Source organism: Sulfuritortus calidifontis (assembly GCF_003967275.1).
In the GTDB taxonomy this organism is placed as follows: domain Bacteria; phylum Pseudomonadota; class Gammaproteobacteria; order Burkholderiales; family Thiobacillaceae; genus Sulfuritortus; species Sulfuritortus calidifontis.
This window is the reverse complement of sequence record NZ_AP018721.1, coordinates 1,551,627-2,463,002: the sequence shown is the minus strand read 5'-3', so window position 1 is coordinate 2,463,002 and position 911,376 is coordinate 1,551,627. Positions and strand designations below refer to the sequence as shown.

The 911,376-nt window shown below is 65.1% G+C and carries 849 protein-coding genes, 14 tRNA genes, 6 rRNA genes, 2 other RNA genes, 4 pseudogenes and 3 riboswitches (2 of these 878 running past the window's edge); of the genes and pseudogenes, 480 read left to right on the top strand and 395 right to left on the bottom strand.

Translation table 11 applies throughout. The features are described 5' to 3' along the window. On the top strand, positions 1-3,036 hold the 3' portion of the coding sequence (locus EL388_RS12450) for a bifunctional diguanylate cyclase/phosphodiesterase (RefSeq protein WP_126463710.1). It extends 96 nt beyond the left edge of the window; the window shows 3,036 of its 3,132 coding nt (coding positions 97-3,132); the start codon falls outside the window, past its left edge; it ends in the stop codon at positions 3,034-3,036. A 6-nt stretch (positions 3,037-3,042) separates the two neighbouring features. Here EL388_RS12450 and EL388_RS12445 read toward each other — a convergent pair whose 3' ends face one another. From EL388_RS12445 to EL388_RS12410, 8 genes are all read right to left on the bottom strand, one after another. Further along, a complete protein-coding gene (locus tag EL388_RS12445; protein ID WP_126463709.1) occupies positions 3,043-3,924 on the bottom strand; it encodes a phosphoribosylaminoimidazolesuccinocarboxamide synthase in 882 nt (293 codons plus the stop codon). A 130-nt stretch (positions 3,925-4,054) separates the two neighbouring features. Beyond that, on the bottom strand, positions 4,055-5,122 hold the full coding sequence (gene fba, locus EL388_RS12440; RefSeq protein WP_126463708.1) for a class II fructose-bisphosphate aldolase: 1,068 nt from the start codon (positions 5,120-5,122) through the stop codon (positions 4,055-4,057). 31 nt (positions 5,123-5,153) lie between these two features. Beyond that, entirely contained in the window at positions 5,154-6,587 is a 1,434-nt protein-coding gene (gene pyk / locus EL388_RS12435) for a pyruvate kinase (RefSeq protein ID WP_126463707.1), read from the bottom strand. A 91-nt stretch (positions 6,588-6,678) separates the two neighbouring features. Beyond that, positions 6,679-7,860 (bottom strand): phosphoglycerate kinase, encoded by a 1,182-nt coding sequence (locus EL388_RS12430; RefSeq protein ID WP_126463706.1) that lies wholly within the window; start codon positions 7,858-7,860, stop codon positions 6,679-6,681. A 147-nt stretch (positions 7,861-8,007) separates the two neighbouring features. Beyond that, entirely contained in the window at positions 8,008-9,006 is a 999-nt protein-coding gene (gap, locus tag EL388_RS12425; RefSeq protein ID WP_126463705.1) for a type I glyceraldehyde-3-phosphate dehydrogenase, read from the bottom strand. Positions 9,007-9,071: 65 nt separating this feature from the next. Next, the gene (gene tkt / locus EL388_RS12420) at positions 9,072-11,063 is read right to left on the bottom strand and encodes a transketolase (protein ID WP_126463704.1); all 1,992 of its coding nucleotides are present in this window, start codon (positions 11,061-11,063) and stop codon (positions 9,072-9,074) included. Positions 11,064-11,274: 211 nt separating this feature from the next. Further along, positions 11,275-12,066: an inositol monophosphatase family protein gene (locus EL388_RS12415; RefSeq protein ID WP_126463703.1), complete on the bottom strand. Its 792-nt coding sequence runs from the start codon at positions 12,064-12,066 to the stop codon at positions 11,275-11,277. Next, entirely contained in the window at positions 12,063-12,617 is a 555-nt protein-coding gene (locus EL388_RS12410; protein WP_126463702.1) for a thioredoxin family protein, read from the bottom strand. The genes EL388_RS12415 and EL388_RS12410 overlap by 4 nt, the downstream gene beginning before the upstream one ends. 67 nt (positions 12,618-12,684) lie before the next feature. Here EL388_RS12410 and EL388_RS12405 point away from each other — a divergent pair, with 67 nt between their 5' ends. From EL388_RS12405 to EL388_RS12380, 6 genes are read left to right on the top strand one after another with little or no spacing between them, the layout of a single operon-like run. Continuing rightward, positions 12,685-13,416: a 16S rRNA (uracil(1498)-N(3))-methyltransferase gene (locus EL388_RS12405; RefSeq protein WP_126463701.1), complete on the top strand. Its 732-nt coding sequence runs from the start codon at positions 12,685-12,687 to the stop codon at positions 13,414-13,416. Positions 13,417-13,462: 46 nt separating this feature from the next. Continuing rightward, a complete protein-coding gene (gene argA, locus EL388_RS12400) occupies positions 13,463-14,776 on the top strand; it encodes an amino-acid N-acetyltransferase (RefSeq protein ID WP_126463700.1) in 1,314 nt (437 codons plus the stop codon). Next, on the top strand, positions 14,777-15,631 hold the full coding sequence (locus EL388_RS12395) for a phosphate/phosphite/phosphonate ABC transporter substrate-binding protein (protein ID WP_126463699.1): 855 nt from the start codon (positions 14,777-14,779) through the stop codon (positions 15,629-15,631). A 3-nt stretch (positions 15,632-15,634) separates the two neighbouring features. Next, entirely contained in the window at positions 15,635-17,632 is a 1,998-nt protein-coding gene (locus EL388_RS12390) for a putative bifunctional diguanylate cyclase/phosphodiesterase (RefSeq protein ID WP_126463698.1), read from the top strand. Beyond that, positions 17,524-19,257 carry an ABC-F family ATPase gene (locus EL388_RS12385; RefSeq protein WP_476755998.1) on the top strand — a complete coding sequence of 578 codons (1,734 nt, stop codon included), beginning with the start codon at positions 17,524-17,526 and terminating at the stop codon, positions 19,255-19,257. Before EL388_RS12390 ends, EL388_RS12385 begins: the two co-directional genes overlap by 109 nt. 52 nt (positions 19,258-19,309) lie before the next feature. Then, the gene (locus EL388_RS12380) at positions 19,310-19,744 is read left to right on the top strand and encodes a hypothetical protein (RefSeq protein WP_126463696.1); all 435 of its coding nucleotides are present in this window, start codon (positions 19,310-19,312) and stop codon (positions 19,742-19,744) included. Positions 19,745-19,900: 156 nt separating this feature from the next. Here EL388_RS12380 and rho read toward each other — a convergent pair whose 3' ends face one another. Together rho and trxA are read right to left on the bottom strand one after the other, a co-directional pair. Further along, positions 19,901-21,160: a transcription termination factor Rho gene (rho, locus tag EL388_RS12375; protein WP_126463695.1), complete on the bottom strand. Its 1,260-nt coding sequence runs from the start codon at positions 21,158-21,160 to the stop codon at positions 19,901-19,903. 106 nt (positions 21,161-21,266) lie between these two features. After that, complete coding sequence (gene trxA / locus EL388_RS12370) at positions 21,267-21,593, bottom strand: thioredoxin TrxA (protein WP_126463694.1); 327 nt, start codon at positions 21,591-21,593, stop codon at positions 21,267-21,269. A gap of 107 nt (positions 21,594-21,700) precedes the next feature. Between trxA and fdxA the strand changes: the two genes are divergently transcribed. After that, positions 21,701-22,024, top strand: a complete 324-nt coding sequence (fdxA, locus tag EL388_RS12365) for a ferredoxin FdxA (protein WP_126463693.1) — start codon at positions 21,701-21,703, stop codon at positions 22,022-22,024. A 39-nt stretch (positions 22,025-22,063) separates the two neighbouring features. Here the strand turns inward: fdxA and EL388_RS14345 are convergent, their stop codons facing one another. Then, entirely contained in the window at positions 22,064-22,195 is a 132-nt protein-coding gene (locus EL388_RS14345; RefSeq protein WP_269470947.1) for a GDCCVxC domain-containing (seleno)protein, read from the bottom strand. 288 nt (positions 22,196-22,483) lie between these two features. Here EL388_RS14345 and EL388_RS12355 point away from each other — a divergent pair, with 288 nt between their 5' ends. The 7 genes from EL388_RS12355 to EL388_RS12325 all read left to right on the top strand — a co-directional run bounded on the left by EL388_RS12355 (position 22,484) and on the right by EL388_RS12325 (position 31,464). Then, positions 22,484-24,430 carry an EAL domain-containing protein gene (locus EL388_RS12355; protein WP_126463692.1) on the top strand — a complete coding sequence of 649 codons (1,947 nt, stop codon included), beginning with the start codon at positions 22,484-22,486 and terminating at the stop codon, positions 24,428-24,430. 29 nt (positions 24,431-24,459) lie between these two features. Further along, positions 24,460-25,578 carry an MraY family glycosyltransferase gene (locus tag EL388_RS12350; RefSeq protein ID WP_126463691.1) on the top strand — a complete coding sequence of 373 codons (1,119 nt, stop codon included), beginning with the start codon at positions 24,460-24,462 and terminating at the stop codon, positions 25,576-25,578. A gap of 29 nt (positions 25,579-25,607) precedes the next feature. Beyond that, positions 25,608-27,014, top strand: a complete 1,407-nt coding sequence (locus tag EL388_RS12345; RefSeq protein WP_126463690.1) for an outer membrane beta-barrel protein — start codon at positions 25,608-25,610, stop codon at positions 27,012-27,014. A 102-nt stretch (positions 27,015-27,116) separates the two neighbouring features. Then, entirely contained in the window at positions 27,117-27,719 is a 603-nt protein-coding gene (locus EL388_RS12340; protein ID WP_126463689.1) for a polysaccharide biosynthesis/export family protein, read from the top strand. 72 nt (positions 27,720-27,791) lie between these two features. After that, positions 27,792-30,044: a GumC family protein gene (locus tag EL388_RS12335; protein WP_126463688.1), complete on the top strand. Its 2,253-nt coding sequence runs from the start codon at positions 27,792-27,794 to the stop codon at positions 30,042-30,044. Between the two features lie 47 nt (positions 30,045-30,091). Further along, the gene (locus EL388_RS12330; RefSeq protein WP_126463687.1) at positions 30,092-30,826 is read left to right on the top strand and encodes a tyrosine-protein phosphatase; all 735 of its coding nucleotides are present in this window, start codon (positions 30,092-30,094) and stop codon (positions 30,824-30,826) included. Further along, positions 30,823-31,464 (top strand): hypothetical protein, encoded by a 642-nt coding sequence (locus EL388_RS12325; RefSeq protein ID WP_126463686.1) that lies wholly within the window; start codon positions 30,823-30,825, stop codon positions 31,462-31,464. The genes EL388_RS12330 and EL388_RS12325 overlap by 4 nt, the downstream gene beginning before the upstream one ends. 359 nt (positions 31,465-31,823) lie before the next feature. Here EL388_RS12325 and EL388_RS12320 read toward each other — a convergent pair whose 3' ends face one another. The 24 genes from EL388_RS12320 to EL388_RS12205 all read right to left on the bottom strand — a co-directional run bounded on the left by EL388_RS12320 (position 31,824) and on the right by EL388_RS12205 (position 57,592). After that, positions 31,824-33,383, bottom strand: a complete 1,560-nt coding sequence (locus EL388_RS12320) for an O-antigen ligase family protein (RefSeq protein WP_126463685.1) — start codon at positions 33,381-33,383, stop codon at positions 31,824-31,826. 127 nt (positions 33,384-33,510) lie between these two features. Then, positions 33,511-34,089, bottom strand: a complete 579-nt coding sequence (locus EL388_RS12315; protein WP_126463684.1) for a hypothetical protein — start codon at positions 34,087-34,089, stop codon at positions 33,511-33,513. Positions 34,090-34,173: 84 nt separating this feature from the next. Next, positions 34,174-35,181, bottom strand: coding sequence for a UDP-glucose 4-epimerase GalE (galE, locus tag EL388_RS12310; RefSeq protein ID WP_126463683.1), 1,008 nt, complete (start codon positions 35,179-35,181; stop codon positions 34,174-34,176). Between the two features lie 23 nt (positions 35,182-35,204). Further along, complete coding sequence (locus tag EL388_RS12305) at positions 35,205-36,410, bottom strand: glycosyltransferase family 4 protein (RefSeq protein WP_126463682.1); 1,206 nt, start codon at positions 36,408-36,410, stop codon at positions 35,205-35,207. Beyond that, entirely contained in the window at positions 36,400-37,554 is a 1,155-nt protein-coding gene (locus EL388_RS12300) for a glycosyltransferase family 4 protein (RefSeq protein ID WP_126463681.1), read from the bottom strand. Before EL388_RS12300 ends, EL388_RS12305 begins: the two co-directional genes overlap by 11 nt. Before the next feature lie 4 nt (positions 37,555-37,558). Continuing rightward, positions 37,559-39,007, bottom strand: coding sequence for an O-antigen ligase family protein (locus EL388_RS12295; RefSeq protein WP_126463680.1), 1,449 nt, complete (start codon positions 39,005-39,007; stop codon positions 37,559-37,561). After that, complete coding sequence (locus EL388_RS12290; RefSeq protein WP_126463679.1) at positions 39,000-39,815, bottom strand: glycosyltransferase family 2 protein; 816 nt, start codon at positions 39,813-39,815, stop codon at positions 39,000-39,002. Before EL388_RS12290 ends, EL388_RS12295 begins: the two co-directional genes overlap by 8 nt. Continuing rightward, on the bottom strand, positions 39,812-40,528 hold the full coding sequence (locus tag EL388_RS12285) for a class I SAM-dependent methyltransferase (protein WP_126463678.1): 717 nt from the start codon (positions 40,526-40,528) through the stop codon (positions 39,812-39,814). Before EL388_RS12285 ends, EL388_RS12290 begins: the two co-directional genes overlap by 4 nt. Beyond that, positions 40,525-41,676 (bottom strand): glycosyltransferase family 4 protein, encoded by a 1,152-nt coding sequence (locus tag EL388_RS12280; protein ID WP_126463677.1) that lies wholly within the window; start codon positions 41,674-41,676, stop codon positions 40,525-40,527. The genes EL388_RS12285 and EL388_RS12280 overlap by 4 nt, the downstream gene beginning before the upstream one ends. Beyond that, positions 41,676-42,722, bottom strand: coding sequence for a glycosyltransferase family 4 protein (locus EL388_RS12275; RefSeq protein ID WP_126463676.1), 1,047 nt, complete (start codon positions 42,720-42,722; stop codon positions 41,676-41,678). The genes EL388_RS12280 and EL388_RS12275 overlap by 1 nt, the downstream gene beginning before the upstream one ends. A gap of 50 nt (positions 42,723-42,772) precedes the next feature. Beyond that, entirely contained in the window at positions 42,773-43,882 is a 1,110-nt protein-coding gene (locus EL388_RS12270; RefSeq protein ID WP_126463675.1) for a GNAT family N-acetyltransferase, read from the bottom strand. After that, the gene (locus EL388_RS12265) at positions 43,851-45,620 is read right to left on the bottom strand and encodes a glycosyltransferase (protein WP_126463674.1); all 1,770 of its coding nucleotides are present in this window, start codon (positions 45,618-45,620) and stop codon (positions 43,851-43,853) included. The genes EL388_RS12270 and EL388_RS12265 overlap by 32 nt, the downstream gene beginning before the upstream one ends. 14 nt (positions 45,621-45,634) lie before the next feature. Further along, a complete protein-coding gene (locus EL388_RS12260) occupies positions 45,635-46,432 on the bottom strand; it encodes a class I SAM-dependent methyltransferase (protein ID WP_126463673.1) in 798 nt (265 codons plus the stop codon). After that, positions 46,429-47,889, bottom strand: a complete 1,461-nt coding sequence (locus tag EL388_RS12255) for a flippase (RefSeq protein ID WP_165919147.1) — start codon at positions 47,887-47,889, stop codon at positions 46,429-46,431. The genes EL388_RS12260 and EL388_RS12255 overlap by 4 nt, the downstream gene beginning before the upstream one ends. A 221-nt stretch (positions 47,890-48,110) precedes the next feature. Further along, the gene (locus EL388_RS12250) at positions 48,111-48,809 is read right to left on the bottom strand and encodes a transglutaminase-like cysteine peptidase (protein ID WP_126463671.1); all 699 of its coding nucleotides are present in this window, start codon (positions 48,807-48,809) and stop codon (positions 48,111-48,113) included. A 122-nt stretch (positions 48,810-48,931) separates the two neighbouring features. Then, positions 48,932-49,267, bottom strand: coding sequence for a type II toxin-antitoxin system RelE/ParE family toxin (locus EL388_RS12245; RefSeq protein ID WP_126463670.1), 336 nt, complete (start codon positions 49,265-49,267; stop codon positions 48,932-48,934). Further along, entirely contained in the window at positions 49,267-49,542 is a 276-nt protein-coding gene (locus EL388_RS12240) for a type II toxin-antitoxin system Phd/YefM family antitoxin (protein ID WP_126463669.1), read from the bottom strand. Before EL388_RS12240 ends, EL388_RS12245 begins: the two co-directional genes overlap by 1 nt. 872 nt (positions 49,543-50,414) lie before the next feature. Beyond that, positions 50,415-50,711: a CopK family periplasmic copper-binding protein gene (locus tag EL388_RS12235; RefSeq protein ID WP_126463668.1), complete on the bottom strand. Its 297-nt coding sequence runs from the start codon at positions 50,709-50,711 to the stop codon at positions 50,415-50,417. 409 nt (positions 50,712-51,120) lie between these two features. Continuing rightward, on the bottom strand, positions 51,121-53,478 hold the full coding sequence (locus EL388_RS12230) for a heavy metal translocating P-type ATPase (protein ID WP_126463667.1): 2,358 nt from the start codon (positions 53,476-53,478) through the stop codon (positions 51,121-51,123). 4 nt (positions 53,479-53,482) lie between these two features. Further along, the gene (locus EL388_RS12225; RefSeq protein WP_019562346.1) at positions 53,483-53,737 is read right to left on the bottom strand and encodes a DUF2933 domain-containing protein; all 255 of its coding nucleotides are present in this window, start codon (positions 53,735-53,737) and stop codon (positions 53,483-53,485) included. Positions 53,738-53,756: 19 nt separating this feature from the next. Then, positions 53,757-54,239, bottom strand: coding sequence for a DUF411 domain-containing protein (locus tag EL388_RS12220; protein WP_068607198.1), 483 nt, complete (start codon positions 54,237-54,239; stop codon positions 53,757-53,759). 24 nt (positions 54,240-54,263) lie between these two features. Further along, on the bottom strand, positions 54,264-54,779 hold the full coding sequence (locus tag EL388_RS12215; protein WP_126463666.1) for a cupredoxin domain-containing protein: 516 nt from the start codon (positions 54,777-54,779) through the stop codon (positions 54,264-54,266). A 51-nt stretch (positions 54,780-54,830) separates the two neighbouring features. Continuing rightward, the gene (locus EL388_RS12210) at positions 54,831-55,775 is read right to left on the bottom strand and encodes a copper resistance protein B (protein ID WP_126463665.1); all 945 of its coding nucleotides are present in this window, start codon (positions 55,773-55,775) and stop codon (positions 54,831-54,833) included. Beyond that, positions 55,772-57,592, bottom strand: a complete 1,821-nt coding sequence (locus EL388_RS12205; protein ID WP_476756001.1) for a copper resistance system multicopper oxidase — start codon at positions 57,590-57,592, stop codon at positions 55,772-55,774. Before EL388_RS12205 ends, EL388_RS12210 begins: the two co-directional genes overlap by 4 nt. A gap of 194 nt (positions 57,593-57,786) precedes the next feature. Between EL388_RS12205 and EL388_RS12200 the strand changes: the two genes are divergently transcribed. The 12 genes from EL388_RS12200 to EL388_RS14270 all read left to right on the top strand — a co-directional run bounded on the left by EL388_RS12200 (position 57,787) and on the right by EL388_RS14270 (position 76,318). Next, the gene (locus EL388_RS12200; RefSeq protein ID WP_072756547.1) at positions 57,787-58,470 is read left to right on the top strand and encodes a heavy metal response regulator transcription factor; all 684 of its coding nucleotides are present in this window, start codon (positions 57,787-57,789) and stop codon (positions 58,468-58,470) included. After that, positions 58,471-59,853 carry a heavy metal sensor histidine kinase gene (locus EL388_RS12195; protein ID WP_126463663.1) on the top strand — a complete coding sequence of 461 codons (1,383 nt, stop codon included), beginning with the start codon at positions 58,471-58,473 and terminating at the stop codon, positions 59,851-59,853. Positions 59,854-60,212: 359 nt separating this feature from the next. Beyond that, positions 60,213-60,566 carry a hypothetical protein gene (locus EL388_RS12185; RefSeq protein WP_083840419.1) on the top strand — a complete coding sequence of 118 codons (354 nt, stop codon included), beginning with the start codon at positions 60,213-60,215 and terminating at the stop codon, positions 60,564-60,566. 166 nt (positions 60,567-60,732) lie between these two features. Further along, positions 60,733-62,058, top strand: a complete 1,326-nt coding sequence (locus EL388_RS12180; RefSeq protein ID WP_126463662.1) for a TolC family protein — start codon at positions 60,733-60,735, stop codon at positions 62,056-62,058. Positions 62,059-62,060: 2 nt separating this feature from the next. Then, complete coding sequence (locus EL388_RS12175) at positions 62,061-63,659, top strand: efflux RND transporter periplasmic adaptor subunit (RefSeq protein ID WP_126463661.1); 1,599 nt, start codon at positions 62,061-62,063, stop codon at positions 63,657-63,659. A gap of 16 nt (positions 63,660-63,675) precedes the next feature. Then, complete coding sequence (locus tag EL388_RS12170; RefSeq protein ID WP_126463660.1) at positions 63,676-66,855, top strand: CusA/CzcA family heavy metal efflux RND transporter; 3,180 nt, start codon at positions 63,676-63,678, stop codon at positions 66,853-66,855. Positions 66,856-66,924: 69 nt separating this feature from the next. Then, positions 66,925-67,056 carry a LysR family transcriptional regulator gene (locus EL388_RS12165; RefSeq protein ID WP_476755997.1) on the top strand — a complete coding sequence of 44 codons (132 nt, stop codon included), beginning with the start codon at positions 66,925-66,927 and terminating at the stop codon, positions 67,054-67,056. A gap of 526 nt (positions 67,057-67,582) precedes the next feature. Next, positions 67,583-68,494, top strand: a complete 912-nt coding sequence (locus tag EL388_RS12160) for a helix-turn-helix transcriptional regulator (protein ID WP_172599404.1) — start codon at positions 67,583-67,585, stop codon at positions 68,492-68,494. A 17-nt stretch (positions 68,495-68,511) separates the two neighbouring features. Continuing rightward, positions 68,512-70,896, top strand: coding sequence for a type I restriction-modification system subunit M (locus EL388_RS12155; protein WP_126463659.1), 2,385 nt, complete (start codon positions 68,512-68,514; stop codon positions 70,894-70,896). Then, positions 70,896-72,275 (top strand): restriction endonuclease subunit S, encoded by a 1,380-nt coding sequence (locus EL388_RS12150; protein WP_126463658.1) that lies wholly within the window; start codon positions 70,896-70,898, stop codon positions 72,273-72,275. Before EL388_RS12155 ends, EL388_RS12150 begins: the two co-directional genes overlap by 1 nt. Next, positions 72,262-75,360 (top strand): type I restriction endonuclease subunit R, encoded by a 3,099-nt coding sequence (locus EL388_RS12145; protein ID WP_126463657.1) that lies wholly within the window; start codon positions 72,262-72,264, stop codon positions 75,358-75,360. The genes EL388_RS12150 and EL388_RS12145 overlap by 14 nt, the downstream gene beginning before the upstream one ends. Positions 75,361-75,376: 16 nt before the next feature. Then, on the top strand, positions 75,377-76,318 hold the full coding sequence (locus EL388_RS14270; RefSeq protein WP_126463656.1) for a COG2958 family protein: 942 nt from the start codon (positions 75,377-75,379) through the stop codon (positions 76,316-76,318). 4 nt (positions 76,319-76,322) lie between these two features. Here EL388_RS14270 and EL388_RS12135 read toward each other — a convergent pair whose 3' ends face one another. From EL388_RS12135 to EL388_RS11995, 30 genes are all read right to left on the bottom strand, one after another. Continuing rightward, positions 76,323-76,613, bottom strand: coding sequence for a hypothetical protein (locus EL388_RS12135; RefSeq protein WP_126463655.1), 291 nt, complete (start codon positions 76,611-76,613; stop codon positions 76,323-76,325). Positions 76,614-76,694: 81 nt separating this feature from the next. Next, positions 76,695-77,171 carry a lysozyme gene (locus EL388_RS12130; protein WP_232019131.1) on the bottom strand — a complete coding sequence of 159 codons (477 nt, stop codon included), beginning with the start codon at positions 77,169-77,171 and terminating at the stop codon, positions 76,695-76,697. Continuing rightward, positions 77,156-77,629 carry an HNH endonuclease signature motif containing protein gene (locus EL388_RS12125; RefSeq protein ID WP_126463654.1) on the bottom strand — a complete coding sequence of 158 codons (474 nt, stop codon included), beginning with the start codon at positions 77,627-77,629 and terminating at the stop codon, positions 77,156-77,158. Before EL388_RS12125 ends, EL388_RS12130 begins: the two co-directional genes overlap by 16 nt. Continuing rightward, positions 77,629-78,111: a hypothetical protein gene (locus EL388_RS12120; RefSeq protein WP_126463653.1), complete on the bottom strand. Its 483-nt coding sequence runs from the start codon at positions 78,109-78,111 to the stop codon at positions 77,629-77,631. Before EL388_RS12120 ends, EL388_RS12125 begins: the two co-directional genes overlap by 1 nt. Further along, complete coding sequence (locus tag EL388_RS12115; protein WP_126463652.1) at positions 78,108-78,410, bottom strand: DUF6127 family protein; 303 nt, start codon at positions 78,408-78,410, stop codon at positions 78,108-78,110. Before EL388_RS12115 ends, EL388_RS12120 begins: the two co-directional genes overlap by 4 nt. Before the next feature lie 80 nt (positions 78,411-78,490). Then, a complete protein-coding gene (locus tag EL388_RS12110) occupies positions 78,491-78,841 on the bottom strand; it encodes a DUF2793 domain-containing protein (protein WP_126463651.1) in 351 nt (116 codons plus the stop codon). Between the two features lie 3 nt (positions 78,842-78,844). Then, positions 78,845-79,477, bottom strand: a complete 633-nt coding sequence (locus EL388_RS12105) for a glycosyltransferase family protein (protein WP_126463650.1) — start codon at positions 79,475-79,477, stop codon at positions 78,845-78,847. Next, complete coding sequence (locus tag EL388_RS12100; RefSeq protein WP_126463649.1) at positions 79,477-81,750, bottom strand: phage tail protein; 2,274 nt, start codon at positions 81,748-81,750, stop codon at positions 79,477-79,479. Before EL388_RS12100 ends, EL388_RS12105 begins: the two co-directional genes overlap by 1 nt. Then, positions 81,750-81,965 carry a hypothetical protein gene (locus tag EL388_RS12095; protein ID WP_009518225.1) on the bottom strand — a complete coding sequence of 72 codons (216 nt, stop codon included), beginning with the start codon at positions 81,963-81,965 and terminating at the stop codon, positions 81,750-81,752. Before EL388_RS12095 ends, EL388_RS12100 begins: the two co-directional genes overlap by 1 nt. Beyond that, the gene (locus EL388_RS12090) at positions 81,962-82,189 is read right to left on the bottom strand and encodes a hypothetical protein (RefSeq protein WP_009518226.1); all 228 of its coding nucleotides are present in this window, start codon (positions 82,187-82,189) and stop codon (positions 81,962-81,964) included. Before EL388_RS12090 ends, EL388_RS12095 begins: the two co-directional genes overlap by 4 nt. A 155-nt stretch (positions 82,190-82,344) precedes the next feature. Beyond that, the gene (locus tag EL388_RS12085) at positions 82,345-83,136 is read right to left on the bottom strand and encodes a DUF2163 domain-containing protein (protein ID WP_126463648.1); all 792 of its coding nucleotides are present in this window, start codon (positions 83,134-83,136) and stop codon (positions 82,345-82,347) included. A 2-nt stretch (positions 83,137-83,138) separates the two neighbouring features. After that, positions 83,139-84,701 (bottom strand): hypothetical protein, encoded by a 1,563-nt coding sequence (locus tag EL388_RS12080; protein WP_126463647.1) that lies wholly within the window; start codon positions 84,699-84,701, stop codon positions 83,139-83,141. Further along, the gene (locus tag EL388_RS12075) at positions 84,698-85,753 is read right to left on the bottom strand and encodes a hypothetical protein (RefSeq protein ID WP_126463646.1); all 1,056 of its coding nucleotides are present in this window, start codon (positions 85,751-85,753) and stop codon (positions 84,698-84,700) included. Before EL388_RS12075 ends, EL388_RS12080 begins: the two co-directional genes overlap by 4 nt. Positions 85,754-85,756: 3 nt before the next feature. After that, positions 85,757-88,453, bottom strand: coding sequence for a phage tail protein (locus EL388_RS12070; protein WP_126463645.1), 2,697 nt, complete (start codon positions 88,451-88,453; stop codon positions 85,757-85,759). After that, positions 88,453-89,094 carry a DUF6441 family protein gene (locus EL388_RS12065; protein ID WP_126463644.1) on the bottom strand — a complete coding sequence of 214 codons (642 nt, stop codon included), beginning with the start codon at positions 89,092-89,094 and terminating at the stop codon, positions 88,453-88,455. The genes EL388_RS12070 and EL388_RS12065 overlap by 1 nt, the downstream gene beginning before the upstream one ends. Continuing rightward, complete coding sequence (locus tag EL388_RS13985) at positions 89,091-89,255, bottom strand: hypothetical protein (RefSeq protein WP_165919148.1); 165 nt, start codon at positions 89,253-89,255, stop codon at positions 89,091-89,093. Before EL388_RS13985 ends, EL388_RS12065 begins: the two co-directional genes overlap by 4 nt. After that, positions 89,255-89,683 carry a DUF6631 family protein gene (locus EL388_RS12060; RefSeq protein WP_126463643.1) on the bottom strand — a complete coding sequence of 143 codons (429 nt, stop codon included), beginning with the start codon at positions 89,681-89,683 and terminating at the stop codon, positions 89,255-89,257. Before EL388_RS12060 ends, EL388_RS13985 begins: the two co-directional genes overlap by 1 nt. Positions 89,684-89,693: 10 nt before the next feature. After that, a complete protein-coding gene (locus tag EL388_RS12055) occupies positions 89,694-90,446 on the bottom strand; it encodes a phage tail tube protein (RefSeq protein ID WP_126463642.1) in 753 nt (250 codons plus the stop codon). A 2-nt stretch (positions 90,447-90,448) separates the two neighbouring features. After that, positions 90,449-90,673 (bottom strand): DUF7210 family protein, encoded by a 225-nt coding sequence (locus tag EL388_RS14430; protein WP_009518235.1) that lies wholly within the window; start codon positions 90,671-90,673, stop codon positions 90,449-90,451. A gap of 7 nt (positions 90,674-90,680) precedes the next feature. After that, positions 90,681-91,106, bottom strand: a complete 426-nt coding sequence (locus tag EL388_RS12045; RefSeq protein ID WP_126463641.1) for a hypothetical protein — start codon at positions 91,104-91,106, stop codon at positions 90,681-90,683. Further along, a complete protein-coding gene (locus EL388_RS12040) occupies positions 91,103-91,387 on the bottom strand; it encodes a head-tail joining protein (protein WP_126463640.1) in 285 nt (94 codons plus the stop codon). The genes EL388_RS12045 and EL388_RS12040 overlap by 4 nt, the downstream gene beginning before the upstream one ends. A gap of 13 nt (positions 91,388-91,400) precedes the next feature. Then, positions 91,401-92,402, bottom strand: coding sequence for a major capsid protein (locus tag EL388_RS12035; RefSeq protein ID WP_126463639.1), 1,002 nt, complete (start codon positions 92,400-92,402; stop codon positions 91,401-91,403). 67 nt (positions 92,403-92,469) lie between these two features. Further along, positions 92,470-92,847, bottom strand: a complete 378-nt coding sequence (locus tag EL388_RS12030) for a head decoration protein (RefSeq protein ID WP_126463638.1) — start codon at positions 92,845-92,847, stop codon at positions 92,470-92,472. Positions 92,848-92,850: 3 nt separating this feature from the next. Further along, positions 92,851-94,086 (bottom strand): S49 family peptidase, encoded by a 1,236-nt coding sequence (locus EL388_RS12025; RefSeq protein ID WP_126463637.1) that lies wholly within the window; start codon positions 94,084-94,086, stop codon positions 92,851-92,853. Between the two features lie 5 nt (positions 94,087-94,091). Next, a complete protein-coding gene (locus tag EL388_RS12020; RefSeq protein ID WP_126463636.1) occupies positions 94,092-95,609 on the bottom strand; it encodes a phage portal protein in 1,518 nt (505 codons plus the stop codon). Further along, the gene (locus EL388_RS12015; RefSeq protein WP_126463635.1) at positions 95,609-95,830 is read right to left on the bottom strand and encodes a phage head-tail joining protein; all 222 of its coding nucleotides are present in this window, start codon (positions 95,828-95,830) and stop codon (positions 95,609-95,611) included. Before EL388_RS12015 ends, EL388_RS12020 begins: the two co-directional genes overlap by 1 nt. Next, positions 95,830-96,222 (bottom strand): hypothetical protein, encoded by a 393-nt coding sequence (locus tag EL388_RS12010; RefSeq protein WP_126463634.1) that lies wholly within the window; start codon positions 96,220-96,222, stop codon positions 95,830-95,832. Before EL388_RS12010 ends, EL388_RS12015 begins: the two co-directional genes overlap by 1 nt. Further along, positions 96,222-96,713 (bottom strand): hypothetical protein, encoded by a 492-nt coding sequence (locus tag EL388_RS12005; protein WP_126463633.1) that lies wholly within the window; start codon positions 96,711-96,713, stop codon positions 96,222-96,224. Before EL388_RS12005 ends, EL388_RS12010 begins: the two co-directional genes overlap by 1 nt. A gap of 36 nt (positions 96,714-96,749) precedes the next feature. After that, on the bottom strand, positions 96,750-98,723 hold the full coding sequence (locus tag EL388_RS12000; protein ID WP_126463632.1) for a phage terminase large subunit family protein: 1,974 nt from the start codon (positions 98,721-98,723) through the stop codon (positions 96,750-96,752). After that, positions 98,723-99,253 (bottom strand): hypothetical protein, encoded by a 531-nt coding sequence (locus EL388_RS11995; protein WP_054284875.1) that lies wholly within the window; start codon positions 99,251-99,253, stop codon positions 98,723-98,725. Before EL388_RS11995 ends, EL388_RS12000 begins: the two co-directional genes overlap by 1 nt. A 120-nt stretch (positions 99,254-99,373) precedes the next feature. Here EL388_RS11995 and EL388_RS11990 point away from each other — a divergent pair, with 120 nt between their 5' ends. The 3 genes from EL388_RS11990 (at position 99,374) to EL388_RS11980 (ending at position 100,601) form a co-directional block, all read left to right on the top strand. Further along, complete coding sequence (locus EL388_RS11990) at positions 99,374-99,640, top strand: hypothetical protein (RefSeq protein ID WP_126463631.1); 267 nt, start codon at positions 99,374-99,376, stop codon at positions 99,638-99,640. A gap of 93 nt (positions 99,641-99,733) precedes the next feature. Continuing rightward, entirely contained in the window at positions 99,734-99,979 is a 246-nt protein-coding gene (locus EL388_RS11985; RefSeq protein ID WP_019562355.1) for a hypothetical protein, read from the top strand. A 34-nt stretch (positions 99,980-100,013) separates the two neighbouring features. Next, positions 100,014-100,601, top strand: a complete 588-nt coding sequence (locus tag EL388_RS11980) for a DUF3489 domain-containing protein (protein ID WP_126463630.1) — start codon at positions 100,014-100,016, stop codon at positions 100,599-100,601. A gap of 56 nt (positions 100,602-100,657) precedes the next feature. On the opposite strand, the gene EL388_RS11975 is transcribed toward EL388_RS11980, so the two are convergent. The 18 genes from EL388_RS11975 to EL388_RS11890 form a co-directional block, all read right to left on the bottom strand. Beyond that, on the bottom strand, positions 100,658-101,923 hold the full coding sequence (locus tag EL388_RS11975) for a site-specific DNA-methyltransferase (RefSeq protein WP_126463629.1): 1,266 nt from the start codon (positions 101,921-101,923) through the stop codon (positions 100,658-100,660). Then, positions 101,920-103,347: a DNA modification methylase gene (locus tag EL388_RS11970; RefSeq protein WP_476755996.1), complete on the bottom strand. Its 1,428-nt coding sequence runs from the start codon at positions 103,345-103,347 to the stop codon at positions 101,920-101,922. The genes EL388_RS11975 and EL388_RS11970 overlap by 4 nt, the downstream gene beginning before the upstream one ends. Then, positions 103,329-103,847, bottom strand: coding sequence for an HNH endonuclease (locus EL388_RS11965; RefSeq protein ID WP_054284880.1), 519 nt, complete (start codon positions 103,845-103,847; stop codon positions 103,329-103,331). The genes EL388_RS11970 and EL388_RS11965 overlap by 19 nt, the downstream gene beginning before the upstream one ends. Positions 103,848-104,273: 426 nt before the next feature. Beyond that, positions 104,274-104,660 (bottom strand): DUF6362 family protein, encoded by a 387-nt coding sequence (locus EL388_RS11960; protein WP_126463626.1) that lies wholly within the window; start codon positions 104,658-104,660, stop codon positions 104,274-104,276. After that, a complete protein-coding gene (locus EL388_RS11955; RefSeq protein WP_024892267.1) occupies positions 104,653-104,862 on the bottom strand; it encodes a hypothetical protein in 210 nt (69 codons plus the stop codon). Before EL388_RS11955 ends, EL388_RS11960 begins: the two co-directional genes overlap by 8 nt. A 1-nt stretch (position 104,863) precedes the next feature. Beyond that, positions 104,864-105,340, bottom strand: coding sequence for a crossover junction endodeoxyribonuclease RuvC (locus EL388_RS11950; RefSeq protein WP_126463625.1), 477 nt, complete (start codon positions 105,338-105,340; stop codon positions 104,864-104,866). A gap of 142 nt (positions 105,341-105,482) precedes the next feature. Beyond that, positions 105,483-107,765, bottom strand: coding sequence for a phage/plasmid primase, P4 family (locus tag EL388_RS11945; protein ID WP_126463624.1), 2,283 nt, complete (start codon positions 107,763-107,765; stop codon positions 105,483-105,485). Beyond that, on the bottom strand, positions 107,749-108,003 hold the full coding sequence (locus EL388_RS11940; protein WP_126463623.1) for a helix-turn-helix domain-containing protein: 255 nt from the start codon (positions 108,001-108,003) through the stop codon (positions 107,749-107,751). The genes EL388_RS11945 and EL388_RS11940 overlap by 17 nt, the downstream gene beginning before the upstream one ends. Continuing rightward, positions 108,000-108,746, bottom strand: coding sequence for a hypothetical protein (locus tag EL388_RS11935; RefSeq protein ID WP_126463622.1), 747 nt, complete (start codon positions 108,744-108,746; stop codon positions 108,000-108,002). The genes EL388_RS11940 and EL388_RS11935 overlap by 4 nt, the downstream gene beginning before the upstream one ends. Next, positions 108,743-109,258: a DUF6511 domain-containing protein gene (locus EL388_RS11930; RefSeq protein WP_126463621.1), complete on the bottom strand. Its 516-nt coding sequence runs from the start codon at positions 109,256-109,258 to the stop codon at positions 108,743-108,745. The genes EL388_RS11935 and EL388_RS11930 overlap by 4 nt, the downstream gene beginning before the upstream one ends. A gap of 11 nt (positions 109,259-109,269) precedes the next feature. Then, entirely contained in the window at positions 109,270-109,899 is a 630-nt protein-coding gene (locus EL388_RS11925; RefSeq protein ID WP_126463620.1) for a hypothetical protein, read from the bottom strand. 6 nt (positions 109,900-109,905) lie between these two features. Further along, a complete protein-coding gene (locus EL388_RS11920) occupies positions 109,906-110,760 on the bottom strand; it encodes an ATP-binding protein (RefSeq protein ID WP_054284889.1) in 855 nt (284 codons plus the stop codon). A gap of 10 nt (positions 110,761-110,770) precedes the next feature. Next, positions 110,771-111,376 (bottom strand): hypothetical protein, encoded by a 606-nt coding sequence (locus tag EL388_RS11915; RefSeq protein WP_083460479.1) that lies wholly within the window; start codon positions 111,374-111,376, stop codon positions 110,771-110,773. Between the two features lie 292 nt (positions 111,377-111,668). Further along, a complete protein-coding gene (locus EL388_RS11910) occupies positions 111,669-112,148 on the bottom strand; it encodes a hypothetical protein (protein WP_126463619.1) in 480 nt (159 codons plus the stop codon). An 11-nt stretch (positions 112,149-112,159) separates the two neighbouring features. Next, a complete protein-coding gene (locus EL388_RS11905; protein ID WP_126463618.1) occupies positions 112,160-112,423 on the bottom strand; it encodes a helix-turn-helix transcriptional regulator in 264 nt (87 codons plus the stop codon). 174 nt (positions 112,424-112,597) lie between these two features. After that, a complete protein-coding gene (locus EL388_RS11900) occupies positions 112,598-113,092 on the bottom strand; it encodes a hypothetical protein (RefSeq protein WP_126463617.1) in 495 nt (164 codons plus the stop codon). Continuing rightward, on the bottom strand, positions 113,089-114,465 hold the full coding sequence (locus EL388_RS11895) for a recombinase family protein (RefSeq protein ID WP_232019129.1): 1,377 nt from the start codon (positions 114,463-114,465) through the stop codon (positions 113,089-113,091). Before EL388_RS11895 ends, EL388_RS11900 begins: the two co-directional genes overlap by 4 nt. A 50-nt stretch (positions 114,466-114,515) precedes the next feature. Then, positions 114,516-114,989 (bottom strand): DUF2924 domain-containing protein, encoded by a 474-nt coding sequence (locus tag EL388_RS11890; protein WP_126463615.1) that lies wholly within the window; start codon positions 114,987-114,989, stop codon positions 114,516-114,518. An 11-nt stretch (positions 114,990-115,000) separates the two neighbouring features. Here EL388_RS11890 and EL388_RS13980 point away from each other — a divergent pair, with 11 nt between their 5' ends. Further along, positions 115,001-115,237, top strand: coding sequence for a hypothetical protein (locus EL388_RS13980; protein WP_165919214.1), 237 nt, complete (start codon positions 115,001-115,003; stop codon positions 115,235-115,237). Between the two features lie 117 nt (positions 115,238-115,354). Here EL388_RS13980 and EL388_RS11880 read toward each other — a convergent pair whose 3' ends face one another. From EL388_RS11880 to EL388_RS11870, 3 genes are read right to left on the bottom strand one after another with little or no spacing between them, the layout of a single operon-like run. Then, positions 115,355-116,761 (bottom strand): hypothetical protein, encoded by a 1,407-nt coding sequence (locus tag EL388_RS11880; RefSeq protein WP_126463613.1) that lies wholly within the window; start codon positions 116,759-116,761, stop codon positions 115,355-115,357. A 34-nt stretch (positions 116,762-116,795) separates the two neighbouring features. Then, positions 116,796-117,698 (bottom strand): ImmA/IrrE family metallo-endopeptidase, encoded by a 903-nt coding sequence (locus EL388_RS11875; protein WP_126463612.1) that lies wholly within the window; start codon positions 117,696-117,698, stop codon positions 116,796-116,798. Beyond that, on the bottom strand, positions 117,695-118,042 hold the full coding sequence (locus EL388_RS11870) for a helix-turn-helix domain-containing protein (RefSeq protein ID WP_115044230.1): 348 nt from the start codon (positions 118,040-118,042) through the stop codon (positions 117,695-117,697). The genes EL388_RS11875 and EL388_RS11870 overlap by 4 nt, the downstream gene beginning before the upstream one ends. A 245-nt stretch (positions 118,043-118,287) precedes the next feature. On the opposite strand from EL388_RS11870, the gene EL388_RS11865 reads away from it, so the two are divergent. Next, on the top strand, positions 118,288-119,523 hold the full coding sequence (locus tag EL388_RS11865; RefSeq protein ID WP_019559507.1) for a hypothetical protein: 1,236 nt from the start codon (positions 118,288-118,290) through the stop codon (positions 119,521-119,523). Between the two features lies 1 nt (position 119,524). Continuing rightward, a complete protein-coding gene (locus tag EL388_RS11860) occupies positions 119,525-120,490 on the top strand; it encodes a hypothetical protein (protein ID WP_019559508.1) in 966 nt (321 codons plus the stop codon). Positions 120,491-120,754: 264 nt separating this feature from the next. On the opposite strand, the gene EL388_RS11855 is transcribed toward EL388_RS11860, so the two are convergent. Together EL388_RS11855 and lgt are read right to left on the bottom strand one after the other, a co-directional pair. After that, positions 120,755-120,830 (bottom strand) — tRNA-Ala (locus EL388_RS11855). Between the two features lie 47 nt (positions 120,831-120,877). Beyond that, positions 120,878-121,663: a prolipoprotein diacylglyceryl transferase gene (gene lgt / locus EL388_RS11850; protein WP_126464105.1), complete on the bottom strand. Its 786-nt coding sequence runs from the start codon at positions 121,661-121,663 to the stop codon at positions 120,878-120,880. 172 nt (positions 121,664-121,835) lie between these two features. Between lgt and EL388_RS11845 the strand changes: the two genes are divergently transcribed. From EL388_RS11845 to EL388_RS11825, 5 genes are read left to right on the top strand one after another with little or no spacing between them, the layout of a single operon-like run. Then, positions 121,836-122,678, top strand: coding sequence for a phosphate/phosphite/phosphonate ABC transporter substrate-binding protein (locus EL388_RS11845; protein ID WP_126463611.1), 843 nt, complete (start codon positions 121,836-121,838; stop codon positions 122,676-122,678). A gap of 1 nt (position 122,679) precedes the next feature. After that, positions 122,680-125,763 carry a hybrid sensor histidine kinase/response regulator gene (locus EL388_RS11840; RefSeq protein WP_126463610.1) on the top strand — a complete coding sequence of 1,028 codons (3,084 nt, stop codon included), beginning with the start codon at positions 122,680-122,682 and terminating at the stop codon, positions 125,761-125,763. Positions 125,764-125,820: 57 nt separating this feature from the next. After that, complete coding sequence (gene ilvD, locus EL388_RS11835) at positions 125,821-127,674, top strand: dihydroxy-acid dehydratase (protein WP_126463609.1); 1,854 nt, start codon at positions 125,821-125,823, stop codon at positions 127,672-127,674. A gap of 12 nt (positions 127,675-127,686) precedes the next feature. Beyond that, positions 127,687-128,610, top strand: a complete 924-nt coding sequence (locus tag EL388_RS11830) for a D-hexose-6-phosphate mutarotase (protein WP_126463608.1) — start codon at positions 127,687-127,689, stop codon at positions 128,608-128,610. Between the two features lie 56 nt (positions 128,611-128,666). Beyond that, positions 128,667-129,692, top strand: a complete 1,026-nt coding sequence (locus EL388_RS11825) for a cyclic nucleotide-binding domain-containing protein (RefSeq protein ID WP_126463607.1) — start codon at positions 128,667-128,669, stop codon at positions 129,690-129,692. Positions 129,693-129,754: 62 nt separating this feature from the next. Here the strand turns inward: EL388_RS11825 and EL388_RS11820 are convergent, their stop codons facing one another. The 5 genes from EL388_RS11820 to EL388_RS11800 all read right to left on the bottom strand — a co-directional run bounded on the left by EL388_RS11820 (position 129,755) and on the right by EL388_RS11800 (position 133,631). Then, positions 129,755-130,333, bottom strand: coding sequence for an ankyrin repeat domain-containing protein (locus tag EL388_RS11820; RefSeq protein ID WP_126463606.1), 579 nt, complete (start codon positions 130,331-130,333; stop codon positions 129,755-129,757). Between the two features lie 311 nt (positions 130,334-130,644). After that, positions 130,645-132,108 (bottom strand): 4-hydroxy-3-polyprenylbenzoate decarboxylase, encoded by a 1,464-nt coding sequence (gene ubiD, locus EL388_RS11815; protein ID WP_126463605.1) that lies wholly within the window; start codon positions 132,106-132,108, stop codon positions 130,645-130,647. 9 nt (positions 132,109-132,117) lie between these two features. Beyond that, complete coding sequence (locus tag EL388_RS11810; RefSeq protein WP_126463604.1) at positions 132,118-132,687, bottom strand: BON domain-containing protein; 570 nt, start codon at positions 132,685-132,687, stop codon at positions 132,118-132,120. Between the two features lies 1 nt (position 132,688). Continuing rightward, positions 132,689-133,276 (bottom strand): phosphoheptose isomerase, encoded by a 588-nt coding sequence (locus EL388_RS11805; RefSeq protein ID WP_126463603.1) that lies wholly within the window; start codon positions 133,274-133,276, stop codon positions 132,689-132,691. A gap of 16 nt (positions 133,277-133,292) precedes the next feature. Beyond that, positions 133,293-133,631, bottom strand: a complete 339-nt coding sequence (locus tag EL388_RS11800) for a YraN family protein (RefSeq protein WP_126463602.1) — start codon at positions 133,629-133,631, stop codon at positions 133,293-133,295. Positions 133,632-133,685: 54 nt separating this feature from the next. Here EL388_RS11800 and rsmI point away from each other — a divergent pair, with 54 nt between their 5' ends. From rsmI to EL388_RS11695, 22 genes are all read left to right on the top strand, one after another. After that, the gene (rsmI, locus tag EL388_RS11795) at positions 133,686-134,561 is read left to right on the top strand and encodes a 16S rRNA (cytidine(1402)-2'-O)-methyltransferase (protein ID WP_126463601.1); all 876 of its coding nucleotides are present in this window, start codon (positions 133,686-133,688) and stop codon (positions 134,559-134,561) included. Beyond that, positions 134,533-135,564 (top strand): dihydroorotase, encoded by a 1,032-nt coding sequence (gene pyrC, locus EL388_RS11790; protein WP_126463600.1) that lies wholly within the window; start codon positions 134,533-134,535, stop codon positions 135,562-135,564. The genes rsmI and pyrC overlap by 29 nt, the downstream gene beginning before the upstream one ends. A 21-nt stretch (positions 135,565-135,585) precedes the next feature. Continuing rightward, positions 135,586-135,952, top strand: an RNA gene (rnpB, locus tag EL388_RS11785) — RNase P RNA component class A. 274 nt (positions 135,953-136,226) lie between these two features. Continuing rightward, positions 136,227-136,697, top strand: coding sequence for a division/cell wall cluster transcriptional repressor MraZ (gene mraZ, locus EL388_RS11780; protein WP_126463599.1), 471 nt, complete (start codon positions 136,227-136,229; stop codon positions 136,695-136,697). Positions 136,698-136,708: 11 nt separating this feature from the next. After that, positions 136,709-137,644, top strand: coding sequence for a 16S rRNA (cytosine(1402)-N(4))-methyltransferase RsmH (rsmH, locus tag EL388_RS11775; protein ID WP_126464104.1), 936 nt, complete (start codon positions 136,709-136,711; stop codon positions 137,642-137,644). After that, positions 137,632-137,910, top strand: a complete 279-nt coding sequence (gene ftsL / locus EL388_RS11770) for a cell division protein FtsL (RefSeq protein WP_126463598.1) — start codon at positions 137,632-137,634, stop codon at positions 137,908-137,910. Before rsmH ends, ftsL begins: the two co-directional genes overlap by 13 nt. Beyond that, on the top strand, positions 137,907-139,640 hold the full coding sequence (locus tag EL388_RS11765) for a peptidoglycan D,D-transpeptidase FtsI family protein (protein ID WP_126463597.1): 1,734 nt from the start codon (positions 137,907-137,909) through the stop codon (positions 139,638-139,640). The genes ftsL and EL388_RS11765 overlap by 4 nt, the downstream gene beginning before the upstream one ends. Further along, positions 139,637-141,124, top strand: coding sequence for a UDP-N-acetylmuramoyl-L-alanyl-D-glutamate--2,6-diaminopimelate ligase (locus EL388_RS11760; protein ID WP_165919181.1), 1,488 nt, complete (start codon positions 139,637-139,639; stop codon positions 141,122-141,124). Before EL388_RS11765 ends, EL388_RS11760 begins: the two co-directional genes overlap by 4 nt. After that, positions 141,111-142,481: a UDP-N-acetylmuramoyl-tripeptide--D-alanyl-D-alanine ligase gene (locus EL388_RS11755; RefSeq protein WP_126463596.1), complete on the top strand. Its 1,371-nt coding sequence runs from the start codon at positions 141,111-141,113 to the stop codon at positions 142,479-142,481. Before EL388_RS11760 ends, EL388_RS11755 begins: the two co-directional genes overlap by 14 nt. Further along, the gene (gene mraY, locus EL388_RS11750) at positions 142,472-143,557 is read left to right on the top strand and encodes a phospho-N-acetylmuramoyl-pentapeptide-transferase (protein WP_126463595.1); all 1,086 of its coding nucleotides are present in this window, start codon (positions 142,472-142,474) and stop codon (positions 143,555-143,557) included. The genes EL388_RS11755 and mraY overlap by 10 nt, the downstream gene beginning before the upstream one ends. 13 nt (positions 143,558-143,570) lie before the next feature. Then, positions 143,571-145,052, top strand: coding sequence for a UDP-N-acetylmuramoyl-L-alanine--D-glutamate ligase (gene murD, locus EL388_RS11745; RefSeq protein ID WP_126463594.1), 1,482 nt, complete (start codon positions 143,571-143,573; stop codon positions 145,050-145,052). Further along, the gene (gene ftsW / locus EL388_RS11740) at positions 145,042-146,208 is read left to right on the top strand and encodes a putative lipid II flippase FtsW (protein WP_126463593.1); all 1,167 of its coding nucleotides are present in this window, start codon (positions 145,042-145,044) and stop codon (positions 146,206-146,208) included. Before murD ends, ftsW begins: the two co-directional genes overlap by 11 nt. Then, positions 146,205-146,363 (top strand): hypothetical protein, encoded by a 159-nt coding sequence (locus EL388_RS13975; protein WP_165919180.1) that lies wholly within the window; start codon positions 146,205-146,207, stop codon positions 146,361-146,363. Before ftsW ends, EL388_RS13975 begins: the two co-directional genes overlap by 4 nt. After that, complete coding sequence (murG, locus tag EL388_RS11735; RefSeq protein WP_126463592.1) at positions 146,360-147,433, top strand: undecaprenyldiphospho-muramoylpentapeptide beta-N-acetylglucosaminyltransferase; 1,074 nt, start codon at positions 146,360-146,362, stop codon at positions 147,431-147,433. The genes EL388_RS13975 and murG overlap by 4 nt, the downstream gene beginning before the upstream one ends. Further along, a complete protein-coding gene (gene murC / locus EL388_RS11730) occupies positions 147,430-148,827 on the top strand; it encodes a UDP-N-acetylmuramate--L-alanine ligase (protein ID WP_126463591.1) in 1,398 nt (465 codons plus the stop codon). The genes murG and murC overlap by 4 nt, the downstream gene beginning before the upstream one ends. Further along, positions 148,827-149,876 (top strand): UDP-N-acetylmuramate dehydrogenase, encoded by a 1,050-nt coding sequence (gene murB, locus EL388_RS11725; RefSeq protein WP_232019126.1) that lies wholly within the window; start codon positions 148,827-148,829, stop codon positions 149,874-149,876. The genes murC and murB overlap by 1 nt, the downstream gene beginning before the upstream one ends. A 119-nt stretch (positions 149,877-149,995) precedes the next feature. Beyond that, positions 149,996-150,907, top strand: a complete 912-nt coding sequence (locus tag EL388_RS11720) for a D-alanine--D-alanine ligase (RefSeq protein WP_126463590.1) — start codon at positions 149,996-149,998, stop codon at positions 150,905-150,907. Beyond that, positions 150,897-151,613, top strand: coding sequence for a cell division protein FtsQ/DivIB (locus tag EL388_RS11715; RefSeq protein WP_126463589.1), 717 nt, complete (start codon positions 150,897-150,899; stop codon positions 151,611-151,613). Before EL388_RS11720 ends, EL388_RS11715 begins: the two co-directional genes overlap by 11 nt. 46 nt (positions 151,614-151,659) lie before the next feature. Continuing rightward, positions 151,660-152,901, top strand: a complete 1,242-nt coding sequence (ftsA, locus tag EL388_RS11710; RefSeq protein WP_126463588.1) for a cell division protein FtsA — start codon at positions 151,660-151,662, stop codon at positions 152,899-152,901. 84 nt (positions 152,902-152,985) lie between these two features. Continuing rightward, positions 152,986-154,149, top strand: coding sequence for a cell division protein FtsZ (ftsZ, locus tag EL388_RS11705; protein WP_126464101.1), 1,164 nt, complete (start codon positions 152,986-152,988; stop codon positions 154,147-154,149). Between the two features lie 46 nt (positions 154,150-154,195). Beyond that, the gene (lpxC, locus tag EL388_RS11700) at positions 154,196-155,110 is read left to right on the top strand and encodes a UDP-3-O-acyl-N-acetylglucosamine deacetylase (RefSeq protein WP_126463587.1); all 915 of its coding nucleotides are present in this window, start codon (positions 154,196-154,198) and stop codon (positions 155,108-155,110) included. Positions 155,111-155,125: 15 nt separating this feature from the next. Next, on the top strand, positions 155,126-155,308 hold the full coding sequence (locus EL388_RS11695; protein ID WP_126463586.1) for a hypothetical protein: 183 nt from the start codon (positions 155,126-155,128) through the stop codon (positions 155,306-155,308). 50 nt (positions 155,309-155,358) lie between these two features. On the opposite strand, the gene EL388_RS11690 is transcribed toward EL388_RS11695, so the two are convergent. From EL388_RS11690 to EL388_RS11670, 5 genes are all read right to left on the bottom strand, one after another. Next, on the bottom strand, positions 155,359-157,533 hold the full coding sequence (locus EL388_RS11690) for a type IV pilus secretin PilQ (protein ID WP_165919179.1): 2,175 nt from the start codon (positions 157,531-157,533) through the stop codon (positions 155,359-155,361). A 172-nt stretch (positions 157,534-157,705) separates the two neighbouring features. Next, positions 157,706-158,239, bottom strand: a complete 534-nt coding sequence (locus EL388_RS11685) for a pilus assembly protein PilP (protein WP_126463584.1) — start codon at positions 158,237-158,239, stop codon at positions 157,706-157,708. Next, entirely contained in the window at positions 158,236-158,865 is a 630-nt protein-coding gene (locus tag EL388_RS11680) for a type IV pilus inner membrane component PilO (protein WP_126463583.1), read from the bottom strand. Before EL388_RS11680 ends, EL388_RS11685 begins: the two co-directional genes overlap by 4 nt. Positions 158,866-158,867: 2 nt before the next feature. Then, complete coding sequence (locus EL388_RS11675) at positions 158,868-159,446, bottom strand: PilN domain-containing protein (protein WP_126463582.1); 579 nt, start codon at positions 159,444-159,446, stop codon at positions 158,868-158,870. After that, positions 159,443-160,513, bottom strand: a complete 1,071-nt coding sequence (locus tag EL388_RS11670) for a pilus assembly protein PilM (protein WP_269470946.1) — start codon at positions 160,511-160,513, stop codon at positions 159,443-159,445. The genes EL388_RS11675 and EL388_RS11670 overlap by 4 nt, the downstream gene beginning before the upstream one ends. A 184-nt stretch (positions 160,514-160,697) precedes the next feature. Here EL388_RS11670 and EL388_RS11665 point away from each other — a divergent pair, with 184 nt between their 5' ends. The 4 genes from EL388_RS11665 (at position 160,698) to EL388_RS11650 (ending at position 165,114) form a co-directional block, all read left to right on the top strand. Next, positions 160,698-162,926, top strand: a complete 2,229-nt coding sequence (locus EL388_RS11665; protein ID WP_232019125.1) for a penicillin-binding protein 1A — start codon at positions 160,698-160,700, stop codon at positions 162,924-162,926. 3 nt (positions 162,927-162,929) lie between these two features. Continuing rightward, the gene (locus EL388_RS11660; protein WP_126463579.1) at positions 162,930-163,514 is read left to right on the top strand and encodes a nucleotidyltransferase; all 585 of its coding nucleotides are present in this window, start codon (positions 162,930-162,932) and stop codon (positions 163,512-163,514) included. 64 nt (positions 163,515-163,578) lie between these two features. Next, the gene (locus tag EL388_RS11655) at positions 163,579-164,328 is read left to right on the top strand and encodes a flagellar brake protein (protein ID WP_126463578.1); all 750 of its coding nucleotides are present in this window, start codon (positions 163,579-163,581) and stop codon (positions 164,326-164,328) included. Between the two features lie 51 nt (positions 164,329-164,379). Beyond that, positions 164,380-165,114 carry a flagellar brake protein gene (locus EL388_RS11650; protein WP_126463577.1) on the top strand — a complete coding sequence of 245 codons (735 nt, stop codon included), beginning with the start codon at positions 164,380-164,382 and terminating at the stop codon, positions 165,112-165,114. 17 nt (positions 165,115-165,131) lie between these two features. Here EL388_RS11650 and hemB read toward each other — a convergent pair whose 3' ends face one another. Further along, positions 165,132-166,136, bottom strand: a complete 1,005-nt coding sequence (hemB, locus tag EL388_RS11645) for a porphobilinogen synthase (protein ID WP_126463576.1) — start codon at positions 166,134-166,136, stop codon at positions 165,132-165,134. 139 nt (positions 166,137-166,275) lie between these two features. Beyond that, positions 166,276-166,932 carry a ribosome biogenesis GTP-binding protein YihA/YsxC gene (gene yihA / locus EL388_RS11640; protein WP_126463575.1) on the bottom strand — a complete coding sequence of 219 codons (657 nt, stop codon included), beginning with the start codon at positions 166,930-166,932 and terminating at the stop codon, positions 166,276-166,278. Between the two features lie 98 nt (positions 166,933-167,030). Here yihA and EL388_RS11635 point away from each other — a divergent pair, with 98 nt between their 5' ends. After that, the gene (locus EL388_RS11635) at positions 167,031-167,663 is read left to right on the top strand and encodes a c-type cytochrome (RefSeq protein WP_126463574.1); all 633 of its coding nucleotides are present in this window, start codon (positions 167,031-167,033) and stop codon (positions 167,661-167,663) included. Between the two features lie 54 nt (positions 167,664-167,717). On the opposite strand, the gene EL388_RS11630 is transcribed toward EL388_RS11635, so the two are convergent. The 4 genes from EL388_RS11630 to thiD are packed head-to-tail and all read right to left on the bottom strand — an operon-like array spanning position 167,718 to position 171,664. After that, a complete protein-coding gene (locus tag EL388_RS11630) occupies positions 167,718-168,785 on the bottom strand; it encodes a hypothetical protein (protein ID WP_126463573.1) in 1,068 nt (355 codons plus the stop codon). Positions 168,786-168,796: 11 nt separating this feature from the next. After that, on the bottom strand, positions 168,797-170,083 hold the full coding sequence (hemL, locus tag EL388_RS11625) for a glutamate-1-semialdehyde 2,1-aminomutase (RefSeq protein ID WP_126463572.1): 1,287 nt from the start codon (positions 170,081-170,083) through the stop codon (positions 168,797-168,799). A gap of 17 nt (positions 170,084-170,100) precedes the next feature. Next, positions 170,101-170,772: a thiamine phosphate synthase gene (gene thiE, locus EL388_RS11620; protein WP_126463571.1), complete on the bottom strand. Its 672-nt coding sequence runs from the start codon at positions 170,770-170,772 to the stop codon at positions 170,101-170,103. Then, the gene (gene thiD / locus EL388_RS11615; RefSeq protein ID WP_126463570.1) at positions 170,762-171,664 is read right to left on the bottom strand and encodes a bifunctional hydroxymethylpyrimidine kinase/phosphomethylpyrimidine kinase; all 903 of its coding nucleotides are present in this window, start codon (positions 171,662-171,664) and stop codon (positions 170,762-170,764) included. Before thiD ends, thiE begins: the two co-directional genes overlap by 11 nt. Positions 171,665-171,749: 85 nt before the next feature. On the opposite strand from thiD, the gene EL388_RS11610 reads away from it, so the two are divergent. After that, positions 171,750-171,902, top strand: a complete 153-nt coding sequence (locus tag EL388_RS11610) for a rubredoxin (RefSeq protein WP_197721887.1) — start codon at positions 171,750-171,752, stop codon at positions 171,900-171,902. 5 nt (positions 171,903-171,907) lie between these two features. Beyond that, entirely contained in the window at positions 171,908-172,801 is an 894-nt protein-coding gene (locus EL388_RS11605) for an ATP-binding protein (RefSeq protein WP_165919178.1), read from the top strand. Here the strand turns inward: EL388_RS11605 and EL388_RS11600 are convergent. From EL388_RS11600 to thiC, 5 genes are all read right to left on the bottom strand, one after another. After that, positions 172,768-173,592 carry an undecaprenyl-diphosphate phosphatase gene (locus tag EL388_RS11600; RefSeq protein ID WP_126463567.1) on the bottom strand — a complete coding sequence of 275 codons (825 nt, stop codon included), beginning with the start codon at positions 173,590-173,592 and terminating at the stop codon, positions 172,768-172,770. The genes EL388_RS11605 and EL388_RS11600 overlap by 34 nt on opposite strands. Positions 173,593-173,606: 14 nt before the next feature. Beyond that, the gene (locus tag EL388_RS11595) at positions 173,607-174,215 is read right to left on the bottom strand and encodes a phosphoribosyltransferase (protein ID WP_126463566.1); all 609 of its coding nucleotides are present in this window, start codon (positions 174,213-174,215) and stop codon (positions 173,607-173,609) included. After that, positions 174,212-174,487, bottom strand: a complete 276-nt coding sequence (locus EL388_RS13970) for a YkgJ family cysteine cluster protein (RefSeq protein WP_165919177.1) — start codon at positions 174,485-174,487, stop codon at positions 174,212-174,214. Before EL388_RS13970 ends, EL388_RS11595 begins: the two co-directional genes overlap by 4 nt. Next, positions 174,484-175,881, bottom strand: coding sequence for a chloride channel protein (locus EL388_RS11585; RefSeq protein ID WP_126463564.1), 1,398 nt, complete (start codon positions 175,879-175,881; stop codon positions 174,484-174,486). Before EL388_RS11585 ends, EL388_RS13970 begins: the two co-directional genes overlap by 4 nt. Positions 175,882-176,067: 186 nt before the next feature. Then, on the bottom strand, positions 176,068-177,981 hold the full coding sequence (gene thiC / locus EL388_RS11580; protein ID WP_126463563.1) for a phosphomethylpyrimidine synthase ThiC: 1,914 nt from the start codon (positions 177,979-177,981) through the stop codon (positions 176,068-176,070). Between the two features lie 92 nt (positions 177,982-178,073). Next, a riboswitch (TPP riboswitch) is annotated at positions 178,074-178,168 on the bottom strand. A 75-nt stretch (positions 178,169-178,243) separates the two neighbouring features. Between thiC and EL388_RS11575 the strand changes: the two genes are divergently transcribed. The 4 genes from EL388_RS11575 (at position 178,244) to EL388_RS11560 (ending at position 183,293) form a co-directional block, all read left to right on the top strand. Beyond that, a complete protein-coding gene (locus tag EL388_RS11575; RefSeq protein ID WP_126463562.1) occupies positions 178,244-180,919 on the top strand; it encodes a cation-translocating P-type ATPase in 2,676 nt (891 codons plus the stop codon). An 85-nt stretch (positions 180,920-181,004) separates the two neighbouring features. Continuing rightward, positions 181,005-181,658 (top strand): protein-L-isoaspartate O-methyltransferase family protein, encoded by a 654-nt coding sequence (locus EL388_RS11570; protein WP_126463561.1) that lies wholly within the window; start codon positions 181,005-181,007, stop codon positions 181,656-181,658. Continuing rightward, on the top strand, positions 181,658-181,981 hold the full coding sequence (locus tag EL388_RS11565) for a rhodanese-like domain-containing protein (RefSeq protein ID WP_126463560.1): 324 nt from the start codon (positions 181,658-181,660) through the stop codon (positions 181,979-181,981). The genes EL388_RS11570 and EL388_RS11565 overlap by 1 nt, the downstream gene beginning before the upstream one ends. A gap of 10 nt (positions 181,982-181,991) precedes the next feature. Beyond that, on the top strand, positions 181,992-183,293 hold the full coding sequence (locus tag EL388_RS11560) for a TolC family outer membrane protein (RefSeq protein ID WP_126463559.1): 1,302 nt from the start codon (positions 181,992-181,994) through the stop codon (positions 183,291-183,293). Here EL388_RS11560 and EL388_RS14125 read toward each other — a convergent pair. Beyond that, entirely contained in the window at positions 183,290-184,846 is a 1,557-nt protein-coding gene (locus EL388_RS14125; RefSeq protein WP_197721788.1) for a 3-deoxy-D-manno-octulosonic acid transferase, read from the bottom strand. The genes EL388_RS11560 and EL388_RS14125 overlap by 4 nt on opposite strands. Before the next feature lie 111 nt (positions 184,847-184,957). On the opposite strand from EL388_RS14125, the gene rfaH reads away from it, so the two are divergent. The 13 genes from rfaH to EL388_RS11490 all read left to right on the top strand — a co-directional run bounded on the left by rfaH (position 184,958) and on the right by EL388_RS11490 (position 196,528). After that, entirely contained in the window at positions 184,958-185,449 is a 492-nt protein-coding gene (gene rfaH / locus EL388_RS11550; RefSeq protein ID WP_126463558.1) for a transcription/translation regulatory transformer protein RfaH, read from the top strand. Positions 185,450-185,730: 281 nt separating this feature from the next. Then, a complete protein-coding gene (locus tag EL388_RS11545) occupies positions 185,731-186,744 on the top strand; it encodes an NAD-dependent epimerase (protein ID WP_126463557.1) in 1,014 nt (337 codons plus the stop codon). Positions 186,745-186,786: 42 nt separating this feature from the next. Then, entirely contained in the window at positions 186,787-187,734 is a 948-nt protein-coding gene (locus tag EL388_RS11540; RefSeq protein WP_172599403.1) for a UDP-glucuronic acid decarboxylase family protein, read from the top strand. Between the two features lie 5 nt (positions 187,735-187,739). After that, entirely contained in the window at positions 187,740-188,303 is a 564-nt protein-coding gene (locus EL388_RS11535; RefSeq protein WP_172599402.1) for a D-sedoheptulose-7-phosphate isomerase, read from the top strand. After that, on the top strand, positions 188,300-188,866 hold the full coding sequence (locus tag EL388_RS11530) for a KdsC family phosphatase (protein WP_126463556.1): 567 nt from the start codon (positions 188,300-188,302) through the stop codon (positions 188,864-188,866). Before EL388_RS11535 ends, EL388_RS11530 begins: the two co-directional genes overlap by 4 nt. After that, positions 188,844-189,728, top strand: coding sequence for an N-acetylneuraminate synthase family protein (locus EL388_RS11525; RefSeq protein ID WP_126463555.1), 885 nt, complete (start codon positions 188,844-188,846; stop codon positions 189,726-189,728). Before EL388_RS11530 ends, EL388_RS11525 begins: the two co-directional genes overlap by 23 nt. Before the next feature lie 3 nt (positions 189,729-189,731). Beyond that, positions 189,732-190,430 (top strand): acylneuraminate cytidylyltransferase family protein, encoded by a 699-nt coding sequence (locus tag EL388_RS11520; protein ID WP_126463554.1) that lies wholly within the window; start codon positions 189,732-189,734, stop codon positions 190,428-190,430. Between the two features lie 463 nt (positions 190,431-190,893). Further along, positions 190,894-191,643 carry an SDR family oxidoreductase gene (locus tag EL388_RS11515; RefSeq protein ID WP_126463553.1) on the top strand — a complete coding sequence of 250 codons (750 nt, stop codon included), beginning with the start codon at positions 190,894-190,896 and terminating at the stop codon, positions 191,641-191,643. A gap of 1 nt (position 191,644) precedes the next feature. Further along, positions 191,645-192,481, top strand: a complete 837-nt coding sequence (locus tag EL388_RS11510) for a sugar phosphate isomerase/epimerase family protein (RefSeq protein ID WP_197721787.1) — start codon at positions 191,645-191,647, stop codon at positions 192,479-192,481. Continuing rightward, entirely contained in the window at positions 192,471-193,223 is a 753-nt protein-coding gene (locus tag EL388_RS11505) for an SDR family NAD(P)-dependent oxidoreductase (RefSeq protein WP_126463552.1), read from the top strand. The genes EL388_RS11510 and EL388_RS11505 overlap by 11 nt, the downstream gene beginning before the upstream one ends. Next, entirely contained in the window at positions 193,220-194,065 is an 846-nt protein-coding gene (locus tag EL388_RS11500; protein ID WP_126463551.1) for an SDR family oxidoreductase, read from the top strand. Before EL388_RS11505 ends, EL388_RS11500 begins: the two co-directional genes overlap by 4 nt. A 55-nt stretch (positions 194,066-194,120) precedes the next feature. Further along, positions 194,121-195,638 carry an oligosaccharide flippase family protein gene (locus tag EL388_RS11495; RefSeq protein WP_126463550.1) on the top strand — a complete coding sequence of 506 codons (1,518 nt, stop codon included), beginning with the start codon at positions 194,121-194,123 and terminating at the stop codon, positions 195,636-195,638. A 5-nt stretch (positions 195,639-195,643) separates the two neighbouring features. Next, entirely contained in the window at positions 195,644-196,528 is an 885-nt protein-coding gene (locus tag EL388_RS11490) for a hypothetical protein (protein WP_126463549.1), read from the top strand. Between the two features lie 21 nt (positions 196,529-196,549). Here EL388_RS11490 and EL388_RS11485 read toward each other — a convergent pair whose 3' ends face one another. After that, complete coding sequence (locus EL388_RS11485) at positions 196,550-197,569, bottom strand: IS30 family transposase (protein WP_126463548.1); 1,020 nt, start codon at positions 197,567-197,569, stop codon at positions 196,550-196,552. Here EL388_RS11485 and EL388_RS11480 point away from each other — a divergent pair. After that, a protein-coding gene (locus EL388_RS11480) for an IS3 family transposase (RefSeq protein ID WP_420856648.1) occupies positions 197,477-198,588 on the top strand; the annotation gives its coding sequence in 2 pieces (ribosomal slippage) (positions 197,477-197,732 and positions 197,732-198,588; 1,113 coding nt in all). The two genes, EL388_RS11485 and EL388_RS11480, sit on opposite strands and share 93 nt — an antisense overlap. A 10-nt stretch (positions 198,589-198,598) precedes the next feature. Here EL388_RS11480 and EL388_RS11475 read toward each other — a convergent pair. Continuing rightward, entirely contained in the window at positions 198,599-198,694 is a 96-nt protein-coding gene (locus EL388_RS11475; protein ID WP_126463547.1) for a helix-turn-helix domain-containing protein, read from the bottom strand. Between the two features lie 111 nt (positions 198,695-198,805). Between EL388_RS11475 and EL388_RS11470 the strand changes: the two genes are divergently transcribed. The 20 genes from EL388_RS11470 to EL388_RS11375 all read left to right on the top strand — a co-directional run bounded on the left by EL388_RS11470 (position 198,806) and on the right by EL388_RS11375 (position 221,274). After that, on the top strand, positions 198,806-200,089 hold the full coding sequence (locus EL388_RS11470) for a glycosyltransferase family protein (protein ID WP_126463546.1): 1,284 nt from the start codon (positions 198,806-198,808) through the stop codon (positions 200,087-200,089). A 256-nt stretch (positions 200,090-200,345) separates the two neighbouring features. Then, positions 200,346-201,572: an ISL3 family transposase gene (locus tag EL388_RS11465; protein WP_126463545.1), complete on the top strand. Its 1,227-nt coding sequence runs from the start codon at positions 200,346-200,348 to the stop codon at positions 201,570-201,572. Then, the gene (cysC, locus tag EL388_RS11460; RefSeq protein WP_126463544.1) at positions 201,562-202,194 is read left to right on the top strand and encodes an adenylyl-sulfate kinase; all 633 of its coding nucleotides are present in this window, start codon (positions 201,562-201,564) and stop codon (positions 202,192-202,194) included. Before EL388_RS11465 ends, cysC begins: the two co-directional genes overlap by 11 nt. Before the next feature lie 22 nt (positions 202,195-202,216). Continuing rightward, positions 202,217-203,662 carry a surface carbohydrate biosynthesis protein gene (locus EL388_RS11455; RefSeq protein ID WP_126463543.1) on the top strand — a complete coding sequence of 482 codons (1,446 nt, stop codon included), beginning with the start codon at positions 202,217-202,219 and terminating at the stop codon, positions 203,660-203,662. Further along, entirely contained in the window at positions 203,659-205,032 is a 1,374-nt protein-coding gene (locus EL388_RS11450) for a capsular polysaccharide export protein, LipB/KpsS family (RefSeq protein WP_126463542.1), read from the top strand. Before EL388_RS11455 ends, EL388_RS11450 begins: the two co-directional genes overlap by 4 nt. Before the next feature lie 8 nt (positions 205,033-205,040). Next, complete coding sequence (locus EL388_RS11445) at positions 205,041-206,348, top strand: hypothetical protein (RefSeq protein ID WP_126463541.1); 1,308 nt, start codon at positions 205,041-205,043, stop codon at positions 206,346-206,348. Positions 206,349-206,366: 18 nt separating this feature from the next. Next, positions 206,367-207,113, top strand: a complete 747-nt coding sequence (locus EL388_RS11440; RefSeq protein ID WP_126463540.1) for a glycosyltransferase family 2 protein — start codon at positions 206,367-206,369, stop codon at positions 207,111-207,113. A 3-nt stretch (positions 207,114-207,116) separates the two neighbouring features. After that, positions 207,117-208,067: an NAD-dependent epimerase/dehydratase family protein gene (locus EL388_RS11435; RefSeq protein ID WP_126463539.1), complete on the top strand. Its 951-nt coding sequence runs from the start codon at positions 207,117-207,119 to the stop codon at positions 208,065-208,067. 11 nt (positions 208,068-208,078) lie between these two features. Beyond that, positions 208,079-209,410 carry an N-acetyl sugar amidotransferase gene (locus EL388_RS11430; RefSeq protein ID WP_126463538.1) on the top strand — a complete coding sequence of 444 codons (1,332 nt, stop codon included), beginning with the start codon at positions 208,079-208,081 and terminating at the stop codon, positions 209,408-209,410. A 10-nt stretch (positions 209,411-209,420) separates the two neighbouring features. Next, positions 209,421-210,182: an imidazole glycerol phosphate synthase subunit HisF gene (gene hisF / locus EL388_RS11425; RefSeq protein ID WP_126463537.1), complete on the top strand. Its 762-nt coding sequence runs from the start codon at positions 209,421-209,423 to the stop codon at positions 210,180-210,182. Next, positions 210,179-210,832: an imidazole glycerol phosphate synthase subunit HisH gene (hisH, locus tag EL388_RS11420; RefSeq protein ID WP_197721786.1), complete on the top strand. Its 654-nt coding sequence runs from the start codon at positions 210,179-210,181 to the stop codon at positions 210,830-210,832. The genes hisF and hisH overlap by 4 nt, the downstream gene beginning before the upstream one ends. A gap of 32 nt (positions 210,833-210,864) precedes the next feature. Then, a complete protein-coding gene (locus EL388_RS11415; RefSeq protein ID WP_126463535.1) occupies positions 210,865-211,884 on the top strand; it encodes a Gfo/Idh/MocA family protein in 1,020 nt (339 codons plus the stop codon). Then, positions 211,871-212,596 (top strand): acylneuraminate cytidylyltransferase family protein, encoded by a 726-nt coding sequence (locus EL388_RS11410; RefSeq protein WP_126463534.1) that lies wholly within the window; start codon positions 211,871-211,873, stop codon positions 212,594-212,596. Before EL388_RS11415 ends, EL388_RS11410 begins: the two co-directional genes overlap by 14 nt. 38 nt (positions 212,597-212,634) lie before the next feature. Further along, the gene (locus EL388_RS11405) at positions 212,635-213,420 is read left to right on the top strand and encodes an SDR family oxidoreductase (protein WP_197721785.1); all 786 of its coding nucleotides are present in this window, start codon (positions 212,635-212,637) and stop codon (positions 213,418-213,420) included. Positions 213,421-214,048: 628 nt separating this feature from the next. Then, positions 214,049-215,083 carry an N-acetylneuraminate synthase gene (gene neuB / locus EL388_RS11400; protein WP_126463533.1) on the top strand — a complete coding sequence of 345 codons (1,035 nt, stop codon included), beginning with the start codon at positions 214,049-214,051 and terminating at the stop codon, positions 215,081-215,083. Then, the gene (gene neuC / locus EL388_RS11395) at positions 215,080-216,222 is read left to right on the top strand and encodes a UDP-N-acetylglucosamine 2-epimerase (RefSeq protein ID WP_197721784.1); all 1,143 of its coding nucleotides are present in this window, start codon (positions 215,080-215,082) and stop codon (positions 216,220-216,222) included. The genes neuB and neuC overlap by 4 nt, the downstream gene beginning before the upstream one ends. 91 nt (positions 216,223-216,313) lie before the next feature. Continuing rightward, on the top strand, positions 216,314-217,237 hold the full coding sequence (locus EL388_RS11390) for a formyl transferase (protein WP_197721783.1): 924 nt from the start codon (positions 216,314-216,316) through the stop codon (positions 217,235-217,237). A 20-nt stretch (positions 217,238-217,257) separates the two neighbouring features. After that, a complete protein-coding gene (locus tag EL388_RS11385) occupies positions 217,258-218,736 on the top strand; it encodes a DegT/DnrJ/EryC1/StrS family aminotransferase (protein ID WP_126463531.1) in 1,479 nt (492 codons plus the stop codon). After that, on the top strand, positions 218,733-219,293 hold the full coding sequence (locus tag EL388_RS11380) for a sugar transferase (protein ID WP_126463530.1): 561 nt from the start codon (positions 218,733-218,735) through the stop codon (positions 219,291-219,293). The genes EL388_RS11385 and EL388_RS11380 overlap by 4 nt, the downstream gene beginning before the upstream one ends. A gap of 415 nt (positions 219,294-219,708) precedes the next feature. Beyond that, entirely contained in the window at positions 219,709-221,274 is a 1,566-nt protein-coding gene (locus EL388_RS11375) for a polysaccharide biosynthesis protein (protein ID WP_338057658.1), read from the top strand. A 50-nt stretch (positions 221,275-221,324) separates the two neighbouring features. Here the strand turns inward: EL388_RS11375 and EL388_RS11370 are convergent, their stop codons facing one another. Beyond that, the gene (locus tag EL388_RS11370; RefSeq protein ID WP_165919134.1) at positions 221,325-222,254 is read right to left on the bottom strand and encodes an NAD(P)/FAD-dependent oxidoreductase; all 930 of its coding nucleotides are present in this window, start codon (positions 222,252-222,254) and stop codon (positions 221,325-221,327) included. A gap of 253 nt (positions 222,255-222,507) precedes the next feature. On the opposite strand from EL388_RS11370, the gene EL388_RS11365 reads away from it, so the two are divergent. After that, positions 222,508-223,656 carry a class I SAM-dependent methyltransferase gene (locus EL388_RS11365; RefSeq protein WP_126463527.1) on the top strand — a complete coding sequence of 383 codons (1,149 nt, stop codon included), beginning with the start codon at positions 222,508-222,510 and terminating at the stop codon, positions 223,654-223,656. A 530-nt stretch (positions 223,657-224,186) separates the two neighbouring features. Here the strand turns inward: EL388_RS11365 and EL388_RS11360 are convergent. The 4 genes from EL388_RS11360 to secA form a co-directional block, all read right to left on the bottom strand. After that, a complete protein-coding gene (locus tag EL388_RS11360; RefSeq protein WP_126463526.1) occupies positions 224,187-224,630 on the bottom strand; it encodes a hypothetical protein in 444 nt (147 codons plus the stop codon). Positions 224,631-224,651: 21 nt separating this feature from the next. Then, positions 224,652-224,999: a four helix bundle protein gene (locus tag EL388_RS11355; RefSeq protein ID WP_126463525.1), complete on the bottom strand. Its 348-nt coding sequence runs from the start codon at positions 224,997-224,999 to the stop codon at positions 224,652-224,654. A 41-nt stretch (positions 225,000-225,040) separates the two neighbouring features. Beyond that, complete coding sequence (locus tag EL388_RS11350; RefSeq protein ID WP_126463524.1) at positions 225,041-225,268, bottom strand: hypothetical protein; 228 nt, start codon at positions 225,266-225,268, stop codon at positions 225,041-225,043. A gap of 212 nt (positions 225,269-225,480) precedes the next feature. Further along, positions 225,481-228,225, bottom strand: coding sequence for a preprotein translocase subunit SecA (secA, locus tag EL388_RS11345; protein ID WP_126463523.1), 2,745 nt, complete (start codon positions 228,223-228,225; stop codon positions 225,481-225,483). A 76-nt stretch (positions 228,226-228,301) separates the two neighbouring features. Here secA and EL388_RS14340 point away from each other — a divergent pair, with 76 nt between their 5' ends. Both EL388_RS14340 and EL388_RS11335 read left to right on the top strand, forming a co-directional pair. Beyond that, positions 228,302-228,742, top strand: coding sequence for a DciA family protein (locus EL388_RS14340; RefSeq protein ID WP_126463522.1), 441 nt, complete (start codon positions 228,302-228,304; stop codon positions 228,740-228,742). Positions 228,743-228,752: 10 nt separating this feature from the next. Then, a complete protein-coding gene (locus EL388_RS11335) occupies positions 228,753-229,346 on the top strand; it encodes a shikimate kinase (protein ID WP_126463521.1) in 594 nt (197 codons plus the stop codon). On the opposite strand, the gene EL388_RS11330 is transcribed toward EL388_RS11335, so the two are convergent. Further along, positions 229,337-230,380, bottom strand: coding sequence for a VanZ family protein (locus tag EL388_RS11330; protein WP_165919133.1), 1,044 nt, complete (start codon positions 230,378-230,380; stop codon positions 229,337-229,339). The two genes, EL388_RS11335 and EL388_RS11330, sit on opposite strands and share 10 nt — an antisense overlap. A 28-nt stretch (positions 230,381-230,408) precedes the next feature. On the opposite strand from EL388_RS11330, the gene EL388_RS11325 reads away from it, so the two are divergent. Further along, a complete protein-coding gene (locus EL388_RS11325; protein WP_126463519.1) occupies positions 230,409-231,365 on the top strand; it encodes an acetyltransferase in 957 nt (318 codons plus the stop codon). Positions 231,366-231,776: 411 nt separating this feature from the next. Next, a complete protein-coding gene (locus tag EL388_RS11320) occupies positions 231,777-232,151 on the top strand; it encodes an endonuclease domain-containing protein (protein ID WP_172599400.1) in 375 nt (124 codons plus the stop codon). A 116-nt stretch (positions 232,152-232,267) separates the two neighbouring features. Here EL388_RS11320 and EL388_RS11315 read toward each other — a convergent pair whose 3' ends face one another. The 3 genes from EL388_RS11315 to EL388_RS11305 are packed head-to-tail and all read right to left on the bottom strand — an operon-like array spanning position 232,268 to position 235,934. Then, positions 232,268-233,710, bottom strand: a complete 1,443-nt coding sequence (locus tag EL388_RS11315) for a high affinity choline transporter 1 (protein WP_126463518.1) — start codon at positions 233,708-233,710, stop codon at positions 232,268-232,270. Between the two features lie 27 nt (positions 233,711-233,737). Next, positions 233,738-235,252 (bottom strand): ubiquinone biosynthesis regulatory protein kinase UbiB, encoded by a 1,515-nt coding sequence (gene ubiB, locus EL388_RS11310; protein WP_126463517.1) that lies wholly within the window; start codon positions 235,250-235,252, stop codon positions 233,738-233,740. A gap of 19 nt (positions 235,253-235,271) precedes the next feature. Further along, complete coding sequence (locus EL388_RS11305) at positions 235,272-235,934, bottom strand: ubiquinone biosynthesis accessory factor UbiJ (RefSeq protein WP_126463516.1); 663 nt, start codon at positions 235,932-235,934, stop codon at positions 235,272-235,274. A gap of 70 nt (positions 235,935-236,004) precedes the next feature. Between EL388_RS11305 and mtnA the strand changes: the two genes are divergently transcribed. The 3 genes from mtnA (at position 236,005) to EL388_RS11290 (ending at position 238,714) form a co-directional block, all read left to right on the top strand. Continuing rightward, positions 236,005-237,138: an S-methyl-5-thioribose-1-phosphate isomerase gene (gene mtnA, locus EL388_RS11300; RefSeq protein WP_126463515.1), complete on the top strand. Its 1,134-nt coding sequence runs from the start codon at positions 236,005-236,007 to the stop codon at positions 237,136-237,138. Positions 237,139-237,431: 293 nt separating this feature from the next. Beyond that, positions 237,432-238,067 (top strand): class II aldolase/adducin family protein, encoded by a 636-nt coding sequence (locus EL388_RS11295; RefSeq protein ID WP_126463514.1) that lies wholly within the window; start codon positions 237,432-237,434, stop codon positions 238,065-238,067. A 125-nt stretch (positions 238,068-238,192) separates the two neighbouring features. Continuing rightward, a complete protein-coding gene (locus EL388_RS11290; protein ID WP_126463513.1) occupies positions 238,193-238,714 on the top strand; it encodes a DUF302 domain-containing protein in 522 nt (173 codons plus the stop codon). 46 nt (positions 238,715-238,760) lie between these two features. On the opposite strand, the gene EL388_RS11285 is transcribed toward EL388_RS11290, so the two are convergent. The 5 genes from EL388_RS11285 to EL388_RS11265 all read right to left on the bottom strand — a co-directional run bounded on the left by EL388_RS11285 (position 238,761) and on the right by EL388_RS11265 (position 245,872). Beyond that, complete coding sequence (locus EL388_RS11285; RefSeq protein WP_126463512.1) at positions 238,761-239,477, bottom strand: gamma-glutamylcyclotransferase family protein; 717 nt, start codon at positions 239,475-239,477, stop codon at positions 238,761-238,763. Between the two features lie 46 nt (positions 239,478-239,523). Continuing rightward, a complete protein-coding gene (locus EL388_RS11280) occupies positions 239,524-242,367 on the bottom strand; it encodes an adenosylcobalamin-dependent ribonucleoside-diphosphate reductase (protein ID WP_126463511.1) in 2,844 nt (947 codons plus the stop codon). Between the two features lie 198 nt (positions 242,368-242,565). Beyond that, the gene (gene xth / locus EL388_RS11275; protein WP_126463510.1) at positions 242,566-243,330 is read right to left on the bottom strand and encodes an exodeoxyribonuclease III; all 765 of its coding nucleotides are present in this window, start codon (positions 243,328-243,330) and stop codon (positions 242,566-242,568) included. Positions 243,331-243,372: 42 nt separating this feature from the next. After that, positions 243,373-243,825, bottom strand: coding sequence for a glutaredoxin family protein (locus EL388_RS11270; RefSeq protein ID WP_126463509.1), 453 nt, complete (start codon positions 243,823-243,825; stop codon positions 243,373-243,375). Between the two features lie 22 nt (positions 243,826-243,847). Next, positions 243,848-245,872 carry a M3 family metallopeptidase gene (locus EL388_RS11265; protein WP_126463508.1) on the bottom strand — a complete coding sequence of 675 codons (2,025 nt, stop codon included), beginning with the start codon at positions 245,870-245,872 and terminating at the stop codon, positions 243,848-243,850. A gap of 173 nt (positions 245,873-246,045) precedes the next feature. On the opposite strand from EL388_RS11265, the gene EL388_RS11260 reads away from it, so the two are divergent. The 7 genes from EL388_RS11260 (at position 246,046) to EL388_RS11230 (ending at position 254,784) form a co-directional block, all read left to right on the top strand. Next, positions 246,046-246,855 (top strand): tetratricopeptide repeat protein, encoded by an 810-nt coding sequence (locus EL388_RS11260; protein WP_126463507.1) that lies wholly within the window; start codon positions 246,046-246,048, stop codon positions 246,853-246,855. Positions 246,856-246,865: 10 nt separating this feature from the next. Next, positions 246,866-250,024 carry an MSCRAMM family protein gene (locus tag EL388_RS11255; protein ID WP_126463506.1) on the top strand — a complete coding sequence of 1,053 codons (3,159 nt, stop codon included), beginning with the start codon at positions 246,866-246,868 and terminating at the stop codon, positions 250,022-250,024. A gap of 7 nt (positions 250,025-250,031) precedes the next feature. Continuing rightward, the gene (locus tag EL388_RS11250) at positions 250,032-250,418 is read left to right on the top strand and encodes a hypothetical protein (RefSeq protein ID WP_126463505.1); all 387 of its coding nucleotides are present in this window, start codon (positions 250,032-250,034) and stop codon (positions 250,416-250,418) included. A 185-nt stretch (positions 250,419-250,603) separates the two neighbouring features. After that, on the top strand, positions 250,604-250,747 hold the full coding sequence (locus EL388_RS13965) for a hypothetical protein (protein WP_165919132.1): 144 nt from the start codon (positions 250,604-250,606) through the stop codon (positions 250,745-250,747). Between the two features lie 194 nt (positions 250,748-250,941). Then, complete coding sequence (ppc, locus tag EL388_RS11240; protein WP_126463503.1) at positions 250,942-253,734, top strand: phosphoenolpyruvate carboxylase; 2,793 nt, start codon at positions 250,942-250,944, stop codon at positions 253,732-253,734. Positions 253,735-253,746: 12 nt separating this feature from the next. Next, positions 253,747-254,277: a gamma carbonic anhydrase family protein gene (locus EL388_RS11235; RefSeq protein ID WP_126463502.1), complete on the top strand. Its 531-nt coding sequence runs from the start codon at positions 253,747-253,749 to the stop codon at positions 254,275-254,277. Between the two features lie 213 nt (positions 254,278-254,490). Further along, positions 254,491-254,784 (top strand): hypothetical protein, encoded by a 294-nt coding sequence (locus EL388_RS11230; protein WP_126463501.1) that lies wholly within the window; start codon positions 254,491-254,493, stop codon positions 254,782-254,784. A gap of 105 nt (positions 254,785-254,889) precedes the next feature. Here the strand turns inward: EL388_RS11230 and EL388_RS11225 are convergent, their stop codons facing one another. The 16 genes from EL388_RS11225 to metH form a co-directional block, all read right to left on the bottom strand. Then, positions 254,890-255,744: a thioredoxin family protein gene (locus EL388_RS11225; protein ID WP_126463500.1), complete on the bottom strand. Its 855-nt coding sequence runs from the start codon at positions 255,742-255,744 to the stop codon at positions 254,890-254,892. Positions 255,745-255,812: 68 nt separating this feature from the next. Continuing rightward, positions 255,813-257,192, bottom strand: a complete 1,380-nt coding sequence (gene purB / locus EL388_RS11220) for an adenylosuccinate lyase (protein WP_126463499.1) — start codon at positions 257,190-257,192, stop codon at positions 255,813-255,815. Between the two features lie 18 nt (positions 257,193-257,210). Further along, a complete protein-coding gene (locus tag EL388_RS11215; protein WP_126463498.1) occupies positions 257,211-258,770 on the bottom strand; it encodes an HDOD domain-containing protein in 1,560 nt (519 codons plus the stop codon). A 7-nt stretch (positions 258,771-258,777) separates the two neighbouring features. Further along, positions 258,778-260,328, bottom strand: a complete 1,551-nt coding sequence (locus EL388_RS11210) for an HDOD domain-containing protein (protein WP_126463497.1) — start codon at positions 260,326-260,328, stop codon at positions 258,778-258,780. A 61-nt stretch (positions 260,329-260,389) separates the two neighbouring features. Then, positions 260,390-260,986, bottom strand: a complete 597-nt coding sequence (gene recR / locus EL388_RS11205) for a recombination mediator RecR (protein WP_126463496.1) — start codon at positions 260,984-260,986, stop codon at positions 260,390-260,392. Between the two features lie 87 nt (positions 260,987-261,073). Next, positions 261,074-261,397: a YbaB/EbfC family nucleoid-associated protein gene (locus EL388_RS11200; protein WP_207899557.1), complete on the bottom strand. Its 324-nt coding sequence runs from the start codon at positions 261,395-261,397 to the stop codon at positions 261,074-261,076. Positions 261,398-261,570: 173 nt separating this feature from the next. Then, on the bottom strand, positions 261,571-263,187 hold the full coding sequence (gene dnaX, locus EL388_RS11195; protein ID WP_126463494.1) for a DNA polymerase III subunit gamma/tau: 1,617 nt from the start codon (positions 263,185-263,187) through the stop codon (positions 261,571-261,573). Between the two features lie 96 nt (positions 263,188-263,283). Beyond that, an RNA gene (gene ffs / locus EL388_RS11190) (signal recognition particle sRNA small type) lies at positions 263,284-263,381 on the bottom strand. 17 nt (positions 263,382-263,398) lie between these two features. Then, the gene (aroG, locus tag EL388_RS11185) at positions 263,399-264,475 is read right to left on the bottom strand and encodes a 3-deoxy-7-phosphoheptulonate synthase AroG (RefSeq protein ID WP_126463493.1); all 1,077 of its coding nucleotides are present in this window, start codon (positions 264,473-264,475) and stop codon (positions 263,399-263,401) included. Positions 264,476-265,471: 996 nt separating this feature from the next. Further along, positions 265,472-265,729, bottom strand: coding sequence for a hypothetical protein (locus EL388_RS14335; RefSeq protein ID WP_126463492.1), 258 nt, complete (start codon positions 265,727-265,729; stop codon positions 265,472-265,474). 95 nt (positions 265,730-265,824) lie between these two features. After that, on the bottom strand, positions 265,825-267,264 hold the full coding sequence (gene tldD / locus EL388_RS11175; protein ID WP_126463491.1) for a metalloprotease TldD: 1,440 nt from the start codon (positions 267,262-267,264) through the stop codon (positions 265,825-265,827). After that, on the bottom strand, positions 267,261-268,181 hold the full coding sequence (locus EL388_RS11170) for a carbon-nitrogen hydrolase family protein (RefSeq protein ID WP_126463490.1): 921 nt from the start codon (positions 268,179-268,181) through the stop codon (positions 267,261-267,263). The genes tldD and EL388_RS11170 overlap by 4 nt, the downstream gene beginning before the upstream one ends. After that, positions 268,178-268,513 (bottom strand): hypothetical protein, encoded by a 336-nt coding sequence (locus EL388_RS11165; protein WP_126463489.1) that lies wholly within the window; start codon positions 268,511-268,513, stop codon positions 268,178-268,180. Before EL388_RS11165 ends, EL388_RS11170 begins: the two co-directional genes overlap by 4 nt. Continuing rightward, entirely contained in the window at positions 268,513-272,289 is a 3,777-nt protein-coding gene (locus EL388_RS11160; protein ID WP_165919129.1) for a YhdP family protein, read from the bottom strand. The genes EL388_RS11165 and EL388_RS11160 overlap by 1 nt, the downstream gene beginning before the upstream one ends. A 65-nt stretch (positions 272,290-272,354) precedes the next feature. Next, positions 272,355-273,395 carry a GDP-D-glucose phosphorylase 1 family protein gene (locus tag EL388_RS11155; RefSeq protein WP_126463487.1) on the bottom strand — a complete coding sequence of 347 codons (1,041 nt, stop codon included), beginning with the start codon at positions 273,393-273,395 and terminating at the stop codon, positions 272,355-272,357. Then, positions 273,392-277,081, bottom strand: a complete 3,690-nt coding sequence (gene metH / locus EL388_RS11150; RefSeq protein WP_126463486.1) for a methionine synthase — start codon at positions 277,079-277,081, stop codon at positions 273,392-273,394. Before metH ends, EL388_RS11155 begins: the two co-directional genes overlap by 4 nt. A 65-nt stretch (positions 277,082-277,146) precedes the next feature. On the opposite strand from metH, the gene EL388_RS11145 reads away from it, so the two are divergent. Further along, complete coding sequence (locus EL388_RS11145; RefSeq protein WP_126463485.1) at positions 277,147-277,533, top strand: rhodanese-like domain-containing protein; 387 nt, start codon at positions 277,147-277,149, stop codon at positions 277,531-277,533. A 48-nt stretch (positions 277,534-277,581) separates the two neighbouring features. Here the strand turns inward: EL388_RS11145 and dut are convergent, their stop codons facing one another. Next, positions 277,582-278,028, bottom strand: coding sequence for a dUTP diphosphatase (gene dut, locus EL388_RS11140; protein WP_126463483.1), 447 nt, complete (start codon positions 278,026-278,028; stop codon positions 277,582-277,584). 7 nt (positions 278,029-278,035) lie between these two features. Continuing rightward, on the bottom strand, positions 278,036-279,232 hold the full coding sequence (gene coaBC / locus EL388_RS11135) for a bifunctional phosphopantothenoylcysteine decarboxylase/phosphopantothenate--cysteine ligase CoaBC (RefSeq protein WP_126463481.1): 1,197 nt from the start codon (positions 279,230-279,232) through the stop codon (positions 278,036-278,038). Positions 279,233-279,299: 67 nt separating this feature from the next. Between coaBC and radC the strand changes: the two genes are divergently transcribed. The 4 genes from radC (at position 279,300) to EL388_RS11115 (ending at position 282,368) form a co-directional block, all read left to right on the top strand. Continuing rightward, positions 279,300-279,974, top strand: a complete 675-nt coding sequence (gene radC / locus EL388_RS11130) for a RadC family protein (RefSeq protein WP_126463479.1) — start codon at positions 279,300-279,302, stop codon at positions 279,972-279,974. Positions 279,975-280,084: 110 nt separating this feature from the next. Continuing rightward, positions 280,085-280,321: a 50S ribosomal protein L28 gene (gene rpmB, locus EL388_RS11125; RefSeq protein WP_126463477.1), complete on the top strand. Its 237-nt coding sequence runs from the start codon at positions 280,085-280,087 to the stop codon at positions 280,319-280,321. 12 nt (positions 280,322-280,333) lie between these two features. Beyond that, positions 280,334-280,501, top strand: a complete 168-nt coding sequence (rpmG, locus tag EL388_RS11120) for a 50S ribosomal protein L33 (protein WP_126463475.1) — start codon at positions 280,334-280,336, stop codon at positions 280,499-280,501. A 172-nt stretch (positions 280,502-280,673) separates the two neighbouring features. After that, positions 280,674-282,368: a response regulator gene (locus EL388_RS11115; RefSeq protein ID WP_126463473.1), complete on the top strand. Its 1,695-nt coding sequence runs from the start codon at positions 280,674-280,676 to the stop codon at positions 282,366-282,368. A gap of 67 nt (positions 282,369-282,435) precedes the next feature. Here EL388_RS11115 and EL388_RS11110 read toward each other — a convergent pair whose 3' ends face one another. The 5 genes from EL388_RS11110 to EL388_RS11090 all read right to left on the bottom strand — a co-directional run bounded on the left by EL388_RS11110 (position 282,436) and on the right by EL388_RS11090 (position 287,613). Beyond that, entirely contained in the window at positions 282,436-283,608 is a 1,173-nt protein-coding gene (locus tag EL388_RS11110) for a DesA family fatty acid desaturase (protein ID WP_126463471.1), read from the bottom strand. 61 nt (positions 283,609-283,669) lie between these two features. Further along, entirely contained in the window at positions 283,670-284,929 is a 1,260-nt protein-coding gene (locus EL388_RS11105) for a mechanosensitive ion channel family protein (protein ID WP_232019124.1), read from the bottom strand. Further along, entirely contained in the window at positions 284,929-285,480 is a 552-nt protein-coding gene (locus EL388_RS11100) for a phospholipase D family nuclease (protein WP_126463467.1), read from the bottom strand. Before EL388_RS11100 ends, EL388_RS11105 begins: the two co-directional genes overlap by 1 nt. After that, a complete protein-coding gene (locus EL388_RS11095) occupies positions 285,477-286,724 on the bottom strand; it encodes an RsmB/NOP family class I SAM-dependent RNA methyltransferase (protein WP_172599399.1) in 1,248 nt (415 codons plus the stop codon). The genes EL388_RS11100 and EL388_RS11095 overlap by 4 nt, the downstream gene beginning before the upstream one ends. Then, positions 286,705-287,613, bottom strand: a complete 909-nt coding sequence (locus tag EL388_RS11090) for a LysR family transcriptional regulator (protein ID WP_126463463.1) — start codon at positions 287,611-287,613, stop codon at positions 286,705-286,707. The genes EL388_RS11095 and EL388_RS11090 overlap by 20 nt, the downstream gene beginning before the upstream one ends. 180 nt (positions 287,614-287,793) lie before the next feature. On the opposite strand from EL388_RS11090, the gene EL388_RS11085 reads away from it, so the two are divergent. From EL388_RS11085 to EL388_RS11075, 3 genes are all read left to right on the top strand, one after another. Continuing rightward, positions 287,794-289,173 (top strand): ribulose-bisphosphate carboxylase, encoded by a 1,380-nt coding sequence (locus EL388_RS11085; RefSeq protein ID WP_126463461.1) that lies wholly within the window; start codon positions 287,794-287,796, stop codon positions 289,171-289,173. A 161-nt stretch (positions 289,174-289,334) separates the two neighbouring features. Next, on the top strand, positions 289,335-290,138 hold the full coding sequence (locus EL388_RS11080) for a CbbQ/NirQ/NorQ/GpvN family protein (protein ID WP_126463459.1): 804 nt from the start codon (positions 289,335-289,337) through the stop codon (positions 290,136-290,138). A 140-nt stretch (positions 290,139-290,278) separates the two neighbouring features. Beyond that, positions 290,279-292,564, top strand: a complete 2,286-nt coding sequence (locus tag EL388_RS11075) for a nitric oxide reductase activation protein NorD (RefSeq protein ID WP_165919128.1) — start codon at positions 290,279-290,281, stop codon at positions 292,562-292,564. A 71-nt stretch (positions 292,565-292,635) separates the two neighbouring features. On the opposite strand, the gene EL388_RS11070 is transcribed toward EL388_RS11075, so the two are convergent. Then, positions 292,636-293,610 carry a LysR family transcriptional regulator gene (locus EL388_RS11070; RefSeq protein WP_126463457.1) on the bottom strand — a complete coding sequence of 325 codons (975 nt, stop codon included), beginning with the start codon at positions 293,608-293,610 and terminating at the stop codon, positions 292,636-292,638. A 143-nt stretch (positions 293,611-293,753) separates the two neighbouring features. On the opposite strand from EL388_RS11070, the gene EL388_RS11065 reads away from it, so the two are divergent. From EL388_RS11065 to EL388_RS11035, 7 genes are all read left to right on the top strand, one after another. Beyond that, complete coding sequence (locus EL388_RS11065) at positions 293,754-295,175, top strand: form I ribulose bisphosphate carboxylase large subunit (protein WP_126463455.1); 1,422 nt, start codon at positions 293,754-293,756, stop codon at positions 295,173-295,175. A gap of 95 nt (positions 295,176-295,270) precedes the next feature. Continuing rightward, positions 295,271-295,627: a ribulose bisphosphate carboxylase small subunit gene (locus EL388_RS11060; protein ID WP_126463453.1), complete on the top strand. Its 357-nt coding sequence runs from the start codon at positions 295,271-295,273 to the stop codon at positions 295,625-295,627. A 126-nt stretch (positions 295,628-295,753) separates the two neighbouring features. After that, positions 295,754-296,557, top strand: a complete 804-nt coding sequence (locus tag EL388_RS11055; RefSeq protein WP_126463451.1) for a CbbQ/NirQ/NorQ/GpvN family protein — start codon at positions 295,754-295,756, stop codon at positions 296,555-296,557. A gap of 11 nt (positions 296,558-296,568) precedes the next feature. Next, positions 296,569-297,129 (top strand): LbetaH domain-containing protein, encoded by a 561-nt coding sequence (locus tag EL388_RS11050; RefSeq protein ID WP_126463449.1) that lies wholly within the window; start codon positions 296,569-296,571, stop codon positions 297,127-297,129. Between the two features lie 28 nt (positions 297,130-297,157). Beyond that, the gene (locus EL388_RS11045; protein WP_126463448.1) at positions 297,158-299,515 is read left to right on the top strand and encodes a nitric oxide reductase activation protein NorD; all 2,358 of its coding nucleotides are present in this window, start codon (positions 297,158-297,160) and stop codon (positions 299,513-299,515) included. Positions 299,516-299,977: 462 nt separating this feature from the next. Further along, positions 299,978-300,274, top strand: a complete 297-nt coding sequence (locus EL388_RS11040) for a hypothetical protein (RefSeq protein ID WP_126463446.1) — start codon at positions 299,978-299,980, stop codon at positions 300,272-300,274. Positions 300,275-300,285: 11 nt separating this feature from the next. Further along, a complete protein-coding gene (locus tag EL388_RS11035; protein ID WP_172599398.1) occupies positions 300,286-300,846 on the top strand; it encodes a YqhA family protein in 561 nt (186 codons plus the stop codon). A gap of 33 nt (positions 300,847-300,879) precedes the next feature. Here EL388_RS11035 and EL388_RS11030 read toward each other — a convergent pair whose 3' ends face one another. Further along, on the bottom strand, positions 300,880-301,854 hold the full coding sequence (locus EL388_RS11030) for a LysR family transcriptional regulator (RefSeq protein ID WP_126463445.1): 975 nt from the start codon (positions 301,852-301,854) through the stop codon (positions 300,880-300,882). A gap of 225 nt (positions 301,855-302,079) precedes the next feature. On the opposite strand from EL388_RS11030, the gene EL388_RS11025 reads away from it, so the two are divergent. From EL388_RS11025 to EL388_RS10960, 14 genes are all read left to right on the top strand, one after another. After that, entirely contained in the window at positions 302,080-304,416 is a 2,337-nt protein-coding gene (locus EL388_RS11025; RefSeq protein WP_126463443.1) for an alpha-carboxysome scaffolding protein CsoS2, read from the top strand. Positions 304,417-304,429: 13 nt separating this feature from the next. Beyond that, the gene (locus EL388_RS11020) at positions 304,430-305,974 is read left to right on the top strand and encodes a carboxysome shell carbonic anhydrase (protein WP_126463441.1); all 1,545 of its coding nucleotides are present in this window, start codon (positions 304,430-304,432) and stop codon (positions 305,972-305,974) included. A 12-nt stretch (positions 305,975-305,986) separates the two neighbouring features. Further along, positions 305,987-306,229, top strand: coding sequence for an alpha-carboxysome shell vertex protein CsoS4 (locus EL388_RS11015; RefSeq protein ID WP_232019239.1), 243 nt, complete (start codon positions 305,987-305,989; stop codon positions 306,227-306,229). Position 306,230: 1 nt separating this feature from the next. Beyond that, a complete protein-coding gene (locus EL388_RS11010; protein WP_126463437.1) occupies positions 306,231-306,482 on the top strand; it encodes a carboxysome peptide B in 252 nt (83 codons plus the stop codon). A gap of 61 nt (positions 306,483-306,543) precedes the next feature. Next, positions 306,544-306,840 (top strand): alpha-carboxysome major shell protein CsoS1, encoded by a 297-nt coding sequence (locus EL388_RS11005; RefSeq protein ID WP_126463435.1) that lies wholly within the window; start codon positions 306,544-306,546, stop codon positions 306,838-306,840. 42 nt (positions 306,841-306,882) lie between these two features. Then, on the top strand, positions 306,883-307,179 hold the full coding sequence (locus tag EL388_RS11000) for an alpha-carboxysome major shell protein CsoS1 (protein ID WP_126463433.1): 297 nt from the start codon (positions 306,883-306,885) through the stop codon (positions 307,177-307,179). Between the two features lie 82 nt (positions 307,180-307,261). After that, positions 307,262-307,600: an alpha-carboxysome major shell protein CsoS1 gene (locus tag EL388_RS10995; protein ID WP_126463431.1), complete on the top strand. Its 339-nt coding sequence runs from the start codon at positions 307,262-307,264 to the stop codon at positions 307,598-307,600. Positions 307,601-307,611: 11 nt separating this feature from the next. Beyond that, entirely contained in the window at positions 307,612-308,061 is a 450-nt protein-coding gene (locus EL388_RS10990; RefSeq protein ID WP_126463429.1) for a ferritin-like domain-containing protein, read from the top strand. Then, positions 308,054-308,317 carry a 4a-hydroxytetrahydrobiopterin dehydratase gene (locus tag EL388_RS10985; RefSeq protein WP_126463427.1) on the top strand — a complete coding sequence of 88 codons (264 nt, stop codon included), beginning with the start codon at positions 308,054-308,056 and terminating at the stop codon, positions 308,315-308,317. The genes EL388_RS10990 and EL388_RS10985 overlap by 8 nt, the downstream gene beginning before the upstream one ends. 11 nt (positions 308,318-308,328) lie before the next feature. After that, positions 308,329-308,961, top strand: coding sequence for a ParA family protein (locus tag EL388_RS10980; protein ID WP_126463425.1), 633 nt, complete (start codon positions 308,329-308,331; stop codon positions 308,959-308,961). After that, entirely contained in the window at positions 308,958-309,164 is a 207-nt protein-coding gene (locus EL388_RS10975; protein ID WP_126463423.1) for a hypothetical protein, read from the top strand. Before EL388_RS10980 ends, EL388_RS10975 begins: the two co-directional genes overlap by 4 nt. Positions 309,165-309,215: 51 nt before the next feature. Next, entirely contained in the window at positions 309,216-309,464 is a 249-nt protein-coding gene (locus EL388_RS10970; protein ID WP_126463421.1) for a hypothetical protein, read from the top strand. Further along, on the top strand, positions 309,461-310,405 hold the full coding sequence (locus EL388_RS10965; RefSeq protein ID WP_126463419.1) for a sodium-dependent bicarbonate transport family permease: 945 nt from the start codon (positions 309,461-309,463) through the stop codon (positions 310,403-310,405). Before EL388_RS10970 ends, EL388_RS10965 begins: the two co-directional genes overlap by 4 nt. Before the next feature lie 3 nt (positions 310,406-310,408). Further along, positions 310,409-310,702, top strand: a complete 294-nt coding sequence (locus EL388_RS10960; protein WP_126463417.1) for a P-II family nitrogen regulator — start codon at positions 310,409-310,411, stop codon at positions 310,700-310,702. Positions 310,703-310,879: 177 nt separating this feature from the next. On the opposite strand, the gene EL388_RS10955 is transcribed toward EL388_RS10960, so the two are convergent. Beyond that, complete coding sequence (locus EL388_RS10955; RefSeq protein ID WP_126463415.1) at positions 310,880-311,938, bottom strand: carboxysome shell carbonic anhydrase domain-containg protein; 1,059 nt, start codon at positions 311,936-311,938, stop codon at positions 310,880-310,882. Between the two features lie 107 nt (positions 311,939-312,045). Beyond that, positions 312,046-312,936 carry a transcriptional activator NhaR gene (gene nhaR / locus EL388_RS10950; protein ID WP_126463413.1) on the bottom strand — a complete coding sequence of 297 codons (891 nt, stop codon included), beginning with the start codon at positions 312,934-312,936 and terminating at the stop codon, positions 312,046-312,048. A 117-nt stretch (positions 312,937-313,053) separates the two neighbouring features. On the opposite strand from nhaR, the gene htpX reads away from it, so the two are divergent. Continuing rightward, a complete protein-coding gene (gene htpX, locus EL388_RS10945) occupies positions 313,054-313,929 on the top strand; it encodes a protease HtpX (protein WP_126463411.1) in 876 nt (291 codons plus the stop codon). 176 nt (positions 313,930-314,105) lie between these two features. Further along, a complete protein-coding gene (locus EL388_RS10940; protein WP_126464092.1) occupies positions 314,106-315,068 on the top strand; it encodes a TerC family protein in 963 nt (320 codons plus the stop codon). Here the strand turns inward: EL388_RS10940 and EL388_RS10935 are convergent. After that, positions 315,065-315,481, bottom strand: coding sequence for a hypothetical protein (locus EL388_RS10935; protein WP_126463409.1), 417 nt, complete (start codon positions 315,479-315,481; stop codon positions 315,065-315,067). The genes EL388_RS10940 and EL388_RS10935 overlap by 4 nt on opposite strands. Before the next feature lie 158 nt (positions 315,482-315,639). Between EL388_RS10935 and EL388_RS10930 the strand changes: the two genes are divergently transcribed. Next, on the top strand, positions 315,640-316,149 hold the full coding sequence (locus EL388_RS10930) for a cyclic nucleotide-binding domain-containing protein (RefSeq protein ID WP_126463407.1): 510 nt from the start codon (positions 315,640-315,642) through the stop codon (positions 316,147-316,149). Between the two features lie 23 nt (positions 316,150-316,172). After that, positions 316,173-316,571 (top strand): phosphate-starvation-inducible protein PsiE, encoded by a 399-nt coding sequence (locus tag EL388_RS10925; RefSeq protein ID WP_126463405.1) that lies wholly within the window; start codon positions 316,173-316,175, stop codon positions 316,569-316,571. A 12-nt stretch (positions 316,572-316,583) separates the two neighbouring features. Here the strand turns inward: EL388_RS10925 and EL388_RS10920 are convergent, their stop codons facing one another. Beyond that, the gene (locus tag EL388_RS10920; protein ID WP_126463403.1) at positions 316,584-316,799 is read right to left on the bottom strand and encodes a YdcH family protein; all 216 of its coding nucleotides are present in this window, start codon (positions 316,797-316,799) and stop codon (positions 316,584-316,586) included. Positions 316,800-316,914: 115 nt separating this feature from the next. Between EL388_RS10920 and chrA the strand changes: the two genes are divergently transcribed. Continuing rightward, positions 316,915-318,258, top strand: a complete 1,344-nt coding sequence (gene chrA / locus EL388_RS10915; RefSeq protein WP_126463401.1) for a chromate efflux transporter — start codon at positions 316,915-316,917, stop codon at positions 318,256-318,258. Between the two features lie 19 nt (positions 318,259-318,277). Then, positions 318,278-318,817, top strand: coding sequence for a cyclic nucleotide-binding domain-containing protein (locus EL388_RS10910; protein ID WP_165919126.1), 540 nt, complete (start codon positions 318,278-318,280; stop codon positions 318,815-318,817). A 24-nt stretch (positions 318,818-318,841) separates the two neighbouring features. Here the strand turns inward: EL388_RS10910 and EL388_RS10905 are convergent, their stop codons facing one another. The 6 genes from EL388_RS10905 to EL388_RS10880 all read right to left on the bottom strand — a co-directional run bounded on the left by EL388_RS10905 (position 318,842) and on the right by EL388_RS10880 (position 326,322). Beyond that, complete coding sequence (locus tag EL388_RS10905) at positions 318,842-320,161, bottom strand: citrate transporter (protein ID WP_197721782.1); 1,320 nt, start codon at positions 320,159-320,161, stop codon at positions 318,842-318,844. Between the two features lie 25 nt (positions 320,162-320,186). Continuing rightward, complete coding sequence (locus EL388_RS10900; RefSeq protein ID WP_126463397.1) at positions 320,187-320,615, bottom strand: universal stress protein; 429 nt, start codon at positions 320,613-320,615, stop codon at positions 320,187-320,189. Positions 320,616-320,624: 9 nt separating this feature from the next. Next, positions 320,625-322,121 carry an SLC13 family permease gene (locus EL388_RS10895; protein ID WP_126463395.1) on the bottom strand — a complete coding sequence of 499 codons (1,497 nt, stop codon included), beginning with the start codon at positions 322,119-322,121 and terminating at the stop codon, positions 320,625-320,627. Then, on the bottom strand, positions 322,114-322,629 hold the full coding sequence (locus EL388_RS10890) for a CBS domain-containing protein (RefSeq protein WP_126463393.1): 516 nt from the start codon (positions 322,627-322,629) through the stop codon (positions 322,114-322,116). Before EL388_RS10890 ends, EL388_RS10895 begins: the two co-directional genes overlap by 8 nt. A 395-nt stretch (positions 322,630-323,024) precedes the next feature. Beyond that, positions 323,025-325,616 carry a sulfate permease gene (gene sulP, locus EL388_RS10885; RefSeq protein WP_126463391.1) on the bottom strand — a complete coding sequence of 864 codons (2,592 nt, stop codon included), beginning with the start codon at positions 325,614-325,616 and terminating at the stop codon, positions 323,025-323,027. A 151-nt stretch (positions 325,617-325,767) separates the two neighbouring features. Next, positions 325,768-326,322 carry a hypothetical protein gene (locus EL388_RS10880; RefSeq protein ID WP_126463389.1) on the bottom strand — a complete coding sequence of 185 codons (555 nt, stop codon included), beginning with the start codon at positions 326,320-326,322 and terminating at the stop codon, positions 325,768-325,770. 231 nt (positions 326,323-326,553) lie between these two features. Between EL388_RS10880 and EL388_RS10875 the strand changes: the two genes are divergently transcribed. The 9 genes from EL388_RS10875 (at position 326,554) to EL388_RS10835 (ending at position 342,559) form a co-directional block, all read left to right on the top strand. Continuing rightward, positions 326,554-328,032: a sensor histidine kinase gene (locus EL388_RS10875; protein ID WP_126463387.1), complete on the top strand. Its 1,479-nt coding sequence runs from the start codon at positions 326,554-326,556 to the stop codon at positions 328,030-328,032. Continuing rightward, positions 328,025-329,389: a sigma-54-dependent transcriptional regulator gene (locus tag EL388_RS10870; protein WP_126463385.1), complete on the top strand. Its 1,365-nt coding sequence runs from the start codon at positions 328,025-328,027 to the stop codon at positions 329,387-329,389. The genes EL388_RS10875 and EL388_RS10870 overlap by 8 nt, the downstream gene beginning before the upstream one ends. 128 nt (positions 329,390-329,517) lie before the next feature. Further along, entirely contained in the window at positions 329,518-331,641 is a 2,124-nt protein-coding gene (locus tag EL388_RS10865; protein ID WP_126463382.1) for a SulP family inorganic anion transporter, read from the top strand. Positions 331,642-331,723: 82 nt separating this feature from the next. Next, positions 331,724-333,181 (top strand): complex I subunit 4 family protein, encoded by a 1,458-nt coding sequence (locus EL388_RS10860; protein ID WP_126463380.1) that lies wholly within the window; start codon positions 331,724-331,726, stop codon positions 333,179-333,181. A gap of 7 nt (positions 333,182-333,188) precedes the next feature. After that, on the top strand, positions 333,189-336,479 hold the full coding sequence (locus tag EL388_RS10855; protein WP_126463378.1) for a DUF2309 domain-containing protein: 3,291 nt from the start codon (positions 333,189-333,191) through the stop codon (positions 336,477-336,479). Continuing rightward, positions 336,476-338,020: a proton-conducting transporter transmembrane domain-containing protein gene (locus EL388_RS10850; protein WP_126463376.1), complete on the top strand. Its 1,545-nt coding sequence runs from the start codon at positions 336,476-336,478 to the stop codon at positions 338,018-338,020. Before EL388_RS10855 ends, EL388_RS10850 begins: the two co-directional genes overlap by 4 nt. A 10-nt stretch (positions 338,021-338,030) precedes the next feature. Next, positions 338,031-339,554: a complex I subunit 4 family protein gene (locus EL388_RS10845; RefSeq protein WP_126463374.1), complete on the top strand. Its 1,524-nt coding sequence runs from the start codon at positions 338,031-338,033 to the stop codon at positions 339,552-339,554. Further along, positions 339,554-341,026 (top strand): complex I subunit 4 family protein, encoded by a 1,473-nt coding sequence (locus tag EL388_RS10840; protein ID WP_126463372.1) that lies wholly within the window; start codon positions 339,554-339,556, stop codon positions 341,024-341,026. Before EL388_RS10845 ends, EL388_RS10840 begins: the two co-directional genes overlap by 1 nt. A gap of 342 nt (positions 341,027-341,368) precedes the next feature. Next, complete coding sequence (locus tag EL388_RS10835; protein WP_165919125.1) at positions 341,369-342,559, top strand: methyltransferase; 1,191 nt, start codon at positions 341,369-341,371, stop codon at positions 342,557-342,559. A gap of 230 nt (positions 342,560-342,789) precedes the next feature. On the opposite strand, the gene EL388_RS14245 is transcribed toward EL388_RS10835, so the two are convergent. From EL388_RS14245 to EL388_RS10820, 3 genes are all read right to left on the bottom strand, one after another. Beyond that, a complete protein-coding gene (locus tag EL388_RS14245) occupies positions 342,790-342,939 on the bottom strand; it encodes a DUF5131 family protein (protein WP_126463368.1) in 150 nt (49 codons plus the stop codon). A gap of 94 nt (positions 342,940-343,033) precedes the next feature. Next, a complete protein-coding gene (locus EL388_RS10825; RefSeq protein ID WP_126463366.1) occupies positions 343,034-346,183 on the bottom strand; it encodes an efflux RND transporter permease subunit in 3,150 nt (1,049 codons plus the stop codon). Next, a complete protein-coding gene (locus EL388_RS10820) occupies positions 346,180-347,238 on the bottom strand; it encodes an efflux RND transporter periplasmic adaptor subunit (protein ID WP_126463365.1) in 1,059 nt (352 codons plus the stop codon). The genes EL388_RS10825 and EL388_RS10820 overlap by 4 nt, the downstream gene beginning before the upstream one ends. Before the next feature lie 155 nt (positions 347,239-347,393). Here EL388_RS10820 and glyA point away from each other — a divergent pair, with 155 nt between their 5' ends. The 10 genes from glyA to pncC all read left to right on the top strand — a co-directional run bounded on the left by glyA (position 347,394) and on the right by pncC (position 355,174). Continuing rightward, positions 347,394-348,647, top strand: coding sequence for a serine hydroxymethyltransferase (glyA, locus tag EL388_RS10815; RefSeq protein ID WP_126463363.1), 1,254 nt, complete (start codon positions 347,394-347,396; stop codon positions 348,645-348,647). Positions 348,648-348,720: 73 nt separating this feature from the next. Then, complete coding sequence (gene nrdR, locus EL388_RS10810; protein ID WP_126463361.1) at positions 348,721-349,173, top strand: transcriptional regulator NrdR; 453 nt, start codon at positions 348,721-348,723, stop codon at positions 349,171-349,173. Positions 349,174-349,180: 7 nt separating this feature from the next. Continuing rightward, positions 349,181-350,263, top strand: a complete 1,083-nt coding sequence (gene ribD / locus EL388_RS10805) for a bifunctional diaminohydroxyphosphoribosylaminopyrimidine deaminase/5-amino-6-(5-phosphoribosylamino)uracil reductase RibD (protein ID WP_338057657.1) — start codon at positions 349,181-349,183, stop codon at positions 350,261-350,263. Between the two features lie 81 nt (positions 350,264-350,344). Continuing rightward, positions 350,345-350,953, top strand: a complete 609-nt coding sequence (locus EL388_RS10800; protein WP_126463357.1) for a riboflavin synthase — start codon at positions 350,345-350,347, stop codon at positions 350,951-350,953. Between the two features lies 1 nt (position 350,954). Beyond that, positions 350,955-352,043, top strand: coding sequence for a bifunctional 3,4-dihydroxy-2-butanone-4-phosphate synthase/GTP cyclohydrolase II (ribBA, locus tag EL388_RS10795; protein ID WP_126463355.1), 1,089 nt, complete (start codon positions 350,955-350,957; stop codon positions 352,041-352,043). Between the two features lies 1 nt (position 352,044). Further along, positions 352,045-352,512 carry a 6,7-dimethyl-8-ribityllumazine synthase gene (gene ribH, locus EL388_RS10790; RefSeq protein WP_126463353.1) on the top strand — a complete coding sequence of 156 codons (468 nt, stop codon included), beginning with the start codon at positions 352,045-352,047 and terminating at the stop codon, positions 352,510-352,512. A gap of 268 nt (positions 352,513-352,780) precedes the next feature. After that, complete coding sequence (nusB, locus tag EL388_RS10785; RefSeq protein ID WP_126463351.1) at positions 352,781-353,221, top strand: transcription antitermination factor NusB; 441 nt, start codon at positions 352,781-352,783, stop codon at positions 353,219-353,221. 33 nt (positions 353,222-353,254) lie between these two features. Further along, the gene (gene thiL, locus EL388_RS10780; RefSeq protein WP_126463349.1) at positions 353,255-354,217 is read left to right on the top strand and encodes a thiamine-phosphate kinase; all 963 of its coding nucleotides are present in this window, start codon (positions 353,255-353,257) and stop codon (positions 354,215-354,217) included. Between the two features lies 1 nt (position 354,218). After that, on the top strand, positions 354,219-354,689 hold the full coding sequence (locus tag EL388_RS10775) for a phosphatidylglycerophosphatase A family protein (protein WP_420856647.1): 471 nt from the start codon (positions 354,219-354,221) through the stop codon (positions 354,687-354,689). After that, positions 354,680-355,174: a nicotinamide-nucleotide amidase gene (gene pncC / locus EL388_RS10770; RefSeq protein WP_126463345.1), complete on the top strand. Its 495-nt coding sequence runs from the start codon at positions 354,680-354,682 to the stop codon at positions 355,172-355,174. Before EL388_RS10775 ends, pncC begins: the two co-directional genes overlap by 10 nt. On the opposite strand, the gene EL388_RS10765 is transcribed toward pncC, so the two are convergent. Further along, positions 355,171-356,061: a helix-turn-helix transcriptional regulator gene (locus EL388_RS10765; RefSeq protein WP_126463343.1), complete on the bottom strand. Its 891-nt coding sequence runs from the start codon at positions 356,059-356,061 to the stop codon at positions 355,171-355,173. The genes pncC and EL388_RS10765 overlap by 4 nt on opposite strands. Before the next feature lie 200 nt (positions 356,062-356,261). On the opposite strand from EL388_RS10765, the gene recA reads away from it, so the two are divergent. Next, a complete protein-coding gene (recA, locus tag EL388_RS10760) occupies positions 356,262-357,299 on the top strand; it encodes a recombinase RecA (protein ID WP_126463341.1) in 1,038 nt (345 codons plus the stop codon). Further along, positions 357,286-357,735 carry a recombination regulator RecX gene (gene recX / locus EL388_RS10755; RefSeq protein WP_126463339.1) on the top strand — a complete coding sequence of 150 codons (450 nt, stop codon included), beginning with the start codon at positions 357,286-357,288 and terminating at the stop codon, positions 357,733-357,735. The genes recA and recX overlap by 14 nt, the downstream gene beginning before the upstream one ends. Here the strand turns inward: recX and EL388_RS10750 are convergent. Then, positions 357,732-358,943 (bottom strand): iron-containing alcohol dehydrogenase, encoded by a 1,212-nt coding sequence (locus EL388_RS10750; protein WP_126463337.1) that lies wholly within the window; start codon positions 358,941-358,943, stop codon positions 357,732-357,734. The genes recX and EL388_RS10750 overlap by 4 nt on opposite strands. Positions 358,944-359,054: 111 nt before the next feature. Between EL388_RS10750 and EL388_RS10745 the strand changes: the two genes are divergently transcribed. The 10 genes from EL388_RS10745 to EL388_RS10700 all read left to right on the top strand — a co-directional run bounded on the left by EL388_RS10745 (position 359,055) and on the right by EL388_RS10700 (position 370,447). Further along, positions 359,055-359,131, top strand: a tRNA-Met gene (locus tag EL388_RS10745). Positions 359,132-359,285: 154 nt separating this feature from the next. Beyond that, positions 359,286-360,817: ribosomal RNA gene (locus tag EL388_RS10740) — 16S ribosomal RNA — on the top strand. 68 nt (positions 360,818-360,885) lie between these two features. Beyond that, positions 360,886-360,962 (top strand) — tRNA-Ile (locus EL388_RS10735). Positions 360,963-360,967: 5 nt separating this feature from the next. Then, a tRNA-Ala gene (locus tag EL388_RS10730) sits at positions 360,968-361,043 on the top strand. Between the two features lie 247 nt (positions 361,044-361,290). Continuing rightward, positions 361,291-364,589: ribosomal RNA gene (locus tag EL388_RS10725) — 23S ribosomal RNA — on the top strand. A gap of 136 nt (positions 364,590-364,725) precedes the next feature. Then, a 5S ribosomal RNA gene (rrf, locus tag EL388_RS10720) occupies positions 364,726-364,839 on the top strand. Together the 16S, 23S and 5S rRNA genes with 3 tRNA genes alongside form the textbook arrangement of a ribosomal RNA operon. A 292-nt stretch (positions 364,840-365,131) precedes the next feature. Continuing rightward, complete coding sequence (carA, locus tag EL388_RS10715; protein WP_126463335.1) at positions 365,132-366,286, top strand: glutamine-hydrolyzing carbamoyl-phosphate synthase small subunit; 1,155 nt, start codon at positions 365,132-365,134, stop codon at positions 366,284-366,286. 2 nt (positions 366,287-366,288) lie between these two features. After that, a complete protein-coding gene (carB, locus tag EL388_RS10710) occupies positions 366,289-369,495 on the top strand; it encodes a carbamoyl-phosphate synthase large subunit (protein ID WP_126463333.1) in 3,207 nt (1,068 codons plus the stop codon). Positions 369,496-369,509: 14 nt separating this feature from the next. Next, positions 369,510-369,992, top strand: a complete 483-nt coding sequence (greA, locus tag EL388_RS10705; protein WP_197721781.1) for a transcription elongation factor GreA — start codon at positions 369,510-369,512, stop codon at positions 369,990-369,992. Positions 369,993-369,994: 2 nt separating this feature from the next. Then, positions 369,995-370,447: a DUF4149 domain-containing protein gene (locus tag EL388_RS10700; RefSeq protein WP_126463331.1), complete on the top strand. Its 453-nt coding sequence runs from the start codon at positions 369,995-369,997 to the stop codon at positions 370,445-370,447. Between the two features lies 1 nt (position 370,448). Here EL388_RS10700 and yhbY read toward each other — a convergent pair whose 3' ends face one another. Then, a complete protein-coding gene (gene yhbY, locus EL388_RS10695) occupies positions 370,449-370,775 on the bottom strand; it encodes a ribosome assembly RNA-binding protein YhbY (protein ID WP_232019122.1) in 327 nt (108 codons plus the stop codon). Between yhbY and EL388_RS10690 the strand changes: the two genes are divergently transcribed. From EL388_RS10690 to EL388_RS10665, 6 genes are all read left to right on the top strand, one after another. Continuing rightward, positions 370,774-371,400, top strand: a complete 627-nt coding sequence (locus EL388_RS10690; protein ID WP_126463329.1) for an RlmE family RNA methyltransferase — start codon at positions 370,774-370,776, stop codon at positions 371,398-371,400. The two genes, yhbY and EL388_RS10690, sit on opposite strands and share 2 nt — an antisense overlap. 68 nt (positions 371,401-371,468) lie before the next feature. Next, positions 371,469-373,358 carry an ATP-dependent zinc metalloprotease FtsH gene (ftsH, locus tag EL388_RS10685; RefSeq protein WP_126463327.1) on the top strand — a complete coding sequence of 630 codons (1,890 nt, stop codon included), beginning with the start codon at positions 371,469-371,471 and terminating at the stop codon, positions 373,356-373,358. A 78-nt stretch (positions 373,359-373,436) separates the two neighbouring features. Then, complete coding sequence (gene folP / locus EL388_RS10680) at positions 373,437-374,264, top strand: dihydropteroate synthase (RefSeq protein ID WP_126463325.1); 828 nt, start codon at positions 373,437-373,439, stop codon at positions 374,262-374,264. Next, the gene (gene glmM, locus EL388_RS10675) at positions 374,257-375,618 is read left to right on the top strand and encodes a phosphoglucosamine mutase (RefSeq protein WP_126463323.1); all 1,362 of its coding nucleotides are present in this window, start codon (positions 374,257-374,259) and stop codon (positions 375,616-375,618) included. Before folP ends, glmM begins: the two co-directional genes overlap by 8 nt. Before the next feature lie 76 nt (positions 375,619-375,694). Next, a complete protein-coding gene (locus tag EL388_RS10670) occupies positions 375,695-376,498 on the top strand; it encodes a UDP-2,3-diacylglucosamine diphosphatase (RefSeq protein WP_126463322.1) in 804 nt (267 codons plus the stop codon). Beyond that, on the top strand, positions 376,498-377,646 hold the full coding sequence (locus tag EL388_RS10665) for a glycosyltransferase (RefSeq protein ID WP_172599397.1): 1,149 nt from the start codon (positions 376,498-376,500) through the stop codon (positions 377,644-377,646). The genes EL388_RS10670 and EL388_RS10665 overlap by 1 nt, the downstream gene beginning before the upstream one ends. A 7-nt stretch (positions 377,647-377,653) precedes the next feature. Here EL388_RS10665 and EL388_RS10660 read toward each other — a convergent pair whose 3' ends face one another. Further along, positions 377,654-378,775 (bottom strand): glycosyltransferase family 4 protein, encoded by a 1,122-nt coding sequence (locus EL388_RS10660; RefSeq protein ID WP_232019121.1) that lies wholly within the window; start codon positions 378,773-378,775, stop codon positions 377,654-377,656. 168 nt (positions 378,776-378,943) lie between these two features. Next, positions 378,944-379,276: a hypothetical protein gene (locus EL388_RS10655; protein ID WP_126463318.1), complete on the bottom strand. Its 333-nt coding sequence runs from the start codon at positions 379,274-379,276 to the stop codon at positions 378,944-378,946. A gap of 193 nt (positions 379,277-379,469) precedes the next feature. Between EL388_RS10655 and EL388_RS10650 the strand changes: the two genes are divergently transcribed. The 25 genes from EL388_RS10650 to EL388_RS10530 all read left to right on the top strand — a co-directional run bounded on the left by EL388_RS10650 (position 379,470) and on the right by EL388_RS10530 (position 402,319). After that, positions 379,470-380,480 carry a PstS family phosphate ABC transporter substrate-binding protein gene (locus tag EL388_RS10650; protein ID WP_420856646.1) on the top strand — a complete coding sequence of 337 codons (1,011 nt, stop codon included), beginning with the start codon at positions 379,470-379,472 and terminating at the stop codon, positions 380,478-380,480. A gap of 101 nt (positions 380,481-380,581) precedes the next feature. Next, the gene (pstC, locus tag EL388_RS10645) at positions 380,582-381,493 is read left to right on the top strand and encodes a phosphate ABC transporter permease subunit PstC (protein WP_165919176.1); all 912 of its coding nucleotides are present in this window, start codon (positions 380,582-380,584) and stop codon (positions 381,491-381,493) included. A gap of 1 nt (position 381,494) precedes the next feature. Beyond that, entirely contained in the window at positions 381,495-382,430 is a 936-nt protein-coding gene (gene pstA, locus EL388_RS10640; protein WP_126463314.1) for a phosphate ABC transporter permease PstA, read from the top strand. A gap of 8 nt (positions 382,431-382,438) precedes the next feature. Next, the gene (gene pstB, locus EL388_RS10635) at positions 382,439-383,227 is read left to right on the top strand and encodes a phosphate ABC transporter ATP-binding protein PstB (protein WP_232019120.1); all 789 of its coding nucleotides are present in this window, start codon (positions 382,439-382,441) and stop codon (positions 383,225-383,227) included. A gap of 439 nt (positions 383,228-383,666) precedes the next feature. Then, positions 383,667-385,514 (top strand): pyruvate kinase, encoded by a 1,848-nt coding sequence (locus tag EL388_RS10630; RefSeq protein WP_165919175.1) that lies wholly within the window; start codon positions 383,667-383,669, stop codon positions 385,512-385,514. A 10-nt stretch (positions 385,515-385,524) separates the two neighbouring features. Further along, entirely contained in the window at positions 385,525-385,767 is a 243-nt protein-coding gene (locus EL388_RS10625; protein WP_126463308.1) for a hypothetical protein, read from the top strand. A 76-nt stretch (positions 385,768-385,843) separates the two neighbouring features. Then, positions 385,844-386,590, top strand: a complete 747-nt coding sequence (tpiA, locus tag EL388_RS10620) for a triose-phosphate isomerase (protein WP_126463306.1) — start codon at positions 385,844-385,846, stop codon at positions 386,588-386,590. Positions 386,591-386,598: 8 nt separating this feature from the next. Continuing rightward, a complete protein-coding gene (gene secG / locus EL388_RS10615; protein ID WP_126463304.1) occupies positions 386,599-386,931 on the top strand; it encodes a preprotein translocase subunit SecG in 333 nt (110 codons plus the stop codon). Positions 386,932-386,978: 47 nt separating this feature from the next. After that, a tRNA-Leu gene (locus EL388_RS10610) sits at positions 386,979-387,063 on the top strand. Positions 387,064-387,213: 150 nt separating this feature from the next. Continuing rightward, a complete protein-coding gene (locus EL388_RS10605) occupies positions 387,214-387,570 on the top strand; it encodes an NADH-quinone oxidoreductase subunit A (RefSeq protein WP_126463302.1) in 357 nt (118 codons plus the stop codon). Positions 387,571-387,576: 6 nt separating this feature from the next. Continuing rightward, complete coding sequence (locus EL388_RS10600) at positions 387,577-388,053, top strand: NuoB/complex I 20 kDa subunit family protein (protein WP_126463300.1); 477 nt, start codon at positions 387,577-387,579, stop codon at positions 388,051-388,053. A 9-nt stretch (positions 388,054-388,062) separates the two neighbouring features. Further along, the gene (locus tag EL388_RS10595; protein WP_126463298.1) at positions 388,063-388,662 is read left to right on the top strand and encodes an NADH-quinone oxidoreductase subunit C; all 600 of its coding nucleotides are present in this window, start codon (positions 388,063-388,065) and stop codon (positions 388,660-388,662) included. Continuing rightward, on the top strand, positions 388,663-389,916 hold the full coding sequence (locus EL388_RS10590) for an NADH-quinone oxidoreductase subunit D (protein ID WP_126463296.1): 1,254 nt from the start codon (positions 388,663-388,665) through the stop codon (positions 389,914-389,916). A 10-nt stretch (positions 389,917-389,926) separates the two neighbouring features. Next, entirely contained in the window at positions 389,927-390,400 is a 474-nt protein-coding gene (gene nuoE, locus EL388_RS10585) for an NADH-quinone oxidoreductase subunit NuoE (protein WP_126463294.1), read from the top strand. Beyond that, on the top strand, positions 390,397-391,668 hold the full coding sequence (gene nuoF / locus EL388_RS10580) for an NADH-quinone oxidoreductase subunit NuoF (RefSeq protein ID WP_126463292.1): 1,272 nt from the start codon (positions 390,397-390,399) through the stop codon (positions 391,666-391,668). Before nuoE ends, nuoF begins: the two co-directional genes overlap by 4 nt. Position 391,669: 1 nt before the next feature. Further along, entirely contained in the window at positions 391,670-393,991 is a 2,322-nt protein-coding gene (gene nuoG, locus EL388_RS10575; RefSeq protein WP_126463289.1) for an NADH-quinone oxidoreductase subunit NuoG, read from the top strand. Beyond that, positions 393,988-395,010: an NADH-quinone oxidoreductase subunit NuoH gene (gene nuoH, locus EL388_RS10570; RefSeq protein WP_126463287.1), complete on the top strand. Its 1,023-nt coding sequence runs from the start codon at positions 393,988-393,990 to the stop codon at positions 395,008-395,010. Before nuoG ends, nuoH begins: the two co-directional genes overlap by 4 nt. Before the next feature lie 13 nt (positions 395,011-395,023). Continuing rightward, on the top strand, positions 395,024-395,512 hold the full coding sequence (gene nuoI, locus EL388_RS10565) for an NADH-quinone oxidoreductase subunit NuoI (RefSeq protein WP_126464086.1): 489 nt from the start codon (positions 395,024-395,026) through the stop codon (positions 395,510-395,512). 28 nt (positions 395,513-395,540) lie between these two features. Continuing rightward, the gene (locus EL388_RS10560) at positions 395,541-396,170 is read left to right on the top strand and encodes an NADH-quinone oxidoreductase subunit J (protein WP_126463285.1); all 630 of its coding nucleotides are present in this window, start codon (positions 395,541-395,543) and stop codon (positions 396,168-396,170) included. Further along, positions 396,167-396,472, top strand: coding sequence for an NADH-quinone oxidoreductase subunit NuoK (gene nuoK, locus EL388_RS10555; protein ID WP_126463283.1), 306 nt, complete (start codon positions 396,167-396,169; stop codon positions 396,470-396,472). The genes EL388_RS10560 and nuoK overlap by 4 nt, the downstream gene beginning before the upstream one ends. Before the next feature lie 135 nt (positions 396,473-396,607). Next, positions 396,608-398,593 carry an NADH-quinone oxidoreductase subunit L gene (gene nuoL / locus EL388_RS10550; RefSeq protein ID WP_126463281.1) on the top strand — a complete coding sequence of 662 codons (1,986 nt, stop codon included), beginning with the start codon at positions 396,608-396,610 and terminating at the stop codon, positions 398,591-398,593. 30 nt (positions 398,594-398,623) lie between these two features. Further along, positions 398,624-400,111 carry an NADH-quinone oxidoreductase subunit M gene (locus EL388_RS10545; RefSeq protein WP_197721780.1) on the top strand — a complete coding sequence of 496 codons (1,488 nt, stop codon included), beginning with the start codon at positions 398,624-398,626 and terminating at the stop codon, positions 400,109-400,111. 162 nt (positions 400,112-400,273) lie between these two features. Continuing rightward, a complete protein-coding gene (gene nuoN, locus EL388_RS10540) occupies positions 400,274-401,713 on the top strand; it encodes an NADH-quinone oxidoreductase subunit NuoN (RefSeq protein ID WP_126463279.1) in 1,440 nt (479 codons plus the stop codon). Between the two features lie 103 nt (positions 401,714-401,816). Beyond that, positions 401,817-402,068, top strand: coding sequence for a type II toxin-antitoxin system Phd/YefM family antitoxin (locus EL388_RS10535; RefSeq protein ID WP_126463277.1), 252 nt, complete (start codon positions 401,817-401,819; stop codon positions 402,066-402,068). After that, positions 402,065-402,319: a Txe/YoeB family addiction module toxin gene (locus tag EL388_RS10530; RefSeq protein WP_126463275.1), complete on the top strand. Its 255-nt coding sequence runs from the start codon at positions 402,065-402,067 to the stop codon at positions 402,317-402,319. The genes EL388_RS10535 and EL388_RS10530 overlap by 4 nt, the downstream gene beginning before the upstream one ends. Before the next feature lie 44 nt (positions 402,320-402,363). Here EL388_RS10530 and EL388_RS10525 read toward each other — a convergent pair whose 3' ends face one another. The 10 genes from EL388_RS10525 to EL388_RS10480 form a co-directional block, all read right to left on the bottom strand. Further along, the gene (locus tag EL388_RS10525) at positions 402,364-402,720 is read right to left on the bottom strand and encodes a nucleotidyltransferase family protein (RefSeq protein ID WP_126463273.1); all 357 of its coding nucleotides are present in this window, start codon (positions 402,718-402,720) and stop codon (positions 402,364-402,366) included. A gap of 86 nt (positions 402,721-402,806) precedes the next feature. Continuing rightward, positions 402,807-403,172, bottom strand: a complete 366-nt coding sequence (locus tag EL388_RS10520) for an HVO_A0114 family putative DNA-binding protein (RefSeq protein WP_126463271.1) — start codon at positions 403,170-403,172, stop codon at positions 402,807-402,809. Continuing rightward, positions 403,169-403,456, bottom strand: coding sequence for a toxin-antitoxin system TumE family protein (locus EL388_RS10515; protein ID WP_126464084.1), 288 nt, complete (start codon positions 403,454-403,456; stop codon positions 403,169-403,171). Before EL388_RS10515 ends, EL388_RS10520 begins: the two co-directional genes overlap by 4 nt. Before the next feature lie 194 nt (positions 403,457-403,650). Next, positions 403,651-404,079: a hypothetical protein gene (locus EL388_RS10510; protein ID WP_126463270.1), complete on the bottom strand. Its 429-nt coding sequence runs from the start codon at positions 404,077-404,079 to the stop codon at positions 403,651-403,653. 122 nt (positions 404,080-404,201) lie between these two features. After that, positions 404,202-405,410 carry a polysaccharide pyruvyl transferase family protein gene (locus EL388_RS10505; RefSeq protein WP_126463268.1) on the bottom strand — a complete coding sequence of 403 codons (1,209 nt, stop codon included), beginning with the start codon at positions 405,408-405,410 and terminating at the stop codon, positions 404,202-404,204. A gap of 478 nt (positions 405,411-405,888) precedes the next feature. Further along, entirely contained in the window at positions 405,889-406,113 is a 225-nt protein-coding gene (locus tag EL388_RS10500; RefSeq protein ID WP_126463266.1) for a hypothetical protein, read from the bottom strand. A gap of 189 nt (positions 406,114-406,302) precedes the next feature. Then, positions 406,303-406,578: an AF1514 family protein gene (locus tag EL388_RS10495; RefSeq protein ID WP_126463265.1), complete on the bottom strand. Its 276-nt coding sequence runs from the start codon at positions 406,576-406,578 to the stop codon at positions 406,303-406,305. After that, entirely contained in the window at positions 406,578-409,250 is a 2,673-nt protein-coding gene (gene mutS, locus EL388_RS10490; protein ID WP_165919174.1) for a DNA mismatch repair protein MutS, read from the bottom strand. The genes EL388_RS10495 and mutS overlap by 1 nt, the downstream gene beginning before the upstream one ends. Positions 409,251-409,313: 63 nt before the next feature. After that, complete coding sequence (locus EL388_RS10485) at positions 409,314-411,398, bottom strand: response regulator (protein WP_126463263.1); 2,085 nt, start codon at positions 411,396-411,398, stop codon at positions 409,314-409,316. An 81-nt stretch (positions 411,399-411,479) separates the two neighbouring features. After that, a complete protein-coding gene (locus EL388_RS10480; protein WP_126463261.1) occupies positions 411,480-412,277 on the bottom strand; it encodes an inositol monophosphatase family protein in 798 nt (265 codons plus the stop codon). Between the two features lie 60 nt (positions 412,278-412,337). On the opposite strand from EL388_RS10480, the gene EL388_RS10475 reads away from it, so the two are divergent. The 11 genes from EL388_RS10475 (at position 412,338) to iscX (ending at position 420,447) form a co-directional block, all read left to right on the top strand. Then, on the top strand, positions 412,338-413,048 hold the full coding sequence (locus EL388_RS10475; RefSeq protein ID WP_232019119.1) for an RNA methyltransferase: 711 nt from the start codon (positions 412,338-412,340) through the stop codon (positions 413,046-413,048). A gap of 100 nt (positions 413,049-413,148) precedes the next feature. Then, entirely contained in the window at positions 413,149-413,901 is a 753-nt protein-coding gene (gene cysE, locus EL388_RS10470) for a serine O-acetyltransferase (protein WP_172599396.1), read from the top strand. Positions 413,902-413,984: 83 nt separating this feature from the next. After that, positions 413,985-414,464: a Fe-S cluster assembly transcriptional regulator IscR gene (gene iscR, locus EL388_RS10465; protein ID WP_126463256.1), complete on the top strand. Its 480-nt coding sequence runs from the start codon at positions 413,985-413,987 to the stop codon at positions 414,462-414,464. Between the two features lie 12 nt (positions 414,465-414,476). Then, entirely contained in the window at positions 414,477-415,688 is a 1,212-nt protein-coding gene (locus EL388_RS10460; protein ID WP_126463254.1) for an IscS subfamily cysteine desulfurase, read from the top strand. Positions 415,689-415,709: 21 nt separating this feature from the next. Continuing rightward, positions 415,710-416,147 (top strand): Fe-S cluster assembly scaffold IscU, encoded by a 438-nt coding sequence (gene iscU, locus EL388_RS10455; protein WP_126463252.1) that lies wholly within the window; start codon positions 415,710-415,712, stop codon positions 416,145-416,147. A gap of 2 nt (positions 416,148-416,149) precedes the next feature. After that, on the top strand, positions 416,150-416,473 hold the full coding sequence (iscA, locus tag EL388_RS10450; RefSeq protein ID WP_126463250.1) for an iron-sulfur cluster assembly protein IscA: 324 nt from the start codon (positions 416,150-416,152) through the stop codon (positions 416,471-416,473). Between the two features lie 75 nt (positions 416,474-416,548). Beyond that, a complete protein-coding gene (gene hscB / locus EL388_RS10445) occupies positions 416,549-417,076 on the top strand; it encodes a Fe-S protein assembly co-chaperone HscB (RefSeq protein ID WP_126463248.1) in 528 nt (175 codons plus the stop codon). Between the two features lie 78 nt (positions 417,077-417,154). Then, entirely contained in the window at positions 417,155-419,020 is a 1,866-nt protein-coding gene (gene hscA, locus EL388_RS10440; protein ID WP_126463246.1) for a Fe-S protein assembly chaperone HscA, read from the top strand. Positions 419,021-419,034: 14 nt separating this feature from the next. Next, positions 419,035-419,835 (top strand): DUF3050 domain-containing protein, encoded by an 801-nt coding sequence (locus tag EL388_RS10435; protein ID WP_126463244.1) that lies wholly within the window; start codon positions 419,035-419,037, stop codon positions 419,833-419,835. Continuing rightward, the gene (fdx, locus tag EL388_RS10430; protein WP_126463242.1) at positions 419,823-420,161 is read left to right on the top strand and encodes an ISC system 2Fe-2S type ferredoxin; all 339 of its coding nucleotides are present in this window, start codon (positions 419,823-419,825) and stop codon (positions 420,159-420,161) included. Before EL388_RS10435 ends, fdx begins: the two co-directional genes overlap by 13 nt. A gap of 91 nt (positions 420,162-420,252) precedes the next feature. After that, positions 420,253-420,447, top strand: coding sequence for a Fe-S cluster assembly protein IscX (iscX, locus tag EL388_RS10425; protein WP_126463240.1), 195 nt, complete (start codon positions 420,253-420,255; stop codon positions 420,445-420,447). Between the two features lie 56 nt (positions 420,448-420,503). Here iscX and EL388_RS10420 read toward each other — a convergent pair whose 3' ends face one another. The 6 genes from EL388_RS10420 to glnA all read right to left on the bottom strand — a co-directional run bounded on the left by EL388_RS10420 (position 420,504) and on the right by glnA (position 427,102). Next, the gene (locus tag EL388_RS10420) at positions 420,504-421,466 is read right to left on the bottom strand and encodes a hypothetical protein (RefSeq protein ID WP_126463238.1); all 963 of its coding nucleotides are present in this window, start codon (positions 421,464-421,466) and stop codon (positions 420,504-420,506) included. 57 nt (positions 421,467-421,523) lie between these two features. Continuing rightward, complete coding sequence (locus tag EL388_RS10415) at positions 421,524-422,483, bottom strand: AEC family transporter (protein WP_126463236.1); 960 nt, start codon at positions 422,481-422,483, stop codon at positions 421,524-421,526. Positions 422,484-422,535: 52 nt separating this feature from the next. Next, positions 422,536-423,942, bottom strand: a complete 1,407-nt coding sequence (gene ntrC, locus EL388_RS10410; protein ID WP_126463234.1) for a nitrogen regulation protein NR(I) — start codon at positions 423,940-423,942, stop codon at positions 422,536-422,538. Between the two features lie 90 nt (positions 423,943-424,032). After that, complete coding sequence (gene glnL, locus EL388_RS10405; protein WP_126463232.1) at positions 424,033-425,070, bottom strand: nitrogen regulation protein NR(II); 1,038 nt, start codon at positions 425,068-425,070, stop codon at positions 424,033-424,035. 81 nt (positions 425,071-425,151) lie between these two features. Beyond that, a complete protein-coding gene (locus tag EL388_RS10400) occupies positions 425,152-425,547 on the bottom strand; it encodes a DUF4124 domain-containing protein (RefSeq protein WP_126463230.1) in 396 nt (131 codons plus the stop codon). Between the two features lie 145 nt (positions 425,548-425,692). Beyond that, complete coding sequence (gene glnA / locus EL388_RS10395) at positions 425,693-427,102, bottom strand: glutamate--ammonia ligase (RefSeq protein WP_126463228.1); 1,410 nt, start codon at positions 427,100-427,102, stop codon at positions 425,693-425,695. A gap of 242 nt (positions 427,103-427,344) precedes the next feature. Here glnA and aroE point away from each other — a divergent pair, with 242 nt between their 5' ends. Both aroE and mtgA read left to right on the top strand, forming a co-directional pair. After that, positions 427,345-428,154, top strand: a complete 810-nt coding sequence (aroE, locus tag EL388_RS10390) for a shikimate dehydrogenase (protein ID WP_126463226.1) — start codon at positions 427,345-427,347, stop codon at positions 428,152-428,154. Between the two features lie 160 nt (positions 428,155-428,314). After that, entirely contained in the window at positions 428,315-429,001 is a 687-nt protein-coding gene (gene mtgA, locus EL388_RS10385) for a monofunctional biosynthetic peptidoglycan transglycosylase (RefSeq protein WP_126463224.1), read from the top strand. A gap of 46 nt (positions 429,002-429,047) precedes the next feature. Here mtgA and EL388_RS10380 read toward each other — a convergent pair whose 3' ends face one another. After that, a complete protein-coding gene (locus EL388_RS10380) occupies positions 429,048-430,670 on the bottom strand; it encodes a methyl-accepting chemotaxis protein (protein WP_126463222.1) in 1,623 nt (540 codons plus the stop codon). A 97-nt stretch (positions 430,671-430,767) separates the two neighbouring features. Between EL388_RS10380 and mgtE the strand changes: the two genes are divergently transcribed. After that, complete coding sequence (gene mgtE, locus EL388_RS10375; RefSeq protein ID WP_126463220.1) at positions 430,768-432,210, top strand: magnesium transporter; 1,443 nt, start codon at positions 430,768-430,770, stop codon at positions 432,208-432,210. 189 nt (positions 432,211-432,399) lie between these two features. On the opposite strand, the gene EL388_RS10370 is transcribed toward mgtE, so the two are convergent. Then, positions 432,400-433,953: a glycosyltransferase family 39 protein gene (locus tag EL388_RS10370; protein ID WP_165919173.1), complete on the bottom strand. Its 1,554-nt coding sequence runs from the start codon at positions 433,951-433,953 to the stop codon at positions 432,400-432,402. Between the two features lie 218 nt (positions 433,954-434,171). Here EL388_RS10370 and EL388_RS10365 point away from each other — a divergent pair, with 218 nt between their 5' ends. Genes EL388_RS10365 through EL388_RS10345 form a run of 5 tightly spaced genes read left to right on the top strand, consistent with a single transcriptional unit; the run spans position 434,172 to position 439,670 of the window. After that, a complete protein-coding gene (locus EL388_RS10365; protein ID WP_165919172.1) occupies positions 434,172-435,746 on the top strand; it encodes a phosphoethanolamine transferase in 1,575 nt (524 codons plus the stop codon). Further along, a complete protein-coding gene (locus tag EL388_RS10360) occupies positions 435,746-436,684 on the top strand; it encodes a glycosyltransferase family 2 protein (protein ID WP_126463214.1) in 939 nt (312 codons plus the stop codon). Before EL388_RS10365 ends, EL388_RS10360 begins: the two co-directional genes overlap by 1 nt. Positions 436,685-436,699: 15 nt before the next feature. Next, positions 436,700-437,794 carry a glycosyltransferase family 61 protein gene (locus tag EL388_RS10355; RefSeq protein ID WP_126463213.1) on the top strand — a complete coding sequence of 365 codons (1,095 nt, stop codon included), beginning with the start codon at positions 436,700-436,702 and terminating at the stop codon, positions 437,792-437,794. Between the two features lie 20 nt (positions 437,795-437,814). After that, the gene (locus EL388_RS10350; protein WP_126463211.1) at positions 437,815-438,606 is read left to right on the top strand and encodes a glycosyltransferase family 2 protein; all 792 of its coding nucleotides are present in this window, start codon (positions 437,815-437,817) and stop codon (positions 438,604-438,606) included. Beyond that, positions 438,603-439,670 carry a glycosyltransferase gene (locus EL388_RS10345; RefSeq protein WP_126463209.1) on the top strand — a complete coding sequence of 356 codons (1,068 nt, stop codon included), beginning with the start codon at positions 438,603-438,605 and terminating at the stop codon, positions 439,668-439,670. The genes EL388_RS10350 and EL388_RS10345 overlap by 4 nt, the downstream gene beginning before the upstream one ends. Here EL388_RS10345 and EL388_RS10340 read toward each other — a convergent pair. Genes EL388_RS10340 through EL388_RS10320 form a run of 5 tightly spaced genes read right to left on the bottom strand, consistent with a single transcriptional unit; the run spans position 439,667 to position 444,422 of the window. Then, positions 439,667-440,431, bottom strand: a complete 765-nt coding sequence (locus EL388_RS10340) for an FkbM family methyltransferase (protein ID WP_126463207.1) — start codon at positions 440,429-440,431, stop codon at positions 439,667-439,669. The genes EL388_RS10345 and EL388_RS10340 overlap by 4 nt on opposite strands. Before the next feature lie 24 nt (positions 440,432-440,455). After that, positions 440,456-441,088: a class I SAM-dependent methyltransferase gene (locus EL388_RS10335; protein WP_165919170.1), complete on the bottom strand. Its 633-nt coding sequence runs from the start codon at positions 441,086-441,088 to the stop codon at positions 440,456-440,458. 59 nt (positions 441,089-441,147) lie between these two features. After that, entirely contained in the window at positions 441,148-442,401 is a 1,254-nt protein-coding gene (locus EL388_RS10330) for an O-antigen ligase family protein (protein WP_126463203.1), read from the bottom strand. Then, positions 442,361-443,506, bottom strand: a complete 1,146-nt coding sequence (locus tag EL388_RS10325) for a glycosyltransferase family 4 protein (protein WP_232019118.1) — start codon at positions 443,504-443,506, stop codon at positions 442,361-442,363. Before EL388_RS10325 ends, EL388_RS10330 begins: the two co-directional genes overlap by 41 nt. Further along, a complete protein-coding gene (locus tag EL388_RS10320; RefSeq protein WP_126463201.1) occupies positions 443,499-444,422 on the bottom strand; it encodes a mitochondrial fission ELM1 family protein in 924 nt (307 codons plus the stop codon). Before EL388_RS10320 ends, EL388_RS10325 begins: the two co-directional genes overlap by 8 nt. A gap of 128 nt (positions 444,423-444,550) precedes the next feature. On the opposite strand from EL388_RS10320, the gene aroQ reads away from it, so the two are divergent. The 15 genes from aroQ to EL388_RS10245 all read left to right on the top strand — a co-directional run bounded on the left by aroQ (position 444,551) and on the right by EL388_RS10245 (position 458,023). Next, positions 444,551-445,036 (top strand): type II 3-dehydroquinate dehydratase, encoded by a 486-nt coding sequence (gene aroQ, locus EL388_RS10315; protein WP_126463199.1) that lies wholly within the window; start codon positions 444,551-444,553, stop codon positions 445,034-445,036. A gap of 5 nt (positions 445,037-445,041) precedes the next feature. Beyond that, positions 445,042-445,500 carry an acetyl-CoA carboxylase biotin carboxyl carrier protein gene (gene accB / locus EL388_RS10310; RefSeq protein ID WP_126464081.1) on the top strand — a complete coding sequence of 153 codons (459 nt, stop codon included), beginning with the start codon at positions 445,042-445,044 and terminating at the stop codon, positions 445,498-445,500. Between the two features lie 14 nt (positions 445,501-445,514). Beyond that, positions 445,515-446,861, top strand: a complete 1,347-nt coding sequence (accC, locus tag EL388_RS10305; RefSeq protein ID WP_126463197.1) for an acetyl-CoA carboxylase biotin carboxylase subunit — start codon at positions 445,515-445,517, stop codon at positions 446,859-446,861. Between the two features lie 15 nt (positions 446,862-446,876). Beyond that, a complete protein-coding gene (gene prmA / locus EL388_RS10300) occupies positions 446,877-447,833 on the top strand; it encodes a 50S ribosomal protein L11 methyltransferase (RefSeq protein WP_126463195.1) in 957 nt (318 codons plus the stop codon). Further along, complete coding sequence (locus EL388_RS10295) at positions 447,827-448,765, top strand: DUF3426 domain-containing protein (protein WP_126463193.1); 939 nt, start codon at positions 447,827-447,829, stop codon at positions 448,763-448,765. Before prmA ends, EL388_RS10295 begins: the two co-directional genes overlap by 7 nt. A gap of 89 nt (positions 448,766-448,854) precedes the next feature. Beyond that, positions 448,855-448,943: riboswitch (glycine riboswitch) on the top strand. Between the two features lie 199 nt (positions 448,944-449,142). Beyond that, positions 449,143-450,111 (top strand): lipoyl synthase, encoded by a 969-nt coding sequence (gene lipA / locus EL388_RS10290; protein WP_232019116.1) that lies wholly within the window; start codon positions 449,143-449,145, stop codon positions 450,109-450,111. A 6-nt stretch (positions 450,112-450,117) separates the two neighbouring features. Beyond that, positions 450,118-451,269, top strand: a complete 1,152-nt coding sequence (gene gcvT / locus EL388_RS10285; RefSeq protein WP_126463191.1) for a glycine cleavage system aminomethyltransferase GcvT — start codon at positions 450,118-450,120, stop codon at positions 451,267-451,269. Between the two features lie 78 nt (positions 451,270-451,347). Beyond that, positions 451,348-451,737, top strand: coding sequence for a glycine cleavage system protein GcvH (gene gcvH / locus EL388_RS10280; protein WP_126463189.1), 390 nt, complete (start codon positions 451,348-451,350; stop codon positions 451,735-451,737). A gap of 1 nt (position 451,738) precedes the next feature. Continuing rightward, the gene (gene gcvPA / locus EL388_RS10275) at positions 451,739-453,130 is read left to right on the top strand and encodes an aminomethyl-transferring glycine dehydrogenase subunit GcvPA (protein ID WP_126463187.1); all 1,392 of its coding nucleotides are present in this window, start codon (positions 451,739-451,741) and stop codon (positions 453,128-453,130) included. Positions 453,131-453,151: 21 nt separating this feature from the next. Continuing rightward, positions 453,152-453,673, top strand: a complete 522-nt coding sequence (gene tpx, locus EL388_RS10270) for a thiol peroxidase (RefSeq protein ID WP_126463185.1) — start codon at positions 453,152-453,154, stop codon at positions 453,671-453,673. A 76-nt stretch (positions 453,674-453,749) separates the two neighbouring features. Continuing rightward, the gene (gcvPB, locus tag EL388_RS10265) at positions 453,750-455,195 is read left to right on the top strand and encodes an aminomethyl-transferring glycine dehydrogenase subunit GcvPB (RefSeq protein WP_126463184.1); all 1,446 of its coding nucleotides are present in this window, start codon (positions 453,750-453,752) and stop codon (positions 455,193-455,195) included. Then, positions 455,192-455,569 carry a diacylglycerol kinase gene (locus tag EL388_RS10260; RefSeq protein WP_197721778.1) on the top strand — a complete coding sequence of 126 codons (378 nt, stop codon included), beginning with the start codon at positions 455,192-455,194 and terminating at the stop codon, positions 455,567-455,569. The genes gcvPB and EL388_RS10260 overlap by 4 nt, the downstream gene beginning before the upstream one ends. Positions 455,570-455,641: 72 nt before the next feature. Continuing rightward, positions 455,642-456,010, top strand: coding sequence for a PilZ domain-containing protein (locus EL388_RS10255; protein WP_126463182.1), 369 nt, complete (start codon positions 455,642-455,644; stop codon positions 456,008-456,010). A 20-nt stretch (positions 456,011-456,030) separates the two neighbouring features. Further along, complete coding sequence (locus EL388_RS10250; RefSeq protein WP_126463180.1) at positions 456,031-456,735, top strand: flagellar brake protein; 705 nt, start codon at positions 456,031-456,033, stop codon at positions 456,733-456,735. Further along, entirely contained in the window at positions 456,728-458,023 is a 1,296-nt protein-coding gene (locus EL388_RS10245; RefSeq protein ID WP_197721777.1) for an HD-GYP domain-containing protein, read from the top strand. Before EL388_RS10250 ends, EL388_RS10245 begins: the two co-directional genes overlap by 8 nt. A 33-nt stretch (positions 458,024-458,056) precedes the next feature. Here the strand turns inward: EL388_RS10245 and polA are convergent, their stop codons facing one another. Next, positions 458,057-460,756 carry a DNA polymerase I gene (gene polA, locus EL388_RS10240; RefSeq protein WP_126463178.1) on the bottom strand — a complete coding sequence of 900 codons (2,700 nt, stop codon included), beginning with the start codon at positions 460,754-460,756 and terminating at the stop codon, positions 458,057-458,059. A 14-nt stretch (positions 460,757-460,770) separates the two neighbouring features. Here polA and EL388_RS10235 point away from each other — a divergent pair, with 14 nt between their 5' ends. The 7 genes from EL388_RS10235 to EL388_RS10205 all read left to right on the top strand — a co-directional run bounded on the left by EL388_RS10235 (position 460,771) and on the right by EL388_RS10205 (position 466,827). Further along, positions 460,771-461,496, top strand: coding sequence for an LOG family protein (locus EL388_RS10235; RefSeq protein WP_126463176.1), 726 nt, complete (start codon positions 460,771-460,773; stop codon positions 461,494-461,496). Positions 461,497-461,546: 50 nt separating this feature from the next. Beyond that, positions 461,547-461,876 carry a DUF2782 domain-containing protein gene (locus EL388_RS10230; RefSeq protein ID WP_126463174.1) on the top strand — a complete coding sequence of 110 codons (330 nt, stop codon included), beginning with the start codon at positions 461,547-461,549 and terminating at the stop codon, positions 461,874-461,876. 56 nt (positions 461,877-461,932) lie between these two features. Further along, a complete protein-coding gene (locus EL388_RS10225; RefSeq protein ID WP_126463172.1) occupies positions 461,933-462,886 on the top strand; it encodes a homoserine kinase in 954 nt (317 codons plus the stop codon). Next, complete coding sequence (locus EL388_RS10220; RefSeq protein ID WP_126463170.1) at positions 462,883-463,659, top strand: BPSS1780 family membrane protein; 777 nt, start codon at positions 462,883-462,885, stop codon at positions 463,657-463,659. The genes EL388_RS10225 and EL388_RS10220 overlap by 4 nt, the downstream gene beginning before the upstream one ends. Further along, positions 463,652-464,323: a sulfite exporter TauE/SafE family protein gene (locus EL388_RS10215; protein WP_126463168.1), complete on the top strand. Its 672-nt coding sequence runs from the start codon at positions 463,652-463,654 to the stop codon at positions 464,321-464,323. Before EL388_RS10220 ends, EL388_RS10215 begins: the two co-directional genes overlap by 8 nt. Positions 464,324-464,420: 97 nt before the next feature. Continuing rightward, a complete protein-coding gene (locus EL388_RS10210) occupies positions 464,421-466,139 on the top strand; it encodes a sensor domain-containing diguanylate cyclase (protein WP_126463166.1) in 1,719 nt (572 codons plus the stop codon). A gap of 61 nt (positions 466,140-466,200) precedes the next feature. After that, complete coding sequence (locus EL388_RS10205) at positions 466,201-466,827, top strand: RluA family pseudouridine synthase (protein ID WP_126463165.1); 627 nt, start codon at positions 466,201-466,203, stop codon at positions 466,825-466,827. A 2-nt stretch (positions 466,828-466,829) separates the two neighbouring features. Here the strand turns inward: EL388_RS10205 and EL388_RS10200 are convergent, their stop codons facing one another. The 11 genes and pseudogenes from EL388_RS10200 to metX all read right to left on the bottom strand — a co-directional run bounded on the left by EL388_RS10200 (position 466,830) and on the right by metX (position 473,817). Then, positions 466,830-467,693, bottom strand: a complete 864-nt coding sequence (locus tag EL388_RS10200) for a class I SAM-dependent methyltransferase (protein WP_126463163.1) — start codon at positions 467,691-467,693, stop codon at positions 466,830-466,832. 66 nt (positions 467,694-467,759) lie between these two features. Continuing rightward, positions 467,760-468,020: a helix-turn-helix transcriptional regulator gene (locus EL388_RS10195; RefSeq protein WP_126463161.1), complete on the bottom strand. Its 261-nt coding sequence runs from the start codon at positions 468,018-468,020 to the stop codon at positions 467,760-467,762. Positions 468,021-468,045: 25 nt separating this feature from the next. Beyond that, a complete protein-coding gene (locus EL388_RS10190; RefSeq protein ID WP_126463159.1) occupies positions 468,046-468,345 on the bottom strand; it encodes a CopG family transcriptional regulator in 300 nt (99 codons plus the stop codon). After that, positions 468,326-468,463, bottom strand: a pseudogene (locus EL388_RS14425) (BrnT family toxin); the annotation flags it as partial. The pseudogene EL388_RS14425 and the gene EL388_RS10190, both read right to left, overlap by 20 nt. Positions 468,464-468,494: 31 nt before the next feature. Then, positions 468,495-469,502: a ParA family protein gene (locus EL388_RS10180; RefSeq protein WP_126463157.1), complete on the bottom strand. Its 1,008-nt coding sequence runs from the start codon at positions 469,500-469,502 to the stop codon at positions 468,495-468,497. Further along, positions 469,499-470,272 carry an ATP-binding protein gene (locus tag EL388_RS10175; protein ID WP_197721776.1) on the bottom strand — a complete coding sequence of 258 codons (774 nt, stop codon included), beginning with the start codon at positions 470,270-470,272 and terminating at the stop codon, positions 469,499-469,501. Before EL388_RS10175 ends, EL388_RS10180 begins: the two co-directional genes overlap by 4 nt. 63 nt (positions 470,273-470,335) lie before the next feature. After that, positions 470,336-471,289 carry an IS30 family transposase gene (locus EL388_RS10170; RefSeq protein ID WP_126460448.1) on the bottom strand — a complete coding sequence of 318 codons (954 nt, stop codon included), beginning with the start codon at positions 471,287-471,289 and terminating at the stop codon, positions 470,336-470,338. Between the two features lie 38 nt (positions 471,290-471,327). Then, entirely contained in the window at positions 471,328-471,744 is a 417-nt protein-coding gene (locus EL388_RS10165) for an AlbA family DNA-binding domain-containing protein (protein WP_126463155.1), read from the bottom strand. 138 nt (positions 471,745-471,882) lie between these two features. Next, complete coding sequence (locus EL388_RS10160; RefSeq protein ID WP_126463153.1) at positions 471,883-472,086, bottom strand: hypothetical protein; 204 nt, start codon at positions 472,084-472,086, stop codon at positions 471,883-471,885. A 4-nt stretch (positions 472,087-472,090) separates the two neighbouring features. Further along, on the bottom strand, positions 472,091-472,690 hold the full coding sequence (gene metW / locus EL388_RS10155) for a methionine biosynthesis protein MetW (protein WP_126463151.1): 600 nt from the start codon (positions 472,688-472,690) through the stop codon (positions 472,091-472,093). Continuing rightward, positions 472,687-473,817 carry a homoserine O-succinyltransferase MetX gene (gene metX, locus EL388_RS10150; protein WP_126463149.1) on the bottom strand — a complete coding sequence of 377 codons (1,131 nt, stop codon included), beginning with the start codon at positions 473,815-473,817 and terminating at the stop codon, positions 472,687-472,689. The genes metW and metX overlap by 4 nt, the downstream gene beginning before the upstream one ends. 440 nt (positions 473,818-474,257) lie before the next feature. On the opposite strand from metX, the gene hslU reads away from it, so the two are divergent. The 9 genes from hslU to motD all read left to right on the top strand — a co-directional run bounded on the left by hslU (position 474,258) and on the right by motD (position 485,669). Then, entirely contained in the window at positions 474,258-475,586 is a 1,329-nt protein-coding gene (gene hslU, locus EL388_RS10145) for an ATP-dependent protease ATPase subunit HslU (protein WP_126463147.1), read from the top strand. Between the two features lie 126 nt (positions 475,587-475,712). Next, complete coding sequence (locus EL388_RS10140) at positions 475,713-477,578, top strand: hypothetical protein (protein WP_126463145.1); 1,866 nt, start codon at positions 475,713-475,715, stop codon at positions 477,576-477,578. A 183-nt stretch (positions 477,579-477,761) separates the two neighbouring features. Further along, complete coding sequence (gene flhB / locus EL388_RS10135; RefSeq protein ID WP_126463143.1) at positions 477,762-478,889, top strand: flagellar biosynthesis protein FlhB; 1,128 nt, start codon at positions 477,762-477,764, stop codon at positions 478,887-478,889. Beyond that, positions 478,890-480,968: a flagellar biosynthesis protein FlhA gene (gene flhA / locus EL388_RS10130; protein WP_126463141.1), complete on the top strand. Its 2,079-nt coding sequence runs from the start codon at positions 478,890-478,892 to the stop codon at positions 480,966-480,968. Continuing rightward, on the top strand, positions 480,965-482,374 hold the full coding sequence (flhF, locus tag EL388_RS10125; RefSeq protein ID WP_126463139.1) for a flagellar biosynthesis GTPase FlhF: 1,410 nt from the start codon (positions 480,965-480,967) through the stop codon (positions 482,372-482,374). The genes flhA and flhF overlap by 4 nt, the downstream gene beginning before the upstream one ends. Next, entirely contained in the window at positions 482,361-483,272 is a 912-nt protein-coding gene (locus EL388_RS10120) for a MinD/ParA family ATP-binding protein (protein WP_126463137.1), read from the top strand. Before flhF ends, EL388_RS10120 begins: the two co-directional genes overlap by 14 nt. Beyond that, positions 483,244-483,969 carry an RNA polymerase sigma factor FliA gene (locus EL388_RS10115; protein ID WP_126463135.1) on the top strand — a complete coding sequence of 242 codons (726 nt, stop codon included), beginning with the start codon at positions 483,244-483,246 and terminating at the stop codon, positions 483,967-483,969. The genes EL388_RS10120 and EL388_RS10115 overlap by 29 nt, the downstream gene beginning before the upstream one ends. 6 nt (positions 483,970-483,975) lie before the next feature. Continuing rightward, positions 483,976-484,716, top strand: coding sequence for a flagellar motor protein (locus tag EL388_RS10110; RefSeq protein ID WP_126463133.1), 741 nt, complete (start codon positions 483,976-483,978; stop codon positions 484,714-484,716). Between the two features lie 158 nt (positions 484,717-484,874). Continuing rightward, positions 484,875-485,669 (top strand): flagellar motor protein MotD, encoded by a 795-nt coding sequence (motD, locus tag EL388_RS10105; protein WP_126463131.1) that lies wholly within the window; start codon positions 484,875-484,877, stop codon positions 485,667-485,669. A gap of 17 nt (positions 485,670-485,686) precedes the next feature. Here motD and EL388_RS10100 read toward each other — a convergent pair whose 3' ends face one another. Then, the gene (locus EL388_RS10100; RefSeq protein WP_126463129.1) at positions 485,687-487,162 is read right to left on the bottom strand and encodes a hypothetical protein; all 1,476 of its coding nucleotides are present in this window, start codon (positions 487,160-487,162) and stop codon (positions 485,687-485,689) included. Between the two features lie 159 nt (positions 487,163-487,321). Here EL388_RS10100 and EL388_RS10095 point away from each other — a divergent pair, with 159 nt between their 5' ends. From EL388_RS10095 to EL388_RS10080, 4 genes are read left to right on the top strand one after another with little or no spacing between them, the layout of a single operon-like run. Continuing rightward, entirely contained in the window at positions 487,322-487,786 is a 465-nt protein-coding gene (locus EL388_RS10095; RefSeq protein WP_126463127.1) for a TlpA family protein disulfide reductase, read from the top strand. Positions 487,787-487,803: 17 nt separating this feature from the next. Further along, positions 487,804-488,313 carry a thioredoxin family protein gene (locus EL388_RS10090; RefSeq protein ID WP_126463125.1) on the top strand — a complete coding sequence of 170 codons (510 nt, stop codon included), beginning with the start codon at positions 487,804-487,806 and terminating at the stop codon, positions 488,311-488,313. Continuing rightward, positions 488,313-489,587, top strand: a complete 1,275-nt coding sequence (locus EL388_RS10085) for a TolC family protein (RefSeq protein ID WP_126463123.1) — start codon at positions 488,313-488,315, stop codon at positions 489,585-489,587. Before EL388_RS10090 ends, EL388_RS10085 begins: the two co-directional genes overlap by 1 nt. Beyond that, positions 489,584-490,321 (top strand): efflux RND transporter periplasmic adaptor subunit, encoded by a 738-nt coding sequence (locus tag EL388_RS10080; protein WP_126463121.1) that lies wholly within the window; start codon positions 489,584-489,586, stop codon positions 490,319-490,321. The genes EL388_RS10085 and EL388_RS10080 overlap by 4 nt, the downstream gene beginning before the upstream one ends. A 57-nt stretch (positions 490,322-490,378) precedes the next feature. Here the strand turns inward: EL388_RS10080 and EL388_RS10075 are convergent, their stop codons facing one another. Beyond that, entirely contained in the window at positions 490,379-490,528 is a 150-nt protein-coding gene (locus EL388_RS10075; protein ID WP_197721775.1) for a hypothetical protein, read from the bottom strand. Positions 490,529-490,554: 26 nt separating this feature from the next. Next, positions 490,555-491,007, bottom strand: coding sequence for a ligand-binding protein SH3 (locus tag EL388_RS10070; RefSeq protein WP_197721774.1), 453 nt, complete (start codon positions 491,005-491,007; stop codon positions 490,555-490,557). Positions 491,008-491,266: 259 nt separating this feature from the next. On the opposite strand from EL388_RS10070, the gene EL388_RS10065 reads away from it, so the two are divergent. Continuing rightward, complete coding sequence (locus tag EL388_RS10065) at positions 491,267-492,520, top strand: DNA polymerase Y family protein (protein ID WP_126463119.1); 1,254 nt, start codon at positions 491,267-491,269, stop codon at positions 492,518-492,520. A gap of 101 nt (positions 492,521-492,621) precedes the next feature. Here EL388_RS10065 and proB read toward each other — a convergent pair whose 3' ends face one another. From proB to rplU, 4 genes are all read right to left on the bottom strand, one after another. Continuing rightward, positions 492,622-493,743, bottom strand: coding sequence for a glutamate 5-kinase (gene proB, locus EL388_RS10060; RefSeq protein WP_126463117.1), 1,122 nt, complete (start codon positions 493,741-493,743; stop codon positions 492,622-492,624). Further along, positions 493,740-494,822 carry an Obg family GTPase CgtA gene (gene cgtA / locus EL388_RS10055; RefSeq protein ID WP_126463115.1) on the bottom strand — a complete coding sequence of 361 codons (1,083 nt, stop codon included), beginning with the start codon at positions 494,820-494,822 and terminating at the stop codon, positions 493,740-493,742. The genes proB and cgtA overlap by 4 nt, the downstream gene beginning before the upstream one ends. Positions 494,823-494,890: 68 nt before the next feature. Beyond that, entirely contained in the window at positions 494,891-495,154 is a 264-nt protein-coding gene (rpmA, locus tag EL388_RS10050; protein WP_126463113.1) for a 50S ribosomal protein L27, read from the bottom strand. A 14-nt stretch (positions 495,155-495,168) separates the two neighbouring features. Further along, a complete protein-coding gene (rplU, locus tag EL388_RS10045; RefSeq protein ID WP_126463111.1) occupies positions 495,169-495,480 on the bottom strand; it encodes a 50S ribosomal protein L21 in 312 nt (103 codons plus the stop codon). Between the two features lie 150 nt (positions 495,481-495,630). On the opposite strand from rplU, the gene EL388_RS10040 reads away from it, so the two are divergent. Beyond that, positions 495,631-496,038 carry an RDD family protein gene (locus tag EL388_RS10040; RefSeq protein WP_126463109.1) on the top strand — a complete coding sequence of 136 codons (408 nt, stop codon included), beginning with the start codon at positions 495,631-495,633 and terminating at the stop codon, positions 496,036-496,038. Here the strand turns inward: EL388_RS10040 and lptG are convergent, their stop codons facing one another. After that, positions 496,039-497,112, bottom strand: coding sequence for an LPS export ABC transporter permease LptG (gene lptG / locus EL388_RS10035; RefSeq protein ID WP_126463107.1), 1,074 nt, complete (start codon positions 497,110-497,112; stop codon positions 496,039-496,041). Further along, on the bottom strand, positions 497,109-498,191 hold the full coding sequence (gene lptF, locus EL388_RS10030; protein ID WP_126463105.1) for an LPS export ABC transporter permease LptF: 1,083 nt from the start codon (positions 498,189-498,191) through the stop codon (positions 497,109-497,111). Before lptF ends, lptG begins: the two co-directional genes overlap by 4 nt. A 100-nt stretch (positions 498,192-498,291) precedes the next feature. Between lptF and EL388_RS10025 the strand changes: the two genes are divergently transcribed. Then, positions 498,292-499,782: a leucyl aminopeptidase gene (locus EL388_RS10025; RefSeq protein WP_126463103.1), complete on the top strand. Its 1,491-nt coding sequence runs from the start codon at positions 498,292-498,294 to the stop codon at positions 499,780-499,782. Between the two features lie 15 nt (positions 499,783-499,797). On the opposite strand, the gene nadB is transcribed toward EL388_RS10025, so the two are convergent. Next, the gene (gene nadB / locus EL388_RS10020) at positions 499,798-501,369 is read right to left on the bottom strand and encodes an L-aspartate oxidase (RefSeq protein WP_126463100.1); all 1,572 of its coding nucleotides are present in this window, start codon (positions 501,367-501,369) and stop codon (positions 499,798-499,800) included. A 151-nt stretch (positions 501,370-501,520) separates the two neighbouring features. Here nadB and rpoE point away from each other — a divergent pair, with 151 nt between their 5' ends. The 13 genes from rpoE to pdxJ all read left to right on the top strand — a co-directional run bounded on the left by rpoE (position 501,521) and on the right by pdxJ (position 511,823). Next, positions 501,521-502,123, top strand: coding sequence for an RNA polymerase sigma factor RpoE (gene rpoE / locus EL388_RS10015; RefSeq protein ID WP_126463098.1), 603 nt, complete (start codon positions 501,521-501,523; stop codon positions 502,121-502,123). Between the two features lie 2 nt (positions 502,124-502,125). Further along, entirely contained in the window at positions 502,126-502,647 is a 522-nt protein-coding gene (locus EL388_RS10010; RefSeq protein WP_126463096.1) for a sigma-E factor negative regulatory protein, read from the top strand. After that, entirely contained in the window at positions 502,644-503,570 is a 927-nt protein-coding gene (locus EL388_RS10005) for a MucB/RseB C-terminal domain-containing protein (RefSeq protein WP_126463094.1), read from the top strand. The genes EL388_RS10010 and EL388_RS10005 overlap by 4 nt, the downstream gene beginning before the upstream one ends. Continuing rightward, on the top strand, positions 503,567-504,010 hold the full coding sequence (locus tag EL388_RS10000; protein ID WP_126463093.1) for a SoxR reducing system RseC family protein: 444 nt from the start codon (positions 503,567-503,569) through the stop codon (positions 504,008-504,010). The genes EL388_RS10005 and EL388_RS10000 overlap by 4 nt, the downstream gene beginning before the upstream one ends. Positions 504,011-504,013: 3 nt before the next feature. Further along, positions 504,014-505,372, top strand: a complete 1,359-nt coding sequence (locus EL388_RS09995; RefSeq protein WP_126463092.1) for a DegQ family serine endoprotease — start codon at positions 504,014-504,016, stop codon at positions 505,370-505,372. After that, entirely contained in the window at positions 505,369-505,593 is a 225-nt protein-coding gene (locus EL388_RS09990; protein WP_126463090.1) for a glutaredoxin family protein, read from the top strand. The genes EL388_RS09995 and EL388_RS09990 overlap by 4 nt, the downstream gene beginning before the upstream one ends. A 59-nt stretch (positions 505,594-505,652) precedes the next feature. Then, positions 505,653-507,449, top strand: a complete 1,797-nt coding sequence (gene lepA, locus EL388_RS09985) for a translation elongation factor 4 (protein WP_126463088.1) — start codon at positions 505,653-505,655, stop codon at positions 507,447-507,449. Next, positions 507,450-508,256: a signal peptidase I gene (gene lepB / locus EL388_RS09980; RefSeq protein ID WP_126463086.1), complete on the top strand. Its 807-nt coding sequence runs from the start codon at positions 507,450-507,452 to the stop codon at positions 508,254-508,256. Positions 508,257-508,264: 8 nt separating this feature from the next. Continuing rightward, on the top strand, positions 508,265-508,633 hold the full coding sequence (locus tag EL388_RS09975) for a DUF4845 domain-containing protein (protein ID WP_126463084.1): 369 nt from the start codon (positions 508,265-508,267) through the stop codon (positions 508,631-508,633). Beyond that, entirely contained in the window at positions 508,630-509,307 is a 678-nt protein-coding gene (rnc, locus tag EL388_RS09970) for a ribonuclease III (RefSeq protein WP_126463081.1), read from the top strand. The genes EL388_RS09975 and rnc overlap by 4 nt, the downstream gene beginning before the upstream one ends. A gap of 5 nt (positions 509,308-509,312) precedes the next feature. Further along, positions 509,313-510,212, top strand: a complete 900-nt coding sequence (era, locus tag EL388_RS09965) for a GTPase Era (RefSeq protein WP_126463078.1) — start codon at positions 509,313-509,315, stop codon at positions 510,210-510,212. A gap of 178 nt (positions 510,213-510,390) precedes the next feature. Beyond that, a complete protein-coding gene (gene recO, locus EL388_RS09960) occupies positions 510,391-511,098 on the top strand; it encodes a DNA repair protein RecO (protein ID WP_126463075.1) in 708 nt (235 codons plus the stop codon). Beyond that, on the top strand, positions 511,095-511,823 hold the full coding sequence (pdxJ, locus tag EL388_RS09955; RefSeq protein WP_126463072.1) for a pyridoxine 5'-phosphate synthase: 729 nt from the start codon (positions 511,095-511,097) through the stop codon (positions 511,821-511,823). Before recO ends, pdxJ begins: the two co-directional genes overlap by 4 nt. 115 nt (positions 511,824-511,938) lie before the next feature. On the opposite strand, the gene EL388_RS09950 is transcribed toward pdxJ, so the two are convergent. Both EL388_RS09950 and EL388_RS09945 read right to left on the bottom strand, forming a co-directional pair. Beyond that, a complete protein-coding gene (locus EL388_RS09950) occupies positions 511,939-513,243 on the bottom strand; it encodes an EAL and HDOD domain-containing protein (RefSeq protein ID WP_126463069.1) in 1,305 nt (434 codons plus the stop codon). Between the two features lie 45 nt (positions 513,244-513,288). Continuing rightward, on the bottom strand, positions 513,289-515,250 hold the full coding sequence (locus EL388_RS09945; protein ID WP_126463067.1) for a monovalent cation:proton antiporter family protein: 1,962 nt from the start codon (positions 515,248-515,250) through the stop codon (positions 513,289-513,291). Between the two features lie 63 nt (positions 515,251-515,313). On the opposite strand from EL388_RS09945, the gene EL388_RS09940 reads away from it, so the two are divergent. From EL388_RS09940 to EL388_RS09865, 16 genes are all read left to right on the top strand, one after another. After that, positions 515,314-516,300: a KpsF/GutQ family sugar-phosphate isomerase gene (locus tag EL388_RS09940; RefSeq protein ID WP_126463065.1), complete on the top strand. Its 987-nt coding sequence runs from the start codon at positions 515,314-515,316 to the stop codon at positions 516,298-516,300. Then, entirely contained in the window at positions 516,297-516,827 is a 531-nt protein-coding gene (locus tag EL388_RS09935) for a KdsC family phosphatase (protein ID WP_126463063.1), read from the top strand. Before EL388_RS09940 ends, EL388_RS09935 begins: the two co-directional genes overlap by 4 nt. Beyond that, a complete protein-coding gene (lptC, locus tag EL388_RS09930) occupies positions 516,824-517,399 on the top strand; it encodes an LPS export ABC transporter periplasmic protein LptC (RefSeq protein WP_126463061.1) in 576 nt (191 codons plus the stop codon). The genes EL388_RS09935 and lptC overlap by 4 nt, the downstream gene beginning before the upstream one ends. Continuing rightward, the gene (gene lptA / locus EL388_RS09925; protein WP_126463059.1) at positions 517,383-517,949 is read left to right on the top strand and encodes a lipopolysaccharide transport periplasmic protein LptA; all 567 of its coding nucleotides are present in this window, start codon (positions 517,383-517,385) and stop codon (positions 517,947-517,949) included. Before lptC ends, lptA begins: the two co-directional genes overlap by 17 nt. Further along, complete coding sequence (gene lptB, locus EL388_RS09920) at positions 517,946-518,668, top strand: LPS export ABC transporter ATP-binding protein (RefSeq protein WP_126463057.1); 723 nt, start codon at positions 517,946-517,948, stop codon at positions 518,666-518,668. The genes lptA and lptB overlap by 4 nt, the downstream gene beginning before the upstream one ends. 39 nt (positions 518,669-518,707) lie before the next feature. Further along, the gene (locus tag EL388_RS09915; RefSeq protein WP_126463054.1) at positions 518,708-520,111 is read left to right on the top strand and encodes an RNA polymerase factor sigma-54; all 1,404 of its coding nucleotides are present in this window, start codon (positions 518,708-518,710) and stop codon (positions 520,109-520,111) included. A 58-nt stretch (positions 520,112-520,169) separates the two neighbouring features. Beyond that, positions 520,170-520,625, top strand: a complete 456-nt coding sequence (gene ptsN, locus EL388_RS09910) for a PTS IIA-like nitrogen regulatory protein PtsN (RefSeq protein ID WP_126463052.1) — start codon at positions 520,170-520,172, stop codon at positions 520,623-520,625. After that, positions 520,613-521,563, top strand: coding sequence for an HPr(Ser) kinase/phosphatase (gene hprK / locus EL388_RS09905; RefSeq protein WP_126463050.1), 951 nt, complete (start codon positions 520,613-520,615; stop codon positions 521,561-521,563). Before ptsN ends, hprK begins: the two co-directional genes overlap by 13 nt. After that, entirely contained in the window at positions 521,564-522,397 is an 834-nt protein-coding gene (gene rapZ, locus EL388_RS09900; protein ID WP_126463049.1) for an RNase adapter RapZ, read from the top strand. It abuts the gene before it with no gap. A gap of 53 nt (positions 522,398-522,450) precedes the next feature. Next, positions 522,451-522,837 carry a NusG domain II-containing protein gene (locus tag EL388_RS09895; protein WP_232019113.1) on the top strand — a complete coding sequence of 129 codons (387 nt, stop codon included), beginning with the start codon at positions 522,451-522,453 and terminating at the stop codon, positions 522,835-522,837. Next, positions 522,818-523,360: a Gx transporter family protein gene (locus EL388_RS09890; protein ID WP_126463045.1), complete on the top strand. Its 543-nt coding sequence runs from the start codon at positions 522,818-522,820 to the stop codon at positions 523,358-523,360. Before EL388_RS09895 ends, EL388_RS09890 begins: the two co-directional genes overlap by 20 nt. Then, positions 523,357-523,977, top strand: coding sequence for a flavin prenyltransferase UbiX (locus EL388_RS09885; protein WP_126463043.1), 621 nt, complete (start codon positions 523,357-523,359; stop codon positions 523,975-523,977). Before EL388_RS09890 ends, EL388_RS09885 begins: the two co-directional genes overlap by 4 nt. After that, complete coding sequence (locus EL388_RS09880; protein ID WP_126463041.1) at positions 523,977-524,558, top strand: LON peptidase substrate-binding domain-containing protein; 582 nt, start codon at positions 523,977-523,979, stop codon at positions 524,556-524,558. Before EL388_RS09885 ends, EL388_RS09880 begins: the two co-directional genes overlap by 1 nt. A gap of 9 nt (positions 524,559-524,567) precedes the next feature. After that, the gene (locus EL388_RS09875) at positions 524,568-525,128 is read left to right on the top strand and encodes a pyridoxamine 5'-phosphate oxidase family protein (protein ID WP_126463039.1); all 561 of its coding nucleotides are present in this window, start codon (positions 524,568-524,570) and stop codon (positions 525,126-525,128) included. Positions 525,129-525,191: 63 nt separating this feature from the next. Further along, complete coding sequence (gene coq7 / locus EL388_RS09870) at positions 525,192-525,821, top strand: 2-polyprenyl-3-methyl-6-methoxy-1,4-benzoquinone monooxygenase (protein WP_172599395.1); 630 nt, start codon at positions 525,192-525,194, stop codon at positions 525,819-525,821. 2 nt (positions 525,822-525,823) lie between these two features. Further along, positions 525,824-526,135, top strand: a complete 312-nt coding sequence (locus tag EL388_RS09865; RefSeq protein ID WP_126463037.1) for a DUF2322 family protein — start codon at positions 525,824-525,826, stop codon at positions 526,133-526,135. On the opposite strand, the gene EL388_RS09860 is transcribed toward EL388_RS09865, so the two are convergent. Then, positions 526,123-526,557 (bottom strand): OsmC family protein, encoded by a 435-nt coding sequence (locus tag EL388_RS09860; protein WP_126463035.1) that lies wholly within the window; start codon positions 526,555-526,557, stop codon positions 526,123-526,125. The two genes, EL388_RS09865 and EL388_RS09860, sit on opposite strands and share 13 nt — an antisense overlap. A gap of 10 nt (positions 526,558-526,567) precedes the next feature. After that, positions 526,568-527,311 carry a YdcF family protein gene (locus EL388_RS09855; RefSeq protein ID WP_126463033.1) on the bottom strand — a complete coding sequence of 248 codons (744 nt, stop codon included), beginning with the start codon at positions 527,309-527,311 and terminating at the stop codon, positions 526,568-526,570. Between the two features lie 106 nt (positions 527,312-527,417). On the opposite strand from EL388_RS09855, the gene rplM reads away from it, so the two are divergent. From rplM to EL388_RS09815, 8 genes are all read left to right on the top strand, one after another. Continuing rightward, positions 527,418-527,846, top strand: coding sequence for a 50S ribosomal protein L13 (rplM, locus tag EL388_RS09850; RefSeq protein ID WP_126463031.1), 429 nt, complete (start codon positions 527,418-527,420; stop codon positions 527,844-527,846). Between the two features lie 10 nt (positions 527,847-527,856). Then, the gene (gene rpsI, locus EL388_RS09845) at positions 527,857-528,249 is read left to right on the top strand and encodes a 30S ribosomal protein S9 (RefSeq protein WP_126463029.1); all 393 of its coding nucleotides are present in this window, start codon (positions 527,857-527,859) and stop codon (positions 528,247-528,249) included. A 242-nt stretch (positions 528,250-528,491) separates the two neighbouring features. After that, positions 528,492-529,520, top strand: a complete 1,029-nt coding sequence (gene argC / locus EL388_RS09840; protein WP_126463027.1) for an N-acetyl-gamma-glutamyl-phosphate reductase — start codon at positions 528,492-528,494, stop codon at positions 529,518-529,520. Between the two features lie 96 nt (positions 529,521-529,616). Then, on the top strand, positions 529,617-529,964 hold the full coding sequence (gene erpA / locus EL388_RS09835) for an iron-sulfur cluster insertion protein ErpA (protein WP_126463025.1): 348 nt from the start codon (positions 529,617-529,619) through the stop codon (positions 529,962-529,964). An 84-nt stretch (positions 529,965-530,048) separates the two neighbouring features. After that, complete coding sequence (gene yacG, locus EL388_RS09830) at positions 530,049-530,252, top strand: DNA gyrase inhibitor YacG (RefSeq protein WP_126463023.1); 204 nt, start codon at positions 530,049-530,051, stop codon at positions 530,250-530,252. 249 nt (positions 530,253-530,501) lie between these two features. Continuing rightward, a complete protein-coding gene (locus tag EL388_RS09825) occupies positions 530,502-531,845 on the top strand; it encodes a peptidase domain-containing ABC transporter (RefSeq protein ID WP_197721879.1) in 1,344 nt (447 codons plus the stop codon). Further along, the gene (locus tag EL388_RS09820) at positions 531,842-532,315 is read left to right on the top strand and encodes a GNAT family N-acetyltransferase (RefSeq protein WP_126463021.1); all 474 of its coding nucleotides are present in this window, start codon (positions 531,842-531,844) and stop codon (positions 532,313-532,315) included. Before EL388_RS09825 ends, EL388_RS09820 begins: the two co-directional genes overlap by 4 nt. Before the next feature lie 25 nt (positions 532,316-532,340). Further along, the gene (locus EL388_RS09815) at positions 532,341-533,447 is read left to right on the top strand and encodes a TolB family protein (RefSeq protein ID WP_126463019.1); all 1,107 of its coding nucleotides are present in this window, start codon (positions 532,341-532,343) and stop codon (positions 533,445-533,447) included. Between the two features lie 204 nt (positions 533,448-533,651). On the opposite strand, the gene EL388_RS09810 is transcribed toward EL388_RS09815, so the two are convergent. Next, positions 533,652-534,763, bottom strand: a protein-coding gene (locus EL388_RS09810; protein WP_420856645.1) for an IS3 family transposase whose coding sequence is annotated in 2 segments (ribosomal slippage) — positions 533,652-534,508 and positions 534,508-534,763 — 1,113 coding nt in all. Because the reading frame shifts where the segments join, the coding sequence is not laid out codon by codon here. A gap of 293 nt (positions 534,764-535,056) precedes the next feature. Here EL388_RS09810 and EL388_RS09805 point away from each other — a divergent pair. Continuing rightward, a complete protein-coding gene (locus tag EL388_RS09805) occupies positions 535,057-536,169 on the top strand; it encodes a cyclic nucleotide-binding domain-containing protein (protein WP_126463017.1) in 1,113 nt (370 codons plus the stop codon). A gap of 5 nt (positions 536,170-536,174) precedes the next feature. Here EL388_RS09805 and EL388_RS09800 read toward each other — a convergent pair whose 3' ends face one another. From EL388_RS09800 to rpiA, 6 genes are all read right to left on the bottom strand, one after another. Next, positions 536,175-536,663 carry a hypothetical protein gene (locus EL388_RS09800; protein WP_126463015.1) on the bottom strand — a complete coding sequence of 163 codons (489 nt, stop codon included), beginning with the start codon at positions 536,661-536,663 and terminating at the stop codon, positions 536,175-536,177. 119 nt (positions 536,664-536,782) lie between these two features. After that, positions 536,783-537,061 (bottom strand): transcriptional regulator, encoded by a 279-nt coding sequence (locus EL388_RS09795; protein WP_126463013.1) that lies wholly within the window; start codon positions 537,059-537,061, stop codon positions 536,783-536,785. Positions 537,062-537,083: 22 nt separating this feature from the next. Further along, on the bottom strand, positions 537,084-537,941 hold the full coding sequence (locus EL388_RS09790) for a Gfo/Idh/MocA family oxidoreductase (RefSeq protein WP_126463011.1): 858 nt from the start codon (positions 537,939-537,941) through the stop codon (positions 537,084-537,086). A 4-nt stretch (positions 537,942-537,945) separates the two neighbouring features. Then, entirely contained in the window at positions 537,946-539,055 is a 1,110-nt protein-coding gene (locus tag EL388_RS09785; protein WP_126463009.1) for a J domain-containing protein, read from the bottom strand. 67 nt (positions 539,056-539,122) lie between these two features. Beyond that, complete coding sequence (gene dnaK, locus EL388_RS09780; protein ID WP_126463007.1) at positions 539,123-541,006, bottom strand: molecular chaperone DnaK; 1,884 nt, start codon at positions 541,004-541,006, stop codon at positions 539,123-539,125. Between the two features lie 154 nt (positions 541,007-541,160). Next, the gene (gene rpiA, locus EL388_RS09775) at positions 541,161-541,817 is read right to left on the bottom strand and encodes a ribose-5-phosphate isomerase RpiA (RefSeq protein WP_126464075.1); all 657 of its coding nucleotides are present in this window, start codon (positions 541,815-541,817) and stop codon (positions 541,161-541,163) included. Between the two features lie 170 nt (positions 541,818-541,987). Here rpiA and ilvA point away from each other — a divergent pair, with 170 nt between their 5' ends. Beyond that, positions 541,988-543,502 (top strand): threonine ammonia-lyase, biosynthetic, encoded by a 1,515-nt coding sequence (gene ilvA, locus EL388_RS09770; protein ID WP_197721773.1) that lies wholly within the window; start codon positions 541,988-541,990, stop codon positions 543,500-543,502. A gap of 76 nt (positions 543,503-543,578) precedes the next feature. On the opposite strand, the gene EL388_RS09765 is transcribed toward ilvA, so the two are convergent. The 7 genes from EL388_RS09765 to EL388_RS09735 form a co-directional block, all read right to left on the bottom strand. Beyond that, positions 543,579-543,779, bottom strand: a complete 201-nt coding sequence (locus EL388_RS09765) for a YgaP family membrane protein (RefSeq protein ID WP_126463002.1) — start codon at positions 543,777-543,779, stop codon at positions 543,579-543,581. A 72-nt stretch (positions 543,780-543,851) separates the two neighbouring features. Next, on the bottom strand, positions 543,852-545,063 hold the full coding sequence (locus EL388_RS09760; RefSeq protein WP_126464074.1) for a multifunctional CCA addition/repair protein: 1,212 nt from the start codon (positions 545,061-545,063) through the stop codon (positions 543,852-543,854). A 28-nt stretch (positions 545,064-545,091) separates the two neighbouring features. Next, entirely contained in the window at positions 545,092-546,039 is a 948-nt protein-coding gene (locus EL388_RS09755) for a complex I NDUFA9 subunit family protein (protein ID WP_126463000.1), read from the bottom strand. Between the two features lie 155 nt (positions 546,040-546,194). After that, positions 546,195-547,085: a universal stress protein gene (locus EL388_RS09750; protein WP_126462998.1), complete on the bottom strand. Its 891-nt coding sequence runs from the start codon at positions 547,083-547,085 to the stop codon at positions 546,195-546,197. 13 nt (positions 547,086-547,098) lie between these two features. Beyond that, entirely contained in the window at positions 547,099-548,823 is a 1,725-nt protein-coding gene (locus EL388_RS09745; RefSeq protein ID WP_126462996.1) for a potassium/proton antiporter, read from the bottom strand. Positions 548,824-548,840: 17 nt separating this feature from the next. After that, positions 548,841-549,383: a DUF2062 domain-containing protein gene (locus EL388_RS09740; protein WP_126462994.1), complete on the bottom strand. Its 543-nt coding sequence runs from the start codon at positions 549,381-549,383 to the stop codon at positions 548,841-548,843. Positions 549,384-549,388: 5 nt separating this feature from the next. After that, the gene (locus tag EL388_RS09735) at positions 549,389-552,100 is read right to left on the bottom strand and encodes a cation-translocating P-type ATPase (RefSeq protein WP_126462992.1); all 2,712 of its coding nucleotides are present in this window, start codon (positions 552,098-552,100) and stop codon (positions 549,389-549,391) included. Positions 552,101-552,405: 305 nt separating this feature from the next. On the opposite strand from EL388_RS09735, the gene EL388_RS09730 reads away from it, so the two are divergent. The 4 genes from EL388_RS09730 to EL388_RS09715 are packed head-to-tail and all read left to right on the top strand — an operon-like array spanning position 552,406 to position 556,102. After that, positions 552,406-552,879 carry a MarR family winged helix-turn-helix transcriptional regulator gene (locus tag EL388_RS09730; RefSeq protein WP_126462990.1) on the top strand — a complete coding sequence of 158 codons (474 nt, stop codon included), beginning with the start codon at positions 552,406-552,408 and terminating at the stop codon, positions 552,877-552,879. Next, the gene (locus EL388_RS09725) at positions 552,879-554,096 is read left to right on the top strand and encodes a cation:proton antiporter (RefSeq protein WP_126462988.1); all 1,218 of its coding nucleotides are present in this window, start codon (positions 552,879-552,881) and stop codon (positions 554,094-554,096) included. The genes EL388_RS09730 and EL388_RS09725 overlap by 1 nt, the downstream gene beginning before the upstream one ends. A 13-nt stretch (positions 554,097-554,109) precedes the next feature. Further along, entirely contained in the window at positions 554,110-555,348 is a 1,239-nt protein-coding gene (locus tag EL388_RS09720; RefSeq protein WP_126462986.1) for a cation:proton antiporter, read from the top strand. Then, positions 555,326-556,102, top strand: a complete 777-nt coding sequence (locus EL388_RS09715) for a TatD family hydrolase (RefSeq protein WP_232019111.1) — start codon at positions 555,326-555,328, stop codon at positions 556,100-556,102. The genes EL388_RS09720 and EL388_RS09715 overlap by 23 nt, the downstream gene beginning before the upstream one ends. 239 nt (positions 556,103-556,341) lie before the next feature. Here EL388_RS09715 and EL388_RS09710 read toward each other — a convergent pair whose 3' ends face one another. Then, positions 556,342-557,433 (bottom strand): MBL fold metallo-hydrolase, encoded by a 1,092-nt coding sequence (locus tag EL388_RS09710; RefSeq protein WP_126462982.1) that lies wholly within the window; start codon positions 557,431-557,433, stop codon positions 556,342-556,344. Positions 557,434-557,498: 65 nt separating this feature from the next. Between EL388_RS09710 and EL388_RS09705 the strand changes: the two genes are divergently transcribed. Beyond that, positions 557,499-558,050 (top strand): CDP-alcohol phosphatidyltransferase family protein, encoded by a 552-nt coding sequence (locus EL388_RS09705; RefSeq protein ID WP_165919198.1) that lies wholly within the window; start codon positions 557,499-557,501, stop codon positions 558,048-558,050. Here EL388_RS09705 and EL388_RS09700 read toward each other — a convergent pair. From EL388_RS09700 to EL388_RS09690, 3 genes are all read right to left on the bottom strand, one after another. Further along, positions 558,035-559,657 carry a methyl-accepting chemotaxis protein gene (locus EL388_RS09700; protein WP_126462978.1) on the bottom strand — a complete coding sequence of 541 codons (1,623 nt, stop codon included), beginning with the start codon at positions 559,655-559,657 and terminating at the stop codon, positions 558,035-558,037. The genes EL388_RS09705 and EL388_RS09700 overlap by 16 nt on opposite strands. A 71-nt stretch (positions 559,658-559,728) precedes the next feature. Beyond that, entirely contained in the window at positions 559,729-563,556 is a 3,828-nt protein-coding gene (gene hrpA / locus EL388_RS09695; protein WP_126462975.1) for an ATP-dependent RNA helicase HrpA, read from the bottom strand. Then, positions 563,511-564,173, bottom strand: coding sequence for an energy-coupling factor ABC transporter permease (locus tag EL388_RS09690; protein WP_126462973.1), 663 nt, complete (start codon positions 564,171-564,173; stop codon positions 563,511-563,513). Before EL388_RS09690 ends, hrpA begins: the two co-directional genes overlap by 46 nt. A gap of 57 nt (positions 564,174-564,230) precedes the next feature. Here EL388_RS09690 and EL388_RS09685 point away from each other — a divergent pair, with 57 nt between their 5' ends. From EL388_RS09685 to EL388_RS09655, 7 genes are all read left to right on the top strand, one after another. Next, positions 564,231-564,887, top strand: a complete 657-nt coding sequence (locus EL388_RS09685) for a histidinol-phosphatase (protein WP_126462971.1) — start codon at positions 564,231-564,233, stop codon at positions 564,885-564,887. Positions 564,888-564,905: 18 nt separating this feature from the next. After that, entirely contained in the window at positions 564,906-565,802 is an 897-nt protein-coding gene (locus tag EL388_RS09680; RefSeq protein ID WP_126462969.1) for an AEC family transporter, read from the top strand. 54 nt (positions 565,803-565,856) lie between these two features. Then, positions 565,857-566,252, top strand: coding sequence for a hypothetical protein (locus tag EL388_RS09675; RefSeq protein WP_126462967.1), 396 nt, complete (start codon positions 565,857-565,859; stop codon positions 566,250-566,252). Between the two features lie 89 nt (positions 566,253-566,341). Further along, a complete protein-coding gene (locus EL388_RS09670) occupies positions 566,342-567,430 on the top strand; it encodes an efflux RND transporter periplasmic adaptor subunit (protein ID WP_126462965.1) in 1,089 nt (362 codons plus the stop codon). Next, positions 567,430-570,582, top strand: coding sequence for an efflux RND transporter permease subunit (locus tag EL388_RS09665; protein WP_126462963.1), 3,153 nt, complete (start codon positions 567,430-567,432; stop codon positions 570,580-570,582). Before EL388_RS09670 ends, EL388_RS09665 begins: the two co-directional genes overlap by 1 nt. Continuing rightward, complete coding sequence (locus tag EL388_RS09660) at positions 570,579-570,884, top strand: DUF3240 family protein (protein WP_126462960.1); 306 nt, start codon at positions 570,579-570,581, stop codon at positions 570,882-570,884. Before EL388_RS09665 ends, EL388_RS09660 begins: the two co-directional genes overlap by 4 nt. Then, positions 570,881-572,209, top strand: coding sequence for a TolC family protein (locus tag EL388_RS09655; protein WP_126462958.1), 1,329 nt, complete (start codon positions 570,881-570,883; stop codon positions 572,207-572,209). The genes EL388_RS09660 and EL388_RS09655 overlap by 4 nt, the downstream gene beginning before the upstream one ends. A 3-nt stretch (positions 572,210-572,212) precedes the next feature. On the opposite strand, the gene EL388_RS09650 is transcribed toward EL388_RS09655, so the two are convergent. Then, positions 572,213-574,042 (bottom strand): ABCB family ABC transporter ATP-binding protein/permease, encoded by a 1,830-nt coding sequence (locus EL388_RS09650; protein ID WP_420856644.1) that lies wholly within the window; start codon positions 574,040-574,042, stop codon positions 572,213-572,215. Positions 574,043-574,097: 55 nt separating this feature from the next. Then, the gene (locus EL388_RS09645; protein ID WP_126462956.1) at positions 574,098-576,248 is read right to left on the bottom strand and encodes a putative bifunctional diguanylate cyclase/phosphodiesterase; all 2,151 of its coding nucleotides are present in this window, start codon (positions 576,246-576,248) and stop codon (positions 574,098-574,100) included. Between the two features lie 414 nt (positions 576,249-576,662). Here EL388_RS09645 and EL388_RS09640 point away from each other — a divergent pair, with 414 nt between their 5' ends. From EL388_RS09640 to EL388_RS09630, 3 genes are all read left to right on the top strand, one after another. Then, the gene (locus tag EL388_RS09640) at positions 576,663-579,551 is read left to right on the top strand and encodes a molybdopterin oxidoreductase family protein (protein WP_126462954.1); all 2,889 of its coding nucleotides are present in this window, start codon (positions 576,663-576,665) and stop codon (positions 579,549-579,551) included. Between the two features lie 55 nt (positions 579,552-579,606). Further along, complete coding sequence (locus EL388_RS09635) at positions 579,607-580,332, top strand: 4Fe-4S dicluster domain-containing protein (protein WP_126462952.1); 726 nt, start codon at positions 579,607-579,609, stop codon at positions 580,330-580,332. 115 nt (positions 580,333-580,447) lie between these two features. Further along, positions 580,448-581,413, top strand: coding sequence for a dimethyl sulfoxide reductase anchor subunit family protein (locus tag EL388_RS09630; RefSeq protein WP_232019109.1), 966 nt, complete (start codon positions 580,448-580,450; stop codon positions 581,411-581,413). 68 nt (positions 581,414-581,481) lie between these two features. Here the strand turns inward: EL388_RS09630 and yjgA are convergent, their stop codons facing one another. Next, positions 581,482-581,982: a ribosome biogenesis factor YjgA gene (gene yjgA / locus EL388_RS09625; RefSeq protein WP_126462948.1), complete on the bottom strand. Its 501-nt coding sequence runs from the start codon at positions 581,980-581,982 to the stop codon at positions 581,482-581,484. Positions 581,983-582,045: 63 nt separating this feature from the next. On the opposite strand from yjgA, the gene pmbA reads away from it, so the two are divergent. The 5 genes from pmbA (at position 582,046) to EL388_RS09600 (ending at position 586,486) form a co-directional block, all read left to right on the top strand. Next, the gene (gene pmbA, locus EL388_RS09620; RefSeq protein ID WP_126462946.1) at positions 582,046-583,386 is read left to right on the top strand and encodes a metalloprotease PmbA; all 1,341 of its coding nucleotides are present in this window, start codon (positions 582,046-582,048) and stop codon (positions 583,384-583,386) included. A 7-nt stretch (positions 583,387-583,393) separates the two neighbouring features. Continuing rightward, positions 583,394-583,933 carry a TRAP transporter small permease subunit gene (locus EL388_RS09615; protein ID WP_126462944.1) on the top strand — a complete coding sequence of 180 codons (540 nt, stop codon included), beginning with the start codon at positions 583,394-583,396 and terminating at the stop codon, positions 583,931-583,933. Between the two features lie 14 nt (positions 583,934-583,947). Next, the gene (locus EL388_RS09610) at positions 583,948-585,318 is read left to right on the top strand and encodes a TRAP transporter large permease (protein WP_126464072.1); all 1,371 of its coding nucleotides are present in this window, start codon (positions 583,948-583,950) and stop codon (positions 585,316-585,318) included. A gap of 99 nt (positions 585,319-585,417) precedes the next feature. Further along, positions 585,418-586,053, top strand: a complete 636-nt coding sequence (locus EL388_RS09605; RefSeq protein WP_126462942.1) for an OmpA family protein — start codon at positions 585,418-585,420, stop codon at positions 586,051-586,053. Positions 586,054-586,135: 82 nt separating this feature from the next. Next, entirely contained in the window at positions 586,136-586,486 is a 351-nt protein-coding gene (locus EL388_RS09600; protein WP_126462940.1) for an FKBP-type peptidyl-prolyl cis-trans isomerase, read from the top strand. A 45-nt stretch (positions 586,487-586,531) separates the two neighbouring features. Here EL388_RS09600 and EL388_RS09595 read toward each other — a convergent pair whose 3' ends face one another. The 3 genes from EL388_RS09595 to EL388_RS09585 form a co-directional block, all read right to left on the bottom strand. Further along, positions 586,532-587,023 (bottom strand): c-type cytochrome, encoded by a 492-nt coding sequence (locus tag EL388_RS09595; protein WP_126462938.1) that lies wholly within the window; start codon positions 587,021-587,023, stop codon positions 586,532-586,534. 12 nt (positions 587,024-587,035) lie between these two features. Beyond that, on the bottom strand, positions 587,036-588,118 hold the full coding sequence (locus EL388_RS09590) for a TRAP transporter substrate-binding protein (protein WP_126462936.1): 1,083 nt from the start codon (positions 588,116-588,118) through the stop codon (positions 587,036-587,038). Positions 588,119-588,194: 76 nt separating this feature from the next. Next, complete coding sequence (locus tag EL388_RS09585) at positions 588,195-589,535, bottom strand: sigma-54 interaction domain-containing protein (RefSeq protein ID WP_232019107.1); 1,341 nt, start codon at positions 589,533-589,535, stop codon at positions 588,195-588,197. Between the two features lie 256 nt (positions 589,536-589,791). Here EL388_RS09585 and EL388_RS09580 point away from each other — a divergent pair, with 256 nt between their 5' ends. Together EL388_RS09580 and EL388_RS09575 are read left to right on the top strand one after the other, a co-directional pair. Continuing rightward, on the top strand, positions 589,792-590,001 hold the full coding sequence (locus EL388_RS09580; protein ID WP_126462934.1) for a hypothetical protein: 210 nt from the start codon (positions 589,792-589,794) through the stop codon (positions 589,999-590,001). 58 nt (positions 590,002-590,059) lie between these two features. Next, positions 590,060-591,334, top strand: a complete 1,275-nt coding sequence (locus EL388_RS09575) for an NAD(P)/FAD-dependent oxidoreductase (protein WP_126462932.1) — start codon at positions 590,060-590,062, stop codon at positions 591,332-591,334. Between the two features lie 64 nt (positions 591,335-591,398). Here EL388_RS09575 and trmB read toward each other — a convergent pair whose 3' ends face one another. The 3 genes from trmB to thiS all read right to left on the bottom strand — a co-directional run bounded on the left by trmB (position 591,399) and on the right by thiS (position 593,145). Beyond that, positions 591,399-592,022, bottom strand: a complete 624-nt coding sequence (trmB, locus tag EL388_RS09570; protein ID WP_232019233.1) for a tRNA (guanosine(46)-N7)-methyltransferase TrmB — start codon at positions 592,020-592,022, stop codon at positions 591,399-591,401. A 110-nt stretch (positions 592,023-592,132) separates the two neighbouring features. Next, complete coding sequence (locus tag EL388_RS09565; protein ID WP_126462927.1) at positions 592,133-592,915, bottom strand: thiazole synthase; 783 nt, start codon at positions 592,913-592,915, stop codon at positions 592,133-592,135. A gap of 26 nt (positions 592,916-592,941) precedes the next feature. Beyond that, positions 592,942-593,145, bottom strand: a complete 204-nt coding sequence (thiS, locus tag EL388_RS09560) for a sulfur carrier protein ThiS (RefSeq protein ID WP_126464070.1) — start codon at positions 593,143-593,145, stop codon at positions 592,942-592,944. A gap of 51 nt (positions 593,146-593,196) precedes the next feature. On the opposite strand from thiS, the gene EL388_RS09555 reads away from it, so the two are divergent. The 14 genes from EL388_RS09555 (at position 593,197) to zapD (ending at position 608,161) form a co-directional block, all read left to right on the top strand. Next, positions 593,197-593,270: transfer RNA gene (locus EL388_RS09555), tRNA-Gly, on the top strand. Between the two features lie 198 nt (positions 593,271-593,468). Next, positions 593,469-594,668: a tyrosine--tRNA ligase gene (gene tyrS, locus EL388_RS09550; RefSeq protein ID WP_126462925.1), complete on the top strand. Its 1,200-nt coding sequence runs from the start codon at positions 593,469-593,471 to the stop codon at positions 594,666-594,668. A 19-nt stretch (positions 594,669-594,687) separates the two neighbouring features. Further along, positions 594,688-595,344 (top strand): ArsR/SmtB family transcription factor, encoded by a 657-nt coding sequence (locus EL388_RS09545; RefSeq protein WP_126462924.1) that lies wholly within the window; start codon positions 594,688-594,690, stop codon positions 595,342-595,344. A gap of 359 nt (positions 595,345-595,703) precedes the next feature. After that, positions 595,704-597,235, top strand: a 16S ribosomal RNA gene (locus EL388_RS09540). 68 nt (positions 597,236-597,303) lie between these two features. After that, a tRNA-Ile gene (locus EL388_RS09535) sits at positions 597,304-597,380 on the top strand. Positions 597,381-597,385: 5 nt separating this feature from the next. Next, a tRNA-Ala gene (locus tag EL388_RS09530) sits at positions 597,386-597,461 on the top strand. A 247-nt stretch (positions 597,462-597,708) separates the two neighbouring features. Further along, positions 597,709-601,007: ribosomal RNA gene (locus EL388_RS09525) — 23S ribosomal RNA — on the top strand. 136 nt (positions 601,008-601,143) lie between these two features. Then, positions 601,144-601,257 (top strand): 5S ribosomal RNA (rrf, locus tag EL388_RS09520). 243 nt (positions 601,258-601,500) lie between these two features. After that, the gene (locus EL388_RS09515; RefSeq protein WP_126462922.1) at positions 601,501-602,796 is read left to right on the top strand and encodes an HlyC/CorC family transporter; all 1,296 of its coding nucleotides are present in this window, start codon (positions 601,501-601,503) and stop codon (positions 602,794-602,796) included. 66 nt (positions 602,797-602,862) lie between these two features. Beyond that, positions 602,863-604,584 (top strand): type IV-A pilus assembly ATPase PilB, encoded by a 1,722-nt coding sequence (gene pilB, locus EL388_RS09510; RefSeq protein WP_126462920.1) that lies wholly within the window; start codon positions 602,863-602,865, stop codon positions 604,582-604,584. A gap of 16 nt (positions 604,585-604,600) precedes the next feature. Continuing rightward, the gene (locus EL388_RS09505; protein ID WP_126462917.1) at positions 604,601-605,821 is read left to right on the top strand and encodes a type II secretion system F family protein; all 1,221 of its coding nucleotides are present in this window, start codon (positions 604,601-604,603) and stop codon (positions 605,819-605,821) included. 49 nt (positions 605,822-605,870) lie between these two features. Further along, on the top strand, positions 605,871-606,704 hold the full coding sequence (locus EL388_RS09500; RefSeq protein WP_232019102.1) for a prepilin peptidase: 834 nt from the start codon (positions 605,871-605,873) through the stop codon (positions 606,702-606,704). Between the two features lies 1 nt (position 606,705). Further along, a complete protein-coding gene (coaE, locus tag EL388_RS09495) occupies positions 606,706-607,332 on the top strand; it encodes a dephospho-CoA kinase (RefSeq protein WP_126462912.1) in 627 nt (208 codons plus the stop codon). A gap of 49 nt (positions 607,333-607,381) precedes the next feature. Continuing rightward, positions 607,382-608,161 carry a cell division protein ZapD gene (zapD, locus tag EL388_RS09490; RefSeq protein ID WP_126462909.1) on the top strand — a complete coding sequence of 260 codons (780 nt, stop codon included), beginning with the start codon at positions 607,382-607,384 and terminating at the stop codon, positions 608,159-608,161. A 10-nt stretch (positions 608,162-608,171) separates the two neighbouring features. Here zapD and EL388_RS09485 read toward each other — a convergent pair whose 3' ends face one another. The 3 genes from EL388_RS09485 to EL388_RS09475 all read right to left on the bottom strand — a co-directional run bounded on the left by EL388_RS09485 (position 608,172) and on the right by EL388_RS09475 (position 611,505). Next, entirely contained in the window at positions 608,172-609,263 is a 1,092-nt protein-coding gene (locus tag EL388_RS09485) for an anhydro-N-acetylmuramic acid kinase (RefSeq protein ID WP_126464069.1), read from the bottom strand. 5 nt (positions 609,264-609,268) lie between these two features. Continuing rightward, positions 609,269-610,537, bottom strand: a complete 1,269-nt coding sequence (locus EL388_RS09480; protein ID WP_126462904.1) for a M23 family metallopeptidase — start codon at positions 610,535-610,537, stop codon at positions 609,269-609,271. Positions 610,538-610,647: 110 nt separating this feature from the next. Then, the gene (locus EL388_RS09475) at positions 610,648-611,505 is read right to left on the bottom strand and encodes a radical SAM protein (protein WP_126462901.1); all 858 of its coding nucleotides are present in this window, start codon (positions 611,503-611,505) and stop codon (positions 610,648-610,650) included. 25 nt (positions 611,506-611,530) lie between these two features. On the opposite strand from EL388_RS09475, the gene mutY reads away from it, so the two are divergent. From mutY to EL388_RS09460, 3 genes are read left to right on the top strand one after another with little or no spacing between them, the layout of a single operon-like run. Continuing rightward, entirely contained in the window at positions 611,531-612,592 is a 1,062-nt protein-coding gene (mutY, locus tag EL388_RS09470) for an A/G-specific adenine glycosylase (RefSeq protein WP_126462898.1), read from the top strand. Next, the gene (locus EL388_RS09465; protein ID WP_126462895.1) at positions 612,570-613,550 is read left to right on the top strand and encodes a magnesium transporter; all 981 of its coding nucleotides are present in this window, start codon (positions 612,570-612,572) and stop codon (positions 613,548-613,550) included. The genes mutY and EL388_RS09465 overlap by 23 nt, the downstream gene beginning before the upstream one ends. Next, positions 613,534-616,152 carry a cation-translocating P-type ATPase gene (locus EL388_RS09460; protein ID WP_126462892.1) on the top strand — a complete coding sequence of 873 codons (2,619 nt, stop codon included), beginning with the start codon at positions 613,534-613,536 and terminating at the stop codon, positions 616,150-616,152. The genes EL388_RS09465 and EL388_RS09460 overlap by 17 nt, the downstream gene beginning before the upstream one ends. A gap of 798 nt (positions 616,153-616,950) precedes the next feature. On the opposite strand, the gene EL388_RS09455 is transcribed toward EL388_RS09460, so the two are convergent. The 3 genes from EL388_RS09455 to EL388_RS09445 form a co-directional block, all read right to left on the bottom strand. Then, positions 616,951-618,858 (bottom strand): lytic transglycosylase domain-containing protein, encoded by a 1,908-nt coding sequence (locus EL388_RS09455; protein WP_126462889.1) that lies wholly within the window; start codon positions 618,856-618,858, stop codon positions 616,951-616,953. A gap of 99 nt (positions 618,859-618,957) precedes the next feature. Then, a complete protein-coding gene (locus tag EL388_RS09450; protein ID WP_126462886.1) occupies positions 618,958-619,476 on the bottom strand; it encodes a glycine zipper 2TM domain-containing protein in 519 nt (172 codons plus the stop codon). 30 nt (positions 619,477-619,506) lie between these two features. Beyond that, entirely contained in the window at positions 619,507-619,929 is a 423-nt protein-coding gene (locus EL388_RS09445; RefSeq protein WP_126462883.1) for a DUF3106 domain-containing protein, read from the bottom strand. A gap of 161 nt (positions 619,930-620,090) precedes the next feature. Here EL388_RS09445 and EL388_RS09440 point away from each other — a divergent pair, with 161 nt between their 5' ends. The 9 genes from EL388_RS09440 to gloA all read left to right on the top strand — a co-directional run bounded on the left by EL388_RS09440 (position 620,091) and on the right by gloA (position 629,044). Beyond that, on the top strand, positions 620,091-620,795 hold the full coding sequence (locus EL388_RS09440; RefSeq protein WP_126462881.1) for a response regulator: 705 nt from the start codon (positions 620,091-620,093) through the stop codon (positions 620,793-620,795). Next, a complete protein-coding gene (locus tag EL388_RS09435) occupies positions 620,792-622,090 on the top strand; it encodes an ATP-binding protein (RefSeq protein ID WP_126462878.1) in 1,299 nt (432 codons plus the stop codon). The genes EL388_RS09440 and EL388_RS09435 overlap by 4 nt, the downstream gene beginning before the upstream one ends. A 52-nt stretch (positions 622,091-622,142) precedes the next feature. Continuing rightward, positions 622,143-623,060: a glycine--tRNA ligase subunit alpha gene (gene glyQ, locus EL388_RS09430; RefSeq protein WP_126462875.1), complete on the top strand. Its 918-nt coding sequence runs from the start codon at positions 622,143-622,145 to the stop codon at positions 623,058-623,060. Beyond that, positions 623,057-625,162: a glycine--tRNA ligase subunit beta gene (gene glyS, locus EL388_RS09425; RefSeq protein ID WP_126462872.1), complete on the top strand. Its 2,106-nt coding sequence runs from the start codon at positions 623,057-623,059 to the stop codon at positions 625,160-625,162. The genes glyQ and glyS overlap by 4 nt, the downstream gene beginning before the upstream one ends. A gap of 15 nt (positions 625,163-625,177) precedes the next feature. Further along, the gene (locus EL388_RS09420) at positions 625,178-626,374 is read left to right on the top strand and encodes a GGDEF domain-containing protein (RefSeq protein ID WP_126462867.1); all 1,197 of its coding nucleotides are present in this window, start codon (positions 625,178-625,180) and stop codon (positions 626,372-626,374) included. A 52-nt stretch (positions 626,375-626,426) separates the two neighbouring features. Next, a complete protein-coding gene (gmhB, locus tag EL388_RS09415) occupies positions 626,427-626,960 on the top strand; it encodes a D-glycero-beta-D-manno-heptose 1,7-bisphosphate 7-phosphatase (protein WP_126462864.1) in 534 nt (177 codons plus the stop codon). 257 nt (positions 626,961-627,217) lie between these two features. Continuing rightward, positions 627,218-627,931 (top strand): lysophospholipid acyltransferase family protein, encoded by a 714-nt coding sequence (locus EL388_RS09410; protein ID WP_126462861.1) that lies wholly within the window; start codon positions 627,218-627,220, stop codon positions 627,929-627,931. Continuing rightward, positions 627,921-628,640: a M48 family metallopeptidase gene (locus tag EL388_RS09405; RefSeq protein WP_126462858.1), complete on the top strand. Its 720-nt coding sequence runs from the start codon at positions 627,921-627,923 to the stop codon at positions 628,638-628,640. The genes EL388_RS09410 and EL388_RS09405 overlap by 11 nt, the downstream gene beginning before the upstream one ends. 11 nt (positions 628,641-628,651) lie before the next feature. Then, positions 628,652-629,044, top strand: coding sequence for a lactoylglutathione lyase (gene gloA, locus EL388_RS09400; RefSeq protein ID WP_126462855.1), 393 nt, complete (start codon positions 628,652-628,654; stop codon positions 629,042-629,044). 7 nt (positions 629,045-629,051) lie between these two features. Here gloA and EL388_RS09395 read toward each other — a convergent pair whose 3' ends face one another. The 6 genes from EL388_RS09395 to EL388_RS09370 form a co-directional block, all read right to left on the bottom strand. Next, entirely contained in the window at positions 629,052-631,367 is a 2,316-nt protein-coding gene (locus tag EL388_RS09395) for a hybrid sensor histidine kinase/response regulator (protein WP_165919113.1), read from the bottom strand. Positions 631,368-631,371: 4 nt separating this feature from the next. Further along, on the bottom strand, positions 631,372-632,676 hold the full coding sequence (locus EL388_RS09390; RefSeq protein ID WP_126462849.1) for a cyclic di-GMP phosphodiesterase: 1,305 nt from the start codon (positions 632,674-632,676) through the stop codon (positions 631,372-631,374). Between the two features lie 77 nt (positions 632,677-632,753). Beyond that, complete coding sequence (gene rsmA / locus EL388_RS09385) at positions 632,754-633,533, bottom strand: 16S rRNA (adenine(1518)-N(6)/adenine(1519)-N(6))-dimethyltransferase RsmA (protein ID WP_126462846.1); 780 nt, start codon at positions 633,531-633,533, stop codon at positions 632,754-632,756. Beyond that, positions 633,530-634,519, bottom strand: coding sequence for a 4-hydroxythreonine-4-phosphate dehydrogenase PdxA (pdxA, locus tag EL388_RS09380; protein ID WP_232019097.1), 990 nt, complete (start codon positions 634,517-634,519; stop codon positions 633,530-633,532). The genes rsmA and pdxA overlap by 4 nt, the downstream gene beginning before the upstream one ends. A 1-nt stretch (position 634,520) precedes the next feature. Then, positions 634,521-635,828 carry a peptidylprolyl isomerase gene (locus tag EL388_RS09375; protein WP_197721772.1) on the bottom strand — a complete coding sequence of 436 codons (1,308 nt, stop codon included), beginning with the start codon at positions 635,826-635,828 and terminating at the stop codon, positions 634,521-634,523. Continuing rightward, entirely contained in the window at positions 635,809-637,983 is a 2,175-nt protein-coding gene (locus tag EL388_RS09370) for an LPS-assembly protein LptD (protein ID WP_165919114.1), read from the bottom strand. Before EL388_RS09370 ends, EL388_RS09375 begins: the two co-directional genes overlap by 20 nt. Positions 637,984-638,091: 108 nt before the next feature. Between EL388_RS09370 and EL388_RS09365 the strand changes: the two genes are divergently transcribed. The 6 genes from EL388_RS09365 (at position 638,092) to EL388_RS09340 (ending at position 644,252) form a co-directional block, all read left to right on the top strand. Further along, entirely contained in the window at positions 638,092-639,084 is a 993-nt protein-coding gene (locus tag EL388_RS09365; protein ID WP_126462835.1) for an aminoglycoside phosphotransferase family protein, read from the top strand. Positions 639,085-639,135: 51 nt separating this feature from the next. After that, a complete protein-coding gene (gene murU, locus EL388_RS09360; RefSeq protein ID WP_420856643.1) occupies positions 639,136-639,792 on the top strand; it encodes an N-acetylmuramate alpha-1-phosphate uridylyltransferase MurU in 657 nt (218 codons plus the stop codon). After that, positions 639,782-641,089, top strand: coding sequence for an aminopeptidase P N-terminal domain-containing protein (locus EL388_RS09355; RefSeq protein ID WP_126462832.1), 1,308 nt, complete (start codon positions 639,782-639,784; stop codon positions 641,087-641,089). Before murU ends, EL388_RS09355 begins: the two co-directional genes overlap by 11 nt. Then, positions 641,082-642,236, top strand: coding sequence for an FAD-dependent monooxygenase (locus tag EL388_RS09350; RefSeq protein ID WP_126462829.1), 1,155 nt, complete (start codon positions 641,082-641,084; stop codon positions 642,234-642,236). The genes EL388_RS09355 and EL388_RS09350 overlap by 8 nt, the downstream gene beginning before the upstream one ends. Positions 642,237-642,368: 132 nt before the next feature. Beyond that, a complete protein-coding gene (locus tag EL388_RS09345; protein ID WP_232019092.1) occupies positions 642,369-643,523 on the top strand; it encodes a UbiH/UbiF family hydroxylase in 1,155 nt (384 codons plus the stop codon). A 15-nt stretch (positions 643,524-643,538) separates the two neighbouring features. Further along, on the top strand, positions 643,539-644,252 hold the full coding sequence (locus EL388_RS09340; RefSeq protein ID WP_126462823.1) for a DsbC family protein: 714 nt from the start codon (positions 643,539-643,541) through the stop codon (positions 644,250-644,252). 7 nt (positions 644,253-644,259) lie between these two features. On the opposite strand, the gene EL388_RS09335 is transcribed toward EL388_RS09340, so the two are convergent. Beyond that, a complete protein-coding gene (locus tag EL388_RS09335; RefSeq protein WP_232019089.1) occupies positions 644,260-644,961 on the bottom strand; it encodes a dienelactone hydrolase family protein in 702 nt (233 codons plus the stop codon). 463 nt (positions 644,962-645,424) lie between these two features. On the opposite strand from EL388_RS09335, the gene EL388_RS09330 reads away from it, so the two are divergent. Beyond that, positions 645,425-646,060, top strand: coding sequence for an energy transducer TonB (locus EL388_RS09330; RefSeq protein ID WP_165919115.1), 636 nt, complete (start codon positions 645,425-645,427; stop codon positions 646,058-646,060). 44 nt (positions 646,061-646,104) lie between these two features. On the opposite strand, the gene EL388_RS09325 is transcribed toward EL388_RS09330, so the two are convergent. From EL388_RS09325 to apaG, 4 genes are read right to left on the bottom strand one after another with little or no spacing between them, the layout of a single operon-like run. After that, a complete protein-coding gene (locus EL388_RS09325) occupies positions 646,105-646,305 on the bottom strand; it encodes a hypothetical protein (protein ID WP_126462814.1) in 201 nt (66 codons plus the stop codon). A gap of 36 nt (positions 646,306-646,341) precedes the next feature. Beyond that, the gene (gene mltA, locus EL388_RS09320; RefSeq protein WP_172599393.1) at positions 646,342-647,616 is read right to left on the bottom strand and encodes a murein transglycosylase A; all 1,275 of its coding nucleotides are present in this window, start codon (positions 647,614-647,616) and stop codon (positions 646,342-646,344) included. A 57-nt stretch (positions 647,617-647,673) separates the two neighbouring features. Further along, positions 647,674-648,273: a class I SAM-dependent methyltransferase gene (locus EL388_RS09315; RefSeq protein ID WP_126462808.1), complete on the bottom strand. Its 600-nt coding sequence runs from the start codon at positions 648,271-648,273 to the stop codon at positions 647,674-647,676. Positions 648,274-648,295: 22 nt separating this feature from the next. Then, positions 648,296-648,679: a Co2+/Mg2+ efflux protein ApaG gene (apaG, locus tag EL388_RS09310; protein WP_126462806.1), complete on the bottom strand. Its 384-nt coding sequence runs from the start codon at positions 648,677-648,679 to the stop codon at positions 648,296-648,298. A gap of 113 nt (positions 648,680-648,792) precedes the next feature. On the opposite strand from apaG, the gene rpe reads away from it, so the two are divergent. From rpe to EL388_RS14420, 11 genes and pseudogenes are all read left to right on the top strand, one after another. Continuing rightward, positions 648,793-649,479, top strand: coding sequence for a ribulose-phosphate 3-epimerase (gene rpe, locus EL388_RS09305; protein ID WP_126462803.1), 687 nt, complete (start codon positions 648,793-648,795; stop codon positions 649,477-649,479). Between the two features lie 69 nt (positions 649,480-649,548). Further along, entirely contained in the window at positions 649,549-650,229 is a 681-nt protein-coding gene (locus tag EL388_RS09300) for a phosphoglycolate phosphatase (RefSeq protein WP_126464067.1), read from the top strand. A 95-nt stretch (positions 650,230-650,324) separates the two neighbouring features. Then, a complete protein-coding gene (trpE, locus tag EL388_RS09295) occupies positions 650,325-651,800 on the top strand; it encodes an anthranilate synthase component I (protein WP_420856642.1) in 1,476 nt (491 codons plus the stop codon). Next, complete coding sequence (locus tag EL388_RS09290; RefSeq protein ID WP_126462798.1) at positions 651,800-652,372, top strand: anthranilate synthase component II; 573 nt, start codon at positions 651,800-651,802, stop codon at positions 652,370-652,372. The genes trpE and EL388_RS09290 overlap by 1 nt, the downstream gene beginning before the upstream one ends. After that, positions 652,369-653,385 carry an anthranilate phosphoribosyltransferase gene (gene trpD / locus EL388_RS09285; protein ID WP_126462795.1) on the top strand — a complete coding sequence of 339 codons (1,017 nt, stop codon included), beginning with the start codon at positions 652,369-652,371 and terminating at the stop codon, positions 653,383-653,385. Before EL388_RS09290 ends, trpD begins: the two co-directional genes overlap by 4 nt. Before the next feature lie 241 nt (positions 653,386-653,626). Next, positions 653,627-653,709, top strand: a riboswitch (cyclic di-GMP riboswitch). Positions 653,710-654,034: 325 nt separating this feature from the next. Continuing rightward, a complete protein-coding gene (locus EL388_RS09280) occupies positions 654,035-656,341 on the top strand; it encodes a peptidase domain-containing ABC transporter (protein WP_232019086.1) in 2,307 nt (768 codons plus the stop codon). Positions 656,342-656,364: 23 nt separating this feature from the next. Next, the gene (locus tag EL388_RS09275; protein ID WP_126462790.1) at positions 656,365-656,790 is read left to right on the top strand and encodes a hypothetical protein; all 426 of its coding nucleotides are present in this window, start codon (positions 656,365-656,367) and stop codon (positions 656,788-656,790) included. Positions 656,791-656,912: 122 nt separating this feature from the next. After that, positions 656,913-657,644 (top strand): transposase, encoded by a 732-nt coding sequence (locus EL388_RS09270; protein WP_126462788.1) that lies wholly within the window; start codon positions 656,913-656,915, stop codon positions 657,642-657,644. 13 nt (positions 657,645-657,657) lie between these two features. After that, positions 657,658-657,885, top strand: a complete 228-nt coding sequence (locus EL388_RS09265) for a hypothetical protein (RefSeq protein ID WP_126462785.1) — start codon at positions 657,658-657,660, stop codon at positions 657,883-657,885. 15 nt (positions 657,886-657,900) lie between these two features. Next, a complete protein-coding gene (locus EL388_RS09260; protein ID WP_126462782.1) occupies positions 657,901-658,575 on the top strand; it encodes a hypothetical protein in 675 nt (224 codons plus the stop codon). 19 nt (positions 658,576-658,594) lie between these two features. Then, positions 658,595-658,972, top strand: a pseudogene (locus tag EL388_RS14420) (M23 family metallopeptidase); the annotation flags it as partial. A gap of 189 nt (positions 658,973-659,161) precedes the next feature. On the opposite strand, the gene EL388_RS13955 reads toward EL388_RS14420, so the two are convergent. Beyond that, entirely contained in the window at positions 659,162-659,431 is a 270-nt protein-coding gene (locus EL388_RS13955) for a hypothetical protein (protein WP_165919111.1), read from the bottom strand. Positions 659,432-659,503: 72 nt separating this feature from the next. After that, positions 659,504-660,106: a hypothetical protein gene (locus tag EL388_RS13950; protein WP_165919112.1), complete on the bottom strand. Its 603-nt coding sequence runs from the start codon at positions 660,104-660,106 to the stop codon at positions 659,504-659,506. On the opposite strand from EL388_RS13950, the gene EL388_RS14240 reads away from it, so the two are divergent. Further along, positions 660,092-672,907: a VCBS domain-containing protein gene (locus EL388_RS14240; protein WP_338057652.1), complete on the top strand. Its 12,816-nt coding sequence runs from the start codon at positions 660,092-660,094 to the stop codon at positions 672,905-672,907. The genes EL388_RS13950 and EL388_RS14240 overlap by 15 nt on opposite strands. A gap of 122 nt (positions 672,908-673,029) precedes the next feature. Then, positions 673,030-674,394 (top strand): HlyD family type I secretion periplasmic adaptor subunit, encoded by a 1,365-nt coding sequence (locus EL388_RS09250; RefSeq protein WP_126462776.1) that lies wholly within the window; start codon positions 673,030-673,032, stop codon positions 674,392-674,394. Positions 674,395-674,528: 134 nt separating this feature from the next. Here the strand turns inward: EL388_RS09250 and EL388_RS09245 are convergent. Continuing rightward, a tRNA-Arg gene (locus tag EL388_RS09245) sits at positions 674,529-674,604 on the bottom strand. Positions 674,605-674,756: 152 nt separating this feature from the next. On the opposite strand from EL388_RS09245, the gene EL388_RS09240 reads away from it, so the two are divergent. Further along, positions 674,757-675,149 carry a TraR/DksA family transcriptional regulator gene (locus EL388_RS09240; RefSeq protein WP_126462773.1) on the top strand — a complete coding sequence of 131 codons (393 nt, stop codon included), beginning with the start codon at positions 674,757-674,759 and terminating at the stop codon, positions 675,147-675,149. 55 nt (positions 675,150-675,204) lie between these two features. After that, positions 675,205-677,109 carry an ATP-binding cassette domain-containing protein gene (locus EL388_RS09235; protein WP_126462770.1) on the top strand — a complete coding sequence of 635 codons (1,905 nt, stop codon included), beginning with the start codon at positions 675,205-675,207 and terminating at the stop codon, positions 677,107-677,109. A 259-nt stretch (positions 677,110-677,368) separates the two neighbouring features. Here EL388_RS09235 and EL388_RS09230 read toward each other — a convergent pair whose 3' ends face one another. The 3 genes from EL388_RS09230 to EL388_RS09220 all read right to left on the bottom strand — a co-directional run bounded on the left by EL388_RS09230 (position 677,369) and on the right by EL388_RS09220 (position 682,077). Continuing rightward, positions 677,369-678,268, bottom strand: coding sequence for a diguanylate cyclase (locus tag EL388_RS09230; protein WP_165919116.1), 900 nt, complete (start codon positions 678,266-678,268; stop codon positions 677,369-677,371). 124 nt (positions 678,269-678,392) lie between these two features. Further along, positions 678,393-680,783 carry a phosphoketolase family protein gene (locus EL388_RS09225; RefSeq protein WP_126462764.1) on the bottom strand — a complete coding sequence of 797 codons (2,391 nt, stop codon included), beginning with the start codon at positions 680,781-680,783 and terminating at the stop codon, positions 678,393-678,395. Positions 680,784-680,898: 115 nt separating this feature from the next. After that, positions 680,899-682,077: an acetate/propionate family kinase gene (locus tag EL388_RS09220; RefSeq protein ID WP_126462761.1), complete on the bottom strand. Its 1,179-nt coding sequence runs from the start codon at positions 682,075-682,077 to the stop codon at positions 680,899-680,901. A gap of 142 nt (positions 682,078-682,219) precedes the next feature. Between EL388_RS09220 and glgP the strand changes: the two genes are divergently transcribed. The 3 genes from glgP (at position 682,220) to EL388_RS09205 (ending at position 686,126) form a co-directional block, all read left to right on the top strand. After that, positions 682,220-683,929, top strand: coding sequence for an alpha-glucan family phosphorylase (gene glgP / locus EL388_RS09215; protein WP_126462758.1), 1,710 nt, complete (start codon positions 682,220-682,222; stop codon positions 683,927-683,929). Positions 683,930-683,974: 45 nt separating this feature from the next. Beyond that, entirely contained in the window at positions 683,975-685,582 is a 1,608-nt protein-coding gene (locus tag EL388_RS09210) for an NAD+ synthase (protein ID WP_126464066.1), read from the top strand. A 205-nt stretch (positions 685,583-685,787) separates the two neighbouring features. Next, on the top strand, positions 685,788-686,126 hold the full coding sequence (locus tag EL388_RS09205) for a P-II family nitrogen regulator (RefSeq protein WP_126462755.1): 339 nt from the start codon (positions 685,788-685,790) through the stop codon (positions 686,124-686,126). A 217-nt stretch (positions 686,127-686,343) separates the two neighbouring features. On the opposite strand, the gene rlmM is transcribed toward EL388_RS09205, so the two are convergent. Genes rlmM through EL388_RS09185 form a run of 4 tightly spaced genes read right to left on the bottom strand, consistent with a single transcriptional unit; the run spans position 686,344 to position 689,788 of the window. After that, on the bottom strand, positions 686,344-687,393 hold the full coding sequence (rlmM, locus tag EL388_RS09200; protein ID WP_126462752.1) for a 23S rRNA (cytidine(2498)-2'-O)-methyltransferase RlmM: 1,050 nt from the start codon (positions 687,391-687,393) through the stop codon (positions 686,344-686,346). Positions 687,394-687,411: 18 nt separating this feature from the next. Beyond that, the gene (locus tag EL388_RS09195) at positions 687,412-688,794 is read right to left on the bottom strand and encodes an FAD-binding oxidoreductase (RefSeq protein WP_126462749.1); all 1,383 of its coding nucleotides are present in this window, start codon (positions 688,792-688,794) and stop codon (positions 687,412-687,414) included. Further along, positions 688,794-689,366, bottom strand: a complete 573-nt coding sequence (locus EL388_RS09190) for a hypothetical protein (protein WP_126462746.1) — start codon at positions 689,364-689,366, stop codon at positions 688,794-688,796. Before EL388_RS09190 ends, EL388_RS09195 begins: the two co-directional genes overlap by 1 nt. Further along, positions 689,363-689,788 (bottom strand): SseB family protein, encoded by a 426-nt coding sequence (locus EL388_RS09185; protein WP_126462743.1) that lies wholly within the window; start codon positions 689,786-689,788, stop codon positions 689,363-689,365. The genes EL388_RS09190 and EL388_RS09185 overlap by 4 nt, the downstream gene beginning before the upstream one ends. Before the next feature lie 85 nt (positions 689,789-689,873). Here EL388_RS09185 and EL388_RS09180 point away from each other — a divergent pair, with 85 nt between their 5' ends. After that, complete coding sequence (locus EL388_RS09180; protein ID WP_126462740.1) at positions 689,874-690,773, top strand: ROK family protein; 900 nt, start codon at positions 689,874-689,876, stop codon at positions 690,771-690,773. A 16-nt stretch (positions 690,774-690,789) separates the two neighbouring features. On the opposite strand, the gene EL388_RS09175 is transcribed toward EL388_RS09180, so the two are convergent. The 5 genes from EL388_RS09175 to EL388_RS09155 form a co-directional block, all read right to left on the bottom strand. Next, entirely contained in the window at positions 690,790-692,022 is a 1,233-nt protein-coding gene (locus tag EL388_RS09175) for an HD-GYP domain-containing protein (protein WP_126462737.1), read from the bottom strand. Positions 692,023-692,331: 309 nt separating this feature from the next. Continuing rightward, positions 692,332-692,408 (bottom strand) — tRNA-Asp (locus EL388_RS09170). A gap of 53 nt (positions 692,409-692,461) precedes the next feature. Beyond that, positions 692,462-692,538, bottom strand: a tRNA-Arg gene (locus EL388_RS09165). A 500-nt stretch (positions 692,539-693,038) separates the two neighbouring features. Beyond that, a tRNA-Ser gene (locus tag EL388_RS09160) sits at positions 693,039-693,131 on the bottom strand. A 134-nt stretch (positions 693,132-693,265) separates the two neighbouring features. Beyond that, positions 693,266-694,495, bottom strand: a complete 1,230-nt coding sequence (locus tag EL388_RS09155) for an aspartate kinase (protein WP_126462734.1) — start codon at positions 694,493-694,495, stop codon at positions 693,266-693,268. 138 nt (positions 694,496-694,633) lie between these two features. Between EL388_RS09155 and EL388_RS09150 the strand changes: the two genes are divergently transcribed. Then, positions 694,634-695,329 carry a Bax inhibitor-1/YccA family protein gene (locus EL388_RS09150; RefSeq protein WP_126462731.1) on the top strand — a complete coding sequence of 232 codons (696 nt, stop codon included), beginning with the start codon at positions 694,634-694,636 and terminating at the stop codon, positions 695,327-695,329. A gap of 164 nt (positions 695,330-695,493) precedes the next feature. Here the strand turns inward: EL388_RS09150 and rlmD are convergent, their stop codons facing one another. Continuing rightward, a complete protein-coding gene (gene rlmD, locus EL388_RS09145; RefSeq protein ID WP_126462728.1) occupies positions 695,494-696,807 on the bottom strand; it encodes a 23S rRNA (uracil(1939)-C(5))-methyltransferase RlmD in 1,314 nt (437 codons plus the stop codon). Positions 696,808-696,910: 103 nt separating this feature from the next. Next, positions 696,911-697,687: a 3'-5' exonuclease gene (locus tag EL388_RS09140; RefSeq protein WP_126462725.1), complete on the bottom strand. Its 777-nt coding sequence runs from the start codon at positions 697,685-697,687 to the stop codon at positions 696,911-696,913. A gap of 55 nt (positions 697,688-697,742) precedes the next feature. Here EL388_RS09140 and pgl point away from each other — a divergent pair, with 55 nt between their 5' ends. After that, entirely contained in the window at positions 697,743-698,411 is a 669-nt protein-coding gene (pgl, locus tag EL388_RS09135; RefSeq protein WP_232019082.1) for a 6-phosphogluconolactonase, read from the top strand. On the opposite strand, the gene EL388_RS09130 is transcribed toward pgl, so the two are convergent. Continuing rightward, positions 698,397-699,203 carry a ferritin-like domain-containing protein gene (locus tag EL388_RS09130; protein ID WP_126462717.1) on the bottom strand — a complete coding sequence of 269 codons (807 nt, stop codon included), beginning with the start codon at positions 699,201-699,203 and terminating at the stop codon, positions 698,397-698,399. The two genes, pgl and EL388_RS09130, sit on opposite strands and share 15 nt — an antisense overlap. After that, positions 699,203-699,811 (bottom strand): NAD(P)H-dependent oxidoreductase, encoded by a 609-nt coding sequence (locus EL388_RS09125; RefSeq protein ID WP_165919117.1) that lies wholly within the window; start codon positions 699,809-699,811, stop codon positions 699,203-699,205. Before EL388_RS09125 ends, EL388_RS09130 begins: the two co-directional genes overlap by 1 nt. 93 nt (positions 699,812-699,904) lie before the next feature. Between EL388_RS09125 and EL388_RS09120 the strand changes: the two genes are divergently transcribed. After that, the gene (locus EL388_RS09120; RefSeq protein ID WP_126462708.1) at positions 699,905-700,996 is read left to right on the top strand and encodes a M48 family metallopeptidase; all 1,092 of its coding nucleotides are present in this window, start codon (positions 699,905-699,907) and stop codon (positions 700,994-700,996) included. Here EL388_RS09120 and EL388_RS09115 read toward each other — a convergent pair whose 3' ends face one another. From EL388_RS09115 to EL388_RS09085, 7 genes are all read right to left on the bottom strand, one after another. Next, positions 700,997-701,410: a hypothetical protein gene (locus tag EL388_RS09115; RefSeq protein WP_126462703.1), complete on the bottom strand. Its 414-nt coding sequence runs from the start codon at positions 701,408-701,410 to the stop codon at positions 700,997-700,999. Then, positions 701,407-702,066, bottom strand: coding sequence for a phosphatase PAP2 family protein (locus tag EL388_RS09110; RefSeq protein ID WP_126462699.1), 660 nt, complete (start codon positions 702,064-702,066; stop codon positions 701,407-701,409). The genes EL388_RS09115 and EL388_RS09110 overlap by 4 nt, the downstream gene beginning before the upstream one ends. Further along, positions 702,063-703,535, bottom strand: a complete 1,473-nt coding sequence (locus EL388_RS09105; RefSeq protein ID WP_126462694.1) for an ArnT family glycosyltransferase — start codon at positions 703,533-703,535, stop codon at positions 702,063-702,065. The genes EL388_RS09110 and EL388_RS09105 overlap by 4 nt, the downstream gene beginning before the upstream one ends. Further along, entirely contained in the window at positions 703,532-704,323 is a 792-nt protein-coding gene (locus tag EL388_RS09100) for a phosphatase PAP2 family protein (protein WP_126462689.1), read from the bottom strand. The genes EL388_RS09105 and EL388_RS09100 overlap by 4 nt, the downstream gene beginning before the upstream one ends. Beyond that, entirely contained in the window at positions 704,320-705,837 is a 1,518-nt protein-coding gene (locus EL388_RS09095) for an ArnT family glycosyltransferase (protein ID WP_126462686.1), read from the bottom strand. The genes EL388_RS09100 and EL388_RS09095 overlap by 4 nt, the downstream gene beginning before the upstream one ends. Before the next feature lie 4 nt (positions 705,838-705,841). After that, positions 705,842-706,822 (bottom strand): glycosyltransferase, encoded by a 981-nt coding sequence (locus EL388_RS09090; protein ID WP_126462683.1) that lies wholly within the window; start codon positions 706,820-706,822, stop codon positions 705,842-705,844. 80 nt (positions 706,823-706,902) lie between these two features. Next, positions 706,903-708,012 carry an HD-GYP domain-containing protein gene (locus EL388_RS09085; protein WP_126462680.1) on the bottom strand — a complete coding sequence of 370 codons (1,110 nt, stop codon included), beginning with the start codon at positions 708,010-708,012 and terminating at the stop codon, positions 706,903-706,905. Between the two features lie 133 nt (positions 708,013-708,145). On the opposite strand from EL388_RS09085, the gene mog reads away from it, so the two are divergent. Continuing rightward, the gene (gene mog / locus EL388_RS09080; RefSeq protein WP_126462678.1) at positions 708,146-708,694 is read left to right on the top strand and encodes a molybdopterin adenylyltransferase; all 549 of its coding nucleotides are present in this window, start codon (positions 708,146-708,148) and stop codon (positions 708,692-708,694) included. A 26-nt stretch (positions 708,695-708,720) separates the two neighbouring features. Here the strand turns inward: mog and ubiA are convergent, their stop codons facing one another. From ubiA to EL388_RS08995, 17 genes are all read right to left on the bottom strand, one after another. Further along, positions 708,721-709,587 carry a 4-hydroxybenzoate octaprenyltransferase gene (gene ubiA / locus EL388_RS09075; protein WP_126464065.1) on the bottom strand — a complete coding sequence of 289 codons (867 nt, stop codon included), beginning with the start codon at positions 709,585-709,587 and terminating at the stop codon, positions 708,721-708,723. After that, entirely contained in the window at positions 709,584-710,114 is a 531-nt protein-coding gene (locus tag EL388_RS09070; RefSeq protein ID WP_126462675.1) for a chorismate--pyruvate lyase family protein, read from the bottom strand. Before EL388_RS09070 ends, ubiA begins: the two co-directional genes overlap by 4 nt. A 23-nt stretch (positions 710,115-710,137) precedes the next feature. Beyond that, a complete protein-coding gene (recG, locus tag EL388_RS09065; RefSeq protein ID WP_126462672.1) occupies positions 710,138-712,180 on the bottom strand; it encodes an ATP-dependent DNA helicase RecG in 2,043 nt (680 codons plus the stop codon). Between the two features lie 9 nt (positions 712,181-712,189). Next, positions 712,190-712,567, bottom strand: a complete 378-nt coding sequence (locus EL388_RS09060) for a RidA family protein (protein ID WP_126462669.1) — start codon at positions 712,565-712,567, stop codon at positions 712,190-712,192. 85 nt (positions 712,568-712,652) lie between these two features. Beyond that, on the bottom strand, positions 712,653-715,514 hold the full coding sequence (locus EL388_RS09055) for a bifunctional diguanylate cyclase/phosphodiesterase (RefSeq protein ID WP_126462667.1): 2,862 nt from the start codon (positions 715,512-715,514) through the stop codon (positions 712,653-712,655). A 101-nt stretch (positions 715,515-715,615) separates the two neighbouring features. Then, positions 715,616-717,739, bottom strand: a complete 2,124-nt coding sequence (locus EL388_RS09050; RefSeq protein WP_126462664.1) for a RelA/SpoT family protein — start codon at positions 717,737-717,739, stop codon at positions 715,616-715,618. A 31-nt stretch (positions 717,740-717,770) separates the two neighbouring features. Then, positions 717,771-717,977, bottom strand: a complete 207-nt coding sequence (gene rpoZ / locus EL388_RS09045; protein WP_126462662.1) for a DNA-directed RNA polymerase subunit omega — start codon at positions 717,975-717,977, stop codon at positions 717,771-717,773. A 38-nt stretch (positions 717,978-718,015) separates the two neighbouring features. After that, complete coding sequence (gmk, locus tag EL388_RS09040; RefSeq protein ID WP_126462659.1) at positions 718,016-718,633, bottom strand: guanylate kinase; 618 nt, start codon at positions 718,631-718,633, stop codon at positions 718,016-718,018. 757 nt (positions 718,634-719,390) lie between these two features. After that, positions 719,391-719,585 (bottom strand): hypothetical protein, encoded by a 195-nt coding sequence (locus EL388_RS09035; RefSeq protein ID WP_126462656.1) that lies wholly within the window; start codon positions 719,583-719,585, stop codon positions 719,391-719,393. 3 nt (positions 719,586-719,588) lie between these two features. Then, positions 719,589-720,098: a hypothetical protein gene (locus EL388_RS09030; protein WP_126462653.1), complete on the bottom strand. Its 510-nt coding sequence runs from the start codon at positions 720,096-720,098 to the stop codon at positions 719,589-719,591. Positions 720,099-720,102: 4 nt separating this feature from the next. Next, a complete protein-coding gene (locus EL388_RS09025; RefSeq protein WP_126462651.1) occupies positions 720,103-720,393 on the bottom strand; it encodes a hypothetical protein in 291 nt (96 codons plus the stop codon). A gap of 268 nt (positions 720,394-720,661) precedes the next feature. Next, positions 720,662-723,148, bottom strand: a complete 2,487-nt coding sequence (locus EL388_RS09020; RefSeq protein ID WP_126462648.1) for a DUF927 domain-containing protein — start codon at positions 723,146-723,148, stop codon at positions 720,662-720,664. Next, positions 723,132-723,362 (bottom strand): hypothetical protein, encoded by a 231-nt coding sequence (locus EL388_RS09015; RefSeq protein WP_126462645.1) that lies wholly within the window; start codon positions 723,360-723,362, stop codon positions 723,132-723,134. The genes EL388_RS09020 and EL388_RS09015 overlap by 17 nt, the downstream gene beginning before the upstream one ends. After that, a complete protein-coding gene (locus tag EL388_RS09010) occupies positions 723,355-723,534 on the bottom strand; it encodes a hypothetical protein (protein ID WP_126462642.1) in 180 nt (59 codons plus the stop codon). Before EL388_RS09010 ends, EL388_RS09015 begins: the two co-directional genes overlap by 8 nt. A 12-nt stretch (positions 723,535-723,546) precedes the next feature. Continuing rightward, positions 723,547-723,771 (bottom strand): helix-turn-helix transcriptional regulator, encoded by a 225-nt coding sequence (locus tag EL388_RS09005; RefSeq protein WP_126462639.1) that lies wholly within the window; start codon positions 723,769-723,771, stop codon positions 723,547-723,549. A gap of 358 nt (positions 723,772-724,129) precedes the next feature. Then, a complete protein-coding gene (locus tag EL388_RS09000) occupies positions 724,130-725,401 on the bottom strand; it encodes a tyrosine-type recombinase/integrase (protein WP_126462636.1) in 1,272 nt (423 codons plus the stop codon). 178 nt (positions 725,402-725,579) lie between these two features. Continuing rightward, positions 725,580-726,452 (bottom strand): YicC/YloC family endoribonuclease, encoded by an 873-nt coding sequence (locus EL388_RS08995; RefSeq protein ID WP_338057649.1) that lies wholly within the window; start codon positions 726,450-726,452, stop codon positions 725,580-725,582. A gap of 52 nt (positions 726,453-726,504) precedes the next feature. Here EL388_RS08995 and EL388_RS08990 point away from each other — a divergent pair, with 52 nt between their 5' ends. From EL388_RS08990 to rdgB, 4 genes are read left to right on the top strand one after another with little or no spacing between them, the layout of a single operon-like run. Then, the gene (locus EL388_RS08990) at positions 726,505-727,455 is read left to right on the top strand and encodes a serine/threonine protein kinase (protein WP_126462633.1); all 951 of its coding nucleotides are present in this window, start codon (positions 726,505-726,507) and stop codon (positions 727,453-727,455) included. Then, the gene (locus EL388_RS08985) at positions 727,452-728,204 is read left to right on the top strand and encodes a PP2C family protein-serine/threonine phosphatase (RefSeq protein ID WP_126462629.1); all 753 of its coding nucleotides are present in this window, start codon (positions 727,452-727,454) and stop codon (positions 728,202-728,204) included. Before EL388_RS08990 ends, EL388_RS08985 begins: the two co-directional genes overlap by 4 nt. 31 nt (positions 728,205-728,235) lie before the next feature. After that, positions 728,236-728,967 carry a ribonuclease PH gene (gene rph, locus EL388_RS08980; protein WP_126462626.1) on the top strand — a complete coding sequence of 244 codons (732 nt, stop codon included), beginning with the start codon at positions 728,236-728,238 and terminating at the stop codon, positions 728,965-728,967. A 4-nt stretch (positions 728,968-728,971) separates the two neighbouring features. After that, entirely contained in the window at positions 728,972-729,565 is a 594-nt protein-coding gene (rdgB, locus tag EL388_RS08975) for an RdgB/HAM1 family non-canonical purine NTP pyrophosphatase (protein ID WP_126462623.1), read from the top strand. Positions 729,566-729,579: 14 nt separating this feature from the next. Here rdgB and EL388_RS14415 read toward each other — a convergent pair whose 3' ends face one another. Both EL388_RS14415 and EL388_RS14410 read right to left on the bottom strand, forming a co-directional pair. Further along, on the bottom strand, positions 729,580-729,993 hold the full coding sequence (locus tag EL388_RS14415; protein ID WP_420856658.1) for a CZB domain-containing protein: 414 nt from the start codon (positions 729,991-729,993) through the stop codon (positions 729,580-729,582). 39 nt (positions 729,994-730,032) lie between these two features. Next, positions 730,033-730,320, bottom strand: a pseudogene (locus EL388_RS14410) (methyl-accepting chemotaxis protein); the annotation flags it as partial. 617 nt (positions 730,321-730,937) lie between these two features. On the opposite strand from EL388_RS14410, the gene hemW reads away from it, so the two are divergent. From hemW to folE, 5 genes are all read left to right on the top strand, one after another. Further along, positions 730,938-732,110 carry a radical SAM family heme chaperone HemW gene (gene hemW / locus EL388_RS08965; protein WP_126462617.1) on the top strand — a complete coding sequence of 391 codons (1,173 nt, stop codon included), beginning with the start codon at positions 730,938-730,940 and terminating at the stop codon, positions 732,108-732,110. A gap of 179 nt (positions 732,111-732,289) precedes the next feature. Next, the gene (locus tag EL388_RS08960) at positions 732,290-732,562 is read left to right on the top strand and encodes a hypothetical protein (protein WP_126462614.1); all 273 of its coding nucleotides are present in this window, start codon (positions 732,290-732,292) and stop codon (positions 732,560-732,562) included. Further along, positions 732,556-733,008: a universal stress protein gene (locus EL388_RS08955; RefSeq protein ID WP_126462612.1), complete on the top strand. Its 453-nt coding sequence runs from the start codon at positions 732,556-732,558 to the stop codon at positions 733,006-733,008. Before EL388_RS08960 ends, EL388_RS08955 begins: the two co-directional genes overlap by 7 nt. 81 nt (positions 733,009-733,089) lie before the next feature. Next, entirely contained in the window at positions 733,090-733,743 is a 654-nt protein-coding gene (locus EL388_RS08950; protein ID WP_126462609.1) for a DUF2238 domain-containing protein, read from the top strand. A 34-nt stretch (positions 733,744-733,777) separates the two neighbouring features. Next, positions 733,778-734,392, top strand: a complete 615-nt coding sequence (gene folE / locus EL388_RS08945; protein ID WP_232019077.1) for a GTP cyclohydrolase I FolE — start codon at positions 733,778-733,780, stop codon at positions 734,390-734,392. Here the strand turns inward: folE and EL388_RS08940 are convergent. The 9 genes from EL388_RS08940 to thiO form a co-directional block, all read right to left on the bottom strand. Further along, entirely contained in the window at positions 734,331-735,002 is a 672-nt protein-coding gene (locus EL388_RS08940) for a TetR/AcrR family transcriptional regulator (RefSeq protein ID WP_197721771.1), read from the bottom strand. The two genes, folE and EL388_RS08940, sit on opposite strands and share 62 nt — an antisense overlap. Positions 735,003-735,022: 20 nt before the next feature. Continuing rightward, positions 735,023-736,030, bottom strand: a complete 1,008-nt coding sequence (locus EL388_RS08935) for an NAD-dependent epimerase/dehydratase family protein (protein WP_126462603.1) — start codon at positions 736,028-736,030, stop codon at positions 735,023-735,025. An 18-nt stretch (positions 736,031-736,048) separates the two neighbouring features. Next, positions 736,049-736,690: a DsrE/DsrF/DrsH-like family protein gene (locus EL388_RS08930; protein ID WP_476755995.1), complete on the bottom strand. Its 642-nt coding sequence runs from the start codon at positions 736,688-736,690 to the stop codon at positions 736,049-736,051. Positions 736,691-736,970: 280 nt separating this feature from the next. Further along, the gene (locus EL388_RS08925) at positions 736,971-737,267 is read right to left on the bottom strand and encodes an HU family DNA-binding protein (protein ID WP_126462600.1); all 297 of its coding nucleotides are present in this window, start codon (positions 737,265-737,267) and stop codon (positions 736,971-736,973) included. Between the two features lie 376 nt (positions 737,268-737,643). Beyond that, a tRNA-Pro gene (locus EL388_RS08920) sits at positions 737,644-737,720 on the bottom strand. A gap of 16 nt (positions 737,721-737,736) precedes the next feature. After that, positions 737,737-738,705 carry an octaprenyl diphosphate synthase gene (ispB, locus tag EL388_RS08915; RefSeq protein WP_269470944.1) on the bottom strand — a complete coding sequence of 323 codons (969 nt, stop codon included), beginning with the start codon at positions 738,703-738,705 and terminating at the stop codon, positions 737,737-737,739. Positions 738,706-738,795: 90 nt separating this feature from the next. Beyond that, positions 738,796-738,871 (bottom strand) — tRNA-Thr (locus EL388_RS08910). Positions 738,872-738,904: 33 nt separating this feature from the next. After that, complete coding sequence (locus EL388_RS08905) at positions 738,905-739,351, bottom strand: Fur family transcriptional regulator (RefSeq protein ID WP_126462597.1); 447 nt, start codon at positions 739,349-739,351, stop codon at positions 738,905-738,907. A 32-nt stretch (positions 739,352-739,383) separates the two neighbouring features. Continuing rightward, entirely contained in the window at positions 739,384-740,490 is a 1,107-nt protein-coding gene (gene thiO, locus EL388_RS08900; protein WP_126462594.1) for a glycine oxidase ThiO, read from the bottom strand. A gap of 218 nt (positions 740,491-740,708) precedes the next feature. On the opposite strand from thiO, the gene EL388_RS08895 reads away from it, so the two are divergent. The 9 genes from EL388_RS08895 (at position 740,709) to EL388_RS13760 (ending at position 749,343) form a co-directional block, all read left to right on the top strand. Then, the gene (locus EL388_RS08895) at positions 740,709-741,281 is read left to right on the top strand and encodes a GspH/FimT family pseudopilin (protein ID WP_165919119.1); all 573 of its coding nucleotides are present in this window, start codon (positions 740,709-740,711) and stop codon (positions 741,279-741,281) included. 14 nt (positions 741,282-741,295) lie between these two features. Further along, positions 741,296-741,748 (top strand): type IV pilus modification protein PilV, encoded by a 453-nt coding sequence (gene pilV, locus EL388_RS08890; protein ID WP_126462588.1) that lies wholly within the window; start codon positions 741,296-741,298, stop codon positions 741,746-741,748. Positions 741,749-741,756: 8 nt separating this feature from the next. Further along, positions 741,757-742,836: a PilW family protein gene (locus tag EL388_RS08885; RefSeq protein WP_165919120.1), complete on the top strand. Its 1,080-nt coding sequence runs from the start codon at positions 741,757-741,759 to the stop codon at positions 742,834-742,836. Between the two features lie 11 nt (positions 742,837-742,847). Further along, the gene (locus EL388_RS08880; RefSeq protein ID WP_126462582.1) at positions 742,848-743,375 is read left to right on the top strand and encodes a pilus assembly PilX family protein; all 528 of its coding nucleotides are present in this window, start codon (positions 742,848-742,850) and stop codon (positions 743,373-743,375) included. 17 nt (positions 743,376-743,392) lie between these two features. After that, the gene (locus tag EL388_RS08875) at positions 743,393-746,878 is read left to right on the top strand and encodes a pilus assembly protein (protein WP_126462579.1); all 3,486 of its coding nucleotides are present in this window, start codon (positions 743,393-743,395) and stop codon (positions 746,876-746,878) included. A gap of 15 nt (positions 746,879-746,893) precedes the next feature. Further along, entirely contained in the window at positions 746,894-747,394 is a 501-nt protein-coding gene (locus EL388_RS08870) for a type IV pilin protein (RefSeq protein ID WP_126462576.1), read from the top strand. A gap of 85 nt (positions 747,395-747,479) precedes the next feature. After that, positions 747,480-748,463 (top strand): biotin--[acetyl-CoA-carboxylase] ligase, encoded by a 984-nt coding sequence (locus tag EL388_RS08865; RefSeq protein WP_232019075.1) that lies wholly within the window; start codon positions 747,480-747,482, stop codon positions 748,461-748,463. Beyond that, positions 748,460-749,194 (top strand): type III pantothenate kinase, encoded by a 735-nt coding sequence (locus EL388_RS08860; RefSeq protein WP_165919121.1) that lies wholly within the window; start codon positions 748,460-748,462, stop codon positions 749,192-749,194. The genes EL388_RS08865 and EL388_RS08860 overlap by 4 nt, the downstream gene beginning before the upstream one ends. 8 nt (positions 749,195-749,202) lie before the next feature. Continuing rightward, positions 749,203-749,343: a hypothetical protein gene (locus EL388_RS13760; RefSeq protein WP_165919122.1), complete on the top strand. Its 141-nt coding sequence runs from the start codon at positions 749,203-749,205 to the stop codon at positions 749,341-749,343. 185 nt (positions 749,344-749,528) lie between these two features. Here EL388_RS13760 and alaS read toward each other — a convergent pair whose 3' ends face one another. Beyond that, positions 749,529-752,141, bottom strand: a complete 2,613-nt coding sequence (alaS, locus tag EL388_RS08855) for an alanine--tRNA ligase (RefSeq protein ID WP_126462570.1) — start codon at positions 752,139-752,141, stop codon at positions 749,529-749,531. Between the two features lie 185 nt (positions 752,142-752,326). Here alaS and EL388_RS08850 point away from each other — a divergent pair, with 185 nt between their 5' ends. The 5 genes from EL388_RS08850 (at position 752,327) to EL388_RS08830 (ending at position 756,716) form a co-directional block, all read left to right on the top strand. Continuing rightward, entirely contained in the window at positions 752,327-752,656 is a 330-nt protein-coding gene (locus EL388_RS08850; RefSeq protein ID WP_126462567.1) for a rhodanese-like domain-containing protein, read from the top strand. 111 nt (positions 752,657-752,767) lie between these two features. Beyond that, a complete protein-coding gene (locus EL388_RS08845; protein WP_126462564.1) occupies positions 752,768-752,995 on the top strand; it encodes a sulfurtransferase TusA family protein in 228 nt (75 codons plus the stop codon). 52 nt (positions 752,996-753,047) lie between these two features. Further along, positions 753,048-753,557, top strand: coding sequence for a sulfur carrier protein DsrE2 (dsrE2, locus tag EL388_RS08840; RefSeq protein WP_126462561.1), 510 nt, complete (start codon positions 753,048-753,050; stop codon positions 753,555-753,557). A 288-nt stretch (positions 753,558-753,845) separates the two neighbouring features. After that, positions 753,846-755,384 carry an OmpP1/FadL family transporter gene (locus EL388_RS08835; protein WP_165919123.1) on the top strand — a complete coding sequence of 513 codons (1,539 nt, stop codon included), beginning with the start codon at positions 753,846-753,848 and terminating at the stop codon, positions 755,382-755,384. 201 nt (positions 755,385-755,585) lie between these two features. Continuing rightward, positions 755,586-756,716, top strand: coding sequence for an OmpP1/FadL family transporter (locus EL388_RS08830; protein WP_126462555.1), 1,131 nt, complete (start codon positions 755,586-755,588; stop codon positions 756,714-756,716). A gap of 404 nt (positions 756,717-757,120) precedes the next feature. Here the strand turns inward: EL388_RS08830 and mnmC are convergent, their stop codons facing one another. The 4 genes from mnmC to hslO all read right to left on the bottom strand — a co-directional run bounded on the left by mnmC (position 757,121) and on the right by hslO (position 762,596). Further along, the gene (gene mnmC, locus EL388_RS08825; protein ID WP_126462552.1) at positions 757,121-759,043 is read right to left on the bottom strand and encodes a bifunctional tRNA (5-methylaminomethyl-2-thiouridine)(34)-methyltransferase MnmC2/FAD-dependent 5-carboxymethylaminomethyl-2-thiouridine(34) oxidoreductase MnmC1; all 1,923 of its coding nucleotides are present in this window, start codon (positions 759,041-759,043) and stop codon (positions 757,121-757,123) included. A 176-nt stretch (positions 759,044-759,219) separates the two neighbouring features. Continuing rightward, entirely contained in the window at positions 759,220-759,567 is a 348-nt protein-coding gene (locus EL388_RS08820) for a diacylglycerol kinase family protein (RefSeq protein ID WP_197721770.1), read from the bottom strand. Position 759,568: 1 nt separating this feature from the next. Continuing rightward, entirely contained in the window at positions 759,569-761,575 is a 2,007-nt protein-coding gene (locus EL388_RS08815) for a putative bifunctional diguanylate cyclase/phosphodiesterase (RefSeq protein WP_232019073.1), read from the bottom strand. A gap of 160 nt (positions 761,576-761,735) precedes the next feature. Then, positions 761,736-762,596, bottom strand: a complete 861-nt coding sequence (gene hslO / locus EL388_RS08810; RefSeq protein WP_172599392.1) for an Hsp33 family molecular chaperone HslO — start codon at positions 762,594-762,596, stop codon at positions 761,736-761,738. A gap of 95 nt (positions 762,597-762,691) precedes the next feature. On the opposite strand from hslO, the gene EL388_RS08805 reads away from it, so the two are divergent. Next, positions 762,692-763,540, top strand: coding sequence for an endonuclease/exonuclease/phosphatase family protein (locus tag EL388_RS08805; RefSeq protein ID WP_126462543.1), 849 nt, complete (start codon positions 762,692-762,694; stop codon positions 763,538-763,540). On the opposite strand, the gene EL388_RS08800 is transcribed toward EL388_RS08805, so the two are convergent. Both EL388_RS08800 and EL388_RS08795 read right to left on the bottom strand, forming a co-directional pair. Continuing rightward, on the bottom strand, positions 763,541-764,710 hold the full coding sequence (locus EL388_RS08800) for a M20 aminoacylase family protein (protein WP_126462540.1): 1,170 nt from the start codon (positions 764,708-764,710) through the stop codon (positions 763,541-763,543). It abuts the gene before it with no gap. 51 nt (positions 764,711-764,761) lie between these two features. Next, positions 764,762-765,868, bottom strand: a complete 1,107-nt coding sequence (locus EL388_RS08795) for an HD domain-containing phosphohydrolase (protein ID WP_126462538.1) — start codon at positions 765,866-765,868, stop codon at positions 764,762-764,764. 107 nt (positions 765,869-765,975) lie between these two features. Between EL388_RS08795 and EL388_RS08790 the strand changes: the two genes are divergently transcribed. Continuing rightward, positions 765,976-766,881, top strand: coding sequence for a patatin-like phospholipase family protein (locus EL388_RS08790; protein WP_197721769.1), 906 nt, complete (start codon positions 765,976-765,978; stop codon positions 766,879-766,881). A gap of 75 nt (positions 766,882-766,956) precedes the next feature. On the opposite strand, the gene EL388_RS08785 is transcribed toward EL388_RS08790, so the two are convergent. From EL388_RS08785 to EL388_RS08770, 4 genes are all read right to left on the bottom strand, one after another. Next, the gene (locus tag EL388_RS08785; RefSeq protein WP_126462535.1) at positions 766,957-767,160 is read right to left on the bottom strand and encodes a cold-shock protein; all 204 of its coding nucleotides are present in this window, start codon (positions 767,158-767,160) and stop codon (positions 766,957-766,959) included. A gap of 199 nt (positions 767,161-767,359) precedes the next feature. Continuing rightward, positions 767,360-769,258: a flagellar assembly protein A gene (locus tag EL388_RS08780; RefSeq protein WP_126462532.1), complete on the bottom strand. Its 1,899-nt coding sequence runs from the start codon at positions 769,256-769,258 to the stop codon at positions 767,360-767,362. 187 nt (positions 769,259-769,445) lie between these two features. Beyond that, positions 769,446-769,850: a YchJ family protein gene (locus EL388_RS08775; RefSeq protein ID WP_126462529.1), complete on the bottom strand. Its 405-nt coding sequence runs from the start codon at positions 769,848-769,850 to the stop codon at positions 769,446-769,448. A gap of 9 nt (positions 769,851-769,859) precedes the next feature. Further along, entirely contained in the window at positions 769,860-770,936 is a 1,077-nt protein-coding gene (locus EL388_RS08770) for a thioredoxin family protein (protein ID WP_126462526.1), read from the bottom strand. 90 nt (positions 770,937-771,026) lie between these two features. Between EL388_RS08770 and EL388_RS08765 the strand changes: the two are divergent. The 3 genes and pseudogenes from EL388_RS08765 to EL388_RS08755 all read left to right on the top strand — a co-directional run. Continuing rightward, positions 771,027-772,148: pseudogene (locus tag EL388_RS08765) on the top strand (PilT/PilU family type 4a pilus ATPase); the annotation flags it as partial. Between the two features lie 17 nt (positions 772,149-772,165). Continuing rightward, positions 772,166-772,447 carry a hypothetical protein gene (locus tag EL388_RS08760; protein ID WP_126462520.1) on the top strand — a complete coding sequence of 94 codons (282 nt, stop codon included), beginning with the start codon at positions 772,166-772,168 and terminating at the stop codon, positions 772,445-772,447. Between the two features lie 9 nt (positions 772,448-772,456). Further along, a complete protein-coding gene (locus EL388_RS08755; protein ID WP_126462517.1) occupies positions 772,457-772,849 on the top strand; it encodes a hypothetical protein in 393 nt (130 codons plus the stop codon). Here EL388_RS08755 and EL388_RS08750 read toward each other — a convergent pair. The 7 genes from EL388_RS08750 to EL388_RS08720 form a co-directional block, all read right to left on the bottom strand. Next, a complete protein-coding gene (locus EL388_RS08750) occupies positions 772,846-773,733 on the bottom strand; it encodes a DMT family transporter (RefSeq protein ID WP_126462514.1) in 888 nt (295 codons plus the stop codon). The genes EL388_RS08755 and EL388_RS08750 overlap by 4 nt on opposite strands. A gap of 234 nt (positions 773,734-773,967) precedes the next feature. Then, positions 773,968-774,204, bottom strand: coding sequence for a DUF6812 domain-containing protein (locus tag EL388_RS08745; RefSeq protein ID WP_126462511.1), 237 nt, complete (start codon positions 774,202-774,204; stop codon positions 773,968-773,970). Between the two features lie 44 nt (positions 774,205-774,248). Then, positions 774,249-775,193 (bottom strand): phosphoribulokinase, encoded by a 945-nt coding sequence (locus tag EL388_RS08740; RefSeq protein WP_126462507.1) that lies wholly within the window; start codon positions 775,191-775,193, stop codon positions 774,249-774,251. Between the two features lie 56 nt (positions 775,194-775,249). After that, positions 775,250-775,690 (bottom strand): peptide-methionine (R)-S-oxide reductase MsrB, encoded by a 441-nt coding sequence (gene msrB / locus EL388_RS08735; protein ID WP_126462504.1) that lies wholly within the window; start codon positions 775,688-775,690, stop codon positions 775,250-775,252. 12 nt (positions 775,691-775,702) lie between these two features. Then, a complete protein-coding gene (locus tag EL388_RS08730) occupies positions 775,703-775,900 on the bottom strand; it encodes a hypothetical protein (RefSeq protein ID WP_126462501.1) in 198 nt (65 codons plus the stop codon). Between the two features lie 35 nt (positions 775,901-775,935). Beyond that, a complete protein-coding gene (locus EL388_RS08725; protein ID WP_126462498.1) occupies positions 775,936-776,301 on the bottom strand; it encodes a DMT family protein in 366 nt (121 codons plus the stop codon). Then, positions 776,298-777,194, bottom strand: coding sequence for a PfkB family carbohydrate kinase (locus EL388_RS08720; protein ID WP_126462496.1), 897 nt, complete (start codon positions 777,192-777,194; stop codon positions 776,298-776,300). Before EL388_RS08720 ends, EL388_RS08725 begins: the two co-directional genes overlap by 4 nt. Positions 777,195-777,289: 95 nt before the next feature. Between EL388_RS08720 and EL388_RS08715 the strand changes: the two genes are divergently transcribed. Beyond that, positions 777,290-779,017: a patatin-like phospholipase family protein gene (locus EL388_RS08715; protein WP_126462494.1), complete on the top strand. Its 1,728-nt coding sequence runs from the start codon at positions 777,290-777,292 to the stop codon at positions 779,015-779,017. Positions 779,018-779,021: 4 nt separating this feature from the next. On the opposite strand, the gene EL388_RS08710 is transcribed toward EL388_RS08715, so the two are convergent. Both EL388_RS08710 and EL388_RS08705 read right to left on the bottom strand, forming a co-directional pair. Next, positions 779,022-779,543 carry a TlpA family protein disulfide reductase gene (locus EL388_RS08710; protein ID WP_126462491.1) on the bottom strand — a complete coding sequence of 174 codons (522 nt, stop codon included), beginning with the start codon at positions 779,541-779,543 and terminating at the stop codon, positions 779,022-779,024. Next, positions 779,540-780,067, bottom strand: coding sequence for a hypothetical protein (locus EL388_RS08705; RefSeq protein ID WP_126462488.1), 528 nt, complete (start codon positions 780,065-780,067; stop codon positions 779,540-779,542). Before EL388_RS08705 ends, EL388_RS08710 begins: the two co-directional genes overlap by 4 nt. Positions 780,068-780,196: 129 nt before the next feature. Here EL388_RS08705 and EL388_RS08700 point away from each other — a divergent pair, with 129 nt between their 5' ends. From EL388_RS08700 to EL388_RS08690, 3 genes are all read left to right on the top strand, one after another. After that, entirely contained in the window at positions 780,197-781,243 is a 1,047-nt protein-coding gene (locus EL388_RS08700) for a c-type cytochrome (protein WP_126462485.1), read from the top strand. Continuing rightward, complete coding sequence (locus EL388_RS08695) at positions 781,240-781,695, top strand: DUF302 domain-containing protein (protein WP_126462482.1); 456 nt, start codon at positions 781,240-781,242, stop codon at positions 781,693-781,695. The genes EL388_RS08700 and EL388_RS08695 overlap by 4 nt, the downstream gene beginning before the upstream one ends. Before the next feature lie 156 nt (positions 781,696-781,851). Continuing rightward, positions 781,852-783,495, top strand: coding sequence for a DUF342 domain-containing protein (locus tag EL388_RS08690; RefSeq protein WP_126462480.1), 1,644 nt, complete (start codon positions 781,852-781,854; stop codon positions 783,493-783,495). Positions 783,496-783,504: 9 nt separating this feature from the next. Here EL388_RS08690 and EL388_RS08685 read toward each other — a convergent pair whose 3' ends face one another. The 5 genes from EL388_RS08685 to EL388_RS08665 form a co-directional block, all read right to left on the bottom strand. Continuing rightward, positions 783,505-786,126 (bottom strand): CHASE domain-containing protein, encoded by a 2,622-nt coding sequence (locus tag EL388_RS08685; RefSeq protein ID WP_126462477.1) that lies wholly within the window; start codon positions 786,124-786,126, stop codon positions 783,505-783,507. A 117-nt stretch (positions 786,127-786,243) separates the two neighbouring features. Then, complete coding sequence (locus EL388_RS08680) at positions 786,244-787,167, bottom strand: MBL fold metallo-hydrolase (RefSeq protein ID WP_165919124.1); 924 nt, start codon at positions 787,165-787,167, stop codon at positions 786,244-786,246. A 108-nt stretch (positions 787,168-787,275) separates the two neighbouring features. Then, a complete protein-coding gene (locus EL388_RS08675; protein ID WP_126462471.1) occupies positions 787,276-787,725 on the bottom strand; it encodes a cytochrome C in 450 nt (149 codons plus the stop codon). A 365-nt stretch (positions 787,726-788,090) separates the two neighbouring features. Next, complete coding sequence (locus tag EL388_RS08670; RefSeq protein WP_126462468.1) at positions 788,091-788,633, bottom strand: YaeQ family protein; 543 nt, start codon at positions 788,631-788,633, stop codon at positions 788,091-788,093. Positions 788,634-788,687: 54 nt separating this feature from the next. After that, a complete protein-coding gene (locus tag EL388_RS08665; protein WP_126462465.1) occupies positions 788,688-789,068 on the bottom strand; it encodes a YkgJ family cysteine cluster protein in 381 nt (126 codons plus the stop codon). 484 nt (positions 789,069-789,552) lie between these two features. On the opposite strand from EL388_RS08665, the gene EL388_RS08660 reads away from it, so the two are divergent. After that, the gene (locus EL388_RS08660; protein ID WP_126462463.1) at positions 789,553-790,107 is read left to right on the top strand and encodes a YIP1 family protein; all 555 of its coding nucleotides are present in this window, start codon (positions 789,553-789,555) and stop codon (positions 790,105-790,107) included. Positions 790,108-790,130: 23 nt separating this feature from the next. Here EL388_RS08660 and EL388_RS08655 read toward each other — a convergent pair whose 3' ends face one another. The 5 genes from EL388_RS08655 to EL388_RS08635 all read right to left on the bottom strand — a co-directional run bounded on the left by EL388_RS08655 (position 790,131) and on the right by EL388_RS08635 (position 797,538). Further along, positions 790,131-790,490: a hypothetical protein gene (locus tag EL388_RS08655; RefSeq protein WP_126462460.1), complete on the bottom strand. Its 360-nt coding sequence runs from the start codon at positions 790,488-790,490 to the stop codon at positions 790,131-790,133. Positions 790,491-790,587: 97 nt separating this feature from the next. Further along, complete coding sequence (locus tag EL388_RS08650; RefSeq protein ID WP_126462457.1) at positions 790,588-791,430, bottom strand: hypothetical protein; 843 nt, start codon at positions 791,428-791,430, stop codon at positions 790,588-790,590. A gap of 65 nt (positions 791,431-791,495) precedes the next feature. Then, complete coding sequence (locus EL388_RS08645; protein ID WP_172599391.1) at positions 791,496-792,671, bottom strand: ribonucleotide-diphosphate reductase subunit beta; 1,176 nt, start codon at positions 792,669-792,671, stop codon at positions 791,496-791,498. 86 nt (positions 792,672-792,757) lie between these two features. Next, positions 792,758-795,715: a ribonucleoside-diphosphate reductase subunit alpha gene (locus EL388_RS08640; RefSeq protein WP_126462454.1), complete on the bottom strand. Its 2,958-nt coding sequence runs from the start codon at positions 795,713-795,715 to the stop codon at positions 792,758-792,760. Positions 795,716-796,029: 314 nt separating this feature from the next. Then, positions 796,030-797,538, bottom strand: coding sequence for a methyl-accepting chemotaxis protein (locus tag EL388_RS08635; protein ID WP_126462451.1), 1,509 nt, complete (start codon positions 797,536-797,538; stop codon positions 796,030-796,032). Between the two features lie 352 nt (positions 797,539-797,890). Here EL388_RS08635 and purU point away from each other — a divergent pair, with 352 nt between their 5' ends. Beyond that, entirely contained in the window at positions 797,891-798,745 is an 855-nt protein-coding gene (gene purU, locus EL388_RS08630; RefSeq protein ID WP_126462448.1) for a formyltetrahydrofolate deformylase, read from the top strand. After that, the gene (locus tag EL388_RS08625; protein WP_126462445.1) at positions 798,745-799,002 is read left to right on the top strand and encodes a SemiSWEET transporter; all 258 of its coding nucleotides are present in this window, start codon (positions 798,745-798,747) and stop codon (positions 799,000-799,002) included. Before purU ends, EL388_RS08625 begins: the two co-directional genes overlap by 1 nt. Here EL388_RS08625 and EL388_RS08620 read toward each other — a convergent pair. The 4 genes from EL388_RS08620 to EL388_RS08605 form a co-directional block, all read right to left on the bottom strand. Further along, positions 798,999-799,733, bottom strand: coding sequence for a class II glutamine amidotransferase (locus EL388_RS08620; protein WP_126462442.1), 735 nt, complete (start codon positions 799,731-799,733; stop codon positions 798,999-799,001). The genes EL388_RS08625 and EL388_RS08620 overlap by 4 nt on opposite strands. 16 nt (positions 799,734-799,749) lie before the next feature. Further along, on the bottom strand, positions 799,750-801,909 hold the full coding sequence (locus EL388_RS08615; RefSeq protein WP_126462439.1) for a YgiQ family radical SAM protein: 2,160 nt from the start codon (positions 801,907-801,909) through the stop codon (positions 799,750-799,752). Between the two features lie 74 nt (positions 801,910-801,983). Next, positions 801,984-802,571, bottom strand: a complete 588-nt coding sequence (locus EL388_RS08610) for a superoxide dismutase (protein ID WP_126462436.1) — start codon at positions 802,569-802,571, stop codon at positions 801,984-801,986. Positions 802,572-802,648: 77 nt separating this feature from the next. Then, entirely contained in the window at positions 802,649-803,851 is a 1,203-nt protein-coding gene (locus EL388_RS08605) for an MFS transporter (RefSeq protein WP_126462433.1), read from the bottom strand. Between the two features lie 149 nt (positions 803,852-804,000). On the opposite strand from EL388_RS08605, the gene EL388_RS08600 reads away from it, so the two are divergent. The 3 genes from EL388_RS08600 (at position 804,001) to EL388_RS08590 (ending at position 806,105) form a co-directional block, all read left to right on the top strand. Next, entirely contained in the window at positions 804,001-804,333 is a 333-nt protein-coding gene (locus EL388_RS08600) for a TusE/DsrC/DsvC family sulfur relay protein (RefSeq protein ID WP_126462430.1), read from the top strand. A 190-nt stretch (positions 804,334-804,523) separates the two neighbouring features. Continuing rightward, positions 804,524-805,477, top strand: a complete 954-nt coding sequence (locus EL388_RS08595; protein ID WP_126458242.1) for an IS30 family transposase — start codon at positions 804,524-804,526, stop codon at positions 805,475-805,477. A 139-nt stretch (positions 805,478-805,616) separates the two neighbouring features. After that, positions 805,617-806,105 (top strand): urate hydroxylase PuuD, encoded by a 489-nt coding sequence (locus EL388_RS08590; protein ID WP_232019227.1) that lies wholly within the window; start codon positions 805,617-805,619, stop codon positions 806,103-806,105. A gap of 63 nt (positions 806,106-806,168) precedes the next feature. On the opposite strand, the gene EL388_RS08585 is transcribed toward EL388_RS08590, so the two are convergent. Together EL388_RS08585 and moaC are read right to left on the bottom strand one after the other, a co-directional pair. Then, a complete protein-coding gene (locus EL388_RS08585) occupies positions 806,169-807,029 on the bottom strand; it encodes a formylglycine-generating enzyme family protein (RefSeq protein WP_126462424.1) in 861 nt (286 codons plus the stop codon). Further along, entirely contained in the window at positions 807,026-807,508 is a 483-nt protein-coding gene (gene moaC, locus EL388_RS08580) for a cyclic pyranopterin monophosphate synthase MoaC (RefSeq protein WP_126462420.1), read from the bottom strand. Before moaC ends, EL388_RS08585 begins: the two co-directional genes overlap by 4 nt. A 41-nt stretch (positions 807,509-807,549) precedes the next feature. Here moaC and EL388_RS08575 point away from each other — a divergent pair, with 41 nt between their 5' ends. The 6 genes from EL388_RS08575 (at position 807,550) to soxB (ending at position 813,106) form a co-directional block, all read left to right on the top strand. Then, the gene (locus EL388_RS08575; RefSeq protein ID WP_126462417.1) at positions 807,550-808,974 is read left to right on the top strand and encodes a M48 family metalloprotease; all 1,425 of its coding nucleotides are present in this window, start codon (positions 807,550-807,552) and stop codon (positions 808,972-808,974) included. Positions 808,975-809,103: 129 nt separating this feature from the next. Then, positions 809,104-809,463 (top strand): sulfur oxidation c-type cytochrome SoxX, encoded by a 360-nt coding sequence (soxX, locus tag EL388_RS08570; RefSeq protein ID WP_126462414.1) that lies wholly within the window; start codon positions 809,104-809,106, stop codon positions 809,461-809,463. Between the two features lie 24 nt (positions 809,464-809,487). After that, entirely contained in the window at positions 809,488-809,952 is a 465-nt protein-coding gene (soxY, locus tag EL388_RS08565) for a thiosulfate oxidation carrier protein SoxY (protein ID WP_126462411.1), read from the top strand. Positions 809,953-810,007: 55 nt separating this feature from the next. Then, entirely contained in the window at positions 810,008-810,322 is a 315-nt protein-coding gene (gene soxZ / locus EL388_RS08560) for a thiosulfate oxidation carrier complex protein SoxZ (RefSeq protein ID WP_126462407.1), read from the top strand. A 67-nt stretch (positions 810,323-810,389) separates the two neighbouring features. Next, on the top strand, positions 810,390-811,220 hold the full coding sequence (soxA, locus tag EL388_RS08555) for a sulfur oxidation c-type cytochrome SoxA (RefSeq protein ID WP_165919107.1): 831 nt from the start codon (positions 810,390-810,392) through the stop codon (positions 811,218-811,220). Between the two features lie 146 nt (positions 811,221-811,366). Next, positions 811,367-813,106, top strand: a complete 1,740-nt coding sequence (gene soxB, locus EL388_RS08550; protein ID WP_126462402.1) for a thiosulfohydrolase SoxB — start codon at positions 811,367-811,369, stop codon at positions 813,104-813,106. A gap of 140 nt (positions 813,107-813,246) precedes the next feature. On the opposite strand, the gene EL388_RS08545 is transcribed toward soxB, so the two are convergent. The 7 genes from EL388_RS08545 to EL388_RS08515 all read right to left on the bottom strand — a co-directional run bounded on the left by EL388_RS08545 (position 813,247) and on the right by EL388_RS08515 (position 821,071). Beyond that, positions 813,247-814,680, bottom strand: a complete 1,434-nt coding sequence (locus EL388_RS08545) for a BatD family protein (RefSeq protein WP_126462399.1) — start codon at positions 814,678-814,680, stop codon at positions 813,247-813,249. Further along, on the bottom strand, positions 814,674-816,419 hold the full coding sequence (locus tag EL388_RS08540; protein WP_126462396.1) for a vWA domain-containing protein: 1,746 nt from the start codon (positions 816,417-816,419) through the stop codon (positions 814,674-814,676). The genes EL388_RS08545 and EL388_RS08540 overlap by 7 nt, the downstream gene beginning before the upstream one ends. Then, positions 816,416-817,384 (bottom strand): VWA domain-containing protein, encoded by a 969-nt coding sequence (locus EL388_RS08535; RefSeq protein ID WP_126462394.1) that lies wholly within the window; start codon positions 817,382-817,384, stop codon positions 816,416-816,418. The genes EL388_RS08540 and EL388_RS08535 overlap by 4 nt, the downstream gene beginning before the upstream one ends. Before the next feature lie 127 nt (positions 817,385-817,511). Continuing rightward, positions 817,512-817,883, bottom strand: a complete 372-nt coding sequence (locus tag EL388_RS08530) for a hypothetical protein (protein ID WP_126462391.1) — start codon at positions 817,881-817,883, stop codon at positions 817,512-817,514. Beyond that, complete coding sequence (locus EL388_RS08525) at positions 817,876-818,850, bottom strand: DUF58 domain-containing protein (RefSeq protein WP_126462388.1); 975 nt, start codon at positions 818,848-818,850, stop codon at positions 817,876-817,878. Before EL388_RS08525 ends, EL388_RS08530 begins: the two co-directional genes overlap by 8 nt. After that, the gene (locus EL388_RS08520; protein ID WP_126462385.1) at positions 818,831-819,793 is read right to left on the bottom strand and encodes an AAA family ATPase; all 963 of its coding nucleotides are present in this window, start codon (positions 819,791-819,793) and stop codon (positions 818,831-818,833) included. The genes EL388_RS08525 and EL388_RS08520 overlap by 20 nt, the downstream gene beginning before the upstream one ends. A gap of 93 nt (positions 819,794-819,886) precedes the next feature. Further along, on the bottom strand, positions 819,887-821,071 hold the full coding sequence (locus tag EL388_RS08515) for an MFS transporter (protein WP_126462382.1): 1,185 nt from the start codon (positions 821,069-821,071) through the stop codon (positions 819,887-819,889). A 259-nt stretch (positions 821,072-821,330) separates the two neighbouring features. On the opposite strand from EL388_RS08515, the gene EL388_RS08510 reads away from it, so the two are divergent. The 11 genes from EL388_RS08510 to EL388_RS08460 all read left to right on the top strand — a co-directional run bounded on the left by EL388_RS08510 (position 821,331) and on the right by EL388_RS08460 (position 831,551). Further along, positions 821,331-821,702, top strand: coding sequence for a winged helix-turn-helix domain-containing protein (locus EL388_RS08510; RefSeq protein WP_165919106.1), 372 nt, complete (start codon positions 821,331-821,333; stop codon positions 821,700-821,702). Positions 821,703-821,830: 128 nt separating this feature from the next. Then, positions 821,831-822,712, top strand: a complete 882-nt coding sequence (modA, locus tag EL388_RS08505) for a molybdate ABC transporter substrate-binding protein (protein WP_126462379.1) — start codon at positions 821,831-821,833, stop codon at positions 822,710-822,712. Continuing rightward, positions 822,709-823,500 (top strand): ABC transporter permease, encoded by a 792-nt coding sequence (locus EL388_RS08500; RefSeq protein WP_197721768.1) that lies wholly within the window; start codon positions 822,709-822,711, stop codon positions 823,498-823,500. The genes modA and EL388_RS08500 overlap by 4 nt, the downstream gene beginning before the upstream one ends. After that, positions 823,493-824,611, top strand: coding sequence for an ABC transporter ATP-binding protein (locus tag EL388_RS08495; protein ID WP_126462376.1), 1,119 nt, complete (start codon positions 823,493-823,495; stop codon positions 824,609-824,611). The genes EL388_RS08500 and EL388_RS08495 overlap by 8 nt, the downstream gene beginning before the upstream one ends. A 48-nt stretch (positions 824,612-824,659) precedes the next feature. Continuing rightward, complete coding sequence (locus EL388_RS08490) at positions 824,660-825,805, top strand: efflux RND transporter periplasmic adaptor subunit (protein ID WP_126462373.1); 1,146 nt, start codon at positions 824,660-824,662, stop codon at positions 825,803-825,805. Further along, complete coding sequence (locus EL388_RS08485; protein WP_126462370.1) at positions 825,805-826,494, top strand: ABC transporter ATP-binding protein; 690 nt, start codon at positions 825,805-825,807, stop codon at positions 826,492-826,494. The genes EL388_RS08490 and EL388_RS08485 overlap by 1 nt, the downstream gene beginning before the upstream one ends. Continuing rightward, complete coding sequence (locus EL388_RS08480; protein ID WP_197721767.1) at positions 826,491-827,729, top strand: ABC transporter permease; 1,239 nt, start codon at positions 826,491-826,493, stop codon at positions 827,727-827,729. The genes EL388_RS08485 and EL388_RS08480 overlap by 4 nt, the downstream gene beginning before the upstream one ends. A 240-nt stretch (positions 827,730-827,969) precedes the next feature. Next, the gene (locus EL388_RS08475; RefSeq protein WP_126462367.1) at positions 827,970-829,376 is read left to right on the top strand and encodes a DNA recombination protein RmuC; all 1,407 of its coding nucleotides are present in this window, start codon (positions 827,970-827,972) and stop codon (positions 829,374-829,376) included. Between the two features lie 95 nt (positions 829,377-829,471). Beyond that, positions 829,472-830,335 carry a DMT family transporter gene (locus EL388_RS08470; protein ID WP_126462364.1) on the top strand — a complete coding sequence of 288 codons (864 nt, stop codon included), beginning with the start codon at positions 829,472-829,474 and terminating at the stop codon, positions 830,333-830,335. Next, a complete protein-coding gene (locus EL388_RS08465; protein ID WP_126462361.1) occupies positions 830,332-830,685 on the top strand; it encodes a SpoIIAA family protein in 354 nt (117 codons plus the stop codon). Before EL388_RS08470 ends, EL388_RS08465 begins: the two co-directional genes overlap by 4 nt. Positions 830,686-830,693: 8 nt before the next feature. Then, positions 830,694-831,551, top strand: coding sequence for a pirin family protein (locus EL388_RS08460; protein ID WP_126462358.1), 858 nt, complete (start codon positions 830,694-830,696; stop codon positions 831,549-831,551). Between the two features lie 46 nt (positions 831,552-831,597). Here EL388_RS08460 and EL388_RS08455 read toward each other — a convergent pair whose 3' ends face one another. Together EL388_RS08455 and EL388_RS08450 are read right to left on the bottom strand one after the other, a co-directional pair. Further along, positions 831,598-832,395: a DUF3025 domain-containing protein gene (locus EL388_RS08455; protein ID WP_126462355.1), complete on the bottom strand. Its 798-nt coding sequence runs from the start codon at positions 832,393-832,395 to the stop codon at positions 831,598-831,600. Further along, positions 832,392-833,219, bottom strand: a complete 828-nt coding sequence (locus EL388_RS08450; protein ID WP_126462350.1) for a tetratricopeptide repeat protein — start codon at positions 833,217-833,219, stop codon at positions 832,392-832,394. The genes EL388_RS08455 and EL388_RS08450 overlap by 4 nt, the downstream gene beginning before the upstream one ends. 72 nt (positions 833,220-833,291) lie before the next feature. Here EL388_RS08450 and EL388_RS08445 point away from each other — a divergent pair, with 72 nt between their 5' ends. Then, entirely contained in the window at positions 833,292-833,579 is a 288-nt protein-coding gene (locus EL388_RS08445; protein ID WP_126462348.1) for a hypothetical protein, read from the top strand. Next, a complete protein-coding gene (gene tcdA / locus EL388_RS08440; protein ID WP_126462345.1) occupies positions 833,576-834,400 on the top strand; it encodes a tRNA cyclic N6-threonylcarbamoyladenosine(37) synthase TcdA in 825 nt (274 codons plus the stop codon). The genes EL388_RS08445 and tcdA overlap by 4 nt, the downstream gene beginning before the upstream one ends. Before the next feature lie 174 nt (positions 834,401-834,574). Here tcdA and EL388_RS08435 read toward each other — a convergent pair whose 3' ends face one another. The 3 genes from EL388_RS08435 to EL388_RS08425 all read right to left on the bottom strand — a co-directional run bounded on the left by EL388_RS08435 (position 834,575) and on the right by EL388_RS08425 (position 838,746). Then, positions 834,575-835,246 carry a cold-shock protein gene (locus tag EL388_RS08435; RefSeq protein ID WP_165919105.1) on the bottom strand — a complete coding sequence of 224 codons (672 nt, stop codon included), beginning with the start codon at positions 835,244-835,246 and terminating at the stop codon, positions 834,575-834,577. Between the two features lie 64 nt (positions 835,247-835,310). Further along, complete coding sequence (hypE, locus tag EL388_RS08430) at positions 835,311-836,315, bottom strand: hydrogenase expression/formation protein HypE (RefSeq protein ID WP_126462339.1); 1,005 nt, start codon at positions 836,313-836,315, stop codon at positions 835,311-835,313. After that, on the bottom strand, positions 836,308-838,746 hold the full coding sequence (locus EL388_RS08425) for a carbamoyltransferase HypF (protein ID WP_126462336.1): 2,439 nt from the start codon (positions 838,744-838,746) through the stop codon (positions 836,308-836,310). The genes hypE and EL388_RS08425 overlap by 8 nt, the downstream gene beginning before the upstream one ends. A gap of 182 nt (positions 838,747-838,928) precedes the next feature. Here EL388_RS08425 and EL388_RS08420 point away from each other — a divergent pair, with 182 nt between their 5' ends. Continuing rightward, complete coding sequence (locus tag EL388_RS08420) at positions 838,929-839,693, top strand: ParA family protein (RefSeq protein ID WP_126462334.1); 765 nt, start codon at positions 838,929-838,931, stop codon at positions 839,691-839,693. Between the two features lie 22 nt (positions 839,694-839,715). Here the strand turns inward: EL388_RS08420 and EL388_RS08415 are convergent, their stop codons facing one another. The 4 genes from EL388_RS08415 to EL388_RS08400 all read right to left on the bottom strand — a co-directional run bounded on the left by EL388_RS08415 (position 839,716) and on the right by EL388_RS08400 (position 844,773). Then, a complete protein-coding gene (locus tag EL388_RS08415) occupies positions 839,716-839,946 on the bottom strand; it encodes a hypothetical protein (protein ID WP_126462331.1) in 231 nt (76 codons plus the stop codon). A gap of 200 nt (positions 839,947-840,146) precedes the next feature. Then, on the bottom strand, positions 840,147-841,493 hold the full coding sequence (locus tag EL388_RS08410) for a DEAD/DEAH box helicase (protein ID WP_126462328.1): 1,347 nt from the start codon (positions 841,491-841,493) through the stop codon (positions 840,147-840,149). A gap of 169 nt (positions 841,494-841,662) precedes the next feature. Continuing rightward, on the bottom strand, positions 841,663-843,900 hold the full coding sequence (locus EL388_RS08405) for an EAL domain-containing protein (RefSeq protein ID WP_165919104.1): 2,238 nt from the start codon (positions 843,898-843,900) through the stop codon (positions 841,663-841,665). Between the two features lie 201 nt (positions 843,901-844,101). Beyond that, positions 844,102-844,773 (bottom strand): FecR family protein, encoded by a 672-nt coding sequence (locus EL388_RS08400; RefSeq protein WP_126462321.1) that lies wholly within the window; start codon positions 844,771-844,773, stop codon positions 844,102-844,104. A 159-nt stretch (positions 844,774-844,932) separates the two neighbouring features. On the opposite strand from EL388_RS08400, the gene EL388_RS08395 reads away from it, so the two are divergent. The 3 genes from EL388_RS08395 to EL388_RS08385 are packed head-to-tail and all read left to right on the top strand — an operon-like array spanning position 844,933 to position 847,075. Continuing rightward, the gene (locus tag EL388_RS08395) at positions 844,933-845,373 is read left to right on the top strand and encodes an NUDIX domain-containing protein (protein ID WP_126462318.1); all 441 of its coding nucleotides are present in this window, start codon (positions 844,933-844,935) and stop codon (positions 845,371-845,373) included. Next, positions 845,373-846,359 (top strand): ribonuclease Z, encoded by a 987-nt coding sequence (locus tag EL388_RS08390; RefSeq protein ID WP_126462315.1) that lies wholly within the window; start codon positions 845,373-845,375, stop codon positions 846,357-846,359. Before EL388_RS08395 ends, EL388_RS08390 begins: the two co-directional genes overlap by 1 nt. Positions 846,360-846,364: 5 nt before the next feature. Next, positions 846,365-847,075, top strand: a complete 711-nt coding sequence (locus EL388_RS08385; protein ID WP_197721766.1) for a DUF72 domain-containing protein — start codon at positions 846,365-846,367, stop codon at positions 847,073-847,075. 264 nt (positions 847,076-847,339) lie between these two features. On the opposite strand, the gene EL388_RS08380 is transcribed toward EL388_RS08385, so the two are convergent. Both EL388_RS08380 and EL388_RS08375 read right to left on the bottom strand, forming a co-directional pair. Next, a complete protein-coding gene (locus EL388_RS08380) occupies positions 847,340-847,906 on the bottom strand; it encodes an endonuclease dU (protein WP_126462311.1) in 567 nt (188 codons plus the stop codon). A gap of 52 nt (positions 847,907-847,958) precedes the next feature. Then, positions 847,959-848,759 (bottom strand): OmpA family protein, encoded by an 801-nt coding sequence (locus tag EL388_RS08375; RefSeq protein WP_126462308.1) that lies wholly within the window; start codon positions 848,757-848,759, stop codon positions 847,959-847,961. A gap of 115 nt (positions 848,760-848,874) precedes the next feature. On the opposite strand from EL388_RS08375, the gene nfi reads away from it, so the two are divergent. The 6 genes from nfi (at position 848,875) to EL388_RS08345 (ending at position 859,361) form a co-directional block, all read left to right on the top strand. Beyond that, the gene (gene nfi / locus EL388_RS08370; RefSeq protein ID WP_126462305.1) at positions 848,875-849,540 is read left to right on the top strand and encodes a deoxyribonuclease V; all 666 of its coding nucleotides are present in this window, start codon (positions 848,875-848,877) and stop codon (positions 849,538-849,540) included. 262 nt (positions 849,541-849,802) lie between these two features. Continuing rightward, positions 849,803-850,732 (top strand): ABC transporter substrate-binding protein, encoded by a 930-nt coding sequence (locus EL388_RS08365; RefSeq protein ID WP_126462302.1) that lies wholly within the window; start codon positions 849,803-849,805, stop codon positions 850,730-850,732. Further along, positions 850,729-852,636, top strand: coding sequence for an ATP-binding response regulator (locus EL388_RS08360; RefSeq protein WP_126462299.1), 1,908 nt, complete (start codon positions 850,729-850,731; stop codon positions 852,634-852,636). Before EL388_RS08365 ends, EL388_RS08360 begins: the two co-directional genes overlap by 4 nt. A gap of 42 nt (positions 852,637-852,678) precedes the next feature. Continuing rightward, positions 852,679-854,679: a TonB-dependent receptor plug domain-containing protein gene (locus EL388_RS08355; RefSeq protein ID WP_126462296.1), complete on the top strand. Its 2,001-nt coding sequence runs from the start codon at positions 852,679-852,681 to the stop codon at positions 854,677-854,679. A 97-nt stretch (positions 854,680-854,776) separates the two neighbouring features. After that, positions 854,777-858,355 (top strand): pyruvate:ferredoxin (flavodoxin) oxidoreductase, encoded by a 3,579-nt coding sequence (gene nifJ, locus EL388_RS08350; RefSeq protein ID WP_126462292.1) that lies wholly within the window; start codon positions 854,777-854,779, stop codon positions 858,353-858,355. Continuing rightward, positions 858,348-859,361 carry a dihydroorotate dehydrogenase-like protein gene (locus EL388_RS08345; RefSeq protein WP_126462289.1) on the top strand — a complete coding sequence of 338 codons (1,014 nt, stop codon included), beginning with the start codon at positions 858,348-858,350 and terminating at the stop codon, positions 859,359-859,361. The genes nifJ and EL388_RS08345 overlap by 8 nt, the downstream gene beginning before the upstream one ends. A 15-nt stretch (positions 859,362-859,376) precedes the next feature. Here EL388_RS08345 and EL388_RS08340 read toward each other — a convergent pair whose 3' ends face one another. Genes EL388_RS08340 through EL388_RS08320 form a run of 5 tightly spaced genes read right to left on the bottom strand, consistent with a single transcriptional unit; the run spans position 859,377 to position 868,090 of the window. Continuing rightward, positions 859,377-860,477, bottom strand: a complete 1,101-nt coding sequence (locus EL388_RS08340; protein ID WP_126462286.1) for a response regulator — start codon at positions 860,475-860,477, stop codon at positions 859,377-859,379. 41 nt (positions 860,478-860,518) lie between these two features. Continuing rightward, complete coding sequence (locus tag EL388_RS08335) at positions 860,519-861,667, bottom strand: response regulator (RefSeq protein WP_126462283.1); 1,149 nt, start codon at positions 861,665-861,667, stop codon at positions 860,519-860,521. Between the two features lie 36 nt (positions 861,668-861,703). Further along, complete coding sequence (locus tag EL388_RS08330; protein WP_126462280.1) at positions 861,704-865,018, bottom strand: response regulator; 3,315 nt, start codon at positions 865,016-865,018, stop codon at positions 861,704-861,706. After that, on the bottom strand, positions 865,018-865,401 hold the full coding sequence (locus EL388_RS08325; RefSeq protein WP_126462277.1) for a response regulator: 384 nt from the start codon (positions 865,399-865,401) through the stop codon (positions 865,018-865,020). The genes EL388_RS08330 and EL388_RS08325 overlap by 1 nt, the downstream gene beginning before the upstream one ends. Next, complete coding sequence (locus EL388_RS08320; protein WP_165919103.1) at positions 865,373-868,090, bottom strand: MASE3 domain-containing protein; 2,718 nt, start codon at positions 868,088-868,090, stop codon at positions 865,373-865,375. The genes EL388_RS08325 and EL388_RS08320 overlap by 29 nt, the downstream gene beginning before the upstream one ends. 456 nt (positions 868,091-868,546) lie before the next feature. Between EL388_RS08320 and EL388_RS08315 the strand changes: the two genes are divergently transcribed. Beyond that, positions 868,547-870,370 carry a GGDEF domain-containing protein gene (locus EL388_RS08315; RefSeq protein ID WP_232019070.1) on the top strand — a complete coding sequence of 608 codons (1,824 nt, stop codon included), beginning with the start codon at positions 868,547-868,549 and terminating at the stop codon, positions 870,368-870,370. Between the two features lie 89 nt (positions 870,371-870,459). Continuing rightward, positions 870,460-871,065 carry an SAM-dependent methyltransferase gene (locus EL388_RS08310; RefSeq protein WP_126462271.1) on the top strand — a complete coding sequence of 202 codons (606 nt, stop codon included), beginning with the start codon at positions 870,460-870,462 and terminating at the stop codon, positions 871,063-871,065. Between the two features lie 3 nt (positions 871,066-871,068). Here the strand turns inward: EL388_RS08310 and EL388_RS08305 are convergent, their stop codons facing one another. Beyond that, positions 871,069-872,013: a hypothetical protein gene (locus EL388_RS08305; RefSeq protein WP_126462268.1), complete on the bottom strand. Its 945-nt coding sequence runs from the start codon at positions 872,011-872,013 to the stop codon at positions 871,069-871,071. A 178-nt stretch (positions 872,014-872,191) separates the two neighbouring features. Here EL388_RS08305 and EL388_RS08300 point away from each other — a divergent pair, with 178 nt between their 5' ends. From EL388_RS08300 to EL388_RS08280, 5 genes are all read left to right on the top strand, one after another. After that, a complete protein-coding gene (locus tag EL388_RS08300; protein WP_126462266.1) occupies positions 872,192-872,971 on the top strand; it encodes a DUF2189 domain-containing protein in 780 nt (259 codons plus the stop codon). Between the two features lie 69 nt (positions 872,972-873,040). After that, on the top strand, positions 873,041-873,460 hold the full coding sequence (locus tag EL388_RS08295; protein ID WP_126462263.1) for a secondary thiamine-phosphate synthase enzyme YjbQ: 420 nt from the start codon (positions 873,041-873,043) through the stop codon (positions 873,458-873,460). After that, positions 873,457-874,710 (top strand): lipoprotein-releasing ABC transporter permease subunit, encoded by a 1,254-nt coding sequence (locus EL388_RS08290; protein ID WP_197721765.1) that lies wholly within the window; start codon positions 873,457-873,459, stop codon positions 874,708-874,710. The genes EL388_RS08295 and EL388_RS08290 overlap by 4 nt, the downstream gene beginning before the upstream one ends. Next, complete coding sequence (locus EL388_RS08285) at positions 874,703-875,410, top strand: ABC transporter ATP-binding protein (RefSeq protein WP_126462260.1); 708 nt, start codon at positions 874,703-874,705, stop codon at positions 875,408-875,410. The genes EL388_RS08290 and EL388_RS08285 overlap by 8 nt, the downstream gene beginning before the upstream one ends. 59 nt (positions 875,411-875,469) lie before the next feature. After that, a complete protein-coding gene (locus EL388_RS08280; protein ID WP_232019226.1) occupies positions 875,470-875,964 on the top strand; it encodes a PilZ domain-containing protein in 495 nt (164 codons plus the stop codon). 3 nt (positions 875,965-875,967) lie between these two features. Here EL388_RS08280 and EL388_RS08275 read toward each other — a convergent pair whose 3' ends face one another. Then, the gene (locus EL388_RS08275) at positions 875,968-876,477 is read right to left on the bottom strand and encodes a DUF2062 domain-containing protein (RefSeq protein WP_197721764.1); all 510 of its coding nucleotides are present in this window, start codon (positions 876,475-876,477) and stop codon (positions 875,968-875,970) included. A gap of 108 nt (positions 876,478-876,585) precedes the next feature. On the opposite strand from EL388_RS08275, the gene EL388_RS08270 reads away from it, so the two are divergent. Beyond that, positions 876,586-878,940: a DNA internalization-related competence protein ComEC/Rec2 gene (locus EL388_RS08270; RefSeq protein ID WP_126462251.1), complete on the top strand. Its 2,355-nt coding sequence runs from the start codon at positions 876,586-876,588 to the stop codon at positions 878,938-878,940. 1 nt (position 878,941) lies between these two features. On the opposite strand, the gene EL388_RS08265 is transcribed toward EL388_RS08270, so the two are convergent. From EL388_RS08265 to glgB, 4 genes are all read right to left on the bottom strand, one after another. Beyond that, entirely contained in the window at positions 878,942-879,322 is a 381-nt protein-coding gene (locus tag EL388_RS08265) for a SirB2 family protein (protein WP_126462248.1), read from the bottom strand. Between the two features lie 9 nt (positions 879,323-879,331). Next, on the bottom strand, positions 879,332-880,159 hold the full coding sequence (locus EL388_RS08260; protein WP_126462245.1) for an HDOD domain-containing protein: 828 nt from the start codon (positions 880,157-880,159) through the stop codon (positions 879,332-879,334). 1 nt (position 880,160) lies between these two features. Continuing rightward, complete coding sequence (gene pgi, locus EL388_RS08255; protein WP_126462242.1) at positions 880,161-881,789, bottom strand: glucose-6-phosphate isomerase; 1,629 nt, start codon at positions 881,787-881,789, stop codon at positions 880,161-880,163. Positions 881,790-881,869: 80 nt separating this feature from the next. After that, positions 881,870-884,053 (bottom strand): 1,4-alpha-glucan branching protein GlgB, encoded by a 2,184-nt coding sequence (glgB, locus tag EL388_RS08250; RefSeq protein ID WP_197721763.1) that lies wholly within the window; start codon positions 884,051-884,053, stop codon positions 881,870-881,872. 83 nt (positions 884,054-884,136) lie between these two features. Between glgB and glgC the strand changes: the two genes are divergently transcribed. From glgC to EL388_RS08235, 3 genes are read left to right on the top strand one after another with little or no spacing between them, the layout of a single operon-like run. Further along, positions 884,137-885,417: a glucose-1-phosphate adenylyltransferase gene (gene glgC, locus EL388_RS08245; protein ID WP_126462236.1), complete on the top strand. Its 1,281-nt coding sequence runs from the start codon at positions 884,137-884,139 to the stop codon at positions 885,415-885,417. A gap of 42 nt (positions 885,418-885,459) precedes the next feature. Next, positions 885,460-887,133: a glycoside hydrolase family 57 protein gene (locus EL388_RS08240; protein ID WP_126462233.1), complete on the top strand. Its 1,674-nt coding sequence runs from the start codon at positions 885,460-885,462 to the stop codon at positions 887,131-887,133. A 44-nt stretch (positions 887,134-887,177) separates the two neighbouring features. Continuing rightward, positions 887,178-887,669 carry an FKBP-type peptidyl-prolyl cis-trans isomerase gene (locus EL388_RS08235; protein WP_126462230.1) on the top strand — a complete coding sequence of 164 codons (492 nt, stop codon included), beginning with the start codon at positions 887,178-887,180 and terminating at the stop codon, positions 887,667-887,669. Positions 887,670-887,731: 62 nt separating this feature from the next. On the opposite strand, the gene EL388_RS08230 is transcribed toward EL388_RS08235, so the two are convergent. The 5 genes from EL388_RS08230 to EL388_RS08210 form a co-directional block, all read right to left on the bottom strand. Next, positions 887,732-888,244 carry an SCP2 sterol-binding domain-containing protein gene (locus tag EL388_RS08230; protein ID WP_126462227.1) on the bottom strand — a complete coding sequence of 171 codons (513 nt, stop codon included), beginning with the start codon at positions 888,242-888,244 and terminating at the stop codon, positions 887,732-887,734. An 87-nt stretch (positions 888,245-888,331) separates the two neighbouring features. Further along, positions 888,332-889,036 (bottom strand): hypothetical protein, encoded by a 705-nt coding sequence (locus EL388_RS08225; RefSeq protein WP_126462224.1) that lies wholly within the window; start codon positions 889,034-889,036, stop codon positions 888,332-888,334. Beyond that, entirely contained in the window at positions 889,033-889,968 is a 936-nt protein-coding gene (locus EL388_RS08220) for an MlaD family protein (protein WP_126462221.1), read from the bottom strand. Before EL388_RS08220 ends, EL388_RS08225 begins: the two co-directional genes overlap by 4 nt. Then, positions 889,938-890,318 carry a P-loop NTPase family protein gene (locus EL388_RS08215; RefSeq protein WP_126462218.1) on the bottom strand — a complete coding sequence of 127 codons (381 nt, stop codon included), beginning with the start codon at positions 890,316-890,318 and terminating at the stop codon, positions 889,938-889,940. Before EL388_RS08215 ends, EL388_RS08220 begins: the two co-directional genes overlap by 31 nt. A 56-nt stretch (positions 890,319-890,374) precedes the next feature. Then, positions 890,375-891,169: an MlaE family ABC transporter permease gene (locus EL388_RS08210; protein WP_165919102.1), complete on the bottom strand. Its 795-nt coding sequence runs from the start codon at positions 891,167-891,169 to the stop codon at positions 890,375-890,377. A gap of 70 nt (positions 891,170-891,239) precedes the next feature. On the opposite strand from EL388_RS08210, the gene EL388_RS08205 reads away from it, so the two are divergent. From EL388_RS08205 to EL388_RS08190, 4 genes are read left to right on the top strand one after another with little or no spacing between them, the layout of a single operon-like run. Next, positions 891,240-891,782, top strand: a complete 543-nt coding sequence (locus tag EL388_RS08205; protein WP_165919101.1) for an SH3 domain-containing protein — start codon at positions 891,240-891,242, stop codon at positions 891,780-891,782. Next, positions 891,779-892,660, top strand: a complete 882-nt coding sequence (locus EL388_RS08200) for a M48 family metalloprotease (protein ID WP_126462205.1) — start codon at positions 891,779-891,781, stop codon at positions 892,658-892,660. The genes EL388_RS08205 and EL388_RS08200 overlap by 4 nt, the downstream gene beginning before the upstream one ends. Beyond that, positions 892,657-894,873 carry a CHASE2 domain-containing protein gene (locus EL388_RS08195; protein ID WP_126462202.1) on the top strand — a complete coding sequence of 739 codons (2,217 nt, stop codon included), beginning with the start codon at positions 892,657-892,659 and terminating at the stop codon, positions 894,871-894,873. The genes EL388_RS08200 and EL388_RS08195 overlap by 4 nt, the downstream gene beginning before the upstream one ends. Positions 894,874-894,901: 28 nt before the next feature. Next, positions 894,902-895,651 (top strand): MBL fold metallo-hydrolase, encoded by a 750-nt coding sequence (locus EL388_RS08190; protein ID WP_232019067.1) that lies wholly within the window; start codon positions 894,902-894,904, stop codon positions 895,649-895,651. A 105-nt stretch (positions 895,652-895,756) separates the two neighbouring features. On the opposite strand, the gene EL388_RS08185 is transcribed toward EL388_RS08190, so the two are convergent. The 4 genes from EL388_RS08185 to hrcA all read right to left on the bottom strand — a co-directional run bounded on the left by EL388_RS08185 (position 895,757) and on the right by hrcA (position 899,687). After that, positions 895,757-897,022: an FCSD flavin-binding domain-containing protein gene (locus tag EL388_RS08185; RefSeq protein WP_126462196.1), complete on the bottom strand. Its 1,266-nt coding sequence runs from the start codon at positions 897,020-897,022 to the stop codon at positions 895,757-895,759. Between the two features lie 18 nt (positions 897,023-897,040). Further along, complete coding sequence (locus EL388_RS08180) at positions 897,041-897,340, bottom strand: c-type cytochrome (RefSeq protein ID WP_126462193.1); 300 nt, start codon at positions 897,338-897,340, stop codon at positions 897,041-897,043. Positions 897,341-897,567: 227 nt separating this feature from the next. Next, on the bottom strand, positions 897,568-898,659 hold the full coding sequence (gene hemH, locus EL388_RS08175; protein ID WP_126462190.1) for a ferrochelatase: 1,092 nt from the start codon (positions 898,657-898,659) through the stop codon (positions 897,568-897,570). 8 nt (positions 898,660-898,667) lie between these two features. Beyond that, the gene (gene hrcA / locus EL388_RS08170) at positions 898,668-899,687 is read right to left on the bottom strand and encodes a heat-inducible transcriptional repressor HrcA (protein WP_126462187.1); all 1,020 of its coding nucleotides are present in this window, start codon (positions 899,685-899,687) and stop codon (positions 898,668-898,670) included. A gap of 64 nt (positions 899,688-899,751) precedes the next feature. Here hrcA and EL388_RS08165 point away from each other — a divergent pair, with 64 nt between their 5' ends. Together EL388_RS08165 and recN are read left to right on the top strand one after the other, a co-directional pair. Then, positions 899,752-900,624, top strand: coding sequence for an NAD(+) kinase (locus EL388_RS08165; RefSeq protein WP_126462183.1), 873 nt, complete (start codon positions 899,752-899,754; stop codon positions 900,622-900,624). Positions 900,625-901,205: 581 nt separating this feature from the next. Beyond that, positions 901,206-902,852 carry a DNA repair protein RecN gene (recN, locus tag EL388_RS08160; protein WP_126462180.1) on the top strand — a complete coding sequence of 549 codons (1,647 nt, stop codon included), beginning with the start codon at positions 901,206-901,208 and terminating at the stop codon, positions 902,850-902,852. Here the strand turns inward: recN and fur are convergent. Continuing rightward, entirely contained in the window at positions 902,849-903,283 is a 435-nt protein-coding gene (fur, locus tag EL388_RS08155; protein ID WP_126462177.1) for a ferric iron uptake transcriptional regulator, read from the bottom strand. The two genes, recN and fur, sit on opposite strands and share 4 nt — an antisense overlap. A 41-nt stretch (positions 903,284-903,324) precedes the next feature. Between fur and EL388_RS08150 the strand changes: the two genes are divergently transcribed. The 3 genes from EL388_RS08150 to htpG all read left to right on the top strand — a co-directional run bounded on the left by EL388_RS08150 (position 903,325) and on the right by htpG (position 906,595). After that, positions 903,325-903,765 (top strand): outer membrane protein assembly factor BamE, encoded by a 441-nt coding sequence (locus tag EL388_RS08150; protein WP_232019065.1) that lies wholly within the window; start codon positions 903,325-903,327, stop codon positions 903,763-903,765. Further along, positions 903,762-904,565, top strand: a complete 804-nt coding sequence (gene dapB, locus EL388_RS08145; protein ID WP_126462174.1) for a 4-hydroxy-tetrahydrodipicolinate reductase — start codon at positions 903,762-903,764, stop codon at positions 904,563-904,565. The genes EL388_RS08150 and dapB overlap by 4 nt, the downstream gene beginning before the upstream one ends. Positions 904,566-904,732: 167 nt before the next feature. Next, positions 904,733-906,595, top strand: a complete 1,863-nt coding sequence (gene htpG, locus EL388_RS08140; RefSeq protein ID WP_126462171.1) for a molecular chaperone HtpG — start codon at positions 904,733-904,735, stop codon at positions 906,593-906,595. Between the two features lie 104 nt (positions 906,596-906,699). Here the strand turns inward: htpG and EL388_RS08135 are convergent, their stop codons facing one another. The 4 genes from EL388_RS08135 to EL388_RS08120 all read right to left on the bottom strand — a co-directional run bounded on the left by EL388_RS08135 (position 906,700) and on the right by EL388_RS08120 (position 910,018). Then, a complete protein-coding gene (locus EL388_RS08135; RefSeq protein WP_172599390.1) occupies positions 906,700-907,341 on the bottom strand; it encodes a class I SAM-dependent methyltransferase in 642 nt (213 codons plus the stop codon). A gap of 1 nt (position 907,342) precedes the next feature. Then, a complete protein-coding gene (locus EL388_RS08130; protein WP_126462165.1) occupies positions 907,343-908,638 on the bottom strand; it encodes an MFS transporter in 1,296 nt (431 codons plus the stop codon). Between the two features lie 2 nt (positions 908,639-908,640). Beyond that, positions 908,641-909,372, bottom strand: coding sequence for an MBL fold metallo-hydrolase (locus EL388_RS08125; protein WP_126462162.1), 732 nt, complete (start codon positions 909,370-909,372; stop codon positions 908,641-908,643). Between the two features lie 106 nt (positions 909,373-909,478). Continuing rightward, positions 909,479-910,018, bottom strand: a complete 540-nt coding sequence (locus EL388_RS08120; protein ID WP_126462159.1) for an NUDIX hydrolase — start codon at positions 910,016-910,018, stop codon at positions 909,479-909,481. A gap of 110 nt (positions 910,019-910,128) precedes the next feature. Here EL388_RS08120 and EL388_RS08115 point away from each other — a divergent pair, with 110 nt between their 5' ends. Next, on the top strand, positions 910,129-910,935 hold the full coding sequence (locus EL388_RS08115; RefSeq protein ID WP_126462156.1) for a response regulator: 807 nt from the start codon (positions 910,129-910,131) through the stop codon (positions 910,933-910,935). A 12-nt stretch (positions 910,936-910,947) separates the two neighbouring features. Then, positions 910,948-911,376, top strand: partial view of a hypothetical protein gene (locus EL388_RS08110; RefSeq protein WP_126462153.1) — the 5' portion only. Its footprint extends 456 nt past the window's final position; the window shows 429 of its 885 coding nt (coding positions 1-429); it begins with the start codon at positions 910,948-910,950; its stop codon lies off the right edge, out of view.

Below are 911,376 nucleotides of genomic sequence, written 5' to 3'. Positions count from 1 at the left end.
GCGTTGACGGTGCTGGAGGATGAGCAACACCATTTTGAGCGCCAACTGGAATGGCGTGCCGACCACGAGGCGGCCAGCTTCCAATTCGGGCTCAATCGCAGCATCGAGACCGTCGCCTCGCTCAACAGCCTGTTCGAGTCCTCTCAAGATGTCGATCGGCAGGAATTCGCCCGCTTCACGGCCGGACCCTTGAATGCCCATGCCGAACTGCTGTCGCTGCAATGGTTGCCGCGGGTGGCTTGGGCCGGGCGGGCCGCGTTCGAGCGGGAGCTGGACCTGATCAAGCCTGGTGCCCGCTTGAGCGAGCCCGGGCCGGATGGCCGATTGTTGCCGGCCGGCGAGCGGTCGGAGTATTTCCCGGTGTTTTATGCCGAGCCCTTCGCGCCGAACGCGGCGGCCTTCGGCCTGGATGCGGCAGCCAGGCCGGAGGGCAAGCGGGCGATGGAAGCCGCTCGCGATAGTGGCGGCATCGTGGCCAGTGCCCAGTTCACCTTGGTGCAGGGTGGCGGCAATCTCCAAGCGGTCGTGCTCTATCGGCCGGTATACCGGCTGGGCAAGCCGCTGGAGACGGTCGGTCAGCGACGGGCCGCCTTGCGCGGTTATGTCGCTGCCGTCGTCAAGATCGAGCGGATACTTGCCGGCGTGCTCGCCGACAGCCCGCCGACCGGGCTCGATGTCTATATCGTCGACCGCGCGGCCAATGATGCTCTGATTTATGGCCACTCCTCGCGTACGCGGACCACGGGCGGCCCCTTGTCGCTGGCCGAGGCCAAGCGGGGTGCTCATTGGTCGGTTTCGATCCAGGTGCCCGGTCGCGACTGGCAGATGATCTTTGCGCCGGCGCCGGCCTTCTATGCCGAGTTCGGCTCGCGGCGGCATTACTGGGTGCTGGGCATCGGCCTGCTGCTCACCCTGCTGTTCGCCTTCGACACCTACCGGCGGGTTGCCACCGCGCGCAAGCTGGCGCTCCTGGCTGATCGGCTGTCGCAGGCCAATGCCGAATCGGGCCGGCGTGCCAGCCGCCTGAACGAGGCGCAGCGCATCGCACGGGTCGGCAGCTGGGAGCTGGATTTGTCCAGCGGCCAGGCGCTCTGGTCGGACCAGGAGTTTCGCTGCCTGGGCTACGAGCCGAACGCGGTCGAGGCCAATCTGGAAAACTTCATGGCGGCGGTGCACCCGGATGACCGGATGCGGCTGCAGGCCGTGCTCAGTGCGGCCCAGCAGGGGCACACCGGGCCTTATGAGCTGACCCATCGCGTGCTCTGGCCGGACGGCACCGAGCGCATCGTGCGCCAGCAGGCCGAGGCGCAGGTCGACAAGCACGGCCTGGTCCGCAGCATCCTCGGCACCACCCAGGACATCACCGAAAGCAAGCGGCTGGAAGAGCGGCTGCAGCTGGCCGCCCAGGCCCTGACCAGCACCAAGGATGGCGTCATCATCGCCGACCCGCAGGGCAACATCGTCGAGGTCAACGCCGCCTTCAGCAAGATCATGGGCTACAGCAGCGAGGAGGTGGTCGGCCGCAACCCGCGCATATGGAAGTCCGAGCGGCACGACGCCCAGTTCTACCAGAGCATTTGGGCCAACCTGCTCCGGACCGGCCATTGGCAGGGCGAGATCTGGAACCGGCGCAAGAACGGCGAGGTCTTTCCGGCCTGGCAGACCATCAGCGCCGTGCGCAACGAAGGGGGCCAGCTGACGCATTACGTCTCGGTCTTCTCGGACATCAGCGGCATCGTGCAGTCGCAGGCCGAGCTGGCCCACCTTGCCCATCACGACCCGCTGACCGACCTGCCCAACCGGTTGCTATTCTTCGATCGCCTGCATCAGGCGCTGAGCCATGCCAAGCGCGAGCAGAGCCAGCTGGCGGTGCTGTTCCTCGACCTCGACCGGTTCAAGCACATCAACGACAGCCTCGGTCACTTGGTCGGCGACAAGCTGATCCGGGAGGTCGCTCAGCGCTTGAACGAGGTGCTGCGGCAGGACGACACCCGGGCACGGATGGGCGGCGACGAGTTCATCATCATGATCGAGCGCCTGCGGCATGAGCAGGATGCGGCACAACTGGCCGGCAAGATCCTGCAAGTGCTGGCCCAGCCTTACCTGATCCGCGGCCATGAACTGTATGTGACCGCCAGCATCGGCATCAGCCTCTACCCGCGCGACGCAGCCACGCCCGAGGCCCTGGTCAGCAACGCCGATGCCGCGATGTACCGGGCCAAGTCATCCGGCCGCAATGCCTACAGCTTCTACACCCAGGCGCTGACCCTGGAGGCGATGGAGCGGGTGCGGCTGGAGACCGACCTGCGCAGCGCCCTGCAGCGGCGGGAGTTCCTCTTGCATTACCAGCCTCAAATCGACCTGAAATCCGGCCGCATCGTCGGCGTCGAGGCGCTGATCCGCTGGCAGCATCCCGAGCGCGGTATGGTCATGCCCGATCGTTTCATCTCCATTGCCGAGGATACCGGTCTGATCATCGACATCGGCGAATGGGTTTTGCACGAGGCCTGCCGCCAGGCCCGGCAATGGCTGGACCAGGGCATCGCCCTGGAGAACATCGCCGTCAACGTGGCGGGGCCGCAGATTCAGCGCAGCGACTTCGTCGCCACCGTGCGCCGGGTGCTGGGCGAAACCCGGCTGCCGCCGGACCGCTTGGAGATCGAGGTGACCGAAGGCCTGGTCATGGATCAGGCGGAGTCGACGGTGGCCGTGCTCAAGCAGCTGAGCGACCTCGGGATCTTTCTCTCGATCGACGATTTCGGCACCGGCTATTCCTCGCTGGCCTATCTCAAGCGACTGCCGATCGATCGCCTGAAGATCGACCGCTCCTTCGTTCGCGACTTGCCGATGGACGAAGAAGATGCCGCGATCACCCGCGCGGTGATCGCCCTGGCCGACAGCCTGGGTCTGCGCACCATCGCCGAGGGGGTGGAGAACGAGGCCCAGGTTGCGCTGCTGAACAAGCTGGGCTGCCAGCAGGCCCAGGGTTATTTCTACGGCCGGCCCACGGTGCCGGAGGCGATCGACTGGACCTGAGCCGGCTCAGGCCGTCAGCCGGCGCAATGCCTCGGCGTATTTCTCCGCTGTCTTCTGCACCACTTCGGCCGGCAGTTCCGGTCCTGGCGGCTGCTTGTTCCAGCCGGAACTCACCAGCCAGTCGCGCACGTACTGCTTGTCGAAGCTGGGCGGGTTGCTGCCGACCTGATACTGGTCGGCCGGCCAGAAACGGGAGGAGTCCGGCGTCAGCGCCTCGTCGATCAGGGTCAGGGTGCCGTTCTCGTCCAGGCCGAACTCGAACTTGGTGTCGGCGATGATGATGCCGCGGGTGAGTGCATACTCCGCCGCCGTCTTGTACAGGGCAAGGGCGGCCTCGCGCACCTGGGCCGCGAGCCCCGCGCCCAGCAACTGCTCACACTGGGCGAAATCGATATTCTCGTCGTGCGCGCCCACCGCCGCCTTGGTCGATGGCGTGAACAGCGGCTCGGGCAGGCGGCTCGCTTGTTGCAGGCCGGCCGGCAGGGCGATGCCGCAGACCTTGCCGGTCTTCTGATAGTCGTTCCAGCCGGTGCCGACCAGATAGCCGCGGACGATGGCCTCGATCGGCAGGGCCTTGAGCCGCTTGACCACGATGGCGCGGCCCGCGACCTGATCGCGCTCGCCCGGCGCCACCACGTCCTCCGCTTTGTCGCCGGTCAGTTGGTTGGGCAGGATGTGCTGGAGCTTGTTGAACCAGAAGTTGGACACCGCGGTGAGCACCTTGCCCTTGCCCGGGATGGGCGTGGGCAGAACGACGTCGAAGGCCGACAGGCGGTCGGTGGTGACGATGAGCATGCGCTTGTCGTCGATGGCGTAGATGTCGCGCACCTTGCCTTTGTGGATCAAGGGCAGACTCTGAATGGAGGTCTCGTAGAGGGCGTCGGTCATAAGGGCAAGTGGTCAGTAGGCAGTCAGCAGTTTGCAGGAAAATCGCGCGTCTGCCGACTGCGAACTGTCGACTGACGACCGCGCCAAAGACAAAAGGCGGCCGAAGCCGCCTTTTGTTCTGGGTGGCGTATTAGTTGACCTTGGGGTCGAGCTCGCCCTTGTCGTAGCGCTTCTGCATCTCCTCCAGGCTGTAGACCTTGCCGATCTTGCTGGCCATGCCGGCGGAGCCGAAGGCCTCGTAGCGGGCCTGGCAGATGCCGGTCATCGCCTTGGTCGCTTCCTTGAGGAACTTGCGCGGGTCGAAGTTCTTCTTGTCCTCGGCCAGGTGCTTGCGGATGGCGCCGGTGGAGGCCATGCGCAGGTCGGTGTCGATGTTCACCTTGCGCACGCCGCTCTTGATGCCTTCGACGATTTCGCTGACCGGCACACCGTAGGTTTGGCCCATGTCGCCACCGTAGCTGTTGATGATGGCGAGCCAGTCTTCCGGCACCGAGGAGGAGCCGTGCATGACCAGATGCACGTTGGGGATGCGGGCGTGGATTTCCTTCACGCGGTCGATGCGCAGCACCTTGCCGGTGGGCTTCTGGGTGAACTTGTATGCGCCGTGGCTGGTGCCGATGGCGATGGCCAGGGCGTCGACCTTGGTCTTCTTCACGAAGTCGGCGGCCTCGTCGGGGTCGGTCAGCAGCTGGCTGTGGTCCAGGGTGCCCTCGGCGCCGTGACCGTCTTCCTCGCCGGCCTTGCCCGACTCGAGCGAGCCCAGGCAGCCCAGTTCGCCTTCAACGGAAACGCCGCAGGCGTGGGCCAGCTCGGCCACCTGGCGGGTGACGTTGACGTTGTATTCGTAGGTCGACGGGGTCTTGCCGTCGGTCATCAGCGAGCCGTCCATCATCACGGACGAGAAGCCGGACTGGATGGAGCGGAAGCAGATGCTGGGGGAGGCACCATGGTCCTGGTGCATGCAGATCGGGATCTGCGGATACATCTCGATCGCGGCCAGGATCAGGTGGCGCAGGAAGGGCTCGCCGGCATAGGACCGGGCGCCGGCGGAACCCTGCAGGATCACAGGGGAGTCGACGGCGGCGGCGGCTTCCATGATGGCGCGCACTTGTTCCATGTTGTTGACGTTGAAGGCGGGCAGGCCGTAGCCGTGTTCGGCGGCATGGTCCAGCAGCTGACGCAGGGAAATGAGGGCCATCTGAAATACTCCTATCTAAGTTAACTTGCTATCAATCGGTTTTCCGTTCGCCCACGCGGACGATCTTCAGGGTGTTGGTGCCACCCGGCCGGCCGATCGGCTCGCCGATGGTGAGCAGGATCAGGTCGCCGTTGCGCACCGCACCGCGTCGCCGGAGTTCGTCTTCCGCCTCGGCCAGCAACTGATCGCGGTCATTGCTGGAAGGCCGGAAGTTGATCGGATAGACACCGCGGAAAAGACTGACTTTTCTACGGGTTTCGGTTTCGGGTGTCAAGGCGTAGATCGGTACGTTGGTCGACATCCGGCTCATCCACAAGGCGGTGGAGCCCGACTGGGTCATGGCCGCGATGGCCTTGATGTTGAGGTGCAGGGCGGTGAAGGCGGCGGACATGGCGATCGCCTCGTCCACCCGCAAAAAGCCGTGGTCGAGCAGCTTGCCCTCGAAGTAGGGCTCCATCTCCTTTTCCGCCTCGATGCAGACCCGGTGCATGGCCTCGACCGTCTCCACCGGGTATTGGCCGGCGGCGGTTTCGGCCGACAGCATCACGGCGTCGGTGCCGTCGAGCACGGCGTTGGCCACGTCGGACACCTCGGCCCGGGTCGGGATCGGGCTGCTGATCATCGACTCCATCATCTGGGTCGCGGTGATCACCAGCTTGTTGCGCTCCTGGGCCATGCGGATCATCTTCTTCTGCAGGGCCGGCACGGCGGCATCGCCGACCTCGACGCCGAGGTCGCCGCGGGCGACCATGATGGCGTCAGAGGCATTGATGATCTCTTCCAGCGCCTCGATCGCCTCGACCCGCTCGATCTTGGCCACGACCCAGGCCTTGCATTTGGCGGCCTGCAAGAGTTCGCGCGCCTCCTGGATGTCGGCGGCCGATTTGGGGAAGGAGACGGCGACGTAGTCGGCCTTGAGCTGGGCCGCGGTCTTGATGTCTTCCTTGTCCTTCTCGGTCAGCGCCGCGGCCGAGAGGCCGCCGCCCTTGCGGTTGATGCCCTTGTTGTTGGACAGCACGCCGCCGCGGGTGACCTTGCAGTGGACCTCGTTGCCCTTGACCTCCTCGACCCACATCTCGATCCGGCCGTCGTCCAGGATCAGGGTGGAGCCGCGGGAAACGTCCTTCACCAGTTCCTTGTAGTCGAGGCCGACCCGGCTCTGGTCGCCCAGGGTGCAGTCGGCGTCGAGGATGAAGGGATCGCCGACCTTGAGCTGGATCTTGCCGTCCTTGAACTTGCCGATGCGGATCTTGGGGCCTTGCAGGTCGACCAGGACGCCGATGGCGCGGGCGCGGGTCTTGGCGATGGAGCGGATCAATTCCGCGCGCTGAATGTGGTCTTCGGGTTTGCCGTGGGAGAAGTTCAGGCGCACCACGTCCACGCCGGCTTCGGCCATCTTGTCCAGCACCTTGGGGTCGGCGCAGGCGGGGCCGAGGGTGGCGACGATTTTGGTTCTACGTAGCATGTGTTCTCAGTGAGGAGTAAGAAGTTAGGCGTGAGGAGGCAAAGGGGGGTTACCCCTACAGCCTAACTCCTCACGCCTCACGCCGCGGGCGTCAGCCCTTGGCCCGCTCTTCCAGAATGGCCACGGCGGGCAGGGTCTTGCCCTCGAGGTACTCGAGGAAGGCGCCGCCGGCGGTGGAGATGTAGGACACCTTGTCGTAGATGTCGTACTTCTGGATGGCGGCGATGGTGTCGCCGCCGCCGGCCAGGGTGAAGGCCTTGGTGTTGGCGATGGCCATGGCGATCGCCTTGGTGCCTTCGCCGAACTGGTCGAATTCGAACACGCCGACCGGGCCGTTCCAGACCACGGTGCCGGCCTTCATGATGATGTCGACCAGCTCCTGGGCGCTCTTCGGGCCGATGTCGAAGATCATGTCGTCGTCGGTGACGGCGCCGGCGTCCTTCAGCACGGCCGGCTCATTGGCATCGAACTTCTTGCCGACCACCACGTCGACCGCGATGGGGATGGAGGCGCCGCGCTTGGCCATCTTCTCGATCAGGGACTTGGCGGTGGGCACCAGGTCGTCTTCGCACAGCGACTTGCCGACGTTCTTGCCGGTGGCCTTGAGGAAGGTGTTGGCGATGCCGCCGCCGACCACCAGCTGGTCGACCTTCTCGGACAGGGACTCCAGCACGGTCAGCTTGGTCGAGACCTTGGAGCCGCCGACGATGGCGACCATCGGCCGGGCCGGGTTGGCCAGGGCCTTTTGCAGGGCGTCCAGCTCTTCCATCAGCAGGATGCCGGCCGCGGCGACCGGGGCGAACTTGGCCACGCCGTGGGTCGAGGCCTCGGCGCGGTGGGCGGTGCCGAAGGCGTCCATGACGAAGATGTCGCACAGCTTGGCGTATTTCTGCGCGGTCTCGTCGACGTTCTTCTTCTCGCCCTTGTTCACGCGGCAGTTCTCCAGCACCACCAGCTCGCCCTCGGCGACCTCGAAGCCGCCGTCGACCCAGTCCTTGATCAGGCGCACCGGCTTGCCCAGGCGGGCGGCGATGTTCTCGGCCACCGGCTTCAAGGAGACCTCTTCGGACCACTCGCCCTCGGTCGGGCGGCCCAGGTGGGAGGTGACCATCACCTTGGCACCGGCCTTCAGGCAGTGCTCGATGGTGCGCATGGAGGCGGTGATGCGGGCATCCGAGGTCACCTTGCCCTCCTTGACGGGGACGTTGAGGTCGGCACGGATCAGGACACGCTTGCCCTTGAGATCGAGATCGGTCACGCGAATGACGGACATGGTTCAACTCCTGTGAAAGTAAGGTGTAAGGGATAGGTCGGCCTATGCCTTACGCCTCAGAGGACAGGGATCAGGAATCGGGTATCAGAAAGAAGTGCGGGCGAAGCCCGCACAACGATCTGATTCCCGATCCCTGAACTCTGATCCCTAACGCGCTACGTGCTGGACCAGGCGCAGCATGTTGCAGGTGTAGCCGTACTCGTTGTCGTACCAGGACACGACCTTGACGAAGGTGCTGTCCAGGGCGATGCCGGCCTCGGCGTCGAAGGTCGAGGGGGCGCTGTTGCCGACGAAATCGGTGGAGACCACTTTCTCGTCGGTGTAGCCCAGCACGCCCTTCAGCTCGCCTTCGGAGGCGGCCTTCATGGCCTTGCAGATGTCCTCGTAGGAAGCTTCCTTGTTCAGTTCGACGGTGAGGTCGACCACGGAGACGTCGGAGGTCGGCACGCGGAAGGCCATGCCGGTCAGCTTCTTGTTCAGTTCGGGGATCACCTTGCCCACGGCCTTGGCCGCGCCGGTGGACGAGGGGATGATGTTCTCCAGGATGCCGCGGCCGCCGCGCCAGTCTTTGGAAGACGGGCCGTCGACGGTCTTCTGGGTGGCGGTGGCGGCGTGCACGGTGGACATCAGGCCGCGCTTGATGCCGAACTTGTCGTGCAGCACCTTGGCCACGGGGGCCAGGCAGTTGGTGGTGCAGGAGGCGGCGGAGACGATGGCCTGGCCGGCGTAGGTGGTGTGGTTCACGCCGTAGACGAACATCGGGGTGTCGTCCTTCGACGGGGCGGACTGGACGACCTTCTTGGCGCCGGCCTTGAGGTGGGCCTCGCAGGACTCGGTGGTCAGGAAGAAGCCGGTGCAGTCGATGACGATGTCGGCGCCCACTTCGTTCCACTTCAGGTTGGCGGGGTCGCGCTCGGCGGTCAGGCGGATCTTCTTGCCGTTGACGATCATGCTGCCGCCCTCGACCTTGATGTCGCCGTTGAAGCGGCCGTGCACGGAGTCGTACTTCAGCATGTAAGCCAGGTACTCGGGGTCGAGCAGGTCGTTGATGGCGACGATCTCGATGTCCTTGAAGTCCTTGGCGACAGCGCGGAAGACCATGCGACCGATGCGGCCGAAGCCGTTGATGCCAACTTTGATAGCCATGTGATGTACTCCTGTTTATTGAAGTTGCAAAACCGGAGGGGCACCCGTGGGTGCCCCTTGAATGCTTACAGCACGCCCTTCACGGTCTTCACCACGTTGTCCACGGTGAAGCCGAATTCCTTGAACAGGGCGCCGGCCGGGGCCGACTCGCCGAAGCGGTCGAGGCCGACCACGGCGCCGCGCAGGCCGACATACTTCCACCAGCCGTCGGTGACGCCGGCCTCGATGGCGACCTTGTGCACGGTGGGCAGCAGGACGCTGTCCTTGTAGGCCTGGTCCTGCTTGTCGAACACGTTGGTGCAGGGCATGGAGACCACGCGGGCCTTGATGCCATCGGCCTTCAGCGCCTCCTGGGCCTTCAGCGCCAGCTCGACCTCGGAGCCGGTGGCGATCAGCACCACGTCGGCCTTGCCGCCGTCGGCCTCGGCCAGGACGTAGCCGCCCTTGCGAATGGCCTCGACTTGGGCGTCGCTGCGCTTGATGTAGGGCAGGTTCTGGCGCGACAGGATCAGGCTGGTCGGGCCGTCTTTCTTCTCGATGCCGGCGGCCCAGGCGACCACGGTTTCCATGGTGTCGCACGGACGCCAGACGTTCATGTTCGGGATCATGCGCAGGGTGGCGGTCTGCTCCACCGGCTGGTGGGTCGGGCCGTCCTCGCCCAGGCCGATGGAGTCGTGGGTGAAGACATAGACCACACGCTGCTTCATCAGCGCCGACATGCGCAGGGCGTTGCGGGCGTATTCCGAGAACATCAGGAAGGTGCCGCCGAAGGGCAGCAGGCCGCCGTGCAGGGCCATGCCGTTCATGATGTGGGCCATGCCGAACTCGCGCACGCCGTAGGAGATGTAGTTGCCGCCCGGGTTGCGGTGCAGGGTATGGCAGCCCGGCCAGTTGGTCAGGTTGGAGCCGGTCAGGTCGGCCGAACCGCCGACGCGCTCAGGCAGGGTGGAGACCAGGCGCTCGATCGCCAGCTGGCTGGCCTTGCGGGTGGCCACGGTCTCGGCCTTGTCGGCGGTCAGCTTGATCGCGGCCTTGACCCGGTCGGCCCAGTCGCTCGGCAGTTCGCCGGCCATGCGGCGCTTGAACTCGGCGGCTTCGGCCGGGTATTGCTTGGCGTACTCGGCGAACTTGTTGTTCCACAGCTTCTCCAGGCCCTCGCCCTTGGTCCGGGCGTTCCAGCCCTCGTAGACGTCGGCCGGGATTTCGAAGGCGGGGTGCTTCCAGCCCAGGTGCTTGCGCGTGGCCTCGACCTCGGCATCGCCCAGGGCGGCGCCGTGCACGTCGTGGGTGCCTTCCTTGTTGGGCGAGCCCTTGCCGATCACGGTCTTGCAGCAGATCAGGGTCGGCTTGTCGGTGTGCTTCTTGGCTTCCAGGATGGCCGCCTCGACCGCCTCGGCGTTGTGGCCGTCGACGTTGCGCACCACATGCCAGCCGTAGGCCTCGAACCGCTTCGGGGTGTCGTCGGTGAACCAGCCTTCGACGTGGCCGTCGATGGAGATGCCGTTGTCGTCCCAGAAGGCGATCAGCTTGCCCAGGCCCCAGGTGCCGGCCAGCGCGCAGGCTTCGTGGGAGATGCCTTCCATCATGCAGCCGTCGCCGAGGAAGACATAGGTGTGGTGGTTGACGATGTCGAAGCCCGGGCGGTTGAACTCGTGCGCCAGCAGCTTCTCGGCCAGCGCCATGCCGACGGCGTTGGTGATGCCCTGGCCCAGCGGGCCGGTGGTGGTCTCGACGCCGGGGGTGTAGCCGTACTCGGGGTGGCCCGGGGTCTTGGAGTGCAGCTGACGGAAGTTCTTGATGTCGTCGATGGAGACGTCATAGCCGGTCAGGTGCAGCAGGGAATAGATCAGCATCGAGCCGTGGCCGTTGGACAGCACGAAACGGTCGCGGTCGGCCCACTTGGGGTTGGCCGGGTTGTGGCGCAGGTGGTGGTTCCACAGCACTTCGGCGATGTCCGCCATGCCCATGGGGGCGCCGGGGTGGCCGGAGTTGGCCTTCTGCACGGCATCCATGGAGAGCACGCGGATGGCATTGGCGAGTTCGGTGCGGGTTGCCATTTCTTTCGTTTCCTCAATAAAAAAAATCTGTGCGGCCCGGCTGAGGGGCAAAGGTCGTCGATTATGGCCTAGGGCCGCAGGACAGGGCAAGCCGAGGGATAGGCCGGCCAGAGCGGGCTGGCGGCCGGCAACCCGTGGAATGGCAGAAAAAATCAGGGTTTGGCCGCCCCCCGGAGGCTAATAGAAGTTTTTTATTGACCGGATGGGGGATTTATTCGCCGGCGCGGACCCAGCGGCGCCATTCGTCCAACAGCTCCGGGCTCAGGCCGGCTACCACCGGGCGTTTCCAGACATCGCCCTGCCAGAAGTCGTCCTGGTCGAAGGTCGCGGCGGCCCCGCCGGCTTCGAGCAGGATCAGGGAGCCAGCGGCATAGTCCCAGAGTTTCTGGCCGCCATGCAGATAGACGTGCAGGCGGCCGGCCGCCAGATAGCACCAGTCCAGGGTGCTGGCGCCCAGGTTGCGCTGTGAGCTGTAGGGGTGCTCCCCAGCCAGGCGGATGGCCAGGGGCCGGGTCAAGCGCTTGAAGTCGACCCCGGCGATGCAGCGCTTGAGAACGGGCGGCGGCGGCTTGATCGGCAGCCGGTCACCGTCCAGCCAGGCGCCGCCGCCGGCCTCGGCGTAGAACAACTCGTCGCCGCGGGGGTCGTAGACCACGCCGATCATCGGTCGGCCTTGCTTGATCAGGGCGACCGAGATGGCGAAGAAAGGCAGGCCGGTGACGAAATTGGTCGTGCCGTCGATCGGATCGACGCACCAGAGGCCGTCCTGGCCCTCCGCCCAGAGGCGCTCTTGCTCGGCCTCGGTCATCTCTTCGCCCAGGACCGGGTAAGGGGCGATCCGGCTCAGTTCCTCGATCAGGGCGTGCTGGGTGGCGACGTCCGCTTCGGTCAGCAGGCTGCCGTCGGTCTTGCGCTCGTGCGCCACCTTCAAATAACGCGGCATGACCTGCTCGCGGCCGATCTTGCGCACGGCCACGCAGACCTGCTGAAGGAGTTCGCTCATGCCCGCCACTTGATCGAGCAGCCCATGCTCGGGATCTGGTCCTTCGGGCCATGGCCGGTGCGGGCCACCTCGAGCATGGCCTCGAACAGGTCGCGGCGGACGCCTTCGGGCGCCGTTTCCTTGCGCGAGGCGTCCAGCCGGCCGCGGTACTGCAGCTCCAGCCTATTGTTGAAGCCGAAGAAATCCGGGGTGCAGACCGCGCCGTAGGCGCGGGCCACGGCCTGGCTTTCGTCCCAGACATAAGGCATGGGGAAGCGATACTGCTCGGCCACCCGCTTCATGTTGTCGAAGGAGTCCTCCGGATAGTCGGCCGGGTCGTTGGCCATGATGGCGATGGCATGGACGCCATGCTGCCTGAGTTCATCGACGTCGCGCACGATGCGCTCGATCACCGCCTTCACGTAGGGGCAGTGGTTGCAGATGAACATGACCAGGAGGCCATTCGGGCCGGCCACGCCCTTCAGTGAATAGCGCTTGCCGTCGACGCCCGGCAGGTCGAAATCGGGGGCCGGCCAGCCGAAGTCGCAGACCGGGGTTTCCATTCGCACCATGGCTCGAAATCTCAATTAGATGGGAATTGCACCGATAATATCATCTGCATCTTCGAGCCCGCCCGCCATGTCCGTGCCCCGTTTCTACGTCGAAGCCGCCCTCGCCCCGGGCGCTCGCATCGTCCTGCCCGAGGCCGTCGCCCGCCACGCCTTGGGCGCCCTGCGCCTCAAGCCGGGCGCGGCCGTGATGCTGTTCAACGGCGACGGCGGCGAATATGCCGGCGTGCTCGAGGCCAAGGGCAAGGCGGCCTGGGTCGAGTGCCGCGAGCGGCAGGCCCCCCAGCGTGAGTCGCCGCTGGAGATCTGGCTGGCCCAGGGCATCTCGGCCGGCGAGCGCATGGACTACACCATCCAGAAGGCGGTCGAACTCGGGGTGGCCGGCATCGTGCCCCTGGCCATGCGCCGCAGCGTGGTCAAGCTCGACGCCGAGCGGGCCGAGAAGCGGCGGCGGCACTGGCAGGGCATCGCGGTCTCCGCCTGCGAGCAGAGCGGCCGCAACCGGGTGCCCGAAGTGCGGCCGCTGGTGGGCTTCACCAGTTGGCTGGCCGAGGCGAAGAGCGAGGATGCGACCCGCTTCCTGCTCGACCCGGAAGGCGGCAGCCGCCTGGCCGAATTGGCCAGGCCCGGCGGCCGGGTCTGGCTCCTGGCCGGGCCGGAAGGCGGCTTCGATCCGGCAGAGGCGGAGCTGGCAAGGCTGGCCGGCTTCCGGCCGCTGCGCCTGGGGCCGCGCATCCTTCGCACGGAAACCGCAGCCCTCGCGGCGATGGCCGCCATGCAGGCGGTTTGGGGCGATTTCTGAGACCGAACATTGATATAGTTGGCGCAGGAGAAGAACGAGCGAGACCATGATCAAACCGACACAAGAAACCGAGACCTCCTTCGTCGACTGGTTCCGCTCCGCCGCGCCTTACATCCACGCCTTCCGCGGCAAGACCTTCGTCATCGCCTTCGGCGGCGACGCCATGCTGCGGCCCGATTTCGTCGACCTCATCCACGACGTCAACCTGCTCAACGCCCTGGGCGTGCGCCTGGTCCTGGTCCACGGCGTGCGGCCCCAGGTCGAGGAGCGACTGACCGGCGAGGCGCAATACGTGCAGGGCCGGCGGGTGACCGACGCCGAGACCCTGGAGCACGTCAAGGATGCCGTCGGCTCGGTCCGGGTCGACATCGAGAGCCTGCTCTCCATCGGCCTGCCCAACACGCCCATGGCCGGCGCCGAGATTCGCGTCGCCTCAGGCAACTTCGTCACGGCCAAGCCGCTCGGCGTGGTCGAGGGGGTGGACCTCCTGTTCACCGGTGAGGTGCGCAAGGTGGCGGCCGACGCCATCAACGCCCGGCTCGCTGCCGGCGATATCGTGCTGCTGTCGCCGCTGGGCTACTCGCCGACCGGCGAGGTGTTCAACCTGACCCTGGAAGAGGTGGCCACCGCCGCTGCCATCCAGCTCAAGGCGGAGAAGCTGATCTTCCTGCTCGACCACGGCGACACGGTCGACGCCCAGGGCGAACGGATCAGCCAGATCACCGTGGCCGAGGCGGCGAAGGTGCTGAAGAAGCTGCCGGACGGCGACATGAAACTCTATCTGCCGCATGCGGTCGAGGCCTGCCGCTCGGGGGTGCGCCGCGCCCACCTGGTCAGCGCCGATGTCGATGGCGCCCTGCTCATGGAACTGTTCACCCACGAGGGCGTCGGCACCCTGGTCACGGCGCGGCCGGTCGAGACCTTGCGGCCGGCGACCATCGCCGATGTCGGCGGCGTGCTGCAGTTGATCGAGCCCTTGGAGCAGGCAGGGGTGCTGGTCCGCCGCTCGCGCGAGCTCTTGGAGCAGGAGATCGAGCAATTCTTCGTCGACGAACTGGACGGTCGCATCGTCGGCTGCGCCGCGCTCTATCCCTTCGCCGGCGAGCGGGCGGGCGAGATGGCCTGCCTGGCGGTGCATCCGGATTTTCGCGACAGCGGCCGGGGCGAGGCCCTGCTCAAGGCGGTGGAGGAAGCGGCCCGGGCGGCCAAGCTCAAGCGCCTGTTCGTGCTCACTACGCGCACGGCCCACTGGTTCATCGAGCGCGGCTTCTCGCCGGCCACGCCGGACGACCTGCCGGCGGCGCGCAAGGAGCTGTATAACTGGCAGCGTCGGTCCAAGGTCTTCATGAAAGGGCTGTGAATGCCGGCTAGGTGGTGGTTGGTTTCGGGCTGGCTGCTTGTGCTGGCGGCAGCCCTGCCGGCCGCGGCGCAGCCACCCCAGGCGAAGACCCTGAGCATCGGGCTGTTTCCGAATCTGAGCGCGCGCACCCTGGTCACCCTGTATCAGCCCTTGCGCGAGTTCCTCCAGGCCGACCTGGGCTATGCCGTGGAACTGAGGACGGCGGGTGATTTCCACAGTTATATCGAGCGCTTGGCCGAGCGGGAGTTCGATCTTGCCGTGGTGGCACCGCATTTCGCCCGCTATGCCCAACAGGAGGTCGGTTATCAGCCGATCGCCCGTTACCAGGCGCCGGTCGAGGCCTGCATTATCGTGGCCAATTCCTCGACCGCCAGAACCCTGCAGGACCTCAAGGACAGCCGGATCGCCGAGCCCGACAAATTGGCCCTGGTGACCATGCTCGGTGTCGACTTGCTGGAACAGGCCGGCCTGGTCGAAGGGGGCGATTTCGGCCATTACGAGGCCCGTTCGCACAACAATGTCGCGCTGGCCGTGATCAATCGCCAAGCCCCGGCCGGCATGATCGGCTGCCTGCCGCTGGCCCAGCTGCCGGACGAGACCCGCCAGCAATTGCGCATCCTGGCCAAGTCGTCGGCCATGCCCAGCCAGTATTTCATCAGCCACCCGGGCATGGGCCGTGAGGAGCAGGCGCGGTTGGTGCAGGCCCTGTCCCGCTTCTCGGTCAGCTCCGCCGGCCAGGCCTTCCTCAAGCAGTCGGGCCTCAAAGGCATCGAAGCGGCCAATGGAGGTGAACTCAAGGCCACCGACCCTTACGTCAAAAAGCTGCGCAAGCATCTTCGCGACGTGCGCAAGTAGGCCATGCGCACGGTTTCCCTGTTTCACTCGCTCCGCGTCAGGCTGGTCGCCATGACCCTGCTGGTGCAATCGCTGCTGCTGGGTTTTCTCGTCTACAGCCACATCCAGGATGTCGAGCTGCATCTGCGCGAACAGGCCAACCTGCGCCTGCGCGAGGTTTCCGCCCTGCTCAACGTGGCCCTGGCCGGGCCCCTGGTCCAGAGCGATTACGCCGTAGCCAAGGATATCCTGGACGACACCCGACGCAACAGCGGCCTGGACTATCTGTTGCTGCTGGATGGCCGCGGGCAACGGTTTGCCGAATCGGGCTTCAGCTGGGGGCGGCGCCTGCCCCAGCTGGATTCCGATATCGGCCAGGATGGCGGCGACGGCATCTACGATACGGCCATGCCGGTCACCCTGGCTGGCCAGCGCCTGGGTATCCTGCGTTTTGGCGTCAGCACCCGATTTCTGCACGACGCCAAGGACGAGGCCATGGTGCAGAGCCTGGCCATTGCCGGTCTGTTGATATTGCTCTCCCTGCTGTTGCTGACGGCGGTCATGGTTTGGCTGACCCGGCAGTTGCATGGTCTGACCGGGGCGGCCGAGGCGGTGGCCCAGGGTCGATTCGACGTGAGCTTGCCTGTCGCCGGCCAGGACGAGGTGGGTCGCCTGGTGTTCGCCTTCAACTGTATGGCCAAGGCCTTGAACGAGCGCGAGGCGGAACTCCGGGAGTCCCAGAATCATTTGTTGTTCCTGGCCGAACGCGACAGCCTGACCGGCCTTTACAACCGACATTATTTCCGGCGCGAACTGCAACGCCGGCTCGACATCGCCGCCCGTGACCGGCGCGAGGGCGCCCTGCTGCTGTTCGATCTGGATGAGTTCAAGCTGATCAACGACAGCTTCGGTCATCAAGTGGGTGATCTGGTGCTGGTCAAGGTGGCCAGTGAGATCGGCCAGCTGGTGCGGCGCAACGAGACCTTCTGCCGGCTGGGTGGCGATGAGTTCGTGCTGATCACCCACTCGACGACCGAGGCCGAGGTGACGGCCCTGGCCTCGCGCATCGTCACCGCGCTGGGCAATATGCGCTTCGAGGCCGGCGGCCAGCTGCTGCGCCTGTCCTGCAGCCTGGGCGTGGCGCTATTCCCGACCCATGCCAGCGACCCCGAGACCCTGCTGGCCTATGCCGACGCCGCCATGTACCAGGCCAAGCAGATGGGCAAGAACAACTGGCGCATGTACCGGCCCGAGCGCGGCTCGATCGAGGCCAACCTGGCGGTACTGACCTGGCGGGAGCGGATCAGCGTGGCGCTGGAGGCCGGCCTGTTCAGCCTGCTGTTCCAGGGCATCTATGCCATGCCCGAGCGCCGCCTGGTCCATCTCGAGGCCTTGCTACGCATGCGGGACGAGCGGGCCGGCCAGCTGGTGCTGCCCAACTTCTTCATCCCCGTCGCCGAGCGCAGCGGCCAGATCGTGGAGATCGATCGCTGGGTCATCCGCGAGTGCATCCGCCAGTTGCAGCGCAATCCGGCGATGCCGCCGATTGCGATCAACGTCTCCGGCCGTACCTTCGACGATCCGGATACGCCGCGTTATATCGCCGAGCAATTGAAAGCGCACGATGTGGAGCCGAGGCGGCTCATGGTGGAGCTGACCGAGACCGCCGCCCTGTCCGACCTGATCGATGCCGAGCGTTTCATTCGCGAGTTGCGCGAACTCGGCTGCCGCATCTGCCTCGACGACTTCGGCGCCGGCTTCGCTTCCTTTGCCTATCTCAAGCACATCGTGGTCGACACCATCAAGATCGACGGCATGTTCATCCGCGACCTGGCACACGATGAGCAAAGCCAGGTGTTCGTGCGGGCGATGCTGGAGATGGCCCGCGGCCTCGGGGTCAGCTCGGTCGCCGAATGCGTGGAGGACGAGGCCACCCTGCAGGTCTTGCAGGAATTCGGCGTCGACATGGTCCAGGGCTACCATCTGGACCGGCCGCAGGCGGACCACACCGCCCTCGGGTAAAATGCGCCTTCAATTCGTTTGAAGGCTTCGTTGTGCTCACCGTTTCCAATCTCACCATGCAGTTCGGGGCCAAGCCCCTGTTCGAAAACGTCTCCGTCAAGTTCGGCGAGGGCAACCGTTACGGCCTGATCGGCGCCAACGGTTGCGGCAAATCCACCTTCATGAAGATCCTGGCCGGCGTGCTGGAGCCGACCGGCGGCAATGTCAGCATCGACCCGGGCGAGCGCATGGCCTACCTCAAGCAGGACCAGTTCGCCTACGAGGAGATGCGCGTGCTCGACGTGGTGCTCATGGGCCATGCCGAGCTGTGGCAGATCCAGGAAGAGAAGAACGCCATCTACATGAACCCCGAGGCGACGGAGGCGGACTACCTGCACGCCGCCGAGCTGGAGGCCAAATTCGGCGAGCTGGGCGGCTACGACGCCGAGGCCCGGGCCGGCGAGCTGCTCTTGGGGGTGGGCATCCCGACCGAGCGGCACAACGGCCCCATGCGCGAGGTGGCGCCCGGCTGGAAGCTGCGCGTGCTGCTGGCCCAGGCCCTGTTCGCCGACCCGGACATCCTGCTGCTGGACGAGCCGACCAACAACCTCGACATCAACACCATCCGCTGGCTGGAGCATGTGCTGAACGCGCGCAACTCCACCATGATCATCATCTCGCACGACCGCCACTTCCTGAACTCGGTCTGCACCCACATGGCCGACCTCGACTATCAGACCCTGCGCGTCTATCCGGGCAACTACGACGACTACATGGAGGCCTCGACCCTGGCGCGCGAACGCCAGATCGCGGCCAACGCCAAGGCCAAGGAGAAGGTCGCCGAGCTGGAGGAGTTCGTCCGCCGTTTCCGCGCCAACAAGTCCAAGGCGCGTCAGGCCACCAGCCGGATGAAGATGATCGACAAGCTCAAGGTCGAGGACGTCAAGCCTTCCTCGCGGCAGAACCCCTACATCCGTTTCGAGCAGGAAAAGCCGCTCTACCGCCGGGTGGTGGAGGTGCAGAAGCTGCAGGCCGGCTACGATGCGCCGCTGTTCAAGAACCTCAACTTCGTGGTCGATGCCGGCGACAAGGTGGCCATCATCGGCGAGAACGGCGTGGGCAAGACCACCCTGCTGCGCACCCTGATCGGCGAGCTGCCGCCGCAGGCGGGCGAGATCAAGTGGGCGGAGAATGCCAAAATCGGCTATTTCGCCCAGGACCACGCCGCCGACTTCGCCGGCGACACCCCGCTGTTCGACTGGCTGAAGGACTACGCCCAGCCGGGCGACGACGACCAGGTCATCCGCGGTATCCTCGGCCGCCTGCTGTTCTCGGGCGACGACGTGAGAAAGCCGGTCCGGGTGATCTCCGGCGGCGAGCAGGGGCGCATGCTGTTCGGCCGGCTGATGCTGCAGCGCGGCAACGTGCTGGTGCTGGACGAGCCGACCAACCACCTCGACATGGAGTCGATCGAATCGCTCAACCTGGGCCTGGAGAAGTTCGAGGGCACGGTGCTGTTCGTCTCGCACGACCGCCAGTTCGTCAGCTCCCTGGCCAACAAGATCATCGAGCTCAAGATCGATGGCAGCCACGTGGTGTACGACGGCAACTACGAGGATTACCTGGCCAGCCAGGGGCTGGAATAAGGCTTGTCCCTGCGCCGGCCTGCAGTTAGGCTTGCGCTGCAAGGAGGGTGATATGTCCCGGAACAAACGCCATCTGCTACGAGCCGGCCTGATCGCGACCCTGGCGCTGTCGCTGTCCGGCTGCCTCTACGACCGGGCCATGTATGTCATCGAGGGGCGCGACCACTACATTGGCGTCAGCCGGGACCAGAACTGGTTCTGGCAGGACACGGTCAACATCGACCTGATCGCGCACCGCATGCCGGACTGCGTGGAGGCGCTGCGCATCGAAAACGTGCCGCGCAGAGCGGCGATCGAACTGTATTACCCACCGCAGGAATACGTCGAGCCGATCCACATCGCCGAACTGAACCAGGCCTATTACGCCATCAGCACCGCCAGTTGCCGGATCCAGCGTTTCGCCCGCAAACCGGACGACCTGGGCAGGCATGTCGGCAGCTTCAAGGAGTTGCCGGATGGGCGTTTCGATTTCATCGCCGCGAAGTAAGAGCCTGTCTCACAAAATCCTGTGGAGCGCGTTGCCGTCAGAAACGGATGGATGCAAGGTGTGGTGCGTGGGCAATGGTCGTTCCATTGCCAAGCGCCGCAACGCGGCAGACGCCGTTTCTGACGGCAACCCTTCGGGATGGGGCGATTTGCGGGATCAGCCCCGGCGCATGCTGTCGAAGAAGTCCGCATTCGACTTGGTCGCCCGGATCTTGTCGGACAAGAACTCCATCGCCTCCAGGTCGTCCATCGGATACAGCAGCTTGCGCAGCACCCAGACCTTTTGCAGGATCTCCGGCTTGAGCAGCAGTTCTTCCTTGCGGGTGCCGGAGCGGTTGACGTTGATCGCCGGGTAGACCCGCTTTTCCGCCATGCGCCGGTCGAGGTGGATCTCCATGTTGCCGGTGCCCTTGAACTCCTCGTAGATCACGTCGTCCATGCGGCTGCCGGTATCGACCAGGGCGGTGGCCAGGATGGTGAGCGAGCCGCCTTCCTCGATGTTGCGCGCGGCGCCGAAGAAGCGCTTGGGCTTTTGCAGGGCGTTGGCGTCGACGCCGCCGGTGAGCACCTTGCCCGAGGCCGGCACCACGGTGTTGTAGGCGCGGGCCAGGCGGGTGATGGAGTCGAGCAAAATGACCACGTCCTTCTTGGCCTCGACCAGGCGCTTGGCCTTTTCCAGCACCATCTCGGCCACCTGCACGTGACGGCTGGCCGGCTCGTCGAAGGTGGAGGCGACTACCTCGCCGCGCACGGTGCGCTGCATCTCGGTCACTTCCTCCGGCCGCTCGTCGATCAAGAGCACGATCAGGATGACCTCCGGGTGGTTGCTGACGATGGCGTGGGCGATGTGCTGCATCATCACCGTCTTGCCCGACTTCGGCGGGGCCACGATCAGGCCGCGCGAGCCCTTGCCGATGGGGGAGATGATGTCGATGATGCGGCCGGTCATGTTCTCCTCGGCCTTGATGTCGCGCTCCAGCTTGAACGGCACGTTCGGGAACAAGGGCGTGAGGTTCTCGAACATGATCTTGTGCTTGAGCGCCTCGGGCGGCTCGCCGTTCACCTTGTCCAGCTTGGTCAGGGCGAAATAGCGCTCGCCGTCCTTCGGGGTGCGGATCTCGCCCTCGATGGTGTCGCCGGTGTGCAGGTTGAAGCGGCGGATCTGGCTGGGCGAGACGTAGATGTCGTCCGGGCTGGCCAGATACGAGGTGTCGGGCGAACGCAGGAAGCCGTAGCCGTCGGGCAGCACTTCCAGGGCGCCGTCGCCGTGGATGCTCTCGCCCTTCTTGGCCTTGTGCTTGAGCAGGGCGAAGATCAGCTCCTGCTTGCGCATGCGGTTGGCGTTGTCGATCTCGCACGCCTCGGCCATTTCGAGGAGTTGGCTGACGTGCAATTGTTTGAGTTCGGAAAGATGCATGACGACCCTAGAGACGTACGGAATGCCGGAAGCGGCGGGGAAATTCGGGTTTTTGGCGGGGAATCGCCCGGCTCGGTCGAGCCAGGCGGTTACAGACTAGCGAAATTTAGATGTTGCTGTCAACAAAGGCGGTCAACTGGGACTTGGACAGGGCACCGACCTTGGTCGCCTCGACGCTGCCGTTCTTGAACACCATCAGGGTGGGGATGCCGCGGATGCCGTATTTCGGCGGGGTCTGCTGGTTCTCGTCGATGTTCAGCTTGCAGACCTTGACCCGGCCGGCATATTCCTTGGCCACCTCGTCCAGGATCGGGGAGATCATCTTACACGGGCCGCACCAGTCCGCCCAGTAGTCGACCAGCACGGGCAGCGGGGATTGCAGCACCTCCTGCTCGAAGGTGTCGTCGGTTACATAGTGGATATGCTCGCTCATTACGGACCTCGTCAATGAATTCGTGTGGGTAGTTGGCTGGGGGTACAATGGCCAAAGCGGATTTTTGCCGCTATCCTAATCCAAAAGCCCAAGCTGGGAAAGGCACCATGACTTACGTTGTTACCGAGAACTGCATCAACTGTAAATACACGGATTGCGTCGATGTCTGCCCGGTCGACTGCTTCCACGAAGGCCCCAACTTCCTGGTGATCGACCCGGAAGAATGCATTGATTGCACCTTGTGCGTGGCCGAATGCCCCGCCGAGGCGATTTTCGCCGAGGACGACGTGCCGGAGGATCAGCGCCGCTATATCCAGATCAACGCCGATCTGGCCAAGGCCTGGCCGGTGATCGTCGAGAAGAAGGATGCCTTGCCCGACGCCGATGCCTGGCTGGGCAAGCCCGGCAAGGGAGACCTGCTCCAGCGCTAAGCGCGCAGCCCCAGCAAACCCGGCCCAGGCCGGGTTTTTTTATGGCCGGCCACACTGGCGGCCGCTGTTTCCTCGCTCCTGCTGGATCGGTGGGCAGGGCCCCGTGCCATAGGAACAGAACACGCGGCAATGGCCGGGCTTGGGCCGCAAACCCGGTGGCAATGCGTGCATTCATAGAACCTTGGCAGGCTCGGTTGGCATACGCTCGGTTTTGCTGTGGCCGCAATGCGGGCTAATCAGGGTCGAGTCGGGAATAGGGAAGGTCATCGGGGCGCATGCATGGGAAAGCCGCTGTTCTGCGGCATGCTGCCTATACTATTCATCAGATTACGGGTTTACGGATATAGTCTTGTTTGACCACTCAGGCGGGTACCGGGCACCAAGAGGCGCGGACCTGGCCGATCCGGCTCAGGGGGCGGGGGTGGCGTCAATAAACAATATATAGATATAGAGGTTGAAATGACCCTACGGCGGCAGTTGTTCTTCGGTCTGTCCATCGTTTTTCTGCTCATTTGCGGCAGCTTGCTGCTGGTGACCGTGAATGCGACGCGCGACTACCTCGAGCAGCAGCTGGCCTCACATGCCCAGGACACCGCAACGGCACTGACCCGGGTGTTGGGCGAGGCGATGGCCAAGGACGACCGGGTTCTGGCCGAAACCCAGATTGCCGCCGTATTCGATCGGGGTTATTTCCAGCAGATCGCCATACTCTCAACCGGTGGAGCCCGCTTGGTCGGCCGGGAATTGCCGGCCCGCATCGAGGGGGTGCCGGCCTGGTTCACCACCCTGTTCCCATTGAAGACCCCGGCAGGCGAAGCCTTTCTCACGGCAGGCTGGCGCCAGATCGGCAAGATCATCGTCGTCAGCCAACCGACCATCGCCTATCAGCATCTGTGGCAAAACACGGTCGGCATGTTCTGGTGGATCTTCGGCATCTACCTGTTGACGCTGCTGGCCACCCGCATCCTGCTGCGGGTGATCCTGGAGCCGCTGCTCAATATCGAGCGGACCGCGCTGGCGATCGGCCAAAAGCGTTTCGAACGGATCGGCGACATCCCCAAGGCGCGCGAACTGCAACGGGTGGTGGTGGCGATGAACGATCTGTCGCAACGGGTTGCGGCGATTCTCGACGAAGAGACCGCGCGGGCCGAGCGGTACCGCAAGGAGGCCTACGAGGACGAGGTGACGCATCTGGACAACCGGCGCAGCTTCTATCTGCGGCTGAGTCAGGTGCTGCAAGCCGACTACGGCTATGCCGGCGGCGTCCTGATCATGCTCCACCTCGACGGCCTGGACCAGTACAACACCGAATACAGTTACCCCCGGGGCGACAGCCTGCTCGCCGTGATCGCTCATGCCGCCCGCGAGGCCTTGGGCGAGCGCGCCGCGATCATGGCGCGCATGGGCGGTTCCACCTTCGCCTTTCTCTGTCTTGATCTGGATAAGGTGGAGTGCGAAGCGCTGAACAAGGCCTTGCAGGAAAAGGTCAATGCCGTCCTGGTTCACAGCGAGGCCTTCCACCACGTCTTCTACAGCATCGGCGTGGCCTATTTCCACAGCGGTGAGGCCCATAGTCAGATCCTCGGCCGGGCCGACCTGGCCATGGAGACGGCACGGCAATCCGGCCAGAACATGGTCCGGGTTCTGGGCGATGACCTGCCGGTCGCGACGTCCATGGGTTCCTATAGCTGGCGCATGATCATCCAGAGCGCGCTGGAAGAAGAGCGCTGGGTATTGCTGGCGCAGCCGGTGGTCAATCTGGCGGATCGCTCGCCCATGCATCACGAAGTCGTCGCCCGTCTGCTCGACGCCCAGGGCAATCTGATTCCTGCCGCGCATTTCCTGCCCATGGCGCAGCGTCACCAGTTCATGGTGCGGATCGACCGTGCCTTGGTCACCCTGACTCTTGGTCTGCTCGCCAATGCGGAGAGCGACATGGGTCGGCTGGCGGTCAACGTCTCCGCCCAGGGGGTTGCCGACGATGATTTCCTGGGCTGGCTCTCGAACCAGTTGCGGCAGTTGGGGCCGCAGGCGCACCGGCTGGCCTTCGAGATGACCGAATTCGCCTGTACCCGCGATAAGGAGGCGACACAGCGCTTCATCTCGCTGTTGCGCGAGCATGGCGCCCAATTCGGTATCGACCATTTCGGCCTCGATCCGCAGTCGCCCAATGCACTGCGGCAATTCCCGCCGGACTATCTGAAACTGGATGGCGGTCTGGTGCGCGAGTTGCCCCACAACGAAGACAGCCGCATGGTGCTCAAGGCCATCGTGCACCTGGCGCGCTCACTCGACGCCACGGTCATCGCCCAGCATGTGGAGGACGAGGAACTGGTGGCCACGCTGAAGGAGAATCAGGTCGACGGCGCGCAGGGCTACTATTTCGGCAAGCCCGAGCGTATTTGAAGCCCGGTCACTGAAAATCGGCGGACGCCATGATCCCGCACCCGCCTTGGCAACTGGCCCTGTTGGCCGGTGTCGTCACGGCACTGTTCATCCTGCTGCTGGCCAGGTTCGCCAAGCGTCTGTCCTTGCTCGATACCCCTCACGGCCACAAGCAGCACAAGCAGCAGACCCCGGTCGTCGGCGGTATCGCCTTGGCCCTTGGCTTTTTCATCAGCGCCGGCATCGGCGGTTATTGGCCGGCTGTCTCGCCGGCCTTCTGGCTGGCCAGCGCCATGCTCCTGGCAACCGGCGTGTTGGACGACATGCGGGAATTCGGCTCGAGGCCGAAGTTCATCATCCAGATCGCAGGGGCATTGATGATGGTCTATTGGGCCGGCGGGCTGTTGACCGATCTGGGTGATCTGTTCGGTTTCGGCTACGTCCAATTGGGCTGGGCGGCCGTGCCCTTCACCGTCTTCGGCGTCATCGGGGTCATCAATGCCATAAACATGATTGATGGCATTGATGGGCTGGCAGGCGCGCTTGGCCTAGCCAGCTTGTTGGGCTTCGCTGTCATTGCCCAGTCGGCGGGGCTGGCCGGGCAAGCCGAATTGATTTTGTTGCTGGCCGCTACCCTAGTGGTGTTCCTGGGCTTCAACCTGCGCACCCCCTGGCGTAGCCAGGCCGCCATCTTCCTGGGCAACGCCGGCAGCCTGTTTCTGGGTTTCGTCCTGGCCTGGTATGCCGTCACCTTCGCCAGCCCCTCGACGGGATTGATGCAGCCGGTCACCGCCTTGTGGCTACTGGCCATTCCCCTGTTCGATGCCGTGCGCATGACCGGCAAGCGGCTCTGCCGGGGCAGAAACCCCTTCGCGGCCGATCGCGAACATCTGCACCATCTGCTGATGGGATTGGGCATGCCCGTCAGCCGAGTGGTGCCGCTGGTTCTGGTCGTGCACTGTGGCTTTATCGCCCTCGGACTGGCCAACGAGTTCTGGCTGCACTGGCCGGCCCATGGGATGTACCTGGGATTTTTGCTAGTATTTGCCGGGTATGTAGTTTTACTTAGGTGGATTCAGGCCAGATTGGCCGTGGACCCCACCACAGGGTTCCCGCCACCGGGGTGTAACCGACTGAAAAATAATAATATCCGGGTGAAGAGTTCTTAAGCCGTATTCAAGATTGAAAGGGCGTTTCGATGAAAGTGAAGTCCTGCGCATTCCGTCCCACCCTGCTCATGGCCGCCCTGATGGCCTGGCTGCCGAGCGTTCAGGCCGCCGAAGAGGCCGCTGCGCAGCCGGCTCAGCCCGCCCAGTCTGCACAGGGTGAGTCTGCAACGACCCCGGCCGGCGGCGTACCGCCCGCCCCCAGCGTCGGCGGTGGCGGCCTGTTCGATACCTCCACCGGTGCGGCCCAGGCGGCCTTCACGCCCGGTTATGAGGCGGCCGGCATCGGCGGTGGTTTCGGCGGTGAGGTGGTCGGTGTCGGCATGACCACCCCGGTGCGCGGCGCCCCCATCGTCGCGGGCGGCGTCTTCATCTACCCCGGCCTGGGCCTGAACCTGGGTAACAACGACAACGTCACCGGTGCCAATACCAACGAGATCGACTCCACCTTCTATTCCCTGCGCCCGCAGGTGGTGGCCGAGATCAAGACCCGCGGCGACCGCTACACCGCCAGCTATGCCGGCAACTTCACTCGCTACCAGGACAGCTCGGCCGACGACTTCGACCACCACGATCTGCAACTGGCCGGCGACAACGTCTTCACCAGCCGCGCGGCCCTGGGTTGGGGCATCGGCTACATCGAGCGCACCGACCCGCGCGGTTCGACCGACCGTGGTGTCAGCGTCGCGCCGGACAAGTGGCATTCGCCGATCGCCCGCGCCATGTTCGCCTACGGCGCCAAGGGCGCGCAGGGGCGGATCGAGGTCGAGGCCAGCCTGCAGGACAAGACTTACGACAACAACCGGGCGGCGACGCGGGAGTCCGACGTCGAGTTGCGCAATCTGGCCGGCCGCTTCTTCTACCGCGTGGCGCCCAAGACCTCGGTCCTGGTCGAGGCGCGCGATACCGAGGCCGACTACAAGCTTTCTACCTCGACCAACGACAACAATGAGCGCCGCTACTATATCGGCGCCACCTGGGAGGCGACCGCCGCCACCACCGGCATCTTCAAGGTCGGCCGGCTGGAGAAGAAATTCGACAGCCCCAGCCGCCAGGACTTCTCGGGCAGCAGCTGGGAAGGCACCATCCGCTGGCAGCCGCTGACCTATACCGCGTTCGACCTGACCACCTCCAAATCCACCTCGGATTCGACCGGCCAGGGCGACTACATCCTCAACAAATACTACAGCCTGGCCTGGAACCATATGTGGAGCGGCTATCTGGGCACCCGCGTCAACCTCGGGCGCTTGAATTCGGACTATGGCGGCGCCAGCACCCGCAGCGACAAGACCACCAGTTACGGCGTGGCCATCATGTACCAGTGGCGCCGCTGGCTGCAGGTCGGCCTGGACTGGAGCCACGCCAAGCGCGATTCCAACATCAACAGCAACGACTTCACCCGCAATGTCACCATGTTGACGCTGGAAGGCACGCTATAACGACAAGGGCGCCCGGGAACCCGCTGCCCCGGTGCTGGCTCTTGAGCGGTGTGGAGCGCACAATGGGCCTCCCCCGCCGCAGCAGGAAGGTGTGAAACGCTTATGAATCAGGCAGCCGCGATACGTTTTCTTCTCGGCATTGCTTTGCTTTGCACCTCATTCCTTGGCCTGGCCCAAGCCCAGGAGGACGCGGCGCAAGCGGGCAATGCCGCCGACGAGAAGGCCTTTGCCAGCACCTACGCCTCGAGCTACAAGCTGGGGGCGGGCGATTTGATCAGCATTATCGTGTTCGGCGAGGAAGACCTCAGCAAGCAGAAGATCCGCCTGACCGATGCCGGCACCGTGCCGTATCCCGTGCTGGGCGAAATCCAGATCGCCGGTCTCACGGTGGGCGATCTGGAGCGCAAGATCACCGAAGGCCTGCGCGGCCGTTATCTGGTCAATCCCCGGGTCTCGGTGCAGATCGAGGAATACCGGCCTTTCTACATCAACGGCATGGTGTTCAAGCCCGGCGGTTATCCCTTCCAGCCCGGTCTTACCGTGCGCAAGGCCGCTTCCATCGCCGGCGGCTTCAGGGAACGGGCCTCCCTGCAGAAGATCTTCATCATCCGCGAGGGCGATCCCACGCAGCGCCCGCAAAAAGTCGACCTCAACACCGCGGTCAATCCGGGCGACATCATCACCGTGGAAGAGAGCTTTTTCTGATCGCGCGCGGCCGGCCCAAACCTGGCCGGGTCCGCGTCATATTGAATCGCCTGTCATAGAGAGTTGCGCCAGATGAATGCAGCCAGCACACGTGAGACCGGGGCGAACCCGGTTTTCGTCGACGAAGCGCCGGCCGACGAGGACAAACTCGATCTGCTCGAATACTGGCGCAGCATCGCCAAGCGCAAATGGCCCATCCTGGGCTTCGCCCTGTCGGTCGCCGTGGTGGCGGCGGTGATCGCCTTCGTCATGACCCCGATCTACCGCTCCACCGTCACCCTGCTGATCGAGGCCGACAAAAGCAAAGTCGTCTCGATCGAGGACGTCTACAGCGGCGTTTCCCAGAACCGGGAGCACTTCCAGACCCAGGTCGAGATCCTCAAGTCGCGCGAAGTCGCCCTGAAGACCATTGCCAAGCTCAAACTCTGGGAGCGGCCGGAATACGACCCGCGTCAAAAGAAGACCGGTGCGATCCAGGGCCTGCTCGAAGCCATCGGCTTCTCCAGTGAAGGGAAAGAACCGGTCTGGAACGAGGCCACCCTCGCGGCGGCGATCTACCCGAAATTCGCCAGCCAGGTGTCCATCGAACCGGTGCGCTTGAGCCAACTGGTGAAGATCAGCGTCGAGAACGAGGACAAGGAGCTGGCGGCGCGCGCCGCCAACACCATGGCCCGGGTCTATATCGAGAACGATTTGGAAACCCGCTTCCAGATGACGAATCAGGCCAGCGCCTGGCTGCAGGAACGCCTGGGGGCGTTGCGCGAAAGCCTGACCGCCTCGGAACGGGCCCTGCAGGAATACCGTGACCGCACCGGCATGGTGGTGGCGGAACAGGCCGCGCAAAGCGGGGCCGGCATCCAGATCGCCGGGGCCATGCAGCGCTTGATCGATGCCCGGGTGCGCCGGGCCGAGGCCGAAAGCGCCTACAACCAGATCCGGAATGCCGACCGGAACACCGACCTCAGCGCCTTGCCGGCGGTGCTGCGCAACCCCATCGTGGCCGAGGCCAAGCGCCAGGAATCCGATGCCGAGCGCAAGCTGTCCGAGCTCTCCCAGCGCTACGGCCGGGAGCACCCCAAGATCGTGCAGGCCGAGGCGGAATTGCAGGCGGCCCGGGAGAACGTGCAGCGCCGGGTCGACACGGTGGTCGCCAGCGTCACCCGGGAATACGAAGCGGCCAAGGCTACCGAGCGCACCCTGGAAGGCATCGTCAGCCAGGCACGCGGCGCGGTGCAGAGCGTCAACCGCAAGGAATTCCAACTCAGCGCCTTGGAGCGCGAGGTCGAGGCCAACCGCCAAATGTACGACATGTTCATGAAGCGAGCCAAGGAGACGCATGTCGCAGGCGATCTGCAAACCGCGGTCGCGCGCGTGGTCGACCCTGCCGTGGTGAGCAATACCCCGGTCAAGCCGAAGAAGCAGCTGATCGTCCTGGTGGCGGGCATGCTCGGGCTGCTGGGGGGGGCGCTCACTTCGCTCGTGCTCGACCGCCTGGACAACACCCTCAAGACCACCGAGGATGTCGAGACCAAGCTCAAGCACCCCCTGCTCACCACCCTGCCGATATTGGCCAAGAACGATGCCGAGCGCACCTCGCACGTCTTCACCGACGAGCCCGATTCGGTCTATGCCGAGGCGATCCGCACCGCCCGTACCGGTGTGCTGCTCTCCGCCCTGGATGCGCCGAGCCGGGTGCTGGTGATCAGCTCCAGCCTGCCGGGCGAGGGCAAGACCACCTTCGCCATCAACCTGGCGCTGGCCCACGCCCAAACCAAGAAGACCCTGCTGCTCGATGCCGACATGCGCCGGCCGACCGTGGCCAAGCGGCTGAACCTGGCGCCCGGCAGCAAGGGCCTGTCCAACTTCGTCTCCGGTGCGGCCGAGTTGAAGGAGTGCGTGCACATGGTGGCCGGCACAAACCTGGCTGTGCTCGGTGCCGGCACCATCCCGCCCAATCCGCTGGAGCTGCTGTTGTCGCAGAAATTCAGGGACGCGCTGGCCCGGCTGCAGCAGGTGTTCGACATCATCGTCATCGACTCGCCGCCGGTCGAACTGGTTTCCGATGCCATGGTGCTGGCCGAGCAGGCCAACGGCGTGATCTACGTCACCAAGGCCAACGCCACCCCCTATCAGTTGGTGCGCAAAGGCCTGGCCCGCAGCGAGCGGGCTGGCGGCCGAATCCTAGGCATCGTGCTCAATCAGTTCGATTTCGAGCATGCCGAGAAGTATTACGGCGACTATTCGGGCTACAGCAAGTATGACTACAAGAGCGCCTATGGCAGCGCCTACAGCAGTGCCTACGGCAGCGACAAAACGCCGGCCTGATTTCCGCGTGAACGGCCGGGCTGTTGCCGGCCTGCCCTGACGCTGCCATGATCGACCTGCATTGCCACTTCATCCCCGGCGTCGACGATGGCCCGCAGACGGTGCACGAGGCCGTCGACCTGGCGGAAATGGCGGTGGCCGACGGCATCCGGCTGTCGGTGCTGACGCCCCATGTCCACCCGACCCGCTACAGCAACACCCGCAGCTCGCTACGCCAGGAATTCGAGGCGTTTCATGAATTGTTGCAGTTGAGAAAAATTCCACTCGAGATTCGCCTGGGCGGCGAGATGCGGCTGGAGCCGGAATCGTTCGAGTTGATTTTGCGAGAAGAGGTGCCTTTCCTGGGCGAGGTCGATGGCTACCGCATCCTGCTGCTCGAATTCCCGCACCAGCTCATCCCCGTCGGCAGCGAGGCCTTCGTCGACAAGCTGCTCGAGTTGAAGATTCGTCCCCTGATCGCCCACCCCGAGCGCAACAAGATGGCGATGCAGAATCCGGAGCGGATCCGGCCCTTCGTCGACATGGGCTGCTGGCTGCAGCTCACGGCGGGTTCCTTCGTCGGCCAGTTCGGCGAGACGGCGCAGAAGACCGCGCTTTATCTGCTGGAACAGGAGTGGGTCTGGGTGCTGGCGACCGATGCCCACAATTGCAAGCACCGGCCGCCGAACCTGAGCGCCGGCTTCGAGGCCGTCAGCCACCTGCTGGGTGCCGACCTGGCCCAGCGCATGGTATATGACCGGCCGGCCCGCATTCTCGGCCTGCCGGAGCGAGGCGGCGCATGAACCGTGCCCGCCGTCATCCCCTGGCCTGGGCGCTGCTCGGCCTCGGTCTGCTGGTCGCCGTCGTTTCCGCCTATCACGGCGGGCGCGCCGCGCTGGCCGATGCCTTCACCCTGAAGGCGCGCTGGCAGATCGGCCAATGGCGCGATGGCGAAGACCTGCCGGCCGAGATCGAAAAATGGCGCAATGCTCGGGACGACCTGCAACAGGCGCTGGCCCTCACCCCGGACAACCCGCAGCTCTACGACGACTTGGGTTTCCTCTATGCCCTGCGGGCCTACCGCGCCCTGGCCGTGCCCGACCTGGCACGGCCGCTTTTGCAGCAGGCCCTGACGTATTACCGCCAGGCCAGCCTGCGGCGGCCGATGTCGCCCCACACCTGGGCCAACATCGCCCTGGCCCGGCACTATCTGGGCGAGTCAGGGCCCGAGCTGTGGCAGGCCTTCGACCTGGCCATGGCCTACGGCCAGAACGAGCCGGCCGTGCAAACCGGCCTGGCCGAGATAGGTCTGGCGCGCTGGGGCACGCTCAGTCCTGAACGCAAGGCGGCCCTGCGCGCCGCCCATGCCCGGGCACTGCCGACATTGCAAAAACAGCTGGTCGCCATCGCCAGGCGGCATGGCGTGGCAGACTACCCTTGAGGGGGGGACAAAACGTAAATGCTCCCCCTCCCAGCCTCCCCCATAAATGGGGGAGGGGACATGGCTGAGCTGGGCCTGAGCCCCTCCCAGCCTCCCCCATAAATGGGGGAGGGGACGTGGCTGAGCTGGGTTTGAGCCCCTTCCGAGTCTGCCTCATGAAAGGGGAGGAGTCTCGGGCCGGTACCAAATGCCCCCCATTCATGGTGAGGGCAGGGGCCTCGCCACTTTCATTTGTGAGCATCTGCTCAAATGCCCCCTCCCCATTTATGGGGAGGGCAGGGGAGGGGACGATTTTCAGTCAACCAGAGCAGACCCAAAATGATGGGCTGTGCAAAGAGAATAATACCCCCGGGGCCAGATCAGGCCGGGCTCGCCGGAGCCAGCGCATGTTTGTGGCTGCCCCGCGGCAGCAGCGCCACGCACCAAGCCATGGCCAGAATGACAGTAAAAGTCAGCGCATTGGCCGGAATCTGCAGATTGAAATCCACCGTGTTGTGAATGGCGAGGGCGACGATCGCCATCAGCACCGCGAAGGCCATGCCGCGCGCGAGGGGCGAGCGGCGCCTGGCCAGCACCCACAGCGCCCGGCCCGCCGCCAGCAGCGTAACGCCACCCAGCAAGAGCAAGCCCAGCACGCCGGTGTCGGCCGCGATCTCGGCGTAGTCGTTGTGGGCGTGGTCGTAGAACAGGTCGATCTCGGCCGGCCGGTAGCGGGAAAAGGCATTGTAAAAACTGCCGCCACCGCTGCCGAACGCGGCAAAGTCCCGGATCAGGCCCAGGCTGTAGGCCGCCGGCACCGCGCGTTCCTCCAGGGACTGCTCGCGCATGGACAGGGTGGGCGGCTTGATCGCGGCTGCCGCTCGACCGGTTTGCGCGGGCTCCGCCTCAGGCAGGCCGGTTTCGCCGGTCTCGGCCAGCAAGGGCGTGTTCTGAATGCGCTGCACCACCTTCTCCACCCCCACCCAGGTACCGATGATGAAGATGTCGATGATCACCAGGCTGGCGATCAGCCCGAGCGTGGCCGGGGCCATGCGGCGCGAGAGGATGAGCGCGATCACGCCGACGATCAGCATCGCTGAAAAGAAGGCCGTATTGCCCATGCGCGAGCGGGTGAGCACCAGGGCGATCACCATGATCACCAGCATCAGGCGCAGGCGCATCTTGGGGCTGATGAGAAAACGCAGGGCGGCGACCAGCCGATGGCGCCAGCCCTGGCTGCCGGCACTGCCGTTGCCCAGCCGGCTGAGCATGAGGCCGATGCCGACTGCCAGGCACAACTCCATATAGCCGGCGAAATGGTTGCGGTTGACGAAGGTGCCGATCACCTTGTCATGCGACACCTCGGTGAAGAACAAGCGGTACTGGGCCTCGAAGGAATACAGCACCGCGCCCAGCACGGCATGGGCAAGGCCGCACCATACCAGCACCTCGGCCAGGCGCTCGATGCGCTGGCTCTGGCGCAGGGTGAGCGCGGCGACCAGGAAGGCGATGAAGTAGACCACGCTCAGGCTGGCATACAGCCGGCTGTGATACGGGTCGATACTGAGGCGATAGGCCAGGCCGGCCTCGGCCAGGCCGGCCGCCGACTGCACGCGATAGCTTTCCGGAGACAGCGCGGCCAGCCACGCCCCCGGCAAGGGCAGGCTTTGCAATTGGGTGAGCAGCACATAGGCGCCCAGCAGCATGAGCGGCCAGCGAAAATCCCGCAGCCGGCTCAGGGCCAGAGACGGGTGATGGCGCCAGCTATAAATGGCGCCGGCCAGCAAGGCCAGCGCCCAGGCCAGCAGAATCCCCACCGCCCAGATACGGTTGCTGGCCAGGGGCAGCGGGGCCCAAACCAGCAGCCCCAGCAGGCCGTAGTAGACCCACTGGTCGGGGATGTGGGCAGTGGAATGCGCTGTGGTGGTGACTGGGGGCATGGGCTGACGTAGAGACGCCTATGTTTTCGATTCGTCATGCCGGACTTGATCCGGCATCCAAGAAATCAAATCAAACAGGCTCAAAAAAAATGGCAGCGCAGGCTGCCATTTCAAATCGATGTGCCGCTTAGCTCGGGCTGGCAGTTCCACCGCCGCCACCGCCTGCCGGCGGCGGCGTGAAGCTGAAGGGGGCACCCGGCTGCCCGGTCGGGCCGGTTGGGCCGGTCGGACCTGCAGGGCCGGCAGCAGTCGGCGGGGTGATCGTCGTCGGGTCCACGCCGGATGCGATGGCGACCTGCATGGCAGCCTGCGGGGTGATGGCGCCGGTGGAAACTGCGGCTTGCATCACGCTCTGCGCCGGGGCACCCGCCGTGATGGCGGCCTGGATCACGGCATCGGCAGGGGCGCCGGAAGAAATGGCGGCTGCGACGACCGGGTTGGCCGGCATGCCGGCGGCGATCATCGAGGTCACCACCTGGCCGGGCGGAAAGCCTTGGGTGATCAGCGCCGAAGTCAGGGTGCTGGGGGTGATGCCGGCGGCGGCGGCAGCGCTGATGATGGTGGCCAAATCCTGCCCCTGCTGCATGCGCTGCTGGATTTCATTCTCCACTTGGGCCATACCCATGCCCGGTTGGAATGCGGCGTAGGCGGAAAAGCTTCCGGCCAAGGCGGCAGCGAGCAAAGTGTGCTTGAGCCGATTTTTCATGATGCAACCCCTACGCGTGCGTGTAGTTTCTGGTGCCAAAGTAGCACTGCTGGCAAGGGTATGTCAATGAAACATAAGACGTTATTAATAATCTGAATGCTGATTCATCTGCCATTTCCAGGTGTCGGCGCACATCTCCGCTATGCCCCGTGCCGCCTTCCAGCCCAAGAGTCTTTCGGCCAGGCCGGGGTCGGCATAGTAGGCAGCAATATCGCCGGGCCGACGTTCGGCGATTTGGTATGGAATGGCCCTGCCACTTGCCCGCTCGAATGCGTGCACCATCTCCAGCACGCTATGGCCCTGGCCGGTACCCAGGTTCACTGTCGCCAAGCCGGGTGTGCAGGCCAGATGACGCAGAACGGCCAAGTGTCCCAGCGCCAAATCCATCACATGGATATAGTCGCGCACCCCCGTCCCGTCCGGTGTGGCGTAATCGCCGCCGTAAACTGTGAGCTGCGGCAGCCGGCCGGCAGCCACCTGGGCAATGTAGGGCATCAGGTTGTTGGGGACGCCGTTCGGGTCTTCGCCGATCAGGCCGGAGTCGTGTGCACCTACCGGGTTGAAGTAGCGCAACAGGCCGATGCGCCAGTCAGAATCGGAACGGTGCAGATCGCGTAGCATGTCCTCGATCATCAGCTTGGTCCGGCCATAGGTATTGGCCGGGGCGAGCGGGAAATCCTCCCGTATCGGATTGCTCGCAGGCTCGCCATACACCGTGGCCGAGGAAGAAAAGACCACGGTCTTGACGCCCGCATCCATCATGGTCTCAAACAAGACCAGGCTGCCCGTCACATTGTTGTCGTAGTAGCGCAACGGCTGGGCCTCGGCTTCACCCACCGCCTTGAGCCCGGCGAAGTGGATGACAGCGTCGAAGCGATGCGCCTTGAATAGGTCGCGCATGGCCGCCCTGTCGCGGACATCGGCCTGGATGAAGTCCGGCCTGTGGCCGGCAATGCGCTCGATCCGGTTGAGCACGTCGGCCTTGCTGTTGCACAGGTTGTCGACTATGACCGCCTCGTAACCCGCTGCCAGCAATTCCACCACGGTGTGGGAGCCGATATAGCCCGTGCCGCCGGTAACCAGAATTTTCATAGTCTACCCATCGTCAAGAAGGCTCAGCCAAGCGCGGCTTTCCGTTCAAGCAATTGAAGATAGATGCGTTCAATTTTGTCGATGCGGTCGGCCAGGGTAAAGCGGTCGGTCACCTTGCGCCGACCGTTTGTCCCGAAACGCCGCCGCAGATCGGCATCCGCGATCAGGCTTGCCAATTTGGCCGCCAGATCGGCATCGTCATCCGGCCGAAAAACGTAGCCATCGACGCCCACATTGACCAGATCCCGATTGCCCGGAATATCCGACACGACCACCGGCAATCCGCTCGACATGGCTTCAAGAATCGCCAGAGACAGACCTTCCCAGCGGGAGGGCAAGACGAAGATATCCAATCCGGCCAGCAGACCGGCCACATCGTCCTGCCAGCCGAGGATGCGAATCCTATCTGCGCAACCAACCTCCTGGAGGCGCGCCTCCAAACTGGGCCTCAGTTCACCGTCGCCGATCAAAAAAAATCGGGCCTGGTCATGACCACTGCGCAACAGCCTGATCGCCGCGCGGACAAAACAGTCGGGGTTCTTCTGGTGCCACAAACGGCCGACCATGCCGATTGCCACACAATCCGCAGTGACTCCCAGGTGTCCTTGCCGAATCAAGTTGCGCTCGGCCTCGCCGCGCGGTACGTAATGCAACACGTCCACACCGTTGGGAACCAGGTGGAGCCGGTCTGCGGCCACCTGCAAACGCTTGGCGGCCAGCTCCGCATCTTCCCGTTTCAGCAAGATCAGGGCATCGGTAATCCGTGCACCCAGCCATTCCAGCAATAGATACAGCCAAAACTGAAAGGCATTGCGGGCGGCCGGGAAGGCATAGCCATGCACGGTGTGCATCACCACCGGCACGCCGGCCAGGCGGCCGGCCAGGCGGCCCAAGATGCCGGTCTTGGAGGAATGGGTATGCACGATATCGAAGCGCTGTTCGCGAAACAGCCGGGTCAGTTTGTGCAGCGCCAGCCAATCCTGGCGCGGTGAAATCTCTCGCACCAGTTCCGGCACCAGGAAAAACGGGATGCCGGCACGCACCAGGGCCTCGGTGAAAGGCCCGGTTTCCTTGCAGATCACAAAGGGTTCGAAGCGATTGCGGTCTAGCCGAGTCAATTCGTCCAGACTCACTCGCTGTACACCGCTCATCAAGGGCAGCAGTTGCAGGTGGACGATGCGGATACGCCTGCTGCTCAAGCCGGCACCAGCCCGGTTGTCAGTGGCCATCGGTCATCTCCAAACAATGCCGCAGCACCTTGGCCATCTGTACCGGCCGGTTGAATTCACACTCGACACGCCGTCGCCCGGCTACCCCCATGCGCGTGCGCAATTCCGGCGAGCCGGCCAGCCGGGCAATCGCCGCCAGCCAGCCGGCGCGGTCGTCGCCCTCGACGATCAGACCCGTTTCGCCGTCCACCACCACCTCGGGGATGCCGCCGGCATTCGCCCCAATCACCGGCACCCCGGCCGCCATGGCCTCGACAACGACAAGCCCCATGCCTTCCTGACGGGAGGGCACCAACAGCGCATCGGTGGAGCGCATCAGATTCGGCACGTCGTCGCGCATGCCCAAAAAATGGATGCGTGGATGCGTCCGGTTCGGCAGGCCGTCGAGAAAACGGACATCCTCCGCGCTGCCCGAGGGCTTGCCGATAACCAGCAATCGCACGTTTGGACAGGCCGCGATCAGATCCGGCCAAAGGGAAAAAATCCGGTCGTGGCCCTTGCGCGGGGTGATGCTGCCCACGATCGCCAGCAACACGTCGTCCGCTTCGCCAGGCAGTTTATGGCGAATGGATACAGCCTGGTCGAAGCGCTTGAGATCGGCACCCTCGGAGACCTTGTGAATCCGGCGGCGAAACAGCCGCTTCTGCCAAGCCGGGTATTTTTTCAGGACGGCATCGGAAATGATCAGGTTGCGGCAGACCAGGGGCAGTTGCAGCCAATCCAGCCAGCCGTGCGGCTTGTCCAGCTTGTCCCAGGTCAGTACCGGCAGGCCGAGCGAGCGGGCCGCCAGCCCCGCCGTCAACAGGCCGCGCATGTCGTTGCAATACACACCGGCGACATCCAGCCGCCTGAGCGCGCGTCGAAGCGACAGCAGATAACGGGCCCATTGCGCCAGCATGCGCAGGTAACGCCAGCCACGATATCGATAAATGGCACCACCATAGGAAGACAACAATTCGGGGTAAGGCAAAATGGTTACCGGTATGCCGCGCCGCCGCACCTCGTCCACCAAGTGGCCTTCTGCCGTTGCCGCGACCAAGGGTTCGATGCCGGCGACGGGGCAGGCATCGAGTAGGGAAAGCAAGGTACGCTGCTGGCCGAACAGTACGTGGGGGTAGCTCTCGACAAAGACGATTTTTTTCAAGACTTCACCGCTTATACGATGCCGGGTGATTGTCGGTCACTCTCGTTCTGGCTTTCGATAGGCTGTGGGCCAGTGGGCCACGCTGCAATATGGCCTGCCTTATAGAAGTGCGGGGCACAAAGCTCCAGGACGCCACCAACAAACCGGCCAGCAGCCAGATCGTGCGCTGGCGCAGGCCGAACATGGTCATGTTGTAGAGCAGCAGCGTGACCATACCCACGGCCAATGCGAGCACCATCACCTTGCGCCAAGGGTCGGCAATCCGTCCTGCCTGGCGCAACGAATACCACAACATATGCAGCAACCAGAGCGAGAACAACAGCATCCCCACCATGCCTGTCTGCATCAACACCCCGGCGTAGGTGTTGTGGATTTCCTCCACCGCATACAGGCTGCCATAGACCTTTGGTCCAGTGCCCAGCAGCGGGTGATCCCCGATGTTGTTCATGACAAAGGCCAACTGCTCGGGCCGGGTATTATCCAGTTCCTGGTAACCGGCCAGCCAGTCGTAAAGCGTGACCACCGGCCTCTGCCATGGCGGCGTGGTCCCGAGCGCATAGTCACCCTGATAGTTGAACAGAACCACCGAGACATAAACCAGCAAGCCCACGCTCAGAGCCACGAACACATTCAAGATCGCGCCGATCCGGTACGGGCGGTTGTCCGTCGTCCGCGCGGCAACATAGACCACCCCGGCAACAGCCAGCAAAATCATCAACAAGGCAGTACGGCTGCCGGAACCGAAGGCGGTAATCAGTGCTCCCGTCAGCAGGCCCCACATTGCCACCTGCTGCAGGAGAGAAGCCCCCTTTCGCACCGCCATGAACACCATTGCCACGAAAATCGGCAGCAGGAAGGAGGGCACCTGGTTTTCGTTCTTCAGAGTGGAGGCGACGCGGCGGCTGAATTCTTCATATGCCCATTCCGGCGCATTGCCCAGCACGGCCCAAACGCCGACAAGGATTACCACAGCCGAGCCTGCCACCCACCACTTCACGCAGTCTTCCCAGTACGTCCATTCCCGCGCCAGCACCACCGTGGTCAGGAACACCAGGTAGCCATAGGCGAAATTCGCCGTTTCCACCAGGCTGGGCAGGAATATCTCGGTGTCGGCATAAGCTATGTTGTTAACGCCGAACGACAACAGGGTCCAGAGAATGAATGCCGCTCCCAGGTAGAGGGAGAGCCTTTGTTCGCGCCGCAGTGGACCGGCGTTGGTCAAGTGACCTCTATGCAGCAGCAGCGCAAACCAGGTCAGCAAAAACACCAGTTCGGTCGCCGCCAGCTTGTCGCGCACAACCGGCAGTTCCGGCGTGATGAGAATGCCGGAAGTAAAGAACGCCAGATAAAGCCCGCGTGCCGGTTGGCGGCCAAACCAAACTAACAATGCCACGAACGCGGCAAGGCCGAACGGGACCAGCAGCGGCCAGAATTCTTCTGCCAGTTCAAGCATCGGTTTCCTCCAATCCGTGCCGTTGCCGGATACGCCGTTTCAAACCATGCGGTATATACGGATAGATCAGGCGTGCCAGCGGGTAGAGATAAAACCGGACAGGCAGGCCGAAACGGCGCACGGCGCGCGCGCAAAGGCGGGCCAGCCGCAGGTTCTGCCGCCAGGTCTTGTAGCGGCTTTGAAAAAAACTTTCCCCGCGCACATAACGCTTCACCAGCACCTCGGGCAGATTGGCCACCTTGTGGCGTTCGGCCACGCGCAGGAAAAACTCGAAGTCGATCAGATAAGGCTGGGCCGGGTCGTAATTGATGCCCTCGTCGATCAGGCTGCGACGGAACATGGCGCCGCTATGGCAATACGGGATGCACTTGGCCGACTGGCGGCGAATCTCCATGTCCGAGAGCGGGTAAATCCGGCGATGATGCTCGCCGCGCCGGCTGTCTTCCTGCTCTTCGCCGCAGCCGACCCAGGCATGGTCCGGGTGCGCATCGAGGAACGCCGCCTGCCTTTCCAGCCGCTCGGGGTAGCTGATGTCATCGGCATCGAGATTGGCAATATAGCGACCGCGTGCCTCACGGCAGGCCATGGCCAATGCGGCCGCACGGCCGCTGCGCGGCAGGTGGATGATGCGCAGGCGCGGGTCGGACAGGGCATCCAGTATTGCGAATGTGCCATCCGTGGAACCGTCATTGACGATCAGAATTTCTATGTCGTGCAGGGTCTGTGCAAGCAAGCTCTCCACCGCGTGCGCGACAAAATCCTCGCCATTGAAGACGGTGACGATGGCAGTGACTCGAGGGGCGCTCATGCCTTGAGGTCTCGATATGCCAGATGGCAACGCACGATCAACGAAGAGGCCAGCATGGGAAAAAGACGCGGCAGCAGGCGGGTTTCCAGCGGGTTGAGCAGGCGGGTCAGGATATGGCCAAGCCGCCCATGCAGGGGGTTGATGGTTACGCGATCCGCATACCAGGCGTCGATGGCAAAGCCGCAGCGTTGCAGCAGGGCGGAAAACTCCGCGTGGCCCCAGGCATAGACATGCTCCGGATGGTCGGCCGCGCGTGAATGGAACAAAGCGCGCATCACGCGTATCGGCCGCAGGGGGTTTGGCACCGCGAATACATAGGCCTTGGCCGACAACTCGGCAAATGACTTGAGCGCAAACGAAGGGGAGTCGACATGTTCGAGCACGTGCGAGCAGACGATCACATCGAAGCCTATGCCGGGAAAAACCCGCGCTATATCACCGATGCCGCCCTGGCGGCAGTCGCCAAAGCGGCTGGCGGTCACGACACAGTCCAGCTCCATATCTATGCCATGCGTGACATATCCACGCATTTGAAGACGCTGCAACAATTCGCCGCGGCCGACGCCTGCATCGAGCACGCGACAGCACCTGGTTTCGATGCCGCAATCATCGACCGCCTTGGCGAGTGCAACATAAAGCCCCTCTCTCAACAACGCTTCCTGCTTGCCCAGTTGCAGAGAGATATGCCTTAACTGATCTGAGTCCATGCTCATCTTTGGTACCCGGAGGACAAGGCCCGATAAAGCTGCAAATAGGCGTTCGTCATCCTGTTTGCCGACAAGCGCTCCAATTGCGCTACAGGCAAAGTATGCTGCGCAATGCCCGACTCTGCCGCCGTGGCGAAGGGGAGCCCCGCCAGTGCATCGGCCAGGGCCTGAACGTCACCCGGTGGAAAAAAATGGGCGACGCCATCAACGCCGGTAAGCAACTCGCGGAACACCGGAATGTCGCTCACCACGAGCGGCGTGCCGCAGACCAGGGCCTCGGCCACCACCAACCCAAACCCCTCCTGCACCTGGCTGCTAGGCACGACCACCAGCTCTGCCGCAGCCATCTCGCGCAGCACCACGTCATGCGGCAGCCAGCCCAGGAAAGTCACATTATCCTCCAGGTCAAGCTCGGCAACCCGGCGACGCAGGGTGGCTTCCATGGGGCCGCTGCCGATCAGACGAAGCTGGATTTTCGGATGCCTGCCCACCACCTCTGGCAGGGCCTCGATCAGCCATTGCTGGCCCTTCACCGGCACCATGCGCCCGGCGCAGACAAGGCGGCCCGGCACCCGCTCGGCTACGTCCGCAGTGGCGGCGCGAATTCTGTCGATATCGACGCCGTTCGGAATTACCACATGCTGCCGTGCACCATGAGGCTGCACCCCCTCCATGCTGCCGGCCTTGCGGCCGAAGGAACGTGCCACCGCATGCGATACATAAACCACCGCCGCGCAATATCGCTCGGTCAAGCGCAGGCCCCAGCGGTAGTGTAGGCGCATGGAGCCATAAAGCTCGTGCTGGGTGGAGACGATGACCGGCACGTCCTCGCGCGCCGACACCCAGCGCGCCACAATCGAAGGCACCGCGAAGTTGGTATGTACGATATCGGGCCGCAGGCGGCGCAGCAGCTTGCGGAACGCACGGGCGAAGACCCAATGCTGACGGATCAGGTCCCAGGGCCGATGCTTGGGCGGTACCTGGATGCGAACCACCTCAACCCCGCCCGGCACGTCCTGGGAAAAGGCGTGACGGCCATCATCCCACATGACGCAGGTGGCTCGCCCGCCCTGTGCCATAAAGCCCACGGCGATATGGCCCATCAGGCCCCAGATGGACTTGGCGCCAATTCGGTCGACGTAAAGCACGTGCATCAGTTTGCCACCTGTTTGAAAATTTCCAGATAAGGACGATAAGCCTTTTCCTCCGAGAAATGCTGTCGAACGAATTCGCGCCCCTTCAGGCCGATGGCTATCGACGCTTCGGGGTGGGTCATGTGCCACTCGATCCACCGTGCCAGGCCGGTCGCATCCCCAACGGGAAATCTGTGGCCCGTTACCCCCTGTTCGATATAGCCACGCGCTGCCGCGAAATCGGCGGTGATGGTTGGCACACCGGCCGCCATGGCTTCGAGCGCCGCGAGGCCTAGCCCCTCGAAGCGCGATGGCAGCACGAACAAATCAGCCGTAGACAACGCCTGCACAAGCTGGTCTTTGCCCGCATGGCCATGAAAGGCCGTCTGGACGCCGCATCGTTTGGCGAGCGAGTCCAGCTCATTTTGCAGGATACCGCTGCCATAAAACTCAATGGCCGTTCGTTGGCGCAGCGGAAGGGGCAGCCGAGCGACCGCCTCGATCAGGGTTGCCCAGTCCTTTTCGGCCGCCAGCCGCCCCATCGCGATGAGGGTGAACGCTTCCGCGGTCGGCCGCTGTTTGTCGCGCGGGCAGGTGAAGAATAGCGGGTCGACGCCGCCGGGAATGGCGGACGGCCAAATATTGCGGCCTTTCAACGGATTGAGCACCTGTTTCGATACCCCAATCACGGTGGATGAGAGTCGAATCGCAAGCCGCCAATAGAGCCGGTGGCGAAGCCCCCAGGATTCAAGCGGCATGTGCAGCGTGGTCACGGTCGGGTATCGCAGTGCCCGGCACACCAGCATCGCCGGTAGAAGGTGGGCATACAGGTGCAGGCTGACCACGTCGGGCCGTTGTTGACGCAGCGCCTTGGGCAGGCCGGCCAGGCCGATTACGCGAATTCTGTTTCGCGGTAAAAAATCGACGGCGTCCTCATCGCCATTGTTTAGTAGTGCAAGGGTGACTTCGAAATTTTGGGCCGCGAGCAGGCGCACTAGCCCGGCGACATAGGTTTCTGTGCCACCGTTGCCCCAGCATTCCATGAGCACCAAGACCTTCGAACTCACTTGCCCCCCAATTTATCGAATGATCGCATATACCCCTCGTCGGCCACCGGTTAAAGGCGACGGCCGAGATCGAGGGCGATTCTTTTTAGCGCGTGGATCATATTGTTGCAGCCGCGCCGCATGGCCAGCACGAGGCCATTTTTAACATACGAAACGGCGAAATACGGCACACTCCGGTCGGTCCAGTCGAATTTGTATTTTTCGCAGCCGCGCAAAAAATCGAACTTCCTGAGCCCCTGTGCGTAGCATTCTTCTATCAGCATGCTGATGTGAACTTTGCCCGGCGAGTAGGATTCGAATGCTTTATCGTAAGTCGGGATGTAATAGTAAAAGCAATACCTGTCGACGAAACCCAGATGCCAGCTGATTGCTCGGTCGTTCAATGCCAAGCTCGAAAAATGCACCGTCTCGCCGAGGGAAGCTTCCAGAAGCCGGGCGAAAAACAGCGAATCGCTTTCAGGGGGATGCCATTTTCTCGATCGTGCTTCGGTGAAGGCTTCGAATTCGGCCAGCGCGGCCGGCAGGTTATCGGCCGTGTATTTCCGGTAAGACAAATGGCCAATTTCGGATAGCCTTCTTTTTTGCCGATTCACATCTCCGCGCACTGCGCCCTTGAGGGCTTTGCTGTAGGCTTCGTAGCTGCTGTAAGCAGTGAGATCGATGGCCGGCGATGACTCATCCGATTGAGTCGAGCCCACTAGGTTTGTTCTTAGCCTGGGGATGTCGAAGCCATCCAGCCGGCCAGGGAAGCTGTCGAGGACAGCAGGCAGTTGCGTGAAGAAAAATTCAGTCAGCGCTTTCTTTCTGGCCGGGCTGCTGGCCGCGACGATGGGGTCGTGATGATCGAATAGAAAGTATCCGGCCGGAATCAGGGTATTGAGCCAGCAATTGCGGTAGCCCCGGTTGCCGATGACGAAGGGGTAAAAGATCGCCTCATTGTCGACACGGTTTTGCAGAATCACAAAAAATGGCTTTATTTCGTTCGGCTGAGAGTCATGCCAGGGCCGGACGACGCTCGGGTGAAAGAAGACATTCGGTTCACAATCGGCATCGATCAAGCCGAGCCAGCGTTCGATATAGGCACTGTCGCAGATGCTCGCCCAGTCCGTCGCGATGTCGATCTGCCAGTCAGTCTGGTTCGAAAAAAACCTCGTATTCATTTCTGAACTCGCGCATCAGTGTGTCGGGCAGCCTGCCAATGATCGGCGCCTTGTTCGGGCAAGCCGGATCGACCGCATTTTCATAGATGGCGATCGCGGCCATCTTATTCGGGTGGCCCGGGACGATGTTGAGCTTGAATGCTCGGCCTTTTACTCGACGGAAAAGGTCTTTCCGTCTGAAACGATAAAGCATCCAGGTCGGATAGCTGAACACTTCAACATTCCTGCCCTTCAGGGCGGCCATGACGATGGCGTTCGTGTTGATATGGTCGCTGTGGGTGTCGAGCTCGTGTGGGATGAGAATCTGACTTGGCTTGATGTCGTCGATAATCTTTCCGACCCGAAGGGCGGCCTCGTCAAAGCGATGGGAGCCTGGCGCGGGCACGCCGTCATCCGGCAGGTCGAGCCAGTGCATTTTGATCCCACTGCCGCCTAGCGTGTCCAATGCCTGCCTGGCCAGTTGGCGCCTTGCTGCGGCAATTTTCCCCCTGTCTAGCTCGCAGCAGTCTGCGTGGCTGGCCTCGCCCTGGGTCATGTATAAGATATCGATTCGTTCATGCCGCGCCAGTTTGTGGGCGATCAATCCGCCGCAGGCGAAAACCTCATCGTCGGGGTGGGGGGCGACGATCAGGGCGCTGCCGGGTGGAAAGGCGGTCGATGGCAGGAGATGCGCGAGGGTCTTTTTAAAGAAGAGTGACCTTTCCAGTAGAGCCCGCGTCAGCAGATTCCGCAACGAAAAAATGGGGCCGGCGAGGAATAGCATGAAGACGTCTTTTGCCAGGGCGCGTGCACCCAGCCCGGCCGTGTCGCCACCAAAATAGCCATTCCTCAAAACAATCCTCAGCAACGCCCTGGCCCTGACGATGAAGTTCGCCCGCGAATAGAGTAGGCTGCGCGCAAGATGGAAGAGGCGCATCCGGTTGTAGTAGGAGATCGCCCTGAGTGCCGTGGCTTGATCCAGCAGATGCATCAGCGCCCACATGGTTTTTTTGTATTCGTTGGCAATTCCTGCCAGAAGTAAGTAATGCTTTTTATAAGCAGTCGTAAGGTGTTTCCAGGGCTTGGTTGCCACAGGTTTTGCCTTCGTGGCTGTTACAGTGGCTTCATGGCGGCGCCAGATGGCAAGCGGCTCTTTGATGTATGCGATGTTTCCCAATGAGTTCGCCAAGAAATAGAACCACTGGTCATGTGCCTGCATTCTTCCCGGATAATTGTAATCTTCAGGTCGGCGGTCATGCGGCAGACTTGTTAATTCCTTCGCTACGCACTGCGTAAACCCTGGTGGAACCCACCATAAGCGATTCTGCAGGGGTCTTTTCGTCGAGTCGGTTTTGATGTCTAGTTCGAGGCTCCAGCCTGGTGCCAGGTTTTTATTGGCTACGATAGCGGCATGGGCCACCAGGAGCACATCATTATTAAAACGTCGTGAAACGGTTTCCAGCTTGTGCGGCAGCCACACATCGTCCTGATCGCAGAAGGCGATCCAGTCGCCTTCGCACAGGCTCGCGGCCTTGAGGAAGTTGTCCGCATAGCCGAGATTCTTTTCGTTGCGGTGAATTCGGACAGGGAAGGGCGCCCTGACGGCGAAGCGCTCGGCGATTTCCAGCGTGGCGTCGGTCGAACCGTCATCGCAAATCACCAGCTCGCACGGTAGCAGGGTCTGTGCCGCCAAGCTGTCGAGCTGCTCCTGTAAGTACTTGGCCCCGTTGTAGGTGGCCATGGCGATGGAGATGCGCATGGGTGCCTCGAAATTTATTCCGTCCCGCCCAGTAGGTACCTTCTGAGTCGGTCGGTCTGCTTCAGATAGTGGAAGCGAAAATCCTGATACCAATCATCCGGCAGGATGGCCTCGGCTAGACGCACAGGCAGCATGCGGAGGGTGCGGAGAATGGGGTGTCCACTTGGAGATGGCGTCGAGCGGATGGCATTCATGTCTGCAATCAGACGGTCTAGTTCGCCGATTTCCTGTTGGAGCCAAGTCGGCTGGTCGGCCGCCGAAGCGCTCGCCGCATATTCGCGCTTGATGCCGATGAAATACAGGTCTCTCGTACTTTTTACCCGGTAGAAGCGATGGAAACCGAAATGCCTATCCAGGTCGATTCGGCTGGTGAAATCCTTGGTGTCCAGATTCCTGTAGTAGGACCAGCCGATGCTGGTGGTGCCCGGGCTGTCGGTCTGGCTGGTCCGCTCGGTTCCGTGCTCCGCCCGCCCTTTTGAGGCGCAGGTAAACAACACCACGCCGTTCGGTCTGGTGATACGGATCATGTTCAGGAAGGTTTCAAGCCAGTAGGGATTATGCTCGAATGCCTCGCAGGAGATCGAGATGTCGTAGGTGTTGCTTTCACCAAATTCATGGCCAGAGTCGACGATATCGACTCCTGGGCCCGCGACCAGGTCGATGCCGGTATAACGCTTGGCCCAAGTGAAGTGCGCGCGAATGTTGCCGTTGACGTCGTAAGAGCCGATTTCCACGACACTGCCATCGGTGAGGTGGCGGGCCAGCAGGGTGGAGCAGGCCGCGACAAAAGCAATCTGATTAGGGTGGCTCATGCTTGCTTATTCAATAGGTCGTGAAAATAGCGTCGCGTGCGGGCATGGGCAGCCACGGCCATTTGACGCAGTATCGGGGATTTGAGAAAGGCCCAGGCCATGGCCAACAGGGTCAGTGCCATACCTAGGATATAGGCGTCTGCTTGCCACGTGACTGCAAGCCACGCCATAAAAATCAAGACAGCGCCCGGCCATATGTAATACCAACTTGATTTGGCGACACCAGCCAGCCAGAACAGGATGTTCGAATCGAGCCAGACCCTGGCAGTCCAGGCCATGGCTACGCCGGGCAAGCCGCCCAAGTGCGCGCCCAGCCATAACATGCCAAGGAAGACGGGTAATGTGAAAAGGTGCAGTTTCGTCAGCAGATCGGGTCGGCCCCTGGCTTCCAGCAGGCTGAAAGGGATATGCGCGATGCTATTGATCCATATTCCGACCAGGAAGGTGGCGGTAAGCGGGGTGGCATCTTTTGCGATTTCTGGGCCGACCCAGAGCTCCAGGAAAGGGCCTGCTATGAACATGCCTGCCACTGTCAGTGGCGTAAGGAGGGCGGCCAAAGTCAGCATTGCGCTATGGGCGAGTTCATTGGCTTCCTCTGGCGCCTGGGCGGAAAGCCGCGGAAACAACGTGCGGGACAGTGAGCCGGGCAATATGCGCAGTGGATTGACCAGATTGAAGGGTACCGTATAGATGGCTACGGCACGGGCCCCCAACATGGCACCGATTATGAAACGATCGAGGGTCTCCAGGATCGGGATGATCGAGTTGGTAACTGATACCCACCCACCGTAGACGAGCAAGGGCTTGGCCCATTGGGGATGCCACTGGGCTGTTTGAATGGGTAGCTCCTTGCGCTGCGCCAGGTAGAGTATGGCGAGTGTGAGCACTCTTACCCCAATGGCTGCGGCGATGATCCCTTCCAGTTGCGGGCCATATGCAATGGCAACCATGAGTGGAATTATCTGAATCAACGCAGTGCTTAGCACGTGAATAATGTTCACGGCCAGAAAGCGTTCCCGGCCATCCATGGCGCCAACGAGAACCCCCCTAAGAGTGGCCAGCGGGATGGCGGCGGCCATCCATGGCAATGCAGCCAAGATTTCCGCGCGCAGCGGCGCCGCCATTTTGAATACGTTTTCAAGCAACGGGGGCGCTGCGATATATAGGGCTACGCTGCCAATGAGACCGAAGACTGCGTTTAATGCGAGTGCCGTCCAGACTACTGCCTGTCGTTCTGCCGGCGTGGCGTTGCGCATCTTGGCGATTTGGTTGGCTGTCGCGCGCGAGAGGCCAAGATCGAAGAGGCTGAAGTAGCCTAACAGTATCCAGGCAATGGCCAGTACGCCATAACGTTCTACTCCCAGGAGTTGGAGGTAAATGGGTACGGTTATTAATGAAATGCCGAGTGGCAATAGGTTGCCGGTAAGGTTGTAGAAGGTATTGCGGCGAATGCTCAAGATGGCCGCCTATTTCGGATGGTTGACCGTAGGGCTCGAGTAACGGGGCCCCCGCCGCTTATGCTGAAAGCCAAGGCGGCATCGACAAGGTCAATCATGGTGTCGAGCGACATGTTCAGCTTCCGCCAAATCGATGGGGCCTGTTTGCTCAGGCATGGCTTGGAATACAAGCGAACCGGCTACAGCGTGTAATTGTATGGCCATTGTATACCTAGAAGGTTTTACATCTGCCGTTCCCGCGCCAGCTTAGCCTGCAGCTCCTGCCACAGGCGCACCGCGCTGGCGCCGCCCTTGCGGCTCTGGCCGCTGGCCATCCAGAGATCATCGTCATTGAAGCTGTAGACCGGCTCCAGGTCGGTGCGCTCCGAGCCGCGCTTGATGGGGTTGATCAGGTTGTCGAGGATGAGGGGATCGGCCTCGGGCGTGGGGTAGTAGGCCAGCACCATGTGCGAGACGCCCAGGTTGAGGGCGCGTACGTAGGTGATGCGCATGCGTTCGATCGGCAGGCCGAGTTCCTTCAGGGTCAGGTACTTGGCGATGGAGTAGTCCTCGCAGTCGGCGCCGTACGAGCCCAGGGTTTCAACCGGGGTAGCCCAATAGTCGGGTACGCGCCAATGCACCTGGTCCTCGTAATAAGGCACACGGTTGAAGAAGTTGTTGACCGCGACGAGGACGGGCATTTCGGCCTGGCCGTCCTGGCTGCGCAGGGCCTTGAGCCGCAGGTTGCCGCCTTCCTGGGCCTGGATTTTTCTGGCCAAAATTTGCCAGGCATAAAGCCTTGCCGGCGCCTCGGGGCCGAAGCGCTGGCTGACGTGGTCGATCAGGCCTTTGGAAAAATCGACGATGCTGGCCGCGCTGCGCAGGGCGAGCAGGCCGCCGGCAATGATCAGGCAAAGGGTCAGTAAACGGCGAAATGGCATCCCGGGGCGCCTATTGGGCTATGCGGCGCGTTGTGACTATGAGGCGATGCTAATGGGATTCTGCGGGATTTGCCAGAAAGGCGGGCGGGACAGGGGTTGACGATTGTGGCCAGCCATTCTCATCAGGCACCGAGCAGGCGACGCGCCAGGAGGGATTGCATGTCCCGCCGGCCGTCGGCGATCACGTAGATGTGAATTTTCTGCCCGATCACCCGATAGATCACTCGGTAGGGCTTGAAAGAAGTCTGCCGATAGTCCCGAATGCCGAGGGCAACCAGTTCCTTGGGGTAGGGGCCGCGTTCAGGGAAGGCGGACAGGCTTTCTACGGCTTTTAGCAAGCGATCCAGCACATGGTCGGCGCTGGCCTTGCAGTCGAATTCCGCGATGTAGTCGTAGATCGACTCCAGATCCTGCTCGGCGCCCTGGGTGAGCAGCACCTCATACTTGCGAGCCGCCATTATTGGGCGGCCTGTTTGATCCGCAACCTCGCGACGACCTCACTCACGGGCTTCACTTTGCCCGCCTCGACTTCAGCATTGCCGAGGGCGAGAATTTTCAGCAACGCCAGAGTTTCCTGCGTCTCCTCATAGGAGGCCACATCCTGGATGACCGCCTTGGCCTCCCCATTCTGGGTGATAACCAGCGGCTCGCGCCTCTCGGTCAATTGGGTTAAGACCTCGGCGGCGTTCGCCTTGAGGTAGCTGATGGGTTTAACTTGAACAGAGTAGCGCATTGCAAAATCCTCGGGACATGGTCAGGACTGAATATAGTCTTTAAAATGGCTCGCGGCAATGAGCATATCTTGGTTGCGCGCGTCAGTGCTGGTTACGGTCGGTTACACCTGGGGGGCTTTGAATAGGGCCTCATTCCGGGCGGAGCGGAGCGAAGACCCGGAATCCAAGGGACGTGGTTTTTTCGAGGTGCATGGCAATCGAGGGAGGCAGTGCGGAGGAGGTTGCTCGCTGTCGCGTTGCATCCGCGACAACTCGGCCTTGCGCTGCGCTCCAGGCCCGCCCTGCGGGCGTCCCACGACGCATGCGTCGTGGTCGAACTCAGGGAGTCCTCACCAGCCCCCGACACCACAAATAACAAAGGGCACCCGGTGGGTGCCCGGTTTTATTCAGGGCAGGTGGTAACCAAGTGGGGGTGTGCGGAGGAGGTTGCTCGCTGTCGCGTTGCATCCGCGACAACTCGGCCTTGCGCTGCGCTCCAGGCCCGCCCTGCGGGCGTCCCACGACGCATGCGTCGTGGTCGAACTCAGGGAGTCCTCACCAGCCCCCGACACCACAAATAACAAAGGGCACCCGGTGGGTGCCCTTTGTTATTTGGTGGTGCAGACGCGACCGGAATCCAACCCACTCTCTCAACGATTGAGCAATCCCGGGCAATCCTGCGGGTTGTTGTGGACGCAATGGCCCCGGCAATGAACGCCGGTCAGTCAGTGCAGGGCGGACTCTCACCTTGTGCGGCGCCGATTGACCGGTAGCGTCGCAGCCTACCATCGAGTGGTTAGCCCCAGCTATGACCGATGGCCCGCCAGCGCGTGTTGGTCAACGAGTTGGCCCGACATCCGCTGGCGTGCAGTTCACGAATTGAATCGAGTAGTCATTGGTTGGAATGACCCTTACGGAGAAGACCATCGAGTCGAGCGACCTCGTTGCCGTTGGCTGTAATCTTCTGGCCATCGACCGTTTCGAGCGATTGCCCCTCTTTCAGGTGGATAGTCCGTCCGAACTTGTCTTCCAGCGCCATCTTGCCGTCCTCGAATACATACAGGGTTCCACCGTCCTTGAGGAGGAACATTTTCTTGGCGCTGGCCGCTGCCGCGTCACCAGCGAACGATGGGGTTACGATGGCGCTCAGCACGGTGGCGGCGACAACAGCGGTAATCCTGGCTTTCATCTCTACACTCCTTTCAATCAAACGTGAAGGCATTTCTGTCAATGCCTTGTGCGACTGCACAGTATGTATTCTGCGAAGCCACCGCTGACGGGAAGATGAGACGGCCGTTACGTATATGTCAGATTCCATTCGGGATGGGATCGGGATTAATCGTGTGCCAATCTCAATGCATTCCTGCTCACCGGGGCGGGGCGCGGACTCATCGCCACATCGGTGCAAGTGCTTATGGCGATGCCGACTGGGCGCCAAGTGCGGTATCGGTGTGAGGCGGCTCAGGTGCCGTGGTCGAGAGCATTCCAGGCCTCGATAGGGATCAGGTGTCCAACGTCGGGTGGCAACCGATACGACAGACCCAGCGATCTGGGAGTGCAACCAGCACCCACCACGGCACGCGCGACGATCCTCGTGTTCAGACAAGACGGACGCCGCGCAAACGCAGCGCATTGCCGATCACCGATGCGGAGCTGAGACTCATCGCCAGGGCGGCGATCAACGGTGAAAGCAGCCAACCGGTGAGCGGATACAGCACGCCGGCCGCAATGGGAATGCCCAGTGCGTTGTAGAGAAAGGCGAACATCAGGTTCTGCTTCATGTTGCGGACCGTGGCCACTGACAAGGCGCGCGCCACCGCAATACCGCGCAGGTCACCCTTGACGAGCGTGATCTGTGCGCTGTTCATCGCCACGTCGGTGCCGGTGCCCATGGCGATACCGACGTCGGCCTTTGCCAAGGCCGGGGCATCATTGATGCCGTCACCAGCCATCGCAACGATACGCCCCTCGCGCTGCAGCCGCTCCACCAGTTGCAGTTTGTCGGCGGGCTTGACCTCGCCATGCACCTCATCGATGCCCAAGCGCGCCGCCACGGCCTTGGCCGTGGTCAGACCGTCGCCCGTGGCCATGACGACGCGCAAGCCCTCCGCGCGCAACGACGCCAGCGCTTGCGGTGTGGTCTTCTTCACCGGGTCGGCGACGGCCAGGACTGCGGCGAGCACGCCATCGACGGCCAGATGCATCACGCTGGCACCCTCACCGCGCAGCGCCTCCGCCCGCTCGGCCAATGGCCGCACGTCCACACCGAGCTGTTCCATCAGCGCGGTGTTGCCCAGTGCCACGGCATGTCCATCGACGCGCCCGCGCACGCCGATGCCTGAGTGCGAGTCGAACTCCTCGGCGCGTGAGAGCACCAGGCCCTGCTCGCGCGCGGCCGTGACGATGGCTTCCGCCAGCGGGTGCTCGCTGCCCTGGTCGAGGCTGGCAGCCAGTCGCAAGGCTTCGCCGGCGGTGAAGCCTTCGGCTGCGATCGTCGTCTGATAGCGCGGCCGGCCCTCGGTCAATGTGCCGGTCTTGTCGACGATCAGGGTATCGACCTGGCGCATTTTCTCGATCGCGGCGGCATCGCGAAACAGCACCCCCTGCGTAGCCCCTCGCCCGGTCGCCACCATGATCGACATGGGCGTGGCCAAGCCCAGCGCGCAGGGGCAGGCGATGATCAGCACAGCCACGGCGTTGATGAGGCCAAAAACCCAACGCGGTTCCGGCCCGAACAGGCCCCAGGCAAAAAAGGTCAGCACGGCGATGGACACCGTCGCGACCACGAAATAGCCCGCCACGACATCGGCCATGCGCTGCATCGGCGCCTTGGACCGCTGCGCCTGCGCCACCATCTGCACAATCTGGGACAGCATGGTCGCCGAGCCGACACGTTCGGCGACCATGACGAGCGCGCCACTGGTATTGAGCGTCGCACCGATGACCTTGTCGCCCACCCGCTTGGTCACGGGCAGGGACTCCCCCGTCAGCATCGATTCGTCCACAGCGCTGCTGCCCTCGATTACCGTACCATCTACCGGAACCTTTTCGCCGGGTCGAATGCGCAGCCGATCGCCGACATGGATGTGCGTCAGGGGCACGTCCTCTTCCGTGCCATCGTCGCGAAGGCGCCGGGCGGTCTTGGGGGCCAGTCCGAGCAAGGACTTGATGGCGGCCGAGGTCTGCGAACGCGCCTTGAGTTCCAGTACCTGCCCCAGCAGGGTCAGGGAAATGATCACCGCCGCCGCCTCGAAGTACACCGCGACCCGTCCCATGGACACGAACGAGTCCGGGAACAGTTGTGGGGCCACGGTCGCCGCCACGCTGTAGACGAACGCCGCCCCGGTGCCCAGCCCGATCAGGGTCCACATGTTCGGGCTGCGATGGACCACGGACTGCCAGCCGCGCACGAAGAACGGCCGACCCGCCCACAGGACGATGGGCAGGGACAGAACGAGTTCGATCCAGGTCTGTGTGCGCGCCTCGAACCAATGCAACTGGTGGCCGAACATGGCAAGCACAGTGACCATGACGGTCAGCGGCAGGGTGCACCAGAAGCGGCGCTGGAAATCGCGCAGCTCGGGACTCTCTTCTTCTTGGAGATCGGGCAGCACCGGCTCCAGCGCCATGCCGCACTTCGGACAATGACCGGGGTGATCCTGCCGGATCTCGGGGTGCATGGGGCAGGTGTAGATGGTTCCTGCGGCCAGCGCCGGCGCTTCGACAGGCGAAGGCGCGTGGCCGCTGTGGGCATAGCGCGCCGGTTCGGCGACGAACTTCGCCCGGCACCGGGCGCTGCAGAAATAAAAGCGCCGGCCTGCGTGTTCGACGTGGTGCTCGGACTGCGCGGTCACGTCCATGCCGCAGACAGGGTCCTTCAGACCTTCGGCCCGCTGCTGTGCGCTCGGGTGGTCGTGGGCGTGTCGGCGGTGTTCGTGGTCTGATCGCAGGTCCATGACTTCACGCCTCCCTGTTGGCGGGTTTGTCGGGCGGCGCACCATGCCCGCCATCGCCACCGTGGCCATGCAGCAGGTGCATCAGCGGGCACGCCAGCAGCAACAGGTACACCCAATTGCCTGCGACATGGATCCAGTGCTCGCGCAGCAGGTAGAAGCCGCCGATGAGGGCAACCATCAGCAACGCGATCCTGACACGCCGGCTCAGGCCGGACGAGCCACGCGTGTCGGGGTGGTGATCATGATGCGTCGCGCTCATCGCCGGGTGAGGGGTTTCTTCATGGATGGGAACTGAACACTTGTGCCGACCCGTCTTTCCCAACCAGCAAGACCTGGTAGGCATCACGTCGGCCGCCATACACCGGCCCGTCCATGCCGGGTGAACCAATGGGCATGCCCGGCACCGCCAAGCCCAGGGCTTGGGGCTTTTCCTTGAGCAGCCGCTGGATGTCCGTTGCGGGTACGTGGCCTTCGATCACATAGCCCTGAATCAGGGCCGTATGGCAGGAACCGAATTTCTGCGGCATCCCGAGGCGAGTGCGGGCTGCGCTGTTGCCCTGGTCGACGGCACTCACGCGGAATCCGCTTTTCTCCAGGTGGGCAATCCAGTCCTTGCAACACCCACAGTTCGGGTCCTTCCACACCTGCACGGCAAGCGTCTGCGGTGCGGCGGCTGGTGCCAGGGAGGGAAGACTCAGCGCAAGCACCGCCAGCAGCAGCCTGCGCCGCCGGGGGAACGGTTGATCAACGGTTTGGTGCATGACAAGGACCCCCGGTGACGCTGCTTATTCGACGACGATCTTGCCCACCATGCCCGCTTCCATATGGCCGGGGACGAGGCAGGCGAAGTCCACCGTACCGGGCCGATCGAACTGCCAAACCAGCCCGCCGCGCTGGCCAGGCTGGAGCGTCACCATGTTTGGTTCGGCATGCTGCATCTGCGGCATCTTGCGCATCATCTCGGCGTGCGCCTTGAGTTCCTTCATTGAGCCGATCACCATTTCGTGCGGCACCTTGCCCGCGTTTTTGACAAAGAAGCGGATCGTCTCGCCCTTCTTGACCGTGATGGTGGCGGGCGTGAACCGCATCGAGTCGTCCATGACCACCTCGATGGTGCGGTCGACCTTGGCGGGATCGCCTGGCTTGCCGACTTCGGAGGGTGATGTGCCCCCGTGCATCGAACCGTGCATGCCCTGCATGTCGTGCCCGGCCATGTCATGGCCGCCCTGATGGTCCCCACCGGCCAGCGCCAACACAGGCAAGGCGGTCAGCATCAAAACGCTCAGGGTTTTCTTCATCATCGGTTTCTCCTTAGGGTTGGTGAATAAGATCGGAGTTGCGCGTGGCGGCTTCTAGAACCACAGCCGCACACCCGCCACATAACGCGTTTCCCGGGTACGCTGTCCTTCGGCGCGCGCAAAATCGGCGGTCTGTCCGAACTTGCCAGCCCATTCGACGCCGACGTAGGGCGCGAACTGGCGCGAGAACTCGTAACGCAGGCGCAAGCCCGCCGCTGCATCGGCCAGCCCACTTCCCAGGCCACGCGCTTCATCGCGCCGGCCATACAGATTGACTTCCATGCGGGGCTGCAGAATCAGGCGCTGGGTGAGCAGGAGCTCGTACTCGCCCGACAGGCGCAGTGCCGTGCGTCCCGAGCTGCCGACGTAGGCGGTGGCATCGACATGGAACCAGTACGGCGCGAGTCCCCGGATGCCGAAAGCGAGCCAGGTCCGGTCAGGCCCCGTGCCGCTGTCCTGCCGCACCCCGAGTTGGGTGTCCCAGTACGAGGCGATCGCATGGCCCCACAGGACCTCCGTGCGTGCCTCCTCCAGTTTGCCTTTGGCGACGTCACCCTCGGCCTTGAGGACCAGGCGGTCGTAGGTGCCGCCGAACCAGGCTTGCGCGTCATAGGTGGTCGCGTTCCCCTCCTTCGTGTGAACGCGTTCCAGGCGATCGAGGAGCACGCTGCCGAACGCATGTTCATCGGACAGCCGCAGTTGCCGTGGCCCGGGGAGTGCGTAAGGGCCCGACTCCAAAGTCAAGCCATTGGAATACGCGTGCGGATCACGGGCATCGGCGGGGGCGGGGCCGCCCTGCATGTTCATGCTGCCGTGGTCCATGGTGGCGCTCGCGGGCGATTCGGCTCGCGTTGGGGCTGGAGCCGTGCCCGGGTGCCCGGCATGGCCGCCGCCTTCCATCGTTGTTTGCGCCCAGACGGGTGCCGCACCGAGCAACACCAGCGCCGCAGTGAAGAGAGAACAGGGTTTCATGGCGAATCTTCTTTTGATCAGTTTCATGACACGACCACCACGCGGAACATGCCCATGTCCATGTGCAACATCAGGTGGCAGTGCCAGGCCCAGCGACCCAGGGCGTCGGCGGTCACGAGGAAGCTGACGCGCTGCGCGGGTTGAACCGGGATGGTGTGGCGACGCACCAGGAACTGCCCGTCGGGCGTTTCCACCTCGCTCCACATCCCGTGCAAATGCATCGGGTGCGTCATCATCGTGTCGTTGTGCAGGATGACGCGCACCCGCTCGCCGTACTTCAGGTGCACCGGCGTGCTCTTGCCGAACTCGAGGCCGTCGAGCGACCAGGCATAGCGCTCCATGTTGCCGGTGAGGTGCAGCTCGATCTCGCGCTCGGCCCCGCGTGGGTCGAGAGGACCACCGATCGTCCTGAGATCCGCCAGCGTCAGCACGCGCCGGCCGTTGTTGCGCAGGCCAATGCCCGGATCGTCAAGATTGGTGCGCGGCATGTCCACCCGCATATCCGTGCTTGGGCCGTATTCCGTGCGTGCGTGACGGACCGTGGCGCTGGGCTTGGCCATCGCGCCGCCTGTCATGCCATGCATCGCGTGCTGGCCGTGATCCATGGCCATCGCGCCATGGTTCATGCCGGACATGTCGTGCTTCATGCCCGGCATGTCGTGGCCCATCGCGCCGTGGTCCATCGCGCCCATGGCCGAGCCGCCATGCCCCATCGCGCCGTGGTCCATCGCGCCCATCATGTCGGCCATGGTGAGCCATTCGACGGGATCGAGCGCAGGCACGGCGGCGCTCAAGCCCTCGCGCACCGCGAGCGTGCCGCGGGCGAAGCCGGTTCGATCCATCGATTGCGCGAAGATCGTGTAGGCGTCCTCTCGGGGCGTGACGATCACGTCGTAGGTCTCGCCCGGCCCGAAGCGGAACTCATCGACGGTCACGGGCTCGACGTTCTGCCCGTCGCTTTGCACCACCGTCATCTTGAGCCCCGGGATGCGCACGTCGTAGAAGGTGTTGGCCGCGCCGTTGATGAACCGCAGACGCACGCGCTCGCCCGGCCGGAACAGGCCAGTCCAATTGCCGGCAGGGGTGACGCCGTTCATCAGGTAGGTCAATGTCGCCCCCGAGAGATCGGCCAGATCGGTCGGGTTCATCCGCATCTGGTTCCACATCGCACGCTTGTCGAGTGCGCGGGAAAGCCCCATGTCGGCGACGTCGCGGAAGAAGTCGATGGCCGTCGGCTGGTGGTAGTTGTAGTAGTCGCCCTGCACCTTAAGCTTGGCGAGCACCCGCATGGGGTCTTCGTCGGTCCAGTCGGACAGCTGCACCACGTAGTCCCGGTCGGCGCGGATAGGGTCTGCCTCACGCGGCTCGACGATCAACGCCCCGTACATGCCGGTCTGCTCCTGCATGCCGGAGTGCGAGTGATACCAGTAGGTGCCGGTTTGTTCGAGGCGAAACTGGTAGGTGAAGGTTTCGCCAGGGGCGATGCCCGGGAAACTGACCCCAGGCACCCCGTCCATCTGGTAGGGCAGGATGATCCCGTGCCAGTGGATCGAGGTGGCCTCGCGCAGGCGGTTGGTGACGCGGATGGTGACCGTGTCGCCCTCCCGAAGTTTGAGCGTCGGCGCCGGGATGGAGCCGTTGATGGTGGTCGCCATCCTTGGCCTGCCGGTGAAGTTGACCGGCGACTCGGCAACCACCAGGTCGATGTTCGTGCCGCTGAGCACGGGCGCCGCACCCGTGCGCGTGTCGGCCAGCCCCTGCGCCGCAGCACGCACCCAGGGTGACAGGCCGACCATCACGCCGCCGGCGACCAAGCCGCGCACGAAGCGCCGCCGCGAGGGCATCAACGGCAATGGCAAATGAAACGGACTCAAAGATGGCATGGGCTTCTCGCGATGAGTTACTGAAGTCGTGGGTGAGATGCTATGGAGCCACCCCTGTCAGGATGCTGTTCGTCCGATTACATTTTTGTTATCTTCATGTCAGGTGCACCCAAAATCGTCACACTAGCGGCTATTCGATATGGCCGAGCACCCTCATGAAGATACTGATCGTTGAAGATGAGCCCAAAACGGGCGACTACCTGCGTCAAGGCTTGAGCGAAGCGGGTTTCGTGGTCGATCTGGCGCAAGACGGCGCCGATGGTCTGCACCTGGCCTTGCAGGGCGAGTACGACCTGGTCATCCTGGATGTGATGCTGCCCGGCCTCGACGGCTGGCAGGTACTGCAGTCCTTGCGCCATCGCGGCCTGCAGATGCCGGTGCTGTTCCTGACCGCACGCGATCAGGTGGAAGACCGGGTCAAAGGCCTTGAACTCGGTGCGGACGACTATCTGGTCAAGCCTTTCTCCTTTGCCGAATTGCTGGCCCGCGTGCGCACGATCCTGCGCCGGGGGCGCAGTGGCAACGAGAGCACCGTGCTGCGCGTGGCCGACCTCGAACTGGACCTGCTGCGCCGACGCGTTTCACGCGGCGGGCGACGGATCAGCCTGACGGCCAAAGAGTTCGGCTTGCTGGAACTGCTGATGCGCCGTCATGGCGAGGTCCTGCCCCGCTCGCTGATCGCCTCGCAGGTCTGGGACATGAATTTCGACAGCGACACCAATGTGATCGAGGTGGCCATCCGGCGCTTGCGCGCGAAGATTGATGAGGGTCATGAGGTCAAGCTGATCCACACCGTACGTGGCATGGGTTACGTATTGGAAGCACCGGAGGAGCGCTGAATGTTTCGCTCCCTGTCACTGACGACCCGGCTCACCCTCTTCTTTACGTTGGCGGCTGCGGCTGTGGTGTTTGGATTGGCCTTGTTGGTCATCGCTGCATTCGAGCGGCATTTCATCGAGCTGGATCACATGGCGCTGCAGGACAAGCAGCACCTGATCGAGGATATTTTGGCGCGATCCAATTCGGCCGAGGACGCCAAGTGGCTGCTGCGTGAGGCATTGAGCCACCATCACGGGCTGTACGTCAGCGTCCATGATTCGAAAGGTGAAACGCTCTTCCAGTCCGAAGGATTTCGCCTCCCGCGCGAACTGTCACCGGCGGATGAAGGCAACGGCAACGACGCGCTGATCCATTGGGCCGACGAAGGGCAGGCGTTTCGCGGGATGCTTGTCCGGGTTATTCCAGCCTATGACGCAACGACGCGGCTGGACATCCTCGTTGCCATGGACACGGCGCATCACACACGGTTCATGCTGAAGTTGCGGCGCACCCTGATGACCTATGCCGTCGTGACGATCGTCATCTGTGGCTTGCTGAGCTGGTTTGCCGCGTACAAGGGGCTGGCGCCATTGCGTGCCATGAAATCCAGAGCCACCACGCTCACGAGCCAGCAGCTGCACCAGCGCATGCCCGTCGAGGCGGTACCCATCGAAATGGCCGATCTGGCTCACGAACTCAACAAGATGCTGGACCGGCTGGAAGACGCGTTCACGCGACTGTCGGAGTTCTCGTCGAATCTGGCGCATGAGCTGCGCACCCCCCTGAGCAACCTGCTGACCCAGACCCAGGTCGCGTTGGCTACCCGGCGGGATGCCGATACCTACCGGGAGATCCTGGCTTCCAATGCCGAGGAACTGCAGCGTCTGGGCCGCATGGTGTCCGATATGCTGTTCCTGGCCAAGGCCGAACGCGGGATGATGCTGCCGAACCGGGAACGTTTCTCGGCAGCCGAGGAAACGCACGCCCTGATCGAGTTCTATGAGGCGGTCGCCGAGGAGAAGGGCGTCAGACTGGCTCAGCGTGGTGAGGGCGAGATCGTCGGTGATCGCTTGATGTTCCGCCGTGCCCTGAGCAATCTGCTTTCGAACGCGCTGCGCCACACCCCGCCACATGGCGAGGTCACGATCGAGATCAGCCAGTCTTCCCAAGCCACCCGGGTGAGCGTCGAGAACACCGGCGAGGACATCGACCCGAGGGTACTGCCGCACCTGTTCGATCGGTTTTACCGTGCTGACCCATCGCGGTCACATCCGGAAACCGACGGCGCAGGGCTGGGATTGGCGATTACCCGCGCCATTATGCAAACCCATGGAGGATCGATCAGCGTGACGTCCGCGCAGGGCAGGACCCGGTTCTGCCTGGAGTTCCCAGGCGGAACCTGATGAGGTGAAGCAGTTGGGGCGAGCCAGCCCAAGTGCCTTTGGGGCACTTCTCGAAACCTCCCTAACCGTTGTCGCCAGTGAGCCGGCATGATGTCGCCCATGATCACCCCGCGCATCAAGCCCTCGTCTTTCTGGCGTCACCAGCCTGGCGCTGACCTGTTCGTGCAGGACCAGCGCCAAGCCAAGCTCGGCGGCTTCATCATGGCCATGGCCGCATAGCTCTACTTCTCGGAGCGCTGGATTTCGGGGGGATTACCGATGAACCTGAGAGGAGGCACGCTACGCGCACGGGGCTCTGAGAAAACCCAAGCAGCGAGGAGTGGCAAAGTAAAGCCTGTAGCTGCTACACTGTTACCCCTATGCGCAAATGGCTGGCCATCGTCTTGCTGGTGTTCTTGCCGCTTCAATTCAGTTGGGCGGCAGTGGCCAGTTATTGCCAGCATGAAACCGGAGCTGCGGCCAAGCACTTCGGCCACCATGCGCATCAGCACAAGGCGGCCGACGGCCAGGATGCCAGCCCTGATCCGGCCAAGACCCTGGGTGGCGATCCTGATTGCGCGTCCTGTCATGCCGGGTGCTTCTCGGTCTTGTCAGGGGATGTCAAGCTGGCGTCGCCGGTCAGCCCGTCCCTGGATACGGGGTATCCCCCGGAGCACCTTGCTGCGCCTCCACCTGAACGTTTAGAGCGCCCTCAGTGGCGTGTCCTCGCCTGATCGGCGGGGAGCGCGTTCCTTTCCCTTCGTCCTCACCCCTGCCGTCGCGCATGGCGCGCTACGGTATCCAGCCGGCTTCGCGCGGCTGATGTGATGACGTTGCTGGCGATCATCTGGATCGCCCCCCGCCGATTCCCTTGTGTATTTCAAATCACTGGAGAATCGGATGCTGAAGGATATTCACAATTACAACGCGAGGGCGGTTGCGGCAGGCTTGCTCCTTGCGCTCATGACGGGGACGGCTTTCGCTCAGTTATTGCCGACGGCACCAGCTCTTGGGCAGAGCGCCAACGGCGTAGAGCAGATTGAAGCAGCAACGCCCCTGACCCTGCAAAAGGCCGTCGCGCTGGCTTTGGAGGCGAATCTTGACCTGACTGTCGCCCAACGGGAGATCGAGGCCGTGGAGGGCCAGGTAATTCAGGGACGAGTACGTCCTAATCCCGAGCTGGCGTACTCGCTCGAAGACCAACGCACGCCAACCCGCACGCAAAGCGTCCAGATCAATCTGCCCATCGAGCTGGGGGGCAAGCGCGCTGCCCGCATTGCCGCGGCAGAGCGAGGGCGTGACGTCGCAGTTGAAGAACTGAACACGCGGCGCGTCGAAATTCGTGCCGCCGTGGTCGCTGCCTTCTTCGAGACTTTGGCGGCACAGGAACGCGCAGCATTGGCTCAAGCCAGTGTCGATCTGGCAAAACGCGCTACCGATGCTGTTGCCAAACGCGTGGCAGCGGGCAAGGTTTCTCCGGTCGAAGAAACCAAGGCACGGGTAGCCGAAGCAGGTGTGCGAGTCGAATTGGCACAGGCCCAGAGCGAGCAACGCAATGCTCGGGCACGCTTGGCCAGTTTGCTAGGGGCCAACCCACCGCGATTTACTCTCGTGTCGGGCAACGTGGAAGAGCTTCCGGCTGTCCCTTCGCTCGACAACGTCCAGCAGCGCCTGTCCACTTCGCCAACGCTGCGCCGTATGCAGCTGGAGGTTGAGCGCCGCAGGTCGTTGGTCGATGTAGAGCGCAGCAAACGGATACCCGACGTCACATTCAGCCTAGGGGTGAAACGCCCCACCGAACTGCAGCGCAATCAACTGCTGTTCGGTGTTTCCGTCCCCTTGCCGCTGTTTGATCGCAATCAGGGGAACTTGTTGGAAGCGTTGAAGCGCGAAGACAAGGCGCGGGACGAACTCCAAGCTTTGAACATACGAGTCAGCACGGACGTATTGCAAGCCCGCGAGCGGCTGGAATCCATTCGTAGGGAAGTCGACGTCTTGCAACAAGATGTTTTACCTGGGGCCAAAAGTGCCTACGACGCGGCCACCGTCGGATTTGAAAACGGCAAGTTCAACTTCTTGGAAGTGCTGGACGCACAGCGCACCTACTTTGCCGCCAAGTCCCAATACCTCAAAGCATTGGCTGAGGCGCATCGCACGGCTGCGGACATTGACCGCGTGCTCGGCGAACCTGGCGCAAATGCTACCCAGCCAGCGAATAAGGAATAAACATGAAAATCGATACCAACAAACTGAATGTCAGCAAGAAGCATCTGATCGCCATCGCCGTGATCGTTGCGACGGGCGTTGTACTGGGCAGCGCCATTCTCGGCGGCAAAGCAACCAAGACAGCCGAAGATGACGGCCACGGTCACGGCAGCCACGTTGAAGCCAAGGCACACAGTGATGGTGAGCATCACGGCAAGGAGAGTGGAGACAAACACGACCACGACAAGGGTCATGCGGACGGCGAGCACCACGAGGCCCCGACCAAGGGGCCGCATGGAGGCAAGCTGTTCAAGGAGGGGGATTTCGGGCTGGAAGCGTTGCTGGCCGAGGACGGCGGCGAACCCCGTTTGCGCATCTGGTTGTTCGATAAGGACAAGCCTCTACCCAGCGGCGCAGCCAAGGTCAGCGCCACCATCACGCGCTTGACCGGAGAGAAGCAGACTCTAAATTTCGCACCTGACAAGGACAGCCTGTTGAGCCGCGAGGTCGTGCCGGAGCCGCACGCGTTTGAAATAAGCATCGTTGCCCAGACCGCCAACGAAACCTTCATGTTCGTGCTCAACCAAGAAGAGGGGAAGGTCGAACTCAGTGATGAGCAAATCAAAGCGGCATCCATTAGCATCGACACGGCTGGCGCGGCACGAATCAAGTCCGTCCTGCAATTGCCCGGGGAAATTCGCTTGAACGAAGACCGGACTTCGCACGTTGTCCCACGCATTGCAGGAGTGGTCGAGAGCGTTCAGGCCAGTCTGGGTCAAGCAGTCAAGAAGGGACAGGTTCTCGCAGTCATTGCCAGCCCGGCCGCGTCTGAGCAACGCAGTGAACTGCAAACCGCACAAAAACGTCTGGCCCTGGCGAAGATCACGTTCGAGCGTGAAAAGCGGCTCTGGGAGCAAAAAATTTCCGCAGAGCAAGACTATCTGCAAGCAGGGCAAGCGCTGCACGAGGCGGAAGTCGCTGTGGCCAACGCTCAACAGAAGCTATCCGCTTTGGGGCTGGCCCCAGGTTCTCAGGGGGGGCTTAACCGTTTTGAATTGCGTGCGCCATTCGATGGCTTGGTGATTGAAAAACATCTCAGCCTCGGTGAAGCCGTCAAGGAAGACGCTGCCGTGTTTACCGTGTCCGATCTGGGGCAGGTTTGGGCTGAAATCAACGTGCCAGCCAAGGACTTGCCGCTGGTTAGAGTCGGCGAAAAAGTGACCATCAAGGCAACTGCATTCGATGCCAGCGCTACTGGCGTCATCACCTTTGTTGGGTCGCTGATTGGCGAACAAACCCGTATGGCCAAAGCCCGAGTGGTATTGGCCAACCCGAAAGGTGCTTGGCGTCCTGGGCTGTTCGTCAACGTGGAAGTGACCTCCTCTGAGGCTGACGTGCCCGTGACAGTGGCCAGTGATGCCATTCAGACCGTCGGCGGTAAGCCAGTGGTGTTCCTAAAGGTGAATGGGGGATTCATTGCTCAGCCCGTGCAGTTGGGCCGCAGCGATGGCAAGCGCGTCGAGGTGTTGCAAGGGCTCAGAGCCGGGGCACGGTATGCGTCGGCGGGCAGCTTTGTTGTGAAGTCAGAGCTTGGCAAAGCCTCTGCCGAACACACCCATTGATACCGGAGCGACACACATGTTTGAAAAACTCATTCGCGCAGCCATCGAGCACCGATGGTTGGTGTTGCTGGCGGTCTTTGGTATGGCTGCCATCGGCGTGTTCAACTACCAAAAGCTACCTATCGATGCTGTCCCGGACATCACCAATGTCCAAGTGCAGATTAACACCCAAGCGCCGGGATATTCCCCTCTGGAAATCGAGCAGCGTGTGACTTACCCGATTGAAACCGCGATGGCGGGTCTTCCCAATCTGGAGCAGACCCGTTCCTTGTCCCGCTACGGGCTGTCGCAAGTGACTGTGATCTTCAAGGATGGCACCGACATCTACTTCGCGCGCCAGTTGGTCAATGAACGCATCCAGGAGGCCCGGGACAAACTGCCTCCCGGAATCACTCCTGCAATGGGGCCCATATCGACAGGCTTGGGTGAGATTTACCTCTGGACAGTCGAGGCCAAGGATGGTGCGAAAAAACCGGATGGCCAGCCCTACACGGCCACCGATCTGCGCGAGATTCAAGACTGGATCATCAAGCCGCAGTTGCGCAATGTGCCCGGCGTGACAGAAATCAACTCGATTGGTGGTTTTGCCAAGGAATACCAAATCTCACCGATACCCGAGCGACTGGCCTCGCTAGGCGTCACCCTGCAGGACATTGTGACGGCACTGGATCGCAACAACGGCAACGTGGGCGCGGGTTATATCGAAAAGCGCGGTGAGCAGTACCTGATTCGAGCCCCCGGGCAGGTCAAGACACTTGAGGACATCGGCAATGTCATCCTCAGCAGCGCGGGTGGTGTGCCGATTCGGGTGCGTGATGTGGCCGAGGTCGGCATCGGACGTGAGCTTCGCACCGGTGCTGCTACGGCCAATGGCCGTGAAGTGGTGCTGGGCACCGTCTTCATGCTCATCGGTCAGAACAGCCGTACGGTTTCGCAGGCCGTGGACAAGAAGATGGTGGAGATCAACCGCAGCTTGCCCGAGGGCGTGCATGCGGTGACGGTCTACGACCGCACCGTGCTGGTGGACAAGGCTATCGCCACGGTGAAGAAGAATCTGCTGGAAGGCGCGATCCTGGTGATCGTGATCCTGTTTCTGTTCCTGGGCAACATCCGCGCGGCCATCATCACGGCGACGGTGATTCCTTTGTCGATGCTGTTCACCTTCACTGGCATGGTGCATTACAAGGTGAGCGCCAACCTGATGAGCCTCGGGGCGCTGGACTTCGGCATCATCATCGACGGAGCGGTGGTGATCGTCGAGAACTGCGTGCGACGCCTGGCCCATGCACAGGCGCACTACGGCAGGCCGTTGACGCGGGCGGAACGCTTTCACGAGGTGTTCCTGGCATCGAAGGAATCACGCCGCGCGCTGCTGTTCGGGCAACTCATCATCATGGTGGTCTACCTGCCCATCTTCGCCCTGACGGGGGTGGAAGGGAAGATGTTCCACCCGATGGCGTTCACGGTGGTGGCTGCACTCGTGGGGGCCATGATCCTGTCGGTGACCTTCATTCCGGCTGCGGTCGCACTGTTCATTGGCAACCGTGTCAGCGAAAAGGAAAACTTCTTGATGGTGCAAGCCAAGCGCTGGTACGGTCCCTTGCTAGATCGCGTGATGGCAGCCAAGGCTGTTGTGTTGGCTGCCGCAGCCGTGGCAGTGGTGCTGTGCGGCCTGATCGCCACCCGAATGGGCAGCGAGTTCGTGCCCAGCCTGAACGAAGGCGATTTCGCCATCCAGGCGCTGCGCATTCCGGGCACCAGCCTTTCGCAATCGGTTGCGATGCAGCAGCAACTGGAAGCCACGCTGAAAGCCAAATTTCCCGAGATCGACCGTGTATTTGCACGCACTGGAACGGCGGAAATTGCCTCCGACCCCATGCCACCGAACATTTCTGACGGCTACATCATGCTCAAGCCAATGTCAGAGTGGCCTGAGCCGCGCAAGTCGCGCGACGAATTGCTGGCGGCCATTCAGGAGGTCGTGGGCAAGGTGCCGGGCAACAACTACGAGTTCTCGCAGCCTATCCAATTGCGCTTCAACGAACTCATTTCAGGGGTCCGCAGCGATGTGGCGGTGAAGATCTTCGGCGACGACATGGACGTATTGAACAAGACAGCCGAAGAAGTCTCGTCCATGTTGCAGAAGATCCCCGGTGCGTCTGAGGTCAAAGTTGAACAGACCACAGGATTGCCGATGCTCACGGTCAACATTGATCGTCAGAAGTCCGCGCGCTACGGGCTGAACGTGGCCGACATCCAAGATGCAGTGGCCACGGCCATCGGCGGGCGCGAGGCCGGTACGCTGTTTGAAGGGGACCGTCGATTTGACATCCTGGTTCGGCTGCCGGAGTCCCTGCGCAACGACCTTGAAAGCATGAAGCGCCTGCCGATTCCGTTGCCACGCGGCACAGGTGGCGGCGAAGGACGAACCAACTTCATCCAACTGGCCGAGGTGGCGAGCTTCGAGCTGGCACCCGGCCCCAACCAGGTCAGCCGGGAAAACGGCAAGCGCCGCATCGTGGTGAGCGCCAACGTGCGTGGCCGCGACGTCGGCTCCTTCGTGGCCGACGCCGAGGCTGCGCTGGCGCAGGTCAAGATTCCCACAGGCTACTGGACGAGCTGGGGCGGCACTTTCGAGAACCTGCAATCCGCCACGCAGCGTTTGCAGATCGTCGTTCCGGTGTCGCTGCTGCTGGTCTTCGTGCTGCTGTTTGCCATGTTCGGCAATGTCAAGGATGGCTTGCTGGTTTTTACCGGCATTCCGTTCGCACTGACCGGCGGCATCCTGGCGCTGTGGCTGCGCGACATTCCCATGTCCATCTCGGCCGCCGTGGGCTTCATCGCGCTATCGGGCGTTGCCGTGCTCAATGGCCTGGTGATGATTTCCTACATCCGCAGCCTGCGAGAGGGCGGAACGCCGCTGGACGCAGCCATCCGCGAGGGCGCGCTGACCCGCTTGCGCCCCGTGTTGATGACGGCCTTGGTGGCGTCGCTGGGCTTCATCCCGATGGCCATCGCCACGGGAACGGGCGCGGAAGTGCAACGCCCGCTGGCTACCGTAGTGATCGGAGGCATCTTGTCTTCCACCGTGCTGACGCTGCTGGTGCTACCGATTCTGTATCGGCTGGCCCATCGCCCGGACGAGCAAGAAGAGGATGTCACGGCAGAGCCCGCACATGAGGGCGTAACCGCTTGAAAGGAACAACGATGAACGCCGTTACGGCACCACGACAGACTCCTTCGAGCTTTACAGGGACATCGACTCATGGAATTTCGTCACCTTCGGTACTTTCTGGCCGTTGCCGAGGAGCTGCACTTCGCCCGCGCTGCGGAGCGGCTGCATATCGAACAGTCACCACTGTCGCGCGCCATCAGGCTCTGCGTGACGCAGGTGTAAGTCACGGTGGCGCAAGGCCGCTTGCGTGCGCTTGCGCCAAGAAGTTGGCGCAGGTTTCGAGAGAAGAGAGGGCAGATCGGAGTCGAACCTGCCCCATTCAGCCGCCCCCGGCAGTGGGGCGCGGCGCAGGCGGAACGGCCCGGAACCCCGCGTGGTGTCGCGGAATGCCGAAACGAAAACGCCCAACCGAGAACGGTTGGGCGCTGAATGGTGGTGGTGCTGGGGCGACGCCACGCGGCCTATCACGGCTGCAATGAGTCCCCATAAGCATGCTTGGGCGGCGATTCTACACGGATCGTTGTCATTTGGGGCACGCATGTCGCGCCCAACCGTCTTTCGAGGACGCTGGTTCAACCTCCAAGCACGGAATCGAACTCGCCTCCCAAGGCTCGGCCATCTCCGTGTTGTTGCCGTCCAGATTGTGGCGCATAATGTCATCAGTTTGATGATGTGAGTCGCCTAGCAATGGACAAACATAAAACCAATCGCAGCCTTTCGGTCGTCCGTCTTGGATGAGGAACCTTCGGTGACCCAACCTCAGCGCGTCGAGACCTTGAGCCACGCCCAGCGCGAGCGGCTGGCCTACATCGACTTCCGGCTCTACTTTTTCGGTGAGATCGGCCGTCCCGACCTCATCGAGCGCTTCGGGGTGGCGCCGGCCGGGGCCACGCGTGACTTGGCGCTGTACCGGGAAATCGCGCCGCAGAACATCCTTTTTGACGGCAGCCACAAGGTCTACCGTATCGGACAGGCGTTTTCCCCCCTGTTCGAGCACGCCCCGCAGCGCGTGCTGTCGGCGCTGGCCCATGGGTTTGGCGAAGGCGTGAATAGCCCGGCCCGGTCCTTGCAACCGCTGCTGCCGTGCGAGTCGCCCGCTGTTCTCTCCAACCCCAGGATGGAGGTGTTGGCCCCGGTCTGCCGGGCGATCCACGCCAAGCGGCCCCTCGCCATTCGCTACCACTCAATGACGAGCGGTGAGACCGAGAGGATCATCGTTCCCTTCGCGCTGGTGGACACCGGCCTGCGCTGGCACGTGCGGGCCTTTGATCGTCTGCGGGGCGAGTTCCGGGACTTCGTCCTCACGCGCATCGAAGCGCCGACTTTGCAGGATGACGGAGCCCAGGCCTTTGAGCGGCCCGATCACGACATCCAGTGGACGCGCATCGTCGAACTGGAGCTCGTGCCGCACCCGCGCCTTGAGCGCCCCGAGATCATCGAGCGGGACTACGCGATGGTGGGCGGCTCGCTGCGGGTACGGGTGCGCGCGGCGGTGGCGGGCTACATGCTGCTGCGCTGGAGCGTGGACTGCTCGCCCGACCATCGCCTCACCGAAGAGCAATACCGCCTGTGGCTGGCCGATCCGCTGGCGCTGTACGGCGTCGAGAACGCCAAGCTGGCTCCGGGTTACCAAGCCCCAGTTGTACAAACAAAGCGATGAATGAGAAACCGAATTTGATGAAACCAACAAAACAACAAGACCAAAGCCAGATCAAGTGGATCTCCGACTTCATCTGGAACATCGCGGACGACCGCCTGCGCGACGTTTACGTGCGCGGCAAGTACCGCGACGTGATCCTGCCCTTCACCGTGCTGCGGCGGCTCGATGCCGTGCTCGAACCGACGAAAGACGCGGTGCTGGAGCGCAAGAAGTTTCTCGACGCTCACAAGGTGGCCGAGCAGGACGGTGCGCTGCGCATGGCGGCAGGCCAAGCCTTCTACAACGTCTCGGAATTCACGCTGGCCAAGCTGAAGGCCAGCGCGGCGGGGCAGCGGCTGCGCGATGACTTCATTGCATACCTGGACGGCTTTTCGCCCAACGTGCAGGAAATCCTCACCAAGTTCAACTTCCGCAACCAGATTCAGAAGCTGGTGGATTCCCACGTCCTGGGCTACCTGATCGAGGACTTCCTCAACCCCGAGATCAACCTGTCGCCGCTGCCGGTGAAGGATGCCGACGGCCGCATCAAGCTGCCCGCGCTGGACAACCACGCCATGGGCTCAGTGTTCGAGGAACTGATCCGCCGCTTCAATGAGGAGAACAACGAAGAGGCCGGCGAACACTTCACGCCGCGCGACGTCGTGCAGCTCATGGCCAAGCTGCTGTTCCTGCCCGTAGCCGACCGCATCGAATCGGGAACCTACACCCTCTATGACGGCGCATGCGGCACCGGCGGCATGCTCACCGTCGCCGAAGAAACCTTGCAGCAACTGGCCCAAGCCCACGGCAAAGACGTATCCATCCATCTGTTTGGGCAGGAGATCAACGACGAGACCTATGCCATCTGTAAAGCCGATCTGCTGATCAAGGGCGAGGGCGAGCAAAGCCAGAACATCGTCGGCGGTGCGGACAAATCCACCCTCTCCAACGACCAGTTCCGCAGCCGCGAATTCGACTTCATGATCTCCAACCCGCCCTACGGCAAGAGCTGGAAGACCGATCTGGAGCGCATGGGCGGCAAGAAGGAATTCAACGACCCGCGCTTCATCGTCAGCCACGGCGGCGACCCGGAGTTCAAGCTCATCACCCGCTCCAGCGACGGGCAGCTCATGTTCCTGGTGAACAAGCTGCAAAAAATGAAGCACAACACGCCCCTGGGCAGCCGCATCGCCCTGGTGCACAACGGCTCGGCGCTGTTCACCGGCGACGCGGGCCAGGGCGAGAGCAACATCCGCCGCTGGGTGCTGGAAAACGACTGGCTCGAAGCCATCATCGCCCTGCCGCTCAACATCTTCTACAACACCGGCATCGCCACCTACATCTGGGTGCTGGCCAACAAGAAGGCCGCCCACCGCAAAGGCAAAGTTCAGTTGATCGACGCCAGCCAGTGGTTTCAGCCGCTGCGCCGCAACCTCGGCAAGAAAAACTGCGAACTCTCCGAGGCCGACATCGCCCGCATCCTCGACCTGTATCTGGGCCAGCCGCAGGAAACCGCCGAAAGCAAATGGTTCGACAACGCCGATTTCGGCTACTGGAAGATCACCGTCGAGCGCCCGCTGCGCCTGAAAAGCCAGCTCTCGGACGAACGCATTGAATCCCTGCGCTTTGCCTCGGGGGATGAGGCGCTGCGCGCCGAGATCTACGCCACCCATGGCGAGGCGCTCTATACCGAGTTCGCCAAGCGCAAACCCGCCATCGAGGCGTGGCTGAAGGGCGAGGACGAGAACGAAGACGACGACAGCGAAGACAGCGACAGCGGCGATGATGGCGAAGCTCCCGCCGCCCGCAAGGCCGTGCCCGCCAACCGCCGCAAGAAGCTGCTCGATGCTTCGACTTGGCTGCGCGACAAGGCGCTCATGGAAGTGGCGCAGCGGGCACAACAGGCGCTAGGCCGCGCCGTGTTCGACGACCACAACATCTTCCGCGAGCGCTTCGAGGACACGCTCAAGGCACAGGGCGAACGCTTGAGCGCGGCGGAGAAGAAAGCCATTTACAAGGCGGTGAGCTGGCGCGACGAAACCTCGCCGCCGGTTGTCGCCCGCCGCAGCAAGCTCAAGGCAGGCGAGCCTTTCGAGCCCGGCTTCGATGGCCGCTATCTGGAGACCGTGGGCAAGGAGCGCTACCTCGTCGAATACGAGCCCGACCCCGAGCTGCGCGACACCGAGCAGGTGCCGTTGAAGGAGCCGGGCGGCATCGAAGCCTTTTTCGAGCGCGAAGTGCTGCCACACGCGCCGGATGCCTGGATCGCCACCGACAAGACCCAGATCGGCTACGAGATTTCGTTTGCCCGCTACTTCTACAAGCCCGTGCCGCTGCGCACGCTGGACGAAATACGCGCCGATCTTCTGCGCGTGATGGCCGAGAGCGAAGGGCTGCTGAAGAAGATCGTGGGGGGCGCGTGATGGCGGTGGCGAGCCCGTACCCCAACTACCGGCAGCCGAAGATGCGCTGGTTGCCCGCTGTGCCGGAACACTGGAACGAGCAACGCGCCAAAACCTTTTTCCGAGAGGTGGATGAGCGCTCGAAGACCGGACAGGAAGAACTGCTGTCGGTGTCTCACCTCACTGGCGTTACCCCCCGCAGTCAAAAAAAGGTCACGATGTTCAAGGCGGCGAGCTATGTTGGCTCCAAACTCTGCCGCCCCGGTGACATCGTCATCAACACGCTGTGGGCCTGGATGGCGGCGCTTGGTGCGAGCAGGCACGTGGGCATCGTCAGTCCGGCCTATGGCGTGTACCGCCCCTACCGCGCCGACAGCTTCAACCCGGCCTATCTCGACTACCTGTTGCGCATCCGCGCCTACGTTGCCGAATACATCGGGCGCTCTACCGGTATTCGATCATCGCGCCTGCGCCTGTATCCGAACCAGTTTCTCGATATTCCGCTGCTCCAGCCCCCGCGCCCCGAGCAAGACCAGATCGTCGCCTACCTGCGCGCGCAGGACGCGCACATCGCCCGCTTCATCAAGGCCAAGCGCGAGCTCATCAAGCTGCTCACCGAACAGAAGCTCGCCCTCATCGACCGCGCCGTCACCCGCGGGCTTGACCCCAATGTGCGCTTTAAGCCCTCCGGCATCGAATGGCTGGGCGAGGTGCCGGAGCATTGGGAGCTTCGCCGTTTGAAGTTCCTCGCCAGTAACACTACGAACCAGACCACGACCAAGGCCAGCGACGAAATTTATCTGGCACTGGAGCACGTTCAAAGTTGGACTGGCGTGGCGCGGCCGCTTGAGGGCGAAGTCGAATTTGCCAGCACGGTGAAACGGTTTGTCGCCGACGACGTTCTGTTCGGAAAGCTCCGTCCGTACTTGGCGAAGGTAACGCGGGCGCGCCGCGCTGGCGTATGCGTGAGCGAGTTTCTCGTGCTACGGGCGCGCAAGGAACTCATCCTTCCTGCGTATCTTGAGCAACTATTGCGCTGCAAGCGCGTAATTGACCTGATTAACAGCTCCACGGCGGGCGCGAAGATGCCGCGTGCCGATTGGACGTTCATCGGCAATGTCCGGCTCTCCATTCCACGCCAAGATGAACAGGAAGCGATCCTGTCGCACATATTGCGCGAGACGAAGGACTTGGACGAAGCCATCGCCCGCACCGAAGACGAAATCAAGTTGATCCGCGAATACCGCGACCGCCTGATTGCCGATGTGGTCACCGGTCAAGTGGACGTGCGCGGCTGGCAACCCGGCCCGGACGACGTGGTGGACGACGCGCTGCTTTCCGCGCTGGGCGATGACAACGAAGATGTGACCGAAGAGGAGGATGGCGATGGCGAAGACTGACACCAGCGAGCGCTGGTTCGAGGCGCGCGTGGTGCGCGGCTTGACCGGTGTGCCGCAGCCCGAGTACAGCCATGCGCTGGCCCCCACGGACTTCGCCGCCACCCACAACGGCTACGTGCTGGGCAAGGCTAGCGACTACAACCGCGATGTGGCGCTGGATGTGGCGCAGTTGCTGGCCTTCTTGCAGGCCACCCAGCCCCAGGCGGTGGACACGCTGGAACTGGCGGCCGACGGCATCAAGCGCACCCAGTTCCTGCACCGGCTGCAGGGCGAGATCACCAAACGCGGCGTGGTGGACGTGCTGCGCAAGGGCGTGAGCCACGGGCCGGTCCACGTCGATCTCTACAAGCTGCTGCCCACGCCGGGCAACGCGACGGCGGCGGAGTCCTTCGGCAAGAACATCTTCAGCGTCACCCGGCAGCTGCGCTACAGCAACGAGTCCGGCAACGAGCTGGATTTGGTGATCTTCATCAACGGGCTGCCGGTGCTGACCTTCGAGTTGAAGAACTCGCTGACCAAGCAAACCCTGGCTGATGCCATCGTCCAGTACCAGACCACGCGAGAGCCCCGGGAGCTGCTGTTCCAGTTGGGGCGTTGCGTGGCGCATTTCGCGGTGGACGACAACGAGGCCGCGTTCTGTACCGAGCTCAAGGGCAAGGCCTCGTGGTTCCTGCCATTCAACCAGGGCTGGAACAGCGGCGCGGGCAACCCGCCCAACCCGCATGGTCTGAAAACCGATTACCTGTGGAAACAGGTGCTGACCCGCGAATCGCTGGCCAACATCATCGAGAGTTACGCGCAGGTGGTGGAGGAGGAAGAGGCGGATGCCAGCGGCAAGAAACGCAAGAAGCGCAAGCAGATCTTCCCGCGCTTTCATCAGTTGCGCACGGTGCGTGCGCTGCTGCGCCGCGCCCGCGAAGACGGGGTGGGCCAGCGCTATCTGATCCAGCATTCGGCAGGCAGCGGCAAGAGCAACACGATTGCCTGGCTGGCGCACCAGTTGGTGGAGCTGCGCCGCAAGGACGACCCTTCGAAGCCGCAGTTCGACTCCATCATCGTCATCACCGACCGGCGCGCGCTGGACACGCAGATTGCCCGCACCATCAAGGGTTACGACCACGTGGCGGCGATCTTCGGCCACTCCGACAACGCGCAGGAGCTGCGCGAATACCTGCGCCGGGGCAAGAAGATCATCGTCACCACGGTGCAGAAATTCCCGTTCATCCTCGATGAGCTGGAAGACCTTTCCAGCAAGCGCTTTGCGCTGTTGATCGATGAGGCGCATTCCAGTCAGGGCGGCAAGACCACGGCGCGGATGCACGAAGCCCTCGGCGGCAAGGCCGCCGCTCAAGTGGCGAGCGAAACGACCGACGAGGAGCCGTTGGAAGAGGACAGCACCCAGGATGCGGTGAACGCGGAAATCGAGAAGCGCATCGCTTCGCGCAAGCTGCTGGCCAACGCCAGCTACTTTGCCTTCACGGCCACCCCCAAGAACAAGACCCTGGAGCTGTTCGGCGAGAAGGTCATGGTCGGCGACCAGGTGCAGTTCCGCTCGCCCGAAGAGCTGACCTACACCACCAAGCAGGCCATCCAGGAGAAGTTCATCCTCGACGTGGTGGAGCACTACACCCCCGTGGAGAGCTTCTACCAGGTGGCCAAGACGGTAGCGGATGACCCGGAATTCGACAAGGCCAAGGCGCTGAAGAAAATCCGCCACTACGTCGAATCGCACGACAAGGCCATCCGCCGCAAGGCCGAGATCATGGTCGATCACTTCATCGCGCAGGTGGCGGGCAAGCAGAAGATCGGCGGCAAGGCGCGGGCCATGATCGTGTGCAACGGCATCGCACGGGCTATCGACTACTGGCGCGAGGTGTCGGACTACCTCAACGAGATCAAGAGCCCGTACAAGGCCATCGTGGCGTACTCGGGCGAGTTCGAGATCGGCGGGCAAAAGAAGACTGAGGCCGATCTCAACGGGTTTCCGAGCAAGGACATTCCCGCGAATTTCAAGCAAGACCCGTATCGATTCCTGATCGTGGCCAACAAGTTCGTCACCGGCTTTGACGAACCCTTGCTGCACACGATGTACGTGGACAAGCCGCTGGCAGGCGTGCTGGCTGTGCAGACCCTGTCACGCCTGAACCGGGCGCATCCGCAGAAGCACGACACCTTCGTGCTCGACTTCGCCGACAACGCCGAGGCCGTGAAGGCGGCGTTCCAGGACTACTACCGCGCCACCATCCAGACCGGCGAAACCGACGCCAACAAGCTGCACGACCTGAAGGCCGAACTCGACGCCCAGCAGGTGTATAGCTGGCAGCAGGTGGAAGACCTGGTGGCGCTGTACTTGAGCGGCGCAGACCGGGACAAACTCGATCCGATCCTCGATGCGTGCGTGGCCGAATACACCGACCAGCTCGGCGAGGACGACCAGGTCAAGTTCAAGGGCAAGGCCAAGGCCTTCGTGCGCAGTTACGGCTTTCTGGCCGCGATCCTGAGCTACGGCCATCTGGCGTGGGAAAAGCTGTCGATCTTCCTGAACTTCCTCATCCCCAAGCTGCCCGCGCCCAAGGAGGAGGATCTCTCCAAGGGCGTGCTGGAGACCATCGACATGGACAGCTACCGGGTAGAGGCCAAAGCGGCGCTGAAGATGGCGATGGACGACGCAGATGCCACCGTCGAGCCTGTGCCGCCGGGCGGCGGGGGGGGCAAGCTGGAGCCCGAGATCGACAAGCTCTCGAACATCGTGCGCGAATTCAACGACCTGTTCGGCAACATCGAATGGAAGGACGAAGACAAGATCCGCAAGGTCATCACCGAGGAAATCCCGGCGCGGGTGGCGCAGGACAAGGCCTACCAGAACGCGCAGGCGAACTCCGACAAGCAAAACGCTCGCCTTGAGCACGACAAGGCGCTCAACCGGGTGGTGTTGGAGCTGCTGTCCGACCACACGGAGCTGTTCAAGCAGTTCAGCGACAACCCCAACTTCAAGCGCTGGCTGACGGACATGGTGTTCGATGCGACCTACCAGCCGGGCACGGTGCCGCCGAAAGCGCCGCCGCAGATGGGCGCGGGCGTATGACGCGGGGAGAACGGGGATGAAACTGAATTTGATGCAGGTGGTTGTCGACTACCTGAAGGCGCGCCCAGACGAAAAGTTCACCGCCCGACAGATTGCCGAGTGGATTGTTGCCACCTACCCGCAGGAATGCCAAGCCAAGAAGGCGCGGAGCAAGTCGTTGCAGACGGATGCCGATTTGCTGCAGCAGATCGTGGCGGAGATCGGTGCCCATCATCGCGATCTGCAGCGCAAGCACCCGGAGCTGAAGACCACCGAGGGCCGGCCCCGGCGCTATTACTACTCGCAACTGTCCGACAGCGATGAGGTGGCCGTTGCCGAGCGCGAGGAGATGACGCCCGCAGCCGGTTCGAGCCGCCCGAAGCTCGACGAGCGGGCGCTGTATCCGCTGCTGTCGCAGTACCTGTGGGAAGAGTTCGGCGTGTTCTCCAAGCGCATCGACGAAAAGCGCTCGTCGAACAAGCGCGGGCCGAACGGCAACCGCTGGCTTTACCCGGACGTGGTGGGTATGGAGGACTTGGGCAAGGAGTGGCACCGCGAAGTGCGCGACTGCGTGACGCAGTATTCCGACAAGCGCACCAAGCTGTGGTCGTTCGAGGTCAAGCTGCTGATCAACCGTTCGAATGTGCGCGAGTGCTTCTTTCAGGCCGTATCGAACTCGTCGTGGGCCAATTTCGGCTATCTGGTCGCTGCGGAAATCGGCGGCACCGATACGCTGAAAGAACTGCGGATGCTTTTTGCCGCCCACGGCATCGGCTTCATCAAGCTGGACGTGGAAAACCCCGCCGACAGTCAGGTGCTGATTCCAGCCCGCGAGCGTGACGAAATCGATTGGGACATGGTCAATCGGCTGGCCACGGAGAATCGGGATTTTCTGGACTACGTGAAGCTGGTGAAGCAGTTCTACCAAACCGGCGAAGCTCGTCCGGCTGACTGGGACGTTCCGGAACTGGACGATTGACCACCTATTCCAGGTGGCCGATGACGTCGAGACGTTCGTCGCCGCGCTGAAATGCACCGAACCAACCATCGCGCGAGTCTGCGCGGGTGCGGCTCACCAACAGCGTGAATCCCTCGCAGCCTCGTGCCTTGGCGGTGGCGAAGTCGGTGGTGTCGAATTTGGCTTCGCGCGCCAGGGTTGTGGCCACCGACTTCATGGCCGATTCGAACAGATCGAGCAGATGGTCTTGCAGGCGGGCGTCGATGTTGCGCGAGGTCACGTCGTCGATGACGGCGTGCTTGAATCGATTACTCATGGTCAATGCTCCGTGATGGGTACGGATGTCATGAACGCGCTGTTCGGCAGCGAAGCCAAGCTCTTTCCCGTGCATCTGCAATCAAGCGTTGCGAAGCAGCCAAGCGGCCTCTGCCTCCCGCCGCGTGACGAGTCCCGGCAGTACCTTTCCGCCGCCGTAGACCCAGCGGCGTAGCTCCGTTGCGGCGGCAGCCCAGTCTCGCTGGTTGACCCGCCGCCGCAGCGTCGACGTCTGCAGCCGTCCCGCGCCGAGGTTGAAGGTGAAGTCGACGATGGCAGCCAGCCGCCCCTCGGGCCCGGTCGCCAGTACCGGGCAGTAGCGCAACGTCGCAGCAAGCGCGATCCTCAGGTCTTCCGCCAGGTAGCGCTCCGCCTCGGCCTCCGTGATCGGCGGATGCTTCGGATCGCAGAGATGGCCGTAACCAATCGTCCAGTATCCCGCCGGACAGACGTAAGGATGCGCGCGGCCGGGGTCGTGCTTGGGCACGCGATGGAAGCCCTCGAAGCGCTTGGCTAGTTCAATCGCCTGCGGCGGGACGCGGATCACACGTGCTTCCATCTCTCCCTCCGCTTGATGAGGCCAATGGCCGAAGGCGATACGCGGAAACGGCTGGCAAGCTCACGGTAGAGACTGTCATCGGCACGAATCGCCTCGATGTCCTGCCGTGTCAGGCGGGAAGCGCCGTTGCGTTCGCCTGTGTTCCTTGCAGCTCGCCCCTTGGCGACCATGTCGGCAGCGTTGTCTTTCGCCGTGCCGAGAAACAGGTGCCCTGGTCGAACACATCTCCGGTTGTCGCAGCGATGACAGACTTGCAGTCCATCCGGGATTGGCCCATGCGCCAACTCGTAGGCCACCCGATGCGCACGCAGCTGTGCGCCGTCCTTGAGTTTGATGAGCCCGTAGCCTTGTGGATGCCGAGCTCCCGTCCATATCCAACAGCCGGTGTTCGAGTCGAAGGCGAATTTCGCCAAGAAGCGCGAGCGCAGCGGCGTCTCGGGTCTGCCGGTGTGCGCCATCACACCGCCCCTCGGGATTTTTCGAGGGTCCTGTTCAGGAACCAGTAGTTCAGGATGCCAGCAAGCAAGGCCTGGTCCGCTTCCGTCCACGCAGCGATGAGCGCCGGCCCGAATCCCAGCCCCGTCTGCACCGAGCCGACGAAGGTCGAGAGCTTCACCCCGGCATACATCAACACGAAGAGATAGGTGACCACCGGCCTGACCGTTGTGGAAAGCGCATCGGCCCACTTCACGCCTGAGGGACGCCCTTGTGCTGCGACGGCCTCGCGCAAGGCTTCAATCGCGCCGCTGTTCCACGCGGCATCTGCGCTCGCTCCAATTTCAGCCATCCGCTGGGCGCCGCGCAGCTTCTCGAACTCCAGCGCCTTGTCCTGCATCGCGAGTTCATGGCTGCGCTCGCCCTTGCGGTCCAGCCATTTCAGGACCTCGGGCGCCAGACGAAACGCCCCGCCGAGCAGCCCACCGAGCAAGGTCTCGATCATTGGCTGCCTCCCATCAGCTTCAGCTTGATGGCGGCTCCCACCAGCAGCGCGGCCAGAATCCCGGTCGTGATGACCTTGACGGCGGTCTGCCACGCCGTTCGGCGGGCATCGCGCCAGGCTTCGAGCAAGTCGCGCAGCTCGCGGATGTCCTTGGCGGCACTGCCGTTTTCCAGGCCGAGATGGGACAGGACACGCTCGGCCCCACGCTCGGCGGCACGATCCAGCAGTTCGTCGAAGTCCTCGCGGCGCAGAAGCAGCATGTTCTCGACGAGCACGGGCGGTTGTGCGGGTTCGGTCATGGCAGGTCTCCAGAAATGCGAAACCCGCCTGATGCTCGTCGCACCAAGGCGGGTCCAGGGGTGACGGATCGGTGTGAGGGTCAGATGGCGATGCCAGCGCTCCAGCCGGTGGGCTTGAAGACGGCGAGCTTGGCCTCGTCCTCGATGTAGCAAAGCCAGCCGACCTGGGGCACGTGGTACTCCCAGGCACCTCCAATGCGCACCGCGATCTGGTCGGCCTTGCCGGCCCAGGCGCCGGTGGCGCCGGCCGGTACGATGTAGCGATTGCCCTCGGCGGGGCTCGCCGGCGGGGTGGCCAGGTCGCGGTCCTTCACGGACAGGCCGACGATGGCGCCCAGGCGCTTGAGGTTGGCGTCCATGCCGGTGTGCCAGCCGGACTCGCCCAGCGTCCAGCCGTAGGCAAGGCCCAGGTTCGGATCGGTCGATGGCATGGTCTATCTCCAGGGATTCGTGGCTTGGTCGATCGTTTGCCGGATACGCCGCACGACAGTCGGGTCTGCGGTGCGATGGACTTGCCGTGGGTGCTGCCGCCAGCGCCGCCCGACGATGGGCAGGTGCAGCACGCCGCCGCTCTGGGCCACCAGCCGGGTCAACAGCCAGTCGGCCATGGGGTGGATGTCGGTGGTGACGGCGAGCACGGCCTCGACCGCAGCGCGGCGCATCACGATCAGGCCGTGCACATGGCTGGCCGAGTGGGCGTGCTGGAAGGCGCTGTAGGCCAGTCGCCGCACGCCGACGTCTCGGCCTTGCTCGTCCATCAGCGCCTCGTCGGTATAGGCCAGCACCGCCGAGGGACACGCATCGAGCGCATCGGCCAACTGCGTGAAGGCGCTGGCCTCATAGAGATCGTCGGGATCGACGAAGGACAGCAGCGACAAATTCCCTCGCCGGTAGCCAGCTGCGCGCGCCTCACCGATCCGACCCGGAATGCCCGGCAGCACGTGCAGACGGATCGGCGCGCCTTCGAGGCTGGCAAGACATGCTTCGCGCCACGCAGCCGGCTCATCGAGCGTGAGCATGTGCACGTCGATGCGCGGCTGGGGATGCAGGTCGATGGGCGACTCCATCACACCCCGCCCCAGAACTGCCCCCAGCGCAGGCCGTAGCCGGCGCGCTCGGTGGTGCGCGTTTGCGCCTGCCAGCTGCTCAAGCCGTCGCGCTCGGCCTCGATCTCGACGGTGACGGTATCGCCCGCAGGGCCAGCGTCGGTCGCGCTGCTGGCCACGCCCCAGGTCCAGGTGGTGCCGGAGAGGCCGCTTTGGGTGCGCACGAGGGTGCCGTTGCGGTCGCGTAGGCGCACGGTGTAGGTGGTGCCGGGCTCGGGGCCGATGTCGCCCTCGTCCTGCTGGACCAGGTAGGCGGTCTGCTGGGTGCGGTCGCGGTGCGCCCAGGTGAGGGTCAGGTCGCCGGCGGCCACGGCGGGCTCGCGCTGGCCGTTGATCCGGATGCGCCCCGGCGGGTACGGCCGCGCCTGGCGGCCGGTCAGCACCAGCGGCTGGCCGTTGGCGGCGAGCACGGCATCGCCCTGGTCGGTGGAGGTGCGCGGAATGGCCGCGACAAACACAGATTCGCCAGGAGCGCGCTCGGTGGTCTCGGCGGCGAGCCATTCGCCCACGCCGATGAGCCGCGTGCCGGCGGCGTGCGCCTGCGGCGTGGTGTCGAGCACCCCGCGGGCGAGATCGACCGTGCCCGCGTTGGCGTCGAAGGCGAGGATCGCCACGGCTTCCCGGATCTGGCCGGTGGCATCGACCAGGTAGGCGTAGTCGCCCACGGCCAGGCGCTGCGGCTGGCTGACAGCGGTCACCGGCACGCCGATGGCATCGGCTTCGCTCACCGGCAGTGCGGCATCGAGCGTGAGCAGCGGCGCATAGTCCTCCCCAACCACGGGCGCGAGATCGCCGCTGGCGGCCCCGGTCGCCAGTTGCCAGTTCAACTGCCCGGTACCACCGGCGACGGCCAGCGCGCCGACGTAGGTGTCGGTGTCGGTCAGGTAGTCCAGCTCGGCACGGTTCAAGCGCCGGGCCAGTTCCCAGTACGGCACCTCGACGGCCAGCACCAGGGCCGGGGGCAGCGCGTCCAGCGGCGGCTCCTCGACGGGCGGCGGCGGGGGCGAGAGCACGGTGTTGCTCATCCCGAACACATCTTCCACCGCCTCGATGCGCCATTCGGCCGCGCCCAGGGCGCCGGTGTCGATGCCGGTCACGCGCACCACCATGCGCTCGATGCCGAGGCGCGGCCAGTGCAGCAGGAACACATCGCCCGGCAAGGGCGGGCGCTCCAGCGCAGTCGGGGCGATGGTGAGCGTCATGCGCGCCAGCGGCGAGCCCAGCGCGCGCAGGTCGCGCAGCGCGAGCCTGGCGGCCAGCGGCCCGTAATTGACGCCGGGATAGTCGCGGCGCTGGTTGATCACGCCGCCCTGAAGCTGGATCGCGGCCAGGTTCTCGACCGTGACCGTGGCCTCTTTGCCAGTGGCCCAGTCGGTGTAGACCACGGTGATCTCGTTGGGCAGTTCCCCCCACTGCGCGCGCTCGAAGCGCTCCATGCGCACGATCTCATCCGGACCCAGCTGCGGCAGGCTGTCGATCCAGTAGTCGTCGCGCAGCAGTTTCAGCTCGAACGTGCCTTGCTCCGGGTCGATGTAGAGGATGCCGCCGATGTGGTCGAGCACCTGCGCGATGAAGGCCTCGATGGGCTGCTGGCGCGTCCAGATCAAGTTGAGTCCGAAGCCTTCGCTCGACAGGGCCCACGCTGCGTTCCAGAAACTCCCGCCGATGCTGCTCTGCGGATAGCCCATGCCCCAGTGCGGGTCGGTCAGGCACTGCACCAGGATGTGGGCCGGGTTCATGCCGACGCTGATCTCGCGTCCTTCGTCCTCATCCCAGGTGCGAACTTCGGCGTTCCACTCCATCCACGGCGCATTGAACCACCCCGCCGTGAAGCGCCGCACGCGCACGGCCCACGGCTTGATATACGGGTTGTTGGCCGCGAAGAGGATCTTGCGTGCCACCAAGGACAGCACGCCACGAAAGGCCGGAATGGAGGGCCCTAGGCGGCTCATCAGGTAGTCGTTGCGGCCTTGTCCGGCATGGCCAGACAACACATCGATGGTGCCGACCACACCGCCTTCGCGCTCGTCGCCGCCAAACAGCGTGGGCTTGTCGATCCAGAGACTGGCGAGCCCGTGGCCGCTTGCCAGCGGCGCGCGGTCGGCATCACCCCACGCGGTACGGTCGCCCATCTGGATTTCCTGCACCGCATCCACCGGCCCCTGGCACAGCACCAGGTGCAGGCCCATGCGGTAGCGGTAGCCGACGGTTTGCTTCTTGCTGCGGCCACCCATCAGCTTTGCTCCCGTTGGCTGGGTCGATGGCTGGCGTGCTCGACCACGCGAAGCGCCATCGCATCACCCGTGGCCAGCAGCACCTCCGCAGTGATGCCATCGCGGAGGAAGGCGCGAAAGTCCAGTCCATGCCGCGCAAACCACGCGCGCGTGCCGTGCACGCACAGACCCGCGGCGCGCACATCATCGATGGTGACGATCACCTCGCCGCTCATTTCTTGCCGCCTTTCTTCTTGATCGGCTCGGCCTCCAGATCGCCGTACCACACGACGTTGGCGCCCCGGATGAGCACCGTGCCGAACACGACCGGGATGGGTCGGCCTTCCTCGGCGGTGGGGGCATCGACGTCGGACAGCGACGCAGGTTTGGGTTCGGGCGGTTTCGGCGCGAGGGCGGCCGAGACCACGGCTGCCACCACGATGACGACGAGGTACCACATGGCGCGGTCTCCAGGGATTCAGAACACGCCCGTCGAGAACGGGTTTTTGCTCGGGATGGCGGGGAATCCGCCGTAGTTGTGGCTTCGGCCGCCGCTGCGCGGCTTCACGTCGGCTGCGCCGACATGAGCCTTCGCCGAAACGCTGCGTTTTGGGATCAGAAGATCGGCGTGCCGCTGAATGGGTTTTTCGTTGGAATGAACGGGAAGCCACCGAAGTTTTCGAGGTTGCCGAAGCGCGACTCGCACGTGGCCGTGCTGTGATCGCAGCCGACCGTCAGCAGAACCTCGGTACCGGCTTCAATGGCGACCGGATAGAGCAACTCGACGCCGCCACCGTAGTCATTGACGATCATGTGGCGCGCACCTTCCGGTGTTTGCAGCCAGCCGCCGGCCAGGCCGCCACTGACGCTGCCGGGCACACCGCCATCGAGATCGACGCTGCGGCCCGTGCTGTTGCTCACGATGGCGCTGGCCGTGATCGGTGAGGCACCGCAGGCCGCCGAATACAGCACATGAGAACACGTGCGGCTGTAGAGCCGCCGCAAGCCGATGCGCTTGAGGCTCACCTGCGCGGACTCGCAGCGCACGCGTGCCCCATCGTCGGCGACTTCGACGCCCAGCACCCGCCCCATCCAGCGCGTGCCCGACACCCACCAGTAGTCGCCCCAGGTGCCACGCCGGGCGATGCGCAGGGTGATCGAGGTGGCCTCCCCGGTCAGCGAAGCCGCCAGCAGATGGCGCACCAGATCGCAGGTCGGTGGCAGCTTGAGTTCCAGTGCGGATTTGGCGGCCTCGGCGCCCAGCGCCAGCGCGTTGCGCTCGATGGGCGTGCTCACGTACACCGTACCGTCGAGATCGACGTCGAACTCGTGCGGCGTCAGGTGGAACTGCGCGCTGGTGCTGGCGAAGGCGTAGAGCTCGAGTTCGGAAAGTGTCGTTTCGCTCATGGTCAGTAACCGACATAGAGGACGCGGTCATTGCCGCGTGGCTCCGGCAGTTGACGCGCGGTGATGGCAATCTCGACCAGCGTGGGGGTGTGCCAGTGCAACTCGACGGCGTCGTGGTCGAGGCGGCAGCGTGCAAGCCGCACCACGCGGCTGCCGGCAGGCGCCGGCGCGTCCAGCCCCGAGCGCAGCACCAGCACGCCGCCCTGATCGCGGTGGCAGGTCGCGGTCAGCGCGTGCTGCCGGCTGCCGTCCGGGTACAGGATCAGCACGCCCGCCGGGCGGTGCCAGAAGGCCGAGATCTCCTCGCCCGTCACCCGCAGGAAACCGTCCTCCGGATCGGCCTCTGCCGTCACCCGCAGCACCGGCGCCAGCCCATCGGGCAGCCAGAAGGACGCAAGGCGGCCTTGCGTGCGCCACAGCCGCGCCCGCCAGCGTTCGATCTCCTCTGCGCCGGCCGCCAGATAGCGCCGCTGGAAGGTCGTCGCCGGCCACGGGTCGTCGCGGCGCACCCACGGATCGGCGGGGGAGAGGTCCTGGCGCGTGATCGTCGCCTGCGCGGTGGCGGCCGGATCCTCGCGCCAGTTCCCGTCGGGCCAGACCGGCAGGCCGTCGAGCCAGGGGTCGCCCAGGAAATCCGGGTCGGGCGGCGGCGCGGGCTGAAGCTGGGCGTGGACGCTGCCGCCCGCCATGCCCGGTACCCACTGGGTGAGATCCGCCGGCTCGAGGGCCTTGCCCCACACCAGGGGCATGACGGTGCTGCCCACGGCTGCGGCGCGCGCCAAGGGCTGCGTGAGCCACAGCAGATCGCTTTCCACATCGCTGAGTTGGGCGATCTGCCAGCCGTCAAGAGCGATGATCAGGATCCAGCGCTCGTCGCCGTCCCAGCCTCGCACGCCGTAGAAGCGCAGGCGCAGATCAGCCGCCAGCGGCCCGAAGCGGGCGGCGTCCGTGGCGGTGACGGGCAGCGCCTCCGCTCCGCGCGCACAGGCGGCGGTCAACGGCACCGCGTACTGCGGCAGCGGCCACAGCGCCTTTTGACCGAGATGGTCGGCCAGCCAGTCGGCCACCAGGGCATCGGCCTGCCGGGCGTGGCCAACCTGGTAGGTGAGCAGCCGCCGAGGCACGCGGCGGAGAGCGTGGCGCGATTCGTTGCCACTGGCCAGCCGCGTGACGGCCGTCTGCCATTCCAAGCGTTCGACCAAAGGCTCGGCCCAGTCGTGGCGGAAGGCAAACACGCCGCGCGGGGCGTCCGGCCAAGGCTGGTCGCCAAAGACCTCCATGCCGGTGGCAACAAGGGCGCTCGATGCCGTATCCCGGCGCAACACTTCGATCCACAACGCCGGCGCCTCGATGGGCGGCCAGGAGCCGGCCAAGGATTCCGCCAGCAGGCGGGCCGCAAGACCAGGCGGAAGCGGGGATGAAGCCGTCTCTGGCGAGAGTGTGGTGACGCCCGCGCCGAAACTCGCGCGGGAAATGACCTCGCCCTGCAAGGCGGCCAGCCCGCTGCCAGGCACTGGCGCGCTGCCCAGCTCCGAGATCTGCTCGGCGACGAGGCGCTCGGTCATGCCGACTCCACGCCGAACTCGGCGGCATTGAAGGCGGCTTCCGTCCACTGCACGTTGCCGTTCGGGTTGCGCTCGATGAGCGCCGTGTGCCAGGCCAGTTGCTCTTGCAGGACGATGTCGGTGCTGACGGCGCTTTGCGCACCACTGACCACCAGCCCCTTGACCTTGCCTGAGCCCGCGTCGGTCTTGCGCGCCAGCATCGTCACCTGCACACCGTGGATCGCCGGGCTGCTCATGGCCGGCAGCGGCGCGACATCGAAGCTCTGGCGCAGGCCGGCCGTGGCCGCACGGATGCCGGTTGCCTCGTCGCCGTCGCTCACCGCCTGCCAGGCCGATGCCGCGCCTTCGACCGTCCACTGGTTGAGTGCCCCGTCGGCCTGGGGTTGGAGCGCATCGACCCGCACATCGCCCAGGAAGGTGGTGTTGAGCGTGCCGGAGGTGTCGGCCAGATAGAGGTCGTCCACATCGACCGTGACCGGGCATGGCTCACCCGGCACGGCGCCGACGAACGCAGTGAGCAACGGCCCTCCGCCTTGCAGCGTGTTCTGCGCGGTGAGCTGGATGGCGAGGATGCCGTTGACGCGCACGTCGAGCGTTCCGCTGCCGGTTCCCTGCACGACTTTCAGCTCGACGTAATGCCAGCCGCGCGCTGGGGCGGTCACCAGCGAGGTCGAGAGCAGCGTGTCATAGCCGGACTGCCGGCGGTAGAGCTTGAGTCGCCCGTCCTCGCCGATCTTGACCAAGTGCGTTATCTGTGCCGACGCATCGCGTACACCCAGCAGCACCGGCTCGAAGCCGGTGTTCTCGAAAGGCGCCACGCGGATGGCCGCGCCGACGATCAGGCTGGTCTTGGTCGCATCGAGGTTCTTCACATACCCGCCGCCGCTGCCTGCCGGCAGACGCAAGGCGTAGGACGAGGGCCGCCGGCCGGGGATGCGCGTGGCCTGCGGCGAGAGATACGCCGCCTTGCCGCGCGCCAGCCACGGATCGCCGAAGGCGTCCAGTGTCTGCGGGTCGTAGTGGTCGAAGCCGTCGATGAAGAGCAAGGCCATGGCTTATCCCTGGAGGGCAGCGCGCACCGCGCGCGCGTTGCGCCCGATGATGTTGAGGATCACCCGCTCGCCGGCGGGCGTTTGCAGGTGGTCGTGGGTGACGCCCGGATCGATGGCGTTGACGATGCGCACCGACTGGCTTACCTGCGGCTGCGCGGGCGGCACGTTCACCTGCGGTACCAGGCCGCCGGCGGCGAAGGCCAGGCGCTGCCCGTCCCAGGTCGGCGGGGTGCGCAGGCCGTTGATCGCATCCAGGAACGCCACGCCCACGCGCTGCACGGCCGCCGTGCGCACCACGTACTCGCCGGCGGACAGCCGCGCCGGGATGGAATCTGAGGTCGAAGTGCCGGGGCCGGTGACGTAGCCGCCGGCGGCGAACTTCTTGATGTTGCCCAAGAGCGCCATGACGGCGGCCACCATCGCCACCATCGCGGCGATGGCTAGCCCCGGGCCGACCACCGGAATCGCCGCCTGCGAGGCCGCCGCCCCGGATCCGGCTTCGGCGGCGTTGGCGCTGACCTTGGCGGCGGCTTCCGCCTGCTTGGTGGCCACCGACTGCGCGGCCGCGGCGTTCTCGGCAGCCTGCTCCTGCTGGAGCAAGCCCAGCTTGATGGCGAGCATGCGCGCCTGCATCGCCACCCACTGCTGGAAGGGCTTGAGCACCATCTCTTGCAAGAAGGCGTCCGCGATGCTGCGGAAGATGTTGGAGAGCGCCTCGCGCAGGGATTGCGCGCCGCTGACGATCCCCTGCACGGCCTGCCCGAACGCCTCGCCGATGCGGTTCCACACCGGGGCGAGTTCATCGGTGACCAGCCGCGTGCGCGTAAGCTCGTTGCGCCATGCCGCCACGCGCAGCACGGCTTCCGGCCCGATGGCCTGCGCGGCCTGCTCCATCGCGGGCAGCAGGCGCGCCATCTCGGCGGCGGAGTCGCGCTGCAAGGCCACGATCTGCTGCCGCGCCTGGGCTTCGGTGAGCAGCCCGGCCTGCTGCTGGATCTGGATGCCCTCCTGCGCGTTGCGCAGCCGCTCGGTGACCTGCCGCCACTGCGCTTCGAGCGCCTCGAGGTTGGCCTGCGCGGCCTTGACGTCGATCAGCCGGTCGATGAGCGAAACGCCGTCGGCATCGCTCTCGGCCAGCAGGCGCGCGCGCAGATCGCGGTAGCCGCGCTCGATCGCGGCGCGCCGGTCCTGCGCCGTGTCGGTGCCGGTGAGCCTGGCCAGTTCCTCGCGCGCGGCGGCCAGCGCATCGGCCAGCTCGCGCTCGGCCTTGGCCGCGGCGCGGGCGTTGCTCTGCTCGACGTCGGCGCGCTTGTTGTTGAGCGCGATCAGCTCGGCCTCGAGCCTGGCGACCTCGGCCTTGCCGCGCAGGCGCTCCTCCTCGCTCTTGCCGCCGGATGCCAGCTGCCGGCTGCGTGCCAGCGCCTGCTGCGTGCGGGCGATCTCGGCGTCGATCTCCTGCTGCTCCAGCGCGGTCTTGCGTGCGTAGTAGTCGCGCAGGGAAACGAGCCGGTCTTCGAGCGCGGCGTCGAGCGCGGTTTGTTGGCGGCGCAAGCCGTCTTTGAGCAGGGTGAACTCGGCGTCGAGCCGGGCCTGCATCCACGCAGCCCGGGCGCTCGCCGTGTCGCGGGTCTTGCCCGGAGCCGTGAGCCGTTGCAGCAACGCCGGGTCGGCCTGCACCTTGGGCGCCTGCACCTCGATGGGCTTGGGGTCGAACAGGCTGTCCCGGAACTCGGCCAGCTCATCGAGTCGTTTGATCAGGCTGCCTTTGAGGTCGCCGATGATGGCCTTGGCCCCGGCGGTGTTGCCGCGCAGGGCCTCGACCGCCGCGGCCATGCCGGCGCCGATCGCCTCACCCAGGGCGACGAAGGCCTTGCCGACGGTGGCCGCCCCGAGCGCCAGGGTCTTGAGCACCAGCACGATGCCGTCCAGGATCGCGCGCAAGGTCCCGCCCTGCTTGGCCGACTCGACCATGCCGCCCGCCATCTCGTTCATCGCCGGCAGGAAGGCCTCGATCACCCGGTTGGCGATGCTGGTGGTGGCGAGCTTGACCTTGGCCAAGGCGTCGTTGAACGCCTCGGCCTGCGCGGCGGTGTCGCCGCCGATCTGCACGCCCAGCGCTTGCATCTCGCCGGTCAATGCCGCGATGCCTTCGCGCCCCTGGTTCAGGAAGGGGATGAGTTCGGAGCCGCTCTTGCCGAACAACTGCACCGCCAGCGCCGACTTCTGCGCGCCGTCGGGCATGGCCTGGAAACGATCGGCCAGATCGAGCAGCACCGCGTCGGTCGCGCGAAGCCGGCCGTCCTGGTCCTGGAACGCCACGCCGAGTGCCGCAAAGCGCCGGGCGGACTCCTCCGAGCCCGTGGCCGCCTCGAGCATCGCGGTGGCGAGCTTCTTGAGCCCGGTCTCGAAGGTCTGCGCCGAGACACCGGACAGTTCCGCCGCCGGCACCAGGGTGGAGAGCGACTCCACCGTGATGCCCACGCGCTGCGAGAGCTTGTTGAGCGCATCGGCCGACTCCAGCGCCGACTTGACCATGGCCCCGAGGCCCGCGGCCGACAGGGCCACTCCGAGCCCGGCGAGTACGCCGTTGACGCTGCGGGCGGCATCAGCCAAGCCGCCCAGGCCCCGCTTGACCGCGTCGAAGGCACCGCGCGTCTCGTCGACGGCGCGGATGAGGATTTGGGCGCGGTTGCTTGCCATCAGACTTTGTCCAGTTCTTGTTGAATCGCCCGCGCCAGTGCCGGCAACGCCCGTTGCACCCCGGCGGCGAGGTCCAAGCGGCGCTTCAGATCCACCCGCCGCACCAGCACGGCGATCGGGATCTCCTGGCCGCGCTGCAGGCGCTTGACGCCGCTGCGCTCGCGCTCGGCGCGCTTGAAGCGGCCAAGCTGCGCGGCGTTCTCCCGGATGTTCTCGGCCATCAGCAGCACGCGCCCGTTCTTCTCGACGAAGAAGGCGTTGCCCGAGCGCATCAGGCCGTCGATGACCTGACGGAAGCGCTTGGGGCCGATCCGTCCCGGCAGCAGCGGGATCAGCAGATTGCCGCTCACGGTGCCGCCCTGGGTGTGGATGCCCAGCCAGGGGATGCGGCTGCCCACCCACAGCGCGGGCAGCCGCTCGGGCTTCTTGTCGAACACCTTGGCTTGCAGCGAGGCGACGAAGCTCGCGCGCCGCACCTCGAAGGCGCTGCGCATCTGGGCGCGGGCGGCCTCGCGCACCTCGCGGCCGCCTACCGCCATCCCCTTGGCCACCGCCGCGTGGATCGCCCGCCGGCGTTCCGCGCTCCAGGCCGAGAGCCGACTCGGATCGAGCAGTCCGGAGGTGGCCAGCGTCAGTTTCATGGCCGCACGTCCTCCCACAACTCGCGCTGCAGCCGCTCGATGGCCGAGCGGTCGCCCTGGGCCGCCACCGCGTGCAAGGCCAGCCGCAAGGCGTGCTGCCGGCGCTCCTGTCGCTCGTGGGCGGCCAGCAAGCCGCGCACTTGCGTGAGCGTGTAGCCCATCACCTCGGCGTGGCGGTGGCCGGCGGCGACGAGCCGGGCGACGGCATCGTCCCAGCCGAGAGGATCGGCGCCAGCCGCTGCGCCGCGCCCTGGATCGCCGGCGCCACCCGCCGCACGAAAAAATCCGCGTTCACCTCGAACACTGCTGCCGCGAGCGTCACGGCCTCCTCCAGCGACAGATCGTTCACCCACGCCCGCTCGCGCCGGGTGGTGATGGCCAGCAGCTCCAGCACGGCCTCGCCATGTCGGGCCAAGAGGTCGAACCAATCCGGCTCGGCCGAGAGATCGGCGGCGAGGGGCCGCACCGCGGCCAGCAGTCGCGGCAACTCGCCCAGCCGGATCGGCGTCAGTTCCAGCGCGGTGCCGGCCACCGTGACCACCCTGGGCACGGGCGGGAAGGTCTGGAAGTCGGCCTTTTCATCGGTCATCGCCCTCTCCTTACAACAGCACCAGGCGGCCGAACTGGCCGAGATCGCCGCCGACCGGCTTGGTGAGGTCCGCCAGCACCTGGCCGGAGAGTTCGAACTTGAGCAGCTCGTCGGTGATGATGGACAGCTCCTTGGCCGGGTTGATGGCCACGCGGTACAGATCGATCACCACCTCGCGGTTGCCATCGGCGGTGTTGAGGCCCTCGAAGCGGATCCAGCGCTCGGGCAAGGCTTGCGTGAACATGGCCGTGTGGCTGGCCGCACCAAACGCATAGTCCACCGTGAAGGGCTCGGTGTACGGGCCGCCGGTGGTGGCATCCAGGATCACCAGCGACCCGTGCTTGGCGTTGACGCTGTACTGGCTGGCCGGCAGCGTCTTGGGCGGGCTGTCCGAGTCCTGCACCTGCACCGCCGAGACGTTTTGCATCGTGAGCGGATAGAGGTGCCCCGGCGTGACCGGGTTGGGCAAGGCTTCGCCGGTGACCGTGCCTGGCGTGACTTGAGTGCTGTGCCCGTAGAGCGCCAGCGCCAGGTTGGTCGGGATGAGTTCTTCCAGCGTGCAGGCGAACTCGCCCTTCTTGGTCTTGATGAGCTGCAGGTCGGTCAGGCGCTGGCCGGACTGCGCCTCCTGGTGCTCGATGGTGTCCACCGACAGCGACACCTTCAGTTCCGGCACGTTGCCGACGAAGGTGAGGCCGGCCGGATTGCCGGCCGAGTCGCGCGCGCCGATGTAGACGCGTCCCTGTCCAGAGAAGTAGGCCATGGTCAGTCTCCCGTGGGGGTGTGCGTGGATGGGGTCCCGACGGCGGAACCGTCACGGCGCGAGGGTTTGAGGGATGGGGTCGAGGACTCCGGCGTGACGAGCCGGGCCACGCCCTGGGCGATCAGCCAGCGGGCGCTGGCCTCGTGGATGTCGAGGCGCTCACCCACAGCGAGGCGCTTGCCTGCGTGGGTATGGGGTTTCAGTAGCTCGATGGAGAGATTTGGCATAAGGGGTTCATCCTGTTTGGGTGAGGTCGAGGGCGTGGGTGCGGTAGCGGATCTCGTAGCGCGCCGGCAGCATCACCGTGCCGGCATCGAGGTCGTCGGCGTCCCAGTCGGCGTCGAGCTCGCGCACCGCGAGCGCCAGGCCGCCCAGGTTCGGGTCCGCGAGCACGGCGGCGTGGGCGGCGACGATCAGCCGGTCGGCCGCGTCGAAGGCGTCCGCGCCGCGCGCGAGCGCGACCAGGCGCACGGTGAGCGCCCGGTCCACCAGCCGGTTGGCGTGCGCGGTGAGGGCGTCGCCCTCGACGAAGACGAGCAAGGCAGGGCCGGCCTCGCGGGGCAGCGGTGTCGCCGGCTGGCGCAGCACGGGTGCCGGGGCCAGGGCCGCCGTGAGCCGATCGACGAGGGTGCGCAGCAGGCGCTCGCGCACCGAGTTCATGGCAGCCTCGCGAGCCTCGCCCGGCACTCGCGGCCGTCGCCGAGCGCCCTCACCTCGCGCACGCGGTAGGACTCGCCGGCGATGGTGACCACGTCGCCCAGTGCGAGATGGATGCGCGAGGCCGCGTATTCGAGCTCGAAGTCGCGCGCCAGCGCCAGGCCGTCGAGCACCGTCTCGTCCGGCGCACGGAACGCACAGTGCACGGTGGTGGTGCCCACCACGACGGGCGTCAAGAGCCCCGCGCGCTCGGCGGCGTCGTACAGATCCTCCACACGGACCATCGGACAGGCACCCTCAGACGGTCAGCTTCACCAGCACGCCGGGCCGGTGGCACATCGGCAGCGGGTTGCTCTGGGTGTGCAGATCGGTGCCGCGATCGAACTTGCGCGGCTCCTGCTTGGCGTAGAGCGGCTGGCCGAGGGTGCCCACCGTCTCGTTGAAGTCGGCCGGCGCGAAGTAGGTGGCGAAGGTGTCCACCGTGCCCAGCGGGAAGGCGTGGGCCTCGCCCGCGGCGATGAAGCGGCGCACCGTGCCATCCGGGCTGCTGGCCTGACCGCGGTACTCCTCGAAGGTGATGCCGGCGAAGACGAAGCCGGCGCGCACGTCGTTGATCAGGATCGCCCCCTGCTGCCAGTTCGTGTAGGCCTCCTTGACCGCCTTGTGGCCGGTGAGCGCCCGGAAGAACTCAGGCGAGCACAGGACGTGCACGCCGGTCATGAACTCGCCCTTCAGGTTCTCCTCGATGTGGGCCAGCACCTCATAGCAGTGGCCTTTGACGTCGCTGTTGGCATTGGCCAGGTCGAAGGCGATGACCGCCTGGCTCAGGTCGAACTCGTCGAACAGGTCGTAGATCGTGCTGCCGTCGGCGTCCAGGATCTGGCCCTTGAGCGCGCCCATGCGCAGGTGTTCGAGGGTGATCGCGTGCTTGTTGCGCATGGTCTCCAGGTGCCGCGCCAGCACGCCGGCCACGGCCTCCATTTCCGTCTCCGAGCCGAAGGCCCGGATGCCCTGGACCTCCTCGGGCAGCACCACGTCGTCGTGCGGGATGTGCGGGACGACGAAGGAACGCAGCCGGCGCTGGCCGCGTTCGCCCACCGTGCCGGGCGAGCCGGGCGGCCGGGTGGGCAGCAGGTTCAGGCGCCCGGCGTACTCCTCGATGACGACCTGGCGCGTGCGCACGGGCTTGGCCGGAAACAGGTTCAAGGCTTCCAGCCGCCCGTAGCGGTTGGGGATCAGGTTGATGGCCGCCGTGAGGCTGGCCATCGAGAAGCCGGGGGCATCGAAGGGGTTGAGCATGGAGGTCTCCAGATATGACAAACCCGCCAGGCGGCGGGTCGCTCGAAGGGTCGGGATCGGGTGTCGGTCAGGCGCTGTCGCGCACCAGGATGCCGCGCGCTTCCAGCTGGGCGATGGCGGCGGCCTTCTGCGCGGCCGTGATGCCTGCGGGCCAGACGAGCGCGCCTCGCGCGACGATGGCGTGGCGGGCGATCAGGATCGCGTCCTCACGGTCGATCAGCGTCGCATCGACCGCATTGCCCAGGACGCCTGCGGCCACTTCCGTGCCGTCGGCGGCGCTCGGGTCGAGGGCCTTGAGCTTGCCGGTGGCCGCCATGCGGCCGACCACGGCGCCCAGCGGCAGGTACTGCCCGGCGGCCACGGTCGAGCGCTCGCGCGAATACAGGTTTGGCGCCTCGTACTTCAGAAGGTCGCCGAGGGTGGGGGCTTGGGTGAGCGTGGGCATGGCTTACTCCCGGGTCACGAGTTTTTTGACGGCGGCGACCACCGGCGAGGCGGCCGGATCGGCGCCGGGGGCGCCCCAGTCCTGGGGGCCATGGGTCGAGCGCACGGCGGACTCCTTGCTGCGCTCAGCGCGCGCCTCGAGCAGGGCGCGGCGCACCTCGGCGTCGGTGCGGCCGGCGGCGATAAACTCAGCGGCCCTGTCGGGGACGCCGGCGATCAGGCACATCTCGACAATGGCCTGCGCGGATTGAGTCGCCTCACGGCGCGCTTCGGCCACCAGGGCGGCGGCCGCATCCGCGCCCAGGGGTTCGGGCGCAGCATCAGAGGGGGAATCGGTCATGGTGGAGGTTCCTCGCGGTAAGGTCGCCTTCCCGGTCGGGGCGTGGCGCGGCGGGGAAGACGGACGCCGCGCGGCAGCAAGATGTCGGTCGAACTCGGTGAGCACCGCGGGCAGCGCGGCCACGCCGTCGGCCAGATGTGCTTCGACGGCCTGCGGGCCGAAGAAGAGCGCGGCCTCGGTCGCGCGCACCACGTCCTCGTCGAGGCCGCGCATCGCCGCCACGTGCGCGACGAAGAGCGCGTGGAGCCGGTCCACCTCGGCCTGCAGCGCCGCGCGTGCGGCATCGGCCAGCGGCGCGTGCGGCGAGTAGTCGTTCTTGCGCGCGCCCGCGGTGATCGCGGTGTAGCGCAGGCCCTCTTGGGTGTCCTTGACCGACTGATCGACATGCAGCGCGATCACCCCGATCGAGCCCACGCCGCCGGTCTCGGTGACGAAGAGCCGCTGCGCGGCGCAGCCGATGGCGTAGGCCGCGGAGAAGGCGGCGTCGTTGGCCACGGCCCAGATGGGCTTCACGGCCGCCGCCTCGCGCACGCGGCGGGCAAGCTCGAAGCAGCCGCCGGTCTCGCCACCGGGCGAGTCGATGTCGAGCACGATGCCGGCCACCTGCGGATCTCCAAGTGCCGCCTCCAAGCGCGCACCGATCTCGGCGTAGCTCATCAGCCCCGAGGCGGCTTCCAGCCCCAGCGTGCGCTTGACCAGCGTGCCGTGGATCGGGATCACGGCGATCGAACGTTCCGGAAATGCCGCAGGGTTGGAAGCCTTCGGCAGTGGCGGCGCGAGTTCGACGTCCGGCGCGGCGAGATTCAGGCGGTCGGAGAGCACGGCCAGGATCAGGTCGAGCTTGGCGCGCTGCACGAGCAGGGGCGTGCTGAACAGGCGGGCGGCGAGGTGAGGCAGCATCGGTGTCAATCCTGAAAGTCGGTGTCGGGCGCAGGTGTCGGCACCGGCCTCGATGCTTGGTCGTGCCGCGGATCCGAGTCGAAGACCAGCCCGAGGTCGTCCGCTCGTGCGTTGTCCGCAGCGATCTCGCGGTCGATGTCCTCGGCGTCGTAGCCGTAGGCCGAGATCGCCTCCGAGCGGCTCATCAGCCCGGCGCGGATCGCGAGCTTCAAGGCGTTGAACTCCTTGAGCGGATCGACCCACTGCCAGCCCTGCGGGATCCACTTGGCAGCGAGGAACTCTCGGCGCCGGCGCGCAAAGCCCGGCAGCGACAGGGCACCTTCCAGCACCGCCTGCTCCATCCAGGCCCGCCACACCGGGCGACAGAGCTGATGCACGATCACCCCGTGCTGGATCGCTTCGCAGCGGCGGCGGAACTCCAAGAGCCCCGCACGGATGCTGGAGTAGTTCACCTGGGTGAGATCGCCGGTGAGCATCTCGTAGGTGATGCCCATGGCGGCGGCTACCGCCCGGAACTGCTGGCGCATGAACTCGCCGTAGCTCGAACCGACGTCCGCCGGCTGACTGAACTTGATGTCCTCGCCCGGCTCCAGGATCTGCAAGGTGCCGGGTTCCAGCCCGGCGAGTGCCACCCCCTGTGCATCGGGCAGCCCCTCGCCCATCAGGCTGTCCTCGGGGGCGAGCCGTGTGATGAAGCCGGCGAACATCGCCGCGGTCTTCTTGCGCACGAGCTCGGCGTCGTCGTACTGGTCGAGTTCGTTGAGCTTGACCAAGGCGCGGGCGAGCCAGGGCTCGCCGCGGATCTGTCCCGGTCGCAAGGGCCGAAACAGGTGGATCACCTCGTCTGCGGGCACGCGCACGGTGTCCAGCCCTCCTGCGGCAGCCCCCGTGCCTGACATCGGCGCAAGACTCCCGTCGCCCGGGTGCGAGCGGGTCAAGTGGTAGGCCACGCGCCGCCCGAGCCGGTCGAACTCGATGCCGGCGCGGATGACGTTCCCCGAGGGCAGATCGCGGTGGAGAGTCACCGGCAGGTGTTCTGGCTCGAGCACTTGCAGCTGCAGCCCCACGGGCAGACCATCCTCGGGGCGGCGCCAGCGCAGGCGCACCAGCGCCTCGCCGCCTTCGAGCATCGCGCGGCAGGCCAGCGCCTGCAGGCCGTAGAAGTCGGTCAAGCCCGCCGCGTCGGCCTCCTCCACCCAGTCCCACCACAGCGCGTGGATGGCCTCGCGCACGGCCGCATCCGTCACCATGCTCTGCGGCTTGATGCCGGTGCCGATGGCGTTGGCCACGAAGGCCTCGATGCCGGCGGCCGCCCAGGTGTTGCGCCGCGCGAGATCGCGGCTCTTGGCGCGCAGTTCGTGTTGCGTGTAGGCCAGCGCCGCGACCGCCCCGGGATTGCCGACCTGCCAGGCTAGGGCCCGGCGGCCGCCGCCCACGCCGTCGTAGGTGGGACTCGTGCCCAGCAGCCGGCGCTTGAGGGTGCTGAGCCAGCTTGCTGGCGTTTGTGAGGTGCGCCAGCCCATCACGTCCCCTTGGTCGTGTGAAGGCGGATCTGCCGCGGCGCGCCGGGCCATAGCCCCGTGGCCACGGCCTGCTCGAACAGATCGCGTTTCACCTGGCGAATCGCGGCCTGGAGCTCCTCGACGCTGCGGTACTCGACGGTCTTGTCGCCGAAGGTCACGCGCTTCTCGCCCTTGGCGAGTGCGGCTTCCAGCACATCGAGGTCGGCTTGGGTGTAGGCCATCAGCGGTAGACCACGAGGTTGATTTCGGTGGAGTCGGCAAAGGACCCGCCAGCGGTCGCGCACGCGATATCGACATGCTGGGCGGTCTTCTGGTCGGAGGTGGCGCGCACGACGGCGATGCGCTGCGTGCCGCTGTTGGTACTGCTGCGGGCCAGCGCCGTCCAGCAGTAATTCACGTCCGGCATCGGTGTGGCAAAGCTCACGCGGTAGCGGCCGGCTGCGGTGCGGGTGACGCTGGACACGTTGTGCGCGGCGCGCACGACGATCTGGTTGCCGACATGGCCGAAGCACACCCAGGCGCGGGCCAGCCCCGGATGGCTGGCATCGATCTTGGTCTGGACCTCGATGCCGATGCGGCTGGCCAAGGCGGCGATGCGCGAAGCCAGGCTCATCAGAGCAGCGCTCCTTCGAAGATCGCGACGAAGTCGGTCTCGGTGTCACCCACGTCGGCAGAGGCCACCGCGCCGATGTTGCTGCGTGCCTGCGCAGCTTCGGCCGCGGTGAGCGTCTGCGCCGCATCGAAGCGCACCCGGTTGTTCACCGCCGCCAGCAAGGCATCGAGGCCACTGGTGCCGTTTTGCAGCAGCTGCTGGATCTCCAGCAGGGTGTCATAGGCGGCATCCGCCCCGCCCAGAATCTCGGCTTTGAGCGCATCGAGCAGCGTGACGATCTTGCTCGACGAGTAGGTGCTGGTGGTGGCGACCTGGCTGTCGTCGATCGCGCCCGATGCCAGCACCGCGGCCTTGAGCTCGTTGATCGCCGCCACCAGGCTGGACTTGTCGGTGGTGGTGAGGTTGGCGAGATTGCCGGCCTTGGCGCGGACGTCGTTGAACTCCTGCGCGACGCGGATGACCAGGCTTTCGATGCGAGTGGCCAGACTCATGGGTTCTCCTTCGGGGTTCGGGACGGCCAGCGGGGATCAGCGCAGCCAGGGGCTGCGGATCACACGCCGGCCGGTGTTTCGGGTTGCAGAAACAGGAAGGCCACCGCGTGGGGTGGCCTCGTTGATGGATTCGGTGGTTGTTTCAAGGGCTGGCAGACTGTCCAGCCCCAGTTGCCGCTCCAGTTCGCGCCAGTGGCGTTCCTCGAAGCGGTCGAGCCCCGAGGCCGCAGCGGCGGCGCGGGCGTACACGTAGCAGTCCAGCGCTTCGTTGCGCTCGCGCACCTTCTGCCACTCCCGCACCGGAAAGCCATTCCTGTCGCGGCGGGTGATCAGTTGCTCGGCGCAGAGCTGCTGGATGAACTCGGCGTCGATCTTGGGCAGGTGGACGAAACCGGCCGGGTAGGTCACCGTCACGCCGTCGTCGGCCACCTCCGCGCTCTGGCGCAGGTGGTTGTAGAACTCTAACTTGGCGAGCCCCACCGCGACCGCATACACCTTGATGCCCCGGCGCAGCTTCTTGCCCGCCTGCGAGACATCGACCGCCGTCGGTGTGCCGATCAGGGCTGCGCCCCCCATCGAACCCGTCCGCACGCCCTTGACCGCCATCACCCGCGCGTCGCGGTAGGCGCGCACGAAGGCATAGGCCTCCTGGGTCGCAAAGCCGGTGTCCAGCGCCAAGCGGGCCAGCGGCATGGCCGCGCCCGAGGCATGGGTCCAGGTCTCGGCGAGCATCCCGCCCAGCGCCTTCCACACCGCATCCCGTGCGGTGTCGCCCATCAGCACCCGGTGCTCGATGAGCCAGGCCTCCTTGCCGCGCCCGAAGGCCCAGACCGAGACCTCGATGCGGTCCTTCTGCACGTCGGCGCCGGCGGTGAGCAGCAGGCCGCCTGCGGGAATGGTGCCGATGGCATAGTCCTCGCGGCGCTCCAGCAGGCGTTGCCAGTCGGGCGCTTCGCCCTCCTCGACCCAGGTCTCGCCGAGCTCGGTGTTCTTGAAAGTCTTGATGGCAGCGGCCGATCCCGACTCTTTACTGACGGCAGCTTCCCACGCAGCGGCGATCTCGCACCAGGCGCGCCAGCCCAGCGGGCTGTACAGCGACGACAGATGAAACCCCGCCGTCTTGCCCGAGCCTTCCGCCGTCGCGCGCCACTCGCCGTGCTCCAGCATCCAGGTCTTGTGGTGCTCGGCGATCGCCGTCTCGCATGATTCGCACACATACGCCGCCGTCTCGGGCCGGCCCTTCTCCCAACGCAGTTGCTCGAAGCGCAGCCACTGCCGGTGCGAGCAATGCGGACACGGCACGAAGTAGCGACGCTGGTCGCTGGCCTCGTATTCGCGCTCGATGGCCGAGGCACCCGCGATCGTCGGCGTCGAGACGATGAAGATCTTGCGCCGCGCGAACGTGCGTGTACGGGCTTCGGCCAGCGAGATCGCATCGCCTTCACCCTCGACGTCCAACGGATAGCCGTCGACCTCGTCGAGGAACAGATACCGCACCGGCATCGAGCGCAGCCCGACGGCGCTGTTCGCGCCGGTCATCACCAGCACGCCACCCCGGAACTCCTTGGCCAGGATGGTGTTGCCCGAGTCGCGGCTTCTCGCCGGGGCGATGAGTTCGCAGAGCACCGGCGACTCCTCGATCAGCGGGTCGATCCGCTGCTTGGAGTTGCGCTTGGCCATCTCCACGGTGGGCCACACCGCCATCATCGGCCCGGGGGCGTGGTGGATCACGTAGCCGATCCAGTTCGAGCCGGTCTCGGTCGCGCCCACCTGCGCGCCCTTCATGAACACCACGCGCTCGATGGGCGAGGTCGGCGACAGGCAGTCCATGATCGCCTTCAGATACGGCGTGCGCGCGGTGCGCCAGCGCCCCGGCTCGCTCGAGGCCTTGCTCGACAGCACCCGGTGACGGTCGGCCCATTCGGAGACGGTGAGCAGCGGGTCCGGCGTGAGGCCCTCGCGCCAAGCGCGCTCGATGACGTCCCAGCCCTCATAGGCGAACTCGTCCATCAATCGACCCGAACCTTGAGTTCCCCGAGCTCGGCGAGGTGCTCGCGCACGGCGGCATCCAGGGCCACGTGCAGGGTGTGAGCCTCCACGCCGAGCCGGGCCGCCATCTGCGCCGAGATCCGCGCCGGCCAGTTGAGCCAAGCGTCGCGCTCGGTGCGGGCGAGCTTGAACACATGCGCGATGGCCTGGTGGCGATCGACCAGTTCGCCCTTGAGGCGGGCCAGCCGCACCTTGTTGGTCTGCGCCTTGACCACCTCGTTGACCGTGCGCGCCTGCACGAGCGTGGTGCCGCCCGCGGGCAGCCCGGCGGCGAGGTTCGGGGCCGGATCCTCCGCCACCCGCACCTTCACGGTCCGGGAGCCCGTTCCCGCCTTCGGCGGCTCGGAGTTCCGGGTCCAGTCGCGGTCGGCCCGGTCTGGGTCGATGGTGCCGTCCGCCTCGGGCGTGATGCGTCCGGTGCGGATGGCCTTGTGTACGGCGGTGTCCGATACCCCACGGTGGCGGGCGTAGGCGCGAATCGAGATGCCCATGGCCCTCTTCGATCCATTCATCGTCAGTTCTTGGCCAACACCCGCAGAAAACGCTTGGCTTCACGGGCGAACAGCGCGTTCATCACGTCACCCCGAACCACCCGATCGAAAGGACGCCCGATGAACCCCCACACCCCCGACCTTCTCGCCACCAAGCTCGCCGAGGCAGCGTTGACGGTGCTGGTGCGCACTTGCCGCAAGGAGGTGGCCGCCGCCAGCCGCGACGAGCTCGAAGCCGCCTGCGCCGCGATGCGCGCCAAGGCCCGGCCGGTCATCGACCGCTTGTTTGACGACGCAAGGGCTGCGCCCTGGGTCGGCGAGATGGCCTTCCACGCCGCCGCGCTCGAACTGGCGCAGGCCGGCATCTCGGTGTTGCGCAAGGTCTGACGAGCAATGCGAAGCCAAGCAAGAACGCTTGGCTTCTCACGCGAACAGCGCGTTCATCACCTCACCCAATCACCACGCACCAAGGAGCAGACCATGACCCTGCGCATCCGCCAACCCCAGGTCACCGACACCAACGGAAACGCCCTCGGCACCCGCCTGATCCGAATCGAGTTCGACGAGCAAGGCCCAGCGACCGTGATGCACGACGGCCAGCGTTACGACTTCACCGGCAAGACCGGCACCCACCTCAAAACCGGCTTGGCGGTGCGCGAGATGGCCACCGCGCGCGATGCGCGCCTGTGGATCAGCCTCGATGGCGAGCACCTGTGGGAAGACTGACTCGCGCCGATCCATCCCTATCCAGGAGCAGACCATGAGCACCATCACCCTGACCCCCGCCCAGCACGCGATCCTGGCCCATGCGCTCGAGCACAGCGACGGCCGAATCGACTGGTTCCCCGAGCACATCCAAGGCGGTGCCCGCCGCAAGGTGCTCGACGGCCTGGCCAACCGCGCCCTGATCGCCCGCCAGGGCGAGGTCTGGGTCGTTGCCGACGCAGGCTACGAGGCCTTGGGCGTGCCGCGCCCGGGTGTCCGCACCGCCCCGCGCCAGTCCTTCGTTGCGAAACTCGATGCGGTGATCGCCCGGGCCGAGCAGGCGCAGACGGCGCGCGACGAGGCCGACCTGGAGGCGGCGGTGAACGCCGCCGAAGCCACCTGGGCGCAGGATGCGCATCGCAGCGCCGAGCCCCGCCGCCCCCGCGCCGACAGCAAGCAGGCGCAGGTGATCGCGATGCTGCAGCGTCCCGAAGGCGCCACCCTCCGCCAGATCATGGACAGCACCGGCTGGCAGGCGCACACGGTGCGCGGCACCTTGGCCGGGGCGCTGAAGAAGAAACTGGGCCTGACGATCGTCTCCGAGAGATCCCCGGGCGGCGAGCGCGTCTACCGGCTTGCCTGAGTCGCGATGGGGCAGCACATCCCGCGCGGGCTGCCCTATCTGACCGGGTTCGTGATTCACTGCGCGATCGCCGACGAGTCGCTCGCCGCCTGATCGAAGGCCAGGCCATCCGCCTCGCGGGTGGCTTGCCGCCCCGTCCAGTCCTGCCAGCGCCGCACGATCACGTCCGCATACTTCGGATCGAGCTCGATCAGCCGCGCCTGCCGCCCTGACTTCTCGGCGGCGATGAGTGTCGTGCCCGAGCCACCGAACGGGTCCAGGACCACGTTGCCCGGGCGGCTCGAATTGCGAATCGCGCGCTCGACCAGTTCCACCGGCTTCATGGTCGGGTGCAGATCGTTCTTCGCTGGCTTCTTGATCTGCCAGACGTCGCCCTGGTCGCGGTCGCCGCACCAGTGGCGCGTCGCGCCTTCGGGCCAGCCGTAGAGGATCGGCTCGTACTGGCGCTGGTAGTCCGAGCGGCCCAGCGTGAAGGTGTTCTTGGCCCAGATGATGAAGGTCGACCAGTGCCCGCCGGCGGCGCGGAAGGCCGCTTGCAGCGTGTCCAGTTCGCTGGAGGACATGGCGACGTAGATCGCGCCTCGGGTGTGCGCCATGATCAGCGCCAGCGCATCAAAGAGGAAATCGTAGAAGCCTTCACCCAGCGCATCGTTGAGGATGGGGCGGTGTTTGCCGCGCAGCTTGTCCTTCGCGCTGTTGGCGTAGTTCACGTTGTAGGGCGGATCGGTGAAGACCATGTCCGCCCGTTCGCCGTCCGGAAACAGGCGCGCGTAGGCCTCGGCGGTGGTCGCGTCGCCGCACACCAGCCGGTGCGGCCCGAGTCGCCAGACGTCGCCCGGCCGGGAGACGGGTTCCTCGGGCACGTCGGGCGCGGCGTCGTCTTCCGTGCGGCCCTCGATCTGGGGTTCCTCATCGGCCAGCAGTTCTGCCAGTGCATCGGCGTCGAATCCGGTGAGATCGAGATCGAAGCCATCGTCCTGCAGCGCCTCCAGTTCGATGCGCAGCAGGGCATCGTCCCAGGTCGCCAGCTCCGCGAGCCGATTGTCGGCGAGCACCAAGGCGCGGCGCTGGGTCGGTGTGAGGTGGTCGAGCACCACCACCGGCACGGTGGCCAGGCCCAGTTTGCGCGCGGCGGCAAGCCGCCCGTGGCCCGCCACCAGCACGCCGTCGGCGCCGGTGAGAATGGGATTGACGAAGCCGAACTCGGCAATCGATGCGGCGATTCTCGCGATCTGCTCCTCCGAGTGCTGGCGGGCATTGCGCACGTAGGGCAGCAGCTTGTCGATCGGCCAGTGCTCGATGCGCTCGGCGAGCCAGTTCACTCTGCCGCCTCCGCCGTCTCGCCCAGCCGCTCGGCGGCGACTTCGGCGAAGGGCTGGCCGGTGGTCGAGAGCACAGGTTCCATGCCCGGGTGGTGCTGCAGCCAGCGGCGCAGCGCGACGTCCACGTACTCTGGAGCGAGTTCGATGGCGCGTACCGGGCGGCCGGTGAGTTGGCCGGCCAGCAGCGTGGTGCCCGAGCCCGCGAACGGCTCGAAGACGATCTCGCCCGCGTCGGTGTAGGCCTCGATGAAGAACTTCGGCAGGCCCAGCGGGAACACCGCCGGATGGTCGATACCCTCACCGATGCGGCCGCGCTGGCGCGTCACCTCGATGACCGAGTCCGGGATGCGGAAGTCCTGCGTCGGCAGCCCCGCGTGGCACCAGGCGCCGACCGTGCCGTCCTTGCCGCGCATCGCGGTGGACGATCCGTCGGCGCGCAGGTGCGTCTCGTGCCCGGCCCACTTGCAGGGCACGATCTTGTTCGGCTTGCGCGAGCGTCGGTTGAAGTGGAAGACGAACTCGTGGCGGGGCGCCAGCCGCCCGGCCCAGTCGCCGGGCACGGTCACCGACTGGTCCCACACGTACCAGCCAAAGCGCCGCCAGCCTTGAGTGCGCATCCATGCGATCCAGCCGTCCCAGTACGGCTGCCACTCGTTGTCGCGATGCACGAGCCCGAGGTTGACCAGGATTTGCGTGTCCTCGCGCAACGCGCCGCGAGCAGCGCCAAACACGCCTTGCATCAGCGCGTCCCAGTCCGCGATGCCGCCGGTGGTGTAGTCGCGCTGATTGGCATACGGCGGGCTGGTGAAGAGCAGGTGCGCCCGCTCGCCCTCGAGGAGGCGCGCGACGGCGACCGCGTCGCGGCTGTCGGCGCAGAGCAGCCGATGTTTGCCCAGCAGCCACAAGTCGCCGGGGCGCGTGACCGCCACCGCGGGCGGTGTGACGTCGTCCTCGTCCGCATTCGAGGACTCACTGCCCGCAGCCGCTTCATCTTCGGTGGCAGGGTCTTCAGTGATGCCGGCCAGCAGTTCCTCGATCTCTTCGCTGGAGAATCCGGTCAGACCCAAGTCGTAACCCGCCTCCGACAACTCGGCCAGTTCCAGCGAAAGCAGTTCCTCGTCCCATTGCGCCCAACTGACGGACCGGTTGGCGATCAGCCGAAAGGCCTTGATCTGAACATCGGAGAGTTCATCGGACAGAACTACCGGGACGGTCTTGAGGCCGAGCTTGCGCGCCGCCTTGAGCCGCAAATGCCCGTCCACCACTTCACCTGTGCTGCGGGCCACGACAGGAATCCGGAATCCAAACTCTACGATGGCCGCAGCCATCCGGTCGACCGCGTGATCGTTCTTGCGCGGGTTGCGCGCGTAGTCGATCAATCGCTCTATCGGCCAATGCTGCAGGTTTAGCTCAGATGCAACCAAGTCTCACCTCGGACAATGTGATGGATGACGTGGCGAGAAACGTCAAACTCGCGCGCCAAACGGATTTGCTCGCCACGCCTTCCCGAGTAGCGGCGGCGAATCTCTCGCACCGCACTGTCGGTGAGCGTGGTACGCGGGTGCCGTTGCCCTCGAAATACTGGAACATGGGCTGTGCCATGCACGAAGCTGTCGGCCACGTTCTGCGCATGCGTGGCCCAGCGCAAGTTGGTGATCGCGTTGTTGTGGCGATTGCCGTCGGAATGTGCGACTTCGTGCAGCGGGCTCGGCGGCGGGCCAAGAAAAGTCAGCGCAACCAAGCGATGGATGCCGGTCTTGAGTCCCTTCGCGCCAAGTTGTACGTACCAGTAGCCATATCCCGCCAGCCACGGCTTGAGTACATGACCGGTTCGCGTGTTGCGAACGGCGCCGAGACTGCAGACCTCGTAGCGGGTGTCGCCTGGAAACGGACGCCACTCGCCCCCTGTCGCCACGTCTGTCATCAGCGGTGATCGGCAGAGGTCTGTTCGTCGCATAAAAGGCCAGCGGCCCGGACGGGTGAAAGGAGGAAAGCCCCGTCACGGGCCGCGAGGGTCGCTGCTGCGTTGAAATGAGAAAACCCGCCGACGTTCAGACCGTGGGCGGGTTGTGTAATGCGTACTGAATGGTGGCGGGGTGCAAACCGCAAACCCTGCAAACCTCGGTTTGCAGTTTGACGCTAGGGCGATGCCGCGCTCGCGCCCCCCGCATCGCGCTTGGGCCAGGAAGGACCCATCGCTGCGCGGGCGGCTTCGTCGGGCGTCACCGCTGTCCAGAAGTTAGCCGAAATCCTACCCCCGAAACGGCGGATCTGTTGCAGGGGCCAAAGCCGCATTTCGCCGCCGATGCACGCGGATGCACGACCCCACCCGCCAAATCACGCCAAAACACTACGCCGTCAAGGCGACGCCGTTGAGGTGATCGGCCACCAAATGCAACGCCCGCTGCCACCGCCGCCAGGCCGTGGTGCGGTCGCAGCCAAAGCGCGCGCAGACGTCGCGCCAGCGGTGGCGCTCGGCGCGCATCCACACGAGGTGCCGTTCCTCTTCCTCCAGCCACTGCACCCAGCGCATGGCTTCGAGCATGCGCTCGATGGCCTCGGGACTGGGCGGGAAGCGCCGGATCGGGGCCTCGGCGCCAAGCGTCTCCCACGGCATGCGCCGAATCGCCGGCCAGGTGTTGAAGTAGCCCTGCACGCGCACGGACGGCAAGCGGTGGGCGGTGATGGCCGCCTCCCGGAAGCGTTCGTCCACACGCTCGACGGTCCACTCAGCCATGGCGCGCCTCCCGTGCACCGTAGAGCCGCTCGCCGATTCGGCGGATCAGCTCGCGCTCCACCCAGTCGAGCCGGTCGTCGTCGAGGCAGACGACGAGCAGGCGTTGCTCGCGCCAGCCGCGGCGCTTGACGGCCTCCACGTCCATCGGCTCGGGCTGCAGGCGCCCCAGCGGGCAGCGGTAGCGAGGAGTCGGGATGTCCATCTCACGCCTCCTGCGCCGCGTCGTGGAGCGGGAGGGCCCAGAGCAACAGCGCCAAGGCGTCGGCTTCGTTGTCGTCGGCGGGCTGATAGCCGCGCGCACGCATGACCACCATCATCTCGTCCTTGCTCGCATTGCCCTTGCCGGTGACGTGCTTCTTGATCGTGCCCACCGGCACGCCCTGGTAGGGGACGCCGTGGTGCTCGCACCAGGCCGTGAGCGTAGCGAGGAAGCCGCCGTAGGCGTGTGCGGCGTCGGTCGAGACGTGGCGGCGCACTTCCTCGAAGACCAGCGTGTCGATCCCTTCGGCGTGGGCCTTCAGTTCGGTGAGCCAGCGCTTGAAGCGCAGGAAACGCATGCCGCCGCCTTCGAAGCGCTGCGGCTTGAAGGATTGGCTGCCGCTGGTGATGCGGCCGGTGCGGTCGCGCAGCGCCCAGCCGGTGGTGGTGCCCAGGTCCAGGGCCAGGATCGTGGTGTGCATGGTGTCAGTCCTCGTTCGGTGGGGACTGACGCATCCGACGCACGATATCGATTACTCCCGTGAGGCGCGCGCACGCGCACGCGCGTAGAGACTTACGATGTACAGCGTCAGATGCGTCAGTCCGGCAGGGGGTCATGGGTGTTCAGTCGTCGGCATAGGGGGTGTAGGCGGGCTGCGTCGGGTGCTTGAGGCCCACGCCACGAAAGCCCCGGATGCCGGCGGCGTTGCGCCATTTCTCGACGCCGCGGGTGATCAAGAGGTCGGAGAAGCGGCGCTGCGAGCCGACGAACTCGCCAGCGGCCTCCGCCCACTGCTTCCAGTCGCTGAACAGTTCGGCCGTCAGCGACTTGGCATTGGCCTCGCGCACGCAGCGCTCGTCGAGCCAGCGGCCCAGCGCGTCCTCGGCTTCGAAGTACTCTTCGGTGGCGGCCACCACCTGCGGCGGCGGATCGAGCCGGCCCAGGCGCTGCCAGGCCAGGCAGCCCTCCAGCGCCCAGGCCAGGATCCCGTCGCGCTCGGCGAGCAACTTGTGCTGCAGGTGTTTGTCCCGCCGCTCGGGCGGCACGGTGATCGTGAAGGGGATCAGGTGCAGCCGGCGCTTCATGGCCTCGTCGATGTTGCGGATGGCGGGCTTGTGGTTGCCGGCGACGAAGAGCTTGAACTGCGGCCAGAACTCGAAGAAGTCTTGCCGCATGAACCGCGCCGAGATCTTGTCGCCGCCCGTGAGGCTCTTGACCTTGGACTCGGCCCAGCGCCGCCCTTGCTCGGTTTCGATCGCCGCTACGAAGCGCGCGCCGCGCAACCCCGCCATGTCGGTCGGATGGCGGTCGGTACGCGTCTCCATGAAGGTGTCCATTGGCGCGTTGGCGGCGTAGTCGCCCAGGATCGTGGCCAGGGTGTTGACGAACACCGATTTGCCGTTGGCGCCGGTGCCGTAGAGGAAGAACAGCGCGTGCTCCTGGGTGGAGCCGGTGAGCGCATAGCCCGCCATGCGCTGCAGATAGGCTTGCAGTGCCGCATCGCCGCCGGTCACTTCGGCGATGAACTGCCGCCAGGTCGGGCAGTCGCCGCCGGGCGTGGCGGTCGTGATCTTGGTCATGCGGTCGGCGCGGTCGTGCGCGCGCATGCGGCCCGTTCGGAGGTCGACCACACCGCCTGGGGTGTTGAGCAGCCAGGGATCGGCGTCCCACTCGGCGGTGGTCGCGGCATGACGTCGGTCTGCGCGAGCCAGGCGTTCGACGCCGCCGACGGTGCCGGAGGTGGCCAGCTTGGCCGCCAGCTTGGGGTTGTCGGCCTGGAGGGCCGCGTGTCGGCAGACACCGCGGATCAAGTCGGTGGCCGCCAGCGTCTCCTCGTTGCGCCAGCGCCGACCGTCCCACACCAACCAGCGGCCCCAGGCCGCCACGTAGCGCCAGTCGCGGTGGTAGCGCCGGGTGAAGGCCAGCGCCAGGGCATCTTCGGTGCCCCACACCGATTCATCCGCGCCGATCACCGGCTCGCCGGGGTCCGCAATGTCATGCACCTGCACACGCGGACCGTGGGCGAGGAAGGCCGCGACGTCGAAGCCCTCCATCACGGCGTCCGCCGCGTCCCAGCCGTCCGCCGCTTCCTCGGGCGGGTACAGGATGTGGCAGGTCTTCGCGCCCGCCGACAGAATCGCCTGGGCCGCCTGCACGGCGTACTCCCAGCCCGGCTTGTCGCGGTCAGGCCAGATCAGTACGGTCTTACCCTTCAGCGGCGACCAGTCGGTCTTGTCCACGGGCGCATTCGCCCCGTGCATCGCGGTGGTGGCGCACACGCCGGCGTCGATCAAGGCCTGGGCGCATTTCTCGCCCTCGACCAGCACGACCTGGGCGGCGTCCTGGATCCCCGGCTGGTTGTACAGCGGCCGCGGCTCGGGCGGGGCCATCTTGCGCCGTTTGGCGTCCCAGGGCCGGAACTCCTTCTTGCGCCCGGGCGGGTCGTAGCGGTAGACGACGGCGATGAGCTGCCCTTGTGCGTCGAGGTAGTCCCACTTGGCGGTGGCCGGGCCGAGGTCGTCGATCGAGGCCTTCTTGGCCGCCTTGCGCGGCGGTGCCGTGGGCGCTCGGCCGACGAGGTCCTCGGCCAGGTCGAGGACGCGGGCGAAGTCGCCGTGCACGTCCACGCCGTAGTGGCCGCCGATCAGGTGGAACACATCGCCACCATCGCCGGTGGCGCGGTCGGTCCACAGTCCCGCCTTGTCGCCGTCGAGCACGACTTCCAGGCTGTCGCCGGGGCTGCCCAGCACGTCGCCGATGAGGAACTTGCCTCGCCGCTTCTTTCCAGCGGGAAACAGGGTGAACAGCACCGACTCCAGCCTCGCGAGCAGCGCGGCGCGCACGGCCTCGCGGCGTTCGGACGCCGGGATCTCGGGCGCGGGTGCGGTGTCATTGAAGTCCAGCATCCGACTCCTCCTCGTGCCCTGCGTCGGCCGTGAGCAGGGCTTGACGTTCCTCCATCCACGCCATCAGTTCGGAGAGCTTGAAACGCAGCAGCTTGCCCACCCGGTAGTGCGGCAGGCGCAGACGCCGGCGCTCCTTCGCGTGCGTGAGCCAGTAGAGCGGCAGATTCAGCGTCAGCGCCGCCTCGCGTGCGTCGATCAGGCGCTCCCCGAGCACCGGGTGCAGTGGTGTCTCGTTCATGCCGCAGCCCTCCAACACCGGTCCTGCCAAGGGCACATCCGGCATTCGACGTGAGTGGGATCGGCAAACGCCCGCGGCAGCAACTCGCCCGCCTCGAGCGCGGTGATCACCTTCACCGCCCGGTCGGACATGCGCTGCGCAAGCCCTGCATCGAAGGGCACCCGCTCGGCGTAGAGCTCCATCGTGTCGGCGTTCACCGCGGTGAACAGCGCCGGGTGTTCGTGCAGGCCCAGATAAGCCTGGTAGACGGCCACCTGCGCGGCGTAGATCGGCTTGGCCACGGCCAGGCGGTGCTTCTCGAGCTCGCGCCAGGACTTCGCGCTCAAGCACTTGTTCTCCCACAGCGCCGGATAGCCAAAGCCCGGGCCGAGATCCGGCCCGGCGACGAGGACGCCATCGACATGCCCCTGCAAGCGGCCGTCCAGCGCCGAGAAACCGAAGGGCTCGCCCGCGTCGTCGCGCGTGCGCAGGTCGAAGCCTGCGGCGCGCAGCCAGGTAGCCATGCAGTCCTCGATCACATGGCCGCGCTCGAACACGCGCAGCAGACGGCCGTCGGTCTCGCGGCCCGGATCGACCGGCGCATCCGCGAACTCGTACTGCAACGCGCGCTCGCACGCGGCCCCCAGGCGTGAGGCGCCGAGGTAGGTGCGGCGCGGCTGCGCTGCGCGAGCTTGCTGCATGGCCGCGTCGATCCGCGCCGTGAGCTGACCCGAGAAGCTCCTGGAGGCGTTGAAGTCCATCATCGCCGCGCCTCCTTCTGTGCCGCGTTTGAAGTCGCCTTTGAGGCCGACTCCGGCTCCTCCCACGGCAGGTCGTCTTCCAGGTCCGCGAAGGGGTCGGACACGGGGTCTTTGAGTCCCCGCACCGGTGGGTACTTGCTCGCCTCGTGGTGCGCGACCATCGCCTCGGTGTAGCCGGTGACGATGGCGTCGATGACCTGCAGCGCCTCGGCCTCGGAATACGCCCCGAGTGGCTTCTCGAAGCCGATCTCGCTGGCCGCCTCACCAAAGGCCTTGAGGCACTTTCGCATCGCGGCCAGTTCGACATCAGACGGATCGATCATCGCGACCTCCCCGAGGGGTGGACGTCCGTCCCGCACCCGCAGCCACTGGCCGTAGAGCGCGTGAAACGCCTGCTGGCAGCGCCGCGAGCAAAACACCCAGTCCATCGGATAACGCCGGGCGTCGCCCACCGGATGCCGAAGGTCCGCGTGGCCGTAGCCGCGCGCCTGTCGTTTGCAGACCCAGCACTTCACCGGCCCTCCTCTCACTGCGCCCAGGCCGGCTTGCCCGGCACGGCGGTGCGTTGCGGGGCGGCAGGCGCGGGCATCGCATGGGGCGGAACCACCGCCGCTGGCGCGCCGGAGGAGCCGCTGCCCGGGGTCTTGGGCGGCACGCCCATCAGCCGGGCGTAGTCCGGGTGGTCGGGCTCGACGGCGCTCTTGACGACGTTCTTCAGTTCCCCGCGGCCGTCCTTCTCGACGTCGATGCGGGCGAGGAACTCGATGCCGTCGAGCTCGTGGAAGCCCTGGATGCGCCGCGCGGCGGCGGCCTGCGGGCCGTTGTCCTGGGGATGGACGTTGCGGGCGCTGTTGAGGATCGCGCGCACGAAGCTGCGGCCCATCTGGCCCCAGGCCGGGCCCTTCGGGGAATGCAGGCCGATGTTGCTCCAAAGCTTGCGCCGGGCGTACTCGCCTTCCAGCACCACGAACTCGCAGGCCAGATACACCGCGCCGGTCTCAAAGCTCTGCGTGGCCCAGCCGCCCGTCCAGCCCTGCGCCGGGTCGTCGTAGCCCCCGGGCTTGATCGTCATGCGCACGCGGGCGAGCGTGCCCTTGGGGATGAGGTCGAAGCTTTGCTGTTGTTCGGCGTCGTTGAAGTCGTTCCAAGCGGTCATGGCGGATCACTCCTTGAATGCGTTGAGGTCGGTTGAATGCGACAAAGCGCTGGCGTGTGCTGCGGCAGTGCGGCCGAGGCACTTGGCAATGAGCTTTCCGAGGTGGGGTTCTTCGATGGGGGCAAGCCGTCCCGAGCGGTCCTTGCTCGGGAAGCCCCAGGGGTTGTCCGCGCCGGTGACGAACGCGCGGTATGGCGTGCCGTCGTCGGCCTTCAAGATGGCCAGCGTGATGACTTCATCGAGCACACCAGGCAGCTCGGCCGAGGTCTTGGCGCCTTCGAGCTGCAGCTGGTAGATGCGGCGGTTGAAATCGTCCAGCTTCTCTTCCAGGATGCAGACGTAGATGACGTGCTTGTCCCTCACGTGCTGCAGGTGCGTGAGGGCGCCGATCATCTCGGTGCCGAGCAAGCCATAAGCGCCCCGGGTGTCGGGCTTGCCGGTCTTCTCGGAGAATGCGGCCGGCTGGGTCTTGCACCAGGCCAGGCACATCCGCGAGAGCACGGTCAAGGAATCGACGAAGTAGGTGTCGTACTTGGCCAGCTGCGCCGGGTCGCCGTACTTCTGGCAGACGTGATCAAAGTGGGCCTGCGAGAAGGCCTGCTCGGGTGTGGCGCTCGGGCTGGGTCCTGCCAGGAACACCACCAGGTCCTTGAACTCCGGCCAGGTGCGCGGGCGCAGGGTGTCACCGCCCCAGTCGAGGATGGACAGATCGCCGGCCTCGGTGTCCACCAGTAAGGTGCGTTCGGCATCGAGCGTGCGGATCTGGGAGGTCTTGCCCACCCCGGGCGCACCGACGAGGGCGACCTTGGCGCAGCGTTTTTCGACGAGTCTTTCGTTGGCCGTCACGATAGGCAATGGCATGGCCGACTCCTCATTCGAACGAGACGACCGTGAAGCGGCCGAAGGTGGGACGGAAGTCACCCACGCCGATGAGTCGGCCTGCCATGTCCAGGCTGTCCTTGATCCAGGCACGGTCGAGGTATTCGGGCAGCACCACCATCAGATCGAACTCGGCGCGCCAACCCGCACGCATGGCAGGCCGCACCCGATTGACGCCCGCGCGTTGCACCACCACGCGGCGGCGGTCTTCGTAATCCCAGCGGTCGGTCCCCAGGCTGGCCAGGTGGGTGAGCGAAACCACGCCGGCCTTGGTGATGTCCTGCGCCGATTTGCGTGGACTCCTGGGGTCCTGCTTGAACTTGGCCGCACCGATCAGCGCCTGTCGCAGATACTCCCCGGGCAGGCACAACTGGCCCTGGTTGTCGCGATAGACGTAGCTCTCGATGTCGTCGGTTTTTTTGGCGGCGCTGTTCTTGGTGGCCTTGGCCTTGGCGTCGACGGCCTCGCAGTTCCAGCGGTGGAACAACAAGTCCGCCACGCCTTCGATGACGACACGGACGCTGTACGGCGCCCCCGTCAGGACCGCCGACTCGGCACCGTTGCCGAGCGCATCCTCGTTTCTCAAAAGGGTTTTCATCGTCGAATCTCCAGAAATCGAAAGTTCCTTGCCACATCGGGCCCAGCCTTGCCTAGCCACGCCAAGCCAGTCCGAACCGAGCCCAGTCACAGTTCGCTTGGGCCTTGCCGCGGCTTGCCCCGCCATGCCATGCCACAGCGCGCCGAGCACAACCCGGCCATTGGCTTGCCAAGATCAAGGACGTCACGAGGATGAAGGGGCGTCATCACGCCACCTCCTTCAGCCGCTCGGCGACACGGGGCGGAATCGAATTCCGGCCCTTCTCTTTCACTTTCAGTTCGGTGGGCATGGTTCAGTCCTCCGAGGTCAAGGTCAGCCGAAACGTCGGCTTGCCGGGCTTGACGGTGCGCGCCGGCTCGAACTGCGCGCGCAGCGCCGCGGGCCAGTGGTTGAAGCGGGACTCGGACACCGAGTACTCGACATCGAGGTAGTCCTCGACGCGCTCGCCGGCGGCGGCGATGCGGCCGGCAATGGCGGCCAGTTGCGCCTGGTCCCAGGCCACGCGTTTCGGGACATCGACGGTCACGCGCAGTGCGCCGTCGGTGAGATGCACGACGCCGAAGTCCTTGCCGGCCTCGAGGCGTGCAGCACGGGCCTGCTCGCCGTAGGCGGCCTCCAGCGCCGCATCGAACTTCGCGCGGGCCTGCTTGAGCCAGGCGAGCGCTTCGTCGAGGTTGCGGCTGATCTGCGCCTTCTGGGCGGGCGGCAGCGCGGCCAGCTGGCCGACGGACATCGCGGCGATGTCGGCGGGGTAGAGGGTCAAATCGCTCATCGCATCCCCCTTCAGCGCGCCGCGCGCTCGGAGGTCGAGTCGTGCAGGGCGCCACGCTCGAACTCGATGACCGACTCCAGGGGGTAGCTGACGCGCTTGGACAGCTTCAGGTAGCGCGGGCCGCGCCCTTCGCTGCGCCAGCGCTGCAGGGTCTTGGGGCTCAGGCCCCAGCGCTGCGCGAGCTCGTTTTCGTTGAGGACCCGGCGATCGCCGGGATTGAGGGCCTCGATCGCCGGAACGGGCGATCGGGCGACGGGGTAGGCCGTTGTCGGCATGCAAGCCTCCTATGACGCGGTTGAGGAATCGGTGGCGTCATTTCAGGCGTGCGATGGCGAACCTTGGAGGGACCGAATGGCGAACCGGTGAGGAACTTCGGGTTCGCCAATCGACCGGGCGATCAAAAAGAACGGCGGGCACGAGGCCCGCCGTGGCAGGGAAGGCGTACCGCGTCAATCCGTGAGCGTCTGCACCACAAAGCCCAGCGCGCGGCGCTGCTCGTTCCAGTCGCGCGGCAGCAGCTCGTGCCGCCCCCGCAGGGTCTGCAGGTTCAACGGCCGCGGCTGACGGCCTTCGAGGATGGCCTCGACGATGTCGGGCGCCAGCATGGTGAGACGCAGCACCTCTGCCACCCAGCCGGGCTCCAGCTTCAACGCCCTCGCAAGATCGGTGGCCGTGGGGTAGCGCCCCTCGTCAAGCAGACGCTTCCAGTAAAAGGCCTTGCCCAAGGTCTTGATCATCGGAACATCGAGCCCGCCCGAGGCGCGCGAGGCCTCTGCGGGGGTGGGCGGGATCAGCAGCTTGCGGTTCTGACGGCGCTTGATCTTGAGCGGCACCAGGGTCACGCGTTGCTGACCACTCACGTAGCTGCGGGCATCGGCCCCGACCTCGATGCGGACGGTGAGGAGGCGCGGGTTGCCAGCGCCTGTGTTGCGCTGGGCGGTCATGCACAGGCCTCCTCGGGCTCGGCGCGAGCCTCCTCGACGAGAGGATGTGCCGCGATGTCCGGGCCGAGCCCGATCCATCCGTCCTCGCGCCACAGGATGTCGATGCCGTGCTCGTGCATCTGCACGCGCTCGATCAGCAGCCTCGTGAGACGCTGCTGTTCGGACGGGAACAACTGCTCCCACACAGCCCCGATGCGGCGCATCGCGACGACCACCTGTGCTTCGTCGAGCGCGGCTCCCGCCGGGTGTCGCTGACACGCACGCCAGGTGCCGATCAGCACCTCCGGCGCCGAGAGCGCCGCGTGGATCTGCGCCAGCACCGCGTTCTCGATCTCGGCCGCGGGCAGGTGCCCGACATCGACCGCATCGGACGACAGCGTCGCACCGGCGTTACGGCGCTTGTGCAGGTAGGGCACGTAGTAGCGATACATGCGCCCGTTCTTCTTCTTGACGAAGGTGTGCAACATGCGCTGGCCATCGGGCGCGAACAGCAGCCCCGCGAGCAGCGCCGGGTGTTGGGCCCGGTGTTCACGCGGCGCCTGCTTGCGGCGCGCGATGAACGCGTGCACGGCGTCCCACAGGTCTTGCGGCACGATCGCTTCGTGTTGGCCGGGATACCACGTGCCGTGGTTGCGGATCTCACCCAGGTAGATGCGGTTGCGCAGCAGCGCGAAGATGTATTGCTGGTCGATGGGTCGGCCCGTGCGCTGGCGCCCGCCTTGGGTCACCCAGGCCTTGGTGGTGTGCCCCTCGACCGCCATCTCCCGCACCAGCCGTGCAGCCGAGCCATGCTCGGCGTAGCGCCGGAAGATGTCACGCACGAGAGCGGCCTCGCGCTCGTTGACGACGAGCTTGCGATCGACGACGTCATAGCCCAGCGGCGGCATGCCGCCCATCCACATGCCCTTGGCCTTGGAGGCGGCGATCTTGTCGCGGATGCGCTCGCCGGTGACCTCGCGCTCGAATTGGGCGAAGGACAGCAGGATGTTGAGCGTGAGCCGCCCCATCGAGGTGGTGGTGTTGAACTGCTGCGTGACCGCCACGAAAGAGACGCCGTTGCGGTCGAACACCTCCACCAGCTTGGCGAAATCGGCCAGGCTGCGTGTGAGGCGGTCGATCTTGTAGACGACCACGATGTCGATCCTGCCGGCCTCGATGTCGGCCAGCAGCCGCTCGAGCGCCGGGCGGTCGAGGTTGCCGCCGGAGTAGCCGCCGTCGTCATAGCCGTCTTCGACGGCGATCCAGCCCTCGTGGCGTTGGCTGGCGATGAAGGCCAGCCCCGCGTCGCGTTGGGCCTCCAGGCTGTTGTACTCCTGGTCCAGTCCCTCGTCGGTGGACTTGCGCGTGTAGACCGCGCAGCGTCGTTTCGGCATCACTGGATGTGGGGCCTGGATGGACGAGGTGGGCACGGGCCGTGGCGATCTCATGCCATCTCCTTCTGGCCATCCTTGGCCTTCAAGCCGAAGAACGCGGGTCCCGACCACGGCGTGCCGGTGATGTGGCGGGCAATCGCCGTCAGGCTCTTGAACCGCTGCCCCTGATACTCGAAGTCATTGGGCCCGCGCACCAGCACCCGGTGCTCGACGTCGTCGAAGAACCGCGTGAGCACGGTGCCCGGTAGCAGCCGACTCGCGTCGCGGCGCAGTTGGCGCGGCAGGATGCCCGTCTCACCGATCTCCTCGAGCTTGCGGCGGGTCGCGGGCTTCAATCCGCCGAAGGCGCGCTCCTGGATTCGGTAGGCGAGCCGGCTTTCCAGCCAGGTGCGGTGGTGATGCTTCGGGCGCTCATCGAAATACTCGTCCCACAACGCCCAGAGGTCCTCCATGGACAAATCGGGTAGCTGGGCGATACGGGCGGCGACGGTGGCCGGGTCTGCAGGGCGTGCGTGTGTCGTCATCAGCGAACTCCTTGGTGGTCATCGGGGTTCGCATTCACGCGCTCCTGGCCGACGAAGCCAAGGTCAACTTCGTCTCTGGTGCCCAGGGCAGGAACTGCGCCGCGGGCGCGCAGCCGAAGAACGGCGCAGGCCAGCAGGTCGACGATCTCTTGGTGCGCGTGCCGAGGCCGGTCAGCCCCGCGGGACGGGAAGAAGGGTTCGTGTTCGAGCATGGCAGGCGTTTCGATGGAAAACGCCGCTCATGCTAGAAATCGAAGGCACTTCGCGTAACGGGTTTGGGCGGGGGTGGGCGGTCTTGCGCTGATTGGTGCGTCGAATCTGACAACACCTATTGAATGGGGACTATGCAACTGCGATTGTGGACGTCAGAACAACAGCCTGGCTATGTCGCTGGCTGCATTCAGTCCACCACGCCAATCGCTGCCACTCTTGGGCAGCGTATAGGTGTATCTGTCGTCGCCCTGGAAGACGACTTTGAAGTGCTTTCCGTCTTCCGAGATGGAGAAACCCATGTCCTCCAACTCGCGTCTCATTTTCGCGTCGATGGTGCTCATTCCCCGGAGCAGTTTCTTCAGTTTCTCTCGACGACCTTCGAGGGGGTTGTCGTCAAGTCTGTTCGTTTCGAGGAGTGCCGTCAGCACATGCTGACGGCGACTGTCCTGCGGGACCCGCATGGCGGCGTCTTCGATCACCTCGAGGAGTATGCTGAGGACCTCGTTCGGATACAGATCTCGCTCCCGACCAAGCCTGAGCAGGCCACCACTCGCGGTCCCTGCACGCGCCTCATGCACCCGGAGTTCGTTGCGTAGGCGTTGGATCTCCCTTTCGGCATCTTCGAGGCGCTGGTTCTTGGCCTCGATCTCTTGGTCGAATGTCTTGACGTAATCGTCGATCTCCTTGGAACCCGAGGCCTTGAGCGACTGGATGGCCTGTCGGGACGCGGTCTCGCGGACGTAGGCCCAAGTGCACCGGGCGATCGGACGTCGATTCAGTAACGCAGCCCGGACTTCGTCTTTGATGGCGCGCGCCAGATGACCCGGTGTCGAATAATCGCCGCCCAGGAAGAAGACTCGACGCCCGCCACCCTCTGGCCAGTAAATGCCGATCGTGCCGCCATAGACGTTCTCAGAATCGACTTCGAGTTGCAGGCGCACGGAAAACGACCTGTTGGGCTCGACAACGACATGGGCCATGCCGGACAGTTCTGCAGCGAGACGATCGACGTCGAGGATGTAGCCGCCTTGAAACCGTGCACTGACGTAGACGATAGGCAGTCTGCAGCCCGCATCGCCGCGAATCAGCTTGGCGGCAAGCTCGATGTCGGTGTTGGTGAGAAAGTGCGCTTTATTGCTAATCGACAGAGGTCCATCTGCTGCTCCGCCAAGGGATTCCAGCACGGTCCTCACCACGACAGGCTTCTTCGCCGACGGCAGCCGAGCCGCGGCGTGCTGAGACTCGCATTCGACGCGGATGCCCACCCACGCGTCGGACGACGTTCTCGAAAACACAACCGTCGTCAGCCACTCCAGATCATCGTCGTGCCTGCTGTAGCGGATGCCTGCGAGATCGACGTCGGGAGAGCTTGCGACGAGTGACTGAACTTTCTCGTTGCCGTTCTCGACATGCACCTCCTCTTTCTGTGGCAGTTCCCGAAGCATTTCGGCAGACAAGCCAGTATGCGGAGAACCAGATATCCAGGTCATCATCGCCCGGAGGAAGTCCGATGTGGTTCGTTCTGAGGCGACGGGAAATTCGGTGGCAAATGAAAGCATGGTGGTCCCTCCAGAGCGATGGCTACACGGCGGACTATCGCCAATTCACGGCGTCAGGAGTATCGTCATCCTGCCACGCCCGATCCCAAGCGCGTGGCTCAGCGCTTTCCAACAGCAGCAGCGTGAGGACGCGATCCTTCGCGCCGTAGCTGTGCTTGAACTCACGCAGCTTCATGTAGGGTGCCTCCTCCGGACACCAGATCGCAGCAGACATCTCGATGCCGTCCCAGGCCTGCACGACGCTCGCGTCGGCGGCGAGCGTGCCGGGTAACGGCTCTTGCGGATCGCCGGTGCGTCGGATGCGCGCCCGCGTCTTGACCGCGCTGCTGCTGCGCCATTCGTACTTCACGTAGCCGTTGTCCCAGTAGATCAGGATGGCGCGCTGCGAGGTGAACTTGATGAAGCGGATGCACAGCGCCTCGAACGAAACCTCAAAGCGCTGGGCGATGGCGCTCAAGACGTGCAGATCGATGCGCTGGTCCGAGATCCACTCGCGCAGCCGATCGCCGGGCATCAGCAAGTTGCTGGCGAAGTCGTCGGCCTCGCGCTCGATCAGGCGCATCGTCTCGTGGCCAGAGTGGACGCTGTCCTTGTCGCAGTGGAAACGCTGCTGCCGGTCGCGGTGCAGGACGAAGTGCCCGAGCTCGTGCGCGATGGTGAAGCGCTGGCGCTCGCGGCTGACCGTGCCGTTGTAGGCGATGCCCCAGACCTCAGGATCACTCGGGTCCCGCGCCAGCAAGCCCTCGAAGGCCTCGTCGTCGAACTGCACCGGGGGACGGATTTCGCGCACGCCCGCCCCGAAGGGCGTACTCGGCAGCATCTGCCGCACCAGGTCGAGATCGACGGCCTCGGGCACGTCCGCGCCATACCAAGCCCGCAACCAGTGGTGGACTTTGTTGGCGGCGATCGCGCCGTTGAGGGCCGGGGGCGTGTTCACCTTTTGCTTTCCGGCAGATCCTTGTCCGGGAAGATGATCTTCAGCGCTTGGCGCACCCGGTCCTTCTCAGCTTCGGTCATGCCGGCGTACGCCCGGAAGAAGGCCACATCCTCGGGGCTGGCCTCGGGGACCTGGGGCATGGGCTCACCCATGATGTCCTCCATCGTGACGCCCAACACCCTGGCCAGCGCCTGCACGCGCTCGGCCGAGGGGCGTTGGCCCTCCTTCATCTCCAGTTCCCAGATGTAAGCCTTGGTGCAGCCGACCGCGTCGGCCACCTGCTGCAGGGTCAATTTCTTCGCCTCGCGGAATCGCCGCAGGCGAGATCCAAACGCGGAAGCCATGGCGATGCCCCGTCTCGAATCACGGGAAGTGTTGGAATGCGATCCGACAGTATAGCCCTGTGATACCAAACGCCGCTAGATGTGCCATGCAGTTTGACAAGCGGATCAGGCCGGGACACAATCGCGCTGTATCACGCTGCTTTACTTTGGCGTGACACAAGTTCAGTCAGCCGTCGCCGGCCCGCGTGCCCGAAGCCTCGGTCAGCAGACCTCCGACGTCACCTCAAGGAAAGGACCGAGACGCGATGAAGAAGACCTATGTCGACGTGCTGCAGGCGCTGCCGCCGGATGAGACGCTGCACCAGTTTCTCGCCAGCCATGGGCTGGCGGTGCCGCCAGCGCTCGATGCACAGCCGCACGAGCCGCCGAACCGGGCCGTGATTGAAGCCATCATGACGTGGGGCGACACCTCGGCGCGCGACCGGCTGACGGCCGAGCTGGTGGCCAGCGTCGCGCTGGGTGATGCCGCGGGCGGCCAGGCGATGTTCGAGGCGGCGCTGTCCGATCCCGCCGTGGTGACGGGCCTGGCGTTGTGCCAGAGCGACCTGCATCGCTCGTTCTGGCTGTACGTGCGGCACCGGGCGCTGTTCGAACGCGCCAGCGATCTCGATTTCTGGGCGCACCACAGCGCCCAGGCGCAGCAATACGACTTGGGAGTGCGGCGCCCTGCGATCCCGACGGACGCCGCACTGGCCGGTCTGCGTCGAGCGATCTCGGCCTACTACCAGCGCGAGCGCCAGTGCGGCGAGGGCTGTGTGGCCTATCTCGTGCCCAGGAGCCCCGGCATCCACCTGCTGACGGTGCACGTCAAAGACCTGGCCGAGCTGCGCCTGGAGTTCGAGGGCGTGGTGTTGAAGCAGCGCGTGGGCAACCCGAACATCCACATGGTGTTGGAGTACGCCGAAGCCACGGGCGTGGTGCGCACCCTGGCGCGCGGCGGTCACAAGGTGCAGCAGATGCTGGTGGAGGCCTTCGCCGAGCATGTGCTCGGGGTGAAGGCCACGCCCGAGCGTATCAAGGCCCCGGCGCTGGACTTGTCGGCGCTGCGCACGGGCTTCGATGTGCCGGAGGTGTTCGAGGACGGCTTCTCGCTGGTGCAGCTGAAGTCGCTCACGCTGCTGAGTCCGGAGGGAGATCTGAAAATCGAGTGCACGGCCATGCAGGCCAGTCAGCACCGCTCGGTGCATGAACTGCTGCGCGATCAACTGCCGGGCCCGCTGGAAGGCCGCTGGGCGGTGCTGGCGGCTCAGATCAACCTGTACTACCCTCCCGAGCCAGGGCGCACCCGGGCGCGCGTGGTGCCCATCGAGGTCACGAGCCGCGGGCGGCTCAACCTGCACCAGTTCGATGCCAAGCTGCAAGCGCAGCTGGAGCGCTACCTGGTACGCATCGGCATCCTGCGCCCCGGCCAGACCTTGAGCGCACAGGAGGCACCCTTCGCCGCGGGCACGGTCAGGGCGACGACTCCCGAGGACGCGTGAGATGTCGGCACACGAGGGCTGGCAGTTCGTCTGCCGGCTGTTCGCCGCGGGCATGCCGGTGCTGCGCGCCACCCTGTCGCCGCGCGAGGTGGCGCTGCTGCCGCACCTGGGCCGCGCGATCCAGGCGGCCGTGACTGATCAATCTTGCGTGCTGTGCCCGCATTGTGCGCTGCATCGGGCGCCGGTGTTCGGCGACGGGCGCGGCGGACGCTTGTGCCGCTGCCCGGACTGCGGGCCGGTGCCGGTCTCGCCGCAGGACGGCGCAGCGCTGCGGTTGAACGAGGACTGGCTGCGCCAGAAGCTGCGCCTGGCCCTTGCGATCGACAGCCGCGACGGCATCGACGACCTTGGTGACGGCGTGTGGCGGCTGGGCGAATCCCGGCGCGCGCCGGTGCTGCTCGCACGCGACATCGTGAGGCTGTGGCAAGAACCAGCGCTGCTGGATCGGGTGCGCGTGACCGGTGGCGACGTTCGGGTGATTACACCCAAACCGCGCGAAACGCGCGGTGCGCCCTTCGGGCCGGGCGTGCAGTGGTGGGCGTTGGAAGATCGCTTCACCCTCTACGGTGGCGGCATCGCGCTCATCGGCCTGCCGGGTGAGCCGCCAGACCCGCAGGCCAGCGATCCAACGACGCCAGTGAAGGGGCCTTTCTCGGCGGATTTCCGCTGGGTCACGCTGCCCGACTGGCCGCACGGCCCGATCCGGCTGACCGAGGCTCAGGCAGCAGTGTTCGAGGCCCTGTGGTCGTTCAAGGGGGAGCCCCGCACCGCCGAACAGGTCATGCGGCGTGCCGGGCTCGACAGCGCCAAGCCCATCGACGTGTTCAAGGTCAAGACGCGCGACAAGGGCAAGCCGGAAGCCGAAGGGCCACTCGTTGCATACCGGGCCCTCGTCCAGGTCGTGCAGGGGCGCCCGGGGCTGTACTCGATGCCCTGTGCTGCAGCATTGAGCCCCGTGCAGGCTTGATGCCTTGCTCATCCAAGCACGATGGACAACCGATGGCAGTGACGCACGTGCAAGTCACTGGGCCACAAGGCCATTTGCGTGCGCTTCCGCAAAGAAGTTGGCGCGGATTTCGAGAGAAAAGAGGGCGAAAGAGAGTCGAACCGGGCGACTTCCGGCCACCCTGCCACTACCGCGTGGCACACGCGGAACGCCGCCAAACCCCGCATGGTGTCGCGGAACCCGCAAATGAAAACGCCCAACCGATGAGGGTTGGGCGTTAGGTATTGGTGGAGCGGAGGAGGATCGAACTCCCGACCTTCGCATTGCGAACGCGACGCTCTCCCAGCTGAGCTACCGCCCCGAAACGAGCGGCGAATATAGCAAAAAAGCGGGGGTCGGCATAGGCGGCTAGCGGCGGCGGGACCAGGCCAAGAGGCCGATGCCGGCGGCAACCATGGGCACGCACAGCCACTGCGCGGTGGACAGGCCGAGCGAGAGCACGCCGAAGATGCCGGGGTCGGGGGTGCGGAAGAATTCGGCGGCAAAGCGCAGCACGCCGTAGCCGATGAGGAAGACGGCCGAGGTGGCGCCGGCCGCGCTCGGCTTGGCGGCATAGAGCCAGAGGATGACGAACAGCAGCAGGCCTTCGCCCATGGCCTGGTAGAGCTGGGAGGGGTGGCGGGCGATGTCGTCGACGTGGGGGAAGACCATGGCCCAGGGCAGCTCGGGGTCGGCCGGCCGGCCCCAGAGCTCGCCGTTGATGAAGTTGCCGATGCGGCCGGCGGCCAGGCCCAGGGGCACCAGGGGGGCGACGAAGTCGGCGACGTTCCAGAAGCCGCGGCCGGTCTTGCGACCGAACCAGGCCAGGGCGACGAGCACGCCGAGAAAACCGCCGTGGAAGCTCATGCCGCCCCGCCATACGGCAATGATCTCGCCGGGGTGCTCCAGGTAGTAGCCGGGCTGGTAGAACAGCACTTCGCCCAGGCGACCGCCGACGACGACGCCGAGGATGCCGTAGAACAGCAGATCGTCCAGATCCTTGGCGCTCCAGGCCAGGTCCGGCCGGCGCCGAATCTGCCAGCGACCGAGCAGGATGAACAGGCCGAAGGCCAGCAGGTACATCAGGCCATACCAGTGGATGGCGACGGGGCCGAGCTGGAGGGCGACGGGGTCGAACTGGGGGTGGATGAGCATGGTCTGCGCGGGGTTTGCGATTGGCAAAAATGAATCAGCCGGCCGATTATAGCCGTCCCCCGCCGGCCGATTCTGGCCAAATGTCTGAACGCCTATCTAGAATGAATTGAACATTGCCTGCCGGGCCGTCCGACCCGGCCAATAAATCGATAACGAAACGGGTGGAGGGGTGATGAAAAAATCGATGTCATGTTTGTTCGCGTTGTGTTTGGCGGTCGCGTCGGCCGCCGCCCGGGCCGAAGAGGCCGAGCCGTTGCGCTTCGGCGTGGTCAACCAGCGCAGCGTAGCCCTGACCGCGGAGGCGTGGAATCCGATTCTGACCTATGTCGGCCACAAGATCGGACGCCGTCTGGTGCTGAAGCTGGGCAAGACGGCGCCGGAAACCACGGCCATGACCGAGCGGGGCGAGCACGACCTGGCCTACAGCAACCACATGTTCAGCCCGGAGCGCGACAAGCTGGGCTACAGGGCCATCCTGCGCATTGCGGGCGAGCCGATCCGGGGGCTGATCGTGGTCCTGGAAGATAGCCCGATTCGCACGCTCAAGCAGCTTCAGGGGCATACGGTGGCGTCGCCTTCCCGGGATGCGCCGATCGCCTATCAGGTGCCGATGGACCACCTGAAGCGGTCGGGCATCGACGTGCGGGTGGCGTTCGCCGGCAACCAGGAGGGGGCGATGGCGCAATTGCAGTTCGGCAAGGCGGCGGCCGCCACGGTCAATCAGAAGATTCTGGACAGCTATGCGGCTCGCGAGGGTTTGCGCTATCGGGTGCTGTGGGCCTCGCCGCCTTATCCGGATATCCCCATCGTGGCTCATCGTTCGTTGCCGCCCAAGCTGGTGGCGGCGATCCGCGAGGCCTTCATCGGCATGGACGAGGACCCGGAAGGCCGCAAGGCGTTGCGGGCCTGTGCCGATGCCCTGAGCCTGCGTCAACCTTGGTCTTTCGTTCAGGCGGATGACAGGGATTACGATGTGTACCGCCGTTTTTACGAGAAGTCCCTGGTAAAGGACTGACATGGTCCTGACCCGGCTTCGCGAATTCTGGGCGGGACGCGGCCTGCTGTTGCGGGTCGCCATCGGGCAGGGGCTGTTGTTGGCAGTTCTGGCCGTATCCATGTCCGCCCTGCTGGCCTACGGTCACCGCAAGGAGCTGGTCGAGGAGAGGCAGAACCGGGCGCATATGTTGATGCGGGTGTTGGCGCCCCTGGTGGCCGAGTACGCCGTGGTTGGCGACTATGCCAGCATCAAGCAGTTGCTCGAACGGCAGGCGACGGTCTATCCGGATGTCGGTCGCCTGCACTGGAGCCGGAACGGGACCGTGGCCGTGACCGTCGACCTGCCGCCATTGGATCATGTCACGCCGGCCTGGTTCCAGCGGCTGGTGGCGATTCCCTCTTTGCAGATGAGCGGCCCGGTGGCGATGGGCGGCGTGCATTATGGCGAGTTGCGCATCGCCTTCGATTCGGTACATACCGAGTACCATCTCTGGCAGGAAATCACCAACCAGGCCTGGCATATCTTCATCAGCGCGGCCCTGCTGCTTGGGGTCATGCTGCTGGTGGTGCGTTCCAATCTTCGGGTGCTGCGCGAGATCGCGCGCGCGGTCGACCGCTTCCGCCAGGGCGAATATGCCGTCCGCATCCGGCCGACAGGCGGTCGCGAGATGCGCCAGGCGGTCGACACCTTCAACAACATGGCCGACCGCATCCAGCAGCTGCTGGCCGACGTCTCGGACAGCCGGCGCAAGCTGCACGAGCAGCTGCATTTCATCGAAGAGCTGGTCGAGGCCCTGCCGGTGCCGATGTTCTACAAGAACCGCCAGGGCTACTACCTCGGCGTCAATGCCGCCTGGGAGAATTTTTTCGGGGTGAAGCGGTCGGAGATCATCGGCAAGACCGTCAATGAACTGTATCCCTGGCGGACGGAGATCGCCGCCATGCACGAACGCAAGGACGCCGAATTGTTCGCCCGTCCCGGCGTGCAGACCTACGAGATCAGCATCCACAATGGCCGCGGCGAGCCGCGCCTGGTGATGTACAACAAGACCACTCTGACCAATGCCGACGGCGAGGTCACCGGCCTGCTCGGTCTCATCACCGACCTGACCGATCTGCACGAGGCCGAGCAGAAGGCGCGCCAGGCCCTGGTCGACAAGGCGGCGGCGGAAAAGGCGAGCCAGGCCAAGAGCCTGTTCCTGGCCAATATGAGCCATGAAATTCGCACCCCGCTCAACGCCGTGCTCGGCCTGGCCCAGGTCGGCGTGCGCGGCAACAAGGGGCGCAAGGCGCGGGACACCTTCGGCCGCATCCTCGAGGCCGGGCAGCTGTTGCTGTCCGTGGTCAACGACGTGCTGGACTTCTCCAAGATCGAGGCGGGCAAGCTGACCATCGAGACCGCGCCGTTTTCCCTGGGCGAGACGATCGACCGCGTGGTCGAGATCAATGCCGCGCGCGCCTTCGCCAAGGGACTGGATTTCCGGGTGCGGGAGGCGGCGGACTTTCCCGAGGCGGTGGTTGGCGATGAGATGCACCTGGCGCAGATTCTGATCAACCTGCTGGGCAATGCGGTCAAATTCACCGATCGGGGCTGCATCAGCCTTGCCGTACGCCGTGCCGCGGGGACAGCCGGCCGGCCCGGTCTGCAGTTCGAGATCACCGACACCGGCATCGGCATGACTGAAGAGCAGATGGCTTCGCTGTTCCAGCCCTTCGAGCAGGCCGACGGCTCGACCACCCGCCGCTTCGGCGGTACCGGCCTCGGCCTCTCGATCAGCCATCGCCTGGCCCAGGCGATGGGGGGCGAGATCGGCGTCAGCAGCCAGCCGGGCCAGGGCTCGGTGTTCAGTCTCTGGCTGCCGCTGGAGATGGAGCCGCCGGCGCCGGCGCGGCCGCTCGGCTGGCTGCGCTTTGCCCTGGTTGGCTGCCCGGCAGAGGCCCAGGCCCTGCTGCAGGAAGAGTTGCGGGCCAAGGGCATCGAGGCGGCGGAGGTGGTGCCGGGGCAGGTGCTGGCGGAGCCGGCCTGGGATCTGATTCTGGTCGGGGGCGATGCCCTGGCCCAGCCCGAGATCGAGGCCATGGTCAATGGTGCCTTGCTGGCCGGGCGGCGTATCGCCGTGGTGGTGATGCCGGGTGCGATCCAGGTTCTGCCGGAGGCGCTGCAGGACCGGGTCACCCTGGTCGAACGGCCGGTTCGGGCCCGTCATTTGATCGCGGCCAGCCGGCGGCCGGTGCTGTCGCTTGCCGCGCCGGCCGCCAGGCTCGGTCGACGGCTGGCGGGCCTGCGCATCCTGGCGGCCGAGGACAACGAGGTCAACCAGATCGTGCTGGAAGAGATCATGGAGATGGAAGGCGCGCAGCTCACCCTGGCCGGCAATGGGCAAGAAGCGCTGGACCGGCTGCGGCAACTGGGGGCCGGCGCCTTCGATCTCGTGCTGACCGATGTCCAGATGCCGGTGATGGATGGCTACGGCCTGGCCCGCGAGGTGAGCCGGCGATTTCCGGACTTGCCGATCATCGGCCTGACCGCCCATGCCATGCCGGAGGAGCGTGAACGCTGCCTGGCCGCCGGTATGCGGGAGCATGTGGCCAAGCCAATCGACATCGAGGTCCTGGTGGCCGCCATCCTGCGCCTCCTGCCGCACCTGGCCGAGACCCGTGCCGCTGCGGCGGCCGTCGCCCGCCCGCCGGTGCAGGCCGAGCTGGCGCTCGATCCCGCCCCCCCGGTGGCGCCGGCCGACGGGGGGGCATCTGATGCGGTGTTGGCCGTGGTCGATTGGCCGGCCCTGGGCCAGTTCTTCAAGGGCCGCACGACAGCCATCGAGCGGGTGGTCGCCATGGCCCTGGCCAACAACGGCGAGGCCCCGGCCCGGTTGCGCGACTTGGCCGGCCAGGGCGACCTGCCCGCCCTGGCGAGCCTGGCCCACAAGCTCAAGGGCATGGGCGGCAGCCTGCGGGCGCCGCAGGTCCATGCCTTGGCCGCGAAGGCAGAGGCCAGCGCCCGGGCCGGCCAGACCGATGCCGCCGAACTGGCCCTGCAACTGGCCGAGGCCATGGAGGCCCTGCTGGCCGAGCTGGCCAGGTGGCGCGCCGGCCAGGGGTGAGCCCGGCAGTCAGGGGCGGTACAATGAGCCCTTTCGACGTATCGCCAGGTTGCCCCCATGCCCCAGTACCGTTCCCGCACCACCACCCACGGCCGCAACATGGCCGGCGCCCGCGCCCTCTGGCGTGCCACCGGCATGAAGGACGAGGATTTTTCCAAGCCGATCATCGCCATCGCCAACTCCTTCACCCAGTTCGTGCCCGGCCATGTCCACCTGAAGGACCTGGGCCAGATGGTGGCGCGCGAGATCGAGGCCGCCGGCGGCGTGGCCAAGGAGTTCAACACCATCGCCGTCGACGACGGCATCGCCATGGGCCACGGCGGCATGCTCTATTCCCTGCCTTCACGCGACCTGATCGCCGATTCGGTCGAGTACATGGTCAACGCCCACTGCGCCGATGCCCTGGTCTGCATCTCCAACTGCGACAAGATCACCCCGGGCATGCTCATGGCCGCACTGCGGCTGAACATTCCCACGGTGTTCGTCTCCGGCGGGCCGATGGAGGCGGGCAAGGTCACCTGGCAGGGCAAGACCATCATGCTCGATCTGGTCGATGCCATGGTGCAGGCGGCCGACAGCAAGTGCAGCGACGAGGAGGTGGCGGCGGTGGAGCGCTCGGCCTGCCCGACCTGCGGCTCCTGCTCCGGCATGTTCACCGCCAACTCCATGAACTGCCTGACCGAGGCCCTGGGCCTGTCCCTGCCCGGCAACGGTTCGCTGCTGGCCACCCATGCCGAGCGCAGGCAGCTGTTCCTCAAGGCCGGCCGCGTCGCCGTCGAGCTGGCCCGGCGCTACTACGAGCAGGACGACGCCACGGTGCTGCCACGTTCCATCGCCACCTTCGAGGCGTTCGAGAACGCCATGGCGCTCGACATCGCCATGGGCGGCTCGACCAACACCGTGTTGCACCTCTTGGCCGCCGCGCGCGAGGCCGGGGTGAACTTCACCATGGCCGACATCGACCGCATGTCGCGCAAGGTGCCGCACCTGTGCAAGGTGGCGCCGAGCACCCAGCAGTACCACATGGAAGACGTGCACCGCGCCGGCGGCGTCATGGCCATCCTGGGCGAGCTCGACCGTGCCGGGCTGATCCACCGCGGCTGCCACACCGTGCACAGCAAGACCCTGGGCGAGGCCCTGTCGTTCTGGGACATCCTGCGCGCCCACGATGTCTCGGTGTTCGAGTTCTTCAAGGCCGCCCCGGGCGGCGTGCCGACCCAGGTCGCCTTCTCCCAGGATCGCCGTTATCCCGAACTCGACATGGACCGGGTCAACGGCTGCATCCGCGACCAGGCCCACGCCTTCTCCCAGGACGGCGGCCTGGCCGTGCTTTACGGTAACCTGGCGAAAGACGGCTGCATCGTGAAGACCGCCGGCGTCGATGCGAGCATCCTCAAGTTTTCCGGCCCGGCCCGCATCTTCGAGAGCCAGGACGCCGCGGTCGAGGCCATCCTGGGCGACAAGATCAAGCCGGGCGACGTGGTCGTCATCCGCTACGAGGGCCCGCGCGGCGGCCCCGGCATGCAGGAGATGCTCTACCCGACCAGCTATCTGAAATCGAAAGACCTGGGCAAGGCCTGCGCCCTGATCACCGATGGCCGCTTCTCCGGCGGCACCTCGGGCCTGTCGATCGGCCACGTCTCACCCGAGGCGGCCGAGGGCGGTACCATCGGCCTGGTCGAGGAAGGCGACACCATCGAGATCGATATCCCCAAGCGCCGCATCCATCTGGCGGTGAGCGAGGCGGAACTGGCCCGGCGTCGGGCGGCGATGGAAGGTCGGGGCCAACAGGCATGGCAGCCGGTGAACCGCAACCGCCCCGTTTCTGCCGCCCTGCGCGCCTATGCCGCGATGACCACCAGCGCGGCCTTCGGCGCCGTGCGCGATGTCAGCCAAGTCGAACGCAAGTAAACAAGGAAAACCATGACCCCGCTCGAACACCTCAACGCCCGCCGCGCCATCGAAGGCCAACTGCGTTTTCGCGCCAACGATCAGGGGCTGATCTTCGCCGACATCGACAACGACTTCGCCCAGGCCAGCCTCTGCCTGCAGGGCGGCCATCTGGTGAGCTGGCGGCCCAAGGACCAGGCCCGGCCGGTGGTCTGGGTGTCGAGCGCGGCCAAGTTCGCGCCGGGCAAATCCATCCGCGGCGGCGTGCCGGTCTGCTGGCCCTGGTTCGGCCCGCACGAGACCGAGGCCGGCTTTCCCGCCCACGGCTTCGCCCGCACCGTGCCGTGGGAAGTGACCGACAGCTGCACCCTGGAGACGGGCGAGACCGAGATCGCCCTGATGCTCTTGGAGACCGAGCAGACCCGTGCCCAGTGGCCGCACCGCTCGCGCCTGGAGATCATGCTCAGCGTTGGCCGGAGCCTGAAGATCACGCTGATGACCACCAATCTGGACGACCACGACTTCGTCATCGGCGAGGCCCTGCACACCTATTTCGAGATCGGCGACATCGGCGAGGTGCGCGTCACCGGTCTGGAGGGCAGCGAGTATCTGGACAAGGTGGACAACTTCGCGCGCAAGCGCCAGGACGGCGCCATTGCTTTCAATGGCGAGACCGACCGGGTCTATGTCAACACCGGCGCCGAGTGCGCCATTGAGGATGCCCGGCTCAAGCGCCGCATTCGCATCGCCAAGTCGGGCAGCCAGTCGACCGTGGTCTGGACGCCCTGGGCCGAAAAGGCGGAGAAGATGGGCGACTTCGGCCCAGGTATTTCGGGCCAGGGCGGCTGGCGCGAGATGGTCTGCGTCGAAAGCGCCAACGCCCTGGACAACCGGGTGACGGTGCCGGCCGGCCAGACCCACCGGCTGACGGTGGAGTATTCGGTCGAGCCGTTTTGAACAAGTGATTGTTGGCGGGCTAAGATGTCGGCCTGCGCTTAAGGGGATGTGCCGAGATGGATGAGCAGATGCTCGATTACCTCGATCAGTTCGTGCCGATCAGTTCGCTCTCGCAGCAGAGCATGGAGGAACTGGGCAAGCGCATCGAGATCCTGCACTTCAGCCCGGGCCAGACCCTGTTCAAGCAGGGCGACGACGACAAGTGGCTGTATTACCTGCTCGAAGGCGAGGTCAGCCTGGTCGATGCAGGCCGCGCGCCGATCCTGATCCAGGCCGGCAGCGAAGACGGCCGCTATGCCCTGGCCCGGCTCAAGCCGCGGCGCTATACCGGCGTGGCCAGGACCCCGGTCAAGGTGCTGCGGGTGGAAGAGGATGCCCTGGACCGGCTGGTCACCATGGATCAGGCGACCGGTTTCGAGGTGACCGAGTTCGAGGGCGACGACCCGGAATGGATGTTCACCGTGCTCACCCTGCCGGCCTTCCAAAAGCTGCCCCCGGCCAACACCAACGCCATGTTCGGCCGCTTCGAACGGGTCGAGGTCAAGGCGGGTGAGGTGGTGATCCGCCAGGGCGACCCGGGCGACAACTACTATCTCATCCGCGAGGGCGAGGCCGAGGTGAGCCGCATCGGCCCGGACGGCAAGAGCACGGTACTGGCCCGACTGGGCAAGGGCGACGGTTTCGGCGAGGAGGCCCTGCTCTCCGGCATGCCGCGCAATGCCACCGTCACCATGCGTACCCCGGGCGTGCTCATGCGGATGGCGCAGAAGGACTTCAACGAGCTGCTCAAGGCGCCCATGGTCAAGTGGGTCACGCCCGAGCAGGTCAAGCAGATGCTGGCTGCCGGGGCCGGCCTGATCGACGTGCGGCTGGAGGACGAATTCAAGGGCGGCACCCTCAAGGGCGCGGTCAACCTCCCGCTGGCCCAGTTGCGCAGCAAGGCCGAGGGCCTCGACCCGAAGAAGAAATACATCGTGTTCTGCCAGTCGGGCCAGCGCAGCGCCGCGGCTGCTTTCCTGCTCGAGCAGCGCGGGCTGGATGTCTACGTGCTCAAAGGCGGGCTGGACAGCGTGAAAGGCTGAACCGATCCCCCGGAAAAGCAAAAAGGCCGCTGTTGCGGCCTTTTTGCTTGGGGCGGCGAGCCTCAGTGCATCGGCCGCTTCATGAAGTTGATCACGTTCTTGTCGCCCGGACCCTTGCGGCCGGTGGAACAGGCGCCCTCGGTCTCGGGCACGAAGCCGGTGGCCTCGTGCAACAGGTTGATCACATCGACCCAGTGGCGCTCCTTGGCCATCTGCAGGGCGGTGCGACCGGCCTCGTTCGCGGCGAAGGCGTCGGCGCCGGCATTGAGCAGCACTTCGCACACCGCGCCCTCGCCGCCGCCGGCAGCCAGCATCAGCGGGGTGAGGCCGAAGCCGATCCGGGCGTTGACGTCGGCGCCGGCGTCGATCAGGGCCTTGACCACCGGGGCATAGCCCGTGTCCTGCTCGTGGTTGTAGGCGGCCTTGAAGATCGGGGTCCACTGCATGGCATCCCGGGCGTTGACGTCGGCGCCGGCATCGATCAGAACCTGCACCGCCGCCAGATGGCCCTCGAAGGCGGCGACGTGCAATGGCGTCTGGCCGTCTTCATTGGTCGCGTTGGGATTGGCGCCGGCGGCGATCAGGCGGCGCAGGGCTTCGGTATCACCGGTTTTGGCGGCAGCAAAGAGTTCGGCGGACATGGCTTGGGCTCCAGAAAGGCAATTTCCGACAATTATACTCAAGTATTGGCGGATGGCTATATCCCCCTCCCAGCCTCCCCCATAAATGGGGGAGGGGACTGAGGCTGGGCCTGGATCGAGCCCCTCCCGACCTCCCCCATGAATGGAGAAGGGGGTTCAAGGCAGGACTGGTTCAGGGCCCTTGCGACGCCTCTTCAGCCCGTCCGGTGTCTGAAAGAAAGACTCCCTCCCCATTTATGGGGAGGGCAGGGGTGGGGACGATTTTTCGCCGGGTCTGCCAGCCTAAGCCATTCCCGTGTTTCCCGCCCCTGTCAAAGGCCGAGTTGCTGCCAGAGCGCGTCGATGCGCTGTTTGACCTCGGCCTTCATCGCGATCGGCCGGCCCCATTCGCGGCTGGTCTCGCCCGGCCACTTGTTGGTGGCGTCGATGCCCATCTTGCTGCCCAGCCCGGAGACCGGGCTGGCGAAGTCGAGGTAGTCGATCGGGGTGTTCTCCACGATCAGGGTGTCGCGCGCCGGGTCGACCCTTGTCGTCATGGCCCAGATCACCTCCTTCCAGTCGCGCACGTTCACGTCGTCGTCGGTGACCAGGATGAACTTGGTGTACATGAACTGGCGCAGGAAGGACCAGACGCCGAACATCACCCGCTTGGCGTGGCCGGGGTACTGCTTCTTCATCGAGACGCAGGCCATGCGGTAGCTGCAGCCCTCGGGCGGCAGGTAGAAGTCGGTGATCTCGGGGAACTGCTTCTGCAGCAACGGCACGAACACCTCGTTGAGTGCCACGCCGAGGATGGCCGGCTCGTCCGGCGGCTTGCCGGTGTAGGTGCTGTGGTAGATCGGGTCGCGCCGCAGGGTGATGCGCTCGACCGTGAACACCGGAAAGCGCTCGACCTCGTTGTAATAGCCGGTGTGGTCGCCGAAGGGGCCTTCGGGCGCGGTTTCATTCGGCTGGATCACGCCTTCGAGCACGATCTCGGCCGCGGCCGGCACTTGCAGGTCCGAGCCGATGGCCTTGACGACCTCGGTCTTGGCTCCGCGCAGGAGGCCGGCAAACTGGTACTCCGACAGGGAATCGGGCACCGGGGTGACGGCGCCCAAAATGGTGGCCGGGTCGGCGCCGAGGGCGACGCAGACCGGAAAGGGCTGGCCCGCTCTGGCCTGCTGGTGCTCGCGGAAATCGAGGGCGCCGCCGCGATGGGCGAGCCAGCGCATGATCAGCTTGTTACGGCCGATCACCTGCTGGCGGTAGATGCCGAGGTTCTGCCGGGCCTTGTGCGGGCCGCGCGTGATGGTGAGGCCCCAAGTGATCAGCGGGCCGGCGTCGCCGGGCCAGCAGGTCTGAATCGGCAGGCGCGAAAGGTCGACCTCCGCCCCTTCCCACACCACGTCCTGGCAGGGGGCGGAACGCACCTCTTTCGGCGCCATGTTCAGCACCTGCTTGAGCACCGGCCATTTTTCCCAGGCATCTCTCAGGCCCCGGGGCGGTTCCGGCTCCTTGAGGTAGGCGAGCAGCTTGCCGATCTCGCGCAGCTTGGCCGGATCCTCCTCGCCCATGCCGAGGGCCACGCGGCGCACGGTGCCGAACAGATTGGTCAGCACCGGCAGGCTGTGGCCCCTGGGCCGTTCGAACAGCAGGGCGGGGCCGCCGGCGCGCAGCACGCGGTCGCCGATCTCGGTCATCTCCAGCCTGGGGTCGACCTCGATGCCGATGCGCATGAGCTCGCCCCGCTGTTCCAGTTGAGCGATGAAGTCCCGCAGGTCCTTGTATTGCACGGCGCGCTCTTAGTCGATGTACTCGAAGACCTTGACCACCTTGAGCACGCCGCCAGTGCCGGCGGCGACCTCGGCCGCGGCATCGCCCTCGGCGCGTTTGACCAGACCCATGAGGTAGACGATGCCGCGCTCGGTGACCACCTTGACGTGGTTGCCGCTGACCCGGCCGTCGTCGAACAGCCGGGTCTTCACCTTGGCGGTGATGTAGCTGTCGTTGCTGCGGCCGACCAGGGAGGAGGGCGAGGCGAGGGCGACTTCGTTGATGGTCTCGCGCACGTTGACCACGCCCTTGGCGATCTCCTCCACCTTGGCCCGGCCGGCCTCGCCACTGGCCTCGCCGGTGATCAGCACCCGGCGGTTGAAGCTGGTGTAGTTGACGTGGACGCCGTCGAGCTTGGCGTTCATCAGGCGGGCGGCCGCGGTGAGTTCGATCTCCTCGTCCATCAGGTAGGTGGTGGGCGTGCGGCGGTCGTCGGCCATCAGGGCGCCGGCGCCGACGCCGCCGACCACGACGGGGGCGCAGCCGGCAAGCGGCAGGGTGGCAAGGCCGATGAGGGCGATGAGCAGGGCGTTGCGCATATCAGGCTCCCAATAACAGATAGTCGACGCTGTCGCACAGGCAGTGCAGGGCCAGCTGGTGGATCTCCTGGATGCGGGCCATGCTGTCGCCGGGCGCGCAGATCAGGATGTCGTGTTCGGTCAGCATCTCGGCCAGTTCGCCGCCGTCCTGGCCGCTCAGGGCGACGATGGCGACCTCGCGCTCCTGGGCGGCGCGCACGGCCTCGATCACGTTGCGCGAGCCGCCGTTGGCGGAGATGGCGAGCAGGATGTCGCCGGGCTGGCCCAGGGCGCTGATCTGGCGGGCGTAGACCATGGAGAAGTCCGAATCGTCGGCGATCGAGGTCAGGGTGGTGCTGTCGGCGTTGAGCGCCAGGGCGGCCAGGCCGGGGCGCTCGCGCTCGAAACGGTTGATCAGTTCCGATACCAGGTGCTGGGCGTCGGCGGCCGAGGCGCCGTTGCCGCAGGCCAGCAGCTTGCCTTCGTTCATGAAGCAGTTGACCAGGCGCTCGCTCGCGCGAGCGATCGGCTCGGCCAGGATGTCGGCGGCGCTCAGCTTCGCCTGGGCGCTTTCCTGAAAGGTGTAATAGATGCGTTCGGCCAGATTCATCGTGCCGATTATAGCGTCAGGCCGGGGCTTCAAAGGCGTTACGCAGCCATTGCAAGTTGTCTCCGTCGATCAGCACGGCGTCGAAGCGGCAGGGCAGGTGGCTGGGGTGCTGCAGCAGGTAGTGTTCGGCGGCGCGGATCAGCCGGCCCTGCTTGGCCGGCGTGATGCTGGCGGCGGCGCCGCCGAAGGCGACGCTGGCCCGGCTGCGCACCTCGACGAAGACCAGGGCGTTGCCTGCCTGCATGACGAGATCGATCTCGCCGGCGCGGCAGCGCCAGTTGCGCGCGAGCAGCTTCAATCCCTGGCGCTTAAGGTATGCCGCTGCGCGATCCTCGGCCGCCGCCCCGCTCGGCATGGCGCTTCCCCTGGGTGTTAAACTGCCGCTCAAGCTAAAGGCAATGGAATCAAGATGCAAGACGCCGCAGCTGCCCCGGGCAGCCTCTATATCGTCGGCACGCCGATCGGCAATCTGCGCGACATCACCCTGCGGGCGCTGGATATCCTGAAGACGGTCGACCTCGTGGCCGCGGAGGACACCCGGGTAACCCAGACCCTGCTCAACGCCCATGGCCTGCAAAAGAAGCTGGTCGCCCTGCACGAGCATAACGAGCGCGAGGTGACCGAGCGTCTGATTGCCGATCTGGCCGCCGGACGGAGCGTGGCCTATGTCTCGGATGCCGGCACGCCTGGCGTCAGCGACCCCGGCGCGCACCTGGCGCGGCGCGCGCGCGCGGCCGGCCTGCCGGTGTTCGCCATCCCGGGTCCGAGCGCGGTGGCGACGGCCCTGTCGGTGGCGGGGATCGGCGACGGTCGCTGGCTGTTCTACGGCTTTCTGCCGAACAAGGCGGCCGCCCGGCGCAAGGCCCTGGAAACGCTGAAGGCCCTGCCCTATGCCCTGGTGTTCTACGAGGCGCCGCACCGGGTGCGCGAATGCGTGGCCGATCTGGCCGCCGTGCTGGGGCCGGAACGCGAGATCGCCATCGCCCGTGAACTGACCAAGCTGTTCGAACAGGTGCACCTGTGCCGCCTGGAGGAGGCCGAGGCCTGGCTCGCGGCCGACGCCAACCACTGTCGCGGCGAGTTCGTCCTGATCGTGCAGGGCGCGGCAGCGCAGGCGGCGGACGCGGGCGCCTTGCGCGCGACGCTGGAAATACTTCTGGCCGAACTGCCCTTGAAGCAGGCGGTCGCGCTGGCGGTGAAACTGACTGGCGAGAAAAAGAACACGGTTTACGAATTGGCTTTGGAGTTGCAGAAACATGGACACCCTGACGCTCACCCGGCCTGACGACTGGCACCTGCATCTGCGCGACGGCGCGGCGCTGGGCGCCGTGCTGCCCGATACCGCGCGCCGTTTCGCCCGCGCCATCGTCATGCCCAACCTCAAGCCGCCGGTGCGCACGGTGGAGGAGGCACGGGCCTACCGCGCGCGCATCCTGGACGCCCTGCCGGTGGGGCTGGGCTTCGAGCCCCTGATGACGCTCTATCTCACCGACAACACGGCGCCGGCGGAGATCGCCCGGGCGCGGGCGAGCGGCTTTGTCCATGCCGTGAAGTATTACCCGGCGGGCGCGACGACCAATTCCGATTTCGGCGTCAGCGCGGTCGAGCGCGCCTATCCGGCGATCGAGGCCATGGCTGAGCATGGTCTGCCTCTGCTGGTCCACGGCGAGGTGACCGATCCCGAGGTCGACGTCTTCGATCGCGAGGCGGTGTTCATCGATCGGGTGTTGGTGCCGCTGCTCAAGCGTTTTCCGAAATTGAAGCTGGTGCTGGAGCACACCACCACGCGCGAGGGCGTCGACTTCGTCAAGGCGCAGCCGGCCAACGTGGCGGCGACGCTGACCGCGCATCACCTGCTGTACAACCGCAACGCCATGTTCAAGGGCGGCATCCGGCCGCATTACTACTGCCTGCCGGTGCTCAAGCGCGAGGCGCATCGCCGGGCGCTGATCGAGGCGGCGATCTCCGGCAATCCCAAGTTCTTCCTTGGCACCGACAGCGCGCCGCACGGCAAGACCAGCAAGGAATGCGCCTGCGGTTGTGCCGGCATCTACACCGCGCACGCCGGCATCGAGCTCTATGCCGAGGCCTTCGAGGCGGCCGGCGCGCTCGACAAGCTGGAGGCCTTCGCCAGCTTCCACGGCGCGGATTTTTATGGCCTGCCGCGCAACAGCGAGCGTATCACCCTGCGCAAGTTCGCCTGGACCGTAGCGGACAGCCTGGCCTTCGGCAATGACGTGCTGGTGCCGCTGCGCGCGGGGGAACCGATTTCCTGGCAACTGGTCTGACCGGCCCGTATACTGGTCACGGGAGTCGGCCAGGCAATCGCTGCGCGCAAGCGTGGAGGAAAGTCCGGGCTCCGCAGGGCAGGGTGCCAGGTAACGCCTGGGCGTCGCGAGGCGACGGAACAGTGCAACAGAAACACACCGCCGATGGCCGTCCGCAAGGGCGGATCAGGTAAGGGTGAAATCGTGCGGTAAGAGCGCACGGCCGGGCTGGCAACAGTCCCGGCGGGCAAACCCCACCCGGAGCAAAGCCAAATAGGCAGGCATTGAGGCGGCCCGCCGAGCCTGCGGGTAGGCTGCACGAGGCGGCGAGCGATCGCCGTCCCAGATGAATGATTGCCTCGGGTCGCAAGACCTCAGACAGAACCCGGCTTATCGGCCGACTCCCACCTTCCTTGTTCGTCCCTGCTTTTGCGGCCCTGCCCGGGCCGACAAGGCTCGTTTGTCGAGGACTCTTAACAATCCACTTTAAGTTCCATTCGTACCGCCTTCTTTATTTTCCCTATTTGTTTTCGTTGGCTTTCGCTCGTAAGTCATTGTCTTCATTGAAAAAAATCCCGTTTTAGCCTTGACAGGGCAAGCGCTTGGCCACTAAAGTGGGAATCAATGGAGAAAAGTGGAGGAAAGTGGGTCGCGGTGGCAACGCCGGGGCCCTGGAGGAGGCGATGTTTAGGGGACTCAACGCCTTGGCGGTCGACGGTAAAGGTCGGCTCGCCATTCCGACCAAATACCGCGAGCTGCTGGTCGAGCGCTGCGGCGGCCGTTTGATCGTCACCGCCGATCCCAGCGGCTGCCTCCTGCTGTATCCCTTTCCCGAGTGGGAGCCGATCGAGCGCAAGCTGACCTCCCTGTCCAGCTTCAATCCGGTCAGCCGCCAGTTGCAGCGCATCCTGGTCGGCTCCGCCTCCGATGTCGAGCTCGACGGCGCCGGCCGCATCCTGCTGCCGCCGATGCTGCGCAAGCACGCCAACCTGGAGAAGGAGGCGATGCTGGTCGGCCAGGGCAACAAGTTCGAGATCTGGAGCGAGGCCGCCTGGCAGGCGCAGTACGAGGCGGCCGGCCAGTTGCCGGAGCTGCTGGGCAACGCCCTGCAGAACGGCGAGCTGCCGGACGAACTGAAGGGGTTCTCCTTGTGACCGATGGGCAGCTGGCCCATGTCCCGGTCCTGCTGGAAGAGACGTTGGCGGCATTGAACATCCGGCCGGAGGGCGTCTATGTCGACGCCACCTTCGGCCGCGGCGGTCACAGCCGGGCCATCCTGGGCCGCCTGGGGCCGCAGGGCCGGTTGCTGGCCATGGACCGCGATCCGCGGGCGGTGGCCGAAGGCGAGCGGATTCGGGATGGACGGTTCAGCATCGTCCACGCCCATTTCAGCCGGCTCCGGGCGACCGTGGCCGCGGCCGGGCTGAACGAGGTGGACGGGGTGCTGCTCGACATCGGCGTGTCCAGTCCGCAGATCGACGAGCCGGAGCGGGGCTTCAGCTTCCGTTTCGATGCGCCGCTCGACATGCGCATGGACACCAGCCAAGGCCAGACCGCCGCCGAGTGGTTGAACACGGCAACTGAAGAGGAGATCGCGCATGTCATCCGTGAATACGGCGAAGAGCGGTTTGCTAAGTCGGTTGCGCGGGCGATTGTTGCAGCGCGCGCAGAAGCGCCCATCGAGCGGACTGCTCAGCTGGCACGGATCGCGGCGTCGGCGGTGCGCACGCGCGAGCGTGGCCAGGATCCGGCGACGCGAACCTTTCAGGCTGTCCGGATTCACATTAACCGCGAGCTGGAGGAGCTGGCGCAGGCCCTCCCGCAAGGCGTCGAGGTGTTGCGCGCGGGCGGTCGCCTGGCGGTGATCAGTTTTCATTCCCTGGAGGATCGGATGGTCAAGCGGTTCATGCGGGCGGAGGCGAAGGGCGAAGAGCTCCCGCCCGAGATCCCCATGCCCGCCCACGCGATCAAGGCCGGCCGGCTGCGCCTGGTCGGACGCGCCATCCGCGCCTCCGAGACCGAGGTGGCGCGCAACCCGCGCGCCCGCAGCGCGGTGCTGCGGGTGGCGGAGCGAACGGCGGAGGCGGCATGCTCAGGCTGAACGCGCTGCTCGCCGTCCTCTTGGTGCTCTGCGCCCTCTTCGTCGTCACTGCGCGCCATCAGGCGCGCAAATCGTTTATTGAGCTGCAGGCCCAGCAGGAGAAGGCGCGCGGCCTCGATATCGAGTGGGGCCGGCTGCAACTGGAGCAGAGCACCTGGGCCATGCACGCCCGGATCGAGCAGGTCGCCCGCCAGCATTTGCAGATGGCGGTGCCCGAGCCCAAGCAGATTCACCGCCTGAATCTGATGCATGGGGGTGCGCAATGAGCCGCCGGGTCAACCCGCTGCTCCGGCTCGACCTGCAGCGCTGGCGCATGCGCCTGATGCTCGGCGTCCTGTTCGCCGGCTATGCCGCCCTGAGCGCACGCGCCATGTACCTCCAAGGCTGGCAGGACGACTTTCTGCAAGAGAAGGGCGAGGCGCGGATCAACCGCCTGCTGCCGGTGCCGGCCTATCGCGGCATGATCACCGACCGTCGCGGCGAGCCGCTCGCCATCAGCACCCCGGTCGAATCGGTCTGGCTCAATCCACGCGAGGCGGAGGCGACGCCGGAACAGATCGCTGCGCTGGCGGGTCTGCTCGAACTCGAAACCGCTGCGCTGAAGAAGATCTTCCAGGACAAGGGCAAGAGCTTCGTCTACCTGCGCCGGCAGCTGCCGCCGGATGTCGCCGCCTCGGTCTTGGCGTTGCAGATCAAGGGTCTATACAGCAAGCCGGAATATCGCCGCTACTATCCTTCCGGCGAGGTGGTCGCCCATGTCCTGGGCCTGACCTCGGTCGAGGACAAGGGCATCGAGGGCGCTGAGCTGGTCTACGAGAAGTGGCTTGCCGGCGAGCCTGGCCTGAAGCGGGTGGCACGCGACCGCCGCGGCAATGTGGTCGAGGTGCTGGAGTCGCTCAAGCTGCCGCGGCCGGGCCAGGACATCGCCCTGTCGATCAATCTGCAGATCCAGTATCTGGCCTACCGTGAGCTGGCGGCAGCGGTGCAGCAGAGCAAGGCACGGGCCGGCGCGGTGGTGGTGCTCGACGCCAAGACCGGCGAAATCCTCGCCCTGGCCAACCTGCCCAGCTACAACCCGAACAACCGCGCGACCATGACCACCGAGCGGGCGCGCAACCGCGCGGTGACCGATGCCTTCGAGCCGGGCTCGACCATGAAGCCCTTGCTGGTGGCCTCAGCCCTGGAGGCCGGCGTGGTGCGGCCGGAGACGCGGATCGACACCGGTGCCGGCTATCTGACCATCGGCGACAAGACCATCAAGGACGTACATCCTAAAGGCAATCTGACCGTGGCCGAGGCGATCCAGGTCTCGAGCAACGTCGCCACCGCAAAGATCGCCCTCGATATGCGCTCGGAGGACTACTGGCGTGTGCTCAATCGCGCCGGCTTCGGCGCGCCGCCCTATTCGGGCCTGCCCGGCGAGACCAGCGGCCGCCTGCGTCCCTACGACAGCTGGCGGCCGATCGAGAAGGCGACCATGGCCTTCGGTCACGGCATCTCGGTCAGCGTGCTGCAACTGGCACATGCCTATACCATCTTCGCCAACGACGGCTGGATGCCGCCGTTGACCATCACCCGCCGGCGCGAGGCGGCGGTCGGCCAGCGCATCGTGTCCGAGCGCACGGCGCGAGAAGTGCGCGACATGCTCGAACTGGTCACCCAGGACGGCGGCACCGCGCCCCAGGCCCGGGTGATCGGCTATCGCGTCGCCGGCAAGACCGGCACCGCGCACAAGCTGATCGGCGGCAGTTATGCGCCGGACAAGTACCTGGCCTCCTTCGTCGGCATGGCGCCGGCCTCCGACCCGCGCCTGGTCATCGCCGTCGTGGTCGACGAGCCGTCGGGCGGTGCCTATTACGGCGGCCAGATCGCCGGCCCGGTGTTCAGCCGGGTCATGGCCGGCGCCCTGCGTTTGATGGCGGTGCCGCCGGATGCGCCGATGGAGGCCTGGACCGGTCCCAGCGTGGTCGCCCCTGTCGTGGCGGAGGGCGTATGAGCGCGCACCAGTCCCTGATCCGCGAGATGCGTCAGGTGCAGCCGCCGCTCAAGCGGCTGACGGCCGACAGCCGCAAGGTGCGGGCGGGCGATGCCTTCCTCGCCTATGCCGGCGCCGCCCACGACGGCCGCCGTCACATCGCCGACGCGATTCAAGCCGGGGCCGGCGCCGTGCTCTGGGAGCCGGAAGGCTTCGCCTGGCAGGCCGAGTGGGCCGTGTTCAACCGGCCGGTGCCCGGGCTCAAGACCGAGGCGGCCGAGATCGCCGCCGAATGGTACGGCCACCCCTCCGAGTCGCTGTGGACCCTGGGCGTGACCGGCACCAACGGCAAGACCTCCTGCAGCCACTGGCTGGCCGAGGCGCTGACTGGCCTGGGCCGGCGTACCGCGATGATCGGCACCTTGGGCAACGGTTTCCCTTCCTGCGGGGACAAGCCCGGCAGCCTGGGCGAGACCGGTCATACCACGCCGGATGCCGTGACCCTGCAAGGCCTGTTCGCCGAGTTCCGCGAGGCCGGGGCTGTCGCGGTGGCGATGGAGGTCTCCTCGCACGCCCTCGACCAGGGCCGGGTCGCCGCCACACGGTTCGACGTCGCCATGCTGACCAATCTTTCGCGCGATCACCTCGACTACCACGGCGACATGGCGAGTTATGCCCACGCCAAGGCGAAGCTGTTCGACTGGCCCGGCCTCAAGTGGGCGGTGCTCAATGTGGAAGACGAATTGGGCCGGCGGCTCTACCGCGACCTCCAGGGCGGCCCGACCCGGGTGCTGGGCTACGGCCTGCGCAATGGCGAGGTGCGGGCGGAAAAACTCGCGCTCGACCGCAGTGGCATGCGCCTCGACGTGGTCACCCCCTGGGGTCGCGGCGAATTGAAAACCGCGCTGCTGGGCGAGTTCAACGCCTACAACCTGCTCGGTTGCCTGGCCGTGCTGCTGGCGAGCGAGGTCGAGCTCGATGCCGGACTTGCCGCCCTGGCCAAGGTCAAGCCCGTGGCCGGCCGCCTGCAACGGATCGAGGTCGAAAGCGCCGCCCCGACGGTGATCGTCGATTACGCCCACACCCCGGACGCCCTGCACAAGGTGCTCGATACACTCAAGCCCCTCGCCCGCGACGGCCGGCTGATCTGCGTGTTCGGCTGCGGCGGCGGCCGCGACAGGGGCAAGCGGCCGCAGATGGGCGGCATCGCCAGCAGCCTGGCCGACCGGGTGATCGTCACCAGCGACAACCCGCGGGGCGAAGACCCGGCCGCGATCATCGCCGAGATCCTGGCCGGCATGCCGCCGGGCCAGACCGCTGTGGTCGACCGACATGACGCCATCGCCCTGGCCATCGCCGAGGCGGACAGCCACGACATCGTGCTGATCGCCGGCAAGGGCCACGAGGATTATCAGGAGATCGCCGGTCGCCGGCTGCATTTCTCGGATGTGGAAGAGGCCGCGCGCGGCCTCGCAAAATGGAGGGCCGACCATGCGGCTGCATGAAGTGGCCCAGGCCTTGTCGGCCCAGGCCGTGGGCGAGGACGTCGAATTCACGACCGTCTCGACCGACACCCGCAATCTGCCGAAAGGCGCCCTGTTCGTCGCCCTGCGCGGCGAGCGCTTCGACGGCCACAGCTTCGCCGCCAAGGCGCTGGCGGCCGGGGCGGCGGCGGTGATGATCGATGCCGATGCGAAGCTGGATGTGGCACCGGCCATCGTGGTGCCGGATACCCGCCTGGCCCTGGGCCGGCTGGCCGCCTGGCACCGCAGCCGGCAGCCGGCCCGCGTGGTCGCCATCACCGGCAGCAACGGCAAGACCACGGTCAAGGAAATGACCGCGGCCATCCTGCGCGCCCATGCCATCGAAACCGGCGCGGGCGCGGATGCGGTGCTGGCGACCGAGGGCAATCTCAACAACGACATCGGCGTGCCGCTGATGCTGCTGCGCCTGGCTCCGGTCCACCGCTACGCCGTGATCGAGATGGGCATGAACCACCCGGGTGAGCTCACTTACCTCTCCGGCCTGGCGCGGCCCGACGCCGCCCTGGTCAACAACGCCCAACGCGCTCACCTGGAAGGGCTGCAGACGGTGGAGGCGGTGGCCCGGGCCAAGGGCGAGATCTTCTCCGGGCTGCCGGATGGCGGCATCGCCCTGATCAATGCCGACGACCCCCATGCCGCCTTGTGGCGCGAGATGAACAGCGGCCGGCGCATCGTCAGCTTCGGCCTGACAGAGGGCGCCGATGTCCGGGCCGAGCATCGGCCCCTGGCCTTCGGCGCCGAACTCACCCTGCACACCCCGGCGGGCACGGTGCAGTGCGAACTGCATGCGCCCGGCCTGCACAATGTGCGCAACGCCGCCGCCGCCACCGCGGCGGCCCTGGCCCTTGGCGCCTCGCCCGCTGCCGTGGCCAAGGGCCTGGGCGGCTACGCCGGGGTCAAGGGCCGTCTGCAGCGCAAGGAGTGCCTGCTCGGCGCCCATCTCATCGACGACACCTACAACGCCAACCCGGATTCGGTCTCGGCCGCGATCCAGGTGCTGGCGGGCCTGCCGGGCAAACGCATCCTGGTCCTGGGCGACATGGGCGAGCTGGGTCCGGGCGCAGCCGACTTGCACCGCGAGATCGGCGAGAAGGCGAGGGCGGCCGGCATCGACCGGCTGTTCTGCCTGGGCGAATTGTCGATCCATGCCGCCCAGGGTTTCGGTGCCGGCGCCATGCATTTCGAACGCATCGAGGAAATGCTGGCGGAGATCGAGAACGCGCTGGCGCCCGGCGTCACGGTCCTGGTCAAAGGTTCGCGCTTCATGCAGATGGAGCGCGTCGTGCAATCATTTTCGGAGGCGCACCAATGCTCCTGATGCTCGCGCAGTGGCTCGGTCACGACATCCGGGCCTTCAACGTCTTCAGCTACATCACGCTGCGGGCGGTGCTGGCCGTGCTCACGGCCCTGGTCATCTCCTTCGTCATCGGCCCGGCCATGATCCGCAAGCTGACCCAGTATAAGATCGGCCAGGCCGTGCGCGACGACGGCCCCCAGACCCACCTGGTCAAGGCCGGTACCCCGACCATGGGCGGCGCGCTGATCCTGAGCTCCATGGTCATCACCACTTTGCTCTGGGCCGATCTTTCCAACCAGTACATCTGGATCGCCCTGATCACCCTGGTCGGCTTCGGCGCCATCGGCTGGGTCGACGACTGGCGCAAGGTGGTGCAGCGCAATCCCAAGGGCCTGCCGGCGCGCTGGAAATATTTCTGGCAGTCGGTGATCGCCGCCTTCGTTGCCGCCTGGCTGGCCTATTCCGCCCATCTGCCGGCCCAGACCGCGCTGATCGTGCCCTTCTTCAAGGAAGTGGTCATGCCGCTCGGCGTGGCCGGCTTCGTCCTGCTCACCTATTTCGTCATCGTCGGCACCAGCAATGCGGTGAATCTGACCGACGGCGCCGACGGCCTGGCCATCATGCCCACCGTGATGGTGGCGGGCGCGCTGGCGGTGTTCGCCTATGTCGCGGGCCACGCCGTGTTCGCCAAATATCTCGGCCTGCCGCACATCCCGGGTGCCGGCGAACTGGTGGTGTTCTGCAGCGCCATGGTCGGCGCCGGCATGGCCTTCCTCTGGTTCAACGCCTATCCGGCCGAGGTGTTCATGGGCGACGTCGGCGCCCTGGCCCTGGGCGCGGCGCTCGGCGTGGTCGCGGTCATCGTCCGCCAGGAGATCGTGCTGTTCATCATGGGCGGCGTCTTCGTGGTCGAGACCATCTCGGTGATGCTCCAGGTCGGCTCCTACAAGCTGCGCGGCAAACGCATCTTCCTCATGGCGCCGCTGCACCACCACTACGAACTCAAGGGCTGGAAGGAGAACCAGGTCGTGGTCCGGTTCTGGATCATCGCCTGGATGCTGGTGTTGATCGGCCTTTCCACCCTGAAGCTGCGGTGAGAGAAGGAAAACGATGCACGCGAAGCTGAACCTCGAAGGACGCAAGGCCCTGGTCGTCGGACTCGGCGACACCGGCCTGTCCTGTGTGCGCTGGCTGCTCAGCCAGGGCGCCGAGGTGCGCGCGACCGACAGTCGGGAAGCGCCGCCGCATGCCGAGCGGCTGCGCGAGGCGCAGCCGGGCGTGGCGGTGACCCTGGCCGGTTTCCGGCAGGTCGATTTCGACTGGGCCGACCTCATCGTGGTCAGTCCCGGCGTGGCCGTGGCGACGCCCGAGATTCAGGCGGCGGCGAAGGCCGGCAAGGACATCGTCGGCGACGTCGAGCTGTTCGCCCGGGCGGTGCAAGGCAGCCGTCCCGAAGGGACACCGCGTCCCCCTTTTATCCTCGCGGAGCGGGGGCTCCCGCAAGCGGGAGAGGGCAGGGGTGAGGGAAATCGCGGGCCTGGCCCGAAGGTGATCGCCATCACCGGCTCCAACGGCAAGAGCACGGTGACCAGCCTGGTCGGCCACCTGTGCCAAGCGGCCGGGCTCAAGACCGTGGTCGCCGGCAACATCGGCCTGCCCGTGCTCGATGCCCTGACAGAGCAAGGCGACGCCCGGCCCGACGTCTATGTCCTGGAGTTGTCCAGCTTCCAACTGGAGACCACGAGCAGCCTCGCGCCGGACGCCGCCACCGTGCTCAATCTGTCGGAAGACCACATGGACCGCTACGCCGGCATGGCCGATTACGCCGCGGCCAAGGCGCGCATCTTCGCCGGCGCCGGCGCGCAGGTGCTCAACCGCGACGATGCGCTGGTGCTGGCCATGCGCCTGCCGGGCCGCACCATCTACAGCTTCGGCCTGGGCGAGCCGGTCGCGGCGGGCGAATGGGGCCTGATCCGGCAGGATGGGCGCTACTGGCTGGCCGAACATGGCCGCAGCCTGATGCCGGTCGACGAGTTGCCGATCGCCGGCCTGCACAACGCGGCCAACGCCCTGGCGGCGCTGGCGCTGTGCCGGGCCGTCGGCATCGACGATGCCCCGCTGCTGGCCGGCCTCAAGACCTTCAAGGGCCTGCCGCACCGGGTGGAGGCTGTGGCCACGATCAAGGGTGTGACCTTCTACGACGACTCCAAGGGCACCAATGTCGGTGCCACCGTGGCGGCGCTGCTGGGCATGACCTGCCCGGTGGTGCTGATCGCCGGCGGCGATGGCAAGGGCCAGGATTTCTCGCCGCTGAAGGATGCGGTGAAGAACGCGCGGGCCGTGGTGCAGATCGGCCGCGACGGCCCGCGGATCGCGGCCGCCATCGCCGGTACGGTGCCGGTGCAGCGGGCCGAGAGCCTGGAGGCCGCGGTGCGCCAAGGCTTCACCTTGGCCCGGCCGGGCGATGCCGTGCTCTTGTCGCCGGCCTGCGCCAGCTTCGACATGTTCCGCAATTACGTGCACCGGGCCGAGGTCTTCATCCAGGCGGTGCAGGCGCTCAAGACCGAAGAGGAGGGCGTCCATGTTCTATAAGGCGACCCAGCCCAAGCGTACCCTGCTCGAGCCCTACGACTGGGGCCTGCTCTGGGCCGTGTTCGCCCTGTTGGCCCTGGGCCTGGTCATGGTCTATTCGGCCTCGATCGCGGTGGCCGAGGCCAAGAGCGTCAATCACCAGGGCGAGTTCTACCTCATCCGCCACGCCATGTATCTGGTGGTCGGCCTAGCCGCCGGCTATGCCGTGTTCCAGGTGCCGACCAACCTCTGGCAGAAGGCGGCGCCCTGGCTGTTCATCGTCGGCGCCGCCTGCCTGGTCGCGGTGCTGGTGCCCTTCCTCGGCAAAGAGGTGAACGGTAGCCGGCGCTGGATCCCCTTGGGGCCGCTGGGCAATTTCCAGCCCTCGGAGCTGGTCAAGCTGTTCGCCGTGCTCTACGCCGCCGACTACACCGTGCGCAAGGCGGCGCTGATGGACAACTTGAAGAAGGGCTTCATGCCCATGTTCTTCGTCATGCTCGGCGTCGGCGGCCTCTTGCTGATGGAACCCGACTTCGGCGCCTTCGTGGTGATCGTCGCCATCGCGCTCGGCATCCTCTTCCTCGGCGGCCTCAACTGGCGCTTGTTCGCCGGCCTGATCCTGATGCTGGGCGTGGGCTTCGTTCTGATGATCTGGCTGTCGCCCTATCGCTTGCAGCGAGTGATCGGCTTCATGGACCCCTGGGCCGATCCGCTGGGCAAGGGCTATCAGCTGTCGCATTCCCTGATCGCCTTCGGCCGCGGCGAGCTGACCGGCGTCGGCCTGGGCGACAGCGTCGAGAAGTTGTTCTACCTGCCCGAGGCCTACACCGATTTCCTGCTGGCGGTGATCGCCGAGGAACTCGGCTTCATTGGGGTGATGGCGGTGGTCGGCCTGTTCGCCTGGGTGACCTGGCGTGCCTTCTCGGTCGGCTGGCAGGCCGCGCTGATGGGCCGCAACTACGCCGCCCTGGTCGCCCAGGGCATCGGCGTTTGGCTCGGGGTGCAGGGCTTCATCAACATGGGCGTCAACATGGGTCTGCTGCCGACCAAGGGCCTGACCCTGCCGCTGATGAGCTACGGCGGTTCCGGCATCGTCGCCAACTGCATGGCCTTGGCGATCCTGATCCGGGTCGATTATGAAAACAGGCAGCTCATGAGGGGGAAGAAGGCCTTATGAGCAACATCAGATTGCACATCGCTGCGATGCACAAAGGGCTGCCTGTTTCGGTGAAGGCTAATGCCTGCGTTGCAGGCGTTAAGCCCGCGTTCGCGGGCGGCCGGGACCAGAATAGGCAATTGATGCGCGGCAAGGGCGCGGGGGCGGTGCGATGAGCGCACGGACCGTCCTGATCATGGCCGGCGGCACCGGCGGTCACATCATGCCCGCCCTGGCCGTGGCCGAGCGCCTGCGCGGCGAAGGTTGGCGCGTGGTCTGGCTCGGCACCCGGGCCGGCATGGAGGCCCGACTGGTGCCCGAGCGCGGCTTCGCGATCGAATGGCTGAACTTCGGCGGCGTGCGCGGCAAGGGGCCGCTGCGCCTGGTGCTGCTGCCGCTGCAGATGCTGATCGCCTTCTGGCAGGCGCTGCGCGCCCTCTTCCGGGTACGACCCGACGTGGTGGCGGGCTTCGGCGGTTATCCCGCCTTCCCCGGCGGCATGATGGCGGTGCTGCTGGCCAGGCCGCTCGTCATCCACGAACAGAATGCCATCGCCGGCATGACCAACCGGGTGCTGGCGAAGCTGGCCGACCGCGTGCTGCTCGGCCTGCCACTCAAGACACCGCTGGCCGGCAACGCGCTTTGGGTCGGCAACCCGGTGCGGCCCGAGATCGCTGTGCTGCCAGCGCCGGAGGCGCGTTATGCCGAGCATCAGGGGCCACTGCGCCTCTTGGTGGTGGGCGGCAGTCTGGGCGCGGCGGCGTTGAACGACACGGTGCCCAAGGCCCTGGCCCTGCTGCCGGCGGCGCAGCGGCCCGTGGTGCGGCATCAGGCCGGCGCCAAGCACATCGAGCAGTTGCAGGCGAACTATGCTGCAGCCGGTGTGGCCGCCGAGTGCCTGGCCTTCATCGACGACATGGCGGCGGCCTATGGCTGGGCCGATCTGGTGATCTGCCGGGCCGGCGCCCTGACCGTGGCCGAGGTGGCCGCCGCCGGCGTCGCCGCCGCCTTCGTGCCCTTCCCGCATGCGGTGGACGACCACCAGAGCGCGAACGCGCGCTTTTTGTCCGAGCGCGAAGCGGCCTGGCTGTTGCCGCAAAAGGAATTGACCCCGGCGGGCCTGGCGCAGTGGCTCGGTGGCCTCGATCGCGCCGCGCTGCAGGCCCGGGCGATCAAGGCGCGCGCGCTGGCCAAACCCGATGCCACCGAACGCGTGGCCGATGTCTGCAAGGAGCTGGCGGCATGAAGCACAAGGTCCGGCACGTCCATTTCGTTGGCATCGGCGGTGCCGGCATGAGCGGTATCGCCGAGGTGTTGCTCAATCTTGGCTACACCGTTTCCGGCAGCGACCTCTCCGACAGCGCGGCGACCCGCCGCCTGGCCGAGATGGGGGCCAAGGTCTACCGTGGCCACGATGCGGCGAACATCCAGGGTGCCAATGTCCTGGTCACTTCCAGCGCCGTGAAGGAGGACAACCCCGAGGTGCGGGCGGCGCGGGCGGCGCATGTGCCGATCGTGGCGCGGGCGATGATGCTGGCCGAGCTGATGCGCTTCAAACAGGGCATCGCGGTGGCCGGCACCCATGGCAAGACCACCACCACCAGCCTCATCGCCAGCGTGCTGACCGAGGCCGGCTGCGACCCCACCTTCGTCATCGGCGGCAAGCTGCTCGCCGCCGGGGCCAATGCCAAGCTGGGCCAGGGCGAATACCTGGTGGCCGAGGCCGACGAGTCGGACGCCTCCTTCCTGCTGCTCAATCCGGTGCTGGCCATCGTCACCAACATCGACGCCGACCACATGGACACCTACGGCCACGACTTCGAGCGGCTGAAGGATGCCTTCGTCGATTTCCTGCATCGCCTGCCGTTCTGGGGCATGGCGGTGCTCTGCGCCGACGACCCGGTGGTGCGCGAACTGCTGCCGCGCATCACCAAGCCGGTGATGACCTACGGCACCACCGACGACTGCGGCATCCAGGCCGTGAACATCCGGGCCGGGGCCGGGCAGATGCATTTCACCGCCCTGCGCAACGGCGAGCGTGCGCCGATCGAGGTGACGCTCAACATCCCCGGCCGCCACAACGTGCTCAACGCCCTGGCCGCCATCGCCGTGGCCTGGGAACTCAACCTGCCGGATGCCGCGGTGCAGAAGGCGCTGGCCAATTTCTCCGGGGTCGGCCGCCGGTTCCAGCGCCATGGCGAGGTCCGCCTGACCGATGGCCGTCGTTTCACCCTGGTCGACGACTACGGCCATCACCCGGTGGAGATGGCGGCCACGCTCGAAGCGGCGCGTGGTGCCTTCCCGGGGCGGCGCCTGGTGCTGGTGTTCCAGCCCCACCGCTACACCCGCACGCGCGACCTGTTCGAGGACTTCGTGCGCGTCCTGTCCCAGGCCGACGCGCTGCTGCTGACCGAGGTCTACGCCGCCGGCGAGGCGCCCATCGTCGCCGCCGACGGCCGCAGCCTGGCGCGCGCGGTGCGCGTGGCGGGCAAGGTGGAGCCGGTATTCGTCGCCGACGTGGGCGAACTGCCGCAGGCCGTGGCCGATTTCGTCAAGGACGGCGACGTGGTGCTGACCATGGGCGCCGGCTCGATCGGACAAGTGCCAACCAAACTCGCGGCGATGGGGGAAGGCCGATGATGGCGGCCCTGAAACGCTTGATGCATCTGCGCGGCGAGCTGCTGGAGGAGGTGTCCATGGCGCGCCATGTGAGCTGGCGCGCCGGCGGCCTGGTCGAGCGTTTCTATACCCCGGTCGATGTCGACGACCTGAGCCTGTTCCTGCAAGGCCTACCCAAAGACGAGCCGCTCTATTTTATCGGCCTGGGCAGCAACCTGCTGGTGCGCGACGGCGGCCTGCGTGGCACCGTGGTCCACCTGCATGCCGCGCTCAAAGATATCCATTTCGAGGCCTGCCATGCGCGCAACGGTTGCAGCGAGGAGGATGCCGCGACACACGGCGTGGTCTATGCCCAGGCCGGCGTGGCCAGCCCCAAGGTGGCACGCTTCGCCGCCAATCACGATCTGGTCGGCGCCGAGTTCCTGGCCGGCATCCCCGGCACCCTGGGCGGCGCCCTGGCGATGAACGCCGGCTGCTATGGCCATGAGACTTGGCAATACGTGAGCCTGGTGCAGACCATAGACCGCGATGGCGAGATGCATTTGCGTGCGCCGAACGAATTCGAGGTGGGGTATCGGCATGTGGAGTTTGCGCCGGCCCTCTCTCCTATCCCCACCCCAACCCTCCCCGCGAGCGGGGAGGGGGCATTCTCCTCCCCCACAAGTGGGGGAGGTCGGGAGGGAGAGCGCCTGCGGCGCGTTGGGTTCGACGAATGGTTCCTCGCCGCCTGGCTGCGCCTGCCCAAAGGCGACGGTGCGGCATCGCGCGAGCAGATCAAGCAACTCCTGGCCAAGCGCATCGCCAGTCAGCCCCTAAACCTGCCCAATGCCGGCTCGGTGTTCCGCAACCCACCGGGCGACTATGCCGCGCGCCTGATCGAGAGCTGCGGCCTCAAGGGGCGCCAGATCGGCCAGGCCCAGGTGTCGGAGAAACATGCCAACTTCATCGTCAACCTCGGCGGCGCCAGTGCGAGCGACATCGAGGCCCTGATCGAGTTGGTGCAACAGACCGTGGAAACGCAGACCGGGGTACGGCTGCAACCTGAAGTGAGGATTATCGGTGACCAGTAAGTTCGTAAAAGTAGGTGTCCTGCTCGGCGGGGCAGCCCGGACTCGGTGTCCGCGGAGCGGGCCGGTGCGGGGAGGGCTGCCGGCGGCTGCCAAGGGAGACATCGGTATGGAGGTATCGCATGCCTAATTTCGGAAAGGTTGGTGTGCTGATGGGCGGCCGCTCGGCCGAGCGCGAGGTATCGCTCAAAAGCGGCGGCGCGGTGCTGGCCGCGCTCAAGCGCCAGGGTGTCGACGCCCATGGTTTCGATCCGGCCGAGCATACCCTGGCCGAGTTGGAGGCGGCCGGTTTCGACCGGGTGATGATCAGCCTGCACGGTCGCGGCGGCGAGGACGGCAGCATGCAAGGCGCGCTGGCGCTGATGGGCATCCCTTACACCGGCAGCGGCATCGAGGCCAGCGCCTTGGGCATGGACAAATGGCGGACCAAGCTGGTCTGGCAGGCCGCCGGCCTGCCGGTGCCCGACTATGCCCTGCTCACCGCCGACAGCGATTTCGCCGCCATGGAGAAACGGCTCGGCCTGCCGCTGTTCGTCAAGCCGGCCAACGAGGGCTCCAGCGTCGGCGTGACCAAGGTGAAGCAGGCCGGCGGTCTGCGCGCCGCCTATGAGGCGGCGGCCAGGCACGATCCCCTGGTGCTGGCCGAGCGCTTCATGAGCGGCGGCGAATACACCTGCGCCATCCTCGGCGATACCGCGCTGCCGGTGGTGAAGATCGAGCCGGCCACCGAGTTCTACGACTACGAGGCCAAGTACTTCCGCGACGACACGAAGTATCTCTGCCCCTGCGGCCTGCCGGTCGAGCAGGAGAAGGCGATGCAGGATCTGGCCCGCCAAGCCTTCGCCGTGCTCGGCTGCCGCGGCTGGGGCCGGGTCGACATCCTGCTCGACGCCGGCGGCACGCCCTATCTGCTCGAGATCAACACCTCGCCCGGCATGACCGACCACAGTCTGGTGCCCATGGCGGCGCGCGCCGCCGGCATCGGCTTCGACGAACTTTGTCTGCGCATCCTGGAGTTGGCCGATGTGGAATAAGCCCGAGCTGCTCACCCGCCTGGCCAACTGGCTGATGCTGGTGACGCTGCTCTATGCCCTGCTGGTGACGGTGCGTCACTACGCCGACGGCAGCCTGCCGATCCGCCGGGTCGATGTCCTCGGCGCCAACCACGCCGAGACCCGGCAGGCGGCCCGGACCGCCCTGCAAGGCCTGCAGGGCGGTTTCTTCAGCGTGAACCTGGAACAGGTGCGCCAGGGCTACGAGGCCCTGCCCTGGGTGAAGAGCGCCCTGGTGCGCAAGGTCTGGCCCGACCGTCTGGTGGTGGAGCTGACCGAGCACGTGCCGGCCGCGGCCTGGAATGCCCAGGCCATGCTGGATGTTCACGGCGAGGTGTTTCCGGTGCGGCCCTACGCCGGTCTGCCGCGCATCTATGCGCCGGACGCCATGGCCCTGGAGGTGGCGCATCGCTACGGCGAGTTCGCCCGTCTGCTTGCGCCGATGAATCTGAAGATCGACAGCGTGCAGGTCAGCGCCCGCCATGCCTGGCGCCTGCGCCTGGCCAACGGCCTGGTCGTCGAGCTGGGTCGCGAGCGGTTGAGCGAGCGGATGCGGCGCTTCGTCGCGACCTACTCCCTGGTCGAGGCGAAGGCGGGAAGGCTGGCCTATGTCGATCTGCGTTATCCGAACGGCCTTGCCGTCCGGCAGGAGGCCCATGCTGGCCAGGCCGACGCGGGCAAGGCATGAACGAGGACGATGGAGCAATGAGCGAAGTGACAGCGGAGCAGCAAGCATGAGCAAGATGCGTGGAGAGAACCGGGACCTGATCGTCGGCCTCGATATCGGCACCTCCAAGATCGTGGCCATGGTGGCCGAGGTGCTGCCGGAGGGCGGCATCAACATCGTCGGCATGGGCTCGGCCCCGTCGCGCGGCCTGAAGAAAGGCGTGGTGGTCAACATCGAGGGCACGGTCAGCGCCATCCAGCGCGCGCTGGAGGATGCCGAGCTGATGGCCAACTGCAAGATCAACCAGGTCTACACCGGCATCGCCGGCAGCCATATTCGCTCGCTCAACTCGCATGGCATGGTGCCGATCCGCGATCGCGAGGTGACCGCGCTGGACATGGAGCGGGTGGTGGAGACCGCGCGGGCGGTGAACATCTCGACCGACCAGCAGATCCTGCACGTGCTGCCGCAGGAGTACATCATCGACGGCCAGGAAGGCGTGCGCGAGCCGCTGGGCATGAGCGGGGTACGCCTGGAGGTGAAGGTGCACATCGTCACCGGCGCGGTCTCGGCGGCGCAGAACATCGTCAAGTGCGTGCGCCGCTGCGGCCTGGAGGTGCACGACCTGATCCTGCAGCCGCTGGCCTCTTCCCTTGCCGTGCTTAACGAGGACGAGAAGGACCTCGGCGTCTGCCTGGTCGACATCGGCGGCGGCACCACCGACATCGCGGTGTTCACCCGCGGCGCCATCCAGCACACCGCGGTGATCCCGGTCGCCGGCGACCAGATCACCAACGACATCGCCATGACCCTGCGCACGCCGACCCGCGAGGCGGAGGACCTCAAGATCCAGCACGGCATCGCCCTGCGCCAGTTGGCGGACGCCCGGGAAATGATCGAGGTGCCCGGCATCGGCGAGCGCGGTCCGCGCATGCTGTCGAAACAGATGCTGTCCGAGGTGATCGAGCCACGTGTCGAGGAACTGTACAGCCTGGTCCAGGCCGAGCTGCGCCGCAGCGGCTTCGAGGAACAGGTGTCGTCCGGCCTGGTGCTGACCGGCGGCTCCAGCCAGATGCGGGGCATGGTCGAGCTGGCCGAGGAGGTGTTCCACATGCCGGTGCGGGTGGGTATGCCCGACTACGTCGGCGGCCTGTCCGAGCGGGTGCGCAATCCGGCCTATGCCACCGGCATCGGCCTGCTGCTTGCCGGCCTGGAGCAATACGAACTGCACCAGGCGGCCAAGATCCAGAGCGGTTCGTTCAAGCACGTGATGGACAGGATGAGTTCATGGTTCAAGAGCAATTTTTGAGCCGGTTGGAAATGGGGCCGCTGCGATTAGGCGGCGGGTTTGAAGAGTTTGTTTCTTTGCGCGCGTAACAAGGAGGAAGAGATGCTGTACGAATTGGAAGACATGCAAACCCAGGAGGCCGTGATCAAGGTGATCGGCGTCGGTGGCTGCGGCGGCAACGCGGTCGACCACATGATCGGTCGCGGCATGACCGGCGTGGAGTTTCTCGCCATCAACACCGATGCCCAGGCGCTCAAGCGCAACCTGGCGCCGATGCAGCTGCAGATCGGCGGCAACGTGACCAAGGGTCTGGGCGCCGGCGCCAAGCCCGAGGTCGGGCGCGAGGCGGCGCTGGAGGATCGCGAACGCATCGCCGAGCTGATCGACGGTGCCGACATGCTGTTCATCACCGCCGGCATGGGCGGCGGCACCGGCACCGGCGCCGCCCCCGTGGTGGCCGAGGTGGCCAAGGAGCTGGGCATCCTCACCGTGGCCGTGGTGACCAAGCCCTTCGTGTTCGAGGGCAAGCGCATGCGGGTGGCCGAAAACGGCCTCAAGGCGCTGTCGGAATATGTCGACTCGCTGATCATCATCCCCAACGACAAGCTGCGCCTGGTGCTGGGCGGCAACATGAAGCTGCAGGAGGCCTTCATGGCCGCCAACGATGTGCTGCACAGCGCGGTCGGCGGCATCGCCGAGATCATCGCCAACCCGGGCATGATCAACGTCGACTTCGCCGACGTGCGCACGGTGATGAGCGAGATGGGTATGGCCATGATGGGTTCGGCCGCGGCCAGCGGCGAGGGCCGCGCCCGCCTGGCGGCCGAGCAGGCGGTGAACAGCCCGCTGTTGGAGAACGTCGACCTCAAGGGCGCCCGCGGCGTGCTGGTCAACATCACCGCCAACGACAGCCTGACCCTGGACGAGTACTACGAGGTGATGAGCACCATCCAGGGCTTCACCGCGGACGAGGCCACGGTCATCGTCGGCACCGCCTTCGACGAGGCCATGGGCGACAGCCTGCGGGTGACCATGGTCGCCACCGGCCTGGGCAACCCGGTCACCGGCCGCCAGAGCAAGCCGCAGATGACCGTGCTCCAGGGCACCGGCACCGACGGCCTGCCGCCGCGCAGCGCCTACGAGAGCGACCCCGAGGCGCCGGCCATCTGGCGCAGCCGGCGCAGCAATGCGGCGGCGCTGGACGCGGCCCAGGAACAGGGCATCGACACCCTGGACATCCCGGCCTTTCTGCGCAAGCAGGCGGATTGAGCAGGAAATTGCTGCCCTAAGTGATTGAAAAAGTTAGAATAGCTGCATGATCAAGCAGCGCAGCATCAAGACTCTCGTACGCGCCACCGGCGTCGGGCTCCACAGCGGACGCAAGGCTCAACTGACCTTGCGCCCGGCACCGCCCGATGCCGGTATTCTTTTTCGCCGCGTCGACCTGGATGTGCCCGTCGATTTTCGCATCGACCCGCATCTGGTGACCGACACCCGGCTCTGCACCGCCGTGGAAAAGAATGGCGTCAAGATCGCCACCGTGGAACACCTGATGTCCGCCCTGGCCGGCCTGGGCATCGACAATCTCTATATCGACCTGGATGGCCCGGAAGTGCCCATCCTGGACGGCTCCGCCGCCCCCTTCGTCTATCTGGTGCAGTCCGCCGGCATCGAGGAACAGAACGCCCCGCGCCGCTATATCCGGATCAAGCGCCCGGTGCGGGTGGAGGACGGCGACAAGTGGGCGGAGCTGACCCCGCACGAGGGCTTCAAGCTCACCTTCAAGATCGACTTCGATCATCCCGTGTTCAAGCAGTCGGGGCAGGAGATCTGCATCGACTTCGCCAGCCAGTCCTACGTCAAGGAAATCAGCCGCGCCCGCACCTTCGGCTTCATGCAGGACGTCGAGTACCTGCGCAGCCACAACCTGGCGCTGGGCGGCTCGCTCGATAATGCCGTGGTGATGGACGAGTTCCGCGTGCTCAACGCCGACGGCCTCAGATACGCCGACGAGTTCGTCAAACACAAGGTGCTCGACGCCATCGGCGACCTCTACCTGTCCGGCCACCTCATCATCGGCGCCTTCGCCGCCTACAAGTCGGGCCACGGCCTGAACAACCAGCTGCTGTGCAAACTGCTCGACGATGCCGAGGCCTGGGAATGGGCCAGCTTCGTCGACGACGAGACCACCCCGGCGGCCCTGAGCCGCCTGCACGCCCTGCCGGTCTAATAAGGCAATCCGCCCGTGTTTGGCCTGCGCCTCTTCCTGATCGGCTTCGGCATCCTCCTGGTCGTCCTGCTGCTGGGCTATGCCCTCAACCGCGACCGCCGTTGGCTGAACTATGCCGGCCTCACCGCCAAGCTGGCGCTCGCCCTGTTCCTGATCCTGGGCCTGCTTTACCTGGCCCGCCGCCTGATCGCATTCTGATGACAAACAAAAACGGCGCCCACAGGCGCCGTGAGGTGAAACGACCCACCTTATTGGATGTTGGCCAGATTCTCCGGCAATACCCGGGGCGTGATGAACAGCATCAGTTCGTTCTTCTCGTCCCGTCTGGTGTTGTTCTTGAACAGGTGACCCAGCACTGGGATGTCGCCTAGCAGCGGCACTTTGTTGGTGTCGTCGCGTAGGGTCTGCTCGAAGATGCCGCCCAGGATGGCGGTCTCGCCGTTCCTGACTCGGACCTGGGTTTTCACCCGCTTGGTGTCGATCCGCAGGCCGGCTGTGGTGACCTCGCCCGGGGCGTCCTTGGTGATCTCGACGTCGAGGATGATGTCGTCGTTGTTCAAGATCTGCGGATTGACCAGCAGACAGAGCACTGCGTTCTGGAAGGAGGTCTGAGTGCCGGACTGGCTCACGGTGGCATAGGGGATCTGCTGGCCCTGCAGGATGACGGCCGGCTTCTGGTTCTGGGTGATCACCCGTGGGCTGGAGATGATCTTGCCCCGCTTGTCCTGCTCCATGGCCTGCAGTTCGAGGTTGAGGATCAGGTTGCTGGCCGGGTTGAGCAGGCTGATGCCGATGCCGGCGTTTTGCGAGACGCCGGTGATGCCGCCGGCAGGCAGGTCGATGTTGTTGGAGACCGTGCCGGAGGGGACGGTCGTGCCGATCAGGGATTGGCCGGTACTGGAGGTGTTGCCCAGGCCGAACTGGGTGGCGCCGATGTTGCCGGCGGTCTGCAGGCCGAGCTTGGCGCCGAGCACCCGGCCGAAACTGTCGTCGGCCACCACGACACGGCCCTCGATCAAAATCTGCTTGGCCGGGATGTCGACCCGGGCCAGGAGGTCGCGCGCCTCCTTGATCTTGCTCGGCACGTCTTGGATGAACAGGGAATTGGTTTTGAGATCGAAGGAGGTGGTGCCGCGCTTGGACAGGATGCGCTGGCCGGTGCCAGCCGCGGCTGCCGCCGGGGCGGCCGTCGTGGCACTGACACCCACGGCACCGGTGCTGCAGCTGACCGCCTGGCCACCGGCCGCGGCGCTGAGCGACTGGCCGTTGAGGATGGCCTGGGCCTCGTCGGCGCGCAGATAGTTCAGGCGGATGACCTCCGACTGCAATTCTTCCAGATCGAAGATCGCCTGCTTGGCTTCGAGATCACGTCGCTCCAACTGGGCGATCTCGTCCGAGGGCGCCACCCAGAGCACGTTGTTGCTGATGACCTTGCGGCTCAGGCCGCGGGTGGCCAGGATGATGTCCAGGGCCTGATCCCAAGGCACTTCCTTCAAGCGCAGCGAGGTGGTGCCGGTGACGCGGTCGCTGGTGACGATGTTCTGGCCGGTGAAGTCGGCGATGACCTTGAGCAGGTCCTTGATCTCGACATTCTGGAAGTCGAGCGAGATGCGCTCGCCGGTGTACTGGCCGGCCTTGCCGCTGGCCGAGAAATCGGTCTGCTGCGGGCTGACCTCGATGACGAACTGGTTGCCGGTCTGGTAGGCCGAGTGGCTGACCTTGGCCGAGGGGGTCAGCACCAGCCGGGTGCGGCTGTCGAGCGGATAGGCCTCGACGGTCTGCACCGCGGTGGCAAAGTCGGAGACGTCGAGCCGGCGCTTGAGCGCGGCCGGCAGTTCGGTGTTGAGGAAATCGACCTGGATGGCCCGGCCCTGCTGTTTGATGTCGATGCCAATGCCGGGCCCGGACAGGGTGACGGTCAGCTTGCCCTCGCCGGACTTGCCGCGGCGAAAATCGATGTCACGCACGCTGTGGCTGGGGGCGGGGCTGCTGGCGGCGAAGCGGGTGGCGGCATCGGCATTGGCGCCGCCGCGCAGGGTGACCAGCAGGTAGTTGCGGTCGGTCCTCAATTCATATTCGGCTGCGGTCTTGAGGTTGACCACCAGGCGGGTGCGCTCGCCGGATTGCAGGACCTGCACGCTCTGGACATTGCCCTTGTCGACCGCCTCGGTATAGCGGCCGAGGGCATTGACCGTATCGGGCAGGTCGATGATCAGCCGGTTGGGGTTGCTGGTGGTGAAGGCGGCCGGAGTGGTAGTGATGCTGTCCTTGAAGGCCGCCTTGAGCACCTGGCTGTCGTCCTGGCCGGCTGTGAGCCTGACGCTCTCCAGGGTGTTTCCGGGCTCCGCCCAGGCAGGCAGGGCCAGCCACAGGAGGCAGGCGGCCAGCCATCCGATCCGTTTGTTCCGCACGCTGTGGTTCATGGTGTGCCTCTCTTCTTGGCGTGAAACACGCGGAGCGTGTCCGCGTCGCCCTCTCGCGCAAGCGGGAGAGGGCAGGGGTGAGGGGGCGATCAGGGCGATACGCCATGATCGTTTGCTCGATGCGCCTGTGGGCATGGGGGTCGCGCTCGTTCGATCTGTCATGGGGTTTCGTTCACTTGCCGGCCGGCTTGAGTTCCCGGATCGCCGTTTCCTCCGGCTTGGCCAGTTCGGTCGTGACCTCGGTCCATTTGCCGGCTGCGGACATGATGCGTTCCTTCACCTTGACGCCTTTGTAAGAGATCGCGGTGATGGTACCGCCGTTCTGACCGATGCGATCGCCGACCTTGGCCGCGAACAGCCGGTTGTCCGGGCTGACCACCAGGGCCTGGAAGGCGCCGTTGCGTTCGATGATGCCAGTGACGCGCAAGCCCTCCAAGGCGAACTCCTCCAGACTGCCGCGCGGCCGGGCCGCCTCGGTCTCGCCTGGCGCCTGGCCGCCCTTGAGCGAGCGCGGGCTGAACGGGTCAGGCACCTGTTCGGCCTGGTAGACGAAGGTGTCGTGCGGCTTCGGTGCCGGCAGCGGTTCGACCTTGGGTGCGTTCTTCTTGCCGGCCTCGTCCATGAACTGGCGCAGGTCGTCGAAGCCGTCGTCGCCACAGCCGGCCAGCAGACCGACGATCAGGAGCGCCGGAATCCATTTCATCATTTGCCGCCTCCCTGCTTGGCCTTGGCGCTCTCCGCCTCGTCGAGGTAGCGGTAGGTTTTCAAGGTGGCGTCCATGCTCAGCACCGGTGGCTTGGCGCCGGGTGCGATATTGACGTCATGCACGGTGACGATGCGCGGCATTGCCGCCACGTCGCTGATGAAGCTGGCGATCTGGTGATAGCTGCCGGTGACCTTGATCGCGACCGGCAGGGTGGCGTAATAGGCATCGAAGCTGGTCTGGCCCGGGCGGAACAGCTCGAACGCCAGGCCGCGGCCGAGGCCGGCCTGGTTGATGTCGGTGAGCAGGGCGTCGACCTCCGCCTTGCTCGGCAGCTGCTTGATCATGGTCGCCAGGGCCTGCTCGGTGTCCTTCAACTGCTGGCGGTAGGCGGGCAGGTTGTGCGACTCGCCGACCTTCTCGCTGTAAGTCTGGCGCAGCTTCTCCTCTTCCTGCTTCAGGCTGTCGAGGGTGGCCAGCTGGTCCGACAGGTCGAAGTAGTAGCCGGCGCCAACCACGGCGACGAAGAGCAGGCCGAGGACGATGCCCTTGGCCGCGGCCGGCGCGCTGGCCAGGTCCTTGAGGTTGAGGTCCTTGAGGTCGATGTTGTTGAGGTCCGAGAGTGCCATGGTCAGGGCGCCTTCTGGGGGGCGGGCTTCGCGTTCGGGTCGCTGACGGTGATGGTCAGCGAGAAGTCGTTGCTGCGCACATTGTTCACCGTCGCAGCGCGGACCTCGATCAGCACCGGATTTTCGAACCAGTCGGAGTCCTCGATGTTGCGCATGTAGGTGGATACCAGCGCGCTTGATTGGGCATAGCCCTGGATCGACAGGGTCTTGTCGGCCAGCTTGAAGCTGCGTAGGTGCACGCCCTCCGGCAGGCGGCGGGCCAGTTCGTCCAGGATGTGGACGGGCACAGTGCGGTTGGCCTGCAAGTCCTCGACCGCCTTCTTGCGCGCGACCAGGGCCTGGATCTTCTCCTTCAGCGTCTTGATTTCCTTCAGCTTTTCTTCGATCTTGGCGATTTCCTGGCGCATGAATTCATTGCGCTGAGCCTGCCGGTCCTGGGCGCCGGTGATGAACATGTGGCTGGCCAGCACGGTGGCGACGGCCAAGACGGCAACGCCGCCGGCCAGGGCATTGAACTGCTTGGCCTGGCGTTCGCGCTTGAGTTGCCGGTGCGGCAGCAGGTTGATCCGGATCGTGCTCATGTCCTGTCGAACCTCCGCATGGCCAAGCCGCAGGCCACGATCAGCATGGGGGCGTCGCTGCCCAGGCGCCCGGCATCGACCTTGCCGGACAGGCCCATCTGGGCGAGGGGGTTGGCGACAATGACATTGGCCTGGGTCGCGTTGCGGATGGCGGCGTCCAGGCCGGGCAGCAGGGCGCAGCCGCCACAAAGTAGGATGTGGTCCACGCTCTGGTAGGCGGTGGCGGCATAGCACATTTGCAGGGAGCGCATGACCTCCTGGGCGGCGTTTTCCAGAAAGGCCGGCAGCACCTCGGTCTTGTAGCGGTCGGGCAATTGGCCCTTGCGCTTGGCGTCCTCGGCCTCCTCGAGGGAGACGTCGAAGCGACGGGCGATGTCCTGGGTCAGGATCTGGCCGCCGAAGGCGTGGGTACGCTGGAACACCGGCTGGTTGCTGTGCAGGATGTTGATGTGGGTGAAATTGGCGCCCATGTCGACGATGGCGACGGTCTGTTTTTTGCCGCTGCCGGGCACCTGGGCGGCCATCATGGGGTAGGCGCCGAGGACGGCGAAATTGTCGACGTCCATGATCACGGTTGTCAGGCCTACCGCCTCGGCAATGGCGACCCGCTCGTCGACCCGGTCCCGCCGGGTGATCACCACCAGGGCCTCGTTGTCGGTCGGGCTTTTGGCCGAGGGGCCGAGAATCTGGTAATCGAGGCTGACCTCGTCCACCGGGAAGGAGGCCATCTGGTTGGCCTCGGCCGTGATCTGGGCCTCGGTCTCGTTCTCGTTCGCCTGGCTCGGCACCAGAATCTTTTTCGAGATCACCGCCGATACCGGCAGTGCCATGGCGATGGCCCGGGTTCGGCTGTCCAGTGAGCGCCAGGCCTGGCTCATGGCCGCCTCGACGGCCTCCGGCTTGTTGATCTTGCCGTCGGCGATGGCGTCCTTGGGCAGGGCGGCAATGGCATAGCGCTCGACCTGGTAAGCACCTTTGCCGGCCGAGGCCAGCTCAAGCATTTTTACGGCCGATGAGCTAATATCGACCCCGATCAGGGGGCGATCGCCTCCGCTAAGCCAAGCCAATCGCAAGGACGGTCCTTTCGCTTTTCAATCCAGTGACACGGATTCTTAATAATCCACCTTAACTACTGGCAACAACATATACTCGATACGACGATTTTTCTAGCCCCGCACCGCTAGCCTAGGCAACTGAATGGCCCGCGGTGCACGGATGCAACAGATGATTAAACCTTCCTGGAAACTGGCGTTGGCGGTCTTGACGGGTGCGGCGGCCGGCCTTGCGGCGCTGGTCATTCTGGCCGTGGCCCTGATCTATCCCACTTTGCCGAGCCTGGAGGCGCTGACCGACTATCGGCCCAAGATGCCGCTGCGCATCTATACCGAGGACGGCAGCCTGATCGGCGAATTCGGCGAGGAGCGTCGGGCCATGGTGCGCGTAGCGGATGTGCCGGAGCATCTACGCCAGGCCGTGCTTGCCGCCGAAGACGAGCGGTTCTACAGCCATGGCGGCATCGACACCCTGGGTATCCTGCGTGCTGCTGTCGCCAACCTGATTTCGGGCGGGGTGCGTGAGGGGGCCTCCACCATCACCATGCAGGTGGCACGCAATTTCTTTCTCAGCTCGGAGCGCACCTTCCGGCGCAAGATCAACGAGGCCCTGCTGGCGATCAAGATCGAACACCAATTGTCCAAGGACGAGATTCTCGAGCTCTATTTGAACCACATCTACCTGGGCCAGCGAGCCTACGGCTTTGCCGCCGCCTCACAGATCTATTTCGGCAAGCCCATCGCCAAGATCAGCCTGGCCGAGGCGGCCATGCTGGCCGGTCTGCCCAAGGCGCCTTCGGCCTACAACCCCGTGGTCAACCCGGCGCGGGCGCGGGCCCGGCAGTTGTATGTCCTGGGCCGGATGGAGACCCTGGGTTTCATCAGCGAAGCGGAGCTGCTCGCCGCCAAGGAGCAGAAGCTCGGGGTGCGCTATTCGCCGCAGAGCTTCGAGGCGGTATCCGACCATCTGGCCGAGATGGTGCGTCAGTACATGTACAAACGCTACGGTGACCAGATCTACATCAGCGGCATGAAGGTCTACACTACTTTGCGGGCCAAGGAGCAGCGGGCTGCGGTCGAGGCGGTCCGGCTGGGGCTGGTCGAATACAACCGCCGGCGCGGCTACGCCGGTCCCGAAGATCAACTGAAGTTGCCCAAGGAGGCCGAGGAGCGGGACAAGGCCATCTTCGACGACCTGTCCGACCGGCCGGAGGCGAATGGCCTATTGCCCGCGGTGGTGTTGGCCGTTGGCAAGGACAAGATCCAGGCTCGCCTGCGCAGCGGGGAAGACATCGAGTTGGGGCCGGATGAGGTCAAGTTCGCCCAGACCGCCAAGAAGCGTCCGGTGCCGGGGTCGGTCATCCGTGTCGTCAAGCTGGCAGCCAAGCAGCCGTGGCAGCTGACTTACCTGCCTCATGCCGAGGCGGCGCTGGTTGCCCTGTCGCCCGATGACGGCGCGATCAGGGCGCTGGTCGGTGGTTTCGATTTCGCTCGCAACCAGTTCAACCATATCGTCCAGGCTTGGCGTCAGCCGGGCTCAAGCTTCAAGCCTTTCATCTACTCGGCGGCGCTGGAAAAGGGCATCACCCCGGCTACCGTATTCGACGACGCGCCGATCACGGTCGATCCGGCGCTCACCGGCGGCGAGCAGTGGGAGCCGAAGAACTATGACGGCACCATGGACGGCCCGGTCACCCTGCGCACCGCCTTGTACAAGTCGAAGAACCTGGTGTCGATCCGGGTGCTGCAGGCGGCCGGCGTCGAGTTTGCCCGGGAACACGCCGGCAAGTTCGGCTTCGATCTCGACCGCCTGCCGCCTTACCTGACCATGGCCCTGGGCGCGAGCGAGGTGACGCCCTTGCAGTTGGTTTCCGCCTATGCGGTGTTCGCCAACGGCGGCCATCAGGTTCGGCCGTATTTTCTGCGCAAGGTGACCGACAAGGACGGCCGGGTGCTGGAGAACTACCAGGGGGTGAAGGCGAGCGAGACGCCGGCGGTGATCGATCCACGCAACGCCTTCATCATGACCACGATGATGCAGGATGTGGTGCGCCGGGGTACGGCGACGGCGGCGCTGCGGCTCGGCCGCTCCGATCTGGCCGGCAAGACCGGCACCACCAACGACCATCGCGATGCCTGGTTCGCCGGCTTCAACCCGCACCGCGTCGCCGTGGCCTGGATCGGCTACGATCAACCGCGGCCGCTGGGGCCGGGCGAAACCGGCGGCACCTCGGCGTTGCCGATGTGGATGCACTATATGGAAGAGGCCTTGCACGGCCAGCCCGATACCGGCTACGCCATGCCCGAGGGCGTGGTGCCGCTGAAGGTCGATCCCAAGACCGGGGTGCGCGACGATGCCGGCACGGTCGAGTATTTCTTACAGGAGTTCGCGCCCGGTTCCGCCTGGGGCGGCACTTTCGGAAACTGAGCGATGCCGGCCAAATCCGCCCCCGCCCGCAACAGTCACCTGCGCCTGCGCATTGCCCAGGTGGCGGCCCAGCTGATGGCCGAGCACGGCATCCGCGACTATGGCCTGGCCAAGCGCAAGGCCGCCCGGCAACTGGGGGTGACCGACAGCCACGTGCTGCCGGGCAACGAGGAGATCGACGAGGCGCTGCGCGACTACCATGCGATCTACCGTCCGGACGAGCATGCGCAAACCTTGCGCGCCCAGCGCGAGCAGGCACTGGCGGTGCTCGAGGCCTTCGGCCAGTTCAGCCCGCTGCTGACCGGGGCGGTCTTGGCCGGCACGGCCTCTGATCATGCCAATATCGAGATCGAGCTGTATGCCGATGCCAGCAAGGAATTCGAGCAGTTCCTGGTCAACCAGGGGGTGTCGTTCAAGGTGGCCGACCGCAACGGCCGGCATGGCTATCTGATCTATTCGGACCCGGCCGATGTCCTGGTCACGGTCTTGCCGCTGAGCAGCCTGCATGCCCATAGCCGGGGGCGGGCGGATGGTGTCAAACGCATGAACGCCGAGCAATTGACCCAGTTTTTACAGGGGCAAAGCTGAACCAAATCGGTGGTTCTGCATTATGCTTTGAACAATCGCGAGCAAAGTTCAAGTTACTGCCAGCATGGATATCCACAACTACCAATCGCAGACCGAGGGGGACGTCAGCCGCTATCTGGTTGACAGCCCGCTGGAGATCGAGCGGATCCTGCGCGGCATGATGGAACAGAAAATCCTGGTTTCCGGCTCCGGCAACAAGAGCAAGAATGCCTTCATTACCACGGTGCTCGGCGTCGACGGTCAGTCGCGCCAGTTCTTCCTTGAAAGCCCGCTCGACGGCCACATGGATGACGATCTGCTGGTGAAAGACGGTGCCGCTTTTTCGGCGCGTTACGAGAATGTGCAGATCCAGTTCATCGCCGGACTCGGCAAGCGGCTGGAACACGAGGGCCGTGCAGCCTATCGCTTGCCGTTCCCCACCCGCTTCCTGCGTTTTCAGCGCCGGGAGTATTACCGGGTCGAAGTGCCGCGGGCCAATCCGTCCAAATGCCGCTTCACCCTGGCCAACCAGAAGCAGGTGGTGGAAGGCGTGGTAGCCGACATCAGTATCGGTGGCATCGGCCTGACCTACAAGCCGGGCGAGGCGGACGTCGCCCTGGGCCAGGTCATTCACGGCTGCCGCCTGTTCATCCCGGAGGTCGGCGAGTTCGTGGTCAGCCTGAAGGTGCGCAACCAGATCGACCTGACTCTGCGCAATGGCGAGCATGCCTGGCGGATCGGCTGCGAGTTCATCGACCTGCCTTCGATCGTCGAGCGGGAGTTGCAGCGATATATCTTCAAGATCGAGCGTGACCGGCACGCTCAAGCCAAATAGCGCCCGGCCGCGCCAAGCGGACCTGGCAAATAAGGAGTCGGCGGGACAAGCATGGATCTTGATTACGGTACGGACGAGGACCTGAGTCGCTACACGGTCCACGATGCTGTGGAGATCGAGCGCATTTTGCGCAAGATGCTGACCGACCAGACCATCGTCACCATCCACGCAGAAAACGGCAAGGATTTCCTGCTGACCACTCTGGTCGGCATCAACCCCGGCACCGGTTTCATCTATTTCGATTCCGGCTCGGACGATCGGCTGAACGCGGCCCTGCTGGCCAGCGCCAAGTCGACCGTGACCGCGACCCTCAATCAGGTCCGGGTCCAGTTCACCACCGAGGGCTTCGAGCGGGCCAAGTACAACGGCGAGATCGTGCTCAAAGCCAAAGTGCCGGCCGCCCTGCTGCGCCTGCAGCGGCGCGAGTATTACCGCCTGGCGACGTCGCTGACCGATCCGGTCAAGTGCTGGTTCAACCTGCCCGGCGGTACCCTGAAGGTGGTGGTCACGGATATCAGCGTCGGCGGCATCGGGGTCTTGTACCCACCCGGCGGGGTGCAGCTAGAGGCCGGCGTGACCTACGAAGGCTGCCGCTTGGCGCTGCCCGGCGTGCCCGAGCTGATCATGAGCCTGAAGGTGTGCAGCACCTACAAGGAAACCATGAAGAACGGCCTGATCACCCTGCGTGCCGGTTGCCAGTTCGTCAAACTGCCGCCGCCGGCGGAGACGGCGATCCAGCGCTACATCCTCAAGGTCGAGCGGGAACGCAAGGCGCGGGCCGGCTAAGCGCCGCTGAAATAAGCTTAGGCCTCGCGCAGCCAGCGCGCGGCATCCAGCGCGAAATAGGTCAGTACCGCATCGGCGCCGGCCCGCTTGAAGCCGAGCAGGGCCTCCAGCACGCAGGCGCGCTCGTCCAGCCAGCCGTTCTGCGCAGCGGCCTTGAGCATGGCGTATTCGCCGCTGACCTGGTAGACCATGGTCGGTGCCTGATAGGTCTCTTTCACCCGGCGCACGATGTCCAGATAGGGCATGCCCGGCTTGATCATCACCATGTCCGCCCCCTCCTGTAGGTCCAGCCCCACTTCCCACAAGGCCTCGTCGCTGTTGGCCGGGTCCATCTGATAGGTGTATTTGTTGCCCTTGCCCAGATTGGCGGCCGAGCCGACGGCGTCGCGGAAGGGGCCGTAGAAGCTGGAGGCGTATTTGGCCGAATAGGCCAGGATGCGGGTGTGGATATGGCCAGCGGCGTCGAGCGCCTCGCGTACCGCGTGGATGCGGCCGTCCATCATGTCCGAGGGGGCCACCACATCGGCGCCGGCGGCGGCATGGCACTCCGCCTGGCGGGTGAGCACGGCGATGGTCTCGTCGTTCAGCACATAGCCGGTCTCGTCGATCAGGCCGTCCTGGCCGTGGCTGGTGTAGGGGTCGAGCGCGATGTCGGTGATGATGCCCAGCTCGGGGAAGCGCGCCTTCAACTCGGTCACCGCACGCGGCACCAGACCCTTGGGGTTGTAGGCCTCTTCCGCATTCAGGCTTTTCAGGGGGGCGTCGATCACCGGGAACAGGGCCAGGGCGGGCACCCCCAGTTTCAAGCAATCCTCGGCCGTGGCGTGCAGCTTGTCCAGGGTCATGCGCTTGACCCCGGGCATGGAGGCGACCGCCTCTTCCCGGTTGCTACCGTCCAGTACGAAGACCGGCAGGATCAGGTCGGCCGGGGTCAGCACGGTTTCCCGCATCAGACGGCGGGAGAAATCGTCACGGCGCATGCGGCGCATGCGTTTGCGAGGGAAGCTGGAGAGATCGAACATGGCGCAGGTCGGCTAGGAATGAGGGTCGAAAGGCTTGTGTAACCGGTCGGGGAACTTTCTGTCAACTTGACTATTCTATGTTGAAGACGAGGTAACTCGTTCCGCTATCTCCTCCCTGAGCGGGTGCCTTGGCGCAAAGCTAAGGCACTTGGTGCCCGACCTTCTCCCCTTGGGTCGGGCATTTTTTTGCCTTGTCGCCGCCCTTGGCCGGCGGCATCTGCAGCCAGTTCCTGATTACCGCCTCCGCTTCGTCCAGGCCCATGTGCTTTGGGCTGGAGAAGAGCTGGACCGAGCCCGGATTGCCCCGTTCGGCCAGGGTGGCCTGGGCGGCGCGCAGCACGGGCAGGCTCTGGTTGCGTGAGAGCTTGTCGGCCTTGGACAGCAAAATGTGGACCGGCTTGCCGCTGGCCTGGAACCAGTCGAGCAGCATGAGATCGAGGTCGGTGAAGGGGTGGCGGATATCCATGATCAGGACCAGGCCGGCCAGCTGCGGTCGGCCGGCCAGGTAGCTGCCGACCAGGGCCTGCCAGCGTTTCTGCTCGACCATGGGGGTCTTGGCATAGCCGTAGCCGGGCAGGTCGACCAGATAGCGGCCCTGGCCGGCCCGGAAGAAGTTCAGGTGCTGGGTGCGCCCCGGCGTCTTGCTGACGAAGGCCAGACGTTTCTGGTTGGTGATGGCGTTGATCGCGCTGGATTTGCCGGCATTGGAACGGCCGGCGAAGGCAACCTCGGCGAGGCTGTCCGGCGGAAGCTGGGCGAGTTCGGCGACGGTGATCTGGAAGCTGGCGTTTAACACGTTGGGGCCGGCCGCAAAACTGGCATGTTAGCAAAAAGGCCGCTAAAATGCGGCGGTTTTACCAATTGCGTGTCTAAGGTCCAGGAGCCTGTCAAAAAATGAAAAAACAAGCCGTTCTGCTTACCGGTCTGTTGTTCGTCGCCGCCGCCGCGGTTGCTGCCGAGCCTGCCGCCCCCGCTGTCGCCAAGGGTGACGCCGCCAAGGCCCAGAAGATCGTCAACGATATCTGCGGCGCCTGCCACGGCACCGACGGCAACAGCACCTCGCCGACCTACCCCAACCTGGCCGGCCAGCATCCCGAGTACATCACCAAGCAGCTGAACGAATTCAAGTCCGGTGCCCGCCGCAATGCCACCATGGCCCCGAACGTGGCCAAGCTGTCCGCCGAGGACATGGTCAACCTGGGCGCCTATTTCGCGGCTCAGCTGCCCAAGGCCAAGCCGGCCAAGGACCCGGCCCTGGTCGCCGAAGGCCAGAAGCTCTACAAGGGCGGCAATGCCGGCAGCGGCGTGCCTGCCTGCGCCTCCTGCCACGGCCCGGCCGGTGCCGGCATCCCGGTCCAGTTCCCCCGTCTGGCCGGCCAGCATGCCAAGTACGTCGTCGCCCAGCTGAAGAACTTCCGCACCGGCGATCGCGCCAACGACGGCGGCAAGATGATGCAGACCATCGCCAAGAAGATGACCGACCAGGAAATGCGTGCCGTGGCCGAGTACATCTCCGGCCTGCGCTGAGCATTTTCGGCGCCAATCGAAAAAGGCCGCCCGCGGGCGGCCTTTTTCATGGCTTCAGGGCTTGGCCGTGAGCAGGGTCTGAACCTGCCGCAGCAGGGGGGTAAGCAGGGGCTCGATCTTGCGCCGCATCAGGGAGCCGATGGCGGTGGAGCGGGCGAACACCGGGGCGGTCAGCGCTTCGCTGACGCGCCCCAGGGCGGCCACCGCGGCGGCATCGTCGGCCAGTTCCGGCAGGGCGGCGGCCAGCGCCTGCGCGGCCGGCTCGATCTCCGGCCCGGCGGCGAAGCGCCGACCGATCGCGTTCAGGCTGCGACTGACCACCTCCTGGGTTTCCGGCCGCTCGAAGATCTCGCCGAAGGTGGCGAGGAAGGTCTGGCCCTGACCGGACAGCACCTGCAACAGCAGGCCGGCGCAGGCGTTGCCCGCCTCCTTCAGCTGGGTCAACGGGGCCTGCCAGCGTTCGAGGTCGGCCCGGGCCGGGCGCGGCGAGGGCAGATTGTCCGGCGCCATCTCCAGGAAGGCGACATAGTGGCTGTTGGCCCGCCTGCCCCGCTTCCAGATGGCCTCGCGGCCGGCCTCGTCGACCGCGCCCGAGGCCAGCAGCACGGCGACGGTGTCGATGATCGCCAGGTGCTCGTCCTGCAGGAAGGGCAGGTGCTCGATCAGGAAATCGGCCAGCACCTTGCCCATCCGGCCCCGGGCCACCGCCTCCCGGCGCAGCATGAGCCGGGCGTTCTCGATCGAGGGCATGGCCCACCAGGCGTATTCGGCGATCTCGTCGGTCAGGCCCGGGGCGTAGACCACGGCGGTTACCGCCTCCGGTTCGCCGGTGAGCAGAAGCTTGCCCAGGTCGGGGCTCGCTAACTGGCCGTGCCGCGTCCAGCGGGTGAGATGCACCGGGTAGCCGCCGGGCGAGCCCAGGGCGTGGCCGGACAGGAACTCGCGCACCAGGCGGAGATAACGGTCTTCCCGGCAGGTCGGGTGCAGCGGCATCGAGGCCTCGCCTTGGGGGGTGAGGGCGTGCAGGGTCAGGCCGCCTTCGTCCAGGCGCACGGCCTTCAGGTCCTGCGCCATCAAGACGTTCAGGCGCAGCAGGTCCTCCGGAGAGAGTTCGTCGTCCATGCCTGCTCGCTTTACGGGGCCAGTTTGGCGAAGGCCTTCTGCGCGGCCGCGATGGTCGCGGCGATGTCGGCGTCGCCGTGGGCGGCGGAGACGAAGCCGGCCTCGAAGGCGGACGGGGCGAGATAGATGCCCTCGACCAGCATCAGGTGGAAGAAGCGGTTGAACGCCTCCTTGTCGCAGGCCATGACCTCGGCATAGCTGGTCGGCGGTTTGGCCGCGAAATACAGGCCGAACATGCCGCCCACGCTCTGGGCCGAGAACAGCACGCCGGCCTCTTTCGCGGCCGCGGCAAGGCCGTCGACCAGGGCCTTGGTTTTTGCTGCGAGCGCCTCGTAGAAGCCGGGCGTCGACACCGCCTTCAGCGTGGCCAGGCCGGCCGCCACGGCGACCGGGTTGCCGGACAAGGTGCCGGCCTGATAGACCGGCCCCAGCGGGGCCAGCTTGTCCATGATCTCGGCTCTACCCCCAAATGAACCCACCGGCATGCCGCCGCCGATGACCTTGCCCAGGGTGGTGAGGTCGGGCTGGATGTTGTACAGGCCCTGGGCGCTGGTGAGGCCGACGCGGAAGCCGGTCATCACCTCGTCGAAGATCAACACGGCGCCGTGCTTCGTGCAGTTCTCGCGTAAGCAATCGAGGAAGCCGGGCTTGGGCGCGATCAGGTTCATGTTGCCGGCCACCGCCTCGACGATGACGCAGGCGATGTCCTTGCCCTGCGCGGCGAACACGCGGTTCACCTGGTCGATGTCGTTGTAGTCGAGCACCAGGGTGTGGGCAGTCACCTCCGGCGGCACGCCGGCGGAACTGGGCTGGCCGAAGGTGAGCGCGCCGGAACCGGCCTTGACCAGCAGACTGTCGGCGTGGCCGTGATAACAGCCCTCGAACTTGATCAGCTTGCTGCGGCCGGTGAAGCCGCGCGCCAGGCGGATGGCGCTCATGGTTGCCTCGGTGCCGGAGGAGACCAGGCGCACCTTCTCCATGCTCGGCACCAGCTTGACCAGGAGGTCGGCCATCTCCAGTTCCAGTTCGGTCGGGGCGCCGAAAGAGAGGCCGCGGGCGGCGGTCTCCTGCACCGCACGCACCACGTCGGGGTGGGCGTGGCCGAGGATCAGCGGGCCCCAGGAGCCGACGTAGTCGAGGTAGCTCTTGCCGTCGGCGTCCCATACCCGCGGGCCCTCGCCGCGGACGAAGAAACGGGGCGTGCCGCCGACCGAGCGGAAGGCGCGCACCGGCGAGTTCACCCCGCCGGGGATGTGTTTCTGCGATTGCTCGAACAGGGTGTCGTTGCGGGAAGTCATGTCGGTCCTCGTAAAGGTTAACGTCGCGTAGCGACACTGCGTCCCTCTCTCCCTCCTGGGAGAGAGTTAGGAGAGAGGGCAAACAGCGATGCAAATCGTTCGGCGATGGCCCTGGGGTCGCTCGCCTCGTACAGGGCGCTGATCACCGCCAGCATGTCGGCGCCGGCCGCAACCAGCGGACCGGCGTTGCCCAAGTCGATGCCGCCGATGGCGCAGATCGGCAGCGTCAATTCGCGGCGCGCGGCCTGCAGCAGATCGAGACTGGCGCGGCGGGCATCCGGTTTCACCTGCGAGGGAAAGAAACTGCCGAAGGCGACGTAATCCACGCCTGCTGCCTGCGCCTGGTGGGCCAGGGCCAGGTCGTCGTAGCAGGAGGCGCCGAGTATTTTACCCGGTCCCAGCCGTTGCCGGGCGGCGGCGAGGTCGCCGTCGTCGCCGCCCAGATGAACGCCATCGGCCTCGACCTGCAGGGCCAGATCGACGGAATCGTTGACGATCAGCAGCGCGCCATGGCGCCGGGTCAGGGCGCGCAAGGCGCCGGCCTGCTCCTGGCGATGGCAGTCGGAGGTGGTTTTGTTGCGGTATTGGAGAATGCGGCAGCCGCCGGCCAGGATGGCCTCGGTGCTGGCCAGGAGCCGCTTGCTGTCGTTCCAGTCCGGCGTGACCGCGTATAAACCTTTAAGCGTCATCGCCCCCGCGTGCCCAGTAGAAGCGGTCCGGGATGTGCTGGCCCATGCCCGGCCGGTAAGCGGCCTGGAGCGACTGGTAGGTGAATTCCTGGGCGCGCTTCACCGCTTCCAGGAGGTCGGCGCCCTGGGCCATCAGGGCGGCGATGGCCGAGGCCAGGGTGCAGCCCGAGCCGTGATAGCTGCCGGGCAGGCGTTCCCAGTTCAGCGTCTGGATCAGGCCTTCGGTGCCATAGAGCCGGTTGACGACCTGTGGTGCCTGTTGGCTGCGGCCGCTGCGCTTAACGCCGGCTTCGCCGGCATTAGCCTCCGCCGAAATGAAACCTTGTGCCAAGGTTTCATTTTCGTGAGCCCCCGTGATCAGAACATATTCGCAGCCCATGTCGAGCAGGCGTTCGGCGCATTCCTCCAGGTCGGGCGCCTCGCTGTCGACACCTTCGTCCAGGGCCAGGCGCCTGGCCTCCAGGCTATTTGGCGTGATCAGCGTGGTCTGCGGCAGCAGCATGTCCTTCATGGCGTCGATCAGGGTCTCGGTCGCCAGCTCGTCGCCACGGCCCGAGGCCAGTACCGGATCGAGTATCAGGGGCACGTCGGGGTAGTCGGACACCACCTCGGCGATGGCCATCACCGCCTCGACGCTGCCGAGCATGCCGATCTTGAAGGCGGCGACCGGGATGTCCTCCAGCACGCTGCGGGCCTGGTCGACGATCCATTCCGCTTCCAGCGGAGTGAAGTCCTCGACGCCGACCGAGTCCTGCACGGTGATGGCGGTGACCACCGCCAGCGGGTGGCAGCCCAGGCTGGTCAAGGTCAACACGTCGGCCTGCAGGCCGGCCCCGCAGGTGGGGTCGGTGGCGGCGAAGGTGAGGACGGCGGGGGGCGTGAAGCTGGGCATTTGGATTGGTGGCTACATGGGGCTTGGGGCAGAATGTTCATTCTAGCAGCGCGAGAAGGACGGCTTCATGGAATATCGGGTTTGGATGTGCCTGATCTGCGGCTTCATCTACGACGAGGCCAAAGGTCTGCCGGATGAAGGCATCGCCCCGGGCACCCGCTGGGAGGATGTGCCGCCCAACTGGCAATGCCCGGAATGCGGTGCGCGCAAGGACGAATTCGAGATGATCCAGGTTTGACGTCCGTGACCGACGAAACCGCCGCCCCGGAAACGCTCGATCCCAATCTGCTGCCGGTCTTCCTGGCCGAGGCCGAGGTTCTGCTGCCGGGCATCCGTACCGGCCTGGCCTTGCTGGCCGCCGGCTTGAGCGAGACGGCCGGCCTGCGCCGCTTGCAGCGCAGCCTGCACACCCTCAAGGGCACGGCCAGGATGACCGGTGCCTTGGCGCTGGGCGAGGCGGTGCATCGGCTGGAACTGCGGATCAAGGTCTTGGCCGAGACGGTCGATGCGCCTGTCGTCGACCTGCAACCGCAGCTAATAGAGGTCGAGGCCCTGCTGCAGTCGCTCAAGGAATCGCCCATGGCCCTTTTGCCGGCCGGGGCCGAGGAGACAGTGCCGGCCGAGATCACGCTCGAGGCCCTGGCCGACCGCTTGCACCGTGCCTGCGATCAGGCCGCGCTCGACCTGGTCAAGCGGGTGCATCTGCGCATCGAGGACAACGGCATTTATTTCGAACGCGGCCGGCTCGAGGCCCTGGCCCCCGCGCTCGATCACCTGGTGCGCAATGCCGTGGCCCATGGCATCGAGCCGCCGGCGCTGCGTGCGGCGGCGGGCAAGCCGGCCTGGGGCGAGGTCCGGGTCGAAGCAGGTTGGAGCGCGTGCGGTATCGACATCGCGGTCAGCGACGACGGTGCCGGCATCGAGGTCAGCCTGCTCGATCGGATCTTCGAGCCGGGTTTCAGCACCGCCTGGGCGGTGAATCACACAGCCGGCCTGGGCATCGGCCTCGATGCCGTGCAAGCGGTGGTGGACGAAATGGGCGGTACGATCCAGGTGGCGTCGGAACCCGGTCGCGGCAGCCGCTTCAAAATCTCACTGCCGGCTCAGGCCGCGTGCCACTCCACCCAGCCGAAGTAGGCGCTGGCCCAGACCAGAAGGCCGAAGGCGATGCGGTACCAGGCGAAGACCACGAAGCTGTGGTTGGATACGTATCTCAAGAGCGCCTTCACCGCCAGCATGGCCGAGACGAAGGAGGCGACGAAGCCGACGGCGAACACCGGCAGATCGGACAAGTGCAGCAAACCCCAGTTCTTGTAGAGGTCGTAGGCGGTGGCCGCGAACATGGTCGGGATGGCCAGGAAGAAGGAGAACTCGGTGGCGGTCTTGCGTGACAGGCCGAACACCACGCCGCCCATGATGGTGGCGCCGGCGCGGGAGACGCCGGGGAACATGGCCAGGGCCTGGGCGAAGCCGACCTTGAGCGCGGTCTGCCAGGGCAGTTCGTCGACGCTCTGATAGCGCGGGTGATAGACCCGCTTCTCGATATAGAGGATGACCAGGCCGCCGACGATGAGGGCGCCGGCAACGGTCAGCGGGTTGAACAGATAGGTCTTGATCGTGCTGTGGAACATGACGCCGAGCACCGCCGCCGGTAGGAAGGCGAGCAGGATGTGGCCGGCGAAACGGCGCTGGCCGGGGTCGCTCGGGAAGCCGCCGAGCACGGTCTCGATCCGGGCCCGGTAGTCCCAGCACACGGCCAGGATGGCGGCGAGCTGGATCACGATCTTGAATACCTTGCTCTGCGCGTTGGTGTAGCCGAGCAGGTCGCCGACCACGATCAGGTGGCCGGTCGAGGAGATCGGCAGGAATTCGGTCAGGCCTTCGACGATGCCGAGAATGGCGGCTTTCAGCAGCAACAGGGTGTCCAAGTGTTTTCCTTTTTCTAGTGTTGACGGGCCAGGTCGAGCACGTCTTGCAGGGTGCGTCGGGGCACTTTCAGATGATGCCGGGTACGCAGCAGGCGGTCGAAGGCAGCGACGGTCTTGATCGGCTTCGGCGCGGCGCGCAGAAAATTGCCCAGATCCTCGATCACCGCCCAGGGGTAGATGATCCAGCGCCACTTCAGCACCTTGCGCGCCCAGAAGTCGGGCAGCACCGGGCAGGCGGCCTTGTGCAGCAGCACCGCGCTGCGAATCTCGGCGCCGGGCAGGCGTGCGCGGATGTGGGGGACGGCGACCTCGAAGGTGTCGCCGGTGTCGGAGACGTCATCGACGATCAGGACGCGCCGGCCCTCGATGTGCGCCGGCAGCGGGTGGCGGATGCGGGCCTGCTTCATCTTGCCCGGCCCCGTGTAGTGCTCGACCTTGATGCTGGCCACGTTCATCACGCCGAAGTAGTCGGCCAGCACCCGGGCCGGGGCATAGCCGCCGCGGGCGATGGCGATGATGAGGTCGGGCCGGTAGCCGGCGGCCTCGATCTTGTAGGCCAGCTCGCGCGCCAGTTGGGCGAACCGGCTCCAGGAAATCAGCTCGCAGCGCAGGGGTTTGTTCATGTCGGCATGCCCGGGCGGGTTTCCAGCTCGAGCCGGGTGAGCCAGGCCAGGGCCTGCTCGCGGTCGTCGCCGCACATCTCGCGGGATGGCGCCAGGCCGGCGCAGAAGGCCGGCCGCTCGGGCCGGCCGAACAGGGCGCAGCGCAGGTCGGGCGTGAGCTGGATGCAGGGCACGCCGGCGGGCTTGCCTTGCGGCATGCCGGGGATAGGGCTGGCGATGGAAGGGGCGATGCAGCAGGCGGCGCAGCCCGAGCGGCAGCGGATGGCGCTCATTTGCCGGCCTCCGCCTTGGGGCCGGGCTCGGTCGGGTTGCCGTGGCGCAGGTAGATCGCCGCCAGGCTGCGGTAGAGCGGCGGGCTGATGGCGCGCGAGATGACCGAGGCGAGCAGGGAGACGATCATCAGATGGGTGACCAGGGCATAGCCGTCGATCATCTCCATGACGATGACGAAGGCGGTGATCGGGGCCTGGGTGACGGCGGCGAGGAAGCCGGCCATGCACAGGGCGCTGGTCACCGCGGCCATGTCTTCCGCCTCGGCCAGGAAGTGCAGGTTCTGGCCCAGGCCGGCGCCGATCGAGAGCGAGGGCGCGAAGATGCCGCCGGGTACGCCGCTGGCGAAGGAGATCAGGGTGGCGGCGAACTTGTCCAGGCCGAAGTGCCAGGGCATGTCCTCGGCGTCCGGCTCCATCAGCATGTGCTTGGCCTCGCCGTAGCCGGTACCGTAGGTGAGGTCGCCCGAGAGCCAGCCGATGCCGGCGATCAGCAGGCCGCAGCCGGCGGCGAACCAGATGGGGTGGTGCCGGCGCCAATCGCCCAGCCGGCCCGGCAGGCCGCGGGCTATCAGGAGGGAGAGGCGGGCGAACAGGCCGCCGGCCACGCCGCAGACCAGGGCGGCGGCGAGCAGGAGCGCGATGGGGTGTTCCGAGGTGTCCACGCCGCTGGTGTTGAGCCAGCCGAAATAGGTGTAGGTGCCGAAATAGGCCTGGGCGACGATGCCGGCGATGACGATGGCGGTGATGATCAGGCCGCTCATGCGCCATTCCAGACCGCGCGCGAGTTCCTCGATGGCGAACAGGATGCCGGCCAGGGGCGTGTTGAAGGCGGCGGCGATGCCGGCCGCGCCGCCGGCCGCGAGCAGGTGCTGACGGCTGACCTGCAGCCGCTTGGGCAGATGGTCGCCGATGGCGTGCATGAGCGCGGCCCCGATCTGGACCATGGGACCCTCGCGTCCGGTGGAAAAGCCGGCGAAGACGGCGCCGGCGCCGAGGGCGATCTTGCCGAACACGATGCGCAGCGAGAGCAGGGGCCGGCCCAGCCGGCTGTGGCTGCCGTGCTGGGCCATCTCGGCCAGGACCTGGGGGATGCCGCTGCCCTCGGCGCCCGGGAAGAAGCGCCGGGTGAGCCAGACGATGAGGGCGCCGCCGAGCGGGGCGGAGACGAAGACCCAGCCGGGGTATTCGCTGTTGAGGTCGTGCAGCAGCTCCACGCACCACTCGGTGAGCCAGGCGAACAGCACGGCCAGCAGGCCGATGCCGACGGCGCCGCCGAACAGGATCAGACGGCCGAGCCAGACGTCGCGATAGGCGACCTGCCGGCGCTTGAGCCGGTCCAGCCAGTTGGGCTTGGGCGCGAGGGCGGTGGGCGGGGGGCCGTCAGGGGGCGTCATCGCCGCGTATCTTAACAGGCCGTTGAAAAACGTAGCGAGGATGGCCAGATGCAAGGCGCACGGAGCGCAGCGACCGAGACATATCAAAATAGATAGGCGAGGGAGCGAGCACCGCGCAACGCCGCAGATGGCCCACCGCAGTAGTTTTTCAACGGCCTGTTAACGCGGCCGCCGCGCGGCGTCAGGTCAAACCTTGTGGTAAACCTCGGCGCCCTGCTCGACGAACTCGATCGACTTCGCTTCCATGCCCTTCTTCAGCGCCTCCTGCTCGGAGAGGCCCTGCTTGGCGGCGAAGTCGCGCACGTCCTGGGTGATCTTCATGGAGCAGAAGTGCGGCCCGCACATGGAGCAGAAGTGGGCGACCTTGGCCGACTCCTTGGGCAGGGTCTCGTCGTGGAATTCGCGCGCCTTGTCCGGGTCGAGGCCGAGGTTGAACTGGTCTTCCCAGCGGAACTCGAAGCGTGCCTTGGACAGGGCGTTGTCGCGGATCTGCGCGCCCGGGTGGCCCTTGGCCAGATCCGCCGCGTGGGCGGCGAGCTTGTAGGTGATGATGCCTTCTTTCACGTCCTGCTTGTTGGGCAGGCCCAGATGCTCCTTGGGCGTGACATAGCAGAGCATGGCGGTGCCGTACCAGCCGATCTGCGCCGCGCCGATGGCGCTGGTGATGTGGTCGTAGCCGGGGGCGATGTCGGTGGTGAGCGGCCCCAGGGTGTAGAACGGCGCCTCACTGCACCATTCCAGTTCCTTCTCCATGTTTTCCCTGATCAGCTGCATGGGCACGTGGCCCGGGCCTTCGATCATCACCTGCACGTCGTGTTTCCAGGCGATCTGCGTCAACTCGCCCAGGGTCTTGAGCTCGGCGAGCTGGGCCTCGTCGTTGGCGTCGTAGATGGAGCCGGGCCGCAGGCCGTCGCCCAGGCTGAAGGCCACGTCGTAGGCCTTCATGAGCTCGCAGATCTCCTCGAAATGGGTGTAGAGGAAGCTCTCCTTGTGATGCGCCAGGCACCACTTGGCCATGATCGAGCCGCCTCTAGAGACGATGCCGGTCAGGCGGTTGGCGGTCATCGGCACGTAGCGCAGCAGCACCCCGGCGTGGATGGTGAAGTAATCCACCCCCTGCTCGGCCTGCTCGATCAGGGTGTCGCGGAAGATCTCCCAGGTCAGTTCCTCGGCGCGGCCGTCCACCTTCTCCAGCGCCTGGTAGATGGGCACGGTGCCGATGGGCACGGGCGAATTGCGGATGATCCATTCGCGCGTCTCGTGGATGTTCTTGCCGGTGGAGAGATCCATTACCGTGTCGCCGCCCCAGCGGATGGCCCAGGTCATTTTGTCCACTTCCTCGGCGATGCTGGAGCCCAGGGCCGAGTTGCCGATGTTGGCGTTGATCTTCACCAGGAAGTTGCGGCCGATGATCATCGGCTCGGTTTCCGGGTGGTTGATGTTGGCCGGGAGGATGGCCCGCCCGCGCGCGATCTCGCTGCGCACGAACTCGGGCGTGATCTCCTCGGGAATGGCCGCGCCGAAGCGCTCGCCGGGGTGCTGGCGGGTGAGCAGCTTGGCCAGCCGTTCTCCTTGCGGACCGCTGGCGCGCAGGCTTTCCAGGTATTCCTGGCGGCGCAGGTTCTCGCGGATGGCGACGAATTCCATCTCCGGCGTGATGAGGCCGCGCCGGGCGTAGTGCATCTGCGTCACGTTCATGCCCGGCTTGGCTCTGCGCGACTGGCGCTTGAGGTTGAAACGCAGTTCGGCCAGCTTGGGGTCGTTCTCGCGGGCGCGGCCGTATTCGCTGGACAGGCCGGCGAGCAGCTCGGTGTCGTTGCGTTCTTCGATCCACTTCTGGCGCAGCGCCGGCAGGCCCTGGCGAATGTCGATGCGGACGTTCGGGTCGGTATAGGGGCCGGAGCAGTCGTAAACGTAGATCGGCGGATTCTTCTCGCCGCCGAAGGCGGTCGGCGTGTCGGCCTGGGAAATCTCGCGCATGGGCACGCGGATGTCGGGCCGGCTGCCTTCGACATAGACTTTGCGCGAATTGGGCAGCGGCTGGATGGCGGCCTCGTCGACGTGGGCGGTGGCGGCCAGGAATTGGGGGTTGGCGTTCATGGTGCGGCTCCTACTCTCTAACAATGGCGTAGGAGCGTACTGACTGCCCTCACCCCTGCCCTCTCCCGCTTGCGGGAGAGGGGGACGATGCTGGGCCAGATAGGACGCTTCCCTACGCCGGCATGACCCGGGTCAGGTTCAAAGGGTGTGTCTCACTCCGGCGGGCCGGAGACCCCTAGCGAACATATTGATTGATGGCGAGGATACACCGAATCGGACCCGGCCGTTGGGCTATCGTGAAGGGAAAGACCCTGTTCCAGACATGAAAATCCACCAGCTCAGCGCCGAAGAAGCCCTGGCCAGCCTGCACAGCCGGCGCGAGGGCCTGACCGCAGTCGAGGCCGCCGCCCGCCTGCGGGAATACGGCGAGAATCAGGTCGAACGGATGCGGCGGCCACCTTGGTACCGGCGGCTGGCCCGCGAGTTCAGCCACCTTTTCGCCATCATCCTCTGGCTGGCCGCGGCCCTGGCCTTCCTCTCGGAATGGCGCGAACCGGGCCAGGGCATGGCGGCCCTGGGCTGGGCCATCCTCGGGGTGATCGGGATCAATGGCAGTTTCTCCTTCTGGCAGGAATACCGGGCGGAGCGGGTGCTCACCTCGCTCGAGGCCCTGCTGCCGCGCGAGGTGACCGTGCTGCGCGACGGCCAGCGCCAACGCCTGCCGGCCCCGCGCCTGGTGCCGGGCGATGTCGTGCTGCTGAAAGAGGGCGATGACGTGCCGGCCGATTGCCGGGTGATCGAGGCCTATGGCCTCAGGGTGAACGTGGCAGCGGTGACCGGCGAGTCGCTGCCCCAGGGCCGCGCGGCAGAGCCCTCGGTGGTCGAACGCGCGATCGAGGCGAAGAACGTGCTCTTGGCCGGCACCGCGGTGCTGGCCGGCGAGGCGGTGGCGGTGGCCTATGCCACCGGCCGCCACACCGAGTTCGGCCAGATCGCTCGGCTGTCGCAGCGGGCCGGGGCGGCGCGGTCCCCGTTGCATCTGGAGATCGCCCGGCTGTCGCGCATGGTCGGCCTGCTCGCCGTGCTGCTCGGGGTCGGTTTCTTCCTCGTCGGCCAGGCCATCGGCCAGCCGTTCTGGGCGAGCTTCGTCTTCGCCATCGGCATCATCGTCGCCAACGTGCCCGAAGGCCTGTTGCCGACGGTGACCCTGTCGCTCGCCATGGCCGCCCGGCGCATGGCCAGGCGCCGGGCCCTGGTGCGCCACCTGCCGGCGGTGGAGACCCTGGGCGGGGCGACGGTGATCCTGTCGGACAAGACCGGCACCCTGACCCAGAACCGCATGGTGGCGCAGCGCCTGTATCTGGCCGGGCGCGAGGCGACGCCGGAGGAACTGGCGAATGAGCTCAGGGGCGGGTTCGATCAGGCGCTGGCCATCGCCCGCCACTGCCACAGCCTGCAATGGCTGGCGAGCGAGGGCCGGTTTCAGGGCGACCCGATGGAACAGGCCCTGGTCGCCCTGGCCGAGCGGTTCGCCCCCGAGCGGCCGGGCTTCGAGCGCCTGGACGAGCTGCCGTTCGAGGCCGAGCGCAAGCGGATGACCACCTTGCACGCGACCCCGGACGGGCCTCGGCTCTACAGCAAGGGGGCGCTGGAGGCCTTGCTGCCCTTATGCAGCCATGCGCAGACAGCGGCCGGCCGGGTGGCCATGACCGAAGCGGAAGCTGAGCGCTGGCTCGCGGCCGAAGCCAGGCTGGCCACGCAGGGCCTGCGGGTGCTGGCCCTGGCCTGGCGCGAGGCCTTGCCGGCGGAGCCCAAATCGCATTGGGAGACGGGGCTGACCCTGGTGGCCCTGGTCGGCCTGGCCGACCCGCCCCGGCCCGACGTGCCCGAGGCCATCGCCACCTGCAAGGCGGCCGGCATCCGCGTGTTCATGGTCACCGGCGATCACCCATGCACCGCTTTGGCGGTGGCGCGCCAGATCGGCCTGATCGAGGTCGAGCATCCGCTGGTGCTGACCGGCGAGGCCCTGCGCCGGCTGTCGCCGACCCAACTGCAACTGGCGCTGGATGCGCCGGAGGCGATCTTCGCCCGGCTTTCGGCCGACCAGAAGCTGACCCTGGTCCAGGCCCTGCAGGCCAAGGGCCACATCGTCGCGGTGACCGGCGACGGCGTGAACGACGCGCCGGCCCTGCGCGCCGCCGACATCGGCGTGGCCATGGGCCGAAGCGGCACCGATGTCGCGCGCGAGGCGGCCGATCTGGTGCTGCTGGACGACCACTTCGCCACCATCGTCGCCGCGGTGGAGGAGGGGCGCGCGGTCTATCAGAACCTGCGCAAGTTCATGACCTACATCCTCACCTCGAATATCCCGGAGATCGTGCCGTATCTGGCCTTCGTTCTATTCAGGATCCCGCTGCCGCTGACCGTGATCCAGATCCTGGTGGTAGACCTGGGCACCGACATGCTGCCGGCCCTGGCCCTCGGTGCCGAGCCGCCGCACCCGGGCCTGATGCGCGAGCCGCCGAGAAAACGCGGCGAGCGCCTGCTCACGCGCGGCCTCTTGCTGCGCGCCTATCTCTTCCTCGGGCTGATGGAAGCGGCGGCGGCCATGTCGGCCTTCTTCTTCGTGTTGCAGGCCGGTGGCTGGCAATACGGGCGAATGCTGGCTTGGGACGATCCGCTCTATCTGCAGGCCACGACGGCGACCCTGGCCGCGATCATCGTCATGCAGATGGTCAACGTCTTTCTCTGCCGCGATCCCCGGCAATCGGCGTTCCGCTTGGGCTGGCTAAGCAACCGACTAATCTATCTGGGGCTGGCGGCCGAGCTGGTGCTCATTCTCGTCATCGCCTATACGCCGCCCGGCCAGCGGCTGTTCGGCGCCGCGCCGTTGGGGTTCGAGGTCTGGCTTTATTTGCTGCCCTTCGCCCTGGCCATGCTGGTGCTGGAGGAGGCGCGCAAATGGCTGTGGCGGAGGCGGTCTGCGGCCCGGGGCTGACCGGCCGGCCGCTGTGCTAAGATTTCTCGGCGACTCTCGGGGATTTCCCGACGATTCTCGGGCCACTCCTTATAGTGAGGCAGATATGGAACTCGAACACGCACGCCACAACATGATCGAACAGCAGATTCGTCCGTGGGAGGTGCTGGATCAGCACATCCTCGACCTGCTGACTCGCGTGAAACGCGAGGACTTCGTGCCGGAGGCCTATCGCACCCTGGCCTTCGCCGACATCGAGATTCCGCTCGGCCAGGGCGAGGCCATGTGGCCGCCCAAGCTGGAGGCCCGTGCCCTGCAAAGCCTGGATATCCAGCCGAGCGACCGGGTGCTCGAGGTGGGCACCGGCAGCGGCTATCTGACTGCGCTGCTGGCCAGCCTGGCCGGCGAGGTGCTGAGCATCGAGATCGAACCCGAACTGAAGGCGGCGGCCGAGCAGAAGCTGGCCGCCCATGGTTTTGCCAACATCCGGCTGGAGTTGGGCGACGGCGCCCGGGGCTGGGAGCGCGGTGCGCCCTATGATGTGATCGTGCTCACCGGCTCGACGCCGGTGCTGCCGGATGCCTTGCTGCGCCAGCTCAAGGTCGGTGGTCGCCTGTTCGCCGTGGTGGGCGAAGCCCCGGTGATGCAGGCGCGGCTGATCACCCGTACGGGTGAGTCGGCCTGGCGCACCGACGTGCTGTTCGAGACCCAGGTCAAGGCCCTGCGCAACGCGGCCCAGCCCGAGCGCTTCGTGTTCTGATGAAACAGCTGCGGCCGGCCGAGCTGAAGGCCTGGCTCGACGATCCGCAACGGGAAAAGCCGCTGCTGCTGGATGTGCGGGAACCCTGGGAATACGGGGTGTGTCACATCGAGGGCGCGCAGCTGATGCCCATGGCCAGTGTGCCCGCCCGCCTGGGGGAGCTGGACCCGGCGCGTGAGATCGTGGTGATCTGCCATCACGGCGTGCGCAGCTACCACGTGGCGCGTTTCCTGGAACACAGCGGTTTTGGCAAGGTGATCAATCTGACCGGCGGGGTGGATGCCTGGGCCAAGGAGGCCGATCCCACCATGCCGACCTACTGAGGTGAAGCGGATGCTGCGTGTCTGGATGTTCTGTGGCTTGAGCCTGATCGGCATGACTGCACAGGCCGCCAATCTGGGTGAGATCTATCGCATGGCGCGGCAGAACGACCCGGTCTTTGCCGCGGCCCAGCAGGCCTACCAGGCCGGTCTGGAGAAGCTGCCGCAGGGCCGGGCCGGCCTGCTGCCCAGCATCGGCCTGTCGGCCAACACCCGGCAGAACGAGATCGACTCCAGTCTGAGCGGCAACCGCAGTTACGATAGCCAGAGCTACAGCCTGTCGCTGACCCAACCCCTGTTCCGCCTGCAGAACTTCGAGGCCTACGAGCAAGGCAAGCTGCAGGCCCTGCTGGCCGAACAGCAGTTGAAAGCCGCCGAGCAGCAACTGGTGCTGCGCGCGGCCCAGGCCTACTTCGATGTGCTGCAGGCGGAGGACGTCCTGGCCGCGGCGCAGTCGGAGAAGCAGGCCTATGCCGAGCAGCTGGCCCAGGCCAGGCGCAGCTTCGAGGTGGGCACGGCGACCATCGTCGACGCCCACAACGCCCAGGCCAGCTATGACCTGGCCTTCTCCCGCGAGCTGAAGGCGCAGAACGATCTGGACGTGAAGCGGCGGACGCTGGAGAAGCTGCTCAACGCCCCGGCGCCTCGGCTTGCCCGGCTGGGCGACAAGGCGCAGGTGGAGCGGCCCGAGCCGGACGACATGGAGGCCTGGGTGAAGCAGGCCGAGGCCAACGGCTTGTCGGTCATCCAGGCCCAGACCGCGCTGGAGATCGCCCGGCGCGAAGTCGACCGGCAACGCGGCGGCCATTACCCGACCCTGGACCTGGCGGCGAGCTACACCGACAGCCGCAACGGCGCGGTCGGCAGCACGACCGGCGTCGACAGCAAGACCACGGTGGTCGGTCTGGAGCTCTCCCTGCCCATCTTCCAGGGCGGCGCCACCAGTTCCCGAGTGCGCGAGGCGGTGGCCAATCAGGAGAAGGCGCGCTACGACCTGGACAATGCCCGCCGGCAGGCGGCGCTGGATGCGCGTCAGGCCTATCTGGGCGTGGTCTCCGGTCGCTCCCAGATCGCGGCGCTGGAGCAGGCGCTCATCTCCACCCAGGCGCAGCTGAGTTCGAGCAAGCTCGGTCTGGAAGTGGGCGTGCGCACCCGGGTCGATGTGCTCAACGCCGAACAACAGCTGTCCAGCACCCGCCAGCAACTGGCCGCGGCGCGCTACCAGACCCTGCTTGCCGGCTTGCAACTCAAGGCCGCCGCCGGCAGCCTGGCCGAGGCGGATGTGCAGGTCATCGACGGTCTGCTGAAGAACTAGCCCTTCAGGTGCGGCTCGACCAGCTGCAGGATGCGCTCGGTCGCGCCCCGATGGCTCTGGGCAAAGTCGATGCTCGCTGCGCCCATCTCTTCCCGCAGTAGCCCGTCTTCGTAGAGCCCGCGCACGGCCTCGGCCAGTTCCTTGGCATCCTGCACGCGGCGGGCGGCGCCAGCCGCTATCGCATCCCGGCTTGCCTGTTCGAAATTCCAGGTATGGGGCCCGATCAGAACCGGCTTGCCGGCGGCGGCGGCCTCGATCAGATTCTGGCCGCCGAAGGGCAGCAGGCTGCCGCCCATGATGACCAGATCGCTCGCCGCGCAATAGGCCGCCATCTCCCCCATGCTGTCGCCGAGATAGATCCGGTCTGTGTTGGCCACGGCCTGGCCCTGGCTGCGGCGCGGGCAGTTGAGGCCGCGTGCACCGATCATGCGGGCGACTTCCGCGAAGCGCTGGGGATGGCGCGGCACGATGAGCAGGAGCAGTTCGGGTAGATCGAGCGGCAGCAGGGCATCCAACAGCAGCGCCTCCTCGCCCTCGCGCGTGCTGGCGGCCAGCATCACGAAGCGCGCGCCGAACAGCCGGCGCAGCTCGGCCGCGCGCGCCGCCGTCTCGGCGGGTGGGGCGACGTCGAATTTCAGATTGCCGGCGACGAGGATGGGGGGCTCCCCCTCCCAACCTCCCCCATAAATGGGGGAGGGGTCTATGGCTGGGTTGGGTTTGAGCCCCTCCCGGCCTCCCCCATGAATGGGGGAGGGGTCTAGGGCTGGTTTGGGTTTGAGCCCCTCCCAACCTCCCCCATGAATGGGGGAGAGGTCTGAGGCCGAGTCTGGTTTGAGCCCCTCCCGGCCTCCTCCATGAATGGGGGAGGGGGCTGAGGCTGGGCTGGGCTTGAGCCGCTCCCGACTTGCCACATAAATGGGGGAGGGGTGGGCTCCCTCCCCATTTATGGGGAGGGCTGGGGTGGGGAGGTTTGCCAGGCGCCGCAGTCGCTCGGCATCGGCCGGCGTCTGCGCGGCCAGACCGGCCAGCCCCGCCAGCGCCGGCTGTATTAGCGGACGCAGCCGGGCATAGCCCTGGGCCGATTTCTCCGACAGCCGAGCGTTGACGAGAAAGAGTGGAACGCCGCGTTGGCGGCAGGCCGCGAACAGGTTGGGCCAGACCTCGGTTTCCATGATCAGGCCCAAGCGGGGGCGGGCCCGGTCGAGGAAGCGGCGGGCGAGTGGGGGCAGGTCGTAGGGCAGATAGGCCTGGGTCACGCCGTCGCCGAACAGCGCCCGCCCGGTCGCGCGTCCGGTCGGCGTCATGTGGGTGAGCAGGATGGCGTGGTCGGGGTGCCGGGCCTGCAGGGCGCGGATCAGCGGCTCGGCCGCCCGGGTCTCGCCGACCGAGACGGCGTGGACCCAGATCACCGGCCTGTCTCCCGCGGGGGCGATAAAGCCCAGGCGTTCCAGCCAATGTTGCCGATATTCCGGCTGGCGCCGGCTACGCCAGAGCAGATAGAAAAAGGCGAGCGGCAGGGCGAGCCACCAGGCGAGGGTGTAAAAGCGGCGCATGGCGCGATTTTAGCGTGGCCGGCGCGTTTGCGCCCTGGCGCCAGGCGGCTTGGGCGCGGTGCCGACTTGCAGTAAGATGCGTTCGCTCAATAAGGACAACACAGGGTTGGCATGCACTGGTACCTCATCCACACCAAGCCCCGGCAGGAACACTGCGCCTTGCAGAACCTGGAGCAGCAGGGCTATGAATGCTATCTGCCGCTGATTGCGGTAGAAAAGCTGCGCCAGGGGCGGCTGGCCATGGTGGAGGAGCCGTTGTTTCCCCGCTATCTGTTCATCCGGCTGGAGGAGGGCGCCTCAGGCAAGGGCTGGGGCCCAATCCGCTCCACCCGGGGGGTGAGCCGGCTGGTCAGCTTCGGCAACGAGCCGGCCCGGCTCGATGATCGGCTGGTCGAGCAGATCCGGACGCACGAGGGCAGGCGGCAGCCGCAACCTCTGTTTACGCCCGGTGAGCGGGTGCGGGTCACCCAGGGGCCGTTTGCCGGTCTGGAGGCCATCTATCAGATGCGCGAAGGCGAGAACCGGGTCATGGTGCTGATCGAACTGCTCAGCAAGCCGGTGCGATTGGGGCTGGCCCCGGCCAGCCTGCGCAAGGTCGGCTGAGCGGCAAGGTCATGAGCTTGCCCACTGGCCGGCTTCTTGTGGCAAAATCCATCCACCCGTTGGGGTCGCTTTTCTGTCGGCCCGGGATGCCCGCAGCAACCTGAACCGCGCTTGCCGATCGTGAAACGGCATGGCGGTAGCGTGGCCGGGCGGTTCGTTTCCCCCCAATCTCGCGCTACTCGAATCAAAGTCGTTGCTAGGCATTTCGCGTATCGATTCGCGCTGCTTGAATGTCTTAGGTAACCTGGCGCATGAAATCTCTGATCGTTACCTAACAGAAAATGAAAGTACTGATTACCGGCGCGGCCGGTTTTATCGGCATGCATGTCGCCAAGCTGCTGCTCGAACGCGGCGACGAGGTGGTCGGCGTCGATAATCTCAACGACTACTACGACCCCCGTCTGAAGCTGGCCCGCCTGGAGCAGCTCAAGCCATTTCCCGGTTTCAAGTTCCACCGCCTCGATATCTCCGAGCACATGGCCGTGGAGGACCTGTTCGCCCAAGAGCGGCCGCAGCGCGTGGTCAATCTCGCCGCCCAGCCGGGCGTGCGTTATTCCCTGAAGAACCCGCATGCCTACATCCAGACCAATCTGGTCGGCTTCGGCAACATCCTGGAAGGCTGCCGGCACAACGGCGTGGAACATCTGGTCTACGCAAGCAGCTCCAGCGTCTACGGCGCCAACACCCACATGCCGTTCTCGGTGCACGACAACGTCGATCACCCGGTAAGCCTCTATGCCGCAAGCAAGAAGGCCAACGAGTTGATGGCGCATTCCTACAGCCACCTCTATGGCCTGCCGACCACCGGCCTGCGCTATTTCACTGTCTACGGTCCCTGGGGCCGGCCCGACATGTCGCCCTGGCTGTTCACCTCGGCCATCCTGGATGGGCGCCCCATCGACGTGTTCAACCATGGCAAGATGCAGCGCGATTTCACCTATATCGACGATATCGCCGAGGGTACGGTGCGAGTGCTGGATAAGATCGCGGCGCCGAACCCCGCCTTCGACACGAATGCTCCGGACCCCGGTTCCAGCTATGCGCCCTATCGCGTCTATAACATCGGCAATCACACGCCGGTCGAACTGATGGACTTCATCGGCACCATCGAGAAGAGCCTGGGTGTCGAGGCCAAGAAGAATTTTCTGCCGATGCAGAACGGCGACGTGGTGGCGACCTATGCTGATGTCGAGGATTTGAGGCGAGAGGTGGGGTTCGAACCTAAGACGGATCTGGCAGTCGGGATTGGACGGTGGGTGGATTGGTACAAGAAGTATCCGGGCAGCTTTGTCTGAGGGTGTTCTTCTCTAGATGGGTTCTAGTTACGGGTGGCGTGAATGCGCGTGGCAAATCGAAAACGAGTATTGGTGACCGGTGGCGCGGGGTTTCTCGGCTCGCACCTGTGCGAGCGGCTGCTCAAGGATGGCTGCGATGTCCTGTGTGTCGATAATTTCTACAGCGGGACCAAGGACAATATCGCGCATCTGCTGGACAATCCGCGATTCGAGTTGATGCGTCACGATGTGACGTTCCCTCTCTATGTTGAGGTGGACGAGATATACAATTTGGCATGCCCGGCATCGCCGATTCATTATCAATGGGATCCGGTGCAAACGACCAAGACGAGTGTGCATGGCGCCATCAACATGCTGGGATTGGCAAAGCGAGTCAAGGCCAAGATTCTGCAAGCGTCGACCAGCGAGGTCTATGGTGACCCGGAAGTTCACCCGCAGCGGGAGGATTACTGGGGGCGCGTGAATCCTATTGGTTTTCGGGCTTGTTATGATGAGGGCAAGCGCTGCGCCGAGACACTGTTCTTTGATTACCATCGCCAACACAAGCTGCGTATCAAGGTCGCACGTTTATTCAATACCTACGGCCCACGCATGCATCCGAACGATGGGCGCGTGGTCTCCAATTTCATCGTCCAGGCACTGAGGGGGGAACCCATCACAGTGTATGGCGATGGTAGTCAGACCCGGTCTTTCTGTTATGTGGATGATCTAATCGAAGCGCTGATTCGGCTGATGGACAGCCCGGACGACTTCACTGGTCCAGTGAACCTAGGTAATCCCGGAGAGTTCACCATTCGCGAATTGGCGGAGAAAGTGATCGCACTTACCGGTTCGCGTTCGCAGCTTGTCTTCCATCCCTTGCCGCCGGATGACCCCGTGCGGCGTCAGCCGGATATTGGCTTGGCCAGAAAGGTGTTGGGGTGGCAGCCAGAAGTCTCTCTTGCAGAGGGGCTGGAGAAGACTATCGAATATTTCGCCAAGGGCGGGTAAGCATAGTGAAGCAGGTGATCCTGCACGCAATCGATGAACATGCCGCCGTGCTTGATGATATGCGGCGGATGGCTGAGCGTGTAGCTGAGGCGGCCGTGCTGTTGCGCACGATCATCAGTAACGGCGGCGTGATATATCTTTGTGGCAACGGGGGTAGCGCAGCTGATGCACAACACCTTGCGGCAGAGCTTGTGGGGCGTTTCAGGCGTGAGCGGCGGGCGCTGTCGGCAATCGCGCTGACTACCGATACCTCCGTACTAACTTGCATTGGCAACGATTACAGCTTTGCTGATATCTTCAGCCGTCAAGTCGAGGGCCTGGTGAAGGCGGGTGATGCGCTGCTGGCGATATCTACCTCAGGTAATAGCGAGAATGTCATTCGTGCTGCCGAGAAGGCTAAAGCTATCGGAGCGACGACAATCGGCCTGCTCGGCCGCGATGGGGGGCGACTGGCCTCTCTGTGTACATTGCCGCTGGTGGTGCCGGCGACGGATACTGCGCGGATCCAGGAGATGCATATCTTGATTGGTCATATCTTGTGCGATCTGATTGAAGGGGCGGAATTTTGAGCGCCGGCGCGGATACCTGGCCGCAGTTGGCGCATATCCACACGATCGCCTTCGACTTCGACGGTGTGTTTACCAACAACAAGGTCTATGTCACCCAAGAAGGCCTGGAATTGGTGCGCTGCGACCGGGGCGACGGCCTTGGTATCAACTTCCTGCAAAGCTGCATCAGGCGGGGGGTGCTGAATGCCGAGGTGTTTATTTTGTCCAAGGAGCCGAACCCTGTGGTGCTGGCTCGTGCAAAGAAACTGAAACTGGAATGCCGGCATGGAGTGTCTGATAAACTGGCATTCATGGATGAGTACTTGGCATCCCGCAATCTGGGTCAGCAAGACCCTTATCGCGGCTTGGTTTTCCTGGGCAACGATCTCAATGACTTGCCGCTCATGAGCAAGGGGGGCTGGTCGGTTGCGCCTGAGGATGCGCACCCCAGGGTCAAGGAAATGGCTTCGGCTGTTCTGCCCTGGCGCGGTGGCGAAGGGTTCGTCAGGGCATTCGTTGAACAGCTACTGGGTATTGGTCATATGACGACTGAGGAAATATATGAGCTTGTTCGTTATTGCTGAAATCGGGATTAATCATAACGGCGATCTGTCCATCGCGAAGCAGTTGATCGATGTGGCGGTAGAGGCGGGTGCGAATGCCGTCAAATTCCAAAAGCGCACCATAGATCGCGTCTACACCCAGGAATTTCTTGACTCGCCGCGCGAGAGCCCGTGGGGGAGCACTCAGCGCGCCCAGAAGGAAGGGCTAGAGTTCGGCGTCGAGCAATACAGTGAAATCGACCGGTATTGCAAAGAGAAGGGCATCGAATGGTTTGCTTCGGCATGGGATATCGATAGCCAGCGTTTCTTGCGCCAGTTCAATTGCAATTACAACAAGATCGCCTCGGCGATGATCGTGGACGAGGCTCTGTTGCGCGAGGTTGCATCTGAGGGACGACATACCTTTATTTCTACTGGCATGAGTACAACTGCCGATATCGACCGGGCAGTGGAGATTTTCCGCAAGGCGGGTTGTCCCTTCGAGTTGATGCACTGTGTCTCTACCTATCCGATGGAGGATGAGGATGCCAATCTGCGGCGCATTGTCTCGCTACGTGAGCGATATGGCTGCGGCGTTGGCTATAGCGGTCACGAAGTGGGCCTCGCAGTATCTTATGCGGCTGTCGCTTTGGGCATCACCTCTCTCGAGCGGCATATCACTCTGAGTCGTGCCATGTATGGCTCCGACCAGTCAGCTTCTATTGAGCCAGCTGGCTTTCGGCAACTGGTCGGGGCGGTGCGCAAGATCGAAAAGGCCATGGGCGCTGGCGAGATCGACATTCAGCCCAAGGAAGTGCCGATTGCCAAGAAGCTACGGGCTCATCTTAATTGGGAGTCGAGTTCCCTCGATGGGACGGTTTATAGCGGGCGGGCCAAGGGGTAGCAGGTGGGGCAGATTGTTGCGGTGATCCCCGCGCGTGGCGGCTCCAAGGGGATTCCACGCAAAAACCTATTGAACCTCTGCGGTAAGCCCTTGCTCGCATGGTCCATTCTCCAGGCACGTGCTGCCGAGCGCATCGATTCAGTCTGGGTTAGTTCGGATGACGACGAAATCCTGGCGGTGGCCAAGGAGTTTGGCGCCATGCCGATCCGGCGCCCAGCTGAGATTGCCGGCGATGAAGCCACCTCCGAATCGGCATGGCTGCATGCCCTCGACCATATCGAACGGCAGGGTGTTGAAGTGGATCTGATGGTTGGCATGCAGGCCACCTCGCCATTGCGGGAACCGGCCGATCTCGATGGAGCGATCGACGCCCTGCGGCGGGAAAGCGATGATTCCCTGCTTTCTGTTTGCGAAGTGGAGGACTTCTTCATCTGGCGACGGGATGCGCAGGGATATCCTCAGGGCGTGAACCATGACCCCGTCCACCGGAAGCGGCGCCAGAATATCGAGCCGCGATATCTGGAGAATGGCTCATTCTATGTGTTCAAGCCGGCAATATTGCGGGGCCTCAATAACCGCTTGGGTGGGCGCATCGGTATGTTTATCATGGCCAAGCACAAGATGTTCCAGATCGACAACCCGGCCGATGTGGCGTTATGCGAGGCACTCATGCGCAGTTACGGGTTGGATATGCAGGGGTAGCATTCTTGAGCACGGGTGCATGGCTTGGCTTGCTGGCGCTTACCTACTGTTTGCGCTTATGCAGCACCGCAAGGCCACCCCAATCTCTATGCGAGTGGCGTCTCTCGATTGTTGATACGCTTCCTGGTGGGGAAATGGATCTTCAGCAATCATTAGTGGCTCTTTTGAAAAATGAGTGGGTACCAATGTCATCAGCAGACCCCCTTTGCCCTGGCGGGCGGACTGCGGTCCCCACCCCTAGCCCCGCCCCAAGGCGGGGAAGTCCTCGCCGCCGGACGGGCTCGGGGGCAGGCGCCGTAAGGCCTTGCCTGCCCCAAGCCCTTGAGCGTGGTGGCGAGATTGTCCGCGTCAAGGGTTCGCTTCGCCGGGCTCCGCCCGCCCTTGACCCGGCCAACCTCACCCTTTCCAGAGCCCCGCATACCCACTCGAAATTCAAAAGAGGCTCATTAGTCGTGTCCAGGCCATGAGCAGAAACCTGAATGATTTATTTGGCCTTGATGGTCGAGTGGCACTGGTTACCGGTGCCTCCCGTGGCATCGGTGCCGCCATTGCCCAGGGGTTGGCGATGGCGGGAGCAAAGACCTATGGCGTCGGGCGGTCGGCCGTGCCGGACGGCACATTGGGATCGGTCATCTACCGTCGCTGCGATATTCGGGACGATGTCGCGATCCAATCGCTACTCGACGACATCCATAGCGCCGAGGGGCGGCTGGACATCCTTGTCAATGCGGCCGGGATTACGCTGCCTAGCAAGGTTTCTGAGAATCCGTCTGAAGCGTTCAGGGAAACCTTGGCCAACAATCTGACGGCGATTTATGAGTGCTGCCGGCTGGCTGCGGCCGGGATGAAAGTGGGTGGCTCGATCATTAATGTGACGAGTATCGGCTCCCTGTTGGGCTTTCCAGGCAACCCGGGCTACGTTGCCGCCAAGGGGGGCTTGGCTGCAATGACCAGGGCCTTGGCAATGGATTTAGGATCGAGCCGGATCAGGGTGAACAACCTGGTGCCTGGCTACGTGCACACGGCCATGACGGCCGCCAGTTATGACGACCCAGCCCGCCGGGAGGCAAGGCAAGCCAGGACCATCCTCGGGCGCTGGGGAGTGGCGGAGGATCTAGTGGGGGCGGCCATATTTTTGGCATCAGATGCGAGCAGTTATGTAACTGGCACCGATGTCGTCGTCGATGGCGGCTGGACAACCAAGGGGTTGTGATATGCAGATTGGGTTTATGCAAGGTCGGCTTTCCGAACCGGTGGATGGCAGGATTCAGGCTTTTCCCTGGCGGCATTGGCGCGACGAATTCGCCGAGGCTGGTCGACTCGGCTTTCGACTGATGGAGTGGACGCTCGATCAGGAACGCCTGTATGAGAACCCGCTGATGACGCCGGAGGGCCAGGCCGAAATTCGGGAATTATCTCATCGGCATGGCTTGACCATTGCCTCCCTGACTGGCGACTGTTTTATGCAGGCCCCGTTCTGGAAGGTTGATGGTGAAAGGCGCATGGCATTGGTTGCTGATTTGGATGCGATCCTGGATGCGTGCGCGAAACTTGGCATTCGCTATGTGCTCATCCCGCTCGTAGACAATGGCCGGATAGAAAGCCAGTGGCAGGCAGATATCTTGCATGAGCATTTGCTGCGGCGACACGAGCGGCTCAAACGAGACAATATGCAGATCGTATTCGAATCGGATTTTTCACCTGAGCGGCTTGCCGAGTTTATAAGTCGATACCCGGCAGAGTCATTCAACATCAACTACGACATTGGTAATAGTGCTGCGCTGGGCTTCGATCCGAAAGAAGAAATCCGCGCTTATTCGGGGCGCATCGTCAATGTGCATGTCAAAGACCGTGTACTGGGCGGTACGACGGTGCCACTGGGGATGGGAAATGCAGATTTCCAGGCAGTATTTGATGAATTGGTAAAGGCAGGATATGCCGGTAACTTTATTTTACAGACTGCACGTGCAGAGGCAAACGACCATGCCGATGTTCTGGTGCGCTACCGTAATATGACCAAGGCTTGGTGGGAGGCGGCTGGTGGATCTTGATCTTTCCGGAAAGGTCGCGCTCGTTACTGGGGCCTCCTCGGGTATTGGTCTCGCAATCGCGCAAATACTTGCGGCCGAGGGTGCCTCGGTGGCGATCAACGCGCGTGACGCCGCGCGACTCAACCAGGCTGCGGCCTCTGTGCCGGGAGCATCAACCTTTGCGGCCGACGTGAGGATGCCGGACGCGTGCCAGGCACTTGTCCGCGACGTACTTTACCGACATGGCCGGATCGATGTTTTGGTATGCAACGTGGGTAGCGGCGCTTCTGTGCCGCCAGGGTGGGAGACGCCAGACGAGTGGCGCCGCATTCTTGATATCAACCTGCATGCAACTACGCAGATGGTGTGGGCAGCAACGGACGCGCTTGCTTCTAGCCGTGGCAACGTCATTTGCATCTCATCAATCTGCGGCATTGAGGCTTTGGGCTGCCCTGTTGCCTATGCTGCTGCTAAGGCCGCACTCGAGAGCTTCGTGCGCAATGCGGCGCGCCCCCTAGGTAAGCGAGGTATTCGTATCAACAGCATTGCGCCCGGCAACATCCTATTTCCTGGGTCGGTCTGGGAAAGAAAACTCCAAGAGGATCGCACGGCCGTCGAATCGTTGTTGGAGCGCGAGGTTGCCTTGCGCTGCCTCGGCCGGCCCGAGGACATCGGCAGACTGACTGCTTTTATCGCATCCCCAATGGCCGCCTTTATCACTGGCGCCACCTATGTTGTCGATGGAGGACAGGTCAGATCATGAGCCAGCAAGCTTTGCATTTACCCAAACCCTTCGATCTATCCGGGCGTGTCGCCGTTATTACGGGCGGCTCCGGCCTGCTGGGTGTCCAGCACGCACACGCACTCGCCGAGATCGGTGCCAATGTCGTAATTGCCGACATTGATCTCCCCCGCGCTGAGACGGAGGTGGACAAGATCAGGGCCGACTACGGCGAGGATTCAGCCATGGCGCTGAAGCTTGATGTCACACGCCAGGACTCGGTGCGCGCCGGGCTCGACACCGTCCTTGGTCATTACGGCGGCGTCCATGTGCTTGTGAACAACGCGGCAGTAGACCCGAAAGTGACCAAGGACAGCGTCGTTGAGACATCTCGTCTTGAGCATTTTCCGCTGGAGCAATGGTATTACCAACTTGATGTCGGACTGACGGGCGCCTTCCTTTGCAGCCAAGTCTTCGGCGGCTGGATGGCAGACCACGGTGGCGGTGTTATCCTTAACATCGCATCCGACCTCTCCGTATTCGCCCCCGACCAGCGACTTTATCGGAAACCGGGGTTGACAGCCGATCGCCAACCAGTTAAGCCAGTCACCTATCCGGTCATCAAGACCGCGTTGCTCGGCTTGACGCGCTACCTCGCCACCTACTGGAACGAAGCAAACATCCGTGTCAACGCTCTCTCCCCAGGCGGGGTATACAGCGGGCAAGGAGAAGAATTCGTCTCCCGTCTTTCCCAATTGATACCCTTGGGGCGCATGGCGCGCGCCGATGAATATCGGGCAGCAGTGCAGTTCCTCTGTTCCGAGGCGTCCAGTTACATGACCGGGCAGAATATTGTCATGGATGGTGGGCGTAGTGCCTGGTGAGTGGCGCTCATGTTTAGGGAGTTGGTTGCGCTTTGGGTATAAGTAGAGACATAACGTGAATCGCCTTCTACGGAACATATATTTAAATCTGAGCTCGTTTGCTATTAGTTCTTTGGTCGGTCTGAGTGTCATCCCGCTAATTATCCGGGCCTATGGGATCGACGGATATGGCCTGATCGTCTTGGCACGTCAACTGCTGCCGGTCGGTGTCATCGGGTTGTTTGAAGGTGGCTTGCCAGAAGCGACATCGCGTTACGTGGCTAGCGCGATTGCCGAAGGAAATCATCGGTTAGCCGGTAAATATCTTGCTGCCTCGACCTTTGTCGCGACGCTGATTGCTATCGGGTTATCTATTGCCCTCTTTGCTTCCATAGAGCTGGTTATTGACATACTGAGAATCCCGCCATCGCATAGGGAGGCTTTCAGCATGGTAGTCGTAATCGCCGCAGCATCCTTGCCGATGCACTTTATAGGCAGCGTCTGGCGTGGGGCCCTGGAGGGAATGGACAGGTTTGATTGGGTCCGCTTCATAGAAGTGAGTGGAACAATCTTATATGCATTGCTTGTGATCCTTCTACCCATGAAGGGGGCCAGTCTTGAGGCGATTGCTATCGGTTATATCCTGATAGGGAATGCCAGAACGATTGGCTATTTTTTTATGTTGCACCAACATCGGTCGGTACAAATCGATTTTTGCTTCGAATTGGATATGCACTCCGCAAGACCAATGCTAGCGCACGCAGCTTCATTCTTCTCGGGGAAGCTATACGGCGCCATGTTTAATCATGTTCCAACGGTACTTGTCAGTCTCATGTCTAGCGTGGCGATGGTTGGGGTTTACGATGCCATATTGCGGGTTCCGCGCCTTTTGAAAACGGTAGTGGGCATGTTTGGTAATGCGTTGCTGCCTCATTCTGCGCGCATGGAGTCTCTTGGGGGGCAGAAATCGGTGCGTGAAATAATTGAGGTTGGCACCCTTTTGTTGGCAGCCTTTGTTTTCCCGGTCGGCATGGCGATGATGATATTTTCAGTGGAAATAGTGCATGCATTGCTCGGTCAAAATCAGTCTAACCTTTCGATTTGGTTTGCGTTGGGACTGATTTGGCCGCTGCTCCTGTCAATCGCCAGCGTAGGCAATTCTATGGTAGTTGCCCGCCATCATGCAGTGAAGCAGATGAATCAAATTAGCCTAATAAATTTGATAGCCTATTGGAGCATTTCGGCTTTTCTCATGCAATTGCTTGGGTGGCAGGCGTTCCTCGTGGCGCTTATTGTTTCGAGCATTATTTCAACCCCTCTTCAGCTAATGTTGGTTCAAAGGGAATATGAAATTAATAATGGCGCTTTGTTCGTATTTCTTGTGCGGGCAATACTGATAGGTTTGATTGCCTTTGCGATCAAAGTCATGCTTGAAAAAGAGGTTCTTATTGATAGTTACGGAATACAATTAATGGCGTTCCTCATTACAATGATTTTTATCTATCTAAGCATCTATCAATATGCTTTGGTGGCTCGGGAGCGTTCGATAATCAGGGAAAAAATTGCCTCTCTGATTGTGGCAGTAAGGAACTAGTAATCATGTTTATCCATATAGGCATCGAAAAAACTGCAACCACAACCCTTCAAGAGTTCCTATTTTCGTGTCATTCTGAAATTTCCTATCTGGGACGTCCTTATCGCCAGGAATTGCAGGACTTAATGGTGGCTGTCTATCGGCATGACACGATTTTGTATGATGCGCCGCGATGGGCTGCGGTTGCGCGAGCTGAACTGGATCGGGTCAGAGTAGAAGGGAAAATCATCGGATTGTCAGAAGAATTTCTGGCATCGTGGATTACCCACGATCTTGGGCTAGTAGCCACGCGATTAAAGCAGTTATTTGGAACGGTGAAAATCGTCATAACAATCAGGCGCCAGATTGAGCTTTTATCTTCGCTGTATGTGGATACAATTAAAGCGCGTCCATATCAGCAATTTGAAAGCTGGTTAGATAATGGTTTGAATGTCGAAAAGGGTGGGGCATTTAAGCTATATGATTTTGAATCGCTCGCTAAATACTACGAGCTAGTATTTGGAGAGGGAAGCGTTGGGATTTTCGTTTTTGAGGAAATGGTGAACGATTTCGAGATTTTTTGTCGCCGCCTTAGTGCATTCTTGGGGATAGATGCAGAGGAGGCAATTGCGTTAATGCGTGGTAAACATGCAAATACAAGGAAGAGCGGGCGCCTTGTCAAATATAAGGCATGGCGTTCGAGATTTCTCCCGGGGATTCAGTTTAGTTCGCTGGTTCCGGCATATGTAAATCATGGGTTCCAGGCATTCATACATCGTGGCTGTCCGGCTGTCGTGCCAGTCAATACGTCGGCAATCCGTAAGATTGAGGCTGCCTATGCGGCGAGTAACCGAAGACTGTCTGAAAAATATGGCCTCGGTCTCGATAGATACGGTTATGCAATGAGTTGATTTTATTTATTGAAGGCGGATTCAACCACGAAGTGCAACACGACTGAATGATTGCATAAAAACCTGATGCGGGGTTTTCCAGCCCAGGCGTTTTCTGGGGCGATGGTTCAGGCGATCCATGATCATGGCCAGTTCCTCCTGGGTGACGGTGTGAAAGGGCCTGGATTTGGGCAGGTACTGCCGGATGAGGCCGTTGGTATTCTCGTTCGTGCCGCGTTGCCAGGAGGCATAAGGGTCGGCGAAATAGGACGTGGATTCGAGTGCCCGGTCGATCTCGCCATGGCGGGCGAACTCCAGGCCATTGTCGAAGGTGAGCGTCTTCACCCGTGCCTTGAAGGGTGAAAGCAAGCGGATGATGGCCTCGCTTACCGCCTCGCTGGTCTTGTTGCGCACGTGGGCCAAGAGGCAGAAACCCGACTTACGCTCGGTGAGGTTGACGATGGCCTGTTTGCGGCCAGCGCCGATGAGGGTGTCACCCTCCCAATGGCCGACCAGGCTGCGCGACTCGACGGCCTGCGGGCGCAAGGCAATCGGCCTGCGACCGGGGATATGGCCGCGCAGGCTTCGGCCCGAGGCATAACGTTTGCGGCGCTGTTTCTGACATCGGAGGTGGCGCCACAACGCGCCGCCGGCTCGCTTGTCGGCATAGATGCGCTGGTAGATCGCCTCATGGCTGATCGGCAGATGCGCGGCGATCTGCTCGGGACTGTGCTGCAGGGCAAGTCGTCTTTGGGCTTCCTCCCATACTTCCGGCAAGATGCGCGGCGCGTTGCGGCTATTGGCCGCCCGCGCCTCGGACAGGCGCTGCGCCTGCCGGGGCCGGTAGCCGCGCAATCCGCAGTTGCGGGCAAGCTCGCGGCTGATGGTGGAAGGGTGACGGTCGAGCTGAAGCCTCCTCGGATATTCGGGCCAATATGAAGTAGAGTTTTCCCTGAAAGGAAGCTCTACATGAAGAAATCGAAATTCACCGAGCAGCAGATCGTGGCGATCCTCAAGGAGGTCGAACTGGGCGCCAAGGTCGGCGAAACCTGCCGCAAGCACGGCATCTCGGACGCCACCTACTACAAGTGGAAGTCGGCCTACGCCGGCATGGAAGTGTCCCAGCTCAGGCAGTTGCGAGACCTGCAGGCCGAGAATGCGCGGCTCAAGAAGATGTATGCCGAACTGGCCATGGTGCACAACGCCCTGCAGGACGTTGTCTCCCGAAAGCTCTAGCCCCGGCGCGCAAGATTGAGTTGGCCGACGTGCTGATGGATGCGCATGGCTTGTCCGAACGCCAGGCTTGCCGGGCGGTACGGCTAGCCCGATCCAGCCGGCACTATGTGCCGGTTCGGCGCGATGACAGCGCCGTCATCGAGGCGGTACAGGCCTACATGGCGGTCAATCCCCGGCATGGTTTCGGCCTGCTGCATGACAGCTTCAGGCTGCAACAGCAGCCTTGGGGCAAGACCGTGCTGTGGCGGGTGTATTGCCAGCTCAATCTGAACCTGCCGCGCCGGGGCAAGAAACGCTTGCCGGCTCGCATCAAGCAGCCTCTGGTGGCCGGGGCGCTGCCGAACGATACTTGGAGTTGTGACTTCATGGCCGATGCGCTGTGGAGCGGTCGGCGCTTCCGGACCTTCAACGTCCTGGACGAGTTCAGCCGCGAGGCCCTGCGTATCGAGGTGGACACTAGCCTGCCGGCGGCCAGGGTGGTGCGGGCCTTGAATGAATTGATTGAACTGCGGGGCAGGCCCCGCCGGCTACGCCTGGACAACGGCCCGGAACTGGTCAGCCAGGCACTGGCCCAGTGGGCCAGGGATAATGAGGTGGAATTGATGTTTACCCAACCGGGGAAACCAACCCAGAACGCCTATATCGAACGGTTCAACCGCTCCTACCGGACCGAGGTGCTGGACTGCTATGTGTTCGAGTCGCTGGCCGAGGTCAGGAAGCTGACGGAGGACTGGCTGCACCGCTACAACCATGAACGACCGCATGAAGCCCTGGGCAGGATTCCACCGGTGGCCTATCGCATGCAAAAATACCCAAACCCTCTACTTCTGAGTGGCACGGAATAACGAGGAGGCTTCAGAGCAACTGGGCGATCTCGCGCTGTGTATGGCCGGCTTTGAGGAGGGCGTAAATTTGGTATCGTTCGTTCTGGGTCAGATGCGTGTAGTTCATTGGGCAACTTCGACTTGGCGGTTGATGGGGCAAAATGCTCACGCATTCTGACCCACCTTCCAGTTAATCAAAATTGCACTTCGAATTTGAATCCACGGAATAAAAATAGTGATGTCGGGACTTCCTTTGAGCGCGCGACTCAGACGCGCCAAGACAAATTTTAAAATCATGGCACTGCGTGGTGCGTGCTGGCTGGGTGGCCCCCGTTTTGCTTCTTGGTTTATTGTGATGACCTCTGATTGGCGTGGATATAAGCCAGGGCGCCCGACGGTCATTGCGCTCTACAGGCCACTATTCAGTAAGGATCTTGCTGAATTGCGAAAGCGGACAGACCTGAACTGGGTTTATATCAATAATGAATATCTTGCTCACGTTCAGTCTGCTTGGGCACCTCGGGAGGTGCGGGAGCAAACCTTCTATCAACGCTATCGCACCGGGTATTATGAAAAAACTTGGAAGAAACTAGAGGAATTTGGCGTGGAGCTAATCAAGCGCCTACAGACCCGCACAGATATCGGTGCATTTATGACGTCACATATCGATTACTGGCACGCCGAGGGCATACGGCTGGGGGCCAAGAAAGTTGGAATTCCGTTTGTGGGTCTTTGTCGTGAACATATGTGCCTTCCGATTGAGCAGCGCACCGTCACGGAGTACTACAAAGACTTTATCTACGAGGGAGACGCTATCGCGGTGTTCGGCGATGCGACACGCAACATTTTTATAAATAGCGGCGCCTGCCGCCCAGATCAGGTAGTGGTGACAGGGGCGCCACGCTTAGATATCTGGCGTGACATTGTATGGCAGCAGGGTCAGACTAATTTCGTGGTTCTTTTGAGTTACCGTGATCCAGACTATCGTGCGCCACAGTCATTTGCCGAAGTGCTCGACATATTTCTGCAATGCGCAGAAAAGCATAAGGACGAGACAACTCTGTCATTCCTGGTTAAGGCCAAAAATCTTCAAGATGCCGAGGAAATCCGTGGCATGGCAGGAAAGCATTCGGCGAACGTAACTATAGATCATGAGATACAGCTTCCTGACCTGCTGCCACGTTCAAGACTAGTCATCGGATTTAACTCCCTCTCACTTCTAGAGGCCCGCTTTACAGCCGCTCAAGTCGTAGTTCCATTTTGGGGCGATGCGCGGCGCCACCCGGACGAGCTGATTTTCAACCCGGCTGATCCGGTGACGCGAAAGGTCGTCGATTTTCCTGAGTCCCCAGTGGAATTGGAAACTTTACTGAATGAGGCGATTGTATGTCAGAACTACATGCGGCCAAATGTAGAAGATCGCTTGGCGGTGATTCAAAAAGTATTCTATTTTCCGGCTGACTGTACTTGTAGCGAAAACGTAGAGGCCTTCGTGAGATCGCGGATGAAAAAGCCTACGTAATTGTAAGTTATGTAGCGATATCCATTGAAGCCAACTGATATCTATGTGCGCAGTGGTGGCCTATTGCGCCAATCTGGGTGGCGTGCTTAGCAATGAATGTGCTTTTGGATTCCGAAACTAATGACAACAGACAAGAAAAATGCCTTTTTTGAATTTCGAGTGAGTGCTGCTGGCATAACCGGGTTCAAGCCTATGCGCTGCTCCAAGGCTGGATGCGGCAGGCTGCGGCTCCAGCCTTGGAGACAACAACGCGATCATGCACAATCAAATATTTGAAACCGCACTCGGTGTCACCTCTCCTTGGTTCGTCCAGGGCGTCGATTTCGATGCCGCCAAGAAGACCCTGACGATTCGAGTCGACTTTGCCGCCGGCAGCCGCTTTGCCCATCCTACGGCCGCCGGGCTGCACCCGGTGCACGACACCCAGGTCAAGCGTTACCGGCATCTCAACTTCTTCCAGCACGAGTGCTACCTGGAGGTGCGCACGCCCCGGGTGAAACTGCCCGAAGGGCGGGTGGTGCTGGTCGAGCCCGACTGGGCAGGCAAGCTCTCGGGCTTCACGCTGCTCTTCGAGGCCCTGGTGCTGGCCCTTGCCCAGCAGATGCCCTTTGCGGCGGTGGCCCGCACGGTGGGCGAATCCTGGCACCGGGTGCATGCAATTTGCGCCCGCTACGTGGAGCTGGCCGTGGCTGCGGCCGACCTGTCCGAGACGACGGCGCTGGCGATCGACGAGACCTCCTACCGGCGCGGCCACAACTACCTCACCGTTGCCGCCGATGCCGACGAGCGCAAGGTGGTGTTCGCGACCGAAGGCCGGGACGCCGAAACCATCGAGCGGCTGGCCGAGCACCTCACCGAACACCAGGCCACGCCGGAGCAAATCAGCTCGGTGAGCATCGACATGTCGCCGGCCTTCATCAAGGGCGTGGCCGACCACCTGCCCAACGCGCGCATCACCTTCGACAAATTCCACGTCATTGTCCATGCCTCTGCCGCCGTCGACAAAACGCGCCGCCTGGAGCAGAAGACCGACCCCGATCTAAAGGGCTTGCGCTGGGCGCTGCTCAAGGACCGGGATCGGTTGCCGGAGAGCCAACGGGCTGACCTCGATGCCCTCATCGCCCAGGTGACCACCAAGCGCACGGCGTGCGCTTGGGCTTACCGGGAACAGCTGCGCGAGATCCTCGAACGCAGACAGATCAACGTGGTGCGCACCCTGCTCGCCCAATGGTGCACGAACGTCATGCGCTCCAAGGTCGAGCCGATGAAGGAAGTGGCCCGGCTGATCCGCAACCACTTCGACGGCATCGTCGCCTGGACCCAGACCCGCCAGACCAACGGCTTCCTCGAAGCCCTGAATGGGCTGTTCCAAACGGCCAAGCGTAAGGCGCGCGGCTACACCCGCTTCGCCACGATGCGCACCGTGCTCTTCCTCATCGCCAGAAAGCTCGATTTCGCTCGGATCAACCCACATGCCGCGTAACCCACTCAAAATTCAAAAGAGCCAGAAAAATATCACATGGCATAGCGCTAAGATCAATCAGGAAATACGGCAAAGTCTTATCGGCCACAAGGCGGTTACTATTTGGTTGACTGGGTTATCAGCTTCAGGGAAGTCGTCTATAGCGTTTGAACTAGAGCGTTGCTTGCTTAACGCCAGATACATGGCGTATGTACTTGATGGCGACAATGTTCGCCATGGCTTGTGTCGAGATCTCGGATTCTCGCAGGGTGACCGGCATGAAAATATCAGAAGAGTCGCTGAAGTTGCCCGACTCATGAACGATGCTGGAATCATAGTCATCTCGGCATTTATCTCGCCATACCGAGAGGATCGTGAGAATGCGCGCCACATTATCGGTGATGGCCGATTTATTGAGACATATCTTGATGCGTCCTTGCAAATATGCGAGCTGCGTGACCCGAAGGGGCTCTATCGCCGCGCTCGTATGGGTGATCTCCCTGATTTTACTGGTATCAGCGCACCATACGAGGCCCCAGAAGCGCCCAAACTTCGGATTGAAACCGGAGCGCTCTCACTAAAACAGTCAGTTGACCGTATCATAAATTATTTGAGCGAACACGGGATCATAGCGGGATGCTAACTGATAAGTGGTAGCAAGATTTATGCATAATCTTGTGATTAGGGAAATCAAGAAGTCCAGTCATTCTGACAATGAGCATGCGGGTCGGAAGGTGGCTGTGGTCATAGACAATCCACTGCGCGACCTACGTGGGCTGGTGCTGCTGGCCTACCAGTTCGCCAAGCGGGGTGCTACTGTTTTTCTGGTTCCCATGTACCAGCAAGGCTATGATTTGCCACTACTGGCACCCGACTTGGTTGTAATGAATTATGCTCGGGAAAGTAATCGCAGCCTGTTAGAAAGTTATCGGACATTGGGCTTTCGTGTCGCTGTGCTGGATACGGAAGGAGGTGTCTTGTCCGAGTGCGGCCTCGATTCGCCTACCAATTGGGCAAACAGCTTTCGTAACTCCGGTTTGGCCGCTCTTGTTGACGATTATTGTTTTTGGGGCGAGGCGGTTCAAAGCGCCTTTAGGTTGTATAGTGGAATAAATGAGTCTGGTTTAGCGGTGACAGGATGCCCGCGTTATGACATCTGTAATGAGCCTTGGGCGCGGTTGTTGCATTACCACCGAAATGGCTTTGTTCTAGTCAATACCAACTTTTCTGCGATCAACCCGGCATTTACGCGATCTGCAGAGGATGAGCAACGCTTGTTTCGAGATCAGGGATGGGATGCGGCTTACATTCAAGAGCTATTCGAAGAACTGCATGAGGTCTTCCCGCGCTACCTCAATACCATTGAGACGATTGCGCGCGCAATGCCAAATCGCGTTATCCAGGTTCGCCCTCATCCCTTCGAAAACGGCGCTCTCTATCGAAAGCGCTTTGCCAATATATCAAACGTAGTAATCGATGGTAGGGGTGACATATTCGATGCCATACACGGGGCGGATTGCATCGTGCATTTGAATTGCGGTAGTGCTATAGACGCGGCTCGAATGGGTAAGACGCCGATTTCAATGGAATTTCTTAATACTGAGATCATGCGGCGCCATGCGCCCCTCCCATCCCGTATCAGTTGCCATGCTGCGAATGTGGATGACTTGCTCGATCTGATAAATGACCCGTCACTGCGTGCTGCCCGTTATGACCTGTCCAAGGCAAGACATGAGATCGAACCATGGTACCATTTGAGTGACGGCAAGGCTGCCCAGCGTATTGCCGAGTTTCTTCTGGGTAGAATAAATAAAATGCCGCGGCGGGCTTGTCGGAGTTTAAAAGCTGCGCTACGCGGCGGGCGTTCGCGCCCCGGTATCCGTCAATATCTGCAGGGTGTTTTGGGTTTACTAATCGGCAGCAGAACGGCAGCGGCGGTGGCTGTTCTGCTGCAGAGATCAAGGCGCGGTAAGGTAATTGACCCTGTAGTTGTCAGTGAGCTGATCTTGCGCTATCGGCAACTGGATGGTGGTCCAGAGCTTCAGATCCGGCGTTTGCGCAGCCCCATAGCCGGCCAACCACTGTCCAGTTTTATTATCACTCAGGCATGACTGATAAAAAAAATATCGTATTTGTAAGCCTTGCTCAAAACCAAAGTCGTTTCTTTGAAATGGTGGGCAAGGTAATGGAGAAAGCCGGGTATGGTATTGTCCATGTGAGCTTCCATGAGGGTGCAGTCAAAGAGTTACGCGCTCATGGCTGTGAGGCCTTCAACCCATTCGAATATCAGCCAACTTCCAGAGACGAAACTCGTTTTGAGGACTTTGAAGTTGCTAATCCGGCTTTGCTTCTTGGGCACGAAAAAGCAGCTTACGAGATTATCGATACGGAGGCCTTGGCTAACAAGATGAAGGGCCATCTGGCCGCTATGACCACCATCTTGCGCAGCCTGATAGATTGTGGCGGCCGATGGTGCTTGGTGCAAGAATTAGGAGGCTTTACTCCGGTCCTTGCGGCGTACTACGCGGCTAGGCGTCTTGGCATGGATAACTGGTTTATCGAGCCATCATTTTTTCAAGGCCGTGTCTTTTTTACAGCAAACACGTTCTTGGCCCCTCGGGTGGTGCCGACAAATGCGCCCCCCTCTGAGGAGGTGCGCATTACGCTCGAGCGTGTAGTCCAGAGCCGCTCGGTCGTGATTCCAGTCAAGGACCGACTCCACTACCGAGGCGCTGGCAAAAAATTACTTGATCCGAAAAATTTTCGTCGGCTGCTGAATAAGGTGGTGGCAAAGTATCTACGTGGCGAACAGGAAGAATTCCAGCATATCGGTGGGCACGTAGCGCGTCATGTACGAATGTTTTTTAATTCGAAAAAGCTCTCACAGCACTACCGGGAAATTCCAAGCGGTCAGCCCTTTATCTACTATCCACTCCATGTGCCAGCCGACTTTGCGTTGACGGTGCGCTCGCCAGAATATCTCGACCAATATGCCCTGATTGACTACCTATGCCGTGTCGCACCATTGGGCTACCGGGTTGCAATCAAAGAGCACCCGGCGCTGATCGGTGCTGTGTCACAGCACCGTATTTGCGATTTACTCGATCGTCATGACAATTTCATCCTGCTGTCACCCAGCATCAATAACCACGATGTACTTGCCGCCTCCACAGCAGTGGTCACTGTAAACTCCAAATCAGGGGCTGAGGCATTACTCCACTGTAAGCCCGTCATAGTTCTGGGTAATGCCTTTTATGAAACATGTCCCCTGGTGCACCGAGTTGAGGCATTGTCTGGCCTGCAGGCGGCTCTGACCAAAGCCATGGAGCAACAATCGGAACTCAGCTTGGATGATGCGCTGCCATTTTTCGAGGCAGTCTGGAATGCAAGTTATCCAGGTGAGCTATACGATAGGTCTAATGAAAACGTGACGGCCTTTGCCCGTTCGCTGAGTGATTGCTTGATGGTGCATAACGCATGATGGGTGTGGTGACCAGACGCCTGTTCCCTCTCATTATGCTTGGCATTCTGCTTGTGCTGGCGGTGACCGCCTTGCATGCTCTGGCCTGGTGGTTGGCGCCATTTCATAGCGCCCACCCTGAGGCACCGGCCTGGTATGGCATCTTGTTATTCCAAGGAACTCTGATCGGCTCTATCTGGTTAGGCTTCCTACTTGTCTCAAAGCGTCAGCAGCCATATGCTTTTGATTACGCAGAGACATTCCGGAAAATGCCCTGCCATTGGATTCTGGCAATTTCTGTGAGCGGATTAGTTTTTCACCTTATTGCAAAGGCAAGTCTGTTTGAGTCAATTTCGTTATCCTGTTTTACTCAACTTCGTAGTGCCTGGATGGCGCATGACCGTAGCACTGATCCGACTTGGTTGCGAATGTTCAGCATGCTTGGTTACGTGGGGGCGCATTTCACTATGCCAGGTTTGCTGATTTGCGCGCTCAAAATCACGCTTGGCCGGCAATACTGGAAAACTTGGCTGAGCTTTATCGGCTTGACTATGGTGATAACCATTTTCGCCGGGGTTATCGTTTCTCGTACCATTATGGTAACCGCGTTAACGATGGTGTGTTTTGGGGTGCTGCTTGCTCTGTTCGGCAAGGCGAAACTGGATGCAAGACGTCTGCGCACAGGAATGCTTTCTGTCGTCTTTTTTATGGCTGTAGTTGCCATATTTAATCATCAGATATTCAAGAGCAAAATTGCATGTAGCGCCACAACAACGGAACAGTACGTTATGGCAAACCTCGCCGATACAGGCGTTACGATATCAGGGATACGCGAGGATGGCCGTGTTGCCCCATCATTCGGTCTACATTCGAGTATTCTCCCTACCTTGCACTACCTGAATCATGGGATATGGAACTACGCCATGATTCTTGATACCAGACAGCGTGGCGCTCCCGTATTGCTTGCGTTTATGAGTGCATATCTAAGCCGCCTGGGCTTGATGTCAAATCCAGAGGGTAATACTACACGCATCTATTCTCAGGGCGGCGCGACATTGCCGGGGGCAAGCTATCACGATTTTGGTTATCCAGGCTTGTTGGTTGTTGCCGTGTTTACTGCGGCCATGTGGGTTGCTGGTGTGTATCTCCTCTTGCGGGGAGGGGCGAGTTCCCTGTTTGGTCTGACCTTGGTTGTTGGTGCAGGGTTGACCATAGTGTTAAGCCTGCTTTTTGTGGCCCCGGCAACGATCAGTTATCCATTTACAATTTTTGCCTTTTTTGTCTGTGCTATCCATGAATGGCTATCGTCACGCATTCGGAAAGCAAGATCGGGATAATAGTTGATGTGTTTTTGAATGGCTCTGGTTTCAATTATTACGCCTGCTTATAAGGCGGCCGATTTCGTAGGTGAGGCAATCCGCTCTGTCCAAGCGCAAGGTTTCATGGATTGGGAGATGCTCATTGTTGATGACGGTTCGCCGGATCAGACTGCCGCTGTTGTCAGAGGGTATTGTGAGAAAGATAGCCGGGTAAAGTTAATCCGCCAAAAAAACAGTGGACCAGCCATGGCCAGGCAAGCAGCCCTCGAGGCGGCGCAGGGGAGATACATAGCGTTTCTGGACAGCGATGACTGTTGGCTTCCCGAGAAGCTGTCTAGACAACTGGAGTTCATGCATCAGGCTGGTGCAGCCTTGAGTTACACCCGCTTTAGGCGCATGAGTCATGATGGAAACACGGTGGGACATTTGATAGAAATTCCAGACCGCATCGACTACCGAGGGTTGCTGTGCAACACTGTGATTGCAACCTCAACGGTGATTGTTGATCGTCAACAGACTGGGCCTTTCCGGATGACCAAAACCTATTATGATGATTTTGCGCTTTGGCTCGAATTGCTGAGACGTGGTCACGTCGCTTGCGGTTTGCAGCAGGATTTGATGCGCTACCGAGTCTTGGATCAGTCGGTATCAAGAAACAAGGGCAAGTCCGCGAAAATGGTCTGGCGAATCTATCGCGATGTTGAGCGTTTATCGATGTTTGATGCAGCGTGGTGTTTCGCTAATTATGCATACAACGCCTGGCGAAAATATCGCGAATTTTGATCTATGCACATACTGGTAACCGGCGCCGGCGGGTTTATCGGGCGTGCCTGCGTGGCGGCATTTGTAGCACGTGGCTGGCAGGTGCGGGCCATTAGCCGCCAGATATTGACTGCGGCACCAGGACTGGAATCGGTGAGAGTGGAATCTCTGGTCGAGGTCGATTGGCGACATCTCCTAAGTGGCATCGATTGCGTATTGCATTTAGCAGGAGTTGCACACCAAAAGAAAACGTCGGCGCAAGACTACCAAGCCATCAATGTAGAAGTGACTGCCCGGCTCGCTACCGCCGCAGCAACTGGCGGCGTGAAACGCCTGATATACCTGAGTTCGATCGCCGTCCATGGTCGTTCACCAGATGGGGGGATGCTCGACGAGAATAGTGAACTGTGCCCTGAGGATGAGAATGGCAGGACTAAGGCGGCTGCAGAGGAGCGTATCCGGCAAATTGCTCAAGACGCCGGGATGGCTTGGACCATAGTGCGAGTACCGCTAGTCTATGGGCCTGATGCACCGGGTAATTTCCGGCGCTTGGTCAAGCTGGTGCAAAGTGGTTTGCCGCTGCCGCTCTTGGCGGCTACTGCCCCGCGAAGCTACATCGGCATCGAGAACTTGGTCTCGCTATTGATCCGTATTGTCGACTCCCAGGCAGCCTCTAATCGCACCTATTTGGCCAGTGATAATGATGATATGAGTACCGCAGAGCTCGTTCGGTTAATGGCAAAAGCGATTGGACGCTCTAGTCGCTTGTGGTGGATGCCGATTACGCTAATCCGTTTCGGTGCGACCCTGCTAGGACGGTCAAGTGATGCAGAGGGCCTGTTAGGGCGATTGCAGATCAATAGTAAAGCTTTACGTCAAGAACTGGGCTGGATACCCCCTTTGTCAGCGGCAGAAGGCATATCTCGGGCCATGAAATTGAGTGACTGCAACTTCAAACACGATCGTCGAATTTGAAAGGGTGAGAAATGGAAAAAATCCCTTATCCAAAGGCTGTTGATTACTCTCGCTATGAGGGTGAGGCTCATGCATATGAGGCAAAGTATGGGTTGCCATCTGAGGTGCGTTTTTGCGTGCGTTGCGTGATTTCTAACCAGCGGCCAAACTCGGCGGTGGAATACAAACACGTCAAGGAGAGTAAGAAGCAGACGATCAATTTAGATGAGGAGGGCGTCTGTGATGCCTGTCGTTTTGCGGAGAAAAAGCGCGCTGAAATCGATTGGGAAGAGCGGGAACGTCAGCTAGTCGCGTTATGCGACAAGCATCGCAGCAAAGATGGGAGTTACGATTGTATCGTGCCGGGTTCTGGCGGTAAGGACAGTTTCTATGCCTCGCATATCCTACGGAATAAATACGGAATGCATCCGCTGACAGTCACGTGGGCGCCGCATATTTACACCGAATGGGGATGGAAAAACTTTCAGAGGTGGATTCATGCTGGCCATGACAACCTGCTGTTTACCCCGAACGGTCGAGTACATCGATTGCTCACTCGGTTGGCCGTCGATAATCTATTCCACCCGTTCCAGCCTTTTATGCTTGGTCAGAAATTTCTAGCCCCAAAAATGGCCTTGTTGCATAAGATTCCATTGGTATTTTTCGGCGAAAACGAAGCGGAGTATGGCAATCCCATCAGCGATACCGAGTCGTCCAAGCGCGACTGGTCATATTTCACCGCTGCCGATCAATCCAAGGTGAGTCTGGGTGGAGTTTCGGTTCACGACCTGAAGCAATATTTCGGCCTCGAGCAGCAGGACCTCATTCCCTATCTGCCAGCCGATCCCTACCAAATCGAGGCGCAGAAAGTAGAAGTTCATTATTTAGGCTACTACCTTAAGTGGCACCCGCAAAGTTGCTATTATTATGCCGTGGAGCATGGCGGCTTCCAGGCCTCGCCAGAGCGAACGCCGGGCACCTACAGTAAATATAATAGTATTGATGACCGGATTGATGATTTTCATTACTACACCACAGGAATCAAATTTGGTATAGGACGAGCTACCTACGATGCAGCACAGGAAATTCGTTCTGGCGACATCACACGGGAGGAAGGTGTGGCGTTGGTCAAACGGTTCGATCACGAGTTTCCTGAGCGGTTTGCTGAAGAGATATTTCAATACCTCAGCATTCCGGAGAAGGAATTCCCCCAGGCCAGCAAGATGTTCGAGCAGCCATATATGACGCGCGAGTACTTTATGGCGCTCGCCGACAACTTTAGAAGCCCTCACTTATGGAAATGGGAGGATGGCCAATGGAAACTACGGCACGCGGTATGGCATTCCGAGCATCTACCCAAATAGTTTCTAATCCATGAGCAACCTGCGCATTATTCCCCGCTTGGACATAAAGGGGCCAAACCTCATCAAAGGCATTCAACTGGAAGGGCTCCGTGTGATGGGAGATCCCCAAAAGTTTGCGATCCGATACTATGAGGCCGGCGCTGACGAGCTAATATTTATAGATATTGTCGCCAGTTTGTACGGTCGCAACAATCTGAGTGACATCGTTCGGCGTGCGGCTGACCAGGTGTTCATACCGATCACCGTCGGTGGCGGGATACGTTCAGTTGATGATGCCCGGCACATTCTTCGCTCGGGCGCAGATAAGGTGGCGATAAATACCGCCGCCATAGCGAGACCGGAATTGATCACAGAGATCGCGCGGCGGTTTGGCTCACAGGCAATGGTGCTGTCGATCGAGGCCAAGCAAGTGGCAGCGGGTAAGTGGGAGGCCTACACTGACAATGGTCGTGAAAGAACGGGGTTGGATGTGTTGGAGTGGGCACTGCGTGGCGTCGAATTGGGTGCCGGTGAGATTCTGCTAACTTCAGTTGATCGGGAAGGCACCCGCCGTGGCTTCGATATAGACTTAATTCGCCAAGTCAGTGATGCTGTCCCGGTCCCGGTAATCGCCAGTGGTGGCATGGGCAGTCTCGGGCACTTTATCCAGGCGGCGACCGAGGGGCATGCTGATGCTGTATCGATGGCCGATGTTCTTCACTATAACCGGATTGGTTTGCATGAGATACGCGAGGCAGGGCGGCAAGCGGGCTTGGCGGTGAGGGTATTATGATGAAATGCAAGTCCATCACGCTTGTCGACTACGGCATGGCAAACCTACTCAACGTCAAGCGTGCTTTCGAGCAATGCGGCGCCATGGTGAATGTGATCGAAGAGCCGGCCCACGTGCTGGCTGCGGAGCGCCTGGTGGTGCCCGGGGTCGGGGCATTTCAGGATTGTATGGATGAGGTGAATCGCCGGGGCTTCGGTGAAGCGATTCGCAGCTACGTGGATAGCCAGCGTCCCATGTTGGGTATATGTGTTGGCATGCAGATTTTATTCGATGTCAGCGAGGAATTCGGTGAGCACAAGGGGGTGGGCATTTTACCCGGCCGGGTTCAGGCAATCCCGCGGCAAGCCGTGGATGGCAAAGCGCAACGTGTGCCGCATATCGGCTGGAATCATCTGATTGAGCCCGAGTGCGGCCGAGAGTGGGCAGGCACTTTGCTGGCGCCGTTTAGAGGCCAGAGACCAGCGGTATATTTCGTTCATTCCTTTGCCGCTCAACCAGAAAACGAAGGAGACCGTCTTGCCGACTGCCTTTATGGAGGGCATCGAATCTGTGCCGCGGTTCAGCGTCAGAATGTAATGGCGACCCAGTTTCATCCAGAGCGAAGTGGCGAGACAGGTTTGGCTATCATCAGGCAATTCCTAAATCTGTAGCCGCAGATACAAGCCCAATCAATACGCTTCAGATGGTAGATAGATATCTTATAGTCAGCTTGGGCAGCATTGGCCGTAGGCACCTGAAAAACCTACGGATACTTCGTCCTGAGGCCGAAATCGGTGTGTTGCGCTTGCACTCTAGTGCGCGCGAAACCGACCTTCCCGAGGGCGCCGATATCCAGTTCTTTAAGATCGATGATGCGCTGAGGTTTTCGCCTACCGCAGCCATTGTTGCTAGCCCGGCAAGCACTCATTTAACTGTTGCGTCATCGCTGGCCAAAGCCGGGATTCCGATGCTGATTGAAAAGCCATTTTCTGACAGCTGCACTGGGCTAGACGAATTGATCGAAACGGCCAAGGCTCGGCAACTGGTATTGATGGTCGCCTATAACCTACGATTTCTTCCTTCCTTAGGCGAGGCGCGGCGTCTTATTAAAACTGGCGCGATCGGCCGCGTTCTGGGTGTGAGGGCCGAAGTGGGACAGTATTTGCCGACTTGGCGGCCTACGGTGCCTTACCAAAGGACGGTTTCTGCACAACGTGCGATGGGTGGCGGTGCGCTGCTGGAATTAAGCCATGAGATTGACTATCTATACTGGATTTTTGGCTTGCCTACGCGAGTGAGTGCGGTTGGGGGGCACTATAGTGATCTGGAAATTGATGTCGAGGATATGGTCAGTTTGTGCCTTGAATATGATCAATCTCGGTGTCTTGCCCACATCCATCTTGACCTGTTGCAGCGATCAACGACTCGCAGCTGCAAATTTATCGGCACTGAAGGCACGCTGGTGTGGGATGGAATTGCCGACCGGCTAGACCTATTTGATGCGGCAAGCGGCACCTGGCAGAGGATAGAAACGGATTTATGCCCAGACCGCAATACCCTGTATGTCGACGAGCTTCGCCATTTCCTCGATTGTGTGAGCACAGGCTGCGCACCTGCCATTGGCGCAGATGCGGCTTATGACGTACTGGCCATCGTTGATGCTGCGAAGGCATCGATGTCGGGCAACTGCTCTGTGATGGTAAAGGGATATGGCAAGTATTAAGCAAAAGGCGGTATGTTTCATATTTGCGCGAGGGGGATCTAAGGGGCTGCCTGGCAAGAATATCAAGCCGTTGGCTGGCAAGCCTTTGATTGCACATTCGATCGCTATCGCGCGCCAATGCGCCCGAGTCGAAACCGTGGTCGTTTCAACCGATGATGCGGCGATTGCTGAGGTTGCGCGCATCTACGGTGCAGAAGTGCCGTTTATGCGTCCTGCGGAGCTTTCGAGCGACACGGCGCCGGAGTGGCTGGCATGGCGACATGCGGTCGACTGGTATCAGCGTGAGCGGGGAAGCTTCGATATCTTTTTGAGCCTGCCGGCCACTTCGCCATTCCGTAGTTTGGAAGATGTGAACGCCTGCTTGGACTTGCTTGCGAGCGATCGAGAAGCGGATGCGGTGATCACGGTTCGAGAAGCGGAGCGTAGCCCCTACTTCAATATGGTGTCACTCGACAAAGATGGTTATGCAAACTTGGTGATCAGGCCTAAAACCAGCATTAGTCGACGTCAGGATGCTCCCCGCGTGTATGAGATGACAACAGTTGCCTATGCAGTTCGTCCTGCTTTTATAAACCGTGCCGATTGTCTGTTCGCCGGACGTTTGCGTGCGGTTTGTGTTCCAGTGGAGCGCGCAATGGATATCGATACCCCTTATGATTTCATGCTGGCAGAAGCTCTGGCGGCCAGCAAGTTTTCTCATATCTTGGGGTAATTGCCTTGATGCATGAGACATGCCGCACGCTGTCGTCCATGATGGACCTCAAAGGTCGTGTCGCCGTGATTACCGGTGGCGCGGGATATCTGGGGCGCACGATGGCAGATGCCCTGGCTGAACTCGGGGCCTCGATTTGTTTGGTTGATCGGCATGCCGATTCCCTGGAATCGGCCACTCAGGTGTTGCGCAGCCGTTGGCGGGTAGATGTTGCGGCGATAGTGGCGGATCTAGAACAGGAAGCACAGCGCATTGGGCTCCCTCAGCAGGTGAAGGCGTTCTTTGGGAGAGGAGATATCCTAGTTAACAATGCGGGATTTGTCGGTGACAGTACGCTCAAGGGTTGGGTGGTGCCGTTCGAACAGCAGAAAATTGACACTTGGCGCCGAGCCCTTGAAGTCAATCTGACGGCGGCATTTCATCTCTCGCAGCTTTTTGCGCCGATGTTGAAAGTCGGGGGAAAGGGTTCAATCATCAACATCGGCTCTATCTATGGAGTTGTGGGCCCGGATATGAGCCTTTATGAAGGAACTGCAATGGGCAACCCGGCGGCCTATTCTGTCAGCAAGGGAGGTTTGCTGCAAATGTCGCGCTGGTTGGCGGCGGTGCTTGCTCCTGATGTTCGAGTTAATAGCATATCGCCTGGTGGTATTGCCCGCGGGCAACCCGCAGCGTTTGTCGAGCGTTACGAAAAACGAACACCACTTCGCCGTATGGGGGTAGAGGATGATTTTAAGGGCGCCATTGCCTATTTCGCCAGCGACTTGTCGGCTTGGGTCACGGGTGAAAACTTGATGGTCGATGGTGGCTGGACAGTATGGTGAGGAACTGCCGATGAAATGGATCGCCGTTCATCATGGAGGTGCAATTTGGACAATGTGTATATTGTTAACACCGCGCTTGGGTGGTCTTTGTGTGACATAAATTGGCACGGTCCTAGTAAACGCCCTTGAGACTTAAGGCTCTTTTGAGTTTCGAGCGTGTTAAGCGGCATCAAGGTTGATGTGGGCGAAGTCGATCTCGACTGCGATGAGGAAGATCGCAGTGTAGATAGTAGAGAATCGTCCGTAACCACGGGTCTATCGCCTGGGGGGTGAAACAGGCTGTCCATGGCTTCGAGGAAGCAGTATATCAGCCGCGTCAGCGTCCAGGCGGCGATACCCCACATGTGGTTGCAGATAGGACATGCGACCTCCTTCATTGGCACGACATTGCTGCGAATCACGGCGGTGCACTGCTGAGCCAGCTGGCAGCACGACATTGGTCTGCTTACGCTCCAGGATGTCGCGTAGTTGCACACGTTAGAGCCAAGCCTGTGCTGTGCGCTTCTTGGTGAAGGCCTAGGAACTGATCGCGCACAGGTGGAAGTTAATGTCGCCTGTCATTTACGCGAACAATACAGGCAAGTTTTATCATATCTTCTCAAGGTTATAAGGGATTTTTCTAACAAATATGGGGCGAGTCTTTGTAATTGCAGAGGCGGGGGTCAACCATAACGGTGACGAGAGGCTAGCCCTCCAACTGGTCGATGCGGCAGCTCGTTGCCAGGCAGACGCGGTAAAGTTTCAGACGTTCAAGGCAGATAAATTGGTACGCAGAGGTGCGGACAAAGCCGAATATCAGAAACGAACTACAGGAGCAGGAGACCAGTATTCCATGCTAAAGGTTTTGGAGATTTCTGAAGCCTTGCATCGTAGGCTTGTAGGCCGTTGCAACGAGGTGGGCATCGAATTCATGTCTACTCCGTTTGACGAAGAGTCAGCCGATTTTCTAGTCGACCTAGGGATAAAACGAATCAAAATTCCCTCCGGTGAACTGACCAATCACCCTTTTTTGGCGCACCTAGCGGCTAAAAACTTGCCGCTGATTCTGTCGACCGGCATGTCGACACTGGAAGAGATCCAAGAGGCAGTCGAAGTGATCAGGGCAGCGCGCGAGCAAAGGGGGCTCTCCGGCCAGCTGTCGGATGTGCTAACGATTCTTCACTGCACGTCAAATTATCCAACGGCACTGGAGAACGTGAATCTTCGAGCCATACCAACGTTGATTGATACCCTCCACCTGCCAGTAGGGTATTCCGACCACACCGAAGGGATTATGGTTTCGGTAGCAGCGGTCGCTGCAGGGGCCGTGGTGATCGAAAAGCATTTCACCTTGGATCGCGGGCTGCCAGGGCCCGACCATACGGCATCATTAGAACCCGGGGAATTGGCAGAACTGGTAGCTCGTGTCCGCGAAATAGAGAGAGCCATGGGGTCTGGCTTAAAGCGGCCGACAGAAAGTGAACTGGCTGTACGGGAGCTTGTTCGTCGCAGTGTCACGCTTGTCCGGCGTGTTCGAGGTGGCCAGATGATTACGCGTGACGACTTAGCGTTATTGCGGCCGGGGAATGGTATACCACCCAAGCAATTAGAGATAGTAATCGGCCGCCGGGCGGCGCGTGATATTGAAGAGGGTACTACTCTGCAGTGGAGTGACCTGGTGTGAGTGAGCGCAGGCGTAAGATTTGCTATGTCTCCGGCACCCGGGCTGATTTTGGCCTGATGCAGGCGACCCTACAGGCGATAGCTAGTGATTCGGGGCTTGATCTAGATGTGGTCGCCACCGGGATGCATTTGTCACAACGTTTCGGCATGACTGTGGACGAGATAGTTGCCAGTGGACTCACAGTTGCGGAACGTATTCCCGTAGATATCGAAGTGGCCACTGGTGCCGCGATGGCCCGCAACCTCGCAAAAACCTTGTCGGGCTGTGTTGCCGCTTTTGAACGCCTGGGCCCTGATCTGGTACTACTGCTCGGTGACCGTGGCGAAATGCTTGCCGCTGCATTAGCAGCCATCCATCTAAATATCCCGGTCGCTCATATCCACGGTGGTGAGCGCTCTGGTACGGTCGATGAGCCGGTCCGGCATGCAATTTCGAAACTTTCACATTATCACTTTGTTACCTCGGAGAATGCTCGTCAACGCCTGGTTCGGATGGGGGAGCGTGAAGAGCATGTTTTTGTTACAGGGGCGCCCGGGCTAGATGGCGTCCGTGAATTGGCCTCCCTGGATCGTGCCACTTTATGCAGCGAGGTCGACTTCGATCCTAATGGCAAATTGGCGTTGCTGGTATACCACCCTGTGTTGCAGGAAGCGGATAATGCGCCTGACCAAGCCAAGGCGTTGATCGAGGCCTGTCTGTCAAGAAATATCCAGTTAATTGCCCTGATGCCGAATTCGGATGCGGGGAGTGAAGGGGTCAGGAAAGTATTAGACGCATTTTCCGGTCACCCGAAGGTGCGGGTTAGAACTCACTTGCCGCGGCAGGTATTTATTTCATGGATGGCTTCGAGTGACTTGATGATTGGGAATTCAAGCAGTGGGATTATCGAGGCGGCGAGCTTTGGCACCCCGGTGATTAATGTGGGTTTGCGTCAAAACCTGCGCGAGAGAAATTTGAATGTGATCGATTCGCCGCCCGAAATTAGGGCCGTGTCTGCTGCTATCGATTCTGCTATGAAGCATGGGCGTTACCCGATCGAAAACATATATGGAGATGGTCAGGCAGGTAGGCGCATTGTTGAGCTGTTGCGCTCGCTCGAACTTAAGGGCGACGTGTTGCTCAAAACCAATACCTACTGATCTGAATCGGGCGATCTTGCGCTGCTTGTGACCGGCTTTAAGGAGGCGTAAATTTGGTATCGTTCGTTCTGGGTCAGGTGTGTGTGGTTCATTGGGCAACTTCGACTTGGCGGTTGATGGGGCAAAATGCTCACGCATTCTCACCCCCCTTCCAGTTAATCAAAATTGCACTGCAAACTTGAATCCGCGCATGATTAATGTTCTGTTCATGGGGCGTAAGCCGGTGGCGGCACAGGCCTTGACCTGGCTAAGCAAGCGAGATGACGTCAAGGTAACCGGCGTGATTACGGATAGCCACTTAGCGGTTTCGCCAACCAGGGATGTCGCCCAGAGGCTGGGGATCTCTGTGTTGTCGAGGGAAGAGATGGAGGAACAGGTACAGTCGGGCAAATTGCAGGTGGATCTTGCCTTCTCAATGCTTTATTGGCAGAAGATTCGCGCACCATTGCTACAGGCGTGTTCACGAGGGGTGATTAATTTTCACCCCGCGCCATTGCCAGACTATAAAGGGACGGCTGGCTATAACCTGGCTATCCTGGAAGGCTTGGATCATTGGGCGGTAAGTGCGCATTATGTGGATCAAGATATTGATACGGGCGCGCTGATCGAGGTGAGTCGTTTCCCCATTGACATCGATTACGAGACCGCACAGAGCCTCGAGCGGAAATCACAGTCAGAACTGTTTACACAATTTCAACGCGTTGCGGAACAGGCAATCAGATCCCCGCGGATCCTGCCCACCGTCCCCAATGTGGGTGGCAGATATGTCAGCCGGCAGGAGATGGAGGCCATGAAGGAAATGCGTCCTGGGGATGACGTGTTGCGTAAGATTCGAGCCTTTTGGTTCCCCCCCTACGATGGCGCATATGTCGTGATTAATGGAGTTAAATGTACCCTGGTTAGCCCACAGATTCTTCATTCTTTGGCAGACTCGACTGTGAGTAGTTTATTCACTCGCTCTACTACCGAAGAAAATGGAAGTGCCAATGTGGCTGCACGTTGTGATGCTGGCTGAACTTGGGGTCTAAGACGAGAGTGATTTCGATTTCTGAACTTTCCTTATCACGGCGGGCGACGATCCACGATGCGCTGGCTCAATTGGATCGCACGGGGTTGGGCATCCTTCTTCTCATCAGGGAGAATGGTACTTTCGAGCGTACTCTGACCGATGGTGATCTGCGTCGCCTGCTGCTGGCAGGCCATGGACTCGATACCGAGCTTGCCGTGTTGCCCCAAATTCAGTCCCAAGTCATTACTCGTGGTTATTCTCGCCGGGATGCTCTGGACCTGATGAATAAAAGCGCGATCAACCACCTGCCTGTGGTTGATCATGACGGCAGGGTGATCGACCTTGTTGATCGCAAGGATATCGATGAGCAGATTCTGCTCTCTACACCACATATCGGTAGTGCCGAGCGAGAATTCGTCGAGGAGGCCTTTCGAACCAATTGGATTGCACCGCTGGGTCCCAATGTGGACGCCTTCGAACAGGAATTGGTTCAGCGGGTAAACAGCAAGCATGGTGTGGCATTGTCTTCCGGTACTGCCGGAATTCATCTTGGCCTGCGAGTGCTTGGCGTTGGCGTGGGTGACCGCGTGTTCTGCTCGACATTAACCTTTGCGGCAAGCGCGTTCCCGATCGTATATCAGGGGGCGGAGCCCGTGTTTATTGACTCCGAAAGGGAGTCTTGGAACATGTCGCCCGACGCCCTGGCGCGTGCTTTTGAAACGGCTCGCGCAGAAGGCTGGATGCCGAAAGCTGTCATCGTCGTTAACCTCTATGGCCAGAGTGCAAATATGGACCCAATTCTGGCCCTATGTGAGAGCTATGGCGTGCCAGTTCTTGAGGATGCAGCTGAATCTTTGGGGGCGAAATACAAAGGACGGCACAGCGGAACCCTGGGTAAGCTAGGAGTGTATTCTTTCAACGGCAACAAGATCATCACCACTTCCGGTGGTGGTATGCTGGTCTCCGAAGATTCTGCACTAATAGAAAAGGCTCGCTTTCTTGCCACTCAGGCCCGGGACCCTGCGCCGCATTACCAGCATAGCGAGATAGGCTTTAATTATCGGATGAGCAATATCTTGGCCGGCGTCGGCCGTGGTCAGCTAAAGGTACTCGACAGTCGGATAATGGCCCGGCGCGAGATATTCGAGGTTTATCGTGCTCAGTTAGCTGACCTCGATATCTTCGATTGGATGCCGGAGCCAGAGTGGAGCTTCTCCAATCGCTGGTTGACGGCCGCTACGCTTCGTCCAAATGCACCGATCAAGGCGGCGGAACTGGTTCAGCGGTTAGCCAATGAGATGATCGAGGCGCGGCCGGTATGGAAGCCGATGCATCTGCAGCCGGTGTTCGCGGGGCGGCGTTATTTCACCGCTAACGGTGCCTCGGTGTCCGACACTTTGTTTGAAAATGGCATTTGTCTCCCTTCTGGCTCGAATATGAGTGAAAAACAGCTGGAGCGGGTCATTGCCACTGTCCGCGCCATGCTTGACAATCACCCGAAATGAAACGGGTCCTCGATATCGTCTTTGCTGTGATGGCATTGGTTGTCCTTGCGCTGCCTATGCTGCTGATCGCGATCGCGATTCGGCTCAGCTCTCCGGGGCCAATCCTTTACTGGTCGGACCGTGTTGGTCAGTACAATCGTATTTTTCGGATGCCGAAGTTCCGGAGCATGAAAAATAACACTCCGATCGTGGCGACCCACCACCTTGATAGGCCAGACTCTTACTTGACACCAGTCGGGCCTTTCCTGCGCAGAACCAGCCTCGATGAGTTGCCGCAACTATGGAGCATTCTGAAAGGCGAAATGAGCTTTGTTGGTCCCCGTCCGGCCCTTTTTAATCAGGATGACCTCATTGCGCTACGTACAGAACAGGGTGTTCATCGACTCGTTCCAGGCTTGACTGGATTGGCTCAAGTCAATGGTCGGGACGACTTGTCCATCCCGGATAAAGTCAAGCTGGATGTCGAGTATCTAAACAGGAAATCATTATGGCTCGATCTGTGGATTCTCTTGCTGACTCTGCTGAAGGTTGTGCGGCGGGAGGGCGTTTCTCATTAGCGTGATTGAAGGCCGAGAGCGAAGGCAAGAAACGATGGATACAAAATCTGATTTCAGCCTGGCGCTACCTGTATTGGCGCTGCCTCGCGTTGTCAAACGTCTTGTTGTGCTTGCGGTCGACGCGAGTCTGTGTGTTTTTACTGTCTGGCTGGCCTTTTATTTAAGATTAGGCGAATGGGTAACACTTTCTGGTAGTGATGGCTGGCAGCCTATGCAGGCAGTGATCGGGTCCCTAGTGTTTGCACTGCCAATCTTTATCGTCAGTGGTTTTTACCGCGCCATCTTTCGGTACTCTGGCTGGCCAGCCTTGATGGCAGTGACCAAGGCAATGATTGCCTATGGTCTATTGTTTGCGGCGATTTTTACAGCCTATGGTGTTCAGGGGGTACCGCGCACCATAGGCCTGATCCAGCCTATGTTGCTGCTTTTGGCTGTTGGGGTCACGCGCGCCTTTGCCAGTTTCTGGCTTGGTGGGCTGTATCAGAGCCAACTCAAGCGAGCTGCCCTACCTAAGGTGTTGATCTACGGCGCTGGCGCCTCGGGCCGGCAGCTCGCCGCGGCCCTGGCCAACAGCCACGAGATGCGGGTGGTGGGCTTTCTCGACGACGACGACCGGCTGCACGGCCATGTCCTGAATGGGCTGCCAATCTACAGTCCGGCCGATCTGCCCGGCCTGGTGGAGGCGCTCAAGGTGAGCGACGTGCTGCTCGCACTGCCATCGGTCTCGCGCAGGCGCCGCAATGAGATTCTGAACCAGATGCGCCAGGCCCATGTCGCGGTGCGCACCCTGCCCAGCGTGACGGAGCTGGCCCAGGGCAAGGTCAGCACGGCAGACCTGCGCGAATTGGACATCGACGACCTCCTGGGGCGCGAGCCGGTGACGCCCAATCACATCCTGCTCGGCAAGAACATCGTGGGCAAGGTGGTGCTGGTCACCGGGGCCGGGGGATCGATCGGCGGCGAGCTCTGCCGCCAGATCCAGCGGATCGGGCCGGCCAGCCTGCTTATGGTGGAGCAGAGCGAGTTTGCGTTGTACGAAATCCATCAGGAACTCCAGGCCAAGCCGGGGGGCGCCAGGCTGGTGCCGCTGCTCGCCTCGGTGCAGGATGCCGAGCGCATGCGCGAGATCATGGCGACCTGGCAGCCCGACACGGTCTATCACGCGGCGGCCTACAAGCATGTGCCGCTGGTCGAGCACAATCCGGCCGAGGGTATCAAGAACAATGTGCTGGGCACTCTCACCGCGGCGCGCGCGGCGGTGGAGCAGAAGGTGGCCGATTTCGTGCTGATCAGCACCGACAAGGCGGTGCGGCCGACCAATATCATGGGGGCGAGCAAGCGGCTGGCCGAGATGGTGTTGCAGGCGCTGGCGGCGACCGCACCCGCGACCAAGTTTTCCATGGTCCGTTTCGGCAATGTGCTCGGTTCTTCCGGCTCGGTGGTGCCGAAGTTCCGGCAGCAGATCCGGGACGGCGGCCCGATTACGCTGACCCATCCCGAAATCACGCGTTATTTCATGACCATTCCCGAGGCGGCCCAGCTGGTGATCCAGGCCGGCGCCATGGCCAGGGGCGGCGATGTCTTCGTGCTGGACATGGGGCAGCCGGTCAAAATCATGGACCTGGCACGCCGGATGATCGAACTGTCCGGCCTGACCGTGCGGGATGAGGCCAATCCCGATGGCGATATCGAAATCGAGGTGATCGGTTTGCGCCCGGGCGAGAAACTCTATGAGGAACTGTTGATCGGCGACAACCCGAAGCCGACTGCGCATCCGCGCATCATGAAGGCGCACGAGGATTTTCTGCCGTGGCCGGAGCTGGAGGAAAAGCTCAAGGCATTGAAGCTCGCCCTCGATGTCAACGACGTGGCCGTGGTGCGGGCCATGCTGGCGCAGCTGGTTTCGGGCTACCAGCCCAGTGGCGAGATCGTCGATTGGGTGTATCTGGAGCAGGAACTGGCGGCCGAGGCGGATTCCTGATCCCTTCCCTCGCCCGGCTTCGCCAGCCGCTCCCAGAGGGAGAGGGTTGCTTATCGCGCCTGGCTCAAATCCCGCTCCACCGCGCGCGCCGCGGCCAGGCCCTGGGCGATCGCCGTGGCCACGCTCGGCTGGGGCGAGTCGGTGATGTCGCCGGCAGCGTAGATGCCGGCCACCGAGCTGCGCTGCCAGAGATCGACCACGATGTGGCCGTTTCGGGTGCGGCGCGGGCGGATGCCCTGGTCGAAGCGCTCGACGATCTCGGTGTTCGGCTCATAGCCGTACATCACCAATAGCCAATCGTAGGGCTGTTCGCCCTCCGGCAGGTGCACCCGGACCTGGTCGTCCTGCAGGTGAAAGCCGGTGGGCCGGCACTCCCGGCGCAGGGTCACGGTCGCCTGGCTGGCGCAGGCCTCGCGAAACGGCAGGCGGGCGGAAAACTCGCCCCGGGTGCAGACGGTGACCGTGTTGCCCCGCTCCGAGAGGAACAGGGCGTGGTCCAGGGCATTGTCGCCCCCGCCCAAAATCAGCACCCGGCTGGCACGGATCTCGTCGCGGATGGCAAACGACAGCGGGCCGATGATGACGCGCGGGCTCTGGGCCGCCAGTTCCAGCAGCCTGGGCGTCGCGCGCGGGCGCATGCCGGTGGCCAGCACCACGGCATCGGCCTCGAGGGTGTGCGGCGCCGCGCCGTTCTTCAGTTCCAGCACGAAGCCTTTGCCTTGCCGGTGTACGGCCTGCACTTCGGTATTGCGCAGAAACTGCAGGGGCAGCTCGGCAAAGTGGCGGCTCAGGCGGTCGGTCATCTGCATGCCGGTTTCCTCGGGCGCGCCGAGCAGCCAGAGATGGGGGTGGAAGTTGGTGCGCTGGGCGCCGCCGGCATGGTTGCTGCGCTCGATGACGATGGGCGTGAGCCCGAAGGTCAGCAGGGCATTGGCGCAGGACATGCCGGCCGGGCCGGCACCGATGATGGCGACGTGCATGAAGGAAATTTTACAGGATGCGGCTGGGGTGGGCCTGCCGGCGGAAGTCCCCCTCCTGGCCTCCCCCATAAATGGGGGAGGGGTAACGTTTCCCCCACAAATGGGGGAGGGATAACGGTTTCCCCATAAATTGGGGATGGATAACACCCTCCCCATTCATGGGGAGGGCAGGGGTGGGGAGGGAGGGCAGGGGTGGGGAGCAGGGGTGGGGAAATCTTTGGAGGCGCGGCGTGCGAGCCGCTATGATGCGGCCATGTCCCGCCTGCCCGTCCCCGGTCCCGATGCCCTCGCCCTCAGCCAGGCCCTGAGCCGGCACATCGCCGGGGCGATCGAGGCCGCCGGCGGCTGGCTCGACTTCGCCCGTTACATGGAACTCGCGCTCTATGCCCCCGGCCTCGGCTATTACAGCGCGGGGGCGCAGAAGTTCGGCGCCGCCGGCGACTTCGTCACCGCGCCGGAACTCACGCCGCTGTTCGGCCGCACCCTGGCCCGCCAGGCGGCGGAGGTGCTGGCGCAGACCGGGGGCGAGGTGCTCGAGCTGGGCGCCGGCAGCGGCCGGCTGGCGCTCGATCTGCTGCGCGGCCTGGCTGAACTTGACGCCCTGCCACCGCGTTACGCCATCCTCGAACTCAGTGCCGACCTGCGTGAGCGCCAACGCGCCTTGTTCGCGCGCGAGGCGCCGGATCTGCTGCCACGCCTGCATTGGCTCGACGCCCTGCCGGAACGGTTCTCCGGCGTCGTGCTGGGAAACGAGGTGCTCGATGCCCTGCCGGTGCATCTGGTGCACTATCGGAATGGCATATGGCAGGAACGCGGCGTGATCCAGGCGGGCGAGGCTTTCGCCTGGCAGGACCGGCCCTTGGTCGATGGGGCATTGTTCGAGCTTGCAGACAAGTTGCCTGTCGAGGGCGACTACCTGACCGAGATCAGCCTCGCCGCGCCGGCCCTGATCCGCAGCCTGGCTGCCATGCTGGAGCGCGGCGTGCTGCTCTTCCTCGACTACGGCTTTCCCCGCGCCGAGTACTACCACCCGCAACGCAGCCAGGGCACGCTCATGTGCCATTACCGGCATCAGGCCCATGCCGATCCCTTCGTCCTGCCGGGACTCACCGACATTACCGCCCACGTCGATTTCACCGCCGTGGCCGAGTCCGGCTTCGATGCCGGCCTGAAGCTCTTGGGTTACGCCAGTCAGGCCGGTTTTCTGATCAATTGCGGCATCACCGATCTGTTGCAGGGGCAGTCGACCACCGACCCAGGCTATATCAGGCAGGCGGCCGCCCTGCAGAAGCTGATGTCGCCGGCCGAGATGGGCGAGCTGTTCAAGGTGATCGCTCTCGGCCGTGGCCTGACGCAGCCGTTGATGGGCTTCGTCCGGGGCGACCGCAGTCATGCCCTGTGAATCTCCCCCTCCCAACCTCCCCCATAAATGGGGGAGGGGACTGAAGCTGGGCCTGGTTTGAGCCCCTCCCAACCTCCCCCATAAATGGGGGAGGGGACTGAAGCTGGGCCTGGTTTGAGCCCCTCCCAACCTCCCCCATAAATGGGGGAGGGGACTGAAGCTGGGCCTGGTTTGAGCCCCTCCCAACCTCCCCCATAAATGGGGGAGGGGTCTGAAGCTGGGCTGGGTTTGAGCCCCTCCCGGCCTCCCCCATAAATGGGGGAGGGGACTGAGGCTGGGCCTGGTTTGAGCCCCTCCCGACCTCCCCCATAAATGGGGGAGGGGACTGAAGCTGGGCCTGGTTTGAGCCCCTCCCAACCTCCCCCATAAATGGGGGAGGGGACTGAAGCTGGGCCTGGTTTGAGCCCCTCCCGACCTGCCCCATAAACGGGGGAGGGGACTGAAGCTGGGTCGGGCTTGAGCTTCTCCCAGCCTGCCCCATAAACGGAAGAGGAAGTGCACCCCCTCGCCCATGGGGTGTGGGGCAGTCGCTACTTTCGCCGCTTGCGTGGCTCGTAGTGCACCACGCTGCGCATGATCTCGGAATAGGGCAGCTGCTCGATGCTGCCGAAGCGTGCAATGCCGTCAGCCAGCAGGCCGTGGATGTCGGCCATGTCGCCGCCATCGCCCAGCACCGTCTTCAGTCCCAGTACGCCGCCGCATTGGGCGCGGATCTCCTTGCCGAAAGGCCAGGGCGCGGCCGGGTCGATCTGCAGGGCGAAGCGGGCATTCACATGCAGGGCTTGATGGAAGGCCTTGCATTGCTCATTGGCGGCGTGGTCGGTACAGCTGATCGCCTCGCGCTCGGCCAGCAGCAGCCTTTTGGCCAGCGAGCAGTTGCTGCATTTCGACAGCAGGCCCCGCTCGAACGGGCACTTGATCGCGATGGCCGATTCGCGCGCGTCGCGGTAGGCGTCTTCGTTGTAGCCGGACATGTAGTTGTCAGTTCGCAGCGGTCAGTTTGCAGATTTAAGAGATTGCATCAGGCCGACGATCATTGCGCTGATTTCCTTGGTCTCTGCAATCCAACGGCTCCCCATGTCTTTTGGGATATAGCCGATTTCCATCCCGATATGGATTTGAGTGCGCAATTCCGCGGCCGAACCCTTGGCTATGTCGAGAAACCGGACTTTTTCTTTGTCTGATTCGCGTTCCATGCCCTCTGCGATATTGGACGGAACGGAGAGGCTGGACCTTGTGATCTGATCCTTAAAACCACGGTCACGGCATTCACTGAGCGATTTATACAAATCGGCCGAAAGCCGCGCGGCACGCTGCCAAACGTATAAGTTCTCAAAGGCCATGGTTTGCTGTCGGCTGAAGGCTGTCCACTGGCCACTTGGACTCAATAGTCGTCGCCGGCCAGGGTGGGGTCGAGCTCGCGCGGCTGCGACAGGATGTCCTCGGCCTGCAACTCATTTTCGGCGAAGATCATCTTGATGCTGGTGCCGGTGTTGGGGTCGAGCCGCTTGCGCAGTTCGTTGGCCTTGGCCTTGGCCTCTTTGAAGCTGTCAGCCTGGTCCTGTTTTTCCAGGATGTTGAGCGGGCCGATCTTGTAAATGAAATAGGGCATGGTCGTTCTCCGATAGTTGATCGGAATTGTCGGATATGGCGACGGGTTAGGCAATGTCGTCATTTCCCCACCCCGGCCCTCCCCACAAGTGGGGAGGGAGCATTCCTCCCCCATTCATGGGGTAAGCAGGGCGGGGTTACACCTCCCCCACTAGTGGGGGAAGCAGGGAGGGTTACACCTCCCCCACTTGTGGGGGAGGCAGGGAGGGGGAATCAGGCCAGCTTGCCGTGGCAGTGCTTGTACTTCTTGCCCGAGCCGCAGGGGCAGGGGTCGTTGCGGCCGACCTTGGGAAACTGCCGCTGCACCGGCTGCTGGCCCTGGGCGGCGGGGGCTTGCTCTTCGGCGGCGGCCAGGGCCTCGTCGTAGTCGGCGTGGTGGTACTGCACGTTGTCCAGTTCCGGCGCCTGGGCCGCCACGGCCTCGACGTCCTCGGCGCCCTTGATCTGCACGGTCAGGGTGATCTGGGTCACCTCGCGCGCGATGGTGTCGAGCATGGCCGAGAACAACTGGAAGGCCTCGCGTTTGTATTCCTGCTTCGGGTTCTTCTGGGCATAGCCGCGCAGGTGGATGCCCTGGCGCAGGTGGTCCATGGCCGCCAGGTGCTCGCGCCAGTGATTGTCCAGGGTCTGCAGCAGGATGGCCCGCTCGAAGTGGCGCAGATTCTCGGCGCCGGCCAGGGCCTCCTTCTCGGCATAGGCGGCGTCGGCCGCGGCCAGGATCTTCTCGCGCAAGCCCTCCTCGGCCAGCTTCTCGTCTTCGGCCAGCCACTGCGCGAGCGGCAGGTGCAGCTGGAATTCGGCCGCCAGTACCTGGGTCAGTCCATCCACGTCCCACTGCTCGGCGATGCTGCCGGGCGGGATGAATTCGCTGATCACGTTGTTCAGCACGTCGGCGCGCATGCCCCGGATGCCGGCCGAGACGTCGTCGGTCTCCAGAATTTCGTTGCGCTGCTGGTAGATCACCCGGCGCTGGTCGTTGGCCACGTCGTCGTATTCCAGGAGCTGCTTGCGGATGTCGAAGTTGCGCTGTTCCACCTTGCGCTGGGCCGATTCCAGCGAGCGGTTGACCATGGGGTGTTCGATCGCCTCGCCTTCGGGCATCTTCAGCCGGGCCATGATGGCGCTCAGGCGCTCGCCGCCGAAGATGCGCAGCAGCGGGTCGTCCAGCGACAGGTAAAAGCGCGAGGCGCCCGGGTCGCCCTGGCGGCCGGAACGGCCGCGCAGCTGGTTGTCCACCCGGCGCGACTCGTGGCGCTCGGTGCCGACGATGTACAGGCCGCCGGCGGCGATCACCTGGTCGTGCAGCTTCTGCCAGTCGGCCTTGAGCAGGGCGATCTGGGCGTGCTTGTCGTCCTCCGACAGATTCGGGTCGTTGCGGATCGCCTCCACCTGCTGGGCGATGTTGCCGCCGAGCACGATGTCGGTGCCGCGGCCGGCCATATTGGTGGCGATGGTGATGGCGCCGGGCAGGCCGGCCTGGGCGATCACTTGGGCCTCGCTCGCATGCTGCTTGGCGTTGAGCACCTGATGCGGCAGGCCTTCCTTCTTCAGCAGGTCGGACAGGAATTCGTTGACCTCGATCGAGGTGGTGCCCACCAGCACCGGCTGGCCGCGCGCATGGCAGTCGCGCAGGTCGTGGATCACCGCCTGCCACTTCTCGGCCGCGGTGCGATAGACGCGGTCGGCATGGTCCAGGCGGATCATCGGCTTGTTGGTCGGGATCACCACCGTCTCCAGGCCGTAGATCTGCTGGAACTCGTAGGCCTCGGTGTCGGCGGTGCCGGTCATGCCCGAAAGCTTGGCGTACATGCGGAAATAGTTCTGGAAGGTGATCGAGGCCAGGGTCTGGTTCTCGCGCTGGATCGGCACGCCTTCCTTGGCCTCCACCGCCTGGTGCAGGCCGTCCGACCAGCGCCGGCCCGTCATCAGGCGGCCGGTGAATTCGTCCACGATCACCACCTCGCCGTTCTGCACCACGTAGTGCTGATCCTTGTGGTACAGCACATGGGCGCGCAGGGCGGCATAGACGTGGTGCATCAGGGTGATGTTTGCCGCATCGTACAGGCTGCCGCCGGGGGGCAAGAGGCCGATCTCGGTCAGGATCTGCTCGACCTTCTCGTGGCCCTGCTCGGTGAGCAGCACGGTGTGCGCCTTCTCGTCGACGATGTAGTCGCCCAGGGGGCCGGTCTCGCCTTCCTTGTATTCCTTTTCCTGCCGGGTCAGCCGGGCCGGGATCTGGTTGCACTGCTGGTAGAGGGCGACGTTGTCGTCGGCCTGACCCGAGATGATCAGGGGCGTTCTCGCCTCGTCGATCAGGATCGAGTCCACCTCGTCGACGATGGCGTAGGCCAGTTTGCGCTGCACCCGCTGCGAGGGGTGATAGACCATGTTGTCGCGCAGGTAGTCGAAGCCGAATTCGTTGTTGGTGCCATAGGTGATGTCGGCGGCGTAGGCGGCCTGCTTCTGCTCGTGCGGCATCTGCGGCAGGTTCACCCCGACGGTGAGCCCCAGGAAGCGGTAGATCCGCCCCATCCAGTCGGCATCGCGGCTGGCCAGGTAGTCGTTCACGGTCACGATGTGCACGCCCTCGCCGGTCAGCGCGTTCAGATAGGCGGGCAGGGTGGCCATCAGGGTCTTGCCCTCGCCCGTGCGCATCTCGGCGATCTTGCCGTTGTGCAGGGCCATGCCGCCGATCAGCTGGACGTCGTAGTGGCGCATGCCGTGCACCCGCTTGGCCGCCTCGCGCACCGTGGCGAAGGCCTCGGGCAGCAGGTGGTCCAGGCTGACGCCGTCCTGGTAGCGGCGCTTGTATTCCTCGGTCTTGGCCGCCAGCTCGCTGTCGGACAGGCGCTCGAATTCCGGCTCCAGGGCATTGATCTTGGCCACCACGGCACGGTACTGCTTCAGCAGGCGCTCGTTGCGGCTACCGAATATCTTTTTCAGCAGATTGGGGATCATCGAGGAAAAACGGCCTAAGGCATTGGAAAATCGGCCAATGTTACCATAGCGGTCATTGCCCTTTCCTTACGGCGCCATGCCCCGTCCGCCCGCCCAACCCATCCGCCTGCGCGGCTTGCTCAAGGAAAACGCCGGCCTGGCCGCCCTGCTGCCCGAGGCCGAGCGCCTGCGCGAGCTCAACCGCCTGTTCGCCCGGGCGGTCGGCCCCGCTTTGGCCCGTGCCTGCCGGGTGGCGGCGGTCCAGGACGGGGCCGCCGTGGTCTATTGCGGCAACGGCGCTGCCGCCGCACGGTTGCGGGCCCAGGCCGCCACGGTCTGCCGGGCCCTGGCCACCGGCCCGGTGCCGGTGGGCGAGCTCAAGATCAAGCTGCGGGCCGACTGGGCCCAGGCCCCCCGCCCGGAAAAGCCGGGCATGGGCCAGCAGGCCCTCGCCGCCTGGGAAGAACTCGAATCCAGCGTGGCCGATCCCGAACTCAAGGCGGCGGTCGCCCGCCTGCTCAGGCATCAGCGCGGGTAAAATCGGCGCCATGAACTGCAACGACACCCCCGCCGCGGACGCCCCGCCGGTTCCGGCCAAACCGGCGGCCGCCACCCACAGCATCATCCTGGTCGGCCTCATGGGCGCGGGCAAGACCACCATCGGCCGCCTGCTCTCCCGCCACCGGGAAATGGAATTCGTCGATTCCGACTACGAGATCGTCGCCCGCTGCGGCGTCTCCATCCCCACCATCTTCGAGATCGAGGGCGAGGCCGGCTTCCGCAAGCGGGAATCGGCCATGATCGACGAGCTGACCCAGCGCCAGGGCATCGTGCTCGCCACCGGCGGCGGTGCCGTGCTCGACCCGGTCAACCGCGAACACATGAAGGCGCGCGGCATCGTGGTCTATCTGCACTGCAGCCCGCAGGAGCTGTTCCTGCGCACCCGGCACGACCGCAACCGGCCGCTGCTGCAGACCGAAGACCCGCTCGCACGGCTTCAGGCCCTCTACGCCCAGCGTCATCCGCTCTATCTGGAAGTGGCCGACATCGTGATCGACAGCGGCAAGCAGAGCACCCACTGCCTGGTGCGCCGGCTGGAACAGGAACTGGCCCGGGTCGAGGCCGCCGCCGATCAGGCCTGATCGCGGCGCCAGGCCAGGGCGAGCAGGGTGGCCAGGGCGAGATAAGGCCAGAGCGAGGCGGTGAGGTCAGCCAGGCCGACGATGTTGAACGGGTTCGACGTCGGCAGCAGCAGGTACTTGGCCAGGGTCAGGCGCAACAGCACCACCGTGCCCAGGAGCGCTGCCGCCGTCACCCGGCGCTGGCGCGCGGCCGGCGGCAGCAGCAGGAACCAGTAGGCGGCGATAAAGCCGCCCACGGTCTCCAGCGACAGCACCCCGCCCAGCACCCCGAAGCGCAAGAGCAGCAGGGCGACGAGCACCTTCAGGGCGAAGGCGCTGAGAAACAGCAGGGCGAGCGCTCCGGCATAGCGGCCCGGCTGCAGCAGGCTGGCGGCGAAGCTGCCGAGCACCGCCATCTCCAGAAAGACCGCCAGCAGCCAAGGCCAGTTCGGCTTGGCGAGGGCCAGGCCGGCCTCGATCGGACGCAGGTACAGTTCCACCCAGCCCATGGCCGGGAAGGGCATCAGGCTGAACTGGGCGAGCGGCCAGAGCAGCAGCAGGATCAGCCCGGCATTGCTCGCCGCACCCGGCAGGAACCAGCGCTCGCGCCAGCGCAGAAACAGCTCCAGCCAGGCCAGCCAGCGCCGGTGCTGGCGCGCGGCGAGGGCGCCCAGCCAGCCGCCCAGACCGTTCAGGGCGATGTCGAGATTGGAGGCGTTGCGGCTGGGCAGCAGGGTCTGCAGGTTTTCCAGGACGAAGCTGTAGCCCAGGCAGAGCAGGCTGGCCAGCAGCAGGCCGTGGCGCCGGCTGTGGGAGCGCGCCAGCAACAGCGCCAGGGCGTAGCCGAGCGGGGTGTAGGCCAGCAGGTTGGTGGTCAGATCGGTGCGGGTGATGAAGCGCGGCAGCGCCGCGACGAGAAAACCCGGCGACCACTCGCCTGCCGGCAGCCAGGGGCCGAAGGGATGCAGGCTGCCATAGAGAATCAGTGCCGCATAACTCAGCAGAAACAGGGCAAGGCCGCGGCGTTGCAGTAAAGTGGCGAGCGTGGCGTTCAAGGTGTGAATTCGAAAGGCTCCAACCAGCATGTTATACGATGCCTTCAACGGCGACGCGGACGGGATCTGCGCCCTGCTGCAGCTGCGCCTGAGCCAGCCGGCCGCAAGCCAGTTGGTGACCGGGGTCAAGCGCGACATCGGCCTTTTGGCACGGGTGTCGGCCGGGGCCGGCGATGTCGTCACCGCGCTCGACATTGCCGTGGCCCGCAACCGGGCAGACCTGGACCGCCTGCTGGCGGCGGGCGCGCGGGTACGCTGGTTCGACCATCACAACCCGGGCGAGCTGCCGACGCACCCCAACTTCGAGCCGCACATCGACCAGGCGGCCGACATCTGCACCAGCCTGATCGTCGATCGCCAGCTCAATGGCGCCCAGCGGATCTGGGCGGTGGTCGCCGCCTTCGGCGACGGCATGGCCGACAGCGCCCGGCGCGTCGCCGCGACCCTGGAGCTGGATACCCCCCGGCTGGACCTGCTGCGCGAGCTGGGCGAGTGCATCAACTACAACGCCTACGGCGAGACCGTGGCCGATCTGCACTTCCCGCCGGACCAGCTCTACCGGCGTCTGCTGGCCTATGGCGAGCCTTTCGCCTTCATCGACGCCGCCCCGGAATTCCAAGCATTGAAGCTGGGCTATGCCGAGGACATGGCGCAGGCGCGCAATCTCGTGCCGCACGAGGTGCGTCCCGGCGGCGCGGTCTATCTGCTGCCGGACGCGGCCTGGGCGCGCCGGGTGTCCGGCGTCTTCGCCAACGAGCTGGCCCAGGCCCATCCCGAGCGGGCGCACGCCCTCATCAGCCGGGCGAGCCAGGGGCATTACGTGGTGAGCGTGCGCGCGCCGCTCTTGCACCGGCAGGGCGCCGATGCCCTGTGCCGGCAGTTCGAATCGGGCGGCGGCCGGGCCGGTGCCGCGGGCATCAACCGCCTGCCCGAGTCGGAGCTGGACCGGTTTGTCCGGGCTTTCTATGCGGCGTATGGGGGGTGATCCCCCTCCCGGCCTCCCCCATAAATGGGGGAGGGGTCTGAGGCTGGGCTGGGTTTGAGCCCCTCCCGGCCTCCCCCATAAATGGGGGAGGGGTCTGAGGCTGGGCTGGGTTTGAGCCCCTCCCGGCCTCCCCCATAAATGGGGGAGGGGTCTGAGGCTAGGTCTGGATCGAGCCCCTCCCGGCCTCCCCCATAAATGGGGGAGGGGTCTAAGGCTGGGCTGGGTTTGAGCCCCTCCCGGCCTCCCCCATAAATGGGGGAGGGGTCTAAGGCTGGGCTGGGTTTGAGCCCCTCCCGGCCTCCCCCACGAGTGGGGAGGTGCAAAACTCCCTCCCCACTTGTGGGGAGGGCAGGGGTGGGGACGATCTTCTTGCTTCTTGCGAAGCTGCCAAGGCCAGAGAAAAATTCAGGCATGCCCCACCCCATCACCCTCAAGGCCCGGCGCCTGCGCAGCAATATGACCGAGGCGGAACAGCGCCTATGGCGGCATTTGCGCGGCGGTCAACTTGGCGTGGCCTTTCGCCGGCAATATCCCGTTGGTCCTTATGTGGTGGATTTTGCCTGTGTGCCTTTGAAGTTGCTCATCGAGCTGGACGGCGGGCAGCACATGGAGGCGCAGGCCTACGATCAACGACGTGACGCATGGCTGCGCGGCAAGGGTTTTCATCTGATGCGCTTTTGGAATCACGATGTGATGCAAAACATCGATGGCGTGGTGGAAGCGATCTGGCGGGAGGCTATGGCGCTGCGGAGCGGGGAGTTCTCCCCCTCCCAACCTCCCCCATAAATGGGGGAGGGGTCTATGGCTGGGTCTGGTTTGAGCCCCTCCCCCCCCCCCATCAATGGGGGAGGCGCAGGGCTCCCTCCCCACTTGTGGGGAGGGCAGGGGTGGGGAAATCGGTTTTACGAAGACGCCATCTTCGCGGCGTGCGGCGGCCGGCTCGTGAGCGAGCCGATCACCATGCCGACGAGGCTGAGCAGGAAACCCACGAACTGGGGCGGGACTTCGTTCTCCGGCGCGAAGAACTCCAGCGGCAGCCAGCCGGCCAGGCCGAACAGGATGGCCAGATAAGCGCCTTGCGTGGTGGCACGCTTCCAGTAGAGGCCGGCCACCAGCGGCACGAAGGCGATGACCAGGGTCACCTTGTAGGCGTTCTCCACCATCTTGTGGATGCCGGTCTCCTTGTTCAGGGCCCAAAGGGCATACAGCGTCACCAGCACGGCGAAGCCGCCGACCACCCAGCGGGTCAGCACCAGCAGCTTCTCGTCCGGCAGGTGCCGGCGCCGGGTGATGAAATCCTTGATCACGTTCTCCGAGAGGGTCACCGATGGGGCGAGCAGGGTGCCGGAGGCGGTGGACATGATCACCGCCAGCAGGGCGCCGTAGAAGATCACCTGGGCGACAAGCGGCATATGCCCGGTGACCAGATTGGGCAGGATCTTCTGCGAGTCGTCCGTCAGCAGCTGGCCGGTCATCGCCGGGTCGATCAGGTTGGCCGAATAGGCCAAAAACAGCGGCACCGCGGCGAACAGGAAATAGGCGACGCCGCCGAGCACCGTGCCCCAGACCGCCACGTTCTCGTTCTTCGAGGAGTTGGCGCGCTGGAACACGTCCTGCTGGGGGATGGAGCCGAAGCCCATGGTCAACAGGCCGGAGATGAAGGCGACCATGGCCACGGCGTTCATTTCCGGCCAGAAGTGGAACTTGTTGTTCTGCGCCGCATGCTCGATCACCGGCGCGACGCCGCCGGTCATGTCGGAAACCAGCCAGGCGATGTAGAACAGGCCGAGCACGATGATGATCATCTGGAAGAAGGTGGTGATCGCCACCGACCACATGCCGCCGTACAGCGTGTACATCAGCACCACGGCGGCGCCGATCAGGATGCCCTGGGCCTGCGTGATCTGGCCCTCCGACAGCACGTTGAACACCAGGCCGAGCGCGGTGATCTGGGCCGAGACCCAGCCAAGATAAGACAGCGCGATGGCGATGCCGGTGACCACCTCGACCTTGCGGTCGTAGCGCTGGCGGTAGAAGTCGCCGATGGTGAGCAGGTTCATGCGGTAGAGCTTGCGGGCGAAGAACAGGCCGAACAGCACCAGGCACAAGGAGGCGCCGAAGGGGTCGGAGATCAGGCCGCCCAGGTCCTCCTCGAGGAAGGTGGCGGGGATGCCCAGCACCGTCTCGGCGCCGAACCAGGTGGCGAAGACCATGGCCATCACCATGTACAGCGGCAGCGAGCGGCCGGCGGCGATGTAGTCCTTGGCGTTGTGCACGCGGGTCGCGGCATAGACGCCGAGGCCGATGGACACGACCAGATAGAGAATGACGAAGCCCAGCAGCATCCTGTCCCTCCGAAGATCAGCGAATGTTCAGTGGATGGCGTTCCAGATCAGGCTGGCCGCCAGCAGGGCGGCGATGATGGTCAGCCAGCGGTTGCGCCGGCGCTGTTCCGCCAGCATCAGCATGAAGCCTTGTTCCAGCCTTTCCATGTGCTCGCCGCGCAGGGCCTGGTGCGCCAGGCGTGGCAGTTGCGGCACCACCGTGCCCCAATAGGGGAATTCGTTCTTGAACGTGCGCAGCCAGCCGCGCCAGCCGATCTGCTCGCTCATCCAGCGCTCGAGGAAGGGCTTGGCCGTGGCCCACAGGTCGAGGTCCGGGTCGAGCTGGCGGCCCAGGCCTTCGATGTTGAGCAGGGTCTTCTGCAGCATCACCAGCTGCGGCTGCACCTCCATGCCGAAGCGGCGCGAGGTCTGGAACAGGCGCATGAGCACCTTGCCGAACGAGATCTCCTTGAGCGGCCGGTCGAACACCGGTTCGCACACCGCGCGGATGGCGGCCTCGAACTCGTCCACCCGGGTCTCCTTCGGCACCCAGCCGGCGTCCCAGTGGGCCTGGGCCACGCGCCGGTAGTCGCGGCGGAAGAAGGCGAGGAAGTTCTGCGCCAGGAAGTTCTTGTCGGTGTCGTTGAGCGTGCCCATGATGCCGAAGTCGAGCGCGACATACTTGCCGTCGTCCTGCACCAGGATGTTGCCCGGATGCATGTCGGCATGGAAGAAGCCGTCGCGGAAGACCTGGGTGAAGAAGATCTCCACCCCGGCGCGGGCCAGCTTGGGGATGTCGATGTTGCGCCGGCGCAGCTCGTCGATCTGCGAGATCGGCACGCCGTCCATCCACTGCATCACCATCACTTCCGGGGTGCAGTAGTCCCAGTACACCTCGGGCACGGCGAGCAAGGGCGAATGCTCGAAGTTGCGTCGCAGCTGGGAACAGTTGGCCGCCTCGCGGATCGGGTCGAGTTCGTCGTCCAGGTGCTTGGCGAACTCGGCCACCACCTCTTTCGGCTTGAGCCGCTTGCCGTCCGACCACAAGGCCTCCAGCAGGCCGGCCGCCACCCTGAGCAGGGCCAGATCGTTGCGGATCACGCCGTGGATGCCGGGGCGCAGCACCTTCACCGCCACCGCCTCGCCGGTCTTGAGCCGGGCACGATGGACCTGGGCGACCGAGGCCGAGGCCACCGGCGTGCGCTCGAACTCGGCGAAGACGTCGTCGACCTCGCGCCCGTAGGTGCGGCGCAGCACGGCCAGGGCCTGCTCGGAAGGGAAGGGCGGCACCCGGTCCTGGAGCGCCGCCAGCTCGTCGGCGATGTCGAGCGGGATCAGGTCGCGCCGGGTGGAGAGCATCTGGCCGAACTTGACGAAGATCGGGCCCAGGGCCTCGAGCGCCAGGCGCAGGCGCACCGCGCGCGGCTGGCTGAAGCGGCGCCAGAAGAAGAGCAGCCGCATCGCCCAGCGCACCAGCTTGACCCGCTCGTGGCCGAGGAAGAACTCGTCCAGCCCGTAGCGGGCGGCGACGAACCAGATCTTGGCGAGTCTCAGCAGGCGCATAGACATCCAGCGTGCGTTGTTATATCCCCCTCCCTGCCTCCCCCACGAATGGGGGAGGTGCGGAGTCTCCCTCCCCGCATGCGGGGAGGGATGGGGTGGGGAGTTCTTTTGCCGAAATGGATTGTTCCAGCAAAGCAAGCCGCGCCTCCAGCCGGGCGGCATCGTCGCGCAGCCGGTCCACCTCCTGCACGAATTCGGCCACCGCCGCCTTGCCCGCCAGGGCGCCGGCCTCGTGCACCAGATACTCGGCAAGGGATTGGGCCGCGCGCTCCCGCGCCTTGACCTGCCACGCCTGCAGCGCGCTCGCGCCATCGGCCAGCCGCGCGGCCAGGATGTTGCCCAGATAGGGGCGCAAGGCGAGGGCGAGGTCGATCGCTTCGAAGGCATGGCGCAGGTCGGCAGCCAGTAGCCCGTCGCCGCTGGCCTGCGCCTCGCTGATGGCCTGGCGCTCGCCGGCGAGCAGGCGCAAGAGCAGGGCGGGCGTGAGCCGGATCTCGGTCGCGATTTCGGCGCCTTCCGGTGCGGCCGCGAGATTGCCGGCTTCATCGATCTGCGCCGTGAGGATCGGCGCGATCAGCGTGAGGCGAAGACACTTGCCCACGTGCCGGGCGAGCAGGGCGCGCGCCGCCGGCTGGTCGGCCAGCAGGCGATGGAGCACGGGGATCAGGGGCGCGGACAGCATGGCCGCGATTGTACCCGCTTGCCGGAACCGACGCGTATCCGTACCCTCGGACCATTCCAAGGAAGAAACCATGCGTGTCCACGGCATTCCCACCCGCACCATCCAGCCTCTGGCCGATGGTTCCGCGGTCGAGATCATCGACCAGACCCGGCTGCCGCATCGCTACGAGATCAAGCGCCTGGCCAGCTGGCAGGAGGCGGCCGAGGCGATCTCGGTCATGCGCGTGCGCGGCGCGCCGCTGATCGGCGCCACCGCCGCCTATGGTCTGGCCCTGGCCTGCCAGGCCGACACCAACGACACCGCCCTGCACGCCGCCGCCGCCGGCCTGATCGAGACCCGGCCCACCGCGGTCAACCTGCGCTGGGCGCTCGAGCGCATGCTGAGCCGGCTGCTGCCGCTGGCGCCCGGCCAGCGGCGCGAGGCCGCCTGGCACGAGGCCGCCGCCATCTGCGAAGAGGACGTGGCGCAGAACCAGGCCATCGGCCGTCATGGCCTGGAGATCATCCGCGCCATCCACCAGCGCAAGGGCGGCGCGGTCAACCTCATGACCCACTGCAACGCCGGCTGGCTGGCCACGGTCGACTGGGGCACCGCCCTGGCGCCGGTCTATGCCGCGTTCGAGGCCGGCATCGCCCTCGACGTCTGGGTCAGCGAGACCCGGCCGCGCAACCAGGGCGCCGCGCTCACCGCCTGGGAACTCGAGCAGCACGGCGTGCCGCACACCGTGATCGCCGACAACGCGGCCGGCCACCTCATGCAGAAGGGCGAGGTCGATCTCATCATCGTCGGCGCCGACCGGGTGGCGGCCAACGGCGACGTCGCCAACAAGATCGGCACCTATCTCAAGGCCCTGGCCGCGCGGGACAACGGCGTGCCGTTCTATGTCGCGGCGCCCGGCCCCAGCATCGACTTCCGGCTCGCCAGCGGCGCCGGCATCCCCATCGAGCAGCGCGCGGCGCGCGAGGTGACCCACATCGCCGGCCGCGACGTCGAAGGCGAACTGGCCGAGGTGCAGCTCACGCCCGATGCCAGCCCGGCGCTCAACCCCGCCTTCGACGTCACCCCGGCCCGGCTGGTGACGGGGCTGATCACCGAGCGCGGGGTGTGCGCGGCGAGCACGGCGGGCTTGCGCGGGTTGTATCCTGAGGAAGGGGCAAACTTCATCCCCCTCCCGACCTCCCCCATAAATGGGGGAGGGGTCTAGGGCTGGGCTGGGTTTGAGCCCCTCCCGACCTCCCCCATAAATGGGGGAGGGGTCTGAAGCTGGGCTGGGCTTGAGCCCCTCCCGGCCTCCCCCATAAATGGGGGAGGGGTCTGAAGCTGGGCTGGGCTTGAGCCCCTCCCGGCCTCCCCCATAAATGGGGGAGGGGACTGAGGCTGGGCCGGGTTTGAGCCCCTCCCGACCTCCCCCATTATTGATGGGGGAAGAATTGCACCCTCCCCATTTATGGGGAGGGCAGGGGTGGGGACGGTTTTAGACCTAATGAGACGGGTGAAATGAACCAAAGCGATCTGCGGCAACAAGTAGTCACCACCGCCCGGCTCAGCGTCGAGCGCGGCCTGAACCAGGGCAGTTCGGGCAATGTCAGCGTCCGCTGTGGCGATGGCATGCTCATCACCCCGAGCGGCCTGGCCACCGATGCGCTCGGCGTGAACGACATCGTCTATGTCCCGTTCGAGGGCGCGCCCGAGGGCGACCTGGCACCTTCCAGCGAGTGGCGCTTTCATCGGGATATCTATTTGCATCGGCCGGAGGCGCAGGCGGTGGTCCACGCCCATTCGCCCTTCGCCGTTTCGCTCGCCTGCCTGCGCCGGGGTATCCCGCCTTTCCACTACATGGTGGCGGTGGCCGGCGGTAGCGACATCCGCTGCGCCGACTACGCCACCTTCGGCACCCAGGCGCTGTCCGACCATGTCCTCGAAGCCCTGAAAGACCGCAAGGCCTGCCTCATGGCCAACCACGGCCTGGTCGCCTTCGGTGACACGGCCGAGCGGGCGCTCTACATCGCGCTGGAGGTCGAGGCCCTGTGCGAGCAGTACTGGCGCGCCTCGCTGCTGGGCCAGCCGGTGCTGCTGACCGAGGCCGAGATGGCCGAGGTGATCGAGCGGTTCAAGACCTACGGCAAACGCTGACCGGCTGTCTGGCCGTGCATTGCCTGGCAATGCGGCTATGCTGGTACTTCGGACCCAGGGTGTTCCCGGGGCCGCCTTGTTAAAATAAGCTTTTGTTTTTTCAGGTAATTGCCGCGAGAGTTCTTATGCAAACCCATTTCAAATCGCTGCTGGCCGCGGTCGTGGCCCTCGTCGCCCTGGGCGCATCTGCTGCCTGGGCCCAGAAGGGCAACGGTCAGGCCATGAACATCAGCCAGACCGTGGTCAAGATGCGCATCGCCGACAACGTCAGCCTCGACGATGCGGTGGAATCGATGAAGCTGCGCGGCAACGCGCTGAACATCAAGCTGGTGGCCGAGTTGCCGCTGTCCAAGCAGGTCGAGGCCATGACCGGCAAGCCCGTGCGACGCGTGGAGATCTACCAGTTCTGCGACGCCCTCACCGCCAAGCAGATGGTCGACTTCAGCATCGACTTCGCCGCCTACCTGCCCTGCCGCATCGCCCTGGTCGAGGACGACAAGCAGCCGGGCCGCGGCTGGCTGGTGATGATGGACCTCAACATGCTGATCAACGCCGCCAAGCTCACCCCCGAGATGAAGGCCAAGGCCATCGAGGTGCGCGACACCCTCGAGAGCATCATGAAGGCCGGCGCCAACGGCGATCTGTAATGCTTCGTCGCGATAAAAAAGGCCGGGCGAGCCCGGCCTTTTTTATTTATTCGATGCGAATCGCCCTGAACTGATCCGGCAGCTTGCGTTGCAGCAGGGCGTCGATCGCCCCGGCGTTGGGCTGGTGCGCGAACGGCCGGCGCGGATGGATGCGGTCGTTCACCCAATGCCGCGACCAGCCGGCCGTGCTGTCCACGCATTCCTCGGTGAAGCCCGCGAGCTGGTGCTGCCGCTCGATCTGCAGACAGCCGCCCAGAAAGATATCGACGTAGGACTGCACGATGGGAAAGCGTCTGTCCGGCGGCGCAGTCCGCTCGGGCCGGTTCAGATAAAGCCACAGCTCGCCTTCGGGCAAGGTCCCGGTCAGGGGCGTGACCTGCGCGGGCGCCAGCGCCACCCGACAATAGCCGGCCTCGCGCGCATCCAGGTTGGATAGTTCCGTCTCCTCCGCCAGGGCGAACAGCACCGCGTTCATGCGGGCCGCCTTGTCCTGGCTCACGCCGAGAAAGGTGGTGCCAAAGCCGACCGGCGCGCCCCGGGCGATCCAGGCGCGGCGAAAGCCCTGCACGCGAACGGGCAGGGCGCTCTTGGCGCCGGGGGCGGTGCGCAGGCGCGAGGCTTCCTCCATCAGGCTGCCGTAGCCGACGAGGTATTGCGGCGTGCCGGGCGTGGGCAGGGGGTGGCAGTCGTCGGCGGCTAAGGCGTTGCCGGCGAGCAGACACAGCAACCCGAGCCCGAACCGCAGTTTATGGCGCCAGGTCATCGTGCGGTCCACCCGGCGGCTCGATGGCTGTTGGGCCAACCGGGGCTCAGCCGCACGTCCCCACCGCGCCGCACGCCGTGCAGAAGTCGCAGCCGTCCTTCTTGATCACGGTGTCGTTGCCGCATTCCTTGCAGGTCTTGCCTTTCATCACCGGTACGCTGGTGGCGGGGGCGCCGGTTTCCGGCACTTCGAGGATACCCATCTGTTTGACCGGGTAACCCTCCTCGGTCAGGATGCCGAGCATGGCGTAGCGGTGGATGATGAGCCGGGCGACGTAGGCGATGGTGGAGGGCCAGGTCTGGCTCTTTTCGCTGCCGGGCACCTTGGCCATGAAGTCGCCCAGGGGCTCGGGGTAGTCGAGCAGCTTTCTCAGCTTCATGCCGATCCAGGCCGGGTCGAGCACGCGCATGTCCAGGCTGAGCAGTTTGCACAGGCCGTCCAGGGCGCGCGGGTATTCGCCGGAGAGCCAGACGGAATAGGGGCGGTTCACGCCGTCGGGCAGGGTGATTTCTTTCAGGCCGACCACGAAGTCGTCGCCGGCGGCGGGGTTCAAGACGTCCACGGTCCAGGACAGGGTGCCGTCGGTGCCGGTCTTGGGCTCTTTCAGGCTGAACAGGGCGTCGAGCACGGGGGTCGGGCCGTCGACGTCGAGGGCGTGCAGCTCGTCCAGGCGCCAGCGCACGATCTGGGCGAAGGCGGAGACGATGCTGGGCACCTGGCGCGGCTCGCCGTCGGGCGGCATGGGAATGGCGCAGCTGTCGTCGCCTCTTGTTTTCGCGAGGGTGTCGAGTTTCAGTTTCAGCCAGGCGCGGTCGTTGGCGCGCATGTCCATGGACAGGGTCTTGGCCAGGGCGCCGATGCCGCGCGGTTGCTCGGCGCCGTTGGCCCAGACTTCGAACGGGAAGGCGCGGCCGCCGCCGTTGACCACGTGGCCGACGAAGATGGCGAAGCTGCCATGGCTGCACTCGATCATGTAGCTCCAGGCCGGGTTACCGCCGGGCAGGCGGGGCCGGCCGGGCCACTTGAGGCTGTCGAGCACGGGGGCGGGGATGCTCTTGATCTCGATCCGGCGGTTGACGTCGGCGGTGACGAAGTCCTGCGGCGCGGCCTTGGCCGGCTCGACCGAGAGCACGCTGCCGAGCACGGCGTTGGGCCGGTAGGTGGCCAGGCCCTTGAGGCCGGCCTTCCAGGCGGCGAAATAGAGGTTCTCGAAATCGACATAGGGGTAGTCCTCCGGCACGTTCACCGTCTTGGAGATGCTGGAGTCGATGTAGGGCGCCACGGCGGCCACCATTTCCATGTGCTCGGTGGCCGAGATCTCCAGCGCGGTGACGAAGGCGGGCGGCAGGTGCTCCATGTCGCCACCCTGCTCGCGGTAGACGCGGTAGGCGTGGTCCTCGACCTGGTGTTCCTTGATGCCGCCGTCGGCGGTGCGCTTCTTGCGGGTGTAGGCCCAGGAGAAGGGCGGCTCGATGCCGTTGCTGGCGTTGTCGGCGAAGGCGAGCGAGATGGTGCCGGTGGGCGCGATCGACAACAGGTGCGAGTTGCGGATGCCGTGGCGGCGGATCAGGTCCTTGATCTCCTGCGGCAGCCGGCTGGCGAAGCTGCCGCCCGAGAGGTAGAGGTCGGCGTTGAACAGCGGGAAGGCGCCGCGCTCGCTGGCCAGGTCGACCGAGGCCCGATAGGCGGTGTCGCGCATGAACTCGGAGACCTTGGCCGCGAAGCTGCGCGCCTCGGCGCTGTTGTAACGCAGGCCGAGCATGACCAGGGCATCGCCCAGGCCGGTGTAGCCGAGGCCGACCCGACGCTTGGACTGCGCCTCCTGGTGCTGCTTCTCCAGCGGCCAGGCGGTCAGCTCGAGCACGTTGTCGAGCATGCGGATGGAGACCGACACCACCTTGCCGAAGGCCTCGTAGTCGAAGTCGGCCTCGTCGGCGAAGGGATACTTCACGAAGCGGGTGAGGTTGATCGAGCCCAGACAGCAGCAGCCGTAGGGCGGCAGCGGCTGCTCGGCGCAGGGGTTGGTCGCCTCGATGGTCTCGCAGTAGTTGAGGTTGTTGTCCTTGTTGATGCGGTCGAGGAAGAGCACGCCCGGCTCGGCATGGTCGTAGGTCGAGGCCATGATCTGGGTCCACAGGTCGCGCGCGCGGATCTTGCGGTAGACCCACATGCCATCCTCGCGCTGGTAGGCGCCGGCGGCCTTCTGCTCGTCGATCGGCTCGGCGCGGTGGACCAGCTCGGCCTCGGTGTCGTCGGCCACGGCCTGCATGAAGGCGTCGGTGACGGCGACCGAGATGTTGAAGTTCTTCAGGTCGCCCTTGTCCTTGGCGTGGATGAAGTCCTCGATGTCCGGGTGGTCGCAGCGCAGCACGCCCATCTGGGCGCCGCGCCGGCTACCGGCCGATTCCACGGTCTCGCAGGAGCGGTCGAACACCCGCATGTAGGAGACCGGGCCGCTGGCGCGCGAGTGGGTGCCCTTGACCAGGGCGCCCTTGGGCCGGATGGTGGAGAAGTCGTAGCCGACGCCGCCGCCGCGGCGCATGGTCTCGGCCGCTTCCTGCAGGGCGGCGTAGATGCCGGGCCGGCCTTCCGATTCGCCGGAGATGGCGTCGCCCACCGGCTGGACGAAGCAGTTGATCAGCGTGGCCTGCAGGTCGGTGCCGGCGGCGGAGTTGATGCGGCCGGCGGGGATGAAGCCCGCCTCCATCGCCTTGAGGAAGAGGTGTTCCCAGATGGAGCGCTTCTCCTTCGCCTCCACCGAGGCCAGGGCGCGGGCCACGCGCTGGCGGACATCGGTGACGGACTGCTCATTGTCCTTGGCGTATTTCTCCAGCAGCACCTCGCGAGAGATGTCCTGCTCCTCCAGTTCCGGGAATAAGGCGTTTTGCATCACTGTCTCCTGTTGTGAGCTAGGCGGCGGGGCCGCGGATAAATCACTATATCTAGCGTTTATCGGTGAACATTAGCACTAAATAAAACCCCCGCCTAGGCCAGGGAATTGACCTCGGTCAAGCCGAATGCATTTTGAGTATATGCTCCTTGGGGCGGGGGTGCCGGGGCCCTTGCGGGCCGCGGCTCCGAGGGGATGTCAGCCGATTTCGGCGATGACCGGGGCGTGGTCGGAGGGGCGTTCCAGTTTGCGCGGCGCGGTGTCCACGGTGCAGGCGGTGCAGCGCCGGGCCAGCGCGGGCGAGAGCAGGATGTGATCGATGCGCAGGCCCATGTTGCGGCGGAAGGCGCCCTGGCGGTAGTCCCACCAGGAATAACTCTTCTCCGGCTGCTCGAACAGGCGGAAACCGTCCTTCAGGCCCAGGCCGAGCAGGGCGCGGAAGTGGGCGCGCTCCGATTCCGAGCACAGCACCTGGCCGGCCCAGGCCGCGGGGTCGTAGACGTCGCGGTCTTCCGGCGCGATGTTGAAGTCGCCGAGCACGGCCAGCTCCGGGTACTGGGCAAGTTCCGCTTTCAGCCAGTCGGCCAGGGCCTCCAGCCACTTGAGCTTGTACTGGTATTTGTCGGAATCGACGCTCTGGCCGTTGGGCACGTAGAGGTCGATGATGCGGGTGGTGCCGACGGTGACTGCGAGCACCCGCTTCTGTTCGTCGGCCAGGCCGGGGATGCCGACCTGCACGTCCTGCAGGGGCTGGCGGCTCAGGATGGCGACACCGTTGTAGGTCTTCTGCCCGGCGAAGGCGGCCTGATAGCCGGCGGCCTCGATCTCGGCCCGGGGAAAGTTGGCGTCCTCGGTCTTGGTCTCCTGCAGGCAGACCACGTCGGCCTGGCTCTGCTGTAGCCAGTCGAGCAGATGGGGCAGGCGGACCTTGAGGGAATTGACGTTCCAGGTGGCGAGTTTCATGGCTGGCGTCGGGCTGCAGACGGCCCGCTGGTAAAGGGGCTCTTAGGGTTTTCCGGCGCGCACGGCATAGCCGGCGCCGGTCAAGAGCCGGGTCCAGTTGGCCGGCTCGAAGCCCTTGTGGTGCTTGTCGCCGACGCGCAGCACCGGCACTTCCATCACGCCGGTCATCTTCTTGAGTTCGGTCGCCGCCTCCGCTTCGGTCTGCGGGTTCTTCAGGCTATAGGTGATGTTGCGCTCGGCCAGCCAGGCCATGGCGTCGTCGCAGAGCGGGCCGCAGGCGAAGGCGTAGAGCACGACGGCGGGCTTTTCCGCCCCCGGGGCCGCCTCGCTCGGTGCCTCGCTTTCGCGGTAGACCCGTGCCGGCTGGGCCGCGCCGACCGGCGGCGCCGAGTCGGAGTAGGTGATGACGCCGCTGGGGCTGACCCAGCGATACATCTCGGCCGCCTGCGAAACGAGGGGCAGGCAGAGCAAGCCCAGCCAGATCCATCGACCCATCGCCGTCTCCTAATGTTGTCGTTCAGATCATGCCATTGTGCCGCAACAAGGCATCGATGGTGGGTTCCCGGCCGCGGAAGGCGACGAAGGATTCGAGGGCTGTGCGCGAACCGCCAACACCCAGGATCTCGCTCCAGAAGCGATGGCCGGTCTCCGGGTTGAGCACGCCGTCTTCCTCGAACAGGCTGTAGGCATCCGCCGACAGCACCTCGGCCCACTTGTAGCTATAGTAGCCCGCCGCATAGCCGCCGGCGAAGATGTGGGAGAAGTTGTTGGGGAAGCGGTTGTAGTCGGGCGGGATCACCACGGCCACCTGGCGGCGGATCTCGTCCAGCAATTGCAGCGCGCTCTTGCCGGCGTCCGGGTCGAAGTCGTAGTGCAGGTGCATGTCGAACAGGGCGAACTCGATCTGACGCAGGGTCTGCATGCCGGCCTGGAAGTTCTTCGCCGCCAGCATCTTGTCGAACAAATCCTTGGGCAGCGGCGCGCCGGTGTCGACGTGGCCGGTCATGTGCTTGAGCACGTCCCATTCCCAGCAGAAGTTCTCCATGAACTGCGAGGGCAGCTCCACCGCGTCCCACTCGACGCCGTTGATGCCGGAGACGCCCAGCTCTTCCACGCGGGTCAGCAGGTGGTGCAGGCCGTGGCCGGTTTCGTGGAACAGGGTGATCACCTCGTCATGGGTGAACAGCGCCGGCTTGTTGCCGACCGGGCGCGAGAAGTTGCAGTTGAGATAGGCCACCGGGGTCTGGATGGTCTCGCCCTTGCGCCGCCGGCAGATGGCGTCGTCCATCCAGGCACCGCCGCGCTTGGTTTCGCGGGCATAGAGGTCGAGATAGAACTGGCCGACCAGCTGGCCGCTGCGGTCGTGCAGGGAATAGAACTGCACGTCCTTGTCCCAGACCGGGGCCGGGGTGGGCCGGATCTCCAGGCCGTAGAGGGTCTCGATCAGGCGGAACAGGCCGGCCAGCACGCGCGGCTCGGGGAAGTACTGTTTCACCTCCTGCTCGGAGAAGGCATAGCGGGCGATGCGCAGCTTCTCCGAGACCCAGGCCAGGTCCCAGGCGGCCAGCTCGGCCATGCCCAGCTCCTTGGCGGCGAATTCGCGCATCTCCTGCATGTCGCGCTCGGCGAAGGGCTTGGCCCGTTTGGCCAGCTGGTTGAGGAAGTCCAGCACCTGGTCGGGCCGCTCGGCCATCTTGGGCACCAAAGACACCTCGGCATAGTTCTGGTGGCCGAGCAGTTGCGCGGCCTCGCGCCGCAGCCGGACGATCTGTTTGATCAGCTCGGTGTTGTCGAGCTCGGCCGGGCCGAATTCCGAGGCGCGGGTGACATAGGCGCGGTACAGCTCCTCGCGCAAGGCCCGGTTGTCGCAGAACTGCATGACCGGCAGATAGGAGGGCGCGCGCAGGGTGAACTTCCAGCCCGGCTTGCCATCCTTCTCGGCCGCCTCGCGCGCCGCCGTCAGGGCATCCTCGGGCAGGCCGGCCAGGTCTTTTTCGTCCTCGACGTAGCGGGCATAGGCGTTGGTGGCGTCGAGCAGGTTCTCCTCGAACTTGGCCGAGCGCTTGGCCAGTTCTTCCTGAATGGCCATGAACCGCGCCTTCTTGTCGGCCGGCAATTCGGCGCCGCCCAGGCGGAAATCGCGCAGTTCGTTGTCGATCACCTTCTTCTGCGCCGGCGTCAGCCAGGCGAAGCCGGCACTGGCGGCCAGGGCCTTGAACTTGGCGTACAGCCTCTCGTGCTGGGAGAGTTCGGCATAGTACTGGGTCACCTCGGGCAGTTTGGCATTGTAGGCCTCGCGCAGCCCCGGGCTGTCCATCACCGAGTGCAGGTGGGAGACCTGGCCCCAGGCGCGGGACAGGCGCTCGTTGGCGTCCTCCAGGGGCTCGACGAAGTTGGCCCAGGTCGGCGCCTCGGCGCTGTCGGCCAGCTTCGCCACCAGGGCGCGGTTTTCGCTGAGCAGCTGATCGATGGCGGGGCCGACGTGGTCGGGCTGGATGTCGGCAAAACGGGGCAGGCCGGAGTAGTCGAGCAAGGGATTCATGGTTGGCTTGTACAGGTTCGATTCAAGACCTCTAGTATCTGCGGGCGGCGGCGGTTTTTTCCAGTCTTTCTTGTCCCTGCCGGCGGTGGGGGTTGCGGCGGTCATCCGCTTGACCCTTGTGCCGGATCAAATACAGTGAAAGGGTCGATAGCCGATCACGCAATAGAAAAACGATGCCGCTCCTTCGCCTTTCTCGCGGTCTGCTGCTTGTGACCGCGCTCGCCCTGTTGCTGTCCCCCTTGGCCGGCGGCGCGGCGCCCCGGCCGGTCCAGGCCCCTCAGGAGGCGGCCGACGCCAAGATCCCCGCTTATCTGGCACAGGAGGAGGCACGTCTGGCCGAGCAATTTAGCCGGCCGCCGGTCAGCCTGGAGCTGATCGTCCAACTGGCCGAGACCCGGGCGCAGATCGCAGAGGCCCTGGCGCGCCAAGGCGAACACGGCCGCGCCCGGGATTACCTCCTGGGCGCCCTGGCGCTCGAACCCGAGGTGATCGAGCACTGGGAACGCCTGGGCGACCTGTCGGTGCAGCTGGAAGACCGCGCCCTGGCGGAGCAGGCCTATCGCCAGGTGCTGACTATGGACCCCGCCCACCGCGGCGCGCGGTCCAAGCTGGCCAGTCTGGCCCTGGCGCGGCAGGACTACGCCGCGGCGGCGAGGCACCTGGAGATCGCCCTGGCCGACGAGACGGCCCCGCGCGAATGGATGCCGATCGCCACCCTGGCCAGCCTGTATGCCCTGACCGGGCAGGTGGCCCAGGGCCGGCAGTATTTCAACCGCATGGCCGGCGCCACCGGCGACGACCGTTTCGTGCTGGCCGAGGCGATCCTGATCCAGGTGGCTGGCGACGGCAAGGCCGCCGCCCGCCGCCTGCGCGACATCGAAGAGAGCGCACTGACCCCCGAGTTGCTCAAGCAGTATGCCGAACGGCTCAAGCGCGAGTTCGATCCGAACCTGCTCGACAAGCTGTTCAAGTGGCTGCGCTAGGAGAAGACCGATGTTCGGAAACGCCGTCCGCCGCCTCCTTCTCCTCGCCGCCTGCCTGGTGGTTGCCCCCGCCTGGGCCGACAAGGCCTACACCATGGCGGTCCAGGCCGCCGACGCCCGCATCGGCGAATTCACCCGCGCCCTGAAGGCGGGCGATGCCCAGGCGACGCGCCAGGCCGCCCTCGCCCTGCGCCAGGACCCGATGGCCATCAGCCGGCTCAACCAGTTCGGCAGCGATGCCCTCAAGCGCGCGGTCAACCGGGAAATCCAGGCGGTCGAGCAGACCACGCGCGAGCTGGCGCGCCAGCGCCTGGCCAGCCAGCTCAATGTCAGCCCGGACAAGATCGTGTTCTTCGAGGCGACCAATCCCTCGGGCCAGATCAAGGTCGGCCAGGACTGGGACGTCACCGCGCGCGTCGAGGTGGGCGAGGTGGAGCGGCTGGACGAGGCGGGCCGGGTGGTGAAGGAGAAGATTTACAAGGACATCCGCATCAAGGACAGCGCGCGCAGCGTGCAGGAGGCCTATTTCGAGGCCGCCACCGGCAAGGCGCGTCCGACCGACCCCAAGGCGGCGGAGAAATATGCCCAGGAGGCGGCCGAGTTCGCCCACCAGCACAACCTCGAGGTGACCGATTATCTGGCCAGCGAGGCTTACGGCGGCAGGCCGGGCGAGGGCGAGGCCATCATCAAGGGCCCGAAGAACCAGCGCCTGCGCGACGTCGAGCAGCTGTCCCAGGTCATGGAATACAAGAGCAACCTCGCCCGCAACAAGGCCCAGGACCTCATCGACGATGCGGCCAGGCAGGTCAAGGCACTCGGCCTGGAGGCGGGCGACCCGCGCGCGGTGCGCATCATGCAGGAGGCCGAGGCGGCGGCCCAGGGCTGGTATCAGGAACAGGCGCGGCAATACGTGAAGCAGTTCGACCGGCAGATCGCGCCGCGGGTGGAGGCGCTCGGCGGCAAGGTGCCCGCGCGCGTCGACGAGGGCACCCAGGTGCTGCGTCGCCTGGCCGCGGGCGAGATCTCGCCGGCCGAGGCCCGCCTGCAGCTCAAGGCCATGGGCCAGACCATCGACGACGTGATCCGCAAGGGCACGGGCCTGGTCGAGGCGGCGCAGAAGGCCAAGACGATCATGGCCGCGGTGAACAGCGCCGCGGCCAAGGGCGGCGCGCCTGCCCAGGCGCTGCGCAAGCTGTTGCCCCAGGCGGCCAAGGGGGCCGGCGTGGTGGCCACGGTGCTGCCGGCCGCCGGCTCGCTCTCGCACGGCTACCGCGTCGAGCGCGAGCGGGCTGCCATGGAGAACCGCGGCATCGACAACTGGGAGGCCTTCGACAAGGCGTTCAAGCATGCGGTGACCGAACCGGCCAAGATGGTGGCCGATCTCTTCGGCCAGGGCGTGGAGGCCGGCGGCGAGGCCTTCTACCGCCTGAGCAAGGAAAAGGGCGTGGCCGGCGCCTTCGGCAGCAGCTTCAGCAATGCCCTGTGGTATGCCGGGTCGGGTGCGCTCTGGGGGGCGGGTAAGGTGGCCGAAGGGGTGGGGTATACCGTGTCCAACCCGCTCGAGTCCGGCGCCGCCCTGATGCACGGCGGCCTCAAGGCGGCCGATCTCTTGGGCCAGGTCCTGCTGGTGGACGAGATCGCGGCCAATCTCTATTACGACCCCGAGGCGACCCGCGCCGAGTTCGCCCAGCTGCGCCAGAACGCCGCGAGATACGCCGAACAGATGGCCAAGGCGGTCGAACGCGCCGAAGGGCTGCAGGCCGCGCTGCGCCAGCACGTGGCCACGGCCCGGCCCGAGAGCAAGGATTTCGCCAGCAAGGCCGAACGGCTGGCGACCGACTACCGGGCGGCCTATGCGCAGGCCAGCGGCTATGTGAACCAGTGGTACAGCTTCGTCTATCGTCGCTACGGCGGCCTGGAGAACCCCGTGGTCGCCGAGGAAAACCACAAGCTGCTGCCGGTGGTGCGCCGTATCCAGGCCCTGCCGGCCGATCCCTTCGGCTTCATCGATCAGGCCTTCCTCAAGGGCCTGCCCAGCAATCTGGCGGTGCGGGTGAAGGACGGCACAAGCGGCAAGCCCATCGGCGAGAGCGGCTGGTTGCAGCTCAACGGCCCCGGCTTCGAGCGGGTCTGCGACGGCCGCGGCCCCAGGCTGACCTGCGCCGGCATCCCGCCGGGCGAGCATCGGGTCCGGGTCAATCTCAAGGGCTATGAGCCGGTGGAGCTGGAGCTGAAGGTGCACCCGCTCAAGCAGCGCGAGTACGAATTGCAGGCCAGCCTGACCAAGCAGAAGCCGGTGCCGACCCATGCCCGGGTCTCGGTGCAGGTGGTGGATGCCGCCAGCGGCGCCCCCATCCACGGCGCCACGGTGCGCATTCGCTCGCCCGAGGGCGATTCCCAGGCAGGCGCGCCCAAGGGCAGCCTGAGCTTCCAGCGGGTGGCGCGCGGCACCAGCACCATCGAGGCCGAGGCGCCCGGTTACCTCAGCAGCGCCCAGAGCCTCGCCATCGACCCGGCGCGGCAGACCGACTATGCCGTCACCCTGCGCCTGAGCAAGGGGGTGGAGCGGAAGACGCCTGCCGCGCTCACGGTGCGGGTACGGGATGCCCGCAGCGGCCAGCCGATCGCGGGCGCCAGCGTGGTGCTCTCCGGCGCGGCCAGCGCCAGCGCCAGCGGCGCCACCCCCACCTTGACCGGGCTGGCGCCCGGCAGCTACCGGATCGAGGTCTCGGCCAGCGGCTATCTGCCCGGCAGCGACAGCATCACCCTCGCTTCCGGCGCGCGCAGCGAGATCACCATCGGCCTGCAGCCCCTCGAGCGCAAGGCGCAGGTGAACGAAGAAAGCGAAAGGGCGGACAAGGCCGCGGCCGCGCAGAAATGCTTCGAGCCCTACCGCAAGAAGATCGCCGAGTTGCGCGCGCACAACCAGCGCCAGGACCCGGCCAGCGCCAGCATCACCACTGTCACCCTGGGCGCCGACCGCGCCTGTTCCGCCGCCTACAGCGCCTGCATCGAGGCGGCCCGGCAGGCCGCCCGGCAATGTCCGCCGGGCCCGGACGGCACCTACACCCAATGCTTCCGCAAGGAGAACGCCGAATGGATCCGCTGCGCGATGGAGGAGATCAGCTGTGGCGAAGCGGCATTGATGCGGCAGTGCGGGCTGAAATGAGCCGACCATGACGAACCTGCTGTCCGAACTGGAATCGGCCCTGAAACAGCAAGGCTGGCAGACCAGCCGGGCTGGTGGGCTGCTGATGGCGGAGAAGGAGGTCATCCAATCCCGCTGGTTGCTCGGCAGCCGGCGCGTTCGTCATCGATTGCGATTGGAAGCGGATTCCAGCCGGCGGGAACTGACCTTGGTGGAGCAGGCCGTGGAGTGCAGCGTGGGCTTGGTCCCACCCTTTTCCAGTCTTTCTTCTCATGTTCAGCGAGGGTGGCGTTTCAATGAGGCGCGTCAGGATGCTGGTGTGGGTGGGGGCAGCCTGGACTATGGCGGGCCGCGAGAATGGGCCGAGCGGGCCTGCCGGCAGGCGGGATGGTCATTCCGGTCGCTGCCCGGCTGATTTTTGTGCGCCCTGTGCGATGTGATGTTGTTCAACCCGAAACGATAGGAGATTAGGCCATGCGACACTTAACGAAAGCCCTCTTTGTCATGTTCTGTCTTGCCGCGACGAGTGTCCATGCGGGCAGTACCTCGGCTGTTGCCAGTACCCCGTTCCAACTCGCTCAATCGGCCAATGCGGCCTGCGTGCAAAAGTGCGAGGAGCAGAAGCAGCGCTGCTTTGAACAATACAAGGCGTCCGACAGCAGGAGCGGCACCTACATCACGCCGGAAGGCCACAAGGTCTGCTGGAGCAGCTACCACGAGTGCAAGAAGAATTGCCCGCGCTAGGTTGAGGCAAGATACGGCCGCCGCTCACGGCGGCCATTTTTTGCGGCCTGTCCGGTCAAAGCCGGGGGCCGGGCGCGACCGGCTGGCAGCGGTGGACTGCCCGCCGGTCGGGGAGGCAGAGGGCGGCTGTGGTAGAATTCGTCGGTTTTTCCGTCGATTTTCCTTTGTTTTCAAAGTCAGCCGAACGATAGCCCATGGCCGCCCTGTCTCAAAAACAAGAACTCCGCTCGCGCGAACGCCTGCTGAGCCTGCTGCTCAGCCGCATCCTGAAAGCCGAACTGCCGCGCCCGGTCTACGACGCCCTGGGCGAGTTGCGCCGCGGCTTCGTCGCCCTGCGCGAGAAGGACGACCCGAAACGGCGGCAGGCGCTGGTCAACCTGATCGACCGGCAGTCGCCCGAAGCCCTGGGCCAGATCATCCGCGCCTTCAATATCTATTTCAGCCTGCTCAACATCGCCGAGGAGACGGTGAGCCTGCGCCGCCGGCGCCAGTTGGTGCAGCGCGGCAGCCATATGTGGGCCGGCTCCTTCCACGACACCCTGCTCGGCCTGCGCGAACAGGGTGTGAAGGCCGAGCAGCTCCAGGGCCTGCTCGACAAGCTGTGCTACATGCCGGTGATCACCGCCCATCCGTCCGAGGCCAAGCGGCGCACGATCAAGGGCGCCCTGCGCAACATCTTCCTCAGCATGGAGGCCCTGGGCGACCCGCGCATCCGCGGCATGTACCGCGACGAGGCCATGACCCGGCTGTCGAACCAGATCCGCATCCTGTGGAAGACCGACGAGGTGCGCGCCTTCAAGCTGCAAGTGCGCGACGAGATCCGGGCCGGCCTGTCCTATTTCCCGCAATCGCTGTTCCAGGCGGTGACCCTGGTCTACCGCAACTTCCACAAGTCGCTGCGCGACGTCTACGGCGCCGAGGCAGCCGAGTCGGTCAAGGTTTCCAGCTTCCTGCGTTTCGGCTCCTGGATCGGCGGCGACCGCGACGGTCATCCGGGGGTGACCGCCGAGGTGACCGCCCTGGCCTGGCGCATGCAGGCGGTGACCGCCTACGAGGAATATCTGCGCCGGCTCGAAGGCCTGTCCGACCAGCTCTCGCTGTCCATGCGCATGTGCCGGCCCTCGACCGAGTTCATGGAAAGCCTGGAAGAGGACTGCCGCCAGGCCGAGCTGCTGTTCGACAAGCGGCCCAACCCGCACCCGCAGGAGCCCTATCGGCGCAAGCTGGAGATCATGCGCTACCGCATCCGGCGCAACCTGATCCTGGTCCAGCGCGCGATGGACGGCACGGACGTCAGCTTCGAGGAGCCGGGTTACGCCAGCGCCCAGGCCTTCCTGCACGACCTGCGCCTGATCCGCGATTCGCTGATCGGCCACGGCGACCGCGACTTGGCCGAGAGCGAGCTGCAGGATCTGATCCATCTGGTCGAGACCTTCGGCTTCCATCTGCTGCAACTGGACATCCGCCAGGAATCCGGCCGCCATACCGAGGCGGTGGCCGAGATCCTCAAGGCCGCCATCGGCATGGATTACCTGGCGCTCGACGAAGCGAGCCGGCTTTCCACCCTGGCCGACCTGATCGCCAACCCGGCCGCGCTGCAGGTCGATGTCGGTGCCTTGAGCGAGAACACCCAGGAAACCCTGCGCACCTTCCAGCTCATCGCCCACATGCGCCGCGCCCTGGGCGAGCAATGCTTCGGCCGCTATGTGATTTCCATGACCCACACCGCCTCGCACATCCTGGAAGTGATGCTGCTCGGCTCCCAGGCCGGCCTGGCCGGGCGCGTGGGCAACAACTGGTATTGCCACATCGGCATCTCGCCCTTGTTCGAGACCATCGGCGATTTGCAGCATTCCGACGCCGTGCTCGACCAGCTCTACCGCATCCCGGTCTACCGCAGCCTGCTCGACGCCTACGGCGAGGGCCAGGAGGTGATGGTCGGCTATTCCGATTCCTGCAAGGACGGCGGCATCCTCGCCTCGTCGTGGAACCTGTACGAGGCGCAAAAGCGCATCGTCGCCCTGTCCGACAGGCACGGCATCCACTGCCGGCTGTTTCATGGCCGCGGCGGCACCCTGGGCCGTGGCGGCGGCCCCACCCACGAGGCCATCCTGGCCCAACCGGCCGGCACCGTGCGCGGCGAACTCAAGCTCACCGAGCAGGGCGAGGTGCTGTTCTACAAGTACAACAACATGGAGACCGCCCAGTACGAGTTGACCCTGGGCGTCACCGGCACGCTCAAGGCCAGCAGCCATCTGGTCGGCAAAGCGACGGAAGACCGCAAGGACTATCTCGCCATCATGGACGAGCTGTCGAAGACGGGCGAGGCGGTCTACCGCGACCTGACCGAGCGCACCCCCGGCTTCCTCGACTACTTCTACGAGGCCACGCCGGTGCGGGAGATCGGCCTGCTCAACATCGGCTCGCGTCCCTCGCATCGCAAGAAGGGCGACCGTTCCATCGGCTCGGTCCGCGCCATCTCCTGGGTCTTCGCCTGGGGCCAGTCGCGCCACGCCCTGCCCACCTGGTACGGCATCGGCGCGGCGATTCAGTCTTGGCGCGGCGACGACCCGACCCGGCTGGCCAAGCTGCAAAAGATGTACCGCGAGTGGCCGTTCTTCCGTACCCTGCTATCCAACGCGCAGATGGCCCTGTACAAGGCCGACATGAACATCGCCGGCGAGTACGCCCACCTCTGCCAGGACGCCGAGGCCGGCCAGCGCATCTTCGAGCTCATCCGCAGCCGGCACGAAGAGGCGGTGCGCCAGATCCTGCACGTGGCCGACATCCCCCGCCTGCTGGCCGAGACGCCCGACCTGGCGCTGACCTTGCAGCACCGCAACACCTATCTCGACCCGCTCAACTACATCCAGGCCAGCGTGCTGCGCAAGCTGCGCGAGGCCGAGGGCGAAGGCGAGAGCCCCTGGCTGGAGCCGCTGCTGCGCTCGATCAACGCCATCGCCGCCGGCATGCGCAACACGGGCTAACAGAGGCTCGGCATGACCATCGAACGCTTCCAGGACAAGCGGCCCCAACTGGGCCGCGATGTCTACGTCCACAGTGCCGCCACGGTGATCGGCGAGGTCGAGCTGGGCGATGGCGCCTCGGTCTGGCCCGGCGCCGTCATCCGCGGCGACGTCAACTTCATCCGCATCGGCGCCGGCAGCAACATCCAGGACTGCGCCGTGCTCCACGTTTCGCACAGGAGCGCGGCCGACCCGGTCGGCGCGCCGCTCATCGTCGGTCGCAACGTCACCGTCGGCCACAGCGTCATCCTGCACGGCTGCACCATCGGCAACGACTGCCTGATCGGCATGGGCTCGCTGGTCATGGACAGGGCCGTGCTGCAGGACCACGTGCTGCTCGGCGCCGGCAGCCTGGTGCCCGAGGGCAAGGTGCTGGAAAGCGGCTGGCTCTACCTGGGCCGCCCGGCCAAGGCCCTGCGCCGGCTGACCGATGAAGAACTGGCCTATTTCGAGTATTCTGCCCAACACTACATGAAGCTGGCGGCTGACTACCGGGGAGGTTGAGTCGAGATGTCACTGCTCCAACACACATTCGCTCAACATCCCCTCTCCCCCCGGGAGAGGGGTAGGGGTGAGGGAAACCGCGGACAGAGTGACCACCTGCGCCCATTTCCCGCACCCGGCTTCGCCACCTTTATGCCCTTGCGGGTGCTCTCCCGGAGGGAGAGGGTTAAGGCCTTGCGCTTAGGGCTGTTGTTGCTTTTTCCCATATCTGTCTTGTTCTTGGCCGGCTGCGCCACCTCTACCGAACACCGCGGCCAGGACGGCTGGGCCAACTACGAAATCGGCTGCAGCGGTCCGTTGCTCAACTTGCGCAGCTGCCTGGCCAAGGCCGGCGACATCTGCCGCGGCCGCGGCTACCGGGTGCTCGACTACGAAGGCGTCCAGCCGCCCGCCGCCAGCACCGCGCTGCCGCCGCCCGGCCTGATCGAGCAGGCGATCCGGGGCGAGATCGGCCAGGAAGCCCTGAACAAGTTCGAGATTCGCAAGCTGTACATCCGCTGCCATTGAGTGGCGCAAAACAACACGAGGGCGTATTAGCCGCGGGCGTAATGTACCGGCTGTCCCGTGAGCGCATTTGGCATTACGGCATCCGCCTAATGCGCCCTTATCAAATCAATTCAACGCGCTTGCCAGCTTGCGCCGGTACTCCGCCACCAGCGGGCTGCCGGCCAGCAGGTTGAATACATCGAGCATGGTCTTGCGCGCGGCTTCGTCGTTCCAGGCGCGGTCGATCCGGATCATTTCCAGCAGCTGGTCCATGCCTTCGGCATGACGGCCCGAGGCGATGAGCAGCTTGGCCAGTTGCAGGCGGCTGTCCATGTCCTTGGCGTCGGCCTTGATCTTGTCGCGCAGGGCTGCCTCGTCGCCGCCGCCTTGGCTGGACAGGGCGAAATTGATTTTCGCCGCGAGCCGGGCCACGCGGTCTTCCTGTTTCATCGCGGGTGACAGGCTGTCGAGCAGGCGGCGGGCCTCGTCGAGTTCACCCGCTTCGCACAGGATCTCGGCGGCATCCAGACGCACCTTCTCGTTGCCGGCATCCAGCTTGGAGGCCTCGGCCAGTAGCTGCAGGGCCTGGGCGGCCTCGCCCGCGGCCTTGAGTTCGGCCGCCTTCAGCCGCAGTTCCTCCGCCGGCGAAGGGATGATGCGGTCGAGGAAGGCGCGCACCTGACCCTCCGGGATGGCGCCGGAGAATTCGTCGACGATCTCGCCGCCGTAGATGGCCTTGACGCTGGGGATGCCGCGCACGCCGAACTGGGCGGCGAGTTCCTGGTTCTCGTCCGAGTTGACCTTGGCCAGGATGAACTTGCCGGCGTATTCCTCGGCCAGCTTCTCCAGGATGGGTTTCAACACCTTGCACGGGCCGCACCAGGGCGCCCAGAAGTCGACCACCACGGGCACCTTTTTCGAGCCCTCGATCACGATCTGCTGGAAGTTGCCGCTGTCGACGTCGAATGCGAACTGGCCCATGGCCTACCTTTCAAAAATCAAATCGCTGACAAGATGTTGTCGCCGTCGGCGATTTCAAGTCCTGTCACTCAAGCCTTGCCGATGCGGCGGGCCAGCTCGGCGGCGATGCCGGTGTAGCTCGCCGGGGTCATGTCGAGCAGCCGCTTCTTGGCCGCGTCGGGGATGGTCAGGCCCTTGATGAACTCGGCCAGGCTCTCACGGCTGATGCCGCCCTTGCCGCGGGTGAGCGCCTTGAGCTGCTCGTAGGGGTTTTCCACGCCGTAGCGGCGCATCACGGTCTGGATCGGCTCGGCCAGCACTTCCCAGTTGTGGTCGAGGTCTTCGGCCAGGCGCGCCGGGTTGGCCTCCAGCTTGTCCAGGCCGCGCTTCAGGCTCTCGTAGCCGATGAGCGCATAGCCGAAGCCCGCGCCCATGTTGCGCAGCACGGTGGAGTCGGTGAGGTCGCGCTGCCAGCGCGAGATCGGCAGCTTTTCCGACAGGTGCTTGAGGATGGCGTTGGCCAGGCCCAGGTTGCCCTCGGAGTTTTCGAAGTCGATGGGGTTGACCTTGTGCGGCATGGTCGAGGAGCCGACCTCGCCCTCTTTCACCTTCTGCTTGAAGTAGCCGAGCGAGATGTAGCCCCAGATGTCGCGGTCCAGGTCGATCAGCGCGGTGTTGACGCGGGCGGTGGCGTCGTACAGCTCGGCCATGTAGTCGTGCGGCTCGATCTGGATGGTGTAGGGGTTGAAGCCGAGCCCCAGGCCCTCGACGAAGCGGCGGGCGAAGCCTTCCCAGTCGAAGTTCGGGTAGGCGGAGAGGTGGGCGTTGTAGTTGCCGACCGCGCCGTTGATCTTGCCCAGGAGCTGCACCGCCTCGATGCGCTCGAGGCCGCGGGCGAGGCGGTAGGCGACGTTGGCCAGTTCCTTGCCCAGGGTGGTGGGGCTGGCCGGCTGGCCGTGAGTGCGCGAGAGCATGGGCAGCTCGGCCAGGGCGACGGCCATGGCGCTGAGCTTGTCGTGCAGCGCCTTCAGGCTGGGCATGATCACCTCGGCCCGGGCGGCCTTGAGCATCAGCGCGTGCGACAGGTTGTTGATGTCTTCCGAGGTGCAGGCGAAGTGGATGAACTCCTTCACCTGCATGACCTCTTTATTGTCGGCGAAGCGTTCTTTCAGGAAATACTCCACCGCCTTGACGTCGTGGTTGGTGGTCTTCTCGATATCCTTCACCCGTTCGGCATCCTGCACCGAGAAGCCGTCGGCCACCGCGTCGAGCGCCTTGATCGTGGCGGCCGAGAAGGCGGGCACCTCCGCGATCGCCGGCTCGGCGGCCAGGGCCTTGAGCCATTCGATCTCGACCTTGACCCGGTATTTGATCAGGCCGAATTCGCTGAAGTAGGGCGCGAGCCGGGCGCCGGCCCGGCGATAGCGGCCGTCGAGGGGGGAGAGGGCGGTGAGTGCGGTCAGTTCCATGATGGTTTTCCTGGTTACTTATTTGTTGGAGTTCTGGCGCATGGCCAGCAAGGCCTGGTTGCGCAGGACCTTGAGCATGTTGAGCATCTTCGAATCGAGTTGCAGCGTGCCCTTGTCGCGGTCGGCATAGAGCAGGGCCAGGGTCTTGTTGTCGACCACCAGCGGCAGGAGCAGGAAGGAGCGGGCGCGGATGCGCTGGCGCTGCCAGTCTGGGATGCGCGACTTCAGGGCCTCGTCGTCGACGTTGCCGATGAGGATGTCGACGCCCTGGTTGGCGGCGACCTGGAAGGCGTCGTGGGCGAAGGTGAGCGGCACCTTGTAGGCGGTGATCGCCTTGTCGATGTCCTTGCCGAAGCCGAAGCGGCCGGTGAGCGATTTGCCGTCCTTGTCGCGTACCGCGATCATCACCCGGTCGAAGGCGCCGGTGCGGTAGAAGATTTCCAGCATCATGTGCAGCACGTCGGAGATGCTGGCGCCGCCGACCAGGGCCTCAGTCATCTCGGTCAGGCCGGCCGCCAGCATGGAGGCCGGGTCGTCCGCCTCGGGCTCGACCGCGGCGAGGATGGGCAGGGTGTTGAGCGCCTGGGCGATGGCGGCGGCCTCTTCCGATTCGGCCGTCTCGCCGGCCGGCTGCTCGGCCAGGTCGAGCAGCTTGGCCAGGGCGGGGCTGGCGCGCAGGTCGCTCTGGAAGATGTCGGCGTCGCGCTGCACCTCGCGCGCCGCCTCCTGGGCCAGGCCATTCAGGGTGCCGCCGGGGAAGCTGCCGAGGGTGGCATAGCGGCGGCCGAGCTGGTTGAGCAGCTTGCTCTGCTCGCGCGGCTCATGGCCGGCGGCGATCACCTCGTAGAGCTCGCGCGCCAGACTGGCGGCGGCGCGCAGACGGCCGATGTCGCTGTCTGGCCGGCCGATGTCGCCGGGCGGCAGCGGGGTCATGCCCTGGATCAAGGTCTCAGGCAGGTGCCAGTGGCGGGCGATGCTCAGGCCGATCTGGTCGTAGGTGGTGCCGAACACCTCGCGTGCGGCGTCGTTCTCGCTCAGCTGCTTGCCGCGCATGAGCATATTGACCTTGAGCGTGCGGTCGTAGAAGTAGAAGCGGGCCATCAACCGGCCGACGTTGCGGAACATGGCGCTGATGAAGGCCTCTTCGACATCGGGCAGCTTGAGCCGCTTGCCGAGCAGGCGGCCGAGCACGCCGCAGTAGTAGCTCTCCAGCACCTCGCCCTTGAGCTGGCGGGCCTGGGCGTGGTTCTGCAGGTGGTCGAACAACATCAGCGACAGGGCGACGTCGCGCACGGTGTTGAAGCCGAGGATGACCACGGCGCGGGAGATGGTGCTCACCGGCTGGCCGGCGAACTTGTTGTAGTGCGCGGCGTTGACCAGGCGCAGCAGCTTGTTGGTGAGCGAGACGTCGCGCAGGATGGTGCGGGTCAGCTCGTCGGCCTGGCTGGTCTCGGAGCCGACGATCTCGTTGACCTGGACGATGGTCTGCGACAGCAGCGGGAAGTCCTGCGTCGCCACCAGGTCCTTGAGCAGGGCCTGGGTCTTCTTGTGATCGAGGTCGGTGGTCAGTTCGTCCATGGCGACTTCACTTGCCCTGGCGGAAGGCGAGCAGGGCCTGGTTGCGCAGCACCTTCATCATGTTCAGCACCTGGGCGTCGAGGTCGATCGGGCCCTTGTCCTTGTCCAGGTAGATCAGCGCCAGCGGTTTCTTGTTGACCGTGATCGGCAGCAGCAGGAAGGAATGTGCCTTGATCTGACCGGCGTGCCAGGCCGGGATGCGGGCCTTGATGTTGTCGGCCTGGGTGTCGCTGATCAGGATGTCGACGCCCTGGGCCACGGCGGCCGAGAAGGCGTCGGTCGAGGCGGTGGCCGAGACCTTGAACGCGGCGATCGCCGAGTCGATGTTCTTGCCGAAGCCGGTACGGCCAGCGAGGTGCTGCCCCTGGCGGTCGAGCACGGCGATCATCACCCGGTCGAAGCAGCCGGTGCGGTAATAGACCTCGAGCAAGAGGTGCAGAATGCCGGTGATGTTGGTGTTGGAGATCAGGGCGTCGGTCAGGTCCTGCAGGCCAGCGGTGAGGATGGCGGCCGGGTCGGTCGCGGTGCTGCTGTCGATCTGCGGCAGGGCGAGGTCGTCCAGGCGGGAGGCGTCGACCTTCTGGGCCACCGCCTCGGCCCCGGCCGCGCCGCCGCCTTCGCCCAGCAGGCGTTGGAGCATGGCGCTGCTGCTGATCGAGGCCTGCAGGGTCGGCGCCTCCTTCTGCACCTCTTCCGCGGCGTTCATCATGGCGCTGTGCAGCTGGGCCGGGCTGATCTCGCCGGTCTGGCCATATTTGCCGCTCAGGGCCTTGAGCTGGCTCAGGCGATCGCCATCGGTGAGTTCCCGGGCCGCGATCTCATACAGTTCGCGCGCCAGGTTGGACAGGGCCTGCAGTTTTGTTTCGGGCGTGGTCGGTTTGCGCACCGGGCCGGGCGGCAGCGGGGTGATGCTCTGCTGCAGCGTGGGCGGCAGGTGCCAGTGGCGGCCGATGGCGAGGCCGAGCTGGTCGTAGGTGGTGCCCAGCACCTTGCGGCAGGCGGCGTTCTCGTCGATGCCTTCCTTCTCCATCAGGGCGCGGATGCGTTCGGTGCGCTCGAAGAAGTACAGCCGGGCCATCAGGTGGCCGAGATTGCGGAACATGGCGCCGATGAAGCCTTCCTCGGCATCGCGCACGCCCAGGGGGCGGGCCATCAGTCGGCCGATCACGCCGCGGTAGAAGCTTTCCAGGGCGTCGCTTTTCAGCGCCTGGGCGTGGGCCTGGTTGTTCAGGTGCTCGAACAGCATGAGCGACAGCGCGGCATCGCGGATGGTGTTGAAGCCGAGGATGATCACCGCGCGCGAGATGGTGCTGATGTTACGGCCGCCGAACTGGGCGTAGTGCACCGAGTTGACCAGGCGCAGGAGCTTGTTGGTCAGCGAGTTGTCGCGCAGGATCACCCGGGTCAGCTCGTCGGTATGGCTGTCGTCGGAGCCGACCAGCTGGTTGATCTGGATGATGGTGCTGGACAGGGCCGGGAAGTCCTGGCTGGCCATCAGCTCTTCCAGGAGTTGTTCGGTCTGCCGGCTGTCCAGCATCTCCAGTTCGTCGTTCACCATGCGCTCCTCTCGGCCGGTATCCGTGCCGTGATTTTGTTTTGGCTTGTCGTGCCGCGGCGACTCATAGCGCCCGCCTGTCAGTGAAAGCCTGCGCGATGGTCATGGCATCCACGTATTCCAGTTCGCCGCCGGCCGGAATGCCGCGGGCGATGCGGCTGACCTTGAGGCCGCGGGCCTTGAGCAGCTCGCTGACATAGTGTGCCGTGGCCTCGCCCTCGGCGGTGTAGTTGGTGGCCAGCACCACCTCTTCGGTGACGCCGTCCTGCGCCCGTTGCAACAGGCGCTCGAGGCCGATCTCCTTGGGGCCGATGCCGTCGAGCGGACTCAGCCGCCCCATGAGCACGAAGTAGAGGCCCTTGTAGGCCTGGGTCTCTTCCATGCGGTTGAGGTCGACCGGCATCTCGACCACGCAGAGCAGGCGGGCATCGCGCCGGGGATTGGCGCACAGCGCGCAGACCGGAGTCTCGCTGAAGTTGTTGCAGCGCTCGCAGTGGTGCAGCTTCTCCAGCGCGGTGCTCAGGCAGGCCGCGAGCCGCCGGGCGCCGACCCGGTCGCGCTGCATCAGGTGATAGGCCATGCGCGCGGCCGACTTCGGTCCCACCCCGGGCAGCACGCGCAGGGCGTCGATCAAGGCCTCGAGCGTGCCCGGCAGCTTCATGATCTGGACGAGTCGGCAGCAGGCAGTCGGCAGTCGGCAGCGGCGATCATGAGGGTGACTGCAAACTGAATGCTGAATGCTGACAACTTAGAACGGGAACTTCATGCCGGGCGGCAGGGGCATGCCGGCGGTGACGGCGGCCATCTTTTCCTGGCTGGCGCTCTCCACCCGGCGCACGGCGTCGTTCACCGCGGCGGCAATCAGGTCTTCCAGCATTTCCTTGTCATCCTGCATCAGCGAGGGGTCGATCACCACGCGCTTGACGTCGTGCTTGCCGGTCATCGTGACCTTGACCAGGCCGGCGCCGGCCTGGCCTTCCACTTCCATTTCCGCGATCTGGGCCTGGGCCTTCTGCAGGTTTTCCTGCATCTGCTGGGCCTGTTTCATCAGGTTGCCGATTCCGCCTTTGATCATGGGTTACCTCGTTCGTGTGAAACAACGCGCAGAGTTGCCAAAGTCCCCCTCTCCCGCGCGCGGGAGAGGGCAGGGGTGAGGGAGACGATCATGGCGAAACCATTTTTCCAGGCAGCCAGCGCCACGCCTTGCCTTGTGGGGATGTTGGAGCGGGTGTTTCGCCATGATCGTTACTGAAGGGGTTGAATCTGGGTGACCTTGCCGTCCAGTTCCTGGACCACGGCCTGGACGAAGGGATCGCTCTGGATCGCCGCCTCGGCCTCGGCCTGGCGTTCGGCCTTGTTGCGCGCGGCCACCTCGGCCGGGGCGGCGCCTTGGGTGGCGCCGAACTGGAATTCGACCTTGAGCCCAGGCCCCAGTTTTTCCTGCAGGGCGGCCTTGAGCTTGTCGCCGAAGCCGGCGAGCAGGCTCTTCTGGCTCTCCGGCAGGCGCAGTCGGAGCCGGTCGGGGCCGTGCTCGATCAGCTCGCAGGCGCTGGCCAGCTGGCCGATCAGGCCGTTCAGGCTGCCGGCCAGGCTCAGCCAGTCGCCGTCGAAGCCTTGAACCGAAGCAGGAGCGCTGCTGGCCGGCGCCGGGGTTGGGCTTGCGGCCGGCATCGGCGCGGCCGCAGCCGGCGCGGCGCTGGCCATCGGGGATGGCGCTGCGCGTGGGGCTGGCTGCGGTGCTGCCTGCGGGGTTGGGGCGGTCATGGCCGGGGCCGGCGCACCCGGGCTGAAGGCCAGCATGCGCATCAGGGCCATGGAGAAGCCGGCGTATTCGTCCGGCGCCCATTCCAGGTCGCGCCGGCCCAGGCCGGCGATCTGGTAATAGAGCTGCACGGTCTCGGCGTCGAGGGCGCGGGCCAGGGCGAACAGACGCTCGCGCTCGGGCACGTCCTCGGCCACCGCCTCGGGCACGGTCTGGGCCAGGGCGATCTGGTGCAAAAGCAGGCCCAGATCCTGCAGGGCGGCCTCGAAGGAGAAGCTGCGGGCGGCGATGTTCTCCGCCTCGCGCATGAGGGCGGCGCCGTCGTTGCCAGCCAGGGCCTCCAGGATGGGAAACAGATAGGCCTGGTCGACCGAGCCCAGCATGTCGCGGGTTTCCTGCTCGCGCACGCTGCCGCCGCCATAGGCGATGGCCTGGTCGAGCAGGGAGAGGGCGTCGCGCATGCTGCCGGCGGCGGCGCGGGCGATCAGCGGCAGGGCGGCCGGCTCGTTGCTGATGCCTTCGGCAGTGAGCACGTGCTTCAGGTGCTCGGCCACGCGCGCGGGTGGCAGCAGCTTCAGGTTGAACTGCAGGCAGCGCGAGAGCACGGTCACCGGCACCTTCTGCGGGTCGGTGGTGGCGAGGATGAACACCACATGGGCCGGCGGCTCTTCCAGCGTCTTCAACATGGCGTTGAAGGCGCTCTTCGAGAGCATGTGCACCTCGTCGATGATGTAGACCTTGTAGCGGCCGGCGGTGGGCGCGTACTGGGCGTTCTCCAGCACCTCGCGCATGTTGTCCACCCCGGTGTAGGAGGCGGCGTCGATCTCGATCAGGTCGACGAAGCGGCCGGACTCGATCTCGCGGCAGGCCGGGCAGTTGCCGCAGGGGGTGGCGGTCGGGCCGGTCTCGCAGTTGAGGCACTTGGCCAGGATGCGGGCGATGGTGGTCTTGCCGCAGCCCCGGGTGCCGGTGAGCAGGTAGGCGTGGTGCAGCCGGCCCTGGTTGAGCGCGTTCGACAGCGCCCGGACCACGTGTTCCTGGCCGACCAACTCGGCGAAGGACTTGGGCCGCCATTTGCGGGCGAGGACCTGATGGCTCATTTATGTGTGCGGTGCGTGGCGAGGGGCGAGGGGCAAGCGGAAGGCAGGTGGTGTCGGGTTGTCCTCACGCCTTACTCCTCACTCCTGACTGAAAAAGGTGGCGAGCCTTACCCCCGGCACTGGCATCGGTCGCTGTGGCTGCTTCCTTCCGGACCTGACCAGGTTGGCAACTTAGCCATGCGGGGAGACCCGCCACGGCCGATTTTACCCCTTATTCGCCATTGCCGTCCTGCTTGAGCCGGCGCTGGCGCACGGCCTCGGCCAGCTCCCGCAGCAGGGGCTCGGTATCGGCCCAGCCGATGCAGCCGTCGGTGATCGAGACGCCATATTCCAGGGGTTTGCCCGGGCAGAGGTCCTGGCGGCCGGGGTTGAGGTGGCTCTCGACCATCACCCCGATGATCCGGGGGTCGCCGGCGGCGATCTGGCGGGCGACGTCGTGGCCGACCTCGATCTGGCGCTGATACTGCTTGCTCGAGTTGGCGTGGGACAGGTCGATCATCACCTGGGGCCGCAGGCCGGCTGCGGCCAGGTCCTGGCAGACGGCGTCAACGCTGGCGGCGTCATAATTGGGCTGTTTGCCGCCGCGCAGGATGACGTGGGTGTCCTCGTTGCCCGAGGTCTTGAACACCGCGACATGGCCGGACTTGGTGATGGAGATGAAATGGTGCCGCGCCTCGGCCGCCTTGATCGCGTCCACCGCGATGCGGATGCTGCCGTCGGTGCCGTTCTTGAAGCCCACCGGGCAGGATAGGCCGGAGGCCAGCTGCCGGTGGCTCTGCGACTCGGTGGTGCGGGCGCCGATGGCGCCCCAGGACACCAGGTCGGCAATGTACTGGGGCGAAATCAGGTCGAGGAACTCGGTGGCGCTGGGCAGCCCCAGCTCGTTGATCTCGAGCAGGATCTTGCGCGCCAGGCGCAGGCCCTCGTTGATGTCGAAGCTCTCGTTCAGGTGCGGATCGTTGATCAGGCCCTTCCAGCCCACGGTGGTGCGCGGCTTCTCGAAATAGACCCGCATGACGATGATCAGGTCATGGCTCAGCTCGTCGGCCAGCGGCTTCAGCTTCTTGGCGTAGTCCAGGGCCGCGGCCGGGTCGTGGATGGAGCAGGGTCCGACGATGATCACCAGCCGGTCATCGGCGCCGCGCAGCACGTCGTGGATCGCCTTGCGGGCGGTATAGGTGGTCTTCAGCGCCGCCTGGCTGGCTCTGAGCTCGCGCATGATCTGCATGGGCGCGAGCAATTCGTCGCCCTGCTCGATGCGGGTGTCGTCGGTACGGTATCCGGTCATCTTCCTAGTCCTTCGCTTGGGCCAGCCCCTGAAACAAAAAAACCGCCAGGGGTCTGGCGGTTTTCGGGGATTTCGCTCGCTGCTCGCGCTACTTCCTCCCGGCCGCCATGGGCATGGGATAAAAGTAAAAGCCAAAAAAGTCGGCGCGATACAGGGTCATGGCTGCATGGTAGCAGAGGGAGGTGGAGTGGGGCAAGGCAAGTGGTTGATTTGAGGGGGGATTGGTTTTGGTGGTGGGATGAAAAAACTTTCGCTTGGTGAGCATGCGGGAAAGGGTTGGCTGTGCCGGCGGGCAATGCCGCTGGCCGGGGCCGCCCGGCAGCGGGTTACTTTTCTTGCGCGACCAAGAAAAGTAACCAAAAGAAGGTCGCCCCGCTTCCGCCGAAACCCCGGCGCCGCTGCCGTCATGCAGGCGGCGAAAGAACTCGCTTCGCTCAGACAGCTTTCGCCGGCCTTCGGCTTCCCTGCATGACGCCATCGACACCGGCGGCGTCAGAGGGGATGGGCAATTCAACGAACGCGCTGAATTCACGCAAGCGGGAATGTTTTTTAGAGAGAGTCGGCGCCCTGCGCCGACTCTCTGGGTTTGGTTTTTTGGTTTGTTTTTTTTGGCTCCCTCTGAGCCGCCGATCTTGAGCCAAATGATTGGGGGCAGTCGGCGAGTACTGTCTGAGCCCAAAGGGCGAGTTACGCAGCCGCCCAATCATTTAGGGAAAGAGCGGGAAGCCGAAGGCCGGCGAAGCGGGGCGTGCTTTAGTTCCGGCATAACGCCCGCATGCGCGGGCATTAGCCTTCACTGAAACCTCGTTTTCTTTGGCTACTTCCTTTGCACGAGCAAAGAAAGTATGCCCGCTGCCGGGCGGCCCCGACCAACGGCCCGACGTGGACGTATTGCTCTACTTGGGAACATAACGCGCTACGAGTACAAAACCCGGGTTGCCACAGCACTGCGCGCTTCATCCTAGCGCAGCGGGGGCTCGCAATGGCGGCAACACCCTACCGTATCGCCCCACTCACCCCTTCCACCAATTTCTCCGCGAACAGCCAGTCGTCGAGCTCGCTGGCGCCGCTGCGGCGCTTTTCCGACAGGAAGTGGGCGGTCTCGGTGATCAGCTTGTGGCGCAGGTCGGCATCGAGGGGCTTGGTCTTTCTGGCGGTGCCGGCGGTTGTGCGCTTGGCGGCGGCAGGCTTGGTCGCGGCGGTCTTGGGCTTGGCCGCGGGTTTCTTGCTCGGTTTGATCTCGCTGGTCTGCATGACGGGTCTCCCTAGGTATAAGAAATGCGAGTTTCTTATATAGGCCAAGGATGGCCGCCGTGTGACAGCTTTATCGAAAACCCTCGGAATAGTACTTACTGGGTGCCACCGACGGTGAGGCCGTCGATGCGCAGGGTGGGCTGGCCGACGCCGACCGGCACGCTCTGGCCTTCCTTGCCGCAGGTGCCGACGCCGGAGTCGAGGCGCATGTCGTTGCCGATCATGGTCACCCGGGTCAGGGCGTCCGGGCCGTTGCCGATCAGGGTGGCGCCTTTCACCGGCTGGGTGATCCTGCCGTCCTCGATCAGGTAGGCCTCGGCCGCCGAGAAGACGAACTTGCCGCTGGTGATGTCGACCTGGCCGCCGCCGAAGTTGGCGGCGTAGAGACCCTTTTGCACCGAGGCGATGATCTCTTCCGGCGCCTTGTCGCCGGCGTGCATGTAGGTGTTGGTCATGCGCGGCATGGGCAGGTGGGCGAAGGATTCGCGCCGGCCATTGCCGGTGGGCGCCATGCCCATGAGCCGGGCGTTCAGGGCGTCCTGCATGTAGCCCCTGAGGATGCCGTCCTCGATCAGCACGGTGCACTCGGTCGGGTTGCCCTCGTCGTCGATGTTGAGCGAGCCGCGCCGGTTGGGCAGGGTGCCGTCGTCGACCACGGTGACGCCGGGGGCGGCGACGCGCTGGCCGATGCGCCCCGAGAAGGCCGAGCTGCCCTTGCGGTTAAAGTCGCCTTCCAGGCCGTGGCCGATCGCCTCATGCAGCAAGATGCCGGGCCAGCCGGCGCCGAGCACCACGGTCATCGGGCCGGCCGGGGCGGGTTTGGCGGCGAGGTTGGTCACCGCCTGGTGCACGGCCTGCCGCGCATAGTCCTGGAGGATGGCGTCGGTGAAGTAGCCGTAGTCGAAGCGGCCGCCACCGCCGGAGCTGCCCTGCTCGCGCCGGCCGTCCTGTTCGACGATGACCTGGAGCGAGACCCGCACCAGGGGGCGGACGTCGGCCGCCACCCGACCATCGAGACGGGCGACGTAGATCACCTCGTATTCGCCGGCAAGGCTGGCGATGACCTGGCTCACCCGGGGATCGAGCTTGCGCGCATAGTCCTCCAGGCGATGCAGCAGGGCGACCTTGTCGGCCTCGGCCAGCGAGGCGAGCGGGTCGAGCGGTTGGTAGAGCTGACGCCCGGTCACCGCGACCGGGGTTCTGACCGAGGCGCTGCCGCCGGCCGCCGCGATGGCGCGCGCGGTGCGGGCGGCCTCCTCGATGGCGGGCAGCCGGATGTCGTCGGAATAGGCGAAGGCGGTCTTGTCGCCGACCACGGCGCGCACGCCGACGCCCTGGTCGATGCTGAAGCTGCCGGATTTGACCCGCCCCTCTTCCAGGCTCCAGGCCTCGGAGCGGCTGTATTGGAAATAGAGGTCGGCATCGTCGAGCCGATGCGCGGCGAGCAGGCCGAACACACCATCCAGCTGCCGGGGTTCCAGCTCGTTCGGCGCGAGCAGGGTGGCCTGCGCCGTGACGAACAGGTCGGCACTCATGCGCCGACGGCCTTGATGACTTCGACCTTGATCGCGCTGCTGCAATTGAGGCTGCGATGCTTGAGCGCCGGCAGGCTCTTGCGCAGGCTCTCCTGGTAGCCGCGGTTGATCGCGGCGCTGACGACACCGGAGCCGCGCGGCAGGCGGTCGAGCACGTTGCCCCAGGGATCGACGATCATGGTGTCGCCGTGGGTCTCGCGCCCCGACAGGTGATAGCCGCCCTGGGCCGGGGCGATGACGTAGGCCAGGTTCTCGATGGCGCGGGCGCGCACCAGGGTCTCGAAATGGGCCTTGCCGGTGGTGGCGGTGAAGGCGGAGGGCACGACGATGATGTCGACCTCGCCCATGGCCCGGTACAGTTCGGGAAAGCGCAGGTCGTAGCAGATCGACAGGCCGATCCGGCCGAACGGGGTGTCGACCACGACCACCTTGTCGCCCGGTTCGATGGTGGTTTCCTCCCGGTAGCGCTCGTTGCCCAGCTCCAGACCGAACAGATGGATCTTGTCGTAGCGGGCGACCTGCTTGCCCTTGTCGTCGTAGACCAGGCAGCTGTTGCGCACCTTCTTCGGGTTGTCGCATTCGAGCGGCACCGAGCCGCCGACCAGCCAGATCTGGTGCTTCCTGGCCTGGGTGGCGAGGAATTTCTGGATCGGCCCCTTGCCCTCGGCCTCGCGCGCGGCGACCTTGTCGGTGTCCTTCAGGCCCATGATGGCGAAGTACTCCGGCAGGGCCACCAGCTTGGCACCGCTGGCCACCGCCTGCTCGATCAGGCGCTCGGCCTCGGCCAGGTTGGCCGAGACGTTGGGGCCGGAGGCCATCTGGATCGCGGCCACGCGCAACAGGCCGGAATTGTCCTGGGCCTTGGGCGTGGCGCGGCTGCGGGTCTTGGCGAAGCTGGAGGTCGTTTTGCGAGTCACTTGGGTTCCGTCAGTTCCAGTACAAGGGGGTCGGTGGCCTTGGTCGCTTCCGCCAGCGCGATCCGGTCGGGTTCCAGGCCCAGCGCGATCAGCCACCAGCGCAGATCGGCCGCACGCAGCTGGGCCTCTTCGTCCGGGGCGTGGCGCAGGGTCAGCCTGGCCTGGCCGCTTTGCAGAAACGGCAGCACGCATTCGCGGATGGCCGGATCGGCCAGCACTACAGCGGCATTGCGTGGTTTCGACCACAGTTCATCCGAGGGTACACAATCTCGGCCGAGGGCGGCAAGCGGAAATGCGCAGAGCAGAAAGCCAAGCCAAAGCGGCGTGCGCATCAGGGTTTTTCCTCGCTCTTGGTCGTGGCTGTTTTGGCCAGTTTGACCACGACCGGTTCGCTCCAGGTGCCCGTGACCTGATAGTCGAAGGTGGTGGCCTGGCCCAGGGGGTCTTTCAGCACCTTGCTGGCGACATAGGCGCCGACGCCGGCGATCGGGCCGCCGATCAGGGCGGCGCCGACCGCCAGGCTTTCTTCCAGCTTGGGTGTCACCGTCACCCGCAGCGACTGGGTCTCGTCGGCCAGGCCGATCTTGCCGCCCATGAGCACCCTGGCCGTGGGGCCATCCATGCTGAGATTCTTGAGATAGGCATTGCCGCGGTCGATCAAAACGCCGCCGTTGATTTCATCGAAGGCAAAGCCTTCGGTGAAGACATCACGGAAGTCCAGGGTGATCCGCTTGGGCAGCGATTGCAGGCTGAGGATGCCGAGCAGCTTGGCCGCGCCGGGGTCGATTTTGGTGAACTGGCCGTTCTTCAGTTTGAGCCGCATCTCGCCGTTGAATTTGCCGAGCTGGAAGTGCTCGAGCCCGCCGGGCCAGGTGAACTGGCCGCTGGCCTCGCCCTCGCCGCGCTTCATGGCATCCGGATGGCCTAGGCGGCCGAGCAGGCGGCCCAGGTTGTTGACCTTGGCCGTGACGTTGAGGGCGGTCAGCCGTCGGGGAGTGTAGGACAGTTCGCCGTTGGCGGCGATCTGCCCGTCGGGGCTGGCGAGGCTGAAATCGTGCACCTGCCAGCGCTGCGGCAGCGGATTGAGCTTGAGGGTCAGGGCGCCGTAGTCCTGATCGCCCAGACCGAAACGCTCGGCCTGGATGTCGATCGCCGGGCGCGATTCGGCGCTGGCCGCGGCATTCCGGCCAGGTGCGTCTTCGGCCTGCGGGATGTGGAGTTTCTTGAACTGCCCGTTGATCCGGGCCGGGGCGTTGCCTTCGGCAAACTGGTAACTGGCCTCGCCCTGGATCTCCTGGCCGTTCAGCTTGAGTTGCCAGCCCTTGGCCCAGGGTTTGGCCTGGATGTTGAGGTGGTGGAAGCGACGCTGCTCCACCAGCAGTTCACCGAAGGAGATGTTGATGTCGTTGACGACCGCCCCTTTGGCCGTCGATCCGGTCGGTAGCAGGGCGCGCAAGGCGTCGAGGTCGAGGAAGGGCAGGCTGCCGCGCAGGGCGATGCCCTCGGCCGGCAAGGTGGTGTCGCCAGCGCCCAGGCGGAAGGTGGCGCGCTTGATGCCGCCGTCGCCGGGCAGCAGGCTGGCGGTGAGCAGGTTGCCATAGCGCAGCTGCACCGTCTCGCCCGGATCGGTCTTGCTCACGAGCAAGGGCATGGCCGAGGCGGCCGGCTTGTCGAACGGCGGTGGTAGGCTGCTGGCCAGGCCGATCAGATCCGACTCGATGCGCAGGCTGGTCTTGCGCTCCTTGAGGCCGATCTGGGCGCGATAGTTGGTGGCGCCCGAGAGGCGGCGGGCCAGGCTGGCCGGCAGGTATTCGCCCAACGCCTGGGCTGTGGCCCGGCCCGCGAGATCGACCCGGACCCGGCCGCCGGCCTCGCTGGCGATGTTGAGTTCGGCCGGCTGTTTGAACACCAGGGTCTTGATCCGCTGGCCACTGACGCTCTTGTCGGTGAAGTCGATCTGGCCGCTGACGGCATCCAGCACGGGCAGGCCCAGACCAGGGTCGAGGCGATTGTCGGCGAAGCGGTAGCTGCCACCGACGGTGGTGTCGGCGATATGGCGCAAAGGCAGTTCCAGATGCAGGGCGAGCTCGCCGTTGCCCTCTGCCCGCATGGCCTCGGTAAAGCGGCCGGTGTGATCGAACACCGGGCTTGAGCGGATGAACTCGAAAAAGCCCTGGGTCGGCCCGGCTGCGGTGCCGGTGATGAACAGGGTCTCATCCCAGGAGTAGTGCAGGTCGGGGATCTTGGCGGTGACCTTGCCCAGCGGGATGCCGAGGATGCGGGCGCCCGGCTCGGCGTTCAAGGTCATGCTCTTGTCATGGAAGACCAGGCTGCCCTGGATGTTGTCGATTCGCGGCCAGCCGGGGGCGTAGTCGAGCACGCCGTTGCGCATGCGCACACTGACCTTGAATTCGCCGCCGCCTTTGTCGAAGGGGAACTTGTCGATCGGGCCCTTGAGGCTGAGCCGGGTGTCGTCGGAATAGCCGCTGATCAGGCCTCGCTTGAGCCAAGCCTGGGTGTTGTCGACCACCGCATGCGGCAGGTATTTCCACACCGCGTTGGCCTCGCCATGGTCGAGCTGGGCTTGCAGATCGAGCAGCGGGCTCTGGCCGGGAACCAGGCGGATGCTGCCCTGGGCGTTGCCTTTGAGGTCGTCGTTGACCAGCTTCAGCGATTCGATGGTCAGATCGAGGCCGCCCGCCTTGGGCAGCTGCCACTTCAGGCGGGCGCGCAGGTCGGCGAAGGCCAGGGGATTGCGGAACACACCGGGGTAGTCGAGGCCGAGGTTCGTGCTGTCGATCTGGGCCTCGCCGCCGTCCTGATCGGTCTTGAGCCGGCCGCTCAGGTTGGCAAAGCCCGGCAGCTTGCCATAAGCGTTGATGCCGACCTGCTGGAAACGGGCGGTCGCGCGGTAGCGGTTGCCCTCGAGCTGCTCGGCCTCGGCGAAATCGATGAAGCCGCGGGGGCCGAGCTTCTGGATCAGGTCGTGCAGGCTTTTCGGCAGCGGAATGGCGTCGGCCAGGGCGGCGACCGCCTCCAGCCGCAGGCCCTGGGCTTCGGCCTGGCTCGGCTTGAGCGCGCCCTTGGCATCCGGCTCCAGGCGCAGGCTGAGCTTGGCCGCGCTGGAGGCCTCACCGGTGGCGGTGGTATAGCGCAGGTTCTCGGTGTGGATGGCATGGCCGCCTTTCCTGGTGCGTTGCCAGACGATGCGGCTGTCCAGGTTGCGGAAGGCGAGGATACGCAGATCCTTGGCGAATTGCAGGGTGATGTCGCGCAGGCGGCTGTCACCGGTGACTTGCTTGAGCGCACCATTTTTCAGCTCGACCCAGAAGCGCAGACTGCCGCGGCCGCCCTGCACCGTGTCCTGCGCCCAGGGGGTCTGCCGGTTCCAGGCGCTCAGATCGACCTCGTCGACCTGGCTGTAGAGCTGGCCCGACCAGTCTTCGGGTCGGTTGACGCTGCCACCGCGTAGGTCGGCGCGCAGATCCAGTCGGTGCGCGACATCGGCGGGCGGCAGGGCGGTCAGACCCAGGCGATGCCGGCCCAGGATATTGTGCAGGGCAGCGTTGAGCCGGGTCAGTTTGAGCGGCGGCGCGTCGATCTTCTCATCGAGCCAGGTCACCTCGGCATCGCTGACCAGGATGAGACGCTGGCGCAGCAGCCAGTCGGGTAGATCGCTGGCTGCCTCGGCCTGATTGACCGGGATGCCGGCCACGTAGATGACGCCGGCCTTGTCCCGGCGCAGGGTCAGCTTGGGTGCGTGCAGACTGATCTCGGCCAGGCGCGGCTCGAAGAAAATCAGGCTGGTCCAGGACACCGTGGCATCGACCCGGGGCAGAGTCAGCGGCGTTTCCGGCCCGGCGCCCAGGATGCTGACCTCGGTCAGCAGCAGCCGGGGGTGCAGGCCGCGCCAGTCGGCGTAGAGGCCGCCGATTCGCACGGTGCGGCCGATTGCCTGGCCCACGCTCTGCTCGACCAGGACCCGCTGCTCGCCCAATTGAGGCAGCAGGACGTATTTGGCCGTCAGCAGCACGCCGCTGAAGACGACGCCGCCGGCGAGGGCGGTCCAGGCGGCGATGCGGAGCAGGCGACGTGTCAGGCGGTCCATATCGGTTTGTTTGAGCTTATCGGCGAACAATGCCATGCCGCCCGGGCAAAAGAAAGCCAAAGCCGTTAGGGCAAAGCCAGGCGCGCAAGTTCCGCTGCGATGGCCTCGGCCGTGAGCGCTTCGTAGTCTCGCCGGTTGAAGCTGGTGACGCCGCCGGCCAGCTCATACCAGGCCTGGTTGCCGGCCCAGGCGGCGGGCCGGTAATCGCCCTGGCGCCGGCGCGGCAGGATATGGAGCCGGCCCGGCAGGTAAATCAGGTTGTAGGCGGACTCCGCCGTATGCAGGGCGTCGAGCGCCTGCCAGGCGGCGTGCTTGTCGGTGTGGACCTGGCAGCTGGCCGGGTAGGGCCGGTTGCCGCCGTTGTGGGTCCAGTCGGGCGCCAGGAGCGGCAGCGGGGTGGCGCGCACGAAGCTCTGGAAATGCAGATGGTTGACCGAGGCATGGGCGCCCAGGCTGTTGTAGGCCAGGCCGAAACCGGGCAGGGCGGCGCCAAGCGTTTCGGTCAGGCGCCAGGCATAGTCGTGCCAGTGCGGGGTGAGGAACTGCGGCAGGCCGGCCGCCTTGTCCGGCACCAGGAGGCCGTGCAGCGGGGCGAAGGGAAACTTGTTGTAGAGCAGGGCGACATCCGCACCCAGCAGTTCTCCCTGCCAGAAGATCTCCTTGGCCAGGAAGGGGCGGCCGAAATGAAAGCCCTCGGGGTTGAACGGCTGGCGCAGGCCTTCGATCTTGGCCGCACTGGAGCGGGCCGGGCGCAGGGCGCGCAGGGGGTTGTCCTGGATCTCCCAGGGGCCAGCCTGGCGCCATTCGGTCAGCCGCAGGTGATCGAAGCCGATCGCGAGCAATTTCAGGAAGACCAGCAGGTCGTCCTCCGGCTCGTTTACCGGCCTGCCCTGGCGCAGGGCGGTGGTGATCAGGGCGGCGTGGTGGTAGTGACGCTCGGTCAGCGGCTCGCGCAATGTCGCCCAGATTTCCGGGTCGTTGGCGGCGTTGGCCAGGACCAGGATATAGACGCCGAGGCCGTCGTGCTCGCGCAGCATACGGTGCAGGCCTTGGGCGAAGGCCTGCTGCAGGGCGGCGGTCGAGGCGAGCGGCGGCGGCAGGCTCAATCCGGCTGATACCCCAGGTTGGGCGCCAGCCAGCGCTCGGCGGTGGCGAGGTCCCAGCCCTTGCGCCGGGCGTAGTCCTCGACCTGGTCGCGGGAAAGCTTGGCCACGGCGAAGTAGCGACTGCCCGGGTGCGAGAGGTAGAAGCCGGAGACCGAGGCACCCGGCCACATGGCGAAGCTCTCGGTCAGCTTGATGCCGGTTTGGGCCGTGGCATCGAGCAGGGCGAACAGCGGGCCCTTCTCGCTGTGCTCCGGGCAGGCCGGATAACCGGGGGCCGGGCGGATGCCGCGGTATTCCTCGTTGATCAGCTGCTCGTTGGACAGCTGCTCGTCGGCGTCGTAGCCCCAGAACTCTTTTCTTACGCGCTGGTGCAGGCGCTCGGCGAAGGCCTCGGCCAGCCGGTCGCACAGGGACTGGAACAGGATGGCGTGGTAATCGTCGTGGGCGGCCTTGAACGCCTGCACCCGCTCGTCCTCGCCGATGCCGGCGGTGACCACGAAGGCGCCGAGATAGTCCTTCACGCCGGTGGCTTTCGGTGCGACGAAATCGGCTAGGCACCAGTTGGGCTGGTCCTTCGGTTTCTGCATTTGCTGGCGCAGGTTGTGCCAGGTCATCAGCACCTTGTCGCGCGACTCGTTGGCGTAGAGCTCGATGTCGTCGTCATGCACCGAATTGGCCGGAAACAGGCCAATCACCGCCCGGGCCTCGACCCACTTTTCCTCGATCATTTTCTGCAACATGGCCTGGGCGTCGGCAAACAGCTTGCGCGCCTCCTCGCCCACCACCTCGTCCTGCAAAATCTTCGGGTGGCGGCCATGCAGTTCCCAGGACTGGAAGAACGGTGTCCAGTCGATGTAGCGCGCGAGCTCGGCCAGGTCATAGGCCTTGAATACCTGCACGCCCAACTGTCGCGGCACCGGCGGCATGTAGTGGTCCCAGTCGACCTGGAACTTGTTGGCGCGCGCCTGAGCCAGACTGACCCGCTTGGTCTCGCCCTTCTGCGCCAGATGGCGCTCGCGGGTGGCGGCGTAGTCGGCCTTGAGCTTGGCGACATAATCGTCGCGCAGCTCGGTGGACAAGAGGTTGGTGCAGACGCCGACCGCGCGCGAGGCATCCTTCACGTAGACCACCGGCCCGGCGTAGTTCGGGTCGATCTTGACCGAGGTGTGGGCGAGCGAGGTGGTGGCGCCGCCGATCAGCAGGGGAATGGTGAAGCCCTGGCGCTGCATCTCGCGGGCGATGTGCGCCATCTCCTCCAGCGAGGGCGTGATCAGGCCGGACAGGCCGATGATGTCGGCGTTCACTTCCCGGGCGGTGTTCAGGATCTTGTCGGCCGGCACCATGACGCCGAGGTCGACCACCTCGTAGTTGTTGCAGCCGAGCACGACGCCGACGATGTTCTTGCCGATGTCGTGCACGTCGCCCTTGACCGTGGCCATGACGATGCGGCCCTTGGCCTGGCTGCTGCCGCCGGCCTTTTCCGCCTCGATATAAGGGATCAGGTGAGCGACCGCCTGCTTCATCACCCGGGCCGACTTCACCACCTGGGGCAGAAACATCTTGCCGGCGCCGAACAGGTCGCCGACCACGTTCATGCCGTCCATCAGCGGACCTTCGATCACCTTGACCGGATGGCCGAGGGCGATGCGCGCCTCCTCGGTGTCGGCCTCGATGTACTGGGTGATGCCTTTGACCAGGGCGTGGGCCAGGCGTTTCTCGACCGGCTGGTCGCGCCAGGCCAGATCTTCCACCTGTTCCTTTGCCGACCCCTTCACCGTGTTGGCGAACTCGACCAGGCGGTCGCCGGCGTCGGGCCGGCGGTTGAGCACCACGTCCTCCACCCGCTCGCGCAACGCCGGCTCGATCTCGTCGTAGACGCCAAGCTGGCCGGCGTTGACGATGCCCATGTCCATCCCTGCCTGGATGGCGTGGTAGAGGAACACGGTGTGGATGGCCTCGCGCACCGGCTCGTTGCCGCGGAAAGAGAACGACACGTTGGATACGCCGCCGGAGACATGGGCATGTGCCAGGTTTTGGCGAATCCAGCGCGTGGCCTCGATGAAGTCCACCGCGTAATTGGCGTGCTCCTCGATGCCGGTGGCGATGGCGAAGATGTTGGGGTCGAAGATGATGTCCTCGGCCGGGAAGCCGACCTTCTTCGTCAGCACCTCATAGGCGCGGGCGCAGATCTCGATCTTGCGCCGGTAGGTGTCGGCCTGGCCCTGCTCGTCGAAGGCCATGACGATCACCGCGGCGCCGTAGCGGCGGGCGAGCCGGGCCTTCTCGATGAAGGCGGCCTCGCCTTCCTTCAGCGAGATCGAGTTGATGATGGGCTTGCCCTGCACGCATTTGAGGCCGGCCTCGATGATCTCCCACTTGGACGAGTCGAGCATGATCGGCACGCGGGCGATGTCCGGCTCGCCGGCGATCAGGTTGAGGAAGCGAGTCATCGCCGCCTCACCGTCGAGCATGGCCTCGTCCATGTTGATGTCGATCACCTGGGCGCCGTTTTCCACCTGCTGGCGCGCGATGTCGAGCGCTTCGTCGTACTGGCCTTCCAGGATCAGGCGCTTGAACTTGGCCGAGCCGGTGACGTTGGTGCGCTCGCCGACGTTGCAGAACAGGTCGCCGGCGCCGAGGTTATAGGGCTCCAGACCAGAGACGCGCAGCTTGGGCTCGATCTGCGGGATTTTGCGTGGGGCGCAATCGGCCACCGCCCGGGCGATGGCCGCAATGTGTTCCGGCGAGGTGCCGCAGCAGCCACCGACGATATTGAGCAGGCCGGACTCGGCCCATTCCCCGATCTGGGCCGCCATCTGTTCGGCGGTCTCATCATAGCCGCCGAAGGCGTTGGGCAGGCCGGCGTTGGGGTGGGCCGAGATCAGGCAGTCGGCCTTGCCGGCCATTTCGTCGATGTGCTGGCGCAGATCCTTGGCGCCCAAGGCGCAGTTGAAGCCGAAGGATAGCGGCTCGGCGTGGCGCAGCGAGTTCCAGAAGGCCTCGGCCGTCTGCCCCGACAGCGTGCGGCCGGAGGCGTCGGTGATGGTGCCGGAGATCATGATCGGCCGTTTTTCGCCGGTGGCGTCGAAGTACTTGTGCACGGCGAACACCGCGGCCTTGGCGTTGAGGGTGTCGAACACCGTCTCGATCAGGATGAGGTCGGCGCCGCCCTTGACCAGGCCGTCGGTCGCCTCGTAGTAGGTGGCGACCAGCGCATCCCAGGTGACATTGCGAAAACCGGGGTCGTTGACGTCGGGCGAGATCGACAGGGTGCGCGAGGTGGGGCCGAGCACGCCGGCGACGAAGCGCGGTCTGGCCGGGTCCCTGGCGGTGAATTCGTCGGCCACCGCGCGCGCGAGCCGGGCACCCTCGTAGTTCAACTCATAAACCAGCGCCTGCATGCCGTAGTCGGCCATGGAGATGCTGTTGGCGTTGAAGGTGTTGGTCTCCAGGATGTCGGCCCCGGCCGCGAGGTATTGGCTGTGGATCTCGCGGATGATCTGGGGCTGGGTCAGGAGCAAGAGGTCGTTGTTGCCCTTGACCTCGCTCGGCCAGTCGGCAAAGCGCGTGCCGCGATAGTCTGCCTCCTCCAGCTTGTATTTCTGGATCATGGTGCCCATGGCGCCGTCCAGGATCAGGATGCGCTCTTTGGCCAGGGCGAGGAGTTCGGCAGTGCGGTCGGGCATGTTCGCGATGAATTCGAAAAGGCCGGCTATGATACGGAAAATCAGGCACTTAAGCGAGGAAGACCATGAAGCACCTGACGCCGAAAGAGACCCATGCCTTCCTGCAGGCCCAGCCGGACGCGGTATTCATCGATTGCCGTTCGGAGTTTGAGTACCTCTTTGTCGGCCATCCGGTCGGCGCCATCCTGATTCCGTGGTACGAGGGGGTGAACTGGGACATCAATCCCCGCTTTCTGGGCGAGGTGCGCATGGCCGCCTCGCATCACCGGCCGGTGATCCTGATCTGCCGTTCGGGCAACCGCTCGCGCGAGGCGGGCGAGTTCCTCGAGCAGAACGGCTTTACCGAGGTCTACAACGTGCTGTATGGCTTCGAAGGCGAGTTGGACGAGCACCACCGCCGCAGCACCAAAAATGGCTGGCGCTTTGATGGCCTGCCGTGGGAGCAATGCTGAGACGGGAGGGCGGGGGCGGGAATGCTCCCGGCCTCTCCGGCAAACGCCTCAGTGCTTGCCGGTGCTGCCGAAGCCGCCGGTGCCGCGGTCGCTCTCGGGGAATTCCTCGACCACGTTGAAGCTGGCCTGCGCCACCGGCACGATGACCATCTGGGCGATGCGCTCGAAGGGCTGGATGGTGAAGGCCTCCTGGCCGCGGTTCCAGGTCGAGACCATGAGCTGGCCCTGGTAGTCCGAGTCGATCAGGCCGACCAGATTGCCCAGCACCACGCCGTGCTTATGGCCCAGGCCGGAGCGGGGCAGGATCAGCGCGGCAAAGCCAGGATCGGCCAGGTGAATGGCGATGCCGGTGGGAATGAGCTGGGTCTCGCCCGGGTTCAGCACCAGGGGGGCGTCCAGGCAGGCGCGCAGGTCGAGGCCGGCGCTGCCGGGGGTGGCGTAATGGGGCAATTGTTCCCGCAGGCGCGGGTCGAGGATCTTCAGGTCGACGTGCATGATGCTTTTAGGGGTGTTGGGCGTTGTAGATCTGGGCGATGTGCGCGATCAGGCGCCGGGCCTGGGTGAGCTTGTCGGCCCGTGCCAGCGTGTGCTTGCCGGCGTCGTCGAGCAGCAGCAGCTCCACCTCGTCGGTGCCGATGGCCTCCTGCACCGCGTTGGCCACGATCAGCGGCAGATGCTTGCGACGGCGCTTGAGCTCGGCGTATTCCTCGAGGTTCTCGGCCTCGGCGGCGAAGCCGACGCAGAAGGGCGGCTTGGCCCGACTGGTGACGTTGGCCAGGATGTCGGGGTTGGGCGCCAGTTCCAGGGTGAGGATGTGGGCGTCCTTCTTGATCTTGCTCTCGCTCGGGTTGAGCACGTAATAGTCGGCCACCGCGGCGACACTGATGAAGATGTCGGCCGCATCGACCTCGGCCTCGACCGCATCCAGCATCTGCTGGGTGCTCACGATCGGGATGGTGCGGGCGCCGCGCGGCGGCTTGAGACAGGTGGGGCCGGAAACCAGGGTGACCTCGGCCCCGGCCTCGAGCGCGGCACGGGCGACGGCATAGCCCATCTTGCCCGAGCTTTGGTTGCTGATGCCGCGCACGGCGTCGATCGCCTCGAAGGTGGGGCCGGCGGTGATCAGCACCTTGAGACCGGCCAGGCGCTTGGGCTGGAACTGGCCGGCCAGGGCCTCGATGAGCTCTTCCGGTTCCAACATGCGGCCCAGGCCCACCTCACCGCAGGCCTGCTCGCCTTCGGCCGGGCCGAGGAACATCACGCCGTCCTGTTGCAATAGCGCGACGTTGCGCTGGGTCGCCGGGTGTTCCCACATCTGCACGTTCATCGCCGGCGCCACCAGGAGCGGGCAGGTACGGGCCAGGCACAGGGTGGACAAGAGGTCGTCGGCCCGGCCCTGGGCCACCTTGGCCAGGAAGTCGGCCGAGGCGGGGGCGATCAGCACGGCGTCGGCGTCGCGGGTGAGGTCGATGTGGGCCATGCCGTTGTCGATGCGGTCGTCCCACAGGCTGGTGAACACCGGCCGACCGGACAGGGCCTGGAAGGTGGCCGGGGTGACGAAATGGCCGGCCGCCTCGGTCAGCACCACCTGCACGTCGATCTTCTGCTTGACCAGGAGCCGGGTGAGTTCGGCTGCCTTGTAGGCGGCCACGCCGCCGGTGACGCCGAGCACGAGGCGCTTGAGTTGGGTCGCTTCCATCCTGCGGACTTATATGGATTAATTGACGGACATTCTAATGGCCTGACAACAAAACAGGGAGCGGATTATGGCGATCAGCGATTGGCCCGCCGGCGAGCGGCCGCGCGAACGGCTACTGGCCCAGGGCGCGCCGGCCCTGTCGGATGCCGAGCTCTTGGCGATCTTTCTGCGCACCGGGGTGAAGGGCAAGAGCGCGGTGGCGCTGGCGCGCGAACTGCTCGGCCACTTCGGCGGCCTGAACCGCCTGTTCGCGGCGACCGAAAAGGAGTGTCGCGGCTTTGCCGGGCTGGGTCAGGCCAAATATGCCCAGCTCCAGGCCGTGATCGAGATGGCACGGCGCGCCCTGAGGGAAGAGCTGCATCAGGGCGACGTCCTGGCCTCGCCCGCGGCGGTGCGCGATTACCTGCGGCTCAAGCTGGCCGGGCTGCCGCACGAGGTGTTCGCCGCCCTGTTCCTCGATGCCCAGAACCGGGTGTTGGCGGTGGAGGAGCTGTTTCGCGGCACGCTTAGCCAGGCCAGCGTCTACCCGCGCGAGGTGGTGAAGCGGGCGCTCACCCACAACGCGGCCGGGGTGATCTTCGCCCACAACCATCCTTCCGGGGTGGCCGAGCCCTCGCAGGCCGACCGCTGGCTGACCGACCAACTCAAGGCCGCCCTGAATCTCATCGAGGTGCGGGTGCTGGATCATTTCGTGGTGGCCGGGCCGGAGGCGGTCTCCTTCGCCGAGCGGGGTTGGCTTTGACTCGGCCGCTTTATCCGTGATATAAATCCGCCTCTTTGGCTGGCCGTGGTCGTTCACGGTCGGTAAATCGAACTGATTTTTTTGGATTTTTTGAGATCTGGGGTGCCCAAATGGCCCGTGTATGTCAGGTGACCGGCAAGAAGCCGATGGTGGGGAACAACGTCTCCCACGCCAACAACAAGACCAAGCGCCGCTTTCTGCCCAATCTGCAGAGCCGTCGTTTCTGGGTTGAGAGCGAAAACCGCTGGGTGCGTCTGCGCGTGACCAACGCCGCGTTGCGCCTCATCGACAAGAAAGGCATCGACGTGGTCCTCGCAGAAATGCGCGACCGCGGCGAGCGCGTGTAAGGAGCTTGAGTCATGGCTAAAGGCGGACGCGAAAAGATCAAGCTGGAGTCCACTGCGGGCACCGGCCACTTCTACACCACGACCAAGAACAAGCGCACCATGCCGGAGAAGATGGAAATCTCGAAATTCGATCCGGTGGCGCGCAAGCACGTTCCTTACAAAGAAACAAAGCTTAAGTAACTTGCCTTAAGAAGTTGCCCTAGGGCTGTCAAGCCCTGCGGAGCCGGTTATCATGCGCCTAAACGGCGCATGAATCGGCGGATGAACAAGCGACTGTCTCCCATTACCAAGTCTTTGCAGCCCACCCCAACACCTGGCGGGCTTTCTTCATTTGTGGCCCGGGGTGACCGCGATGGCTGATTCGCCCTTCAGTCTCAAGCCGAGCGCGGCCGAGACCAGCTGCCCCTTCGACCGCCTGCGCTACATGGTGATCGAGGATTCGAACACCATGCGGCTCTGGCTGCGCAACGCCCTGGCCGAGATGGGCGGCAAGCGGATCGACACCGCCACCAGCTACGGCGATGCGATCAACCGGATCAAGAACCGCGGCGAGATATACGACGTGGTGCTCTGCGACTACATCCTGTCCGACGCCCGCGACGGCCAGCAGCTGCTGGAGGAGATCCGCCGGACCAAGGCCCTGCCGTCCTCGGCCATCTGGCTGATGATCACCGGCGAGAACACCTACGAGCAGGTTTTCTCCGCCGCCGAGCTGGCGCCGGACGACTATCTGCTGAAACCGGTCTCGCCCAAGATCCTGCTCGATCGCCTGGAGAAGGCCTGGCTGCGCAAGCAGGCGCTCAAGCCCGCCATGGATCTGTTCGACGACGGCAAGTTCGCCGAATGCATTGCCGTTTGCCGGGCCGGCATTCAGGCCGAGTCGCCCTACAAACTCGATCTTTTGCGCCAGATCGGCGAGGCCATGCTGGCCCAGGGCCATTTCCAGGAGGCGCACCGCCATTTCGAATCCATCGTCGCCGAGTATCCCCGCCTGCCTTGGGCCAGGCTGGGCGCGGCGCGGGCCTATTTCATGCTCGAGCGCCACGACGAGGCGCAGGAGCTGCTGGAGCAGCTGGCCATCGAGAACCCGGATTTCCTCCATGCCCAGGATTGGCTGGCCAAGGTGCACGAGAAGAAGGGCGATCTCGAGGCGACCAAGCAGATCCTCAATGAGCTGATCGAAAAGAACCCCAAGGCGCTGCATCGGCATCGGGAGATCGTTCGCGCCGCGGTAGCGACCGGCGACGAGCAGACCGCGCGCAAGGCCTACGAGCTGATGCACACCCACGGCAAGGGCTCGTCCTTCGTCCAGCCTGCCGATTTTTGCGCCTATGCCACCCTGCTGGTGAAACAGGGTGGCAACGAGGCCGGCGAGAAGCTAGCCAGCCTGAACAAGCAGATGATGGACTTCCATCATGGCAAGCCGGAATTCAACTTCGCCAATTCGATGTTGAAGTTCTCGCGCGCGAGCGTGCTCAAGGACGACAGCGCGATGAAGCAGGCCTATAAGTCGATGCAGGTCGCGCTCGGGGATATGCTGGAGACCGACAACGAGCAGCGCATGGCCATGCTGCAGGCCGCGGTGGCCGTGGGCGACGAGGTCAAGGCGGCCGATCTGGTACGCGGGCTCTATGCCGATTTCCATGGCAACGACCAGATGCTGAACCGGGTCGATGCGCTGCTCGAAGGCACCGCGGGTGCCCAGTTCAAGGCGCTCAAGGCCGCGGCCCTGAAAGAGGTGGAGGATCTCAACCGCCGCGCGATCAACATCGCCAAGGGCGGCCAGCTACGCGAGGCGGTCAACGAGTTCATCCGCCTGGCCGAGAACCATCCGATCCTGGCGATCACGCTCAACGCCTCGGTCGCTATCGTCAAATGGATGGAAGAGAACGGCCCGGAGCCCTATCTCACCAACAAGCTGGAGCAATACATCCAGTTCATGAAGAAGCGCGACCCAGCCAACCCCAAGCTGGCAATGATCATCGAGGCGCAGTCGCTACTGGAGCGCAATTTGGACAAAGGCAAGGCCGCTGCGGCAAAGAGCTGACTGCGTCCGGCCGGTAAACGAAAACGGCGCCAAGGACGCCGTTTTTTATTGTGGCGGAGCGATGCGCTCAGGCATAGCAGCGCAGCTTGAGGGAGAAGTCCCTCAGCGCCTCGATCCCGCTCTGCTCCGCCCGTTGGCACCAGTCCTGCAGTTGCTTGATCAGTTGTTCCTTGGTCGCGCTGGAGCGCTCCCACAAGGCCGTGAGCTCTTGCCGCATCTGGTAGATGGTGCGCAGTTTCGGGCTCTGAGCCAGCACGGCTGCCAGTTGGGCCTGTTCCTGTTCGTTCAGGCTGCGGCGCTCGCGCAGCAGCCAGCCACGCAGTCGGCGCGGTTTGGCCTGCCTCAGATCGGGCAGTGCCTCGCGCAGCGTGTCCAGTTCTCGGGCGCAGACCTGCCTGACCGAGCGGGCGTAGCGGGTCAACACGTCGTAGCGGTGGGTGACGATGCTGGCGAGCAGATCGCCGTCGCACAGGTGCTTGACCTCGCCCCAGCGCACACGGGGGGCGATCTTCTTGACCCGGGCCAGACCGAGCAGCGCCAGCAGGCGGATATAGGCCCAGCCGATGTCGAATTCGTACCAGCGGCTGGAGAGCTTGGCCGAGCTGCCATAGGCATGGTGATTGTTGTGCAGCTCCTCGCCGCCGATCAGGATGCCCCAGGGCACGATGTTGGTGCTGGCGTCCTCGCAGGCGTAGTTGCGATAGCCCCAGTAATGGCCGACGCCATTGATCACGCCGGCGGCGAAGAAGGGGATCCAGAGCATCTGCACCGCCCAGATGGTCAACCCGATCGGCCCGAACAGCAGGACATCGATGGCCAGCATGAGCAGGATGCCCTTGGTGCTGTGCGGTGTGTAGACGTGGCGTTCGAGCCAGTCGTCCGGTGTGCCGTGGCCGTATTTCTCCAGGGTCTCGGCATTGTCCGCCTCGGCCCGATAGAGCTCGGCGCCTTCCAGCAGCACTTTCTTCAGGCCCTTGATCTGCGGGCTGTGCGGGTCCTCCGCCGTCTCGCACTTGGCGTGGTGTTTGCGGTGGATGGCGACCCAGGCACGGGTCGTCATGCCGGTGGTGAGCCAGAGCCAGAGGCGGAAGAAATGCATCACCGCCGGGTGCAGGTCGAGCGCGCGGTGCGCCTGGGAGCGGTGCAGGAAGATGGTGACGGCGGCGATGGTGACATGGGTCAGCGCCAGGGTGACGATGACGTAGCCCCACCAGGGGAGGGTGATCAGACCATTCAACATACGCGGGGTGAACCTTTCAAAAGGGTGATGCCTTGGATTGTAGTAATAGGCGCGTCAAGGACTACTTGTTGACGATTTCGACCACCCGGTGCGGGTAGGGGATTTCGATGCCTTCGCGCTGGAAGGCTTGCCAGATGGCCCAGTTGATCTCGGAGCGCAGCGCCATCTGGCCTTCTTCCGGATCGGCGATCCAGAAGGCGAGCTCCAGGTCGATCCCGCTCTCGCCAAAGCCTTTGAGCAGGACCGCCGGCGAAGGTTCCGGCAATACCCGGCTGCGGCCGGCGACAGCGCCGAGCAGGGCCTCCCGGGCGCGCTCCAGATCGGTGCCGTAGGCCACCTGCACCGGCATGGTGACCCGGTTGTTCGGGTTGGCCAGGGTGTGGTTGATCACCGTGGTGGTGATCAGGGCCTCGTTCGGGATGATCGCCTCGGTGCCATCCAGCGCCCGGATCACCGTGTAGCGGGTGGCGATGCGCTGGACCTGGCCGAAACGGTCGCCCACGGTGACCATGTCGCCGATGCGGATGGACTGGTCGAGCAGCAGGGTGAAGCCGGAGACGTAGTTGCTGGCGATCTTCTGCAGGCCCAGGCCGATGCCGACGCCGAGGGCGCCGCCGAACACCGAGAGCACGGTGATGTCGATGCCGACCAGGGGCAGGGCGATCAATACCGCCAGCACCAGCAGCAGGCTGCGGGTGAGCTTGGTCAGCGCCAGCTTCATGTTGACGTTGAGCGGGCTCGCCTCGATGAAGCGCTGCTCGATCAGGCGCGCCGCCCAGAGCGCCACCATCAGGGTGATGACGATGGAGATCAACGCCAGGAGCACGCTGTAGAGCGAAAGCCGCTGCTTGCCGACGGTAAAGCCGACGGCGTCGAGCGCGGCGATCAGGCCGTCGAGATAACCGGTGATGTGCAGCGCCAGCACGCCCCAGACCAGCCAGGAAACGGTGTGCTCGAAGATGCGCAGCGCCGGGCTGGGCTGGAAGATCCGGCGCAGCAGGGCGAAGCTGGCCTGGACGATCAGCAGGGAGAGCAGCAGCGGCACCGCGAGGTTGAGCAGATGCACGCTCTGCCAGTGGGCGAGGACGCTGCGCCCGATCAGGACGAGCAAGAGCATCAGGGCCGGCAGGGCCACGCGGTTGCCGGCATGCTCGCCCCATTTGGCCCGCCACGTGGGCGACAGCTGGCGCCGGATGGCGTGCAACGCCAGGCGGCCCAGGGCAAAGGCGGCGATCAGCAGGATGAGCTGGCCGATCAGGGCGAAGTCGGTCAGATCGGCGAGCAGTGGTTCAAGCAGGTTCTCGGTTTGTCGTTCGGTCATCATCGCTTGCGATAGGGCAGGGAATGGGTACGGTGGCGGCGCCAGTTGGCGGCGTAGGCGTCGGCCAGCAAGGGGTTGCCGCGCAGCAGCAGCGCATTCTCCGCATTGCGGTACTGGGCGGCGTGGGTGAAGTTGAAGCTGCCCGTGATCACCGTGGCCGTTGGCTGGCCGGCATCGATCACCATGATCTTATTGTGGGCGGCGGCGTGCTGGCCGTCCAGATAGACCGGGATGCCAGCGGCGGCCAGCTGATCGATCCGGCTGGTCTTCACCGTTTCCGCCTGCTCGGGGTCGGCCAGCAGTTGGACCTCGACGCCGCGCCGCCTGGCCGCGATCAGGGCCTCGGCGATGGCCGCGTGGGTGAAGCTGAAGGCCTGCACCAGGATCTGGCGCCTGGCCTGGTGGATGGCGCTGACGATCAGGGCGCCGGCATCGTCTCCCGGGGTGAAGGCGACCTGGATTTGGCCCTGGGCCGAGAGGGTCAGCGGCTCGCTGGCCAGGGCGGGCGGGCACAGGCCGCAGGCCGCGAGCAGCCAGAGCCAGCGCCTCACGCCGTGCGCTCCAGGACGGCGGCGAAGAAGGCGTCGGTGCCGTGCGCGGCCGGGTCGAGCTGCAGGTAGTCGGCCATCGCGAGCGGGATCTGCTGCGCCGTAAGCACCGCGCCGGCCGGCACCAGTTTGAATTCGGGATGAGCGGCGAGGAAGGCCTCGACGATGGCCTCGTTCTCTTCCCGGAGCAGGCTGCAGGTGGCGTAGACCAGGCGGCCGCCGGGCTTGAGCAGGGTCGCCGCCGCGGCCAGGATGCTCGCCTGCTTGGCATTGAGCTCGGCCAGACCGGCCTCGGTCTGGCGCCATTTCAAATCCGGGTTGCGGCGCAGGGTGCCGGTGCCGGAGCAGGGGGCGTCGACCAGGACGCGGTCGAACTTGCCCGCCAAACGTTTCACCTTGCTGTCGCGCTCGCTGGCGATCAGTTGTGGTTGCACGTTCGACAGGCCCGAGCGTTTCAGTCGCGGCTTCAGGTTGTTCAGCCGCTTTTCCGAGACGTCGAAGGCATAGAGTCGGCCGGTCGAGCGCATCAGGGCCCCGAGCAGCATGGTCTTGCCGCCGGCCCCGGCGCAGAAGTCGCACACCATTTCGCCGCGTTTCGGCGCCAGCAGCAGACCGAGCAGTTGGCTGCCCTCATCCTGCACCTCGATCTGGCCGCTGAGGAACAGCGGGTGTTTCTGCAGGGCGGGCTTGTCCTTCAGACGGATGCCCAGGGGCGACCAGGGCGTGGCCTCGGCCGTCAGGCCTTCGTCCTGCAACTGGGCGAGCACGGCCGCGCGATCGGTGTTGAGCGGGTTCACCCGCAAATCGAGCGGCGCCGGCCGGTTCAGGGCGCCCAGCAGTTCCGGCAGCCGCGCGCCGTAAGTCGCCTGTAGGCGTTCGTGCAGCCAGTCGGGCAGGTCGAGCTGCACGGCCACGGGCTGATCGTCCAGCTTCGCCGCCTTGACCTCTTTCAGCCACTTGAACTCGCCTTCGCGCACCAGGGGCTCGAACTCGCGCAGGTTGTGACCGCCATGACGGGCGAGCCAGGCCAGCAGCAATTGCCGGCCGTTGCGCCCGCCGCAGAGCGCCTCCAGGCTGCGCAGGTGGCGCAGCACGCCATACACCGCCTCGGCGACGAAGGTGCGGTCGCGCGCGCCGAGCTTGGGGTGGTCGCGGAAGAAACGGGAAAGCGCGGCATCGGCCGGGTGGCGCAGAGGCAGGACCATGGCCAGGGCGCTGCGGGCGGCATCAATTTGTGTCGGTGTCATGGCTCTTGCCGTAAGTGAGCAGGAAATCGAGGAAGGTGCGGGCGACCACGGTGAGCGGCCGCTCGGCCGGATACACCGCATGCCACTGGCGGCGGATGGGGAAACCCTTGGCGTCGAGGATGGCAAATTGGTCCGGGCTATGCAAGGCCAGGGAGTGCTGCGATAGCACCGAGATGCCCAGGCCGGCCAGCACCGCCTGTTTGATCGCCTCGCTGCTGCCCAGTTCCATGCGCGGGGTGAGAGCCAGGCCCTGGCTGGCGAACAGGCGCTCCACCGCCTTGCGCGTGCCGGAGCCTTCCTCGCGCATCAGCCAGGGCTCCTCGATCAGGCGGGTGAGCGGGATGTTGCGCTTGAGCGCGAGCGGGTGGTCGGGCGCGGCGATGACCACCAGCGGGTTTTCCATGAAGGGCTGGGCGGTGACCGCCAGGTTCACCGGCGGCTGGCCCAGGACGTAGAGGTCCTCCAGGCCGGCGGCCAGGCTCTCCAGCGCCTGCTCCCGGTTGACCACGCGCAGCGCGACCTTCACCCCGGGGTGCAGCTTGGCGAATTCGCCTAACAGGCGGGGCACGAAATAGGTCGCGGTGGTGATCGCGGCCAGGCGCAGAAAGCCGCCGGCTAGGCCCTTGCGCGCCACCAGGCCCAGCTCGAAGCGCTTGAGCGAGCGGATCACCTCGCGGGCCGAGATCGCCAGCTCCTCGCCGGCACCGGTCAGGCGCACCCGCTTGCCGTCCTGCTCCAGCAAGGGCTGGCCGACCACCTCGGCCAGTTTCTTCATCTGCATGGAGACGGCCGGTTGCGACAGGTGCAGTTCCTCGGCGGCGCGGGTGATCGAGAGCTGCCGGGCGACGGCCTCGAAGATCTTGAGTTGGCGGATGGTGAGAGGAAGCATGACGCGAATTATAAGTCCCTAATTATGCAAAACATCAAAAACCATGATTTTTTCTTATGGGTGGCCGGGCGTATAGTTCGCCCTGCCTTAGCAAGGGTTATTCAGACCTGATTGGGGCCGGGTTTTCCGGTCGCAGGGCTGACTTATTTAGCTTATTCGTATCTCATTAGGAGCATATCCATGGATCAATCCGCACGCTACGCCGACCTGTCCCTGAAAGAAGAGGACCTGATCGCCGGCGGCAAACACATTCTCTGCGCCTACAAGATGAAGCCGAAGGCCGGCTACGGTTATCTCGAGGCCGCGGCCCACTTCGCCGCTGAGTCCTCCACCGGCACCAACGTCGAGGTCTGCACCACCGACGAGTTCACCAAGGGCGTGGACGCGCTGGTCTACCACATCGACGAAGCCACCGAAGAGATGCGCATCGCCTACCCGATCGACCTGTTCGACCGCAACGTGATCGACGGCCGCATGATGATCGTCTCCTTCCTGACCCTGACCATCGGCAACAACCAGGGCATGGGCGACATCGAGTACGCCAAGATGTACGATTTCTACATGCCGCGCCGTGCCATCGAGCTGTTCGACGGCCCCGCCGTGGACATCAGCAACCTGTGGCGCATCCTGGGCCGCCCGGTGGTCGACGGCGGTTACATCGCCGGCACCATCATCAAGCCCAAGCTCGGCCTGCGCCCGGAGCCCTTCGCCCAGGCCGCCTACCAATTCTGGCTGGGTGGCGACTTCATCAAGAACGACGAGCCCCAGGGCAATCAGGTGTTCGCCCCGATGAAGAAGGTCATGCCCCTGGTCTATGACGCCATGAAGCGCGCCATGGACGAGACCGGCGAGGCGAAGATCTTCTCCGCCAATATCACCGCCGATGACCACGCCGAGATGATCGCCCGCGGCGAGTACATCCTGGAGACCTTCGGCCCCGACGCCGACAAGGTCGCCTTCCTGGTCGACGGCTACGTCGGTGGCCCCGGTATGGTCACTACCGCCCGCCGTTACTTCTCCCGCCAGTACCTGCATTACCATCGCGCCGGCCACGGCGCCGTGACCTCGCCCAGTTCCAAGCGCGGCTACACCGCCTACGTGCTGGCCAAGATGTCCCGTCTGCAGGGCGCCTCCGGCATCCACGTCGGCACCATGGGCTACGGCAAGATGGAAGGCGACAAGGACGACCGCGCCATCGCTTACATCATCGAGCGCGACGAGTACCAGGGTCCGGCCTACTACCAGAAGTGGTATGGCATGAAGCCGACCACGCCGATCATCTCCGGCGGCATGAACGCGCTGCGCCTGCCTGGTTTCTTCGAGAACCTGGGACATGGCAACGTGATCAACACCGCCGGCGGCGGCTCCTACGGCCACATCGACTCCCCGGCCGCCGGTGCCAAGTCGCTGCGCCAGGCCTACGAGTGCTGGAAGGCCGGTGCCGACCCGATCCAGTGGGCCAAGGAGCACAAGGAATTCGCCCGTGCCTTCGAGTCGTTCCCGAACGACGCCGACAAGCTGTTCCCCGGCTGGCGCGAGAAGCTGGGCGTGCACAAGTAATCGGACGACGGCTTGCGCTAACGCGAGAAACGCCCCCGGCATGCTGGGGGCGTTTTTTCTTCCGGGGGCGGAACCCCCGATGCCGATATGGATATTTCGTCCGTATTCAGGGACGGCCCACTGGCTGTCCCTGAATGCGGATTCGTTCAGGAGAGCACACCATGACGGACAAGGAGCAATACAAGGTTCACCAGGAACCCTACTACCAGGCCCAGGGCAAGGAAGTGCAGCTCTACGAGGCCGCCTACCGCAACCGCTTGCCGGTCATGGTCAAGGGCCCCACCGGCTGCGGCAAGTCGCGTTTCGTCGAATACATGGCCTGGAAGCTGAACAAGCCACTGATCACCGTGGCCTGCAACGAGGACATGACCGCCTCCGACCTGGTCGGCCGCTACCTGCTCGAAGCCAACGGCACCCGCTGGCTGGACGGCCCGCTCACCACCGCCGCGCGCATCGGCGCCATCTGCTACCTGGATGAAATCGTCGAGGCCCGGCAGGACACCACCGTGGTCATCCACCCGTTGACCGACCACCGTCGCACCCTGCCGCTGGACAAGAAAGGCGAGCTGGTCACAGCCCACCCCGATTTCCAGCTGGTCATCTCCTACAACCCCGGCTACCAGAGCCTGATGAAGGACCTCAAGCAGTCGACCAAGCAGCGCTTCACCGCCTTCGACTTCGACTACCCCGAGGCCGAGCTGGAGACCACCATCCTGGCCAAGGAAACCGGCCTCGATCCGGCCGTCGCGGCCAAGTTGGTCAAGATCGGCCAGACCGCGCGCAACCTCAAGGGCCACGGCCTGGACGAGGGCATCTCGACCCGCCTGCTGGTCTACGCCGCCACCCTGATCAAGGACGGCGTCGAGCCGCGCGAGGCCTGCTACATGGCCCTGGTGCGGCCGATCACCGACGACGCCGACATCCGCGAAACGCTGGACCACGCCATCGATGCCACCTTCGTCTAGAGGCCATGCATAAATCTACTGCGCAGCCCGATGTCGTTCCTGCGATGCTCGACCTGCCACTTGCACGGCTGCGCTTCTCGAAACGAACTCGGGCTGCCCGCCACGATTTCTGCGCGACCTCCATGGTTTAGGAGTTTCACATGAGTGAAGCCGAAACCGAATACCAGCATCCCCTGATGGCCACCTACTGGAAGCAGCTCAACAGCGGCTTCCCGCGGGTGAAGGAGGTGTTCGAGGACACCATGGCCGAGGCCCTGGCGGCGCTCTCGCGCGAGGGCCTGTCGGCCTATCTCGATGCGGCCAGTTTCCTCGGCCGCATGGGCCGCGGTGACGAGCCCATTCTCGCCTTCCTCGAAGAGTGGCCCTCGGTGGCCAAGGCCCTGGGCGAAGAGGCGCTGGTGCCGGTGATGCAGGCCGTCCACGCCATGCACAAGTCGCCCAACGGCAAGGCCATCGCCCCCTTCATCCAGACCCTGGCTCCGGTGGCGCGCCGGCTGCATTCGCTGGAGCAGCTGCAACACTACCTCGACATCGCCCTCGACCTGATGGCCCGCACCACCGGCTCCATCCACGGCCACCACACCACCTTCCCCAGCCCCGGCCTGCCCGAGTTCTACCGGCAGGCGCCGTTCCTGTTCTCGCAGCTGTCGATGGCAGGCGTGCGCAACTGGGTGGAATACGGCATTCGCAACTATCGCAACCACCCCGAGCGTCAGGCCGAGTACTTCGCGCTGAAGTCCGCCGACAGCCGCGCCGTGATGCAGCGCGAGCGCCACGGCGTGCTGTTCGCCGATGTCGAGCGCAAGCTGGATCTGTACCTGCGCGGGCTGTGGCAGGAGGCCGCGCAATTGGTGCCGTATTCCACCGCCTTCGACGAGCTGCGCAAGCCCATGCCCTATTACGACAAGCTGGGCATGCGGGTGCCGGACGTGTTCGACAGCCGCGAAGGCGTGCAGGGTATCGACCGCTACCGCGCCGTGCTCGCGCACATGGTCGGCCACCGCCGCTGGACCACGCAAATCATTGCCGACAACTACAGTCCGCTGCAGCGCATGTGCGTGGAGTTCTTCGAGGACTGCCGCATCGAGACCCTGCTCTGCCGCGAATACCCCGGCCTGAAAAGCATCTTCCTCGCCTTGCACCCGCAGCCGCGTGAAGACGCCTGCGACCCGGAGACCATGTCCTGCCTGCGCCACCGCCTGACCCTGCTCTCGCGCGCGCTGCTGGATGAAAACCACGGCTACCGCAACCCGGCCATCCTCGAGTTCGTGGCGCGCTTTCACGAGATCATGGCGCCCAGTGCATCAGAGCGGCGCGAATCCAGCACCCGCGAAATCGCCGATCTGGCCCTGGCCTTCTCCGCCCGCACCCGCCGCCAGAGCGACCAATTCGCCAAGGTCTACTTCGATGACACCGTCATCGACTACCGCGACGACAACCGCCATTTGTGGCAATACATCGAAGACAGCGACGACGAGGACTACTTCGACGACCCGGACAAGAAGCAAAAGAAAGAGGCCGAGGTGCAGTCGCTGCCGCCGCGCCACTATCCGGAGTGGGACTACCACAGCCAGACCTACCGGCCGGACTGGGTGAGCCTGTACGAGCACCTGCATCCCAAGGGCAACGCCGCCGAGATCGATCGGCTGCTGCAAAAGAACGATGCCCTGGCCAAGCGCCTCAAGCGCATCCTCGACCTGCTCAAGCCGCAGGACAAGGTGCGCATTCGCTACCAGGAAGAAGGCAGCGAACTGGATCTGGATGTGGCCATCCGCTCGCTCATCGACTTCAAGGGTGGTGCCACGCCCGACCCGCGCATCAACATGAGCCACAAGACCAGCGGCCGCAACATCGCCGTCAGCCTGGTGCTCGACCTGTCGGAATCGCTCAACGAAAAGGTGGCCGGCTCCGAGCAGACCATCCTGGAATTGAGCCAAGAGGCGGTGTCGCTCCTGGCCTGGGCCATCGAGCGCCTGGGCGACCCCTTCGCCATATCGGGCTTTTACTCCAACACCCGGCACGACGTGCGCTTTTTGCACATCAAGGGCTACTCGGAAGGTTTCACCGACGAGGTGAAGGCGCGCCTGGCCGCCATGGAGGCCGGCTGGTCCACCCGCATGGGCGCCGCCATGCGTCACGCCGCCCACTACCTGGAAGCGCGCCCGGCCGACAAGAAGCTCCTGCTCATCCTCACCGACGGGCAGCCCGCCGACGTCGACGTCCAGGACGAAAAGCTGCTGATCGAAGACGCCCGCCGTGCCGTGCGCGAGCTGGACCAGAAGGGTATCTTCAGCTACTGCATCAACCTCGATCCCAAGGCGGACGAGTATGTCGGCGAGATCTTCGGCCGGCAGTACACGGTTGTGGACAACATCCAGCGCTTGCCGGAGAAACTGCCAGAGCTCTTTATGGCGCTTACCAAGTAAGCATCATAAATGGCAGCTTCTCAGTGCAGGCTAACCCGCATGGGCGCAGGTCAAGCGCAGCGGCCGGTCGGCTATCGGGCGTCCTGGCGGCGCGGTGTTGCCGTACCTTTCTTTCCGCGTCCGGCGGTCAGTGCGGCTGTGGGAGCGAAGCCCAGATCGTGCGAGGGCTGCATCAGAAAGTCGATGAAGGCCCGGGCCACGACCGAGGGCTGGCGGCTGGCCGGATAGACCGCGTACCAGTGGCGCTGGATGGGAAAACCCTCGGCGTCGAGCACGGCAAAGTGGTCGGTCTGCTGCAGGGCGAGGGCATGGCTGGACAGGGCCGAGATGCCCAGGCCGGCCAGGATGGCCTGCTTGATCGCCTCGTTACTGCCCAGTTCCAGACGCGGCCGGATTTCCAGGTTGTGTTCGGTGAACAGGCGCTCGATGGCCTTGCGGGTGCCGGAGCCGGGCTCGCGCATGAGCCAGGGTTCCTTGGCCAGTCGCTCGAGCGGGATGTGCTTTTTGCCGGCCAGGGGGTGGCTGGGCGCGGCGAGCACGATCAGGGGGTTGTCCATGAAGGGCTGGGCGACCACGTTGATCTCTTCCGGTGGCTGGCCGAGGATGTAAAGGTCGTCCAGGTTGTCGGCCATGCTGGCCAGCACCTGTTCGCGGTTGGTCACCTTCAATGAAACCTCGATGCCGGGATAGCTTTGGGCGAATTCGCCGAGCAGACGGGGCACGAAATACGAGGCGGTGGTGATGGCCATCAGTTTCAACCGACCCTTCTTCAGGCCCTGGCGTTCGGCCACCGACATGGTGAAGCGGTCGAGGGTGCCGAAGATCTCGCGGCTGGCCTGGGCCAGTTCGCGGCCGGCGTCGGTGAGCTGCACCTTCTTGCCCACCATCTCCAGCAGCGGGGTGCCGACGATGTCGGTCAGCTTCTTCATCTGCATGGAGATGGTGGGCTGGGTCAGGTGCAGTTCCTCGCTGGCGCGGGTGAAGCTGCCCAGGCGGGCGATGGCCTCGAAGATCTCGAGCTGGCGAAAGGTGGTATGGTGGCGCATGAAAACGAATTATAGATATTTATCTATGATCGTTATAGAAAAAAGTGACTGTTATTTATGATCTCCCGGCGGCAAGATTCGCCCACCTCGGATTGGCCACCCCGGCTTTAGAGGTTTGACGAATCCTTGCTAAGGAGATTGAGATGGCTGTTAAGACTTACAACGCTGGCGTGAAAGAGTATCGCCAGACCTACTGGATGCCCGAATACACCCCCCTGGATACCGATATCCTGGCGGTGTTCAAGATCACCCCCCAGCCGGGCGTGGACCGCGAGGAAGCAGCCGCCGCCGTGGCCGCCGAGTCTTCCACCGGTACCTGGACCACCGTCTGGACCGACCTCTTGACCGACCTCGACTACTACAAGGGCCGTGCCTACAAGATCGAAGACGTGCCTGGTGACGACACCTGCTTCTACGCCTTCATCGCCTACCCGATCGACCTGTTCGAAGAGGGTTCCGTCGTCAACGTGTTCACCTCGCTGGTCGGCAACGTGTTCGGCTTCAAGGCCGTGCGCGCCCTGCGCCTGGAAGACGTGCGCTTCCCGATCGCCTACGTGAAGACCTGCGGCGGCCCGCCGCACGGCATCCAGGTCGAGCGCGACATCATGAACAAGTACGGTCGTCCGCTGCTGGGCTGCACCATCAAGCCCAAGCTGGGCCTGTCCGCCAAGAACTACGGCCGCGCCGTTTACGAGTGCCTGCGCGGCGGTCTGGACTTCACCAAGGACGACGAGAACGTCAACAGCCAGCCGTTCATGCGTTGGCGCCAGCGCTTCGACTTCGTCATGGAAGCCATCGAGAAGGCCGAGCGTGAGACCGGCGAGCGCAAGGGCCACTACCTGAACGTGACCGCCCCGACCCCGGAAGAGATGTACAAGCGTGCCGAGTACGCCAAGGAAATCGGCGCGCCCATCATCATGCACGACTACATCACCGGCGGCTTTACCGCCAACACCGGCCTGGCCAACTGGTGTCGCGACAACGGCATGCTGCTGCACATCCACCGCGCCATGCACGCCGTGCTGGACCGCAACCCGCACCACGGCATCCACTTCCGCGTGCTGACCAAGATCCTGCGTCTGTCCGGTGGTGACCACCTGCACTCCGGCACCGTCGTCGGCAAGCTGGAAGGCGACCGCGAAGCCACCCTGGGCTGGATCGACATGATGCGCGAATCCTTCGTGCCGGAAGACCGTTCGCGCGGCATCTTCTTCGACCAGGACTGGGGCTCCATGCCCGGCGTGATGCCTGTCGCCTCCGGCGGCATCCACGTGTGGCACATGCCCGCCCTGGTCACCATCTTCGGTGACGACTCCGTGCTGCAGTTCGGTGGCGGCACCCTGGGTCACCCCTGGGGCAACGCCGCCGGCGCCGCCGCCAACCGCGTCGCGCTGGAAGCCTGTGTGGAAGCCCGCAACAAGGGCGTCGCCATCGAGAAGGAAGGCAAGGCCGTCCTGACCGAGGCCGCCAAGCACAGCCCCGAACTGAAGATCGCCATGGAAACCTGGAAAGAGATCAAGTTCGAATTCGACACCGTGGACAAGCTGGACGTCGCCCACAAATAAGAGTCGGCAGTCATCAGAAGCCGGTTGGCAGCAAGAACGGGGTTCTTCTGCCAACTGCCAACTGCCAACTGAGCACTTTCCTGAAAGGAAACAAAATGTCTGATGTGATGGATTACAAAAGCCGCCTGAGCGATCCCGCCAGCCGCAAGTTCGAGACCTTCTCCTACCTGCCCGCCATGAAGGCCGAGGACATCCGCAAGCAGGTGGAGTACCTGGTGAAGAAGGGCTGGAACCCGGCCATCGAGCACACCGAGCCCGAGCACCTGATGGACTCCTACTGGTACATGTGGAAGCTGCCGATGTTCGGCGAGACCGACATCGATCGCATCCTGGCCGAGGCCGAGGCCTGTCACAAGGCCAACCCGAACAACCACGTTCGCCTGGTCGGTTATGACAACTTCGCCCAGAGCCAGGGCGCTGCCATGGTGATCTACCGCGGCAAGACCGTTTAATTACGCGGCACGGGTAAAACCCTAAAAAAGCCCCCGTCGCCGCGAGGCACGGGGGTTTTTGTTTGCCCGCCAAGCGTAAGGCTACATACGCTTGGCGGACGAATAAGACCTGCAAGAGGACAAGACATGAGCAACATCATCGATCAGTACCGCATCACCCAAGAGCCCTATTACCGTCCCGTCGCCGACGAGGTGGAACTGTTCGAGGCCGCCTACTCCGTGCGCATGCCCATGATGCTCAAGGGGCCCACCGGCTGCGGCAAGACCCGCTTCGTCGAATACATGGCGCACAAGCTGAACAAGCCGCTGATCACCGTGGCCTGTAACGAGGACATGACCGCGAGCGACCTGGTCGGCCGCTTCCTGCTTTCGGCCTCCGGCACCCAGTGGCAGGACGGTCCCCTGGCCATCGGCGCCCGCCACGGCGCCATCGTTTACCTCGACGAGGTGGTCGAGGCCCGGCAGGACACCACCGTGGTCATCCACCCGCTGACCGACAACCGCCGGGTGCTGCCGCTGGAGAAGAAGGGCGAGCTGGTGCACGCCCACCCGGATTTCCAAATCGTCATCTCCTACAACCCCGGCTATCAGTCGCTGATGAAGGACCTCAAGCAGTCGACCAAGCAGCGCTTCGGCGGCCTCGACTTCACCTATCCCGAGCACGGCATCGAGACCGAGATCGTCGCCCACGAGGCGGGCATCCCGGCCGAGGTGGCCGGCAAGCTGGTGTCGATCGCCGAGCGTTCGCGCAACCTCAAGGGCCACGGCCTGGACGAGGGCCTGTCGACCCGGATGCTGATCTACGCCGGCAGCCTGATCGCCAAGGGCGTCGATGCCAAGGCCGCCTGCCGCGTCGCCCTGGTCCGTCCGATCACCGACGACCCGGACATGCGCGACGCCCTGGATGCCGCCGTGACCACCTTCTTCTGAGCGGGCGCAGGATGATCCGCAAGAACCCCAACGGCGACCTGCCGCAGATCGACGAATCGGCCTATGTCGATTTCACCGCCATCGTCTGCGGCAAGGTGATCGTCGGCCCCAACGTCTTCATCGGCCCCTATGCCGTGATCCGCGCCGACGAGACCAAGGCCGACGGCACGCTGGAGCCGATCGTGATCGGCGCCAACTCCAACATCCAGGACGGCGTGGTGATCCATTCCAAGTCGGGCGGCAAGGTGGTGATCGGCGAATACACCTCGATTGCCCATCGCTCGATCATCCATGGCCCCTGCGAGGTGGGTAACCGGGTCTTCGTCGGCTTCAACTCGGTGCTGTTCAATTGCGTCGTGGGCGACGATGCGGTGATCCGCCACAACTCGGTGGTGGAGGGCTGCCATGTGCCGGCCAAGTTCCATATCCCGTCGACCACGACCATCCACTCCGACACCGACCTGAGCGGCATCGAGCAGGTGACGCCCGATTTCTCCAGTTTTTCCGAGGACGTGGCCCGGACCAACATCTCGCTGGTGCAGGGCTACAAGAAGCTGCACAACGAGTTCTAGGGCACGCCTCGCAAAAGGATAGAGTGAGATGTCCATCAATCTAGACGACTACGCCGAACTGCTGGAAGACCTGTCCGAACACAGCCGGGCTGCGCTGGACGCCAACTGGCACGAGGCGACCAAGGTGTTCAGCCCGCGCGGCCTGGACAACTATCTGAAGGGCGTGTCGGCCATCCGCGGCCTGGGCCGCGGCGATTCCCTGGTCGAGACCTGGATCGAGGAAGCGCCCCAGGTGGCCAAGGAGGTGGGCGAGGACGTGGTGGCCGACCTGGCCACCTCGGCGCTGATGCTGGCCTCCAAGACCTCGGGCGCGGTGATCGAGCTGCTGCTGGCCACGGCGCCGACCGCGGCCAATCGCCTGGGCGACGGCCAGCTCTTCCTCAATTACCTGCAGTTCATCAACACCCTGATCGCCCAGGCGCCGCGCGGCGTGCGGCCGATGCTGGACAAGCTGGAGGTGCTGTTCCAGAACCTGACCCTGGGCGGCCTGCGCCGCTGGGCGCTGTGGGGCGCCCATGCCCACCGCACCAACTACGAGGAGCAGATCAAGTATTTCGGCCTGGAGACCAAGGAGTCTCTGGCCATGCTGCAGAAGGAGCGCAAGGGCACCCTGCTGGTCGACGTCCAGCGCCGGATCAACATGTACCTGCGCGCATTGTGGGCGCGCGACTTCTTCATGCGGCCGACCTCGGGCGACTTCGAGTCGCGCGAGGGTTACCGGCCCTATATCGAGGACTACCTGCTGCACCTGCCCGATGCCTACGACGATTTCAAGATCGAGGGCCAGGAGCCGGTGTCCGGCCTGGAGCTGTATCGCGCCACTGCCGCCCATTGTGCTGCGCACGTGGTCGAGACCAAGACGCCGATTTCGGCCGAGGCGCTGAATCCGATGCAGATGGCGGTGATCTCGGTGATCGAGGACGCCCGGGTCGAGACCCTGTCGATCCGCCGCTTCCCCGGCCTCAAGCAGTTGTGGAGCCGCCTGCACACGGCGACGCCGGCGATGAACGCCACGGTCGGCGACTACCTCAACCGCCTGGCCCGCGCCCTGCTGGACGAGACCTATGTCGACGACGATCCCTGGGTCAATGAGGGCCGCGCCTTGTTCGCCGCCGCCCAGGACAGGCTGGACAGCAACGCCACCTCCTGGGAGATCGGCGTGCAGCTGGCACACAGCCTGACCGAGAAGCGGATCGCCTTCAATCCGCGCACCGATCTGCTCACCGCGCCCTACCGAGACGACAATCGCTATTTCTGGGCCTTCGAGGAATTCGATTTCGAGAAGGCGGCCAGCGCCGGCTACGAGTCGGTCAAGCAGGTGCGCAAGTACGTCAACGTGATGGAGATGGCGAACGAGATCGACGTCGAGACCGCCGGCGACGACGCCCAGGAGATCTGGGTGCTGGGTACCGAGTTGTTCCCCTACGAGAACATCGGCGACGAGAGCGGCGGCAAGTCGTTCAATGAGCTGGAGGGCAAGGAGCCCATATCCGATCCCTTCCACTACTCGGAGTGGGACTACCAGATTCAGCTCGAGCGTCCGGCCTGGGCCACGGTGCTGGAGAAGCGGGGCAAGTCCGGCGATCTGCAGCTGATCAACGACATCGCCGCCCAGTACAAGCGCGAGATCCATCGCATGAAGTTCCTGCTCGACGCCATGCAGCCGCAGGGCGTGCAGCGCATCCGCAAGCTGGAGGACGGCGACGAGATCGACATCAATGCGGCGATCGCCAGCTTCACCGATATCCGTCTGGGCAACCAGCCGGATCCGCGGATCATGATGCGCTCGGTGCGCAAGACCCGCGACTTCTCCATCCTGGTTCTGCTTGACCTGTCCGAGTCGACCAACGAGATGGTGCAGGGCCAGGACTACTCGGTGCTCGACCTGACCCGGCGCGCCTGCGTGCTGCTGTCGGACGCCATCGCCAAGGTGGGCGATCCTTTCGCCATCCACGGTTTCTGCTCCGACGGCCGGCACAACGTCGAGTACTACCGGTTCAAGGACTTCGACCAGCACTGGGACGAGGCGCCCAAGGCCAAGCTCGCCGGCATGACCGGCCAGCTCTCCACCCGCATGGGCGCGGCCATCCGCCACGCCGGCCATTACCTGAAATTGCAGCGTTCGGCCAAGAAGCTGCTCATCGTCATCACCGACGGCGAGCCGGCCGACATCGACGTGCGCGACCCGCAATATCTGCGCTACGACACCAAGAAGGCGGTGGAGGAGGTGGCCAAGCACGGCGTGACCACCTACTGCATGAGCCTGGACCCGCGCGCCGACAACTACGTCAGCCGCATCTTCGGTCAGAAGAACTACATGGTGGTCGACCACGTCGAGCGTCTGCCGGAAAAACTGCCGCTCCTCTATGCCGGCTTGACCCGCTAACGCATGAGTATGGTAGGTGGTGGCCAGGACGAAGGGCGGCAGTTTTCGGCGCAGGCTAACATCGGCCATGCCGATGTTAAGCGAAGCGGCCGCAGCCAAAAGCCCCTGCTCCTCTACGCAGGTTTAACCCGCTGATGCACGGGACCCATAGTGCTACTTGATTTACCCTCTCCCAACGGGAGAGGGTGGCGAAGCCGGGTGAGGGAATGGGCGCCCTGTCGGGCGCCCTCTTTCTCACCCTGTCCTCCGATAAGCCTCCATCCTTCGGTATCCCGGTGGGAAAGGGTCAAATACATTTGTTTCGGATCAATTAAGCGAAGCGGCCGCAGCCCAAAGCCGGCTTGCCCCTATGCCGGGCTGATCCCCTGACCGCGCATCCTGTGGTCTAATGTCGGCCCTGGCGCGGACGGGGAATCCCGCCCGCGCCGGTGAAAGACCCATCAAGGACAAAACGAGTCGATCATGGACAAGAGTTACGTTGGCTTCAACAACGACAAGCACGGCATGACCCAATTGGGCCGCATCGTGCTGGATGCCTGGCTGTTCGGCTTTCTGCCGGAGACCGAGGACTGCACCGGCTGGGACATGGGCCGCATGCAGGCCCTGATGGACCGGGTGGAGAAGGAGTGGGACAAGTACGGCAGCCTGCCCAGCCGCCTGCCCGACGACCTGCGTCAGCGCCATAAGGAGTTGTACGAGAAGGCAATGGCAATAGCACGGGTCAAGGGCTGGAATCCGGAATTGGGCGAAGACGACTGACGGAGGTGGCCATGTTGCAACTGTTTGAGCGGTTCTTCGAAAAGACCCTGTGGAGCGGCCGCTTCGTCGTGGTCGTCGCCGTGGTGGCGAGCATGGCGGCGGCCACGGCCATCTTCTACATGGCCACGGTCGACGTGGTCTACCTGGTCGGTCACATGCTGCATTACGCCGATCCGAGCTTGACCGCCGATGCCCGCAAGGCCGTCCACGACGAGACCATCACCCACGTGGTCGAGGTGGTGGACGGCTACCTGCTGGCCACCTTCATGCTGATCTTCGCCTTGGGCATGTACGAGCTGTTCGTCAGCGACATCGACGAGGCGCGCGGCAGCAAGACTTCGAGCAAGATCCTGGTGATCGAGAGCCTGGACGACCTGAAGGCCCGCCTGGCCAAGGTGATCCTGATGATCCTGATCGTCACCCTGTTCGAGGAGGCGCTGAAGATGCACCTCGACACCACGCTGGACCTGCTCTATCTGGGCGGCGGCATCGCCCTGGTCGGCCTGGCCCTCTACCTCACGCACAAGTCCGAATCCCACGGCAAAGAGGCCGAAGAGGCCCCGCCGCATTGACCTGGCGGCGCCCCTCGAGGGGTGCCGCCAGCATCATCCTCCTGCGGTCTTCTTTCTGTTGCCGCGCCTGGCCGGTGCCGTCGGCAGGTGCGGCTGCACTTCGCGCCAGTAGCGCGCGCCGTCCTGCAGCAGGAAATCCAGGAACCGGCGCGCGGTGTTGGACAGCTTCTTGCCCTTCAGGTGCACGGCATACCATTGCCGGACCAGCGGGAAATGTTCGACATCCAAGACGGCGATCAAGCCGGATTCCAGCTCCAGTCGCAGATTGTGCAAGGAGAGTACGGAGATGCCCATGCCGGCCATGACCGCCTGCTTGATCGCCTCGCTGCTGCCCAGTTCCATGTAGATGTTGGCGCTCAGGCCGTGCTCGGCGAATAGCCGGCTGCGGGCCGCGCGCGTGCCCGAGCCCGGCTCGCGCGAGAGGAAGCGCTCTTCGGCGATGCGCGCCAGGGGGATGTTCTTCTGGCCGACCAGGGGATGGTCCGGCGGGGCCACCACCACCAGCGGGTTGTCGAGGAAGTATTGCGCCTCGAGCCCGGCGTTCTCGGGCAGGGTGCCCATGATCACCAGATCGTCCAGGTTGTTCTCCAGGCGCTCCAATACCCGTGCCTGGTTGGTGATGGTGAGCCTGGGTTCCACGTCAGGGTAGTCGCGCAGAAACACGCCGAGCAGGTGCGGCATGAAGTATTTGGCGGTGGTGATCGCGGCCAGGTTCAGCGGGCCTTTCACGCCGGCCTCCATGCCGATCATGTCTTCGTTCAAGACGCGCAGCCGTTCCAGCACATCGCAGCAGGCCTCGAACAATTCGCGCCCGGCCTCGGTCAGGAACAGACGCTTGCCCATCTGCTCGACCAGCGGCATGCCCACGCTTTCTTCCAGTCGCTTGATCTGAATCGAGACTGCCGGCTGGGTCAGGTGAAGCTCCTCCGCCACGCGGGTATAGCTCAAGTGCGTGCCCAGGCTGCGGAACAGGCGCAGCTGGTGCAGGGTGACATTGCGCAGTCTCATTCATTAACTCCGGTTAATTAAAACTATTTTAACAATTAACTGTAGTTCAGGTCCTCTCCTCCCTATATTCGCAATCGTCATCGGCACACATGTCGCAAGGCGTCAGCGGCCATGCACGCAGCGAATCGAGAGCCGAGGCACGGTTTTCGCAGTGCGTGGCTGGGCCTGAAGAGGGGCCGGGCAGCGCCCGGCGGGTGAACAAATTGTTGGAACAAGAGGAAGCGTATGCCTGAACAGACTGCAGCAACGGGAGCGGCCAGCCTGGCCGGCCTCAGCGGTAACGAACTCGCGCGCGCCCGTCGGGCCATGTTGTCGCAAGGCGGCAAGAAGGGATTGGGCATGCTGGCCAAGCCCGGCCGGACCCGGCCCCAGGCAGCGGTCGCGACGCCGGTGCCGGCTGCCGAGCCGGCACCGGAACCCCGTGCCGAGCCGATGATGGCGGCTGCCGCCGGGACGGAAGGCGGCGAATCGCCGATCGCCGAGGAAATCATCGAGACCTTGTGCACCGTGGTCGAGGAGAATCCGGCGGCGCTGGGCGACGATGCCAGCAGCGTGCGCCAGCTCTGCCGCGATCGCCGGCGTTTGCTGTCGACCCAGGGCAAGTCCGCATTGCCGGCCAAGAACGGTTCGGCTGCCAGCGGCGCCCGTTCCTCGGCTCGACAGGCTGGCGAGGTGTCCGGCCGCGACAAGGCGCGCCAGCGCCGGATCGAGATGAGCCAGAAGGGGCGGGGCGATGCCCCGGCGCTCCGGCCCAGCGGCCGGGTGCGGCCGCAGGCCGGCGAGGCGCCGGCCAAGGTCGAGGTCGGCACCACCCTGTCCGGTCAGGCCGTGACCGGTACCCAGGTCGAGCGCAGCGTGCGCGTTACCGGCAGCGAGTCCGGCAGTTGCCGCGCCATCACCGGCACCGAGTACATCGGCAGCGAGCAGTTCGAGACCTTCTGCGCCAGCCGGCCGGCCCCGGCCGCGGCCAAGGTCGGCATGAGCGCGACCAGTCGCGGCCAGTGGGTCAGCGGCACCGAGGTGGGCCGTTCGTCCCGCGTGACCGGCGGCGAGGCCGGCACCTGCAAGCCGGTGACCGGCACCGAATACCTGGGCAGCGAGGATTTCGCCAGCTTCTGCGAAGGCAAGCGCCTGCAATCCCGGCCGGAGAAGGCGGGCGTCGGCGCCACCGAGCGCAAGGGCATCGCCATCACCGGCAGCGACGAGGCCCGGCCGCGCCCGGTGACCGGCAACGAGCCGGGCGCCAAGCGTGCCATCACCGGTTCGCAATACGCCGACGCCGGCGTGTCGCGGCTGACCATCAACGGCCCGAGCAAGGTCGCGCTGACCCATACCCTGGCCGGCCGGCCGGTCTCGGGCACCGAGGTCGGGCGCTCGGTCAAGGTGACCGGCGACGAGGCCGGCGCCTGCCGCAGCATCTCCGGTACCGAATACCTGTCGAACGAGCAGTTCCAGTCGATCTGTCACACGCGGCCGGAGCCGGCCGCGGCCAAGGTGGGCGAGGATGCGAGCCGGGGTGGCCAGCGCATCACCGGCAACCTGGTTGACCGCAGTGAGAAGGTGACCGGCAACGAGCCCGGCTCCTGCCAGCGTGTGACCGGCTCGCAGTATGCCCAGGGGGCACTGTGTGGCGGCGCGCCGGAAAAGGCGGCGCTCATGCACACGCTGGCCGGGCGTGCCCTGACCGGCACGGCGATGGCGCGCGGCCCAAAGCTTACCGGTGACGAGCACGGGGGGTGCCAGCCCGTCACCGGGACCGAGTATTACGGTCAGGAGCAGTACAGCGAGTACTGCCCGGGCACCCCGCAACCCGCCGCGGCCAAGGTCGGCATCAGCCAGACCGGGCACGGCCTGGCCGTGTCGGGCGCGATGCTGGGCCGTTCCGGGCGCGTGACCGGCGCCGAACCCGGCAGCGGGCTGGCCATCAGCGGCACGCCTTATGTCGGGCAGGAGCAGATCGAGCAGGGCTGCGGCTGTGGCTGCGATGAGGCCGGGCAAGCGGCTGCCGAGGCGCGTACTGTCATGGCCCCGCGCTATCGGGCACCGGGCGCCCGTGCCATGGCCATGGCCATGCGTCCGGCGGCAGCGCGTCCCGAGTCGTTCAGCATCAGCTCGCCGGCGGCTGAGGCGCGCGGCCGCATCACCGGCAGCGGCTATGGCAGCGCCGGCCGCATCACCGGCCCGGTCAACATGGCCGCCGGCCTCGTGTCCGGCACGCCGGAATTCCGTTACCGGGACGAGATGGGCCGCATCGAAGTCATGCCACCGGCATCCCGGCAGGAGGCCGCGCCGGCCCAGCGCATCACCGGCGAAGGACGCGAGGACGGCATCCGCATCACCGGCGACGACTGGGCGCGTAGCGGCCGGGTGACCGGCACCGAGGGCCACTGGGCCCAGGGGCGCAACCTCACCCTGCGCGGCGAGGTGCGCAGCATGAGCGCCGGCGCATGGGCGAACAAGGATCGCGAGCGTCCCGAGGTGCCGCTGGCCAGGGTCACGGGCAGCAGCGGCAATGCCGGCAAGGGTGCCTTGATCACCGTCTCCGGCGGTGCCCGGGGCTGAGCGAGGGGCTGCGATGAACACCCGTAACGCCTATGCCCTTCGCGCCCGCGCCGCCCAGCGCGGCCGGCCGCCGCTCGGCAACGTGCCCTACGGTTTGGGCACGCCGGCCGGGGCGCTGCCAGCGCGCCCTGCGGCCGAACCGGGCGGCGACCTGGCCGGGCGGCCGTGCCGGCACCCGCTGGCCGATCGCCGGACCAACGCCCGGCTCGCCCACTGCGAGGATTCGGTCAAGGGCCGGTTCGAGGCCATCGCGCCGACGCTCAAGGCGATCTCGGCGCTGCAGCACCTGGACGATTTCGCCGGCCGGGCGCAGGCCCTGGCCCGGCAACAGCTGGGCTACGAGCTGCCTCAGGGCATCCTCGACGATGCCTGGGTGGCCGGGCTCGACCTCAAGGCCTTGTATGCCCATTGCGCCTTCTCGGCGCTGAAGGCCTCGGCCGCGCAATTCGCCGACGACCTGAAGAATCAGCTGGAGCAGTTGCAGGATGCGCGCAACTTCTTCCTCGACTGCGGCTTTCACGCCATCGACATCAGTCCCTGCGCCGATGGCCGTCTGAAGGGCTTGTCGCGCTATATCCTGCGCCTGCCGCTGACCTCGTTCAGTTGGCGCAAGGCCTACGCCGGCGCCCTGTTCGACGTCGAGACCGACGTGCGCCACTGGGTGAGCACCGAGCTGCGCCGCTTCCGCGAGGGCGTGCCGACCACGGCCGCTGCCGGCAGCCGCTATCTCAAGGTTGCGGTCTATCACACCAGTTCGTCCAACCCTTGTCATGAAGGTTGTGCCGCCCATGGCAGCAACGAGCACAAGGCGATCGAGGCGGCCCTGGAGCGTCTGGTCCAGTTCCGCCAGGCGATCGAGAACGCCTTCTGCTGCGGCGCCAGCACCGACATCCTGCTGATCGGCGTCGACACCGACACCGATGCGATCAAGGTGCACGTGCCGGATGCCAGGGGCGAGCTGTCGGCACACCGCTATGTCGAGGCCATGGCGCTTTATCGCGAGACGGCGCGGCTGTCGGCCGACAGTGCGCGGCTGGCGGTGTACGAGGCGATCAGCCGGGCCAGCGCCGCCAGCGGCTGGGGCACCGGCCAGGGCGAGCCGCACGAAGGCATGCGCCGGCTGATCGCCCACCTGCTGATCAACAACTTCTCGCAGATCGAGTACGTGGCCGAGCTCTACGGCGAACGCTATCCCGACATCGGCCATGCCGAGCGGTTCATCAGCGTCGGCGACGGTTTCGAGGAGGTGCAGATGCGCAATGTCGCCTACTACGCCCACCTGCACACCCTGGAAGAGGGGGCGGCGGACATGGACGTCGGCATCAAGATCTTCAAGGGCCTGAACGTCAAGCACGGCCTGCCGATTCCGGTCGCCATCCATTACCGCTACGACGCCAGGGTGCCCGGCTCGCGCGAGCGGGCCGCGGCCAAGGCGCGCCGCGTGCGCGACGCGATTCGCGCGCGCTATCCAGAACTCGCCGCCCAGGGATTTTTGGCCTGCCACCTGTCGGTGCAGGACCAGCCCACCGGCAGCCCGATCGAAACCGTGGAGGCTTGAATCGTGAAGATCATGCAAGTGGAAAAGACCCTGGTCTCGACCAACCGCATCGCCGATCTCGGCCACCGGCCGCTCCTGGTGGTGCGCGAAAAGGCGGGCGGTGCGCGTCAGGTGGCGGTGGATGCCATCGGCTGCATCCCGGGCGACTGGGTGATCTGCGTCGGCTCCTCGGCCGCGCGCGAGGCGGCGGGCAGCAAGGAGTATCCGTCCGATCTGACCATCGTCGGCATCATCGACCACTGGGCCGGAGACTGACATGGAAATCATGCGCGTCGAGGACGATCTGGTCGCCACCCGCCGGGTGGGCGGGCTGAAGAACATGTCTCTGCGCGTGCTGGCCGACGCCAAGGGCAACCGCAGCGTCGCCTGCGATCCGGTGGGCGTGCCGCCGGGCAAATGGGTTTTCACCGTGAGCGGTTCGGCCGCACGGTATGCGGCCGGCGATCCCAAGGTCCTCACCGACCTGACGATCGCCGGGATTATTGACCATTGGGACCCTGAGGCCTGACCGCCGCAGGGAGGGTGCAACGATTTTTGCAGTTCGTTTTTTAACCTGAAGGAGAAATGAAATGGCTGAAGTGACTGGTATTGCCCTGGGCATGATCGAAACGCGCGGTCTGGTTCCCGCCATCGAGGCGGCGGACGCGATGACCAAGGCGGCTGAGGTGCGGCTGATCGGCCGCCAATTCGTCGGCGGCGGCTACGTCACCGTTCTGGTGCGCGGCGAGACCGGCGCGGTGAACGCCGCGGTGCGCGCCGGGGCCGACGCCTGCGAGCGCGTGGGTGACGGCCTGGTCGCTGCCCACATCATCGCCCGCGTCCACTCCGAGGTCGAGGGCATCCTGCCCAAGGCCGGTGAGGCCTGAGCGGTCGAAGCAACCACTTGATTGACTTGAAGGAGAAATGAAATGGCTGAAGTGACTGGTATTGCCCTGGGCATGATCGAAACGCGCGGTCTGGTTCCCGCCATCGAGGCGGCGGACGCGATGACCAAGGCGGCCGAGGTGCGCCTGGTCGGCCGCCAATTCGTCGGCGGTGGCTACGTCACCGTTATGGTGCGCGGCGAGACCGGCGCGGTGAACGCGGCGGTGCGCGCCGGGGCCGACGCCTGCGAGCGCGTGGGTGACGGCCTGGTCGCTGCCCACATCATCGCCCGCGTCCACTCCGAGGTCGAAGGCATCCTGCCCAAGGCCCCCGGTGCTTGATTGAGCTGAAAGCAGCGCGGCGGTTGAGTTGGGGCTGAACCGCCCCGCTGAAGTGATCGACGATTTGGCAAGGAGTGAAGAAATGGCAGCAACACACGGTATCGCATTGGGCATGATCGAAACGCGCGGTCTGGTTCCCGCCATCGAGGCGGCGGACGCGATGACCAAGGCGGCCGAGGTGCGCCTGGTCGGCCGCGAATTCGTCGGCGGTGGCTACGTCACCGTTATGGTGCGCGGCGAGACCGGCGCGGTGAACGCGGCGGTGCGCGCCGGGGCCGACGCCTGCGAGCGCGTGGGTGACGGCCTGGTCGCTGCCCACATCATCGCCCGCGTCCACGGCGAGGTCGAGAACGTTCTGCCCAGCCGCCCGACCTCGGCCGGTGGCGGCCGCGACGGCGAGATCACCCCCGACCGGAGCTGAGGGAGGCAGGGATGCGGATCGATCCCCGGGTGGCGGGTTTTCTGTCGCAGGCCCTCAGCCACGAGATGTCGGTGGTGCAGCAGTACCTCACCCAGGCCAGCCTGTGTGACTGCTGGGGGCTGGGGGAGCAGTGCGCCTATTTCCGGCGCGAGGCGGGCGAAGAGCTGGAGCATGCGGGGCAGATCATCCGCCACATGCTCCTGCTCGGGCTGGCGCCCAACGCCACCCGTCTGGCGCCGGTGCGGCCGGGCCGCGACCTGGCCGAGATGCTGGCGCTCGATCGGCAATTGGAGCTGGAGGCCGTGCGGCTCTACGACGATGCCCTGCGCTACAGCCAACGTGGCCGCGATGGGGCGTCGAGTCAGCTGTTCGCCGCCTTGCTGGCGGACGAGCAGCACCATCTGGCCGAGCTGGACCGCCTGCTGGCCGAGCTTGCAGAGAAGGAGAAGCACCATGGCTGAACCGCCCAGCACCTGGCAGGTGCAGCAGCGCCCGCCGTTGATGACCCGCCGCTACGAGTTCGCGTCCTACGCGGAGACGCGCAAGTTTCTTGATGACCTGGCGGTCTTGTCCGAGCGCACGGGCTATTTCCCCGACCTGAACTTCGGCAAGACCCACGTCAACGTCAGCGTGGCGCCGCGCGAGGAAACCCTGGGCGAGACCGAATACGGCTTCACCGCCCAGGTCGATGCCTTGGCCGACAAGGCCAGGGGTTGAGGCGGCCCGGCGTGGCACGGCAACGCATCGCCCTGGCCAGCCTCAAGGGCGGCTGCGGCAAGACCACCCTGGCGATCAATCTGGCCGCGGGCCTGGCCCGGTCCGACGACGTCGGCCTGGTCGATGCCGATCCGCAGGGGACATTGAGCCACTGGGTGGATTGGTCGGGCGACGCCGCGCTGCCCCGGGTGATCGCCGGTGGCGACGATCCGCTCCAGGCCCTGTCACAAGCGGCCCGCCGGCATGGTCGCGTCGTGGTCGATTGCCCGCCCTCGCTCGACATGGGTGTCACCGGCCGGATTCTGGAGAAGGTGGATCTGGTGCTGATCCCGGTGTTGCCGTCGCCGCTCGATCTCTGGGCCGGCGCCGGCACGGTGGAGGCGGTCGAGCGGGCCAGGCGGCGCAATCCAGCTCTGCGCGCCTGGCTGGTGCTCAACCAGGTGGAACCGGCCAGCGCTTTGTCCAGGGCGATGTCCGAAGCCCTGGCCAGCCTGGAAATTCCAACCCTGCCGTGCATGGTCAGGCGCCGCGCGGCGTTCAGGCTGGCGGCCGTGGAAGGCGTGAGCGTTTTTCAACTCGGTGCCCGTGGCCGCGAGGCGGCGCGGGAGATCGATCGGATTATCGAAGAGGCATTGCAGACATGAGCAAACTCGAAGACAAACTCAAGGCCAGTCTCAAACCCGCTGCGCGCAAGGGCATGCCTGCCACGGCGGCGGCCAAGGTGCCCGCCAGGTCGACAACCCAGGCGCCGCTGGCCAAACCCGTTCCGGCCGGCAGCCATCGGCGTGAGCCGGAGTTGAATGATGCCAACCAGGCGCTGCACCCGCGGCGAATCTGGCCCGACTGAACGGCGGCGACGGTGGCTGACGATGCCCTTTTTCCTCTCCGCGCGTTTGTGATGAATCCGGCAGACGCTCGCATTTCCTGCCTTGCCAGGCTGGCCAAGGCGCCCTGGGCCGAGATCTGCTTCGGCGATGATCCCATGCCCTTGCTGATTTTGTTCATGGCCGGCAGCCTCTTGTTCTATCCCCTGATGCGCGAGATCTGGCCACTGATCGTGCTGGCGTTGCTGCTGGCGATTCCCCTGCGCGCCTGGGCCTGGTGCCGGGAGCAGGCGCAAAAACCGACGGAGGGTCAAACGCAATGAGCTTCGAACCTGTGGTGCTGTTCTTCGTGCTCGGGGTGGCGGCCGGCCTGCTGCGTTCCGACCTCAAGATTCCGGGCAGCATCTACGACGCCCTGTCCATCTATCTGCTTATCGCCATCGGCCTGAAGGGCGGGGTCAAGCTCGCCGAGCATCCCATGGCTGAGGTCTTGGCGAGCGGGGCGCTGATTGTCGCCGCCGGTGCCCTCATCCCGCTCGTCGCTTTTCCTATCCTGCGCTACCTGGGCCGCCTGTCGCGCGCCGATTCCGCCTCCATCGCGGCCCACTACGGTTCGGTCAGCGTGGTGACCTTCTCCGTGGGGGTGACCTTCCTGGCCCAGGAACTGCAGTCCTATGAGAGCTACATGATCGTTTTCCTGGTGCTGCTCGAGATGCCAGCCCTGGTCATCGGGGTGATGCTGGCGCGCTCCGGCCAGGGGCCGGTGCGCTGGGGCCGGCTGCTGCATGAGGTGTTCTTCGGCAAGAGCATCTACCTGCTCACCGGCGCCCTGGTCATTGGCTATATCGCCGGTCCGCAGGGCATCCAGCCCCTGGACAAATTGTTCTTCGATCTGTTCAAGGGCGTGCTTGCGCTGTTCCTGCTGGAGATGGGCCTGGTCGCGGCCGGCCGGGTGGCCGAGTTTCGCACCTACGGCCCCTTCCTGATCGGGTTCGCGTTGCTCATGCCGCTGTTCGCCGGCCTGCTCGGCGCCTTTACCGGTACCCTGCTGGGGCTGTCGGTCGGCGGCACCATGCTCCTGTCCACCCTGTACGCGAGCGCCTCCTATATCGCCGCACCGGCGGCCATGCGCATCGCCGTGCCCGAGGCGAACCCGGCGCTGTCCATCGGCGCCTCGCTCGGGGTGACCTTCCCATTCAATCTCTTCATCGGTATTCCGGTGTATTACTGGATGGCGCAAACCCTGCATCGAATCGGAGCCTGACCCATGAATGCCATAGCCCAGCGACTGCTCACCATCGTCTGCGAATCCGTGCTGGAGCCCTTCCTCGAGGAGGAATTGCCCAAGCTTGGCGTGCACGGTTACACCATCACCGACGCCCGCGGCCTCGGCAGCCATGGCCGGCGCAGCGGGGCCTGGCGCAAGGAGGGCAATATCCGCGTCGAAATACTCTGCGACGAGGCCCTGGCCGAGGTCATCGTCACCCATCTGCGTGCCGAGTATGAGCGCGACTACGGTCTGCTCATCTTCTCCGCGCCGGTCCAGGTGCACAGCGCCTGAGAACCCGATGGGTCAACCGTTAACAGCCGAGGCGTCAACCTCATTTCGCCCCACTTGCTGGGGCGTTTTTTTATCGGCCGTCGATCTGGCCCGGGCCTTGTGGCGGTGGCGCCCCTCGATGCGCCAAAGTGGCTGGGTGCGTGACCGCCTGGGCTGCCCGGCGCACGCCTTTGCCGGCTAGTTGCCGGTCAATTCCAGCGCCCGGGTGTGCCAGTTGAGCACGGTGGTGCGCAGGTGCATCTTGCGCGCCAGGGCCGGGAATTCGGTCTGGATGACCTGGGCGGTGAATTCGGAGGCGAAGCGTGCCTTCATCTCGGCGCGGGCGCGGTCCATGCCGGCCTCCATGTAGGGGGCGGAGGCGAGCAGCAAAAAACCGTCGTCCGGGATGCGCCCGGTCTGCATGTTGTTGAGGATGATGCTGGCGGCCTTGCGGATCGGGTCGGCCAGGTTGGGACTGTAGGGCCCGATGATCAGCGCCAGGTTGGGGGCATGCAGGAAATCGAAGCCGCGGCCCATGCAGATCATCCATTCCCGGTGCTCGATGTCCAGGGTGCGGTTGAGCTGGCGCACCTGGGCGATGCGCTCCAGGTTGCCTTTGAGCAGCGGCAGCAGGTCCTCGCGCATCTGGGCGGGCATGTCCGGGTAGAGCGAGGCGAGCCAGTGCGGCAGGCTGTCCGCCTTGTCCGGCGACAGTTCGGCCAGATTCAGCCGGCCGCCGTCATTGCCGTGCAGGATGAGGGCGTCCTCGTCGGTCTCGAAGCCACAGACGATGGGATAGACCGTGCTGTGGCGCTGGCCGAATACGTACTCGACCTGCTCCTTGATGGTGTGGGTATGCGCGATGGCCGCCTCGGTGTCGTAATTGAAGCCGGCGCAGCCGCGGTGGGGGTCGCCCTTGGAGAAATGGTAGGTGATCAGCACCAGGATCTGACGGCCGGTGTGCACGATGTCGTTCACGTGATGCGACAGCACCTCGTTCAGGTGCGGCCAGCCCAGATTGAACATGCCACCCAGGTTGCGAAAGGGCTGGATGATGCCGGGCGGGGTGTTGGTTGCCACCGGGATGTTGATCCGGCCGTCCATGCATTTGAGCGCGATGATGTCGGTCGGGTGGATGGCCAGGTAGCGTTTGCGGGCCAGATAGGTGTCCGGGCTGGTGAACTCGGCTGTATAGCGCTGGGCGATTTCGAACAGCCAGTCGATGCGCTCCTGAATAGGCCGGTTATGAATGTCCATCGTGGTTTTCTCCGCGTCTGGATTAAAGATGCCCGAGTCCTGTTAATTGGTCAAACGGCAGGGCAACTCCAGCCGCAGTGATGCCGTAAGCAGGCCCGATGGCCGGGCTAGTCGATGAACAGGCTGTCGCGCGCGGCCTCGGTGATGGTCAGCACGGCCGGGTGGGTGATGCGCCGCTCGCCGGTGATGGCGTAAAAGGCCTCGCGCACCGCCTCGGTGCGGCCCACCTCGCGCACGCCGTATTGCGCCTCGACCTCGCCGGCGAGCACGGCCGGCGCCGGGAAAAAGCCCTGGCCGGCCTGACCGAAGGCCTTCATCAGCGCCGCATCGTCGAACTCGCCGACGATCCTCGGGCTCAGCCGCTCGGCCTCCAGCCACTGTTCCAGCCGGCTGCGCACGGTGGAATCCTCGCCCGGCAGCAGCAGCGGCCTGCCGTTCAGGCAGGCCGGAAACTTGCCGCAACTGCGCGCCAGCCTGGGGGCGGCAAAGAAGGCGATCTCGCTCTCTCCCAGCTTGTGATTGAAGCCGCGCACCCGGATGCCGCTCGGCAGCGGCCGGTCGGCCACCACCATGTCCAGCCGGTGCAGCGCCAGCTCGGCCAGCAGGCGGTCGAGCTTGCCCTCGTGACAGATCAGCCGCACCGGCTCGGGCAGTTGGGTCACCGGGGCCAGCAGGCGGTAGGCGATGTTCTTCGCCACGGCATCCGAGATGCCGACCCGGAAGGGCGGGGCCGGTGCGCCCCGCTGGCGGCCCAGGCTGGCCTTCAGGGCATCGCTCAGGGCGAAGATCTCGTCGGCATAGCTCATCGCCAGGCGGCCGGCCTCGGTCAGCTTCAGGCCGCGGCCGGCCGCCTGGAACAGGGGCGTGCCCAGCGACCCTTCCAGCAGCTTGATCTGGGCGCTGACGGTCTGCGGCGTCAGGTGCAGGCGTTCGGCCGCCGCCGCCACGCTGCCGGTGCGGGCGACCGTCCAGAAATAGTGCAGGTGTTTCAGGTTCATGCTTTATTATTCGATTTAAACGAATATTTAACAATAAATATTCGACTTTTATGAATTGAATCCGGCCCTACAATACCTGTCTGGCAATACGTGGTTTGTCTTTTTGGGAGCATCGCCATGAAGCGTATCGTCCTTTTCCTTGCCACCAACCTGGCCATTGTGCTCATGTTGTCCGTCACCATGCGCCTGCTGGGGGTGGAACCCTATCTCAACGAACAAGGCCTGAACCTGCAGGCCCTGCTCATCTTCGCCGCGGTCATGGGCTTCGGCGGCGCCTTCATCTCGCTGGCCATCTCCAAGTGGACGGCCAAGATGTCGGTCGGCGCCCGGGTGATCGAAACCCCGAGCACCTCGGAGGAGTTCTGGCTGGTGGAGACCGTGCGGCGCCAGGCCCAGGCGGCGGGGATCAGGATGCCCGAGGTGGCCATCTACGATTCGCCCGAGGTCAATGCCTTCGCCACCGGCATGAGCAAGAACAGCTCGCTCATCGCGGTGTCCACCGGCCTTTTGCGCCAGATGACGCGCGAGGAGGCCGAGGCGGTGCTGGGGCACGAGGTCAGCCACGCCGCCAACGGCGACATGGTGACCATGGCCCTGATCCAGGGTGTGGTGAACACCTTCGTCATGTTCCTCTCGCGCGTGATCGGCCATACCGTCGACCGGGTGGTGTTCAAGAACGAGAACGGCCACGGTCCGGCCTTCTTCGTCACCATGATCGTCGCCGAACTGGTGCTCGGTCTGCTCGCCTCGATCATCGTCATGTGGTTCTCGCGCCAGCGCGAGTTCCGGGCCGATGCCGGCGGCGCCCAGCTGGCCGGGCGGCAGCACATGATCGCCGCCCTCCGGCGCCTGGGGGCCATGCACCCGGCGCCGCTGCCGGACAAGATGGCCGCCTTCGGTATCGCCGGGGGCGTGGGCGGGGGCCTGAAGCGCCTGTTCATGACCCACCCGCCGATCGAGGAGCGCATCGCCGCCCTCGAGGCCGCGCGTTGAGCCGGCGCCTCTCCACCTTCGTCGCGTAATCCGCCTCCGGCGGATGTCCGGCGTCCGGGAATGGTTGGCCGACGACCTGGCCGTCCCTCAGGGCGAACCGACCTGCCTGCGGCGCGAGGCAGGCCGGATTGGGTAGCTCCGCCTTAGACGGCCTTGTCAGGAGAGATGGAATGGAAATGATCAGCATTGGTACCCCGCTCATGTGGGCGGGCTTTATCGCCTTCGTCCTGGTCATGCTGGCGCTGGACCTGTTCGTCCTGGGCGGCCGGTGGGCGCACAAGGTGTCGGTCAAGGAAGCAGCGGCCTGGAGCGTGGTCTGGGTGACCCTGGCCTTGGCCTTCAACGGCCTGCTCTGGTGGTGGCTGGATGGCACCCAGGGGCGGGAAGTGGCGAACGCCAAGGCCCTGGAATTCCTCACCGGCTATCTCATCGAGAAATCGCTCTCGGTCGACAACATCTTCGTCTTCCTGATGATCTTCGGCTATTTCGCGGTGCCGGCCGAATACCAGCGCCGGGTGCTGATTTACGGCGTGCTCGGCGCCATCGTCATGCGCGCCGTCATGATCCTGGCCGGCGCCTGGGCGGTCGCCCAGTTCCACTGGGTGATCTATCTGTTCGGCGCCTTTCTGGTCATCACCGGCATCAAGATGCTGGTCTTCGCCGATAAGGAGCCGGACCTGGCCAAGAACCCGGTCCTGCGCTGGATGCGCGGCCATTTGCGTATCACGGACGGGTACCACGAGGAGAAGTTCAGCGTGATGAAGGATGGCGTGCGCTGGTTCACGCCGCTGTTCCTGGTGCTGGTGCTGATCGAGGTGACCGATCTGATCTTCGCGGTGGATTCGATCCCGGCCATCTTCGCCATCACCACCGACCCCTTCATCGTGTTCACCTCCAACATCTTCGCCATCCTGGGTCTGCGGGCGCTGTACTTCCTGCTCGCCGACATCGCCGGCCGCTTCCACCTGCTCAAGTACGGTCTGGCCCTGGTGCTGGTCTTCGTCGGGGTGAAGATGCTGATCGTCGATGTCTACCAGGTGCCGATCGGCATCGCCCTGGGGGTGGTGGCCATCATCATCGCCAGCTCGATCGTGGCCAGTCTGGCCGCCACCCGGCAGGGCCGGGGGCGCTCGGCTTAGGCGCCGGCCGGTCGTTTCGCCTCGAATTTCAGCAACCTGGCTGGACCATCGGGTCTTTGCTTGCCCGACAAGGCCTGCAGCGCCTTGGGGAATTCGACCAGCAGACGGCCCAGATTCTTCTCGCCGTCCGGGTGATAAATCACCAGCTGATAGGGCACGGGCGCGTCGAGCGCGCAGCGCGCCTGCGGCTGGAAGTGTTGCCAGGCGATCTCCACCCAGCTCTTGTATTGGCCATCGAGAAAGACGAATTCCTCGCGGTCGATAATCGCCAGCATCTGCATGCTGCGGATGGGCACGAACACCACGCCCGAAGGGCTGCGGGCGAGCAGGCTGTGGGCCAGGTTGTAAGTGGCCGCGGCCAGGGTTCGGGCTTCGCTGCTGAGCGCCTGGTCGCGATAGACGCTGATTTCCATGGGGTCTCCTGTGTCGGCCCGAGTATAACGGGGCTGCGGGCCGGCAAGCGGCATAGGCCCAGCCGGATCAGGGGCTTTCCGGCGGTGAAATTTCGACCCACGGCTTGCCCGGTTTGTTTCAAAATGCCGGTGGACCCAAACCGCTGAAGGATCTCATCGTGGACAAGTCAGCGCTCTTCCTCGAGCAGTTCGCAAAAAACGCGCCGCTGATCGGCGGCCTGTTCCATGGTCTGGCCCATGAGGAACTGGGCGAGCTGGTCGGTCTGTCGGAAATGGCCGTGTTCGACGGCGGGGCCGAGGTGTTTCGGGAAGGCGATGCGGGCGACACCATGTACGTGGTGATCTCGGGCAAGTTCGCCGTGACCCGGCTGGACGCCCTGGGCAACGAGGTGCGCCTGGCCACGGTCGGCGATGGCGAGGCCTTCGGCGAGATCGTCCTCTTGGAGCATGTCCGGCGCACCGCCACCGTGCGTGCCCTGATCCCCTCGGTGGCTTTGTGCTTCGGCCGGCAGGCGCTGGAGCATCTGCCGGGGCTGACCATGAAGCTCTACCAGAACATGGTCCTCATGCTGGCCCGGCGCCTGCGCCTGACCACCGACGAATTGCTGCTGCAGGAGACCCAGCGGCGGCGCGCCGCAGGCGAGACCGGCCAGGCCGCCGAATCCTGAGAACCTTGGAATAAATTATCGCCATGAAACAGAACGCCGCCTCGCGCCTCGCCCTGTCGATCCTGAGCATCATCGAACACATCGGCCTGACGGTGATCACGGTCGCCACCGTGATCGCCGGCGCGGCCGAGGTCAATGTGATGATCCAGGCCGGCACCGTCACCCTGGCCGACCTGTTGCTGCTGTTTCTCTATCTGGAAATCCTGGCGATGGTCGGGCTGTATTACCGGTCCGGCAAGCTGCCGGTGCGCTTCCCGATTTATATCGCCATCGTCGCCCTGGCCCGCTATCTGGTGCTGGACATGAAGAATCTGGACGAGTGGCGGATGCTGGGGGTCACGACCTCGATCCTGTTGCTCGCCATCGCGGTGCTGGCCATCCGCTACGGCCACGTGCGTTATCCCTACGAAGAACGGGAATAGGCACGTTTCCGGTCAGGCCGGCATGTCCGGCATCAGCGTCATCTTCAGCCGGGCGATCTCGTCCTTGATGGTGAGCTTGCGCTTCTTCAGTCGCTTGAGGCCGAGTTCGTCCGGATAGCCGGTCTGGGTCAGGTGCTCGATGGCCTTGTCCATATCCCGGTGTTCGGTCTCCAGGGCGAGGATGCGGGCGTTGATCTCGGCGATCTCTTCCGGGGTCGGGTCGTTCACTGCGGTCTCCTAACCATTTGGCTTAACTGTAGCCGCGCTGGCCCAGGATGGCCAGCCCCCCCGGGGCCCTTGAGGTATCCTGCGGCAATCGGAAAAACCAAGAAGGACGAGAGGAATGACCCCAAGCGCACACGAACGCCCAGTCCACCCCAGCTTTGGGGAGGCCTTTCGCTACTGGCTCAAACTCGGCTTCATCAGCTTCGGCGGGCCGGCCGGGCAGATTGCCATGATGCACCAGGAACTGGTCGAGAAGCGGCGCTGGATCTCCGAGCACCGCTTCCTGCACGCCCTCAACTACTGCATGCTGCTGCCCGGGCCCGAGGCCCAGCAGCTGGCGATCTACATCGGCTGGCTCCTGCACCGCACCTGGGGCGGCATCGTCGCCGGCACCCTGTTCCTGCTGCCTTCGCTGTTCATCTTGATCGGCCTGACCTGGGTCTACCTCGCCTTCGGCGACGTGCGCTTCGTCCAGGGCGTGTTCGCCGGGATCAAGCCGGCGGTGGTGGCCATCGTCCTGTTCGCCGCCTGGCGCATCGGTGCCCGCGCCTTGAAGAACCGGGTGCTCTTGGCCTTCGCCGCAGCCTCCTTCCTGGCCATCTTCGTCTTCGATGTGCCCTTTCCCTACATCGTGCTGGCGGCGGGCATGGCCGGCTATGTCGGCGGCCGCCTCGATCCGGCCAAGTTCAGGGTGGGTGGCGGCCATGTCGCCTCGGACAAGGATTACGGCCCGGCCCTGATCGACGACGATACGCCGCCGCCGGCCCACGCCCGCTTTCGTGCCGGCCGCCTGGTCATCCTCATCGGCCTCTTCGTCTTCCTCTGGGGCGCGGCCATGCTGTCCTTGCCGGCGGGCACGCTGGCCGACATGGGCGCCTTTTTCACCAAGGCGGCCCTGGTCACCTTCGGCGGCGCCTATGCCGTGCTGCCCTATGTCTACCAGGGCGGGGTCGAGCACTACGGCTGGCTCACCGGGCCGCAGATGATCGATGGCCTGGCCCTGGGCGAGACCACGCCGGGACCGCTGATCATGGTGGTGGCCTTCGTCGGTTTCGTCGGTGGCTGGAGCCACGCCATCTTCGGTCCGGATGCCCTGTTCTGGGCCGGCGCGGCCGGCGCCGCGGTGGCCACCTTCTTCACCTTCCTGCCCGGTTATCTGTTCATCCTGGCCGGCGCGCCGCTGGTCGAGGCGACCCACGGCGACATCAAGTTCGTCGCCCCGCTCACCGGCATCACCGCCGCCGTGGTCGGCGTCATCCTCAACCTGGCGGTGTTCTTCGCCTGGCACGTGTTCTGGCCGCAGGCCACGGCGGCGGCGCCCTTCGCCGGCGCGTTCCAGCCGGCAGCGGTGCTGATCGCGGTGGCGGCCTTCATCGCCCTGTGGAAATATAAGCAGGACATCATGCGGGTGATCGGGGCCTGCGCGGCGGCCGGCCTGCTGCTCACCTATGCCGGCCTGTGACGATCGATTGGAGGAAACGGTGGCGCAAGAGACGAAAGACCTGAATACCCTGCTGGTGCGTCTGTTCATGGCCGTGCCGCTGTTCCACGAGCTGGGCAAGGAAGACCTGCTGGAGCTGATCCCGTTGGCGCAGAAGGTGCCGTTCGAGGCAGGCGACATCGTGTTCAACGAAGGCGACGAGGGCGAGTCGATGTATGTTGCCGTCTCCGGCCGGTTCGAGGTCTATCGCTGGGATGATGCCCAAGAGAAAGTGCCGTTGGCGAAGATCGAGCCGGGCGAGCATTTCGGCGAGATCGCCTTGGTCGAGAACGTCCGTCGCACCGCCACCGTGCGCGCCCTGACGCCGGTCCTGGCCTTGCGCTTCACCCGCAGCGCCCTGGAGCAGCGGCCGGTGCTGGCGATGAAGCTCTACCGCAACATGACCCGCATCCTGGCCAAGCGCCTGCGCAGCACCAACAACGAGGTGATGTGCCAGGCCAAGCGGGCGCGCCAGGCCGAAAAGAAAATCCAGGAATACGAAAAGGAACTGAGCCACTGGGCCGGCAAGCTGGGCGTCTGAGGCCCAGCCTGCCGGCAATGCTCGTCAGTGGGCAGGCGCGACTGCGGCCGCCGGCGGCACGGCCGTCATGTCCTTGTGTGGCATGTGCGGGTGCCAGCCGACCACGGCCAGCATGAAGAAGAAGCCGATCACATAGCCCAGCGCCACGTGCCAGCCGGCCTTGAGCCAGGCGCCGACCGACCGGGCCTCGGGGAACAGGTTGGACAGCGCCACCCCGGCCGAGGAGCCGAACCAGATCATGGAACCGCCAAAGCCCACCGCATAGGCCAGCACGCCCCAGTCGTAGCCGCCCTGGGCCAGCGCCAGGGCGGTGAGCGGGATGTTGTCGAACACCGAGGAGATGAAGCCGAGGCCGAAGGCGGTCTGCCAGGAGGCGTCCGGCAGTTTCTCCACCGGCATCATCGAGGCGCAGACCACCAGCGAGAGCAGGAAGACGCTGCCCTTGAGGGCGTCGGGCAGCAGGCTCCACTCCGGCTTGCGCAAGGGCACGGCGAGCAGAATGGCCACCCAGACCGCGGCGCCCAGGAAGGGGAAGGCGTCGGAGACCTCGGGGAACCGGGTGTTCACGGTGACATTGGTGGCGATGGCCGCGAGCAGGATCCAGGCGACGATGCCGACCCGCACCCAGTCGACCGGGCCGCCGCGCTCGGTGAGGACAATGGGCTGGTAGGCCTGCTGCTGGCGGGCGGCGATCAGGCCGAAGATGAGCAGGGCGCTGGCCGCGGCAACATAGGCGGGCAGCACACTGAGCGGGTTCACGCCGTCGATCCACATCATGGTCGTGGTGGTGTCGCCCACCACCGAGCCGGCGCCGCCGGCATTGGAGGCGGCGACGATGGCGGCGAGATAGCCGATGTGCACCCGACGGCGGAAGACGTGGGCGGCGACGGTGCCGCCGATCAAGGCCGCGGCGATGTTGTCGAGGAAGGACGACAGCACGAAGACCATCACCAAGAGGACGAAGGCACCCTTCCAGCCGTCCGGCAAAAAGCGTGGCAGGGCGTGCGGCACGCCGCTGTCCTCGAACTGGCGGGCGAGCAGGGCAAAGCCCAAGAGCAGACCGAGCAGGTTGGAGAGCACCACCCACTCGTGCTGCATGTGGGCGAGCCAGCCCGCCAGCCCGGTGCCCTCGTGAAAGCCGGTGAAGCCGATCTTGTAGAGCGAGATCACGATAAGGCCGGTCAGCGCCACCCGCAGGGTGTGGTGGTGGAACAGGGCGACGCCGAGCAGGGTGGCGGCGAACAGGATGAAATCGACCGGGATGCCCAACACGGCGGGGCCGTCGGCGGCCCGGGCGGTCAGGGGAAACAGGCCGGCGGCGGCCGAGATCCAGCGTGGGTTCATGGCGGGGTTTCTTGTCCGGAAGGGTTTACTTGACCAGGGTGACCGGCATCTCCGCGAGGTGCAGCACCTTGGTCGCGACCGAGCCCATGAGCAGGCCGCCCAGGGCGGATTGGCCCCGGCTGCCCATGACGATCTGGTCGCAGCCGAGTTCCTTGGCCAGCCGGGCGATGGTGGGGGCGATCTCGCCCTGCGCGAAGTGTTCGCTGAAGGTCACGCCGGCCGCCTTGAGGATGGCGCGTGCCGGCTCGATGGCGGCCTCGGCCCATTCCTGTTCCATCCTGGCCAGTTCTTCGGGCTTGAAGGCGCGCCGGGTCATCCAGTCATCGCCCGGGGGCTGCACGTTGAGCAGATGGACCTCAAGCCCCGGCACCATCCTGGCCAGGCCGGCGACATGACGGGCGGCGCGGGCCGAGCCTTCGGAGCCGTCGACGGGGAGCAGGAGCTTGCAGGGCATGAGGGTTCCTTATTGCGGGTTGACCAGGATGGGCATGCCGAGCCAGGGCCAGAGGCTGACCATGGCCAGGCCCAGCACGAGAAGCAGGATGATACTCATGGGGATGCCGTGTTTGAAGAACTCGGCGGTGGTGAACTGCTTGGCGTCGTAGGCGATGGCATTGGGCGCGGCCCCGATCAACAGCAGGAAAGGCATGCCGGCGGTGACCAGGGCGGAGTAGACGATCACCTCGGGCGCCACGCCCAGGTATTTGGCGATGACCAGGGCCACCGGCAGGACGATGGCGATGGCCGCCACGTTCATGATGAAGTTGGTCATGATCAGCACGAAGGCGGCGATGCCCATGACGAACACCCACCAGTGGGCATCGAGCAGAAGGCCGAGCCAGTTCACCGCCATCCATTCGGCGGCGCCGGTGTTCCATAGACAGAAGCCGATCGACATGGCGCCGGAGAAGAGCAGGACGATGTTCCAGGGAATCTCCTCCAGGTCCTTCACCGTGAGCACGCCGAGCACGAAGAAGAGCAGGGTGGTGGTCAGGATCACGGCCGCGCGGTCGATCGGCGCCAGGAGCGGGATGAAGGACTTGGTCGACATCACCACGACCAGGGCGGCGACGATGAGGATGACCAGTTTCTCCTTCAGGGTCATGGGGCCGATCTGCCCGGCCAGCCTGGCCACCGTCTCGCGCAGGCCGGGAATGCTTGCCTTTTCCGGCTTGAGCACGGTCTTGAGATAGAACCAGATGATGAACACCATGCCCCAGCCGATGAGGAACATGTACTCGGTGAGCTGGAAGAAGGTGATGTGATGGCCGGTGAAACCCTCGTACATGGCGGCGGCGGCCGGCCCCCGGGCGGCGCCGAGGAAGGTGATGATGCTGCCGGCACCCGCCGAATAGGCCATGCCGATGAACAGGGCCTTGCCGAAGTTGGTCGGCCTGTCGCCCTCGCCGTACAGGGCATAGATCGCCAGCAGGATGGGGAACATGGTGGCCGCCACCGCGGTGTGCGCCATCAGGTGGGCCAGGGCGGCGGTCACCACCATGGCGCCGAGCAGGATACGGTCGGTGCGCTCGCCCACCACGACGAGCATCCTATAGGCGATGCGCTTGGTCAGGCCCGACTTGGTGAAGGCCAGGCCGATGACGATGGAGCCGAAGATGAACATCACCGACGGATCCATGAAATCGTGAAAGGCCTCCTTGGCCGGGCGGATGAAGAACATGGCCTGGAAGATGCCGATGGCCAGGGCGGTGACGCCGATGGGGATGACCTCGAACACCCACCAGATGCCGGCCATGAGAAACAGGCCGATCGCCGCCTTGCCCTCGTGCGAGAGCACGAACTCCTTGCCCGAGGGGTCGACCGCCACGGCCCAGGGCGGCGAGAAATAGATGGCGAGGAAAACGGCCAGGCCGAACAGCAGGATGGCGGTCTTCTTCGGGTCGATCGGCAGCCGTTCGGCCGCCAGCGTGATGGACTGGGGCAGGCGATCGTCAGTCATGGAGCACCAGCTTGGCGGCCTCGTTGAACACGTCGATCATGCGCACCACGCCAACCAGGCGCTCGCCCTCGACCACCGGCAACATGCTGATGTCATGCACCACCAGCAGATAGGCCGCCTTGGTGAGCGGGTCGTCGATGTTGACCTTGGCCGGGATGCTGCCCATGAAGCCCTTGATCGGGTTTTCCGCCGCGGCCGGGCATTGGCTCTGGCAGGTCTCGGCCCAGATCAGGGTCAGGGCCGGGAAGTCGGGAATCGGATCCTGGTGCCGCGGGTGTTCCTTGGTGCGCAGGTAATCCGGGAACAGGCCGCGCAGGATGTCGCGCATGCCCAGGATGCCGGTCAGCTGCCCCTTGGCGTTGAGCACCAGGATGTGGCGGTAGCGCTTGCCCGTGGTGAAGGCCTCGCGCAGGACGGTGAAGGCGTCTTTCAGGCTGGCGGTATCTTGGAGGTGAGGGTATTCCGCGAGCGGGATACAGATGTCTTTTATGCTTTTGCTCAAGGGCATTGCGGCTCCTCCGCACCGAAAATATCAGAAAAACACAATATTCGGACTTCACTGTAGTGAATTATTTTCCGACGGGCAACGCGCATGGGGAATAAGTCCGGCAGGATCCTCGCATCGAGCGCATCGACGGGCCGTTCGATTAGAGCTGACGCTGGAGCATAGCTGAAGGAAGGTCTGATTAAGCCGTCATGCCCGGAGCGTGGTTGTTGCCGCTTTATCGGCTATACAACCACGGCCTGCCCCTTGCGGGTGCGCAGGCGGGCATCCAGTTTATTGATCTTTCTGGGTTCCCGCCTGCGCGGGAACGACGAAATCGGACATTTTCAGAGGCTCCTGAAATAATAACGCCCCCGTTCGGGGGCGTTGTCCGTGCTGGCGGCGCAAGGCCGCCTGGATCAGAAGTGGCCGCGGGCGTCGGCGATGTCCTTCGCCCCGCTCGGTTTGGCCACCAGCACCGGCCGGCCGGCGCGGCCGAGCAGCGGGTCGACCACCCGGCTGGGCAGGGCACGGTGCAGACCGCCGTGGCGCATGCCGACCACGATGAGGTCCGCCCCCAGTTCGTCGGCCAGGGCAAGCAGGGTGTCCGCGGTGGGGCCGAAGGCCAGGCGCGAATCGACGTCGACCCCTTCCAGCTTCAGCATCTGCACGGCCTCGTCCAGTGCTGCCTGCAGCAGGCCGATGGTCGGGTGGTTCTCCTTGCTCACCGAGACCACGGTGACCGGCACACCGCTGTGCTTGGCCACCGTGGCGGTGATCTCCAGCGCCGCCTGGGCGCCGGGCGAGGCGTCGAAGCAGACCATGATGCGCCGCTGCCACATCCGGGCCTCCTGCGGCACCACCAGCACATGGCAGGGCGCCTCGCTGATGATCTTGGCGGCATGCACGCCGACCATGCGATCGGCCAGGCCCTTGGGCGGGCGGCGGCCGATGATCAAAAGATTGCTGTCGGCCTCCCGGGCGGCGGTGACCACCTCGCGTACCGGGTCGTTGCCGCGGCGGATCGCCGGGTTGCAGGTGATCGCGGCCTGCTGGCAGGCCTGCTGCACCGGCAGCAGGCGGGCGCCGGCCTGGCCCTCATCCTCCTGGGGCGAGGCCATGGTCATCACATCCAGCGTCAAGCCCAGGCGCCCGGCAAGACCCAGCGCCACGGCCTGTGGCCCCCGGCTGTATTCGGAGCCGTCGGTGGCGAGCATCAGGCGCAGGCGGCGGTGGCCGTCCGGCAGCACATCGCCATGGCATTCCTTGAAGATGCGGGTCTTGCAGGTGCGGCAGACCTCGGGGTCCAGGGTCCAGTAGATGGCGCCGGTGATGTTGGACTTGACCGGGAAGAAGCCGCCTTCGCCGATGTCCTTCAGATATTCGCCCTGGCGCAGGAACCGGTGCACCGAGTCCTTCAGCCGGTAGAAATACAGGCCTCCGCCCAGGCGCCGGCGCCGGCGCGCTTCCTGGGCCAGCATCTCGGCACCGGCGACGTCGACGAAGTTGATCGCCGGCGCGGCGATGACCACGGTCTTCTGCAAGGGGTTGTCCTCGTCGATCTGCTGCAAGGCGCGCTGGACGTGATCGACCGCGCCGAAGTAGATCGAACCATGGATGCGGACGAAGCGTACCTGCGGGCATTCCGGTTTGCCCTTGGCATTCTCGAAGTGGTAGGCGCCTTCCTCGCCGGCCGGCACCACCGGCTCGACTACCGGCCGCGAGCTGCGGTAGAGATACATGATCAGCGACAGCAGCACGCCCATGAAGATGCCTTCCTCCAGGTTGATCAGGGTGCCGATCAGGGTGACCCAGAGGATGGCGGTCTCCGGCTTGCTGGTCTGCCAGATCGACTTGATGTGATGGAAATCGATCAGGCCCCAGGCCACCAAAAACAGGATGCCGGCCATGGCCGCGGTGGGGAGAAAAGCGGCGAGCGGTGCGACCAAAAGCAGGATGATGACCAGGAAGACCGAGGCGAACACCGTGGCCAGCGGGGTGCGGGCACCGGCCTCGTAGTTGACGCCGCTGCGGTTGAACGAGCCGCTTGATGCGTAGGCCGAGAAGAAGCTGCCGATCAGGTTGGACAGGCCCTGGCCGACGAATTCCTGGTTGCCGTCGATGCGCTGCTCGGAGCGGGTGGCGATGGCGCGCGAGATCGAAACCGCCTCGGTCAGCGCCAGCAGGGTGATGATTAGCGCCGGCCGCGCGGTATCGCGGAGCGCCTGCCAGGAGAAGTCGGGCATGGACAGCGGCGGCAGGCCGGCGGGCAGGGCGCCCACGGTCTTGATGCCGGTGGCCGCCTCGCCGCCGAGCAGGGCGTTGAGTACGAAGGCGGCAAAGCCGCCGACCAGCATGGCGACGATCATGTAGGGAAACTTCGGCAGCCAGCGCTTGGCCATGAGGCCGCTGACCAGGGTGATGACGCCGACCGCGGTGACCCAGGGATTGCTCTGGAAGAACTGCGTCACCAACTGGTGGATCACTTCATAGAACGGCGTGCCGCGCGGGATGGGCAGGCCGAAGAAGTTCTTGATCTGGCTCGCCGCGATCAGGATGGCGGCGCCGGCGGTAAAGCCGATCACCACGGTGTGGGAGATGAAGTTGACCAGGGTGCCCATGCGCGCCAGGCCCAGCACCAATTGATACAGCCCGACCAGGAAGGTGAGGGTGAGCACCAGCCGGATGTATTCCGGGCTGCCGGGATCGGCCAGGTTGTGCAGGGCGGCGAAGACGGCGATGGAGATCGCGGTGGTCGGACCGGATACCAGATGCCAGCTCGAGCCGAACATCGCGCCGATGATGGCGGGCACCATGGCGGCATAGAGACCGTATTGCGGCGGCAGGCCGGCGATGGTGGCGAAGGCCACGCCCTGGGGCAGCACGACCATGGCGCCGGTGAGGCCGGCCATGGCGTCGTCCTTCAGGGTGCTGCGGTTGACCATGGGCCACCAGAGGCGGAAGGGGGTGAAGGTCTTGATCCAGTTCGAGAATGCGAAAGCGCGTGTCATGTTTGCCTAAATCGAGCGTAAGGACCGGGCCGAGCGCCTGGGTCCGGTATGAAAAGATCGTAACGGGGGGCGAGCGCATGTAGGCCTGGCGGTCACCCCGTGGTCGGGATGACCGCCAGTATAGCGGGCGGAAGGCCGTTGCCGCAGGCCGTCAGGCTGCGGCGGCCTGGCTTGGCTGAAGCTCCGATTCGGTCCGGGCTGCGTCCTGCGCGGAGGTGACGACGACCAGCGGCACCGGCGGCAGGGCGGTCTGGTCGGTCATGGCCTGGCTGGGGTCGCCCATGACCAGGAAGGCGATGCGCGGGTGGCGCTCGATGTAGTCGAACAGGGTGGCCTGGCCGGCATCCTCGAGGGCCGCGATCTCGACCGGCACGTCGGCTGCCTCGAAGGCCGCGCCATGCGCGGCGAGCAGGGCCTGGGCCCGCAGCTTGCCGGTATGAAGGATGAGCAGGTCCATCTCCATGCGCTGGCAGCTGGACAGGGCATAGTTCAGCGCCGCCTGGGTCGGCATGTCATGCAGCCAAAGGGCGACCTGCTTGCGTTTGGGCGGGGCGATGGGCTCTGCCGGCGCGGCGGCGACCGGGCCCGGCTGGGTCGGGTAAGCGCTCAGGTGGCGGTGCTTGGCGCGGCGGCCGAGCATCTCGCCGGCATCGGCCGCGGCCAGGGCGCTCAGCATCTTCTTCAGGGTTTGGCTCAAGGGTTTCATGGTGGGCTCCGATCGACAAAGGGTTGGATTGCCTTTCTTCTCGCAAGCCCCGTGCCAGGCCGTATATTTTTGTAAGTATCTGTTTCCAATGAAAAACCATCCGACCCGGTTCGAGTCCAGGTTGTTGCAGCCTGAAACGCTTCCCCGTGATCGGCGCGAAGGCCCGCTTGTCGGGCCGTCCGCCATGGTGTTAAAAAGATGCAACGCATGTGTTGCAAAAAGAAACGGACGATGTCGAGCATACGGGGCAAGATCGCGCTGAGTTATTACCTGCTGGCGGCGGTGGCGGTGGGTTTCGCCCTGTTCGCCTATGGCGACCTGCGCTATCTCGACCGGCGCATCGGTCAGGGGGTGGAGGTCTCCGCCTTCCGCGAAGACGTGCTGGAAATGCGCCGGCACGAGAAGAACTACCTGCTCTATCGGGACGCCTCCGACCTGGAGTCGGCCATTCGTTATGCCGAATCCGCCCGCGCCCGGCTCAAGCAGCAATCGGCCTTCGCCGAGCTGACTGCCGCCGGCGAGATCGAGCGGCTGGAGCGGCAGCTCCTGTACTACGCCCGCCTGCTCATGGATTACCGCCAGGGGCCGGCCCCGCCCGCGTCGGCACGTCTGGCCCAGGAGGTTCGGGTGGCGGGGCACGCCATCCTGGAGCGGGCCGATGCCCTGGGCGAGCAGGAGCGCCGGCTGCTGGCGGCCACGGTCAGGCAGTCGCAGACCGCGCTGTTCATCTCCATGGGGGTGGTGGTGGCGCTCGGTCTTTTGATCGGCCAGTTGCTGACGCGCGTCGTGGTGCGCCCCCTGCGCCGCTTGGAGGCGGAACTGCAGCCGATTGCCGAAGGCCGCTTCGCCTATTTCCATCAGGTCTCGCGCGACCGCGAGATCGTCTCGCTCACCGATGCCCTCAACCGTATGCTGGAAGAACTGGAACTGCACCGTCGCAAGGTGCTGCAGTCGGAGAAGCTGGCCTCGCTCGGCGTGCTGGCCTCCGGCGTGGCACACGAATTGAACAACCCGCTCGGCAACATCTCCAACGCCTGCCAGATACTGCTCGAGGAGCTGGACGCGAGCGGCGACGGCGGCCAGCGCGAATGGCTGAGCCAGATCGACACCGAGACCGAACGGGCGCGACGCATCGTGCGTACCCTGCTCGATTATTCGCGGCGGCGTGCATTCTCGGTCGAGCGCCTGTCGCTCGATGAGGTGCTGGCCAAGTGTCTGACCCTGGTCCGCAACGAGCTGCCCGAGCGCGAGGCGGTCAGCCTCGATTTGCCGCCGGAGCTGGTGGTGCATGGTGACGAGCAGCAGTTGCAGCAGGTCTTCATCAATCTGATCAAGAACGCGGTCGATGCCGCCGGCGCGTCGGTGCGCATCCGCATCGGCGCCCGGCGCAGCACCTGGCAGGCCTCGCCACCGTCACGCCAGGCGCATCTGGTCGGCGATCTCGAACTGCCGCATCACGAGGACGCGCCGCTGGTGGTGATCACCGTGGCCGACAACGGTCCGGGCATCCCGGCCGACCTGCTGCCGCGCGTGTTCGACCCCTTCTTCACCACGCGCGAACCCGGTCACGGTGTCGGCCTCGGCCTCTATATCGTGGAGGAGATCATCCAGGAGCATGGCGGCTGCATCGCGGTGGAAACGCCGGCCGAAGGCGGCACCCGCTTCACCATCTGGCTGCCCTGCCTGGGCCAGGAGGATCGCCATGACTGATCTGGCCCGGCCCGGCAGCCTGCTCATCATCGACGACGAGGCGATGGCGGTGCGCAGCCTGAGCCATGTCTTCCGCAAGGAAGGCTATGAAGTGACCACCTGCCAGAGCGGGCCGGCTGGCCTCAAGGCGATCGAGCAGCGCCGCTTCGACGTGGTGCTGACCGACCTGCGCATGGAGCGGGTCGACGGCATGGCCATCCTCAAGCGCTGTCGCGAGCTGCATCCGGACAGCGAGGTGATCGTGGTCACCGGCTATGCCACGCTCAACTCCGCGGTCGACGCCATGAAGGAGGGCGCCTTCCATTACGTGGCCAAGCCCTACCGGCTGGACGAGGTGCGCGAGATCGTGAAGAGCGCGATGGAGGTGGTGCGCCTGCGGCGGGAGAACCACGAGCTGCGCCGGCGGATCGAGGGCTACGAGGGTCAGGTCAACATCATCACCCAGGACCTGACCATGCAGCAGTTGCTCGACACCGCGCGTCAGGTCGCCGGCACCGACTGCAATGTGTTGATCACCGGCGAGAGCGGCACCGGCAAGGAGCTGATGGCGCGCTATGTCCACGTCCACAGCCAGCGCGTGGCCGGACCCTTCGTCGCGGTCAACTGCGGCGCCCTGCAGGACGAGCTGTTGACCAACGAGCTGTTCGGCCACGAGAAGGGCGCCTTCACCGGCGCCGACCAGTTGAAGCGCGGCCTGATCGAGGTCGCCGAGGGCGGCACCCTGTTCCTCGACGAGATCGCCGAGATGTCGATGAACATGCAGGTCAGGCTGCTGCGCGTGCTGCAGGAACGCGAGTTGCTGCGCGTGGGCGGCACCCAGCCGGTCAAGGTCGATGTCCGCTTTGTCGCCGCGACCAACCGCCACCTGCAGGATGCGGTGGCGGCCGGCCGCTTCCGCTCCGACCTCTATTTCCGCTTGAACGTGGTCAACCTGGCGCTGCCGCCCCTGCGCGACCGCGCCGACGACGTGCCGCTGCTGGCTTATTACTTCCTGAAGAAGCACGCCCAGGCCATGGCCAAGACGGTGAACGACATCGAGCCCGATGCCATGCGCCTGCTGGTCCGCTACGACTATCCGGGCAATGTGCGCGAGCTGGCCAACATCATCGAGCGCGGCGTCGCCCTGGCCGACACGCCGACCCTGGGCGTGGCCCAGTTGCCGGAGGCGATGCGCGAGCTGACCGTGCGGGTGCTGATCACGCCCGGCGGCAGCATGCCGACGCTGGAGGCGAACGAGGCCGATTACATCCGCCGCGTCCTGGAGCACACACGGGGCAATCGCAGCCAGGCGGCGGAGATCCTCGGTATCGACCGGGTTTCCTTGTGGCGCAAGATCAAGCGCTACGGTCTGGCCTAGTGAGAAGGGTTATGAAGGGCAAAAAGTGTTACAATTTGCAACTCTTTTGAGCCCTCTTTATCCGAATTGACGCAAACGGCCATCCGCGATGGCTGTTTTTTTGCCCCAAGCAAGAAGAAACCGCCGAGATGAAAGCACTGACCCGTTTCCTTCCCTTCCTGCGCTGGTTTCCCCTGACCGGGGATGTGATCAAGGCCGACTTCCTGGCCGGCCTGACCGTGGCCCTGGTGCTGATCCCGCAGTCCATGGCCTATGCCCAGTTGGCCGGGCTGCCGGCCTACTATGGCCTGTATGCCGCCTTCCTGCCGGTGGCGGTCGCCTCGCTCTGGGGCTCGTCCAATCAGCTGGGCACCGGCCCGGTCGCCGTGGTCTCCCTGCTGACGGCTTCCTCCCTCGCGGTATTCGCTGCGCCCGGTTCCGACGACTTCATCGCCCTGGCCATCATGCTGGCCCTGCTGGTCGGTCTGGTGCAGTTGGCCCTCGGTATCTTCAAGCTGGGCGTGGTGGTCAACTTCCTGTCCCACCCGGTGATCGTCGGCTTCACCAATGCGGCGGCCATCATCATCGGCCTGTCCCAGGTGTCCAAGCTGTTCGGCGTGCCCATGGGCCGCAGCGAATCGTTCATGGTCGACATCTGGGGCGTGTTCCAGCAGATCGGCGACACCCATCTGCCGACCCTGGCCATGGGCATCGGCGCCATCGCCATCATGTGGGCGATCAAGAAGTACAAGCCGAAGTGGCCGGGCGTGTTGATTGCCGTGGTGATCACCACCACCATCAGCTGGGCCATCGGCTTCGAGAACAACCTCAAGGGTGAGGTGGAGCAGGTGGCCGATGCCGACCTCAAGGCCATGGTCAAGCATGTGGCCGACACCGACCATCAGCTCAAGACCCTGAACCAGGAGATCGCCGACAAGAGCGTGGCGCTGCTGGCGGCGGAAAAGGCAGAAGGCAAGCACAGCCAGAACGTGGTGGCGCAGGAGGCCGACCTGACCTTGAGCCGGATGACGGCGGCGGCGATCGAGGCCGAGCTGAATACCCTCAAGGGCCGGCTGCGCCACGTCGAGGTGGTGCGGGCGGTGGATGCGAGCGGCGCGACCGCCGGCCTCTACGTCAAAGGCAAGGCGCCAGCCGGGGCCATGCTCGACGGCTACACCTACCGCATCCGCAAGGTCGACGGCGGCAAGTTCCGCTTGGCCGGCGGCGGCGAGGTGGTCGGCACCATTCCCGAGGGCCTGCCCAGCATCAGCCTGCCCAGTTTCGACCTGGGCAAGCTCGGCAGCCTGCTTTCGGTTGCGCTGGTGATCTCGCTGGTCGGTTTCATGGAGGCGATCTCCATCGCCAAGGCCATCGCCGCCAAGACCAAGGACCGCATCGACCCCAACCAGGAGTTGATCGGCCAAGGCCTGGCGAACGTGGTTGGCAGCTTCTCCCAGTCCTTCCCGGTCTCGGGTTCCTTCTCCCGCTCGGCGGTCAACATGAATGCCGGGGCCAAGACCGGCATGAGCGCGGTGTTCACCGCCGTGATCGTGCTGGTGGTGTTGCTCTTCCTCACTCCCCTGCTCTATCACCTGCCGCAGGCGGTGCTGGCCGCAATCATCATCATGGCGGTGATCGGCCTGGTCAACGTGCATGCGATCAAGGAGGCCTGGAATGCGCACAAGCATGACGGCGCCGCCGCCATTGTCACCTTCGTCGCCACCCTGGCCGTGGCCCCGCACCTGGACAAGGGCATCATGATCGGCGCCGGCCTGGCCATCGTGCTCTTCCTGCTGCGGACCATGACCCCGCGCGTCGCCATCCTCGGCCGTTTCAGCGACGGCACCCTGCGCGACGTCAAGGTCAATCCCAATCTGGCGACCAGCCGGCACGTGGTGGCCATGCGCTTCGACGGCTCGCTCTACTTCGCCAACGTCTCCTACTTCGAAGATGCCGTGCTGGAGGCGATGGCCGACCATCCCGAGGCCAAGTACATCCTGATCGTCGGCGACGCGATCAACCAGCTCGACGCCTCGGGCGAGGAGGTGGTGCACCACCTGGTCGAGCGGCTGCGCGAGAACGGCGTGGAGCTGGTGTTCTCCGGCCTCAAGAAACAGGTGCTGGACGTCATGCGCAACACCCATCTGTTCGATCTGATCGGCCAGCAGAACATCTTCGCCACCGAAAACCAGGCCCTGGCCGCGATCTACGAACGCCTGGGCGCCGAGGCGGCGGACGATCTGCTTTGCCCCATCCTGCCGGGCCGCGCCTGAGGCAGCCATGCCAGGTGATGCGATGACTGCGGCTGCCGACGCGATGTCGCCGGTATCGCAGCGGCTCTGAGGGCCGCCTCCGATGCTGCTCAAAGGCCTGCTGCTCACCCCGCTCATCGGCGCCGCCTTGGTCGGGCTGCTGCCCGGCCGTTCCCTCGGCCTCGTCCGCAGCGTCGCCCTGGCCAGCGCGGCCACGGCCTTCGGCTATGCGCTCTGGATCGCCGGCCAGTTCGACCCCCGGTTCGCCGGCGTCCAGTTCTACGAATCACAGACCTGGAACCCGCGCCTGGGCAGCGCCTTCGTGCTCGCCATCGACGGCATCTCGCTGTCGATGCTGCTTTTGGGCACGCTGCTCAGCCTGGTCGCGGTGATGGCCTCGGCCAGCATCCGCGAGCGGGCCAAGGGCTACTACATGCTGCTCCTGATCCTCGAGGCGGCGATGCTCGGCGTGTTCATGGCGCGCGACTGGTCGCTGTTCTATGTGTTCTGGGAACTGACCCTGATCCCGCTGTTCTTCCTGATCGACCGCTGGGGCGGCCAGAACCGCCACCGGGCGGCGCTCAACTTCGTGCTCTACACCCTGGGCGGTTCGGTGTTCATGCTGGTCGCCCTGCTCATGCTCTACGACGCGGTGCCGGGCCAGGGCGTGTTCGAGATGACCCTGATCCGCGAGACCGGCCGCGCCCTGCCGGAGCAGATGCAGATCCTGCTTTTCCTCGGCTTCCTGATCGGCTTCGGCGTGAAGATGCCGATCTTCCCCCTGCACGGCTGGCTGCCGCTGGCCCACGTCGAGGCGCCCAGCCCGGTCTCCATCCTGCTCTCCGGCGTCCTGCTCAAGATGGGCGCCTACGGTCTGATCCGCGTCGCCAGCATCCTGCCGGCGGCGGCCGAGGCCTTGCAGGGCCTGCTGGTGGTGCTGGCCCTGGTCAGTCTGGTCTACGGTGGCATCCTGGCCTGGCGCCAGCGCGACCTCAAGGCCATGATCGCCTACTCCTCGGTCTCGCACATGGGCGTGGTGCTGCTCGGCCTGGCCTCGCTCAACAGCGCCGGCATCACCGGCGCGGTGATGCAGATGGTTGCCCACGGCCTGGTCGCCGGCGCCCTGTTCCTCCTGATCGGCCTGCTCTACGAGCGCACCCACACCCGCGACATCGCCGACTATTCCTCGCTGGTGCGGGTGATGCCGCGCTTCGCCTTCTTCACCGTGCTCGCCCTGGTCGCCGCCATCGGCCTGCCCGGCACCGCCGGTTTCATCGCCGAGCTGCACGCGCTGATCGGCGGCTTCCAGGCCTGGGGCGGCTGGATCGTCTTCTTGAGCCTGGCCGTGCTGATCAGCGCGGCCTACGCCCTGCGCACGGTCGGCCGCCTGTTCACCGGCCCGGTCTCCGCCCGCATGCAGGGTCTGCCCGACCTGACCCTGACCGAGCTCACCGCGGCGGCGGCGCTCACCGGCGGCAGTCTGCTGATCGGCATCTATCCGACGCCGGCGCTGGAGCTGATCGGCTCATCGGTCAATCGTCTGACGCAACTCTTCTTGTGAGGACCCGATGAGCGCCGCCCATCACCCGTCAGCCAAGGAGCCGCGCACGGCGCTGCGTCATCTGGTCGAACATCTGGCCCACGTGCTGCCGGCCCAGGCGCCGATCAAGGACTTCGTCCACCACAACACCCTGCACGGTTTCCAGCACCTGCCTTTCCGCCAGGCGCTCGCCGAGGCGGCGCGCCTGATCGGGGCCCGCGGCTACCTGCCGGCCGAGGCCTTCGTCGAGTTCTATCGTCAGGGGCGGATCGATCAGACCGACCTTCTCGCCGCCTTCGACAGCCTGCCTGAGCTCGCGGCCGAAGAGGTGTTGCTGGCCACGCCATCGGGTCCGATCACGCGGCGCGACGTCTATCTGGTCGTTCTGCTCGCCGGCCTGCGGCCGCTCAGCGCCAGCGAACTGGCTTGGCGCATCGACGAGGAACGGGTGCTCGAGCGCTTCCAGGCCGATGTCGATGAAAACAGCCGCCGGCGCCTGCTGGCTGCGGCGGATGGGGCCCCGGAAGCGCAAGCCATCGCCGAATTGTGGCGGACCTGCCTGTCGGTGCTGGGCATCGAACATGCCGTGCTGCATCCGGAAGAGTTGATGGAACCGGGCGCCGAAAAGATGCAGGCGCTGCTCGCCAAGCTGCCGGCCGATATCGCGGCCGAGGCCGAAGGCGCCTGGGCCGAGCGCGCGCTCAAACACGAATCCAGCCGGCTGCTGGCGCAGCTGTTCGACCGGGTCGGCCGCGACTGGACCCTGCGCGGCCTCATGCTGGCCCTGACCGGGCGCGACCTGATGGACGAGCTGCGGCCCTATCTCTTGCGCCATCTGGCGGCCCATCTCGATCAGGGGCTCGCCGCCTGGCACAACCCGGCGCGCGGTCTCGGTTTCTACACGGCCTGGCGCACCAGCGCCGAGAAGGACCTGACCTGGGCCTTCAGCGATCTGCAGGAATGGCGCCAGCAACTGGAACGGCTGGCCGACGACCCGCTCGACACCCTGGTCCAGGAACTGCAGCTGCTCGGCCTCGACGAATCGCGCTGGGCCGGCTATCTGGAAAAGCTCGCCCAGGAACTGCCCGGCTGGTCGGGCATGTTCCTCTGGCGCCACCAGAACCCGAATTACGCGCCGGCCGGCGGCATCCCGGTCGACATGCTCGATTACCTGGCCGTGCGCGTGGTGCTCGAGCGCCTGTTCGCCCAGCGCCTGTGTCGTCAGCACTGGCGCATCGAGACCAGCCTGCCGGTGTTGCGCTGGTATTTCCGGCGGCACCCGGCCGAACTGCTGGTGCGCGATGCCCTCTACCACAGCCGCCTGCCGGAATACCTGGAGCAGATCGGCCACCAGCTGGTGCGCTATGCCACCCGGCGGGAAGAGGAAGAGAACGATGCCGACTGGCACGACGCCGCCCAGCTGATCTGGGCTTGGCGCCAGAGCGCGCCGGTCGAACGGCCGGAGGCCGTCTCGCCCTGCCGCACGGCCTGGCCGCTGTTCCGCTTGGCCCAGCACCTGGGCCTGGCCGCACCCGAGATCGAGCGCCTCGGCCGTGCCGGGGCCGAACGGCTGCTGGCCTGCGTCGCCGCGCTCGACGAGGAGCGCACTGGTTATCTGTGGCTCAATGCCTACGAACGCCACTATCGCGAACAGATCTTCGCCGCGCTGGCCGCCAACCACGGCCGCAGCCCTGGCCGCTGGGACAAGCGGCCCGAGGCGCAGATGATCTTCTGCATGGACGACCGCGAGGAGGGCATGCGCCGCCATGTCGAGGAGCTGAACCCGGCGATCGAGACCTTCGGCGCCGCCGGCTTCTTCGGCGTCGCCATCAACTGGCGCGGCCTCGACGACGAGACCGTGACCCCGCTCTGCCCGGTGGTGGTGACGCCGGCGCACGAGGTGCGCGAGGCGGTGGCGCCGGGCGAGGAGGCGTTGCACGCCGAGCACGTCAGGCGCCGCACCCAGCGACTCAAATACAAGGAGGTGCTGCATCAGGGCAGCCGTCGCGGCCTGCTCGGTGCCACGGTCATCACCGCGGCGGCGGCGCCGGTGACGTTGCCGGTGCTGCTGGCCAAGGTGCTGCTGCCGGCGCGCCTGGGCAAGTGGACCCAGCGCCTGCGCGAGCGTTTCGATCGCCAGGTGCCGAGCCGGGTTGCCATCACCGCGCCGGCCGACAGCCCGGCGGCCACTCCGGCCATGCCCCGTTTGGGCTTCACCGATGCCGAGCAGGCCGAGCGGGTGCGCAACTTCCTGCGCACCATCGGCTTGACCGCCAACTTCGCCCCCTTCGTCGTGCTGTTCGGTCACGGCTCGCACAGCCAGAACAACCCGCACCTGTCGGCCTACGACTGCGGCGCCTGTTCCGGCCGCCATGGCGGGCCGAACGCCCGGGTGTTCGCCGCCATGGCCAACCGCCTGGAGGTGCGCGGCCTTTTGGCCGAGCAGGGCATTTTCATTCCCAACGACACCTGGTTCGTCGGCGCCGAACACAATACCTGCGACGACGAGATTCTCTGGTACGACGAGGAACTGGTGCCGCCGGTGATGCACAACCGCTTCACCGAACTCAAGGCCCTGCTGGCCGAGGCCGGCAAGCTGCATGCCCAGGAGCGCTGCCGCCGCTTCGCCTCGGCCCCGGCCGGCATCGCCGCCGACCGCGCTTGGCAGCACGTGGCCGACCGCGCCTTCGATTTTTCCCAGGCCCGGCCCGAGCTCGGCCACGCCACCAACGCCAGCGCCTTCATCGGCCGCCGGGCCATGAGCCGCGGCGCCTTCTTCGACCGCCGCGCATTCCTCATCTCCTACGACCCGAGCCAGGATGCCGAGGGCAAGGTGCTGGAGGCGATCCTGCTGGCGGCCGGCCCGGTCGGCGCCGGCATCAGCCTGGAGTACTACTTTTCCACCGTGAACAACGAGCGCTACGGTTGCGGCACCAAGATCGTGCACAACGTGACCGGCCTGTTCGGCGTGATGGAAGGCGCCGCCTCCGACCTGCGTACCGGCCTGCCGCGGCAGATGATCGAGATCCACGAGGCGATGCGCCTGCTCATCGTGGTCGAACACACGCTCGAGGTGTTGACCGCGATCTACCAGCGCCAGCCACCGCTGCAGGAACTCATCGGCAACGGCTGGGTGCAGCTTGCGGCCAAGGACCCGGACACCGGTGCCATCCATCTGTTCACTCCGCAGGGCTGGCAGCCCTGGCAGGGCGAGGCGCGTCTGCCCAGGGTCGCGCGCTCGGCCGACTGGTTCATGGGCCGGCGCGAGCCGCTGGCACCGGCCCTGATCGAGAGCGTGGTCGAGGGAGGCGCGCCATGAGCGGCTTCGGCCTGATCGCCCTGGTGCCGCTGCTGCCGCTGGCAGCGGCCGGGCTGATCGCGCTCCTGCACCTGACCGGCGTCATCCGCGGCGAGGCGGGCGAGCCCTGGACCGCGCGCCTGGCCCTGTGGTCGGCCGCGCTCGCCCTGCTCATCCTGCTCGGCCTCGATCTGGCCGCGCTGATCGGCGGCACGCCAGGATCGGTGCACCTCGGCTACTGGCTGGTCAGCGGCCACTTCGAGGTGGCCGCGAGCTTCATGGTCGACGCCCTGGCCCTGGGCATCGGCAGCCTGGCGGCACTGATCGTCTGGCTCACCCTGCGCTTCTCGGTCAACTACATGCACCGCGAGGCCGGCTTCCACCGCTTCTTCATCGCGCTGTGCCTGTTCGCCAGCGGCATGCAGCTCATCGTTTTGAGCGGCAACGCCGCCTTCGCCTTCGTCGGCTGGGAGCTGGCCGGGGTCAGCTCCTATCTGCTGATCGGCTATGCCTACGAGCGCACGACCGCCACCGGCAACGCCCTGCGCGCCCTGGTGACCAACCGCATCGGTGACGCCGGTTTCGTGCTCGGCATCGCCCTGGCCTTCGCCTGGCTGGGCAGCCTGGAGTGGCCCGCGATCGCGGCCGGCTCGCAGCAGTTGACCTCGCTCGCGGCCGCCCTGCTCGGTTTCGGCTTCGTCCTCGCCGCCCTGGCCAAGTCCGCGCAGGTGCCGTTCGCGCCCTGGCTCGCCCGTGCCCTCGAAGGCCCGACGCCATCCTCCGCCATCTTCTACGGCGCGCTCATGGTTCATGCCGGGGTCTATCTGCTGATTCGGCTGGAGCCCCTGCTGGAAAAGGCGCCGGCCCTGATGGGACTGCTCGCGCTGCTGGGCGCGCTGAGCGCGCTCTATGGCGCGCTCGCCGGCCTGACCCAGACCGATGTGAAGTCCTCGCTGATCTTCGCCACCACCACCCAGGTCGGCCTGATGGTGCTCGCCTGCGGCCTGGGCTGGTTTACCTGGGCCGCCTGGCACCTGGCCCTGCACGCGGCCTTCCGGGCTTATCAGTTCCTCGCCGCGCCGTCCTACATGCACCTGATCGCCGGCGCCGCCCGGCCGGTGCCGGAGTGGCTGGCCCAAAGACAGGGCCTGTACACCGCCGCGCTCAACCGCTTCTGGCTCGAGCCCATGGCCGACTGGCTGCTGGTGCGGCCGACCCGGGCGCTGGCCCAGGACATGCGGGTGATCGACGAGCAGGTGGTCAGCCGCATGGTTGGCCTGCCCGAGCAGACCAGGGCCGCCGCCGTCCTCGACCAGGTCGAACAGGCCAGGCAGGGTAGGCAGGAAGCGGTGCGCGGCTACGGCGCCGCCGGCAAGCTGCTGGAGTGGCTGGCCGATCACCTCAACCATTTCGAGCAGCGCCTGGTGCTGCAGACCGGCGGTGGCCGCCTGGCCTGGCTGCTGCAGCAGTTGGGCCAGTGGCTGGTCGCGCTCGAGGGCCTGCTCGAGCGGCCGCGCTATCTGCTGTTGCTGATCATGGCGACCTTGATCGTGATTCTTTAGAGGGCCGGGGATGACGGAAATCTACTGGTGGAGCCACCCCCTGCAATTCCCGCTGCTGGGCCTGATCCAGCTCTTGCCGCTGCTCGGTGCCTGGCTCCTGCTCTGGCTGCGCGACCGGCCGCTGGCGGTGCCGCTCGGCCGCCTGTTCGCCCTGGCCGAGCTGGGCCTGATCGCCTTGCTCTACGACCAGATCGACGCCCGCTCGCCGGCCTTCCAGTTCGCCGAATACGGCGAGCTGCTCGGGCCCTTCGATTACCACGCCGGTGCCGACGGCCTGACCGTGCTGTTCCTCCTGATTGCCGCCCTGATCACGCTCCTGATCAGCCTCTACGGCCTGGTCCGCGGCCTGGCCGACCCCGGCCGCCTGCTCGCGGTGGTGCTGGCGATCGAGGGCGTGCTCGCCTCCATGCTGGTCAGCCTCAACCTGCTCTGGTTCGTGCTCGCCTCCGCCATCGAGGTCGGCCTGATCGGCTATCTGCTCTGGCGCTGGGCCTCGGGCGCCGAGAAGTACCTGGCGATGACCCGCTATTACCAGTTCCAGGTCACCGGCCTCCTGCTCCTGCTGGCCGGCACGCTCGTGCTGGGCTGGAGCCACGGCTACACCACCGGCCGCGGCTTCAGCTTCGATCTGCTCGACCTGGCCGCCAACCCGGTGGTCGAGCAGCTGCGCACCCTGGTCTTCTTCCTGCTGTTCTACGGCATGGCCATCCGCACGCCGCTGTTTCCCATGCACGGCTGGCTGCCGGTGGTGGCGCAGCACGGCAACATCGCCATCGCGCCCAGCCTGCTGCTCGGCATCAAGGTCGGGGTCTACGGCCTGCTCCGCTTCGTGCTGCCCATCGTGCCCGAGGCCGCCGGGCAGTGGCAGCCGGTGGTGGTGGCCTTCGCCGTGGCTGGCGTCTTCTATGCCGCGCTGATCGCCTTCCAGCAGACCAACCTGCGGCGGATGATGGCCTTCGCCGTGATCAGCCATTCCAGCCTGATCGCCATCGGCATCTTCAGTCTCGATCATGCCGCGCTGCAGGGCGCCGCGCTGCTCGCCATCAACTTCGGCCTCGCCACCACCACCATGCTGTTCATGATCGGCTTCGTCTACCGGCGCACCCATACCAGCGACCTCACCGCCCTGGGCGGTCTGTTCGACCGCATCCCCTTCATCGGCATCGCCTTCCTGGTCGGCGGCTTCGCCATCGTCGGCATGCCGGGCACGCCGGGCTTCGACGCCGCCCACCTGGTGCTGGAGGGCGCCATTACCCGCCTGGGCGCCCTGGTCACCGTGGCCGCCGCGCTCGGCAACGTGGTGGCCGCCGGCTTCCTGCTCTGGGCCTTCCAGCGCGCCTTCCTGTCGCCGCCGGGCGAGCTGCCGGCCGGCAGGCTGCAGGCCCTGCGCGAGGTCGAGCCGACCAGCCGCATGGAATACCTGGTCGCCGGCGTCGTGGTTGCCGTGATGCTGGCCACCGGCTTCTACATGACGCCCTGGCTCGACCTGGTCGCCGCCTCGATGGACACCCTGGGCATGAGGTTTGGACACTGATGGAACTGTCGCTGCTCAGCCTGCTGCTGCTCACCTTCCCCCTCGGCGCCGGCCTGATCTGGCTGCTGCCGCGGCCCGGACATGCTCGCACCGTGGCCCTGGCCACCACCTTGGCCGGGCTCGCCCTCAGCCTCTTGGTGCTTGCCGCTTTCGATCCGAAGGACGCCGGCTTCCAGCTGATCGAGCGCATGGCCTGGATTCCCACCCTGCGGGTGAACTATCTGGTCGGCGTCGACGGCATCTCGGTGCTGTTCCTGCCCTTCACCGCGCTGCTCTTCGTCGGCGTGGTGGTGGCCTCCTGGACCAGCGTGCGCCAGTTGCCCCGGCTCTATTACAGCCTGCTGCTCTTGCAGGCCGCGGCCACCCTGGGCATCTTCTGCGCGCTCGACGTGGTGCTGTTCTTCCTGTTCTGGGAGCTGTCGCTGCTGCCGTTCTACTTCCTGGTCAGCCTCTGGGGCGTCGGCCCCAACCGCCGCTACGCCGCGACCAAGTACACCCTGGTGATGTTGGGCGGCGGCGTGCCGCTCCTGTTCGGCTTCCTCGCCCTGATCTTCGGCCAGGCCGAGGTCACCGGCCTGGCGCCCGCCTTCGACCTGCCCACTTTGCTGGGCAGTCATCTGTCGCACGATTTGCAGATCCTGGTCTTCCTCCTGCTGCTGCTCGGCTTCGCGGTGAAGACGCCGGTGCTGCCGCTGCACACCTGGCTGCCACTGCTCGCGATGGAGGGCCCGGTGGCGGTGGTGGCCCTGCTCACCGGTCTGAAGCTGGGCGCCTATGGTCTGATCCGCTTCGCCGTGCCGCTGGCGCCGCAGGCCGCGCAGGAATTGCATTGGCTGCTGGCTGGTCTCGGTGTCGCCGGCGTGCTCTACGGCGCGCTCTTGGCCCTGGCCCAGACCAATCTGCGCGCCATGCTCGCCTATTCCAGCGTGTCCCACGTCGGCCTGGTCCTGCTCGGCATCGCCGCCTTCAACCTGCAGGGCCTGCAGGGCGCGGTGCTGCAACTGCTCAACTTCACCGTCGCCGCCGGCGGCATCTTCCTCTTGGCCGGCTTCCTCCAGCATCGCCTGGGCTCGACCGATGTGGTCACCCTGGGTGGCGCCGCCAAAACCATGCCCTGGCTGGCCAGCTTCTTCCTGCTGTTCGGCCTGGCCGGCATGGGCGTGCCCGGCACCAACGGCTTCCCGGCCGAGCTTTTGATCTTCGTCGCCGCCCTGCAGACCCACACCGGCGCGGGGCTGGCCGCCCTGTTCGGCATGGTGCTCAGCGCCGGCTATTTTCTGATCATGTACCGCCGCGCCTTCCTCGGGCCGGTGGAAAACCCCGCCATCGCCTCGGCGCGCGACCTGCGGCCGCGCGAGCTGATCCTGGCCACCGTGCTCGCCGTGCTGGTGCTTGCCATCGGCTTATTCCCGGCCCTGGTGCTCGACCTCATCCGCCCCGCCGCCGGCGTCTGGCTCGCCCGTTTGGGTTAAATCCCCCTCCCAGCCTCCCCCACAAGTGGGGGAGGTGTCAGCGGCTCACTCCCTCCCCATTTATGGGGAGGGTCGGGGTGGGGAGCTCTGGGCTTGTTGCGCGAACGTCGTCGCTTCCCAATCGGCTTTCCCGGCCCTGGTGCTCGATCTCATCCGCCCCGCCGCCGGCGTCTGGCTCGCCCGTTTGGGTTAAATCTCCCTCCCAGCCTCCCCCACAAGTGGGGGAGGGGTTAGCGGCTCACTCCCTCCCCATTTATGGGGAGGGTCGGGGTGGGGAGCTCTGGGCTTGTTGCGCGAACATCGTCGCTTCCCAATCGGCTTTCCCGGCCCGACAATCCGGCCATGGATCACCGCGCCCGCTACCTCACGCTGCAAGACCAGCTGAGCCGAAACCAAGCATTCTGGCGGCCGGCGCCGTTTCACGTCGCGCGGCCCGAGTGGTGCGCGCGGCAGCCCGAATGGGCGGCGCAGGCACTGCAACTGGATGATGTCGAGGTCGAGCGGCTCAATGCCGACAACGCGGCGCTCATCGCCTGGGCCGGTGAATTCGTGCCCGAGCTGCGTGCGTTGCAAACGCTGATCGAACTGCCGCGCCTCGAATTGCCTGCCGATGCCGAAGCCATCCCCGGCCGCCTCGCCTGGGGCATGCCCGGCCGCAAGCAGGCCCAGGCCGAGGCCTTCGCCGAGGCGGTCGAGGCGACCGAGCATCCCATCCTGGAATGGTGCGCCGGCAAGGGCCACCTCGGTCGCCTGCTCGCCGAGCGCGCGCGCCAGCCGGTGCTGAGCCTGGACGTCGATGCCACCCTCTGCCGCGAAGGCGAGCTCCTGGCCGAGCGCGCCCACGTCGACCAGCATTTCATCTGCGCCGATGCCCTAAACGCCGATGCCGCCGTCCACCTTGCCGGCCGCCATGCCATTGCCCTGCATGCCTGCGGCGACCTGCATCTGGCCTTGCTGCGCGGCGCGGTGGGGCAGCGCGCCGCGGCGGTCGATCTTGCGCCCTGCTGCTATTACCGCACTCGTGACGCGGTGTATCGCCCGCTCAACCCCGAGGGCACGCTGCATCTCACCCGCGACGAACTGCACCTGCCGGTCACCGACACCGCCACCGCCGGCGCCCGCGCCAGAAGACTGCGCGACCAGGCCATGGCCTGGAAACTCGCCTTCGTGAAACTGCGCGAAGATTTGGCCGGCGTGCCCACTACGCGCACCTTCAAGCCGGTGCCGTCGAGTTGGCTGTCCCTGGGTTTCGAAGGATGGTGTTGCAGGCTGGCCGAGCGCGAGGGGCTTGATGTGCCGGCGCATTACGACTGGGCCGCGCTCGAAGCCCACGGCTGGCAGCGCCAGCGCGAGGTGATGCGCCTGTCCCTGGTGCGTCACGTCTTTCGCCGGCCCTTGGAGGTTTGGCTTGCGCTCGACCGCGCGCTGTTTCTGGAGCGTGCCGGCTATCGGGTGCGGCTGGCGGAGTTTTGCGGGCGGGAGCTGACGCCGAGGAATTTGTTTATCTCGGCGCGCCAATATAACGACAGGTGAAAGGGTGGTTTGAAGTGTGTGGGTAAGTAGATGCGGACCACGCTAGATCTAGTCTGTAATATCGCCCTAATAACAGAACATTAGGGAGGGAATGAAAATGGGAGATTTGCTATCCGGTGATGACGGTCTAGCCGTGGAGGATGTTTGAGACACTGGCAGCGCTCAAGCGTATGGATATGCTAATTCATGTCAGCGCGATGGATCTCAACCGGAATATGGCAGTCAACACTTCACAAGATGATTCTGCTTTTGATCGGTTCGCACCTGGCTGGAGGAGCCATGTTAGCTTGCCGGCACCATATAGGGACAGGTGAAACCTTTGTGCAGCCAGTGACGGGGTTCCACGTTTGCTCAGTCCATTCGATGTCAGAAGTTGCCATGTTTAAAGATGCCTAGTTGGACATTTGCACAATAGATAGGAAGCTATTTTTTTGCCATCATCCAGGTGGGTAGGGTATGCCGCTACGGCATTGACTACGCCTTCCGCCGCCGCGCCACCCAATTCTCCACCAAGGAATAAACCGCCGGCACCACCACCAAGGTCAGTAGCGTCGATGACAACATGCCGCCGATCACCGCCACCGCGAGCGGGCCGTTGGTCTCGGCGCCGGCGCCCAGGCCGAGGGCGGCCGGCAGCAGGGCGAGGATGACGGTGAACGAGGTCATCAGCACGGGGCGCAGCCGGATCGGGCAGGCCTCGAGCAGGGCGGCGTCGATGGTCATACCCTCGCTGCGGCGCTGGTTGGCCAGGTCGACCAGCAGGATGGAGTTCTTCGCCACCAGGCCGATCAGCAGGACCAGGCCGATCATGGAATAGATGTTGATGGTGTGGCCGGTGAGCCAGAGCGCGACGACGCCGCCGATGATGGCGAGCGGCTGGGCGACCATGATGATGAGCGGTTGCAGGAAGGAATTGAACTGGCTGGCCAGCACCATGTAGAGCAGAACCAGCGCCAGGACGAAGGCGAAGGCCATGTTCTGCGCGGTCTTCTGGAATTCCTCGGCCTGGCCGACCATCTTCACCGTGTAGCCGGGCGGCAGCAGGCCGGTGGCGGCTTCCTGGATGCGGCTGACGGCCTCGCCGAGCGGAATGGTCGGGCTGCCGAAGAACTGGGCGGCGTATTGCAGGTCCATGCGGCCGATCACCGCGGGGCCGAGCGTTTCCTCGAATTGGGCGATGGTGTCGATGCGCACCAGTTCCCCGTTCGCGGCGCGCAGGTAGATGTTGGCCAGGTCGGTCGGCCGGGTGAACTCGCCGTCTTGTGCCTTGAGGCGCACGTAGTAGCGCTCGCCATCGCCCGGTTCGTCGTTGAAGCGGGCGACGTCGATGCCGCCGGTGAGCAGGTTGACCGCCAGGGCGACGTCGTTGGCGGAGAGTCCGAGGCTGTTGGCGCGGGTGCGGTCGAGGTTCATCCTGATCTGCGGCAGGTCGAGCTGCAGGTTCATGTCCAAGCGGCCGATGCCGGGGTCGGCCGAGAGTTTGTCCTGCATCAGCTTGGCCAGACGGCCGACCTCCTGCAGATTGGGGCCGGAGACCACGAATTGCAGAGCCTCGCCGCGCTGGCCGCCGACGATGGGGATTGGCGCCGGGAAGACGCGGGCGCCGGGGATCTGGGCCAGTTCCTGCTTCAATCGCGGAATCAGCTCGTATTGCTTGAGCGTGCGCCGGTCGGGCGGAACCATGCGCACCGAGGCGAAGGCCTCGTTCACCTGGCCAGCCTGGCCCAGGCCGATGGCGGCGAAATAGGTGTTGATCTCGGGGTGCCGGGCCAGCACCTTTTCCACCTCGGCCAGGCGGCCGCTGGTGTAGTCGATGCTGGAGCCGAGCGGGGTCTTGACGAAGACCAGGAAGCGGCCTTCGTCTTCCTCGGGCACGAAGGTCTTGCCGGTATTGACGAAAAACCAGCCGGAGGAGAGCACGACCAGCACGGTGGCGATGACGATCTTCCAACGGTGGCCCATGGCATAGCCGAGCAGTCGGCGATAGGCCTCGTCCATGCGCTGGAAGGCGGCATCGAGCGCCTGATAGAGACGGCCGTGCCGCTTTTGCACGGTGAGATAGCGGGCGCACAGCATGGGCGTCAAAGTGAGCGAGACGAACAGCGAGACCAGCACGCCGAAGGTCACCACCACGGCGAAGGACTGGAAGAACATGCCGATGATGCCGCCCATGAAGATGACCGGGGCGAAGATGGAGACCAGCGACAGGGTGGCGGCGAGCACGGCGAACACCACCTCGCGGCTGCCGGCGAGGGCGGCGCTGACGGGGTCGGGGTCGATGGCCTCGCGGTGGCGGTAGATGTTCTGGCTCCGGCCACCCGCATCCGCGGGTTTAACCCCGGCTTCGCCGGGGTTGGCCTGCGCCGAAACATCTATCGCCATCTCGCGATGGCGATAGATGTTTTCCAGCACGACAATGGCGTCGTCCACCACCACACCGATCAGCAGAAGCAGGGCGAGCAGGGTGAGCGAGTTGAAGGTGTAGCCGAAGAAATAGATGACCGCGATGGCGCCCAGCAGCGAGACCGGGATGGCCAGCGAGATGATCAGGGTGGAACGCCAGCTCTTGAGGAACAGCAGCACGATCAGCGCCGCCAGCACCGTGCCTTCGACCAGGTGGTTCATCAGCGAGTCGACCATCTGCTGGATGAAGAGCGAGTCGTCGGAGGCGATGGTGAGGGTCATGCCCGGTGGCAGCTGGGGGATGATCTCCTGGTCGAGCTTGGTCTTGATGTTTTTGATGATCTCGACCGTGTTGGTGTTGGCCACCTTGACGATGCCGATGCCGACCGTGGGCTTGCCATTGAAGCGGGCGAGCTGGCGGTAGTCGGACAGGCCGTCCTCCACCTCGGCCACCTGCTTGAGCTTGATCGGCGCGCCATTGCGATAGGCCACCACCATCTCCTCCAGGGCGTCGGTGGTGTGGAATTCCAGGTCGAGCTTGAGCAGATATTCAGAGCTCTGGCCGGTGACGAAGCCGCCGGGCTGCTGGATGTGCTCGCGGTTGAAGGCGTTGACCAGGTCCTGGGCGGTGACGCCGAGCGCGGCCATGCGCTGCGGGTCGAGGTTGACCCGAATGGTGCGGTCGCGCCGGCCGCCCAGGCGCACCTCGCCGACGCCGGCCACGGTCTCCAGCCGCTTCTTCACCACGTTGCGGGCGTACTGGTTGAGCTGCTGCTGGGTGCGGTCGCCCTGCAGGGCGACCCAGAAGATCGGGCTGGCATTGGTCGCCACCTTGGCCACCACCGGCGGGTCGGCATCCTGGGGCAGGCTCTTCAGCACCTGGTTGACCTTGGCCTGCACCTCGTTGAAGGCGACGTCGATGTCCTTGTCCAGGTCGAAGGTGATGGCGACGATGGAAACGCCGGGCGAGGAGGTGGAGTTGATGTGCTGGATACCGGGCGTGCTGTTGACCGCGGTCTCGATCACGCTGGTGATGCTGGCGTCGACCACGTCGGGGTTGGCGCCCTTCTGGGTGGTGGTGATCGAGATGATGGGGAATTCGATGTAGGGGAAACGGTCGATGCCGATGCGCAGGAAGCTGATGATGCCGAACAGCAGCAGCACGCCCGACAGCATCCAGGCCAGGACGTGGCGCCTGATCGAAAGCTCGGGCAGGGTCATTTCGCGGCGCCCGCCTGGCCGGTCTTATCGGCCGGTGGCAGCAGGCTGACTTTGGCACGGTCCGACAAAAAGCCGGCGCCGTCGACCGCCACCGTCTCGCCGGCCTTGAGGCCCTCCAGAATCTCGATCTGGCCGCGCTCCTTGATGCCGGTCCTGACCACGCGCTGGATGGCCTGGCCGTTGCCGACGACATAGACCACCTTGCCGGCCGGGCGCAGCACCACGCTTTGCTCGGGCACCATCACCGCGCCGGGATGGACCTCGACCACCACCCGGCCGGTGACCGAGGCGCCGGGTTTCCAGTCGCCGGGGTTGTCGACCTCGACGATGGCGTCGAAGGCCCGACTGCCGCTGCCGACCATGGGCCGCACCTCGCTCACCTTGCCGGTGAAGGGCTTGTCCGGCGCGCTGGGGCTGGCAAGATACACCGCCTGGCCAGGTTTGATGCGCGGCGCCACGGTCTCGGGGAAGGGCAGGCGGATGCGCAGGCGCTCGCTGCTGGTGAGCTGGAAGGCGGGCTTGCCCAGCTCGATCCAGTCGCCCTGGGCGATGAAGCGCCCGTCGACGCGGCCTGAAATCGGCGCGACGATGCGGGTGCGCGTCAGGTTTCTCGCGGCGCGGGCGTAGACCTCCTGGGCGGCGACGTTCTGCGCCTCGACCTCTTCCAGCCTGCTCGAGGAGATGAAACCCTGACGGGCGAGCTCGCGATAGCGCTCGGTCAGCTTCTGCTGGGTGACGGCCTGGGCCTCGAGCCGCCGGGCGTCGGCCGCGTAGTCGCCGGGGTCGAGCTCGGCCAGCAGCTGGCCGCGTTTGACCGCGTCGCCGACCTCGACGTGGACCTTGAGCACGCGGCCGGCCACCTCGGCAGCGACCTTGGGCGCCGTGGTGCTGTCGGCCTCGCCCACGGCCTCCTCGGTGATCTCCAAATCGCGCGCCTCGGCCTGGGCGACGGTGATCAGGCTGGGGGGCGGGCCTTTCTTCTCCTCCGGCTTCTTGTTGCCGCAGCCGGCCAGGCCGAGGCCGGCAATGAACAGGATCAGCAGGGTGGCGCGCATCGGCTAAATTCCTTATTGGGGGGCGGCGCCCGGCGGGCCGGGCGAGCGGGCATTATCCGGGCCACTGGCCGATCTGCAAAGCCGTGGTCCAGTACGCGGTAAGAGCCGGGGGCCATGATAAAATTCAAATTTTCAGACGCATTGGGCCGCTCACCATGTTCTCCGCCGACCAGACCATTCAGAAGACCGATCCCGAGCTTTGGGCCGCCATTCAGGGCGAGGCCAAGCGCCAGGAAGACCACATCGAGCTGATTGCTTCCGAGAACTACACCAGCCCGGCGGTAATGGAGGCCCAGGGTTCGGTGCTGACCAACAAGTACGCCGAGGGCTACCCCGGCAAGCGCTATTACGGTGGCTGCGAGCATGTCGACGTGGTCGAGCAGCTGGCGATCGACCGGCTGAAAAAGCTGTTTGGCGCCGAGGCGGCCAACGTGCAGCCCAATTCCGGCTCCCAGGCCAACCAGGCGGTGTTCATGGCCTTCCTGAAGCCGGGCGACACCATCATGGGCATGAGCCTGGCCGAGGGCGGCCACCTCACCCACGGCATGGCGCTCAACATGTCGGGCAAGTGGTTCAAGGTGGTGGCCTACGGCCTGAACGCCAAGGAAGAGATCGACTATGAGCAGATGGAGCGGCTGGCCCACGAGCACAAGCCCAAGCTCATCATCGCCGGCGCCTCGGCCTATAGCCTGCGCATCGACTTCGAGCGCTTCGCCAAGGTGGCCAAGGCGGTCGGCGCGATCTTCATGGTGGACATGGCCCATTACGCCGGCCTGATCGCCGCCGGGCTCTATCCCAACCCGGTGCCGCACGCCGACGTGGTGACCTCGACCACGCACAAGACCCTGCGCGGCCCGCGCGGCGGCGTGATCATGATGAAGGCCGAGCACGAGAAGGCGATCAACTCGGCCATCTTCCCCGGCCTGCAGGGCGGCCCGCTGATGCACGTGATCGCCGGCAAGGCGGTGGCGTTCAAGGAGGCTCTCTCGCCCGAGTTCCGCAAGTACCAGGAGCAGGTGCTGGCCAATGCCCGGGTGATGGCCCGGGTGCTCGCCGAGGAGCGCGGCCTGCGCATCGTCTCCGGCGGCACCGAGAGCCATGTCTTCCTGGTCGATCTGCGGCCGAAGAAGATCACCGGCAAGGAGGCCGAGGCGGCGCTCGGCCGCGCCCACATCACGGTGAACAAGAACGCCATCCCGAACGACCCGGAGAAGCCCTTCGTCACCTCCGGCATCCGCATCGGCTCGCCGGCCATGACCACGCGCGGCTTCACCGAGATCGAGGCCGAAAAGCTGGCGCACCTGATCGCCGACGTGCTCGACGCGCCCAACGACGAGGCGGTGGCCAAGCGGGTGGCCGGCGAGGTCGGCGCGATGTGCGCCAAGTTCCCGGTCTACGGCAACAGATGACAGGTATCAGGGATCAGGGATCAGCCTGAAGCGTTGTGCTGATACCTGAGGCCTGAGCGCTGATCCCAAAAATATGAAATGCCCTTTCTGCGGCGCGACGGATACCCAGGTGGTCGAGACCCGGGTGTCGGAGGACGGCGCCAGCATCCGCCGGCGCCGGCGCTGCGCCGCCTGCGACAAGCGCTTCACCACCTATGAGACGGCCGATGTCCGCATGCCGCATGTGGTGAAGGGCAACGGCACCCGCGAGGAGTTCTCCATCGGGAAGCTGCGCGAGGGGTTCCGCCGCGCCCTGCACAAGCGGCCGGTGCCGGCGGCGCTGGTCGACGCGGCGGTCGAGCACATCCGCCAGAAACTGCTGGCCCTGGGTGAGCGCGAGATCGGCTCGCGCCAGATCGGCGAGATGGTGATGGCCGAGCTGTACAAGCTGGACAAGGTGGCCTACATCCGCTTCGCCTCGGTCTACCGCAGCTTCCAGGACGTCGAGGACTTCCGCGACGTGATCCGCGACATCGAGAAAAAATAAGCGGATCTTGTTCACGGCAGACGACCACCTCCACATGGCCCGCGCCCTGCGACTGGCGGCGCGCGGGCTGTACACGACGATGCCGAATCCGCGCGTGGGTTGCGTCATCGTCAAGGATGGGCGCGTGGTCGGCGAGGGCTGGCATGAGCGGGCCGGCGAGCCGCATGCCGAGATCCACGCCCTGCGCGCGGCCGGGGCGGCGGCGCGCGGCGCCACCGTCTACGTCAGCCTGGAGCCGTGCAGCCACCATGGCCGCACCCCGCCTTGCGCCAACGCCCTGATCGATGCCGGCGTGGCGCGCGTGGTGGCGGCGATGCGCGATCCCAACCCGCAGGTGGCCGGCAACGGCATCGAGCTTTTGACCCTGGCCGGGGTGCGCGCCGAGGTGGGGCTGCTGGCGGCCGAGGCGCATGAACTCAACCCCGGCTTCGTCTCCCGCATGACCCGCGGCCGTCCCTGGCTGCGGCTGAAGACGGCGTCCAGCCTGGACGGCAAGACCGCGCTCAACAACGGCCAGTCGCAGTGGATCACCGGGGCGGCGGCGCGGGCCGATGTCCAGCGCTGGCGGGCGCGCAGCTGCGCCATCCTGACCGGGGTGGGCACGGTGGCGGCCGACGATCCGCAGATGACCGTGCGCGACTTCGATATCGGGCGCCAACCTTTGAAGGTGATCCTCGACAGCCAGCTGCGCACGCCGCCGACGGCGCGCATCCTGGCCGGCGGCGCTTTGGTGGTCGCCGCACTCGACCTGAAGGAGCGGCGCGCCGCCCTGAGCGCGGCGGGGGCTGAGGTGCTGGTGCTGCCGGGCGCCGACGGCCATGTCGATCTTCCCGCGCTGCTGGTCGAGCTGGGCCGGCGTGGCATCAACGAGGTGCACGTCGAGGCCGGGGCGGTGCTCAACGGCGCCTTCCTGGCGGCCGGCCTGGTCGACGAGTGGCTGGCCTATGTCGCGCCCAAGGTCATGGGCGATGCCGCCCGCGGCCTGTTCGGCCTGCCGGAGCTGAGCGAGATGGCCGGCTGCCGCGATTTCCGCCTGCATGACCTGGCCCAGGTCGGCGGCGACCTGCGCCTGCTGCTGCGCCCCCTCTGAAATAGGCGGGACGGTCCGCCAGAGTCCGGCCGGATCGGCTAAAATGGCGCTCCTTTCAGGTTTCGGGCGTTTCTTCCAGCCATGTTCACCGGCATCATCCAGGCCGTAGGCCATATCCAGCACCTGGTGGAGCGACCGGGCGGCGATGCCCGCGTGACCATCGCGGCCGGCGGGCTCGATCTTGCCGATGTCGGCCTGGGCGATTCCATCGCGGCCAACGGCGTTTGCCTCACCGTGGTGGAGAAGGGCGCCGACCACTACAGCGTCGACGTCTCGGCCGAGACCTTCAGCTGCACCATCGGCTTCACCCCGGGCGAGGCGGTCAATCTGGAGAAGGCCCTGCGCCTGGCCGACCGCCTGGGCGGCCACATCGTCTCCGGCCACGTCGACGGCGTCGGCGAGGTGGTCCGCTTCGAGTCGCTGGGCGAGAGCCATCGGCTGGATATCCGGGCGCCGTTCCGGCTGGCCAAGTACATCGCCGCCAAGGGCTCGATCGCCGTCAACGGCGTCAGCCTGACCGTGAACCGGGTGGTCGGCGAGGAGTTTTCCATCAACCTGATCCCGCACACCCTGGAGCACACCGGCTTCAAGGCCCTCAAGGCCGGCAGCCGGGTGAACCTGGAGGTCGACATGCTGGCCCGCTACGCCGAGCGCCTGCTGGCCTACACCGACGCAACCGATAAGGATTGAAATGAGCCTGGCTCCCATCGCAGACATCATCGCCGACTTCAAGGCCGGCAAAATGGTCATCCTGGTCGACGAGGAGGACCGCGAGAACGAGGGTGACCTGGTGCTGGCGGCCGATTTCGTCACGCCGGAGGCGATCAACTTCATGGCCAAGCACGGCCGCGGCCTGATCTGCCTGACCCTGACCGAGGCGCGTTGCCGTCAGCTCGGGCTCGACCTCATGGTCGGCAAGAACCGGGCCCCGCTGGGGACTGCCTTCACGGTCTCGATCGAGGCGGCCCAGGGCGTGACCACCGGCATCTCGGCGGCCGACCGGGCGACCACCATCCAGGCCGCAGTGAAGAAGGATGCCGGCCCGAACGACATCGTCATGCCCGGCCACATCTTCCCGCTCATGGCGCAAGAGGGTGGCGTGCTCAAGCGCGCCGGCCACACCGAGGCTGGCTGCGATCTGGGCCAGCTCGCCGGCCTGACCCCGGCCGCGGTGATCTGCGAGATCCTGAAGGACGACGGCACCATGGCCCGGCTGCCGGACCTGGTCGAATTCGCCAAGGAGCACGGCCTCAAGATCGGCGCCATCGCCGACCTCATCCACTATCGCAGCCGGAACGAGAAGCTGGTCGAGCGTGTGGCCGACAAGCCGGTCAAGACCGCCTATGGCGATTTCCGCCTGGTCGCCTTCCGCGACAAGACCGCGGGCGAGACGCACCTGGCCCTGGTCAAGGGCAAGCCGACGCCGGCTCAGGAAACCTTGGTGCGGGTGCACGAGCCGATTTCGGTGCTCGATTTCCTCGACACCGGCACCGGCCACTCCTGGACCGTGGATGCCGCGCTGAAGACCCTGGCCCAGGCCGAGCGCGGCGTGATGGTGCTGCTGCACCGGCCGGAAACCGGCGACGACCTGCTGGCCAAGTTCTCGACCGAGCCCAAGCCGGCGGCGAAATTTGACCTGCGCAACTATGGCATTGGCGCCCAGATCCTGAAGGACCTCGGCGTCGGCAAGATGCGCATCATGGCCCACCCCCGGAAGATGCCGTCGATGACCGGCTTCGACCTCGAGGTGACCGGATACATTGAGCAACAGGGAGTCTGACATGCCCCGCTACGACAACATCTGCGAACACGAGATCAACCTGGATGGCAAAGGCATCCGGGTCGGCATCGTCATGAGCCGGTTCAACATCGACATCTGCGAAGGCCTGCTCTCGGCCTGCACCGCCGAGCTCACCAAGCTGGGCGTCAAGGAATCCGACATGTGCATCGCCACCGTGCCCGGCGCCCTGGAGATTCCCCTGGCGCTGCAGAAGCTGGCGGCCACCGGCAAGTACGACGCGCTGATCGCCTTGGGCGCCGTGGTGCGCGGCGACACCTATCACTTCGAGGTGGTTTCCAACGAGATGGCCAGCGGCATCATGCAAGTGACCCTGGACACCGGTCTGCCCATCGCCAACGCCGTGCTCACCACCAACACCGACGACCAGGCCCTGCTGCGCATGTCGCAGAAGGGCGCGGAGGCCGCGCAGGTGGTGGTCGAGATGGTCAACCTGTTCAAGGCGGTTTAGAGCCTATTTCACCAGGAAACGAAAGATGCGTTTGGTCACAAAACGGATGGATGCAAGGCGCGGGGCGCAGCGAATGGTCGTTCCATTCGCAAGGCTGGCAACGCGGCAGACGCCGTTTTGTGGCCAAACCCTTCGGGCCGGCCGTGCATTGCGCGCATGGCGTTGTTGCTCGCCGCTTGTTTGGAATGACCAAACCGCGCGGCTCTTGCCTAGTCCTGCGCGCAATGCACGGCCGGCGCACATTCGTTTCATGGTGAAATAGGCTCTTATGGCTCAGACGCGAGGCAACCGCCGCATCGCCCGGGAACTGGTCCTGCGCGCGCTGTACCAGTGGCAGCTGACCGGCGACGATTACGCCAGGCTGCTGGTGCAGGCCGAGGAGGCCGAGGAGTACGCTCAGGCCAACACGACCTTTCTCAAGGGCCTGCTCGACGGCATCTTGAAAGAGTCGGCGGCGCTGGATGCGGCCCTGGCGCCCTGCCTCGATCGCAAGGTCGAGGAGCTGTCGCCGATCGAGCACGGCGTGCTGCTGATCGGCGCCTACGAACTCAGCCACAGCCTGGACGTACCCTACAAGGTGGCGATCAACGAATCGGTCGAGCTGGCCAAGCGCTACGGCGGCACCGACGGCCACAAGTTCGTCAACGGCGTGCTCGACAAGCTGGCCAAGTCGGTCCGCTCGGTGGAAGTCGAGGCCGCGGGCAGGTGAAGCGGCGGGCCGCGCCTGCGTCCCTCACCCACCATGTCTTCCGAATTCGAACTCATCGCCAAGTTCTTCACCCGTGCCAGTCCCTCGGCGCGGCTGGGGGTCGGCGACGATGCCGCACTGATCGCGCCGACCCCCGGCATGGAGCTGGCCATCTCGGCCGACATGCTGGTGGCCGGTACCCATTTCCTGCCTGACGCCGATCCCTTTGATCTGGGCCACAAGGCCCTGGCGGTGAACCTGTCGGACCTCGCCGCCATGGGTGCCCAACCGCGCTGGGCCCTGCTCTCGCTCGCCCTGCCGCAGGCCGACGAGGCCTGGCTGGCGCCGTTCAGCCGCGGGTTTCTCGCGCTGGCCGCCGAGCATGGCGTCGACCTGATCGGCGGCGACACCACGCGCGGGCCGCTCAATCTTTCCGTCACCATCCTGGGCGAGGTCGAGGCCGGCCGGGCCTTGCGCCGCGATGCGGCGCAGGCGGGCGATGCGATCTGGGTCTCGGGCGAACTGGGCGGTGCGGCGCTGGGTCTGCAGCACCTTCTGGGCGAGCGGTCTTTGCCGCCGGTCGAGGCCGCGGCCTGTCTGGCCCGCCTGCGCCGGCCGCAGCCGCGCATCGCCCTCGGTCGCCGGCTGCTCGGTCTTGCTCATGCCTGCATCGACATCTCCGATGGCCTGCTGGCCGACCTCGGTCACATCCTGGAACGCTCAAATCTGGGCGCGGAGATTCGGCTGGCCGAGCTGCCGCTGGCTGCCCCAGTCGCCAGCCGCCTGGGCGAGTCGCAGGCCCTGCGTGCGGCCCTGGCCGGCGGCGACGACTACGAGCTGTGCTTCACCGCCCCGGCCGATCGTGCGGCGGCGATCCGCGCCGCTGCGGCAGCGGCCGGCGTGCCGGTCGCCTGCATCGGCCACATCACCGCCGAGGCCGGGCTGAAACTGCTCGACGCCGAGGGTCGGCCCATGCCGCTGCATGAGACCGGCTTCGACCACTTCGCGAGGCGCTGAGGTGCAGGCCGACTGGCGTTTCGTCCGTGCTCATCCGGCCCACTTTCTGGCTTTTGGTTTGGGCAGTGGCCTCGCGCCGAAGGCGCCGGGCACCGCCGGCACCCTGGTCGCGCTGCCGCTCTATTTTCTGCTGGCCCCGCTCGGCGGCTGGTATTGGCTGGCCGTGGCGCTGGCGCTACTGATCGGCATCTGGGCCTGCGATGTGGCCGGGCGCGCCCTGGGCGTGCACGACCATGGCGGCATCGTCTGGGACGAGATCGCGGCCTTTCTCCTGGTGCTGCCGTTCGCGCCTCAGACACTCGTCGGCTTTGTTCTGGCCTTTGCGCTGTTTCGCCTGTTCGATATCTGGAAGCCGTTCCCGATCCGCTGGTTCGACCGCCAGGTGCCGGGCGGCCTGGGGGTGATGCTGGACGACCTGCTGGCGGCCGGCTATGCCATTCTGTGTCTCATGGGGATTGCGCCATGGCTGTGAACGAACTGGACACCTTGTCGATGCAATTGGGCGAGGCCCTGCTGGCGCGCGGCTGGCGCCTGGCCACGGCCGAGTCTTGCACCGGCGGCTGGGTGGCCCAGGCGGTCACCGCGATCGCGGGCAGTTCCAATTGGTTCGACCGTGGCTTCGTTACCTACAGCAACGAGGCCAAGCAGGACATGCTGGCTGTGCGCGCCGACAGCCTGGCCCGACACGGCGCGGTGAGCGAGGCAGTGGTGCGCGAGATGGTCGCCGGCGCCCTGGCCCGCAGCCGCGCCGACCTCGCCCTGGCGATCAGCGGCATTGCCGGGCCGACCGGCGGCAGCGCGGAAAAACCCGTGGGCACGGTCTGGATCGCCTGGGGGCTGCGCGATGGTGTGCAGCGGGCACAGCGGTTTCACTTCGACGGCGATCGCACCGCCGTGCGCCGTCAGTCAGTGCTGGCTGCGCTGCAGGGGGGCTTGTCCCTGCTGCAGTCAAATTAGCGGAAGGCCCAGGCGGCGAACGGCTCGATCTCGTCGCGGTTGAGCAGCATCAGCTGGTAGGCGTTGGGATTGAGCGAGTGGTCCTTTGTGGTGTCGACCCCGAGGCGCTGCAGGATATAGCCGATCAGGGCGCGGCGGACCGTGATCGCGATGACCTCGCCGTCCGCACCGTAATCCAGGAGCAGGCTTTCCCGTTTCTGGGCGTCGAGGCCGCTGTGCGGTCCCAGCTCCAGCGTCACCCTCTCCACCCAGTCCTCGTCGTATTCCAGGCTCGATTCCGCCGCCTCGTCCAGGCACTGGGCTTGGCTGAAGCGTGACAGCACGAAGTCGCGGAAGTCGCCGGTGTCCTCGCTATAGGCGCGGACATGCCAGCGCAGGCCGGTGTCGACCAGGCTGTGCGGCTCGATGTTGCGCAGGTTTTGGCTGTCGCGGTCGGACAGCGAGCGGTACTGTGCCCGCAGCTTCCTGCGGCCGTGGATGGCGCGGGTGATCTGGGCCAGCACCTGCGGGCCGGGCAGCCGGGCGGGCAGGGGCAGACTGGCGGTGGGCAGGCCGTAGATCGAGGTTGCGCCGTAAGGCCCGCCGGCCACCGCGAGGTTGGCGGCGATGACCGGCAGCACGGCGGCGGGGCTCAGGTCGGCGAAGGCGGCGCTGAAGTGTTCGGTCGGCACGAAGCCGAAGACGTTGTGGTTGTAGCTGAGGTTGCCCGGCGCCAGGTCGCCGTAGAGCTTGAGGTCCTTGGTCGCGGCCGGGTCGGAGATGCCGAAGGCGCGGGCGACGTCGCTGCGGCTGACCACCCCGGTGTAGAAGGCCATGATCTCGATATATTGCAGCCGCTGCTGCGTCGCCCATTTCACGTCCAGGCGCATTTTCTCTTTGGAAATCATGACTTACTCCAGATATGGCGGGTGGCCGGGTCGATTATAGGGCTATCGGGCGACACCCAGATACAAACTATCATGTAATAAAAACTACGTAGGTGATAAAAAATATTGACATTGGTAAATGTATCGCCTAAATTTCGCTCCATGGCAGCGCCGCAAGGCGGCCGACCTACGACGCAACCTCACACTCAAGGAGACAGATCATGGCAGCCACCGTATCCGCAGAAGACAAGATGAAGGCCCTGAGCGCCGCGCTCGGCCAGATCGAGAAACAGTTCGGCAAGGGCTCGGTCATGCGCATGGGCGACGGCTCGGTGATGGAAGACCTGCAGGTGGTCTCCACCGGCTCGCTGGGCCTGGACGTGGCGCTCGGCGTCGGCGGCCTGCCGCGCGGCCGGATCGTCGAGATCTACGGCCCGGAATCCTCGGGCAAGACCACGCTGACCCTGCAGGTGGTGGCCGAGATGCAGAAACAGGGCGGCACCGCCGCCTTCATCGACGCCGAGCACGCGCTCGACCCGAGCTACGCCCAGAAGCTGGGCGTCAACGTCTCCGAGCTGCTGATCTCCCAGCCCGATACCGGCGAGCAGGCGCTGGAGATCGCCGACATGCTGGTGCGCTCCGGCGGCGTCGACGTCATCGTCATCGACTCGGTGGCGGCGCTGACGCCCAAGGCCGAGATCGAGGGCGAGATGGGCGACTCCCACGTCGGCCTCCATGCCCGCCTGATGAGTCAGGCCCTGCGCAAGCTCACCGCCAACATCAAGCGGACCAATACCCTGGTCATCTTCATCAACCAGATCCGCATGAAGATCGGCGTCATGTTCGGCAACCCCGAGACCACCACCGGCGGCAACGCGCTCAAGTTCTATTCCTCGGTGCGCCTGGACATCCGCCGCATCGGCGCGATCAAGAAGGGCGAAGAGGTGGTCGGTTCCGAAACCCGGGTGAAGGTGGTGAAGAACAAGGTCTCGCCCCCGTTCAAGGAGGCGATCTTCGACATCCTCTACGGCGAAGGCATCTCCCGCGAGGGCGAGATCATCGAGCTGGGCGTGGCGCAGAAGCTGATCGACAAGGCCGGTGCCTGGTACTCCTATCAGGGCGAGAAGATCGGCCAGGGCAAGGACAACGCGCGCGAATACCTGAAGGAGCACCCGGAAGTGGCCGAGGAGATCGAGGCCCAGATCCGCGAGAACCTGGGCGTGAAGATGCCGGGTGCCGAGAGCGTTGGCGAAGAGTAATCGCGCGCTCGGCCTGCGCGAGCGGGCGCTCAATCTGCTGGCCCGGCGCGAACACAGCCGGGCCGAGCTGGCGCGCAAGCTGGCGCCGCACGGCGAGGCCGACGAGATCGCGGCGCTGCTCGACGACCTCGAGCAGCGCAAGCAACTGTCGGATGCCCGTTATGCCGAATCCCTGGCGCATGCGCGCGCGGGCAAATACGGCAGCCGGCGTCTGGCCCATGAGCTACGGGAAAAGGGGGTTGGCGAGGGCTTGATCGCCGATGCTGTGGCCGAGGCGCGCGAGGGCGATCTCGCGGCTGCGCGTGTGGCCTGGGCCAAGAAGTTTGGCGCCCCGCCGAGCGACGCCAACGAGCAGGCGCGCCAATACCGTTTCCTGCTCGGCCGCGGTTTTCCGAATGAGGTGGTGCGCCGCGTGGTCGGCGGTGATGAGGATTAGATCCGTTCCGCCAGAATCCGGCTGATTTCCCCGTCGGTCAGCGCGATTGGGTTGGTCTTCATGCTGCTGCCGCGGCTGTTGGCGGCAATCCGCTCGAAGTCGCCTGGGTTGATGCCGTAGGCCGACAGTCGCGGCAGCTGCAGTCGCCGTGTCCAATCTTCCAGGGTCTCGATTAGCGCGGTAATGGCCGCATCGTCGGCAAGCGTTTGCCGGCTCAGCAGGCGGCCGATGTCGGCGTATTTCTTCAGCGCGATATTGCCCGGTTCGCGTGCCCGCATCGCTTCAATGTTGACCCGGGTGGCGGCTGCGACCAGGGTGCCACAGACCGCGCCGTGCGGGATGGGGAAGAAGGCGCCGAGCGGCGAGGCCAGGCCGTGTACCGAGCCGAGGCCGACCTGGGCCAGGGTGATGCCCGACAGCAGTGCCGCATAGGCCATGCGGCTGCGGCAGGCGCCGGCATCGGCGGTGCCCTCGTACCAGGGCAGCAGACTGTCGCGCGCGGCTTCCAGCCCGCTCAAGGCGAGGGCATCGGTGAAGGGGTTGGCTCTGCTCGAAACATAGGATTCCAGGAGCTGGGTGAAGGCATCCATGCCGTTGGCTGCCAAAATAGCTGGCGGGCAGCTGGCGAGCAGGTCGGGGTCAACGATGGCGTATTCGGCCACCAGCTTGTCGTCGCGGAAGGACTTCTTGAAGCCGTGGCTGCCGCGGGTGCTGAGCACGGCGTTCTTGGTCGCCTCCGAGCCGGTGCCGGCGGTGGTCGGCACGGCGATAAAGGGCGTGCCGGGGCCGCGATAGGGCAGTTCCGGGCCGACGCCCTCCAGATGGTCGAGCACCGAGTTGCCCGGCCGCAGCAGGCCGGCGATGGCCTTGGCCGCATCCAGGGCGCTGCCGCCACCGATGCCGAGTACGACGTCGATGTCTTGTGCTTTGTATTGCTGCACGGCCTGGTCGACCAGCTCCGGCGAGGGTTCGCCACCAACCTGCAGCAGTTGCCAGCGGGCGCCCATCTTCCGGAGCTCGGCTTGCAGATCGGCCCAGTGCGGGCTATCCAGGAAGGAACGGGCGCCGGTGACGATCAGGATGTGTTTGCCGAAACCGGTGGCGATGCCGGCGGTCTTCTTGAGTGTGCCGGGGCCGAACTCGATGCGCGGCAGGCGGGCGATGCTGAAGGCGAAATCCACGGTAACTCCTTGTTGTGAGAGGCGCATGCTAGCGTGCTGGGTCGGACGAGCAAAACGGGTATGCAAAAGTTTGCAGAAGATTGCTAAAAGGGTGTTGACAGGGTTGGGGTCAATCTTCATAATCTCGCTTCTCTCGGACGCGGGGTGGAGCAGTCTGGCAGCTCGTCGGGCTCATAACCCGAAGGTCACAGGTTCAAATCCTGTCCCCGCAACCAAAACTGATCTTTAACAAGTAGAAACAGCCTTAAGAAGTGTGGGCATTGGGTTTGGAGCGGAAGGTTCCTTTTTGGGACTGGAAGCTAACAAGTAAGACCTGATGCTCGAATTGTCAGTTTGATTCTGATGAGTTGAGCGGTAAGTAAAGAGATTGAACTGAAGAGTTTGATCCTGGCTCAGATTGAACGCTGGCGGCATGCCTTACACATGCAAGTCGAACGGCAGCACGGGAGCTTGCTCCTGGTGGCGAGTGGCGAACGGGTGAGTAAAGCATCGGAACGTACCGCGTAGTGGGGGATAACGTAGCGAAAGTTACGCTAATACCGCATACGTCCTGAGGGAGAAAGCGGGGGTCGCAAGACCTCGCGCTATGCGAGCGGCCGATGTCGGATTAGCTAGTTGGTGGGGTAAGAGCCTACCAAGGCGACGATCCGTAGCGGGTCTGAGAGGATGATCCGCCACACTGGGACTGAGACACGGCCCAGACTCCTACGGGAGGCAGCAGTGGGGAATTTTGGACAATGGGGGAAACCCTGATCCAGCCATGCCGCGTGGGTGAAGAAGGCCTTCGGGTTGTAAAGCCCTTTCGGACGGAAAGAAATCATCGCCTCTAACATAGGCGGTGGATGACGGTACCGTAAGAAGAAGCACCGGCTAACTACGTGCCAGCAGCCGCGGTAATACGTAGGGTGCGAGCGTTAATCGGAATTACTGGGCGTAAAGCGTGCGCAGGCGGTTTTTTAAGCCAGATGTGAAATCCCCGGGCTTAACCTGGGAATGGCATTTGGAACTGGAAGACTAGAGTGCGGCAGAGGGGGGTGGAATTCCTGGTGTAGCAGTGAAATGCGTAGAGATCAGGAGGAACACCGATGGCGAAGGCAGCCCCCTGGGCCGACACTGACGCTCATGCACGAAAGCGTGGGGAGCAAACAGGATTAGATACCCTGGTAGTCCACGCCCTAAACGATGTCAACTGGCTGTTGGGGGAGCAATCTCTTAGTAGCGAAGCTAACGCGTGAAGTTGACCGCCTGGGGAGTACGGCCGCAAGGTTGAAACTCAAAGGAATTGACGGGGGCCCGCACAAGCGGTGGATGATGTGGATTAATTCGATGCAACGCGAAGAACCTTACCTACCCTTGACATGGCAGGAACTTGCCAGAGATGGCTTGGTGCCCGAAAGGGAACCTGCACACAGGTGCTGCATGGCTGTCGTCAGCTCGTGTCGTGAGATGTTGGGTTAAGTCCCGCAACGAGCGCAACCCTTGCCATTAGTTGCTACGAAAGGGCACTCTAATGGGACTGCCGGTGACAAACCGGAGGAAGGTGGGGATGACGTCAAGTCCTCATGGCCCTTATGGGTAGGGCTTCACACGTCATACAATGGTCGGTACAGAGGGTTGCCAACCCGCGAGGGGGAGCCAATCCCAGAAAACCGATCGTAGTCCGGATTGTTCTCTGCAACTCGAGAGCATGAAGTCGGAATCGCTAGTAATCGCGGATCAGCATGCCGCGGTGAATACGTTCCCGGGCCTTGTACACACCGCCCGTCACACCATGGGAGTGGGTTGCTCCAGAAGTAGGTAGCCTAACCGCGAGGGGGGCGCTTACCACGGAGTGATTCATGACTGGGGTGAAGTCGTAACAAGGTAGCCGTAGGGGAACCTGCGGCTGGATCACCTCCTTTCTAGAGCGTGCTCTGGACTCAGTGTCCACACTTCGCAAGGCTGTTCCGTAACAACACGCGGACGCGATGGGCTTGTAGCTCAGTTGGTCAGAGCACACGCTTGATAAGCGTGGGGTCGCTGGTTCAAATCCAGCCAGGCCCACCAGATTCGGGGGTGTAGCTCAGCTGGGAGAGCACCTGCTTTGCAAGCAGGGGGTCATCGGTTCGATCCCGTTCACCTCCACCAGGTTTGGTGGTGAGGCGTTAGGAGTGAAGAGAAGGGTGTTTTGCCTTACTCCTCACTCCTCACTCCTTACGGAGTGAGAGGCTGTTGTTCTTTAACAATTTGGAAGAAGGTAGTTTGATTCACATTGATGAGGTGTGAGTTGAACTTTGGGTTTGATTGCATTGGGCCTTATCTTTTTAGTCGGAGATAAGGCTGGCAGACACGAAACCTGTAGCCTTTGATCTCGGAAGAGAGCTCAAGGTTATAGGGTCAAGTGACTAAGTGCATGTGGTGGATGCCTTGGCGATCACAGGCGATGAAGGACGTGGTAGCCTGCGAAAAGCGCGGGGGAGCTGGCAAACGAGCTTTGATCCCGCGATGTCCGAATGGGGAAACCCACCCGCGAGGGTACCCTTGACTGAATACATAGGTCATGTGGAGCGAACCGAGTGAACTGAAACATCTCAGTAGCTCGAGGAACAGAAATCAACCGAGATTCCCAAAGTAGTGGCGAGCGAAATGGGACGAGCCTGCACAACTAAACCAGTCTCTCAGCAGAACGGTCTGGAAAGTCCGGCCATAGTGGGTGATAGCCCCGTATGTGAAAAGAGATTGGCGGGTCTAGGTGTGCGACAAGTAGGGCGGGACACGTGTAATCCTGTCTGAAGATGGGGGGACCATCCTCCAAGGCTAAATACTCGTGATCGACCGATAGTGAACCAGTACCGTGAGGGAAAGGCGAAAAGAACCCCGGGAGGGGAGTGAAATAGATCCTGAAACCGCATGCATACAAACAGTGGGAGCCTCCTTGTGGGGTGACTGCGTACCTTTTGTATAATGGGTCAGCGACTTACGTTCAGTTGCGAGCTTAACCGAATAGGGGAGGCGTAGCGAAAGCGAGTCTGAACAGGGCGTTCAGTAGCTGGGCGTAGACCCGAAACCGGATGATCTATCCATGGCCAGGTTGAAGGTGCGGTAACACGCACTGGAGGACCGAACCCACTAGTGTTGCAAAACTAGGGGATGAGCTGTGGATAGGGGTGAAAGGCTAAACAAATCCGGAAATAGCTGGTTCTCCTCGAAAACTATTTAGGTAGTGCCTCGTAATAGGCCTCCGGGGGTAGAGCACTGTAATCGTTGGGGGGGTCACTTAGATCTACCCCGCGATAGCAAACTCCGAATACCGGAGAGTCGTTTTACGGGAGACAGACATCGGGTGCTAACGTCCGGTGTCGAGAGGGAAACAACCCAGACCCACAGCTAAGGTCCCAAATGATGTGCTAAGTGGTAAACGAAGTGGGAAGGCTAAGACAGCCAGGAAGTTGGCTTAGAAGCAGCCATCCTTTAAAGAAAGCGTAATAGCTCACTGGTCGAGTCGTCCTGCGCGGAAGATGTAACGGGGCTAAGCACATAACCGAAGCTTGGGATTCAGGAATCAGAGTTCAGGAATTAGGTATCAGAATGGCGGTGCATCGGTTTGAAGATTTGGAGGTATTCAAGCGGGCCTACAAGGTTTCGTTGGAGATTCACCAAATCAGTCTGGCGATGCCGCAGGTTGAGCAGTTTGGGCTGGCCGAGCAGATGCGTCGGGCCAGCAAGTCGATCTGTGCCAATCTGGCGGAGGGCTTTGGTAAGCAAAGTCTGTCGAAAACTGAATTCAAGAGGTTCATCAAGATGGGTATCGGGTCGGCCGACGAAATGCGAGTTTGGCTGCGATACTGTCTGGACCTGGGATATCTAGATCAGATTGATTGGCAGTGTCTACGCGACGAGTACGAAGAGGTGGCGAAGATGCTGCAGGGTCTCGCGCGCGGCGTGGCCTGATCTGATCCCTGATCCCTGACCTCTGATTCCTGAGTGGTAGAGGAGCGTTCTGTAGGCCTGTGAAGGTGTCCTGTGAGGGATGCTGGAGGTATCAGAAGTGCGAATGCTGACATGAGTAGCGATAAAACGGGTGAAAAGCCCGTTCGCCGGAAGCCCAAGGTTTCCTACGCAACGTTCATCGGCGTAGGGTGAGTCGGCCCCTAAGGCGAGGCAGAGATGCGTAGCTGATGGGAAACAGGTCAATATTCCTGTACCTTCGTTAACTGCGATGGGGGGACGGAGAAGGCTAGGTCAGCCGGGTGTTGGATGTCCCGGTTCAAGCGTGTAGGCGTGCTGCATAGGCAAATCCGTGCGGCTTAGCTGAGGCGTGACGACGAGCGGCCTTGAGCTGCGAAGTGATTGATGCCCTGCTTCCAGGAAAAGCCTCTAAGCTTCAGGTTAACGAAGACCGTACCGCAAACCGACACAGGTGGGCAGGGTGAGAATCCTAAGGCGCTTGAGAGAACTCAGGAGAAGGAACTCGGCAAATTGACACCGTAACTTCGGGAGAAGGTGTGCCCTGGTAGGGTGAAGGCCCTTGCGGCTGGAGCTCGAAGGGGTTGCAGTGAAAAGGTGGCTGCGACTGTTTAATAAAAACACAGCACTCTGCAAACTCGAAAGAGGACGTATAGGGTGTGACGCCTGCCCGGTGCCGGAAGGTTAAGTGATGGGGTGCAAGCTCTTGATCGAAGCCCCGGTAAACGGCGGCCGTAACTATAACGGTCCTAAGGTAGCGAAATTCCTTGTCGGGTAAGTTCCGACCCGCACGAATGGCGTAACGATGGCCACACTGTCTCCTCCTGAGACTCAGCGAAATTGAAGTGTTTGTGAAGATGCAATCTCCCCGCGGCTAGACGGAAAGACCCCATGAACCTTTACTGTAGCTTTGCATTGGACTTTGACGGGACTTGTGTAGGATAGGTGGGAGGCTGTGAAGCGGTGACGCCAGTCATCGTGGAGCCAACCTTGAAATACCACCCTGGTGTCGTTGAGGTTCTAACCTGCGCCCGTGATCCGGGCGGGGGACAGTGCATGGTAGGCAGTTTGACTGGGGCGGTCTCCTCCCAAAGTGTAACGGAGGAGTACGAAGGTTCTCTAGACACGGTCGGAAATCGTGTTGATAGTGCAAGGGCATAAGAGAGCTTAACTGCGAGACCGACAAGTCGAGCAGGTGCGAAAGCAGGTCCTAGTGATCCGGTGGTTCTGTATGGAAGGGCCATCGCTCAACGGATAAAAGGTACTCTGGGGATAACAGGCTGATTCCGCCCAAGAGTTCACATCGACGGCGGAGTTTGGCACCTCGATGTCGGCTCATCTCATCCTGGGGCTGTAGCCGGTCCCAAGGGTATGGCTGTTCGCCATTTAAAGAGGTACGTGAGCTGGGTTTAAAACGTCGTGAGACAGTTTGGTCCCTATCTGCCGTGGGCGCTGGAGATTTGACGGGGGCTGCTCCTAGTACGAGAGGACCGGAGTGGACGCACCGCTGGTGTACCGGTTATGACGCCAGTCGTATCGCCGGGTAGCTAAGTGCGGAAGAGATAACCGCTGAAAGCATCTAAGCGGGAAACTTGCCTGAAGATAAGATCTCCCGGGGACTTGATCCCCCTAAAGGGTCGTCGAAGACTACGACGTTGATAGGTCGGGTGTGGAAGCGCAGTAATGCGTTAAGCTAACCGATACTAATTGCCCGTGCGGCTTGACCCTATAACCTTGAGTGGCCAGTGCCATTAAAGGGCAGCGTGTTCTGAACGCATCAAACCCAACCCAACCTTCTTCCCAACTGTTAACAACAGACATACCGGATCGCGTCGGTCGCACAACGCGGCCGATCTCAGTTATGTCTGACGACCATAGCGAAGTGGTCCCACGCCTTCCCATCCCGAACAGGACCGTGAAACGCTTCAGCGCCGATGATAGTGCGGATTGCCCGTGTGAAAGTAGGTCATCGTCAGACTCTTATTCGAAGGGATATTCGGCAGCGCCGGATACCCGGTAGGGCGTAGTCCCTACTTCAGCGAAGGCTAACCTGCATGGCAGGTTATGCCGCAGCTAAAGTAGGTCATCGTCAGACTCCTACAACAAAAGCCCCCCAGGAAATCCCTGGGGGGCTTTTTATTTGTAGAAGCCCCTGCCAGATGTACCGTTGAGCAGGCCGGCTTGGCCCCGTATAATTCGAGTGGCTGTGAATCCAATCTAGCGGGGTGGCGAAAGCCGCCCCGTTTTTCACATCTAGCCCAGGAGTGACCTTGTCGACGTTCTTGCCTGCCATCCTCGCTCTCGCAGACGGCACCGTTTTTCGCGGCTATTCGATCGGTGCTGAGGGCATCGGCATTGGCGAAGTCGTTTTCAATACCTCGATCACCGGCTACCAGGAAATCCTGACCGACCCCTCTTATTGCCGGCAGATCGTCACCCTGACCTATCCCCACATCGGCAATACCGGTGCCAACCCCGAGGACGAGGAATCGGGTCAGATCCATGCCTCCGGCCTGGTGATCCGTGACCTGCCCTTGAGGGCAAGCAATTTCCGCCTGCAGCAGACGCTGCCGGACTACCTGAAATCGAAAAATGTGGTCGCCATCGCCGGCCTCGATACCCGCAGGCTGACCCGCCTGCTGCGGGAAAAGGGCGCCCAGAACGGCTGCATCATGGCCGGCAAGATCGACGAGGCTGAAGCCTTGAAGCAGGCCCGTGCCTTCCCGGGCCTGGCCGGCATGGACCTGGCCAAGGTGGTGACCTGCCAGGCCAAGCAGGCGTGGGAAGAGGGCGAGTGGTCACTCGGCAAGGGCTTTGCCAAGCCGGCCGAGACCCCCTTCCATGTGGTGGCCTACGATTTCGGGGTCAAGCGCAACATCCTGCGCATGGCGGCCGAGCGCGGCTGCAAGCTGACCGTGGTGCCGGCGCAGACGCCGGCCAAGGACGTGCTGGCCCTGAGACCGGATGGCGTCCTGCTGTCCAACGGCCCGGGCGATCCGGAGCCCTGCGCTTACGCGATTAATGCGATCCAGGAAATCCTGGCCGCCAAGGTGCCGACCTTCGGCATCTGCCTGGGGCATCAGCTGCTTGCCTTGGCCAGCGGCGCCCGCACGGTGAAGATGAAATTCGGCCACCACGGCGCCAACCATCCGGTGCAGGACCTGGACAGCAAGCGGGTGATGATCACCAGCCAGAACCACGGTTTTGCCGTCGATGCGGCAACCCTGCCGGCCAACCTGCGCGCCACCCACGTCTCCTTGTTCGACGGTTCGCTGCAGGGCATCGCCCGCACCGACGTGCCGGCCTTCAGCTTCCAGGGCCACCCCGAGGCAAGCCCCGGCCCGCACGACGTGGCCTACCTGTTCGACCGCTTCATCAAGCTCATGCAAGACCACAAGGCACAACATGCCCCGTTGGATAAATAAAAATGCCTAGGCGCACAGACATCGAAAGCATCCTGATCATTGGCGCCGGCCCGATCATCATCGGCCAGGCCTGCGAGTTCGACTATTCCGGCGCCCAGGCCTGCAAGGCGCTGAAGGAAGAGGGTTACCGGGTGATCCTGGTCAATTCCAACCCGGCCACCATCATGACCGATCCGGGCATGGCCGATGCCACCTACATCGAGCCGATCAACTGGCAGACGGTGGAAAAGATCATCGAGAAGGAAAAGCCGGATGCCCTGCTGCCGACCATGGGCGGCCAGACCGCGCTGAACTGCGCGCTCGATCTGGCCAAGCACGGCGTCCTGGAGAAGCACGGCGTCGAGATGATCGGCGCCGACCGCGACGCCATCGACAAGGCCGAAGACCGCCAGCTGTTCAAGGAGGCGATGACCAAGATCGGCCTCGGCTCCGCCCGCTCCGGCATCGCCCACTCCATGGAAGAGGCCATGCAGGTGCAGGCCGGCATCGGCTTCCCGGTCATCATCCGGCCGTCCTTCACCATGGGCGGTACCGGTGGCGGCATCGCCTACAACATGGAGGAATTCACCGCCATCTGCGAGCGCGGCCTCGAGGCCTCGCCCACTCGTGAACTCCTGATCGAGGAATCGCTGATCGGCTGGAAAGAGTATGAGATGGAAGTGGTGCGCGATAAGGCGGACAACTGCATCATCGTCTGCTCGATCGAGAACCTCGACCCCATGGGCGTGCACACCGGCGATTCGATCACCGTCGCCCCGGCCCAGACCCTGACCGACCGCGAATACCAGATCATGCGCAACGCTTCCATCGCGGTACTGCGCGAGATCGGCGTCGATACCGGCGGTTCCAACGTACAGTTCGCGATCAACCCGAAAGACGGCCGCATGATCGTGATCGAGATGAACCCGCGGGTGTCGCGCTCCTCTGCCCTGGCGTCCAAGGCGACCGGCTTCCCCATCGCCAAGGTCGCGGCCAAGCTGGCGGTCGGCTATACGCTGGACGAGCTGAAGAACGACATCACCGGCGGCGTCACCCCGGCCTCGTTCGAGCCCTCGATCGACTACGTGGTGACCAAGGTGCCGCGGTTCGCCTTCGAGAAATTCCCCCAGGCCAACGACCGCCTGACCACCCAGATGAAGTCGGTGGGCGAGGTCATGGCCATCGGCCGTACCATCCAGGAATCGCTGCAGAAGGCCCTGCGTGGCCTGGAGACTGGCGTCGACGGTTTCGACGAGAAGTCGGCCGAGAAGAACGAGATCGAGGCCGAGCTGGGCAACCCCGGCCCCGAGCGGCTGTGGTACGTGGCCGATGCCTTCCGTGTCGGCATGAGCCTGGACGAGGTGTTCAGCTACTGCAAGATCGACCCCTGGTTCCTCGCCCAGATCGAGGACATCGTGCGGCAGGAGCAGGCCATCAAGGGTCGTGCCTTGGCCAGCCTGTCCAAGGACGAATTGTTTGTATTAAAGCGCAACGGCTTTTCCGACCGCCGCCTGGCCAAGCTGCTGGGCACCGACCAGCATGCCGTGCGCAAGCAGCGCTGGGATCTGGCGGTGCATCCGGTCTACAAGCGGGTTGACACCTGCGCCGCCGAGTTCGCCTCGCACACCGCCTACATGTACTCCAGCTACGAAGAGGAGTGCGAATCGCAGCCGACCGACAAGCGCAAGATCATGGTGCTCGGCGGCGGGCCGAACCGCATCGGCCAGGGTATCGAGTTCGACTACTGCTGCGTGCACGCCTCGCTCGCCCTGCGCGAAGACGGCTTCGAGACCATCATGGTCAACTGCAATCCGGAAACCGTCTCCACCGACTACGATACCTCCGACCGGCTCTACTTCGAGCCGCTCACCCTGGAGGATGTGCTGGAGATCGTGCGCATCGAAAAGCCGGTCGGCGTCATCGTTCAGTACGGCGGCCAGACCCCCTTGAAGCTGGCGCGCGACCTCGAGGCCAACGGTGTGCCCATCATCGGCACCAGCCCGGACGCGATCGACCGCGCCGAGGACCGCGAGCGCTTCCAGCAGATGCTGCACGAGTTAAACCTCCTGCAGCCGCCCAACCGTACCGCGCGGGCGCCGGATGAGGCGATACGGCATGCGGCGGAGATCGGCTATCCCCTGGTCGTGCGCCCGTCCTATGTGCTGGGTGGCCGGGCCATGGAGATTGTGCGCGAGGAGGCCGACCTGCAGCGTTACATGCGCGAGGCGGTCAAGGTCTCCAACGACTCGCCGGTGCTGCTCGACCGCTTCCTCAATGACGCGATCGAGGTCGACGTCGATGCCCTGTCCGACGGCACCGAGGTGGTGATCGGCGGCATCATGGAACACATCGAACAGGCCGGCGTGCACTCCGGCGACTCGGCCTGCTCGCTGCCGCCCTACAGCCTGTCCAAGGCCCTGCAGGACGAGTTGCGCCGGCAGACCGTGGCCATGGCCAAAGCCCTCAACGTGGTCGGCTTGATGAACGTGCAGTTCGCCATCAAGGGTGGCGAGACCATCTATGTGCTGGAAGTGAACCCGCGCGCCTCGCGTACCGTGCCCTATGTCTCCAAGGCCACCGGCCGGCCGCTGGCCAAGATCGCCGCGCGCTGCATGGCCGGGCAATCGCTCAAGTCGCAGGGCGTGGTCGGCGAGATCGTGCCGCCCTATTACTCGGTGAAGGAGGCGGTGTTCCCCTTCCGCAAATTCCCCGGCGTCGACCCCATGCTCGGGCCCGAGATGAAGTCGACCGGCGAGGTGATGGGCGTGGCCGAGACCTTCGGCGAGGCCTATCTCAAGGCGCAATACGCCGCCGGCGAGAAGCTGCCGAAGAAGGGCAACGCCTGCCTGTCCGTGCGCAACCCGGAGCATCCGCACGTGGTCGAGATCGCCCGCGAGTTGCACGAACTGGGCTTCAAGTTGTTCGCCACCCGCGGTACCGCGGCGGCGATCACCGCGGCCGGCTTGCCGGTGACCCCGGTGAACAAGGTGGCCGAGGGCCGGCCGCACCTGGTCGACATGATCAAGAACCGCGAGATCGACTTCATCGTCAACGTGGTCGAGGACAAGCGCGCGGTGAAGGATTCCCACTCCATCCGTGCCGCCGCCCTGGCCGGTGGCGTGCCCTACTTCACCACCCTGGCCGGCGGCCGTGCCGCCTGCATGGGTATGAAGGACCGGCGCGAGATCAGCGTGATCTCTGTGCAGTCGCTGCATCAGCGGCTGAATTGATTGGGGAGAGCACCATGTCCTTGAACAAGATTCCCCTGACTGTGCGCGGTGCCGAACTGCTGCGCGAGGAGCTGCAGCGGCTGAAGTCGGTCGAGCGGCCGAACGTCATCGCCGCCATCGCCGAAGCCCGCTCCCACGGTGACCTGTCGGAAAACGCCGAGTACGATGCGGCCAAGGAGCGCCAAGGCTTCATCGAGGGCCGGATCAAGGAGCTGGAAGGCAAGCTGGCCAATGCCCAGATCATCGACCCGCGCCACCTCGACGCCGAAGGCCGGGTGGTGTTCGGCGCCACGGTCGAACTGGTCGATGCCGAGACCGGCGACGAGGTGAAATACCAGATCGTCGGCGACGACGAGGCCGACATCAAGGCCGGCAAGATCTCGGTCAGTTCGCCCATCGCCCGGGCTCTGATCAGCAAGTACGCCGGCGATGTCGCCGACGTCCATGCCCCGGGCGGCATCCGCCACTACGAGATCGTCGACGTCCACTACATCTGATCGTGAAGAATCTGCCGGACTTGTTGGCCAACTGGCTGCTCGCCCTCTGGGTCGGCGGCACCTGGGCCATCGGCTACCTGGCGGCGCCGGTGCTGTTCCATAGCTTGGGCGACAAGATGCTGGCCGGCCAGTTGGCCGGCGAGATGTTCAAGTGGATGGCCTATTTCGGCATGGCCGCCGCCGGCTATCTGCTGATCTTCCGGCTCAACCGCTTCGGCGGCGCGGCCTTCAAGCAGGGCTTTTTCTGGATCGCCTTGCTCATGTTGCTGATCGTCCTGGCCGGCCGTTTCGGCATCCAGCCCATCCTGGAACAACTGAAGGACCAGGCCCTGCCCCAGGACGTGATGCAAAGCCTGGTGCGCGACCGCTTCCAGGCCTGGCACGGCGTGTCCAGCGTGCTTTATCTGATTCAGAGCCTGCTCGGCCTGGCCCTGCTGGCCAAGGCCAAGGGCTAGCTCAAGGCAGCTTGATCTGCGGCTTGTCGGCCGGTTTGTAGACCAGGAGCAGCTTGCCGATATGCTGGACCGGGGCGCAGCCGACCGCCTCGCAGATCGCCTGGAGCCAGGCCTCCCGTTCTTCCCGGTTGTCGTTCAGCACCCGAATCTTGATCAGCTCGTGCGCAGCCAGGCTCTTGCCGATCTCCTTGAGCACGGCCTCGGTCAGGCCGGCATTGCCGATCATGACCACCGGTTTGAGATTGTGCGCCAGGCCCTTCAGATACTTGCGCTGGGCGGGATTGAGTTCGAGCATGATGATGGCTGCCAAAAAGGGCGAATAGTACATGAAGCGTAGCAGCAAGACCCGGGCCTGGCATCACCGCCACGTCCACGATTTCTATGTCCGCGAGGCCCAGGCACAGGGCTACCGTTCCCGCGCCGCCTTCAAACTGATGGAGATCGACGACCGCGACCGCCTGTTCAGGCCCGGTCTGACCGTGGTCGACCTCGGTGCCGCCCCCGGCGGCTGGTGCCAGGTCGCGGCCGAGCGGATGAAGGGCCAGGGCCGCATTGTCGGCCTGGATCTCCTGGAAGTGGCGCCGATCGACGGGGTCGACTTCATCCAGGGCGATTTCACCGAGGAGGCCATCCTGCGCCAGCTGGAGGCCGCCCTGGCTGGCCGGCCGGTCGACCTTGTGATTTGCGACATGGCCCCCAATATCACTGGTATCGATGCCGCCGACCAGGCCAAGAGCTACTATCTGGCCGAGCTGGCCCTGGATTTCGCGGCCACCTGGCTGCAACCGAAAGGGGTATTCCTGGTCAAAGTTTTCCAGGGTGCCGGTTTCGAGGCCTACATGAAGGCCATGCGCGCCCGCTTCCGCTCGGTCGCGGCCCGCAAGCCCAAGGCTTCGCGGGAGCGTAGCCGCGAGGTCTACCTGCTCGGGCGCGAAGTCATTGAAGCGGCGTAGAAGTTGGACTAAGTTACGGTTTTGCCGGTATCGAATTTGCCAGTGCCTAAAGCACGAAGGAGTCAGTTTTGAATAACCTTTTCAAGAACATTGCCATCTGGATGGTCATCGCCCTGATCCTGATGACGGTGTTCAACCAGTTCAGTGCCCGCCAGACGGCCCAGGCCCAGGTGGACTATTCCAAGTTCATCGAGGAGGTGCGCCAGGGCCAGGTAGCCAAGGTCACCATCGAGGGCAACGTCCTGCGCGGCGTGCGCAGCGATGGCGCCCGCTTCAACACCTACGCCCCGTCCGACCCTTGGCTGGTGTCCGATCTGCTCAAGGCCGGCGTCGTGGTCGAGGCCAAGCCGCAGGAAGAGCCGTCGATGCTGATGAGCATCTTCATCTCCTGGTTCCCCATGTTGCTCCTGATCGGCGTCTGGGTCTTCTTCATGCGCCAGATGCAGGGCGGCGGCAAGGGCGGCGCCTTCTCCTTCGGCAAGAGCCGCGCCCGCATGCTGGACGAGAACAGCAACCAGATCACCTTCGCCGATGTCGCCGGCTGCGACGAGGCCAAGGAGGAAGTGGCCGAACTGGTCGAGTTCCTGCGCGACCCCTCCCGCTTCCAGAAGCTGGGCGGCCGCATCCCGCGCGGCGTGCTCATGGTCGGCTCGCCCGGCACCGGCAAGACCCTGCTGGCCAAGGCGATCGCCGGCGAGGCCAAGGTGCCCTTCTTCAGCATCTCCGGCTCCGACTTCGTCGAGATGTTCGTCGGCGTCGGCGCCGCCCGGGTGCGCGACATGTTCGAGCAGGCCAAGAAGCAGTCGCCCTGCATCATCTTCATCGATGAGATCGACGCCGTCGGGCGCCAGCGCGGCGCCGGTCTGGGTGGCGGCAACGACGAGCGCGAGCAGACCCTGAACCAGTTGCTGGTCGAAATGGACGGCTTCGAGGCCAACTCGGGCATCATCGTCATCGCCGCGACCAACCGGCCCGACGTGCTCGACCCCGCCTTGATGCGGCCGGGCCGCTTCGACCGCCAGGTAGTGGTGCCGCTGCCCGACATCCGCGGCCGCGAGCAGATCCTGCTGGTGCACATGCGCAAGGTGCCGGTGGCGCCCGACGTCAAGGCCGACATCATCGCGCGCGGCACCCCCGGCTTCTCCGGCGCCGACCTGGCCAACCTGGTCAACGAGGCCGCCCTGTTCGCCGCCCGCGCCAACAAGCGCCTGGTCGACATGGAGGATTTCGAGCGGGCCAAGGACAAGATCATCATGGGCGCCGAGCGCAAGTCCATGGTCATGCCCGAGGAAGAACGCCGCAACACGGCCTACCACGAGTCGGGCCATGCCCTGGTCGCCAAGCTGCTGCCCAAGACCGACCCGGTGCACAAGGTCACCATCATCCCGCGCGGCCGCGCCCTGGGCGTGACCATGCAGCTGCCGGAAACCGACCGCTACAGCATGGACAAGGAGCGTCTGCTCTCCACCATCGCCGTGCTGTTCGGCGGCCGCATCGCGGAAGAGGTGTTCATGCACCAGATGACCACCGGTGCCTCCAACGACTTCCAGCGCGCCACGGATCTCGCCCGGCGCATGGTCACCCAATGGGGCATGTCCGAGGAGCTGGGGCCCATGGTCTATGGCGAGGAAGAGGGCGAGGTCTTCCTCGGTCGCTCGGTGACCACCCACAAGAGCGTGTCGGAAGAGACCATGCGCAAGGTCGATGCCGAGGTGCGCCGCATCATCGACGAGCAGTACGGCCGCGCCCGCAAGCTGATCGAGGACAACCGCGACAAGATCGAGGCCATGACTGCCGCCCTGCTCAAGTGGGAAACCATCGACGCCGAGCAGATCGACGCCATCATGGCCGGCCGCGAGCCGAACCCGCCCAAGCCGGTGACGCCGCCGACCTCGAACAATTCGGGCAACACCCCCAGCGCTCCGGCACCCACCGCCACCCCGGCGGAAGAGGCCTGATTCCAGTGAGGCGTGAGGCGTGAGGAGTTAGGCGAAAACCGCGCCTCACGCCTCACGCCTCACGCCTCACTCCTCGCTATGTTTTCCTGCGGCCGCTTCCGGTTCGATCTCACCCGCCCGCGGGTCATGGGCGTGGTCAATGTCACCCCCGACTCCTTCTCCGACGGCGGCCGCCATTTCGGTGCCGGCCAGGCGGTCGAACACGGCCTGCGCCTGTTTGAAGCGGGTGCTCACATCCTGGACATCGGTGGCGAGTCGACTCGGCCCGGGGCCGAGGCGGTGTCGCTGCAGGAGGAACTCGACCGGGTGCTGCCGGTGATCGAGGGTCTGCGCGATTTGGGGGCCGCCATCTCGGTCGACACCTCCAAGCCCGAGGTCATGCGCGCCGCCATCGCCGCCGGGGCCGATCTGGTCAACGACGTCTGCGCCCTCAGCGAACCCGGTGCCCTGGCCGCCGTCGCCAACAGCCCGGTCGGCCTCTGTCTCATGCACATGCAGGGCAAGCCGCGGACCATGCAGGCCAATCCGCAATATGAAGACGTAGTGGCCGAAGTGGCCACTTACCTCAGACAGCGGGTGGCCGAGGTGCAGGCCGCCGGCATTGTCCGCGAACGCCTGCTGATCGACCCGGGTTTCGGTTTCGGCAAGACCTTGGACCATAATCTCGCCTTACTGCGCGCCCTGCCGCGGCTGGCCACCATCGCGCCGGTGCTGGCCGGCTTGTCGCGCAAATCCATGCTGGGTCAGATCACCGGCCGGCCGGTGGAAGACAGATTGGCCGCCAGCCTGGCCGCGGCCCTGGCGGCGGCGGCGCGCGGCGCCGCGGTAGTGCGGGTACACGATGTCAAGGAAACGGTCGATGCCCTCAAGGTTTGGGCCGCAATAGAGGAAAACGATAATGGGTAGGAAATACTTTGGTACCGATGGCGTCCGCGGCCGTGTCGGCGAGGCGCCGATCACGCCGGACTTCGTCATGCGCCTGGGCTACGCCGCTGGCAAGGTGCTGGTGGCGGCCGAACACGAGGCCCTGCACGGCGAGCGGCCGGCGGTGCTGATCGGCAAGGACACCCGGGTCTCCGGCTACATGCTGGAATCGGCCCTGGAGGCGGGGCTGACCGCCGCCGGGGTCGACGTCCGCCTGGTCGGCCCGATGCCGACGCCGGGTGTCGCCTATCTCACCCGCGCCCTGCGCCTGCAGGCCGGCATCGTCATCTCCGCCTCGCACAATCCGTTCGAGGACAACGGCATCAAGTTCTTCTCCGCCCAGGGCACCAAGCTGCCGGACGCGATCGAGAGCGCCATCGAGGCGGCGATCGACGGCCCGATGCAGACCGTGGCTCCGCGCGAGGTGGGCAAGGTGAAGCGGGTGGACGATGCCGCCGGCCGCTACATCGAATTCTGCAAGAGCACCTTCCCGACCGACCTCGATCTGCGCGGCCTGCGCATCGTGGTCGACTGCGCCAACGGCGCCGGCTATCACATCGCGCCGCACGTCCTGCACGAACTGGGCGCCGAGGTGATCGCCATCGGCAACGAGCCGGACGGCTTCAACATCAACGACCATTGCGGTGCCACCCACACCGAGGCCTTGAGCCACGCGGTGCGTGAGCACAAGGCCGACCTCGGCATCGCCCTCGACGGCGACGGCGACCGCCTGATGATGGCCTCGGCCTCCGGCGAGATCGCCGACGGCGACCGACTGCTCTACGTCATCGCCAGCCACCGCCAGGCCAACGGCAATCTCAAGGGCGGCGTGGTCGGCACCCTGATGACCAATCTCGGCACAGAACTGGCGTTGAAGAAACTGGGCTGCGAATTCGAGCGGGCCAAGGTCGGCGATCGCTACGTGCTGGAGCTTCTGCAGAAGAAGGGCTGGCAACTGGGCGGCGAGACCTCCGGCCATCTGCTCTGCCTGGACAAGCACACCACCGGCGACGGCATCGTCTCCGCCCTGCAGGTGCTCGCCGCCCTGCGCCGCTCGGGCAAGGCCCTGGCCGACTACGCCAAGGACTGCCCGCATTTCCCGCAGGAGCTGATCAACGTCAAGGTGAAGAAGGGCTTCAAGCTCGACGACCGCAAGGAGGTCTGGGACGCCGTGGCCCAGGTCGAGGCCGAGTTGAAGGACGAAGGCCGCGTGGTGCTGCGCCCCTCCGGCACCGAGCCCCTGATCCGGGTGATGGTGGAGGGCCGCCAGGCGGCCAAGGTGCGGCAGGCGGCGGCGCGGATTGCCGAGGTGGTACGGGCAAGCGCAGTGGCTTAGCCATGCCGGGTGCTTAAACCGCACCCGGCGATGTTTGTTTCATCGCCCTGTCACATTCCCCCGGCAGGATGCGGCCATGCGGCATGTGCGCTCCATCTTCCTGTCGGACATCCACCTCGGCACCCGGGCCTGCAAGGCCGACCGCCTGCTCGACTTCCTGCGCGAACACTCGGCCGAACACCTGTTCCTGATCGGCGACATCGTCGATTTCTGGTCCATGAGCCGCGGCATCCAGTGGAGCCGGGCGCAGAACACGGTGATCCAGAAGCTGCTGCGCCGCGCCCGGCATGGCGAGCGGGTGGTGTTCATCCCCGGCAACCACGATGAGACTCTGCGCGAATACGACGGCGTGCTGTTCGGCGACATCCTGGTCGCCAACGAGTACGTCCACGAACTGGCCGACGGTCGGCGCTTCCTGCTCATACACGGTGACGAATTCGACCAGGTGACCCGCCACCACCGCTGGGTGGCGGTACTGGGCGACGCCGCCTACAACCTGCTGGTGCGGATGAACGGCTGGCTATCCTGGTTGCGTCGGCAACTGGGCCGGCCGGGCTATTGGTCGCTGGCGGGTTACGCCAAGCGCAAGGTGAAGAAGGCCCTGCAGTTCATCTTGGACTTCGAGGACTCGGTGATCCGCAACGTGCGCCACCGGGGGCTGGACGGCGTGATCTGCGGCCATATCCACTGGGCGGCGATCAAGCAGGTCGACGGCCTGACCTATGTCAATTGCGGCGACTGGGTCGATTCCTGCACCGCCATCGTCGAGCACCTCGATGGCAGCCTGGAACTGATCGACTGGAATGGCCTGGCCGCCATCGAAACCGCGGCGGCGTTGGCCGAGGCCGCCCTCGCCGAGTCGGAAAGACAGGCCGCCTGATGCGCGTCCTCATGGTGTCCGACGTCTATTTCCCCCGGGTCAACGGGGTGTCGACGTCGATCGAGACCTTCCGTCGCAGCCTGGCCGAGCACGGCGTCGAGGTGCGGCTGGTGGCGCCGCGATATGGCGATGAGCGCGAAGTCGCCGGCATCCGCCGCATCCCCGGCTGGAAGGTGCCGCGCGACCCGGAGGACCGCCTGGTGTCCTGGCACAAGCTGCGTGCCGCCGTGCGCGAGGAGGCGGTCGATTGCGATCTCATCCATGTCCAGACCCCCTTCCTCGCCCACTATGCCGGGTTGGGCGCGGCGCGCCGGCTGGGGCGGCCGGTGATCGCCACCTATCACACCCTGTTCGAGGAATATTTGCACCACTACGCGCCCATGCTTCCGGCGGCCTGGCTCAAGGCGCTGGCCCGGCGCTTTTCCCGGGGCCAGTGCAATGCGCTGGATGGCGTGGTGGTGCCGTCGACCGCCATGCGCGAGCGGCTCTACGACTACGGCGTGACCGTGCCGGCCCATGTGCTACCCACCGGCATCCCGCTGCAGCGCTTCGAGGCGGGTGATCGGGCGAGCTTTCGCGAGCGTCACGGCATCCCGCCCTGGCAGCCGACGGCGCTGTTCGTCGGCCGTGTCGCCCATGAGAAGAACATCGGCTTCCTGCTCGGGGCCCTGGCCATCGCACGTCAACGCCTGCCCGAACTCCTCTTGCTGGTGACCGGCGAGGGGCCGGCGCTGGATAGCCTGCGTCAGCAGGTCGAAACCATGGGGCTGGGCGGGAACGTGCGTTTTCTCGGCTATCTCGACCGCGCCGGCGAATTGCCCGACTGCTATGCCGCAGCCGATATCTTCGTCTTCGCCTCGCGCACCGAGACCCAGGGTCTGGTGCTGCTCGAGGCCATGGCCATGGGCCTGCCGGTGGTGGCCCTGGCCGCCATGGGCACCCGCGATATCCTGGCGCCCGGACGCGGTTGCCTGACGCCGGACGACGATGTGACGGCCTTTGCCCAGGCCATGCTCACGCTGCTGGAGGACGCCGGCCTGCGCCGTCGTCTGGCCGAAGAGGCGCGCGCCTATGCCCGGGAATGGGCCGACGACCGGCTGGCCGGACGTCTGGCCGGACTCTACCAGGCCTTGGCCGGCCGCGGCTGATCTGGCCTCAGGCCGGTTTCACGACGAGCTGACGGTAATAGCCTTCCAAGCGATTGAACACGCTGTCCCAGGAAAGGCCAAGGGCGGTGGCGCGTGCCGCCTGACCCAACGCGCGCAGGGTTTGCGGCTGCTGGGCCAGGCGCGTGGCCTGTTCGATGAAGGCGACCTCATCGCCATACGGCACGGTCAGGCCGTTGCCTCCCGGCACGATGTGTTCGGCCGCCGCCGCATAGTCGAAGCCGAGCACGGCCAGGCCGCTGGCCATGGCCTCCAAGAGCACGTTGCCGAAAGTCTCGGTCAGGCTGGGCAGGAGGAAGCAGTCGGCCGAGGCGTAATGGGCGGCCAGATCCTCGCCGGTGCGCGCCCCGCAAAAGATGAGCTCGGGATGTTTCGCTGCCAGCGCGGCACGGGACGGGCCGTCACCCACCAGCACCAGCCTGGCATCGGGCCGGACCTGGCGCATGGCGGCGAAGGCGCGCAGCAGCAGGGGAAGATTTTTTTCCGGGGCCAGGCGCCCGACATAGGCCACCACCAAGTCGTTTTCCCCGGCGCCCCAGGCCTGGCGCAGGGCCGTCTGCCGTCGCTCGGGCCGGAACAGCCCGGTGTCGACCCCGCGCGCCATCACTGCCAGGTTGCGATAACGAACGGCCGCCAGCTCCTGGCGCAGGGTCTCGGTCGGCACCAGGGTCAACTGGGCGCGGTTGTGGAAGTGGCGCAGATAGCCATGGATGGCCGGTTGCAACCAGCCCAGGCCGTAATGCCGACTGTAGCGGTGGAAGTTGGTGTGAAATCCGGCCACCACCGGGATCGCCAGCTGTCTGGCGGCGCTCAGGGCGGACCAGCCCAGGGGACCTTCGGTGGCGATGTGCACCAGGTCCGGCCGCTTGCACGACCAGAGGCGCAGCAGGCGCCGCTTGGCCGGCAGCCCCAGCCTGAGGTCGGCATAGCCCGGAATGGGCAGGCCCGTCACCAGGGTCTGCTCGACACCATTGACCGGCGGGGCGGCCGGATCGGACGCCTGGCGCGGCCGCACCAGCTGAACCGCATGACCCCGGGCCTGCAGGGCGGCCACGATCTGGCCCAGGGTCATGGCGACCCCGTTGATTTCCGGCGGATAGGTTTCGGTCACCAAGGCGATGCGCAGGGCCGGTGACGCAATCGGAGGGGAGTCGGCGGGCGGAAGTTCGCAGGCGTGCATGGTGCATCAGGGTGACAGCAAACCATGACGCCGGTATGACGGCGCAGGATCAACAAAAAAGGCCGCAGCGAGCGGCCTTGGCGCGGGCAAGGGCTGTGCTTACTGGGCGCTGCAGCTCTTGTATACCGCTTTGCTCTTGTGGACCAGCTCGGTGCCCTTGCCGTCGGCCAGGGTCAGGATCCACTCGCCGGCGTCGTCGCGATAGAGACCACGCGCACCTTTGCTCAGCTCGGCCGAACCGTCATGGGTACGGATGCGGGCGGTGCCGTTCTCGGCGTCGAAGCGTACGGAGAAGGATTTGTTGCCTTCGCAGCTATAGGTGACGAACTTGCCGGGCGTGGCCTCGGCCGCGGACTTGCCGCCGGAGGTGGCGCAACCGGCGATGAGAAGGGTCGTGGCAACAGCCGTGGCGAGGATTTTCAGGGTGCTCATGTCAGGGCTCCTATGGGTTGAGTGGACTGAAAAATCAGCGGCCAGAGCTTAGGCACCCTGTATGACAAAGGGATGAAAGATATATGACAAATAAAATCAATGATTTGCCTCGGTTTTTGTCATATAAATGTAACATTCGGCGCCTACCATGCCAGGCGTTTCATCCCTGTTCCATCACTCACGGAGTCACGACATGTACAAACATAATTCCCCGCGCTTCAAAATGACCGTCATGGCGGGCGTTCTGGCGGGCGCTCTGCTGGCCCCGGTGGCGCATGCCGGCCTGGTCAAGGTGGACGGTTCCTCCACGGTGTTTCCGATCACCGAGGCGGTGGCCGAAGAATTCCAGAAGTCCGTCAAGAGCAAGACCAAGGTCACGGTCGGCATCTCCGGCACCGGCGGCGGCTTCAAGAAGTTCTGCCGCGGCGAGACCGACATCTCCGACGCCTCGCGCCCGATCCTGAAGAAGGAGATGGAAGACTGCAAGAAGGCCGGCATCGAGTACATCGAGCTACCAGTGGCCTTCGACGCCCTGACCGTGATCATCAACCCCAAGAACACTTGGGCGGGTGAGCTGACCGTGGCCGAGCTCAAGAAGATGTACGAGCCCTCCGCCCAGGGCAAGGTCAACAACTGGAACCAGATCCGCGCCGGCTTCCCGAATGCCCCGCTGAAGCTGGCCGGCGCCGGTGCCGACTCCGGTACCTTCGACTATTTCACCGAGGCCGTCGTCGGCAAGGCCAAGTCCAGCCGCGGCGACTACATGGCGACCGAGGACGACAACGTCACCATCCAGTTCGTCTCGCGCGACCCCAATGCCATTGGCTATCTGGGCCTGGCTTATTACGTCGAGAACAAGGACAAAGTGAAGGCCGTTGGCATCAAGGTGGATGACAAGTCGCCTACCGTGCTGCCTTCCCTGGAGACGGTGAACAAGGGCACTTATCAGCCGCTCTCCCGTCCCATCTTCATCTACATCAACCGTAAGTCGGCCGACAATCCGGAGGTGGCTGCCTTCGTCGAGTATTACATGAAGCATGGCGCCAAACTGTCCAAGGAGGTGGGTTATGTCGACCTGCCGGCCAAGGCCTACACCATGGCGCTCGACAACTTCAAGCGGCGCAAGACCGGTACCGCCTTCGGCGGCGAGGCCGAGGTGGGCGTGAGCGTGGAAGAGCTGCTGCAGCGCGAAGGCAAGCACTAAACAGCCTTTGACCTGGGGGGGTGGCAGACGCCACCCTCCCTTTTTTTGTCTCCCATGCGACGATCATGGATAATTCAGGCCCCAGCCATCAGAGTCCTGCTATGAACATCCCGGCCCACCGGTTATCGGAAAAGAGACTGCGCCGCGCCAAGGAAAATGCCATCGAGTCGGTGCTGTTTCTGGCGGCCTTTTCGGCCGTGGCCACCACCGCAGCGATCGTCATCATTCTGCTCTACGAAGCGTCCGGTTTCTTCGAGCATGTCTCCATTGTGGAATTCCTCACCAACACCCAATGGACACCGATGTTCGAGAACCCCCAGTACGGCATTCTGCCGTTGTTGTCAGGCACCCTGGTGACCACCGGCGTGGCGTTGGCGGTGGCCGTCCCGACCGGCGTCATCGTCGCCATTTATCTGTCCGAATTCGCCTCGCACAGGGTGCGTGAAACCGTGAAGCCCTTCCTGGAAATGCTCGAAGGCGTGCCCACCGTGGTGTATGGCTATTTCGCCCTGCTTCTGGTGACGCCGCTGCTGCAGACCTTCATGCCCGATCTGCCGGGTTTCAACATGCTGGGGCCCGGCATCGTCATCGGCATCATGATCATTCCCTATGTCTCCTCGGTCTCCGAGGACGCCATGCGCGCCGTGCCCATGAGCTTGAGGGAAGGCTCTTACGCCATGGGTGCGACCCGGTTTCAGACCGCAGTCAACGTGGTGTTTCCGGCTGCCATCTCGGGTGTGCTGGCGGCTTTCATCCTGGGCATCTCGCGCGCCGTGGGCGAGACCATGGTGGTGGCCGTGGCCGCCGGCCAGCAGCCCAATTTCACCTGGGATCCGCGCGAGCCGGCTGCCACCATCACCGCCTACATCGTGCAGGTGGCCATGGGCGACCTGCCCCACGGCAGCATCGCCTACCAGAGCATCTTCGCCGCCGGCCTGGTGCTGGTCTTGATGACCCTGGTGTTCAATATCCTGGGCCATATGCTGCGGCGCAAATTCCGCGAGGCGTACTGACATGCAAGCAACCGAAATTCAGGCCCTGCGGGCGATGATCGCCCAGCACAAGCGCTACGACATCCTGTTCGGCATCATCGGTCTTCTGGCGACCCTGGTGGGGGTCATCACCCTGCTGGCGCTGTTCATCGACCTCATCATGGACGGCTATGGGCGCCTTACGCCGGAGTTCTTCACCAATTTTCCTTCCCGCCGGGCGGCAGAGGCGGGCATCCTGTCCGCCTGGGTTGGCACCGCTCTGGTCATGCTGGTAACCGTGCTCGCGGCCGTGCCCATGGGCGTGGCCGCCGCCGTCTATCTGGAGGAATACGCGCCGCGCAACTGGGTCACCGATCTGATCGAGATCAATGTCACCAACCTGGCCGGCGTGCCTTCCATCGTTTATGGTCTGCTCGCCCTGGGGTTGTTCGTCTACATATTGGATTTCGGCCAGAGCATCCTTTCGGCCGGATTGACCCTGGCGCTGCTCATCCTGCCGGTGATCATCGTCGCTACCCGGGAGTCCTTGCGTTCCATTCCGATTGCCATCCGGGAGGCGGCCTATGCCCTGGGAGCCACCCGTTGGCAGATGGTAAGCGAGCACCTGATCCCGTATTCCATGGGCGGCATCCTCACCGGCGTCATCATCGGCATGGCGCGCGCCATCGGGGAGACGGCGCCCATCATCACCATCGGGGCGCTGACCTTCATCGCTTTCCTGCCGCCCTTGCCGGGCGCCATCGATCCGGCTACGGACCAGGCCGCGGGGCTGTTCGACTGGCTGTTCTCGCCTTTCACCGTGCTGCCGATCCAGATGTTCAACTGGGTATCCCGGCCCCAGGCCGCTTTTTTGGAGAATGCGGCGGCCACCGGCATCGTCATCATCGTGGCCACCCTGGCTATGAACGGCCTGGCGATCTGGCTGCGCTACCGCATCCGTAAACACATCAAATGGTGAGTTCCATCATGACCGATAACGTGCACCCCGAAGTCGGTGCCCTCAAGGCCGAGGCCAGGAATTTCAATTTTTTCTACGGGACCTACCATGCCCTGAAGAACATCAATCTGCCGGTGGGCGAGAACAAGGTGACCGCCCTGATCGGGCCTTCCGGTTGCGGCAAATCGACCCTGCTGCGCAGCTTCAACCGGATGCACGACCTGTATCCGGGCAACCGCTATGAAGGGGAGATCCAGCTCTATCCGGACAACGTGAACATGATTTCGCACGGGGTCGATCCGATCGAGGTGCGCATGCGGGTTTCCATGGTGTTCCAGAAACCCAATCCCTTTCCCAAGTCGATCTACGAAAACGTCGCCTATGGCTTGCGCGTGCGTGGCGAGAAGCGCAAAAGCGTGCTGGATGAGAAGGTCGAGCGGGCCTTGCGGGGTGCCGCGTTGTGGAACGAGGCCAAGGATCGCCTGAACGATCTCGCCTTCAACCTTTCCGGTGGCCAGCAGCAGCGCCTGTGCATCGCGCGCGCCCTGGCCGCCGACCCCGAGATCATCCTGTTCGACGAGCCGACCTCGGCCCTGGACCCGATCGCCACCGCCAGCATCGAGGAATTGGTGGCGGAATTGAAGAATCAGGTCACCATTTTGATCGTCACCCACAACATGCAGCAGGCGGCCCGGGTGTCGGACTACACGGCCTTTATGTACATGGGTGAATTGATCGAGTTTGGCAAGACCGACGAGCTCTTCGTCAAACCCAAAGTCAAGCAAACGGAAGACTACATCACGGGCCGCTTCGGTTAAGCGGCCCGTGATGTAACGGCGGACGCTAACTTGGCGCAGCCAAGTTAAGCCGGCCCAGCCGGCGGCGGCAGCCACTACATCCTTACAGTCTGGGTTAAGCGGCCCGTGATGTAGTGGCGGTGCCAACTTGGCGTCAGTCGGGTTGGTGCTCAAAACAAGCCAGGTGCACCGGGATTCCCATTCCCCCTCCCGGCCTCCCCCACAAGTGGGGGAGGGGACGCGGCTGTGCCGGGTTTGAGCCCTCCCGGCCTCCCCCACAAGTGGGGGAGGGGACGCGGCTGTGCCGGGTTTGAGCCCTCCCGGCCTCCCCCACAAGTGGGGGAGGGGATGTGGCTGGGCTGGGTTTGAGCCCCGCCGGCCACCCCTGCCCGCGACCCTGGCTTGACCTATCCTGAGTACTGGGTCGAACCGATTCATTTGCCGAAGGGGAATGCCGTTCATGGCGGGTTTGAGCGATCTGTGTGCCAGCGTGCGGGGGTTGCGGGACAGCGTGCGGGCCGGCCAATCTGAATTGCTGCGCGGCTGGCGACCTTGCCTCAAGCGTGCCCCATTCGTCGCCGATGCGGCCAATCTCGCCGCCTACATCAGCTTTCGCCGGCAGGATCTGCGCGAATTGCAGGATCGTCTGGCCGAACTCGGCCTGTCTTCGCTCGGTCGCTGCGAGGCGCATGTCCTGGCGACCCTGGATGCGGTGCTGATCAATCTCGATGCCCTGCTTGGCGGACCGCCGCAGCTGGCGGAATTGGAGAAGCTGGCCGGGCGCATCCGGCAGGGCAACCGGCGGCTTCAGCTGCGTGCCCGCGAGCTGTTGGGGCCGGTGCCGCGCCACCATCGCGGCAGGATCATGGTCACCCTGCCGACCGAGGCGGCGAGCGATCGGCATCTGGTGCGTGATTTGATCAAGTGCGGCATGAGCATCGCCCGCATCAACTGCGCTCATGACGACGAGGCGGCCTGGACGAAAATGGTCGGTCGCGTGCGCGCTGCTGCCACGGCGGTCGGCCAGCCGTGCCGGATACTGATGGATCTGGCCGGGCCGAAGCTGCGCACCGGGGAGATGGCCATGCAGCCCGCTGTGGTGCATCTCAAGCCGAAGCGCGATGCCGCCGGCGATTTGGTCATGCCGGCCTACGTCATGCTCGACGCCGGCACTGCAGGGGATGCCGCCCAGGCGCTGCCCGATCGCTACCCCTGTTTGCCGGTGCCTGCGGATTGGCTGCAGCGACTGAAGAGCGGCGATGCCATCGAACTGGTGGATGTTCGCGGCCGCAAGCGGGCGCTGCATGTCGTCGAGCGGGCGGGCGAGGCCAGGGTGATGGCCGGCGCGGCGGACACGGTCTGGCTGGCGGCCGGGGTCGAGCTTCATCATGTGGTTGGGCATGGCAAATCCAAGCAGCGCCATGCCGCAATCGTCGGCCCGCTGGCCTCGCGGCCCGGCAGCCTGACCGTTCATGTCGGCGATCTGTTCCTGCTGGCGCGCGTGCAGGCCCCCGGCCTGCAGGCCTTTCCCGCCTGGGGGGCGGAACCCTATGCCGGCCATATCCCTTGCGCCCAGCCCGAGGTACTGGACTATTTGCGGCCGGGCGAGCGGGTGTTCATCGACGATGGCCGGATCGCCGCCCGCATCGAGCGCCTGGATGGCGCCGGCGCCTGGCTGCGTGTAACACGAGCGTCATCAAAAGGTGACAAAATCCGCTCGGCCAAGGGCCTCAACTTCCCGGACAGCGATCTGGGGCTGTCGCCGCTGATGGACAAGGACCTGCGCGATCTCGACTTCGTCGCACGCCAGGCCGACCTGGTTGGCTATTCCTTCGTTCAGAGTGCCGCCGACATGGACCTGTTGGCGGCCGAGCTGACTGCACGCGGCGCGGCCGGCATGGGACGCGTGGCCAAGATCGAGACCCGCAAGGCGGTGGCCAACCTGCCCGAGATCATCGTCCACGGCGCCGGCGCGGCGCCATTCGGCCTGATGATCGCGCGCGGCGACCTGGCGATGGAGGTCGGCTGGGAGCGAATGGCCGAGATCCAGGAGGAAATCCTCTGGCTGGCCGAGGCGGCCCGGGTGCCCGTGGTCTGGGCGACCCAGGTGCTGGAGGGGCTGATCAAGACGCACCTGCCGTCGCGGGCGGAGATGACCGATGCGGCGATGTCGGAACGGGCCGAGTGCGTTATGCTGAACAAGGGTCCGTTCGTGCTCGATGCCATGGCCATGCTGGACGACATCGTCCGGCGCATGCGTGGCCATCAACGGAAGAAGACCGCCCGGCTGCGGGCGTTGCACTGGTGAGGATGAAGCGATGGCAAATGCGGTCAAATCGATTGCGAAATACATCCGGAACAACGAGGATTCGGCGGACGCCCAGACCTTGCGCGACATCTGCCAGGCCCTGGAGTCCGGCGAGCCATTCGACCTCACCCGCCTGTACGGCATGAAATCCAAGCCCTTCGACCTGGCCATGGCCCTGCTCGAGGAGTGGCGCTTCGACCAGCATGTCATGGCCCGCCGGCTGCAGAAATACCTGTCCCAGGAAGAGACCTAGGCCGGCACGGCCCATCCCCCAGAATTGACCGGGGCGCGAGGAAGGCATAAGATTGCGCCCTTTATTTGGAGGGGTTATGCGTCGCAAACTCGTCGCCGGTAACTGGAAGATGCATGGCAGCCTGGCCGAGAACGAGGCCTTGCTGGCCGGTGTTCTGGCTGGCATCGCCAGCGCCAAGACCGATGTCGCGGTTTGCGTGCCGTATCCCTTCCTGGCCCAGGTGCAGGCCAAGCTCAGCGGCAGCCCCATCGCCTGGGGCGCCCAGAACCTGAGCCAGCACGGCAAGGGCGCCTTCACCGGCGAGGTCTCCGCCGCCATGCTGCGCGACTTCGGTTGCAAGTACGTCATCGTCGGCCACTCCGAGCGGCGCTCGCTCTACGGCGAAACCGACGAGATCGTGGCGGCCAAGTTCGAGGCGGCCCAGGCGGCCGGGCTGATCCCCATCCTGTGCGTGGGCGAGACCCTGGACGAGCGCGAGGGCGGCGTGACCGAGAAGGTGGTGGCCCGCCAGCTGGACGCCGTGATCGGCAGGTCGGGTGTCGGCGCCCTGGCCGATGCGGTGGTGGCCTACGAGCCGGTCTGGGCGATCGGCACCGGCAAGACCGCGACGCCGCAGCAGGCGCAGGAGGTGCACGCCTTCATCCGCGGCAAGATCGCGGCGCTCGACCCGGCCGTGGCCCAAGGCTTGATCATTCAGTATGGCGGCAGCATGAAGGCCAACAATGCCGCGGAACTTTTGGCGCAGCCGGATATCGATGGTGGTTTGATCGGCGGCGCTTCCCTGGTGGCGGACGAGTTTTTGGCGATCTGCCGAGCAGCTTGAGGTAAGACATGGAATTCTTGGTTTGGGTGTTGCATATCCTGGCCGCCGTGGCGGTAGTGGGCTTGGTCCTGCTCCAGCATGGCAAGGGCGCGGATATGGGCGCGGCCTTCGGCAGTGGTGCCTCCGGCAGCCTGTTCGGCGCGACCGGTTCGGCCAACTTCCTGAGCCGGATGACCGCCGTGCTGGCGACGGTCTTTTTCCTGACCAGCCTGGGTCTGGCCTATTTCTCGGCCAGCAAGGCCAAGCCTGAAGTGGCGCCTGTGGTGCCGGTTCAGACCCAACCGCAATTGCCGGCGCAGCCCGAGGCTGAGCCGTCGAAGGCGAACGCAATACCGAAGTAAGTTTTTTCGAACAACCGAGTGCGCGCGCTGGGTTGTTCTGTCAATTTGCCGACGTGGTGGAATTGGTAGACACGCTGTCTTGAGGGGGCAGTGCGGAAACGCGTGCGAGTTCGAGTCTCGCCGTCGGCACCATCATTTAATATCTTTATACCAACTTCCGATTTTGCTTATATCTGATTGATATCAGCGGGTTTTCGCAGGGCCACGTTCCTTGACCTGCAAGGGTTCGGCGCATACACTTCTTCCCAAGAGACGCGCACTGGAAGCGCGATTGGGACAATAATGCTAGAAAACTATTTTCCAGTTTTGCTGTTCATCTTGGTCGGTTTGGCGATCGGGGTGATACCGATGTTAGCGGGCTGGATTCTGGCACCCAGCCGTCCCGACAGCGAAAAACTCTCCCCTTACGAATGCGGTTTCGAGGCCTTTGAAGATGCGCGCATGAAGTTCGACGTGCGCTATTACCTCGTGGCCATCCTCTTCATCCTGTTTGATCTGGAAATCGCCTTCCTGTTTCCCTGGGCGATCGTGCTGGACGAGGTCGGCACCTTCGGCTTCGTCGCCATGATCATCTTCCTCGGCATCCTCGTCGTCGGCTTCGCCTACGAGTGGATGAAGGGCGCCCTCGATTGGGAGTAAACGCACATGAGCATTGAAGGTGTCCTCGAGAAGGGTTTCGTTACTACCACGCTCGACACGGTCATCAACTACACCCGCACCGGTTCGCTCTGGCCGATGACCTTCGGCCTGGCCTGCTGTGCCGTGGAAATGATGCACGCCGGCGCCTCCCGTTACGACCTCGACCGCTTCGGCATCGTCTTCCGGCCCAGTCCGCGCCAAAGCGACCTGATGATCGTGGCCGGCACCCTGACCAACAAGATGGCCCCCGCCTTGCGCAAGGTCTACGACCAGATGGCCGAGCCGCGCTGGGTGGTGTCCATGGGCTCCTGTGCCAACGGCGGCGGCTACTACCATTATTCCTATTCCGTGGTGCGCGGTTGCGATCGCATCGTGCCTGTAGACATCTATGTGCCCGGCTGTCCGCCGACCGCCGAGGCGCTGCTCTATGGCCTGGTGCAGTTGCAGAAGAAGATCCGGCGCACCAACACCATCGCCCGCTAGGAGACCGACGTGCCCTTGACTGCTGAGGCCCTCTTTGCGCGCATTCAGGACGTGCTCGGCGAACAGATCGCTGGCGGCGGCGTCGCGCGGGGCGAGGTGACCCTGGAAATCCGTCCCCAGGATTGGCGCGAGGTTGCAGAGCGCTTGCGCGACGAACCCGGCCTGGCCTTCGATACCCTGATCGACCTGTGCGGCCTCGATTATTCGGCCTACAAGGACGGCGCCTACGAGGGGCCGCGCTATGCCGTGGTCGCCCACCTGCTGTCGGTGACCAAGAACCATCGTGTCCGCATCCGCGCCCGTTGCGAGAACGACGAGTTGCCGATGCTGGCCTCGCTGGTCGAGGTCTGGCCGGTGGTGAACTGGTTCGAGCGCGAGGCCTTCGACCTCTACGGCATCGTGTTCGAGGGTCACCCCGACCTGCGGCGGATCCTGACCGACTACGGCTTCATCGGCCATCCCTTCCGCAAGGACTTCCCGCTCTCCGGCCAGGTCGAGATGCGTTACGACCCCGAACTCAAGCGGGTGGTCTACCAGCCGGTGAGCATCGAGCCGCGCGAGGTGACCCCGCGCATCGTGCGGGTCGAGAATTACGGCGAGGTGGAATAAGTGGCTGAGATTCGCAATTACACGCTCAACTTCGGTCCTCAGCATCCCGCGGCCCACGGCGTGCTGCGCATGGTGCTGGAGCTGGACGGCGAGGTGGTCGAACGGGCCGACCCGCATATCGGCCTCTTGCATCGTGCCACCGAGAAGCTGGCCGAGCACAAGACCTTCCTCCAGGCGATGCCCTACATGGATCGCCTCGACTACGTCTCCATGATGTGCAACGAGCACGCCTATGTCATGGCGACCGAGAAGCTGCTCGGCATCACGCCGCCGCTGCGCGCCCAATACATCCGGGTGATGTTCGACGAGATCACCCGGATTCTCAACCACCTGCTCTGGCTCGGCGCCCATGCCCTCGACGTCGGCGCCATGACCGTCTTCCTCTATGCCTTCCGCGAGCGCGAGGATCTGATGGACGTCTACGAGGCGGTGACCGGCGCCCGCCTGCATGCCGCCTACTACCGGCCCGGCGGCGTCTACCGCGACCTGCCGGACAGCATGCCGCAATACCGGCCGAACAAATTCAAGAGCGAGGCCGACGTCAGGCGCCTGAACGAGGCGCGCCAGGGCTCGGTGCTCGACTTCATCGAGGACTTTGCCAACCGCTTCCCGACCTATGTCGACGAGTACGAAACCCTGCTCACCGACAACCGCATCTGGAAGCAGCGCCTGGTGGACATTGCCGTGGTCAGCCCCGAGCGGGCCAAGGCCCTGGGCTTCACCGGCCCCATGCTGCGCGGCTCGGGCGTCGCCTGGGACCTGCGCAAGCACCAGCCCTACGAGGTCTACGACCAGGTCGAATTCGACATTCCCATCGGCCGCAATGGCGATTGCTACGACCGCTATCTGGTGCGCATCGAGGAGATGCGCCAGAGCAACCGCATCATCAAGCAGTGCGTGAACTGGCTCAAACAGAATCCCGGGCCGGTCATCGTCGACAACCACAAGATCGCGCCGCCCTCGCGGGAAGAGATGAAGAGCAACATGGAGGAGCTCATCCACCACTTCAAGCTCTTCACCGAAGGCATGCACGTACCGGAAGGCGAGGCCTACGCCGCGGTCGAGCACCCGAAGGGCGAGTTCGGCATCTACATGGTGTCCGACGGCGCCAACAAACCTTATCGCATGAAGATTCGCGCCCCCGGCTTCGCCCATCTGTCGGCCATGGACGAGTTGGTGCGCGGCCACATGCTGGCCGACGTGGTCGCCGTGATGGGCACCCTCGACGTCGTCTTCGGCGAAATCGACCGCTAACGGATTCCCTATGCTCTCTCAAGACGCCCTCGCCCAGATCGACACCGAGATCGCCAAATACCCGGCCGAGCAGAAACAGTCGGCGGTGATGGCGGCCCTGCGCATCGCCCAGACCGAGAAGGGCTGGCTGTCGACCGAAACCATCGAATACGTCGCCGACTATCTCGGCATGCCGGCGATCGCGGTCTACGAAGTCGCCACCTTCTACAACATGTACGACCTCAAGCCGGTCGGCCGACACAAGGTGACCGTGTGCACCAACCTGCCTTGCCGGCTGCAGGGCGCCGACAAGCTCGCCGAGCATGTCCAGGCCAAGCTCGGCATCGGTTTCGGCGAGACCACCGCAGACGGCCGCTACACCCTGGTCGAGGGCGAGTGCATGGGCGCCTGCGGCGACGGCCCGCTCTGCCTGCACAACAACCACAAGATGCACACCCATCTGACGCCGGAGTCGGTGGACAAACTATTGGATGAACTGAAATGAGCACCAAGGTTTGCCTCTGGACCCTGGACCACCCCGAGCCCGCTTCGCTCAAGACCTATCTCGCCCATGGCGGCTACGAGGCGCTGAAGAAGATCCTGGCCGAGAAGACCCCGGCCGAGCAGATCATCGAGCAGGTCAAGATCAGCGGCCTGCGCGGCCGCGGCGGTGCCGGCTTTCCGACCGGGCTGAAGTGGAGCTTCATGCCGCGCCAGTTCCCGGGTGACAAGTACATCGTCTGCAACTCGGACGAAGGCGAGCCGGGCACCTTCAAGGACCGCGACATCCTGCGCTTCAATCCGCACCAGCTGATCGAGGGCATGATCATCGCCGGCTACACCCTGGGCGCGCGCGCCGGTTACAACTACATCCACGGCGAGATCTTCGAGACCTACCAGAGCTTCGAGCGCGCCCTGGCCGAGGCGCGCGAGGCCGGCCTGCTCGGCAAGAACATCCTTGGCTCCGGCTGGGACTTCGACATTCACGCCCATCAGGGCTACGGCGCCTACATCTGCGGCGAGGAGACCGCGCTGCTGGAATCGCTCGAGGGCAAGAAGGGCCAGCCCCGGTTCAAGCCGCCGTTCCCTGCCAGCTTCGGCCTCTACGGCAAGCCGACCACGATCAACAACACCGAGACCCTGGCCTCGATCCCCTGGATCGTCCGCCACGGCGGCCAGGCCTTCCTCGAGTTGGGCAAGCCCAACAACGGCGGCACCAAGATCTTTTCCGTGTCCGGCCACGTCAACAAGCCCGGCAACTACGAAGTCGGCCTGGGCACGCCCTTCGCCGAACTGCTGGAGATGGCCGGCGGCGTGCGCAGCGGGCACAAGTTGAAGGCGGTCATCCCCGGTGGCTCCTCCGCCCCCGTGCTGCCGGGCGAGATCATGATGGACCTGACCATGGACTTCGACAGTATCGCCAAGGCCGGCTCCATGCTCGGTTCCGGCGCGGTGATCGTGATGGACGACAGCGTCTGCATGGTCAAGGCCCTGGAGCGGTTGTCCTATTTCTACTTCGAGGAATCCTGCGGCCAGTGCACGCCCTGCCGCGAGGGCACCGGCTGGATGTACCGCGTGGTTCATCGCATCGAGCACGGCGCGGGCCGGCCGGAAGACCTCGACCTGCTGATGAGCGTGGGCGACAACATCGCCGGCCGTACCATCTGCGCCCTGGGCGATGCCGCGGTGGGGCCGGTGCAGAGCTTCATCAAGCATTTCCGCAGGGAATTCGAGTACCACATCGAGCACAAGAAGTGCTTAGTAGGGGCCTGAAATGCCGCACATAGAGATCGACGGCAAAACGATCGAGGTCGCCCCGGGGGCGACGCTGATGGATGCGGCCAACCAGGCCGGCATCTTCATTCCCCATTTCTGCTACCACAAGAAGCTGAGCATCGCGGCCAACTGCCGCATGTGCCTGGTCGAGGTGGAGAAGGCGCCCAAGCCGCTGCCCGCCTGTGCCACCCCGGTGACCGAAGGCATGAAGGTGCGCACCCATTCCGCCAAGGCGGTGGCGGCGCAGAAGGGCGTGATGGAGCTGCTCCTGATCAACCACCCGCTCGACTGCCCGATCTGCGACCAGGGCGGCGAGTGCCAGTTGCAGGACCTGGCAGTCGGCTACGGCGCCAGCGCCTCGCGCTATGCCGAGCCCAAGCGCGTGGTCAAGGAAAAGGACCTCGGCCCGCTGGTGGCCACCGACATGACCCGCTGCATCCACTGCAGCCGTTGCGTGCGCTTCACCCAGGAGATCGCGGGGCGCATGGAGCTGGGCATGGCGCATCGGGGCGAGCACACCGAGGTGATGCCCTTCCTCGAGCAGCAGATGCATTCCGAGCTGTCCGGCAACGTGATCGATCTGTGTCCGGTCGGCGCGCTCACCTCCAAGCCCTTCCGCTACCGGGCCCGAACCTGGGAGCTGTCGCGCCGCAAGAGCGTCAGTCCGCACGATGGTCTGGGCGCCAACCTGCTGCTGCACACCAAGGACAATCAGGTCTATCGCGCCGTGCCGCAGGACAACGAGGCGATCAACGAATGCTGGCTCGCCGACCGCGACCGTTATTCCTACGAGGCGCTCAACTCCGACGACCGGCTGACCCGGCCCATGGTGCGCGATGGCGACAAGTGGATCGAGGTCGACTGGCAGAAGGCCCTGCACCAGGCGGCCGGCGCCCTGCGCGTGCTGCGCGACACCCACGGCGGCAACGCCCTGGCCGCGCTGGCCTCGCCGCACCAGACCGTGGAAGAGCTGCATCTCCTGCAAAAGCTGATGCGCGCCCTGGGCAGCGAGCAGATCGAGCACCGCCTGGGCCAGGCCGATTTCTCCGGCGACGCCAAGCGCCGCGGCGCCACCTGGCTGGGCATGCCCGTCGCCGAACTCAATCAGTTGCAAAGCGTGCTGCTGATCGGCGCCACCCTGCGCAAGGAACAGCCGCTGATCGCCCATCGCCTGCGCCAGGCGGTGAAGGCGGGCGCCCAGCTCAACGTCGTCCACGCCGCCGACGATGACCTGCACTGCCGCATCGCCAACAAGCTGATCGCCAAGCCCTCGGCCTGGCTCGACGCCCTGGCCCAGATCGCCAAGGCCCTGCAGGAGGCCGGTGCCAGCCTGCCGGCCGAGGTCGCCGGCCAGCTCAACAGCGTCGCGGTCTCCGACGCCGCCCGTGCCGTCGCCGCTAGCCTGAAGGCGGGCGAGCGCAAGGCGGTGCTGCTTGGCGCCGTGGCCCAGAACCATCCGGCCGCCGCCCAATTGCACCAGCTCGCCGCTGCGATTGCCGCGGCCTGCGGTGCCAAGCTCGGTTTTCTCGCGCCGGCCGCCAACAGCGTCGGCGCCCAGCTGGTCGGTGCCCAGTCCGGCCGTGTCGCGCTGGACGCCAAGGGCTATCTGCTGCTCGGCATCGAGCCGGAACTGGACGCCCATGACGGCGCCGCCCTGCTCAAGGCCCTGCAGTCGGCCGAATTCGTCGTCGCCCTGACCGCCTTCAAGGGCAGGGTCATGGACTATGCCGACGTCGTGCTGCCGATCGCGCCGTTCAGCGAGACGGCGGGCAGCTTCGTCAACATGGAAGGCCGGTTGCAGAGCTTCAATGCCGCGGTCAAGCCGCAGGGCGAGGCGCGGCCGGCCTGGAAGGTGCTGCGCGTGCTGGGCAACCTGTTCAACCTGGCCGGCTTCGAGCAGAACAGCGCCGAAGAGGTGCGGGCCGAGGCCCTGCCCAAGGGCGAGGCCGGCATCGCCGCGAAACTCGACAACGGCATCGCCGGCGTCGCCATCCAGTTGCAGCCCGCTGCCGCCGGCATCGAGCGCCTGGGCGAGTTGCCGATCTATCAGCTCGATCCCATCGTGCGCCGGGCCCATGCCCTGCAACAGACCCAGGACGCCCACGACGCCGCCTGCGTCTGGGCCAGCGGCGGCCTGATCGGCCGGCTCGGCCTGACCGACGGTGAGCACGTCCGGATCAAGCAGGGCGGCGGCGAGGCCGTGCTGCGGCTGCGCCGCGACGACCGGCTCGCCGACGACGTGCTGCGCGTGGCGGCCGGACATCCGCTGACGGCCGGCCTGGCCGGCCGCTTCGGCGCCATCAGTGTGGAGGCGGCATGAGCCTGGACTATTTCGCCAATCTCCTGGGCCCGGCCTGGCTGCCGGTCTGGACCCTGGTCAAGATCATCGCCATCGTCGCCCCGCTGATGATCGGCGTGGCCTATCTCACCTATGCCGAGCGCCGCATCATCGGCTACATGCAGGTGCGCCTGGGCTGCAACCGGGTCGGTCCCTGGGGCCTGCTGCAGCCCATCGCCGACGGCCTCAAGCTGATGTTCAAGGAGATCATCATCCCGACCGGGGCGAGCAAGGGGCTATTCATCCTCGCCCCCGTGCTGGCCATGGCGCCGGCCCTGGCCGCCTGGGCGGTGATCCCCTTCACCGACACCCTGGTCCTGGCCGACGTCGACGCCGGCCTGCTGCTGGTCATGGCCATCACCTCCATGGGCGTCTACGGCGTGGTGCTGGCCGGCTGGGCCTCCAACTCCAAGTACGCATTCCTCGGCAGCATGCGTTCGGCCGCCCAGATCGTGTCCTACGAGATCGCCATGGGCTTCGCCCTGGTCGCCGTGCTGATGAGCGCCCGCAGCCTGAACCTGACCGACATCGTCCAGGCCCAGGCCGGCGGCTTCTGGCAGTGGTACTGGCTGCCGCTGTTCCCGATGTTCATCGTCTACCTGATCTCCGGCGTGGCCGAACTCAACCGCGCGCCGTTCGACGTGGCCGAAGGCGAATCAGAGATCGTCGCCGGCTTCCACGTCGACTACTCGGGCATGGCCTTCGCCATCTTCTTCCTGGCCGAATACGCCAACATGATCCTGGTCGCCACCCTGACCAGCACCATGTTCCTCGGCGGCTGGCTGTCGCCCATCCCCGGCCTGCCCGACGGCTTCTTCTGGCTGGCGGCCAAGATCAGCTTCGTGCTGTTCCTGTTCCTCTGGTTCCGGGCGACCTTCCCGCGCTACCGCTACGACCAGATCATGCGCCTGGGCTGGAAGGTGTTCATCCCGGTCACCCTGGTCTGGCTGCTGGTGCTGGCCGCGGCGATGCAGACTCCCTGGGCCTATCTCTTCCATTGAGGGGGCGACGATGATCAGCCGAATCAAACGCTTCTTCGACACCTTCCTGCTCGCCGAGCTGGTCAAGGGCATGAGCATGACCGGGCGCTATTTCTTTGCCCGCAAGATCACCGTGCAGTATCCCGAGGAGCGGGCGCCGCAATCGCCGCGCTTCCGCGGCCTGCACGCCCAGCGCCGCTACCCCAACGGCGAGGAGCGCTGCATCGCCTGCAAGCTGTGCGAGGCGGTCTGCCCGGCCCTGGCCATCCAGATCGAATCGGAGCAGCGCGCCGACGGCACCCGCCGCACCACCCGCTACGACATCGACCTGACCAAGTGCATCTTCTGCGGCTTCTGCGAAGAGGCCTGCCCGGTCGACGCCATCGTCGAGACCCGCATCTACGAGTACCACGGCGAGAAGCGGGGCGATCTCTACTACACCAAGGAGATGCTGCTCGCGGTGGGCGACAAGCACGAGGCGCAGATCGCCCAGGACAAGGCGGCCGACGCGCCCTATCGATGATGCAAGCAAACCGCTGACGGAATACGCAATGGAATTCACCAGCCTGGTCTTTTATATCTTCTCCGCCATCATGCTGCTGGCGGGCCTGCGCGTGATCACCGCGAAAAACCCGGTGCACGCCGCGCTCGCCCTGGTGCTGGCCTTCTTCACCGCCGGCTGCCTCTGGATGCTGCTCGAGGCCGAGTTCCTCGCCATCACCCTGGTGCTGGTCTACATCGGCGCGGTCATGGTGCTGTTCCTCTTCGTGGTGATGATGCTCGACATCAACATCGAGGAGATGCGCAAAGGCTTCTGGGACAACCTGCCGCTGGCCGCCCTGGTCGCCACCCTCATGGTGCTGGAGATGGCCACCGTGCTCGGCGGCAACCGCTTCGGCCTGATCGGCAGCCCCACGCCCAAGCCGGCCGACTACAGCAACACCCGCGAACTCGGCCTGCAGCTCTACACCGACTACGTCTATCCCTTCGAGCTGGCCGCGGTGATCCTGCTGGTCGCCATGGTCGCCGCCATCGGCCTCACCCTGCGCCGCCGGCCCGGCCGCAAGTGGGTGGACCCGGCCGAGCAGGTCAAGGTCAAGCGCAACGACCGCCTGCGCCTGGTCTCCATGGCCCCGCAAAAACCCGCCGCGCCCAAGGCGGCCGAGGAGGAAGAAGCATGATCGGCCTGTCCCATTACCTCACCCTGGGGGCGATGCTGTTCGCCATCAGCGTGCTCGGCATCTTCCTCAACCGCAAGAACCTGATCGTGCTGCTGATGGCGATCGAGCTGATGCTGCTGGCGGTGAACATGAACTTCATCGCCTTCTCCCACTACCTGGGCGACACCGCCGGCCAGATCTTCGTCTTCTTCATCCTCACCGTGGCGGCGGCGGAGTCGGCCATCGGCCTCGCCATCCTGGTGGTGCTGTTCCGCAACCTGCGCACCATCAACGTGAAAGACTTGGACCGCCTGAAAGGTTAAATGCGCCATGGCGTTTGCATGCGATACCCTCACCCCAACCCCTCCCCCGGAGGGGGAGGGGCTATACCCCCTTCTCCCGCCGGGAGAAGGGCCGGGGATGAGGGAAGGCCACGGGCTTTGGATTGGGGCTGATTTATGGATATGAAAACACTTTATTTGATCGTGCCCCTGGCCCCCCTGGCCGGCGCGGTCGTCGCCGGCCTGTTCGGCCGGGCCATCGGCCGCCGCGGCGCCCACAGCGTCACCATCGCCTCGGTGCTCATCGCCTTCCTCGCCTCGCTGGTCATCTTCCAGGACGTGCTCGCCGGCAACACCTACAACGGCCCGGTCTACACCTGGCTGATCTCCGGCGACGTCCGCTTCGAGATCGGCTTTTTGATCGACCGGCTGTCGGCGCTGATGATGCTGGTGGTCAGCTTCGTCTCGCTCATGGTCCACATCTACACCATCGGCTACATGGCCGAAGACCCGGGCTATCAGCGTTTCTTCAGCTACATCAGCCTGTTCACCTTCTCCATGCTGATGCTGGTGATGTCGAACAACTTCCTCCAGCTCTTCTTCGGCTGGGAGGCGGTGGGCCTGGTCTCCTATCTCCTGATCGGCTTCTGGTACACGCGGGAGACGGCGATCTATGCCAACCTCAAGGCCTTCCTGGTCAACCGCGTCGGCGACTTCGGCTTCCTGCTCGGCATCGGCCTGGTGCTGGCTTGGTTTGGCAGCCTCGACTACGCCCAGGTGTTCCAGGCGGCGCCGCAATTCGCCAGCCACACCATCTCGCTGATCCCGGGCGAGGCCTGGTCGCTGCTGACGGTGATCTGCATCCTGCTGTTCATCGGCGCCATGGGCAAGAGCGCGCAGTTCCCGCTGCACGTCTGGCTGCCCGACTCGATGGAGGGCCCGACCCCGATTTCGGCGCTGATCCACGCCGCGACCATGGTCACCGCCGGCATCTTCATGGTCGCCCGGATGTCGCCGCTGTTCGAATTGTCCGAGACCGCGCTGTCGGTGGTCATGGTCATCGGCGCCATCACCGCGTTGTTCATGGCCTTCCTCGGCGTGGTGCAGAACGACATCAAGCGCGTGGTCGCCTATTCCACCCTGTCTCAGCTTGGTTACATGACCGTGGCCCTGGGCGCTTCGGCCTACGGCGCGGCGATCTTCCACCTGATGACCCACGCCTTCTTCAAGGCCCTGCTCTTCCTCGGCGCCGGCTCGGTCATCATCGCCATGCACCACGAGCAGGACATGCGCCACATGGGCGGCCTGAAGAAGTACATGCCCATCACCTACTGGACCGCGCTGATCGGCTCGCTCGCCCTGGCCGGCATTCCGCCCTTCGCCGGCTTCTTCTCCAAGGACGCGATCATCGAGGCGGTCGGCGCCTCGCACCTGGCCGGCTCCGGCTTCGCCTACTTCGCGGTGCTCGCCGGCGTCTTCGTCACCGCCTTCTATTCCTTCCGCCTGCTGTTCCTCACCTTCCACGGTCCGGAACGCTTCCGCCAGCGGCATCACGACGAGCATCACCACGCCGTCGGGCCCCATTCTATTGAACCTCGGGAATCGCCCTGGGTGGTCACCGTGCCGCTGATCCTGCTCGCCATTCCCTCGGTCTATGCCGGCTGGGCCTACATCGAGCCGCTGCTGGTCAACGGCTGGTTCGGCGGCAGCATCGTGGTCGCCTCCGCGCACGACGTGCTCGGCCACCTGGCCGCGAACTGGCATGGCGTGCTCGCCTTCATCCAGCACGGCGTCATGGCCCTGCCGTTCTGGCTGGCCCTGGCCGGCATCGCCACCGCCTATGTCTTCTACATGGTGCGGCGCGACCTGCCCGAGAAGGTGCGGCGCAAGGCCGGCATCCTCTACACCATCCTCGAGCACAAATATGGCTTCGATGAATTCAACGACTGGTTCTTCGCCGGCGGCGCCCGCAAGCTGGGCGGCCGGCTCTGGCGCTGGGGCGACGTCACCGCCATCGATGGCTGGCTGGTCAACGGCTCGGCCCGCCTGGTCGGCAACATCGCCGCCCTGGTCCGCCACCTGCAATCCGGCTTCATCTACCACTACGCCTTCGCCATGATCATCGGCACGGTGCTTCTGGTGACCTGGTTCGTGCAGCCTTAACTAGAGAAAACAGACCGCTCGGGAACGCACATGATCGAACAGATCGGAATTCTTAGCCTCACCATCTGGGTGCCCATCGTGGCGGGGCTGCTCATCCTGGTCACCGGCGGCGACCGCAGCGCCGACGGCCAGCGCGCCATCGCCCTGATCGGCGCCTTGCTCGGCTTCCTGGTCGCCATCCCGCTCTGGACCGGCTTCGATGCCGCCACCGCGGCCATGCAGTTCGAGGAGATCGCCGCCTGGATCCCGCTGATCAACGTGCACTACCACCTGGGCGTCGACGGCATCTCCATGCCCTTCATCCTGCTCAACAGCTTCACCACCCTCTTGGTGGTGCTGGCCGGCTGGCAGGTGATCCAGACCAAGGTCGGCCAGTACATGGCCGCCTTCCTCATCCAGTCCGGCCTGATCAACGGCGTCTTCGCAGCCCTCGACGGCGTGCTGTTCTACGTCTTCTTCGAGGCCATGCTGATCCCGCTGTATCTCATCATCGGCGTCTGGGGCGGGCCGAACCGGGTCTACGCGGCGATCAAGTTCTTCCTCTACACCCTGCTCGGTTCGCTCCTGATGCTGGTGGCCGTGATCTACCTCTTCTTCCAGAGCGGCGGCAGCTTCGAGATCCTGGCCTGGCACAAGCTGCCCATCGGCCTGACCGCGCAGATCCTGCTCTTCGTCGCCTTCTTCTTCGCCTTCGCGGTGAAGGTGCCGATGTGGCCGGTGCACACCTGGCTGCCGGACGCCCACGTCGAGGCGCCGACCGGCGGCTCGGTGGTGCTGGCGGCGATCACCCTGAAGGTGGGCGCCTACGGCTTCCTCCGCTTCGTGCTGCCCATCGTGCCCGATGCCTCGCATCAGTTGTCCGGCATCATGATCGCGCTGTCCCTGGTGGCCGTGGTCTACATCGGCCTGGTCGCCCTGGTCCAGTCCGACATGAAGAAGCTGATCGCCTATTCCTCCATCGCCCACATGGGCTTCGTCACCTTGGGCTTCTTCATCTTCCAGCCGCTCGGCGTGGAAGGCGGCCTGGTCCAGATGATCTCGCACGGCTTCGTCTCCGGCGCGCTGTTCCTCTGCATCGGCGTCATGTACGACCGCCTGCACTCGCGCCAGATCGCCGACTACGGCGGCGTGGTCAACTCCATGCCCAAGTTCGCCGGCTTCTTCATGCTGTTCGCCATGGCCAACGCCGGCCTGCCGGCCACCTCCGGCTTCGTCGGCGAATTCATGGTCATCCTGGGCAGCGTCCAGGTGAACTTCTGGTATGCCTTCGCCGCCGCGCTCACCCTGATCTTCGGCGCCGCCTACACCCTGTGGATGTACAAGCGGGTGGTGTTCGGCCCGGTGGCCAACGACAAGGTGGCCGCCATGGAAGACATCAACAGTCGCGAATTTCTGGTGCTGGCGCTGCTGGCGATCTGCGTGCTGGCCATGGGCCTCTACCCGCTGCCGGTGACCGAGGTGATGCACGCCTCCGTGAACAATCTGCTGGAGCATGTGGCTCACAGCAAGCTGCCCTGAGAGTGAGTGAATGAATCTACTGCGCGCACCGTCTGCTTCGTTGCATCCTCGCTCGCCCTTCGCCGTACTGGCTTGTACTGTCTCAGGGCTCGCTGCGGGGCGCCTCGCAGCCGTCGCGCTCGCCACGATTCCTTCACTCACTCTCCGCAAGGACAAGTGAACATGAATTCCCCGACGCTCAACCTGATTCCCGCCCTGCCCGAGATCTTCGTGCTCGCCCTCGCCTGCGTGGTCCTGCTGGTCGAGGCCTTCAGCAAGAAGCCGAGCTGGTCCTACAGCCTGACCCAGCTCACCCTGGTCGGCGCCGGCGCCATCACCGTGCTCTACGCCGAGGCCGGCAAGGTCTACGCCTTCAACGGCATGTTCGTCGACGACCTGATGGGCGACGTGCTCAAGCTGGTCGCCTATGCCGCCGCCGTCATCGCTGTGGCCTATTCCCGCAGCTACCTCACCGACCGCGGCATGTTCCGCGGCGAATACTTCGCCCTGGTGCTGTTCGCCGTGCTCGGCATGATGGTCATGATCTCGGCCAGCCACTTCCTCACCCTCTACCTGGGCCTGGAGCTGCTGTCGCTCTCGCTCTACACCATGGTCGCCCTGCAGCGCGACTCGGCGGTGGCGAGCGAGGCCTCGATGAAGTACTTCGTGCTCGGCGCCGTCGCCTCGGGCTTCCTGCTCTACGGCATGTCCATCCTCTACGGCATGACCGGCTCGCTCGAGCTGGCCCGCGTGGTCGAGGCGGTGGAAGTGGGCAACCCCACGCTGCTCGCCTTCGGCCTGGTCTTCGTCGTCGCCGGCCTGGCCTTCAAGCTCGGCGTCGCCCCCTTCCACATGTGGGTGCCCGACATCTACCACGGCGCCCCCAGCGCGGTGACCCTGTTCATCGGCTCGGCGCCCAAGCTGGCCGCCTTCGCCATCGTCATGCGCCTCTTGGTCGACGGCCTGCACCCGGCCGTGGGCGACTGGCAGCAGATGCTGGCGATCATGGCCGTGCTCTCGCTCATGATCGGCAACCTGGCGGCCATCATGCAGACCAACATCAAGCGCATGCTGGCCTACTCGACCATCGCCCACATGGGCTTCCTGCTCTTGGGCGTGCTGGCCGACAGCTACGCCGGCTACAGCGCCGCCATGTTCTACGTGATCACCTACGCCCTGATGAGCCTGGGCGCCTTCGGCATGGTGGTCTACCTCTCGCGCGCCGGCTTCGAGGCGGAGAACCTCGATGACTTCAAGGGCCTCAACGCCCGCCACCCCTGGCTGGCCGCGGTCATGGCCATGGTCATGCTCTCGCTCGCCGGCCTGCCGCCCTTCGTCGGCTTCTACGCCAAGCTCACTGTGCTCCAGGCCCTGGTCGGCGCCGGCTGGCTGTGGCTGGCCGTCATCGCCGTGATCTTCTCCCTGATCGGCGCCTTCTATTACCTGCGGGTGGTCAAGGTGATGTACTTCGACGCCCCGCACGCCACCGACCTGGCGCCCTCGGGCGAGGCCGACGTGCGCGCGCTGCTCTCGGCCAACGGCCTGGGCGTGCTGGTGCTGGGCCTGATGCCGCAGCCGCTGCTGGCGCTGTGTGCCTATGCCATTCAGGTATCGATTCAGTAAGCCATAAGTAGCCCGGGTGTAGGCCATGGGCCGAAATCCGGGATCGCGCTGGACAGTCCCGCGCCCATGATGTACAGTAACCAGTACATATCAGGAGCTCGCCATGGACGCCATCACCTACACCACCGTTAGAGCAAACCTCGCCAGCGCAATGGACCGGGTTTGCAACGACCACGAGGCCTTGATCATCACCCGCAACGGCCAACAGTCGGTGGTCATGCTCTCGCTCGAAGACTACAAGGCGCTAGAAGAAACCGCCTATCTGCTGCGCACGCCGGCCAACGCCAAGCGGCTGCTCTCGGCAGTGGCGCAACTCAAAGCCGGCAAAGGCGCCGAGCGGAAACTAGCCGAATGAAACTGGTCTTCGCCGACGAGGCGTGGGAAGACTATCTCTATTGGCAAATACAGGACAAACGCCTGCTGGAGCGAATCAACAAGCTGATCCAGGAGACGCAGCGCGAGCCCTTCGCCGGCGTGGGCAAGCCGGAGCCCTTGAAACATGCGCTGTCCGGCTTCTGGTCGCGGCGGATTACCGACGAGCATCGCATGGTGTATCGCGCGGTGGACGATGCGCTGGAGATCGTGCAGCTTCGGTTTCACTACTGATTCGGCAATGCCTCACTCGGGCAACGCGGCTGCGCGCTATGCCCCTAAGCAGGAGTCATCTTCTCTTCCAGAAATTTCCAGAGTCGATCAACGGCGCGGTTGTCGCTGACGATTATTCGGCAGCCGTCAATGTCTTGAAACTGTGTTAAGCGAACACTCAGGCGGTTCAGCTTCCGCAGTGTCCGCAGCTTACGCTTTAGCCGTTGGGCGATGTAGTACTTTGTGCCATAGTCAGTGAGCCAGTGCTGAAGTTCAAGCGTGCACTCAGTAAGCGGTTGAAGGTGAGCTTTCCGGTCTTGATCGAAGACGGCCTCCAGTTCGACCGGCTTTTCTTCTGAGTTGCATCGCCCCTTTGCTAAGGCTTGTCCAGCACGGTCAATCTTCGATTTCGTGAGTTTCATCGATTGTGTCTCAGTGTAATCATCGGAGTCGGGTCTTGCACGAACACCTTTTCATCTGGCCACGATATGGCGTCTTTGTGGGATGCTTACGCCGCCTTGGGCATCAGGTCGATTTCGGCGTGAATTCGCCCGAACGGCACGAACAGCTTGCCCTCTTCGTCTTTCTCGACGATCCCCCGTTCGATTAGCGCGGCGATATCCCGATGCACCGCGCTGGCATCGCGTTCCAGCAGGCGGGCGAGTTCTCTCAAGCCGCAGTGCCCGGCCTGTTGCAGGGTCTCCAGCACGCCCCAGCGGGCGGGGGTAAGCAGACGGAACAGGGCGGCCGGCGATTCGAAGCTGAGGTGCTCGCCAGCGTATTCGCCGGATTGCCAGGCATCGGCGAATTGGCGGCCGGCGTGTTCGAGCGCGGCCTCGGTATCCGGCTCGATGTGGATGGTCAGTGTCCTCATGCTTTCCTCCTGTGCGACTTCACGGCCTGGATGAAATCCCGGATCAGCGTCGGCACGTCGGCAAATGCATAGGGCGATTCCTTGTTGCCGTCGTGCCGGTGGTCGCCTTTGCCGCGCTCGTTGTCGAAACCGATAACCCGTTTGCCGTGGGCGATGTAGACGAGGCGGTATTTGAAGCGATGCTCGGATGGCGGTACCGGGGCCGATACATCCCAGATCACCATGCGGACCATCGCGCCATCGTCGTAATCCTGCTCAAAGCGGTAGATCAGCCGGGCCTTCATGTTGATCAAGTTATCAACACAAAATCGTGTTGTCAATAATATCAACAGATTGGTTTGGCCGGCTGTTCAGCTGTGCCTAGGTCATTGGTAGAACGCTATTGCGTTGAGTGATTGGATTGCCGCCGGTAAAGGTTGCTGCTAGTTAAGGAATTCTTGATAAGCGCTGCAATGGCCCGACCAGTATGTGGCGCGTATCAGCCGCACAGTCGGCACACCGTCATCAGCATCAGATCCTTGGCCGCGCCGTCGATCCTGGGCAGGCCCGCTTTCAGCCGGCGGCCGTCGTCGACGTTGCCGGCGGCGATGGCGAGCAGGGCGAGCACGATGGGCGAAGCGCCGTGTGCGCGGGCGACGTCCATGAGCTGGATGGGCAGGGCGGCGATCTGGATTTCGTCGTCCTCGCCGCGCACCTGGAACAGGCGGGCGGTGTGATAGGCCGGGTCCAGGCGCAGGACCAGAATGCCGCCTTCCTTGCATGGCCAGTTCTCGACATCCCAGTCCGAGGTGATTGGGGCCAGGCCGCCTTCCAGAAAATTGGCGAAGAAATCGGGGATAGCTGCCTGGCTGCCGCCGGGCAGGCGGTCGAGTTGGTCGGCGAGTTTTTCCAGGTCTTCCAGGGTCATTCGGCAGCTCGATTCAATATTCATATCGTAGGGGAAACACCGATTTTCGGTATCGTCGTTCCCGCGTAGGCGGGAACCCAGTCAAATCGAGGGCTGGATGCCCGCCTGCGCGGGCATGACGATTAATCGGTGCTTCCCAAGGCATGCAGGGTGGCGCTCATGCCGGCGCGGGCCTGGCTGGCAAGCTGGGCGGCCAGTTGTTGCAAGGACTCCGACGATAGGGTCAGGGCTTGCTCGATCCCAGTCAATGCCTGGCCAACGGGGCGGACATTGCGCTCAGCCGCCGGCAGCCAGGTGGCGCAATAGGCCTGTGCCTTGTACGGCGTCTGCACGTCCGGCACCAGGCTGACCCCGGCCACCGAGCAGGCCTGGGCGACGATGCGGCCGTGCAGGCTGCTGCCGCAATAGGCGCGGGCCTGGCCGAGCAGGGCGCAGATGTCCCAGAGGTTGAGCGACTCGAAGATATGGCACTGCGGCCAGCGCATGAAGCCGGCGAGGCGGCGATAGACGGTAAGCTCGTCGTGCCAGGGCGCGGCGCCGGCGCGGAACAGGACGATGCCGAGGCCGGTCCGCTCGCCGCAGGCGTCCAGTTGTGCGGCGAGCGCGTGCAGGGTGGGGTCGTCGCCGAAGTCGGCGCTGAACTGCATGGCGAGATAGCCTTGTGGGAAACGCGTGCGCATCTTTAGTGGTTCACCTTGCCGGCCGTGCCGCGCGATGCGCACGCCGAACAGCTCGGCCACCCGATGCGCGGCGTCCGGGCTGAGCGGGGCCCGGATGCCGGCCTGCGCCAAAATTGTTTGCGTCAGATGGTCGCGCACGCTCAGGTGGTCGGCGCCTTGTAGGTGAGCGATGACTTCGCTGCGCATCGAGTCCGGCAGCTGGTTCAGGCCCATGCCGCCCACCGCGTGCAAGCTGAGGCGGCGGGTGTGGGGGAACAGGCCGCGCGGCACCAGATAGCCGATCTCCTGCCGCAAGCCCAGCCGCTGTTGTGCCCAAAGGCTTCGGCCGGCCGGGTCCGGGTCGTGGCGCGCGATGGCGGCCGGGGCCGCCTCCGGCGGCAGGGTCATGATCGCCGCTTCGTAGAGCGAGCAGGTGAGCAGCTCGCCGCCGACATGCAGGATGTCGACCGCCTGCTGGCCCGGGCGCTGCGCCAGTTGGCTTATGGCCTGCACCCGGTGGCCGCCGTAAGGCGTGAGGTCGCGCTGGGCGAGGCCGGCGAAGATGAGTTCACGGTCTTTGAATTGTTCGGCCCAGAGGTGGGCGAACAGCAGGTCGCCGAAGTTGTGGCGGTCGAAGGCGCCGAACAGGATGAGCGGCACCTTCGACGACATTGTATTTCGGCCTGGTATAAAGCTTATTCAGATTGCTCGTGCTACTTCATGTCATCCTTGGGGCCGATGCACTTGCATGAATTAGCATCCATGTGCTGCCACGGTTTGCAGACTAATGCACAATTTTTCACATCTGGCGATCGCCGCTGTTTTATGCAGCGGCAAGAGGACTCGTCGAGATAGGCTCCATCGGCGCAAGCTGCTATATCGCATTCGGAAGGCTTCTTTGGCTTTTTGGGCCAATCTTCTGGCCACTTCGCCTCCTTGGGGGTTAGCCCGGGTGGCGCCGGGTCAAATGCCAAGGCCACTGTGCTAGCAACTGATATGAAGCCGTAGATCGCGCCAAGCAATATTAATTTCCCGAATTTCAAAGCATGTCTCCTGTCGTTATTTCCAAGGGTGGGAGAGAGCCTCTTCTTTAGAATGGCTTTCCCGATACCGTTAACGGCTGCGTGTCGGGGATCACTGTGCTCTCGGGTTATTTCTTGGGTTCTTTTGCTTGTCTTTCTCTTCTTTCTGCTTCTGCTTTTTCGGCCTTTGCTTTCGCAATTCTGGCTTCTGCTTCGGCAATCCGAGCCTCCGCTTCGGCGGCTTTGGCCTGTCTTTCTCGTTCCGCGAGTTGCTCTGATGTTTCTGCGACTGCTAGCGATGAAAAACAAACAAGTGCTGCGAGCATTGAACAGACGGATGCAAATTTACGCATATGACCTCCTTAGGCGGTTCTGGAAAGAGATACGCTGCTTTCGGTAGTGCAATTGCCAATCAGTCTTGTTGCTCGCAGATTAAACGCCTCTTTCCATAGGCGGGCAAGCAGAGCTAAAAAACTCAGCCGCACAGGTGGCAGACGGTCATCAGCATCGAAACAGGATGAGCGGTGCGTTTTGCAAACGGCTTAGTCGAGCGGCATGTAGCAGAAGACGAAGCGGCCTTGGCCGAAGTTCACCATCAGCGTGCCGCCGCGGTTGGCCGCGTAGTCCACCCAGCCGGGTGTGGCGCAGCCCTGGTGGCATTCGGAGACGCCGGCGGGCGATTCCAGGTTGCGGTCGCGATCGTAGAAGGACAGCAGCATGGCACTGCCCAGCAGGTGTTCGGCGATGTGGTTGGCGAGCTTAAGGCTGGTGTCGAAGTCCAGGCCGAGTTCGGCGGCGTCAAGGTGCAGGGTCTGCATCACAGTCGTTTCTTCAGTTCGTACAAGGCTTCGAGCGCGGCCTTGGGCGTGAGTTCATCCGGGTTGAGGGCGGCGAGCTGTTCCAGGGCGGGATGCGGCTCGGGCTCGGCGGGCGCCGCGCTGGCGAAGAGGTCGCCCTGGCCGTGCTCGATCACCTGCTGGTTTTCCAGTTGGGTGAGTTTGCGCTTGGCGGCGGCGATGACCGCGCCGGGCACGCCGGCCAGCCTGGCCACCTGGATGCCGTAGCTTTGCGAGGCCGGGCCTTCCTCGACGCTGTGCAGGAAGACCAGGCCGCCGCCGCTCTCCACCGCGTCGAGGTGGACGTTGGCGATGGTCTTGTAGTCCTGCGCGAGCTGGGTGAGTTCGAAGTAGTGGGTGGCGAACAGGGTGTAGGCCTGGGTTTTCTCGGCCAGTTGCCGGGCGCAGGCCCAGGCCAGGGCCATGCCGTCGAAGGTGGAGGTGCCGCGGCCGATCTCGTCGAGCAGCACCAGGCTGTGCTCGGTGGCGCCGTGCAGGATCTGCGCGGTCTCGGTCATTTCGACCATAAACGTCGAACGGCCGCCGGCCAGATCGTCCGAGCTGCCGATGCGGGTGAAGATCTGGTCGATGGGCCCGATGGTCGCGCTGTCCGCCGGCACATACAGGCCGCAGCAGGCCATGAGCACGATCAGCGCGGTCTGCCGCATGTAGGTGGACTTGCCGCCCATGTTGGGGCCGGTGACGATGAGCATGCGCCGGCTGGGCGTGAGCGTGAGGTTGTTGGCGATGAAGCTGTCGGTGCGCGTCTCCACCACCGGATGGCGGCCGCCGCGGATGTCGATGCCCCAAGCGTCGGTGAAGACCGGTTCGACATAGCGGCGCTCATCGGCGATCTGGGCCTGGGCGGCGAGCACGTCGAGCTCGGCCACGGCGGCGGCCGCGGCCTGGATGGCGCCGATGTGCGGCATGAGCACATCGAGCAGGCCGTCGAACAGCTGCTTCTCCAGCATCAGCGCCCGCTCGTTGGCCGACAGGGCCTTGTCCTCGAAGGCCTTGAGTTCGGGTGTGATATAGCGCTCGACGTTCTTCAGGGTCTGCCGGCGGTGATAATCGATCGGCACCTTGTCGGCCTGGGCGCGCGTGACCTCGATGTAGAAGCCGGAGACCTTGTTGTATTCCACGCGCAGATTGGCAATGCCGGTGCGCTCGCGCTCGCGCGCCTCCATCTGCATGAGGAAGTCGCCGCTGTTGGCCTGGATGGCGCGCAACTCGTCGAGCTCGGCCGAATAGCCGTCATTGATGACGCCGCCCTCGCGCAGCACCACCGAGGGTTCGGGCCGGATGGCGGCGATGAGTTCGGCCAGCGGCTCGGCAGGGAAGTCGAGGCGGGTAAAGAGGTGGGTAACGGCGTCCCCCTCCCGGCCTCCCCCACAAGTGGGGGATGGGTTTGCTCCCTCCCCGCGTGCGGGGAGCCCCCGCTGGGCGGGGATAAAGGCTGGGGTGGGGAGGTTTTGGCTGAAGAGATTAGCCAGTTCAGCACGCAAACCCGGCAAGAGGCGCAGGCTGTCGCGCAGGCCGGAGAGGTCGCGCGGCCGGGCCGATTTGAGGGCGATGCGGGCGGCGATGCGTTCGAGATCGCTCATGCCCTTGAGCATCTCGCGCAGGCGCAGCGCCACCTGTGGCGCCTCGATCAGGCCGCGGATGGCGGCCAGGCGCGGCAGGCGGGCCTGGGGCTGGCGCAGCGGGTGGTGCAGCCAGGTCTTGAGCAGGCGGCTGCCCATGCCGGTGATGCAGCGGTCGAGTTCGGAGAACAAAGTGGGTGCGGCCTCGCCGCGCAGGGTCTCGGTCAGCTCCAGGGTGCGGCGGGCGGCGGCGTCGAGCGCGACAAAACTGCCGTCCTGCTCGAGGCTCAAGCCGGTGATGTGGGGCAGCGCGGTCTGCTGGGTCTGCCGCGCATAGTCGAGCAGGAGGCCGGCGGCGGCCTGCAGCAGGGGCGCATCCTCGCAGCCGAAGGCGACAAGGTCGCGGGTGCCGAAGTGTTCGGTCAGGATGCGGTGGCCGCGTTCGGCGTCGAACTGCCAGACCGGCCGCCGGGTGAGGGCGATCTTGTCGCTGTGCAGTGCCGGATGTTCGAAGTCCTCGGGTAACAGCAGCTCGGCCGGCGCGATTCGGGCGAGCTCGCCGGCCAGCCGCTCGGGCGCGATGCGCTTGGCCGCAAGCCGGCCGCTGGTGAGCACGAGCCAGGCCAGGCCCAGTTCCCCGCGGCCGGGCGCCAGGGCCATCAGGATGGCGTCGCGCTTCTGCTCCAGCAGGGCGTCGTCGGTCAGGGTGCCGGGAGTGACGATGCGCACCACCTTGCGTTCGATCGGGCCCTTGGCCGTCTTCGGGTCGCCGATCTGTTCGCAGATGGCGACCGACTCGCCCAGTTTGATGAGCTTTGCCAGGTATTGCTCGGCGGCGTGGAAGGGCACGCCGGCCATGCGGATGGGTGCCCCGGCCGATTGGCCGCGCGTGGTGAGGGTGATGTCGAGCAGGCGGGCGGCGCGCTCGGCGTCGTCGTAAAACAGCTCGTAGAAGTCGCCCATGCGATAGAACAGCAGCATGTGCGGGTGCTCGGCCTTGATGCGCAGATACTGCTGCATCATTGGCGTGTGCTGGGCGAGGTCGGCGTTGAGGGGGTCGAGCTTGTTCATGGGCGAGCCCGGATTATCCCCGAAACACTGTTGTTCGCGGGAGCACCCGCTTAAGGTTTTCGCCTATTGATTGCTGGCGTAACCGATCTCGCCGGTGGCCATGATCACCCGATTTCGGCCGCGCTTCTTCGCCTGATAGAGGGCGGCATCGGCGGTCATGAGCAAGGATTCGGCGCTGTTGCAGGTGGGGAAGCTTGCGACACCGGCGCTGAAGGTGGCGGTGAACTCCTGGTCTTGCTTGTCGCTGGAGTGGCGGATCCGGCCGAAGCGGATGCGCAGGTCGTTCAGTATCTGCGCGGCCTGCTCCTGCGGGCAGTTGGGTAGGACCATGATGAATTCCTCGCCGCCATAGCGGCCGCCGACGTCGGTGCTGCGCAGGCGCTCCTGGATCAGGCGGGCCAGGCTCTTGATCACCCGGTCGCCGACCGGATGGCCATGCTTGTCGTTGATCGCCTTGAACTTGTCGATGTCGATCATGGCGACCGAAAGCGGCGTGTTGTTGCGTCGGGCGCGGGCGATTTCGGCGGCCAGGGCCTCTTTCGAGCGAGCATGGTTGAGCAGCCCGGTCATGCTGTCGCGCACCATCAGCGAATTGAGCAGGCGGAAGCGCTCGGCCCGAATCCTCACGGCATGGACCAGGCGCTTGGGGTCGATCGGCTTGGTCAGGAAGTCGTCGGCGCCGGTGCGCAGGGCGATCATCTGGATGTCGAGGTTTTGCTCGGAAGAGAGGAAGACGATGGGCAGGCTGTCGTACTGGCCGTGCTGGCGGATCAACTTGGCCAGCTCCTCGCCGCTGCAGTCCGGCATGTACATGTCCATCAGGATCAGGTCGGGGTTGTAGTTGTTGATCGCCTGCAGGGCCTCGAGCGGGTGGGAGACGATGCTGGTCTCCAGGCCGGCGTCCTGCAGCAGCGTCTCGATGTGCCGGGCCAGGGCATCCTGGTCTTCGACGATCAGGATGCGGTAGGGCGTTTGCAGGGCCTGCTTGAGCAGGTTGTCGAGGACATCGACCAGCTTGTTGGCGTCGACCGGTTTGAGCAGATAGGCGGAGCAGCCGGCACGCACGGCCTCCAGCCGGGCGGTGATGTCGTCGCGGGAGGAGACGAAGACGATGGGGATGTCGCCATGCTCGCCGGTGGAGAGGCGGCGGGCCAGTTCGATGCCGCCCATCGGGCCTTCCTTCAGCATGATGTCGAAGACCATGGCGGCCGGACGTTCCTGCTCCAGGGACTCGAGCAGGGGGGTGGTTTCCTGGAAGTGCCGGATCCGGTAGCCGAACAGGCCCAGTTGGGCAGCCAGCACCGCGGCCTGGGCCGGGTCATCCTCCAGCAGGTAGACCAGGGCCTTGGCCTGCAGCGGCAGGGTCGGCACTTCCTCTGCGGCGGCCGGTTGCGGCGGGGCGGCTTGCGTGGCCTGCTTGGCCTGCCGTTCGAGCGCGGACAGTTGGGCGACGAGTGCCCGTTGTGCGTCCGCTCCCGGCAGGCTGCCCTGGTCGTGGTGGGCCTGCAGGGCCTTTTCGATCTCCTTGGCCTGCAGGCCGAGGCTGTCGAAGCCATAGGTGCGGCTGGTGCCGGCGAGGCTGTGGATCAGACGGATCAGTTCCTGCAGGTCGGCCAGCTTGGCGCGGCCGGCTGTGAGGGCCTGCCAGAGCCGGGCGATGTCCCCCATGCGCTGGGGGATCTCAGCGATGAATTCCAGGCGCAGGGCCTCGATCGAGGTCTCGAGCGAGAGTTCGGGTTTCGGTTCGGTCGCCGGCGGCTCCGCTGCCCGGGCCTTTTGCCAGTGCTGGCGAAGCTCCGCCGCCAGGCCCATGGGGTCGAAGGGCTTGGCGATGACGGCGAGGGCGCCGAGGGCGAGCAGGTGGGCCACTTCGTGGGTCTGCGCCTTCGCGGTGAGGAAGATCGCGGGGGTGTCGCGGTGTTCGGCGCGCTGGCGGATCTGGCTCAGGGTGGTGGGGCCATCCATGCCCGGCATCATGACGTCGAGCAGCAGCAGGTCCGGCTGGCATCGGTCGAGTGCGGCCAGGGCCTCCTGGCCCGAACCGGTGACGGTGGCCTTGAAGCCGCCTACCGTTTCGAGGGCAAGACGCAATATCTTCTGAATATCCGGATCGTCCTCGACCACCAAGATTTGCTTGAGCGAGTTCATGTGTCCCCGGTCGCTGAGCGTGTCCTTATTGTAGGTGGATTCTGCCGGCAGAAAGCCCGGCCCGCCAAGGGCGGGCCTCGCTCAGGCCTTGAGCGGGAGCGTGAGGTGTGGCTCGATCGCCTGCAGCAGTTGCACGAAGACCTTGGGGTTGCCGGCCACGACATGGCCGCTTTGCAGATGCCGGTCCTCGCCGGTGAGGTCGCCGACCAGGCCGCCGGCCTCGGTGACCAGCAGGCAGCCGGCGGCGATGTCCCACAGGTTGAGGCCGATCTCGAAGAAGCCGTCGGTGCGGCCGGCGGCGGTCCAGGCCAGGTCGAGCGCGGCCGAGCCGGGACGGCGCAGGCCGGCGGTCTTCTGCACCAGGTCGCGGAACATGCCGAGGTAGGCGTCCAGGTGGCTGAAGTCGCGGAAGGGGAAGCCGGTGCCGATCAGCGATTCCTTCAGCTTGGCCCGCTTGGATACGCGGATGCGGCGATCGTTGAGGAAGGCGCCGACGCCGCGGCTGGCGGTGAACAGTTCGTTGCGGGTGGGGTCGTAGACCACGCCGTGGGTGGGCACGCCGTTGTGCAGCAGGGCGATGGAGATCGCGTACTGGGGAAAGCCATGCAGGAAATTGGTGGTGCCGTCGAGCGGATCGATCACCCACTGGTATTCCGATTCGCCGGTCACGCCCGACTCCTCTGCTAGAATCGCATGGCCCGGATAGGCCGTGAGCAGGGTGTCGATGATAGCCTGTTCGGCGCCGTGGTCGACCTCGCTGACGAAATCGTTTTCCCGTTTCGCGCGCACGGTGAGTTGGTCCAGGTCGTTGGAGGCCCGGTTGATGATGGCGCCGGCGCGCCGGGCGGCCTTGACCGCCGTGTTGAGCATCGGATGCATGGCTGGTTAATTAAAGAGCAATCGAATCCCCGGCATTTTACCGTGAATCCCGCTTCCGCTTTGGACAATCTCCGCGTCGTGCTGGTCGAGACCAGTCACCCTGGCAACATCGGGGCGGCGGCGCGGGCGATGAAGGTGATGGGCCTGTCCCGGCTCTACCTGGTCAACCCCAAGTGCGCCATCGACGACGAGGCCCGGGCCCGGGCCTCGGGCGCGGTCGACGTGCTCGATGCGGCCGTGGTCTGCGCGAGCTTGGACGCGGCCCTGGCCGACACCGTGCTGGCGGCGGCCTGCACCTCGCGCCGGCGCGACCTGCCACACCCGGCTTATACCCCGCGCCAGGCGGCGCCCCTGTTATTGAGCGAGGCGACGGCCGCGCCGGTGGCCCTGGTCTTCGGTTCGGAAACCTTCGGCCTGTCGAACGAGCAGCTCTCGCGCTGCCGCTGGCTGATCAACATCCCGGCCAACCCCGACTATATGTCGCTCAATCTGGCCTCGGCGGTGCAAGTGCTGGCCTACGAGCTGCGCAGCAGCCTGGAGGACGCCACCATCTCCCTGCCCGAGTTCGAGGCCGCCCGCCACGAAGAGGTGGAGGGCTTCTATGCCGAGCTGGAGCGCACCCTGGTCGCCATCGACTTCCTCGACCCGGCCGCGCCCAAGCGGCTGATGCCCCGGCTGCGCCGGCTGTTCGCCCGGGCCGGCCTGGAGAAGGAGGAGGTCGCCATCCTCCGCGGCATCCTGGCCGCCATGCAGAAGGCCGGCCGGCAATAACCCTCTAAAGTCTATGGCTTTGGCTTTCGGCCATCGCTATAATTGACCGCTTTAGTCGGGAATCGCATACTTCGTTTCATTAAGGATTGCGAATATTCCAATGTTTGCCAGGTTGCGCGAAGACATCGGTGTCGTGTTCGAACGGGATCCGGCGGCCCGCACCTTCTTCGAGGTGCTGACCACCTATCCCGGCGTGCATGCCATCCTGCTGCACCGCCTCAACCACGCCCTCTGGGGCCTGGGGTTGAAGTGGCTGGCGCGCCTGTCGTCCATGGTCGCCCGCTGGCTGACCGGTATCGAGATTCATCCGGGTGCCCAGATCGGCCGCCGGGTGTTCATCGACCACGGCATGGGCGTGGTGATCGGCGAGACGGCGGAGATCGGCGACGACTGCACGTTGTACCACGGCGTCACCCTGGGTGGCACCTCGTGGCAGAAGGGCAAGCGGCACCCGACCCTGGAGAGCGGCGTGATCGTCGGCGCCGGGGCCAAGATCCTGGGCCCGATCACCCTGGGCAACGGCGCCAAGGTCGGTTCCAACGCCGTGGTGGTGAAGGACGTGCCGGCCGGCGCCACGGCAGTCGGCATCCCGGCCCGCATCCTCGACGGCGCGCGGGAAAAGGCGCGGACCGAACAGGCGGAAAAGATGGGCTTCTCGGCCTATGCCATCAGCGCCGACATGAACGACCCGATGGTCAAGGCGATCCACGGCCTGGTCGACCACAGCGCGGCGACCGATCAGCGCCTGGAGTGGATCGTGGCCGAGCTCAAACGCCTGGGCGGCGGGGCGGAAGAGCCAAGTAAGCCGGGCGACGGCTTCGACCCGGACTACCTGAACAAAATCGTGGATTGATGGTCTCATCCAGTGAATAGTTGACTATTTTTCTCGGGATTAATACACTGCATGCACTGGATACCTTGAGAGGGGTGTGAATCATGAGACTGACGACTAAAGGGCGTTTTGCGGTAACCGCGATGATCGATCTGGGCCTGCGCCATCAGCGCGGCCCGGTGACTTTGGCCGGCATCAGCGAGCGCCAGCACATTTCGCTGTCCTACCTGGAGCAGCTGTTCGGCCGCCTGCGCCGGCAAGGCCTGGTCGAGAGCGTGCGCGGCCCGGGCGGCGGCTATTGCCTGGCCAAGCCGATGGTGGAGATTACCGTGGCCGACATCATCCGCGCCGTGGACGAGCCGATCGACGCCACCCAGTGCGGCGGCCTGGGCAACTGCCATGACGACCACCCCTGCATGACCCACGACTTGTGGACCAATCTGAACACCCACATTTATCAGTATCTGGAATCGGTCAACCTCAACGAGCTGGTGGTGAGCCAGGCCGAGAAACAGAAACAGGAAGGCAAGCAGGATCGCCGCGTCGTCGGCACTGCCGATCTGAAGATGGCCCTGAGCAGCTAAACGGAGCGCGATATGGTGAAGACCCCGATCTATCTGGATTATTCCGCCACCACCCCGGTCGATCCCCGGGTGGCGGAGAAGATGATCCCTTATCTGACCGAGAAGTTCGGCAACCCGGCCTCGCGCACCCACGTCTTCGGCTGGGAAGCGGACAAGGCGGTGGAGGCCGCGCGCGAGCAGGTGGCCAGCTTGGTCAACGCCGACCCGCGCGAGATCGTCTGGACCTCGGGCGCGACCGAGTCGAACAACCTTGCGCTCAAGGGCGCCGCCCACTTCTACCAGGGCAAGGGCAAGCACATCATCACCGTGCGGACCGAGCACAAGGCCGTGCTGGACACCTGCCGCGAGCTGGAACGCCAGGGCTTCGAGGTGACCTATCTGCCGGTGCAGGAAAACGGCTTGGTCAGCCTGGATGCCTTCAAGGCCGCGATCCGGCCGGATACCATCCTCGCCTCGGTGATGTACGTCAACAACGAGATCGGCGTGATCCAGGACATCCCGGCCATGGGCGAGATCTGCCGCGACAAGGGCGTGATCTTCCATGTCGACGCCGCCCAGGCCGCCGGCAAGGTCGACATCGATCTGAATCAACTGAAGGTGGACCTGATGTCGTTCTCGGCGCACAAGGTCTATGGTCCCAAGGGCATCGGCGCCCTGTATGTGCGGCGCAAGCCGCGCGTGCGCCTGGAGGCGCAGATGCACGGCGGTGGCCACGAGCGCGGCATGCGCTCGGGCACCCTGCCGACCCACCAGATCGTCGGCATGGGCGAGGCCTTCGCCATCGCCCGCGCCGAGATGCAGGCCGAGACCGAGCGCATCCGCATGCTGCGCGACCGCCTGTGGCAGGGCGTGTCCGACATCGAGGAAGTCCACGTCAACGGCGACCTGGCCAGCCGCATCGCCGGCAACCTCAACGTCAGCTTCAGCTTCGTCGAGGGCGAGTCGCTGATCATGGCGATCAAGGACCTCGCGGTGTCCTCCGGCTCGGCCTGCACCTCGGCCAGTCTGGAGCCGTCCTACGTGCTCAAGGCCCTGGGCCGCGACGACGAGCTGGCGCACAGCTCGATCCGTTTTACCATCGGCCGTTTCACCACCGAGGCCGAGATCGACTACACGATCAAGCTGCTGCACGACAAGATCGGCAAGCTGCGCGAGATGTCGCCGCTTTGGGAAATGTACAAAGACGGCGTCGATTTGAAATCGGTCCAGTGGGCCGCCCACTGAGTCTGGCAAGGAGAAACCATCATGGCATACAGCGACAAGGTCCTCGACCACTATGAGAACCCCCGCAACGTGGGCGCTTTCGACAAGAGCGACGAGAATGTCGGCACCGGTATGGTGGGGGCGCCTGCCTGCGGCGACGTGATGAAGCTGCAGATCAAGGTCAACGAGCAGGGCATCATCGAGGATGCCAAGTTCAAGACCTACGGCTGCGGTTCGGCCATCGCCTCGTCTTCCCTGGTCACCGAGTGGGTGAAGGGCAAGAGCCTGGATGAGGCCATGGCGTTGAAGAACACCCAGATCGCCGAAGAGCTGGCCCTGCCGCCGGTGAAGATCCACTGCTCGATCCTGGCCGAGGACGCGATCAAGGCGGCCGTGGCCGACTACAAGCAGAAGCATGGCCTGGGCGGTGGCGAGGAATATACCGCCTGCCATCCGCCGGTTTCGGCTCAGGAGGCTTGATCATGGCTGTCACCCTGTCCGAACGCGCCGCCAACCACGTGACCAACTTCCTCGCCAAGCGGGGCAAGGGCCTGGGCGTCAAGCTCGGCGTCCGCACCTCGGGCTGCTCCGGCCTGGCCTACAAGCTGGAGTTCGCCGATGTCGAGGACCCCGAGGACATCAAGTTCGAGAGCCACGGCGTCACCGTCTACGTCGACCCCAAGAGCCTGGTCTACCTGGATGGCACCGAGCTGGATTTCGTCAAGGAAGGGTTGAACGAGGGCTTCAAGTTCAACAACCCCAACGTCAAGAACTCGTGCGGCTGCGGCGAGAGCTTCAACGTTTGAAGCCATCAGCGGTCAGTCATCGGCACTCAGCCTAATCAGGTTTTGCTGGCCGCTGACTGCTGTTAGCTGATCGCCATGCTGGATTTCAATCGCAACCACTTCGAACTGTTCGGCCTCAAGCCCGGCTTCGCCATCGACGCCGGGGCGCTGGAACAGGCCTATCGCAGCATCCAGTCGGAAGTGCATCCGGACCGCTTCGCCCATGCCGGCGAGGCGGAGAAACGGCTGTCCATGCAGTGGACCGCCCGGGTGAACGAGGCCTATGCCACGCTGCGCAAACCGTTCGAGCGGGCGCGCTACCTGCTGGAACTGCAGGGCATCGAGGCGATGGACCCGAACAACACCCGGATGCCGCCCGACTTTCTGATGCAGCAGATGGAGTGGCGCGAGACTTTGGCCTCCGCCCAGGCCGGCAAGGATTTCGCCGGCTTGCAGCGGCTGGAGAAGGAGCTGCGCGCCGTCGCTGAGGGCCTGCAGGGCGAATTGGCGGTGCTGCTCGACGAGCGTCACGACTACGCCCAGGCGGCCGAGGTGCTGCGAAAATACCGCTTCATGGAAAAACTGCTGGCCCAGATCGACGCCGCCTACGAGGAGATCGAGTGAGGCGTGAGGAGTGAGGAGTGAGGCGGACCAAGCCCTGTCATACTCCTCACCCCTCACCCCTAACTTCTTACGAAAATTATGGCTTTGCTGCAAATCGCCGAACCCGGCATGAGCGCCGCGCCGCACGAGCACCGGCTGGCGGTGGGCATCGACCTGGGCACCACCAACTCCCTGGTCGCCACGGTGCGCAACGGCATCTCGGTGGTGATCAACGACGAGCAGGGCCATTCCCTGCTGCCTTCGGTGGTGCACTATGAGGCCGACGGCACGGTGACCGTGGGTTACGAGGCCCAGGCACGCGGCAACGAAGACCCGCACAACACCATCGTCTCGGTCAAACGCTTCATGGGTCGCGGGATCAAGGACATCCCGGACATGGCGACCCTGCCCTATCACTTCGTCGATGCCCCGGGCATGGTGCAGTTGAAGACGGCGGCCGGCGTGAAGAGCCCGGTCGAGGTCTCGGCCGAGATCCTCAAGGTGCTCAAGGTGCGGGCCGAGGCGGCCCTGGCCGGCGAACTGACCGGCGCGGTGATCACCGTACCGGCCTACTTCGACGACGCCCAGCGCCAGGCGACCAAGGATGCCGCGCGCCTGGCCGGGCTCAACGTGCTGCGGCTCTTGAACGAACCGACCGCGGCGGCGATTGCCTACGGTTTGGACAACGCGGCGGAGGGCGTCTATGCCGTGTACGACCTCGGTGGCGGCACCTTCGACATCTCGATTCTGAAATTGACCAAGGGCGTGTTCGAGGTGCTGGCGACCAACGGCGACTCCGCCCTGGGCGGCGACGACTTCGACCGCCGCATCTATTGCTGGATTCTGGAGCAGGCCGGCCTCACCGCGATCAGCGACCACGACAAGCGCCTGCTGCTCAGTCGCGCACGCGAGGCCAAGGAGATGCTGACCGACCACCCGGTGGCCAACATCACCGCCATCCTGTCGTCCGGTCAGGTGGTTGATCTCAAGCTGACCGAGCAAATCTTCCACGACATGACCGAGAGCCTGGTCAACAAGACCCTGCTGCCCACGCGCAAGGCCCTGCGCGATTCCGGCCTGCAGCCGGCCGACATCAAGGGCGTGGTCATGGTCGGCGGCTCGACCCGGATGCCGCGCATCCAGGCGGCGGTAGGCGAATTCTTCGGCCAGACCCCGCTGACCAATCTCGATCCGGACAAGGTGGTGGCGCTGGGTGCGGCCATCCAGGCCAACGTCCTGGCCGGCAATCGCAGCAGTGACGACTGGCTGCTGCTCGACGTGGTGCCGCTCTCGCTCGGCATCGAGACCATGGGCGGCCTGGTCGAGAAGATCATTCCGCGCAATTCCACCATTCCGACCGCGCGCGCCCAGGAATTCACCACCTTCAAGGACGGCCAGACCGCGATGGCGATCCATGTGGTACAGGGCGAGCGGGAGCTGGTGAGCGAGTGCCGCTCGCTCGCGCGCTTCGAGCTGCGCGGCATCCCGCCCATGGTGGCCGGCGCGGCGCGCATCCGGGTCACCTTCCAGGTCGATGCCGATGGTCTGCTCGCCGTGTCCGCACGCGAGATGAGCACCGGGGTCGAGTCGCATATTGAGGTCAAGCCCTCCTACGGCCTGACCGACGATGAGGTGGCGCGCATGCTGCGCGATTCCTACGAGCATGCCCGCAGCGACATCGAGGCGCGGCAGTTGGCCGAGCTCAAGGTCGACGGCCAGCGCCTGCTCGAGGCGACCGAGGCGGCCCTGGCCGAGGACGGCGCCCTGCTCCGCCCCGCCGAGCGGGCGGCGATCGACGCCCTGCTGGCGGCGATGCGCCAGGCCCTGCAGGGGAGTGATGCCAGGGCGATCAAGCGCGCACTCGACGCGCTGAACCAGGGCACCGGCGACTTCGCCGCCCGGCGCATGGACGCCAGCGTCCGGCGCGCCCTGACCGGACACAAGCTGGAAGAACTGGATCTCTGAGACAGGTTATGGGCATGAGCAAGTTCGACACCGATTTCATCCGCGGCCTGCAGGACCGGCTGAACAGCCATCCGATCTACGCCGCTCTCAGGACAACCGACGATCTGCGCGTGTTCATGCAGCACCATGTCTATTCGGTCTGGGATTTCATGTCGCTGATCAAGTACCTGCAGCACAATGTGGCGCCGGCGCGCTGGCCCTGGATACCGGGGGCGGACGCCAGCGTGGCCCGCTTCATCAATGAACTGGTGCTGGAGGAGGAGACCGACGAGGCCCCGCCCGGCGCCGCGGGCTTTGCCAGCCACTTCGAGCTGTATCTGGGCGCCATGCGCGAGATCGGCGCCGACACCACGCAGGTGCAGCGCTTCATCGAACTGGTGCGCGGCCAGGGCCTGGAGCACGCGCTGGCGAATGCCAGGGTGCCCGAGTCGGCCCTGCGCTTCACCCGCGTGACCTTCGGTTTCATCGACTCCGGCCGGCCGCACGCGGTGGCTGCCGCCCTGGCCCTGGGGCGCGAGCACGTCATCCCGGCCATGTTCCGCGCCTTCCTGGCGCGCATGGCGGTGACCGAGCAGCAGGCGCCGACTTTCCACTATTATTTGAATCGCCACATCCATCTGGACGAGGACTTCCATGCTCCGCTCAGCCTGCGCCTGCTCGACGCCCTGTGCGGCGATGATGCCGGCCGGCGGGCCGAGGCCGAGGCCGAGGCCGCCGCCGTGCAGGCCATCGAGGCCCGCCTTGCGTTCTGGGATGGCGTGCTGGCGGCACTGCCGAGCCAAGCTGAAAAGAAGGAAGCCGTATGCCCCAATTGATCGTCCTGCCGCACGAGGAACTCTGCCCGGACGGCGCCGTGATCGACGCCCAGAAGGGTGTCTCGATCTGCGACACCCTGCTCGACAACGGCATCGAGATCGAGCACGCCTGCGAGAAGTCCTGCGCCTGCACCACCTGCCATGTGGTGATCCGCGAGGGTTACGACAGCCTTTCCGAACCGACCGAGACCGAGGAAGACCTGCTCGACAAGGCCTGGGGTTTGGAGCCGACCTCGCGCCTGTCCTGCCAAGCCCTGGTCGGCAGCAAGGATCTGGTGATCGAGATTCCCAAGTACACCATCAATATGGTGAAGGAAGGACATTGAATAGGGTTGGCAGTATTCGGTTGGCAGTCGGCAGAAAATACCGGCCGACCGTCTTTGCTGAAAACTGCAAACTGTCGACTGGAGGCTTGTCATGAAATGGACCGACACCCTGGATATCGCCATCGCCCTGGTCGAACATCACCCCGATGTCGACCCGCAATACGTGCGCTTTACCGACCTGCATCGCTGGGTGATGGAACTGCCTGGCTTCGAGGGCGACCCGAACAAATCCAACGAGAAAATTCTCGAGGCCATCCAGGCCGCCTGGATCGAAGAGATGGATTGAGGCTTTGCTGCGTTGATGAAAGCGGGCCGCGGCCCGCTTTTTCGTTGGTGTGCCGCTCAGATGTTCATCCAGCGGTCGGCCTCTTGCAGCCGGTCGGTCATGGGGATGAGGCCGGGGCTCTGGCAGTGCAGCAGGGCGATGCACCAGCGCCGCCGATCGCGGCTGATCATGTCGACGAAGGTGATTTCCCGGCCGGCGCCCGGCTCGCGTTTGATGCCCATGTCGTCGATGTGCAGGGTGACCGTTTCCAGGCGCAGGTGGGCCTGCGGCTGGAGCAGGACTTCGTCGAGATAGTCGGCGTAGCGACGCAGGTCGAGCCGCTCGGTGGCGGTGCGCAATTCGGCCAGGGTGGTGTCCAGCTCCTGTTGCAACTGCCCGCGTTGATCGGCGCTGGCCGAATGCAGGCGGCCGATGATCTCGTTGCTCTTCTGGTCGAGCGCCTGCCGGGACTGCTTGAGTTGTTCGATGCGGTCGGTCACCTGGGCGAGCAGGCTGTCCATGAAGCTCCAGGTCAGCAGCTCGCGGGTATCCGCCTCGCTGTGGCTGATGTTGGTCAGGGTGTGGTCGGAGAAGCAGACCGCGGTCTGCGGCACGTCGTGGTGCACGGTGTCGCCGATCACCTCCATGCCGATGACCCCCTTTTCCCGTCGGCGCATGCCGACCATGGCGTAGAGCTGGCTGCCGATGGTGCAGGCATTGCCCTTGAGGTAGTCCTGCATGGCCCGGCTCATGCACAGGGCCGACTTGAATTCGTCGGGCGAGGCGAAGATGGCGCGGATGAAGGAATCCTTGGTGTAGGCCTCACGGTTGATGTCGACCGGGCCGGGCACCTGCGTGGCCAGGTTGCGGGCGTAGGCCAGGGCGTGGGCCACCGCCTTGCGGTAGCGCTGGGGATAGCCGCCGGCGAGCTTGAGCTTGGGCTCGATCGTATACACCACCCGCTCGACCGCGGCGTCGAGCTCGGGGTCGGCTGTGGCCGGTCGCAGGCCGGAGATCAGGGCATTCAGGAAGCCAGGCATGATCGGCTCGGTTCGGGCTTGGGGCTGATCGAATTATTCGGCGCCGCCGGGCAAAAGTCACCCTGGCGCGTGCAGGAACCAGATCCAGAGCGGCAGGGTGAGCATGAACACCACGCTGCTCCAGGCCGCGGTGAGCGCGGCGGCGCGCACGTCGAGGCCGAAGCGATCGGCAAAGGAGGCGGCCATGATCATGGTCGGCATGGCGGTTTCGATCACGGCGGCGGCCTGGGCGTCGCCGAGCGGGCCGATGACGGAGCGGGCGAGGGCCCAGACCACCAGCGGCCCGACCAGCAGCTTCACCGCGACCGCGACCGCGGTCTGCCGGCAGGGCTTGAGGTCGCCCCAGGGGATGGACAGGCCCAGGGCGAAAAGCATGATCGGGATGGTGGCCTGGCCCATGAACTTGGCCGCCTTGACCAGGGGCGTGATGTCGATGCCGGCGAAATTGACGGCGAAGCCGAGAACAAAGCCCCAGACCGGGGGCAGCCGCAGCACGATACGGAACAGGCTGACGCCGTGGTTGCCTTCGTGGCCCAGGCGGGTGGCGATCCAGACGCCCAGGGTCCAGAGCAGCGGGGTGCCGGCCAGGACGTCGGCGAAGCCGGCATAGCTGCCGCCCTGGTCGCCATAGAGAAAGGTCAGGGTGGGATAGCCCATGAACAGGATGTTGCCGAACATGCCGGTGAGCAGGATGGCGGCGCGGGTCGGCCGCTTGATGCCACGGCCGAGCGACGAGCGGTAGAGCAGCAGATAGAGCAGGGCGCCGTTGATGAGCACGCCGCTGGCGACCAGAAGCGGCACGGTGAGCAGATCCCAGCTGATCTTCGCCTGCGCCGCCAGGGCAAAGAGCAGGGGCGGGGCGAACACGTCAACCACCAGTCGATTGAGCTGCACCCGCAACTGCGCGGCCGGGGCGATCTCCTTGCGGTAGCGGGCCCAGAGGCCGCCGGCGGCGACCAGCAGCACGATGGGCAGCCAGACCTGGAGGAAGAGTTGGCGGAGGAATTCGGCGCTCATGCCCCGATTGTAGCCGGCCGCCTTCGGCTATGGCCGTCTACGGCCGGGCTGCTCAGTCCTTGTGCGGCTCGCCGCCGTTCTCCAGTCCCAGTTCCTGGATCTTGCGGGTGAGGGTGTTGCGGCCCAGGCCGAGCAGGTGGGCGGCCTCGATCCGGCGGCCGCCGGTCTGGTCGAGCGCGGTGCGGATCAGGGTGCGCTCGAACTCGGCGGCAAGGTCGGCAATGATGCCGGCCTCGCCGCGGGCGAGCCGGGCCTGGGCGGTGCGGGCCAGGGCCTCGGCCCAGTCCAGCGCCGCGTGCTGCGGCGATTCCAGGGCCTCGGGCGGCAGATCCTTGGGCTCGATCACCTGGCCGGGGCCCATCACCGTCAGCCAGTGGCAAAGGTTCTCCAGCTGTCGCACGTTGCCCGGATAGGGCAGGGCCATCAGCTGCTTCATGGCCTCGTCGCTGACCTGCTTCATCTCGACGCCGAGCTCCTGGGCGCTCTTTTGCAGGAAGTGGCGGACCAGGAGCGGGATGTCCTCGCGCCGCTCGCGCAGGGGCGGCAGTTTGATCCGGATGACGTTGAGCCGGTGGAACAGGTCCTCGCGAAAGAGTCCCTGTTTCACCCGGTCCTCCAGGTTCTGGTGGGTGGCGGCGATGACCCGGACGTTGGCGCGCACCGGCTGGTGGCCGCCGACCCGGTAGAACTCGCCGTCGGCCAGCACGCGCAGCAGGCGGGTCTGCAGGTCGGGCGGCATGTCGCCGATCTCGTCGAGGAACAGGGTGCCGCCGTCGGCCTGCTCGAAGCGGCCGCGGCGCGAGCCGGTGGCGCCGGTGAAGGCGCCGCGCTCGTGGCCGAACAGCTCGGATTCGAGCAGGTCTTTCGGGATGGCGGCGGTGTTGAGTGCGATGAAGGGCTTGTCGCGGCGCGGGCTGTGCCGGTGCAGGGCGCGCGCGACCAGCTCCTTGCCGGTGCCGGTCTCGCCGGTGATCAGCACCGTGGCATGCGATTGGGCCAGGCGGCCGATGGCGCGGAAGACGTCCTGCATGGCCGGGGCCTGGCCGAGCATGGCCTGGCCGGTCAGCGCGGCATCACCGCCGGCTTCCTCTTCGCGCGCGGTCTCGTCGAGGGCGCGGTGGATCAGCTCCAGGGCATGATTGACGTCGAACGGCTTGGGCAGGTATTCGAAGGCGCCGCCCTGGAAGGCCGATACGGCCGAATCGAGGTCGGCGTAGGCGGTCATCACGATCACAGGCAGCTTGGCATGCCGGGCCTTCAGCGTATCCATGAATTCCAGGCCGCTGATGCCGTCCATGCGGATGTCGGTGAGCACCGCGCCGGGGGTTTCGCGTTCCAAGGCGCGCAGGGCGTCCTCGGCGCTGTCGAAGATGCGGTGCGGCAGGTTCTCGCGCTTGAGCGCCTTGTCGAACACCCAGCGGATGGAACGGTCGTCGTCGATGATCCAGATTGGTTTCATAGGGGTTCCCCAGTTAGGCGTAAGGCGTGAGGCGTGAGGAGGAATAGCGGCAACTCGCAAACAGTCTCCTCACGCCTCACCCCTCTCTCCTCACGCATTTTTAATCGGCAGCAAGATGGAGAAACAGGTATGCCCTGGCTCGCTTTCCATGTAGATGGCGCCCTCATGCCGCTGCACCAGGTTTTGCGCCAGGGTCAGGCCTAAGCCGGTGCCGCCGTCGCGACCGGAGATGAGAGGGAAGAACAGCGTGTCGTGCAGGTCCGCCGGGATGCCCGGGCCGTTGTCAATGATCTCGATGCGCATGGCCAGCTTCCAGCGCTTCATGGCCAAGGTCACTTGCCGGGCGATGCGGGTGCGGAACTGGATGTCGCCCTTGCCGTGCATGGCCTGGGCGGCGTTGCGGGCGATGTTGAGCATGGCCTGGATCAGCTGCTCGGGGTCGGCCTCGATCTCGGGCAGGCTGAGGTCGTAGTCGCGGCGCACCGTCAGTTCCGGAAACTCGGCCAGGAGCAGGCTGCGCACCCGTTCGATCGTCTCGTGGATGTTGACGTTCTGGATGTTGGGCCGCCTGGCCGGGGTCAGCATGCGGTCGAGCAGGCCTTGCAGGCGGTCGGTCTCCTTGATGATGACCTGGGTGTATTCGGCCAGGTTGGGCGCATCCAGTTCCGCCTCCAAAAGCTGCGCGGCGCCGCGGATACCGCCGAGCGGGTTGCGGATCTCGTGCGCCAGTTGCCGCAGCAGGGTCTGGCTGGCCTGGGCCTGGGCCAGGGCCTGTTCCTCGCGGGCGATCTTCATGCTGCCGCCGACCGGGTGGAATTCCAGCACGGCGGCGCCGGCCTCGATCTCCAGCGGGGTGATGGTGCAGCTCAGTTGCAGCTGGTGGCCATTGATCGCCACGTTGAGTTCGTGCTCGGTAAAGCTGGCGCCTTGCACCAAGGCGCTGTCCAGGGCCCTGAACAGGATATTGTTCTGGCCGAACAGGTCGGCCAGCGGGCGGCCGATGGCGTGATGGGCCGAAACGCCGAACATGTTCTCCGCTGCCGGGTTGAGATGGCGCATGACCTGCCGCTCGTCGACCAGGATGACGGCGGTGGCGAGGATATCGAGACTGGGGGCAACGTAGTTCATCAGCTCTGTGGTTTGAGGCTACCCCATGTGTTTAGCAAGAAGCAGGCCAGAGTCGACGGGCTTCTCGACGGATGGGGGCGGCTATTTGATCCGCGCCAGTTCCTTGTTCAGCATCTCGATGTTCTTCTCGTGCAGGCGCACGGTCTCCGCGGCCTTGCCGGCGTCGGCGCCGGGCTGGCGCTGGGCCGCGCGCGCGACCGCCAGGTTGCGCTGTTCCTGCTGGAGTTCGTCGAGCAGCAGCTGCCGGCGCATGCTGTCGCGCTGCTGCTGGGTGGCCTTGTCCACTCGCGGGAAATAGTAGGGCGAGGGGGCCTTGGTCTTGGCCTTGGCCGGGCGGCCGTCCATATCGAGTGGCTTGCTGCCTGGTTGGGGGGTGTTGCTGTAGGTGACGTGGCCGGACTCGTCCACGTATTTATAGATTTCCGCATGCACTGTTGTGGTGCATGCCAGACAAAGCAGCCCCAGGACAATTCGCATGGCTTACCTCGTTCACCGTATCGGGGCAGTGTAGGGGAAGCAGGGACGGCGGGCAATCGGGCCGTCCACTACCCGCGCAATAAAAAAGGGCAGGTTTCCCTGCCCTTTTTGCCCTGTCGGGCCATTGCCGGCCCGGATGCATGGCTTACACCGAGTAGTACATGTCGAACTCGATGGGATGGGTGGTCATGCGCAGGCGGGTGACCTCTTCCATCTTGAGCTCGATGTAGGCATCGATGAAGTCGTTGCTGAACACGCCGCCGCGGGTGAGGAATTCGCGGTCCTTGTCCAGGTGCTCCAAGGCCATGTCCAGGGAATGGCAGACCTTCGGGATGGCTTTCTCTTCCTCGGGCGGCAGGTCGTACAGGTTCTTGTCGGCGGGGTCGCCGGGGTGGATCTTGTTCTGCACGCCGTCCAGGCCGGCCATCATCAGGGCGGCGAAGCACAGATAAGGGTTCGCGATCGGGTCCGGGAAGCGGGTTTCGATCCGGCGCGCCTTGTCGCTCGCCACGTGCGGGATGCGGATGGAGGCCGAGCGGTTGCGGGCGGAATAGGCCAGCATGACCGGGGCTTCGAAGCCGGGCACCAGGCGCTTGTAGGAGTTGGTGCCGGGGTTGGTGATGGCGTTCAGGGCGCGGGCGTGCTTGATGATGCCGCCGATGTAGTACAGGGCGAATTCGGACAGGCCGGCATAGCCGTTGCCGGCGAACAGGTTCTTGCCGTCCTTCCAGATCGACTGGTGCACGTGCATGCCCGAGCCGTTGTCGCCGACGATGGGCTTGGGCATGAAGGTGGCGGTCTTGCCGTAGGCATGGGCCACGTTGTGCACCACGTATTTCAGGATCTGGGTCCAGTCGGCGCGCTGCACCAGAGTGGAGAATTTGGTGCCGATCTCGTTCTGGCCGGCGGTAGCGACTTCATGGTGATGCACCTCGACCGGCACGCCCATTTCTTCCAGGGCCAGGCACATGGCGGAGCGGATATCCTGGAAGCTGTCGACCGGGGGCACCGGGAAATAGCCGCCCTTGACCCGGGGACGATGGCCCAGGTTGCCGACCTCGGTCTGTTCACGCGAGGCCCAGGCCGCTTCCTCGGAATCGAGTTTCACCGCGCAGCCGGACATGTCGTCATGCCAGGTCACGGAATCGAAGATGAAGAATTCGGGCTCGGGGCCGAAATAGGCGGTGTCGCCCAGCCCGGTGGACTTGAGATAGGCTTCGGCGCGCTTGGCGATGGAACGCGGGTCGCGGTCATAGCCCTTGCCGGTGTCCGGCTCGATCACGTCGCAGGTCAAAATCAGGGTGGGCTCGTCGAAGAAGGGGTCGATATTGGCGGTGGCCGGGTCCGGCATCAGCAGCATGTCGGAGGCCTGGATGCCCTTCCAGCCGGCGATGGAGGAGCCGTCGAAGGCGTGGCCCTCGGTGAACTTGTCCTCATTGAAGGCGGAAATGGGCACGGTGACGTGCTGCTCCTTGCCGCGCGTATCGGTAAAGCGGAAATCGACGAATTTGACGTCGTTTTCCTTGATCATTTTCATTACATCGGCAACCGCCATTTCAAGCTCCTCAAACTAAAAGCGAATGGAAAGAATGGAAAACTGCTGCACTGCCATAGAGCAGGTTTCGTGCCACCCTCGAAAACCGAGCAGGGCATTGTGCCACAATGCCCTGGACGGATAATGGAATTTTGTTATGCACCGGATTGATGCGTAACGCACCAGATTGGTGCAGATTAGAATGGTTCCCCAGGCTCGGCCTCATTCCATAAAATGCCAATCCGCTCGACAAAACCTAAACCATGACCGACCGTTACGCCGTCTTCGGCAACCCCATAACCCACTCGAAATCGCCCCGCATCCATGCCGAATTCGCCCGCCAGACCGGCCAGGACTTGAGCTACGAGGCCATCCTGGCGCCGCTCGACGGCTTTCCGGCGGCGGTGGCGGCCTTCCGTGCCACCGGCGGCCGGGGCGCCAACGTCACCGTGCCGTTCAAGGAGCAGGCCTTCGAGCTGGCCAGCCGGCGCACGGAGCGGGCCGAGGCGGCGGGGGCGGTGAACACCCTCAAATTCGAGGGGCAAGAGATTCTCGGCGACAACACCGACGGCGCGGGCCTCGTCGCCGACCTCACCCGCAACCTCGGGCTCGATCTGGCCGGCCGGCGCATCCTGCTGCTCGGTGCCGGCGGGGCGGCGCGCGGGGTGATCCTGCCCCTGCTCGGCGCGATGCCGGCCAGCCTCTTCATCGCCAACCGCACGGCGGACAAGGCGCTCGACCTGGCCCGGCGCTTGGCTGCGGCCGGCCCGGTCGAGGGCGGCGGCTTCGATGCCCTGCCCGGCCGGCAGTTCGACCTGGTGATCAACGCCACGGCTGCCAGTCTGGCCGGCGAACTGCCGCCGTTGCCGAATGATGTGTTCGCCCCTGGCGCCCTGGCCTACGACATGATGTACGGCCAGGACACACCGTTCCTGGCCTTTGCCCGCGCGCGTGGTGCCCGGGTGGCGGACGGCCTGGGCATGCTGGTCGAGCAGGCGGCCGAGGCCTTTTATCTCTGGCGCGGCGTGCGCCCAGAAACGGCGCCGGTGATCGCCCTGCTGCGGGGTGCATGATGTGGCGGCGTAGAGCCTGTCTCATGGCAACCCTGCGGGTAGGGTACGGGGCGCTTTTGCCGCATGCCTTTGTCGCGCGCCGCTTGTTTGGAATGACCAAACCGCGCGCTGCGCTTCGCGGCCTGCAGCAAAAGCGCCACCGTCGCGTCTGCGAGATGCCATGAGACAGGCGCTTAAATGGTTGGGCATTGCCCTGGGCCTGCTCTTGGCCCTGCAGCTCTGGTACCTCGGCCACGTGCTCTGGTGGTGGCAGTTCAACCCCGCGTCCACCGCCTTCATGGAGGCGGGCCTGGCGCGCCTGCAGGAGAAACAGCCGGATGCCGAGCTGCGCTACCGGTGGGTGGACTACAAGAATATTTCGATCCATCTCAAGCGGGCGGTGATCGCCGCCGAGGATGCCAAGTTCATCGCCCATGAGGGCTTCGACTGGGAAGGCATCGAGACCGCCCTGGAGAAGAACCTGAAGAAGGGCAAGGTAGTCGCCGGCGGCTCCACCATCAGCCAGCAGCTGGCGAAGAACCTGTTCCTCTCCGCCTCGCGCAACCCCCTGCGCAAGGCACAGGAGGCGGTGATCACGGTGATGATCGAGGCGCTCTGGAGCAAGCGCCGCATCCTCGAGGTGTATCTGAACGTGATCGAGTGGGGCAACGGCATCTACGGCGCCGAGGCGGCGGCCCGGCGCTACTTCAAGACCTCCGCGGCCAGTCTTGGGCCCGACCAGGCGGCCACCCTGGCGGCGATGATCCCCAACCCGCGCTACTACGAGACCCATCGCTCGGCCCGCGGCCTGCTCAAGCGCAAGGCGATCATCGCCGCGCGCATGTGGCAGGTCTACGTGCCGAAATAGCAAAACCCGGCCACGACTGCACCGGGTTCGCGGCCGATGGGCCGGTTCATATCTTGAACTGGGTGACGATCTTGCCCAGATGCTCGGCCATGGCTTGCAGGTTATGGGCGGATTGCGTGGTGTTGGCGGCGGCGGCGCTGCCTTCCTCCGACATGTGGGCGATCTGTTCGATATGGCGCGCGATGTCGTGGGAGGTGGTGCTCTGCTCGCGCAGGGCGTTGGCGATGTCGTCGACGGCGCCGATCACCTGACGGGCGCTCTCTTGAATTTGGGTGATGGAGTCGCCGGCCTGGTGCGCCAGTTGAACCCCTTCGGCGACGCGGTCGACGCCCGCCTCCATGCTGGTTACGGCCTGGCGGGCGCCGGCTTGGATTTTCTCGACCATGGCGCTGATTTCGTGCGTCGAGCGCGCCGTGCGTTCGGCCAGTTTCCTGACCTCGTCGGCCACCACGGCAAAGCCGCGGCCGGATTCTCCGGCGCGCGCCGCCTCGATCGCGGCATTGAGGGCCAAGAGGTTGGTTTGCCCGGCGATCTCCTCGATCACCGTCACGATGTTGCTGATCTCCTTGGAGTGCGCTTCCAGCTCCTGGATGACGCTGGAGGCTTGGTGGACCGTGTCGGAGATGCTGCGCATCTCCTCGGCGGCCTCATGCACGACGCGACCGCCGGCCTCGGATTGTTCGCCCGAGCGGCGCGAAAGCTCGCCCGCGGTGCGGGCATGCTCGCCGACCTGCTCGATCGATGCCGTCATTTGCTCCATGGCGGCGGCCACCGTGCCGGCGGCCTCCGCCTGGGTGGTGGAGGCGGTGCTCGCACGCGCCATGTCGGCGGTCAGGCTTTGCGTGGCGGCATTGAGTTTGTCGACCCCCTCGCGGAGGTAATACACGGTTTCATGGAAGTTGTTGCGAATGGCGCCGAGCGCTTCCATGAGCTTGCCGATCTCATTGTCGCCCAGGCCCGCCAGCGGGGTGGCGAGATCGCCCTTGGCCAGCCTCTCCGCCGTGGCCACCGCCGCGTTGAGCGGGCGCAGGACGTCGAGTGTCAGCCAAACGCCCAAGGCGATCGAGAAGGCCACGCCCAGGCCGGCCAAGCCGGCCTGCAGCATGTCGCCTTGCAGGAACGACAAGACGAGGATGGCGCCGAACAGGCCGGCGGCACCCATCGTGGCCAGCCAAAGGCGCAGGTCGACCCGGATGCCGCGGGCCCAGCTAAGCAGGCGCCATGTCAGCGATGGCACGATCACCTGGCCATTGAGGATGATCTTGCGCGTGGTGCCTTCGCGCATGGCCTTGTACAGGGCCTCGGCGGCTGCGACCTGATCCCGGCCGGGTTTGACGCGTACCGAGGTGTAGCCGCCTTCGACATTGGGGCGGGCCGTGGCCTCGACCCAGTAATAGTCGCCGTTCTTGCAACGGTTCTTCACCAGCCCGGTCCAGGCACGGCCTTTTTTCAATGTGGCCCAGAGATCGGCAAAGGCGGCCGGCGGCATGTCGGGGTGGCGCACGAGGTTGTGCGGGGCGCCGATCAACTCCTGTTCGGTAAAGCCGCTGATGTCGATGAAATCCTGGTTGGCGTAGGTGATGACGCCCTTGGCATTGGTCTTGGAGATGAGGACGCTGCCGTCCTTCATCATGCGTTCCTGGTTGCTGACCGGCATGTTGATCCGCATGGTGTTTCGCCTTTTCGGATAGTCCCCTCTTTATATTCGGGCGGAATGTGGGCAAAAAGCTTCAGGCTGTCAAGGCCGCCGAGCTAGAATCGCGGCCATGAGCGATCTCAACGAGGAATCCAGCAAGGAACACGTCGAGGACAGCCTGAAGCAGGTGGTGGATCTCATCGCCCGCCAGAAGCTGGTGGAATCGCTCGTCCATAGCCAGGACATGCCGCGCCACGAGCTGGTCGAGGCCCTGGTGCACAAGCAGAACCTGGCCGAGTTGCAGAAGAAGCTCGATGAGCTGCACCCGGCCGACGTCGCCTATGTGCTGGAGGCCCTGCCGCTCGACGACCGCCTGCTGGTCTGGGATCTGGTCAAGGCCGAGCGCGACGGCGACATCCTGATCGAGGTCTCCGACGCGGTGCGCGAGTCGTTGATCGCGACCATGGACAACCGCGAGCTGGTGGCCGCCGCCGCCAGCCTGGACACCGACGAGATCGCCGACCTGGCGCCCGACCTGCCGAAGGACGTGGTGCAGGAGCTGATGAAGTCCCTGGACGAGCAGAAGCGCGCCCAGGTGGAGTCTTCGCTGTCCTACGACGAGGACTCGGTCGGCGCCCTGATGGATTACGACTTCGTCACCATCCGCGCCGATGTCACCATCGAGACCGCCTTGCGTTATCTGCGCATCCTGGGCGAGCTGCCGCCGCACACCGACAAGCTGTTCGTGGTCGACAAGGACAAGCGGCTGACCGGGGTGCTGCCGCTCAAGCGGCTGCTGGTGCACGACCCGGAGGCGCACATCGCGGCGATCATGGTCGACGACCCGGTGGTGTTCCACCCTTCCGATTCCGCCTCCGACGCGGCCCAAGCCTTCGAGCGCTACGACCTGGTGACCGCGCCCATCCTCGACCCGCAGAACCGTCTGGTCGGCCGCCTGACCGTGGACGTGGTGCTCGACTACATTCGCGCCGAGGCGCAGGAGGACATGCTGAGCATGGCCGGTCTGCGCGAGGAGGAAGACCTGTTCGCCACGGTGTGGCGCGCGGCGAAGAACCGCTGGCTCTGGCTGGCGGTGAACCTGTGCACGGCGCTGATCGCCTCGCGCGTGGTGGGTGCCTTCGAGGGCTCGATCGAGAAGCTGGCGGCGCTCGCCGCCCTGATGCCCATCGTCGCCGGCATGGGCGGCAACTCGGGCAACCAGACCTCGACCCTGGTGGTGCGCGGCCTGGCCCTGGGCCTGATCAACAAGGAGAACGCCCGCCGCCTGCTGGGCAAGGAGCTTGGCATCTCCCTGCTCAATGGCGCGGTCTGGGGCAGCGTCATGGGCATCGTCGCCTATCTGCTCTATCAGAACGTCGCCCTGGGCGGGGTGATGGCGGCGGCCATGCTGCTGAACCTGCTGGTCGCCGCCCTGGCCGGCTATTTCGCGCCGACCATCATCGCCCGCCTGGGGCGCGACCCGGCCTTCGGCTCGGCGGTGCTGACCACCTTCATCACCGACTCGATGGGCTTTTTCATCTTCCTCGGCCTGGCCACCGTCGTCCTGCTCTAAGGGAATGAGCGGCGCCCTCCCCGCGTGCGGGGAGGGTTGTGCGGAGCGGATGTTAAGATCGGTGACGCTTATGCGCCCTCCCCGCGTGCGGGGAGGGTTGGGTGGGGAGACGTGGCGCTTAGACGAAGTCATCCCCCTCCCAGCCCCCCCTTATGCCCTTTAGGGTACATAAATGGGGGAGGGGATGAACTAAGGGCAATCCCCAGCAGGCAGGACCAGATAGCCGACTGCCAAGATTTCCGTTTCCGAATAGCGATAGTTCGCCCGGGCCAGGACAGGGCTGCCCGTTGCCCGAGGCTTGCCGTGCCGGTCGAGAAAGGCCTGCAAGGCCGGCGGCATGCCGGCGTCGTTCTGCTCTTCCCAAACGAGCAAACACTGTTCGGCTTCGATGGCAGGCGGCAGGTATTGGGGATAGGCCGGCGTGACCACGCGCGCCTCGGGGAAGAACAGGCGCAGGTTGCCGGCCAGGTGCAGCTCGTTGGCGACGATGGTGCCGCGCTCGAAGCCGCTGGTTTGGCGAATCAGGCTGGCGAGCTGGTCATAGGGGGCGTGGAAACGGGTGGGCTTGTGCCACTGCGGGGCCAGGTAGGTCTGGGCCGCCCAGGCGGCGATGACCAGGGCCGGCAGCAGGAGCAGGGCGACGAGGTAGCCCGTTTTGGCGACGCGGTCGCCATAGGCCGCCTCGACGCGGCCGAACAGCCAGAGCGGGGCGAGCAGCAACAGGACATGCATCCAGCGCGCCTTGATCTCCACCGGCCCGCCCAGGAGCACGACCAGGGCGAGCAGCAGGATGCCGATCAGCAGCGTGCGACCGATCAGGTGCAGCGGTTCGTTCGGCATGACACTCGCGTAGCGAGCCATCGTTCTCCTCTCCCTCTGGGAGAGGGCAGGGGTGGGGGAAACGGGCGCGGCCGCGAGCGGCCGGAAGGCGCGCGGAAAGGCCAGCAGCAGGATCAGCCACAAAGGGAAGAGGAACTGGATCAGGGCACTGGCTAGGCTGGTCAGGCCGCTGGCCACCCGCGGCAGGTAGGCGCTTGGTGCGGCCTGCTGGCCCAGGCCGGCCAGGGCGCCGTGGAGGGCATCCAGCCGCCCCCAGGCCCAGAGGCCGTGCGGCGCCACAACGAGCAGACCGGCAGCCAGGGTCAGCACGATGCGGCGATCCAGCAGCACGGTCCGGTAGCGCGGCAGGCTCAAGGCGGCCAGGGCCAGGGCGGCGGCGTAGAGGACGAAGCTGTATTTCGCCAGTTCGCCCAGGCCGAGCAGGGTGCCGAGCAGGAGATAACCCATCCAATGCCGATGGGCCTCCAGCCGGAGGAAGGCGAGGAAAGAGGCGGCCAGCAGCAGCGAGAGCAACAAGGAGTGGGTGACACCCTGATGCACGCTGACCGCGAAGGGATAGGTGAGCCAGAGCGAGAGGGCGGCGAGGGCGGCGGTGGCGGTGCGGCTGAACAGGCGGCGGCCGATGAAATAGAGGCAGAGATAGGTGAGGAAGAGCAGGCCATACTTCAACAGGTAGATGCCGGCGAGGCCCGGTCCCGCGATCTGGTTGGTCAGCCACTGCAGCCAGGTATAGAGCGGCGGCTGGCGCAGGTCGCAGCCCAGGGCCAGGCTCTGGGCGCAGATCGCCTGCTCGACGTCATCGGTGCCGAGTACGGGCGAGAAGACGAGGCGCAGGCCGAAATGCAACAGTACATAGAGGCCGACGATCAGCAGAAAACTGCGGGTGTCGAGACGCTGGAGCATGTCGGGCATCAGTCAGGGGCGAAAAAAGCCATGCCTTCGTCGGGCGGTTATAGGAAAATTGCCGCCATTCTAGCCGAGTCGTGGGCGAACTCCGGCGCGCGACCGCCGTCAGAGCCTGTCGGCTCTATGGATTTGGAAATGGCATGCAATCGATTTTGGCTTCGGGGAGGCTGATGCAGTTCGGCACTTTGGTTCGTGGTGGGGCGCGCAGACTAGGGGTGCACCTCATCGTCACTTTCGCCATGGCCCTGCTGCTCATGCTGCCGGATCACTTGTACAAACTGGCCAATCCGGCCTACAGGGTGGCTTTCAACCCGGATGAGTTCGGCGCACTGGTGGTGGTGACCTTCCTGGTGGTGGCCATCCGTCGGGCCTGGCTCTTGGCTGGCGCCCTGGTCTTCTTCGGCCTGCTCCAGTTGTCCCAATTGCTGCACTTCGCCTATTTCGGCAGCCTGATCGCCCCGCACGAGGTGGGGCTGTTCTTCCACGAGCAGGGCGAGATCTGGGAGTCGCTGGCCGGTGTGGCGCCCTACATGCTGGCACCGACGGCCGCGCTGGCCGTCGCCTACGCCGCCATCGTCTGGCTCTGGCGCAAGACCCATCGGCAGACTCTGAACCTGCTGTGCCCGACCCTGATCCTGCTGGCGCTGCTGCCGATCATGCCGCTGAAGGCCTATGGCACCGCCAAGCCGCAGAAGTTCTATCCCAATCCGAAATCGACCTCGCTCAAGAACACCTATTACGCCGTGTCTTTTTTCCTCGGCAAGGACCTGCCGGAACGGCTGAGCGGCAAAGCGCCCAAGGCCTATCTGCCTTATGAGGTGACCAAGCGCGCCTCGCCCGGGCCGATCAACATCATCGTGGTCATGGGCGAGAGCCTGGGTTACAGCCATATGAGTCTGTTCGGCTATGAGCGGTCGACCACACCCCGGCTGGAATCGCTCAAGAATGACCCGGGTTTCGTCTACCATCGGGCGATCGCCGGCGGCATCTCGACCAAGGCCTCGCTGCCCTTGTTTTTCAACATCCAGCGCGAGCCGGACAACGTCCAGCACATGTTCCGCTACGAGAGCAACCTGTTGAAGATGGCCAAGGAGCAGGGGCTGGTCACCCATTACATCTCCAACCAGACCTCGCACCTCTCCACTTATTCAGGTACCGAATACGCCGACCACTACCTGACCCAGGAGAACATGGAGCCCTTGTACCAGAAGGAATACGACGCCACCCTGGTCACGGCCCTGAAGCGGATCGATCTCGCCAAATCGAACTTCATCGTGCTCCATCAGCGCAATTCGCACAGCCCCTACCACAACAACTATCCGCCCAGCTTCGAGCGCTACCCCACGGCGAACCTCGATCGCTACCAGTTCACGGTGAACACCTACGACAACTCGGTCGGCTTCACCGATCATGTGTTGTATGAAATCATCCGCACGCTGAAGGAGAAATCGCCGATACCGACCTACGTCTTCTTCACCGCCGACCATGGCGAGTTGATCGGTGAGGGGGGGCGCTACGGCCATGCCATGTTGACGCCGGATGTGGCTGCAGTGCCATTCATCTTTTTCGCCAGCCGGGGCGATGCCGCTAAGATCGCCCAGGTCAGGGCCATGCAACATCCCAGCCATTACGAGATCGGCAAGGCCGTTGCCAAGGTGATGGGCTATGAGGTGGTGAACCCCAATGAGGCCGGCGGGATTTACTATGTCAACGGCGCCAATCTCGATGGCTCGGCCGGCTACTTGGCCTACAGAAAAGGCTCGGGCAGCGAAGTGCTGCCGATTCCCTGATGCGCAAACGCTTTTCCATCATCATCGTCCACCGCAATGGTGTCGAAGGGCTGCTTCTGGCCCTGCAGCATTTGATGCAGGCCTGCGATCCGGCGCTGGACGAAATCATCCTGGTCGATAACGGCAGCACCGATGCCTCTCTTGCCGAGGTGACGGCCCGCTACCCTCAGCTGACCGTGATCGCCAACGGCTGCAACAATGGCTTTGCCCGGGCCTGCAATCAAGGCATTGCCCGCGCCGAAGGCGATTACATCCTGCTGTTGAACAACGATGCCTTCCTGCCGTCGGATGCCCTGGTTCGTCTGGAAGGCCGGCTACGCGACTACCCGGCTGCTGGCATCATCGCCGGCCAGCTGTATGGCGAGAATGGTGAGCGGCAGCGGTCGCATGGTTATGCCCCGACTGCCCTGTCCGAGGTAGGGCTGTTGCGGCGCAAGTCGCAGCCGGTGACCGGCGATCAGCCGGTCGAGGTGGAAACCGTCGTGGGCGCCTGCATGGCCATACGCCGCGCGGCCATCGAAGATGCCGGTCCGCTCGACGAGGACTTCTTCTTCTATTTCGAGGAGACCGAGTGGTGCGTGCGGCTGCGGCGCAAAGGGTGGCGCATCCTGCTCGATCCGGGCCTGCGCATCACCCACCTCAAGGGCGCAAGCACTCGCGCCTACCGTCGTGAGGCCCAGATCGAGATGCTGCGCTCCCGCCTCATTTACTATCGCAAGGTCTTTTCGCGCCCTGTCGCCGTGGGCCTTGCCGCCTGGCGGATCCTGCGCCTCATCTTCAATGCGCTGACCCATGGCCTGGCGGTGCTGTTGACGCTCGGCTTGCTAAGCAGGCTGCGGAGCAAGTTTCTTACTTATTTGCGGTTGTTGGCCTGGTTGCTAGTCGGGCGGCCAGCGGCATGGGGGCTGCCGGACAAGTGTCCTGCCGCTAAGGCATGAGGCATCACCCAAGCCATGGCCAACCCCTACACCAAGCCCCTCCATCTTGTCCGCAAGCGGATTGTCCGTTGGGCCGAGCACGGCCTCATGCCGGCTATCGAGCGTGAGTCGGCCGCGCAACTGATTCACCACGAAAGCCGGCAGAAGGACTGGGGTGTTGATTTACCCGATCTGCCCGAACACATTCAGGCGCTCTATCGTGTCTGGCAGACGGACCCGGACGAATCCTGGGTGCGCCTGTATCGTGGGCCGGCCACGCTCGACCCGGTGGCAGGGTTGGTGTTCGTCCGCGGCCGGGTGGTCTGGGGGTCCACCGACGCGCGGCCTCGCGTGCGTGAGCGTTCGCCAAAGTGGCAGGTACACTGGGGTGGCGATCACCGCCGCTTCGACGCGGTGATTTCGCTGCGCAGCATTTTCGAAACCAATTATTTCCATTACCTGAACGATGTGCTGCCCAAGCTGCGCTTGGCCGAGCAATTGGGGCTGCCGGAATCGATTCCCGTCGTGGTGTCGGAACGGCTGGCGGCCTGCCGTTTCTTCGCCGATACGGTGCGACTGGGTTTCTTTGGTGGCCGCCAGGTGATCGTCCAGGGCGCGCGCGAGGCGATCGCGGCTAAAGAGATTTACGTGCCGAGCGATTTCGACTGCGATCGCGTGGCTTATGACTGGCTCTGCGACCGTCTTGGCGCAGGGTGCCATGCGGACAAAGGCGGTGCCATCTACGTCCATCGCGGCGCCAGTTCGCCGAACCGGAGGGGTTACCGGAACGAGGCAGAAGTATTCCGTCTAATGGCACGACATGGCGTGCGGGTGGTCGATCCGGCCGAGTATTCGCTGGCTGAGCAGATCGATCTGTTCTCGCGGGCTGGCCTGGTGATCGGCCCGCATGGCGCCGGCCTGGTCAACCTCTTGTTCCGGCGTGGTCCGGGTGACCTGCTCGAGTTGTTCAACCCCAACATCGGCACGCCGCACTACTACCTGATTGCGCGCTTGCGCGGGCTGGGGTATCGCTGGCGCTACAATCTGAGTCCGCAGGGTAAGGAAAACGTGGCTTCTTCCGAAATGGATATCGCCGCAGTGGAACTTGCACTGAAGGAATTGATGGGGTGATGCGATGACTGTGGCCCGCCATGCCTGACAAGCTGCCGATTTCCGTTTTCATCATCGCCAAGAACGAGGCCGACCGCATCCCCGTCGCCATCCGCAGCGTGCTCGACTGGGTCGACGAGGTCATCGTCATCGACAGCGGTAGCGAAGATGCCACGGTGACGGTGAGCGAGGCGCTCGGTGCCCGGGTGGTGTTCAATGCCTGGCGCGGTTATGGCCCGCAAAAGGTATTCGGCGAGGGTTTGTGCCGCAACCGCTGGCTGCTCAACATCGATGCCGATGAAGAGATCTCCCCGGAACTCGCGGCCGAAATCCGTGAACTGTTCGCCCGCGGCGAGCCGGCCTGCGTGGCCTATACCCTGCCCATCCTGCCGCTCTACCCCTTTCAGGACCGCGGCCATCCCTGGACCGCTTTCCATCACCCGGTGCGGCTGTATCGCAAGGACAAGGCCGGGTTCAAGGATGCCTTGGTGCACGATTCCGTCGTAGTGCGAGAGGGAAGGGTCGGCCGCCTCGAAGGCATGGTCATTCACCGCTCCTTCCGTTCGCTGGCGCATCATGTGGAGAAGGTGAACGGCTATTCCAGCGCCCAGGCCGAGGACATGGTCGCCAAGGGGCGCAATCCCTCGCTGCTGGCCTTGCTTCTGACCCCCGCCTTCGCTTTTTTCAAGCAGTATGTCCTGCGCCGGGAGTTCGTCAACGGCATCGATGGCATCGTGGTCAGTCACATGTACGCCTTCCAGCGCTTCATTCGCCTGGCCAAGGCGCGCGAGCTCAACCGGCTGCGGCGCAAGGCCGGCGGCGAAGATAAGTGAGCAAGACCGTCCTCTGGTGGGGGCGCTTCGACCCCGACTATTCCAGAAATCGCATCCTGCGCCAGGCCTTTCGCGAACTGGGGTGGGCTGTCGTGGATTTCCGGCCCGCGCTCAGCGCCCTCGCCGACTGGGAGGCAATGCTGCACAAGTTGCCTGCGGTGGATCTGGTCTGGGTGCCCTGTTTCCGTCAGCGCGACATCGCCGCTGCGCGGCGTTGGAGCCGACGGCATGGCGTGCCCTTGATCGTCGATCCACTGATCTCCGCTTACGACAAGCAGGTGTTCGAGCGGGGTAAATTCGCCGAGAGCAGCCGACGGGCCGAACGGCTGCGACACTGGGAGGGCAAGCTGCTGCGTTCGGCAGACATGCTCATTGCCGATACCGCGGCCCATGCCGAGTTCTACGCGCGAACCTTCGATATCCCAATGGCGCGGATCAGGGTCATTCATGTCGGGGCCGAAGAACCCCTGTTTCATCCTGCGCCAATGCCGCCTTACGATGGCAAGCGCCCGCTGGAGGTGCTGTTTTATGGCAGCTTCATCGGCCTGCAGGGGCCGCAGGTGATCGTTGAGGCGGCCCGCCTTTACCAGGGGCCGCCGGTGCGTTGGGTGCTGCTCGGCGAGGGGCCGCTCAAGGCTGAATGCATGCGACTGGCCCGAGGACTGGAAAACGTGGTCTTTGAGCCGCACCTGGCTTATGCAGAGCTGCCGGCACGCATCCATCGGGCGGACATCCTGCTGGGCGTGTTCGGCACCTCGGCCAAGGCCGCTCGGGTGATTCCGAACAAGGTGTTCCAGGCTTTGGCCTGTGGAAGGCCGGTCATTACCCGCAGGGGCGAAGCGTATCCGGGCGAGCTGTTGGAATCGGCCGGTAGTGGCATTGTCTGGTTGCCGCCGGGACGGGCGGAGGCGTTGGCTCAGGCCATGTCGGCCATGGCAGGGCAGGTTACGGTCTTGACGGAAATTGGTCGGCAGGCTCGGGTAAGTTATGAGCGCTACTTCAGTGCGTCGGCTATCCGTACCGAGTTGGCGCTGGCTTTGGTGGCAAGCCGGAGCGGCGCTTAAAAATTGCTGAAGTAGTGGTCGTCGCCAATGCGCAGTAGGCGGCGATAGCCATCGCCAAGCAGGGTCTCCAGCGTTTCTGCCGTTTCGCCGAAGGATTCGATTTGTAGCAGACAATGGTTTTTTTGTAGCAATTCGGTCATGCCTCTGAGCACTGCTGCTTCGTGACCCTCGACGTCGATCTTGGCGACAACGCAAGCATTATCCAGCTTGATCAGCTCATCCAAGCGGCGGCAGGGAATGCCTTTTTGCCCGGCCTCGATCTTGTCACTGACCAAGGTGCGGCCACGGTTGAAATCGGGGCCGGCCTCTATGACCACCTCGCCGTCGTGGTCGGAGATGGCCAACTGGTGTGCCTCGATCGCCCCGGTCGCCCGATTGACGAAGAGATTGCCCTGCAGTTGGGCGAAGTTGGTCGGCTCCGGTTCGAAGGCCAGGATGCGATCGAACAAGCCCGTCTTGTCCATGAGGATGGAGTAAAGGCCCCAGTGAGCGCCGATGTCGAGAAAGGCGCAGGTGGCCTGCGTTTCTGCGCAACGCTCGCGGGCGAGGCGGGTCAGGGTCGAAATCTGCTCGGGTTCCCAGGCGCCGCGCACAAGCAGGTTTTTGTCGATCAGGTTTTTCTGGTCCAGCAGCATGAGTACACCCAGCCTGGATTCGACTGAGTAGCGATGCTTGAACAACGCCGCATAGCGACGCAGTATGCTGGGAATGAGGCGTTTCAGTATGGGGATGCCCAGCAGGCCGGAAGGGGTCGCAAACATGATTTCGATACTGGGTGACTGAGGTTAATTGACCCGGATCAGGCCGATGCCGAAGCCGCACTGCTGCGGATCGTGGATAAATTCCGTCGTCTCGGTTTCATGTTTGATTCGTTGCCAGAATTGGGCGACTTGATTGGTCGGCAGAGGTTGTTTCTCGACGATATCGTGGAAGGCGATCAGGCCGCCCGGGCGAACGAATTCTCGGTAGTCCTCATAATCGGCCGCCACGCCGTCGACGGTATGGTCGCCATCGATGAACAGGAAGTCGGCCTTGCGCCCTGCCAGGGCGGTTGCCACGCGCCGTTTGAACGCCGTCTCGTGCGAGTTGCCGCTGAGCAGGGTGACCTTGCAGCGCGAGTCGGGCGGGGGGAACCGGGTGAACAGGGGGGCTTGGATCGACATATCATTGAGGTCACAGGCGATCACTTCTTCCGAGGCCAGGTAGGACCAGAGCAGCAGCGTGCCGCCCCGGGCGGTGCCGATTTCCACGATCACCTTCGGTTGCAGGGCTTGTACGGCGCGGGCGAGTTGGGTGATCTCCCATGGTATCTGCAGGGTCTGCACCTTCATCAAGCCCTTGCCGCCGAAATGCATGGCCCAATCGATCACCTCATCCAACGAACGCCGTGTGGAATGGTATTCGCGCAAGCGGCGCATGGCCCAATGGCGATGCAAGGGGAGGCGTAGACGGCGGGATAGGTTTTTCCAAAATCGACTCATTGCTTAGGCTTTTCTGCAGGGGTGGGGAGGCTTAGGCTCGTAATCATGCTGCACAAGAGCAGCAACACAATGGGAAACCACCAGATCGTATAGAGCACCGGCTGGGACTGGATGGGAAACACGATTACGGCCAGTGAGGCGGCATAAGGTGCCGCCTGATGGCGATACGCTTGCGGGGCCCGAAAAAACCAGGAGGCGCACAGGCCAATGGCGACCATCAGGCCGATCAGCCCAGGCCAGCCGGATTCGGCGGCGATGGAGACATACATCTGATGGGCGTGGTAAGGCGTCTTCATCGGACCGCCGTTGCGGAATGGGTCATCTGTGCGTGGACTGTATGTGTCATAAGCTTCGGCGAATGCGCTCGTGCCCACCCCGGTGAACGGCCGGTCCTGCAGCATATGCCAGCCGGTTTCCCAGATGGTGAGGCGCAGGCTCAGGGCGTTGTCGATCTTCTGGAAGAGGCCGGTATTCGTAGTGAAGGAGGAAAATTGACTGATTTTGGCAGGTAGTGTGGGCGACAGCGCGACGGTGAGGGCGAGCATGCCGGCGAGGATGGGCGCCATGAGCAGGCGCTGGCGCCAGGCAAATTGGGTAAACAGAAGGGCGCTGCCCAGCAGCAGAAAGACGACATTGGAGCGGGCCCCGCTCATGCCGGCGATGAAGGCGATCAAAGCCAGGATGACGAGCGCGACCCAAGGGCGTTCTTTGGCCAGATGCCAGAGGGTGGCCGGCATCAATACCGTGAGGAAGATGCCCAGATGCAGATTGCCACCAAATGGCCCCAGGATACGGCCGTCTTCGCCGAATGGCACGCCAAGCAGATCGCGGCCGAACAAATATTGAATCCAGCCGTCCATCGTCCACGCCAGCAGGACGATCAATAGCCACTTCTGCAGCCATTGCTGGTCTTCGCTGCGTTTGAGTCCCTGCAGCAAGGCCAGGCCGGCGATATAGAACAGCAGCAGGACGGCGGCGACGCTGAGGCTGCCCTGGATGTCGTAAGAGCCGGGAATGGAGATCAACACCGGCACGCCCAGCAGCAGGAAAACCATGCCCAGGCGTTTGACCGGGGTCGAGGAAAAGTCGATTCGCTTGTGCCACAGCATCCAGAGGCCCAGCAAAACCAGCAGCAGCGTCGGCAGTCGTGCGCCGCTCCAGAAGGGTTGCCAGGCGATCAGCATCAGTCCGAAAAAACGGGCGAGCGATTCAGCAGTAAGATGGGGCTTGAGCAAGTTCAAGGTAGACATTCAGGGTGTTTTCCAGCATCCGCTGCAAGGTGAACGGTTGCGTCTCCGGTATCTGGGGTGGCCGGTTCAGCCATTTTTTTATTCGTGTTTCGACAGTATCGAGTTCGCCCACGGGCACAGCGCCGTCGGGCAGGATCGCGGCCAATTGCTCGCCGACGCCGCCGTGATTGTAGCCGATCGCCGGCACGCCCAGGCTCAGGGCCTCGACCGTGGTGCGGCCGAAGGCCTCGGGCTCGCGCGAGAGCGAGAGCACGATGGCCGAGAGCGCCATGATCTCCCTGAGGTCGCTGCGGTGGCCGGTGAAGGTGATGGATCCATCCAGGCCGAACGCATGGACCTTGGCCTTCAATTCTTCCAGGAATTGCCGGCGCCGCGGGTGGGGCTCGCCCACGATCAGGCCGTGGATGTCCGGGTGGCCGGGCTTGAGCCGGCCGATGAGTTCGATGAAATCCTCCTGGCCTTTCCAGCGCGTGATGCGGGCCGGCAGGGTGATGAGCCGCTTGCCCCGCGTCTGCGGGAACTTTGCATACCAGCTATCAAGCCAGGCTTGGGACGGCCGGTAGCCGTAGGGGAAGGCCGCCGGGTCGACGCCTCTATAAATAAGGCGCAGCCTGCCGGGGTCGATCCCGGGGTAATTTTTCAGCACATAGTCGCGGATCATCCCGGAGATGACGATGACCCGCTCGCCCCGGGTCATCACCGCGCTGTAAGGGTTGACCGAGTAGGGGCCATGCACGGTGGTGACCAGATGCGGGCGGTTCTTGGGGTCCATGCCCTGCCAGGCCAGATAGCCAATCCAGGCCGGCAGGCGCGAGCGCACGTGCAGGATGTCCACCCGGTTTTCCCGCAGGAACCGGCGCAGACGCGGGACGAGGCGCAGGGTCCACAGGCTTTTGCGGCCGATGTCCCATTGCACGTGCTCGCTGCCCTCGCGCATCAGTTGCTCGACCAGACGGCCGCCAGCCGAGATGACGATGGAGCGGTGGCCGTGCTCGACCAGGTACTTGCCCACCTCCAGGGTGCCGCGTTCCACCCCGCCGGCATCGAGCGCGGGCAAAACCTGGACCACGGTGAGTCGGTGTCGGGGCGTCATCGTGTCAGGCAAACCACTTTTCCAGGATCCGGCGGGCGCAGCGCTCGGCCTCGTCGAAGCCTTCGGGCGCCGCGAGCAGGGGTTGACCCGGCTGCCAGGCCTCGAACGGGGTGACCCAGTTGTCGCTGATCAATTGATCGACGCCGCGGGCGACCCGGCTGTCGCCCTGGCGGGGCAGGCGCAGCAGGCCGACCGCGCAGCCGGCGGTGAGCGCCTCGTAGACCATGGACACGCTGTCCTCGGTCACCCAGGCCTGGCCGGCGCGGGCCAGTTCGGTCTCCAGCCAGCCGGGCGGGGTGGCGTCGGCCGGCACGATCTCCAGATTCGGCAGCCCGGTCCGGCTCAGACTGTCCAGAAAATCGGCCGGGGTGCGGCGCGAGGTGGTCAGGCGCCAGCGGATGTCCGGCATCTTTCGGACAATTTCGGCGATATTGCGAATAACCTGTCGGCTATCCCAGCCAAAATGGCCGGAAGGACCGCCGACCAGGATCAGCCCCAGGCCGGCATCGTGCTGTCGACTGGGGCGGGCGGTATTGAGGGCGCCGCGTGTGGCGATGACGTTGCTGCGTGCCGGAGGTTGGTCGTGGGCCGGGATCAGGCACAGGTCGAACAGGCAAAGCGGCAGGCTGGGCTGCATCAGCACCACGGCCCGGCCGCCCCAGGCGCGCCGAGCGGCGAGCAGGCTGAGATGGGTGCGGTGGCCGGCACCTATCAATAAGTGGGGGACGGGCAGGCCGCGGCCGGCGGGAAAACGGCCGAGCAGCCAGTCGAACAGGCTGGATAGCGGCGAATTCACTGGAATTTCATGGATCTTGGTGGCAACGTGGCGGCCCAATGCCTCTGCCAGGCCTTGGCTCTGCTTTTCATGGCCGGCTTTGCCATCGATCAGGCGCCAAATGACCAGGGGGGAGTCCGGGGAAAACCGCATAAGGCCCTGAGTATAAATAGTTATAAGGTGTGGCTGGTCAAAAAAACGGCAACTTCCGGCAACTTCTGGACAACTGGCTGCCAATTGCGGGAAAATTGCCGCCTCTTTACAACCAGCCGGCCCCGCTCATGCCTACCAAGCGTTCGCCGTCGCAGCCTTCGGCCCCGGCGGCCAAGAGCCGAATCCTAGTCCTCCACGGTCCCAATCTCAACCTTTTGGGCAGCCGTGAGCCGGAGCACTATGGCAGCCAGACCCTGGCCGACATCGACCAGGCCCTGAAGGAACAGGGTGCCGCCAGCGGCGTCGTGGTCGAGACCTTCCAGAGCAACGCCGAAAGCAAACTGGTCGACCGAATTCATCAGGCCCGCACCGAGGGTGTGGGTTTCATCATCATCAATCCCGCCGCCTACACCCATACCAGCGTCGCCCTGCGTGACGCCCTGGCCGGGGTGGCGATTCCCTTTATCGAGGTGCATCTGTCCAACGTCCATGCCCGCGAGAGCTTCCGCCATCATTCCTATTTCTCCGATCTGGCGGTTGGCGTGATCAGCGGCCTGGGCGCCATGGGCTATCTGTTCGCCCTGGGCTATGCCCTCAATGCAATGGAGGAGTAATGACAATGGATTTGCGCAAGCTGAAGAAGCTGATCGACCTGGTCCAGGACTCGGGCGTGGCCGAGCTGGAGATCACCGAGGGTGAAGAGAAGGTTCGCATCACCCGCGTCGTGGCCGGTGGCCAGTCGATGATGGGCCATATGCCCATGCACATGATGGCGCCGATGCCGACCATCCCGGTTTCTGAGCCGGCTCCTGCCGCCGAGGCCGCCGAGCCGGGCCTGCCCGAGGGTCACGTGGTCAAGTCGCCCATGGTCGGCACCTTCTACCGCGCCCCCGGCCCCGGCGCCAAGGCCTTCGTCGAGGTCGGTCAGTCGGTCAGCGCCGGCGACACCCTGTGCATCATCGAGGCCATGAAGCTGATGAACGAGATCGAGGCCGACCAGGGCGGCACGATCAAGGCCATCCTGGTTGAGAATGGCCAACCCGTCGAATACGGCGAGCCGCTGTTCATCATCGGCTGAGGTGAGTCCCAGCCATGTTTGAAAAAATCCTGATTGCCAACCGGGGGGAGATTGCCCTCCGAATCCAGCGTGCCTGTCGCGAGATGGGCATCAAGACCGTGGCCGTGCACTCCGAGGCCGACGCCGATGCCAAGTACGTCAAACTGGCCGACGAGTCGGTCTGCATCGGCCCGGCCCCTTCGGTCAAAAGCTACCTGCACGTGCCGCACATCATCGCCGCGGCCGAGGTCACCGACGCCGAGGCCATCCACCCCGGCTATGGCTTCCTTTCCGAGAACGCCGACTTTGCCGAGCGGGTGGAAAGCTCCGGCTTCGTCTTCATCGGCCCCCGGCCCGACACCATTCGCCTGATGGGCGACAAGGTCTCGGCCAAGGAAGCCATGAAGAAGTCCGGCGTGCCCTGCGTGCCCGGTTCCGATGGTGCGGTGCCGGACGATCCGGACGAGTGCCTGCGCATGGCGCGCGAGATTGGCTATCCGGTCATCATCAAGGCGGCCGGCGGCGGTGGTGGCCGCGGCATGCGCGTGGTCCACACCGAAGCCAATCTGTTGCAGGCCATCCAGCTGACCCAGGGCGAGGCCCAGTCGGCCTTCAACAATCCCGTGGTCTACATGGAGAAGTACCTGCTCAATCCGCGTCATATCGAAATCCAGGTGCTGGCCGACACCCACGGCAACGCGGTGCACCTGGGCGAGCGCGACTGCTCCATGCAGCGCCGGCACCAGAAGATCCTGGAAGAGGCGCCGGCCCCCGGCCTCGATCCCAAGCTGCGCAACAAGATCGGCGAGCGCTGCGCCGAGGCCTGCCGGCAGATCGGGTATAGAGGCGCCGGCACCTTCGAGTTCCTCTACGAGGACGGCGAGTTCTACTTCATCGAGATGAACACCCGGGTCCAGGTCGAGCACCCGGTGACCGAACTGATCACCGGCGTCGACATCGTGCAGGAGAGCATCCGCATCGCCGCCGGCGAGCAGCTGTCGGTCAAGCAGAAGGACGTGCAGTTCAAGGGCCATGCCCTGGAATGCCGGATCAACGCCGAGGACCCCTACAGCTTCGTGCCCTCGCCCGGCCGCATCACCCTGTATCACGCGCCCGGCGGGCCCGGCGTGCGGGTCGACTCCCATGTCTACCAGAACTACATGGTGCCGCCGCATTACGATTCCATGATCGGCAAACTCATCACCTACGGCGCCACCCGCGAGCAGGCCATCGCCCGCATGCGCATCGCGCTGTCGGAGATGATCGTCGAGGGCATCAAGACCAACATCCCGCTGCATCAGGACCTGCTGCAGGACGCCAATGTGCTGCAGGGCGGCATGAGCATCCATTACCTCGAGAAGAAACTCGGCATTCACAAATAAGGAGGCGAGACGTCGGTGGCCTGGCTCTCCCTGAAGCTCCCCGCCGACGCCGACCAGGCCGAGGCCTGGTCCGACGCCCTGATGGCGGCCGGCGCGCTCTCGGTCTCGATCGAGGACCGCGACGCCGGCACCGAGGCCGAGCAGCCGCAGTTCGGCGAGCCCGGCCTGGACGAGCCCAAGTCCTGGCAGCGCAACTGGGTCGAGGCCCTGCTGCCGGCCGAGGCCGACGTGCCCGGGCTGCTGGCCGAGGCCGCGCGCGCGGCCAAGCTGGCGCTGCCCGCCGATTATCAAGTCGAACAAATCGAAGAACAGGACTGGGTGCGGCTGACCCAGTCCCAGTTCGAGCCCATCCGCATCTCGCATCGGCTGTGGATCGTGCCCAGCTGGCACCAGGCGCCGGACCCGCAGGCGATCTCGATCGAACTCGATCCCGGCCTCGCCTTCGGCACCGGCAGCCACCCCACCACCCGGCTCTGCCTGCGCTGGCTGGAGCAGGCCATCCGGGGTGGGGAATCGGTGCTCGACTACGGCTGCGGCTCCGGCATCCTGGCCATCGCCGCGGCCAAGCTGGGCGCCGGCCGGGTGGTCGGGGTCGATATCGACCCGCAGGCCGTCACGGCCTCGCGCGACAACGCCGAGCGCAATAAGATCGAGGCCATGTTTTGCTTGGCCGATGAGTTGCCCAAGTTGCCGGATTCCCTCAGCCCCAACCCTCCCCCAGAGGGGGAGGGGGCAATTGCTGAGCCCAAGGCGATATACGACATCCTGGTCGCCAACATCCTGACCAATCCGCTGCGGGCCCTGCTGCCGCTGCTGGCGGCGCGCGTGCGCTGCGGCGGCCGCATCGCGCTGTCCGGCATCCTCGAGGCCCAGGCCGACGAGATCCTCGCCGCCTACGCCAGCGCCTTCGACATGCGGCTGTGGGCGACGGAGGAGGGCTGGGTCTGCCTGGAGGGGGTGAAGCGATGCTGACCGCCTGCCCCGAGTGCCGCACCACCTTCCGCATCAGCCAGGAGCAGCTCGACGCCAAGCGCGGCTTGGTCCGCTGCGGTCACTGCAACGCGGTGTTCAACGCCTACGACGCCCTGCTGCCCGAGATCCGCGTGCCGCCGGCCGAGGCGGGGCCTGAGACCCCACCCGTCGCCGCGCCTGCGCCCGCCGTGCCGGAACCCGAGCCGGCTGCCGAGCTGCCGGGGCAGCGGCAGGAGCCCCGGCTCGACCTCAAGTTCAAGCTGGAGCCGCCCGAACCCGAACCGGCACCGGAGCCCGACCTGCGGGCCGACATCCTGGCCGGCCTGGCCGCCTATCGCGAAGAGCCGCCGGTCGAGCCGGTCGAGTTGCCGCCCTGGCTGGAAGAAGCCACGCGGGAGCCGGAAAGCCCGGACAGCATCCTGCTCTCCGAATTGCCGGTGCGGGAGAAGGCCGGCTGGCAAGGCGTGGTCCGCGGCCTGTTCGCCACCTTGCTCGTGCTGCTGCTCATCGCCCAGGCCTTGTATTTCCTGCGCAGCCCGCTGGCGGCCTGGCAGCCCGTGCTGCGGCCCTATCTCGAGGCGGCCTGCGCCCCCTTCGGCTGCCAGGTGCCGCTGCCGCGCGACCGCGACGCGCTGCGGGTGGAGTCTTCCTCGCTGGAGACCGATCCGGAAAGCCCGGCCAGCGCCCGCCTGCGCGTGGCCTTCAGCAACCGGGCCGATCAGGCCATGGCCTGGCCGCACCTGGTGCTGACCCTGACCGACCTGCGCGACAAGCCCCTGGCCCAGCGGGTGTTCGCCCCGCGCGAGTATCTGCCGGCCCGGCATCTCAATACCTCGGGCATCAAGGCCGGCCAGGAATACGAAGTCCAGCTCGATCTGGACCTGGCCAGCCTCACCGCGGCCGGTTATCGGGTCGCCCTGGAATACCCCTGAAATTCCCCCTCCCAGCCTCCCCATTTATGGGGAGGGGTGGGGAAGAGCTTGCTGCCCGTGGGCGGCCTCCGGTATAGTCCGGGCCAGCCATCGTTCCCGTGGGAGAGAACACGCAGCGCGTGTCGCCGAAGGCGCAACTCACCCGCAATCGCTCAGGCAAAAGGACCGCGGGATTCGGGCAACTCTGGAGAGCGTCGTTCAATCCGGGTCGCGCAAGCGACACCTCGTCCCCCTCGCCCGCAAGCGGGGGAGCTGGAGAGGGAATTGACGACCACCGATGGGGCTAATCTCTCAGGTACCAGGACAGAGGGGTGCGTGCGAGTGAAGCCGGCTCAGGCTTTGCAGCAGCACCCTTGAATTCGTTTCTGGAGCCTGCCTTGCAGACTGCAACTCAACGCAACCTTACCCGCATGCCGGTCTGGATCCGCCAGAACCTCGGTCGCGAGGCGCACTTCCCGGCCACCCGCCAGGCGGTGCATGGCCAGGGCCTGCACACCGTGTGCGAAGAGGCCCGCTGCCCCAACCGCGGCGAATGCTGGAGCCGCGGCACCGCCACCTTCATGCTGCTGGGCGACACCTGCACCCGGGCCTGCGCCTTCTGCGCGGTGAAGACCGGCCGGCCGACCTGGTTCGATGCCGACGAGCCGCGCCGCGTGGCCGAGTCGGTGATCGCCATGGGTCTCGATTACGTGGTGCTGACCTCGGTCAACCGCGATGACCTTGACGATGGCGGCGCCTTCGCCTTCGCCGAAACCCTGCGCGAGTTGCGCGCGCGCAAGCCCGGCATCGGCGTCGAGTTCCTCACCCCCGATTTCCGCCACACCCAGGCCAATGCCGTGCGCGTGTTCAACGACACCCTGGCCAGGCTGCCGGAAGGCGCGCGGCGCGATCTGGTCTGGGGCCACAACGTCGAGACCGTGCCCCGTTTCTATCGCGAGGCGCGCAAGGGCGCCAAGTACGAGCGCTCGTTGGAACTGCTGGCCCTCGCTGCGCAGCAACCCGGCATCGAAGCCAAATCGGCGCTGATGCTCGGCCTGGGCGAGACGCAAGAAGAGGTGCTGGCCGTGCTGCGCGACCTGCGCGCGGCGGGTGTCAGTCGTGTTTCTCTGGGCCAGTACCTGCGCCCCGCGCTCGACAACCTGCCGGTCGCCCGCTATGTCCACCCGGACGAATTCGCCGACTACGAGGCGGCCGCGCGCGAGCTGGGCTTTGCCTGGGTCAAGGCCGGGCCGCTGGTGCGCAGCTCCTATTACGCGGAAGAAATCCAGTTGGCAGTTGGCAGTGGTCAGCTTGCAGTAAAAGCACTACCTGTCGCTGTCGACTGCCAACTGAAAACCGAAGGCTGAAGACGCATGCTCAAACAAACCCCGCTCAATGCGAAACACCGCGAGGCCAACGCCAAGCTGGTCGACTTCTCCGGCTGGGAGATGCCCATCCACTACGGCTCGCAGATCGAGGAGCACAACATCGTGCGGCGTGACGCCGGCATGTTCGACGTCTCGCATATGCTGCCGGTCGACATCAAGGGCGAGGGCGCCCGCGCCTTTCTGAAAAAGCTGGTCGCCAACAACGTCGACAAGCTGCAGACGACCGGGCGCGCGCTCTACACCTGCATGCTGCACGAGGGCGGCGGCGTGGTCGACGACCTCATCGTCTACTTCATGACCGAATCCTGGTTCCGCCTGGTGGTCAACGCCGGCTGCGCCGACAAGGACCTGGCCTGGATGGAGACCCAGCGCGAAAAGTTTCTTTCGGCGGCGGCTAACATGAGCGAAGCGAATGTCAAGCCCGACTCGTCGGGCGGCCAGAGCCACAAGTTCGCGCCCGGCCTGGAGATCAAGCCGCTGCGCGACCTGGCCATGATCGCGGTGCAGGGCCCCAAGGCCGCCGAGAAGCTGTGGCAGGCCCTGCCCGGCAGCGAGGAGCTGACCCGGCCGATGAAGCCGTTCACCGCCGTCATGATCGGCCAGATGTTCGTCGCCCGCACCGGCTACACCGGCGAGGATGGCTTCGAGATCATGCTGCCGGCCAAGGCCGCGCCCTTTTTCTGGCAGGCCCTGCTCGATGTCGGGGTCAAGCCCTGCGGCCTGGGCGCCCGCGACACCCTGCGCCTGGAGGCTGGCATGAACCTGTATGGCCAGGACATGGACGAGACCACGACGCCGCTGGAATCCGGCCTGGCCTGGACGGTGGACCTGAAGAGCGAGCGAGACTTCGTCGGCAAGGATTCGCTGCTGCGCCTGCCGGTCAGCCGGCAGCTGGTCGGCCTCCTGCTGCTGGACAAGGGCGTGCTGCGCGCACACCAGCATGTGCTCACCCGCGAGGGCGCAGGCGAGATCACCAGCGGTTCGTTCAGCCCCACCCTCAATGCCTCCGTTGCCCTGGCCCGCATCCCGGTCGGCGTCAACCTGGGCGACGAGGTGGAAGTGGAAATTCGCGATAAACGATTGAAGGCACGTGTGGTGAAATACCCCTTCGTGCGCAACGGCAAGGCAATGATTTAGCGTCGGTTTGCAGTCGTCAGTTGGATTTTTTCTGATGACTGTCGACGGCCAACTTGAAACTCGTTTCGGAGAAACACGATGAGCATCCCCGCCGATCTGAAGTACACCAAGTCCCACGAATGGGCCCGGCTCGAGGCCGACGGCACGGTGACCGTGGGCATCACCCACCATGCCCAGGACCTCTTGGGCGACATGGTCTTCGTCGAGAACCCCACCGTCGGCCGCAAGCTGGCCGCGGGCGAGGAGTGCGCCGTGGTCGAATCGGTCAAGGCCGCCTCTGATGTCTACGCCCCGATCGCCGGCGAGGTGGTGGCGGTGAACGGCGACGTCGAGGCCAGCCCCGAGAGCATCAACAAGGACGCCTACGGCGCCTGGATGTTCAAGCTCAAGCCGGACAACGCGGCCGATCTGAACGGCCTGCTCGACGCCGCCGCCTACCAGGCCCACGTGGAATCCGAAGCGCACTGATATGCCGTTCATTCCGCACACCGAGGAAGACGTGGCCGCGATGCTCGCGAGCATCGGCGCCAAGTCGATCGAAGAGCTGTTCGACGAGATCCCGGCCGAGCTCAAATGCGGCGGCCTCGAGGCCGTTCCCGCCGGCGAGCCGGAGATGGCGGTGACTCGACTCATGCACGAGCGGGCGGCGCAGGACGGCTTTTATCTCAACTTCATCGGCGCCGGCGCCTACGAGCACCACATCCCGGCGGCGGTCTGGCAGATCGTCAGCCGTGGCGAGTTCTATTCGGCCTACACGCCATACCAGGCCGAGGCCAGCCAAGGCACGCTGCAGCTGATCTACGAATACCAGACCATGATGACCCGGCTGACCGGGCTCGATGTCTCCAATGCCTCGCTCTACGATGGCGCCTCCGGGCTGGCCGAGGCGGTGCTCATGGCCGTGCGCGCCGCCAAGAACGGCTCGCGCCGCGTGCTGGTGCCGGCCGCGCTGCATCCGCGCTATCGCGCCGTGACCCGGGCGGTGGTGAAGAACCAGAACATCGAGCTGGTCGAGGTTCCCTTCGACCCCGCCAGCGGCACCACGCCGGTCGAGGCGCTCGCGCCCTACGCGGGCCAGGCCGCCGCCGGCCTGGTGATCCCGCAGCCCAACTTCTTCGGCGGCCTGGAGGCGGTCGATACGCTGACCGATTGGGCGCACAGCAACAATATGCTCGCCATCGCCGTGGTCAACCCGCTGAGCCTGGCCCTGCTCAAGGCGCCGGGTAGCTGGGGCGGGCAGGGCGCCGACATCTGCGTCGGCGACGGTCAGCCCCTGGGGGTGCCGCTCGCTTCCGGCGGCCCCTATTTCGGCTTCATGACCTGCAAACAGGCGCTGGCCCGGCAGATGCCCGGCCGCATCGTCGGCCGCACGGTCGACCGCGACGGCAAGTCCGGCTTCGTGCTCACCCTGCAGGCGCGCGAGCAGCACATCCGCCGGTCCAAGGCCACCTCCAACATCTGCACCAACCAGGGCCTGCTGGTGACGGCGGCGACCATCCACATGTCGCTGCTCGGTGCCGAGGGCTTGAGGCGCGTGGCCCTGGCCTCGCATGCCAACACCAAGGCACTGGTCGAGAAACTCAGCGCGATTCCGGGTGTGAGTCGTGCCCACAACGGGCCGTTCTTCCACGAGGCGGTGCTGCGCCTGGGCAGTGACGCAGGCGAGGTGCTGCGTGCCCTGCGCGCCCAGGGCATCCTCGGCGGCTACGCCCTTGGCCGCGACTATTCGGGCATGGACGACGCCATCCTGGTCTGCGCCACCGAGACCAAGACGGCTGGCGACCTCGACCGATATGCGCAACAATTGGAGCGTATCCTGAGCCGTCGGCGGGAAGCTCCACCGTGTGCTTACAAGTCCTAACCGTTTAGACAGGAGGCAACCATGGCAATCGTGACCCTAGGTGGCGAAAAGGTTCAGGTCGGCGGCAACTTCCCCCGGCCGGGCGATACCGCACCCAGCTTCATGCTGGTCGACAAGGATCTGAACGATGTCTCCCTGTCCCAGTTCTGGGGCAAGAAGAAGATCCTCAACATCGTGCCCAGCCTGGATACCCCGGTGTGCCAGGCCTCGACCCGCAAGTTCAACGCGGTGGCCAACGAGCTGCCGAACACCGTCATCCTGGTGATCTCGGCCGACCTGCCCTTCGCCCAGGCCCGCTTCTGCGGCGCCGAGGGGCTGGACAACGTGATCACCCTGTCGACCATGCGCGGCCGCGACTTCAACAAGCAGTACGGCGTCATGATCATGGACCCGCCGCTGGCCGGCCTGCTGGCCCGGGCGGTGATCCTGCTCGACGAGGAGGACAAGGTGATCTATTCGGAGCTGGTGCCCGAGATCAAGCAGGAACCCGACTACGGCGCGCTGCTCGACGCCTTCCGCGAAGCAACCCAGGAAAAGAAGTAGGCCCCGCCATCACCCATCCGAGGGCGCCACTCCATCTGAAAGGACTGTGGGGCGCCTTCGCTTTGACTGAACGACCATGCTGATTTTCGAACACTCCCACACGGGCCGCCGGGCCCAGGCCCAGGCCCCGCTACAGGCCACCGCCGCCGACGATCTGCCGGCCGAATTGCTGCGCCGGGAGGCGCCGGGTCTGCCCGAGGCCTCCGAGCTCGACGTGGTGCGCCACTACACCCGGCTCTCGCAGAAGAACTTCTCGATCGACACCCAGTTCTATCCGCTGGGCTCGTGCACCATGAAGTACAACCCGCGTGCCTGCAACAGCCTGGCCATGCTGCCGCAATTTCTCTCGCGCCACCCGCTGGCCGATGCCGACACCGGCCAGGGCTTCCTCGCCTCGATGTACGAGCTGCAGGAGATGCTGAAAGAGGTCACCGGCATGGCTGGCGTCTCGCTGGCGCCGATGGCTGGCGCCCAGGGCGAATTCGCCGGGGTGGCCATGATCCGCGCCTATCACGAGTCGCGCGGCGATGCCGAGCGCAGCGAGATCATCGTGCCCGATGCCGCCCATGGCACCAACCCGGCCACAGCCACCATGTGCGGCTATACCGTGCGCGAGATCCCGACCGACCGTCAGGGCAACGTCGATCTGGCGGCGCTCAAGGCCGTGGTCGGCCCCAAGACCGCCGGTCTCATGCTGACCAACCCGTCCACCCTGGGCGTGTTCGAGAAGACCATCGTCGCCATCCAGAAGATCGTGCACGAGGCCGGCGGCCTGACCTATTACGACGGCGCCAACCTCAACGCCATCCTGGGCCGGGTGCGCCCGGGCGACATGGGCTTCGACGTCATCCACATGAACCTGCACAAGACCTTCTCCACCCCGCACGGCGGCGGCGGTCCCGGTGCCGGCCCGGTCGGCGTCTCCGCGCGGCTGAAGCCGTTCATGCCCATCCCCTTCGTGGTCGAGGACAAGGGTTTCCACCGCTGGGCGGAAGAGGCCGACTGCCCGCAGAGCATCGGCCGCATGAGTGCCTTCGGCGGCAACATGGGCGTGCTGATGCGCGCCTACGTCTATGCCCGCATGTTGGGTCGCGAAGGCATGCACCGGGTGGCCGACTATGCCGCGCTCAACGCCAACTACCTGGCGGTCGAGCTGAAGAAGGCCGGCTTCGAGCTGGCCTTCCCCGAGCGCCGCGCCTCGCACGAGTTCATCGTCACCCTGAAGAAGCTCAAGGACGAGACCGGCGTCTCGGCCATGGACTTCGCCAAGCGCCTGCTCGACTACGGCTATCACGCGCCGACCACCTATTTCCCGCTGCTGGTGCCGGAGTGCCTGTTGATCGAGCCGACCGAGACCGAGAGCCGCGAGACCCTGGACGGTTTCGTCGCGGCGATGAAGGCGGTGAAGCAGGAGGCCGAGGCCGACGCCGAGCTGGTCAAGTCGGCGCCGCACACCTTGCCGGCCAAGCGGCTGGACGACGTCAAGGCGGCGCGCGAGCTGGACCTGGCCTGGAAACCGTGAGCCCCCAGGAGAGCCCGTTCAAGGGCAAGACGGGCCTCACCCGGCTCTGGAACGCCTTCTTCTACTCTCTCGACGGCTTCAAGGCCGCCTTCCGGCACGAGGATGCCTTCCGCCAGGAAGTGCTCCTCGCCGCCGTGCTTGTCCCCCTGGCCTTCTTCGTCGGCAACGGCGGCATCGAGCGCGCCCTGCTGATCGCCAGCGTGCTGCTGCTCTTGATCGTCGAGCTGATCAATTCGGCGATCGAGGCCACGGTCGACCGCATCTCCCTGGAAAACCACAGCCTGGCCAAGCGGGCCAAGGACATCGGCAGCGCCTCGGTGCTGCTGGCCATCATCCTCATGGTCGCGGTCTGGGCCCTGGTCATCTTCGGCTGAACCCCGTCCGGTCTTTGCGCCGGCCCGGGAAATGGCTAGCATGTAAGTGTTAGCGGTGAAGGGGATCGGTTCATGACCACAAACAGCCAAGACAAGCGCCATTTCCACCGCGTCGCCTACGATGCCCGGGTCACGCTGACCGCCGGCGGCAGCCTCTGGGCCGGCACCGTGCAGGACATCTCGCTCAAGGGCTGCCTGGTCAAGCTGGGCCGCTACTGGCCGGTCGAGGCCGAGCGTAGCTACCACCTCAGCATCCACCTCTCGCCCGTGCTCAACATCGAAATGGACGCGGTGCTCGCCCACCAGGAAGGCGAGCTGGTCGGTTTCCGCTGCACGCGGATCGATTTGGACAGCATCACCGAGTTGCGCCGTCTGGTCGAACTCAACCTGGGCGATGCCAGCCTGCTCGACCGCGACCTGCACGCCCTGATCCACGCCTGAGCCAGTTTGGGAGCCAGCCGATGGCCGAAGCGCTCTTTCCCTACAACCCGCAGGACATCAAGCTGTGCGGCTTCGACGACATGCACCTGCAAGTTGGCGACCGGCTGGAGGTGCAGCGCATCCCGCCCGGTCTCAACCGCCGCTTGTTCACCCGGGTCATCGGCCATGCCCCGGAGAGCCTGCTCGTCCGCACGCCGTTGGTGAACAACCTGCCAGCCGATCTGCGCGAGGGCGACAAGGTTTATGTCCGGGCCTTCTCGGGTACCCGCGCCTTCGGCTTTGCCAGCAGCGTCCAGCGCCTGTGCATCGTCCCCTTCCTCTATCTGCACCTGGAAGTGCCGAAGGAGGTGCAATGCGTCGAGATTCGCCGCGATCAGCGCCTGCCGGTCAAACTGCTGGCCCAGGTCAAGGGCGCTGGCGACTGGCAGCCGGTGCTGATGCTGGATCTGGCCGAGGGCGGCAGCCTGGTCGAGAGCGCCCATGCCCTGGGCGAGGCCGGCAGTACGGTCGAGTTGAAGTTCAGTTTCCCGCTGGAGCACCTGGAGCAGGAGGTCACGCTCACGGTCGCCGGCAAGCTGCACCCGGCCGGCGCCGGCCGGCGCGAGGACGGCCTGACGGCTCATCGCTACGGCATCGAATTCAATCCGCTCACCGGCAACGATGCCGTGTTGCTGCAAAACTTCCTGTTCAAGTTGCTGCTCGATAACCAGACCAAACATGGCTGAATCCACTACGACCGTATCGACCGATTCTTCCCCCGCGCCGTCCAAACTGATCACCTCCATTCATCGCTATGTACTGCCGCGGGTGGCCCTGGCCTGGCTGCTGCTGTCGCTGGCGGTGGGCGGCAGCGTGTTCTGGGTCGAGATCGAGCGCATCGACGAGCGGGTGGCGAACATGGCGCTGGCCGAGGCCCATCGCTTCCCGGCCGATTTGTTGCGCGAGAAGAAACCCGAATTGATCCAGGCCCATCTGGAGAACCTGACCCGCCAGCACTTCACTTTGGTCGAGGTCTACGACGCCAACCGCGCGGTCATCGCCGAGCACGTGGCGCCCGAGCATGCGGTGCTGAAGGACTCGCTGCACGGTTTCGCCCACGGCTTTCCCGAGCGGGAGTCCATCACCTACCAGCGGCTGCGCATCGACGGCCGCTGGGTGCTGCAGGTGCTGGTGCCGCTGCGCGATGCGGCCGGCGGCCTGGCCGGTTTTCTGGAAGGGGTCTACCTGATCGACCGGGAGACCGAGGACGCCATCTACGCCGACATCAGCGTCACCCTGGTCTTCGTCCTGCTGGCGGTGCTGGCCACCAGCATCGTGCTCTATCCCCTGGTCATCGCCCTCAACCGCGATGTCCTGCGCCAGGCCAGGCAGATCCTGCGCGGCAACCTGGAGATGATGGAGGTGCTGGGCAGCGCCATCGCCAAGCGCGATTCCGACACCAACAGCCACAACTACCGGGTCACCCTCTATGCCGTGGCCCTGGCCGAGGCGGTGCATGCCGAGCGCGAGCAGATCCGGCGCCTGATCGCCGGCGCCTTCCTGCACGACGTCGGCAAGATCGGCATCAGCGACAACATCCTGCTCAAGCCGGGCAAGCTCGACGACGAGGAGTTTCGCATCATGCAGAGCCACGTCGAACTGGGCGAGGACATCATCCGCCATTCCCGGTTTCTTTCCGCCGCCCGCGACGTGGTGGCCGGTCATCACGAGAATTTCGATGGCAGCGGCTATCCGCGCGGCCTGGCGGGCAAGGCCATTCCGCTGGTGGCCCGCATCTTCGCCGTGGTCGACGTGTTCGACGCGCTCACTTCCAAGCGGCCGTACAAGGCGCCGATGCCGTTCGAGCAGGCGATGGCGATTTTGCGTCAGGGGGCCGGCAGCCATTTCGACCCGGCGCTGGTCGAGGCCTTCGACACGATCGCCCGCGAGCAGCACAGTGCCTTGCAGGCGGCCGATGAGCATTCGCTGCGCGACCGTCTGGAGCGGGTGCTCGCGACCTATTACGGCATTTGAGCCGGCTGGGCCGGCTGGCGGCGGAAGCGGCGGCTAGTGTGCCGCCTCCCAGTTGGGGCCGACCCCGAGCTCGACCTTGAGCGGCACCTTCAGTTCGGCCACGCCGCACATCAGCGCCGGCAATCGTTCCTGCACCCGTGCCAGTTCCGCTTCGGCCACTTCCAGCACCAGTTCGTCGTGCACCTGCAGGATCAGCCGGGTCTGCAGCCGTTCCGCATCGAGCCAGCCTTGCACGGCGAGCATGGCCAGCTTGATCAGGTCGGCCGCGGTGCCCTGCATGGGCGCGTTGATCGCGGCGCGCTCCGCCCCCTGGCGCCGGGCCGGGTTGCCGCTCGCGATCTCCGGCAGATAGAGCCGGCGGCCGAACAGGGTCTCGACATAGCCCAGCTCCTTGGCCTGTTCGCGGGTGCGCGCCATGTAGTCGGCCACACCGGGATAGCGGGCGAAATAGCGGTCGATGTAGAGCTGGGCGGCAGCGCGCTCGATGCCGAGTTGCGCGGCGAGACCAAAGGCCGACATGCCGTAGATCAGGCCGAAGTTCACCGCCTTGGCCATGCGCCGCTGCTCGGGGGTTACCTGCTCGAGCGGGATGCCCTGCACCTCGGCCGCGGTGGCGGCGTGGATGTCGCGCTCCTCCCGGAAGGCGGCGAGCAGGCTGGCGTCGCCCGAGAGGTGGGCCATGATGCGCAGTTCGATCTGCGAGTAGTCGGCCGAGACGATGACGAAGCCGGCCTCCGGGATGAAGGCCTCGCGAATCTTGCGGCCCTCGGCCGTGCGCACCGGGATGTTCTGCAGGTTGGGGTCCGAACTCGACAGCCGGCCGGTCACCGCCACCGCCTGCGCGTAGTTGGTGTGCACCCGGCCGGTGGCGGGATCGACCATCAGCGGCAGCTTGTCGGTGTAGGTCGATTTGAGTTTGGCCAGGCTGCGGTAGTCCAGGATCAGCTTGGGCAGCGGATAGTCGAGGGCCAGCTTCTCCAGCACCTCTTCGTCGGTTGAGGGGGCGCCCTTGGGCGTCTTTTTCAGCACCGGCAGCTTGAGCCGCTCGAACAGGATCTCACCCAGCTGCTTGGGCGAGTTGAGGTTGAACGGCTGGCCCGCCGCCTCGTAGGCCTTGGCCTCGAGCGCCTGCATCTGCTGGGCAAGCCAGGTCGAGTGCTGGCGCAGCAAGTCGGTGTCGAGCTTGACTCCCGTGCGCTCCATGCGCGCGAGCACGGGCAGCAGCGGCATCTCGATCTCGCGATAGACCCGCTCCAGGCCCGGCTCGCGCGCGATCCGCGGCTGCATGGCCAAATGCAATCTGAGCGTGATGTCGGCGTCCTCGGCCGCGTAGCGGGTGGCGCTGTCGAGATCGACCTCATCGAACCCGATCTGGCTGGCGCCCTTGCCGCAGACCTCCTCGTACTTGAGGGTGCGCAGGTGCAGGTGGCGCTCGGCCAGGGTGTCCATGTCGTGCCGCTCGTGCGCCTCCAGCACATAGGACTGCAGCAGGGTGTCGTGCTCGATGCCGGCAAGCCGGATGCCGTGGTTCATCAGCACATGCCAGTCGTACTTCAGGTTCTGGCCGAGCTTGGGCCTGGCGGTGTCTTCCAGCAGGGGCTTGAGCCGGGCCAGCACGTCCGGCATCGGCAATTGCCGCGGTGCGCCGGCATAACGGTGATCAAGCGGCAGGTAACAGGCCTCGAAGGCATCGACCGCGAAGGACAGGCCGACCAGCCGGGCCTGCATCGGGTCGAGGCTGGTGGTCTCGGTGTCCAGGCAGATCAGCTCGGCCGCCTCGAGTTTTTCCAGCCAGCGGTCGAAGTCGGCCTCGGTCAACACCGTTTCGTAACGCACGGCTTGCGCCGGCGCTGCAGGCGTGTCGCGCACATCGGTCTTGTCGGCCGCGCCGGCCAGTTCCTCGAGCCAGCTCCTGAATTCGTAGCGCCGATAGAGCTGCGCCAGCTTGTCGCGGTCCTCCGCCTGCCAGTGCAGGCCGTGCATGTCGGGCAGCTGCTCGACGTCGGTCTTCACCGTGATCAGCGCGCGGCCGGTGGGCAGCCAGTCCAGGGCGCGGCGCAGGTTCTCGCCGGCCGCCCCCTTCACCTCGTGGGCGCGGGCCATCAATTCGTCGAGGCTGCCGTATTCGGCGATCCACTTGGCCGCGGTCTTGGGGCCGACCTTGTCGACGCCGGGCACGTTGTCCACGGCATCGCCGATCAGGGTGAGGTAGTCGACGATGCGCTCGGGCGGCACGCCGAACTTGGCGTTGACCCCGGCCACGTCGAGCACCTCGTTGCTCATCGTATTGATCAGTCGCACGTGCGGGGTGACCAGCTGGGCCAGGTCCTTGTCGCCGGTGGAGACGATGCTCTCGATGCCCTCGCGCTCGGCTTGGCGGACCAGGGTGCCGATCACGTCGTCGGCCTCGACCCCTTCGATCATCAGCAGCGGCCAGCCCAGGGCGCGCACCGCATCAAACAGCGGCTCGATCTGCCGGGCCAGGTCCGGCGGCATGGGCGGGCGGTGGGCCTTGTACTCGGGGTAGAGGGCGTCGCGGAAGGTCTTGCCCTTGGCGTCGAAGACGCAGGCGCTAAAATCGGCCTTGAAGTCTTTGCGCAGGCGCTTCAACATGCTGATCACGCCCTTCAGCGCGCCGGTGGGGAAGCCATCGCGCGTGCGCAGGTCGGGCAGGGCATGGAAGGCGCGATAAAGATAGGACGAGCCGTCCACCAGCAACAGCGTTTTAGACAAGCGATAATCCTTTTATGAGCGATAAGATTCCCAGCATCATCGATCCCGGCCACAGCCACGAGACCGTTTCCTCCGCGCGGGAATCCTGGCGGATGTTCGAGATTATGGCAGAGTTCGTCGAGGCGACCGAACGCCTGGCCCACATCCGGCCGGCCGTCACCATCTTCGGCAGCGCCCGGGTCAAGCCGGATACCGCCTATTACATCCTGACCGAGACCATCGCCCGCAAGTTGTCCGACGCCGGCTTCGCCGTGATCTCCGGCGGCGGTCCCGGCGTGATGGAGGCGGCCAACAAGGGCGCCTATTTCGGCAAGGGACCCAGCGTCGGCCTCAACATCCAGCTGCCGCACGAGCAGCATGCCAACCCCTACCAGGACATCAGCCAGACCTTTCGCCACTTCTTCGCGCGCAAGGTGATGTTCGTCAAATCGTCTTCCGCCTACGTCATCATGCCCGGCGGCTACGGCACCATGGACGAGCTAATGGAAGTGCTCACCCTGGTGCAGACCGGCAAGATCCGCAGGATTCCGATCATCCTGGTCGGCAAGGCCTTCTGGCAGGGGCTGATGGTCTGGATCAGGGACACCCTGGCGCTGGAAGGCATGATCGACCCGTCCGACCTCGACCTGATCCAGCTGATCGACGAGCCGGATCAGGTGGTGGACGCCATCTTCCATCATTACGAGACCCGCCAGTTCATCCCGGCGGCCAAGGATCAGGAGATCCTGCTCAACCTGTGACCGGGCGGGGCATCTGATAGAATGCGATCAATCTTTACGGGGGTATCCCTATGCGCCTGACCCAGCTGTTCGCCCTGACCGCCCTTGCCGCCGCCCCGGCATTCGCCGCCGAGCCGCCCAAGCTGTCCCCGGTGCCCGACATTCCGCCGCCGCCCGGCATGGTCGACACCGCGCCCGCGCCCGACATCACCATCACCCAGCGGGGTGAGGACAAGGTGGAGGAATACCGGATCAAGGGTCAGCTCTACATGATCAAGGTGACCCCGTCGCACGGCAAACCCTATTACCTCGTGGACCCCAAGGGCAACGGCCAGATGGTGCGTTACGACGACCTCGCGCCCAACCTCATGGTGCCCATGTGGATGTTGTTCGAATTCTGATCGCCTTTCATTGAGACAACGCCGCCCGCGGGCGGCGTTGTCGCTTTCCCGATACCGTGTCCGTATTCACCACTCTCGAATTCGCCGAAGTCGACGCCTGGCTCAAGGGCTACACCATCGGCCACCTGACGAGGCTGGAAGGCATCGCCTCCGGCATCGAGAACACCAATTACTTCGTCACCACCAGCCACGGCGAGTACGTGCTCACCGTGTTCGAAAAGCTCACCGCCAACGAGCTGCCCTGGTATCTGGAGCTGATGGCCCACCTGGCCGGGCGCGGCATTCCCTGCCCCAACCCGGTGGGTCGGCTGGACGACGGCTACCTCGGCGAGCTCAAGGGCAAGCCGGCCAGCCTGGTCACCCGGCTGCGCGGCCGCTCCATCACCCAGCCCACGACCACGGCCTGCGCCGAGGTTGGCGAACTGCTGGCCGACATGCACCAGGCCGGCAAGAGCTACACCAAGCCCATGGCCAACCCGCGCGGCGCCGCCTGGTTCGCCGGCACCGCCGAGCGGGTGCGGCCCATGCTGTCGGCCGACAACGCAGCCCTGCTCGTCGAGGAACTCGGCTTCGCCCAGGCCGCCTTCAAGCTCACCGACCTGCCGGGCGGCGTGGTCCACGTCGACCTGTTCCGCGACAACGTGCTGTTCGAGGGCGAGCGGCTGTCCGGCGTCATCGACTTCTACTTCGCCTGCCAGGACCGCTGGCTCTACGACCTGGCCATCACCGTCAACGACTGGTGCGTGACTGAGGCCGGCGAACTCGACCCCGCCCGGGCGCAGGCCCTGGTCGCCGCCTACCACAAGGTGCGGCCGCTCACCGCCGCCGAGCGCGCGGCCTGGGTGGCCATGCTGCGGGCGGGCGCCCTGCGCTTCTGGCTGTCGCGCCTGTACGACCTGCACTTCCCGCGGCCAGGCGAGCTGACCCACGCCAAGGACCCCACCCACTTCGAGCGCATCGTGCGTCATCACCGGGCCCAGCCCGAGCTGCTGCAGGGCCTGCTGCCGTGACGGCACTGACCATCACCCGGCCGCCGGGCACCGCCGGCCTCGCCTGGCTGATCCAGGGCTGGCGCCTGTTCACCGCCGGGGTCATCCCCTGGATGGGCATGGCGGCCATGGGCCTGCTGGCGATGATGCTGATCGGCAGCCTCCCCGTGGCCGGCACCAGCGTGGTCGAGCTGCTGTCGCCTTTCCTGGTCGCCGGCTTCATGGTGGCCGCCCGTGCCGCCCGCGCCGGGCAGCCGTTCAGCTTCTACCTGTATGTCAACGGCTTTCGCGACGCCCCGCAGCCGCTGGCGGTGATCGGTGCCGTCTATCTGCTCGCCAGCCTGCTCGCCCAGTGGACGATGCAGACCATGGGCGGCGAGGGCTTCCAGCTCATGGCCGAGCTGGCGCAGACCCGGCCGGACAAGATCGACCCGGCCCAGGCCGAGCTGATCCTGCACCAGGCCCTGCCGGCCATGGCCGTCGGCCTGCTCATCCTCACCCCGGCCCTGCTGGCCACCGCCTTCGCCCCGGCCCTGGTGCTGTTCGACGGCTTTCCGCCCGGCCGCGCCCTGTACTGGAGCCTGTGGGCCTGCCTGACCAACTGGCGGCCCATGCTGATCTACGGCCTCTGGCTCACCCTGGCCGCCGTGGTCGCCATGCTCATCCCCTTCGGCCTGGGGCTCCTGGTCTTCGTGCCGGTCGCGCTGGGCTCCAGCTACATCGCCTACACCGAGCTGTTCGTGCAGGCCCCGCCGCCGGCCGAAGCCGGGGCCCCGGCCGAGGGCGATGCCTGAACTCAGCCTGTTCGCCGCCTTCCTGGTCGGCTTCTCCGGCGGGGTGCATTGCGTGGGCATGTGCGGCGGCATCGTCACCGCCCTGTCGCTGCAAGCCGGCCGGCGTCAGCCCGTCGCGCTGCAACTGGCCTACAACCTTGGCCGCATCGCCAGCTACACCACGGCCGGCGCCCTGGTCGGCCTGATCGGCAGCGTCGCCTTCCTGTCCGACACCCTCTATCCCGTGCAGCAGGCGCTCTACCTGCTGGCCCAGGTGATGCTCATCCTGCTCGGCCTTTATCTCGCCGGGCTCAACCAGGCCGTGCTGGTGCTGGAGCGCTGGGGCGGCCGGCTGTGGACCCGGTTGCAGCCCCTGTTCGGCCGCCTGCTGCCGGTGCAGAGCCTGCCCCAGGCCCTGGCCGCCGGCGCGCTCTGGGGCTGGCTGCCCTGCGGCCTGGTCTATTCGGTGCTGGTGGCGGCCCTGGCCAGCGGCAGCGCAGTCGACGGCGCCGCGCTGATGCTCGCCTTCGGCCTCGGCACCCTGCCCAACCTGCTGGCCATGGGCTGGCTGGCCGGGCGGCTCAAGCGCCTGGCCCAGGACCGGCGGGTGAAGCTCGCCGCCGGCATGGTGGTCGCCGGCTTCGGTTTCTGGGGCCTGGCCATGTGGTTTGGCATCGGCCGGTAATCCCTATAAAATCAGCGACTTCACGCATGCGCGTGAAGATGGAGGGGACCCGACGGGAGGCAGGTGTCGGGCATGCAATCAAAGCAAAAACAAAAAAATGAAACCGCTCGGCATCGCTCTCAGGCTTTTGCAGTTCATCCTTTTTTGCTGGTGCGCCTCGGCCCTGGCCGCGCCGCTGTCCGTGCTCACGCTGCAGAAGGAAGCGGTCGGCCGCCAAGTCGACTATCTGCAGGAAACGGCCGGTCCGCTCAGCCTCGACCAGGCGATGGCGGCCTATCGCGCCGGCGAGTTCGAGTGCGACGACAGTCCGGTGCTCAACTTCGGCATCGGCGCCAAGCCAGTCTGGGTCCACCTGAAACTGAACAACCCGACCCATGCCCCGGTCTCGCGCCGCCTGTCGATCGAGACCGCCTGGCTCGACCGGGTCGAGGTCTACTTCGGCTCCACCGATGGCGCGCTCGACGCGCATCGGGTCGGCGACCGTCGGCCCTTCGGCCAGCGCCCCATCGACAGCCGCTTCTTCGCCTTCGATCACGTCTACCAGCCGGGCACGACCGACGTCTTCATCCGGGTCGAGACGCCCGATCCGATGGTGCTGCCCATCTACCTGACCGACGCCGAAACGGCGCGCGTGCGCGAGTCGGGGCAGGAAACCAGCTACGGCATCATCTACGGCTTCCTCTTCGCGCTGCTGGCCTACAACGCGGTGCTCTATGTCAGCCTGCACAGCCGGCGCTTCCTGTTCTATTCGATCTACCTGGCGGTCTTCATCCTGATGAACGTCGCCTATACCGGCCACGGCTTCGCCTGGCTCTGGCCCGAGTCGACCCGCTGGCAGCAGTGGTCCAATCCCGTCCTCATCTACGGCTACGGCATTGCCGGCCTGCTGTTCGCCGTCACCTTCCTCGACACCCGCCGCCAATTTCCCCGCGTCTATCGCGCCGTCGTCGCCTACGGCCTGACCTTCGGCCTGCTGCTCGCGGTGGCCCTGCTGACCGGCAGCCGGGTCATGGCGCTGCTGGCGGTGTTCAGCTTCATCTTCCTGTTCGCCATGGTCATGCTGCTGCTGGGCGCCGTCGCCGTCCGCGCCGGCCAGCGTTCGGCCAGGTACTTCCTGCTGGCGGCCGTCGCCGCCATGATCGGCGCCGGCCTGTCCACGCTCTCGGTCTGGGGCTTCATCCCCTACAACAACTGGACCTTCCGCGCCGTCGAGCTGGGCATGCTGGTCGACGCCACCTTGCTCGCCCTCGCCCTGGCCCACCAGTTCCGCGTCGGCCAGGAAGAAAAGCTGCGGGCCGAGCAGCTGGCCCAGTTCGACCCGCTCACCGGCTTGAACAACCGCCGCGCCTTCTACGACAAGACGGCGCCGGCCTGGAGCACCGCCCTGCGCAAGCAGCGCGACGTCTCGGTCATCGTGGTCGACATCGACCGCTTCAAGCAGATCAACGATACCCACGGCCATGCCCACGGCGACGCCGTGCTGGTGGCGGTGGCCAAGATCCTGCGCCTGACCATCCGCCAGGGCGACGTGCTCGCCCGCTGGGGCGGCGAGGAGTTCATCCTCTTCCTGTCGGAGACCAACATCGACGAGGCCCTGGTCCTGGCCGAGCGCCTGCGCATGGCCGTGGCCAGCCTCACGGTCCGCCACGGCGAGGGCGAGAGCCGGGTCACCATCAGTCTGGGCGCGGCGCAGAAAGAGACCCAGCACGGCACCCTCGACAGCCTGATCTGCTGCGCCGACCGTCACCTCTACCAGGCCAAGCAGCGCGGCCGCAACCAGATCAGCAGCGGCGCCATCTGCCCCAACCCGGTTTGAGCGTCAGCGGCGCTCGGGGTGGCCGGTGTAGAGTATCGGCCTCGCCACGCCCGCCCCTTCCATGACCCCGCTCTACGCCGACGACGCCCTGCTGATCTTCGACAAGCCCAGCGGCCTGCTCGCCGTGCCCGGCCGGGGCGAGGCCAAGCAGGACTGCCTGAGCGCGCGGGTGCAGGCGCGCTACCCCGACGCCCTGGTCGTGCACCGGCTGGACATGGCCACCTCGGGCCTGATGCTGTTCGCGCGCGGGGCCGGGATGCAGCGGCAGCTGAGCCTGCTGTTCGCCGCCCGCGAAGTGACCAAGCGTTATGTCGCCGTCGTCGCCGGCCGGCTGGATGCGCCGGCGGCGGGGTGGGGCGTGATCGACCTGCCCATCGGCCTCGACTGGCCCAGGCGGCCGCTGCGTGTCATCGACCAGGCAGGTGGCAAGCCCAGCGTCACCCGCTGGCGGGTGCTGGGCCATGACAAGGGATGCACGCGGGTCGAGCTGGAGCCGGTCACGGGCCGCTCGCATCAGCTGCGGGTCCACCTCCAGGCCATCGGCCATCCGATCCTGGGCGATGCGCTGTATGCGCCGCCCGAGGTGCAGGCCATGGCGGACCGGTTGTTGCTGCACGCCTGCGCCTTGCGCCTCAGGCACCCGGCAACGGGGGAGGAACTGCGGGTGGAAAGCGGGCCGGCGTTCTGAAACTAGCTGAGGAAGCGGCCTTCGAGTTCCGTCAGGTTCAGTTGCTGCAGGATCTGCTGCAGCCGTTCGCGCGCGTTGCCGCGCGGCGCGCCGGTGTGGCTGGCGACGATCAGCTCATTCTTCATCGAATGCTCCCAGCCCACCAGCTCGGTCACCGTGAGCTGATAGCCATGCGCCTCCAGTTGCAGGCAGCGCAGCACATTGGTCAGATGGCTGCCGAACTCGCGGGTGTGGATGGGGTGGCGCCAGAGCTCCGACAGCGGGGTTTTGCCGAACGATTCGTTCTTATGCTTGCGCAGCACCGCCGCCACCTCGGCCTGGCAGCAGGGCACCAGCACGATGTGGCGGGCCCGCTTGGCCAGGGCGAACCGGATGGCGTCGTCGGTCGCCGTGTCGCAGGCGTGCAGGGCGGTGACGATGTCGATGCGCTCGGGCAATTGCTCGGACTGCGTGGCTTCCGCCACGGTCGTGTTCAGGAACGCCATGCGCGCAAAGCCCAGCCTGGCGGCCAGCTCGCGCGATTTGGCCACCAGTTCGTCGCGCGTCTCGATGCCGTAGATGTGTGCGCCGGGACGGTCTTTCAGGAACAGGTCGTAGAGGATGAAACCCAGGTAAGACTTGCCGGCGCCGTGGTCGGCCAGGGTCAGCGTCTCCTGCTTGGCCAACACCTCGTTCAGCAGCGGCTCGATGAAATGGCACAGGTGATACACCTGCTTCAGCTTGCGCCGGCTGTCCTGGTTGAGCTTGCCGTCGCGGGTGAGGATGTGCAGTTCCTTCAGCAGCTCGACCGACTGGCCGGGGCGCAGGATCTCGGTCAGGCGGTCGGTGTAGGGCTTGGGGGTGGCGGGTTTGCTGGGGCGTTTCATGGGGAGAGGTTCGCGAGTGAAGGGGTAGGGTGCGTGGAACGCTTATCCACGCACAGCGGGGGTACCCTACGCCGCCGACTCCAGCGGCACCTCCCAGCCCGGAAACACCAACACCGCCGGGTGGCAGTTGAGGGCGCGCGCCAGCACCTTGGCCCGTTCCAGGCCGAGGTTCACCCGGCCGTTCTCGATGGCCGAGATGGTGGCCTGCGGGATGCCGATCAACTCGGCGAGCTGGCTTTGGCTCAGCTCCTGCAGTTCACGCAGGATGCGCACGGACTCGCCGACGGAGACTTCCACGCGCTTCTTGGTAGGACGAAATGCTTTCATGTTGCGGTTTCCTGGGCGGACTCGATCAGGGAGCGCGCCGCTTGTCGGTGCGACTGCCCCGGCGGGGCGCTTCGGCCTGGGCCTCGACATAGGCGTCGAGCAGCCGGCGGATCATCCGCTGGTATTGCGTGTGATGCTTCGATGCCTCGGACTTGAAGAACTCGATGCTCTTCTTGCTCAGGGCCAGCGTGATCTTCACGCCCTCTTCGCGGAAGGCCAATTCGGCCGGTGAAGGCAGAAAGTCGGGGATCACTTCGATCTCGCCCAGGGGCTCGTCGGTGTACTTGATTTTGGCGGAACCCGCCTTAGCCGTTTTCGCGCTCATAAATCGCCTTTCCTTTGCGCCAATAGCCGGCGCCGATGATTCGAATGACCGAGGCGCGGTAGGTGAACCGCACCGTGAGAACGCCGCCGTCGACCTCGCCGAAGCAATAAAACCGTTCCTCGGCTCTGGCTGTGGTCGTTGTTCCACAGTTATCGAGCCGTGCGGTCCTTCATGTCACCAAATGCAATTCCTGCTGTTGCAGCTATTCTCCCCGCGAGCTTGTGGAAATCTTTATAGCAACTTCTAACGGCCTCTATATGAGCACCAATTGCGCCATCAGCAGACTTCAGAAAGAAAATAGGCTTGCGTGCCTCCATGGCCATCGGCATTAGGCTGCGGTAATGTTTGAGTAAGGAGAGACAGTATGGGTCTTCTGTCACTGTAGGGCAGGATTGATTTTGTTCGTCTAATACTGCATCTCGGTAGATTCCCGGGATGCGGTCCATCCACCGCTTGTATGCCTTGACGGGGCGACTATCGAGGATGCCATGCTGCATGACGATATAGCCAATTGGTTGCATTGATCCTTTGGGTAACGACAAATCGGCTGGTGCTTTGGAAAGCAGGTCGGACCAAATGGCACGCCACTCACGGAGTGTTGGGCCTAAGTTCTTTAAACCTTGGAGCGAGAAAAGATCGGGCGCCAATGGCAAGCAAACTTGATCTGATGCAATCAGTGCTGATCGATTGATCGCACCTAAGTTGGGGCCAACGTCAATCAGCACAAGCTCCGCTCCCCAGTCGGCGCCATCCTGTACCAATCGATGAAATGCCGACATGGTACGAAAAGCAGATTCGTCCCGGTTGTGACAGCGTGGCCATGCATCCGAGAGCTTATCCTCAAATCTTGATAAGCCAAGGTCACCAGCAATAAGCCCAAGTCTTGGGTGGATATTTTCTACATGTGGTTTGGCAATATCTCCAACACCTCGCAGTATGGGGCGGATCGCTCCAAAGACAGTATCGGGGTGCTCATCGTCAGGCCATAGGATTTCAAGCCGATCTTCATCCAAAAACATCGCGGTTAAATTGGCCTGGGGGTCTAAGTCAACTGCAAGTGTATTGATTCCGTTATCGGCAAACATCCAAGCAAGGTGATAGACAAGTGATGTTTTCCCAACGCCACCTTTGTTGTTGAAGAAGGCAATAGTTTTCACGCTAACCTCCGATAGACCTTAACCAGCACGCTGTTCTCATCAAATTCGAATTGTGCTGGTGGATTAGCATTGTCCTCTAACATTTTCTGCGCTCGCTGAACTCCGTAACCAAAGCGATTCACGAATCCAAGAGATTTCATCGCTTCTGCGATAACTGGGTTTCGGTAACTATTGCGATTGGGGAAATTCTCAGGTGTTGCTTCTCCATATAGTCCGCCGGGACTCTGTATCTCGATATGATCGCTAAATGCATAGAAACGGATGGGGGTGTTGCTATCGTAATTCCGGTGTATGACGGCGTTCATCAATAATTCACGCAAGGCCCACTCCGGGTAATCAGGCAGAAGCTTTTCTTTAATTGTATTTACGGGGCGAATAGTGGTTTGAATCAGCAGCCTTAGGCGGCCTTCTAGCTCTCGTAACACGCTATGCAGATCACCAGATACTTCAGCCTGGTCTTCAGGCAAATCCGTTAAATCTGTACCTGGTAATTTGAGATATTGGACATAAGCGCCAGGCAGAAAAAATCGGGGATTTTTTCCGAACAACAAGATACCGGCATGGGTAGGGCAAGAGCGCTCTGGATCAAACAGCCTCAAAGAGGCTAGCTGCAATTCAATAGGGCGATGATTGGCTTCAATGGCTTCTGGATCAATCGCTTCACGCCGGTATGCATCAAATTGGCCCAATGCCAAGTCTTCTATAGAAGATTCCATGCATGGCCGAGCATCGAATGAACGCGCCAAAGCTACGCGGCGCTCTGAAAGCACCCGCTCTTCTTGCTCATTTGCAATTGTTTTTCGCGGCCCAACACGAATATATATGCGGCGGATTCAACCACGAAGTGCAACACGACTGAATGATTGCATAAAAACCTGATGCGGGGTTTTCCAGCCCAGGCGTTTTCTGGGGCGATGGTTCAGGCGATCCATGATCATGGCCAGTTCCTCCTGGGTGACGGTGTGAAAGGGCCTGGATTTGGGCAGGTACTGCCGGATGAGGCCGTTGGTATTCTCGTTCGTGCCGCGTTGCCAGGAGGCATAAGGGTCGGCGAAATAGGACGTGGATTCGAGTGCCCGGTCGATCTCGCCATGGCGGGCGAACTCCAGGCCATTGTCGAAGGTGAGCGTCTTCACCCGTGCCTTGAAGGGTGAAAGCAAGCGGATGATGGCCTCGCTTACCGCCTCGCTGGTCTTGTTGCGCACGTGGGCCAAGAGGCAGAAACCCGACTTACGCTCGGTGAGGTTGACGATGGCCTGTTTGCGGCCAGCGCCGATGAGGGTGTCACCCTCCCAATGGCCGACCAGGCTGCGCGACTCGACGGCCTGCGGGCGCAAGGCAATCGGCCTGCGACCGGGGATATGGCCGCGCAGGCTTCGGCCCGAGGCATAACGTTTGCGGCGCTGTTTCTGACATCGGAGGTGGCGCCACAACGCGCCGCCGGCTCGCTTGTCGGCATAGATGCGCTGGTAGATCGCCTCATGGCTGATCGGCAGATGCGCGGCGATCTGCTCGGGACTGTGCTGCAGGGCAAGTCGTCTTTGGGCTTCCTCCCATACTTCCGGCAAGATGCGCGGCGCGTTGCGGCTATTGGCCGCCCGCGCCTCGGACAGGCGCTGCGCCTGCCGGGGCCGGTAGCCGCGCAATCCGCAGTTGCGGGCAAGCTCGCGGCTGATGGTGGAAGGGTGACGGTCGAGCAACTGGGCGATCTCGCGCTGTGTATGGCCGGCTTTGAGGAGGGCGTAAATTTGGTATCGTTCGTTCTGGGTCAGATGCGTGTAGTTCATTGGGCAACTTCGACTTGGCGGTTGATGGGGCAAAATGCTCACGCATTCTGACCCACCTTCCAGTTAATCAAAATTGCACTTCGAATTTGAATCCACGTGCGACCTTTGTATCGTACTGGTGGGAGATCAGATGGAAAGACTTCGACAACAGCGACATCGCCACCGTTGAGCGAATATTTTGCAACATTCATAAACGGCTGAGGTAAGATATTGCCATCTGATCGAATGGCCCCCAGGCTAGTCAAAAGTTCGTCTGTTACTTTCAAGCCGGACAGTGTTCCATCATCTTTGACGCCGACTAGTAAATAGCCCGGCTGGCGATGATTGGGTAAGTCGTTGGCAAACGCACATATTGCCTGGCCAAATTTATCGGCCTTGTTGACAGATTCCGTGCGCTCAATATTGTCAGCTTCTAAGCTGGACATCAGCGTTGTTAGTTGGATTTCAGTCAGCATGGTGCCCCGATTTCCTTAGGTTATTTAATCATATCCAAGCGCAAGTATATGCCGCCTATTTCATAAAATGGCTGGCAACATTGGCTTGGGCGGCTTTGTCGGTACTGGCCTACGCCGAAACGAAGTGGGCCGCTTTGGTTAGCGTTTCACTCGGAGGATGGCGTTGGCCCAATCCGAGTTCGGTGTTTCTTTAGCGATCAACTGGTAGCGGCCCACTTCGTTCTCATACCACCCCCGATCATGCTGGTTCGGCTCGGCCTCGAAGGCCCACCAGGCGCCGTCGGCATCCTGGGCCAGCCACTCGGCCCAGTCGGGCAGGGGGCCGAAGCGGCTGAGGTCCATCGAATCAGCGGCGGTGTTCGAAGCGGAAGACGGCGAGGCTGCCCAGAAGATTGGGCAGCAGGGTGACCGGCCGGCCGTGGGTGAGCACCACCCGCTCCAGGATGTTGAGGTCGTGCTGGGCGCAGAGGTCTTCGAAGTCGCGCACGGTGCACAGGTGGATGTTGGGGGTGTCGTACCACTGGTAGGGCATGTCGGCCGAGCGGGGCATGCGGCCCTGCCAGACCTGGACGCGGTTTTTCCAGTAGCCGAAGTTGGGGAAGGTGACGATGCCCTGGCGGCCGACGCGCAGCATCTCTTTCAGGATGCCTTCGGTGTGGCGCATGGTCTGCAGGGTGCGGGAGAGGATGACGTAGTCGAAGCTGTCGTTCTCGAAGCCGGACAGGCCCTGTTCCAGGTCGCCCTGGATGACGTTCACGCCCTTCTTCACGCAGGCCAGGATGCTGGCGTCGTCGATCTCGACGCCGTAGCCGGTGACCTGGCGGCTGTCCATGAGCTCGCGCAACAGTTCGCCGTCGCCGCAGCCCAGGTCGAGCACGCGGCTGCCGGGCTTGACCCACTGGCCGATGAGGGCGTAGTCGGGGCGGAGCATGCCGTTGCCGGTCATAGCTTGATCTTCTCCATATAGGCCCGCACCACGCCGTGGTAGTAGGGGTCGACCATGAGGAAGGCGTCGTGGCCATGGCCGTGGGTGATCTCGGCGTAGCTGACGTTGCGCTTGTTGGAGAGCAGGGCCTCGACGATCTCGCGCGAGCGTTGGGGCGAAAAGCGCCAGTCGGTGGTGAAGGAGATCACCAGGAAATTGGCCTGGGCCGGGCGCAGGGCCTCGGCCAGGCCGCCTTCGAGGTCTTGCGCCGGGTCGAAGTAGTCGAGCGCCTTGGTCATCAACAGGTAGGTGTTGGCGTCGAAGCTCTCGGCGAACTTGTCGCCCTGGTAGCGCAGGTAGGACTCGATCTCGAACTCGACATCAAAACCGAACTGGTAGCTGCCGCTCCTCAGGGCGCGGCCGAACTTGCTGCCCATCACGTCGTCGGATAGGTAGGTGATGTGGCCGAGCATGCGGGCCAGGCGCAGGCCGCGCTTGGGGCCGGGGCCGCCGTAGTAGTGGCCGCCGTTGAAGTCGGGGTCGGTCAGGATGGCCTGGCGCGCCACGTCGTTGAAGGCGATGTTCTGAGCAGTGAGCTTGGGCGCCGCGGCGATGACCAGGCAATGGTCGAGCCAGTCGGGATACTGGATGCTCCATTGCAGGGCCTGCATGCCGCCCAGGCTGCCGCCGACCACGGCGGCGAAGCGCTCGACGCCCAGGTGCTCGGCCAGTCGGGCCTGGGCGGTGACCCAGTCTTCCACCGTGACCAGGGGGAAGTCGGCGCCGTAGGGCTTGCCGGTGTCGGGGTTGGGGCTGGAGGGGCCGGTGCTGCCGTGGCAGCCGCCCAGGTTGTTGACGCCGATGACGAAGAAGCGCTCGGTGTCGATCGGCTTGCCCGGGCCGATCATGTTGTCCCACCAGCCCGGCCGTTTCTCCTGTTCGCTGTGGTAGCCGGCGACGTGGTGGTTGCCGGACAGGGCGTGGCAGATCAGCACCGCGTTGGTACGGTCGGCGTTGAGTCGGCCGTAGGTCTCGTAGACCAGCTCGTAGCCGTTGAGCACCGCGCCCGATTGGAGCACGAGCGGCTCGGTGAAGCGCGCGGTTTGCGGCGTGACGATCCAGCGGTGGGTGGGTTCGTGGTGGGTCATGGACCGGCGTGTGGGTGTTAAGATCGGGGTTTTGCCAAACCTGACTGAATGGCCGGATTATAGCGCCGTTCGGCGGTGTGGCATGAGCCGGGTGGCCTGCAGCACTTTCCCGGTAATGGTGTAGGCGCGAAGTTCTCCTCCCCCACTTGTGGGGGAGGTTGGGAGGGGGATTTCTCCCCACCCCAACCCTCCCCGCGAGCGGGGAGGGGGCAGCAACCATGTGTCGTCGTTCCCGCGGAAGCGGGAACCCAGTCTTTTCAAAACGGCTGGATCCCCGCTTTTGCGGGGATGACGGATTGGAGAGGCTGATATGACCCAGATGACCCCCCAAGACAACACGCCGCGCAGCGGCTTGTTGCGGCATAGGCTAATCTGCCGAAGGCAGGTTAAGCGCGCGGAGCGCGCGGCCGAAGCCAAATCGTCACTCTGTTAGGACCATCATGACGCAGATGACCCCGCAAGAAATCGTCCACGAACTGGACAAATTCATCATCGGCCAGGCCGAGGCCAAGCGCGCCTGCGCCATCGCCCTGCGCAACCGCTGGCGGCGCATGCAGGTGCAGGGCAGCCTGCGTCAGGAGATCACGCCGAAGAACATCCTGATGATCGGCCCCACCGGCGTGGGCAAGACCGAGATCGCCCGCCGCCTGGCCAAGCTGGCCCATGCGCCGTTTCTCAAGGTGGAGGCGACCAAGTTCACCGAGGTGGGTTATGTCGGCAAGGATGTCGACAGCATCGTGCGTGATCTGACCGAGATCGCGGTGAAGCAGACCCGCGAGGAGGCCACCCGCCGGGTGCGCCTGCGGGCGGAAGAAGCGGCCGAGGAACGCATCCTCGACGCCCTGCTGCCGCCGGCGCGCGAGGCCTACGGCGCCGAGCCGGCGCGCGAGGATTCGGGCACCCGGCAGAAATTCCGCAAGATGCTGCGCGAGGGTCAGCTCGACGACAAGGAGATCGAGCTCGACCTCGCCGCCGCCAGCCCGCAGATGGAGATCATGACCCCGCCGGGCATGGAGGAGCTGGCCGCCCAGTTGCAGGGCATGTTCCAGAATCTGGGCGGCCGCCGCACCCAGCGGCGCAAGCTGAAGATCAAGGAGGCGATGCAACAGCTGGCCGACGAGGAGGCGCTCAAATTGGTCAACGAGGAGGAGATCAAGCTGGAGGCCCTGCGCAACGTCGAGCAGAACGGCATCGTCTTCCTCGACGAGATCGACAAGATCGCCAGCCGGGCCGAGACCCACGGCACCGATGTCTCGCGCCAGGGCGTGCAGCGCGACCTGTTGCCCCTGGTCGAGGGGGCGACGGTGTCGACCAAGTACGGCATGGTCAAGACCGACCATATCCTGTTCATCGCCAGCGGCGCCTTCCACCTGGCCAAGCCCTCGGACCTGATCCCCGAGCTGCAGGGCCGCTTCCCGATCCGGGTGGAACTGCAAAGCCTGACGGTGACCGACTTCGAGCACATCCTGACCCGGACCGACGCCTGCCTGACCCGGCAGTACGCCGCCCTGCTGGCGACCGAGGGGGTGGAGCTGGAGTTCAGCCCGGACGCCATCCGCCGCCTGGCCGAGATCGCCTGGCAGGTGAACGAGCGCACCGAGAACATCGGCGCCCGCCGGCTGTACACCGTGGTCGAGCGCCTGCTGGACGACCTCTCGTTCGAGGCCGACCGCCGCGGCGGCGACAAGATCGTCATCGACGCCGCCTATGTCGACCAGCGGCTCAAGGGCCTGGCGGCGAGCGAGGACCTGGCCCGCTACGTGCTCTGAGCGAGCGGGGCGCCGGCACGGGCTATTCAGGCATTTTTATCCGGCGATAAATAAAGCCTGGGGGCGGGAAAACCCCGCTCCCGGTAAAGTAACGCCTTCGGCAGTTTTCGGAATCAGGAGATCGTCATGGCAACCAGAGAAACCCTCGAACCCCGCGTCGCGGCCTGCAAGAGCGCGGAAGACCTGTACACCCTCGCGCGCGAGGCCTTCGAAACCCCGGCCGACCCGGCCTATGCCAAGGAGCTGTTCTCCCGTCCCGAATTCACCGGCGATGCCGGGGCCAAGGCCTTTCTCGACGACACCGCCGGCAGCGCCATGTTCACCAAGGATTTCATTGCCCTGGCCATGGGCTACAAGGCCCTGGGCGACGGCGGCCAGGCCGAGGCCATGATGGGCCAGGGCCAGGACTTCGCCATGAGCGGCGAGGAGAAGGTGGCGGTCGGCGTCGGTCTGCTGCTGGTGACCGGCGATGCCGCCGGCGCGGTGAAGGCCCTGAGCGGCGCGCTGAAGGAGATCTCCTCGACCGACGAACTGTACGGCCTGGCCCAGATGGTGGCCGGCGAGCTGAAGGAGGCCGCCAGCGGCCTCTTGCAGGAGGTCTACGAGAAGATCAAGGCCAAGGCCGGCCGCGCCGGCGACTTCGCCCGTCTGGCCAAGAGCATCGCCCAGGACCTGGGCGACAAGGTCAAGGCCGTGGCGGTGATCAACGAGGGCGCAGCCAAGTACGGCAGCCCGTCCGATCTGATCTCGCTGTCCGGCGTCCTGAGCGAGATCGACGCCTCGGCCGCCGGCACGCTCTACGCCAAGGCCCTGGAGTCGGCCAAGGACTTCATCGCGGTGAAGCAGGTGCTGGCCGCGGCCAAGGACAACACCGAATTCACCAAGGCCGTGCTGGCCAAGGGCGCCGAGATCGCCACCGCCAGCCCCGAGCTGCTGGAGCTGGCCGCGGTCAGCGCCGCCATCGGCGACAAGGCCGGTGCGGTCGCCCTGCTCGGCCGCGCCGAGGAACTGGTCGCCAACCTGGACGACATGCGCAAGGTGGTCGAGGCCGCCGAGCAATACGTTGCCGACGATGCTGCCCGCGTGGCCGGTCTGAAGGAACGCCTGGCCAAGCGCGAGGCCAACCAGGCCAAGTACGTCGAGTTCCAGAACGAGGAGGCCAAGGTCACCACGGTCAAGCAGTTCATCGCGCTGGCCGACCGCGTGCTGGCCGAGCTGGAGGACAAGGCCTATGCCGGCAAGCTGCTGAGCAGCGCCGAGGCCATGTTGCGCGAGAGCGGCTTTCATTTCAGCCGGTTCAAGCCGCTGATCCTGGCGGTCGACCGGTTGGGTGACAAGGCCTGGCTGGGCAAGCTGCTGGACGAGAGCGTGGCCTCGGCCGCCGACTTCGTCTGGTTCCGCGAGGTGGTGCTCACCGCCGCGCGCGAGCTGAAGGATGCCGAGTTCGGCCGCACCAAGGCCAAGGAATACCTGACCGCGCGCGCCGCGCAGGCCAGCGACAACCCCTACGACTACACCAAGCTGGCCGAGACCGTGCGCGACGCCCTGAATGACGCCGCCTGGGCGACCCAACTCCTGGCCGAGGCGGCCAAGCGGGCCAAGGACCACTATGCCCTGGCCTACATCGGCAAGCTCTACCGCGATTTGGGCGATGCCGGCAACGCCAAGGCTCAGTTCGACAAGGCCGTGGCCGCCTGCGCCAGCGGTGAGGCCTGCGTGCAGCTGGCCCGCCGGCTGAAGGACGATGGCATGGCCAATGCCGAAATCGCCGGGCTGATGGAGGCTTGCGGCGCCAAGCTCGCCTCGGCCAACGACAAGCTGTGCTGGGCCGAGGGCGTGGCCGACTTGCTGCTGGACGCCGAATGGGCGGCCCGCGCCTATGCCGCCATCGCTGGTGCCTTCGCCGACGAGGTAGGCAAGAAGCGCTTCGAACGCAGCCGGCAGATGCGCTTGGGCTACCGCTATTTTGGCCCCGGCGTGCAGGCGCACTAGGAACATATTTCCTCTCGGAATAGGCTCCAAGGCCCCGCCAAAGCGAGCACCCGCCAGCATGGAAACGGCCTGGGCATGAGCCCGGGCCGTTTGTTTTTTGGCCGTCGGTCGGGGGTGCCGCCGTGCTAAACTCGTGGGCATTATTTTTACAACCTTGCCCCCGCGCTTTGACGGGCTAAGAGGATGGCGGAAGACAGCGATCTCGAAAAAACCGAGCCTGCGTCAGGCAGAAAGGTCGAGCAGGCACGCGAGCAGGGCAACGTTCCCCATTCGCGGGAACTGGGTACCTTCGCCATCCTGATGGGCAGCGCCGTCACCATCATGCTGATGGGTGACTACTTCTATCAGGGCCTGCGCAACATGGTGCTCAGCGTCTTCAGCTTCGACCGCGAGGCGGTGACCGACCCCGGCTTCATGGCCCACACCCTGTTCGAGGCGACGCGGGACACTCTGATCACCTTCGCCCCCCTGGCCCTGGTGCTGATCATCCTGGCGGTGGCGGCCAATCTCCTGATTTCCGGCTGGAACTTCAGCACCCAGGCGCTGGAGCCCAAGTTCGACCGGCTCGACCCGATCCAGGGCATCGGTCGGATGTTCTCGGTGCAGTCGCTGATCGAGCTGGTCAAGGCGGTACTCAAGAGCGCGGTGATCGGCGGCGTCGCCGGCTGGATGCTGTGGAACCAGCGTGACGATCTAGTCAACCTGGCGGCCGAACCGCTCAACGCCGGCATCGGCCACTTCGGCTGGATCACCCTGATGACCTTCCTCGCCGCGGCCGGTGCCTTCGCCCTGATCGCCATCATCGACGTGCCCTTCCAGCTCTGGCATTACTACTACAAGCTGCGCATGACCAAGCAGGAAGTGATCGAGGAGAACAAGCAGACCCAGGGCGACCCGCAGATCCGCAGCCGCATCCGCCGCCTGCAGCGCGAGATGGCGCGACGCCGCATGATGGCGGCGGTGCCCAAGGCCGAGGTGGTGGTGACCAACCCCTTGCACTTCGCCGTGGCCCTCAAATACGACGAGAAGCGGATGAGCGCACCGCAGGTGGTGGCCAAGGGCAGCCAATTGGTGGCGGCCCGGATCAAGGAGATCGCCCGCGAGCATGGCGTACCCATCGTCGAGGCGCCGCCGCTCGCCCGCGCCCTGCACCGCCATGTCGAGATCGGCGACACCATTCCCGGCACCCTGTTCACCGCGGTGGCCCAGGTGCTGGCCTATGTCTATCAGCTGAAACAGGCCAAGATCGCGCCGGCGCTGCCGGCCGACTGGCAGGTGCCGGCGGAGATGGATCCGGGGGTGCCCGCGTAAATGGCCACCGCGACGATGACGGGTTTGCAGTGGCAGCGCCTGGCGGCGCCGGTACTCGTGGTCATGATCCTGGCCATGATGATCCTGCCGCTGCCGCCGTTCCTGCTCGACATCCTGTTCACCTTCAACATCGCGCTGTCGATGATCGTGCTGCTGATCGCGCTCTATACCCTCAAGCCGCTGGAGTTCTCGATCTTCCCGACCGTGCTGTTGATGACCACCTTGTTGCGCTTGTCGCTCAACGTGGCCTCGACCCGGGTGGTGCTGATGGAGGGCCACACCGGCCCCGATGCGGCGGGCAAGGTGATCGAGGCGTTCGGCCACTTCCTGGTCGGCGGCAACTACACCGTGGGCATCGTGGTGTTCATCATCCTGGTGTTGATCAACTTCGTGGTCATCACCAAGGGCGCCGGCCGTATCGCCGAGGTGGCCGCCCGCTTCACCCTCGACGCCATGCCCGGCAAGCAGATGGCGATCGACGCCGACCTCAACGCCGGCCTGATCGGCGAGGACGAGGCGCGCCGGCGCCGGGCCGAGGTGTCGCAGGAGGCCGACTTCTACGGCTCGATGGACGGTGCCTCGAAGTTCGTCCGCGGCGACGCCGTCGCCGGCATCATCATCATGCTGATCAACATCGTCGGCGGCCTGCTAGTCGGTGTGATCCAGCACGACTTGAGCCTGGCCACCGCGGCCAACAACTACACCCTGCTGACCATCGGCGACGGGCTGGTCGCCCAGGTGCCGGCGCTGATCATTTCCACCGCGGCCGGTATCGTGGTCTCCCGCGTCTCGACCGAGCAGGACCTCAACCAGCAGATGCTGACCCAGCTGTTCGGCAAGCCGCAGGCGATCTTCCTGGCTGCCGGCATCCTGGCCCTGCTCGGCCTGATTCCGGGCATGCCCCACCTGGCCTTCCTGTTGATCGGCGGTCTGCTGGCGAGTGCCGGCTACATGATCGAGCAGCGCACCAAGGCCGAGGCGGCGGCGGCCCAAGCGGCGGTGGCCGAGGAGGCGCTGCAGCCCGAGGAACCGGTGGAGATCGGCTGGCACGATGTCCAGATCGTCGACCAGCTCGGCCTGGAGGTGGGCTATCGCCTGGTGCCCCTGGTCGACCGGGCGCAGGACGGCGAACTGCTGCGGCGCATCCGCGGCATCCGCAAGAAGATCGCCCAGGACCTGGGCTTTCTGGTGCCTTCGGTGCACATCCGCGACAACCTGCAGCTGAAGCCGAATTCCTACCGGATTCTGCTCAAGGGCGTGGTGGTGGGCGAGGGCGAGGCCATCGTCGGCAAGCAGCTGGCGATCAACCCGGGCCGCATCTTCGGCACCGTGCAGGGCCAGACTGCGGTCGATCCGGCCTACGGCCTGCCGGCGGTGTGGATCGAGACCAGCCAGCGCGACCAGGCCCTGAGCTACGGCTATACCGTGGTCGACCCGAGCACCGTGGTGGCCACCCATCTGTCCAAGGTGATCGGCGACCACGCGCCGGAGCTGCTGGGCCGCGAGGAGACCCAGCAGTTGCTCGACCACTTCGCCAGGCAGGCGCCCAAGCTGGTCGAGGACCTGACGCCGAAGATCCTGCCGATCGGCACGGTGCAGAAGGTGCTGCAGAACCTCCTGGAAGAGGGGGTGCACATCCGCGACCTGCGCACCATCCTGGAAACCCTGGCCGAACATGGCGGCCGCACCCAGGATGCCGACGAACTGACTTCGGCGGTTCGCACGGCGCTGGGCCGTGCTATCATCCACGACATCTATGGAGCCGCCCAGGAACTGCAAGTGATTGCACTGGAGCCAGGTCTGGAACAGATCCTGATGCAGGCCGTGTCCTCGCGGGGCGAGGCCGGCGCCGGACTGGAACCCGGACTCGCCGAGACAATGGTCAAGGACACCCAGCGTGCCGTCCAGCGTCAGACGGAGGGAGACCTGCCCGCCGTGCTCCTGGTCCCGCCGATGTTGCGCTCCATGCTCGCCCGCTTCCTGCGCCGGGCCGCCCCCGACCTCAAGGTCATCTCCCACGCCGAAGTGCCCGACGGCAAGTCGATCCGGGTCACCGCCATGATCGGTAGCGGCGCATGATCAAAAAATTCTACGCCGGCACCACCCGCGACGCCCTGCGCCAGGTGCGCGACGCCCTCGGCGCCAACGCCATCATCCTGTCCAATCGCCGGATCGAGGGCGGGGTGGAGATCATCGCGGTGGCCGACCTCGATGTCGCCGCCCTGGCCGAACGCGCCGAACCCGTAGTCTCGGCCCGTCCGGCCCGGCCCGCGGCCGAGCCGCCCCAAGCCAAGGCCCAGCCCAAGGCCCAGCCCAAGCCGATGTTCGACGAGGTGGCGATCACCACCCTGACCGAATACCTGGCCCAGCGCGAGGCGAGCCAGCCCCAGGCCAAGGCCGAAGCCGTGGCGCCTGCCCCGGCCCATGAGCCGGCGCCGCCCGCGCCGGTGCAGGCCGAGGCACCGGCCCCGAGCCAGGCCGCCCCGGCCGAGGTGCCGCCGGTGATGCAGGAGCTGGCCCGCGAGGTGCGCCTGTTGCGCAGCATGGTCGAGGGCCAGCTGGCCGGCTTCGCCTGGTCCGACCTCAACCGCAAGGAGCCGCTGCGGGCCGAGCTGATGAAGCTCTTGATCGGTGCCGGTTTCGGCACGGCGCTGTGCAACCATCTGCTCGAACAGCTGCCGGAAGGCTACGGCCTTAGCCAGGCCGAGAAGTGGCTGAAGGCCACGCTCATGCACAACATCAAGATCGCCCAGGGCGAGCAGGACATCGTCACCCGTGGCGGCATCTACGCCCTGGTCGGTCCGACCGGGGTGGGCAAGACCACCACCGTGGCCAAGCTGGCGGCGCGCGCCGTGCTCCGCTACGGCGCCGACCAGGTCGCCCTGATCACCACCGACACCTACCGGATCGGCGCCCAGGACCAGCTGCGCATCTACGGCCGCATCCTCGGCACCCCGGTCTATGCCGTGCGCGACGCCAGGGAGCTGGACCTCACCCTGAACGACCTGGCCGGCAAGAAGCTGGTGCTGATCGACACCGTCGGCATGGGCCAGCGCGACAAGCGGGTGGCCGAGCAGATCGATTTCCTCTCCGGCCAGGGGCGTCGCGTGCGGCGCCTCCTGCTCTTGAGCGCGCCGGCCCAGGGCATGACCCTGGAAGAGGTGGTGCGCGCCTACAGCGGCGAGGGCCTGGAAGGGGTGATCCTGACCAAGATCGACGAGGCCCTGACCTACGGGCCGGTGCTCGACGTGGTGCTGCGCCATCAACTGCTGGTGCATTACGTCACCAACGGCCAGCGGGTGCCGGAAGACCTGCACCTGGCCAATCTGCTCTATCTGGTCGACCGCGCCTTCAAGCTGCAGCAGGCCGATTCGCCCTTCACCGTCGATGAATCCGACATCCCGGTGCTGGTCGCCGCCGAACGCGCGGTCTCGACCATCGACCCCAACAACCAAGCCCAGGGGGCGCTAGGTGCCGTCAGCTGAGACGCTAGACCAGGCGACCGGCCTGCGCCGCCTGCTCGGCCGCCAGGCGCCGTTCCATGCCTGCGCCGTGTTCGGCCCCGACCCCGCCCTGCAGGCCATGGCGCTGGCCAGCCTGGCCTATGCCCTGGCTCGGCGCGGCGAATCGGTGGTGGTGCTGGACGAGGCGGAATCACCGCACAACGTGGCCACCCAGTACGGCCTGGCCCCGCGCCACCGCCTGGCCGATGTCCTGCGCGGCCGTACGGCGCTGGACAAGGCCGTGGTCGAGGCGCCGGGCGATGTCCGCCTGATCCTGACCGGTCCGCTCGCCGCCGAATTCAGCCAGATGTCGGATGCGGCCTGGGATCGCCGGCTGGACAGCCTGATCGAGATCATCGGCAACCACGGCTGGCTGCTGGTCAACACCCGGCCCGGCGCGGCGGCCTCGCCCCTGGCGGCGGCCTGCAGCGACCGCCTGCTGGTGCTGCCGGACCGCAAGTCGGTGCTGACCGAAGCCTATGCCCTGCTCAAGGCCGCGCATCAGGACCGGCCCGACGGCCGCTGGCGGGTGCTGGTGATGAACCGCCAGGGTCCGGGCGAGAGCGATGCCCTGTTCGCCAACCTCAGTGGCACCGCCCAGCGCTTTCTCGGCATGCGCCTGGAGTGGTTCGGCTCGGTGCCCCAAGATGAAAAGCTGGCCCAGTCGGTGCGCCTGATGCGGCCCCTGCTCGAGGTGGCGCCGGAGTGCCCGGGCTCGCTGGCGTTCAAGGCCTTGGCCGAGACGGCCGGCAGCTGGGGCGATGTCGATGGCATGGATGCCCAGGCCTTCTGGCAACGGGCCTACTTGTTGGGACGGGTCGCCGGTGAGGCGGCCGCAATGGGTTTGCACGATGCCAGGCTCGACAGGCAGTACGGATAAGGACGCGCTGGTCCGTCAGTACGCGCCGCTGGTCAAACGCATTGCCTATCACCTGATGGCGCGGCTGCCGGCCTCGGTCGAGGTCGACGACCTGATCCAGGCCGGCCTGATCGGCCTGCTCAACGCGGTCGACCGCTACGACGACAGCCAGGGCGCCAACTTCGAGACCTATGCCAGCCAGCGCATCCGCGGCGCCATGCTGGACGAGCTGCGCGAGGCCGACTGGGTCTCCCGCGGGGTGCGCAAGAGCGCGCGCCAGATCGAGGTCGCCATCCATGCGTTGCAGCAGCGTCTCGGTCGGCAACCGACCGAGCAGGAAATCGCCGACGAACTGCAGCTCGACATCAAAACCTATTATGATCTCCTCAACGACGCCCGCGGCGCCCAGCTGGTCTACTACGAGGACCTGCACGAGCTCGAGAGCGAGGAGTTCTTCGGCCGCTTCGCCGACGAGGGGGCGCTCGCGCCGTTCGACCTGCTGGCCGGCGAGCGTTTCCGCCTGGCCTTGGTCGAGGCGATCGGGGTGCTGCCGGAACGGGAGAAGCTGTTGATGGCGATGTATTACGACCAGGAGCTGAACTTCAAGGAAATCGGCGCGGTGATGGGCGTATCCGAATCCCGGGTCTGCCAGTTGCACACCCAGGCCGTATCACGTCTGCGCAGTTGCCTGAAGGACTGGGCCCAGTCATCGGAGTGATGTGACATGGATTTGATTAGCGTACTCGGTCTGTCGATCGGCCTGATCGCCATCCTCGGCGGCCAGGCTCTGGAAGGCGGCCATGTCGGTTCGCTGCTGCAGCTCACGGCCTTCCTCATCGTGATCGGTGGTACCTTGGGCGCGGTCATGCTGCAAAGCACCATGCGGGTCTTCCTCGAAGGGGTCGGCATGCTGAAGTGGGTGTTCGTGCCGCCCAAGCACGCGCCGGAGGCGGTGCTGCAGATGCTGCTGCAATGGAGCCAGACCGCCCGCCGCGGCGGCCTGCTGGCCCTGGAGCCTTTCATCGACGAACAGCAGGAGCTGTTCTACCGGCGCGGCCTGCAGATGCTGGTCGACGGTGCCGAGCCCGATGTGCTGCGCGATACCCTGGAGCTGGAGCTCTCCGCCTTCGAGCACCACCATCAGGAAGCGGCCAAGACATGGATGGCCGCCGGCGGTTATGCCCCGACCATCGGCATCCTCGGTGCGGTGATGGGCCTGATCCACGTGATGGAAAACCTGTCCGACCCGTCCAAGCTGGGCTCGGGCATCGCCGTCGCCTTCGTCGCCACCATCTACGGCGTCGGCGGCGCCAACCTGATCTTCATCCCCATCGCCAACAAGCTCAAGCACCACGTTAGCAGGAAGGTCGCCGAGCGCGAGCTGTTCATCGAAGGCCTGATCTGTATCGCGAATGGTGAGAATCCCCGCATCATCGAAGCGAAGATGCAGGGGTATCTGGTGTAACCATGTGCGGCATGTTGAGCCAAAGTATTGCGGGGTTTCCGGCGTAGGTTCTTGTACCCTTAAGGGTGAACTTGCCGCAGGCAAGTTAAGCGCGCAGCGCGGCCGAAGCCAAAACCCGCGACTCACTGCCGCCGTAAGCTTCCAGAAGGAAGATTGAAATGGCCAGAAAAAAACCGCACGAAGAACACGAGAACCACGAACGCTGGCTGGTCTCTTACGCCGACTTCATCACCCTGCTGTTCGCCTTCTTCGTGGTGATGTATGCCATCTCCTCGCTGAACGAAGGCAAGTATCGGGTGATGGCCGATTCCATCGTCAAGGCCTTCCGCGAGCAGGAGCAGACCGACCAGATGATCCGCATGGGCTCGAAGTATCCCCAGCTGCTGCCGGGCAAGGGCCAGCCGATCGGCGAGGGCCTGCCCAAGCGGGCCACAGAAGACCCGAAGAAGGCCGCCGAGCGGGAGCGGATGAAGCAGATCGCCACCAATGTCATGGAAGCGATGGCCCCCCTGGTGCGCAGCGGCCAGGTCAAGGTCAGCCAGTCGAGCAAGGGCATCAGCCTGGAGATCAATGCCAGCGTGCTGTTTTCCAGCGGCGATGCCCGCCTGCAGCCGGGTTCCTTGCAATCGTTGTCGGCGGTAGCCAAGGAGCTGGCCAAGATCGACAACCCGATTCAGGTCGAAGGTCACACCGACAACATTCCGATCAAGAGCGAGTTCTTCCCGTCCAATTGGGAGCTGTCCAGCGCCCGCGCCGGCAGCGTGGTGCGGCTGTTCGTCGAGCAGGGCGTGGCCCCGGCCCGACTGGAGGCGATCGGCTTTGCCGACAACAAACCGCTCGACACCAACGTGACGCCCGAGGGCCGGGCGCGCAACCGTCGGGTGAACGTGATGATCCTGGACGCCACCGGTAGCGACGCCAAGGAAATCCACAAGATCGAGGTGCAGAACTAAGGCAGCGCCGCTGCCGCTCAGCCCTCGAGCCGGAATACTTCGGAGCCGTTGGCAGCCTCCGTCAATTGAGTTGGCGTCACCGTCTGTTCGCCAGCGGCGGACTTCAACTTAAGCGGCAGGCCGGCCCGGCCGATGCCCTTGGCCAGCACCAGATGGGCTGGCCGGTTGCCGGCGGCCTGCAACAACAGGCCGCACTGGGCAGGCCCCGTTTCCTGATCCGATAGCTGCACTGCTTGGGCTTGGCCGCCGAGCAGTTGCAGGCCGAACAGCAATTCATCCTCGCGCGACTGCTTGAACCAGCGGACCAGGCCGGTTTGCCATGGGCCGCCCGGCTGCTGGCGCAGGCCGACGACCTCGCCGACGCCGATGTGGTCCGGCAAAGGGCCGAGGCATTTGAGGGCGAGGCCGCCGGCGCTGTCGTTCAGGGTGCTGCCATGAAAGACCGTGCCATTGCCGGTTTGGCCGACGAGCTGGCACAGGCCATGCAGACCCAGGCCGATTTCGTAGCGCGATTCCTGCTGCGGCTTGCGCCGTTGCACCAGTCGATGCTTCGAAGCTCCCCAGCGCAGCTTCAGCTTGTTGAGCAGGGCCAGATAGATCGGCCACTCCGGCTCGGCCGGCAATGGCATGCCGGCTGTGGTGCGGCGGTTCTTGATGGCGTTGCCGAGCAGGGCCAGTTGCCGCGCCGCGGCGGAGGTATCGAACAGCAGGCCGACCGCTGTTGCAGTTTCGGTGCGGGCCAAGGCTTGTGGTGGCTCGTCGGCTAGGGGGTCGACATGGAAGGGGGCCATGGCCGTTTTGCCCTTGCCGGCCGGTGCCAGTCTGGTCGCGGGGGCGATGGCTTCGGCGAGGGCGCGGGCCCATTCGAGCTCCCTGGCGGTGAATTGGTAGGGATCTGCCATGGCCAGCAGCAGCAGTGATTTGTAATGTTCCACCATGCGGGCCCAAGCCGGCTTGGCCGAGGGTTCCGTCATGCCTTGCTGCGCGGCACACCAGTAGCTTTGGTGCAGTTCATGCCAGAGGCCGGCCGGGGCCGGGGTGTGGCTGCGATAGGCGATCGACAGTTGCCGGCCCAGGGTCTCGACCAGATCGGTCAGGCGTGGGGCGGCCTGGGCGAGATCGTGCTGGTGCAGGCTGCCGAGGACCAGCAGCTTCTGGCTGTTGGCCAGTTCGCCCAGCAGGGCCTGGCTGAGATTCAGCCAGCGGTAGGGCTTGGCTGGCCAGGGGGGCGAGTGGGCAGCAAGTTCACCCTCCAGACGTTCGATCAGGTGCCAGGCACTGGTCTTGAGCAGACCGGCCAATTGGCTGCGGTGCTGGGCCGGCAGGTCGATGCGGCTGAAGGCATTGAGGAAGCGACTGAGTTTTTCCGCGGCCTGATCGGCGGCGGCAAGCGGCAGTTTGGCCAGCCAGGCCCCAACTTGATCGGGGCTGAAGTCCGGATTTATAGTGCCCGCCGTCCTGTGCCTGGGCGGCAGGTGATAGTGGGGCAACATTCTTCTGCTTCTCCCTACCCGTTGCCGCATTCTATCGGATTTTCCGCCGCCGAGGCCGTGGCGGCGCCGTTTGCCAGGTGACGACCGCGGCTGCGTTGCCTGGCCAGGAACCGCGAACGGCGGGCCAGGTCAGATTGAAAAAGTTTTGGGGATTACGTCATGTTGAAACGCTGGATTGTGCGGGCTCTGTTCTCGGTCTTGATGGTGGCTGTTCCGGTCGCCTCCGCGCTGGCCTTCACCGTCACCGACAGTGCCGGCAAGGTGCATCGCCTGGCCGATTACAAGGGCAAGTGGGTGCTGGTCAACTTCTGGGCGACCTGGTGTCCGCCCTGCCTGGAGGAAATCCCCGATCTCATCGCCTTGCACGAAAACAAGAAGAACAAACTCGTGGTCATCGGCGTGGCCATGGACTACCGCGACCCCAAAGCCGTCTTGCAGTTCGCCGATCAGCAGATGATCAGCTATCCGGTCGTGCTGGGCGATTACAGGATGGCGGCGCAGATCGGCCCGGTGCGTGGCCTGCCCACCAGCTACCTGTACAATCCTCAGGGCAAGGTCGTCGCCTACACCGTGGGTGCCCTGAGTCGGGCGGCGGTCGAGGATTACATCACCAAGAAAAAATGATGCGGAAGGAGAAATCCATGCGTTGGCTGCTATTGGTTCTTGCCTTGTTTGCGCTGCCCGCCATGGCCGAAGTGCGCGATCCGGCCTCGCACTTCTTCATGCCGAAGCTGGGCGACTTCAAGGGCGACCTGGACGCGGCCAGGCAGGAAGGCAAGGTCGGCATCCTGCTCATGTTCGAGCTGGACGACTGTCCCTACTGCCACCGGATGAAGGCGACCATCCTCAACCAATCCGAGGTGCAGGACTGGTTCCGCCAGCACTTCCTCATCTATACCGTCGATGCCAAGGGCGACACCGCCATGACCGACTTCAACGGCAAGGACACCACGGAGAAGGCCTTTGCTTTGGAACAGCGGGTGCGGGCGACGCCGGTGTTCCAGTTCTACGATCTCACCGGCAAGCCGACCGCCCGCTTCACCGGCGCCACCCAGAGCAAGGAGGAGTTCCTGCTGCTTGGCCGCTACGTGGTCGAGGGCGCCTACAAGACCATGCCGTTCAACGTCTACAAGCGGCAGGCCGGCAAGTGATGCGCTGCTGGCCGGCGCTGCTGGCATTGGTCATTGCGCTGCCGGTCCAGGCCGCCGGCAAGCCGCTCAGCCTCGACGAGGTGCTGGCCGTCGCCGACGCCGCCCACCCCGATCTCGATGTCGCCACGGCCCAGCGCGAGCTGGCCGAGGCCGAGCAGGCCCTGACCGAGAGCCTGAACGATGCCCGCGTCAATCTGGAGGGTACCCTGCGCACCGGGCGCAACCCGGTGCTGCGCGATCGTTTCGAATCCGACAACAGCGTGCGCCTGAACCTGCGCAAGACCCTGATCGACGGCGGTCGCAACGAGGCGGCGATCTCGGCGGCGCGGCTGGAGACCCAGGCGCGTAGTCTGCAATGGCTGGATGCCAAGGCCCAGCGCCGCATCGCCCTGATGAGCCGCTTCTTCGACGTCCTCTTGGCCGATCTGCGCTACACGGCGGACAACGAATTCATGACCGTGGCCTATCTGCGCTGGGACGACGACAAGCAGCGCCAGGAGTTGGGCCTGCGTTCGGCGGCCGAGGTCGCCGCCCTGGAGGCGACCTTCCAGGACGCGCGCATCATGCGCAACGAGGCCGAGCGCAAGATGCGGGAGAAACGCCTGGCCCTCGCCGCGGCGATGAACCGCATCAACGAGCTGCCCAGCGAGCTGGACGATCCAAGGTTGTCCAGCAACGAGCGCCCGCTGCCCGAGTTCGATGTCCTGCTGGCGCGGACCCTGGCCGAGAACCCGCGGCTCGTCGCCCAGAAACAATTGCTCGATGCCGCGCAGAACCGCCTGGCCTCGATCCGCGCCGAGAACCGGCCGAGCCTGGAGTTCGAGGCCGAGGCGGCGACCTGGAGCCGCGACGCCGCCACCCGCGACGAACTGCGCGCCGGGGTCAACCTGGTCTGGCCGTTCTACCAGGGCAAGCGGGTGGATGCCCGCATCGCCAAGGAGCAGGCCCAGTTCCATCTCCTGCAGGCGCAATACGAGGGCATGAAGCTCGACCTGCAGCAGGCCCTGTATGCGGCCTGGCAGGAGATCCAGCAATTGCGCGAGACCGAGCGCAACGCGGCGGCGGTCAACGCCGCCTATCGCGATGTGGCCCTGGAGCAGGCCCGTGCCGTCTATGAACTGGAATTGCAGACCAAGCTGGGCACCGCCATGGCCGAGACCCAGGCCGCCCTCTGGCGCAGCCGTGCCGTTGAATACCGCTTGGCCTTGGCCTGGGCGAAACTGGAGGCGCTGGTCGGCGGCCCGATCGATGCCCGCATGGAGAAAGGCAAATGAAAAAACGCATCGCTTTGCTCTGGCTGATGTCGAGCGCCGCCTGGGCGGCGGATTACCCCGCCGTGCTGCACTGGTCGCAACTGTCCGGCATGTCGGCCGCCGCGCCTGGCGTGGTGGAGCGCGTGCCGGTGCAGGCGGGGCAGGCCGTGCGCCAGGGTGAATTGCTGTTGGTGCTGGAACCGGCGCGCTATCAGGCCCAGGTCATGGCGGCGCGGGCCGAGCTTGAACGTCTGCAGGCGGAAGAGGCCGAGGCCAAGCGCAACCTCGATCGCCAGCAGGAACTCTATGCCCGCACGGTCACCGCGACCACCGAACTCGATGCAGCCAAACTCAACCTGGCCCAGGCCAAGGCGGCGGTCCAGACCGGCCAGGCCCGGCTGGAACTGGCGCGCCGGCAATTGGCCGAGACGGAATTGCGCGCCCCCTTCCCGGCACTGGTGGTCGACCGTCCGGCCGAGCCGGGCATGGTGGTGGCCGAATGCCAGCCGGTAGTGCTGGTCACCATTGCCCGCAGCGATGAGATTCTGGCGCGGGCCAGCCTGACGCCGGGCCAGGCGGCAGGCGTGAATGTGGGTGCAGCGGCGACGGTACAAATCGGTGACAAGGCGTACGCCGGCAAGGTGAAATCGCTTCGCTTTGTGCTTGGGGATAAACCGGCCTATTGGTTGGAGGTGGCAATTCCCCGTTCGGCGCGGTGGATGGCCGGCCAAGCGGCGACGATCAAACTGCCCTGAGCCGTTTTCAAGCAACAAAAAGGCCGCATCTGCGGCCTTTTTGTTGGGTGCTTTGGGTCAGGCGGCCTTGGCGTACTTCGCCTTCGCTGCCTGGGCCTCCTTCGCTTCTTCTGGGCTGTAGGCCTTGCCCGACCAGAGCATCGAGTAGGCAATCTCTTCGTTGCCGTTTTGGCTCCGGCCGCTTCGCTTAACGTTCGCTACGCTCACGTTAGCCTTCACCGAAACGGCAACGATCAGGCGGCCTTGGCGTATTTCTCCTTGGCGGCGCGAGCTTCCTTCGCCTCCTCAGGGCTGTAGGCCTTGCCCGACCACAGCATGGTGTAGGCAATCTCTTCGTTGCCGTTTTCGCACAGTTCCAGCACTTTCTTGAACAGGGGTTGGAAGGTCTCGGAACGGTGCGAGGCCTCGTGCTGCTCGAACGACTGCCAGAAGGTCACGATCAGCGCTTCCTTGCCCTTCATCGGGCTTTCCACCGCCTGGCCGATGGTGGAGCCTTCGTTGGAGACGGCGCCGCTGTTCAGGCAAACGAAGCCGCCGACGAAGCCGGTCTCGGAGTGGTAGGTCTTGACGTTCTCGCACAGGGTGGCGACGCGCTCTTCCAGATCTTCCACGCTGTATTCGGGACGCAGGATGACGCGGTTGATGGTGACGACGCCGTCGGAATTGAAGCCGTTGATCAGGGCCATGATGATCTCCTTAAGTAAATAAGCAACTACTAATGAATCAAACTCGAATAAAGCGCGATTCACGCGCATGCCATTACCTTATTAATTTACTCTGGTAATGTCAACAACATTTATGGCGCTATACGTGCTCTTTATTGCATAAGTATTTCACTGTATTTGAAAGGGTTTTTTGATACGAAAGGATGGAATCCGGGCGCTGACTTGCGGCAAAAGAACGATCGTTCTATCCTGCGATTTTGGAACGAACGTTCGAATTGCCATGCCCCTGCGCAACCTCCTGCTCGACTTCAATTCCTATTTCGCCTCGGTCGAACAGCAACTGCGGCCGGAACTGCGCGGCAAGCCGGTGGGCATCCTGCCGGTGATGGCCGAGACCACCTGCTGCATCGCGGCGAGCTATGAGGCCAAGCGGTTCGGGGTGAAGACCGGCACCAGCGTCATCGACGCGCGCAGGCTGTGCCCGGACATGGTCTTCGTCCAGGCCCGGCCGCGGGTCTATGTCGAGATGCATCACCGCCTGATCGATGTGGTCGACAGCGTCATCGCCATCGCCGAGGTGCTGTCCATCGACGAGGTGATGTGCGACCTCACCGGCAGCTGGCAACAGGAGGCCGTGGTGCGTGAGTTGGCGCGCGAGGTGAAGGCGAAGATTCGCGAGGAGGTGGGCGAGTGTTTGACTTGCTCCATCGGCATCGGCCCCAACCGCTTCCTGGCCAAGACCGCCTCCAACATGCAGAAACCGGACGGCCTCACCGTGCTGCACGAAGACGATCTGCCGCATGCCTTGTACCACTTGAAGCTGAATGATCTCAACGGCATCGGCCGGGCCATGCTCGCGCGGCTGGAGCGCCATGGCATCAAGAACGTCGAGGCGCTGTGCCGCGCCAGTCGCGAAGAACTGCGCCGGGTCTGGGGCGGGGTGGAGGGCGAGCGCATGTACGACCGGCTGCGCGGGGTCGACGTGCCGGTGCCAACCACGCAGCGCTCCAGCCTGGGCCACTCGCACGTCCTGCCGCCGCATCTGCGCACCGACACCGGCGCCTTCTCGGTGCTGTCCAAACTCACGCAAAAGGCCGCTGCCAGATTACGTGCCTCCGGTTTTCAGGCCGCACGCCTGAGCATCCGGATCGACTATCGCAATCACCTACCTTGGCAGCACGAGGCGCGTTTCCAGCCCATGCAGGACACCTTGCCCTTCCTGCGCGTGCTCTCCGCCCTCTGGTCGGAGCGGCCCAGGCGGCGCGAGCCGATCAAGGTCAGCATCACGCTCCTGGATTTGAGCGAGGAGGAACAGATGACCTTGTCGCTGTTCCCCGACGGCACGCGCACGCCGGGTCTGGACCATGCCCTCGATCAACTCAAGGCCAAATACGGCAACGATGCGGTTTATTTCGGCGGCGCCTTCATGGCCACCGAAGAGGCGCCCATGCGCATCTCCTTCACTCATGTGCCGGACGTGCGGCTGGAGGGGGATGCGAAAGAGGTGGGGACGGACTGGTTGCAGGCTGTGTAAGGGCCTGCATGGAATGCCTGGCTGCATGACAGCAAGGCCAGGTTGTAGTTCCGACATCACATCGGCTGCGCCGATATGAGTCTTCACTGTAATTTGGCGCTTCAGAGAAGCGCCAAATTATCTCGATGGATCAGTTCTGGCTCGTCGATGTAGCCGAGTGCGGCCTCGATCTCCGAGGTGGCTTTGCGTTGGATCTTGCGCGCCTCGTCCGCCGAGTAGTTGACCAGGCCGCGCGCGAGATCGCGGCCGTCGGGTCCCAGGCAGGCGACGACCTCGCCACGCTGGAAGTCGCCGATGACCTCGGTCACACCGATGGGCAAGAGGCTCTTGCCCTGCTCGGTCAGCGCCCGGGCGGCGCCTGCGTCGAGCTTGAGCTTGCCGCGCACCTGCAGGTGGTCGGCCAGCCACTGCCGGCGTGCGGCGATCGGCTCGTTGATGGCGGTGAACTGGGTGCCGATGCGCTCACCCTGGGCCAGGCGGATCAGCACGTCGGCCTCGCGGCCGCTGGCGATGACGGTGTGGGCACCGCTGCGGGCGGCACGCTTGGCGGCCAGCACCTTGGTCAGCATGCCGCCGCGGCCGATGCTGCTGCCGGCGCCGCCGGCCATGGCCTCGAGCGCGGCGTCGCCCGCGGTGACCTCGGCCAGCAATTTTGCATTCGGGTCCTTGCGTGGATCGGCGGTGTACAGGCCGCTCTGGTCGGTGAGGATGATCAGGGCGTCGGCTTCGATCAGGTTGGCGACCAGGGCGCCGAGGGTGTCGTTGTCGCCGAACTTGATCTCCTCGGTCACCACGGTGTCGTTCTCGTTGATGATGGGGATGACCTTGAGTTCGAGCAGGGTGCGCAGGGTGGAACGGGCGTTGAGGTAACGCTCGCGGTCGGCGAGATCAGCATGGGTGAGCAGGATCTGCGCCGTGCGCAACTGATGGCCGCGGAAGCTGCGCTCGTAGGCTTCGATCAGGCCCATCTGGCCCACGGCGGCGGCGGCCTGCAATTCGTGCATGGCATGGGGCCGTTTACTCCAGCCCAGGCGCTGCATGCCCTCGGCGATGGCGCCGCTGGAGACCAGCACCACTTCCTTGCCCAGTTCGACCAGGCGGGCGATCTGGGCCGACCACAGGGCGAGGCGCTCGTGGTCGAGGCCGCGGCCGTCGTCGGTGACCAGGCTGCTGCCGACCTTGACCACCAGGCGCTTGGAGCTGGCGATGATGGAGGCGGTCATGCACCAGCCTCCGGTTCGGGCGCCGCGGGTTTTTCAGCTGCCGCCTTGGCTGTTTCGGCTTCCTGGGCACGGGTCTGTTCGATGTGATCCATGATGGCGTAGATCAAGGGCTGGCAGCCTTCGCCGCTGATCGCCGAGATGGCGAACACGGGGCCCTGCCAGCCATAGTCCTGGATGAAGGCCTGGATTTTAGCCTGACGTTCCGCATCCGGGATGAGGTCGGTCTTGTTCAGCACCAGCCAGCGGGGCTTGGCGTAGAGCTCGGCGTCGTACTTGCGCAACTCCTCGACGATGGCGCGCGCCTCGTGCACCGGATCGGTCTCGGGGTCGAAGGGGGCGAGATCGACGATGTGCAAAAGCAGCCGGGTGCGGGCCAAGTGGCGCAGGAACTGGTGGCCCAGGCCGGCGCCCTCGGCCGCGCCCTCGATCAGGCCGGGGATGTCGGCGATGACGAAGCTGCGGTTGGCATCCACCCGGACCACGCCCAGATTGGGGTGCAGGGTGGTGAAGGGGTAGTCGGCGACCTTGGGCTTTGCCGCTGAAACAGAGCGGATGAAGGTGGATTTGCCGGCATTGGGCATGCCGAGCAGGCCGACGTCGGCCAGCACCTTCAACTCCAGGCGCAGGCGCTTCTCCTCGCCTTCCTCGCCATAGGTGAACTGGCGCGGTGCCCGGTTGGTGCTGGACTTGAAGTGCAGGTTGCCCAGGCCGCCCTTGCCCCCCTTGGCCAGGAGAGCCTGTTGGCCGTCGCGGGCAAGGTCGGCGATGACCTCGCCGGTGTCCTCGTCATGGAACAGGGTGCCGACCGGCACGCGCAGGATCAGGTCGTCGCCGCCCTTGCCATAGCAGTCGGAGCCGCGGCCGTTTTCGCCGTTCTGGGCGCGGTATTTGCGGGTGTAGCGGAACTCGACCAGGGTGTTGAGGTTGCGGTCGGCCACGGCGTAGATGCTGCCGCCCTTGCCGCCGTCGCCGCCGTCGGGTCCGCCCTTGGGCACGAACTTCTCACGCCGCATCGAGGCCGAGCCGTTGCCGCCCTTGCCGGCAATGACTTCGATCGTGGCTTCGTCGATAAATTTCATGGCGTGCGCCCCACAAACAAAAAGGCCCTATCCGAGGATAGGGCCCTTGCGGATAAACGGGTCTGGCTTCAGGCCTGAACCGGGATGACGTTTACGGTCCGACGCTTCTGCGGGCCCTTGGTGGTGTATTCCACCACGCCGTCCACCAGGGCGAACAGGGTGAAATCCTTGCCCAGACCGACATTGGTGCCGGGGTGGAACTGGGTGCCGCGCTGACGCACCAGGATGTTGCCCGCGGGCACGAACTGGCCGCCGTAGCGCTTGACGCCCAGCATCTTCGGGTTAGAGTCGCGGCCGTTACGGGAGCTGCCGCCTGCCTTTTTGTGTGCCATGGTTTAACTCCTGATTAAGCGGAAATGCCTTCGATGCGCAGTTCCGTGTAGTTCTGGCGATGCCCCTGGGTCTTGCGATAGTGCTTGCGCCGACGCATCTTGAAGATCATCACCTTGTCGCCACGGCCGTGGGAGACCACGGTGGCCTTGACGCTGGCGCCGGCCACGAAGGGCGCGCCGATCTTGACGTTGTCGCCGTCGGCGACCATCAGGACGTCCTTGATCTCGACCGCGCCGCCGACTTCGACGGGCAGGCTCTCAACTTTCAGTTTGCCGCCGGCAGAGACTTTGTACTGCTTGCCGCCGGTTTTGATAACCGCATACATGGTGGGCTCCAACGCTCGGGTTGTTGCAGGAAACGGCGGATTATAGTCATGCCGGCCGGACAATGCAATTCCCTTTGCCCGCCCCCTTTGTCAGGTCTGGGGGCAGCCGGTATAGTCGCCGGCCCCAGCCCAGAGCCAGCCCAGTCCGCCATGGAAACCGCCACCCTGAACCGCCGCCTGCTCGGCATGCTCTACGAGACCCTGATCCTGCTGGCGCTCTGGATCGTGGCCGGCTTTCCCTTCGTCGGCCTGACCCATGGCCTGGACCCAGCCTGGGTGACGCCCCTGTTCCGGCTTTATCTATTGCTGGTCACCGGCCTCTATTTCACCTGGTTCTGGTGCCATGGCGGACAGACCCTGCCGATGAAGACCTGGCGCATCCGGCTGGTCAGTGCCGACGGCGGGCCGGTGACGCGCCGGCAGGCCTGGCTGCGCTATGGCGCTGCCCTGCTCGGCATCCCCTTCCTTGGCGTCGGTTTGTGGTGGGCCTGGTTCGATGCCGACCGCCAGTTCCTGCACGACCGCCTGGCCGGAACCCGCCTGGTCAAGCTCGACTGATCAGCGCCGTTCGACCAGCCACAGGCTGGCGGCAGCCAGGCTGGAGAAGACCAGGATCGGCAGGCCGGCGCTGAGGCTGGGCGGCCAGTCGTTGAGCAGGCCCAGGTGGGCGGCCAGCCGGTTGACCAGATAGAAGGCCAGGCCGATCAGGACACCGATCATGACTCGGCCGCTCACGCCAGTGGCCCGGGGCTGCAGATAGACGAAAGGCAGCGCGAGCAGCAGCATGACCGGCGCGGCCAGGGGGTAGACCAGCTTGGCCCAGAGCGCGATCTCGTAGCGCGTGGTCTTCTGCCGGTTTTCCTTCAGGTGCCCGATGTAGCTGTAGAGGGCATGCAGGGCCATGCGGTCAGGGGTCACCATCAGCACCGACAGCAGTTCCGGTGTGATGCTCGACTGCCAGCGCAGGCTGGGCACCAGTTCGGTCCGGGCGCCGGACTCGTCCAGCCGGGTGGTCTGCACATTTTTCAGCTGCCAATGCCCGTCCTCCATCCAGATGCCGCTTTCCGCGGCCTGGATCGCCTTGAGTTGGAAGCGCTCGTCGAACTGGTAGATCCGGATGTTGACCAGGGTACTGTCCGGCAGCATCTCCTGGGCATTGATGAAGTTCTGGCCGTCCTTGGCCCACAGGCCGCTCTTGAATTCCTGGGCCACCACCCGGCTGGTGGTGCGCAGCTTGATCTGCTGGGCGGCCTGCTCGGCCACCGGGGTGACCAGCTCGCCGACGATCAGGATGGCCAGGGCGAGCGAGCCGCCCAGGCCCAGCATCAGCTTGATCAATTGCCAGGGCGGCAGGCCCGAGGCCCGCATCACATTGAACTCGGAATTGACCGCCAGCCGGGCCAGGGCGAACAGGGCGCCGATGATGGCGGCGATCGGCATCAGCTCGTGGATGCGGCCGGGCTGGTGCAGGGCGATGTAGAGCAGGGCCTTGGCCATGGTGTAGTTGCCCTGGCCGACGTCGCCCATTTCCTCCAGCAGGTCGAAAAAGCCGAACAGCAGGAGCAGCACGGCCAGGGTGAGGCCGATCGAGGCCAGGATCTGGCCGGCCAGGTAACGGCTCAGGATGCTCATCGGCCCAGCCTCCAGCCGCCCGGCCCGCGTAGGCGCAGCCAGAACAGCAGGGCGAGCAGCCCGGCCATCGAGCCATGCAGCAGCAGCATGCTGCCGCCGACGCTCAAGCTTTGATGGATCACCCAGCCCTCGCTCAGGCCGATCAGGTTGTTGTAGATCGCATAGACCAGGATGGCGAACAGGATGCTGAGCGAGCGGCCGGCCCGGGGGTTGATGAAACTGAGCGGGATGGCGAACAGCGCCAGGATCAGAGCGCTGAGCGGATAGCCGGCGCGCCAGCCCCATTCGGCCTGATTCTCCGGCGTCGGCTCCCTGAGCAGTTCCAGGGTGCTGCGCTCCTTCGCCTTGCCGACGCGAGGCTTGGCGACATTGGGTTCGAGCCGGATGAAATAGCGCTCGAATTCCATCATCCGGTAGTCGACGCCACCCGGCTTGCCTTCATAGCGCCGGCCTTTTTCCAGCACCAGGAAGGGGTCGCCGTTGTCCATGGTCATGCGGTTGCCCTGCTGGGCGACGATGATGCCGGTGCGGCCCTGCTGTTCGGCGCGGACGAAGATATTGCGCACCTGCTTGTCTAGGCCATCGGTGGCCTCGACGAAATAGACCTTCTTGCCGCCGGCCGCCTCGACGAACAGTCCGGGCGAGAGGTTGGAAGCATCGTCCCGGCTGCTGAGCTGCGTCTCGTAGCTGACCCGTTTTTGCGCCGCCCAAGGCAGCAGCACCATGCTCAAGAGGGCGATGGTCAGGCTGACCGGCAGGGCGAACAGCAGTACCGGGCGAATCCAGTCCAGGTGGTTAAGGCCGGAGCTGAGCCAGATCACCATTTCGCTGTCGCGCCAGTAGCGGTTGAGGGTGAGAAAGACCGCCATGAACAGCGAGAGCGACAGCAGCACCGGCGTCATCTGGAACAGGCTGAAGCCGATGAAGGGCAGGATCGCCTGCGGCGAAAGATCGCCGATGGCGGCCCGGCCGAAGATGCGCGCGACCAGGGTGACCACCACGATGGCGGCCAGCCCCGCCAGGGCGTAGCCGGCCGTGACCGTCATTTCACGGATCAGGGCTCGTTGGTGGATGCGCATTTTTGACTTCGTTGGCCTGATTGAAAATAATGGGAAAGTTTGGCGAGCAACTCGCGATTTCGCCGATTTTTCTTAAGGTTTTCTGCGCGTGGAGAGTGGCATGGAATTTAGCATAAAAAGCGGCAGCCCCGAAAAACAGCGGGTCGCCAGCGTGGTGGTGGGCGTCTTCGATTCGCGTAAGTTGAGTGAGGCCGCCAAGGCGATCGACGAGGCCGCCGCTGGTTATTTGTCGGAGATCATCCGGCGCGGCGACATGGAAGGCAAACTGGGCACCACCCTGCTGCTGCACCACGTGCCCAACACCCTGTGTGACCGCGTCTTGCTGGTCGGCCTGGGCAAGGAGCGCGAGTTCCGCGAGAAGCAGTACCGCGAGGCCATGCGCGCCGCGGTCAAGGTGCTGAACGACACCGGTTCGATGGAGGCCGCGGTTTATCTGTCCGAGATCCCGGTCAAGCGCCGCGACGTGGTGTGGAACATCGAGCAGGCCGTGGTCGCCGCGCGCGAGGCCCTATACCGCTTCGACCAGCTCAAGAGCAAGCAGGAAGAGGTGCGCCGTCCCCTGCGCCGCCTGATCCTGGCCGTCTCGCGCCGGGGCGAGCTGAACGAGGGCGAGGCCGGCCTGGCGCGCGGCCTGGCCATCGCCAACGCCATGCAGCTGGCCAAGGACCTGGGTAACCTGCCGGGCAATATCTGCACCCCGAGCTATCTGGCCGAGCAGGCGTTGCGGCTGGCCAAGAGCCACGGCCTGGCGGTGGAAGTGCTGGAACTGGCCGACATGGAGAAGCTGGGCATGGGCTCGTTCATGTCCGTGGCCAAAGGCAGCCGGCAGCCGCCCAAGTTCATCGTCATCCAGCACAAGGGCGGCAACAGGAAGCACAAGCCCATCGTCCTGGTCGGCAAGGGCATCACCTTCGACGCCGGCGGCATTTCGCTCAAGCCGGCGGCCGAGATGGACGAGATGAAGTACGACATGAGCGGGGCCGCCTCGGTCATGGCCACCATGCAGGCGGCGGCCGAGCTCAAGCTGCCGCTCAACGTCGTCGCCCTGATCCCGACCTGCGAGAATCTGCCCGACGGCGCCGCCAACAAGCCGGGCGACATCGTCACCTCGATGTCCGGCCAGACCATCGAGATCCTCAACACCGATGCCGAGGGCCGCCTGATCCTGTGCGATGCCCTGACCTATGCCGAACGCTTCGAGCCCGAGGCCGTGGTCGACGTCGCCACTCTGACCGGCGCCTGCGTCATCGCCCTGGGCAATGTCGCCACCGGCCTGCTCGCCAACAACGATGCCCTGGCCCGCGAGCTGGTGCATGCCGGCGAAGCGGCCTACGACCGGGTCTGGCAGCTGCCTTTGTGGGACGACTATCAGGAACAGTTGAAGAGCAATTTCGCCGACATGGCCAACATCGGCGGCCGGCCGGCCGGCACCATCACCGCCGCCGCCTTCCTCTCGCGCTTCGCCAAGAAATACCCTTGGGCCCACCTCGACATCGCCGGCACTGCCTGGCGCTCGGGCAAGGACAAGGGCAGCACCGGCCGGCCGGTGCCGCTGCTGGTGCACTTCCTGTTGGGGCGCGCTGAAGCCTAAGTTCGCTACCTGCCGCTAACGCGGCGGGGGTTCCAGCACCGTCGGGGCCGCCTGTGGCAGCAGGTCGGGGTAGTCGCGCGAGCAGTGCAGGCCCCGGCTCTCGTGTCGCCTGGTTGCGCTGCGCACGATCAGGTCGGCGGTCTGTACCAGGTTTCTGAGCTCGATCAGGTCGTTGCTGACCCGGAAGTTCGAGTAGTACTCGTCGATCTCTTCCCGCAACAGTTGAATCCGGTGCGCCGCCCGCTCCAGGCGGCGGTTGGTCCGCACGATGCCGACATAGTCCCACATGAAGCGGCGCAGCTCGTGCCAATTGTGGGCGATGACGATCTCCTCGTCGGCATCGGTTACCCGGCTCTCGTCCCAAACCGGCAGGGCGCGTTCCGGCGCCGGTTGGCTCTGGGCGATGTCCGCCGCGGCCGCCCGGCCGTAGACCACGCATTCCAGCAGGGAATTGCTCGCCAGCCGGTTGGCGCCGTGCAGGCCGGTGCAGGCGGTTTCGCCGATGGCATAGAGATTGACCAGGTCGGTGCGGCCCTGGTGGTCGACCACAATGCCGCCGCAGGTGTAATGGGCGGCCGGGGCTACCGGAATCCACTCGCGGGTGATGTCGATGCCCAATTCCTTGCAGCGCTCATAGATGGTCGGGAAGTGGCTGATGATGAACTTGGCCGGCTGGTGGGTGATGTCGAGATAGACGCAATCGAGGCCGCGCTTCTTCATTTCCGAGTCGATCGCCCGGGCCACGATGTCGCGCGGGGCCAGCTCCGCCCGCTCGTCGTATTCCGGCATGAACCGGCTGCCGTCGGGCAGACGCAGCACGGCACCCTCGCCGCGCATGGCCTCGGTGATCAGGAACGACTTGGCGTGCGGGTGATACAGGCAGGTCGGGTGGAACTGGATGAACTCCAGGTTGGCCACCCGACAGCCGGCGCGCCAGCCCATGGCGATGCCGTCGCCGGTGGCGGTATCCGGGTTCGAGGTGTAGAGGAAGACCTTGCCGGCGCCGCCGGTGGCCAGCACGGTGTGCCCGGCGGACAGGGTCTCGACATGCCCGCTGTCCATGTTCAAGGCATAGACGCCGTATACCCGATTGTCCTCGAGGCCGAGCTTGTGGCCGGTGATCAGGTCGATGGCGATGCGCTGGTCGAGCAGGCTGATGTTGGGCGCCGCCTTCAGTCTGGCCCTAAGCGTGGTTTGCACCACCCGGCCGGTGGCGTCGGCGGCGTGGAAGATGCGGCGGTGGCTGTGGCCGCCCTCGCGGCCGAGGTGGTAGCCGCTGTTTTCCCGGTCGAAGGGCACGCCGGCCTCGATCAACCAATCGATGGCGGCCGGGCCGTTCTCCACCACGTAGCGCACCGTCGCCTCGTCGCACAGCCCGGCGCCCGAGATCAGGGTGTCCTGGACATGGGCATCGAGGCTGTCGTCCGCGCCGTTGACCGCGGCGATGCCGCCCTGCGCCCAGTAGCTGGCGCTTTCCTCATAGGGCTTTTTGGCCAGCAGGGCGATGCGCAGGCGGCTGGGCAGGCTGAGGGCGAGGCTGGCGGCGGCCAGACCGGCGCCGATGATCAGGACGTCGTAACGCTGCATGCTTCCTACTGAAATAGGTTCTGAATACGGTTGGTCGGGAACTTGCGGCAGGTCAGCCGGGTCTTTGCAGCCGATGCTCCTTTCTGCCCGGTTATACTAGCCCGATGTGCAATTGGGAAGCCAGTCAGGGAAGGGGAGGCCCGGCCAGCCGATGAGTGAACGGGAAATCGACCGGCAATTGGTCGAACGGGTGAAGCAGGGCGACAAGCGTGCCTTCGAGCTGCTGGTCGAGAAGTACTGGCGCAAGCTCACCCGCCTGCTGTCGCGCATGGTGCGCGACCCGGACGAAGTCGAGGACATCGCCCAGGAGACCTTCATCAAGGCCTACCGGGCGCTGCCGCAGTTCCGTGGCGATGCCGCCTTCTACACCTGGCTGTATCGGATCGGCGTCAACACGGCGAAGAATTATCTGGCGGCCAAGGGCAAGGCGATGCCCACGGTCAGCGAGCGCGCCTACTCGGATGACGAGGAGGACGTGGAAGAGCGCTTGGTGGCGCAGGACATCAACACGCCGGAATCGGAGTTGCTGTCCAAGCAGGTGGCCCTGGCCGTGAACGAGGCGGTCGAGGCCCTGCCGGAAGAATTGCGCACGGCGATCACCCTGCGCGAGATGGAAGGCCTGAGCTATGAAGAGATCGCCAATTTGATGGGCTGCCCCATCGGCACCGTCCGCTCCCGCATCTTCCGGGCGCGCGAGGCGATCGCCGCCAAGCTGCGACCGATCCTGGGCACAGGACAAGACAAGAGGTGGTAACCATGCAAGAACCCATGAAGACCAAACAGACCGATGCCGAGGATTGGCTTTCGGCCCTGATCGACGGCGAGCTCGGCGACGAGGCGAGCCCGGAGCGGATTGGTCGCCTGGCCAAGGACGACGCCATGAAGGCGCGCTGGTCGGAATACTGCCTGATCGGCGATGCCCTGCGCGGCCTGCCGGCATCAAGCCGGCCGCCGGCCCGGCTCTATGCCGCCCTGGCCGAGGAGCCGACCGTGCTGGCGCCGGTCGCCAGGCCCATGCGCCGGCAGCCCGGCCTCTGGCTGGCCGCCGCGGCGACCGTGGCGGCGGTGACCTGGATGGTGTTCAAGGCCGCGCCGAACGAGCAGGCGCCGGTGCCGATGGCGGCGCAGTCGGTGCCCCAGCCGGCGGCGCAGCAAGTGGCCGGGGTCGATGTCGCCGATTATCTGGCCGCCCATCAGGATTACGCCCAGGCCTTGACCAGCACGACCGACATGCATTTCAGCCGGGCGACCCTCACGGTGTCGGAGGCGGCACGATGAGGCAAGGATGGATCGGCCTGGTCTGCCTGGTGGCGGGACAGGTCTGGGCGGCGCCCGATCCCGCCGACTGGCTGCAAAACGTGGCGGAGGCGCCGCGTCGCCTGAGTTATGAAGGCGTGTTCGTCTTCCAGCATGGCGATACCATGCAGACCGTGCAGATCGTCAACCGGCCGGCCGGCAGCGGCAAGGAAAGCCGGCTCACCCTGCTCGACGGCGTGCCGCGTGAGGTGCTATGCAGCAAGGCCGAGTCGATCAGCCTGTCGACCAGCGATGGCCAGACCAAGCTGGAGCGCCGCCTCAACAGCCGGCATTTCCCCGACCTGCTGCCGGCCCAGGCCGAGCGGCTGCTCGCCTGGTATGAACTGAAGCCGGGCAAGATGGCCCGGGTGGCCGGCCTCGACTGCCGGCAGCTGGAACTGGTGCCCAAGGACCGCTATCGCTGGGGCTATGTGCTCTGCGCGGAAAAGGGCACTGATCTCCCGCTCAAGGCGGTGATGGTCAACGAGCGCGGCCAGCCGCTGATGCAGTATGCCTTTACCGAGGTGCAGATCGGCCGCGCGCGCGAACCGGCCATGCCCAAGCTGTCGGCGAAAGCCATGGCCGAGGCCCCCGCCCAGGCCAGCGGCGACACCCTGCGGCTCAAGCAGTTGCCGCCCGGCTTCGTCCGGGTCGCCGCGGTCAAGCGCAAGCTGCCACAGCATGCCGAGGCGACCGAGCATTGGGTGTTCAGCGATGGTCTCACCCATATCTCCCTGTTCATCGAGCCCATGGCCAGGATGCCCCAGTCACCGGTCAAGGGCGAGAGCCGGCGCGGCATGCTCAACATGATGGTGCGTCAGGTCGGCCAGCATCAGGTCACCGTATTGGGCGAGGCGCCGTGGCCTGCGATCGAAGCGGTGGCCATGGCGGTGGAAGACCGATGAGCGAAACCCTGGCGCGCGTGGTGCGCATCGAAGGCGACACCGCCTGGGTCGAGGTTCAGGCGCCGAGTTCCTGCGGCGCCTGCGGCGGCCGCGGCTGCGGCTCGACCACGGTGTTCGGCCAGCTGTTTCATGGCCGTGAGACGGCCTATCCGGTGAACAACGCCATTGCCGCAGCGGTGGGTGACACCGTCGTGGTCGCGGTCGAGGACGGCATGTTGCTGCGCTCGGCCCTGCGTGCCTATGGCCTGCCGCTGCTGTTGCTGCTGAGCGGCGCTGTCATCGGCATGGCCGTAGGCGGTGAACTGTGGGCGATGGCCGGCGCCGTCGCCGGTTTGATCCTGGCCGCCTGGCAGATGCGTCGGGCCGGGGCCAGCCGGCCCAGCATCGTCCGTCAGGGCGACGCCGAGCATTTTTCCTGTTCATCCAGTCAAGCGAGGTAAGACATGCAGAAGTGGTTCTGGCTCTCCGTGTGTTTGCTGAATTTGGCCTGGCCTGCGCGGGCGGCCGATCTTCCCGATTTCACCGGCATCGTCGACAAGCAGGGCGCGGCGGTGGTCAACATCACCACCACCCAGGAGGCCCGTCGCGGCGGCCGCCAGGGCATGCCCGGCCAGGATGAGATGTTCGAGTTCTTCCGCCGTTTCATGCCGCCCGAGGGCCGCGGCTTCATGCCGCCGCGCCAGGGTCAGGGCTCGGGCTTCATCCTCAGCGCCGATGGCTACATCATGACCAACGCCCACGTGGTCGACGGGGCCGACGAGGTGGTGGTCAAGCTCAACGACAAGCGCGAGTTCCGGGCCAAGGTGATCGGCGCCGACAAGCGCACCGATGTCGCCCTGATCAAGATCGAGGCGCAGAACCTGCCCAAGGTGACCATCGGCGACCCGGACCAGCTCAAGGTCGGCGAGTGGGTGCTGGCCATCGGCGCGCCCTTCGGCTTCGAGAACTCGGCCACCGCCGGCATCGTCTCGGCCAAGGGCCGTTCGCTGCCCCAGGAGAACTACGTGCCCTTCATCCAGACCGACGTCGCGGTGAACCCCGGCAATTCCGGCGGTCCGCTGTTCAACCTCAAGGGCGAGGTGGTCGGCATCAATTCCCAGATCATCTCCCGTTCCGGCGGCTACATGGGCCTGTCTTTCGCCATCCCGATCGATGTCGCCATGGATGTCGCCGAGCAGCTCAAGGGCAAGGGCAAGATCAGCCGCGGCCGCCTGGGTGTGCTGATCCAGGAGGTGACCGCCGACCTGGCCGAATCCTATGGCCTGGACAAGCCGCGCGGCGCCTTGATCGCCGACGTCGAGTCGGACAGTCCGGCCGAGAAGGCGGGCCTGCAGCCGGGTGACATCGTGTTGAATTTCAACGGCAAGCCGGTCGCCACCTCGATCGACCTGCCGCGCCTGGTCGGCGCGACCAAGCCGGGCACCAAGGCCGGCATGCAGGTCTGGCGCAAGGGCCAAACCCGCGACATCCAGATCACCGTGGCCGAGCTGGCCGACGACAAGGCGGTGGCCGATGCCGGCGCCAAGCAGGCCAACCGCGCCGGCCTGGTGGTGAGCCAACTGAGCGCCGAACAGAAGCGGCAGCTCGGCATCAAGGCCGGCGTCCTGGTCGAGGATGCCAGCGGCGCCGCCGCCCGAGCCGGCATCCAGCCGGGCGACATCATCCTGGCGGTCAGTTCCCGCGCGGTGAACAGCGCCCACGAGCTGGCGCAGCTGCTCAACCAGGCGGGGCGCAAGATCGTCGCCCTGCAGGTCAAGCGGGGCGAGGGGGTGCTGATCGTTCCCCTGCGCCTGGAGCCTTGAGGCTTACCCTCTACGGCCGCGCCGGCTGCCATCTGTGCGAGGACATGGCGGCCGGCCTCGACGCCTTGGGCGTCGACTACGAGGTGGTCGACATCGACCGCGACCCCGGGCTCAAGACCCGCTACGACTGGGAGGTGCCGGTGCTGGTGGGGCCGGCCGGCGAGGTCTGCCGGCATTTTTTCGACCCGGCGGCCGTGCGCGCTTACCTCAAAATCGGCTAAAATTCGCCGACTTTTCAATTCCTTAACGGAACACGGGCGCAGGCTGCGCCCGTTTGTTTATGCAAAACAATATCCGTAACTTTTCCATCATCGCCCATATCGACCACGGCAAATCGACCCTGGCCGACCGCCTGATCGAGTACTGCGGCGGCCTGCAGTCGCGCGAGATGGAGGCCCAGGTGCTCGACTCCATGGACCTGGAGCGCGAGCGCGGCATCACCATCAAGGCCCAGACCGCGGCCCTGCGCTACAAGGCGCGCGACGGCCGGGAATACCGGCTGAATCTGATCGACACCCCGGGCCACGTCGATTTCTCCTACGAGGTCAGCCGCTCGCTCTCCGCCTGCGAGGGCGCGCTCCTGGTGGTCGATGCCTCGCAGGGGGTCGAGGCGCAGACCGTGGCCAACTGCTATACCGCGATCGAGCTCGGGGTCGAGGTGGTGCCGGTGCTGAACAAGATCGACCTGCCCGCGGCCGACCCCGAGCGGGTGATCCGCGAGATCGAGGACATCGTCGGCATCCCGGCCGAGGACGCGGTGCGCTGCTCGGCCAAGACCGGGGTCGGCATCGAGGACGTGCTGGAGGCGGTGATCGCCCGGGTGCCGCCGCCCAGGGGCGAACCGAATGCGCCGCTCAAGGCCCTGGTCATCGACTCCTGGTTCGACAACTACGTCGGCGTGGTCATGCTGGTGCGCGTGGTCGATGGTGAGCTCAAGGTCCGGCAGAAGATCCGGCTGATGGCAACCGGGGCCGAATACCTGGCCGAGCAGATCGGTGTGTTCACTCCGAAGTCGCAGCCGCGTGAGCTGCTGACCACCGGCGAGGTCGGCTTCATCATCGCCGGCATCAAGGAACTCAAGCACGCCAAGGTGGGCGATACCGTCACCCTGGCGGCGCAGCCGGCGGCCGAGGCCCTGCCCGGCTTCAAGGAGATCAAGCCGCAGGTCTTCGCCGGCCTGTATCCGGTCGAGTCGCACGATTACGACTCGCTGCGCGACGCCCTGACCAAATTGCAGTTGAACGACGCCAGCCTGTTCTTCGAGCCGGAGACCTCGCAGGCCCTGGGCTTCGGCTTCCGCTGCGGCTTTTTGGGCCTATTGCACATGGAGATCGTGCAGGAGCGGCTGGAGCGGGAATACGGCCAGAACCTGATCACCACCGCGCCCTCGGTCGAATACGAGGTGATCATGCGCGACGGCAGCCTGGTCAAGGTGGAAAACCCGGCCCGGCTGCCCGACCCGTCCAAGATCGAGGAGATCCGCGAGCCGATCATCACCGCCACCATCCTGGTGCCGGAGGATTACCTGGGCAACGTGATGACCCTGTGCAACCAGAAGCGCGGCGCCCAGGTCGACATGAAGTACATGGGCCGCCAGGTCATGCTCAAATACGATCTGCCCTTGAACGAGGTGGTGCTCGACTTCTTCGACAAGCTGAAATCCACCTCGCGCGGCTATGCCTCGCTCGATTACGAGTTCAAGGAGTTCCGCGCCGATGACCTGGTCAAGCTCGATGTCCTGGTCAACGGCGAGAAGGTCGATGCCCTGTCGCTCATCGTGCACCGCTCGACCTCGCAGTATCGCGGGCGTGAGCTGGTGGCCAAGATGCGCGAGCTGATCCCGCGCCAGATGTTCGACGTCGCGGTGCAGGCGGCCATCGGCTCGCACATCATCGCGCGCGAGACGGTGAAGGCCCTGCGCAAGAACGTGCTGGCCAAGTGCTACGGCGGCGACATCACCCGCAAGAAAAAGCTGCTGGAAAAGCAGAAGGAAGGCAAGAAGCGGATGAAGCAGGTGGGCAACGTCGAGATTCCGCAGGAGGCCTTCCTCGCCATCCTGCAGGTGGGGGAGAAATAAATGAACTTCGCGCTGATCCTGTTCGTCGCCCTGTTGATCTCGGGCGGCATCTGGCTGTTCGATGCCCTGGTCACCGGCAAGGGCCGGGCCAAGGACGCCAAGCTGCCGCTGCTGGTCGATTACGCCAGGAGCTTCTTTCCGGTCATCCTGGTGGTGTTCCTCTTACGCTCGTTCCTGGTCGAGCCGTTCAAGATCCCCTCCGGCTCCATGCTGCCCACCCTGGAGATCGGCGACTTCATCCTGGTCAACAAGTACGACTACGGCATCCGCCTGCCCATCATCAACCAGAAGCTGATCGAGGTCGGCCAGCCCCAGCGCGGCGACGTCATGGTCTTCCGCTATCCCAAGGACCCCTCGCTCGACTATATCAAGCGCGTCATCGGCCTGCCCGGCGATGTGGTGGAATACCGCGAGAAGCAGCTGATCATCAATGGCAGGCCGGTGCCGCTCGCGCGGGTCGGCGAATACCAGTACGTCGGCAGCGGCCTCAACTACATCAACGGTCAGACCTATCAGGAGGTCCTGGGTGAACACCGGCACACCGTCATGATTCAGCCCGAGGCGCCGCCCGTGGTGGTGCATCAGGTCGAGGGCGATTTTCCTTACCGCGACAACTGCACCTACAATGAGTCGGGCTTCAAGTGTCGTGTGCCCGAGGGCCACTATTTCATGATGGGCGACAACCGCGATGCCAGCAACGACAGCCGCTACTGGGGTTTCGTGCCGGACCGCAACATCGTCGGCCGCGCCTTCATGATCTGGTGGAACTTCGGCGAGTTCGGCCGCATCGGCCACTTCATCGAATAGGAGGAGACATGTCCAAGCAAAAGGGGTTCAGCCTGATCAGCATGCTGCTGCTCGTCATCGTGGTCATCTTCGGCGGCATCATGGCCATGCGTGTGGTGCCGGCCTACATCGAATACTTCACGCTGAAGAAGATGGTCGAGGAGACCATGGCCCAACCCAGCCTGGACAACGTCAGCGACGCCGAGATCATGGAAAAATTCGGCAAGCAGCTGTCGATCAACAACATCACCCGGGTCACCCCGCGCGACCTCCTGATCGAGCGCGGCCCGCAGGGGGTGACCGCGAAGCTGGCCTATTCCGTGCGCCAGCCGCTGATGGGCAAGGTCAATCTGTGCATTGACTTCGAGACCCAGGCCGGCGGCAAAGCGGGGCAATGACCGCGGATCTCGCCAGTCTGGAGGCGCGCATCGGCCATCGTTTCGGCCAGCGCGAGCTGTTGGAGCAGGCGCTGACCCACCGCAGTTACGCGGCCAGGAACAATGAGCGCCTGGAGTTTCTCGGCGACAGCGTGCTCAACTGCGTAGTCGGGCTCATGCTCTATCGGCGCTTCCAGCAGTTGCAGGAAGGCCAGCTCTCGCGCCTGCGCGCCAATCTGGTGAATCAGCAAAGCCTGTGCGAGGTGGCGCGCCGCATCGGCCTGGGTGCTTACCTCAAGCTGGGCGAGGGCGAACTCAGGAGCGGTGGGGCCGACCGGCCGTCGATCCTGGCCGATGCCCTGGAATCGCTGTTCGGCGCGGCCTTCCTCGATGCCGGGTTTCCCGCGGCCGAGGGCGTGATCGAACGCCTGATGGGGCCGGCCGTGGTGGCGATCGACCCGCACACCCAGGGCAAGGACGCCAAGACGCTGCTGCAGGAATGGCTGCAGGCGCGGCGCAAGGGCCTGCCCGATTACCAGCTGGTGGCGGTGACCGGCCAGGCCCATGCCCAGGTGTTCACCGTCGAGTGCCGCATCGAGGCATTGGGCCTGCGCTGCCAGGGCACCGGCAACAGCCGCAAGGCGGCCGAGCAGGCCGCCGCCGGCGCGGCCTATGCCCAGTTGGCCGGGCACTGAACGCCATGCGCACCGGCCTGATCGCCGTCGTCGGCCGACCCAACGTCGGCAAGTCCACCCTGGTCAACCTGCTGGTCGGGGCCAAGATCAGCATCACCTCGAGCAAGCCGCAGACCACGCGCGACCGCATCCTCGGCGTGCGCACCCTGGCCGACGCCCAGTTCGTCTTCGCCGACACCCCGGGCTTCCAGACCCGCCACCGCAGCGCGCTCAACGCGGCGATGAACCGCACCGTGACCGAGACCCTGGCCGACATGGACGCGGTGGTCTGGGTGGTCGAGGCCATGAAATACGGCGAGGCCGACGAGCAGGTGTTGCGCCTCTTGCCCAAGGAAAGGCCGGTGATCCTGGCCGTGAACAAGATCGACCAGGTCGAGGACAAGGCGGCCTTGCTGCCCTTCCTCGAGGCCATGGCCAAGCGCTTCGACTTCGCCGCCATCGTGCCGGTGTCGGCGCTCAAACCCGAGGATGGCGACTATCTGCTCGAAGTGCTCAAACCCCTGCTGCCCGAGGCGGCGCCCATGTTCGAGGAAGACGCCATCACCGACCGCAGCGAGCGCTTCCTGGCCGCCGAGATCCTGCGCGAGAAGGTGTTCCGCCTGACCGGCGACGAGATCCCTTATGCCGTGGCGGTGACCATCGAGAAGTTCGAGGAAGAGCCGCCGCTCAAGGCCGGGGCCGGGCGCGGCCTGATCCGCATCGCCGCCACCATCTGGATCGAGCGCGAGGGCCACAAGCCCATCCTGCTCGGCAGGAAGGGCGAGAAGCTGAAACGCATCGCCACCGAGGCGCGGCAGGACATGGAGCGCCTGTTCGGCGCCAAGGTCTTCCTCGACTGCTGGGTCAAGGTCAAGGGCGGCTGGACCGACAACATCGGCCTGCTCAAGCGCTTCGGCTATGGCTAGCGCTATCTGGCTAGATAAATGATCGGTGTTTTTCCCTCATCCCGACCCTTCCCCTTAGGGGGGAAGGGCTTTAACACCCCTCTCCCTCCGGGAGAGGGGATGGGGGTGAGGGACGGCATATGTTCTCCCGTCATGCGGCGCCCTTGCCCGGTATCCGTCGATTCATGCCATCTCGATCATGCCTGAACGCATCGACGGCGAGATCGGCCTGGTCCTCCACAGCCAGCCCTACAAGGAGACCAGCCTGCTGATCGAGGCCTTTACCCGCCGCCACGGCCGCATCAGCCTGATGGCGCGCGGCGCGCGCCGGCCGCATTCGGCGCTCAAGGCCAAGCTGCTGCCCTTCCAGCCGCTCGCCTTCGGCTGGTTCGGCAAGGGCCCGCTGCACACCCTGCACGCGGTCGAGTGGCAGGGCGACGGCCGCAGCCTGGCGGGCGCCGCCCTGATGTGCGGCTTCTATCTCAACGAGCTGCTCATGCGCCTGTTGCCGCCGGGCGACCCGCACGAGGCCCTGTACGACCAGTATCTGGCGACCCTGCGGGAACTGGCCGACGGCCTGGAGGCCGAGCCGGTGCTGCGTCGGTTCGAACTCGCCCTGCTCACCGAACTGGGCTACGCCCAGACCCTCACCCACCTCGCCGGCAGCGGCCAGCAGGTCGAGCCGGACGAACGCTACGGCTACGCCCTCGACCTCGGCGTCACCGCGCCGGCTGCCGGCGGCCCGGCCTATGCCGGCAAGACCCTGCTCGACATGGCCGCCGGCGACTACTCGGACCCGCGCACCCTGGCCGAGAGTAAACTACTCATGCGCCAGCTTTTGGCCCATTACCTGGGCGACAAGCCGCTGGCGACCCGACAACTCCTCATCGATTTGCAAAAGATATGATCAAGCTCGGCGTCAACATCGACCACATCGCCACCCTGCGCCAGGCGCGCGGCACGCCCTATCCCAGCCCGGTGCAGGCGGCGCTGATGGCGGAGACAGCGGGGGCCGACTCGATCACCCTGCACTTGCGCGAGGATCGCCGGCACATCCAGGACGCCGACGTGCGCATCCTGCGCCAATGCCTGCAGACCCGGATGAACCTGGAGATGGCGGTGACCGAGGAGATGATCGCCATCGCCCTCGACGTGAAACCGCAGGATGTCTGTCTGGTGCCGGAGCGGCGGCAGGAGCTGACCACCGAGGGGGGCCTGGACGTGGCCGGCCAATTGGAGCGCATCAAGGATGCCTGCGCCCGCCTGGGCGCCGCCGGCATCCGGGTGTCGCTGTTCATCGATGCCGACACCGAGCAGCTGGAGGCGGCCAGGGCCGCCGGCGCCCCGGTGGTGGAGATCCACACCGGCCGCTTCGCCGATGCCCGCACCGAGGTGGAGGCCGCGAGCGAGCTGGCCCGCATCAGGAGCGCGGTGGCATACGGCCTCAAGCTGGGCCTGCAGGTGAACGCCGGCCACGGCCTGCACTATCACAACGTGCATGAGATCGCCGGCATCCCGGGCGTGGCGGAGCTCAACATCGGCCACGCCATCGTCGCCCAGGCCCTGTTCGTCGGCTGGGAGCAGGCGGTGGCTGAGATGAAGCGGCTGATGGTGGAGGCGGCAGCCGGCTGAGGCGACTCAAGCCGGTCATTTCCGCGGAAGCGGGAATCCAGGGGTTCGCGAAACGTGGTTTATGGATTCCCGCCTTCGCGGGAATGACGGCGCCTCTTGGAGGGGCGGCAGCCGACTAGGGCTGCTCCCGGTCCAGCTCGTCCAGCTTGTCGTTGAATTCCAGCGCCCAGTTCAGGGCGGCCAGGTGCTTGGCGTTGACCTGGTCGCTGGACAGGCCGCATTCCTTGGCCAGTTCCTCGACTGCACCTTCGTACCCCTTCTCGCAGGCGATGGCCAGACTCAGGTAGGTGCCGAACTTGCCGCTGCGGTGGAGCAGGGCGTCGAGCACCGGCTCGGGCAGGGCCAGCTTTTGCAGCACGTCTTCGAGCGGCATCTGGAACAGGGCGTCGACCAGGGAGAGCAGGCCGACCAGGAAGGCCTGCTCGCCTTCGGCCCGGCTGCATTTGCCCTGGACCAGGAGCTCGACCAGGCGGGCGCGGGCGAAGGCGGTCTCGCGCAGGGCGACATCCAGCTCGCCGCCTTGGCTGCTGCAGAACAGCATCAGGGTCAGCCACTGGTGCAGGCCTTGGCGGCCGAGCAGGACCATGGCCTGTTCCAGCGAATCGTATTTCTTGTTCAGGCCGAAGGCAGCCGAGTTGGCATAGCGCAGCAGGCGGTAATAGAGGCTGACGTCCTGGCTGGCGATGCGGGCCAGGACCTTGAAGTCGACGTCTTCCTGTTTCAAACAACCGATCAGTTCGAGGATGACGCTGCGGCTGCCGTCGACCCGGGGCTGGGCCCAGTCCTTCTGGCCGGTCAGGTAGGTGCCTTGGAAGCCGTGGAAGCCCAGCTTGCGGCAGGCGTCGAGCATTTCCAGCGAGTCGATGTTGCGCGCGATCAGTTGGGCGTTGGGGTAGGCGGCAGCGCAGCGTTTCTGCTGTTCGAGCAGCCAGACCGGATCGCCGCCCTTGACGTCGAGCGTGAGGTAGCGGGCGCTGGGCAGCAGGGCGGCCAGGGGGCCGACCGCCAAAGTCGCATCGACTGCGAAGGCGTAGCCCTGTGCCCGCAGCTGTTGCGCCTGCATCAGGATGGTCTCGGCCTGTTCGGGCGAGACCGGCTGGCCGGGGGCGGAAAGCCGTAACACGGCGCCGGTCGCGGGCAGCCGGGCCACTTGCGGCAGGTCGAGCGACGCCGGATGCAGGGGGACGAAGGTCAGGCGGCGGCCGCTGAACAGGGTTTCACCTTCCTGGATGAGCTTGTCGAGCAGGCCGGCGTCCATCGCCTGCCGGGCCTGGAACTCATAGCCGATGACGGCCAGTTTGCGGTTCAGGATGGGGCTGCGGCCGAGGAAGCTCGCCGTCCCCGCCGTCTCACCGGGCTGCTGCGTCGCCTTGCGCTTGTCGGGGGAGTTGCCGAACAGACCTGCCAGCCATCGCAACATTGCTATCCCTTCGTCTGGTGGTGTGAATGGAACTGTCGGGAAAGTTTAAACCGCGCCCAGGCGCATTTCGGCGGCGGCAAGCCCATCCGGCGCCCCGCGCAGGATGATGATGTCGCCTGCCTGCAAAACCGTGTCGGCATTGGGCTCCGAGCCGCGGATACCGTGTCGGCGCACGGCGACCACCTGCACCCCGATGTCGTCCAGCTCGAGGTCGCCCAGGCGCATGTCCACGCACTTGAGGTTGGGGGTGATGTGCAGCGGCAGCAGACGTTCCTGCTCGTTCTGGTTCTGCTCCGCCTCGTCCAGGCCGGAGAAGAAGCCGCGCAGCGAGCTGTAGCGCTGTTCGCGCATCTGGCGGATGCGCTTGAGCACGGTGGCCAGCGGCACGCCGGCCATAAGCAGGGTTTGCGAGCCCAGCATCAGGGCGCCTTCCAACACCTCGGGCACCACCTCCGTGGCACCGGCCTCCTTCAGTCGGTCGAGGTCGTTCTCGTCGATGGTGCGCACGATCACCGGCATGCCGGGCTTCAGGTGCTGGACGGCGGCCAGTACCTTGAGCGCGGCGCCGGTGTCGGCGAAGGTGATGGCCACGGCGCGGGCGCGGCGGATGCCGGCAGCCATCAGCACCTCGGTCCGGGTCGAGTCGCCGAACACCACGTTGTCGCCGGCGGCGACCGCGGCCTTGATGCGGCCAGGATCGTCGTCGAGGGCCATGAACGGCACGCCCTCGGCCTCCAGCATCCGGGCCAGGCCCTGGCCGTTGCGGCCGTAGCCGCAGAGGATGACGTGATCGGATACGCCGAAGCTTTTCACCGCGATGGCGTGGACGTCCTGTGCCCGGTGCAGCCATTCGCTGCCGGCCAGGCGCTGGACGATGCGCTGGCTGTATTGCACCAGGAAGGGGGCGGCGATCATCGACAGCATCAGGGCGGCGAGCACGGTCTGCTCCATGCCGGGGCCGATCAGGCCGTGGCTGGCGGTGAGGCCGAGCAGCACCAGGCCGAACTCGCCACCCTGGGCCAGGCCCAGGCCGGTGCGCACGGCGATGTGCGCCGGCTCGCGCAGCGCCCAGGCCAGAAGCGCGACCAGGGCGAACTTGAGCCCGACCAGGGCGGTGGTGACCAGCAGCAGCACGCCCCAGTGCTGGGCGACCATGTTGAGGTCGAGCAGCATGCCGACCGAGATGAAGAACAGGCCCATGAGCACGTCGCGGAAGGGGCGGATGTCGCTTTCCACCTGATAGCGGTATTCGGTCTCCGAGATCAGCACGCCGGCGACGAAGGCGCCCAGGGCCAGGGACAGCCCGGCCACCTCGGTGGCATAGGCCAGGCCCAGGGTGATCAGCAGCACGTTGAGCATGAACAGCTCGCTCGACTTGCGCTTGGCGATGAGATGGAACCAGGGCCGCAGCAGCTTCTGGCCCAGCGTCAGGATCAGGCCGAGGCCGATGACCGCCTTGAGCCCGGCCTGGGCCAGTTCGCCGAACATGTCGCCGCCGGAGGCGAGGGAGGGGATGAAGATCAAGAGCGGCACCACCGCCAGGTCCTGGAACAGCAGGGCGCCCAGAATCAGCTTGCCGTGCGGCTGGTCCAGCTCGTTCTGGTCGGCCAGAAGCTTGCTGACGATGGCGGTGGAGGACATGGCCAGCACCCCGCCCAGGGCGACCCCGGCGGCCCAGCCCAGGCCGAGGGCAAGGCCGGCCGCCAGGCCGGCCAGCATGGACAGGATCACCTGCAGGCCGCCGAAGCCGAAGACCTGGCGGCGCATGACCCTGAGCTTGGCCAGGGAGAATTCGAGGCCGATGGAGAACATCAGGAAGACCACGCCGAATTCGGCCAGATGTCGGCCTTCTTCGGAGCTTGGCGCCAGGGCGAGGGCGGACGGCCCGACGATGACGCCGATGGCGATATAGCCTAGCAGGGCGGGCAGGTTGAGCGCGCGAAACAGGGTGGTCGCCAGCACGGCGGCGGCGAGGAGGAAGACGATCAGGCCCAGAGTGGTATGCATGGCTTTATTGTTGAGGGTCGCTGTGGAGGGGCATCCCGCTTGTCGCTATACTGACGAGCCATTATGACATCGCCAGCCAATACTTCAGAACAGATCCTCGCGATCGCCCGCCGCACCCTGGAAATCGAGGCCTCGGCCGTCACCGCCCTGGGTGCCCGGCTCGATGGTGCCTTCGTCTCCGCGGTGCAGATGATCCTGGATTGCCGTGGCCGCGTGGTGGTCAGCGGCATGGGCAAGTCCGGCCACATCGGCAGCAAGATCGCCGCTTCGCTCGCCAGTACCGGCACCCCGGCCTTCTTCGTCCATCCGGCCGAGGCCAGTCACGGCGACCTGGGCATGATCACCGGCGACGATGTGGTGATCGCCCTGTCCAATTCCGGCGAGAGCGCGGAGCTGGTGGCCATCGTGCCCCTGATCAAGCGGCGCGGCGCCAAGCTGATCGGCATGACCGGCAATCCCGCTTCGACCCTGGGCCGCGAAGCCGACCTGCACCTGGATGCCAGCGTGGCGACCGAGGCCTGCCCGCACAATCTGGCGCCGACCGCCAGCACCACCGCGGCCCTGGCCCTGGGCGACGCCTTGGTGGTGGCGCTGCTCTCGGCCCGTGGCTTCACCGCCGAGGATTTTGCCCGCACCCACCCGGGCGGCTCGCTCGGCCGGCGCCTGCTGGTCCATGTCCGTGACCTCATGCACAGCGGCGAGGCCCTGCCGGTGGTGCCGCCGACCGCGAGCCTGAAGGAGGCGTTGCTGGAGATGACCCGCAAGGGCCTGGGCATGACCGCCGTGGTCGACGCCGACGGCCGCCTGGCCGGCGTGTTCACCGACGGCGACCTGCGCCGTTGCCTCGACCGCGGCCTGGACCTGCAGGGCAGCGGCATCGCCGAGCTGATGACGCGCAATCCCTTCACCGTGGCGCAGGACGCCCTGGCCGCCGAGGCCGTGCGCCTTATGGAGGAGCGCAAGATCAACGGTGTGCTCGCGGTCGATGGCGAGGGCCGTTTGGTCGGCGCCTTGAACATGCACGATTTATTGAGGGCCGGGGTGGTATGAGCGAGCAGGAACTCATCGAGCGGGCCCAGCAGATCAAGATGCTGATCTTCGACGTCGACGGCGTGCTCACCGACGGCAGCCTGTTCTACGGCGACGACGGTCAGGAATACAAGGCCTTCCATTCCCGCGACGGCCATGGCATCAAGATGCTCAAGGCCTCCGGGGTCGAGGCGGGCATCCTCACCGGCCGCACCTCCAACGTCGTGTTGCATCGGGCCAAGAACCTCGGCATCACCCACATCTTCCAGGGCGCCGACGACAAGCTGGCCGTCTATGAGCGGCTGCTCGCCCAGACCGGGCTCAAGCCGGAGGAGACCGGCTACATGGGCGATGATCTGGTCGACCTGCCGGTGCTCAAGCGTTGCGGCCTGGCCTTTAGCGTGCCCGAGGCGCATGAACTGGTGGCCGGCCAGGTGCATTACATCACCCGGGCCCATGCCGGACGCGGTGCCGCCCGCGAGGTGTGCGAACTGATCATGCGCGCCCAGGGCACCTGGGCGGCGCAGATGGCGCACTACGACCGATGACCGGCCAGCGCCTGGTCGCTTGGACCCCTCTGGTTGTGGCCGCCGTGCTGGCGGCGTTGACCTTCTGGCTCGACCGGGTGGTCCAGGTGGTGCAATTCGTCGACAGCCGGGGCTTCGGCCACGACCCGGACTACATCATCGAGAACTTCAAGGCGACCGCCTTCGACATGAAGGGTCAGCCGCGACACCAGCTCGAGGCCCGGCGCATGACCCATTACATGGACGACGACACCACCCGATTGGACAGCCCCCTGTTCACCCAGGTCGCGGCCGGTCGGCCGCCGGTCAGCGTGCGCTCGCAGCGCGCCCTGGTCACGCCCGACGGCGATCACATCTATTTCCTCGACGACGTCCACATGGTGCGGGCGGCGACCTCCGGGCGCGGGCCGGTGGAATTGACCACGCAGTATCTGCACGTCACGCCCGACGCCCACCGCATGCAGACCGACCGCGCGGTGACGGTGCGCCAGGCCGGCTCGAATATCCAGGCCGGATCCATGGTGGCCGAGGGCGAGGATCCGATCATCCGCTTCGGCGGGAAAGTGAGAAGCGTCTATGAAAAACGCGGCTGAGCGCATTGTTTCCCTGTGTCTGTGCGGTGCGCTGGCCCTGCTGGCCGCGCTGCCGGCGCGGGCGGAGAAGGCGGACCGGGACAAGCCAGTCCATGTCGAATCGGACACCCTGAAGGTGGACGACGCCAAGCAGACGGCGGTCTACGAGGGTAACGTGGTGCTGACCCAGGGCACGCTGCTGCTCACCGCCGACCGGCTCGACGTCCGCCAGGACGAGCAGGGCTTCACCTCGGGCGAGGCCCACGGCCTGACCAAGCCGGTTTATTTTCGCCAGAAGCAGGAGGCGCGCGACCAGTATGTCGAGGGTGTGGGCAAGCGCATCGATTACGATGCGGTCACCGACATCGTCAAGCTGATCGGCAATGCCCGACTCAAGCGCGGCGACGAGGAGGTGCGCGGCAATCTGATCATCTACGACGCCAAGGCCGAGACCTATCGCGCGGTCGGCAATGAGCCGACCAGCGGCCCGGGCCGGGTGCGCGCGGTGATCAAGCCCAAGCGCAAGGAGGCCGGCACCGCTCCGGCCCAGCCGGTGGGGGCCAAGCCATGAGCTGCCTGCGGGCAGAGGGTCTGCGCAAGCGCTACAAGTCACGCGAGGTCGTGCGCGACGTCTCGTTCGAGGTGAACAGCGGCGAGGTGGTGGGCCTGCTCGGTCCCAACGGCGCCGGCAAGACCACCTGCTTCTACATGGTGGTCGGCCTGGTCCGGGCCGACGGCGGCAGGATCGCGCTGGATGATGCCGAACTGACCCACCTGCCGGTCTACCAGCGCGCCCGCAAGGGCCTGAGCTACCTGCCGCAGGAGGCCTCGATCTTCCGCAAGCTCACGGTGGCCGACAACATCGCCGCCGTGCTCGAGCTGCGCGGCTATGACGAAGGTCGGGTGCGCGAGCACCTGGAATACCTGCTGGAAGACCTGCATATCACCCATCTGCGCGATGCCCAGGCAGTTAGCCTGTCGGGCGGCGAGCGCCGGCGGGTGGAGATCGCCCGCGCCCTGGCCCTGCAGCCGCGCTTCATCCTGCTCGACGAGCCCTTCGCCGGTATCGACCCGATCTCGGTGCTCGACATCCAGAAGATCATCCGCTTCCTCACCGAGCGCGAGATCGGCGTGCTGATCACCGACCACAACGTGCGCGAGACCCTGGGCATCTGCGACCGGGCCTACATCATCAACGAGGGTTGCGTCCTGGCCGCCGGTGGCCCGGACGAGATCATTTATAATGACGAGGTCAGGAAGGTCTACCTCGGTGAACACTTCCGCCTCTAATTCGCGCACGATTCTTTCCTTCTCGAGACGGCTTCAGCCGTGAAGCAAAGCCTTCAACTCCGACTCAACCAGCAGCTTACGCTGACGCCGCAATTGCAGCAGTCGATCCGCCTGCTGCAGCTGTCGACGCTGGAATTGCAACAGGAAATCAGCCAGGCTTTGCAGGACAACCCCATGCTGGAGCGGGCCGATGTCAGCGAGGGGGAGGGCGGTGATTACGAGACCACGGAGCCTGCGCCGGAGTCGGGTGGTCTGGAGTCGGAAGAGGTCTATGCCGAATTGGCCTGGGGCGACCGCAGCGTGGCTGGGCCCGGCAGCGGCGAGGACGACGACGAACTCGGTTTTCAGCAGCCCGATGCCAGCCAGGCCGGCCTGCGCCAGCACCTACTCGACCAGCTCTCGCTCACGCCCGTCGCCGAGCGCGACCGCCGGCTGGTCGCCCTGCTGATCGATGCCCTCGACGAGGACGGCTACCTCACCGTCAGCCTGGAAGAACTGGCCGAGATGCTGCCCGAGGACGCGGAATATGACCTGGTCGAACTCGAAGCGGCGCTGAAACTGCTGCAAAGCTTCGATCCGGTCGGGGTCGGCGCCCGCGACCTGGCCGAATGCCTGTGCCTGCAACTGGCCACCCTGCCGCCGGAGACCCCCTGGCTGGCCGAGGCCAGGCGCTTGGCGCGCGAAGGCCTGAAGATGCTGGCCGAACACGAATACGGCAAGCTGAAGAAATGGCTGGGCATTGCCCTCGATGCCGACTTCCAGGCGGTGCGGGCGTTGATCACTGGCCTGAACCCGCGGCCGGGCGCCCGCTACGCCGAGGTCAGCGCGCAATACGTGGTGCCCGACGTGCTGGTGCGCAAGCTGCGCGGCCAGTGGCAGGCCAGCCTCAATCCGGCCGCCATGCCCAAGCTGCGCATCAACGAGATGTACGCCGGCATTCTGCGCCAGAACCGCGCCGGCGGCAGCCTGCAGACCCAGCTGCAGGAGGCGCGCTGGCTGATCAAGAACGTGCAGCAGCGGTTCGAGACCATCCTGCGCGTGGCCCAGGCCATCGTCGAGCGCCAGCGCCTGTTCTTCGAGCATGGGCCGACCGCCATGCGGCCCCTGGTGCTGCGCGAGATCGCCGAGCAGCTCGACCTGCACGAATCGACGGTCTCGCGGGTGACCAGCCAGAAATACATGCTCACCCCGCGTGGCCTGTTCGAATTCAAGTATTTCTTCTGCAGCTCGCTGGGCACGGAAGAGGGCGGCGCCACCTCCAGCACGGCGATCAAGGCCTTGATCAAACAGGCGATCGAGGCGGAGAATCGCGGCCAGCCGCTGTCCGACAGTGCCATATCGACTATGCTGGGTAAGCAGGGTTATGTTGTCGCCCGCCGCACCGTTGCCAAATATCGCGAACAGATGCAAATTCCGCCGGCCAACCAGCGCAAGTCGATATGACCGTCATTTTTCGTTTGCTTGAACCCTTGTTCTGCCGCCCGCCCTGCCAGAGGTGACCATGAACCTGATCAGCCCTTTACTGAAACCGGAAAACGTCCTGGCCGGCCTTGAGGCAGGTAGCCGCAAGCGCCTGTTCGAGGAGGCGGGCCGTCTGTTCCAGATCAGCTACGGGGTGCCGGCGAACGAGGTATTCGAGAGCCTGCAGTCTCGTGAGAAGCTGGGCTCGACCGCTTTGGGTTACGGCATCGCCATTCCCCATGGCCGGATCAAGGGTTTGAAGGACACCGCCTGCGCCTTCATCCGCCTGAAGGCGCCGATCGACTTCGACGCCCCGGACGGCATGCCGGTCGACCTGGTCTTCGTCCTGCTGGCCCCGGCGGCGGCCACCGACCTGCACCTACAGATACTGGGCGAGCTGGCGCAGATGTTCAGCGAGAAGACCATGCGCGATCAGTTGCGTGCCGCGCCGGATGCCGCCGCCCTGCACCGCCTGGTCAGTGAATGGACAGCCTGAGCCCGTTCATCACCGTCGATCAACTGTACGAGCTGGCCCGGGAGCAGGTGCCGCTCGACTGGGTTGCCGGCCGCGCGGGTGGTGGGCGCAAACTGACCTCGGACTCGGTGGAGAAATCCGCCTTCGCCCTGATCGGCTATTTCAACCTGGTCCATCCCAATCGCATCCAGATCCTCGGCAATGCCGAGATGGGCTATTTGCGCAGCCTGCCGACCGACGGCCAGGCGCTGGCGATCAACAACCTGCTTGCCAGCGAACTGGCGGTGGTGGTGGTGGCCAACGGCGAGCAACCGCCGCCGACCCTGCTGAGCATGGCCGAGGAGCGGCAGATTCCGGTCTTCGTCTCCCCGGAGTCGAGCACCTACCTGATGCGCATCCTGTCGCATGTGATCAGCCAGGCCCTGGCCGTCTCGGTCACCCTGCACGGCGTCTTCCTCGAGGTCGCCGGTCTCGGCGTGCTGATCACCGGCGCCGCCGCCACCGGCAAGAGCGAACTGGCGCTGGAACTGATCAGCCGCGGCCACCGCCTGGTGGCCGACGACATCCTCGAGGTTTATGCCGTCTCCCCCGACACCCTGGAGGGCCGCTGCCCGGAACTGCTGCGCGGCTTCATGGAGGTGCGCGGCCTGGGCGTGCTCGATATCCGTCGGCTGTTTGGCGAGGCGGCGGTCAAATTCAAGAAGAACCTCAAACTCATCGTCCATCTCACCCCGGCCGAGCAATGGCAGGACGTCGACCGCCTGGCCATCCAGTCCGGCAGCGAGACCATCCTCGGCGTGGAAATCCCCAAGGTGAGCATCCCCCTGGCGGTGGGCCGCAACCTGGCGGTGCTGGTCGAGGTGGCGGTGCGCAACCACATCCTCCGCCAGCACGGCATCAACAGCACCGAGGAATTCGTCAATCTCCAGCACCAGGCCATGCAGGGCGGAGAGGGCTGAGTGCGTCTGGTCGTCATCACCGGCTTGTCCGGCTCCGGCAAGAGCGTCGCACTCAAGGTGCTGGAGGATGCCGGCTTCTATTGCATCGACAATCTGCCGGCCATGCTGCTGCCGGAAGTGGTAGGCTACCTGGAGCAGCAGGGCTGCCAGGACGCCGCGGTCAGCATCGACGCCCGCAGCGGCGACTGCCTGGAGCGTCTGCCCGAGCAATTGGACCGGCTGCAGGCGCGGCTCGACCTGCGCGTGCTGTTCCTCGATGCCACCGACAGCGAACTGGTCCGGCGTTTTTCCGAGACCCGGCGCCGGCATCCCTTGAGCACCGGTGAGCGCTCGCTGGAGGAATGCATCCGCGAGGAACGGGAATTGCTGGCCAGGCTGGCGGCCCTGTCGCATCGGCTCGATACCAGCGAGCTCACGGCCAACGCCCTGCGTGCCTGGGTGAAGGACTGGCTGAACCTGGGCGGCGCCAACTTCACCTTGGTCTTCGAGTCGTTCGGCTTCAAGCATGGCATTCCGCTCGACGCCGATCTGGTGTTCGATGTCCGCTGTCTGCCCAATCCGCATTACGACCCCGAGCTGCGTCCCTTCACCGGCAAGGATGCGCCGGTGATCGACTTCCTTCAGGCCCAGCCCGAGGTGGGCGCCATGCTGGCCGACATCCGGGCCTATCTGGAGAAGTGGCTGCCGGCCTATATCCGCGACAACCGCGCCTATTTCACCGTGGCCCTGGGCTGTACTGGCGGCCAGCACCGCTCGGTCTATTTCGCCGAGACCCTGGCCGAGCATTTCCGCGCCAGCCAGCAGGTGCTGGTGCGGCATCGGGGGTTGGCCTGAAAATGCGGTTTCGGCATAGACCAAGCGGCCTTTCGGCGCAGGCTAATGCCGGCGTGGCCGGCGTTAAGCGCAGCGGCCGTAGCCAAGTGGCGCAATGGATTTATCCGGGCGATTGGCTGCTGCTGGCCGGTGGTTTCGCCTTGGTGGCGGGGCTGGCCCTGCACGCCCCGGCGCCGGCCGATCGGGTGCTGATCAAGCAGGCCGGCCGCACCTTTGCCGAGGCCAGCCTGCGCCTGAACCGGATCATCGCCGTGCCGGGCCCGCTGGGCACGACCGAGGTGGAGATTCGCGACGGCCGGGTACGGGTCAAGGCCGACCCCGGCCCGCGCCAGTTGTGCGTCAATCAAGGCTGGCTCAAGGCGGGCGAGGCGGCGATCTGCCTGCCCAACCGGGTGAGCGTGGAGCTGGGCAGGGCGGCCTATGACAGCCTCAATTATTGAACTGAAGGCCAGCCTCGAGGACCGCCGCATCGCCGCGTTGGCGGCGGCCGGCATCGGCCTCACCCTGGCCGAGGCGGCCATCCCGCTGCCCATCCCCGGCATCAAGCCGGGCCTGGCCAACATCGTCACCCTGCTGGTGCTCTATCGCTATGGCTGGCGGCTGGCGGCCTGGGTCTCGCTCCTGCGCATCGTTGCCGGCGCCCTGTTCCTCGGCACCTTTCTCACGCCCACCTTCGCCTTGAGCCTGGCCGGCGGCCTGGCCAGTCTGGCCGTGCTCGCCCTCGCCGCGCGCCTGCCCCCGGCCTGGTTCGGCCCGGTCGGCCTGTCGCTGCTGGCGGCCTTCGGTCACATCGGCACGCAGCTGCTGCTGGTCGATGTCTGGCTGATGCCGGGTGTGAGCCTGATCGGCCTGCTGCCGCTGTTTCTCGGCGCGGCCTGGTTGACCGGCCTGATCAACGGCCTCATCGTTGCCCGCATGATGCCAATGTCGCCAATCGAATACCGCCGGGAGTCGACAGCATGAGTCACAAGCGTATCGCCCTGGCCTGGACCGGCGCCTCGGGCATGGCCTATGGCCTGCGTCTGCTCGAATGCCTGTTGCGGGCCGGTTGCCGGGTGGAACTGCTGGTTTCGTCGGCGGCGCGCATCGTCGCCCGGCAGGAACTCGATCTCGTGCTGCCCAGCGACACGGCCGAACTCGCTGCCCAGTTGAGCGCACGCTTCGCCGGCCACGCGGGCGAGCTGGTCGCCTATGGCAAGGAGGAGTGGTTTGCCCCGCTCGCCTCCGGCTCGAACCCGGCCGACGCCATGATCGTCTGCCCCTGCACCATGGGCACGCTGGCGGCCATCGCCCAGGGCCTGGCCGACAACCTGATCGAGCGCGCGGCCGATGTGATGCTGAAAGAGAAGCGGCCCTTGATCCTGGTGCCGCGCGAGACGCCGTTCTCGCTCATCCATCTGCGCAACATGACCCGGCTGGCCGAGGCCGGCGCCACCCTGCTACCGGCCAATCCCGGCTTCTATCATCGGCCGGCTTCGGTCGAAGCGGTGGTCGACTTCGTCGTCGCCCGGGTGCTGGATCAGGCCGGCGTGCCGCACAGCTTGATGCAACGCTGGGGCGAGCCCGGCGCGGAAGGCTGATGGAACTGCCGCTGTTCCCGCTCAACACCGTGTTGCTGCCCGGCGGCCGTCTGCGGCTCAAGGTGTTCGAGCCGCGCTATCTCGATCTGGTCAGCGCCTGCCTGCGCAGCGGCGAGCCCTTCGGCATCTGCCTCATCCAGTCCGGCGCCGAGGTGGGCGAACTGGCCCAGCCCGAGCCGGTCGGCACCTTGGCCCATATCCGCACGGCCGACATGAACACGCCCGGCGTGTTCGAGATCGAGGTCGAGGGCGGCGGCCGCTATCGCATCCTTTCGACCCGGGCCGGCCCCAACCGCCTGCTGATCGGCGAAGTCGAGCTCAAGCCGCCGGAATCGACCGCGCCGGTGCCCGTGCACTGCGCGCCCTGTCTGCGTCTGCTGCAACGCCTGGCCGAGGAGCTGCCCAAGTTCGGCCTGCATCCGGTACGCGACGAGGTGGCCTGGGTCGGCCATCGCCTGGTCGAACTGCTGCCGTTCGAGATGCCGGCGCGCCAGGCCCTGCTCGAACTCGACGACCCGGTGCGCCGGCTGGAGATCATCGTCGAGTTCGTGCGCGAGCAGGGCTGGAGCGAAGAGGGCTAGAGGGGCGGCGTGGCGAAGTTCTACGAACAACTGACACCGGAGCTGACCGGATTCATCGCGCGGCAGAAGATTTTTTTCGTCGCCACGGCGCCGCATGCCGGCCGGGTCAATGTCTCGCCCAAGGGCCTGGACAGCCTGCGCGTGCTGGGGCCGAAGCAGGTGGCCTATCTCGATCTTTCCGGCAGCGGCGCCGAGACCGCGGCGCACATCCGCGAGAACGGCCGCTTGACCTTGATGTTCTGCGCCTTCGAGGGCGAGCCCCTGATCCTGCGCCTGTATGGCCAGGGCGAGATCGTGCGGCCCGAGCTGCCGGCCTGGGCCGGACTGAAGGCGTCGTTTCCCGATTTCCCCGGCATGCGCCAGATCATCCTGCTCCACGTCGATTCGGTGCAGACTTCCTGCGGTGCCGGCGTGCCGCTGTTCGTCTATGCCGGCGAGCGCGACCAGTTGTTGGAATGGGCCCGGAAGAAGGGCGCGGCGGGCATGCGCGAATACCGCCGGCAGAAGAACCGCCTGAGTATCGACGGCCTGCCGACTGGCTTGGGCGACGACGAGCCCGACGCCGTATAATTGATTCACGCGTTGATGCGGACACCTTGCGGTGCCGCATAACGCGCAAATTGAGGTGCCACCATGTTGCCGATTCCAGACAATCTCATCATCCAGTTCGACAAGGCCCTGCGCACGGTCTTCGCCCCGGCCCACAGCCGCCGGCCGCATCCCGATGCCAATGTGCCCGAGGCCGAACTGAGCGAGGCCGAGAAGCGTCACGCCGCGGGTCTGATGCGGGTCAACCACAGCGGCGAGGTGTGTGCCCAGGCGCTGTATCAGGGCCAGGCCCTGACCGCGCGCGACCCCGAGGTGCAACAGGCCCTGCAGGCGGCGAGCGAGGAGGAGACCGAACATCTGGCCTGGTGCGAGCGCCGGCTGGAGGAGCTGGGCAGCCGCAAGAGCCTGCTCAATCCGCTCTGGTATGCCGGCTCCTTCACCCTCGGCGCCATCGCCGGTGCCCTGGGCGACAAGTGGAACCTGGGCTTTCTGGCCGAGACCGAGCGCCAGGTCGAGGGCCACCTCAATGGCCATCTGGAGAAACTGCCCGAACAGGATGCCAAGAGCCGGGCCATCGTCGAGCAGATGAAGGCGGACGAGGTGAAGCACGCCGAGACCGCCATCGCCCACGGCGGCGCGCCGCTGCCGCTGCCGGTGAAGCTGGCGATGCGGGCGACATCCAAGATTCTCACCCACACCGCATACCGAGTTTGACCATGGCCTTCGCAGAAAACCTGGCAGCGCTGCCTTCCGCCGATCATCTGGCGCGAATCGAGCTGACCGCACCCAGCGGCATCAAGGAAGTGATTGAGAACAAGCCGGGCAGCGCCGGCTCGGTGCGGGTCTATGCCTATCTGGCGGCCAAGTACGGCGAGATCAATGCCGCCGCGGCGGAGGAGGGCTTGGTTTTGTATGCCGAGCACACGGAGGACGCCCGCGTCCATCCCGGCAAGCACGCCAACATCGACCGCCTGCTGCGGGTGGCGGCCGGCGGCAGCGGCTACGCCGTGCAGCTCTATTCGGCCTGAGCCGCGCCTTCCTCGACGATTTCGAAGTCGTGGGTCACCTCGGCGGTCTTCGCCAGCATGATGGTGGCCGAGCAGTATTTCTCCGCCGACAGCTTGATCGCCCGTTCCACCGTTTCGGCCTTGAGATTGCGGCCGCGCACGATGAAGTGCATGTTGATCCGGGTGAACACCTTGGGGTGATCGTCGGCGCGGTCGGCCTGGAGCACCACCTCGCAGCCGGTCACGTCCTGCCGGCTCTTCTTCAGGATCATCACCACGTCGACCGAGGTGCAGCCGCCGGCGCCCAGGAGCAGCATCTCCATCGGCCGCGGGCCCAGGTTGCGGCCGCCGATGTCGGGCGCGCCGTCCATCACCACGGCGTGGCCGCTGCCGGTCTCGCCCATGAAGCAGACGTCTTCGATCCATTTCACGCGGGTTTTCATGTGCTCTCCTTCAGTTTCGTATGCGGTACCAGACGAGGCCGATGGCCTCGTGCAGGGCGATGTAGCTGTTCTTCAGACCGCGGATATCGGGCAGGAAATCCAGCGGGGTGCTCAGCTCCAGCCCGGCATAGCCGGTGCCGGCCGGCACCACCGTCAGGCCGGCCCGTTCGAACACCGGCACGGCGCGCGGCAGGTGCCAGGCCTGGCTGACCAGATAGATGCGGCGGATGCCGGCCTTTTCCAGCAATTCGGCCGAGTATTCGGCATTTTCCCGGGTGTTGCGCGAGCGGCCCTCGACCCAGGCGCCGGGCAGGCCGAAATCGGCAGCCAGCGCCTCGGCCATGATCCCGGCCTCAGGCCGGCCGCCCTTGGGCGCGCCGCCGGTGACCAGGAGGGGCTTGCCGGTCTGCCGGGCCAGGTGAGCACCATAACGAAGCCGCTCCAGCGTGGCCTGGCTGGGCCGGTCGCCGCCGTATTCCGGGGCAGGGTCGCTGCCGCCGCCCAGGATGACGATGGCCTCGGCCTCGTCGCCCCGGATCGGCTGATACGGTGTCTGCAAGGCCGCCAGCAGCCGGTCGCCGACCCAGGGCGTGGCCAGCAGCCAGAGGCCGGCGAAGGCCGCCAGCATCAGGCCGCGGCCCAGGCGGGGCCGGCGCCGGGCCAGCCAAAAGCCGGCCGCCGCCAGGAGCAGCAGGTTGAGCGGGGGCAGCAGCAGCCCCGCGATCAGGTTGGTGACCAGCCAGGCGGTATCCATGCCCGGCATTATCCGGGTATTGCCCCATAGGTAAATCGGGTTTGACAGGGCTTTGAAATATTGAATACAATCCGCGTCTTTCCGCGTTTGACCCTTGGAAAACAACATGAAAACCTTTTCTGCCAAGCCGCTCGAAGTCGTGCACGACTGGTACGTCGTGGACGCCAACGACAAGGTGCTCGGTCGCCTGGCGAGCGAGATCGCCCGTCGTCTGCGCGGCAAGCACAAGGCCATTTACACCCCGCACGTGGACACCGGCGACTTCATCGTCGTGGTCAATGCCGACAAGATCCGCGTGACCGGTAACAAGGCCCTGGACAAGATGTATTACCGCCACTCCGGTTACCCCGGTGGCCTGTACGAGACCAACTTCAAGGACATGCAGGCCAAGCATCCCGGCCGTGCCCTGGAGAAGGCCGTGAAGGGCATGCTGCCCAAGGGCCCGCTGGGCTACGCCATGATCAAGAAGCTGAAGGTCTATGCCGGCGGCGAGCATCCCCATGCCGCCCAGCAGCCCAAGGCTCTGGAAATTTAAGGATTAAGTCATGATCGGTGACTACTACTACGGCACTGGGCGTCGCAAGAGCTCCGTCGCTCGCGTCTTCATCAAGGCTGGCAAGGGCCAGATCGTCGTCAACGGCAAGCCTGTCGACCAGTACTTCGCCCGCGAAACCGGCCGCATGGTCGTGCGCCAGCCCCTGGTGCTGACCGAGAAGGAAGGCACCTTCGACATCATGGTCAACGTCGCCGGCGGCGGCGAGTCCGGCCAGGCCGGTGCGGTGCGCCACGGCATCACCCGCGCCCTGATCGAATTCGACCCCAGCCTGAAGACCGCGCTCAAGCATGCCGGTCTGGTCACCCGCGACGCCCGTGAGGTCGAGCGTAAGAAGGTCGGTCTGCACAAGGCCCGCCGGCGCAAGCAGTTCTCCAAGCGCTAATCGGCTGTATCCCGCAAAAAGCCGCCTCATGGGCGGCTTTTTGCATTTCCGGGGGGTATCATCCTAATCCGTCATTCCCGGCGCGGTGCGCAGCGCCGCTGATCGGGAATCCAGAGAAAATAACTGGATTCTCGCTTTCGCACCCGCTAGGGGCAGGCCGTGGTTGTAAGCCGCTAAAGCAGCAACAACCACGCTCCGGGAATGACGACATAGTGAATCTGCGATATTGGAAAGGTAGACACATGATCAAGGCAGGCATCGTCGGCGGCACCGGCTACACGGGCGTGGAGCTGCTCCGCTTGTTGGCCCAGCACCCCGAGGTCGAGCTGGCGGCCATCACCTCGCGCAAGGAGGCCGGCATGCCGGTGGCCGAGATGTTCCCGTCGTTGCGCGGCCGGGTGAGCCTGGCCTTCACCACGCCGGAAGAGGCGCCGCTGAAGTCGTGCGACGTGGTCTTTTTCGCCACGCCCAACGGCATCGCCATGCAGCAGACCCGCGAGTTGCTCGAGGCCGGGGTCAAGGTCATCGACCTGGCCGCCGACTTCCGGATCAAGGACGTGGCCGAGTGGTCCAAGTGGTACGGCATGGAGCACGCCTGTCCCGAACTGGTGGCCGAGGCCGTCTATGGCCTGCCCGAGATCAACCGCGCGGCCATCAAGCAGGCCCGCCTGATCGCCAACCCCGGCTGTTACCCCACCGCTGTGCAGCTGGGTTTCCTGCCCCTGGTCGAGGCCGGCGTCATCGACACTAGCGGTCTGGTGGCCGACTGCAAGTCCGGTGTCTCCGGCGCCGGGCGCAAGGCCGAGACCCACATCCTCTATGCCGAGGCCACCGACAGCTTCAAGGCCTATGCCGTGGCCGGCCACCGTCACCTGCCGGAGATCCGCCAGGGGCTCGCCCGCATGGCCGGCCATGACGTCGGCCTCACCTTCGTGCCCCACCTCACGCCCATGATCCGCGGCATCCACGCCACGCTCTATGGCAAGCTGAAAAAAGACGTCGACCTGCAGGCTCTGTATGAGAAGCGTTACGCCGGCGAGTACTTCGTCGACGTCATGCCGCCCAAGTCGCACCCCGAGACCCGCTCGGTGCGCGCGATCAACACCTGCCGCATCGCCGTGCACCGCCCGCAGGGCGGCGACACCGTGGTCGTGCTCTCGGTGATCGACAACCTGGTCAAGGGCGCCGCCGGCCAGGCCGTGCAGAACATGAACCTCCTGTTCGACCTGCCGGAGCAGATGGGCTTGACCCAAATCGCCGTTTCGCCTTGAAGTTTGGGCGGATGAACCCATATTCCGGGCATGGTTGACGGGAACTTTTCCGGCCCCAATAATGCCCAAGCTGAACTTTTTTATAGGAGTAGCGCGATGAATGCCGCGACCGAAATGAGCCCCATGGTCTTCACCGACAGCGCCGCCAACAAGGTGAAATCGCTGATCGAGGAAGAAGGCAACCCCGACCTGAAACTGCGCGTCTTCGTCACCGGCGGCGGCTGCTCCGGTTTCCAATACGGCTTCACCTTCGACGAAGTGCAGAACGAAGACGACACCGTGATGCAGAAGAACGGCGTCACCCTGCTGATCGACCCGATGAGTCTGCAATACATGGTCGGCGCCGAGATCGACTACAGCGAGGGCCTGGAAGGCGCCCAGTTCGTCATCAAGAACCCCAACGCCGTCTCCACCTGCGGTTGCGGCTCTTCCTTCTCGGCCTAAGCCACACATACCCCCTCTCCCTTGGGGAGAGGGCAGGGGTGAGGGAGAGGCGGCGCAAGCCGCCTTTCTTATTTGATAAACACCATGACCCAAAAATACCGCACCGTCACCTGCCCCACCTGCGGCAAGCCCGTCGAATGGCGGCCGGAAAACCCCTTCAAGCCCTTCTGCTCCGAGCGCTGCAAGCTCATCGACCTGGGCGAGTGGGCCACCGAGAAATACCGCGTGCCGGCCGAGGACGAGCCCCTGAGCGGGGAGAACAATGCCGGCGGCGAAGGGGCGGCCTAAACCGGCGATTTGGCAGGGCGGCAAACCCGTTTATCAGCCATATCTGGGATTACCCTTAATTTACACCTGAAGGTCTTTATATTAATTTTGTGACTCACAGCCGTCGTGAATGTTGTGAGAAAATAATAAAAAAGAAGCGTTAAAAGGGAGACAGTAGGGGCCGGTGGTTCCCTCGCAATATCTCCCCGATAACGACAAGCCATAATTCGGTGGGATAGCAAGTAATGCTGATAAAGCAGTGGATCGCGCCTGCGCGGCGTCGAGACTATCCGCGGGTTCGTCGCCAGCGCTGCCGTCACCCTGATCCTTGATCTGCCCTTCCTGCTGATCTTCGTGGGCATCATGTTCTATTACAGCGTCATGCTTACGCTGATCGTTCTGGCCATTCTCGGCGTGGTCGCGCTCATCAGCTTCTTCACTGCGCCTCTATTTCAAAAGCAACTCAACGAGCAATTCATGCTGGGCGCCCGCAACCAGGCCTTCATGACCGAATACATCAGCGGCATCGAGACGGTGAAGAGCCTGCAAATGGAGCCGCAAATCCGCGCCCGCTTCTCCAACTACCTGGCCGACTACCTGCACGCCACCTTCAAGACCAAGCAACTGTCCAACACCTACAACACCGCGGCCGGCAGCCTGGAGCAGATGATGACCCTGCTGGTCTTGGTGGTGGGGGCCTATACGGTGATGACCAGCACCGACTTCACCATCGGCATGCTGGTCGCCTTCCAGATGTTCGCCGGCAAGCTCTCCCAGCCGGTGATGCGGCTGGTTGGCCTGTGGCAGCAGTTCCAGCAGGCCAGCCTGTCGGTCAAGCGCCTGGGCGACGTGATGAACGCCCCCACCGAGCCCTATTCGCTATTGCCCGCCCGTCTGCGCGAAGGCCACGGCCTGATCGAGATCGAGGGCCTGGCCTTCCGCCACAACGAAAAGCTGCCCTATCTCTACCGCGACTTTGGCTTCAGCGTGCAACCCGGCAGCGTGGTTGCGATCATGGGGCCGTCCGGTTCGGGCAAGAGCACCCTGGCCAAGCTGCTGCAAGGCTTCTACCAGCCCAGCGACGGCCGCATCAAGATCGACGGCACCGACATCCAGAACCTTTCCGCCAACGAGCTGCGCCACTACTTCGGCGTGGTGCCGCAAGAAACCGTGCTCTTCTCCGGCACCATCTACGACAATCTGCAGGCGGCCAACCCGCATGCCACCTTCGAGCACATCGTGCAGGCCTGCAAAATGGCCGAGATACACGACGTGCTGGAAAAGCTGCCCAACGGCTACCAAACCGAAATCGGCGAGCGCGGCTCGGGCCTGTCCGGCGGCCAGCGCCAGCGCCTGGCCATCGCCCGTGCCCTGCTCAAGCGGCCCAAGATCCTCATCTTCGACGAAGCCACCAGCAACCTCGACCCGCAAACCGCCGAGCACTTCGCCACCACCATCAACCAGTTGCGCGGCAAGGCCACCATGCTGTTCATTACCCACGCCCTGCCCAAGAACCTGCAGGTCGACGAAGTGGTGCGCATCGGCGGCGAAAGGCTTTCCGTGGTGCAGGGCGACAAGGTCGAACCGAACGAAAGGCGGCAGACCGAGCTATGAAAATCCGCAATGCCATCCTCGACGACGTGCCCATCTTCGTGGAGATGGGCCGGCGCTTTCACGAGCTGACCCGTTTTCGCGTCTACGACTACAACGCCGAACGCGTGGCGCTCAACCTGCGCGCCGTGGTGGAAAACCCGCGCGGCAGCCATTGCTTCTTCGTCGCCGAAGACAGCGAGGGCAACCCGGTGGGCGGCATCATCGGCTGCGTCGAGCAGCACTTCTTTTCCAACCGCCTGGTCGCCAGCGTCATCCACTACGACGTGCTGCCGGAAAAGCGCATGGGCGGCGCCGGCCTGCGCCTGCTCATGGCCTTCAAGAAGTGGGCAGAAAACCGCGGTGCGGTGGAACTGAATGCCGGGGTCAACAGCGGCACCGATCTGAAAAAACTGGATAGCTTCCTGCGGCGGCTTGGGTTCAAGCTGACGGGGGGGAATTATTCGTTGATGTTGGGCATGCAAAATGGGTAACGCGAGTATGAGAGCTGGCTGGTTGGTGTCTGTGATGATGCGATTAATGGGGCTGCTGTGCTCGCTATTTGTTACTGCAGTATTCCTCACTTCTAGCCCTGTACTCGCTGATGAAATCAAGTGGTTCCCGCAGCAGGCGCGATTCGCTCCTGATGGCAGCCACTTGCTGGTGAATGTCTGTGAGGTGGGCAACAGCAACTACTGCCGAATTTGGCGTTTCTGGATGGCGGATAGTCATTGGGATGCCTTGCCCTTGGCCAAAGATCAAACCTATCTCTGGCCAGACTACGCGCCAGACGGTAAGGCCATCGTGTTGTCTACCATGCCTTGCCCCGACAAGAAATGCGATCTGCGTGATGCCAGGCTGGCCCTCATGGACACCGATGGCAGAAATTTGCGCCGTGTGCCGGGCACCGAGGTGTCCAAATTGCGGCCGGCCTTCTCGCATGACGCCAAGCGAGCTATTTATTGGCAGATCGGTGAAGTGCTGAAGACCCGGCGACAGATGGCGGCCTTCATGGATGTCTGGGAAACGGAACTGGCTACAGGCAAGGAGCGCAGGCTGACAAACTTCGCGGCCACAGTCATCTTGTCAGGCCCTAAATACTGGCCGGATGACAGGCGCTTCATGTTCTCGGCGATGGATTTCTTCCGCTTGCCGGAGGGATATCGGAAGCCGGGCGACTCGCCCATCCTCTTGCCCAACATGATGCGTTATGCGGAGAAGCACAAAGGTCATATGGTGTTTGTGTTGGAGCCGGAATCCAGCGACTTGAAACCGTTCTTCGTTACTGACAAGAACTGGTCGGTCGGCTTTGACGTTTCGCGTGATGGAAAGAAACTGCTTTATGCCTCGTCTGGGGGCACATCGAGCTATGGCTCTATTTATGTGCACGATCTGACTGTCTTGTCCGAGCCAGTAATGATACTGAGGGAGCGGGGTGCAGGCAGTGCGATCATGGATGCGGCATTTTCCAGAGACGGTCAGCAGGCTGCAATTGTCAGAGATATTACTTATTGGCCCGGCGCGGCAATTTACAAGGCGAAAAACATAGAGCTTTGGCTGGTCGACATGGAAGGTAGAAAGCCTAAGCATATTGCTATTACTCAATTACCAGAACTCGTTGACTAATTAATCCAAGATAGGGGGGTGCTATGGTTAGAGGTGGGCCAATCGTGAATTTCAAGACGAGCTTTCAGTCGCTTGTTACCTCGTGTGTGTTTCTGCTTTGGTCAAGCCAGTTGTTGGCACAGGATCCTGCGCAACGGCTAAGCACAGTTCGCAACAGTTCTTCGCAGCGTTACGAGATCAATCAGACCTACTGAAGCCTCCTCGTTATTCCGTGCCACTCAGAAGTAGAGGGTTTGGGTATTTTTGCATGCGATAGGCCACCGGTGGAATCCTGCCCAGGGCTTCATGCGGTCGTTCATGGTTGTAGCGGTGCAGCCAGTCCTCCGTCAGCTTCCTGACCTCGGCCAGCGACTCGAACACATAGCAGTCCAGCACCTCGGTCCGGTAGGAGCGGTTGAACCGTTCGATATAGGCGTTCTGGGTTGGTTTCCCCGGTTGGGTAAACATCAATTCCACCTCATTATCCCTGGCCCACTGGGCCAGTGCCTGGCTGACCAGTTCCGGGCCGTTGTCCAGGCGTAGCCGGCGGGGCCTGCCCCGCAGTTCAATCAATTCATTCAAGGCCCGCACCACCCTGGCCGCCGGCAGGCTAGTGTCCACCTCGATACGCAGGGCCTCGCGGCTGAACTCGTCCAGGACGTTGAAGGTCCGGAAGCGCCGACCGCTCCACAGCGCATCGGCCATGAAGTCACAACTCCAAGTATCGTTCGGCAGCGCCCCGGCCACCAGAGGCTGCTTGATGCGAGCCGGCAAGCGTTTCTTGCCCCGGCGCGGCAGGTTCAGATTGAGCTGGCAATACACCCGCCACAGCACGGTCTTGCCCCAAGGCTGCTGTTGCAGCCTGAAGCTGTCATGCAGCAGGCCGAAACCATGCCGGGGATTGACCGCCATGTAGGCCTGTACCGCCTCGATGACGGCGCTGTCATCGCGCCGAACCGGCACATAGTGCCGGCTGGATCGGGCTAGCCGTACCGCCCGGCAAGCCTGGCGTTCGGACAAGCCATGCGCATCCATCAGCACGTCGGCCAACTCAATCTTGCGCGCCGGGGCTAGAGCTTTCGGGAGACAACGTCCTGCAGGGCGTTGTGCACCATGGCCAGTTCGGCATACATCTTCTTGAGCCGCGCATTCTCGGCCTGCAGGTCTCGCAACTGCTTGAGCTGGGACACTTCCATGCCGGCGTAGGCCGACTTCCACTTGTAGTAGGTGGCGTCCGAGATGCCGTGCTTGCGGCAGGTTTCGCCGACCTTGGCGCCCAGTTCGACCTCCTTGAGGATCGCCACGATCTGCTGCTCGGTGAATTTCGATTTCTTCATGTAGAGCTTCCTTTCAGGGAAAACTCTACTTCATATTGGCCCGAATATCCGAGGAGGCTTCAATCGCAACAAATGGCCATGGTTAGCCTTGGCTTTGGAATGCGCCACGTCGTAGGTATCTTCAGACCCGCATATCAGTAAATCCCCTAGGGGTATTACCCGAGGCCGCCGGACATGGCGCGGCTTATCCTGTCAGCCATTGCATCAAGCGCAGCCGGCACTCCGGCTTAGCCCCCCAGTGCCATTTGGCTGCGCCTGTGCATCTCATAGCCAACAAGTTCAGGAGATCGACCATGCAGAGCCAGCAAATGCTTGCCCCGGAATACGTGTGTGCCCCGTCCACCCGCTGCAAGAAACTGGATCGCATCCTCGCCAGGTTGGCGCAGGATTTCCAGCCCTTCAATCAGCTCTCCAGCGAGCGGCTGGCCGAGGTGTTCAATGTGGTGCGGCTGATCGAGCTGCGCCCGGGCGAGCTGTTCCAGATTGCCGGCGGCAAGGACAGCGACTATCTCTTTTTGATCGAAGGCCAGATCGACTTGACCCGGAATGGGGTGACCCGCAGCCTGTCTGCCGCCGATGAAGCCGGCCGGCGCCCGGTCATGCTCGATACGGCCCCGATCGCGACCACCCTGATGGCGCGGGTGGCCTGCATCGTCTGCCATGTCGAGCGCCAGGTCTTCGACGACCTGATTTCCTGGGATGCCGTGGTGCAGGACCATGCCGGCAAGGGCGACCACGTGCGCGAGCGCATGGAGTTGGTGCGCAATTCCCTGGTCTTCCGCCGGCTGCCCTGGGAGAGCGTGGAGGCCGCCTTCGAGCGCATGCGGCCGGTTTCGGTCAAGGCCGGGCAGACCGTTATCCAGCAAGGCGAGCCGGGCGATGCCTTCTATATCATCACCTCGGGCCGCGCCGAGGTCTGGCAATGCACCATGCTCGACGATGAGCCGCGCATGATCGCGGAGTTGGCAGAGGGCGATGCCTTTGGCTGCGAGGCGCTGATCTCGGGCAAGACCCGCAGCGAGACCGTGCGTATGTTGGAAGACGGCACCTTGCTCACCTTGGGCAAGGATGACTTCGATTGGCTGATCAGCAAGCAGATGATCAAGAGCATCAATCCCAAGGTCGCCCACACCATGATGGAGACGGGCTATCGCTTCATCGATGTCCGTTATCCCGAGGAGTTCGAATACAACCACATCCCGGGTGCGGCCTTGATCCCGCTGTTCGAATTACGTCGCCGCATGCACGAACTCGACCCGAGCCAGCGCTACATCCTCTATTGCCAGTCCGGCAGCCGCAGTTCGGTGGCCGCCCTGCGCCTGAGCCAGGCCGGCTACGACGTGCAGACCCTGGAAGGCGGCATCCGCGAGTGGCCGTATGAGACCCAAAGCCTAGAGATGGTCTAAGGGGCTTACTGATAGGCGATGAACGGTTCGGCCGGCGCGTCCGGGCTGTAGCGGGCGATCAGTTCTTCCAGTTCGGCCTGCAGGGTGTCGTCTTCGTCGTCTTCCAGCACACCTTCGCCCACCAGTCGGGCGACCAGGCCATTGGCCATGGCCTCCTGTACTTTGCCCAGGGTGGGCGGCGTCGGCGCATGATCGAGCACTTCCTGGATCACGCGCGATAAAGCCTCGCTTGCCTGGACGCTGACGAAGTCGGCGGCCGGGGCGTCCGCGCCGAATTCCTCGATCAGTTCATCCAGTTCGGCCATCAGGCCGCGCGCCGTCTCCGGGTGCAGGCGGTCGGCGGCATAACGTTCGCCCGCCTCGCCCGAAGCCAGGAGGTCATGGACCGAGCCCAGCGTGGCAGGTTGCAGGGCATCGGGATCGTTGGCATGCGCTTCCAGAATGTGTGAGAGCGCCGGGCTCACCCGGCTGGCGATATCGATATCGACGATCATGATGCTTCTCCTACTGCGCCACAGGAGGCCGCTGCGGCAGGCCTCCCACGATCCATGCGACTCTGTGGTCTTCTTTCTTTGTAGCCGTACCGGTGGGCGAGTCAAGCCGCGGGCGCGGCTCAGCGCTCGACGATCTCGAACTTGGGCTCGGCAATCCAGGTGCCCTTGCAGGCCGGGCAGTGGCCCGGTTTGTGCAGGTGCTCGGTGCCGAAGACGAAGCCGCATTTTTGGCAACGGGCCGGGTGGATCACCAGCTTGAAGTGCGCGTGTCTGAGGCTCTCCTGCAAGTGGCGCAGATCGTCCTCGACGTCCTTGGGCTTGAGTTGCAGCGGTTTGGCGATCTCGTACAGCGTCAGCGGCCGGTTGTGCAAGAGTTCGATCAGGCCCCTGCGATACATGGCGGGCTCCGCGTGGCTGAATTTAGACCAGCACCGAATAGAGATGGGCGCCGAACTTGCACGCGGGCAGGTGGCGTGCGGCGTCGAGCATGATGCGGGCGCTGAAGGCGTATGGGTCGAACCGCCCCTCCAGCAACAGGCTGTCGTGAATGCCCCGGCCGGCGGTGCCGCGCCGGCTTAGCACCACGCCGTGGCCTGCCTGCTCCAGCTCGGCCACGCGGTCCACGACGAAGACTTGGGTTTCCTCGCCCAAGAACAGCGGGTCGCTCACGACGGCGCGGGTCACCGCGTCCAGGTCGGCGCCGGGTTGCAGTTCGACATAGACATAGCGCTGGGGCCGGCCATCGGCACCGCGTAGCTCGGCGCACAGGGCATCGCGCACACCTTTGATTTCGCGCGCGGCGGCCGAGTGATGCAGGCTCACTCCAGGCCGGTGGTTGAGTTCGGTCTCGCCCTTGGGGATCAGGAGCTGGAACAGGTTCTGGAACAGGCTCAAGGCACCAGGCGACCAGCCGGCGCCCAGGATGGCGGGCACTTTCTTGTCCACGGCCACGGCATGCAGCGCTTCAAGGTTGTGGTGCAGGGTCGCTTCGTCCACCGCCGCGCACTCGACGACGGGCACCTTGTGTCGCAACAGTTCCTGGGCCACGTCCAGCATCGCCTCGGGTGGCACGCACACCAGCGCGCCATCGACCGCACCCAGCGCCGAGACATGATCCGCCACCTTCACCCGGGCGTAGGGCTGGGGCAGGGCATGCCGCGCCTGCTCGGGCCGGCGCACGACGCCGGCCAGCTCCAGGTCAGGCGCCTCACGCAGGGCGTCGATGCAGGCCCGGCCCAGGCGGCCGAAGCCGACGACGGCGAGTCGGATGCGTTGCATACGGTCAGCTCCAAAAGCCGTGCTTGGCGTGGCCCTGGTTGAGGGCCCGCAGTTTTTCGTAGAGCTCGCGCTCCTCGCGCGAGGGCTTGTCGGGAATCTGCGCCTTCAGGCGTAGGAACAGATCGCCTTTGCCTGCCCCGCCGAAATGCGGCAGGCCCTTGCCCTTCAGCCGCAGCACGGTGTCGGGCTGGGTGCCGGCCGGCACCTTGACCTCGGTCGTGCCGCCGCCCAAGGTGGGCAGCGTGAGTCGGGTGCCGAGCACCAGGTCGGGCACCGTCAGCGTTTCCTGGCGCCAGAGATCGGCGCCGTCGCGCACGAAACGGGGATCGGGCGCGGCATGCACCACCACGTAAAGATCGCCGGGCGGCCCGCCCGCCTCGGCGCTTGCCATGCCCCGGCCCGGCACACGCAGGGCCATGCCGTCCTCGACCCCGACCGGGATCTTCACCGTGAGGCTCTCGGTCTTTTCCACTTCGCCGCGGCCGGCGCAGTCCGGGCAGGGTTTTTCGATGACCGTGCCACGGCCGTGGCAGGCCGGGCAGATCGTGATCGTCTGCATGCTGACGTTGCCTTCCTGCCGGCGGTTCACCTGCTGGCCGCTGCCATGGCAGACGCTGCAGGGCTTGGGCGTGGTGCCCGGCGCCGCGCCGCTGCCGTGACAGGTGGGGCAGGGTGCCAGGCGGCCGTAGCGCACGGTCTCCTCGCCGCCGCTGGCCACTTTTTCCAGCGGGATGGCGATGTCCACCTCGATGTTGGCGCCGCGCGCCGGGCCGGCGCGGTGGCGGCGGAAGAAGTGGTCGAACAGGCCGCCGCCGAAATCGAAGCCCAGATCGAAGCCGCGGAACAGGTCCTGGAAGTCGATACCGCTGAACAGGTCCTCGGCGCTGTAGCCGGCCACGCCGGCATGGCCGCCGGCATCGTATTCGGCCCGCTTCTTGGGGTCGGACAGGACCGCATAGGCGGCGGCGATCTCCTTGAAGCGTTCCTCCGCGCCCGGCTCCTTGTTGCGGTCCGGGTGGTATTTCAGCGCGAGTTTGCGGAAGGCGTCCTTGATGGCCTTGGCGTCGGCATCGCGGGCAACGCCCAGAACTTCGTAGTAGTCACGTTGGGCCATGAGTCGAAAGCGCGGTCAGGCGAGCAAGGCCGGGCGAAGTCGGGCCTGAGGCCGCGCGCCTGGTGCCTCACGCGTCTTTGTACTCGGCATCCACCACCTTGCCCCGGGGGCCGGCGCCGGAAGGCCTGGGCTCTTCGCTGCGCTCGTAGGGCGGCGGCGTGCCGCCCGGATACTTGGTCTCGGCATAGGGCCCGGTGGTCGTGGTCTGGGCATAGATCACGGTGCCGGCCTCCTTCAGCAGCTTGCGCAGGGCCTCGGCCTTTTCGGCGGCGAGCGCGGCATCCTTGCGGCCGAAGGCCTCCTTGGTCTCGCGCATGGCGGTCTGGATCTTGGCCTTGAGTTCCTCGGTCAGCTTGTCGGCGAAGTCGGCCAACAGCTTTTCCGCCTGGTAGCAGGCGGCGTCGGCCTCGTTCAGTTTGTCCGCGTCCTCACGCCGTTTCTTGTCCGCCTCGGCATATTTTTCCGCTTCCCTGATCATGCGCTCCTTCTCCGCTTCGGCCAGCCGGGTCGAGCCGGTGATGCGGATGGATTGGCTCTTGCCGGTGGCGGTGTCCTTGGCGGTGACGTTGAGGATGCCCGAGGCGTCGATGTCGAAAGTGACCTCGATCTTGGGCACGCCGCGCGGCGCCGGCGGCAGGCCGTCGAGGTTGAATTCGCCAAGCGAGACGTTATCCGCGGCCATCGGCCGCTCGCCCTGATAGACGTGGATGGTGACCGAGGTCTGCATGTCGGCCGCGGTGGTGAAGATCTCGGATTTTTTCACCGGGATCGGCGTGTTGCGCGCGATCAGCGGGGTGGCCACGCCGCCCAGGGTCTCCACCCCCAGGGTGAGCGGGGTGACGTCGACCAGCACGATCTCGCCCAAGCCCGCCTCGCCCGCCAGCACGCCGGCCTGGATCGCCGCGCCCGAGGCCACGCACTCCATGGGGTCGATGCCCATTTCGGCCTTGCGTCCGAACAACTCCTCGAAAAAGGCGCGCACGGCCGGCATCCGGGTGGGGCCGCCGACGAAGACGATGCGGTCGACGTCGTGCGGCCCGATGCCGGCATCGCGCAGGGCCTGCTCCACCGGACCGCGGCAGCGCTCGATCACCGGCCGCACGATGCGCTCGAGGTCGGTGCGGGTCAGATCCATCTCCAGATGCTTGGGCTCGCCGCCGGCGGCGGCGATATAGGGCAGGCTGATATGGGTGCTGGTGCTGCTCGACAGTTCGATCTTCGCCGTCTCCGCCGCCTCCTTCAGCCGGGCCATGGCCTTGGCATCGGGGCGCAGGTCGATGCCGGTGGCGAGCTGGAAGCGTTCGGCCAGGGCCTCGATCAGTCGGCTGTCCATGTCGGTGCCGCCGAGCCGGGTGTCGCCCGAGGTGGCCTTCACCTCGAACACGCCCTTGCCGAATTCCATGATGGTGACGTCCAGGGTGCCGCCGCCCAGGTCGATCACCGCGATGCGCAGCTCCTGGCCCAGCCGGTCCAGGCCGTAGGCCAGGGCCGCCGCGGTCGGCTCGTTGACCAGGCGCACCACCTCCAGGCCGGCGATGCGGCAGGCGTCCTTGGTCGCGCTGCGCTGGTTGTCGTCGAAATAGGCCGGCACGGTGACCACCGCCTGGGTGACCGGCTCGCCCAGGAAGGCCTCGGCGTCGCGCTTGATCTTCTGCAGGAGAAAGGCCGAGAGTTGTTCGGGCGTGAAGCTCTTGTCGCGAAGTTTGATGGTCTCGCGCTGGCCCATGCGCCGCTTGAAGGCGGTGGCGGTGCCCTCGGGGTTGGCCGCGGCCTGGCGCCGGGCCGGCTCGCCGATCAGCATCTGGCCGTCGGCGGTCACCGCCACGTAGCTGGGAAAGGCCTTGCCGCCCAGGCTGACGCCTTCGGCGCTGGGAATGATCACGGGCCGCCCGCCACGCAGCACGGCGGCGGCGGAGTTGGAAGTGCCAAGGTCGATGCCGATGATGGCCATGATAGAGTTCCCCTGAACGGTCGGCGGCCCGAACGGGCCGTACAAGATCAGTTTAGACCGGATGGGGCGAGGTGTCGGACCGGCTTGGGCGTGTCGGACGAGGGAGGAAATCGACATGGGCCGCCCGTGCGGCCCCGGTGGGCTGCAGCCGGGTTCAGCGCGTCAGCGTCTGCACGCCCTCGGGCGTGCCCATCAGGCAGACATCGGCGCCGCGCCGGGCGAACAGGCCATTGGTCACCACGCCGACGATCTGGTTGAGCTCGGTCTCCAGGGCGACGGGGTCGAGGATGTTCAGACCGTGCACGTCGAGGATGACATTGCCGTTGTCGGTGGTGAAGCCGGCGCGCAGCACGGGGTTGCCGCCCAGCTTGACCAGTTGCCGGGCGACGTAGGAGCGGGCCATGGGGATGACCTCGATTGGCAGCGGGAACTTGCCCAGCACGTCGACCAGCTTGGTCTGGTCGACGATGCAGACGAACTTCTTGGCGCAGGCGGCGACGATCTTCTCCCTTGTGAGCGCGCCGCCGCCGCCCTTGATCATGGCCATGTGGCGGGTGATCTCGTCGGCGCCGTCGACGTAGACCTCCATCTCGCCGGCCTCGTTCAGGTCGATCACGCGGATGCCGTGCTTCTTCAGGCGCTCGGCGGTGGCGACCGAAGAGGCCACGGCGCCGTCGATCCGGCCCTTGATGTGGGCCAGCTCGTCGATGAAGTAGTTGGCGGTGGAACCGGTGCCCACCCCGATGATGCCGGCGGGCACGTGTTCGATGGCGGCGCGGGCCACCGCCTGCTTCATTTCGTCTTGGCTCATGCTCATGGCGCTTCTGCTTTCAACTTGCGGTAAAAACGCCGAGAATAGCGGGGATTGGCGGCCTTTTCAAATCGGGGTTGCGGTTTGAAGCTGGCGATCTCAAGGCGCTTCGCGCCGCCCTCTCCCCCACCCCTCCCCCGGAGGGGGAGGGGAGCTAAGAACTGGTTATTGTGATGACGGACTATCTGGAAAAAATCCTGCTCGCCCGCGTCTACGACGTGGCCATCGAGTCGCCCCTGGATGAGGCGACCAACCTCTCGCGCCGGCTGAACAACACGGTCTGGCTCAAGCGCGAGGACATGCAGCCGGTGTTCTCCTTCAAGCTGCGCGGGGCCTACAACAAGATGGCCAACCTGCCGGCGGCCGCCTTGAAGCGCGGGGTGGTGGCAGCCAGCGCCGGCAACCACGCCCAGGGCGTGGCGCTGGCGGCGCAGATCCTCGAATGCGCCGCGACCATCGTCATGCCGGCGACCACGCCGCAGATCAAGGTGGACGCCGTGGCCAAGCGCGGCGCTCACGTCGTGCTCTTCGGCGACTCCTACGACGAGGCCTATCACCATGCCAGGGCCATCGCCAGGGAAGAGAAGAAGACCTTCGTCCATCCCTATGACGACCCCGAGGTGATCGCCGGCCAGGGCACGGTGGCCATGGAGCTCATGCGCCAGGCCAAGTCGGCCTGCCCGCACGCCATCTTCGTGCCGGTCGGCGGCGGCGGTCTGATCGCCGGCATCGCCGCCTATGTCAAGCGACTCAAGCCCGAGATCAAGGTGATCGGCGTCGAGCCGGCCGAGGCCGACGCCATGGCGCGCTCCCTGGCCAAGGGCGAGCGGGTGACCCTGACCCAGGTCGGCCTGTTCGCCGACGGCGTGGCGGTGAAGCAGGTGGGGGCGGAGACCTTCCGTCTGTGCCAGGAGTACGTCGACGAGATCATCCTGGTCGACAACGATGCCATCTGCGCCGCGATCAAGGACGTGTTCGAGGACACCCGCTCGATCCTGGAGCCGGCCGGCGCCCTGTCGGTGGCGGGGCTCAAGGCCTGGGTCGCGCGGGAGCGGGTCAAGGACAAGCACCTGGTCGCCATCGCCAGCGGTGCCAACATGAATTTCGACCGCCTGCGTTTCGTCGCCGAGCGCGCCGAGCTGGGCGAGAAGCGCGAGGCGGTGCTGGCGGTGACCATCCCCGAAAAACCCGGCAGCTTCAAGACCTTCTGCGCGCTCCTGGGCGGCCATGTCATCACCGAGTTCAACTACCGCTATGACGATCCCAGGCTCGCCCACATCTTCGTCGGCGTGCAGGTGCAGAACCGTGCCGAGGTGGACAAGATCATCGCCCTGCTCAAGCGCCACGATCTGCCGGTGCTCGACCTGACCGACAACGAGATGGCCAAGCTGCACATCCGCCACCTGGTCGGCGGCAAGGCGCCGCAGGCCAAGGACGAGGTGGTCTACCGCTTCGAATTCCCCGAGCGGCCGGGCGCGCTGATGAAGTTTCTGAACAGCCTGGGCAACAAGTGGAACATCAGCCTGTTCCACTACCGCAACCACGGCGCCGACTACGGCCGCGTACTGTGCGGGGTGCAGGTGCCGCCGCAGGACAAGGAGGCGTTCAAGGCCTTTCTCGACGGTCTGGGCTATCGCTATTGGAACGAGTCGAAGAACCCGGCCTACAAGCTGTTTTTAGGCTAAGTGCCCCTTGACCTGGCCTGGGCTGTAAAACGCAACCCCGCCGCAGCGGGGTTGCGTTTTTTGACGGTCGGCCGGCTTATTCCGCCGGCTTGCTTTCGGTCTTGCAGGTCTTGATGCCGAAAGGCAGATAGGCCGGGCACCAGCCGATGACACCGGTAGCCAGAGGCACCACGCCGATCCAGGCCCAGACCGGGCCGCCCATGAGGGCCCAAACGATCAGGGCCAGGCCGACGACGATGCGGATGATGCGGTCGACTCCGCCAACGTTTGCTTGCATAACGCCTCCTTCTTGAAGTGCCCGTGCGGGCGGTTGGGGATTGTTGTGCGCGCAGTATACGCCCAGGCGCATTCAACTTGGCAAGGCGGCCGCGATGGCGGCCGTACGGGCGGCGTGGATGGCCTTAGGGATGCCGCCGGCCGGTGCGGCGGCGGCCACCGCGCCGGCATCGACCGAACGCGCGGCGGTCAAGGCCTGGCGCAGGCGCTCGGCCTGGCTGAACGGCCGGGTCTCGTAGCCGGGCCGGCCGTGGTGGTCGTCGGCGCAGGCGAGCAGGAACTGCTCGAAGCGCTCGGGCCGGCGGAAGGCATCGGTGGCCTCGAGCAGGGCCAAGAGGCCGGCGGCGTCGAGCCGGTCGGCCCGGTGTGCCTCGCCATGCCAGCGGGCGACGGTGAGCGCCAGTTCCTTGCAGTCGGTCGGCACCTTGAGGCGCGTAGAGACCCCGCGCACGGCGGCGATGCCGGCCGCCTCGTGGCCGTTGTGGTCGGGCCAGCGACTGCGCGGGGTGAGGCCCTTGCCCAGATCGTGCACCAGCGCGGCATAGCGCACCGGCAGTTCGTGGCCCTGGGCGGCCGCCCAATCGAGCACGCGCAAAAGATGCACGCCGGTGTCGATCTCGGGATGCTTGGCAGGGTCCTGCGGCACGCCGAACAGGGCATCGACCTCCGGCAGGAGTTTTGCCAGGGCACCGCAGTCGCGCAGCACCTCGATCAGGCGCGAGGGTCGGCCTTCCATCAGGCCGCGACTGATCTCCTGCCAGACCCGTTCGGGCACCAGGGCATCGATCTCGCCGCTGCGCACCATTGCGCGCATGAGTTCCAGGGTTTCCGGCGCGACGCCGAAGTCGGGAAAGCGCGCGGCGAAGCGGGCCACGCGCAGGATGCGCAGCGGGTCCTCGGCGAAGGCGGCGCTGACGTGGCGCAGCACCTTGGCCGCCAGATCGCGCTGGCCGCCATAGGGGTCGATGATCCGGCCGTCCTCCGCCTCGGCCATGGCGTTGATGGTGAGGTCGCGCCGGATCAGGTCCTGCTCCAGCGTCACCTCGGGACTGGCATAGACCTGGAACCCCTTGTAGCCGCGCGCGGTCTTGCGCTCGGTGCGGGCGAGGGCGTATTCCTCCTGGGTTTCCGGGTGGAGGAAGACCGGAAAGTCCCTGCCCACCGGCCGGAAACCCAGGCGTGCCATGTCTTCCGGCGTGGCCCCGACCACGACGTGGTCGCGATCCTGCACCGGCAGGCCGAGCAGGCGGTCGCGCACGGCGCCGCCGACGACATAGACCTGGATGTGCGCTGGAAACCGCACTGCGGCGTGTTCAGCGCCGGGCCAGCTGGCGGAAGCGGCCGTATTGGCAGCGCGGGTCGGCCTGCTTCAGGTAGCCGATCACCGCTTCGAGCGGGGTGGCGCTGCCGAACAGGGTGGGAAAGCCCTCGGGGCAGACGTTGTCCTTGAGCGCGGCGTAATAGTTGTCGCGCGTCATCAGCTTGCGCCCGGGCTTGAGCTCCATCAGGGCGGCGAACAGATAGGACGCGGGCTGGCCGAGCGGGATCACGCTGCGCTTGAGGCCGAGGGTCCGGGCGGTAAGTTGCACCAGCTCGGCCAGGCTGTAGACCTGCGGCCCGCACAGACTGTAGGTCTGGCCGTAGGTGGCGGGGTCGTCCAGGCTCTGGGCGAAGGCGCGGACGACATCGCCCACATAGACCGGCTGGAATCGGGTGTTGCCGCTGGCGAGCGGCACGATGGGCGCGAGCTTGAGCAATCGGGCGAACAGGTTGAGGAAGCTGTCGCCGGGGCCGAAGATGACCGAGGGCCGGAAGATCGTGGTGTGCAGGTGATGGGTCTTTTCCGCGGCGCGGACGATGGCCTCGCCGTCGGCCTTGGTGCGCTGATAAAGGCTGGGCGAATTGACGTCGGCGCCGAGCGCGCTCATGTGCAGCAGGCGAAAGATGCCGGCGGCATGGCAGGCGCTGACGATCTTGCGCGGCAGTTCGGCATGGTTGTGCTCGTAGGCCTTGCGGTTGCCATGCAGGATGCCGACCAGGTTGATCACGGCGTCCTGCCCGGCGAACAGGGATTTCAGGGCCTGCGGATCGTGGATGTCGGCCTCGACCACCTCGACCCCGGGCAACGGCAACAGGTGCTTGGCCCGCTCGCGCCGGCGGGTGGCGATGGTGACCTGCTTGCCTTGCTCGACCAGGCGGGCGGTCAGGTGCGAACCGACGAAGCCGCTGCCGCCGAGGATGCAGATTTTTTGCGTTGCCATTTCTTGTCCCCTATCGATGCTGCAAATTGTAACGCCAGTGTACCCAAGACTGAGGCGTGAGCGGATATCTCGGCTACCGTTTGTTGTTTGCGTAGCTTAGCGGCAAAGGCCGTGGCGGTCTTGGTAGAAAAAGACCGATAGCGCCGGGGCGTCGGTCAGCCCAGGGTGCTGACCAGCACGTCGCCGGTCGACTCGGCCAGGATGTGCTTGGTCACGCTGCCGAGCAGCAATTCCTCGACCATGCCTGCGCCATGTTTGCCCATGACGATGAGGTCGCAGTCGGTGAGCTGCTCCTGCTCCAGGATGATCTGCGACGCGTCGCCGTGGCGGACATCGATGCGCGCCACGCCGGGCGCCAGGGCCAGCTCCGAGATCAGGGCCTGCATGCGCATCTGGGCGTCTCGTTGCATCGTGTCCTGATAGAGGACGATGGTTGCCTCGTCCACTCCGGCATAACGCAGCTTACCTTCGAAGGGTGCCTCGTAGGCGTGCAGCAGGACCAGTTCGGCCCCGGGGGCGACGGATTGCGCCAGGTGGACGGCGGCGGCAGACCAGGGCGAAAAATCCACCGGTACCAGCACCCGCCGGTAGGCCTCGTGCGGCGTCTGCTTCACCACCAACACCGGCCGTCGCGTCCGGCGCAACAGGCGCTCTGCCGTGGCGCCCAGCAGCAGGTGGCGCAGAAAGCTTTCGCCGCGCGAGCCGACCACCAGCAGATCGGCGTCCTGAGCGTCGGCCTGGTCGAGGATGGCAGCCAGCACTGTACCGGTTGCCAAGCGGGTATTCGTCTGGATGGCGGGAACCCGGCCGAGTTCGGACGCCAATCGGGTCAAGGCCTCGCGCGCCTCGTCCAGGATGCGCTGTTCCACTACCGCGGTTTGGCCACCCAGGGCCTGGCGCAGGGCGTCGAGGCCACCCTGGTTGACCACGTGCATCAGGGTCAGCTCGGCGGAAGTTGCGCCCGCGATCCGATAGGCGCGGTCCACGGCATGGCGGGCGGGGCCGGAGAGATCGGTGGCGGCCAGGATGCGCTTGAGCGGTTTCATGCGGACGGGCTCCTTATTGCAAATGAGTGGGGATACGCAGACCGACCCGAGTGATGCGCTCATCTTCCACTTCGCGCACCACGAACTCGATGTTGCCTAGGCGAAAGCGGTCGCCGGCCACCGGCACGCCATGGAGCCTGTCGGCAAGGAAATCGGCCAGCGTCATCCGCGCCGCGCCTTCCGGCAGGGGCAGGCCATAGAGTTCGGCCACGCTGGCCATGTCGGCCTCGCTGCCCACGGTGAAGTCGCCGTAGAACTGGCGCTTCTCCAGGTAGGCCGGTGCCGTGGCCGAGACCAGCAGTTCGCCCAGCGCGGCGCTGTCATCCTGCCGCGCCAACACGTAGACCACATCGCCCGTCGCCAGATTGCCGGCGGCCTCCGGCGAGAGCGCCGCTCCGTTGCGCAGCACCGTGATCAGCCTGGCCGTGCCGGGCAGGGCAAGATCGGCCGCGGATCGGTCGAGCACCGGTGTCTGCGGCGCCAAGCGGTAGCCGAACAGGGTGTGACCGTTCGCACCGGCGCCGAGATCGAAGCGCTCGTCCGCCTCCGGCGCCGGCGGCACCTCCAGCCGCAGCCGGCGCGCCAGATAGGGGATGCTCCAGCCTTGCAGGGTGAGCGAGATCAGCACCACGAAGAAGGCCACGTCGAGCACGGTGTGGGCCTCGGGCACCCCGGCCAGGAGCGGGAACAGGGCGAGGATGATGGGCACCGCGCCGCGCAGGCCGACCCAGGCGATGAAGATCTGCTCGCGCGGCGGGAAGCGGAAGGGCAGCAGGCAGAGCCAGACCGCCAGCGGCCGGGCGACGAACATCAGCACCAGGGCAATGGCCAGCGCCGCGGGCGCGTCGTCGAGCAGCCTGCTCGGCGTGGCCAGGAGGCCGAGCATGAGGAACATGCCGATCTGGGCCAGCCAGGACAGGCCGCCGTGCACCTGCAGGATGTTGCGCGACTCGCGCGGCGCCCGGTTGCCGATCACCACGCCGGCCAGATAGATGGCGAGATAGCCGCTGCCGCCGAGCACGGTGGTCAGGCCATAGAGGGTGAGGCCGCCGGCCAGGATGAGCATGGGATACATGCCCGGCTCCATGCGCAGGCGGTGGGTCAGCCAGACCAGCAGCCGGCCGCCGCCGATGCCGGCGACGAGGCCCATGCCCATCTGCAGGGCGAACAGGCTCAGGGTGTCCCAGCCGGGCAGGCCCTGGCCGGCCGTGATCAGGTCGAGCAGGACGATGGTGAGGATGACCGCCATCGGGTCGTTGCTGCCGGACTCGATCTCCAGCGTGGCCGACACCCGCTGCTTTAGCGTCAGTCCCTTGGCATGGAGCAGGGCGAACACCGCGGCGGCGTCGGTCGAGCTGGCCACGGCGCCGACCAGCATGCCCTGCAGCAGGCCGAAATCCAGCACCCAGGCGGCGAACAGGCCGGTGATGACGCAGGTGATCAGCACGCCCAGGGTGGCCAGGCCGGCGGCTGGGCGCAGGCCGGCGCGAAAACTCTCGGCCCGCGTGTTCAGGCCGCCGCCGAGCAGGATCACCGCCAGCGCCACGCTGCCGATGCTGTAGGCGATGCCGGTGTCGTTGAACACGATGCCGCCCGGCCCGTCCTCGCCGGCCAGCATGCCCACCGCGAGAAAGACCAGCAGCAGCGGCATGCCGGTGCGATAGGACAGCGCGCTGGCGAGGATGGCCAGCAGCAGCAGCGCGGCACCAGCGAGGACGAACTGATTGATCAGCTCCATCGGGGCATTCTACCGTTTCAGTTCGGGCGCCCGGTTTTGCGCCGGCGTCGCTTCCAGTGCCAGGTCGTCTTCAGCCGCCAGAACAGCATGATCAGGCCGTAGGTCGCGAGCCCCGCGGCCACTGCCAGGATGGCCAGGCCCAGCAGCAGGGGCTGGCCGAGAACGACCAGGCGCTGCCAAAGGGCTTGCCACCAGGATTGCCGGTCGTTGGCTGCCGGCCAGCCGAGGTCTGGGACTGCGGTTTCGTGTGCGCCGAGCAGGGTCGCGCCCAGGCGATGGGCGAAGAGGTAGATCGGGGCGAAGGTGAGCGGGTTGGTCACCAGGGTGCTGCCGACGGCGGCCGGCACGTTGGCGCGCAGCAGCACCGCCGTGCCGGCGGCGAAAGGAATCTGGGCGATGGGGACGAGCAGGCCGAAGAACACGCCGAGGCCGACGCCGATGGCCACGCCGCGGCGGCTGAAGTGCCACAGCCGCGGATGCGCGAGGTGCGGGGCGAGCCAGCGCAGCCAGCGGTTGCCCTCGATCTGCTCGCGGCTGGGAATGAAACGGCGCCATGCCATAGGCGTCACATGCTGCTCACGTTCAGCCGCCGCAACAGCCACTTCTCGGCCTCGACCGCGAGGAACTTGGCGGCGGCCAGAGCCAGGATCAGCCCCCACGAGGTCCAGTCCAGGGCCGTGGTCTGGAACAGCTGCTGCATAGTCGGCGCGTAGGTGAACAGCAGTTGCAGGCCGATCAGGATGACGCAGGTCCAGAAGGCCACCGGGTTGCCATACAGGGTGTCGCGGGCGAAGGCGTGGGCGGTGAAGTGGCGCGCGTTGTAGAGATAGACCAGTTCGCCCAGCACCAGCATGTTGACCACGGCGGTGCGCGCGGTCTCGATGCTGCTGCCGCGCGCCAGCTCCCATTCGTAGACGGCGAAGGCGACGGCGATCATCAGCAGGCTGACGTAGACGATGCGCCCGAGCAGCAGCCGGGTGATCAGCGGTTCGCCCGGCGGCCGCGGCGGCCGGCGCATGACGCCGGGTTCGGCCGGCTCGAAGGCCAGGGCCAGGGCCAGGGTGACGGCGGTGACCATGTTGATCCACAGGATCTGGCCGGCGGTGACCGGCAGCGCCAGGCCGGCGAACACGGCGAGCAGGATCACCCCCGCCTCGCCACCGTTGGTCGGCAGGATGAACAAGAGCGACTTCTTGATGTTGTCGAACACCGTGCGCCCTTCGCGCACGGCGCGGGCGATGCTGGCGAAGTTGTCGTCGGCCAGCACCAGGTCCGCCGCCTCCTTGGCCGCGTCGGTGCCGCGCAGGCCCATGGCCACGCCGATGTCGGCCGCCTTCAGCGCCGGGGCGTCGTTGACGCCGTCGCCGGTCATCGCCACCAGCCGGCCCTCGGCCTGCAGCGCGGCGACCAGGCGCAGCTTGTGCTCCGGGCTGGCGCGGGCGATGACGTCGGTCTGTTCGATCTCGCGGCGCAGGGCCGCATCGTCCAGGGCCTCGATGGTCTCGCCGGTCAGCGCCCGCTCGGCCCTGAGTCCGAGCTCGCGGCCGATGGCGGCGGCGGTGACGGCGTGGTCGCCGGTGATCATCACCACCCGGATGCCGGCGCGGTGGCAGGCGGCCACCGCCTCGATCGCCTCCGGCCGCGGCGGGTCGATCATGCCGACCAGGCCGAGCAGGCTGAATCGGGGCGTGATGTCCGCCATCGCGAGCGAGGTGGTGCCGGGTGGCATCTCGCACTGGGCCAAGGCCAGCACGCGCTGCCCCTTTGCTGCCGCGGCCTCCATCCGCGCGTGCCAGTCGTCCAGGTCGAGCGGATGGCCGCTGGCGTCGTGCGGACACAGGGCCAGCACCCGTTCGGGCGCACCCTTGAGCAGGACGAAGACATGGCCTTCGTGGTCGTGGTGCAGGGTGGCCATGAAGCGATGCTCGGATTCGAAGGGGATTTCGTCGATGCGCGGGCTGGCGGCCGCCTCCAGCTCAGGGTCGAGCCCGGCCTTCAGGGCCATGGCGAGCAGGGCGCCTTCGGTCGGGTCACCGGCCAGGGTCCAGCCCGATTCCTCCTTGTGCAGCCGGGCATCGTTGCAGAGCAGGGCGCAGCGGGCCAAGGCGCGCAGGCCGGCATCCTCGCGCGGGTCGATGGCCCGGCCGCCTTCGCGGAAGCCACCCTCCGGCGCATAGCCGGCGCCGCTCGCCTCCAGGCTGCGACCGGGCAGCATCAGGCGCACGGCGGTCATTTCGTTCTTGGTCAGGGTGCCGGTCTTGTCCGAGCAGATCACGCCGACCGAACCGAGCGTCTCCACCGCCGGCAGCCGGCGCACGATGGCGCGCTGCCGGGCCATGACGGCGGTGCCGATGGCCAGGGTGATGGTGACGACGGCGGGCAGGCCCTCGGGGATGGCGGCCACCGCCAGGCCGACCACGGCGAGAAAGATGTCGAGCGCGGCCATGCCGCCCAGATAATGGCCGTAGAGGAAGGTGATCAGGCTCAGGCCCAGAATGAACAGGGTGATCTGGCGGGCGAACTGGTCGAGCCGGCGGGTGAGCGGCGTGGCCAGGGTCGCCACCTCGGAGACCAGGGCGCCGATGCGGCCGATCTCGGTGGCCGGGCCGGTCGTCACCACCACGCCGCGGGCCTGGCCGAAGGCGACCACGGTGCCGGAATAGGCCATGCAAGCCCGGTCGCCGATGGCCGCCGCAGCGCCGACCGGCTCGATGGCCTTTTCCACCGGCACCGATTCGCCGGTGAGCGCTGCCTCGCTCACCCGAAGATTCTTCACCCGTGTGAGGCGCAGGTCGGCCGGCACCCGGGCGCCGGATTCCAGTAGCACGATGTCGCCCGGCACCAGCTCGGCCGCGTCGATCTCGTGCCGCTCGCCTTCGCGCAGAACCATGGCGCGGCTGGCCAGCATGGCCTGCACCGCCTCCAGCGCCCGCTCGGCCTTGCTTTCCTGGATGAAGCCGATGACGGCGTTGATCACCACCACGCCCAGGATCACGCCGGTGTCGACATAATCTTCCAGCCAGAAGGTGACCAGCGCGGCGGCGAGCAGGACGTAGATCAGCGGGTTGTGGAACTGCAGCAGCATACGCAGCAGCGGGCCGCGGCGGCGCGGTGGCGGCAGTCGGTTGGGGCCGTACTGGGCCAGGCGCCGGGCGGCCTCGTGCCGGCTCAGGCCGGTGGTTTCCACCGTGGCCAAGCGTTCGATCGCCGCGGCGGCAGTTTCGGCATGCCACTCGCGCGGTGCTGTCGGCGCGGCTTCGGTCGGGCGGGAAGACATCGGCGGCACGGCTCTCTCCTGGGCGCGGTAGATGCTATGGCTGCTGCCTTAACTCGATCAATCGGCTTGGCTCAAGCCCGGTTCTGCAATAATTCGGCAGCTTGCGATCGCATTGGTTCCCAATCCTGATTCGAGTCGATGCGCGGAATAGCGAAAACAGAGAAACGCAAACCGGCGGGGGCCGCCGGTTTGCGTGGAATGCACAGGGAAAGCGCGAGTGGCGTTTCCTCTCATGCGGCAGGAACGTTAAGGGAGCTGCGATAATATCGTGGCAAATAGTTTTGTGTAAATGGATTTGGCGAACCATGTCGGCGCAGGAAGTTCTGGCCCGCGAGGCCCTCAAGCAATTCCGCCTGATCTTCGGCTCGGCGCGCAGTCATTTCCGCGCCGTGGAAAAGGCCTGCGGCGTCAGCGGCGCCCAGGTCTGGGTGATGGCGGTGCTGGCCGAGCGGCCCGGGCTCAAGGTGAGCGAACTGGCCGAGGCGTTGTCGATCCATCAATCGACGGCAAGCAATTTGATCAACAAGCTGGAGAAGACAGGGTTGCTGCGGCGCGAGCGGGGCAAGGCCGACCAGCGCGTGGTCCGGCTGTATCTGAGCCAGGCCGGTGAGGCCGCCCTGGCGCGGGCGCCGCGGCCGTTCACCGGCATTCTGCCGTATGCCCTGGAACAATTGCCGGTGGCCACCCTACGCCGGCTGATCGGCGATCTGCGCAAGGTGCTCAGCCATGTCGGTGAGGTGGATGAAACTGCCGCCAGCAAACCATTGTCGGAGTTGTGATGCCACAAGACTTGAGCTTTCTCCCTACTTGGCCCCTGCAGATCAACGCCATGCTGGTGTTCGGCGTGCTGATCCTGGTCGGCCTGGCCGGGGGATATCTGGCTGGCAAGACGCGTTTTCTGCCGCGCATCACCGGCTTCATCGCCATCGGTTTTCTCATGGGGCCGAGCGGTTTGGGCCTGTTCGGCGACGAGGTGCTCGATTTCGCCAAGTATTTCGTGCAGATCGCGCTGGGCCTGATCCTGTTCCAGATGGGGCGGTTGCTCGACATCCGCCAGGCCCTGCATGAACGGCCGCTGATCGCCGCCTCGCTGCTGGAGTCGGCCCTGTCCTTCGGCCTGATCTTTGCCGCCTTGAGCCTCATCGGCCTCGATGCGCTGCATGCCGCGCTGGCCGGTGCCATCGGCATCTCTTCCTCGCCGGCCGTGGTCATGCTGGTGGTGCGCGAACTGGGGGCGAAAGGGCCGATGACCGACCGCGCCCTGATGTTGGTCGCCATCAACAACATCCTGGCCTTCCTGGTTTTCACCTCGCTGCTGCCGCTGCTGCATTACAGCCAGGCGGCCGACTGGGACACCATCTTGCTGCAACCGGCCTATCGGCTGCTATCCTCACTTGCCTTGGCCTATATGCTGGCGCGTCTGCTGCTGTTTCTGGCGGCCCGATTCGGTCGCGACGAGGGCGTGCAGTTCGCCCTGATCATCGGCACCATCGTCGGCGCGGTCGGTCTGGCGGTCATGCTCAAGGCTTCCTTCCTGCTCACCTTGCTCTCGCTCGGCGTGCTCAGCCACAACCTTGACCGCGAGCAGGTGCTGGAGAAAATGGATTTCGGCCATGTCACCGAGATCTTCTTCGTCATCCTGTTCGTCGTTTCGGGCGCTCGTCTGCACCTCGACGATCTCGCGGTGGCCGGCTGGGCGGCCGTGGCCTTCGTGCTTGCCCGCTTCGCCGGCAAATCGCTCGGTGTCATGGTGCTGGCGCCCGCAGTCCTGTCCAAGGAGAAGGCCGGGCTCATGGGCCTGATGCTGCTGCCCATGGCGGGCATGGCCATCGGCCTCACCCAGTCGGCGGCCAATCTCTATCCAGAATTCGCCAAGACCCTGTCCGCCATCATCCTTGGCGCAATCACCATCCTGGAAACCATCGGTCCCATTGCCACCGAATACGCCTTGAAGAAGAGCGGCGAGGTGCCGGCCGACGCCAAGGTGGAGCACTGATAAAGGATATTTCATGGCCCTGCACGAATTCTTTCTCTATTTCGCCATCATCCTGATCGCCGCCCGGCTGTTCTCCGAGATCGCCTCCCGCCATGGCATCCCGCCGGTGATCGGCGAGCTGGCCGCCGGCCTGCTGTTGGGGCCGTCGCTGCTTGGCTGGGTGAGCCCGGACGAGACCATGAAGCTCTTGGCCGAGATCGGCATCATCCTGCTCCTGTTCGAGGTCGGTATGGATACCGATGTCTACCGCTTGGCCGAGTCCGGCATCAAGCCCCTGATGGTGGCGATGGTCGGCTTCGTGCTGCCATTCCTGTTAGGTTACGGCCTGTGCGCCTGGGTGTTCGGTCTGCCCGAACTGGTCAGCCTGTTCATCGGTGGCACCCTCACCGCCACCAGCATCGGCATCACCGTGCGAGTGCTCGATGACCTGGGCCGGCGCAAGAGCGACGAGGCGCAGATCGTCATCGGCGCCGCCGTGCTCGACGACATCCTCGGCGTGCTGGCCCTGGCCTTCCTCTACCAGTTCGCCGTGCAGCATGAGGTCTCGCTGGCCGCTACCGGCGAGGTCGGCCTCTACATCCTGCTGTTCATGCTGCTCACGCCGCTGGCGGCCAAGCTGGTGGCCCAGGTGATCGACCACTTCGACCGGCGCGCCGCCACCCCGGGCTTGCTGCTGACCATGGCCCTGTCGCTGATCCTGTTGTTCTCCTGGCTCGCCCATGCCGTGGGGGCGCCGGTGATCATGGGTGGCTTCGCCGCGGGCATCGCCTTCGGCCAGCACTTCCGCTTCACCTTGGTCCGCAGCCTGCCCGGCGGCAGCCGCCTCGAGGCCTGGTTCGCGCCCAGCCCCAAGCTCGCGCACCGGCTGGAAGAGCAGATGCGGCCGCTGATCCATACCTTCGCGCCGTTGTTCTTCGTCATGGTCGGCGTCTCGCTCGACCTCAACGCGGTCGACTGGGGCTCCGCCTTCGTCTGGGCCCTGGCGTTGTCCCTGCTGCTGGTGGCCTTCGTCGGCAAGCTGGTGGCCGGCTTCTTTATCAAGGAGAACCGCCTGTCCCAGATCGCCATCGGTCTGGCCATGATCCCGCGCGGCGAGGTCGGCCTGATCTTCGCCCAGCTGGGCTACTCACAGAAGATCCTCTCGGGCGAGCTCTATGCCGCCTTGCTGATCGTGATCGCTCTCACCACCCTGGCGCCGCCCTTCCTGCTCAAGGCGTTCTATGGCCGCTATGGCGACAGACTTTCTCGTTGACACCCACAGCCACCTCGACGCGGGCGAGTTCGATGCCGACCGCGATGCCGTCTACGACCGGGCCTGCGCTGCCGGGGTGACGCTGCAGGTGGTGCCGGCCGTGACCGCCGCGAACTTCGCCGAGGTCGCGGCCACCTGTAAACGCTATCCCGGCTGCCTGCCCGCCTGGGGCCTGCACCCCATGTACATCCACGTTCACCATGACAAACACCTGGCCGAGTTGCGCCGGCAGATCGAGCAATGGCGGCCGGTGGCGGTGGGCGAGATCGGGCTCGACCTGTTCGTGCCCGACCTCGATTACGCCACCCAGGAATTCTTTTACGTCGAGCAGCTGAAGATCGCCAAGGAATACGACCTGCCCGTGCTGCTGCATTGCCGACGGGCGAACGACCAGATCCTCAAGCACCTGCGCCGATTCAAATTGAAGGGCGGCATCGCCCATGCCTTCAATGGCAGCCGGCACCAGGCCGAGGAGTTCATCAAGCTGGGGTTCAAGCTGGGCTTCGGCGGCGCCTTCACCTACCCGCGGGCCAACAACCTGCGCCGACTGGCGCTGGACCTGCCCCTGGAGGCGATCGTGCTGGAGACCGACAGCCCGGACATCGCGCCGGCCTGGATCGGCAAGGGGCGCAACGAACCGGCCGAGCTGGCGCGCATTGCGGCGAGCCTGGCCGAGTTGCGCGGCATCGATGTCGAGGCCGTGGCCAGGCAGACCACGCAGAACGCGCGCGATCTGTTCGGGCCGGTGTTCTAGCAGGCCGTTGAAAAACTACTGCGGTGGGCCATCTGCGGCGTTGCGCGGTGCTCGCTCCCTCGCCTATCTATTTGATATGTCTCGGTCGCTGCGCTCCGTGCGCCTTGCATCTGGCCATCCTCGCTACGTTTTTCAACGGCCTTCTAGAAACTCCCTCCCCGCGTGCGGGGAGGGTGGGGGTGGGGAGCCGGCCCCCCTCCCGGCCTCCCCCACGAGTGGGCAGGCGCGTTACACGCCCGTCATTGAGCTCCTGCAACGATTTGTCCGAAGCGCCGGGTCTCGCCGTGGCGCAGCAGGTAGAAGCTGGCCGGATCGATTCCGATCGCCGCACGCGCCGCCTCGAAATCCTGCGGCGGCCGGTCGAGCGATTCGTCGGAGAGTTCGAAGGTGCCCCAGTGGATGCCGAAGCTCTGCGCCGCGCCCAGGTCCTGGTGAATGCGCAGCGCCTCGTCCGGCGCCACGTGGTGCCGGCCCATGAACCAGCGCGGCTCGTAGGTGCCGACCGGGATGGCGGCCAGGTCCGGCGCACCTAGGCGGGCGCGGATCGCCTTGAAGTCGTCGGAATAGCCGGTGTCGCCGGCGAAGAAGAAGCGCTGGCCGCCCGCCTCCAGCCACCAGCCGCCCCAGAGGGTCTGGTTGCGGTTCCACAGGGTGCGCTGGCTCCAGTGCTGGGCCGGGGTGAACACCAGGCGCAGCCTGCCCAGCCGGGCCTCGTCCCACCAGTCCAGCTCGCTCACGTTGTCGATGCCGCGTTCCTCAAACCAGGGCTTGAGGCCGAGCGGCACATAGAAGCGCAGGGCATTGCCGAAGCGCTGGTGCAGGCGGTCGACGGTCTCGGCATCGAGATGGTCGTAGTGGTTGTGCGAGATCACCACGGCGTCGATCCGGGGCAGGTCCTCGAAGGCGATGCCCGGCGCGGCGCGGCGCTTGGGGCCGAGAAAACTTACCGGCGAGGCGCGCTCGGACCAGATCGGGTCGGTCAGGATGTTGAGGCCGCCCAGTTGCACCAGAACGGTCGCGTGGTTGATCCAGGTCGCGCTGGCCTGGCCCAGGTTGTGCTGCAGGTGCTTGAGGTCGGGCGCCACCGAGGCCACCACCGGATAGCCATTGGCCGGCGGCCTGGGCAGGCCCTGGGTCTTGCGTTCCCACTGCCAGCGCCAGAAATGCCTGCCGCCGTTGCCGAGTGCCTGCTGCCCGCTATTGCGAAAGCCTTGCGCGGTGTGATGCGGCTTGGCCGCGTTGTAATAGGGGTTGCCGGCGCTACAGCCGACGAGGGCGATGGCGGCAAAAAACCACACCAGGGTTCGGGCCTGTGAGGGCGGGCACGGCATGTCGTGTTTTCCTGTCCAACTCTTGGCTAATCTTAGAGCAAGTCTTGACGCGGATGTTTCATGGCATGTGGACCTTGCCCAATCTCATCACCTTCTGCCGCATCCTGCTGGTGCCGTTCATCGTCTGGGCCCTGCTGGAGCGGGATATCGCCTTGGCCTTCTGGCTGTTCGCCGCGGCGGCGGTGAGCGACCTGATCGACGGCAATCTGGCCCGGCTGCTCGACCAGCGCAGCGAGTTCGGCGCCTGGCTCGATCCCATCGCCGACAAACTGGTTTTGCTCAGCACCCTGGTGCTGCTGGCCGTCGATGGGCTGTTGCCGATGTGGTTCGCCGTGCTGGTGTTGATGCGGGATGGCGTGGTGCTGGGCGGCGCGGTCGCCTATCGCGGTCTCACCGGCGGCCTCAAGGTGGCGCCGAGCTGGCTGGGCAAGGCGGCGATCCTGCTGGAGTTCGTGCTGGTCAGCGCGGTGCTGGCCGAGGCGGCGCTGCAACTCGGCCTGGCGCCGTTGCTGCCGTCCCTGTTCTGGCTCGCCGCCGCGGTGGCGGTGGCCTCTGGCCTGCACTACGTCTGGGTCTGGGCGATGAAGACCCAGGCCTTCCTTCAAACCTTGAACTGATCGACGGTCGCGCGGAACTGCTTGGCCAGTTGCGCGAGCTGTTCGCTGGCGCCATGCACATCCCGGGCGCAGGCCGAGGCCTTGCGCGCGACCTCGCTGATGTCGCCGATGCGGGTGCTGATGTCGTCGGCTGCCTGGCTTTGGGCCTGGGCGCTGGCGGCGACCTGCGCCGTCATCTGGGTGATCTGGCCGACGGCGCCGGCGATGCCGCCCAGGGCCTCGGCCGTGTTCTCGACGTACTCGACCCCCTCCCTGGATTGGCTCTCGGCCTGGTGGATGACCTCGACCGCCTCGTCGGCGGCGCCCTGCAGCTTGACGATGATCGCCTCGATCTCGCCGGTGGCCAACTGGGTGCGCTGGGCCAGGGTGCGCACCTCGTCCGCCACCACGGCGAAGCCGCGCCCCTGCTCGCCGGCGCGGGCAGCCTCGATCGCGGCATTGAGCGCCAGTAGATTGGTCTGTTCGGCGATCTCGCGGATCAGGCCCAGCACCTGGTTGATGTTGCGGCTGTCGGCGTCCAGCCGCTGGATGACGCCGACCGCGCCTTCCAGGGTGCCGGCCATGGCCTCGATGGCGCCCATGGCCTCGGTGGCGACCAGGGCGCCGTCGTGAGCCTGGCTGTTGGCGGCCTGGGCGGCGCCGGCCGCCTCCTGGATGCTTTGGGCCACGTCTTGCACGCTGGCCGCCAGTTCCTGCAGCACGCTGGCCAGGTGCTCGGTGTTGGTCAGCTGCTGGTCGGCCCCCTGCTGCGAGCGGGTGGAGGTGTCGAGCAGGGTGTGGGTGACCTCGCCCAGGTTGTGGGTGGCGCCGCCGACCTGGTGGATGATGCCGGAGAAGCGCTCGAGCATGGCATTGAAGGCGCGCCCGGCATGGCCGATCTCGTCCTGGCTGGTCACCGCCACCCGCAGCCGCAGGTCGGAGGTCTGCTGCACCCGGTCCATGGTGTCGGCCAGCCGATTGATCGGCTGGTTGACGAAGCGGCGCATGAGCCAGATGACGATGGCGAAACCGCCGGCGAACATGATCAGGTTGATGGCGCTGTTGATCAGGTCCATCTTGCCGATGGTGGCGTCGGCCGGGCCCAGGTCGTAGCTGATGCGGATGGCGCCCATCACCTGGCCGTCGCTGTTGGGGTGGCATTGCAGGCAGTTGATGCCGCGGGTGTTGGCGCTGGCGACGACCGGCCGCACCATGGTCAGCTGCCGCCCGCCGGCGGTGTCCTCGATCACCACCACTTCCTCGCCTTTGAGGGCGCGCTGGTCGAGCTGGTCGACCGGGGCCTCTTCCGGCAGGCCGGGACCGTACATCTCCTTCACCTTGTCGCCGCGGATGACCCGGGCGGCGCGGATGTTCTTCTGCTCGAGCATGGCCTTCTGCAGCTCGCCGCGCTGGGCCATGCCGCCGGTGAGCATCAGCTTGTTCAGGCCGTCGAAATAGCCGTCGGCGATGATACGGGTCTGGTCGGCGGTGAATTCCTCGGCGAGGTGGCGGGTGCTGTAGTGGGAGTAGATCAGGCTGGCGGCGAGCTGGAGGATGAAGCCGGCGGCGACGACGCCGAGCACCTTGGCCGCGACGCTGCGCGAGAACAAATGCATGAGTTTGTTCATGCGGTCTCCTCTGCCCGGGCGGGCATTTGTTTATTGGTTAACGGCTACCCTACCGGGTGGCTTGAGGCAATTCAAGGTCTGCCGGCAACAATCTCCTGCCAGAGTTTCTCCAGTCGCTTCGCCGACACCGGCTCCGGCGTCTTCAGCTCCTGGGCGAACAGGCTGATGCGCAGCTCCTCCAGCCGCCAGCGGAAGTCTGCCATCTCCGGCGTGCTGCCGCCGGCGGCCTCCAGCCGGCGCTGGCGGGTCTGCCAGGCGGTGAGCAGGGGCATCAGCGTGCGCATGTTCTGGGCGTCGCGCGCCGGGTTCTTGGCCAGTTTCTCCAGGCGCTTTTCGATGCCCCGCAGGTAGCGGGGCAAGTGTGCCAGACGCTGCGGCTCGAGGACGGCGACGAAGTGCGGAAATACCAGTCCCTTCAATTGGCTCTGCAGGTCGGCCATGGCCTCGCGCGCCGGGTTGGGCCGAGCCAGGACCTGATTGAGGTTGTGGGCATGAGAGAGGCACTCGGCGGCCAGGCGTGCGGACTCCCGCGCGGCCTCGGCCAGCTTGGGCCGGGCGGCCTGGGCGGCACTCTCGAAGGCGGTCTGGTTTCTCAATTCGGCCGGATCGAGCGGCAGACAGGCGCGCGCTGCACTGTACAGCACGTCGCGCAGCAGGCCCTCGCAGCTAAGGTCCCTGCCGAGCAGGCCATAGTGCAGGCAGGCGGGCTTGAGCCGGGGCGCAAGATCCTTCTCGGTCTGCCTGAGCAGATCGGGAAAGGAGAGCCAGAGCAGGCGGCAGACGCCGCGCCGGTGCCGCTCGCGCGCGGCCCGGGCGCTGTCGGCGAACCTGAGCTCGACCTTGCCGTCCACTTCCAGCAGGGCGGGGAAGGCGGCGATCGTGCGCGGGCCTTGCGGCACTTCCACCTGCTCCGGCAGGTCGCCGAAGTCCCAGCGGCCGACGCTGTCGCGCTCGAGCTGGCTGGTCGACTGCTGCAGCTGCCGGCTGGCCTGGCTGCCGAGCTTTTGGCGCAGGGCGGCGAGATCGCGCCCCTCGCCCAGGATGCGGTTGGCCTCGTCCAGCACCCGGAAGTTCATGCGCAGGTGGCCTGGCAGGGCGTCTTCGCGCCAGGCATCGCGCGGCACCGCGACGCCGGTGCGCTGGTGCAGGAAGCGGGCGAGGGCCTCGCTCAGCGGGGCGGCCGTGGGTTCCAAAGCCTCGGCCGCGGCGCGGGCGAATTCGGGCACCGGCACGAAGTTGCGCCGCAACAGCTGCGGCAGCGATTTGATCAGCGCCGCGATCTTCTCCTCCAGCAGGCCGGGTACCAGCCAGGTGCAACGCTCGGCCGGCACCTGGTTCAGCGCCGCCAGCGGCACCAGGAGGGTGACGCCGTCGTCGGGCTGGCCCGGCTCGAATTTGTAGGACAAGGCGAAGCGCACGCCCGAGAGGTCGAGCTCGCGCGGGAATTCGGCCGTGTCGGCGCCCCGTTCCTTGAGCAGGGCCGCGCGCTCGAGGAACAACAGGCGCGGCGATTTCGTTTCCGCCTCGCGCCGCCAGGCCTCGAAGTCGCGGCCGTTGTGGATGCCCTCGGGCACGCGGGCGTCGAACCAGTCGTACAGGCTCTGCTCGTCCGGAATCAGGCGCGGGTTGCGCGCGCGGTGGGCGAGGTCCTCGATCTCCTTCAGCAGTTTTTGATTGTGGGCGAAGAAGGGCGCGCGCGTGTCGTAGTCACCCTCGACCAGGGCGGCGCGGATGAAGATCTCGCGGCACAAGGCGGGGTCGATCGGGCCGTAATGCACCTTGCGCCCGACCACCACCGGCAAACCATAGAGCGTGGCGCGCATGGCGGCGGCGACATGGGCCGGGCGCTTCTCCCAGTGCGGCTCGGCATAGCTCACCTTCAAAAGGTGCCTGGCCGCGTGCTCGATCCAGGCCGGCTCGATCCTGGCCACGGTGCGGGCGTAGATGCGGCGGGTCTCGACGATCTCGGCCGCCATCAGCCACTTCGGTTTCTTCTTCACGCCCGAGCTTGGGTGGATCAGGAACTTCATGTCGCGGGCGCCGAGGTAGACGTTGTCCTCGGTCAGGAAACCCAGGTTGCCGAGCAGGCCAGGCAGCAACGCCTGGTGCAACGAGGCATGGTCTGCGGCCTGCTCGTTGACCCGCCAGCCCATCTCTTTCACCAGGGTGCTGAGCTGGTTGTGCACGTCGCGCCATTCGCGCACGCGCAGGTAGGAGATGAATTCGCGCTTGAGCTGGTCGCGGAACTGCTTGTTCGATTTGCGGTGGGCGTCGAGTTGGTTGATGTGGCGCCAGAGATTGAGCAGGCTGACGAAGTCGGAGTTCTCATCGCTGAAACGCTGGTGCTTCGCGTCGGCGGCCTGGGCCTGCTCCATGGGCCGCTCGCGCGGGTCCTGGCTGGTGAGCGCGGCGGCGATGACAAGGACTTCTGCCAGGCAGGCCTTCTCGTGCGCGGCGATCAGCATGCGGCCGATCTTGGGATCGAGCGGCAGCTGCGCCAGTTGCTGGCCGAGCTTGGTCAGCCGGTTGGCCGCGTCGATGGCGTTGAGCTCGTGCAGGAGCTGATAGCCGTCGCGCACCCGCTTGGGCTCGGGGGCGTCGAGGAAGGGGAAGACCTCGATCTCGGGCAGACCGAGCGACTTCATTCGCAAGATCACGCCGGCGAGCGAGGAGCGCAAGAGCTCCGGCGTGGTGTAGCGCGGACGCGAAAGGAAATCGGCCTCGTCATAGAGGCGGATGCACACCCCGGCGGCGACCCGGCCGCAGCGGCCGGCGCGCTGGTTGGCCGAGGCCTGGGCGATCTTCTCGATCTTGAGCTGCTCGATCTTGTTGCGCAGGGAATAGCGCTTGACCCGGGCCAGGCCGGTGTCCACCACGTAGCGGATACCAGGCACGGTGAGCGAGGTCTCGGCCACATTGGTGGCGAGCACGATGCGCCGCGCCGCATGCGACTGGAACACCCGCTCCTGCTCGGCCACGGAGAGGCGCGCATAGAGCGGCAGGATCTCGGTGCCGGGCGGGTGGTGCTTGCGCAGGGCCTCCTGCGCCTCGCGGATCTCCCGCTCGCCGGGCAGGAACACCAGCACGTCGCCCGGGCCTTCGCGCGCCAGTTCGTCCACGGCATCGAGCAGGGCCTGGGTGAAATCGGTCTCCGGTTCTTCCTCTCTCCCCCTCCCGCTCTCTCCCCCGCTTGCGGGGGAGGGCTGGGGTGGGGGAACGCCGGGCCGCGTTGGTGCAGCCACTTCGCCCGGCGGCCGGTAGCGCAGCTCCACCGGATAGGTCCGCCCAGAGACCTCGATCACCGTGGCGCCGCCGAAATACTCGGCGAAGCGCTCGGCCTCCAGGGTGGCCGAGGAGATGATCAACTTCAGCTCGGGCCGACGCGGCAGCAGGGTCTTGAGGTAGCCGAGCAGGAAGTCGATGTTCAGGCTGCGCTCGTGCGCCTCGTCCAAGATGATGGTGTCATAGGCGCGGAACTCGGGATCGGACTGGGTCTCGGCCAGCAGGATGCCGTCGGTCATCAGCTTGATCCGGGTGTTCGGCCCCACCTGGTCGTGGAAGCGCACCTGATAGCCGACGAAGTCGCCCAGCCGGCTTTTCATCTCCTCGGCGATGCGACCGGCCACGCTGCGGGCGGCGATGCGCCGGGGCTGGGTCATGCCGATGCGGGCCGTGGCGCCGCGCCCGGCGAGCAGGGCGATCTTGGGCAGTTGCGTGGTCTTGCCCGAGCCCGTCTCGCCGCAGCAGATGACGACCTGATGCGCGGCGATGGCCGCGGCGATGGCGTCGCGCTTGGCGCAGACCGGCAGGTGTTCGGGGAATTCCAGAGGGCCCGGCAGCTTCGGTGTCACTTTTACTTGCCGTGCAGGTAGCGCCGGTCGTCGAAGGTCGCCACCCATTCCGGCTTGTACACCACCAGGATGGTGATCAGCATGCCGGTGGCGAAGGCCTCGGACCAGGCCATCAATAGGTAGAAGGGCAGGTAGTTGTCGAGCAGATAGTCGAGCGGGTAGGCGCCGGCCAGGGCGACGAAGCCGGTGGAGGCGAGGCCGACGGCGGACACCGCCAGGGCCGAGCCGAAGAAGCCATTGAGAAAGACGTAAATGAACAGGTGGTGGGGCAGCCAGCGTTCGCCCAGGCGATAGATGGTCCAGCTCAGCGTCACCGGCAGCACGGCCATGATCAGCAGATTGGCCGGATAGGCGGCATACTCGCCGTTCATCAGGGTCACCGCAGCCAGCACCAGGGCCAGGGCGAGCAGGGCGAACCAGGGCCGGAACATCAGGGTCAGGGCGCTGGCGCCGAGCAGGTGGAAATTGAGCCCGGGCTTGATCCCCGCCTTGATCAGCCACAGTCCGAGCAGGGCGACGCAGGCGCCGGCGAAGACGTTGAGGTTGTCGCGGTCGGCCAGCATGCGCCAGCGCGCCCGCTGCCACATGGCATAGAACAGCAGGCCGGTCAGCGGCCAGAGCAGCCAGGACCAGAAAGCGGGGATGTGGGCGGAGATCAGGTTCATGGCAGGCTCGGCTATACTTCGCGGCAATTTTAGCAAGTTCTAATACAAGGAGCCGATGTGCGTCTTGCCCTGTTCGACCTAGACAACACCCTGCTCGCCGGCGATTCCGATTTCGAGTGGGCCCAGTTCCTGATCGAGCAGGGCGTGCTCGACCGCGAGGTCTACGAGGCGCGCAACCAGGCCTTCTACGACCAGTACAAGGCCGGCACCCTCGACATCCACGAATTTCTCGATTTCCAGTTGAAGCCGCTCGCGCGCCATCCGCGCGCGCAGCTCGACGCCTGGCATGCCGAGTTCATGGCCAGGAAGATCATCCCCATGGTGGCGCCGGGCACGCCGGCCCTGCTGGAAAAACATGCGGACGATGTGCGCGTCATCGTCACCGCGACCAACAGTTTCGTCACCCGGCCGATCGCCGATCATCTCGGCATCGCGCACTTGATCGCGACCGAGCCGGAGGCGATCGAAGGCGAGTTCACCGGCCGCGTGGTCGGCACGCCCTCCTTCCGCGAGGGCAAGGTTGCGCGCCTGGAAGAATGGCTGGCCGGGCGGGGCAAGAGCTGGGCCGATGTCGAGACGAGCTGGTTCTATTCCGATTCGCTCAACGACCTGCCGCTCCTGGCCCGGGTGCGGCACCCGGTGGCAGTCGACCCCGATGCCACGCTCAAGGCCCATGCCGAGCAGGCGGGCTGGCCGGTGATCAGCCTGCGCTGACCGGCGGGCTGGCTCGGCATGGCCGTCGCCCTCGTCATCCTGCCGATCTTCGCCCTGATCTTATTGGGTTGGGCGCTGAAGCGCTGGTCGGGTGCGGCCGAGGCCTTCTGGCGCGACCTGGAACGGCTGATCTATTTCGTCTTCTTCCCCGCCCTGCTGTTCCATTCGCTCGCGCACGGCGAGATCGATTTCGCCGTGGCCTGGCCCATGCTGGTCACCGGCATCCTGTTCACCCTGATCGGCATGGCGCTGGGCTGGCTGTCGAAGCGCCTGTTCCACGATCCGCCACGGGTGTTCGCCGCCGCCTTCCAGTGTTCTTTCCGCTTCAACAGCTATGTCGGCCTGGCTGTGGCCGGCGCCCTGCACGGCAAGGCCGGCATTGCCGCCATCGGCCTGCTCATGGGCTTTCTGGTGCCCATGGCCAACGTGGTCTCGGTCTGGGTGCTGGCCCGACATGGCAAGGGCGATTGGTTGAAGGAGGTGCTGGGCAACCCGATGATCCTGGCCACCGCCGGTGGCGTCGCCTTCAGCCTGGCCGGCTGGCAGCTGCCGCAGTTGCTCGATCACATCCTGGAACTGCTGGCCCGGGCCTCGCTGCCCCTGGGTCTGATCGCGGTCGGCGCCGGGCTCAAGCTTGCCGGCCTGGGCCACGCCCGCGGTCATCTCTGGTACGGGGTGATGGTGAAACTCATCCTGCTGCCGGCCATCGCCTGGGGTCTGGCCGTGGCCTTTGACCTGAGTGGCATCTGGTTCGAGACGGCGATCCTGATGGCGGCCCTGCCCGTCTCCACCGTGGCCTATGTCCTGGCGGTGCGCATGCAGGCCGACGGCCAGGTGATCGCCGCCCAGGTGGCGGTGACCACCTTGCTGTCGATGCTGACCCTGCCACTCTGGCTGGCCCTGGTCCGGGTTTAAGCAAAGCTTAAGATTCAGTCGTTACATTTGACTCGGTCTAAACAAGAGTTTCTAATGCCAGCCGTGAAACGCCGTCTGAGCCCCATCTTCCTGATCCTCTTCGCCTGGCTGCAATGCCTGGCGCCGCTGCTGCATGCCCATGCCTCGGCCGAGGACCATGCCGGGGTGCATCTGCCGGAGTGGTCGCTGGCCCAGGGCTACCATGGCGACGGCCCGGCCTGGGTCGATACGCATCAGGGGCACGATCATGCAGTCATCGCCCTGGCCAGTTCGATCGAACCGCGCCAGGATGAGCGGCTGTCGCCGGGTACCCAGCCGGTGCTGCCTGGGTGGTTGTCGGTCGGCGGGCGCTCGTCCGGCCATGTCTTAGCTCCGCCCACCGTTCCGGATGCGGGCGATCTGCGCTTCTCCTATCTCGTTCCCGACGCCTGCGCGCCGCCGCACGCTTAAACGGCTTCGCTGTCCATCCCGGGCAGCCTCCATTCCGACTAGATTGAACACTACCAAGGCCGTTTTGCGGCCGACACAGGAGAGGCGCCATGCTGCGCGCGTTTGCATTGCTTATCGGCTTGTCCCTGGCCTTGCCTGTCGGCGCCGGCGACAAGCTCATTCCCATCGGCCCGGCCCAGCGGACCGCGCTCCGCATCGCCACCGCGCCCTTGACCGCACATGCTGGAGCGATCAGCGTCGGCCTGCCCGCGACTGTGACCGTCTCGCCGGGGCAGGAGCGGGTAGTGGCAGCGCCGGTCGCCGGCCTGGTCACCGGCGTGCGGGTGGCGGCCGGAGCGTCGGTGCGAGCCGGACAGGCCCTGGTCACGATCAGGAGCGAGCAATTAATGGCCGGCCAGCGCGACCTTACCCTGGCGGCGGTGCAGGCGCGCCTGGCCGAAGAGGCGGCGAAGCGGGACGAAGGCCTGTTCCAGGAGGGCATCATCCCCGAGGCACGCTGGCAGGCGGCGCGCGCCGCGCGCGAGCAGGCACGGGCGGCCCTGGCCGAACGGCGCGCCTGGTTCCGCTTGATGGGCCTGTCGCAAGCCGACATCCAGGCCGTAGAGCGGGGCGAGCGTCTGGTCGATAGTGTGACCCTCGGTGCCCCCATCGCCGGCGAGGTGCTCGAGCGAATGGTGATGACCGGCGCGCGGGTGGAGGCGGCTGCCCCGCTGTTGCGCCTGGCGCAGCTGGACCCGCTGTGGCTCGAGATTCAGGCCCCGGCCGAGGTGGCCGCCCTGGTGCGCAAGGGGCAGGCGATCAGCGTGCCGGGTACCCAGGCGAGCGGCAAGGTGGTTGCGGTGGGCGGCAGCGTAAGCGCCGCCCAGACCGTGGCGATCCGCGCCAGCATCGCCAACCCCGGCGGCCTGCTGCGCCTGAACCAGAACGTGGAGGCTCGGATCGAGGCGCTGTCCGGCGCCCGGCACTGGCGGGTGCCGGCCCGGGCCATCGTGCGCATGCAGGGCCAGAACTATGTCTTCGTGGAACGGCCGGGCGGCTTCGAGCCCGAGCCGGTGAAAGTGCTTTCCCAGTCGGCCCAGTCGGCCGCCGTGGACGGCCCATTCGTCGGTGGCGAGGCGATCGCGGTCGAGGGGGTGGCGGCGCTGAAAGCAGCCTGGCAGGGCATGGGGGGCGAGTGATGCTCGCCCGCCTGACCGAATTTTCGCTCAGCCAGCGCCTGCTCATACTCGGCTTCGTGCTGTTGCTGGTGGGCGCCGGTACCCAGGCCTGGCGCGGCCTGCCGATCGATGCCTTCCCCGATGTCTCCACCACCCAAGTCAAGCTCATCCTCAAGGCGCCGGGCATGACCCCGGAGGAGGTGGAAGCCCGTATCGCCGCGCCGATCGAAACCGAGATGCTGGGCATCCCGCGTCAGCGCATCCTGCGCTCGATCTCGAAGTACGGCCTGACCGACATCACCATCGATTTCGAGGACGGCACCGACATCTACTGGGCCCGCCAGCAGGTGGCCGAGCGGCTCAACGGCGTGCTCGGCGATCTGCCGATGGGCGTGAGCGGCGGCCTGTCGCCCATCACCACGCCGTTGTCGGAGATGTTCATGTTCACCGTCGAGGGCGAGGGCCTGAGCCTGGCCGAGCGCCGGGCGGTGCTCGACTGGCTGGTCCGGCCCCAGCTCAGAACTCTGCCAGGGGTGGCGGACGTCAACGCCTTGGGTGGCCTGGTCAAGACCTTCGAGGTCGTGCCGGACAACGCCGCCATGGCGGCGCGTGGGGTCACCCTGCAGGAACTGCGCGAGGCGGTCATGGCCAACAACCGCAACGACGGGGCCGGCCGCCTGACCGAGGGCGAGGAGGTCTGGCTGGTGCGGGTGGAGGGTGCGGTGCGGACGCTGGAGGAGCTGGCCGCCATCGTGGTGAAGAACGTCGCCGGTGTGCCGGTGCGGGTGGCGGACGTGGCCGAGGTGCGCCTCGGTCAGCTGACCCGTTACGGCGGGGTCACCCAGAACGGCCGTGGCGAAGCCGTGCAGGGCCTGGTCCTGGGCCTGAAGGGTGCCAACGCGCAGCAGGTGGTGGCGGCGGTGAAGCAGCGCCTGAAGGAGATCGCCCCCAGCCTGCCCAAGGGCGTCGAGGTGCGCCCCTTCTACGACCGTTCGGCCCTGGTCGACCGGGCGGTGGGCACGGTGGCCAGGGCGTTGCTCGAGGCGACGGTGCTGGTGCTGTTGCTGCTGTTCCTGTTCCTCGGCAATGTGCGGGCGGCCCTGGCCGTGGCGCTCACCCTGCCGCTGGCGGCCCTGGCGACCTTTCTGCTCATGCGCCAGTTCGGCCTGTCGGCCAACCTCATGAGCCTGGGTGGCCTGGCCATCGCCATCGGCCTTTTGGTCGACGGCGCGGTGGTCGTGGTGGAAAACATTGTGAGCCATTTGGCTCACAATGTTTTGGCGCAGGCTCATGCCGGCGAGGCCGGCGTTAAGGCCGCCTCAGCGGACGGCCGAAGTCAAAACATCGCGGCAACCGCGGTAGATGGCTACCCCAAGTTGCACCAAGTGTTCCGGGCCGTGCGCGAAGTGGCCACGCCGACCGCCGCCGGCGTGCTCATCATCATGATCGTGTTCCTGCCGCTGCTCACCCTGGAAGGGCTGGAAGGCAAACTCTTCATCCCGGTGGCGCTGACCATCGTCTTCGCCCTGGGGGCGGCCTTGCTGCTCTCGCTCAGCGTGGTGCCCGTGCTCGCCTCGTATCTGCTGAAGGAGGGTGCCCACGAGGAGCCCTGGCTGGTGCGCTGGGCCATCCGCCTCTACACCCCGGTGCTCGACTACGCGCTGGCCCGGGTGCGCATCGTGCTGATCGCGGCCGTGGCCCTGCTGGCGGCGGCTGCGGCGATGTATCCCTTCATCGGCAAGTCCTTCATGCCGACCCTGGATGAGGGCGACCTGCTGGTGCAATTGGAGAAGCTGCCCTCGATCAGCCTGGAAGAGAGCCTGGCCCAGGACATGCTGGTGCAGCGCGCCCTGATGCAGCGCATTCCGGAGATCAAGGGCGTGGTGGCCCGGGCCGGGGCCGATGAGCTGGGTCTGGACCCGATGGGCCTGAACGAGACCGACAGCTTTCTGGTGCTCAAGCCGATGCACCAATGGCGCGAGCCGTCGAAGGATTGGCTGATGGACGAGATCCGCAAGGTGATGGCCGATTTCCCCGGCATCAACTACGCCTTCACCCAGCCGATCGACATGCGGGTGTCGGAGATGCTGACCGGCAGTCGCGGCGAGCTGGCGGTGAAGATCTTCGGCACCGACATCGGCGAGCTCAATCGCCTGGCCGATCAGGTCGAGGCCGTGCTCAAACCCATCCCGGGCGCCCAGGACGTGTTCAGCATGAAGAACGAAGGCGTGCAGTACTTCCAGGTCGAGGTGGATCGCCTGGCGGCCGGCCGCTACGGGCTCTCCGTCGATGACGTGTCCGGCTTCCTGCGGGCCCAGCTGGAGGGGGTCCGGCTCGGCCTCGTGCAGGAGGGGGGGCGGCGCACACCGCTGGTCTTGCGCGCCGGGGAGAACGTGCGCGCCTCGCCCGCCTTGTTCGAGGCGATGCGCATCCCCACCCCGAGCGGGCTGGCGATCCCGCTCAGGGAGGTGGCCCGCCTCAAGCGGACCGACGGGCCGGTGGCGGTCAAGCGCGAGAATGCCGTGCGTTACGTCACGGTGCAGAGCAACGTGGCGGGCCGTGACCTGGTCGGTTTCGTCGAGGAGGCGCGGGCGCGCATCGCCCGGCAGGTAAAGCTGCCGGAGGGCTACCGCGTAGCCTACGGCGGCCAGTTCGAGAACCAGCAGCGGGCCGCCGCGCGGCTCGCCATCGTGGTGCCGGTGGCGCTGCTGCTGATCTTTGCCCTGCTGTTCGCCACCTTCGGCTCGGTCCGCCAGGCAGTGCTGATCCTGGCCAATGTCCCGTTTGCCCTGGTCGGCGGGGTGGCGGGCCTGTTCCTGACCGGCGAATACCTCTCGGTGCCGGCCTCGGTCGGCTTCATCGCCCTGCTCGGCATCGCCGTGCTCAATGGCGTGGTGATGGTGAGCCATTTCAACCAGCTCGCCGCCCAGGGCCTGGCAGCCGAGGCGGTGGTGCGCGAAGGCGCCCTGCGGCGCCTGCGGCCGGTGCTGATGACCGCCAGCATCGCCGCCTTCGGTCTGATCCCGCTCCTGTTGGCGACCGGGCCGGGCTCGGAGATTCAGAAACCGCTGGCCATCGTGGTGGTGGGGGGGTTGTTCAGTTCCACCCTGCTGACCTTGATCCTGCTGCCGGTGCTCTACCGGCGCTTCATTCTGGGAGGGACGCTGAAATGAACCTGGTCTTGTTGACGCTCGTCGCGCCCCGGGCACTGGAAGAGGAATTGCTGGAGCAGTTGCTGATCCATCCGGAATGGGCCTCGGGTTTCACCCTGAGCCAGGTCGAAGGCCACAGCCAGAGGGGCGCGTCGCTTTCGATCCAGGAGCAGGTGCGCGGCCGTGCCGGCCGCGTCGCCCTGCAGATCGTGCTCGAGGCGGAGCAGGCCGAGCGCCTGCTCGGCCATCTGAAGGCACGCTTCCCCAAGCCGGATGTTGCCTATTGGCTCACGCCGGTCAGCGATTTCGGGAGATTGGCATGAGATACGCATCGGCAATCGGCAGTCGGCAGTCGGCGAATCGGGACCGCGCCACGCGCGCGCGTGGCGGCGTTGCCTTGAGCCTGGGGCGGCTGCTGGCGGTGGTTGGATGCGTCCTGGCGGGGCCGGCTGTGGCGGCCCAGGCACCGGCCGATCTGCCGCCGGCCGAGAGCGTCGTGCGCGCACTCGATGCCCATCCCAAGGTGCAGGCGGCGCAGGCACGGCTGACTGCGGCTCAGGCCGAAGGTGAGCGCCTGCTGGCAGGCGAGCACGAATTCGGCCTCAGTCTCTTGAGCCAGCAACGGCGCGTGCGCGCCGGGCCCGATTACCAGGAATGGAGCGTCGGCATCGAACGCGGTCTGCGCCTGCCCGGCAAGGCCGGCCTGGACCGGGCCATCGGCGCCAAGGGCGTGGCCGAGGCGGCGGAACGGCTGGGCGATGCCCGGCACGAAACCGCGCGGCAATTGCTCGAGCTCTGGTACGGTCGGTTGCTGGCGCGCGCCGAGGTCGCGCTCTGGCGCCAGCAGGTCGATGTGCTGCAGGAGCAGAGACGCACGACCGAGATCCGGGTCCGGCGCGGCGATGCCGCGCGACTGGACAGCCTGCAGGCGGAAGCGGCGCTGGCCCAGGCCGAATCGGAGCTGCGCCGGGCCGAGGCGCGTGAGCAGATCGCGCTGGCCGAGCTGGTGGCGCATTTCCCCGAGCTGCCGCCGGCCGGTACGGCGAGCGCCGAGCCCGTGTTGCCGGCGGAGGGCGAGGCGCATTGGGCGCAGCGGCTGCTGGCGCACAATCATGAAATCCTCGCCGTGCAGCGGGCCCAGGAGCGGCTGAGGCTGCAGGCGGAGCGCGCCGGCGCCGAGCGGCTGCCCGATCCCCGGCTGGGTCTGCACTACGCGCGCGAGCTGGATGGCCGGGAGAACATCGTCGGCGTCAGCCTGAGCATCGACCTGCCCGGCGCCGCCCGGCAGGCGCGTGCCGAGCTATACCGGGCCGAGGCCGAGGCGATGGCGCAGGACGTGGCGCAGGTGCGGCGCCGGCTGCTGGCCGAGGCGGCCGGCAACTGGCAGCGGGCCTCGGCCGGGGTCGAGGGCTATCAGCGGCTCAAGGCAGCCGCCGAGGCGGTGGAGCGGCATGCCGAACTCAGCCGGCGCGCTTACCGCCTGGGTGAGTTGGGACTGGGCGAGACCCTGTTGGCCCAGCGGGCGGCGCTCCAGGCGCGGCTGGCGGCCGAGCAGGGCAGGTTGGAGGCCAATCTGGCGATCGCCCGGCTGTTGCTCGACGCGCACAGCCTGTGGCTGGCCGAGCCGGACGAGGCGGAGCACCGCTAGCGCTCAGGCGTTCCGGACCTTTGTCGGGCCAGGCGAGGCCGCCTCACGCTCGGCCCTCTGCTGCAGGCGCCACATCTCGGCGTAGCGGCCGTTCAGCTCCAGGAGTTGGTCGTGCCGGCCGCGCTCGACGATGCGGCCGCCGTCCAAGACCAGGATCTCGTCGGCATCGACCACGGTCGACAGCCGGTGGGCGATGACCAGGGTGGTGCGGTTTTCCGAGATGCGGGCGAGTTCCGCCTGGATCGCCTTTTCCGTGGCCGAGTCGAGCGAGGAGGTGGCCTCGTCGAACACCAGGATGGGCGGGTTCTTCAGGAGGGCGCGGGCGATCGCGACGCGCTGCTTCTCGCCGCCGGAGAGCTTGAGCCCGCGTTCGCCGACCAGGGTGTCATAGCCGTCGGGCAGATGGGCGATGAAGCGGTCGAGGTGGGCCGCCCGGGCCGCCTCGATCACCTCCTCGCGCCCGGCATCGGGCCGGCCGTAGGCGATGTTGTAGTAGAGCGTATCGTTGAACAGCACCGTGTCCTGCGGCACCATGCCGATGGCGGCCCGCAGCGAGGCCTGGGTCACCTGGCGGATGTCCTGGTTATCGATCAGGATGCGGCCGGCCGTCACATCGTAGAAGCGGAACAAAAGGCGCGACAGGGTAGACTTGCCGGCGCCGCTGGCGCCGACCACCGCGACCTTGCGCCCGCTCGGGATGCTGAAGTCGATCTCGTGCAGGATCGGCCGGCGCGCGTCGTAGGCGAAACTCACCCGTTCGAAGCGCACCTCGCCCCGTGTCACCACGAGCGGCTTGGCGTTCGGCCCATCCCGGATCTCGGGCGGGCTTTGCAGCAGGCCGAACAGCTTTTCCATGTCGGTCAGGGCGTTGCGGATCTCCCGATAGACCGTGCCCAGGAAATTGAGCGGAATGAACAGCTGGATCAGGTAGGCGTTGACCAGCACCAGATCGCCGATGGTCATGCGCTGCTCGGCCACGCCCTGGGCGGCCAGTCCCATCATGGCGGTGACACCGCAGGCGATGATGGCGGCCTGGCCGACGTTGAGCCAGGCCAGCGAGATCTCGCTCTGCACCGCGGCGTTCTCCGCCCGCTTGAGGTCGCGGTTGAGCCGCTCGGCCTCGAACTGCTCGTTGTTGAAATACTTCACCGTCTCGTAGTTGAGCAGGCTGTCGACGGCGTGGGCGTTGGCGTCGGCATCGGTCTGGTTCATCGCCCGGCGGAAGCGCAGGCGCCAGTTGGTTACCAGCACGGTGAAGAAGATGTAGACCACCAGGGTCATCAGGGTGATGCTGCCGAACCAGGGGTCGTACTTGACGAACAGCACGCCGGCCACCAGCAGGATCTCGAGCAGGGTCGGCGCGATGTTGAACAGCGAGAAGTTGATCAGGAAGCGGATCGAGCGGGCGCCGCGCTCGATGTCGACCGCTAGGCCGCCGGTGCGCCGCTCCAGGTGGAAGCGCAGCGACTGTGCGTGCAGGTGGCGGAACACGTCGTAGATCACGCCGCGCATCGCCCGCTGCAGGACGCGGGCGAACAGGGCGTCGCGCAGTTCGGTGAAGGCGGTGTTGGAAAAGCGCAGGGCGCCGTAGAGCAGGATGAAGGCCAGCGGCAGCAGCAGGGCGGTGCTCGGGTGCTGCAGGCTGTCGACGATCTCCTTCAGCGCCAGCGGCACCGAGACGTTGGCCAGCTTGGCCAGGATCAAGAGGCCCATGGCCGCGAACAGCCGGCCTTTGTACTGCCAGACGTAAGGGAACAGGCGCATGGCCGCACGCCATTGCGAGGCGGTGACCTGCGGGCTCATGTGGTCGGGACGGCGGAAATCGTGGGCCATGGTTCAATGGGCGAAAATTTCCGCCTATTTTAAGCCATGGCCGATGCGCCCCGGTTTAGAGCGCCTGGGCGCCGAGTACCCGGGTGGCGGTCGAGGCGTCGAGCGGGTGGCTCAGGTAGTAGCCCTGGCAGGCATGGCAGCCGATGCGTTCGAGGTATTCGAACTGGGCCTCGGTCTCCACGCCCTCGGCGATCAGGTTGAGGTTGAGGCCGCGGGTCATGGCGGCGATGCCGGCGACGATGGAGGTGCCGTTGTTGCTCGGCCGGATGTCGTGGACGAAGCTCTTGTCGATCTTGATGGTGTCGATCGGCAGCCGGTTGAGGTAGCTGAGCGAGGAATAGCCGGTACCGAAGTCGTCGATCGAGATCTCGATGCCGAGCTTGGACAACTGCTTGAGCTTGCCGATCGTGCCCTCGAGGTCGCGCATGAGCATGCTCTCGGTGATCTCGATGCCGATGGCGCTCACCGGCACCCGGTGCGCGAGCAGGGTGGCCATGAACCGCTCGACGAATTCCGGCTGCTCGATCTGGTTGGCCGACAGGTTGACCGCGACGCTGACCCGGGGCAGGCCCATCTCGTGCCAGAGCCGGGTCTGGCGGCAGACATGCTGGAGCACCTGTTCGCTCAGCGGCGTGATCAGGCCGGTGTCCTCGGCGATCGGGATGAACTCGCCGGGCGAGACCATGCCACGCTCCGGGTGCCGCCAGCGGACCAGGGCCTCCATGCCGATGATGCGGCGGGAGGCGACCTCGTACTGGGGCTGGTAGAACACCTCGAATTCCTCGCGCTGCAGGCCGCGGCGCAGGTCGGTTTCCATGGTCATCCGGCCGTTGAGGTGGGTGTTGAGGTCGTGCAGGAAGAAGTGATAGCCGTCGCGGCCTTTGTCCTTGGTGTGATAGAGCGCGATGTCGGCGTGCTTGGTCAGGGTTTCCATGCAGTCGCCATCATCGGGGTAGACGGCGATGCCGATGCTCATGGTGACGAACAACTCGTGGCCTTCGATGTTGAACGGTGCCTGCAGGGCCTGCCGGATCTTGCTTGCGATCAGGGCGGCGTTGTCGCGGGCGCGGATCGAGGGCAATAGCAGCATGAATTCGTCGCCGCCGACCCGGGCCAGGGTGTCGCCCTCGCGCAGGCAGGCGCGGATGCGTTGGCCGACCGCCTGCAGCAGGCTGTCGCCGATCAGGTGGCCCAGGGTGTCGTTGATGTTCTTGAACCGGTCCATGTCGAGGAACATCACGGCGAGCAGGCCGTTCTGCCGCTTGGCCTGGGCCAGCGCCTGGTTCAACCGGTCGCGGAACAGGGCGCGGTTGGGCAGGCCGGTCAGCTGGTCGTGGTAGGCCTGGAAGTTGATGGTGGCCTCGGCCTGCTTGCGGGCGCTGATGTCGCGGGCGACGCCGTAGGAGCCGATGAATTCCTCGCTGCCGTCGGGCCTGGGCCGGTACAGGCCCATCGAACTCAATTCGGCCACGATGTGGGGCAGATCGTTGCTGCCGCTGGCCGTACCCTCCTTGCGCGTGAACCGCAGCTCCAGATCGCGGGTGGCGCGGCCTTCCCGGCGCCGCTCGTTGACCCGGTAGCGGGCGAGCTCGAGGTCTTCGTTGTGCACGATCCGGGAATAGTGCTGGCCGATCAGTTCGCCGGCGGCATAGCCGAGCATGGTGCCGATGCTGTCGTTGAGGTAGGTGAAGCGGCCTTCGGTATCCAGGGTGTAGATCAGGTCGGGCGAGAGATTGACCAGCAGCCGGTGCAATTGCTCCGACTGTTGCAGGCGGTGTTGGTAGTGCAGGTTGTCGTGGCGCAGCTTCAGTTTTTGCACGGCATTGCGCACGCTTTTGATCAGTTCCTCCGGTCGATAGGGTTTGCGCAGGTAGTCGTAGGCGCCGCCGCGCAGGGATTTGATCGCGGCCTCGATCGAGCTGTCGCCGCTGACCACGATGATCAGGGTGTCCGGGTGGCGGCTGCGGACGAACTCCATGACCTCGTGGCCACTGGCATCCGGCAGCATGAGGTCGAGAAAGACCACGTCGTAGGCCTGGGCTTCGAGTCGGGCGTAGGCCGCGGCTCCGGTCTCGGCGGCATCCACCGTGGTGAAGTGCTGGCCGACCAGCAGTCGGGTGGCCTCCAGGCAAAGCTGCTCGTCTTCGACGATCAAGGCGCGGATCGAATGGGGGGGGACGCTATGGTCGTCGAACGAATAAGACATGCGGTGCTTTTGCCTTCTGGCGAATTACTGCCCCATAGGGGTGCGGCGATAGTGCGATGATACCAATCTGCCGATACGCGGCATGAATCTAGACTGCGTAAATGCAGTTGGCCGACGAAATGGCGACCCGATTGCAACGAAGGTGCGGCGCAATGCGGCTCCGGTTTGGCCTGCGTGGGTCATAAGCGGCATTACCCTCATGATCTATGGGGCATTTCCCGAGCTTTCGACCAAAATAAGACTCGATTTAATGTCGGCCAATATGAGAAAATTATTATTTTGTAATTGATCTGGGGCAAGGAATTGCACGAAACCTCTAACCGGGGGTGGCCGTGCCGGACCTTGCTCGCCGTGCCAGCCGCAACCCTCCGCCTGTCCGCCGGCGGGGATTGAATTGGAAATACGAAGAACGCTATGAACACGACGACGATGGAACCGCCGGTGCATGAGGAAGTTCGCACCACGACCTGTTATATGTGCGCCTGCCGTTGCGGCATCAAGGTTCACCTGAAAAACGGTGAAGTGCGATTTATCGAAGGCAACCCCGATCATCCCCTGAATCAGGGCGTGCTCTGCGCCAAGGGCTCCTCCGGCATCATGAAGCAGTATTCGCCGGCCCGCCTGACCAAGCCGTTGCGTCGCAAGGCCGGCGCCGAACGCGGCCGCGGCGAGTTCGAGGAGATCTCCTGGGACGAGGCCTTCGCCATCATGGAAGAGCGCCTGGCCAAGATCCGCGCCACCGATCCCAAGAGGTTCGCCATCTTCACCGGCCGCGACCAGATGCAGGCGCTGACCGGCTTGTTCGCCAAGAACTACGGCACGCCCAACTACGCGGCCCACGGCGGCTTCTGCTCGGTCAACATGGCGGCTGGCCTGATCTACACCATCGGCGGCTCGTTCTGGGAATTCGGCGGCCCCGACCTCGACCGGGCCAAGCTGTTCGTCATGATCGGCACCGCCGAGGACCATCACTCCAATCCGCTGAAGATCGCGCTGTCCAAGTTCAAGCGCAACGGCGGCCGTTTCATTTCGATCAACCCGGTGCGCACCGGCTATTCGGCCATCGCCGACGAGTGGATCCCGATCAAGCCGGGCACCGACGGCGCGCTGCTGCTGGCGCTGATCCACGAGATCATCAAGCAGGGCCTGTACGACCGCGACTTCCTGGCCAAGTATTCCAACGCCGCCGAGCTGGTGAACCTGGACCCGAACAGCCCCGAGTACGGCATGTTCGTCCGCTTCGAGGTGCCGCCCGAGGAGGGCTGCTTCGATGCCCAGAACAAGCTGTGGTGGGACCGTGAGCTGAACCGCCCGGTGTCGACCCATACCCTGGGTGTCGATCCGCGCCTGTTGGGCGAGTTCAAGCTGTCCGACGGCACCCCGGTCAAGCCTGCCTTCCAGCTGCTGGCCGAGCGGGTCGAGCAGTACACCCCGGAATGGGCCGCCGACATCACCGGCATCCCGGCCGAGACCATCCGGCGCCTGGCTCACGAGATGGGCATCACCGCCCGGGACGAGAAGATCGAGCTGCCGATCTCCTGGACCGATTCCTGGGACGTCGAGCACAAGACCATCACCGGCAACCCGGTGGCCTTCCATGCCATGCGCGGCCTGGCCGCCCACTCCAACGGCTTCCAGACCATCCGCGCCCTGGGCATCCTGATGTCCATCCTCGGCACCATCGACCGGCCGGGCGGCTTCCGCCACAAGGCACCGTTCCCGCGGCCGATCCCGCCGTGCCCGAAGACCCCCAAGGGCCCCGAGGACGTCCAGCCCAACACCCCGCTCAACGGCATGCCGCTGGGCTGGCCGGCCGATCCGGACGACCTCTTTGTCGACGAGCAGGGCAACCCGGTGCGCATCGACAAGGGCTTCTCCTGGGAGTACCCGCTGTCGGTGCACGGCCTGATGCACAACGTGATCACCAACGCCTGGCGCGGCGATCCCTACAGCATCGACACCCTCATGATCTTCATGGCCAACATGTCGTGGAACTCGACCATGAACGCCGAGCAGGTGCGCAAGATGCTGAACGACAAGGACGAGAACGGCGAATACAAGATCCCGTTCCTCATCGTCGCCGACGCCTTCCAGTCGGAGATGACCGCCTTCGCCGATCTGGTCCTGCCCGACACCACCTACCTCGAGCGCCATGACGTCATGTCCATGCTCGACCGGCCGATCTCCGAGTTCGACGGCCCGGTCGACTCCGTGCGCATCCCGGTGCTGCCGCCGACCGGCCAGTGCAAGCCGTTCCAGGAGGTGCTGATCGAGCTGGGCAGCCGGCTCAAGCTGCCGGTCTTCGTCAAGGAAGACGGCACCCGCAAGTACCGCGACTACCCGGATTTCATCACCAACTTCGAGACCGCCCCCGGCTCCGGCATCGGCTTTTTGGCCGGCTGGCGCGGCAAGGGCGGCGAGAAGTCCATGCGCGGCGAGCCCAACCCCAACCAGTGGCAGATGTACGAGAAGAACAACTGCGTCTATCACCACCACCTGCCCAAGTCCTACCAGTACATGCGCAACTGGAACCAGGGCTATCTGCAGTGGGCCCAGGCGCACGGTCTGACCCGCTATGCCGAGCCGATCAACATCCACATCTACTCGGAAGTGCTGCAGAAGTTCCGCCTGGCCGCCCAGGGCAAGACCGACGGTCGCCAGCCGCCGCAGCACCTGCGCAAACGGATCGAGACCTACTTCGACCCGCTGCCGTTCTTCTACGAGCCGATCGAGTCGCAGCTGTCCGACAAGCACAAGTACCCGCTCAACGCCGTGACCCAACGGCCGATGGCGATGTACCACTCCTGGGATTCGCAGAACGCCTGGCTGCGCCAGATCCACACCTACAACTACCTGTATGTGAACCCGAAGACCGCGGCTGCCCAGGGCATCGCCGACGGCGACTGGATCTGGGTCGAGTCCATGCACGGCAAGGTGCGCTGCATGGCCCGCTTCTCCGAGGCCGTGGAGCCGGGCACCGTCTGGACCTGGAACGCCATCGGCAAGGCCGCCGGCGCCTGGAACCTGGAGGCCAACGCCAACGAATGCAAGCAGGGCTTCCTGCTTAACCACGTGATCAGCGAAGAGCTGCCGGCGCACGAGGCCGGCGCCCATGTCTCCAACTCGGACCCGGTCACCGGCCAGGCCGCCTGGTACGACGTGCGCGTGCGCATCTACAAGGCCGGTGACGACGAGGAGAAGGCCACCTGGCCGCAGTTCGACCCCGTACCCCCCGCGCCCGGCACCCCCGCGCGGCGCGGTTGGCAGAGCTATTTCGCCGGTAAATTCACCAATAAAGACTGATTCGAGAGGACGGAACCATGACTCAACTCGGCCATTTTGAATTGAGAGGCTCGCTATGACCCAGCTCGCCTTGGTCATCGACCTCAACGTCTGCGTCGGCTGCCATGCCTGCGTGACCAGTTGCAAGCAGTGGAACACCTCGGGCCAGGCCGGTCCGATGTTCGACGACCGGCCCTATGGCGAAAACCCGACCGGCACCTTCTTCAACCGGGTGCAGACCTACGAAGTCGGCGAATTCCCCTGCACCGAGACCGTGCACTTCCCCAAGTCCTGCCTGCATTGCGAGGATGCCCCCTGCGTGCCGGTCTGCCCGACCGGCGCCTCCTACAAGCGCAAGGAAGACGGCATCGTGCTGGTCGACTACGACAAGTGCATCGGCTGCAAGTATTGTTCCTGGGCCTGCCCGTACGGCGCCCGCGAGTTCGACGAGAACCAGAAGGTGATGAAGAAGTGCACCCTCTGCGTCGACCGTATCTACGACGAGAGCATCCCGGAAGATCGGCGCAAGCCGGCCTGCGTGATCTCCTGCCCGACCAGTGCCCGCCTGTTCGGCGATGTGCACGACCCGGATTCGGAGGTCTCGATCGCCATCCGCGAGAACGGCGGCTACCAGCTGATGCCGGAGTGGGGCACCAAGCCGGCCAACCACTACCTGCCGCGGCGCAAGACCAAGATGCACATCCACGAGGATGAGCTCACCCGGGCCGACAACCCGCTCAAGAAGGAAGACATCCGCCACGAGACGAGCAAGGACACCACGCTCGACGACTGGCTCATGTAAACGAGTTCGCAGTTTGCAGTCGGCAGTTCGCAGCCATTGTTGTTGATCTTGCTGCCGGCTGATTACTGATAACTGACTACTGTTTTCGGAGAAAAAGATGCATCCGGCATTTTCCGTGATCTTTCTGACGACGCTGATCGGCGTCGGCCAGGGCCTGTTCCTGGCCCTGTTCAGCGCCCAGGCCTACGGCATGGCCAAGATCCTGCCCGTTCAGTCGAACGAGTTCTTCGCCACCGGCGGCCTGATCGCCCTGCTGTTCCTGCTCGGCGGCCTGTTCGCCGCGGTGTTCCACTTGGGCAAGCCCAGCTACTTCATCACCCGCGCCTGGCGCGGCATGACCCAGTGGCGTACCTCCTGGCTGTCGCGCGAGCTGATCGCCATGCCGATCATGATCGGCCTGACCTTCATCTACATGGTGGTCTACCACTTCGGCCTCGACGCCGACCTCTACGGCTGGGGGGTGCCCGGCCAGCTGCCGCTGACCGTCGGCATCGCCACCACCGTGGCCGCCATTGCCCTGTTCATCTGCACCGGCATGATCTACGCCGCCGTGAAGTTCCTGCAGGAATGGGCCTGCGCGCTGACGCCGGTCAACTACTTCCTGCTCGGTACCGCCTCCGGCTTCACCCTGGCCACCGCCTATGCCGCGGCCTATGGCGACGGCCTGGTGCAGTTCTTCGGCAACTGGGCCATCGTGCTCACCCTGGCCGGCCTGATCACCCGTGCCGCCTCGCTGTTCCGCAACAGCCGGATCAAGCGCAAGTCCAGCGTGCAGACCGCCATCGGCGTGCGCCACACCAAGGTGCAGCAGAAGTCCATGGGCATGATGGGCGGTTCCTACAACACCCGCGAGTATTTCCACGGCAAGACCGCCGCCTTCCTCAAGTCGGTGAAGTGGATCTTCCTCGCGCTGACCTTCGCTCTGCCGCTGTTCCTGCTCTGGGTCGGCCTGGTCATGGGCGACAACGGCCTGTTCCTGCTGGCCTTCATCTTCCAGTACGTCGGCCTGCTGTTCGAGCGCTGGTTCTTCTTCGCCCAGGCCAACCATCCGCAGAACCTGTATTACCAGGTCGTCGGCTGAGCGCAGTTGCTAGTGGCATGAAAAAAGGCGGGTGAGCGATCACCCGCCTTTTGTTTTCAGGGGCCGGTTTATTCGCCGTGGTCGCGCAGCCAGCGGAACAGTTCGCGGCTGGATTTCGGGGGCTTGCCCGCGGCCGCCTCCTTGCGTGCGTTGCGGATCAGGTTGCGCAGTTGCTGGCTGTCGCCGCTGGAGTATTGGGCCAGCCACTCGGTCAGTGCGGCATCGTCGGCCAGCAGGCGGTCGCGCCAGCGCTCCAGGGCGTGAAACTCGGCCTTGGCCGTGGCCGACTCGCCCTTGATCACGGCCAGTTGCTCGGCGATGGGCTCGGTGTCGATGTCGCGCATGACCTTGCCGATGAACTGCATCTGCCGGCGCCGGGCCTCGTGCTTGGTGAAGCGGCGGGCATCCATCACCGCGTCGTACAGGGCGTCGGGCAGGTCGAGCTTGTCCAGGCGGTCCTGCGACAGCTTGACCAGTTCCTCGCCCAGCTCCTGCAGGGCGTGCATCTCCCGTTTCTTCTGCGACTTGCTGGGTCGGCTCGGTAAAGATTCTGCGTATTCGTCTTCCATGGCATCAGGCTGGCTGGCTCAAGGTTGGTATCATAACGACTTTGATCTGCTACGAGACGCACCGTGAGCGCATCCCGCTTCAGTTATTCCCCCGAAACCCTGCGTGACCTGGCCGCCCAGGTGCTGGACCTGGCCCGCGCCGCTGGCGCCAGCGCGGCCGAGACCGAGGTCTCCGAGGGCATGGGCCAGACCGTCTCGGTTCGCAAGCGCGAGATGGAGACGGTCGAATACAACAAGGACAAGGGCATCGGCGTCACCGTCTATCTCGGTCACTGCCGGGGCCATGCCTCGACCTCCGACTTCTCGCGCGACGCCCTGGTCCGCACCGTGGACAAGGCCCTGACCATCGCCCGCTACACGGCCGAGGACGACTGCGCCGGGCTGGCCGATGCCGATCTGCTGGCCAGGCAGGTGCCGGACCTGGATCTGTATCACCCCTGGGATGTCAGCGTCGAGGCCTCGGCCGAGATCGCCCGTGCCGCCGAGGCGGCAGCCTTCGGCGTGGACCAGCGCATCACCAATTCGGAGGGGGCCAGCGTCAGCAGCCAGGCCTCGCAATTCGTCTATGCCAATTCGCTCGGCTTTGTCGGTGGCTATCCGACCAGCCGGCAGACCGTGTCCTGCGTGGTGATCGCCGAGGCCGACGGCGCCATGCAGCGCGATTACTGGTACACCACGGCGCGGGCCGCAAGCGATCTCGACAGCCCCGAGTCGGTCGGCCGCCGCGCCGGTGAGCGTACCGTGCGCCGGCTGAACGGTCGCAAGCTCGGCACCCGCCAGTGCCCCGTGCTGTTCGAGGCGCCGATCGCCACCGGTCTGATCGCCAGCTATGTCTCCGCCGTCTCCGGCGGGCATCTTTATCGCAAATCGAGCTTCCTGCTCGACAGCCTGGGCCGGCAGGTCTTCCCCAAGTTCATGCAGATCCAGGAGCGACCGTTCATCCCCAAGGGACTGGCCAGCGCGCCCTTCGACTCGGAGGGGGTTGCCACCCGTGAGCGCGACGTGGTGCGGGACGGCATCGTGCAGGGTTATTTCCTGTCGAGCTACAGCGCGCGCAAGCTCGGCCTGCAGAGCACCGGCAACGCCGGCGGCAACCACAACCTGATCGTGCCTTCGACCGGCGAGGACTTCCAGGCCTTGCTGAAAAAGCTGGGCACCGGTCTGTTGGTCACCGAGCTGTTGGGCCACGGCCTCAATATGGTGACCGGCGATTATTCCCGCGGCGCCGCCGGCTTCTGGGTGGAGAACGGGGAGATCGCCTATCCGGTGGAGGAGATCACCGTCGCCGGCAATCTCAAGGACATGTTCCAGGGCATCGTCGCCATCGGCAGCGATGTCGAGACCCGCGGTTCGCGCCAGGTCGGCTCCATCCTGATCGACCGGATGACCCTGGCCGGGGAGTGAGCTTCGGATGCGGGCCCTGCTGACCCTGGCGCGCGGGATCGACGCCCTGAACGAACGGGTCGGGCGCGCGGTGTACTGGTTGGTGCTGATCGTCGCCCTGGTCTCGGCCGGCAACGCGGCGAGCCGTTACGGCCTGGGTGCCAGCTCCAATGCCTGGCTCGAGCTGCAGTGGTATCTGTTCTCGGCCATCTTCCTGCTCGCTGCCGGCTACACGCTCAGGCACAACGGCCATGTCCGCATCGACGTGATCTATGGCCGCCTGCCGCCGCGCAGCCGGGCGATGATCGATCTTTTCGGCACCGTGCTGTTCCTGTTGCCGATGGCCGGCCTGATCATGTGGCTGTCGTGGACGGGCTTCGCCGAGTCCTATGCGATCGGCGAGGTTTCGCCCGATGCCGGCGGCCTGCCGCGCTGGCCGGTGAGGCTGTTGATCCCCCTGGGTTTCGGCCTGCTCGCCCTGCAGGGTGTGTCCGAGCTCATCAAGCGCATCGCCTTCCTGGCCGGGCAAGGACCGCTGGCGGAAGAAGCGGCCGAGGAGCACGTGTGATCGGCTTCGAACTGATGGCGCCGCTGATGTTCCTGGGCCTGGTGCTGTTTTTGCTGCTGGGCTACCCGGTGGCCTTTGCCCTGGCGGCCAACGGCCTGTTGTTCGCCTTCATCGGCGCCCAGCTCGGCCATTTCGATTTCGCCTTGCTCCAGGCCTTGCCGGATCGGGTGTTCGGCATCATGTCGAATGCGGTGCTGCTGGCGATCCCCTTCTTCACCTTCATGGGCCTGATCCTCGAGCGCAGCGGCATGGCCGAGGACCTGCTCGACACCCTGGGCCAGCTGTTCGGGCCGATCCGCGGCGGCCTGGCCTATGCCGTGATCTTCGTCGGCGCCCTGCTGGCCGCGACCACCGGCGTGGTGGCCGCTTCGGTCATCGCCATGGGCCTGATCTCGCTGCCGATCATGCTGCGCTATGGCTACGACACCCGGCTGGCCGCCGGCGTGATCGCCGCCTCCGGTACCCTGGCCCAGATCATTCCGCCCTCGCTGGTGCTGATCGTGCTGGCCGACCAGCTGGGCGCCTCGGTCGGCGACATGTACAAGGGGGCGCTGGTGCCGAGCCTGATTTTGACCGCGCTGTATCTCGGCTTCGTCTTCCTGGTGGCGACCTTCAAGCCCGCCGCGGCACCGGCCCTGCCCTTGTCGGCACGCACCTTGCGCGGCGGTGCCCTGCTGCGCAAGGCGCTGGTCTCACTGGTGCCGCCCCTGGCGCTGATCTTCCTGGTATTGGGCACCATCTTCCTCGGCATCGCCACCCCGACCGAGGGCGGCGCCATGGGCGTGGTCGGCGCGCTGCTCCTGGCCTGGGCCAACAAGCGGCTCAATCTCGATTTGCTCAGGCAGGCGATGGACAGCACGGCCAGGCTCACCAGCTTCGTCATCTTCATCCTGATCGGTTCCACCGTCTTCACCCTGGTCTTCCGCGGCCTGGACGGCGACCTCTGGGTGGAGGGGCTGCTCACGGCCTTGCCCGGCGGCGAACTGGGCTTCCTGATCGCGGTGAATATCCTGGTCTTCGTTCTTGCCTTCTTCCTCGACTTCTTCGAGATCGCCTTCATCATCGTGCCCCTGCTGGCGCCGGTGGCGCAGAAGCTGGGTATCGACCTGATCTGGTTCGGCGTGCTGCTCGGCATCAACATGCAGACTTCGTTCATGCATCCGCCCTTCGGTTTTGCCCTGTTCTATCTGCGCAGCGTGGCGCCCAGGGCGGTGCGCACCAGCGACATCTACTGGGGGGCGATTCCCTTCGTCGTCGTCCAGCTGATCATGGTCGGCCTGGTGCTGGCCTTCCCGGGCATGGTGGGCGTGGACAAGGCCGAGCCGGTCGACGCCCCGGTCGAGATCCAGATCGAGGACTTTGGTGGCGGATACAACACCAACTAAAGACAAAATCCATAATATTCAGGTTGTTGTGGACGCAAGTTAAAGTTTTTTGAGAGTCTACCGATGTAGCTTGGGTAAATACCCTCATCGGAGGACGAAATGAAACGACTGACAACGGTTTTGGCGTTGCTTGCCGCGGCGCTGGGTCTGTCCGGTTGTGCCACCCGCACCTATGTCGACGACAAGGTGGCCGTGGTGAACCAGCGGGTCGACGAGGTCGACAACAATGCGAAGCAGAACATCCGCCGGCTGGATGCCCAGATCGGCCTGATGGACACCACCCTCAAGGCGCACGAAGAGCAGATCGCCGCCGCGCAGAAGACCGCGCAGGAGGCCCTGGAGCGGGCGGTCGCCGCCGGCAAGCTGTCCGAAGGCAAGATGCTCTACGAGGTTGTGCTGAGCGACGATCACTTCAAGTTCGCGCCGGACTCGGACAAGTTGAGCAAGGAAAGCATGGCCGCGCTGGATACCTTCGCGCGGCAGCTCAAGGCCGAGAACAAAGGGGCTTATGTCGAGATCCAGGGGCATACCGACAGCCGGGGTGAGGCGCCGCACAACGACAAGCTGGGCGAGCGCCGGGCCATGGCGGTCTATCACTATCTGCACACCAAGACCGGCCTGCCCTTGCATCGCATGAACGTCATCTCCTACGGCGAGAGCCGCCCGGTCGCTAGCAATATGACCGAGGCCGGCCGCAAGCAGAATCGGCGTGTTGTCCTGGTGGTCCTGAAGTAAACTCTCCTACCTTTCGCTTCTCCACGCAGCCCACCGGAAGGTGGGCTTTTTTTTCGCGGAAGCTTTTTTCAAGGAGCAGATGATGTCCGAAACCCGAACCACGGCCAGCGGCCTGATGATCGAAGAACTCAATGTCGGCGACGGTGCCGAGGCCAAGGCCGGACAGACCGTGTCGGTGCACTACACCGGCTGGCTGACCGACGGCAGCAAGTTCGACTCCAGCGTCGACCGCAACGACCCGTTCGACTTTCCCCTGGGCCGCGGCTATGTCATTCCCGGCTGGGACGAGGGCGTGGCCGGCATGAAGGTGGGCGGCCGGCGCAAGCTGACCATTCCGCCCGAATTGGGCTACGGCGCCGCGGGCGCGGGCGGCGTGATTCCGCCCAACGCCACCCTGGTGTTCGAGGTCGAGCTGCTCGGGATTCGCGGCTGATAGAAAAGCCGGCCGGCGTAGGCCGGCTTATTGTTGCTGATGGGCTCAGAGCGAGGCGAGGTAGGCGGAGACCTGCTTCACTTCGGCCTCGCTCAACATGCGCGCGATCGGCATCATGGTAGTGCTCATCGGCCCGACCTTCTCGCCGGCCCGGTACTTGGCCAGCTTGGCCGCCAGGCTGTCGGCCGGTTGACCGGCGAGCTTGGGATAGTTGGCGATGCCCTCGGCCTTCGGGCCGTGGCAGCCGGCGCACATCGTCTTGTATTTCGCCTGCCCGGCTGAGAGGTCGGCGGCAGAGGCCGTGGTGGCTGCCGGTGCCGCCGCGGCGGGCGTTGCCGGAGCGGCCGCCTTCGGTGCAGGGGCCGCTTCGCTGACCGGCGCCGCCGGGGTGGCGGGGGCTGTCGGTTCGGCGGCGGGGGCCGGTGCCGGCGCTTGCGCCACCGGTGCGGCAGTGGGCGCGGCGGCCTGTTCCTGCCTTGCTCCGCAACCGACCAACAGGGCGAGTGCCAGGCTCGATACGACGAGTTTGCGATCCATGGTTCGGGCTCCTTATTTCCGGCTATAGAGGAAATTGGCGTAATTTGCTTCCGCCACCTTGAACCACTGCGTCTGCAGGGCGTGGAATTGCTTCCATTCGGAATAGATCCTGGCGAAGCTGGGGTTGACCTTGGCCTCGGCCTCGTACAGGGCGAAGGCGGCCTCGAAGGCGGCGTTCATCACGTCCTTGGGGAAGGCGTGCAGCTTGACCCCGCTCTTGACCAGACGCATCAGGGCCGGGGGATTCTTTTGGTCGTATTCGGCCAGCATGTTCAGGTTGGCCTCGGCCGCCGCGGTCTCGAAGGCCTGGCGGTAGGCATCGGGCAGATCGTTCCACTTCTGCAGATTGACGTAGAAGGAGAGCTGCGGCCCGCCTTCCCACCAGCCTGGGTAGTAGTAATGCTTGGCAATCTTGTGGAAGCCGAGTTTCTCGTCGTCGTAGGGGCCGACCCACTCGGCCGCATCCAGGGCGCCGCGCTCGAGGGCCGGGTAGATGTCGCCGCCGGCCAGGGTCTGCGGCACCACGCCGAGCTTGGCCATGATCTGGCCGCCCAGGCCAGGGATGCGCATCTTCAGGCCCTGCAGGTCCTTGAGCGACTTGATCTCCTTGCGGAACCAACCGCCCATCTGCACCCCGGTGTTGCCGCCGGGGAAGTTGAGGATGTTGTAGGGCTTGAACAGCTCGCGGGTGAGCTTGAGGCCGCCGCCGAAATACATCCAGGCATTCTGCTGCCGGGCGGTGAGGCCGAAGGGCATGGCGGTATCGAAGGCGAAGGCCATGTTCTTGCCGACGTAGTAGTAGCTGGCGGTATGGCCGCATTCCACCGTGCCCTGCTGCACCGCATCGAACACCTGCAGGCCGGGCACCAGTTCGCCGCCGGCGTAGACGCGCAGCTGGAACTTGCCGCCGGTGATCTTGTTTAGCCGGTCCGAGAGCAATTCGGCGGCGCCGTAGATGGTGTCCAGGCTTTTGGGGAAGCTGGAGGCCAGGCGCCATTTGATGGTGGGCAGATCGGCGAAGGCATTGGGGGCGAGGCTGGCGGCGGCCAGGCCGACACCGGCACTGGCGCCCTTGAGGAAATCGCGTCGCTTCACGGGAGGATTCCTTGGTTAAGAGACCGCCACATTATACGAGCCGGTGCACCGAGATTTGCAGCTGCCGGCGACCATTTCAGCGCAGGCCATAACGCTGCAGCTTGCGGTAGAGGGTGCGTTCGCTGATACCGAGGATGTCGGCCACGGTCCGGCGGTGGCCGCCATGCCGTGCGAGTAGTTCCCTGATGTGCTCGGCCTCGATGCCGGCCAGGGTGGCCGGCGGCACCGCGTCATCGGCGGTCGCCGGCAACGGAGCCGCAAAGGCAGCCTCGGGTGCGTTGTCGAACTGGATCTGTTCGGCGCCGATCAGGCCGTTCGAATTCAAGGCCACGGCCTTTTGCAGCACATTGCGCAGTTCGCGGATGTTGCCCGGGTAATCGTGCGTTTCCAGCTTGGCCAGTGCCTCGCGGCTCAGGCGATAACGCTTGCCGCGGGCAGCGGCCAGGCGTTCGAGCAGGGCCTCGGCCAGGGCCGGGATGTCCTGGCGCCGGTGGCGCAAGGGCGGCAGGGTGACGTCGATGCCGGCGAGGCGGTAATAGAGGTCTTCGCGAAAGCGGCCGGCCTGCACCATCTCAAGCAGGTCGCGATTGGTGGCCGAGAGGATGCGAACATCCGCATGCAAGGTTTCAATGCCGCCAACCCGGCGGAACTCCCCCGTCTCCAGCACGCGCAACAGCTTGGGCTGCATCGACAGCGGCATGTCGCCCACCTCGTCGAGGAAGAGGATGCCGCCGTGGGCCAGCTCGAACAGGCCGCGCTTGCGGCCGACACAGCCGGTGAAGGCGCCGCGTTCGTGGCCGAAGAGTTCGCTTTCGAACACCGATTCGGCAATGGCTGCGCAATTGACCGCGACGAAGGGGCCGTGACTGCGGTCGGAGTGCTTGTGCACGAATTCGGCGGCGAGTTCCTTGCCGACGCCGCTTTCGCCATAGAGCAGGATCGGTGCATCGGAGGCGGCCAGCCGCGTCAGGTTGTCCACGCATTCGAGGAAGGCCGGCGCCTGGCCGATCATGCGCATCGTGTCGCAATCGAGTTCCTGCGGCGAGGCCAGCCGGGTCATCACCTCGCCCAGATACAACTCGCCGTTCGCTCCCCGGATCGGGTGGCCCTGGAGTCGGACGTGTTCCGGCCGGTTGTCCTGGTCGTAATGGGTGTGCAGCACGGTGCAGGGCTGGCCGGTGGCGAACACCCTTTGGTGTGGACAGTCCTCGCCGTGCAGGTGGCAGGGCAGCGGGGAGTGGTGGGAGACCTCGTGGCAATGTCGGCCGACGATGTCCGCCGGGCCCTGGCCATAGGATTCGCAGTAGGCGCGATTGGCCGCGACGATACGGTAGTCGGCATCGATCAGGACGAAGGGGCCTTCCTGCAGGTCGATCAGGGATTGCAGCTGGATGGGGGGCGAGTTCATGGTCGTCATGACAAGTTGTCATGACAAGGATACGACTGGCGTGGGGCTTGTGGAAGCGTCGTTCCTGCGTCAGCTGCGGGGAAGCGACAGGTCGGTTTGGTCGGGCAGGTCGCCAGAGGGCTGACATTATGTCAGTAGCCGACCTGGTCAAATCTTGAAATATCGATATGAAACAATGGGTTGCATTTTTGGCATGGGGCTTGCTCAAAACCATGCCGGTGGGGATTGCCCGCCATTTCGAAAACCAGAAGTAAGGATGGCAGCGATGAAAGATACATCAGCGGAACTGTGGAAGCTGCAAAACGGTGTCGAGTTGAAACCGGAACTGGCGGCGGAGGTGGCGAAGATCGCCTGTGCCCTGAAGTCGCTCTCGGCCTACGCCAGTATGGCCTTTGGCGACGAGGCGGTCCCCGATGACCTGCAAAAGCTGGTCGACGACGGCCTGCAGGCCATGGCTAGGATCTTTGTCGTTTGATCTGGCGCGACGCTGGCTCAGCCGGAATATTTCAATCCATCATCGAGAGGAATCAGCAATGGCACATGTTGTCATCATCGGGGCCAGTACCGGCGGTCTGCCCGCGGCCTACGAGATCAAGGCGGAACTGGGCAAGGCGCATAAGGTGACCGTCATTTCGGCCCAGCCGAATTTTCATTTCGTCCCATCCAACCCCTGGGTCGCGGTCGGCTGGCGCACCCGGGCCGACATCAGTTTCGAGCTGGCGGGGCCGCTGCAAAACAAGGACATCGAGTTCATCGCGCAGATGGTGACCGAGATCAAACCGGACGCCAACCAGGTGGTGCTCAAGGACGGCCGCAGCATCGATTACGACTACCTGGTGATCGCCACCGGGCCCAAGCTCGCCTTCGATGAGGTCGAGGGGCTGGGGCCCAAGGGCCACACGGTTTCGGTCTGCACGGTGGATCATGCCGAGCAGGCCTATGAGAAATGGCAGGCCTTCGTTGCCGAGCCCGGCCCGATCGTGGTCGGCGCGGCGCAAGGCGCCTCCTGCTTCGGTCCGGCCTATGAATTCGCCATGATCATGGATACCGATCTGCGCCGGCGCAAGATCCGCAACAAGGTGCCCATGACCTATGTCACTTCCGAACCGTATATCGGCCATCTCGGCCTGGGCGGTGTGGGCGACAGCAAGGGCTTGCTGGAGGCCGAGATGCGTCAGCGCCACATCAAGTGGATTTGCAACGCCAAGGTCACCCGGGTCGAGGCCGGCAAGATGTTCGTCGCCGAGCACAACGACAAGGGCGAGGTGATCAAGGAGCATGAGCTGCCGTTCAAGTATTCCATGATGCTGCCCGCCTTCAAGGGCGTGGATGCCGTGGCGGCGGTGGGCGAGGATCTGGTCAACCCGCGCGGCTTCGTCAAGGTCGACCAGTTCCAGCGCAACCCGAAGTGGAAGAACATCTACTCGGTCGGCGTCTGTATCGCCATCCCCCCCGTGGAGGCGACGCCGGTGCCGACCGGTACCCCGAAGACCGGCTACATGATCGAGTCCATGGTTGCCGCCACGGCACACAACATCATGCACGACATCCGTGGCGAAGCGCCGGAGAAGGTGGCGACCTGGAACGCCTTCTGTCTGGCCGACATGGGCGATACCGGCGCGGCCTTCCTGGCCTTGCCGCAGATTCCGCCGCGCAACGTCACCTGGTTCAAGACCGGCAAGTGGGTGCACTGGGCCAAGGTAGCCTTCGAGAAGTATTTCATCTGGAACATGAAGCGCGGCAGTACCGAACCGTTGTTCCAGAAACTGGCCTTGCGCATCATCGGCCTGAACCGGCTCAAGGAGTAAGGGGCTGCACAGGCGGCAAAAAAGCCCGGCGCTGCCGGGCTTTTTCGTTCTGTGCGGGCCGGGCCTATCGGCGCCGGAAGACCAGATCCCAGACGCCGTGGCCGAGCTTGAGCCCGCGTTGCTCGAACTTGGTCAGCGGCCGGTACTCGGGCCGGGGCGCGAAGCCTTCGGCGCTGTTGCGCAAGTCCGGTTCGGCCGAGAGCACGGCCAGCATCTGCTCGGCGTAATCCTGCCAGTCGGTGGCCAGGTGCAGGTAGGCACCGGGTTTGAGTTTCTTGACCAGCAAGGCGACGAAACCGGGTTGGATCAGGCGCCGCTTGTGGTGCCGCTTCTTGTGCCAGGGATCGGGAAAGAAGATGTGGCAGCCGTCGAGGCTGGCATCCGGGATCATGTGTTGCAACACCTCGACCGCGTCGTGCTGGATCAGGCGCAGATTGGTGAGATTTTGTTCGCCGATGCGTTTGAGCAGGGCGCCGACGCCCGGCGTATGGACCTCGATGCCGAGGTAGTCGATCTCGGGATGGGCGGCGGCGATCTTGGCCGTGCTGTCGCCCATGCCGAAGCCGATCTCCAGGATTTTCGGCGCGCTGCGACCGAAGGCGGCGTCGAGGTCGAGCGGCTCGACGCGGTAGGGCAGCAAAAACTTGGGGCCGAGCGCTTCCAGGGCCTTGATCTGACCGGAGCCCATGCGTCCGGCGCGCAGCACGAAGCTGCGAATCGAGCGCTGCGGCCGCGCTTGCGCGGCCTCTTCGTCCCTCTCCCCCTCTGGGGGAGAGTTGGGAGAGAGGGAATGCGGCATCAGGAGCCGATCAGGCCGCGGGTGGGCGAGCTGGGACTGGCCTGGTAGACCTTCTTCGGCATGCGGCCAGCAAGGTAGGCCTCGCGCCCGGCCTCGACCGCCTTTTTCATGGCGCTGGCCATAAGCACGGGGTCTTTCGCGCCGGCGATGGCGGTGTTCATCAGCACGGCATCACAGCCGAGCTCCATGGCGATGGTGGCGTCCGAGGCGGTGCCGACGCCGGCGTCGACGATCACCGGCACCGAGAGGCGGTCGATGATGATCGAGAGGTTCCACGGGTTGAGGATGCCCATGCCCGAGCCGATCAGCGAGGCCAGCGGCATGACCGCGACGCAGCCGATCTCTTCCAGCTGCCTGGCGATGATCGGGTCGTCGGAGGTGTAGACCATGACCTTGAAGCCGTCCTTCACCAGCACCTGGGCCGCCTTGAGGGTCTCGACCACGTTCGGGTAGAGGGTGTCCGGGTCGCCCAGCACCTCGAGCTTGACCAGATCGTGTCCGTCCAGCAGCTCGCGCGCCAGGCGCAGGGTGCGGATGGCATCCTCCGCCGTGTAGCAGCCGGCCGTGTTCGGCAGGTAGGTGAATTTCGACGGCGGCAGGGCATCGAGCAGGCTGGGCTGCTTGGGGTCCTGGCCGATGTTGGTGCGGCGGATGGCGACGGTGACGATCTCGGCGCCGCTGGCCTCGACGGCCTGGCGGGTCTCATCGAAATCCTTGTATTTGCCCGTGCCGACCAGCAGGCGGGAGTTGTAGGACTTACCGGCGATGACCAAAGGGTTCATGGTGGGCGTCACACTCTAAAAAAGCATTAGCCGCCGCCGACGGCGACTACGATCTCCAAGACGTCACCGTTCTCGATGGCGGTCTCGGCATGTTGGCTCTTGGGCACGATCTCGCCGTTCTTTTCCACGGCCAGGCGCTTGCCGGTCAAACCGAGTTGGTCGAGCAGCTGGGCAACCTTGAGAGGGGAGTCGAACTGGCGGGGCTCGCCATTGAGAGAGACGGTAATCACTTTCAACCTACCGCTCAAATCCAGTAACATTCAAGGCCGCAATTTTACCATGCGGGTGTAGTTCAATGGTAGAACGGCAGCTTCCCAAGCTGCATACGAGGGTTCGATTCCCTTCACCCGCTCCAATTCGATAGGAGACGATTTCGTCTCCTATCGAATTGGACTGTGTGCAGGGTGAGAACCCTCCCCGGTTCGACGAGCCGAGCACCGCTCGGCCGGACGCCGGAGGCGGTCCCTCGCGAAAGCGAGGGATGGCCGGACCGCCCTAAGGCGGGGCGGACACATTCCCTTCACATTATTGACGTTTCGCCTGAGCATCGTTTATGCCCTCCATCGAAGAATCCCTGGAAATCATCAAGCGCGGCTGCGACGAGCTGCTGATCGAGGCCGAGTTGGTCGCGAAGCTGAAGAAGGGCAAGCCCCTGCGGGTCAAGGCCGGTTTCGACCCGACCGCGCCCGATCTGCATCTCGGTCACACCGTGTTGATCAACAAGCTGCGCCAGTTCCAGGAGTTGGGCCACGAGGTGATGTTCCTGATCGGCGATTTCACCGGCATGATCGGCGACCCGACCGGCAAGAATGTCACCCGCAAGCCGCTCACGCGCGATGCGGTGATTGAGAACGCGCGAACCTACGAGCAGCAGATCTACAAGATTCTGCACCCGGAAAAGACCCTGGTCATGTTCAATTCCAGCTGGATGGGCGAGATGAATGCGGCCGATCTGATCCAGCTGGCGGCCAAGCACACAGTAGCGCGCATGCTCGAGCGCGACGACTTCTCCAAGCGCTATGCCGGCGGCCAGCCGATCGCCATCCACGAATTCCTCTATCCTTTGATCCAGGGCTACGACTCGGTGGCGATGAAGGCGGATGTCGAACTTGGCGGCACCGACCAGAAGTTCAACCTGCTGGTCGGTCGCGAGCTGCAGAAGCACTATGGCCAGGAGGCCCAGGTCGTGTTGACCATGCCCATCCTCGAAGGCCTGGATGGCGTGCAGAAGATGTCGAAGTCACTGGGCAACTACATCGGCATTGCCGAGCCAGCCAACGAGATGTTCGGCAAGCTGATGAGCGTGTCTGATACCTTGATGTGGCGCTATATCGAGTTGCTCTCGTTCCAGCCCTTGTCGGCGGTGCGGCAGTGGCGGCAGGAGGTCGAGGCCGGGCGCAACCCGCGCGACATCAAGGTGATGTTCGCCCAGGAGATCGTCGCCCGCTTCCATAGCCAGGCCGCGGCCGAGGCGGCACTGGCCGACTTCGAGGCGCGTTTTCGTCAGGGTGCGATCCCCGATGAGATGCCGGAGTTCACCCTGGAGGCGACGGCCGATGGTCTGCCTGTGGTGCAGTTGCTGAAGCTGGCCGGCTTGGTGCCGAGTACCTCGGAGGCCATGCGCCAGATCGCAGGTGGCGGCGTTAAACTGGACGGCGAGAAGGTGAGCGACAAGGGGCTGGTGGTGGCCAGGGGCGCTACCGTGGTGGCCCAGGTGGGCAAACGCAAGTTTGCCCGTGTGACGGTGGGATAACTCTTTAAGCAAGGACGTCATGTCCGGAAAGACGCTGCTGTTCGAGCAGTTCGCCCGCGTGGCCAAGGCTTTGGCCAGTGCCAATCGCTTGGGTTTGCTGGAAGCCTTGGCCCAGGGTGAGCGCAGCGTCGAGATGCTGGCCAAGGCCACCGGCATGTCGGTGGCGAACACCTCGCATCATCTGCAGGTGCTCAAAGACGCCGGGCTGGCGGTCTCGCGCAAGGGAGGTCTGCAGGTCTTCTATCGGCTCTCCGACGATGAGGTGGTCGGTTTGCTAGGTTGCCTGCAGCGGGTGGCCGAGAAGCATCTGGCCGAGGTCGATCGCATCGTTCGCGAGCACTTCGACAAGTTCGATACCCTGACCCCGGTCGGCCACGACGAGTTGCTCAAACTGACGCAATCCGGTGAGGCCATGGTGATCGATGTACGACCGCCGGAGGAGTATCGGGCAGGTCATATCCCCGGCGCGGTCAATGTTCCGCTGGGCGAGCTGCCCACCCGGCTCAAGAAGCTGCCGCGCAATCAGGAGATCGTCGCCTATTGTCGCGGTCCGTATTGCGTGCTGGCTTTCCAGGCCGTCGAGCAATTGCGTCAGGCCGGCTTCGCCGCGCGTCGCCTCGAAGACGGTTTTCCTGAGTGGAAGGCGGGCAAGCGCCCGGTCGAGTCGGGCGAGTAGTTCGCACAGCTCGGGCCGCTCTTCTCAGATTATTTTCTCGCCCTTGTTTGTGGCTAAGTGACTGGCCATTCAGCGCTTTGTTTCTGCCCGTGCATTGGCGCCGTCTATGCCTTGAAAAATTTTTAAATAAATCCTTGACCGCTTTTTTCAGGTCCGTATAATGCGCGGCTTCCCTGCTGCTGCAGACAACGCGGCGACGGGCGAAAAACTGATCTTTAACAAGTAGAAACAGCCTTAAGAAGTGTGGGCATTGGGTTTGGAGCGGAAGGTTCCTTTTTGGGACTGGAAGCTAACAAGTAAGACCTGATGCTCGAATTGTCAGTTTGATTCTGATGAGTTGAGCGGTAAGTAAAGAGATTGAACTGAAGAGTTTGATCCTGGCTCAGATTGAACGCTGGCGGCATGCCTTACACATGCAAGTCGAACGGCAGCACGGGAGCTTGCTCCTGGTGGCGAGTGGCGAACGGGTGAGTAAAGCATCGGAACGTACCGCGTAGTGGGGGATAACGTAGCGAAAGTTACGCTAATACCGCATACGTCCTGAGGGAGAAAGCGGGGGTCGCAAGACCTCGCGCTATGCGAGCGGCCGATGTCGGATTAGCTAGTTGGTGGGGTAAGAGCCTACCAAGGCGACGATCCGTAGCGGGTCTGAGAGGATGATCCGCCACACTGGGACTGAGACACGGCCCAGACTCCTACGGGAGGCAGCAGTGGGGAATTTTGGACAATGGGGGAAACCCTGATCCAGCCATGCCGCGTGGGTGAAGAAGGCCTTCGGGTTGTAAAGCCCTTTCGGACGGAAAGAAATCATCGCCTCTAACATAGGCGGTGGATGACGGTACCGTAAGAAGAAGCACCGGCTAACTACGTGCCAGCAGCCGCGGTAATACGTAGGGTGCGAGCGTTAATCGGAATTACTGGGCGTAAAGCGTGCGCAGGCGGTTTTTTAAGCCAGATGTGAAATCCCCGGGCTTAACCTGGGAATGGCATTTGGAACTGGAAGACTAGAGTGCGGCAGAGGGGGGTGGAATTCCTGGTGTAGCAGTGAAATGCGTAGAGATCAGGAGGAACACCGATGGCGAAGGCAGCCCCCTGGGCCGACACTGACGCTCATGCACGAAAGCGTGGGGAGCAAACAGGATTAGATACCCTGGTAGTCCACGCCCTAAACGATGTCAACTGGCTGTTGGGGGAGCAATCTCTTAGTAGCGAAGCTAACGCGTGAAGTTGACCGCCTGGGGAGTACGGCCGCAAGGTTGAAACTCAAAGGAATTGACGGGGGCCCGCACAAGCGGTGGATGATGTGGATTAATTCGATGCAACGCGAAGAACCTTACCTACCCTTGACATGGCAGGAACTTGCCAGAGATGGCTTGGTGCCCGAAAGGGAACCTGCACACAGGTGCTGCATGGCTGTCGTCAGCTCGTGTCGTGAGATGTTGGGTTAAGTCCCGCAACGAGCGCAACCCTTGCCATTAGTTGCTACGAAAGGGCACTCTAATGGGACTGCCGGTGACAAACCGGAGGAAGGTGGGGATGACGTCAAGTCCTCATGGCCCTTATGGGTAGGGCTTCACACGTCATACAATGGTCGGTACAGAGGGTTGCCAACCCGCGAGGGGGAGCCAATCCCAGAAAACCGATCGTAGTCCGGATTGTTCTCTGCAACTCGAGAGCATGAAGTCGGAATCGCTAGTAATCGCGGATCAGCATGCCGCGGTGAATACGTTCCCGGGCCTTGTACACACCGCCCGTCACACCATGGGAGTGGGTTGCTCCAGAAGTAGGTAGCCTAACCGCGAGGGGGGCGCTTACCACGGAGTGATTCATGACTGGGGTGAAGTCGTAACAAGGTAGCCGTAGGGGAACCTGCGGCTGGATCACCTCCTTTCTAGAGCGTGCTCTGGACTCAGTGTCCACACTTCGCAAGGCTGTTCCGTAACAACACGCGGACGCGATGGGCTTGTAGCTCAGTTGGTCAGAGCACACGCTTGATAAGCGTGGGGTCGCTGGTTCAAATCCAGCCAGGCCCACCAGATTCGGGGGTGTAGCTCAGCTGGGAGAGCACCTGCTTTGCAAGCAGGGGGTCATCGGTTCGATCCCGTTCACCTCCACCAGGTTTGGTGGTGAGGCGTTAGGAGTGAAGAGAAGGGTGTTTTGCCTTACTCCTCACTCCTCACTCCTTACGGAGTGAGAGGCTGTTGTTCTTTAACAATTTGGAAGAAGGTAGTTTGATTCACATTGATGAGGTGTGAGTTGAACTTTGGGTTTGATTGCATTGGGCCTTATCTTTTTAGTCGGAGATAAGGCTGGCAGACACGAAACCTGTAGCCTTTGATCTCGGAAGAGAGCTCAAGGTTATAGGGTCAAGTGACTAAGTGCATGTGGTGGATGCCTTGGCGATCACAGGCGATGAAGGACGTGGTAGCCTGCGAAAAGCGCGGGGGAGCTGGCAAACGAGCTTTGATCCCGCGATGTCCGAATGGGGAAACCCACCCGCGAGGGTACCCTTGACTGAATACATAGGTCATGTGGAGCGAACCGAGTGAACTGAAACATCTCAGTAGCTCGAGGAACAGAAATCAACCGAGATTCCCAAAGTAGTGGCGAGCGAAATGGGACGAGCCTGCACAACTAAACCAGTCTCTCAGCAGAACGGTCTGGAAAGTCCGGCCATAGTGGGTGATAGCCCCGTATGTGAAAAGAGATTGGCGGGTCTAGGTGTGCGACAAGTAGGGCGGGACACGTGTAATCCTGTCTGAAGATGGGGGGACCATCCTCCAAGGCTAAATACTCGTGATCGACCGATAGTGAACCAGTACCGTGAGGGAAAGGCGAAAAGAACCCCGGGAGGGGAGTGAAATAGATCCTGAAACCGCATGCATACAAACAGTGGGAGCCTCCTTGTGGGGTGACTGCGTACCTTTTGTATAATGGGTCAGCGACTTACGTTCAGTTGCGAGCTTAACCGAATAGGGGAGGCGTAGCGAAAGCGAGTCTGAACAGGGCGTTCAGTAGCTGGGCGTAGACCCGAAACCGGATGATCTATCCATGGCCAGGTTGAAGGTGCGGTAACACGCACTGGAGGACCGAACCCACTAGTGTTGCAAAACTAGGGGATGAGCTGTGGATAGGGGTGAAAGGCTAAACAAATCCGGAAATAGCTGGTTCTCCTCGAAAACTATTTAGGTAGTGCCTCGTAATAGGCCTCCGGGGGTAGAGCACTGTAATCGTTGGGGGGGTCACTTAGATCTACCCCGCGATAGCAAACTCCGAATACCGGAGAGTCGTTTTACGGGAGACAGACATCGGGTGCTAACGTCCGGTGTCGAGAGGGAAACAACCCAGACCCACAGCTAAGGTCCCAAATGATGTGCTAAGTGGTAAACGAAGTGGGAAGGCTAAGACAGCCAGGAAGTTGGCTTAGAAGCAGCCATCCTTTAAAGAAAGCGTAATAGCTCACTGGTCGAGTCGTCCTGCGCGGAAGATGTAACGGGGCTAAGCACATAACCGAAGCTTGGGATTCAGGAATCAGAGTTCAGGAATTAGGTATCAGAATGGCGGTGCATCGGTTTGAAGATTTGGAGGTATTCAAGCGGGCCTACAAGGTTTCGTTGGAGATTCACCAAATCAGTCTGGCGATGCCGCAGGTTGAGCAGTTTGGGCTGGCCGAGCAGATGCGTCGGGCCAGCAAGTCGATCTGTGCCAATCTGGCGGAGGGCTTTGGTAAGCAAAGTCTGTCGAAAACTGAATTCAAGAGGTTCATCAAGATGGGTATCGGGTCGGCCGACGAAATGCGAGTTTGGCTGCGATACTGTCTGGACCTGGGATATCTAGATCAGATTGATTGGCAGTGTCTACGCGACGAGTACGAAGAGGTGGCGAAGATGCTGCAGGGTCTCGCGCGCGGCGTGGCCTGATCTGATCCCTGATCCCTGACCTCTGATTCCTGAGTGGTAGAGGAGCGTTCTGTAGGCCTGTGAAGGTGTCCTGTGAGGGATGCTGGAGGTATCAGAAGTGCGAATGCTGACATGAGTAGCGATAAAACGGGTGAAAAGCCCGTTCGCCGGAAGCCCAAGGTTTCCTACGCAACGTTCATCGGCGTAGGGTGAGTCGGCCCCTAAGGCGAGGCAGAGATGCGTAGCTGATGGGAAACAGGTCAATATTCCTGTACCTTCGTTAACTGCGATGGGGGGACGGAGAAGGCTAGGTCAGCCGGGTGTTGGATGTCCCGGTTCAAGCGTGTAGGCGTGCTGCATAGGCAAATCCGTGCGGCTTAGCTGAGGCGTGACGACGAGCGGCCTTGAGCTGCGAAGTGATTGATGCCCTGCTTCCAGGAAAAGCCTCTAAGCTTCAGGTTAACGAAGACCGTACCGCAAACCGACACAGGTGGGCAGGGTGAGAATCCTAAGGCGCTTGAGAGAACTCAGGAGAAGGAACTCGGCAAATTGACACCGTAACTTCGGGAGAAGGTGTGCCCTGGTAGGGTGAAGGCCCTTGCGGCTGGAGCTCGAAGGGGTTGCAGTGAAAAGGTGGCTGCGACTGTTTAATAAAAACACAGCACTCTGCAAACTCGAAAGAGGACGTATAGGGTGTGACGCCTGCCCGGTGCCGGAAGGTTAAGTGATGGGGTGCAAGCTCTTGATCGAAGCCCCGGTAAACGGCGGCCGTAACTATAACGGTCCTAAGGTAGCGAAATTCCTTGTCGGGTAAGTTCCGACCCGCACGAATGGCGTAACGATGGCCACACTGTCTCCTCCTGAGACTCAGCGAAATTGAAGTGTTTGTGAAGATGCAATCTCCCCGCGGCTAGACGGAAAGACCCCATGAACCTTTACTGTAGCTTTGCATTGGACTTTGACGGGACTTGTGTAGGATAGGTGGGAGGCTGTGAAGCGGTGACGCCAGTCATCGTGGAGCCAACCTTGAAATACCACCCTGGTGTCGTTGAGGTTCTAACCTGCGCCCGTGATCCGGGCGGGGGACAGTGCATGGTAGGCAGTTTGACTGGGGCGGTCTCCTCCCAAAGTGTAACGGAGGAGTACGAAGGTTCTCTAGACACGGTCGGAAATCGTGTTGATAGTGCAAGGGCATAAGAGAGCTTAACTGCGAGACCGACAAGTCGAGCAGGTGCGAAAGCAGGTCCTAGTGATCCGGTGGTTCTGTATGGAAGGGCCATCGCTCAACGGATAAAAGGTACTCTGGGGATAACAGGCTGATTCCGCCCAAGAGTTCACATCGACGGCGGAGTTTGGCACCTCGATGTCGGCTCATCTCATCCTGGGGCTGTAGCCGGTCCCAAGGGTATGGCTGTTCGCCATTTAAAGAGGTACGTGAGCTGGGTTTAAAACGTCGTGAGACAGTTTGGTCCCTATCTGCCGTGGGCGCTGGAGATTTGACGGGGGCTGCTCCTAGTACGAGAGGACCGGAGTGGACGCACCGCTGGTGTACCGGTTATGACGCCAGTCGTATCGCCGGGTAGCTAAGTGCGGAAGAGATAACCGCTGAAAGCATCTAAGCGGGAAACTTGCCTGAAGATAAGATCTCCCGGGGACTTGATCCCCCTAAAGGGTCGTCGAAGACTACGACGTTGATAGGTCGGGTGTGGAAGCGCAGTAATGCGTTAAGCTAACCGATACTAATTGCCCGTGCGGCTTGACCCTATAACCTTGAGTGGCCAGTGCCATTAAAGGGCAGCGTGTTCTGAACGCATCAAACCCAACCCAACCTTCTTCCCAACTGTTAACAACAGACATACCGGATCGCGTCGGTCGCACAACGCGGCCGATCTCAGTTATGTCTGACGACCATAGCGAAGTGGTCCCACGCCTTCCCATCCCGAACAGGACCGTGAAACGCTTCAGCGCCGATGATAGTGCGGATTGCCCGTGTGAAAGTAGGTCATCGTCAGACTCTTATTCGAAGGGATATTCGGCAGCGCCGGATACCCGGTAGGGCGTAGTCCCTACTTCAGCGAAGGCTAACCTGCATGGCAGGTTATGCCGCAGCTAAAGTAGGTCATCGTCAGACTCCTACAACAAAAGCCCCCCAGGAAATCCCTGGGGGGCTTTTTATTTGTCCGGCGTGGTTGGCTTCTTGACAGCGTACTAGCCAAGCTTAAACTTAGCACTTCCCCAGCCATGATCGTAATTTCCCTTGGATAGCATCCCTCTCAGTGCACTACTGATAGCACTGGTCGTCCTGCTTGTCGCCTCTGGTTTTTTTTCCATCTCTGAAACGAGCCTGATGGCGGTCAACCGCTACCGGCTGAAGAGCTTGGTGAAGGCCGGACATCGCGGGGCCCGTCTTGCCGAACGGCTATTGGTGCGTACCGACAAACTGCTGGGCGTGATTTTACTGGGTAACAACCTGGTCAATGCGGCGGCGGCGGCCCTGGTTACCGTGATCGCCTTTCGCTTGTTTGGCGAGAATGAGTATGCCCTGTCTCTTGCGACTGTCTGCGTCACCTTCTTGATCCTGGTGTTTTCCGAGGTTAGCCCTAAGGTCATGGGGGCGGCATATCCCGAGCGTGTGGCACCCGTAGTCAGTTATGTTCTGTCCCCGCTGCTTAAGTTGATGCAGCCTGCTGTCTGGTTCATTAACCTATTCGTCAATGCCCTGCTCAGGCTGCTACGGCTTCGCCCGCCTGATCTTGCATCTGGCAGCGTGATGGGGGTGGAAGAGTTGCGTACCCTGCTGGCCGAATCCGGCCATATGTTGCCCAAGGCGCATCGCGGCATCCTGCTTAATCTGTTCGATCTGGAGAAGATCACGGTCGACGATGTCATGCGGCCCCGGGGACAGATCGAGGCGATCGACCTACTGTCGCATCCGGACGAGCTTTACCAGGAATTGGCTACCAGTCATCATGCCCGTGTGCTGGCCTACGAGGGCGAAGTGAATAATGTGGTCGGGATCGTCAAGGTGCGCCGTGTCCTTGCTCACTGCGCGGATGGTAAGGTGGACATGGACACCCTGCGCGAGCAGCTGCGTCAACCCTATTTCATTCCGTCTGGCACGCCGCTGTTGACGCAGTTGCATGCCTTCCAGGAGACGCATCAGACTTTCGGTCTGGTCGTGGACGAATACGGTGACCTCCTGGGCTTGGTGACAGTCGACGATATTCTGGAGGAGATTGTCGGCGAGTTCGCCGCGGCCTCGCCTTTGCAGAGTCCGTTGGTCATTGCAGACGAGGATGGCAGCTGGCTGGTCGAGGGGTCCAGCAGCATTCGCGAGTTGAATCGCCGCTTGGGGTTGGCATTGCCTCAGGAGGATGCGCGGACACTGAACGGGCTGATCCTGGAGCACCTGGAAGCAATGCCGGAGGCCGGGGTTAGCGTGATGATTGCGGGCTATCCGATGGAGGTCATCCAGGTCCAGGACCGCATGGTGAAGACCGCCCGCATCTATCCCCGGCGGCCGGAAGCCGGCGAGACCAGGGCAGACCTTTGACTTATCTTCAATACTTGCATTAAATAGGCGCATCTGACTGATTTGCCATGGATATCGGGATAGCCGGTGGTCGCCGCCAATGCCTCTAATACCTTGACGGGCCTGTGTCGGGCCCTAGTGCAGCATGGCCTGCTCAAACAGGAGGAAGGCGAGTCGCTGCAGGAACAGGCCAAGGCGGCCGGCCAGTCTTTCCTTGGCTATATCCTGGCCAACCGGCGCTTCAGTTCGACCCAGGTATCCACTTTCGCTTCACAGACCTTCGGCCTGCCTTTCTTCGACCTCGATGCGATCGATCCGGATGTGATCCCCCGGGTTATCAAGGACCCGGCGGTGCTCGAGAAGCATCGGGTGGTTCCGCTTGCACAGCGGGGCAACCGCCTGTTTGTCGGCATTGCCGACCCGAGCAATCTGCAGGCGCTGGATGAGGTGAAGTTCCAAACCGGCCTGACGGTGGAGCCGGTGGTCGTCGAGGATGACAAACTGGGCAAAATCGTGGCCAAGCTGGCCGAAGGCTCCCAGGAGAATGTGCTCAAGTCGATCGAGACGGATGATCTCAATCTCGAGTTCACCGACGAGGAGACCCAGGCAGCGACCATGGAGGAGGGCGGCGTCGATATCGACGATGCCCCGGTGGTCCGCTATCTGCAGAAGATCATGCTGGATGCGATCAACTCCGGTGCTTCCGACATTCATTTCGAGCCCTACGAAAAGTATTACCGCATCCGGTATCGCCTGGATGGCATCCTCTATGAGATCGCCCAGCCGCCTTTGGCGATCAAGGACAAGATCGCCTCGCGGATCAAGGTCATCTCCAAGCTGGACATCTCCGAGAAGCGGGTGCCGCAGGACGGTCGGATCAAACTGGTGGTCTCGCGGACTAAGACCATCGACTTTCGGGTCAGCACGCTGCCGACCCTGTATGGCGAAAAGATCGTCATGCGGATTCTCGATCCGAGCAGCGCCCAGAAGGGCATCGAGTCGCTCGGCTACGAGCCGCAGCAGATGGAGGCGCTGATGCACGCCATCCAGCGCCCCTACGGCATGGTGCTGGTGACCGGCCCGACCGGCAGCGGCAAGACGGTGTCGCTCTATTCCTGCCTCAACATCCTGAACAAGCCGGACATCAACATCTGCACGGTCGAGGACCCCGCCGAGATTCAGCTCGCCGGCATCAACCAGGTCAACGTCAACGAAAAGGCCGGGCTCACCTTTGCTGCCGCCCTGAAATCCTTCCTGCGGCAGGATCCGGACATCATCATGGTCGGCGAGATTCGCGACCTGGAGACGGCGGAAATCGCCATCAAGGCGGCGCAGACCGGCCACATGGTGCTGTCCACCCTGCATACCAACGATGCGCCCTCGACCCTGACCCGGCTGGCCAATATGGGGGTGCCGACCTACAACGTGGCGGCCTCTGTGCTGCTGATTACGGCCCAGCGCCTGGGCCGCCGGCTCTGCTCGAATTGCAAGCGGCCGGTCGACATCCCGCCAGAGGCCTTGTTGAACGCCGGCTTTACCGAGGCAGACCTGACCGGCGACTGGCAGGCATACACGGCAGTCGGCTGCGATGCCTGCAAGCAGACCGGCTACAAGGGCCGGGTCGGCCTGTATCAGGTCATGCCGATCTCGGATGAGATCAACCGGATGATCCTGAAGAATGCGACGACGATGGATATTGGGGCTCAAGCCAAGCGGGAAGGCGTGCTCGACTTGCGCCAGGCGGGGCTGCTCAAGGTCAAGGCGGGCATGACCTCGCTGGAAGAGGTCTTGTCGGTGACGAACGAATAACACTGGAGATCGGGACATGGCCGTTGCCAAAGCCGCCGCGAAGCAGATGACCTTCCTTTATGAGGGCACCGACAAGACCGGCAAGAAGGTCAAGGGCCAGCTGCTGGCTGGCGGCGAGACCATGGTACGCGATGTGCTGCGCCGCCAGGGCATTGTCGTGCAGAAGGTCAAGAAGCAGAGCCGCCTGGCCGGTGCCGGCAAGAAGATCACCGAGAAGGACATTGCCCTGTTCACCCGCCAGCTGGCGACTATGATGAAGGCCGGCGTGCCGCTGCTTCAGGCCTTTGATATCACGGCCCGCAGCCATGCCAATCCAGCGGTGCAGAAGCTGCTGGGCGAGGTCAAGGCCGACATCGAAACAGGTACCGGCCTGAGCCAGGCCTTCCGCAAGCACCCCAAGTACTTCGATGGCCTCTATTGCAACCTGGTCGCTGCCGGTGAGCAGGCTGGCATCATGGATACGGTGCTCGATCGCCTCGCCATCTACAAGGAGAAGATGCTGGCGATCAAGGGCAAGATCAAATCCGCCCTGATGTACCCGGCCATCGTCGTCGTGGTCGCCTTCGTCATCACCGCCGGCATCATGATCTTCGTCATCCCGGCCTTCAAGCAGCTGTTCGAGAGCAGCGGCGGCGAGTTGCCGGCCCTGACCCAGATGGTGATGGACTTCTCCGACCTGTTCGTCGAATACTGGTGGCTGATCTTCCTCTCCATCGGCGCAGCCGTGGCCGCCTTCGTCCAGGGGGTGAAGCGCTCGCCCAAGTTCTCGGCCATGGTCGACGCCTGGACGCTCAAGCTGCCGGTGTTCGGCATGATCATCGAGAAGGCCACGATCGCCCGCTGGGCCCGAACCTTCTCCTCCCTGTTCGCCGCCGGCGTGCCCATGGTCGAGGCCCTGGATTCGGTCGCTGGTGCTTCGGGCAATGCGGTGTATTACGATGCCACGATCAAGATCAAGAGCCAGGTGGCGACCGGCACCAATCTCACGGCGGCCTTGCAGGACGCCAAGATCTTTCCCAACATGCTGGTGCAGATGGTCTCCATCGGCGAGGAATCCGGCTCGCTCGACAGCATGCTGGGCAAGGTGGCCGACTTCTACGAGCGCGAGGTCGACGACGCGGTCGATGCCCTGTCCAGCCTGATGGAGCCGCTGATCATGGTGATCCTCGGCGGTCTCATCGGCACCATCGTGGTGGCCATGTACCTGCCAATCTTCAAGATGGGCAGCACGGTCTGAGCCCGCATCCTCTTCATTCGCCTTGTTTGCCGCTATGCCCGTGCCGGTGATGGAACCTGCCTATCTGATTGTCTTGTCCCTGGTCTTCGGCCTGGTCATCGGCAGCTTCCTCAACGTCGTCATCCACCGTCTGCCGCGCATGCTGGAACGCGAGTGGCGACAGCAGTGCGCCGAATTCGAAGGCAAGACCTCGCCGGCAGAGGCGACCTACAATCTGGTGGTGCCGCGTTCGGCCTGCCCGAACTGCGGCCATCGCATCGCCTGGTACGAGAACATTCCCATCCTGAGTTTTCTGCTGCTCAAGGGCCGCTGTGCCGGCTGCGGCAGCCCGATCCCCTGGCGCTATCCCGCGGTCGAGTTGATTACCGGCCTGCTGTTCGCCTATGCCGTCTGGCAGTTCGGCGTGGATGGCCGCACGCTGGCCGTGCTGGTGCTGCTCGCCTTGCTGATCGCCCTGACCTTCATCGACCTCGATACCTATCTGCTGCCGGACAACCTTACCCTGCTCCTGCTCTGGCTCGGGCTGGCGGTCAATCTGCAAGGCCTATTCGTGCCGATCGAAGAGGCGGTGATCGGTGCCATGGTGGGCTATATCAGCCTGTGGAGCGTGTACTGGTTGTTCAAGCTTGCCACCGGCAAGGAAGGCATGGGCTATGGCGATTTCAAGCTGCTCGCCGCCCTCGGGGCCTGGCTGGGCTGGAAGATGATCCTGCCCATCCTGCTGGCCTCCAGCATCGTCGGCGCCCTGATCGGCATCGGTTTGATCCTGTTCGCGGGCCGTGATCGCGCACGGCCCATCCCCTTCGGCCCCTATCTGGTGCTCGGCGGCATCGTCTGCCTGTTCTGGGGACCAGTCCTGGTTCGGCTCTATCTGCCTGCCTGAAGTGCCTGCCGCCGCTCGCCCTTTCTGTATTGGCTTGACCGGTGGTATCGGTTCGGGCAAGAGCACGGTGGCTGAGATGTTCGCCGACCTGGGGGTGGCGATCATCGACACCGACCGGATATCGCGGGAACTGACCGCCGCCGGCGGCGCTGCCATGGCCGCCATTCGCGCCGAATTCGGCGAGGTCATGGTCAGGCCAGACGGTTCGCTCGATCGGCCGCGCATGCGCGAGCAGGTCTTTGCCGACAGTGCGGCGCGCCAGCGGCTGGAGGCGATTTTGCACCCCATGATCCGGGCTGAGGCGGAGCGGCAGTTGGCGGCGGTTCAAGGCGGCACTTACGCCATGCTGGTGGTACCCCTGTTAGTGGAGACCGGCGCCTACCGCAAGCTGATCGACCGCGTGCTGGTGGTCGACTGCGACGAGTCCCGCCAGCTGCGCCGGATTGTCAGTCGCGATGGCCTTGATGAAGCCCAGGCGCGCGCCATCCTGGCTGCACAGGCCGACCGGCAGCAGCGTCTAGCAGCGGCCGACGACGTCCTGGAGAACCAGGGCTCGCTTGAGGCGTTGCGTGGCAAAGTCGCTGCCCTGCACGCGAAATATCAGAAAATGGCCCAGGCGGCGCGATAAACATTGCCTAAACGCCGGACCTTCCTGCACAATCGCCGATTAACGGGGGATGACAATCGGGTTGCCTGGCTTGCCGATCACATATGAGTTTCCACTGCATGAACGTATCCGCACCTGGCTAAGGCTGGAGGATTTGTTCGACAAAGTGCAGTACTTCATCAGCGTGGACAGCGCACGCGCACACCATGCGGCCTTGCTATCCCTGTTCGAACTCGCCGAAGTCACCGCCCGTCCCGAACTCAAGAGCGAACTGATCCAGGAGTTGGATCGGCAGAAAGCTGGCCTGGAAAGCCTGCGGCACAATCAGGCGGTAGACCAGGGCCGGTTGGATACAGTGCTGTCCGAGATTGCCTCGAATCTTTCCGATCTGCACGCCATCAGCGGCAAGGTCGGCCAACACCTGCGCGAGAACGACTGGCTGTCCGGCATCAAAAGCCGCTCCAGCCTGCCCGGCGGTGTCTGTGGTTTCGATGTGCCTTGTTATCAACATTGGCTGCATCAGTCCTGGGTCAGCCGGGCCAGCGATCTGAACGAGTGGCTCGCCCCCATGCTTGCCATCCGCAACGCTGTCACCCAAGTGCTGCGCATCCTGCGCGACAGCGGCCATGCCAGTCGTCATACGGCCGCCGCCGGTGCTTTCCAGTTGATGCTGGGCGGCCGCACCGCCCATCTGGTGCGGGTCGAGGTCGATGACAGCGTGCCCTGCGCACCTGAGATCAGTGCCAACAAATACGCCATCAACATCCGCTTCGTTCAGCCGGAAAAGACCCAGAAACCGCGCCCCTGTGATCTGGACGTCAGCTTTTCCCTCACCCTCTGTAATCTTTAGAGACAGGCCTTCAGGCCGGGTAGATACCACCTAGCACCCGGGGGCCGGCGGCGCCGGTCACCTCGGGCAGGTTACCCGGTTTGCCTTCCAACGCCTGGGCCCCGAGCCAGGCGAAGGCCATGGCCTCCACCCAGTCGACGCCGACGCCAAGCTCGTCGGTGCTGCCCAGCTTCATGTCCTTCAACTTGCGGGTCAGGACCGACTGCAGCATGCGGTTGTGGGCGCCACCGCCACAAAGATAGATCGCCTGGGTGTCCGGGCAGTGCTGCCGAATAGCCTGGACGATGGCTTCCGCCGTCAATTCGAGCAGGGTGCGCAGCACGTCGGCCGGCACCTCGTGGCCGGTCAGCAGGCCGTCAAGCCAAGCCAGGTTGAATTCCTCGCGGCCGGCGCTCTTCGGCGGGACGGCGTGCAGGAAGGGGTGGCTAAGCAGGCGTTCGAGCAGGCCGGGCAGAATCTCGCCCTGGCTGGCGAGCAGGCCGCCCTCATCGTAGTGCTGGTACCAGTGGCGCTGCACCCAGGCATCCATCAGCATGTTGCCCGGGCCGCAATCGAAGCCCAAGACCGGGCCGGCATCGGGCAGGTAGGTCAAGTTGGCGATGCCGCCGATATTGACGATGGTCCGGGTTTGCCCCGCCTGGCGGAAGATGCCGGCGTGAAAGGCCGGCACCAGCGGGGCACCCTGGCCGCCGGCGGCGATGTCACGGCTGCGGAAGTCGGCCACCACGGTGATGCCGCAGCGTTCGGCCAGTCGGGCTGCGTTGACCAGTTGCAGGGTGTAGCCGTCGGCCGGCCGGTGCCGCACCGTCTGGCCATGGCAGCCGATGGCGCGAATGGCCGAGGCCGGCAGCTCAGCCTTGGCCAGGAGCTGATGCACGGTCTCGGCATAGAGGTCGGCCAGTTGATTGGCCAGGCGGGCCGCCTTGTCCAGTTCGTTGTCCGAAGGCTCATGCAAGGCGAGCAGGGCCTGGCGCAGGGTATCGGGATAAGGCAACACGTGGGTGGCCAGCAGGGTTGGCGTCGATTGCAGCGAGACGACGACGGCATCGACCCCGTCCAGGCTGGTGCCCGACATGAGGCCGATGAACAGGTCTTGCTGCAGGGGGGTCAATCCAGGAAGGCGGTGCGGCTGTTGCGCGACATGTCCAGGCGAGCGGCCAGCGGCTGGATCGTGTTCACGAACAGGTTGCGGTATTGCGCGGCCAGCGGATAGGCGTTCGGCAGCTTCAGGGCCAGCGGGTTCTTCTGCTCGCCGTTGACCCGGAATTCGTAGTGCAGATGCGGGCCGGTGGCCAGGCCTGTGCTGCCCACGTAGCCGATGACCTGGCCCTGGCTGACCCTGCTGCCGCGCTTGACGCCCTTGGCGAAGCGGGAGAGGTGGCCGTAGGCGGTGCTGTATGGACCCTGGTGGTTGAGCACCACCAAGTTGCCATAGCCGCCCTGGCGGCCGGAGAAGCTGACCACCGCATCGGCCACGGCGCGGATCGGCGTGCCGGTGGGGGCGGCATAGTCGATGCCGCGATGAGCGCGCCACTCATTCAGTACCGGGTGATAACGGGCGTTGGAGAAGCCCGACGAAATCCGGGTAAAGGGCATGGGCGACTTCAGGAAGGCACGCCGCATATTCTGGCCGCTGGTAGTGTAGTAGCCGTCGCGGCCCTTGGGGTCGCGAAAATAGAAGGCCCGGTAGCTCTGGCCGCCATTGATGAACTCGGCGGCCAGCAGCCGCCCAGTCTTGATCGTGCTGCCCTGGTAGGTATAGCTCTCGTAAATCACCGAGAAGCGGTCGCCCTTGCGCAGGTCGCGGTGGAAGTCGATGTCGCTGGAGAAGATCTCTGCCAACTGGGAGGCAACGCTGTCCGGTACATTGGCGGCATCGGTGGCGCCGAACAGGGAGCCGTCGATGGCGCCGCCGCGGGTGACCTGCTGGATCGTCGGCTTGATTGCGGATTCCTGCATGCGGAAGCTGTTGTTCACCCGTTGCAGGGTGATCAGACGGTCTTCGGTCGGCAAGTATTGCAGGGAGATCAGGCGGCCGGTCGAGGTTACCCGGGCCAGGACGGTACGGCCCACGGTGAGGTGGCCGAGGGCCTTGGTTTCGCGGCTGGCGGTCAGCACGGCGCTGATTTCTTCCTGAGCCACGCCCAGACGCTGCAAAAGGTGGGAGAGGGTTTCGCCGGAGCCGATGCGCTCCTCGCGCCAGAAGTCGAAACTGCCGCTGTCGGTCAGGGCGGGGGCGGGCAGCGTCAGCGCCTGGCTCCAGGTTTCCTGAGCGATGTCCTCAGTGACGGTATCCGGTGCCAGACCGAAGGCGGCGACCACGCCGAACATCGGGATTGAGGCGAGGAGAAGAACCAGACGCTTTTTGATGAACATTGGAGCTTATTGTCTTCCCTGAACGACCGGCTGGCCGCTATCAAAAAAACGGCTGCCGAAGGCAGCAAGTGGCCCTAGGTTAACAGAAAAAACCCATATAGCAAAAGGTCTTAGGGGCTGGTTTTTACCGTCAGACCGCAGCGTTGGCGGATGCGATCGGCGAAGGCGCCCAGCCAGGCCTTGGGCAGCCGGCCAAGGCGACCGGCCTCCGGCTGGGTCGAGGGCCGGGCCAGGCCGTAGAGCAGCACGCCATGCAGCGGCACGCCCTCCGCCTTCGCCCGCGCCAGCAGGTCCAGATAGGCGGCAAGCTCCGCCTCGGCCGGCGGCTCGCCGTCCAGGGTGAACAGGCAGGTCTGCAGCCAGGTCGGGCAGAGCCCGGCGGCCGTCTTCAGATTGGCGTAGACCCGTTCCGGTTCCAGCTCGGCGTTGTTGATCTGGCGGATGCCTTCGCGGGTGGCGCGATCGAGCTTGAACCAGACCTCGCCGCCCAAGGCCTGCATCCGGCGCAGGCCCTCCTGAACATGAGGCTTGTGCACCAGGCTGCCGTTGGTGATCAGCACCAGCTTGATCTTGCCCAGCAGACCGAACTCCGCCAGCACGCGGCCGATCAGGCTCACGACCTCGGCGAATTCCACCGCGCTGGTCGGCTCGCCGTTGCCCGAGAGGGCGACGTCGTTCAGACGGCGCATCTCCGCTGGCACGTTCCGGGCCATGAAATCGCCTTGCACGATGTCGGTCAGCATCCGCCGCAGTTCGGCCTCCAGCAGTCTCAGGTCGATCGGCGGCGGCCCGCCGCGGGCGAGATCGGGTACCTGGCAATAGATGCAGCGCCAGTTGCAGGCATTGTTCGGGTTGAGATTGACCCCGACCGAGACGCCGCCGGCCCGGCGCGAAACCACGGGGTAGACATAAGTCATCCCCGCGCGGTTGCGGTCGTGGTTGCGGGTGGTCAGGGTTTGTTCCGACATGGCGCGATTGTGGCATATTGGTTTGATGGATAAACCCTTCGCCTCCCGCCTCATCGCCTGGCAACGCCGATATGGCCGCCACGACCTGCCCTGGCAGCAAAGCCGCGACCCCTATGCCATCTGGCTGTCCGAGATCATGTTGCAGCAGACCCAGGTCGAGACGGTGATCCCCTATTACCGGCGCTTCCTCGATCGCCTGCCCGACATCGCGGCCCTGGCGGCCGCCTCGGAAGACGCCGTGCTCGCGCTCTGGAGCGGCCTCGGCTATTACAGCCGGGCGCGCCACCTGCACCGGGCGGCCAAGATCATCGTGCAGGATTTCGGCGGCGTGTTCCCCCGCGAGTTTGACCGGATCATGTGCCTGCCGGGCATCGGCCGGTCCACCGCGGCGGCGATCGCCGCCTTCGCTTTCGGCGAGCGGCGCGCCATCCTCGACGGCAATGTGAAGCGGGTGGTCTGCCGGCTGTTCGGGGTGGAAGGCTGGCCGGGCGAAAAGGCCGTGGAGGGCCGCCTGTGGACCCTGGCCGAAGATCTGTTACCTGAGCGCGAGATCGATGTCTACACCCAGGGGCTGATGGACCTGGGCGCCACCCTGTGCCGGCGCAGCCGGCCCGATTGCGCGGCCTGTCCCTTCAGCGACGACTGCGTGGCCAAGCGCGAGGGCCGCCAGGGCGAGCTGCCCGCCGCCCGGCCGCGCAGGGCGCTGCCCGAGCGGCACACGGCCATGCTGCTCTGTTTGCACGCCGGCGAGATCCTGCTGGAGAAGCGGCCGCCCAGCGGTATCTGGGGCGGGCTTTGGAGCCTGCCCGAATGCCCGGTCGAGGCCGACCCCGCCGCCTGCGCGCACAGCCTTGGCCTGCAGGTCCGGCCCCTGTCGCCGCTGCCCAGACTCACCCATACCTTCAGCCATTTCCGCCTGCACATTCGGCCCCAGCCGCTCCAGGTCGCCCGGCGGCCGGCTAGGATGAATGAACCGGGCCGTTTATGGCTGCCCCTGGCCGAGGCGCGCGAGGCGGCGCTACCCACCCCGGTGCGCAAGCTGATCGAACAATTGGAGACGGCCGGTGACGCAAGCCAGACATCATAAGGAAGACGCGGCCCAACACCTGACCGCGGCGGTGCAGCGGGCAGGGCCTGACCACAGCATCGGCCAGGTGCGCAGCGATCTGGCCGGGCGCGAGCTGGACGACACCGAGATCGTCTGCATCGTCGACGACAACGACAAGCTGCTGGGCGTGTTGAGCTTCGCCGAGCTGTTCCGGCTGCCGGCGGAGACGACGATGCGCGAGGTCATGCGCACCAGCCCCGCCGTGCTGGCGAGCGAAGACCAGGAAAAGGTCGCCTCCATCGCCCTGCACTTCGGCCTGAACAGCGTGCCCGTGGTCGACAACGGGCGGCACCTGCTCGGCGTGGTGCCGGCCAAGGCGCTGCTGCACATCCTGCGCCACGAGCACGTCGAGGACATCCAGCGCCTGGCCGGCATCCGGCGCGAGACCAACATCGCCCGCCGGGCGCTGGACACGCCGCCGATGCGGCGCGCGCGCGACCGTCTGCCCTGGCTCATCGTCGGCCTGATCGGCAGCATGCTGGCCACCTTCGTCATGAGCCGGTTCGAGGCCGCGCTCAACGAGAAGCTGGCCCTGGCCTTCTTCGTGCCCGGCCTGGTCTATCTGGCCGATGCCATCGGCACCCAGACCGAGGCGGTGGCGGTGCGCGGCATCTCGCTGTCGCACATCGGCATCACCCGCCTGCTGGCGGGCGAACTGCGCACCGGCCTGATCATCGGCCTGGTTCTCGGCGGCCTGACCTTTCCCGCGGTCTGGCTGGTGTTCGGCGAAGCGCGTCTCGCCCTTGCCGTCGCCTCCTCCCTGTTTGTCGCCGGCGGTCTGGCCACCACCATCGGTCTGGTGCTGCCCTGGCTGTTGACCAAGTTCAAGCGCGATCCGGCCTTCGGCAGCGGTCCGCTCGCCACGGTGATCCAGGACGTGCTGACATTGCTGACCTATTTCGCCATCGTCAGTCTGATGTATGGCCCCGGCGCCTGATCCCGGCGAGACGCCGCTCTGGCATGGTTCCAGCGTCGAGGCGACGGCCGAGGCCCTGCAAAGCGACAGCCGGCGCGGTCTGACTTCGGCCGAAGCGGCGCGGCGCCTGCGCCGTCACGGCCCGAACCGGCTGCCGGAGCCCGTCCGGCGCGGACCGTGGCGCCTGCTGCTGGGCCAGTTCAGCGATTTCATGATCCTGGTGCTGATCGCGGCCGCGGTCGTTTCCGGCCTGGCCGGCGAGCCGGTCGATGCACTCGCCATCCTGGTCATCGTCCTGCTCAACGCCCTGATCGGCTTTGTCCAGGAATATCGCGCGGAGCGCGCCATGGCGGCATTGAAGCGGATGGCGGCGCCGCAGGCCTCGGTCATTCGCGATGGCCGGGACCTCGTGCTCGATGCGAGTGAACTGGTGCCGGGCGATCTGGTGCGGCTGGAGGCCGGCAACGTGGTACCGGCCGATCTGCGCCTGAGCGAGGTGGCCGCCTTGCGTTGCGAGGAGGCGGCGCTGACCGGCGAATCGCATCCGGTCGACAAGTCGTCGGCGGCCTTGCCCGGGGCGGCCGCCCTGGCCGAGCGCGCCAACATGGCCTACAAGGGCACCCAGGTCAGCCACGGCCGGGGTTTGGGTCTGGTGGTGGCGACCGGCACGGCCACCGAGCTGGGACGTATCGCCGCCTTGCTCTCGGGCGGCGAGCCGCTCACCCCGCTGCAAAAGCGTCTGGCCGACTTCGGCCGGCGCCTGGCCTGGGGCGTGCTTGGCCTGTGCGCCATGTTGTTCGCCGCGGGCGTCGCGCGCGGCGGCGACATCACCCTGATGTTCCTGACTGCCGTGAGTCTGGCCGTGGCCGCCATCCCGGAGGCCCTGCCGGCCGTGGTCACGATTTCCCTCGCGCTCGGTGCCCGGCGCATGGTGCGACAGCAGGCCCTGATCCGCCGGCTGCCCGCGGTGGAGACCCTGGGCTCGGTCACCTACATCTGCGCCGACAAGACCGGCACCCTCACCCAGAACAGGATGCAGGTGGCCCGGACCTGGCGCCCGGCCGCCGATGCCGAGTCGTTCTATCGGGCGCTTGCGCTCAACAACGATTGCCGCTTCGGCGCCGATGGCAGGGTGCAAGGGGATGCCACCGAGCTGGCGCTGTATCAGGCGGCGCTGGCGCAGGGTCAGGACAAGCGCCGGCTCGACCACGACCTGCCGCGCGTGGCCGAGCTGCCGTTCGACGCGGTGCGCAAGCGCATGAGCACGGCGCATCGTTTTCCCCAAACCAACCCTCCCCCGCTTGCGGGGGAGGGCGAGGGAGGGGGATTTCTCGTGTTGGTAAAAGGCGCACCGGAAACCCTGCTGCCGCTCTGCCGCAGCCTGCCGACCGACGCCCAGGCCGTGCTCGAGGAGATGGCCGCGGCCGGCCTGCGGGTCATGGCCTTTGCCTGGCGGCGGCTGGAGACGCTGCCGGCGGCGCTCGATGCGGTCGAGTTGGAGCGCGATCTCGACTTCCTCGGCTTCGCCGGCTTGCAGGATCCGCCGCGACCCGAGGCCCGGCAGGCCGTGCTCGACTGTCGCAGTGCTGGCATCACGCCGGTGATGATCACCGGCGATCATCCGGCCACCGCCCAAGCCATCGCCCGCGAGCTGGGCATCCTCGACGGCGATGGCGAAGTGATCACCGGACCGGAACTGGCGCGGCTCGATGCGGCCGAGTTCGAGCGCAGGGTGGCAGACATCCGGGTCTACGCCCGGGTCGACCCCGAGCAGAAGCTCCGCATCGTCCAGGCCCTGCAGGAGCGGGGCGAATTCGTCGCCATGACCGGCGACGGGGTGAACGATGCGCCGGCGCTGAAAGCGGCCGACATCGGCGTGGCCATGGGCAGGATCGGCACCGATGTCGCGCGCGAGGCGGCCAGCCTGGTCCTGCTCGACGACAACTTCGCCACCATCGTCGCCGCGGTCAAACAGGGCCGGCGCATCTACGACAACATCCGCAAGTTCGTGAAATACACCATGACCAGCAACTCGGGCGAGATCTGGACCCTCTTCCTCGCCCCCTTCATCGGCCTGCCCATTCCTTTGCTGCCCATCCACATCCTCTGGATCAATCTGGTCACCGACGGCCTGCCGGGGCTCGCGCTCGCCGCCGAACCGGCCGAGCGCGGCATCATGCGGCGGCCGCCACGTCATCCCAAGGAAAGCATCTTCGCCCATGGCCTCTGGCTGCATATCCTGTGGGTCGGCCTGCTCATGGGCGGGGTCTGTCTCTTCACCCAGGCCTGGGCCATCGCCCACGGCAGCCCGAACTGGCAGGCCATGGTCTTCACTGTGCTGACCCTGTCGCAGATGGGCCACGTGCTGGCCATCCGCTCCGAGCGCGACAGCTTCTTCCGCCAGGGGCCGCTGTCGAACCGGCCGCTGCTGGCCGCCGTGCTGCTCACCTTCGCTTTGCAGATGGCGGCGCTCTACCTGCCCGTTCTCAACCCGATCTTCAAGACCGCGCCGCTCAGTGCGGCCGAGCTGGGCTTCTGTCTGGTCTTGTCGAGCGTGTTGTTCTTCGGTGTGGAGTTGGAGAAGTGGGGGATTCGGCGGGGGTGGGTTTACCGGGATCGGTAGTGATCTTGGGCTGGGTAACGACTGATTAATTGGTACAGTGGGTTCACTTGGGCTAGTAGGCCGGGGCCGCCCGGCAGCGGGTTACTTTTGGCTACGGCATCACGCCCGCTTTGCGGGCATGAGCCTTCGCCGCAACTTCGTTGTCTTGCTCGACCAAGAAAGCCGAAGGCTTCAGCGCAGACTTACAGGCGAAGCATGTTAGTCGGAGCTAAAAGTAACCAAAAGAAGGTCGCCCCGCTTCCGCCGAAACCCCGGCGCCGCTGGCGTCATGCAGGCGGCGAAAGAACTCGCTTCGCTCAGACAGCTTTCGCCGGCCTTTGGCTACCCTACATGACGCCAGCGTCACCGGCGGCGTCAGAGGGGATTGGCAAGTCAAATAATGCGCTGAATTCCCGCAAGCGGGAATGTTTTTTTTAGAGAGAGTCGGCGCCTTGCGCCAACTCTCTGGGTTTGGTTTTTAGGTTTGTTTTTTCGGCCCTCTCTGAGCCGCCGATCTTGAGCCAAATGATTGGGGGCAGTCGGCGAGTACTGTCTGAGCCCGAAGGGCGAGTTACGCAGCCGCCCAATCATTTGGTTCAAGAGCGGGAAGCCGAAGGCCGGCGAAGCGGGGCGTGCTTTAGTTCCGGCATAACGCCCGCATGCGCGGGCATTAGCCTTCACTGAAACCTCGTTTTCTTTGGCTACTTTCTTTGCACGAGCAAAGAAAGTATGCCCGCTGCCGGGCGGCCCCGGCCAACGGCCTCATGTGAACCTGCATCACGGCTTAGAAAACCAACTGGATCGAGCACCCCACCCGAATCACTCCGGCTGCGGCGCCGCCTCGTCGACGATAGGCGCATTCGACCGCGGCGGAATGGTACCCAGCCGTGCCTTCAGGCTGTTGTTGGGGTTGCCGAAGCGCTGGCTGTAGAACACGGCATTGGCCATGACCTTGCGCACGTAGTCGCGGGTTTCCAGGATCGGGATGTTGTCGACGTAGATGGCGCCCTCCAGCGGTTTCTCCGCCTGCCATTTGCGCGCCCGGCCGGGGCCGGCGTTGTAGCCGGCCGAGGCAAGCACGGCCGACTCGCTAAGTGAGGCATAGATGCGCTTGAGGTAATAGGTGCCGTATTTGATGTTGGTCTCGGGTTCCTTCACCTCGCTCGGCGCCTTGTGCTTGTTGAGGCCGAGTTGGCCGGCGATCCAGCGGGCGGTGGCCGGCATGATCTGCATCAGGCCGATGGCACCGACGCCGGAACGGGCGTAGTCCATGAAGCGCGATTCCTGGCGCATCAGGCCGTAGACCCAGGCCGGGTCGAGGTCGTTGCGTTTGGCGTAGGCCTCGGCGAGGTCGCGGTAGGGCGTCATGTAGCGCAGGTCGAAGTTGTGGATGTCGCGGGTCTTTTCGGCGGTGAGGATGGCGCGGTCGTACCACTTCTCGCGCCGGGCCAGTTCGGCCGCCGCCAGCAGTTGGGGGTCGCTCAAGCCGCGCAGGGCCCAGTCCCATTCCGCCACGGCGTCGATGTTGAGATCGAGTTTGCGCAGGAGCAGGGCGCGCTTGAGGCCGGTGCGGGCCTCGGCCTCGGCCAGTTCGTCCGGCGTCAGGTTGTGATCGGTCGGCCGGGCCTCCAGGCGGGCGGGCAGTTCCTCGGCGGCGAGCAGGCCGTAATAGTGGAATTCGCTCGACAGCCGGGCGAACAGGGCGTTGGCGGTGGCGGTGGCGTTGAGCGCCTTGAGCGCCCGCGCCTTCCAGTAGCGCCAGGTCGGCTCGGCCTGGCTGGCCTCGGGCAGGCCGTTGATGCCATAGAGCACGTCGAGCCAGCGGCCGGCGCGCAGGGCGGCGCGGATCTTCCAGGCCCGTTGTTCCTCGCTCAGGCGTTCGCCGGCCCGGCCATACCACTCCATGGCGCGGGGCTCATGCTGACGCGCCGCGGCCATGGCGATGACGCCCCAGCCATAGCTGCGCTCGCCTTCCGGATAGGCCTCCTGCTCGGCCTCCCACAGTTGGGCGGCAGCGGCCGGGTCTTTCTTGGCGACCTGGGCCAGGGCGTACAGCGCGGCCTCGCGTTGGGCGCGGCGGTTGGAATCGGCCCGGACCAGCGCTTCGGGGGCCTTTTGCGCTCGGTTCAGGGCATCGGCCTGCATGCGCTGGTCTTCCGGCAACTGGCTGTCCAGCTCGCGGGCCAGGCGCAGGTTGTTGGCCTCGAGCGCGTGGCGCATGCGGGTGTAGCGGTCCTCCTCGGTGAGCGCGCTGCGGGCGAACAGTTGGGCGAACAGCGGGTCGCAGGCGCTGGGCAGGTCGCGCGCGGCGCGGTAGAAGTCGGCGCCTTCCTTCTCGGCGCTGGGTTCGCCCAGGGCCAGGCGGGCGCGCAGGCCCAGGCACTGGGTCTCGGCATTGCCCTTCACCAGAAGCCCGGTCTGTTGCAGCACGCTGCGCCAATCGCCGGTCTCGCCCAGCTTGTGCAGCAGCTCCTGGCGCATGCGGTCGGCCAGCGGCGTGTCCGGGTGCTGCTGGATGAAGGCCTGCATGGCCTCGATCGAGGGATTGTTGCTCTTGAGTTGCCAGTAGCGCAGATAGGGCGCGAGCAGGTGGTCCTTGGGAAATTTGTTGGCGATGGCGGTAAAGCGCTCCATGCGGCCCTTGGCATAGGCCTCGCGCGCGGCGACGAAGTCTTTTTCCAGCGAAGCTGCCGCCGGCAGTACCCAGGCCAGCAACAAACAGGTCAAACCGATTTTCTTCAACACGCCCAAAGCATCTCTCTGTCTTTGGGCCGAATGTAACAGCCCGGCCTCTGGTGTGCCAGAGGCCGGGCCGCTTGACGCGGATCAGTCGTCTTCCGGTTCGACCTGGACGCTGACGCGAATCCTGCGGCCGGGGTCGCGGCTGGTGAAGGTGCTGTATTCACGGCCGTGATAGCGGTAGATGATGTCGTAGCCGACCAGGCGCCGGTCCCAGTCGTCCACGCTGCGGCAGCGCTCTTCGTAGACCGGCCGCCGGCTGGTCCGTATCGGGCCGCTGTTGTCGATGTTGTCGCCGACGATGGCGCCGGTGGCGGCGCCGACCGCGGTGGCGATGGTCTTGCCGCTGCCGCCGCCGACCTGGTTGCCCAGGATGCCGCCGGCGATGCCACCGATGACGGCGCCGGCGTAGGAACGCTCGCGGCTGGTCTCATAGCCGACGCGCTCCGACCAGCATTCCTGGCGGGGGGTATTGATCCGCTCGTAGACCGGGGTGCTGGCCACGACCTGGGCGTAGTCGTAATGGCGTTTGTCGGCCAGCGCAGGCGTGGCCGCGATCAGCCCGGCGGCGATGGCCAGGCCCAGGGTTGTTTGCTTGATCGACATGGTGTCCTCCAGTGAATTCAAGTGAATCGATTAGCGTTGCCGGCCGCGGCCGCCGGGGCGATCGGCGCCGGGGTCGGACCAGTCCATGCGCTCGCGCCGGTGTTCGAAGCCCTGGCCGAAGCCGTTGCGGGGTGGCTCCGCCTCCTGCGGGCGCTCGCGTTCCTGCCTGGCCGGTTGCATGCGTTCGATCAGGCGGTTGCGGACCTGCTCGCGCTGCTCGGGCGGGATGTTCTGGACGCGCTCGCGCAATTCGCGGCGAATGGCGGCACGCTCTTCCGGCGAGGTGCGCTCCCAGCGTTCGCGCAGGCGTTCGCGCTGCTCGGGCGTCATCTGGGCCAGCCAGAGCCGGCCTTGCCGGACGCTGTCTTCGCCGTCATGCGGGCGCTCGGCCAGGGCGGGCCCGGCCATGAGGCCGAGGCAGAGCAGCAGTCCAAGTCGGGAAAACGGTTTCATGGCATTTCTCCTGATCCACGCTTCGCAGCTTAGGCCCGAGCCGCGTCCCTGGGCGTTTCCGCGCCCGGGCAATTTGTAACAAGTTGTGACGCGGCCATTTTGGCGGGGTAATGAGGGCCTACCATGCGATCGTCTATCATCCGCAAACAAACAGGCCAGCCATGGAAAATCCGACTCCTATCCTCATCGTCGACGACGACGCCGGCATCCGCGACCTGCTGGCGGATTACCTTGCCCAGCAAGGCTATGCGGTGGCCACCGCGGGCGACGGCAGGCAGATGACCGAGCGCCTGCAGCAGCGGCTGCCCGCCCTGGTGGTGATGGACCTGATGCTGCCGGGCGAGGACGGCCTGTCGCTCACCCGCCAGCTCAAGGCCGCCCACGGCCTGCCGGTGATCATGCTCTCGGCCCGGGGCGAGGACATCGACCGCATCGTCGGCCTCGAGGTGGGGGCGGACGACTATCTGCCCAAGCCGTTCAATCCGCGCGAGCTGCTGGCCCGCATCCGCGCCGTGCTGCGCCGGGGCGAGGCGCAGACCGACAAGGCGCCGCCCGAGCAGGCCGAGTTCGGCCCGTTCCGGCTCGATCTCGCGGCGCAGCGCCTGAGCCGGGACGGCGCGGAGATTCCGCTCACCCAGGCCGAATTCACCCTGCTCAAGATCTTCGTCGAGCACCCCAACCGCGCGCTTTCGCGCGACCAGATCGTGGATTGGCTCAAGGGCTTCGAACGCGACCCCTTCGACCGCTCCATCGACGTGCGGGTGACCCGGCTGCGCAAGAAGATCGAGGACGACCCGGCCAACCCGGTCTACATCCGCACGGTGTGGGGCCAGGGCTATCTGTTTTCGCCGAAGGGCAAGGGTTGAGCTGGATCCCACGCACCCTGTTCGGCCGCACCGCGGCGGCACTGCTTGCCGCCTTCGCCGGGGTGCAGCTGATGGCACTGGCGGTGGTCTGGTTCAGCGTGGTCGAGCCTCTGGCCCGGCGTTCGGCCGAGGACCTGGCCGCGCGCATCGAACTGGCGGCGCAGACCTGGGTGGAGCTGCCGCCGCAGACCCGCGACGACTACGAATTGGAGTTGGCGTTGCGCCACGACCTGGAACTGGGCGCGGTGAATCGGCCGCTGGACACGATGGAGCCAGCCAGCCTCTTCGGTGACCGGCTGGAGGCCGCCTTGCAGCGCCGCACCGGCCAGGCCATCGCGCTCAAGCAGGGGCCGGACCCGGCCTGGTCCTGGGTCGAGCTGCGCCTGGCCGGCAATCTGCTGCGCATCGGTTTTCTCAAAAAGAACTACCAGTTGCAGGCGCCGCTGGCGGCGGCCGGCATCCTCTTCGTCGGCGCCTTGCTCACCGCCCTGGTCGCCCTGCTCATGGTCCGGCGCACCGGCTTGAGGTTGAAGCGTCTGGCGGCCTCGGCCGCCGAGGTCGGCCAGGGCCGGCTGCCGGCGCTGTTGCCGGAAACCGGCGCGGTCGAGTGGCAGGAGCTGACCCGCGCCTTCAACCAAATGGCGGCCGAGGTCCAGGCCTTGCTGGAGAACCGCACCACCTTGCTGGCCGGCATCTCGCACGACCTGCGCACGCCGCTCACCCGCCTGCGCCTGGCCCTGGCCATGGTTGAAGGCGCCGACGCCAAACTCATTGCGCGCATGGAGGGCGACCTGGCCGAGATCAATCGCTTGATCGACGCCATGCTCGGCTTCGCCCGCGCCTTGCAGGTCGAGCCGGCGCAGGCGCTGGATCTGAACGGCGTCCTGGCCGAGCTGGCGCAGGCGGCAAGCGCGCCCGAGCGCGTGCAGTGGCAGCCGGCCGGCCCGTGTGTGGTGCCGGTGGGCGAGCTGGCCCTGCGCCGCATCGTCGGCAATCTCCTGGAAAACGCCTTGCGCTATGGTGCCGATCAGCCCGTGGTCTTGCAGCTCATTTGCGCCGAGCGTGAGGCCGTGATCGAGGTGTGCGATCGCGGCCCCGGCATCCCCGAGGCGGAACGCGCGGCGGTGTTCCGGCCCTTCTACCGCTTGGAGCAATCCCGCAGCCAGGCGGGTGGCGGCAGCGGCCTGGGCCTGGCCATCGCCAGGCAGCTGGCCGATGCCTACGGCTGGCGCATCGAGCTGGCCGGGCGCGAGGGCGGGGGGCTGACGGCCAGGCTGGTCATTCCACGCGGCTGAATCCGGGAATCCTGTAAAATCAACCCGTTTGCCAACCCTTCGGCCGAGTTTCATGCCTTATTTCCAAGACATCATCCTCACCCTGCAGAAATTCTGGGGTGAGCAGGGCTGCGTGGTGCTTCAGCCCTACGACCTCGAGGTCGGCGCCGGCACCAGCCATACCGCCACCTTCCTGCGCGCCATCGGCCCCGAGCCCTGGCGCGCGGCTTATGTCCAGCCTTCGCGCCGGCCCAAGGACGGCCGCTATGGCGAGAACCCCAACCGCCTGCAGCACTACTACCAGTTCCAGGTGGTGTTGAAGCCGGCGCCGGAGAACATCCTGGAGCTGTACCTCGGGTCGCTTGCGGCGCTGGGCTTCGATCTCAAGAGCAACGACGTGCGCTTCGTCGAGGACGATTGGGAAAACCCGACGCTCGGCGCCTGGGGTCTGGGCTGGGAGGTCTGGATGAACGGCATGGAGATCACCCAGTTCACCTATTTCCAGCAGGTCGGCGGCATCGACTGCAAGCCGATCACCGGCGAGATCACCTACGGCCTGGAGCGCCTGGCCATGTACTTGCAGGGCGTGGAGAACGTGTTCGACCTGGACTACGCGCCCGGCGTGAAGTATGGCGACGTCTTCCACCAGAACGAGGTCGAGCAGTCGGCCTACAACTTCGAGCATTCCGACGTGGAATTCCTGCTCACCGCCTTCAATGCCCACGAGCGCCAGGCCAAGCACCTGATGGAGCAGAAGTTGGCGCTGCCCGCCTACGAACAGGTCTTGAAGGCCGGCCACACCTTCAACCTGCTCGACGCCCGCGGCGCCATCTCGGTGACCGAGCGCGCCGCCTACATCGGCCGCATCCGCAATCTGGCGAAGAGCGTTGCCCAGAGCTATCTGGAGTCGCGCGCGCGTCTGGGTTTTCCCATGGCGCCCGGGGCCTGGGCCGACGAAGTGCTGGCGAAGATCGCGGAGAAGGCGGCATGAGCATGAAAAACCTTCTCGTTGAATTGTTCGTGGAAGAACTGCCGCCCAAGGCGCTCGCCAAGCTCGGCGAGGCCTTTGCCGGCGCCTTGTTCGAATCGCTCAGGGCCCAGGGCCTGCTGGCGGCCGACAGCGGGGCGACACCGTATGCCTCGCCCCGCCGGCTGGCCGTGCATGTTTCCAACGTCGCCGCCCAGGCGGCGGACAAGCCGGTGGCGCAGAAGCTGATGCCGGCCAGCGTGGCGCTCGACGCCAATGGCGCGCCGACGCCGGCCCTGCTCAAGAAGCTGGCCGCGCTCGGCCTCGATGCCGCCGTGGTGCCGCGACTCCGGCGCGCCATGGACGGCAAGGCCGAGACCCTGTTCTTCGATACCGTGGTCAAGGGCGCAACCCTCACCGAAGGTCTGCAGAAGGCGCTGGACGCGGCGCTGGCCAAGCTGCCCATCCCGAAGGTGATGAGCTACCAGTTGAGTGACGGCTGGACATCGGTCAACTTCGTGCGCCCCGCCCACGGCCTGGTCGCCCTGCACGGTGCCGAGGTGGTGCCGGTAGCCGTGCTCGGTCTGACGGCCGGCCGCGCCACCCAGGGCCATCGCTTCGAAGCCGCCGCACCGACCCTTTCGATCAGGGACGCCGACAGCTACGAGGCGCAGATGGAGGCCGAAGGCGCGGTGATCCCGAGCTTCGCCAAGCGCCGGGCCGAGATCGCCCGCCAGTTGCAGGCGGCTGCGGCCAAGCTGGGCGGCGGGGTCAAGGCCATCGAGGACGAGGCCCTGCTCGACGAGGTGACCGCCCTGGTCGAGCGGCCCAATGTCCTGCTCGGCCGCTTCGACCAGGAGTTCCTGGCAGTGCCGCAGGAATGCCTGATCCTGACCATGAAGGCGAACCAGAAGTATTTCCCGCTCCTGGATGCCGCGGGCCGGCTGACCAACCAGTTCCTCATCGTCTCCAACATCTCGCCGGCCGATCCCTCGCAGGTGATCGGCGGCAACGAGCGGGTGGTGCGCCCGCGCCTGGCCGACGCCAAGTTCTTCTTCGACCAGGACCGCAAAAAGCCCCTGGTCTCGCGGGTCGAGCGCCTGGGCAACGTGGTCTACCACAACAAGCTCGGCTCGCAGTTGGAGCGGGTGCAGCGGATCAAGAAGCTGGCCGGCGAGATCGCGCGCCAGCTCGGCGCCCAGGCCGAGCTGGCCGAGCGCGCCGCCTGGCTGGCCAAGGCCGATCTGTTGACCGACATGGTCGGTGAGTTCCCCGAGCTGCAGGGCATCATGGGCCGCTACTACGCCCAGCACGACGGCGAGCCGGCCGAGGTGGCCGATGCCATCGAGGCCCACTACAAGCCGAGGTTCGCCGGCGATGCGGTGCCCGAGGGCAACATCGCCCTGGCCGTTTCGCTGGCCGACAAGCTCGACAGCCTGGTCGGCATCTTCGGCATCGGCCTGGCCCCGACCGGCGACAAGGACCCCTTCGCCCTGCGCCGCGCCGCGCTCGGCGTGCTGCGCATCCTGATGGAGCGCGCGCTGCCGCTGGACCTGATGGCCCTGCTGGAGAGCGCGCGCACCCAGTTCGCCAGCGGCCTCATCGCCGACAGCGTGGCGCTCGACGTGTTCCAGTTCATGCTCGATCGCCTGCGCGTCTATCTGCGCGAAGCCTACAGCGCCGACGAGGTGGAGGCGGTGCTGGTGCAGCAGCCCCGGCGCATCGACCATGTGCCGGCCAAGCTGGCTGCGGTGCGCGCCTTCCGCCAGTTGCCCGAGGCCGAGGCCCTGGCCGCGGCCAACAAGCGCATCCAGAACATCCTGAAGAAGGCCGAGGCCCAGGCCGGCAACGTCGAGCTGACTCTGTTGCAGGACGGCGCCGAGCGCAGCCTGTATGAGCAGTGGCTGGCGGTCAAACCCAAGGTCGAGGCGGCCCTGGCCGGGCTCGACTACACCGGGGCGCTCAAGGCGCTGGCCGGGTTGCGCGCCGCGGTGGACCGTTTCTTCGACGAGGTGATGGTCATGGTCGACGAGCCCTTGGTGCGCAGCAACCGGCTCGCCCTGCTGGCCGGCCTGGCCGGCACCATGAACTGCGTGGCCGACATCGGTCAGTTGTCGGGAAAATAAGCCGAGGCGGCGGCCATGGCGAGCGAGCGCGATTACCGCAGCATCTCACCCTGGACCGCTGAGTTCGTCGACCCGGACATCGAGGCGGCCTTCCGGGCCGACATCGAGCCGGCCTGGGCGAGGGCGACCCACCTGGCGCTGATGGTCGCCGCCCTGGTGTTCTTCGTCTTCACCATCACCGATTACCTGAACATGGGGGCGAGCGGCCAGTACGGCATCGTCTTCTTCACCCGCCTGGCGGTCAGCCTGTTCGGCCTGGCCGCCGCCTTCTCCGCCCGGCGCTTCGCCGCCCAGCTGGTCAACGGCATGATCCCCTCGGTGGTGGTATTCACCGCCCTTTGCGCCTTCGTCCTGATCATTCCCTACCGGCCGTTTTCGCCCGGCTGGCATGGTATGAGCATGATGGCCATGCTGCTCGGCGTCTACGTCTTCGTGCCCAACCGCTTCGCCCTCTCCATCGGCATGGGCCTGCTCGGCACGGCCGGTTTTCTCTGGCAGGTGCTCACCCATTTCGACATGGCGGCCAATTTCGTCTTCACCCTGCTGCTGTTGATGGCGGTGATCAACCTGCTGGGCGGCATCACGGTCTATCGCTTCAACAAGATGCTGCGCGAGCAGTTTTGCACCGCCTCGACCCTGCGCGAGGCGAACGAACGGCTGTCGAGCGAGATCTCAGCGCGCCAGCGGCTGGAGGTGGAGTTGCGGGAAATGGCCTTGCGCGACGATCTGACCGGTGCGGCCAATCGCCGGCAGTTCTTCGACCAGGCGGAACGAGAGCTGGTCGGCACTCGCCGGCAGGGCCAGTCGGTCTGTCTGCTACTGCTCGACATCGACCACTTCCGCCAGATCAACGACCGTTACGGCCATGTCCGCAGCGACGAGGTGCTGCGCACCCTGATGCAGACCAGTCGCGGCTGGCTGCAAGGCACGGAATGGCTGGCCAGGGTCGGCGGCGAGGAGTTCGCCGTGTTGCTGCCTGGCGTCGGCCTGAGCGATGCCCTGGAGCGGGCCGAGCGCTTGCGTCAGTTGCTGGAGCAGACGCCGGTCAACCTGGTCGATGCCACTTTGTACTTCACCGTCAGCATCGGCGTGGCCGAGGCTCAGGCCGGTGATTCGCTCGGCATGCTCATGCGCCGGGCCGACAGCGCCTTGCATGCGGCCAAGCAGGCCGGGCGCAACCGGGTGATGAGTTCAGGGCTCGTCACCGCTTGAGGCTTGTCGGCACAGCGATCAAAATAGCCCAAGTTGCAGCCGCATGCCCGCCATGAAACTCGTCATCCTCGACCGCGACGGCGTCATCAATTACGACTCCGACCAGTTCATCAAGAGCCCCGATGAATGGAAGCCCATTCCCGGCAGCCTGGAGGCGATCGCCGCGCTGAACCAGGCCGGCTTCCGGGTGGTGGTGGCTTCCAACCAGTCCGGCATCGGCCGCGGCCTGTTCGACATGGCCACGCTCAACGCCATCCACGCCAAGATGCACAAGCTGACGGCCCTGGCCGGCGGCCGCATCGAGGCCATCTTCTTCTGCCCGCATCCGGCCGATTCCCACTGCGGCTGCCGCAAGCCCAAGATCGGCCTGTTCCAGGAGATCGCCCAGCGCTATCACATCGATCTGAAAGGCGTGCCGGCGATCGGCGATGCCCTGCGCGATATGCAGGCGGCGGCCGAGGCCGGGGCGACGCCGATCCTGGTGCGCACCGGCAAGGGCGGCAAGACCCTGGCCAGCGGCGAGTTGCCGGCCGGGGTACGCATCTTCGACAATCTGGCCGATGCCGTTCAAGCCCTGCTCAAGTAAGAGCCTGTTTCGGTAGGAAACATACTCCGTGTTGAGATCAGGATCGGATGAATGCAAGGCGCGTCGCGCAGTCGATGGTCATTCCATCGACAAGCGGCGCAACCCGAAGGGCCGGCTGCCTGCGGGCGTTTATGCCCTTCAGGGTGCATTGCCGCGTTGCGGGTGGCTCGTGGAGAATGACTACACTTCGCCCCCGCGCCTTGCACTGCAGCCCGCAGGCAACCACGGGGTGTGTTTCCAACGGAAATAGGCTCAATATGATCCTGCTGCGCAGTCTGCTTTTCGCCGCCATCCAGGCGGGTTTCACGGTGTTGTTCGCCCTCGTCATCCTGCTGGCCGCGCCTTTGCCCAGGCTCGCCCGCTACCGGCTCATCGCCCTCTGGGGGCGCTTCGTCATCTGGCTGGCGCGGGTGCTGCTGGGCATCCGCTTTCGGGTCGAAGGGCTGGAACATCTGCCCGCCGGTCCGGCCGTGATCCTGTCCAAGCATCAGTCGGCCTGGGAGACCATCGCCTTCCAGCAGATCTTTCCGCCGCTGTCCTTCGTCCTCAAGCGCAGCCTGCTTTTCATTCCCTTCTTCGGCTGGGGGCTGGCCCTGTTCAGCCCGATCGCGATCGACCGCGCGGCCGGGCGCGAGGCCCTGCGCCAGATCGAGGAACAGGGCCGGCGCCGCCTGGAGCAGGGCTTCTGGGTGCTGATCTTTCCCGAGGGCACCCGGATGCCGCCGGGGCAGACCGGCCGCTACCAGATCGGCGGTGCCTGGCTGGCGGCCAAGGTCGGGGTGCCGGTGGTACCGGTGGCGCACAATGCCGGCGAGGTCTGGCCTAAGAATGCCTTCCTCAAGCGGCCCGGCACCATCACCGTGCGTATCGGCCCGCCGATCGCCACCGAGGGCCGCAAGCCGGCCGAGGTGCTGGCCGAGACCGAGGCCTGGATCGAAGGCCAGATGAAAACCCTGCCCCATGCTGCGTAGCCGCGTCATCCAGCGCGAGACCGAACAGCGCGAACTGCGGTTGGGCGGTGAACTGGTGGCCTACACCCTCAAGCGCAGTTCCGCCCGCCGCACTTTGGCCCTCAAGGTGAGCGAGGCGGGCGAGGTGATCGTGAATGCGCCGTGGCGGATGGCGCTCTGGCGCATCGAGGCCTTCGTCGCCCAGCACGCCGCCTGGCTGCGCGAGCGGCTGCAGGCCGCGCAGCGCCGCGATCCGGCCTGGCACGAGGGCATGGCCTTGCCCTATCTGGGCCAGGTGCGTGCCTTGAGCCTGGCGCCGGATGCGCTGCCCTGTGTCTTTCCCCTGGCCGACCGCATGATCGTCGGTGGCCGCATCGAGGCGGTGCCGCAGGTGGTGACCGAGTGGTACCAGGCCGAGGCCGAGCCCTTGCTGCGCCAGCGTCTGGCCATGCATGTCGAGCGCATCGGTCAGCGCATGCCGCGTTTTCGCATGACCGGCGCCACCAGCCGCTGGGGCAGCCTGTCGCCGACCGGGGTGCTCAGCCTGAACTGGCGCCTGATCAAGGCCAGCCTGGCCGAGATCGACTATGTCATCTGCCATGAGCTGGCCCATATCCGGGTGCCCAATCATTCCCGCGCCTTCTGGCGCGAGGTGGCCGCGCTCTGCCCCGGCTTCGAGCCGGCCAAGGACCGCTTGCGCCGCAATGGCGCGTTCTATTTCCAATTCTGAAAGGGACAACCATGAGGATGCTACATACCATGCTGCGGGTGGGCGACCTGGACCGCTCGCTCGCCTTCTACACCGAGGTGCTGGGGATGAAGCTGTTGCGCCGCAAGGATTATCCCGACGGCAAGTTCACCCTGGCCTTCGTCGGCTATGGCGACGAGGACTCACACAGCGTGCTGGAGCTGACCTACAACTGGGGCGTGGACAAGTACGAGCTGGGCAACGCCTTCGGCCACATCGCCATCGAGGTGGACGATGCCTATCGGGCCTGCGAGGAGGTGACCCGCAAGGGTGGCAAGGTGGTGCGGCCGGCCGGCCCGATGAAACATGGCTCGACGGTGATCGCCTTCGTCGAAGACCCGGACGGCTACAAGATCGAGTTCATCCAGAAGGGCACCCGCGGCTAGGGAAGGCTCAGCGGACGAGGGCGTTGATCGCCTCGTAGAGCTCCTTCTGGTGGATCGGCTTGGCCAGGTAGCCGTCCATGCCTTCCTGCAGACAGCGTTCGCGATCGCTGGATATGATGTTGGCGGTGAGGGCGATGATGGGAATATGGCCGCCGCGTTCATGTTCGAGCTGGCGGATCTTCCGGGTTGCCTCAAGCCCATCCATCTCCGGCATCTGCATGTCCATCAGGATCAGGTCGTGGCCGCCTTGCTGCCAGAGCTCGACCGCCTCCCGCCCGTTGTTGGCCACGCTCACGCTGTGGCCGGCCTTCTTCAGCAGGCTCAGGGCCAGCTTCTGGTTGATCGCATTGTCTTCCGCCAGCAGGATGCGCAGGCAGGTGGGAGGCGATTCGGCGGCGGTGTTGCCAGCAATTACATCTGGCTTGGCGACCGCAAGCTCCAGCGATTCCAGCAGGGCGGCCCGCAGGGCCGAGCAGATCACCGGCTTGATCAAGTGGTGGGCGATCTCGTGGGCGCGGCAGCGGTCGAGGTTGAGTTTGATCTGCGTGGGCGGCAGCATCATCACCGGTGTGACCGAGGCATGCGCCCGAAAATGTTCGGCGAGGGCGAAGCTGTCAAGACGGCCCATCGCGGCATCGATCAGCAGGAAATCATAGGGCCGTCCCGCCTCGCTGGCCTGCTCGGCATCGGCCTCCGCCGCCTGGACATTGGTGTGGGCCTGGGCCTTCATGCCCCAGGAATTGAGCAGGCGGCTGAGGACCTGGCAGACGCTGGGGTTGTCATCGATGATGAGTGCAGACAGCCCAGCCAGGGCCTTGGGCTGTTGTTCGATCAGACCGGGGGCGATGCCCAGCTGCAGGGTGAATTGGAATTGGCTGCCCTGGCCGGGCCGGCTTTCCGCCCAGATGCGGCCTTCCATCATTTCGACCAGCCGGCGGCAGATGCTCAGGCCCAGGCCGGTGCCGCCGTACTTTCGGGTGGTCGAGACATCGGCCTGGCTGAACGAATCGAAGATCGTGTCGAGCTTGTCGGGGCCGATGCCGATGCCGGTGTCGCGCACCGCGAAATGGAGCCTGGCGTGATCGGCATCGCGCCCGAGCAGTTCCACCGACAGGACGACCTCGCCGGCCTCGGTGAACTTCACGGCATTGCCCAGCAGGTTGAGCAGGATCTGGCGCAGCCGGGTCGGGTCGCCGATCAGGCCGTCGGGCACCTCGGGCGAGATGTCCAGGATCAGCTCCAGGCCTTTCTGGTCGCTGCGGAAGGCCAGGGTCTTCATCAGCTCGCCCAGCAGGGTGCGCAGGCGGAAGGGGATATGCTCGATGTCCAGGCGGCCGGCCTCGATCTTGGAGAAGTCGAGGATGTCGTTGATGATGGACAGCAGGGCCTCGGCCGAGCTGTGGGCCATCTCGATGTATTCGCGCTGCTCCGCGCTCAGCTTGGTGTCGAGCGCCAGTTCGGTCATGCCGATGACGCCGTTCATCGGCGTGCGGATCTCGTGGCTCATGACGGCCAGGAAATCGCTCTTCGCCCGGTTGGCCTGCAAGGCCTGGTCGCGGGCGGCGATCAGCTCCTTTTCGAAGCGGACGATGTTGGTGATGTCGTCGAAGCTGCAGACCCGGCCGATGGCCCGGCCGTGCATGTATTGGGGGCCGGACTGATACTTGAGCACGCGTCCGTCGACCAGCTCAATCGTGCCTCCCCGACTGAGGTCGGGATCGTTATAGAGTTCGTCGATCTGGGTCTTGAGTGCGGCCGGATCGGCGACCTGGCGCATGATGTGGGCCAGGATCGCGGCATCGTCCCGGTTCGCGAGCAGGGCGTCGGGGATGCGCCACATGTCGGCGAAGCGGTGGTTCATGTTGACGATGCTGCTGTCCAGGCGGGTGACCAGAATGCCTTCGGCCGCGGATTCGAAGGTCGCCTTGAGCTGCGAGGCGAGCTGATCGGCGGTCTCTTCCATGGCCCGGCGCGTGGTGATGTCGGAGGCGGAGATCACGATGTAGGCTGCGCCGTCGATCTCGACCCAATTGATGTCCTTCTCGACCGGCAGGCTGCTGCCGTCGCGTCGGCGGTATTCGGTCTCGACCAGGCTGGCCGGGGTGAACTGGCCCTGGGCGACGTCTTCCCAGTAGAACTGATCGGCGAGCTGATCCTCGATGGCCTGGATCGGCAGGCCTACCAGCTCCGCTGCCGGATAGCCCAAGGCCAGGCAGGCCCGTTGATTGGCCGCAAGGATGACCAGCCGCCTGGGGTCGACCGCCAGGAGCAGCTCCTTGGAGGCGTCGGTCATGGCACGGGCGATCAGCGCAGCTTGGCTCATAGCGTCACATCGGGTTGGGGCTCGGGCTGGCCTCGTCGAAATAGTAGGTGATGCGCCTGCGCGGGCTGAGGTAGTCGAATATCTCCGGCGGCAGCTGGGCGGGGCGCAGAGTCTTGCTGATGGAGAGTGCAGGCTCGTGTTCCAGGTCGATGAGCAAGGCCTCTTCCTTGGGGATGCTGGCATCGTAGACGACGACCGTGGGTTTGAGCGGTTTGTTGGTGTTGACCGAGGTGACGATGGCCCACATCTCGTTCGACAGGCGGACCACGGTACCCGGCGGGTAGACGCCCATGGTGTGGATGAAGGACTTCAGGATTTCCGCGTCGAACAGGTGACGCTGCTTGGCGAACATCGAGGAGATGGCCTCGTAGGGCGTCAGCGCGTTGAGCGGGTTGACCGGGTTGCACAGGTTGTCGAAGGTGTTGACCACGGCGACCAGCCTGGTCGGCCGGCTGATGGCCTCGCCCGCCAGCCGGTCCGGGTAGCCGCTGCCGTCCATGGTCTCGTGGTGGTGGCGAATGATGTCGATCACCCCCGGTGCCAGCCCCAGTCCACGGCCGATCTCCTCGCCATAGATTGGATGCTGGGCGAGGAAGTTCTGCTCCGGCTTGGTCAGCGGCTGGGTCTTGCGCAGGAGGTTTTCGGGGATCTTGGTCTTGCCGATGTCGTGGAACAACGAGCCCATGCCGACCAGCAGGATCTCCTCGCGGTGCATGGTCATCTCCTTGGCCAGGAGCATGGCCAGGACCGAGACGTTGAGCGAATGGTGGTAGACGTCTTCGCCGGCCACCTTGTCGTTCATGGCGTAGATCGCCACGTCCTTCTCGGTCAGCAGGCTGTCGGCCATCTTGTTGATCAGGGCGGCCGCGCTGGCCACGCATTCCTTGGGCTGGGAGAACAGCGTCTGGTTGATGTATTTGATGGTGTTGACGCTCTCCATCAGCATCTTTTCGCACTTCAGCACCGATTGCCGGTGCTGGCGCAGGCGTTCGACGCGCAGGCGCTTGGCCTCGAGTGCGGCCTGTTCCTCCGCGGTCGGCTGTGCGGTGCTTTCTTGGGGAGATTCTGCTTCTTGGTTTGCCGGAGCGGCAGGCTTGGTGCGCTCCAGCGGGGTGGCGCTGCTTTTCGCCGGATAGTAGCGAATCTGCTTGAGGCCGAGTCGTTTCAGGGTCTGAATCTGGCCCTCGTCGCTGATCTTGAAGGCGTTGGTGATGAAGGGGTGGTCCATCCAGCCGAGGTCGAGACTGATGTAGAGGCCGACCCTGAGCTGGGCGATATCGATGAGTACGGATTCTTCCTGGCTGCTCATTGGAGATGCTGTTCTGCAAATTCGCCCGAATGGCGACAAGACTAACGCATTCTAGCCCAGTCGGACTGCCGGCTGTATTACCTAAGTAATTGACTAATCTTGGCAAACTCGGCAACGGAGAGCGTTTCGCCGCGGCGGCCGGGATCGATGCCGATGGCCTGCAGTTGCTCGGCGCCGATCAGGCCCTTGAGGGTGTTGCGCAGGGTCTTGCGCCGCTGGCCGAAGGCGCGGGCGACCACCTCGGCAAAGGCCTTGGCATCGCGGTAAGGGATGGCCTCGGGCGGCAAGGGGGCGAGCCGGACCACAGCCGAATCGACCTTGGGCGGCGGCCTGAAGGCGCCCGGCGGCACGGTGAACAATTTGGCGACCCGGAAGCGGGCCTGGAGCATGACCGAGAGTCGGCCGTAGTCCGGGGTGTCCGGCTGCGCCGCCATCCGATCGACCACCTCCTTTTGCAGCATGAAGTGCATGTCGCGAATCCGCTCGGCGTACTCGGTCAGATGGAACAGGAGCGGGCTGGAGATGTTGTAGGGCAGATTGCCGACCACGCGCAGGTTGTCGCCCAGGCTGGCGAAATCGAACTTCAGGGCATCGCCTTCGTGCACCGTCAGCCGATCGGGCGGGAACCCGGTGCGCAGGCGGGCGACGAGGTCGCGGTCGAATTCCACGACGTCCAGATGTTTCAGGCGCTCGAGCAGGGGCCGGGTCAGCGCGCCGAGGCCGGGGCCGATCTCGACCATATGGTCGTCCGGCTGGGGGGCGATGGCGGCGACGATCTTGGCCAGCACGCCGGGGTCGTGCAAAAAGTTCTGCCCCAGTGCCTTGCGCGGGCGATGCGCTTGGCTGAAGTCGGTCATGCCTGCATCCGGGTCCGCTGTTCGGCCATCCGCCAGGCCAGCTCGATCGCGGCGCGCAGGCTGCCGTCGTCGATCCGGCCGGTGCCGGCCAGGTCGAGTGCGGTGCCGTGATCGACCGAGGTGCGCACGATGGGCAGGCCGAGGGTGACGTTGATGCCCTCGCCGAAGCTGGCGTGTTTGAGCACCGGCAGACCCTGGTCGTGGTACATGGCGAGCACGGCATCGCTGCCGGCAAGATATTTGCGCTGGAACAGGGTGTCGGCCGGCAGCGGGCCGGTAAGCTGCATGCCTTCGGCGCGCAGCTGCTCGAGCACCGGCCCGATCACCTCGATCTCTTCCCGCCCCAGGTGGCCGCCCTCGCCAGCGTGGGGATTGAGGCCGGCGACCAGGATGCGCGGCCGGGCGATGCCGAAATCCTGCTGCAAAGCGCGATGCAGGATACGCAGGGTCTCGCTCAGCGCCTCGCGCGTGATGGCCGCGGCAACGTCTTTCAGGGGCAGATGGGTGGTGACCAGGGCAACCCGCATGCCCGCCCCGGTCAGCATCATGACCACGCGCGGGGTGTGGGTGAGCTCGGCGAGGAATTCGGTGTGGCCGGTGAATGGCAGGCCGGCATCGTTGATGATGCCTTTGTGCACCGGGCCGGTGACCAGGCCGGCGAATTCGCCGGCAAGGCAACCTGCGCTCGCGCGGCGCAGGCTGGCCAGGACATAGCCGGCGTTGGCCGGGTCGAGTCGGCCGGCCTCGGCAGGCCGGGCCAGGGGCAGGGAGAGCAGGCTGAGCGACGCCGCGCTTTCCGGCGTGTAGTCGGGCAAGGTGCAGGGCAGCTTGAGTTGTCGGGCCCGGTCCTCGAGCAATTCCCGGTTGGCCAGGATGACCAGGGGAATGCCGACGGGCGGCCGCTGGGCCAGGCGAACACAGAGATCGGGCCCGATGCCGGCCGGCTCGCCGGCCGTCAGTACCAGAGGAGGCAGGGCGCCTGGCACTTCACTGGTCGAGCCGGATCTCGACGTAGGCGCTGTCGCGGATCTGGCGCACCCAGCCGTCGAAGGCCTCGTCGCTCTTGCGCTCGCGGATGGCGCGACGGGCATCCAGACGCTTGCGCTCCTGGGTGACATCCTGGTCACGGCGCTCGAGCACCTGGATCAGATGCCAGCCGAAGGGCGACTGGATCGGCTCGGACACCTCGCCCGGCTTCAGGCTGTCCATGACCCGCTCGAACTGGGGCACGGTGTCGCCCGGATTGAGCCAGCCCAGATCGCCGCCCTTGGCGGCGGACAGGTCGTCGGAATGCAGCTTGGCCAGCGCGGCGAAGTCCTGGCCGTTGTCGATCCGCTCTTTCAGTTGGGTCAGGCGGTTTTTCGCGTCCTGGTCGCTGACCACCTCGTTGGTCTTGATCAGGATGTGGCGGGCGTGGGTCTGACGGATGACCAGGGCGGCGTCCTTGCCCCGCAGATCGACCAGCTTGACGATATGAAAGCCGTTCGGGCTGCGCAGCACATCGGAGACCTGGCCCGGCTTCAGGGCCTTGGCCGCGGCGACATAGAGGCTGGGCAGCTGGCCTTCGTTGCGCCAGCCGAGCTGGCCGCCTTCCAACGCGTTTTGCGCATTGGAATAGGCGGCGGAAATCTGGGCGAAATCAGCGCCGGCCTTGAGTTCGGCCAGGGCCTTGTCGGCCTTGGCCTTGAGCGCCTGCAGGCGATCGGGCGAGGCACCCTCCGGCGTGGTGATCAGGATGTGGGCGAGCAGGTATTCGTTCTGCTGGCGGTCCTTCAGCGCCGGATTGGCCAGCAGGTTGTCGATCTCCGCCTCGGTGACGGTGATGCGGTTGTCCACTTCGCGCTCGCGCAGGCGGGCGATGGCGATCTCGGTACGAATCTGCTCGCGGAAGGCCTCGAAGTCGGTTCCGTCCTTCTCCACAGCAGCACGGAAGGTAGCGAGGTCCATGCCGTTTTGCTGGGCGATGCGGCCGATGGCGCGATCGACCTGGGCACCGTCGATCCGGATGTTGGTCTCCTCGGCCCGTTGCAGCAGAGACTGCTCGGTGATCATGCGCTCCAGTATCTGCCTTTCCAGAATGCGCCGGGGCGGCGCCTGGGTGTTCTGCCGTGCCAGTTGGCGCAGGACCTGGTCGATGCGGGCGTTCAGCTCGTGTTCGGTGATGACGGCGTTGTTGACCACGGCGACGATGCGGTCGACGGCGACGGGCTCCTTGGGCGCAGCCAGGGTCGGCAGCCCCTGGAGCAGGGCGGCACCGGCGATTGTGGCCAGGAGCTTACGGCAGGTTGAATTCATCACTCTTTGCATAACCGGGAATGCTCCGTTTCAAGAGTTCCAGCGGGTTGGGGCCAAGCTTGGTCAGCTCGCGCAGTTCCAGCTGGATGAAGAAGGCGTTGCTGGCCTCGGTTTGGGTCAGGGCCAGGCGTTGCATGAGGCCGCGCACCGACCAGCAGCCGGCGTTGTACTCGAAGCCGGCCAAGGCCTCGACGATGCGGTCGTCGCGGAAAGAGTAGTTCATCCGGCCGAGGCCGTACCACTTCGGGGCCAGCGGCCATTGGCCGGAGAGGTCGATCTGGTCGATGCTGCCCTGGGTGAAACGGTAGTCGGCATTGAGCACCCGGCCGGGGCCATCGCGGTAGAAGGCGCCGAGATTGAAGCGGGTGGTTTCATCTTTGTCGGCGTTGTACTGCAGGCCGCTGGCGATGCGCAGCTGTTTGGTCAGCTGGCCCGAGACGACGGCCAGGATGTCGCTGCTGTCGGCGCTGCGCGGCGTCATGCCGGGCAGGACCACGCGCTGGTCACTGAAGTAATAGCGTTGGCCGACGGTGACCTGCAGCCGCTCGATGCCGCTCTGGTTGTCCAGGAAACGTGAGGTGAGGGCCAGGGTGACCTGGTCGGCATCGTTGATGCGGTCGATACCGGCGAACTGGTTCTCGCTGAACAGGGTGTAGAGGCTGGCATCGCGCAGGCCGGTGTCGAACACTGGCAGCCGCGACTGGTTGCGATAGGGGATGCGGACGTAATACAGCCGTGGCTCCAGGGTCTGGATGAAGCTGTTGCCGGCAAAGTCCCAATCGCGTTCCAGTTGCAACCCGGCATCGAGGCTGAAGATGGGCAGGCTGCGGGTGCGTTCCAGTTCGCCGCTCGGATTGCGCTCCAGCTCGTACCGGGTCAGGTGCAGGCCGAGCTTGGGCGTGACGTAGGCGTAGCTGGTCTGGAAGGGCAGGCTGACGCTGGGGTAGGCGTATGCCCGGTCGCCCTCGGCGTGGCTGTTCAGCGAGTGCGTGAAGCGGACATATTCGCCGTTGAAGCTGACGTCGACCGGATAGCCGCCGGGCTGCTGCCGGGCCGCATTCAGGGTGATCTGCGGCAGGCGGTGGAAGAGCGGGGCGGTGTTCAGGGTCTGGAAGGTCTGCGCCCGGCCGGTGGCGTTCCACCAGCCGCCGTTGTAGGTCAGGCTGCCTTCCTGGACCAGGTTGACCTGGGAGGTCTGGTTCACCGAGCCGCCGAGATCGGTGAAGTAGCTGTCATCGGATACCCGGGAGATATTCAGATTGCCAGACCAGCGAGAGTTGAATTGCTGGCTGTGCCGGATCCGGCCGAAGAAACGATCGCGTTCGGCGACCTCGTCATTGGCCAGATAGTCGAGGTTGATCTCGCCGTTGTAGCCCCGTTGCAGATAGCGGTATTCGGTGCCCAGCTGCAGGCCGCGCTTCGACATGTAGTGCGGGGTGATGGTGGCGTCCCGGTTGGGCGCGATGTTCCAGTACCAAGGGGCGGCGAATTCGAAGCCGCGCTTGTCCGAGGTGCCGAACGAGGGGGTGAGGAAGCCGGTCTTGCGCTTGTCGTCCAGCGCGAAGTCCATCCAGGGCGTATAGAGGATGGGCGTGCCCAAGTATTCCACCCTGACGTTGCGCGCCGTGCCCACGCTTTCGATGTAGTCGAGCTTGAGGTCCTCGGTGCGCAATACCCAGTCCTCGTTGCCGACCGGGCAGCTGGTGTAGGTGGCGGTGCTGAGCTGATAGAGATCTTCGCCCTCGAACCGGAGCACGGCGGCATCGCCGCGCGAGTATTGGCCCTTCTCGCCCTGGCTCTCGAAGCGCATAGGGCGCAGCTCGCCCAGGTGGGTGGCCAGCTGCAGTTGCAGCTCGTTGCCCTCGACCCGGGTGCGGGCGCGGGTGAGCACCACGTTGCCTTTGGCATGCAGCTGGTCGTCGGGCTGGTTGTAGCGCATCCAGTCGGCGGCCAGGCTTTCGTCGCGGCGGCGCAGCACCACCTTGCCTTCGGCCTCGACATACTGGTCTTCCACCCCGGAGATGCGCTCGGCGTCGATGAAGACCGGCAGCGGTTCCTGGCTGCCGGCCTGGCCGCGGGGCACGGGCAGCAGGGATTTCGTCGTCTTCAGGATCAGGCCGGGTTCGGCGGCATGCACCCCGCAGCTGATTGCCACCAGGGAAACTGGTAGGAGCATAAGGCGCTTGGGCGGCATGAGGTCGGGTGCGGGTGCTAGAATGCTTCGAGTTTGTTTGGGCCAGATTATCGCCCGGAACCAATTGAAATGGAAAGAATAGAAAGACTTCGTCAATGGACCGAATCGGTCCTGCCTGCTCCCTTGGTCGATTTCGAGGTGGCCTCGGCCGATGCCAGCTTCCGCCGCTACTTCCGGGCCAGGACGGCAGCGGGAAGCTTCATCGTCATGGACGCCCCGCCGAGCCACGAGGATTGCCGGCCCTATCTGCACGTCGCCCGCCTGTTCCGGGCGGCCGGGGCCAACACCCCGGAGATCCTGGCCGAGAACCTGGAAGAGGGGTTCCTGCTGCTGTCCGATTTCGGCAATACCACCTATCTGGCCGCGCTGAACGACCAGACGGCCGACCGGCTCTATCTCGACGCCAATGCCGCCCTGATCCAGATCCAGGCGGCCAGCCGGCCGGGTGAACTGCCGGATTACGACGAGGCTCTGCTCACGCGCGAGCTGCAGCTGTTCCCCGAGTGGTATCTGGCCAAGCACCTCCGGATCGAGGCCTCTGCGCAGCAGAAGGCCGTGCTCGACAGCACCTTCCGCGCCATCCTCGCCAACAATCTGGCTCAGCCCAGGGTCTATGTCCACCGCGACTGGCACTCGCGCAACCTGATGGTGACCGAGCCCAATCCCGGCGTGCTCGATTTCCAGGACGCGGTCTACGGACCGATCACCTACGATCTGGTGTCGATCTACAAGGATGCCTACATCAAGTGGGACGAGGAAAGGGTGCTCGACTGGGTGATCCGCTATTGGCAGGCGGCGCGCAAGGCCAATCTGCCGGTGTCGGCCGACTTCGCCGACTTCTACCGCGACTTCGAGTGGATGGGCGTACAACGCCACATCAAGGTGCTGGGCATCTTCGCCCGGCTCTACCACCGCGACGGCAAGGAGGGTTATCTCAAGGACATGCCGCTGGTCATGCACTATCTGCGCCGCGCCTGCGAGCGCTACAACGCCCTCGGTCCCTTCCTGCGCTTCCTCGACCAGTTGGAAGGCCGGCAGGCCGAAGTGGGTTATACCTTCTGAATGACCGCGCCCTATAAAGCCATGATTTTGGCCGCTGGGCTGGGCGAGCGCATGCGCCCCCTGACCGAGCACACGCCCAAGCCCCTGCTCAGGGCCGGCGGCAAGCCCTTGATCGTCTGGCAGATCGAGCGGCTCAAGCGGGCCGGCTTCGAGCGCCTGGTCATCAACCATGCGCACCTGGGCCTGCAGATCGAACGCGAGCTGGGCGACGGCAGCGCCTACGGAGTGGGCATCGCCTATTCCGACGAGGGGGTGCCGCTGGAGACGGCCGGCGGCATCGTCACCGCCCTGCACCTTTTGGGCGATGCCCCTTTCGTCGTGACCAACGGCGATGTCTACACCGAGTTCGATTATGGCCGCCTGCGGCCGGTGTTGCAGGACATGGCAGGCAATCCCGATCACCTCGCCCACCTCGTACTGGTCGACAACCCGCCGCATCACCCGCAGGGCGACTTCGTGTTGAATGCCGGGAAGGTCGTGGCGGAGGGCGAAGGCAAACTCACCTTTTCCGGCATCGGCTGCTACCGGCCGGCGCTGTTCGCCGGCCTCAGGCCCGGCGCGAAGGCGGCGCTGGCACCGCTGCTGCGCCGGGCCATGGCCGAGGGCCGGGTGAGCGGTGAGCACTTCACCGGCCGCTGGCAGGACATCGGCACCCCCGAGCGCCTGGCCGCGCTCGACCGCGAACTGGAGTTGCGTCATGTCGCCTGACCTCGAGGCCTGCCGTCAGCGCCGCCTGCGGGTGCTGGAGCGGATGGGCGAGGGCGTGATGGTGATCGCCACCGCGCCGGAGGTGGTGCGCAACCGCGATGCCCACTATCCCTATCGTTTCGACAGCTATTTCTATCACCTTACCGGCTTCACCGAACCCGAGGCGGTGCTGGTGCTGGTCGCCGGCAGCCAGCCGCAACAGGTCCTGTTTTGCCGGGAGAAGAACGAGGAGCGCGAGATCTGGGACGGCTTTCGTCACGGCCCCGAGGCGGCGCGCGCGGCCTTCGGCTTCGATGCCGCCCATGCCGTGGGCGAGTTGGACGACATCCTGCCCCAGCTGCTGGAGAACCAGCCGGCGCTGCACTACATCATCGGCCGCGATCCGGCCTGGGATGCCCGGGTGCTGGGTTGGCTCAACGCCGTGCGCGGCAAGGCGCGCAGCGGGGTGTCGGCGCCGGACAGGCTGATCGATGCGCGCGGCCTGCTCGACGAGCTGCGCCTGCTCAAGGACGCGCACGAACAGGCCCTGATGCGGCGCGCCGCCGAGATCTCCGCCGCCGCCCATGTCGCCGCCATGCGCGCCACCCGGCCCGGTCGTTTCGAGCACGAGATCGAGGCCGAGCTGCTCTATCAGTTCCGCCGCCAGGGCGCCGAGGCGCCGGCCTATACCTCCATCGTCGCCGGCGGCGCCAACGCCTGCGTGCTGCATTACGTGTTCAACAATCAGCCGCTCAAGGCGGGCGACCTGCTCCTGACCGACGCCGGCGCCGAATACCGCGGCTATGCTGCCGACATCACCCGCACCTTTCCGGTCAGCGGCAGATTCACCGGCGCCCAGCGCGATGCCTACGAGATCGTGCTCGCCGCCCAGGCCGCGGCCATCGCCCAGGTGGCGCCGGGCAAGAGCTGGCAGGCGCCGCATGAGGCGGCGTTGAAGGTGCTCACCCGGGGCATGGTCGATCTGGGCCTGCTCAAGGGCGAGGTCGACGGCCTGATCGAGAGCGAGGCCTACAAGCGTTTCTACATGCATCGCACCGGCCACTGGCTCGGCCTGGACGTGCACGATGCCGGCGAATACAAACGGGCCGGCGTGTGGCGCCCCCTGCAGCCGGGCATGACCCTGACCGTGGAGCCGGGCCTCTACATCCGCCCGGCCGACGACGTGCCTAAGACCCTGTGGAACATCGGCATCCGCATCGAGGACGATGCCCTGGTGACGGAAAACGGCTGCGAGATCCTGACCCACGGCGTGCCCAAAGCGGTGACGCAGATCGAGGAGATCGTCGGCCGTGACTGAACACGTCGATATCGCGATAGTCGGTGGTGGGCCGGTCGGCGCCGCCCTGGCAGCCGCGCTCGCCGGCGGCGATTACCGCGTCGCGGTGCTGGAGGCGCGCAGCCGCCTCGCCGCACAAGATCCGCGCGCCATTGCCCTGTCGCAGGGGGCGCGCCTGATCCTGGAACGCCTCGGCGCCTGGTCCGACTTGGCCGACCAGGCGACCGCCATCGAGAGCATCCACGTCTCCCAGCGCGGCGGTTTCGGCCGGGCCGAGTTGCTGGCCGCGGAGCTGGGCGTGCCGGCCCTGGGCTACGTCACCCGATACGGCGACCTTTATGCCGCCCTGGCCGGGCAATTGCAGCAGAGCGGGGCGATGCTGCTGACCGGGGCCCAGGTCAGCGCGATCCGTTCGACCAGTGCTTATGGCGTGGTCGAGTTTCAGCGCGATGGGATCGATCACCTGCTCAGCGCCGATCTGGTGGTGCTGGCCGACGGCGGCAAGAGCCTGCCGGGCCGGCAAGCGGTGAAGGACTATGGCCAGACGGCCGTCATCTGCACCGTCACCACCGCTCAGCCGCACAGGCAGCGCGCCTACGAGCGTTTCACCCCGGAAGGCCCGATGGCGCTGCTGCCTTTGGGCGAGGCCTATGCCCTGGTCTGGACGGTGCCGAACGCCAAGGCCGAGGCGGTGCTGGCGCTCACCGATGCGGCCTTCCTCGCGCGCTTGCACGAACGCTTCGGCGAGCGCCAGGGCCGCTTCCTCACGGCCTCCGGGCGCGCGGCCTTTCCGCTGCGCATGATCACCAGCGAGCCGGCGCAGGCGCCGCGCCTTTTGCGCATCGGCAACGCCGCCCAGACCCTGCACCCGGTGGCCGGCCAGGGCTTCAACCTCGGCCTGCGCGATGCCTGGCATCTTGCCCAGCTGATATGGGATGCCGACAAGGCGATGTTGGGCAGCGCGGAGTTTTGCGCCCGCTATCAGGCCCGGCGCGCTCCCGATGTGCGGGGCGGCATGGCGATGACCGACCTCATGGTCGAGCTGTTCTCCAATGATCATTTCGTCCTGCGCCATGGCCGCGGTCTGGGTCTGGCCTTGATGGATGCGCTGCCGCCGCTGAAGAAGGCCTTCGCGCGCAAGATGATGTTCGGGGCCCAGGCATGGTGAGTCGCTACGATATCGTGATTGTCGGGGCAGTGCGAGCAGGGAGCAGGGGCCCCGTCGTGGACGGGGATGCGAGCGGCCGCGAGTCACCGCCGGCCGCCGACAAGGGATGCATTCGTTACGAAGGATATTGCTGTGAGTGAACGTAATGCCTTCGATGTTGTGATTGTCGGCGGCGGCCTGGCCGGCGCCGCCTTCGCCCTGGCCCTGCGCGCCACCGCCTGGCGCGTGGCCCTGGTCGAACCCAGGCCGCCGCGCGATCCGGGCGAGGATTGGGACGCCCGCGTCTATGCCTACAGCCCGGCCAACGTCGCCTGGCTGCGCGAACTGGGCGCCTGGGATGCGACCGTGCGCAACCAGCCGGTCCATGCCATGCGCATCGCCGGCGACGCCGGCGGCCATCTTGTCTTCGATGCCCTGGATGCCGGCCTGCCCGAGCTCGCCTTTATCGCCGAGAGCAAACGCCTGCACCATGCCCTGTGGCAGGGCCTGCGCGCGGCCGGCAATATCGACCTGGTCGTGGCCGAGACCGCGGCCGTCGTCTGGGGCGCGACCGAACATGAACTGGTCTTGGCCGACGGCCGCCGCCTGCAGGCCGGCCTTCTGGTCGGGGCCGACGGCGCCCATTCCTGGCTGCGGACCCAGGCCAATATCGGCCTTGCGCTCGAGGACTACCATCACGTCGGCGTGGTGGCCAATTTCGAGTGCGAACGGCCGCATCGCGGCATCGCCTACCAGTGGTTCCGTCATGACGGGGTGCTCGCCTACCTGCCTCTGCCGGGCCAGCGCGTCTCCATCGTCTGGTCCACCACGCCGGAGCAGGCCGAGGCGCTCATGGCCCTGCCGGCGCAGGCATTCGCCGCCGAGGTGGCCGCGGCCGGCCGGCAGCGCCTGGGTGCATTGAGGCTGGTAACCTCGCCCCAGGGCTTTCCGCTCAAGCGCCGGCGGGCCGAGGAATGGGTGCGGCCGGGCCTGGTGTTGATCGGCGACGCCGCCCATACCGTGCATCCCCTTGCCGGGCAGGGCATCAACCTCGGTTTTCGCGATGCCCGGATGCTGGCCCATGCCCTGCACGATACCCAGCGCGCGCCGGGCGATCTCGGCCGCCTGCAGGCCTACGCCCTGCGTCGGGACGAGGATGTCCGCTCGGTGCAGTTGGTCACCGGCGGCCTGAAGAAACTCTTTGGCAGCGAGGATGGTCTAGTGCGCTGGCTGCGCAATACCGGCCTGTCCATGACCGACAGCCAGAACTGGCTGAAACAGGCGCTCATGCGCCATGCGATTCAATAACCTGAGGAACCTTTCATGCGTTTGCTGCTTGCCGTATTGCTCTCTACCCTGACTTTCCACGCCCTGGCCGGCGAGGCCGAAGTCCGCAAGGCCTTCGAGGCCCGTTTCCCCGGCTCCAAGGTGAGCAGCGTGAGCAAGACGCCTTTGCCGGGGATTTATGAAATCGTGGCCGACGACAACCAGCTGGCCTATGTCGACGAAAAGGCCGAATACCTGGTGCTGGGCGAGGTGATCGATCTCAAGAACCGGCGCAACCTGACCCGGGAAAAGGTCGATCAGCTGATGGCCATCCGCTTCGACAGCCTGCCGTTGCAGAACGCGATCAAGTTCGTCAAGGGCGACGGCAAGCGAACGCTCGCCGTGTTCTCCGATGTCGACTGCCCCTTCTGCAAGCGGCTGGAGCCGGAACTGGCCAAGCTCGACAACGTCACCATCTACATGTTTCCTTACCCCATCGCCAGCCTGCATCCGAACGCAGGACAGAAATCGAAGCAGATCTGGTGCAGCAAGGACCGGGCCCAGGTCTGGCAGGACCTGATGCTGCGTGGCAAGCAGCCGGCCAAGGTGGCCGACTGCAAGAACCCGGTGGATGAGAACGTGGCCTTCGGCCAGAAGCTCGGCATCAGCGGCACCCCGACTTTGGTGTTCGCCAATGGCCGCCGGGTGCCGGGCTACATCCAGGCCGACAAGATCGAGGCCCTGCTCAAGGAGGCCGGCAAGGCCAAGTAATCGACGCTCAGCGGCAGCCGCCGCCGGGGCTGAGTTTCATCCAACGCGTGAGCCACTCCTTCGCCCGCTGCCGGGCGTGACGGGTGGCGATCTTTTCTTCCGGCCCCTGGTCGGCGCGGAAATCGAAGGCGCGCCGGGCCAGGGGATAGACTTGGTATTCCACCGGCACGCCGCGTTCCCACAAGGCGTAAAAGGCACGGCCGCCGTTGATCCGACGCAGCTCGAAATCGGCCTCGCCGATCAGGAACAGCATCGGCGTGCTGATCTGCATGATCTCCGACGCGGTGCGAAACAGCTGATCCGGTTCCGGCGCGTTCGGATTCTGCATATGCCCGTAATAGCTGACAATGGCGGCGACATCCTTCGGCCGCTTGGCGGCCAGGCGGATGGCGTAATAGGGGCCGCGTGACTGGCCGACGATGCCGACCGGCATCTTGCATGCTCTGGGGTGCTTCATCAGGAAGTCCATGGCCGCCTCGACATCGAGTTCGGTCTCCGGGTTGTGTTCCGAGGGCCAGCGCTCGATCATGCGCCCGCTCTGCCAGTCCGGCATCACCACCAGAAAGCCCTGTTCCGCCAGTTCCGCGATGTGCTTGCGCTCGTTCTCGTCGATGCCGCGCTTGGCGTGGATGAACAGTACCGGCGGGAAGGGACCCTTGCCCTCGGGGATGGCGATGTCCACCGGCACGTCGGCACCCGGGGTCTTCAAGGTGGCTTGCTCTATCTGCACGGCCGCGGCCAGGCCGGGCAGCAGGGCTAGGAGCCTGTCGGACTTAACACCCCGTGCGCGCCGGCCCGCTGCGGGATGCAGCGCAAGGCGGCGGGGCGCGCCGTAGTGCGTGCCACTACAAGCGCCCCGCAACGCGGCGATGCGCCCGCAGCGGGCCGGCCCTTCGGGTTGCCCCGACAAAGCGCGTCTGCGGCGTTGCGAAGCTTGCGAAGGGAACGACCATTCGCCGCGCCTCGCGCCTTGCATCCATCGCTTTGTCGGGGCAACGCGCATGGGGGATTAAGTCCGACAGGCTCCTAGGAGCGCCAGCAGGCGGGCGAGGGATTTCATCGAGGTCTCCTTGGGTTTATGCGTGTGCGGATTCTAGCCAAGCGCCTGCTTTGCAGCGCGGTGCATTTATACTGGCCGCATGTCTTTGTCCGCTGCTGTTTTCCAGAAAACCATGCGTACGCCGCTGGCGCGGGCCTTGCTTTTGTCGGCGGCGCTGCATCTGGCCGTGCTTGGTCTGATCCAGGTTGCGCCGGTCAGCTACGAAGCGGCCGTGACGGTGCTGCAGGTGAATCTGCCCGAGCCGGGCCCGGCCGGGGCGGCAGCGATCACGACGCCGGCTGCGAAGGAGCCGGCAGAAACGCTTGCCGAACCATCGCCGCCTGCACCACAACCGACACTGGCTGAAACCCCGGCACCCCAGGCGGTTCCGCAGGTGGCAGCGGTTTCAGAACCGGCTCGGCCGGCAAAGAGCGAGCCCGTCGGGGCGCTCAGCCTGCCGTCGCCGGTCGATCCGCGCTGGTATGGCGCCCGCGAGGTCGACACGCATCCCCGCGCCTTGAGCCGGATCGAGCCCATCTATCCCGAGGCGGCGCGCCGGCGCGGCCAGACCGGCTGGGTGAAGTTGCGCCTGATGATCGACGAGTATGGCCAAGTGAAGGAGGCGGAAGTGATCGAGGCCTCGCCGCCCGGCGTGTTTGATGCGGCGGCCTTGCAGGCCTTCGAGCCGGCGCGCTTCGAACCGGCCCGCAGACAGGGCCGGCCGGTGCGTTATGAGGGATATTTCAGGGTGATGTTCGAACTGGATTGAGTTCGAACCGAAGGCTGCGGGGCCGGTGGCGAAAGGCCACGGCCTCAGGCGTAGACGTCGACGTTCTGACCCAGATGGTCGGGATTGGTCGAGGCCGACTGATTCGAGGGCTGAACCTGTTCGGCCTGTTGGGCGACCATTTGCGCCACGCGCTGCTCGGATTCGGCGGCGGTCTTCAACGCAATCTGGCCGACCTCGGCCGCATAACGCGCCTGACTGGCTGCCAAGGAGGAGATGGCTTCCATCGCACGCTCCTGATGGGGATGTTTCAAACGGTTTCTTTATAACCCAGATTTGCCGTTTGTGCCAGTCAAAACAAGGGGATAGTCTCTAGGTAGAAATACCCATGTCCGTCCCTTCTGCTTCATCGCCCCGGCCTGCTGGCCGGCCACCTCGCCGAAGCCCCAGAAGAAGTCGGCCCGGACGTTGCCGCGGATGGCGCCGCCGGTGTCCTGGGCCAGCATCAGCCGGTTGAGCGGCTCGGGCGAATTGGGCCGGGTCGTGGCCAGCCAGATCGGGGCCCCCAGCGGGATGGCGCGGGGGTCGATGGCGACGCTGCGTTCGGCCGTGAGCGGCACCCCCAGCGCCCCGAGCGGGCCGGACAGGTGGTTCGGCAGTTCCCGGAAGAAGACATAGCTCGGGTTGGTGTTGAGCAGGGTGGCCAGCTTTTCCGGGTTTTTCCGCGCCCAGTCCTTGATGCCCTGCATCGAGGCCTTGTCCAGGGTCAGCTCGCCCTGGTCGACCAGCCACTTGCCGATCGACTTGTAGGGGTGGCCGTTCTGGTCGGCATAGCCCACCCGCATCATCTCGCCGTTCTCCAGCTGCACCCGGCCGGAGCCCTGGATCTGCAGGAAAAACAGCTCGATCGGATCGTCCACCCAGACCAGCTCCTTGCCGCGCACCGGGGCGTTGCCGGCCTCGATCTCGGCCCGGCTGAAATAAGGCACCACCCGCTTGCCCTGCAGGCGCCCGCGCAGGCGCAGATTTTTCAGTTCCGGGTAGAGACTGGCCAGATCGACGATGAGCAGATCATCGGGTGCGGCATAGAGCGGGTAGATGTAGTTGCCGCCGAAGCTGCGGCTGCCACGCAGCAGGGGCTCGTAATAGCCGGTGATCAGGCCTTCGTCGCCGCTTTCGGCCTGCTCCACCTGATAGGGACGGAAATGGCTTTCGAAGAAGCGGCGGATGCCCTCGGCATCGGACCGGCTGACCTGTTCCGCGGCCTGGCAGGTTCGGGCCCAGGCCGGTTGCCGCTTCAGGCCCTTGCAGGATTGGAGCAGGGCCGGCCAGGCCTGGGTTAAGTCGTCCTCGGCCCAGCCGGGCAGGCTCTTGAACTCCGCGGCCTTGAGCCAGGGCATGGGCGCCGGTGTGGCCGGGGTTGTCGGTTCGGTCACTGCGGGCGGCGTGGCGCTTGGGGTCTCCGCTGCGTTCGGGGCCGTGGGGGTGATCGCGGATTCGGCGCTGCTGACGGGTTTTGCGGTTTGCTCGGCCGGCGGGGGCGGGGTGGCGCAGCCGGCCAGCAGGGCCAGCAGCAGAAGGATCGGGGTCGGTTTCACTGCGGAAAGGATTCCAGGAAAAACATTCGGGCGAAGGCGGCCGAGTATAGCAAGCCCTCAGTCCGCCTTGCGCAGCACGATCAGGCGGAACCAGCCGGAGAGCAGGGCGGGCTCGTCGCTGACCAGTTCCAGTTCGGGGTGCTGTTCGAGCAGGGACTCGAAGACGACATCGAGCCGGGTTGCTAGGCGGCGCGAGATCGGGTTGAGCAGCCGGCGCAGCGGTGCGGATTCGCCGGGTTTGAGGAATTTGTCCAGGATATGGATGCTGCCGCCCGGCTTCACCACGCGCACCGCCTCGGCCAGGCAGGCGGCCGGGTCGGGCACCACGGCCAGGATCAGGTGCAGCACCACATGGTCGAATCGGGCATCGGCGAAAGGCAGGCATTGGCTGTCGCCCTGGAGCAGGTCGATCGCCAGGCCGCGGCTGCGCGGCCGGGCGCGCTCCAGCATGGCCCGGGTGAGATCGATGCCGGTGTAGCGGTGCTGCGGGGGCAGATGGGGCAGGTCCAGGCCGGTGCCGATGCCCGGGATGAGCACCTCGGCCGTCGGCCGTTCGGCCAGGGCCGCCAGACTGCGGGCCCGCAGCCGCGCCGAAGGGGCGGCGATCAGGGCGTCGTAGATGGGGGCGAAGAGGGTGTAGCTGTGCTTGAGGGACACGGGCTCGCGGGCGCCGTCCGGCTCAATGCAGGACGCGCGGGATGCTCAGGACGAATTCGGGAATCTCGGCCTCGAAGGCCTGACCGTCCTCCGCCATCATCTGATAGCTGCCCTTCATGGTGCCGACCGGCGTGGCCAGGGCGGTGCCGCTGGTGTACTCGAAGCTGTCGCCCGGCTTGAGCAAGGGTTGTTCTCCTACCACGCCCAGGCCTTTGACCTCCTGGGTTTCCTGGTTAGCGTCGGTGATGTGCCAGTAGCGCGAGATCAGCTGGGCGGCCACCTCGCCGGTATTGGTGATGGTGATGGTGTAGGCGAAGACGTAACGGTTGGCCGCCTCGTCCGATTGCTCGGGGATGTAGGTCGCGACCGGGGTCACGGTGATCTCGTATTTCCTGTTGTCCGACATGGTCTTTCGCTTCCGAGTGGGGTCCGATTACACGCCATTTGTACCGGCCTGTCCAGAGCAGGCCGCTAGCGGCTAAAATGCCGGTTTTCGTATAGCGTATTGAGGAAAGCATCATGTCGAAGTTCCGCATCGCCCCCAGCATCCTGTCCGCCAACTTCGCCAAGCTGGGCGAGGAGGTGGACAACGTCCTCGCCGCCGGCGCCGACATCGTCCACTTCGACGTGATGGATAACCACTACGTGCCCAACCTGACCATCGGCCCTCTGGTCTGCGAGGCCCTGCGCAAGCACGGCGTCACCGCGCCGATCGACGTGCACCTGATGGTCAAGCCGGTCGACCGCATCATCCCCGACTTCGCCAAGGCCGGCGCCACCTACATCACCTTCCACCCCGAGGCCTCCGAGCACATCGACCGCACCATCGGCCTGATCCGCGATTCCGGCTGCAAGCCTGGCCTGGTGTTCAACCCGGCCACGCCGCTCGACGTGCTGGAGTACACCCTGGACAAGCTCGACATGGTCCTGCTGATGTCGGTCAACCCCGGTTTCGGCGGCCAGAAGTTCATCCCCTACGTGCTGGACAAGGCGCGCCGCGTGCGCCAGATGATCTCGGCCCGCGGCCTGGACGTCAGTCTGGAGATCGACGGCGGCGTCGGTCCGGCCAACATCCTGGAAGTGGCCAAGGCCGGCGTCGACACCTTCGTCGCCGGTTCCGCCGTGTTCGGTGCCGCCAAGGACAGCGACCCGCATCGTTATGACAGCATCATCGCCGCCCTGCGCGCCGAGCTGGCCAAGGCCTGAAGAAGTGGCCATCAGTTGGTGGTTTGCAGGCGTCAGCCACTGCCAACTGAATACGGCCAATTGAATACTATGAATGCTCCTATTGCTATCAAAGCTGTCGTCATCGACCTCGACGGCACCCTGCTCGACACCGCGCCGGATCTGGCCGATGCCGCCATGGCCATGGCCGACGAGCTTGGCTTGCCGCCGATCACCCTGGACGAGGTGAAGACCTATATCGGCAACGGCGTCTCCCGTCTGGTCAAGCGCGTGCTCACCCGCGACATGGAGGCCGACCCGGCGCCGGAGCTGTTCGGCCGCGCCCTGCCGGCTTTCGAGAAACACTACGCCAACTGGGTCAGCCGCAAGAGCCGGCCCTTTCCCGGCGTGGTCGAAGGCCTCGAGGCGTTCAAGGCCATGGGCCTGCATCTGGCCTGCATCACCAACAAGGCCGAGCGCTTCACCCATCCACTGCTCAAGGACACCGGCCTCATCGATTACTTCGAGCTGATCCTTTCCGGCGACACCCTACCCGAGAAGAAGCCCTCGCCCCTGCCCCTGCTGCATGCCTGCCAGGTGTTCGGCATCGAGCCCTCCGAGCTGCTGCTGATCGGCGATTCGCTCAACGACACCCAGGCCGCGCGCGCCGCCGGCTGCCACGTGTTTTGCGTGCCTTACGGTTACAACCGCGGCCGGCCGGTGACCGAGCTCGACCTGGATGCCGTGGTGCCCAGCCTGCTGGAAGCCAGCAAGCTGATCAGCAAGGCGTGAACATGACCCTCATGGAGATGACCCTCGATCGGCGATGGCGATGGCGGCACTGACCCTGCCTGCATCGATCGCAACCGATATCCATGAGGACCACCATGACTGAACAGGAATTCAACGACCTGGCCCGCCAGGGCTACAACCGCATCCCCCTGGTGAAGAGCCTGCCGGCGGACCTCGACACGCCGCTGGCGATCTATCTCAAGCTGGCCAACCAGCCTTATTCCTATCTTCTGGAATCGGTGGTCGGTGGCGAGCGTTTCGGCCGCTATTCCTTCATCGGCCTGCCGGCGCGCACCGTGCTCCGGGTGCACGGGCATTTCGTCAGCGTCGAGCAGGAGGGCAAGCAGGTCGAGCAGTGCGATGCGGCCGATCCGCTCGCCTTCGTCGAGCAGTATCTACGGCGGTTCAAGGCCGCCGCGCCCCACGGGCTGCCGCGTTTCCCCGGTGGCCTGTGCGGCTACTTCGGCTATGACACCGTGCGCTATATCGAGAACAAGCTCGCGCACACGCACAAGCCGGACGTGCTGGGCACGCCCGACATCCTGCTGCTGCTGACCGATGAATTGGCCGTGGTCGACAACCTGTCCGGCCAGTTGAGCCTGATCGTCTATGCCGACCCGATGCAGCCCGAGGCCTATGTCACGGCCCAGGCGCGTCTGCGCGAGTTGGCGGGCCAGTTGCGCAAACCGGTGACGCCGCCTGCGGGCGAGCGGGGCGAGGCAGCCGAGGCGGTGTCCGAATTCGGCGAGGCCGGCTTCAAGGCCGCGGTGGACAAGGCCAAAAAATACATCGTCGAGGGCGACATCATGCAGGTGGTGCTCTCCCAGCGCATGAGCCGGCCGTTCAAGGCGCATCCCTTGTCCCTCTATCGCAGCCTGCGCAGCCTGAACCCCTCGCCCTACATGTTCTATTACGACATGGGCAACTTCCATGTGGTCGGTGCCTCGCCGGAAATCCTGGTACGGCTGGAGGGCGACACCGTCACCGTGCGGCCCATCGCCGGCACCCGGCCGCGCGGCGTCACGCGCGAGGAGGACTTGAAGTTCGAGCAGGAACTGCTGGCCGATCCCAAGGAGCTGGCCGAGCACGTGCAGCTGATGGACCTCGGCCGCAACGATGCCGGCCGCGTCGCCCAGACCGGCTCGGTCAAGGTCACCGAGAACATGGTGATCGAGCGTTACTCCCACGTCATGCACATCGTGTCCAACGTCGAGGCCAAGCTGAAACCCGACCTCAACGCGATGGACGTGCTGCGCGCCACCTTCCCGGCCGGCACCGTGTCCGGCGCGCCCAAGGTGCGGGCAATGGAGATCATCGACGAGTTGGAGCCGACCAAGCGCGGCATCTACGCCGGCGCCGTGGGTTACCTCGGCTTCAACGGCGACATGGACCTGGCCATCGCCATCCGCACCGCGGTGATCAAGGATCAGACCCTCTACGTCCAGGCCGGCGCCGGCATCGTCGCCGACTCGGTGCCCGACAACGAATGGACCGAGACCCGCAACAAGGCGCGCGCCGTGCTGCGCGCGGCCGAGCTTGCCCTGGCCGGCATCGAAGGGGAGATCGAATAATGCTCCTGATGATCGACAACTACGACTCCTTCACCTACAACCTGGTGCAGTACTTCGGCGAACTGGGCGAGGAGGTGAAGGTCTTCCGCAACGATGAGATCGACCTCGATGCCATCGCGGCGCTCAAGCCTGACCGCATCGTGATCTCACCCGGGCCCTGCACGCCGAACGAGGCCGGGGTGTCGGTGCCGCTGATCAAGGCCATGGCCGGCAAGGTGCCGATCCTGGGGGTCTGCCTGGGCCACCAGAGCATCGGCCAGGCCTTCGGCGGCCGCATCGTGCACGCCAAACAGCTCATGCACGGCAAGACCTCGATGATCCAGCACAAGGACATCGGCGTCTTCCGCGGCCTGCCCAATCCCTTCCGCGCCACGCGCTACCACTCGCTGGTGATCGAGCGCGAGAGCCTGCCCGACTGCCTGGAGATCACCGCCTGGACCGAGGACGGCGAGATCATGGGCGTGCGCCACAAGACCCTGGCGGTGGAGGGCGTGCAGTTCCATCCGGAATCGATCCTGACCGAATATGGCCACGAGCTCTTGGCGAACTTTCTCAAGGAGACCGTGCGATGAGCCTGAACTACCCCGGTCTGCTGACCAAGCTGATCGCGCACGAGAATCTCTCGCGCGAGGAGATGCACGATCTGATGCGCGCGATCATGACCGGTGGCCTCACCCCGGCCCAGATCGCCGGTGCCATCATGGCCTTGCGCATCAAGGGCGAGACCGTGACCGAGCTGGCCGCCGCCGCCGAGGTGATGCGCGAGCTGTCGACCAAGGTGCCGCTCGCGGGCGTCGATCACCTGGTCGACACCTGCGGCACCGGCGGCGACGGCGCCCACACCTTCAACATCTCCACCGCCGCGGCCTTCGTCGCGGCGGCGGCCGGGGCGCATGTGGCCAAGCACGGCGGCCGTTCGGTCTCGTCCAAGTGCGGTAGCGCCGACGTGCTGGAGGCGCTCGGCATCAAGGTCGATCTGCCGCCCGAGCGCATCGCCCAGGCCGTGCGCGAGATCGGCGTCGGCTTCATGTTCGCGCCCCATCACCACTCCGCCATGAAGCACGCCGCCCCGGTGCGGCGCGAACTCGGCGTGCGCACCCTGTTCAATCTGCTCGGCCCCATGACCAACCCGGCCGGCGCGCCCAACCAGGTGCTCGGCGTCTTCCACCGCGACCTGGTGCCGCTCCTGGCCGCCGTGCTGCGCGAACTGGGCAGCCGCCATGTCCTGGTGGTGCATGCCGCCGATGGCCTGGACGAGCTAAGCCTGGGCGGCGTCAGCTTCGTCGCCGAACTGAAGGATGGCGAGATCAAGGAATACGCCGTGCAGCCGGCCGACTTCGGCCTGGTCCATTGCCCGTCCGAGCAACTCGCCGTGGCCGACATCGACGAGGCCAAGCTGCGCTTCATGCGCGCCTTCGACGACCTGGAATCGGCCGAACACGACATCGTCGCCTTCAACGCCGGCGCGGCGATCTATGTCGCCGGCGTCGCCGACTCGCTGGCAGCCGGCATAGCCAAGGCGCGCGAGGTGCTCGCCTCGGGCGCGGCCAAGAAGAAGCTCAAGGAGCTGATGGCCTTCGCCTGAACGGATGGGCGAAATTGGCGCCCCCGGCACGAATCGAACGTGCGACCCTCCCCTTAGGGGGGTGGTCAAGAAAGTAACCGCCTTGTAAGCGGTAGGTTGTCTGTTCGAGTCAGGCTGCCGGCACCAGCCGCTATCTGCCATTGAGCGGGCGAGGCATGCTTTCCGCTGGTATATAGCCTTTCTAGATAAGCAGTGCTACGTAATTGACGCTTTTCCTGGGCCGGATTTAGGATGTGTTCGTCCTTGAAAAGGGCAAATCCATCGAGCGATGGGCATAAAATAGTCGGCCTGAGGGACAGGTTTCAAGGCGGCGAGATTGCCAAGAAGGCAGGCTGTGCGTTGTCGAGCTGCACAGTTTTAAAATCGCCGCTGTTCGTTCCTTGGCGCAGCGCAGCCAACATAGTGACTAAATGCCGGCAATGAACGGCAATATGGGGTGGGAATGCGAACAACGATTCAGGGAAGGATCGGCGGGCGCGGCAATTGGGCGGTGAGTCTTGCCCATTTGTCAGCGCGCTTTATTGCGTCGGTCATCGCAAGACACTATCGGGCAGCGCATCAGGCGCTTGCGCGGCTTGTCGCCAGCGGCCCTGAAACAAATACCTGCAACATCGATCCCGCGCAAACGTCCTCCGGGGAAACAGAGTCTTTGGCGGAACAATCGGACGCGCAGGCCCAGCCACTGCTGCACCCCATCTCGCACGACGAACTGCTCTGGCTGCTGGGTAGCTTGTGCAACCGCTATCGCATCCCCTTCGATGCGGCACTCATCGCCCAGGAGTTTCCGCCACCCTACACCCTGGCCACTTTCCACGAGGCGGCGCGTTCATTAGGTCTCAAGACCGGTAACCGTGAATTGCCCGGCGTGGACTGGCAAGGCCTGCCGCTGCCCGCCATCGCCTTCATTCGTGCGACCCCCCAACACGCCGCAGATGTCGTTGAGGGCGGCAAGGAAGGCGAGCTTACCCTGGCCGAGCCCACTGCCGACTTGGCTGAAATTGAGAGCGAGCCCAGTGCAGACCACGGTGCCCCGGCTCAGCCCAGCGTCCCCGTCCTCATTCTAAACAGCGAGGCCGGTCAGTTGCTCTACTTCCGCCCCGGCGCCCAGGCGCCGGAGAGCTTGCCGGCCGGGGAGGCCGCCGCCTGGTTCGAGCCCGAGTTGGTGCTGGTGACCAAAGAATCGGTGGGGGAGGGCAAGGCAGAAGAGATTCCTGGCTTCGAGACCGAGAAAAAGGAATTCGGCTTCAGCTGGTTCATACCTGAACTGCTCAAGCACAAACTCATCTGGCGCGACGTACTGCTGGCCTCGCTGGCCATCCAGTTGGTCGGCCTCGCCACGCCGGTATTCACCCAGGTCATCATCGACAAGGTGGTGGTGCACCAGACCCAGAGCACCCTCTGGGTCATCGGCATTGCCCTGATCATGTTCCTGGTCTTCACCACGGTCATGAGCTGGCTGCGGCAATACCTGGTGCTGCACACCGGCAACCGCATCGACGCCGTGCTCGGCAGCCAGGTCTTCCGCCACCTCTTGCGGCTGCCCATGCCCTATTTCGAGCACCGGCCTACCGGCACTCTGGTTGCCCGCCTGCAGGGGGTGGAGACCATTCGCGAGTTCGTCTCCGGCGCCGCCATCACCCTGTTGCTCGACTTTCCGTTCCTGCTGATCTTCCTGGCGGTGATGTTCGCCTATTCCTGGCAGCTCTCGCTCATCGCCGTCGGCTTGCTCGGGGTGATCTGTGTGCTCAGCTTCCTGGTCGTGCCCATCTTCCGCGAACGGCTGAACAAGCAGTTCATGCTTGGCGCCCGCAACCAGGCCTTTCTCACCGAATACCTCTCCGGCATGGCCACGGTGAAGTCGCTACAGATGGAGCCGGACATCGACCGCAAATATGGCGACCTCTTCGCCCAATATCTGGCCGCCGGCTTCAGCGCCAAGCAGGCGGGCAACACCTACAACGTCGTCACCAATGGCGTGGAGCAGGTGATGACGCTGTCCATCCTGATCGTCGGTGCCCTGCTGGTGATGCAGAACGACGGCTTCACCGTCGGCATGCTGGTCGCCTTCCAGATGTTTGCCAGCCGCATGAGCCAGCCCATGCTCCGGCTGGCCGGCCTGTGGCAGGAATTCCAGCAGGCCGACATCGCGGTCAAGCGCCTGGGCGACATCCTCGACATGCCGCAAGAGCCGCACACCCTCACGCCCAAGCGGGAGAATGCCGGACAGGGCCGCATCGATCTGGCCGGCATCGGCTTCCGGTATTCCGAGCATCACCCCTGGCTCTACCGCAATCTCAACCTCACCCTCAAGCCTGGCCACCTTACCGTGCTCATGGGCCCGTCCGGTTCCGGCAAGAGCACCTTGGCTAAACTGCTGCTGGGCTTCTATCTGCCACAAGAGGGCAATATCAAGCTCGACGGCAAAGACATCCGCACCATGGCCGCCAACGAGCTGCGCACCGCCTTCGGTGTGGTGCCGCAGGAAACCGTGCTGTTCTCCGGCACCGTTTACGACAACCTGGTCATGGCCCACCCCCATGCCGGCTTCGAGGATGTAATCGCTGCCTGCAAGGCCGCCGAGATCCATGACGTCATCGAACACCTGCCCGAGGGCTACCAGACCGAATTGGGCGAGCATGGCGTCGGCCTCTCCGGCGGCCAGCGCCAGCGTATCGCCATTGCCCGCGCCTTGCTCAAGCGGCCCAAGATTCTCGTGTTCGACGAGGCCGTGTCCAACCTGGATCAGCAGACGGCCGAAGGTTTCGCCAAGACCATCAACCAACTCAAGGGCAAGGTCACCATGCTCTTCATCACTCACCAGATACCGCGTGGCCTGCAAGTGGACGAGGTGCTCAGCTTCGGCCCGCGTCAGCAGGCGACGCGGATGGAGGTGGTGGAGGATGAGCGGCGGCGGGATGGCGACAATAAAGAAACGAACGAAACGATGCACAATTAATTGTTGAGGGGGATAGAGGAGCGATGAAAAGGAAATCAACGCCAGGTACATTGATTATTGTTGTGTCGCTGATAATTGTAACCATTGGGATTTCTGAGGCGGGTTTTGAAGATAGAACGTTCGAAAATCAGCGGCTTGATCTCGCAAGGAAATCGGAAAATATTCTGATTGAAAATGGGGTCTGCTCGTCGATAAAGGACTGCCGAAATAAGAAATTAATATTTATTAGCCCTGCAAAATCTGGGATTAACGTTAAAACATATTCGATAAGTAGCAAAGCTGCTTTGCAGCAATTGACATCTCAGTGTGCCAAAGCATTTCTAGATGCTAATGGCGCAATTAATATAACTATAGAAATGTTCTCAATATCAAAAGATGAGGAACTAAAACGGCATTTCTGGCAAGCAAGTCATCCAAGCATGACTGTTGAATTTAAGGGAGATAAATGATGCCAAGTGTAGAACTTAGGGTGGACACTGGGGGTAGCGATTGGAAGCCACATTCTTTTCTGGTGATTACTGGGCCGAAATTAAAGGGGTCAGCTTCGCATAATCTTTCGAGCCGATAAACCATGCCCCGTCGCCCCCGCATCAAACTAGCCGGACTGCCCCAGCACATCGTCCAGCGCGGCATCAATCGAGAGCCCTGCTTCTTTGCCGAGGAGGACTGTCACAGTTACCTCCATTGGCTGGAGAAAGCGGCTGCCGATTGGCATTGCGCCATCCACGCCTATGTCCTGATGACCAACCACGTCCATCTTCTGGTCACCCCGGAAACCGAAACCGGCACCGCTAAACTCATGCAGGCCATCGGGAGACGCTATGTCCAATACATCAACCGCAGCTACAAACGCACCGGCAGCCTGTGGGAAGGGCGCTACAAATCCAGCCTCGTACAGGAAGACGCCTACCTGCTCACCTGCATGCGCTACATCGAACTCAATCCCGTCCGCGCCGACATGGTGCAAGACCCCGGCCAATACCGTTGGAGCAGCTACCGGCACAATGGGCTCGGCCAAGCCGACCGGCGCATCACGCCCCATCCGCTCTACCTTGCCCTCGATCAGGATGGGCCGGGCAGGCACATCGCCTACCGAGCCCTGTTTCGCAGCCAATTGGACGACGAGGCACTTGCCGACATCCGGCTTGCCCTATCCCAGGGGCGGCCGCTGGGCAGCGATCGATTCAGCGACAAGGTTTGCGCGGCTGTGGGAATCCGGCGCATGCAGAGCAAGCCGGGTAGGCCGACCGGCAAACCTGTGAGAAGCGACGAGTCAAAAGACCAGGTGGATTTTGGATTCTGATGGGAGGATGCGTATGAGGGCTTTGTTGAAAAATATTCCGAAGCTGACCCCTTTGGTCGCTTTGGTCGAGCTCAAGGGCAAGGTCACCATGCTCTTCATCACCCACCAGATCCCGCGCGGCCTGCAAGTGGACGAGGTGCTCAGCTTCGGGCCGCGCCAGCAGGCGACGCGGATGGAGGTGGTGGAGGATGAGCGCCGTCGGGATGGTGAAGATATGGTCAGGGCTAATGAAGGGGACTAAAGAATGGCTCAGGCAATGAAACTGGTTGGTATTGACGTATGGAAAGAAACAAACTCGGAAAATCAGGAACTATCTACAAAAAGAAACAAAACGCACATTCAAAATAGATTGCCAATGCAAAAGTGGGCTTTTTATATTGTTATCGCCACATTACTGTTTATTGGCGGTGGCTCTGCGACTGGTGCAGAAATATCTGGCATTGAGCAGCTTATTGGTTTGCGCATTCCGCCAAAGATTTTGGGTAGTAAACAAGGTGACTTGCCTGGTTGGAATACATTGGGTGGCAGTATCTTGAGTTCGAATGGGAATACGATTCTTATTGAAAGGGGATACATAAAAGACGAAGGTGGTTTTGTGCTTATACAGGTTGATAGAGATATGACTAGAACTGTGATTGATGGGCGTCGTCTCCCAATCAATCTGCTGCGTTATCAATTGCAAAATGGAAAACTGGCGTGGCGCAAGAACGCGATTAATAGATATGGCATAGAGCGCTGCGAAAAAAAAGGAGATGTTGGTGTGTATGTCGGGCTGATGAAGCCCGAACATGGGAAGGAAGGCTGCTTGCACTATAGCAGGCAGGTAAAAATGGCGTGGCGTCTAAATGAAAAAACTACAAAACTGGATGATGTTTCGCCTGTGGGTGTTTATTGTTTTTATCCGGATGCGGAAGACGAGTGCAGTAAATAAATAATTGAGGGAGATTGATATGGCAAGAAATTATTCCAATATTGTTCCTGGTTATACCCGTGTGAGCGGTCAATATGGACCACGGACCGCTCCGAAAGAAGGAGCATCAAAAGACCATAAGGGCATTGATCTGGCGGCGCCGGAAGGAACGGCAATTTACTCGCCATATGAAGGGAAAGTTTCTGAAATTCGCGCCGATTATGATGGCAGTAAGGCCGGAAATTGGATTGCAATTCAACATACATTGCCCGATGGCACCGTGGTCATTACACGCTATCTACATTTACAGGAGATGCCGACTGATTTGAAAGTCGGTGACACCGTCTCACAGGGTAAACAAATTGGAAAAGTTGGCAATACGGGTAATGTTAGTACGGGTCCGCATCTACACTATGAAGAGCGTCAGGCCACAGGAAAACCTAACTCGAGTGGCATATACCCATGGAACAAATCGGTAGCCAAGAATCCAGCTCAAGACCCGTTTGGTTTCGCACCAGAGCCTTTTTTGCGTCTACGAATGGACAAAGAGCTTTCTAGTATTAAGCAAAAATATAACAAAGCTACTATCACCCGATCCCCGATTGCTTTAGACCTGAATGGGGATGGAATTACTACTACTGACTTGCGGAGTGGTTCTTATTTTGACCATGACGGCAACGGTTTTGCCGAACAAACCGGCTGGGTGGATAGCGAGGATGGCCTTCTTGTTCGCGATCTCGATGGCAATGGAACGATTGATGCCGGCCGGGAGCTTTTTGGCTCTGAGACTTTGCTTGCCAATGGACAAAAGGCAGCCAACGGTTATCAGGCGCTGGCTGAATTGGACAGCAATCATGATGGTCAGATTAATCAGCAAGATGCTGCCTATTCTTCCCTGAAAATCTGGAAAGACATTGATGGTGATGGCTACAGCGGTGCCGATGAACTGCTAACGCTTGCTGATGCAGGGGTGGCTGGCATTGCCACCGGTTATGCCTCGACCAGCCAGACGGACGCCAACGGCAACGTTGTTAAACAAACGAGCACCTTCACCAGAACTGACGGCAGTGCCGGCGCCACAGCTGACATTTGGTTTCAGGTAGACAAGACCAATACCATCGCCAACGACTGGCTGCCAGAAACCGATGCGGTCGCTGCGCTGCCTGACCTGCAGGGTTTTGGCAATGTTCATGACCTGCACCAAGCCATGCTGCGGGACAGTGGTGGCCATCTGCAAGCGCTCGTTGAGCAATTCGCCAGCGAGACGGATGCAGCCGCCCGACATGCGCTGACAACCCAAATTATCTACGCTTGGGCAGGTGTAGAAGGTATTGATCCTGCCAGTCGGTCCGCCAGGCTTATCTACGGCAACGCCATCGGCGACGCCAGAAAACTCGCCAGCTTGGAAGCCTTCCTCGGTGAGCCTTATCTGGGTACGTGGTGCTGGGGGGAGCGCGACCCCAACCCGCACGGCCCGGCCTCCAAGATTCTTCTCCGAGCCTTTGATGAGTTGGCCGACAGTATTTATAGCCAGCTCATGGCGCAAACGCATTTTCAATCCTTAGTAGATAGCATCGTTGCAACGTGGAATGTTGCCACTAACCGATTTGACTGGGATGTCAATGACGCCATCGCGGCAATGCAAGCAGTCTACGATGCCGATCCTGTAAATAGTGTTCTTATCTTCAGTGAGTTTGGCGATGTGCTTAAACTCAGCGGAGAGGATGGCGGTCAAGTGCTTAATGCCCTGCGTGCGCAAGGCGACCTTAACGGCGATGGCTTTGCTCGTCTGCTGGGCAGCATGGGGCTCGAAAGCACCCTAGGCGATTCTGGGAATAACACCTTGCGGGGCAGCAACGGCGACGATGTCCTATATGGCATGGCAGGGCACGATAACCTGTATGGAAATGGCGGCAACGATTATCTGAGCGGTGGCACAGGCGACGATTATCTAGTGGGCGATGTGGGCAACGATGTCTACCTGTTCAATTTGGGAGACGGCCAGGACATCATTTTCGATGTCGATCCCGCCACTGGAAATATCGATACTCTGCGCTTTGGCACGGGCATTTCGCCTGAAGACATTACGCTGAGCCGCAGTGGTTTCGACCTGAAGCTCAACATCAACGGCAGTGCTGACAGCATTCTCATACACACCTGGGGCGAGGGCGATGCCTACCGCATCGAGCGCATTGAGTTCACGCCGCCGGAAGGGTCTACGGAGGCGGGAGTCGTCTGGGATTTAGCCCAGATCAAGGCCATGATTCCTGTGCCGGTGAGCACGGAAGGCGACGACGTGCTGTTCGCATGGGAAGGCGATACCGAAACTCCGCGTGGCCTTGGCGGTGACGACATTCTTTACGGCAATGGCCTCGACAATGCCCTGGAAGGTGATGATGGGAATGACCGACTCGATGGTGGCGAGGGGCGGGATATTCTCATCGGCGGAGCGGGCGATGACGTCTATGTCGTCGACGATACGGGTGACGTGGTCACGGAAAACTCGGACGAAGGGCAAGACACTGTACTCTCCAGCATCAGCTATACCCTGGGTGAGAATCTTGAAGACCTCGTGCTTCTCGGTGCGTCCTCAATCAATGGAACGGGCAATGCCGTAAATAACGCTGTCACCGGCAACAGCGGCAATAATGTGCTCTCTGGCATGGCTGGCGACGACACCCTGACCGGCAATGGCGGCAACGACTGGCTCGACGGCGGCAGCGGCACCGATGTGATGATCGGCGGCACCGGCGACGATAGCTATGTGGTCGATACCCTGGCGGATACCGTGACTGAACTGGCGGGGCAGGGCACCGACACAGTCTATACGGATCTGACTTATACCCTGGGCGCCAACGTCGAGAACCTGACCCTCACCGGCACGGATGCGGTGACCGGCACCGGCAACGAGCTCAACAACGTGCTCACCGGTAACTCTGCTGACAACACCCTCTATGGCCTGGCCGGCAATGACACCCTCGATGGCGGCCTGGGGGCCGACACCATGCTGGGCGGCACGGGTGACGACACCTATGTCGTCGAAAGCACCGGCGATCAGGTGATCGAGCAGGCCGGCGAGGGCATTGACCTGGTCAAGTCCGGCATCGACTACACTTTGACCGACAACGTCGAGAACCTCACCCTTACCGGCACGCAAAACCTCACCGGCACCGGCAACGTGCTTGACAACGTGCTTACCGGCAACGACGCCGCCAACACGCTCTATGGCCTGAGCGGCAACGACACCCTGGATGGCAAAGGCGGGGCCGACACCCTGGTCGGCGGCACGGGCAACGATACCTATGTGGTGGACAGCGCCGGCGACGTGGTGACCGAGTCGGCCGGCGAGGGCGCGGACACGGTTCGTTCCAGCATCAGCTACAGCCTGGGAGACAACGTCGAGAACCTGACCCTGACCGGCGGCAACATCAGCGGTACCGGCAACGAGCTCGACAACGTTCTTATCGGCAGCAGCGGCAGCAACGTGCTCGACGGCGGCGTGGGTGCGGACAGCATGGCCGGCGGTTATGGCGATGACACCTATGTCGTCGACAATGCCGGCGACACTGTCACCGAGTATGCCTATCAGGGCACCGACACCGTCATCGCGCCGTTCGACACCACCTTGGGCGCCAACGTCGAGAACCTCATCCTTACCGGCAACGCCATCAACGGCACCGGCAACGAACTCAACAACGCCATCACCGGCAATGCCGAGAACAACGTTCTCACCGGCCTGGCCGGCAACGACACCCTGGACGGTGGCGCCGGTGCCGACCTGCTGGTCGGCGGCACGGGTGACGACACCTATGTGGTCGACAACCTGGGCGACGCCACCGTGGAATTGGCGGGCGAAGGTATCGACACGGTCAAGGCCAACCTGACCTGGACCCTGGCCGACAACCTGGACAATCTGACCCTGACCGGCACGAATGCCATCGATGGCACCGGCAACGTGTTGGACAACGTCATCACCGGCAACGATGCGGCCAATACCCTCACGGCCCTGGCCGGCAACGACACGCTGGATGGCGGTCTGGGCGCCGACACGCTGGTCGGCGGCACCGGCAACGACACCTATATCGTCGACAACGTCGGCGACGTGGTCGTCGAGGCGGCCGGCGAGGGCACCGACCTGGTCAAGGCCGGCGTCACCACCACCCTGTCCGACAACGTCGAGAACCTTACGCTCACTGGCACGGCCGCGATCAACGGCACCGGCAATGTGCTGGACAACGTCATCATCGGCAACAGCGCGGCCAACACCCTGAGCGGTCTGGCTGGCAACGACACCCTGGACGGCAAGGCTGGCGCCGACACCTTGATTGGCGGTACGGGCGACGACACCTATATCGTCGACAATACGGCCGACGTGGTGGTGGAGTCTGCCGACGAGGGCATGGACAGCGTCCTGGCCTCGGCCACTTACACCCTCTCGGCCAACGTCGAGAACCTCAGCCTCACCGGCACGGCCAGCATCGACGGTACCGGCAATGCGCTCGGCAACAGCATCGTCGGCAACAGCGGCAACAACCGCATCGACGGCGGCGCCGGGGCCGACCAGATGGCCGGCGGCGCCGGCAACGACACCTACATCGTCGACAACACCGGCGACGTGGTGACCGAGGCTGCCAGTGCCGGTACCGACGGCATCGAGGCCTCGGTGAGTTATGCCCTGGCCGACAACGTCGAGAACCTTACGCTCACCGGTACGCAAAACCTTACGGCTACCGGCAATGTCCTGGCCAATACCCTGACCGGCAATGCCGGCGACAATGCGCTCTATGGCCTGGATGGCAACGACACCCTGGCCGGTGGTGCGGGCAACGACCTGCTCGATGGCGGCAGCGGGGCCGATGCCATGGCAGGCGGTGCGGGTGACGACACCTATATCGTCGACAACGCCGGCGATGTCGTGACCGAGCTGGCGGGTGAAGGCACCGACACGGTGCAGTCGTCCATCAGCTATGCGCTGACCGACAACGTCGAGAACCTGATCCTCACCGGCACGGCCAACATCGACGGCACCGGCAACGAGCTCGACAACACGCTCACCGGCAACAGCGGCAACAACCTGCTGGACGGTGGTGTCGGGGCCGATGCCATGGCCGGTGGCATGGGGGACGACACCTATATCGTCGACAACGCAGGCGATGTGGTTAGCGAGGTGGCTGACGCAGGCACGGACACCGTGCAGTCATCCATCAGCTACACCCTGACCGACAACGTCGAGAATCTGGTGCTTACCGGCACCGATGATCTCAACGGTACCGGTAATGCCCTGGCCAACAGCCTCACCGGCACGGCAGGCAACAACCTGCTGGACGGCGGGGCGGGGGCCGACAGCCTGATCGGCGGCGCCGGCAACGACACTTATATCGTCGATAACAGCGCCGATGTCGTGCTGGAGAATGCCAATGAGGGCACCGACACGGTGCTGGCCTCGGCGGACTACACGCTGAGTGCCAATATCGAAAACCTCACCCTCACCGGCAGCGCCGACCTTTCCGGCACCGGCAACGCCCTGGACAACACCCTCACCGCCAACGCCGGCATCAACACCCTGGCCGGTGGCGCGGGCAACGACACCTATCTGGTCAACGACACGGCCGATGTGGTGATCGAGAACGCGGGCGAGGGCAACGACACCGTCCAGTCCTCGGCCACCTACACCCTCTCCGACAACGTCGAGAACCTGATCCTCACCGGCACGGCCAACCACGACGGCACCGGCAGCGCCCAGAACAACACGCTCACCGGCAATAGCGGCGACAACGTGCTCGACGGTGCGGCGGGTGCCGACCAGATGGCCGGCGGCGCGGGCAATGACACCTACATCGTCGACAATGCCGGCGATGTGGTGACCGAGAATTCCGGCTCCGGTACCGACACCGTGCTCTCCTCGGTGAGCTACACCCTGTCGGCCAACGTCGAGAATATGACCCTGACCGGGGCCGCCAACATCGACGCCACCGGCAATACCCTGGACAACACCCTGATCGGCAACAGCGGCAACAACAAGCTTTACGGCCTGGCCGGCAACGACACCCTGATCGGCAATGCAGGCAATGACCTGCTCGACGGCGGCACCGGCAACGATGCCATGAGCGGCAACGCCGGCGACGACACCTATGTCGTCGACAGCGCGAGCGACACGGTGACGGAGAATGCCGACGAAGGCATCGACACCGTCCAGTCTTCCATCAGCTACACGCTGGGCGCCAACGTCGAGAACCTGACCCTGACCGGCACGGCCAGCATCAACGGCGCCGGCAACGAGCTGGACAACGTGATCGTCGGAAACAGTGGCAACAATGTGTTGTCGGGCCTGGCCGGCAACGATACGCTGACCGGCAACGCCGGCAACGACACCCTGGATGGCGGCACGGGGGCCGACACCATGGCGGGTGGCGCCGGCAACGATACCTATGTCGTCGACAACGCAGGCGACCTGGTGACGGAGAACGCCAACGAAGGCACCGACCTGGTCCAGTCTTCGATCAGCTACACCCTGACCAACAACGTCGAGAACCTTACCCTCACCGGCAGCGATGACATCAACGGCACCGGCAACGCCCTGGCCAACGTCATCACCTCGAACAGCGGCATCAACGTGCTGGCCGGCGGGGCGGGCAACGATACCTATGTGGTCGACAACACGGCCGACGTGGTGGTGGAAAACCTCAACGAGGGCACCGATCTGGTGCAGTCCTCGGCCACCTATACCCTGTCCGACAACGTCGAGAACCTGACCCTCACCGGCACCGCCAACATCGACGGCACCGGCAACGTCCTCAACAACACCATCATCGGCAACAGCGGCAACAACGTGATCGACGGCGGGGCGGGTGCCGATGCCATGCAGGGCGGCACCGGAAACGACACCTATATCGTCGACAATTCGGGCGATGCGGTGACCGAGGCGGCCAGTGCCGGTACCGACCTGGTCTATTCCTCGGTGAGCTACACTCTGACCAGTAACGTCGAGAACCTGACATTGACCGGAACCGCCAACATCAACGGCACCGGCAACACCCTCAACAACATCATCCTCGGCAACACCGGCAACAACCGCCTGGACGGCAGCACCGGCGCCGACCAGATGGCTGGCAACCTGGGCAACGATACCTATGTGGTGGAAAACGCCGGCGACATCGTGACCGAGAGCCTGGACGAAGGCATCGACACCGTCGAGTCCAGCATCAGCTACACCTTGACCAACAACGTCGAGAACTTGACTCTGACCGGCACGGCCAGCATCAACGGCACCGGCAACGCGCTGAACAACGTCATCATCGGCAACAGTGGCAACAACGTGCTGTCCGGCCTGGCCGGCAATGACACGCTGACCGGCAACGCCGGCAACGACACCCTGGATGGCGGCACGGGTGCCGACACCATGGCGGGTGGTGCCGGCAACGACACCTATGTGGTGGACGACAACGGCGACCTGGTGACCGAGAACCTGAACGAAGGCACCGACCTGGTCCAGTCCAGTATCACCTACACGCTGACCAGCAACGTCGAGAACCTCACCCTTACCGGCACGGCCAATATCGACGGCACCGGCAACACCCTCAACAACCTCATCACCGGCAACAGCGGTGCCAACATCATCGATGCCGGCGCGGGGGATGACACCGTCAATGCGGCCTCGGGTAACGACACCATCACCGGTGGCGACGGCAACGATATGCTCAATGGTGAAGCCGGCAGCGACACGATTTATGGCAATGCCGGTAACGACACCCTCAACGGCGGCCTCGATATCGACACCATGGCCGGCGGCACTGGTAACGATACCTACATTGTCGACAACACCGCCGATGTGATTATCGAGAACCTGAACGAGGGTACCGATCTGGTCCAGTCCTCGGCTACCTACACCCTGTCGGACAACGTCGAGAACCTCACCCTCACCGGCACGGCCAACATCAATGGCACCGGCAACGTGCTCGACAACGTGATCATAGGCAACACCGGTGCCAACGCGCTTTATGGCCTGGAAGGCAACGACACCCTGAATGGCGGTGCAGGCGCCGATGCCATGACCGGCGGCACCGGTAACGACACCTACATCGTCGATAACACGGGCGACACCGTGATCGAGGCAGCCGACGAAGGCACGGACCTGGTGCAGTCCAGTGTGACCTATACCCTGTCGGCCAACGCCGAGAACCTCACCCTGACCGGTACGGCCAGCATCAACGGCACCGGTAATGGCCTCGACAACATCATCGTCGGCAACAGCGGCAACAACGTGCTGTCTGGCCTGGCCGGAAACGACACGCTGACCGGCAACGCCGGCAACGACACCCTGGATGGCGGCACCGGTGCCGACACCATGGCCGGTGGTGCCGGCAACGACACCTACGTGGTGGACGACAATGGCGACCTGGTGACCGAGAACCTGAACGAGGGCACCGACCTGGTCCAGTCCAGCATCACCTACACGCTGACCAGCAACGTTGAAAACCTCACCCTCACCGGTACGGCCCTGATCGACGGGACCGGCAACACCCTGAACAACATCATCACGGGCAACAGCGTTTCCAACGTCTTGGATGGCGGCGCCGGTGACGACACCATCAATGCCGGCTCCGGCGACGACACCCTGATCGGCGGCGACGGTAACGACACGCTCAATGGTGAAGCCGGCAGCGACACGCTGTATGGCAACGCGGGCAACGACACCCTCAATGGCGGTCTGGACATCGACACCATGGCGGGCGGCATTGGCAACGATACCTATGTGGTCGACAACACCGCCGACGTGATCGTCGAGAACCTGAACGAAGGCACCGATCTGGTCCAGTCTTCGGCCACCTACACGCTGTCGGCCAACGTCGAGAACCTCACCCTCACCGGCAGCGCCAACATCAACGGCACCGGCAACGTGCTGGCCAACGTGATTATCGGCAACACCGGGGTTAACACCCTCTATGGCCTCGATGGCAACGACACCCTGGACGGCGGTGCCGGCGCCGACACCCTGGTCGGTGGCACCGGCAACGACACCTATGTCGTCGACAATACGGCCGATGTCGTCATCGAGAATGCGGACGAGGGTACCGATCTGGTCCAGGCCAGCGTCAACTACACCCTGACGGCCAACGTCGAGAACCTCACGCTCACCGGTACTGGCAACATCAACGGCACCGGCAACGAGTTGAACAACGTCATCGTCGGCAACAGCGGTAACAACGTGCTCTCCGGCGTTGCCGGCAACGACACGCTGACCGGCAACGCCGGCAACGACACCCTGGATGGCGGCGTCGGTGCCGACACCATGGCGGGCAATGCCGGAAACGATACCTATGTCGTCGATGAGGTGGGCGACGTGGTGACCGAGGCTGCCAACGAGGGCACCGACCTGGTCCAGTCCTCGATTAGCTACACCCTGGGGGCCAATGTCGAGAACCTCACCCTCACCGGCGCGGCAGACCTCAATGGCACCGGCAACACTCTCAACAACACCCTCACCGGCAACAGCGGCAACAACGTCATTGACGGTGGTGCGGGCGCAGACACCATGATCGGTGGTGCCGGCAACGACACCTATATCGTCGACAATACCGCCGATGTCATCACCGAGGCGGCCGGCGGCGGCACCGACAACGTATACGCCAGCGCCAGCTACACCCTCTCGGCCAACGTCGAGAATTTGACGCTCACCGGCACGGCCAACATCAACGGCACCGGCAATACCCTGGACAACATCCTGCTCGGCAACAGCGGCAACAACACCCTCAGTGGCGATGCCGGCAACGACACCCTGGATGGCGGCGCGGGTGCCGACAGCATGAGCGGCGGCACGGGCGACGACACCTACATCGTCGACAATGCCGGCGACGTGGTGACCGAGGCGGCCAGCGCAGGCAACGACACTGTGAAGTCCAGCGTCAACTACACGCTGACGGCCAACGTCGAGAACCTGGTGCTGACCGGTGCGGCGCTCAACGGCACCGGCAACAGCCTCAACAACACCATCACCGGCACGGCCGGCAACAACACCCTGGACGGTGGGGCAGGGGCGGACAGCCTGATCGGCGGCACCGGCGACGATACCTATGTCGTCGACAACACCGCCGATGTAGTGACCGAGCTGGCCGGCGAAGGTACCGACACCGTCCAGGCCTCGGCCAACTACACCCTGGCCGACAATGTCGAGAATCTGATCTTGACCGGCACGGCCAGCATCAACGGCACCGGCAACGATCTTGACAACGTCATCATCGGCAACAGCGGAAACAACGTGCTCTCTGGCCTGGCTGGCAACGACACGCTGACCGGCAATGCCGGCAACGACACCCTGGATGGCGGCAGCGGTGCCGACATCATGACCGGCGGCGCCGGCAACGACACCTATGTGGTCGATGAGGCCGGTGACGTGGTGACCGAACTGGCCGGCGAGGGCACCGACACCGTCCAGTCCGCCATCAGCTACACGCTGGCCGATACCCTGGAGAACCTCACGCTGACCGGCAGCGAATCGCTCACCGGTACCGGCAATGCCAGCGCCAACGTGCTGACCGGCAATGCCGGCGACAACGCGCTCTACGGCCTGGCCGGCAACGACACGCTGGTCGGCAATGCCGGCAACGACCTGCTCGATGGCGGCAGCGGCGCCGACAGCATGGCCGGCAACGGCGGCGACGACACCTACCTCGTCGACAACGCCGGCGACGTGGTGACCGAAGCGGCCGGCGAGGGCGTCGACAGCGTGCTGTCGAGTGTCAGCTACACGATGACCGCCAACGTCGAGAACCTGACCCTGACCGGCACCGGCAATCTCAACGCTACCGGCAACGCCTTGGCCAATACCCTCATCGGCACCGACGGCAACAACCTGCTCGACGGTGCAGCCGGTGCCGACATCCTGATCGGCGGCCTCGGCGACGATACCTATGTGGTCGACAACAGCGCCGATGTGGTCGTTGAGGCGGCCGATGCGGGCCTGGATACCGTACAGGCCTCGGCCAGCTACAGCCTAAGCGACAACGTCGAAAACCTCAGCCTCACCGGCACCGGCAACATTGATGGCACCGGCAACGCGCTCGACAACGTGATCGCCGGCAACAGCGGGGCCAACATCCTCCAGGGCTTGGATGGTAACGACACCCTCGACGGTGGCGCCGGCGCCGACACCCTGGTCGGCGGCGCAGGCAACGACGGCTATGTCGTCGACAATGCAGCCGACAGCGTGGTCGAGAATGCCGACGAAGGTATCGATAGTGTCAGTGCCTCCGTCAGCTACGGCCTGTCCGCCAACGTCGAGAACCTGACCTTGACCGGCACGGCCAACATCAACGCCACCGGCAACGAGCTGGACAACAGCCTGGTCGGCAACAGCGGCGCCAACGTGCTCGATGGCGGTGCCGGGGCGGACAGCTTGGTCGGCGGTGCCGGCAACGATACCTACGTGGTGGACAATGCCGGCGATGTGGTGGTCGAAGCCGCAGGCGAAGGCACCGACCTCGTCCAGTCGTCCGTCAGCTACAGCCTGGGCGACAACCTCGAGAATCTCACCCTCACCGGCAATGCCGATCTGAATGGCACGGGCAACGCTGCGGCCAACACCCTGACCGGCAACGCCGGCGACAACGTGTTGTCCGGTCTGGCCGGTAACGACACGCTGATCGGCAATGCCGGCAACGACCTGCTCGATGGCGGTACGGGTGCCGATGCCATGAGCGGTGGCATGGGTGACGACATCTATGTGGTGGACGACCTGGGTGACACCGTGACCGAGGCGGCCGATGCCGGCATCGATCGGGTCCAGTCGAGCATCAGCTACACCTTGGGCAACAACGTCGAAAACCTCAGCCTGCTAGGCAATGCCGACATCCTCGGCACCGGCAATGCGCTGGACAACATCCTCGTCGGCAACGCCGGCAACAACCAGCTCGATGGCGGGGCAGGCAACGACACCCTGGACGGCGGCGCCGCCAACGATACCTTGGTCGGTGGTGCCGGCAACGACAGCTATGTCTTCCAACTGGGCAGCGGTAACGACCGCATCGTCGACGGCCAGGGCAGCGACACCCTGCTGGTCGGCAGTGGCCTGACCGAGTTTAACCTCGAAGCCGAACGGGTCGGCGACGACCTGCTGATCCACATCCTCGGCACCGAAGACTTTGTCACCCTCGACAACTGGTATGCCCAGGCTGAAGGCATCGACCGCATCGTCTTCGGCGACGGCAGCAGCCTCGACCGCGCCGGCATCGACGGCCTGCGCAACCGGCCGCCGGTGGCCAACGCCGACAGCATCACGGTCTACGAGGATGGTGACGCACTCATTTTCCCGACCACCGATCTTCTGGCCAACGACACCGACCCCAACCCCAACGATGTCCTCTCGGTCATCGCGGTTGGCACCTCCCAGGTCGGCGCCGACATCACCCTCACCGACGGCCAGATCAGCTACGACATCGGCAGCGCCTTCCAGAACCTGGCCGAAGGCGAAGTGCTGCAGGACAGCTTCAGCTACACCATCGCCGACAGTAAGGGCGCCCAGGCCGCCTCGCTGGTCAATGTGAACATCGTCGGCGTGAACGACGCCCCGGTTACCGCCGGTGACGTCGCCGCCACTATCGAGGATGCAGCCCTGCCGATCACTGGCTACGTTTTGTCCAACGACACGGACGTCGACAACGGCACCGTGCTCCAGATCGCCGCCACCAGCGATTATGTCGGTGCCTACGGCACGCTCACCTTCGCCGCCGATGGCAGCTACAGCTACAGCCTGCACAACGACAGCCTCGCCGTGCAGGCCTTGGCCGAGGGTCAGGTCGTGGTCGACAGCTTCGCCTACGAGGTGACTGACGGCATCGCCGCCGTCGGCTCGACCCTGGATATCAGCGTGACGGGCGTGAACGATGCGCCGGTGGTAGCGGGCGATACCAACGTGGCTGGCGAGGATGGCATCCTGTCCGCAACCGGCAACGTGCTGGTCAACGACAGCGATGTCGATTCCGGCACCGTGCTGCAAGTGGCCGCCCCCGGCGATTATGTCGGCACCTACGGCACCCTCAGCCTCAATGCCGACGGCAGCTATCTCTATAGCCTGAGCAACGACAGCCTAGCGGTGCAGTCCCTGGCTGAGGGCCAAGTGGCCATCGACCATTTCGCCTATGCCGCCACCGACGGCCTGGTCTCAGTCGACTCTGCCCTTGAAGTCTCCGTCACCGGTGTCAACGACGCGCCGGTCGTCGAGGCCGACGTCAACTCTGTCATCGAGGATCTCGCAATCGCGGCCATCGGCAACGTCCTGGCCAACGACAGCGATGTCGACATGGGCACGGTGCTCACCGTGCAGGCCCCCGGCGACTATGCCGGCAACTATGGCAGCCTCAATCTGGCAGCCGATGGTGGCTACACCTACAGCCTGAACAACGACAGCACGGCGGTGCAGGCCTTCGGCCGCGACAAGGTGGTGACCGAGCACTTCGACTACAGCGTCACCGACGGCATGGCTGCCGTGGCCTCCAGCCTGGAAATCACCGTCAACGGCACCAACGACGCCCCCATCCTGGTGACGCCGCTGGCCGATCGGCAGATCAACTTCCACAAGCCGTTCTGCTGGACCTTGCCGGCGGGCAGTTTTATAGACATCGATGAGGGCGACACCCTCGACTACACGGCCACCCTGGCCGACGGTTCGGCGCTGCCTGACTGGCTGACCTTCGATGCGGCCAGCCAGAAGTTCTCCGGCCGGGCACCCAAGGAAGTGGGCTATCTCGACATCCGGGTGACTGCAACCGATCGCGTGGCGGCCACTGGCAGCACCGAGGGCAGCCTGTCCGCCTCCGATGTCTTCCGCGTCAGCATCAGCCACGGCAACGAGGGCCTGGGCAATGGCGAGGATGCGCCGCCGCCCGGGCATGATTACAACCATAATGATGGCCCGGGCACCTACCCTGGCAATCCGGGCTCCCGCAACCGCAGCTATGACCCCGCCGACGAGGACAAGCGTTCGAAATCGAAAGACGACGAGAGCGAAGGCGGGAACTGGGACAAGAAGCAGCCGGCAGCGGCTGCCCTCAATGCCGCCCAGTGGGACAAGCACGGCCAACCCGCCGCGGCCGGCCGCAGCCAGGGCGATGCCACACAGATGTTCGCCCGCTGGCTGAACATGGACCTGGCCGTATCCAAGGCCCTGGCCGACAAGCCGTCGTTGTCCTGGCTGGACGAGCGCATGGGCGCCGATACCACTGCTCTCAGCAAGGCCAGTGCCGGCTACCTGGGTTCGACCCTCGCCTTCGGCAAGGACGGCCTCTCGCTTGCGGGCGGCACGGGCTTTGACCCGAAGGCCTTCCGCGGTTTGGGCGAAGGGATGCGCAAGATCGGCTAGCCGTCGTGATAAAGCGAAACGGATGCACTCGAACTTCCCCTCCCCCATGGGGGAGGGGTAGAGGAGAGGGCAGGCGGCCCCTCATCGGGCCGGGCTACAATTTGTAAGGAAGCAATGCCGCAATGGATGTCCTGAACAAGCTCTTCCCCAAGGTCGAAAACCCGGTCGACTTCGCCCCGCCGCTGCTGCGCCTGCAGGCGCAATCACCCAACCCCATGGGCCGCAAAGTCCTCTGGGCCATGCTGATTCTGCTCGGCTGCCTCATCCTTTGGATGCTCATCGGCCGGCTCGACATCGTCTCGGTGGCCGAAGGCAAGCTGGTGCCGCAGACCTACGTCAAGATCGTCCAGCCGTCCGAGGCCGGCATCGTCAAAGAGATCCTGGTCAAGGAGGGCCAAACCGTGACGGCGGGCCAGGTGCTCATGCGCATGGACACCCTGATCACCGATGCCGATGCCAAATCGCTGGAGGCGGAACACGCCCGCAAGCAGTTGGGCCTGCGCCGCATCGATGCCGAACTGTCGGGCACCCCCTTCCGCAGCGTGGCTGGCGACCCGCCGGATTTGGCCCGGGAAACCGAGTCCCAATACCGCGCCAACCGCGCCGCTCTGGAGGCCGCCCTGGCCGAAGAGCGCTCCCGCCTGATCAAGGCGCGGCAAGACCTGTCCGCCGCCGAGCAAATCCGCACCAAGCTGGCCGAGGTGCTGCCGCATTATCGCGAGCAGGAAAAGGCCTACGACAAACTGGCCAAGGAAGGCTTCGCCGGCCCCTTGATGCTGAGCGACAAGCGGCGCGAGCGCATCGAGAAAGAGCAGGAACTCAGAACCCAGGAACACGTCATCGAATCGGCCCGCGCCGGCATCATGCAGTCCGAGAAGAAACTCACCCAGATCAATTCCGACTACCGGCGCCAACTCTATGCCGAGCGCACCGAGGTGGCCAACGCCCTGGACAAGCTGACCCAGGAAGTGGCCAAGCAAACCCACCGCCAGGCACTCATGGAACTCAAGGCGCCCCAGGCCGCCGTGGTCAAAGACCTGGCCACCCATACCTCGGGCACCGTCGTTCAGCCCGGCACCGTGCTGCTCACCCTGGTGCCCAAGGACGAAACCCTGCGCGCCGAGGTCTGGGTGTCCAACGAAGACATCGGCTTTGTCCGCCCCGGCCAGAAGGTACGGCTGAAGTTCGCCGCCTTCCCCTTCCAGAAATACGGCATGATCGACGGCACCGTCGAGCACGTCAGCGCCGATGCCGCCGACAACACCGCCAGCAACGGCCCGGTCGATCCCAACGGCCGGCCCCGGCAATACGTCTACAAGGCCCTGGTTACCCTGAAGGCGATGAACCTGGAACTGGAAGGCGAAAAGCTGCCGCTCTCGGCCGGCATGCAAACCTATGCCGAAATCCTGCTCGGCACCCGCACCGTGGCCGAGTACCTGCTGTCGCCAGTGCAAAAGGCCTGGCACGAATCGGGCAGGGAGCGGTGAGATAGAGCCTAGGATGCTTAGGCAACTGGATTATTGTCACAGTGTTGTCGCAACGTGGTGTGACAAGTGAGAGAAATCTAAAGTAAGCGAATTTAATGGAAATCCGCGTAATCTCTTGCACTACAAGGCTTTTGTGGCGCCCCCGGCACGAATCGAACGTGCGACCCTCCCCTTAGGAGGGGGATGCTCTATCCACTGAGCTACGAGGGCAGAAACGCGGAACCGCGTTCTGCCGCGATTTTAACCCAGCGCCGCCGGGAATCCCATGCGCCCGGGCATGGCTTTCAAGCCCTGCTTGCAGTCGGCCGGATCGGGACCATAATTCAGATATAAATCTCTTTTGCCAAATGCAGGTAAAGATCATGCTCAGCAAACAAGACAGACAAGCCGTTCGCGCCGCCCTGGAAAAGCGTAAAGCGGCACTGCTGGCCGAGATTCGCGCCGCGCTGGCCGAAAGCGACGACAACCAGTACCGCGAACTGCTGGGCGGCTCGCCCGGCGACAGCAGCGACGAGGCCCTGGCCTCCAGCCTGGCCGACCTGTCGGCGGCACGGATGGAGCGCGAGGTGCGCGAATACCGTGCCCTGGAGGCGGCCGAGCAGCGGCTGGACAGCGCCGACTTCGGCGTCTGCGCCGATTGCGGCAAGGCCATCCCGGTCGGCCGTCTGTTGGCCAATCCGGCCGCGGCGCGCTGCGTGCAGTGCCAGGAAACTTTCGACAGGACCCACGCCGGCCAGCCGCACGGCTCTTTATAATTACGGCTGTTCATCACGCTCAAGAGACGGGGCAGCGCTGCCCCGTTCGTTTTTCATGCCCCTGCTCACCCTGGACAAACTCGAACTGGCCTATGGCCACTGGCCGCTGCTGGACGGGGCCTCGCTGGTGTTGGACAAGGGCGACCGCGTTGGCCTGATCGGCCGCAACGGTACCGGCAAGTCCAGCCTCTTGAAGATCGTCGCCGGCGAGACCCGGCCCGATGCCGGCGAGGTCTGGCGCCAGCCCGGCTTGCGCCTGGCCTATGTGCCGCAGGAGCCCAGCTTCGTGCCGGGCCACCGTGTATTCGATGCCGTGGCCGAGGGCCTGGGCGAGGCCGCGCAGTTGATCGTCGATTACCACGCCGCCACCCATCGCGTGGCCGAGGGCGACGAGGCGGCCCTGGCCGAGCTGGAACGCCTGGGCCATGAGCTGGAGGTGCACGACGCCTGGCGCCTGAACAGCCGGGTCGACGAGACCCTGAGCCGGCTCGGCCTGCCGGCCGACACCCTGGTCGAGACCCTGTCCGGCGGGCAGAAGAAGCGCGTGGCCCTGGCCCGCGCCCTGGTCGCCGACCCGGAGCTCTTGCTGCTCGACGAGCCGACCAATCACCTCGACTTCGAGGCCATCGCCTGGCTGGAGGAACTGCTGGTCGGCTTTGCCGGCGCGCTCTTCTTCATCACCCACGACCGGCGCTTTCTCGACAACGTCGCCAATCGCATCGTCGAGCTCGACCGCGGCCAGCTGCGCAGCTACCAGGGCAACTTCGCCGCCTACCAGCGGGCCAAGGCCGAACAGCTGGAAGTGGAGGCGGTGCACAACCGCAAGTTCGACAAATTCTGGAAGCAGGAGGAGGCCTGGATTCGCAAGGGCATCGAGGCCCGCCGCACCCGCAACGAGGGCCGGGTGCGCCGGCTGGAAGACCTGCGCCGACAACGGGCGGCGCGCATCGAGCGCATCGGCCAGGTCGAGTTCGCGCTCGATACCGGCGAGCGCTCGGGCAAGCTGGTGGCCGAGCTCACGCACGTCACGCACGGCTATGGTGGCCGCACGCTGATTCGCGATTTCTCCAGCCGCATCCTGCGCGGCGACAAGATCGGCCTGATCGGCCCCAACGGCGCCGGCAAGACCACCTTGATCCGCCTGATCCTGGGCGAGCTCAAGCCCGACAGCGGCCAAGTGCGCCAGGGCACCAATCTCAACGTCGCCTACTTCGACCAGTTCCGCAACGCGCTGGACGACGAGAAGACCCTGATCGACACCATCGCGCCCGGCTCCGATTACGTCGAGATCGGCAACGAGCGCAAGCATGTGATTTCCTATCTGGAGTCCTTCCTGTTCCCGGCCGAACGGGCACGGGCCAAGGTCTCGGCGCTGTCCGGCGGCGAGCGCAATCGCCTGCTGCTGGCCCGGCTGTTCGCCCGGCCGGCCAATCTCTTGGTGCTGGACGAGCCGACCAACGACCTCGACATCGACACCCTGGAGCTGCTCGAACAGCTGTTGCAGGACTACCCGGGCACGGTGCTGCTGGTCTCGCACGACCGCGCCTTCCTCGACAACGTGGTCACCCAGTCCATCGTGTTCGAGGGCGAGGGCAGACTGACCGAGATCGCCGGCGGCTACGACGACTGGTTGCGCTATCGGGCCGGGCGCGAGGCCGCCGTCGGGAAGCCCAGGGCCGACAGGCCCGCGGCGAAGCCGGAAAAGGCCCAGCCCAAGCCGGCCAAGCCGGGCCTGAGCTACAAGGAGAACAAGGAGCTGGAGGCCATCCCCGGCCGGATCGAAGCCTTGGAGGCCGAGCAGGCGCAGCTGGCGGAGAGTCTGGCCGATCCGGCGATCTATCGCGATCGGCCGGAACAGGTGAAGGCGCTGAACGCGCGCGCCGGCGCCATCGAGGCGGAACTGCTGGATTTGCTCGCCCGCTGGGAGGCGTTGGAAGCGAAACGCGGAACCGAAGCCTAGCAGGCCGTTGAAAAAACTACTGCGGTGGGCCATCTGCGGCGTTGCGCGGTGTTGGCTTCGGCCGCTTCGCTTAACCTCGGCGGCGCCGAGGTCAGCCTGCGCCGAAACTTCGTTTTGGCTACGCCGAAACTTCGTTTTCGCTCCCTCGCCTATCTGCTTGATATGTGGCTACGCCGAAACTCACTTCGTTCGTTTTCTCGGTCGCTGTGCTCCGTGCGCCTTGCATCTGGCCATCCTCGCTACGTTTTTCAACAGCCTGCTAGAGCGCGACCTCGACCCGGTTGCGCCCGTTTTCCTTGGCCTTGTACAGGGCCTCGTCCACGTGCTGGATCGAATCCTGGATGGGGAAGCCCGAGCGCAGGTAGCCGACGCCGAACGAGCCGGTCATGCGGATGGTCTGCCCATTGCTGGTCGGAATGTCCAATTCGGCCAGGCCCTCGCGCAGGTGATTCAGCCGCTTCTCCGCCGTCTTCAGGTCGGTGTTGGGCAGGCAGATCAAAAACTCTTCGCCGCCGAAGCGGAAGATCGAATCGTATTTGCGCAGTGAGCGGACGAGGAAATCGGACACGCTCTTCAACGCGAGGTCGCCGGTGATGTGGCCATGCTCGTCGTTCACCTGCTTGAACCGGTCCAGGTCCATCAGGGCGATCACGCAGGGGTGCTCGGTGCGGCCGGCGCGCTCCTTTTCCTCGATCAAGCGGTGGAACATGGCATAGCGGTTGCCGGTGCCGGTCAGCTGGTCGATGGCGCACACCCGCTGCAACAGGGTGTACTGGAACTGGCGCGCCTCCATCTGGAAATTGATCGCCAGATCCATGAAACGATCATAGTCCTGCGGGTTGACCGGCTGCCCGGCGCGGTGCGCCCGCATCAGCACGCGGGCGGCATCGTGCATGGTCTTGTGCCGGTCTTCCAGGTCTTCGAACAGGGGCTCGTTGCGGAACAGCAGCCTGCCGTCGCCGTCATACCATTGGCCGAACTGGCACAGGTGGTGGGCATTTTCGTCGAGATCGCGCTCGTGGTGGTCCTCGTTGCAGAGCAGGCCGCGGATGAAATCCTTCAGCCAATTGGCATGGTGGCCCATGGCGACGTTCAGGTTTTCCAGTGCCGTGAACGACTGGCTGGTGATCTGCACCGATTCGATCGAGAATCTTTCCATGGATGGATCATTTGCCATAGGTTAAGTCGACAGCATAGCCAGCCCGCCGGCAGATGAAAAGCCAGCCGTTGGCAAGCTTGCGGCAGTTCGGGCTCGATCGCCCGTTTCGGTGGTGGTTGCGCCCTCAGTGCTTCGCTTGCGGCCAGGTCCATCCGGCCTGTTCTGGCTGGTCGACCCCGTGCGCATAGGCATAATTACGGCACTCGATCTGTAGCTCCCTGAGCTTTTCCTTGACATGGGCGCCGGCCACCAGGAGGCCGGGCACCCGGTTGATCACGTCGATCGCGAGCGAGAAGCGGTCGATCTCGTTGCGGATGGCCAGCTCCAGCGGCGTGTTGATGTTGCCCTTTTCCTTGTAGCCGCGCACATGCAGGTTGCGGTGGTTGCTGCGGCGATAGGCCAGGCGATGGATCAGCCAGGGATAGCCGTGGAAGTTGAAGATGATCGGCTTGTCCAGAGTGAACAGGCTGTCGAAGTCGCGATCGCTCAAGCCGTGTGGATGTTCGCTCGCCGGGGTGAGCCGGTACAGATCCACCACGTTGACGAAGCGGATCTTCAATGCCGGGAAGTGCTCGCGCAGCAGGCACACCGCCGCCAGGGCCTCCTGGGTCGGCACGTCGCCGCAACTGGCCAAGACCACGTCGGGCTCGCTCCCCTGATCGTTGCTGGCCCAGTCCCAGATGCCGATGCCCTTGGTGCAGTGGCGGATGGCGGCATCCATGTCGAGATATTGCAGATGGCTCTGCTTGTCGCAGACGATGACATTGACGTCATTGCTGCTCCTCAGGCAATGGTCGGCCACCGACAGCAGGCAGTTGGCGTCGGGCGGCAGATAGATGCGGGTGACCGAGGGGCTCTTGTTCACCACCAGGTCGAGAAAGCCCGGGTCCTGATGGGTGAAGCCGTTGTGATCCTGGCGCCAGACGGTGGAGGTGATCAGCAGATTGAGGCTGGACACCGGGGCCCGCCAGGGAATCTGCTCGGCGATGCTGAGCCATTTGGCGTGCTGGTTGAACATGGAATCGATGACGTGGACGAAGGCCTCGTAGGTCGAGAAGAAGCCGTGCCGGCCGGTGAGCAGATAGCCCTCGAGCCAGCCTTCCAGGGTGTGTTCGGACAGCATCTCCATCACCCGGCCGTCGGCCGCCAGCTCGCCGCCGTCGGCATCCTCCGGCAGCTGGTCTGCCAGCCAGGTCTTCTTGCTCGCCTGATACACCGCGCTCAGGCGGTTGGAGGTGGTCTCGTCCGGGCCGAAGACCCGGAAATTGTCCGGGTTCTGGCGCAGGATGTCGCGCAGGAATTCGCCCAATGGCTGGGTGTTCTCCACTTCGCTGGCACCTGGTGCCGCCACCTCGACGCGATAGGCGCGAAAGTCCGGCAGGCGCAGGGCGCGGCGCAAAAGGCCGCCGTTGGCGTGGGGGTTGGCGCTCATCCGGCGCTTGCCCCGGGGCGCCAGGGCCCTGAGCTCGGGCACCAGGCGGCCGTTCGCATCGAACAGCTCCTCCGGCCGGTAGCTGCGCAGCCAGTCCTCCAGCAGCTGCAGATGCGCCGGGTCCTCCCGTACCCTGGCCAGGGGCACCTGGTGGGCGCGCCAATAGCCCTCGACCTTGTGGCCGTCCACCTGCTTCGGCCCGGTCCAGCCCTTTGGCGTCCTCAACACGATCATCGGCCAGCGCGGCCGCTCCGGTATGCCGCTGGCGCGTGCCAGCCGCTGGATGGAGCGGATTTCGGCCACACAGGCCTCCAGGGTGGCGGCCATGGTCTGGTGCAAGGTCATCGGGTCGTCGCCTTCGACGAAGTGGGGTGTCCAGCCGTAGCCCTGGAACAGCTGCTGCAATTCCTCGTGGCTGATGCGCGCGAGCAGGGTGGGGTTGTTGATCTTGTAGCCGTTGAGGTTGAGGATGGGCAGCACCGCGCCGTCGCGGATGGGGTTGAGGAATTTGTTGGAATGCCAGGCGGTGGCCAGCGGTCCGGTCTCCGCCTCGCCATCGCCCACCATCACCGCCACCAGGAGATCGGGGTTGTCGAAGGCGGCGCCGAAGGCGTGGGCGATGGAATAGCCCAGCTCGCCCCCCTCGTGGATGGAGCCCGGGGTCTCCGGTGTGCAGTGACTGCCGATGCCGCCCGGGAAGGAGAACTCTTTGAAGAACAGGCGCAGGCCTTCCACGTCTTCGCCCTTGTTGGGATAGATCTCGGCATAGGTGCCCTCCAGATAGACCGGCGCCAGCACGCCCGGGGCGCCATGGCCCGGGCCGGCCAGGAAGATGGCGTTCAGATCGTCTTGCACGATCAGGCGGTTCAAGTGGGTGTAGGCGAAGGCGAGGGCCGGGCTCGCGCCCCAGTGGCCGAGCAGGCGCCGCTTGATGTGCTCGGGCTTGAGCGACTCGCGCAGGAGGGGGTTGTCCTGCAGGTAGATCATGCCGGCCGCCAGGTAGTTGCAGGCGCGCCAGAAGGCATGCAGGCGGTTCAATTCCTCGGCTGGCAGGGGAGTGGGGTTGCGGCTGATCTGGTTCATCTTCTGGCCTCGGTTCGTGACGGGGTGGTTGCGGCAGCAATCGGCCCCGGGCGGCCCGGGTTGCTGCGCCTTCCACACTATAGGCGAGCTGTTTTACCGCACGATGAAGCGGCGTTCAGGCCGCGGCCAGGGCGTATGTCTGGCGGGCGATCACGAGTTCTTCATCGGTGGGGATTACCCAGGCGCCGATCGGGCTGTCGGGCTGGCTGATGCAGGGGCCATGCGCGGCGTTGGCCACCGGATCGAGCGTCAGGCCGAGCCAGCCCAGCCGGGCGCAGATCGCTGCCCGCACCGGCGCCGCGTGCTCGCCGATGCCGGCGGTGAAGACCAGGGCGTCCAGGCCGTCCAGGGCCACGGCCAGGGCGCCGACTGCCTTGGCCACCTGATAGACGAAGTGTGCCACCGCCAGCCGCGCCGCCGGCGTGTCGCCTTCCAGTAGCTGGCGCATGTCGGAGCTTGTGCCCGACAGGCCGAGCAGGCCGGAACGCTGGTGCAGGAGCTCGGATACCGCAGCGAGATCCAGGCCCTGCTCGCGCATGAGGTAGAGCGGGATCGCCGGATCGATGGCGCCGCAGCGGGTGCCCATGGGCAGGCCGTCGAGCGGGGTGAAGCTCATGGTGGTCTCGACGCTGCGCCGGTTCTGCATGGCGCACAGGCTGGCGCCGTTGCCCAGATGGGCGACGATCACCCGGCCTTCGGCCCGATCGCCCAGATAGTCGGGCAGCACCGAGGCGATGTATTCATAGGACAGGCCATGAAAGCCGTAGCGGCGTACGCCGGCGTCATGCAGTTCGCGCGGCAGGGCAAAGCGCTGGGCCAGCTCGGGCAGGGTTCGGTGAAAGGCGGTGTCGAAGCAGGCCACCTGCGGCAACCCGGGCCGGGCCTGCAGCAGGGCGCGGATGCCGGCCAGGTTGTGCGGCTGGTGCAGCGGGTCGATCGGGATCAGGCGTTCCAGTTTGGTCAGCACGGTCTCGTCGACGCGCACCGGCGCCGCGTGCTCGGCGCCGCCGTGCACCACGCGGTGGCCGGCGGCGATGAGATCCAGACCGTCGAGCCGCGGCGCCAGCCAGGCCAGCATTTCCCATATGGCCTCGTCGTGGTCGCGTGCGGCAAGCGGCTGGTCGAGCAACTCCTCGGCGGTCGGTGCCAGACTCACCCGCATGCGCGAAGCGCCACCGATCTCCTCGATGATGCCGCGATACCAGGGCTCGAAGCTTGGCCCTGGCTCTACCCGATAGAGGGCGAACTTCAGGCTCGAGGAGCCGGCGTTGATGATCAGGATGGCGTTGTCCATGGTATGGGACCTTGGGCAGGGCCGAAGTGGCCTGGAGATACTATATATACATTAGCGTTTTCCCCTGATAAGGCACATTCACCGCATGCGCTCGCATGGCTTAGCGTGTGTCCGGTCAACCGCGCGGACTTGAAAGCGAATCATGCCGAATGCCCGTTTCTCCATCGACGACTTCATCCACCAGCCTCGGATCGCTTATTTCTCGATGGAGATCGCGCTGGTCAACGATATCCCGACATACAGCGGCGGCCTGGGCGTGTTGGCCGGCGATACCTTGAGGGCGGCGGCCGACATGGCCCTGCCCATGGTGGCGGTGACCCTGGTTTCCCGGGCCGGCTACTTTCGCCAGGAGATCGATGCGGCCGGCCGGCAGGTCGAGCACCCAGATGCCTGGGAGCCCAGTCACCATGCCAGCCGGCTCGATGCCGCCGTGGCCCTGAACCTGGAGGGCCGCCAGGTCTGGGTGGGTGGCTGGCTCTATGTGGCCCGCTCGCGCACCGGCGGCGGTATTCCCGTATTGCTGCTGGACACCGATTTGCCGGTCAATCACCACCAGGACCGGGATATCACTCACTATCTCTACGGCGGCGACGAGGCCTACCGCATCAAGCAAGAGATGGTGCTCGGCGTCGGCGGGGTGGCCATGCTCCAGGCCTTGGGTTTCAGAGTGATCGGCTACCACATGAACGAGGGCCACTCGGCCTTTCTCACCCTGGCCCTGTTGCGGCGGTATGCCTATGCCCCCGAGGAGCTACGGCCCGGCGAGAGCCGCTACGATGTGCCGCGGGTGCGCGACCTGTGCGTCTTCACCACCCACACTCCGATCGAGGCGGGCCACGACAAGTTCGCTTACGATCGGGTGCAACAGATTTATGGCGATCTGCTGGACCTCGCCACCATCAAGCTGTTGGCCGGGCAGGATCGGCTGAACATGACGCAACTGGCGCTGAACCTCTCCGAATTCGTCAACGGCGTGGCCAAGCGCCATGCCGAAACCTCCAGGAAACTGTTCCCTGGCTATGCCGTGCATGCCATCACCAACGGGGTGCATTCGTCCACCTGGACCAATCTGCATTTCGGCGCCCTCTACGACGCCAACGTGCCGGGCTGGTGCCACGAGCCGGAACTGCTCGCGCGGGCCGACCGCATTCCCGACGAGCAGATCTGGCAGGCCCACATCGAGTGCAAGCGGGACCTGATCGACACGGTGCAGCAGCGCACCGGCGTGGCCCTCGATCCCGACCAGCCCATCCTCGGCTTCGCCCGCCGGATGACCGCCTACAAGCGCCCGGAGATGCTGTTCGCCGATCTGGAGCGGCTGAAGGCCATTGCCCGCAAGCGGCCCTTCCAGTTGGTCATGGCGGGCAAGGCCCATCCCAAGGATGCCGAGGGCAAACGCCTGATCGAGGCGCTGCATGGCCATATGCGCGAACTGAACGGGATCATCCCCATGGCCTTCCTGCCCAACTACGACATGGCGACGGCGCTTGCCATGGTCTCGGGCGCCGACGTCTGGCTCAACACCCCCCTCAGGCCGCTGGAGGCCTCGGGCACCAGCGGCATGAAGGCCGCCTTCAACGGCGTGCCACAACTGTCGGTGCTGGACGGCTGGTGGCTGGAAGGCTGCATCGAGGGCGTGACCGGCTGGGCCATCGGCGACGACAACACTAATGCCAACGGCGGCGATGCGGCCATGCTCTACGACAAGCTGGAACAGGTGGTGCTGCCGCTGTGGTACGACAACCGCGCCGGCTGGGTCGCCGTGATGAAGGGTGCCATCAGCAAGAACGCCGCCTACTTCAACAGCCAGCGCATGATGCGGCGCTACGCGACCGAGGCCTATTTGCGCTAAGCGATTGCTTGAAGGCGCGCGTGCTGCAAGGCATCATTGGGCATGATCCGAATCGCCCTAGCCCAATTCAACCCCGTCGTCGGCGATCTGGCAGGCAATGCCGCCCGCATCGCCGATCTGGCCGACCAGGCCGCCGTGGCCGGCGCCGCCTTGCTGCTCACCCCGGAACTGGCCCTCTGCGGTTACCCGCCGGAAGACCTGGCCCTGCGCGACGACTTCTATGCCGAGAATGCCCGGGTGCTCGCCGGCCTGGCCCGCCACTTGCCCCAGGGCCTGGCCGTCGTGGTCGGCCACCCCTTGATGGCCGACGGCCGCCGCTACAACGCCGCCACCGTGCTGCGCGACGGCCAAACCCTCGGCGTCTACCGCAAGCAGCAACTGCCCAACTATTCCGTGTTCGACGAGGTGCGCACGTTCAGCCCGGGCAGTGCGCCTTGCGTGTTCGAGGTCGACGGGATTCGCTTCGGCATCAATATCTGCGAAGACATCTGGTTCCCCGAGCCCATGGCCCAGGCCAAGGCCGCCGGCGCGGAGGTTATGCTGGTGCTCAACGCCTCGCCCTTCCACGTCGGCAAGCAGACCGAGCGCCACGCCGTGGCCCATGCCCGCGTGTTCGAAAACGGCCTGCCGCTAATCTACCTCAACATGGTCGGCGGTCAGGACGAGTTGATCTTCGACGGCGGCTCCTTCGCCGTCGACGCCCAGGGCAAGATTGCCGCGCAGTGCCCGGCCTTCGAGGAAGGTCTGCACCTGGTCGAATTGAACGACGGCGTGCCCAAGGGTGAGTGGCACGACTGGCCCGGCATCGAGGCCAGCGTCTACCAGGCCCTGGTGGTCGGCGTGCGTGACTACATCGGCAAGAACGGCTTCGCCGGGGCCCTGGTCGGCCTGTCCGGCGGCATCGACTCCGCGCTGACGGTGGCGGTGGCGGCCGACGCCCTCGGCCCCGAGCGGGTGCACGCGGTGATGATGCCCTCGCGCTACACCGCCGACATTAGCCTGCAGGACGCCGAGCAGCTGGCCAAGAACCTCGGCATCCACTACAGCGTGCAGCCGATCAAGCCCATGTTCGACGCCTTCCTGGCCGAACTGGCGGGCGAATTCGCCGGCCGGGCCGCCGACACCACCGAAGAGAACATCCAGGCCCGCATCCGCGGCGTCCTGCTCATGGCGCTGTCCAACAAGTTCGGCAAGCTGGTGCTCACCACCGGCAACAAGAGCGAAATGGCCACCGGCTACGCCACGCTCTACGGCGACATGGCCGGCGGCTATGCCGTGCTGAAGGACATCTCCAAGACCCTGGTCTGGGCGCTGTCGCGCTACCGGAATAGTTTGTCGCCGGTCATCCCCGAGCGCATCATCACCCGGCCGCCCTCCGCCGAGCTCAAACCCGACCAGGTCGACCAGGACAGCCTGCCGCCCTACGATATTCTGGACGCGATCATGGAGCGTTACGTCGAGCTCGACCGCTCGCCAGCCGAGATCGTGGCCGAGGGCTTTGATGAGGCCACCGTGCGCAAGGTCGTGCGCCTGATCGACTTCTCCGAATACAAGCGCCGCCAGGCCCCGCCCGGCATTCGCGTCACCAGGCGTGGCTTCGGCCGCGATCGGCGGTATCCTATTACCAACAAGTACCGGGCCCCCTTCAGGTGATGCTCCGCTGTCCCTCACCCTCGCTCCCTCTCCCAGAGGGAGAGGGAAGTTAAAGCCCTTCTCCCTCAGGGAGAAGGGTTGGGATGAGGGAAGGTTCGACCAAGAATGGGCTCGCGCTATTGAGCATGGCTCGTTTGCTCGGCAAGCTTGATCCACGAATGAAAAAACTGCGTTAATCTGAGAAAGACAAATTCAGGAGAGAACCATGAAAAAGATCGAAGCCATCATCAAGCCGTTCAAACTCGACGAGGTACGCGAGGCCTTGTCCACCATCGGCGTCACCGGCCTCACCGTGACCGAGGTCAAGGGCTTCGGCCGGCAGAAGGGCCATACCGAGCTTTACCGCGGCGCCGAATACGTGGTCGACTTCCTGCCCAAGGTGAAGATCGAACTGGTGGTCGCCGCCGCCCAGGTCGACGGCGCCATCGAGGCCATCGTCAACGCCGCCCGCACCGGCAAGATCGGCGACGGCAAGATCTTCGTCACCAACGTCGAGCAGGTGGTGCGCATCCGCACCGGCGAGACTAACGAAGCGGCGATTTGACACGAAGGGCTGGTATGGCCAATAAGCATCTATTGGGGTATTTGGCGTTGGAGTTGCGCTAGCCACCTAGGCTATGGCCCAAGTGTTAGACACGCCGGCGCTGCATTTCCAATCTGGCATGTTCGGTCAGGCGGTATCCCATGCCGTGAAATGTTACCCCAGTTGCGGGGTGCGTTCCACGCACGGTTCAACGGTGCACGGAGTGCAGCCTACGTCCTCACTCCCGCCGTTCCAGATACCCCGTCACTTCCTCCCGGTCGTGATACAGCTGCTTGAACCGTAGCCGGTAAGGCACCTTGGCCTTGCGCAGGGTGTCTTGGATGAGGGCCTTGCAGCGCAGGTATTCCTCGTAGCGTTTTTTCATCGGCAGCTTCAGGTTGAAGATGCTGCGCCGGCACCAGCCCTCGGCCAGCCACTTGGCGACCAGTTGGGCGATGCGCGCCGGCTGCTCGACCATGTCGCAGACCATCCAGTCCACCGGTTTCACCGGGCGGTAGCGGAAGCCGTCGTCCTGCACGTGGGTCACGTCGTATTCGGCCATGAGCTTCTTGTCCATGCGGCCGTTGTCGACGGCGGTGACCTTGAGGCCGCGGCTGGCGAACTGCCAGGTCCAGCCGCCGGGGGCGGCACCGAGGTCGACCACGCGCAGGCCCTGCTTGAGGTAGCGCTGCTGGTCCTGCTGGTCGAGGAAGACGTGGATGGCCTCGGCCAGCTTCATGGTCGAGCGGCTGGGCGCCTCGTGCGGAAAGCGCAGGCGCGGGATGCCCTGCGGCCAGGGCGAGGCGTTGCCGGGTTCGCTGGTGGCGAGCCAAGCGGTCTGCTTGTCGGTGAAGAAGACATGCAGGCGCGGGCCGCGCGGGCTGCCGAGCTTGACCTTGCGCTCGATCAGGGCCTTTTCCAGATAGGGCGCGAACTTGCGGCAGAAGGGCAGCAGCGGCTTGCCGGCCTCGGTGTCGGCCGCCTCCAGCCACAGCTCGCAATAGGCGGCGGGCGGCACGGCCAGGGCGATGGGGCCGGTGCGGTCGCGCTCGGGCAGGTTGCCGACGTGGCCGATCACGCGCAGGCACTGGCGGGCGAACACCCAGCGGAAGAAGGGCAGGGCGGCCAGTTCGTCGGCGGCCTCTTCCGGCAGCGGCAGGAAGACGGCGCCGCCGCCGGGCAGGGCCTCGGCCTCGGTGTCGATGCCGAGTTCGAAGGCGTAGCTTTCCGCCTCGCGGGCGCACTCGGTTTCGAAGCCGCCGCGGCAATAGAGCAATAGTCCGGACATGGGATCAACTCGAAAGGGTTAGTCCGGCAGTTTCTTGCCCGGATTCAGGATGCCCTGGGGGTCGAACAGCCGCTTGAGCTCGCGCATGAGGCCCAGGGTCTCGGGCTCGATTTCGAGCGGGATGAATTTGCGTTTCTTGGTGCCGATGCCGTGCTCGCCGGACAGGGTGCCGCCCAAGCGCAGCACGGTCTCGACCAGTTCCTTGAGGCAGCTCTCGGCGCGCGCCATCTCCTCGGCAGCGTCCGGATGCACCATCAGGTTGACATGCAGGTTGCCGTTGCCGGCATGGCCGAAGCTGACGATGGGCAGTCGGTGCAGGGTGCCGAGGGCGTCGATGGCGGCGACCAGTTCGGCCAGGCGCGAGACCGGCACCACGATGTCCTCGTTGATCTTGAGCGGGGCGATTTTCTTGACCGCGTGCGACAGCGATTTGCGCGCGGTCCACAGGGTCTGGATCTCGGCCGGGGTGAAGCCGGTCTGCAGTTCGAGCAGGCCTTCGCCCTGCAGGGCGTTCTCCAGCGCGGCGACCTGGCGCGGGATGTCCTCGGCCGGGCCGTCGGCCTCGACCATGAGCACGGCCTCGGTGCCGGGCGGCAGGCCTTCGGCGGCGCCGTAGTTGCGGATGGCCTCGATCGAGCGGCGGTCCATGAATTCCAGGGCGCTCGGCACCACCGGCTGCTGCATCACCCGTGACACAGCGGCACAGGCGGCGGTGTTGCTGGCGTAGCAGAGGCGGAAGGAGGCGGTGCGCTCGGGCGCCGGCACCAGCTTGAGCGTGGCCTCGGTGATCAGGGCCAGGGTGCCCTCCGAGCCGATCAGGAGGCGGGTGAGGTCGTAGCCGGTGGCGTATTTGCTGGTACGGGCGCCGGTACGCAGCTCGCGGCCGGCGCCGGTCACCGCGCGCAGGGCCAGCACGTGGTCGCGGGTGACGCCGTATTTCACCGCGCGCGGGCCGGCCGCGTTCATCGCCAGGTTGCCGCCGATGCGGCAGTAGGCGCTGCTGCCGGGGTCGGGCGCATACATCAGGCCGGCGCTGCGGGCGAGGCGGTCGATGTCGTCGGTGACCACGCCGGTCTGCACCACGATCAGGCGGTCGGCCGGGTTGAATTCGAGGACGCGGTTCATGCACTCGAAGCTGAGCACCAGGCTGCCCGGCGTCGGCTGGGCGCCGCCGACGTTGCCGGAGCCGGCGCCGCGCGGGGTGATGGCCAGCCGGTGTTCGAGCGCCAGGCGTACGATGGCGGCCACCTCTTCATGCGAGTGGGGGAAGAGCACGGCCTCGGGCAGGCAGCGGCCCGGGGTTTCGTCCTGGGCGTAGAGAGTCAGCGTATCGGCGTCGCTGCGGGCCCGGTCGGGGCCAAGCAGCGCGACGAAGGCGTCGAGTGCGGCGGGGGACGGCATCAGCCCAGGGTGGCCTCGACCACCTCGGCCGCCTGCACCATGGCGTCGCTGTCGGCGAAGCGACCGTGCACCTCCTGCACGGCGGCGTCGTAGAGCAGGCGGTTGAAGGGCTGCGCCGCCTGTTCCTGCATGACGTGGCGCAGGGCCTGAGTCATCACCTTGTCGAGCGAGACCAGGCGCTTGGCCACCACGATGCCGTCGTCGGCGTTGACCAGGGTGATGCGCAAGCGGCCGCGCTCGCCGGGCGGCTCGGCCGGCAGCTCGCGCTCGGCCTCGGGCACGAGCTGGACGTTGAAAGCGACGTCCGACCATTCGCAGACGTTCTGGATCTTGTAGAGCAGGAAGGCCGCGGGGCCGTGGCTGAATAGGCCGACCTCGACCGGCTGGTCGCGCAGGCCCTCGATCTCGGTCCGAGTCGGGCCGGCCCAGAACAGCACCAGGTCGTGGGCCTGGTCGCTGTAGCTGTAGCGGGCGCCCTCGTCGTAGCGGTTGTGCGCGGCGGAATAGACCTCGCCGACCTGGGGCCCGAGCTTGGCGACGTCCGGCCGCTGGAAGGTGTGGAACTCGCTCATGCCTTGCCCTCCTCCGGCAGCAGGGCCAGCATCATGGCGATCATGTCGGTGTCGAAGTCGATGCCCAGTTCCATGCCGGGGTTGAGCGCGATGCCGACGTTGTCGGCCATGCGCCGCAGCACCCAGGAGAACTCGGTGAGCAGGCCGCCGCTGTAGCCGGGGAAGTCGCTCATGAAGACCTTGGCCCGCTCCGGCGCCGAGAACAGCACCAGCACGGCGCTGCCGTCGTCGGCCTCGAGCACTAGGGGCTGGGCCTGGGTGGAGCGTTGGAAGCCGGCGATGGCGTGTTTCTCGTCCTGCACCGGCATGAACACCTGCAAGTGAAGCAGGCGCTGGGCGAAGGTTTCGGGGTCGATCTCGCCGGCATGCAGCTCGGTCAGCAGGTATTCGAGATCGTTCTTGGGTTGCAGCGGGATATCCATGGGAAAGACCGTCCAGATAAGGCCGTCAGCATAGCATCGGCGCGGGCCCGGCGCACCCCGCTAGAATGGCGGCAAGGAGGACAGCATGCTTCGTTTCGGTATCGATTTGGGCGGCACCAAGATCGAACTGGTCGCCCTGGATGCGGCCGGTGCCGAGCTGTGGCGCAAGCGGGTGCCGACGCCGCAGGGCAGCTATGCCGGCACCCTGGACGCCATGGCGGCCTTGGTGGCCGAGGCCGAGCAGGCCCTGGGCGGGCGCGGCAGCGTGGGCATCGGCACGCCGGGCGCGATCTCGCCGGCCAGCGGCCTGATGAAGAACTCCAACTCGGTCTGCCTCAACGGCCGCCGGCTGAAGGAGGACATCGAGGCCTTGCTCAACCGGCCGGTGCGCATCGCCAACGACGCCAACTGCTTCGCCCTGTCCGAAGCGACCGATGGCGCCGCGGCCGGGGCCGAGGTGGTGTTCGGCGTCATCCTGGGCACCGGCTGCGGCGGCGGCGTGGTGGTGCGCGGCCATGTCCTGACCGGGCCCAACGCCATCGCCGGCGAGTGGGGGCACAACCCCTTGCCCTGGCCGCGGGCCGAGGAGTTGCCGGGGCCCTCCTGCTATTGCGGCAAGCACGGCTGCCTGGAGACCTGGCTGTCGGGGCCGGGCCTGAGTCGCGAGGTACGGCGGATCGATCGGCTAGATGTGCAGCCGGCGGAACTGGCTCGGCGGGCGGCGGCCGGCGATGCGGTGTGCGAGGCGGCGCTGGCGCGCTATGAAGACCGCCTGTCGCGTGGCCTGGCCCAAGTGATCAATGTGCTCGACCCCGAGGCGATCGTGCTCGGCGGCGGACTGTCGAACCTGTCGCGGCTGTATGCCAATGTGCCGCGGCTATGGGGGAATTATGTGTTTTCCGACAACGTGCGCACCTGGCTGCTGCCGGCACGCTATGGCGATTCGAGCGGGGTGCGGGGGGCGGCCTGGCTTTGGAACGAGTAGACTGATTCGGTCGGGATTAGACGGGCAGCCACTTGGCGGCGTCGATGCCCCAGGTCTCGAACGACTCGTGGCCGACGATGCGGTCCTGGCAGGACGGCTTGGCCAAGTCGATCACCTCGGGCGGCAGGTAGTGCTGCTTCTTGGCGCTGTAGAAGGCCTTGACCACCGGCTGCAGCATCTTTTCCGGATGCTGTTCGATGACGATGCCGAGCCGGCCGCTTTCCAGCCGGACCAGCGAGCCGGTCGGATAGATGCCGACCGCCTTGATGTAGGCGCGTACCAGTTCCGGGTTGAAGTGGAACTTGCTCCATTCGAGCAGCTTGGCCATCGCGGCCGGCGCCGGCATGCCCTTGTGGTAGACACGCTCGGAGGTGATGGCGTCGTAGACGTCGACGATGGCGCCCATCTGGCCGTAGAGCGAGATCTGCTCGCCCTTGAGCTTGTTCGGATAGCCGGTGCCGTCGAAGCGCTCGTGGTGCTGGCCGGCAACGTCGAGCATGACCTTGGTGATGCCCGGCGTGTTCTGCAGGATGATGATGCTCTGCACCACGTGGGACTTCATCTTGTCGAACTCGGCATCGGTCAGCTTGGCCGGCTTGTTCAGAATCTCGTCCGGCACCTTGGCCTTGCCGACGTCGTGCAGCAGGGCGCCCATGGCGATTTCCTTGATGATCGGCCGCTCCAGCTTGAGGCCGCGGGAAAAGGCGATCATCAGGGTGCAGACCGAGACCGAATGCTGGAAGGTGTAGCTGTCGTGGTCCTTCAGTCGGCCCAAGGGCAGGATGGCATTGGGGTTGCGGAAGATCGAATCGATCATGCCCTCGACCAGCGGCTCGACCTTTTCCACCTCGATCTGCTTGCCCAGGCGCAGGTCCTTGAGCATGTTCTTGGTGATCTGGTTGGCCTCTTTGTGCAGGGCGCGGGCGCGGCCGATTTCCTGTTCCAGAGAAACGGGCATCGGCAGGGCCGGCTCGTTGGCGATCGCCTCCATGGTCTGGGCGATCTCCTGCTTCACCTCGTGCTCGGTCGGCGCATCGCCGACATCCAGGCCCTTCGCGGTGTCGATATAGACCTCGCGGATACCCAGCGTGCCCAGGGTGCGCAGCGTGGCATCGTCCTTGATGGGGAACTGGTTGGTCAGGAAAGGGTGGTCCATCCAGCCGCAGTTGAGATCGTGGATATACATGCCCGATTTCAACTGGGAGACGGCGACTTTCTTGATGTTGGACGAGGTGTCTGATTTACCCATGGCTGGCTTTGGCTCCTGGCTGAATTATTGTGATGCCAGACAAATCAAGCAATTAGTGTGGGTTACTTAAGTAGTGCGCAGCCCACGTCGATGCTCGGGGGTGCAATGGGGTACCGCTCCAGGCCTGGGTTTCGGAATTCCGGTCTGACCGGTCGAGGGCGATGTGAATGCTGGGCATTGCCAGAGCTATCGGTCGTTGGCTGCATTTCTGAAGGCCGATGGCTGCGACTAAGGGAAACTACGGAGATGGTCAGGTCGAAATCCCGTATTTATCTGGCGGGATTCGACGAGAACATCGAGGGGAAAAGGTGGCGGAGCGGACGGGACTCGAACCCGCGACCCCCGGCGTGACAGGCCGGTATTCTAACCGACTGAACTACCGCTCCGCGCGTGACTTGCAAAGCAAAGGGGCTGTTTTGGCAGCCCCTTGCGAACTGACTGGCGCGCCCGAAGAGATTCGAACTCCTGACCCCCTGGTTCGTAGCCAGGTACTCTATCCAGCTGAGCTACGGGCGCAACGAAGGCGCGAATTATATAGAAAACTGTCGGGTGTGCAAAGGGTATTTGCAGGATGAATGGATTTTCCCTGCGATGTGCCTTGCGCCATCCGGCCAAATAAAAACCTTCGCCAGGTTCCAGTTTTCGAGTGGGGATGGGATTGCTCGGGTTTGGCGTTGCTTTCGCCAAACCCTCGTCCCTCCGCTGCGCTCCGGGACCGCCCTACGGGCGTCCCTCGCAAGCGGTGCTTGCTCGGCGAACCGGTGGGTTCTTTTCACCCATCGGCTATGCCAAATAAAAATGGACCCGCCGGTTTTTTTACAGTGTGGGATGGTGGTGGTAGCGGTGGGATTGCTCGGGTTTGGCGTTGCTGCCGCCAAACCCTCGTCCCTCCGCTGCGCTCCGGGACCGCCCTACGGGCGTCCCTCGCAAGCGGTGCTTGCTCGGCGAACCGGTGGGTTCTTTTCACCCATCGGCTATGCCAAATAAAAATGGACCCGTACGGGTCCATTTTTATTTGGCGGAGACGGTGGGATTCGAACCCACGATGCAGGTTTTGCCCGCATACTCCCTTAGCAGGGGAGCACCTTCGGCCTCTCGGTCACGTCTCCAAAAACGAAGTTTCGGTGCAGGCTGACATCCGTATTTGGATGTTAAGCCGCGAAGCGGCGGCCGGAACCGAAACGTCCCGCATTCAAGCGGGACAAGGCCGCGCAAGGATACCCGCGCGGCCCCTAAAAAGCAATTAAGCAGCGGGCGCCTTGTCCAGTTCGAAGGCTTGGTGCAGGGCGCGGACGGCCAGCTCCATGTACTTGTCTTCGACCACGACGGAGATCTTGATTTCCGAGGTGGAGATCATCTGGATGTTGATGTTCTCGGCAGCCAGGGCCTTGAACATCTTGCTGGCGATGCCGGCATGGGTGCGCATGCCGACGCCGACGATGGAGACCTTGGCGATCTTGTCGTCGCCTGTCACCTGGCGGGCGCCGATCTCGGTCTTGACGCCGTTGAGCACGTCCATCGCCTTCTTGAACTCGTTGCGGTGCACGGTGAAGGAGAAGTCGGTGGTGCCGTCGTGGCCGACGTTCTGCACGATCATGTCGACGTCGATATTGGCATCGGCGATCGGGGCCAGGATCAGGCCGGCCACGCCCGGCTTGTCGGGCACGCCCAGGATGGTGAGTTTGGCTTCGTCGCGGTTGAAGGCGATGCCGGAGATGATGGGCTGTTCCATGGTGTCTTCCTCGAACGTGATCAGCGTGCCTTCGCCTTCCTCCTGGAAGCTGGAGAGCACGCGCAGTTTAACCTTGTACTTGCCGGCGAACTCCACAGAGCGGATCTGCAGCACCTTGGAGCCGAGGCTGGCCAGTTCCAGCATCTCCTCGAAGGTGATGGTCTCCAGCTTGCGCGCCTCGGGCACGATGCGCGGGTCGGTGGTGTAGACGCCGTCGACGTCGGTGTAGATCTGGCACTCGTCGGCCTTGAGCGCCGCGGCCAGGGCGACCCCCGTGGTGTCCGAGCCGCCGCGGCCGAGGGTGGTGATGTTGCCCTTCTCGTCGACGCCTTGGAAACCAGCGACGACCACGACATGGCCGCTGTCCAGATCGCGCCGCATGTTCTCTTCGTCGATGGCGAGGATGCGGGCCTTGGTGTGGGCATCGTCGGTCAGGATGCGCACTTGGCTGCCGGTATAGCTCTTGGCCTTGAGGCCCAGGTCTTTCAGGGCCATGGCCAGCAGGGCGATGGTGACCTGCTCGCCGGTGGAGACCAGTACGTCCAGCTCGCGCGGATCGGGTTCCTTCTGAATCTCCTTGGCCAGGCCGATCAGGCGGTTGGTCTCGCCGGACATGGCGGAGACCACCACGACCACCTGATGCCCCAGCATCTTGAACTTGGCGACCCGCTCGGCCACGTTGCGGATGCGCTCGATCGAGCCGACCGAGGTGCCGCCGTATTTTTGGACAATCAATGCCATGATGGTGGAAACAAGCGCTTGAAAAAGCGACAATTCTACCCGATCCGGGGTGCCGGCAGCCAGCGGCCGAAGATTGAAACTTTCGCCTGCTGCCGCTAGTCTTAGGGCTGTTTTCCTCACTGCACGGAGCCAACCCGCATGCAACCGCAATACGACCTGACCGGCTACAACGCCTCGACTACTCTCGACGTTTCCCGCAACAAGGTCCTGCGCAACACCTACATGATGCTGGGCCTGACCATGATTCCGACCCTGATCGGCGCCCTGGTCGGCCTGTCCATGGACTTCAGCTTCATGGCCGGCAGCCCGATCCTGTCTGCCGTGATCATGCTGGCCGTGATGATGGGCCTGTTCTTCGCCATCAACGCCACCCGCAACAGCGCCATGGGCGTGGTCCTGCTGCTGGCCCTCACCGGCTTCATGGGCCTGATGCTCGGCCCGGTCCTGCAGGTGGCCCTGAGCCTGAAGAACGGCGGCGAGATCATCGGCCTGGCCGCGGGCGGCACCGGCGCCATCTTCTTCACCCTGGCCGGCATCGCCACCGTGACCAAGAAGGACTTCAGCTTCATGGGCAAGTTCCTGCTGGTCGGCATCGTGTTGCTGATCGTCGCCAGCCTGGCCAATCTGTTCTTCCAGATCCCGGCCCTGGCCCTGACCCTGTCCGCCGTGGCGGTGCTGCTGTTCTCGGCCTTCATCCTGTACGACGTCTCCCGCATCGTGAACGGCGGCGAGACCAACTACGTCATGGCCACCCTGGCGATCTACCTCGACATCTACAACCTGTTCGTCAACCTGCTGCAGTTGTTGATGGCGCTGATGGGTGAGCGCGAGTAAAGCCTCGCGGCGATAAAAAAGGCGGCCTCGGCCGCTTTTTTGTTGGTTCGGCGGTAGGGCCGAATGGCGCAGCGTAATGCGTCCTACAACGCCGGGGATTGCCCTCTCTCCTAACTCTCCCCCGCTTGCGGGGGAGAGGGACGCGGTCGCTACGCGGCTGTGTTCTACCGCTCGAACAAGGCGATGGATTCGACGTGGGCGGTGTGCGGGAACATGTTGGCCACGCCGGCGGCCTTGAGCGCATAGCCCTTCTGGTGCACCAGCACTGCGGCGTCTCTAGCCAGGGTGGCCGGGCTGCAGGAGACGTAGACGATGCGGCGCGGCCCGCCCCGCTCCGGCAGCGACTTCACCAGTTCGATGGCGCCGTCGCGCGGCGGGTCGATCAAGAGCTTGTCGAATTCGCCCAGGGCGGCGTAGCTCTCCTCTGTCATCTGGAACAGGTCGGCGACGCGGAACTCGGTGTTGCCGCTCAGGCCGTTACGCTTGGCGTTCTCCATGGCGCGCTCGACCAGGCTTTGGCTGCCTTCGATGCCGAGCACGGTCGCACCGGAGCGGGCGATGGGCAGGGTGAAGTTGCCCAGACCGCAGAAGAAGTCGGCAATGCGCTCGCCCGGCTGGGAGTCGAGCATGCGCATGGCGCGGCGCACCAGCATGCGGTTGATGCCGTGGTTGACCTGGGTGAACTCGGTCGGCCGGAAGGGCATGATGAGATTAAATTCCGGCAGGCTGTAGCTGAGCTCCGGCGCATCCAGGGGGTGGAAGGGATAGGCGGTGTCGGGGCCTTTCGGCTGCAGCCAGAATTGCACCTCATGTTGATCGGCGAAGGCGCGCACCTTCACTTCGTCCTCGGCCGACAAGGGTTCCAGGATGCGCAGTACCAGCACGGTGACGTTCTCCCCCGCGGCCAGTTCGATCTGCGGCAGGCGGTCGCGGATGGACAGGTCGGCGACGAAGTCGCGGAACAGGGGCAGCAGGGCCGAGACCTTGGGCGGCAGCACCTCGCAGCTGGTCATGTCGGCGACATAGCTGCTACGCTTTTCGTGGAAGCCGACCAGGACGCCGCCCTTCTTGATCACGTTGCGCACCGACAGCCGGGCGCGGGTGCGGTAGCCCCAGGCCGGGCCGTGGATGGGTGAGAGCATGGTTTCCGGCGTGACCTTGCCGATGTGTTCGAAACAATCTTCCAGCACCCGCTGCTTGGCCGCGACCTGGGCCGATTCGTGCAGATGCTGGTGCGAGCAGCCGCCGCAGATGCCGAACCAGCGGCAGGCCGGCGTCACCCGGTTGGGGCTGGCCTTGATGATCTGGGTGACCTGGGCCTGCTCGTAGGTCGGTTTCTTGCGGTAGCTGGAGTGGATGACCAGCTCGCCGGGCAGGCCGCCCTCGACGAAGATGGCCTTGCCGTCGAGGTGCGCGACGCCGCGGCCTTCGTGGTCGAGGGATTCGATGTACAGCGGTGGGGTGGGTGGGGTGCTCATGCTGTTTTAGGTTTTGTCATTCCCGCGAAAGCAGGAATCCAGTTTTATTTTCTGGATTCCGGGTCAATGGAGCTTCGCTCCACGCCCGGAATGACGAATTGGTTTAGTCCTGCCAGGCCGCCAGGAATTCTCTCCAGTGCCCGGCACCGATGCCGGACAGCATGTCGCGCACCAGCTGCAGCTCGCGTTCATACTGCTCGTGGGTCAGCATGCCGCGCATCAATTGGAAACGCAGGTAGACCAGATAGGTGTTCACCACGTCGGTCTCGCAGTAGTCGCGGATCGCAGCGATCTGGCCGGCCTGGTAGGCCTCCCACACGCGGCTGCCGTCCATGCCCAGTTTGCCGGGAAAGCCGAACAGCTTGGCCAGCTCATCCAGGGGCGCGTTGGCCCGGGGCTGGTAGAGGGCCAGCAGGTCCATCAGGTCCAAGTGGCGGGTGTGGTAGCGGCTGATGTAGTTGTTCCACTTGAACTCCTTGTCGTCCTCGCCCATGTCCCAGTAACGCGGGGCGGTGACCTTGTGCCGCATGGCGCGGTAGTGCAGCACCGGCAGGTCGAAGCCGCCGCCGTTCCAGGACACGATCTGCGGCGTGTACTTCTCGAGGCCGTCGAAGAAGCGCTGGACGATCTCGGCCTCGGCGGCCTCGGGCTCGGACAGCGAAAAGACCTTGAAGCCGTCTTTCGAGCGCAGGGCGCAGGAGATGGTGACCACGCGGTGCAGATGCAGGGGCAGGAAGTCGGAGCCGGTCTTCTGCCGGCGGAACAGCAGGGCCATTTCGCCGACGTCGCGGTCCGTGGTGTCCGGGGTCACGTCGTAGAGGCGACGCAGCCCCTCGATGTCGGGGATGGTTTCGATGTCGAAGACGAGAACGGGCGTCATGGCTGACCCTGATGCGAAAAGGGTGTAATTTTACCTTATGGATACCCGCTGGCATGTGGCAAAAGACGACGCGGACTGGCTGCGCCAGGCCCTGGACCATATTCGGGCCGCCGAGGCCCGGGCCCTGGCGGGGCGCGGCGCCTTCCACATCGTGCTGGCGGGCGGCGGCACGCCGCGCAAGGTCTACGAGCAATTGGCCCGGGAGCCGCACGACTGGGCGCGCTGGCATGTCTGGTTCGGTGACGAGCGGTGTCTGCCGGCCAGTGTCCCGGAACGCAACAGCCGCATGGCCTTCGAGGCCTTGTTGTCCCGGGTGCCGATCCCGGCCGAACAGATCCATGTCATCCCGGCCGAACTGGGCGCGCGGGCGGCAGCCGAGCGCTATGGCCAGGCATTGGCCGGCATCGGCGCCTTCGATCTGGTGCTGCTCGGCCTGGGCGAGGACGGCCATACCGCCAGCCTGTTTCCGGGTCACGATTGGGGCGAGGCGCTGGATGCACCACCGGCCCTGGCCGTGCTCGATGCGCCCAAGCCGCCGCCCGAACGGGTGAGCCTGTCGGCGCGGCGGCTCAACTGCGCCTGCGTCGTCCTGTTCCTGGTCGCCGGGGCGGGCAAGCGCGAGGCGGTGGCTGCCTGGCAGGGCGGCGTCTTTATCCCGGCGGCGGCGATCCGCCCGGCCTGCGGGGTCGATGTCCTGCTCGATCCGGCTTCAGTCCCGGTCTAGCAGGGCGTCCAGTTCCGCTTCGCTGAAACCGGCGCGCAGCCGGGCCTCGGTGTTCACCGGCCGGCGCGGCCTGGGCGCCCGGTAGCGTCCGAGCAGATCCCGATAGGCGGCCTCCGGCGTCAGGCCACGCAAGCTGCATAAGTGGCGGAACCAACGGTCGCCCGCCGCGACGTGGCCGATTTCGTCACGCAGGATGATGTCGAGGATGGCGGCGCCCGCGGCATCGCCATAGCCGCGCAGCTTCTGCTGGATCTCGGGCGTGGCGTCCAGGCCGCGCGCCTCGAGCAGCCTTGGCACCAGGGCCATGCGCGCCAAGGGGGCGTCGGCGGTGGCGCGCGCCATCTGCATCAGGCCGTCGTGGGCGGGAAAATCGCCGTAGTCGTAGCCCAGCGTGCGCAGGTGATCGCGCAGCAGGCCGAAGTGCTCGGCCTCTTCCGCCGCCACCTGCAGCCAGTCGCGATAGAAGCCCTCGGGCAGGCCGGGGTAGCGGCAGACGGCGTCGAGCGCGAGGTTGATGGCGTTGAATTCGATATGGGCCAGGGCGTGGATCAGCGCGGCATGCCCCTCGCGGTCGCGCAGGGTGCGCTTGGCCAATTGATTGGGCGGCACCAGCAGCGGCCGCTCGGGCCGGCCGGCGAAATCGGGCGCGACCGGTTCGGCGCTATCGGCGGTTTGCAGTTGGCCCGCGTTCCACTCGGCCCAGAGCCGCTCGGCGCCTTTGAGTTTTGTTTCGACATCGCGCTCGGCCAGCACGGCGCGCGCCGCGGCATGGACGTCGCGCGCGGCCGACATCAGCGGTATTCGACCAGCTCGGCCAGGGGCAGGCGGCGCTTCTCGTGCGGTTTTTCCGCGCAATGGCCGACGGGCAGGATCAGGGCGACCTCGTATTGCGCCGGGTCGATGTCCAGGATCTGTTTCACCTGGTCCGGCAGGAAGCCGCCGATGGCACAGGAATCGAGGCCGACGGCGGTGGCCGCGAGCATCATGTTGGCGGCGGCGATGTGGCACTGGCTCACGCTCCAGGCTCGCACATCGGTGGCGGCATGGAAGCTGCGATAATTGTCCAGCGCCTGCGCCCGCTGCTCGGCCGGGTATTCCCGCTCCATGAGCTTGCGGACGTAGGACGAGTCAGGCTGCAGCTCGGCCAGCTTGGCCAGGATGACGATCACCGCCCCGGCGCTGCCGACCTGTTGCTGCTGGAAGCAGGCGGCCTGCAGGGCCTGCTTGAGCTCGGGCGATTGCACCACGAGGAACTTCCAGTGCTCGAGGCCGAAGGAAGAAGGCGACAGCCGGCCCGCTTCGAGGATGAACTCGAGATCGGCGCCGGCGACGGCGCGCCCCGGCTCGAAGGCGTGACAGGCGTAACGGCGGTGGAAAAGTTCGGAAAGTTGTTGCTTCATGATGGAACCGTGCATGCTGAATGCCCGGCATTCTAACTTAAGCGCTTGAAACACCTGACAAAGGTTGAGCTTGCAAGAGGGGTATGCGCAGCGATGAATGCCTTTGATCTGCAATTGTTCGCACCGGGCCAGCCGGCGGCCGGGGTGCGCGCTCGTGGCCGCTGCGTCGGCGGCCGGCTGCATCTGGAAGCCGAGGGTTTGAGCCTGGAGGTGCCGGCGCAGGCAATCCAGGCCAGGGCCGCCGGCTTCGATGGTCGCCAATGGCTGTTGGAGTGGGATGCGGTCGAAGGCCGCTGCTCCGCCATGCTGCATGGCGAGGCGGCCATCCAGGCCCTGCGCGAAAGCGCGCCGGCTTCGTTGGCAGGGCAATTGCAGGTCGCCCGCCGCGGCGAGCGCGATCTGCGCCGCCGCTTTCAATTGGCCCTGGCCGCGGCGGGCCTGGTGCTGGCCCTGCCATTCCTCGCCCTGCTCGCATTCTGGCTCAATGCCGAGCGCATTGCCGACTGGGCGGCCGACCGGGTCAGCCTGAATCAGGAGCAGTACCTGGGCGACATGGCCTTCGCCCAGATGCGGCCGCAGTTGAAGCTGATCGAGCAGGGCCCGGCCCTGGACATGGTGAGCGGGATCGGCCGGCGGCTGACCGCCGGCTCGCGCTATCGCTATCAGTGGTTCGTCGCGCAAGACAAGCAAGTCAACGCCTTCGCCATGCCCGGCGGCTATGTCGTGGTGTTCAGCGGTCTGATCGAACAGGCGAAAACCCCGGAGGAGATCGCCGGCGTGCTCGCGCACGAGGTGCAGCATGTCGAGCTGCGTCACAGCCTGAAGAACCTGCTGCACGGTCTGGGCTGGCGCGCCGTGCTGGCGCTGACACTGGGCGATTTCGCCGGCGCTGTCTGGGCGAACCTGGCTGAAGAATTGGGCCGCCTGAAGTTCGGCCGCGATCTCGAGCGCGAAGCCGATCTGAAAGGGCTTGCGGCCCTGCAGCGGGCCGGCATCGCACCCGAGGGCATGGCGGGTTTCTTCGAGCAGATGGCCAGACAAGACGGCGGCCGGATCGCGCTGCTGTCCAGCCACCCGGCCTCGGATGAGCGGCTGGCGGCTATTCGCGCGGCGATCGCCGCGCAGGGGGTGTACCCGAGCCGGCCCTTGAACTACGACCTGGCCGCGATCAAGGCCAGGCTGTGATCAGTCGTCGTCGGCGAGATCCTTGATCACGTCGACCACCACCCGGGTCCGGGTGTCGAGGATGCCGATGTCGGCACCGACCACGATGCGGGCATAGCCTTCGGGCAGGGCGGAGAGCCGCCGTTCCAGATCGCCGGGCAGCGCGCGATAGGCGATGCCCGGTGGCAGGCGGCCCCAACGCTCCATCTGCATGGCATGGCCGGGCGGAATCTTGCCCTTCTTGGCCAGGCCCGGCGGCAGGCGCTTGGCGCGGGCACTGTAGTAATCGTGGATGAGGTCGCGGTCGCGATCGCTGAAAATGACGCGAATGCTTTGATCCTTGCTTCTGACCCCGACATCGACTTCGCGCGGCTGCAAGGTCTCGCAGCCGGTCAGGGCCAGCATGGCGGCAAATAAAAGGCTGAGGGTCTTCATGGCGCATCCTCCATTCGGCTGATCGCGCCGGCATAGAACCAGCGGTGCAAAAGCCAGGCGCTAAAGTACACCAGATAGAAGGCGAAGATCACGTCGCTGAGGAAGTGGCCGCCCTGGGCCAGGCGCATCAAACCGAGCAGGCCGCCGGCAATGAGACCGACGGCGAGCCAGGCGCGGCGCTGGCGGGCCAGCAGAAAACCTGGCGCCAGCAGGAAGAAGCCGACCGAGGCATCGCCGCAGACGAAGGCGCAGTTGCGGGCGCACTGACGCGCAGGCACCCAGGCCGGGGTGAAGGCCTTGTCGCCGCCGAAGTTTTCCACCTGCACCGGACGGGCGCGGCCCCAGTTGTCTTTGAATACGGTGTTGACCAAGAGGCCCGGCCCGAGCGCGGCCACCAGCAGTAGATAGATCAGGCCCTTGCGCAGCGACCAGGCGGCCGAGACCAGCGAGGCGACGATGAGGGCGGCGAGCAGGCTGCCGACGATGATCTGCGACAGCAGCGGCACCGCCTTGTGGATGGGGTCGAGCCAGGGGTTGAGGAAGAAGCCTTCGCCGACGCGATAGAACAGGCCGCTCGCCCAGAGGTCGAGTTCCGGCGCCAAGAGGAATAGCAGGCCGAAGCCGACGAAGGAGTAGTAGAGCAGGGGGCGGTTCACCGGCCGTAACCCTTGAAGTCGCGCAGCCAATAGGCCGCCGCCTCGCGCTCGAAGTCGCGGTAGAGCGGGATGCGGATGGTGCCCAGGGGCTTCACCTCGGCGAACTCTCGGGCCAGCTGTTCGGCGTTGACGTGCTCGCCGATCAGGATGAACTCGCCTTGCGGCGCCCGCTTGAGGTCGTGCAGCAGGGCGTAATGGTCGCCGATGAGGCCGCTCGGGTTGTAGCTCAGGGCATCGAACGGGTGCGGCCGCACGTAATAGATCAGCTCGGCCAGCATCTTCCGGTCGTCGGAAACCAGGCGAGCTTTGGGGTGGGTCTCCAGCAGTTTTTGTACTTCGCCGCCCAAGGCGCGCCAGCCGGCCACGCGGGAATAGGGATCGGTCTTGCGCGAAAGCTCGATGCCGGCGAATTCGGCCAGGGCGTGGTAGTGATAGAGGCCGACCATGATCGCGACGTTGAAGGCAATCGCTGCTTGCAGCCAGCGCAGCCGGTTGCGTGCCAGCCACCAGGCGGCTACCAGCAGCACGCCGGCGACGTAGGCCATGGCGCCCCAGTTGGCGAAGGCGCGGGTGAGGAAGGCGAGCAGGATGAACACGGCCAGGGCCGGCACGCTGAAGGCGAACAAGAGCTGATAGCGGCGGTCGGTCACCAGGTTGAAGCCGTGGCGCAAGGCCAGATGGCCGAAGGCGGCGAACAGCAGCGGGCCCATGACGATGAACTGGCCGCCGAGAAACTCGGCCAGCTTCTCCGGCCGGAACCACTTCCGATCCAGCCGGGAGATTTCCGCGGTGTGCTCGACGCTGACGAACTGGTGCTGGGCATTCCAGATCAGGTTGGGCAGGAAGATCAGGAAGGCGAGGCCGATGGCGACATAGAGCCGCGGGTTGCGCAGTTGCCGGCGGGCCTCCGGGTTCATGATCAACAGGGCGAGGCCGCCCAGGCCGAAGAAGACCATGCTGTACTTCGACAGGCCGCCGAGCCCCAAGGCCACGGCCAGGCCCAGCCAGTCGCGCCAGTGGTTTGCATCCAGGGCGCGGGCAAGGAAATAGAGGGCGAGCGTCCAGAAGAAGAGCAGGGCGGCATCGGTGGTGATGAACCAGGATCCGAGCGAGACCATGGGCAGGGTGATGTAGGCCAGCGCCGCCCAGAAGCCGACGCGCGGCGCGAACAGCCGGCTGCCGAGCAGGAACAGGACGAAGGCGGTGGCCGGGTAGAGCAGGTAGGCGGCCAGGCGCACGCAGGGTTCGGCATCGCCGCACAGATTCGTGGTCAACCAGATCAGCCAGCCGACCATGGGCGGCTTGGAGTAATAGCCCCATTCCATCGACTGGGCCCAGCCGAAGTAATAGGCCTCGTCGCCGTAGAGTTCGAGTTGCAGCCAGTGCGCGGCGAGGACTCGATAGATGGTCAGCGCGGCGAGGATGAGCAGCAGTCTGAGGCCGTAATGGCGAAGGTCACGTTCCGTCATGCCTGGTTTCCATTCGGCAGCGGCCGGAAGAACAGGGCGAGGCCGGCGAAGGCGATGGCCTGTTCGAAGCGGCGCGCCTCGGGGTAGCCGCTGTCGTGGCCGATCAGCAGCCAGGCGGCGCCGGCGATCAGCAGGGCCTGCACCGCGGCATGCAGCCAGGGGTGGTGCAGGGCCTGCCAGCGGCTCGCCAGGGCGATGCCGGCCAGGCCGGCCAGCCAGCCGCCGGCGGCGCCCGCCAGCACGTCCAACGGCCAGTGCACGCCGACCGCGATGCGCGACAGGCCGACCAGGGTGGCCAGGGCGAGCAGCGGCAGCAGCCGGCCCCAGTTGGGCAGATAGACCGAGAGCAGGGCCATGACGGCGAAGGCGGTGGCGGTGTGGCCGGAGGGGAAGGAACCGGCGCTGTAGGCGGGGCCGATGACGTTGAACTCGCCGCTGCCGAACACGGTCGGTGGCCGCGGCAGGTTGAGGCCGAGCTTCAGGCTGTGGACGTAGACCAGGGCGAACAGCGTGGCGAGCGCGATGGCGGCCGCCAGGTCGGGCCGGCGGCGGACGAAGGGCAGCAGTAGGGCGAAGGCGACCAGGGTGTCGCCCACCGCGGTGAGGCTGGCCCACAAGCCGGGTGGCAGGGCGGCAGCGGCATGGTTGAGGGCGAGGAACAGCGTTTGGTTGGCATGGCTGATCAACAGCGCGGCCATCAGCAGCAGGGCGAACGCGGGCAGACCCCAGACCCGGCCGCGCTGAAAAGCGCTGGCGACGGGCTGCTCCGGCAGTTCCAGACGATTCACTTGAGCAGCCTCACCAGCGCGATGTCCTTGCGGATGTAGATCAACTCGTAGGGCGGCAGTTCCGCCAGGTGGCGGGTGTCGGTGAACACCGCTTCGCCCGGCAGCGGCGCGCGCCGCTCGACCACGCGGCCGGCATAGACGCTGAAGCTGGGGTTGTTGATGCCGCTCATGACCACCGGCACTTCCAGGTGGCGGGCGAGCAGGCCGGCCTGCTTGACCGGATCCTGCAGCAGATGGCCGACCGCCGGCAGCAGCACCAGGCCGAGGCCGTAGCTCGCGGCCAGACCGACCACCAGCAGGCGCAGCGCGAGCGCGGCGCGGGTCCAGACCATGAACAGCAGGGCCGCGCCGGCGGCCACGGCGAAATAGATGCGGTAATAGGTGCCGAAGTGGGTGCCGATGTCGGCCAGCAGCGACTGGTAATAGGGTTTGGCCTCGTCCTGGCGGGCGGCGAGCAGATCGGGCAGGAAGTAGAGGCCGACAAACAGGGCCAGCGCCGGCAGCAGCAGCCAGCGGCTGCGTGCCGTCTTCAATTCCAGCGCCAGCAGCACCAGCAACGGCGACAGGCCATAGAGCAGGTAGTGCGGCAGCTTGGTTGCCGCGGCCGAGATCAGGACGAAGACCAGAAGGAACAGGATCAGGGCATAGCGGCCAAAGTCGTCGCACCAGTGCTCGCGCCAGCGTTTGCCGATCAGCAGCAACAGGCCGGTGTAGGGCAGGGTCATGAGCAACAGCACCGGCAGGTAGTAGAACACGCTGCCGCGGTGGCCTTCCATGGCACCGGCGAAGCGGCCGACGTTGTGCTTGAGGAAGAAGGCCTCGATGAAGCCCGGGCCTTTGACCAGGGTGACGGCGATGTACCAGGGCAGGGCGATGGCGGCGAAGATCAGCCAGGCCCGCTTGTCGGCGATGAGGTCGAGAAAGCGGCGCCATTCGCCGCGGCTGGCCAGATAGAGCAGAGCGGTAAGCAGGGGCAGGGCGACGGCGACCGGGCCCTTGGTCAGAAAGCCCAGGGCCATGGCCGCCCAGGCCCAATACAGATGGCGGGCCTGGCCTTGCTTGAGCCAGAGGAACTGGGCGAACAGGGCACCGGCCAGGCAGGCGTTGAGCAGGGCATCGGCCGTGGCGGCGCGGGTGATGAAGCTGACACCGACGGTGGTGGCAGTCAGCATGGCGGCAGTAAGCGCAGTCTCCTGGTCGTACAGCCGGCGGGCAAAGCGGTAGGCCAGCACGGTCCAGGCCAGGCCGGCCAGGGCCGAGGGCAGGCGCAGGGCCAGTTCGTTGAAGCCGAAGGCTGCGGCCGAGAGCGCCTGCAGCCAGTAGCTCAGGATCGGCTTGTCGTAGCGGGGGACGCCGTTGAGATAGGTGGCGAGGAAGTCGCCGCGCACGAACATCTCCAGGGTGGCGGCGGTGAAGGCCCCCTCGTCGAGGTCGAACAAGGGCGATGCGGCCAGGCCGGAAAAGAAGCTGACGATAGCCGCCAGCAGCAGCGCCCAGCCGAGCCGCGAATCCACGGTCTTAGCGGACCCCGCTCTTGCGCGGGGCGTCGCGCAGGACGTACTGCTTCTGGCCGGCCGGCTCGTGATAGATGCGGGTGAGCATCTCGCCCAGGAGGCCCATGCCGATGAACTGGGCGCCCATCAGGGTGAACATCACGCCCAGAAGCAGCAGCGGCCGGTGGCCGATGTCGGCACCGGTGAACAGCTTGAGGCCGACCAGATAGGCCAGCGCGAGCAGGCCGGGCACCAGCATCACCGCGCCGACCGAGCCGAAGGCGTGCATGGGGCGGTGCAGGAAGCGGAGCAGGAACTTCACCCACAAGAGGTCGAGCAGGACGCGGATGGTGCGATCGATGCCGTACTTGGACACGCCGCGGGTGCGGGCGCGGTGATTGACCGGCAGTTCCATCACCCGGGCGCCGAACTGGGCGGCCAGGGCGGGGATGAAGCGGTGCAGTTCGCCGTAGATCTTCACGTTGGCCAGCGCCTCGCGCCGGTAGAGCTTGAGCGAGCAGCCATAGTCGTGCAGCGAAACCCCGGTGACCTTGGAGATCAGGGCATTGGCGATGCGCGAGGGAATCTTGCGCGACAGGGTGCGGTCCTGCCGGTCCTTGCGCCAGCCGGAGAGCACGTCGATCTCCGGGTGGGCCTCCAGTTCCTTCAGCAGGCGCGGGATGTCGGCCGGGTCGTTCTGCAGGTCGCCGTCCAGGGTGATCAGCACATTGCCGGCGGCCGCATCGAAGCCGGCCTGCATGGCGGTGGACTGGCCGTAGTTGCGGTTCAGATACAGCGGCTTCAGCCAGGGCCGGGCCTCGGCCAATTCCGCCAGCCGGCGGTCCGAGCCGTCGCGCGAGCCGTCATCGACGCAGATCAGTTCCCATTTCACATTGGCCGGCGTCATGGCCTTTTCCACCTGCTCGACCAGGTCGGGCAGGTTGTCGAATTCGTTGTAGACGGGGATGACGATGGAGACGTCGAGCGGGTTCTGGGCGGGTTCCATGGCGGGGAAGGGGTTTCGTAGAGGGCAGAACTATACCAGCCTGATCTCCTGACGGCGATTCGGGCGGGGTGTCCTGCCAGTCAGTTCCAGATCTGGCGCAGGTCGAGTTTGAGTTCGACGTCGCGCGCGACCATGTCGCGGATCTCGAAGCCGCTGGCGCTGGTGTCGTGCTCGGTCATGGCGGACAGGGGGATGCCGCGCGGATTGAGGATGGATTTGACCCGCGGGCTGGTGCCGTTGAGGCCGCGCTTGATGACGACGGCGGTTTCGCCATTGGCGAGCTTGACCAGGGCGCCGGGCGGATAGATGCCGATTTCCTTGATGAACAGCGCGGCCAGTTCGGCGTCGATCTCGGAGCCGCGCTTGAGAAAGACCTCGCGCAGGGCATCCTTCGCCAGCTGGTTCGGCCGGTAGCAGCGGGGCGTGACCATGGCGCTGTAGGTGTCGGCCAGGGCGATGATGCGGGCGGAAAGCGGGATGTCCTCGCCCCGCTTGCCGGCGGGGTAGCCGCTGCCGTCCTGCTTCTCGTGGTGGTTCAGCACGGTGGCGAACCAGACCTCGTCCTGCACGCCGAGTTCGCGCAAGCGCTCGACCGTAAGCACGGGATGATTGTGCATGGTCTTGAGCTGTTCCTCGCTCAGCGGCGACATCTGGCGCTGCATGGCCTCCTGCAGTTCGAGGATGGAGATGTTGGCGGTGAACGCTGCCGCCAGCATGGACAGGCGCTCCTGGTCGGGCATGGCCTTGCGCAGGCCGATCAATTCGGCAAGGATGGCGACGTCGATCGGATGCGCGGTGGTGTAGTGACGCTTCTGGCTCAGGTGGACCGAGCCCAGCGCGGCGTCGGCATCGGCCGCGCACAGGGTCTGGATGTCCCGCGCGAAATGCAGCACCATCTCGGCGAACTTCGGCTCGGGTTTGCCTTCGATCAGGCCCTGGAACAGCTTGTCCAGGCGCATCTCGATCATGGCGATCTGGCTCAAGGCCGAGGGTCTTTCCGTGGGCGGGATCGGGCTGCGGGTGAGGCCGGCCAGGCCGTCGCTGTATAGGCCGCGCTCGATCAGCAGCTCCAGCTGGCGCTCGTTGACCAGGATCATGCCTTTTTTCAGCAGCAGCTTGCCGCTCTCGTCGTAGCAGTTGTACGGCAGGGATCTGCCGATGGAGATGTCGCCTTTATTGACTCGTTTCATGGCTCAGGCCTTGTTGTCGTTGAGCAGGCGCCTGCGGGTTGATTTGTACTAAGGCTATTTTATTGAGAATTTTTGAGTACGGGCGGATTTTGCCCGTCCGGTGTGGTAATCGATTGATTGAATGAGGTTTTTCATGTCTCAGCAAGCCGTCATCGGCCTGGTTTCCATCAGCGACCGGGCCAGCCAGGGAGTCTATGAGGACAAGGGGCTGCCGGCCCTGAAGGAATGGCTGGGTGCGGCCCTGCACAACCCGGTCGTTTTCGTCGAGCGGCTGATCCCGGACGAGCAAGCGGTGATCGAGGACACCCTGAAAGAGCTGGCCGACGCCTGCGGCTGCTGCCTGGTGCTGACCACCGGCGGCACCGGCCCGGCCCCACGCGACGTCACGCCCGAGGCGACGCTCGCCGTGGCCGACAAGGTGCTGCCCGGCTTCGGCGAGCAGATGCGGGCGGTCTCGCTCAAGTACGTGCCCACCGCCATCCTTTCGCGCCAGGTCGGGGTCACCCGCGGCGCCTGCCTCGTCCTCAACCTGCCCGGCCAGCCCAAGGCGATCAAGGAGACGCTGGACGGCGTGTTCGCCGCCGTGCCCTATTGCGTGGACCTGATCGGCGGGCCCTATCTGGAAACGCGGGAAGAGGTGGTCAAGGCCTTCCGGCCCAAGTCGGCGATCAAGCCCCGTTAAGCCCCTCCCCCGGCGGGGGAGGGGAGTCAGCTGGCCAGATAATCGAGCACGATGCCGGCGAACACCGCGGCGCCGAACCAGTTGTTGTGCAGAAAGGCCTTGAAGCAGCGGGCCGGGTCGCGCGCGCGGATCAGCGTGTAGTGGTAGGCCGCGATGCCGGCCGCGACGATCAGCCCCAGGTAATAGAACTTGCCCATGTTGAGCTGCTGCCCGGCCAGGGCGAGCAGCAGCAGGCTTGCGCCGTAGCTCGCCATCACCGCCACCACGTCGAAACGGCCGAAGGTGATGGCCGAGGTCTTGATGCCGATCTTCAGGTCGTCCGCCCGGTCGACCATGGCGTATTCGGTGTCGTAGGCGATGCTCCAGAACATGTTGGCGACGAGCAGCAGCCAGGCTACCGGCGGCACGGCGCCAAGCTCGGCGGCGAAGGCCATGGGGATGCCGAAGCCGAAGGCGATGCCGAGATAGGCCTGGGGGATGGCGAAGAAGCGCTTGGTGAAGGGATAGGTCGCGGCGAGCAGGGCGGCCACCAGCGCGAGCTTGATCAGAAGCGCATTCTGCAAAGGCAGGATCAAAAGAAAGGCCAGCAGGGCGAGCACGGCCGCCAGGAGGAGGGCCTCTTTCGGAGGCAGTTTGCCGGCGGCCAGCGGCCGCTCCCGGGTGCGTGCGACATGGCGGTCGAAATCGCGGTCGGCGTAATCGTTGATGACGCAGCCGGCGCTGCGCATGAGCACGATGCCGAGGAGGAAGACCCAGAGGATGACCAGGCTGGGCCGGCCGCCGCTGGCGAACCACAGGCCCCAGAGCGTGGGCCAGGCCAAAAGCAGGATGCCGATCGGCTTGTCCAGGCGCATCAGTTTTTCATACAGGGTCAGGCGTTCGGCAAGGCTCAGGGCAGGCATAGCACCTCCGGCAGGAAGACTTCGGTGACCAGTATAGGCGAGCCCGCCTTCTCGAAGCGCGAGCGGCGGGCCCAGAGAAAGCGCGGCGCCCCGGCCAGGTGGACGGCGGCCGCGCGGTAGAGCGGGTGGCGAGCATCCAGCCGGCAAAATTCCAATGGGTGGCGCACCACCAGCGGGTCGGCGAACAGGGCCGCGCCCAGGGGCTTGTTGCCCAGGCCGGACAAGCCCACCCAGGGCCCGCGCAGGCCGGCCAAGGCGACGACGCTGTGGGCGAACACCACGGGCCTGCCGGCGCAGAGCAGCAGCACCTCGCGCACCATTGCCAGCCGGTGGTGGGCGAGGCCCAGTGCAGCGCATTCGTCCGTATGCGGCCGGGCGATGCCCTGCCTGAGCCGCTCGACGGCAAAGCGCGGGCAGCGTGCCTGCAGGCGGCGGGTGAGCGAGCCGTGGTCGGTCAGCCAGGCGCGGTAGGGACCGGCCTGCCAGAGAGGAGAGTGCCAGGTGGAGGGTGTGTTCATCTGCTTGCCCGTCGAGGGCGGCATTATGCCAGCAGGAAGGCCGCGCCCTGCGGTAGCCAGCGCTCCAGGTGGCGCTTGACCGCGACCGGATCGTGCTTGAGCAGCTCGTCGGCGGCATCGCGCGCGGCTTCCAGGAGTGCGACATCGTTCTCCAGATCGGCGAAGCGCAAAAGCGGCAGGCCGGACTGACGGGCGCCGAGAAACTCGCCCGGCCCGCGCAGCTTCAGGTCCTCGCGGGCGATGGCGAAGCCGTCCTGGCTGTCGCGGATGATCTTCAAGCGCTGCCTGGCCAGGTCCGACAGCGGTTCGGCATACAAAAGCAGGCAGGTGGATTCGCGGCTGCCGCGGCCGACCCGGCCGCGCAGCTGATGCAGTTGCGCCAGGCCCATGCGCTCGGCGTGGTCGATCACCATGAGCGAGGCGTTGGGCACGTCGACGCCGACCTCGATCACCGTGGTGGCGACCAGCAGCTGGATCGCGCCGGCCTTGAACGCGGCCATCACCGCGGCCTTTTCCTCGGCCTTCATCCGGCCGTGGACCAGGCCGACCTTGAGCTCGGGTAGGGCGGCCTGCATCTCTTCGAAGGTGTCGAGCGCGGCCTTCAATTCCAGCTTCTGCGATTCCTCGATGAGGGGGCAGACCCAGTAGGCCTGGGCGCCGTCGGCGCAGTAATGGCGCAGGCGCTCGATCACCTCGGCGCGCCGGGCCATGGCGATCAGTTTGGTGGTCACCGGGGTGCGGCCGGGCGGCAGTTCGTCGATCACCGAGACATCGAGGTCGGCCAGGTAGCTCATGGCCAGGCTGCGCGGGATGGGGGTGGCCGACAGCATCAAGAGGTGCGGCTGCACGGTTTTATGCTGGCCCTTATGGCGCAGGGCCAGGCGCTGGGCGACGCCGAAGCGGTGCTGCTCGTCGACCACGGCCAGCGCCAGCCCATGGAACTCGACGCCTTCCTGGAACAGGGCGTGGGTGCCGACCACCACCTGGGCGGAACCGTCGGCGATCTGGTCCAGGGCTTCGCGCTTGGCGCGGCCCTTGAGCGCGGCGGCGAGCCAGACCACCTTGAGCCTGAGCGGTTCCAGCCAGTCGCGGAACTTGAGGTAGTGCTGCTCGGCCAGGATCTCGGTCGGCGCCATCACCGCCGCCTGCTGGCCGCTGCCGACCGCGGCCAGGCAGGCCACGGCGGCGACCAGGGTCTTGCCGCTGCCGACGTCGCCTTGCAGCAGCCGGTTCATCGGGTGGCGGCCGGCGAGGTCGTGCAGGATCTCCTGCATCGCCCGCCGTTGGGCGCCGGTCGGGGCGAAGGGCAGGCGGGCGAGATAGCGCTCGATCAGCTGTCGTTCATCCTTCAGCGGCAGGGCCGCCAGGCGGTGCCGGGCCAGGGCATAGCGCTTGAGCGCGAGCTGTTGGGCGAGCAGTTCGTCGAACTTCAGCCGCTGCCAGGCCGGGTCGGTCTTGGCATCGAGCGCGAAGAGATCGGCCTCGGGCGGCGGTGTGTGCAGGCGGCGCAGGGCGGGCTCGAACTCCGACAGCTTCAGCCTGGTGAGCAGGGTGGCCGGCAGCAGCTCGGACAGGTCGGCCTCGCGCAAGGCCGCTGCGATCGCCTTGCGGATTGCCGTCTGCGACAGGCCGGCGACGCTGGGATAGACCGGGGTCAGACAGTCGGCGAGTGGCGTGCCCGGCTGCACCAGGCGATAGCGCGGATGCACCATCTCCAGGCCGTGAAAGCCCTGGCGCGGCTCGCCGAACAGGCGGATGCGGTTGCCCGGTTTCAGCTGGGCCAGCTGGTTGGGGTAGAAGTGGAGCAGGCGGAAGAACAGGGTGGGCGCCAGGGCGTCGTCTTCGTCGGCGCGCTCGCGCACCTCGACCACCAGTTGCCGGCGCGGCCGGTATTGCACGTCCGCCTGGGCGACCACGCCCTCGACCAGGGCGGGCAGGCCCGGGCGCAGATCGCGGATCGGGGTGAGGCGGGTCTCGTCCTCGTAGCGCAGCGGCAGGTGCAGGATCAGCTCGGCCGCCCTGGCGTAGCCGAGCTTCTCGTGCACCTCGGCTGCTTTGGCCGGCATCGGCGCGGCTTACAACACCATGACGGCGTCGGCCTCGACCAGGGCGCCGCGCGGCAATTCCTTGACGCCGACCGCGGCGCGGGCCGGGTAGGGCTCGCTGAAGTACTGGGCCATGATCTCGTTGACCCTGGCGAAATGGGAGAGGTCGGTGAGGAAGACGTTGAGCTTGACCACGTCGGCCAGGCTGCCGCCGGCCGCCTCGGCCACGGCCTTGAGATTCTGGAACACGCGATGGATCTGCGCCTCGATGCCGTCGACCATCTGCATGGTGGCCGGGTCGAGGCCGATCTGGCCGGACAGGTAGACGGTATTGCCGGCCTGCACCGCCTGGGAATAGGTGCCGATGGCGGCAGGGGCCTGGTCGGTCTTGACGATGGTCTTGCTCATGGGCGTTCCTTCCGATGTTTCTCTGGGGGCGTTCGGATCGCCCGCTATTGTAAGGGCTCGGGGCGGCAACGGCGCGTCCAGCCGCTCACTTCATCAGTTTGGACAGGGTGTGCTTGGTGATTTCCTCGGCCAGCAGCGACTCGATCTCGGCCGCCGGCAGGGGGCGGTGGTAGAGGTAGCCCTGGCCTTCCTGGCAGCCCATGCGCGCCAGGAGATCGGCGACTTCCGGGGTTTCGATGCCTTCGGCCAGCAGGGTGATGCCGAGGTTCTGGGCCATGGCGATGATGGCGGCGACGATGCTGGCGTTTGGGCCGCCCTCGGTCAGGTTGTGGATGAAGGTGCGGTCGATCTTGAGCTTGTGGATGTCGAGCTGGCTGAGGTAGCGCAGGCTGGAGTAGCCGGTGCCAAAGTCGTCGAGCGCGATCTGGATGCCGGACAGGCTGAGTTGGCACAGATCGATCTTGATCTGCTCGTCCGAGCCGAGCAGCACGCCTTCGGTGATTTCCAGTTCCAGGTATTCGGGGTTCATGCCTGTTTCGGCAATGACCTCATGCACCAGGGCCACGATCTCGCTTTGCTGGAACTGGACCGGCGAGAGATTGACCGCCATGCGCAGCGGCAGGTCATAGTGCAACTCCCACTGCCGCTGCTGGCGGCAGGCGGTGCGCAGGGCCCACTCGCCGATGGCCTCGATCAGGCCGGTGTCCTCGGCCACCGGGATGAACTTGTCCGGCGCGATCGGCCCCAGCTCCGGGTGCTGCCAGCGCAGCAGGGCCTCGACCCCGACCAGGCGGCCGGTGGCCAGCTCGACCTGGGGCTGGTAGACCAGATACAGCTGGTTTTGCCCGATGGCGCGGCGCAGGTCGTTCTCCAGGCGCAGGCGCTCGTTGGCCCGCTCGTTCATGTCCTGGGTGAAGAAGGCGATGTTGTCGCGACCGTGGGCCTTGGCGTGGAACATCGCAGTGTCGGCGTTGCGGATCAAGGTGATGAGATCGGTGCCGTGGTCGGGGTAAATGGCGATGCCGATGCTGGAGGTGATGCTCAGGTGGTGGCCGGCGATGTCGAACGGTTCACCCAGGGCCTGGCTGATCCGGTAGCCGAGGGCCATGACCTGCTCCTCGGTGGACAGGTCGCGGATGAGCACGACGAACTCGTCGCCGCCCCAGCGGGCGAGGAAGCCGGCCTTGCCGACCACGCCATCGAAGCGCCGGGCCGCTTCCTTGAGCAGCAGGTCGCCCAGGTGGTGGCCGAGCGAGTCATTGATGTTCTTGAACCGGTCGAGGTCGACGAACAGCACCGCCGCCTTGCGGTTGCCGGCCTGGGCCTGGGCGATGGCCTGCTCGACCTCTTCCAGGAAGAACACCCGGTTGGGCAGGTCGGTCAGCACGTCGTGCTTGGCCAGGTGGAGGATGCGCTCCTCGGTGGTCTTGCGCTCGCTGATGTCGGTGAAGATGCCGATGTAGTTGCTGATCCGGCCGGCCGCATCCCTGACCGATGTGATGATCAGCCACTCCGGGTAGACGCTGCCGTCCTTGCGCCGGTTGTAGATCTCGCCCTGCCAGCGCCCGGTCTTGTGGATGGCGCTCCACATCGCCTGATAGAAAGCGGCATTGTGCTTGCCCGAGGCGAGGAGGCTCGGGGTCTGGCCGATCACCTCTTCCGGGCTGTAGCCGGTGATGCTGCTGAAAGCCTGGTTGACCGAGAGGATGCGCAGATCGGCATCGGCGATCAGGATGCCCTCGGTGCTGGAGGCGAACACCTGGGCGGCCAGCTGCAGGTCCTGGTTGTTCTCGATCAACTGATGCTTCTGCGTCTCCATGTTGTCGACCAGTTGCGCCAGCGATTGCGAGAGCACGGCGATCTCGTCGTCGCCCGGATAGACCGGGATGTGTTCCTCTTCATGGCCGGAGCGGATGCGGTCGGCCACCGAGGCGATGCTGCGCATGGGCCTGGTGAGGTGGCCTGCCACGATCCAGAGCACGGGCAGGAACAAACCGCCGATGAACATGCCGACCATGAAGGTGGCCAGGCCCAGGCCGGTGGCGGTGTCGAATGCCCGGTCGGCCTCCTGGCGGACCAGCACCTTCCAGCCCAGCCCCTTGTAATTGGCATAACCGTGGCTGGCGGCATAGCCGGTGAGGTAGTCCACACCGTCGGGCCAGGTCTCGACGACGAAGCCCTGGCGGCTGGCGGCGGCGGCCTCGGTGCTGGGCAGGGAAAAGTCCCGCGCCAGACGATGCAGCTTGGGCGTGCCCATGAGCAACTGGTTCTCCCGGCCGAGGACCAGGATGTCCGCCTTGAAGTCCTGGCCCAGCGGTTCCAGGATCTCGTTGCGCACCTGGAACGACCAGTCCCAGGACAGGTGGCCGCAGATGACGCCGAGCAGACGCCCATGTTCATCCAGGATGGGGGCCGAGATGTCGAGCAGGCGCAGCGGCAGGTAATCGTAGAGGGGGCGGGGCAGCAGTTTGGCCAAGAGGAAGGCATCGTGTACATCGCCCACCGCCGGCCCCTTGGCGCCGTTCACGAACCAGGAACGCTGGGCGACGCTCTTGCCTTCGAGCAGGCCGCCGGTGCCGACCAGGATGTCGCCCTTGGCATCGGCGATGCCGATCCAGGCGTAGTTCTGATAGGAGGCCTGCAGCTGTTCCAGCTGCTTGCGCTTTTGCGCCAGCGGCGTGCGCGGGTCGCGGATGACGTCCATCGAGGCGATGATCGCGATCTCGCGTTGGCGCTCGAAGATGCCCCGGTCCAGGGTCTCCATCATCTGGTGCGCCACCTCGGCCATCAGGGTGCCTTTGTCTTTCCTGACCTGACTCGCGGCGATGGTCGATACCAGCCAGCTCAGGAGCAGGATGGTGACCAGCGAGATCAGGCCGACCACGATGACCAGTCGGGCGCGGAAGCTGGCGGAGGGGTTGATCAACCCGGGCAGGTGAAAGGGCATTCAGGAGAAAAGGGTCTTAAATACCAAGGTGCCGATGATAACCGATCCGCCACGCCCTGGCGGGGCGGTAAACCGCCGCCAACGGGGGGCTTGAGTGAACGCTAGGCGTGGCGTGCCTCCCTGCCTTTGATCCGGTAGATCCGTACCACCTCGGGCAGGCCGCGCAGGCTGCGCATGAGGCGGGACAGGTGGACCCGGTTCTGCACCTGCACGGTGAAATACAGGGAGGTGTAGGCGCCGCCGTCCTGCTCGCCCATCTCGACGTTGTCGATGTCCGAGCCCTCGTTGGCGATGGTGGCGGCCACGGTGGCGAGCACGCCGCGCTTGTTGGCGACGATGAGCTTGATGCCGACCTCGAAGGTCTTGTCGATGTCGGACGCCCATTCGACGTTGACCCACTTGTCCGGGTCTTCCCGGTAGTGGCGGACCTGCTGGCAGTCGTGGGTGTGGATGATCAGGCCCTGGTCCTTCTTGATCTGGCCGATGATCGGGTCGCCGGGGATGGGCCGGCAGCACTTGCCCAGGCGCACGGCCACGCCCTCGGCGCCATGGATCAGCATCGGCGCGGCCAGGCGACGTTCGCCGGCCTCCTCGGTGTCGCGGGCCAGCAACTGCAGCGCGACCACCACGCCGAGCATCTTGCCCAGGCCGATCTCGGCCAGGATGTCGCTGCGGTTGCGGCCGGATTCCTTGGTCAGCCGTTCCCACTGGGCCTCGGTGATCTCGGCCGGTTCGACGCCCAGGCCGCGCAGGGCCTGGTTCAAGAGCTGCAAGCCGAGACCCTCGGATTCGTACTGGTGGGTCTTCTTCAGGGCACTGCGGATATGGGCGCGGGCCTTGCCGGTGACCGCGAAATGGATCCAGCTCGGGTTGGGCCGGGCGCTGTCGGAGGTGACGATTTCGACCCGGTCGCCGTTGCGCAACGGGGTCGACAGCGGCATGAATTCGCCATTGATGCGGGCCGCGATGCAGCGGTTGCCGATGTCGGTGTGCACGTTGTAGGCGAAATCGACCACGGTGGCGCCGCGCGGCAGGGCCATGATCTTGCCCTTGGGTGTGAAGACGTAGACCTCGTCGGGGAACAGGTCGACCTTGATGTGTTCGAGGAATTCCACCGAGTCGCGGCTGTCGGCCTGGATATCGAGCAGGCTTTGCAGCCACTGGTGGGTGTGCCGCTGCATCTCGGACAAGGCGCTGTCGTCGGCCTTGTACAGCCAGTGCGAAGCGACCCCGGCCTCGGCCACGCGGTGCATGTCCTGGGTGCGGATCTGCACCTCGATCGGGGCGCCGAAGGGGCCGAACAGGGTGGTGTGCAGCGACTGGTAGCCGTTGGCCTTGGGGATGGCGATGTAGTCCTTGAACTTGCCAGGGATCGGCTTGTACAGGCTATGCAGCGCCCCCAGGGCGAGGTAGCAGTCCGACGGCTGCTCGACGATGACGCGAAAGCCGTAGATGTCGTAGACCTCGGAGAAGGTCAGGTTCTTCTCCTGCATCTTGCGGTAGATGCTGTACAGGTGCTTCTCCCGGCCGTAGACCTCGGCCTGGAGGCCGACCTCCTTCAGCTTGGCCTTGATGTTGCCCGCGATCTTGTTCAGGGTCTCGTCGCGGTTGCCGCGCGCCGCCTGCACCGCCTTTTCCAGCACCCGGTGCCGGGTCGGGTGCAGGTGCATGAACGCCAGGTCTTCCAGTTCCCGATACAGGTTGTTCAGGCCCAGGCGGTTGGCGATGGGGGCGTAGATGTCCAGGGTTTCCTGGGCGATGCGGCTGCGCTGCTCCGGCCGCATCGCCTCCAGGGTGCGCATGTTGTGCAGGCGGTCGGCCAGCTTGATCAGGATCACCCGCACGTCCTGGGCCATGGCCAGCAGCATCTTACGGAAGTTCTCGGCCTGGGCGTGGGCCTTGCTCTCGAACTGGATCTTGTCCAGCTTGGTCACGCCCTCGACCAGGTTGGCCACTGGCTGGCCAAAGCGGTCGGCAATCTCGGCAGGGGCGATGCCGGTGTCCTCCACCACGTCGTGGAGCAGGGCGGCCATCAGGGTCTGGGCATCCATGTGCCAGCCGGCGAGGATCTCGCCGACGGCCAGGGGATGGGTGATGTAGGGCTTGCCGTCCTTGCGCAGCTGGCCTGCGTGGGCCTTCTCGGAGAAGGCGTAGGCGGCAGCTACCGCTTCGGCGTCGGCCGGTTTTAGATAGGAGGCGACAGCTTCAAGAAAGCCTGCGGGCATAAGGGCCGGGCAGCGTGCGCCACCCGAACGATCAGGAAGAGGCCTTCTGCAGCACTTCAATGCCGGTCAGACCGGCGGCGATCTCGCGCAGGGCGATGACGCCCGGCTTGTCGCGGTTGGCCTCGACCTTGGGCGTGGCGCCGATGGAGATCTGGCGGGCGCGGGTGGCGGCGGCCAGGGTCATCTCGAAACGGTTGCCGATGCGCTCGATGCAGTCATCTACGGTAACGCGGGCCATGGTGCTTGCTCCTGAAAACGCTCTGAATAGGCCCAATTCTAACGGGCAATGCCGAAAGAGGCGAGCAGGGCGGCCTGGCGCTGGCCCTGCTTGGCCGTGTTCAGACGCAGGCTGCGGACGATGGCGAGCAGGTCCTGGAGGGCGACCTCGAACCGGTCGTTGACCACGATGTAATCGAATTCCAGGGCATGGGAGATGTCTTCCCGGGCGGCGGCCACCCGGCGGGCGATGACCTCCTCGCTGTCCTGGTTGCGGCCGGCCAGGCGCTTCTGCAGCTCCTCGATCGAGGGCGGCAGGATGAAGATGCTCACCGTCTCCGGAAACAGCTTGCGCACCTGGGCGGCGCCCTGCCAGTCGATCTCCAAAATGATGTCGCGCCCGGCCTGCATCTCGTTCTGGAGCCAGACCTGCGAGGTGCCGTACCAGTTGCCGTAGACCTCGGCGCTCTCCAGGAACTCGTTGCGTTCGAGCATGGCCTGGAACTGCGCGCGGCTGACGAAGTGGTATTCGCGGCCGTTTACCTCGCCCGGCCGGGGCGCCCGGGTGGTGTAGGAGATCGACAGCTTCAGCTGCGGGTCGGCCTCGAGCATGGCCTTGACCAGGCTGGACTTGCCGGCGCCCGAGGGCGCGGAAATGATGAACAGGTTGCCTTGCATGGGTGAGTGAGGAGTGAGGCGTTAGGAGTGAGGAGTAGAAAGCAAAGGCGGCAAGAATGCAATCACGCCCACTCCCCACTCCCCGTTTTGTTGGATCTGCTCACAAAGTAGGCCGGATAAGGCCCGCCAATGAGGCATCCTTCTTACTCTGATTGATGCTTGGGTGCACTCTTGGGTGCACAAGTTTCGAGGGTGTCGGTGTCATGGGTGAAAGAATACCACCGCACCAGCCACCCCCGCACCGCTCAGTCACGGCCCTTGCTTTGTGCAAGGCCCGCGCCATCGCAGCGCCGTGCCAGACTGATCCACGCCAGAGGCTACGCCACTGGCTCTATCGCCCCCGCTACCGCCGCCCCTTCTGCCCCGCCCCCGCTTCGCCACTGCGCCGGCCAGCGATAACCCCGCTCGCCTGCTTGCGGCTTGCAGGGGCTACCGTAGCGGGTGCTGATGCGCCGTCGCGCCAGCGCCGACTTTTGCCCGGCGGCTTGCCGGGCTATACTTGCCGCACCCCTGACTGCCGTAGCGCAACACGCTGCGGCCAGTATCCCCGGCGCGTGATTGCCACCTCAGCACGGGAGATTCAGGGGCCACTTATGGGGTGCTGGCCGGTGGTCTGCAAAGACGTTCGTCTAATAAACGAAAGGTGGCCGGGTGAGATTCCCGCCCTGACCAGCACCCCCCCCCTCTCGGCATCAAGGCGAGTCATCCTTGATCGCAAAACCCGGCAATGTCTGTCCTCGTGCCGGGGGCCGTTCCCTCACCGATCCGGCAACAAGTCAGCAGGGAACAGTCCGCGCCGCGTGAATTCCTGCCGCAGCTTGCGCAGGGCTTGCGCCTCGATGCGCCGCACTTCATGGATTGAAACTGCCCGGCCTTCCGTTGCAGAAAGCCAGGCGGCCACTTCTTCCACCGTTGCCTCGATCAGTTCCCCGGACTTCGGGCGGGTGTCCATTTTTCACACGGCCAGCAGTTGCGCGAAGGCCGATTGCATCGCGGCCTGCATGTCACTGTCCGCTGTCATGCTGTCGCGCATGGGCTTGTAGGGTTTCGCGTCCGCAATCCGTCGCACGTCCGCCGGATCAATGCCGTTGTCCGCGCAGATCGCCAGCAGTGCCGCGTCCAGGGCCAGCAAGTAACTTTCCGCCTGTTCGTGCGCCTCGATCATGGCGTCCGCCTGTTCGTCATTGCCACGGCGCAGCGCGGCCAATGCGCCGCCCAGCGTTTCCGCCTTGCGCGTGCGCAGTCGCCAATGCTCAATGGCCCAATACGCAGCAAACCGCGTGAAGCCATCCAGCCGCGCCTGATAGGCCACGTCCGGGCAGCGGTAATCCTTCAATGGCACGGCGTCCGCCACGCGCTTGAATTCCAGATCGTTCGCGCCCGTCATGTAGTGGAAGGCCAGCGCCGCCAGTTGGTCGGCAGTCAGGCCACGGTAAGCCCTTGTCAGTCGGTCATGGTGTTGCATGGTGTCAGTCCTTTCGTGGGTTGATGGTGCGTTCCAGCAGTTCCAGCCGGTCGGCCAGCACTGCCGTTTCGTAGGCTTTGCGGATCATGTCCAGGACGTAGGCAAGGCGCGTCCCGTCCTGACTCGCCAGCCGGCCCGCCCGCATGTCTCGATAGACGCTTCCAAGTTCGCGCCGGATGGCGTGCGCGTCCCGTAGGTCGATCTTCGGCAGGGGGGCAAGGGTCACCACGGTGCCGCTTGCGGCTTCGCATTCGGGCGCTTCTTTTCCGCCGTGGGCGTGTTTTCCGTCAGTCATTGCGGTTCATCCTGTTTTTCGCGGGGACAAGTGGGGACAACGGGGACAGCCTTGCAGCACAAGGCTTTCCGGTGTCCCCACTTGATGAAATGCAGTGGGGACAAGTGGGGACAAACTGAATCCGCATATCTTGCGCGTTCGCTGTTCCGCCACTTGTCCCCACTTGTCCCCGCAGTGTCCCCGGTAGCGGGGACGCCTGAAACCCGCATGAATACAGGCTGTCCCCGTTGTCCCCGCTTGTCCCCGCGTTTTTTCACATGATCCGCTTTCACTCGTCGCCCTCCCACATGCGCCCGGTAAAAACGTAGCAGCGGGTTGTCCCGATTCCGGGGATGCGCGGCTTCTGCGTTGTTCTGCCACCTTCGCCCGGTTCGATCCATCCGGCCTCGATCAGCGCCCGCGTTGCCGCCTTCGCGTCAAACCCTGCGCATACCTCGCGCCGGAACACTTCGGGCAGCACCAGGAATTCCCGCCCGCCGTCGGCAGTTGGGCGAACAAAGCCGGCCCGGTTGGCGATAGGCCGGTCATTGGGGAAGGCGTCATCCAGCAGCGCGAACCGGCTTGCCCCGTGCGCCTCGAAGAAGGCCCGCACTTGCCCCAGCATGGCGCGTTCCTCACGGTTGCCGATGCCGCCGAAGCCATCCAGCCAGGCGGCAAAGCACTTCCGCGCAGCCATGGTCGCCTCACCTTCGGCCCAGCCGGTCAGGCCATAGCCCGGCCCCACCAGATCGCCCCCGCTGGCAAGCTCGCCCCCGCTGGCAAGCTCGCCCGCCATTGCCACCAGGCCGAAGCGCCGCGCTACCCGTAGCACCTGCCCGGCGGCATCCTTCGGCGCAACGTCCGCCACGAACTGCTTGATGCCTGCCGCGATGAAGTCGGCCAGCTTGGCGCGGTCGGCCACGATGCAGCGCAGCCAGGCCAGCCCTACCGCGCCGTGGTATCGGGTCGCGGCATCCTTCAAGGCCAGCGCCAGCGCCGCCGGGGTCGGCTGATCGTGCAGCGCCTCGAATGCGCCCATGCCCGCGCCCGCATCCGCGTCCAGGTCAGCCAAGCGGATTTCCTGCCCGGCATTCACCTTGCGCCCGGCCCGCGCCATCAAGGCCGTCAGCGATTCCTCGCCCGCCGACAGGAACAGCAGCCGCCAGCGGGCAGACTGCCGCGCCGTGCCGGTGCGCGATGCCCGCGCCTTGCCTTGCCCGTTCGCCAGCAGGTAGGCGGCTTCGCCGGCTTCCTTGGGGTCTATCTGGCTCAACTCGTCCAGGATCAGCAGGCCGTCGTTATGCAGCGCGGCCAGCCCTTCCAGCCCGTTTGCCGTCGCCCGCCACAAGCGGGGATAGGCCGATGGATCGCCCCACACCGAAGCCGCCACCTTGAGGGCGGTAGTCTTGCCCGACGATGAAGCGCCGCGAAAGTGAAAGCCCCCGGAATCCTCGCCCACCACATCGGCCAATGCGCCCGCGAAGGCCACGGACAGGGCGAACACCAGCCGGGAATTACCGGCGGCCAGTCGGCCCACGGAATCGCGCCATTCCTCAACGCTGCCCGCCACCGAGTAGGCCGGTTCGATGGCATGGGCATTTTGGAACACCACGATTTCCCCGTCCTGCCCGATGGATTCCGCCGGGGTCACGAACACGCCACCATGCCAGCCCAGCCGTTCCACGCATCGCGCCCGATTCTCTACCGGCCAGACTTGCAGGTAGGACGCCAGCAAATCGCGCCCCTTCTTGTTGGTGGAAATGGTCAGCCCCAGCCGTGCCAGTTCGCGCCGCACATCCACCCCGTCGCCTTGCAGCAGTTCCAGCGGCATTGCCCACTGATGGCGCACGTTGTCCTTGTCGCGCCATTCCAGCAAGCGCCCCCATTCGCCGGACTTGGCATCGCGGGTCATGGCTCGCACTTGCAAGGTGGAACAAATCCAGAGGGCCGGCAAGCGTTCGCCGTGCTTGTCGGTGCCGATGAAGGCCACGCCAGCGGGCGAGACTTCAAACTCGCCATTGCCATAGGCGCAGCGTTCGCCGCCGGTCGCGCCCTCGACATAGCGCCCGGTGCTTTGGGCGATAGTGCGCACTTCATCCGCTGACAGGGGCGGGGCGCACTTCGCCTTGTTCTCGATTTGCAGCGCCGCCTCGATGGCATCCACCGTCAGCCCCTTCGCCCGCAGCGAAGCCGCCAGGCGGAACAGGCTGTCGTTGCGTCGGCCTTCCGTGAAACCCTCGCCATCGGCCACCACGGCTTGCGCCTTGCGGTCAGGGGCGGGTTCGGATTGCAGCGCATCCAGCAGCCAGGCCGGCACGTCGGCCAGCATGTCCGGGTGTTCCACCTCGCCGCCGTGGGCAGGCCACCAGACGATATAGCCGCCATCGCCCCGCGTATCCAGCCCGTCGCCCAGGTTGCCCGCCGAGGATTTCAGCTGGACGCCATCGGGGGCACGGAACAGGTAGTGCGCCCCGCCGCCGTTCTTCGTCCGGTGCGTGCGGGTTGCCGGGATGTTCCAGCCCTTCGCCCGCAACGTGGCGAAACCGTCCTTGCCGTTCTTCACATCCACGTCCAGCACGAACAGGCCGGAAGCCTTGCCGGTCGGCACGCCCACCAGCGCATCCGGCCATTGCGCGGCCCATTCGGCTATCTGCCCGGCATCCGTGGTCGCGTCCTTGAATCCGTGGGCGGTATGCGGTCGCTTGTCGGGCTTGCACGGAAAGACGGGATAGCCTTGGGCCAGCAGTGGGGCGGCACGATCAGCAAAGGTCGTCATATTGCACCTCCACTGACTTGTCACCGTCCAGGTCGATGAAGTAGCCCCTGCCGTGCGAATTCCGGCAGTGCGCTACCCGGTGCCCGCCTCGCGCTACAAGGCCATTGCCGCCGCCGTGCTGATGGCAATGCCCACAGTGCGGGCAGATGATTTCGATAATCCAGCATTCACGCCCACGGCGCACGGCGTGCGCGGTAACAATCTGATCAGTCATGGCGCGGCCCTCCTTGCACAGAAAGCCACGCTGCCAACACGGGCGAGAAAAACCAGACCATTACCGCCGCAAGCGAAGCGATACGGCGAAGAATGCTAGAATTGCGGCTGCAAACAGTATTTGAAGCCGCACGGGTGCCGAAGCCCGTCGCGGCTTTTTTCTTGTCGGTCATGGCGGGTTCTCCTCATGCGCTCTTGGGAGAATTCAGCCAGGCACGCACATCCTCCACGCGCCAGGCGGTTACCCGTTCGGATAGCTTGACTGGTGCCGGGAAGGTGCCCGCCTTCACTTTGCGCCAGAGGGTAGCGCCAGAGAAGGGAACGACAGCGGGGATCAAATCTGCTTGCCGGACGTAGCCCCCCGAGGGGAGAAGGTCAAACGCGGCACGGTTGGGTTGGGTATTGCTCATGATGAATCGCTCCTTTTTGGTTTTGGGCGACTCTAATCATGTGACCCTGATAGCGCGGTACGCGCACCCTCATGATTCGACTTGTCGCCCGATGGTGTTTCAGGGCGACTCAAATTTTGATAGCACACCGTCGGCGGTACGGGCACCCCGGCTATTTACCTTTGCGGCTTGTCTACCGTGTATGTCCCGAAGCGGTCATCTTCGGGCAAGACATCCGCCGTAACGATTTTCTCGGACGGTTCCGGGTAGCCCCCACCGTTGCGCATTTTCATCAGCCGCCGGTGCAATTCGGCGGCCTCATTCTCGTCCAGGTCCGCAAGCAGTCGCACGAATTGCTGCCGCCTATTGGAATACCGTGTCATGCCAGCTTGCGCCCCGGCAGTGGCACCACGTTGTCGCCCAGGTCGCCGCGTTCCAGTTGGTCAAGCAGGTCGGCCCATTTCTGCAAGGCTTCCTTGCGTTCCTCATAGAAGTCATGGCGCATGTAGATACCCTCAACACCCTTGACGGCGTGATTCAGGCAACGCTCGCCAACGTGAGGCGCAACACCCAGCGCGGCAAGATGCGTCCGCGCCGTGCGCCGGAAGTCATGCACGGTGAAGGGGGCAACGTCTTTCAGCATGGGGCGGATGTTCTTCGCCAATGACGCGCCCACGGTGTTCAGGTCGATATGCGGAATCATCCGGCTTTGCATCTTGCGCGCCGGTAGCAACCAGCTTGATCCGCCGCCCAGCCGTTCCAGTTCGCGCAGGATCGCCACGGCTTGCCGGGGTAGTGGAATGTCGATGGCCTTGCCGGTCTTGGTGCGCTCGCCGGGCAGATGCCACACGGCCCCGTCAAGGTCAAACTCCGCCAGGGGCGCGGCTATCAATTCCTCGCGCCGGACGGCCAGCATCAGCAGCAGCTTCACCGCGTAGGTGTTCTCGATGTTCCAGCCCTTCGCCGTCCGCATGGCTTCAAAGAGCTTGACCAACTCCGAGCGGGTCAGCCAGCGGTCGCGGCTTGTTTCCTTGCCCCCGGCATCGATCAGGCTGAATGCCGTTGCCGGGTTGAATGTCACCATCTGGCGCTTGATCGCGTAGTCAAACATCCGCTTTACCCAGCGCAGCACGTCGTTCGCCATCGTGGGCGCACCGCGCTTGACGATGGCTTGCAGCATGGCGTCTATGTGCTGGGGCTTCACGTCGGCCACTGCCAGCTTGCCGATGTTGGGCTTTATGTCGTTCTCGATCCGCGCCCGCACGATGTTGGGGTGCTTCCAGCGCCCCACGATTTGCGCCGCGAAGTAGTCGTCGGCAAGCTGGCCCATCGTAACCATCAGCCGGTCGGCCTCGATCTTGCGCACGGCTTCCCGCTTGCGTTCTTTCTTCTCGCCTGCCGGATCATGGCCCAAGGCAACACGGGCGCGCATTTCCTTTGCCGTCTTGCGGGCATCGGCCAAGCTCAACGTGCCATAGCTGCCCATAAAGAGGACACGCGCCTTCCCGGCCAAGCGGTAGCGGAACAGCCAGCGGGGAGTCGCGTCCTCTTTCCGATAGCGCAGATACAGCCCTTCGCCGTCACCGCGTTGCTCGAAACGCTCGCCCGCCTTGATCCATCCCCGGATTTGCACGTCTGACAATTTGCCCATGATCGCCATCCTTTCGGTGTGCACCCAAACTTCCCGCCACTTTCTGGCTTGGGTGCACGTTTGGGTGCACACGAATTCTGCGCTTTCCTGATTCCTTATGCAACGTCATGGAATGAAAAAAGCCCCGTGGATAGGGGCTTTATTGGATTTCTGCGCCGTCGTGCGACGGCATGATTCTTTACTCTAAATTCTGGATCTGTTCGCGCATCTGCTCGATCAGCACCTTGAGCTCGACTGCGGTCTGCGACAGGTCGTTGGCAGCGGCCTTGGAGCCCAGGGTGTTGGCCTCGCGGTTGAGCTCCTGCATCAGGAAATCGAGCCGCTTGCCGGCGGCGCCGCCGGCGGCAAGCACCCGTTCCACCTCGGCCAGGTGGGTCTCCAGCCGGTCGAGCTCCTCAGCGACATCGATCTTCTGCGCGTAGAGCGCGACCTCCTGGGTGATGCGCTCGGGGTCGGGGTTGCTCAGCAGTTCCTCCAAACGTTTGGCCAACTTGTCGCGGAAGGCGGCGACGATGGCGGGGACCTTGGGCCGCAGCACGGCGACCTGGGCGCGGATGCCATTGACCCGGTCGAGCAGGACGGCCTTGAGCTTGTCGCCTTCGCGTGCGCGGCTGGCGTTGAAGTCGGCCAGGGCCTGATCCAGCAGCTTGAGCAGCACGGCCTGCAGGTTCTCCAGATCGAGAACCTGTTGGCCCAGCATGCCGGGCCAGCGCAGGACTTCGGCCACCGTCAGGGGGCGGACCTCGGGCAGGGCCTGGCTTACCTGCTGGGCCAGGTGGCCAAGCTTGGCCAGGAGTTCGGAGTCGATCTGGTTCGGCAGGGCGGCGCTCTCATTGGCGTTGAAGTTGATCCGGCATTCCAGCTTGCCGCGCTTGACCTTGTCGCCGATGCGCTCGCGCAAGGCCGGCTCCAGACTGCGGAATTCCTCGCCCATGCGGAAGTTGAGTTCGAGGAAGCGCGAGTTGACCGCGCGCAGTTCCAGGGAGAGGCTGCCCACCGGCAATTCGGCCACGGCCTGGGCGTAGCCGGTCATGCTGTGCAATGCCGCCACCTTTGGTTATCCTTGTCGAAACGAACAGGGCAGGGATATTACTCGGGCATTCATGGCGGCTCAATCGACGGACGCACTCATCGACCCGCTTCCTGCCGGTTTCCGGCTCGACGCCTATACCATCGAGAGCAAGCTCGCCGGCGGCGGTTTCGGCCTGGTCTATCTGGCGCACGACGAGCAGGGCCAGCCGGTCGCGTTGAAGGAATACGCCCCGGCCGGCGTGGTCGCCCGCCAGGCCGACGGCAGTGTCCAGCCGCAGTCCGAGTCCGACCAGGGCGCCTTTCGCTATGGCATGCGCTGCTTCTTCGAGGAAGGCCGGGCGCTGGCCAACCTGAACCATCCCAATGTGCTCCGGGTGCTGAACTTCTTTCGCGCCAACAACACCGTCTACCTGGCCATGCGCCACGAGCAGGGCGACACCCTACACCGGCTGATCCACGCCGAGCCGACGGCGCTGCTCGAGCCCTTCATCACCGCCATCTTCATCCAGCTGCTCAACGGCCTGCGCGAGGTGCATGCGCGCAAGCTGCTGCACCTGGATATCAAGCCGGCCAATATCTTCATCCGCACCGATGGCTCACCGGTGCTGATCGATTTCGGTTCCGCCCGTCAGGGTATGGCCCACGGGCCGGCGGCCATCGCGCCGATGTATACGCCGGGTTTCGCCGCACCCGAGCTGTACAAGGAGCGCGATCGTCTGGGGCCGTGGACCGATATCTATGCCATCGGTGCCAGCCTTTATGTCTGCCTGGCCAAGACCACGCCGCCGCCGGCCGACCAGCGGCTGCAGGGCGACACCATGACTCCGGCCGTGCAGGGTTTCGCCGGCCTCTATTCCGAAGGATTGCTGCAATTGATCGACGGCTGCCTGCGGCTGTCCGACATGGAGCGGCCGCAAAGCGTGTTCGCCGTGCAGAAGCGACTGGTCGAGCTGGCCCGGGAGTCGGCCGAGACCAGGCCTAATCTGCTGGGCATCCTGCGCAGCCGGATGGGCTGGCGATGAAATTCAGTCTCTACCAGGCCAGCCGCAAGGGCGGCCGTCCCTACAACGAAGACCGCCTGGCCTATGCCAGCAGCAACAGCACTCTGTTGCTGGTGCTGGCCGACGGCATGGGCGGCCATGCCCACGGCGAGGTCGCCTCGCAACTCACAGTGGACACCGTCTGCCGGCTGTTCAAGGACCAGGCCCAGCCTTCGCTGGACGATCCCTCCGGTTTCCTGCTCGAGGCCATTTACAGCGCGCACGAGGCAGTCAACGCCTATGCGGTCGAGCATGACCTGCCAGAGCCGCCGCGGACCACCTGCGTCGCTTGCGTGGTCCAGCAGGGCCGGGCGGTGTGGGCGCATGTCGGCGATTCCCGGCTGTACCATTTCCAACGCGATCGCTTTCGCAGCCACACCCGCGATCACTCCATGGTGCAGCAACTGGTCGACCGCGGCCTGATTAACGAGGCCGAGGCCCAGCAGCGGGTCGAGCGCAACATGCTGTACAACGCGATAGGCGGCTTCATGCTGCCCGACATCGAGGTGTCCGATCCGGTGCCGCTGCACGAGGGCGACCTCATCCTGCTCTGCAGCGACGGCTTCTGGGACGAGTTGACGGCGGAGGAGATGCTGGCCCAGCTGCAAGCCAGGCCATTGCGCGAGGCGATCCACCTGTTGATGGACACGGCAGAGGGCCGGGGCGGCCCGCGCTGTGACAACCTGTCGGCGCTGGCCCTCCGCTTCGGCCCCGAGCCGGTGGCAGGTTAAAATCTCCACTTTCCCTGGCAAGAGATCGATCATGAGCTCCAGCGTTTCCCGTCCCTCCGGCCGTGCCGCCGATGCCCTGCGCACCATCCGCATCACCCGCCGCTACACCAAGCACGCCGAAGGTTCGGTGCTGATCGAGTGCGGCGACACCAAGGTGATCTGCACCGCCAGCGTGCTGGAGAAGGTGCCGGGCCACGTCAAGGGTACGGGCGGCGGCTGGCTCACCGCCGAATATGGCATGCTGCCGCGCGCCACCCACACCCGGGGCGAGCGCGAGGCCGCGCGCGGCAAGCAGAGCGGTCGCACCCAGGAGATCCAGCGTCTGATCGGGCGCAGCCTGCGCGCGGTGGTCGATCTGAGCAAGCTGGGCGAGCGGACCATCCACATCGACTGCGACGTGATCCAGGCCGACGGCGGCACCCGCACTGCCAGCATCACCGGCGCCTATGTCGCGGTGCACGATGCGGTGGAGTGGCTGGTGAAGGAGGGCAAGCTGCCCGCCTCGGTCATCCGCGAGCCGGTGGCGGCGGTGTCGGTCGGCATCTACCAGGGGGTGCCGGTGCTCGACCTCGATTACGCGGAAGACTCGGCCTGCGACACCGACATGAACGTGGTGATGACCGGCTCCGGCGGCATCATCGAAGTGCAGGGCACGGCCGAGGGCGCGCCGTTCAGCCGGGCCGAACTGGAGGCCCTGCTCAACCTGGCCCAGGCCGGCATCGCCCAGCTGGTGGCCAAGCAGCAGGCGGCAATCAAGGAGTGATGTGATGAAGAAAGTCGTGATCGCTTCCAACAACCCGGGCAAGCTGCGCGAGATCGGCCGCATCCTGGAGCCGCTCGGCATCGAGGCCCAGCCCCAGGGCGCCTTCGGCGTGCCCGAGTGTCCCGAGCCGCATGTCACCTTCATCGAAAACTGCATCGCCAAGGCGCGCCATGCCGCGGCCCACACCGGCCTACCGGCGCTGGCGGACGATTCCGGCATCTGTGTCGATGCCCTGAACGGTGCGCCCGGGGTCTATTCCGCCCGCTATGCCGGCGAGCCGAAATCGGACGAGCGCAACAACCAGAAGCTGATCGAGTCCCTGCAGGGCCAGGCCAACCGCAAGGCGCATTACTACTGCGTGATGGTCTATGTCCGCTATGCCGACGACCCGCAGCCGATCATCGCCGAGGGGGCCTGGCACGGCGAGATCATCGACAGCCCGCGCGGCGCCGGCGGTTTCGGTTACGACCCCTATTTCTTGGTGCCCGAGCTGGGCAAGACGGGGGCCGAGCTGCCGGCCGACGAGAAGAACGCCATCAGCCATCGCGGCCAGGCGTTGCGTGCCCTGGTCGCAAGGCTGAAGGCGGACGTGGTTTGATTAGGCTGTCGGTTTCAGTGCTGGTGGCCGACGCAGAGCGCCGAGGGGTCAGCCATGCCGCTGGCGGCCATCTGCTCTAGATTGCGCAGCACGTCCAAACTGGCCGTCTCCATCTGGTCCAGTTCCGCCACGCACTGATCGAAATCGCCGTCGTAGAAATGCCGTACCGCAGCCACGCCGTGCCGGTGCACGGCGATATGGGGCGACTCGATCTCCTTGTAGCCGGGCAGGCGCGAGAAACAGGCCTTGCCGTCGCCTTCGTAGTACCACTTGCCCAGCCGGCACTGGGTGTGGACGGCGAACTCATCGGCCTTCTTTTCCGAGATGCCCATGATCACCTTGTAGATCTCCAGCTTGAACACCAGGTGGTCGACCTTGGCGGTCTCCACGAAGCTACGCAGGGCGGTGGCGGCGATGGTGCCGACCATCTGGCCTGAGGAGTCCATCAGCGCCCGCATGCCATTGTGGGCATCCTGCCCATCCTGACGCATGGCGGTGGTCTGCTCGGGATTGACCTGGACCTGGCTGCGCACCTTGGCGGCTTCGTTCTGGATGGTTTCGACCAGGCTGGAGATGTCGTGGGTCGCCCCTTGGGTGCGTTCGGCCAGTTTGCGCACTTCATCGGCGACCACGGCGAAGCCACGGCCTTGCTCCCCGGCGCGGGCCGCCTCGATGGCGGCATTGAGCGCCAGCAGGTTGGTCTGTTCGGCGATTTCCTGGATGAGCTTGACGATGCTGTCGATCTCGCCTGTGCGGGCATGCAGCTGGTCGACCGCGTCGGCGGTTTCCAACATGCGCTGGATAAAGCCGTCGAGATTGCCGGCCATGCGCTCGATGATGCCGAGGGTGCTACCTACATTGGAGCAATTGGCCGCGACCTCTTGCGATTCGTGTTTCATGGAGGCGGCCAGGGTTGCGAGCGAGGACTGCGACTCCTTGAGAGAATCGCCGTAAGTGTTGAATTGCCGGGCTACACCCTGAAACAGGCCGAGCGCACCGGCCTGCTGGGTCATCGACGTCATCGCGGATTCGGCGGCTGCCTGGTTCTGTGCCAGTTGCTCGCGCAACGCCGCGTTTTCACTTTCGAGGGCCTGAAGCCTGGATTCCAGCAGGCTGGGCTGCTGGCGGTTCTTCATGAACAGCAACATGTCTACCTCCTTCGTTTATCCGGGGCAATTGCAAAACCCACCCGCTTTTTTTATATTCAGACTGTGCCATCCAATTTATCCCAACTTTTTCGGTAGGGATATATAGGTTTTTGATTTGCATCAAATAATTGTGATTTCGTGTTGTATTGCCCCCCCGCGGCGGGGAGCGGGTAAACTTATGGCGCGCATGGATGCCCATGCCGCAGCCTTGAGAAGATTCCGATTTGTCCAATCACCCGTTGATCCCGCCAGGCGGTCTTGCGCTGCCGCCGCCGCTGACGCTGTATATCCACCTGCCTTGGTGCGTGCGCAAGTGCCCCTATTGCGACTTTAATTCGCACGCCCAACGCGAAGGTCTGCCAGAGGCGCGCTATGTCGAGGCCCTCGGCCGCGATCTGGAGGCTGCCTTGCCTGCCATCTGGGGCCGGCCGATCGAGGCCGTGTTCTTCGGCGGCGGCACGCCCAGCCTGTTCTCGCCGGAGGCGATCGACGCCATCCTGACCCGGGTGCGTACCCTGACCCGGCTCAACCCGCTGGCCGAGATCACCCTGGAGGCCAACCCCGGCACCTTCGAGCGCGAGCGTTTCCAGGGCTACCGGCAGGCCGGAGTGAACCGGCTCTCGCTTGGCATCCAGAGCTTCAATGACGATCACCTGCGTGCCCTCGGCCGCATCCATTCGGCGGCCGAGGCGGTTCGCGCCGCTGAGGCGGCGCTGGCGCTGTTCGACAGCGTCAACCTCGACCTCATGTACGCTCTGCCCGGCCAAAGCCTGGACCAAGCCGAGGCCGACCTGCGCCAGGCCATTGCCCTGGGGTCGCCACACCTTTCCGCCTATCACCTCACCCTGGAGCCGAACACCGTCTTTGCCGCCCATCCGCCGGCCCTGCCGGATGATGAACTGGCTGCCGACATGCAGGAGCGGGTCGAGGCCCGGCTGCTGGAGGCCGGCTATGGGCATTACGAGACCTCGGCCTTCGCCCGGCCTGGCAGCCATTGCCGGCACAACCTGAACTACTGGCTGTTCGGCGACTATCTGGGCATCGGCGCCGGCGCCCATTCCAAGCTGTCGTTCCACGACAAGATCCTGCGCCAGGCGCGGGTCAAACATCCGGAAGACTATCTGCGCAAGGCCGGCAGTTCCGACGGGGTATCGGAGGAGCGATCGCTGCGGCGTAGCGATCTGCCGTTCGAGTTCATGATGAATGCCCTGAGGCTGACCGAGGGCTTCGACTCGCGGTTGTTCCAGGAGCGGACCGGCCTGCCCCTGAGCCAGGTCGAGGCCGAATTGGCCGAGGCCGAGGCACGCGGCCTGCTCGAGCGGGGACAGGAGCGCATTCGGCCAACCCCCACCGGCCGGCGCTTCTTGAATGAACTGCTCCAGCTCTTTCTCAAGTAGGCCCGCCATACAAGGCCGCTATGGCCCGCGTGGTGGTCTGTAAAAATCTTTTAATTGACCCACGCTATGCTTTGGCTAAGTTGAAGAGCGTGAGCAGGCTGGCTTTGCCGACCGGCTCATAACATTAAGTGGGCTTGCCAGGCGGTACATGAAGCAGGCCCGATCGAGTGGGGGTAGACATGGCTCAGACGGAAAACGAACGCCGGTTCGATGCTGCTTCGCAGGAACGCCGGCCGATAGTCGAGGTGCACCATGCCGGCCGCAGGATTGGCCTTTATCGGGTGCAGGGTATTGGTTGGCGCGCCATGGTGCTCGGTCACGGCGGGATTTCCTTCCCGGTCGGCACCGAGCTGGTCATCGACGATTTCCAGCGGCTGGCGATCGACTCGCGCAAGCGTTTGCCGGCGCGGGTGGTGGGCAACGATGTTCGGGGTATTGCGGTGACATGGTGAGAACGGAAAGCGAATCCTCAATCTATCAGGCCGTGCCGGTCGCTATGCAGAGCAGCGCGCCGGTGTCTGCGGCCCCTCGCCGAGCCAAGCCGGGCGTGGCCCTGCTGGTTATCGATGGCAAGCGGCTGGAGAAGGCCTTGTTGCCATCGGCGGTGCAAATCTGCCGCCAGCTCAGCCAGCGGCTCGATATCTTGATGACTTCGCCTCCGCAAGAGCCATTGCACCTTTTGGGCAGGTTTTTGCAATTGCTGGAACGCGCCGGGATCGATTACCGCCTGACCCAGGCCGAAGGCGATCTGGCCGAGGAGGCGATGCGTTATGTCCAACGGCATCGGCAGATCTCCATGGTCCTGATCGGTGCCGACCGGAAGCCTAGCGCCGAGCTGGACATGGCCTCGCAGCAGTTGCGCGACCTGGGCTATCCCGTCGGTATGCTGGTCGCTTGAGGCATCAGCCTCGTTAGCCAAGCCCGCTTCAGGCGGGCTTTTTTATGCCAACATGGGAGCAACGCCAAAGCAGGAGACCTTATGCCCAATGGCAAACTTCTCGGCCTGTCCCGCCTGGTCGCCCGCGATCGTCCCTTCCTCTGGTTCTTGCTGCTCATCGTGCTGCTCGTCCTTATCTGGTCCGGCCACGAGCCGAAAGATCGCTTCACTTGGTTTCTGGAAGTGCTGCCGGTGCTGATCGGCCTGCCGTTGCTGCTGCTTACCTACCGGGCGTTCCCCTTCACCGGCCTGGCCTATGGCTTGATGGCGTTGCATGCCGTGATCCTGATGATCGGCGGTCATTACACCTATTCGGAGATGCCCTTGTTCGAGTGGCTGCAGGCCGAGTTCGGCTGGGCGCGTAATCACTATGATCGGGTCGGCCATGTCGCCCAGGGCCTCGTACCGGCCATCCTGGCTCGTGAAATCCTGCTGCGCACTTCGCCACTGAGGCCGGGTAAGTGGCTGACCTTCCTGGTGCTGTGCGTGGCGCTGTCGATCAGTGTCTTTTACGAATTCCTCGAGTGGTGGGTGGCCATCGCCTCCGGCGACGAGGCGGTGGCTTTCCTTGCCACCCAGGGCGATGTGTGGGATACCCAATGGGACATGCTGCTCGCCTTGCTTGGCGCCCTGGCCGCCGTGTTGCTATTGTCCGGGGTGCACAACCGGCAGCTGCGCCGGCGCGGATTTCTTTGAGGTGACCATGTCCGACTGTTCCGATCACGATTGCATGCCCGCCCCCAGGCCCGGCAGCCTGGGCATCCCCCGCAGCGGCAAGTTCGATGTCGCCGCCTTCGAGCAGGCGATCACCGATCTCTTGCGTGCCTGCGGGGTCGAGCCGGATGCGGTGCATACCGGCCGCACCGCCCAACGGGTGCGTGAGCTCTGGCAGCGGCGGCTGCTCGGCGGTTACGACATGGACCCGGGCGAGGCCCTGGGCGAGGGTTTTCAGGACGAGCGCGACGACATGGTGGTGGTGCGCGGCATCGCCGTACATGGGGTGTGTCCGCATCATCTGGTGCCCTTCCGCGGCGTCGCCCATGTCGCCTATGTCCCGGGCGGCCGGCTGCACGGCTTCGGCCGCATCGCCCGCATGGTCGATGCCATCGGCCATCGCTTCACCTACCAGGAATGGATGACCCGGGACATCGCCGAGGCCCTGATCACTCACGGCAAGGCCAAAGGGGCCGCCTGCGTGATCGAGGCGGAGCAACTGTGTCTGCTGCTTGGCGAGGACCGGCGCGGCGACGAGCGGGTGGTGACCCAGGCCTACACCGGCTGCTTCAAGCAGGACGCTCAGTACCGGAACGAGTTCTTGCGCGCGCTGGGCGGGCCGCTGCCTTGACCCGGGGTGGTTCAAGCCCTGTCAGCCAGCCTTGCAGCAGGGTGACCTCGCGCTTGAGCAGTTTCGGGTCGCGGTAGACATGGGTCATGACGGTGATGCCCTGGCTGCGGCCGAGCAGGTGCAGGGCCAAGGTATCGGCTTCCCTGCCATAGCCCAACGCTTCAAATTGCCGCGCTAGCCATTGCAGAAAGAGATCGAACAGCGGCTTGGCGGGGTTGTGCGTGTCGGCGGTCTTGCCCAGTTCGCCGGTCAGGGTGCCGACCGGGCAGCCATAGTGGACCAGGTCATCCTGCCGGCCGATCAGCATTTCGGTAAACCGGATAAGCCGCGCCCTGGGCTCGCGCAACTCCTTCTCCCAACCTTCCAGCATGGCCGTGAATCGGGCAAGGTGTTGATCGATGACGGCGGCGAGGATGTCGTCCTTGGTCTTGAAATAATGGTAGATATTGCCGCGCAGGATGCCTGCGCTGTCCACGATGTCGCTGAATGAGGTGAAGTGATAGCCCTGGTGATAAAAGAGATTCTGGGCGGCTTCGATAATATCGCTGCGCGTCTTTTCGCCTTTACTGGACATGGCTAGGGCCCGTTGATCAATCAATGGCTTAATCATCGGGCCTGGACGCCTGGGCTTCAAGAGATGGGCCGATACATTTTCATCGGGTAGGTCTGGCGCTCCGCCATTTCGGCCACCTGCTTGGCGATGGCGGCCTGCCAGTGGTGGCGAGGTCGGTAGCCAAGCAGGCGCTCGGCCTTGCCGTTATCGGCCCCGGTGTCTTCCAGTAGATGAATGATGCTGCGGGTGACCAGCGGCTCCCAAGGCAGCAGAGGATCGATGGCCTCCATCAGGCCGGCGAAGGCGTAGGCGACGGGGAAGGGCACGCTGAAGTGGGGCTGGGGATAGCCGTATTTCGTGTGCAGGTGCGCGATCGCTTGCCGCACGCTGGGGATCTCCGGGCCGACGATATTGAAGCCTTCGTAATCGCTCAGGCCCGGTGTCGTCGCTGCCAGGGCGAAGGCCTGGCCGATGTCCTCGCCGTCGATCAGCGGCAGGCCGGTGCGGCCGCCGGCCACCCAAGGCACCAGATGGGTCTTCAATCGGGGCAACAGGATGGGCAGGACGCCCAGGCCATAACGTCGGCCGACGAAGATGCCAAGGCGCAGATTCACGACTTGAAACCCCGGCTTGGCGCGCTCGCGCAAGGCCTCTTCGATCGCGATGACATTGCCCAGGTGCGGCCAGAACGAGCGGGGGATGCCACGGCTCTGCGGGTCGGCCGAATGCTCGGGCGCGGCGGCGGAAGTGGTGCTGGTATTGATCACGCGCCGCACGCCGGCGGCCTCCGCAGCTTCGATCAGTTGCAGAACGGGTTGCAGGAACAGGCGCTCGGAGTTTTCCCGGTTGCCCCAGAGCGAACTCCAGGCGGCGCAGAGGCAAAGCGTGTCGACGCCTTCGACGGCGGCGCGGGCATAGGCCGGATCGCGCAAATCGCCCGCCCGTACCTCACCTCGAAAGTGATCCGGCAGCCTGGCCGGGTCGCGGCATGCGGCGATGAGGTGGACATCGTCGCGCCCTTGCAGGGCTTCGAGGACATGGCTGCCGACAAAACCGGTGGCGCCGGCGACAAGTATTTTTTGCATATCCGGTCCCGAGTGGCGTCAGACGAACAGGGTGACGTCTGCTTTCTGAGCGATCGGCAGGAAGCTGGCGGCGCCGATCCAATCGGTGACTTCTGGAATGAACTCATCGCGCTCATAGCCGAACAGGTCGACGGTCATCTGGCAGGCCACCAGTTTGGCGCCGGCCTCCAGGCTGAGTTCGCGCAGTTCCGCGATGCTGGCGACGCCTTTGGCCTGCAAGGTCTTGTGCATCATGCCGGTGGCGAACGATTCGAAGCCGGGCAGGTTGCTCATGAGCAAGTTGGGTATCTTGAAATTGATCTTCTGCAACCATTCGGGCCCGGCTGGCATCTTCATGGGCATGGCCGGGTTGCCCAAGGGGGAGACCTCCAGTCGCAGATCGCGGCGCAGCAACTCCAGGCCATAGAAGGTGAAGAAGACCGAGGTCTCCCAGCCCAGGGCCGCTGCCGTGGATGCCAGGATGAACGGCGGATAGGCCATATCCAGCGTGCCCTTGGTGGCGATGATGGCGAGCGAGGGAATCTTGTTGGCCTCGCGCTCGGCCAGCTTGGCTTCCAGTCGCTGGTCGAACCAGGCATTGAGCCGGTCGATATCCATATCGGGTTCCGGCTTGGCCGGTTGGGTAGATAGGGCTTCGGTGATGGAACTGATGCTGGACATGGCGACCTCCGATAGTTAATTGGACAAACGTACAAATCCAATAATTGGACATTCGTCCAGTAAAGTCAAGGGGCCGCGATTGACGTAGGAATAGCCGCGTAGAAGTCGGTTGGATGGGCGGTGCGAATAAACAGCGACTGCCGGGCTGTGGGCAGGTTGAGTGATTCTGAAAGTGGGGGATTCTGAAGACGTCCTGGCGGTGATTCGCCAGATGCGATGCAGCTTGGGAGGATGTTGCGGGCAGCGGGTGTGGCGCAAGGCCACACCCGCCAGGCGAAGATTACTTCTTCTTCGCGGCCTTCTTGCCTGCGACAGCGGCCTTGAAGCCAGCGCCCGCGGTGAAGCGCGGCACGGTGGTGGCGGCGATCTTGATCTCTTTGCCGGTCTGCGGGTTGCGGCCGGTACGGGCGGCGCGCTTGGCAGACTTGAAGGTGCCGAAGCCGACCAGGGTGACGGTGTCGCCCTTGGACACGGCCTTAACCACGGCGTTGATCATGGCGTCGAGAGCCTTGCCGGCAGCGGCTTTGCTGATGTCGGCTTCCTTGGCGGCGATTTCAATCATTTCGGATTTGTTCATTGAATGCTCCTAAGGTGTTAGTACAGTTTTTGGTACTGCTTGTGTCCAGTGTTGCCCTGTGATTAGCCCTGGGGGCCTATCCGGCAGGGTTAAATCTACGCGAATGTCGCGGTTAAAACCAGAGGGTTGGCTACGGAATCTTCTCTCCCAAGCGGGTTGTAGGCATGGCGGCAACAAATTTTGGCGCCTGGCGGGCGTTTGCCGGAATGTCGAGACTGGAGCGGCAGCTGGCCAGGCCGGGTCGATACCCCATTCTGGGTGGGTGGGCCGGAGGTGGAAGAGGCGCCGGGATTGGCCTGCGGGCTGCGCGGTGGTCACGCAACACAGCTTGGCGCCGACGGCGCCGCAAAGGGGGATGGGAATATCGGGGGAAAGTTGGTCGGGGTGAGAGGATTCGAACCTCCGGCCTCCACGTCCCGAACGTGGCGCTCTACCAGGCTAAGCTACACCCCGACGATCTGTTGCAGATCTAGTGATCGCGGCTGACCGCGAAGGCCGACAATTCTATCAGAGCCTGTTTATATTCGCCATCCGGCAAAACAGAAATTGCTGCCTGGGCGATTTTTGCCTCGGCCTCGGCTTGGCGCCGGGTATGGTCCAGGGCGCCGGTGGCGCGGATGATCTCGTGAATCGCCTGAAAATTATCGGCATTGCCGTTCTCGATGGCGGTGCGGATGAGCTGGGCCTCATCTGCACTGCCGTGGCTCATGGCGTAGAGCAGGGGCAGGGTAGGCTTGCCCTCGGCCAGGTCGTCGCCGACGTTCTTGCCGGTCTGGCTGCTGTCGCCGGAATAGTCGAGCACGTCGTCGATCAGCTGGAAGGCGGTGCCCAGGTGCATGCCATAGGTGGCCATGGCCTGTTCCACCTCAGGGCTGGCCTGGGCGATCACGGCGCCGATCTGGGTGGCCGCCTCGAACAGCTTGGCCGTCTTGTAGCGAATCACCCGCAGGTAGTCGTCGACTGAGATGTCCGGGTCGTTGCAGTTCATCAGCTGCAGCACCTCGCCTTCGGCGATGATGTTGGTGGCGTCGGACAGAATCTCCATCACCCGCATGTTGTGCACCGAGACCATCATCTGGAAGGCGCGGGAATAGAGGAAGTCGCCGACCAGCACGCTGGCGGCGTTGCCGAACAGGGCGTTGGCGGTATCGCGACCGCGGCGCAGCTCCGAGGCATCGACCACATCGTCGTGCAGCAGGGTGGCGGTGTGGATGAATTCGACCACCGCCGCCAGTTCATAGTGTTGCCGGCCCTGATAGCCCAGGGCCTTAGCACTGAGGGCGACCAGGGCGGGGCGCAGGCGTTTGCCGCCGCTATTGACGATGTATTCGGCCACCTGGCGCACCAGCACGACGTCGGAGTGCAGGCGTTCGCGGATGACGCCATCGATCTCCGCCATATCGGCGGCGAGCAGTGAAGTGAATGCGGGCGTCGACACTTAGTCGGCCTGGTGGTGGAGGGGGGTTGAACGGGCGGTCACGCGGATCAGGTCTGGCTGGCCAATTTTCGTGAAGAGCGGGAAATCGGTTGGTGCTGATGAGAGGAGTCGAACCTCCGACCTACTGATTACGAATCAGTTGCTCTACCAACTGAGCTACATCAGCACTGGCGGCGGATTATAGCAAAGCCGATGCGGCTTAGGCGTGGAGGCCGCCGCTGTGCGAGGGGCGGATGCGGACGATGATGTCGACACTGTCGGCCACCATGCCCTGTGGCAGTTCGGGCAAGCCAGAGATCTGCATGGCATCGGCCTCGATGTCGGTCAGTTCGCCGCTCTCCACATTGAAGAAGTGGTGGTGCGGCGCGGTATTGGGATCGTAGAAGACCTTGCTCGGATCGACGATGACCTCGCGGATCAGCCCCTTCTCCAGAAACAGCTTGAGGGTGTTGTAGACCGTGGCCTTGGAGGTCTCGCTGTGGCGCAGGTTGACGCTGGCCATGATCTGGTCGGCCGAGAGGTGCTCGCAGCGCGAGAACAGGGTGTGGGCGATCTCGATGCGCTGGTGGGTCGGCGTGATGCCGTGTTCCCGCAACAGCAGGGCCATGTCTTCGCGACTCAGGTTGGGGTTGGCGTGTTTCAGCATAAATTCGCGCTGGTTCAATCAGTTAAGCCATTCTAGGCGGGTGTTTGTACTTTGTCTAATTGTTCCGATGCCCCAGGCCAGCGATAAGGCGACGGGTCAATCGGGCAGGGGCTGCCCGAGATCATCGCGGCCAGGATTTCGGCACTGGCCGGTGCCATGGTCACGCCATAGCGGAAGTGTCCGGTGTTGGCATAGAGGTTGGCCAGTTCCGGATGTCGGGCGATGGTGGGAATATTCTCCGGCGAACCCGGTCGCAGCCCGGCCCAGTGGCGGACGATGCGGGATTCGTCCAGTACGGGCAGGATACCCCGGGCGAATGCCAGCAGTTCCTGGCCTGCCGTTTCGGTCGTGCGCTTGTCGAAGCCGACCTGCTCCAGCGTGCTGCCGGCCAGAATATGGCCGTCGGCCCGGGGCACCAGGTAGTGGCCTTGTTTGTAAACGATGCAGGGCAACAGCCCCGGCTCGGCCTGGAACAGCAGGATCTGGCCACGCACCGGGGTGATCTGCAGTCCGGCCGCGCGGGCGCCCAGCAAGGATTGGCTCCAGGCGCCGGCGGCCAGGATATAAAAGTCCGCTTCGATGATGCCCTGCGCGGTGCGCACGCCGCTCACCCTGTCTTTGTTCGTCAGCAGCTCGACGAGGGGCTGGTTGGCCAGGATGGTGACGCTCATATTCTGGAGGCCTCCGGCCAGCGCCTGAGCCAAGCGCGGATTGCGCATCTGGCCGACCTCGGGCAGCCAGAGCGCCTGCTCGTCCCGGCCAAGCAGGTTGGCGATATGAGCCGGTGGCCGCGTGGCTGCCCAGCCATGCAGGCCGCACCATTGCTGGGTGGCGGCGGCATCCGTCAGGCCCGAGGCCAGCATGCCGCTGGGCAGGTATTCGGGATCGATGCCGGATTGCCGATGCAGCTGCCCGGCCCAGTCGGGCCAGAGCCGGCTGCCTCGCAGTGCCAGGTCATTGACGGCAGGGCCGTAATCCCAGGGCAGCAGGGGCGAAAGGATGCCGGCGCCGGCCCAGGTCGATTCGCCCCCCGTTGGGCCGCGGTCGAGCACGGTGACCCGATGGCCGGCCTGGGCCAGGACATAAGCACTGGTCAGGCCGATGACGCCGGCGCCAAGAATAAGAATTTGTGTGGGCATGAAAAAATCCTGAATGCCGCGATTTTATAGGCTCCGGGCCGGTCTTCGTATTGCCTGGATGGGGTATCTGTGGCAGTCTTGCCGCGAAATCACAACATTTCGGCCGGAAACGCCGATGAACATTGGCCCCGTGCTTCTCGCAGAGGCGGAGAAAAAGAGGGCGGGCTGTGCGCTGACTTGATTGGACCTAACCATCAATGCGAGCAAACCGCCGTCACATGAGCAAGTCGATTGCCGGGCTCACCCTGATAGAGCTCATGGTGGTCATTGCCATCGCAGCCATTCTTGCCACGGTGGCAGTGCCCAATCTACAGAATCTCTTTATCAACAACCGTCTGGTCACCCTCTCCAACAGCTTTGTGGCCTCGCTCAATACGGCACGCAGCGAAGCGATCCGTCGCGGTGCCAGCGTATCGCTCAAGAGAAATTCGGCTACCAGCGGTGACTGGGGCAGTGCCGGCTGGACCATCTTTGTCGACAGCGATGGCGACGGCACCCTGGATGGGGGTGAGACCACGCTGAAGATCGAAAACGCCCTGCCCAGTCCAATGACCCTGTATGCCAACAACAACTTCCTTAATTTCATCCGTTTCACGCCTTCCGGCCAGAGCAACAATTCGGGCACTTTTGTGATTTGCTACGACGGTCTGCTGCAGCAAGGCGGTGAGGCGCGCTCCCGGGCCATCGTGGTTAACGCCACCGGACGGGTGCGCGTGGCGCAGGACAGCAACGGCGACGGCATTCCGAATAAAGATGATGCCAGTAATGTAACGAGTTGCACCAATCCATGAGGCTTGAACTGGCTATGAAGCAAGCGCAACAGATCCGATCCGGAGGCAAGGCATACCAGGGCGGCTTCAGCCTGCTCGAAGTCCTGGTGGCCATTGTCATCATGTCCCTCGGCCTGCTCGGTCTGGCGGCGCTGCAGGCGACTGGCCTGAAGAACAACTACAGCGCTTATACCCGCTCGCAGGCTGCGCTCTATGCCTATGACATGATCGACCGCCTGCGGGCCGATCGGCAGGCAGCCCTGAGCGGCAGCTATAACCTCACCCTGGCGGCCCCCGCGCCTACTGGCAGCACCCTGGCCGATACCGAGCGGGCCAGCTGGCTGGCGCAACTGGCGGGCCTGCCGGCCGGCGATGGCTCGATCAACGTCACCACGGCCGGCGTGGTGACCATCGTCGTGCAATGGAACGACAGCCGCGCCACGGCGGGCAGTTCGACCGCGAGCTTGCAGGTGGTGTCGCAGATATGAAAACGCTCATGCAACGACCGCTTCGATTCAAATCAGGGCAACGCGGCCTGAGCCTGGTCGAGCTGATGATCGGCATGGCCTTGGGGCTCATCGTGACCGCCGGCATCGTCTACATCTACCTGGGGTCGCGCCAAAGCTACAAGATGCAGGACAATATGGCACGCATCCAGGAAAACGGCCGCTACGCCATGGAGATCCTGAGCCGGGAGATTCGCATGGCCGGCTACCAAGGCTGCTCGAGCGCCACCTTTACCAATACGATCAATCCCCAGACCGCGGCGGCGGATAACTATGCCTGGGATTTCACTCGAAGCGCGATCGAGGGATATAACGCCACCGGCAGCGGCACCTGGTCTTCCGTCACCTCGGGTAGTCCGGCGACGGCGGTGAGTGTGAGCAATATCGATGCCGCCGTGGTCAGCGGCACGGATGTCATCAGCCTGCGCACCACGGACAACCTGAATATCAGCATTGTGGGCCAGCCGACCGACAACAATTGCAGCGGCACGACGGCCGATTTGAAGGTGACCTCGAACACCCAGTTGTCGGACGGCATGATCGTCATGGCCACCAATTGCAGCCATGCGGCGGTGTTCCAGATCACCAATTTCAACTCCAGCCAGAACGTGGTGCACAACACGGGTACCGGCACCCCCGGCAACGCCACGAAGGATATGGGTGCCTGCTTCGTGGGTGGCGAGATCGTGGGCATCTCGGCCAAGAGTTATTACATCCGCAACAACCCGGCCGGCGTGCCGGCACTGTATAGAAAAATTGGTGCAGGGACGACTGACGTGAAGGAACTGGTCGATGGCATCGAGAATATGCAAATCCAGTACGGGGTGGACAACGACGGCAACGGTTCCATTGACCAGTACGTCGACGCTGGTCACGCAAGCCTGGATTCGGCGGATGAATGGAAGAATGTGCGCAGCGTGCGGATCAGCCTGCTGCTGGTCAGCCAGGACAACAACGTGACCGATGCGCCGCAGAAATACGTCTACAACGGCAGCACGGTGACGCCGACCGACCGCCGGCTACGCTATGTCTTCACCAGCACCATCGGCGTGCGCAACCGATTGCAATGAGGGACGAGAGAATGCAGCGACAGATACTCAACCCTTGTGGTTCGCATCAGCAGGGCGCGGCCCTGATCATGACCCTGATCTTCCTGGTCCTGCTGACCATGATCGGCGTCACTTCGGTGCGGGTGAGCACCCTGGAAGAGCGGATGGCCGGCAACACCAGCGACCGTTACCGGGCCTTCCAGGCGGCCGAGGCGGCCCTGCGCGATTGCGAGAGCGTTTTGCAGCAGGCCTCGCTGCCGGCCTTCAACAACACCAACGGCTATTACCAGCCGGCGGCCGCGGGTGCGACGCCGCGCTGGAAGAGCATCACCTGGACATCCTCCTCGGCCAGCCGGGAATACAGCGGCACGTTCAGCGGGGTGGGCAGCAAGCCGCGCTGCATCATTGAGGAGATGCCTGCGATGCAGCAGAGCACCTCCGGCGGCAGCTTGAAGGCGGGCATGCCGCTGCCGGAACTCGGCCTTTATCGCATCACCGCACGCGGCACCGGGGTGACGGGCGATACCGTGGTCATGTTGCAGACCATGTACATCCGCTAGGGAGCGAGGAGGCAACGATGAAACCCGATTCTCACGCCCGTCTCTTTCTGCGCTGGCTGGCGATGCTGGCCGGCCTGCTGGCAAGCGCCCAGGCGCTGTCGGTCACCCTCTCGGACAATCCGCTCTTCATCCCCACCCCGCTGGCGCCGAACATCATCCTGACCCTGGACGATTCCGGCAGCATGCGCTGGGGCTATGCGCCGGACAGCATCGGCGACACGGCTGCCGAGCGTGACACCCGGCGCTTCAAATCGGCGACCTTCAACCCGATGTATTACAACCCGCAGGTGAGCTATGACCCGGGGGTGAATGCAGACGGCACCACGCGCTCGACCTCGTTCACGGCGGCCAAGCGCAACGGCTTCTACGATTACGCGACGAACAATACGGTCAATCTGTCAACCAGCTATCGGCCGGTTTATGACTACGACCCGTCCACCAATGACAACGACTATGCCGAGAACCCGAGTGCGGATTTTCCGGGCCAGGAGAATTCCGGCGTCGCCGCTTATTACTATAGGTTCAAGACAACCTGCAATTCGCAAAGCTCGACCGATCTAAACGATGAGAATTGCTATGAGAAGGTCACCGTTAGCGCAACCTCCGGACCCGGTGGCACGGACGAGCGGCAGAACTTCGCCAACTGGTATTCCTTCTACCGCACACGCAGCCTGATGACCGTCACCGCCGCCTCGCGCGCCTTCGCCTCGGTCTCGGCCGAGTCGCGCGTGGCCTGGCAGGCGCTCAACAGCTGCAGCAGTTTTGGCACTTCCTGCTCCGGCTGGGGCGGCACGGCGGTGACCAACAAGATTCGCAAGTTCACCGGCGCCCACAGGACCGATTTCTACTATTGGCTGTTCCGTCTGCCCGCGAGCGGCGGCACCCCGCTGCTGGAGGCCATGGAGCGCGCGGGGGAGTACTACAGGACCACGGGGCTCGACAGCCCCTATGCCTATGATCCGGGCACCACGGACGCGCCGGAATATTCCTGCCGGCCGAACTTCCACGTGATGATGACCGACGGCATCTGGAACAACAACACCCTGAGCGGAAGCTACGGCAATTACGACAGCACCAATAGGGCGCTGCCGGATGGCAAGACCTATACCGCGCGCTATCCCTATCAGGATGGCAACAGCGCCAGCCTGGCCGATATTGCCTTCTATTACTGGGCCAACGACCTGACCGCCCTGAACAATAATCAGCTGCCGCACTACACCGACCGCACCGGCACGGCGGACGAGCAGTACTGGAACGCCAAGAACGACCCCGCGACTTGGCAGCACATGGTCAATTTCACCGTGGGACTGGGCCTGAACACCCTGCTGACCAACCCCGACTGGGGCGGCGACACCTATGCCGGGGATTACCCCGCGCTGGTGGCGGGCAGCAAGACCTGGCCGGCCACCGGTGACAACGTCAGCCCGGGCAATGTGGCCGATCTCTGGCACGCCGCCATCAACAGCCGGGGCAAGTTCTTCGGTGCCGACGATCCGGACGCCCTGAACATCGCGTTCCAGGGTGCGATCAGCAGCATCCAGAGCCGCGAGAGTTCGGCCGCCGCCCTGGCCACCAACTCGACCCGCCTGGGGACCGACACCGTCATCTACCAGGCCAAATTCAACAGCGGCGACTGGACCGGCCAGCTGATCGCCTATGCCATCAACAGCGACGGCAGCCTGGGCAACAAGGTCTGGGACGTGACCGATCCGGGCAAGATACCGCTTGCCGCTTCACGTAATATCAAGACCTGGAGCGGGACAGCGGGTATCGATTTTCTCTGGGCCAGCCTGACCAGTACCCAGAAAAACGCCATCGACAGCGCCAATGTGGCCAACACCAGCTCGCCGGTGTTGGATTATCTGCGCGGCGACCAGAGCAATGAATTGCAAAACGGCGGGAGCTATCGCAACCGTTCGCGCCGCCTGGGCGACATCATCAACTCCGACCCGATCTTCGTGCATGCCCCGAACTTCGGCTACAGCGTGCTGACCGAGGGATTGGCTAGCGGTGCCACGCCTTATGCCACCTTTATCAGCGGCAATCAGTCTCGGACCAAGATGATTTATGTTGGGGCCAATGACGGCATGCTGCATGCCTTTGATGCAACGACGGGCGAGGAGAAGTTCGCTTATGTGCCAAATGAGGTCATGACGAACCTCGCTTCCCTGAAAAGCACGACATACGCCCATAAGTATTTCGTTGATGGTTCGCCCTTTGTCGGCGATGCCTTCGTCAGTAGTGCCTGGAAAACAGTATTGCTGGGCACGACGGGGGCGGGCGGCAAGGCAGTGTTTGCCCTGGATGTGACCGATCCGACCGCCTTCACCACCTCCAAGGTGCTCTGGGAGTTCACGCACGCCGAACTGGGCAACACCATTGGCCAACCGGTCATCGCGCGCGTGGCCTACAATAACCGCTGGGCGGCGATCTTCGGCAACGGTTACAACAGCACCGCCGGCACGGCAAAGCTGTTCATGGTCTTTTTGGATGCCAACCCGGCCGACGGTTGGCAGGTGGGCAAGGACGCCGACTACATGGTGTTCGATACCGACAGCACAACCAATAATGGCCTCGCCTCCCCGACCCTTTATGACAGCGACGGCGACAAGGTGGTCGATACGGTTTACGCCGGCGACATGCAAGGCAATGTCTGGAAATTCGATATTTCGGGGACTAACACCAATGCCTGGGGCGTGGCCTATAAATCGGGCTCGACGCCCAAGCCGCTGTTCACCGCCCGCAATGCCAGCAACCAGGTGCAGCCGATCACCGCGCCGGTGGAGATTGGCGCGCCGCCGCCTGGCAAGACGGGGGTGATGATCTATTTTGGTACTGGTCGGTTCTTCGCGACCGGCGATAACACCAACCTCGAAGTGCAGAGCTTGTATGGCGTGCTCGATGCCGGCTCGCGGATCACGACGACGGACCGCAGCGAATTGCAGCAGCAGACAATTCTTTACGAAGGAACCGATACCGGTACCACAGGGCGTACCGCGACGACAACGCAGATTCGAGTGCTGTCGAACACCGCGGTCAACTGGACGACCAAGAAGGGCTGGTATCTCGACCTGGTCCAGCCGCCGAGCAGTACCGCCCAAGGCGAGCGGGTAATCAGCATTCCGCTGTTGCGGCATGGCCGGGTCATCTTCACCACCCTGGTGCCTTCGACCGACCCTTGCCAGTTCGGCGGCACCAGTTGGATCATGGAAATGGATGCGCTGACCGGTGGCCGGCTGAGTGAGTCGGTGTTCGATTTGAACAACGACTCCAATTTCAATGCCACCGATTATGTGACGGTGACGGTTGGCGGCGTCGAGATCACGGTCCCGGTTTCCGCGGTGAAATCGACTGTGGGCATCATCAAGACGCCGACGGTGGTGACGGCGGGTACGGTCGAATACAAGCTGGCCAGCGGCACCACGGGTGAGATCAGTTCGACCAAGGAGAAGAGTTCGGCGCAGGGCACAGGTCGGGTATCTTGGCGCGAGCTGGTGGATTGAGGTTCAGGGGGCGGTATGACTGATTCGAAGCAATGGGGTGGGCGGGGACAGCTTGGCGTGACCCTGATCGAACTGCTGATCGTGGTGGTGATCATGGGTATTCTTGCCGCGATCGCGATCCCGTCCTATCAGAGTTACACGATCCGGGGCAAGCGGGCCGATGCCAAGGCGGTGCTTACGGAAAACGCCAATTGGCTGGAGCGGAACTACACGGCCAACGGCTGTTACAACTATGGCAGCGTGACCGACTGCCAGGGGCAATCGGGCACGGCTGTTACCTTGCCTTTTACCGTTTCGCCCAAGACCGGCGCCGCTAATTACGCGATCACCATTGCCTATGCCAGCAGCGGCCAGCAATACACCCTGACGGCAACCCCATGCGGCGTCGGTGGCGCAGGTTGTCCTGGCGGCAGCACGAACTTCACCGACAGCGAATGTGGCGCCCTGACCCTGGACAGTCTGGGCCAGCAAGGCGAGGGCGGCAGTCAGGACGTGGCCTATTGCTGGCAGAGATGATCGCTCGGCTTGGGGCATAATGCCCTGGGTATTTTGAGTAATTCATCCGGCCGGTTTGCCCGGCCGCTCGTGATCGGATAGACAGTTGAGTTCATCCAGCACCAGCGTGTTTCGCGTATTGCGCCAATTGTCCGGCGAGGAGTTTCGCTCGGGTGAGGCGATTGCCGAGCGCCTGGGCATTTCCCGTGCCAGTGTCCATAACGCCGTCCGCCAGGCGCAGGACTTGGGCGTCGAAATCTATTCGGTCCGTGGGCGCGGCTATCGTCTGGTGCATCCGCATAGCTGGCTTGATCTGGACGCGGTGGAGCCGGTGGCCGAGTCGCTCGGCTACCGCCTGCATGTCCACGACCAGGTGGATTCCACCAACAGCCGGCTGATGGCGTTGGGGCAGGCGGGTGCCGAACACAAGACGGTTCTGGCAGCCGAGTGGCAGACCGGTGGCAAGGGCCGGCGCGGCCGTGCCTGGCTGTCGCCGCTGGGCGGCGGCTTGGCCTTTTCCGTTCTGTGGCGCTTCAGCCGCACGGCCAGCGACCTGTCCTGTCTCAGTCTCGCCGTCGGCCTGGGTCTGGTGCGCGCCTTACGCGAGTTGGGGCTGGCCGACGTGCAGTTGAAGTGGCCGAACGATGTCCTGCACCGTGATCGCAAGCTGGCTGGCGTCCTGATCGAATTGCAGGGCGAGGCCCAGGGCCCGAGCATGGCAGTGATCGGTGTGGGCCTGAATGTGCGCCTGCCAGAGCCCTTGCGTGCCGAGATCGAGCAGCCGGTGACCGATCTGATGGAAGGGTTGGGCGAGCCAGTAGACCGTAACCATCTGCTGGTCGAATGCTTGAGGCAGTTGGATCAGGTGCTGGTCCATTATGAGCAGGACGGTTTTGCTGGGTTGCGTGCCGAGTGGGAGGCCAGCCATGCCTTCCACGGCCGCGAGGCACGCATGATCGCGGCCCAGGGCGAATCCTGGCGCGGCCGGGTCGCCGGCATCGACGAGGCGGGGGCCTTGCTGCTCGACACCGAAACCGGCCAGCGCCGCTTCTATTCCGGCGAACTGAGCTTGCGCGGGGTCACGGCGTGATCCTGCTGGTCGATGCCGGCAACAGCCGCATCAAGTGGGGCGAGTTCGAAGCCGGCCAGTGGCGCCATAAGGATGCCGTGCCCACAAGCGACCTGGCCTTGCTGGCGGAGCGCTGGCAACGGCTGAGTCCGGCCTGGATATTTGTCAGCAACGTGGTGGGCGGCGAACTGGTCGAACTGGTTGAACGAACCTTCCCGGCCGGCACGCGCCAGTATTGGCTGACGCCGAAGGCCGAGGCCTTCAGCCTGCGCAACCGCTATACGATGCCCGATAGCCTGGGGCCGGATCGTTATGCCGCCATGCTGGCGGCCCGGCAACATGGCTTCGGTCATGTCGTGGTGGCCAGCCTGGGTACGGCGCTCACCGTCGATGCCCTCACAGCCGAGGGCGAGTTTCTCGGCGGCATGATCCTGCCGGGCTACCGCACCATGTTGCGCAGCATCGAGCAGGCAACCCGCGGCGTGCGGGCGGGCCTGGGGCAATGGGCTGCTTTCCCGACCAACACCAGCGATGCGGTCGAGACCGGCATCGTGTCGGCCCTGGTCGGCGCCATCGAGGCCCAGCGAGGCCGATTGCAGGCCCATGTCGGGGCGGAGGCCGCCGCCTTGCTGACGGGGGGCGACGCCGCCCTGATCAAGCCGCATCTGCGCGGGCCGGTGACGCTGGTGGAAGATCTGGTTCTGGAAGGATTGTTATGGGTCGCGAAGGAAGGCGGCGCCGCGGGCGCCTGATTCTCTGGTTGCTGTTGCTCAACCTCCTGGCGCTGGCAGCCGGGCTGGCCTGGGAACATTGGCAAGGCCTGTCAGCGGCCGTTCCCAACATCAACGCCGACAAGATCCTGCTGCTGAGCGCGCAGGAAGGGCACTCCAAGGAGCAGTAAGAATCATCTGGTGCGCCATGCGCACCAAAAAGAATTATGAAAATGCTGAAATGGTCGTTCCCGCGCAGGCGGGAACCCAGAAAAATCGATGGGCTGGATGCCCGCCGGCGCGGGCATGACGACCGAATGACTCTAATGAATGGTGCGCATGGCGCACCCTATGGCTAGCTAAAGGTTGAGGTGGTTCAGGCCTTGCCGGCGATCCAGTCCTTCACCGAGGCCAGCGCCGTCGCCAGCTTGTCCGGCTGGGTGCCGCCGGCCTGGGCCATGTCCGCCCGGCCGCCACCCTTGCCGCCCACCTGCTGGGCGACGTGGTTGACCAGCTCGCCGGCCTTGATCTTGTCGGTCAGGTCGGCGCTGACGCTGGCGATCAGGGAAACCTTGCCGCTTTCCACGCTGGCCAGCACCAGGGCGCAGGACTTGAGCTTGTCCTTCAGCTTGTCGGCCAACTCGCGCAGGGCCTTGGTGTCGGCACCCTCGATCTGGGCCGCGAGGAATTTCACGCCATTTGCTTCCTGGGCCTGATTGGCCAGGTCATCGCCCTGTGAGGCGGCGAGCTTGGCCTTGAACCGGGCCAGCTCCTTTTCCATCGCCTTCACCTGATCCTGAATTTGCGCCAGGCGGCCGGCCACTTCCTGCGGCTGGGCCTTGAGCGAGTTGGCGACCTCGCGCAGGGTCTCTTCCTGCTCCTGCATGTAGGCCACGGCCGCCGGGCCGGTCACTGCCTCGATCCGGCGGATGCCGGCAGCGACGCCGCCCTCGGCCACGATCTTGAACAGGCCGATGTCGCCCGTGCGCTTCACATGGGTGCCGCCGCACAGTTCGGTGGAGAACGCGCCCATGCCGACCACGCGCACCTCGTCGCCGTACTTCTCGCCGAACAGGGCCATGGCGCCGGCCTTGATCGCCTCGTCGTGCTTCATGAGCCGGGTCTCGACCTTGCTGTTGCGGCGGATCTCGGCGTTGACCAGGCGCTCGATCTCGCGCAGCTGCTCCGGTGTCACCGGCTGGGGATGCGAAAAGTCGAAGCGGGTGCGCTCGGCCGTGACCAGCGAGCCTTTCTGGGTGACATGCTTGCCCAGCACGGTGCGCAGGGCGGCGTGCAGCAGGTGGGTGGCCGAATGATTGTAGGCCGCGCGGCTGCGCGCCTCGGCATCGACCTTGGCGTTCACCATGTCGGTCACCGCCAGCCGGCCGGTCTTGAGCCGGCCCTTGTGACCGAATACCTCGGCCTGAATTTTCTGGGTGTCTTCCACCACGAACACGCCGTGGCCGGAAGTCAGTTCGCCGATGTCGCCGATCTGGCCGCCGGACTCGGCATAGAAGGGGGTGCGGTCGAGCACGATCACCGCCTCGTCGCCGGCGTGGATCTCGGTGACCTGGCTGCCTTCCTTGTACAGGGCGACGATGCGGCCTTCCATCTCCAGGGTGTCGTAGCCGTGGAATTCGGTCGGCTCGCCGTTGAACTCCAGGCCCTTGCCCATGGTGAATTTGGAGGCGGCGCGGGCGCGCTCGCGCTGCAGTTCCATGGCCGCCTCGAAGCCGGCGAAATCGACGGTGACGCCGCGCTCGCGGGCGATGTCGGCGGTGAGGTCGAGCGGAAAGCCATAGGTGTCGTAGAGCTTGAACACGGTCTCGCCGTCGAGCATCTTGTCCTCGGAGGCCAAAGCCTCTTCCAGCACGCCCATGCCGTGCTCCAGGGTCTCGGCGAAGCGCTCCTCCTCCTGCTTGAGGATTGCGGTGACGTTGGCCTGGGCGGCGACGAGTTCGGGATAGGCCTCGCCCATGGCCTTGGCCAGATCGGCCACGAGCTTGTGGAAGAACGGCTGTTTCTGGCCCAGCTTGTAGCCGTGGCGGATGGCGCGGCGGATGATGCGGCGCAGCACATAGCCGCGGCCCTCGTTGCTGGGAATGGCGCCGTCGACGATGAGGAAGGCGCAGGCCCGGATGTGGTCGGCGATGACCTTGAGCGAGTTGTTGGCCAGGTCCTGCGTGTGGGTCTCGCGGGCGGCTGCCTTGATCAGGTCCTGGAACAGGTCAATTTCGTAGTTGCTGTGCACGTGCTGCATCACGGCCGAGATGCGCTCCAGGCCCATGCCGGTGTCGACCGAGGGCTTGGGCAGCGGGTGCAGCACGCCGTGCTCGTCGCGGTTGAACTGCATGAACACGTTGTTCCAAATTTCGATGTAACGGTCGCCGTCCTCGTCCGGGCTGCCCGGCGGACCGCCGGCCACTTCGGGGCCGTGATCGTAGAAGATCTCGGTGCAGGGGCCGCAGGGGCCGGTGTCGCCCATCTGCCAGAAGTTGTCGCTGTGATACTTCTGGCCGGCCTTGTCGCCAATGCGGGTGATGCGCTCGGCCGGTACGCCGATCTGCTTGGCCCAGATGTCATAGGCCTCGTCGTCGTCCTGGTAGACCGTGACCCAGAGTTTGTCCTTGGGGATGCCGAGTTCGCAGGTCAAAAATTCCCAGGCGAACTCGATCGCCTCGCGCTTGAAGTAGTCGCCGAAGCTGAAGTTGCCCAGCATCTCGAAGAAGGTATGGTGGCGCGCCGTGTAGCCGACGTTCTCCAGATCGTTATGCTTGCCGCCGGCGCGCACGCAGCGCTGGGAGGAGACGGCGCGGACATAAGGCCGCTGCTCGCGACCGAGAAAGACATCCTTGAACTGCACCATGCCGGCGTTGGTGAACAGCAGGGTCGGGTCGTTGCCTGGAATCAGCGGGCTGGAGGGCACGATGGTGTGACCCTTGGAGGCGAAGAAATCAAGAAAACGACGACGGATTTCGCTGCTTTTCATGGCACAGGCACGCAGGGATCGGGAAAACGTCGAATTCTAGCCGCGATCACCAGGCCGGCATAGGGTGGCTGTGGCGCAGTCGTGCCTTTGTTCGGCTTGGCTCCGGGCTTTGGTCCAGGTTGCAAAGCGCCGAGGCTCTCTATATATTAGCGCCCGCTAATAAACTCTTGGACGAAGGGAAGGTCATGTTCGGTGGCTACAATTTCAAGGAAGTCGACGTCGATTACCTAGCGAGCGTCGATCTTGGCAGCATCCATCTGCTGGATGTCCGCACCGATGCCGAGGTATCGCGCGGCGTGATCGATGGGGCCATTCATCTGCCCCTGCATCTGCTGCCGATGCGCGAGCACGACATTCCGAAGGACAAGCCGGTCATCATCTATTGCAACTCCGGCGCTCGCTCGGCCCAGGCCTGCGCCTTCATGGCGGCCAAGGGCTACACCAACATGCACAATCTGTCGGGCGGCATCATGGCCTGGATGCGTGCCGGCAAGCCGCTAGCAGCGCTGGCTTGAGCCAATTCCCGCCTTGTTTCCAAGGCTTTGGCTCTGGTTGCAATCTACCAGTAACTGGTTTAATGTAGCCGGGCCTTTTTTAGCACATGCTGATTTTGTAAAGGAGCAGAAATGAATTTCGATAAAGAGCTCGATGCGCGCGGCCTGAACTGCCCCCTGCCCATCCTCCGTGCCAAGAAAACCCTGGGTGAACTGGCCGGCGGCCAAGTGCTCAAGATCATCGCCACCGACCCAGGTTCCGTTAAGGACTTCGCGGCCTTCGCCAAGCAAACCGGTAACGAGCTCCTGTCCACCGCCGAAGCTGGCGGCGAGTACACCTTCTTCATCAAGAAGAAGTAAGACATCTGTATAGCCGTGGCTGCGGTCACGGCTAACCCTGGTGGGAGAGACAATGGATCAGAAAAAGCTGGCGATCATCGCCACCAAAGGCACGCTTGACTGGGCCTACCCGCCCTTCATTCTGGCCTCTACCGCGGCTGCGCTGGGCTACGAGACCCAGATCTTCTTCACCTTCTACGGCCTGCAAATGGTCCGCAAGGACCTGAGCGGCCTGAAGGTCAGCCCCCTCGGCAACCCGGGCATGCCCATGAAGATGCCGTTCGGGCCCAAGTGGTTCCGCGGCATCAACTGGAACATCCCCAATGCCGTCCAGGGCATCGTGCCGGGCTTCGAGTCCCTCGCCACCGTTCTGATGAAGCAAACCATCAAGAACAATGGCGTGGCCACCATTCCCGAACTGCGTGAACTGTGTCAGGAGGCTGACGTCAAGTTCATCGCCTGCCAGATGACGGTCGAACTGTTCGGCTTCAGCCACAGCGACTTCATCGACGGCCTCGAGTACGGTGGCGCCGCCACCTTCTTCGAGTTCGCCGGCGAGTCGGACATCTGCCTGTTCATCTAAGCCTTCGTGCTTGGGATAAAAGGGCCGCCTTCGGGCGGCTTTTTTGTTTGGGTCGCCGGGTTAGGCTATGCCCGAGTAATTTACTCGGCCGCTTGTTGCGCTGTTGCCAATGAACAAACCCCGGGTCATCAAACTGCAAAAATGCCTTGCCTGGATTAAGTACATTCCGATAGGATTTACGTACTTTCCGATTAGTACATGCGGACCACAGAAGGTGGTGGGCGGGGGAGTCGCCCAGGCGTGTATCTGATTGAATTTAAACCGCTTTTATGTGGAGGAGACCACTCAATGCAACTCAAGAAGCTCGCATTTGCCTTGGCCGCTGCCGGCCTGACTGTTTCCGGCGCTGCACTGGCCACCAACGGCATGAATATGGAAGGCTACGGCCCCGTTGCCACCGGCATGGGCGGTGCTTCCTTCGCCTATGACAACGGCACGGCCGCCATGATGAACAACCCGGCTACCTTGGCTTTGGCAGGCGACGGCAGCCGCTTCGACTTTGCTTTGGGTGCCCTGGGCCCTCAGGTTGAATCGGCGAATTCGCTGGGTAGCGTCGATTCGGATGGTACCCTCTACCTGATGCCGGCTTTCGGTTACACCAAAAAATCCGGGAATATGGCCTACGGTGTTGGCATGTTTGCCCAGGGTGGCATGGGTGCCGAGTACAAGGCTGGCTCCATGATGGATATCACGGCGCATACGACCAGTTTTGGCGGTACTGCAACCACGGGTGGCCAGAAACAGCGTTCTGAGCTGGGTGTCGGTCGTGTCTTGTTCCCGCTGGCCTACAATGTTAACGATAAGCTTTCCGTCGGGGGTTCTGTCGACTTTGTCTGGGGTGGCCTGGACATCCTATGGTCGCAAGATACCGAAAATTTCTTTGGCTCGGTCGATGTCAACAAGGTTTCGGCTGCCACCGTCGCCACTCTGGGCGCTTTTAACCTGACGCCCCGAAATCGGCGTGGTTCGGTTAGCGGCAATCTGATCGACAATTTCTTTGCGGGTTTCGCGGGTGGTAACTTCAGCGACTTCCATTGGGGCACCTTCGCCTTCAGCAATGCCAGCAAGGGCGATCAGCAGACCCTGGGTTACGGTGGCGCCGCCAAGCTGGGCATGACCTACAAGGTCAACGACAAACTCACCATCGGTGCGACCTATCATTCCGAGACCAAGATGTCGGACTTCGAAGGCGATGCCGTCATGTCCTTCAAGGTGAGCGGTGTTGCTTGCGGTGGCGGCGATTGCGTGATCCCGGTCGAATCCAAGGTCAAGGTCAAAGACTTCCAGTGGCCGTCCACCTACGGCCTCGGTCTGTCCTATCAAGCCTCCGATCGTTTGCAAGTCGCGGCGGACTATAAGCGCATCAACTGGTCCGACGTGATGAAGAACTTCCACATGGTCTTCACCGCCAATGCCACCCAGAGCAATGCGGCGGCGGCTGGCTTCGCCAACAACGTGCTGGACTATGTCTACTTCCAGAACTGGGACGACCAGAACGTCTACAACATCGGCGTGGCCTACAAGTACAGCGACAAGCTGACCCTGCGTGCCGGCTACAACTATGCGAGCAATCCGGTTCCTAACAGCACGGTGAGCTTCCTGTTCCCGGCCACGATCGAGCAGCATGCCACCGTGGGCTTTGGCTATGCCTTCAGCAAAGCTTCGAACTTGGATTTCTCCTTTACCTATGGCTGGGGTGACAAGGTGACCGAGAGCGTGGTTGAGGCCCTGGATGGTGCCGGTGCGGCTGGTGCTACCGACAGCCGTCCGGTCACGATCGATCACAAGCAGACCAACGCTCAGATCATGTACAGCTACAAGTTCTAATCTGAACCGGCTGTCCTGAAAGGGTTGCGGGCTTCGGCCCGCAACCCTTTTTTCTTGCCTCGCGTCTGCGCATCACCCCGGTTTTTCCCCAGGCATTGCGCGATGCGAAATGGCCGGTGCACCGTACGCGGCGGCCATACAGTAGGTAAATATATTAAAATTTGCTGACAAACGATTAACCCACTCACGAGGAGACAGACGATGTATTCCAACCGCCTGCCGGCCGCGGCGCTGGCTGCCGGCCTGTGTCTGCCCGGCGCTGCCTGGGCCACCAACGGCATGCTCATGGAAGGCTATGGCCCGATTGCCACCGCCATGGGGGGCGCGGCCATGGCCTACGACAACGGCACGGCGGCGATGGCCAACAACCCCGCCACGCTCGGCCTCATGGCCGAGGGCAGCCGGTTCGATATCGCGCTGGGCATGATCGGCCCGGATGTCGTGGCCTCCGCCCCGTTCGGCAATTCCAAGGGCGATGCCTTCTACATGCCGGCCTTCGGTTATGTCAGCAAGCGCGGTCAACTGGCCTATGGCCTCGGCGTCTATGCCCAGGGCGGCATGGGTACCGAGTATCCGGACGGCGACATGTCCCAGGTGGGGGTCGGCCGGGTGATCTTTCCCGCCGCCTACAATGTGAACGAGCGCTTCAGCGTGGGCGGCAGCGTTGATCTGGTTTGGGCCGGCATGGACATCGTGGCCGGCGGCTATGGCATCGACTTCAAGGACGGCAGCGACTACACCGGCGCCGCCAAGGGCTACGGCCTGGCCTGGAAGCTGGGTTTTACCTATCAGCTGAGCCCGCAGTTCAGTGTCGGTGGCGTGTATGAGAGCGCCGGCAACCTGGGCACCCTGGAAGACGGCGGCTGGAAGGTCAAGGGCTTCGACATGCCGCCCATCGCCGCCGTCGGCGCGGCCTGGCGGCCGAACGACAAGTGGCTGCTGGTGGCCGATGTCAAGGACGTGATGTGGAACAGCAGCATGAACACCGTCACCATCCTAAACAACGGTGCTGTGGTGGCGCCCTTCGTGCAGAACTGGGATGACCAGATCGTGCTCTCCTTCGGCGCCGCCTACAAGTTCAGCGAGGCCCTCACAGGCCGTCTCGGCTACAACCATGCCGACAATCCCATCCCCAGCCAGAACATGAACTATCTGTGGCCCGCCATCGTGGAGGACCACTATACCTTCGGCCTGGGCTATGTCCTGGACAAGACCTCGGAGTTCAATTTCTCCTTGACCTATGTGCCCGAGGCCGCGCAGACGGGCAACGGCGGCGTCTACGTCGAACACAGCCAGCTCAACTGGCAATTCATGTACAGCAGGCAGTTCTGAGCCACGCTCGGGACACGAAAGGGGGGCTGCGGCCCCCCTTTCGTTTATGTTGGCTTAGGGAAGGTCTGATTAAGCCGTCATGCCCGGAGCGAGGTTGTTGCCGCTTTAGCGGCTATACAACCACGGCCTGCCCCTTGCGGGTGCGCAGGCGGGCATCCAGTTTTTGATCCTTCTGGGTTCCCGCCTGCGCGGGAACGACGAAATCGGACTTTTTCAGGGGCTAGGAGCCTGTCGGACTTAATCCCCCATGCGCTTTGTCGGGGCAACCCGCAGGGCCGGCCCGCTGCGGGCGCATCGCCGCGTTGCGGGGCGCTTGTAGTGGCCCGCACTACGGCGCGCCCCGCCGCCTTGCGCTGCATCCCGCAGCGGGCCGGCGCGCACGGGGTGTTAAGTCCGACAGGCTCCTAGGCTTTTCCGCGGCGGCGCGCCCGCAGCAGGAAGCGGGCAGGGTCGATGGCGTCGAGCAGGTCCTTTTCCAGCGGCAGCGGGTCGCCGGCGATCTGGGCGGCGATCCGTTCCGCCGCCAGGGCGTGCCAGACCAGGCCGCGCGAGCCCAGGCCGAGCAGGGCGTAGAGGCCGGGCAGGCGCGGCAGGTCGGCCAGTCGGGCCCGGTGCGGGTCGAGTTGCGCGGTCGGGTCGGGCAGGGCGCCGGCGAGCGGCAGGCGGTCCGGCGCGACGGCGCGCAGGGCGACCCGGCCATCGAGGCCGGCGGCATCCATGCCTTGGGTCGAGCCCGGCAGCATCTGTTCCAGGCGCAGGAGGTTGCCCTCGCTGCTGGTGGCGCAGAGGGCGGGATTTTCTTCCAGCTCATACGAGGCCCCGGCGCAATGCCAACCGTCCAGTGCCGGCGTGGCATAGCCCTCGCGGGTTAAGGCCATCGGCAAAGAAGGCAACGTGCCTTCGGCGATGTGGCTGACCTGGCCGCGGATGCGGCGGATCGGCAGATGTTGGCTTTGGCCGAAGCGACGGGCCTCGGCGCCGCTGGCGAGGACCACGGTCTCGGCCCGCGCTAGCGCCTGCCCATGCTCATCGAGCACACGCCAGCCGGTTTCGCCGTGCTCCAGCGACAAGGCTTCTTGGGCAAAGTGCCGTTCGATCCGGTCCGGAAAACGCGCGAGATAGGCCCGGCACAGGCTGGGCGGGTTGGCGTGGCCGCCTTGCGGGAACAGCCAGGCACCGAGCGGCACCGGCCAGTCGATCAGGGCGCCGGCCTCGGCGGCGTCCAGCCAGCGCACGAACTCGGAGGGAAACCGGCGGGCGGCGATGATTTCGCGTTGCAGGGCCTCATGCGCCGGGTCGCGCGCGAGCTGCAGCACGCCCTGGGGGAACCATTTGAGCGGCAGGCCTTCGGCTTGCAGGGTGCGCCAGTGGTTCAGGGCGAACAGAAAGCAGGCGCGCGACAGGCGGGAGGCGATGTTGTCGTCGAGCGACAACATGGGCCGCACGATGCCGGCTAGATTGCCCGAGGCCTCCTGCGCAGGCGCCGCGTGACGCTCGATCAAGCTGACTTGCCAGCCGCGGGCGGCCAGGCGCTCGCTGACGGCGCAGCCGGCCAGGCCGCCTCCGATGACGATGGCTTTATTCTCCCCTCGCCCTCGGTGAGAGGGGGAGGGGTGAGTTTGGGCGAAGCGGCCCGCGAGCATCTCCCGCTTGCGCCCGAAGCCGGGGCGTTTTTCCGTGCGGAAGCCGACGCGGTCGAGGCCGTCGCGCACGGCGGCAGCGACGGTATAGGTCGCCAGGGTGGCGCCGGGCTTGGCCAGCCGGGCCAGCGCCTTGAATACGGGGGCGCACCAGAGCTCGGGGTTTTTGTCCGGGGCGAAGCCGTCGAGGTAGATGGCATCGACCTGGGCGAGGAGCTGGCGCAGCATGTGCTGGGCGTCGCCCAGCAGCAGGGTCAGGCAGACGGTGCCGTTGTCGAGATACAGCCGGTGAAAGCCCGGCACCAGGACCGGCCATTGGGCCAGCAGCGTCGCCGACAATTCGGCGAATTCGGGCCAGCGTCGGTGCAGGGCGGCAAGATCGGCCGCGCCGAAGGGATGCTTTTCCACCGAGATGAAGTCGAGCCGCGCGGCCCTTTGCGGGTCCTCGCGCCAGGCGGCCCAGGTGGCGAGGAAATTCAGGCCCAGGCCGAAGCCGGTCTCCAGGATGGTGAAGCGGGGCTGGCCCTGCCAGCGCCGGGGCAGGTCGTTGCCGGCCAGGAAGACATGGCGGGCCTGACCCAGGCCACCGTCGCTCGAATGGTAGATGTCGTCGAACTGCGCGGAGTAGGGCGTGCCGTTGGCGGCGAAGGCGAGCTGGGCGGGGACGAGCGGCGCATGGGCGGGCATGGCGCCATTTTAGCGAAGGGAAGTTGGTTCGGTCCGGGGGCATTGGGGTGTGGACCCTCTGCGCGCCGCTCACCCGAACCCTCTCCACAAAGAGGAGAGGGGATGTCTTGCTTGGAGGGCGGTGACTCCAACCCCCTCTCCCTTCCGGGGAGAGAATAGGGGTGAGGGGGTATTGGCTAGAGATGCGGCAGAAAGACGATGAGGCCGACGACGGCGGCGCCCAGGGCGGCGAGCAGCACGGCCGCGGCGGCGGCGTCCTTGGCCAGGGCGATGACCGGGTCGTGTTCGCGGCTGACCCGGTCGGCCAGGATTTCCAGCGCGGTGTTCATCGCCTCCAGGCCCAGGACCAGGGCGATGCAAAGCAGCAGGGCGGCCCATTCCCAGACGGCCAGGTCGAGCCAGGCAGCGGCCGCGATGACCAGCGGCGCGGCGAGAAAGAGATGGAGGCGGAAATTGCGCTGACTGGCGGCAAGGTGCGCGAGTCCGCGCCAGGCGAAAACGAAGCTGCGCAGCAAGCGGCGCATGTCAGCGCCCGGCATCCAGGGTATTCGACCAGTCCTGGCTCAGCATGGCGCCGATGTCCTTACCCGGCAGCGGGCGGCTGATCAGGTAGCCCTGGACCACGCGGCAGCCCAGCCTGCGCAGGGCGGCCAGTTGCTCGGCATCCTCGACGCCTTCGACCACGGTATCCAGGCCCAGGCTGTCGCTCAGGTTGATGATGGCCTGGGTGATGGCGGCGTCGATCGGCTGGCGGTGGATGTCCTTGATGAAGAAGCGGTCGATCTTGAGGGTGTCGACCGGGAAATGCTTGAGATGGGCGAGCGAGGAATAGCCGGTGCCGAAGTCGTCGACCGCGACGCGCACGCCCATTTGCTTGAGCTGCTGGATTCGGTCCACCGCCTGGCCGATATCCTGCATGAGGATGGTCTCGGTCAGTTCCAGATGCAGGTGCTCGGCGGGCAATCGGGTCTCGGCCAAGGCGGCCCGGATGAAATCGATCAGGTCCTCCTGCCAGAATTCCTTGCCCGATAGGTTGATCGCGACAGCCAGTCCGGCATGGCCCTCGGCAAGCCATTGGGCGCACTGCTTGCAGGCATCCAGCAGCAGCCGGCGGCCGAGTTCGACGATGATGCCGGTTTCTTCCAAAAGGTCGAGATAGCTGGCGGGTTCCACGGTGCCGCGCGTGGGATGGTGCCAACGCATCAGGGCCTCGACCACATGGATGCGGCCCGACTCCAGGTTGATCTGCGGTTGGTAGTAGGGCTGGAACTCGCCGCGTGAGATGCCTTGGCGTAGCTCGGTCTCCAGCTCCAGGCGCTTGGCGACCCGGGTGTTCATCTCGGTATCGAACATCTGGTAGCGATTGCGGCCGGCTTCCTTGGCGTGATACATGGCGGTATCGGCATGCTGCAGCAGGTCGTGCGGGCTGGTGCCGTCGTTGGGGCAGACGCTGATGCCGATGCTGCAGGTGACATACAGGTCGCGGTCGGCGATCTGATAGGTGCGGGTGACCGCCTCCATCACCTTGTCGGCGACATGGAGAATCTGGCTGATCTTTTCCGCGTCGGTGACGACCACCACGAACTCATCGCCGCCCAGGCGGGATACGATGTCCTCGCTGCGCACCGTTGTTCGCAGCCGATCGGCGATATGGCGGATGAGTGTGTCGCCGGCGGCATGGCCCAGGGTGTCGTTCACCAGCTTGAAGCGGTCGAGGTCGATGAACATCACCCCGACCATGAACTTGTGCCGCAAGGCGCGGGCAATGGCCTGTTCCAGCCGGCCCATGAGCAGCATGCGGTTGGGCAGTTGGGTGAGGCTGTCGTGGGTGGCGAGATGCTCGCGCTCACGCCCGGCCCGCCGGGTGTAGTGGACCACGATGCCGGCCACGACCAGGCCGATGAGCAAGGCCGCGGTCGAGAGCAGGAAAATCCAGTTCCGCGCCGCGGCATGTTCCTGCTTCGCCTGCTCGATGGCGGTGTCCGCCGTCTGGCGGGTCATCTCGTCGAGCCTCGACAGGATATCGAGCACGGTGCTCTGGGCCGGGATGGCCTCCTGCACCAGCATGCGCTTGGCGCCCTCCCGGTCGCCGGCCATGGCCAGTTCGAAGGTGCGCTCGGCGAGCTGGTAGGACTTGCTGGTGGCCACACCCTGCGCATCGAGCAAGGTGCGCTCGGCCGGGGTCAGGGGCAGGGCGGCGAAGCGGCTGCGGGCCGCCACGAAATCGGAAGCCATTTGGTTGAAATGGGTATATTCCGCATCCTGTTCGAAGGGGTCCTCCAGGACGGTGACCCGGACGATGCTCGCGGTACGTTCGCGCACCGCCGTATGCATGGTTTTGGACAGATCGAGTTTGAGGATTTGTTGCTCGGAAATCGTCTTGAGCCGGTTCTCCGCAGTGCGTAGCTCCCTGATGCCGACATAGGCGACGAACAGGATCAGCAGGATCTGGACGAAGAAGCCCGCGGCCAGCCCCACTTCCCAGTCCGGGCTGAGGATGGGGCGGTGGTGCGGGTCGCCGGTCTTAGGCAAGGCGGCTCCAGAAGGAGTGGGCATCGTTGCTGCGCATGCAGTCTCGGTCAGTCGTCATGGCATGGTCTGACCCATTGTATTGGGCCACTGGAGGGACGCTTACAGTTTAGACGGCCTGCCTGACAGGACCCAAGGGTTTGTGCCCTCAGCGCAACATGGCTCAGCTTGTCCTGAATAACTCGGCGATCTCGTCCGGGCTGAAGCGATACCTATGGTTGCAGATATCGTCGTGGATCACGATCTCGCCATGCTCTTGGAGCACGGCCTCGCATTCGGCCTGGCCCAGCGAGCGCAGCATGTCGCGTACCTTGTCCCGGTTCTCCGGGCAGTGGTAGGCCACCGGCCGCGGGTCGAACACCCGGATGTCCTCCTCCGGGAACAAGCGGCTCAGCAGTTGCACCGGCGGCAGGCCCAGCAGCTCCGCCGGCTTCACGGTATCGGCCAGCAGCTGCACCCGGTTCCAGCCATCGGGGTCCTTCTGGTCGGCGCTGGGCAGCTTCTGCAGGAACAGGCCGGCGGTGCATTCGCCTGATGCGGCCAGCAGCAGACGGGTCGGCAGCTGCTCCGAACGGTTGAGGTAGTGCTCGAAGGTTGTGGCGACGCTGTCGCCGTCGAGCGGCACGATGCTCTGATAGGGCTGGCTCATGGCGGCGATGTCGAGGGTCAGCGCCAGCCGGCCGTGGCCGAGCAGTTCGGGTACGGCCGCAGCCGCGAGCTGCGGCCGGGCGCGGGCCATGCCGCGCAGGCGCAACTGCTCGTCGCAGTCGAGCACCAGCAGGTCGACCGGGCCCGAGCCTTTTAGCTGGAAGGTCATGCGCCCCGCCTGCTTGAGATTGGCGGCGATGAGCGCGGTCACGGCGGTCATCTCGCCCAGGAGCTGCATCACCGGCTCGGCATAGCCACGGCCCGCCAGCATCTGCCGCCAGGCCTCGTGCAGCTGGATGCAGGCGCCGCGGATGTCGATGGCCTCGAAAAGAAAGGGGCGGACCAGGTCGCGCGGGGGGTCGAAACGTTCGGACAAGGGGGGCTCCGGGCGGGGGATCGCAATGGCGACATTTTATCGGTTCAGGGGGCGTACCGGATTGCCGGCTATGCTGAAGCAGGAGGTTTAAGGCGATGCGCTTGCTGACTTGGAACATCCAGTGGGGCCGCGGCATGGACGGCCGGGTCGATCTCGAGCGCATGGCTGCGCTCATTCGCAGCCATGGGGCATTCGACGTGATCTGCCTGCAGGAGGTGGCAGTGAATTTCGCCGAGCTGCCGGGCAGCCGGGGCGAGGACGGGGTGGCCGAAGTGCGCCGGCTGTTCCCTGAACATGAGCTGATCTACGCCCCTGCGGTCGATCTGCCGGCGGCCGGCGGCGGCCGTCGTCTGTTCGGCAATGCCATCCTGTCGCGGCTGCCGGTGCTGCAGGTCTTCCGCCACCTCCTGCCCTGGCCGGCCGAGGCCGGCGTACCCAGCATGCAGCGGGTCCTGCTCGAGATCGTGGTGGTGGCGGATTTCGGCCTGATCCGGGTGCTGACCACGCACCTGGAGTACTACTCGGCCCGCCAGCGGCTGGCCCAGATCGAGGCGATCCGCGGCCTGCATCGAACGGCCTGCGCCCACGCCCGCCTGGCCCGGCCGGGCGAAGAAGGCGGCGGGCCGTTCGATGCCCTGCCGAGGCCGGCCTCGGCCATCTTCTGCGGCGACATGAACAGCGGGCCGGAGGCACCGGAACGCGCCCGCCTGCTGGAACCGTTCGAGGCCGGCGAGCCGGCCTTCGTCGATGCCTGGCAGGTGGTGCATCCGGGCCAGCTGCATGCGCCGACCGCCGGCATCCATCCGGTCGACTGGCTGGAGGCGCCTGCCTGCTACGACTTCGTCTATGTCACCGAGGATCTGGCCGGCCGCCTGGTCGCTTGCGCGGTAGATGACGAAACCGCGGCCTCGGACCACCAGCCGGTGTGGATCGAACTGGGTTGATCAGGCCTTGGCCAGCAGGTGCTCGACCAGGCGCACCCAATAGCTGGCGCCCAGGGTGAGGATGTCGTCGTTGAAGTCGTAATGCGGGTTGTGCAGCATGCAGCCGCCTTCGCCCAGGCCGTTGCCGATCCAGACATAGCAGCCGGGCTTTTCCTTCAGCATGTAGGCGAAGTCTTCCGCCCCCATCGAGGGCCTGAGGTCGGTGCGGGCATTGGGCTCGCCGACCAGCTGCGCGATCACGCGGCGGCAGGTCTCGGCCTCGGCCGTGGTGTTCACCGTCGGCGGATAGCCGCGCCGATAGTCGAGCGCGACCTGCACCCCATGGGCGGCGCCGATGCCGGCGCAGATGCGTTCCATTGCCGCCTCGGCCTGATCCTGTACCTCGGGCCGGAAGGCGCGCACGGTGCCGCCCAGGGTCACCACGTCCGGGATCACGTTGTAGGCCTCGCCCGCCTGGAACCGGGTGATGCTGAGCACCACGGCGTCGAGCGGGTCGACGTTGCGCGAGACCACGCCTTGCAGGGCCTGCACCAGGGCGGCGCCGGCCACCACCGGGTCGAAACCCTGATGCGGCATGGCGGCATGGGCGCCGTGGCCGCGGAGGGTGATGTCGAACTGGTCGGCGCAGGCCATGACCGGGCCGCTGTGGATGGCGAATTGCCCGGCCGGCAGGCCAGGCCAGTTGTGCATGCCGAACACGCGCTCGACCGGGAAACGCTCGAACAGGCCCTCTTCGATCATCACTCGGGCGCCGCCCACGGTCTCCTCGGCCGGCTGGAAGATGAAGGCCACGCTGCCGTCGAATGATTTGGTTTCGGCCAGATGCTCGGCGGCCGCCAGCAGCATGGCGGTATGGCCGTCGTGGCCGCAGGCGTGCATCTTGCCGTCGTGCTTCGAGCGGTGGGGGAAGAGGTTCTGTTCCTGGATCGGCAGGGCGTCCATGTCGGCGCGCAGGCCGATCATGCGCGGGCTGTCGCCGCATTTGAGCAGGCCGATCACGCCGGTGCCGGCCAGGCCGCGGTGCACCTCGATGCCGGCCGCGCTCAGGGTCCGGGCGACCAGCTCGCTGGTGCGTGCCTCCTCGAAGGAGAGTTCCGGGTGGGCGTGCAGTTCATGGCGCAGCGCGATCAGGCGTTCGCGCTTTTGGTGAAGGCGGTCGATGACGGACATGGGCAATGCGGCGAATCAAAAACACACCTTACCACGAGGTGCGGGGAAAACTCACTCCCCCAGCATGCTGCGGATCACGCTGTTGAACGGCGCGATCCACTCCGCGGCGAACTGCTGCTCGGCGGCATTGATCTCGGCCGCCGCCCGCAGCATGGAGCGGGCGGGGCCGCGGTGGCCCTGCTTGAGCATCACCGCCTCGAAGGCATCGACGATGGCCATCAGCTTGGCGCCGGGGCAGATCTGCTCGGCCTTGAGCCCGGCCGGGTAGCCGCGGCCATCCGGCTTTTCGTGATGCTGGGCGACGATGCTCACGGCCTCGTCCCAGCCCGGCATGCGGGCGAGCAGGCCGGCCGCGTAGTCGGTGTGCCGCTGCAGCAGCGATCGCTCCGTCGGGCTCAGACTGCCCGGCTTCAGCCAGACCGATTCTGGCAGGAACATCATGCCGACATCGTGCAGATAGACCGCCACCTCCAGCTGCAAGGGATCGACTGGCTTGCCGGCCGCCTCGTTGATCGAATGGGCCAGCTGCAGGTTGCGCGCGGTGCGGCCGTAGAACAGGGGCGAGCGCTGTTCGAGCTGCAAGGCGAGCGAACGGAAGAACAGGAGATCGCCGGTGCGGTTGTCGGCGGCCGCCTCCATGGCGGCAAGCGGGATGACGGCCGGGGTGGCGGCATGCACCGCCGGACGGAAGCCGGCGACGTGCTCGATCAGGTCCTGGGCAACCATGTCGATCTCGCCCGGCTCGGCCCGGGCCAGGTCGCTCAGGCCCTGGATCACCTGCTCGAACTTGATGTGCGCGGTCGGCTTGTTGTTGAGTAGTGCGCCGACCATCAGCTCGAGCCGGTCATAGGCCAAGAGCAGGGTCTCGGCCAGCAGCTCGGTGATGTGGATCTCGCCGCTGCGCAGCCGGCCCAGGATCGATTCGAGCTGATGGGCCAGCTCGTCGCCCAGCTGGAAGCGGCAGAGCCGGGCATCGCCTTTCAAATTGTGGAACAGCCGGAACAACTCGGTCACCGGCTTCGGGTCGCGCGGATTCTCCCGCAGGTGGGCGATCTCGCGCTCGACGACGTGGGCGTTTTCGCTGATCGTGTCGAAATAGTCGTGCAAGACCTCTCGATCCAGGCCTTGCTCGGTGACCCAGTCGTCCAGGATGCCCATGCTGCCCTCATGATGGTTTCGGCGTGAGACCTGCCTTGTATCACTGTTCCGGCGATTTGGGTACTTGGGCTATGCTAACGGCCGTTTTTGCCTGGATATCCCTGTTGATGCCTTCCCCGTCTTCCACCCTGCGCCGGCGCCTGTGCCTGGCCCTGCCTGCCTTGCTGCTCTCGGCTTGCGCCCCGGTGCTGGTCGAGCCGCCCAAGCCGCGCCCTGTGCGCATCGGTCTGGCCCTGGGCGGCGGCGCCGCCCGCGGTTTCGCCCACATCGGCGCGATCAAGGTGCTCGAGGCCAACGGCATCGTGCCCGACCTGATCTGCGGCACCAGCGCCGGCAGCGTGATCGGCGCCCTCTATGCCGCCGGCTATTCCGGCTACCAACTGCACGAGCTGGCGCTGAAGATGGACGAGAACGAGATCGCCGACTGGGCCGTGCCCTTTCTCGGCCAGTACGGCGGGGTGATCAAGGGCGAGGCCCTGCAGAACTACGTCAACCGCATGGTGCGCAACCGGCCGATCGAGCAATTGGCACGGCCGCTCGGCATCGTGGCCACCGACTTGCAGACCGGCAAGGCCATCGTCTTTCGCCGGGGCAACACCGGCATGGCCGTGCGCGCCTCCTCCAGCGTGCCCGGTGTGTTCCAGCCGGTGCGCATCGGCGGCAAGGACTATGTCGACGGCGGCCTGGTGGCGCCGGTGCCGGTGCGGCTTGCGCGCGAGATGGGGGCGGACTTCGTCATCGCCATCGACATCTCCACGCGCCCGGCCGAACAGCAGGTCTCCGGTACGGTCGGCACCATCCTGCAGACCACGGCGATCATGGGCCAGGCGATCAAGCGGCAGGAGCTGCAGGAGGCCGAGGCCCTGATCCAGCCGGTGATGCCGGAGGTGAAGTCGATCGACTTCGATGCCCGGCATGCGGCCATCCTCGCCGGCGAACGGGCGGCGCAGGCCGTGTTGCCGGCACTCAAGGCAAAACTGCAACAAAGACGGGAAATGGGAGGCGCGCCTTAGCGCGAAGGGATGATACGGAGCGAGCGCCCATAAAAAAACCGGGGCCGAAGCCCCGGTTTTCAAAATCTAGGTCGGTTATGCGGCCTGGATGTTGGAGGCCTGCTTGCCCTTGGGACCCTGGACGATCTCGAAGGAGACGCGCTGGCCATCCTTCAGGGTCTTGAAGCCGCTCATGTTGATAGCGGAGAAGTGGGCGAACACGTCCTCACCGCCGCCGTCGGGGGTGATGAAGCCGAAGCCCTTGGTCTCGTTGAACCATTTCACGGTACCAGTTGCCATTGAATCAATCCTTAATCAAAACGATAAAAAACCGGGTTGCCCCAGCGGTACAGCATGTTCGCATCTCAAGGTGGCATCTGGCTGTGACCATACTGCTTACAGCTTGAAACCAAACACAGTTCGCCTTATACGCGGTTGGCAAAATGCGGTCAACCGGAAATTGTGGCAGAAAATTTCCGGCCAAATAATTGCTGGATAGTCAGGCGGGATTGGTGAATTGCCAGTCGAGGCTGCCGATGTCGTTGGCGAACAATTTCTCGCCGACCCCGGCTTCGCGCAGACGGGCGCGCAATTGCGCGGCCGGCAGGTCGCCGATCGAAGGCTCGTCGGTCTGGAGCGAGACGGTGCGCACCAGGGTTTCGCCGTCGACGGCGGCGAGCTGGCAGCCGATGCTGCTGACCATGGCCTGATGCGCCTGATGCAGCTGCCCGATCTGCCGATCCAGCTCTTCCAGTTGATTGCGACCGGCCAGCATCTGCTGCCGGGCGATCTGCAATTGCTGCAGCGGTTGCATCACCTTGGCCTGCAATCGCTGGAAGTCCGCCTTCTGTTCGGGCGTCAGGCTGATCTCGCCGGCCTTGAGCTTCTGCTGCACATTGAGAAAGGTCTTCAGCGCCGGCTGATTGGTTAGCGTCTGCACCTCCAGGCTCTTGTTCTTGATCAGGCTGGCGGCGTCCGACTTGGCCTGGTTCAGTTCCGCCATCTGCTGCTCGTACAGGGCGGCGTTGGGTACCAGGATATTGACCAGGGTCTCCACCCCCCGTCTGGCCCGGCTCATGTCGATCCGCACCTGACTGGCGGCGATGGCGCAGCCCTCGGCCAGTTCGATATAGAGTTCGTCGGCGTAGATGTCGCAGGCCACGGCATGTTTGATCCGCACCGAGCGACCGATGATGACTGAGCTGTCGACGTAGTTCAGTTCGATCTCGCCGCCCTTGGCCTCGATCGTCGCACGCGAGGCGTTGCCCTCGACGCTGATGCTGCCGCCTGGGCTTCTGGCCGAGCCGCCGGAGAGATTGCTCTTGATCACGATCCGGCCGCCATCCGACAGGATGTTGCCGAAGACGTTGTTCATGAAGGTCATGTGCCTGCCCTTGACCTCCCGCTGCTCCTGCACCTCGCCATGCTCCTCGTATTCGTCGCACTTGAAGCTGACGTCGCCCGTGGTGCGCAGGCTGACGCCTTCCTTGTTGATGATCTTCTCGGTCACCGAAAGCTGGTGGGTGTCGGTGTCGAGATTGAGGAAACCGTCCATCGCGGCGACGATGTAGTCGCCCTCTTTGCTGCTGTCGATGCGGGTACCGGGACCGGCGAGGGTGGTGATGTCGAAGTCCTCTGGCAACTCCGGTTCGAGCACCTGGCCTGCCACGTCGCGGCCGGCTTTGCCCAGCACTCGCCGGACCTTCATCATCAGGCGGGTGCCGGCCTTGACCTGGGGAAAGCGGTTGCTGAAGCTACGCAGGTCGATGCGGCCGTCGGGCAGTTTTTTCGGCGCGTCGCTGCGATGCAGGGCGTCGGTCTTCTCGACCACGCTGGCATCGGTGCCGGGTGTGGGCGGCAGCATCCGGGCGATGGCCACCCGCTCGGGCCTGTTCTTCTGGATATTGGCCTTGATCGCGGCGGCATCGAGACCGAAGCGCAGGCCCTTGTCCCAGGCGGCGGCGATGAATTCGTCGAAGTCCAGCTGGGTGGCCTGGGCGATCTCGCGCTGGCGGCCACCGGCCATGGCCTCGCCTGATTCAGATTCCTCGGCGGCGACATCGATGATCAGGGGCTCGAAGAAATATTCCGCCGAGGCGCCATCCTCGTCGAGCTTGAAGCCACGATAGAGCGGGCGCCGGGCCTCGGCAAAGGGCGCGATGTCCGTGGCCAGGAACAACTCCGGTTTCTTGCCGGCCTGTTCGAACTGGCGCCGCGTCTGTTCGAGCGCCTCGGCATCGTAGAGCAGCTTGTGGAAGTTGGCATAATCGAGACCGCGGAACAGCAGGCCACCGCCGAATACCCGCTCGACGAATTTGCGGAAATCCTCGCCCGGTTCGAGCACGGCCAGATCGACCTCAAGACCCCGTTCGGTACGGCGAACGAAGCCCGGCAACATGAATATGTCGCCCGCTGGGGAGTCGGCTGGGTCTTGAGTCGTGTCGGTCACTGTTTGGCGATATCAGGAGGAAGTGGCCCGGATGACCGGTTATCGGACAGAAACTTAGCAGAGTTTAGCGGGATGGCCGGGTTTGCCGGCTGCCGCCGGCGGGGCGGCAGTCAGGGTTGTCGCAATCTTGCGCGGCTCAGGTCCCCCGGAACTCGCCGTCCCGGTAATACCAGCGGCCGTCGATGCGCTCGAACCGGCTGCACTCGTGCAGGCGGTGGCCGCGGCCGCCGACCTTGTAGCGGGCGACGAATTCGACCGTGGCATGGTCGGTGTCGAGCGGGGCGTGCCGCTTGACCTCCAGGCCCAGCCATTTCGGCACCGGCGGCTCGGCCAGATCGAGCGTGGCCGGCCGGGTGTCCGGGTGCCAGCTGGCGAGCAGGTAGTCCGGTTTCAGCAGCACATAGGCGGTATAGCGCGAGCGCATCAGGGCCTCGGCATCGGGCGGGCTGGCATTGCCTTCCAAATAGCGGCCGCAGCAGGCCGCCAGGGCACGACCCGAGCCGCAGGGGCAGAGGGGATCGCTGGTCTTGGTCTGTTTCATCAGTCGATTTTACTTCTGGCCGGCGGGCTCGTCGGCCAGGCGCCAGATGTCGACGTCCTGGCCGGTGGCGCGGATGGCGCTGGCCTTGGCCTCGAGATAGCGCTGGAAACTGGGTTCCTTCTTGTAGGCGCCGCTTTCCACATAGCTGAAGATCCCCTGGACGTGGAAGACCTTGAAGAAGGCCTCGGCCCGGATGACCTCGCGGCCTGCCGGGTCGAACAACACCAGGGTGGGCGCGTATTTCACGTCGAGCGCACGGGCCCATTCCCGCGCCGTGGTCCGGCGGCCGTCGGGCAGGGTTACCGGCTCGTTGCCCCACATATTGAGCTGAATGGCGTGGAACTTGCCGATCACCTGCCGGGTGGCGGCATCGGGCAGCACCCTGCCGTGCAGCTCGTCGCAGGCCGGGCAATCCTTCTGCTCGAAGAACACGGCGAGCGGCCGGCCGCTCGTCGCCTGGCGCGTGAGATCGAAAGGCGCGGGACGGAAGAAGTCCTCGCGATGCATCTCGCCTCTGGCCGGCGCCGGCTCGTGGGCCGCGGCATAGTCGCGGTAGCTCATGGCTGTTTCCTGGCGCTGGCCGACATAGTCGAGCGCAGCCTTGAACCGGGCCGGCGGCAGGTAGCCATTCAGCCGCAGGATCATCCGGCCGGCCTCGTCGAAGAACAGGATGGTCGGGGTGAACTGCACCTTGTTCGCGGCGGCGAAGCTCTTCTCGGTGTAGGCCTTGCCGTCGAGGCCGGTGACCTCGCGGTCGCCCCACATGTTGAGCGCCACTACGTCGAACCGCTCGCGCATCGCCGTTTCGATCGCCTTCTGGCTGAGGTTGCGCTCGACCAGGATATTGCAATAAGGGCAATTGTCCTGATGGAAGATGATCATCACCCGCTTGCCGGTGGCGCTTGCCTCGGCGATGTCTTCCCTGAGGTCGAGAAAGCTGTGCTTGAACCAGGCCGGGTATTCGGTGGCCATGGCGCCGAGAAACTGGCCCCGCTTCGCGGTGGGTTCGGCGGCCAAGGCGGGCAGTCCCAGGAACAGGCTGAACAGGGCGGGCCAGACACGGGTGGCGAGGTGCGCGATAGGCATGTGCGGTCTCCATCCTTTTTTGTTTGGGCTAGATATTAGTCCAACTGCGCGCCGCCGAGTTCTGCGCTATCTTGAACAAAAGATGAGGGGAGTGTCATGTCCGCAATCACCCAACTGCTGCAGGCGATGGTCCAGAAGCAGGCCTCCGACCTGTTCTTCACCGCCGGGGCGCCGGTCGGCATCAAGGTCGCCGGCATCGTCCACCCCATCGCCATGCCCGATCTCACCGCCGATGGCGTCAAGCAGCTGGCCTACGAGCTGATGGACGCCGAGCGCATCCGCCAGTTCGAGTCGCGCAACGAGCTGAACTTCGGCTACAGCCAGGAGGGCGTCGGCCGCTTCCGGGTCAACCTCTACCGCCAGCGCGGCAGCGTCGCCATGGTCATCCGCCGGCTGTCCGCCACCGTGCCCGATCTGGCCGAACTCGGCCTGCCGCCCATCCTGGGTCATCTGGCGCTGGAGAAGCACGGCCTGCTCCTGGTCGTGGGCGCTACCGGCTCGGGCAAGTCGACCACCATGGCCGCCATGCTCGAGCACCGCAATGCCAATATGCCGGGCCACATCCTCACCGTGGAAGACCCGATCGAAATCGTCTTTCAACGCAAGCAGTCGGTGATCAGCCAGCGCGAGATCGGGGCCGACACCGATTCCTACGACAGCGCCCTGACCAACGCCCTGCGCGAGGCCCCGGACATGATCATGATCGGCGAGACCCGCGACCGCGAGACCATGCGCCACGTCATCAACTACGCCAACACCGGCCAGCTCTGCCTGTCCTCGTTGCACGCGATCAACAGCCACCAGGCGCTCACCCGCATCGTCAACTTCTTCCCGCTCGAGCAGCGCAACACCATCCTGTTCGACTTGGCCTCCTGCCTGGTCGCCATCGTCGCCCAGCGCCTGGTGCGCACGGTCGACGGCCAGCGGGTGGCGGCGCTGGAGATCTTCGTCGCCGACCCCGGCATGAAGCAGCTCATCCGCGAAGGCCGGCTGGATGAGATCAAGCAGCGCATGGAAGAACACCTGATGGGCGAGGCGCAGACCTTCGACCAGGCCCTGGCCCAGCTCTACCGCGATGGCCGCATCAGCTACGACGTGGCCGAGGAGAACGCCGATTCGCCGCGCCAGTTCCATCTGTTGATCCACGGCGAGCAGGCAGTCGCGGCCGAGCCCAGCGTGCTGCCGCCGCTGCCGGGCGATTTGCCGACCTGATATGAGGAGGAAAGATCGTGGCAACAGTCAGGCAATGCAGCACCTGTCGGATCGGCCCGGGCGGCGCGTCCTGGGCCAATGCCAGCACCAATCTCGACAACTACAGCAGCCGTTGTGCCCATGTCCGGGACAACGATGCCGTGCAGGTCGGCCGCTGCATGTACGGCGAGCTCGATCCGCCGGCACCTTGCGGCACCTGCCAGTTCGGCCTTGGCGTCAATCTGATGCAGGGCTGCCCGCAGAACCTGAATGGCGCCTGCGTGAACGCCAATTTCCAGACTTACGCGCGTCGACCTTGAGGTGACATCATGGGCATCGAATTCGACAAGTGGCTGAACAACCTGCCGCAACTGGCGGTGAAGTTCGTCGGCATGCAGCAATTGATGAGCCAGCCCAATCCGGGGCCGGCCGCCGTGCAGGCCTGGCAGGAATTGATGGCGGCGCGGGACGCGGCCTTGAGCGAGGCGGAGATCGAGTACCGGAGCATTCCGGAGAACGCCCCGCCCTATAGCTATCCCTGGCTCGACCGGTTCATTCGCCAGGCCCGCTCCATCGATGCCAGCTATCCGGGTTCGGGTGCCTATCTGCAGCCGGTGGCCCGTAGCTTCCTCGATCTGGCGAGATTCAAGCTCGCCAGCGGCGCCCAGGGCGACTGGCGCAGCGTTGTCAACGACCTCGAATCCCTGGTCAACAACCTCTAGTTGCCCGGCAGCCGAGCGTTCAGCCAGCGCTCGCCCCACTGGTGCAGGCTCAGGCCGCCGATGATGGCGGCCGTGCCCAGCCAGACCTGGCCGCTCACCGCCTCGCCGTCCAGGCCGTGGCCGAGCAGCAGGGCCAGTACCGGCGTGACCAGGGTGATCAGGGCCACCCGGCCGGCTTCCATGTGCTTGATCATGTAGTAGTAGAGGACGAAGCCCACCACCGAGCCGAAGGTGGCGAGGTAGACGATGGCGAGCGCCGCCCGCTCCGGCAGGGCGGCCGGCCACTGGCCGTCGCTCAGCAGCCAGACCGCGAAGAAGCCAGGCAGGGCAACCAGCAGCGAGCCCAGGTTCACCGCGACCGGCGAGCTGTCGTCGCCGATGCGCTTGATCCAGACCAGGCCGAGCGACTGCAGCAGCACGGCGCCGAGCAGGGCGGCGATGCCGGCCAGGGCATGGGGGCCGACGGCCAGGCTGTCGCGGAAGACCAGGGCGAGACCGGCGATGCCGAGCAGCATGCCGGCGAGCTTGGCCGGGCTCAGTGCCTTCTCCTCAAGCCAATAGGCGGCGGCGATACCGGTGATCAGCGGTGACAGGCCGAACAGCACCGAGATCAGCCCCGAGCTGATGTACTGCGCCGACCAGTAGGTCAGGCTCATCGCGCCGAACAGGCTGAGGCCGCCGGCCAGATAGGTCTGCACCGCCTTGCGGTGGCGCGGCAGGCCGATGCGCAGCGCCGCGGCCAGGACCAGGCTCAAGAGCACGCCCAGCGCCATGCGCGAGAACACGGCGAAGCTCGGGCCGGCGCCGAGCGCGCTCCATTTGATGGCCAGGGGCGTGGTCGACCAGATCGCGATCACCGACAGAAACGAGGCCGGTAATGACATCGTAAGCTCCAGGTTGGACGGGCTGAAAACGAAAAGGCCACAGCGGGTGTCTGTGGCCTTTTCGGAAACGGGGGCGTTCGCTGCTTAGCGGTTTCGTCTCCAGGCCGCAGACGGCATGCCGTGTCCTGCGCGCGGGCGCAGGGCGATTCGGGCGGCGGGGTGGGCGAACGAAATCATGGCTCGATTATTCGGACGCGACCGCGGTGCTGTCAACCCGGCACCGGCTCCGGGCGCTCAGTCTTCCGGCGTCACCACCTGGATGTGGGCGCGACTGACGTTGACGAAGGGCGAGGTGAACACCTTGCGGCTGGCGGCGACCTCCCAGACCTCGGCCTCGGTCACCGCGATGAACTCGCGCGCCTCAAGCAGGTAATCGGTCACCCGGGCGCCCGGGATGAGGTCGATGTGGCCGGTGATCCGGTAGGTCTCGGTCAGGATGGTCACGCGGGTCTTGCTGGCTTCCGTCGCCATGTCAGGCTCTCCTGAAGAACACGTGCACTACACACTATAGCCGGCTAGTGCCGACGCAGCCGTCGTTTGTCCATCATCTCTCGCAGGATCGGGCCGCAGATCGCCTCCAGGGCGATCTTGAGCTTGCCGCCCGGGGCGAGCAAGGTCGAGGCCCGGGTCATGCGGGCGTCGGGGATGCGCCGCATCAGCTCAGGGAAGTCGTGGCGCTTGCGGTCGCGGAAGTGGATCACCAGCACCGACTCGTCCGGCGACGGCACGTCGCGGGCGATGAACGGATTGGAGGTGTCCACCAGCGGCATGCGCTGGATGTTGATGTCGGTCAGGCCGAACTGGGGCACGATGTAATGCAGGTAGTCGTCCAGTCGGCGCAGGATGGTCTCCACCGCCTCGGCCTCGGTGCAATGCAGCTTGCCGCAGTCGCGATGGATCTTCTGGATCCACTCCAGGTTGATCGCCGGCACCACGCCGATCAAGAGGTCGACATGGCGCGCGACGTCGATGCCGTCGCGGCCGACCCGGCGGTCGATCTCGGGCGGGAAATGGCGGGAATCGACCTTGCGCCGGGTCCAGGTCTTGGCCACCACGCCGCCGTGCTGGCCTTCGTAGAGCAACAGGTCGCTGCCCGGCTCCAGCGGATGCCAGGGCGTGAACTCGCCCACCGTCACCCCCAGCTTGCGGGCGCGCACGACGTTGTGGGCGTATTCGCGCAGGATGCCGCTGCCGGTCTCGCCGTAGGCCTTGAAGAAGGCCTCCAGTTCCTGGAAGTGATTGCACTCGGGGCCGAACCAGGACAGGTGGCGGTTGCTGCCGCGCGCCTCGTTGAGCAGGGCGGTGAACTGGCGCTCGGTGTAGCGGCGAAAACCGTCGCCGTGGACGATGGCCGGCTTGATCTGCAGACGACGGAAGATGTCCTTGAAGGCGTGGCGCACAGTCGACAGGCCGGCACCGGTCGAGCCGGTGACGGCGACGATGGGGTGCTTCATGGACATCGGCAGTCTTCTCCAGTGGGTATCGGTATGCGGCCGGCAAGCGACCAAGGCCTATTCTAGGTCGATTCCTCGAATTTAAGCGAGACCGAGTTCAGGCAGTAGCGCAGGCCGGTCGGTGCCGGGCCGTCGTCGAAGACGTGGCCCAGATGGCCATCGCAACGGGCGCAACGGATTTCGGTGCGGATCATGCCGTGGCTCATGTCGCGGATGTAGCGGATGTGGTCCGGGTCGAACGGGGTGTGGAAGCTGGGCCAGCCGGTGCCCGATTCGAACTTGGCCGCCGAGCGGAACAGGGGCAGGCCGCACAACCGGCAGGCGAAGACACCCGAGCGCTTTTCTTCCAGCAGGCCGCCACAGAAGGGGCGTTCGGTACCCTGGTGCAGGATTACCCGCCGCTCCTCTTCGCTCAGATCGGCGGCCAGTCGGGCCTTCTCGGCTTCGTTCAGCGGGGTCAGGTCATGGCCCGAGGCGGAACGGCGGGGGGTGTCGTCGCTCATGATGCACCTCGCTCAATCCGACAGCGGCGGCTCGCCGTCCTTGTCGGTCATCAGGAAATACATGCCGACGCCGGCCAGCACCATCCACAGGATCAGCGCCCACTGGCCCAGATGCGCCCAGAGCGTGCCCATGAAGAAGATGGCGACCATGGCCAGGGCCAGGATGCCGTTGCCCAGCCAGAAGCGGGTGCTGTGTTTGGGGATTTGCATGAAAGACTCCTGTTCCTTGTTGCTGAGGGCGCGCCTCACGCGCCCCGGAAAATGAAATAGACCGCACCGATCAGACACAGCCCGGCCCACAGATAGTTCCAGCTCATCGATTCGCGCATGTAGAACACGGCGAAGGGGACGAACACCGCCAGGGTGATCACCTCCTGCATGATCTTGAGCTGGGGCAGCGAGAGCTGGGTGTAGCCGATGCGGTTGGCCGGCACCTGCAGCAGATATTCGAACAGCGCCACGCCCCAGCTGGCCAGGGCGGCGAACCACCAGGGCTTGTCGTTCAGATGCTTCAAGTGGGCATACCAGGCCACGGTCATGAACAGGTTGGACAGCGCGAGCAGCAGCGCGGTCTGCAATACGGTCGAGCTGAAGGGGGGCAGGCTGATCATGGTAGCGGCAATGATATCCCGTCCAGCCGGTCGAGGCCGGCAAAGCCCGGCTGCCCCACCTTGCGTCCCGCCAGCGCGGTGGCCGCGCTCAAGGCCGCCGGCAGCTCGGCGCCGCCGGCCAGGGCCGCGATCATGCCGGCGTTGAAGGCATCGCCGGCACCGATGGTGTCGACCACGCGTGCCGGTGCGTGGGCCGGGCAGTGATGCAGTGCGCCGTCGCGACCGAGGGCCCAGGCGCCAGCCTCGCCCCAGGTGCAGGTCAGCGCGGCCTGCGGCGCCCGGTCGCGCAGGGCGGCAAGCAGGCTGGCGGCATCCCGGTGGCCGCGGGTTGCGGCCAGGGCGCGCGAGCACAGCACCAGGTCGGCCTGCGGCAGCAGGTCGTCGATGCCGGGCCGATCCTTCTCCAACTCGACCGAGACAGCGCCGGCGAAACCCTGCTCGCGCAGGTGGCCGATCATGCGCGCCACCGTCGCCACGTTGCGGCCCTCGAAGTGGACCCAGCCGTAGTCGTGCAGCGGCAGGGCGGCGAAGTCCTCGAAGCGCAATTCGTCCAGCTCGCGGTGGTGAACGATGGTGCGCGAGCCGTTGGCCGCGTGCAGCAGGATGTAGGACACCGGCGTGTGGCCGCCGGCGGCGGTGACCAGGTGCCGGCTGTCGACCCCGGCCGCGGCCAGCAGCCGGCGCAGCTCCGCGGCGTCGCCATCGGGCGCCAGGATGGCGAGCAGGTCGACCGACCGGCCCAGGCCGGCCAGCACCTGCGCGGTGTTGGCGGCATTGCCGCCTAGGGCGGCGCGGCGCGAGGCGGCGCGCATCTCCTCGTCTTCCGAGGGGTAATGATCGACGTTCAGGACGATGTCGAGCACGGCGTTGCCGACGATGAGGATGGGCTGCATGGGTCAATGATACGGCAGCAGAGGCCGCCTTTGCCCGTCCTGGGCCGCGTGCTAAGGTGACAGGACAATCAAAGAAACAGTGGCGGGAGACAATCATGCAGACCGACAAAGCGGGGCGGCCGCGTTTCGACTTGGCCTTGACCATGGCCGGTGCCATCTCGGCCGGCGCCTACACGGCGGGGGTGATCGACTTTCTGATCGAGGCCCTGGACGCCTGGGAGACGGGCAAGCAGGCCGGCGACCCGATGGCGCCGCAGCACGCGGTGAGCCTGCGCGCCGTCAGCGGCGCCTCGGCCGGGGCGATCACCGGCGCCATGCTGGCCGCCTGCCTCAAGTACGACTTCCCCCACCGCCGACTGAACGACGCCGGCGACGGCAGCGCTAACCCGCTGTATGACAGCTGGGTCAACATGATCGACATTGTCCACCTGCTGCAGACCCGCGACCTGGCCGGCGGCGCTGTGCCGGTGTCGGCGCTCGACTCCACCCGCCTGGTCGAGATCGCGCGCAAGGCCATCGACTACGGCGAGGGCGCCGGCTTCAAATCGCGCCCCTATCTGGCCGACCCGCTGCGCTTCATCTTCACCGTCACCAACCTGCGCGGCATCCCCTTCGAGCTGGAGCTCGGCGGCGCCAAGTATCACCACGCCATGATGATGCACGGCGATACCATGCGCTTCGCCCTGCTCGGCCTGGGCGAGACCGGCGCACCCAATGTTCGCGCCAACGAATACCCGCTGCTCTATCCCGATGTGCCGGCCAAGTGGGGCGGCCTGTGGGAGAAGTTCGCCATGTCGGCGCTGGCCTCGGGCGCCTTCCCGGTCGGCCTGTCGCCGCGCGAGCTGGTCCGGCGCACCGCCGACTATGCCCGGCTGCCCATCGTCGTGCCCGGCGGCCCGGGCGAGGCGGCGCGGGTGGTCGAGATCCGGCCGGTCTGGTCGCCGGCCAACCCCGAACCGGGCGCGGAATACCACTTCGTCAACGTCGACGGCGGCACCATCGACAACGAGCCGCTGGAGCGCGCCCGCATCGAGCTGGCCGGCGGCGACCTGCTGGCGCGCAACGAGCGCGACGGGCTCAAGGCCGACCGCGCCATCGTCATGGTCGATCCCTTCGTCGGCCCGGAAAAGGCGGGGCCGAGCAGCATGGACGAGACCGGCCTGATCGGCAGCCTGCTCGCCACCTTCACCGCGCTCAAGAACCAGGCGCGGTTCAAGCCGCAGGACATCGCCCTGGCCATGGAAGACACCATCTACAGTCGCTACCTTATCGCCCCGGTGCGGCAGGACCGGGCGAGCAGCGATTCCTCGGGCAGTTCCATCGCCTGCGGCAGCCTGGGCGGCTTCGGCGGTTTCATGCACGCCGCCTTCCGCCAGCACGACTTCTTCCTCGGCCGGCGTAACTGCCAGCGCTTCCTGGTCCAGCACTTCTGCCTGCCGGCGGACAATCCGCTGTTCGCCAAATGGACGGCCGACCAGAGGCGCGATTACGCGGTGAGCGTGACCCGTGCCGACGGCTCGAGCGCGACCGAGCTGCCCATCGTGCCGCTGCTGCCGGCGCTCAACCCCAAGTTCCGGCCAGCGGCCGAGGAGAAGGAACCGGCCTGGCCCAAGGGCGTGTTCGACCCGGAAAGTTTGAAGATACCGATCAAGCGGCGGCTCGACGGCCTGTTCTCCGCCCTGGCCCACGAGACAAAGTGGGATCAGAAGCTGCTCGGCCTGCCCTTCCTGCTGGGCTGGCACATCTATGCCAAGCCCAAGATCGCCAAGACGACGATCGCGGCCATCGACAAGCAGCTCAGGCAGCACGGCCTGATCGAATAAGGGCTCAGCGCGCCGTTAGCGCCTCGAGGAAATCCAGATAGGCTGGCGACGCCCAGTCGCGGCCGCCCAGCGCCAGGTAGCGCAGGCGGCCCGCCGGGTCGACGATGAAGGTGGAGGGCAGGCCGCGCGGCTGCCAGCGGCGGGTCGCCAGGCCGTCGCGATCCATCAGCGGGGCGAGGTCCATGTTCACCGAGGCGAGGAAGGCGAACACCTCGTCGTCGGTCTCCGCCGTGTTCACCAGCAGCAAGGTCAGCCGCCCGGCCGGCAGCGCCTGCTGCATCGCGGCCAGGGTCGGCATCTCGCGCCGGCAGGGCCCGCACCAGCCGGCCCAGAAATGCACCAGCACCCAGCGGCCTTTCAATTGGGCGAGGTCGGTCGCCTTGCCGTCCATGTCCTTCAATCCCAGTTCCGGCGCCGGCCGGCCGTCGAGCGCGATCAGGCCGGCGGGCGGCATCGGTTCGGCGGCCAGGGCGGGCGGCACGGCCAGCGCGAACAGCAGCAGGGCGCAGCGCCAGAAGCGGATCATGGCCGGGCCTCGGCCGGACAGCGCAGGCCCGGCACCGTCACCGCGATCGCTTCGCCGCCGCCGGTGCGAAAGCGGGCATCGAGGCGGAACTCGCCGGCCGGCGGCAGCACGGCCACGTTGCCGCCCACCGGTTCGCCCGGCTGCAGGTCGCGGGCCTCCGGCAACTGGGTCCAGTCGAAGGTGGCGCGCGCGGCCAGCGGGGCGTTCATCGCCGCCCAGCGGGCATCCCACTCCGGCCGGGTGATGCGCCTCACCTCGCGGCCCTCGGCATCGGTGAAGCGCCACTCGGCCAGTTCCAGCCACAGGGTGTCGCGCCGCTCGTTGCGAATGCCGACGCCGACGAAGCAGGTCCGGCCGATCACCGCCAGCATCGCCGGCGGAAACCCGCGCGCGGCATAGAAGGCGGTCACGCCCTCGGCATCGCGCAGGCCGACGTGCAGCACCAGGCCATCCCGGTCGATGCGGGCATCGGCCGCCTGGGCGGCTGCGGGCAGCCAGAGCAGAAGCAGGATCAGGAAACGCATGGGGCGATGCTATTGAGAATCGCCAGGCCCCGCAACGGCGCCGGGCGAAAACCCTGCGCCGGGTGGGGAAGTCGGCGGCGCGCGATTTGACATATCATGACAGCTCGACAGTCAGCGGAAATCCACATCATGCGACAGCTCGGGGCAGCCCTGTTTCTCGCCTCCCTCCTGGCTGCCGGCCAGGTTGGCGCGGCAGCCGACGGCGCCAAGCTTTATGCCGAGCACTGCGCCGCCTGTCATGGCGGGCAAGGCACCGGCGGCATCGGCGTGCCGCTGGCCCTGCTTTCGTTCCAGGCCACCATCGACGACGACTACATCCGGCAGACCATCTTGCATGGGCGGCCAGGCCGGGTGATGCCGTCCTATCGCTTTCTCAAGAAGGCCGAGGTCGAGGCCCTGGTGCGCCACGTGCGCAGTTGGAACCGGGCCAAGCCGCTGATCTTCTCCAAACGGCCGGTCAAGGGCCGGCCGGAACACGGTGCCGCGCTCTACGCCCGCGAATGCGCGGCCTGCCATGGCGCCAACGGCGAAGGCGGCAAGGGCACGGGGGTGACCTTCTCGCGCCCGCGCGACCTGCCGATCATGGCTCCGGCCCTGAACAACAGCGGTTTCCTCGCCTCGGCGCCGGATGCCATGATCAAGCTCACCCTGATGGCGGGCCACGAGGGCACGCCCATGGAGTCCTATCTCAAGAAGGGGCTTTCGGAAAAGGACATCGATGACCTCGTCCATTTCGTCCGCAACTTCGAGAAGACACCGCTGGTTTCGGACAAGCCCATGCCGGCCGGCGAACCGCCGATCATCGTCCGCGACTCGGCCTACGATCTCAAGACCACGGTGGAAAACGTCAAGCAGGCGGTCAACAACAACAACTTCTTCCACGGCCGGGTGCAGCCGCTCGAATACGGCCTGACCAGCCCGGACAAGGCCGACCCGCGCCAGGTCATCGTCTACTTCTGCAATATCAGCTTCCTCAACCAGGCGCTGGCCATCGATCCCCGCATCGGCATGTTCCTGCCTTGCCGCATCTCGATCGTCGAGCACCAGGGCAAGGTCAAGGTGATGTCGATCAATCCCAAGGTGCTGAGCCGGCTGTTCAACAACGCCGAGTTGGATGCGCTGTGCGAACGCTTGAGCGGCAGCTATGCCGCCATCATCGAGGAGGCCACGCTATGAACCGCATCCAGCGACTGGCAGCCGGGCTGCTGCTGGCATGGGCGCTGGTCGCGCCGGCGGCGGCGGGTGGCCTGATGATGGCCCGCTCGCCCCTGATGTTCCCCGAGGCGATGACCGTCCTGCAAAACGCCATCCACGATCAAGGCTACACCATCACCCGGCTGCAGCAGGTGAACGAGAATCTGGAAAAACGCGACTACGCCAGCGACATGTACCGGGTGGTGTTCTTCGGCAAGTACGAGGAAATCCGTGCCCTCGCGGCCAGCCACCCCGAGCTGATCCCCTTTCTGCCGCTCAACATCACCATCTTCGCCGAAGGCAACAATGCCATCGTGCTGGCCGCGCATCCCCGCACGCTGGGCGAACTCTTCCCCGACCCCGCACTCAAGCCCATCTTCGAGCGTTGGGAGGCCGACCTGGCCAAGATCATGGCCACCGTGCGCGGCCAGTAGGCCGGCGCGGGCGCGATGTGTTGGCGGGATCGGACATGGATGCATGCCGGGTCTTAGCCGTTGCCGGCCGCTATCGTGTGCGGTGTGGCCTGCCGGTAAGATAGGCATTTCGGCGGCGGCTTCAAGCGAAGCCCGCTGCGACCCAAGGGGATCGACTTGAACGCACCGCAAACGTCACAGGCGCCCGGCCTGACCATGGCCCTGAGCGAGGACGGCCGCAAGCTGCTGGCCACCTGCACACCGGCCGAGGACGGCCGCTGCCTGGACAAGAACGCGCTCGACGAGGCGATCGCCAGCCAGGGCTTCGCCAAGGCCTACCTGTTCGATGCGGCGATCCGCCAGCTGGTCAGCCAGAGCGCCACGGCCAAGGCGCCGTTCACGGTCGAGGTCGGCGAGATCCGCGATGCCGAGATCCAGATCGACGTCGCCGCCGACCGGATGACCGCCTGGCTCACCGCCACCAGGGCCTTCGGCGGCACCCCGCTCAGCCGCGACCGGATCATGCAGGCGCTGGCCGAGAAGAAGGTCAAGCAGGGCATCCTGCAGGAAGCCATCGACCGCGCCCTGGCCGACGGCGTGGCCGAGAAGGTCGTGGTCGCCCAGGGCAGGCGCGCGGTCGACGGCGAGGACGGCAAGCTACGGCCGCTGGTCGAGTTGAGCAAGGAGCGCCGGCCGCATTTCGATTCCCACGGCGTCGCCGACTACCGCGAGCTGGGCACCATCATCAACGTGCGCCAGGGCGAGCGCATCATGCAGCGCATCCCGCCCACCGCCGGCGAACCGGGCGTCGATGTCTACGGCCAGGCCCTGCCGGCCAAGCCGGGCAAGGACGTGCATTTCGCCTCGCAACTGAGCGGCACCCAGCTCGACCCGAGCGACGCCAACTACCTGGTGGCGGCCATCTCCGGCCAGCCGGTGCTGGCGACCGACGGCATGATCGTTGAGCCCACCCTCACCCTGAAGACCGCCGACCTCTCCACCGGCAACGTCAATTTCGAGGGCAGCATCACCATCAGCGGCGACGTCCAGCCGGGGCTCAGCCTCTACGCCACCGGCGACATCCACGTCGGCGGCACGGTCGAGGCCGCCACGCTCGAGGCCGGCGGCGACATCGTGGTCAAGGGCGGCATCATCGGCCATGCCGTGACCGGCGAGGCAGCCAAGGAGGCCGGCAAGCAGCTCAACGCCCGGGTGCGCGCCGGCGGCTCCTGTTCGGCCCTGTTCGCCGAGAACGCCAGCATCGAGGCCGGCGACAGCATCATGATCGAAAAGCTGGTGCGCCACAGCGAGCTGGCCGCGCCCAACCAGATCATCGTCGGCCAGCCCGGCAGCGGCCAGGGCAGCATCATCGGCGGCTCGGTGCGCGCCACCGTGCTGGTCCATGCTGGCACCATCGGCTCGGCCGCCGGGGTCAAGACCCGCATCATGGTCGGCAACAATCCCTTTCTCAGCGACCGGCTCAGCCGGCTGAACAAGGAGATCGCGCAAAAGGCCAAGGAGCTGGAAGACGTCGGCCGCATCCTCACCTTCATGGCCGAGAACCCCGGCCGGGGCAGCCCTGAGCTGAAGAAGAAGGCCGAGAACACCCGGGCGCAGCTGAACAAGGACATGGCCGCGCTGCTGGCCGAGAAGGAAGACGCGACCACCGAACTCAGCCTGGCCGAGGATGCCAAGGTCGAGATCGAGCACACCGTGTTCACCAACGTGCAGATCGAGATTGGCGGCAAGATCAAGCAGGTGGATGTCGAGCGCAACGCCGGCATCTACCTGCTGAAAGACGACGAGATCGAATTCATCTGAGGCGGCGCCTCAGGCCGCGATGGCCGTTCTGGCGCCGAGGCCGCGCAGGCCGGCCAGCAGCGCTTCCAGTTCCTGCGCCACCACGCCGAGCAGCGCCGCGGTTTCCTCGATCGGCTTTTCCGTCTTCAGGGTGCGTTCCAGGTTCAGGCTCGCCAGGCGCAGGCGCTCGGCGCCGATGCTGGCGGCCAGGCCCTTGAGGGTGTGGACGTGACGCTGGGCGTCCTCCATCCGGCACAAGGCCAGGGCGTCCTGAATCTGTTCGATGCTCTCGCCCTGGCTGTCGACGAACATCCGGATGATCTCGTGATAGAGCTCCAGGTCGCCGCCCATGGCGAGCAGGGCGTCATGGGCATGGCTCAGGCCGGCCTCGATCAGGTGGTCGATGCGGGTCGCCGCCGTCGCCGGTCTGGCCAGGGCATGCACCGGCACCGTGCCGTTGGCCGCCGGCCGCTGAAACCGGCCGCGCCAGCGGGCCAGCGCCGCGTAGAGTTCCTCGCTGTCGATCGGCTTGGTCAGGTGGTCCTGCATGCCAGCCTCTTCGCAGCGCCGGCGGTCTTCGGCCAGGGCGTGGGCGGTCAGCGCGAGAATCGGCAGCGTCTTGAACCGGGCATCCTGGCGGATGCGCCGGGTCGCCGTCAGGCCGTCCATGCCCGGCATCTGGATGTCCATCAGCACCAGGTCGAAGCCGGCCGGCTCGTTATCCAGTCGCACCAGGGCGAACTCGCCGCTGTTGGCGGTCAGCGTCTGGACGCCGGCGCGCCTCAGCATCTCGACCACGATCTGCTGGTTGATCCGGTTGTCTTCCACCACCAGCACCCGCATGCCGGCCAGTTCCGGCCGCAGGCCCAGGGCCGCGGCGTTCGGCATCTGCGCGACCTCGCCGGTTCGGTGCAGCGGCACGATCACGCGGAAGGTGCTGCCCTGGCCGGCCCGGCTCTCCACCTCGATCTCGCCGCCCATCAGTCCGACCAGCTGCCGGCTGAGCGCCAGGCCTAGGCCGGTGCCGCCGAAACTGCGGGTCATCGAGCTGTCGGCTTGGGAGAAGGGCTGGAACAACTGGCCGGCCTGTTCCGGTGTCATGCCGATGCCGGTGTCCGCCACCTCGAAGCACAGGCGCAGATCGCTGCGCTTGAGACCGCCGCGGGCATGCACACGCAGGCACACCTCGCCCTGGTGGGTGAATTTGATGGCGTTGCCCAGCAGGTTGCTCAGCACCTGATGCAGCCGGCGGCTGTCGCCCAGCAGCACCGATGGCAGCGCCGGCTGGGTCTCGAACGCCAGCGCCAGCCCCTTGTCCGCGGCCGGGCCGGCGAAGGCGTCGCGCAGCCGGTTCAGCAGGTCACCCAGGTCGAAAGGCGCACGCTCCAGTTGCAGTTTGCCGGCCTCGATCCCGGAGAAGTCGAGGATGTCGTTGAGGATGCGCAAGAGCGACACCGCCGCGTTGTGCGCGGTCTCGACGAACTCGCGCGGCTCGGGGTCGAGCTTGCTGTCCAAGGCCAGCTCGGTCATGCCGATGATGGCGTTCATCGGCGTGCGGATCTCGTGCGAGGTGTTGGCCAGGAAGGCCGACTTGGCCCGGGCCGCCACCTCGGCCGCCTCGGCCAGCTCGGCCATGCGCCGGGCGTTGCGCTGGGCGATCAGCAGGAACAGGCAGAGCAGGGCGGTGAAGCTCAAGCCGGAGACGAGCACGATCCGGGCCGCGCCCTGGTTGCCATGCACTTCGAAGAAGCCGGGTAGCGCGCTGATTTCATACACCCAACGCCGGCCCGAGGTTTGGATTTCCTGGATGTGCCGCAACTCGGCCTTGGTCGCCGGGCCACTCTGATAGATCAGTGCCCGTTCGCCGCCGGTCGCGTCGTACAGGGTGTATTGAAACTGGCCCTGTTCGTTCTTGGGCAGGATCGCCGCCACCAGGTTGGGGCCGCGCAGGATCAGATTGATATAGCCGGCCAGCGCCTGGCGCCGCTGCTCCACGCTGGCCAGCGGCATGCCGTGGCGGTAGATCGGGTAGTAGAGCACCGCGGCCCGGGTTTGCCGGTCATGCTCCTGCACCAGGGTGAAGGGGGCCGAGGTGCCGATGCCGCCGGTGTCGACCGCCAGGTCCATGGCCGCCTTGTTCGAAGGGCGCGAGGCGGCATCCAGGCCGAATGGGGTGTCGATCTGGAGCGATGCGCCATAGAAGATGGGGAAGTACTCCGCGCGGTGGCCGGCCGGCCGGGAACCGCCCGCGCCCAGCTCCCGAATCTGGAAACCGGGCTGGCCTTGGGCCCGGGCCCGGGCCTCGAAGCCGGCCCGCTCGGCCTCGGTCACCCGCGGCAGCCACTGCATGGCGGCGACGTCGGGGTGGCGCTGGAGGAAGGGCGTGGCGAACTTGCGGAATTCCCAGCGATCGACCTGCTCCGACGACTGATAGAGCCCCTCCAAGGCCTGCAGCACCTCGATATGCTGGTCCAGCGCCGACTGCAGGTCGGCGGCGCGCAGCTCGGCCAGATGCAGGAACAGCTGCTCGGCGCGCTGGCGATTGGCCTGGTCCACCTGGTACCAGCCGGCGAGCGAGGCCGCGACGCCGACCACGGCGGCGATCAGCAGCGAGAGATAGGGATTGAGACGGAGGAATGAGGGCAGGGGCACGTGCCTTGGGCGGGGTCGATTTTCTTTTGCCCAAAATATAAGTCCCGGCCAGAAGCCGGGACTATTAGCAGGAACCCCTAATCCAACCCTCGGGTTTCTACGGAGTCACCCCAAGGTTCAGAAGGCGGCGGCCTCCACCTCCAGATAGGCCTTGTTGATGTTGCCGCCCATCTGCTCCTCGAAGTGGTGCAGCTTCTTCCATTCGGAAAGGTCGAGCTTCTTGCGGATCTCGCTGTCGGTCAGGCCGGCCTTGTAGCCTGCCTCGATGCCGGCGTAGAGCTTGGCCATGCGCTTGTGCATGGCGGCGGCGTCCTTCGGCGTCATCAGCGGGCCGTGGCCGGGGATGATGGTCTTGGCCGGCACCTTGGCCGCTTCGTCCAGGGTGGCGATCCACTGCTTCACCGTGGCGTCGCGGAAGTTGGGCGTCACCTGGTTGACCAGCACGTCGCCGGCGACCAGCACCTTGTCGTCGGGCAGCCAGATCAGCATGTCGCCCGCGGTGTGGGCCGACTCGGGCACCCAGAACTCCAGCTTCACGCCGTCCAGGGTCACCGTGCTGCGGCTGTTCCGGGCATAGACCTCGGTCGCCGGCACCGCGCGGGTGTTGGGGAACTTGCGGCCCACCGCGCCCTCGATCAGCGCCAGCCAGTCGGCCTCGCCCTCGATCAGCAGCTTGCGGCATATCTCCGAGCTGATCACCTTGGCCTGGGGAAAGGCCACGTTGCCGAAGCTGTGGTCGCCGTGGTGGTGGGTGTTGATAATGTGGGTCACCGGCTTGGGCGTGAGTTTGGCGATGGCCTTGGCCAGGTGGGCGCCGATCTCGTCGGTGAAGCCGGTGTCGATCAGGATCGCGCCCTTGTCGCCCACGATCAGGGTGCTGTTCACCATGTAGCCCTGGTTGTGCGCGTTCGGCAGCGCCATGGGGCCGAGCAGGGCATAGACGCGGTCGTTCACCTTGACCACCTTGGGCTCGGGAATCTGGGCGGCGAAGGCGGGCGCGGCCAGCAGGGCGGCGCAGAAGAAGGCGATCAGTCGCTTCATGTAGGGTCTCCTCAAATGATGCCGGGCCGATGATAGTGCCCGGCCCACAACCGGCCAAGGCCCATCGGTTTCACGATGCGCCTTGGCCGGCATGCGCGGTCGGGCGGCTCAGTACTTGGCCTTGATCTTGAGCAGTTCTTCCTTGGTGATGTCGCCCTTGCGCTTGAGAATCCAGGCATCCTCGCCCACCCAGGCCTTGATCAGGGCCAGGTTCTTCTGGCGCTCCTCGTCTGAGTTGCCCAGACGCTCGTACATGTTGCCGGGCTTGCCGTCCTTGGTGTGCTTGCCATCGTCCAGCCGGCGCATCAAGGCCCCGGTGTCGGGCCAGGCGATGTAGAAAATCAAAGTCTCGTAGCCGTCCATGCGCGGGCCCTTGTTGGCCTTGGTGAACTTATCCTTGTGCTCCATGAACTCGCCGTAGTTGGGCGAGCTCGGGCCGTGGCAGCCAATGCAATGCTTCTCCAGAATCGGGCGGATATCCGTGTGGTAATCCACCTCGGCCGCCAGGGCGGGGCCGGCCGCCATCAGGCCGGCAAACAACCATGCCGATTTGTTCATCCTCGTCTCCTTCGCTTTCGTTATTGGGGCATGGCACGTGTCGGGCGCGCCATAAAAACATCCTACACCGGATTGCCCGGCTGGCCAGCGGCAGATTTAGAGCCTGTCTCATCAAATCCTGTGGAGCGCGTTGCCGTCAGAAACGGATGGATGCAAGGCGTGGTGCGCGGGCAATGGTCGTTCCATTGCCAAGCGCCGCAACGCGGCAGACGCCGTTTCTGACGGCAACCCTTTGGGATGGGGCGATTTTGCCACAGGCCTTTGTCGCGCACCGCTTGTTTGGAACGACCAAACCGCGCGTTGCGCTTCGCGGCCTGCGTCAAAATCGCCGCCATCGCGCCCACAGGATTTTATGAGACAGGCTCTTAGGCCGCCTGCTTCAGCACCGTCAGCTTCACCGGCACGCTGGCGGCGTCGGTGTTCAGCCAGACATCGCCGTCCTGCACCATGCACTGCAAAGACATGGTCCGCTCGGCGAGATTGGCCAGGGCCTGCGCGGTCTCTTGCGGCAGTTGCAGTACCGTCAGGTTGTCCAGCCGGCTCAGCTTGCTCTCGATCTGCCGCCACCACACCGGGCAGCTGTGGCTGTAGCAGATCGCCACCACCCGCTCCGAGCGGTTGCAGGCCTTGCGCAGCCGGTCCTCGTCCGGCTGGCCCAGCTCGATCCAGAGCCGGATCGCGCCGGTCAGGTCCTTCACCCACAGGTCCGGCTCGTCCACCTCGAACAGGCCGCGGGTCAAGGCCATGCCCTCCTGGGCATACAGGGCATAGGCCAGGATGCGCACCATCATCCGCTCGTCGGTCTCCGAAGGGTGGCGGGCGATGGTCAAGGCATGGTCGGCGTAATAGTGCCGGTCCATGTCTGCGATGTTCAGGTCGGCTTTGAAGATGGCGGCTTTCAGGGCCATGAGGCGGGTTCCGGCGCGTTGGGGAGGCCGGAGTGTAGCAGGCAATAGCCCGGCTCAGGCCGCGCGCGGCAGCGGGGTATCGGGCCGCTGCGGGTTGTCCTGCCTGGGGTCGAGCGGCGGCAGGCCGTGGGCGGCGCGGGCGCGGTTGCACTTGTCGCTCGGCCGGCCGTCGGCTGCCCACGGTTCCAGCTCGCGGCAGGGGCTGGGCCGCTGCGGGTAGATGCCGCAGCCCGCCGCAGCGCCCACGGTGCCTTGCAGCGCCGTGCAGCGGACGGGCGTATGGAGCGTGCCGCGCATGGCGACATGCTGGGGCGAAATCTTCTCGGTCAGGGGCGGCGGCACCGTGCCGCCGAGAAAGGGCTCGGCCTCGCTCCAATAGAACGACACGCGAAAAAAGGCGCAGCAGGCGCCGCATTGCTGACAGGGATTGCTCATGCCGGGGCCGGGAACAATGACGGTCGGAAACGGGGCGAAAAACGCGGGCGGGCGGATTTTATTGAGCGGCGGGGCGGAAGAAAAGCGGCGGCATGGCGCCACGGACTTAGAGCCTATTTCAGTAGGGCTCATGCCCCGCGTTGCAGCCAGGATCGGATGGATGCAAGGCGCGACGCGCAGTCGATGGTCGTTCCATCGACAAGCGGCGTAACGCTGCAGACGCTGATTCTGGCTGCAACCCGATGGGCCGTTGGCCTGCGGGCGCTTGGCGGCGTTGCAGGTGGCTCGTGGAGAATGACTCCACTTCGCCCCCTGCGTCTTGCCCTGCATCCCGCAGGCCAACGGCGCGGGGTATGTTCCCTATTGAAATAGGCTCTTAATGGCCGGCCCGATGTTTTTTCCAGTTGACGACGCCGTGGCCGGGGGCTAAAAATACATCACGGCATGATATATATCCGCTGCCGGCAATCGAAAGGAGGGAGTCATGGGACTGACTTCATTGGCAAAACTGCCCTGGTCGGCCGAGCAGGGCTGGCCCGAGCTCAGCCGCAGCCGGCCCAGCCTGGTCCGGCTGTTCGCCCGGCTGGTGCTGCCGCTGCTGCCGCCGGCCATGATCTATTACGCCGGCACCCGCTACCCCGAGGTCTTTCTCGCCGGCGCCGCGGCCAAGGACTGGGGCCGGGTGGCCGTGGTCTTCTTCCTGGCCGAGATGCAGACCGTGCTGGCCATGGGCTGGCTGATCCGCCAGGTGGCCCTGACCAACGGCCTCACCCTGGACCGGCACGACGCCTTCCTGCTGGCGGCCATCGCCCCGGTGCCGCTGTGGCTCGCCTCCCTCGGGCTGCTGGTGCCCAGCCTGGGCTTCAACGCCCTGCTGTCGCTGGCGGCCCTGGTCGTCTCCTGCGGCCTGATCTATCACGGCATCGAAGGGCTGTGCCGCACGCGCGAGGACGTCACCGCCGCCGCCATCGTGCAGACGGTCATCGGCGCCGGCCTGGCCGCCTGGGCGCTGCTGCTGGTGCTGGTGGTGATGCTCTGAGCCGGCCGGCGGGCCGGCGCGAACTAGCGCTGCCGGCCGCGCCATTCGCCGATCTGCCTGGCCGCGGTATCGAGCAGCAGCCAGAGCGACAGGGGCAGGGCGACGAAGAAAAAGGGAATGGTCAGAAAGAAGCCGTAGCCGATCAGCGGCGTGACATCCATGCCGCTGAAGGTGCAGGCGTAAAGGCCCTTCATGTTGCCCTGGCAGCCGGCCCACTCGTAGGAGAGCGCGGCGACCTGCCAGCCCAGGCCGGTGTAGGCCGCCGGCAGCGCGGCCAGCAGATAGCGGGCGCGCCAGCTGAAGCTGTCGGCCCGGCGCCAGAGCAGATAGGCGGGGTAGATCAGGACGGCGGCAAGCAGGGCGAGCAGGGCGGCGTTGAGCATCGGGGAGGGGGAAACCTATCGGGCCTAGCCACATTGTGAGCTGGCAAGCATAACGCGCCGGGGGCGAAGGCGAAACGTCCGGCGCGGTAGGCTTGGGCTAGTACACCGTCACCAAATTCACCCGCTCCCCCTCCACCACCTCCTTGAGGAACTTGCCGATGGGCCGGGCGAAGCAGGCGGCGATGAGACCGCGCGACTGCACCCACTGGTTCTGGATGGAGTGCAGCCAGTAGCGCAGCTCGCCGTTCGCCTTTTGCCGGAAGGCGAAGATGGGGCCGCCGCTCAGGTCGGGCAGGTCGGCCACCTCGTCGCCGGTGCCGATGGCGCCCCAGAAGGTGGGGGTGCCGGTGTCGGCGAAGCAGTCGGGCCGGTGCGGCAGGGGGGTGACCTTGTGCAGGGTGGAGACGATCCGCATGTCGTTGCGGGCGTTGCCCACGGGCCGGCCGCGCACGCCGATCATGGCGTGGAAGTCCACGGCGGGGGGCTGGTTCTCCCACACCTCCTCGCTCATGGCCTCGATGCCGCTCTCCTTCAGCAGGCGCACGTGGTGCTCGCTCAACAGGAACACGCCGCAGTCGTAGCTGGGGTCGTAGCTCAGCCGGGTGGCGCACGATTCGATGTAGTCGAAGGGGATGGTGGTGCCGTGCGGGGTGTTGACGCCGTTGCAGTCGAGCAGGCAGCAGCGCTCGATCTCGTAGCCCTGGTCGTATTCGTTCTCGATGCTCTCGATGCAGCGGCCGGCGGTGACCAGGCACCACTGCTCGTTGATGGCCATGACGAAGGCGGTGACGATGCGGGTCTTGGTGACGCTGCCCTTCCTGAACTCGAAGTGAATGGGCACGACATGGCGGTGGAAGAGTTGCGTGATCGGCTCGGCCGATAGGGTGCGCAGTTCTTCCGCCGGCTTCGGTAAGAGACTGCCGTATGCGCTCATGGACATTTAGGGTTCTCCTGTCAAAGCGCTTGCACATGTGAAAAAGGCGCAGTCGCCTGCGCCTTTTTCCGTCAGTCCCAGCTCAGGGCCCCGCCGGTCTGGTACTCGATGACCCGGGTCTCGAAGAAGTTTTTCTCCTTCTTGAGATCGATCATCTCGGCCATCCACGGGAAGGGGTTGGTCGCGCCGGGGAACAGCTCGTCCAGGCCGATCTGGCTGGCGCGGCGGTTGGCGATGAAGCGCAGGTATTCCTTGAACATGGGCGCGTTCAGGCCGAGCACGCCACGCGGCATGGTGTCTTCGGCGTAGGCGTATTCCAGCTCGACCGCCTTGTGGAACATGCCCTTCAGCTCCTCGCGGAATTGCGGGGTCCACAGGTGGGGGTTTTCCATCTTGATCTGGTTGATCATGTCGATGCCGAAGTTGCAGTGCATCGACTCGTCGCGCAGGATGTACTGGTACTGCTCGGCGGCACCGGTCATCTTGTTCTGCCGGCCCATGGCCAGGATCTGGACGAAGCCGACGTAGAAGAACAGGCCTTCCATGATGCAGGCGAAGGCGATCAGGCTCTTGAGGAAGGTCTGGTCGGTCTCGGGCGTGCCGGTCTTGAAGTTGGGGTCGGACAGCACGTCGATGAAGGGCAGCAGGAACTCGTCCTTGGCGCGGATCGACGGCACCTCGTGGTAGGCGTTGAAGATCTCGCCTTCGTCCAGGCCCAGGCTCTCCACGATGTACTGGTAGGCGTGGGTGTGGATCGCCTCTTCGAAGGCCTGGCGCAGCAGGTACTGGCGGCACTCGGGGGCGGTGATCTGGCGGTAGGTGCCGAGCACGATGTTGTTGGCGGCGAGCGAGTCGGCGGTGACGAAGAAGCCGAGGTTGCGCTTGACGATGCGGCGCTCGTCCTCGGTCAGGCCGTTGGGCGACTTCCAGGTGGCGATGTCACGGTTCATGTTGATTTCCTGCGGCATCCAGTGGTTGGCGCAGGCGGCGATGTATTTCTCCCAGGCCCATTTGTACTTGAAGGGGACGAGCTGGTTGACGTCGGCCTTGGCGTTGATGATGCGCTTGTCCTCGACCTTCACCCGGCGGTATTTCTCGGCGTCGGCTTCTTGCGCGCGCATGAGGTTGGCCGCGGCGGCGGGGATGTCGGCCGGGGCCGGTTGCGCCGGGGCGGCGCCCATGCCGGGGCCGCGCATCTGTTGCAGGGCGGGGCTGCCGGCGGTGATGTCTTCTTCGAAGTTCAGCATTTCTATTTTTCTCCTCGATCCGTGAATCAGCGATTACAGTCGGGTTGCTGTGTTAAGGGGCGGGCGAGCCCGCCCCCGCTTGGTTGTTACTGGCAGGCCTCGCATTCCTCGAAGCCGGGGTCGCCCGGGCGCAGGGTGCAGGCGCGGCCGACGATCTCGGGTTCGGGCAGGTTTGCCATGGCGCTTGCAGCGGCGGCCGAGACGCCGCCATTGTTGCCGCCGACGCTGCCCATGCCCATGCCGCTGGCACCGATGCTGCCGGCACCGCCGAGGCCGCCATCGGACGGCACGGCATTGAGTTCGCCGCCGCGGCCGGTGGATTTCTCGGCGTGGGTGGCGCCCAGGGCGCGCAGGTAGTAGGTAGTCTTCAGGCCCCTGAGCCAGGCGAGCTTGTAGGTTTCATCCAACTTCTTGCCCGAGGCGCCGTGGAAGTAGAGGTTCAGGCTCTGGGCCTGGTCGATCCACTTCTGGCGCCGGGCGCCGGCCTCGATCAGCCACACCGGGTCGATCTCGAAGGCGGTGGCGTAGAGGCTGCGCAGCTCGGCCGGGATGCGGTCGATGCGGGCGAGCGAGCCGTCGAAGTATTTGATGTCGCCCACCATCACCTCGTCCCACAGGTTCAGGCGCTTGAGGTCGCGCACCAGGTATTGGTTGACCACGGTGAACTCACCGGACAGGTTCGATTTGACGAACAGGTTCTGATAGGTGGGCTCGATCGAGGCCGAGACGCCGACGATGTTGGCGATGGTGGCGGTGGGCGCGATGGCCAGGCAGTTGGAGTTGCGCATGCCCACGGTCTGGATGCGCTCGCGCAGCTTGGCCCAGTCCAGGGTCTCGGTCAGGTCGGCCTCGAGGTAGCCGCCGCGCTCTTCGGCCAGCCGCTTGAGCGAATCCTGCGGCAGGATGCCCCGGCTCCAGAGCGAGCCCGCGAAACTGCTGTAGCGGCCGCGCTCCTCGGCCAGCTCGGTCGAGGCCCAGTAGGCGTGGTAGGCCACAGCCTCCATGGCGCGGTCGGCGAACTCGACGGCCTCGGGGCTGGCGTAGGGCATGCGCATTTTGTGCAGGGCGTCCTGGAAGCCCATGATGCCGAGGCCCACCGGACGGTGCTTGAGGTTGGAGTTGCGCGCCTTGCCGACCGAGTAGAAGTTGATATCGATCACGTTGTCCAGCATGCGCATGGCGATGCGGATGGTGCGCTGCAGCTTGGTCATGTCCAGCTTGCCTTCCGGCGTGAGGTGGTTGACCAGGTTGACCGAGCCCAGGTTGCACACGGCGATCTCGTTGTCGTTGGTGTGCAGGGTGATCTCGGTGCACAGGTTGGAGCTGTTGACCACGCCGACGTGCTGGTTGGTGTAGCGCACGTTGCAGGCATCCTTGAAGGTGATCCAGGGATGGCCGGTCTCGAACAGCATGGACAGCATCTTCCTCCACAGGGAGAGCGCCGGGATCTTCTTGTGGTTCTTGATCTCGCCGCGCTCGGCCTTGGCCTCGTAGGCGGTGTAGGCCGCCTCGAAGTCGCGGCCCCACTTGCCGTGCAGGTCGGGCACGTCGGACGGCGAGAACAGGGTCCAGTCGGCGTTTTCCATCACCCGCTTCATGAACAGGTCGGGCACCCAGTTGGCGGTGTTCATGTCGTGGGTGCGGCGGCGGTCGTCGCCGGTGTTCTTGCGCAGTTCGAGGAACTCCTCGATGTCCATGTGCCAGGTTTCCAAATAGGCGCAGACCGCGCCCTTGCGCTTGCCGCCCTGGTTCACCGCCACGGCGGTGTCGTTGGCCACTTTCAGGAAGGGCACGATGCCCTGCGATTTGCCGTTGGTGCCCTTGATGTAGGCGCCCAGGCTACGCACGCGGGTCCAGTCGTTGCCCAGGCCGCCGGCCCATTTCTGGAGCATGGCGTTTTCCTTGATCGACTGGTAGATGCCGTCCAGGTCGTCCGGCACCGTGGTCAGGTAGCAGGAAGAGAGCTGGCTGTGGCGGGTGCCGGCGTTGAACAGGGTCGGGGTGCTCGACATGTAGTCGAAGCTGGACAGCACGGTGTAGAACTCGATGGCGCGCTCTTCGCGGTTGATCTCGTTCAACGCCAGGCCCATGGCCACGCGCATGAAGAAGGCCTGGGGCAGCTCGATGCGGCGCTCTTCGATGTGCAGGAAATAGCGGTCGTACAGGGTCTGCAGGCCGAGGTACTGGAACTGCAGGTCGCGGCTGGAATCCAGCGCGGCGCCCAGGCGGGCCAGGTCGTACTGGGCCAGGCGCTCGTCGAGCAGCTCGGCCTCGATGCCCTGCTTGATGTAGCGCGGGAAGTATTCGGCATAACGCGTGGCCATCTCGGCCTGGCTTACCTCCTCGCCCAGCACCTCGCGGCGGATGCTATGTAACAAGAGTCGCGCGGTGACGTAGGTGTAGTCGGGGTCGTTCTCGATCTGCGAGCGGGCGGAGAGGATGAGCGACTTGCGCACCTCGTCCATGGGCACGCCGTCGTAGAGGTCGCGCACGGTGGCATTGAGGATGGGCTCTGCGCTGACTTCGGCCAGGCCCTCGCAGGCGGACTGCACCAGGGCGGTGAGCTGGTCGAGGTCGAGCGGCTTGCGCTCGCCGTTTTCGGTGCAGTAGAGGGCGTGTTCCTTGACCTGGTCCTGCTTCTGCTTGGCCCGCTCCTCGGCCCGGCGCTCGCGGTAGAGCACGTAGGCGCGGGCGACTTCGTGCTCGCCCGAGCGCATCAGCGACAGCTCGACCTGGTCCTGGATGTCCTCGATGTGGAAGGTGCCGCCGTGGGGCTGGCGCCGCACCAGGGCGTTGACCACGTTGTTGGTCAGCTCCTCGACCATCTCCCGGATGCGGGCGGAGGCCGCGGCCTGGCTGCCCTGCACCGCGATGAAGGCCTTGGTCATGGCCACCGCGATCTTGGACGGCTCGAAGGCGACGACCGCGCCGTTGCGGCGGATGATCTTGTAGGCGGCGTAGGGGGTCGACGGGGCGGTCATGTCGGGGGCAGGGGGCAAGGAAACATCGGGACTGGCAGGCTGAAATTCGGTGGAAAGCTGCATCGGCTGGTCTCCTTATCTGTTGTTTGCAGTCATGGCGCCCTTCGCGGCGCCTATATTAGAGAACACTAAATCTAGTGGTATTGCGTTGTTATGGACGCTAATTCTAGTGAGATGAGCGGCCGCGTCAACAGATTTTTTGTGAAATTTTTTTGCCGCGCGGGGCGCCGAAAAAAGGCTTTCGGATCAAGCGGCTGAGGTGGGAAAAACGGGCGTGTCTGTCCGCTTTATGCCTGCAAAATGGTCAATTGCAGGCGTTGGCGGTTGGAAATGAAAACCGGGGCGCGCGGCCCCGGTTGTGATTGTCTTGCCGCTTATTAAGGCAGGCGGAAGCGGACGACCGATTGCGCCATTTCCTGGGCGATGCGATTGAGGTCGTCGGAGTTGTCGCGCACGTTGTTGGCGGCCTGGCTGCTGGCCTGGGCCATGGCGGTGACCTGCTCGATGTTGCGGGCGATGTCGCTGGCGGCCACGGTCTGCTCGCGCAGGGCGTTGGAGATGTCCTCGACCACGCGCTGCACTTCCTGGACATCCTGGCTGATGGTCTCGATCGACTTGCCGGCGCTGCTGGCGAGCTCGACCCCGGCGCTGGCGCGCTTGACCGCCTGCTCGATGCTGCCCAGGGCCGAGCCCTTGCTGGTTTGAATGTCGTCGATGGTGCGGCTGATCTCCTCGGTCGCCTGGCGGGCGCGTTCGGCCAGCTTGCGCACCTCGTCGGCCACCACGGCGAAGCCGCGGCCCTGTTCGCCGGCGCGGGCTGCCTCGATCGATGCGTTCAACGCCAGCAGATTGGTCTGGTCGGCGATGTCCTTGATCAGGCCGACCACGCTGGTGATGTTGTCGAACTGGGTACCCAGCTGATCCATGTCCTTGGACAGGGTACCGATGGCATCGGCGATGCTGCGGATCTCGCTGATGGTGGAGCGCACCACGCTGGAGCCGCTGTTCGACGATTGCGCGCTCTGCTGGGCCAGGCGGGCGGCCTCGGCGGAGCCTTCGGACAGGTGATTGATCGAGACGGTGAGCTGTTCGATGGTGGCGGCGATGGCCGAGGTGGATTCGCTCTGCCGGTCCATGGCGTTGTCGACCTCCTGCGATTGGCTGGCCATGCGCTGGGTGGTGCCGGCCAGTTGCCGGGCCTGGGCGTTGACCTTGCCCAGGGTGTCGATCAGCTGCTTCTGCATGTCGACGATCTTGGTCAGCAGCGGCCGGCCGGCCAGGGCCTTGTCGTGCAGGGCCTGGGTCAGATCGCCCTGGCCGATGTGCTCGGCCAGCGAGGCGACCTGGGCGCTTTCGATCGCCTCGGTGCGCAGCTTCACGGCCATGTAGACCAGCACGGCGGTTTCCACCACGACATAGACCGCATGCAGGATGATGATGCCGAGGTTGGGCCCGTTGAACAGGACATAGACGCCCATGCCGGCCGCCTGCATGTAGTTGAAGGCCAGGTGATGCACGGCGATGACGCCGGCCGCCGCGACGATCGGCCGCCAGTCGCGGTAATAGAGCAGGAAGGCGAGCAGCACGAAGATGCCGAAGTGGGCCTCGATCATGCCCCGGGTCTGCTGGATGGTCAGGGCCGAGAAGATCATGAAGGCGCAGGCCATGGCGATGCGCGAGACCAGGCTGCCCGGATTCATCTTGAACAGGGCGAAGGGCACCGCCAGGGCAGGGATGCCGACGATGAGAGCCACGGCCCAGGTCGAGGTGACTGCCGCCACGCCCAGGGAGACGACCAGAAGGAAGGCCAGGGTGCCGAGCATCACCCTGTCGGCGGCGACGCGGCCGGGTTGCAAAACGCGTTCTTCGTCGATGGTGGTGGTCATATTAGCGTGCTCCGCAAACGTAGAGGGAAAGGAGGGGGTCGTTGGCCAGGAACCAGCCGAGCGCGATGGCGCTGTAGGCCAGCCAAGCGGCCAGCAGGCCACGGCTGGCCCAGGGGGAAGGCCGGGCCGCGGAAGTCTGGGATGGAGGTGTTTCGGTTGGGTGGTGCGTCAACGCCATGGCGGTATCCTCACTCTCGACGGCTGGCCCACTTTTTAATTCGTTTCTTTTTGCAACAAAATAAACAAAATGCCGGGCGAAAGCGCCTGTTTCTAATCAGACTCCGGCCTCCGGTTTGCCGGTATGATGCAGGCTTTTCCCAGCGGCCTCTGGGCCGGCCTTTGAGTTCCGTTTATGCGCAATACCGCCGTCCTCCTGATCGTCTGCCCCGACCGCAAAGGCCTGGTCGCGGCCATCGCCAATTTCCTCTACCGGCACAACGCGAACATCCTCCATGCCGACCAGCACCAGGACAAGGAGGCCGGCCTGTTCCTGATGCGGGTGGAGTGGGACCTCGACGGCTTCGACCTCGGCCTGCACAAGTTCGATGAGGCCTTCGCCCCCATCGCCGGCGAATATCAAATGCAGTGGCGCCTGGCCCTGTCGTCAATGAAGCCGCGCCTGGCCATCTTCGTCTCCAAGCACGACCACTGCCTGGCCGATCTCTTGTATCGCTGGCAGTCGGGCGAGCTCTATTGCGAGATTCCTCTCATCATCAGCAACCACCCGGACACCCGTTGGCTGGCCGAGGCCTACAAGCTGCCGTTCCAACACATCCCGGTGAGCAAGGAGACCAAGGCCGAGGCCGAGGCGGCGCAGCAGGCCTTGCTCGAGGCGCATCGGGTCGATTTCGTGGTGCTCGCCCGCTATATGCAGGTGCTGTCGCCCGCGTTCATCCAGCGCTGGCCCAACCGCATCATCAACATCCACCATTCCTTCCTGCCCGCCTTCCACGGCGCCAAGCCTTATCAGCGTGCGTTCGAGCGCGGCGTGAAGCTGATCGGCGCGACCAGCCACTACGTGACCGAGGTGCTCGATGACGGCCCGATCATCGAGCAGGACGTCACCCGCATCTCGCATCGTGACGACCTGGAAGATCTGGTGCAGAAAGGGGCGGACCTGGAGAAGGTGGTGCTGTCGCGCGCCGTGAAGTGGCACATCGACAACCGCATCCTGGTCTACGGCAACAAGACGGTGGTGTTCGACTGATGGCCTGCGCGGAACTGCTCCGCTATCCCGCGGCCATCCTGACCACGGCCGCCTTCGTGCCGCAGGCCTGGCAGTCCTGGCGCACGCGCGATCTCTCCGGCATCTCGCTGCCGATGTATCTGCTGTTCACCCTTGGGGTGGCCTGCTGGCTGGCCTATGGCCTGGCCATCGGCAGCCTGCCGGTGATCGTGGCCAACGGCATCACGCTATGTCTGGCCTCGGTGGTGCTCTGGCTAAAGTTGTCGGCGCCGCGCTAAGTCGGTTGTGCGACCTTGCCGGCGATGCGCCGCGCCAGCAGCATGCCATCTCGATAGATCCGCAACTCGTCCGCTGCAAACGGCTGCCAGTTTCCCGGGCTTAACGCTTCAGTTGCGATGACGGCATAAGGGCGCTCGGCATTGGCCACTTCCATATGGTGCAGCCGGTCATGGCCATAGGCGATGAGCAGCGAGCCGTCGGAGAGCAGGAAATTGAACTTGCCCAAACTGGCAGTGCCTTCTGCGAATTCGGCGAGGCGATGGATCCAGTCTTGCTCGCTTGTGTTGGCGTAGCTGTCGGCGATGGCGGTCAGCAGATGACAGAAGGCGTGCTCCGAATCAGTGTCGCCCAGCGGCTTGCAGGGGGCATTGGCCGGGTGCCACTCGATCACCTCGGGTACCAGGCCGTTGTGGGCGAACACCCATGGCCGATTGCAGCAGTTGTGGCGGAAGGGGTGGGTGTTGAGCATGCCCGGCACCGGCGGATGTCGGGCCTTGCGGACATGGGCGATGAGCAGCCGGCTGCGCAGCGTGTGCGCCAGTTGCGCGAATTGTTCGCTACTGTGGCCGGGCTCGGGCGATTTGACGATGTCGAAACCGGTTTCATTCCAGGCCGCCACGCCCCAGCCGTCCGGGTTGTCGCCGGTCTGGCCGCCGCGCAGACGGAAGGGGGCGAGCCAGGGACTCAGGTCTCCCGCCTCGCTTCCGCTATAGCCCAGCAATTCGCACATGCCGTTCCCTTCGCGGCTATTTCGGCCGACGGCGTTGGGGCGGCTGCCCTTTGCCGGCCCCGGGTTTGAACCCCGGTTTGCCGCGTGCCGTCGCGCAAGGCTTGCGCGTGCCTTCGGCCGTCCGGCCGGTACCGGCCGGCTGGAAGCTCGGCACCAGGTGCTGGCGGCCGTTGCCGATCAGATCGGCGCGGCCCATCTGCTTCAGCGCCTCGCGTAAGAGCGGCCAGTTCTCCGGGTCGTGATAGCGGAGGAAGGCCTTGTGCAGCTTGCGCGTGCGGCCGGCGCGCACGATGGGCACGGCGCGGGCGTGGCCGCCCAGCACCTTCTTCAAGGGGTTGAGTTCGGTGTGCCACATGGTGGTGGCCATGGCCATGGGCGTGGGCAGGAAGGTCTGCACCTGGTCGAGGCGGAAGCCGTTGCGCTTGAGCCAGAGCGCGAGCTTGAGCATGTCCTCGTCGGTGGTGCCCGGGTGGGCGGCGATGAAGTAGGGGATGAGGTATTGCTCCTTGCACGCCTCCTTCGAATATTTCTCGAACATCTGCTTGAACTTCTCGTAGGTGCCGATGCCCGGCTTCATCATATGCTCGAGCGGGCCCTCTTCGGTGTGTTCGGGCGCGATCTTGAGATAGCCGCCGACGTGGTGCTGCACCAGTTCCTTCACGTATTCCGGCGATTTCACCGCGAGGTCGTAGCGCACGCCGGAGCCGATCAGTACCTTCTTGATGCCGGGCAGGGCGCGCGCCTTGCGATAGAGCTGGACCAGCGGGCCGTGGTCGGTGCCCATGTTGGGGCAGATGTCGGGGAACACGCAGGACAGGCGGCGGCAGGCCGACTCGATCTTTTCGTCCCGGCATTTCAGGCGGTACATGTTGGCCGTGGGGCCGCCCAGGTCGGAGATGATGCCGGTGAAGCCCGGCGTCTTGTCGCGGATGGCCTCGATCTCGGTCAGGATGGATTTTTCCGAACGGCTCTGGATGATGCGCCCCTCGTGCTCGGTGATGGAGCAGAAGGTGCAGCCGCCGAAGCAGCCGCGCATGATGTTGACCGAGAAGCGGATCATCTCCCAGGCCGGGATGCGGGCGTCCCGGTAGCTCGGATGCGGCGCGCGGGCATAGGGCAGGTCGTAGACCCGGTCCATCTCCTCAGTGGTCAGTGGGATCGGCGGCGGGTTGAGCCAGACGTCGCGCTCGCCGTGGGCCTGGACCAGGGCGCGGGCGTTGCCCGGGTTCGATTCCAGATGGAACACGCGCGAGGCGTGGGCGTAGAGCACGTTGTTCTTCTCGACCTGCTCGAAGGCCGGCAAACGGATGACGCTGTGGCGCCGTTGTTCCTGGCGCCGGGCACGCAACTGCGCCCGGTCCTGGAAATGGACGACCTGGGCCGCGGCGGCCGGCGGCGCCTTGGCCGCGGGGTTTTCGGCATAAGGATCGGGATGCTTATCCACTCGACCCGGCGTGTCGATCAGAGTGGAATCGAGTTCGACCCATTCCCCGTTCGGCAGCCAGCCGCGCGGCACCATGAAGGCGCTGCCGCGCAGATCGCGGATGTCGGCGATCTTCTCGCCACTGGCGAGGCGGTGGGTCAGCGCCACCAGGGCGCGCTCGGCGTTGCCGTAAAGCAGCATGTCGGCCTTGGAGTCGGCCAGCACCGAGCGGCGCACCTTGTCCGACCAGTAGTCGTAGTGGGCGATGCGGCGCAGCGAGGCCTCGATGCCGCCGATGACCACCGGCACGTCGCGGAACGCCTCGCGGCAGCGCTGGGCGTAGACGGTCACCGCGCGGTCCGGCCGCTTGTGCGGTTCGGCGCCGGCGGTGTAGGCGTCGTCGGAGCGGATCTTGCGGTCCGAGGTGTAGCGGTTGACCATGGAATCCATGTTGCCCGCGGTGACGCCGAAATAGAGATTGGGCCGGCCCAGGGCGCGGAAGGCCTCGGCCGAGCGCCAGTCGGGCTGGCTGATGATGCCGACCCGGAAGCCCTGCGCCTCCAGCAGGCGGCCGACCAGGGCCATGCCGAAGCTGGGGTGGTCGATGTAGGCGTCGCCGGTGACCAGGATGATGTCGCAGGAATCCCAGCCGAGCGCATCCATCTCGGCGCGCGACATCGGCAGGAAGGGCGCGGTGCCGAAGCGTTTGGCCCAGTAGGGGCGATAGGAGAACAGGGGCTTGGCGGATTCCATGACGCTATTCTGGCTGACTCGGATGCAAAAAGGCCCGGTTGCCCGGGCCTTTTTTGTTTGCCGTAGGACTGCGCTCAGGCGGCGAAGTTCTTGGCGGCGAAGTCCCAGTTGACCAGGTTGTTGAGGAAGGTCTCGACGAACTTGGGCCGCAGGTTGCGGTAGTCGATGTAGTAGGCGTGCTCCCAGACATCGACGCAGAGCAGGGCGCGGTCAGCGGTGGTCAGGGGGCAGCCGGCATTGCTGGTGTTGACGATGTCGACCGAGCCGTCGGCCTTCTTCACCAGCCAGGTCCAGCCCGAGCCGAAGTTGCCCACGGCCGAGGCCTGGAAGGCCTTCTTGAACTCGTCGAACGAGCCCCATTTCTTGTTGATCGCATCGAGCAGCGCCCCGCTGGGTTCGCCGCCGCCGTTGGGCTTCATCGAGTTCCAAAAGAAGGTGTGGTTCCAGACCTGGGCGGCATTGTTGAAAATGCCGCCGGCGGGCGCGCTCTTGACGATGTCTTCCAGCGACTTGTTTTCGAACTCGGTGCCCTTGATCAGGTTGTTCAGGTTGGTCACATAGGCCTGGTGGTGCTTGGCGTAGTGGTACTCGAAGGTCTCCTTGGACATGTGCGGCTGCAGGGCGTCCATGGCGTAGGGCAGGGCGGGCAGTTGGTGTTCCATTCGTTTTCTCCGTCGGGTGGAAAATAAGACCAATTCTAAAGATTGGTCCGGTTGATAACAATACTTGACTAATATTCTTAACTACTAATGTGCTCTTCCGGCGGCCGGATCCGGCGGAAGCCGGCCCAAAGCAGGCCGTCATAGCCGATCTTTATGGCCGCGCCCACCAGCAGCGGTGCACCGAGCGAGAGGCCCTGCATCAGCAGACCGGCGAAGGCCGGCGCGACCGCCCAGCCGCCCAGGCGCACCAGATGGGTGACGCCGGAGGCGAAAGTGCGCTCCTCCGGCTTGACCATGGCCATAACATAGGACTGCCGGGTCGGCACGTCCATCTCGACCAGGCCCTCGCGCAGCAAAAACAGGATGGCGGCGGTGGTGAAATCCGGGGCGACCGCCACGGTCATCAAGAGCAGGCTGGATGGGATATGGGTGAAGACCATGGTGTTGACCAGGCCGATGCGCCGGGCCAGCCAGGCTGCGCCCAGATGGGAGGCGGCATTGAGCGCGCGGGCGCCGACGAACAGAGCGGCGATGCTCTGGGCGTCGACGCCGAAGCGGGCATGGAAGAAATAGGCGATCAGGGCGGCGCCGAGAAAGCCGCCGGCCAGGGCGTCGATGGCGAAGAGGGCGGAGATGCGGGTCAGCCGGCGGCGGCTGTCGGGCGAGAGCGGCATGGCTTTCTCCGACAGCGCCTGCTCGATACGCGGGCTCAGGCGGGCAAACAGCATGGCCTGGGCGGCGAACAGCAGCACATATAGCCCAAGCGCCAATTTGAAGCCGGCCAGGTCCGGCAGTCCGCCCATGTCGTGCAGCCAGGTGGGCAGGGCGGCCAGAGCGCTGCCCAGGGCATGACCGACATCCTGCAGCACGTTGTACCAGGCGAAGGCGCGGGTGCGCTCGGCATCGCTGGTGGTGGCCGGCAGGATGGCCTGCTCCAGCACCAGGCTGGCGCCGCGGTCGCGTCCCTGGCCGTTGAGCATGCCGACGAAGGCGGCGAGCAGGATGGCGGCAAGTTCCGAGAACAAAAGGGCGCCCAGGCCGCCGGCCGCCGCCAGCCAGGCCAGCTGGATCAAGGTCCGGCGCCGGCCCCAGCGGTCGCCGCGTAGGCCGACCAGAAAGACGGCCAGGGTGGCGCCGGCCAGGCCGGCGCTCACCGTGAGGCCGATCTCGGCCGGGCTGAAGGCCAGGCGGGCGAGGTAAAGGCCGAGCAACACACCGATCAGGCCTGTGGCGATGGCCCTGAGGAAACTGGCAAGGTAGATGAGGCGGCGGTCGCTCATGGATTGAATCTGTGGTTTGGACTGGGGCGAGATTGGATTAAGTCTTGTAATAGTTGACAAGACTGCTCGGGTTTAATAGGATGGGGCCATGTTCGCCCCTGAGGGCTAACGCACATCATATATACAGTGGTGAAGAGAGGAAGTTAAAGATGGAAATCGAAATCAACGGCAAGACGGTCGCTACCGACCCCGAAGGCTACCTGGTTGACCTGTCCGACTGGTCCGAGGATGTGGCGAGCTACCTCGCCTCCCAGGACAAGCTGGAACTGGGCGAGAACCACTGGAAGATCATTCATTACATGCGCGACTACTTCAACGAATATGGCACTGCGCCCAACCTGCGCATCCTGCAAAAGGCGTTGAAGGAAGAGTTCGGTCCGGAGTGGGGCGAGAAGAAGTTCCTGTTCGACCTGTTCCCCTTCGGTCCCGCCAAGCAGGCCGGCCGTTATGCCGGCACGCCCAAGCCGACCGGTTGCGTCTGACGCGAAATATCGCGCATGGCGCAAACCCGTTATTAGAAGCATGCCCGCCTCGTGCGGGCATGCTTTTATCAGCACGGCAATACAAAAACTTAACGTGGATTCAAATTCGAAGTGCAATTTTGATTAACTGGAAGGTGGGTCAGAATGCGTGAGCATTTTGCTCCATCAACCGCCAAGTCGAAGTTGCCCAATGAACTACACCCATCTGACCCAGAACGAACGATACCAAATTTACGTCCTCCTCAAAGCCGGCCATACACAGCGCGAGATCGCCCAGTTGCTCGACCGCCACCCTTCCACCATCAGCCGCGAGCTTGCCCGCAACAGCGGATTACGCGGCTACCGGCCCCGGCAGGCGCAGCGCCTGTCCGAGGCGCGGGCGGCCAATAGCCGCAACGCGCCGCGCATCCTGCCGGAAGTATGGGAGGAAGCCCAAAGACGACTTGCCCTGCAGCACAGCCCCGAGCAGATCGCCGCGCATCTGCCGATCAGCCATGAGGCGATCTATCAGCGCGCCTATACCGACAAGCGAGCCGGCGGCACATTGTGGCGCCACCTCCGATGCCAGAAACAGCGTCGCAAACGCTATGCCTCGGGCCGAAGCCTGCGCGGCCAAATCCCCGGTCGCAGGCCGATTGCCTTGCGCCCGCAGGCCGTCGAGTCGCGCAGCCTGGTCGGCCATTGGGAGGGTGACACCCTCATCGGCGCTGGCCGCAAACAGGCCATCGTCAACCTCACCGAGCGCAAGTCGGGTTTCTGCCTCTTGGCCCACGTGCGCAACAAGACCAGCGAGGCGGTAAGCGAGGCCATCATCCGCTTGCTTTCACCCTTCAAGGCCCGGGTGAAGACGCTCACCTTCGACAATGGCCTGGAGTTCGCCCGCCATGGCGAGATCGACCGGGCACTCGAATCCACGTCCTATTTCGCCGACCCTTATGCCTCCTGGCAACGCGGCACGAACGAGAATACCAACGGCCTCATCCGGCAGTACCTGCCCAAATCCAGGCCCTTTCACACCGTCACCCAGGAGGAACTGGCCATGATCATGGAGCGCCTGAACCACCGCCCCAGAAAACGCCTGGGCTGGAAAACCCCGCATCAGGTTTTTATGCAATCATTCAGCCGTGTTGCACTTCGTGGTTGAATCCGCCTAACGATATGAGGAGCTTTATTCAATGAATCCCTTGCAGACTCGTGGTGGTACCGTCATCGCCGGCATCCTGCTGGCTGTCATCCTGACCTATATCGCACCGGCATCCGAAGGCGCGGTGCCGGCCTTCAACATGCTGGAGACCTTCGTCTGGTTCCATGTCGTGGTCGGCGTGGCCTGGATCGGCCTGCTCTATTACTTCAACGCCGTGCAGGTGCCGGCCGTAGCCGCCGCCACCGCCGACGGCAACCCCGGCCCGGCCGCGATCAACAAGTACGTCGCGCCGCGCGCCCTGTTCTGGTTCCGCTGGGCCGCCGTGCTGACCTGGCTGTCCGGCGCCGGCGCCCTGGGCCACATGGGCATCTTCGTCGACGCCTTCACCCTGGCCAACCCGGCCGTTTACGCCATCGGCATCGGCGCCTGGCTTGGCACCATCATGCTGTTCAACGTCTGGGTGCTGATCTGGCCGAACCAGAAGAAGATCCTGGGCATCGTGCAGGCAAGCGATGAGGAGAAGGCCAAGGCGCGCAAGATCGCCTTCCTGGCCTCGCGGACAAACACCATGCTGTCCATCCCCATGCTGCTGGGCATGACCGCCCACGCGCACGGCCTACCGTTCTGAACGGCAAGCGCCGAAACGAAAACGGGGGCCGCGGCCCCCGTTTTTTTATGGTTCATCGCGGAATTACAACTCGCGCACCACGCGCAGGCCCAGGTTGAGATCGAGCTCGTGGTAAAAGCGCGGCTTGCGCGAGGCGGCGCGGGCATCACGCGCGCCTTCGAACCAGGAGCCGCCCTTGGTCACCCGCCAGTCGCCCTGCGCCGGTTTGCGACTCAGGGCATCGATCGGGCCGACCCAGCGGTCGGAGGTGAATTCCCAGACGTTGCCGTGCACCTCATAGAGGCCCCAGAGATTGGGCGGATAGCTGCCGACCTCGACCGCCCGGTTGAGCGGCACGCAGAAGGGCAGGAAGCGGCGCCAGCCGGAAACCGCCTGGCGCGGCGGGGCGAAGGAGCCGACGTTGGCCTCGCTGCAGGTCAGGTGCTCGCCGTAGCAGTAGGCGCTGCGGCTGCCGGCCCGGGCGGCGTATTCCCACTCCGCCTCGGTCGGCAGGCGATAGCGATGGCCGGTCTCCAGCGACAGCCAGTCGAGGTATTCCTGGGCCGTGGTCAGGTCGATGTTGATCACCGGCTGCCGGCCCTCGCCGCGCAGCAGGTGGTCCTGCCAGAAAAATCCGCAGGCCTCCTCGAAACGCTGGAACTCATCGGCGGTGACCGTGCAGCGGCCTATGGCGAAGGCGCGGTCGATCCGGGTGTTGCGCTGGGGCAGATCGCCGAATCGGCGCTCGGGTTCGGCGGCGCCCATCTCGAAGATGCCGGGCGGGATCACCGCCAGTTCGGGCCCAGTGCTGCCATCTTTCAGGGTGTCGCGGAAGAACACGCCGAGGCCGGCAGCTTGCGCGGCCTCGGCCTGGAGGGTGCGCAGGCCCTGGATATCCAGGCCGTGGACATAAGTGGTCGGGTCGATGGCGAGGCGTTCGTTCATGCTTGGCCTGCCCGCCAGTGGCCGGACTTGCCGCCGAGCTTTTCCAGCAGGCGCACCTGTTCGATCACCATGCCGCGGTCGACCGCCTTGCACATGTCGTAGATGGTGAGCAGCGCCGTGCTGGCGGCGGTCAATGCCTCCATCTCGACGCCGGTGCGGCCCACGGTTTCCGCTGTCGCGCGGCAGGCGATGGCGTGATGGGCCTCGTCGAATTCGAAGTCAACCGTCACCCGGGTCAGCGCGATCGGGTGACAGAGCGGGATCAGGTCGCCCGTGCGTTTGGCCGCCATGATGCCGGCCAGGCGGGCGACGCCGAGCACGTCGCCCTTCTTGGCGGCGCCGTCGCGGATCAGGCGCAGGGTCTCGGCCTGCATGGCGATGCGGCCGCCGGCCGTGGCCGAGCGGTGGGTCTCGGCCTTCTCGCCGACGTCGACCATGTGGGCGCGGCCCTGGCCGTCGAAATGGGTGAAATCGTTCATATGCTTTGGGAACTCGGGCGTGAGGCCGTTATCATAGGCCCATGCGATCCCTCCGCGCCATTGCCATTGCGCTTTTGCTGAGCTATTCCGCCCAGGCGGCGGAACTGCCCGATCTGGGCGAGGTGGCCCGCACCACCTTCTCTGCCGCCCAGGAGGCCAAGCTGGGCCGCGAGATCATGCGCCAGATCCGGATCGACCGTGATTACCTCGACGACCCCGAGCTGACCGAATATCTCAACAACCTGGGGGATCGCCTGGCCGCCGCCAGCGAAGACCCAGGCCGCCATTTCGAGTTCTTCGTCGTGCGCGATGCCACCATCAACGCCTTTGCCCTGCCCGGCGGCTACATCGGCGTCCACACCGGCCTGTTCTCGGCCACCCGGAGCGAGTCGGAGCTGGCCGGCGTGCTCGCCCACGAAATCGCCCACGTCACCCAGAACCACATCGCCCGCATCGTCGCGGTGCAGAACAACGCGCTGCTGCCGACCTTGGCCGCATTGGCGGTGGCCATCCTGGCGGCCCGCTCCAATGCCCAGGTCAGCCAGGCGGCCATCGCCTCGGCCCAGGCCTACAGCGTGCAGAGCCAGCTCGACTTCACCCGCGAGCACGAGCGCGAGGCCGACCGGGTGGGTTTCCAGACCCTGAGCCGGTCCGGTCTCGACGCCTCGGGCATGGCCAGCTTCTTCGAACGCTTGCAGACCCAGACCCGGCTCTACGAAAACAATGCGCCGGCCTATCTGCGTACCCACCCGCTCAATTTCGAGCGCATCGCCGACATGCAGAACCGCCTGCAGGATGTCGCCTACCACCAGGTGGCTGATTCACTCGACTACCGCCTGTTGCGGGCCAAGATCCAGGCGCAGCAAGGCGAGGCGAACGATGCGGTAAAGCGTTTCGCCAACCAGTCCTATCAGGACGAGCAGGACGAGGCGGTCAGGCATTACGGCATGGCCGTCGCCCTGTTGCGGGCCAACCAGGCCGAGCGGGCCGCGGCCGAGTTGCAGGCCATCCCGCGCAAGATCGGCCAGTCGGCCATCGTGCAGAACCTTGCGGCCGACGTGGCCTTTGCCCGCGGCCGTGGCGGTGAGGCGTTGGCCCTGCTGCGCAACGGCCTGGCGGCCAACCCGGATTCCCGTCCGCTCGCCTATGCCTATGCCAAGGCCCTGCTGCGCCAGGGACAGCCGACGTCCGCCCTGGAACTGCTGCACAAGCAGCTGCGGCTGCATCCGGACGATGCCCAGCTCTATGAATTGCAGGCCCAGGCCTACCAGGCCCTGAAGCGGACCATGGAATCGCATATGGCCCAGGCCGAGGCCTATGCCCGCCGCGACGAATACCGGGCGGCGGTGGAGCAGCTGCAGCTGGCGCTGAAAAGCGGCGACCGGGACTTCTACCGGCTGTCGATCGCCGAGGCCCGCCTGCGCCAATTGCAGGCCTTGGTCGAGCGGCAGGAAGTCACCCGATAAATTCGTACTATTTGGCCGGGCAAGGTATTGGCCTCGACTTGGAAGTCGTCTATTCTCAGCGCGTCCTAACAAGGGATGCGCGTTCCAAAGCAGACACGCTACGATGGCCGTCAAATACGAGGAGACACTATGAAACGCACTCCAATCAAGGGGATTGCCCTGTTGGGCGCCCTGATCCTGAGCGCTTCCGTTCATGCCGATGAGGCAAAGAAGGAAGAATCCGGCAAAGACATCGCCTACGACCGCACCAAAGGCAACTGCCTGGCCTGCCATGCCATGCCTGGCGTGGCCGACGATCAGCAGCCCGGCAACAGCGGCCCGCCGCTGATCGCCATGAAGGACCGCTTCCCCGACAAGAAGGTGCTGCGCGCCAAGATATGGGATGCCACCGCGTCCAACCCGTCTTCCTACATGCCGCCCATGGGCAAGCACAAGATCCTGACTGAGCAGGAAATCGACAAGGTCGTCGACTTTGTCTACGGCCTGTAATTTTCGTTAACGAGGAGTAAATCCATGAATCACCAGCGTAGGACTGTTCTGAAGGGTGTCGGCTCTGCCGCCGCCGTGGGCGTGGCCGTTGCTGCCGGCCTGCTCAAGCCGACCGCCGCCTTTGCCTCCGACCGCGCCGCTTTCGACGCCAAGGGCGTCGATGCCGTGATGAAGGCGATCAAGGCTACCGGCGCTGCCGACAGCAAGGACATCGTCGTCAAGGCCCCGGACATCGCCGAGAACGGTGCCGTGGTGCCGGTCGAGGTGACCAGCAACATCGCCGGCACCAACAGCATCGCCATCATCGCCGAGAAGAACGCCACTCCCATGGTCGGCGAATTCGAGCTGTCGAACGGCGCCACCGGCTACATCTCGACTCGGATCAAGCTGGCCAACACCTCCAACGTCCGTGCCGTGGTCAAGGCCGGCGGCAAGGTGTTCACCGCTGCCAAGGAAGTGAAAGTCACCATCGGCGGCTGCGGCGGTTGATTCGCCCCGCCCGACTTTTACACGCAACTGACACTGGATCGAAAAGGAAACAATCATGGCTGAGCCGATGAAGATTCGCGCCACCCTGGCCGGCGATGTCGCCGACATCAAGGTTCTGATGAACCACGTTATGGAAACCGGCACCCGCAAGGATGCCAAGACGGGCCAACTGGTGCCGGCCCATCACATCAACAGCATCGTCGCCACCCTCGGCGGCAAGACCGTGCTCCAGGCCGAGATCGGCGGCGCCGTGTCCAAGAACCCGTTTTTGGGCTTCAAGGTCAAGGGTGCCAAGGCTGGCGACAAGGTCACCGTCAGCTGGGTCGACAACAAAGGTGACAAGAACAGCGCCGAAGCCACGGTTGGCTGATCTGCATTAAGCCAAGGGCCGGCCGTATGGCCGGCCAACTCAAATACAGTCAATGGAGGACGACGGCATGAAGAAATTGCTATTGACGCTGGTGGGGGCCGGTGTCTTGTTGGGTGCGGTATCGGCATCCGCAGGGCCGGAAGAAGACCGCAAGGCGATGGTCAACTATTTCAAGCAGAAGTTCCCGGACGTCAAGTTCGAGAACTACATCCACGGTGCGCTGGCCCTGGATGCCGATTCCAAGGCCCAGTACGACAGCATCATGGAGTTCCCGCCTTACGAGGGCGTGGTCGAGCAGGGCAAGAAGATGTGGGAAACCCCGTTCAAGAACGGCAAGAAATACGCCGACTGCTTCCCCAACGGCGGCAAGAACGCCGCGGCCATGTACCCGATGTTCGACGACAAGAAGGGTGAGGTCGTGATCTTCGACGAGGCCCTGAACAACTGCCGCGTCGCCAACGGCGAAGAGCCCTACAAGCTGGACGACGTCAAAACCATGGGCACGCTGCTGTCTTATGCCCGCACCCTGTCGGATGGCGCCAAGGTCAACGTCAAGGTCAACGGCCCGGCTGCCCTGGCCGCCTATGAAGACGGCAAGCACACCTTTTATTCCCGTGCCGGTCAGCTCAACCTCGCCTGCGCCAACTGTCACGTGCAGAATGCCGGCGTCCGCCTGCGCTCCGAGCTGCTCTCGCCCGCCCTGGGCCACACCACCCACTGGCCGGTGTTCCGCGGCGGTGACAACCTGGTCACCCTGCAGATGCGCTACAAGGGTTGCCACAACTCCGTGCGCCACGTGCCGGACAACGTGGGCAGCAAGCGCTACAAGAACCTGGAGTTCTTCGAGTCCTACATGAGCAACGGGCTCGAGATGAAGGCCTCCGTGTTCCGCAAGTAAGCCGCTCTCGCAGCGATGAAATCCGGGCCCCGCGCCCGGATTTTTTTTCCTGCGCGGCCGGCAATTTGGGCAATAGTTACCATTTACGCAGGCCGCAGGTCTGCCAGAATTCGAACACTTAAATTGGTTACCAAGGAGGAGCCCCCATGTCGATGACCCGTCGCGAATTTCTGCAAGTGCTGGCCGCCGCCTCGGCCGCCGGCATGATGCTCGACAGCAAGCAGGTCCTGGCCGGCAATGCGCCGAGCAACTTCTATGACATCCCGGCCTTCGGCAACGTGTCGCTGATGCACATCACCGACACCCATGCCCAGCTGATGCCCATCTACTTCCGCGAGCCCAGCGTCAATATCGGTGTCGGAGGCGCGGTGGGCAAGGTGCCGCACCTGGTTGGCGACAAGCTGCTCAAGCACTTCAACATCGCCCCGAACAGCATCGACGCCCATGCCTTCACCTACCTGAACTTTGAGCAGGCGGCCAAGACCTACGGCAAGGTCGGCGGCTTCGCCCACCTGAAGACCCTGGTCGACAAGGTGCGCGCCTCGCGCCCCGGCTCGCTGCTGATGGACTCCGGCGACACCTGGCAGGGTTCCGGCACCGCCTTGTGGACCAAGGGCCAGGACATGGTCGACGCTTGCATCGAACTGGGCGTCAATGTCATGGCCCCGCACTGGGAATTCACCCAGGGCGCCGAGCGGGTGATGGAGATCGTCAACGGCGATTTCAAGAAGCACGGCATCGACTTCATTGCCCAGAACGTGGTGACCAACGACTTCGGCGACCAGGTGTTCAAGCCCTACGTGATGAAGAGCGTCAACGGCGTCCAGGTCGCCATCATCGGCCAGGCCTTCCCCTACACCCCGATCGCCAACCCGCGCTACATGGTGCCGGACTGGAGCTTCGGCATCCGCGATGACGGCATGCAGAAGTGGGTGGACGAGGCCCGGGCCAAGGGCGCCCAGATCGTGGTCGTGCTGTCGCATAACGGCATGGACGTCGACATCAAGATGGCCAGCCGCGTCACCGGCGTCGATGTCATCTTCGGCGGCCACACCCATGACGGCGTGCCGCAGCCGGTGCCGGTGAAGAACGCCAAGGGCGTCACCCTGGTCACCAACGCCGGTTCCAACGGCAAGTTCCTCGGCGTCATGGACTTCGACGTCAAGGGCGGCAAGATCAAGGGCTGGAAGTACCGCCTGGTGCCGGTGTTCTCCAACCTGCTGGCGGCCGACAAGAAGATGGAGGCGCTGATCAAGCGCGTGCGCAAGCCCTACGAGGCCAAGCTCAACGAGAAGCTGGCCATCACCGAGGGCGTGCTCTACCGCCGCGGCAACTTTAACGGCTCCTGGGACCAGCTGATCATGGACGCCATGATGAAGGTGAAGGGGGCCGACGCCGCCTTCTCGCCGGGCTTCCGCTGGGGCACCTCGCTGCTGCCGGGCGACACCATCACCATGGAGCACCTGCTCGACCAGACCGCGACCACCTACTCCTTCAGCACCCTGACCGAGATGACCGGCCAGACCATCAAGGAGGTGATGGAAGACGTCTGCGACAACCTGTTCAACGCCGACCCCTACTACCAGCAGGGCGGCGACATGGTGCGCGTCGGCGGCATCACCTATGCCCTGAACCCCTACGAGAAGATGGGCAAGCGCATTTCCGACCTGCGCCTTAACGGCAAGCCGCTTGCTGCCAACAAGAAGTACAAGGTGGCCGGCTGGGCGCCGGTGGCCGAAGGCGCGACCGGCACCCCGATCTGGGATGTGGTCGCCGAATACCTGCGTTCGGTCAAGACCGTGACCCCGCGCAAACTGAACAACCCTCGTCTCATCGGCGTCAAGCAGAACGACCCTGGCATCGCCGACTATATCGCCAGCGTCTAAAAGACGCCGGATTGAAGAGGGGGCCACAAGCCCCCTTTTATTGCGGTGTGGTCATGCCGGGCTCGACCCGGTATCCACTCATTGGCCCTTGCGCTGGATTTCGGATTCCGCCTAAGGCGCCTGGCTGACGGCTTGGTGCCTTACCACCACCGACGCAGGGGCTTGATCATGCCGAGCGCTGCCACCGCCTGCTGCTTCAGGTCCGCCAGGGGGATGTACTGCAAGTTGTAGCGGCGGGCCTCGAGGGCGGCGACCAGGGCATCCAGTGCCGCCGTGCCTCGCCACTGCCGACGCATATGGGCGAGCCATTGGCCTAGGGTCGCCGCCGCTTGCGCGTTCGGCGTGAGGGAGAAGGCGCGCAACACCAGGCCGAGTTCGGCCGGATCGGCGGCGTTCCCGATGGCGAGCAGGGTGTCGTCTCTGCGCCGGCGCCATTGCCATTCCCGATACAGCCACTGCAACAGCACGAGCAAGACGGCCGAGCCGGCCAGCAGGATGGCGGCCAGGCCGAGCTTGCGCCAGAACGGGTCGTAGATCCGCAGGGTCTGCCTGGCCAGCGCAAGCTGTTCCAGTCGTCCGCTGCCCGGATCGTAGTAGGGCAGGGCGAAGCTGGGCAGGGCCAGTGGCCCGGTCGTTTCCGGCAGGGCATAGAGGGTGACGGCAAGGCGCGTGAGCGGCGAGTTGCGCTCCTCCGGCGCCAGCGGCTCCACCGTCGGCGGGTAGGCGCGCCATGTGGCATGGGGCTGCAATTGCAGCGCGAGCAGGGCCTTCAGGCCATCGATGCTGTAGCCGCCCTCGACCGTGAAGCGCCAGGCCAGCGGCCGTTCCAGCGGCGACTCGGCCGGCAAGGCCTCCGCGCTCAGGCTTGGTTTGCCCACCGGCACGTTGAGCGGCAGCCAGGCCGGCACCGGCGCCGCAGCGAAGCTCGCAACCGGCGGCGGCAGGCGCAGGCGCTGGCCGAACTTGATCGCCTCCAGCATGGGCAGCTCGAAGCGGATCTCGCCGGCCTGGGTGGGCAGCACGGCCCAGTGATAGCGATGGGCGGTGCAGCGCACGCCGCCCTGCTCGATCTCGATTTGTTCCTCGCCCAGGGTGCGATGCTGCATCCGGCCCGACAGCGGCAGGTTTGGCCGCTTCCATTCCAGGCTGCCGTCGTCGCAGAGTTCCAGGGTCAACCGGGTGGCTTGCCGCACCAAGGGCTGGCCCGGCTCGGTAAAGAGCTTGATGTTTACCGCAGGTATGTCGGCCGAACCGGCATCGACCCGCACCGCCAGGGTGCGGCTGCGGTCGCGGCCGCTGCCCAGGGCAGGGATGGCGAGCCGACCGGTCTTCAGCGGATAGAGCGTGAGTTGCAGGATGCCTTGTGTTGCGCTCTTGCTCAGGGTGCGGGCGAAGACCTCGAAATCACCCTGGAGCGGCGCCAGGTCGATCGCTTCCAGCGTGGCAGCCTTGCCGGCGAGGCTCAGGGTGAGCGGTTCGCCCAGGGCCAGGGCCTTGCGGTCGAGCTGGGCGGTGAGCGCCCAGGCGTGGCCGGCAAACGCGAGCGCGAGGCAGAAGGCGAAACGCTTCACCATGGCGGCAGCTCCATGCTGCTGCTCGAGGCGTCCTGCTTCATCAGGCCCTGGTACATCGCGGTCGGCTTGTCGTGCAGGAGCTCCAGTTTCTTCAGGCCCGATTGCAGGCGGCGACCGTCGGCCTCAACGCCGACGGCCCGGCTCGCCGCGCCGTCGAGCCGGGCACCTTGGCCGGCCGCTTTGTCCTTGTCGATGAGGGTGCCGGTTTCCTTGCGCTCGAATTCCTTCACCGCGATCTCGCGATCCCATTCGGTGCTGGTGATGCCTTCGGCGAAAAAGCCCATGCGGCCGCGCAGGTCGGTGCTGCCGAGCACCGGCCCGCGCCGCTGCTTCAGGCGATAGATCGCCCTTTCCAGATTGGCCTGGGCGCGCCTGTCCTGCGGCCGCTCGCGCAGCACGGCCTGGTAGGCCTCGGCTGCGGCCAGCCAGTTGCCCAGGGCATAGTGTGCATTGCCCAGGTTGTACAAGGCGTCGCTTCTTTCCGCGGCCGTGCGCGCCAGCAGTAGGGCCGCGCCGAAGTGGCGCTGGGCGGCAGCGTAGTCCTTGAGCCGCCAGGCGGCGGCGCCGGCGCCGAGCTGGCCCAGGTAGCCGCCGGCCCGTTCGAACCGGGTCTGCGCCTCGGCGTGGCGGCCGGCGCGGTAATCGCGCCAGGCGGCTTGCAGGGTGTCATCGGCCTGCGCGTCGTGAGCGGGCAGGGCGATCAGGCCGGCGACCAGCAGCGCCGCCGCCTGCGGCAAGGCACGCGGCAGGTGTAGCCAGAGCAGGAGCACCAGGGCCGGCGCCAGGCACCAGGCATAGAGTTCACGCCAGGCCCGCACCGCATCGGCCGGCGGCGGCGCGGCCGGCAGGCGGGCGAGGTGGTTGTCGTAGAGGCTGGCCCAGTCGGCATCGCCGTCGACGGCGGGGACGAAGACGCCGCCGGTGCGCTGCGCCAATTCGCCGTAGCTGGTTGCGGCCATGCGGCTCAGCACCTGTGCGCCATCCTGCTCGGCATGGCCGCCCTCGGGCAGCGGGATCGGCGCGCCGCTGGCGGTGCCGACGCCGAGCACATAAAGCGGGATGCCGGCCGCCTTTAAATCCTGCACTGCCACACGCACCGCCTCGCCCGCGGCGCCGGCCAGGCTGTCGGCCTCGGCATCGCCCACCAGCAGGACGGCGCCGCCTTGGCCGACATCGCGTTGGGCGAGCTGCAGGGCGGCGGCGAGGTTCGTTCCGGGGGTGGCGATCAGCGCCGGTTCGACCTGATCGAGCATGCGCTGCAAGAGTGCGGCATCGTCGGTGGCCGGGGAGAGCAGGCCAGGTTCGCCGGCATAGACGATGAGTCCCACCCGCTCGCCGCGCAGGCGGGCGATGAGATCGCGCAGTTCCAGCTTGGCCCGGGCCAGGCGGCTGGGCGCGATGTCGGTCGCCTGCATCGAGGCCGAGACATCGAGCACGATATCGACGCGCAGCGGATGGCGCTGGCCGGGCTGGCCGCCGCCCGCGCTCTCTTCCAGGGGCAGGCGCGGCCCGGCCGCGGCGGCGGCGAGCAGGGCCCAGGCGAGGGCGTGGCCGAGGAGACGCCAGCGCTCCATCGGCCGCGCACCGCCGGCCAGCAGCGCCCAGGGCGCCAGGGCGGCATCGGCATAACCGGCCAGCTTGTGCCGGCGCCAATAGCCCAGGCCCCACAAGAGCAGGGGCTGCAAGGCGAGCAGGCCCCAGAGGGGCTCACGCCATTCGAGGCCGAAGAGTTCGCTCATGCCTCGCGCCTCATCGCCAACACGCGGCCCAGCGTCAGCAGGGCCGCGGCCAGGGCGAGCGGCAGCCAATACCACTCGCGGATTTCCCGATGCCTGGCCGGGCGGGCCAGGGTCTTCTCCAGGGCGCCGATGTCGCGGATGACCTGCTCGGCGTCCTCGGTGCCGCGCACGAAATAGTGATGGCCGCCGGTCACGCGCGCGAGATCGGCCATGTTCGGCTGCGGGTCGGCCGCTTCCACCTCGACGCGGCCCTCGGCGAACAGGTCGCTGCCGACCTGCACGGTGTGGATGGCCACGCCCAGTTGCCGGGCGACGGCCAGGGCCTCGGCCGGGGTAAGGTCGCCGCTGTTGCTCGGGGCGTCGTCGCTGACCAGGATCAGCGCGGGACGCAGCCTCTTCGGCGGCAACTGCTTCAGCGCCAGGCCCAGGGCATCGCCGAGTGCGGTGTTGTCGCCGGCCATGCCCACCTGCAGTCGCTGAAGCTGGGCCAGGACGTGGACGCGGTCGAAGGTGGGCGGCGTCAGCGTGGCCGCCTGTGAGCCGAAGGCGATGACGCCGAAGCGGTCGGCGGGCCGCCCTTCGATGAAGCGGCCCATCACCGCCTTGAGCACGGCCAGGCGCTCGACCTTTTTGCCGCCGAGCTGGAAGTCGTCGATGCTCATGGTCTGCGAGGTGTCGATCACCAACACGATGTCGCGGCCCTCGGGTGGCGGCGTCAGCCACTGGCCGACCTCGCGGGGCTGGCTGAGGGCGACGGCGATCAGGGCGAGGCCGAGCGCGGTGAGCCAGAGTGGCAGACGGGCGCCGGGCAGCCGGGCCTCGCTCGCGGCGGCCGGCAGCAGGTGCGGGTGCTTGAGCCGCCAGCTCGCACTCATGCCTTCGCCGCTGCGGCGCAGGCCGAAGGCGAGCCAGGCCGCGATGGGCAGCAGGGCGATGAGCCAGAGGGGTTGGCCGAGTTCGAGCATTGTTAACCGGCGCTACCCCCCCTCCCAGCCTCCCCCATAAATGGGGGAGGTGAGGGGGTACGTTGCCTTACTCCCTCCCCATTTATGGGGAGGGTTGGGGTGGGGAGGTAAGTGGTTTTGGATCGTTTCATGAAACTCTGCTGACTAACATCGTCTCGGCTTCCCGGCACAGCCGCTCGAACACAGCCTGCGCATCGTCCTGCGGCGGGCCGAAACGCAGGCGTTGCAGTTCTTCCCTCCACTGCGCCTCCGGCGCACGCTTGAATTGGGGCAGCAGCGCCGCCAGTTCGCCGGCCGCCCGTTGTGGGTCGGTGCGGATGCGCAATCGCTGCAAGGCACGCCGTGGCGCGCGTCGACGCCAATGCCAATAAAGGCCGAGCAGCAGGGCGAGGCCGCTTGCGACGCCGGCAGCGACGACGGGCCAGTCGCCGCCGGTGGCGGCGGCGACCGGGATGGCCGGTTCGACGATGTCGGCGAGGTCTGCGATCGGGTCAGGCATGGTGCCCCAGCAGGATCGGCAACAGGTCGTCGACCTCGCTGCCCAGCACGAGATGGCGGGCGCCGGTGCGGGCGAGGCGATGGGCGATGGCGGCCTGACGCTCGCGGAAGGCGGCGGCATGGTCGGCGCGGATCGAAGCGTGGCCGGTGTCGATCCAGCGCTCGTCGCCCCGCGTCATGTCATGGAAGCGGGCCAGGCCGACATCGGGCAGGGCGCGCTCGACCGGGTCGATGATCTGCACGGCGAAGAGGTCCATGCGTTCGGCCAGGCGGGCGAGCAGGGGCTCGTGTACTTCGCGCAGCCAGGCGAAGTCGCTCAGCACGATGAGTTCGGCGCCGCGCGGCAGGCCGGCATCCAACGCGACCAGACGGTCGAGATAATGCACCGGCTCGGCGGCGGCGTCGGGCAGCGGCGGGCAGGGCCGGGCCGCCGCCTCGATCAGGGCCAGCGCCCCGCTGCGGCCGTGCAGGGGCGGCAGTTCGAGATCGGCCGCATCCCACAGGCTGCCGCCGATGGCGGCGTTGTGGCCGGCGGCGGCGAAGGCGAACAGGGCGGCGGCGCGGGCGGCCTGGGTGACCTTGAGCCGGCGCCGGGTGCCGAACCGCATGCCGGCCTCGCGGTCGAGCACCAGATGCAGCGTCGGTTGCCGCTCCTCGCGATAGCTCTTGAGATAGGCCCGGCCGGTGCGCGCCGTGGTGCGCCAATCCATGTCGCGGATGTCGTCGCCGGCGACATAGGGCCGCGATTCCTCGAAGTCGAGACCGTGACCGAGCCAGGGCGAGGACCAGTCGCCGGCATGGTGGTCGTGCACCTCGCGCGCCGGCTGCGCTTCGGCCAGCAGCTCGGCCTGGACGGCGAGCTGTGCGATCTCTTCGGCCGAGAGCAGCGGGGCCAGCGCGGCAGGCGGCAGGCTGGCAGCCGGCCGGACGCGCAGGCGATTCAGGATTTCACGGAGCGGGAACGGCATCCAAGAGGCCGGCGATCAGGGCGTCGCGCGAGAGCTTTTGCAGCCGGGCGTTGAGACTCAAGATGATGCGGTGGCGCAGGCAGTCCGGCGCGATCTCGCGCACGTCGTCCGGGGTGACGAAATCGCGGCCGCGCAGATAGGCCAGGGCCGCCGCGGCGTGCGACAGGGCCAGCGCCGCGCGCGGGCTGGCGCCGACCTCGACCGCCTCCGCCCACTCCGGCCGCCACTCGCCCGGCGCGCGGGTGGCGCGGGCGAGCCGGACCATGTATTGCTCGACCTCGGGCGCGACATAGACCTGGTACACCTCTTCCCGCGCGGCCAGCGCGGTCTGCACGTCCAGCACCGGCGCGATCGGCTCCTGTCCTTCCGTCAAGTGGCGGGCACGGTCGCGCCGCAGGATCTCCAGTTCCTCGTCGGCGCTCGGGTAATCCAGGGTCACGTGCAACAGGAAGCGGTCGAGCTGGGCCTCGGGCAGGGGGTAGGTGCCGGCCTGTTCGATCGGGTTTTGCGTGGCCATCACCATGAACAGCGGCGGCAGCTTGCGGGTCTGCCCGCCGGCGGTGATCTGATGTTCCTGCATGGCCTCGAGCAGGGCCGATTGCACCTTGGCCGGCGCCCGGTTGATCTCATCGGCCAGGATGATCTCGTTGAACAGCGGGCCCTCGGCGAAATGGAAGGCGCCTTCCTGCGGCCGGTAGATGTCGGTGCCGGTGAGGTCGCCGGGCAGCAGGTCGGGCGTGAACTGGATGCGTTGGAAGCGGGCGTGGATGCCGGCCGCCAGGGTCTTCACCGCCGTGGTCTTGGCCAGGCCGGGCAGGCCCTCGACCAGGACGTGGCCGCCGGCGAGCAGGCCGACCACCAGGCGGTCGAGCAGGGCGGCCTGGCCGACGATGACGCTGTCGAGGGCGCGGCGAAGTTCGAGGATCTTGGCTTGATACTGCATCGAAGCCCCCTGAGGCTTAATCAAACGCGCATTTTAATTGGCGACAGGGCGGGGCATCATATAGTGCAATTCACCCAAGGCCACGGCCGGCTCTCAGGCTGGCCGGTCCGAGTGCGGCAGCCAGAGCCAGAGCGCGAGCAGCAACGCCGCCCCTGCCGCGCAGGCGGCGGAAAAGCCGAAGGCCGCCAGCGCCGAGAAGGTCTGATAGAGCCAGCCGAAAACGATCGAGGCCGGTAGCAGCAGGATGCCGACGGTCAGGTTGAACCAGCCGTAGGCGGTGCCGCGCCTGTCCGGCGGGGCGAGGTCGGCGACCAGGGCCTTCTCCACGCCCTCGGTGGCCGCCATGAACAGCCCGTAGGCGGCGAAGGCGACAAACAGGATGGGCCCGTCGTGGGCGAGCAGGCCCAGGCCGAGATAGACCAGGCCATAGGCCAGATAGCCCGTTACCAGCAGGCGCACGCGGCCGACCCGGTCGGACAGGGCGGACAGGGGAGCGGCGAACAGCATCGCCACGACCGACACCGTCATCCAGAGCAAAGGCACCGTGGCCGGCGCGACACCCAATTCCTGCGCCCGCAGCAGCAGGAACATGTTGGACGCGTTGCCCAGGGTGAACAGGGCGACCACCGCCAGATAGCGTTTGAACGCCGGCGGCAGATCCCGCATGCGCCAGTCGAACCGGGTCGGCGTCACCTGCAGCGGCTGCGGCTCGCGCAGCGCCAACACCAAGGTCAGGCAGAGCAGCGCCGGCAGCAGGGAGTAGAGGAATATCTCGCGCAGGCCGAGCCCGGTGGCCAGCAACGCGGAGGCGGCGAGCGGGCCCACCACCGCGCCGGCGTTGTCCAGGGCACGATGCACGCCGAAGGCCAGGCCGCGCCGCTCGGGCGCGACGCTGGCGGCGAGCAGGGCGTCGCGCGGCGAGGTGCGCAGGCCCTTGCCCACCCGGTCGGCGATGCGGATGGCCAGCAGCCAGGGCCAGCTGGTGACGAAGGCGATCAGCGGCCGGGCGAAGCCGGCCAGGCCATAGCCCCAGAGCAGCCAGGGCCGGGCCCGCTGCAGGCGGTCGTGGACGACGCCGGAAAACAGCTTGAGCAGGCTCGCCGTCGCCTCGGCGATGCCTTCGATCAGGCCCAAGGCCTTCGGGCCCGCCATCAGCACCGAGGCGAGATAGAGCGGGATCAACGGATAGAGCATTTCCGAGGCCGAATCGTTGATCAGGCTGATCGCGCCGATCAGCCACACCGTTGTCGGCAGTTCACGCAGTCGGGTGAGGGTCATCGGTCAGCCTTAGCTTCGCGACGCGATGGGGGCAAGGGGCTGTCGTTCAATAGCGCAATCCATGAGGCTCCATTCGGTCAGCTTGCGCCGCACGCCGTCGGCAATTGTCTGCTCAGACATGCACCAGCAAAATTGGCCGTTTTCAGGATATTACGGGATATGACCGTGCAGGCGCACCATTGGCACTGTACCGCGCCCTCGCAAAACCCGGGCGCGCCCGTGCTTGGTGAAAACGGATGACTTCCATTAGTCTCTGGCTATGACTTCCAAGAAGAAGGCCAGCGCCGTTCTGCTGCGGCCGCGCCTCTATATTGGGCCTGCGATCGCCATCGGCCCCGGCAAGATCGATCTGCTGCGTGCGGTGGCCGATACCCGTTCCATCGCGGCGGCGGCCCGCTCGCTCGGCTTGCCCTACAAGCGTGCCTGGCTGCTGATCGACTCGCTCAATGCCGGCTTTGGGCGTCCGGTCGTCGACACCACAACAGGCGGCAAGGGTGGCGGTGGCGCCTGCCTGACCCCGCTTGGGCAGCGGATCGTGGCGGCCTACGATGCGCTGGAAAGGCGCCTCAATGCCGAGGCCGTGCCGGAGCTGGAGCTCTTGCGCGAGCTGGCCAAGCGGCCCGCCACCTGAGCTTGGTTGTTCGCTGACTCGTTTTGCGTTATGGTAACCGTTATGTCATTTTTGACTTAACGCTAGGGCTGCGGCGATAACCGCAGCCCTGGTATGTCTGCCAACAGCGGCTGGAAGGAGACCGAACCATGAAGGCCTTGCGGTTTTTGCTGCTTGTCTGCGCACTACCGTTCGCACTGGCATCCCATGCCGCCGAATCCCTGCTCGTCTTCGCCGGCGCCGCCACCGTGCCGCCCACCACCGAGGCGGCCCGCGCCTTCGAGCGAAAGACCGGCGCCAAGGTCGATGTCGTGTTCGGCGGTTCCGGCTACGTGCTCGCGCAGATGAAGCTCGCCAAGCAGGGCGATCTCTACTTTCCGGGCTCCTCCGACTACATGGAGATCGCCAAGCGCGAGGGCTATGTCCTGCCCGAAACGGAAAAAATCATCGTCTACGTGGTGCCGGCGATCAATGTGCAGAAGGGCAACCCGCACCGCATCAAGGGCCTGAAGGATCTTTTGAAGCCCGGCCTCAGGGTGGCCATCGCCAACCCCGAGGGTGTGTGCGTGGGCGCCTACGCGGTGGAGATCTTCGAGAAGGAGCTGACCCCGGCCGAGCGTGAGCAGCTCAAGGCCAACATCAGGAACTACACCGGCTCCTGCGAGCAGACCGCCACGGCGATCTCGCTCAAGCTGGCCGACGCCGTGATCGGCTGGCGCGTGTTCCAGTACTGGGACCCGGATCGGATCGAGACCCTCCCCCTGCCGAAGGAGCAGATTACGCGCATCGGCTACATCCCCATCGCCATCAGCAAATTCAGCAAGAACCCGAAGCTCGCGCAGCAGTTCATCGACTTTGTCACCGGGCCCGAAGGCCAGGCGATCTACGCCAGGTACAGCTATTTCGCCGATCCCGAATCGGCCTTCAGGTGGATCGGCGCCGTCAAGCCGGTGGGAGGCGAGTACGTGGTGCCCAAGGAGTGGCTCAAGCTGCGCGCCACCGTCGATCCGAAAAAGGCCGTCAGGCCATGATGGCTCTGCCCGTCAAAGGCATGCGGCCGAGCGTCGTCGCCGCGCTGGCGGTGCTGGCCCTCTATGCCGGGCTGATCGTCTCGCTGTTCTGGTTCCTGGACCCGGCCACGCTGAAGGAGACACTGTTCTCCGAGCGCACGGCCTTCTCCATCAAGTTGTCGCTCATGGCCGCGACGTCGGCCACCGTGCTGGCCTTGCTCCTGGCCATCCCTGCCGCCTACGCCTTGTCGCGCTACCGATTTCCCGGCCGCGAGGCGGCCGAGACGGTACTGGAGTTTCCCATCATCGTCTCACCGGCGGCCCTGGGCGCCATCCTCCTGATCTTCTTCAACAACCCCCTGGGCGAGTGGCTCCAGGAGAACGTGGTGTATTTCGTGTTCGGCTTCGCCGGCATCGTGCTCGCCCAGTTCGTCACCGTGCTGGGCCTGGCGGTGCGCATGCTTAAGGCCGCCTTCGACGAGGTGCCGCCGGAGCTGGAGACCGTGGCCCGCACCCTGGGGGCGAGCCCCCGCCACGGCTTCTTTACCGTCACCCTGCCGCTGGCGAAAAACGGCCTCATCGCCGCCTTCATCCTCACCTGGGCCAAGGCCCTGGGCGAGTTCGGCGCCACCCTGATGGTGGCCGGTTCCATGGCCATGCGCACCGAGACCCTGCCCATCGCCATCTTCATGAAGCTCTCGTCCGCCGACATCGAAGGCACGGTGGCGCTGATCCTGGTCCTGGTGACGATCGGCCTCACGGCCCTGTTCGTCGCCCGGCGCATCCTCGGCAGGGCCGTGTATGCTTGAGATCGACAGGCTTGCCGCCCAGGCGGGAGACTTCCGCCTGGGCGAAGTGTCGCTCACGGCGGGCGCGGGCGAGTGCCATGCCGTACTGGGGCCTTCGGGCTCGGGCAAGAGCACGCTGCTCGCCGCCGTGCTGGGCACCCTGCCGGTGGCCTCGGGCCGGGTACGGCTGGCGGGCGAGGACATCACGCGCTTGCCGATGGAGCAACGCCATCTCGGTTACCTGCCCCAGCATCTCGGGCTGTTCCCGCATCTGTCGGTGTTGGACAACCTGCGCTACAGCGCCCGCGCCCGGCACCTGCCGGAGCGTGAATACCGCCCCCTGCTGGATCGCCTGGTGGAGATCACCGGCATCGGCACGCTGTTGCAACGCCGCATCGCCAATCTTTCCGGCGGCGAGCGCCAGCGCGTGGCCTTGGTGCGGGCGCTGGCGGCCAATCCGCGCCTGGTGCTGCTGGACGAACCCTTCACGGCATTGAATGAAAGCCTGCGCCGCGAACTGTGGTGGCTGATGAAGGACCTGCAGCGCGAGCGCGGACTCACTGTTCTGCTCGTTACCCACGACCTCAGCGAGGCCTATTTCCTCGCCGATCACATCACCGTGCTGATCGACGGCCGCCAGGAGCAAAGCGGCGACAAGTCCACGGTCTACCGTCGCCCGGCCAGCGAGCCGGTGGCGCGCTTCCTTGGTTTGAAAAACCTGTATCCGGCCCACCGGGTGGGGGCGGGCATCGTCGATTGCCCGGCCTTGGGTGGGCGCCTTGTCGTGACCGGGGCTGATGTGAGCGGCGACGAAACGCTGCTCGCCATCCGCGCGGAGCATGTGGCACTGCGACAGGCGGACGATCCGCCGCGTGATGGCGAGACCCGCCTGACGGGCCGCTTCGAAGCCGTGCTCGACCTGGGCGAGGCAGCCCTGCTGCACTTTCGCGCCGATAGCGGTGCCTTGCTGGAAATCCGCTGCGGCAGTCGTGTATTGCGCAAATATGACTTGCAGGCGGGCAAGCCGGGCACGGTGGGCTTGCCGGCCAGCGATCTGTTCGCCATCCGGCGGCGGGGTGCGTCGGAACTTTCCTGGCCGCCGACGGCTCAAGCAGGGGCGCTTACGCTATAGTGCGGCATCGTACGCATTGTCGATGCTCAGACCCGTTCGAGTCACACCATGTCGCGCAAACTGATACTCCCCCTGATCCTGCTGGCGCTGGCGATCGGCGGCTGGCTGGGCTGGCGCCAGATGGCCGGCAGTAAGCCGGCCGGCGTCTACAAGACCCAGCCGGTCGACCGCGGCGACATCGTCGAGACTATCTCGGCCAACGGCACGCTCAACCCGGTGGTACTGGTCAATGTCGGCACCCAGGTCTCGGGCACCATCAAGCGCCTGAACGCCGATTTCAACAGTGTGGTGAAAAAGGGCGACGTGCTGGCCGAGCTCGACCCGGCGCTGATCGAGGCCCAGCTGCGCCAGGACCTGGCGGCCCTGGCCAACGCCGAGGCCAACCTGAACCTGGCCCGGGCCAAGGACAAGCGGGCGAAGGAGCTGTTCGCGCAGAAGTTCGTCTCCCAGGATGCGCTGGACCAGGCGCGCCAGGCGCTCGACTCCGCCCAGGCCCAGGTCGAGCTGGCGCGGGCCCAGGTGGCGCGCAGCCGCACCAACCTCGGCTACACCGTGATCCGCTCGCCGGTGGACGGCGTGGTGGTGGCGCGCAACATCGATGTCGGCCAGACCGTGGCGGCCAGCTTCCAGACCCCGACCCTGTTCCAGATCGCCGGCGACCTCAAGGCCATGCAGATCGACACCAGCGTGGCCGAGGCCGACATCGGCAAGGTGCAGATCGGCCAGGTGGCCCGGTTCAGCGTCGATACCTTCATGGAGCGCGAATTCGAGGCGCGGGTGAAGCAGATCCGGCTCAATCCCACCGTGCAGCAGAACGTGGTGACCTACAACGTGGTGCTGCTGGTCGACAACCCGGAAGGCAAGCTGATGCCGGGCATGACCGCCCATGTCTCGATCGAGGTCGGGCGCCACGCCAATGTGCTGCGGGTGCCCAATGCGGCCCTGCGCTACCGGCCGCAGGAGGCCGAGGAGGGCGGCGGCAAAAACGGCGGCAAGGCCAGGGGCGGCGGCAACCAGGTTTACAAGCTGGTCGACGGCCGAGCGCTGGCGGTGAAGATCAAGCCCGGTGCCAGCGACGGCAGTTTCACCGAGGTCAAGGGTGGCGAACTCAAGCCGGGCGACGAAGTCATCCTGCGCGAGATCAGCGCGGCCAAGGACAAGAAGGGCAGCGCCTTCCAGTTCCGCTTCTTCTGATGGCGTCGCTGATCCGGGTCGAACACCTGAGCAAGACCTATCTCACGGGTGGCCGTGAGGTGCCGGTGCTGCACGGCATCGACCTCGCCATCGAGGCCGGCGAGTTCGTCGCTATCATGGGGCCGTCCGGTTCCGGCAAATCCACCTTCATGAACATCCTGGGTTGCCTCGATGTCCCCAGCCATGGCCGTTATCTGCTGGACGGGCGCGATGTCTCGGCCCTCTCGGCCGACGAGCTGGCCACCGTGCGCAACCGCTCGATCGGCTTCGTGTTCCAGGGCTTCAACCTGCTCAAGCGGGTGAGCGCACTCGACAACGTCGCGCTGCCGTTGCTTTATGCCGGCGTCGGCCGCGCCGAGCGCCGGCGGCGGGCGGAGGAACTGCTGCGCAGCACCGGGCTGGAGGCGCATGCCGATTCCCTGCCCAACCAGATGTCGGGCGGCCAGCAGCAGCGGGTAGCCATCGCCCGCGCTTTGATCAACCGGCCGCCGCTGATCCTGGCCGACGAGCCCACCGGCAACCTCGACAGCTACACCAGCCACGAGATCATGGACCTGCTCGCCCGGCTCAACCGCGAGCAGGGCATCACTATCGTCCTGGTCACCCACGAGCACGACATCGCGCGCTATGGCCGACGCCTGGTGCGTTTCGTCGACGGCCGCATCGTCGAGGATGGGGGGCCGGCATGAGCCTGCGCCGGCTGAATCTTGGCGCCCTGCTGGCCGAGTCGTTGCGGGCCATGGCCATGAACCGCCTGCGCACGGCGCTGGCCATGCTCGGCATGGTGATCGGCGTGGCCGCCGTGGTGCTGATGCTGGCGGTCGGGCGCGGCGCGCAACTGGCGGTGGAGCAGTCCATCGCCTCCATGGGCAGCAACCTGTTCATCGTGCTCTCCGGCGCCAGCACCTCGGGCGGCCTGCGCACCGGCGCCGGCACCATCCCCACCCTCACCCTGAACGATGCCGAGGCCATTGCCCAACTGCCGTCGGTCAAGGCAGCGGCGCCGGTGTTTCAGGGTAGCGCCCAGATGGTCTACGGCGCCAACAACTGGAGCACCGTGGTCTATGGCTCCACCCCGGCCTTCTTCGAGGTGCGCGGCTGGAGCTTCGCGGCCGGCCACGGCTTCGACCACAGCGACGTGCGCGGCGCGACCCGGGTGGTGGTACTGGGCAAGACCGTGGCGCAAAACCTGTTCGGCGACGAAGACCCGGTCGGCAAGATGGTGCGCATCCGGAACAGCCCTTACCGGGTGGTCGGCCTGTTGGAGGCCAAGGGGCAAAGTCTGGACGGGCGCGACCAGGACGACACCGCCATGGTTCCGGTGACCACGGCCCAGCGCAAGCTGTTCGGCAACCCCTTCCCGGGCACGGTGCGTTTCATCTCGGTGCAGGCGGTCTCGTCCCAGATGATGGAGGAGGCCGAACGCGAGATGACCCAGCTCTTGCGTCAGCGCCACCGTCTGGGCGAGCGGGCCGAGAACGACTTCACCATCCGCAACCTCACCGCCTCGGCCGAGGCCGAAGCCGCTTCGGCCAAGGCCATGTCCTTCATGCTCGGTGCCATCGCCTCGATCTCGCTTCTGGTCGGTGGCATCGGCATCATGAACATCATGCTGGTCTCGGTCACCGAGCGCACGCGCGAGATCGGCATCCGTATGGCGGTCGGCGCGCGCCGGCGCGACATCCTGGTCCAGTTTCTGCTTGAGGCGGTGATCATCTGCGTCGCCGGCGGTCTGATCGGCGTGCTGCTCGGCGTCGGTGGCGCCTGGCTCATGAGCGCCACGGCCGGCATGACCGTGGTGGTGACCCTGGGCTCGATCCTGCTCGCCTTCGCCTTCGCCGCCGGTATCGGCATCTTCTTCGGTTTCTATCCGGCCCGGCGCGGCGCCGGCCTGTCGCCGGTCGAGGCGCTGCGCTACGAGTGAGTCGGCTGGGGTTGTGAAGGACGTGCGTGATTTATTGGTAGCCCCGATTTCCCTCACCCGCCGCTTCGCGTCGGCCTCTCCCAGAGGGAGAGGCGATCAAGAACCCCTCTCCCTCCGGGAGAGGGGCAGGGGTGAGGGAAATCGGCGCTGGATATCCTCGTAGCGGCTCCAACCAGAATCATTCCTCTAACCCCAGCCCCCCGGTATCATCGGCCCATCTAATCAAGGAAAAGCACACGGATGGAACTCGCCATTGCTTTCGTCATCGGCTTCTTGATCGGCCTGGCCGGCCTGCTCTGGCTGCGCGGCCGCGGCATGGCGGAGCAGGCGGCGCTGGCCGCGCGGGCCGAGCAGGCCGAGCGCTATCTTGACGAGGCGCGCCGCAGCCAGGCCGAGCGCGAGGCGCTGCTCGACAAGCTGCAAACCGAAGCGGCCGAGTTGAAGGCGCAGGCCGCCCGACTGGCCGCGCAACTGGAGGGCGAGCAGGCCGCCGCCGCCGAGAAGATCGCGCTCCTGGCCGGCGCCGAACAGAAGCTGGCCGACGCCTTCCAGGCCCTGTCGGCCGAGGCGCTCAAGAGCAACAACCAGGCCTTTCTGGAACTGGCCAAGCAGAACCTCGCCACCTTCCAGGAGACGGCCAAGGGCGATCTCGAAGCGCGCCGCCAGGCGGTCGACACCCTGGTCAGACCCATCCACGAGGCGCTGGAGAAGCTGGGCCTGCAGACCCAGGAGATCGAGCGCCAGCGCACCGGTGCCTACGCCAGCCTGACCGAGCAGGTGCGGAGCCTGATGCAGGCGCAGGAAGGACTCAAGCAGGAGACCGGCCGCCTGGTGCGCGCCCTGCACCGGCCCGAGGTGCGCGGGCGCTGGGGCGAGGTGCAGCTCAGGCGCGTGGTCGAGATGGCCGGCATGCAGGCCCATTGCGATTTCTTCGAGCAGGAATCGGCCGAGGCCGACGGCCGGCGCCAGCGGCCGGACATGCTGGTGAAGCTGCCCGGCGGCAAGAGCGTGGTGCTCGACTCCAAGGCGCCGATCGCCGCCTTCCTGGAAGCGGCCGAGAGCGAGTCCGACGAGGCGCGGCAGCGTCATCTCAGGCAGTTCGCCCGCCACGTGAAGGAGCACGTGCAGGCCCTGGGGGCCAAGGCCTACTGGGATCAGTTCCAGCCCTCGCCCGAGTTCGTGGTGCTGTTCCTGCCGGGCGAGGCCTTCTTCAGCGCCGCGCTGCAGGAAGATCCCCAGCTGATCGAATATGCCAACGAGCACAAGGTGATCCTCGCCACGCCGACCACCCTGCTCGCGCTGCTGAAGGCGGTTTACTTCGGCTGGCGCCAGGAGAACCTGGCCGAGAACGCGCGCAGGATCAGCGAGCTGGGCAAGGAACTGTACGAGCGGCTTGGGGTCATGGCCGGTCACTGGTCCAGCGTCGGCAAGAACCTGATGCAGGCGACCGAGGCCTACAACAAGGCCACCGGCTCGCTCGAGACCCGGGTGCTGGTGAGCGCGCGCCGCTTCCAGGAATTGCAAGCGGTCACCGAGGCCAAGGAGATCGTCACCCCCGTGCTGGTCGAGTCGGTGCCCCGCGAGTTGCAGGCGCCGGAACTGGTGAATGACCCTCTCCCACCGGGAGAGGGTGGCGTAGCCGGGTGAGGGCGCGCGTAGCGCGTTGATCTCATCGCTATTTCGGTTTGCAATTGCTTTTCCCTCACCCCTACCCCTCTCCCGCAGGGAGAGGGGAAAGCGATATGAAATCCGCCTGGATGCTGGTCGCCGGCGCCAGCTTCGCCGCCATGGGCGTGTTCGTGAAACTGGGCGCGCAATGGTTCAGCAGCGAGGAGCTGGTGTTCTACCGGTCCGTCTTCGGCCTTGTGGTCATCTCCGTCGCCGTGCTCTGGTGGCACGGCCGCGAGGCGCGGGAACACCTGTTCGGTGCGCATTTCCTCAAGCACCTGAGCCGGGGCCTGGTCGGCTTCATCGCCCTGATGCTGTTCTTCTACAGCCTCACCCGCTTGCCGCTGGCCGCGGCGATCACGCTCAACTACACCTCGCCGCTGTTCCTGGCCCTGGCCATGCCGGTCTGGCTCAAGGAGCGGCCGAGCCTGCTGCAATATCTCAGCGTGCTGCTCGGCTTCGTCGGCGTCGTGCTGCTGCTGCGGCCGTGGCAGCCGGGTGGCGATGTCGTCGCCGGCCTGGCCGGGCTGGCCTCGGGCCTGTTCGCGGCCTGGGCCTATGTCCATGTCCGCCAGCTGGGCAAACTGCGTGAGCCGGAATGGCGCACCGTGTTTTGGTTCACCGTGGTGTGCAGCCTGGGCGCCGCCCTGTTCGTGGGCCATGAACGCTGGAGCCCGGTCGGGCCGCAGACGCTGCCCCTGCTCCTGGCCGTCGGCTTCTTCGCCACCTTGGGCCAGTTCAGCATGACCCGCGCCTACAAGCGGGGCCAGACCACGGTGGTGGCGAGCTTCGCCTTCAGCACCGTGGTCTTCGGCGCCCTGCTCGATGTATTAATATGGAATGACAGGCTGCCGCCCGTGGCCTGGTCCGGCATTGCGCTCACCGTGGGCGCGGGGCTGTGGGCGGTGTGGCTGAATGAAAAAAGGAAAACGACATGATCGCCATCAATACCAAGAACAACCTGGTCAGCGTCTCGGTCATGGGTGAATTCACCCTGGCCGACTACCAGGACTTCGAGCAGCAGGTGCTGCACAACATCGAGTTTCAGGGCGGCGTCTATCTGCTGCTCGACCTGCGCGACATGGTGAGCTACACCCTCGATGTGGCCTGGGAGGAGATCCGCTTCTCGCTCAAGCACCGCTATGATTTCCGCAAGATCGCCGTGGTCACCGGTGACGAATGGATGGTCTGGATCGCCTGGCTCAACAGCCTGTTCACCGACGCCGACATCCGAGTGTTCGACGAGCCGGGCATCGCCCTCGACTGGCTGGAAGGCCGGGCGCCTTGAGGTTGGCGATGACGCCGCGCAGGGTCGCCCAGTTCGTCCAGGCCCAGGCGGTGTCAGAGGGGGCGGGCGTCACCGTGCACCGCACCATCGGCACCCCGGCGCGGCGCCACCTCGACCCTTTCCTGATGCTGGACCACTTCTCCAGCGACGACCCCGACGACTACAGCGCCGGCTTCCCCGCTCATCCGCACCGCGGCTTCGTCACCCTGACCTACATGCTCGACGGCCATCTGCTGCACCAGGACAGCATGGGCAACCGCGGCGATCTGCGTGCCGGCGGGGCGCAATGGATGAAGGCGGCCAGCGGCGTCATTCATTCCGAAATGCCGCAGCAGAGCAACGGCCTGATGCGCGGCTTCCAGCTGTGGGTGAACCTGCCCGCCAGCGAAAAGATGAGCGACCCCGCCTATCAGGAGTTCTCGCCCGAGGCCATCCCCGAGCTGAGCGGCGAGGGCGTGCGGGTGCACGTGCTGGCCGGCGAATACGGCGGCCGGCGCGGCCCGATCGACGACCCGCACACCCGGGTGCTGTACCTCGACGTCGGCCTCGATGCCGGCCACCGTTTCGTCCAGCCACTCGACCCGGCCGCCACCGCCTTCGTCTTTGTCTTCGAAGGCAGCGCCATGCTCGACGGCAACGTCCTGCCGCCGCACCGTCTGGCCGTGCTCGGCCCGGGGGATGGCGTCGAACTGGCCGCAGGCGGCGCCGGTGCCCGTTTCATCCTGGTCGCCGGCCAGCCGCTCAAGGAGCCCATCGTGCAATACGGCCCCTTCGTGTTGAACACGCGCGAGGAGATCGAACAGGCCATGCAGGACTATCGTGATGGGCGACTGGTGCAGAAGAAGGCGGCGATGCGCGGCCGTTGACGGGCTGCGTCATTCCGGTCTGGGCGCCGGAATCCGGGTGGTCTATTTATCGTCTTCCGCTCGTTCGCGGCGGCCGGAACACCTCGGTGTTGTCGTAATAGCCGGCCGCGTGGTTCGCCGCATCGAAGCCCGGCACGCCCAGCACCGGCATGACGAAGAGGTCGGCCGGCTTCTGCACCGCGCCGTCCAGCCAGGCCCGGGCGATGGCGGCATCCAGCCAGGCCGGCGGCGGGCCGGCCTCGGGCAGTTCAGCCATTTGCAGGAACAGGCACTTGCCGGTCATGCCGGGGTAGGGTGCCAGGGCTTTCTCTAATACGGCGTGGCCGATCACATAAAACCGCGCCTCATTCCATCGCTCCCGTTGCTGCCAGAAGGCCGCCTTCCACTGCTTGGCCCGCAACAGCTCGGCCAGTCCGGCATCGCGCGCCACCAGCACCAGGCCGCTTTCGTCGAACAGGGTGGCGGCGTTCGAGGCCGGGCTGCGCTGGCCCTTGGGCGCGCTGGCCAGCTCGCGGCATTGCACGGCGTTGAGCGCCGCCTTGGCCTGGGGGAAGGTCAGCCAGATCAGGGCGTTGAAGAAGTCGTGGGCGTTGGCGATGCGCGTGGGCACCTGGCCGCTGTCGAGGATCTGCTGTTCGTAATCGATCTGGCCGCAGGCGGCGGTCTGCTCGGCAAAGCGCACGGTGCGGCCGGCGGCGTTGCGCAGGTCCTGCACCTCGGCCAGCGCGTTGAGCCGGGCGGCGCTCGGCCAGTCGCGCTCGCTGCGGAACCGCCCGGCCCAATGGGCCACGCTGCCGCATAGGGGCAGGGTGTCGAAGGCGGGGGTCCAGGCGGGGGCGTTCAACGGCCGGCGAGTTTGGCCCGATAGCGCCGGGTCAGCTCATGCTCCGGCCCGAGCAGGTCGAACAGGGTGATCAGGGCGCGGCGGCCGATGTCGTCACGGAATTCGGGCGCGCTTTGCGCCAGTTCGAGCAGGCCGTCGAGCGCGGCCTCCATGCGGTCTTCGATCAGGGCGCGGGCGGCCTGGCCAAAGCGGGCCTCGTCGGGCGCGGCCGCATCCGGCGCCGCGTCGGCGGCGGCGATCAGCTCCAGGTGAACCAGCAGGGGGGCGATGCGGCCATCGTGCCGGGCCTCGCGCGGCAGGGCAGTGAGCAGGTTCAGGGCCTGGGCCGGCTGGCCGGCCAGCAGCAACAATTTCGCCAGGTCGGCGCTGATCGACAGGTCGTCCGGCTGCTCCACCGCGGCGCGGGCGAGCAGGGCGATGGCCTCTTCGGTGCGGCCTTCCTGGTGGGCCTTGAGCGCCTGCTGCCGCGCCGGGTTGCTGTCGAGGGCGACGAAGCGGCCGAGCACGGCGCGGAAGGTGCTGTCGGGCTCGGCGCCGTGGATGGTGTGCACCACCTCGCCATTGAGGAAGAACTTCACCGTCGGCACGCTGGTCACGCCGTGCGCGCGGGCGATGCCGCCGATCTCGTCGGTGTTGGCCATCACCAGCAGAAAGCGGCCGCCGTAGTCGGCGGCCAGCTGCACCAGGCGCGGCATCAGCATCAGGCAGGGGCCGGCCTTGGGCGTCCAGAAGTGCACCAGCACCAAGCCGCGGTGCGAGTTGCCCAGCACCAGCTCGTCGAAATTGGCGCGGCTGGCGTCGAAGACGTGGGGTGAAAGGGCCATGGCGGGTTTGCGGGCTTGTGGCAGTGCGCCTATTATCCCACGCTCACCTGCCATGTTCCGAAGGACCGCTTTATGACCACCCACGCCATGAACAACGACGAAGTCACCTTATTCAGGAAGGAGATCGAGCTGCTCATGGCCGAGCGCCAGCGGCTGCTGCAAGTGGTGGGCGCCGCCGCCGTGCTGGTGGCCAATCTCGACAGCGAGAGCCTGCCCGACGATCAGGACACCATCGACGCCGCCGAGGTGCTGGCGGAGAACCTCAACAATCTCACCGAAGAGACCCTGCTCGACGCCCTCAACGCGGTGAAGGCCGAGTTCGACCACGAGGCCCAGGCCAAGGAAGACGTCGGCCAGTGAGCAACCTGTTCGAGGCTGAACACGCCATCGACTTCGAGCGCCGCTTCGGCGGCGTCCGCAGGCTTTACGGCCCGGCCGCCTTCGAACGCTTCCAGCAGGCCCACGTCTGCGTCATCGGCATCGGCGGCGTCGGCTCCTGGGTGGCCGAGGCCTTGGCCCGCACGGCCATCGGCGAACTGACCCTGATCGACCCCGACCACGTCGCCGAATCCAACATCAACCGCCAGGTCCATGCCTTGACGCCGGAGCTAGGCAAGGCCAAGGTTGAGGCCATGCGCGAGCGCATCGCCGCCATCAACCCGCGCTGCAAAGTGAATCTGGTCGAGAAATTCCTGGCCGAGGGCAACCTCGAAACCCTGCTGCACGAACGCTATGACTACGTGGTCGACGCCATCGACAGCGCCCGGGCCAAGGTCGCCCTCATCGTCCACTGCAAGCGGCGCAAGATCAAGCTGGTCTGTGTCGGCGGCGCCGGCGGCCAGGTCGACCCGTCCCGCATCCGGCTCGACGACCTCTCGCGCACCAGCCAGGACCCGCTGCTCTCCAAGGTGCGCAGCAAGCTGCGCAAGGAACACGGCTTTCCCCGCGAGCCGAAGAAAAAGTTCGGCGTCGATTGCGTCTATTCCACCGAGAACCTGATCTACCCCAGCGCCGAGGGCGGCGTCTGCTACGAAAAACCGGAGGACGCCCACGTCCACGGCCTCAACTGCTCGGGCTTCGGCTCCTCGGCTTGCGTGACCTCGGTCTTCGGCATGCTCGCCGCGGCCAAGGTGCTGAATGCGCTGGCGGCGAAGGCGGGCAAGACGGGGAGTGGGGAGTAGGGTGCCCCCGCTGCGCGAGGATAAACGTTCCACGCACCGTTCAATGGTGCACGGAGCGCACCATTGTATTGTGAATGAGGGAAGTAGGGCGCATTAGCTGCAGGCGTAATGCGCCGGATGGTGAAGCTACATTCGGCGCAATGCGCTGGCGCTTATTGCCGCCCTACGGGTTCTTCAGCGATTTATCCATGAACGGATAGCGGCTTCCAGGGCGGTCATTTTCATGCTTATGGTGATTTTCAGATACGTCCAAAAATCCGATAGCCATCTCAAGAGAAAAAATTTTTCTTGTTCGTGTATGGCAAAAATCCGTGGACGAATCTTCTGCAACTCATCTTGTACTTCCAGGGCGTTTTGCCGAGCTTCATTCTGATCCATGGTGTAGGAGATTTTTTTGATTAGGCAAAGCCCTCCTGTAAACCTGTGAACCGTGTAGCGGTAATTCCCTGACATGGCGGTTCTCTTTTCCAGATGGACTCCAACAACGCCATTAAGGCCATATAAAAGTGCCCGCTCCCTGAGTGCTAGTTTGGCAATGTTTGGGTCCTTATCCTCGATTGAATAGGTGGTTATGAAAAGAATTTCATGCCCATTAATGTTGGATTTGCTGGTGAAGACAAAACCATCTGGATCAAGGTAGATGGGGATATTCGCCAAACCCAACTGAACGGATTTAGCAGCTAATCCTTTGGGAGTTGGGGTTGGATCAAAGATGACGTTGAGGCCATCCAAAATTTCATTTTGGTCGACGACGTCATGTTTGTGGAAGAAGTAATCTTTTCCATTTTCACCCTTGATAAACCCATATTGTTTTTCTTCGACGTATGAAGTGATGTGTCCTTTCATTTTCTTCCTTGAAATCTGTCTGTTTTGGTTTGCTGCGTTGCTTCTACTCGAATGACTAAATCTATCAACAAATCCTCGGCAACGGATCATCCTCCAACTCCGGCAGCACCCGCCGTCCCCCCAGTTCCGTTTCCAGCAGCACCCGCCCGCCGCCGGCCTCGATGCGGCCGATGAGGGCGGCGTCCTGGCCGTCCGGCAGGGCGCGCCAGGCGGTCAGTATTTGTTCCGCCGTGGCGGCCTCGACGATGGCGACGATGCGGCCTTCGCAGGCGAGGTAGTAGGGGTCGTAGCCGAGCATTTCGCACACAGCTTGCACCTCGCCGCGCACGGGCACGGCGGCCTGTTGCAGGTTGATGCTGTGGCCGGTGGCCTGGGCGATTTCGTGGGCGACGGTGGCCAGCCCCCCGCGCGTGGGGTCGCGCATGAACTTGAGGCCGGGCAAATGCCAGATGGCCTGGGCCAGGGGCAGCACCGAGGCGGAATCGGATTGCAGTTCGCCCGAGAGGCCGAACTGTTCGCGCGCCAGCAGCACGGCGACGCCGTGGTCGCCGACCGGGCCGGAGACCAGCACGGCGTCGCCGGACCGGATTCCTTTAAGGCCGAGCGCGGCGCTGGCCTGGCGCTCGCCGATGCCGGCGACGTTGAGATAGAGGCCGCCGCCCTGGCCGCGCGGCACCACCTTGGTGTCGCCGGCCGCCACCGCCGCGCCGCAGGCTTGCGCGGCCTGCGCGAAGCTGGCGATCAGGCGGTCGAGCTGGGCGACTTCCAGGCCTTCCTCGATGATGGCGGAGAGGGTGAGGTAGCGCGGCGCGGCGCCGGCCACGGCCAGGTCGTTGACCACGCCGTGTACGGCCAGGCTGCCGAGGTTGCCGCCGGGGAACTCCAGGGGCTGCACGGTGAAGCCGTCGGTGGTGAGCATGAGCTGGCCGGAAACGCCGGGCAACGGCACGGCGTCGGCCTCGGTATCGAGCAGGGGGTTGGCCAGGTGGCGGGCGAAGATCTCGGCGACCAGCTCGCGCATGAAGCGGCCGCCGTTGCCGTGGGCCAATAAGATGCGTTGTTCATCCATACAGCCACTCCATGATTTGTCCCAGGGCGATGCCGGCATCGTTGACCGGCACCTGTTCCGGCAGGTGCACGCGAAAGCCTGCCGTCGTCAGCAAAGCTACCACCTGTTCGGTCAGCAGGCGGTTCTGGAAGACGCCGCCGGTGAGGCCGACGTCACCGATGCCGTGTTCGGCGCGCAGGCGCTCGGCCTGATCGAGCAGGGCGTGGGCGAGGCTCAGGTGAAAGCCGGCGGCGCGTGCGCTCACCGGACGGCTGGTGTCGGTGAGATAAGGCAGCAGCGGCGACCAGTCGCTGCGCCAGAGGCCGTGTGCATCACGGGTGAGGGAAAGCTCGACAAATTCCCCACCCCGGCCCTCCCCATAAATGGGGAGGGAGCGCCCCTCCCCCACTTGTGCACCCTGAAGGGCATAAAGCGGAGGCAGTGAGGCGGCCGCGGCCGCTTCCAGCCGCATGGGCGCCTCGGCCTCGAAGCTGGCTTTCGTGCATAGGCCGGTGAGGGCGGCGGCGGCGTCGAACAGGCGGCCGACGGCGGTGCTGGCGGGGCTGTTGAGGCCGCGGTCCCAGGCGGCCTTCAAGAGTGCCGGGGCGAAGGGGGCGGGCTGCTCGGTTTCCCACAAGAGGGCCGCGGCGGCGCGCCAGGGCTCGCGCGCGGCTTGGTCGCCGCCGGGCAGTCTGAACGGCCTAAAGCTCGCGGCGCGTTGCCAATGGCCGGGCCGGCCGACATAGGCCTCGCCGCCGTGGAGTTGGTCGCCCTCGCCCAAGCCGACGCCGTCCCAGGCGAAGACGATCCAGTTTGCGACATCGGGGAATTCCCAGGCCAGGGCCGAGGCATGGGCTTCGTGGTGCCAGACGGCGCTGGTCGGCAGCCCGGTGCCGCGGGCGAAGGGCCGGTAGCCGTAGCCGGGGTGGTGGTCGAGCAGGAGGTGTTCAGCCCGCACCTGATAGAGGTCTTGCAAATCGGCGGCGACCAGGGCCAGCACGTCCAGGCTCTTGGCCGAGCCGAGTTCGCCGATGTGGGGCGAGAGCACGGCGCGGTCGCCCCAGGCCAGGGCGATACTGTTCTTGCTGTGGGCGCCCAGGGCCAGCACCGGCTGCGGCACGGCGCGCGGCAGCCTGAGCTCCACCGGGGCGACGCCGCGCCCCAGGCGCAGCGGCCGCGGCCGGCCGGCGATGGGGCGATAGACCGCGTCGTCGGCCGGGCGCACGATGGGCCGGTCGTGGTGGAGGAAGCCGTCGGCCACCTGGCCGAGCCGGGCCTGCGCCTCGTGGTTGTCGGTGAGCACGGGTTCGCCGCTGATGTTGGCCGAGGTGGCCACCAGCGGCCCGCCGAAGCCGGCGAGCAGCAGATGGTGCAGCGGACTGTAAGGCAGCAGGCAGCCGATTTCCTTGAGGCCGGGTGCAATGCCGTCGGCGAGCGGCGAGCCGGCGCGCCTGGGCAAAAGCAGGATGGGCCGGGCGGCGGAACGCAGGAAGTCGAGCTCGGCCGCGCTGGCCGTCACCGAGCGATGCAAGGCCTCTTCGTCGGGCGGGAAGAGCACGGCGAAGGGCTTGGCCGGGCGCTTTTTGCGCGCGCGCAGGGTGGCGACGGCGGTTTCGTTGCCGGCGTCGCACATCAGGTGATAACCGCCGATGCCCTTCAGCGCGACGATGCGGCCGGCCTTGAGCGCGGCGATGGCAGCCTGCAGGGCGGCCTCGTCGCCACAAATTGTTACCTCCCCTGCAGGCGGAGGAGCCCCCGCTGCGCGAGGATAAAGGCTAGGGAGGGGGAGACTCGCGGCGTTCCCAGTTGGGCCAGTGGTTGTCGCCCTCACCCCTACCCCTCTCCCGGAGGGAGAGGGGTTTGGTTGCACATAACTCAGATGTGGCCCGCACACCGGGCAGGCCACGGGCTCGGCGTGGAAGCGGCGGTTCATCGGGTCTTGGTATTCGCCGCGGCAGGCCGGGCAGAGCGGAAAGCCGCGCATGGCGGTGTTGGGCCGGTCGTAGGGCAGGCGCTCGATCAGGGTGTAGCGCGGGCCGCACTGGGTGCAGTTGATGAAGGGATAGCGGTGGCGGCGATCGCTTGGGTCGACCAGTTCGCGCAGGCAATCGGGACAGGCGAAGAGATCGGGCGGCAGGTGGATGTCGGGCGTGCCGGCCTCGCTGTCGAGGATTTGGAAGTCCGCCTGGCCTTCGGCGGCGACCGCGTCGTTGGCCAGCAGCTTAGGCCGGGCCGCGGCCGGGGCCTCATCGATCAGCGCGGCGGTGAAGGCAGCAAGCGCGGCGGCATCGGCCTCGGCGTGGACGACCACCTGGCCGGTGACGTTGCGCACCCAGCCCTTGATGGCCAATTGTTTTGCCAGGCGGTAGACGAAAGGGCGGAAGCCGACGCCCTGCACCCGGCCGGCGAGAGTGAGGCGGCGGGCCCGGGCGCTGCCGGTGTCAGTTTGCACGCTTGCTCCTGTCGAGGTTCATCGCTTGGCCGCAATTCTTGAAAGACTGGCTAAGGCAAGGGTATCTTCACTCTTGACGCAATGCACGTCCATCGCGGGTTTTGCCTGACGATGCAATCCATTGACCGGGTGGTGTGATCAAGCAACCTCTGCCGCGCGCTGCGGCAACGGGAAGGAGACGCGTGGCACGCTTGGCGGTGTTCAATCAGAAGGGCGGGGTGGGCAAGACCACCACCGCCTTGAACCTGGCGGCGGCCCTGCGCCGGCAGGGTCGCTCCCCCGTGCTGATCGACCTCGACCCCCAGGGCCACCTGAGCCACATCCACAGCGCCACCCGGCCCGAGGTGGGGCACAGCCTGTTCGCCTTCTACCAGGACGGCATTCCTCTCATGCAATTGCAGCGGGCCTGGGAGGAGGTGGGGCATCTGATTCCCTCGCACCCGCAGATGATCAAGGTCGATTCCATTTTCGGCAAAGGCCCGGCCGTGCTCAACCGCCTGCGCCAGGGCCTGGATGCACTGGAGGGCGCGGCGGGTGTGCGGCCCACCCTGATCGATTGCTGCCCCTATGTCGGTGTCCTTTCGCTCAACGCGATCTTCGCCGCCGACCTGGTGCTGATCCCGGTCTCGACCGATTTTCTTTCGCTGCAGGCGGCCGAGGAAATGGCCCGCACCCTCGACCTCTTGGAGCCGGTGCTCAAGCGCCGGGTGCAGCGGCGTTATCTCTTGACCCGATACGACCGGCGCCGCCGGATGAGCGGGGAGATCTTGTTGCGCATGAACGAGCGCTTCGGCGAGGACGTGTGCAAGACGGTGATCGCGGAAAACGTGTCCATCGCGGAAAGCCCAGCCTACAACCGGGATGTCTTCCACCATGCCCAAGCGAGCCATGGCGCCCAGGATTACCTGGCGCTGTGCGACGAGTTGATGGAGCAGGGTTTGATCTAGCGGCTGTTGTTGCAACAGCCCGTCAATGCTTGGCGGTCAGCAGGTCGACCACATCCTCGAAACTGGAGCCGGCACTGGCGTTGCAGGCCGGCGCCACGTCACGCGTCTCCAGGATGGTGCAGCCTGGATACATGCGCATGAGTTTTTGCTGCGCCTCCTGCGCATCCCTGCCGTAGATCTGGAGATTGTCGACGGTCACCCCGCTGCGGGTGCGGATGCGGAAACCGTGTTTGGCGAGGCTGTTCTGTGACATTTCTCGTTCTCTTTCAGATAGATAGCCACAGTATAGGGAGCTGTCGGGCGAATTCAACCGCTGTGTCGGGTTTGGGCTGCCGTATCTGCGGCGGTGTGGCGATGAAGTCACGAGGTCTGCTGTAGGAGGCCCCGCCTGGGGCCGAATGGGGCAGGCGTTGTTCGCGGCGTGGGCGCCGCTCCTACAGCAGCAGTGGTGGCTTAGCGGTGCCGCCCGCCGGAGCGGTGCATGCCGGAAGGTTTGCTCGGCGTGGCCCCCGGCCGCCTGCCGCCGCCGGCCGCGCCGGTGGGGGCGCCCTGCGGCTTGGCCGGTGCGCGGCCGGCGGTTTGGCTGCGCGATCTGCCCTGGCCCTGGCCCCGGTGCTCCTGGCTTCTGAGTTGGATCGGCTCGGGCCGGGCATTGGGGTCGGGCTCGAAGCCGGGCACCACCTCGCGCGGCAACTTGCGCTTGATCAGGCGCTCGATGTCGGCGAGAAATTTGTGTTCGTCGACGCAGACCAGGGAGACCGCCTCGCCCTCGGCGCCGGCACGGCCGGTGCGGCCGATGCGGTGGACATAGTCCTCCGGCACGTTGGGCAGCTCGTAGTTCACCACATGCGGCAGTTCGGTGATGTCGATGCCGCGCGCGGCGATGTCGGTGGCGACCAGCACCTGCAGCTTGCCGGTCTTGAATTCGGCGAGCGCCCGGGTGCGCGCGGCCTGGCTCTTGTTGCCATGGATGGCCAGGGCCGGGATGCCGTCTTTGGTGAGTTGCTCGGCCAGGCGGTTGGCGCCGTGCTTGGTGCGGGTGAACACCAGCACCTGGAACCATTGTTTTTCCTGGATCAGGTGGGTGAGCAGCTGGCGTTTCTTGTCGCGGTCCACTGGGTAGACCTTCTGCGCCACGGTGTCGGCGGTGGCGTTGCGTCGGGCCACCTCGATCAGCGCCGGCTTGTCGAGCAGGCTATCGGCCAGGGCCTTGATCTCGTCGGAGAAGGTGGCGGAGAACAGCAGGTTCTGCCGCTTCTTCGGCAGCAGGGCGAGCACCTTCTTGATGTCGCGGATGAAGCCCATGTCGAGCATGCGGTCGGCCTCGTCCAGCACCAGGATCTCGATATGGTTGAGGTCCACGGTCTTTTGCTGCACGTGGTCGAGCAGGCGGCCGGGGGTGGCGACCAAGATATCGACCTGGCCGCGCAGCTTCTGGATCTGCAGATTGATGTTGACGCCGCCGAACATCACCATGGAATGCAGCGGCAGGTACTTGCCGTAGGCGCGCACCGATTCTTCCACCTGGGCCGCGAGCTCGCGGGTGGGGGTGAGCACCAGGGCGCGGATCGGCGCGCGGCCGTGGGCGGCCACGGGGCGGGGTTGCTGGCTCAGGCGCTGGAGCAGGGGCAGGACGAAGCCGGCGGTCTTGCCGGTGCCGGTCTGCGCGCCGGCCAAGAGGTCGCCGCCCGAGAGCACGGCCGGTATGGCCTGGGTCTGGATCGGCGTGGGTTGATCGTAGCCGCGCTCGGTGACGGCGCGGACGAGGGCATCGGACAGGCCGAGGCTGGCAAAGGACATGGTGTTTCCAAAATAAAAGTATCGGCCTGTCGCCGCAGCTCGGGCGCCAGTCTTAGGCAGATGGGGTTGTAGAGCCATTGGGCTCTCAAGTCGGAATAGACAGCGGCAAGGAGACTGGAACGGATGCCGCCGGTGCGCATTCTAGCAGGGCCGGTCGCGGCCCGGGCGTTTATTTCAGGCTGTCCAGCGGCTGCGGCGGGGCGATCTTGTAGCCCTGGGCGTAGTCGACGCCGAGATCCTTCAGCTTTTGCAGCGATTCCTCGGTCTCGACGAACTCGGCCATGGTCTTCAGGCCCATGGCGTGGCCGACGCGGTGGATCGCTTCGGTCATGGAGTAGTGGTAGAGGTCGTATTGCATCTCGCGCACGTAGTTGCCATCGATCTTGAGGTAATCCATGCCCAGGTTCTTGAGGTAGGAGAAGGAGGCGATGCCGGTGCCGAAGTCGTCCAGGGCGAATTTGCAGCCCATCTCCCGCAGGGCCTGCACGCAGGCAGTACATTGCTTGAAGTCGGCCATGGCCGCGCTTTCGGTGATTTCGAAGCAGATCGCGGCGGGGTTGGCGCCGCTCGCCTGCATCTGCTCGACGATGAAGTCGTAGAGGTCGGTCTTGGCGACCGAGGCGCCGGACAGGTTGATGGCGATGTGGCTGTAGCGCCGGCCGATGTCGCCGCCGGCCCAGGCCAGGGTGTGCCGGATCACCCAGCGGTCGATCGCCGGCATCAGGTTGAAGCGATCGGCCGCCGGCATGAAGGCGCTGGGCGGGATCAATGTGCCGTCGGTGTCGACCATGCGGACCAGGATTTCCACCTTGTGGCTCTCCGCCGGCGGGGCCTGGTCGAGCAGGATGATGGGCTGACCGTAGAGGACGAAGCGGTCTTCGTCCAGGGCACGCTGGATGCGGTTGGCCCATTCCATCTCGTCGCGCCGGCCTCGCTCTTCGGCCTCGCTCGCGCTGTAGACGCAGACCTGGTTGCGGCCGCGGTCCTTGGCGGCATAGCAGGCGGAGTCGGCCTGTTCGATCAGGGCTTCCGGGGGGGCGGCGAAATCCTTGATCTCGCTCAGGCCGATGCTGGCGCCGAGGGTGAAGGGGCGGCCGTCCCAACTGAAGCGGTAGTCGCGCACCGCCGCCAGCAGGCTGTCGGCCACCTTCCGGGCATCGTCGATGCCGCAGCCGCGCAGGAGGAAGCCGAACTCGTCGCCGCCCAGCCGGGCGAGCAGGTCGCTGGTGCGCATCTTGTCCTGGAACAGGCGGCCGATCTGCTTGAGCAGTTCGTCGCCGGCGGCGTGGCCGCAGCTGTCGTTGACGATCTTGAACATGTCCAGATCGAGGAAACCGACCACATGCGGCTGCGGCTGGTTGCGGTTGGTCTTCAGGGTCTCTTCCAGGGCCAGTTCGAAGGCGCGGCGGTTGGGCAGGCCGGTCAGCGGGTCGTGGCTGGCCTGGTAGGCCAGCTGGCTGGCGATGCTCAGGGTGTAGGTGACGTCGTGCAGCACCCAGACGGCGCCGAGGTGGCGGTCGTCGCCGTGGATGTCGGACACGGCGTATTCGACATCGACCATCTGGCCCAAGCGGTTGATGAGCTTGAAGGGGTAGCCGGGCTGGGCCGGCGGTGTCAGCTTGAGCACCTCGGCCACCGGCCGGGCGTTGGCCTGGTCGAGCGAGAGCCCGGTCAGCCGCTCGGCCGCGGGGTTGATGTAGCGCACCACTTGCCGGTCGTCGGTGACCACGACCGCCTCGGTCACTGTCTCCAGGGTGGTCTTGGCGAAGACCTGGTCTGCGGCGTGAGCGAGTCGGCGGGTGATATAGATGGCGACGACGACCGCCAGGACCAGGGCCAGCATGCCCATGCCGATCGCCAGGCGCTCATGCTCGCGTTGGCTGGCCTCGACCTGGACCAGAAGGCTCTGCATGGCGGCATGCTGCAGGTTGGCCTGCTGGCTGAGGATTTCCAGCAGTTGGTTCTGGCTGGGGATGATGCGCTGGATCAACAGCTCGCGGGCGGGCTTGATCTCGCCCATGAGGAACAGGTCCAGCGCTTGGGTGAGCAGGGGATGGGTGACGCGTACCACCCGGAACTGTTCGTCGATCAGCCGGCGCTCTTCGGCGTTGAGCGGCATGGCCAGGAGTTGCTCGCGCGCCGCCATGTATTGCGAGCCCAGCATGTAGTGGCGGTTGATCAGGTCCTCCAGCCCGTCCTGATCGGGCGACAGCACCATGGTCACCGCATTGAAGGACCGTTCGCGCGCGGCGCTGAACATGGTGTTGGCCAGGCCGAGTTTCTTGCTGTGTTCGGCCACGGCGGATTGCATTTGGCCGACCACCCATTCGCCATGCCAGACAGTGGTCGCGACCAGGATGAGCATGAGCCCGATCACCACTGCAAAACCGATGGCCGGGAGCGCCATGCCCCGTTTCCGGAATAGCCCCTTTTTCATCGCCTGCCCTTAATTTTCATTGTTTTATTTGAATAGTATGGCCACACGGTAGCATGCCCCGCTGGGCGGGCGAAACTGGTATGGCCATACCAGCCGGGAGCCGGCATGGACCACTGTCTGAACTCGGGGGGGCCTGTCGCCGTTTTTGCATTGACCCATTCCTGGCTCCCCTCAATAACGGTTGCCCGAGGGGGCGAGGACGAAGGGCGGCATGCGGCCGACCAGGCTTTCGAGCAGGGTCAGTTCGGCGTCGGTGTGGTTTTGCATGGGGGCCGGCACGATGGCGCGGCTGGAGACGTAGCGCGGCGATTCGTGATGACGGGTGTTGAGCGTTTCGTGCAGGGTGCGGTTGTGGGCCGCCGCCAGCTCGGCCGTGCCGTAGCAGAGGCAGACATAGCTGCGTTCGGGCTCGACCTCGACATAGATGCCGGTGCCCCGGATGCCGGCGATGGCGGTCGGGGTCATCAGCCGGGCCTCGCCCTTTTCGAACACGGACAAAAGCTTGCCGACCTCGACCCAGACATCGGCGCCCTTGCCGTCGGTATCAGCAAGGGAGATACGGCTGTTGGCCCGGATGAGATAGGCGTTGCGGCCGAGGCTGAAGGCGGCCAGGCTGCGTTCGCCAGTCACCACCTCGAGCGGCGTGGTCAACAGGTCGCCGACCTGGCGCGGCTTGCCGTTGAAGCGCACCTCGCCCTCGATTCGGTGGATGCCGTTGGCCAGTCTTGGCGAATTGCCGGTGGCCAACACCTGCCGGATTGCGCCACCGAGTCCAAGTATCCCCATGCTGCTGGTGATCAGGGTTTTGAGAAGGCGGCGGCGTGTTGCATCGGTTGTCGGCATGAGGTCCCCTTAAACGTCATGCAATCCGGCATGCCATGGGCGCTTGCCTGGATCGGGCGCTGTCTATCGGAATCATTTCAATATAGGTGATGCCTGTCGGGTAAAGCCGACGATTCATGTCCACTACTCATTACTGGGGTAAGCCCGTATTCTTGCATCATGATCGATGAAACTCGCCCCGCCACCCCGCCCAAGCGCCTGTCTGCCGGCGTGGTCGTCACGCGTCGGGAGGGTGGCGGCTGGCGCCTGCTCATTTTGCGCTGCTACAACCATTGGGATTTCCCCAAGGGCACGGTCGAGGCCGGCGAGGCGCCGCTGGCGGCGGCGATCCGGGAGACGGCGGAGGAGTCCTCGGTCACCGATCTCGATTTCCGCTGGGGCGAGATCTATTGCGAAACCGCGCCCTATCGCCGGGGCAAGGTGGCGCGCTATTACCTGGCCGAGACCCGGCAGACCGACATCCACCTGCCGATCGCTCCCGAACTGGGCCGGCCCGAGCACGACGAGTGGCGTTGGGTCGATTTCGATCAGGCCGAGCGCTTGCTGCCGCCCAGGCTGCAGCCCATCCTGGCCTGGGCGCGGCAAAAGCTGGGCGAGTGATGCGGCGCGCGCTGCATCCCTATCTTGTCAACGACCCTTTCGGCGACCCCGGCCTGTTCGTCGATTTCCTGTTCGAGCGGCGGGCGCTGCTGTTCGATATCGGCGACATCTGCGCCTTGCCGCCGCGCAAGCTGCTGCGGGTATCGGACATCTTCGTTTCCCACTGCCACATGGACCACTTCATGGGTCTGGACTGGTTCCTGCGCATCTGCCTTGGCCGCGAGCGGGCGGTGCGGCTCTATGGTCCGCCGGGCTTCATCGACCGGGTCGAGGCCAAGCTTGCGGCCTACACCTGGAACCTGTTGTATCGCTACGAGAACGATTTCGGCCTGGAGGTGACCGAGCTGCTGGCGCCAGGCCAGGCCCGGCGGGCGCGCTTTCATGTGCGCCAGGGCTTTCGACGCGAGCAGGATGAGCCGCTGAAAATCGAAAACGGCCTATTCCTGGCCGAGCCCGGCCTGCGCGTGCGCTGCGCGCTGCTCGACCATGGCACGCCCTGTCTGGGCTTCGCCCTGGAAGAGACCCGGCATGTGAACATCTGGAAGACCAGACTGGCCGAGCGGGGCCTGCCGGTCGGCCCGTGGCTGCAAGGGCTCAAGCGCGCGGTGCTGGTGGGGGCGGGCGATGACGAAGCTATCGCCGGGCCGGCGGGCGAGCCCATCCTGCTGCGCGATCTGCGCGATTGTGTACAGGTCACGCCCGGCATGAAGCTCGCCTATGTCACCGATGTCGTTTTCAGCGCGGCCAATGCCGCGGCCATCGTCGAGCTCGCGCGCGGCGCCGACACCTTGTTCATCGAGAGCATCTTCCTCGACGAGGCGGCCGAGCGGGCCGCCGACAAGCGTCACCTCACGGCGGGCCAAGCTGGGTGCCTGGCCCGGGCCGCCGGCGTGAAGGCGGTGGAGCCCTTTCATTTCTCGCCCATCTATCGGGGGCGCGAAGCGGAACTGCGGGCCGAGCTGGAGCGCGCCTTCCGGGGGATATGATGCAAGTGCACATCGGGACCTCGGGCTGGGTCTATCCGTATTGGCGCGGCCGCTTCTATCCCGAAGACCTGGCCGAGCCGGACTGGCTCGGCTTTTATGCCCGGTACTTTTCCAGTGTCGAGATCAACCGTAGCTTCTACCGCCTGCCCACGAAAGCCGTCTTCGCGCACTGGCGCGATGCGACGCCGGCGGGTTTCGTCTTCAGCGTCAAGGCCGGCCGCTTCATCAGCCACATGAAGAAGCTGAAAGCGCCGGAATCGACCCTGCCGCCGCTACTCGACGCGGTCGCCGGCCTGGGCGACAAGCTGGGCCCCTTGCTGTTCCAGTTGCCGCCCAACTGGCGGGTGAACCCGGAACGACTGCGCGCCTTCCTCGAGGCGCTGCCGCGCGGCTTGCGCGTGGCCTTCGAGCTGCGCGATACGAGCTGGCACAACGATGCGGTGCTGGCCTTGTTGGCCGAGCACAACGCTGCCTTCTGCATCTACGATCTGGCCGGCTTCGAGAGCCCGCGCCTGATCAGTGCCGACTTCACCTACCTCCGTCTGCACGGGCCGGGCGCGGCCTACAGCGGGCGCTACGGCCGCCGGGCGCTCGAAGCGTGGGCGGCCTGGCTCGCGCGGCAACCGGTCGACACGGCCTACGTCTATTTCGACAACGACGAGGCGGCCTATGCCGTGCGCGACGCCGCCGAGCTGCAAAAGCTGCTGAGCGGCTAGGAGCCTGTCGGACTTAATCCCCCATGCGCATAGCCCCCAAAGCGATGGATGCAAGGCGCGAAGCGCGGCGAATGGTCGTTCCCTTCGCAAGCTTCGCAACGCCGCAGACGCGCTTTGTCGGGGCAACCCGCAGGGCCGGCTCGCTGCGGGCGCATCGCCGCGTTGCGGGGCGCTTGTAGTCGCCCGCACTACGGCGCGCCCCGCCGCCTTGCGCTGCATCCCGCAGCGGGCCGGCGCGCACGGGGTGTTAAGTCCGACAGGCTCCTAGGCCCGATGCCGGCTCTCGCCGGTGGTGACGCCGCCGGCGATCATGTGGGCGACGCGCAGCGGTTCCGGCAATTGGCCATGGATTTGCAGGCGGCGGATGAGGCGCTCGGCGCGGGCAGGGCTGAGGCCGACCGGCTGGCAATACAGGCCGGCCAGCGGTGTCATGGGGCCGGCGGCCTCGATCAGGCGCCACTTGCGCGCGCCGCCCGGCACCTTCTCCAGCAGGGCCCGGCGGATGGCGGCCAGATCGGGCCGGCGCCGGGCGATGACCAGGACCGGCAGGCCGGTGGCACGATGCAATCGATCGAGATCGATCACATTGAAGCCGGCGAAGGCGATGCCCTGGAGCAGGATGGCCTGCAATTGGGCGAAGTATTTGGATCCGGTCAGGCACTCGATCAGGCGCGTCGTGCTGTTGACGCCGTCACGCCGCACCCGGGTGGAGATCACACCGTCGAGCCGGCTGCCGGCATAGACCGCGCCGACGACCAGGACATCGCCGCGCCAGCCGCGCTGGAAGGGGGCATCGTCGAAGCCGATGACATGGGAGAGGGTTCGCCCCATGGGGCCCGCCAGAAGAGGCGTAAGCGGCGGGCCGTCCGGCCCGCCGGGCGGATCACTGCTTGAGGATGATCATCTCGGTGCGGCGGTTTTGTGCGCGCCCTTCGCGGGTGGCGTTGCTCGCTACAGGTTTGAGCTCGCCATAGCCCTTGGCGCCCAGCTGGTTGGCGGGAACGCCCTTGCTGATCAGGTAGGCACGCACGGCATTGGCCCGGCGCTCGGACAGGCCCTGGTTGTACTTCTCGGTACCGATGCTGCAGGTGTGGCCGGCCATCTCGGCGACCAGGTTCGGATAGCGCTTGAAGATCAGCGCCACCTCATCCAGCACCTTGGCCGATTCCTCGGTGATCTTGGCCGAGTCGAAGGCGAACCAGACGCCCTTGAGCGTGATCTTCTCGACCAGCGGGCAGCCGGTGTGATCGACCTTGGTGCCTTTCGGGGTGCCGGGGCACTTGTCCTTGCTGTCGGGTACGCCGTCGCCATCGCTGTCGCCGTCGACCGGGGCAGCCGCGGCCGGAGCGGGTGCCGGCGCCGGCGCCGGAGCAGCGGCCTTGATCTCGCAGCCGTCCTCATCGACCTTGGCGCCTTTCGGGGTGCCAGGGCACTTGTCACGGTAGTCGGGTACGCCGTCGCCGTCGCTGTCGGCCGCCTGGCAGAACAAGGCGCCGATAATGGCGCCACCCACCGTGCCGCCGCCGACCGTGATGCCGTCGGCTACGGCGCCGACCGCCGCGCCGGCCACCGCGCCGGTGACGATGCAGCTCATCTTGTCTTCGAACCAATTGCCCGCCGCTATGGCATTGCCGGTGACGAACAGGGGCAACAGAAAGGCCAGGAACAGGTTCCAGCGACGCATTTCACCCTCCAGAGGGAATATCAAATAATAAAATTATAGGCCATGCCTGGCACCTTATCACTGACCGGCGTGGCTGAATCTGGCTGCAATCGGCGTTTTGTCGCACCATGCCAGCATGAGACCCGTTCTCGATCATCCCTGGAACCTGAGTCCGGCCGAGGCCATCGCCTTGCAACTGGATTTGCGCAAGCGGGTCGATTGCACCGACCATCCCCTGCGGCTGGGCCATGTCGCGGGCATCGACGTCGGTTTCGAGGACGGCGGCAGGACCACGCGGGCGGCCGTGGTGGTGCTGGACTATCCTGGCCTGCGGCTGGTCGAGCAGGCCGTGGCGCGGCGGCCGACCGACTTTCCCTACGTGCCGGGCCTGCTTTCCTTTCGCGAATTGCCGGCGGTGCTGGAGGCGCTGACCCGGCTGACCGTCGTGCCCGACGTCATCCTCTGCGACGGTCAGGGCATCGCCCATCCGCGCCGGTTCGGCATCGCCAGCCATCTGGGCGTCCTGCTCGATGCGCCGACCATCGGCGTGGGCAAGACCCGGTTGTGCGGCCGGCACGAGGAGCCGGGAAACGAGAAGGGAGCCTGGGCGCCTCTGCAGGACGGCGGCGAGATCATCGGCGTCGTTTTGCGCACGCGGGCCGGCGTGAAGCCGGTCTATGTCTCGATCGGCCATAAGCTCAGCCTGACCAGCGCCATCCGCATCGTGCTGGCTTGCACCCCGCGTTATCGCCTGCCCGAGACCATCCGTCAGGCCCATCGCCTGGCCTCGCAAACAAACTAGCCTCAGCCGTTTGTACCAGCCGGTTGTCAATGCATTGCCTGCAATGCGGCTTGGGCAGACAATGCGGCCTGGGCTGAAGATCGTCGGCTCAGAATAGAAAAACGATCCGGGAGGGGCGGTGGCGAAGCGAAAATGCGTTTCGCCATCGCAATGACAAGAACAGATGCCGCGCTTTTGATTCGAGGGTGAATGCGGGTAACCGGTTCGGCCTATGGGTATTGCCATGAGTTTGCGTTCGCCGGCTAGCCTTTGGCGGCGGCTCGTGCTGCTTTGCCTCGGCCTGCTGCTGCAGGGCTTGACTACATCCGCCATGGCGCAGGAGGGGCGCCTGCGCGTCTGGCTGGTGCTGTCCGAGCCGGGCGGCGCCTATGCCGAGCTGAGCCGCAGCGTCCAGGCCGGCCTCGGACGGAACGTCGATCTGCAGACCGTGGTTCATGCCGGCCGGGAAGAAAACTGGTTTCAGCCGGTGCGCCCGGGCGACCTGGTCGTGCCCCTCGGGCTCAAGGCGACCCGTGCCGCGGTCCAACTCGATCCCGCCATTCCTGTCCTGGCCACGCTGTTGCCGCGCCAGGCCTATGAAACGCTGCTTGCCGGCGGCATTTCTCCGCGCCGGCTGTTTTCCGCCCTGGTGCTCGATCAGCCGCTGGAACGACAGCTGGGCCTGATCCGCCTGGTCCTGCCCAAGGCCGAGCGGGTCGGCGTCCTGCTGGGGCCGAACACTCTGGCGCAACAGACCGAACTGACCCGTGCCGGGCAGCAAGCCGGGTTCGATCTCAGTATCGAAGCGGTGACCAAGCCGAGTGATATCTTCGCCGCGCAGCGCGAGCTGCTGCGCGACAACGAGGTCTTGCTGGCCCTGCCCGACCCCCAGGTGCTCAACCAGGGCACGCTGATGAGCTATCTGGTCAGCGCCTACCGCGCCCGGGTGCCGGTGATTGGTTTTTCCCAGAGTTTTACCGAGGCCGGCGCCCTGGCCTCGGTCTTCTCCACCCCTGAACAGATCGGCCGGCAGCTGAGCGAGATCGTGACCGGCATGGCGAACGGCCGCGCCGCCCGGCCGGCCCGGCTGATCTATCCCCGTTATTTCAAGGTGTATGTCAATCGTCAGGTGGCGCGTTCGCTGGAACTCGACATCGCGCCCGACGACCGGCTGCAGAAGCAGCTCGAGGCCAAGGAAGGACAGGCATTATGAAAAACCTGGGCATCCAGCGGACCATCCTGCTGGCGGTGTTGCTGCCGAGCGTGACCATCGCGATCGCCGTGGCCGCCTATTTCACGTTCGACCGCATCCGCGACAGCGAGAATGCATGGCGCATGCTCGGCTACAACATGGCGCGCAATCTGGCGACCTCGTCCGAATACGCCATCGTCACCGGCAACAGGCCCATGCTCGCCACCTTGGCCCATGCCGCGGCGAAGGAGCCGGGGGTTCGCTTCGTGATGGTGAAGGACGAGGCCGGTCAGCCCCTGTCCTGGTCGGGCATGGTCGATCACGCCGTGCTGATGGGGGCGGGCGAACAGGACCGGGCGCATCTGGAGGCGCAATGGATCATCAGCCTGCCGGTCGAACTGCGCTCGCTGAATCTCAACGACCCCATGCTCGACATTGCCGGCGGCCAGGGCGCGAGCCAGCCACCCAAGGTGATCGGCACCGTGCTGCTCGGCATGTCCACCGACAATCTGGAGGAACTCAAGCGTCACCTGTTGCTGGCCGGCCTGTTGATCATGGGCCTGGGCACCATCCTGGCCGGGGTCATCGCCGTGGTCGTCAGCCGTACCCTCAGCCGGCCGATCCTGGCCCTCTCCCAGGTGGTCGGTCGGCTGGGCGGGGGCGAACTGGCGGTGCGGGCCGAGCAGGATACCGGCGGCGAGATCGGCCATCTGCAGGCCGGGGTGAACCGCATGGCGGTTTCGCTCGAACAGCACAACAGTCTGCTGCAACAGCGCGTGCGCGAGGCGACCGAAGACCTGGAACGCAAGCGGCAGGAGGCCGAGCAGGCCAACCTGGCGAAATCCCGTTTCCTGGCCTCGGTTAGCCACGATCTACGGCAGCCCATGCATGCCCTTGGCCTGTTCACCGAACTGCTCCACCAGCAGCTGACGGATGACCAGCATCTGGGTATCGTCCAGCGCATGCAGGCCTCGGTCAGTCAGCTGGAAGGCATGTTCAATGCCTTGCTCGACCTGTCCAAGCTGGATGCCGGCGCGGTCCAGCCCAATTTCCGCGATTTCGATCTCAAGCCCTACTTGCGCAAGCTCGACGAGGAGTTCGCCCCCCTGGCCGAGGAGAAGGGCATCGCGCTCAGGGTGCGCCTCGCCTCGGCCGGCACCTATAGCGATTCACTTCTGCTTGCCCGGATCCTGAATAACCTGGTGGCCAATGCCATCCACTACACCCAGCGCGGCGGCGTGCTGGTGGCCTGTCGCCGACGCCACGACCATTGGCTGCTCCAGGTCTGGGATACCGGCATCGGCATTGCGCCAGAGGACCTGCCGCGCATCTTCGAGGAGTACTACCAGGTCGGCAATCCCGAGCGCAATCGCCGGCACGGCATGGGCCTGGGCCTGGCCATCGTGGCCAAGCTGGCGCGCCTGCTCGGCCACGAGTTGCAGGTGCATTCCCGGCCGGGCCGGGGCACGGTGTTCAGCCTAAAATTGCCGGTGGCGCCGCTGGCCCTGCCTGAAGCTTCGCCTTCGGTTTTGCCACCGCCGACCGCCAGCTTCAGCGGCCAGTGCGTCCTGGTCATCGACGACGACCCCGACGTGCTGGATTCCATGGCGGCCTTGCTCTCGAGCTGGGGCTTGCGCCCCTTGCTGGCGCCGAGCCTGGATGCAGTCTGGCCCTTGTTGGAAACGGGCGCCGTGCCCGATGCCGTGGTGAGCGATTTCCGCCTGCCCGGCGAGGCCGACGGCCTGGTGGCGATCGAGCGCCTGCGCGAGCGTTTCGGCGCCGAGTTGCCGGCCGCGCTGATCAGCGGCGATACGGTGCCGCAAAGCGTGGCCCGGATGAATGCCAGCGGCCTGACGATCCTGCACAAACCGGTGGCACCGGCTCGGCTGCACGCCTTGCTGACCGGGTTGCTGACGCAGCGCTGAATCAGCCGGCAATCGCCAGGGAACAGATAGAATCGTGTCGTCATGAAGCCCGGAAAGCTGTCGCTCCGCCTAAGCCAAGCAGCCTGCCTGCTTGCCGCAGCCATCGCCGCGCCGCTTTGTCTGGCCGAGGACGACAGGCCGTTGTCAGAGCAGATCTTCTTCGAAGAGTTACCGGTGGTGCTGACGGTCTCCCGCCTGGCCCAGCCGGCCCGCGAGGCGCCGGCCATGGTGACGGTGATCGACCGCAGGATGATCGAGGCCTCGGGCTTCACCGAGATTCCCGACCTCATGCGCCTGGTGCCCGGTTTCCAGGTTGCCTATGCCGCCAACTGGCAGCCGATCGTGACCTACCACGGCCTGTCCGACGCCTATTCCCGCCGCATGCAGGTGCTGGTCGACGGCCGCTCCATCTACAACCCCGGCCTCGGTCAGGTGGAATGGCGCGAGTTGCCGCTGGCCATCGAGGACATCGAGCGGATCGAGGTGGTGCATGGGCCGAGCGCAGCCGCCTATGGTTCCAATGCCTTTCTCGCCACCATCAACATCGTCACCCTCCAGGGACGCGATGAGCCCGGTACCAACTTGGCCGCGAGTCGGGGCAATCGCGACCAATCGGCCTATCTGCTGAGACATTACGGCAGCCGCGGTGATCTGGCTTGGCGGTTCAGCCTGAAGGACCGCAGCGACAGCCATTTTTCCCTGCAGCCGGACAAGGCCCATGACACCTTTCTTAACATGCGCCTGGACTACCGGCTGAACAGCCGTGACGAGGTCATGGCCCAGTTCGGTCTGAACCGGTCGTATTGGGAGATGGGGGTCCGGGGTGACATCTGGAATCCGCCACGGACCAGCGAAAACGACAACTACGCCATGCAACTGCTCTGGCGCCGTACACTGAGTCCGGACACCAGTTATTCCCTCCAATACAGCCGGGCGCAGAAGGATTACCAGGACACCTGGAACACCACCACAGTGCTGCCCGTGCTTGGCCTGACGACGCTGGCGCTCGGACAGAGCTACAAGGTCATGCGTGAACAGCTGGAGTTCCAGGCCAACACCAGCCCGGCCGACGCCCATCGGTTGGCATACGGTATAGAGATTCGCCATGACGAGATTCGTTCGCCTTATTACTTCGCGCCGGGCAACACGCTCTCCGAGCAAATCTACCGCCTGTTCGGCACCTGGGAATGGCGGCCGCACGAGCGCTGGCTGCTCAATGCCGGCGGCATGCTGGAGGATCACTACTACGCCGGCACCACCTTGTCCTCGCGCGCCAGCCTGCACTATCTGCCTTCGGCACACCATGCCTTCCGCTTGGGGGCCAGCCGCGGCTATCGTTCGCCGACCTTCTACGAGCAGTCGGCGAATCAGCGCATCGTCTATGCGCCGCTATGGGAGCAGATTCGGATTCCTGCGGGCAAGCTTGCGCCGGAAGCCATGACCTCGTGGGAGCTGGGCTATGTCGGCCGCTATCCGAAGCAGGGCGTCAACCTCGACTTGCGGGCCTTCCGCGACAGCCTGAAAGACCTGCTCGACAGCGTGAAGGTGGCCTATGGGCCGGACAATTGGGACGGCAAGGCGGCCCAGGGTCGCAACAAGCTCAACGCCAAGGTGTGGGGTGTCGAGTATCAACTGCAGTGGCAGCCGCGGGCCGATACACGTTTCATTTTCGGTCAGGCCTGGATCTGGCAGGACGCCGAGGATGCGGTGGAGCCCGGTTCGACCGACGCCAGGGAAATGGCGGTCTCGGCCCCGCGCCTGAGTTACTCCCTGTTGGCCAGCCACGAGTTCGGCCGAGGTTGGCTCGGCAGCTTCGGTTTCTATCGCCTGGGCAAGATGACCTGGCTGGCCGAGGGCGATCGGGTGCCCGAGGTCCAGCGACTGGATGCCAGGCTGGCCAAGACTTGGCGCCGGGCCGGCCAGCGCTACGAACTGGCCCTGGTCCTGCAGAATCTTTCCGGCGCCTATCAGGATTTCGAACGCGATACCATGCATGCCCTGCGGGCCAACCGTGCCCTCATCAGTCTGCGTTTCTGGGATTGAGCGCCAGCCGGGATAGGTCCTGGCCGGGGTGTTTTCTGCAAAGCCCCTGCAGTCGGTCTAATATGAAGACCGCGACGTCTTAAATCTGGGGTGCTCCATGAGTGCGCAAGTGACCGTGACCGTCGACGGCAACGAGGCGGTGGCCCGCATGGCCTATCTCGCCAACGAGGTGATCGCCATCTATCCGATCACGCCGGCCTCGCCCATGGGCGAACTGGCCGACGAGTGGGCCGCCCAGGGACGACCGAACATCTTCGGCACGGTGCCGGGCATCATCGAGATGCAAAGCGAGGCCGGCGCCGCCGGCGCCCTGCACGGGGCGCTCACCAGCGGGGCGCTGGCCACCAGCTTCACCGCCTCGCAGGGCCTGCTCTTGATGATCCCCAACATGTACAAGATCGCCGGCGAGCTGACGCCCTTCGTCCTGCACGTGGCGGCGCGCACCCTGGCCACCCACGCCCTGTCGATCTTCGGCGACCACAGCGACGTCATGGCCACCCGTGCCACCGGCTTCGCCCTGCTCGCCGCCAATTCGGTGCAGGAGGCGCAGGACATGGCGCTGATCGCCCAGGCGGCGACGCTCCAGGGCCGGGTGCCGGTGCTGCACTTCTTCGACGGTTTTCGCACCTCGCACGAAGTGGCCAAGATCGTCGCGGTGGACGAGGCGACGGTGCGGGCCATGCTCGACGAAGCGGCCATCGCCGACCACCGTGGCCGCGCGCTGTCGCCCGAGCATCCGGTGCTCAAGGGCAGTTCGCAGAACCCCGATGTCTTCTTCCAGTCGCGCGAGCGGGCCAATCCCTTTTACCAGGCCTTCCCCGGCATCGTGCAGGCGACGATGGACCGCTTCGCCGAACTGACCGGGCGGCCATACCGGCTGTTCGACTACGTCGGCGCGCCGGATGCCGAGCGGGTGCTCGTGCTCATGGGTTCGGGCGCGGAGACGGCCGAGGAGACCGTGGCCCACCTCAATGCCCATGGCGAGGCGGTCGGCGTGCTCAAGGTGCGGCTCTACCGCCCTTTCTCGGCCGAGGCGCTGCTGGCGGCGCTGCCTGGTTCCGTGAGAAGCCTCGCCGTGCTCGACCGGACCAAGGAGCCGGGCGCCGACGGCGAGCCCTTGTACAAGGACGTGGTCACCGCCCTGGCCCAGGCGGCGGCCGACGGCGCGCGCGCCATGCCGCGGGTGATCGGCGGCCGCTACGGCCTGGCCAGCAAGGAGTTCACCCCGGGCATGGTCAAGGCGATGTTCGATGAATTGCTCAAGGCCAGGCCGAAGCGGCAGTTCACCGTCGGCATCCATGACGATCTGACCGGCCTGTCGCTGCCCTGGGAGGCGACCTTTCGCACCGATGCGGCGCGCGCGGCGCAGGGCGCGGTGTTCTACGGCCTGGGCGCCGATGGCACGGTCTCGGCCAACAAGAACTCGATCAAGATCATCGGCGAGGCGACCAAGCTCTATGCCCAGGGCTATTTCGTCTACGACTCGAAGAAGTCGGGCGCGGTCACCGTCTCGCATCTGCGCTTCGGCCCCGAGCCCATCCGCTCGGCCTATCTCCTGGCCGAGGGCGATGCCCATTTCGTCGCCTGCCACCAGACGGTGTTCGTCGAGCGTTACGACATGCTCGATCTGGCCCAGGCCGGCGGGGTATTCCTGCTCAACAGTCCGGCCGCGCCCGATGCCGTTTGGGACACCCTGCCCCGGCGCATGCAGCAGCAGATCATCGACAAGAAACTCGACTTCTACGTGATCGACGCCTACCAGGTGGCCGAGCGGGCCGGCATGGGCCGGCGCATCAACACCATCATGCAGACCTGCTACTTCGCCATCTCCGGCATCCTGCCGCGCGCGCAGGCCATCGGCGCGATCAAGCAGGCGGTGGAGAAGACCTACGGCCGGAAGAGCAAGCGCCTGGCCGAGCTCAACTTCGCGGCGATCGACATGACCCTGGAAAACCTGCATCGGGTCAAGGTGCCGGGCCAGGCGAGCAGCCGGTTCGAGCGGCCGCCGGCCGTTGCCGAGTCGGCGCCGGACTGGCTGCGCCGTTTCACCGGCGAACTCATCGCCGGTCGCGGCGATGCGCTGCCGGTGTCCTTGATGCCGGAGGACGGCAGCTTCCCGCTCGGCACCGCGGCCTGGGAGAAGCGCAACATCGCGCTGGAGATCCCGGTCTGGGACGAGCAGCTGTGCACCCAGTGCGGCAAATGCGTGCTGGTCTGTCCGCACAGCGCCATCCGTTCCCGCCTGTTCGCGGCCGAGCTGGCGGCGGCCGCGCCGGCCGGCTTCAAGCACGTGCCGGTGCGCAGCAAGGAATACCCGGCCGGCCTGCACATCAGCTATCAGGTGGCGCCGGACGACTGCACCGGTTGCGGCGACTGCGTCGAGGCCTGCCCCATCCACGACAAGTCCAATGTCTCGCACCGGGCGGTGAACATGGCGCCGATCGCGCCGCTGCTGGCACAGGAACGGGCGAACTGGCAGTTCTTCATCGGCCTGCCCGAATACGACCGCGCCGGGGTGAAGCGCACCACGATCCCCGGCGCGATGCTGCTCGACCCCCTGTTCGAGTTCTCCGGCGCCTGCCCCGGCTGCGGCGAGACGCCCTACATCCGGCTGGCCACCCAGCTGTTCGGCGACCGCATGCTGATCGCCAACGCCACCGGCTGCTCCTCGATCTACGGCGGCAATCTGCCGACCACGCCCTACACCGTGAACCACGCGGGCAGGGGGCCGGCCTGGTCCAATTCCCTGTTCGAGGACAACGCCGAGTTCGGCTTGGGGATGCGCCTGGCGGCCGACCAGCTCATGCACCATGCCCAAAACCTGGTGCGCGCGCTGGCCGGCGAGATCGGCGGCGATCTGGCCGAGGCCCTGCTCAGTGCCGACCAGACCAGCGAGGCCGGCATCGCCGCCCAGCGTCAGCGGGTCGAGACCCTGCTCTACAGGCTGGCCGAGCTGAACCACGCCCGCGCCGAAGAACTGGCCCGGGTGGCCGAGTGGCTGATCCGGCGCTCGGTCTGGATCGTCGGCGGCGACGGCTGGGCCTACGACATCGGCTACGGCGGGCTCGACCATGTGCTGGCGCTGCCTTATGACGTCAACATCCTGGTGCTCGATACCGAGGTCTATTCCAACACCGGCGGCCAGACCTCGAAGGCGACCCCGATCGGGGCGGTGGCCAAGTTCTCCGCCGGCGGCAAGCCCACCGCGAAGAAGGACCTCGGCCGCCTGGCCATGGACTACGGCCATGTCTACGTCGCCCATGTCGCCTACGGCGCCAAGGACGTGCACACGCTCAAGGTGTTCCACGAGGCCGAGTCCTATCCGGGCCCGTCGCTGATCATCGCCTACAGCCCCTGCATCGCCCACGGCGTCGACCTCAAGTACAACCTGCGCCAGCAGGAGGCGGCGGTGAAGAGCGGGCACTGGCCCTTGTTCCGTTTCGATCCGCGCGAGGCGGACAAGGGTGCCAATCCCTTCCGCCTGGATTCGGCGCCGCCCTCGCTGCCGATCAAGGAGTTCATGGCGAGCGAAACCCGCTTCGCCATGCTGCAGCGCAGCCACCCGGCGGCGGCCGAGGTCTTCCTGGCGGCGGCCCAGCGCGAGGCGGACGAGCGGTTCCGGGCCTACCAGGCCATGGCCCAGACCGCGCAAGCGAAGGAGAGCGACCATGGTTGACCTGTCCACCGACTATCTCGGGCTTAAGCTGAAGAACCCGCTGGTGCCCTCGGCCTCGCCGCTGTCGAAGAGCCTGGGCAAGGCGCGCCGGCTGGAGGATGCCGGGGCCTCGGCCATCGTCATGTACTCATTGTTCGAGGAGGAGTTGCGGGTGGAGGAGGCGATGACCGAACGCTTCCTGCTGGAGCCGGCCCTGGGCCACGGCGAGGCCTCCGGCTTCCTGCCCGACCTGGGCCGCTACATGAACAGCCTGGATCGCTATCTCGACCAGTTGCGGCGGCTGAAGGAAAGCCTGGACATCCCGGTCATCGCCAGCCTCAACGGCGTCTCGCTCGGCGGCTGGATCGACCTGGGTATCGAGTTGCAGCGGGCCGGGGCCGACGCCCTGGAACTGAACGTCTACCACATGGCGGCCAATGCCGAGGATTCGGCCGAGGCGGTCGAGCAGCGCTACATCGAACTGCTCAAGGAGCTGCGCCATGCGGTGTCGCTGCCGATCGCCATGAAGCTGTCGCCGTACTTCTCCTCGCTGCCCAATTTCGTCCGGCGGCTGGAGGCGGCCGGGGCCAACGGCATAGTCCTGTTCAACCGCTTCTACCAGCCCGACATCGATCTCGATACCCTGAGCATGACCGATGAAATCCATCTGTCGACACCGGACGATGCCCTGTTGCGCCTGCGCTGGATCGGCATCCTGCACGGCCGCATCCGATTGAATCTCGCCGCCACCGGCGGCGTCCATGGACCGGACGAGGCGCTGAAGATGCTGCTGGCCGGTGCCGATGTAGTGCATCTGGCCAGCTGCCTGCTGCAGCATGGGCCGGAGCGGCTGACCGAGATTCTCCGCGGCATCGAGGCCTGGATGGTCGAGCGCGAGTACGAATCGGTCAGCCAGATGAAAGGCAGCATGAGCCAGCAGAATCTGCCCGACCCCGGTGCCTATGCCCGGGCCAGCTATGTCCGGGTGCTCGACAGCTATACGCCGCCGTCGGGCGTCTGGCGATGATCGGACCCGCCGTGCCTAGTCCTTGAAGCGCTGGGCGATGGCGTTGAACTCGCCGGCGATGGCCATGAAGGCCTCGGCAAGATCGGGGTCGAAGTGTGCGCCTTTGCCCTCGGTGATGATCGCCACCGCCTTTTCGTGGGGGAAGGCCGGTTTGTAGATGCGCTGGCTGATCAGGGCATCGTAGACGTCGGCGATGGCCATGATCCGCGCCGAGAGCGGGATGGCATCGCCCGCCAGCCCAAGGGGATAGCCGCTGCCGTCCCACTTTTCATGATGGGCATAGGCGATCTCCCGCGCCACCCGCAGGAAGGAGGTCGAGGAATCGAGCTTGGCCTCGGCCGCAAGGATGGCATCGCGGCCGAGGGTGGTGTGGGCCTTCATGATCTCGAATTCCTCCGGGGTGAGCTTGCCCGGTTTCTGCAGGATGTGGTCCGGGATGCCAACCTTGCCGACGTCGTGCAGCGGTGCCGATTTGTACAGCAGGGTGATCTGGCCCCAGGACAGCTGCGCCCTGAAGCGTGGATGTTCCCTGACCCGGGTAGCCAGGGCCTTGACGTAGTTCTGGGTACGCAGGATGTGGTTGCCGGTCTCGTTGTCGCGCGTCTCGGCCAGGCTCGCCAGGGCCAGGATGGTGGTGTCCTGGGCGAGCACGACATCCTCAGTGCGCCTGACCAGTTCGGCGGTGCGTTCGGCCACCCGTTGCTCGAGCAGGGTGTTCTGGTTGCGCAATTGGTCGCTGGCGTTCTTCAAGGCCAGGTGGGTGCGAATCCGGGCCTCGAGGATGGGCGGACTGACCGGTTTGGTGATGTAGTCGACGGCACCGAGCTTGAGGCCGTAGGCCTCATCCTCGACGCTGCCGCGGCCGGTGAGGAAGATGATCGGGATATGGGCGGTGCCGGGCAGCGACTTGAGCCGCTGGCAGGCCTCGTAGCCGTCCATGCCGGGCATCTCCACGTCGAGCAGGATCAGGTCGGGTAGCCTGCCCTGGCCGATCGCGGCGAAGGCCGACTCGGCCGACTGGGCCGACAGCAAGTCATACTGCCCGCCGAGCAGCATGCTGATGATCTCGATGTTCTCCGCCTGATCGTCGACGACCAGGATGCATTCCCGTGCCATGACACTGCACTCCCGATTTCTTGTTGCCTGCAGCTTGTCGTTCAGGAAACCTTTTTCAGTCCCTCCAGCACCGCCGCGAACTGGCCGTCGAAGTCGAGCCCCTGTTCGAACAGCTTGAGTGCCTGTTCGATCGAGGCGCTCACGGTGTCGGCCACCGCCTTCTCCTGACCTTCGGTCAGCCCTAGGTAGACATAGAGCTTTTCCATGTTCTCGGTCAGGCTGTGCAGGATGTAGCGCGTGTCCGACTGCTGTTTGCGGTATTGCTCGCGCAGATTCTCGATCGCGGCGACCGTTTGCTGGGCGACCCGCTTCTGCTGTTCGACGTGGCGCACGACATCCTCGCGCAGCATGATCGCCGTGGCGCTGGCCTCCACCCCCTCGGTGATGTAGGCGGCGTTGTCGCGGATGCGGCCACACAGATCGGCGTCGTCGATCGGCATGTTGTTCACCAGCAGCGAGGCGTGCGGATAGTTGATGATCATGCGGCTCTTGAACTGGAAGATGCGGTCGAGCGAATGGGTTTTGGCAAAGACCGAGGTCTCCAGCTCCGAGGCCTGACCGGACGGGGTGTAGGTGTAGGTGCCGTTCGGGGTGCGGATCTGCACCAGCGCCTCCAGGCCGTATTCGGCCATGGCCTCGATCGCCATTTTGACCAGGCTTGGGTAGTCGTTGCAGGTAAAACAGTTGCGCAGGAACTTGAGCACCACGCCGCTTTCACCCAAGTTGGTGAGAAAGCTCATGGCCATCTTCTGCATCGAGTCCTTTTCCTGCGCCAGCTGCTCGCGCTCGGCCTTGAGCTCGATCGCGATCTGGGCCTTTTGCAGCAGCTCCTCCGGCTCGAAGGGCTTGATGATGAAGTCGACGCCACCGACCTCATAGGCACGCAGCCGTTCCTCGAGGGAGTCGTGGGAGGAGACGAAGATGACCGGTACGAAATGCACGGCCGATTGCTCCTGCAGGGCCTGGCAGGTGGTGTAGCCGTCCATGCCCGGCATCTCGATGTCGAGCAGGACCAGATCGGGCTTGTAGCTGGCCACGGTTGCGAGACAGGCTTCGCCGGAATCGGCGATCGCCACCTCGAAGTCGTCGGCCAGCGCGGCCTCCAGCATGCTGGCGACGATGGGGTCGTCGTCGGTGATCAGAATCTTCTTCTTCTCCGGCGCGATGTCCAGATCGAATTGGCTGTTCATGGTTGCTCCCTGTCGAAGTTATCCATGCCGGCCGGTTCACCACCGTCCGGCAAGCCGTTCTCGCAGCAGGCTCGTGGTCTTGTCCAACGACGCCTTGAGTATGCCAGATTTGTCCATGTAGTTGCCCGTTGCCTGCTTCAGCGCCTGCTCGAGTTCACTGGCGGCCTGGTATACATCGATTAGCCCCAGGTTGCCCGCGCTGCCCTTCAACTTGTGGGCGGCCCGTCTCGCCATCTCTGTGTCGGATTGGCCTAGTGCCCGCGTGATCGTCATGATTTCTGCGTCGGAGCCATCGGCGAAACGCTTCAGCATGCTCAGATATAAGGCGGTCTTGCCGCGCACCCGGGCCAGGGCGCCGGCCACATCGATACCCGGTAGTTCGGGCAGGGCCGGGCCTGGCTCGACAACCGTGTCGCTGCCTTCCGACGCAGGGCCGGCTGTCGGCTTGCGTCGGCACCACCGGGCCAGGGCGGCGTAGAGCTGTTCCGGCACCACGGGCTTGGTCAGGTGATCGTTCATGCCGGCCTGCAGGCTGCGCTGGCGCTCCTCATCCAGGGCGTGCGCGGTCATCGCCAGGATCGGCAGATTGGCATAAGCGGCATCGTCGCGGATGCGGCTGGTCGCCTCGAGGCCGTCCATCTCGGGCATCTGGATGTCCATCAGCACGACGTCGTAATGGTCCGGTGCATGATTGGCAACCATGGCCACGGCGATGACGCCGTCTTCCGCCACCTCGGCCGTGGCACCGGTCGGTTCGATCAAGCCTTTCAGAATTTCCTGGTTGAGCGGATTGTCCTCGACCATCAGGATGCGGCAACCTGCCAGATTGGGCGGGGTGCCGGCCCTGACCGGAGGCGGCATCGCTTCGGGCTTGAGCGAATAGAGATTTTCCAGGCAGGCCTGGAAGCTCATGAGAGAGACCGGCATTTGCAGACAGGCATAGCGCAGGCGAGAACAGGTGTTGCATGCAGTGCCGTGGTCGGAGTTGTGGATGAGGGAGACGACATGGGCCTGTGTGCCTCGAATGAGGGGAGCCAGGATGGTGTCGTCGCTGGTCAGGCAGTTGGGGGGCACGATGCTGTCGTCGATCACGATCAGAGAGTAGGGCGGTGCTGGATCGGAACTGAGCTTGGCGGTCGCTTCAGCCGAATCCCGGGCCCATTCGGTGGAAAAGCCGAATTTGTTCAGGACGCGATTGATGAAATCGGCGGTGCTGGCATGGCTTTCGACGATCAGTGCGCGCTGTCCTGCCAGATTTGGCGGCACTCTGAAGGAGCCGGCCTGGCGGTCGATGGCGAACCTGGCGTTGAACATGAAGGTGGTGCCGCGGCCCGGCTGGCTGTAGACCACGATATTGCCGCCCATCAACTCGACCAGACGTTTGCTGATGGCCAGACCCAGGCCCGTGCCGCCGTAGCGGCGGGTGGTGGAGACGTCGGCCTGGTTGAACGGCTGGAACAGCCGGCCCATCTGTTCCTCGGTCATGCCGATGCCGTTGTCGATGACGCTGAAGCGCAACTCGATGGTCTTGTCGTCGGCGATCGACTCGATATCGATGTCGAGGCGGACCTCGCCGCTGGTGGTGAATTTGATGGCGTTGCTCAGCAGATTGATCAAGATCTGGCTCAGCCGCAGCGGATCGCCGATCAGGTTCAGCGGCAGGTATTCGTTGTGGGTGAAGACCAGTTCCAGGTTCTTTTCTGCGGCGCGGTGGCGCAGCAGGGTGGACAGATCCTCCAGCACCTCGGCCAGGCTGAAGGGGATCTGCTCCAGAGACAGCTTGCCAGCCTCGATCTTGGAATAGTCGAGGATGTCGTTGACGATGCCGAGCAGGGAAGAGCCGGATCGGTAGATCTTTTCCACGTAATCCCGCTGCTTGGGTTCCAGCTTGCCTTGCAGACAGAGGTGGGCCAGGTTGAGCACGGCGTTGAGCGGCGTGCGGATTTCGTGGCTCATGTTGGCCAGGAACAGGCTTTTGGCCTGGCTGGCCGATTCCGCGGCATCTCTGGCCTCGCGCAGTTGATCGGCGATGCGCTTCTGTTCCCGGATATCGGTCACCGCGTGGGCGAAGTAGACCGGCTGACCTTTCTTGTCGAGCATCAGCAGGACGTCGTGCCAGGTCGGCAGAGTCTCGCCCGCCGTGTTGACCAGCGTGAGTTCGCCTTGCCAGCTGCCCTCTCGCAATACCTGGGGCAGGGCCTCGGTCTCCAGGAACTGCACCGATTCCGCCGTCATGTAGTCCGGGAACCTGGTGTTGAGCGCCAGATCGGTTCGCCCGACACCGAGCATCTTGCGCAGCGAGTCGTTGACGTAGGCAAGCTTGAGATCCTCGATGCGCGTCCAGCCGAAGCCGGTCAGCGAGGCGTCGGCATACCAGCGGAAGACGGTCAGTTCCTTGAGCGCCTGGCCGAGGTCGTGGGTCCGCTCGTCGATCAGCGCCTGCAACTGCTTGCGGTGGCGTTCCAATTCCCGCTCGGTCCGTACCCGCTCGGTGATGTCGACGGCGGTCAGGATCAGCCGTTGCAAGCGGCCCTCGGCGATTACCGGGGAGAAAGAGGCGCTGTAGGTGTGGAGGATGCCCTTGGGGTCGGCGATGGTGTATTCCGTCGACTGTGCTTGCCCGGTCTTGCAGGTGATGTCTAGCAGTTCTTGTATTGTCGCTTGCATGTGTTCGGGAAACCAGTCAAGCAGCCGGGTGCCGATCACCTGGCTGAAGAGCAGGTCGGGGTAGGTGCGGTTGGCATATTCGATGATGCCGTCCAGCGAGATCTCATAGAGATAGACCGTGGTGTTTTCGGTGATGGCGCGCAGCCTGGCCTCGCTGTGCCGGAGCTCCTCCTGTTCGGCACGGAGGGCGGCGTTGGCGGCGTTGAGCTCGGCGACCTTGCTTTCCAGCTTGCGCGCCAGCACCTGCTTGTGCTGGCGCAGGAATTCGGTTTCATCCGTCACCAGATTGGCCGGGCCGGTTGCCGTTGCATCGTGGGGCTGCTGTAGCAGATCGTCGACCACGCGGATCAGCTCTTCCGGCGCCATCGGTTTTTTCAGGTAGAGCCGGGCGCCGAGGCCGAGGCCGAACTCGATATCCTTCTCCTCCGTGTAGACCGAGGTATAGATGACGATCGGTCTCGAACCCAGCCGCGGATCCTGCCGCCACCGCCGGCACAGCTCGAAGCCGTCCATCACCGGCATCAAGAGATCGGTGATAATCAGGTCGGGTGGATGCAGCCGGGCCTTCTCCAGGGCCACCGCGCCGTTGTCCGCAGTCTCGGTGTCGTGGCCGTGGGCGCTGAACAGAACCTGCAGCATGTAGCGGTTCTGTGCGACATCGTCGACGATCAGAATCCTGGCCATCAGTCGGCCTTTCGCGATTGCCCCGGCAGATGCTCTTCGACCTGGCCGGGAAAGGCCGCGGGGTCGATGGGTTTCTCGATATAGGCGCTGCAGCCGCTGGCGATGGCCCGCTCGCGGTCGCCGACCATGGCGTAGGAGGTCACCGCGACAATGGGAATGGCGGCCAGTTGTGGAATGCCCTTGAGGATTCCGGCCACCTGATAGCCATCCATGCCTGGCAGCTGGATGTCGAGCAGGATCAGCTCGGGCAGAAGCTCCGTCGCCAGGCGAATGCCCTCGCTGCCGTCGCCGGCCAGAACGACGGCATGGCCGCGCTTCTCCAACAGGTAACGAATCAGATACTGGTTTTGCTCGTTATCCTCGATGCACAGGATCGTCGCCATGCTGCATCTCCATCTGGCGGGGCAGGGTGAAGCTGAAGGTAGAACCCTTGCCCCATTCGCTCTCGGCCCGGATGCTGCCGCCCAGCAATTCCACCAGTCGTTTGCTGATCGACAGGCCGAGTCCGGTGCCTTCGTGCCGGCGGCCTAGCCCGTCGTCGATCTGGTGGAAGGGTTGAAACAAGTTAACGAGATTGGCCTCGGTGATGCCGGGGCCGCTGTCGGAGACGCTGATCCGGACCATGTCGCCCTCTATGCCGCAACGCAAGCAGATCTCGCCGCGCTCGGTGAACTTGATGGCATTGCCCAGCAGATTGAGCAGCACCTGGTCGACCCGCCGGCGGTCGCTCTCAATGTGGCCGATGGCCGGGTCGATCTCGACCCGGATCGGCAGGCCCTTGGGCTTGGCCAGGGCCCGGCCGACCTCGACCGCGTGTTCGATGCTGGCGCGCAGATTGAACAGCTTGTGCTCGACCTGGAGCTGGCCGGCCTCGATTTTCGACAGGTCGAGGATATCGCTGATCAGGGCCAGGAGGTGCTCGCCGCTCTGGCGGACATAGCCCAGCTGCTTGGCCTGTTCCTCGTTGAGCGGTCCGGCCAGGCCCATTTGCAGGGCGCCGGTGAAGCCGATGATGGAGTTGAGCGGGGTGCGCAATTCGTGCGACATGGTGGCGAGGAATGCCGATTTCAGCCGGTCGGCCTCCTCGGCCCGCAGCCGGGCCTCGGTCAGCTGCTGCTCGGCCTGTTTGCGCAGGGTGATGTCGCGTGTGCTGCTGCGGTAGCCACGATAGCTGCCGTCCCTGCCATAGACCGGCTGGCCGACGTGCTCGACCCAGACGACGCGGCCGTCGCTACGGATCAGCCGGAATTCCAGGCGATTGATCTGGCGTTCCCGGTAGCAACGATCGAACAGCCGATTGACCACGGCCCGGTCGTCCGGGTGGGCTAGGCGCGCCATCAGGCCAGGGTCGGCCATGAATTCGTCGGCCTCATGGCCGGTCAGGTGCAGGCAGGCGGGCGAGACGTAGCGGTAGCGGCCATCCTCGCCGATCCAGGTCTCCATGTCGTAGGTGAAGTCGGCCACCAGGCGGTATTGTTCCTCACGCGCGGCCAATTCGGCGGTGCGCTGCGCGACCATGACCTCGAGATGACGCCGATGCCGGTCCAGCTCCATCTCCACCATCTTGCGCGCCGTGATGTCCTGCAGCGTGCCGTGCGACGCCAGTGGCGCGCCGTCCGGGGCATAGCGGTGGCTGGCCCGGCCATGGACATGCTTGATCTGGCCGCCCGGCAGGTTGAGCCGGAAATCCATATCGAAGCCAGAATGTTCGCGGAGCGACGCCTCGAAGGACTCTTTCACCCGCGCATAGTCCTCGGGGTGGATGTAGGGTTTGACCGCCTCCCGGCTGGTCAACAGGGCTTGGTAGGGGGCGACGCCGAAGATCCGGTAAAACTCGTCCGATCCGTGGAGTTCCCCGCTACCGTAGTCGATCTCCCAGCTGCCGAGGGCAGCACTGCGCTGGGCCTCCTTGAGGCTGGCCTCGCTTTGCCGCAACGCCGCTTCGAAGCGCTTGCGCTCGCTGATATCGGTATGGGTTCCGGCGATGCGGATAGGCCGGCGATGCCGGTCGAACAGGGCGACGCCGCGCGCCAAAATCCAGATGTACTCGCCATCCTTGCGGCGCATGCGGAACTCGGCCCGGTAATGGTCGCCCTGGCCGGAAAGGTGGGCCTCCATGGCGGTAAGCACATGGGCCAGGTCGCTCGGATGCACGCGGCTGGTGAATTCCTCGGGCGCATCGCCGATCTCGTCCTCTTCGTAGCCGAGCATGGCCTTCCAGCGGGGCGAGTAATAGGTCTTGTTCCCGACCAGGTCGCGGTCCCAGATGCTGTCGTTGCTGCCGTGCACGGCCAGGTCGAAGCGCCGTTCGGCCTCCTCCAGCAGACGCTGGGGCTCTTCGATCCGGCTGAAGACCAGCGCCCGGTAGATGATGCCGTAGGCGACCACCTTGTATAGGTGGCCAAGCAGGTTGTAGAGGTCGGTGACGCTGGCATAGAGCGTGAAGAACAGTTCCGACAAGGCCATGATCCACACAGCCGCACCCAGCCAGGCCGAGGTCTTGCCGGTCTGGCGCAGCCCGGGCGAGAGGAACAGGGCGAGAGTGGCCAGATGGATGCCGGCGATGAGGTATTCGGTCGCGATCTTGAGCCCGGTGAGTCCCTGGCCGGGGATGAAGGTGTGCGGCAGTAGCTCCTGACGCCAGAGCACGGCCCAGTAAGTGAGGCCGCCGAAGGCGAAGAGCAGGGCGACCATGAGGTGGCGCAATAGCGGTCGGCCGGCCTGCCGCTGCCAGAAGATCGCCGCCAGCAGCAGGGTGATGGCCGCGCTCAGTCGGGCGGCCAGCCAGAAGTCGATGGCCTTCTCCGGTCCGCTGGGAGTGACGAAGTCGGGCATGCCCTGATAGGACAGGGCGTGACCGAGGTCGAGCAGGCCGACCACCAGCAGGCCGGGGCCGATCAGGGTCTCGCCGAAGCCGACATGGTGGCTGGGCCGCAGGCTGATGACGAAGACCTGGAGGCAGACCGCCATGGAGAGAAATTCCAGGATGGTGTGCAGCACGGCATAGCCGTCCTGGCCCATGGCGAACTGCCTGCCCGGGATGAATTGCGCCGCGATGAAGCCCAGGCTCAAAGCTGCAGCCCAGAAGAATTGAGGTGTTCGGGGCATCTGGCTAAGCCGTTGGGGCCAGGGGGCGCTGAGGGTGAGCAGGTTCATGAGCGGCAAACCGGGCGGGCGGTCGGGGCAAGGCAAGGACCGGCTTGGTCATGCACGGTGGCGGCCAGGTCGAGGCGACGTCTGCTCATGGCGATTGCTCCTGTCGTTTTGAAGTCCACCCAGTCTTTTTTTGGCTGATATAAGCCACTGTTTTTGTTTGGTTATACCCAAGGCGCCCGGGCTTGGCTAGCGCTGAGCGCGGGACGCGGCTCCGATGTCGATACACGCTACCACAGCCGGGATAGGTCATGGGGATTCGGGACCGCCGCCATGTGCCGGTCGAATGCAGAGTGTGGCGTGCCCGGCTTGTCATCATTCTGACAATTGTCACCGCTAGAGTGGCCGGCTTTGGATCGAGTCGATGGAAGAATCGTGAACCTGGCCTACCTGCGCGTTGCACTGAACGATGTGCTGGAACATGGGCGCATCTCCACCCTGTTCCAGCCGATCATGGGCATGGGCGATGCCAGCATCTATGGCTATGAGGCCCTGTCGCGCGGCCCGTCGGATAGCCCGCTGCATTCGCCGGTGGCCCTGCTGCGGGCGGCCGATCATGCCGGGCTGTCGGCCGAGGTGGAACAGCTGTGTTTCGAGGCGGCCTTGCAGAATTTCGCCGAGCGCAAGCTGTCGGGCAAGTTGTTCGCCAACGTCCGGCCGGGCCGCCTGCTCGAACCGTATTTCCAGCCGGCCAGTCTGTCCGCGGTCTTGAAGGCCTACGGCATCGCTCCGCAGAACCTGATTCTGGAGCTGACCGAGAGCGACCCGGTCGAGGACTATGCCCAGTTGGCGGCGGCGAGCGAGGCCCTGCGCCGCATCGGCCTCAAGGTGGCCATGGACGACCTGGGCGAGGGCTTTTCCAGCCTGCGCCTGTGGTCGGAGATGAAGCCGGCCTATGTCAAGCTGGACAAGCATTTCATCTCCGGCCTGAACCAGGACCCGGTGAAGCTGCAGTTCGTCCGCTCGATGCAGGAAATCGCGGAGAACGCCAATGCCCAGATCGTGGCCGAAGGGGTGGAGACCGCCTCGGAGCTGGCCATCGTCAAAGACCTCGGCGTCGCTTTCGTCCAGGGTTATCTGATCGGCCGGCCGCTGGCGATGCCCTCGGCCGTGCCCTCGCCGGATGTCGTGCGGAGCCTGGGCCGCGCCGAGATCAGCGTGTTCCCCAGCGTGGCCGGGAGCCGGCCCAGGCAGCCCTGTGCCCGTACGCTGCTGATCGAGGCGCCGGCGGTCAGCCCGTCGACGCCGAGCGAGCAGGTGCTGGAGCTGCTGCAAAAACACCAGGGCCTGCATGCCGTGGCCGTGGTCGAGCGCGGTCTGCCGGTGGGCATGGTGACCCGACCGTTCCTGCTCGACCGCTTCACCCGCATCTACACCCGCGAGCTCTACGGCAAGAAGCCGTGCTCGGCCTTCATGGAAAAAGCCCCCTTGGTGGTCGACATCGGCACCCTGATCGCCGACCTGTCGGAACTGGTGGTGAAGAAGGGCAAGCAGACCTTCACCGACGGCTTCATCATCACCGAGAACGGCCAGTATCGCGGCATGGGCTCCGGCTACGACCTGATGCGGGCGATCACCGAGATGCAGGTGGTGGCGGCCCGCTATGCCAACCCGCTGACCCTGCTGCCGGGCAACGTGCCCATCCACGAGCACACCGACCGGCTGCTCGCGGCCGGCGCCGAGTTCGTCGCCGCCTATTTCGATCTCGACCACTTCAAGCCGTTCAACGATGTCTACGGCTATCGCAAGGGCGATGCCGTCATCCAGCTGCTCGGCCGCATCCTGAGCCAGGAGTGCGACCCTAGCCTGGATTTTCTCGGCCATGTTGGCGGCGACGATTTCATCATCCTGTTCCAGAGCCGAGACTGGGAGGCGCGCTGTCAGCGCATCCTCGCCCGCTTCGATGCCGAGCGCGCGGCGCTGTTCCAGTTCGAGCACCTGGCCGAAGGCGGTTATTTCAGTGAGAACCGCCGGGGCAAGATGGTGTTCCATCCCCTGGTCAGCCTGTCGATCGGCGCGGTGCCGGTGAGCCAGACCGGATACAGCCAGCGCCAGGAGGTCGAGCGCGCCGCCGCCGAGGCCAAGAAGATGGCCAAGAAAGAAGACGGCAGCAGTCTGTTCGTCGAGCGGCGTCAGGCCGGCCAGCAGGCCGATGCCGAGCCGGCGCCGGCCAGCCGCGATTGGGCCGAGGTGGCCTGAGCTGTAACACGCCGTTTTCCGCCTTGTATTACCATCAGCCTCCTGCCCGAACCGGTCGGGCCATTCATAACAAATCAGAGAGGTGTGGTGTGCGTGAATTCTGGGATAGCGTGTATGGCGACGAGGCCTATGTCTATGGCACCGAGCCGAATGCCTTTCTCGCCTCGCAGCGGCATCGGCTGCAGCCGGGCCAGACGGTGCTGGCCATGGCCGACGGCGAAGGGCGCAACGGGGTGTGGCTGGCCGAGCGGGGGCTCAAGGTCCATGCCGTCGATTTCTCGCCGGTGGCCCAGGCCAAGGCCCGGCACCTGGCCAAGGCCCGCGGGGTGGCGATCGAGTTCGAACAGGCCGACCTGCTGAATTGGGATTGGGGGCGCGAGCGCTACGACGTCATCGTCGCCATCTTCGTCCAGTTCGTCGACGCCGCCAGCCGCCCGGCCCTATTCGCCAGGATGCGCGAGGCGCTCAAGCCGGGCGGCCTGCTCATCCTGCAAGGCTATCGGCCCGAGCAGTTGCGCTATGGCACCGGCGGCCCGTCCAGCGCCGACAACATGTATACCGAGGCGATCCTGCGCGAGGGCTTCGCCGGTTTCGAGATCGAGCATCTGCTCGCCCACGACGACTTCATCAGCGAGGGCTACAAGCACCATGGCATGTCGGCGCTGATCGACCTGGTGGCGCGCAAGCCGCTGTAGATTCTACCGCCGCCAAATCCGCCAGGCGGCCCGGCGGTCGAGGCTGACCTGCACCGGTCTTGGGCCGGTGCCGATCAAGTCGAGGCCGCCGACCCGGCCCTGCTGCAGGGCGCGCAGCAGGGGGGCGAACCAGCGCCGTTCATAGTCGCGCAAGCGTTCCCTTCGTTCATTCGCTGGCGTTGTCCGCAATCCATTCAGAACGACCAGGGTTTCCTGCCCGATCGGGCCGAGTTCGGCCAGGCCGGTCGGCTCCACCTGGCAGGGCAGACCGCAGGCGCGGGCCAGGGCCTGGGCGCTCGGCGCGTCGGCATAGCAGGAGGCGATGCGGCTCTGGCTGGCGGCATTCAAGCGGCCGCCGCCCCAGAGCCAGAGGCTGTTGACCGGCGGCAGGCCCTGGGCCTCGCGGGCCTGATTGACCGGGTGTTCGTGCAGCAGCATCTGCGCCTCGTTCATCACGCTACGCCAGCGCCGCGCATCTGCGCCGCGCGGCAGGTGGCGGTCGATCCCCTGGTCGACGACTTGCGTCAGCGGCGTCGTCTGCAGCGCGGGGGCACGCTCGAGCTTGAGATACCAGCGGTCCGGCGCCAGCGGCAAGAGTTCCAGGCCGTCGGCAGCGAAGTGGCGGTTGAGGCTGGCAGCCAGCGCCGCCGACTCGGCCGAGCCGAGGCCGAGGCCGCGCGGGTCGGTCAGCACCAGTTGATCGATATTGAGATGCAGATAGATCGGGTCGGCGCGCAGCCAGCAGGCGTCACCGATGTCGGCGCCATCGTCCGCCGCCGAGAGGGCGGCGAGCGGGCAATCCGCCAGTCCTGCGGCCCGGCACAGGGCCTCGGCCGGGCTGGCGGGGGGCGATGGCGCAGGTCCGCCGCGGGCAAGCAGGGCGGCGAGGGCAGGGGTGGGCACCTCGTCGGGGTGGCCCAAAAGTTGCGGAATGATCAGATGCAGCATAAGCCGAGTTTAAACGGCACTAGAGGTGGCGCAAAGCCGCGCCAGGCTTGGTATGGAAATACCGCGAATGGGGTGGTTGCATTTCGGTCGGAGCCGACATTAAGCTGAACTCGAATCAAGAAGCCTTTCAGGCATTACTCGGGTGGACCCACCACCCCAACGTCGAGGAGGAAGTGTCATGAACCGTACTGCCGTCTGTTCCACCAGCCCCCACATTGCCCTGCCCTGCGTCTATCGCGTCGACTGGTCGCGGCCGTTCACCTGGTTGCGCGAAGGCTTGGGCGACTTCGGTCGCAACTGGATGCTGTCGATGAGCCTGGGCATGGTGTTCTCGCTGTTCGGTTATGCCGTGGTCAGCCATTTCCTCTACAAGAGCCATCTGGCCATGGCCTTGACCGCCGGCTTCCTGCTGATCGCGCCGTTCCTGGCCATCGGCTTTTACGGCATCTCCTGCAAGCTGGAGGACAAGGCGGCAGGCGAGGACAAGGCCTTCGCCTGCATCCGGCACAACGCCGCCTCCATCGGCCTGTTCGGCCTGCTGCTCGCCTTCATCCTGAGCGGCTGGGAGCGGCTGTCGGCCATCCTGGTCGCCCTCATGCTGCGCGGCGACGTGGTCAGCCTTGGCCCGTTCAGTTTCAGCGTGCTCTGGGCCGCCGAGCACTGGCAGTTCGTCGCCGCTTATGTCGGCTTCGGCGCCGTCCTGGCGGCTTTGGTCTTCGCCATCAGCGTGATCTCGCTGCCGATGATGATGGACCGCACGGTCGACGTGGTCACCGCCGTCATCACCAGCCTGACCGTGGTCCGCCAGAACTTCGTGCCCATGCTGGTCTGGGCCGCGATCATCGTCGCCCTGACCGCCCTCGGCATCGCCACCCTGTTCGTCGGCATGGTCGTCATCTTCCCGCTCCTCGGCCATGCCAGCTGGCACGCCTACCGCGATCTGGTGCAGGCCGAATAGGCGAACCGTCCAGTCCGTTAAGCCGGCTTCGGCCGGCTTTTTTGCGCCCACACCAGTTACAATCGCGGCATGCAACAGCACTCCAGCCAGTTCCAGATCAGCACCCGCGGCAAGGGGCTGTATTCCTTTACTGATCAGGTGGCCGGATGGCTCGGCCGGTGCGGTGTGGATCAGGGGCTGCTGACCTTGTTCGTGCAGCACACCTCGGCCAGCCTTTTGGTCCAGGAGAACGCCGACCCCGATGTTCGCGGCGACCTGGAACGCTTTCTCTCCCGGCTGGTGCCCGAGAATGACCCGATCTACCGCCACACCCTGGAAGGCCCGGACGACATGCCGGCCCATGTCCGCGCCGCGCTGACCCAGACCCAGCTGTCCATCCCCGTCGCCAGCGGCCGTTTGGCGCTCGGCACCTGGCAGGGCATCTATCTGTTCGAGCACCGGCGCGAGCCGCAGCGGCGGCGGGTGGCGGCGCATTTGATCGGCCAATGACGATGATTCGACCCTACGAACTCTGGATCGGCCTGCGCTACACCCGGGCGAAACGACGCAACCACTTCATCTCCTTCATCTCCATGACCTCGATGATCGGCATCGCCCTGGGCGTGACGGCCCTGATCGTGGTGCTCTCGGTGATGAACGGCTTTCAGGAGGAGCTGCGCAACCGCATCCTGGGCGTGGCCGCGCACATGGAGATCACCGGCCCGGATACCCGGCTCACGGACTGGCCGGCCCTGGCGGTCCAGGTCGAGCGGCACCCGGAAGTGCGCGGCCTCGCCCCCTATGTTTTGAGCCAGGGCCTGCTCGCCTATGGCTCGGAGACCAAGGGCGGCCTGGTGCGCGGCGTGCTGCCCGAGATGGAAGGGCGGGTGGCCGAGTTCGATGCGCACATGAAGTCCGGCCGCCTGGCCGATCTCAAGCCCGGTGCGTTCAACATCGTGCTCGGCGCCGAACTGGCCTACAGCCTGGGCGTCGGTGTCGGTGACCCGGTCACCCTGATCGCGCCGCAGGGCGTGATCACCCCGGCCGGCATGCTGCCGCGGATGAAGCAGTTCACCGTGGTCGGTCTGTTCAAGATGGGCATGTACGAATACGACGCCGGTCTCGCGCTCATCCACCTCGATGACGCCAAGAAGCTCTACCGCCTGGGCGATGCCGTGTCCGGCCTGCGCATCAAACTGGCCGACATGGACCGCGCGCCCTGGCTGACCCGCGAGTTCGCCGGCAGCCTGCAGGGCGATTACTACATCAGCGACTGGACCATGAGCCACGCCAATTTTTTCCGCGCGGTGCAGATCGAGAAGCGCATGATGTTCATCATCCTGACCCTGATCGTGGCGGTGGCCGCGTTCAACATCGTGTCCACCCTGGTCATGGCGGTGACCGACAAGCAGGCCGACATCGCCATTTTGCGCACCCTGGGCGCCAGCCCGGCGAGCATCATGCAGATCTTCATGGTCCAGGGCAGCCTGATCGGGGTGATCGGCACCCTGCTCGGCGTGGTCGGTGGCGTGCTTTTGGCGCTCAACGTCGAAACCGTGGTGCCGCTGATCGAGCGGGCGTTGCACATGGACTTGTTTCCGGCCGACGTTTATTACATCTCCGAGCTGCCGTCCAAGCTGGTCTGGTCCGACGTGGCCTGGATCGGCGGCGTCGCCCTGATCCTGTCCTTCCTGGCCACGCTCTACCCGAGCCGGCGCGCGGCGACCATCCAGCCGGCGGAGGCGCTCCGCTATGAATGAGCAGGCAGCGGTTAGCGGTGAAGCGGTGCTCACCTGCACCGGCATGAAGAAGAGTTACTGGCAGGGCAAGCTGGAGGTGCCGGTGCTGTCGGGGATCGAGCTTGTCATCCAGCCCGGCGAGCGGGTGGCGGTGATGGGCGCCTCGGGCGCGGGCAAGAGCACGCTCCTGCATGTGCTCGGCGGCCTCGACCGCCCGGATGCCGGCCAGGTCACGGTGCAGGGCCAGGACATCTGGGCCCTGGGCGAGGTGGCCCGCGGCGAGCTGCGCAACCGCGCGCTTGGTTTCGTCTACCAGTTTCACCATCTGCTGCCGGAGTTCAGCGCGCTGGAGAATGTGGCCATGCCGCTCATCATCCGCCGCGCGGAACCTGCGGCCGCCTTCGCCGAGGCCGAACGGTTGCTGGTCGAGGTCGGCCTTGCGCACCGGCTCGGCCATCGGCCGGGCGAGCTGTCCGGCGGCGAGCGCCAGCGTGCCGCCATCGCCCGCGCCCTGGTGACGCAACCGGCCTGCGTGTTGATGGACGAGCCGACCGGCAACCTCGACCGCCATACCGCCGAGCATATCCAGCAACTGCTGCTCGACCTGAGCGAGCGGCATGGGGTCAGCTTCCTGGTGGTGACCCACGACCCGAACCTGGCCGGCCGCATGCAGCGGGTGCTGCAATTGAGCGATGGCGGGCTGGTGCGGATGACGGTTTGAATGCGGCCGTGATAAGGTAAGTTCGTGCAAGACAAGCGATATGGGAGATCAGCGTGAGCATGGCTGAGGACAAGCTGGAGCCAGCCGAGCCGGCAGCGGGGGGCGAGGCGGCTGAAGCCAAGGCCCCCGAGGTCAAGACACCGACGGCACCGGTTCGGGAAGAGGTGGCCTTCCATAAACCTGCGGCCCCGGAACGCCGGACCCAGGCGCGCTATTTGGTGCATTGGCGGGCGGCTTTGGTCAATCCGGTCGACGGCAATGTCCGTTACCTGGGCAAGACCGACAACATCTCGCTCTCCGGGGCCGCCATCATCAGCGACGCCAACGTGCCGGCCAAGCAGGATTACCACGTCTACCTGGAGATTCCGCAGCCGAACGGCAAATCGCCGCTGATCCTGGAACTGATTGGGCGGGTGGTCTATTCCAACCTGGCCAACAACAGCTTCCGGGTCGGCGTCAGCTTCAAGCAATACCACGGCGATGCGGAGAAGGTGCTGCAAGCCATCATCAAGAGCGGCAAGCTCAAGCAGGTATTCGATCCCGACAGCGTTTGAGCATCAGAGCGGCGTTGATGCGCGCCGCCTGCGTCGCCTGATGTAGGCCAGCAGATACAGTCGCCAGGCGAGCTGCACCGCACCATAACCCAGGGCGGCGAGGATGGCGCCGAGGATCAGGCTGCCGATGACATAGGTCTCGCCCAGTCCGAGAAACCAGTGATACAGACTGGGCAGGAATTGGCTCCAGTCACCGCCGGTCCAGTCGAATTCGAAGTCGGTCACCCTGCCCATGGGCTCGCCGGTGACCAGCGAACCGAGGGCGTAGGCGGCCAGGATCAGCGGGCCCCAGGTGATGGGGTTGGTGTACCAAGTGGTGACCATGGCCACCGGCAGGTTGACCCGGAAGACGATGGCCAGGATGGCGCCCATCAGCATCTGCACCGGGCCGGGGATGAGGCCGGCGAACATGCCGACGGCGACGCCGCCGGCCACCGAATTGCGGTTCAAGTGCCAGAGGTTGTGGTGCTTGAGCAGCGGGCCGAAATGGCGCAGGTGCCGGTGTTCATGCACGGCTTGGTGCGTCGGCAGAAATCTTCTGAAGTGCTTGCGCGGCATCGGTCGTAAAAACATTAGACCCAAAAAAACTGGGCAGTGGCGGGAGGTTAACAAAAGCAAAACATGCGTGCCATCGCATTGGGCTTTGCCTTGGGTGCGGCTTGGTTGCAGACCCGTGCCGGCCTGCCGGAGTTCCGCTGGCTGTGGTTGTTGCCGCCACTGGCGCTGGCTGCGGCCTGGCTACCGGCCCGATGGCGCTGGCCGAGGGCCATGGTCTTGCTAGTGCTGGCAGCGGGTATCGGTTTCTTCTACGCCGCCTGGCGGGCGGAATCGCGTCTGGCCGATCAACTGGCGCCAGCCTGGCAAGGTCGCGATATCGTGCTGCAGGGGCGGGTGATCGGCCTGCCGGAACTCACTCCGCGCGGCCAGCGTTTCATCTTCCAGGTCGAGACGGCGTCGGCCCCAAGAGGGCAGGTGCCAGCGCGGATCATGCTCAGCCATTACCGCTTCGATGAGGCTGCGCCGCTGATTGCCGTGCAGGGTGGCGACTGTCTGAGACTGACTGCCCGGCTAGCCCGGCCGCATGGCAACGTTAACCCCGGTGGCTTTGACTACGAGGCCTGGCTTCTTGAGCGGGGTATCCGGGCGACCGGCCATCTGGTCGGCGAGCCACTGGCCATGACTGGCTGTGCCGGTGCTGCGCGCGCGGGGTTGGACCGGACGCGCGAGGTACTGCGTGGCCGCCTGCAGACGGCCTTGATGGATCACGCCTATGCCGGCATCGCCATCGCCCTGGCGGTGGGCGACCAGAACGCCATCCCCGATGCCCAGTGGACGCTGTTCCGCCATACCGGGGTGACGCACCTGATGTCGATCTCCGGCCTCCACGTCACGCTGTTCGCCGCTCTGACTTATTGGTTAACACAGCTGCTCTGGCGCCGGCTGCCAGGTCTGAGCTTGCGCCTGCCGGCGCAGAAGGCCGGCGCCGCTTTCGGCCTGGTGGCGGCCGCGGCCTATGTCGCCCTGGCCGGCTTCGGTATCCCGGCCCAGCGCACCTTGTACATGCTGGCTGCCGCTGCACTGGTGCGCTGGCTTGATGTGGCAATGGCGGTGTCGACGGTGCTGGCCCTGGCCCTGTTCGCCGTCGTCGCCATCGACCCCTGGGCGGCCTTGTCGCCCGGTTTCTGGCTGTCCTTCGGCGCGGTTGCGGCGCTGCTGCTCGCGGCCCAGGGCCGCCTGGGCCAAATGGCCGCCTGGCGCACCTGGCTCGCGGCACAGTGGGCAGTAGGCCTTGCTCTGCTGCCGGCGCTGCTCCTGATCTTCCATGAGGTCTCATTGATCTCCCCGTTGGCCAACGCCTTCGCCATTCCGCTGATCAGCTGGCTGGCCGTGCCCTTGGTATTGCTGGCCTCGGTGCTGCCTGTCGACTGGCTGGCCCAGCTTGCCCATGGCGTGATCGCCGCGGTGATGCAGGGCCTGGTCTGGCTGGATGCCCTGCCGCAACCGGTCTGGCATGGCGCGGCACCGAACGGCTGGGCCTTGCTGCTGGCCTTGCTCGGCGCGGTGCTGCTGATCCTGCCGCGCGGCCTGCCGGGCCGCTGGCTGGGGCTTGTCCTCATGTTGCCATTGCTGTTTCCCCGCCTGGAGCGGCCAGGCGAGGGCGAGCTCTGGCTCGATGTGCTCGATGTCGGCCAGGGCCTGGCCATCGTTGCGCGCACTGCCGGCCATGTCCTGCTGTTCGATGCCGGGCCGCACTACGCCTCGGGCGAGGACGCCGGCAGCCGCGTCGTCGCACCCTATCTCTATGCCCAGGGCATCAACCGGGTCGACGGCCTGATCGTCAGCCATGACGACAGCGATCACAGCGGCGGTGCCGTCAGTCTGGCTGCCAGCCACCGGCCTGGTTGGGCTCTGGCCTCCTTCGCCGGCCTGCCGGCCGAATGGGTGAGCCCATTGGGCCAGGACGTGCTGAGGCAGGTAAGCCAGGCCCGGCCTTGCATCGCCGGCCAGCATTGGACGTGGGATGGTGTGCACTTCGAGCTGCTGCATCCGACGGCGAACCACTACCGCAACGGCCATTACCGCGACAACGACCGTGGCTGCGTGCTCAAGGTGGCAACACGGCACGGCGCCGTGCTGATCCCGGCCGATATCGAACGGCTGGGCGAGATGAGTCTGTTGGAGCGGGTGCCGGAACGATTGCAGGCCGAGGTGCTGATCGCCCCCCATCATGGCAGCGGCACCTCGTCGATGCCGGCGTTTCTCGCCGCCGTGCAGCCGCGCTGGGTGGTGATCCCGGTCGGTCATCGCAACCGCTTCGGCCACCCCAAGCCGGAGGTGGTGCGGCGTTACCTCGATTTGAACGCCACGGTGCTGCGCACCGACCGCGACGGCGCGGTGTCGCTGCGCTTGGATGGCCAGGGTATCCAACCGGTTTCGGCGCGCGAGGCCGACCGGCGCTATTGGTTCGATCGCTGAATTACAGGCCGGGTACGACCTGCTTGGTCAGCGCCACCGCGACGATGTAGGCGAATACACCGAGCGCGGCGATCAGGGCCTTGATCCGCACGGCCTTGGTCTTGCCCCGCTTCAGGGCGACGGTGCCGAGACCGATGTAGGCCAAGAGGCCTGCGATCTTGGCGATCAGCCAGGGCTGGTCGAACGGATTGACCTCGGCTACCACCAGCATGCCGATGGCGGCGGCGAGCAGGATCGTATCGTTGGTGTGCGGCGCGATCTTCAGCCACTTGGCCTGCAGCCGGGGCGAGTCGCGCAGCATCCAGTAGCCGCGCAGCAGGAACAGGGCGAGGGTGACCGCGACGGTCAAAAGGTGCAGGTTGCGCAGGGCGAGGTAGTCCATGAGGGCCGCTTATTTGTTCTGTTGAACCTGGTCGTAGATGTCTTCTTCGAATTCTTGCAGTTCGTTCGGCAGGATGCCGAGTTCGTCCAGCACCCGTTCGCGTTCGCCTTCCCACTCGCTGTCGTCCTGGCCGTTGCGGATGTTGTAGATATGGATGGCCATCTGCAGCAGGGCGACCAGGGTGGCGGCCTTGTGCTCGGCATTGATGATCTCATGGTGATGGCGCACGGCCTGGCAGACATAGTCGGGCAGCTTCCAGTGCTTGGCCACCAGGTAGCCGACCACGGTGTGATCGGTCTGGAACTTGCCGTCCTCCTTGCGGATGTCCGGCCAATGGTAGGCGCCACCCTGGCGGAAGGCGTCGCTGTACTGCTTGTTGTGCAGGGTCAGCACCGGGATGCCGCAGTCGTGGAACAGGCCGACCAGATAGGCATGCTCGGGCAGGACGTTGACCACCGTGCGCTGGGCCCAGGCGACGGCGGCGGCCAGTTTGGAGATCTCGGCCGAGCGCTCCCAAAACCATTCGAAGAAGGGCGAATCGCCGGAGAGTACCTGGCGCAGGCAAATGGTCTTCACCAGATCATGCAGGGTTTTGAGGCCGATCAGGGAGACGGCCTTGCCCAGGCTTTCCGGCGGCTTGCTCAAGCCATAGATCGGTGAAGCCAGCTGTCGGAAGATCTGGGCGGTGATACCGGCATCCTTGGAGATCAGCTCGGCGACGGCCTGGATGTTGATCTCGTCGGCATCGATCAGTTTTTCCAGTTCGATCAACAACGAGGGCGGCGAGGGGATGAGAATGCTGTCCGGATTGATGGCGGGGGCTGTCTTGTCGGGCATGTTATTTCAGCAGGCGCTTGTAGTGGTTGATCAGGCCGTTGGTGGAGCTGTCGTGGCGGTCGGTCGGCGCATTATCGGCCAATTCCGGCAGGATCGCCTTGGCCAGCTGTTTGCCCAGCTCCACCCCCCACTGGTCGAAGGAGTTGATGTTCCAGATCGCGCCCTGGACGAAGATCTTGTGCTCGTAGAGCGCGATCAGCCGGCCCAGGGTGCGCGGCGTGAGCTGGCGATAGAGCAGGGAATTGGTCGGCCGGTTGCCGGAAAACACCTTGTGCGGCGCCAGCCGGCGGATCTGGCTTTTACTCAGCCCCTCGGCCGCGAGCTCGGCCTCGACCTCGGCCCGCGTCTTGCCGCGCATCAGGGCCTCGGTCTGGGCGAAGAAGTTGGACAGCAGAATGGCGTGCTGGCCGTCGTGGTCGTTGTGGCTCAGCGCGGCGGCGAGAAAATCGCAGGGCACCAGCCGGCTGCCCTGGTGGATCAGTTGATAGAAGGCGTGCTGGCCGTTGGTGCCCGGCTCGCCGAACAGCACGGGACCGGTGGCGACCCGGCAGGGCTTGCCGGCCAGCGTGGTGCGCTTGCCGTTCGATTCCATGTCCAGCTGCTGACAATAGGCGGGCAGTCGCGCCAGGCGCTGGTCGTAGGGCAGCAGGGCCCAGCTCTGGGCGTCCCAGAAGTTGTTGTACCAGAGCCCGATCAGGCCGAGCAGCACCGGCAGGTTCCGCTCCAGCGGCGCCTCGCGGAAGTGCTGGTCCATCTCGAAGCCGCCCGTGAGCAGTTCCTCGAAGCGGTCCATGCCGATGTGGATGGCGATGGGCAGGCCGATGGCCGACCAGAGCGAATAACGGCCGCCCACCCAGTCCCAGAATTCGAACATGTTGGCCGGGTCGATGCCGAAGCGGCGCACCTCCGCCTCGTTGGTCGAGACCGCGACGAAGTGCCGGGCCACCGCCGCCTCGTCGTGCGCCCGGGCCAGCAGCCATTTGCGCGCGGCGCGGGCGTTGGTCAGGGTCTCCTGGGTGGTGAAGGTCTTGGAGGCGACGATGAACAGCGTGGTCTCGGGATCGAGCCCGCGCAGGGTGTCGTGCAGGTGAGTGGGGTCGACGTTGGAGACGAAGTGGGCGCGCAGGTCGGGCCGGCCGTAGGGCGCGAGCGCCAGGCAGACCATGGCCGGGCCGAGGTCGGAGCCGCCGATGCCGATGTTGACCACGTCGGTGACGGGCCGGTCCGTATAGCCGCGCCAGCGCCCGGCGCGCACGGCCTCGGAGAATTCGCGCATCCGCGCCAGAACCCGGCGCACCGCCGGCATCACATCGACGCCGTCGACCCTGACCGGCCGCTCCGAGCGGTTGCGCAGGGCGGTGTGCAGCACGGCGCGCTGCTCGGTCAGGTTGATCTTCTCGCCGGCGAACATGGCCTCGCGCCTGGCCTCGAGTCCGGCCTCGCGCGCCAGCTGCAGCAAGAGCTGCAGGGTCTCGTCGGTGATCAGGTTCTTCGAATAGTCGAGCAGCAGGTCGTCCAGGGTGAGGGAGAAGCGCGCGAAACGCTGCCTGTCCTGCTCGAACAGGGCCCGCAGGTGCAGGCCCTTCCATGCCTTGCGGTGTTCCTTCAAGCGCTGCCAGCTCGGCTGCATCGTCGCCCCTCTCTATGTATGGCCCGGTGGCGCCAGTATAGCGGTTCGCGCGAGGGCTCTCGTTACCTTCCGATGACGGTTCAATCGAGCGAAAGCACCACCCCGCCCAGGGGCGGCAGGGTCAGCACCAGGGAATGGGGGTAGCCCATCCAGGGCGTGTCCTCGCTTACCGCGCCGGCGCCATTGCCCATGTTGCCGCCGCCGTAATACTCCGAATCGCTGTTGAAGATCTCGCGCCAGAAGCCGGCGGCCGGGGCGCCGATGCGATAGCCCTCGCGCGGCACCGGCGTGAAGTTGAGGGCGACGATGACGCTGCGCCCGCTGCGGTCACGGCGGACGAAGGCGAGCACCGACTGGTTGGCGTCGTGACAATCGATCCAGCCGAAGCCGGCCGCATCGAAATCCAGCTCGTGCAGGGCCGGCAGGTTCATATAGAGCCGGCCCAGGTCGCGCATCAGGGTCTGCACGCCGGCATGCCAGTGGGTCTGCAGCAGGCCCCAGTCGAGTTCGCCGCCGGGGGTCCACTCCCGGCCCTGGCCGAATTCGTTGCCCATGAAGTTGAGCTTCTTGCCCGGCGTGGTGAACTGGTAGGTCAGCAGCAGGCGCAGGTTGGCGAACTGCTGCCAGGCATCGCCCGGCATCTTGCCGATGAGCGAGCGCTTGCCGTGCACCACCTCGTCGTGCGAGAAGGGCAGCACGAAGTTCTCGCTGTAGGCGTAGAGCTGGCCGAAGGTGAGGTTGTTGTGGTGGTAGCGGCGGAAGATCGGGTCGAGCTGAAAGTAGCTCAAGGTATCGTTCATCCAGCCCATGTTCCACTTCATCGAGAAGCCCAGGCCGCCCAGATAGACCGGGCGCGAGACCATGGGCCAGGCGGTCGATTCCTCGGCGAAGGTGAGGGCGCCGGGGAAGCGCTCGTGCACCATGACGTTCATCTCGCGTAAAAAATCGATCGCCTCCAGGTTCTCCCGGCCGCCGTATTTGTTGGGCAGCCATTCGCCTGCCTTGCGCGAATAGTCGAGGTAGAGCATGGAGGCGACGGCATCGACCCTCAGGCCGTCGATGTGGAATTCCTTGAGCCAGTAGTAGGCGCTGGAGAGCAGGAAACCAGCCACCTCGCGCCGGCCGTAGTTGAAGATATGCGTGCCCCAGTCCTGGTGCAGGCCCAGGCGCGGGTCCTCGTGCTCGTACAGGGCGGTGCCGTCGAACCGGGCCAGGGCCCAGTCGTCCATGGGGAAGTGGCCGGGCACCCAGTCGAGGATGACGCCGATGCCGACCTGGTGGCACTGGTCGATCAGGTAGCGCAGGTCGTCGGCGCTGCCGAAGCGCGAGCTGGCGGCGAAGTAGCCGGTGGTCTGATAGCCCCAGGATTCGTCCAGCGGGTGCTCGGTCAGCGGCATGAATTCGATGTGGGAAAAGCCCAGGTCGCGCACGTAGGGGATGAGGGCGTCGGCCAGTTCCCGGTAGGTGTAGAAACGGCCGTCGTAATGCCGGCGCCAGGAGCCGGCATGCACCTCGTAGATGTTCAGCGGCGCATGCAGCCAGTCGCGCTGGGCGCGGGCCTGCAGCCAGGCGCCATCGCCCCACTGGTAGTCGCTCGTCGGCGGCACCCGGCCGGCGGTACCGGGCCGCAGTTCGAAGGATTGACAATAGGGGTCGCTCTTGATGCGGATCTCGCCGGTGTGGCGGTTGCGGATCTCGTATTTGTAGTAATCGCCGGCTGCCAGGCCGGGGATGAACAGCTCCCACACCCCGGAGCTGCCGCGCACGCGCATGGGATGCACCCGGCCGTCCCAGCGGTTGAAGTCGCCGATCACCGAGACCCGCTCGGCATTGGGCGCCCAGACCGCGAAGCGGACACCTGTCACGCCCTGCATGGTGTGCAGGTGCGCGCCCAGCGCCCGATAGGCCTCGAGCAGGCGGCCTTCGTTGAACAGGTGCAGGTCGTGTTCCGACAGGATCGGCTCGAAACAATAGGGGTCATACTGCTCGAAGGTCTGCCCGCCCTCGCGGAATTTCAGGCGATAGGGCTTGCGCAGCTTGGGCGGCAACGACGGTTTGAGATTGCCGCGCCATTCGAACAGGCCCCGGCTGTCCACGCGTTCGAGCGGGATTTCCGCGTCGGCCAGCAACAGGCTGACCGAGTCGGCGTGCGGCCGGAATACCCGGATCAGATGCGCATCGCCCGACTGATGCAAGCCAAGGACGCTGAACGGGTCATGGCATCGGGCCGAAAACAGTCGGTCCAGGCGTGTGGGCGGGGTCATCTCTGTCACGAAGGCGTCGGGGTTTCGGGCTATCATGATAAGTGAAGCCGATTGACTCTGGCGATATTTATGGGGGGCGTGTTGTGCAAAGGGAATATCCGCGATTCATCAGTGTCCTGACCAAGAGCACCGTGGCCTTGATCCTGGCGGGCGGCCGCGGCAGTCGGCTGAAGGATCTGACCAACTGGCGGGCCAAGCCGGCCGTGCCCTTCGGCGGCAAGTTCCGCATCATCGATTTTCCCCTGTCCAACTGCATCAACTCCGGCATCCGCCGCATCGGCGTGCTCACCCAGTACAAGGCGCACTCCCTGATCAAGCACATCCAGCGCGGCTGGGGTTTCCTGCGCGGCGAGTTCAACGAATTCATCGAGCTGCTGCCGGCCCAGCAGCGGGTGGACGAGTCGTCCTGGTACAAGGGCACGGCCGATGCGGTGTTCCAGAACCTCGACATCCTGCGCATCTACAAGCCGGAATACGTGCTGATCCTGGCCGGCGACCACATCTACAAGATGGACTACGGCGAGATGCTGGCCGACCACGTGCGCAACGAGGCGGACATGACCGTGGCCTGCCTGGAGGTGCCGCTGGCCGAGGCCTCGGCCTTCGGCGTGATGGATGTCGATGCCGATGGCCGGGTGGTTTCCTTCGTCGAGAAGCCGGCCAATCCGCCGGCCATGCCGGGCAGGCCGGATACCGCGCTGTGTTCCATGGGGGTCTATGTGTTCAACGCCGCCTTCCTCTATGAGCAGCTGATCCGCGATGCCGACGATCCCCATTCCGAACACGATTTCGGCAAGGATGTGATCCCACATCTGCTGCAATCCGGTTATCGGGTCTATGCCCACAGCTTTTCCGAGAGTTGCGTCTATGCCCAGGGCGAGAAGCCCTATTGGCGCGACGTCGGTACGGTCGATGCCTATTGGGAGGCCAACCTCGATCTGGCCCGGGTGACGCCCGAGCTCAACATCTACGACAAGGACTGGCCGATCTGGACCGACCAGCAGCAGCTGCCGCCGGCCAAGTTCGTCTTCGACGACGACAACCGGCGCGGCATGGCGGTGGATTCCACCGTCTCCGGTGGCTGCATCATCAGCGGTGCCACGGTGCGCCGCTCGGTGCTGTTCTCCAACGTCCATGTCGCCGAGGGCGCCTATCTGGAAGAGGCGGTGGTGCTGCCCAGCGTGCGTATCGGCGAGGGTGTTGTGATCAAGAAGGCGGTGATCGACCGTGGTTGCCAGATTCCACCGGGCATGGCCATCGGCGTCGATCGCGAGGCGGATGCCGCTCGCTTTCTGGTGACCGCCCAGGGCGTGACCCTGGTGACACCGGAGATGCTCGATCAACACATCCATCACGTGCGCTGATGATCGGCGTTCCGTTCCTATGCTGCGCCAGGCAGGGTTGAAATGCTGCATCTGATCCTCTGCTGGCATTTCCATCAGCCTGACTACCGCACCGAGAGCGGCGATTACCGTCTGCCCTGGACCTACTTGCATGCCCTGAAGGATTACTCCGACATGGCGGCACACCTGGAGGCGGCGCCCGATGTGCGGGCGGTGGTCAATTTCGTGCCCAGCCTGGTCGAGCAACTCGACGACTACGCCAGCCAGTTCGCCAGCGGCCAGCCGCGCGACCGCCTGCTGGCCTGGCTGATCGAGCCGGAGCTGGATCGGCTGGACGAGGCCGCCAAGGCCGAATTGATCGCGGCCTGCTTCCGCCTGAACTATCCGACCATGGTCGAGCCGTTCCCGGCCTATCGTCTGCTGCATGAGATGTACGAGCGGCTGAAGACCGAGCCGGCCAGCCTGAACTATCTTTCCGGCCAATACCTGGCCGATCTGGTGACCTGGTATCACCTGGCCTGGACCGGGGAGAGCGTGCGCCGGGATCAGCCCCTGGTCCTGGCCCTGATGCAGAAGGCCCAGGGCTTCAGCCTGGCCGACCGGCGCACCCTGTTCCGCCTGATCGGCGAGGTCATCGCCGGTCTGATCCCCCGCTATCGGGCCCTGGCCGATCGCGGCCAGGTCGAGCTATCCACCACGCCGCATAGTCATCCCATGGCGCCGCTGCTGATCGACTTCGCCGCCGCCCGCGAGGCGCGGCCGGATTCTGACCTGCCGACGTGCCCTGCTTATCCCGGCGGCGAGGAGCGGGTGCGGGCGCATGTCCAGGCGGCCTTCGATTGCCATCGCAGCCACTTCGGTCGCCGGCCGGAGGGTTTCTGGCCTGCCGAGGGCGGGCTGTCCGAGCCGGCATTGCGCCTGTTCGCCGAGGAGGGAGTGCGCTGGGTGGCAAGTGGCGAAGGGGTCCTACGCCACAGCCTGCAGGCCTCGGGCATGGATTTGGGACGGAAGTCGGCCTGGGCCTATCGGCCGTATCGCCTGCCTGGCATCGGGACCTACTGTTTTTTTCGTGACGACACATTGTCCGACCTGATCGGCTTTGAATATAAGGGCTGGTGGGCAGCCGATGCAGTACGCCATTTCCTGCATGCGCTGGAGGCAGTCCACCATGAGGCGGCGGGTGCCGAGACTGTGGTGACGGTGATCCTCGATGGTGAGAACGCATGGGAGTATTATCCCTACAACGGTTTTTACTTCCTGGCCGAGCTGTACAAGGCCCTGGCCGACCACCCCGACATCCGCACCAGCACCTTTTCCGAATATCTGGAATTGAAGGAGAACGGTGTCGGCGACCTGTCGCGGCTGACCGCCGGCAGCTGGGTCTACGGCGACTTCAGCACCTGGATGGGCGATGCCGCCAAGAACCGGGCCTGGGATCTGCTCTGCGCCGCCAAGCAGGCCTATGACCGGGCCATGTGCGGGGGGGGCCTGTCGCCGCGGGCGCGCGCGGCGGCGGAGAAGATGCTGAAATCCTGCGAGAGCTCGGACTGGTTCTGGTGGTTCGGCGACTACAACCCGGCCGAGAGCGTGCGGGCCTTCGACCAGCTCTACCGGATGAAGCTCAGGCAGCTCTACCAGCTGCTTGGCCAGCCGGTGCCGGCGGCGCTGGACACGCCGATCAGCGGCGGCGGCGGGCCGGCCGAGTCCGGCGGGGTGATGCGCCGCGGCCAGGGCTGAGGGCATCTTTGCGTTAAAATCCCCGTTTTCGATTGGAGCCGGTCATGAGTGACGAGGTAGTGGGCAAGAACAAGGTCGTGTACATGACCTATTCGGTGCTGGCGGAAAACGGCCAGGTCATGGGTCAGAACGACGTGCCGACCGGCTATGTCCATGGCGCCGGCAGCGGCCTGTTCGAGAAGATCGAGCGCAGCCTGGAAGGCCGCAAGGTCGGCGATCGGGTCGAGATCAGCCTGACGCCCGAGGAGGGGTTCGGCGAGGCGGATCCCGCGCTGATCCTGGTCGAGGACCTGGCCGACGTGCCGCCCCAGCTGCGCCGTCTCGGCGGCGAGGCCGAGGCTCAGAACAACAAGGGCGAGACGATCACCTTCCGTGTGGTCCGGATCGAGAACGGCAAGGTGACCCTGGACGGCAACAATCCGCTGGCCGGCCAGAACGCGACCTGCGTGGTCGAGATCCTGTCGCTGCGCGATGCGACGCCGGACGAGATCAAATCCGGCTTTCCCGCTGAACAGGGGCCGGCGCAAGTGCACTGACCAATTGGGTCGCCAAACAAAAAAGCCCGCAATAGCGGGCTTTTTTGTTGGCGTGACAGGCCTTATTTGGCCGGGCAGGCGTCTTCGCCGGGGATCTTGCCCGGGAAGAGGACGAAGGCCTCGAAGGCGCCCATCACACCCATGGCCTCGGCGTTGGGGCCGTCAAAGCGGAAACTGTGGAAGAACATGCCGCGCTTCGGACCGTATTCGCCGGCACCCATTTCCTTCCAGGTCTTGGTCGGCGCATACATGACGTAGTCGCGGATGTCGTCCAGCTTGGCGGTCTGCACCTTGCCGCCATAAGTGCAGATGGCCTTGCCACCTTGCGGCTGGATCTTCATCTCGACCTTGGTGGCGGCACCGCAGTCGGTGCGGTACATCTGGACGATCTTGTAGCCGCGGCCGCCATCGTTCTTGATCCATTTTTCGGCGAGTTCGTCGGTCAGGGCGGGGGTTTTGTTCCACTGTTGGCAGGCCTGGGCGGCCCAGTCGGCAGACATCAGCGGGGTGGCGAGGGCGGCCGGGGCGGCCAGGACCAGACCGCTGGCGCACAGGGCGGTGAAAAGCTTTTGCATTGCGTACTCCTCCATCTAATAAGGTTGGGTATCGACGACCCGAGGCTAGGGTAGTGTGAACGTACCACCCTGTAAAGTCCCTCGAATTTATGGGGAGTTAGGCGGAGTTGAACCCGGCTGGGACAAGGTGGACCGGCTGCCGGTGACCAGTTCCATCTGACGCTTGAGCTTGGCCAGGGCGGCACTGTCGCCCGCGGCCTCGGCCCGCTGCGCTGAAACCTGCAGCCAGGCCAGCAGGGGACGGCGCCAGCCCTGCTCGGAGGCCGTCCGGCCGGCCAGGCCGATGGTTTCGGGCGCGATCTCGCCGGCCTTGAGCAGCAGGGCGCTGGCGATCAGCCGGGCGGCCGGGTCGGCGATGGCCTGGGCGGCGCGGTTACGCCCGGCGGCATCGCTGGCTCGGACCAGATCGGTGTAGTGCGCCGGTATCCGGCCGGCATCCAGGCCTTGCCAGTCGCCGGCCAGGAAGCGGGCATAGGCAGCTTCGTCGGCCGTGGCATCGGCGGAAAGGGCGTCATAGGCGGTGCAGGGTGCAAGGTCGAGGCTGGCTAGGCGGGTGGCGCAGCCGATCAATTCGGCGCGGGCGGCGAGGTCGAGCCGACCGGTGCGGGCCAGTTCGCTGCGGGCCTTGGCGAAGTTGATTTCGGCAGTGCGGCTGTCGCCTTCCAGCCAGCGCTGCTGATAGCGTTCCAGCAGGTCGGCCGCATTCATTCGCCAGTCGGGTGGTGATGGCGAGCCGGCGCAGGCGGCGAGCAGGGGCAGGGTGAGCCAGATGAGGCGGCGGGCGGAGGTCATGGCAGCTTCACCTCCGCTTCGCGGGCGAATGGCCATTTGCGATTGATCTCGTTGATCAGGTGATTGACCTTGCGCACGCTGTCGTCGATCTCCGCCCGGAGCAGGGCGAGGTCGGTGCTGGCCGCCTCGGCGTTGGCCAGGATGGCGTCGGCCTTCTTCAGGCTGTCGCGGGTCTGCACCAGCACCGCATTGAGGTTGCTCAATATTTGGTCGGTCTTGTCCAGCGTGCCATCCTGGCCGAACAGCCGCTGGTCCATTTTGAGCGAAAGGCCGTTGAGCGTGCCGAGCAGGCGGTTGGCCTGGCCGACGGCATCGACCACCTGTTTCGCCTTGTCGGCGCTGCCGAGTACGCCTTCGAGCATGCCGTATTCGCCGGCCATGCGGCCGGTCATGGTGTTCACGTGGCCCAGGCTCTGGTCGAGGTGGGAGCCCTCGTGGGTCATGCGCTCCAGGTTGTCGAGCAGGTTCTTGGCCCGGGTGATCAGGAGCGGCAACTCCTCGGTCATGTCGCCGGTGTAGAGCGGCGGCAGGGCGTCGGCCGGCAGCGGCGGGGCCTTGAGGTCGGTGCTGAAGACGCGGATCCGGGCGCTGCCGACCAGGGATTTTTGCAGGGTGAACACGCTGGTCGTGCGCAGCCAGCGCTCATTCTTGGTCGGCACTTCGATCTCGATCCGGCCTTGGCCGTTTGCGGTCAGGGTGATGCGCTTGACCTGGCCGATGGGAAAGCCGGAGAAGTTGAGCGGCATGCCGACGCTGACGTTGCTGACGTCTTCGGCGATCAGGGTGAGGGTACGGGTCGATTCGAACAGGCCGCGGGCGAACAGGGTATAGATGAAGAAGCCGACGGCGAGGAAGGCGGTGGTACCGACCAGCAGGCTGACCTTGAGACCGAGGTGCTTGATCAGGTGGGTGGGTAGAGTGGGGCGTTCCATCGATAGTCCACGATCCAGAGCGTGTTGATCTCGTCTTTCAGTTTAGCCAGGCACTCGGCCAGGAAGTCCGGATAGGGCTGGTCCGGCAACAGCAGGCCGGGTCGCTCGATCACGATTATAGAGGGCCGGCCGATCACGGCGCGCAGCAGTTTGGCGACGAAGCGCTGCTCGCTGTCGAGGTCGGGGTCGCGTAAATCCGCGCAGCCCGTCTGGCCCAGGCGATCGAGCAGGCCCCACGCCTGCTCTTGGGCCTGGCGGGTCGGCGCGTTGTCCCGATATTGCGGCACCAGGGCGATGTTCTCCAGCACCGAGAGATTGGCGCGCAGAGGCAGTTCGGCCGAGACCTGCACGGCATCGGGGTGATCGTCGAGCCAGGCGCGCCGTTCGGTGTCGCTCGCGACCCAGGCTATAGATAGGTGATGGCTAATGATCCCACCTCGATCAGCATCAGCGCGAAGAACAGCCTGACCATGCCAGCGAGCACGGCGATCGGCGCGAAGAACAGCTTGTGCGGGGCATCCAGCCCGGCGGCGATGGGGATGATGGTCACCGCCAGGCCGAACATCAGGCACTTGAGCCAGAGGCCGAGCAGTTGCAGCGGCGAGAAGACCTGACCCAGGATATGGCTGAAGGCGGCCAGGCCGTGGGCCTGCAGGCCATACAGGCTGAGGTAGGCGAGCACCAGGGCGATCAGGCTGACCACTGCGGTCAGCGCCAGCACCGAGACCACGCCGCCGATCATCCGGGGCAGGAGTTCCAGGCGCATGGCGTCGACGCCGACCTCGGCCAGGGCCTCGATTTCATTGGTGATCTTCATCAGGGCCACCTCGGCGTTGATCGCGGCGCCCGAGCGCAGGGCGACGAACAGCGCGGTGATCAGCGGCAGCAGTTCGATGACCAGGATGCGCAGCACCACTTCGAGCGCATAGTCGCCCAGGCCGTAATTGCGGGCGGCGGTGATGGCGATCTGGATCAGAATCAGGCTGAGCAGGGCGGCGAACAGGCTGAAGCTGCCCAGAATCTGCCAGGCGGTGAAGTAGATCTGCTTCTGCACCACCGCGCGGGTCGCGCTGTTGTAAAGGTCGGGCGAGAAGACGCCGGCCAGCGCAACGGTGCCGAAGCGCAGGATGCGTCCCAGGGGAACGAGGCGGGCGATCAGGGCGTCGCCGCTGCGGGTGAGCAGTTCGATGAGCCAGCGCATGAGACGATCATAATGCATCGACCGGGGGCGATGGGTATCATTGCCCATGAATACCAAGGAGGCGATTGACATGAAGCGTTTGCACATAGGCTTGGCGGCATGGCTTTGGCTGATGGCCATGCCGGTCTGGGCGGCCCCCGGCGTGATGCTGCGCGACGACACCCTGCGCAGCGCCCCGGCGACGACGGCGCCGGCAGTGGTGAGCGTGGCCAAGGGTCAGGCGGTCGAGGTGCTCGGTCGCCAGGGCGGCTGGAGTCGGATTCAGGCCCAGGGCAAGACCGGCTGGGTGCGCCTGCTCTCCGTGCGCGGCGGCGCGGTGGCGCAGACCGATGTCGGCGGCGAGCTCAAAGGCGTGCTGGCGCTGGGCGCGACCCGGCGCGATCCGGGCAAGGTGGTGGCGGTGGCCGGCGTGCGCGGCCTCAGTGAAGAAGAACTGAAGCAGGCGCATTACGATGCCCGCCAGTTGGACCGGCTGGAAGGCTATGCCGTGAGCCTGGTCGAGGCGAGCCGCTTCGCCGCCGATGCCGGCTTGACCCGGCGCGAGGTCGCCTACCTGCCGCTGCCGCAGGCTGCATCGGGCGGCGGCGAGAGCTGGGGAGGCAGCCAGCCATGAAGATGCGCGTGATGTTTCTTGCCGGCATGTTGCTGGTCAGCCCGGTCCAGGCGGCCGATTTCGGCGGCCTGCTGCGCGGCGTGCTCAACGGCGGCATGCAGATTGGCCCGCAGCAGGAGACGCCGCAGGACGACAATGGCGACGCCGTGGGCAATCTGATCGGTGCCTTGCTCAGCGGCAACACCTCGCCCGAGCAGGAGCGGCTGATCGGCCAGCGGATCGCCGGCAACCTGCTGGGTGCCGCGCCGCTGGTGAATGACGCGGCCCTGCAGCGTTATGTCAACCGGGTCGGTCGCTGGGTGGCGAGCACCAGCGAGCGGCCGGACCTGCCCTGGCGCTTCGGCGTGATCGAGAGCGAAGACATCAATGCCTTCGCCGCGCCGGGCGGCTATGTCTTCGTCACCAAGGGGCTGTACAAGCGGTTGCAGAACGAGGCGGAACTGGCCGGCGTGCTCGGCCACGAGATCGGTCACGTCATCCGCCAGCACCACCTCAAGCTGCTGCAGCAGTCGCAGATGGTCGCGGCGGTGGGCGGCCTGCTCGGCCAGCGCCTGGGCAACAAGAACCAACTCGTGCAGAACCTGATCGGCAACGGCGCCGAGATCGTCGCCCGCTCGCTCGACAAGGATGCGGAATACGAGGCCGACCGCATCGGCATGGTGTTGAGCGCGCGCGCCGGTTATGACCCCTACGCCCTGCCGGCGGTGCTGCAGGAGATCGGCCACGTGCCGGCCCAGGACAGCCGCATGGCCCTGCTCTACAAGACCCATCCGCATCCCGAGGACCGCCTGGCCCGCCTGGGCGAGGCGGCGGAGGCGGCCGAGGCCGGGCTGCCCGAGGGCAATCTGGTCGCCATGCGCTTCTACCGCCTGAAATGACCCAGCGCAGCCGCCGATTCCTCGGGCAATTGGCGGTCAGCCTGGTCTTCCTCTTGCTCCTGCTTGGCCACGTCGGCGGCCTGTACAACTTCTACTTCGTCGAGAAACTCGACGCCTCCCTCTACGATCTGAAGCTGCGCCTGTTCCGCGAGCAGGGCGTCGACGATCGGGTGGTCATCGTCGATATCGACGAGAAGTCGCTGCGCGAGATCGGTCGCTGGCCCTGGCCGCGCAAGGTGACGGCGCAACTGACCGAGAACCTGTTCGAGCAATACGGCGTGGCGGCGGTCGGTTTCGACATCGTGTTCGCAGAACCGGACCAGAGTTCCGGCCTGCCGGTGCTGAAGGACCTGGCACGCGGCCCCCTGGCCGGCGAAGCGGGGTTTGCCCGCCTGCTCGACCGGGTGGCGCCCGGCCTCGATTACGATGCGCGCCTCGCCAACGCCCTGGGCAAAGGTCCGACGGTGTTGGGCTATTACTTCGGTTTCGGCCCGGCGGCCGGCCGGGTGGGTGCCTTACCCCCACCCTTGTCGCCTTGCAATCAGCTGGCGGCGCAGGGCGTGCGGCCGCTGGTGGCGAGCGGCCATGGCGCCAATCTGCCGGGCTTGCAAGTCAAAGCGAGTGACGCTGGTTTCTTCAACGTCCAGCCCGATTTCGACGGGGTGATCCGCCGGCAACCCTTGCTCATCGAATATCAAGGCCAATGCTACGGCGCCTTGGCCTTGAGCCTGGTCCGGGCCGGCCTGGGCCTGGGGGCGCCGCAGGTGCTGGCGGCGGGCGAGGCACGCGCGTTGTCGACCAGCCCGGCCAGCCTCGCGCTCGACGGCATCCAGGCGCCGCTGGACGAGAACGCCATGGTGCTGGTGCCCTATCGCACGGAGCGCGCCTACCGCTATATCCCGGCGACCGACGTCATCCACGGCAGGGCGCCGGCGGCCGAGCTGGAAGGCCGGCTGGTGCTGATCGGTGCCACCGCGCCGGGCATCATGGACCTGCGGGTGACGCCGACCGCCAAGGCCTTCCCCGGGGTGGAGATCCACGCCAATGTGGTGTCCGGCCTGCTCGACGGCAGCATCAAATGGGAACCGGCCCAGGCCCGGCGCTGGAACCTCATCGCGGTGGCGGTATTCGGCCTGGTGTTGGCCCTTTGGCTGCCGTTCGCCACGCCGGTGTGGGCGGCGGCGGTCGCTGCCGGCCTGCTTGCGCTGACGATCGGCCTCGATTTCTATGCCTGGTCGGTCCAGCATCTCAGCCTGGCCCCGGCCAGCCTGCTGCTGGCCCTGGCCGGTTTGTTCATCCTCAACATGAGCTACGGCTTCTTCGTCGAGGCCCGGGCCAAGCACCTGATCACCCGTCTGTTCGGCCAGTATGTGCCGCCCGAGCTGGTCGAGGAGATGGCCAAGGACCCCGCTCGCTACAGCCTGCGCGGCCAGTCGAGGGAGATGACCGTGCTGTTCTCCGACATCCGCGACTTCACCAGCATCTCGGAAGGGCTGGAGGCGGCCGAACTGGCCGACATGCTCAACGTCTACCTCTCGGCCATGACCCGGGTGGTGCAGGAGCATCGCGGCACCATCGACAAGTATATCGGCGATGCGATCATGGCCTTCTGGGGCGCACCCTTGAGCAACGAGCGGCATGCCCGCGACGGCGTGCTCACCGCCCTGGCCATGCAGCGTGAACTGGCGGCATTGAACCCGCAGCTCGAGGCCCGCGGCTGGCCGCCGGTCAAGATCGGCGTCGGCGTCAATACCGGACGCATGAGCGTGGGCAACATGGGCTCGGAATTCCGCATGGCCTACACAGTGATGGCCGATGCGGTGAACCTGGCCTCGCGCCTGGAGGGGCTGACCAAACAGTACGGGGTGGGCGTGCTCTGCGGCGAGGCGACCCGGGCGGCCTGCCCGGACATCGCCTTCCGCCTCATCGACCGGGTGCGGGTGAAGGGCAAGGCGCAGCCAGTGGCGATCTACCAGGCGCTCGGCCTCAAGGCCGAACTGGACGCGGCCGTCCTTCGCTTGGCCGAGCGGTTCGAGTCGGCCTTGGCCGACTATCAGGCCCGGCGTTGGGATGCCGCCGAGTCCACCTTGCGCGCCCTGAATACCGAAACACCCGAGCCGCTTTACGGGGTATATTTGGAGCGGATCGAGCACTTCCGCCGGGAGCCGCCGCCGGCCGACTGGGACGGAGTGTTCACCTATACGACCAAATAAGACGGAGAGCGGGATGCGGGTACGGGTCTTGGGTTGCAACGGAGGCATCGGCGACGGCCGGCACACCACCTCGTTCCTGATCGACGAGGACATCCTGCTCGATGCCGGCAGCGGCGTGACCCGCCTGGCGCTGGAGGCCCTGGAGAAGATCGATCACATCTTCCTTACTCATGCCCACCTCGACCATATCCTGGCCATGCCACCCATGCTCGACAGTGTGATCGGCCGGCGCGAAAGGCCGGTCACCCTGCATGCGTTGCCGGAGGTGCTGGAGGTGCTCAAGGAACACCTGTTCAACTGGCATATCTGGCCCGACTTCAACCGGATTCCAAGCAAGGAGGCGCCAATCCTGCGCTATTCGCCGATCGAGGTTGGCCAAGCGGTGCGCATGGGTTCGCGCGAGCTGACACCGATTCCGGCCAACCACGTGGTGCCGGCCGTGGGCTATCTGCTGCGCGGCGAGCGGGGCAGCCTGATCTTCTCCGGAGACACCTGCAGCCACGATGCTCTCTGGAACATCGCCGCCGAGGTCGGCGACCTCAGGCACCTGATCGTCGAATGTTCCTTCCCCAATGCCATGCGCGAGATCGCGGATGCCTCCAAGCACTATTGTCCGGCAACCCTTAGCGCGGATCTGGCCAGGCTGAAGCTGGGCGTGCCGATCTGGGTGACTCACATGAAACCGGGCAGCGAGGTGGACATCATCGTCGAACTCGACGACCTGGTGAACAGCCGTCTGGTCCAGACCCTACGCGAAGGCCACTTGTTCGAGATCTAGGAGACTGTCGGATTTAATCCCCTATGCGCGTTGCCCCGAGCCTGCCAGTCACGGGCATGAAAAAAGGAGAGGCATCGCCTCTCCTTTTTGTTGCTGCAGTCAGGCTCAGAGCGCCAGGGTATCGGCCCAGATGTTCTTCGCCCAGGACTCCATGTAGTGCCACTCGAGCTCGCTCTCCTCCTTGGAGACGCCGGTCGCGCCCTTCGGGGTTTCCCACTTGCCTTCCGCATTCAGCCGCCAGACCGCGGCCACGTGGATGGCGCTGTTGGAGGAGGTGGCGGAGAAACAGGTGTTGGTGATCACCGGCACCTTTTCCGCCTCGCGGCCGTTGAGCAGCTCGACGATGGCGGCGGCGCAGACCTTGCCGTAGTTGTTGGCCATCGAGCCGGACTTCGGTGTCGGCGCGGAGATCGAGTCGCCGATGATATGCACATTGGGTGCGACCTTGGACTCCAGGGTGCGGAAATCGACCGAGCACCAGTTGTCCTTGTCGTCGCGCACGCCGGCGATGGCGGTGATGCCATGGGCGCGCATCGGCGGCACCACGTTGAGCACGTCGGCCTTGACGTCGTCGACGTCGAGCACGACGGTCTTCTTGGCTGCGTCGATACGTACCGGCTTGCTGTTCGGCCGGTAGTCGATCATGCCTTCGTAATGTTTCTTCCAGGCCGTCAGGAAGAGCCCTTTCTTCGACACGATGTCGGCATTGCTGTCGAGCACGATGACCTTGGACTTGGGTTTCTTGGTCTTGAAGTAGTTGGCCACCATGCTCACCCGCTCGTAGGGGCCGGGCGGGCAACGGTAGGGCATGCCCGGGATGGAAAGGACATAGACACCGCCGTCGGGCATGGCTTCCAGCTGCTTGCGCAGGGTGGCGGTCTGAGGGCCGGCCTTCCAGGCGTGCATGACGGTCTTCTGGGCCTTGGCGTCGTAACCTTCGATCAGGTCGAAGCGCAACTCGATGCCGCCCGACAGCACCAGACGGTCATAAGAGAAGGTCTTGCCGCTCTTGCATTTGACCACGCGCGCGGCGGTATCGAAGCCGACCACCTCGTCCTTCACCACCTTGACGCCGGCTTTCTTCAGGCCGTTGTAGCTGAAGGTGAGGTCTTCCAGTTTGTTGATGCCGCCGAGCACGGTGTTGGAGAAGGGGCAGGAGACGAACTTGTCGTTCATCTCGATCACGGTGACCTCGATTTTCGGGTCCCACAGCTTGAGATAGCGCGCGCAGGTGGCGCCGCCGAAGCCGCCACCGACGATGACGACCTTGGGATTGGCGCCCGCGATGGCGAAATTGCTCAGAGAGCTCAGGCTTGCCGCACCGACTGCGCCGGCCGACACCTTTAGAAAATCACGGCGATTGATTGCCATAGTGTTGTCTCCTTTTGCTTATTTGACGGCGGCGAACCAGGCGGCCAGTTGTTCGATTTCCTCGTCGGTGTAGCCGAGCGCATGCTTTTGCATCACCACGGAGGGGCGGGTACCCGACTTGAAGTCTTTCATCTGCTGGACGAAGTAGTCCTTCTCCAGCCCCGCGAGCGAGGGGATGGCGCCGCGGCTTTTTCCATCGGGGCCATGGCAATAGGAACAATTGGCGGCCATGGTGCGGGTGCGGGGATCGGCCTGGGCCGTTGCAACCACCCCGAGGGCGCCAGCAAAGAGCAAGGTGTAGGCAAGTGTGTGTTTCATGTACTCCTCCAGTACGGTGGGTAAAAAGGCGGTTGGCCGCCCAATGCTGTTGTTATCTATTTCTAGTCCATGCCGCTCATTCGGCACAGGCCATTACTACCAATTGTGGCGATTATGAAACTACCATCGTCAAATGCGGATTGACGGATATCAAAGTCGGGTTAATCGTTCATAGGATATTACTACTATCCAATACCCTTTGCACAAGTGCAGTTATGGACCAAGGTTCAGGTATTCGCACCCATCTCCCTGGCGCGCTGCAGACGTTGAACCAGCACGGCGGCATCGGTGCTAGCAATCCAACCGGCGAGGTGATTGAGCACGATGTCGCGCAGGGTCTCGATGAATTCCGGCTGGTCGTTGAGTGCGGGGATGTAGTGGTACTCGCCGCCACCGGCGTTGAGGAAGACAGCCTTGTTTTCCATGGCGATCTCTTCCAGGGTTTCCAGGCAGTCGGCAACGAAGCCGGGGCAGACCACGTCAACCCGACGAGTCTTGCGTCGGCCCAGTTCTGCCAGTGTTTCCGAGGTATAGGGCTTGAGCCATTCGGCGCGTCCGAAGCGCGACTGGAAGCTGATGCGGTAGTGCTCTGGCGTCAGGCCAAGCCGCTCGGCCAGCAGTCGGCCGGTCTTCTGGCATTCGCAGTGATAGGGGTCGCCCAGTTCCAGGCTGCGTCGTGGCACGCCGTGAAAGCTCATGACCAGTTGTTCGGGCCGGCCATGGCTTGCCCAGTACTGTTCGATCTGGCCGGCTAGTGCGGCGATGTAGCCAGGGTGGTCGTGGAAGCTGCGGACGACACGCAGTTCAGGCTGGTTGCGGCTGCGGCTGAGGGTGCCGTATACCGCGTCGAGGGCCGAGCCGGTGCTGCTGGCGGCATATTGCGGATACAGCGGCAGTATCAGCAGACGGGTGCAGCCCGCCGCCCGCAGCTTGCCGATGACCGAGGTGACCGAAGGCTGGTCGTAGCGCATGGCGTATTCGACCTGGATCGGCGTCGGGCTGACGGTAGTGAGCGCCTCGCGTAGTAGTTGGGTCTGGCGTTCGGTGATCACCCTCAGCGGCGAGCCTTCCGGGGTCCAGATGCTGGCGTATTTCTCGGCCGATTTGCGCGGCCGGGTCTGTAGGATGATGCCGTTGAGGATCAGCCACCAGATCGGGCGCGGAATCTCGACCACCCGCCGGTCCGACAGGAATTCGCGCAGATACGGTTTCAAGGCCTGGGCAGTTGGCGCCTCGGGCGTGCCGAGGTTGATCAACAGCACGCCGATGCCGGCCGGCTGGTCGTGGCGGAAGGCGGGCTCGGCCAGGAAATAAGACATATCTGATCTCAGTGGTGGGAGAGGGCGTTGGACAGCAAACGGGCGGTGATGTCGACGATGGGGATAATGCGCTCGTAGGCCATCCGGGTCGGACCGATCACGCCCAGCGTGCCGACCACCTCGCCGTTGACCTCGTAGGGGGCGGTGATCACGCTGCATTCATCGAGCGGCGCCATGCCGGATTCGGCGCCGATGAAGAGTTGCACACCTTCGGCGCCCTGGCTGACGTTGAGCAGTTGCAACAGGTCGGTCTTGCTTTCGAACAGGTGGAACAGCTCGCGCAGCCGGTCCATGTCCGACGACAGGTCAGGCGTCTTCAGCAGGTTGGCCTCGCCGGCGATGACATATTGCTTGTTGGCCGGGTCGAAGGCCTGGCTGCTGGTCTCGATTGCCGCCTGCATCAGCCGGCTGATGTCGGACTGGATGGCGGTCAGCTCGCCCATCAGCCGCGGCCGTACCTCTTCGAAGCTCATGCCGCTGTAATGGTGGTTGAAGAAGTTGGCTGCCTGGGTCAGCTGGCTCTGGCTGTAGGGCCGGTCGGCCAGGATGATGCGGTTCTGCACCTCGCCCTCGGCGCTGACCACGATGAGCAGGATGCGCTTGTCCGACAGCGTGAGAAACTCGATCTGGCGAAAGCGCTGGCTGCGCCGCTTAGGGGTGGCCACCACTCCGGCGAAATGGGTCAGCTCGGCCAGCAGTTGCGAGGCGGCCGAGACCAGTCGCTGCGGGTCGTCCGGCAGCAGGGTCGATTCGATCTGGATCAGCTCCGGCTGGGCCAGGGGCCGCACCGTGAGCAGGCTGTCGACGAACAGCCGGTAGCCGCGCGGGGTGGGAACGCGGCCGGCCGAGGTGTGCGGGCTGGCGATGAAGCCGCCTTCCTCGAGGTCGGCCATGACATTGCGGATGGTCGCCGGCGACAGGCTGAGGCCGGCCTGCTTCGAAAGCGTGCGCGAGCCGACGGGCTGGCCATCTTCAATGTAGCGCTCAACCAGGGTCTTGAGCAGAAAGCGTGCACGGTCGTTCAACATGTCATCGGGCAGTATGCAGCAATAGGTGCTCGGCCAGAGCGGCCAATAGCTATAATTTCACGCCATGGAAAACAATTTCAAGAGCATCGCACTCATCGGCAAGTACAACAGCGCCAGCGTCGGCAACGATGTCCAGCGACTGGCCGAATTCCTTGCCGAGCGCGGCCATCAGGTTTGGACCACGTTGCACACGGCCGACAATTGCCAGATCCGCAGCATCAAGACCGCCCCCCTGGTGGATCTGGCCAGCCGCATGGATCTGGCCATCGTCCTCGGCGGCGACGGCACGATGCTCAACGTCGCCCGCGTGCTAGCCAACCATCCGGTGCCGATGATCGGCGTCAACCTGGGCCGTCTGGGCTTCCTGGCGGACGTCTCGCTCGACACCATGCTGCCGACCCTGGATGAAATGCTGGCCGGCCAGTATGTCGCCGAGGACCGCATTATGCTGGAATGCCACATCGAGCGCCGCGGCGAATTGTTCGACACCGCCTATGCCTTCAACGATGCCGTGGTCAGCAAGGGCAATACCGGCCGCCTGATTGAATTCGAAGTCTATATCGACGACAAGTTCGTCTACAGCCAGCGTGCCGACGGCCTGGTGCTGGCCACCCCGACCGGTTCCACCGCCTATGCCTTGTCGGCCGGCGGGCCGATTATGCACCCCACGCTGGAGGCCTTCGTCCTCACCCCGGTCTGTGCCCACACCCTGTCGGCCCGGCCGATTGCCGTGAACAGCCGCTCCGAGATCGAGATCAACCTGATCCATGCCGACGATGCCCGTGCCCATTTCGATGGCCAGCGCCATCAGGGCATGCTGGTCGGCGATCGCCTGGTCGTGCGCCGGGCCAAGAACACCATCCGCCTGCTGCACCCGGCCGACCATAATTACTACGATACCCTGCGTGAAAAACTGCACTGGGGCGAAAAGCTCTAAGTCGCTGGGCACCGAAAACTACGTAGTTCTACGTGGTTTTGCTTAAAAAAGCGGCAACCCCTAAGCAGTCTTCCCGATCCCACTCTCGCAATCCTCCCGATTAATTGCCTGTCCAGCTTGGCATACAGTGCAGTCATGCGGTTTGAACGAGCAATGTGCCGCAGGGTTGCTTGGTTGGAAACAAGTTCAAGTCAAAGCCGACCAAGATTGCCGTAAGCCACGTTCGAGATAGGGCAAGCGACGGATTCAGGACCCAGGCACATGTGCATCGTCAACGGAAGCGAATGGACTCCCACCCTATTTGCACGAAAGCTCGACGGCTGTGCAAATAGTTTCGGCCGGCGGCTTTTTCGCCGGCCTTCTTCTTTTCCCAGCAGGCGGGAAATCACGCATCGATTTCCCGCCGCATCCCGCCTCCGCACGGCTGGCCGCAAACATCCAACCCGCTGTTGTCGCCTGGAGTCGGTCGTAGACCACGACTGATTGCCAAGCCTGTTCCAGCTCGGCCGTATCTGGAAATTCGCCGGCAGGCGCTTTATTCTCGCAATCTTCGTATTCGCCAGAATAAAGCCCATAACGGCATGCTGCGTTCCCTCACCATCTCGGATTTCGTCTTGGTCGACCGGCTCGAACTCGAATTCGGTCTCGGTTTTTCCGTGCTGACCGGCGAGACCGGCGCCGGCAAATCCATCCTGCTCGATGCCCTCGGCCTGGCCTTGGGCGGCCGGGCCGATGCCGGCATGGTGCGTGAAGGCGCAGACCGGGCCGAGGTCGTGGCCGAGTTCGACTGCGGGCCTGAGTTGCAGGCCTGGCTGGTCGAGCGGGAACTGGAAGGCGATCCCGACACCTGCCTGCTGCGGCGCACCCTGGATGCCGGCGGCCGCTCCCGGGCCTTCATCAACGGCCGGCCGGTAACTCTGCAGCAGCTGAAGGAGGCAGGCGAGTGGCTGGTCGATATCCACGGCCAGCACGCCCACTACTCGCTGCTCAAGCCTGCCCTGCAGCGGCAGATTCTCGACCGCTACGCCGGCGCGGAAAAGAACGCGCGGGAGGTGGCCCAGGCCTACAAGGCCTGGATGGAGGCGGCTGAGCGGCGGCATCAGGCCGAGCAACAGGCCCAGGAACGCCAGGCAGAGCGCGATCGCCTGCTCTGGGTGGTCGAGGAACTCTCCGCCCTGCGCTTCAGTGCGGAGGAATGGCTGGGCCTGCAGGAATCCCATCAGCGCCTGGCCCACGCGGCGGAACTGCTGAGCGGCACCCAGCAGGTGAATGCCGCCCTGGCCGGGGACGAGGCCGGCATCCTGGCCCTGCTCAAGACGGCGCAACACAAGCTGGCGGGCCTGGCCGAGATCGACCCGAAACTGGCCGAACCGCTCAAGCTGCTGGATTCTGGTCTGATCGATCTGACCGAGGCCGTCCATGAACTGACCCGCTATTGCGACCGCCTGGAACTCGACCCGGCCGCCCTGGCCCAGGCCGAGGCGCGGATCGCCGCGGTGACCTCGGTCGCCCACAAATTCCGGGTGAAGCCGGCGGAATTGCCGGAATTGCTGGCGCGCTCGCAGGCCCAACTGGCGGAGTTGGAGCAATTGACCGACCCGGCCGCCCTGGCCGAGGCGGAGCGGGCCGCCGAGGCGAGCTGGCGCAAGGCGGCCGCGGCCCTGAGCCGCTTGCGTCAGGCCGGTGCAGAGAAACTCGCCCGGGCGGTGACCCAGGCCATGCAGGGGTTGGCCATGAAGGGCGGCCGTTTCGCCGTGGTGCTACAGGACTGCGCGCCTGGCACCCACGGCCAGGAAGAGATCGAGTTCCAGGTCAGCCCGCACAGCGGCCAAGGGCTCAATGCCCTGGCCAAGACCGCCTCCGGCGGTGAGCTGTCGCGTATCGGGCTGTCGCTGCAGACCGTACTGTCCGGGGTCAGCGGCACTCCGACCCTGATCTTCGACGAGGTCGATGCCGGCATCGGCGGCGGCGTCGCCGAGATCCTCGGCCGCATGCTGGCGGCGCTGGGGGCCGAGCGGCAGGTGCTGTGCGTCACCCATCTGCCCCAGGTCGCGGCCTGTGCCGGCAGCCATTATTCGGTGAGCAAGGCCAAGAAGGCCGGTGCCGTGGTGTCCCAGGTGCGGCAGCTGAAGCCGGCGGAGCGGGTGGATGAGGTGGCCAGGATGCTGGGCGGCGTGACCATCACCGAGACGACCCGGCGCCACGCCGAGGAGATGCTGGGCGGTTAGCCCTTGGCCTTCGGCCGGTTGGGGCAGTCGGGCTTGACGCAGTCGACGTAGAGATAGAGGGCGTGCTCGTGCAGGGCGAAGCCGTGGTCGGCCGCGATCTTCTGCTGCCGTTGCTCGATCTCCGGGTCGTAGAACTCTTCCACTTTGCCGCACTGGACGCAGACCAGGTGGTCGTGATGGCTGCCCTGGTTGAGCTCGTAGACGGCCTTCTCGTTGTCGAAATGGTGGCGGATCAGCAGGCCGGCCTGCTCGAACTGGGTCAGCACGCGATAGACGGTGGCCAGGCCGACGTCGACGCCGTCCTCCTTGAGCAGGTGGTAGACGTCGTCAGCCGTGAGATGACGCTTGTCCGCGGTCTCGAACAGGTTGAGGATCTTGAGCCGCGGCAGGGTGGCCTTCAGCCCCATGGTTTTCAGTTGCTCAGTGCTCATGCGTGTGACGACTCGATGCGTTGCACGCTATCATAGCGCGCTTGAACCCTAATACCTATTCGCCCATGCGCTACGCCATTTTGCTTGCCCTGCTGCTCACCGGCTGCAGCTGGACCGAGAAGATCGACCTGAAAAAGCCGATCGAGGCCCTCCAGCCCTACAAAATGGACATCCAGCAGGGCAATGTCATCACTCAGGACATGATCGCCAAGCTCAAGCCCGGCATGACCCCGTCCCAGGTGCGTTTCGCCCTGGGCTCGCCGCTGGTGGTCGATCCTTTCCGCAACAATCGCTGGGACTATGTCTATCGCCTGGAAAAAGGCGGCAAGCTGGTGGAGGCGCGGCGGATCACGGTGGTGTTCGAGAACGATGTCCTGAAGGGCATCGAGGGCGACGTCACCGCCTTGCCGGCGGCGACTAAACCGGCAGAGGCGCAGCCCCAGCCGGCCGTGGCCCCGATCCCCGAAGCGGAGAAGAAATGAGCCAGAGTATCGTCATCGCCGGTAGCAGCGGCCGCATGGGCCGCGCCCTGCTCGAGGCCGTCGCCGCCGCCCCCGACCTGCGTCTGGGTGCCGCCCTGGAACGTGCAGGCAGCCCCTATCTGGGTAAGGATGCCGGCGAGCTGATCGGCGGCCATTTCGGCGTCACCGTCAGCGAGGATGTCGCGGCTGCGCTGAAGCAGTCCCACGTCCTGATCGATTTCACCCGGCCCGAGGCCACCTTGCGGCATCTCGATGCCTGCGTGAAGGCCGGCGCCGGCCTGGTCATCGGCACCACCGGCTTCGACGATGCCGGCAAGCAGGCGATCCGCCGCGCCGCCGAATCGGTGCCGGTGGTGTTCGCGCCCAACATGAGCGTCGGGGTCAATCTCACCTTCAAGCTGCTCGATATCGCCGCCCGCATCCTGAACGAGGGCTTCGACATCGAGATCGTCGAGGCGCATCACCGGCACAAGGTCGACGCCCCATCCGGGACCGCCCTGCGCATGGGCGAGGTGTTGGCCGAGGCCTTGGGCCGCGACCTCAAGACCTGCGCCGTCTACGGCCGGGAGGGCGTCACCGGCGAGCGCAACCCCAATACCATCGGTTTTGCCACCGTCCGCGGCGGCGACATCGTCGGCGACCACACCGTGATGTTCGCCGGCATCGGCGAGCGGGTGGAGATCAGTCACAAGGCCAGCAGCCGCATGACCTTCGCCCTGGGCGCCCTGCGTGCCGCCCGCTTCCTGGCCGGGCGCAAGAGCGGCCTGTTCGACATGCAGGACGTGCTCGGCCTGCGGTGAAAGCATCCGCGCAGCGAACCCCGTCCCCCTCTCCCGCAAGCGGGAGAGGGCAGGGGTGAGGGGACGCCAGATACAGACAATCAAGCCGGACGATCCCGGCTTGATTTTTTTTCGGCCGGCCCCACCTAGCGCACGACCCAATCGTTTAGAGTTGTTTGGAGCACATCATGACCGAGAACGTCAAAGAAACCCTGGGTTTCCAGGCCGAGGTGAAGCAGCTGCTGCACCTGATGATCCACTCCCTGTACAGCCACAAGGAGATCTTCCTGCGCGAGCTGATCTCCAACGCCTCCGACGCCGCCGACAAGCTGCGTTTCGAGGCCCTGAACGACGCCGCCCTCTACGAGAACGACACTGACCTGCGCATCTGGCTGTCGGTCGACAAGGCCGCCCGCACCCTGACCCTGCGCGACAACGGCATCGGCATGAGCCGGCAGGAGGTGATCGAGCACATCGGCACCATCGCCAAGTCAGGCACCAAGGAGTTCTTCAGCCGACTCACCGGCGATCAGCAGAAGGACAGCCAGTTGATCGGCCAGTTCGGCGTTGGTTTCTATTCCAGCTTCATCGTTGCCGACAAGGTCACTCTGACCACCCGCCGCGCCGGCCTCACCCAGGAACACGGTGTGCGCTGGGAATCGAGCGGGGAGGGAGATTACACCCTGGAGACGGTCGAGCAGGCCCGGCGCGGCACCGAGATCGTGCTGCACCTGAAAGAGGGCGAGGACGAGTTTCTCGAAGAATGGCGCCTGAAGAACACCATCCGCCAGTATTCCGACCACGTGGCCATCCCCATCGTCTTCGTCAATGAAAAAGGCGAGGAAGAGATGGTCAACCGCGCCTCCGCCCTGTGGGCGCGGCCCAAGAGCGAGCTGAGCGACGATGACTACAAGACCTTCTACAAGCACGTCGCCCACGACTTCGAAGACCCGCTGGCCTGGACCCATGCCCGGGTCGAGGGGCGCCAGGATTACACGGTGCTGCTCTACGTGCCGGCCCACGCGCCGTTCGACCTGTGGGACCGCGAGGCCAAGACCGGGGTCAAGCTCTACGTGAAGCGGGTGTTCATCATGGAAGACGCCCGCCGCCTGATGCCGAGCTATCTGCGCTTCATGCGCGGCGTGATCGACGCGGCCGATCTGCCGCTCAACGTCTCGCGCGAGATCCTGCAGCAGAGCCGGGACATGGAGGCGATCCGCGCCGGCTGCGTGAAGAAGGCGCTCGACCTTTTGGCCGACCTGGCCGAGAACGACAAGGAGAAGTACGCCAAGGTCTGGGAGCATTTCGGCCTGGTGCTGAAAGAGGGCGTCGGCGAAGACCCGGCCAACAAGGAGCGCATCGCCAAGCTCTTGCGCTTTGCCACCACCCAAAGCGACGAGCCGACCGTGTCGCTGGCCGACTACGTCGGCCGGATGGCGGCCGGCCAGGACAAGATCTACTACCTCACCGCCGAGTCCCTGGCCGCGGCCAAGGCCAGCCCGCACCTGGAGATCTTCCGCAAGAAGGGCGTCGAGGTGTTGCTGCTTACCGACCGGGTGGACGAATGGGTGGTGGCCAACCTGTTCGAGTTCGACGGCAAGCCCTTGCAGTCGGTGGCGCGCGGCGAGGTCGATCTGTCTGCGATCAAGGCCGCCGAGGAAGACAAGCCGGAAGAGCCGGCCAAGGCGGAAGAGGCCAAGGCGCTGGCCGAGAAGCTGAAAGAGGCGCTCGCGGGCAGCGTCAAGGACGTGCGGGTCAGCCGCCGCCTGGTCGATTCCGCCGCCTGCCTGGTGGCCGACGAGCACGACATGAACGCCAACCTGGCGCGCATGCTGAAGGCCATGGGCCAGAAGACACCGGAGACCAAGCCGATCCTGGAGATCAACCCCAATCACCCGCTGGTGCAGAAGCTGGAGACCGAAACCGGCACCCGCTTCGACGACCTGGCCCGGGTGCTGTTCGACCAGGCCCTGCTGCTCGATGGCGGCCAGATTGCCGACCCGGCCGGCTTCGTCAAGCGGCTGAACGGGCTGCTGTTCCCGGCTGGCTGACACGCTTTCCCTCATCCCCAGCCCTTCCCCCGGAGGGGGAAGGGGGCTGTTCCCCTCTCCCACCGGGAGAGGGGTAGGGGTGAGGGAACGGCGTAACTCCTTGTCTAACTCGGCCGGGCGGTGATCGCCAGAAAACCGCCGAACGGCAGTCGGGCGGGTAGCACCCGCTCGACGGTCCGGGCCAAGCCGCCGCCATCCGGCAGAAACACCGCGCTGCCATGGCGAACCTCACTTACGTTCAATTTACCCAGCAAGGCCCGCGCCTCGCCCAGGCTATGCCAATGCGCGCCGCGATAACCACCCTGGCCGCCGTGCCGGCCCTTTTGCCAATACAGCAGGCTGTGCCGGTTGAGCAGGCCGAGCACGATGCGCTGGCGCGCCACTCGCGCCATCTCCTTCACGAACGCCAGTTGGTCCTCGACGAAGCAGAGCGAGGTCACCGCCACTGCGGCGTCGAACTGCTTGTCGGCAAACGCCAGGCGTTTGCCGTCGCCGGTGAGATAGGCTTCCATGCCATAGGCGTGCGCCTGGGCATAGGCGATGCGTTCGGGATCGGGGTCGATGCCGGTCACGCCGTAGCCGGCCTGGGCGAAGCGGCGGGTGAACTGGCCGGTGCCGCAGCCGATGTCGAGCAGGCTCGCCCCGGGCGGCAGGTCGAGTAGCCTCAGGAGCAGGGCGAACTCGGTCTCGGCCACCCAGCGGCCGCGCGGCGTGGCATACCAAGCCTCGTAGCTGGCGGCGTCCATATCAATCAGCCGGGTTCAGCCGTGGGTGCGTCTCTTCACCATAGAACCAGACGATCGCACCCGAGACCAGCATGGCGCCGGCAGTGAACCAGAAGCCGGCGGCGATGCCCCAGGCGGCGGCCACCACGCCGAGCAGCAGGGCGCCGATGCCGTAGCCCAGGTCGCGCCAGAAGCGATAGATGCCGATGGCCGAGCCGCGCCAGTTGGGATGGGCGATGTCGGCCACCGCGGCCGAGAGGTTGGGGTAGAGCAGGGCCATGCCGAAGCCGGTGACGGCCGCGCTCAGCACCCACCAGGTCACGTTGTCGCCGAGCAGGGTCAGCGCCACGCCCAGGCCGCACAGCCACATGCCCCAGACGATGGGCTTTTGCCGGCCGATGTGGTCGGACAGCTTGCCGGTGAAGAACTGCGAGCCGCCCCAGACGAAGCCGTAGACGCCGACCACCCAGCCGATGGCGGCGAGATTCAGGCCTTGCTGGTAGAGGAAGACCGGGTAGAACACCCAGATCAGGGCATCGACGAACTTCTCCACCAGCCCGGCCTGGCTGATCGCGAACAGCCGCTTGTCGCGCCAGGACATCAGGGTGAACACCTCCCAGGTGGTCGGCGTGTCGGCGATGTTCTGCGGGTAGCGCGGCGTCGGGCCGCTGGTCTTGCCCGCGGCGTGGCGCGCGCCTTCGGCCTTGGCATGGCCCAGGGTCTCCCTGACCCAGATCGCGGTCAGAACCAAGGCGACGACGATGACGATGCTGCCGAAAATCATCAGGCCCTGGCGCGGGCCGAAGGCCGCCGCCATGTAGCCGGTGGCGATGCCGGCGACGGCGACGCCGACATAGCCGGCGAACTCGTTCAGGCCGATGGTCAGGCCGCGCTGGTCGGGCCGGGTGAGGTCGAGCTTGGCGGTCTGGGTCATCGACCAGGTGAAGCCCTGGTTGATGCCGAGCAGCACCGTGGCGGCGACGATCCACTCCCAGGTGGGTGCGTAGAGGATCATCAAGGGGATGGGCAGCGCCGAGGCCCAGCCCAGCAGCAGCACGGTCTTGCGGCCCAGGCGCTCGGACAGCCGGCCGGCGACGAAGTTGAGCGTGCCCTTGACGAAGCCGAAGGCGACGACGAAGGTCATCAGCAGCATGAACGAGCCCTTGGGCACGCCGAACTCAGTCTCGGCCAGGGCCGGCACCACGGTGCGCAGGGTGCCCAGGGTCAGGCCGACCAGGAAGACCTGAAACAGCTGATGCGAGAACTGCGCCAGGTTGGCCTGGATGCCGTAGCGATAGTCGTGAGTCATCGCCGTCATCGTCAGCCCGCCAGGTTGGCGGCGATCATGCGGTCCATCTCGGCCGGGCGTGGCGGAATCTCGGCGGTCAGGGCGGCGACGAAGTCGGCGCGGCTCATGGCCAGCATCGGGTTCCAGCGCCGTTCAAATCCGATGGTCGAGGCCGGCTTGCCCGAGATGCCGGCGCCGCAGACGCTGCCGGCGACGTGGCCGGCATAGATCTCGACTTCGCCCGGCAGGGTCATGAGCTTGCCCTGGATGCTGTCGTAGAGCTGGCCGGCCATCTCCACTTCCTTGCCGGCCAGGTCGGGCCGGCCGGCGGCGCCGACGAACAGGGTATCGCCGGTGACCACGAACCAGGGGGCCTCCGCGCGGCGCTTGTCGGTGACCAAGAGGCAGATCGAATCCGGTGTATGGCCGGGGGTGTGCAGCACGTCGACATGGACATTGCCGACCTCGATGCGCTGGCCGTCCTTCAAGGCCTCGAAGGGAAACTTGACCCGGCCCTGGTTGCTCTCGTGCAGGCAATAGGCGGCGCCGGTCAGCTCCGCCAGCTTGCGCCCGCCCGAGTAGTGGTCGGCGTGGACGTGGGTGTCGATGACGTGGGTGATCTTCACATCCTGCTTGGCGGCCTCGTCGATGAACCACTGCTCGTCGCCCAGGACCGGGTCGACCGCGATGGCGACATGGCAACTGCCGCAGCCGAACAGGTAGGACAGGGTGGCTTCTTGGGTGGCGAGTTGACGGAAGAACATCGGCCTTTCTCCTCAATTATTCAAATGAGCTTTGTAATATAAGGAAAAACAAGGGGCTAAAGCAAGCCCAAGGGCCTGGTTCGGACCTACCAGCAGGGGGAAAGGTCTAGCGCGGGGAGCGGTAGAGGTTGCCGCGGTGGAGGGGGAAGTGACCCAGGCGGCGGTCGTGGAAGTAGTGCCTGAGGGTCTCTTCCACGGTGCGGAAGGCGATCTCGCCCCAGGGGATGTCGGCCTCGCTGAACAGGCCGACCTCGAGCGATTCCTCGCCGGGGGCGAAATCGAGATCGAGCAGCCGGGCCCGATAGAGCAGATAGACCTGGTTGATGTCGGGCAGGCTGATCAGGGTGTAGAGGTCGAGCACCTCGACCCGGGCGCCGGCCTCTTCCAGGGTCTCCCGCGCCGCGCCCTCGTCCACCGCCTCGCCGTTTTCCATGAAGCCGGCCGGCAGGGTCCACAGGCCGTACTTGGGTTCGATCGCGCGGCGGCAGAGCAGCACCTGGTCTTCCCAGATCGGCAGGCAGCCGACCACCATCTTCGGGTTTTGGTAATGGATGGTGTCGCAGTGGCGGCAGAGATAGCGCGGGCGGTTGTCGCCCGGCGGGATTTCGAAGCTGACGGGGGCGCCGCAATGGCTGCAAAAATTCATGACGAGGGCAGGGCTGAGGGTCGATGGAAGTTAACAAACTGGGCCGGGGGCGTAAAGCGCGGGTTAGTATTGCGTCCTTCGAACAATACGGATGCGCAGGAGATTCTTGAATGCTGGAAGCCAGCTCGTTGCAGGAACTGGGGGTGTTGCTGGTCGAGCCTTCGGCCATGCAGGCCAAGCTCATCAACGGCCAACTGATCAAGCAGGGCATCGCCCATGTCCACACCGTCGACTCGGCCCAGGCGGCGATGCAGGCGATCCGCCGCGAGATGCCCTCGCTGGTGATCAGCGCCCTCTACCTGCCGGACAAGTCCGGCATCGAGCTGCTCTACGATATCCGCAACGACGCCGATCATGCCGGCCTGCCTTTCATCCTGGTCTCCAGCGAGACCCGGCCTCAGGTGCTGGAGCCGGTGCGCCAGTATGGCGTCTGCGGCATCCTGCCCAAGCCCTTCAGCGAGCAGCAGCTCGGCGCCGCCCTGAATGCCACGCTCGATCTCTTGAGCCGGGATGCCCGGCTGGAGCAGTTGGATGTCGACCTGGAGAGCGTGCGCGTGCTGCTGGTCGACGACAGCGCCATGGCCCGCAAGCATATCCGCCGGGTGCTGGAGACCATGGGCATCGACAACTTCCTGGAGGCGGCCGACGGCACCGAGGCGGTGCGGCTGCTCAACGACAACATGGTCGACTTCGTGATCACCGACTACAACATGCCGGAGATGGACGGTCGCGCCCTGGTCGAATACATCCGCAGCCAGAGCTGGCAGAACTCGGTGCCCGTGCTCATGGTCACCAGCGAGGCCAACAACGAGCGCCTGGCCGGCATCGAGGAGTTCGGCATCGTTGGCATCTGCGACAAGCCGTTCGAGCCGGGCACGGTGAAGCAGCTGCTGGCCAATCTGCTCAAGGGGCACTGAGCCGGCACGCACGTGTATCCCCGCTATTACGCCCTGCGCCGGCTCAACCCCTATCGCGGCGTCATCCAGGTGATCGACGCCGGCGAGGCCATCGCCCACAGCTACGACGGTCTCACCTGGCATCTGCGCGCCGACGACGGCTACGGCTGGGTGCGGCCGACCGGGGTCTGGATCGAAGGCGAGGGGCTCAAGCTCGGCCAGGCGAAGGGTCAGGGCGACATCCTCGCCGCGCTGGAAGCCCGGCCGGGCCTGCCGTTTCCCCTGGCCGACCACGCAGAGCTCTGGCTGCTCGACAAGGAGACCGGCCTGCCCCTGGCCCTGCTCGGCGCCGAGCGCGCCAGCCTGCATGCGCCGGGCTCGATCGAGCCGGAGTGGCATCCCTTCGTGTTGTCCTACACCGGCTTCCGTTCCGAGGCCTTGGCCGCCCACGAGGCTGGCGAT

Coding starts and splice junctions, on each gene's coding strand:
- EL388_RS12445 (WP_126463709.1), bottom strand. CDS start 3,924: ATGACCGACGCCCTCTACGAGACCTCCATTCAGAGTCTGCCCTTGATC.
- fba (WP_126463708.1), bottom strand. CDS start 5,122: ATGGCCCTCATTTCCCTGCGTCAGCTGCTGGACCATGCCGCCGAACAC.
- pyk (WP_126463707.1), bottom strand. CDS start 6,587: ATGCTACGTAGAACCAAAATCGTCGCCACCCTCGGCCCCGCCTGCGCC.
- EL388_RS12430 (WP_126463706.1), bottom strand. CDS start 7,860: ATGTCCGTCATTCGCGTGACCGATCTCGATCTCAAGGGCAAGCGTGTC.
- gap (WP_126463705.1), bottom strand. CDS start 9,006: ATGGCTATCAAAGTTGGCATCAACGGCTTCGGCCGCATCGGTCGCATG.
- tkt (WP_126463704.1), bottom strand. CDS start 11,063: ATGGCAACCCGCACCGAACTCGCCAATGCCATCCGCGTGCTCTCCATG.
- EL388_RS12415 (WP_126463703.1), bottom strand. CDS start 12,066: ATGAGCGAACTCCTTCAGCAGGTCTGCGTGGCCGTGCGCAAGATCGGC.
- EL388_RS12410 (WP_126463702.1), bottom strand. CDS start 12,617: ATGGTGCGAATGGAAACCCCGGTCTGCGACTTCGGCTGGCCGGCCCCC.
- EL388_RS12405 (WP_126463701.1), top strand. CDS start 12,685: ATGTCCGTGCCCCGTTTCTACGTCGAAGCCGCCCTCGCCCCGGGCGCT.
- argA (WP_126463700.1), top strand. CDS start 13,463: ATGATCAAACCGACACAAGAAACCGAGACCTCCTTCGTCGACTGGTTC.
- EL388_RS12395 (WP_126463699.1), top strand. CDS start 14,777: ATGCCGGCTAGGTGGTGGTTGGTTTCGGGCTGGCTGCTTGTGCTGGCG.
- EL388_RS12390 (WP_126463698.1), top strand. CDS start 15,635: ATGCGCACGGTTTCCCTGTTTCACTCGCTCCGCGTCAGGCTGGTCGCC.
- EL388_RS12385 (WP_476755998.1), top strand. CDS start 17,524: ATGCGTGGAGGACGAGGCCACCCTGCAGGTCTTGCAGGAATTCGGCGT.
- EL388_RS12380 (WP_126463696.1), top strand. CDS start 19,310: ATGTCCCGGAACAAACGCCATCTGCTACGAGCCGGCCTGATCGCGACC.
- rho (WP_126463695.1), bottom strand. CDS start 21,160: ATGCATCTTTCCGAACTCAAACAATTGCACGTCAGCCAACTCCTCGAA.
- trxA (WP_126463694.1), bottom strand. CDS start 21,593: ATGAGCGAGCATATCCACTATGTAACCGACGACACCTTCGAGCAGGAG.
- fdxA (WP_126463693.1), top strand. CDS start 21,701: ATGACTTACGTTGTTACCGAGAACTGCATCAACTGTAAATACACGGAT.
- EL388_RS14345 (WP_269470947.1), bottom strand. CDS start 22,195: ATGCACGCATTGCCACCGGGTTTGCGGCCCAAGCCCGGCCATTGCCGC.
- EL388_RS12355 (WP_126463692.1), top strand. CDS start 22,484: ATGACCCTACGGCGGCAGTTGTTCTTCGGTCTGTCCATCGTTTTTCTG.
- EL388_RS12350 (WP_126463691.1), top strand. CDS start 24,460: ATGATCCCGCACCCGCCTTGGCAACTGGCCCTGTTGGCCGGTGTCGTC.
- EL388_RS12345 (WP_126463690.1), top strand. CDS start 25,608: ATGAAAGTGAAGTCCTGCGCATTCCGTCCCACCCTGCTCATGGCCGCC.
- EL388_RS12340 (WP_126463689.1), top strand. CDS start 27,117: ATGAATCAGGCAGCCGCGATACGTTTTCTTCTCGGCATTGCTTTGCTT.
- EL388_RS12335 (WP_126463688.1), top strand. CDS start 27,792: ATGAATGCAGCCAGCACACGTGAGACCGGGGCGAACCCGGTTTTCGTC.
- EL388_RS12330 (WP_126463687.1), top strand. CDS start 30,092: ATGATCGACCTGCATTGCCACTTCATCCCCGGCGTCGACGATGGCCCG.
- EL388_RS12325 (WP_126463686.1), top strand. CDS start 30,823: ATGAACCGTGCCCGCCGTCATCCCCTGGCCTGGGCGCTGCTCGGCCTC.
- EL388_RS12320 (WP_126463685.1), bottom strand. CDS start 33,383: ATGCCCCCAGTCACCACCACAGCGCATTCCACTGCCCACATCCCCGAC.
- EL388_RS12315 (WP_126463684.1), bottom strand. CDS start 34,089: ATGAAAAATCGGCTCAAGCACACTTTGCTCGCTGCCGCCTTGGCCGGA.
- galE (WP_126463683.1), bottom strand. CDS start 35,181: ATGAAAATTCTGGTTACCGGCGGCACGGGCTATATCGGCTCCCACACC.
- EL388_RS12305 (WP_126463682.1), bottom strand. CDS start 36,410: ATGGCCACTGACAACCGGGCTGGTGCCGGCTTGAGCAGCAGGCGTATC.
- EL388_RS12295 (WP_126463680.1), bottom strand. CDS start 39,007: ATGCTTGAACTGGCAGAAGAATTCTGGCCGCTGCTGGTCCCGTTCGGC.
- EL388_RS12290 (WP_126463679.1), bottom strand. CDS start 39,815: ATGAGCGCCCCTCGAGTCACTGCCATCGTCACCGTCTTCAATGGCGAG.
- EL388_RS12285 (WP_126463678.1), bottom strand. CDS start 40,528: ATGAGCATGGACTCAGATCAGTTAAGGCATATCTCTCTGCAACTGGGC.
- EL388_RS12280 (WP_126463677.1), bottom strand. CDS start 41,676: ATGCACGTGCTTTACGTCGACCGAATTGGCGCCAAGTCCATCTGGGGC.
- EL388_RS12270 (WP_126463675.1), bottom strand. CDS start 43,882: ATGAATACGAGGTTTTTTTCGAACCAGACTGACTGGCAGATCGACATC.
- EL388_RS12265 (WP_126463674.1), bottom strand. CDS start 45,620: ATGCGCATCTCCATCGCCATGGCCACCTACAACGGGGCCAAGTACTTA.
- EL388_RS12260 (WP_126463673.1), bottom strand. CDS start 46,432: ATGAGCCACCCTAATCAGATTGCTTTTGTCGCGGCCTGCTCCACCCTG.
- EL388_RS12250 (WP_126463671.1), bottom strand. CDS start 48,809: ATGCCATTTCGCCGTTTACTGACCCTTTGCCTGATCATTGCCGGCGGC.
- EL388_RS12245 (WP_126463670.1), bottom strand. CDS start 49,267: ATGGCGGCTCGCAAGTATGAGGTGCTGCTCACCCAGGGCGCCGAGCAG.
- EL388_RS12240 (WP_126463669.1), bottom strand. CDS start 49,542: ATGCGCTACTCTGTTCAAGTTAAACCCATCAGCTACCTCAAGGCGAAC.
- EL388_RS12235 (WP_126463668.1), bottom strand. CDS start 50,711: ATGAAAGCCAGGATTACCGCTGTTGTCGCCGCCACCGTGCTGAGCGCC.
- EL388_RS12230 (WP_126463667.1), bottom strand. CDS start 53,478: ATGGACCTGCGATCAGACCACGAACACCGCCGACACGCCCACGACCAC.
- EL388_RS12225 (WP_019562346.1), bottom strand. CDS start 53,737: ATGAGCGCGACGCATCATGATCACCACCCCGACACGCGTGGCTCGTCC.
- EL388_RS12220 (WP_068607198.1), bottom strand. CDS start 54,239: ATGCACCAAACCGTTGATCAACCGTTCCCCCGGCGGCGCAGGCTGCTG.
- EL388_RS12215 (WP_126463666.1), bottom strand. CDS start 54,779: ATGATGAAGAAAACCCTGAGCGTTTTGATGCTGACCGCCTTGCCTGTG.
- EL388_RS12210 (WP_126463665.1), bottom strand. CDS start 55,775: ATGAAACTGATCAAAAGAAGATTCGCCATGAAACCCTGTTCTCTCTTC.
- EL388_RS12205 (WP_476756001.1), bottom strand. CDS start 57,592: ATGCCCTCGCGGCGGCGCTTCGTGCGCGGCTTGGTCGCCGGCGGCGTG.
- EL388_RS12200 (WP_072756547.1), top strand. CDS start 57,787: ATGAAGATACTGATCGTTGAAGATGAGCCCAAAACGGGCGACTACCTG.
- EL388_RS12195 (WP_126463663.1), top strand. CDS start 58,471: ATGTTTCGCTCCCTGTCACTGACGACCCGGCTCACCCTCTTCTTTACG.
- EL388_RS12185 (WP_083840419.1), top strand. CDS start 60,213: ATGCGCAAATGGCTGGCCATCGTCTTGCTGGTGTTCTTGCCGCTTCAA.
- EL388_RS12180 (WP_126463662.1), top strand. CDS start 60,733: ATGCTGAAGGATATTCACAATTACAACGCGAGGGCGGTTGCGGCAGGC.
- EL388_RS12175 (WP_126463661.1), top strand. CDS start 62,061: ATGAAAATCGATACCAACAAACTGAATGTCAGCAAGAAGCATCTGATC.
- EL388_RS12170 (WP_126463660.1), top strand. CDS start 63,676: ATGTTTGAAAAACTCATTCGCGCAGCCATCGAGCACCGATGGTTGGTG.
- EL388_RS12165 (WP_476755997.1), top strand. CDS start 66,925: ATGGAATTTCGTCACCTTCGGTACTTTCTGGCCGTTGCCGAGGAGCTG.
- EL388_RS12155 (WP_126463659.1), top strand. CDS start 68,512: ATGAAACCAACAAAACAACAAGACCAAAGCCAGATCAAGTGGATCTCC.
- EL388_RS12150 (WP_126463658.1), top strand. CDS start 70,896: ATGGCGGTGGCGAGCCCGTACCCCAACTACCGGCAGCCGAAGATGCGC.
- EL388_RS12145 (WP_126463657.1), top strand. CDS start 72,262: ATGGCGAAGACTGACACCAGCGAGCGCTGGTTCGAGGCGCGCGTGGTG.
- EL388_RS14270 (WP_126463656.1), top strand. CDS start 75,377: ATGAAACTGAATTTGATGCAGGTGGTTGTCGACTACCTGAAGGCGCGC.
- EL388_RS12135 (WP_126463655.1), bottom strand. CDS start 76,613: ATGAGTAATCGATTCAAGCACGCCGTCATCGACGACGTGACCTCGCGC.
- EL388_RS12130 (WP_232019131.1), bottom strand. CDS start 77,171: ATGGAAGCACGTGTGATCCGCGTCCCGCCGCAGGCGATTGAACTAGCC.
- EL388_RS12125 (WP_126463654.1), bottom strand. CDS start 77,629: ATGGCGCACACCGGCAGACCCGAGACGCCGCTGCGCTCGCGCTTCTTG.
- EL388_RS12120 (WP_126463653.1), bottom strand. CDS start 78,111: ATGATCGAGACCTTGCTCGGTGGGCTGCTCGGCGGGGCGTTTCGTCTG.
- EL388_RS12115 (WP_126463652.1), bottom strand. CDS start 78,410: ATGACCGAACCCGCACAACCGCCCGTGCTCGTCGAGAACATGCTGCTT.
- EL388_RS12110 (WP_126463651.1), bottom strand. CDS start 78,841: ATGCCATCGACCGATCCGAACCTGGGCCTTGCCTACGGCTGGACGCTG.
- EL388_RS12105 (WP_126463650.1), bottom strand. CDS start 79,477: ATGGAGTCGCCCATCGACCTGCATCCCCAGCCGCGCATCGACGTGCAC.
- EL388_RS12100 (WP_126463649.1), bottom strand. CDS start 81,750: ATGGGTGGCCGCAGCAAGAAGCAAACCGTCGGCTACCGCTACCGCATG.
- EL388_RS12095 (WP_009518225.1), bottom strand. CDS start 81,965: ATGAGCGGCGAGGTGATCGTCACCATCGATGATGTGCGCGCCGCGGGT.
- EL388_RS12090 (WP_009518226.1), bottom strand. CDS start 82,189: ATGTGGTACCTCGTCGTCATCGTGGTGGCAGCCGTGGTCTCGGCCGCC.
- EL388_RS12085 (WP_126463648.1), bottom strand. CDS start 83,136: ATGAGCGAAACGACACTTTCCGAACTCGAGCTCTACGCCTTCGCCAGC.
- EL388_RS12080 (WP_126463647.1), bottom strand. CDS start 84,701: ATGACCGAGCGCCTCGTCGCCGAGCAGATCTCGGAGCTGGGCAGCGCG.
- EL388_RS12075 (WP_126463646.1), bottom strand. CDS start 85,753: ATGGCCTTGCTCTTCATCGACGGCTTCGACCACTACGACCCGCAGACA.
- EL388_RS12070 (WP_126463645.1), bottom strand. CDS start 88,453: ATGGCAAGCAACCGCGCCCAAATCCTCATCCGCGCCGTCGACGAGACG.
- EL388_RS12065 (WP_126463644.1), bottom strand. CDS start 89,094: ATGAAACTGACGCTGGCCACCTCCGGACTGCTCGATCCGAGTCGGCTC.
- EL388_RS13985 (WP_165919148.1), bottom strand. CDS start 89,255: ATGGGCTACACGCTCACGCAAGTGCGCGGCTTGCTGGCCGCCCACGAG.
- EL388_RS12060 (WP_126463643.1), bottom strand. CDS start 89,683: ATGACCGATGAAAAGGCCGACTTCCAGACCTTCCCGCCCGTGCCCAGG.
- EL388_RS12055 (WP_126463642.1), bottom strand. CDS start 90,446: ATGGCCTACTTCTCTGGACAGGGACGCGTCTACATCGGCGCGCGCGAC.
- EL388_RS14430 (WP_009518235.1), bottom strand. CDS start 90,673: ATGCCAAATCTCTCCATCGAGCTACTGAAACCCCATACCCACGCAGGC.
- EL388_RS12045 (WP_126463641.1), bottom strand. CDS start 91,106: ATGAACTCGGTGCGCGAGCGCCTGCTGCGCACCCTCGTCGATCGGCTC.
- EL388_RS12040 (WP_126463640.1), bottom strand. CDS start 91,387: ATGGTCCGTGTGGAGGATCTGTACGACGCCGCCGAGCGCGCGGGGCTC.
- EL388_RS12035 (WP_126463639.1), bottom strand. CDS start 92,402: ATGCTCAACCCCTTCGATGCCCCCGGCTTCTCGATGGCCAGCCTCACG.
- EL388_RS12030 (WP_126463638.1), bottom strand. CDS start 92,847: ATGCCCACGCTCACCCAAGCCCCCACCCTCGGCGACCTTCTGAAGTAC.
- EL388_RS12025 (WP_126463637.1), bottom strand. CDS start 94,086: ATGCTGCCTCACCTCGCCGCCCGCCTGTTCAGCACGCCCCTGCTCGTG.
- EL388_RS12020 (WP_126463636.1), bottom strand. CDS start 95,609: ATGGGCTGGCGCACCTCACAAACGCCAGCAAGCTGGCTCAGCACCCTC.
- EL388_RS12015 (WP_126463635.1), bottom strand. CDS start 95,830: ATGGCCTACACCCAAGCCGACCTCGATGTGCTGGAAGCCGCACTCGCC.
- EL388_RS12010 (WP_126463634.1), bottom strand. CDS start 96,222: ATGAGCCTGGCTTCGCGCATCGCCGCCTTGGCCAGCCGCATCGGCATC.
- EL388_RS12005 (WP_126463633.1), bottom strand. CDS start 96,713: ATGAGTCTGGCCACTCGCATCGAAAGCCTGGTCATCCGCGTCGCGCAG.
- EL388_RS12000 (WP_126463632.1), bottom strand. CDS start 98,723: ATGGACGAGTTCGCCTATGAGGGCTGGGACGTCATCGAGCGCGCTTGG.
- EL388_RS11995 (WP_054284875.1), bottom strand. CDS start 99,253: ATGGGCATCTCGATTCGCGCCTACGCCCGCCACCGTGGGGTATCGGAC.
- EL388_RS11990 (WP_126463631.1), top strand. CDS start 99,374: ATGAACCCCCACACCCCCGACCTTCTCGCCACCAAGCTCGCCGAGGCA.
- EL388_RS11985 (WP_019562355.1), top strand. CDS start 99,734: ATGACCCTGCGCATCCGCCAACCCCAGGTCACCGACACCAACGGAAAC.
- EL388_RS11980 (WP_126463630.1), top strand. CDS start 100,014: ATGAGCACCATCACCCTGACCCCCGCCCAGCACGCGATCCTGGCCCAT.
- EL388_RS11965 (WP_054284880.1), bottom strand. CDS start 103,847: ATGACAGACGTGGCGACAGGGGGCGAGTGGCGTCCGTTTCCAGGCGAC.
- EL388_RS11960 (WP_126463626.1), bottom strand. CDS start 104,660: ATGGCTGAGTGGACCGTCGAGCGTGTGGACGAACGCTTCCGGGAGGCG.
- EL388_RS11955 (WP_024892267.1), bottom strand. CDS start 104,862: ATGGACATCCCGACTCCTCGCTACCGCTGCCCGCTGGGGCGCCTGCAG.
- EL388_RS11950 (WP_126463625.1), bottom strand. CDS start 105,340: ATGCACACCACGATCCTGGCCCTGGACCTGGGCACCACCACCGGCTGG.
- EL388_RS11945 (WP_126463624.1), bottom strand. CDS start 107,765: ATGCTGGACTTCAATGACACCGCACCCGCGCCCGAGATCCCGGCGTCC.
- EL388_RS11940 (WP_126463623.1), bottom strand. CDS start 108,003: ATGAACGAGACACCACTGCACCCGGTGCTCGGGGAGCGCCTGATCGAC.
- EL388_RS11935 (WP_126463622.1), bottom strand. CDS start 108,746: ATGATGGACTTCAACGCCTCCAGGAGCTTCTCGGGTCAGCTCACGGCG.
- EL388_RS11925 (WP_126463620.1), bottom strand. CDS start 109,899: ATGACCGCTTGGAACGACTTCAACGACGCCGAACAACAGCAAAGCTTC.
- EL388_RS11920 (WP_054284889.1), bottom strand. CDS start 110,760: ATGCCATTGCCTATCGTGACGGCCAACGAAAGACTCGTCGAAAAACGC.
- EL388_RS11915 (WP_083460479.1), bottom strand. CDS start 111,376: ATGAAAACCCTTTTGAGAAACGAGGATGCGCTCGGCAACGGTGCCGAG.
- EL388_RS11910 (WP_126463619.1), bottom strand. CDS start 112,148: ATGAGCGATTTGACCCTCTACCCCGCCGACATCGCCGCGATGTCCGTC.
- EL388_RS11905 (WP_126463618.1), bottom strand. CDS start 112,423: ATGCCGACAACGGCCTACCCCGTCGCCCGATCGCCCGTTCCGGCGATC.
- EL388_RS11900 (WP_126463617.1), bottom strand. CDS start 113,092: ATGACCGCCCAGCGCAACACAGGCGCTGGCAACCCGCGCCTCCTCACC.
- EL388_RS11895 (WP_232019129.1), bottom strand. CDS start 114,465: ATGCCGAAACGACGCTGCGCGGTCTACACGCGCAAGTCCACCGACGAG.
- EL388_RS11890 (WP_126463615.1), bottom strand. CDS start 114,989: ATGACGACACACGCACGCCCTGCAGACCCGGCCACCGTCGCCGCCCGT.
- EL388_RS11880 (WP_126463613.1), bottom strand. CDS start 116,761: ATGCTTTCATTTGCCACCGAATTTCCCGTCGCCTCAGAACGAACCACA.
- EL388_RS11870 (WP_115044230.1), bottom strand. CDS start 118,042: ATGGCTTCCGCGTTTGGATCTCGCCTGCGGCGATTCCGCGAGGCGAAG.
- EL388_RS11865 (WP_019559507.1), top strand. CDS start 118,288: ATGAAGAAGACCTATGTCGACGTGCTGCAGGCGCTGCCGCCGGATGAG.
- EL388_RS11860 (WP_019559508.1), top strand. CDS start 119,525: ATGTCGGCACACGAGGGCTGGCAGTTCGTCTGCCGGCTGTTCGCCGCG.
- lgt (WP_126464105.1), bottom strand. CDS start 121,663: ATGCTCATCCACCCCCAGTTCGACCCCGTCGCCCTCCAGCTCGGCCCC.
- EL388_RS11845 (WP_126463611.1), top strand. CDS start 121,836: ATGAAAAAATCGATGTCATGTTTGTTCGCGTTGTGTTTGGCGGTCGCG.
- EL388_RS11840 (WP_126463610.1), top strand. CDS start 122,680: ATGGTCCTGACCCGGCTTCGCGAATTCTGGGCGGGACGCGGCCTGCTG.
- ilvD (WP_126463609.1), top strand. CDS start 125,821: ATGCCCCAGTACCGTTCCCGCACCACCACCCACGGCCGCAACATGGCC.
- EL388_RS11830 (WP_126463608.1), top strand. CDS start 127,687: ATGACCCCGCTCGAACACCTCAACGCCCGCCGCGCCATCGAAGGCCAA.
- EL388_RS11825 (WP_126463607.1), top strand. CDS start 128,667: ATGGATGAGCAGATGCTCGATTACCTCGATCAGTTCGTGCCGATCAGT.
- EL388_RS11820 (WP_126463606.1), bottom strand. CDS start 130,333: ATGTCCGCCGAACTCTTTGCTGCCGCCAAAACCGGTGATACCGAAGCC.
- EL388_RS11810 (WP_126463604.1), bottom strand. CDS start 132,687: ATGCGCAACGCCCTGCTCATCGCCCTCATCGGCCTTGCCACCCTGCCG.
- EL388_RS11805 (WP_126463603.1), bottom strand. CDS start 133,276: ATGAATCTGGCCGAACGCATCTATTACACCTTTCAGGAAAGCGCCCAG.
- EL388_RS11800 (WP_126463602.1), bottom strand. CDS start 133,631: ATGCCGAGCGGGGCGGCGGCCGAGGATCGCGCAGCGGCATACCTTAAG.
- rsmI (WP_126463601.1), top strand. CDS start 133,686: ATGCAAGACGCCGCAGCTGCCCCGGGCAGCCTCTATATCGTCGGCACG.
- pyrC (WP_126463600.1), top strand. CDS start 134,533: ATGGACACCCTGACGCTCACCCGGCCTGACGACTGGCACCTGCATCTG.
- mraZ (WP_126463599.1), top strand. CDS start 136,227: ATGTTTAGGGGACTCAACGCCTTGGCGGTCGACGGTAAAGGTCGGCTC.
- ftsL (WP_126463598.1), top strand. CDS start 137,632: ATGCTCAGGCTGAACGCGCTGCTCGCCGTCCTCTTGGTGCTCTGCGCC.
- EL388_RS11765 (WP_126463597.1), top strand. CDS start 137,907: ATGAGCCGCCGGGTCAACCCGCTGCTCCGGCTCGACCTGCAGCGCTGG.
- EL388_RS11760 (WP_165919181.1), top strand. CDS start 139,637: ATGAGCGCGCACCAGTCCCTGATCCGCGAGATGCGTCAGGTGCAGCCG.
- EL388_RS11755 (WP_126463596.1), top strand. CDS start 141,111: ATGCGGCTGCATGAAGTGGCCCAGGCCTTGTCGGCCCAGGCCGTGGGC.
- mraY (WP_126463595.1), top strand. CDS start 142,472: ATGCTCCTGATGCTCGCGCAGTGGCTCGGTCACGACATCCGGGCCTTC.
- murD (WP_126463594.1), top strand. CDS start 143,571: ATGCACGCGAAGCTGAACCTCGAAGGACGCAAGGCCCTGGTCGTCGGA.
- ftsW (WP_126463593.1), top strand. CDS start 145,042: ATGTTCTATAAGGCGACCCAGCCCAAGCGTACCCTGCTCGAGCCCTAC.
- EL388_RS13975 (WP_165919180.1), top strand. CDS start 146,205: ATGAGCAACATCAGATTGCACATCGCTGCGATGCACAAAGGGCTGCCT.
- murG (WP_126463592.1), top strand. CDS start 146,360: ATGAGCGCACGGACCGTCCTGATCATGGCCGGCGGCACCGGCGGTCAC.
- murC (WP_126463591.1), top strand. CDS start 147,430: ATGAAGCACAAGGTCCGGCACGTCCATTTCGTTGGCATCGGCGGTGCC.
- murB (WP_232019126.1), top strand. CDS start 148,827: ATGGCGGCCCTGAAACGCTTGATGCATCTGCGCGGCGAGCTGCTGGAG.
- EL388_RS11720 (WP_126463590.1), top strand. CDS start 149,996: ATGCCTAATTTCGGAAAGGTTGGTGTGCTGATGGGCGGCCGCTCGGCC.
- EL388_RS11715 (WP_126463589.1), top strand. CDS start 150,897: ATGTGGAATAAGCCCGAGCTGCTCACCCGCCTGGCCAACTGGCTGATG.
- ftsA (WP_126463588.1), top strand. CDS start 151,660: ATGAGCAAGATGCGTGGAGAGAACCGGGACCTGATCGTCGGCCTCGAT.
- lpxC (WP_126463587.1), top strand. CDS start 154,196: ATGATCAAGCAGCGCAGCATCAAGACTCTCGTACGCGCCACCGGCGTC.
- EL388_RS11690 (WP_165919179.1), bottom strand. CDS start 157,533: ATGAACCACAGCGTGCGGAACAAACGGATCGGATGGCTGGCCGCCTGC.
- EL388_RS11685 (WP_126463584.1), bottom strand. CDS start 158,239: ATGATGAAATGGATTCCGGCGCTCCTGATCGTCGGTCTGCTGGCCGGC.
- EL388_RS11680 (WP_126463583.1), bottom strand. CDS start 158,865: ATGGCACTCTCGGACCTCAACAACATCGACCTCAAGGACCTCAACCTC.
- EL388_RS11675 (WP_126463582.1), bottom strand. CDS start 159,446: ATGAGCACGATCCGGATCAACCTGCTGCCGCACCGGCAACTCAAGCGC.
- EL388_RS11660 (WP_126463579.1), top strand. CDS start 162,930: ATGCCGGCCAAATCCGCCCCCGCCCGCAACAGTCACCTGCGCCTGCGC.
- EL388_RS11655 (WP_126463578.1), top strand. CDS start 163,579: ATGGATATCCACAACTACCAATCGCAGACCGAGGGGGACGTCAGCCGC.
- EL388_RS11650 (WP_126463577.1), top strand. CDS start 164,380: ATGGATCTTGATTACGGTACGGACGAGGACCTGAGTCGCTACACGGTC.
- hemB (WP_126463576.1), bottom strand. CDS start 166,136: ATGTTCGATCTCTCCAGCTTCCCTCGCAAACGCATGCGCCGCATGCGC.
- EL388_RS11635 (WP_126463574.1), top strand. CDS start 167,031: ATGAAAAAACAAGCCGTTCTGCTTACCGGTCTGTTGTTCGTCGCCGCC.
- EL388_RS11630 (WP_126463573.1), bottom strand. CDS start 168,785: ATGGACGACGAACTCTCTCCGGAGGACCTGCTGCGCCTGAACGTCTTG.
- hemL (WP_126463572.1), bottom strand. CDS start 170,083: ATGACTTCCCGCAACGACACCCTGTTCGAGCAATCGCAGAAACACATC.
- thiE (WP_126463571.1), bottom strand. CDS start 170,772: ATGACGCTTAAAGGTTTATACGCGGTCACGCCGGACTGGAACGACAGC.
- thiD (WP_126463570.1), bottom strand. CDS start 171,664: ATGCCCAGCTTCACGCCCCCCGCCGTCCTCACCTTCGCCGCCACCGAC.
- EL388_RS11610 (WP_197721887.1), top strand. CDS start 171,750: ATGTGCCTGATCTGCGGCTTCATCTACGACGAGGCCAAAGGTCTGCCG.
- EL388_RS11595 (WP_126463566.1), bottom strand. CDS start 174,215: ATGAACAAACCCCTGCGCTGCGAGCTGATTTCCTGGAGCCGGTTCGCC.
- EL388_RS13970 (WP_165919177.1), bottom strand. CDS start 174,487: ATGAGCGCCATCCGCTGCCGCTCGGGCTGCGCCGCCTGCTGCATCGCC.
- EL388_RS11585 (WP_126463564.1), bottom strand. CDS start 175,881: ATGACGCCCCCTGACGGCCCCCCGCCCACCGCCCTCGCGCCCAAGCCC.
- thiC (WP_126463563.1), bottom strand. CDS start 177,981: ATGAACGCCAACCCCCAATTCCTGGCCGCCACCGCCCACGTCGACGAG.
- EL388_RS11575 (WP_126463562.1), top strand. CDS start 178,244: ATGAAAATCCACCAGCTCAGCGCCGAAGAAGCCCTGGCCAGCCTGCAC.
- EL388_RS11570 (WP_126463561.1), top strand. CDS start 181,005: ATGGAACTCGAACACGCACGCCACAACATGATCGAACAGCAGATTCGT.
- EL388_RS11565 (WP_126463560.1), top strand. CDS start 181,658: ATGAAACAGCTGCGGCCGGCCGAGCTGAAGGCCTGGCTCGACGATCCG.
- EL388_RS11560 (WP_126463559.1), top strand. CDS start 181,992: ATGCTGCGTGTCTGGATGTTCTGTGGCTTGAGCCTGATCGGCATGACT.
- EL388_RS14125 (WP_197721788.1), bottom strand. CDS start 184,846: ATGCGCCGCTTTTACACCCTCGCCTGGTGGCTCGCCCTGCCGCTCGCC.
- rfaH (WP_126463558.1), top strand. CDS start 184,958: ATGCACTGGTACCTCATCCACACCAAGCCCCGGCAGGAACACTGCGCC.
- EL388_RS11545 (WP_126463557.1), top strand. CDS start 185,731: ATGAAAGTACTGATTACCGGCGCGGCCGGTTTTATCGGCATGCATGTC.
- EL388_RS11540 (WP_172599403.1), top strand. CDS start 186,787: ATGCGCGTGGCAAATCGAAAACGAGTATTGGTGACCGGTGGCGCGGGG.
- EL388_RS11525 (WP_126463555.1), top strand. CDS start 188,844: ATGAGCTTGTTCGTTATTGCTGAAATCGGGATTAATCATAACGGCGAT.
- EL388_RS11515 (WP_126463553.1), top strand. CDS start 190,894: ATGAGCAGAAACCTGAATGATTTATTTGGCCTTGATGGTCGAGTGGCA.
- EL388_RS11510 (WP_197721787.1), top strand. CDS start 191,645: ATGCAGATTGGGTTTATGCAAGGTCGGCTTTCCGAACCGGTGGATGGC.
- EL388_RS11500 (WP_126463551.1), top strand. CDS start 193,220: ATGAGCCAGCAAGCTTTGCATTTACCCAAACCCTTCGATCTATCCGGG.
- EL388_RS11490 (WP_126463549.1), top strand. CDS start 195,644: ATGTTTATCCATATAGGCATCGAAAAAACTGCAACCACAACCCTTCAA.
- EL388_RS11475 (WP_126463547.1), bottom strand. CDS start 198,694: ATGAACTACACGCATCTGACCCAGAACGAACGATACCAAATTTACGCC.
- EL388_RS11470 (WP_126463546.1), top strand. CDS start 198,806: ATGTCGGGACTTCCTTTGAGCGCGCGACTCAGACGCGCCAAGACAAAT.
- EL388_RS11465 (WP_126463545.1), top strand. CDS start 200,346: ATGCACAATCAAATATTTGAAACCGCACTCGGTGTCACCTCTCCTTGG.
- cysC (WP_126463544.1), top strand. CDS start 201,562: ATGCCGCGTAACCCACTCAAAATTCAAAAGAGCCAGAAAAATATCACA.
- EL388_RS11455 (WP_126463543.1), top strand. CDS start 202,217: ATGCATAATCTTGTGATTAGGGAAATCAAGAAGTCCAGTCATTCTGAC.
- EL388_RS11450 (WP_126463542.1), top strand. CDS start 203,659: ATGACTGATAAAAAAAATATCGTATTTGTAAGCCTTGCTCAAAACCAA.
- EL388_RS11440 (WP_126463540.1), top strand. CDS start 206,367: ATGGCTCTGGTTTCAATTATTACGCCTGCTTATAAGGCGGCCGATTTC.
- EL388_RS11435 (WP_126463539.1), top strand. CDS start 207,117: ATGCACATACTGGTAACCGGCGCCGGCGGGTTTATCGGGCGTGCCTGC.
- EL388_RS11430 (WP_126463538.1), top strand. CDS start 208,079: ATGGAAAAAATCCCTTATCCAAAGGCTGTTGATTACTCTCGCTATGAG.
- hisF (WP_126463537.1), top strand. CDS start 209,421: ATGAGCAACCTGCGCATTATTCCCCGCTTGGACATAAAGGGGCCAAAC.
- hisH (WP_197721786.1), top strand. CDS start 210,179: ATGATGAAATGCAAGTCCATCACGCTTGTCGACTACGGCATGGCAAAC.
- EL388_RS11415 (WP_126463535.1), top strand. CDS start 210,865: ATGGTAGATAGATATCTTATAGTCAGCTTGGGCAGCATTGGCCGTAGG.
- EL388_RS11410 (WP_126463534.1), top strand. CDS start 211,871: ATGGCAAGTATTAAGCAAAAGGCGGTATGTTTCATATTTGCGCGAGGG.
- EL388_RS11405 (WP_197721785.1), top strand. CDS start 212,635: ATGATGGACCTCAAAGGTCGTGTCGCCGTGATTACCGGTGGCGCGGGA.
- neuB (WP_126463533.1), top strand. CDS start 214,049: ATGGGGCGAGTCTTTGTAATTGCAGAGGCGGGGGTCAACCATAACGGT.
- EL388_RS11380 (WP_126463530.1), top strand. CDS start 218,733: ATGAAACGGGTCCTCGATATCGTCTTTGCTGTGATGGCATTGGTTGTC.
- EL388_RS11375 (WP_338057658.1), top strand. CDS start 219,709: ATGTTGCTGCTTTTGGCTGTTGGGGTCACGCGCGCCTTTGCCAGTTTC.
- EL388_RS11370 (WP_165919134.1), bottom strand. CDS start 222,254: ATGCACGTCGCCATCATCGGTGCCGGCCCGGCCGGCATGTCCTGCGCC.
- EL388_RS11365 (WP_126463527.1), top strand. CDS start 222,508: ATGTCCCGCCTGCCCGTCCCCGGTCCCGATGCCCTCGCCCTCAGCCAG.
- EL388_RS11360 (WP_126463526.1), bottom strand. CDS start 224,630: ATGTCCGGCTACAACGAAGACGCCTACCGCGACGCGCGCGAATCGGCC.
- EL388_RS11355 (WP_126463525.1), bottom strand. CDS start 224,999: ATGGCCTTTGAGAACTTATACGTTTGGCAGCGTGCCGCGCGGCTTTCG.
- EL388_RS11350 (WP_126463524.1), bottom strand. CDS start 225,268: ATGCCCTATTTCATTTACAAGATCGGCCCGCTCAACATCCTGGAAAAA.
- secA (WP_126463523.1), bottom strand. CDS start 228,225: ATGATCCCCAATCTGCTGAAAAAGATATTCGGTAGCCGCAACGAGCGC.
- EL388_RS14340 (WP_126463522.1), top strand. CDS start 228,302: ATGCCCCGTCCGCCCGCCCAACCCATCCGCCTGCGCGGCTTGCTCAAG.
- EL388_RS11335 (WP_126463521.1), top strand. CDS start 228,753: ATGAACTGCAACGACACCCCCGCCGCGGACGCCCCGCCGGTTCCGGCC.
- EL388_RS11325 (WP_126463519.1), top strand. CDS start 230,409: ATGTTATACGATGCCTTCAACGGCGACGCGGACGGGATCTGCGCCCTG.
- EL388_RS11320 (WP_172599400.1), top strand. CDS start 231,777: ATGCCCCACCCCATCACCCTCAAGGCCCGGCGCCTGCGCAGCAATATG.
- EL388_RS11315 (WP_126463518.1), bottom strand. CDS start 233,710: ATGCTGCTGGGCTTCGTCATTCTCTATCTGGTCGTGTCCATCGGCCTC.
- ubiB (WP_126463517.1), bottom strand. CDS start 235,252: ATGCGCCTGCTGAGACTCGCCAAGATCTGGTTCGTCGCCGCCCGCTAC.
- EL388_RS11305 (WP_126463516.1), bottom strand. CDS start 235,934: ATGCTGTCCGCGCCCCTGATCCCCGTGCTCCATCGCCTGCTGGCCGAC.
- mtnA (WP_126463515.1), top strand. CDS start 236,005: ATGCGTGTCCACGGCATTCCCACCCGCACCATCCAGCCTCTGGCCGAT.
- EL388_RS11295 (WP_126463514.1), top strand. CDS start 237,432: ATGAACCAAAGCGATCTGCGGCAACAAGTAGTCACCACCGCCCGGCTC.
- EL388_RS11290 (WP_126463513.1), top strand. CDS start 238,193: ATGCAAACCCATTTCAAATCGCTGCTGGCCGCGGTCGTGGCCCTCGTC.
- EL388_RS11285 (WP_126463512.1), bottom strand. CDS start 239,477: ATGACCTGGCGCCATAAACTGCGGTTCGGGCTCGGGTTGCTGTGTCTG.
- EL388_RS11280 (WP_126463511.1), bottom strand. CDS start 242,367: ATGCAAAACGCCTTATTCCCGGAACTGGAGGAGCAGGACATCTCTCGC.
- xth (WP_126463510.1), bottom strand. CDS start 243,330: ATGAAACTCGCCACCTGGAACGTCAATTCCCTCAAGGTCCGCCTGCCC.
- EL388_RS11270 (WP_126463509.1), bottom strand. CDS start 243,825: ATGGGTCGATGGATCTGGCTGGGCTTGCTCTGCCTGCCCCTCGTTTCG.
- EL388_RS11265 (WP_126463508.1), bottom strand. CDS start 245,872: ATGAATCCCTTGCTCGACTACTCCGGCCTGCCCCGTTTTGCCGACATC.
- EL388_RS11260 (WP_126463507.1), top strand. CDS start 246,046: ATGCCGCTCCTTCGCCTTTCTCGCGGTCTGCTGCTTGTGACCGCGCTC.
- EL388_RS11255 (WP_126463506.1), top strand. CDS start 246,866: ATGTTCGGAAACGCCGTCCGCCGCCTCCTTCTCCTCGCCGCCTGCCTG.
- EL388_RS11250 (WP_126463505.1), top strand. CDS start 250,032: ATGACGAACCTGCTGTCCGAACTGGAATCGGCCCTGAAACAGCAAGGC.
- ppc (WP_126463503.1), top strand. CDS start 250,942: ATGGCCGCCCTGTCTCAAAAACAAGAACTCCGCTCGCGCGAACGCCTG.
- EL388_RS11235 (WP_126463502.1), top strand. CDS start 253,747: ATGACCATCGAACGCTTCCAGGACAAGCGGCCCCAACTGGGCCGCGAT.
- EL388_RS11225 (WP_126463500.1), bottom strand. CDS start 255,744: ATGGGCCAGTTCGCATTCGACGTCGACAGCGGCAACTTCCAGCAGATC.
- purB (WP_126463499.1), bottom strand. CDS start 257,192: ATGGAACTGACCGCACTCACCGCCCTCTCCCCCCTCGACGGCCGCTAT.
- EL388_RS11215 (WP_126463498.1), bottom strand. CDS start 258,770: ATGGACGAACTGACCACCGACCTCGATCACAAGAAGACCCAGGCCCTG.
- EL388_RS11210 (WP_126463497.1), bottom strand. CDS start 260,328: ATGGTGAACGACGAACTGGAGATGCTGGACAGCCGGCAGACCGAACAA.
- recR (WP_126463496.1), bottom strand. CDS start 260,986: ATGAAGCTGCCGGGCACGCTCGAGGCCTTGATCGACGCCCTGCGCGTG.
- dnaX (WP_126463494.1), bottom strand. CDS start 263,187: ATGAGCCATCAGGTCCTCGCCCGCAAATGGCGGCCCAAGTCCTTCGCC.
- aroG (WP_126463493.1), bottom strand. CDS start 264,475: ATGACCGGATACCGTACCGACGACACCCGCATCGAGCAGGGCGACGAA.
- EL388_RS14335 (WP_126463492.1), bottom strand. CDS start 265,729: ATGCAGACCAGCGAGATCAAACCGAGCAAGAAACCCGCGGCCAAGCCC.
- tldD (WP_126463491.1), bottom strand. CDS start 267,264: ATGAGTGCCGACCTGTTCGTCACGGCGCAGGCCACCCTGCTCGCGCCG.
- EL388_RS11165 (WP_126463489.1), bottom strand. CDS start 268,513: ATGCGCACGCCGCTTTGGCTTGGCTTTCTGCTCTGCGCATTTCCGCTT.
- EL388_RS11160 (WP_165919129.1), bottom strand. CDS start 272,289: ATGGACCGCCTGACACGTCGCCTGCTCCGCATCGCCGCCTGGACCGCC.
- metH (WP_126463486.1), bottom strand. CDS start 277,081: ATGCCCGACCGCACTGCCGAACTCCTCGCCCTGGCCAAAGAGCGCATC.
- EL388_RS11145 (WP_126463485.1), top strand. CDS start 277,147: ATGAAGCACCTGACGCCGAAAGAGACCCATGCCTTCCTGCAGGCCCAG.
- dut (WP_126463483.1), bottom strand. CDS start 278,028: ATGCACGTCGACCTGAAGATCCTCGACCCGCGCCTGCGGGAACAATTG.
- coaBC (WP_126463481.1), bottom strand. CDS start 279,232: ATGGAAGCGACCCAACTCAAGCGCCTCGTGCTCGGCGTCACCGGCGGC.
- radC (WP_126463479.1), top strand. CDS start 279,300: ATGGCGATCAGCGATTGGCCCGCCGGCGAGCGGCCGCGCGAACGGCTA.
- rpmB (WP_126463477.1), top strand. CDS start 280,085: ATGGCCCGTGTATGTCAGGTGACCGGCAAGAAGCCGATGGTGGGGAAC.
- rpmG (WP_126463475.1), top strand. CDS start 280,334: ATGGCTAAAGGCGGACGCGAAAAGATCAAGCTGGAGTCCACTGCGGGC.
- EL388_RS11115 (WP_126463473.1), top strand. CDS start 280,674: ATGGCTGATTCGCCCTTCAGTCTCAAGCCGAGCGCGGCCGAGACCAGC.
- EL388_RS11110 (WP_126463471.1), bottom strand. CDS start 283,608: ATGTTGAATGGTCTGATCACCCTCCCCTGGTGGGGCTACGTCATCGTC.
- EL388_RS11105 (WP_232019124.1), bottom strand. CDS start 284,929: ATGACCGAACGACAAACCGAGAACCTGCTTGAACCACTGCTCGCCGAT.
- EL388_RS11095 (WP_172599399.1), bottom strand. CDS start 286,724: ATGACACCGACACAAATTGATGCCGCCCGCAGCGCCCTGGCCATGGTC.
- EL388_RS11090 (WP_126463463.1), bottom strand. CDS start 287,613: ATGCTTCCTCTCACCATCCGCCAACTCAAGATCTTCGAGGCCGTCGCC.
- EL388_RS11085 (WP_126463461.1), top strand. CDS start 287,794: ATGGATCAATCCGCACGCTACGCCGACCTGTCCCTGAAAGAAGAGGAC.
- EL388_RS11080 (WP_126463459.1), top strand. CDS start 289,335: ATGACGGACAAGGAGCAATACAAGGTTCACCAGGAACCCTACTACCAG.
- EL388_RS11075 (WP_165919128.1), top strand. CDS start 290,279: ATGAGTGAAGCCGAAACCGAATACCAGCATCCCCTGATGGCCACCTAC.
- EL388_RS11070 (WP_126463457.1), bottom strand. CDS start 293,610: ATGCGCCACCATACCACCTTTCGCCAGCTCGAGATCTTCGAGGCCATC.
- EL388_RS11065 (WP_126463455.1), top strand. CDS start 293,754: ATGGCTGTTAAGACTTACAACGCTGGCGTGAAAGAGTATCGCCAGACC.
- EL388_RS11060 (WP_126463453.1), top strand. CDS start 295,271: ATGTCTGATGTGATGGATTACAAAAGCCGCCTGAGCGATCCCGCCAGC.
- EL388_RS11055 (WP_126463451.1), top strand. CDS start 295,754: ATGAGCAACATCATCGATCAGTACCGCATCACCCAAGAGCCCTATTAC.
- EL388_RS11050 (WP_126463449.1), top strand. CDS start 296,569: ATGATCCGCAAGAACCCCAACGGCGACCTGCCGCAGATCGACGAATCG.
- EL388_RS11045 (WP_126463448.1), top strand. CDS start 297,158: ATGTCCATCAATCTAGACGACTACGCCGAACTGCTGGAAGACCTGTCC.
- EL388_RS11040 (WP_126463446.1), top strand. CDS start 299,978: ATGGACAAGAGTTACGTTGGCTTCAACAACGACAAGCACGGCATGACC.
- EL388_RS11035 (WP_172599398.1), top strand. CDS start 300,286: ATGTTGCAACTGTTTGAGCGGTTCTTCGAAAAGACCCTGTGGAGCGGC.
- EL388_RS11030 (WP_126463445.1), bottom strand. CDS start 301,854: ATGAGACTGCGCAATGTCACCCTGCACCAGCTGCGCCTGTTCCGCAGC.
- EL388_RS11025 (WP_126463443.1), top strand. CDS start 302,080: ATGCCTGAACAGACTGCAGCAACGGGAGCGGCCAGCCTGGCCGGCCTC.
- EL388_RS11020 (WP_126463441.1), top strand. CDS start 304,430: ATGAACACCCGTAACGCCTATGCCCTTCGCGCCCGCGCCGCCCAGCGC.
- EL388_RS11015 (WP_232019239.1), top strand. CDS start 305,987: ATGCAAGTGGAAAAGACCCTGGTCTCGACCAACCGCATCGCCGATCTC.
- EL388_RS11010 (WP_126463437.1), top strand. CDS start 306,231: ATGGAAATCATGCGCGTCGAGGACGATCTGGTCGCCACCCGCCGGGTG.
- EL388_RS11005 (WP_126463435.1), top strand. CDS start 306,544: ATGGCTGAAGTGACTGGTATTGCCCTGGGCATGATCGAAACGCGCGGT.
- EL388_RS11000 (WP_126463433.1), top strand. CDS start 306,883: ATGGCTGAAGTGACTGGTATTGCCCTGGGCATGATCGAAACGCGCGGT.
- EL388_RS10995 (WP_126463431.1), top strand. CDS start 307,262: ATGGCAGCAACACACGGTATCGCATTGGGCATGATCGAAACGCGCGGT.
- EL388_RS10990 (WP_126463429.1), top strand. CDS start 307,612: ATGCGGATCGATCCCCGGGTGGCGGGTTTTCTGTCGCAGGCCCTCAGC.
- EL388_RS10985 (WP_126463427.1), top strand. CDS start 308,054: ATGGCTGAACCGCCCAGCACCTGGCAGGTGCAGCAGCGCCCGCCGTTG.
- EL388_RS10975 (WP_126463423.1), top strand. CDS start 308,958: ATGAGCAAACTCGAAGACAAACTCAAGGCCAGTCTCAAACCCGCTGCG.
- EL388_RS10970 (WP_126463421.1), top strand. CDS start 309,216: ATGAATCCGGCAGACGCTCGCATTTCCTGCCTTGCCAGGCTGGCCAAG.
- EL388_RS10965 (WP_126463419.1), top strand. CDS start 309,461: ATGAGCTTCGAACCTGTGGTGCTGTTCTTCGTGCTCGGGGTGGCGGCC.
- EL388_RS10960 (WP_126463417.1), top strand. CDS start 310,409: ATGAATGCCATAGCCCAGCGACTGCTCACCATCGTCTGCGAATCCGTG.
- EL388_RS10955 (WP_126463415.1), bottom strand. CDS start 311,938: ATGGACATTCATAACCGGCCTATTCAGGAGCGCATCGACTGGCTGTTC.
- nhaR (WP_126463413.1), bottom strand. CDS start 312,936: ATGAACCTGAAACACCTGCACTATTTCTGGACGGTCGCCCGCACCGGC.
- htpX (WP_126463411.1), top strand. CDS start 313,054: ATGAAGCGTATCGTCCTTTTCCTTGCCACCAACCTGGCCATTGTGCTC.
- EL388_RS10940 (WP_126464092.1), top strand. CDS start 314,106: ATGATCAGCATTGGTACCCCGCTCATGTGGGCGGGCTTTATCGCCTTC.
- EL388_RS10935 (WP_126463409.1), bottom strand. CDS start 315,481: ATGGAAATCAGCGTCTATCGCGACCAGGCGCTCAGCAGCGAAGCCCGA.
- EL388_RS10925 (WP_126463405.1), top strand. CDS start 316,173: ATGAAACAGAACGCCGCCTCGCGCCTCGCCCTGTCGATCCTGAGCATC.
- chrA (WP_126463401.1), top strand. CDS start 316,915: ATGACCCCAAGCGCACACGAACGCCCAGTCCACCCCAGCTTTGGGGAG.
- EL388_RS10905 (WP_197721782.1), bottom strand. CDS start 320,161: ATGAACCCACGCTGGATCTCGGCCGCCGCCGGCCTGTTTCCCCTGACC.
- EL388_RS10900 (WP_126463397.1), bottom strand. CDS start 320,615: ATGCCCTGCAAGCTCCTGCTCCCCGTCGACGGCTCCGAAGGCTCGGCC.
- EL388_RS10895 (WP_126463395.1), bottom strand. CDS start 322,121: ATGACTGACGATCGCCTGCCCCAGTCCATCACGCTGGCGGCCGAACGG.
- EL388_RS10890 (WP_126463393.1), bottom strand. CDS start 322,629: ATGCCCTTGAGCAAAAGCATAAAAGACATCTGTATCCCGCTCGCGGAA.
- sulP (WP_126463391.1), bottom strand. CDS start 325,616: ATGACACGCGCTTTCGCATTCTCGAACTGGATCAAGACCTTCACCCCC.
- EL388_RS10880 (WP_126463389.1), bottom strand. CDS start 326,322: ATGAAACCCTTGAGCCAAACCCTGAAGAAGATGCTGAGCGCCCTGGCC.
- EL388_RS10875 (WP_126463387.1), top strand. CDS start 326,554: ATGTCGAGCATACGGGGCAAGATCGCGCTGAGTTATTACCTGCTGGCG.
- EL388_RS10870 (WP_126463385.1), top strand. CDS start 328,025: ATGACTGATCTGGCCCGGCCCGGCAGCCTGCTCATCATCGACGACGAG.
- EL388_RS10865 (WP_126463382.1), top strand. CDS start 329,518: ATGAAAGCACTGACCCGTTTCCTTCCCTTCCTGCGCTGGTTTCCCCTG.
- EL388_RS10860 (WP_126463380.1), top strand. CDS start 331,724: ATGCTGCTCAAAGGCCTGCTGCTCACCCCGCTCATCGGCGCCGCCTTG.
- EL388_RS10855 (WP_126463378.1), top strand. CDS start 333,189: ATGAGCGCCGCCCATCACCCGTCAGCCAAGGAGCCGCGCACGGCGCTG.
- EL388_RS10850 (WP_126463376.1), top strand. CDS start 336,476: ATGAGCGGCTTCGGCCTGATCGCCCTGGTGCCGCTGCTGCCGCTGGCA.
- EL388_RS10845 (WP_126463374.1), top strand. CDS start 338,031: ATGACGGAAATCTACTGGTGGAGCCACCCCCTGCAATTCCCGCTGCTG.
- EL388_RS10840 (WP_126463372.1), top strand. CDS start 339,554: ATGGAACTGTCGCTGCTCAGCCTGCTGCTGCTCACCTTCCCCCTCGGC.
- EL388_RS10835 (WP_165919125.1), top strand. CDS start 341,369: ATGGATCACCGCGCCCGCTACCTCACGCTGCAAGACCAGCTGAGCCGA.
- EL388_RS14245 (WP_126463368.1), bottom strand. CDS start 342,939: ATGGCAACTTCTGACATCGAATGGACTGAGCAAACGTGGAACCCCGTC.
- EL388_RS10825 (WP_126463366.1), bottom strand. CDS start 346,183: ATGACCCTGCCCGAGCTTTCGATCAGGCGCCACGTCCTGGCCTGGATG.
- EL388_RS10820 (WP_126463365.1), bottom strand. CDS start 347,238: ATGCGCGCCACCCTGCTGATCCTGTTCATTGCCGGCCTCGGCCTGGCC.
- glyA (WP_126463363.1), top strand. CDS start 347,394: ATGTTCTCCGCCGACCAGACCATTCAGAAGACCGATCCCGAGCTTTGG.
- nrdR (WP_126463361.1), top strand. CDS start 348,721: ATGAAATGCCCTTTCTGCGGCGCGACGGATACCCAGGTGGTCGAGACC.
- EL388_RS10800 (WP_126463357.1), top strand. CDS start 350,345: ATGTTCACCGGCATCATCCAGGCCGTAGGCCATATCCAGCACCTGGTG.
- ribBA (WP_126463355.1), top strand. CDS start 350,955: ATGAGCCTGGCTCCCATCGCAGACATCATCGCCGACTTCAAGGCCGGC.
- ribH (WP_126463353.1), top strand. CDS start 352,045: ATGCCCCGCTACGACAACATCTGCGAACACGAGATCAACCTGGATGGC.
- nusB (WP_126463351.1), top strand. CDS start 352,781: ATGGCTCAGACGCGAGGCAACCGCCGCATCGCCCGGGAACTGGTCCTG.
- thiL (WP_126463349.1), top strand. CDS start 353,255: ATGTCTTCCGAATTCGAACTCATCGCCAAGTTCTTCACCCGTGCCAGT.
- pncC (WP_126463345.1), top strand. CDS start 354,680: ATGGCTGTGAACGAACTGGACACCTTGTCGATGCAATTGGGCGAGGCC.
- EL388_RS10765 (WP_126463343.1), bottom strand. CDS start 356,061: ATGATTTCCAAAGAGAAAATGCGCCTGGACGTGAAATGGGCGACGCAG.
- recA (WP_126463341.1), top strand. CDS start 356,262: ATGGCAGCCACCGTATCCGCAGAAGACAAGATGAAGGCCCTGAGCGCC.
- EL388_RS10750 (WP_126463337.1), bottom strand. CDS start 358,943: ATGCGCCTCTCACAACAAGGAGTTACCGTGGATTTCGCCTTCAGCATC.
- carB (WP_126463333.1), top strand. CDS start 366,289: ATGCCTAGGCGCACAGACATCGAAAGCATCCTGATCATTGGCGCCGGC.
- greA (WP_197721781.1), top strand. CDS start 369,510: ATGTCCTTGAACAAGATTCCCCTGACTGTGCGCGGTGCCGAACTGCTG.
- EL388_RS10690 (WP_126463329.1), top strand. CDS start 370,774: ATGAAGCGTAGCAGCAAGACCCGGGCCTGGCATCACCGCCACGTCCAC.
- yhbY (WP_232019122.1), bottom strand. CDS start 370,775: ATGTACTATTCGCCCTTTTTGGCAGCCATCATCATGCTCGAACTCAAT.
- folP (WP_126463325.1), top strand. CDS start 373,437: ATGTTTTCCTGCGGCCGCTTCCGGTTCGATCTCACCCGCCCGCGGGTC.
- glmM (WP_126463323.1), top strand. CDS start 374,257: ATGGGTAGGAAATACTTTGGTACCGATGGCGTCCGCGGCCGTGTCGGC.
- EL388_RS10670 (WP_126463322.1), top strand. CDS start 375,695: ATGCGGCATGTGCGCTCCATCTTCCTGTCGGACATCCACCTCGGCACC.
- EL388_RS10665 (WP_172599397.1), top strand. CDS start 376,498: ATGCGCGTCCTCATGGTGTCCGACGTCTATTTCCCCCGGGTCAACGGG.
- EL388_RS10655 (WP_126463318.1), bottom strand. CDS start 379,276: ATGAGCACCCTGAAAATCCTCGCCACGGCTGTTGCCACGACCCTTCTC.
- EL388_RS10650 (WP_420856646.1), top strand. CDS start 379,470: ATGTACAAACATAATTCCCCGCGCTTCAAAATGACCGTCATGGCGGGC.
- pstC (WP_165919176.1), top strand. CDS start 380,582: ATGAACATCCCGGCCCACCGGTTATCGGAAAAGAGACTGCGCCGCGCC.
- pstA (WP_126463314.1), top strand. CDS start 381,495: ATGCAAGCAACCGAAATTCAGGCCCTGCGGGCGATGATCGCCCAGCAC.
- pstB (WP_232019120.1), top strand. CDS start 382,439: ATGACCGATAACGTGCACCCCGAAGTCGGTGCCCTCAAGGCCGAGGCC.
- EL388_RS10630 (WP_165919175.1), top strand. CDS start 383,667: ATGGCGGGTTTGAGCGATCTGTGTGCCAGCGTGCGGGGGTTGCGGGAC.
- EL388_RS10625 (WP_126463308.1), top strand. CDS start 385,525: ATGGCAAATGCGGTCAAATCGATTGCGAAATACATCCGGAACAACGAG.
- tpiA (WP_126463306.1), top strand. CDS start 385,844: ATGCGTCGCAAACTCGTCGCCGGTAACTGGAAGATGCATGGCAGCCTG.
- secG (WP_126463304.1), top strand. CDS start 386,599: ATGGAATTCTTGGTTTGGGTGTTGCATATCCTGGCCGCCGTGGCGGTA.
- EL388_RS10605 (WP_126463302.1), top strand. CDS start 387,214: ATGCTAGAAAACTATTTTCCAGTTTTGCTGTTCATCTTGGTCGGTTTG.
- EL388_RS10600 (WP_126463300.1), top strand. CDS start 387,577: ATGAGCATTGAAGGTGTCCTCGAGAAGGGTTTCGTTACTACCACGCTC.
- nuoE (WP_126463294.1), top strand. CDS start 389,927: ATGCTCTCTCAAGACGCCCTCGCCCAGATCGACACCGAGATCGCCAAA.
- nuoF (WP_126463292.1), top strand. CDS start 390,397: ATGAGCACCAAGGTTTGCCTCTGGACCCTGGACCACCCCGAGCCCGCT.
- nuoG (WP_126463289.1), top strand. CDS start 391,670: ATGCCGCACATAGAGATCGACGGCAAAACGATCGAGGTCGCCCCGGGG.
- nuoH (WP_126463287.1), top strand. CDS start 393,988: ATGAGCCTGGACTATTTCGCCAATCTCCTGGGCCCGGCCTGGCTGCCG.
- EL388_RS10560 (WP_126463285.1), top strand. CDS start 395,541: ATGGAATTCACCAGCCTGGTCTTTTATATCTTCTCCGCCATCATGCTG.
- nuoK (WP_126463283.1), top strand. CDS start 396,167: ATGATCGGCCTGTCCCATTACCTCACCCTGGGGGCGATGCTGTTCGCC.
- nuoL (WP_126463281.1), top strand. CDS start 396,608: ATGGATATGAAAACACTTTATTTGATCGTGCCCCTGGCCCCCCTGGCC.
- EL388_RS10545 (WP_197721780.1), top strand. CDS start 398,624: ATGATCGAACAGATCGGAATTCTTAGCCTCACCATCTGGGTGCCCATC.
- nuoN (WP_126463279.1), top strand. CDS start 400,274: ATGAATTCCCCGACGCTCAACCTGATTCCCGCCCTGCCCGAGATCTTC.
- EL388_RS10535 (WP_126463277.1), top strand. CDS start 401,817: ATGGACGCCATCACCTACACCACCGTTAGAGCAAACCTCGCCAGCGCA.
- EL388_RS10530 (WP_126463275.1), top strand. CDS start 402,065: ATGAAACTGGTCTTCGCCGACGAGGCGTGGGAAGACTATCTCTATTGG.
- EL388_RS10525 (WP_126463273.1), bottom strand. CDS start 402,720: ATGAAACTCACGAAATCGAAGATTGACCGTGCTGGACAAGCCTTAGCA.
- EL388_RS10520 (WP_126463271.1), bottom strand. CDS start 403,172: ATGAGGACACTGACCATCCACATCGAGCCGGATACCGAGGCCGCGCTC.
- EL388_RS10515 (WP_126464084.1), bottom strand. CDS start 403,456: ATGAAGGCCCGGCTGATCTACCGCTTTGAGCAGGATTACGACGATGGC.
- EL388_RS10510 (WP_126463270.1), bottom strand. CDS start 404,079: ATGACCCTGGAAGACCTGGAAAAACTCGCCGACCAACTCGACCGCCTG.
- EL388_RS10505 (WP_126463268.1), bottom strand. CDS start 405,410: ATGTCGTCGAAGGTGCCGCTCATCCTGTTCGGCGCCTTCGACCGCCAC.
- EL388_RS10500 (WP_126463266.1), bottom strand. CDS start 406,113: ATGCGTAAATTTGCATCCGTCTGTTCAATGCTCGCAGCACTTGTTTGT.
- EL388_RS10495 (WP_126463265.1), bottom strand. CDS start 406,578: ATGCAGACCCTGCACCTTGACGCCGCCGAACTCGGCCTGGACTTCGAC.
- mutS (WP_165919174.1), bottom strand. CDS start 409,250: ATGAACAAGCTCGACCCCCTCAACGCCGACCTCGCCCAGCACACGCCA.
- EL388_RS10485 (WP_126463263.1), bottom strand. CDS start 411,398: ATGAACTCGCTCAAGCAAATCTTGGTGGTCGAGGACGATCCGGATATT.
- EL388_RS10480 (WP_126463261.1), bottom strand. CDS start 412,277: ATGCATCCGATGCTCAACACGGCGGTCAAGGCCGCCCGGCGCGCCGGC.
- cysE (WP_172599396.1), top strand. CDS start 413,149: ATGTTTGCCAGGTTGCGCGAAGACATCGGTGTCGTGTTCGAACGGGAT.
- iscR (WP_126463256.1), top strand. CDS start 413,985: ATGAGACTGACGACTAAAGGGCGTTTTGCGGTAACCGCGATGATCGAT.
- EL388_RS10460 (WP_126463254.1), top strand. CDS start 414,477: ATGGTGAAGACCCCGATCTATCTGGATTATTCCGCCACCACCCCGGTC.
- iscU (WP_126463252.1), top strand. CDS start 415,710: ATGGCATACAGCGACAAGGTCCTCGACCACTATGAGAACCCCCGCAAC.
- iscA (WP_126463250.1), top strand. CDS start 416,150: ATGGCTGTCACCCTGTCCGAACGCGCCGCCAACCACGTGACCAACTTC.
- hscB (WP_126463248.1), top strand. CDS start 416,549: ATGCTGGATTTCAATCGCAACCACTTCGAACTGTTCGGCCTCAAGCCC.
- hscA (WP_126463246.1), top strand. CDS start 417,155: ATGGCTTTGCTGCAAATCGCCGAACCCGGCATGAGCGCCGCGCCGCAC.
- EL388_RS10435 (WP_126463244.1), top strand. CDS start 419,035: ATGAGCAAGTTCGACACCGATTTCATCCGCGGCCTGCAGGACCGGCTG.
- fdx (WP_126463242.1), top strand. CDS start 419,823: ATGCCCCAATTGATCGTCCTGCCGCACGAGGAACTCTGCCCGGACGGC.
- iscX (WP_126463240.1), top strand. CDS start 420,253: ATGAAATGGACCGACACCCTGGATATCGCCATCGCCCTGGTCGAACAT.
- EL388_RS10420 (WP_126463238.1), bottom strand. CDS start 421,466: ATGCCTGGCTTCCTGAATGCCCTGATCTCCGGCCTGCGACCGGCCACA.
- EL388_RS10415 (WP_126463236.1), bottom strand. CDS start 422,483: ATGAGCGCCGAATTCCTCCGCCAACTCTTCCTCCAGGTCTGGCTGCCC.
- ntrC (WP_126463234.1), bottom strand. CDS start 423,942: ATGAAACCAATCTGGATCATCGACGACGACCGTTCCATCCGCTGGGTG.
- glnL (WP_126463232.1), bottom strand. CDS start 425,070: ATGAACTACGTTGCCCCCAGTCTCGATATCCTCGCCACCGCCGTCATC.
- EL388_RS10400 (WP_126463230.1), bottom strand. CDS start 425,547: ATGCGAATTGTCCTGGGGCTGCTTTGTCTGGCATGCACCACAACAGTG.
- glnA (WP_126463228.1), bottom strand. CDS start 427,102: ATGGCGGTTGCCGATGTAATGAAAATGATCAAGGAAAACGACGTCAAA.
- aroE (WP_126463226.1), top strand. CDS start 427,345: ATGACCGACCGTTACGCCGTCTTCGGCAACCCCATAACCCACTCGAAA.
- mtgA (WP_126463224.1), top strand. CDS start 428,315: ATGAGACAGGCGCTTAAATGGTTGGGCATTGCCCTGGGCCTGCTCTTG.
- EL388_RS10380 (WP_126463222.1), bottom strand. CDS start 430,670: ATGCGGATCAACATGCCGGTCAGCAACCAGGAACGCATGATGAAGGAC.
- mgtE (WP_126463220.1), top strand. CDS start 430,768: ATGAGCGATCTCAACGAGGAATCCAGCAAGGAACACGTCGAGGACAGC.
- EL388_RS10370 (WP_165919173.1), bottom strand. CDS start 433,953: ATGCTCCAGCGTCTCGACACCCGCAGTTTTCTGCTGATCGTCGGCCTC.
- EL388_RS10360 (WP_126463214.1), top strand. CDS start 435,746: ATGCGCAAACGCTTTTCCATCATCATCGTCCACCGCAATGGTGTCGAA.
- EL388_RS10355 (WP_126463213.1), top strand. CDS start 436,700: ATGGCCAACCCCTACACCAAGCCCCTCCATCTTGTCCGCAAGCGGATT.
- EL388_RS10350 (WP_126463211.1), top strand. CDS start 437,815: ATGCCTGACAAGCTGCCGATTTCCGTTTTCATCATCGCCAAGAACGAG.
- EL388_RS10340 (WP_126463207.1), bottom strand. CDS start 440,431: ATGTTTGCGACCCCTTCCGGCCTGCTGGGCATCCCCATACTGAAACGC.
- EL388_RS10335 (WP_165919170.1), bottom strand. CDS start 441,088: ATGCGCCGCTTGCGCGAATACCATTCCACACGGCGTTCGTTGGATGAG.
- EL388_RS10330 (WP_126463203.1), bottom strand. CDS start 442,401: ATGTCTACCTTGAACTTGCTCAAGCCCCATCTTACTGCTGAATCGCTC.
- EL388_RS10320 (WP_126463201.1), bottom strand. CDS start 444,422: ATGCGGTTTTCCCCGGACTCCCCCCTGGTCATTTGGCGCCTGATCGAT.
- aroQ (WP_126463199.1), top strand. CDS start 444,551: ATGCCTACCAAGCGTTCGCCGTCGCAGCCTTCGGCCCCGGCGGCCAAG.
- accB (WP_126464081.1), top strand. CDS start 445,042: ATGGATTTGCGCAAGCTGAAGAAGCTGATCGACCTGGTCCAGGACTCG.
- accC (WP_126463197.1), top strand. CDS start 445,515: ATGTTTGAAAAAATCCTGATTGCCAACCGGGGGGAGATTGCCCTCCGA.
- EL388_RS10295 (WP_126463193.1), top strand. CDS start 447,827: ATGCTGACCGCCTGCCCCGAGTGCCGCACCACCTTCCGCATCAGCCAG.
- gcvT (WP_126463191.1), top strand. CDS start 450,118: ATGCTCAAACAAACCCCGCTCAATGCGAAACACCGCGAGGCCAACGCC.
- gcvH (WP_126463189.1), top strand. CDS start 451,348: ATGAGCATCCCCGCCGATCTGAAGTACACCAAGTCCCACGAATGGGCC.
- gcvPA (WP_126463187.1), top strand. CDS start 451,739: ATGCCGTTCATTCCGCACACCGAGGAAGACGTGGCCGCGATGCTCGCG.
- tpx (WP_126463185.1), top strand. CDS start 453,152: ATGGCAATCGTGACCCTAGGTGGCGAAAAGGTTCAGGTCGGCGGCAAC.
- gcvPB (WP_126463184.1), top strand. CDS start 453,750: ATGCTGATTTTCGAACACTCCCACACGGGCCGCCGGGCCCAGGCCCAG.
- EL388_RS10255 (WP_126463182.1), top strand. CDS start 455,642: ATGACCACAAACAGCCAAGACAAGCGCCATTTCCACCGCGTCGCCTAC.
- EL388_RS10250 (WP_126463180.1), top strand. CDS start 456,031: ATGGCCGAAGCGCTCTTTCCCTACAACCCGCAGGACATCAAGCTGTGC.
- EL388_RS10245 (WP_197721777.1), top strand. CDS start 456,728: ATGGCTGAATCCACTACGACCGTATCGACCGATTCTTCCCCCGCGCCG.
- EL388_RS10235 (WP_126463176.1), top strand. CDS start 460,771: ATGAGCGATAAGATTCCCAGCATCATCGATCCCGGCCACAGCCACGAG.
- EL388_RS10230 (WP_126463174.1), top strand. CDS start 461,547: ATGCGCCTGACCCAGCTGTTCGCCCTGACCGCCCTTGCCGCCGCCCCG.
- EL388_RS10215 (WP_126463168.1), top strand. CDS start 463,652: ATGCCTGAACTCAGCCTGTTCGCCGCCTTCCTGGTCGGCTTCTCCGGC.
- EL388_RS10210 (WP_126463166.1), top strand. CDS start 464,421: ATGAAACCGCTCGGCATCGCTCTCAGGCTTTTGCAGTTCATCCTTTTT.
- EL388_RS10205 (WP_126463165.1), top strand. CDS start 466,201: ATGACCCCGCTCTACGCCGACGACGCCCTGCTGATCTTCGACAAGCCC.
- EL388_RS10200 (WP_126463163.1), bottom strand. CDS start 467,693: ATGAAACGCCCCAGCAAACCCGCCACCCCCAAGCCCTACACCGACCGC.
- EL388_RS10195 (WP_126463161.1), bottom strand. CDS start 468,020: ATGAAAGCATTTCGTCCTACCAAGAAGCGCGTGGAAGTCTCCGTCGGC.
- EL388_RS10190 (WP_126463159.1), bottom strand. CDS start 468,345: ATGAGCGCGAAAACGGCTAAGGCGGGTTCCGCCAAAATCAAGTACACC.
- EL388_RS10170 (WP_126460448.1), bottom strand. CDS start 471,289: ATGAACTACACGCATCTGACCCAGAACGAACGATACCAAATTTACGCC.
- EL388_RS10165 (WP_126463155.1), bottom strand. CDS start 471,744: ATGCTGACTGAAATCCAACTAACAACGCTGATGTCCAGCTTAGAAGCT.
- EL388_RS10160 (WP_126463153.1), bottom strand. CDS start 472,086: ATGGACCTCAGCCGCTTCGGCCCCCTGCCCGACTGGGCCGAGTGGCTG.
- metW (WP_126463151.1), bottom strand. CDS start 472,690: ATGACCGGCAACGGCATGCTCCGCCCCGACTACGCCCTCATCGGCCAG.
- metX (WP_126463149.1), bottom strand. CDS start 473,817: ATGACCCACCACGAACCCACCCACCGCTGGATCGTCACGCCGCAAACC.
- hslU (WP_126463147.1), top strand. CDS start 474,258: ATGACGCAGATGACCCCGCAAGAAATCGTCCACGAACTGGACAAATTC.
- EL388_RS10140 (WP_126463145.1), top strand. CDS start 475,713: ATGGCAACCAGAGAAACCCTCGAACCCCGCGTCGCGGCCTGCAAGAGC.
- flhB (WP_126463143.1), top strand. CDS start 477,762: ATGGCGGAAGACAGCGATCTCGAAAAAACCGAGCCTGCGTCAGGCAGA.
- flhA (WP_126463141.1), top strand. CDS start 478,890: ATGGCCACCGCGACGATGACGGGTTTGCAGTGGCAGCGCCTGGCGGCG.
- flhF (WP_126463139.1), top strand. CDS start 480,965: ATGATCAAAAAATTCTACGCCGGCACCACCCGCGACGCCCTGCGCCAG.
- EL388_RS10115 (WP_126463135.1), top strand. CDS start 483,244: ATGCCAGGCTCGACAGGCAGTACGGATAAGGACGCGCTGGTCCGTCAG.
- EL388_RS10110 (WP_126463133.1), top strand. CDS start 483,976: ATGGATTTGATTAGCGTACTCGGTCTGTCGATCGGCCTGATCGCCATC.
- motD (WP_126463131.1), top strand. CDS start 484,875: ATGGCCAGAAAAAAACCGCACGAAGAACACGAGAACCACGAACGCTGG.
- EL388_RS10100 (WP_126463129.1), bottom strand. CDS start 487,162: ATGTTGCCCCACTATCACCTGCCGCCCAGGCACAGGACGGCGGGCACT.
- EL388_RS10095 (WP_126463127.1), top strand. CDS start 487,322: ATGTTGAAACGCTGGATTGTGCGGGCTCTGTTCTCGGTCTTGATGGTG.
- EL388_RS10090 (WP_126463125.1), top strand. CDS start 487,804: ATGCGTTGGCTGCTATTGGTTCTTGCCTTGTTTGCGCTGCCCGCCATG.
- EL388_RS10085 (WP_126463123.1), top strand. CDS start 488,313: ATGCGCTGCTGGCCGGCGCTGCTGGCATTGGTCATTGCGCTGCCGGTC.
- EL388_RS10080 (WP_126463121.1), top strand. CDS start 489,584: ATGAAAAAACGCATCGCTTTGCTCTGGCTGATGTCGAGCGCCGCCTGG.
- EL388_RS10070 (WP_197721774.1), bottom strand. CDS start 491,007: ATGGCCCTGATCAACGGCTTCAATTCCGACGGCGTCGTCACCATCAAC.
- EL388_RS10065 (WP_126463119.1), top strand. CDS start 491,267: ATGCCCCTGCGCAACCTCCTGCTCGACTTCAATTCCTATTTCGCCTCG.
- proB (WP_126463117.1), bottom strand. CDS start 493,743: ATGACCGCCTCCATCATCGCCAGCTCCAAGCGCCTGGTGGTCAAGGTC.
- cgtA (WP_126463115.1), bottom strand. CDS start 494,822: ATGAAATTTATCGACGAAGCCACGATCGAAGTCATTGCCGGCAAGGGC.
- rpmA (WP_126463113.1), bottom strand. CDS start 495,154: ATGGCACACAAAAAGGCAGGCGGCAGCTCCCGTAACGGCCGCGACTCT.
- rplU (WP_126463111.1), bottom strand. CDS start 495,480: ATGTATGCGGTTATCAAAACCGGCGGCAAGCAGTACAAAGTCTCTGCC.
- EL388_RS10040 (WP_126463109.1), top strand. CDS start 495,631: ATGGAAACCGCCACCCTGAACCGCCGCCTGCTCGGCATGCTCTACGAG.
- lptG (WP_126463107.1), bottom strand. CDS start 497,112: ATGAGCATCCTGAGCCGTTACCTGGCCGGCCAGATCCTGGCCTCGATC.
- lptF (WP_126463105.1), bottom strand. CDS start 498,191: ATGCGCATCCACCAACGAGCCCTGATCCGTGAAATGACGGTCACGGCC.
- EL388_RS10025 (WP_126463103.1), top strand. CDS start 498,292: ATGGAATTTAGCATAAAAAGCGGCAGCCCCGAAAAACAGCGGGTCGCC.
- nadB (WP_126463100.1), bottom strand. CDS start 501,369: ATGCAGCGTTACGACGTCCTGATCATCGGCGCCGGTCTGGCCGCCGCC.
- rpoE (WP_126463098.1), top strand. CDS start 501,521: ATGAGTGAACGGGAAATCGACCGGCAATTGGTCGAACGGGTGAAGCAG.
- EL388_RS10010 (WP_126463096.1), top strand. CDS start 502,126: ATGCAAGAACCCATGAAGACCAAACAGACCGATGCCGAGGATTGGCTT.
- EL388_RS10005 (WP_126463094.1), top strand. CDS start 502,644: ATGAGGCAAGGATGGATCGGCCTGGTCTGCCTGGTGGCGGGACAGGTC.
- EL388_RS10000 (WP_126463093.1), top strand. CDS start 503,567: ATGAGCGAAACCCTGGCGCGCGTGGTGCGCATCGAAGGCGACACCGCC.
- EL388_RS09995 (WP_126463092.1), top strand. CDS start 504,014: ATGCAGAAGTGGTTCTGGCTCTCCGTGTGTTTGCTGAATTTGGCCTGG.
- lepA (WP_126463088.1), top strand. CDS start 505,653: ATGCAAAACAATATCCGTAACTTTTCCATCATCGCCCATATCGACCAC.
- lepB (WP_126463086.1), top strand. CDS start 507,450: ATGAACTTCGCGCTGATCCTGTTCGTCGCCCTGTTGATCTCGGGCGGC.
- EL388_RS09975 (WP_126463084.1), top strand. CDS start 508,265: ATGTCCAAGCAAAAGGGGTTCAGCCTGATCAGCATGCTGCTGCTCGTC.
- rnc (WP_126463081.1), top strand. CDS start 508,630: ATGACCGCGGATCTCGCCAGTCTGGAGGCGCGCATCGGCCATCGTTTC.
- era (WP_126463078.1), top strand. CDS start 509,313: ATGCGCACCGGCCTGATCGCCGTCGTCGGCCGACCCAACGTCGGCAAG.
- recO (WP_126463075.1), top strand. CDS start 510,391: ATGCCTGAACGCATCGACGGCGAGATCGGCCTGGTCCTCCACAGCCAG.
- pdxJ (WP_126463072.1), top strand. CDS start 511,095: ATGATCAAGCTCGGCGTCAACATCGACCACATCGCCACCCTGCGCCAG.
- EL388_RS09950 (WP_126463069.1), bottom strand. CDS start 513,243: ATGTTGCGATGGCTGGCAGGTCTGTTCGGCAACTCCCCCGACAAGCGC.
- EL388_RS09945 (WP_126463067.1), bottom strand. CDS start 515,250: ATGCATACCACTCTGGGCCTGATCGTCTTCCTCCTCGCCGCCGCCGTG.
- EL388_RS09940 (WP_126463065.1), top strand. CDS start 515,314: ATGACATCGCCAGCCAATACTTCAGAACAGATCCTCGCGATCGCCCGC.
- EL388_RS09935 (WP_126463063.1), top strand. CDS start 516,297: ATGAGCGAGCAGGAACTCATCGAGCGGGCCCAGCAGATCAAGATGCTG.
- lptC (WP_126463061.1), top strand. CDS start 516,824: ATGACCGGCCAGCGCCTGGTCGCTTGGACCCCTCTGGTTGTGGCCGCC.
- lptA (WP_126463059.1), top strand. CDS start 517,383: ATGAAAAACGCGGCTGAGCGCATTGTTTCCCTGTGTCTGTGCGGTGCG.
- lptB (WP_126463057.1), top strand. CDS start 517,946: ATGAGCTGCCTGCGGGCAGAGGGTCTGCGCAAGCGCTACAAGTCACGC.
- ptsN (WP_126463052.1), top strand. CDS start 520,170: ATGAACCTGATCAGCCCTTTACTGAAACCGGAAAACGTCCTGGCCGGC.
- hprK (WP_126463050.1), top strand. CDS start 520,613: ATGGACAGCCTGAGCCCGTTCATCACCGTCGATCAACTGTACGAGCTG.
- EL388_RS09890 (WP_126463045.1), top strand. CDS start 522,818: ATGACAGCCTCAATTATTGAACTGAAGGCCAGCCTCGAGGACCGCCGC.
- EL388_RS09885 (WP_126463043.1), top strand. CDS start 523,357: ATGAGTCACAAGCGTATCGCCCTGGCCTGGACCGGCGCCTCGGGCATG.
- EL388_RS09880 (WP_126463041.1), top strand. CDS start 523,977: ATGGAACTGCCGCTGTTCCCGCTCAACACCGTGTTGCTGCCCGGCGGC.
- coq7 (WP_172599395.1), top strand. CDS start 525,192: ATGTTGCCGATTCCAGACAATCTCATCATCCAGTTCGACAAGGCCCTG.
- EL388_RS09865 (WP_126463037.1), top strand. CDS start 525,824: ATGGCCTTCGCAGAAAACCTGGCAGCGCTGCCTTCCGCCGATCATCTG.
- EL388_RS09860 (WP_126463035.1), bottom strand. CDS start 526,557: ATGAAAACCCGCGTGAAATGGATCGAAGACGTCTGCTTCATGGGCGAG.
- EL388_RS09855 (WP_126463033.1), bottom strand. CDS start 527,311: ATGGATACCGCCTGGCTGGTCACCAACCTGATCGCGGGGCTGCTGCTG.
- rplM (WP_126463031.1), top strand. CDS start 527,418: ATGAAAACCTTTTCTGCCAAGCCGCTCGAAGTCGTGCACGACTGGTAC.
- rpsI (WP_126463029.1), top strand. CDS start 527,857: ATGATCGGTGACTACTACTACGGCACTGGGCGTCGCAAGAGCTCCGTC.
- argC (WP_126463027.1), top strand. CDS start 528,492: ATGATCAAGGCAGGCATCGTCGGCGGCACCGGCTACACGGGCGTGGAG.
- erpA (WP_126463025.1), top strand. CDS start 529,617: ATGAATGCCGCGACCGAAATGAGCCCCATGGTCTTCACCGACAGCGCC.
- yacG (WP_126463023.1), top strand. CDS start 530,049: ATGACCCAAAAATACCGCACCGTCACCTGCCCCACCTGCGGCAAGCCC.
- EL388_RS09820 (WP_126463021.1), top strand. CDS start 531,842: ATGAAAATCCGCAATGCCATCCTCGACGACGTGCCCATCTTCGTGGAG.
- EL388_RS09805 (WP_126463017.1), top strand. CDS start 535,057: ATGCAGAGCCAGCAAATGCTTGCCCCGGAATACGTGTGTGCCCCGTCC.
- EL388_RS09800 (WP_126463015.1), bottom strand. CDS start 536,663: ATGATCGTCGATATCGATATCGCCAGCCGGGTGAGCCCGGCGCTCTCA.
- EL388_RS09795 (WP_126463013.1), bottom strand. CDS start 537,061: ATGTATCGCAGGGGCCTGATCGAACTCTTGCACAACCGGCCGCTGACG.
- EL388_RS09790 (WP_126463011.1), bottom strand. CDS start 537,941: ATGCAACGCATCCGACTCGCCGTCGTCGGCTTCGGCCGCCTGGGCCGG.
- EL388_RS09785 (WP_126463009.1), bottom strand. CDS start 539,055: ATGGCCCAACGTGACTACTACGAAGTTCTGGGCGTTGCCCGCGATGCC.
- dnaK (WP_126463007.1), bottom strand. CDS start 541,006: ATGGCCATCATCGGCATCGACCTTGGCACTTCCAACTCCGCCGCCGCC.
- rpiA (WP_126464075.1), bottom strand. CDS start 541,817: ATGAGCCAAGACGAAATGAAGCAGGCGGTGGCCCGCGCCGCCATCGAA.
- EL388_RS09765 (WP_126463002.1), bottom strand. CDS start 543,779: ATGCAAGCAAACGTTGGCGGAGTCGACCGCATCATCCGCATCGTCGTC.
- EL388_RS09755 (WP_126463000.1), bottom strand. CDS start 546,039: ATGGCAACGCAAAAAATCTGCATCCTCGGCGGCAGCGGCTTCGTCGGT.
- EL388_RS09750 (WP_126462998.1), bottom strand. CDS start 547,085: ATGAAACCGCTCAAGCGCATCCTGGCCGCCACCGATCTCTCCGGCCCC.
- EL388_RS09745 (WP_126462996.1), bottom strand. CDS start 548,823: ATGGAGCTGATCAATCAGTTCGTCCTCGCTGGTGCCGCGCTGCTGCTG.
- EL388_RS09740 (WP_126462994.1), bottom strand. CDS start 549,383: ATGGCATGGCGCCGTTTCATTCCCAGCCGCGAGCAGATCGAGGGCAAC.
- EL388_RS09735 (WP_126462992.1), bottom strand. CDS start 552,100: ATGTCTTCCCGCCCGACCGAAGCCGCGCCGACAGCACCGCGCGAGTGG.
- EL388_RS09730 (WP_126462990.1), top strand. CDS start 552,406: ATGTCGGCGCAGGAAGTTCTGGCCCGCGAGGCCCTCAAGCAATTCCGC.
- EL388_RS09725 (WP_126462988.1), top strand. CDS start 552,879: ATGCCACAAGACTTGAGCTTTCTCCCTACTTGGCCCCTGCAGATCAAC.
- EL388_RS09720 (WP_126462986.1), top strand. CDS start 554,110: ATGGCCCTGCACGAATTCTTTCTCTATTTCGCCATCATCCTGATCGCC.
- EL388_RS09715 (WP_232019111.1), top strand. CDS start 555,326: ATGGCGACAGACTTTCTCGTTGACACCCACAGCCACCTCGACGCGGGC.
- EL388_RS09710 (WP_126462982.1), bottom strand. CDS start 557,433: ATGCCGTGCCCGCCCTCACAGGCCCGAACCCTGGTGTGGTTTTTTGCC.
- EL388_RS09705 (WP_165919198.1), top strand. CDS start 557,499: ATGTGGACCTTGCCCAATCTCATCACCTTCTGCCGCATCCTGCTGGTG.
- EL388_RS09700 (WP_126462978.1), bottom strand. CDS start 559,657: ATGAACAAACTCATGCATTTGTTCTCGCGCAGCGTCGCGGCCAAGGTG.
- hrpA (WP_126462975.1), bottom strand. CDS start 563,556: ATGGGTGGCGACCTTCGACGACCGGCGCTACCTGCACGGCAAGTAAAA.
- EL388_RS09690 (WP_126462973.1), bottom strand. CDS start 564,173: ATGAACCTGATCTCCGCCCACATCCCCGCTTTCTGGTCCTGGCTGCTC.
- EL388_RS09680 (WP_126462969.1), top strand. CDS start 564,906: ATGGCCGTCGCCCTCGTCATCCTGCCGATCTTCGCCCTGATCTTATTG.
- EL388_RS09675 (WP_126462967.1), top strand. CDS start 565,857: ATGCCAGCCGTGAAACGCCGTCTGAGCCCCATCTTCCTGATCCTCTTC.
- EL388_RS09670 (WP_126462965.1), top strand. CDS start 566,342: ATGCTGCGCGCGTTTGCATTGCTTATCGGCTTGTCCCTGGCCTTGCCT.
- EL388_RS09665 (WP_126462963.1), top strand. CDS start 567,430: ATGCTCGCCCGCCTGACCGAATTTTCGCTCAGCCAGCGCCTGCTCATA.
- EL388_RS09660 (WP_126462960.1), top strand. CDS start 570,579: ATGAACCTGGTCTTGTTGACGCTCGTCGCGCCCCGGGCACTGGAAGAG.
- EL388_RS09655 (WP_126462958.1), top strand. CDS start 570,881: ATGAGATACGCATCGGCAATCGGCAGTCGGCAGTCGGCGAATCGGGAC.
- EL388_RS09650 (WP_420856644.1), bottom strand. CDS start 574,042: ATGGCCCACGATTTCCGCCGTCCCGACCACATGAGCCCGCAGGTCACC.
- EL388_RS09645 (WP_126462956.1), bottom strand. CDS start 576,248: ATGTCTTATTCGTTCGACGACCATAGCGTCCCCCCCCATTCGATCCGC.
- EL388_RS09640 (WP_126462954.1), top strand. CDS start 576,663: ATGAACACGACGACGATGGAACCGCCGGTGCATGAGGAAGTTCGCACC.
- EL388_RS09635 (WP_126462952.1), top strand. CDS start 579,607: ATGACCCAGCTCGCCTTGGTCATCGACCTCAACGTCTGCGTCGGCTGC.
- yjgA (WP_126462948.1), bottom strand. CDS start 581,982: ATGGAAGACGAATACGCAGAATCTTTACCGAGCCGACCCAGCAAGTCG.
- EL388_RS09615 (WP_126462944.1), top strand. CDS start 583,394: ATGCGGGCCCTGCTGACCCTGGCGCGCGGGATCGACGCCCTGAACGAA.
- EL388_RS09610 (WP_126464072.1), top strand. CDS start 583,948: ATGGCGCCGCTGATGTTCCTGGGCCTGGTGCTGTTTTTGCTGCTGGGC.
- EL388_RS09605 (WP_126462942.1), top strand. CDS start 585,418: ATGAAACGACTGACAACGGTTTTGGCGTTGCTTGCCGCGGCGCTGGGT.
- EL388_RS09600 (WP_126462940.1), top strand. CDS start 586,136: ATGTCCGAAACCCGAACCACGGCCAGCGGCCTGATGATCGAAGAACTC.
- EL388_RS09595 (WP_126462938.1), bottom strand. CDS start 587,023: ATGGATCGCAAACTCGTCGTATCGAGCCTGGCACTCGCCCTGTTGGTC.
- EL388_RS09585 (WP_232019107.1), bottom strand. CDS start 589,535: ATGACGACCATGAACTCGCCCCCCATCCAGCTGCAATCCCTGATCGAC.
- EL388_RS09580 (WP_126462934.1), top strand. CDS start 589,792: ATGAAAGATACATCAGCGGAACTGTGGAAGCTGCAAAACGGTGTCGAG.
- EL388_RS09575 (WP_126462932.1), top strand. CDS start 590,060: ATGGCACATGTTGTCATCATCGGGGCCAGTACCGGCGGTCTGCCCGCG.
- trmB (WP_232019233.1), bottom strand. CDS start 592,022: ATGGGCTCCGGTCAGATCAAGGCCCTGGAAGCGCTCGGCCCCAAGTTT.
- EL388_RS09565 (WP_126462927.1), bottom strand. CDS start 592,915: ATGAACCCTTTGGTCATCGCCGGTAAGTCCTACAACTCCCGCCTGCTG.
- tyrS (WP_126462925.1), top strand. CDS start 593,469: ATGCCCTCCATCGAAGAATCCCTGGAAATCATCAAGCGCGGCTGCGAC.
- EL388_RS09545 (WP_126462924.1), top strand. CDS start 594,688: ATGTCCGGAAAGACGCTGCTGTTCGAGCAGTTCGCCCGCGTGGCCAAG.
- EL388_RS09505 (WP_126462917.1), top strand. CDS start 604,601: ATGGCCGTTGCCAAAGCCGCCGCGAAGCAGATGACCTTCCTTTATGAG.
- EL388_RS09500 (WP_232019102.1), top strand. CDS start 605,871: ATGGAACCTGCCTATCTGATTGTCTTGTCCCTGGTCTTCGGCCTGGTC.
- zapD (WP_126462909.1), top strand. CDS start 607,382: ATGACAATCGGGTTGCCTGGCTTGCCGATCACATATGAGTTTCCACTG.
- EL388_RS09480 (WP_126462904.1), bottom strand. CDS start 610,537: ATGTTCATCAAAAAGCGTCTGGTTCTTCTCCTCGCCTCAATCCCGATG.
- EL388_RS09475 (WP_126462901.1), bottom strand. CDS start 611,505: ATGTCGGAACAAACCCTGACCACCCGCAACCACGACCGCAACCGCGCG.
- mutY (WP_126462898.1), top strand. CDS start 611,531: ATGGATAAACCCTTCGCCTCCCGCCTCATCGCCTGGCAACGCCGATAT.
- EL388_RS09460 (WP_126462892.1), top strand. CDS start 613,534: ATGGCCCCGGCGCCTGATCCCGGCGAGACGCCGCTCTGGCATGGTTCC.
- EL388_RS09450 (WP_126462886.1), bottom strand. CDS start 619,476: ATGTCGATCAAGCAAACAACCCTGGGCCTGGCCATCGCCGCCGGGCTG.
- EL388_RS09445 (WP_126462883.1), bottom strand. CDS start 619,929: ATGAAACCGTTTTCCCGACTTGGACTGCTGCTCTGCCTCGGCCTCATG.
- EL388_RS09440 (WP_126462881.1), top strand. CDS start 620,091: ATGGAAAATCCGACTCCTATCCTCATCGTCGACGACGACGCCGGCATC.
- glyQ (WP_126462875.1), top strand. CDS start 622,143: ATGCCTTATTTCCAAGACATCATCCTCACCCTGCAGAAATTCTGGGGT.
- glyS (WP_126462872.1), top strand. CDS start 623,057: ATGAGCATGAAAAACCTTCTCGTTGAATTGTTCGTGGAAGAACTGCCG.
- EL388_RS09420 (WP_126462867.1), top strand. CDS start 625,178: ATGGCGAGCGAGCGCGATTACCGCAGCATCTCACCCTGGACCGCTGAG.
- gmhB (WP_126462864.1), top strand. CDS start 626,427: ATGAAACTCGTCATCCTCGACCGCGACGGCGTCATCAATTACGACTCC.
- EL388_RS09410 (WP_126462861.1), top strand. CDS start 627,218: ATGATCCTGCTGCGCAGTCTGCTTTTCGCCGCCATCCAGGCGGGTTTC.
- EL388_RS09405 (WP_126462858.1), top strand. CDS start 627,921: ATGCTGCGTAGCCGCGTCATCCAGCGCGAGACCGAACAGCGCGAACTG.
- gloA (WP_126462855.1), top strand. CDS start 628,652: ATGAGGATGCTACATACCATGCTGCGGGTGGGCGACCTGGACCGCTCG.
- EL388_RS09395 (WP_165919113.1), bottom strand. CDS start 631,367: ATGAGCCAAGCTGCGCTGATCGCCCGTGCCATGACCGACGCCTCCAAG.
- EL388_RS09390 (WP_126462849.1), bottom strand. CDS start 632,676: ATGAGCAGCCAGGAAGAATCCGTACTCATCGATATCGCCCAGCTCAGG.
- rsmA (WP_126462846.1), bottom strand. CDS start 633,533: ATGACCGACTTCAGCCAAGCGCATCGCCCGCGCAAGGCACTGGGGCAG.
- EL388_RS09375 (WP_197721772.1), bottom strand. CDS start 635,828: ATGAATTCAACCTGCCGTAAGCTCCTGGCCACAATCGCCGGTGCCGCC.
- EL388_RS09365 (WP_126462835.1), top strand. CDS start 638,092: ATGGAAAGAATAGAAAGACTTCGTCAATGGACCGAATCGGTCCTGCCT.
- murU (WP_420856643.1), top strand. CDS start 639,136: ATGCGCCCCCTGACCGAGCACACGCCCAAGCCCCTGCTCAGGGCCGGC.
- EL388_RS09355 (WP_126462832.1), top strand. CDS start 639,782: ATGTCGCCTGACCTCGAGGCCTGCCGTCAGCGCCGCCTGCGGGTGCTG.
- EL388_RS09340 (WP_126462823.1), top strand. CDS start 643,539: ATGCGTTTGCTGCTTGCCGTATTGCTCTCTACCCTGACTTTCCACGCC.
- EL388_RS09330 (WP_165919115.1), top strand. CDS start 645,425: ATGCGTACGCCGCTGGCGCGGGCCTTGCTTTTGTCGGCGGCGCTGCAT.
- EL388_RS09325 (WP_126462814.1), bottom strand. CDS start 646,305: ATGGAAGCCATCTCCTCCTTGGCAGCCAGTCAGGCGCGTTATGCGGCC.
- apaG (WP_126462806.1), bottom strand. CDS start 648,679: ATGTCGGACAACAGGAAATACGAGATCACCGTGACCCCGGTCGCGACC.
- rpe (WP_126462803.1), top strand. CDS start 648,793: ATGTCGAAGTTCCGCATCGCCCCCAGCATCCTGTCCGCCAACTTCGCC.
- EL388_RS09300 (WP_126464067.1), top strand. CDS start 649,549: ATGAATGCTCCTATTGCTATCAAAGCTGTCGTCATCGACCTCGACGGC.
- trpE (WP_420856642.1), top strand. CDS start 650,325: ATGACTGAACAGGAATTCAACGACCTGGCCCGCCAGGGCTACAACCGC.
- EL388_RS09290 (WP_126462798.1), top strand. CDS start 651,800: ATGCTCCTGATGATCGACAACTACGACTCCTTCACCTACAACCTGGTG.
- trpD (WP_126462795.1), top strand. CDS start 652,369: ATGAGCCTGAACTACCCCGGTCTGCTGACCAAGCTGATCGCGCACGAG.
- EL388_RS09275 (WP_126462790.1), top strand. CDS start 656,365: ATGAAAAGGAAATCAACGCCAGGTACATTGATTATTGTTGTGTCGCTG.
- EL388_RS09270 (WP_126462788.1), top strand. CDS start 656,913: ATGCCCCGTCGCCCCCGCATCAAACTAGCCGGACTGCCCCAGCACATC.
- EL388_RS09265 (WP_126462785.1), top strand. CDS start 657,658: ATGAGGGCTTTGTTGAAAAATATTCCGAAGCTGACCCCTTTGGTCGCT.
- EL388_RS09260 (WP_126462782.1), top strand. CDS start 657,901: ATGAAACTGGTTGGTATTGACGTATGGAAAGAAACAAACTCGGAAAAT.
- EL388_RS14240 (WP_338057652.1), top strand. CDS start 660,092: ATGGCGCAAACGCATTTTCAATCCTTAGTAGATAGCATCGTTGCAACG.
- EL388_RS13950 (WP_165919112.1), bottom strand. CDS start 660,106: ATGCGTTTGCGCCATGAGCTGGCTATAAATACTGTCGGCCAACTCATC.
- EL388_RS09250 (WP_126462776.1), top strand. CDS start 673,030: ATGGATGTCCTGAACAAGCTCTTCCCCAAGGTCGAAAACCCGGTCGAC.
- EL388_RS09240 (WP_126462773.1), top strand. CDS start 674,757: ATGCTCAGCAAACAAGACAGACAAGCCGTTCGCGCCGCCCTGGAAAAG.
- EL388_RS09235 (WP_126462770.1), top strand. CDS start 675,205: ATGCCCCTGCTCACCCTGGACAAACTCGAACTGGCCTATGGCCACTGG.
- EL388_RS09230 (WP_165919116.1), bottom strand. CDS start 678,268: ATGGAAAGATTCTCGATCGAATCGGTGCAGATCACCAGCCAGTCGTTC.
- EL388_RS09225 (WP_126462764.1), bottom strand. CDS start 680,783: ATGAACCAGATCAGCCGCAACCCCACTCCCCTGCCAGCCGAGGAATTG.
- EL388_RS09220 (WP_126462761.1), bottom strand. CDS start 682,077: ATGGACAACGCCATCCTGATCATCAACGCCGGCTCCTCGAGCCTGAAG.
- glgP (WP_126462758.1), top strand. CDS start 682,220: ATGCCGAATGCCCGTTTCTCCATCGACGACTTCATCCACCAGCCTCGG.
- EL388_RS09205 (WP_126462755.1), top strand. CDS start 685,788: ATGAAAAAGATCGAAGCCATCATCAAGCCGTTCAAACTCGACGAGGTA.
- rlmM (WP_126462752.1), bottom strand. CDS start 687,393: ATGTCCGGACTATTGCTCTATTGCCGCGGCGGCTTCGAAACCGAGTGC.
- EL388_RS09195 (WP_126462749.1), bottom strand. CDS start 688,794: ATGCCGTCCCCCGCCGCACTCGACGCCTTCGTCGCGCTGCTTGGCCCC.
- EL388_RS09190 (WP_126462746.1), bottom strand. CDS start 689,366: ATGAGCGAGTTCCACACCTTCCAGCGGCCGGACGTCGCCAAGCTCGGG.
- EL388_RS09185 (WP_126462743.1), bottom strand. CDS start 689,788: ATGGATATCCCGCTGCAACCCAAGAACGATCTCGAATACCTGCTGACC.
- EL388_RS09180 (WP_126462740.1), top strand. CDS start 689,874: ATGCTTCGTTTCGGTATCGATTTGGGCGGCACCAAGATCGAACTGGTC.
- EL388_RS09175 (WP_126462737.1), bottom strand. CDS start 692,022: ATGGGTAAATCAGACACCTCGTCCAACATCAAGAAAGTCGCCGTCTCC.
- EL388_RS09155 (WP_126462734.1), bottom strand. CDS start 694,495: ATGGCATTGATTGTCCAAAAATACGGCGGCACCTCGGTCGGCTCGATC.
- EL388_RS09150 (WP_126462731.1), top strand. CDS start 694,634: ATGCAACCGCAATACGACCTGACCGGCTACAACGCCTCGACTACTCTC.
- rlmD (WP_126462728.1), bottom strand. CDS start 696,807: ATGAGCACCCCACCCACCCCACCGCTGTACATCGAATCCCTCGACCAC.
- EL388_RS09140 (WP_126462725.1), bottom strand. CDS start 697,687: ATGACGCCCGTTCTCGTCTTCGACATCGAAACCATCCCCGACATCGAG.
- EL388_RS09130 (WP_126462717.1), bottom strand. CDS start 699,203: ATGTCGGCCGCGCGCGACGTCCATGCCGCGGCGCGCGCCGTGCTGGCC.
- EL388_RS09125 (WP_165919117.1), bottom strand. CDS start 699,811: ATGAAGCAACAACTTTCCGAACTTTTCCACCGCCGTTACGCCTGTCAC.
- EL388_RS09120 (WP_126462708.1), top strand. CDS start 699,905: ATGAATGCCTTTGATCTGCAATTGTTCGCACCGGGCCAGCCGGCGGCC.
- EL388_RS09115 (WP_126462703.1), bottom strand. CDS start 701,410: ATGAAGACCCTCAGCCTTTTATTTGCCGCCATGCTGGCCCTGACCGGC.
- EL388_RS09105 (WP_126462694.1), bottom strand. CDS start 703,535: ATGACGGAACGTGACCTTCGCCATTACGGCCTCAGACTGCTGCTCATC.
- EL388_RS09090 (WP_126462683.1), bottom strand. CDS start 706,822: ATGGAACCCGCCCAGAACCCGCTCGACGTCTCCATCGTCATCCCCGTC.
- EL388_RS09085 (WP_126462680.1), bottom strand. CDS start 708,012: ATGAAACGAGTCAATAAAGGCGACATCTCCATCGGCAGATCCCTGCCG.
- mog (WP_126462678.1), top strand. CDS start 708,146: ATGTCTCAGCAAGCCGTCATCGGCCTGGTTTCCATCAGCGACCGGGCC.
- EL388_RS09070 (WP_126462675.1), bottom strand. CDS start 710,114: ATGAACACACCCTCCACCTGGCACTCTCCTCTCTGGCAGGCCGGTCCC.
- recG (WP_126462672.1), bottom strand. CDS start 712,180: ATGCCGGCCAAAGCAGCCGAGGTGCACGAGAAGCTCGGCTACGCCAGG.
- EL388_RS09060 (WP_126462669.1), bottom strand. CDS start 712,567: ATGAGCAAGACCATCGTCAAGACCGACCAGGCCCCTGCCGCCATCGGC.
- EL388_RS09055 (WP_126462667.1), bottom strand. CDS start 715,514: ATGCCCTTTCACCTGCCCGGGTTGATCAACCCCTCCGCCAGCTTCCGC.
- EL388_RS09050 (WP_126462664.1), bottom strand. CDS start 717,739: ATGCCCGCAGGCTTTCTTGAAGCTGTCGCCTCCTATCTAAAACCGGCC.
- rpoZ (WP_126462662.1), bottom strand. CDS start 717,977: ATGGCCCGCGTTACCGTAGATGACTGCATCGAGCGCATCGGCAACCGT.
- gmk (WP_126462659.1), bottom strand. CDS start 718,633: ATGCAAGGCAACCTGTTCATCATTTCCGCGCCCTCGGGCGCCGGCAAG.
- EL388_RS09035 (WP_126462656.1), bottom strand. CDS start 719,585: ATGGACACCCGCCCGAAGTCCGGGGAACTGATCGAGGCAACGGTGGAA.
- EL388_RS09030 (WP_126462653.1), bottom strand. CDS start 720,098: ATGCAACACCATGACCGACTGACAAGGGCTTACCGTGGCCTGACTGCC.
- EL388_RS09025 (WP_126462651.1), bottom strand. CDS start 720,393: ATGACTGACGGAAAACACGCCCACGGCGGAAAAGAAGCGCCCGAATGC.
- EL388_RS09020 (WP_126462648.1), bottom strand. CDS start 723,148: ATGACGACCTTTGCTGATCGTGCCGCCCCACTGCTGGCCCAAGGCTAT.
- EL388_RS09015 (WP_126462645.1), bottom strand. CDS start 723,362: ATGACTGATCAGATTGTTACCGCGCACGCCGTGCGCCGTGGGCGTGAA.
- EL388_RS09010 (WP_126462642.1), bottom strand. CDS start 723,534: ATGACCGACAAGAAAAAAGCCGCGACGGGCTTCGGCACCCGTGCGGCT.
- EL388_RS09005 (WP_126462639.1), bottom strand. CDS start 723,771: ATGAGCAATACCCAACCCAACCGTGCCGCGTTTGACCTTCTCCCCTCG.
- EL388_RS09000 (WP_126462636.1), bottom strand. CDS start 725,401: ATGGGCAAATTGTCAGACGTGCAAATCCGGGGATGGATCAAGGCGGGC.
- EL388_RS08990 (WP_126462633.1), top strand. CDS start 726,505: ATGGCGGCTCAATCGACGGACGCACTCATCGACCCGCTTCCTGCCGGT.
- EL388_RS08985 (WP_126462629.1), top strand. CDS start 727,452: ATGAAATTCAGTCTCTACCAGGCCAGCCGCAAGGGCGGCCGTCCCTAC.
- rph (WP_126462626.1), top strand. CDS start 728,236: ATGAGCTCCAGCGTTTCCCGTCCCTCCGGCCGTGCCGCCGATGCCCTG.
- rdgB (WP_126462623.1), top strand. CDS start 728,972: ATGAAGAAAGTCGTGATCGCTTCCAACAACCCGGGCAAGCTGCGCGAG.
- EL388_RS14415 (WP_420856658.1), bottom strand. CDS start 729,993: ATGGTCGGCACCATCGCCGCCACCGCCCTGCGTAGCTTCGTGGAGACC.
- EL388_RS08960 (WP_126462614.1), top strand. CDS start 732,290: ATGGCTCAGACGGAAAACGAACGCCGGTTCGATGCTGCTTCGCAGGAA.
- EL388_RS08955 (WP_126462612.1), top strand. CDS start 732,556: ATGGTGAGAACGGAAAGCGAATCCTCAATCTATCAGGCCGTGCCGGTC.
- EL388_RS08950 (WP_126462609.1), top strand. CDS start 733,090: ATGCCCAATGGCAAACTTCTCGGCCTGTCCCGCCTGGTCGCCCGCGAT.
- folE (WP_232019077.1), top strand. CDS start 733,778: ATGCCCGCCCCCAGGCCCGGCAGCCTGGGCATCCCCCGCAGCGGCAAG.
- EL388_RS08940 (WP_197721771.1), bottom strand. CDS start 735,002: ATGATTAAGCCATTGATTGATCAACGGGCCCTAGCCATGTCCAGTAAA.
- EL388_RS08935 (WP_126462603.1), bottom strand. CDS start 736,030: ATGCAAAAAATACTTGTCGCCGGCGCCACCGGTTTTGTCGGCAGCCAT.
- EL388_RS08930 (WP_476755995.1), bottom strand. CDS start 736,690: ATGTCCAGCATCAGTTCCATCACCGAAGCCCTATCTACCCAACCGGCC.
- EL388_RS08925 (WP_126462600.1), bottom strand. CDS start 737,267: ATGAACAAATCCGAAATGATTGAAATCGCCGCCAAGGAAGCCGACATC.
- EL388_RS08905 (WP_126462597.1), bottom strand. CDS start 739,351: ATGCTGAAACACGCCAACCCCAACCTGAGTCGCGAAGACATGGCCCTG.
- thiO (WP_126462594.1), bottom strand. CDS start 740,490: ATGCCCACACAAATTCTTATTCTTGGCGCCGGCGTCATCGGCCTGACC.
- EL388_RS08895 (WP_165919119.1), top strand. CDS start 740,709: ATGAGCAAGTCGATTGCCGGGCTCACCCTGATAGAGCTCATGGTGGTC.
- pilV (WP_126462588.1), top strand. CDS start 741,296: ATGAAGCAAGCGCAACAGATCCGATCCGGAGGCAAGGCATACCAGGGC.
- EL388_RS08885 (WP_165919120.1), top strand. CDS start 741,757: ATGCAACGACCGCTTCGATTCAAATCAGGGCAACGCGGCCTGAGCCTG.
- EL388_RS08880 (WP_126462582.1), top strand. CDS start 742,848: ATGCAGCGACAGATACTCAACCCTTGTGGTTCGCATCAGCAGGGCGCG.
- EL388_RS08875 (WP_126462579.1), top strand. CDS start 743,393: ATGAAACCCGATTCTCACGCCCGTCTCTTTCTGCGCTGGCTGGCGATG.
- EL388_RS08870 (WP_126462576.1), top strand. CDS start 746,894: ATGACTGATTCGAAGCAATGGGGTGGGCGGGGACAGCTTGGCGTGACC.
- alaS (WP_126462570.1), bottom strand. CDS start 752,141: ATGAAAAGCAGCGAAATCCGTCGTCGTTTTCTTGATTTCTTCGCCTCC.
- EL388_RS08850 (WP_126462567.1), top strand. CDS start 752,327: ATGTTCGGTGGCTACAATTTCAAGGAAGTCGACGTCGATTACCTAGCG.
- EL388_RS08845 (WP_126462564.1), top strand. CDS start 752,768: ATGAATTTCGATAAAGAGCTCGATGCGCGCGGCCTGAACTGCCCCCTG.
- dsrE2 (WP_126462561.1), top strand. CDS start 753,048: ATGGATCAGAAAAAGCTGGCGATCATCGCCACCAAAGGCACGCTTGAC.
- EL388_RS08835 (WP_165919123.1), top strand. CDS start 753,846: ATGCAACTCAAGAAGCTCGCATTTGCCTTGGCCGCTGCCGGCCTGACT.
- EL388_RS08830 (WP_126462555.1), top strand. CDS start 755,586: ATGTATTCCAACCGCCTGCCGGCCGCGGCGCTGGCTGCCGGCCTGTGT.
- mnmC (WP_126462552.1), bottom strand. CDS start 759,043: ATGCCCGCCCATGCGCCGCTCGTCCCCGCCCAGCTCGCCTTCGCCGCC.
- EL388_RS08820 (WP_197721770.1), bottom strand. CDS start 759,567: ATGCGCCGCTTGCTGCGCAGCTTCGTTTTCGCCTGGCGCGGACTCGCG.
- EL388_RS08805 (WP_126462543.1), top strand. CDS start 762,692: ATGCGCTTGCTGACTTGGAACATCCAGTGGGGCCGCGGCATGGACGGC.
- EL388_RS08800 (WP_126462540.1), bottom strand. CDS start 764,710: ATGTCCGTCATCGACCGCCTTCACCAAAAGCGCGAACGCCTGATCGCG.
- EL388_RS08795 (WP_126462538.1), bottom strand. CDS start 765,868: ATGGGCATCCTGGACGACTGGGTCACCGAGCAAGGCCTGGATCGAGAG.
- EL388_RS08790 (WP_197721769.1), top strand. CDS start 765,976: ATGCCTTCCCCGTCTTCCACCCTGCGCCGGCGCCTGTGCCTGGCCCTG.
- EL388_RS08785 (WP_126462535.1), bottom strand. CDS start 767,160: ATGGCAACTGGTACCGTGAAATGGTTCAACGAGACCAAGGGCTTCGGC.
- EL388_RS08780 (WP_126462532.1), bottom strand. CDS start 769,258: ATGTTGCCGGGCTTCGTTCGCCGTACCGAACGGGGTCTTGAGGTCGAT.
- EL388_RS08775 (WP_126462529.1), bottom strand. CDS start 769,850: ATGAAACAGACCAAGACCAGCGATCCCCTCTGCCCCTGCGGCTCGGGT.
- EL388_RS08770 (WP_126462526.1), bottom strand. CDS start 770,936: ATGCCTATCGCGCACCTCGCCACCCGTGTCTGGCCCGCCCTGTTCAGC.
- EL388_RS08755 (WP_126462517.1), top strand. CDS start 772,457: ATGGGCATCGAATTCGACAAGTGGCTGAACAACCTGCCGCAACTGGCG.
- EL388_RS08750 (WP_126462514.1), bottom strand. CDS start 773,733: ATGTCATTACCGGCCTCGTTTCTGTCGGTGATCGCGATCTGGTCGACC.
- EL388_RS08745 (WP_126462511.1), bottom strand. CDS start 774,204: ATGGCGACGGAAGCCAGCAAGACCCGCGTGACCATCCTGACCGAGACC.
- EL388_RS08740 (WP_126462507.1), bottom strand. CDS start 775,193: ATGTCCATGAAGCACCCCATCGTCGCCGTCACCGGCTCGACCGGTGCC.
- msrB (WP_126462504.1), bottom strand. CDS start 775,690: ATGAGCGACGACACCCCCCGCCGTTCCGCCTCGGGCCATGACCTGACC.
- EL388_RS08730 (WP_126462501.1), bottom strand. CDS start 775,900: ATGCAAATCCCCAAACACAGCACCCGCTTCTGGCTGGGCAACGGCATC.
- EL388_RS08725 (WP_126462498.1), bottom strand. CDS start 776,301: ATGATCAGCCTGCCCCCCTTCAGCTCGACCGTATTGCAGACCGCGCTG.
- EL388_RS08720 (WP_126462496.1), bottom strand. CDS start 777,194: ATGCAGCCCATCCTCATCGTCGGCAACGCCGTGCTCGACATCGTCCTG.
- EL388_RS08715 (WP_126462494.1), top strand. CDS start 777,290: ATGCAGACCGACAAAGCGGGGCGGCCGCGTTTCGACTTGGCCTTGACC.
- EL388_RS08710 (WP_126462491.1), bottom strand. CDS start 779,543: ATGATCCGCTTCTGGCGCTGCGCCCTGCTGCTGTTCGCGCTGGCCGTG.
- EL388_RS08705 (WP_126462488.1), bottom strand. CDS start 780,067: ATGCGTTTCCTGATCCTGCTTCTGCTCTGGCTGCCCGCAGCCGCCCAG.
- EL388_RS08700 (WP_126462485.1), top strand. CDS start 780,197: ATGCGACAGCTCGGGGCAGCCCTGTTTCTCGCCTCCCTCCTGGCTGCC.
- EL388_RS08695 (WP_126462482.1), top strand. CDS start 781,240: ATGAACCGCATCCAGCGACTGGCAGCCGGGCTGCTGCTGGCATGGGCG.
- EL388_RS08680 (WP_165919124.1), bottom strand. CDS start 787,167: ATGAAGCGACTGATCGCCTTCTTCTGCGCCGCCCTGCTGGCCGCGCCC.
- EL388_RS08675 (WP_126462471.1), bottom strand. CDS start 787,725: ATGAACAAATCGGCATGGTTGTTTGCCGGCCTGATGGCGGCCGGCCCC.
- EL388_RS08670 (WP_126462468.1), bottom strand. CDS start 788,633: ATGGCCCTGAAAGCCGCCATCTTCAAAGCCGACCTGAACATCGCAGAC.
- EL388_RS08665 (WP_126462465.1), bottom strand. CDS start 789,068: ATGAGCAATCCCTGTCAGCAATGCGGCGCCTGCTGCGCCTTTTTTCGC.
- EL388_RS08660 (WP_126462463.1), top strand. CDS start 789,553: ATGGGACTGACTTCATTGGCAAAACTGCCCTGGTCGGCCGAGCAGGGC.
- EL388_RS08655 (WP_126462460.1), bottom strand. CDS start 790,490: ATGCTCAACGCCGCCCTGCTCGCCCTGCTTGCCGCCGTCCTGATCTAC.
- EL388_RS08650 (WP_126462457.1), bottom strand. CDS start 791,430: ATGTCCATGAGCGCATACGGCAGTCTCTTACCGAAGCCGGCGGAAGAA.
- EL388_RS08645 (WP_172599391.1), bottom strand. CDS start 792,671: ATGCTGAACTTCGAAGAAGACATCACCGCCGGCAGCCCCGCCCTGCAA.
- EL388_RS08640 (WP_126462454.1), bottom strand. CDS start 795,715: ATGCAGCTTTCCACCGAATTTCAGCCTGCCAGTCCCGATGTTTCCTTG.
- EL388_RS08635 (WP_126462451.1), bottom strand. CDS start 797,538: ATGACCACCACCATCGACGAAGAACGCGTTTTGCAACCCGGCCGCGTC.
- purU (WP_126462448.1), top strand. CDS start 797,891: ATGCGCAATACCGCCGTCCTCCTGATCGTCTGCCCCGACCGCAAAGGC.
- EL388_RS08625 (WP_126462445.1), top strand. CDS start 798,745: ATGGCCTGCGCGGAACTGCTCCGCTATCCCGCGGCCATCCTGACCACG.
- EL388_RS08620 (WP_126462442.1), bottom strand. CDS start 799,733: ATGTGCGAATTGCTGGGCTATAGCGGAAGCGAGGCGGGAGACCTGAGT.
- EL388_RS08615 (WP_126462439.1), bottom strand. CDS start 801,909: ATGGAATCCGCCAAGCCCCTGTTCTCCTATCGCCCCTACTGGGCCAAA.
- EL388_RS08610 (WP_126462436.1), bottom strand. CDS start 802,571: ATGGAACACCAACTGCCCGCCCTGCCCTACGCCATGGACGCCCTGCAG.
- EL388_RS08605 (WP_126462433.1), bottom strand. CDS start 803,851: ATGAGCGACCGCCGCCTCATCTACCTTGCCAGTTTCCTCAGGGCCATC.
- EL388_RS08600 (WP_126462430.1), top strand. CDS start 804,001: ATGGAAATCGAAATCAACGGCAAGACGGTCGCTACCGACCCCGAAGGC.
- EL388_RS08595 (WP_126458242.1), top strand. CDS start 804,524: ATGAACTACACCCATCTGACCCAGAACGAACGATACCAAATTTACGTC.
- EL388_RS08590 (WP_232019227.1), top strand. CDS start 805,617: ATGCTGGAGACCTTCGTCTGGTTCCATGTCGTGGTCGGCGTGGCCTGG.
- EL388_RS08585 (WP_126462424.1), bottom strand. CDS start 807,029: ATGAACGAACGCCTCGCCATCGACCCGACCACTTATGTCCACGGCCTG.
- moaC (WP_126462420.1), bottom strand. CDS start 807,508: ATGAACGATTTCACCCATTTCGACGGCCAGGGCCGCGCCCACATGGTC.
- EL388_RS08575 (WP_126462417.1), top strand. CDS start 807,550: ATGCGATCCCTCCGCGCCATTGCCATTGCGCTTTTGCTGAGCTATTCC.
- soxX (WP_126462414.1), top strand. CDS start 809,104: ATGAAACGCACTCCAATCAAGGGGATTGCCCTGTTGGGCGCCCTGATC.
- soxY (WP_126462411.1), top strand. CDS start 809,488: ATGAATCACCAGCGTAGGACTGTTCTGAAGGGTGTCGGCTCTGCCGCC.
- soxZ (WP_126462407.1), top strand. CDS start 810,008: ATGGCTGAGCCGATGAAGATTCGCGCCACCCTGGCCGGCGATGTCGCC.
- soxA (WP_165919107.1), top strand. CDS start 810,390: ATGAAGAAATTGCTATTGACGCTGGTGGGGGCCGGTGTCTTGTTGGGT.
- soxB (WP_126462402.1), top strand. CDS start 811,367: ATGTCGATGACCCGTCGCGAATTTCTGCAAGTGCTGGCCGCCGCCTCG.
- EL388_RS08545 (WP_126462399.1), bottom strand. CDS start 814,680: ATGGTGAAGCGTTTCGCCTTCTGCCTCGCGCTCGCGTTTGCCGGCCAC.
- EL388_RS08540 (WP_126462396.1), bottom strand. CDS start 816,419: ATGAGCGAACTCTTCGGCCTCGAATGGCGTGAGCCCCTCTGGGGCCTG.
- EL388_RS08535 (WP_126462394.1), bottom strand. CDS start 817,384: ATGCTCGAACTCGGCCAACCCCTCTGGCTCATCGCCCTGCTGCCCATC.
- EL388_RS08530 (WP_126462391.1), bottom strand. CDS start 817,883: ATGCCTGACCCGATCGCAGACCTCGCCGACATCGTCGAACCGGCCATC.
- EL388_RS08525 (WP_126462388.1), bottom strand. CDS start 818,850: ATGCCGTTCCCGCTCCGTGAAATCCTGAATCGCCTGCGCGTCCGGCCG.
- EL388_RS08520 (WP_126462385.1), bottom strand. CDS start 819,793: ATGCAGTATCAAGCCAAGATCCTCGAACTTCGCCGCGCCCTCGACAGC.
- EL388_RS08515 (WP_126462382.1), bottom strand. CDS start 821,071: ATGACCCTCACCCGACTGCGTGAACTGCCGACAACGGTGTGGCTGATC.
- EL388_RS08510 (WP_165919106.1), top strand. CDS start 821,331: ATGACTTCCAAGAAGAAGGCCAGCGCCGTTCTGCTGCGGCCGCGCCTC.
- modA (WP_126462379.1), top strand. CDS start 821,831: ATGAAGGCCTTGCGGTTTTTGCTGCTTGTCTGCGCACTACCGTTCGCA.
- EL388_RS08500 (WP_197721768.1), top strand. CDS start 822,709: ATGATGGCTCTGCCCGTCAAAGGCATGCGGCCGAGCGTCGTCGCCGCG.
- EL388_RS08495 (WP_126462376.1), top strand. CDS start 823,493: ATGCTTGAGATCGACAGGCTTGCCGCCCAGGCGGGAGACTTCCGCCTG.
- EL388_RS08490 (WP_126462373.1), top strand. CDS start 824,660: ATGTCGCGCAAACTGATACTCCCCCTGATCCTGCTGGCGCTGGCGATC.
- EL388_RS08485 (WP_126462370.1), top strand. CDS start 825,805: ATGGCGTCGCTGATCCGGGTCGAACACCTGAGCAAGACCTATCTCACG.
- EL388_RS08480 (WP_197721767.1), top strand. CDS start 826,491: ATGAGCCTGCGCCGGCTGAATCTTGGCGCCCTGCTGGCCGAGTCGTTG.
- EL388_RS08475 (WP_126462367.1), top strand. CDS start 827,970: ATGGAACTCGCCATTGCTTTCGTCATCGGCTTCTTGATCGGCCTGGCC.
- EL388_RS08470 (WP_126462364.1), top strand. CDS start 829,472: ATGAAATCCGCCTGGATGCTGGTCGCCGGCGCCAGCTTCGCCGCCATG.
- EL388_RS08465 (WP_126462361.1), top strand. CDS start 830,332: ATGATCGCCATCAATACCAAGAACAACCTGGTCAGCGTCTCGGTCATG.
- EL388_RS08460 (WP_126462358.1), top strand. CDS start 830,694: ATGACGCCGCGCAGGGTCGCCCAGTTCGTCCAGGCCCAGGCGGTGTCA.
- EL388_RS08450 (WP_126462350.1), bottom strand. CDS start 833,219: ATGGCCCTTTCACCCCACGTCTTCGACGCCAGCCGCGCCAATTTCGAC.
- EL388_RS08445 (WP_126462348.1), top strand. CDS start 833,292: ATGACCACCCACGCCATGAACAACGACGAAGTCACCTTATTCAGGAAG.
- EL388_RS08435 (WP_165919105.1), bottom strand. CDS start 835,246: ATGAAAGGACACATCACTTCATACGTCGAAGAAAAACAATATGGGTTT.
- hypE (WP_126462339.1), bottom strand. CDS start 836,315: ATGGATGAACAACGCATCTTATTGGCCCACGGCAACGGCGGCCGCTTC.
- EL388_RS08415 (WP_126462331.1), bottom strand. CDS start 839,946: ATGTCACAGAACAGCCTCGCCAAACACGGTTTCCGCATCCGCACCCGC.
- EL388_RS08410 (WP_126462328.1), bottom strand. CDS start 841,493: ATGTCCTTTGCCAGCCTCGGCCTGTCCGATGCCCTCGTCCGCGCCGTC.
- EL388_RS08405 (WP_165919104.1), bottom strand. CDS start 843,900: ATGGCGCTCCCGGCCATCGGTTTTGCAGTGGTGATCGGGCTCATGCTC.
- EL388_RS08400 (WP_126462321.1), bottom strand. CDS start 844,773: ATGCCGACAACCGATGCAACACGCCGCCGCCTTCTCAAAACCCTGATC.
- EL388_RS08395 (WP_126462318.1), top strand. CDS start 844,933: ATGATCGATGAAACTCGCCCCGCCACCCCGCCCAAGCGCCTGTCTGCC.
- EL388_RS08390 (WP_126462315.1), top strand. CDS start 845,373: ATGCGGCGCGCGCTGCATCCCTATCTTGTCAACGACCCTTTCGGCGAC.
- EL388_RS08380 (WP_126462311.1), bottom strand. CDS start 847,906: ATGGGGCGAACCCTCTCCCATGTCATCGGCTTCGACGATGCCCCCTTC.
- EL388_RS08375 (WP_126462308.1), bottom strand. CDS start 848,759: ATGCGTCGCTGGAACCTGTTCCTGGCCTTTCTGTTGCCCCTGTTCGTC.
- nfi (WP_126462305.1), top strand. CDS start 848,875: ATGAGACCCGTTCTCGATCATCCCTGGAACCTGAGTCCGGCCGAGGCC.
- EL388_RS08360 (WP_126462299.1), top strand. CDS start 850,729: ATGAAAAACCTGGGCATCCAGCGGACCATCCTGCTGGCGGTGTTGCTG.
- EL388_RS08355 (WP_126462296.1), top strand. CDS start 852,679: ATGAAGCCCGGAAAGCTGTCGCTCCGCCTAAGCCAAGCAGCCTGCCTG.
- nifJ (WP_126462292.1), top strand. CDS start 854,777: ATGAGTGCGCAAGTGACCGTGACCGTCGACGGCAACGAGGCGGTGGCC.
- EL388_RS08345 (WP_126462289.1), top strand. CDS start 858,348: ATGGTTGACCTGTCCACCGACTATCTCGGGCTTAAGCTGAAGAACCCG.
- EL388_RS08340 (WP_126462286.1), bottom strand. CDS start 860,477: ATGGCACGGGAATGCATCCTGGTCGTCGACGATCAGGCGGAGAACATC.
- EL388_RS08335 (WP_126462283.1), bottom strand. CDS start 861,667: ATGAACAGCCAATTCGATCTGGACATCGCGCCGGAGAAGAAGAAGATT.
- EL388_RS08330 (WP_126462280.1), bottom strand. CDS start 865,018: ATGGCCAGGATTCTGATCGTCGACGATGTCGCACAGAACCGCTACATG.
- EL388_RS08325 (WP_126462277.1), bottom strand. CDS start 865,401: ATGGCGACGATCCTGTGCATCGAGGATAACGAGCAAAACCAGTATCTG.
- EL388_RS08305 (WP_126462268.1), bottom strand. CDS start 872,013: ATGCTGCATCTGATCATTCCGCAACTTTTGGGCCACCCCGACGAGGTG.
- EL388_RS08300 (WP_126462266.1), top strand. CDS start 872,192: ATGAACCGTACTGCCGTCTGTTCCACCAGCCCCCACATTGCCCTGCCC.
- EL388_RS08295 (WP_126462263.1), top strand. CDS start 873,041: ATGCAACAGCACTCCAGCCAGTTCCAGATCAGCACCCGCGGCAAGGGG.
- EL388_RS08290 (WP_197721765.1), top strand. CDS start 873,457: ATGACGATGATTCGACCCTACGAACTCTGGATCGGCCTGCGCTACACC.
- EL388_RS08285 (WP_126462260.1), top strand. CDS start 874,703: ATGAATGAGCAGGCAGCGGTTAGCGGTGAAGCGGTGCTCACCTGCACC.
- EL388_RS08280 (WP_232019226.1), top strand. CDS start 875,470: ATGGCTGAGGACAAGCTGGAGCCAGCCGAGCCGGCAGCGGGGGGCGAG.
- EL388_RS08270 (WP_126462251.1), top strand. CDS start 876,586: ATGCGTGCCATCGCATTGGGCTTTGCCTTGGGTGCGGCTTGGTTGCAG.
- EL388_RS08265 (WP_126462248.1), bottom strand. CDS start 879,322: ATGGACTACCTCGCCCTGCGCAACCTGCACCTTTTGACCGTCGCGGTC.
- EL388_RS08260 (WP_126462245.1), bottom strand. CDS start 880,159: ATGCCCGACAAGACAGCCCCCGCCATCAATCCGGACAGCATTCTCATC.
- pgi (WP_126462242.1), bottom strand. CDS start 881,789: ATGCAGCCGAGCTGGCAGCGCTTGAAGGAACACCGCAAGGCATGGAAG.
- glgB (WP_197721763.1), bottom strand. CDS start 884,053: ATGACCCCGCCCACACGCCTGGACCGACTGTTTTCGGCCCGATGCCAT.
- EL388_RS08240 (WP_126462233.1), top strand. CDS start 885,460: ATGCTGCATCTGATCCTCTGCTGGCATTTCCATCAGCCTGACTACCGC.
- EL388_RS08235 (WP_126462230.1), top strand. CDS start 887,178: ATGAGTGACGAGGTAGTGGGCAAGAACAAGGTCGTGTACATGACCTAT.
- EL388_RS08230 (WP_126462227.1), bottom strand. CDS start 888,244: ATGCAAAAGCTTTTCACCGCCCTGTGCGCCAGCGGTCTGGTCCTGGCC.
- EL388_RS08225 (WP_126462224.1), bottom strand. CDS start 889,036: ATGACCTCCGCCCGCCGCCTCATCTGGCTCACCCTGCCCCTGCTCGCC.
- EL388_RS08220 (WP_126462221.1), bottom strand. CDS start 889,968: ATGGAACGCCCCACTCTACCCACCCACCTGATCAAGCACCTCGGTCTC.
- EL388_RS08210 (WP_165919102.1), bottom strand. CDS start 891,169: ATGCGCTGGCTCATCGAACTGCTCACCCGCAGCGGCGACGCCCTGATC.
- EL388_RS08205 (WP_165919101.1), top strand. CDS start 891,240: ATGAAGCGTTTGCACATAGGCTTGGCGGCATGGCTTTGGCTGATGGCC.
- EL388_RS08200 (WP_126462205.1), top strand. CDS start 891,779: ATGAAGATGCGCGTGATGTTTCTTGCCGGCATGTTGCTGGTCAGCCCG.
- EL388_RS08195 (WP_126462202.1), top strand. CDS start 892,657: ATGACCCAGCGCAGCCGCCGATTCCTCGGGCAATTGGCGGTCAGCCTG.
- EL388_RS08185 (WP_126462196.1), bottom strand. CDS start 897,022: ATGGCAATCAATCGCCGTGATTTTCTAAAGGTGTCGGCCGGCGCAGTC.
- EL388_RS08180 (WP_126462193.1), bottom strand. CDS start 897,340: ATGAAACACACACTTGCCTACACCTTGCTCTTTGCTGGCGCCCTCGGG.
- hemH (WP_126462190.1), bottom strand. CDS start 898,659: ATGTCTTATTTCCTGGCCGAGCCCGCCTTCCGCCACGACCAGCCGGCC.
- hrcA (WP_126462187.1), bottom strand. CDS start 899,687: ATGTTGAACGACCGTGCACGCTTTCTGCTCAAGACCCTGGTTGAGCGC.
- EL388_RS08165 (WP_126462183.1), top strand. CDS start 899,752: ATGGAAAACAATTTCAAGAGCATCGCACTCATCGGCAAGTACAACAGC.
- recN (WP_126462180.1), top strand. CDS start 901,206: ATGCTGCGTTCCCTCACCATCTCGGATTTCGTCTTGGTCGACCGGCTC.
- fur (WP_126462177.1), bottom strand. CDS start 903,283: ATGAGCACTGAGCAACTGAAAACCATGGGGCTGAAGGCCACCCTGCCG.
- dapB (WP_126462174.1), top strand. CDS start 903,762: ATGAGCCAGAGTATCGTCATCGCCGGTAGCAGCGGCCGCATGGGCCGC.
- htpG (WP_126462171.1), top strand. CDS start 904,733: ATGACCGAGAACGTCAAAGAAACCCTGGGTTTCCAGGCCGAGGTGAAG.
- EL388_RS08135 (WP_172599390.1), bottom strand. CDS start 907,341: ATGGACGCCGCCAGCTACGAGGCTTGGTATGCCACGCCGCGCGGCCGC.
- EL388_RS08130 (WP_126462165.1), bottom strand. CDS start 908,638: ATGACGGCGATGACTCACGACTATCGCTACGGCATCCAGGCCAACCTG.
- EL388_RS08125 (WP_126462162.1), bottom strand. CDS start 909,372: ATGTTCTTCCGTCAACTCGCCACCCAAGAAGCCACCCTGTCCTACCTG.
- EL388_RS08120 (WP_126462159.1), bottom strand. CDS start 910,018: ATGAATTTTTGCAGCCATTGCGGCGCCCCCGTCAGCTTCGAAATCCCG.
- EL388_RS08115 (WP_126462156.1), top strand. CDS start 910,129: ATGCTGGAAGCCAGCTCGTTGCAGGAACTGGGGGTGTTGCTGGTCGAG.